The sequence below is a fragment of the Pseudonocardia sp. HH130629-09 genome (assembly GCF_001294645.1).
In the GTDB taxonomy this organism is placed as follows: domain Bacteria; phylum Actinomycetota; class Actinomycetes; order Mycobacteriales; family Pseudonocardiaceae; genus Pseudonocardia.
The window spans coordinates 1,483,545-2,401,082 of sequence record NZ_CP011868.1 but is presented as its reverse complement, the minus strand read 5'-3'; the positions used below and the strand labels follow the sequence as shown (position 1 = coordinate 2,401,082).

Below are 917,538 nucleotides of genomic sequence, written 5' to 3'. Positions count from 1 at the left end.
CGCCGAGGTGCTGCACGGCGTCGACCTGCACGTCCACGGCGGAGGGCTGCTGGCCCTGGTCGGGTCGTCCGGGGCCGGGAAGTCGACGCTGGCCTCGCTGGCCCCCCGGCTCTACGATGTCGACTCCGGCTCGGTGGAGCTGTCCGGGGTGGACGTGCGGGACCTGTCGTTCGCCACACTGCGTGGTGCCGTCGGCATGGTCACCCAGGACGGGCACCTGTTCCACGACACCATCGCCGGGAACCTGCGCTACGCCGCACCCGCCGCCACCGACGACGAGATGGTCGACGCGTTGCGCCGCGCCCGGCTCGGCGACCTGCTCGACACGCTGCCCGACGGCCTCGACACGGTGGTGGGGGAGCGCGGCTACCGGCTCTCCGGCGGCGAGCGCCAGCGCCTGACCATCGCCCGGCTGCTGCTGGCCCGCCCGCGGGTGGTGATCCTCGACGAGGCCACCGCCCACCTCGACTCCGAGTCCGAGGCCGCGGTGCAGGAGGCACTGGCCGAGGCGCTGGTCGGGCGGACCGCGATCGTCATCGCGCACCGGCTGTCCACCGTGCGGGCGGCCGACCGGATCGCGGTGCTGGAGGGCGGTCGGGTCGTCGAGTCCGGCACCCACGACGAGCTGCTGGCCGCCGACGGCCGCTACGCCACCCTTCACCGCACCCAGTTCCTCCCGGCCGCGACCGCGAGCTGAACGGCCCGCGGACGGGACTCAGGTCCGGCCGGCCAGCGGGTCCGCCACCTCGGCGTCGGGCTCGGCGACCGCGGCGACCGCGGCGAACAGCAGCGCGACGCCGACCGCGCCGGGGTCCGGTGCGCCCTTCGCACGCTCCCCGACGTAGGACGCGCGGCCGTGCCGGGCCGCGAGCTCCGCGGTCCGTTCGGCGCCGTCGAGGGCCGCGGCCGCCGCCGCGGCGAACCCCGCACGGTCCAGCGCGGTCACGGCGGGGGCGAGCGCGTCGACCATCGTCCGGTCGCCCACCTCGGCCTCGCCGACCCGCTGGATCGCGGTCAGCCCGGCCCGGGCGCCCGCGGCGAACGCGGCCGCGTCGGCCGAGCCGTAGGACAGCGCGCGGGCGATCTCGGAGAACAGCAGGCCCAGCAGCGGGCCGCTGGTGCCGCCGACCTCGTCGAGGAAGACCTCGCCGAGCGCGCCGAAACCGCGCTGCGGGCCGCGCTCCGCGAGCGTGACGGCCAGCCGGACCCCGGCACGCAGGTTGTCCCCGTAGTCGCCGTCGCCGGAGTGCTGGTCGAGGTCGGTGAGCGCGCCGTGACCGTCCTCGACGGCCCGGGCGAACCGGGCCAGCACGGCGTCCTGGTCGATCCGCTGGCCGGTCATGAGGTCTCCGTCCGGGGGAAGGCGGCCGTCCGCGCGGGGGCGGACCACAGGTCCGTCCACTCCGGGCGCATCCGGGTCAGGGTGAGGGAGAACCCGGCCATGTCCAGGGCGGGCACGAAGGTGCCGACAAGCAGGCCCGCCCGCTCCAGCCCCCGTGCCTCCAGCGCGATGGCGGCCAGCTCGGCGAGCACGTACAGCTCCAGCAGCGCCGTGCCCCCCATGCCGTTGACGACCAGGACGACCTGGTCGGGGCCCGCGGGCAGGCCGGCGACGATCTCGTCGAGCATCCGGTCGACGAGCTCCTCGGTGGGCGGCCGGTCGACCGAACGCCGTGCCCGCTCGCCGTGGATGCCGACGCCGTAGTCGAGCTGCCCGTCGAGGGCGAACGCGGGCTCCCCGGTGCGGGCCGAGCTCTGCGCGCGGGAGGCGACGGCGAGGCTGCGCGAGGCGGCGGCGACGTCCGCGCCCAGCGTCGCGAGCTCGGTGAGCCCGGCGCCGGTGTCCGCGGCGGCCCCGAGGATCTTCTCGACGACGACGGTCGCCCCGGTCCCGCGCCGCCCGGTGGCGGTGTCGAGCCCGTCGGTGGCCAGGTCGTCGTCGACGAGGACCCGGGCGACGTCGACGCCCTCCATCCGCAGCCGCTCCGCGGCGATGCCGAAGTTGATCCGGTCGCCGGTGTAGTTCTTGACGACGTGCAGGACCCCGTCCGGGCCGGCGGCGGCCCGGGAGGCGTGCAGCACGGCCTTGTTGTGCGGGGAGGTGAACACCGGGCCGGGGGCGACGGCGTCGAGCATCCCGCGGCCGAGGAACCCGGCGTGCAGCGGCTCGTGGCCGGCCCCCCCACCGGAGACCAGCCCGACCCGCCTGCCGGGAGCCCGATCGCGGGCGACCAGGTGGATCGGGTCCTCGTGCAGGACGACGAGGTCGGCGTGGGCCCGGGCGAACCCGCGGACGGCGGCCGGCACGGGGTCGTCGCCCGCGGGGTGGAAGGGGAACGGCATGGCGCCGATCATGCTGGCCGCGGGCGGTCAGCGCATCAACGGCGCGCGGACGGCGTTCTCCACGAGGTCGAGCACCGGGCCGAGGTCGTCGGCGGGCAGGCCCATCGCCAGGTGCGACACGAGCCCCTCCAGCACCAGCTCCAGGTACTGGGCGAGCACCGGGACCGGCACGTCGTCGCGCAGGGCGCCGGCCGCGGCCTGGCGTTCCAGCCGCGCCCGGGTGGCGGCGGTCAGCGCGCCGGAGTGCTGCTGCCAGCGGGCCCGGAACTCCGGCTCGGTGCGCAGCCGTCGCGAGACCTCCAGGCGGGTGCCCAGCCAGCTGCGGTCCGATCCGTCGCGCAGCAGGTCGCGCATGACCTGCACCAGGCCCTGCTCGGCGACGACGTCGGCCATCCGGGTGGCGTCCTGCTCGGCCAGGGCGAGGAACAGCGCCTCCTTGTCCCGGAAGTAGTGGAAGATCGCGCCACGGGACAGCCCGGTGTACTCCTCGAGCCGCCGTACGGTGGCGCCCTCGTAGCCGTGGTCGGCGAAGCAGGTCCGGGCACCGGAGAGGATCTGCTGCCGGCGCGCGGCGAGCTGGTCGGTGCTGACACGGGGCATGCCCCCAGTATTCCGTACGCTTGTCCTGCATGGGGGGACGGTCGTGCCGCCGGTCACCCGCGGTCCCGCGGAACACGATTTCATCGCGTGCGGGTGTCACACGTCGGGGGTAGCGTCGACCTGGTGACCCTGGACCACCAGAGCACCGACGGTGTGCTCCGCAGCGTGGGGGAGGCCGAGGCCTACGTGGCGTCGGTCTGCTTCAAACACGGCCCCCCGACCCTGGCCGGTGTCGAGATCGAATGGATGCTCCACCGACCCGGTCATCCGGCCGACCCGGTCGACCTCGGTGCCGTGCGTGCCGCGCTCGGCCCGCACTGCCCGGCCTCCCTGGCCCCCGCCTCGCACGCGGCCCCGCTCCCCGCGGGCGGCACCGTGACCGTCGAGCCGGGCGGCCAGATCGAGATCTCCAGCGCTCCCGCCGGCTCGCTCAAGGCCCTCCTCGGCGCCCTCACCGCCGACTCCGCCCACCTCCACGGACTGCTCGCCGAGTACGGCCTGCGCCCGCACGACCGCGCCGCCGACCCGGTCCGACCCGCCCGGCGGCTGCTGGACCTGCCGCGCTACGCGGCCATGGAGTGCGTGTTCGACGGCGTCGGCCCGCACGGCCGCAGCGGCATGTGCTCCACGGCCGCGGTGCAGGTCAGCCTGGACGCCGGCCCGGCCGCCGGGATCGCCGACCGCTGGGCGGTCCTGCACGAGTTCGGCCCGGTGCTGCTCGCGGCGTTCGCGAACTCGCCCGTGCAGCACGGCCGCCGCACCGGCTGGAAGTCCTCCCGGCAGGCGTGCTGGCTGAGCCTGGACCCCTCGCGGACCGCGCCGCCGTCCATCGCGGCGTCCGGTACCGACCCGGCCGCGGCGTGGGCTCGCCGGGTGGTCACCACCCCGCTGCTGTGCGTGCGCGGCACCGGGACCTGGTCGGTGCCGCCCGGGGTCACCTTCGCCGACTGGGTGTCCGGGCGCGTCCGTGGCGGGGTCCTCGACCGGCCGCCGACGCTGGCCGACCTCGACTACCACGTGTCGACCCTGTTCCCGCCGGTCCGTCCGCAGGGCTACCTCGAGGTGCGCTACGTCGACGGCCAGGCCGGCGAGGACTGGGCGCTGCCCTCCGCGGTCCTGCTCGCGCTGACCACCGACACCGTCGTCGACCGGGTGCGGGAGCTGTGCGAGCCGGTCCGCGACGAGTGGGTCGCCGCCGCCCGCGACGGACTGGACCACCCCGGGCTCGCCGCCGCGGCGGCCGCGCTGTTCCCGCTGGCCTGCGACGTGCTGGCCGCCGGCACGCACCCGCTGACCACCGCCCCCGCACCGCTGCTGGACCGGCTGCGGGAGGTCACCGAGCAGCGCGTGCTGCGCGGGCGCTGCCCCGCCGACGAGGCCGACCCGGCCGAGCACGGCGCGGGACCGGTCGCCGACCCGTTCCCGCCGGGGCTGTACCTGCCCCAGGCCGGTCGAGGCCCCGCCAGACCCGGTGACACCGCCACCCCGACCACCCGAGCCGTCGAGGAGGACGTGGCATGACCGCCGACCCCACCGTTCCCACCGGACCCCTGACCGGGCCCGCGGCGCCCGGGGAGCGCCCGGAGACCATGCGCACCCGGGTCGCGGCGCTGCTGGAGCGCTCGCGGGGCCGCAGCACCGCGCTGACCGATCTCGACGACGGCGAGCTGCAGGCCCAGCACTCGCCGCTGATGTCACCGCTGGTCTGGGACCTCGCGCACATCGGGTCGATGGAGGAGCTGTGGCTCGTCCGTGACGTGGGCGGTCGCGAGCCGCTGCGCCCGGAGATCGACGGCCTCTACGACGCGTTCCAGCACTCCCGCTCGTCGCGGGTCACGCTGCCGCTGCTCACCCCGGCCGAGGCCCGCGGCTACGTCGCCGAGGTCCGGGACAAGGCACTCGACGCGCTGCACCGCAGCCCGCTGCGCGGTCGTCCGCTGGAAGCCGAGGGCTTCGCGTTCGGGATGATCGTGCAGCACGAGCAGCAGCACGACGAGACCATGCTCGCCACCCACCAGCTGCGCTCCGGGGCGCCGGTGCTCGACGCCGCCTCGCCGCCCCGCCCGGCCGGGGTGGTGGACCCGGCGGCGGAGGTCCTCGTCCCGGCGGGCCCGTTCGAGATGGGCACCTCGGCCGAGCCGTGGTCGCTGGACAACGAGCGGCCCGCGCACGTCGTCGACCTGCCCGCGTTCCGGATCGACGTGCACCCGGTCACCAACGGCGCGTTCGCGGCGTTCGTCGACGCGGGCGGCTACGACGACCCGCGGCTGTGGACCGACGCCGGCTGGGCGCACCGCACGGAGGAAGGGCTGGCCGCGCCGCGGTTCTGGTCCCGCGACGCCGACGGCACCTGGTGGCGGCGACGGTTCGGGATCGTCGAGCGGGTGCCCGACGACGAGCCCGTCGTGCACGTGTCCTTCCACGAGGCGCAGGCCTACGCCCGCTGGGTCGGAAAGCGGCTGCCCACCGAGGCGGAGTGGGAGAAGGCCGCCCGCTTCGACCCGGCGACCGGCCGCTCGCGGCGCTTCCCCTGGGGCGACGACGAGCCCCGCGCCGAGCACGCCAACCTGGGGCAGCGGCACCTGCAGCCGGCCCCGGTCGGCGCCTACCCGGCCGGTGCGTCCGCGCTCGGGGTGCAGCAGATGGTCGGCGACGTCTGGGAGTGGTGCGACTCCGGCTGGCACCCCTACCCGGGGTTCACCGTGTTCCCGTACCCCGAGTACTCGGAGGTCTTCTTCGGCGGGGACTACGCCGTCCTGCGTGGCGGGTCGTTCGGCACCGATCCGGCGGCGATCCGGGCGACGTTCCGCAACTGGGACCACCCGATCCGCCGACAGATCTTCGCCGGGTTCCGGCTGGTCCGCGACGCCGGTGTGTAGGCACCTCGCGTACCTGGGGGAACCGGCCACACTGGCGTCGCTTGTCCTGGAACCGGAGCACGGGCTGCTCGCGCAGTCCTACGCCCCGGCCGACATGCGCGGTGGCGGCACGATCAACGCCGACGGCCACGGCACCGGCTGGTACCCGCCCGGGAGCACGACGCCGGTGCGGGTCCGCTCGGCGTCGCCGCTGTGGTCCGACACGTCCTACGCCGCGCTGGCCGGCGCGACGACGTCGGGTGCCGTGCTCGCCGCCGTCCGCTCGGCGACGGTCGGGATGCCGGTCACCGCGACGGCCGCCGCCCCCTTCACCGACGGGCGGTGGCTGTTCAGCCACAACGGCGTCGTCCGCGGCTGGCCGGAGTCCCTCGCGGAAGCCGCGGCGGCACTGCCCGTCACCTACCTGATGACCCTCGACGCCCCCACCGACGCGGCACTGCTGTGGGCGGTGGTCCGGCGGGGTCTCGCCGACGGCGCCGACCCGGCCGACCTGCTGGCCAGGGTCTGTGCCGACACCGAGCGGACCGCGCCCGGCTCGCGGCTGAACCTGCTGCTGACCGACGGCACGACGATCTGGGCGACGGCCTGGCGGCACGCACTCGCCGTCCGGATCGGACCGGGCTGCGTGACCGTCGCCTCCGAACCGACCCATGCGTTCCCCGACTGGACCCGGGTGCCCGACCGGCACCTGGTGGTGGCCCGACCGGACCACCACGAGAGTCATGACCTAGGTGTGATGTCCAGGCAGGTTGGTCAGGCGACTGATCGGCGGTAGGCCGTTGGTTGCGCTGTGGGGCCGGTGGTGATTGTAGAAGTGCAGCCAGCCGGGGAGCGCGTCTCGCCGAGCCGTTTCGCAGGGGTGGAAGCGGGCGTATGCCCACCCGTCGGCGAGGGTGCGGTGGAAACGTTCGATCTTGCCGTTGGTCTGAGGCCGGTAGGGCCGGGTTCGCTTGTGGGTGATGCCCAGTTCGCTGCAGGTGTCACGCCAGGCGTGTGAGCGGTAGCAGCTGCCGTTGTCGGACAGGACCCGTTCGACGGTCACGCCGCGGGCGTTCAACCAGTCCACGGCCCGGCGTAGCACACCGGTGGCGGTGTCGGCTTTCTCGTCGCTGTGGATCTCGGCGTAGGCGACGCGGGAGTGGTCGTCGATGACGGTGTGGACGAACGCTCTGCCGGTGCGCGGCTTGTAGTCGGTTCCCCTGGGCAGTCCGGGAGTGGACCGCTTGTTCAGGGCGCCTTGTCGGCGTCCGACGAAGCGGTGTCCGCCTCCGTCGGGGATGTTGCCGAACTTGGTGACGTCGACGTGGATCAACGAGCCGGGGTGTGGGTGTTCGTAGCGGCGTAGGGGCTCGCCGGTGACCCGGTCGATGTGGGAGAGCCGGTTGATCCGGCAGCGGCGCAGGACCGCGTGCACGGTCGAGGCGGCGAGAGCGAGTCGGCCGCCGATCTGTACTGGTCCGAGTCGGTGGTGCCACCGCAGTCGCACGATCTGCTTCACCAGCCTCGGCGGGGTCTTGGCCGGCATCGACCGTGGTCGGGAGCTGCGGTCGACCATCCCGGGCGGGCCCTCGGCGCGGTAGCGGTCAGCCCACTTTCGGGCGGTGCGAGGGGCGACCATGAACATTCTGGCCGCGGTGGAGCAGGTCCAGTCCTGGTCGACGATCAGACGGGCCAGCCGTAGCCGGGCACGCGGAGTCAGCGCAGCGTTAGCCCTGGTGATTCACGGAGCTGCGGATTGACCGCGTGATCGGCTGGCGGCGGATCCGGTCCGGTTCGTTCGATGGGTGGGCATGGCGAAGGGGCCGGCCTGCGCGTTCTGCCGGGAGCTCCCGCCGCTCGTCGTGTCGGGCTTCGGAGATCAACCAGCAGGAACAGGCAACGCGCACAGCCGCGCGAACGCGCGGGCGAGATCGACCGCCCAGGGCCAGGACCGTTGGATACGGACCCAGACTCGGCGTTGCCCGCGGGTGATCCGCGCGGCGGTGTGCAACAACCGGTAGCGCAACGCCTTCGGCTCGACCTTCGCCAGGTCGCCGTCGAGAAGCAGGCGCTGGGTCCAGGTGATCAGGTCGACCGCGAGCATGACCACGGTCAACCACGCCGCGTTGACGGCGAAGGACCGGGACGGGAAGTGGTTGAGGCCGGTGTCCTTGCCGCAGCGGATCCGGTCCTCGACCCGGGCGTGGGCGCGGTGGCGGGCGTCGAGGAAGGCGAGCTGCCCGACGCGGGTGTCGGTGGCGAACGCGGTGTAGCGCCAGCCGTCACGCTCCTCGAACGCATCGAGCTGCGCGCCGGGATGCGGCCGTTCGCGACGGACGACAACGCGGGTCCCGGCCGGGTAGTCGACCAACGCGGAGGCGGGGAGCAAGCCGGTGATCTCGGCCAGCCCGGCGCCGTCACGGTGCCCGCCGTCAGCGTCGACCGCCTCGGCCCACACCGTCTTCGGGACCAGGCTGATCACGGTGCGTTCGCGGTCGGTGACGGCCCAGCCGACGGAGAACTCACAGCTCACCGCTGTGTCTTGTTGCGCTCGGATGTGGGCGAGGAAGGCTTTCGTGGCGCCCGCGGTGTCGGTGCGGACCAGGATCGGGTGCCCGTGACGGAACGCGTCAGGGATCTGGGCGAGCGCGTCGTCGAGCACGTTGATGTGATCCGCGGCGGTGTTCGCACCGGCGTTCCCGCGGCGCAAGCGGGCGGCGAGGAACTCGCCGGTGTTGTCGCAGAACGCCAGCATCGGGTGATACCCGAACGTCTTCTTGAACGTGGGCGTGGCCTGTTCCTTCTCGCTGTGGGCGATGACGATCGTGGCGTCGAGATCGATCACCAGCACGTCCCGGCCGTGCCGGCGCAGGTCGCGGCCGGCGACCCGAGCCGCGGGAAACGCGCGACCATCGACGTCGGCGTGCTGGGCCCAGACCACCTCCCGGGCCCGCGCCCGCCCCGCCGCGATCGAGGACAACCGGCGCTCGTCGAGCTTGTCGAGCAGTCGCCAGCAGGTCGAGTCCGATGCCACCGACCCGAACACCGCGCCCTGATCGGCCAGGACCGCGATCTCGCAGATCCTCGTGGCCCCGTCGGCGACCGCGACGGCCAGATCGACCAGCACCCGCCCCGGATCATGACGCGCCCGAGCTCGTCGCAGCGGTGCGAGCGCGGTCGAGAGTTCACTGGTCAACGTGGTCCGGTCGGCGACATCGGCCAGCAGACGCGACCCGACGGGCGACACCACCCCAGCGCCGTCGGCGGTCACGATGACCGGTGGGCGCGTGCTTGTAGTCTGCACTCGGAAAGTGCCTCCTCGACCATGGCGGACAGGGCTTCGACACCCGCTGTCTTACCTGGTCACGAGGCACTTTCTTCAGTTGGGGTCGGAGATCACCGGCACAGCCCGTGAAGAGTCCGGGTTAGCGTGGGTCACAAGGGCCTCTGTCAACGGCGGGTTGGGAGTGACCCCGTAGCGACGGATTGGAACTGACCCCCGGCGTGGTGTGGTGATGGTCAGTCGTTGCTGGCGCGGTTGTGTTTGGCCAGGAGCTCGCGTCGGGCGCGGGTGCGGTAGGAGTCCCCGGACAGGGTCAGGACTTCGGCGTGGTGGACGAGGCGGTCGATCATGGCTGCGGCGACGACGTCGTCGGAGAAGGTCTCGCCCCAGCGGCCGAAGGGCAGATTGCTGGTGACCATGACGCTGCCTTGTTCATAGCGGGAAGCGATGAGCTGGAAGAACAGGTTCGCTGCGTCCTGGTCGAACGGGATGTAGCCGACCTCGTCGATGATGATCAGTTTGTAGCGGCGGATCTTCTTCAGCTCGGCCTCGAGCCGGCCGCTCTGGTGCGCGGCGGCGAGTCTGGTGATCCAGTTGCTGGCGGTGTCGAACAGGACCGAGTAGCCGGCGTGGGCGGCTTTGACGCCGAGCCCGATCGCGAGGTGGGTCTTCCCGATCCCGGGCGGGCCGAGCAGGATCACGTTCTCGCACTTGGCGACGAACGTGCTCGTGGCCAGGTGGGCCAGGATGTCGCGGCGCAGCGAGGGCAGATGGTCGAGGTTGAAGTCCTCCAAGGTCTTGACCTGGGGGAAGTGCGCGGTGCGGATCCGCATGACCGTGCCCTTGGACTCGCGGTCGGCGACCTGGCGCTGCAGCAGCGCGCCCAGATACTCCTCGTGCGACCAGTTCTCCTCACGGGCCTGGGCGGCAAGCTGTTCCCAGCTGGCCGCGATGGTCGGGGTCTTCAGGACCCGGGTCAGGTAGGCGATCATCGCCGGCAGTCCGTCGGGGACCGCGGCCAGCACCGGACCGGCCGGCCCCGAGCTCCCAGCGGGGTCGGTGGTGATCTTCGGTGGTGTGGTTGTCATGAGCTGCTCGCTTCCTCGGCAGTGGAGACGAAGTCGACACCGAACAGGGCGTCGTAGTCGGGCAGTGCGCGCAGGGTCACCGGGTGGCCGTCGAGGTGACGGCGTGCTGCGGCCTGTCGGGTGTTGCGGTCGTGGGCCAGGGCGCGGCGCATCGCCGCGGCGGTGTGCTGGTGCGCCGGGTCGGTGATCACCGCGTGGCGGGCCCAGCTGCGGTCGTGACGGGCGACGACCTGGCCGGCGCAGTAGACGACGACCTCGCGCGGTGAGGCGGCGACATCGACGAACCGGCCGATCATCTGCGGATCCACGGAGTAGTCGTTGGCATCGACGCGGACGTAGTAGTCCCGTGCCAGCCGGATCCGCTGGGCCAGCCCGATCGGCGGGTCCAGCGGCGGCAGCGGAGTCATCGCCGCGTAGTCGTGGGCGAGCACGTCCACCGGGCGGCCGCCGATCGCTCGGACGGTGCGGGTGTTGGCCCGGGCCAGCCAGTCGTCGATCTGGTGGTTGAAGTCGGCTGGGGAGGCGAAGCGACGTCCGGGCAGGAACGAGGTCTCGAAGTAGCCGTTGTTGCGTTCGACCAGCCCCTTGAACTCCGGATCCCGCGGTGGGGCAAGCCGGATCCGGGTGGCCAGAGTGCCGGCGAACGCAGCGGCCGGTGCCGAGACCCGCCCGGTCCCGCCGATCGCAGACTCCCGGTCCCAGACCAGCGTGCGGGTCACCCGCCCGACGTCGCTGATCAGCTGCCACATCCCGGACAGGATGTCCCCGGCCTGGCGCGAGGGGATCATCGTCGCGGACAAGAACCGCGAGTAGCCCAGCGTCATCACCAGCACCGGTAGGACCCGTTCCTGGCCTGGGCCGACGGGGATCGTGGTCTCGGGGAACCACAGGTCGCACTGGGTGATCTCGCCCGGTGCGTAGGCGACCCGGTCGACCGGGTCGATCCCGACATACTCGGGGCGGATCTGGCGGATCCGGTCCTTGAGCACGGTCAGCGAGTGCTCCCACCCGATCCGCTCTGCGATCACCGTGGCCGGCATGCGTGGGAACTGCGCCAGCAATGCCCGCACCTGCGGCTCGACCGCATCCGCCAGCGATCCCCGCGGGCCCCGTTCCCGCTTCGGCGGGCCCGGCGCCCGCAACGCGGAGCGCACCGTGTTGCGGGCCAACCCCAGCCGGCGGGCGATCTCCTTGATCGGGACACCCTCGGCCCGATGCAGACGACGGATCTCGGCCCAGTCCTCCACCGACAACACCCCCTCAGCGTCGTGCAGAGGGGGTCAATCCCAAGCCGACGCTAGGGGGTCAGTCTGAGCCCGTCGTCGACAGCCGGCGGTCGAGGCCGACCGTACGACCTGCGGTTGCGCCGAAACGCCCCAGCGCGGGAGCTCTCGCATCTGATGCAACTCCCGTCGGTTCTGAGCCGATAATGCACGTTATGACAGTTCAAGTGCTGCGAGGAAGGTCCCGTGGATCCGCCCCGCCTCGCGTCGCCCGATCTGCTAGGACTGCATGGCGGCGATGTCACCGGCACGATGGGCACGGTCCCAGGCCCCGGCCATCGCCCCGACGTCGATCGGTGTCGGAAGCGGATGCGTCGCGCAGTGGTCGAACTTCCCCGCCCCGACCGTGGATCGTCAATTTGAATGACAGTTAGAGTAGGCGGATGCCGAGACCATCGCGAACAGATGCGTCGATGACGCACCGGCTGCACGAGAACACCGAGGCGCCGACTCCGCTGGTGGGACTCTTACGTGAGGGGTTTCGCTGGTTCAACGAACAGCTCGACCAGCGTGCCCACGCCGAGGGGGACGCGCGCATCAGCGCCAGTGCAGCCGTGGTGCTGTCCCATCTGCCGCCGGCCGGTGGCCGGCCCAAGGACGTCGCGCGGTCGATGGGGGTCAGCCGCCAGCACGTCCACGCGGTCCCGCGCGAGCTCGTCGCCGCGGGCGTGCTGGAACTCGGTAGCCGACCCGGACTCGGGGCGGGACCGTCTGATCAGGGTCACCGCAGCGGGCGAGGGCCTGCGCCGGCGAAACGTCGCCCGCATGCAGGCCCTCGAGCCCGAGCTGGCCGCTGACCTCACCGCCGACGAGCTCTCCGAGCTCCGCCGCCTGCTCATCCGTCTCACCGGGCGCGGGCGATGCTGACGACGTCGATGCCCCGAGATCACCGGCTGTCCACAGATCCACGGCCAGGGGGATGGCCAGCGAGGCACCCTTCGAACGCACGATCAGACGAAGGACTGACGCGATGACCAATCGCAGGGATGGCATGACTCCGGTACCCCGCTCCCCGGCCCCGATACCCCCGCCGCCCATCCGGCGTCCTAGGTTGGACACGTGAAGGTCCTGCTGCTGGAAAACATCCACCCCGGCGCGGCCGAGGCGTTCCGACGCGACGGCTTCGAGGTCGAGACCCGACCCGGGTCGCTCAGCGGCGACGAACTGCGCGAGGCGCTCGACGGTGTGCAGCTGCTCGGCATCCGCTCCAACACCACGATCACCGCCGAGATGCTCGACGCAGCGAAGGATCTGCTCGCCGTCGGCTGCTTCTGCATCGGCACCAACCAGGTCGACCTCGCCGCGGCCGCCGAGCGCGGCATCGCGGTGTTCAACGCGCCGTACTCCAACACGCGCAGCGTCGTCGAGCTGGTCATCGGCGAGATCGTCGTCCTGGCGCGGCGGCTGACCGAGAAGACCCAGCGGATGCACGAGGGCGTCTGGGACAAGTCGGCCAAGGGCGCCCACGAGATCCGCGGCCGCACCCTGGGCATCGTCGGGTACGGCAACATCGGCACCCAGCTGTCCAACATGGCCGAGGCCATCGGGCTGCAGGTCGTGTTCTACGACACCGCCGACCGGCTCGCCCACGGCAACGCCCGGCGGATGCCGAGCCTGGACGCCCTGCTGGCCGAGTCCGACGTCGTCTCCATCCACGTCGACGGCCGCCCCGGCAACGCCGGCCTGTTCGGCGCCGAGCAGTTCGCCCGGATGAAGCCCCGCTCGATGTTCATCAACGCCTCGCGCGGCATGGTCATCGACGAGCTGGCGCTGCGGGAGAACATCCTGTCCGGGCACATCGCGGGTGCCGCCGTCGACGTGTTCCCGGTCGAGCCCAAGGCCCAGGGTGACCAGTTCGACTCGCCGCTGCGCGGCCTGGACAACGTGATCCTGACCCCGCACATCGGCGGATCCACCCAGGAGGCGCAGGAGGGCATCGGGGCGTTCGTCTCGCGCAAGCTGCTCGACTTCGTGCAGCTGGGCGCCACTCCCCTGTCGGTCAACCTGCCCAATGTCAGCGCCCCGAACCCGCCCGGGGTGTTCCGGACCGCTTACCTGCACACGAGCACCCCGGGCGTGCTCGCCGACATCAACAGGCTGCTGGCCGACGCCGGCGTCAACGTCGTCGGGCAGGCGCTGTCCACCGGCGGTGACCTCGGCTACGTGCTGACCGACACCGACCAGGTCCTGCCCGAGGACGTGCTGTCGGCGCTCCGCCGGGCCGCGCAGACCGTCTGGCTGCGCTCCTTCCGGCTCTGAGACTCACGCACAGGCGTTCGCGCCGTACTCCTCGACGTCGGAGGGGTGCATCGGACCGTGCACCCCGTGGAAGACGACGAACTCGGCGCCGGTCGGGCGGTGGAACAACCCGCCCGTCCGGCGCCGGTACACCAGCGGAGCGCAGCGGTACCCGAACACGGCCCGTGCCCAGCCCTCGGCCTCGCCGCGCGCCAGCGGCTCCGACCCGGTGACGGCGAGCTCCCAGATCCCCACACCGGCCGCCGGGGAGCTCGTGTCCGGCGCGGTCGAGGCCACCAGCGTCAGCTCGCCGGCCCCCCGCATCGCCGGGACGACGGTCCGCACGCGGTGCCGGTCGAGCACCGGCTGCGGGTAGGGGTAGGCCAGCAGTCCCGTGCGCAGCGCGGTGACCGGTCCCCCGTGTTGTTCGTGGATCAGCTGTGCCAGATCCACCGAACGCTTGCGGCGCAGGTCGGCGTTGACCAGACGCGCTTCGACCGTCATTCCCGTGGCCCTCATTCCCGTCCCCGCGCCCCGGGACGGACCTCCGGCGCTGAGGCGGCGCGGTGGGGCCCGACGCCCGGGTGGGAGGACCCTCGAACGGTCCGGCGTCGGCACCGTGTTCTACGGCTCGTAGAGCATTCTAGATCACATCTCGCAGCCGGGCGAGAGCGGGATCACATGACGGCCCGATCACACCTCGCGCCGGTAGTGCGCGCTCAACGGATCGACCGGGTAGTCGGCGAACGGCGGGCAGCGGACGAAGCCGGAACGCTCGTGGAGCCGCCGGGCCGGGGCCCAGTACTCCCCCGAGCCCGTCTCCAGGTACACCGCCCGGTGTCCGCGTTCACGCGCGGCGTCGAGCAGCCGGGTCAGCACCGCGGCGCCCACACCGCGACCGCGGGCGTGCTCGGCCGTCCGCATGGACTTGATCTCCGCGGCCGGGTGCTCGGGCACCGCCCCGGCTGCCAACGTGCTCAGCGTGCCGCAGCCGAGCAGGGTGCCGTCGTCGTCGCGGGCGACGCACAGGGTCACACCCGGCCCGCGGAGCGCGTCGAGGTCCAGGGCGTGCATGCTCTCCGACGGCCCTGGGCGTGCATGTCGGCGACGTGCGCGGCGAGGAACCCCTGGACCTCCGCCCCGGACAGGTCGTCGGTGTCGATCTCCATGTGACCGTCCCCGTCCTTCCCCGGCCGGCTCTGCTCAAGAATTGCTCAAATACCGCGCCGACCCAATCGGCACGCTCCTATCGTCGGTGCATCGCACTTTCACCGGCGGCGGGTGGCCGCGTACCGACCGGCGAGGAGAACATCGTGAGCGCAGTCGTCGCAGTAGTGCTGGTCATTGTCCTGATCGCCCTCGCCGTCCTGATCGGGACGCTCCGCGACGTGCGCCCGACCAGGCCGAGCGTGGTCCGGTCACGCGAGGTCCGGCGTTCCGCCCGACCGGGCGCCCACGGTTCCTGAAGCCTCGTCGTTATGCTTCCGGCGACCCCGGGTGAATCCGGGACGGCGAACCGGGAGGAACTGCAGTGGCGAAGGTCGAGACGATCCGGCTGGTCGACGACATCACCGGCGGCGACGCCGCCGAGACCGTCGGTTTCGGGCTCGACGGTCGCCGGTTCGAGATCGACCTGACCGCGGACAACGCCGCGGCGCTGCGGGAGGCGCTCGCGCCGTTCCTGGGGGTCGCTCGCGCCGCCGGGTCCCCGCGCACCGGACGCAATGCGGGAGTGCCCGCGCAGTCTGCCCGACGCAGCGGTGCGAGCGGCTCGGACACCGCGACCCGCGAGCACAACCGCGCGGTGCGCGCCTGGGCCCGGGAGAACGGCTGGACGCTGTCCGAGCGGGGCCGCATCCCGTCCGAGGTCGTCGAGGCCCACCGGCGGGCCCAGGACGGCGGCGCGGCGAGCACCGCCACGCCGGCGCCCGCTGCCGAGGCCGTCCCGGAGGCGACCCCCGAGGCCGAGACCCGGGCCGAGGCGCCCGCGAAGCGCAGGAAGCCCTCCGCGGCACCCGCGGTCGAGTTCAGCGGCTGATCCCGCTCGCCCGGGCCCCCGGCGGGCCGGGGGCCCGTCACCGGCTCGGCGACGGGATGCCCGGCGGCGGCGCCGGCAGCGGACCGGAGCTGTAGAGCCCGGAGCGGTCGACGTCGCGACGTTCCAGGGTCGGCGCGACCGCGTTCGGCCGGTACGGCTGGATCGCCTGCACCTTCCCCCAGTCCCGGCCGGGGTCACCCTCCAGGTAGGTGGGCAGCTCCGTCTGCTTGCCGATCACGGTGATCCAGCCCAGCGGGCCGCCGGCCTGCGGGGACGACCAGCCCTCGCCGTCGCCGCGCATCTGGCTGCCGTCGGCCTGCAACCGGTAGGCCGGGACCTCGGCGATCCCGCCGGAGGTCCGGAACGGGCGCAGGCAGGGGCTGGCCAGCGACACCGGGTACTCCAGGAACATCGGCTGGTTGCCCACGACCTGCGGCAGCGGTGCCAGCTGTGGTGCGCGCAGCGGTGCGACCGCCAGCCACCCGTCCGCCCCGAGCGAGTTGTCCTGCACGACCATCCGGACCTCGGTCGCCGCGCGGGCGGTCTCGGGCAGGTCGAACCGCAGCTCGCGCCACGGCATCTCCTCCACCCGCCCGTCGTCGAGGGTGGTCTGCTCGACCACGCGGACCCGCCCGTCGGACAGCCGCGTCGCGTACTGGACGGTCAGCCGGTTCCCGTTGCCCAGGCGCCCGGCCGCGGTCACGACCAACGGCGTGCTGCCGGCGCGCTGTTCGGCGGTGAGCAGCATCCAGGGGGTGCGCAGGGTGCCGGTGTTGCGGTCGCCGTGGGGCAGGTAGCTGCCGAACGCGGGCGCCGCGTCGCTGCCCAGGCCGCCGGACAGCACGTACTCGAACCCGGACGCCCCGGTCCCGCCGCCGGTCGGCGGGATGCCGTTGCGGACGAGGCCGCTGCCCCCGCTGTTCGGGTCGAGCAGCTGGGCGTCGGGGCTGTTCGCCGGGACGACACCCGGCGGCAGCGGCGCCGGGGTCGCGGTCGGCTCCCCCGGCGGGGGCGGCGGGGCGACGGTCGGCAGCAGCCCGGAGCGGGCCGGTGCGGCCATCCCGGTCGGTTCCGGGGCGGGCGGCAGCACACCGTCGACGGGCCGGCGCTCGGCGAACACCTGGCTGGCGAGCCCGCAGGACCCGCCGAACGGGTGCGACAGCGCGTCGGCGCCCATCGTCCAGGTGCCGGAGCGGACCTGGATCGCCGAGACCATCGACCACACGTTGAACGTGACGAGCAGCCCGCACAGCACCGCCAGCGGCGCGGAGGTGAGCCGCAGCCGCCGGGTCGCCCGCAGCGCCGAGGACGCGTCGCGGCGCCAGTCCCGGGCCCGGACCCAGCGGCCCACCAGCGGGATCCGGCCCAGCGTCCGTTCGACGCCGGCGAGCTGGTCGGGGTGGCGCTGCTCGCGGATGCCGCGCAGGTGCTCGACCCCGGCGCCCGCCGCCAGCAGCAACGCGACGAGCAGCAGGATCGTGGAGAGCTCGTAGCCGGCGACCGTGACCTGCTCACCGGCCCACGGCACGCCCCAGTTGTTGGTGTACCACCACAGGTTCGGCCCGGCCGCGGACAGCGCCGCCACCAGGAACACCGCGGACAGGAACGCGAGCCGGTTGCGGAGCGAGCGCAGGACGTCCGAGCCGGTGGCGATCGCGGCCAGCGCCACCATGCCGGAACCCAGGCCGACGAGATCGCCGAAGTGGTGGGTCCACTTCGTCGGGGTCAACGCGAAGATCAGCAGCGCGATCACGGTGCTGCCGATGAGGCGCTGGGCGGGCCCGAGGGCGGCGCCCGGGATGCGGTTGCGCCGGATCAGCACGACCACGCAGGCCAGCAGACAGAGGATGACCAGCAGTATCGGGAACCGGCGGGCGATGGAGCCGTCCGCGAGCCCCTCGAACAACGGCGCGTAGCGCTGGGCAATCTCGGTGTACCAGGGCCAGTCCGGCCCGATGTCGGACCGCAGTCGGGTGGAGTCGATCACCGCTGCCCAGCTCTGGTCGGCCCAGGCGATCATCAGGATGGCGGTGCCCGAGGCCAGCAGCGGCGCCAGCACCGGTACCGCGCCGACGGTCCGGATCCGGGCCGCGAGCAGGTGCCACAGCGGGCGCACACCGGCGATGAACGGCGCGGTCGCGATCAGGCCTGCCGGGTTCGCCCCGACCGCCATGGAGGCCGCGAACAGGCCGAGCGCGATCGGGAGCAGCCGCTGCAGGGCCAGCGCCCGCTCCACGCAGACCAGCGCCAGCAGCGAGCACACGACGACGACCGGTTCGGGACGCAGCCCGGAGTTGTAGGCCATCCAGAACGCCAGGAACACCATCCCCGCGGCCCAGGTGGCGGCACGGGAGCGGCGGGCCTGACGGCCCAGGCGCGGCAGCAGGCCGCGGGAGACCAGCCACCAGGCCATGATCCCCATCAGCACCGAGGGCAGCCGCAGCCAGAGCAGCGAGTCCGAGACCCGCACCCACAGCGCGTAGAGGTCGTAGAACCAGCCGAACGGCGCCTCCGCGGCGTCGTACCAGCGGTAGTAGTTGCCGACGTAGCCCGAGGTCGGGACGTCGCGCACGATGCCGAGGGTGAACCCGTCGTCGGAGGTCTGGCCCCCGATCGCGGCCCATCCGACCAGCACGACGGTGACGATCAGGTCGATCGGTCGCGGCCGGGCGCGGGACCACCAGCGACGCAGCCGCGGCGGCCACCGGCCGGCGAGACCGCCGATGGCGTCGCGGCCCGCCCGGTGCGGGCTGCGCCCCAGGTGCCGGTCGACCCCGGCCAGCGCGAGCAGCGAGCCCAGCAACGCCACCGCGGCGACCGCGGTGGCGGCGGTCTTCCACACCGAGGGGCTGGTGTCGAAGCGGGTGTCCGGGGTGATCCGGACCGCGGTGCCCGCGGTCGGGTCGAGCTCGGTGTCCAAGTCGGAGTAGATCCCCACGACCTGCGGCCGCAGGTCCCCCTCGAAGGTCTGCGCCCCGGCACCCAGGTCGATCGTCGTCGACGTGCCCTCGGAGGTGATCCGGACCTCCGACGGGCCGGCCCGCAGCGGCGCCGTGGCGAGCTGCTGGCCGCGGTCGACCAGCGCGAGCTGGCCGTCGGCGACGGTCAGGACCATCCCGGAGCGGGCGCCCTCCGGCGACTCCGGCGGGACGGTGGACAGCACCGTGGCGGCGCCGTCGGTGCGGTCGTCGAGGCTGCGGATCGTGTCGGCGGGGACGACCACCGACATCGTCTCCGGGCGCAGCGCGACCAGCGGCGAGTTGACGTCGGCGGTGCCGGTGGCGGCCGACGGCCAGACGATCGTGGTCGTGTGCTGCACCACGGGCAGGAAGGGCACCGCGACGGCGAGCACGAACGCCAGGAGGCCGAGCCGACCCGCCCAGCGCAGGCGTCGACGGTCGCGGAGCGTGTCGACCGGAGCCGGCGCGGCGACCGTCGCTTCGGAGGTGAGCACCGAACGACGGTAGCGGCCTCGCTCCGCGTGATCCGGGGAGCCCCCAGGGGTGATCAGCCCACCGGGACGTGGTGCCGGTCGCGGAACCGACGGCCTTGCAGCCACCACTCCAGCACCCGGGTGATCCAGGGCAGCATCACGTACACCATGACCGGGGTCAGGACGATCGTCGTCACCGCCAGCCGCGGCACGACGGGCCAGTCGGCGATTAGCGCGCCGAGGGTCACCGTGGCGAGCAGGTTCATCGGGAAGAAGACGAGCCAGATCGTCGTCGCCTGCTTCCAGCGCGGCGGGGTGATCTGGGGCGGGCCCGCGGTCTCGACCGCGGCGGGCTGGTCGAACCAGCCCTCGATGCCGGTGCGGCGCTCGGCCCTGGTCATCTCGGCCAGGCCCTGGGCGGAGCCGAGCCACCAGCGACGCTCCGGGCTGGCCTCCCAGCGCCCGAGCGACTCCGGGGAGTCGAAGCGGGCCAGCATGTGCCACTCGTCGGAGCCGTCGCGGCTGCGGACCCAGCCGCCGCCGAGGAAGCCGGGGAACCCTTCGGCCATGAGCAGGCCGGCGCGGATCCAGGCCGTCATCTCCGCGGCGTGACCGGGGTCGGCGCGACGGGTGAACGAGACCGTGACGGGGTCGCCGCCGGCCGGTGCGGGAGCGGACGCGGCGGCGGGGGTGGTGCCGTCGGCCCGGTCGTGGGTGTCGGTGGACATGCCGGCCATGGTGACCGCTCCCCCGGCGGACGCCCAGTCCGGCCGCACGACATCACTCCGGGACACTCTCCGGGCAGCCCGATCCCCGCAGCCGCTCCCCCGTCGTTCCGTTCCGTGTCGTTCCGTGTCGAGAGGTCCCACCGTGCCCACACCCGTCCTGCGCCGGGCCACGGCCCGTGACGTCCCCGCCGTCGTCGCGCTGCTGGCCGACGACCCGCTCGGCGCCACCCGGGAGACCCCGGACGACCTGCCTCCCTACCTCGCCGCGTTCGCCGAGGTCGACGGCGACCCCCGGCACCTGCTCCTGGTCGCCGACGACGAGGGCACGGTGGTCGGGACCCTGCAGCTCACGCTGCTCCCGGGGCTGGCCCGCCGGGGTGCGCTGCGGGCCCGGATCGAGGCCGTCCGGGTGGCCGCGTCCCGGCGCGGCGACGGTCTCGGGGCGACCATGGTCCGGTACGCCGTCGACGAGGCCCGCCGTCGTGGCGCGGTGCTCGTCCAGCTCACCTCCGACCGGTCCCGGACCGACGCCCACCGGTTCTACGAGCGGCTCGGGTTCACCCGGACCCACGACGGGTTCAGCCTCTCCCTGATCTGATCGCTGCTCCCCCGGCGAGCGGCCGGCTCGGTGGTCGAGGCGGGTTATGTGTCGTCGTTTCGCTGACCACGAGAACGTGTCAATGATTCATTGCTCCAGAGGAGGAGCGCTGGCCCGGTGGAGCGAGCCGGGGCCGACAGCCGGGACCCGGTCCTGTCACTGGAGGACAACCGACGTCTGGATGGGCCGGCTCCCCTCGCACCCGGCGGACGTTGTGGCGTACCGGTCTGTCCCACGGCGCATCCCGCCGGCAGCGAGGGATGAGAGAGCGCCGCGGGGGCTGCGGCAACGACAGTGCTCCTATGACCCGGCGGCGGCCCCGGGGCCCGTACAGCGCCGTTCAGGGCGTCCTGAACGGCTCCTGGACCGTCCGGCACCACACGGAGGTACTCGACGAGCCACCGGGCGCGCCGAGCGCACCGCTACGGGCCTCCGGTGCCGGCGGGCAGGCCCCCGCTCCCCCGCAGCCCGGCTCGGGTCCACCCGGCCCCATCACGGGCTCGGTCTCTCCTGGCCTGAGTACCGCCTCCCTGTCCTGGGCGTCGTCCTGGCAGGTCTGTGGTCGTTGTTCGGATGACGATCAGAACGTGTCAACGCTCCATTGACATGAAGAGGCCGAGACTGCTCGGGCACCGTCCGGACACACCACAGGAAGGACCCCGGGGGCCGGCGGGACCCGAGATCCCGCCGCCGAGCGGGCGGTGGATCGGCTCCGGCGGTGGTCGAGGATCGCGCCGGCTCCTCCGCGGCGGAGGTGCTACGACGATCCGCCGCCGTCCTCGGGCGGCCCGGGGGACGTCCGAGGCGGTGCTGCCATCGCCGCACGCAGCTCGGCGGTGGCCTCGGCCATGAGCTCGGCGAGTGTGGCGTCCTCCTCGGCCAGCCAGCGGGAGACGGCTCGCCGGTGGATCGCCAGGACCACATCGACGAGGAAGCGCGCCGTGCCGGGGTCGACACCCCGGCGTTCGAGAGCCGGGGCCAGTGCCTCGGCGATGTCGGCGAGCTTGATCAGATCGCGCTCGGCCAGCGCCGGGTTGGCCGCGATCACCCTCCCGCGGCGCCGGAGGTACCCGCGCGGGCGGAGGAGCCCCTCGGCGCTCCCCAGCGCGGACAGGAGCACGTCGATCGGCGCCAGACCGGGGTCGGCCGCCTCCATCTGCTCGACGAGGTGCGCCTCGATCTCCCCGCCGGCGAAGAGGACCTCCCGCTTGTCGGGGAAGTAGCGGTAGAACGAGCGCTCCTTGAGGCCTGCGGCGTCCGCGATCTGCGCGACCGAGGTGCGGTCGAACCCGTGGGTCTCGAACAGGTCCAGGGCCGCGCGTTCGAGCCGGCCCTGTGCGTCGGATTCCCAGCGCGGCATACCCGTCAGGATACGACGACAGGCACTGTCGTCGCCTGCTATCGTTGGTGACAACAGGTGCTGTTATCACTGAGGGGCCGTCATGAGAGCTCTGCAGTTCCACAGGTTCGGCTCCCCGGACGTGATCGTGCTCGCCGAGGTCGCCCGGCCCGAGCCGGGCCCCGGCCGGATCCGGATCTCCGTGCAGGCCTGCGGGCTGACACCGGCCGACTGGCATCTCGCGGACGGCCTGCTCGCCGACGTCCTCCCGGTTCTGCCCCGTGGCCTCGGCCTGGAGGTGGCGGGGACCGTCGACGCGCTCGGCCCGGGAGTCCACGACGTCCGCATCGGAGACCGTGTGTTCGGCCCGGCCTGCTTCGACGGTCCGACGGCCGGCGCCGCCGAGTACACGCTCATGCCGGCCTGGGCACCCGTTCCCGAGGGGGTCACCGCCGAGCAGGCCGCCGCGCTGCCGGTGGCTGCCGAGACCGCGTGGCGTGCGCTCGACGACCTCGGTGTCCGGCCGGGCGAGCTGCTGCTCGTCCACGGCGCGGGCACCACCGTGGGCGAGACGGCCGTGCGCCTCGCACGGCACCGGGGTCTGCGAGTGGTCGCCACGGCCGGGCCGACCCGGACTGCCGCCCTGGAACAGGTCGGCGCCCGGGTCACGCCCTACGGGGAGGGAATGGTCGCGCGCGTCCGCCAGCTGGCCCGGGGGCCGGTGGACCGCGCGCTGGACGCCACGCCGACCGGGGGGCGGATAGACCGCGCCGACCGCCCCAGCCCGGCAGGCGGCTCGCTGCCGGCCCTGATCGAGCTGACCGGAGTCGCTGACCGTGTCCTCACCGTGTCGGACTTCGCCGCCGCATCCGAGCTGGGCGTCCGGACCAGCACCGCGATGCGCTACGACCTGATGGACGGGATCGCCCGGCTCGCGGGCGAGGGCGTCCTGGCCGTTCCGGTCGCCGGCACCTACACCTTCGACCGCGTCCAGGACGCGGCCTCGCTCAGCCTGTCCCGCCGTACCGGCGGCAAGCTCGTGCTCGTCCCGTGACCGTCCCGTCCACGCGGTAGGGCCGCGACCCACCCCGGCGGGCTCGGGACCTCCGCCCGTGTCCTTCCGCGGGGCGCACTCCCCCGCCCGACGCCGTGCACGGAGTCGTACGGGGCACCTCAGGGCGATACAGAACGTCCCCGGCGGCGCCCGCCGGGGACCCGGGTCTGGTGACCCCGGGTGTGGCCTCGCCGTGACGGCGCCGGTCCTGCCCGCTCCTTCCCCTGTCGTCCGGCCCGGACCGTGTCCCGGTAACCCGCCGACCGTGCGGCCGGGCGTGGCCGCGGTTCCCTCCACTGTCACGCCGGCCGGCCCCGATCCGATGGGGCGGCCGTGTCGCCGTGGCCGTCGGTTCCCCGGCGACACGCCGGGGTCGCCCAACGGTTGACCTCAGGGTTCCGTCAATGAAACATTGACCCCGTGAGGTACGAGGAAGCGCAGCGCTGGCTGGAACGGGCCGATCCGTCGATCGCGAAGAAGCGGGAGTCCATCACCCAGCAGATGGACGGGATGAAGGAGCGCGCCGCCGACGGCGTCCTCACCCACGACGGGGCCGCCGCCTGGTACGCCCTGGTGCAGGAGATGCGCCGGCTGGCCGACTACTACGAGCGCGACCTGATCCGCACCCTGCGGGCCGGGGGCATGACGTGGAAGGAGGTCGCCGACGCCGTGCAGGCCCAGCTGTCGAGCCGCCAGGCGGCCCAGGCGAAGTGGAAGCGCCTGGTGGATCCGACCCGGCGGACCACCAACGGCAACATGCGCCGCGGCGGACGACCGCGCCAGGACCAGGTGCCCCGGCAGGACACGGCCACAGAGCCGAACGGGCGTGCCGAACCGGATCGGACGGAGTAGCCGCTCCTCCCCCGGACGGCCCTGTCGGGTGACGGTCAGCAACCTCCCCTCGGCGTGGTCGTTGATCCGGTGACGACGGCACCCGAGGAGGCGGCTCGTGACTCGACAGGGCATCGATCGACGCAGGTGGGCGGCGGTCGTCTCGATCGCGGTGGCGGTCTGCACGGTCGGCCTCGCGCTGGTGCCCCCGGCCCAGGCGACGCCACAGCCTGCACCGGTCGCCTCGCTGACCGACCTGCTCGACCCGCCCCCGCCCGGGTCGAACGACTGGAGCTGCCGGCCGTCGGCAGCGCACCCGAACCCGGTCGTGCTCGCGCACGGCCTACTGGCCAACCAGGCCAACAACTGGAGCTACATGGCCCCCCGGTTGGCGGAGCGCGGCTACTGCGTGTTCTCGCTGACCTATGGCCGCAATCCCCTCGCACCGCCGCCGCTGACCCAGGTCGGAGGCCTGGCGCCGATGGAGGACAGCGCCGCCGAGCTCGCCGTGTTCGTCGACCGGGTCCGCAGCGCCACCGGAGCGGCGAAGGTCGACATCGTCGGGCACTCCGAGGGCTCGCTGATGCCGAACTACTACGTCCGGTTCCTCGGCGGTGCCGACAAGGTCGAGCGCTACGTCGGCATGACCCCGCTGTGGGACGGCACGACCGTCGCAGGCCTGGACTTCCTCAACCGCACCGGTCAGCAGCTGGGCCTCGGCCCGGCCGTCGACCTCGTCCTGGACCCGCTGTGTGTGTCCTGCCGGCAGTTCCTGCGCGGCTCGGACTTCCTGGAGCGGATGAACTCCGACGGCGGGCCGCGCGCCGACGGCGTCGACTACACCATGATCCTCACCCGCTACGACGAGCTGGTCGTCCCTTACACCTCGGGCCTGATGGACGGGGCGCACAACATCGTCCTGCAGGACGGGTGCCCGACCGACCTCGCCGAGCACGTCGCCGTCGCGTTCGACCCGGTCGCTCTCCAGCACGTGTTCAACGCACTGGATCCGGAGCACCCGCGCCCGGTGCAGTGCCTTCCGGTGGGCCCGGACGCCCCTGCCGCACGCTGACCTGCCAGGCTGTCGCCGTGGTGGCGGTGACGACGGAGGCCGAGCTCGTCGCGGCGGCTCGTGCCGGTGGCGAGGTGGACGCGCCGCGCCTGGACGAGGCCGACCTGCGCGAGACCGACCTCGCCGGGCTGGTCCTGCGGGGCGGCTCGCTCGCGGGCGCCGACCTCCGCGGTGTGCGGCTGGACCGGGCACGGATCTCCGGCACCTCCTTGGCGGGCGCCGACCTGCGCGAGGCCGACCTGACCGACGCCGTGCTGAGCGGGGTGGACCTGTCCGGGGCCCGGCTGGCCGGGGCGACCCTCGGCGACACCCGGTTCACCGGCTGCCGGATGATCGGCACGGTCCTGCGCGGTCTGCGGGGGCTGACGACCTCGTTCGTGCTGGACGACTGCTCGCTGCAGCTGGCGGACGTGCGCGATGTCGCGATGCGCGGGCTGCGGGTCGCCGACTGCGACCTCTCCGAGGCCGACCTGTCGGGCGCCGACCTGCGCGACGTCCGGTTCGAGCGGTGCCGGCTGCGCGGCACGGTGCTGCGTTCGACCCGCCTCGACGGTGCCGACCTACGGGGCTGCGACCTCGGCGAGGTCACCCCGGACACCCCCCGTGAGCTGCGCGGGGCGATCGTCTCCCCCACCCAGGCGAGCGCGATCTGCGCGGCGCTGGGGCTGACGGTGCTCGAGCCGTAGATCCGGGTCAGCCGACGGAACGATCGACGCCGCCGCGGCGCATCGCGTCGTCGATCTGCCCGGCGATCCACGGGTCGTCGTCGCACTCCGGCCCGGCGGCGGTGAGCGGGCCCAGCCGGACGTCGTCCGCCGCACGGCAGAGCGGTGAGCTGCCGACGCCGTCGGCGGTGTAGTCGTCGAGGAGCACGGGACGCGACGAGTCCGCGAGCCGGTCCTGGCGGGCCGCCTCGTCACGGTGGTAAGCGGCGAGCTCTGTCTCGTCCCGGGTTTGATGGAGACCATCAAGCCTGGAGGATGATCGACCGATGGCCGCCCCGAGGAAGTACCCCGACGAGCTGCGGGAGCGAGCGATCCGGCTCGTGTTGGACGCCAAGGCCGACCCGGCGTCCGCGGGCGGGAACATCTTCAAGCGCATCGGCGAGCAGCTGGGGATCAACCCGGAGACGCTGCGGGGCTGGGTCAAGCAGGTCGAGATCGACAACGGCACCAGGCCGGGCACGACCACCGACGACGCGACCCGGCTCGCAGAGCTCGAACGTGAGGTTCGGGAGTTGCGCCGGGCGAACGCCATTCTCAAGTCGGCTTTCTTCGCGGCGGAGCTCGACCGCCCCAGCAGGTAGTCCTCGACTATATCGAGGAGAACAAGACACAGTTCGGGGTCGAGCCGATCTGCGCGGTGTTGAAGGACGCCGGTGTTCCGATCGCCCCGTCCACTTTCCATGCGTCGAAGAAGCGACCGCCCTCGGCGCGGGCACTCACCGACGCCGAGACTTTGAAAGAGATCGAACGGGTGCATCGCGACAACTTCAGCGTCTACGGCAGCCGGAAGGTGTGGGCGGCGTTATGTCGGGAAGGCGGAGTAGGCGGCCGCCGGGTCGCTCGCTGCACCGTGGAACGACTGATGCGCCGCAACGGGCTCCGTGGAGTGTCCCGGCTGCGTGTGCCGCGCACCACGGTCCGAGCCAAGGGCGCGGACAGGCGCCCGGACCTGGTCGAACGGGACTTCACCGCACCCGCCCAGGACCGCCTGTGGGTCGCTGACATCACCTACATCCGCACGTTCTCTGGATGGGTGTACGCGGCTTTCGTGATGGACGTGTTCTCCCGACGGATCGTGGGCTGGCAGCTCTCTCGTAACCTGTACACCGATCTCGCGCTGGACGCGCTCAACATGGGGATCTGGACCCGGCAACGGGCGGGCGCGGACCTCTCCGAGTTGATACACCATTCGGATCGCGGAGTCCAATATGTCGCCGTGCGGTACGGCGAGCGACTCGCCGAAGTCGACGCTGTGGCTTCAGTCGGGTCGGTCGGCGATTCCTACGATAATGCGATGGCGGAGGCGTTCAACTCGCTGTTCAAGGCTGAACTCGTCCGCAACCGGGGCCCGTGGCGAGGCACCGACGACCTCGAGCTGGCCGTCGCCGAGTACATCGACTGGTACAACCACCGCCGCCTACACGGCGAGCTCGGCCTGATCCCGCCCGTTGAGCACGAGGCCCTGCACGCCGTCACAGAACCCGCCCGGCAACCCGCCGGAGCGTGAGAACCGAGCCTCTATCGAACCCGGGACTTGACACTCGGCGTCCCCGGCGGCGCGGGCCGCCTCGGCCCGGGCCCGTGCCTGGTCACGGAGCTCGGCGGCCACGGTGCTGACCCGGGCCGAGGTCTGTGCATCGGCTGCGCGGGTGGCGGCGTCGCGGGCACCGCCGACGGCGTCCAGCACGATCTCACCGCGTCCGGGGACCGCGACCGGCTCGGCCGCATCGGCGGCTCCGCCGCTCGCGCCGTTCGTGACGGCGGCGGTGGCGGCTGTGGGAGTGGGGGTGACGTTCCGGGCCGGGACCGTGCCGTCGGCGCCGGCGAGGGCGGCGGCCAGGCCGGCGCCGCCGACCAGTGGGACCGTGCCGAACAGGGCCAGGCGGCCGGGCGTGGTGCGTGGACGTCGATGCCGTCCGCTCATCGTGATCGCCTCCTGCCTTGTCGGTAGCCGGAGCAGGAGGGGCTCAAACCTCCCTCGCCCCGTCGGGTGCCAGCGGTGCCGGGTGTCGGCGGAGCACGGTCACGAACCGGACGACACGGCTCACGACGCCTCGGTACGCGGGGCTCCCCCGGTCGGTGCCGGGGCCGAGGTACCGGTCGGTGCGGGGCCGCGTTCCCGAGCTCGTCGGGCCCGGTGCTGCTCGGCGGGGCCGGGGCGGGCGGGGTCGTGGGGGCCTCGGTCGGCGGCACGGCAGCGCGGCGGCGTGCGTCGGCCTGCTCCCGGGCGCGCTGCTCCTCCGCGCGCCGCTCGGCGGCCCGGCGCTCCTGCGCGGCGACCTCGGCAGCGTGGCGCTCCTGCGCGGCGATCTCCGCGGCCCGGCGCTCGTCGGCGAGCCGCCGCTCCTCCGCGATGCGGGCCGTCGCCGCCCGTACCGCCCCGTCGGCGACGGCGGCCGCGCGCGTCTCGCGGGCCGCGACCGGCACCGTGGGCGTCCCGGTGGGCGTCCCGGTGGGCGTCCCGGTGGGCGCCGCGGTGGGCACCGTGGTGGACGTGACCCCGGTGCCGGAGCCGTACCAGCGCGACGGCACGGGGAGCGACGAGGCATCGTCGGCGGTCGGCCCGGCGGCGAAGGTCGGCACCGGGACGTGGTCGTCGACCCGCTGGTCCGCGGGGGCCACCCCGCCGAGCACCCCGGTACCGAGGAGTCCGGCGACGGTGACCGCGGCGACCAGCACCGCCGGGACGACCCCCGCCAGGGTGACGCGGAGCCGACGGCGGCCCCGCGCCGGCCGGTCCCGGTCCTCGACCGGTCGTGGCGCCTGGCGCGAGTGGGTGGGTGTCGTCGCGCCCCGGGAGCGGGCCGCGACGTGCGGCCACGCCGCGGGCCCGACCGCGGCCGGGCGCGGGCTCGTCAGGTCGGCCGAGCCGGGGTACCGGTGCCGGCCGGTCACGGGGTGGAGCCGCTCGCCGTGCGCATGGGGTGATGGTGATCGGCGGACGGAGGAACGGCCATGCACCGAACGGGTGCGTCGCGGGCCTGTGGCGGCCCGGTGGGGTGGTCTTCGCGCCACCCGGACGGACCGGTCGGACTCAGCCGCCGAGCAGCGACAGCGCGGGGCCGGGCACCCGGACGTCGACGGGCGGGGTCTCGGCGATCCGCAGGCGCAGCCGGAGCAGTGCCCCGTCCGCGGCGCCGGTGCCCGGGTCGGCCGGCGTGACCGCGCCCGGGGAGGCGCCGGAGGAACCGCCGCCTGCCGGGTCGTCGCCGTTCAGGTCGTCGCCGCCCGGATCGTCGCCGCGCGGGGTGGGCGTGACGGTCCGCGGCTGCGGGGGTGTCGGCACGGTCGGGGCGGAGAACCCGGTGTCGCGGTCCCGTCCGGAGAGGTCGCCGGGTGCTGTGTCGTCGACCGGAGCGGTGTCGTCGACCGGAGCCGGGTCGTCCGGTCTGGTGTCGCCGCGACGTGTGGTGTCGTCGGACGGGGAGGTGACGTCGGAGGGCGTCGTGCCGGCCGGAGGGACGTCCCGGCCGGGGTTCGGCGTGGTCCCCGCGCCGGGCTCGACGGCGAGCGGACCGGGCGCGGTGCGGTCACCGGCCGCGCCACCGGTCGCGCCACCGGTCGCGCCGCCTGGGGCCGCCGGGCCGGGACCGGCTGTGCCACCGGTCGTGGAGCGCGGCTCGACGGCGCGCTGTGCCCCGCCGGACCGGGTCGGACCGGCCCCACCGGCGGACGTGGTCGACGATCCGGGCCCCCCGGACCGTCCCTGCTCCCGGGACCACCCCGGCTGCGGGGTCGCCCCGGGCACGGCGGCGGAGGGTGCGGCGGCCGCGGCGTCGGCGGCCGCCCGTGCCGGTGCCTGCGCGAGCGGAGCCGGGTCGGCCATCCGTGCCGGTGCGCCCCCATCGGCCATCGCGGGACCGGCGGCGAGCGGCGCGGCCGGGCCGGGATCGGTCTGCTCCGCCTGCCCCGCGACCGGCTGCTCGGTCGGCGTCACGGTGACGACGACCGCCGCGGCGAGAGCGACCGCACCGACCGCGGAGACCGTCACGGCCAGGACCCGCCTGACCAGCCCGGCGCCCGCCGTCCTCCGGTGCCTGCCGCTCATCGCTCGGTCCTCTCCCACGTCCGGTACCGCCCCGCGTCACCGACGCGTCGAGTCTCGGACCAGACGGAGCCGCAGGGCCAGCCCGAACGGGTGAACAGTCGACGTGTCACCGCTCCAGTGCGCTGTGCATCCGCCCGAGCCGGTCCTTCCGCTCGGCCCGCAGCGACAGCGCCGTCTCCAGATCGACCGCGACGAACCGGGTGCGGGTGCGCGGCGCCGACTGGGCGACGACGTCGAGGTCCCCGGAGATCACCGTCGCCACCATCATGTAGCCGCCGCCGGACACCGCGTCGCGGTGCAGCACGATCGGCTCGACGCCGCCCGGGACCTGGATGGAGCCGATCGGGTAGGGCGAGTCGACGATGTTCGACGGGTCCTGTCCCGCACCGAACGGCGCCTCCCGGTCGACGGTCTCCAGCTCGCCGCCGGTGTAGCGGAACCCGATCCGGTCCGCGACCGGGGTCAGCGTCCACGTGGTGTCGAGGAAGGTGGCGCGGCCGCGGTCGGTCAGCCGGTGGTCGTAGAGCCCCATCACGACCCGGACCTCGACGTCCTTCGCGAGCGACGGCCGCAGGTCCTCGGGCACCACGAGCCCCGCGCGGCCGGTACCGGTCCCGACGGGCAGGACGTCGCCCTCGGCCAGCGGCCGGCCGTCGAGCCCACCCAGGGCGCCGAGGGCGTAGGTGGCGCGGCTGGCCAACTTCTCGGGCACGTCGATCCCGCCGGACACCGCCAGGTAGGCGCGTGCGCCGGCCTTGAGGTAGTCGAAGGCCAGCACGTCCCCCTCGGCGACGTCGAAGGACTCCCACACCGGACGGGCCTCGCCGTTGACCTTCGGGGCGATCGTCGCGCCGGCCACCGCGACCGTCGCCGGCCCGGTGAACGCCAGCTCCGGGCCCATGTAGACGATCTCCAGGGCGGCGGCGCCGTCCGGGTTCCCGACGAGGGCGTTGGCGCAGGTCAGCGAGTACTGGTCGAGCGCGCCCGACGGCGGGATGCCCAGGTGGTAGTAGCCGGAGCGGCCACCGTCCTGCACGGTGGTCGACAGACCGGGCTTGCGGACCTCGATGCGTGTCACGCGAGCACCTCCAGCAGGCGGGTGTTGTAGCCGTCGGGGTCGTCGAGGAAGGGCTGCAGGTCGAACGCGACCGGGCGGGCGGTGATCCGGTACTCCCCCGCCTGGGCCTGCGCCTCCAGCTCGTCGTACTCGTCGCGGTCGATCCCGCGGAACTTGACCATGTCCCCGGGCCGCATGAAGACCATGTGCTCGGCGAAGTCCGGCTTGGTCTGGGTCGGGTCGTAGATCGGGGCCGGAGTGATCCCGAACATCTGATACCCACCGGCACCCCGCACCGAGTAGATGCAGGAGAAACAGCCGCCGTAACCGACCGTCTGCTTCGGGGTGTCGGTCCGCGGACGCAGGTACTTCGGCACGATGATCTGCCGCTCCCGGGGCACCATCTGGTACGTGAACGGCAACCCCGCCACGAACCCGACCATCGAGGTGAACCACGGCGAGCCCGAGTGCGCGGCGATGAACTCCTCCACACCCGAGTAGCCGTTGATCCGGGCCGCGTACTCGATGTCGGTGGCCTCCGGGTCCTGGTGCCGGTCCCGGAACCGCAGCAGCGTCTCGGTCGTCCACGGATCCTGGTAGAGCACCGGGATCTCCACGACCCGGCAGTCCAGGGTCACCCCGAGCGCGTCGCCGACCCGGGCCTCCAGCCCCCTCAGCTGCCCCAGCAGCACGTGCGGATCGAGCACGTCGGGGTCGTAGCGCACCTGGTAGGAGGCGTTGGCCGGACAGATCTCCAGGATCCCGTCCGGTCGCTCCTCGCGGAGCAGGTTCGTGATCGCGACGGCCTTGAAGTTGGCCTGCAGGCTCATGTCCTCGGCCAGCTCGACGAACACGAACTCGTCACCGCCCCAGCTGTAGCGGGCGCTCATGAGGTCCCCTTCCCTTCGGCCAGCCACTGCTCGAGGGTCCCGGTGTGGAAGTCGGCGTCGGCCACCCACGGCTCACCCGCCAGGGTGCGGAGCAGCCCGGCGGTGGTCGGGATCCCGGCGACGGAGAACTCGTCGAGCGCGCGCCGGGACCGGGCCAGCGCCTCGGTCCGGTCGGCACCCCACACCACGACCTTCGCGAGCAGCGAGTCGTAGTAGGGCGGGACGGTCCCGTCGGGCTCCAGCCAGGTGTCGCAGCGCACCCACGGCCCGGACGGCAGCGTGACCCGCCCGACACCGCCGGGCTGGGGCAGGAAGTCCCGCTCCGGGTCCTCCGCGCAGACCCGGAACTCGATCGCGTGCCCGCGCCGTTCGACGGCGTCCTGGGTGAACCGCAGCGGCTCCCCCGCGGCGATGCGCAGCTGCTCGGCGACCAGGTCGATGCCGGTGACGAGCTCGGTGGTGGGGTGCTCGACCTGGATGCGGGTGTTCATCTCGATGAAGAAGAACTCGCCCGTGCGGTCGTCGACGAGGAACTCCACGGTGCCGGCCGAGGTGTAGCCGACATCGCGGCACAGGGCGACCGCCGCGGCCGTCATGGCGCCCCGGGTCGCCTCGGTGATGCCCGGCGACCCGGCCTCCTCGACGACCTTCTGCCTGCGGCGCTGCAGCGAGCACTCCCGCTCGAACAGGTGGACGGCGTCCCGGCCGTCGCCGAGGACCTGCACCTCGACGTGCCGGGCACGCTCGACGAACCGCTCCAGGTACATGGTGCCGTCGCCGAACGCCTTCTCCGCCTCGGTCGAGGCCTGCCCGAACGCGGTGCGCAGCTCCTCGGCGTCGGCGACGATCCGGATGCCCCGGCCCCCGCCGCCGGCGGCGGCCTTGAGCATCACCGGGTAGCCGACCGCCTCGGCGGCGGCGACCGCGGCGTCGGCGTCGTCGACCCCGACCCGGCCGGCTACGTGGCCCGGCTCGTCGCGCACGGGCTCGCCGGGCTCGGGTTCGGCTGCGGGTTGGGGCACGACGACCTGCTCCCCGCGCTGCGCGAGGCCAGCGAGCGGGCCGGGCTGGCACTGCTGGAGGTCCCCGAGCGCACCCCGTTCCTGGCGCTGACCAAGGCCGTCGCCGAGGCGCGCGCCGCCGACCGCTACGCCGAGGTGGTCCGCACCGACGAGGCGCAGCGGGCGCTCACCTCGGCCGCCCTGGGCGAGGACGACCCGGACACCGGCACCGCCCGGGTGCTGGACCGGCTCACCGAACGCCTCGACGCCTGGGCGCTGATCTCCGAGGCCGACGGCCGGGTCCGCCGGTCCGCGCCCGCCGGTGCGGACCGGCGGGCGGCGCTGCTGCGGTCGGAGATCGACCGGGTGCGCGAGCACCCCGGGCCGTCCAGCGTGACCGTCGCCGCCGGGGACGGGCAGGTCGTGCTCCAGCCGGTACGGCTGATCGGGCCCGCGGTGCTCGTCGTCGGGCGGGACCGGCGTTTCACCCCGGTCGACCGGCAGCTCATCGGGTCGGCGGTGTCGGTGCTGACCCTGGCCCACGCGCGGAGCGCCGCGGCGGGGCGGGCCGAGCGCCGAGTGCGGACCGCGGTGCTCCGCGCGCTGGCCACGCTGCCCGGCTGCGGGGCCGAGGACGTGCTCGCCGAGACCTGGGGTCCGCTGCCCGCGGGGGACCTGGTCGCCGTCGCGCTGGGCGGGCGGGCCACCGGTGCGCCGCCGGACGTGCTGCTCGACGCCCTGGAACGCGATCCCGGGGTGGCCTTCCACGCCGAGCTCGACGGACAGGTGGCGGCGGTCGTCGGCGCGGGGTCGGTGCCCGCGGTGCTCGACGTCGCCGGGCGGGTGCGCGGGGTCCGGGCCGGGGTGTCCACCCCGGCACCGGTCGGTGACCTGGGCCGTGCGCTGCGCGAGGCGGGCCGGGCGCTCGACGCCGCCGAACGCCGCGACCGGACGGTGCTGCGCTTCGCCGACCTGGCCGGCAGCGGGCTCGCCGCGCTGGTGCGACCCGAGGACGCGGGCGCCTTCGCGGACGCGGTGCTGGCCCCGCTGGTCCGGCACGACTCCGAGCGGCGCGGCGACCTGGTCGCGTCACTGCGGGAGTGGCTGGCCCAGCACGGGCAGTGGGACCCGGCCGCGTCCCGGCTCGGGGTGCACCGCCACACCCTGCGGGCCCGCATCACCCGGGCCGCGGCTCTGCTGGGGCGCGATCTCGACTCCCCCGGTGTCCGCGCCGAGCTGTGGTTCGCCCTGCACGTCGCCGACACCGCCTGAGTCGCCGAGCTGCCGGGTCACGCCCCGGGGGCCGAGCTCCTGCCGACCGGGCCGCGGCCTACCGGGCCTCGACCGACCCCACCGTGGTCTGCGGCGGCGCCGGGTCGGCGGAGCACACCGGGCCGGGACGCGGCACGGACCTCCCACCGCTGCCGCCGGGCGGGGTGACCCGCAGCCCGCGTGCCTGCTCCGGGACGCAGTCGGCCTCCGGGTACGAGGCGGTCGCCCGCACCCGCAGCGGCGCCGTCGCGGCGGCGCCGCGAGCCAGCCGTACCCGCGCCCGGGGCCCGTCGATCGCGGCCCGTGGCCCGACCCGGGTCCCTTCGTTGCCCGCCACGAACGCCACCCCCGGGTAGCCGTCGAGCACGCACGCGCCGTCGCCGATGTTGCGGAACACCAGGTAGGAGACCTCGGCCGGGCCGTCGGTGCGGGGCGCGGTGGCGGACACGTCGAGGGTGTCACCGGTGCACGGCCCGGCCGGGCCTTCGTCGGCCGGGTCGGCCGGGGTGCTCGCCGGGACCGGGGTGGCCGGGTCGGGAGTTGCCGGGGCCGGGGTGGCCGGAGCCGCAGCGGCGGGTGACGAGGTGGCCGGGCGCGAGCCGGGGCCGGCGGCGCCGCAGCCCACGAGCAGGAGCAGCAGGGCGGCACCCGCCCCGGCCACGCGCGGACCCACGACCATCCCCTGTTCCGACGCAGGTCGCTGCGCCGATCGGCGCCATTGTGGCGTGGTCGTGCCCCTCACGGGGCGGCGGGTAGGGTCCTGTGCATCCACAACGAGATGCTCCGCCGGTGACCCCATGACCCTGTGGCAGCTGGTCACGCTCCTCGGTGCCGGCGTCGCGGCCGGCCTCATCGGCTCGGTCGCCGGGCTCGCCTCGCTGTTCTCCTACCCCGCGCTGCTCGCCGTCGGGCTGCCTCCGACGACGGCGAACGTCACCAACACCGTCTGCATGCTGTTCCAGGGGGCCGGAGCGGTCGCCGGGTCCCGCCCGGAGCTGCGGGGCGCCGGGCCACGGCTGCGTCGCTGGCTCGGCCCGGCGGTGCTCGGCGGCGCGGCCGGGGCCGGGCTGCTGCTGCTCACCCCCGCCGGCGGCTTCGAGCGGATCGTGCCGTTCCTCGTCGCGGCCGCGGCCCTGCTCCTCCTGCGCCCGCCCGCGGCCGGCGAGCCCCGTCCGCCCGGGCCGGGCGTCGCGCTGGCGGTGTTCGGGGTCGCCGTCTACGCCGGGTACTTCGGCGCGGCGGCCGGGGTGATGATGCTGGCGCTCACTCTGTCGCTGCCGGGCGCGACCCTGCTGCGGGCGAACGCGCTGAAGAACGTGCTGACCTGGGCCGCGAACACGGTCGCCGCCGTCGGTTTCGCGGTGTTCGGCGACGTCGCGTGGGCGGCGGTGCCCCCGCTGGCGCTGGGCCTGCTCGTCGGCGGGCGGCTCGGCCCGGTCGTCGCCCGCAGGCTGCCGGCCCGGTTCGTGCGGATCGCGATCGCGGTCGCTGGACTCGGCCTGGCGGTGCGGCTGTTCGTCCAGGCCTGGCTCTGAGCGGCCCGGCGCGGCCCGAGCGGACGGCGGTCAGCCGCGGCGGTACTCCAGCATCGCGGTGACCGGGCCGTCGGTGCGGTGCCCGTGGCGACGCAGCCAGCCGTCGAGCTTGGCCTGCACCGTCGGCAGGTCCGGGCGCCGGTGCGGCTCGGTGCGCATCGCCTGCTTGAGCAGCGCCAGGTGCGCCGTGCGGCTCGGCAGGTGGGTGAGCTTGGCCCCGGCGGCGGCCGCCCGCAGCCCGGCGACGGCGTCGGCGGACTCCCCGCGCGGCGGGTGCCCGCTCAGCGCGAACGACACCGCCGCGGCGAGCTGCCAGGCGTCGGAGGCGGGCGAGGCGGGCTTGCCGGCCGCGGCCTCCGGCGCCAGGTAGTCCGGGGTGCCCAGGACGTAGCCGGTCTGGGTCAGCGTGGAGTCACCCTGCTTGCGCGCGATCCCGAAGTCGATCAGGTGCGGGTGTCCCTGCGGGTCGACGACGATGTTGCCCGGCTTGATGTCGCGGTGCAGCACCCCGGCGCGGTGCGCGGTGTGCAGCGCCCCGGCGATGCCGGTCCAGATGCGGGCCGCGGAGATGTCGTCGACCGGGCCCTGCTCGCCGACGAGCTGGCCCAGGGACATGCCGTCGACGTACTGCATGACGATGACCAGGCCGTCCATGCCCTGCAGGCCCGGGTCGGAGGAGGCGTGCAGCAGGTCGTGGATCTGCACGCAGCAGGGGTGGCGCAGCGCCCCGAGCGCGGCGGCCTCGCGGCGGATGCGCTCCTCGGTCTCGGGGTCCGCGGCGTGCGCGGACTTGACCGCGACGGTGTGGCCGAGCTTCGCGTCGTGGGCCAGCCAGACCCCGCCGAAGCCACCGGCACCGAGGCGGCGCAGCAGCCGGAACCGGGGGGCACGGGGCGGCCCGCCCGGCACCGGCGCGACGAGTGTCGGCCGACGCGGCGGACCCGCCGGGGGCCGTCCCGCGCCGGAGACGGGGCCACGGGCCGCTCCCGACACCGGGCCGCGCAGCGGTCCCGCCGCCGGGTGGGCGGCCGGGCCGGTGAACGGCGGCGGTCCGGCGGGCGGGCGCTCGGCCGGGCCGGGCGCGTAGGCCACGGGGGGCGGTGCGCCGTAGCCGGCCGGCGGACGGGGGGCGGCGGCGAACCCGACGTAGGGGGCGGACTGCTCGACCGACGACGGCCCGCGGGCGCCGCCGGTCCCGGGGCCGCCCGGGTTCTCGCGGGCGGAGAAGCGCTGGGCGAGGCGCTCGGCGACGCTGGGCGTCGCGGCGGCGCCGGACTGCGGGGCGAGCCCGTCGCCGCCGGCACGGCCGGCCCGGGACGACCCGGTTCCGATACGGCCCGCCGCGGACGGCTCGGCACGTCGGGCCGGCACGTCGCGCCCGGCGCGGATCCGCTCGATCCTCGCGCGCGACGGCACCGGGAACAGCGGGACGACCAGCACCCCGACCAGGCTGGCGGCGAGGACGCCGACCCACAGGTGCTCGGCGGTGCCCGCCGGGACCCCGCCGGTCAGCACGATCAGCGAGAACAGCGGGAGCCAGAAGAACTTGGCGGGCCAGCGGGGCCCGCGACGCAGTGCGGTGCGCGCCTGGACCGCGACCAGCACCGTCGCGAGCAGCGGCACGACACCGAGCAGGGCGACGGAGGTGACCGAGGTGACGACGTCACCGCCGATGGACCCGGCCACGGTGCCCCGGCCCAGGTAGCTGCTCTGCGTCCCGACGACGCTGCAGGTCTCGACCCGGATCGACGACGTCGCCGACTGGCTCAGGCCGGGCACGGCCGGCACCCCCGCGGTCGCGCGGCTGAACACCCCGCCCGCTCCGACGAACACGGCCAGCGGGAGCAGACCCGCCGCGAGCACCCCGATCCCGGCCAGCAGCACGGACTCGGCCGAGCCGTAGCCCGAGGAGGAGCCGGAGCCGATCCCGCGGCGCAGCAGCGCGACTAGCGCCGCGCCCGCAGTGGGCAGCAGCCCGGTGAGCACGCCGAGCGCGGTGACCGACCAGGCCCAGTCCCCCGGACACACGTCCGGCACGCCGAGCCCGCGGATGCCGTCCAGCACTCCGGCGACGAGCGCCACCAGCGCGTCCACGCCCGTCCTCACCCCCGAACTCGCTCCGGGTGCAGCCACCCGGACTGCCCACTATCGCATCACCCGCGCGGGGCCCGGCGGAGCAGCGGGTGCCCGGGTGCGTCCGGGGCGGGTGGAGCGGGGTCAGCGCACGAAGAGGTCGAGGTCGGTGTTGAACCGGTCGAGCAGCTCGGCGAGGGAGTCGCGGTCGTGGGTCGGCCAGTGCGCGATGACCTCGCGCAGCGGGGCCAGGCGGGCCTCGCGGACCTGCTCGCGGGCAGCCAGCCCGGCCGGGGTGAGGGTGACGCTGACCGAGCGGGGGTCGCGCTCGTGCGGGGAGACATCGACCAGGCCGGCCCGCGACAGCCGGGACACCTGACGGCTGGCGGTGGGCTTGGAGACCCCCAGCTTGCCGGTGAGCGCGGTCAGCGAGAGGGGGCCCTCGTCGTCGAGGAGCATGAGCACCGGATAGGTGTAACGGTCCACGGCGTCGTTCGTGCCGTACCCGTGGGACCACACCGACTCCATGGTGCGTCGGACCAGCAGCGTGATCTGCTTCTCCAGCGAGTGCAGCGGGTCCTGAGTCGCCGTGGCGACGCCGCCGGTCGCCACGGTGGCGTCGTCGTCAATCGGGCCAATCGGACGTTCGGTCATGTTTCGCATGCTACACAGGTTGCGGGCCGCAACATTGACGATCGCAATCACGTAAGCCGATCGAAAGGTTCGTGCGCCTTCACGCAACGGTGCTGCTCCGAACGGGTGTGATCGGCGACGCGCGTCGCCGAGACTGCGGGATGAACCACCCAGCACCGGACAGGGCCCGCACCTCGCACTTCCTCCTTGTTGCGTACCGCAATCATTAGCGTTGCGATCGATCCGCCGGACGACGTGGTCCGGGCACGAGATCGAGGAGGCGCTCTACCGTGTGCGGAATCTGCGGCTGGATCGACGACCGGCACGACCTGGGGGCGGACGAGCACGCCCGCACCCTCGCGGCGATGAACGACGCGATGTCCTGCCGCGGACCGGACCAGCAAGGTGTGTGGGCCCAGGGTCCCGCGGCGCTGTGCCACCGCAGGCTCGCGGTCATCGACGTCGAGGGCGGCCGCCAGCCGATGACCCTCGACGAGGGCGGGGCCCCCGCCCTGCACATGGTCCACTCCGGCGAGACCTACAACTTCCGCGAGCTGCGCGAGCAGCTCGCCGCCGCCGGGCACCGGTTCCGGACCTCCCAGCGACACCGAGGTGGTGCTGCGGGCGCACCGCGAGTGGGGCGCGAAGGACCCGCGTGAGGTCGCCCGGCGGCTCAACGGCATGTTCGCCTACGCCCTGTGGGACTCCGGCACGAGCGAGCTGGTGCTGTTCGGCTCCGAGCCCAAGGCGATCCTGGCCCACCCCGAGGCCGAGCGGGTGGTCGACGCCGAGGGGCTGCGCCGGGCACTGGCGTTCGTCTCCGACATGTCCAACGCGGTGTTCCGCGGCATGCGCGAGGTCCCGCCCGGCTGCGTCGTCCGGGTCTCCCGCGACGGCGGGATCCGCGAGGAGCGCTACTGGCAGCTCACCGACACCGGGCACACCGACGACGTCGACACGACCGTGCACCACGTCCGCGAGCTGCTGGAGGACACCGCGCAGCGCCGGCTCTACGCCGACGTGCCGCTCTGCACCCTGCTGTCGGGGCGGGCTGGACTCCTCGGCGCTCGCCGCGCCGGCCGCGAAGCACGTCGACGGCACCGTCCGGTCGTTCGCGGTCGACTCCGTGGGCTACGCCGACAACTTCGTCGCCGACGACGCCCGCGGCACCCCGGACACCCCCTACGTGCACGAGGTCACCGAGTACGTCGGCACCGGGCAGCGCGACATCGTGCTGCGCACCGAGGACATGATGGACCCGGCGGTGCGCCGGGCCACGGTGCACGCCCGCGACCTGCCGGCCGGCATCGGCGACATGGACTCCTCTCTCTACCTGCTCTTCTCCGCGATCCGGAAGGAGTCGACGGTCGCGCTGTCCGGGGAGTCCGCCGACGAGGTCTTCGGCGGGTACCGCGACTTCCACGACCCGGAGACCGTCGCCGCGGACACCTTCCTGTGGCTCGCCGGGCGGATGATGAACCACGACCCCGCCGACCCCGGCCTGTTCGACGGCGCACTGTGGGCCAAGCTCGACGTGCCCGACTACGTCGAGGACCAGTACCGGACGGCACTGTCCGAGGTGCCCGAGCTGACCGGCCCGGCCGCCGACGACCCGCACGAGCGGCGGATGCGCGAGATCGGCTACCTGTACCTGACCGCTGGCTGCCGGTGCTGCTCGACCGCAAGGACCGGATGAGCATGGCGGTCGGGCTCGAGGTGCGGGTGCCGTTCTGCGACCACCGCCTGGTCGAGTACGTCTTCGGCACCCCGTGGGCGCACAAGACCTTCGACGGCCGCGAGAAGTCGCTGCTGCGCCACGCCACCTCCGACCTGCTGCCCGAGTCGGTGGTCCAGCGGGTCAAGAGCCCCTACCCCTCCACCCAGGACGACTCCTACGAGAAGTCGCTGCGCGACCAGGTCGCCGGGGTCCTCGGCCAGGGCGACGACGCGCCCGTCGCGCCGTTGGTGGAGCGCGCGGCCGTCCGGCGACGGCTCGACGCCGGCGGCGGGCACGAGGCCAACTCGATGGGCCGCCGGATGCAGCTGGAGCGGATCATCGACCTCAACACCTGGATCGGCGACTACGACGTGCAGCTCTCGCTGTAGTCGTGCACCTCTCGCTGTCACCGTCGCTCCCGGCCCCGTGGCAGGTTCGCCCCGTGGGTGGTTGTGTGGGTACCGACCCGCACGACCACCCACGAGGTGAGGCCACATGGGACTGACCCGCACCGACGGCCCGCTGTCGTCCTCCGCGCCGACGACGGTGAACTACGCGATCGAGGGCCCGCCGCACAAGCTGCTGATGCACCCGTTCCCGAGGCGGGTGCGGGCGGAGTTCGCCGGGCGCACCGTGCTCGACACCCGTGGCGGCTTCCTGCTGCACGAGTCGAACCTGCTGCCCGTGCTCTACGTCCCCGAGGCCGATCTCGACCAGGACGTGCTGGTCGCGACCGACCACACCACGCACTGCCCGTTCAAGGGAGACGCGTCCTACCGCTCGCTGGTCGTCGGCGACCGCACCGCGGAGAACGCGGTCTGGCACTACCCGGAGCCCGTCGCGGCCGCGCCCTGGCTGCGCGGGCTCGCCGCGCTGTACTGGAGCGCCGCCGACGCCTGGTACGACGAGGACGAGGAGGTCTTCGCCCACCTCACCGACCCCTACACCCGGGTCGACGTGCGCCCGACCCACCGCGAGGTCGTGGTCACCCACGTCGCGACCGACGGCGTCGGGACGGTCCTCGCCCGCTCGGAGCGCCCGTGGGTGCTGTCGGAGACCGGACTGCCGAACCGCTGGTACCTGCCCGCCGCCGACGTCGCCGTACCGACCACGCCGAGCGGGCTGCGGACCCGCTGCCCCTACAAGGGCGAGGCGCACTACGAGCACGCCGACCTGCCCGGCGGGACCCGGCTGGCCGAGGTGTTCTGGCACTACCCCGACCCACTGCCGGAGTCGGCGCGGGTCGCGGGGCTGCGTGCCGTCGCGGGCGGCAGCCGGGACGACGGCTCCCGGGTCGTGGTCACCGTCGACGGCGCCGAGGCCTGAGGGCCCCGCGGCGCTCAGTCCTCGTCGGCGACGATCAGGGCCTCGATCGCGGGCAGCGCGGCCTCCAGCGCGGCGCGCTGGGCGGCGTCGAGCCGGTCGAGCCGGCGGGCGACCAGCGCGGTGCGCTGGCTGCGGACCTCGCGCAGCCGGTCCAGCCCGTCGGCGGAGATCGAGATGAGCACGCCGCGGGCGTCGCCCGGGTCGGCGGCGCGTTCGACCATGCCCTGGTCGTCGAGCGCGGACAGCACCCGGGACATCGTCGGTGCGGTCACGCCTTCCCGGCGGGCCAGCTCCGACAGGCGCAGCGGGCCGTGCTGCTCGACGGTGACCAGGGTCGACAGCTGCAGCGGCGGCAGCGACTCGGAGCCGTCGATGCGGATCCGGCGGTTCAGCCGGCCCACGGCCAGCCGCAGCCGCGAGGCCACCTCGTCGTCGCTCGTCTCGAAGCGGTTCGACACCACGGTGCCGCCGGAGCCGCCGGACTCGCTGCCCGATCCCTCACTCATCGCCCCATTCTGCCAAAGAAGTGATGAGCAATGGCATCGGCCCTCGACGGCGACGGGGTCGTGGCAGTGTCGCGGGGATGGAGACCCCCGACCCCGTCGCGCTCGCCGGCTCGCTGATCGCCCTCGACACCCGGGGCGGCGGTGAGCGCGCGGCCGCCGACGCCCTCGCCGGCCTGCTCGACGTCGGCGGATTCACCGTGCGAACCGAGCCCGACCCGGCCGACCCGGCGCGGGCGAACCTGGTGGCCCGCCGCGGCGACGGCCGCCCACCCGTCACCCTCACTGGGCACCTCGACACCGTCCCCGCCGACCCGGCCGGCTGGTCGTTCGACCCGCATGCCGGTGACGTCGTCGACGGGCGGCTGCGCGGGCGCGGCAGCACCGACATGAAGGCCGGGGTGGCCGCGCTCGTCGTCGCGGCACTGCGCAGCACCCCGGCGACCCCACTGCAGCTGGTGTTCACCTTCGGCGAGGAGACCGGCGGCGACGGCGCCCGGCTGCTCACCGGCCTGGAGCCGTCGCCGCTGCTGGTGGTGGCCGAGCCGACCGCGAACCGGGTGCTGCACGGCCACAAGGGCGTGCTGTGGCTGCGGCTGGTGCAGCACGGGGTGAGCGCCCACGGATCGCGCCCGGAGCTGGGCGACAACGCACTCGTCGCGCTCGGGCGGGTCGCGGCGGCGCTGCACGACCACACCTGGCCCGTCAGCGCGACGCACGGCGCCGCCACCGCCAACCCCGGGACGCTGCACGCCGGACTGCAGCCCAACCTGGTGCCCGACCGCGCCGAGCTGGAGGTCGACCTGCGTCTGGTGCCCGGTCTCGACGCCGCCGCGGCCCGCGACGAGGTGGCCGCGGTCGCCCACGCCGCGCTCGCCGGGACGCCCCACCGCGGGCTCCCCCACGTCGAGGTGCGCCTGGACCTGCCCGCCGGCGGCACCGATCCGGCCGACCCGCGGGCCAGGGCGGTCGCCACCGCGCTCGGCCACGACGGACCGGCGGCGTTCGCGTCCTACTTCACCGACGCGTCGGTGCTGGTCCCTGCGCTCGGGGACCCGGCGGTGCTGGTGTACGGGCCCGGCGACCCCGAGCTGGCCCACGTCACCGACGAGACCTGCTCCGCAGCCCGGGTCGGCGAGGCGGCCGAGGCCCTGACCACGGCGCTGGTCAGAGCTTGCGCAGCCGCACCCGCGTGACGTCGTGGTTCGGGCCCTTGGTCAGCACGGCGCTGGCCCGTGAGCGGGTGGGCAGCACGTTCTGTTCCAGGTTGGGCTGGTTGATCGTCGCCCAGATGTGCTCGGCCCGGGCGACGGCCGCGTCGTGGTCGAGCTCGGCGTAGCGGCGGAAGAACGACTGCGGGTCCCGGAACGCGGTCTGGCGCAACCGCAGGAACCGCTCCACGTACCAGCGGCGCACATCGGCGGTGGCGGCGTCGACGTAGACGGAGAAGTCGATGAAGTCCGACACCGTCAGCGCGCCCGCGACCGCGGGCTGGAGCACGTTGAGCCCCTCGACGATGAGGATGTCGGGGCTGCGGACCACGAGCTGCTCGTCGGGGACGATGTCGTAGACCAGGTGCGAGTAGACCGGGGCGGTGACCTCGGGGCGGCCGCCCTTGATCTCGGAGACGAACCGCAGCAGCTTGCGGCGGTCGTAGGACTCCGGGAAGCCCTTGCGCTCCATCAGCCCGCGGGCCTGCAGCTCGGCGTTGGGGTAGAGGAACCCGTCGGTGGTGACCAGCTGCACGTCGGGGTGCTCCGGGGAGCGGGCGAGCAGCAGGCGCAGCAGCCGCGCGGTGGTCGACTTCCCGACCGCGACCGAACCCGCGATCCCGATCACGAACGGGGTCCGGGCCCCGCCCGAGCCGAGGAAGCGCCGGTAGGCCCGGTAGAGCCGACCGCCCTCCTCGACGTGCAGGTTCAGCAGCCGCGACAGCGGCAGGTAGACCTCACGGACCTCGTCGAGGTCGACGAAGTCGCCGTAGCTGCGCAGTTGGTCGAGTTCCTGGGCCGACAGCGGCACCGTGGTCGACGACGCGAGCTGCGACCAGGAGCGGCGGTCGAGATCGACGAACGGTGAGGCGCTCCCCCGGGCCAGGCCCGAGCTGCGCCGGCCGCCGTACTGCGGGTGCGTCGCGGCCGCGGGGGACGCGCGCTCCGACGGGGGCGTCGGCTGCGGTGCGCTCACCGGTGCGCTGCGGTCGGGGCCCCGCTCACCGGCACCCGACCGCCGTCCGGGGGGCCCGGTGGCGCGGGGGACGGTGCGGAGGGCGACGTCGCCGTGGTCATGGCTGACCAACCTAGACCCCGGTCACGGCCGGGATCACCGTCGGGACGCCGTGACATCACTCGCAGCTGCCGACTCGCAGCTCCCGTCGCGCGGTCCCGGCGCGGCCGCCGTATCGTCGTGCACCGTTTCTCCCCGATGGAGGCCATCAACTCCGTGTCCGTCCTGCTCTCCGTCCTCGGGCTGCTCGCGGTCGCCGCGCTCACCCTGGGAACCGCCGTGTCCGTCGCCTCGGAGTTCTCCCTCACCGCGCTCGAACGCAGCCGCATCGACGCCGCCGTCGCCCGCCGGGACGACCGCCGCACCCGCGCGGTGCAGCGGGCGCACGCCGGGCTGTCGTTCCAGCTGTCCGGCTGCCAGCTCGGGATCACCGCCACCACCCTGGCCACCGGCTACATCGCCGAACCCGCCGTCGCCGAGCTGATCCGGCCGGTCCTGGAGGCCGTCGGTCTGCCCGCCGGGATCGCCTCGGGCACCGCGACCGTGCTGTCGCTCGTCCTGGCGACGGTGCTGTCGATGGTCTTCGGCGAGCTGGTCCCGAAGAACCTCGCGATCGCCCACCCGATGGAGGTGGCGCGCTCGGTGGTGTGGCTGCAGGCCGGGTTCGCCTCGGCGTTCCGCTGGCTCATCACCGGCCTGAACAGCGCGGCCAACGCCATCGTGCGCCGGCTCGGCATCGAACCGGCCGAGGAGCTGCGCTCGGCCCGCTCACCCGGTGAGCTGAGCTCGCTGGTGCGGGCCAGTGCCGAGAGCGGCAGCATCGACCCGGGCACCGCGGTGCTGCTGGAGCGCTCGCTGCGCTTCACCGACCGCGTCGCCGAGGACCTGATGACCCCGCGGGTGCGGGTGGAGACCATCGACGCCACCGACACCGTCACCGACCTGGTCGCGCTGGCCCGCCGCTCCGGGTTCTCCCGGTTCCCGGTCGTCGACGGCGACCCGGACGTCCCGCTGGGCCTGGTGCACGTCAAGCAGGCCTTCTCGGTGCCGCCGGCCCGCCGCGCCGACACCGCCGTGCGGGACCTGGCCCGGCCGGTCGAGACCGTGCCGTCGTCGCTGGACGGCGACGAGCTGATGACCCGGCTGCGGGCGGCGGGGCTGCAGACCGCCGTCGTCGTCGACGAGTACGGCGGCACCGCCGGTCTGGTGACCATGGAGGACCTGGTGGAGGAGATCCTCGGCGACGTCCGCGACGAGCACGACCGCGGCGAGCAGAACCGGGTGCGCCGCCTCGGCGACGGGGTCTTGGCGCTGTCCGGCCTGATGCGCGACGACGAGGTGGACGAGGTGACCGGGTTCCGGATGCCGCCCGGGGGCTACGAGACCCTCGCCGGGCTGGTCGTGGCCCGGCTGGGCCGGATCCCCGATGTCGGCGACACCGTCGAGGTCGACGGGTGGACGCTGGAGGTCCTGCGCCGCGACCGCAACCGGGTCGCCGAGATCCGTGTGCAGCGCAGCACGGACCACAGCGCCGACCACAGCTCCGACCACGGCGCCGGGCACGGGACGGTGCCGGCGTGAACGACCTGCTCGCACTGCTCGCCGCCGTCGCCCTGCTCGGGGTGAACGCCTTCTTCGTCGCCGCGGAGTTCGCGCTGATCTCCGGCCGCAAGGACCGCCTGGAGGCCATGGCCGACGCCGGCTCCGCCGGGGCGCAGCGGGTCCTCGACGCCTCGCACGACCTGTCCCGGATGCTCGCGGCCTCCCAGCTGGGCATCACCATCGCGTCGCTGCTGCTCGGCCGACTCGGCGAGCCGGCCGTGGCGCACCTCATCGACGGTCCGCTCGAGGCGGTCGGGGTGCCGGAGTCGTTCGCCTACCCGGTCGCGTTCGCGGTGTCGCTGATGATCGTCGTCGTCGCGCACATGATGCTCGGCGAGATGGTGCCGAAGAACATCTCGATCGCGGGCCCGGAGCGCGCGGCGATCCTGCTGGTCCCCCGTTCCTGGTGTGGACCCGGGTCACCCGCCCGTTCATCGACCTGTTCAACGCGATGGCCAACGCCACCCTGCGCCTGGTCGGGGTGACCCCGCGCGACGAGCTGGAGACCGCGTTCACCACCGGGGAGCTCGCCGAGATGCTGGGCGACTCGCGCCGTGAGGGCCTGCTCGACGACTCGGAGAGCTCGCGGATCGAGCGGACCCTGTCCTCGGCGGAGGCGACCGTCTCCGACGTCGTCGTCGCGCTGGAGGACCTGGTGTGCCTCGACGCCGGCCCCGGCGGGACGACGACGGTCTCCGCGCTCACCGAGGCCGTCGAGCGGACCGGGTACTCACGGTTCCCGATCCGCGGCGCACAGGGCAGGCTGACCGGGTACCTGCACGTCAAGGACGTGCTGGATCTCGCCGACGCCGAGTCCGCGACGATCCCGCCGCAGCGGGTCCGCAGCCTGCCGTCGGTCCCGGCCTCGGCCCGCCTCGACGAGGCGCTCGCCACGCTGCGGGCCGCCCGGGCACACCTGGCCCGCGCCGTAGACGAGCACGACACCACCGTCGGCGTGGTCACCATGGAGGACCTCACCGAGGCGTTCGTGGGCAGCGTCCGCGACGCCACCCACGCCCCCGGCACCCCGGCCTGACCCACGCGCGTCGTACGGTCGGACACCGTGCCGCCGCCGTCCGTGCCGCCCCCGTCCGTGCCGACCTCACCCGGGCCGACCCCGCGCGTCTCGGCCCCGGGCGCCACCGTCCCCGTCCTCGACGGCGCGACCTGGCGGGCACGGGCGGCGGCCCACCGTGAGCGGGTCGCGGCCTGGACCGGGCCGCACCGCGAGCGGCGACGGCGCGGCGAGCCGCACCCGGTGTGGGACTTCCTGTTCACCTACTACTCCCACCGCCCCGCCCAGCTGGAGCGCTGGGACCCGGGCCCCGGCGTCGCGCTCGCCGACGCCGCGGAACTCGCCCACCGCCCCGGCCACGTCACCCGGCCCGACGGCACGGTCCTGTTCGACCCCGCGGCGGCCCCGCAGCGGCTCCGGACGACCGCGGCGTTCGTGCACCGGCTGCTGGTCGCGACCCGGTCCCGGCCGCCCCGGCTGGGCTGCTTCGGCCTGCACGAGTGGGCGATGGTCTACCGCACCGACGACGCCCGGCACCGGGACACGGTGCCGCTGCGTCTCGGGCGGGCGGGCACCGACGCCGTCGTCGAGTCGGCGCGGATCAGCTGCACCCACTACGACGCCTACCGGTTCTTCACCGACGCCGCGGCCCCGCGCAACGAGCTCGTGCCCACCCGCGAGCGGCAGGTCGAGATGGAGCAGCCGGGCTGCCTGCACGCGACGATGGACCTCTACAAGTGGGCCTACAAGCTCGCCCCGGCGGTACCGTCGGAGCTGGTCGCCGACTGCTTCGCCCTCGCCGCGGACGTCCGTGAGCTGGACATGCGCGCCTCCCCCTACGACCTGTCCGGCCACGGGTTCGACCCGGTGCGGATCGAGACACCCGCCGGACGCGCCGAGTACGCCCGCGCCCAGGCCGGGTTCAGCGAGCGCGCCGCGCCGCTGCGCGACGCGCTGGCCGACCTCGCGGGCCGGCTCGCCGGGACACCCGACCACCCGGCCGGCCACCCCGCCGAGGGCCCCCTCGGCGGCCCGCACACAGACGACGGGGCCGCCGGGACTGTTCCCGGCGGCCCCGCGACCGCGTAGCGGCTCAGCCCGCGACGAGCTCGTCCAGCACGCCGTTGCGCACCGAGGCGACGAGGTCGGCGAACTGGTCGACGCTCATCTGCACGCGCTGGCCGAAGTCGTCGGTGATGACGATCCGCTTCTCCGGGACGGCGGCGTCGTCGACGAACAGCTCGGGGCATCCGCAGTTGCAGCTGCCGCAGAAGGTGGCGATGTGTCGCACTCGGGTGCTCCTCGTCGTCGGTCCGGGTGTGGCGGGCGGTGTGCCCGCGCCGTCGGGAGAGGTCGCCCGCGGACTCCCGGCGGTTCCGGATGTCACCCGATGGGGTCAACCGGTCACCGTTGGGAGCCGCGCGGCGCTCACACCGGCAGGTCGGCCGGGTCGGTGCCCTCGAGGAAGAAGTCGATGTCGTTGTGCTCGGAGTCGCCGTAGGGGGTGAGGTCGGTGACGCCGTGCGCGGCGAGCACCTCGTCGTCGATGAAGGTGTGCCCGGTGGGGCGCGCCGGATCGGTCAGGATCGCCAGGGCCGCGTCGGCCATGATCTCGGGGGTACGGGCGCGCCCGGCGACCTGGTCACCGCCCAGCAGGTTCGTCACGGCCGCCGTCGCGATGGTGGTGCGCGGCCACAGGCAGTTGGCCCGGATGCCGTCACCGGCGAACTCGTGCGCCCAGCCCAGGGTCAGCAGCGACATGCCGTACTTGGAGAGCATGTAGGGCGGGAACGCGCCGAGCCACTTCGGGTCGAGGTTGATCGGCGGGGACAGGGTGAGGACCTGCGCGTCGTAGGAAGCCTTGAGGTGGTCCAGCGCGGTCCGGGTCAGCAGGTAGGTGCCGCGCGAGTTGATCGACTGCATGAGGTCGTAGCGCTTGGGCGTCACATCGGCGGTGCCGCTGATGTTCAGCGCGCTGGCGTTGTTGACGACGATGTCGACGCCGCCGAAGGTCTCGGCGGCGGTGGCGACGGCGCGTTCCACGTCCGCCTCGACCCGCACGTCCCCGACGACGGCGACGGCCTTGCCCCCGGCCTGCTCGATCTCGGCGACCGCGGTGTGCACGGTGCCGGGCAGACGCGGGTCGGGCTGGTCGGTCTTGGCCAGGATGACGGCGTTCGCGCCGCGGCGGGCGGCGGCGAGCAGGATCGCGAGGCCGATGCCGCGGCTGCCGCCGGACATGACGATGGTGCGGCCGTTCAGGTCCCGCTGGGCGGTCTCGGTCATGGGGTCCTCCGGTGACGGTGCGTCGGTGCACGTGCTCGGAGGCACTCTAACAGTCAGACCTGACCGTTTCCGTGGAGGTGCGTCACACGTGCGCGTCGCAACCGGTTCAGCGCGGCCGCGACCTCGTGCCGTCGCGGCACCGCGACGTCCACCGGCGCGCCCCGGGTGATCGCATCGGTCCCGCCGTGACACACGGCCTCCTCCAGCCGCTCCAATGCCTCGGCGAGGGTGACCCCACGCAGGTCGAGGGCGGCCAGGGCGTACCCGACCCCCGTGGTCTGGCCGGGGTCGGCGAGCTGGGCCACCGCGGACAGGTCGATGTCCTCGGCACCGAAGGTGAGCCGCCCGCGGCCGCGGGCGGTGATCCTGCGCCGCCCACGTACCGAGGCGTCCACGGTGCGGGGGTCGAACTCGCGGCGGGCGAACGCCGGGAACGCGGCGTCGGTCGCCTCGTCGGACCGTCCGGCGATCTCCCGGGCCCGGCCGGTGACCTCGGAGGCGACGTAGTCCTGCAGCAGGATCACGGTGTCGGCGCGGGCGAGGTACTCCCCCGAGCCGCCCATGACGAGCACGGTGGACACCCCGTGCCCGCGGTGCAGCGGCCGGACCCGCTCGGCGAACGGGACCAGCGGCTCGGCCGGGATCAGCGCGCGCATCCGGTCGTCGCGGATCATGGCGTTGGTGGCTGCGGTGTCCTCGTCGATCAGCAGCACGCCGGCGCCGGCCTCCAGCGCCTCCACCGTGGCGGCGGCCTGCGAGATCGAGCCGGACGCCGACTCCGTGGAGAAGTCGTCGGTGGGGTTCCCGGACGGCAGGCCGGTGACGAAGGCCGACACGTCGACGCGCTGCACCGACCGCTCGTCCTCGGCGCGCACCGACACCGCGTCGGCGCGGGCGACGACGAGCTCGCGTCCGTCGCCGGGGACGTGGTCGTACACGCCGTTCTCCAGCGCACGCAGCAGCGTGGACTTGCCGTGGTAGCCACCGCCGACGATCAGCGTGACGCCGTCGGGGACGCCCATGCCGGTCACCGTGCCGCGGTGCGGGACCTCCAGGCTCACGCGCAGCTCCGGCGGGGAGACGAACGGCACCCCGCCCACCAGCGGCCGGTCGTCGACGCCGGATGCCCGCGGCAGCACCGCGCCGTCGGCGACGAACCCGACCAGGCCGCGACCGGCCAGCGCGTCGCGCAGGGCACCGGCGTCGACGACGGTCTCCACGAACTCCTCGGCGGCGGCGGTGTCGGCGGTCTCCCAGCGCAGCGCCCCCAGCACCGCGCGCGGCAGCGCGACCGTGACCTCCGCGACCGCCGCCCGGCCGTCGATCCGCCGACCCCGGCCGGGCAGCGGCACCGACGGCTCGGCGACGACCGTCCCGTCGGGCCGGATGCGGACCGCACTGCGGTCGAGCACCTCCTGGCCACCCGCGTCGATCCGCACGGTGCTGCGCTCCAGGGCGCGGCGCAGGGCGCGGGCCAGGAACCCGGCGAGGGCACGCGCCCGCACGGGTCCGTCGTACAGGCCGGGCGGCAGCCCGGCGGTCCGGGCGGGCACGGTCACCCGCAGCCGCGACGGCGGCGCGAACGGGTCGGCCTGCACCGTCCGGATCTCGAGGTCGTAGCCGTGCTCCCCCGTCCAGACTCCGGTGAGGTCCTGGTAGGAGCGGTAGGACGCTCCGTCGAGGTCGTGGAGCCGGTGGCCGAGAGCCGCGACGTCGCCGCGTCTGCGGGGCGTGGCCGAGCGCTCGTGCGGGGTCATGCGGGGTCGTCTCCTCCACGTCGTGGCGGCCGCCCGTGGCCCCGCGGGGCCCGGTCCGCGGCGGACCGGGCCCAGACGCGGATCAGCGAGCGGTGAACGCCTGGATCACCAGCTGGTCCCCGGGCGGGCTGGCGGCGCAGCCGGTGCCCTCCATCGGGACGAACAGCGAGTCGGTCTCGCCGGGCGGGTAGACGCGCAGTCCGCGAACCGCCGTCGGGCGGCAGGCGGCCTCGTCGAAGTTGCGCACGTTCACCACCCGCAGTGTCGCACCGGCGCTCCCGCCCGGGGCGAGCCGGACCGGGTCGCCGTGCCCACCCTGCATCGCGGCGGCCGGGCCGATCTGGTGGCCGTCGTCGCCGCCGACGTAGGACACGCCGGGGAAGCCGCGCAGGTAGCAGGTGCGGCCGCTCTGGTTGCGCAGCGTCAGCGTCACGTACGACGAGCCCGCGGCCCCGCCGCCCGGGTCGGCCGCGACCGAGCCGGCCAGCTCGGAGGTGTGGCAGCGCTCGTCGCCGCCCGCCTCGGTCCCCCCGGTGCCGGTGTGCGCGCCGCCGGCACCGGCACCGGCCCCGGGGTTCCCGGCGTCGGACACCGGGGTGCTCGTCGTCGGTGCGGCGGTGCTCGGCGGCGTGGAGGTGCCGCCGGAGCCGGCGGCGGTCGGCCAGTCGCCGCCGCCCCCGCAGCCGGCCAGCACCGCTCCGCAGGCGGCGATGGTCACGGCCCAGCGGGCGGTGCGGTGCAGGACGTACCCGTCCATGTCAGTCCCCCGATCGTCATGGTGCGTACGTCTCCTCGGACGTATCGGCACGCAACCGGTTGCCCCGATCCTTGGTGATGCGAACGAGAGTTCACCCGTCTGTCGCCGTTCGTCGCCCGATCGGCACCGTCCTGGCCTGTGTTGTCGCGTATGTCCGTTGTTCATCTGGCCCGTGGGGCCGCGATCGGCGTGGGCGAGACCATCCCGGGGGTCAGCGGCGGGACCATGGCCCTGATCGTCGGGATCTACGAGCGCCTGATCGCCCAGGGTGCGCACCTCGTCGGCGCGGCCCGGGCGTTGCTGCCGGGCGCGGCGGGCGGTGACGTGACGCCCCGCGAGGAGCTGCGACGGCTGGACCGGGGCCTGCTGGTGCCCGTGGGGCTGGGCACGGTGCTGGCGGCCTCGCAGGTCCTCCCGGGGCTGATCGAGGACCACCCCGTCGGCGCTCGGGCGGTGTTCCTGGGGATGGTCGCCGCGTCGGTGGTGCTCCCCATGCGGATCACCGGGCGGCTGCGCGGGCTGCCGGAGTGGGCGCTGGTCGTCGTCGCATTCGCGGCGACGTTCGCCGTCGGTGGGCTCCCCCTGTCGTCGGCGACGGCCGCCCGCCGATGCTCCTGGTCGGGCTGGCCGCGGCGGTCGCGGTGTGCGCGCTGGTGCTGCCGGGGTTCTCCGGCTCGTTCCCTGCTGTCGGTGTTCGGGCTCTACGAGCCGACCCTACGTGCGGTGCGCGACCTGGACCTGGCCTACATCGCGGTGTTCGGGCTCGGCGCCGTGGTCGGGCTCGTGAGCAGGCCGCGGCGGGTGCCGCGCTCGTCCTGACGATCATGGCCGTCGAGCGGCGGGTCGACGGGTCAGCGGGCCCCGGCCTCAGCGGGGCAGCCACTCCGGACGCCCGGAGCCGCGCGGGACGAGGACCGTGCGGTACTCCCCCGGCGTCGCGCTCATCGTGACCTGGTCGGTCACCCCCTGGTAGTGCCCGAGCGGGGTCTGCGCGGTGAACGTCTCCGGGGCGGGGTAGGCGTGCCGCTCCCCGGTGCCCGCGACCTCGCGGGCGTAGCCGAGGTCGAGCACCCCGAGCTCCAGCATCCAGAGCGCGGCCCGGGCCAGCGACACCTCCACCGCCCAGGACCCACCCCCCACCGCGCGGCGGCGCAGGGCCGCGGCGATCCCGGCGGCGGTCAGCCAGGACACGATGTAGTCGTTGACGACCAGGATCGGCGAGAGCCGGGGCGTCACCGTCGGGTCGGTGGCCGAGCCGCCCTCCAGGGTCATCATCCCGACCAGGGTGCCCGCGGACTGGTCGAACCCGACGCGGTGCGCCCACGGCCCGATCGGCCCGTGCAGGGTGTTCGTCGCGTGCACGATGCCCGGTCGCACCGCGGCGGCCTCCTCGGCGGACAGCCCGAGCCGGGCCAGGTAGCCGGGGCGGCGGTTGGCGTAGAACACGTCGGCGTCGGCGAGCAGCCCGCGCAGCAGCGCGGCGCCGTCGGCGGTGTGCGGGTCCACCGTGGCGGACCGGACGCCGACGTTCGCGGTGACGTAGGTGCTGTCGTGCTCGAACTCCGTGGGGCGCCAGATGTTCAGCACGTCCGCGCCGTGCAGGGCCAGCGCCCGCCCGGTCCCGGCGCCCGCGATGACGTGGCCCATCCCGAGCGCGCGCAGCCCGTCCAGCGGGAGGTCGGCGCGGCGGCGCTGCGGGAACGGCTCGGGCGGCGCGTCGCCGATGCGGCGCAGGGTGATCGGCGCAGTGCCGGCCAGCGCCGCGTGCTGCTCGGTCGCGAGCCATTCGCCGGGGGTACGGGCCATCGGCATGACGATGCCGACATCGCTCGCGGCCTCCTCCAGCTCGGCGGCGTCCCACCGGGCGACCGCGTCGGCGACGCCGCTCTCCGGGGCCCCGAGGAAGGTCTCGGCCCGGGCCCGCAGTGCGGGGTAGGGGTTGAGCGGCATCACCCAGCGGTCGTCGCGGGTGCGGTGGAACGAGAAACCCAGCGCCTGCGAGGTGATCGCCGGGCTGGCGGCCGGGTACCCGTTCACCAGCTCCCAGCGGCGGTCGTAGAACGGGCAGAGCCGGTGCGGGGCGCGCCGCACGTCGACGGTGACGTCCTGGCCGTCGCCGCCGCGGTCGCGATGCACCGCGGCCATCCCGACCGACTTCGCGGCGAGCGCGACGGCCGCACCACCCCCGAGGCGCAGCGCGCTGGGCACGACCGGGTCGGCACCGACGAACGCGACCCGCCCCCGTTACCTTCTTGATCAAGCCCGGTGAGGGCTTGCAGGCCACCGGCCACGGCATGACTCGTTGCCCCTGTCGTTGATGATCTGGGGGGTGTTGTCACCGTGGTCGGAGGGCGCCAACGACCGCTGATAGAGACCTGACCCGCTTGCGTGGTCTGCTCGTAACGTGGCTGCCGGCGCGGGTGTCCAGGCTGGTCTGCCACGACGACGGAAGGGCGCCGGTTGTCCGAGGAGATCGAAGCGGTGCCGTTCGCAGTGTTCTGCGGGCTGGACGTGGGCAAGCCCGAACACCACGCCTGCGCGCTCGACACTGCGGGCAAGCGGGTGCACGACAAGGCCCTGCCCAACGACGAGACCGCGCTGCGCACCGTATTCACCGCGCTCGCGGAGCACGGTCGGGTGCTGGTGGTAGTCGATCAACCGGCCTCGATCGGCGCGCTGGCCGTCGCGGTCGCCCGCAGCCTGGGTATCGACATGGCCTACCTGCCTGGGCTGGCGATGCGCCGGATCGCCGACCTGCACCCCGGACAGGGCAAGACCGACGCCCGCGATGCTCACGTCATCGCCGAGGCCGCACGCAGCATGCCGCACACGCTGCGCCGGGTCGGCAGCGACGACGAGACCCTCGCCGAGCTGTCGGTGCTGGCCGGCTACGACGACGACCTCGCCGGGCAATCCACGCGGCTGACCAACCGGCTGCGTGACGCCCTGCTGCACATTCATCCGGCTCTGGAACGGCTGCTCGGACCCCGTCTGGATCGCGGCGGGGTCCAGGACCTGCTCGCCGCCGCACCCACCCCCGCGGCTCTGCGCCAGCTCGGCGAGAGCGGCATCGCCGAGCTCATGCGACCGCGCTCGCCGCGCCTGGCGCGGACCCTGCCCACCCAGATCCTGGCCGCCCTCGACGCCCAGACACTCGTGGTCGCCGGCACGGCCGCCTTCGCCCGCGTCATCAGCGGAGTCGCCGCGCAGCTACGTGACGTCCACGTCGAACGAGGCAATCTGGCGGCTGAGCTCGAGGCCCGCCTGGAGGCCCACCCTCTTGGGCCGGTCCTGACCTCGATGCCCGGACTCGGAGTCAGGACCGCCATCAAGATTCTCACCATCGTCGGCGACGGATCCGCGTTCCCCACCGCCGGGCACCTGGCCGCCTACGCAGGGCTCGCACCCGTCACGCGTCGATCCGGGACCTCGATCAAGGGCGAGACCCGCTCCCAACGCGGCAACCATGCCCTCAAGTCCGCGCTGTTCCTCTCGGCGTTCGCCAGTCTCGCCGACCCGACCAGCCGCGCCTACTACGACCGCAAACGAGCCCAGGGCAAGCGCCACAACGCCGCCCTGATCTGCCTGGCCCGCCGCCGCACGGACGTCCTGTTCGCGATGCTCCGCGACCACACGCCCTACACCCCACCGACGGTTACCGAACCCGATCCGGCCCTCGCCGCGGCTTGACAACCACATAGAGACACCCCCCGGCGTCGGCGCCGCTCATCCCGACGCAGCCCAGCAGCCCGTCGAGCGCGGCGCCGGAGTCGAAGGCGTCGTCGGTGGCGGGGGCCGCGAGGATGCGCTCGGCCGTGGCGTCACCGGCAGTGGCCTCACCGGTGGTGGCAGCGGCGGGGGTGGTCATGCGGTGGGTCCTCCCACGTGCTTGGCCCGCAGGTACTCGCCCACGGACTTGCCGATCTGGTCCACGCGCAGGTTGGCCGAGCCGCCCGAGCCGAGCAGCCCGACGAGCACCAGGTGCACCGCGCGCAGGTGCGGGAACTCGTGGCGGACGATGCGACCCCCGGCCTCGGGGAGCAGCGCGGCCGCCCGCTCGGTGGTCAGCGTGGCACGCAGCCAGTCCCAGTGCGCGGGGTCGCGGCACCAGACGCCCACGTTGGCGTTGCCGCCCTTGTCCCCGGCCCGCGCCCAGGTGTACTCGCCCAGCTCGACGGGCGGGCCGGTCGGCGCGGGCAGGTCCGGCTCCGGGTGCACCGGCTGTGCGGTCTCGTCGGGGGTCGCGGTCCGCGAGGCGCGCGGGACCTCGACCCGGCTGCCGTCGTCGAGGACGGCATGGTGCTCGAGCAGCGCGGACTCCAGCAGCGCGGGCCAGTACTCGATCCGCGGCCACGGCTGCGACGCCCGCGGCGCGTGTCCGTCGTGGTGGAACCCGGGGAAGCCCTGCAGGTACAGCGACCCGACCGCCGACGCGAACCGGAGCAGCGGCTCCTTCTCGCGGGCGGTTGCGATCACCCGGATCGGGACGGTCGCCGCCCACTGGGTCGGCGGGTCGACCGCCGCGACGCCGAGCGGGGTGACCTCCAGGGTGTCGACATGGCCCTCCAGCGCCGCGCGCAGCTGGTTGCGCAGCAGTTCCACCTTGCCCTCGACGTCGGGAGCGGTGCAGAACAGCATCGTGGAGATCTCGTAGCCGATGGGGGCGAACACCGCGACCTTCGCCGTGGGCGGCGGCGGGGACCCGGTGACCGGACCGATCGCGACCCGGTCCGGTCCCTCCTGGCTCACCCGCACGGTGTCCAGGTGCACGGTGACGTCGGGGTTCAGGTAGCGCGGGCCCTGGATCTCGTAGAGCAGCTGCGCGGTGACGGTGTCGACGGTGACCGTGCCGCCGTCGCGGGCGTGCTTGGTGATCACCGAGGAGCCGTCGGCGGCGACCTCGGCGATCGGGAACCCGGGGCGCAGCATGCCGGGCACCGAGCGGAAGCCGGAGAAGTTGCCGCCGGTGGCGTGCGCGCCGCACTCGATGACGTGCCCGGCGGTCACCGCCCCGGCCAGCGCGTCGACGTCGTCGGGGCCCCAGCCGTGCCACCAGGCCGCCGGCCCCGCGGTCAGCGAGGCGTCGGTGACCCGCCCGGTCACGACGACGTCGGCGCCGGCGGCCAGCGCGGCGGCGATCCCGAACCCGCCGAGGTAGGCGTTCGCGGTGATCGGGGCGAACCCCCAGTCCTTGAGCGGGGCCCCGGTGTCGAGGTGCTCGAGCCCGTGGCCGTCGGCGTGGAAGTCGGCGAGCCGGTCGAACACCCCGTCCCCGGCGACGTGGGCGACCCGCAGCGACAGCCCGGCCGCCGCGATCCGGTCACGCAGCTCCTGCGCCATCCCGGCCGGGTCGAACCCGCCGGCGTTGGTGACGACCCGGATCCCGCGGCGGGCGATCTCGGGCAGGTGCGGGGTGAGCTGGTCGAGGGCGTAGGCGACGTAGCCGGGCCCGCCGCGCCCGGCCGCGGCGGCGAGCGCGGCGAGGGTGATCTCGGCGAGGTAGTCGCCCATGAGGACGTCGACCGGGTCCCCGGCCATCGCCTCGTCGACTCCCGTGTACCGGTCGCCGAGGTAGCCGGACACGTTCGCGATACGCACGGGACGGGAGGCCATGCCGGTCACGGTAGGCCGCCGGTCAGGACCACGACCAGGACCGATGACCGCACCTGGGCGTGACCTCTAGGGTCATGCCCCGTGGAGCTGTTCCATCTGCGCTACTTCCTCGCCGTCGCCGACGAGCTGAACCTGACGCGGGCGGCGGCCCGGCTGCACCTGGCCGCGTCGCCGTTGTCGCGACGGGTCCGCGACCTGGAGCGGGAGCTCGGCGCGCCGCTGTTCACCCGGTCCGCGCGCGGGATGGCGCTGACCGCGGCCGGGCGGGCGCTGCTGCCGCGGGCCCGGGACATCGTCGCCCGGGTCGAGGCGCTGCCCGGCGCGCTCGCCGCCGCCGACGGGCACCCGGTCGTCGTGGTGGGGATGGCGCCGGACGTGACGGCAGCGGTCCGCGACGGCTTCCTGGAGCGTCTGCGGGCCGCGCGCCCGGAGCTGGCGGTGCGGATCCGCCCCGGCACCTCCGCGGAGCTGGCCCGCGCGGTCGCCCGGCGCGAGCTGGACCTGGCGTTCGTGCACGGCGCCGTCGACGACCCCGGGCTGAGCGCACGACGGGTGGAGACCCGGCCGGCCGCCGTCGCCGTCGGGCACGGGCGGGGTTTCGACGACCGGACCGAGGTCGCCCTGGAGGAGCTGGCGGACCTGCCGTACGTGTCCATCCGCTACGACGCCGCCCCGTCGGTCTACCGGGCCACCGGGGAGCTGCTGGCCCGCCACGGGGTGCACCGACGGATCGAGCTCGACACCCACAACCCCGGCGACCTGACCCACGTCGTCGCCTCCGGGGAGGCGTTCACGCTGGTCGGACTGGAGTCGGGGGCGACGCACAAGGCGTTCGTCGGGGAGCCCGTGCACGTGCTGCCGGTGATCGGGGCGCAGGTGCGGCTGGGCACCGACGCGGTGTGGCGCACCGACCGGGCCGCCGACCCCGGCGACGTCGTCGGGTTGCTCGCGGCCGCGGCCGGGACGCCGGCGGGGCCCGTGGCGTGACGCCACGGGCCCCGCTGCGGTGCGGTCGGTCAGACGTGGGCCGGGGCCCGGTCGCGGGTCCCGAACCCGGCCTCGATCTCGTCGAGGGTCTGGTGCGCGGTCTCCCGGGCCGACCAGGCCGACGCCGCCGCGACCAGGCAGATGACGCCGCCGAAGACGGCGACCGGCAGCCAGCCGGTGACGCTGTTCTCGGCCAGCGCGGCGGCGATGGTCGGGGCGAAACCGCCGAACGCGAAGCCGATCTGGGTGCCGACGGCCATGCCGGTCAGGCGGACCTTGGCCGGGAACATCTCCCCGTAGAACGAGGGCCAGACACCGTTGGCCGCGCTGTAGATCACCCCGGAGAGCAGGATGCCCGCGCCGAACACGAGCAGGTACTCGCCGGTGGACACCGCCCACAGGTGGACGGCGAGCAGGACCGCGCTGCCCAGCGCGCCCGCGACGAACACCGGGCGGCGTCCGACCCGGTCGGACAGCGTGGCGAACAGCGGGATCGCGGCCAGGGCCACGACGTTCGCGCTGACGACGACCCACAGCATCGTCGAGCGCTCCAGGCCCACGGTGTTCACCGCGAAGGACAGCGCGAAGACCGTCATCAGGGTGCTGACCGAGGCGACGGTCGCGGCGAGGCTGACGCGCAGCAGGTTCGGCCAGTGGTCACGGAACAGCGCGGCGATCGGGAGCTGCTCCGCGGCCCGCGGGGACCTCTCGACGTCGGCCACCTCCGTCGCGAAGACCGGGGTCTCGTGCAGGGTGCGCCGGATCAGCACGCCGGCGACCATCACCAGCACGCTCGCCCAGAACGGCACCCGCCAGCCCCAGGACAGCAGCGCCTCCTCCGGGAGCAGCGCGATCGGCAGGAACACCGCGGTCGCGATGATCTGCCCGCCCTGGGTGCCGGACAGCGTGAAGCTGGTGAAGAACGCGCGCCGGTGCTGGGGCGAGTGCTCCAGGGTCATCGAGTTGGCGCCGGCCTGCTCACCGCCTGCGGACAGGCCCTGCAGCAGCCGGCAGGTCACCAGCAGCACCGGCGCGAGCACGCCGACCTGGCCGTAGGTCGGCAGGAAGCCGATCGCCAACGTCGCGACGCCCATCATCATCAGCGTCGAGACCAGGACCTTCTTGCGGCCGAACCGGTCGCCGATGTGTCCGAACAGCACCGCGCCGAGCGGGCGGGCGACGTAGCCGAAACCGAAGGTCGCCAGCGACAGCAGCGTGCCGGCCACCGGGCTCGAGTCGGGGAAGAACACCTTGTTGAACACCAGCGCCGCAGCGGTGCCGTAGATGAAGAAGTCGTAGTACTCCAGGGCGCTGCCGACCCACGCGGCCAGGGCGGCCCGTCTCGGCTGCGCCTCCGGCGCGCTCGGCTCGGCGGCGGACGGTTGCTGGCTCACGGTGGCTCCCGGCGTGTGCGACGTTGCAGGCACTTGATGACGCGGTCGACGGCCCGGGCGGCGAGCCGCTCGTCTATGTACCGTCCGGTTAGGTACTGAATAGTGAGTTGCGGCGCGGGGCGTGTCAAGAGCCGGATGGACGCCGGCGCGGTCACCCCGCCAGTGGGTCTCCATCGAGCCTGCGGTCGGTCCTGCCGGGCACCTGCCGCAGGCCCCTGCCCGTCGGCTCCCGCGTCAGTCCTGCCCCACACGGGCGGTCAGGTACTCCACGACCAGGTCACCGACCATACGGCGGTAGTGCCCACGCCACTGCGGGTCCAGCAGGTCGCGACCGAAGATGGCCGAGACGGTGTGCCGGTTGGCCACCCGGAACACGCAGAACGAGCTGATCAGCACATGGACGTCGAAGGCGTCGACGTCGTCGCGGAACAGCCCGGCCTCCCGGCCGCGGGCGAGGATGGAATCGAGCACGCCGAGCGCGGGCCCGGCGAGCCCCGCGCGCAACGGGGAGGAGCGCAGGTGCTCGGCGTGGTGGATGTTCTCGATCGCGACCAGCCGGATGAAGTCCGGGTGCGCCTCGTGGTGGTCGAAGGTGAGCTCAGCGACCGCCCGCACCGCCCGTGCCGGGTTGAGGTCCGACACCGACAGCTGCTGCTCCAGCGCCCGGATCCCGGTGTACGCGCGTTCGAGAACGGCCAGGTAGAGACCCTGTTTCGAACCGAAGTAGTAGTAGAGCATCCGCTTGGTGGTCCGGGTGCGCGCGGCGATCTCGTCGACCCGCGCCCCGGCGAGACCCCGGTCGGCGAACTCCGCGGTCGCCTCGTCCAGGATCTCGGTGCGGGTGCGCTCGGCGTCGCGCTGCCGGACGCCGTCCTCCGGTACCGCCGCCACTGCGACCCCCCTCCACCGGCCCGCGCCACCGGGATCCCGGTGGCGCCCCGGACTCTACGGATCGTCGGCCGTTCCCCCTGGCCGACGGACCCACCGTCCCGTATAACTAACCTTACGGTACATACATCCGAGGAGGGATCCGTGCGGAGCAGCAACGAGACCCGGCGCGAGACCGACGCCACCGCAACCGGCACACGGGTGCGGACGGGGTTGATCGGCGCCGGCATCGGTCCGTCGCTGTCCCCCGCCCTGCACGAGCGCGAGGGCGCCGCGCACGGCCTGGACCTGACCTACACGCGTTTCGACCTCGACGTCCTCGGGCTGGGCCCCGACGCCGTCGGCGACCTGCTCCCCCCGGCCCGCGCGCAGGGCTACGCCGGGCTCAACGTCACCCACCCCTGCAAGCAGCGGGTGATCGGCCACCTCGACGTCCTCGCCCCGGACGCCGCCGCGATCGGCGCGGTGAACACCGTCGTCATCGGTGCGGATGGGGCGCTGACCGGGCACAACACCGACTGGACCGGCTTCCGCGACGGCTGGCGGGCCGGGCTGCCCGGCGCCACGACCGGGCGGGTCGTACTGCTCGGCGCCGGAGGTGCCGGTGCCGCGGCCGCCTACGCCATGGCCCGCGAGGGCGTCGGCGTCCTGCAGATCGTCGACGTCGACGGTGCCCGCGCCGCCGCACTCGCCGCGTCGGTGACCCCGCACCTGTCCCCCGGCGCGCACGCCACCGGGCACCCGCTGCCCGCACTGTCCGCGCTGCTCCCGGGGGCCGACGGCCTCGTGCACGCCACCCCGACGGGGATGGCCGAGCACCCCGGTCTCCCCCTCGACCCCGCGCTGCTCGCCACCCGTCCGTGGGTCGCCGAGATCGTCTACCGGCCGCTGGACACCGCACTGCTCGCCGCCGCCCGCGCCGCGGGCTGCCGCACCGTCGACGGCGGCGCGATGGTCGTGCACCAAGCGGCGGAGGCGTTCCGGCTGTTCACCGGCGCCACACCGGATCCGGCGCGGATGCTCGCCCACCTGGCCGAGCTCGTCACCGCCGAGCAGGCGGCGGCCCGTGTCGCCTGAGCCCCGCCCCCCGCACGGGCCCGCGCGTCTGTCGCTGGCCACGGTCTGCCTGTCCGGCACGCTGGAGGACAAGCTCGCCGCCGCCGCGACCGCCGGGTTCGACGGGGTCGAGATCTTCGCTCCGGACCTGCTCGCCGACCCCGAGTCCCCGGCCGGGATCGGCGCCCGCTGCCGCGACCTGGGCCTGTCGGTGGACCTGTACCAGCCGCTGCGCGACATCGACTCGAGCGATCCCGCCCGGTTCGCCGCGAACCTGCGCCGCGCGGACGCGACCTTCGAGGTCATGGCCGGCCTCGGCGCCGACACCGTGCTGGTGTGCTCCTCGGTGTCCCCCGACGCCGTCGACCCCGCCACCGACGCCGACCTGCTCGCCGCCCAGCTGTACACCCTCGCCGACCGGGCCCACGAGCGCGGGCTGCGCATCGCCTACGAGGCGCTCGCCTGGGGCCGGCACGTCGACACCTGGGACGCCTCCTGGGACGCCGTGCGCGCCGCCGACCACCCCGCGCTCGGCCTGTGCCTGGACTCCTTCCACATCCTCGCCCGCGGCTCGGACCCCGCTCCGATCGCCGACGTCCCCGGTGACAAGCTGTTCTTCCTCCAGCTCGCCGACGCCCGTGAGCTGTCGATGGACGTGTTGTCCTGGAGCCGTCACCACCGGCTGTTCCCCGGCCAGGGCGGGTTCGACCTGCCCGCGTTCCTCGCCCCCGTGCTGACCGCCGGGTACAGCGGATCGCTGTCGCTGGAGGTGTTCAACGACGTCTTCCGCCAGTCCGACCCGGTCCGCACCGCCGTCGACGCCCGCCGCTCGCTGATCACGCTCGCCGAGGCCACCGCACGCGCCGGCGCCGGGACCGATCCCGTGGGCACCGCGGCGCCGGCCCTGCGCGGGACGGCGTTCGTCGAGCTCACCGCGGGCCCGGAGCTGGGGCGGGTGCTGCGCGCCCTGGGGTTCAGCCGCACCGGGGTGCACCGCACCAAGCAGGTCGAACGCTTCGAACAGGGCGACGCCCGGCTGCTGGTGAACGCGGCGGGCGACGGCACGGGCGCGGTCGCCGCGATCGCCGTCGAGTCCGCGGACCCGGCTGCCGCCGCCCGCCGCGCGGCCCGGCTGTGCGCCGCCCCCGTCCCCCGGGTCACCGGGCCCGGCGAGGCCGAGCTCGCGGGGATCACCGCCCCCGACGGCACCGCGGTGTTCCTGTGCCGCACCGACGGGGACGCCGGGCGGGCCTGGCCGCACGACTTCGTCGCCGTCGACGAGCCCCGCTCCCCCGGCACCGGGATCACCGGCGTCGACCACATCGGGCTCACCCAGCCCTACGACGCGTTCGACGAGGCGGTCCTGTTCCACCGCGCCGTGCTCGGCCTCGACACCGTCGGCGACGGCGAGTACGCGGCCCCGTTCGGGCTGGTCCGCAGCCGCGCGCTGGCCGACCCGGACCGCAGCGTCCGGCTCGCCCTGACCGTGTCGGTGCTGCGCCGCGGCGGGTGGAGCCCGGCCGTCGCCGACCCGCAGTACGTGGCCCTGGCCTGCGACGACGTGCTCGCCACCGCGGCCGTCGCGCGGGCGGCCGGGGTACCGCTGCTCCCGGTCCCGGCGAACTACCACGACGACCTCGCCGCCCGCCTCGACCTGCCCGCGGCGACCGTCGCGGCCTACCGGGAGCTCGGCGTCCTGCACGACCGCGACGACGCCGGCGACTACCTGCAGGTGTGCACCGAGCTGCTCGGGGGCCGCCTCTTCCTGGCCCTGGTGCAGCGCACCGGCGGCCACGACGGGCACGGCTGGGCCGACGCCCCGGTGCGGATGGCGGCCCATCGCCGCTCCCGGCTCGCCCGGGCCTGAGCGGCGCCGCTACCGTCCCGGCGTCGGTCGCGGACGGAGTCGCAGGTGCGTCGCTGGGGTTGGTTGGGCGCTGCTGGTGTTCGTCCTGGCCGTGGCCCTGCACACCACCTGGGACAGCATCGGCGGGTTCGTCGCCTACGGGGTGCTCGCGGTGCTGAGCCTCGGCCTGCTCACCGGGTTCGCCCACCGGCTCCCGCACCGTGCCCCGGGCACGGTCGGGGGCGGGGTCGGGTTCCGTGCCTGATCAGGTGCTCTGCTCGGCCGTGGGCTGCGCGGCCAGGCGCGCCGAGTAGATCGAGTAGCCGTCGAGCCACCGGGCCACCGCGGTGGCCACCAGCGTCGCGACGACCAGCGGGACGGCGATCGCAAACCCGGTGGCGGTCAGCTCCAGCACCAGCACCAGCCCGGCCAGCGGCGCCTGCATCCCGGCCCCGATCATCGCGGCCGCCCCGACCAGGGCGTACGTGCCGACCGGGGTGCCCGGCCACAGCGCCGACCAGGCCCCGCCGAGCGCGGCACCGAGCAACGCACCGGTGCACAGGGTCGGGGTGAACAGCCCACCGGACGCACCGCTGCCCAGGCACATCGCCGTCACCAGCGGCTTCAGCACGGCCAGCAACGCGAACAGCAGCAGCGCCCCGCCACCCAGGAAGGCCTGCTCGGCCAGGTCCGCGCCGTTGCCGTAGAGCTGCGGGAACGCCAGCCCGGCCACGCCGAGCAGCCCGAACGCGACGACCGGGGCGGCGATCCGCCACCACGTCCGCCGGGGCCCGCGGTGCGACACGAACCCGATCAGCCGGACCCAGCCGGTCGCGAGGACCCCGATCAGCACGCCCGCGGGCACCGCCCACACCAGCAGCGACGGCGTCGTCACCGGGTCCGGCAGGCCGGGATAGACCGGCCCGACGGGCAGGTAGAGCCAGGCGACGACGGTGGCGGTCGCGGTGCAGGCCAGTGCGGGCAGCACCACCGGCAGACGCACGGTGCCGACGAGCACCTCGGCGGTGAACAGCGCCCCGGCCAGCGGCACGTCGTAGACGCACGCCAGCCCGGCGCCCGCACCGCAGGCGACGAGCAGACGTCGCTGCTCGACCGACAGGCCGCCCCAGCCGGCCAGGACCGCGCCCCACACCCCGCCCATCAGCTTGGGCGCGGCCTCCCGGCCGAGCGAGGCGCCCAGCCCGACGACGACCTCCGACAGCACCGCGGTGCCCGAGCTGCGGCACACCCCGAGCCGGGCGTCACCGGTCCAGATCGCGTCGTCGACGTCGGTGCGGCCGGGGACGAACCGGCGCAGCAGATACCCACCGACACCGGCGACGAGCCCGGCCAGCAGCAGCAGCCAGATCCGCCCCCAGGCGTCGGCCCGCTCGACCGCCGCGCCGAGCCCTTCTGCCGCCCCGGATCCCCACGCCCACTCCGACACCGCGTGCAGCAGCGCCATCAGCGCGATCCCGGACAGCCCGGCGGCGATCCCGGTCACGACGAGCAGCACCCAGAACCGGGCGGTCAGCGGCGACGCGCCGTCGCCGGTGACGTTGGGCTGGTCGGTCGCGGCCCGCTTCGACCGGACCCGCGTCCGCAGGACGGGGGCGGGGACCCGGAGGCGCTCACTCGGTCGGTGTGACACCCCTCCATGATCCCCGACCTGTCCGGACACCCTCCCGACGGGTGGGCAGAGATCAGGCGAAGGCCTCCGGCGGCGGGCAGGAGCAGACCAGGTTGCGGTCGCCGTGGGCGCCGTCGATCCGGCGCACCGGCGGCCACACCTTCCGGTCGTGCACCCCCGGGGTGACCCCGGTCGGGTACGCGGCCAGCTCCCGCGGGTACGGGTGGTCCCACTTGTCGTCGGCCAGGCAGGCCGCGGTGTGCGGGGCGTTGCGCAGCGGGTTGTCCTCGGCGGGCCACTCCCCCGCGGCGACCCGGTCGATCTCGCCGCGGATCGACACCATCGCGGCGACGAACCGCTCGATCTCGGCCAGGTCCTCGGACTCGGTCGGCTCGACCATCAGCGTCCCGGCCACCGGGAAGGACATTGTCGGGGCGTGGATGCCGTGGTCGATCAGCCGCTTGGCGACGTCGTCGACGGTCACCCCGGTCTCCCTGGTCAGCGTCCGCAGGTCGAGGATGCACTCGTGGGCGACCGCGCCGTCGGCGCCCGAGTAGAGCACCGGGAAGTGCTCCCGCAGCCGGGTGGCGACGTAGTTGGCGGCGGCCACCGCGGTGAGCGTGGCGCGGCGCATCCCGTCGGTGCCCATCATCCGCAGGTAGGCCCAGGAGATCGGCAGGACGCCGGGCGAGCCGTACCGGGCGGCCGAGACCGCGCCGACCCCGCCGTCGGACACGGGCGTGCGACCGGGCAGGAACGGCACCAGGTGCTCGGCCACCGCGACCGGGCCGACGCCGGGCCCGCCGCCGCCGTGCGGGATGCAGAAGGTCTTGTGCAGGTTGAGGTGGCTGACGTCGCCGCCGAAGGCACCCGGGCGGGCCACCCCGACCAGGGCGTTCAGGTTGGCGCCGTCGACGTAGACCTGGCCGCCCGCGTCGTGCACCGCGGCGCAGACGTCGCGGACCCCGGCCTCGTAGACGCCGTGCGTCGACGGGTAGGTGATCATCAGCGCGGCGAGCCGGTCACCGTGCTCGGCGATCTTCGCGTGCAGGTCGTCGAGGTCGACGTCGCCGCCCGGCGCGGTCCCGACGACGACCACCCGCATCCCGGCCATGACCGCCGAGGCGGCGTTCGTGCCGTGCGCCGAGGCGGGGATCAGGCAGACGTCGCGGTCGGCCGCCCCGCGGCTGCGGTGGTAGGCGGCGATGGCGAGCAGCCCGGCGAGTTCGCCCTGGCTGCCCGCGTTGGGCTGCAGCGACACCGCGGCGTAGCCGGTGAGGTCGGCCAGCCAGGTCTCCAGCTGCTCGATCATCTCCCGGGTGCCGACCGTGTCGGACTCGGGCGCGAGCGGGTGCAGGTCGGCGAACTGGGGCCAGGTCACGGCCTCCATCTCGGCGGCGGCGTTGAGCTTCATGGTGCACGAGCCCAGCGGGATCATCGTGCGGTCCAGCGCGAGGTCGGCGTCGGCGAGGCGACGCAGCCAGCGCATCAGCGCGGTCTCGGACCGGTGGTCGTGGAACGTCGGGTGCGTGAGGTACTCACCGGTGCGACGCAGGCCGGCGGGCAGCGCGTCGGCGGTCTCCCGGTCGAGGGCGTCGGCGTCCGCCCCGGCGACGCCGAACGCCGCCCACACCGCGTGCAGGTGCGCCACGGTGGTGATCTCCGAGGTGGCGACGCCGACCTCGTCGTCCGAGGCCCGGCGCAGCGCGATCCCGGCCTCGTGCGCGGCGGCGACCACGGCGTCGGCGCGGCCGGGGACCCGGGCGCGCACCGAGTCGAAGAACGCGTCGTGGACGATCTCCACCCCGCCCGAGCGCAGGCCGGCGGCGAGGACCGCGGCCATCCGGTGGGTGCGGGTGGCGATGTCGCGCAGCCCGTCCGGGCCGTGGTAGACGCCGTAGCAGGCGGCCATGACCGCGAGCAGGACCTGTGCCGTGCAGATGTTCGAGGTGGCCTTCTCCCGGCGGATGTGCTGCTCACGGGTCTGCAGCGCCAGGCGCAGGGCGTAGTGGCCGTCGGCGTCGCGGGAGACGCCGACGAGTCGGCCGGGCAGCTGCCGGGCGTGGCGCTGCCCCACCGACAGGTAGCCTGCGTGCGGGCCGCCGAAGCCGAGCGGTACCCCGAAGCGCTGGGTGGAGCCGATCGCGGCGTCCGCGCCGAGCTCCCCGGGCGGGGTGAGCAGGGTCAGGGCCAGCAGGTCCGCCGCGACGGCGACGAGCGCCCCGCGGCCGTGCGAGGCCTCGATGAGTCCCGACGGGTCGGCGACCCGCCCCGAGGCGCCAGGGTAGGACAGCAGGACGCCGAAGAACTCGCCCTCGGGCAGCACGCCGTCGGCGAGGTCGGCGACGACCAGCTCGATGCCGAGCGGCTCCGCGCGGGTGCGCAGCACGTCCACGGTCTGCGGCAGCGTGTCGGCGTCGACGACGAACCGCGGGCTGGTCGAGCGGTTGGCCCGGCGCAGCAGCGTCATCGCCTCGGCGGCCGCGGTGGCCTCGTCGAGCAGCGACGCGCCGGCGACCGGCAGCCCGGTCAGGTCGGACACCATGGTCTGGAAGGCCAGCAGCGCCTCGAGCCTGCCCTGGCTGATCTCGGGCTGGTACGGCGTGTACGCGGTGTACCAGGCCGGGTTCTCCAGCACGTTCCGGCGGATCACCGACGGGGTGCGGGTCCCGTGGTAGCCGTAGCCGATCATCGGGACGGTCACGGTGTTGCGTCCGGCCATGGCGCGGAGCTCGGCCAGCATCTCGGCCTCGCCGACCGGCGCGGGCAGCGAGGCCCCGACCGGCTCGGCGTCGCGGATGGTGTCGGGCAGCGCGCGGGCGGCGAGCGCGTCGAGCGAGTCGACGCCCAGCACCTCCAGCATCCGGGCCAGGTCACCGGGGCGGGGCCCGATGTGGCGCTCGGCGAACGGGAGCCCCCGCTCCAGCTCGGCGAGGGTGGGACGGTGCTCGGACGTCGGGCTCACGGCGCCTCCGGAGGTCGTCGGGCGGATTCGGGGCAGGGCAACTCGCCCTCCCCCTCTGTCCGTACCCGGAGACCGGGCGCCTGAGAGATTCACCGGAGGCTTCCGGCTTTCCCCGTCGGCGGACGGCTCCCCGCGTGCGTGGGTGACCCGTCGCTTTCCAGAGGCGTCTCGACCGCGCGGTCCGTGTGCCTGAGAGATTCCGGGAAGGGGTTGCTCCTTCGGCGCCCGGGCTCGTTCCCCGGGGCTCTCCCGCGCGGCGTCGACGACTACCGGGTCAGCCTACCTGCGTAGTTCTGCGGCGTCGCCGCCAGCGCCGTCTCGTCACACTCGTGTCATGTCGAACACCAGCGCTCCGAACACCACCCCGGCCACCACCGCCGCGTTCCACATGCAGGCGATGCTGTCCTTCGGCGTGTCCCTCGCCGCCGTCGTCGTCGGGACCGTCTACCTGCCCGTCGACGGGTGGGTGAAGGCGTTCCTCGCGATCGCCGTGCTGTACGCGATCACCTCGGCGTTCACCCTGGCGAAGTGTGTCCGGGACCGGCAGGAGTCCCTGACCGTGGTCAACCGGGTCGACCAGGCGCGGATGGAGAAGCTGCTCGCCGAGCACGACCCGTTCCGCTCGGTGGCGTGAGCGGATCCGCCTCAGGAGATGGCCTCAGGAGATGGCGCGGCGCGCGCGGCGGCGTGCCAGCTCGTCCTCGGGGGCCTCGTCGACGGTGCCGCCGTCGGCCCGCTCGGCCGGGAAGTCCTTGATCACGCCGGAGATCTCGCGCATCGCGCCGGAGACGGCGATGCCGAACACGCCCTGCCCGCCCTGCAGCAGGTCGACCACCTCCTCCGGAGAGGTGCACTCGTAGACGGTGGTGCCGTCGGAGAACAGGGTGATGCCGGCGAGGTCACGGATCCCGCGCCGACGCAGGTGCTCGACGGCGATCCGGATGTTCTGCAGCGAGACACCGGCGTCGAGCAGCCGCTTCACGATCTTGAGGACGAGGACGTCCTTGAAGGAGTACAGCCGCTGGCTGCCCGACCCGGCGGCGCCGCGGATGGACGGCACGACGAGCCCGGTGCGGGCCCAGTAGTCCAGCTGTCGGTAGGTGATGCCGACGACCTGACACGCGGTCGGGCCGCGGAAGCCGACCAGGCGGTCGGTCACCCCGTCGAGCCCCGCACCGACGAGCGGGTCCGGGAACAGCTCTCCCTGACCCGGCCCCTCGGGTGGTGGCGTCTGCACCGCGCGGTCTCCCTCGTTCGGGACCGTGGACCGTCCCCTACCATGTGACTCTGGGTAGTGGGTGAGTTCCACGGATGTCATCAGTCGAGATGACCGTAGGCCCAGCGGCCGGGGTGGTCAACGCGGCTCGCCGACCTGGGCGTACCGGACACCCGGCCGGGTCGCCGGGCACACAGGGTGTACGGCCGCCGAACGGTCAGTGACGTCGGTGAACGGTCGGACCGCGGTCCGTGCGTTCCCACTGCCGGGTGACGGCGGTGGTGACCCGCACGGATCAGCCCGGCTGGGCCCCGCGGAAGTCCTCCGGCGACACGGAGTCGAGGAACTCGCGGAACTTCTCGACCTCGTCCTCCTGTTCGTCGGGGATGACCAGTCCCGCCTCGGCGAGGACGCTCTCGTCGGCATGCACCGGGACACCGATCCGGAGCGCCAGCGCGATCGAGTCGCTCGGCCGTGCGGACACCGTGACACCACCGTCGAAGATCAGCTCCGCGTAGAAGGTGCCCTCCTGCAGGTCGGTCACCCGCACCTGCTCGAGCCGCCGCCCGAGTGCTCCGATCACGTCCTTGAGCAGATCGTGGGTCAACGGCCGCGCGGGCTTGACCCCCTGCTGCTCCAGGGCGATCGCCGTCGCCTCCACCGATCCGATCCAGATCGGGAGGTATCGGTCGCCGTTCGTCTCCCGCAGCAGCAGGATCGGCTGGTTCGCCGGAAGTTCGACCCGGACGCCCACGACGCGCATCTCGCTCATCAGCCCGCCTCCCCGGCCCTGTCGGGCCTGTCGGACCACCCGGGTGGACACGCCACCCCGGCCGCCCTGATCGCCTTGCTCGCCCTGACCCGCGCGGTGGACCCGACGGCTCCGTGTCGTCACCGTGGTGTCGTCACCGTCGTCGTTGCCACCGCACTGCCACCGACACCTGATGACGCTACACGGCGGTCCGCCCGGACGCGCGCCTCCGGACGGGGAGTGACGGGGTCCGTTCGACGATCGTCACACGCCCGTCGCGCACGGCGTGTCGGCTCGACACCCGCCGGTCCCCGTCCACGCCGAAGGCCCGCCGCACCAGGGGGTACCGGAGCACCCCCGGCCGCGACGGGCCGGTCACGCGCAGGGTTCCGTGAACGGCGCCCGCGGCACCGCCGTCAGAGACGGCGGCAGAGACGGCGGCAGAGACGGCGCGGACGGCGCCACCGCACGGACCAGGGTCAGCCCTGGGCGCCGGGCTCGCGGGGTCCGGTCAGGAACACCAGGCGGAACTTGCCGATCTGCACCTCGTCGCCGTTGGCGAGCACGGCCGTGTCGACCGGCTCGCGGTTGACGTAGGTGCCGTTGAGGCTGCCGACGTCGACCACGACGAACTCACCGGCGTCGCGGCGGAACTCCGCGTGCCGCCGGGAGACGGTGACGTCGTCGAGGAAGATGTCGCTGTCGGGGTGCCGGCCGGCGCTGGTGGTCGGCACGTCCAGCAGGAAGCGCGAGCCGGCGTTGGGACCGCGCCGGACGACGAGCAGCGCCGACCCGGCGGGAAGCCCGTCGACACCCGAGACGGCGGGCCCGCCGGCCGGCTGCTCGACGTCGGCGAGGAAGTCCGCCCGGAAGACCGACGTGGTCTCCGGTGCGCGCTCCGGTGGCACGTCGCGCGGGTCGTTCGTGGTCACCTCGGGGACTCCTCCTCGCGGATGCGGTACCCGGACGGCGTCCGGGCGGTCAGGTCTGTTCGGGGCCGGGTGTCCCGGCCCCTTCCGGACGACACGTCCAGGGGATGTGAACCTACCGGTCGGAGCGGCCGGGGCGATACGGAGGTCCGCGTGCCGCGCCGCGTGGTGCGGCGGGCGGCCGGCTCAGTCGCCGTCGGCCAGCTGGCGGTAGGCGTCGGCGTCGAGCAGGCCGTCGGGCGAGGCCCCGTCGGCCAGGCGGATCTCGACGATCCACCCGTCGCCGTAGGGGGCGGAGTTCACCAGCTCCGGGGCGGCGTCCAGCCCGTCGTTCACGGCGACGACCTCGCCGCCGACCGGGGCGTAGATGTCCGACACCGACTTGGTCGACTCGACCTCGCCCATGGCGTCGCCCGCGGCGAGGGTGTCACCGACGGTCGGCAGCTGCACGAACACGACGTCCCCGAGCTGCGACTGGGCGTGGTCGGTGATCCCGACCCGGACCACCCCGTCCCCGCTGCGGCGCACCCACTCGTGGGCCTCGGTGTAGGACAGGTCCGACGGAATCTCCGAGCTCACGCCCGGGAGCCTATCCCCCGGCGCGGTCGTGATCGAACCGGGTCGCCGGGGCCGGGACGCCCGGCGCCGGGCGGCGCAGCGCCAGCCGGAGCTGGGCCAGGTAGAGCAGCCCCGACCACAGGTAGAGGGCCACGCCCCAGATGGCGAAGGCGTTCGCGACGACACCGACCACGGCCTCGGCGGGCGTGGGGCCGTCGCCGAGCAGGAGCAGCGGGAACGCGTAGAGCAGCACGAAGGTGGCGGCCTTGCCCAGGTAGACGACCTCGAAGGGGCCGTAGCCGCGGTGGCGCAGCACGAACACGCAGCCGGCGAGGACGACGTCGCGGGCGACCAGGGCGACCACCGCCCACCACGGGACGATGTCGCGCGCGGCCAGCCCGACCAGCGCGGCCAGGATGTAGAGGCGGTCCACGGCCGGGTCGAGCATGGCGCCGAACCGGCTGAACTGGTCCAGGACACGGGCGAGCTTGCCGTCGAGCCAGTCGGTGAACCCGCCGATCGCCAGCACCGCGACGGCCCAGCCGTCGGCCTCCGGGCCGAGCATCAGCCACAGGAACAGCGGCACCCCGGCCAGGCGCAGCATGCTGAGCGCGTTCGGGACGGTCCAGAGCCGGTCGTCGTCGGTGGGCGGGCCCACGGTGTCGTGCACCGAGTCCCGGACCGTGTCGCGCACCGTGTCGCGGGCCTCGCGGACCGAGTCGGCGGCCTCGCGGGCGCTGCGGCGCACCGCGGCCGCCCGTCCGGTGTCGCTCTCCCCGCCCACACCGGGCACCCTAGTCGTCGGGTCGGGGTGTGCGGGGCGCCCCGTCGGGGTGAGGATGGGGACATGACCGACACGAACGTCTCCCTCCGTGACATCCAGGCCCCGCTCAAGCAGCAGTACCGCGACGACCCGGAGTCGGCGGTCATCACCCTGAAGGCCGACGGCGAGCTCGGCTCCGGTGTGGCGTGCAAGGTCTCCACCGGCCAGGCGATGGCCGAGGCGGGCCTGCACCCGGCCACCGGCGGCGACGGCACCCAGCTGTGCTCGGGCGACATGCTGCTGGAGGCCCTGGTGGCCTGTGCCGGGGTGACCCTGCGCGCGGTGGCGACCGCGCTGGAGCTCGAGGTGCACGGCGCCGTGCGGGCCGAGGGCGACCTCGACTTCCGCGGCACGCTCGGCGTCGCGAAGGACGCCCCGGTCGGGTTCCGGGACATCCGGCTGTCGTTCGACGTCGACATCCGCGACGGCGACGCGCCCGCGGCGCAGGACAAGGTCGCGACCCTGGTGAAGCTGACCGAGCGGTACTGCGTCGTCCTGCAGACCATCCAGGGCAGCGCGACCACCTCGGTCGCGGTCAACCCGGCCGCCTGACCCCGCCACCCCACCACCACCGCGCCACCACGGACGGTGAACTCCCGGACGCCGGGAGCCACCGCCGTCCGGCGGACACCGGGCAGCGCCGAACGGCCGTACGTCCTGGTCGGACCGGGTCTGCGAACCGCCGTCGCCCGCCGGTGACGTTCCGCTCGTCGCGCGTCACCGTCGGTTCGGCGCCTCGCACGCTCCGAGGTCTCGGGCCTCCGCCGAGGGCCTCCGTACGGTTGATCCGTCCAGGAGTTCGTGACGGGGTGTGCCCGGCGCCGCGAGGAGCGGCGGCGGGGCGGGCGCGGCAGGTGAGACGTGATCAAGCTGGCGGACGCGCTGACGGCCGGGGATCACGTGTGCGCGGTCCCGGACAGCACCGAGCACCTCGGGGAGCTCGCCGCCGCCTACGTCGGGCACGGTCTCGACCGGGGCGAGCGCATCCTCTACTTCGACGACGACCGAGCCGCCGACGTCCTGCTCCGCCGCCTCTCCGAGGACGGCGTCGAGGTCGACGACCCGCTGCGCCGCGGCCAGCTGGAGATCCTGCCGCCCGAGCGGACCCGGCAGACCTTCCGCACCCCGCTCGCCGACGTGTACGCCGGGATGGCCGACGAGATCGTCCGCTCCCGTGAGCTCGGCTGGAACGGCACCCGGATGACCGGGCAGATGCACTCCGTGCTCGACGCGGGCGCCGCCGGCACCCTGCCCGAGTACGACGGCCTGCTGGCCCGGCTGGTCCGCGAGAGCGCGGGCGGGCTGACCGCGCTGTGCACCTACGACGACCACTTCCCCGCCGAGCAGGTCGACATCATGCGTGCCCTGCACCGCGACCACGTCCCGTGCTCCACCGCCTACGACGACGGCCTGCTCCGGATCGTCCGGCTCGGCACCGGTCACGCACGGCTGGCCGGCGAGGTCGACCACAGCAACCGCTCGAAGATCACCTCGCTGCTGCACTCGGCGCTGGACTCCGCACTGCGCTCCGCCGACGCCTCCCCCGACATCGGCCTGGACATGGCCTCGGTGCGGTTCATCGACGTCGCCACCGCGGTCGCGCTCGTGCACGCCGCCGAGGGCTTCCCGGCCACCCACCGCCTGGTGCTGCACCGGGTCCGGCCGCGGGTGCTGCGGGTGCTCGAACGCTGCGGTGCCGCGTTCTCCCCCCAGCTCGTGTTCGACGACCGTCCGCCGGCCCCCGAGGTCGTGCATCCAGGAGGACGGGTCCGGTGAAGGTCAACGCCGCTCCCCGCCCGCCCGGCTTCCGGCACGCCCTGGTGCACGCCGACGACCCGGTGGAGCTGCTCGCCGCCGTCGTCCCGGCGGCCCGGGCCGCGGCGCGGGACACCGGTGCCCGGGTCGCGCTCGACCTGCCGGCACCGCTGGAGCAGGCGCTGCACGACGAGCTCGGCGACGAGGTCGAGCTCGGCAGGCTGACCTCGCTGACCAGCTCGGCCCGGGAGTCCGGACAGACCGTCGCCGCCTGGCGGGCCCGGGAGCTGCGTGCGCTGACCTCGTCGGGCCGCCCGGTGCTGGTGGTGGGCGCGCACGACCCGGACCTCGACGGGGTCGACGGCGGGTTCTGGGTCGAGCTGGAGGCCGCGCTCAACATCTCCCTGGCGGGGCTGCCGGTGCTGCAGGTGTGCGCCTACCCACGGCTGCCGCTGCACGGCGCGGTCGGCGAGTCCGCCGAGGTCAACCACCCGCTGCGGCTGCACGCGTCCGGGCTCGCCGCGAACCTGCGGTACCGCCCGCCCGCCGAGGCGGTCGCGGCCCTGCCGATCGCGCCGCCGCACCTGCTCGGGCCGCCGGACGTCACGCTGTCCTACAACACCTTCGAGCTGTCCCGGGTGCGCGACGCCGTGACCGAGGCCGCCCGGGCCTGCCGGTTCGACACCACCCGCGGCGACGACATGGTGCAGGCGGTCAACGAGATCGCCACCAACGCCGTCGAGCACGGGTCCCCGCAGGCGGAGCTGTCGGTCTGGGCACGCGACGGCGAGCTGGTCTGCGAGGTCCAGGACAGCGGGGTGATCGCACTGCCGCTGATCGGGCTCGCGCCGCCGCACCCGTCGCAGGCGCGGGGGCGCGGGACCTGGATCGCCCGCCAGCTCTGCGACAGCCTGCACGTGTGGCGGGCACCCGACGGCACCCACGTCCGGCTGCTCTCCCGGGCCTGAGGCGGATCTCACGATCCGCCCCCACCCGGGTCTCACACCGTGGGCACTGCTGGGCTATCCTCGCAAGCGACGACACCACACGGAGACGCCGCCCGCCGTCCGTGTCGGTGCGGCTCCGTCGTGCCCGCTCCGCGATCCGAGGCCTCCCGCCCGGCGCGCCCCGGCTCTGTGCGGAGCCGACCGCGGGCCGAACGCCACGACCGATCCGGGGAAACGGCCATGTCCGACGACGATCACTGTCGATCCAGTGAGCAGATCACTCCCACCTCCGCCCCGCACGTGCGAGTGCTGGGCTCGTTCGGGCTGCGCGCGGACGACCGCGCCGTCCCGCTGCCGGTCGACTCCCGTCGCCTGGTCGCCTACCTCGCCGTGCACCGGCGTCCGCAGCCGACGGCGGCGCTCGCGGCGACGCTGTGGCCCGGGGTCGGCCCGGTCCCCGCGGCCCGGCTGCTGGACGAGGCCGTCGCCGGCGTCGACGTACCGGGGCTGCTCGACGCGGACCACCTCGGGCGGCTGCAGCTCGCCGACGACGTGGTCGTCGACCTCACCGAGGCCATGCTGCTGATCCGCGGGCTGTCCGCGCCCAGCATGCTGCGCACGGTGCGCGAGATCGGCGCCCCGGAGACCACGCTGCTGGAGTCCGACATCCTCCCGTCGTGGACCGCGCCGTGGATCGCCGTGGAGCGCGAGCGGTTCCGCCAGCTGCGCCTGTCCGCGTGCGAGGGGCTGGCCGGCACGCTCACCGCCGCCGACCGGCACGACGACGCCGTCGCCGTCGCGCGCCGGGCCGTCGCCACCGCCCCGAGCCGCGAGCGGTCGCGTCGCGCGCTGGTCGAGGCGCTGCTCGCCGGCGGGCACGTCGCCGACGCCCTCGCCGAGTACGAGGAGTTCCAGCGGCTGCTGCGCAACAGCGTCGGCGCCACCCCGGACTCCGAGCTGGACCGCCTGCTCGCCCCGCTCGACCCGGGCTGGCCGCTCGGCCCGGGTCTGCACCGCCCGACGCAGCGCCTCACCGTGGGCATGCCCGGCATCTCCCGCGGCCCGCAGCGGTCGCGCCGGGTCGTCGCGGGGAGCCCGGCCAGCGCGCGCTGAGCGACCGCACCGCGACACACGCCAGGACACACGTCAGGACAGACATGGAGGGGCGCGACCGGTCGGTCGCGCCCCTCCGTCGTGTCCGGGTCCGTCCTGGTCGAGATGCGTCGTGGACGAGGTGTGCCCGGACGAGGTGTGCCCGGACGAGGTGTGCCCGGACGAGGTGTGCCCGGACGAGGTCGCCGGCAGAACGGGCTCAGTGGAACTGCGGGCGACGCTTCTCGCCGAACGCGGCGAGCCCCTCGGCCCCCTCCGGGCCCGCGGCACAGGTCGCGATGGAGTCCGCCTCCGCCGCCAGCTGTTCGGCGAGCCCCCGGTCCCAGCCGTCGGCCAGGAGCCCGCGGATGCGGCCCAGCGCTGCCGTCGGGCCCTGGGCGAGCCGGTGCGCGACTGCGGCGGCCTCGTCGGCGACACGGTCGTCGTCGACGACCGAGGCGAGCAGTCCCAGCTCGACCAGCGTCTCCGCCTCCAGGACCTCGTCGGTGAGCAGGACCCGCCGCGCCCGCGCGGCGCCGATCAACCGCGGCAGCGTCCAGGTCATCCCGCCGTCCGGGGAGAACCCGATGCCCGGGTAGGCCGGGCGCATCCGGGTCGAGGTCCCGCCGACGGCGAGGTCGCACGCCAGCGCGATGCTCATGCCCGCACCGGCCGCCCAGCCGGCGACCGCGGCGACCGTCGGCACTGGGCTCGCCGCCAGCGGGCGCAGCATCGAGTGGAAGGTGTCGGCGAGGGAGTGCACGTAGGCGTAGCGGTCCTCCGCACCGGCGAAGGCACGCACGTCACCCCCGGTGCAGAAGTTCTCGCCGTCGCCGTGCACCAGGACCGCACCGGTCTCGGCCGGGTCGAGCGCCAGCAGCGCCTCGGCGACCTCGGCCACCGCGGGGCCGTCGAGGGTGCCGTGGCGGCCGGTGGAGATGCGGCAGCGCAGCACGCGCCCCTCGCGGGTGAGGGCCGGTGCGCTCGTCGCGGCGCTCACGCGAGCGCCCGCAGCTTCGGCGCGACGTCGGTCGTGAACTGCTCCAGGAACCGGCGCTGGTCGTGCCCCGGGCCGTGGACGACGAGGTGGTTCAGGCCCGCGTCGAGGTAGGGCTTGATCTGCGCGACGGCCTCGTCCGGGTCGGAGGCGACGATCCAGCGCTTCACGACCTGCTCGATCGGCAGCTCGTCGGCGAGGCGCTCCATCTCCCGGGAGGAGTCGACGGCGTTCTTCTGCTCCGGGGTGAGCGACAGCGGCGCCCAGAACCGGGTGTTCTCCCGGGCGGCGTCGGGGTCGCGGTCGTAGCTGATCTTGATCTCGATCATGCGGTCGATGCCCGAGGCGTCACGGTCGGCCTTCTCCGCGCCCTCCTCGACAGCCGGGATCAGCTTGTCGGTGTAGAGTTCCATGCCCTTGCCCGAGGTGCAGATGAACCCGTCGCCGAAGCGGCCGGCGAACCGCGCCACCATCGGACCGCCCGCGGCGACGTAGATCGGCACCGGCTGCTCGGGCCGGTCGTAGATCATCGCGTCGACGAAGGTGTAGTACTCGCCCTCGGTGCTGACCGACTCCTCGGTCCACAGCGCGCGCATCATCTTCACGGCCTCGCGCAGCCGGGCGAAGCGCTCCTTGAACTCCGGCCACTCCCGCCCGGAGACGGCGATCTCGTTGAGCGCCTCACCGGTGCCGACGCCGAGCGCGACCCGGTTGCCGGTGAGCAGCGCCATCGTCGCGAACTCCTGGGCGAGCACCGCGGGGTTGTAGCGGAACGTGGGGGTGAGCACCGAGGTGCCGATCTGCACCCGCTTCGTGCGCTCCCCCACCGCCGCCATCCAGGGCAGCGCGGCCGGGGCGTGGCCGCCCTCGTGCCGCCAGGGCAGGAAGTGGTCCGACGCCCAGACGCTGTCGAGCCCCAGCTCCTCGGCGAGCACCGCGTACTCGACGAGGTCGCGGGGGCCGAACTGCTCGGCCGACGCCTTGTACCCGATCTTCAGATCCACGGGTCCGTCCTTCTCACGTGATCGCGCGGCGTCCGGTCTGCGGGGCGCCGTTGGTCCTGCAGGTCTTGCTACACCCCGGGAGCGTCCGGCGCAGCACCGCGGCGCCCACGACACACGGGCGGTGACCGGGACCACGCGTCGGACGCGGTGCCCGGTGCCGCGACGTGAGTGCCGGGCGGGGCGCGGCGGGCGGGGCTCGTACGATCGACGACGTGTTCGACGCCTCCGCCCCGGACGAGATCCCGCTCCCGCCCGAGCTCGAGGAGGACTACGGGTACGAGCCCCCACCCGAGGATGCCTGGGCCGCCGCACCCGCACCGGCCCGTGAGCTGCCCGTCCCCGAGCGGGTGCACAGCAGCGACCCGCACGAGATCCTGCGCCGGGTCTTCGGCTACGACGCGTTCCGCGGCGAGCAGCAGGCGATCGTGGAGCAGGTCGTCGGCGGCGGCGACGCGCTGGTGCTCATGCCGACCGGTGGCGGCAAGTCGCTGTGCTACCAGGTCCCGGCGCTGGCCCGGCCCGGGACCGGTGTGGTCGTCTCCCCGCTGATCGCGCTGATGCAGGACCAGGTCGACGCGCTGCGCGCGCTGGGGGTGCGGGCCGGGTTCCTGAACTCCACCCAGGACGCCGACGAGCGCCGCCTCACCGAGCAGGAGTTCCTCGCCGGGGAGCTGGACCTGCTCTACCTCGCCCCCGAGCGGCTGCGGGTCGAGTCCACCGTCCGGCTGCTGGAGCGCGGCCGCATCGCGCTGTTCGCGATCGACGAGGCGCACTGCGTCGCGCAGTGGGGGCACGACTTCCGGCCGGACTACCTGCTGCTCTCCGAGCTGCCGAAGCGCTGGCCGGACGTGCCGCGGATCGCGCTGACCGCGACCGCGACCGACGCGACCCGCACCGAGATCGCCCAGCGCCTGGAGCTGACCGATGCGCGCCGCTTCGTGGCGAGCTTCGACCGGCCCAACATCCAGTACCGGATCGTCGCGAAGAACGAGCCGCGCCGCCAGCTGCTGGAGCTGCTGCGCACCGAGCACGCCGGGGACGCGGGCATCGTCTACTGCCTCTCGCGGCGCAAGGTCGAGGAGACCGCGGAGTTCCTCACCGCGCAGGGCATCCGGGCGCTGCCCTACCACGCGGGGCTCGACGCGTCGGTGCGCCGGGAGAACCAGTCCCGGTTCCTGCTCGAGGACGGCCTGGTCATGTGCGCGACGATCGCGTTCGGGATGGGCATCGACAAGCCCGACGTGCGGTTCGTCGCGCACCTGGACCTGCCCAAGTCCGTGGAGGGCTACTACCAGGAGACCGGCCGCGCCGGGCGCGACGGCGAGCCGTCCACGGCGTGGCTGGCCTACGGGCTCGCCGACGTCGTCCAGCAGCGGAAGATGATCGACGACGGCGAGGGCGACGCCGCGCACAAGCGGCGCCTCGCCCAGCACCTCGACGCGATGCTCGCGCTGTGCGAGACGACCGAGTGCCGCCGGGCCCAGCTGCTGCGCTACTTCGGGCAGAAGCCGGCGTCGGAGCGGTGCGGGAACTGCGACACCTGCCTGACACCGGTGTCCTCGTGGGACGGCACGGTAGCGGCGCAGAAGGTGCTGTCGACGGTGTGGCGGCTGAAGAAGGAGCGCAACCAGGAGTTCGGTGCCGGGCAGGTCGTCGACATCCTGCTGGGCAAGCACACCCCGAAGGTCGACCAGCACAGCCACGACGAGCTGTCGGTGTTCGGGATCGGGACCGAGCTGAGCGACGTCGCCTGGCGCAACGTGCTGCGCCAGCTGGTCGCGCGGGGGCTGCTGACCGTCGGCGGGAACTACTCCACCCTGCGGTTCACCGACGAGTCCCCGGCCGCGATGCGCGGTGAGCAGAAGGTCATGCTGCGCACCGAGCCGGAGCGCACCGCACGGGCGTCGCGGTCGCGGGGCGGGTCGAAGCCGGCCGTGGAGATGCCGGACGAGGTCGCGCCGGTGTTCGAGCGGCTGCGGGCCTGGCGGGCGGCAACGGCGAAGGAGCAGGGCGTCCCGGCCTACGTGATCTTCCACGACGCGACGCTGCGCGAGATCGCGACACGGTCCCCCGCCGACCGGGCCGCGCTCGGCACGATCTCCGGGATCGGCGAGGGCAAGCTCGCCCGCTACGGCGACCAGGTGATCGACGTGCTGCACGGGGCCGGCTCGTGACGCGCCCGCTGATCGGCATCAGCTGCTACAGCGAGCGGGCCGACTACTGGATCATGCGCGACGACGACGTCGTGCTGGTCCCCCGCACCTACGTCGACATGGTGCTGGCCGCGGGCGGGGTCCCGGTGCTGCTCGCCCCGGTGAACGGCGCAGAGGAGGCCGTGGACGCCCTCGACGGGCTGCTCCTCACCGGCGGCCAGGACGTCGACCCGGCCCGTTACGGGCAGGTGGCCGGCGCGCACACCGACACACCGCGCGCCGGGCGCGACGCCGCCGACGTGGCGGCGCTGCACCGGGCGCTCGGCCGCGGGATCCCGGTGCTGGGGGTGTGCCGCGGGCTACAGCTGCTCAACGTGGCGCTCGGCGGGACGCTGCACCAGCACCTGCCCGACGTGGTCGGTGCACAGGTCGCCGGAGCGCACTCGGCCGGGCCGGGGCTGTACGCCCCGGTGCCGGTGCTGACCGAACCGGGGACCCGGACCGCGGAGATCCTGGGTCCGGGCCCGGTGACGGTGCGCTGTCACCACCACCAGGGGGTGGACCGGGTCGCCCCCGGGCTTCAGGTGTCCGCCCGCGCCGGGGACGTCGTCGAGGCGCTGGAGTGGAGCGACCCGACCGGCCCCGGCGGCACGGACGCGCCCTGGGTGGTCGGTGTCCAGTCCCATCCCGAGCGCGACGCCGAGGACCTGCGCCTGGCCCGCGCCCTGGTCGCCGCCGCCACCCGGGCCCGCAGCCGCACCTTCCGCCCGGTCCGCCTCGCCGGCTGACCCCGATCCACACCCCCTGTCCGGTGTCCACCCCCGCCACGACGGGTGTGCCTACCGGACAGGGGGTGTGGACGCGGGCAGCGGGTGTCCGCGATCGGGGCCAGGCTGTGGGGTCATGACGGAGATGGGGACGACGACGGGTGTCGACTGGAACTCCGAGCTGCTCGCTCAGCTGACGTTCCACTGGGAGACCGCACTGCGCCCGCGGCTGGCCGGGCTCACCGACGACGAGTACCACTGGGAGCCGGTACCCGGCTGCTGGGGCGTGCGCCGCCGCGGGGAGTCGGTGACCCCGCCGGGGGCCGGACCGGGCGACTGGGTGATCGACTTCGCCTTCCCGGCGCCGGAGCCGCCCCCGGTCACGACGATCGCCTGGCGGATCGCGCACGTGGTCGTGGGGGTGTTCGCGTTGCGGTCGCACTCCCACTTCGGCGGCCCGGCAGTCGACTTCGACTCCTACGACTACCCCGGCACCGCGGCCGCGGCCCTGGACGCCCTGGACACCGAGTACGCCCGGTGGACCGCCGGGGTCGCCGCGCTCGGCTCCGACGGCCTGGCCCGGCCGTGCGGACCGGCCGAGGGGCCCTACGCCGACGCGCCGCTCGCGACGCTGGTGCTGCACATCCACCGCGAGGTCCTGCACCACGGGGCCGAGATCGCGCTGCTGCGGGACCTCTACCGCGCCCACGCCTGAGCAGCCCGCCGAGCGGAGCGCCTACTCTGTTGCACAACGACATCCGGCGGGGCGACGGACGACGGGGGCCCGCAGCGGGACAGGACACGGACACGGGGCGGACGACGGCAGGGCCGGCCACACGGTCGGGTCCTCGACGCGCGGGAACGGTGCTGCTCGCCGTGCTGCTCGGTCTGCTGGCCGTCCTCGTGCTGGTCTGGACGTCCTCGCACAGGCGCTCGCGCTGGCCCCGGTCGGCTGGTGGGGGCCGCTGCTGCAGGACGTGACGTCGCAGGGGCTGGTGCTCGTGCTCGGGTCACTGCGCGACGGCCTCGGCGTGTGGAACGTCGTCCTCGCCCTGGTCGGGGTAGCGGCCGCCGCCGGGGTACGGGCGCTGTCGCGGCGCCGCCGGGCCGGCTCGGTGCTGATCGGCCTCACCGTGGCCGCCACGCTGGTGGCCGCAGGCACCTACACGGCGCTCGTGGTGAGCGTCGCCCGCGACGGCGGCGGGCTGCACCCGTTCCTGCCGGTCTCGCCCGTCCCGGTCGCCGCACCCGGGCCGGACCGCACCGTCGAGTTCGGTGCTCCGGGCGGGACCCCGCTGCTCGCGGACCTCTACCTGCCCCCGGCCCGGCGACGGTCCCGCGCCGGTGCTGGTGCGGGTGCACGGCGGCGGCTTCGTGCAGGGTTCGCGCGGCCCGTCGCCGTACAACCGGTTCCTCGCCGACAACGGGTACGCCGTCGTCGACGTCGACCACCGGCTCGCGACCGAGGAGCTGCACAACTGGGACACCCAGGTCGGCGACGTCGGCTGCGCGCTCACCTGGGTCGGCACCGCCGGCCCAGGGCTCGGGCTGGACACCTCGCGGGTCGCGATCTTCGGCGAGTCGGCGGGCGGCAACCTCGCGGTCAACGCCGCCTACCTCGACCGCGCCGGGGCCCTGGCCCCGACCTGCGGTGACCGCGCCGCGCTGCCCCGGGTGCGGGCGGTGGCCGGGACGTACCCGGCGGTCGACCTGACCGCCACCGAGCCGTTCTCCGCGATCGGGCGCCAGGTCGGGACGGCCTACATCGGCGGGTCGCCGGAGCAGTTCCCGCAGCGCTACGCGTTCACCGACTCGATCACCCATGCCCGGCCCGACTCGCCGCCGACGCTGGTCGTGCAGGGCTCGGCGGAGCACCTCGTCCCGGCGGCGCCGCGCTTCACCGCCGCGATCGCCGATCTCGGCATCCCCACCCGCTACCTGCAGCTCCCCGGCCTCGAGCACGGCGCCGGGGACGGGCTCGGCACCGTCACCCCGGGCACCGAGCTGCAGCGCGCGGCGCTGCTGTCCTGGTTCGACCGCTGGGTGCGCTAGGTGTACCCGGCCAGGAGGTTGGTGACGGTGGCCGACGGCGTGGCTGCTTGAACGGGGAAGGCCCTTCGGGCGAGGTGGGAGGTGTCTGAAGCCGTCCATCTCGCCACGAAGGGCCTTCCACCGTGCACGCTAACGCTCGCCTGACCCTGCATGGGCGTCGACTGCTCGTCGCGCGAGTCCGCGACCATGGCCGCCCGCAGTCCCACGTCGCCCGCGAGCTCGGGGTCTCCCGCCAGTGCGTGTCCCGGTGGGTCACCCGCTACGACCGGGAAGGAGATCCCGGTCTGCGCGACCGGTCCTCCCGCCCACACCACAGCCCGACCCGTCACAGCGCCGACACCGAACAGGCGGTCCTGGCCGCGCGGCGTGAGCAGCGCTGCGGTCCGGCCGCGATCGCGGCCACCACCGGAGTCGCGGCGCGCTCGGTATCGCGGATCCTGGCCCGCCACGGCGTGGCTCGGCTGGCGGCCTGTGATCCCATCACCGGCGCCCCGATCCGCGCCACCCGCGCCTCAGCCCACCGCTACGAACACGCCGCACCCGGTGAGCTGGTCCATGTTGATGTGAAGAAACTCGGCCGGATCCCCGACGGCGGGGGCTGGCGGATCCACGGCCGCGGCCCCCGTCCGGGCGCGACCCGCCGCATCGGGTTCGACTACGTCCACGCCATGGTCGACGACCACTCCCGCTTCGCCTACGCCGAGGTCCTGCCCGATGAGAAGGGCGCCACCTGCGCCGGTTTCGTTCAGCGCGCCGCGGCCGCGTTCGCCGCAGCCGGCATCGGCCGCATCGAGCGTGTGATCACCGACAACGCCCGCAACTACCGCGGCTGCCGGGTATTCGCCGAGGCCGTGACCGGTCTCGGAGCACGCCAGAAGTTCATCCGGCCGCACTGCCCGTGGATCAACGGCAAGGTGGAGAGGTTCAACCGGACCCTGGCCATCGAATGGGCCTACCGGCGTCCCTACGCCACCAACGACGACCGCACACTGGCACTCAGCGCCTGGCTCGAGTACTACAACCAGCGACGCCCTCACACCGCTTGCGGGGCCTGTCTCGTGATCGGTGTTTCGGCGTCGTTGCTCAGTAGGTCTCGGCTCCCGGCCAGCGGTCACCGAACGTGATGGCGAACGCGTTGATCACGGGCTTCCAACGCATCGTCCACCTCGTGCGGCCCGTCCCGGTCGGGTCCAGGCTGCGAGTCACAAGATACAAGCATTTCATCGCAGCCTGCTCAGTGGGGAAATGACCACGCGCCCGCACCGCGCGCCGGTAGCGGGCGTTAAGCGATTCGATCGCATTCGTAGAGCAGATCACCCTTCGAATCTCGACGTCGTAGTCCAAGAACGGCACGAACTCTTCCCACGCGTTGCGCCATAGCCGGATCATCGCCGCGTACTTACGGCCCCATTTCTCGTCGAGCTCATCCATTGTCGGCATGCGGTTCCCCCATGATCGGCGGCGGTTGCCAGTGGACCCAGGTGATCACATAGCCGCGGGTCGCTATAGGTTTCCTGCGTTAGATGCAGGATTCCACGGTGAGGCGGTGGCTGGGTGGACGGCGTGCCGGGGTTCGTGCCGCGGGTGCTGCACGATGAGGAAGTCGGGCTGTTCCGGGCCGAGGACCGTGTGTTCGAGGCGATGGTCGACGGGTAGTTTCGCTCCGCACCTTCTGCGTTTTACTACTCCCCAGGAGGATCCCTACCGGTGGCGCGTAAGCCGCGCCGCCACGTACGCAGCGTCTCGTGTCACGCCATGGACCGTCGCAGACAAGAAGGTGCGCTGATTCTCCAGGCCCATGAATGCTAGGCCAGGGTTTCGTGCTCCCCCGTGGTGGGGTGATCGGGCAGGTGCCAGGCTGACCGCCGTGCACCACCCGTACCTCGACGGTCCGCACCCACGCGCCTACGCCCACCGCGGTTGGCACGTCGGGGAGCTCGCGGGTTGCGAGAACACCCTCGCCGCGTTCACCGCCGCGGCCGACCACGGTCTGCGCTACGTCGAGATGGACGTGCACGCCAGTGCCGACGGCGTGCCGTTCGTGCACCACGACCCGACGCTGGACCGCACCACCGACGGCACCGGCCGGATCGACGCGCGCCCCGCCGCGGAGCTCGACACCGTGCGGGTCACCGGGGCACAGCGCACCGAGCCGCTGCCGCGGCTGGCCGGGGTGCTCGCCGCGCTGCCCGGGGTACGGGTGACGATCGAGCTGAAGTCGGCCGAGGTCGTCGCGCCGACCCTGGCGGTGCTCGACGCCGCCGACGCCTGGGACCGGGTGTGCCTGGGCTCGTTCTCCGCCCGGTGGCTGAACGTCGCCCGGACGCTGGCCGGGGCGCGGCTGTGCACGTCGATGGGGCAGGCCGAAGTGGTCGCGCTGCGGGCCCGCGCGTGGGGTGTCCCCGGCCGGCTGCTGCCGTCGCCGGCGGGGGCGTTCGCGCAGGTGCCGCCGGCGTTCGGGCCGATCCCGGTGGCCTCGGACCGCCGGTTCGTCGAGGCGGCGCACCGGGCGGGGCACGAGGTGCACGTGTGGACGGTGGACGAGCCCGATGAGATGCGACGGCTGCTGGCCCTCGGGGTGGACGGGCTGCTGTCCGACCGGCCGGACCGGCTGCTCGACGTCGTCGGGAGCTGACCGGGTGGGCGTCTGCGTAGATGATCGGAGGCCGGGTCCCGCGGGCGTCGATACGCTCGCGCCGTGACCGCCTCGACCGTCCCGACCGCAGAGCCGGCCCCGCCCCGCCGATCCCGGGTGTGGGCCTGGGGGCTGTGGGACTGGGGTTCGTCGGGGTTCCAGCACATCGCGCTGACCTTCGTGTTCTCGGTGTACCTGACCGACGCGGTCGGGGCGGACCTGCCCGGCCCGGTCAGCGCGAACAGCTGGCTGGCCTGGTCGACGGCCGCGGCCGGGGTGCTGATCGCGCTGATGGCGCCGGTGATCGGGCAGAGCGCTGACCGGACGGGCCGGCGGGTGCGCGCGACCGGGCTGTGGACGGCACTGGTCGTGCTCTGCATGGCCGGGATGTTCGCCGTCCGCGACGACTGGTCCTACCTGTGGCTGGGTCTGCTGCTGCTGGCCCTGGCATCGATCTTCGTCGAGCTGGCGTACGTGTCCTACTACGCGCTGATGGCGCAGGTGTCGACGCCGGCGACGGTCGGGCGGGTGTCGGGATTCGGCTGGTCACTGGGCTACATCGGCGGGATCGTGCTGCTGCTCGCGGCGTACGTGTTCCTGCTGTCCGGCGACGGCGGGCTGCTCGGCGTCCCCACCACCGACGGCCTCGACGTGCGGATCGCGGTGCTGGTGGCGGCGGTGTGGTTCGCGGTGTTCGCCGCGCCGATGCTCCTCCTGCTGCCCGAGACACCGCCGGCGACGCCGGACGCGCCGAAGCTGGGCGTCGTCGGCTCGTACCGCAGGCTCGTGGCCGACCTACGCGAGCTGTACCGGACGAGCCCGCACACCGTGTACTTCCTCGGGGCGAGCGCGCTGTACCGGGACGGCCTCAACGCGGTGTTCGCCTTCGGCGGGGTCCTCGCCGTCACCGTGTACGGCCTGGAGCCGGGACAGGTGCTGATCTTCGGAGTGGCGATCAACGTGGTCGCGGCGCTGGGCTGCGTGGTGGGCGGCCGGCTGGACGACCGGCTGGGGCCCAAGGCCGTCGTCGTGGGGTCGCTGGCCGGCAGCGTCGCGGTGGGCGTGGTCCTGCTGTTCGTGTCCGGTCCGACCATGTTCTGGATCTTCGGGCTGGTGCTGGGGCTGTTCGTGGGGCCGGCGCAGGCGTCGTCGCGGTCGTACCTGCTGCGGGTCAGCCCGGCGCAGCAGGAGGGCCAGCTGTTCGGCCTGTACGCGACGACCGGGCGCGCGGTGTCGTTCCTGGCGCCGGCGCTGATCGGGGTGTTCACCTACGCGTTCGGCTCGGACCGGGCCGGGACGGTCGGGATCGTGCTGGTCCTGGCGGCGGGACTGGTCGCGCTGCTGCCGGTGCGCTCCCCCGACCGTGCACCGGTCCGGTCCGCCGTGTGAACACTCGTCGACGTCGACGTGAGCACCATCACACATGGCTGACACGTCACATCAGAGTGTGTAGATGGCGGCGATAGGGAACACTGGTCAATCGGGCGCAGAGCGGGTTACCGCGAGGTAACTCGAGCGGTCCGTTCTGCCCTGCCGCCGGAATATTCTAGCTCTACGCACGTTACACCCGGTGGCGGAGACGTAACCGTCGAGGTGCTCCCTCGACATCGCGCTACAGGAGGGTGACGCATGGCCGACCGCGTTCTGCGTGGCAGCCGGCTCGGGGCTGTCAGCTACGAGACGGACCGCAACCACGACCTGGCGCCGCGGCAGATGGTCCGTTATGTGTCCGAGTCCGGCTACGAGTTCCAGGTGCCGTTCGCGAACGACGCCGAGGCTCCCGCGACGTGGGAGTCCCCGCAGGGCGGCGTCGGTCGTCGGGTGGACGGGACCGAGCCGGAGCAGAAGAAGCAGAAGCCGCCGCGTACGCACTGGGACATGCTGCTCGAGCGCCGGTCGATCGCCGAGCTCGAGGAGCTGCTCGACGAGCGCCTGGAGCTGCTGCGCGAGCGGCGCGCCGAGATCGCCTGATCCCGGCCGCGCCACAGGCACACCGGACCATCGCCCCGGTGACCATGGAGCCCGGACCCCTCAGGGGGTCCGGGCTCCATGGCGTCCGGGCATGATGACCGGCGATGAACGACACGCAGACCGGGACCGACCGCACCGCACGCCCCAGCCGGGCGGTCCGGGACCTCGCCGACGACCACGTACGGCGCCTCACCGAGCTCGACCCGATCCTCGCCGGTGAGCTCGGCGGTACCGCGCGGCAGGACGAGCTGCCCGACCTCTCCCCCGACGGCACCGCCGCGCTCGTCGCCGTCTGCCGGGAGACCCTGGACCGGCTGGACGCCACCACGGGCGCACGGGAGCCGACCGACCCGGACGAGCGTCGCTGCGCGCGGCTGCTGGGCGAACGTCTCGGCGCCCAGCTCGACCACCTGACCTCCGGGGAGCCGCTGCGCGCGGTGCAGGAGCTCTTCGGCCCGCTGGCGACCCTGCGGACCGCGTTCACCCTCATGCCCGTCGACGGCGACGAGGACTGGGCCACCGTCGCCGCGCGGATGACGCGGGTCCCCGAGGCGCTCGCCGGGTACCGCGCGTCGCTGGCGGAGGGATGCCGACGCGGGCTGTTCGCCGCGCCGCGCCAGGTCGTGCGGGTCACCGAGCAGATCGACGCCTGGAACCGCGACGCGGGCGGCCGCGGCTGGTTCGCCGCGTTCGCCGCGGACGCCTCCGTCGGTGACGCCGTGCGCGCCGAACTGGACCGGGGTGCCCAGCAGGCGACGACCGCGCTCGGCGAGCTGCGGGACTGGCTGGCCGCGGAGTACCTGACCGCCGCGGCGGGGACCCCGGACGGCGTGGGCCCCGACCGGTACCGGATCGCGAACCGGTTCTGGAACGGCGCCGACATCGACACCACCGAGGCCTACGAGTGGGGCTGGTCGGAGTTCCACCGGATCCGTGCGGAGATGGCCGTCGAGGCCGCGCGGATCGTGCCCGGCGGCAGCGTGCGCGAGGCGATGGAGCTCCTGGAGACCGACGGGGGCACGACCGGGGTCGTCGTCGGTGGGGAGGCCGCCCGGGCGCACCTGCAGAAGATCATGGACGAGACGATCGCGGAGCTCGACGGCGTCCACTTCGACCTGTCCGGCCGGCTGCGGGAGGTCGAGTCCCGGCTGGCGCCCGCGGGGAGTGCGACGGCGCCGTACTACACACCGCCGGCGCTGGACTTCTCCCGTCCGGGCCGCACCTGGCTGCCCCGGAGCGAGGACGACCGTTACCCGCTGTGGAACCTGATCAGCACCTGGTACCACGAGGGCGTCCCGGGGCACCACCTGCAGCTGGCGTCGTGGGCGGTGCGCAGCCGGGAGCTGTCGACGTTCCAGACGTCGCTGGTGGGCGCGGTGAGCGCGGACGTGGAGGGCTGGGCGCTCTACGCCGAGCTGCTGATGGACGAGCTGGGCCACCACGCCGACCCGGGCTCGCGGCTGGGCTACCTCAACGCGCAGATGCTGCGCGCGGTGCGCGTGGTGATCGACCTGGGGATGCACCTGTCGCTGCCGATCCCCGACGACTCCCCGGTCGGGCCCGGCCTGCGATGGACCCCGGAGCTGGGGCGGGAGTTCTTCGGGCGGCACGTCGGCGGCGGGGACGCGATGGCCGACTCGGAGCTGCTGCGTTACCTCGGCGGGCCGGCCCAGGCGATCGGCTACAAGCTCGGTGAGCGGGCCTGGCTGACCGGGCGGGAGCGGGCGCGGGCCGCGCACGCCGCGCGCGGCGAGGAGTTCGACCTGTCCGCGTGGCACGCCGCCGCGCTCGCGCAGGGCACCCTGGGTCTCGACGACCTGGTGCCGGAGCTGGCGGCCCTGCCGGCAGCGCGCGCCTGACGGCGCACCGGGGCGCGCCGCGTGCGGCTCAGCCGTGTGTGGCGCCCTCGGTGACCGGGCCCGCGGGGTGCTGGGGGACGTCGCGGCCGAGCCGGTGCGACAGGCCCCAGCAGGTGACCCGCCACAGCGCCTCGGCGACGATGCCGCCGCTCATCTTGGAGGCGCCGCGCTCGCGCTCGGTGAAGGTGATCGGGACCTCGCGGACCCGGAACCCGGCCTGCAGCGCCCGCCAGGCCATGTCGACCTGGAAGCAGTAGCCCTGCGAGGCGACCGAGTCCAGCTGCAGCTGCTCGAGCACCGTGCGCCGGTAGACCCGGTAGCCGCCGGTGATGTCGCGCAGCGGGACACCGAGCGCGAGGCGGGAGTAGAGGTTGCCGCCGCGGGAGAGGACCTCGCGGTGCCAGGGCCAGTTCACGACGCGCCCGCCGGGCACGTAGCGGGAGCCGAGGACGACGTCGGCGTCGGCCAGGGCCGCGAGCAGCGCGGGGAGGTCCTCGGGGGCGTGCGAGCCGTCGGCGTCCATCTCGACGACGACCTGGTGCTCGCCGGTCAGCGCGTGCCGGAAGCCGTCGAGGTAGGCGGCGCCGAGGCCGTCCTTGCCGGAGCGGTGCAGGACGCTGATCCGCTCGTCGGCGGCGGCGAGGGAGTCGGCGAGCTCGCCGGTGCCGTCGGGGCTGGCGTCGTCGACGACGAGGACGTCGGCGTCGGGCAGCGTGGCGTGCAGCCGCGCGACGGCGGGACCGAGGTTCTCCCGCTCGTCGTAGGTGGGAACCACGACCAGGACCGGGCCCGGCGGTTCGACCATGCTCGTCCTCTCCCCCGCCCGATCGGTGTCGACCGGACGACCCTACCCGTACGGACCGCACCTGTTCGGTCACCGCTCGTCGTGCTGTGGCCGAGCGCGGTCGTGCGGACAGCGTAGTGGAGCGGTGCGATCGCCCGACGCGGTGGCTTCTGCCACGGAACCGGACAGGGGATCGCACCCGGCCCCGGGCCCGGTCGGTGCCGGGGCAGGGACGGGGACGGGGACGGCGGTCAGCGCGTCCCGGAGAGCAAGTGGGCGTTGCCCAGCGCCTCCAGGACACCGCCGCCGACCCGGCCGCCGGTGTTCTCCCCGGCGAGGAACCACTCGTAGCCGTAGGTGGCGGCGAAGCTCTCCTCGTCGACCGATTCGGGGGCGATCTGGCTGGCGTGGGCGAGCATCGCGGCGCGCTTGGCGGCGAGCTCGGCACGCCCGCCCCCGACGGCGACGGTGATCTCGGCGGTGACCCGGCCGTAGCCGACGCCCGCGGCGTGCGCGGCGCCGTGGACGAGGTGCCGGTCGCGCGCGGCCAGCGCCAGGTGCTCGCGGTCGACGGTCATCCGGTAGCCGTGGGCGCCGGTGAGCGAGCAGGCGATGGCGCCCGCGGCGTGTGCGGCGCGGTGGTCGGGGTGGCCGTAGATGCCGGCGTCGTCGTCGTGCAGGACGGTGCCGGCGCCCTCGGCGTCGACGATCTCGGCGACGGCGCGGCCGAGCGCGACCGGGTCGGCACCGGCGAGGGCCTGCGGGTGGCGCAGACCCTCGCCACCGGGCAGGCCGGAGTCGCGGTGCCCGAGCAGCACCAGCCGGTGCACGCCGAGCAGCGCTGCGGCGTCGGCGAGCTCGCGGCGGCGGCGGTCGGGGACGGTCTCGCCGGGCTCCAGCGGGAGCCGGGAGCCACCGAGGTCACCGCCGGTGGCCATGACGAGCACGACGCGGGCGCCGGCGTCGGCGAGCCGGCGCAGGGTCAGGCCGGTGAAGATCGACTCGTCGTCGGGGTGGGCGTGGAGGGCCAGGACGGTCTGGCCGGAGAGGGTGTGCACCTGGTGATCGCTTCGCGTGCGGGGCCGGGATGGCCGGTACGGACGTCGGTCCGGAGCGGGTCGGTACCCGGGCGGCGGGAGCGGTCCACGGACGGTGAGCCGGGACGGCGGTGTCAGCCGCGCGGGGACGGACCCCGACGACAGCGACACGCGGCGACACGCACGGGGCGCGCGGCGGCGGTGGCGGTCGTCGGGTCGATCACGCGGGAGATGATGGCAGGGCCGCCGTCGCGGGTCCACACCGGGTCCCGCGACGGCGCTCACAGCGCTCGGTCAGAGCTCGGTCAGCCCTCGATCGGCGCTGGTCAGACCGTGCTCTTCGGCATGATCAGCCAGAGCGCGAGGTAGATGACGAACTGCGGGCCGGGCAGCAGGCAGGACAACACGAACAGGAACCGCACGGTGTTGCGGCCCAGCCCGAAGCGGTCGCCCAGCCCGGCGCACACCCCGGCGATCACCTTCCCGTTGCGAGGACGGACGAGGCGCTGGGACACGGGCATGTTCACGGGTGCTCCTTGGTGGTGCGGATCGGACCTCCCCCACCTTGGCACCACCGGGCCCCGGCGCGCTCGGGGAACACCCCGACGGTGACCCCGAACGCACCCGGAGACCCCGCAGGACGGCGCTACAGAACGACGAGGTCGCGGGCGGTGGTGTTGAGCCGCTCCACGCCGTCGGCGGTGACGACGACGATGTCCTCGATCCGGGCGCCCCACCTGCCGGGCTGGTAGATGCCGGGCTCGACGGAGAAGGTCATGCCCTCGGCGAGGACGAGGTCGTTGCCGTCGACGATGTAGGGCTCCTCGTGCACGTCGAGCCCGATGCCGTGCCCGGTGCGGTGGATGAAGTGCTCACCGTGCCCGGCGGCGGCGATGTGTTCGCGGGCGGCCCGGTCGATGTCGGCCGCGGTGGCGCCGGGCCGGACGGCGGCGACGGCGCGCTCCTGGGCCTCCTGCAGCACCGCGTAGGTCTCCTTGACCTCCGCGCCGGGCTCGCCGCCGACGGCGTAGGTGCGGGTGCAGTCGGAGTTGTAGCCGCCGGGGAGCGGACCACCGATGTCGATGACGACGACGTCGCCGGCCTCGATCACGCGGTCGGAGACGTCGTGGTGTGGGCTGGCGCCGTTGGGGCCGGAGCCGACGATGACGAACGCGGCCTCGGTGTGGCCCTCGGCGACGATCGCGGCGGAGATGTCCGCGCCGACCTCGGCCTCGGTGCGGCCGGGGCGCAGGAACTCGCCCATCCGACGGTGCACCCGGTCGATGGCGGCGCCTGCCTCGCGCAGGCGGTCGATCTCGGCCGGGTCCTTGCGCATGCGCAGCTCGCGCAGCACGGTGCCGCCGAGGTACTGCGGGACGTCGGGGAACGCGTGACGCAGGCCGAGGACGTGGCGGGCGGGCATGTCGTCGTCGACCGACATCCGGGTGGGGCCGCCGGCGAGGTCGCTGACCAGCAGGTACGGGTCCTCCCCGTCGGTCCAGGTGACCAGGTCGATGCCGAGGGCCTCCAGCGGCACACCCGCGAACCCCGGCGCCTCCAGCGACGGGACGACGAGCGCGGGCGGCGCCCGGTGCCCGGCGGCCGGGACGATCAGACAGGTGAGGCGCTCGTGCGAGGACCCGTCGAACCCGGTCAGGTAGCGCAGGTCGGTTCCCGGGGTCAGGAACAGCACGTCGGAGCCCTGCTCGGCGGCGTGCCCACCGGCACGGCGCAGCCGGTCGGCGAACAGCTCGGTGGGGACGGCATTGGTCATGACCGTGAGCGTAGGCGGGCACGGGGAGTACACGACCGCCACCCGGAGCACCGCGGCGTGGGCCGGGCGGCGGCCGGAGCGCGGCCGGACGCGCTGCGTGACCGGACGCCTGCAGAGCCGGTCGGCGGGTCAGTCGGTGTCGAGCGCGGTGGGGTGCGCGGTGACGGTCCCGGCGAGCTCGACGAGCTTGACGTTCAAGTCCTGGGACGTGCGGCGGAGCACGTCGAAGGCCTCGTCGGTGGTGAGTCCGCGGCGCGCCATCAGGATGCCCTTGGCCTGGCCGATCACGTCGCGCGAGACGATGGCCTGGCGCAGCTGGGTCTCCTGGAGCGCGGAGCTGGACACGGCGACGCAGGTGGCCAGGGCCAGCGACGCGTGCGTGGCGAGCAGCATGAGGCGGTCGCGGTCCTCCGGGGTGAACGCGTGCCGCTCGGTGGCGTAGACGTTGAGCGCGCCGGGCAGCCGCGGCGGCTCGGCGTTGGGGATGAGCGAGACCGCCAGCACCGAGTGGTAGCCGTGCCCGACGGCGGCACGGGCGAAGTCGGTCCAGCGGGTCTCGGCGGTGAGGTCGTCGGAGAAGGCCAGCGCGGGGCCGTCCGCACGCGCGGCCTCGACACAGGGTCCGAGGCCACTGGCGTACTGGGCCTCGTCGATCGAGGAGGCGGCGGGGTCGGTCTCGACGGGGGTGTGGAAGCGGCCGTCCTCGTCGCGGAGGGTGACGCTGACCATGTCCGCGCCGGGCACGACCCGGCGGACCGCCGCGACGATCCGGGCGAGGACGTCGGCGACCGAGCCGGAGGCGAGCAGGGCGGTGGTGAGGGCGGTGAACTCGCGGGCGAGCGGACCGGTCTCGGCGAGGGCGACCTCGGCGGGCCCGCCGCGCTGCTCGGCGGCCACGAAGAGGGCGCGCTCGGCGCTCCAGTCCTCGTCTCCCGCGGCGGCCGCCGCAGGTCCGCTGCTCGTAGTGGTTCCGCTGTTCTCCACGAGCACATTCTGCACGGTCCGGACGGGTCCGCCGCCCACCCGGGTACGGCGACGGTGCCAGACTCTCGGCATGAGTGAGCGCCCGCTGATGCTGCTGGACTCCGCGAGCATGTACTTCCGCGCCTATTTCGGCGTCCCGGAGAGCGTCACCGCACCGGACGGGACGCCGGTGAACGCGGTCCGCGGGTTCACCGACATGATCGCGCGGCTGGTCACCGAGCACCGCCCGGCGCGGCTGGTGGCCTGCCTGGACCTGGACTGGCGGCCGGCGTTCCGGGTGGCGGCGCTGCCGTCGTACAAGGCGCACCGGGTGGAGGCGGGCCGGGCCGGGGACGAGGTCCCGGCCGGGGTGCCCGAGGAGGTGCCGGACACGCTCGCCCCGCAGGTGCCGCTGATCATGGAGGTTCTGGCGGCGGCCGGGATCGCGACCGGCGGGGCCGCGGGCTGCGAGGCCGACGACGTGATCGGGACCCTGGCCCACCGCGAGGCCGTCGACCCGGTGCTGGGGGTGTCCGGGGACCGGGACCTCATGCAGATCGTGCGCGACGCCCCGCCGGTGCGGTTGCTCTACATCGGCCGCGGGCTGAACAAGGCCGAGAACCTGGGCCCGGACGACGTCGCGGCGAAGTTCGGGGTGCCCCGGGAGCGGGCGGGTGCCGCCTACGCGGAGATGGCGATGCTGCGCGGGGACCCCTCCGATGGGCTCCCCGGCGTGCCCGGGGTCGGCGCGAAGACCGCGGCGACGCTCGTGGGCCGGTTCGGCTCGTGGGCGGAGCTGCTGGCCGCCGTCGGCGACGGCGACCCCCGGATCGGCGCCGGGCCGCGGGCGAAGCTGGCGGCGGCGCGGGACTACCTCGACGTCGTCGAGCCGGTGGTGCGGGTGCGGACCGACGCCGAGGTGGACCTCAGCCGCGACGACGCGCTCCCGGTGGCGTTCGCCGACCCGGACCGGCTCGACGAGCTGGCGGTGCGGTGGGGTCTGGAGTCCTCGGTGGGGCGGCTGCGCAAGGCCCTCGACGCGGCGGCAGCGTCGTGACCCGCCACGACCAGGACGACGACCACTGCCTGCCGGTCCCGCCGTCGTCGGCGTACGACGAGGCGGTGGCCCGGGAGACCGCGGTGCGCGCGGCGGCGGCCGAGCCGATCACCTCCCCGTACGACGGCGCCCCGGCCGCGGTGCGCGAGGCGGTGGCGTCCGCGGTCGACGGGCCGCGGGACGAGCTGCTGGCGCTGTCGCACGACCTGCACGCCCACCCCGAGACCGCGTTCTCCGAGCACCGCTCCGTCGCCGCGGTGGCCGCGCTGCTGGCCGGGCACGGGATCGACGCGGCCGTCGGCGTGCACGGACTGGACACGGCGCTGCGGGCGACCCTCGGCTCCGGGGAGGGCCCGACGGTCGCGGTGCTCGCCGAGTACGACGCGCTGCCCGGCATCGGGCACGCCTGCGGGCACAACGTGATCTGCGCGGCCGCGGTGGGGGCGTTCCTGGCGCTCGCGCGGGTGCTCGCGGCGCACCCGGTGGGCGGCACCGTGGTGCTGCTCGGGACGCCGGCCGAGGAGGGCGGCGGCGGGAAGGAGACGATGGCCCGCGACGGCGCCTTCGACGGCGTCGACGCCGCGGTGATGCTGCACCCGTTCGCCCACGACATCGCCGACCACCCGTTCCTGGGGCGCCGGCAGCTCGAGGCGACCTACCACGGGGTGGCCGCGCACGCCTCGGCCCAGCCGCACCGCGGCTGCAACGCCCTGGACGCCGTCGTGATGGGGTACCAGGGGATCGCGATGCTGCGCCAGCACATCCCCGACGGGGACCGGGTGCACGGCGTCGTCGTCGACGGCGGGCAGGCACCCAACGTCGTCCCGGAGCGGGCCGCGGCGCGCTACTACCTGCGCTCGCAGCACCCGGAGACGCTGCGGGACCTGACCGCCCGGGTGGAGGCGATCGTGGTCGCGGCGGCGGCGATGACCGGCTGCGGTCACACCCTGGACTGGGACCCGCGCCCGCCGTACCTGCCGATCCGGCACAACCGGACCCTCGCCGCGCGCTGGGCGGTGGCCCAGGCCGGGCGGGGGCGCACGGTGTACCCGCGCGGGGTAGTGCCGGAGTCCGAGACCGGGTCGACCGACCTGGGCAACGTCTCGCTGCGGGTGCCCTCGATCCACCCGATGATCGCGATCGCCGAGCCGGGCACCGCGCTGCACACCACCGGGTTCGCCGAGGCCGCGGCGGGCGCGGCCGGGGACCGCGCGGTCCTCGACGGAGCCGCCGGGCTGGCGACGGTGGTGGCCGACCTGCTGCACGACGCGGCGCTGCGTGAGGCGGTCGCGGCGGAGTTCGCCGAGGCGGGCGGCCCGGTGGACGTGCCCACGTTCTTCGAGTGAGGCCGTTCTCCTCGGGTGGGGCTCAGTCGCCGGTACTGCCGAGACGGCGGTCGCGGGGCGCCGCGCGGGTGTGGATCTTCTCGCCCTGCGGCCCGAACAGGCTGAGCAGCTCGACGGCGCGGTCGCGGTCGCGGTCGGCCGAGCCGAAGCAGTGCGGGACGTGGGTGTCGAACTCGGCGGCCTCCCCCGGGCCGAGCACGACGTCGTGCCCGCCGAGGACCAGGCGCAGCCTGCCGTCGAGGACGTAGAGCCACTCGTAGCCCTCGTGCACCCGCGGGTCGGGCTCGTCGCCGCGGAACGGGATGACCATCTTGAACGCCTGCAGCCCACCGGGCCGCTCGGTCAGCGGCACGACGGTCATCCCGTTGGCCCGGCGCGGCCGCAGCCGAACCCTCGGGTCGCCGACCGGTGGGGCCGCGACGAGCTCGTCGAGCGGCACCTGGTGGGCGGCCGCGATCGGCAGCAGCAGCTCCAGGGTCGGGCGGCGCCCGCCGGACTCGAGCCGGGACAGCGTGCTCACCGAGATGCCGGTGGCCTCCGACAGGTCGGCCAGGGTCATGCCGTGCGCGGTGCGCAGCCCGGCCAGCCGGGGGCCGACGCCTGCCAGGGTGTCCGCGATCGCCTCGTCCACCCCGGCAGCTTGCCACTTCAGCAACGAGCTTTGCCAGTTCCGCGTCGCGGCGCGCACGCTGGTGCCATGACTCCCTCCCCCACGGACCCGTTCGGTGCCGCCTCCGAGCGCCGGGTCGCCGCGCTGGTCGGCGGCGACCCGCACGGGCTCACCACCGGCACCGCTGCACCCCGCACACCCACTCCATCTTCTGCACCCACCCGAGGAGCCACCGTGACCGAGGACCATTGTGCGGTTCCCCCGAGATCGTGGAGGGTTCTTATGCCGCGTCTCGGGTGAGGGCGGCGTTCTCGTAGTTGATCGGTGAGAGCCCGGCGGCGGCACTGTGTCGCCGCCGGTGGTTGTAGAAGCCGTAACACCAGTCGATGACCGCCGCCCGCGCCCTACTGATGGTGTCGAAGTCGTTGCGGGACAGCACTTCCCACTCCAGGCTGGAGAAGAACGCCTCCGCCGCGGCATTGTCGAAACACGACCCGACCCGGCCCATCGACTGACGGATGTCGAGCCGCCGACACAGAGCGGTGAACGCGCCCGCGGTGTAGGTCGACCCGCGGTCGGTGTGGAAGATCACCCCGGCGATTCGGTCCGCCCCGCCGCGGGCCGCCACCGCCATCCGGATCGCCGCACACGCCAGCTCGGCGTTCGGGTGCAGCCCCGTGGCCGCGCCGAGCAGCCGCCGCGAGTACAGGTCGATCACCGTGGCCAGATACAACTTCCCGGCCGCGGTGGGGATCTCGGTCATGTCCCCGACCCATCTGCGGTTCGGCTCGGCCGCAGTGAAACCCCGACGAAGCAGGTCCGGGAACTTCGGCGCCGTGCGGTCCTGGCGGGTCAGCCCGTTGTGCCGCTTGATCCGGCGGGCGACCAGGCCCTGGCGGCGCATCGAGTCCGCCACGGTCTTCTCCGACACCCGCCATCCGGCCTCACACAGGTCGGCGTGCAGACGGGGTGAGCCGTGTAGCCGCTGGGCGTCGTCGAACGCCACGGCCACGGCGGCGTCCAACGCGCAGCGGCGCTTCTCGGTCGCGGTGGCACCACCGTCGGAACGCGCGGCGCGGTCGAGCCACTTGTACAGCCAGGAGATCGACACCCCCAACAGGGCGCAGGCCAGCGTGTGCGGCACCCGGTGGAAGGTCCTCTGGTCGGCGATGAAACGGGCCACGCTCACTTCGTCGCCTCCTTGACCCACAGGACCACGGATCGCTTGAGGACATCACGCTCCATCCGCAGCTCGGCGTTCTCCGCGCGCAGCCGCTTGAGCTCCTCGACGCCGCCGCGAGACAGGCCCTCGGTGTCCTCGCGGGCCTCTCGTGCACGGGCCACCCAGTTGCCCAGCGTGCCCTCGTTGACCCCCAGGTCACGGGCGACCTGGGCGATCGGCTTGCCCGTCTCCTCCACGACCCGGACCGCTCCGTCACGGAACTCCCGGTCGTAGCGCTTCCGTACCTCTGGCATCGCTACCCCTTATAGCTGATGCCTCCCCGATCATGGGGGAACCGCATTGGTCCGCGGCGTTCTGGGACGCCCACTACGCCACCCGCCCGCAGCTGTGGAGCGGCGACGCCAACGCCGTCCTCGTCGCCGAGGCCGCGGACCTGCCGCCCGGGCGGGCCCTCGACGTCGGCTGCGGGGAGGGCGGCGACGCGGTCTGGCTCGCCGCGCGAGGGTGGCGGGTGGACGCCGTCGACGTCTCCCCCGTCGCGCTGGAGCGGGCCCGGGCCGCCGTGGCGCGGGCCGGGGTCACCGACGCGGTCACCCTCACCGCGACCGACCTGCGCTCCGACCCGCCCGCCGCGGGCGTCTACGACCTGGTCACCGCCCAGTTCCTGCACCTGCCCCCGGACGTGCGCCGCCCGCTGTACGCCGCGCTCGCCGACGCCGTCGCGCTCGGCGGGACGCTACTGCTGGTGCTGCACCACCCGCGCGACCTGACCGCGGGGATCCCGCGCCCGCCCGAGCCGGAGATGTTCCCCGACGAGCAGGAGCTCGCCGGGGCGCTCGACCCGGCCCGGTGGGAGGTGCTGGTCGCCGAAGCCCGTCCGCGGCCGGTGACACTGCCCGACGGGAGCACGGTGGCCGGGCACGACGCGGTCGTGCGCGCCCGCCGCCGGGCCTGAGCGCCCCGTCCGTCCCGCCCGGCCGGCGGGCCGGCGGTCCGGCGGGCCAGCGGGGGGCAGGAGTCGCCGGATCCGGGTCGCCCGCCGCGCTCAGAAGAACGTGCCGCACCACGGGGCCGGGCCGGGCACCGCGAACAGCGCGTCCGCGCGGACCGCCGCTCCGGGGGTGCGCTCGCTCCAGCGACCCGCCGCCACCAGCGACGACGGCGACCGGTCACCGAGGAACGCCGCCGACAGCGCGTCGACGGTGCACTCCAGGTCCGGGTCGGCGTCCGCAGCGGGCTCGGCGGCGCCGCCGGCGAGGCGCCAGGTGCCGCTGTCGCCGAGGAACGCGTCGTGCACCCGCAGCACGACCGGGTCGCCCGGCCCCCAGGTGCGAGCCCTCAGCGCCCCGCCCGGGTCGAGCAGGCGCAGCCACAGGTCGTCGCCGCGCCCGGTGACCCGGTGGGCCCGGAAGTCGGTCAGCATCAGGTCGAGGTCCTCGTCGAGCGGGCGTACCCAGCCGATCACCGCACCGGCCAGGTCGAGACCGGTCAGGAACCGCCACAGCCCGGCCGTCGCGGCGGGCCCGGCGGACCAGAGCTGCTGCAGCCGGACCTCGTCCGTGGCGCCGGTGGCCAGGTCGCCCTCGGATACGCCCCACACCACGAACCCGTCGTCGACGCCGTCGGTGCCGGTGTGCACCGCCACGCCCTTGTACTCCCCGGCGGACGGGCCCGCGGGGCGCAGCGCTCGCCGCCACCAGCGCGCGGAGCGGGTCATCCCGCCCGGGCGGTGCGCGGCGAGGCGTTCCTGCAGGTCGGGAAGCAGCGCGGTCGCCTCGTCGGGGTCGAGCATCCGCACCGTGCCCCCGGCCGGGGCCTCCGGGCGCCACGTGGCGCCCGTCGTGACGCGGACGTGGTCGCCGCGGGAGGCGATGCCGTAGCCGTAGCGGCCGTAGATGGTGGCCTCCGAAGCGCGGAGCACGGCGGCGACATCGCCGCGGTCGCGGGCCGCCCTCAGCTGGGCGCGCATGAGGGCCGTCAGCCGCCCGGCGCGGGTCCGGTCGGGTCGCACCCCCACGCCGCTCACCGCGGCCGCGGGGACCCGGGTCCCGCCGGGCAGGGTCAGCCGGGTCGGGAAGGAGTACGCGGAGCCGACGATCGCGCCGGAGGGGTCGGTGACGCCGAGCCAGTGCTCTTCGGCGGCCTGGCCGTGGGCCTCCCACGCGTCGTCGGTGATCGGGCCGTGGTGCAGGGTGCCCAGGAACAGGTCGAACGCACGCCGCCGGTCGGCGGGGTCGGCCAGGGTGCGGACCGTGTGCGGGGCGGCCGTCGGCGGGGCGGGGTACGGGGCATCGGGGCTCACATCCGACGAGCCTCGCGCCCGCGCGCCCCGCGCGCCAGCCGATTACCCGGCCGTCACCGCAGCCCGGTCAGACCCGCCCGACCTGGTAGTCGCCCTGGTCGCTGGTCACGACCACGGGGACCTCGACCTGCTCGCCGTCGACGACGGCCTGGCAGGTGAACCGTGTGCCGGGCGACACCTCGACGTCCTCCGGGCAGGCGATCGCACCGACCTGCAGGCCGTAGTCCCGGGTGAGGACCTGGGTGACCCCGGCCTGCAGCGCGGTGCGGTCGAGCCGGTCGCTGCCGAGCACGCCCGCCCAGAACAGCGCCCCGACGACGAGCGCGGCCACCACCACGGCGCCGATCCCGGCCAGGATCCACAACCGGGTCCTCGACGGGGAACGCACCGCGTCCCGCGACACCCAGGGCTCGTCCTCGCCGGGGCCGGGGTTCTGCCACCCGCCCGCACCGGCCCCGCCGTCGGCGGGGACCGCCGCGGTGGACTGCGCGTCGGCCCAGGGCGACCCCGGCGAGGACGCCGGCACGGCGTCGGTGGGGGCTCCGGCCCCGGCGGCCCGACGACGGGCGCGGCGCCCGGTCGGGACGGCCCACCCGCCGTCGGTGCCGGTATCGGTGCCGGTGCCCGCCTCGTCGCCCCACAGCGGCTCGGCGCGGGTCCGGTCCCCGGTGTCGCCGCCGGGGGCCGATCCGTCGTGGGCGGCCCAGCCGCCGGTGTCGCCGCTGTGGCGCCCGCCGGCGGGCGGGACGGCGTCCCAGCCGCCGGTGCCCTGCACGGGCGCGCCGCCGGTGTCGTGGGTGGCGTCCCGGCGGGCGGTGGCCGGGTCCCAGCCCGCGTCGGTGCTGCCGAGGGTGGCCCAGCCGTCACGGTCGTCGCGCTCGGGGGACCAGGCTCCGGTGGTCTCGGGGTCCGCGCCCCACCCGCCGGGCGGTGGCGTGCCCCAGGCGGGGATCTCCCCGGTCCGCTCCGCGGCATCCTCGGGATGCCGGTCCGGTCCCTGCGGGTTGTTCATCGCCTACTCGTCCGCCCGTCTCTCTCGTCGTTCCTGCTGTCTGTGGCCGTGTTCGTGGCCGTGTTCGTGGCCGTGTTCGTGGCCGTGTTCGTGGCCGTGTTCGTGGCCGTCTGTTCGTGCCGTGTGCTGGTGCCGTGTGCCGGTGACCGCTACTGCATACCGGCCGCGACCACACCGCGCCGGACGGCACCGGAAGCCCGGTGGGCCGCCTTCCCGACCGGGCTCGACCGCCCGGCGACCCCGGCGATCTGGTCGAGCAGGTCGAGGACCTGCCGGGTCCAGCGTACGAAGTCGCCCGCGGACAGCTCGTGCCCGTTCCGCTCGGCGGCCTCCAGGACCTGCGCCAGGGACTCCCCGCGGGCCCACCGGTGCATCGGCCAGGCGAAGGCCAGGTCGGGTGCCCGGGTGCGTTCGGCCTTGTGCCGGCGCTGGTCGGCGTCGAGCTCCTCCCACAGCCGCACGGTGCGCTCCAGCGCCTCGGACACCGGGCCGGGGGGCAGCCGCGGCATCGGGGCGTCGTCGCGGCGGGACTCGTAGACCAGCGCCGAGACGACCGCCGCCAGCTCCTCGGGTTCCAGGCCGTCCCAGGCGCCGTGCCGCAGGCACTCGGCGGCCAGCAGGTCCGACTCGCCCCACAGCCGGGCCAGGATCCGGCCGTGCGGGGTGATCTCCTCCTCACCGGGCTCGGTCTCCCCGGCCGGGACGAGGTAGCCGCGCTCGGCGAGCAGCGCCCGGATCCGGTCGAACGCCCGGGCCAGCGAGTGCGTCGTGGCCCGCACCTTCTGCCGCAGCGACTCGGTCTCCCGCTCGAGGCGGGCGTGCCGCTCGGCCCAGCGGGCGTGCGCCTCCCGGTCGTCGCAGCCGTGGCAGGGGTGCGCCCGCAGGGCCCGCCGCAGCGTGGACAGCTCCGGGTCGTCCTGCACCCCGGGCCGGCGACGACGCCCGACGGCGCGACCCTCCCCCAGCCGGGAGGCGCGCAACGAGGCGGCGAGGTCCCGGCGGACCTGCGGGGAGCGGTGCTCCACCCGCTTGGGCAGCTTGATCCGGCCCAGCACCTCCACCGCGTCCGGGAAGTCCGCGGCCGACAGCCGCCCCGCCCACCGGTCCTCGGTGCACACCAGCGGCCGGACCTCGGGGTCACGGCCCGCAGCCGACACCGCCCCGATCCCCGGGTCGAGCACCACGACGATCCCGGCGCGCCTGCCCGAGGGCACCGCGATCACGTCGCCGGGGCGCAGCTCGCGTAGCGACTCCGTGGCCTCGTCCCGGGCGGCGACGGTGTTCTGGCGACGCAGCGACTTCTCCCGGTCGGAGATGCGCCGCCGCAGGTCGGCGTACTCGGCGAAGTCGCCGAGGTGGCAGGTCATCGCCTCCCGGTAGCCCTCCAGGGCCTCGTTGTTGCGGTCGATCCGCCGGGCCAGCCCGACCACCGACCGGTCGGCCTGGAACTGCCCGAAGGAGCGTTCCAGCAGCTCGCGGGCGGCGTCGGTGCCGAGGCGCCCGACCAGGTTGACCGCCATGTTGTACACGGGCCGGAACGAGCTGCGCAGCGGATAGGTGCGGGTGGAGGCCAGCCCACCGACCTGCTCCGGGTCCATGCCGGGGGTCCAGAGCACGACGGCGTGGCCCTCGACGTCGATCCCGCGCCGCCCGGCGCGCCCGGTGAGCTGGGTGTACTCGCCGGGGGTGAGGTCGACGTGGGCCTCGCCGTTGTACTTGACCAGCCGCTCCAGCACGACGGTGCGGGCGGGCATGTTGATGCCCAGCGCCAGGGTCTCGGTGGCGAACACACAGCGCACCAGGCCGGCGACGAACAGCTCCTCGACGGTCTCCTTGAACGCCGGCAGAAGCCCGGCGTGGTGGGCGGCGACGCCGCGTTCCAGCGCCTCGCGCCACTCCCAGTACCCGAGCACACCCAGGTCCGCCTGCGGCAGGTCGCCGGTGTGCTTCTCGACGATCCGGCGGATCTCGTCGACCTCCTCGGGCACGGTCAGGCGCACCCCGGCCCGCACGCACTGCCCGACGGCGGCGTCGCAGCCGGCCCGGGAGAAGACGAACGTGATCGCGGGCAGGAGCCCCTCGCGGTCGAGCCGGTCGATCACCTGCACCCGCGACGGCGGCCGGAACCCCCCGCGCGGCCCCCGCCCGACGACGGCAGTGGAGTCGGTCTTCCCGCCCCGGGTGCGTCCGCGCTGCGGGCCGCCCCGCCCGCGCGGACCGCGATCGCCCGCCCGGTCCGCGGCGCGGGAGGTCGTGAAGTCCCGCCGCGCCATCTCGCGGGTGTAGCGGACCAGCTCCGGGTCGACGACGACCTCCCCGGGCCCGCCGGGGGTGCGCCGCTCGCCGAACATGTCGAACAGCCGGTTGCCGACCATCATGTGCTGCCACAGCGGCACCGGGCGGTGCTCGTCGACCACGACGCGGGTGTCGCCACGGACCTCGACCAGCCAGTCGCCGAACTCCTCGGCGTTGCTGACCGTGGCCGAGAGACCCACCACCGCGACGTGCTCGGGCAGCTGGAGGATGACCTCCTCCCAGACCGCGCCGCGGAACCGGTCGGCCAGGTAGTGGATCTCGTCCATCACCACGTAGCCGAGGTGGTCCAGCCGCCGGTTCGCCGCCTTGTCCGAGTCGGCGTAGATCATGTTGCGGAGCACCTCGGTGGTCATCACGACCACCTGGGCGTCGCCGTTCACCGCGGTGTCGCCGGTGAGCAGGCCGACCGCGTCCGCGCCGTAGCGGGCGACCAGGTCGGCGTACTTCTGGTTCGACAGCGCCTTGATCGGCGTGGTGTAGAAGCACTTGCGGCCCTCGGACAGGGCCAGGTGCACGGCGAACTCGCCCGCGACGGTCTTCCCGGCGCCGGTGGGCGCACACAGCAGCACCCCGTGGCCGTCCTCCAGCGCCTCGCACGCCTCGCGCTGGAACGGGTCCAGGTCGAAGGGCATCAGACCGGTGAACTCGGCCAGCCGCGGGTAGGCGGCGCGGGCCTTCGCCGCCGCGTACGCGGCGGCCGGGTCGGCGGAACCATTCACCGCCCCAGGCTGTCACACGGCACCGACACCCTGCTCCGTCACAGGGTGAGCCGGGCCACGTGTGACCGCCGGCCTACTCCGGCCGGGCGAACTCCGCCTCGACGATGTCGGGGTTGATCTCGGTGCCGTGGTGCTCGCCACGGCAGATGGCGGCCATCAGGCCGTCCTTCTCGATGTCGAACACGTGCAGGGGCAGGCCGTGGTCGCGGGCCAGGATGAACGCGGTCTGGTCCATCACGGCCAGCCGGCGCGACAGCACCTCGTCGTAGGGCAGGCGCTCGTAGCGGCGGGCGTCGGGGTTGGTGCGCGGGTCGGTGTCGTAGACGCCGTCGGTGCCGTGCTTGGCCACCAGCAGGGCGTCCGCGCCGATCTCCAGGGCGCGCTGCACGCTCGGGTAGTCGGTGGTGATGAACGGCTGCCCGTTGCCGCCGGAGAAGATCAGGATCGCGTCCTTCTCCAGGTGCCGCTTGGCGCGCAGCCGCAGGAACGGCTCGGCGACGGCGTTGATCGGGATCGCGGTCATGACGCGGACGTTCTCCTCGCCGCCGGCGGACAGCTTGCCGCGCAGCAGGAGGCCGTTGATCACGGTGCCGAGCATGCCGATGTTGTCGGCCTCGACGCGGTCGATCCCCCAGGTCTCGGACCGGTTGCCGCGGAACACGTTCCCGCCGCCGACGACGACCGCGACCTGCACCCCGAGCGCGCCCATCTGCCGGATCTGGTCGGCGAGGTGGGCGAGGGCCTGCGCGGAGAACCCGAAGCCGTCGGCACCGGCCATCGCCTGTCCGCTGAGCTTGATGACCACCCGATTGTACTTCATCTGTCCCGACCCGCTCCTCAGTGCCGCCCGACCCGATCCGGGGAGCCAGCCTACGGAGCCGTGCCGGACCGGGCCGCGGGGGGATCTGCGGCGCCGCCCGGTCAGGTGATGTCGTCGTAGCGGGGCGGCTCGGGTGCGGTCCCGTTCGCCCCGGCACCGGGGCGGGCGTTCGCCGCGCCCGTGGCGCCACCGGTCGGGGGAACGACGTGCGTCGAGGTGGCGGACACCGGGGCGGGCGGCTCGATCCGGGAGGGCTCGACCGGTCCGGACGGCCCCTCGATCGGCGACGGCGTGGTGTCCAGCGGCGACGGCTCGTCCGGGTCCAGGGAGTCCCAGCCCTCGGCGGCCCGCCGGCGGGCCCGGCGGCGGTCGGTGATCCGGCAGACCTGGATGGCCGCCTCGAACAGCAGGGTCAGCGCGAACGCCAGCGCCAGCATCGAGATGGGGTCCTGGCCGGGCGTGGCGATCGCGGCGAAGCAGAACAGCCCGAAGATCAGCCCGCGCCGGGAGCGGCGCAACAGGTCGTAGGACACGACCCCGGCCGCGTTGAGCGCGACGACCAGCAGCGGGATCAGGAAGCTGACCCCGAAGATGACGATCAGGTTGACGACCAGGGAGAAGTACGACGTGCCGGTCAGCGCCGTCGTCTGGATCTCGCTACCGATGGTGAGCAGGAAGCCGAGCGCCTGCGGGATGATCAGGTAGGCCAGCACCGCGCCGGCGACGAACAGCACCGCGGCGACCGAGACGAAGCTCAGCGCGTAGCGGCGCTCCGTCTTCAGCAGGCCCGGGGTGATGAACCCCCACAGCTGGTAGAGCCAGATCGGGCAGGCCAGGATCACCCCGGCCGTCGCCCCGACCTTCAGGCGCAGCATGAACTGGTCGAACGGGGTGGTCCCGAGCAGGGTGCAGACGTTCGGGTCCGCCGTCAGCGACGCGCGCGCCGAGGGGGGCAGGGAGCAGTAGGGCTCCTTGAGCAGCTCCCCCAGGCTGGGGAAGCCGAGGAACGAGACCTCGAACCAGATGTAGCCGAACACCGTCGTCACCACGATCGCGGCGAGCGAGATGCCGAGCCGGTTGCGCAGCTCGTAGAGGTGCTCGATCAGGGTCATGGTCCCGTCGGGGTTGAGCCTGCGCTTCCGACGGAACGGTGCCTTCACGGGAGGAGGTGCCTCAGGCGGCCGGGCCGGCGGGCCGGTCGGTGGCCTGCGCGGGTGCCTGCGGCTGCTGCGGGGCCTGCGGCTGCGGGGCCGGGGCGGTCTGCTGCGGCGCCGGGGCGGCTGCAGGCAGCTCCTGGGCGGGCTTGGGCTCCTCGCCCTGGCGGGTGCGGGCGTCGTCGTCCTTGAGGCCCTTCATCTCGCCCTTGAACACGCGGGCGGACTGGCCGACCGAACGCGCCATCTCGGGCAGCTTCTTCGCGCCGAACAGCAGGAGCAGAACGGCGATGATGATCAGCCACTCGTAGCCACCGGGCATGGGTCCACCTCGCGTCGATCGGGCCGGGTCAGGACTGAGTGTAGACACGGGCGAATCGGTCGCCCGGCCCCCCGTCGTCGGACGTGGCCACGGTCACCCGGTGTTCATCCCGTCGTCGTCATCCTGTCGCATTCATGCGTCGGTGACGGGCGGGGTGACCCCGGGTGACGCGTCGGCGGTCCGGAGGGCCTCGCGGGCCCGGTCGCGCACCGCCGTGGCCAGCTCGGGCGGTTCGAGGATGCGGGCCGCGCCGCCGAGGCCGAGCACGAGACGGACCAGCCAGTCGTCGTCGGCGAAGCGGAGCAGCACCCGCAGCCGGTCGTCGCCGCCCGCCGGTGCGGGCACCGGGTCCGGCGCGCCGGGCGGCGGGTCACCCTCGACCAGCTCGCCGGCGGCGGTGCGCACCTCGTCGACCGGGTAGTACTCGGCGACCCAGTGGGCGTCCGGTTCGAGCTCCAGGACCGCGTACCGGTGCTCGGCGCGCGGGCTGAACAGCCCGTGCGAGACGTCGACGGGCCGGGCCTCGGGGTGTGCGCGGGCCGGTTCGTCGAGCTCCTCGGCCTGCTCGACCCGGTCCAGGCGGAACATCCGCACGTCCTCGGCCCGGCGGCACCACGCCTCCAGGTAGCCGCGCCCGCCGCTGACGACCATCCGCATCGGGTCGACGTCGCGGCGGGACACCGCGTCGCGGCCCGCGGTGAAGTAGACGATGCGCAGCGCGCGCCCGCGGTCCAGGGCCCGGCGCACGACGGCGGTGGTGTCGCGCTCACCGATCCCGGACTCGACGGTGACCAGGCCGCCCGGGCCGGCCGCCTCCCCCACCGCGGCCTCGACCTTGGCGATGGCCCGCCCGACGGCGTCGGAGTCGACCACCCCGGCGGTCTGGTGCAGCATGCGCAGCGCCACGAGCAACGCGGTCGCCTCGGTCGTGGTCAGGCGCAGCGGCCGGGTCAGCCCGGCGTCGAAGACGACGTCGACGGTGTCCCCGGCGAAGGACAGGTCGACCAGGTCACCCGGCCCGTAGCCGGGCAGGCCGCACATCCACAGCAGCTCCAGGTCCTTGCGCAGCTGCCGCTCGTCGACGCCGAAGTCCGCGGCGGCCTCGGCGACCGGCACCCCGGGGTGCGCGCGCAGGTAGGGCACCAGCGACAACAGCCGGGGTAGGCGCTGGGCGACGCCCTGACGGCTCACGTGCGGGCCCCCCGGGCTCCGGCGCCGAGCGCGGCCTCCCACAGCTCGCGGACCGCGTGGGCCAGCTCCGGCGGGTCCAGGACGGCGACGTCCGGGCCGTGCCCGGCCAGCCAGCGCGCGACGGTGCCCCGGTCACGCAGGTCCAGCTCGATCTCCACGCCCGGACGGCCCGCGTGGTCGCGCGGCCCGCGCTCGCGGCCGGTGCGGCGCAGCCCGGCCGCGCGTCCCGCCGCGACCCAGACCCGCGCGGTCCCCGACACCGGCTGCGGGCCCGCCGAGGCGCGCACCAGCGCGCGCAGGTCGACGCCGTCGGGCGCGGTGACCGCGCCCTCCGGCCCGACCGCGCGGACCGGGCCCTCGACGCGGGAGAGCCGGAAGCAGCGCACGTCGTCGCGGTCCCGGTCGTGGCCCACCAGATACCAGCGGCCCCGGAACGACACCACACCCCAGGGCTCGACGGTGCGCCGCACCAGCTCCCCGGCGGGGCCCCCGCGGCGGTGGTCGAAGGTGACGACGCGGCCGGTGCGCACCGCGCCCAACAGCGGCGCGAGCGCCGGCTCGCCCGCAGCGGCACCGGGGCGGATCGCCGCGGCCGGGGTCTCGGCGACCTCGACCCCGGCGGCGCGCAGCTTCACCAGCGCGCCGTGCGCGGCCCCCGCCAGCTCCGGGGAGTCCCAGAGGTTCCCGGCCAGCGCGACGACGGTCGCCTCGTCCGGGTCGAGGTGGATCTCGCCGAGCTCGTAGTCGGCCCGGGCGATCCGGTAGCCCTCGACCGTGTCGAACACCGAGTTGTGGCCGGTCTCCAGGGGCACGCCCAGCTCGCGCAGCTCGGCCTTGTCCCGCTCGAACATCCGGAAGAACGCCTCGTCGCCGGCGCCGTCGGCGTAGCCGGGGACGATGGACCGGATCCGCTCCGCGGACAGGTACTGGCGCGTCGACATCAGGCAGAGCACCAGGTTGACCAGTCGCTCGGCGCGGGCGGAGGACACGACGGGCATCGTAGCCAGGCCGGACGGGGCGGATCGGGCGCCCCGGGCCGCGGGCACCCGGGACCGCGCCGGGTACCGGTCACCGCTGACCGGTGTCTCATCCTGCGACAGGGTCGTTGACGACGGCCCGCGCACGGCAAAGGCTCGACCCCGGGTGCGGCGCCGCGGCCGTACCGGCACGTGGAGGTGGCGCATGTCCGGCGAGCAGGAGACCTACAACCCGTGGACCGTGGTGAACCTGGTGTTCCACCACCTGGCCGACCAGGGCCTGCGCCCGGTGCTCGGGGAGACCGGGGACCCGGCCGCGGCCGCGACCGGCCTGCTGCGGTCCATGGGGATCGCCCCGGCACCGGAGAAGGCGGGCCCGGCCGACCCGGAGGTCCAGGACGAGCTGGCCGAGCTGCGGCGCCGGATCATGCCCGGGATCGAGTGACCGCGCACCGGTGATCTAGTTTGCGCTCCGCACGGACGGACCGGTCCGCGAGGAGGGGCGCCGATGGAGCAGCAGACCGAGCGCGCGATCGTGCAGCGGCAGCTCGAGGAGCTGCACGCGGCGATCGGGGGCCCCGGTGGGGTGCCCGACGGGCGGGTCGTCGCCTACTACCCGCCGGCGATGGCCGAGCGGTCGCACCTGTTCGGGCTGGCCGCCACCGACATCGAGGGCACCCAGTGGGAGGTCGGCGACGCCGGCGTCCGATTCCCGCTGCACTCCATCTCGAAGGTGTTCACCTACGGCCTGGCACTGGAGGACAACGGCCGCGAGGAGGTCCTGCTGCGGGTCGGGGTCGAGCCGTCCGGGGACCCGTTCAACTCGATCACCTTCGACGAGGTCAACCACCGCCCGTTCAACCCGATGATCAACGCGGGGGCGCTGGTCGCGGTGAACCTGGTGCACGGTGCGACGCGGGAGGAGAAGGTCGAGCGGCTGCTGACCCGGCTGCGGATCTACGCGGGCAACCCCGACCTGGCCGTCGACGAGGACGTCCTCGCCGAGCAGCTGGTCTCCAACGACCGCAACGTCGCGCTGTCCTACCTGATGCGCAGCCTGGGGATGCTGCACGGAAACATCGAGGACAACCTCTACGTCTACCTGGCGGCCTGCTCGGTCACGGTCACCGCGAGCGAGCTGTCGACGATGGCGGCGACCCTGGCCCGGGGCGGGGCGAACCCGTTCACCGGGGTGCCCGCGCTGCCCCGCACCTACACCCGGGACGTGCTGAGCGTGATGAGCATGTGCGGCATGTACGACGCCGCCGGACAGTGGGCCTACGAGGTCGGCATCCCGGCCAAGTCCAGCGTCTCCGGGGCGATCCTGGCGGCGATCCCGGACGCGATCGGGGTCGGCGTCTACTCCCCCGGGCTGGACCGGCACGGCAACTCGGTCCGCGGGGTGGCGGTGTGCCGGGAGCTGTCCGACCGGTTCGGGCTGCACGTGTTCGCCGACCCGTCGGAGTCGCGGCTGGGCAGGATCGTGCGCCCGGGCCGGCGCGAGGAGACCACCGAGATGTACCCCTCCGGCGACGGCTGGCTGCCCGACGGGATCGGCGAGGCGCCCTGACCGGGGCGCGGGCCGTCGCCCCGGCGGACGGAAACCGGGTGCCGTGGGTCCGGGCCGCGGTCATGCTGCGGGGGTGTCCGGCTACCGCCGTCCGGTCGTCGTGACCGGGCCGTTCCGCGACGCCGACGGCGCGGTGATCCCCTACGGCCACCGGTGTGACTCCGACGGCCCGCCCGAGGACAGCTACTCGGTGGTGACCCACCCGGAGCGGTTCCGGCCGCTGCACGCCGTCGCCGACGCGCTGGTCGCGGACCTGGTGGCACGGTTCGACGCCGAGGTGTCCGAGGTGTCCGAGGTGTCCGAGGTGTCCGAGGACCCTGCGACCACCGTGGACGCCGCGGAGCTTCCGCCCGACACCGTCCTGCGGACGACGTCGCTGCGTCCGCGCAATCCGGCGGCCGCCACGCTGACCGTCACGTGGACGACGCTTCCCGGGCTCGTCGTCTCCGCCGGGTCCGGGTGGCGGTCGTCGCTGCCCGTGTGCGGCTGCGACGCCTGCGACGACGACGCCGAGCGGCTCGCCGACGAACTGGATCGGACCGTGGGGGCGATCACGGCAGGGCCTTCCGCGAGTGGCGGGTCGCAGTGCCGACCGCATGTGGCACGGCCACGCCCTCGGCCCGTACGCGGGCGGGTCGTCCTCCGCCGGGTCGTGGGCCGCGACGGAGGACGAGGAGGACCTCGGCTCGACAGGCCCGAACGACCGTCGGTGGGCCCCTGGCCCACCCGGCGCGACGGCTGAGCCCGCGGCCCGGCCCGTCGCCGTCGGTACGGTGCGCCCGGACACCCCCGACGAAAGGGACACCGATGGTCGCCCAGGCCGAACGTGAACTCGTCCAGCAGCAGTTCGAGGAGCTCCGCAGCACCTGCACCGCGGGGAGCGGCATCCTGCTGCCCGGCGAGGAGGTCGTCAGCTACTACCCGCCGGAGATGGAGGCCCGGGCCGAGGAGTTCGGCCTGGCCGGGACGAACGTCGACGGCACGCAGTGGCAGGTCGGGGACTGCGAGGTCCGCTTCCCGCTGCACTCGATCTCGAAGGTCTTCACCTACGGGCTCGCGCTGGAGGACAACGGCCTGGCCGAGACGCTGCGCCGGATCGGCGTGGAGCCCTCCGGGGACCCGTTCAACTCCATCACCTTCGACCAGGTGCACCACCGCCCGTTCAACCCGATGATCAACGCCGGGGCGCTGGTCGCGGCGAACATGGTGCAGGGGGCGACGAAGGAGGAGCGGGCCGGGCGGCTGCTGGAGCGCAACCGGGTCTACACCGGCAACCCGTCGCTGGAGATCGACCAGGACGTCCTCGACGAGCAGCTGGTCTCCAACGACCGCAACCTCGGGCTCAGCTATCTCATGCGGAGCCTGGGGATGCTGCACGGCGACATCGACGACACCCTCTACGTCTACCTCGCCGCCTGCTCGATCACGGTCACCGCGCCGGAGCTGTCGGTGATGGGCGCGACACTCGCGCACGGCGGGGTCAACCCGCTGACCGGTGAGCGGGCGCTGTCCCGCGAGCACCTGCGCACGGTGATCAGCGTGATGAGCATGTGCGGCATGTACGACGCCGCGGGCGAGTGGGCGCACGACGTCGGCATCCCGGCCAAGAGCGGGGTGTCCGGCGGGATCATGGGTGTACTGCCGCGCTGGTTCGGGCTCGGCGTGTACTCCCCCGGCCTGGACCGGCACGGCAACTCGGTGCGCGGGGTCGCGGTCTGCCGGGAGCTGTCGTCGCGGTTCGGGCTGCACGTGTTCGCCGACCCGCAGGAGTCGCGCTTCGGTCGGATCGCCCAGCCGGACTGATCCGTGGCCCCGGGGTGGGTGCACTCCCACCCCGGGGGCGGCGGTCAGACCCGAATCCGCGAGTAGGTCATGAGCTGATCTTGGTCGGCCAAAGTTGATGTTGCTTGGGTCGGGAGTTGGGTGGTGGGCAAGCGGGCGGCCCGAGTGTCGCCTCGGGTGGCGGGTTCCTGTGCTGGTCGGGGCCGGTGCGGCCGGGTCAGGACGGAGCGGGCAGGGCGCGGACGCGGGCGAGGACCTCGGCGAGTAGGTGCTCGCCGGGTGGTAGGCGCAGGGTGAGGCCGCGGGCGTGGCGCACGAGGCGGGCGGGGATGGTGATCAGCCGCCGGCGCAGGGTGGCGATCATGGCCTGGCCGCCGCGGACGCCGTGCCCGACCAGGCGCCCGTCGCGGGTGCGGGCGGTGAGGTGGTGCAGCCACCCGCTGGTGGTGGCGGCCAGGAGTGCGCCCCACATCCAGGCTCGGTTCACCGCGAGGTGTCCGGAGGGGAGGTGGCGCAGCGCGGCGCCGTGCTTGGTGTCGCGGAACAGGTTCTCCACCTTCGTGCGGTGGCGGTACCAGTACTCGGCCTGCGCGGCTGCGGCAGGTGTGGAGACGTCGAGGTTGGTCACGATGAACGAGTAGGCGAACACCCCGTCGACCTTGGCCACCGTAGCGAGGTCGTCGAGCGGGAGCGCCCGCTGGGCGGGGTGCAGGGTGCGTCGGCGCCGCGCTCGCGGGTCACCGGAGACCTGGCCGTGGTCCAGGTCGAGCCGGACCCGACGGATCAGCAGCTGGGTCGCTGCGGGCCACCAGTTCGGGCAATAGTCGGCCACCGCGACCTGCGCGCCGGTCATGTCGATCGCGTCGGTCCACCCGTCGGCCGCGACGCCGTCGAGGATGCGCCACAGCGGCGCGATGCGTCGGGCGCCGATGGCGAACTCCACGCCGACGAACAGGGCTGCGCGGGCGAGCTGCCCGGCGAAGTAGCCCGCGTCCGCACGCACGCGGACTCGCCCCGCCCGCGCCTGCGCGGGGAGCGCGGCCAGCGCCCGGTAGAACAGCTCGGCGCTGGTGGCGCGGGGGTCATCCCGGCCCGAACCGAGGTCAGCGGCCAGCACCACCGCGGTGTCGGCCCAGGTCGCGACGTGCGGGCGGGCGACCCGCTGGCCTTGGTGGTTGAACGCCACGCCCTGCTTGAGCCGGCCGTAAACCTCGACATCGGTGGTGTCCAGATCGATCGTCACGTCCGCCGTCAGCTGCTCGGCCCGGTCCGGGTCGACCTGGGCGAGCAGGTCCAGCGCGGTGGTGTGCACGTCACCGAGCCCGGTCTCCACCGCCGCCCACTGCCCCTCGATGAACTTGCGCGCGAGCCCGGCGGCGGTCGTGGACGCCAACCCCGGCACCGGCGTGAGTGCCTGCCCGGCGGTGTCGGCGCGGTGCCGGTCCAGCCCGACCAGGAAGTCCTCCCCGCACAGCTGCGCCGCCGACATGCCGACCAGCATCTGCCCGGCGCTGCACCCGCGGTCGCGGTCCTTGATGGGCCCGACCGCGGCGTCGAGCTTGTCGATGATCCCGAGCCGGTCGATCAGTTCGGTCACCGCGGCCAGCCCGGAGAACCTGGTCAGCGCCGCGTCCGGCGCGCCGAGACGCACCCGCGCACACCGCGGGCGTCGCTTGCGTACTGTTCGCACCTGATAGGTGTCCTCTCAACCCGCAATGTCGTGTCGTCGCAAACACGATCATCGCAGGTCAGCGGGCACCTATCGCCATCTCCCCAGTCCGGACACCAGCGCTACTCGCGGATTCGGGTCAGAGCGAGGCGATCAGGCGGTCCACCCGCTCGTCGACGGCGCGGAACGGGTCCTTGCACAGCACGGTGCGCTGGGCCTGGTCGTTCAGCTTCAGGTGCACCCAGTCGACGGTGAAGTCCCGCCCGGCAGCCTGGGCCGCGGCGATGAAGTCACCGCGCAGCTTCGCCCGGGTCGACTGCGGCGGGGTGTCCTTGGCGGCCTCGATCTCGCCGTCGTCGGTGACCCGGTCGACCAGCGCCTTGCGCTGCAGCATGTCGAACAGGCCGCGGCCCCGGCGGACGTCGTGGTAGGCCAGGTCGAGCTGGGCGACCCGGGCGCTGGACAGGTCCAGGTCGTGCTTGGCCCGGTAGCGCTCCACCAGCCGGTGCTTGATCGCCCAGTCGATCTCGCGGTCGATCTTCGACAGGTCCTGGGACTCGACGGCGCCCAGCGTGCGCCCCCACAGCTCGACGACGCGCGCCATCGCCGGGTCCGGGTGCCCGGTCGCCTCCAGGTACTCGACGGCGCGGGCGTGGTACTCGCGCTGGATGTCCAGCGCCGAGGCCTCCCGGCCACCAGCCATCCGCACCGGGCGGCGCCCGGTGAGGTCGTGGCTGATCTCGCGGATCGCGCGGATCGGGTTGTCCAGGGTGAAGTCCCGGAACTGGACGCCGGCCTCGATCATCTCCAGCACCAGGGTGGCCGACCCGACCTTGAGCAGGGTCGTCACCTCGGACATGTTCGAGTCCCCGACGATCACGTGCAGCCGCCGGTAGCGCTCGGCGTCGGCGTGCGGCTCGTCGCGGGTATTGATGATCGGCCGGGACCGGGTCGTCGCGGAGGAGACGCCCTCCCAGATGTGCTCGGCGCGCTGGGACAGGCAGTAGACCGCGCCGCGCGGGGTCTGCAGGACCTTCCCGGCACCGCAGATGAGCTGGCGGGTGACCAGGAACGGCAGGAGCACGTCGGCGATCCGGGAGAACTCGCCCTGCCGCGCGACGAGGTAGTTCTCGTGGCAGCCGTAGGAGTTGCCCGCGGAGTCGGTGTTGTTCTTGAACAGGTAGATGTCGCCGCCGATGCCCTCGTCGACCAGCCGGCGTTCGGCGTCGACCAGGAGGTCCTCCAGGATCCGCTCACCGGCCTTGTCGTGGGACACGAGCTGGGTCAGCGAGTCGCACTCCGCCGTGGCGTACTCGGGGTGCGACCCGACGTCGAGGTAGAGACGGGCACCGTTGCGGAGGAAGACGTTGGAGGACCGGCCCCACGACACCACCCGACGGAAGAGGTAGCGCGCCACCTCGTCCGGGGACAGCCGGCGCTGCCCGTGGAAGGTGCACGTGACACCGAACTCCGTCTCGACCCCGAAGATCCGACGCTGCATGCCGTTCAGGGTAGGCGCCCGACCCCCTCTACTGTCACGACTGTGAGTGGATGGTTCGAACGCGTCGCCCGCAGGTCCCGTCGACTGGACCGCGGGGCGGACTCGGTGTCCCGGGCCGACCGGGCGGTCACCGAGTTCATCTCGAGCCGCCCACCGAGCCGGGTGGACACCTCCCTGCGGCGGCTGACCCGCACCGCCGACCACAGCGTGCTGTGGTTCGCGATCGCCGCGGTGCTGTCGGTGCGCCGGGGAGCCTGGCGCAAGGCGGCGATGCGCGGGATCGCGTCCATCGCGCTGACCAGCTTCACCGCGAACGCGCTGCTCAAGCCGTTGCTGCCGCGCCGGCGCCCGGCCGCGGCCGAACTGCCGGCCTACCGGACGGTGGCCGACCCGCCGTCGTCGTCGTCGTTCCCGTCGGGGCACGCCGCCTCGGCCGCGGCGTTCGCGACGGCGGTGGTGATGGAGAACCGCCGGGCCGCACCGGTCGTGGTGCCGCTGGCGGCGCTGGTGGGCTGGTCACGGGTGCACGTGGGGGTGCACTGGACGTCCGACGTGCTCGTCGGCGCGGCGATCGGCACCGGCGTGGCGAAGCTGACGAACCGCTGGTGGCCGGTGCGCCCCAGCGACGAGGCCCGCGCCCGTCCGATCGACACCGTGCCGGCGCTGCCGCAGGGCGAGGGCCTGGTCATCGTGTCGAACCCGTTCTCCGGGCCGCCCGACACCGACGTGTCCGAGGAGGTGCGGGAGCGGCTGCCCGCGGCGCACCACCTGGTGGTCGGCGACGGGGTGAAGGTCGAGGACATGCTGGAGGACGCGCTGGCCGAGCGCGGGCGGTGGGTGCGCGCCGTGGGGGTCGCGGGCGGGGACGGCACCGTCGCCACCGCCGCCGCGGTCGCGGACCGGCACGGGCTGCCGCTGGTCGTCGTGCCGGGCGGGACGCTGAACCACTTCGCGCGCGACGTCGGCGTCTACGACACGCAGGAGGCCGTCGACGCCACCCAGGCCGGGGAGGCCGTCGCGGTCGACCTGGCGCTGGTCGAGGCCCACCCGGGCCGACTCGACGACCCCGAGGACATCTCGGTCACCCGCACCCGCTACTTCATCAACACCGCCTCGATCGGCTCCTACCCGGAGCTGGTGCGGCTGCGGGAGCGGTGGCAGCCGCGCTACGGCAAGTGGCCGGCGTTCGCCGCGGCGCTGATCACCGTGCTGCAGCGCTCGGAGAAGATCAGCGTGAAGATCGAGGGCCGCTGGTACAAGGTGTGGTTCCTGTTCGTCGGGAACGGCCCGTACTACCCGCGCGGCGCGGTCCCGGCGTGGCGGCCGACGCTGGACTCGGGCCTGCTCGACGTGCGCTGGCTCCGCGCCGACGTGCGGTTCTCCCGGCTGCGGGTGGTGATCGCGCTGATCCTGGGCGCCCTGGGGCACAGCCGGGTCTACCACCAGCGGGAGGTGCCCAGCCTCGACGTCGAGCTGCTGGAGCCGAGCATGCTGGCCACCGACGGCGAGGTCGTCGAGGAGGCCGGGCGCTACACCTTCCGGCTCGCCGAGAAGCCGATCCCGGTCTATCGCCGCGACGAGGACCGCTGGACCGGGCGGGACCGGCCCTTCCAGGGATGAGCACCCTGCCGACGAGCTCCCTGCTGCTGCGGTCGGTCCGGCCGCTGCGGCCCGGCTGCGACGGCCTGGGCGACCCCGTCGACGTGCTCCTGGACGGGGGCCGGGTGCGTGCCGTGCGCGCCGGGCTCGACCCGGACGGGGCCGAGGTCGTCGACTGCGACGGCCGGGCGCTGCTGCCGGGGCTGTGGGACCACCACGTGCACATGGCGCAGTGGGCGCTGGCCCGCCGCCGGCTGGACGTCTCCGGGACCCGCTCGGCCGCCGAGGCCGCCGCGCTGGTGGCGCACCGGGTGGCCGACGCGCCACCGGCCGCCGGTGAGGTGCTGGTCGGCTTCGGCTTCCGCGACGCGCTGTGGCCGGACGAGGCGCACCGGTCGCTGCTCGACCCGGTCACCGGGGACGTCCCGGTCGTGCTGGTGTCCGGCGACCTGCACCAGGGTTGGCTGAACGGTGCCGCGCTGGCCCGCTTCGGTCACGACGGGCACCCGACGGGACGGATCCGAGAGTCCGAGTTCTTCGCCGTGACCCCGGCCCTGTCGGACGTGCCGGCCGAGGCCCTCGACGGGTTCGTCGCCGACGCCGTCGCCGCGGCGGCGGCGCGCGGGGTGGTCGGGGTCGTCGACTTCGAGGCGCCGTGGTCACTGCCGGCCTGGCGGCGCCGGATCGCCGGCGGCACGACGGGGCTACGGATCGAGGCGTCGGTGTGGCCCGAACGCCTCGACGACGCCCTGGCCACCGGGCTCCGCACCGGCGACGTCGTCGACGGCACGGCGGGCCTGCTCACCGCGGGACCGCTCAAGGTGATCACCGACGGCTCGCTCAACACCCGCACCGCCTACTGCTACGACCCCTACCCCGCGCCGCCGGAGAACCCCTTGGAACACCCGTGCGGGCTGCTCCTCGTCCCGCCGGGGCAGCTGCGCCCGCTGCTGGCCCGGGCGCACGCCGGCGGTCTGCTCGCCGCCCTGCACGCCATCGGCGACCATGCCAACACCCTGGTCCTCGACGCGTTCGCCGCCACCGGGGCCCGGGGACGGGTCGAGCACGCCCAGCTGCTCACCGGTGACGACGTGCCCCGCTTCGCCGAGCTCGGCCTTGTCGCGAGCGTGCAGCCCGAGCACGCCCTCGACGACCGCGACGTCGCCGACCGGCTCTGGGCGGGCCGGACCGGCCGGGCGTTCGCGTTCGCGGCACTGCACCGCGCCGGGGCCCGCCTCGCGCTCGGCTCCGACGCCCCGGTGGCGCCGCTGGACCCGTGGATCGCGCTCGCCGCGGCCGTGCACCGCACCGCAGGCGACCGGGACCGCTGGCACCCCGAGCAGGAGATCGACCGGGCGACCGCGCTCGGTGCGTCGTTCGGGATGGTCGACGGCTCGGCCGCCGCGATCGACGTGGGCGCGCCCGCCGACCTCGTGCTGACCGACGCCGACCCGACCTCCTGCGACCCGGCGACGCTGCGGGCGATGCCGGTCGCGGCGACGCTCCTCGGCGGACGGTTCACCCACCGCGCCGGTGTCTGACCGGAGGCGTGCGAGCGGGTCGGTCTCCTCGACGGGCCCCTGGACCTGCCGTGGCCGGCCGTACCGGGCGCGCCGGCCCGTCGCCGCGGTTCAGGCCCTCGCGATCGCCGACTCCTGATCGGCTCGGCGGGGGCGCGGTGAGATTGTCAGTGCGCGCCTCGTGCTCGGTCCACGGGTGCGGTCCAGGTGCCGAGCAGGGTGAGTGCGTCGGCGGAGGGTGATCCCGGCTCGGCCGTGTACACCGTCATGGTCAAGGTGGGGTCCGCGGCGTGGTCCATGGAGTCGAACGCGAGCTCGAGGTCGCCGACGACGGGGTGGTGGAAGCGCTTGTGGCCGGAGGTGTGGTGCTGGACGTGGTGCGCGGCCCACCGGGTGCGGAACTCGTCGCTGCGCGTGACGAGTTCGCCGATGAGGTCGGAGAGGTCGCGGTCGAGGGGGTCGTGCCCGGCGCTGGAGCGCAGCAGGGCCACGGTCATCTCTGCGACGGTGTCCCACTCGGGGTAGAAGTCGAGCGCGCGGGGGTCGAGGAAGGTGTACCGGGCGAGGTTGACCGCGGAGCCGGTGTGGTCGTCCAGGTCGGCGTACAGCGCGGCGCACAGGCTGTTGGTGGCGACGAGGTCCAGTCGGGAGTTGGTGACGAACGCGGGTGAGGTGATCATGCTGTCCAGTACCCGCTGCATGCTGGGTGAGATCTGTCGGGACGGGAGTCGCCGCTGCCGGGCCACGGTGGTGGCGGTGGCTGCCCGAAGGAGATCACTCAGGTGCGCGCGTTCGGCGTCGTCGAGGGCGAGTGCTCGGCACAGGCCCTGCAGCACCGAGTCCGAGACGCCGGTGGCGGTCCCGCGCTCGAGCCTGGTGTAGTAGTCGACGCTGACCCCGGCCAGGGTTGCAGCCTCCTCGCGGCGCAGGCCGGGGACGCGGCGATGGCCCGCCGGTGTGGGCAGGCCCACCGCCTCGGGGGTGAGGCGTGCTCGTCGGCTGATCAAGAACTGACGGATCTGCTGACGTTGGTCCACGATCTCCAGGTTACGGCGAGCGTTGCCGGGGAGGCAGGTTCTGCCAGACCCCCCTTCACCCGATCTGGCAGCACGACGCGACCAGGGATGAACTCGTTCCGTACGAGAGCACGAGTCAGTCGGGACGAAGGGATTCACATGAGTTCGCACGATGGCGGCAAGGTCTGGTTCGTCACCGGATCGTCGCGGGGCTTCGGTCGGGTCTGGGCCGAGGCGGCGCTGCGCCGCGGTGATCGGGTCGTGGTCACCGCCCGCGACGTCTCCTCGGTCGAGGACCTGGTGGCGCAGTACCCGGACCAGGCGGTGGCGATGACTCTGGACGTCACCGACCGTGCAGCGGTGTTCGCGGCGGTGGCGCAGGGCGTCGAGCGGTTCGGTCGGCTGGACGTCGTCGTGGCGAACGCCGGCCACGGGCTGTTCGGCGCGCTGGAGGAGACCACGGAGGCTTCCGCCCGTCGGCAGATCGAGGTCAACCTGTTCGGGGTGGTCTGGCTCCTGCAGGCCGTCGCCCCGATCCTGCGCGAGCAGCGGCACGGCCACGTACTGATCACGTCGAGCTTCGGCGGGCTGATCAGTTTCCCCACCGCCGCCCTCTACGGTGCGTCGAAGTACGCGGTCGAGGGGCTCGGGGAGTCCTTCGCCCAGGAGACCAGCGACTTCGGTGTGAAGGTGACGCTGGTGGAGCCCGCCGCGTACGTCACGGGCTTCGGCTCCGCCGGTGAGCAGACCGAGCCCCACCCCGCCTACGACGCGGCCCGGGCCCGGACCGGCAAGGTGTTCGCCGAGATGCCGGTCGCCGATCCGGCACACACCGACCGCGCCGTCCTCGACCTGGTCGACATGGCGGAGCCCCCGCTCCGCCTGCTGCTGGGCGCCCACGTGCTCCCCCTCGTGGTCGGCACCTACGAGGACCGGATCGGCTCGTGGCGGTCGCTGGAGTCGGTCGCGGTCGCCGCCCAGTGAGGGACTTCGGGAGTTCGTGACCGCGCGCCGCGCGCCCGAGGTGGGAGCCGCCGGAGGGTCCGGTCGGTCGGGCACCGGACCTCGGCCGGCGGCCGACAACGCCCACCGGGGCGTCGGAGCGACGGTCAAGACCCGTCCGCCGCCGGACGGGGTCGACCTGCACCTCCGGCGGCGCCCCCGACCGTGCGGCCCGGGGCGCCGCCGCTGCGGATGCCGTCGCACGGGCCGGCTGCGATCATCGTCGGTGCACCGCGCAACGTCCTCCGGAAGGGGTTCCGCCATCCTCCGCCTGCCTCGGGCCGCCGCCGTCGCCGGCCTGGCCGTGACGTTCGCCGTGGTGATGCTCGGGGCGACGATGCCGACCCCGATGTACGCGCTCTACCAGCGCGAGCTCGGGTTCTCCCCGACCGTCCAGACCGTGATCTTCGCGCTCTACGCGGTCGGTGTGCTCGCCGCGCTGCTGGTCACCGGCCGGTGGTCGGACCAGCTGGGGCGGCGACCGGTGCTGCTGGCCGGGGTGGCGCTGTCGCTGGCGTCGAGCCTGGTGTTCCTGGTCGCGGGTCCGGTGTGGGTGCTGCTGGTGGGGCGGCTGCTGTCCGGGTTCTCCGCCGGGATCTTCGCGGGGGCGGCGACCGCCGCGGTCATCGAGGCCGCACCGGAGTCCTGGCGGGAACGCGGGGCCGCGGTCGCGACCGTCGCCAACATCGGCGGGCTCGGGCTGGGCGCGGCGCTCGCCGGGGTGGCCGTGGAGTACCTGCCCGCGCCGCTGCACCTGTCCTTCGCGGTGCACGCGGTCGCCGTCGCGCTGTGCGGGCTGCTCGTGCTCGGCGCACCGGAGACGGTGACCGACCGGCCCGCGCACCCGACGCTGCGGCCTCAGGTCCCCGAGGTGCCACCCGCGGTGCGCGCGGTGTTCGTGCCGGCGGCGACGGCCGGGTTCGCCGGGTTCGCGGTGCTGGGCCTGTTCACCGCTCTGTCCCCGCGGATCGTGGCGGAGCTGGTCGGGATCTCGAACCACGCCGTCGCCGGGGCGATGTCGCTGCTGCTGCTGGGCGCCTCGGTGCTGGCGCAGCTCGCGGTCCGCACCGCGCCCACCGAGCGGATCCTCGCCCTGGGCTGTGTGCTGCTGGCGGCCGGTCTCGCGCTCGTCGCACTGGCGGTGGGGCAGGGCTCGATGGCCGAGCTGGTGGCGGGCGCGGTGGTCGCCGGGGCCGGTCAGGGCATGACGTTCTCCACTGGCCTGGCCTCGGTGACCGCGCGGGTGGAGGCCCACCAGCGGGCGGGGACGACGTCGTCGTACTTCGTGGTGGTCTACGTGGCGATCTCGCTGCCGGTCGTCGGGCTGGGCGCGGCGAGCCAGGCGTGGGGGCTGCGGACCGCGGGGATCGTGTTCTGCGTCGCGGCCGCGGTGCTCGCGCTGCTGGCTCTGGCGGCGCTGCTGGTCATCCAGCGGCGCGACGCGCGCGCTTCCGTGTGAGCCGTCACCGGTATCCCGTCGTGTCGGCGGGCAGTCCCGCGTCCTGGACCTCGGTGACGTAGCGCCAGGCGTCGGGCCGGGACCCGTCGACGTCGTCGACCCCGTAGGCCCGCCCGAGCTCGCCCGAGGAGGTGGAGCGGCCGTTCCAGCGGTGCCGGTCGGGGTCGGCGGCCAGCGCGGCGATCCCGCGGCCGACGAACCGCGGGCTCTCCGAGATCGCGAAGTGCGGCTCGGCCGCGCACGCGTCGCGCCAGGTGTCGGCGGTGACCCCGAACTGCTCCAGCATGATCTCCGAGCGCAGCCAGCCCGGGGTGACCGCGACCGCGGTCCCGCCGTGCCCGCGCAGCTCGTGCGCCCAGGACCGGGCCAGCCGGATGGGCGCGATCTTGGCCAGGTCGTAGAACACGTTGAGCCGGTAGTTCTCGGCGTTGTAGGCGTCGGTGCCGTCGGTGACCTCGACGACGAGGCCGCCGGGCGTGCGGGCGAGCAGCCCCAGGGCGTGGTGGGCGGTGACGAGGTGGGTCTCGACCGCCAGGCGCAGCGTGCGCAGCCCGTTGTCCAGGTCGTGCTCCCAGACCGGGACGTCCCACTCGACCATCATCTCGCCGCCCCAGATGTCGTTGACCAGCACGTCGAGCCTGCCGTGGTCGCGCTCGACCCGCGCCACCAGCGCCGCGACCGCTCCGGGGTCGAGGTGGTCGGTGGGCACGGCGATGCCGGTGCCGCCCGCGGCGGTGACGAGATCGGCGGTGTCCTCGATCGTCTCCGGCCGGTCGTACTCCGAGCGGGCCGCGCGGGTGCTGCGGCCGGTGCAGTACACGACCGCGCCGGCCGCGCCCAGCTCGACCGCGATCCCCCGTCCGGCGCCGCGCGTCGCGCCCGCCACCAGCGCCACCCTGTCCCTCAGGTCCGTCATACCGGGCAGCGTGGCAGGGACCGGATTGTTTGTAAACGAGCATTCGGTTATGTTCGTCGGAGCCGAGCCGAGCCGAGGGGACCGACCCGCAGCATGTTCGAGACGACCACCGAGATCACCGACCTCCAGCGGCTGCTGGACGCCTCCGTCTCCGGAGCCGGGGACCATCTGCGCAGCATCGTCGTCCCCGGGGAGCGGACGCTCACCGCCGAGCAGCTCGTCCGGGTCGCCACCGGCATCTGCACCCTGGCGCTGGCCACCACCACGCGGCGCGGCGAGCCCCGCGTCAGCGGCGTGGACGGGCACCTCCTGCACGGCGCGTGGGTCGTCGGCACCGACCCGCGCGCGGTCAAGGCCCGCCACCTCGCAGCCCGCCCCGCGGTCAGCGCCGCCCACCTGCGCGGCGACGACCTCGGGATCTTCACCCACGGGACGGCGCACCCGCTGAACCCGGCCGGTGCGCCGCAGCACCCGCGGTGGCCCGAGACCCTCGGCTACCTGAAGGACTGCTACGGCCCGGACGGGTTCGTCTGGGACGAGGTGGTCTTCTACCGGATCGAGCCCACCTGGATGGTCCCCTACGGCCCCGACCCGGCCGGCCTCGCCGGGTCCGCGGCGTCCGTGGCGCAGCCCGCCTGAGAGGGTGAGCCGTGCCCCGTCGCAAGCAGATCCCCGACGCGGACGTCCTCGACGCCGCCCTCGACGTGCTGCACGCCCGCGGCCCGCAGGCGCTCACCTTCGCCGCGCTGGCCGAGGCGAGCGGGCTGGCCCCCGCGACGCTCGTGCAGCGCTTCGGCGGCAAGCCCGACCTGCTGCGCCGCACCCTGCTGCACGCGTGGGACCGGCTCGACCGCCGGACCGCCGGGGACGGGGCCCGGGCGGAGCGCACGCCGGAGGGCGCCGTCGCATTCCTGGTCGGGCTCTCCGGGCAGTACGGCGGGATCGACAGCTACGCCGACGCGCTGCTGGTCCTGCGCGAGGACCTCCTCGACCCCGACGTACGACGGCGGGGCGCCGCCTGGCAGCAGGCACTCACCGACGTCCTCGACGCGTGCCTGGCCGGCACGCCGGGTGCCCCGGACGGCGCCGGAGCGCTCCTGGCGACCCACTGGCAGGGCACCGTGCTGTGGTGGAGCTTCGACCCCCGGGGGCCGGTCGCCGAGCACGTGGATCGGGAGCTGACCCGGTTCGTGGCCGCGGTGCTCACGCCTTCTCCAGCCGATCCTGCACGTGCCGGGGCCCACACCGGCTCGTAGTGCACCGGTGAGCGGGTGGTCCCGCACGTCGGGAGACGGGCAGCCCGCCGTCGGCGAGCTCGGCGGTGGTGGTGCGGCGCATCGTCCTTCCTCGGCAGCGGCACCAGGCCGGGCCGAGACGTGCGTCATACCACGACGAGCTCGTCGCCGGTCACCAGCGGGAACCACGGCGGCAGCGACCCGGTCCGGCCCGCGACGGCCACCGGGCGCCCCAGCTCCCCCGCAGTGCGGGCGCGGACGGTGCGGACCCGGCCGCCGCCGTGCAGCCGTACTGCGGGCAGCGGGCGGGCGCGGGCCGCGGCGAGCTCGCCGGGGGTGTTGACGTTGGTCAGCGACGCCAGGTCCGGGTCGAGGCGGGCCAGCACCGGGTCGCTGCGCAGGGTCTGCTCGCCGATCCGGCGGACCGAGACCCGCTCGAACAGCGACGGCGGGCGCCCCTGCCCGGCCGCGGTCAGCCCGTCGATCACCGGGGCGAGCGTGGTGGCGTAGGCGGCGGCGAGCGGCTGGTGGTGCCCGAACGCCTCGGGCAGCGCGACGTCGTGGTCCCCGCGCAGGTCCAGCACCCGGGCGACGAACGCGGGATGCAGCAGCGGCAGGTCGACCGACGCGACGAACGCCACCTGCGCCCGGCCCGAGACGGCGGCGAGCCCGGCCCCGATCGCGGGCAGCGGGCCGAGGCCCGGCACCGGGTCGTCGACGACCTCGGTGCCCGGCGGGAGCTCCGGCAGGTCCTGCCCGGCGGCGCGGACCACGACCAGCGGCCCGTCCACCGCCCGGCCCAGGACGGCGACGGTGCGGGTCAGCAGCGCCGCCCCGTGCCAGTCCAGCGACGCCTTCGCCGTCCCCATCCGCGACGAGGCACCGCCCGCCGGCACGATCCCCGCCCCCGGCCGCCGCCCCCCGTACCCGCGCACGGTGCCGATCGTGCTCCTACTGTGGGAGGTCGACAGCAGGAGGGGGCGGAATGGGACGGCTCACCGTGCGGCGCCCGGTGCTGCACTTGAACGCGGACGGCAGCACCCGCTCGCGGCCGGACACCCTCGTCGCCGAGGAACCGCTGGAGCTGCGCGTCGGGGGGAAGGCGCTGACGGTCACGATGCGCACCCCCGGCCACGACGTGGAGCTCGCGCACGGCTTCCTGCTGACCGAAGGTGTGATCGGCTCCGGGCTGGACCTGGCCGGGGCCCGCTACTGCAACTCCGTCGACGAGCAGGGCCGCAACACCTACAACGTGCTCGACGTCGACCTGGCCGAGGGCGTCGCCCCGCCGGACGTGTCGGTGGAGCGCAACTTCTACACGACCTCGTCGTGTGGGGTGTGCGGGAAGGCGTCGCTGGACGCGGTGAAGCTCAAGACCCGCCACTCCCCGGCCGCGGACCCGCTGCGGATCGGCCGGGAGCTGCTGCTGGAGCTGCCCGACCGGCTGCGCGAGCACCAGAAGGTCTTCGGCTCCACCGGTGGGCTGCACGCCGCCGCCCTGTTCGACGCCGGCGGCGGCCTGCTCGCCGCCCGCGAGGACGTGGGCCGGCACAACGCGGTGGACAAGGTGCTGGGCCGGATGGTGATGGACGGCCGGGTGCCCGCCGCGGGCACCGTGCTGATGGTGTCCGGGCGGGCGTCGTTCGAGCTCGTGCAGAAGGCCGTGATGGCCGGGGTGCCGATGCTCGCGGCCGTGTCGGCGCCGTCGTCGCTGGCGGTGGAGCTGGCCGAGGAGTCGGGGATGACCCTGGTCGGGTTCCTGCGCGGCGACACCGGCAACGTCTACACCGGGGCCGAGCGCATCGACCTGTGAGTGGCGCGCCCGACGGGTGGTCAGACGCGCGGGGTGAGCGTGGCCCAGGCCCGCTCGTGCCGGTCCACCATCCGGCGCAGCCGCCCCGCGGTCCCGGTCGGGCCGACCAGTGCGGCGACGGTGGCGACGACCAGCGCGCAGCCCGCGGCCTGCCAGCCGGTGAGGGTCTCCCCGAGCACCAGCATGCCGAGCACCACCGACAACACCGGGTGCACCAGCAGCAGCGCGCCCGCGGTGCCCGGCGCCAGCCCGGCCGAGCCGCGCCCGATCAGCACCCAGGACACGACCTGCCCGGTCAGGGCCAGCACGATCAGCCAGGCCCATGTCGTCGCGGGCAGTGCGACCGCGATCCCGCCCCCGGCGACGCCGACGAGCCCGCAGGTCAGCCCGGCCCCGACGGTCGCCAGCGCGACCGGGGTCACCAGGTGGCGCGGACGGCGCCGCGACACCGAGCGGTTCAGGTGCAGGAAGCCGGCGTAGGCGATCCCGGCGAGGGTGCCGAGCACCGCGCCACGCACCGGTTCCGGCCCCCCGACACCGGCGCCGAGCACCCCGCCGGCCAGGGCGATGCCGCCCAGCAGCAGCGGCGCGGCGTACACCAGCCTGCGCGGGATCCGCTCGCCCGCGACGACCCAGGCGATCAGCGGCAGCGCCAGCACCTGGATGTTGAGCACGACGTTCGCGATCCCGGCGCCCGCGTCGAGCACCGCGTGGGTCCAGAGCAGGAAGTCCGCACCCAGGAACACCCCGGACAGCAGCGAGGTGCCGACCGTCGCGAGCGGGAGCCCACCCACCCGCCGGTACTCGGCCAGTGCCCACGGACCCAGAACGACCAGGGCGAGCACGCACCGCCAGAACGACGCCGTCGCCGGGTCGGTACCCGCCATCGCGACGAGGATGCCGGTCCAGGCCAGGACGGAGGCGCCGGCGAGCAGGAGCAGGGCGGAGTGCGGGTCGGGGGCGGTGCGTGCGTTCACGTGATCCACGATCCCTCTCCGCACCGCGAAGATCCAGTGATTATTCCTACCCGATACCGCTAAGCTTTGCTGTGTGATCTCCTGGGACAGGCTGCGCGTGTTCGACGCCGTCGCCGAGCACGGCTCGGTCGGCGCCGCCGCGGCCGCACTGCACATCACCGGGCCGGCGGTGACCCAGCAGCTGCGCAAGCTCGAACGCGAGACCGGCACCCGGCTCGTCGAACCGGACGGGCGCGGCATCCGGCTCACCGCCGCCGGGCACGTGCTGGCCGGGCACGCGGCCGCCGCGGCGGCGACCGTCGCCGGTGCCGAACGCGACCTCGCCGCCCTGCACGACGACGCCGCCGGACCGCTGCGGATCGGCTCGGTCGCGAGCGCGCTGCGCACGCTGCTGCCCGAGGTCATCGACGGGCTGGCCGCCGCACACCCCCGGCTGGTCCCCACCGTCGACGACGGCGAGGTCGTCGACCTGCTGCCCGCCCTGCAGTCCCGCGACCTGGACGCGGTGCTCATGGAGAGCTGGACGCAGGCCCCGACCCGGCTGCCCGCCGGGATCCGGGTGACCGCACTGGCCACCGAGCCCGCGATGCTCGCCGTCCCGGCCGACGACCCGCTCACCGGGCCCGACCCGGTGCCGCTGCGCACCCTGGCCGAACGGGTGTGGACCTCCGGCCCGGTCGGCACCGAGCCCTACGCGGCGCTGCTGCAGCTGCTGCGCGGTGTCGGGTTCGAGCCGGACATCCGCTACCGGGTCGGCGACTTCGCCACCCAGCTGGCGCTGGTCCGCGCGCGGCTCGCGATCGCGCTGGTCCCGGGCATGGCGGTGGCGGGGTCGGCCGTCCCCGGCGGCACCGGCCCGGTCCCGGTCACCGCCGACGACGGCGTCCGGCTGCTCCCCTGCCGGCCCGCGGCGGGCCGCTCCCTGGTGCTGGCCACCCGCGGGTCCGACGCCGACCTGCCCGCGCTGCGCGCCCTGGTCGACGGCCTGCGCGCCGCCGCAGCCCGCATCATCCCCGCCTGACCGCCCCGGCCCGCAGCCACACCCCCTGTCCGCCAGCCACACCCGTCGCACTGGGTGTGGCTGCCCGGGAGCGGGTGTGGATCCGCTCAGGCGAGCATGTCGCGGACCATCGGGATCACGCGGGTGCCGTACAGCTCGACTGCACGGAGGCGGGCCGAGATCGGCTGCGGGCCGACGGTGTAGATCAGGTCGAAGCGCTGGGCGCCCAGCGAGCGCACCGAGTCGGCGATGCGGCGGGCCACCGTCTCCGGGGACCCGACGTGCAGCGCCCCGTTGGCGACCTCGGCCTCGAACCGGGCGCGGTCCAGCGGGGGCCAGCCGCGCTGGGCGCCGATCCGGTCCATCTGCGCCTTGTACGGGGCGAAGAAGATCTCCTTCGCCTCGGCGTCGGTGTCGGCGACGAAGCCCGGTGAGTGCATGCCCACCGGCTTCGCCGCGTGCCCGAACTGCTCGACGGCGCGGTGGTAGAGGTCGACGTAGGGCGCGAACCGTCCGGCGGGGCCGCCGATGATGGCCAGCATCAGGCCGAGGTCGTGGCGGGCGGTGCGCACCACCGACTCCGGCGAGCCGCCGACGCCGACCCACACGGGCAGCCGGCGGCCGGTGGTCGGGAAGACCTCGATGCCGTCGATCGCGGCGCGGGTCCCACCCGGCCAGATCACCGGCTTCTCGTCGAGGAGCTGCACGAACAGCTCGAGCTTCTCCTCGAACAGCCGCTCGTAGTCGTTCATGGAGTAGCCGAACAGCGGGAAGGACTCGGTGAACGATCCGCGGCCGACGATCACCTCGGCGCGGCCGTCGGACAGCGCGTCGAGCGTGGCGAAGCGCTGGTACACCCGCACCGGGTCGTCCGAGCTGAGGACGGTGACGCCGGAGGACAGCCGGATCCGGGACGTCCGGGTCGCGATGCCGGCGAGCACCGTCTCCGGGGTGGAGATCGCGTACTCGGGGCGGTGGTGCTCCCCCAGCGCGACGACGTCGACGCCCACCCCGTCGGCCAGCACCACCTCGTCGACGACCTGGCGGATGGCCTGCGGGTGCGACAGCAGCGTGCCGTCGTCGCCCACCGGGACGTCGCCGAAGGTGTCCATGCCGAAGACGATCTCGCTCATCCGGTCCCCCAGTTGGTTGATGGCTCAATCATGCCACGGGCGACCGGCAGCCGGTGAGCGTTCCGGCGTGACCCTCGTCGGCGACACCGCGCACCTCACGTTGCCGTTCACCGGTGAGGGCGCGATCCACGATCACGGCCCGCCCTGAACTGTGGGCGGCTCCCACAGCTGGACATGACCTGCACGACCTGCTTGCCGGAGATCTGGGGCAGAGCCGGGCTCACGCAGGGATGCGGATCTCGATGGGCGTCACCGGGGGGTGCTCGAAGCTGGCGGGCACCTCGTCGTCCTCGAAGTACGGCTCCGGGGCCTCACGGAGGTTGGCCAGCGCCTCGTCGACCGTCTCGCCCTGGCTGGCGACCTCGATCTCCAGGCAGCGGGCGACGTACCACTCGCCGTCCTTCACCACTGCGGCGGTCACGGTGCGAGCGGTGTCCATGCGACGAGCGTAGTGCGGGCGGGGCCGATCGGTCTCGGTGTCCGGCTCGTACGCGGACTCACCTCGAGGTCCAGGCCGCGCAGGCAGCACTGTCGTGCCGGGTCGACGTCGAGCTGCGCACAGCCGGGGGGGTGAGGCGCCCGGCACGGTCCATGGCGCTGACTGTGTTCGACGTGGCGCCGGTCGACCCGGACGGGACTAGCGCTCCCGCGCCCCCAGACGACGCAGCAGGTTCGCTCCGAACCGGTCCCCGGTCACGTCCATCGTCGCCTTCATCGTGCGGGTCACCACCGGCGCGGCGAGCCGCGACAGCGGCATGTCGACGTCGACGGTCAGCGAGATCTCCAGATGTGTCGCGGGCGTGCCGTCCGGTTCCGGCTCGGCGTCGCTCAACGCGTAGTAGCCCTCCGCGCCCGCCCACTCGGTGGCCCCGGCGGGCGGTGCATGGGTGAACTCGATCCGCTTGCCCTCGACGAAGGTCATCCGCTCGGTGAAGACCGGCTTGATGCCCACCCCGAGCACCGCGATCCGCACCATGTGCCAGCGCCACAGCTCGTAGCCGTCGACGGCCGCGTCCCGCGCGGAGTCGGCCTCGATCCGGTTGAGCAGCGGCGTCAACGTCGGCAGCACAGCGGGGTCGGTCAGGACGCGCCAGACGTCGTCACGCGAGGCCGTGACGACGGCCTCGGACGCGGTGGTCGCGGAGAAGCGGGTCAGGACGCCCCGTCCCCACCCAGCGCCCCACCGGCGGCCGGGCTGTCGTCCCCGCCCGCCACGTCGGGCTCCGGTTCCTCGGTGCCGCGGTTCGCGGCCGGCAGCAGGTCCGCCAGCGCCGCCCCCTCGAGACGACGGAAGGTCCGCCGCGGGCGGGTCCGGTCGAGCACCGCGACCTCGAGCGCCTCGGCGCCCAGGACCCGCGGCTGCGCGTTCGCGCCGTTGCCGGCCGACGCCGGGTCCGCCCCGGGCACCTGCAGCCCGCCGAGCGCGACCTCGATCGCCGCGCCCAGCTCCAGGCCGTGCGCGTAGGTCTCGGAGAGCTTCTGCGAGATCGGCTCGGTCTGCCCGCCCATGACGACGAACCGCGGCTCGTCGGTGATCGAGCCGTCGTAGGTGATCCGGTACAGCTGGTCCCCGGAGGCCTCGACGCCCACCTCGGCGACGCACAGCTCCACCTCGAACGGCTTCTGCTGCTCGACGAACGCGGTGCCCAGCGCCTGGGCGTAGGCGTTGGCCAGCATCCGGCCGGTCACGTCGCGCCGGTCGTAGGTGAACCCGCGGAAGTCGGCCATCCGGATCCCGCCGGTGCGCAGGTTCTCGAACTCGTTGTACCGGCCGACCGCGGCGAAGCCGATCTTGTCGTAGATCTCGGAGACCTTGTGCAGGGCCGTCGACCGGTTCTCCGCGACGAACAGCACGCCACCGGCGTAGGTCAGCACGACCACGCTGCGGCCGCGCGAGATGCCCTTACGGGCCAGCTCGGAACGGTCGCGCAGCAGCTGGTCGACGGAGGAGTAGAACGGCATCGTCATGGGGAGGCGCTCCAGGCTCGTGCTTCGTGCGGGGAGGGGGTCAGCGGGACGGGCCGCCCGGGCGCTCCCGGCGCCCGGCGATCACCTGGTCGACGACGGCGGCGATCTCGGCCTCGTCGCGGCGCACGGAGCCCTCGGCGGTGATGCCGACGACCACCGGGTAGATGCGCCGCACCGTGTCCGGCCCGCCGGTGGCGGTGTCGTCGTCCGCGGCGTCGTAGAGTGCCTCGATCGCGGTGCGCACCGCGCCGTCGAGGTCCGCGGTCGGGTCGTGCAGCTTCTTCAGCGAGGACTTGGCGAACACCGAGCCCGATCCCACGGCGTGGAAGCCGAGGTTCTCGTCGTACCGCCCGCCGGTGGGGTCGAAGGTGACGATCCGGCCGGCCTGGGCCGGGTCGGCGGCGTCGGTGTCGTAGCCCGCGAACAGCGGGACGACGACGAAGCCCTGCATCGCCGCGCCCAGGTTCTGGCGGACCATCCCGGCGAGCTTGTTGGCCTTGCCGTCCAGCGAGAGCGGGACGCCCTCGAGCTTCTCGTAGTGCTCGAGGTCCACCGAGAACAGCCGGACCATCTCCAGCGCGATCCCCGCGGAGCCGGCGATGCCGACCGCGGAGTGGGTGTCGGTGACGAACACCTTCTCGATGTCGCGCTGGGCGATCACGTTGCCCGCGGTCGCGCGCCGGTCACCGGCGATCACGACGCCGCCGGAGAACAGCAGCGCGACGATCGTGGTGCCGTGCGGGACGCCCAGGGCGTCGGCGGAGGTGCCGGGACCGGCTGTCCGGTCCAGGCCCGCGCCGGGGAGCAGGTGCGGGGCCGCGCCGCCGACGAAGTCGGAGAACGACTGCGACCCGGTCAGGAAGGTGCCGAGCTGACCCGTGTGGTGCCCGGGCACCAGCCCGGAGGTGACCGACGGCCGGAACTCCATCTCTCGGACGTGCCTTTCGTTCGAACTGCGTGCGCCGGGGGTCCCGCCCCCCACCTCGGCGGGGGTCGGCGGCCCTTCCGGCACGGCCGGGCCCGCAGGTGCGGACCCGGCCGGGACGGTACTGCTGGTGCCGGGGTGCGGCACGGTGAATGGCCCCGTGGAGCTCACTCACCGCCCTTCTGCACGTAGGACCGCACGAAGTCCTCCGCGTTCTCCTCCAGCACGTCGTCGATCTCGTCGAGGATGGTGTCGACGTCCTCACCGAGCTTCTCGCGGCGCTCCTGGCCGGATCCGGACGCGTTCTCGCCGGACTCGTCGTCTCCGTCGCCGCCACCCTGGCGCTTGGTCTGCTCCTGGGACATGACGCTCCTCCTTGCAGATCTCCTCGCAGAGAATTGCCTGCCTGCTCACCCTACCTACCGGGGGCGACAAAATCGCCTGTTGCGCAGCGGCGTGTGATCCGCTTCCCGGCGGGACGGCTCAGGAGGCGGTGAGCTTGTCGACCAGCTCCTCGGCCGTCGACACCGCCTCGAACAGCTCCCCCACGTGCTTGCGGGTTCCGCGCAGCGGCTCCAGCGTCGGGATCCGCACCAGGGACTCGCGCCCCAGGTCGAAGATCACCGAGTCCCACGACGCGGCGGCGACCTCGACCGGGAACCGGCCCATGCAGGTGCCGCGGAAGTAGGCCCGGGTGTCCTCGGGCGGCTCGGTCATCGCCGCGGCGACCTGCTCCTCGGTGACCAGCCGGCGCATCGACCCTCGGGTGACCAGCCGGTTGTAGAGGCCCTTCGCCAGCCGGACGTCGGAGTACTGCAGGTCGACCATCCCGAGCCGGCCCGACGCCCAGGTCAGGCCGTCGCGCTCGCGGTAGGCCTCGAGCAGCTTGAGCTTGGCCGTCCAGTCGAGCCGGTCGGCGGTCAGCATCGGGTCGCGCTCCAGGTCGACCAGCACCGACTCCCACTCCTCGACGACCTCGCGGGTGTCGGGGTCCCACTCCTCGCGGCGCGGGGAGACCGTCTGTTCCAGGTGCTCGACCGCGCGGGCCAGGTACTCCTGCTGGACCTGCAGTGCGGTGAGGTGACGGCCGTCGGCCAGCGGGACGGTCCGCTGCAGCGTCGGGTCGTGGCTGATCCGCGAGACCGACTTCACCGGCTCGGCCAGGCGCAGGTCCTCGAACGAGCGCCCCTTCTCGATCATGTCGAGGACCAGGGCGGCGGTGCCGACCTTGAGCAGCGTCGCGACCTCGGACAGGTTCGCGTCGCCGATGATGACGTGCAGGCGGCGGTACTTGTCGGCGTCGGCGTGCGGCTCGTCGCGGGTGTTGATGATGCCGCGCTTGAGCGTGGTCTCCAGGCCGACCTCGACCTCGACGTAGTCCGAGCGCTGGGCGATCTGGTAGCCGGCCTCGTCGCCCTGCTCGCCCAGGCCGACCCGGCCGGCGCCGCAGACGACCTGGCGGGTCACGAAGAACGGGGTCAGCCCGGTGACGATCGACGGGAACGTCGTCGAGCGGGCCATCAGGTAGTTCTCGTGGGAGCCGTAGCTGGCGCCCTTGCCGTCGACGTTGTTCTTGTACAGCTGCATCCGCGGCGCGCCCGGCACGGTGGCCGCACGGTTCGCCGCCTCCAGCATGATCCGCTCGCCGGCCTTGTCCCAGGTCACGACATCGCGCGGGGACAGCACCTCGGGCGTGGAGTACTCCGGGTGGGCGTGGTCGACGTAGAACCGCGCACCGTTGGTGAGGATGACGTTCGCCGCACCGAGGTCGTCGAGGTCGGTGTCGAGCTGCGGCGCCAGCGACGGCGCCGACAGGTCGAACCCGCGGGCGTCGCGCAGCGGCGACTCGACCTCGTAGTCCCAGCGCGCCCGACGGTTGCGGGGCACGTCCGCCGCGGCGGCGTAGGCGAGCACCACCTGCGTCGAGGTGACGACGGGGTTCGCGGTGGGGTCACCCGGCACGGCGATGCCGTACTCCACCTCGGTGCCCATGATCCGGCGGGCCGTCACGACCGGCCCCCTGCGCGAGAGTGCATTGCACGAGACTAACCGTCGGCGCCCCGGTCCGGGGTGCACCGCGGCCCGGCGGGATCATCGTGGCGTGACCGATCCCGCACGTGAGCGCCTGACCGTCTTCGACGCCGAGGGCACGCCCACCGGCGTCGCCGAGCGCGGCGAGGTCTACGCGCGCTCGCTGTGGCACGCGACGACCGCGGTCCTGCTCCGCTCCGCCGACGGCACGCGGGCCTACGTGCACCGGCGCACCGACACCAAGCTGGTCATGGCCGGGATGTGGGACTGCCTGGCCGGCGGGGTCCTCGACGAGGGCGAGACGCCCGACGCCGGCGCCGCCCGCGAGCTGGGCGAGGAGCTCGGCGTCACCGGTGTGCCGCTGGAGAAGCTCGCCGTGGTCCCCTTCGACGCCGCCGCGCTGGGCGTCGACACCGGGCCCGGCACCGGCCCGGACGGGCTGCGGGCCCACGTGCACGTCTACCGCGCCTTCTCCGACGGCCCGGTGACCCACCAGCCCTCGGAGGTGGCCGAGGGCGGCTGGTGGACCCTCGCCGAGCTGGTGGCCCGGGTCGGCACCCCGGACCGGCCCTGGGTCCCCGACGGCCTCTACGTCACCCGCCTCCTCCTGGCAGATCTCGTCCGTTAAAGTCCTCGGGCCAGCGCGTTTACCAGTGGGTAACATATGTCACCCACACCGGTACCTGAATCGGTCCATGCCGAGCGGGTCGCGCGACGCCACTCCGGGAAGGGCCCAGCGTGAGGCCTCCCCGACGGACCACCACACCCACCACGCGACAGTTCCAGGAGCCACCATGGTCAGCATCTCGGTCTCGGCCCGATCCCTCGCCGCCGCCAGGCTGATCGATCCCGATGTCAACACCGCCGCCGTGCAGGCCGCGGTGGAGGCGGCACTCGCCGCCGAGCGGCACGAGCAGCGCGTCGCCGCGAGCTCGACCACGCGTCGCGAGCACACCGCCCGGCGCGAGCCGGACGCCCGCAGGTCCTGACCCCCGGTACGCCGACGGGCCCGCACCCCGGGGTGGGGATGCGGGCCCGTCGCGGCCGTCGTCAGAAGTTGATCATGTGGCCGGCCAGGCCGTGGATCGCCTCCTGCAGGCACTCCGACAGGGTCGGGTGCGCATGCACGTTGCGCGCCATCTCGTGGACGGTCAGGTCCCACTTCTGGGCCAGGGTCAGCTCGGGCAGCAGCTCGGTCGCCTCGGCGCCGATGATGTGCCCGCCGAGCAGCTCGCCGTAGGTGTCGTCGGCGATCAGCTTCACGAAGCCTGCCGGCTCGGCCAGGCCGTGCGCCTTGCCGTTCGCGGTGAACGGGAAGGTTGCGGTGTTGACCTTCCAGCCCTTCTCGTCGGCCAGCTGCCGGGCCTCGGCCTCGGTGTAGCCGAACGACGCGACCTGCGGGTTGCAGAAGGTCGCGCGCGGCATCATCTTGTAGTTCAGCTCCTGGGTCTCGGCGCCCGCCAGGGTCTCGGCGGCGACGATGCCCTGCGCCTCGGCGACGTGGGCCAGCATGAGCTTCGCGGTGACGTCACCGATCGCGTAGACGTGCTCCACGCTGGTGCGCATGTAGTCGTCGATCTCGATCGCGCCGCGCTCGGTGAGGTTCACGCCGAGCTTGTCCAGGCCGTAGCCGTCGACCCGGGGCGCGAAGCCGATGGCCTGCACGACCTTGTCCGCGCGCAGCTCCTCGCTGCCCTTGGCGGAGGAGACCGAGACGGTGACGCCCTTGCCGTCGTCGTTGATGGACTCGACCTTGGTGGAGGTCCGCACCGTGACGCCGAGCTTCTTGTACGCCTTGGCCAGCTCCTTGGACACGTCCGCGTCCTCGAGCGGGAGCAGCCGGTCCAGGTACTCCACGATGGTGACGTCGACGCCGTAGTTGGTCAGCACGAACGCGAACTCGACGCCGATCGCACCGGCGCCGGCGATGATCACGCTCTCCGGCAGCTCACGGGTGAGGATCTGCTCCTCGTAGGTGACGACCCGCTCGGACAGCTCGGTGCCCGGCAGCAGCTTGACCGTGGAGCCCGCCGCGATGATCACGTCGTCGTAGGTGACGGTCTCGTTGCCGCCCTTCGACAGCTCGACCTCGATCTCCCCCGGCTTGGTGAACCGGCCGAACCCGTCGAACTCGGTGATCTTGTTCTTCTTCATCAGGAAGTGCACGCCCTTGACGCGCCCGTCCGCGACCGAACGGCTGCGGTCGAAGGCGGCGCCGAAGTCGAGCGACACCTCACCGGACAGGCCGAAGGTCTTCTGCTCCCTGGTGACGATGTGGGCGATCTCGGCGTTGCGCAGCAGCGCCTTGGACGGGATGCAGCCCACGTTGAGACAGACACCGCCCCAGTACTTCTCCTCGATCACCGCCACACTGCGGCCGAGCTGGGCGGCACGGATGGCCGCCACGTATCCACCGGGTCCGGCTCCGAGTACGACGACGTCGAAATGAGGCATGTGCCCAGCCTAGGACGCCTGAGCCGGGCTCGGGCCGTCCGGTCCCGAGTCCCGGGTCACCGGCCACTCCCCGCCACCGGACAGGTGGGCGACGACGGCCTCGCAGGCCTCGCGCAACCCGGCCTGCTGAGCAGGGGTCAGGCCGTCGAACACCGCCTCGCGGACGCTCTCGACGTGGTCCGGTGCGGCGCCGGCCAGGACCTCGAAGCCGCGGTCGGTCAGGTTGGCCAGCTGGCCACGCCGGTCGGTGGGGCACGACCGCCGTTCGATCCAGCCCGCCTCCTCCATCCGGGCCACCGCGTGCGACACCCGGCTGCGCGAGGACAGCGCGGAGTCCGCGAGGACGCTCATCCGCAGGGTCCGCTCCGGCGCCTCGGACAGCCGGACCAAGATCTCGTAGTAGGCCTGGGGCATCCCGGCCCCGGACTGCAGCCGTCGCTCGACCTTCTCCGAGACCAGCCGCTGCGCGGCCAGGAAGGCGCGCCAGGTGCGCTGCTCCTCGTCGTCGAGCCAGCGTGTGTGACCCACAGCACCCTCCGAAACATCTTGACGTGCGATCCGTTAGTTCTAGCATCGCTCTCAACAAGTGAGAGTTCAACTAGTTCTCCGGGAGAGATCATGACCACCGCCACCGCCATCCCCGGCTACGTCGTCGGCACCTGGGACATCGACGCTGCGCACTCCGACGTCTCCTTCTCCGTCCGTCACATGATGGTCAGCAAGGTCCGGGGCCGCTTCACCGGCGTGACCGGGGAGCTCGTCACCGCTGAGCGCTTCCAGGACTCCAGCGTGACCGCGACCGTGGACGCCACCTCGATCACGACCGGCCAGGAGCAGCGCGACGGCCACATCCGCTCCGCCGACTTCTTCGACGTGGAGAAGTACCCGGAGTGGACCTTCCGCTCCACCGGCCTCGTCGCGAAGGGCGGCGACGACTACGTCCTCGCCGGCGACCTGACGATCAAGGGCGTCACCCGCCCCGTCGAGTTCGCCCTCGAGGTCAACGGCTTCGGCCCGGACGCCTACGGCGGCACCCGCGCCGGCTTCACCGCGACCACCACCATCAAGCGCTCGGAGTTCGGCGTCGACATCGAGACGCCGATGGACGGCGGCGGCGTCGTGGTCGGCGACAAGGTCAGCGTCGAGCTGGAGATCGAGGCGGTCCTGCGCGCCTCCTGAGCTCCACTCACGCGGCCACGGCCCCGGACCGGCGACGCCGGCACCGGGGCCGTGCCGCGTCCGTAGGCTGCCGCCGTGCGCAGCTACGCCGAGACGCCCCCGACCGGACCGCTGCGCGCCGTCGTCGAGGTGGCCTGGCAGGCGCGCTCGGGTGCCGATCCGCACACCCAGCGGGTGCTGCCCGACGGCTGCATGGACCTCCTCCTGTCCGGTGGTGACCTCGTCGTCGCCGGACCGGACACCACCGCGCACCTCGCCGCCTCGCCCGCGGGCGGGGTGACCACCGGCCTGCGGTTCCGTCCCGGCGCCCTCCCGGCGCTGCTGGGCGTCCCGGCGGACGTGCTGCGCGACCGCCGCGTCCCCCTCCCCGAGGTGCTCGACCCCGGACGGCGCCGGCTGCTCCGACCCGCCGTCCCCGGGACCGGCGACCCCGGCGACACGGGCAGCGGCGGTCTCGTGTGGCTCGCCCGGCTGGCACTCGCCCTGCGCATGGCCGCCGTGGACCACCGGACGCCCGCTCCGCTGCCCCACGCCGCGCTGCGCGCCCTGGCCGGGGGTGTGCCCGCCGCCGAGCTGGCCGACCGGCTCGGCGTCACCGCCCGCACGCTGCACCGGCGCTGCGTCGCCACCCTCGGCTACGGACCGGCCGTCGCGCGGCGGGTGCTGCGTTTCCGGGCCGCAGCGGCCCTGCTGTACGACGGCGTCGCCCCGGCCGAGGTCGCCGCCCGCACCGGCTACGCCGACCAGCCCCACCTGTCCCGCGAGGTCCGCGCCCTGGCCGGGGTGTCGCCGGGCTCGCTGCGGGCCGTCCCCGCCGCCGCTGACGTCCGCTAGCTCCCGTCGCCGGTGCCGGATGCCCCGTCCGGTGGCGCCCACCGGGCGTGCGCCGGCAGCGACGGACGCCGTGCGGAGCCGGTGAGCAGCCCGGCGAAGGCGGCGGCGGCCGGGACCGGCTGCCGTCCCCGCGGCAGGACCAGCGCGATCCGCCGTCGCACGACCGGGTCGGTCAGCGGGACCGCGGCCAGGCCGGCGAAACCGGTGAGCGGCACGACCAGCCCGGGGACCGCCGTCGCACCGAGGCCGGCGGCGACGAGACCCGCCACCGCGGCGATGTTGCGGGCCGCGAGGCCACGGCCGGGCCGGCATCCCGACTCGTCCAGGGCGCGGTCCACGTGCTGGCGGATGCTCGTGGAGGAGTCGAAGTCGACGAACTCGACGCCGTCGAGCTCGGCCCAGCGCAGCGTGCTGCGCCCGGCGAGCGGATGGGTGGGAGGCACCAGGGCGCAGAACCGGTCGGCGGCCACCGGGGTGACCACGAGGTCGTCGGGGACACGGCCGTGCACCACGGTGACGGCGAGGTCGGCACGCCCCGAGCGCACCCGTGCGGTCACCTCGTCGGCCAGGGCGTCGGAGATCTCCGGGCGCACACCCGGCCGCTCCCGCCGGAACGCCCACACCACCCCGGGGAGCAGGATCGCGGCCAGCGAGGGCAGCGTCGCGATCCGCACGGTGCCCGCCCGCCCGTCCAGGACGTGTTCGACATGGCGCAGCTCGGTCGCGACACCGTCCAGCGCCCGGCGGGCAGCCGCCACGACGGTCTCCCCGACCGGCGTCGGTTCCAGCCGCCGGGTGGTCCGCTCGAACAGCCGCGCCCCGAGGAGCCGCTCCACGTCGGCGACCGTGCGGCTCAACGACGGCTGCGCGGTCCGCAGCACGGCCGAGGCCGCGGTGAACCCACCCGCCTCGTGTACCGCGACGACGGCCCTGAGCTGCTGCAACGTCAGATCCATGTGCCCACCGCATCAGTCCATCCGGATTCGGTCTTTGACGATCATAGGTGCGAGCGCACACCGTTCCCCCGGGCCGACGCCGGTCCGCCCCGCCGACGAGGAGGTCGACGATGCTCGCCGCGATCGGATTCCTGACCATCGCCGTGTTCCTGGCGGCCGTGCTGTCCGGGCGGGTGTCGGTGCTCCTGGCGCTGACCGTCGTGCCCGCGGTCGCCGCCGTCGTCGCCGGGCTGGGCGGCGGGCTGGGCGAGTACGTCGCGACCGGCCTGGAGACCGTCGCGCCGGTCGCCATCATGATCACCTTCGCGATCCTGTACTTCAGCCTGATGCTCGACACCGGCCTGTTCGACCCGGCGATCCGCCGGGTGGTCCGGTGGGCGGGTGGGGACCCGCTGAAGATCTGCGTCGGTACGGCCGCGCTGACCGTGCTCGTCGCCCTCGACGGCGACGGTGCCTCCACCTTCCTGATCATGGTGAGCGCCATGCTGCCGCTCTACGACCGGCTCGGCATGCGGCGGATCGTCCTGGCGGCGCTGGTGTGCCTCGGCGCCGGGGTGATGAACATGATCCCCTGGGGTGGCCCGACGGCACGGGCGATGGCCGCCCTCGACCTCACCGCCTCCGACGTGTTCGTGCCGCTGCTGCCCGCCATGGCCGCCGGCATCGTCTGGGTGCTGTTCGCGGCCTGGGTCGTCGGCCGCCGCGAGCGTGCCCGGCTCGGCGTCGTCGAGCTGCCCGAGCCCACCGACGCGCCCGGGGCCGCCGGAACGCCCGCCGTGCGGTCGCGGGCCGACCGGGTCAGGTTCGTGGTCAACGTCGTGCTGACCCTGGCCCTCGTGGTGGTCCTGCTCCTGCAGCTGGCCGACCTGCCGGTGGTGTTCCTCTGCGCCTTCGTCGTCGCGCTACTGGTCAACCGGCCCACCTGGGACGGCCAGCGCGCGCTGTTCGAGAAGCACGGCCACAACGTCGTGCTGGTGACCGCGATGATCTTCGCGGCGGGTGTGTTCACCGGTGTCCTCGGCGGCACCGGGATGATCACCGCGATGGCGCAGTCGCTGGTCGGGCTCGTCCCCGACGGCGCGGGCGGAGCGCTGCCGGTGGCGGTGGCGCTGACCTCGATGCCGCTCAGCCTGGTGTTCACCCCGGACGCCTACTACTTCGGTGTCCTGCCGGTGCTGGCGGAGACCTCGGTGGCACTGGGCGGCGACCCCGCGGAGGTCGCCCGGGCCGCGATCCTGGGCCAGATGACCACCGGGTTCCCGCTCAGCCCGCTCACCGCCTCCACCTTCATCCTGCTGGGGCTCACCGCCGTCGAGCTGGGCCGCCACCAGCGGTTCGTGTTCGGGTGGGCGTTGGGCACCACCGCCGTCATGACCGTCGTCGCGCTGCTCACCGGCGCCCTGAGCCTCTGAGGAGACCCGATGCCCCGGACGACCACCCGGATCGGCAGCGGTGCCGGCTTCGCCGGCGACCGGATCGAGCCTGCCGTCGACCTGGTCCGCCGCGGCGGGCTGGACGACCTCGTCCTGGAGTGCCTGGCCGAGCGCACCATCGCGCTCGGCCACCTCCGGCGTCTCGCCGACCCGGCCACCGGGTACGACCCACGGCTCGCACAGCGGCTGAGGGCGCTGTTGCCGGACCTGCTGGCGGGTGGGGTCCGGCTGCTCACCAACATGGGCGCGGCGAACCCTCCCGCGGCCGGTCGCATCGTCCGCGAGCACCTCGACGGTCTCGGGTCGGTGGCCCCGGTGGCCGTCGTGACCGGCGACGACGTGCTCGACGTGGTCGACCCGGCGGCACCCGCGGCCGAGGACGGTGTGCCGCTGGGCGAGCACGGGGAGCTGGTGTCGGCCAACGCCTATCTCGGCGCCGACGCGATCGCGCCCGCGCTGGACACCGGGGCCGCGGTGGTCGTCACCGGGCGGGTGGCGGACCCGTCGCTGTTCCTCGCGCCGCTGGCGCACCGGCTCGGCTGGGACCTCGACCGCCCGGACCGGGCCGCCGCGGGCACCCTGGTGGGCCACCTGCTGGAGTGCGCCGGTCAGCTGACCGGCGGGTACGCCGCCGACCCCGGGCACCTCGACGTTCCCCGGCTGGCCGAGCTCGGGTTCCCGTTCGCCGACGTCGCCGCGGACGGGAGTGCCCGCTACGGCAAGCTCGACGGCACCGGCGGCCGCCTCGACCGGCACACGGTGCGCGAGCAGCTGCTCTACGAGGTGACCGACCCCACCGGGTACCGCACCCCCGACGTCGTCCTGGACCTGCGTGGTGTCTCCGTGGACCACGACGGCACGGACCGGGTCCGCGTCTCCGGCGCCACCGGCCGCGCCCGCCCGGACGAGCTGAAGGTCAGCGTCGGCTTCCGGGCCGGGCACCGCGTCGAGGCCGGGATCTCCTACGTGGGCCCGAACGCCGCCTCCCGGGCCCGGCTGGCCGCCGACGTCGTCGCCGAGCGGGTCCGCGGGCTCGCCGTCGCCCCCCGGATCGAGGTCCGTGGCGGCGACACCGACGCCCGGCTGCGGGTCGCGGCGCTGCACCGCGACCCGGGCCTGCTCGACGTCCTCGCCCACGAGGTCGAGGCGCTCTACACCAACGGCCCCGCGGGCGGGGGCGGCGTGCGCACCCGGCTCGACGAGGTCGTCGGCGTGCTGTCCACCCTCGTCCCCCGTGCGGCCGTCGTCCCACGGGTCACCGTCCTGGAGGCCGGCCGTGCTGCTGCATGAGATCGCGCATTGTCGCGCGGGCGACAAGGGAACGGTGGCGACGCTGACGGTGGTCCCGCACGATGACGCGACCTACCCGCTGCTCGTCGCCGTGCTCACCCCGCAGCTGGTCCGGACGGGCCTGAACCGCTGGGTCGGCGGCGAGGTCACCCGCTACGAGCTGCCCCGGGTGAGCTGTCTGCAGTTCGTCTGCACCGGGATCCACGGCGGCGGGGTCACCGTGTCGACCCAGCTCGACACGCACGGCAAGTCGCTCTCGTCGCGGCTGCTCGCACTGGAGCTCCCCTGCCGCCCGGCTCATAGTGACCTGCTCGCCCGGGTCGGTCAGGCCCAGGCGAACAGGTCCAGCGACGACCCGTCGGGGTCGGCGACGGTCGCGTAGCGCTGGCCCCACGGGGCGTCGAACGGGTCCAGCACCGAGGTGTGCCCGGCCGCCGTGACCCGGCCCCAGGCCTCATCTACGGCAGCGGTGCTGGGCAACCGGAACGCCAGCGCGACACGGCCGTTGCCGACCGGCGCGGCCCCCGGGTGGAAGCCCTCCACCGCCGACTGCAGGTCCAGGGCCAGCCGCAGGCCGCCGCGCAGGGTGGTCTCCACGTGCGTCCCGGTGTCGGAGCCCTCGGGGAACTCCAGCCCCAGCAGGCGGTAGAAGGCCAGCGAACGGGTCATGTCGGTGACCACGATGCCGATCATGTCGAGCTCGGCGCCGATCGAGGTGTCCATGCCCACGACGCTAGGCCGCGGGCGGCCCGGCGTCGTGAACGGATCGGACAGGGATCAGCGCTTGCCGCGGAAGCGCCGCAGCATGTCCTGCGCCTTCTGCCGGTTGCGCGGATCACTCGCCATCCGCTTGGCCTGGTCGGTGTAACGACGTCCCTGCGGGCTCTTCAGGAATGCGGTGATCCGCCCGATGATGCCGGCCATGTGTGGTCCTCCGTGGTGCGGGCCGCGACACGGACGTGCACGGCTCCCTGCACAGGATGCCCGTTTCGTCCTGCCCTCACTCCTCCGGGGTCACCGCCGCCGGACGCACGACGGGCCCCGCCGCGGGATGCGGCGGGGCCCGTGCGAGCAGAGCGTGCCTACAGGTACTGGCCGGTGTTCGACGCGGTGTCGATCGCGCGGCCGGTTGCGTCGTTCTTGCCGGTGACCAGGGTGCGGATGTAGACGATCCGCTCCCCCTTCTTGCCCGAGATCCGCGCCCAGTCGTCGGGGTTGGTCGTGTTCGGGAGGTCCTCGTTCTCGGCGAACTCGTCGACGATCGCGTCCAGCAGGTGCTGGACCCGCAGGCCAGGCTGGCCGGACTCGAGCACCGCCTTGATCGCGGACTTCTTCCCACGGTCGACGATGTTCTGGATCATCGCGCCGGAGTTGAAGTCCTTGAAGTAGAGCGTCTCCTTGTCACCGTTGGCGTAGGTGACCTCCAAGAACCGGTTCTCCTCGGACTCGTCGTACATCCGCTCGACGATCCGCTGGATCATCGCGGAGGTGCAGGCGCTCCGGTCCCCGCCGAACTCGGCCAGGTCGTCCTCGTGGATGGGCAGGGTGTCGGTGATGTACTTCGAGAAGATGTCGATCGCGCCCTCGGCGTCCGGACGCTCGATCTTGATCTTCACGTCGAGCCGACCCGGGCGCAGGATGGCCGGGTCGATCATGTCCTCACGGTTCGAGGCGCCGATGACGATGACGTTCTCCAGGCCCTCGACGCCGTCGATCTCGGCGAGGAGCTGGGGGACGATCGTCGTCTCCACGTCGGAGGACACACCCGACCCACGGGTCCGGAAGATCGAGTCCATCTCGTCGAAGAACACGATCACCGGGGTGCCGGCGCTCGCCTTCTCCCGCGCGCGCTGGAAGATCAGCCGGATGTGCCGCTCGGTCTCGCCGACGAACTTGTTGAGCAGCTCGGGGCCCTTGATGTTGAGGAAGAACGCGCGGCCCTCGTCCGGGTCGTCGCCCCGCTGCTTGGCGATCTTCTTCGCCAGCGAGTTCGCGACGGCCTTCGCGATGAGCGTCTTCCCGCAGCCGGGCGGCCCGTAGAGCAGCACGCCCTTGGGCGGACGCAGCTCGTACTGGGTGAAGAGCTCGGTGTGCAGGAACGGCAGCTCGACCGCGTCCTGGATCTGCTCGATCTGCCGGGTCAGGCCACCGATGTCGGAGTAGGCGATGTCCGGGACCTCCTCCAGCACGAGGTCCTCGACCTCGGCCTTGGCGACCCGTTCGTAGGCGTAGCCCGCCCGTGAGTCGACCATGACCGAGTCACCGGACTTGAGCGGGCTGGTGCCCTCCTCCTGCCCAAGCTCGAACAGCGGCGCCGCCAGCCAGACGACGCGCTCCTCGTCGGAGTGGCCGACGACCAGACCGCGACCGGCCGACCCGTCCTCCCCCGGACGGGAGATGATCTCCCGCAGCGAGTAGAGGTCACCGACCTGCTCGAAGCCCATGGCCTCGACCACGGTGAGCGCTTCGTTGAGGCGGACGGACTGGCCGCTGCGCAGCGTCTCGCCCTCGACCGCCGGGGACACGGGAACCCGCATCCGGCGGCCAGAGGTGAAGACGTCGACCGTGTCGTCGTCGTACCGGCCGAGGAAGACCCCGTAGCCGGACGGCGGCTGCGCGAGCCGGTCGACCTCCTCGCGGAGCGCGACCAGCTGGCCGCGGGCCTCCTTGAGGGTCTCGGTCAGCTTCTCGTTCCGAGCGTTGAGCGCGGACAGCCGGCTCGTGGTCTCGGCGAGACGCTGTTCCAGCACTCGGGCGTGCCGGGGCGTCTCGGTCAGCCGTTGACGCAGTGTGGAGACCTCGTGCTCGAGGTGACGGATGTGCTCGGCGGCCTCAGCGGGGCTGAGGTCGCGGTCAGACTGGAAACCCTGGTTGCCGGGACCGTCGTCGTAGGGGTGGTTCACGGCAGCCTCCCTCCGTGTTCCGTCTCACCACGGTACCCGTGACGGGTGACCGCGACGGTGCGTCGAACCGGTGATCCGGGCCTCAGCCGGTCGGCACCATGTGGTCACTCTGCGGCTTCGCGGGCGTCACCGCCACGTCCACACGGAGGGTAGTTCGTAACGTTCTCGTTCCGCGTTCGGGCGCCTCGCGGTCACCATCCGCCCGAAACCGGACACAGCGCCCAGGTCAGCGGCCGGTCGGCCGCCGCTGCTGCCGGGGCGGTGTGACGCCGTCGGCGAGCCGCCGGGTGGTCAGCAGGAAGGCCGTGTGGGCGATCATCCGGTGCTCCGGACGGACGGCGAGACCGACCACGTGCCAGGGGCGGACCATCGCCTCCCACGACTCCGGCTCGGTCCAGCACTGCATCTCGCGCAGCGCCTCGGTGAGCACCGACAGCTGGGTGGTGGTCGCCACGTAGCCGACGAGGATCCCGCCCGGGACCAGGCAGTCGCGGACGGTGTCGAGCACGTCCCACGGGGAGAGCATGTCCAGCACGACCCGGTCGACCTCGCCGCGGTGGTCCCGGACGTCGCCGACGGTCAGCTCCCAGTGCGGGGGCCGCTGCCCGAAGAAGGTCTCGACGTTGGTGACCGCGTGCGGGGCGTGGTCCTCGCGGACCTCGTAGGAGATCACCTTCCCGGTCGGCCCGACGGCCTGCAGCAGCGAGCAGGTCAGCGCGCCGGACCCGGCGCCGGCCTCCAGCACCCGGGCGCCGGGGAACACGTCGCCCCACATCAGGATCTGCGCGGAGTCCTTCGGGTAGATCACCTGGGCGCCACGCGGCATCGACAGGACGTAGTCGGCCAGGCGGGGCCGCAGGGTCAGGTACGGCGTGTTGGCCGCCGAGTGCACGAGCCCGCCCTCGGGCGAGCCGATGATGTCGTCGTGGTCGATCTGGCCGCGGTGGGTGTGGTACGACCCGCCCGCCTGCAGGACGACGGTGTAGTGGCGCCCCTTGGGGTCGGTGAGCTGCACCCGGTCGCCCTCGCGGAACGGCCCGCCGCGGCGCGGGGGGACCCAGGTGGCCGGCTCGCCGGCGGGCTCGTTGGTGGCCGGCCCGGCGGCGGGCTCGGCGTCGACGGGCCGGGGGGCGACGAGCTCCGCGTCGACGGGTTCCTCGGTGTGGGACTCGGCCTGGGGGGAGTCGAGGGGCGCGGACTCGGTCGGCGCGTCGGGCGTCGGGGCGTCGTGCACGGACGACGACGCTATCCGCGCTCACCCCCGGCCCCGACGCCGGGGCACAGTGCAGCACGGGAGCGCACCGGGCCGCCCGGAACCGTCGGGGGTCGCGGCTAGCCTGCCGCCATGACCGCAGCCCCCTCCGACGAGTCTGGCCCGTTCCAGGCCGAGGCGGGCCCCGAGGTCGTCACCCCGGCCGTCGGCCCGATCGTCGGGGCACCACCGCGCCCGCCCGCGCTGTCGCCGTCGCGGGCAGCGGACTTCCGCCGCTGCCCGCTGCTCTACCGGTTCCGCGCGGTCGACCGGCTGCCGGAGCCGCCGTCGCGGGCGCAGGTCCGCGGCACCCTGGTGCACTCCGTGCTGGAGCAGCTGTTCGCCCGGGAGCCGGCCGACCGGACCCCACGCGCGGCCCGGGAGCTGCTCGGCCCCTGCTGGGACGACCTCGCCGCGGCCGATCCCGCCGTGGCCGCGCTGTTCACCGGCCCGGAGGACCCCCAGCTCGCGCTCTGGCTGGACTCGGCCTCCGCACTGCTGGACCGCTACTTCGTGCTGGAGGACCCGGCCGGCGTCACCGCGACGGCGGTGGAGGCCCGCATCGAGGCGACCCTCGACGGGGCGGACGGCGCGGCCCCGGTACCGCTGCGCGGCATCCTGGACCGGCTCGACGACGGTCCCGACGGCCTGCGGGTCGTCGACTACAAGACCGGCGCGACGCCCGGGGAGGGCTACGAGTCCGGCGTGCTGTTCCAGCTCAAGTTCTACGCGCTGGCGGTCCTGCTGACCCACGGCCGTGTCCCCGACGAGCTGCGCCTGCTCTACCTGGCCGACGGCACCGCCCTGACCTACCGGCCCGACGCCGAGGAGCTCACCCGGTTCGGGCGCCTGCTCGACGCGGTGTGGACCGCCATCCGGCTCGCCGCCCCCACCGGGGACTTCCGGCCCCGCCCCGGCCCGGCCTGCCGCACCTGCGACCACCAGGCCCGCTGCCCCGCCTGGGGCGGCACTCCCCCGCCGTACCCCGGCTGGCCGGGCGGCGGGGCATGATCGACGGGTGAGCGCACCGCCCCCGATCCCGCCCGGCCCGTTCTACCTGCCCCGCGGCGAGCACACCGCCGACGGCGTCACCCACGCCGCGTTCGAGGCGACCCCGTCGACCACCGGCCCCTGGTTCGCCGACGCCCAGCACATGGGACCGCCCTCGGCGCTGCTGGTCCGTGCGCTCGAGCAGCTGCCCGCGTCCCGGCCCGGCGGCGCCGGGGACGACTGGCGGATCGCCCGCGTCACCGTCGAGGTGCTCGGGGCGGTGCCCGCCGGGCCGGTCACGGTGACCGCGGGCGTCGAGCGGCCCGGGCGGACGATCGAGCTGCTGTCGGCGACGATGCGCGCCGGCGACCGCGACGTGCTCCGGGCGCGGGCCTGGCGGCTCGCCGCCTCCGACACCGCCGCCGTCGCGGTCGGGCAGACAGCGCCGCTGCCCGGCCGGGACACCGCCGTCGTGCGGACCGAGCGGCCGGACGGCTGGCTGCCCGGGTTCCTCGACGCGGTCGAGTGGGCCTGGCTCGACGGCGGCCGCCTCGGCACCGACGGCCCGGGTCGGGGCTGGATCCGGATGCGGGTCCCACTCGTCGAGGGCGAGGAGCCGAGCCCGGCACAGCGGCTGATGGTCGCCGCGGACTGCGCGAACGGGCTCGCCGCACCGCTGGACGCGGCCCGCTGGCTGTTCGTCAACACCGAGCTGACGGTGCACCTGCACCGGGCCCCGGCCGGTGAGTGGATCGGCGTGGACGCCGCGACCGTCGTCGGGCCGGACGGGCTGGGCACCTGCTCGGCCACCCTGTTCGACGACGACGGGCACACCGGTCGGAGCGCCCAGGCGCTGACCGTCCGGGCCCGTTAGCGGCCCGCGGGAGATCCCGGCAGCACGACGGCGGCCCGCCCACCGGAGTCACCGGGGGCGGGCCGCCGCGGGGGGAACGGACGTCGGACGGGGACGTGCTCAGTGGCCGTGGCCGTTGACCGTCATCGCGCGGCAGGACCGGATCTCCGAGGTGAGGATCGCGGTGGCGCCGATGTCGGCGAGCTTGTCCATCACGCGGTTGGTGTCCTTGGTGCGCACCATCGTGCGGACCGCGACCCAGCCCTTCTTCGACAGCGGCGAGACCGTCGGCGCCTGCAGGCCCGGCGCGACCTTCTCCACGGCCTCGAGCAGCCCCTCCGGGCAGTCGAAGTCCATCATCAGGTACTCACGGGCCACGACGACGCCCTGCAGCCGGTCGGCGAAGACCTTCTTCAGACGGGTGGTCTCGGCGTCCTCGGCGCGGTCGTGCCGCTTCTCCCGCTCGATGAGCGTGGCCTGCGAGGTGGCGATGGCCTCGCCGATGATCTGCAGACCGTGCTGGCGCAGCGTGCGGCCGGAGGACACGACGTCGGCGATCGCGTCGGCCAGACCGAGCTGGATGGAGATCTCCACCGCGCCGTCGAGCTTCACGATCTCGGCGCCGATCCGCTTGCCCGACAGGTAGGAGCGGACCAGGCGGGGGTAGGACGTCGCGATCTTGCGGCCGTCGAGGTCCTCGATCTTCCAGTCGGCGTCGGCCGGGGCGGCGAAGTGGAACCGCGACCTGCCGAAGCCGAGCGGGATGATCTCCTGGGTCTGGCTGCCCGACTCCTCCATGAGGTCGAAGCCGGTGACGCCCAGGTGCAGGTCACCCTTGCCGACGTAGGTCGCGATGTCCTTGGGCCGCAGGTAGAAGAACTCGATCTCGTTCTCCTCGTCGACCACGCTGAGGTCGCGCGAGTCGGTCCGCTGGCGGTACCCGGCCTCGCGCATCATCGTCGCGGCGGGCTCGGCCAGGGTGCCCTTGTTCGGCAGTGCCACGCGGAGCATTTCCGCTCTCCTGACGGTCGTCATCGGTGGTGGTGGTGTCGGTGGGCCGGGTCGGCCTACAGATGCTTGTACACGTCCTCGAGGGTGAGCCCCCGCTGAAGCATGATCACCTGCAGCCGGTACAGCAGCTGCGAGATCTCCTCCGCCAGCTCGTCGTCACCCTGGTACTCGGCGGCGATCCAGACCTCACCGGCCTCCTCGAGCACCTTCTTGCCCTGGGCGTGCACCCCGGCGTCGAGCGCGGCGACGGTCCCCGAGCCGGCCGGCCGGTCCCGGGCCTTGGCCGCCAGCTCGGCGAACAAGTCGTCGAAAGTCTTCACGGGTACCAGTGTGAACGGTGACCTACGCCGCATGCCGGGCGCATCCGGGGTGGTAAGCCGTGTGGGCAACGGACCGCGCCGGGTGGTTCACCCGGAGTGAGCAACCCCCGGGTGCGGTGCCGTTCATCGCCGCGAACGGCCCGCTCACGCCGGTGCCTGCGCCGTTCAGCGGGTCCGGACCTCCGCGAGGACCGCCCCGAGCTCGGCCGGGCCGATCCCGGCGAGGGTCTCGCGCAGCACCCTGCGCGGTCCGGCGGGCACGTCGAGCTCGCAGGGCACCACCAGCACCGCGCAGCCGGCCCGCTCCGCCGAGAGCGCACCCGTCGGTGAGTCCTCCACCGCGACGCAGTCGCCGGGGTCGACCCCGATCAGCTCGGCACCGCGCCGGTAGGGCTCGGGCTGCGGCTTGGGCTCACGCACCTCGTCGCCGGGCACGACGGCGACGAAGTGCTCCCGGCCCAGCGTCTCCAGCGCCCGCTCCACCAGCACCCGGATGGTGTTGGTGACGAGCACGGCCGGGATGCCGGCCTCGCGCAGCGCGGTGAGCAGCTCCCGGGCGCCCGGCCGCCACGGCACACCGTGGGTGAACAGCTCACCGGCGCGGTCGTAGAGCCACTCGCCGGTCTCGCGGTACTCGTCGGCGGGCACGGTGTCCGGGTCGCGTCCGGCCTCCCGGAAGCAGATCCGCAGCGACGAGTCCAGCGAACCGCCGACGGACTCCAGCCGGGCCCCGAGGCTCAGCTCGGGCGCGCCGAGGTGCTTCATGAGGTCGTTGAGAGCGACCTCCCACACCTTCTCCGAGTCGATCAGGGTGCCGTCCATGTCCAGCAGCACGCCCGCGGGCCGGATCGTCGTCGGCTCAGGCATCGGGGGTGTAGCCCAGGTTCGGGCGCAGCCACTTCTCGACGACGGCGACGTCCACGCCGAGCCGGCCGGCGTAGTCGGCGACCTGGTCGGGCCCGATCCGGCCGACGGTGAAGTACCGCGACTCCGGGTGGGCGAACATCATGCCGCTGACCGCGGCCGCCGGGGTCATGGCGAAGGACTCGGTGAGCCCCACCCCGGTCTCCTCCGCGCCCAGCAGGTCGAACAGCGGCCGCTTGAGCGTGTGGTCCGGGCAGGCCGGGTAGCCGAACGCGGGCCGGATGCCCCGGAACCGCTCGGCGTGCAGGTCCTCGACGGCCTGGTTCGCGTCGGGCTCGAACCACTCGCGACGGGCCTGCCGGTGGGCGTACTCGGCGAAGGCCTCGGCCAGCCGGTCGGCCAGCGCCTTCACCATGATGGCCTTGTAGTCGTCGAGCGCGGCCTCGAACTCGGCCGCCATGTCCTCGGCACCGTGGATGGACACCGCGAACGCGCCGAGGTGGTCCCCCTCGGGTGCCACGTAGTCCACGAGGCTCCGGTTGGCCCGCCCCTGCGGCTTGACGGTCTGCTGGCGCAGCATCGGCAGCCGCACGTCGCCGCCCTCGGGCGAGATCACGATGTCCTCGCCCTCGGCGCGGGCCGGCCAGAAGCCGTAGACGCCGCGGGCGGTGAACCGGTCCTCGGCGATGATCTGGTCGAGCATCGCGTTGGCGTCGTCGTAGAGCTCCTTCGCGACCGGCGAGTTCAGGATCTGCGGGAACTTGCCCTTCAGCTCCCAGGCCAGGAACAGGAACTGCCAGTCGATCAGCTCGCGGAGCTCGGCGATCGTCGGCTCGCAGGGCCGGACCCCGGTGAACTCCGGGACGGGCAGCTCGCCGAAGTCGACGACCTCGCGGTTGGCGACGGCGTCGGCGAAGGGCAGCAGCGGCGCGGCCTGCCGCCCCTCGTGCTGCTCGCGCAGCCGCTGCTGGTCGGCGTCGTTGCGCGCGGACAGGACCTCGGCGCGGTCGTCGTCGAGCAGGTCGGACACGACCCCGACCACCCGGGAGGCGTCCAGGACGTGCAGCACGTCGCCCTGGTACTGCGGGGCGATCTTCACCGCGGTGTGCTGGCGGGAGGTGGTGGCACCGCCGATGAGCAGCGGCAGCTTCAGGCCGCGCCGCTCCATCTCGGTGGCCACGTTCACCATCTCGTCGAGCGAGGGGGTGATCAGGCCGGACAGCCCGACGACGTCCGCCCCCTCGGCGACAGCGGTGTCGAGGATGGTCTGGGCGGGCACCATGACGCCGAGGTCGATGACCTCGTAGCTGTTGCAGCCCAGGACGACGCCGATGATGTTCTTGCCGATGTCGTGCACGTCGCCCTTGACCGTGGCCATGACGACCTTGCCGTTGCCGCGGGTGTCGATCTCGCCGCGGGCCTTGGCCTCCTCCTTCTCCTTCTCCATGAAGGGCTCGAGGTAGGCGACGGCGCGCTTCATCACGCGGGCGGACTTCACGACCTGGGGCAGGAACATCTTGCCGTCGCCGAACAGGTCGCCGACGACCTTCATGCCGTCCATCAGCGGGCCCTCGATGACGTCGAGCGGCCGGGCGGCCTCCGCCCGCGCCTCCTCGGTGTCGGCCTCGACGAAGTCGACGATGCCGTGCACGAGGGCGTGCTCCAGGCGGGCGCGGACGTCGTTCTCCCGCCAGGTCAGGTCGACCTTGCGCTGGGTGCCCTCGCCCTTGAACCGGTCGGCGTTCTCCACGAGCCGGTCGGTGGCGTCGGGCCGGCGGTTGAACAGGACGTCCTCGACCATCTCGAGCAGGTCGGCGGGGATGTCCTGGTAGACCGCGAGCTGGCCGGCGTTGACGATGCCCATGTCCAGGCCGGCCTTGATGGCGTGGAACAGGAAGGCCGAGTCCATGGCCTCGCGGACCACGTTGTTGCCGCGGAAGGCGAAGGACAGGTTCGAGACACCACCGGAGATGTGGGCGCCGGGGCAGCGTTCCTTGATCCGGGGGCAGGCCTCGATGAAGGCCTTCGCGTAGTCGTTGTGCTCCTCCATGCCCGTGGCGACGGCGAGGATGTTCGGGTCGAAGATGATGTCGTGCGGGTCGAGCCCGGCCTTCTCGACGAGCAGGTCGTAGGCGCGTCCGCAGATCTCGACCTTGCGGTCGGCGGTGTCGGCCTGGCCGCTCTCGTCGAAGGCCATGACGACGACGCCCGCGCCGTAGGCCTTGACCTTGCGGGCCTGCTCCAGGAAGGGCTCCTCGCCCTCCTTGAGGCTGATCGAGTTGACGACGCCCTTGCCCTGCACGCACTGCAGGCCGGCCTCGATCACCGACCACCGCGAGCTGTCGATCATGATCGGCAGCCGGGCGACCTCGGGCTCGGTGGCCAGCAGGTTGAGGAAGGTGCGCATCTCGTCGGCCGACTCGAGCAGGTCGGCGTCCATGTTGACGTCGAGGATGTTCGCGCCGCCGCGGACCATGTCCAGCGCGACGTCCAGCGCGCCGTTGTAGTCCTTCGACTCGATGAGCCTGCGGAACCGCTTGGAACCGGTGACGTTGGTGCGCTCACCGATCATCACGAAGCCGGTGTCGGGGCCGATCTCGAAGCGCTCCAGACCGGAGAAGCGGGTGCGCTGCGGCGGCTCGGCCGGTACCCGCGGCGGCAGCCCCTTGACCCGGTCGGCGATGTGCCGGATGTGCTCCGGGCCGGTGCCGCAGCAGCCGCCGACGATGTTGACCAGCCCGGACTCGGCGAACTCCCTGAGGTAGTCCGCGGTCTGCTCGGGGGTCTCGTCGTAGCCGCCGAAGGCGTTCGGCAGGCCGGCGTTGGGGTAGGTGGCGACGAACGCGTCGCTGATCTCGGCGAGCGCGACGGTGTGCGGGCGCATCTCGTCGGCGCCCAGCGCGCAGTTCAGCCCGACGACGAGCGGCGCGGCGTGACGCACCGAGGTCCAGAACGCGTCGACGGTCTGCCCGGACAGCGTGCGCCCGGAGCGGTCGACGATGGTCACCGAGATCCACACCGGCAGGTGCGGGGCGACGTCGTGCGCGGCCTGCAGCGCGGCCTTCGAGTTCAGCGTGTCGAAGATCGTCTCGATCAGCAGGATGTCGACGCCGCCGGAGTCGAGCGCCGCGATCTGCTGGGCGTAGGAGTCGTAGACCTGCTCGTAGGACACCGCGCGGTAGGCGGGGTCCTCGACCTTCGGCGACAGCGACAGCGTCACGTTCAGCGGTCCGATCGAGCCGGCCACCCACTTCGGCTCGCCGGTGGCCTTCTCGGCCTCGTCGGCGGCCTCGCGGGCCAGCCGCGCCGCGGCCACGTTCATCTGGTCGACCTTCGACTCCAGGCCGTAGTCCGCCTGGCCGATCGTGGTCGCGGTGAAGGTGTTGGTCGTCGTCAGGTCGGCGCCCGCGTCGAAGTAGTTGCGGTGCGCCCGGAGGATCAGGTCCGGACGGGTGAGGTTGAGCAGGTCCGGGTCGCCGTTGGTGTCCTTGGGGTGGCCCTTCAGCCAGTCCGCGGAGTAGTCCTCCGGGGTCAGGCCGAGGCCCTGGATGACGGTGCCCCAGGCACCGTCGATCACAGCGATCCGACGGCCGAGGAGCTCCGCCAGCTGCTCGGTACGCTGCGCAGCCCGCCGGACCCGTTCGGGGTCGACCGGGCGGAGGGTGCTGTCGTGCGCCGAGGTGCCCACCGAGTGATCCGCTCCCGTCGTAGATGACACGATCCCCCACGGTACCTGCTGGAGGGGTAGCGACCAGGCCCCGCGCCCGCGGGGTCGTAGGCTGGGGAGATGACCGACCGAGAGCCGAGCATCACGGGTGGCGACAGCACTCCGCACCTGGTCGATCCGGTCCTCATCGCCGCGTTCGAGGGATGGAACGACGCCGGTGAGGCCGCGAGCACCGCGCTGGAGCACCTCGAGCTCAGCTGGGACGCGAAGCCTCTGACCTCGATCGATCCAGAGGAGTACTACGACTTCCAGGTCACGCGTCCGCACGTCAAGCTCGCCGACGGTGTCACCCGACGGATCGAGTGGCAGACCACCCGGCTGTCCTGGGCGACGCTGCCGGGCACCGACCGCCATGTCGTCCTGGTCAACGGGATCGAGCCGAACCTGCGCTGGAAGACGTTCTGCGCCGAGCTCGTGGGTCACGCGGAGCGTCTCGGCGTGACGAAGGTCATCACCTTGGGGGCCCTGCTCACCGAGGTCCCGCACACCCGGCCGACTCCGGTGAACGGCACGTCCTGGGACGCGGAGTCGCAGAAGGCGATGGGCACCGAGCCGTCGAACTACGAGGGCCCGACCGGGATCGTCGCGGTCTTCCAGCAGGCCTGCGTGCAGGCCGGCATCCCGGCCGTCTCCTACTGGGCCGAGGTGCCGCACTACGTCTCGCAGGCCCAGGTGCCCAAGGCCGCGGTCGCGCTGCTGCACCGGATCGAGGAGTCCCTCGACGTCGAGGTGCCGCTCGGGGTGCTGCCGGAGAAGGCCGAGGAGTGGGAGCGGACCGTCTCGGAGATGGCCGACGCCGACGACGAGGTCCGCGAGTACGTCCGCCAGCTGGAGGAGCAGGCCTCGGAGTCCGACGACGAGGAGGCCCGCACCGAGCTGCGCGAGACCTCCGGGGACTCGATCGCGGCGGACTTCGAGCGCTACCTGCGCCGCCGCGGCCCCAACTCCTGACCCGACCGGTGGTCACCGCCCTGCGCCGGGGGGCGCTGTTCGCCGGGGCGTTCCTCGGCCCGTTCGGCGGCGGGATGACCGCGGCGATGCTGCCCGAGTTGGGCACCGAGTTCGGCGTCCCGACGGCGACCGCGTCGGTCTCGATCACCGCGTACCTGCTGCCGTTCGCCGGGGTCATGCTCGTCTCGGGCACCCTCGGCGACCGTTGGGGGCGGGGACGCACCGTCGTCGCCGGGTACGCGCTCTACGTCGTCGCCTCGTTGGTCTGCGTGCTGGCGGTGTCCTGGCCCCTGTTCCTGGCGGGGCGGGCACTGCAGGGCGTCGCGAACGCCTTCACCACTCCCCTGCTGCTGGCGGCGCTGGCCGCCGCGGTGGAGCCGGACCGCCTCGGCCGGGTGCTGGGCTGGTTCGGGTCGCTGCAGGCGGCCGGGCAGACCTCGGCGCCGCTGGTCGGCGGGCTGGCCGCGGAGGTGGACTGGTGGTGGGCGTTCTGGGGCGCCGCGGGCGTGGCCCTGGCGCTGGCGGTGATCGGCATCCCCGGCGGCGGGTCGCCGTCCGACGGCGACCCCCGGCCTCGGCTGCGGGCGGCCTGGACCGGCCCGGTGCTGCGGCTCGGGCTGGTCGCCGGGATCGGCTGGGGCTGCCTGGCCGGGCTGAACTTCCTGCTCGCGCTGCGGCTGGAGGAGGTCTTCGGGCTCGGCTCGGGGCCACGCGGGCTGGTGCTGACCGCACTGGGGGTCGCCGGGATCCTGACCGCGCGGGTGATCGGCGGGGCGGTGGACCGGTTCGGGGCGCGGCGCTGCGTGCTGGCCGGGTCGGTCATCGGCGGCGTGCTCGTCGCGGCGATCGGGCTGGTCCCGTGGCTCGGGGTGGTCGTCGCGCTGTGGGCGGTCGGCGGGGTGTGCAGCCAGCTCGTCCTGGTCGGGGTGAACGCGCTGGTCCTCGGTCCGGCCGGGGGCGGCGGGGGCGGGGCGGTGTCGGTGGTGCAGGCGGTCCGCTTCGCCGGGACGGCGGCGTCGCCGGTCGCGCTGACGCCGGTGTACCACGCGGACCCGCTGGTGGCCTTCCTCGCGCCGGCCGCGCTGCTCGCGGCGGGCGCGCCGGCCGTCCTCGCGGTCGACCGGGCACACCGCGTCTGAGGCCCGCCCGACGGCGTGCGCCCGCAGGTCGCCGAGCGCGACCCGTTCCAGGGAGCGGGCGTGGGTGGCCTCCGGCACCACCGGCGGCGCCGCACCTCCGCCCAGCACGGTGCGGGCCACGGCCCACCGGTGGTCCACAGGTGGTCTACAGCTGCACCCCGAGCAGCGCGTCCAGCGCGGTGCGCACCTGCTGCGGGGCCGCGGTGTCGGTGCCGCGGCGGGTCAGCGCCTCCTCGGCCCAGGCGTCGACGGCGGCGAGCGCGCCGGGGGTGTCGAGGTCGTCTGCGAGGTGGGTCCGCACCTTGGCGACCAGCTCGGTCGCGTCCGGTCCGGCGTCGAGGCCCACGGCCTCGCGCCAGCGGGCCACCCGCCGGTCGCCTGTCGCGTGCACCTCGTCGGTCCAGGCCCGGTCGGTGCGGTAGTGCCCGTCGAGCAGGGCGACCCGGATGACGTTCGGGTCGACGCGGGCGTTGCGCAGCTTGGAGACGAAGACCAGGTTGCCCTTGGACTTCGACATCTTCTCGCCGTCGAGACCGATCATGCCGGTGTGCACGTAGTGCCGGGCGAACGGGTGCTCACCGGTGAGCGACTCGGCGTGCAGGGCACCGCACTCGTGGTGCGGGAAGATCAGGTCCGAGCCGCCGCCGTTGAGGTCGATCTGCGGGCCGAGCCGGTTCAGCGAGATCGCGGCGCACTCCACGTGCCAGCCCGGACGACCGCGCCCGAGACCCGAGTCCCAGGCCGGCTCACCGGGGCGCGCGGTGCGCCACAGCAGCGGGTCGAGCCGGTTGCGCTTGCCCGGCCGGTCCGGGTCACCGCCGCGCTCGGCGGAGAAGGTCAGCATGGTGTCGAGGTCGTAGTTCGACTCGTAGCCGAAGTGCCCGGTCGCGGACACGTCGTGGTAGACGTCGGGGTACTCCGGGTCGTCGATCCGGTAGGCCGCGCCGGAGGCGACGAGCTTCTCGACCAGCTCGGCGATCTCGGGGATCGCCTCGACCGCGCCGACGAACTCCCGCGGCGGCAGCACCCGCAGGGCCTTCATGTCCTCGCGGAACAGGGCGGTCTCGCGCAGGCCCAGCACGATCCAGTCGTCCTGGTCGCGCTCGGCGCGCTCCAGCAGCGGCTCGTCGATGTCGGTGACGTTCTGGACGTAGTGCACGTCGTGTCCGAGGTCGCGCCAGTAGCGGTTGACCAGGTCGAACGTCAGGTAGGTGGCGGCGTGGCCGAGGTGGGTCGCGTCGTACGGGGTGATCCCGCAGACGTACATCGTCGCGACCGGGCCGGGCGCCGTGGGCCGGACCCGGCCGGTGGCGGTGTCGTGCAGGCGCAGCGGCGGGCCGCTGCCCTCCAGTGCCGGGACGTCGGTCGGGGCCCAGGTCTCCATGCGGTCAAACCTACCTAGCTCTCGGAAGCGGTCACGCATGCGAACGCGCGGTGCCCGTCGCAGATTCCGGCGCGGCCCTGGCGCCGGTCACCACCACCGGTGGTCGAGCTTGGACTCGATGTCGCGGACGTGGCGGCGGGCACAGGCCGGGCAGAGCCGCTCGTCCCGGCCGCGGTCGTCGCGGTCGGTCACCCAGCCCGCGACGGCGGCGACCCCGGCGTCGTCGGGGCCGGGGGCGCCGCAGAGGCGGCAGGCGGACGGCGTCACGCCCGCGATGGTGCTCCGGCGACCTGCTCGGTGTCGAGGGCCGCGCGACGCCGGCCGACCCGCTCGGCGATCAGCGCGCAGGCCATCAGCTGGATCTGGTGGAACAGCATGAGTGGCAGGACCACCAGTGCCCCGGCGGGGCCACCGAACAGCACACCGGCGATCGGCAGTCCGCTGGCCAGCGACTTCTTCGACCCGCAGAACACGATCGCGATGCGGTCGGCGTCGTCGAACCCGAGCGCGCGGGACCCGTACGCGGTCGCGGCGAGCACCAGGGCGAGCAGCACCAGGCAGATCCCGAGCAGCACGAGCAGCGAGACCGGGGTGAGCCGTTCCCAGATCCCCGCCACGACGCCCTCGCTGAACGCGGCGTAGACGACCAGCAGGATCGATCCGCGGTCGACCAGCGCCAGCCGCGTCCGGTGCCGGGCGACGAACCGGCCGATCAGCGGCCGTGCGGCCTGCCCGGCGAGGAAGGGCACCAGCAGGCGCAACGCGATGTCGCCGAAGCTCGACGCGTCGAAACCGCCGCTGGTCGCCAGCAGCAGCGCGGCCAGCACCGGGGTGAGGACCACGCCGAGCACGTTCGACACCGACGCCGCGACGATCGCGGCGGGCACGTTGCCGCGGGCGACGCCGGTGAAGGCGATGGAGGACTGCACGGTCGAGGGCAGGCAGCACAGGAACACGACGCCGGCGGCGAGCGGCGCGGGCAGCAGCCACTCCGGCAGCAGCAGCACCGACAGCCCGAGCAGCGGGAACAGGACGAACGTGGCCGCCAGGACGGTGCCGTGCAGCCGCCAGTACCGCAGCCCGCCCAGTGCCTCGGCGGCCGAGAGACGGGCGCCGTAGAGGAAGAACAGCAGCGCGATCGCCGCGGTCACAGCGACGTCGACCACCCCGACCGCCGCGCCGCGCGCGGGGACCAGCGACGCGACACCGACGGTCACGAGGAGCAGCACGAGGAAGGGGTCGGGACGGACACGCATGGTTCCATCCTGCAAGCCGGGTTCCGATCGGGAAACCGGCTGATCACCATGACTGTGTCCGCGAACTACGATGACCGGGTGCTCGACCCCGTGCAGCTACGGTCCTTCGCCGCCGTCGCGCGCGCCCGCAGCTTCACCCGGGCCGCCGCGCGCCTCGGCGTCGGCCAGTCCACCGTGAGCCAGCACGTGCGACGCCTGGAGGCGACGGTCGGGCGCCCGCTGCTCGAACGCGACACCCACTCGGTGTCGCTCACCGTCGACGGCGAGGCGATGCTGGAGTTCGCCGCCACCATCCTCGACGCGGGTGACCGGGCGGTGGCGCACTTCCGGGCCTCGCGGGTGCACGGCCGGGTGCGATTCGGGGTGTCGGAGGACCTGGTCCTGACCCGGCTGCCCGCGGTGCTGGCGGACTTCCGCCGTCGCCATCCCGAGGTCGACCTGGAGCTGACCGTGGGCCTCGCCGGCGATCTCGAACGCCGCCTCGCCGCCGGGGAGCTGGACCTCATGTTCGCCAAGCGCCTGCCCGGCCCCGACGACGGCAGGCTGGTCGTGCGCCGCGACCGGTTCGTCTGGGTGGGGGCGCCCGGGCTGCCGCTCGGCCCCGGCGACCCTGTGCCGGTCGTCGCCTATCCCCCGCCGAGCCTCTCGCGCACCGCCGCCGTCGGGGCCCTGGAGGCCGCGGGGCGGCCGTGGCGGATGGCCTGCACCAGCGGCAGCCTGTCCGGGCTGCGGGCCGCCGCGCTCGCCGGGCTGGGGGTGCTCGCGCACGCCGCGACGCTGGTCCCCGACGGCCTGGAGGTCGTCGCCGAGAACGCCGGGCTGCCCGACCTGGGTCCGGTCGACGTGGTGCTGGCGCACGGACGACGCCGCAGCGGCCCGGCCGAGGCGCTGGTCCGCAGCATCCGCTCGGCCGACCTCCGTCCGGAGTCCTGGACTCCCCCGATCGGCGGCTAGGGTCCCGGACCGTGCGCCGCCTGCCGATCGTCCTGCTGCTCCTGCTGCTGGTCACCGGGTGCGCCGCGCCCGCCGCGCCGCGGTCCCCGACGCTGGAGCGGGTCGCGTCGTCGCAGGTGCTTCGGGTCTGCTCGACCGGTGACTACCGGCCGCTGACCGCGCTGGCCGCGGACGGCACCTGGTCCGGGATCGACGTCGACATGGCCCGCGACCTCGCCGCCGAGATCGGCGCCCGGGCCGAGCCGGTGCGCACGACCTGGGCGACCCTGCTCGACGACGTCGTCGCCGGGCGCTGCGACATCGCCGTCGGCGGCATCTCGGTCACCCCCGACCGCGCGGCGCGGGCGGTGTTCACCGAGCCCTACCTGCGCGACGGCAAGACGCCCATCGTGCGCTGCCCCGACGTCGCCCGCTACGGCACGGTCGCCGACATCGACCGGCCCGGCGTGCGGGTCGTGGTGAACCCGGGCGGGACCAACGAGCGCTTCGTCCGGGAGACCTTCACCCGTGCGACGATCGTCGACCACCCGGACAACTCCACGATCTTCGACGAGATCGTGGCCGGCCGCGCCGACCTGATGGTCACCGACGCGATCGAGACCCGCTGGCAGGCCGCCCGGCACCCCGGAGTGCTCTGCGCGGTGCACCCCGACGCCCCGTTCACCGACTCGGAGAAGGCCTACCTGATGCCGCCCGGCGATCCGGTGTTCGCCGCCCGCGTGGACGACTGGCTGCGCACCGCCCGCACCGACGGTACCTGGGACCGCCTCGCCCGCCCCTGGCTCGGCTGACCCCACACCCGCTGTCGGTGAACGGGTGTGGCTGTCGGACCCCTGTGCGACGGTGCGGGCATGCGCATCGTCGTGACGACACCGACCGGCACTGTCGGCTCCCGGGTGCTGCGCCTGCTCGTGCAGGCCGGGGTCCGGCCGGTGGCCCTGCTCCGCGACCCGGCACGACTGCCACCCGACCTGGCCGGTCTGGTCGAGCCGGTGGTCGCGGACCAGACCGACGCCGACGCCGTCGTCGGCACCACCCTGGGCGCGGACCGGCTGTACTGGGTGAACCCGCCGGGCCCACCCGGCACCGACCCGCTCGCCCACCACGCGGCTTGCGCGGCCGCCGTCGCGGAGGCGGTGCGCCGCAACGGGATCGGCGCGACGGTGGTCCAGAGCAGCGGCGGGGCGGAACTGCGTCGCGGGGTGGGGGACATCGACGGCCTCGCCGCGACCGAGCAGGCCCTCGACGCGACCGGTGCGCCGGTGCTGCACCTGCGGTGCGGCTACTTCATGTCGAACCTGCTGCACGCGGCCGACGAGCTCGCCGGCGGGACCCTGTCGACGCCGTGGCCGCCGGACCATCCGCTGCCGTGGGTGGCGCCCGGTGACATCGCCGCCGTCGCCGCGGCGCGGCTGCTCGGGCCGGCGTGGTCGGGGCGGCTGGTCCAGGCGGTGCACGGGCCGGCGGACCTGGCGTTCCACGACGCCGCGGCGGTGCTCACCGAGGTCCTCGGTCACCCGGTCCGTGCGGTGCCTCTCGGGAGCCGGGCGTTCCGGGAGATCCTGGCCGGGGCCGGGATGACCCCGGCCGAGGTCGACGCGGTCGCCGGGATGGCGGAGGGGCTCGCCGCCCCCGGGTACGTGCCCGAGCAGCGCCGCGACGCGGTCTCGACGACCCCGACGACCCTGCGGAGCTGGGCCGCCGAACACCTGCGCGCCCCGGAACCCGCCTGACCACAGCGGGCCGCCGCTGCTGCGGCTCAGCCGGTGCGGCGGCGCAGGTAGTCCGAGACCACCTCGGCGCCGAGACCGTCGAGGTCGGGCTGCACCACCCGTCCGCCGGCCCGGCGGGCGAGCCGGTTCACGAACGACAGCAGCCCCGGGTCGTCGCCGAGCACGAAGAAGGTGAACGCCGCGTCCATTCCGATCAGCTTGTCCAGCCCGTCCACGGTCGCCCGCAGTGTGTACGGGCTGGGCGGGTAGTCGAAGAACGCCTCGCCGTCGCGCTCCAGGTGCGCCGTCGGCTCGCCGTCGGTCACCACCAGGACCACCGGCGTCGCGTCGGGCTGGCGGGCCAGCCGTTCGCGGGCCAGGAGCAGGGCGTGGTGCAGGTTGGTGCCCTGCATGTACACGCCCTCCAGCCCGATCAGCTCGCCCAGCTCGACGGTCTGCGCGTGCCGGCCGAACGTGATCAGCGAGAGGTCGTCGCCGCGGAAGCGGGTGGAGATGAGCTGGTGCAGGGCCAGCGCGGTGCGCTTCATCGGCACCCACCGGCCCTCGGCGACCATCGACCACGACGTGTCGACCAGCAGCGTGACCGCAGCCCGGGTGCGCTGCTCGGTCTCGACGATCTCGACGTCGGACACGTCGAGTGCCCGGTCGTCGCCACCGGCGCGGCGCAGCTGGGCGTTGAGCAGGGTCCGGGGCACCGACCAGGCCTGGGTGTCGCCGAAGGCCCACGGCCGGGTCGCCCCGGTCGCGTCTCCCGCCGCTCCGGCACGCCGGGTGTCGCGCTGCCCCGACCGCCCGGAGATCCGGTCGGCGACGTCGCGCAGCACCGACTGCCCGAGCGTGCGCAGCGCCTTCGGGGAGAGCAGCAGCGAGCCGTCGGGTGCGCGCCGGAACAGGTCCTGGCGCTGCAGCTCGCGTTCCAGCTCGGCCAGGGTGCGGGCGTCGGCGGCGGCCTCCGGGCCGAGCATCTCGGTGAGCGCGTCGAGGTCGATGTCCTCCATCCGCGCACCGGGGTAGCTCTGCGCCAGCTGTTCGGCCAGCGCGTCGAGCTGCCCCAGCTCCTCCAGGGCGCGGGTCGCCTCGCCCATGCCCATCGGGTTCTCGCCGCGGAAGTTCCCCCTCCCCGACCAGTCCTCGCCCGGGCGCAGGCCCTGCAGCTGCGCGTCGAGCCGGGCCAGCGACTGCGCCAGCCGCGGGTCGCCGAACGCCTGCTGGGCCAGCTCGGCCAGCTCGGCGCGCTGCTCGGCCGACATCGAGTTCATCATCCGCTGGGCCGCGGCGGCCCGGGCGGCGAGCGCGTCGACCAGCTCCTCGGTGTTCTGCGGGTTCTCCGGGAAGTGCTCGCCGTGCTTGCCCATGAACTCGGCGAACCGCTCGGTGGTGTCCTCGCCGCGGGCGTGCCGGTCGAGCAGATCGTTGAGGTCGTCGAGCATGGCGTTGATCCGCTGGACGTCGGAGGGGGTGGCGTTCTGCATCGCCTGCTTCATGCCCTGGAAGCGCTGGTCGAGCATCTCCCGGCCGAGCAGGTCCCGGATCTCCTCATAGGCCTCGCGGGCGTCGGAGGAGCGCCAGTCGTACTCACCCAGCTCGCGCACCGCGCCGCCGGTGTCGGTGGGCAGCGCGTCGAGCTGCATCTCGCGGAACCGCGCGTCGTCGGAGTCCTCGCTGCCCAGCGACTCGCGCTCGGCGTCCAGCGCCCGCGCCAGGAGCTCGCGGACCTCCTGCAGCGTCCCGTCGATCCGGTTGTCGCGCTGCAGGTCGCGGCGCCGCTCCCACACCCGGCGGGTGAGGTCGTCGAGGCCGCGTCGCCCGTCGAGACCGCGGCGGAGCAGCTCCTGCAGCGCCTGGCGCGGCGAGGAGCCCTCCATGACGTCGCGGCCGATCTGGTCCATCGCCGCGCGGATGTCGTACGGCGGCGCCAGCGGGTCGGGCCCGCCGGCGTAGGGGCCGTAGGCGTAACGGCGGCGGCGACGCCTGGGATCAGCCATACGACACCGTGTCGCCGTCGTCGCTCTCGTCCTTGGCCAGCTTGCGGGTCAGGAACAGGTACTCCAGCGTCAGCTCCGCCGCCGAGGCCATCGGCCCCGGGTCCTCGGTGCCGGAGGCGCCCAGCTTCGCCGCGATCTCGGTGAGCGCGTCGACCGGCGGCAGCGCGGCGACGACGTCCTTCGCCGGGATCCGCTCGCCGGTCCGGACCGGGCTGGTCGAGACCGCGTCGGCGAGCTCGTCGAGATCGACGCCGCGCAGCGCGAACCGGGCGGTGTCGGCGGTGGCGCGGCGCAGCAGGTGCTCCAGCACCTCGTCCTCGCGACTCTCCTCCCCCGACGCGAACTCGATCTTGCCGCGGAGCACCGCGGGGACGGATTCCAGGTCGACCGGGCGGGCGTAGGGGGTCTCCTCCCCGGTCAGCGCGGCACGGCGCAGCGCCGCCGCGGCGACCGTCTCGGCGGCGGCCACGGTGAACCGGGCCGACACCCCCGAGCCCTGGTCGACCGAGGAGGAGTCGCGCAGGTGCCGGGTGAACCGGGCGACGACCTCGAGCAGGTGTCGCGGCACCTCGGCGACGAGGTCGGCCTCCTGCGCGACGAGCTCGACCTCGGGTGCCAGCTCCAGCGGGTAGTGGGTGCGGATCTCGGCGCCGAACCGGTCCTTGAGCGGGGTGATGATCCGCCCGCGGTTGGTGTAGTCCTCGGGGTTCGCACTCGCGACGAGCAGCACGTCCAGCGGCAGCCGCAGCGTGTAGCCGCGGACCTGGATGTCGCGCTCCTCCATCACGTTGAGCAGCGCGACCTGGATCCGTTCGGCCAGGTCGGGCAGCTCGTTGATGGCGACGATCCCGCGGTGCGACCGCGGGACGAGCCCGAAGTGGATCGTCTCGGGGTCGCCCAGCGAGCGGCCCTCGGCGACCTTGACCGGGTCGACGTCGCCGATCAGGTCGGCGACCGAGGTGTCGGGCGTGGCGAGCTTCTCGGTGTAGCGGTGGTCGCGGTGCACCCACGCGACGGGCAGGTCGTCGCCGAGCTCGGCGGCGCGCCGGATCGAGGAGGGCACGATCGGCTCGTAGGGGTGCTCGCCGATCTCGGAGCCCTCGATGACCGGGGTCCACTCGTCGAGCAGCCCGGCCAGCGAGCGCAGCAGCCGGGTCTTACCCTGGCCACGCTCACCGAGCAGCACCAGGTCGTGGCCGGCGATCAGGGCCCGCTCCAGCTGCGGGACGACGGTGTCGTCGAAGCCGACGATGCCGGGCCAGGGGTCGCGGCCCTCGCGCAGGGCCGCCAGGAGGTTGTCGCGGATCTCGTGCTTCACGGGGCGCTGTACGTGGCCGGACGCACGCAGTGCGGCGACGGTACGGGGAAGGTCAGGTGTGACGGGCACGCTCTCGACGCTACGCCCGCTCCCGGGGTGCAGCGCGTCGTCGCGGAACGATGTTCCGCGGGACCGGACTGGAATCTGTCTGACTGTACAGATAGTTTATCGGGTATGGCCGATGCCCGCCCCGACGGACGACGACGACGCGGCGCCGACACCCGTCGCGCGCTGGTGCGGGCCGCCGTCGACGTCGTCGTCGCCCACGGCTTCGACCGGCTCACGCTGCGCCAGGTCGCGGACCGTGCGGGCGCCTCCGCCGCGGCGGCGACCTATCACTTCGGCACCGTCGACGCGCTGCTGGAGGCGGTCGTCGTCGAGCTGGAGCGCGACGCCGTCGCACGGCTGGGCGAGCTCACCCGCCGGGCCCGCTCCGGCGAGCTGACCCTGCTCGACGCCTGCACCGCCTACCTGGCCGACCTGCTCGGCCCCCGCCGCCCGGTGTTCCTGACCATGCTGGAGCTGCGCGTCCGCGTCGCCCGGGGACACGGCGGCGCCACCGGCCCGCACGGCACGGAACCCGATCCGGAGCCCGACCCGGAAACCGACGCGGCCCTGATCGACCTCATCCAGGACCACGTCGGGAACCGGGAACGGGCCCGCGAGCTGTTCGCCGGGGTCTTCGGGCTGTCCGCGCTCGCCGTGTTCGCCCCCGCACCGCCGACGGAGCACGAGCTGCGGGCCCGGATGGCACGGCTGCTCGCCGGAGCCGGGCTCCCCACCGACGACGACCGCGACGAGACCCGCCGCCAGACCCGACGGCCTCGGCCCGGGACCCAGGAGGACCGGTTCCCGTGACCGCCACCCGATCCCCGGGCGCGCCCGACCGCGACGCCGTCGCCGCCCGCTTCGGCCCCGCACGCGCCGACCTCGCACTGCGCGCCAGGACCACCGGCGACCCGCTCGCCGACGCCGTCGTCGCCGAGATCCGCGCCGCGGGCCGCGACGGCGGCCGGGCGCTCACCGCCCAGCTGCAGCGCGGCATCCGCGAGGGACTCGCCTCGCTGACCGACCCCTCCCCCGCCGTCGCGGCCCTGCTCGGCTCCGCCGAGTCGGTGCCCGCGGGCACCGACCCCGCGATCCTCGACACCGGGGTCCGGCCGATGTTCACCGCGCCGCCCGCGGTGCACACCCTGTCGCTGTCGGCGGGGGCACTGCTGCGTACCTACGGCTCGCCGTCGATCGCGGTGCTGCTCGGCACCACCGGACGGCTGGTGGAGTCCGCCGAGCGCCGCCTCACCGAGACCGGCGCCTGGCTGCTCGCCGCCACGCTGCCCGGCGGCATGCGGCCCGGCAGCCCCGGTTACGTCAGCACCCTGCAGGTCCGCGTGCTGCACGCCCGCATGCGCGTGCTCGCCCGCGACCGCGGCCTCGACGAGGCCGTGCACGGCACCCCGGTCAACCAGCTCGACCTGGTCCGCACCTGGCTGGACTTCACGCTCGTCTCGATGCGGGCCGAGGCGACGATCGGGTTCGGGCTCACCCCCGCCGAGATCACCGAGGTCTACGCCTGCTGGCAGCTGCTGGCCCACCAGCTCGGCATCGACCCCGAGCTGGTCCGCGACGTCACCTCGCACGCCGCGGCCGAGGAGCTCGACGCCCTGGTCAGCGCCGTCACCGGACCGCCCGCCCCCGAGTCACGCGCCCTGGCCGGGGCGCTGATCGGGGCCGTCGCCGTGCTGCTCGTCGAGCCGCTGCGCCTGCCCGTGCCCCACGGCCGACGCCTGTTGCAGGCACTGGCCCGGCGCTTCCACGGCGCCGCGGTGACCACCGGGCTGGGTCTGCGGCGCAGCCCCGGGTGGGAGCTGGCCGTCGCGGCCCTGGGACGGATGGTCGCGCTGCAGCGCCGGTGGGTCCGGCGCAGCCCGGCGTCGCTGGAGGCCGTGCGGGTCCGCAACATCGCCGCGACCCGGGCGCTGCTCGCCGACGACGGCCCCACCCTGTTCGAGGCCTACGGCGCCTGAGGTCGGTCCGGGGCGTCCCACCAGCGCGACGACAGCCCGGCGGCCTCGACGGCCCCGGTCAGCGCGGCGCGCCGCCGGTCCGGCCCGACCAGGACGATGCCTCCGCCGTGGCCCAGTGCGGCGGCGACCCGGTCCGCGGGCTGCAGGTGCAGACCCGGCCCCAGGTCCGGCGACCCGAGCTGCGGGTAGGTGTCGGCGACGGCGAGCAGCGGCCCGGCCGGGCCGTCCCGGCGCCCCCACAGCGCGACGACGTGCGCGACCGACCAGTCCGGCCCCGGGCGGGCCCCGGCGTCGAGGTCGGCGAGGGCGGTCGCGGCGGCGCCCAGCTCACCGGTCGCGAGCGACGCGAGCACCCCGACCGGGCCGTCGCCGGTGACCGCACCGAGCAGCCCCACGAGCCGGTCGCCGGTCCAGTCCCCGGCCGCCGGGACCGCAGCGAGCGACTCGCCGGAGAACTCCTCGACCGCGCGTCCGAGGCCGGCCACCGGGGTGCCGGAGCGCTCGTCGTCCGCGGCGACCGGCAGTCCCTGCAGGTAGTCGGCGTCCGCGGGCGCCCCGGGCGGCCGCGACGCCACGTCGTCGCCGGGCCGCACCCGGGTGCCCGCCGCGTGGGCGAACGCCGCCACCGTCGGTGCGGGCAGCGGCGAGAGCGCGGCGACGAGCAGCCGGGCGACGAACGGCCCGGCCAGCTGGTCGGGCTGGGGCAGCGACGCCGCGTGCACCCGCACCAGCGCCTCCGCCCCGGGGAACGCCCGGACCGGGCCGCTCACGGGGCCACCAGCAGCCACACCGGCACCGCCACCAGCACGACCGCGACCAGCCGGACCAGCCCGTGCACGACACGCGGCAGCGGGGCCGGCGGCGCGGTGATCCGATCGATCCGGGCCTCCAGCGCATCGGTGAACGAGGACAGCGCCGCCGCCGGCGCGGACCCGCCGACGGCCTTGAGCGCGGTCGCCAGCTCGGTCGGGTCGCAGAGCTTGCGGGCGACGTCGTCGGCCCGCATCTCGATCAGCCGGGCCACCGCGAGCTGGGCGTGCACCATGCCGCGCACGAACGGCGCCGTCGCACCCCACGCGACGAAGGGCAGCACGACCAGGTCGTGGCGTTCGCGCAGGTGCGCCCGCTCGTGCGCGAGCACCGCGACGACCCCGGCGGTGTCGAGAGCGTCCAGCACCCCCGCCGACACCACCAGCCGGGAGCTGCGCCCGGGCAGGCAGTAGGCGACCGGTACGGGATGGTCGAGCACGCGGGTACCGGAGGCGTAGGGCCAGGGCGACGCGAGCACGTCGAGCAGGTCGCGGTGGCGGCGGCGGGCCCGCAGCGTCCGCACGGTGGTGATCACCAGCACCGACAGCAGCCGCAGCAGCACCCCGACCGCGATGAGCAGCGCCCCGACGTGCAACGGGTCCATCTGCTCCGGCCACTCCCCGGCCGACAGCGACGACGCCAGCGCGGCGGCCGCCGAGGGCAGGCTCTCCCCCATCGGGGAGAGCCCGTAGGCCAGCCCGGCACCGAACAGCGAGATGCCGCCGCCGAGCCCGACGGCCTGCCACAGCAGCAGCGCGCCGACCGGGTCGCGGCCGGGCCAGCGCGCCCGGGCCAGGGCACGGCTGACCGGCTCGGCGAGCAGTACGCCGAGCAGTCCGAGTCCGAGCGCGGTCAGCTCCATCGCGTCACATCGTCGCGGAGGGCGCGCCGCGGCGCCGCATCACCCCCGCGACCGGACAGGATCCTCGACCGTCCGGCCCTCAGCCGAGCAGGTCACGCAGGCGCGACCGCTCCTCCTCCGACATCGAACCGAGGAACCGCGCGAGGGCGGCACCGCGGTCGGACGCGTCGTCGAGCGCGTCGGTCATCAGCTCGGCCACGTGGTCCTCCCGGCTGGCCACCGGGCGGTAGTGGTGGGCGCGGCCGTCGCGGATGCGCCGGACCAGCTGCTTGCGCTCGAGCCGACCGAGGACGGTGAGCACGGTCGTCGTGGCCAGGTCGCGGTCGGCGAGCTGATCCTGCACCTCACGGGCCGTCATGTCCCGGTCCGACTCCCAGAGGACGTTCATGACCGCCCGCTCCAACTCGCCCAGACTCGTCACGTAGGTCATCCTACGCGAACCTTTCTACTGCGCGTAGAACCCCCGCGGGAGATGGCTCACACCCGGGTGTGTCGTCAGTGGATCTGCACCTGGTCGCCGACCTGCAGGTTCTCGAACCACTGGCGCGCATCGGACTCGCCGAGCTTGACGCACCCGGCCGACGGGGTCGAGAGGTCGCCCTGGTGGAAGGCGATCCCGCCCTGGGCGAAGAACACCGACCACGGCATCTGGGTCAGCCGCTCCCGGCTGGTCCACTGCTCGGCCTTCCACTGCACGGCGAAGGTGCCGGTCGGCGTGGGGGCCTCCGGGTCGCCCGGGCGCATCGCGACCGGCCCGGCGACGACCTGGCCCGCCTCGATCAGCCAGGTGGAGCGGCTCGCGAGGTCCACACAGGCGCGCGCCGAGGAGGTGCACGGCGTCCCGGCGACGAGCGAGCCCGTCGCGAACTGCCGGTCCGTAGGGTCGGGCTGCTCCGACGGCTCGGCGAGGGCGGGGCCCACCACGAGCCCGGCGAGGGCACCGCTCAGTGCGACACCCGCCACGAGGAGCCCGACGATCCGGCTCCGTCCCCGTGCCCGCATCCGTCCGCTCCTCCGTCGGGTCTGGCGGGCTCGGCCCGCCCGGACCGACCGGCTGCACAGCGCGACCGGTCGTGCTCGAACCGTAGTTGATCACGATCTTGGACTGAACGAGTGCATCGCATACCCCCGATCGGCGGTACGCGAGGCGCGCCGGACGGTCGGTGGCGCCGGTCAGCGGCCCCGGAACACCGGGACGCGCTTCTCGGTGCGGGCGGCGCGGCCCTCGGCGATGTCCTCGGCGGCCCAGCAGCCGCGGAAGTCCGCGGCGAGCCCGTCGACGACGGCCGGGTCGGTGTGCCCGCCACGGCCGAACGCGTTCACCGCACGCTTGTTGTAGGCCAGGGTGAGCGGGGCCATGGTCGCGATGTCACGGGCGAGGGCGAGTGCTGCGTCGCGGTCGCCGAGGGTGTCGGCGAGGCCGCGGGCGTGCGCGGTGGCGGCGTCGACCGTGGCGCAGGCCAGTAGCAGGCTGCGGGCCGTCCCGCCGCCGGCGATCTGCACCAGCCGCTCGATCGTCCACGGGTCCACGGCCAGCCCGAGCCGCGCGGTCGGGAGCCCGAACACCGCCTCCGGGGCGGCGACCCGCAGGTCGCAGGCCAGGGCCAGCTGCAGCCCGCCGCCGATCGCGGGCCCGGTCACCGCGGCGACGGTCGGCATCGGAAGGTCGGCGACCGCGTGCAGGCCGGTGTAGAGCGCGTCGAGGAACTCGTCGGTGTAGACCTCGCCGAAGTCGGCGCCGGAGCAGAACGCCGACCCGTTCCCGGCGACGACGACCGCCCGCGCGCCGGCCGCGCGGACCTCGGCGGCAGCGTCGACCAGCTGCCGACAGGTCGCGATGTCCAGGGCGTTGCGGCGCTCGGGGCGGTTCAGCTCGATCAGACCGACGTCGTCGTGGGTGCTCACGGAGATCACGGGCCGGACCCTAACCCGCGGTCGACGCGCCGGACCCGTCCGCGTGACCGGCGCCGCGCCCGGCGGGCGCGGGCTCGCTCCAGCTCTGTCCGCACAGCTCCCGGGCCAGCCCGACCACGAGCTGGTCGATCCGGCGCAGCATCCGCGCCGCGGCCAGCCGCCGCGTCCGCTCGGTCCCGGGGCCGACCACGGCCCGCGACGCAGCGTCGGCCTCGGCGGCGTCGAGCAGCTCCTCCGCGGAGCCGACGCCGTAGTCGGCGGGGCTCGCGCCGGGCGGGTGCTCGCGCCGGTCGGCGGGGCCCCAGCCGTCGTCGAGGATGCGGCGCAGGCCGTCGAGGTCCGCGCGGACCCGCTCGGCCGCGGGCTCCAGCGTCGCGGCCCAGCCGGGCGCCGACGCGGTCGCGGCCTGGGCGGCGAGCTGGCGGGTGTAGTGGTCGATGGCGCCGACGACGCGGACGGTGTGGTGCACCCCACGGCGCAGCGGCCTGCGGGCGACGGGGTGTTCCAGCGGCACCGCGCGGGTCCGCACGGTGGCCACCGCGGCGTCGACGGCGCGGGCCCGCTCCAGCGGGTCACCGGCTCCGGGGCGGCCCAGTGCCGCGTCGACCGAGGTGCGCAGGGAGACGTCGACCGCGGTGAGGGCGTCGTCGAGGGCCTCGGCGAAGGCCGTGCGCGAGCGGGTGGGCAGGATCAGGTAGGCGGCGAGCATGCCCAGCGCGCCCCCGACGACGGTCTCCTCCACCCGCAGGACCAGGGTCTGCACGCTGAACTGGCCGATCACGCCGTAGAGCAGGGCCAGCACCGCGGTGATCCAGAACGCCATCATCGCCTGCGAGATCCGCACCAGGTACAGGGCGAGGAACACGCAGACGAACAGCAGCGCGAGGCTGGCGACGACGTTGCCGCCCACCAGCAGCGCCAGCAGCATCCCGGCCACGACGCCGCCCGCGGTGCCCACCGCGCGGGCCCAGCCGCGGCTCAGGACGTCGCCGCGGCTGGCGGTGCCGGCGAACACCACGAACGCGGCGATCACCGCCCAGTACCAGCGGGCCGGTGAGATGAGCTCGCCGACCACGATCGCGAGACTGGTGGCGACGCCGACCTGCACCGCCTGGCGGGTGTGCAGCGCGAGCCCCTCGAACCGGTCCCGGCCCGCCGGGGTGTCACCACCGGTCTCACCGGAGGAAACGGTCTCATCGGAGGGAGCAGGGGCACCGGAGGGAACGGTGTCGCCGGGCGGGGCGGGGTCGCCGCCCGCGGTCGCCCGGTCGGTGTCGTGGTGCTCGGCGATCCGCAGCCGGGCCTGCTCGACGGTGGTCTGCATCGCGTCGGCGAGCCGGACGACGGCGAACCCGATGCGCTGCTCACGAGCGGCGGGCCCGACCCCGGACGGCCGGTCCACGATCTCGGCGACGGCGGACCGGGCGCCGTCGTAGAGGCGGGCGGCGATCGCGCCGGGTGTCCCGACGGCGGTGGCCGCGGCGAGGGCCCGCACTCCCTCGGCCAGCGCGGCGCGGTCGTCGTCGGGGATCGGGTCGTGGTGCTCGACCGACCGGCGGACCGACATCGCGACCCGTTCGGCGGCCAGCTCGGAGTCGATGATCCACTGCCGCAGGCCGGCGGCGGGTCCCGCGGTGGCGGCGGTCTCGGTCGGGGTGTCGGTCCCGGTGGCGGTGTCAGTGTCGGGGTCGGGGTCGGGATCGGTGTCGTCGAGCCGGTCGGTCACCAGCAGCGCGGTCTCGTTGAGCCGGGCCTGGGCGCGCACCAGCGGGTCGAGGTCGGGCTCGCCCTCGGTGGTCTCCACCGCCTCGACGGCGGTGAGCAGCAGCGCGTGCAGCCGCGCCTCGAACGCCCGGAACAGCGCGTCCAGCACGGCCTCGGAGCGGCGGGTGAACACCAGGCAGCGCAGCAGGAAGGTGCTGCCGATGCCGATCACCACGCCGGCCAGCAGGTACGGAAGCTCGGCGGGGCCGGCGTGCAGGAACTGCACGAAGAAGAACGGCATGAACGCCGCCATGCCCAGCGCGACCCCGCGCGGCCCGTACCGCCGGACCGCGACGGCGACGACCATGACCAGGACGAACACGACGTCGGCCGCGACCCGGTTCGTCGACAGCAGCGCGGACACCGTCGCCGACGCCGCGGCGGGCAGCACCATCAGGGCGGTGGTGACCCGCCGCCGTCGCAGGTCGTTCTCGTTCACCGCCAGGTTGCTGATCATCGCCAGCACCACGGAGAACAGCACGATCGTGACCGGCTGCCCGGTCAGCGCGCGCAGCACGCTAGCCAGCACCGCGGCGAGCAGCATCGCCGCCGTCGCGACCGAGGCCAGGTGCAGCCGCGTGTGGCCGGGGTCGACCGCGGCCGCCCACGTCCGCAGCTCGCCCCACCGGGCCGGCACCGGCATGCGCCGTCCGCGCTCGACCGTCCCCGTCACGGTGCGAGTCTGACACGCACCGCGGCGGCCGGTCCGGGGGTCAGCCCGCGGTGGGGGCCTGCGGCGGCAGCGGCTCGGTCGGCACCGGGTTCGTCGCCCCCGGGACCGGCTGCGAGGCCGGCCGGGCGACCGGGATGCCGAGCACGTCGCCCGCGGCGGCGGCCATCGCGCGCATGCCCTGGGCGTTCGGGTGCACCGGGGCGGCCGGCGAGGTCGGGACCAGGCCCTCGACCCACTTCACGCCGGGCAGCGTGCAGGCGTCGTGGCCGATGGTCGGGGTGTAGGTGTCGACGTAGTCCACCCCGGCGTCGCGCGCGGCGCCGGCCAGCATCGCGTTGAGCTTCTTCTCGGTCTCGCGCAGGTAGGCGGTGTCGCCCGCGCTGAACGGCATGACCGGGTAGCAGCCGGGACCGGTGTCCGGGAGGATCGACGGGTACCCGACGACGGCGACCCGCGCGGCGGGCGACCGCTCGCGGATCTGCTCGAGCACGTCGGAGACCTTCGACTCGGTGCCGTCGATCCGCTCGGCGAGCTGGTCGGTGCCGCCCGCGGTGAAGAAGTCCTTGCAGGCCGCGCCGAACAGGTTCGCCGAGGAGCGGCGCACGCACTCGCTGATGATCCCGGAGAACCCGATGTCGTTGCCGCCGATGGTCAGGGTGACCAGCGACTCGGACCCGTCGAGGGCGTCGAGCTGCGGCGGGTTCGGGCCGGCCTTCACCTCCTGAGGGGCCGTCATGTCCTCGGTCGTCGCACCGCTGCAGGACACGTCGGTGAACCGGCCGATGCCGGCGGAGCGGGCGAGCACCGAGGGGTAGTTCTGGCTCGAGCGCTGGCAGCCCGACGGCGTGCCCTGCTGCACCGGGACCAGCGGGCCCGCGGCGTAGGAGTCGCCGAGGGCGACGAAGCGCCCGACCGGGGCGGAGTCGAGGTTGCGCGCGGACAGCGTGGTCTCGGCGAACGTGGTCGGCGCCTCCGCCTGCGCGGGCGCGAGGGTGCTCATCCCGGCCGAGCTCAGCAGGGTCATGCTCGCCACGGCGAGCCACCGGGACGGACGGGGACGGCGCACGGGTTCTCGGACCTCCGGTCGGACGTCGCCGGCGTGGGCACGCCGGTCCTGACCGACCAACGATCATCGTCGCGGACCGGTTACGCCCCGTTCGGCGCACGTGACGGGCCGGGACCGCCCGGCCCGTCACGCACCGTGGACGGGGCTCGCTCAGTCGGTGAGCCTGCGCAGCGACAACGGCGCGACCAGGCGGTGCCGCAGCGCGGTCGCGTCCCACAGCTCGGGCCGCGACGGCATCGACGCGAGCCGCTCGGCGGCCACCGCGCCGGGGTCGGCCATCGGCTCGCGGACGCCGGCGAGGAAGGCCCACTCGTGCTCCTCGCACCCGATGTAGACCCCGCGACCGCCGGTCTCGCCGAACACCGCGGCGAAGCGCTGCTGCCAAGCCGAGCGCAGCGTCGCGTCCCGCCACACGGCCGGGCTGCCCGCCTGGAACACCAGGACCCCGCCGGGGGTGAGCCGCTGTGCGCAGGCCCGGACGAACTCCTCCTCGTAGAGCCGGTTGATCTGGGCGTCGGGCTCGTCGGGGCGCTCGTCGGGCAGGTCGACGATCACCAGGTCCCAGTCCTCACGCGCGTCCAGGACGAACTGCCGCCCGTCGCCATAGGTCAGGTGCACCGGGCCCTCGCCGCGCTCGGCCGCGGCCAGGGACTCGGGGGTGTAGCCGTAGGGCAGGTGCTCGGCGCAGATCCGGACGGCCTCGGCGTCGATGTCGACGTGGTCGACCCGGCTCGCGCCGGCCGCGACCGCCATCTCCGACGCGACGCCCTCCGAGGAACCGATGATCAGCACCCGGTCCAGCTCGCGGGCGAGCAGGGCACCCGGCCACACCAGTGCCTCGTGGTAGGTGAGCTGGGTGTGCTCGGTGGACTGGCGCTCGTCGTCGCAGAAGAGGGTGACGCCGTGGGCGGTGTCGGCGACGACGACGTGCTGGAAGCCGGTGTCCGCGACGTGGTGGACCCGGCCGAGGTCCCAGCGCCGGGTCAGGCCGGGCGAGAGGGGTTCGGTGACCGTGCGCGGGGCGCCGCCGCGGTCGACGACCTGCAGCGCGGTGTCGGTCGCGCCGACGCGGTCGGCGAGGCGGCGCACGGCGTCGACCGGGTCGGCGCTCTCACCGCAGGTGAACACGTCGACGTGCATGCCGCCGTGCTCGGGCCAGGTGTGGATCGAGGCGTGCGACTCGGCCAGGACCGCGACGACGGTCGCTCCCTGCGGTTCGAACCGTTCGACGACCACCTGGCGGACCTGGGCACCGGCCTCGGTCAGCGCGGCGGTCAGGTCGCTGCGCAGGCGGGCGCAGTCGTCGAGCATCTCGGGGGCGATGCCGCCGAGCTCGGCCAGGACGTGCCTGCCGACCGGCGACGAGGTGCTGGGCAGTGCGGGCGCGCCCGTCCCCAGCCCGGTGCCCGGATGCAGTTCTCCGGCAGCGGTGGCGGGCACGGACATGGTGGGCGAGGTGGAAGATGACACGTCCGGACACGTTAACCGCGATGTGGGAACGCCGCCCCCTCCTCCTCGACGACCACGTCCAGCGGTCCGAAGCCGTTGAACCCGACCGAGGCGTAGCTGGAGGTGTAGGCGCCGGTCCCGAGCAGGTCGACGACGTCGCCCGCGGCCAGGTCCAGCGGCAGCGCGACCGGGGTCCGGCGGTAGACGACGTCGTCGCCGTCGCAGGTGGGGCCCGCGACCACGACCGGTCCGCACGGGCCGGAGCGGCCGGGCACGCGCAGCGGGTAGGCGATCGCCTCGCCCTCGGTCTCGGCCAGGCCCTGGTAGCGGCCGACGTCGAGGTACACCCAGCGACGGTGGTCGACCCCCGGGCGGCGGGACACCCGCAGCACCCGGGCGCGCAGCACTCCGGCCGGGGCGACCAGCGCGCGGCCCGGTTCGAGCAGCAGCGTCGCGTCGTCCACGTGCCCGGCAGCGACGGCGGCGGCCACCGCGCTGCGCACGGCCGCGGCGTAGTCCTGTGCGGGGGCGACGGCGGTGCGGTAGGCCACCGGCCAGCCGCCGCCCAGGTCCAGCTCGGGTCGGCGCAGCCCGGCCCGCCCGGCGACCCGCAGCGCGAGCGCGACGGCCCCGGCGTAGGTGGCGGGGCGGGTCTGCTGGGAGCCCGCGTGGAAGGTGACCCCGGCCGCGACCAGGCCGCGGTCCGCGACCCGGCCCAGCAGTGCGACGGCGGCGTCGGGCGGCGCGCCGAACTTGCCGTGGAACGGCGTCGCCGAGCCGGTGTCGTCGACCGAGAGGCGGACCTGCACCCGGGCGCCGGGGACCTCGGCGGCGAGGGCGTCGACGTCCTCGGCGCTGTCGGTGACGAACCGGGTGACGCCGACGCGGGCGGCCCGGGCGGCGGCACCGGGGCCGCGCACCGGGTTGCCGTGTTGCAGGGTCACCGGGTCCGCCCCGGCGGCCAGGCACAGGTCGACCTCGGCCTGGGAGGCCACGTCGAAGCCGGCCCCGGCCGCGACGAGGGTGCGCAGCACCGCGGGTTCCGGGCAGGCCTTGACGGCGTAGAGGATGCGGGCGTCGCCGAACGCGGCGGCCAGCGCGCGGTACCGCTCCCCGACGACGACGGGGTCCAGCGCCAGGTACGGCGTCGGACGGTCGGTGGCGAGCAGCCGCTCCAGGCCGGGGCTCAGGGTGTCGGGCACACCGCGATCGTCTCCCGGGCCGGGCCGCGCCCCACCGCCGGGGCACGACCTGCGGGGCCACGACCCGCCGGGGCCGGACCGGCCCGACCGGACCGCTCCGGGCGCCGGGCCCCTGATCTAGGTTCGACCCATGACCGCACCGAAGCCGCAGCGCCGCGCCCGGAGGATCGCCATGACCCCGGAGGAGGTCACCGCGTTCCTCGACGCCGAGCGCACCTGCCGGGTCGCCACCAACGGCGTGAACGGCCCGCACGCCACCCCGCTCTGGTACGTGTGGGACGGCGAGGCGCTCTGGCTGACCTCGCTGTCGCGCTCGCAGCGCTGGACCGACCTGCAGCGCGACCCGCGGATCGCCGTCGTCGTCGACGCCGGGCACGACTACTCCGAGCTGCGCGGGGTCGAGCTGCGCGGCTCGGTCGAGGTCGTCGGCGAGGTCCCGCGCACCGGGGAGCCGCACCCCGAGCTGGAGCGGGTCGAGCAGGCGATGGCCGACCGCTACTCCGGCGGGCAGGTCGCGATCGACGGCCGGCACGCCTGGCTGCGGCTGCGCCCGGAGAAGATCACCAGCTGGGACTTCCGGAAGATGTGATCGTCACGGGTGAGGGGATCGGTGCCGGATGTGGCTCCGATCCCCTCACCCGTGACGATCACCGGGTTCCGGCCGGCTCAGGGCCGCCCGGTCACCAGCGGCCAGAGGCCGTCGGCGCCCGCGGCCAGTGCGGCCGCACCGACCCGGTCGTTCCAGTACGCCTCGGTGCCGTCCTCCTCCCGCCAGGCCCACAGCCGGGTCGTGACCAGCCGCAACGCGTGCTCACGGGTGAACCCGATCGCGCCGTGCACCTGGTGGGAGATCCGGGCGACGGCCGTGGCCGCCTCCGAGCAGCGGGCCTTCGCCGCGGCGACGGCGAACGCGGTCTCCGCGGCGGCGAACCCCGCGCGCTGCGCGGTCGAGGTCGCCGCGGCGGAGGCGGCCGAGGCGGCGGCGACCTCCGACCCGGCCTCGGCGAGCATCTGCTGCACCGCCTGGAAGCGGCCGATGGGGCGACCGAACTGGGTGCGCTCCCCGGCGTAGGCGACCGAGGCGGCCAGCGCGCCGCGGGCCGCGCCGGCGAGCAGCAGCGATCGTGCCAGCGCCGCCCGCAGGGTCAGCTCCGCGGCCGCGCCGGCCGGGGCGGTGCCGGTGGCCGTCGGGGTGACCGCGTCGAGGGTCAGACCGTCGCGGGGCTCCTCGGCGAGGTTGACGCCCTCGGTGACCCGCGCCGCGGCCGCGTCGAGCACGAGCACCCGGTCGCCGTCGAGCACGACGACCGCGGCGAGCGAGCGCCCCCACGGCACCCGGGTCAGCTCCGCCGACACGGAGCCGCCGCCAGGGACGCCGCCGGTGCCGCCGTCGGTGCCGGCGTGAGTGCCGCCGCCGGTGAGCGCGCCCCGGGCGGCACCGGCCGGGCGGTCCCCGCTGGTCGCGTCGGTGACGACCGCGGCCAGCGGCCCGTCCGGCGCGGCGAGCCCGGCAGCGCGGGCCAGCCACCCGGCGAGCAGGTCGGTCTCGGCCAGCGGCAGCCGGGCCGCCGCCGCTCCGGCGACCTCCAGCAGCACGGCGGCGTCGTCGAGGGTGCCGCCGGTCTCCGGGTCGGTCAGCGAGGTCAGCCCGGCCCCAGCGCACGCCTTCCAGGCGGCCGTGTCCAGACCGGTGCCCTCGCGGTCGTCGGACCCGGCGGCCAGGATCGACGCGGCCAGGTCGGCGAGGTCGCTGTTGCGGGCCATCAGCGCAGTCCCATCCCCCGCGCGACGATGCCGCGCAGGACCTCGTTGGTACCGCCGCGCAGGGTGAACCCGGGCGCGTGCAGCACGGCGTCGGCGAGCAGCCGGGCGAACCCGGACTCCGCGCCGGGGTCCGGTGGGATGTCGACCAGCAGCCGGGCGGCGTCGACGATCTCATTCTCGAAGCGGGTGCCGAGGTCCTTGACCAGGGCCGCGGCCAGCTCGGGCGCCTCACCCGACTCCAGTGCCCCGGCGACGGCCAGCGACATGGCCCGCAGCGTCCACAGCCGCGACACCAGCGACCCGACCCGGCGCCGGGTGCCGGTGTCGACACCGCCCGACGCCGCGGTCAGCTCTCCGACCAGCGACGACAGCAGCGGGTAGGTCGACAGGAACCGCTCCGGTCCGGACCGCTCGAACGCCAGCTCGCCGGTGACCTGGGCCCAGCCGTTGCCGATCTCGCCGAAGACCCGCGAGTCCGGGATGAACACGTCGTCGAAGCGGACCTCGTTGAAGTGGTGCGCCCCGGTGAGCAGCGGGATCGGGCGGATCTCCACCCCGGGCGAGTCCAGCTCGACCAGGAACTGGGACAGGCCCGCGTGCCGGTGGGCGTCGTCGCGCGGCTCGGTGCGCACCAGCGCGAAGAACGCGTGCGCGTGGTGGGCGCCGGAGGTCCAGACCTTGGTGCCCGACAGCCGCCACCCGCCGTCGACGCGGGTCGCCCGGGTCCGCACCGACGCCAGGTCGGAGCCGGAGTCCGGTTCGGACATGCCGATGCCGAAGTACACCTCGCCGCGGGCGATGCCGGGCAGGAACGCGCGACGCTGCTCCTCGGTGCCGTGGCGCAGCAGCGACGGCCCGATCTGGCGGTCGGCGATCCAGTGCGCGGCCACCGGGGCGCCCGCGGCGAGCAGCTCCTCGGTGACGACGTAGCGCTCCAGCGCGGTGCGGCCGTGCCCGCCGTACTCGGTGGGGATGGTCATACCGAGCCAGCCGCGCTCCCCCAGCCGCCGCGAGAACGACTCGTCCCAGCCGGAGAGCCACACGTCCGCACGCGGGGTCCAGCGATCGGCGTCGCGCTCCTCATCGAGGAAGGACCGGACCTCGGCCCGCAGGTCCGCCAGCCCGGCGGGGAGCTCGACCGGGTCGGGCACGAGCTCGGGCAGCGTCGCTGCCGCTGTCGATGTCACTGCCACGGGCCTCATCATGACCCAGCCCCGCCGACGCCGCCGGTGTCTATGGGCCGACTCACCGGGGTACGTTCCGGGCATGACCACCAATGCTGACGAGCGCAGGGTGCTGGATGCCGTCCCCACCGGCCTGTTCATCGGCGGCCAGTGGCGGCAGGCGGAGAACGGTGCGACCGCGAAGGTCGAGGATCCGTCCACCGGAGAGGTCCTGACCGAGGTCGCCGACGCCTCCCCCGCCGACGGCATGGACGCCCTCGCCGCCGCGCACGCCGCGCAGCCCACGATCGCCGCGATGGCACCACGGGAGCGCAGCGAGATCCTGCGCCGCGCCTACGACCTGCTCCACGAGCGGATCGACGACCTGGCCCTGCTCATGACCCTGGAGATGGGCAAGCCCTTCGCCGAGGCCAAGGGTGAGGTCACCTACGCCTCGGAGTTCCTCCGCTGGTTCTCCGAGGAGGCCGTGCGCATCGACGGCGGCTACCAGGTCGCCCCGAACGGCCAGACCCGCTTCCTCACCGTCCGCCAGCCCGTCGGGGTCTGCGTGTTCGTCACCCCGTGGAACTTCCCGCTGGCCATGGGCACCCGCAAGATCGCCCCGGCGGTCGCCGCCGGCTGCGCCTCGGTGATCAAGCCCGCACCGCAGACACCGCTGACGATGCTCGCGTTCGCGCAGGTGCTGGCCGACGCGGGCCTGCCCGACGGCGCCCTGAACGTCATCAACGCCACCGACGCCGGCGCGGTCATCGAGCCGATCCTGCGCGACGGCCGCGCCCGGAAGATGTCGTTCACCGGGTCCACCCCGGTCGGGAAGCTGCTGCTGGCCCAGGCCGCGGACAAGGTCATGCGCTCGTCGCTGGAGCTGGGTGGCAACGCCTCGTTCATCGTGCTCGACGACGCCGACGTCGACGCCGCCGTCGAGGGCGCCATGATCGCCAAGATGCGGAACATGGGCGAGGCCTGCACCGCGGCGAACCGGTTCTACGTCCAGCGCGGCGTCGCCGAGGCGTTCACCGCCAAGCTCGCCGAACGGATGGGTGCGCTCAAAGTCGGTCGCGGCACCGAGGAGGGCGTGAACGTCGGCCCGCTGATCGACGCCAAGAGCCGGGACAAGGTCACCGACCTGGTCGCCGACGCCGTCGCCGCGGGCGCCTCGGTCGCGCTCGGCGGGAAGGCCCAGGACGGGCCGGGCTACTTCTACCCGCCGACCGTGCTCACCGACGTGCCGGTCGACTCCCGACTCAACCACGAGGAGATCTTCGGCCCGGTCGCGCCGATCACCGTCGTCGACACCGCCGACGAGGCGTTGGCCGCGGCCAACGCGACCGAGTTCGGCCTGGTCAACTACGTGTACACGCGTGACCTGAACCGGGCGCTGCACATCGCCGAGAACCTCGAGAGCGGCATGATCGGGCTCAACACCGGGCTGGTGTCGAACCCGGCAGCCCCGTTCGGCGGGGTGAAGGAGTCCGGGCTGGGTCGCGAGGGCGGCGCCATCGGCATCGACGAGTTCCTCGAGACCAAGTACGTGGCCATCGGCTACAGCGGCTGACCACGCGCACGGACGAGGGCCCCGGCGCCGTACGGCGCCGGGGCCCTCGTGGTTCGCGGACCGGTCAGTTGGCCGGGGCCGCGGGGGCAGCGGGTGCCGGGGCCTGCGGCTGGATCGGGACCGCCGCATCCTGCCCGGGCACCGGTTCGGCGGGCTGGGTCACGTCGGCCTGACCGCCCGAGACGAGCTCGACCAGCTCGACACCGCCGTTGAGGGTCAGCATCACGATCAACAGTGCCACTGAGGCGACGGCGGCCGCGGTGAGTCCGCGTTGCGCGGACCCGCTGGTGACCAGCCGGCCACGGCTGGTCTCCACCACCCAGGCGCGGGCGGCGAAGACCGCCAGCATCAGGCCGAAGGCGAGCCAGGTCAGGAGGAATCCGTTCACGGGTTCGGCACCTCCCCGCCGGCCGCCGGGGCCGGGCCCGTCGCCGGTGCCGGGACACCCGGCGCCGGGGGCGGGTCGTTGCGCACCAGGATCGCGTCGAAGCCGCTCTCGTAGGTCGCGCGGTACTGGCCCGACGCGATCAGCTGGTTGCGGATCTCGAGCGTCCAGCCCGGCTGGCGGTCGTTCAGGACGACGCCCTGCTTCTCGATCGCCGGATAGAACAGCAGCGTCTGCGGCTGGACCTGGTCGATGCAGCGGAACGGGTCCGCGGCGAGGACCGCGCAGCCCTGACCGCCCGAGGCCATGTTGTTGTGCTCGCCGACGCCCTCCAGGGCGTACGGCCCGACCGTCGACAACGGCTGCACCGTCGCGCCGGGCGGCGCCTCGTCGTAGGCCTTGCGGGTCATCTGGACGTCCTCGGTCGTGACGTCGGTGTAGGCCTCGTTGCCGCCGCGGATGAAGATCAGCAGACCGAAGACCACCACCATGCCCACCGCGAGCAGCCGTTCGCGTTTGCGGTCGACCCGGGCGAAGGCCCGCAGCGCGTCGACGGCCAGGATCGACAGGATCGGCAGGCCGTAGAGCAGCACGCGCAGGAGCAGCTCGCCGCCGTAGCTCTGCACGACCGCCATGCCCATCGGGATGATCGCCAGCAGGATCGGCACGAGGTCGCGACGGCGGCGCCAGTAGACCCAGGCACCGGCGAAGCCGATGACGTAGGTCAGGCCGGTCATGACGACCCGGAGCCCCTTGCCCACCAGCTGGCCCGTGTCGCCCTGGAACCGGTCGGCGACGCCGGCCTGCAGCGCGCTGCCCTCGTCGCCACTGCCGATGATCATGCTGATCTGGTTCATCCAGAAGTCGCGGGCGCCGATCAGCACGAACACCGCCACCGCGGCGATCGCGACGATCACCAGCCCGCGGCCGCGGAACCGGCCCACGATCGCCAGTACGGCCAGCTGGCCGATGATGGCGAACGGGGTCAGCTGGTGGGCCGGGGCCACCGCGATCACGCACAGCGCCGCGCAGAAGTAGATCAGCAGCAGCTGCCGGGCGGGCAGCGTCGGTGTGTTCGGCGGGGTCAACGCCGACACCAGCCAGCGCCGCCACCGTGGCAGCGGTGGTGCCCCACGGTGCGCCCGTGGCCAGCCCGCGGCACCTGCGTTGTCGACGCGACGGGTGGCCAGGGGGCCGAGCGCGAAGGTCAGCACCGTCAGCAGCAGCACGATCGCGGTCGCCTGCGGCGAGAAGTAGTCCTGTTCGATCCAGTTCAGGCCGATGAACAGCCAGGCCGCCACCCACGGTGCGCGGGTGCCCCCGAGCATCGAGCGGGCGAGCGCGTAGACACCGATCGCCCACACCGCGGTGACGGCGGGCGGGTACCAGCGCAGGACCGTGTCGAGCTGGTCGGCGCCCGCGGCGTCGCGGATCCACGCCCACTGGGCGAAGAACGCCGGCCAGAAGAACCGGGCGTCCACACCGGTGGGCGGGACACCGTTGTTGCTGGCCACGGCGTCGACGAAGCCGGAGATCAGCCACGCAGTGGTGAACCGGGCCTGGGGCTGCACGACCGAGGGCAGACCGGTGGAGCACAGCAGCAGCACACCCGTCGCGGCACCCAGCATCGGGATCCGCGGCCGGCGCGACCACAGCTCGACCAGGCAGGCCCCGATCGCGAGCAGCAGGGCCACCCACGCGAACGGGCTCAGCGCCGGGGCCAGGCCCCAGCCGCCCAGGTCGGACAGGTCGGTCGTCGCCGCGGCGACGGGCAGCAGCAGCACCGCGAGCACGGCCAGGACCGGGGCGCCCCAGACCCACAGCGGGGACAGCGGCTCGGCGGTCTCCGGGGCGGGCGGCGGAGGCGGCGGCGGACCGTCACCGGGCGGGCGCGGGACCGGGCCGCGGACGGCCATGGTCGGCGAGTCCGGACCCGGCGGCGTGACGAACTGGGTCCGCTCGCTCGCGCTCTCCTCCGCGACGCGGGTCCGCGCGACGGCGGGCTCCTCGCCGCGGTGGCCGCGGGTTGACGGGCCGGGGCCGCCCGTCCGGCGGGTCTCCGACGTCACGACTTCACCTCCGGTGTGCTCCGGCGGTTCCACACGCCGGGACGAATCTGAGTGCCAGCGCGCAGAGGACCTGCGCGCCGACGTAGCCGAGGACGACCGGCAGCATGGTCATGCTGACCGACGCGGTCCCGGGCTCGGGCAGCGGGACCAGACCGGCGAAGGCCACGACCAGGCCGGTGTTGAGCAACTGGATCTTCGCGTAGCCCATCCCGTCGCCGTCGGCCTGGCGGCGGGCGAGCTCGAACACGACGATCAGCCGGAAGAACAGCCCGCCCATGAGCACGGCCAGCGCCGGGGCGCCGGGCGCGTAGCCCTCCCCGAGCAGCGACAGCACCGGGTAGCCCAGTGCCGCGCCGAGTCCGAGCGCCGGGACGAACAGCAGGAGCATCCGGCGCCGTGCGACGCGGGCGAACTCCTCGGCGCGGTGCGGCTCCCGGGCGGTCTGCACGGTCAGCGAGTTGGTGAAGAACGTCGCGGCCAGGTCGATGACGGTCACCGCCTGCCAGCAGATGAAGAAGACCGCGCCGATCTCGTTGCCCATCCGGAAGTTCGCGAACAACGGGACCTGGTTGTAGAGCAGCGCGTTGCCGCACTGCGCCAACGCGGTCGGCGCGAGGAACGCGATCATCTCCGGGCGCGACGGGAGCGTGCCCGGCCCGCCGGCGCGGGCGAAGCGCCGCACCATGAACCAGAGCAGCACGGTGCCCGCCGCGATCCACAGCACGACCGGGATCGCCCAGGACAGCACCAGCGCCTCGGACGCGAGCGTGCTGCCCAGCGCCAGCAGCAGCACGATCCGGGTCACGGCGAAGGTGCCGTTGCGCCACACCGCCACCCACGGCCGCCCGATGGCGACCATGACGAAGTCGTGGACGACGAACACGCACCAGCCGGCGCAGGTCAGGACCAGGACGACCAGTCCCCAGCCGAACGATCCGCCGCCGGCGGCCTCCGCGACCCGGGGCACGAGCGTGCCGTAGATCAGGCCGATCAGCCCGGACAGCGGCATGATCAGCAGGAGCGAGCCGAAGGTCAGCCGGACCGACTTGCGGCCGGCCCCGGGGAGCCAGCGCAGCAGCGCGAGCCCCAGGTTGAGCTGGGCGACGCCGCCGATCAGCTGGAAGGCCGACACGAACTCCGAGGCCCGGCCCACCTCGGACTGCGGCATGATCCGGGTCGCGATCAGCACGCCGAGCAGCCCGGCGACCGAGCCGAAGCCCGAGCACAGGGTCAGGGCGATGCCGTCACCGATGCCGCCGTTGCGGTCCGGGACCTGCTCGCCGTCGCCGTCGCCGCCTCCGCCGCCCGCTCCGGGTGATGGGGTGGGCGGCGGGGTCGGCGGGTTCTCACCGGGCCCGCGCAGCCCGACCAGCGGGGGCAGGAACTCGGTGTGCTGCTCGGCGTTGCGGCGCGAGTGCGCCCTGGCGTGCGCCGTGGACAGACGCTGGGTCGGGGCTTCCGGGTCGACGCCCCTCGCGTGCGGTCCGGGGACGGGGCCGGGACCGGGCGTCCCCGCGGCGGGGCGGGGATGCGCCGGCCCGACCGGCCTCACCGGAAGGTCCCGCTCACTGGGCCACCACGGCGTGGCGCAGCAGGAACGGGACCGACAGGAGCGTGACGGCGAACAGGGCGACGCTCGGGTACCAGAGCCCCAGGCTGACCATGAGCTGGCCGCCGATCAGGGTGACGGCGGTGCCGACCCCGAGGGTCAGCAGCCAGACGTGCGCGGCGGGCGCGCGGCGCAGGAATCCCGCGGCGGCCCAGCCTGGGCCGAGCAGCAGGAAGCCGATGGTGACCAGCAGCCGGAACTCGCCCAACGCGCCCCCGGTGACCCCGGCGACGTTCAGTCCGCAGGCGACGATGCCGGCGAGGACGAGCAGGATCGCGACGTACCGCCGCGCGGTCCTCGCGCGGGTCAGCTCTGCTGCGGACTGCACGCTCACCGCGGCTCACTCCTCTTCACTGGTGGTTCTCCCGGCACGACGTCCCCCGTGGGACGGGTGCCGGTGGGGCGTGGACCGGGTCGATCCGGTCCCGGGGCGTTCAGGACGCCTCTTCCCCCCATGCGTACCGCACACCGGTCCGCTCGGGACGGGCGGACCCGTCCCGCTCGGCGCCGACGGGGCGCTGCTCGCGGGCGACCGGCGACGGGGCCGGCTGCGGCGGGCCGGGCTGGGCGGTGCCGGGCTGCGGCTGCGGGGCCGGTCGCGACGGCTGCTGCCGGCGCTGCGGGGCCGGGGCGTCGGCGCGCGGCCGCGGGGCCGGGCGTCGCTGGTGGGCCGGCGGGACCGTCCGGTCCGGCGTCGTGGGCGGCACCGGCCCCGTGGGCGGGGTAGTGGGCGCCGCCGGGTGTCCGGCGGGCGGGGCGACCGCCGCGGGGCCGGGGACGGCGGGCCGGTCCTCGCGACCGGCGCGACGCCGCTCGGCGGCGAGGGTCCGCAGGACGCGGGTGCCGTCGGCGAAGGTGCGCAGGTTCGTCTCGCCGAACATCCGCTCCTTCTCCACCGAGGGGACCTCGGTGATCGTCAGACCGGCGGCGGCGACGCGGCAGTTCAGGACCGTCTCGATCTCGAACCCGTCGCCCCAGTACATCCCGCCGTCCGGGTGTGGGGGCATGTCGACCGCGGGCAGGTCCAGCAGCGGCAGGATGTCGGCCCAGAAGGCGTTGTAGCCATAGCAGAGATCGCTGTAGCGGGTGCCGAACAGCGTGTTCGCGATCAGGTTCAGCCCGGCGTTGCCACCCTTGCGGAGCAGCGTGATGTCGTCGCTGCCGCCGCCCTTGGTGAACCGGCTGCCCTTTGCGAAGTCGGCGCCGTCGACGAGCGCGGCCACGAAGCGCGGGATCTCCTGCGGGTCGGCGGAGCCGTCCGCGTCGAACATGACGATCGCGTCCCCGGTGGCCGCGGCGAACCCGCAGGCCATCGCATTGCCCTTGCCCTTGCGGGTCTGGCGGACGATCCGGACGCCGGGCAGCACACGGCGTGCGGTCTCGACGGTGCCGTCCCGGGAGTCGCCGTCGACGACGATGACCTCGTGCACGGCGGGACGCACGGCCGCGACGGCCGGCAGCACCACCTCGAGGTTCCGTGCTTCGTTGCGGGTCGGCACGATCACCGACACCCTCGGTTGGCTAGGACGACGTCGTCCGTGGTCAGGGCGCTTGTTCACCGGTCTCTCCCCCGAATCGATCGGTCCTGGCGCGCGGTTGGCGAGCAGTGCGTGTCCGGTCGTGACGACGATGCCGATCCGACCGGATCCTTTACCCCACAACGGGGGGGTCATCAGAGATATCTCCGGTGCCGTCGGTCGCGTTACGTGAGCCGCACCGCATCGGGTGTCGCCCGGACGGCGCAAGACCCCCGAACTCCGTCGCCGCGGCGTGGACCGACCACGCGAACACGACGACGGATACTACGGATGCCCTCCGGACCACCGCGGCGCGGGACCGCCTCGCGGGGCCCCGGCCGACGAGCGGTGACCGTCGGGCGGCGAGCGGCGGGATACCCGGCCCATGATCACGGTACGTATCCGTTCCGTCCCGATGGTCCCGTTCGGACGTCGCACGTCCGCGCCGCCGTCCGGCACGTCGACCGGGGCGGGTAGCGTGGGTCGCCGCCTGCTCGTCCGATCCGTTCCACCCCTGCGAGGTACCCGATGAGGCCCGGCGGCTTTGTGCCCAGCGTGTCCGTCTGCATCCCGGTCCACAACGGCGAGGCCTATCTCGCCGAGACCATCCGCAGCGTGCTGGAGCAGACCTGGCGGGACTTCGAGCTCGTCGTGCTGGAGAACGGCAGCACCGACGCGAGCTGGGAGATCGCCACCTCCCTCCGCGACCCGCGGATCCGGGTCGAGCGCAACCGGCAGGTCCTGCCGCAGGGCGACAACTGGAACCGCGCCGTCGAGCTGTGCCGTGCGCCACTGGTGAAGCTGGTGTGCGCCGACGACCTGCTGCACCCGCGCTGCCTGGAGCTGCAGGTGCCGCCGATGCGCGACGACCCCTCGCTGTCGGTGGTGGCCTCTCGCCGGCACATGATCGACGAGCAGAGCCGGGTCATCGTCCCGCGCCGCGGCCTCGGCGGCGGCCTGGTCGGGCTGCACTCGGGCAGCGAGGTCGCGCGGCGGGTCATCCGCAACGGGGCGAACCCGATCGGCGAGCCGGGCAACGTGCTGTTCCGTCACGAGCAGTTCGTCACCGCGGGCGGGTGGCGCCCGGAGCGGCGCTTCATCATGGATCTCGACCTCTGGATGCGGCTGCTCCAGTACGGCGACTTCCTCGGCGTCCCCGAGACCCTGGCCGCGTTCCGGATCGCCCGCGGCTCGGTCTCCTCGGAGTTCGAGCAGCAGATCTCCGAGGAGCAGCAGCTGCTGTTCGACGAGCTGGGCGACTCCGGGGTGTTCGACGTCCGCCCGATCGACGTGCGGATCGGCCGGCTCGCCCTGCCGCTGGGCCGGGCCCGGCGCAAGGCACTGTTCAAGGTGTCGCGGATCGCCGCCCGCAAGGACGACAAGCTCATCGCCGAGCGCGACGAGGCCGCGGCCGCCGAGGCCCGCTGACCGCGCTGAGCGCAGGCCGCGACCGCGGCCGCCGGACGGACGGCATCCCGGACTCCCCGATCGGCGGGGCCGACACCGGACATCGGGGACATGCAGTCGCGTATCTGCTGCCAGGTCTTTGCGGCAGCACTGCCGTCGCGTTGAATTCCCTCACCCGGCCCGGTGGCGGCCGGACCGACCGGTGAGGGGGCGCGATGCAGACGCATGCGGTCGCCATGCACATGAGCGACGGGTTGGTGAACGGCCCGACGGCGCTGCTGTTCGCCGTCGTCGCGGTCATCGCGCTGACGGTTGCCGTCCTGCGCGCCCGCGCGGACCTCGACGACCGCACCGCGCCGATGGCCGGGCTGGTCACGGCCTTCGTCTTCGCCGTCCAGATGATCAACTTCCCGATCCTGCCCGGCGCGAGCGGGCACCTGCTGGGCGGGGCGCTCGTCGCGATCCTGGTGGGCCCCTGGGTGGGCATCATCGCGATCTCGATCGTGCTCGTCGTGCAGGCGCTGCTGTTCGCCGACGGCGGCATCACCGCCCTCGGGCTCAACATCACGAACATGGCCGTGATCGGGGTGGTCGTCGGCTGGCTGGTGGCGCGGGCGCTGCGCCGGTTCGCGGTGCGGTCACGGACCGGGCTGGTCGTCGTCGCGTTCGTCGCCGCCCTGCTGAACACGGTCGTCGCCGCGATGGGCTTCGTCCTGGAGTACGCGATCGGCGGCGCGGGCGGCGCCACCCTCGGCACCGTCTTCGCGCTGATGGGCGGGCTGCACCTGCTGATCGGCATCGGCGAGGGCGTGATCACCGCGGCCACCGTGGGCGCGGTGGCCGCCGTCCGGCCGGACCTGGTGTACCTGCTGCGCGGCACCGCGGCCCCGCTCGCCCGTCGCTCGACCTCCGAGGAGGGTGTGCGATGACCGGCACCGCCCACCGCCGTCCGCTGCTGTTCTTCGCCGGGTTCCTCATCGTGTCCCTCGTCGTGGCCGGGCTGGTCTCCTCCCTCGCCTCCCCCGACCCCGACGGCCTCGACACCGTCGCCCGGCAGGGCTGCACCGCCGTCGCGACCCCGGAGGGCGAGGAGCGGCTGGAGGGGACCTGCATCGCGACCCACGAGAGCGACCACGCCATGGCGTCGAGTCCGCTCGCCGGGTACTCGGTCCTGGGCGGCGAGGGCACCACCGGCGTCGCCGGGGTGGCCGGGGTGCTGGTGACGGTCGTCGTCGCGGGCGGGGTGTTCCTGCTGCTGCGCCGACGGGACGGCTGATGGGCGCCGGGCACTCCCACCCGCTCCACCTCCACCGCGACTCCCCCGTCCACCGGCTCCCACCCGAGGTCAAGATCGTCTCGGCGCTGCTGGTCACGGTGTGCGTGGTCGCGACCCCGCGAGAGGCGTTCGCGGTGTTCGGCGGGTTCGCCGTCCTGCTCGCCGGGGTCTGGGCGCTGGCGGGCATCCGGCCGGGCTGGATCCTGCGCCGCTCGTTCATCGAGCTGCCCTTCGTAGTCCTCGCGGTGCTGCTGCCGTTCACCGGCCCGGCGCCGACGCTGGACTGGCTCCGCCTCACGCTGTCCCAGGCGGGGCTGCTCGGGGCGTGGAACATCCTGGTCAAGGGCACCCTGGGCGTGCTGACCTCGCTGACCCTCGCCGCGACGACGCCGATGCGCGACCTGCTCGTCGGCCTGCAGCGCCTCCGCGCCCCGGCGATCGTCACCACGATCGCCACCCTGATGCTGCGCTACGCCGACGTGATCGCCGGCGAGGCCCGGCGGATGCGGTTGTCCCGGATCTCCCGCGGTCACGACCCGCGGTTCCTGTGGCAGGCCGGGGCGACCGCCCGCGGGATCGGCTCGCTGTTCGTGCGGTCCTACGAGCGCGGCGAGCGGGTGCACCTGGCGATGCTGTCGCGCGGCTGGACCGGCACCATGCCGCCGTCGGGCGACGCCCCGACCACCCCGCGGCAGTGGCTGGCCGGGCTGACCGTGGCCGGGGTCGCGGTGCTGCTGGCCGGGTCCGGCTGGGTGGCCGCATGAGCCCGCCGTCGCTGCGGCTGACCGACCTGGCCTTCGCCTACCCCGACGGCCACCAGGCGCTGTTCGGTGTCGACCTGACGATCGCCCCCGGCGAGCGGGTCGCGCTGCTCGGCCCGAACGGCGCCGGGAAGACCACCCTGGTGCTGCACCTCAACGGGATCCTCGGCGGCAGCGGGGACGGCCGGGAGGACCGCTGGGCGGGCTCGGTCGAGGTCGGCGGGCTCCGGGTGGAGAAGCGGAACCTGCGCGAGATCCGGCGCCGGGTCGGGATCGTCTTCCAGGACCCCGACGACCAGCTGTTCATGCCCACCGTCGCCGAGGACGTGGCGTTCGGCCCGGCGAACTTCGGGCTGCGCGGGCCGGCGCTGCGCGAGCGGGTCGACGAGGCACTGGCCGCGGTGGGGATGGCCGACGCCGGCGACCGTTCCCCGCTGCACCTGTCCGGCGGGCAGCGCCGCCGGGTGGCGCTGGCCACGGTGCTGGCGTGCGACCCGGAGATCCTGGTGCTCGACGAGCCGTCGTCGAACCTCGACCCGGTGGCCCGCCGCGAGCTGGCCGAGGTGCTGCTGGGGTTGGACCGGACCATGCTCATGGTCACCCACGACCTGCCGTACGCGCTGCAGCTGAGCCCGCGCAGCGTCGTGCTCGACGGGGGGACCGTCGTCGCCGACGGGCCGACCCGGGACCTGCTGGCCGACACCGAGCTCCTCGCCCGGCACCGTCTGGAGCTGCCCTACGTGTGATGTCCAGGCAGGTTGGTCAGGCGACCGATCGGCGGTAGGCCGTTGGTTGCGCTGTGGGGCCGGTGGTGATTGTAGAAGTGCAGCCAGCCGGGGAGCGCGTCTCGCCGAGCCGTTTCGCAGGGGTGGAAGCGGGCGTATGCCCACCCGTCGGCGAGGGTGCGGTGGAAACGTTCGATCTTGCCGTTGGTCTGAGGCCGGTAGGGCCGGGTTCGCTTGTGGGTGATGCCCAGTTCGCTGCAGGTGTCACGCCAGGCGTGTGAGCGGTAGCAGCTGCCGTTGTCGGACAGGACCCGTTCGACGGTCACGCCGCGGGCGTTCAACCAGTCCACGGCCCGGCGTAGCACACCGGTGGCGGTGTCGGCTTTCTCGTCGCTGTGGATCTCGGCGTAGGCGACGCGGGAGTGGTCGTCGATGACGGTGTGGACGAACGCTCTGCCGGTGCGCGGCTTGTAGTCGGTTCCCCTGGGCAGTCCGGGAGTGGACCGCTTGTTCAGGGCGCCTTGTCGGCGTCCGACGAAGCGGTGTCCGCCTCCGTCGGGGATGTTGCCGAACTTGGTGACGTCGACGTGGATCAACGAGCCGGGGTGTGGGTGTTCGTAGCGGCGTAGGGGCTCGCCGGTGACCCGGTCGATGTGGGAGAGCCGGTTGATCCGGCAGCGGCGCAGGACCGCGTGCACGGTCGAGGCGGCGAGAGCGAGTCGGCCGCCGATCTGTACTGGTCCGAGTCGGTGGTGCCACCGCAGTCGCACGATCTGCTTCACCAGCCTCGGCGGGGTCTTGGCCGGCATCGACCGTGGTCGGGAGCTGCGGTCGACCATCCCGGGCGGGCCCTCGGCGCGGTAGCGGTCAGCCCACTTTCGGGCGGTGCGAGGGGCGACCATGAACATTCTGGCCGCGGTGGAGCAGGTCCAGTCCTGGTCGACGATCAGACGGGCCAGCCGTAGCCGGGCACGCGGAGTCAGCGCAGCGTTAGCGTGGGTCACAAGGGCCTCCGGTTGGTGAAGCGGTTCCTAGACAGCTCCACTTCACAACCGGGGGTCCTCGCCTGTCTCAGCGACAGGCCGTCATCAGCTCAACCTGGAACAACGTCCATGGACATCACAGCTAGGGCCGGCCGATCCGCTTGAGCACCGGCGGCAGCTCCCCGCTGTGCAGCACCCCGAGCCGCTGGGTGGCTCGGGTGATCGCGACGTAGAGGTCGTTGAGCCCGCGCGGCGATTCGTCGAGCATCTCCTGCGGCTCCACCACGACGACGGCGTCGAACTCCAGCCCCTTCGACGCCGCGACCGGCAGCACCACGACCGGCGCGTCCAGCTCGGACTCCCCCTCGGCGGGCTCCGGGGTGGTGAGCCCGGCCGCGTCGAGGACGGCGCGGACCCGGTCCAGGCGGCCCTGCGGCGTGAGGACGGCGGTGCGCCCGTCCCCGACCGCGTCGCGCTCGGCGCGCACCCGCTCGACCAGGATCCGGTCCCCGTCGGCCCCGGCGGGCAGCGCCACCGCCCACGGGGGGACCCCGGTCGAGCGCACCGACGAGGGCGGCTGCAGCGAGGCGTCGATCTCGGCGAGCACGTCGTCGGCGACGTCGGCGATCTCCGAGGGCGTCCGGTAGTTCACCGTCAGCTGCTCCAGCCGCCACCGCCGCGCCACGAACGGTGACAGCACCTCGTCCCAGGAGCCCGCACCGCCGCGGTCACCGGTCTGGGCGATGTCCCCGACCAGGGTCATCGACCGGGCGGGCGCGCAGCGCATGACCATCCGCCAGGCCATCGCCGAGAGCTCCTGCGCCTCGTCGACGATGATGTGACCGTAGGTCCACTCACGGTCCGCGGCCGCCCGCTCGGCGGTGGAGTCGTAGCGGGAGACCTGCATGCGCTCGGCGAGCCGGTCGGCGTCGATGATGTCGGTGGCGCGCAGCAGCTCGGGGTCGAGGTCCTCCTCCAGGTCGAGCACGTCGAGCACGCCCTGGGCGTACTCGACCTCCTCGCGCAGCGCGGCGGCCTCAGCGGCGGCCTGGGCGGCGCCGTCGTCGCCGAGCAGCTCGGCCGCCTCGTCGAGCAGGGCGACGTCGGCCGGGGTCCAGCGCAGGTCCGGGGGCACGTCGGCACCGGGCGCCGGGCGCTCCAGCAGCGCCCGCTCGGGCGCCGGGATCCGGCGGGCCACCGAGTTGAGCCGGCGGCGGTCGGCGAACAGGTCGGTCAGCAGCTGCTCGGGCGACAGCGTCGGCCAGAGCTCCTCCAGCTGCGCCGCCACCTCGGTGGACTCGGCGAGCTCGTCGCGGATGTCGCCGACGTCGCGCCGGTCCAACAGACCGGACTCGCCGCCGCCGACACGGCGGGCGACCTGCTGTGCGAGCAGCCGGAGCAGCTCCTTGCGGAAGATGCGGCGGGCCTCGTTGTGCGGCTTGCGGGAACGCCGGGCCCGGGTACGGGCCTGGGCGACGGTGTCGCGGTCGAACACCACCCGCTGCTGTTCCACGACGAGCTCGACCGGGCTGCGCGGCAGCTGCTCCCGGTCGCGGACGGCGGCGGCGATCACCGGTGCCATCTCGGCGCGGCCCTTCAGCTCTGCCGTCGCCGGGGACTCGGTCCGGCGCGCGTCCAGGCCGGGGAACAGCTGCGCGACGGTGCCGAGCACGACGCTGGTCTCTCCCAGCGAGGGCAGGACCTGCCCGATGTAGCGCAGGAACGTCGGGTTCGGCCCGACGACGAGCACGCCGCGCCGGGCGAGCCGGTCGCGGTGGGTGTAGAGCAGGTACGCCGCGCGGTGCAGCGCGACCGCCGTCTTGCCGGTGCCGGGCCCGCCCTGCACGACCAGCACGCCGGACGGCTTCGACCGGATGATCCGGTCCTGCTCGCCCTGGATGGTCGCGACGATGTCGCCCATCCGCCCGGTACGGGCCTGCGACACCGCGGCGAGCAGCGCGGCCTCGCTGGTGAGCCCCGACCCGGAGCGGGCCCGCTCCTCCTCGGACATCTCGGCCAGGTTGAGCGGCTCGTCGTCGATCGCCACGACCTGCCGGAGCCGGGTCCGCAGGTGCCTGCGCCGCCGCATCCCCTCGGGGTTCGCGGCGGTGGCGGTGTAGAACGGCCGGGCGGCGGGCGCCCGCCAGTCCATCAGCAGCGGCTCGTACTCGTTGTCCTCGTCGAGCAGGCCGATGCGGCCGACGTAGCGGATCTCGCCGTCGTCGGCGTCGAGCCGGCCGAAGGCCAGCCCGTGCTCGGCGGCGCGCAGACCGGCGAGCCGGTCGGTGAGCATCTCCGCGGCGGCGTCGCGCTGGGTGATGGCCTGCGGGGTGCCGACGGTCTCCTCGCGGAGCGTGTCGGCCAGCCGGCGCGCGGTGTCGCGGCGGCGGTCCTCGAGCTGCTCGTAGAGCATGGCCACGTAGGACTGTTCGTGTGCCAGCTCCGGGTCGACCGGCGCGGCGGGGTCGGCCGCGGCAGCCGGGGAACCGGCAGCGGAAGTGGGTTCGGGCACGGCGCGGGGATCCTCCACCGGGGGGACGTACACGACACGTCCGCGCGGTGGCAGGGCGAGCCCTGTCGCCGACGGAGCGACTGACCAGGCTACCAGCGGTGCACGACCGACCGGTACGTGACGGGCCGGGTCGTCCGGCCGCTTTCCTGCTGCCGCGCCGGCCGGCGACCCGCCGTCCGGCGGAGCGGCCGGACGGCGGAGCGCCGGGTGCGGTCAGCCGCGGACCCGCGGGGCCCGCCCGTAGGGCTGCTCCACCGGCTCCACCCACTCCGGGGTGGGGGTCGGCGCGGTGGCCGGGCCCTCGCCGTCGAGCGCGATCGGGTCCCCGTGGTGCCGCAGCCGCATCGGGGCGCCGTCGGTCAGGCGGTACTCGGTCTCCTCGGGGGTGATCGAGACCCGGATCCGGCGCCCCTGCCACTTCAGGCCGAACGAGATCCGCGACAGCGACGTCGGGAGCACCGGCGCGAACGACAGCCCGTCGGCCTCGCAGCGCATCCCGCCGAAGCCCAGCATGACCGCCGACCAGGTGCCGGCCATCGACGCGATGTGCATGCCGTGGTCGGTGTTGCCCGCGAGGTCCTGCAGGTCGACCAGCGCGGCCTCGGCGAGGTACTGGTGGGCCAGCTCCAGGTGCCCGGTGCGGGCGGCCATCACCGACTGGGTGCACGCCGACAGCGACGAGTCCCGCACCGTGATCGCCTCGTAGTAGGCGAAGTTGCGGCGCTTCTGCTCCTCGGTGAACGCCTCCGGGAAGATCTGCATCGCCAGCACGAGGTCGGCCTGCTTGATGACCTGCTTGCGGTAGAGGTCGAAGTAGGGGTAGTTCAGCAGCAGCGGGTACCGGTCGGCCGGGGTCTCCTCGAAGTTCCACCGCTGGTGCTCGGTGAAGCCCTCGGACTGCGGGTGCACGCCGAGCCGGGAGTCGAACGGGATGAACATGGCGCTCGCGGCGTCGCGCCAGGACGCGATCTCCTCCGAGTCCACCCCGAGCCGCGACGCCGACCGCGGGTGCTTCGCGGCGACCTCGGCGGCGTAGCGCAGGTTCTGCTGGGCCATCAGGTTGGTGTAGACGTTGTTGTCCGCGATCGAGGAGTACTCGTCGGGGCCGGTGACGCCGTCGATGCGGAAGTTGCCCGCCGAGTCGTGGCTGCCCAGCGAGCGCCACAGCCGCGCCGTCGCGACCAGCAGCTCCAGCCCGACCTCCAGCTCGAACTTGGTGTCGCCGGTGGCGTGCACGTGCCGCTTCACCGCGTCGGCGATGTCGGCGTTGATGTGGAACGCCGCGGTGCCCGCGGGCCAGTAGCCGGAGCACTCGTGGCCGCGGATGGTGCGCCACGGGAACGCCGCGCCCTTGAGACCGAGGGTCTCGGCGCGCTCGAAGGCCAGCGGCAGGATCGACTTGCGCCAGCGCAGCGCGTCCGCCGCGGCCTCCGGGGCGACGAAGGACAGCACCTGCAGGCAGAACGTCTCGGTGTCCCAGAAGGTGTGGCCGTCGTAGCCGTCGGCGGTCAGCCCCTTGGCCGGGATGCAGCGGCGCTCGGCGCGGGCGCCCGCCTGCAGGATGTGGAAGGTCGCGAGCCGCACGGCCTGCTGCAGCTCGGCGTCGCCGTCGATCTCGACGTCGGCGGTGGCCCAGAAGTCGTCGAGGTAGTCGCGCTGCTCGGCGACCAGGCCGTCCCAGCCGGTGTAGCGGGCGGCGGCGATGGCGGCGCGCACCTGGTCGTAGACCGCCGGCAGGCTGCGCCGTGAGGACCAGCCGTAGGCGAGGTACTTCACCACGCGCAGCGACTGGCCGGGCTGCACCCTGGCGATGACGGTGGTGCGGGCGAGGTCCTCGTTGGCGTCGGTGGACACCTGGACGCCGTCCGGGCCGAAGACCTCGTGCTCCATCGCCGCGCCGCAGCGCAGCACCGACTTGCGGGTGCGGTGCACCAGGGTGGCCCCGGCGTCGCCGGCGCGGGACTGCTCGGGCTCCAGCACGTTGTCCAGCGCGGTGTCCAGGCGCGGGTCGTCGGCGTCGCGGCCGGGCAACTGCTCGTTCGCGACGAGCTCGGACTGCAGCACCAGCAGCGCGCCCTCGACACCCGCCCCGCCGCTGCCGGCGCCGACGTCCCCGCTGCCGTTGCTCACCAGCTCGACCTCGTAGGAGATCGCGGCGACCGCACGCTGGGTCAGCGACACCATGCGGGTGGAGCGGACCCGGACCCGGCGCCCGGCCGGGGACTCCCACTCGACCTCGCGGTTCAGCGTCCCGGCCTGCATGTCCAGCACCCGCTCGTGCCGGTGCAGGGTGCCGTAGCGCAGGTCGAACGGCTCGTCGTCGACCAGCAGCCGGATCAGCTTGCCGTTGGTCGTGTTGATGATCGTCTGCCCGGACTCGGGATAGCCGTAGCCACCCTCGGCGTACGGCAGCGGACGCACCTCGTAGAAGGAGTTCAGGTAGGTGCCGGGCAGGACGTGCGGCTCACCCTCGTCGAGGTTGCCGCGCAGCCCGATGTGGCCGTTGGACAGTGCGAAGACCGACTCGGTCTGGCCCATCGCGTCCAGGTCGAGGCGCGGTTCGCGGACCACCCACGGCTCGACGGTGAAGGTGGGCAGGTGGTCGGGCTTCACGAACGCTCCAGCAGGTCGGCGAGATCGGTGACGACGACGTCCGCGCCGTGCTCACGCAGCGCGGCCGCCTGGTCGAGACGGTCGACGCCGACGACGGCGCCGAAGTCCCCCGCGTGGCCGGCCTGCACGCCGGCCAGCGCGTCCTCGAACACGACCGCGGCGGACCGGTCGACCCCGAGGTCGGCCGCGGCGGCGAGGAAGGTGTCGGGGGCGGGCTTGCCGGGCAGGCCGCGCTCGCGGGCGGTGACCCCGTCGACGCGGTGGTCGATGAAGGTCTCCAGCCCGGTGACCCGCAGGATCTGCTCGGCGTTGGCGCTGGAGGACACCACCGCGGTGGTGAGGCCGGCGTCCTTCACCGCCTCCAGGTAGCGACGCGACCCCGGGTAGACGTCGACGCCGTCGGTGCGGATGCGCTCCTGCACGAGGTCGTTCTTGCGGGTCGACAGGCCCCACAGGGTCTCGGCGTCCGGCGGGTCGTCCGGCGTCCCCTCGGGCAGCTCGATCCCGCGCGAGGCGAGGAAGCTGCGGGTCCCCTCGAGACGGGGCTTCCCGTCCACGTACGGACCGTAGTCGGTGGTGACGTCGAACGGGGTGTACCCGTCACCGTCACGGGCACGGAGGTACTCGTCGAACATCTGTTTCCACGCCGCAGCGTGGACGCTCGCGGTGTCGGTGAGTACGCCGTCCAGGTCGAACAGGCACGCGCGTGTGCCCTCGGGCAGCCCCAGCATGGCGCGCACGCTATCCGGATCGATGAAGCTCCGTCGCCCCGGGCGGTGCACGCCACTCCCCCGCCGACGGGTGTCACACCACGGGCACGCCCAGCGGCAGGACCAACAGGACGAACGGGGCGCCGGCGGAGGTGTCCGTCGGCGCCGCCGGATGGACCTCCACCCGGGCCGCCGGGCCGTCGGAGGCGTCCGGGTCCAGCCGCACGTGGACCGCGCCGCCCGCGCTGTGCGGCTCGATCTCCTCCTGCACCCCGCGGCGGACCGCGGCGAGCAGCGACAGCGGCGGCACCGCGGACGACGGGTCGACCCCGGCCCCGGACGGGTCGTCGAGCTCGGCGGACAGGCGGGCCCCGAACCGGGTCCGTTCGATCTGCAGGTAGGCCCGGACGGCGGCGAGCTCCTCGTCGAGCCGGATCGACGCCTCCCCGGCCCGGTCCGCGGCCCGCGACAGGTCGGCGAAGCCGAGCAGCAGCTCCCGGGCCCGCGGCGGGTCGGTGCGCACCAGCGACGCGATGGTGTTGAGGGTGTTGTACACGAAGTGCTGCTCCAGCCGGCGCGACAGCGGCCCGTGCCAGGGGCCGTCCGCGGCGGCCGTCGGCGCCGCCGGGGCCCCGGGTAGGGGCGGGACCGCGTCGCGCACCCGGATGCGGACGGTCTCGTCGGGGGCCGGGGCGCGGTGGGCGCCCGGCCGCGGCGGACGGGCCTCGTCGGGGGGCGCGTCGCGGGCGGCCGGCTCGGCGGCGGGGGCGGCAGCGGGGTCCCGGGTGGTCCGCGCGGCCGGGTCGTGATCCGGCCCGGCTCGGCCGGGGGCCGGGCCCGGGGTGCGGGTGACGGGGCGCGCGTCGTCGTCGGTGGCCGCGGGCCGGGTACCCGCGCCGGCGGCCCGTGGCAGCACCACCGTCCCCGGACCCGGACCCTGGCCGGTCCGGGCCGGGGACGCCCCCGGCCGGCGCAGCGCGACGGTCGGCCGGGACGCCGACGCCGCCCGCCGGGCCGCCTCGATGGCGGCACCCAGGTCGTCGTCGTGCTCGGCGGGCGGCACCAGCCCGCGCCAGGACGGCAGGGCGAGCCGCCCGGCGGCCGTCCGACCCCGGTGCTCGACCGCCGCGACCAGGCCGGGGGCCAGCCAGCGGGCGTCACCGATGCCCTCGGGCACCCCGAGCGGCGGGGTCCCGGTGGCGGGGACGCCCACGACGGTCCGGGCGTCGACGTCGGCGGCGCCGATCCCGACGCGGCCCACGTAGCGGAGCCCGTCGGGTTCGGGCAGCGCCAGCAGCACCGCGCCGATCCGCTCCCGGCCCCCGCCGGGGCCCCCGGCCGGCACCCAGCCGGCGACGAGCACCTGCCGATGCCGGCGCAGCGGCACCCGCAGCCAGTTCCGGGTGCGCCGCCCGGGCTGGTAGGGCAGGTCGAGCCGCTTGAGGTGCAGTCCGTCGAGGCCGTAGCGCTCCGCGGTCCGCACCACAAGGTCGGCCTCGTCGAGCCCGAACGAGGGCGGGACCAGGATCTTCGGCCCGGCCAGGCCGAGTGCCTCCAGCTCCGCGCGGCGCCGCCGGTAGGGCAGCTCCAGGGTGCGGCGGCCGTCGCAGAACAGCAGGTCGGTGACGACGTAGCCGATGGGCACCTCGGTCCGCAGGGCCGCGTCCGGGGACACCGTCGCGGTGCGGCGCAGCAGCGGCCCGCGCGACGGGCGGCCCGCCTCGTCGAGGGCGACGACGGTGCCGTCGAGCACGAGGCCCCCTGGCGGGGCCTGGTCGCCGAGCACGGCCAGCTCGGGGAAGGACCCGGTCACGCTACGCGCGGTGGACGACAGCAGCCGGACGCGGCCGGGCCGGGCGTAGGCCACGCAGCGGTGGCCCTCCCAGGCGAACTCGACCGCCCAGCGGTCCGGGTCGACCGCGTCGGTCAGCTCCCCGGCGGCGGGCAGCATCGGCGGGACGAGGTCGGGCATGGGCGCGCCAGGTCCCGCGCCGGCGCCCGACTGCCCGGCGCCGTGCGTCGCACCGCCCCCCACCACGGCATCCACGCTATCCCCCGCACGGGCGAGTGCGGCCGCCACCTCGGCGCTGCGGCGCCCGGTGTCGGGGGTGTCTGCGACGATCGGTCCCATCATGACGCTCACCGACCGGCTGCCGCGCTCCTCCGACCCCGCGAACCCCCCGGACCCCGCCGCGCTGGTGGACACCTTCGCCGAGTGGGCGTTCGACGAGCGCGGCCTGTCGCTGTACCCGGCGCAGGAGGAGGCGCTGCTGGAGCTGGTCACCGGCGCCAACGTGATCCTCTCGACGCCGACGGGCTCGGGGAAGTCGCTGGTCGCGATCGGTGCGCACGCCGCCGCCCTGGCCCGCGGGGAGCGCAGCTTCTACACCGCACCGATCAAGGCGCTGGTCAGCGAGAAGTTCTTCGCGCTGTGCGAGGTCTTCGGCGCGGACAAGGTCGGCATGCTCACCGGCGACGCCGCGGTGAACGAGAAGGCGCCCATCATCTGCTGCACCGCGGAGATCCTGGCCAACCTCGCGCTCCGCGAGGGCCCCGGGACCGACGTCGGCACGGTGATCATGGACGAGTTCCACTTCTACGCCGACCCGTCACGTGGCTGGGCCTGGCAGGTACCGATCGTCGAGCTGCCGCAGGCGCAGTTCCTGCTGATGAGCGCCACGCTGGGCGAGACGTCGTTCTTCGCCGAGGACCTGACCCGGCGCACCGGCCGGGAGACCGCCGAGATCACCTCGGTGGAGCGGCCGGTGCCGCTGCACTTCCGCTACGTCGTCGAGCCGCTGCACGAGACGATCACCGAGCTGCTCTCGACCCGTGAGGCGCCGGTCTACGTCGTGCACTTCACCCAGCAGGCCGCCGTCGAGCGGGCCCAGGCCCTGATGAGCGTGAACGTCACCTCGAAGGAGGACAAGGCCGCGATCGCCGAGACGATCGGGGCGTTCCGGTTCACCTCCGGCTTCGGCCGCACCCTGTCCCGGCTGGTGCGCCACGGGATCGGCGTGCACCACGCCGGGATGCTCCCCCGCTACCGGCGGCTGGTGGAGACCCTGGCCCAGGCCGGGCTGCTCAAGGTCATCTGCGGCACCGACACCCTCGGCGTCGGCATCAACGTGCCCATCCGCACGGTGCTGTTCACCGCGCTGTCCAAGTACGACGGGCGCCGGGTGCGCCCGCTCAAGGCCCGCGAGTTCCACCAGATCGCCGGCCGGGCAGGGCGCGCCGGGTACGACACCGTCGGCACCGTCGTCGCGCAGGCCCCTGAGCACGACATCGAGAACGCCAAGGCACTTGCCAAAGCGGGCGACGACCCGAAGAAGCGCCGCAAAGTTCAGCGCAAGCAGCCCCCCGAGGGGTTCGTGGGCTGGTCGCAGACCTCGTTCGAGAAGCTGCAGCAGGCTCGCCCCGAGCCGCTGACCAGCCACTTCGAGGTCACCCACGCGATGCTGCTCAACGTCGTCTCGCGCGGCGGGGACACCTACGCGGCGATGGAGCACCTGCTCACCGACAACCACGAGCCCCGCAAGCGGCAGCTCAAGCACATGCTGCGGGCGATCGCGATCTACCGGGCGCTGCGCACCTCCGGCGTCGTCGAGCAGTACACCGTGGAGGGCGCGGCCCGGCCGCGCGCCCGGGTGGTCGACGAGCTGCAGCTGGACTTCGCGCTCAACCAGCCGCTGTCGCCGTTCGCGCTGGCGGTGTTCGAGCTGCTCGACCGGGAGTCGCCGACCTACGCCCTCGACGTGCTCTCGGTGATCGAGTCGACCCTCGACGACCCCCGCCAGATCCTCGCCGCCCAGCAGAACAAGGCCCGCGGCGAGGCGATCGCCGCGATGAAGGCCGACGGCATCGAGTACGAGGAGCGGATGGCCCGGCTGGAGGAGGTGACCCACCCCAAGCCGCTGGAGGAGATGCTGCACGCCGCGCTGGAGACCTACCGCCGCGGCGCGCCGTGGGTCGCCGACGCCGTCCTGTCACCGAAGTCGGTGGTCCGGGACATGAGCGAGCGCGCGATGACGTTCACCGAGTACGTCTCGCACTACCAGCTCGCCCGTTCCGAGGGCCTGGTGCTGCGCTACCTGGCCGACGCCTACCGGGCGCTGCGCCAGACCGTGCCCGAGCACGCCCGCACCGAGGAGCTCACCGACCTCGTGGAGTGGCTGGGCGAGCTGGTCCGCCAGACCAACTCCTCGCTGCTCGACGAGTGGGAGAAGCTCGCCGCCGGTGCAGGGGCCGACGGGGAGGTGCTTCCGCCGGGGGCCGAGGTCGCCGTCGCCACACCGACCGGGGTCACCGGCAACACCCGCGCGTTCCGGGTCATGGTGCGCAACGCGCTGTTCCGCCGGGTGGAGCTCGCGACGATGGGCCGTTACGCCGAGCTGGGCGACCTCGACGCCGACGCCGGCTGGACCGCCGACCGCTGGCGGGACGCGCTGGCCCCCTACTTCGCGATCCACGACCGGATCGGCTTCGGGCCCGACGCACGCGGGCCCGAACTGTTCGACCTCACCGAGGAGGCCGACCGCTGGCTGGTGCGCCAGGTGCTCGACGACCCGGCCGGCGACCGGGACTGGGCGATCGTCGCCGAGGTGGACCTCGCCGCCTCCGACGAGGCGGGCGAGGCGGTCGTGTGGGTGACGGACGTGACCGACGGGTCCTCGGTCTGACCCGACCGGTCGGTTGTCCGGCACCGACGTAACCCGGTCGGCCCCACCGGGCGGGTCGGATCGGTTACGGTGTTCACCGATCATCCCGATCATGAGGGAAGTCCCTACCACCGGAGCGAACGGGGGCGGTGGATGCAGCAGGCCGACGTCGCCGCTGCACGCGCCGACCACGGACGGGCGCTCGTCCGCGCAGCCCTCCCCGACCCCGCCGACCTCGCCGCCCCGTGGACCGAGGAGCTGGCCCGCCGTTCGGTGCTGCCGGTCGCGGAGCTGCGCCCGGTCGTCGACCGGGTGACCGGGCAGCTGCGGGCCGCCGCACTGGCCGAGCGCTACGACCCGGACCTCCCGGCCACCGCCGGCGGGGACCTGGTGCGGGCCCGGATCCACCAGCCGGGCTGCCTGGAGGTCGGGATGGAGCTGCTCGGGGCACACCTCGAACCGGCCGCCGACACCGCCGCCCGGGTCCGTCGGATCGCGGCGGTGCTCGCGTCGTTCGCCCGCGGGTTCACCGAGGCCACCCGCCGCCTGGTCCTCGCCGAGCACGAGCAGGTCACCCGCGCCGCGCTGGAGGCCCGCCGCGTCGCCGAGGAGGCCCGCCGCCGCTCGGACCTGCGGCTGCGGACCGTCGTCGACTCCGCGGCCGTCGGGATCGTGATCTTCGACCCGGACGGCAGGCTCGTCGAGGTCAACGAGACCGCCGCGGTCATGCTCGGCTACACCCCCGCGCAGCTGCTGACGATGCGGGTCACCGACTTCGTGCCCCCGGAGTCCGCGCCGGAGGTGTGGGCGGAGCGGCCGCGGCTGCTCGACGGCTCGCTGGACCGGCTCCGGGTGGTCCGCTCGGTCCGGCGGGCCGACGACAGCGACGTGTGGATCGACGCCGTCGTCACCCTGCTCGGACCGGTCGGCGGTGACGAGCGGCTGTTCGTCGCGGTGGTGACCGACGTGACCGACCAGCTCCGGATGCGGGAGAGCCTGGCCCACCAGGCGTCGCACGACCCACTGACTGGGCTGCCGAACCGGTCGATGTTCTTCGAGCGGCTGCGCGCCGCGATCGACGCGGGCTCCTCCGGCGCCCGCCCCGGGGTCTGCTACCTGGACCTCGACGGGTTCAAGGTCGTCAACGACACCCTGGGCCACCAGGCCGGGGACCGGCTGCTGCAGGTGCTGGCCGACCGGCTGCGGGACACGCTGGAGCCCGCGGGTCACCTCGTCGCGCGGATGGGCGGGGACGAGTTCGTCGTGCTGGTGCCGTGCACCGCCGACCGGGCCGAGCTGGAGGAGGTCGCGGCCCGCGCTCTGGGGACCGTGCGCAGGCCGGTCCGCGTCGACGGCCGCGACATCGTGATCTCGGCGAGCGTCGGGGTGGTGCGCCACGACGGCAAGATGGACGCCGACGAGCTGATCGCCGCCGCCGACACCACCCTGTACTCGGCCAAGCGCGCCGGCCGCGGGCGCTACGCGCTCTACGACCGCGACCGGCACCGCGACGACGTCGCCCGCCTCGAGCTGTCCTCGCAGATGCCCGAGGCGCTGCGCCGCGACGACTTCGTGGTCGTCTACCAGCCGCTGGTCCGCCTCGCCGACGAGCAGACGATCGGGGTGGAGGCGCTGGTGCGCTGGCAGCGGCCCGACGGGCAGCTGCTGGGCCCGGACCGGTTCATCCCGCTCGCCGAGGAGACCGGGCTGGTCGTGCCGCTGGGCCGACGTGTTCTCGACGAGGCCTGCAGGCAGGGCCGGATCTGGTCCGACGCGTACCCGGGCAGGCCGCTGACCATCAGCGTGAACGTCGCCGCCCGGCAGGTGACCGAGTCCGACCTGGTCGCCGACGTCGCGGCCACCCTGGAGCGCCACGACTAGCCACCCGAGCTGCTGCAGGTCGAGCTGACCGAGTCCGACCTGATGGGGTCGCCCGGCCGGCCGCTGGCGACGCTGCGCGAGCTCGACCGGCTCGGGGTGAAGATCGCCATCGACGACTTCGGGACCGGCTACTCGAACCTCGCCTACCTGCGGCACCTGCCGGTGCACCGGCTCAAGCTGGCCGGGCACTTCCTCGCCGGGACCGCCGAGCGCGACGACGTCATCCTGCGCACGCTGATCTCGCTGGCCTCGGCGCTGGACCTGGAGGTCACCGCCGAGGCGGTGGAGACCCGGGAGCAGGCGGCGCGGCTGCGCGAGTACGGCTGCGCCAACGCCCAGGGCTGGTACTACGCACCGGCGGTCGCCGCCGAACGGGTCCCGGACCTGATCCGGGACCCGTTCCTGCGCGAGCTCTGAACGGTCCGTCAGGCGGCGTTGCGCTCGTCGCGCCAGGCGATCCAGTCCTTCAGCCGGGCCAGGTCGTAGCCGCCCTGGCCGTCCTCGCCGACGGTGAACAGCCGCGCGCCGGCGTCGTACAGGGCGGCTGCGGAGTCCTCCGGGGAGCCCTCGACGCCCACCGAGCGCTCGATCTCGGCCGGGTCGCGGCCGATGTCACGGCAGTGTCCGTCGAGCACGGCCGACTTGCGGACGAGGGTGTCGACGTCGCCGAAACCGTGCCAGATGCCGGCGTGCTCGGCGGTGTAGCGCAGTGTCTTCTTCTCGCCGCCGCCTCCGATGAGGATCGGGATGTCGCGGGTGGGAGCCGGGTTGAGCTTCGACCACCGGTCGCGGATCCGGGGCAGGGCGGCGGCCAGGTCGTTCAGCCGACCGCCCGCCGTGCCGAACTCGTAGCCGTACTCGTCGTAGTCGCGCTGGAACCAGCCGGACCCGATGCCCAGGATGAGCCGGCCGCCGGAGATGTGGTCGACGGTGCGGGCCATGTCGGCGAGCAGCTCGGGGTTGCGGTAGCTGTTGCAGGTCACCAGGGCCCCGATCTCCACCCGGGAGGTCGCCTCGGCCCAGGCGCCGAGCATGGTCCAGCACTCGAAGTGCTTGCCGTCGGGCTCGCCGTAGAGCGGGAAGAAGTGGTCCCAGTTGAAGACGATGTCGACGCCGGCCTCCTCCGCGGCGGCGACGGTGCGGCGGATGTCGGCGTAGTCGGCGTGCTGGGGCTGCAGCTGCAGCCCGATGCGGACGGGACGCGGATCGGTCATGTCCCCATCCTGGCCCCGGCGAGCGGTCCTCGCACGACGCCCGCGGGTCGGGGGCCTACAGCCTGCGCAACCCCGCCAGGACCCGGTCCATCAGCGCGACGCTCGGCCCGTCCTCCGCCGAGGACACGCCGTGCACCACCAGTCGCCCCTCGGAGGCGAGGTCGTCGATGAGCACGCGGGCCACACCCAGCGGCACCGCGGCCAGCGCCGCGACCTCCGACACCGACCGGGGCCGGGCGCAGAGCCGCAGCACCGTGGCGCGCTCGACCGACTCGGCCCGCGGGGCGGGGCCGGGGGCGGGCCGCACCGAGACCAGCGTCTCCAGCCGCAGCTCGGCGCGGACCCGGGTACGGCCACCGGTCATGACGTAGGGCCGGACCGGGGCGAACGCCGGGACCTGCGGCGACGCGCCGGCCGCACCGCCGCCCGTGCCGCTGTCTGAGCCGCCGTCCGTGCCGGCGGCAGCACCCGACGGGTGGCCCGGACCCGCGGTGGCGGGGCCGTCCGGCCGGCCGGCGACCACCGGCAGCGGGGCGGTGTCGGCGAGGCCCGCACCGACAGCGTCGGGGGTCTCCGGGGCGGTGCCGCCGGGTGTGCCGGCCGCGTTGCCGAGTGCGCCGTCACCGGGTGTCGCCGTCGCACCGTCGTCGGCCGCGGCCCGGGCAGCGGCACGCCGGGCCGCGCGCTCCCGGCGACTCAGCCGGGTCCGCTTCGCCGAGTGCCCGCCGAACCTGGCCCCGGTCACCCCGACCAGGCTCTCCGGCTCGGGCTCCTCCCCGACGACGGTCGGCCCCGACTCCGACTCCGACTCCGGCGCCGGCTCCGGTGGTCTGCCGTGCGGGTACTCCGGGTCGGGGGCGTGCCGGGACGGGGGCGTCCCGAACCGGGCCCCGGTGCGTCCGATCTCCGACCGTGCCATCCACCCTCCGCGCGTCGCGACCCCGACGGCCCGGGGCGCCGCGGTCGTCCGTTTCGCCCCACGCTGCGCTCGTCGTCACGATGCGCGACCGGGAGCCACAGGGTGGCGCGGGACGGCTACCGCACCGTATCGCCCGTGTCACGTCCGTGTGACGCGACCCTGTCCGCGCAGGTCACGGGCGCCGCGGTTCACCCGATCCGGCTAGCGGCGGCGACGCGTTCCGACCACCGCCGGTGCGCCTACCCGGTACACCCGGCATCCACCGAGGGGTGCGCAGGCAGTATTGTTCTAGTACATTGCGAACAAGTTCGGTTCGTTCGAGGACGGAGGACGTCATGACCACATCCACCACACCCGCCGGCCGTACGAGCCGGCGCAGGCTGCTGGCCGCCGCCCCCGCGGTGGCACTGACCCTGGCCGGGCTCGCCGCCCTGGTGGCGACCCGGCCGGACGGCCGGTTCGCCGTCCCGGTGGTCGTCATCGGGCTGCTCGCGCTGGGGCTGCCGCTGCTGCGGCTGCGCTCCGGGCGGCCCGATGTCGAGCGTCGCGCCGTCGGCACGTCCTGGGCGTTCGCCGTCATCGTGTGGTGGGTGCCGGCCTCCCGGCTGGCCCCGCAGGTCCCCGGCTGGGCCTGGACCGTCGCCCTGCTCGCCGGGGCCGTGGTCGCCTACGGGATCGGGCACGTGCTCGCCGGTCCGGACGCCCCGCACCCGTCGGCGACAGGGGGCGCCCCGGCCGGCGCGGTGCGCACCCCGCTCGCGCCCGGTGAGCGCTACCTGTGGGCGCGCTCCGTGCTCTCCCGTCCGACCCTGCTCCTCGCGGGCGTGCTGGTCCTGGCCGGGGTGGCGATGCTGCTCGCGGGCGGGGCGGCCCCGCTCGTCGTCGTGCTGATCGCCGCGGCCGTCGTCACGACCGCACTGACCGCCGTCGCCCGGGTCCGGGTCGACGACGGCGGGGTGCACGTCCGCCAGGCCCTGCTCGGCCGCCCGCTGGCCGAGGCACCGCTGGCCGAGGTCCGCGGCGCGCGGTCGGAGCAGCTCGACCCGGAGCACTTCCGCTGGAACGACTACGGCGTCCTCCGCCGGACGCCGTCGGTGCTCGGCTACCGCGCCCGGCGGGCCGGGGAGGCGCTGGTGCTCGACCTCACCGACGACCGCAGGTTCGTCGTCACCGTGCCCGACGCCGCCACCGCGGCCGGGCTGGTCAACGCCGAGCTGGACCGGCGCGCCGGGCAGGGCGCGGCCGGCGCTGCACCGTCGTGCTGATCAGGGTCGACCCGTCGTCGCCGGTGCCGCTCGGGGACCAGGTCGCGGCCTCGGTCCGCCGGGCGGTCGCCGACGGGCGGGCCGCCGCCGGGGACCGGCTGCCGCCCGCCCGTGAGGTCGCGGGCGCGCTCGGGATCAACCTGCACACCGTGCTGCGCGGCTACCAGCAGCTGCGCGACGAGGGCCTGGTCGACCTGCGGCGCGGCCGCGGGGCCGTGCTCACCGAGCGGGCCACCGGTGGGCGCGCCGAGCTGGAGCGCAAGGCCACCGAGCTGGCCGAGCTCGCCCGGCGCCTCGGGCTCGACGAGTCCGACGCCCTCGGCGCGGTGCGGGCAGCCTTCCGCTGACGCCCCCCCGGCGTCGCCGTCAGCCGAGCGGGCTGCGCGGGAGCAGCCGGTCGGAGATGATCTTGCGTTGGATCTCGCTCGTGCCCTCGAAGATCGTGGTCAGCCGGGCGTCACGCCAGTGCCGTTCCACCTGGTGCTCGGTGGTGTAGCCGTTGCCGCCGTGCAGCTGGACGCCGTCCGCGGTGACCTCGGCGGCCATCTCGGTGGCCAGCAGCTTGACCATCGCCGCCTCCCGCTCGCAGGGCTCGCCGAGGTCGAGCCGGTGCGCCACGTTCTGGTAGAAGGCGCGGGCCTGCTCGACCCGGGCGGCCATCGTCGCGAGGGTGAACCGGACGGCCTGGAAGTCGCCGATCGGGTGCTCGAACTGGTGGCGGCGCTGCAGGTAGCGCACGCAGTCCTCGACGGCGGCCCTGGCCAGCCCGACCGCGCGCGCCGCGGTGTGCACCCGGGCGATGTTGAGCCAGGCCTGGGCGTCGGCGAAGCCCTCGCCGCCGGCGCCGAGCTGGTCGCCGACCGGCACCCGCACACCGTCGAACTCCAGATCCCAGGTGACGAAGCCGTGGTAACCGATCTTGTCGATGGGCCGGCCGGTGATCCCGGCGGGGAAGGTGTCGCGCTCCTTCTCCACGACGACGGTCGCGAGCCCCGCGGAGCGTTTCTCCCCCGGCGCCGGGTCGTCGGTGCGCACCAGCACCTGGATGAAGTCGGCGGCCTTGGCGTTGCCGGTCCAGCGCTTGTGCCCGGTGATCACGAACTCGTCGCCGTCGCGGACCGCGCGGGTCCCCACCGCGGCCAGGTCGGACCCGGCGTCGGGCTCGGACAGCGCGATCGCGCCGATCCACTGCCCGCGGGCCGACCGGCGCAGCAGCACCGCGCGGCGCCGCGGGTCGGCGACGGCGGTCCCGGCGCCCTGCGCGCGGGCGATGATCGACCCGACGCTCATCCAGGCCCTGGCCAGCTCCTCGGCCACCATGCAGTACTCGAACGCACCGAGGCCGAGACCGCCGTGCTCGCGGTCGACGGTGATGCCGAAGTAGCCCAGCTCGCCCATCTCGTCGAGCAGGTCGCGGGGGATCTCGCCCTTGCGCGGGTCCAGCTCGTCGGCGACGGGCAGCACCCGGCTCGCGGCGAACTCGCGGGCCTGCTTCTGCAGCGCCTCGCGCTCGGGGGTGTGGTACGGCGCGGGGAGCACCGGGACCGGCGGCTCGAGAAGATCGTCAACGGCCATTCGCGCAGTATCACCCGCGCCGTCGTCCGGCGCCGGACGGCACTACACCCTTCGGACCTGCACCCATCGTCAGATGCGCACCCGGCCACGAGCTGGGAGGGTCGGGACCGGCGACGTGGCCGGCCCCGATGGGGCGCAGGGGATCCCTCGGTCCACGGAGCCACCGTGCGGCCGTGATCGCGGCCCGCACCCCCGCGCAACGAGGAGCACGTCATGCCCGACAACCGCGTCGTCGTGTACAAGGGGCCCGGCCAGGTCGCCGTCGAGGCGATCGACTACCCGAAGCTGGAGCTGCCGTCCGACGTCGTCGACGGCCTCGGCATCGCGCGCAAGGCCCCGCACGCGGCGATCCTCAAGATCGTCACCACCAACATCTGCGGCTCCGACCAGCACATGGTCCGCGGCCGCACGACCGCACCGGTCGGGCAGTCCCTCGGCCACGAGATCACCGGCGAGATCGTCGAGGTCGGCGAGGACGTGCTGTTCGCGAAGGTCGGCGACATCTGCTCGGTGCCGTTCAACATCGCCTGCGGGCGGTGCCGGATGTGCAACGAGGGCAGAACCGGTGTCTGCCTGAACGTCAACCCGGCCCGTCCCGGCGCCGCCTACGGCTACGTCGACATGGGCGGCTGGATCGGCGGCCAGGCGGAGTACGTGATGGTGCCCTTCGCCGACTTCAACCTGCTGCGCTTCCCCGACCGCGACCAGGCGCTGGAGAAGATCCTGGACCTGACGATGCTCTCGGACATCTTCCCGACCGGCTACCACGGCGCGGTGACCGCGGGGGTGACCACCGGGTCGACGGTCTACGTGGCCGGCGCCGGGCCGGTCGGGCTGGCCGCGGCGCACGCCGCACAGCTGCTGGGGGCGGCCGCGGTCGTTGTCGGGGACATGATCCCCGAGCGGCTCGCCCAGGCCCGCAGCTTCGGCTGCGAGACCGTCGACCTGTCCGCCGACGGCACCCTGGCCGAGCAGCTCGAGCAGCTGCTCGGCGAGCCCGAGGTCGACGCCGCCGTCGACGCCGTCGGCTTCGAGGCCCGCGGACACGGCCGCGACGCCGGGGAGGCGCCCGCGACCGTGCTGAACTCGGTGATGGAGGTGACCCGGGTCGGCGGCGCGCTCGGCATCCCGGGGCTCTACGTCACCGGCGACCCCGGTGCCACCGACGACAATGCCAAGGAGGGCACGCTGGGTGTGCGGATCGGGGTGGGCTGGGCGAAGTCGCACAGCCTCACCACCGGTCAGTGCCCGGTGAAGAAGTACAACCGGCAGCTGATGCAGGCCATCCTGTCCGACCGGGCGCAGATCGCGAAGGCGGTCAACGCGACCACGATCTCGCTCGGCGACGCCCCGCGCGGCTACCAGGAGTTCGACGGCGGTGTGGCCCGCAAGTTCGTGATCGATCCACACGGCAGTGTCGCGGCGTGAGATCGGCCGGGTCCGGTGCCGCCGAGGCGGTGCCGGGCCCGGCTCAGCCGTCCTGCCCGGCCCCGGCGGCGCGCCGGTAGAGCTCCGCGGCGGCGCGGGAGAAGCCGTCGGGCAGCCCGACGGCGGCGAACGCGTCGGCCGCCTCGTCCATCTCCCCCGCCCAGCGCCAGGCCCTGCCCGCCATGCGCTCGCGGGCGTGGGCCAGCGCGGCAGCGTGGTCGACCCCGGCCCGGTCCAGCTCGGAGTGCAGGACGTCGGTGACGCCGAACGCCGCCGCGGCCTCCTCCAGCGCCACCCACAGCATCGGTGCAGCCTTGCTCTGCAGCGCGAAGCAGGCCTTGAGCCCGCTCGCGGTGCCCAGGTCGGTCCCGGCGGTCCCGAGCACCCGGGCCTCGAACGGGCCGGGCTCGAACAGGGTGGCGGCGGCGTCGGCCCCCGGCCCGGACAGCCACAGCGTCGTGGTGCCCGCCGTCCACGCCGGCGGTCCGATGACGGCGCCGTCGCAGACCGTCGCACGGTCGCCCAGGAGCGTCGCGACACCGCGGACGGCGTCCGGGGACACGGCGTTGGCCTCGACGTAGAGCGGCCGGTCGGTGCGCCCGGTCAGCCCGGCGCCCACCAGTCCGGCCACCTCGCGCGCGGCGTGCGGCGGGCAGATCGCCACGATCACGTCGGCCCGGGCGGCGAGGTCGGCGACCGTCGGCACCGCCTGCAGGTCGGCCAGCTCGGCGCGCTTGGCGGTGGCGTGCGAGCGGCCGGCGTCGGCCCAGATCACCGCGCCGGCCCTGGCATTGAGGGCCGACCCGAGTGCGGCGCCCATCGCGCCGGGGTGCAGGACCCCGACCACCGGCCGGGCGGGCAGGGACGGCTGCGCGGACGGCGACGACATGGGGTGATGATCGCACCCCGCCGTCGGCGGCCGGCCGGGCTCACCCCGTCCCGAGTGCGGCGGCCAGGTCGTCGAGCACCACCCTCGCGGCCTGCGGGCCCGCGTTGAGGAACCAGGTGTCGTCGTCGACGGCGGTGGTGCGCCGGTCCCGCACGGCACCGAGCGAGGCCCCGATCCCCTCGGTCAGCAGGGCAGGCGGCGGGGCGTCCGGTGCGGCGCCCTGGACGCCGTAGAAGATCCATCCGGCGTCGGCGCGGCCGAGCTCCTCGGCCGACAGGTCCTCCGAGGTCGCGGCGAAGCGCTGGCTCGGCGACCGGGCGATCCCGGCGTCGGCGAGCAGCGAGCCGGGGAACGAACCGACGCCGAAGACCCGGACCCGGGTGGGCTGGATGCGCAGCAGCTACACCTCGACCGGCCCGGCCTGCTCGCCGACGGCACGGGCCCGCCCGGCGAGTTCGTCCACGAGGACCTGCGCGGCGCCGGCCCGGCCCAGCGCGTGCCCGATCAGCAGCAGGTCGGTCTTCCAGTTCACGCCGTTGCCCCGGGTCATCACGGTCGGCGCGATCGCGGACAGCCGGGAGGCGACCTCCTGCGCCCCGGCCACGTCGGCCAGGATCAGGTCCGGGCGCGCCGCGGCGACCGCCTCGATCGCCGGGTCGGTGCGCAGGCCCAGGTCGGCCATCGCCGCCAGCGCGGCCCGGTGCTGCGGGAACGCCGTGGTGAGGTACTCCGGGACCATGGTGGCCGCCTCGGCCCGGGTGGACCCGACGGGCACGACGCCGAGGGACGGCAGCCCGTCGAGCTGCCCGGTGGAGACGACCACGACCCGCCGGGGCCCGGCCGGGATCGTCGTGGTGCCCGTCTCGTGGATGACGGTGCGCGGGAAGACGCCGTCGGGCTCGGACGAGCCCTGCCCGGCGGGCAGCGCGGTGGGGGCCGCACCGTCCGTGCCCGCCGGCGCGGGTGTCCGGGTCGCCCCGGCGCCGCAGCCGGCGAGCAGGAACAGGCACACCCCGGCGGCCACCGCACGGGGCAGGACGGGGCACCCGGCACGGCGTACGGCTCGGCACACGGCTCGGTCGGGGAAGGTGAGGCTCACCTGACCATCCCAGCCGACGGGGGTCCGGCACACAACGAGACGACGATCTCGACTGGCGCGTCGGACGGGTCGGGCGGCACGGTCGTCGCATGACGACTGATCCCCTGTTCACCGACGACGCGGTCGGTAGCTGGCTGCAGCTGCCCTCCCCCGCCGTCGCCGAGATCGCCGGCTCCGTCGGGTTCGACCTGGTCTGCGTCGACACCCAGCACGGCCTGATCGGCGACGACACCGTCCTCGGCATGCTGCAGGCCCTGTCCGCGACCGGGACGCCGGCGCTGGTACGGGTCCCCGGTCACGGCGCGGAGGGCATCGGGCGGGCCCTGGACCGGGGCGCCGACGGCGTGATCGTCCCGCTCGTCGACACCGGCGAGCAGGCCGCGGCGGCGGTCGCGGCGTGCCGCTACCCGCCGGACGGGGTGCGCAGCTTCGGCCCGGTCCGCCCGTCGTGGCAGGGCCGCGAGGTGTTCGCCCCGCCCCGCACGGTGGTGATGGTGGAGACGGTCGCGGCGGTGGCGAACCTGGCCGACATCGTGGCCGTCGAGGGGGTGGCGGCGGTGTTCGTCGGGCCGTCGGACCTGGCGCTGGCGCACGGGCTCCCGGTCGCCGCCCAGGGCGACGGCGGCCCGGGGTCCGACCGGCACGCCGAGCTGGTCTCCGGGATCACCGCGGTCTGCGCGGGCGCGGGGGTCCCGGTGGGGATCTACTGCGACTCCCCCGCGCACGTACGGCGCTTCCGGGCGCTGGGGTGCACGTTCACGATGCTCGCCGCGGAGCAGGCGATCCTGCGGGCGGCGCTGGCGGAGAAGCTGGCCTACGCCCGGTCCTGAGCGGTCAGCCCGCGGACCCGTCCCGCACCACGGGACGGTCGTCCGGGGTGGTGCGGGCGGGCTCCCTGGCGTCGACCATCGCGAGCCCGGTGAGGCGTCCGGCCACCCCGCTGTGGCCGGTGCTGCGCCAGAGCCCGACCAGGCCGACGAGCCCCCACACCAGCCCGAGCAGGCCGAGCCCCCCGGACGGACCGGACAGCAGCAGGAACCCGCCGGTGCCGAGCAGTGCCCGGGCGAGGCGGCGTCCGCGGCCGGGGACCCTGCCGTCGGGCAGCGCAGGGCGCAGCCGCACCGCACGCTGGCCGACCGTCCCGCCCCGGCCGAACAGCGGCACGACCAGGAACGCCAGCAACGGCACCCAGAAGCCGACGACGGCGTTGGCGGTGTCGTACCAGTCCGGGAACGGCGCCCGCAGCCCGGCGACGACGGTGACCCCACCGAGCAGCAGCGCCCCGAACAGCGCCCCGGTCGCCCACACCGCCGTCAGGTCGCACACGGCGCCGAGCAGGCGGCGCCCGCCGGTGACCGGCGCCGGGAGGTCCGGGGCGCCCGTCCCGTCCCACTTGCGGGGCCGCAGCAGCATCGCGGCGAGCCCGCCGAGCAGGGCGCCCGCGGTGTTGGCGATGAGGTCGTCGACGTCGGCGAGCCGGTAGGCGCACGGGAACAGGAACCAGTTGCCGGTGTACTGGGTGGCCTCGACGAGCAGCGAGACCGCGAACCCGGCGGCGACGGTGACCGGCAGTGAGCGGCCGAACACCCCGCGCAGCAGTCAGCCCAGCGGCGCGAACAGCACCACGTTGAGCACGACCTGCTGGACGGCGGCGTTCGCGAGCCAGGCCCGCGCGCCGGTCGCGTCCTGGCGGGCGGCGATCCGGGCGATGTCGCCGACGAAGGCGAACGGCCGGGTCTGCAGCGAGTCCGCCGCGGTGCGCCCGGCGCAGAACGCCGCGTCGACCTGGGGCAGCGGGGGCAGGGTGTAGCCGAGGATCGCCAGGCCGTACACCGGGACGGCGACGAGCACGGCCAGCTCCCCGGGCCCGAACCGGCCGCGGCGACGGTAGGTCACCGCGACGACGGGGACGAGCACGGCCAGCACAAGCGCCGACCCGAGCCCGATCGCCAGCATCCCGGGGATGATCCGCTCGTTCACGGTCGCCGACGCTAGTGACCCGCCTCGGTGCGGGCAGGGACCGAAACGGGTGGTTCAGCCCAGGACGTCGAGGATCTGCTGGGCGGCGAGGGTGGGGGTGAGCCCGCCCTCGCGGACCTCGGCGGTGAGCTTCGGGAGCCGCTCGGCCGTCGCCGGGTCGTGCAGCACCCGGTCCATCAGCCGGTCGCGCACCATCTGCCACATCCACTCGACCTGCTGGTCGGCGCGCCGGGTCGCGAGCTCACCGGCGGACTCGAGGGCCTCGCGGTGCGCGGTGACCTTCTCCCACACCGCGTCCAGACCCTTGCCGGTCTGCGCCGAGCAGGACAGCACCGGGGTGCGCCAGTGCGCCGAGGTGGGGGTCATCATGTGCAGCGCGCCGGCGAGCTCGCGGGCCGCGGCGCGGGCGTCGCGCTCGTGCGGGCCGTCCGCCTTGTTCACCGCGACGACGTCGGCGAGCTCCAGGATGCCCTTCTTGATCCCCTGCAGCGCGTCGCCGGTGCGGGCGATGGTGAGGAACAGGAAGGTGTCGACCATCCCGGCGACGGCGGTCTCGGACTGGCCGACCCCGACGGTCTCGACGAGCACGACGTCGAACCCGGCGGCCTCCATGACCACCATCGTCTCCCGGGTGCGGCGGGCGACCCCGCCGAGCGTGCCCGCCGAGGGCGAGGGCCGCACGAACGCGTCCGGGTCGACGGCCAGGCGCGGCATCCGGGTCTTGTCCCCCAGGATGGAGCCGCGGGTCCGGGTGGACGACGGGTCGACGGCGAGCACCGCCACCCGGTGGCCCTGCGCGGTGAGCGTGGACCCCATCGCCTCGATGAACGTCGACTTCCCGACGCCGGGCACCCCGGAGACGCCGACCCGCACCGCGTGCCCGGCCTTCGGGGTGAGCTCCAGGAGCAGCTCCTGGGCGGCCCGCTGGTGGTCGGGCCTGCTGGACTCGACCAGGGTGATCGCCCGGGCGAGCAGGGTGCGGTCGCCGGCCAGGACCCCGCGGGCGAGCTCCGCGGGGTCGGGGACGCGAGGGACCATCGGCGGGACTCTCCTTGCGGGTCGGCACCGCGCCCGGTGCGCGGGTGGGCGCACCGGGCGCGACGACGGCGGCACAGTGACGGCGGCACGAGCACGGCGACACTCTGACGGCGGCGCCGTGACGGCTGCATCGTGACAGCGGCATCGTGCCAGCGGCACCGTGCCGGCGGGCTCAGTCGGCGTAGACGCTGCCGGTCGGTGCGGACGTGCCCGGGTCGTCGTGGCCGAGCGCGGCGGACAGCTTGCCGAGCAGGTCGACGGCGGCCTCGGCGATGACCGTGCCGGGCGGGAACACCGCGGCGGCGCCCATCTCCAGCAGCTCCGGCACGTCCGCGGGCGGGATGACCCCGCCGACGACGACCATGATGTCGTCGCGCCCCAGCTCGGCGAGCTCGCGGCGCAGCTCCGGGACCAGCGTGAGGTGTCCTGCGGCCAGCGAGCTGGCGCCGATCACGTGCACGTCGGACTCGGCGGCCTGCTTCGCGACCTCGGCCGGGGTCTGGAACAGCGGCCCGACGTCGACGTCGAAGCCGATGTCGGCGAACGCGGTGGAGATGACCTTCTGGCCGCGGTCGTGGCCGTCCTGGCCCATCTTCGCGACCAGGATGCGGGGCTGGCGGCCCTCGTGGCGGGCGAACTCGGAGACGAGCTCGCGGGCGCGGTCGATCGCCGGGTTCTGCCCGGCCTCGGCGGAGTACACACCGGAGATGATGCGGATCTGACCGGCGTGGCGCCCGAAGACCTTCTCGAGTGCGTCGGAGATCTCCCCGACCGTGGCCTGGTCGCGGGCCGCGTTCACGGCCAGCTGGAGCAGGTTCTCGTCGTCGGAGCGCGACGAGCCCTCGGCGATCTTCTCCGCGGCTCCGGTCAGCGCCCGCAGCGCCTCGTCGACGGCGCGGTCGTCGCGCTCGGCGCGCAGCCGCTGCAGCTTCTCGAGCTGCTCGCGTCGCACGTTCTTGTTGTCGACCTTTAGCACGTCGATCTGCTCGTCGGCCTCGACGACGTACTTGTTGACGCCGATCACCGGCTGGCGGCCGGAGTCGATGCGGGCCTGGGTGCGGGCCGCGGCCTCCTCGACACGCATCTTTGGGATGCCGGCGTCGATGGCCTGGGCCATGCCGCCGGCCTTCTCGACCTCGTCGATGTGCGCCCACGCCCGCTTGGCGAGGTCGTAGGTGAGCTTCTCGACGTAGTACGAGCCGCCCCACGGGTCGACGACGTTCGTGGTGCCCGACTCCTGCTGCAGCAGCAGCTGGGTGTTGCGGGCGATCCGCGCGGAGAAGTCCGTCGGCAGCGCGAGGGCCTCGTCGAGGGCGTTGGTGTGCAGCGACTGGGTGTGGCCCTGGGTCGCGGCCATCGCCTCGACACAGGTGCGGACGACGTTGTTGTAGACGTCCTGCGCGGTCAGCGACCAGCCGGAGGTCTGGGAGTGCGTCCGCAGCGACAGCGACTTGGCGTTCTGCGGCTCGAACCGGTTCACGAGCTTCGACCAGAGCAGGCGCGCGGCCCGCATCTTGGCGACCTCCATGAAGAAATTCATGCCGATCGCCCAGAAGAAGCTCAGCCGCGGGGCGAACCTGTCGATGTCCAGCCCGGCGTCGACACCGGCCCGCAGGTACTCCACGCCGTCGGCGAGGGTGTAGGCGAGCTCCAGGTCGTTGGTCGCACCCGCCTCCTGGATGTGGTATCCGGAGATGGAGATCGAGTTGAACTTCGGCATCTTCCGGCTGGTGAAGCCGAAGATGTCGGAGATGATCTGCATCGACGGCTGCGGCGGGTAGATGTAGGTGTTGCGGACCATGAACTCCTTCAGAATGTCGTTCTGAATGGTTCCGGTCAGCTTCTCCGGGTTCACGCCCTGTTCCTCGGCGGCGACGATGTAGAGCGCCAGCACCGGCAGGACGGCGCCGTTCATCGTCATCGACACCGACATCTTGTCCAGCGGGATGCCGTCGAAGAGCTGGCGCATGTCGAGGATCGAGTCGATCGCGACACCGGCCATGCCGACGTCGCCCGCGACGCGGGGGTGGTCGGAGTCGTAGCCTCGGTGGGTGGCGAGGTCGAACGCGATCGACAGGCCCTTCTGCCCGGCGGCGAGGTTGCGCCGGTAGAACGCGTTGGACTCCGCGGCGGTGGAGAACCCGGCGTACTGGCGCACCGTCCACGGCTGGTTGGTGTACATCGTCGGGTACGGCCCGCGCAGGTACGGGGTGATGCCCGGGTAGGTGTGCAGGAAGTCGACGCCGGCGAGGTCGTCGGCGGTGTAGAGCGGCTTGACGCCGATCCCCTCCGGGGCCTCCCAGACCTCGGCGGAGCCGTTCCAGGTGGTCGCGGCGGCGGTGTCGCCCGTGTCGCCGCCCAGGAGCGGCACGGTGGTGAAGTCGGGAATGCTCACTTCGAGCCCTCCAGGTGGGTGTACACGTCGTCCAGGACGGCGAGGGCGTCGCAGCCGGCGAACAGGTGGCCGCCGACGCCGGGCACCGGCTCCTTCGGGTTCCCCGCGAGCAGGATGTGGGTGGCCCCGGCCTCACGCAGCGCGGCGGCGGTCTCGGCGGCCCGCTCGTCGTAGAGCGTGTCCGAGGAGCAGAGCACCGCGACCGGCGAGCCGCTCTTCCCGAACGCCTCGACGACGTCGGCGGCGGTCTCGGTCGGGCCGGCGTCGACGGTGTCGACACCGCCCGCGGCCAGCAGGTTGCGGGTGAACCCGGCGCGGGCGGTGTAGACCGCCAGCGGACCGAGGGTCGCCAGGAAGGCGGTGGGCCGCGAGCCCGTCTCGGCCAGCAGCGCGTCGGAGCGGTCCCGGTGGGCCTCGTAGGCCTCGGCGGGGCGGTAGAGCGGCAGCCCCCCGCGCTCGACGGCCGGCGGCAGCGGGGTGCGCCGCACCGGCTTCTCGTTCAGGTCGGGGAACTCCGAGACGCCGGTGAGCGGGGCCCTCCGCCTCGCGACGTCGGCCTCGCGGCGGGCACGGACCTCGCCCACCTTCTCCGCGACCAGGCCGGAGTCGAGCGCGGCGACCGCGCCACCCGCGGCCTCGATCTCGACGAAGAACTCCCAGGCCACCCGCGCGAGGTCGTCGGTGAGGTGCTCGACGTACCAGGACCCGCCCGCCGGGTCGATGACCCGCGCCAGGTGCGACTCCTCCACCAGCAGGTTCTGGGTGTTGCGGGCGATGCGGCGGGAGAACGGCTCGGCGACGCCGAGGGCGGCGTCGAACGGCGGCACGGTGACCGCGTCGGCCCCGCCGACGCCCGCGGCGAACCCGGCGACGGTGCCGCGCAGCATGTTCACCCACGGGTCGCGCCGGGTGAACAGTGTGTCGGGGACGGTGGCGTGCTGGGTCTGCGGCACGTCGGTGACCCCGGAGGCCTCCAGCACCCGGGCCCACAGCCGCCGGCCGGCGCGCAGGGTCGCGATCGTCGCGAACTGCTCGGGGGTGGCGGCGTAGCGGAACTCGATCAGCCGGGCCGCGTCGGCCACCCCGATCCCCGCGGCGTCCAGGGCGCGCAGGTAGGCGACCCCCGCGGCCAGGGACCACCCCAGCTCCTGGGCGTCGGAGCCGCCGGCCTCGCGGACCACGGTCGCGTCGACGGTGATCGCGGTGACCTTGTCGAAGGTGCCGTGCACGCGGCGGGCGACCTCGACGACGCTGTCGACGTCCGGGCCGGAGCCCGCGCGGGCGCGCAGCCCTATCGGGTCGACGCCCAGCGAGCCGAGCAGCTCGGCGTCCTCGACGCCGTTGCGGGCGGCCAGGTCCAGGTAGGCGTGCGCGGCGGCGACCTGCTCGGTCCCGGCGTCGAGGGCGACCCCGGCCAGGTCCAGGTGCACGCCGTCGAGGGCGCGCGGCAGGTCGGCGACGGCGACGCCGCCCTCGCCCACCCGCAGCCACACCGAGGTGACGCCGCACTCCAGGTCGGCCAGCACGGCCTCCCGGACGGCGGCCGGGTCGGTGCCCGCGTGGCGCTGGCGGATGTCCCAGCCGTCGGGGACGTGCCCGTCGGTGCGGGCGCCGCGGGTGAACGGCCACGACCCCGGCACGCCGGTGGGCGGCAGGTCGGTGGTGTCCTCCTCGGCGTAGAGCGGCGCGACCCGGATCCCGTCGGGTGAGGTGCGGGTCAGGGTCTCGACCCCGGCCCCGAGCTCGGCGTCCTCGCCGATCCGGCCCGACTTGCGCACCACCGCGTCCACGGCGGCGAGCCACTGGTCGCGGGTGACCGGGTCGAAGGCGCCCGCGAGGACCAGCTCCTCCGGCTCCACCGGAGCATCCACGGAAGAGCCCTCCGGACCGGCTGCGCGGCCGACCGCGCTGCGGTCACTGTCCGTCATCCGCTCTGTTCTCCTCACCGGCCCGCGGGGCGGCCTCGTTGCCCGCCGGATGGCGCCGTCGTCGATGCCACCGAAGTGCAGCGGAGTCTAGTGAGCCGGTGACCGCCAGGGGCATGCGCTGTGGCGAGGCGCGCACGGCCTGTGATGCACCCGACTGGCGCAACGGGGCCGTCCGGGGGCGTCGCGGCGTACACCCGGCCGTTCCCCGCCGGTAGCTCCTGGCGGCCGGGTGCCGGTGTGACGGGCCGGGGCGGGAACAACCGGGGGCGGGGGTGCATTGTGGTCGGCATGCCCCGCGTGACCCGAGGATTCGTCGGGCGCAGACCGCGTGACCGACGGCTGCCGCCCGGCCAGTACGACGCCGGCGACCAATGGCCGGTGCTGACCGCCGAACGCGCCCCGGTGCTGGACACCGCCCGCTGGACCTTCCGCATCGACGGTCTCGTGCAGCGCCCGGTCGAGTGGACCTGGGACGAGATCCGCGGCCTGCCCCGCGAGCGGTGGGACGGCGACATCCACTGCGTCACGACCTGGTCGAAGTTCGGGATGCGCTGGAGCGGGGTCGCGGTCGACACGCTGCTGGAGGCGGCGGGACCGCTGCCGGAGGCGCAGTTCGCCGTCGTGCACTCGCACTCGGGCTACACCACGAACATGCCGCTGTCGGACCTGACGGGCGGCCGGGCGTGGCTGGCGTTCGAGGCGCAGGGTGCGCCGCTGACCCGCGAGCACGGCGGCCCGGCGCGGCTGCTGGTGCCGCACCTCTACTTCTGGAAGAGCGCGAAGTGGGTCGCCGGGCTGCGCCTGCTCGCCGAGGACGAGCCGGGCTTCTGGGAGCGCAACGGCTACCACGACCGCGGCGACCCGTGGTCCGAGCAGCGGTTCCAGGGGGACTGACGGTGGACACGACCCCACGCCGCACCCTGCGCTGGCAGGCCGCGGCCGTGCTGTCGGTGCACGACGAGGCCCCGGGGGTGAAGACCTTCCGGCTGGGTCTGGAGGAACCGGCCACCCACCTGCCCGGCCAGTACTACGTGCTGCGCCTGACCGCCGAGGACGGCTACACCGCACAGCGCTCGTACTCCGTCGCCTCCGCGCCCGACGGGCGGCCGGAGATCGCGCTGACCGTCGAGCGTCTCGACGACGGCGAAGTGTCGGGGTTCCTGCACGACGTCGCCGTCGTCGGGGACGTGCTGGAGGTCCGTGGCCCGGTCGGTGGCTGGTTCGCCTGGGACGGCGACTCCCCCGCGCTGCTGGTCGGCGGCGGGTCCGGGCAGGTCCCGCTGGCCGCGATGCTGCGCCACGCCCGCGCCGTCGGCCGTCCCGACCTGGTGCGGATGCTGGTCTCGGTCCGCACCCCCGACGATCTGTTCTACGGCGAGGAGCTCACCGGTCCGCCGGTCACCGCGGTGTTCACCCGGACCGCCCCGCCCGGCGCGACCCGCCCGGCGGGCCGGCTCACCCTCGCCGACGTCGCCCCGCTGGTCCGCGGCGGGGAGACCGCGTTCGTGTGCGGCTCGCCGGCCTTCTCCGCCGCCGCGGCCGACCTGCTCGCCGCCGCCGGCGTCCCCGACCACGCGATCCGGATCGAGCAGTTCGGCCCGACCGGGGCCTGACCGAGCAGCCGGGCACCGGGGTGCGGCACGATGACCCGGCCCCGAGCCGCCGCGTGCTGCCGCGAGCGGCCCGGACCGACTCGATCCGCCCGTGCACGCAGGAGCCGACGATGACCGTCACCCCCGCCGAGACGTCGTTCCCGAGCGGCGGCCTGCGCTGCGCGGCCTGGCTCCTCACGGCGTCCGGCGACGCGCTCACGAACGACCGCGGGCGGCCCTGCGTCGTCATGGCGCACGGGTTCGGCGCCACCCGCGACTCCGGGCTGCTGCCCTTCGCGCAGCGTTTCGCCGCCGCGGGCTGCGCGGTGCTGGTGTTCGACTACCGCGGGTTCGGCGCCTCCGACGGCACCGGCGACCCGCAGCTCGACCAGGACGTCCACCACGGCCGCCACCGCGCCGACTACCACGCCGCGATCGCGTACGCCCGCACGCTGCCCGGCGTCGACCCGGAGCGGATCGTGCTGTGGGGCAGCTCGTACTCCGGCGGGCACGTGGTCCCGGTCGCCGCCCGCGACGGCCAGGTCGCCGCGGTGATCTCCCAGGGCGCCGCGATGGACGGGGCCGCCGCGCTGCTGGAGATCCTGCGCCACGCCGGGCCCTGGCAGCTGGCCCGCCTCACCGGACACGGCCTGCGCGACGCCGCCGCCGGGCTGCTCGGGCGCCCGCCGCACCGGATCGCGGTGTTCGGGCCGCCCGGGTCGACCGCGGCGATCACCTCGCACGACGCCGAGAGCGGCTACTCCTCGATCGCCGGACCCGGGTTCCGCAACACCATGCGGGCCCGGGGCGCGCTGCGGATCCCGCTCAACCGCCCGGTGACGGCGGCGCGGCGGCTGCGGGCGCCGATCCTCGTCGTCGTCGCGGCGCGGGACTCGATCGCGCCGCCGGCGTCGGTGCGTGCGGTCGCCGGGCGGGCCGGGGCGGGATCGGAGGTGCTGGAGCTGCCGTGCGGGCACTTCGACATCTACCTCGGCGAGATGTTCGAGCGGTCCGTGGCCGCGCAGGTGGACTTCCTGCGGCGCACGCTCGCCGTCGCCTGACCGGACCGGACGGAGTGCCCGGCCCCGGGGGGCGAGCGCACCCGCGGCGGCCCGCGTGTCCAGCGCCACCGGGCCCGGATCCCCGCTGATCTTCTACTTCCGGTAGAACTACTACTGGACGTAGAACTTCGCTCGGGAGGTCCCGATGGACGCGCTCGACCTGGCTCGCTGGCAGTTCGGGATCACCACGATCTACCACTTCCTGTTCGTGCCGCTGACCATCGGACTGTCGGTGATCGTCGCGTCGCTGCAGACCGCCTGGTTCCGCACGGGCCGGGAGGAGTACCTGCGGGCGACGAAGTTCTTCGGGAAGCTGTTCCTGATCAACTTCGCGATGGGCGTGGTCACCGGGATCGTGCAGGAGTTCCAGTTCGGGATGAACTGGAGCGCCTACTCCACCTTCGTCGGCGACGTGTTCGGCGCGCCGCTGGCGATGGAGGCGCTCATCGCGTTCTTCCTCGAGTCCACCTTCATCGGGCTGTGGATCTTCGGGTGGAACCGGCTGCGCCGGGGCGTGCACCTGGCCTGCATCTGGGCCGCCGCGATCGGATCGAACCTCTCGGCGTACTTCATCCTCGCGGCGAACGCCTGGATGCGGAACCCGGTCGGCTACGAGGTCGACCGCGCCACCGGCCGGGCCCGGCTCACCGACATCGGCGCCGTGCTGACCAACCCGCAGGCCTGGTCGACCTACGCCCACGTCGTCGCCGCGGCGTTCCTGATCGCGGGCCTGTTCGTCGCCGCGGTCAGCGCCTGGAAGCTGATGCGCGAGCGCTGGCGCCGTCCCGTTGACGCGACGCCGCACCCGAGCGAGCACACGCTGTTCCGGAAGACCCTGCGCACCGGGTTCCTCGTCACCCTCGTCGCCGGGGTGCTGGTCATCGCCTCCGGTGACCACCAGGCCAAGCTGGCCGCCACCTACGAGCCGATGAAGCTCGCCTCGGCCGAGGCGCTGTGGCAGACCGAGGAGTCGGCCGGGTTCTCGCTGTTCGCCGTCGGCGACGTCCAGGGCAGCCGCAACCACATCAACGTGCAGGTCCCCGGCGTCCTGAGCTTCCTGTCCACCGGGAGCCCGTGGGGCCCGGTGCAGGGCATCGAGAACGTGCAGGCACAGTACGAGGCGCTCTACGGCCCCGGGGACTACCGGCCCAACATCGCCGTCCTCTACTGGGCGTTCCGACTGATGATGGGCCTCGGCCTGGCCGGGGTCGCGGTCGCGACGGCCGGGCTCTGGCTCACCCGCGGCGGACGGCTGCCCGGCTTCACCCGCGACGGCGCACCGGCTCCGGCCGGGCGGCTCCAGCGGTGGGCCTACCGGGGCGTGATCGCCGCCCTGCCCGCCGCGCTCGCCGGGAACATCGCCGGCTGGGTGCTGACCGAGATGGGCCGCCAGCCCTGGACGGTGCACGGCGAGCTGCTCACTGCGCAGAGCGTCTCCCCCGGGGTGAGCCTGGGCCAGGTCGCGTTCTCCCTGGCCACGTTCACCGCGCTCTACGGGGTGCTCGCCGTCGTCGAGGTGCGGCTGCTGTTCCGCTACGTGCAGGCCGGTCCCGGCGCCGCACTCCCCTACACCGACGATCCCGACGGCCCCGACGGCCGTCCCGACGACGGCGCCGCCGTCGGCACCGACGACGAGCGCCGCCCCGCGGCGTTCAGCTACTGACCTGCGGAGGGACGACGATGGACCTGCCCACGATCTGGTTCCTGGCCGTGGCCGTGCTGTGGACCGGCTACCTGGTGCTCGAGGGGTTCGACTTCGGCGTCGGGATGCTGGTCCGCGTCCTGGGCCGCGACGAGGAGGCCGACCGCGAGGCGGCGCTCGGCGCGATCGGCCCGGTGTGGGACGGCAACGAGGTGTGGCTGATCGCCGCCGTCGGCGCGATGTTCGCCGCGTTCCCCGCCTGGTACGCGGCGACGCTGTCGGGCCTCTACCTGCCGGTGCTGCTCGTCCTGCTGGGCCTGATCGTGCGCGGGGTCGGGCTGGAGTACCGGCACAAGCGCTCCGACGCGTCCTGGAAGGCCCGCTGGGACCTCATGATCGGTCTCGGGTCGCTGGTCCCGGCCTTCGTGTGGGGCATGGTGCTCGCCAACCTGGTCCGCGGCCTGCCGACCGAGCTCAGCGCCCCGGGCAGCGGGCAGAACACCGTGGTCACGGCCTCGCTCGCGGACCTGCTGAACGGCTACGCCCTGCTCGGCGGCGTCGTCACCACTACGCTGTTCCTCCTGCACGGCGCGGTGTTCCTGGCGCTCAAGACCGACGGGCCGGTGCGGTACCGGGCACGCCGGTTCGCCCTGCGGGCGGTGGTCCCGGTCCTGCTGGTCACCGTCGCCTTCCTGGCCGCGACGCTCGCGCTGCGTGAGCCGTCCTGGACCGGCACGGTCGCCTGGGTCAGCGGGCTCGCCCTCGCCGCGGGCGGGGTGGCGCTGCTGCTCGGACGCGAGGGGTGGGCGTTCACCGCCACCGCGCTGTCGATCAGCGGGCTGTCGGTCGTGCTGTTCGGGCAGCTGTACCCGTCGCTGCTGCCCTCGACCACCGACCCTGCCCACACCCTGACCGTCGCGAACGCCGCGTCCGCGCCCTACACGCTCACGGTCATGAGCTGGGTCGCGGCCGTGTTCCTGCCGCTGGTCCTCGCCTACCAGTCCTGGAGCTACTGGGTGTTCCGCAAGCGCCTCGGCGGGGCGCGGGTCGCACCGGATGCGACCTCCGGCGGGCCTCGTGGCACCGCGGTACCGGCACCACGATGACGACCGTGTCGCACCCGTCCACCCCGTCGGCTCCGCCGGTCCCGCCGGTCCCGCCGGGCACCGCCGGGGCCCCGCCCGCGGGTGGCCCGCCCGTCGACCCGCGGCTGCTGCGCACCGCGAGCGCGGTCCGGGTGCACCTGGCCGTCGCCGCGGGCTGCGGGGTCGCCGCGACCGGGCTGATCCTGGCCCAGGCCTGGCTCGTGTCGCGGGTGGTGGCCGGGGCGACGCCGTCGTTCGCCACCGACGGCACGCCCATCGGTCCGGGCGCCGGGCTCGACACCCTGGCCTGGCTGGTCGGGGGCGTCGCCGTCGTCGCGGTGGCGCGGGCGCTGCTGTCCTACGGCGCGGAGTCCGCGGCTCTGCGCAGCGCCGCCCGCGCCAAGTCCCAGCTGCGGATGCAGCTCGTGCGCCGGCTCGCGCTCGCCGCGCCGGACCCGCGGCGGTCCTCCGGCGAGATCGTCACCCTCGCCACCCGCGGGCTCGACGCCCTCGACGACTACTTCGCCCGCTACCTGCCCCAGCTGGTGCTCGCCGTCCTGGTCCCGGTCGCGGTACTGATCGTCGTCGCCGACGCCGACTGGATCTCCGCGGTCGTCATCGGGGTGACGCTGCCGCTGATCCCGCTGTTCATGGCCCTGGTCGGGATGCACACCCGGGCCAGGACCGACCGCCAGTGGCGGCTGCTGTCGCGCCTCGGCGGGCACTTCCTCGACGTCGTGCAGGGGCTGCCGACCCTCGCGCTGTTCCGCCGTGCGCAGGTCGTCGCGGGCAAGGTCCGGGAGACCACCGACGCCCACCGGCACGCCATGACCGGCACCCTGCGGGTCGCGTTCCTGTCCGCGTTCGTGCTGGAGGTCCTCGCGACGCTCGCCGTCGCCCTGGTCGCCGTCGAGGTCGGGCTGCGGCTGCTCTACGGGAACCTCGACTACGCCACCGCGCTGTTCGTGCTGGTCCTGGCCCCGGAGGCGTACCTGCCGCTGCGCGAGGTCGGTGCCCGGTTCCACGCCAGCATGGAGGGGGTCGCCGCCGCCCGGCAGGTGTTCGCCGAGCTCGACCGCCCCGTCGGCGGCGCCACCGGCGGGACCACTCCGGTGCCGCCGCCCGCCGACCCGGCCGGGCGCGGCCTGACCGTCGACGGGCTGCGGGTGCGCTACCCCGGCGCGGACACCGACGCCGTCGCCGGGCTGTCGCTGACCCTCGCCCCCGGTGAGACGGTGCTGCTGCGCGGCCCGTCCGGGGCCGGGAAGTCCACCCTGCTCGGCGTGCTGCTCGGCACGGTCGCCCCGACCGGCGGCACCGTGACCGTGCACGGCCGGGACGGGACCGACGCCGAGCTCGCGGAGCTGGACCTCGACGCCTGGCGGCGCGGGGTGGCCTGGGTCCCGCAGCAGCCGCACCTGTTCGCCGACACCGTCGCCGCCAACGTCCGGCTCGGCGCCGGGCGGGACCACGTCACCGACGACGCCGTACGCGCGGCCGCACGCCGGGCCGGGCTCGACACCGTCGTCGCCCGGCTGCCCCGGGGCTGGGACACCGTGCTCGGAGAGGGCGGCACGCAGCTGTCCTCCGGCGAGCGCCAGCGGGTCGCGCTGGCCAGGGCGTTCCTACGCGACGCCCCGCTGGTCCTGCTCGACGAGCCGACCGCGCACCTGGATCCCGACTCCGCCGCCGCGGTCCGCACCGCGGCCACCGAGCTGCTGCGCGGGCGCACCGCGGTCGTCGTCGCCCACGACGCGGGCTGGGCCGAGCACACCGACCGCACCGTCACGATCGCTCCGGTCACGATCACCCCGACCACGGCCGGTCCCGCCACGATCACCCCGGCCGGGAGACCCCGATGAGCCCCTGGTCGCTCGCCCGCAGCGTGCTGGCGCCCCGGCTGCGCGGCGTCGTCGGTGGCGCGCTGCTCGGCGCGCTCGCCACTGCCTGCGGTGCCGGGCTGCTGTCGCTGGCTGCCTGGCTGCTCGCCACCGCCGCCCAGCACCCGTCGGTGACGGCGCTGTCGGTCGCCGTCGTGCTCACCCGCGCCCTCGGCGTCGGACGCGGGGTGGCCCGCTACGCCGAGCGGCTGGTCGGGCACGACGCAGCCCTGCGCGCGCTGTCGGACATGCGCGGCCGCGTCTACGCCCGGCTCGCCGCCACCGAGCCGGTCCACCGGTTCCGGTCCGGCGAACTCGTCGCCCGGCTGGTCGGCGACACCGACTCCGTGCAGGACCTGGTCGTGCGCGGGATGCTGCCGGTCGTCGCGGCCGCGGTCGCCGGGTCCGGTGCGGTGCTGCTCGCCACCGCGCTCTACCTCCCTGGCGGCGCGCTGCTCGCGGGCGGACTGCTGCTCGCCGGGGTCGCGGTGCCCGCCCTCGCCGCGGCGCTGTCGCGGCGGCCCGCCGAGCGCGCCGGCGTCGCGCGGGACCGGCTGGCGACCGCCCTGGTCGACCTGCTCGACGGCGGCCCCGAGCTGCTGGCCCACGGAGCGACCGGCCACGCCGTCGACGCGGTCGCCCGGGCCGACGCCGAGCTGACCCGCACCGCCCGCCGCGACGCCGCGCTGCTCGGCCTCGGCGCGGGCTCCGGCGCCCTGGTCGCCGGGCTCACCCTGGCCGGGATGCTGCTGCTGGGCGTCGCCGCCGTCGACGCCGGTGCCCTCGGCGCGGTCCCGCTGGCCGTGCTGGTGCTGACCGCGCTCGCCGCGTTCGAGATCGTCGCGCCGCTGCCTGCCGCCGCGGCCCGGCTCGCCGCGGTCCGCGCCGGGCTGGCCCGGCTGGTGCCGGTGCTCGACGCCGCCCCCGCCGTCGCACACCGCGAACCGGGCTCCACACCGCTGCCCCGCCGCGGTGACCTGGCGATCCGCGGTCTCACCGCGGCCTGGCCGGGACCGGGACCGGACGGCCGCGGCCGCACCGTCCTGCACGAGGTGGACCTCGACATCGGGCGCGGGGAGGTCGTGGCGCTGGTCGGCCCCAGCGGGTCGGGCAAGTCGACGCTGGCCGCGGTGCTGTTCCGGTTCCTCGACCCGCGCGCGGGCACCGTCCGGCTCGACGGGCACGACCTGACGGTGCGGCCACCCGAGGAGGTCCGCGCGGTGGTCTCCGGGGTGCCGGCCGACCCGCACGTGTTCGACTCGACGGTCCGGGAGAACGTGCGCCTGGCCGCCCCCGACGCCGACGACGCCGTCCTGCACGACGTCCTGCGCCGGGTCGGGCTCACCGGGCTGGCGCTCGACGACGAGGTCGGCGCACACGGCGCCCGGCTGTCCGGTGGGATGCGCCGGCGGCTCGCGCTGGCCCGCGCGCTGCTCGTCGACCCGGCGGTGCTGGTGCTCGACGAGCCCACCGCCCACCTCGACCCGGACACCCGCGACGCCGTCCTCGACGACCTGCTCGCCGCCGCGGCGGGGCGTGCGGTGCTGCTCATCACCCACGACCCGGCGGTGCTGCCGCGCGCCGACCGCGTGTACACGCTGCGCGACAAGAAGGTCCACCTGCGTGACGGGGCTGCGTGCAGCCCTCGCGAACCGCGGCCCTACCCTGCTCCGAACGTCCGATAGCGGGCTCGCGCCGGCTCCGAGCGTGCCCGGGGTTCTCTCAGTCGGGTCACAGGAGGCCCCTGACACGCTGGGAGCACCTCGCCGGGACACCGTCCCGTGCAGGAGTGCAGGAGTCAGTACGAGCCCGCGCGCGCCACGGCATCCGCCCGGCGCCGCGTCCGGTCAGAACGTGAGGTCACCACCCCGTGCGAGCGTCACGCCGTCCCTCCCCGACGACGTCAGGACCGAGGTCCGCGTCGCGGACCCCCCGGTTCCGGTCCGGCCTCCGCCGGGCCCCGACCCTGGCCCTGGTGCTCTCGGGGGTCCTGGCCCTCGCCGCCTGCACCTCGGGGGTCGGCGGTGACGACACCGCCGGCGGCACCGCGCCGTCGTCGGCCCTGGAGGCCTCCGCGAAGGCCGTCGACCTGGGCAGCTGGCGGTGGGACAAGCAGCCGGGACCGATGGAGATCGGGGTGACCCACACCCAGGACAGCCTCGACGACACCGAGCCGGCGCAGGCCCGCCAGCGCGGGGTGGACATCCTGTCCAGCCTCGGCGAGGAGTACCAGAACCACCACCTCATGGGCTTCGGCACGCTGAACCCCGAGCCCCGGCCCGGTGAGTACGACTGGGGCTCGCTGGACCGCCGGATGCAGCTGACCGAGGAGACCGGCGGCAAGGCGATGCTGACGCTGTGCTGCTCCCCGGACTGGATGAAGGGCGCCCCGCGCGACAGCGGCGCCACCCGCTGGGACCGGCTGGAGAAGGCGCCGCTGCCCGAGCACTTCGCCGACTTCGCCAACCTCGCCCGCGAGGCCGTCCAGCGCTACCCGCAGGTCGACCGCGTCCTGGTCTGGAACGAGCTCAAGGGCTTCTACAACCAGGCCGAGAACCGCTGGGACTACGAGGGCTACACCGCGATGTACAACGAGGTGTACCGCGCGGTGAAGGAGGTCCGGCCCGACGTCCAGGTCGGCGGCCCGTACGTCATCATGAGCAGCGTCCCGGTCGACTCCGGAGACGCCTCGGACATCCGCGGCCCCTGGGGTGCGCTCGACCAGCGGCCGCTCGACGTCCTCGACTACTGGCTGGCCAACAACGTCGGCGCGGACTTCATCGTCGTCGACGGCTCCACCACCAACCGTGGCCAGCAGGACGCGATCTCCCCGGTCGACGTCGGCGCGGAGAAGTTCTCCGTGATCGACCGCTGGATCCAGGAACGCACCCAGCTGCCGATCTGGTGGGCGGAGTTCTACGCGAACGTCCCCGCCGACGCCCAGGCCGGCTACGCCTCCCCCGCCAGCGCCGTCTCGACGATCGCGGCCCTGCAGGCGATGGCCCGGTCCGGCACCCAGGGCTCGCTGCTGTGGGGCCCGGAGGGCGCCGAATCGCTCGAGTACTCCTCGCTGTGGACCCCCGCGACCGAGGAGAACGGCGGCCAGGCGACCCCGCTGACCGATGCGTGGCGCTGGCTCGTGCCGAAGCTGCGTGAGGGCACCGTGGAGCTGGGCCGGGCGACCGACGGCTCCTCGCTGGGCGGCTTCCGCGCCGCCGACGGCTCGGTGCTGCTGGTCAACTTCTCCGCCGACCCGGTGCCGGTCTCCGGCCAGGAGGACATCCCCGGCTGGGCGATCGCGCCCATGACCAGCACCTCCTGACCACTCCGGAGCGCACGACGGGCCGGCACCGCCTCCGCGGTGCCGGCCCGTCGTGCGGCGCGGGTCAGGCCTTCGGGCCGCCGGCCACGTAGATGACCTGGCCGCTCACGAACGACGACCGCTCGTCGACGAAGAACGACACGGTCTGGGCGATGTCCTCGGGCGCGCCGGGGCGCTGCACCGGGATCTCCTTGGCCCGGGCGGCCTTGAAGTCCTCCCAGTCCACGCCGATCCGCTCGGCGGTCGCCTTGGTCATCTCCGAGGCGATGAAGCCGGGGGCGATGCAGTTCGCGGTGACGCCGAACTTGCCGAGCTCGATCGCCAGGGTCTTGGTGAAGCCCTGCATGCCGGCCTTCGCCGCGGAGTAGTTCGCCTGGCCGCGGTTGCCCAGCGCCGAGGTCGAGGACAGGTTCACGACCCGCCCCCAGGCGGCGTCGACCATGTGCTTCTGCACCGCGCGGGTCATCAGGAACGCACCGCGCAGGTGCACACCCATGACCGCGTCCCAGTCGTCCACGGTCATCTTGAACAGCAGGTTGTCCTTGGTGATGCCGGCGTTGTTGATCAGCACGGTGGGTGCGCCGAGGCGCTCGGTGACCGCGTCGACGGCGGCGGCGACGGCCTGCTCGTCGGCGACGTTCGCACCGAACGCGGCCGCGGTCCCGCCCGCGGACTCGATGGCCTCGACGGTCGCCTTCGCGGCCGACTCCTCCAGGTCCAGCACCGCGACCTTGTGTCCGTCGGCGGCGAGCCGGATCGCGGTGGCGGCCCCGATGCCGCGCGCCCCACCGGTGACGATCGCGGTCCTCTGCTGCTGGGTCATGTCTCTCCTCGCTGATCGACGGTGATCTCCGGGTGTCATCCCGCAGCCGATCGTGTCACCACCCGCCGCCGGGCCGCGGAACGGCCCGTGCGACATCGCTCACCCCCGGACGGGGGTGGCGGGTGCACTAGCGTCGAGGTGTCCGTTCCCGACCAGGAAGGTGTTCATGGCCGTCGAGCGTTCCGAACCGACCTACCGGCTTGCTCTGCCGGAGCCCACGACCTCGTTCGAGCAGGACGCGGAGTACTGCGTCATCGACCTCGGACACGGGTGGACCGAGTACCGCTTCCACGACTACGACGAGCTGTTCAAGATCCCCGGCCTCTACGAGAAGCTCTTCTACGACATCCTGCAGTGCCAGTCCCCGGCCGTGGTCGCGGGCGCCCTGGCCGAGCAGCTCGACGCCGTCGGTGTCGACCCGTCCGGGCTGCGCGTCCTCGACGTCGGCGCCGGCAACGGCATCGTCGCCGAGGAGCTGCGCGCCCGCGGCGTCGGGAAGGTCGTGGGGATCGACATCCTCCCCGAGGCCCGCGACGCCGCCGAACGCGACCGCCCCGGGGTCTACGACGACTACCACGTCGTCGACCTCATCGCCCTCGACGACGAGACCACCGAGACCATCTCCGCGGGCGGTTTCGACGCCCTGACCTGCGTCGCCGCGCTCGGCTTCGGTGACATCCCGCCCGCGGCGTTCCGCGCCGCCTTCGAGATGGTCGCCGACGACGGATTCGTCGCGATCACCCTGCGCGACGACTTCCTGAACGACGGCGACACCTCCGGGTTCGCCGGGCTCATCTCCTCGATGCTCGCCTCCGGCGAGCTGGAGGAGCTGGGCGCGACCGTCTACCGGCACCGGCTCGCGACCAGCCGCGACCCGCTGCTCTACCGGGCCGTGGTGGCCCGCAAGCGCCGCCCGCGCGGCTGACCCGGCGCGTTCGCACCGGTGCCCGGAACCGACGGCCGGTGCGAACGCGCGGCCCGCGACGAACCGGGCATTCCAGGTTAGGCGAGCCTGGACTATGGTCCGGGGGTGCTCCGTCGGACGATCGTCGTGCTCGCTCTCGCGGGACTGCTCAGCGCCTGCGCCTCCGACCCCGGCCCGGCCGCCGCGCCGTCCGGGTCCGGCGGGACGTTCCCGGTCCGCATCGACCACGTCTACGGCAGCACGGAGATCCCGGCCCGGCCGGAGCGGGTCGTCACCCTGGGGTGACCGACATCGACCCGGTCCTCGCGTTGGGAGTGACCCCGCTGGCCACCACGTCCTACCCGGTGTTCCAGGACACCAATGGGGTGGGCCCGTGGGGCCGCGACCTGGTGCGCGGCAACCCGCCCCAGCTGCTGTCCGAGCCCGACACCTCCCCGAGCCTGGAGCGGCTCGCCGCGCTCGCCCCGGACGTGATCATCGCCGTCACCTCGGGCATCGACGAGGCCACCTACGACCGGCTGTCCGCGATCGCCCCGGTGGTCGCCCGTCCGGCCGGCACCATCGCCTACGGCGTGCCCCGCAGCGACCAGGCCCGCACCGTCGCCGCCGCACTCGGCGAGCGGGAGCGCGGCGAGGAGCTCGTCCGGACCGCCGACGCGGCGTTCGCCGACGCCGTCGCCGCGCACCCGGAGTTCCGCGGCGCGACCGCCCCCGCGGTGCTGCCCTTCGACGGCAGGTACGGCGCCTTCACCCCGGCCGACGCGCGCGGACAGTTCATGTCCGGTCTCGGTTTCGTCCTCCCCGAGCGGGTCGCCGCGCTCGACGACGGCAGCAGCTTCTACGTCGAGCTCGCGTCCGAGCAGGCCGGGCTGCTCGACGGCGACGCGCTGGTCGTGCTGGCCGACGAGGGACCGGCCCGCCGCCAGGTCGACACCGACCCGGTCCTCGCCCAGGTCCCGGTCGTCGCCCGTGGCGACATGATCATCCCGGATGCCGACGTGCGGGCGGGCATGACCTACAACAGCGTGCTGTCCGCCCCGTTCACCCTCGAGCGGCTCGTCCCCCAGCTCGCCGACCGGCTGCGCGACTGATCCGGGTTAGGGTCCGGGCGTGAGCGTGATGGAGCGGTTCCGAATGGACGGCCGAGTCGCCGTCGTCACCGGTGCGTCGTCCGGCCTCGGCGTGGCCTTCGCGACGGGCCTCGCCGAGGCGGGCGCCGACCTCGTCCTCGGCGCCCGCCGGACCGAGCGGCTCTCCGACACCGTGGCCATGGTGGAGGCGACCGGGCGGCGCGCGGTCGCCGTCGCCACCGACGTCACCAGGCCCGAGGACTGCCGGGCACTCGCCCGGGCGGCGGTGGACGAGTTCGGTCGGCTCGACGTGCTGGTCAACAACGCCGGGATCGGCACCGCCGTCCCGGCCCTGAAGGAGACCCCCGACCAGTTCACCTCGGTCATCGACGTGAACCTCAACGGCTCCTACTGGATGGCGCAGGCCTGCGCGCCGCACATGGGCGCCGGGTCCAGCATCGTCAACATCTCCTCGGTGCTGGGCCTGACCACGGCGTTGCTGCCGCAGGCGGCGTACTCGGCGTCGAAGGCCGCGATCGTCGGCCTGACCCGCGACCTGGCCCAGCAGTGGGCCACCCGCAGGGGCATCCGGGTCAACGCGATCGCACCCGGGTTCTTCGCCTCCGAGATGACCGACCAGTACCAGGACGGCTACCTGGAGAGGATGGCCGAGCGGATCCCCATGGGACGCGTCGGCGACCCGGAGGAGCTGACGGCGGCCGTGCTGTTCCTCGCCTCCGGTGCGGGCGGCTACGTCACCGGCCAGACCTGGGCCGTCGACGGCGGCATGACGATCACCTGACCCGACCGGCCAGGATCGGGGCGGAGGTCCCGGGGGGCCGCGCGGCACCCACGGGACCTGCGCACTCAGCTGCGGGGAACGTCGTCGGACTCCGGGGTCAGGCCGGAGGCGGGCACCAGGCTCCAGCGCTCCAGCGCCGCCCGCACCTGCTCGGCGGCGTCGACGTTGAGCGGGCCCGAGGTCCACAGGGCGTAGGGCAGGTTCAGGAACCGGTTCTCCCGGACCGCGGGCAGGTCGCGGGTGTCGGGGCGGCTCTTGAGCACCGCGACCTTCTCGGCGAAGGTCTGCGGCGGGTAGTCGACGAACAGGAACGCGGCGGGCTGCGCCGTCGCGACCCGCTCCCACGAGACCTGGGTCCAGGTGTCGTCGACGTCGGACAGCGCGTTGCGCGCCCCGGCCGCTTCCATGATCGCCTGCGGGGCGCCGAAGCGGCCGCTGGAGTACGGCGACTCGGTGCCGTTGTCGAACAGGAACACCGTCGGCGGGGTCGCGGCCTTCGGTGCCCTCCCCAGCGTGGCGAGCCGGTCGTCGAGGTCGGCGACGACGCGGTCGGCGTCGGAGGTGTGCCCGGTGATCGTGCCGAGGTTGTGCAGGTCCTCGCGCAGCGCCGTCCAGGGGTCGACGATGCCGCGGGCGCGTTGCCCGTCGGCCTGACGGCAGGACTCGGTCAGCATGTACGGGGCGATGCCCTGCTCGCGCAGCCGGTCCGGGGTGAGGTTCTTCTCCTCGCTGTAGCCGTAGTTCCAGCCGGCGACCATCACGTCGGGGTCGCGGGCCAGGACCGTCTCCAGGGTCGGGTACTGCGGTGCCGCCTGGGCCAGGCCGTCGACGGCGGCGCCGAAGTGGCGGCGCAGCGTCTCGGCGTCGCGCTGCATGCTCGACACCGCGGCGACCCGGTCCTGGGCGCCGAGCGCCAGGACCATCGAGATCATGTTGCCGTCGTTGACGAACATGCGCTGCGCCGGGGACGGGAACGACGCCGGGGCCCCGCAGTTCGTCACGGTGACCGTGCCGGCCGGGGCATCGGCGGCGGGCGGAGCCGGGGCCGAGCAGGCGGCGAGGGCGACCACCCCCGCGGCGAGGACGGCGGACAGCCGCAGTGGACGGGCGGGTAGGAGCGTCACGGAGTCTCCCCGGGTAGGTCGAGCAGGAGGCGGGACCGCCCGGTCACCGGGTGCGTGACGCGGGCGGCGGCGACCCCGAAGACCCGTGAGACGGTGTCGGGGTCGAGGTCGGGCACGGCCGGGAGGGCCCGGCCGTCGTGCAGCACGACGAGGCGGTCGCACCAGCGGTCCGCGAGGTCGAGGTCGTGCAGGCTCACCACGACGGTCCGGCCGAGTGAGCGCACCAGCTCCAGCAGGCCCAGTGCGTGCCGGACGTCGAGGTGGTTGGTGGGCTCGTCGAGCAGCAGGACCCCGGCGTCCTGGGCGAGGCCGCGGGCGAGCAGCACCCGGCGCCGTTCGCCGCCGGAGAGCCGGTCGACCGGGCGGTCGGCCAGGCCGTCGAGGTGGACCGCGGCCAGCGCGGCGGTGACCGCGGCCCGCTCGGCCGCATCGCCACCCGACCACGGCGGCCGGTGCGGGACCAACCCGAGCGCGACGATCTCCCCGACGCACAGGTCCGCGGGGAGGTCCTCCTCCTGGCCGACGAAGGCGATCCGCCGGGCCCGCTGCCGGGCCCGCAGCGCGGTCAGCGGGGTGCCGTCGAGCCGCACGCGGCCCGCGGCGGGTCGGCGGATCCCGGCGAGGGCGCGCAGCAGGGTGGACTTGCCGCTGCCGTTGGGACCGACGACGCCGAGCACCTCGCCGGGCTCGACCGCGAGGTCGACCCCGGCCAGCACGGTGCGCCCGCCGAGCACGCACGTGAGGGTCTCGGCACGCAGGCTCATGCCGTGCTCCCGGCGGTCCGGTAGCGGCGGCGCCCCATCAGGACCAGGAACACCGGGGCGCCGATCAGCCCGGTGACCACGCTCAGCGGCATCTCGGTGGGCCGCACCGCGATCCGGGCCGCGACGTCGACGACGACCAGGAACAGCGCCCCGGCCAGCGCGGACACCGGGACCAGCACCCGGTGCCGGGAGCCGACGAGCAGCCGGGCCAGGTGCGGCACGACCAGCCCGACGAAGCCCACCGCGCCCGACACCGCGACCAGCACCCCGACCGCGGTCGCGCAGACCGCGAACAGCGCCGCCCGGGCGGCGGTGACCGGCACGCCGAGCGCCGCCGCGGTGTCGGGTCCGGCGTTCAGTGCGTCGAGCCAGCCGCTGGAGGCCAGGAACAGGACGAGCACCAGCCCGACGGTCACCGCGGGCACCGCGACCCGGTCCCACTGCGCCCCGGACAGGCTCCCCAGCAGCCAGAACAGCACGGACTGGGCGGCGGCCGGGTCGCCGGCGCGGAACACGAGGAAGCTCGCCGTCGCCGAGAACGCCGAGCCGAGCACGGTGCCGGTGAGGATCAGCCGGATCGGGGTGATCCCGCCCTGTGCGACGGCGATCGCCCCGACCAGTACCCCGGCCACGAGGGCGCCGAGCAACGCCCCGGTGAACAGCGCCCAGGTGCCGAGCGCACCCAGCACCCCGGTGGTGATGACGGCCGTGGCGCCGACGCTCGCGCCGGAGGAGACCCCGAGCAGGTAGGGGTCGGCGAGCGGGTTGCGCACCAGGGTCTGCACCCCGGTGCCGGCGAGCGCGAGGCCCGCACCGACGATCGCGGCGAGCAGCGAGCGCGGCATCCGCAGGTCCCACACGATCGTCGAGACCGGGCCGGGCCGGTCCTGCAGCACCGCGTCGACGACCCTCGCGACCGGGAGGACCTCGGCGCCGAAGGCGAGCGAGCCCAGGAGCGCGACCGCCAGCAGCGCCGCCAGGGCCACCGTCACCGTCGCGGCGCCCACCGACCGTCGTTCCCACACCTGCACAGTTCATCATGTGGCGGCAGCTCGGTGGCTGCGGGGAAGATCACCGGGCAGGACGCAGGTGCACCCGTAACGCGGCGAGCCGCGGTCCGCCGGACCCGCCAGGGTGCACCTCGACGAGGTGGGTGGCCGGAACGGCGGGCCGGGCGTCGGGGAAGTCGTCGCGCAGCACCTCCAGCATCGTGCGCAGCTCCAGCCGGGCCAGGTGCGCACCGGCGCAGAAGTGCGGGCCGTGCCCGAACGTCAGCGGATGTCCCTGGGTCGGGCGGGCGTCGATCCCCCGGATGTCGACGAGCACCGGAGCCCCGGCGGGCAGCGCCTGTCCCGCGAGGTCGACGGCGGTGCGGGCGAAGCGCCACAGCGAGAAGGGTGCGGGCGGGTGGACCCGCAGCACCTCGGTGACCAGCGCGTCGAGCTCGTCGGCGGTGCGGCCGGCGAGCCCGGAGTCCAGGGCGTGGGCGACGACGTAGCCGAGCGCGGCGTCGGTGGTGAGCTGACCGCCGAACACCAGGCCGAACACGAGGTAGCCGACCTGGGCGTCGTCGAGGTCGGGCAGGGCCGCACGCAGGCCGGCCGCGACACCGTCGCCGGTCCCGTCGGTGACCGCGGCCGTGCCGATCGCCTGCAGCCTTCCGAACGCGGCGCCGGCCACGGCCGGGGCGGGGCTCCACATCGCGCGGCAGGCGTCGACGGCGTCGTCGAGGAGCCCCGGCGGGGCACCGACGACCTCGAGCACGACGGCCAGCGGGTACCGGATGGTGACGTCCTCGGTGAGGTCGACCTCGCCGGGGCCGAGGCCGTCGAGCAGGCCAGCGGCGAGGGACCGGATCCGTCCGGCGTACGGAGCGAGCGCGCGGGCCGACAGCAGCGGGACGTGCGCGCGGCGCAGCCGGGCGTGCCCGGCACCGTCGGCGGTGGTGAGCGACAGCCGCTCGGCAGCCGGGGGTTCGAGGTCGGTGACGCCGGGCGGGGCGAGCGCGGGGTCCTTGGCGAACCGCGGGTCGGTGAGGACCCGGCGGGCGAGCACCTCCTCGGTGACCACCCACACAGCGGGCCCGCCGGGGAGCGTCGTGGGCACGACCGGACCTCCGGCCGGCGCGGGGTCCGGATCGGACAGCGAGCGGGTACGGGCGGTGAACGGGCACGTCATGGCTCCATCGTGCCCGTGGACGCGGACACCTCCGGTCCTCAGTCGAGCAGCACCGTGCGCAGGTCGAGGCGACGCAGCACCCGGTCGACGGCGTGCGGGTCGACACCGGGCTCGCGCCGCGCGGCCAGCACCTCGGTCCGGGCGGCCGCCAGCGCCGACGCCTGCGCCTCGGCGAACGCCCGGCGGGCCTTCTTCACCGCCGCGATCCGGGACCGTTCCTCCTCCGACGGCGTCTCCCCCGACAGCACCCGCTCCAGCCGTTCGACGCGCTCCCGCATGGCGGTGCCGACCTCCTCGGGCAGGCCGCGGACCGTGCGTTCGAACTCCAGGGTGGCGACGGCGGCCCGGCGCGCCCGCAGCACGATCTCGCGTTCGGCCCGCTCCTCGGCGTCGGCCTCGTCGTCGATGTCGAGGGCGCGGACCAGCATGCCCAGGGTGAAGCCGGGCACGAGCAGTGTCACGAACAGCACCGACACCGCGATGAGGACGAGCTCGTCGCGGGCGGGGAACGGCGCCCCGGACGCGGTCTGCAGCGGCAGCGACAGCGCGAGGGCGAGCGTCGCGAGCCCCCGCATGCCGCACCAGGACAGGAGCACGGCCTCGCGTCCGGTGAGCGGCGCGGCGCCGGCCGCGGCGGCCCCGTCGGCGTCGCGGGCCAGCACCCGCCAGGCGACGACCATCCAGAGCACCCGCACCGCGACGACGACCACGCACACCACCGCCGCGTGCGCGAGCATCCTGGGCAGCTCGTCGCCCGCGGCGAGCACGACCTGGCGCAGGTCGAGCCCGATCAGGCCGAACGCGAGCCCGGTCACCAGCAGCTCGACGACGTTCCACAGCGAGGACTGGGTGAGCCGCTCGGCCGCCTCGTCGGCGTCCGCCCCGGCCCGCAGCTGCAACGCCAGCACGACGACCGCGATGACCCCGGACGCGCCGAGCTCCTCGGCCGCCAGGTAGGTGGCGAAGGGCAGGACCAGGGTGAGCGCGCTGCGTCCGGTGGCGTCGGTGACCCGGCCGAGCACCCGTCGGGCCAGCCAGGCGACCCCGAGACCGATGAGCACCGCCCCGGCCGCGCCGAGGACGAACCGCAGCCCCAGCCCCAGGGGGCTCAGCTCGCCGCCGGAGACGGTGGCGAGCACCGCGGCCTGGAACACGACCAGGGCGGTCGCGTCGTTGAACAGCCCCTCGCTCTGCAGCACGGCCACCACCCGACGCGGGATCGGGACCTGCCCGGCGACCGCCTCGACCGCCACCGGGTCCGGTGGGGCCACCATCGCGCCCAGCGCGATCGCCGCGGTCACCGCGATCCCCGGGACCAGCAGCCACACCGTGCCCGCCACGACCGTCGCGGTGACCAGCACCAGCGCGACGGCGAGCAGCGCGATCGACCGCCACCGGGCCCGGAACACCGCCCACGACGTGCGCTGCGCGGTGGCGAACAGCAGTGGCGGCAGGAACAGCGGCAGGATCAACCCGGGTTCGATGACGAACGCGTCGGGCAGGCCGGGCAGCAGCGCGACGACCACGCCGAGCACCACCATCAGCGCGGGCCAGGGCAGCCGCAGCCGGTCACCCACCCCGACCAGGACGACCGCGGCCACCATCATCCCGACGAGCACGAGCAGCATCTCCACGGACCGACACCCTGCCCTCCTCGCCGCCGGACGGCAGCCGACGCGCCGTGCCAGGATCACGGCGAGACACCCGCCACCGACCCGAGGAGGTCCCTCCCGTGCCCCGCAACCCCTACGACGAGCTGCCCCCGGTCCCGTCGTTCACCCTGACCAGCACCGACCTGACCGACGGCACCGCGCTCGCCACCCCCCAGCTGTCCGGGATCTTCGGCGCGGGCGGCGAGGACGTCTCGCCGCAGCTGTCCTGGTCCGGCGCACCGGAGGGGACCCGGTCCTACGCCGTGACCTGCTACGACCCGGACGCCCCGACCGGCGCCGGGTTCTGGCACTGGGCGGTGTTCAACCTGCCGGCCTCGGTGACGTCGCTGCCGTCCGGCTCCGGTGACGACACCGGCTCCGGCCTCCCCGAGGGCGCGGTCCAGCTGCGCAACGACGCGAGCCTGGCCCGCTACCTGGGCGCCGCCCCGCCGCCCGGGCACGGCCCGCACCGGTACTTCTTCGTGGTGCACGCCGTGGACGTGCCCACGCTGGACGTGCCCGCCACCGCGACGCCCACGTTCCTCGCCTTCACCCTGTTCAGCCACACCGTCGGCCGTGCCGTCCTGGTCGGGACGCACGCGAACCTGAGCTGAGGCCCGCCGGCGTGGACGCGGACGCGGAGCTGGACCTGCTCTACCGGGTCCCGCCGGAGGACTTCGTCGCCGCGCGTGCCGCCGCCGTCGCCCGGGCCCGCACCGAGCCCGACGCCGACGCCGCCCGGGCGATCGCCGCCGCCCGGCGGCCGACCCGGGCCGCGTGGCTGGCCAACCTGCTGGTCGACGACGCCCGCGACGAGGTCGAGGGGCTCCTGACCCTGGCCCCGGTACTCGCCCACGCCCAGCGCACGCTCGACGGCGCGGCCCTGCGGGAGGTGTCCGCGCAGCGCACCCGGCTGGTCGGTGCGCTGGCCCGGCGGGCCGCGGCACTCGGCCGCGCCGCGGGGGCCCGGGTGGACCCCGGCCTGGAACGCGACGTGCGGTGGGTCCTGGAGTCGGCGCTGGCCGACCCGGAGCTGGCCGACCGCCTGCGGTCGGGACGGCTGGAGCGCTACGAGCGACACAGCGGCTTCGGCCCGCTCGCCGAGCCGGACTCCGGGCCACCGGCGCCCCGGACCTCGCCGCCGCGGACCCCGCCACCGCCCACCTCGTCACCGCCCACCTCGACGGACCGCGACACCGAGCCCGCACCAGGCACCGGGGCTCCCCCGGACACCGGCGCATCCCGACCGGACGGCGACGGGGAGCTGTCCCGGCGCCGGCGCGAGGCCCGGCGCCGGGAGGCCGAGCGCCGGGCCGCCGAGGAGCAGGAGCGGCGCGCGGCGCAACGGCACGCGCGGGCGGTCGCCGAGGCCGAGGAGGCCGTCGAGACCGCCCGGCTCGCCGCCCACGACGCCGACCGGGAACGCGACGACACCCGCGACCGCGCCGCGCAGGCCGCGGGGCGCCGCGACGACGCGCACCGCCGCGGGGCGGAGCTGACCGCCGAGCTGGCCCGCGCCCGGTCCGCGGCCGAGGACGCCGACCGCGCCCGGGACGAGGCCGAGCGCGCCGCCCGGGACGCGGCGGCCCGGGCCGACCGGGCCGGGGAGGACCTGGCCCGCGCCGAGGAGATCCTGGACGGGCTGCGGTCGGACTGAGGAGGCCCCGTCCCTCCCCGGCCGCCACCGGACACGGCGGCGAGCGGTGCCGCCACCCGTCCGCGGACCCGTGGCATCCTGGCCCGGATCCGACAACGAGGAGCTCCCGTGTCCGACGATCCCCGCCGTCACATCCGCGCCCCCCAGCAGATCAAGGACCTCAACGACGACCTGCTCGCCCGGCGCGACCGCGGCGATCTGCCGTTCGAGCTGCCCGTCCTGACCGTCCCCGGCCGGCGCAGCGGCCGGCCGCGGCACACCCCGCTGACGGTGTACGCGACCGGTGGGGAGCGGTTCGTCGTCGGCGGGTTCCCGGGCGCGGACTGGATCGTCAACGTCCGGGCCGCGGGCGGGCACGCCTCACTGAGCACCGGGCACGACGCCGAGCCGGAGCCCGTCGTGCTGGTCGAGGTGCCGCCGGAGCAGGCGCGCACCGTCCTCGAGGCGTGGCCGGAGGTCACCCCGGACGGCGTCGCGGTCATGATGGAGAACGGGATCGTCACCGAGCCGACGCCCGAGGCGCTCGGTGCCCTGACCGGCATCTGCCCGGTGTTCCGCATCGACCCGGCCTGAGCGTCGTATGGACGGTCATACGGACATCGGCATCGTCCTCCGGCCCGAGCTGCCCCCCGAGGAGCTGCCGGGTGCCGCCCGTGACGTCGAGGCCGCCGGGCTGGACCAGCTGTGGCTGTGGGAGGACTGCTTCCTGCACGGCGGGACCGCCACCGCCGCCGTCGCGCTGGCGCGCACCGAGGCCCTGGCCGTCGGCGTCGGGCTGTTCCCGGTGCCGCTGCGGAACCCGGCGGTCGTCGCCATGGAGATCGCCTCGCTCGCCGGGCTGTTCCCCGGCCGGTACCTGCCGGTCCTCGGGCACGGCGTGCTCGACTGGATGGGCCAGGTCGGCAACCGGGTCACCTCACCGCTGACCCTGCTCGCCGAGCACACGACCGCGGTGCGGGACCTGCTCTCCGGGCGCGAGGTCACCCGCTCCGGGCGCTACGTCTGTCTGGACCGGGTCCGGCTGGACCACCCGCCGGCGACCGTGCCCCCGGTCCTGGTCGGCGGGCGCGGGCCGCGCACCCTGCGGCTGGCCGGGGACCTCGCCGACGGGGTCCTGCTCGACTCGGGTCTGACCCCCGAGGAGGTCCGGTCCTCGCTCGGGTCGTGTGGGCAGGGCGGCGCCGCGGACGGCTTCCGGCGCATCGGCTACGTCGCGCTGCCGGAGGATCCCGCACTCCCGGGGCGGCGGCGGGCGGTCGAGTCGATCGTCGCGACCCACGCCGCGGCCGGGCTGGACACCGTCGTCCTGGTCCCGCCGGCCGGCGCCCCGGACCCGCGGCCCTGGCTGGACGCCGCGGCCGCGGCCCGCAAGAGCCTCACGCCGGAGCGGTGAAGCCCGCCCGCAGCTCGCGCTTGCGGATCTTGCCGGTCGCGGTCCTGGGCAACGGCTCGTCGGTCCACCGCACGTGCGCGGGCGCGGCGAACTCCCCCACCCGCGCGGCGACGGCGGCGCGGACGGCGTCGTCGTCGCGGGCCGCTCCGGGGCGGGCCCGGACCAGCGCGGCGACCTCCTCCCCCAGGCGCGGGTGCGGCACCCCGAGCACCGCCACCTCCAGCACCCCGTCGACGGTGTGGATCGCCGCCTCCACCTGCACGGAGTACACGTTCTCCCCGCCGCGCAGCACGACGTCCTTGGACCGGTCCACGACGTACACCCAGCCGTCGGTCACGTGCCCCAGGTCGCCGGTGCGGAACCAGCCGTCGACGAACGCCTCGGCATCGGCGTCGGGCCGGTTCCAGTAGCCGCGGACCACGTTCGGGCCGCGGAACCACAGCTCGCCGACCTCGCCGTCGCCCAGCGCCTCCCCGGCCGGGCCCACGACCCGCAGTTCGGCCCCCGGCGCGGGCCTGCCGACCGAGTCGGGGCGGGCCCGGTACTCGGGCCCGGTATTCGCGCAGATCGCCGAGGTCGTCTCCGTCAGGCCGTAGCCGTTCGCCGCGCCGGCACCGAGGTCGCGTCCGATCCGGGCGACGAGCTCCGGCGGCACGGGCGCCCCGCCCATGCCGACCGTCCGCAGCGAGGCCAGATCGGCGGGGTCGGCGCCGTCGAGCAGCTCCGCCGTCGTCGACGGGACACCGTTGGAGCGGGTCAGCTGCTCGGCCCGGACGACCGCCCGCGCCGCGGCCGGGTCCCAGCGGTGCAGGGTCGCGAGCTTCGCCCCGCCGAGCACGGCGCCGACGAGGCCGTTGATCCCGGCGATGTGGAACATCGGATACATGAGCAGCGTCCCCTGCTGCCCCGGCGGCAGTTCCGTCCCGGCGTCGAGCGCGGTCGCCCGGGCGGTCAGCGCGACATTGAGCAGGTTCGTCACCTGGTTGCGGTGGGTGCCGACCGCGCCCTTCGGACGGCCGGTGGTGCCGGAGGTGTAGAGGATCGTCGCGTCGTCGTCGGGGCCGGGCGCGCTGTGGCCGCCCAGGTCACCGGGACCGTCGGTGCGCAGCCCGAGGTCCTCCCACTCGACCACCGGGCCGGGCGCGGGCGCGCGGCCACCGCGGACCCGCACGACGGGCACCCCGAGGCCGCGAGCGCTGCCATCGGTGCCGCCGCCGCACAGGGCGGCGCACCGCTCCGGGTCGGCCACGACCACCCGGGCACCGGAGTCGGCCACCGCCCAGGCCAGCTCGGGCGCGCTCCACCAGGCGTTCAGCGGCACGACGACCAGTCCCGCGACCTGCGCGGCGAAGAAGACCACCGGCCACTCCGGCAGGTTGCGCATCGCGATCGCGACCCGGTCACCGGGGCGCAGCCCGAACCGCCCGGTGAGCACGCCGGCCAGGTCGGCGACCAGGCTCCGGTGCTCGCCGTAGGTGCACCGCTCGCCCTGGTACACGGTGAAGGTGCGCTCCGGCCAGGCCGCCGTCGCCGCCCACAGCTCGGCCAGGGTGTGCGGGCCACGCCGGTAGACCCGCATCGCGACGCCCCGCACCTCGGCGTCGATCAGCTCGAACTCCCCGCCGGGTGCGGTCAGCGTCGCGATCACCGGGCCGAGTCCCGTCGTCGCCGCTCCGGTGTCGTTCCTCGGGGTGTCTCCCATCGGCGCACCTCCTCGTGCCCGTCCGTCCTACCCCGGCGGCCGCTCCGACGGAAGCGGTGATCGTTCGCTCACGACAACGATCGTGTCCGGACTCACCGCGCCCCAGTACGTCCGTACCATTTAGGCTCGGGTCGTGATCCCACGGTGAGCTCCCGCCCGTCGCTGTCCGGATGGTGGCGCTGGCCGTTGCTCGCCGCCCTCACCGCGCTGGTGACCGCCGGGCTCGCCACGGTCGACGTGCCCTCCCCCGCCCTGTTCGCCGGGCTGCTGGTCGCGACCGTGCTCGCGCTGTCCGGGCTCGGCCCCACCCGGGTCGCCCGCCCGGCGACCTCGGCCGCCCAGGCGGTCATCGGCGTCGTCATCGGCCTGCTCGCCCGACCGGACACCCTGGCGGCGGTGGCCGCGGAATGGCTGCCGGTACTGCTGATCAGCCTCGCGACGCTGCTGCTCAGCATGGGGTCCGGGCTACTGATGGGGTTGCAGCGCGGGGTCACCCCGCTCACCGGGATGCTCGCGCAGACCGCGGGCGGTGCGTCCGGGCTGGTCGCGATCAGCCGCGAGCTCGGCGGCGACGAGCGCACCGTCGCCGTCATCCAGTACCTGCGGGTCGGTCTGGTCACCGCGACGATGCCGGTGGTCGCCGCGTTCGTCTACGGCGCCTCCCCCGGTGCCCCGGCCGCCGCGGGCACGGGCACCGACGCGCCGTGGTGGGTCGGGCTCGCGGTGACCGCATTGTGCGTGGGCGTCGGCGTCCCGCTGGGGAAGGTCGCGCGGGTCCCCGCCGGGGCGCTGCTCGGGCCGATGGTGGTGGCGCTGGTGATCAGCCTGGCCGGGTTCTCCTTCGACGCGTCGGTACCGCTCCCGATCGTCGACATCGCCTACGCCGTCATCGGCTGGCAGGCCGGGCTGCGCTTCACCCGGGCTGCGCTCGGCACCGTCGCGCGGGTGCTGCCGCTGGCGACCGTCCTGATCCTGGGCGTCGTCGCGCTGTGCGCCCTGCTGGGGCTGCTGCTGTCCTCCCTCACCGGTATGACGCCGCTGGAGGGATACCTCGCGACCACCCCGGGCGGGATCTACGCGGTGCTGGCGACGGCGATCTCGTCCGGGGTGGACGTCACCTCGGTGGTCGCGGTGCAGGTGCTTCGGGTGATCCTGATGCTGCTCGTCGCACCGTGGACCGCGCGGATGGTCGGGCGGCGCCTGGGCCCCGGCACCGGGGAGTGAGGCCCGCTCAGCGGACCCGCGCGACCCGTCCCGGCGGCGGCGCCGGGACCGCGCCGGGGTGCAGCAGGGCCGCGACCGCCTCCACCCCGTCGACCAGGCGCGGACCGGCCCGCACGACGTAGGACGCCGAATCGATCGCGTGCACCGGGACCCGGGCGGGAAGCCACGGCAGCGCCGTGCGGGCCTGGGCGAGCGCGTCGTCGAGCCCGAAACCGCAGGGCGCGACCAGCACGGCGTCGCACGGGGGCAGGTCGGCCCGGTCGACCGCGGTGCTGCGCCCACCCGGGGCGGCGGCCACCGGGACACCGCCCGCCGCGGTGACCAGGTCGGGCACCCAGTGCCCCGGCAGGAACGGCGGGTCGGTCCACTCCAGCACCAGCACCCGCGGTGCCGGGCGGCCCCGCACCATGGCGGCCACCGCGTCCAGGCGCGCCGACAGGCCCGCGACCAGCTCGGCGGCCCGGTCCGGCACCTCGGCCGCGGTGCCGACCGCGGTCACCACGTCGAGCACGTCGGCCAGCCGGTGCGGGTCCAGCGACAGCACCCGGGCCCGGGTACCCAGCTCGGCCTGCACCTGCGCGACGGTCGAGCCGGGCAGCGCGCACACCGCGCACAGGTCCTGGGTGAGGATCAGCTCCGGGTCGGCGGCGGCGAGGCGGGCGCGGTCCACCTCGTAGAGCGGCAGCCCGGCCGCGGCCCGCTCGCGGACGACGGCGTCGATCTCTCCCGGCGACGCCGCGGGCGGCAGCGCGGTGTCCACGACCACCGGCACCCGGTCCCGCACCCCCGCCGGGTCGTCGCACTCGAAGGTGACGCCGACCAGGTCGGCGGCCAGGCCGAGCCGCCCGGCGATCTCGGTGCCGGCCGGGAGCAGCGACGCGATCCGCACACCGCGCAACGGTAGGCGGTGGCGTGCGCCGCGACGAGAGGGAAGGATCGCCGCATGACCGTGCACGAGCGCGCCGGGACCCCGGCCCGCCCCGAGGACCTCGTCGACGTCGACGCGCTGCTGGCCGCGTACGCCACGACCCACCCCGACCCGTCGGTCGACGTGCAGCGGGTCGCGTTCGGCACGTCCGGGCACCGCGGGTCGGCGTTCACCGCGACCTTCAACGACGATCACATCGCCGCCACCAGCCAGGCGATCGTCGAGTACCGGGCCGCCCAGAACACCGACGGCCCGCTGTTCCTCGGCCGCGACAGCCACGCGCTGTCCGAGCCGGCCTGGCGCACCGCGGCCGAGGTGTTCGTGGCCAATGACGTCGACGTCGTCGTCGACTCCCGGGACGGGCTGACCCCGACCCCCGCGATCTCGCACGCGATCCTGGTGACCAACGCCGGGCGCGACGGCCGGCACCTGGCCGACGGCGTCGTCGTCACGCCCTCGCACAACCCGCCCGCCGACGGCGGCTTCAAGTACAACCCGCCCGACGGCGGCCCCGCGGGCACCGAGGCGACGACCTGGATCGCCGACCGCGCCAACCAGCTGCTGGAGAACGGCCTGAAGGAGGTGCGCCGCGCCGCCCGGTTCGACGCCGCGGCCGCGCACCGCTACGACTACCTCGGCACCTACGTCGACCAGCTCGACCAGGTCCTCGACATGGCCGCGATCCGCGACGCCGGGGTCACCATCGGCGCCGACCCGCTCGGCGGCGCCTCGGTCGACTACTGGGGCGCGATCGCGCAGCGCTGGGGCCTGGACCTCACCGTGGTCAACCCAGCCGTCGACCCGACGTTCGGGTTCATGACCCTGGACTGGGACGGGAAGATCCGGATGGACTGCAGCTCGCCGTACGCGATGGCGTCGCTGCGGGCCCGAATGGAGTCCGATCCGGCTCCCTTCACCATCGCCACCGGCAACGACGCCGACGCCGACCGGCACGGCATCGTCACCGCCGACGGCGGCCTGATGAACCCCAACCACTACCTCGCCGTGGCCATCGGCTACCTGTTCGCCCACCGCCCCGGCTGGCCCGCCGCCGCCGGGATCGGCAAGACCGCGGTCAGCTCGTCGATGATCGACCGGGTCGCCGGTGACCTCGGCCGGACGCTGGTCGAGGTGCCCGTCGGGTTCAAGTGGTTCGTGCCCGGCCTGCGCTCGGGCGAGATCGGCTTCGGCGGCGAGGAGAGCGCGGGCGCGTCGTTCCTGCGCCGGGACGGCTCGCCGTGGAGCACCGACAAGGACGGCTTGCTGGCCGCCCTGCTCGCCTCGGAGATCACCGCGGTCACCGGCTCGACCCCCAGCGAGCACTACGCCCGGCTGACCGAGCGGTTCGGCGCCCCCGCCTACGCCCGCACCGACGTCGCCTGCTCGCGGGAGGACAAGGCGGCGCTGTCGAAGCTGGACGCCGACGCCGTCACCGCCACCGAACTCGCCGGGGACGCGATCACAGCGAAGCTCACCCGCGCCCCAGGCAACGACGCCGCGATCGGCGGGCTGAAGGTCCTCACCGACACCGGGTGGTTCGCCGCCCGCCCCTCGGGCACCGAGGACGTCTACAAGGTCTACGCCGAGAGCTTCCGCGGGCCGGAGCACCTGGCACGCATCCAGGACGAGGCGCGCGGCGTGGTCTCGGCGGCCCTGGCAGGATCGGGCGCGTGAGCAGCAAGCACGCACTCGGGTTCGGCATCGACATCGGCGGCTCCGGCATCAAGGGCGCCCCGGTGGACCTGCACAGGGGCCGGCTGGCCGCGGAGCGGGTGCGGATCCCGACGCCGCAGCCGTCGACACCGGAGGCGGTCGCGGAGACCGTCACGCAGATCCTCGACGAGTTCGACTGGCGTCACTCCTTCGGCTGCACGTTCCCGGCGGTCGTCACGCACGGGGTGACCCGCACCGCGGCCAACGTGGACCGCGCCTGGATCGACTGCGACGCGGCCGCGGTGCTGCGCCGGGTCACCGGCCGGGACGCGGTGCTGGTCAACGACGCCGACGCCGCGGGCGTCGCCGAGGCCGAGTTCGGCGCGGCCGCCGACCACCACCACGGGCTGGTGCTCGTCGTGACCCTCGGGACCGGCATCGGGTCTGCGCTGGTCAACCACGGGAAGCTGGTGCCCAACACCGAACTCGGGCACCTGGAGCTCGACGGGTTCGACGCCGAGTCGCGCGCCGCCGACTCCGCCCGCGAGCGCGAGGAACTGGACTGGGAGCAGTGGGGCGGGCGGCTGCAGCGCTACTTCACCCACGTCGAGAACCTGCTGTGGCCGGACCTGATCGTCGTCGGCGGCGGGGTCAGCAAGAAGTTCGAGAAGTGGTCGCCCTACGTGCGGACCCGCACGAAGCTCGTCCCGGCCGGACTGCTCAACGAGGCCGGGATCATCGGGGCAGCGCTGCTGGCGCACGGCTGACCCTCGTCCGGTGCCGGATTTCGTCGTGCAGTAGTTTGCGGTGCTCACGATCCTGCGAGCACACTGCAGTGACTGCACGACTGCACTCCCCGCTCGGGTCGAGGGTGCGAGCCGCGCGCCGGGACCAGCGGGAGAGGCGGGACGGGCATGATCGGCGACATGCTGACCGGCCAGGAGGAACGCTGCCACGGGCTGCGGGAGCGCAAGAAGGTGCGGACCCGCCAGGCGCTGCGCGCCGCGGCACTGGAACGCGCCCGTACCCAGGGACCGGACGCGTTCACCGTGGAGGAGATCTGCGCCGACGTCGACGTCGCGCCGCGCACGTTCTTCAACCACTTCCCGTCGAAGGACGCGGTGCTGTTCGACTGGGACGCCGCCTCCCTCGCCGAGCTCGCCACCGAGGTCCGCGCCCGGCCCGAGTCGTCCCCGCTCGGGGCCGCGACGGCGGTGCTCGCCGAGGTCGCCGAGGCGCTGACGACCAGCCCGACCTGGCACGGCCAGATGGAGCTGCTGCGCACCCACCCCGAGCTGCGCCCACGGATCGCCCACGTCGGACGGACCGTGGAGCAGACCGTCGCCGTCGGACTCGCCGAGCGCGAGGGCACCGACACCCCCACGACGGCCCACCGGCTCGCCGCGGCCGCTGCGATGGCGATCATGCAGGTCGCCGTCGGCGGCTGGCTGGCCGCCCCGGAGGGCCCGGCGGCCCGCCAGGTCTACGGCGACGTGCTGGCGGCCGCCCGGGAGTCCTTCTCGGCGCTGCCGGACTGAACGCCCCGGACTCAGGCCGCCGGCGGTCCGTAGGTCAGCCGGACCACGCCGTTCTCGTAGGCCTCCGACTCGCAGAGCCGCAACGGCACCCGGGCGCCCTCGGCGAACAGCCGCAGCCCGGCCCCGAGCGACACCGGGTAGACGAACAGGTCGAGCGTGTCGACCAGGCCGTCGGCGAGCAGCGCACGGACCAGGGTGACGCTGCCGGAGACGTAGATGCCGCCGTCGGTCGCGTCCTTGAGCTGCTGGATCCGCACCGGGTCGTACGGGCCGAGCACCCGGGAGTTCTCCCACTCCAGCGGGTCGGCCAGGGTCGAGGTGACGACGTGCTTGGGCGCGCCGTTGAAGAACGCCCCGCCGGACTCGACGTCGTGGCCGCGGGCCGACCAGGCCGGGTGGAACATCTCGTAGGTGGTGCGGCCGAGCAGGATCGCCGCGTCGGTCAGCCGGCCGATCGCCTCCCCCATCGCGTCGGGGAAGCCGTACTCGGCCGTCCACGACGGGTCGGACACGACCCCGTCGAGGCTGATGAACTCGTGCACGTCGATGGTGCCCACTGTGGTCTCCCGGGGTCCGGTACGGAGGTGACGGGGGTAGGACCGTGGCCCGACCCGGATCTCATCGGATCGGCTCAGGCGAGGTCCGCGACGGTGGACGCGGCGCCGCGCGACCACAGCGACTCCAGCGCAGTCCGGAACGCGCCCGCGAACCGCTCGTCGGAGCCGAGGTCGCCGAACACCCCGCGGTGGGACAGGAACGACCCCGGGGTGTCCCGTTCGGCGCGGGCCAGCGCGGTCATCTCCCCGGCGAGCCGGTCCTGCTGGGGGATCTCGCGGCCCTGCTCGTCGGTGCCCTCGGCGTAGCGGCACCACCCGGCGACGACGGCCGCCGCCCGCGCGACCTGCCCGCCCGCGGCCAGCTGCTCGCGCACCACCGGCAACAGGAAGATCGAGATCCGGTCGGAGCTGCCGTAGTTGATCCGCATCAGCGTGTCGGCGACACCCGGGTTCGCGAAGCGTTCCATCAGGGTGTCCTTGTAGGCGTCGAGGTCGATGCCGGGCACCGGGCGTAGCGTCGGGGTGGCCTCGTCGTCCATGTAGGACCGCAGGAACGCCGCGAACGTCGGGTCCTGGGCGACCTCGTGCACGTAGCGGTGTCCGGCGAGGTAGCCGAGGTAGCCGAGCGCCTGGTGGGTGGCGTTGAGCAGGCGCAGCTTCATGAACTCGTAGGGGACGACGTCGTCGACGAGCTGGACCCCGACCCGCTCGAACTCCGGGCGGCCCGCGGCGAAGTGGTCCTCGAGCACCCACTGGGTGAACGGCTCGCAGACGACCGGCCAGCCGTCGCGCAGCCCGAAGCGCTCGGCGAGGGCCTCGCGGTCGGTGTCGGCGGTGGCCGGAGTGATCCGGTCGACCATCGAGTTCGGGAAGGTGACCGACTCCGCGACCCAGGCGCCCAGCCCGGCGTCGCGGAGCTGGGCGACACCGGTGAACACCCGGCGGGCGACGTCGCCGTTGCCCTGCATGTTGTCGCAGCTCATGACCGTGAGCGGGCCGGTGCCGCGCTCCCGGCGACGCGCCAGCGCCTCGACGACCAGCCCGAACCCCCCGGTCGGGGCGGAGCCGGCAGCCATCGAGTCCAGGTCGGCGCGGATGCCGGGGAAGTCCGGGTCGAACTCGCCGGTCTTCTGGTCGATCGCGTAGCCGCCCTCGGTGATCGTCAGCGAGACGATCCGGGTGTCGGGGTGGGCGATCCGCTCGATGACGGCCTCGGGGTCGTCGGGGGCGTAGAGGTAGTCGACCAGCGACCCGACCACCCGGGGCGTCAGCGTCCCGTCGGCCCCCTTCAGCACGAGCGTGTACAGCCCGTCCTGGGCGGCCAGCACGTCACGCATCCGGTCGTCGGCGGCGAGCACGCCGACCCCGCAGATCCCCCACTCCGGCGCCCCGCCGGAGGCGAGCAACGCGTCGACGTACATCGCGAGGTGCGCGCGGTGGAACCCACCGACGCCGATGTGGACGATCCCGCGCCCCACGGCTGCCCGGTCGTAGCCGGGGACCTCCACGCCCTCGATCCCTTCGGCCCAGATCCCGGTCTCGTCCAGCGAACGCATGGTCCCCCTTGCCACGTCCCCCGCGCCCCACGGCGCCGTCGGGTGAGACGCCGACCCTACCGCTCGCACCGTCGCACGCAAGCGCTTCCGCGAGAAGCCCCGCGAACTGGTCCTGCAACCGGTAGATCCCACGAAACAACGTCGTACGCTGCGACGATCAGAGATCAGTACTTGCGCGTATCGCAAGTCAGGCCTACGGTCGCCCGGTGACCGACCCCCGTGCCACCCGGACCGCCGAGGACGCGGTGGCCGGACGGGTGCGCGCCATGCTGGAGCGCGACGGCTGGACCCAGCGTCGGTTCGCGGCCGCGATCGGGCTGGAGGAGACCAAGCTGTCGAAGTCCCTCGCCGGGCGTCGCCGCTTCGCCGCCGACGAGCTCGTCCGCATCGCCGAGGTCACCGGTGAGACCGTGGCCCGGCTGCTGCACGGCCACGACGGCGCCCGGGCCAGGACCGCGGTTCCCACCGGGGCCGCCGCCGCGGCGGCCGAGCCCGACACCGGACGCGAGCCCGGCGGGGCCCACGGCACCCGTGGCCGGATCCTCGACGCGGCCTGGGAGCTGATCGCCGACCACGGCTACCACCGGGTCCGCACCGCCGACGTCGCGCGGGCGGCGGGGACCAGCCCGGCGGCGATCCACTACCACTTCCCCACCCGCTCGGAGCTGCTCGACTCCGCGCTGCGGCACAACGTGCGCCTCGCCTTCGACCGCCAGGTCGCCGAGCTCGACACGGTCGCCCACCCGCACGAGCGGCTGCTGCGGCTGATCGACCTGCAGCTCCCCGACGGCGCCCTGCTGCGCCGCGAGTGGTCGATCTGGATCCAGGTGTGGGCGGAGTCGGCGATCGACCCGGCCCGGCGCGCGCTGTACTGGGACGCCTACGACCGCTGGTACCGCAGCATCGCCATGACGATCGCCGAGGGAGCCGCGGCCGGGGTGTTCGTGTCCGGCCGTACCGAGGCCCTGGCCGACCAGCTCACCGCGCTGATCGACGGGCTCGGCATCCAGGTGCTGGCGATGACCCCGCGGGCCGGGACCGACCGGATGCGCGCCCTGCTGCACGACTTCATCGACCGGGCCGTGCTCGCGGCACCGGCAGGCACGGAACGAACGGAGATCGGATGAACCGTGACGTCATCATCACCTGCGCGGTGACCGGGGCCGGCGACACGGTGGGCCGCAGCCCGCACGTGCCCGTCACCCCGGCCGCGATCGCCGCGGACGCGATCGCCGCGGCCCGGGCCGGGGCCGCCGTGGTGCACATCCACGTGCGCGACCCGGAGACCGGGAGCCCGTCGCGGGCGGTGGAGCTCTACCGCGAGACCGTGACCCGCATTCGGGACTCCGGCGTCGACGTCGTGCTGAACCTGACCGCCGGCATGGGCGGCGACCTGGTGATCGACGCCGACGACCCGCTCAAGCCGATCGACGGCACGGACCTCGTCAACGCCCTGGAGCGGCTCCCGCACGTCGAGGAGCTGCTGCCCGACATCTGCACGCTGGACTGCGGCTCGCTGAACTTCGGGGAGGGCAACCAGCTCTACGTCTCCACCCCGGACATGCTGCGCACCGGGGCCAGGCGGGTGCAGGAGCTCGGGGTGAAGCCCGAGCTGGAGATCTTCGACACCGGACAGCTGTGGTTCGCCACCGTCCTGGTCGAGGAGGGTCTGATCGACGCCCCGGCGCTGTTCCAGCTGTGCATGGGCATCCCCTACGGCGCCCCGGCCGACCCGGGTGTGCTGGCGGCGGAGGTGAACCTGCTGCCCGAGGGCGCCAACTTCGCGTCGTTCGCGATCGGGCGCGACCAGCTGCCGTGGGTGGCCCGGTCGGTGCTGGCCGGCGGGCACGCCCGCGTCGGGCTGGAGGACAACCTCTACCTCTCCCGCGGGGTGAAGGCGACCAACGAGCAGCTGACCGAGCGCGCGGTGGAGATCGTGCAGAACCTCGGCGCGAGCGTCGCGACGCCGGACCGCGCCCGCGCGATCCTCGGTCTGAAGGAGCGCGCCGGTGTCTGAGCCCGTGTCCGAGTCCCTGTCCGAGCCGGTCACCGAGCCCGTGCCCGACCTCCGGCCCGTCTCCGCGATCCGGACCGTCGCCTGCATCGGCGCCGGGGTGATCGGCGCGGGCTGGGCGGCGTACTTCCTGGCCCGAGGGCTGCGGGTCCGGGCCTGGGACCCCGCCCCGGACGCCGAGGAGACACTGCGCCGCGTGGTCGACGCCGCCTGGCCGGCGCTCACCGAGCTGGGACTGGCCGAGGGCGCCGACCGGGACGCGCTGACGATGTTCCCGACCGCGGCCGAGGCCGTCGCGGGCGCGGACTTCGTGCAGGAGAGCGCCCCGGAGGACCTGACGCTCAAGCGCTCCCTGCTGGCCGAGCTGGCCGACGCCGCGGTGGCGGCCGGTCCGGACGTGGTGGTGGCGTCGTCGACCTCGGGGTTCCCGATGACCGACATGGCGACCACCGCGGCGCACCCGGACCGGGTCGTCGTCGGGCACCCCTTCAACCCGCCCTACCTGATCCCGCTGGTCGAGGTCGTCGGCGGGGAGCGGACCGCGGCCTGGACGGCGTCGCGGGCCGCGGACTTCTACCGGCACATCGGCAAGTCGGTGATCGAGATGGAACGGGAGCTGCCCGGCTTCATCGCGAACCGCCTGCAGGAGGCGATCTGGCGCGAGGCGCTGCACATGGTCGCCGCGGGCGAGGCCACCCCCGAGGAGATCGACCGCTCGATCACCGACGGCCCGGGGCTGCGCTGGCCGGTGCACGGGCCCTGCCTGACCTTCCACCTGGCCGGGGGCCGGGGCGGGATGGCGCACATGCTGGACCACTTCGGACCGTCGCTGAAGGCGCCGTGGACGCGCCTGGAGGCCCCGGAGCTGACCCGGGAGCTGCGCGACGACATGGTCGCCGGCGCCGAGGTCTCCGCGGGTGGGCGGCCGATGGCCGAGCTGGTGGCGGAGCGCGACCGGGCGGTGATCGCGGTCCGCCGGGCCGTGGCCGTGGCCCGGCAGACCACGGTGCAGACCACCGGGGAGACCGCCCGGTGAGCGCGCTGCCGGCGCACCGCGACGTCGTCCGCCCCGAGTGGATCGACTACAACGGCCACCTGTCCGAGCCCTACTACGTGCTGGTGTTCGGCGACGCGACGACGGCGCTGATGGAGCACACCGGGATGGACGCCGGCTACCGGGACACGACCGGCTGCTCGCTCTACACCGTCGAGGCGCACGTGCGGTACCTGCGCGAGATCGGCGCGGACGCGGAGCTGGAGGTCACCACCCGGGTGCTCGGCCGCGACGCGAAGCGGCTGCGGCTCTGGCACGAGCTGCGCACCGCGGGCCGGCTCTGTGCCACCGAGGAGCTGATGTGTCTGCACGTCGGCCCGGGCGGCACCGCGCCGTTCCCGGACGGCGTCGCCGCCGACCTCGACGCGCTGGTCACCGGCTACCCCGTACCCGAGCACGCCGGACGTGCCGTGCAGGAGGTGACCCGGCCCCCGACCTGACCCGCGACCGCGGCCCCGCACCTGCGGGGCCCTCCCCGAGGAGACAGCTCGATGACCAGCCCGACCCTGACGTCGCTGTCCCGGCGACGCCTGCTGGGCGGCGCGGCGGGACTCGCCGCGGCGGCCGTGCTCGCCGGCTGCGGCGGCCCCGCCGCAGCCCGCGACGCCGGTCCCCCGCGCCGCGGCGGCGTCCTGCGGGTGGGGGTGACCGGCGGCGGATCGTCGGACACCCTGGACCCGCACAGCCCCGCCACGAACCCCGACATCGCCCGCACGCTCAGCCTCTACGAGCCGCTGCTGCACTGGGACGACGCCTACACCCTGCAGCCCGCGGTCGCCGAGTCGGTGACGGCGGAGCCCGGGGCACGGGCCTGGACCGCGGTGATCCGCGCCGGCATCACCTTCCACGACGGCCGCCCGGTCACCCCGGACGACGTCGTCGCCACCTTCGCGCGGATCACCGACCCGGCCGACCCGAAGTCCGGGGCGTCGCAGTTCGGGATCCTCGACGACGTCGTCGTCGCCTCCGACCGGTCGGTGCGGTTCGTGCTGTCCGAGCCGTCCCCGATCTTCGACCAGTACCTGGCCGAGTACTCGTGCGGGATCGTCCCGGCCGACTTCTCGCTGGACAGGCCGGTCGGCACCGGGGCGTTCCGGTTCGCCTCGTTCACCCCCGGCCAGCAGAGCACGTTCGTCCGCCACGACGGCTACTGGCGCCCGGCCCAGCCGTATGTCGACCGCCTCGAGCTGATCAACTTCTCCGAGGACGACGCCCGGATCAACGCGCTGCTCTCCGGGCAGGTCGACGCGATCGACCAGGTCCCGCTGTCGCTGACCGAGGTGGTCGGCTCCTACGACTCGGTGCGGCTGCTGACCTCGGAGACCGGGTCGTGGCTGCCGTTCACCATGCGCGTCGACGTCGCCCCGTTCGACGACGTCCGGGTCCGCCAGGCACTGCGTCTGGTCACCGGCCGCGGCGAACTGGTCAACCAGGTGCTGTCCGGGCAGGGCACCGCCGGCGTCGACCTCTACGCCCGCTTCGACCCGGACTACCTCGACCCGTCCCGCGAGCAGGACCTCGCCCGGGCCCGCGACCTGCTCGCCGCGGCCGGGAAGCCGAACCTCGCGGTGGAGCTGGTGACCTCCCCGATCCAGGCCGGCACCGTCGAGTCCGCGCAGGTGTTCGCCACGCAGGCCCGCGGCGCCGGGATCGACGTCGGGCTGCGCCGGGTCGACACCTCCACCTTCTTCTCCGACCAGTACCTGCAGTGGGAGTTCGCGCAGAGCTTCTGGAACACCCGCAACTACCTGCCGCAGGCCTCCCAGTCCTCGATGCCCGACGCACCGTTCAACGAGACGCACTGGACCGACGCGCAGTACCAGGGCCTGGTCCGCCGGGCCCGGTCCGAGCTCGACGCCGGGCGGCGCGCCCAGCTGGTGCGCGCGGCGCAGCGGATCGAGTTCGACCGCGGCGGCTACCTGATCTGGGGCTTCCCGAACCGGGTGGACGCCCACCAGGCCTACGTCGGCGGCCTCGTCCCGAACCGCACCGGGCTGTCCCTGTCCGGCTACGAGTTCCGGAAGGCGTGGGTGGACGCATGAGCCCGCTCGTCCGCATGATCCTGCGGCGCCTCGCGCTGTCGGTGCTGATCCTGCTCGTCGTGTCGGTGCTGATCTTCGCCGCGACGCTGCTGCTGCCCGGCGACCCCGCCCGGGCCATCCTCGGCCAGCAGGCCACCCCGGAACGGGTGGCGGCGCTGACCGCGCAGCTGGGCCTCGACCGGCCCGCGCCCGAGCGCTATCTCACCTGGCTGGGCGGTGTCCTGACCGGTGACCTCGGCGTCTCCGCCGCCACCGGCGGCCCCGTGTCGGAGCTGCTCGGCGACCGGATCGGGGCCTCGGCGCTGCTGCTGGTGCTGACCGCGCTCGTCTCCACCCCGGTCGCGCTCGCGCTGGGCGCGCGGGCCGCGGTCCGGCGCGGCACCCGGACCGACTCCGCGGTGTCCGGGACCTCGCTGGTGTTGGCCGCGCTGCCGGAGTTCGTCATCGGCGTGCTGCTGGTCGTGCTGTTCGCGACGTCGGTGCTGCGGATCCTGCCGTCGGTGACGATCGCCCGGCCGGGCGAGCCGGTGTGGGCGCGACCCGAGCAGCTGGTGCTGCCGGTCGTGACGCTGGCGCTGGTGGTGATCCCCTACGTGGTGCGGATGACCCGCGCGACGCTGTCGGAGACCCTCGACGCCGGCTACGTCGAGATGGCCCGGCTCAAGGGGCTGCCCGAGCGCACCGTGCTGTTCCGGCACGCCGTGCCGCACACGATCGGCCCGGTCGCCCAGGTGATCGCCCTGCAGCTGGCCTGGCTGGCCGGGGGCGTGGTCGTCGTCGAGTTCCTGTTCCGCTACCCCGGGATCGGGCAGGCGCTGATCGACGCCGTCGCCAACCGGGACGTGCAGGTCGTGCAGGCGATCACGCTCGTCATCGCGGCGTTCTACGTCGTGGTGAACCTCGCCGCGGACGTCGCCGGGATCCTGGCCGACCCGCGGATCCGGCACTCCTCGACCGGAGGTCCCGCATGACCGCCCCGCCCACCCCGCCCACCCCGTCCGCGCCGTCCGTGCCCGCCGGCCTGCTGCGCCGCACCTTCCGCCGCCGGCAGGCGCGGATCGGAGCCGTCCTCACCGTCCTGGTCGTCGCGGTCGCGCTCCTCGGCCCGCTCATCGGGCCGCTGCTGACCGGCTACGGCGTCGACGACTTCGCCGGGCGGCCGTTCCGCGCCGAGGGCATCGCCGGCACCGACGACCTGGGCCGCGACGTGTTCACCCGGTTCCTCGCCGGCGGCGGTCCGGTGCTGCTCTACGCGCTGGCCGCGACCGCGATCGGCGTCGTCGGCGGGACGGCGCTGGGCATGCTCGCCGGCTACTCCGGCACCACCGGCAGCCGGCTGGACACGCTGATCATGCGGGGCGGCGACGTGCTGCTGTCGTTCCCGCAGCTGGTGCTGGCACTGCTCGCGGTCGCCGTGCTCGGCTCGTCGGGCTGGCTGCTGGTGCTCGTCATCGGCATCACCCACGTCCCGCGGGTCGCGCGCGTCGCCCGGCAGGCGACGCTGTCGGTCGCCGGGCAGGACTACGTGCAGGCCGCCCGGATGTACGGGATGCCCCGGCGGCGGATCCTCGCCACCGAGGTCCTGCCCAACATCACCGGCCCGCTGATGGTCGAGCTCGGCCTACGGCTGACCTACTCGATCGGCTACGTGGCGTCGCTGTCGTTCCTGGGACTGGGGGTGCAGCCGCCGGCGTCGGACTGGGGGCTGCAGATCAACGAGAACCGGATCGCGCTGATCGTCACGCCGTGGGGGGTGCTGCTGCCGGTGCTCGCGATCGCGGTCCTCACCGTCGGCACGAACATGATCACCGATGCGCTGGCGAAGGAGTCCGCGGACACGACGGGGGGCGGGGCATGAGCCAGACACCGACGATCGAGTGCACGGGGCTGCGGGTCTCGACGACCCACGGCCGCGAGGTGCTGCACGGCGTGGACTGGGCCGTCGCACCGGGCGAGATCCTGGCCCTGGTCGGCGAGTCCGGGTCCGGCAAGACCACCGCGGCGCTGGCCGCGCTCGGCCACTTCCGCGCCGGGCTGACCCACACCGGCGGGACGATGCGCTTCGCCGGGCACACCGAGTCCCACGACGACCTGCTCACGCTGCCCGCGGCGACGCTGCGCGGGATCCGGGGTCGGCTGGTCTCCTACGTGCCGCAGGACCCGGCGCTGTCGCTGAACCCGGTGCTGCGCATCGGGCCGCAGGTCGCGGAGGTCCTCACCGCACACGGCTGGGAGGGTGACGTGGCCGCCCGGGTGCGGGAGGTGCTGACCGACGTCGGGCTGCCCGGCGACGACGCCTTCGCCGACCGCTACCCGCACCAGCTCTCCGGCGGGCAGCAGCAGCGGGTCGGGATCGCGGCGGCGTTCGTGCACCGGCCCGACGTGGTGGTGCTCGACGAGCCGACGACCGGGCTGGACGTCACCACCCAGGACCTGGTGCTCGACACCGTGCGCGAGCTGGTGACCCGTTCCGGGACCGCCGCGCTCTACATCACCCACGACCTCGCCGTCGTCGCCGGGCTGGCCGACCGGGTCGCGGTCATGCAGGCCGGCGAGGTCGTCGAGACCGGAACCGTGCGCGCGGTGCTCACCGCGCCGGAGCACCCCTACACCCGGGCGCTGATCGCGGCGGTGCCGGACCTGCACCGGGAGACCGGGCGGGAGCCGGCACCGGCCGGGGAACCGGTGCTGCGGGTGCGCGGCGCCGGGAAGCGCTACGACGACCGCCCCGTGCTCGACGGCGTCGACCTGCACCTGGCCGCCGGGGAGTGCCTGATGCTGCTGGGCGAGTCCGGGTCGGGGAAGACCACCTTGGCCCGTGGCCTGTCCGGGCTGCTGACCCTCGACGCGGGCGAGCTGAGCCTGCACGGCGAGGCGCTCGCCACCCCACGCAGCTACGCCCAGCTGCGCAGCGTGCAGTACGTGTTCCAGAGCCCGTTCGCGTCGCTGAACCCGCGGCGCACCGTCGCGAGCTCACTGGAGGTGCCGCTGCGGCACCTCACCGACCTCGACGCCGACGCACGCAGGGCCCGGGTGCTGGACATGCTGCGCCAGGTGCGGCTCGACGAGTCCTTCGCCCACCGCTACCCGGGCGGGCTGTCCGGCGGTGAGCGTCAGCGCGCGGCGATCGCACGTGCCCTGGTCACCGCCCCGGACGTGCTGGTGTGCGACGAGGTCACCTCGGCGCTGGACGTGTCGGTGCAGGCCTCGATCGTCGAGCTGCTGGCGACGGTCCGCCGCGAGCTGGGCACCGCGATGCTGTTCGTGACGCACAACATCGCCCTCGCCCGGGAGGTCGCGGACCGGATCGCGGTGCTGCAGCAGGGCCGGATCGTCGAGCAGGGCACGGTGGACGAGGTCCTCACCGACCCGCAGCACGACTACACCCGCACCCTGCTGCAGCACACACCCTCGATGACGGCCGTGCGGTGACGGCAGTTCGGGCGTGCCCGCTCAGGCGAAGTCGAGGACCTGCTCGGCCTCGAGCCGCGGCAGCCGCGGGTGCCAGGCGTCCGGGCCGGGGTGGCCCAGGTTGACCACCAGCAGCGCGCGGTGCCGGCCGCCGGGGAAGAACTCCTCGGTGACGGCGACGGCGTCGAAGCCGGCCATCGGGCCGGTCGCGAGGCCGTGGGCACGGGCCGCGAGCAGGAGGTAGCCGATCTGCAGCGACGCGTTGAACCGGGCCATCGGCTCGCGGCCCTCGCGACCCTGGGACTCCAGTCCCTCGCGGAAGCCGGGCTTGACCGGGAACGTGGTGTCCGAGTGCTCGTGGAAGTCCAGGTCGGCGGCCAGGATCGCGACGACCGGGGCGGCCTGGGACTTGGCCTGGTTGCCCTCGGCGAGCAGCGGCACCAGACGGGCCTTGCCCTCGTCGCTGCGGACGAACGTCACGCGCAGCGGCTGGGTGTTGGCCGCGGTCGGCGGCCACTGCGCCAGGTCCCACACCGCGCGGAGCGTCTCGTCGGTGACGGGCTCGTCGGTGAAGGTGGTGGCGGTGCGGGCCTCGGTGAACAGCGCGGCGCGGCCGGCTTCGTCGAGACGGGGCAGGAGCACCGGGGAAGCGGTCTCAGCAGTCACGGAACGTAGAGCGTTCAACGACTTCGCCCGCATTCCCCGTTGCGCCGTGACACGAGTCACGTGCTGCGGTCACCCGGTGGCGTGGACGCCCCAGCGCAGCACCTGCGTCTCGCCCGGGACCAGCTCGATCAGGTCGGTGCCCGAGTTCAGCGCGTCCGGCGGGCAGGTCATCGGCTCGACCGCGATCGCCCGCGACGGCGTGACGACCCCGTCCGGGCCCTGGCGCGGGAAGTCCGACGGGGTGAAGACCTGCACCCAGCCGAACGCCGCGTCGGCCCACAGCTCGGTGCCGCCGCCGTCGCGGGCCCCGACGCGGTGCCGGACCCGACCGTCGGCGCCGCCGTCCGGGCCGTCGCCGGGCGTGCAGCCGCCGAACGCGCCGTCCAGGACGAGGCCGGCGAGCTTCGTGCGGGACATCGGGGCGGGCAGCGGCGCCGGCGGGCCGTCGGGCAGCTGCTCGCGCAGCGGCAGCTCGGTCCGCGCGGACAGGGTGAGCTCCAGCTCGTCGGTCGGGACGTCACCGACCCGCAGGTACGGGTGGAACCCCAGGCCGAACGGGACGGGCGCGTCCCCGAGGTTCTCCACCTCGGTGGTCACGGTGAGCCCGTCGCGGCCGACGGCGTAGGTCACCGTGAGCCGTACCGGCTGCGGCCAGCCGGGCTGCACCGGCGCGACGGCGGTCAGGGTGATCCGGTCCCCCGCCCGCTCCACCGGTGTCCACGGCACGTGCCGCAGCAGGCCGTGGATGGCGTTGCCGGCGTCGGGCTCGGTCAGCGCGAGCCGGTGGCGGGTCCCGCGATGGGTCCAGACACCGCCGCGGACCCGGTTCGGCCAGGGCGCGAGCACCGCCCCGGAGCCCTTCGGCGGGCGTGCCATGGGCGGGTGCGGCTCGATCCGGACCCGGCCGCCCTGGGAGAACCCGGCCAGCGCCGCCCCGACCTCGTCGACCTCGGCCCGGGAGTCGCCGCTCACGATCACGAACCGTTCACCGCACGCGTCCACGTCGGTGAGTCTCCGTGATCGCTCCGTTCAGCCGGCCAGCGGGGTGGCGCGGGCAGTGTCGGGGTCGCCGACGACCTCGACCGGGGCGGGCGGCCCCAGCTCGGCGACGGTGAACGCGACGCCCGCGTCGCGGGCGAGCCCCACGACGTGCTCGTGGTGGGTGAACAGCAGCACCTGCGCGGTTGCGGCCAGCTCCCCCAGCACGGCGACGGCGGCGGCGCCGCGCTCGTCGTCGAAGGTCATGAGGACGTCGTCGAACACGACCGGCACCGTCGGCAGCCCGGCGGCGACCCGGTCGGCCTGCAGCTGCTCGATCCCGGCCAGACGCAGCGCGAGGTGCACCTGGTCGGCGGTGCCCTCCGAGAGCCGGGTCGGGGCGAGCTCCTCGCCGTCGGCGCGCACCGCGACCAGGCTGCGTCCTGCGCCGCCCGCCTCGGCCGGGGGCCGCAGCGCGACGAACCGGCCGCCGGTGAGGTGTTCGAGCACCACCCCGGCGCGGACCAGCAGCGGGGAGGCGTGGCTGCGCTCGTAGGCCTCCAGCTCGCGGCGCAGGATCTCGCGCTGCAGGTGCAGCACCAGGTAGCGCTCCGCGGCGTCGGCGACACCGGCCAGCTCGGACTGGGCCCGGGCGTGCAGCTCGGCGGCCCCCTCGGCCTCCTCCAGCTCGCGGCGCCGGGCCCGCAGCCCGCCCAGCTGCTCGCGCACCTCGTCCTGCTCGGCGCCGAGGTCCCGCTCGTGGGTCTCGGCCCGGTCGAGCGCCTCGGTCAGCGCGCCGGGCTCGGTGTCCGGGGCGGCAGCGACCAGCTCGGCGGCATCGAGGTCGGGGGCGGCGGCAGCCAGCAGCCGCTCCTGCTCGGCGATGCGGACGTCGAGCCCGGCGACGTGCGCGCCGCGCTGCGCCGCGGCCTCCAGCCCGCCCGGCTCCGGGGCCTCGGTCAGCGCCAGCTCGACGGCGAGCCGGTCCAGCACCGCGGTGGCCGCGGCCGCGCTGCGGGCGGCCCGGGTGACGTCGTCCTCGGCGGCAGCGATGCCGTCGTCGAGGTGGCCGGCCGACACCGCGGCCTTGGTGACCTCGCGGACGCGGTCGGCGAGCTCGCCGAGCCGGTCCGCGGCCGCAGTGCCGGTCGGTGCGGGCTCCAGGTGCCGCTCCACCAGCGCGGCGACGGCCCGGACGTGGGCGGCGACGGCGCGCTCCAGACGGCGGGCCTCCTCGTCGTCCTGGCGGGCGAGCGCCCCCGCGGTGCGGGCGTCGGCGACGGTGTCGCGGCGGGTGTCCCAGCCCGCGGGCTCCAGATCGGTGGGCAGCCCGGCGCCGCGCAGCGCGAACCGCCAGCGCTGGGTGGCCAGCTCCCGTTCGTGGCGGGCGGCGTCGGCAGCTCCCCCGGCGCGTTCGGCCTCGCTGCGCAGCCGGGCCAGCAGCACCCGCCGGTCCCGGGCGTGCTCGGCCTCGGTGGCGAGGTCGGCGGCCGCGACGAGCAGCACGTCCAGCGGGGCGCCGTCACGCGGGCGCCCGGCCGCGGTGAGCGCGGAGCCCAGCGCCCGTTCCTGTACCTCGGCCTGGTCGCGCAGCCGGGCCAGGCGCTCGTCGGCGCGCGCGGCGTCGTCCTCTGCACGGGCGGCCTCGGCCAGCGTGGCGACGACGGCGTCGGCGTCGTCCGGTTCCGGGACGGCGACGCCGTGCGCCCGCCACAGCGTCGCCCAGGCCGCGCCGGCGGAGGCGGTGCGCTCCCCGGCCGCGGCGGAGGTGGCCGCGGTGCGGGCGGCCTCGGCGTCGGCGGTGTCGAGCTCGGCGTCGCGGTGGGCCAGCTCCGCGACCCGGTCCGCGGAGGCGATCATGTCGTCGGCCACCCGGTCGGCCCCGGCGAGCGCGGCGGACAGCCTGCCCGCGGCCGCGGCGCCGCCGCCCGGCCCCGCGGCGAGCAGCTGCTCCAGCGCGGTGTCGCGGGCGGCGCGGGCCGCGGCGAGCGCGTCCGCGCCGACCGGGCGGCCGTCGGCGGCCACCCCGTCGCGGGCGGCCCGGGCGCGGTGCGCGCGGTCCGCGGCGTCCGCTGCGGCCCGCTCGGCTCCGCGCTGGTCCTGCTCGGCGATGCGCAGTGCGGCCCGCAGCTCCCGGACCTCGCGGCGCGGCGGGGCCAGCACTCCGCGACCGTCGACCCCGCGACCGTCGACGGCGGGGCCGTCGGGGGTGCCGCGGTACCCGGCCGCGGCGAGCGCCTCGGCGCGCCGGGTGCGGGCGCCGTCGCGGTCGGCGACGGCGGTGCGGCACAGCGCTGCGGCGGAGCCCTCGGCCTCGATCGCCCGGCGGACCTCGGCGACCCGGCCGACCCGGTCGGCGTCGAGACCGCCCGGGACGTCGGCCACCTCGCGGACCTCGGCGAGCGCGTCGGTGTGCAGCCGCTCCGCGCGGGTCTGCTCGGCGAGCGCCTCGGTGAGGCGGCGGGCGTGCTCGTCGAGGTCGCGGGCCCGGTCGGCCGGCAGGTGGACGGCGGCGAGCCGGTCGGCGGGGCTGCGCCCGTCCTCGGCGACCAACCCGGCCAGCGCGGTCTCGGCGCGCCGGTGGGCCTCGGCGGCGTCGGCGCGCAGCCGGGCCGCCCGCTCGGCGTCGGCGCGGCGGGCCTGGGCAGCGGACTCCAGCTCGCGGACCCGGGTGGCGTCGGCGAGCAGGTCCTCGTCGAGGTCGAGCTCGGCGCGGCGGGCCCGCAGCGCGTCGGCGGTGGCACGGTGCTCGTCGCGGGCGGTCTCGGCGTCGGCCAGCGCGGCGGTGGCGTGGGTGTACTCCTCCAGCGAGGCCGCGTCGAGGGCGGCGCCGGTCGCGCAGAGGGCGGCGCGTTCGGCGCGCAGCGCGGCCAGCTCCCGGGCCGGGTCGTGGCCGCGGACGGCCTGCCGGGCCCGGTCCGCGGCTCCCGCCGCTCCGCGACGGGTACGGGTCAGCTCCGCGGCGCGGCGTTCCAGCCGGGCGATCTCCTCGGCCAGCGCGGTGACCTCGCCGGCCCGCGACACCCGCTCCCCCACGGCCTTCTCGGTCTCGGTGAACCGGGCGAACGCCGCGCGCACCTCGACCGACCGGTTGCCCCGGTGGTCCTTGAACAGGGCGTCGGCCTCGGTGTCCAGCGCGGCGATCAGGGCGCGGGCGTCGCGGCCACTGCGGGCGGTGAAGACCAGCTCGGCGAGGTCCCCCTCCCCCGCGCACAGTGCCCGGCCACCCTCGCGCAGCTCCTCGTGGCCGAGCCCGAAGCCCTCCCGCCAGCGACGCCGGGCGTCGGCACCGGACTCACCCCAGGGCGCGTCGGCGACGGCTCCGGTGTCGTCGTGCAGGCCGCGGGTGGTGCGGCGCAGCACGGTCTCGGCCCCCGCACCGCCCGCACCGGTGACCCGGGCCGAGACGGCCAGCCGCGACGGGCCGACGGCGTAGGCGTGGCGCACCGGGCGGGGCATCCCCCACAGCAGGTCGGAGAGGGCGTCGAGCAGGGTGGTCTTGCCGGCCTCGTTGGGCCCGGACACGATCGTCAGACCGTCGCCGAGGGTCAGCTCGCGGCCCTCGTAGGCGCCGTAGCGCTCCAGGACCAGGGTGCGCAGCCGCGCGGTCGTGCTCACGACCCGGCCATCCGGGCCAGCAGCTGCTGCTCGGCCTGGCGGGCCAGCGCGGCGAGGCGCTCGTCGTCGCGCAGGTCCAGCAGGCCCGCCTCGCGCAGCCGGCGGCCGACCTCGCGTTCCAGCGGGGCGGCGAGCTCGCGGATGCGGTCCGGCTCGGCGGCCAGGCCGGCCGCGGCGGCGGACACCGCGGCGGTCAGCTCCGGGTCGACGGCGAGCGCCCCGGCGGGCGGGCGGGTGCGGTTGCGGACCTTCTCCAGCACCGCGCCGCACCGCTCGGCGATCAGCTCGATCTCGGTGCGGACCCCCTCGGCGGAGGTCAGGTCCTGGGCGGCGGGCCCGGCGCCGTGCAGCGTGACCTGGGCGACGACGGTGCGCGGCGCGGCGGCGGCGCAGCGGTCACGCAGCGCGGCGGCGACGGCGTCGTAGACGTCGTCGGCGCCGTCGAGCCCGGCGATGTCGACCTCGACCAGCTCCCAGCGGGCGACGTCGAGGACCAGGGGGGTGACCGTCGCGGCCGCACCCGGTGCGGCGTCGACGAGCAGCGCGCCCTTGGCCCCGCGCTCCTGGGGATGGCGGCCTTGCAGGTTCCCGGAGAACCAGGCGCCCGCGCAGACCTGCTGCTGCTCGTGGACGTGGCCGAGGGCGAAGTACTCGTAGCCGCAGCCGGACAGGTCCTCCGGGCGGCACGGGGCGTAGGTGTCGTGCCGGTCGTCGCCCTGTACCGAGGTGTGCAGCAGGCCCACGTTGACCAGGCCGGGGATCCGGTCCGGGTAGGCGGGGACCAGGTTCTCCAGCACCGCGCGGCGGGCGAAGCCCTGGCCGTGCACGGCCAGGCCACGGTCGTCGTCGATGACGGTCTCGGGGTGCTCGACCGAGAGGCGGTGGGTGTTCGGCGGGAGCCGCAGCGACCGGGTGATCTCCGACTCGGCGTCGTGGTTGCCGCTGATGAGGAACACCGGGACGCCCTCGTCGTGCAGCCGGGAGAGCTGACGGACGAAGAACGCGCCGGTCGCGTAGTCCTTCCAGTCGCCGTCGTAGACGTCGCCGGCCAGCACCAGCGCCTCGGCCCGGGAGTCGACGACGGCGTCGACCAGGTTCTCGCAGGCCCGCCGGGTCGCTGCGCGCAACGTCGTCGCGAGCTCGCCGTCGCCGAGCCTCGACAGCCCGCGCAGCGGGCTGTCGAGGTGCAGGTCGGCGGCGTGCACCAGGCGCAAGGGGACTCCAACCGGTCGTGGCTCGGGCGACGGCCGAGTCTAGGGCGGGTCCCCGCCGGGAGACGCGAGCGACACCGCCGAACCGGTTGCGGACGACGAACCCGCAGCTCAGGTGGGGCGCGCCACAGAGCGGCGCGGGTCACGTTCCGGTGTCCGGATCATGGCCGGCGGGTGGATCCTGACGTCCCGATCCCGCGAGCCACGAGGTCGAGCCCCGATGATCCTGCTCTGCGAGCGCTGCTACTCCCCCGTCGACGCCGCGACCGAGCGCGTCTACCGGTTGTCCCACATCGAGTCGGCCGACGCGGCCGGCGAGGTGACCTGGCGCGAGGCCGTCGTGCACGTCGCGTCCTGCGTCCCCGCGGGCACCGTCGTCCCGACCGAGCGGCGCGCGGCGTGATCCGCGACGCGCTGTGCGAGCGCTGCCTCAACCCGATCGACCCCACGGCCGAGCCACTGCGGGTGCGCTCCCACGGCGGTGCGGCGCCGGACGGCGGGCCCGCGCGCAGCTTCGTGCACGCCCTGCCGTGCGCCCGCCCGGACACCGGGGACTGGGACCACGGGCGGCGCGGCCTGTCCCCGGCCGCGGCGGTGCACGCAGCGGCACGCGCCGACCACCGCTGACCGGGCGCTCAGTCGTCGCGGCGGGCGCCGTCGTCCTCCTGGAAGACGTCCGGCACGCCGTCGTGGTCGTCGTCGCGGGTCTCGATCTCCTCGATCCGCCGGTAGTGGGCGTTGCGGGCGCGCAGCACCACGGCCGCGAGCAACGCCGCGAGCAGCGACCCGCCGAGCACACCGATCTTGACGTGGTCGTCCTGCGGGGTCCCGGCGCCGAAGGACAGCTCCCCGACGAGCAGGGACACGGTGAACCCGATCCCGGCGAGCTGGGCGAGCCCGAGCAGGTCCCACCAGGACAGGTCGTCGGACAGCTCGGCCCGGGTGCACCGCTGCACCAGCCAGGTCGCGCCGAGCACGCCCGCGGTCTTGCCCAGCACCAGGCCCGCGACGATGCCGACGGCGACGGTGTCGGCCAGGGCGGCACCGATCCCCCCGCCGTCGCCGCCGACGACGGTCACCCCGGCGGCGAAGAACGCGAACACCGGCACCGCGAAGCCGGCCGACAGCGGACGCCAGCGGTGCTCGAAGTGCTCCGACAGCGACACCCCCTGCACCCGACGCCGCCCGAGGACCGGCACGGCGAAGCCGAGCAGCACACCGGCGACCGTGGCGTGCACCCCGGAGGAGTGCACGAGCACCCAGGTGAGCGCGGCGAGCGGCAGCAGCACCCACCAGGAACGGATCCCGCGCTGCACCGCGAGGGTGAACAGGGCGAGCGGCACGAGGGAGCCGAGCAGCGCGGGGACCGACAGCTGGTCGGTGTAGAAGACCGCGATGATCGTGATGGCCAGCAGGTCGTCGACGACGGCGAGGATGAGCAGGAAGGTCCGCAGCGCGGTCGGCAGGTGGGCGCCGATCACGGCGAGCACCGCGAGGGCGAAGGCGATGTCGGTGGCCGTCGGGATGGCCCAGCCGACCAGGGCACCGGGGTTCGCGAGGTTGATCGCGACGTAGACCAGGGCGGGCACCGCCATCCCGCCGACGGCCGCGGCGACCGGCAGCAGCGCCGTGCGCGGGTTCCGCAGGTCCCCGGCCAGGAACTCGCGCTTGAGCTCCAGCCCGACGACGAAGAAGAAGACCGCCAGCAGCCCGTCCGCCGCCCAGGTGGCCAGCGAGAGGTCGAGGTGCAGCGCGGCCGGGCCGATCCGGAACCCGGCGAGCGCGGTGTAGGCCTCGCGCCACGGCGAGTTGGCCAGCAGCAGCGCGACCGCGGCCGCGGTCACGAGCAGGACGCCGCCGATGGTCTCGGTGCGCAGCACGTCGGCGACCCGGCGGGCTCGGCGCCACGGTCCGCGGGGGAACAGGCGACGGGGGGTGGAGTTCACGGGGCTGGTGTTCACGGGGCTCCGGGGAGGTCGGGCGGGCAGGAGACATCGCTCGCCGACCAGACTTCCCGGCACACCGGAGGGTGATGATAACGGTCGCCGGTGCCGGTGTCTGCCCGATCGAGGCCCACACCACCCCGGGCCCCGGCACCCGGGGGCGACCCCCTCGTGCGTCCCCGGGCGTCAGGATCGCGTCAGGGTCGGGCCCGTCCGTGCCGCCGCAGCCGCACCATGACGCGGTGAGCGACATCGTCGGAGCGACCCTGGTCCTGGTCTACGTGGCGTTGGCCGTGCTGGCCGCCCGGGCCGTGCTGTGCTCCCCGCGCCGTCGGGGCAGCGCCGCGGCGGCCGCGGCCAGCCCGCGGATCCGGTCGACGTCGCCGGCGGCGACGGCGTCGGCCGGAGTGAGCCAGGAGCCGCCGACGCAGGACACGTTGGGCAGCGCGAGGTAGTCCGGCGCCGAGTCGACGGTGACCCCGCCGGTCGGGCAGAACCGCAGGTCCGGCAGCGGCCCGGCGACGGCTTTCAGGAACGGGCGCCCGCCCGCCGCCTCGGCCGGGAAGAACTTGCACGCGGTGTGTCCGCGCTCGGCGACGGCCATCATCTCCGAGATGGTCGCGGTGCCGGGGAGGAAGTCCAGTCCGGAGTCCTCCATCGCGTCGAGCAGCCGCGGCGTCGCGCCGGGGCTGACCAGGAAGCGGGCGCCCGCCTCGACCGAGGCGCGCACGTCGTCGGGGGTGCGGACGGTCCCGGTGCCGACGACGGCATCGGGCACCTCGGCCGCGATCCGGCGGACGCCCTCGAGCGCGGCCGGGGTCCGCAGGGTCACCTCGATGACCGGCAGCCCGCCGTCGGCCAGGGCGCGGGCGAGCGGGACGGCCGTCGCGGCGTCGTGCAGCACGACGACGGGGACGACGGGGGCCAGCTCCAGCAGCTTCTCGCTCATGGAGTCCTCTCGGTAGGGCAGGGCGGCTCAGTAGGGCAGGGCGACGGTCGCGCCGGCGTCGGCGGGTCCGACGGCCGCCCGGAACGCGCCGAACAGCTCGCGACCGGTGCCGGTCGTCGGACCGGAGGGGCGGGTGGGCCGGGCGGGCTCGCGGGCGTCGAACTCGTCGGCGTCGACCAGCAGGGACAGCGTGCCGTTCAGGGTGTCCAGACGTACCAGGTCGCCGTCGCGGACGCTGCGCAGCGGTCCGCCCTGTGCGGCCTCCGGGGTGACGTGCAGTGCGGCCGGGACCTTGCCCGAGGCACCGGACATGCGGCCGTCGGTGACGATCGCGACCTGGTGGCCGCGGTCCTGCAGCAGCCCCAGCGCGGGGGTCAGCTTGTGCAGCTCGGGCATGCCGTTGGCACGCGGGCCCTGGTAGCGCACGACGGCGACCAGGTCGCGCCCGTCGAGCTCGCCCGCGGCGAACGCCGCCAGTAGGTCGTCCTGGTCGTCGAAGACCACGGCCGGTGCCTCGACGACGCGGTGGTCGGGCTCTACGGCGGAGGTCTTGACCACCGACCGGCCGAGGTCGCCGTGCAGCACGCGTAGCCCGCCGTCCGGGGAGAAGGGGTCGGCGACCGAGCGGAGCACCGACTTGTCCAGGCTCTCCGTGGGTCCCTCGCGCCAGACGAGGACGCCGGTGTCGCTGCTGATGCCGCTGCCGCTTCCGGTGTCGCTTCCGGTGTCGAGGAAGGGCTCGCGGGTGTACCGGCGCAGGCCGGGGCCGTCGACGGTGCGGACGTCGTCGTGGGCGAGGCCGTGGTCGAGCAGCTCGCGGACCAGCAGCGCCGTGCCGCCCGCGGCGTGGAAGTGGTTCACGTCCGCGGAGCCGTTGGGGTAGATCCGGGCCAGCAGCGGCACCACCGCGGACAGGTCCGAGAAGTCGTCCCAGGTGATCTGCACGCCCGCGGCGGCGGCCATCGCGACCAGGTGCATCGTGTGGTTGGTGGAGCCGCCGGTGGCCAGCAGCGCGACAATCCCGTTGATCACGGCCTTCTCGTCGACGACGGCGCCCATCGCCCGGTCCGGGTCCCCCGCGGCGTCGAGTGCGCGGCGGGCGACCCCGTCGGTCAGGGCGTCGCGCAGCGCGGTGCCGGGGTTGACGAACGACGACCCCGGCAGGTGCAGGCCCATGACCTCCATCAGCAGCTGGTTGGAGTTCGCGGTGCCGAAGAAGGTGCAGGTCCCGGGGCCGTGGTAGCTGGCCGACTCGGCCCGGAGCAGCTCGGCGCGGTCGGCCTCGCCCGCGGCGAACGCCTGCCGGACGCGGGCCTTGTCCTTGTTCGGCAGGCCGGAGGTCATCGGGCCGGCCGGGGCGAGCAGCACCGGCAGGTGACCGAAGGACAGCGCCCCCATCACCAGCCCGGGGACGATCTTGTCGCAGACCCCGAGCAAGACGGCGGCGTCGAACATGTCGTGGCTCAGCGCGATCGCGGTGGACATCGCGATGACGTCGCGGGAGAACAGCGACAGCTCCATGCCGGCGCGGCCCTGGGTGATCCCGTCGCACATGGCGGGGACCCCGCCGGCGACCTGGGCGACCCCGCCCGCGGCACGGGCCGCGGCCTTGATCCGCGCCGGGTAGGTCTCGAACGGCTGGTGGGCCGAGAGCATGTCGTTGTAGGCGGTGACGATGCCGATGTTCCGGGCGGGCGACGCGGTGAGCGTCAGCTTGTCCGGGCCGCACGCGGCGACGGCGTGGGCGAGGTTGGCGCATCCGAGGTCGGCGCGGCCGGGACCGGCGGCGGGCCCCGCGGCGGCGGCCGCACGGATGCGCTCGAGGTAGGCGGATCGGGTGGTGGCCGAGCGGGCGACGACCCGCCGGGTGACGGCGTCGACGACGGGATGCAGCGGCACGGAAGCGGTCACGGTACGTCGATCTCCAGAGGGTGGGGGGCCTGGCGAACCGTTCGATAAGCACTCTATCGACTGTCTTATGTACTCACAAGACGTTAGAGCGACGGCATCAGCGTTTCACCAGGTGGAAGCCCTGTGGTTCACTGGACGAATGCGAGGACGCACCCCGACCAGCGCGCCCGCCACGGCGGGCGAGATCTTCCGGCTGGTCCGGGACGGCGTGGCCGGGACCCGGACCGAGATCGGTCGCGAGACCGGCCTGTCCCGGACCGCGGTCGCCGCACGCGTCGACCGGCTGCTCGCCGACGGCCTGGTCACCGAGGTGGTCGGCGCCGCCGCGACCGGCGGGCGCCCCGCCGCGCGCCTGGAGTTCAACGCCGCGGGCGGCACCGTGCTGGCGCTGTCGGTCGGGGTCAGCCGGTCCAAGGCCGCCGTGTGCGACCTGTCCGGCACCGTGCTCGCCGAGGAGGTCGTGGACATCCCCGCCTCAGCCGGTCCGGAGCACCTGCTCTCCGAGGCGGTCATCCGGCTGGAGAAGCTGCTGCTCACCGCCGGTGTGGACGACGCGACGATCCGCGGCATCGGGTTGTCGATCCCGGGCACCGTGGACGGCGAGCGGGGCTGGTCGGTGGGTGTCCCCGCGCTGCCCGGCTGGGAGCGGATCGCGCTGCCGCCGCTGCTCACCGTGCGCTTCCCGGCTCCGGTGCTGGTCGACAACGACGTGAACGTCATGGCCCTGGCCGAGCACGACGCGCATCCCGACGTCGACGACCTGTTGATGGTCAAGATCGGGTCCGGGGTCGGCGCCGGGCTCGTCTGCGGCGGGGTGCTGCAGCGTGGCGCCTGGGGCGCGGCGGGCGAGATCGGGCACACCCCGGTCCACGACGGGCCGGGCATCGGCTGCGGCTGCGGGAACATCGACTGCCTGGAGGTGCTGGCCTCGGGCCGCGCCCTGGTGCGCGACCTCGCCGAGTGCGGGCAGCCGGTCACCGCGATCGCCGACGTCGTCGCGCTGGTCAAGCAGGGCGACCCGGACGCGGTGCGGCTGGTGCGCATCGCCGGGCGTCGGCTCGGCGAGGTCCTCGCCGCAGCGGTGAACCTCGTCAACCCCGCGCTGGTCGCGATCGGCGGGGACCTGGTCGGGGCGTTCGATCCGCTCGTCGCGGGCGTGCGGGAGGCGATCTACCGGCGCTCGATGGCCGCGGCCACCCAGAACCTGCGCATCGAGCCGGGCCTGCTCAGCGGGCGCTCCGGCGTGATGGGCTGCGCGATCCTGGTGCTCGACGAGGTGCTCTCCCCCGGCTCCGTCGACGCCGCACTGTCGGCCTGAGCCGCTCAGCGGTGCGGCACGCGCAGCAGGTCGAACCGCATCGCGCGGGCCAGCGTGAACCCCATCGCCTCGTAGAGCCGGATCGCGCCGTGGTTGTCGGCGGCCGTGTGCAGCACGGGGCGCTCGCCGCGGGCGACGATCCCCGCGGCGACGGCGTCGACCAGGCGGCGGGCCAGACCTCGGCCCCGGTACTGCGGGTCGGTGCAGACCGCGCTGATCTCGGTCGCCCCGGCGGCACCCTCGCCGCCGAGGCGCATCCGCTCCCCCGCCATCGCGACCAGCCGGCCGTCGTCGCGGACGCCGAGGTAGCGGCCCAGCTCGGCGGTGCGCTCCAGCCACGGCCCCGGCCGGGTGCGCGCGGTGAGATCCGCCATCGCCGGCCGGTCCGCCGGGCCCAGCTCGACGACGTCGTCGGCGGCCGCGCCCGGCACCGCGGAGCCGTTCATCTGCACCCCGGGGATCGCACGCAGCAGCTCCCAGCCCGCCGGGATCCGGGGTGGCCCGTCGGCGGCGCGCACGACGACCACCTCACCGCCCGACCCGCACAGCGCCGCGAGGTCGGCCCAGTCACCGGTGCTGCCGTGGCCGTCCCGGTCGAGCGGGAGCGCCCCGAACGGCGACACCTCCGGGTCGAAGCGCACCGCGCCACCGCGGGTCGCGCCGAAGGCGCCGAGCCGCCCGCGCAGGGTGGAGGTCACCGGGTCGTTCAGGACGGACTCGAGGCGATCGGACACGTCGGGCACGGAGGTCATCGTGCCCCGGCGCACCGGCCCCGCGGCGCGGGGGTCGGCTACCGTGCCCGCGCCCCGGACCTGCCACCGAGTCCGCCACCGAGTCCGCCAGCGATCACGCACCAGTACGACCGGAGCTGCCATGTCCATCGTCTCCGACGCCTTCACCACCCGTCACGGGGCGGCCCCGACCGGGGTCTGGTTCGCCCCGGGGCGGGTCAACCTGATCGGCGAGCACACCGACTACAACGACGGGTTCGTGCTGCCCTTCGCGCTGCCGCACCGGGCCGTCGTCGCCGCCGCGCCCGCGACCGGTGGCCGCAGCCGGGTCCGGTCCGTGCAGGAGCCCGGCGGGGCGGTGGAGTTCTCCGCGGCGTCGGTGGTGCCGGGCCAGGTCCCGGGGTGGGCGGCCTACGTGGCCGGGACATGCTGGGCGTTCCGCCAGGCCGGGTACCCGGTGGGCGAGGTCGAGCTGGAGCTGGACTCCGACGTGCCGGTCGGGGCGGGGCTGTCGTCGTCGGCAGCGGTGGAGTGCGCGGTCGGCGTCGCGCTCGCCGGGCTGGCCGGGATCGACGTCGACCCCACGACGCTGGCCCGGATCGCGCGGCGCGCGGAGAACGAGTTCGTGGGCGCCCCCACCGGCGGGATGGACCAGATGGCCTCGATGCACGGCCGCGCCGGTCGGCTGGTGTTCCTCGACACCCGCGACGACACCGTCGAGCTCGTCCCCTTCGACCTGCCGGCGCACGGCCTGGAGCTGCTGGTCGTCGACACCCGTGCGCCGCACGCACACGCCTCGGGCGAGTACGGCGCCCGGCGCGCCGACTGCGAGGCCGCGGCCGCGGCGCTCGGCGTCGCGGCCCTGCGCGACGCGGGCCCGGACGACCTGCCCCGCATCGCCGACGAGCGGATCCGCCGCCGGGCCCGGCACATCGTGACCGAGAACGACCGGGTCGTCGAGACCGTTCGCCTGCTCACCGGCGGCGCGGACCCGCGGGCGATCGGGCCACTGCTCGACGCCTCGCACGCCTCCATGCGCGACGACTTCGAGATCACCGTCCCGCACGTCGACGTGGCGGCCGAGGCGGCCCGTGCTGGCGGCGCGACAGGCGCCCGGATGACCGGCGGAGGTTTCGGCGGCTGCGTGATCGCGCTGGTCGAGGCCGACGCCGCGGTCGCGGTCGCGGCGTCGGTGCGCGAGGCCTACGCACAGCGCGGCTGGACCGAGCCGGTCGTGTTCACCGGAACGCCGTCGGACGGGGCGGGCAGGCTGGCCTGACCGCACACCCCTTCCGCCTTTCGCGGGCGGAACGGAATCGGTACAGTACGGAAGTGCCCGTCATGCGGGCCCTGGCACCGCTCGACCCGCACCCGTTCGCTTACCGAGGAGACGGCTCGTGCCGCACCCCCTTCCCGTCATGGCCCCCGCCGACGTCGTCGTGTTCGGCGGCACCGGCGATCTCGCGATGCGCAAGCTGCTGCCCGCGCTCTACCTCCGCGACCGCGACGGCCAGCTCGCCGACGACACCCGCATCGTCGCCGTGTCCCGCTCCGGGCTCGACGCCCCCGGCTACCGCGACAAGGTCGACTCCGAGCTGCGGCGCACCGCGCCGCGCTGGGCAGGCCCCGACGCCTGCGCCGACGACGCACAGCACCGCCGCTTCCTGGACCGGCTGCACCACGTGACCCTCGACGTCGCCGACGACGACTGGTCGCTGCTGTCGGACCTGATCGGGGCGCCCTCGCCGGGCCGCACCCGGGTGCTCTACCTCGCCTCCGCCCCGCAGCTGTTCGGCCGGATCTGCGTCGGCGGCGCGGCCGCCGGCATCGTCGACGAGCACACCCGCGTCGTGCTGGAGAAGCCGCTGGGCACCGACCTGGCGTCGGCGCAGGCGATCAACGACGAGGTCGGCTCGGTGTTCTCCGAGGAGCAGATCTACCGGATCGACCACTACCTCGGTAAGGAGACGGTGCAGAACCTGCTGGTCCTGCGCTTCGGCAACTCCCTGTTCGAGCCGCTGTGGAACGCCTCGCAGATCGACCACGTGCAGATCACCGTCGCCGAGTCGATCGGCGTCGGGAACCGCGCGGACTACTACGACGGTTCCGGCGCGCTGCGCGACATGGTGCAGAACCACCTGCTGCAGCTGCTGTGCCTGGTCGCGATGGAGCCGCCCGCCAAGATCGACGGCGAGGGCGTGCGCGACGAGAAGCTGAAGGTCCTGCAGTCGCTGCGGCCGCTCGACGGTCCGGACGTCGTGCGCGACACCGTGCGCGGGCAGTACGTCGAGGGGCTCGTCGACGGCACCGCGGTGCCCGGCTACGCCACCGAGCTGGCCGAGTCCCGCGCCGGGACCCCGCGGGAGCGGGAGCGCTCCTCCACCGAGACCTTCGTGGCGCTGCGCGCCGAGGTCGCCAACTGGCGCTGGGCCGGGGTGCCGTTCTACCTGCGCACCGGCAAGCGGCTCGCGACCCACGCGTCGGAGATCGTCGTGCAGTTCAAGCCGGTCCCGCACTCGATCTTCCCGGCGTTCGGCGAGGAGATCCCGGCCAACCGGCTCGTCCTGCGGCTGCAGCCCGACGAGGGCGTGCGCCTGCACATGACGGCCAAGCAGCCCGGCCCCGGCGGGATCCGCCCGATCCCGGCGCCGCTGGACCTGAGCTTCGCCCGCACCTTCGGCGACCGGCTGCCCGACGCCTACGAGCGGCTGCTCATGGACGTGCTGCGCGGCAACCCGACCCTGTTCATGCGCCGCGACGAGATCGAGGCCGCGTGGCGGTGGGCCGAGCCGATCCTGAGAACCTGGGAGGCGACCGACCAGCGGCCGCGCCCCTACAGCGCGGGCAGCCACGGCCCGGCCTCGGCCACCGCGCTGATCGAGCGCGACGGCCGGGCCTGGCACGAGGACTACTGAGCCGGGCTCAGCCGCCGATCCGCTGCACGGCGAACGTCGTGGCGGCGGTCCGGTCGCTCGCGTAGCGGTAGTGCCCCGCGCCGGTCGCCCCGCGCTGGCAGAAGTTGTCGGTGGCGATGCCACCGTCCCGCGGCGAACGGACGACGAGCGGTCGCCGCGTCGTCAGCTCCGGCAGCGGTCCGCGCTGTAGAGGTGCGAGTCCGGGAAGTGCCGGGCCGCGAGCGCCTCGCCGACGATGATCACGGCGGTGCGCTGGATGCCGGCCTCGTCGACGGCCTTGGGCATCTGCTCCAGCGTCCCCCGCAGCACGATCTCGTGTGCGCGCGACGCGTGCGCCACCACCGCGGCCGGGCAGTCACCGCCGTAGGACGGGGCGAGCGCGTCGACGACCTCGGCGATGCGGTGCACGGCCAGGTGCAGTACCACGGTGCCGCCGGCGTTGCCCAGCTTGTCGAGACCTTCGTTCTCCGGCATCGGGGTCGCGCGCGCCGCGATCCGGGTGAGGGTGACCGTCTGGGCGACCGTGGGGACGGTGAGCTCGCGGCCCAGTGCGGCGGCCGCCGCAGCGTAGGCGGGGACGCCGGGGCACACGTCGTAGGGCACGCCGGCCGCCTCCAGCCGGCGCATCTGCTCGGCCATCGCGGAGAACACCGACGGGTCACCGGAGGCGAGCCGGGCGACGTCGAGCCCGTGCCGGTGCGCGCGCACCATCTCGTCCAGGATCTCGTCGAGCGTCATCAGCGCCGTGTCGACGGTGCGGGCCCCGGGCGGGCAGATCTCCAGCATCTCCGGCGGCACCAGGCTGCCCGCGTAGAGACAGACCGGGGAGGCCGCGATCAGGTCGCGGGCCCGCAGGGTCAGCAGGTCGACGGCACCGGGTCCGGAACCGATGAAGTGCACCGTCACGGTTCGGTCCTCACGAGGGGTCCCTCCAGCTCCACAGGGTCACGGGCATGGCGGGGCGCCATCCGTGGAAGCCGCCGACGGGGACGGCGCGGGCGACCTGCACCCGCACGAGGTCCCCGCCGTGCGCGGCGTGGGCGGCGGCCAGGGCCGCCTCGGTCTGCACCGTGACCGCGTTGGCGACCAGGCGACCGCCCGGGCCCAGCGCGGCCAGGCAGGCGTCGAGGACGCCCTCGCGGGTCAGCCCGCCGCCGACGAACACGACGTCGGGTCGTTCCAGCCCGGCCAGCACGTCCGGCGCGGGGCCGGTCACCACCCGCAGGCCGGGGACACCGAGGGCCGCGGCGTTGGCGGCGACCCGGTCGGCGCGCTCGGGACGGCTCTCGACGGCGATCGCGCGGCACCGCGGGTGCGCCCGCATCCACTCGACGCCGATCGAGCCGGACCCGGCGCCGACGTCCCACAGCAGCTCCCCCACGCGCGGCGCGAGGTGGGCGAGGGTGACGGCGCGGACCTCGCGCTTGGTGAGCTGTCCGTCGTGGTCGTAGGCGTCGTCGGGGAGACCGGGCGTCTCCCCCGGCGGGACCAGCCCGGCGTCGGGCTCGCACTCGACCGCGACGACGTTCAACGCGTCCGCCTCGCCCCGCCAGGCCGCGGCGGTGGCGGACACCCGGCGCTCGTCGGGTGCGCCGAGCCGCTCCAGGACCGTCATCCGCGACCCACCCCACCCGGCGCCGGCGAGCAGCCCGGCGATCTCGGTGGGCGACCCGGCTCCGGCCGAGAGCACGACCAGGCGGGCACCCGGGGCCAGCGCCCGGCGCAGCGCGTCGAGCGGGCGGCCGACGACGCTGAGCACCGCGACGTGCTCCGATCCCCAGCCCAGGCGGGCGCACGCCAGCGCCACCGACGACGGGTGGGTCAGCACCCGCAGCCGGTCCGGTCCGGCGACGCGGGCGAGTGTGGCGCCGATCCCGAAGAACATCGGGTCGCCGGAGGCGAGCACCGCGACGCGGCGGCCGGACAGCTCGTCGAGGATCCCGGGCAGCGCCGGGACCAGCGGCGACGGCCACGCCCGCCGCTCCCCGGCGACGTCGATGGGCAGCAGGTCGAGCTGGCGGGGCCCGCCGAGCAGCACCTCGGCGTCGCGCAGGGCGTCGCGGTGGGACTCCGGCAGCCCGGCCCACCCGTCGGCACCGACCCCGACGACGGTGAGCGGATCACCCACCGGTCTTGTCCGTGACCCCGGCGGCGTCGAAGGTGGCGACGTCGGCCATCGCCCGCGCCGCGCCCTGCAGCACCGGCAGCGCGAGCAGCGCGCCGGTGCCCTCGCCGAGGCGCATGTCGAGCTCCAGCAGCGGCGCCAGGCCGAGGTGGTCCAGGGCGAGCGCACCGCCCGGCTCGGCGGACCGGTGCCCGGCCAGGCAGTAGCCGGCGACCTCCGGGGCGAACGCGGCGGCGACGAGCGCGGCGGAGCCGGCGATGATGCCGTCGAGCACCACGGGGGTACGCAACGCGGCGGCGCCCAGGACGAACCCGGCCAGCCCCGCGTGCTCCAGCCCGCCGACGGCGGCCAGCACGCCGAGCGGGTCGGCCGGATCGGGCCGGTGCCGCTCCAGGGCACGACGCACGACGTCGGTCTTGCGGGCCAGGGTCTCGTCGTCGACGCCGGTGCCGCGCCCGGTCGCGACGGCCGGGTCGGCCCCGGTGAAGGCACACACCAGCGCGGCCGCGGCGGTGGTGTTGGCGATGCCCATGTCCCCGGTGAGCAGGCAGCGGTTCCCGGCGGCGACCAGGTCGCGGGCGACCTCGATGCCGTGCTCCAGTGCCGCGCGGGCCTGTTCGCGGGTCATCGCGGGCCCGGCGGTCATGTCGGCGGTGCCGAACGCGACCTTGCGCGGGAGCAGCCCCGGGACGGCATCCAGCTCGGCGGCCACCCCGACGTCGACGACGAGCACCTCCGCCCCGAGCTGACGGGCGAACGCGTTCACCACCGCACCGCCCGCGGTGAAGTTCGCGACCATCTGCGCGGTGACCTCCTGCGGCCACGGGGTGACGCCCTGGGCGTGCACGCCGTGGTCGCCGGCGAAGATCGCGACCGCGGCCGGGGACGGCACCGGCGGCACCTCGGCGCCGGCGATCCCGGCCAGCGCGACGGCGACGTCCTCCACCCGGCCGAGCGCGCCACGCGGCTTGGTCATGCGGTCGAGCCGGTCGCGAGCGGCGGCCCGCGCGGCCTCGTCGACCGGTGCGACGGCCTCCACGGTGGACTCCAGCAGCGCGGTGGGTGCCGCGCCGGGCAGCCCGCGGGCACCCCAGGTGTCCTGGTGCACCGCCCAGTCCAGCGGGCGGCGCCGGGCCCAGCCGTGCTGCTCCAGCTCGGGCCGGTCGGGGAAGGCGTCCACGTGGCCGACGCACAGGTAGGCGACGACCTCGACATGTGCGGGCAGCCCGAGCAGCGCGCCGAGCTCGGTGAGCCCCTCGTCACCGAAGAACGACACCCAGCCGACGCCGAGGCCCTCGGCCCGGGCGGCCAGCCACAGGTTCTGCACCGCGAGCGCGGCGGAGTAGGGGCCCATCTCGGGCCGTTCGTGCCGGCCGAGGGTGTGGCGACCGCCGCGGGTGGCGTCGGCGGTCACGACGACGTTCAGCGGGGTCGCCCGGATCGCCTCCACCCGGATCGCGCGCAGCGCCTCGGCGCGGGCGGCGGGCAGCGACGCGGCGTAGCGGTCGCGCTGGGCGGAGACCAGGGCGTGCACGCGCTCGCGGACCGCCGCGTCGCGGACCAGCACGAAGTCCCAGGGCTGGGAGAACCCGACGCTCGGAGCGGCGTGCGCGGCCGCCAGGACGCGGGTGAGGACGTCGTCGTCGACCGGGTCGGGCCGGAAGCCGGTACGGACGTCACGGCGGGAGTGCAGGACGTCGTAGAAGTCCGTCACGTCGGCATTCCTCCTGCGGTACACGGCACGGCGACGGATGAGACGACCACACGTCCGTCGAGGTGGTCAACTGTCCCGTCGGGTCGGTCGGGCACCTCACATGCGGCGTAGGGCATGCTCGACGACCGTGCTCTGCCCCTGCGGTACCGGCCGCCCCGAGGACACCTGCTGCGCCCCCGTGCTCGCCGGGCGCCCCGCCGCCACGGCGGAGGCCCTGATGCGCAGCCGCTACACCGCCTTCGTGCGGGGCGACCGCGCGTACCTGCTGGCATCGTGGCACCCGTCGACGCGACCGCGGCGGCTGCGGCTGGAGCCGGGGTCGGTGTGGGCGGGGCTGGAGATCGTCGCGCGTTCGGGCGGGACGATGTTCGAGACCGAGGGGACCGTCGAGTTCCGGGCCCACCGGACGGACGGGGTGCTGGCCGAGCGCAGCCGGTTCGTCCGGGAGGACGGGCGGTGGTTCTACGTCGACGGGGACGTCGGTTAGGCGCCGCCTCATCAGGGCCGCCTCATCAGAACTGGGGACTCCGTGCAACGCGCCGGACGCGACCGTCGACATGCCGTCCGAACGGACCAGTCGGGAACGGCCGGACGGCGGAGATCGGGAGACCATGAACGTGCAGCAGTGGGAGTCCATGTCGGAGCAGGAGCGCCACGAGTGGGCCCGCTTCCGGGAGTGGCAGCACGCCCAGTCCCGGGGCGCACAGCCCCGGGTCGCCCAGTCCCGGGGCGCACAGACCGCGATCCCGCAGCCACGGGCTCCTTGGGCCGCTGCCGTGACGCCGGGCCATGTCCAGCTCGGGTCCCGGACCTCCCGCCGTGTCCTGGCGGCCGCCGCGGTCGCGGTCGTCCTGGCCCTCGCGACCGGGCTGCTGCTCGCCCTGGCGGGCGTCTCGACCCGGAGCATCACCGGAGTCATGACGGTCATGAACGGCACGAGCTCGCTCTACTCGAGCTCGTCCTACGGTTCCTGCCGCCTGTCGAGCGGCTACGACGATATCGTCGCCGGGACGGCGGTGACCGTCCGGGACTCCGCCGGCAGGATCGCCGGCGTCGGTGCTCTCGGCAGCGGGACGGGCAGCAGCTACGGCTGCACCTTCTCCTTCGTCGTCGACGACATACCGGCTTCGGACTTCTACACCGTGGAGGTCGGCCATCGCGGTGAGGTGACGTTCACCGACGCCGCCGTCCGGAACGGGGACATCCAGCTCTCCCTGGGATGATCCCTGGCCATCGAACACCTCGGGCCCGACCCACCGTGGGCGCCCGACCCACCGTGAGCGGCCGGGCGTCGTCGCGGCTAGCGTGCCGGGACGTGGACCACTCCCCGTTCGGCGACGACCCCACCGGCGGACCGCTGGACGGCGTGCTGGTGGCCGACTTCTCCCGCGTGCTCGCCGGGCCCTACGCCACGATGATGCTGGCCGACCTCGGCGCGACGGTGATCAAGATCGAGGGCCCCGGCGGCGACGACACACGCACCTGGAAGCCCCCGGTGGTCAGCGACCCCGAGCAGGGCGAGATCTCCACCTACTACCTGTCCACCAACCGGAACAAGCGGTCGGTCGTCCTCGACCTGACCGACCCGGGCGACCTCGCGGCGGCACGGGAGCTGGCGCGGCGGGCCGACGTCGTCGTCGAGAACTTCCGGCCGGGCGGTGCGGCACGGTTCGGGCTGGACCACGACAGCGTCGCCCGCGACAACCCCGGGGTCGTGTACTGCTCGATCACCGGGTTCGGGGCCCGCGGCGGCGCCCACCTGGCCGGCTACGACCTGCTGGTCCAGGCGGTGTCCGGGCTGATGAGTCTGACCGGCGACGCCGACGGTCCCCCGTTCCGCGCGGGGGTCGCGGTCTTCGACGTCCTGACCGGGCTGCACGCGGCACTCGCGGTCAGCGCGGCGCTGCGGCACCGCGAGCGGACCGGGCAGGGCCAGCTGCTCGAGACCAACCTGCTGTCGGTCGCGATGTCCACCCTGGTCAACCAGAGCGAGGCCTACGTCGCCGCCGGCGCGGTCGGCCGCCGGATGGGCAACGCCCACCCCAGCGTCTTCCCGTACCAGCCGATGCCCACCGCGGACGGCGACCTCATCGTCATCGCCGGCAACGACGGCCAGTTCCGCAAGCTCGCGACCGTCCTCGGCGACCCGGCCATGGCGCAGGACCCGCGCTTCGCGACCATGTCCGACCGGATCGGCCACCGCGAAGAGATCGAGCAGCGGCTGCGCGCCCGCCTCGCCACCCGCACCGCCCAGGAGTGGTACGACGCGATCACCGCCGCCGGCGTGCCCTGCGGCCCGATCAACACCGTCGACGGCGGTGTCGCCCTCGCCGAGGAGCTCGGGCTCGACCCGGTCGTCCGGGCCGACGACGCCGCCGCGATCCCGACCGTCCGCAACCCGGTCGGCTGGTCGGCCACCCCGCCGTCCTACCGCCGCTCTCCCCCGCCGCTCGGGGCCGACTCCGCCGAGGTCCGGGCCTGGCTCGACCGCGACGGATGACGCCGGCATCGGATAGCGTCAGTATCCACAGCCCGCCGCACGAGGGAGTGGACCGATGGCGCCCCACACCCGCACGACCAACCAGCCGACCGAGGACCAGGTCGTCGTGTTGCTGATCGGATGCGCTTCGACCGGGCCTGGAAGGTCCGGGCCTGGCTCCCGGTCGTGACCGCGATGGCCGGGATGCTGCGCGAGCTGGAACGCGAGCCCGCCCACGGGCTGCTCGGGACCCGCTCGGGGATCGGCCCCGGCGGTCCGCTGCTCGTCCAGTACTGGCGCGACCAAGAGTCCCTCTACGCCTATGCGAGCGACACCACGGCGACGCACCGGCCGGCCTGGGCCGCGTTCAACCGGCGGGCCCGCCGCTATCCCGGGGCCGTCGGCATCTGGCACGAGACCTTCGTCGCCGGGGAGTTCGAGACCGTCTACGGGGACATGCCGGCATCGGTGCCGGCGAAGGCGCTGGGGGTCCAGGAGGTCGACGCCGCGACCGACGACGGACGCCGCAGGCTGGACGCCTCCCGGCACGCCACCTGACCCTCCTGTTGCGACCCGCAACACCCCGCCGGAGGATCAGCGGATGAGTTCGGGGGCAGGGACGGCGAAGCGGCCGTCGCAGTGGGCGATCTGGTTCTTCGGGGCACTCGGCGGGATCCTGTGGGGGTACGACACGGGCGTCATCTCCGGGGCGATCCTGTTCATCCCCGACGACATCCCGCTGTCCTCACTGGAGCAGGGCACCGTGGTGTCCGGGCTGCTCGTCGGCGCGATGCTCGGAGCGGGCGTCTCCGGCAAGCTCGCCGACACCCTCGGCCGACGGCCGCTGATCCTGCTCGGCGGCATCGTGTTCGTCGTCGGCACGCTCGGCGCGGCCCTCGGGGTGAACGTCGCGATGCTCGTCGGGTTCCGCTTCGTGATGGGCGTCGGTGTCGGGATCGTCTCGGTGGTCGTGCCGATGTACCTGTCCGAGCTGGCCCCGGCCCGGATCCGCGGGCGGCTCACCTCGCTCATGCAGCTGCTGGTGACCGTCGGGATCTTCCTCGCCTACGTCGTCGACTACGCCTTCGCCGACGCCCGGGACTGGCGCTGGATGATCGGGCTCGGCGTGATCCCCGCGGTCGTCCTCGCGATCGGCATCTACACCCAGCCGGAGAGCCCCCGCTGGTTGGTCGCACACGGACCCGGCGGTGACGAGGACGGTGTCACCACGGCCCGGGCCGTCCTGGAGCGGCTGCGCGGCACCCCGGAGGCGGCCGAGGCCGAGCTGTCGGAGATCCGGGAGAGCGTGCGCGTCGAGCGCGAGCACACCGAGAAGGTCGCGATCGGCACGCTGTTCTCGCCGCGGCTGCGGCGGCTGACCCTGATCGGGATGCTCCTGGTGTTCTTCCAGAACTTCGTCGGCATCAACACGATCATCTACTACGCGCCGACCCTGCTCACCGACGTCGGCTACGGGGCGACCGACGCGATCGGCGCCAACGTCGCCATCGGCGCGGTGAACATGCTGATGACGCTGCCCGGGATGTGGCTGATCGACCGCGCCGGGCGACGCCCGCTGCTGCGGTGGGGCGCGGTCGGCATGTGCCTGGCGATGATCGTCCTGGCGGTCACGAACCTGGTCGGTCTGGAGCGGGGACCGCTGCTGCTCGGCCTGACGCTGGCCGGGATCGTCGTCTACATCGCCTCGTTCTCGATCTCCTGGGGCCCGGTGCAGTGGGTGCCCTGCGCGAAGCTCGACGTCCCGCGGTCGCGGGTCACGGCGTTCGGGTTGCCGTGCACGCAGAGGCCGTCGTCGCCGAACTCGGGACGGTCCGGGTCGGGGCGCGGGTCCCACCACGCCCCGGTCGGCAGCTGCAGCACGCCGGGCCGGATGTCGTCGGTGACCCGCGCCGCGGCCAGGCAGGCACCGCGGTCGTTGTGGATGCGGACGACGTCGCCGTCGCCGATCCCGAGCCGGGCGGCGTCGTCGGGGTGGATGCGCACGACCTCGCGCCCGGAGCGTTTCGCCCCGGCCGAGTGGGCGCCGAAGTCGAGCTGGGAGTGCAGCCGGGTCGCCGGCTGGTTGGAGACCAGCCAGAACGGGTGCCGGTCGTCGGGGACCTCGGTCGGCTCGATCCACGCCGGGTGGCCGGGGTGGTCGGGCAGCCCGAGCGCGACGATCGGACCGGACCCGAGCTGGACGCGGCCGGACGCCGTCGGCAACGGGTGCCGGGCGGGGTCGGCGCGGAAGCGGCCGAGCACCCCGCCGTCGTCGGGACGCTGGGGCAGCTCCAGCTCGCCGCGCTCCCAGAACTCCTCGAACGACGGCGCGTCGAGTCCCCGGTCGGCCAGGCCCTTTCGGGTGCGGTCGTACATGTGGACCAGCCACTCGTGCGACGTCCGGCCCTCGGTGAAGGCCTCGCCGTGCCCGAGCCGCGCGGCCAGGTCGGCGAGCACGTCGTAGTCGTCGCGGGCCTCGCCGTGCCGGGGTACGAGCTGCTTCATCGCGACGACGAGCGGGTCGGAGCTGGTGGCGCCGATGTCGTCGCGTTCGAGGGTCGTCGTCGACGGCAGCACGACGTCGGCGTGCCGCGCCGTCGCCGTCCACATCGGGTCGTGCACGACGAACGTGTCGAGCTCGGCGACCGCGCGCCGCAGCCGACGCAGGTCCTGGTGGTGGTGGAACGGGTTGCCCCCGGCCCACCACGCCATCCGCACGTGCGGGTAGGTGTGGTCGACGCCCTGGTAGGAGTAGGTCTCCCCCGGGTGCAGCAGCATGTCCGCGACCCGCGCGACCGGGATGAACGAGGTCACCGGGTTCGGCGCCCGGGAGAACGTGGGCACCGGCACCGCGTTGCGCGGGCGCCCGTAGTGCCCGAGCGACCCGAGGCCGTAGTTGAAGCCGCCGCCGGACAGGCCGATCTGGCCGAGAACCGCGGCGAGAGCCGTCCCGCCCCACACCGGCTGCTCGCCGTGCTCGGCGCGCTGCAGCGACTGCGCGACGGTGACCAGGGTGCGGCCGTGCGCCATCCGCCAGGCCAGCTCCCGGATCGTCGCGGCCGGGATGCCGGTGATGTCCTCGGCCCACCCGGCGTCGCGCGCCGGGGCGGCGAACAGGTACTCGCGCAGCCGGTCCCAGCCGTCGCAGTGCGAGGCGAGGAAGTCGGTGTCGGCCCGCCCCGCCTCGACGATCGTGTGCATGAGCGCCAGCATCAGGGCGACGTCGGTGCCCGGCCGGATCGGCAGCCAGGTGGCGTCGAGGGCCTCGGGCAGGTCGGGGCGCAGCGGGCTGACCAGCACGAACACCGCGCCCCGTTCACGCGCGGCACGCATCGCCCCGCGCTCGACGTGCCGGCTGACCCCGCCCGCGGCGATCGCGGAGTTCTTCAGCGCCATCCCACCGAACGCGACGACGGTGTCGGTGTGCGCCGCGACCTGGTCCCAGGTCACCGCGTAGCGGGTCACCGCGTCGAAGGTGCCCAGCACGTGCGGCAGGACCACCTCGGCGGCACCGCCGGAGTAGGTGTTGACCGAGCGGGTGTAGCCCCCGGTCAGCGCCAGGAACCGGTGCAGCTGGCTCTGCGCGTGGTGGAACCGCCCGGCCGACGCCCAGCCGTAGGAGCCGCCGTAGACGGCCTCGTCGCCGTGAGTGGAACGGACCCGGTGGGTCTCCTCGGCGAGCCGGTCGAGCACGGCGTCCCAGGACACCGTGTGATAGCCGTCGCGCCCGCGGCCGGGGTCACGACCGGGGCCCCGGTCCCACCAGCCGCGGCGCACCGCCGGTGCGGCGACCCGGGCGGCGTGCCCGACGGCCGCGGGGACGTTGTCCAGCACCGGCGACGGGTCCGGGTCGCCGGGGTGCGGGCGGACCCGCAGCCTGCTGCCGTCCCAGCGGGCGTGGAACACGCCCCAGTGCGCGCTGTGGGTCCTCACGTTCTCGGTCACCACGGCCCACCGTAACCCGCACGAACCCGCATGCGGAGGCCTGCATACGGGAACGCCTGCCGCATGACGACGACCGCGGAACTGCTGACCGACCACGTAGGCCGGATCGACGAGCTCGTGCGTGAGGTGGTCGACGGCCTGTCCGAGGCCGACCTCGCCCGCCGCCCGGAGGGTGCGGACGGCCCCGGCAACCCGATCGGCTGGCTGGTGTGGCACCTGCTGCGGGTGCAGGACGACCACGTCGCCGATGCCTTCGACGCCGAGCAGGTCTGGACCGGCGAGGGCTGGGCCGAGCGGTTCGGCCTCGACCTCGACCCCGCCGACACCGGGTTCGGGCACACCTCGGCGCAGGTCGACGCCGTGCGGACGACCGCCGATCTGCTGACCGGCTACGGCGCGGCGGTGCACGAACGCACCGTCGGGCACCTCGCGGGCCTCGCCGACGAGGACCTGTCGCGCGTCCTGCCGCCCACCTGGGGGGAGAACGTGCCCCTCGGCGAACGCCTGGTCAGTGTGGTCGGCGACGACCTCCAGCACGCCGGTCAGGCAGCCTATCTGCGCGGGCTGCTGGGAGTGTGACCCCGCCCGCCACCTAGGCTGGCTCCGATGGCCACCGCACCTGCACGCGTCCCCGACCTGACCGCTCTCGCCCTGCTCCGTGACATCGCCTGCTCCGGGAGCATGGCCACCGCGGCCGAGGGGCTCGGGTTGACGGTGCAGGCCGCGTCGGCGCGGATCCGGGCCGCCGAACAGCAGGCCGGCGGTCCGGTGCTCGAACGCGGCCGGCGGGGGCGCCGGTCGAGCAGCCTCACCACCCGCGGCGTCCTGCTCGTGGAGTGGGCGGGCCCGCTGCTGGCCGCCGCGGCCGACCTGGACGTCGCGGTCGCGGCCCTGCGCGACGAGCCGGCCGGGGAGGACACGGTCGTCCTGGCGGCGAACCCGGTGGTCGCGGAGTGTCTGCTGCAGGGTTGGCTGGTCGAGCTGCGCGACGGCCCGGGCGGGCGGGTCGTGCTGCGCGACACCGCGGACCCCGCCGCGGCGGTCCGGTCCGGTGACGCGGCCGTCGGTGTGGTGTCCACGCCCGGCCCCCTGGAGGACCTGCACGCGGCGACGGTGGCGTCGGACCCGCTGGTGCTCGTCGTCGCCCCCGGGCACCCGTGGTCCGCGGTCGACGGTGTCGACGCCACGGAGCTGGCGGGTACCCCGCTGCTCACCCGGCCGCCCGGTGCCGGGGCCCGGCCCGCGCTGGAGGCCGCGCTCGACGCCGCCGGTGCCGGTGAGCTCGCTGCGCCGCGTCGCGGGTACGCCGCGGACGCCGCCCTGCGTGCCGCCGTCCGCGCCGGTGCGGGCCCCGCGGTGCTGGGGCGTGCGGTGGTCGCCGCCGACGTCGCAGCCGGGTCCCTGGTCGTCGTCGACGTCCGCGGCCTCGACCTGACCCGGGAGTTCCGTGCCGTCTGGCGGGAGGGCACCTCCCCCCGCGGTACCGCCCGTGACCTGCTGCGCATCGCCACCGGCGGCCGCATCCGCTGACCCGGCCGCCGTCTCCCGGCGCGGCTCAGCCGGCCACGGCGGTGAGCAGCGCGTGCCCGGCCAGCGCCGCCGCGACACCGACGACGGCGCTGGCCGCCGCGTAGCCCACGGCGAGCGCGGTGCGACCCCGTTCGAGCAGCGACAGCGTCTCCCAGCCGAAGGTGCTGTAGGTGGTGAACGCCCCGCAGAACCCGGTGCCGAGCAGCGCGGCGAACCCCGGCCCGGCCGACGGGGTCAGCGCCACCACCGCACCCAGCACGAACGACCCCACCACGTTGATCACCCAGGTGCCCCACGGGAACGCCGACGGCGTCCGCGCCTTCACCGCGTTGTCGACCAGGTAGCGCAGCGGCGCCCCGACGGCCGCACCGAGGGCGACGAGCAGCGCCGTCATCGGGCTCCGCCCCCGGCGAGCGCGCGGGTCAGGCTCGCGCCGAGCGCGGTCGCGGCGACGGCGAGCACCGGGGTGCCGACCATCAGCGCGAGCGACCCCGGTGATCCGAACGCCGGCGCGGCGACGTCGACGGCGTAGGTGGAGAACGTCGTGTACCCGCCGAGCACCCCGACCCCGAGTGCCGGGCGGACCAGCGGGTGGGCGGAGAACCGCTCGGTGGCCAGCACCATCAGCATCCCCATCAGCAGGCAGCCGGTGACGTTGATGATCAGCGTCGTCCACGGTGCCGGCGGGCCGACGAGCCCGAGCAGCCAGCGCACCTCGGCGCCCACCACCCCGCCGGCGGCGACGGCCGTGAGCACCGCCGGCCGGCCGGGCGCGCTCACGAGGCGGCCTCCGCCCGGGCGGCGCGGCGCGCCGTGGGGAGGCCGATCGCGGCCGCGACCAGGCAGGCCACCGCCCCCAGTGCGAGCCCGCCGCGACCACCCCACTGCTCGCTGACCCAGCCGGCGATCGGGCCGCCGATCGGGGTGGAGCCGAGGAAGGCCACCGACCACAGCGCCATCACCCGCCCCCGCATGTGCGGGGCCGAGGCCAGCTGCAGCGTCGAGTTGCCGCCCGCCATGAACGCGACGCTGGCCATCCCGACCAGCCCCATCGCGACCAGCGCGACCCACAGCGACGGCGCGATCGCGGCGAGCCCCAGGACCAGGCCGAACAGCAGCGCGGTGCGCACCAGCATCGGCACCCCGGTGCGCCCGTTCCCGGCGACGACGAGCCCGCCGACGACCGCGCCGACACCCATCGCACCGGTCAGCCAGCCGTAGGTGCTCGCGTCGCCGCCGAAGGTCTGCGAGGCCACCACCGGCAGCACCACCGGGAACTCGTAGGCCAGGCAGCCGATCAACGCCATCATCACCAGCGGGACCCACAGCTCGGGGTTGTCCCGCACGTGCGCGAGTCCCTCGCGCAGCTGCCCGGGCGCCCGCGGCGCCGGCGCGGTGGGCACGAGCGCGGAGGTGTCCAGGCGCAGCAGCGAGGTCACGACGGCGACGAAGCTGACCGCGTTGACCGCGAAGCAGATCCCGGTCCCGCCCGCGACGATGACCAGCCCGGCGACCGCGGGACCGACCGCGCGCGCGGCGTTGACCAGGACCGAGTTGAGGGTGACGGCGTTGCGGAGGTCGTCGGGGCCGACGAGCTCGTGCACGAAGGTCTGCCGGGCCGGGTTCTCGACGGCCTTGTTCAGCCCGAGCACCGCGGCCAGCACGTAGACGTGCCAGAGCGCGACGGTGCCGGTGAGGGTGAGCACGGCGAGCGCGGCGGCCTGCAGGCCCATCATCGTCTGCAGGCCGATCATCAGCCGTCGCCGGTCGAGCCGGTCCACCCACACCCCGGCGTAGGGCCCGAGGAGCAGCGTGGGCACGGTCTGGACGGCGACGACGGTGCCGAGCACCGCCGCGGACCCGCTCAGCTCGTAGACCAGCCAGGACTGGGCGATCGACTGCATCCAGGTGCCGACCGACGGCGACGAAGCTGACCGCGTTGACCGCGAAGCAGATCCCGGTCCCGCCCGCGACGATGACCAGCCCGGCGACCGCGGGACCGACCGCGCGCGCGGCGTTGACCAGGACCGAGTTGAGGGTGACGGCGTTGCGGAGGTCGTCGGGGCCGACGAGCTCGTGCACGAAGGTCTGCCGGGCCGGGTTCTCGACGGCCTTGTTCAGCCCGAGCACCGCGGCCAGCACGTAGACGTGCCAGAGCGCGACGGTGCCGGTGAGGGTGAGCACGGCGAGCGCGGCGGCCTGCAGGCCCATCATCGTCTGCAGGCCGATCATCAGCCGTCGCCGGTCGAGCCGGTCCACCCACACCCCGGCGTAGGGCCCGAGGAGCAGCGTGGGCACGGTCTGGACGGCGACGACGGTGCCGAGCACCGCCGCGGACCCGCTCAGCTCGTAGACCAGCCAGGACTGGGCGATCGACTGCATCCAGGTGCCGACCAGGGAGATCGACTGACCGCCGACCCAGAGCCGGTAGTTGTGGCCGGACAGCGACGCGAAGGTCCGGGCGAGCGCCCGCCGGGGTGCCTGGTCCGGGTCGGCGGTCACCGTGCGTCCCGCAGGGCCGCGGCGAGCGCGTCGAGCGCGGGCAGCGCGGCCCGCAGCCGTGCGGTGTGGTCGGGGGTCAGGGCGTCGACGTGTGCGCCGAGCAGACGTGTGCGTTCCTCGCGGCGTCGGCGGTGCTCGGCCGCGCCCGCCTCGGTGACCGCGACGCGCACGGCGCGGCCGTCGTCGGGGTCGGTGTCGCGGACGAGCAGTCCGGCGGCCTCCAGCCTGCCGGCCAGACGCGACAGCATCGTGGGGTTGACGCCCTCGACGGTGGCGAGCTCCCCCATCCCGATCGGGCCGCGGACGGCGACGGTGTCGAGCACCGACAGGGCGCTGCGGGTGAGGTCGGAGCCGCGGGTGGCCCGGTCCAAGCCCCGCGCCACCCGGGCCAGGTCCGTGCGCAGCCGCGCCAGCTCGTCGGGGTCGAGGCCGCTCATGCACACTCCATATGATTGCCTGTCGGCAAGCATATACCCGTGCAACGATCCGCGCCGCGGCACGGACGGGAGGTGCGGCCCCGGTCAGGCCGAGGCGGCCCCGGCCTCCGACGCCCGGAGGCGGGAGGCGAGCCGCTGCAGGTCGTCCCGGAGGCGGAACAGCTCGTCCGTCGACATGCCGGTGGCCTTGATGACCTCGTCCTGTGCGGCGGCGGCCTGGTCCCGCAGCGCCTTGCCCTTCTCGGTGAGCGACACCTGCACGGTGCGCTCGTCGTCCGGGCGACGGGCGCGGGTGACCAGCCCGCGGCCCTCCAGCCGGGTCAGCATCGGCGACAACGTGCCGCTGTCGAGGAACATGCGCTCCCCGAGTTCCCGCTGGGGCACCGTCTCCTCGGCCCACAGCACGAGCAGGACCGCGTACTGGCTGTAGGTCAGCCCGATGGCCTCGAGGATCGGGCGGTAGCACCCGGTCATCGCGCGGGACGCCGAGTGGAGCGCGAAACAGAGCTGCTCGTCGAGCGCCAGCGGCGCCACGGTTCCGGGCTCGGTCATTCCCACAGGGTATGCGTTCGGCGTCGGGAGTACATCCGAGCCCGCGGGATCCGGCGTGCCGCGACGGCCCGCCGGGGTGGCCGCGACGAGGAACGGGTCCGGGGTTCGACCACCCCTGAAGTGGTCGCACCCCGGACCCGGGGCCCACGGACCGGAAGGCTCCCCAGCGCCCGGTCCGTGCAGGAGTTCGTGTCGTGCGTTCGTGGCCCCGGGATTCCCCGGCCGTGCGCGACTCAATCGCAAACGGGTTCGGTTCACCCGCACCGCCCAGTGCCGGCGCGCACCGTTGCCCGATCGTCGGCACCGCGCTACGACAACGGGGTGACGGCGGACCGCTACGACGGTGGTACGGCGACCACCGGTGCCGGGAACGTCTGCACGGTCCGGGCGAGGATGCCCAGGGTCGCCCTGAGCGACGCCGCGGAGATCACCGGGAACAGGTCGGAGTCGCGGTACTGCGGGTGGATGTCGGACCAGTCGCACCACGAGACGACCCGGGTGCCGCCGCCATCGGCCTCGCCGACCCGCTCCAGCCGGTAGCCGTACACGTGGCCGACCGGCGGGCGCATGACGCCGACGATGGTCCAGGAGATCTCGCGGTCCGGCACGTAGCTCGCGATGTGCACGGTGACGTCGTAGCGCCCCATCGGACGGTCGCCGAGCGACTCGCGGTCCATGTGCACGACGAAGGTGTCACCGGCCGCCGAGACCGGTTCGCCCTCGGCCGACATCAACATGCCGGAGCTGTCGATGGCCACGTGCCCACGCGGGTCACGGAGCACGGCGAAGATCACGGCCGGGCTCGCGTAGACGATGCGGGAGGTCTCGATCCGCTGGTCGATCATGGAACCGATCATGCCCCGTCCCGGCCGGTCCGGCCCGGTACGGAGCACGACGGTCGCGGGCTCAGGCGGCGGGACCGACCGGGAGGCGCAGGACGGCGCCGACACCGTCGGTGAGCGGGACCTCGTCGCCCGGGTGGACCAGCACGACGGCAGCATCGGTCGCGGCGGCCGCCCGGACGAGCACGTTCGCAGCCGGGCCGGACAGCACCGGGGTGTCACCGACGAGCTCGTCGGCCTTCTCCCCCACTGCCGCCGGGTCGGTCCCGGCGACCAGCTCGGTCCCGGGCACCGCGGACGGGTCGACCAGCAGCGTCTCGACGGCGTGCGCCCGGGTGGCCCCGACGACGTCGCCGAGCCCGGTGACGGCGAGCCCGTCGTCGCGGCCGGAGGCGGTCGCGAAGCTGGAGACGGCCTCGCCGCGGCGGGCCTCGCGGACCTCGTCGGCCGCGGCGCGAACGGTGTCGTCGACCTGCTCGGGCGCCGTGCCGCGGGTGTTCTCGACCTCAGCCATGATCGCGGCCGAGGCCGGCGGGAGCTCGTCGCGCAGGCGGGCCCGGGACTCCGCGTCCCCGGCGACGACGAGCAGGTCCGCGTTGCCGCCGCGGACGATCGTGTCGACCCGCTCGGCGACGGCCCGGGCGTTGCGCTTCCAGGTCTCCTCGACCCGGGCGTCCGCGGAGCCCTCGCCGGGGCCTGCGACGTTCGCCTTGTGGACCGGGCCGCCGGAGTCGGTCGACACCTCCTCGACGGTGTCGTCGACGCCGCGGATCCGCCCGCCGGTCCGGTCGAGCGCGACGACGACGGTCGCCACGTCCTCCCCCACCGCGCCGAGCACGCCCAGCAGGTCCGGGACCGCACCCCAGGTCGCGGTCCCGCGCTCGGGCGGGACCTCGGTGTGCCGGTCGAGCAGCACCCGCGTCGCGTCGGCGACAAGTACCCGCCCGGCCGTGCCGTCGGGGGCGTCGGCTGCGGTCACGGCCTCGTCGAGGACGGCGAGCGCCGAGGAGTCGGCGCCGGAGTCGGCAAGGCGCTCACGCAGGCACGCCGGTCGGCAAACGTCGCACGGGCTCAGGTCGACCACGCGTCCGCGGCGTCGGCGAGAGCGTCGGCGACCCCGCGGGGCAGCGGTCCCGACCCGCGGTCGGCAGCCGAGAGCGCCCCCGTGACGCGGCCGTCGTGGCGGAGTGCGACCGCGACGGCGACCGCCCCGGGCAGCAGGGCTCCGCTGGCGCCGCGTTCGAACCCGTCGGTGCGGATCCGCGCGCAGGTGTCGAGCAGCGCGGCGGCGGCGCCGGGGTCGCCGTCGTGCGCGGCCAGCGCCACGCGCTTGCGCTCGGCCGGGGCGAGGTGGGCGAGCAGGACCCGGCCGGCAGCGGTGTCGGGCAGCGGTGCACGGACCCGGGCGGACAGCGCCACGTCGAAGCTCTCGTCGGCGCCGGCCCAGTCGAGGTAGACGGCGTCGTCGCCGATCCGGGCGGCGAGCAGCACGGGCAGGCCGGTGTGCCGGGCCAGCTGGTCGAGTGCCTCGTGCGGGATCGCCGGGACGGGTGGTTCTCCCGCTCTCGCCGCGAGCATCCACGGCGCGGGCCCCAGGGTGTAGCGACGGTCGCGTTCGTCGAGGTAGCCGGTGGCGACGAGACCGTCGACGAGCTTCTGCACCGAGGACACCGGGGCACCGACGCGCCGGGCCAGCGCGGAGAGGGTGCTGCCGTCGGGGCGGCGCGCGACGGCTTCGAGCAGACCGGCCACCCGGTCCACCGTCCGGTGGTGCTTACGCATATGAGTAAGGGTAGCTCGCAGGAGCGAGGGAGGTTAGCCATGCTCATGGAGAACGTGATCGCGGACCGACCGGAGGGAGCACGACATGGGTGGCGCACTGGACGGGCTGCGGGTGATCGACCTGGCCTCGGTGGTCATGGGCCCCTACGCCTGCCAGATCCTGGGTGACCTGGGCGCGGAGGTGATCAAGATCGAGCCGCCGGCCGGGGACATGACCCGCCGGACGCTGCCCCAGCGCCACCCCGGCATGGGTGCGCTCGCGCTGAACGTGAACCGCAACAAGCGCTCGGTCGCCCTCGACCTCAAGACCGACGCCGGGCGGGCCGTGCTCGACGACCTGCTCGACACCGCCGACGTCCTCATCACGAACATGCGGCCCGGTGCGCTGGAGCGGCTCGGGCTCGGTCCCGGGCGGGTCGCCGGACGGTTCCCGCGTCTGGTGCAGGTGCGGGCGCAGGGCTTCCGCAGCGACTCCGAACTGGCCGACCGGGCCGCCTACGACGAGATCGTGCAGGCGTCCTCGGGGATGGTGGACCTGATGCGGCGCGCGACCGGCACCCCGTCGTACGCGCCGACGATCCTCGCCGACAAGGTGTGCGCGCTGACCATCGCCTACTCCACGCTGGCCGCGGTGATCCACCAGCGGGCCACCGGTGAGGGGCAGCTGGTCGAGGTCCCGATGACCGACACGCTGCTCGCGTTCAACCTGGTGGAGCACCTGTCCGGACACACCTTCGTGCCCGCGGAGGGCCCGACCGGGTTCAACCGGTCGATGGTGGCCGGGCACGAGGCCGTAGCGACGAAGGACGGCTGGGCGTGCATCCTGCCCTACACCCCGCGCAACATCGCGGACTTCTTCGCCGCGGCCGGCCGCGAGGACCTGGCCGCCGACGAGCGGTTCGCCACCTCGCCGGCGATGGCGGCGCACCAGCCCGAGCTGTACGCACGGATCGGCGAGCTCGCCCCGCAGCGCACCACCGACGAGTGGGCGGCGCTGTGCGCCGAGCACTCGATCCCGTTCGCGTCGGTGCTCGCCGTCGACGACGCCGAGACCGACCCGTACGTCACCTCCGGCGGCCTGCTGACCGAGGCCGAGCACCCCACCGAGGGCCGCTACCGCTCGATCGGCTTCCCGGTCCGGCTCTCGGCCACCCCGGCCGGGATGCGCACCCCCGCCCCCGCACTCGGTGCCGACGGCGCCGCGGTGCTGCGCGAGCTGGGGCGCACCGAGGACGAGATCGACGCGCTCGTCGCCGAGGGGGTGCTGGTCCGATGAGGGCCGCCGACGTCCTCGCCGCCGGGACCACCCCGCTCACCGCGCCGGCGTTCCCGCCCGGGGCGCACCGGTTCACCGACCGCGAGTACCTAAGCGTCGTCTACCGCACCGACCCCGACGCGTTCCGCCACGCCCTGCCCGAGCCGCTGGTGGTCGGTGATCCGCTGGTCCGGTTCGAGGTCATGCACATGGGCGACGTCGACGGGTTCGGCCCCTACACCGAGTCCGGTCAGGCGCTGGCCTGTTCCTTCGACGGTGAGCAGGGCGAGTACCTGCACGGGATGTGGCTGGACAACTCGCCGGCGACCTTCGCCGGGCGCGAGCAGAGCGCCTACCCCAAGGCGTTCGGCACCCCGCGGCTGACCGTGGAGGACGGCGCGCTGCTCGGGACCCTGCACAAGGGGTCGCTGCCGGTCGCCGTCGCCACGATGGCCTACCAGCATGCCCCGCTCGACCCGGCCGAGGCCGCCACGCAGATCGGCGTCCCCACGTTCATGGTCAAGCTCGTCCCCGGCCGCTCCGGCCCGGTCGACGCCCGCCTGGTCCGCACCCGGATCACCGACCTGACCGTGAAGCGCGCCTTCAGCGGCCCGGCGCGGCTGCAGCTGTTCCACCACGTCCTCGCGCCGCTGGCGGACCTGCCGGTGCGCGAGGTCGTCTCCGCATCGCACGTGCTCACCGACCTCACCCTGGCGCCGGCCGAGACCGTGCACGACTACCTGGAGCGCTGACATGAGGATCACCGAGATCGGCGCCGGCACGATCGGCGTCTCCTGGACGGTGCTGCTGGCCGCGGCCGGGCACGACGTCGTCGTCACCGACCCGCGGCCGGACCTGGCCGACGTCGTCGAGACCGGGGTGGCGCGCTTCGGCTCGCCGGACCTGCTCGACCGGGTCGTGTGCGAACCCGACCTCGCCACCGCCGTCGCGGGCGCCGACGTCGTCCAGGAGCAGGGCCCGGAGGACCTGGCGGTCAAGCGGGGGATCTGGGCGACGGTGGCCGCGCACGCCCCTGCCCGGGCGCTGCTGCTCAGCTCCACCTCCGGGATCCTGCCCAGCGACATCGCCGCCGAACTGCCCGACGACGCCGCCGCGCGGCTGCTGGTGGCGCACCCGTTCAACCCGCCGCACGTGCTGCCGCTCGTCGAGCTCGTCGCCGGGCAGCGGACCGGGCGGGACGCCGTCGGGCGCGCCGCGGCGTTCCTGCGCGGCGCCGGCAAGGAACCGGTCGAGATCCACAAGGAGGTGTACGGCTTCGTCGGGAACCGGCTCCAGTCCGCGCTGTTCCGCGAGGCCGTGTCCCTGGTCCGCGACGGCGTGGTCTCCCCCGCCGAGCTCGACCGCGTCGTCACCGGGGCGCTCGGCCCGCGCTGGGCGACCGGCGGGCCGTTCCTGTCCTTCCACCTCGGCGGCGGCGACGGCGGCCTGCGCCACCTGCTCGAGCACCTCGGGCCGGGCATGGCGCGCCGCTGGGCCGAGCTGGGGACCCCCGCGCTCGACGCCGACACCGTCGAGGCGATCAGCAGCGCCACCGAGGACACCTACGGCCCCAGCCGCGAGGGGCTGACCACCGCACGCGACCGCGCCGAGACCGCCGTGCTCGCCGCCCGCGACGACATTCTGGAGCAGTCATGACCAGCCCCCTGCCCGCCGACCTCTACGGCTACCTGGACCTGCTGGGCGAGCAGGAGAAGAAGATCGTCGCCCGGGTCCGCGAGTTCGCCGAGACCCGGATCGCCCCGATCGCCGACGACTACTGGGACCGAGCCGAGTTCCCGTACGAGCTCATCCCCGGCTTCGCCGAGCTCGACGTCGTCGGCCTGGCCCGGGAGTGGCCGGACCGGCCCGCGTACTCGCGGCTGCTCACGTCGTTCGTGTCGATGGAGCTGTCCCGCGTCGACCCCTCGATGACGACCTTCTTCGGCGTGCACGCCGGGCTCGCGCTCACCTCGATCGACCTGTGCGGCTCGGAGGAGCAGAAGCAGCGCTGGCTCCCCGCCATGCGGCGGATGGAGCTGATCGGGGCGTTCGCGCTGTCCGAGCCGCACGGCGGTTCCGACGTCGCGGGTGGGCTGGAGACCACCGCGCGGCGAGAGGGGGACGGAGCCGACGCGGTGTGGGTGATCGACGGTGCGAAGCGCTGGATCGGCAACGGCACCTTCGCCGACCTGATGGTCGTGTGGGCGCGCGACGTGACCGACGACTCCACCGGCGGCCCGGTGAAGGGCTTCGTCGTCGAGAAGGACATGCCCGGTTTCACCGCGACGAAGATGGAGGGCAAGCTCGCACTGCGGTCGGTGCAGAACGCCGACCTCACCTTCGACGGTGTGCGGGTGCCCGAGGCGAACCGACTGCCGGGCGCGGAGTCCTTCCGCGACACCAACCGGGTGCTGCGGGTGACCCGCGGCGGGGTCGCCTGGAACGCGGTCGGCGCGATGGCCGGGGTGTACGAGCTGGCCCGCGACTATGCCGTCGAGCGCGTCCAGTTCGGGCAGCCGATCGCGTCGTTCCAGCTGGTACAGGACCATCTCGTGTCGATCCTGGGCGACGTCGTGGCCTCGCTCGGAATGGCGGTCAAGGTCGCTCAGATGCAGGACGACGGCACCTTCCGCGACGAGCAGGCGGCCCTGGCCAAGCGGCAGGCGACGATCATGCTGCGCGACGCCGTCGCGCGGGCCCGGGAGGTGTTCGGCGGCAACGGCATCCTGCTGGAGAACAAGGTCGGCCGCTTCTTCAACGACGCCGAGGCCCTCTACTCCTACGAGGGCACCAAGGAGATCAACACCCTGGTCGTGGGGCGTGCGGTCACCGGGATCGGGGCGTTCGTGGGGCGGAAGCCGGCGAAGCACTGAGCCGGCTCCTCGGCACGGCCCGTGGAGCACCGACCAGCGCCACGGCGTCGCGCAGGGCCCGCAGCCCGGCGACGACGGGGTCGGGAACGGGCAGCGCCGCGAGGTGGGCGTCGACGCACTCCCGATAGAGCCACGCCAGGTGGTCGGTCAGCAGGGACCAGGCGGCGACCCGGTCGCCGAGCGCCCCGCCGCGCCACCGCAGGGCCGCGGTCGCCAGAGCGCCGTGCTCGCCGTCGTAGGACGCGACGGCGGCGTCGTTGCGGCCGATCTCCCCGGTCATGAGGGTGTGCAGGAACCGGACGGGGAACAGCACCGTCTTGGTGACCGCCCGCGGCCCGCGGGCCAGCAGTGCCGCCGGGTCGGCGATCCCGGCGAGCCAGGCGTCGTCGACCCGCTCGACGAGGAACTCCGCCGAGCCGCGGACCAGCTCGTCGTGGGTGGGTCGCACGGCGCCGTCACGCACGTCGGTGCCGTGGCGCAGCACACCGGAGTCGAGCAGGTCGAGCCGGTCGACGGCGGGCAGCCGGGCCGGCCGGTCACCGGGGCCGTGGCGGACGGTGTGCGGGTCGGCCCAGAACACCGAGAGCCGCTCGGCCAGCCCGTCGGTGCCCGCGGCGGCGTCCCGGGCCGCCGCGACGACGTCGTGCACCCGCGACGCCGTGCTGCCGCCGGTCTCCGACAGCACCAGGGCCAGGTCGACGTCGCTGACGGCGGGGGCGAACCCGCCGTGCGCGAGGCTGCCGAGGGTGTAGGCCGCCACCAGGTCGTCACCGAACTCCCGGCGGGCCGCGTCGGTCGCCGCGCCCAGCACCGCCTCGCCCCGAGCGTCGTCCGTCACCGGTCCAGCCTGCCACGCGGGACCGTCCGGCGACCGCCGGGCGAACCGGGGCGCCCTCCCGGCCCCCCGGCGTTGCGCACGTCCGGCTCCCGGGGAGGATCACCGACGTGCTCTACATCGGACCGGTGGAGATCCCCGGGTCGGACGACCACGAGGGTTTCGTCAGCGCGGACACCGCCGACGGTCGCGCGACGGGTATCTGGGCCGACGCGCGTCGCGCACCGGCCGTCGCCTACCGCGCGGCCTGCGAGTGCGGCTGGCGCGACGACGTGGCGTACGTCCCGGGCCCGTGCGGCCACTCCGCGGCGCTGCACGCGTTCGTGGACCACCACTTCGTGCCGGTCACCGGTGTCCGGGCGCTCGACCCGGCGCGGCACTTCCTCCCGGCGTGGTCGGCCGTCGTGGGCGTGCGGGCACTCGCGCCTGCGATGGCGTGAACGCCCGGTTCGTACACCTGCGGCCGGTTCGGCAGACTGGAAGAATGACCGTCCCACACCGCCACGCCGCACCCGACGCCGTCCGCTCCACGCCCGTCCTGGCCCTGCGGGTGCTCGCGACCGCCTCGGTCGTGGTCCTGGCCTGGCAGTTCGTGACAGCCGCCGGCCTGTTCACCGGCGGCGACGTCGGTCCGCACGGCGCCGGGGCGATCGTACTGCACGTCGTCGCCGGGCTCGCCGCGGCGGCCGCGGTGTGGCTGCGGGTCGTCACGGCCGGATCGTGGTGGCCGTCCGCGCTCGCCGTCGCGGTCTTCGCGTTCACCTTCGTCCAGGCGTGGTTCGGGAGCATCCCGGGCCTGGTCGTGCACGTGCCCGGGGCGATGGCCCTCGTCGCCGGATCGGTCTGGCTGGCCGCGTGGTCGTTCCTCCGCGCCGGTTGACCGACCCGGTTCGGTGACGGGGGTCACCCGAACCATGCGGACGCGTCCGTCCGAACACGACCGGGGTGGTCCGTCCGGTTCGGCGCGCGCGATGACGGCACCCCCCATACCCTCGACAGGACCCGGCCCGGCGCCCTCGGCTCCCGACCGGGTCCGGACGCCGACGTCCGGCCGCCCACCACCCCCAGGCGACCCGACGGGAGGCCGCGTGACGTCCGTGAAGAGCACGTCGGTGACGACCACGTCCGTGCAGACCACCTCTGTGAAGACCACGTCCGTGCAGACCACACAGCCCCGGCGCCCCGAGCTCCTCCCCACCCATCCGGGCTGGGCGGAGGAGATCCGCGACCGGGTCCGTGAGCAGGTCGCGGAGACGGTGCGCCGTCGCTGCGCCGAGCACGTCCACTCGATGCGCGGGGCGGACGTCGTGACCGGGGTGCTGAGCGACTTCCTCGGTCGCGGCAAGTACCTGCGCTCGATGTTCGGCTACCTGGGCTGGCGGGCCGCCGCCCCGGACTCCCCCGCCGCGCTGGCCGCGGTGTCCGGGCTGGAGCTGCTGCACGCGTTCGCGCTGCTGCAGGACGACGTCATGGACCGCTCGCAGCTGCGTCGCGGCCGGCCGACGGTGCACGTCCAGCTCGCCTCCTGGCATCGTGGCCAGGGCATGTCCGGCTCCGCGGACCGGTTCGGCGAGTCCGGCGCGGTCCTGCTGGGCGACCTGTGCCTGGTCTGGGCCGAGCAGGCGATGCGCGAGAGCGGGCTGCCGCGCGCCGCGCTGGACCGCGGCTGGCCACGCTACGACGAGATGCGCTCCGAGCTGGCCGTCGGCCAGTTCGCCGACCTGCTCAACGAGGCACGCCGCGTCCCCACCCTCGACGAGGTGATGGACGTGCTGCGTCGCAAGTCCGGCAACTACACCGTGCGCCGCCCGCTGGAGCTCGGTGCCGCGATGGCAGGCGCCGGGCCGGAGCTGCTCACCGCCCTCGGCGACTACGGGACGATGGTCGGCGAGGCCTTCCAGATGCGCGACGACGTGCTGGGCGTGTTCGGCACCGACGCCACCGGCAAGACCGCTGGCGACGACCTGGCCGAGCGCAAGGCCACCAGCCTGGTCGTGCTGGCCCGCGAGGTCGCCGGGCCGGCCACCCGGGACACACTCGACGCGCTTCTGCACGGCTCCGACGAGACCGACGGTCCGGTCGACGTCGCCGCGGCGCGGGTCGCGATCGAGTCCACCGGCGCCCGCCGCCGCATCGAGGAGCTCATCGCCACCCGGGTCCAGGGCGCGCTGCGGCTGGTGGACGGCGCGGTCGACGGCGGGCTGCTCGGCGACGACGTCGCCGCGGTGCTGCGGGCGATGGCCGTACGCTGCGCCGACCGGGTCTCCTGACCGGGCCCGCCCCGGGAACGGCTGCGGTGCACCAGGATGCGACCCGACGCGCCGGGCGCCATGGGCGGTCCTAGGCTCGCGGACATGGCCGACCGTTCCCCGCCCCACCCCGCCCGCCCCGGAACCGTCGGCCGTGCGGGTCTGCCGCGCGAGCAGGTGCCGTCGCACTTCGACGACGGCGCGGCCGACTACGACCGGCTGGTCGGGATGAACCCCGGCTACCACGACCACCTGCGCGCCTCCGCGGCCCGGATGCGGCTGCCCCGGGACGGCGCCGGGCTGCGGCTGCTCGACGCGGGCTGCGGCACCGGGGCCTCCACCGCGGCGCTGCTCGGGGTCGCCCCGCGCGCCGAGATCGTCGCCGTCGACGCCTCGGCCGGGATGCTGGCGCGCGCCCGCACCAAGCCGTGGCCGGCGTCGGTGCGGTTCGTGCACTCCACCGCCGAGGCCCTCGCCGAGAACGGGGTCGAGGGCCCGTTCGACGGGATCCTCGCCGCCTACCTGCTGCGCAACCTGGACGACCCGGACGCCCAGCTGCGTCGCTTCCACGACCTGGTGCGCCCCGGTGGGGTGCTCGCGTTGCACGAGTACTCGGTGGCCGACTCGCCCCGCGCCCGGCTGTCCTGGCACGCGGTCTGCTGGGGGATCATCGTGCCGCTCGGCCGGATGACCACCGGTGAGACCGCGCTGTACCGGCACCTGTGGCGCAGCGTGAACACCTTCGACGGCATCGGCCGCCTGCGCGACCGGGTGCGCGGCGCCGGGTTCGACGCCGTGCACTCCGAGACCATGACCGGCTGGCAGAACGGCGTCGTGCACACCGTGATCGGGACGCGGTCGTGACCGCCCGCCCGACCGACCCGCGCCGGGTCCGCCACGAGCCCGCCGGCGGCCTCGGCGACGCCGGGCAACTGGGGCGGCGACCGCGGGTCGTCGTCGTCGGCGGCGGGATCGCCGGGCTGGCCGCGGCGACCGGGCTCGCCGAGCGCGGCGTCGTCGTCGAGCTGCTGGAGCGCGAGCCCTACCTGGGCGGGCGGGTCGGCGGCTGGTCGGAGCCGCTGCCCGACGGCACCCCGGTGTCGATGAGCCGCGGCTTCCACGCGTTCTTCCGCCAGTACTACAACCTGCGCGCGCTGCTGCGCCGGGGCGACCCCGGGCTGGAGCGGCTGGTGCCCCTGGAGGACTACCCGCTCGTCGACGCCGACGGGCACCGGGACACCTTCCGCGGGCTGCCGCGGACCCCGCCGTGGAACGCGGTGCTGTTCGCCCTGCGCAGCCCCACCTTCCGCCCGTCGGACCTGCTGCGCCTCGACGCCCGCGCCGCCGCGCCGCTGGCTGCGGTCAGCGTGCCCGGCATCTACGAGGCGATCGATCACGTCGACGCGCAGAGCTTCGTCGAGTCGATCAACTTCCCGCCCGCGGCCCGGCACCTGGCGTTCGAGGTGTTCTCCCGCAGCTTCTTCGCACCGCCCTCTACCACGTCGGCCGCCGAGCTCGCGACGATGTTCCACATCTACTTCCTCGGCTCCTCCGAGGGCCTGATGTTCGACGTGCCCGACGCGGGCTTCGACACCGCGCTGTGGGAGCCGCTGCGCCACTACCTGACCACCCGCGGCGTCACGTTCCGGACCGGGGTCACGGTCTCCTCGGTCGAACGATCCCCGGCAGAACGCTCCCCGGCCGACGGTGTCGGCAGTGGACGGTTCCACGTGAATCATCACGACGGCGGCGGCACCGGCGGCAGCAGCGAGGCGGACGCGGTCGTGCTGGCCCCGGACGTTCGCGGGTTGCGCGACATCGTCGCCGCCTCCCCCGGCCTGGGCGACCCCGTCTCGGCCGTCGACGGGCCGGACGCACTCGCCCGCTGGCGCGCCGACGTCGCCGCGCTGGGCAGCGCCCCGCCGTTCCTCGTGCAACGGCTGTGGCTCGACCGGCCCGTCGACGCCGCCCGCCCGCCGTTCCTCGGCACCGGCGGGCTCGACCCGCTCGACAACATCTCCGTGCTGGACCGCTACGAGCGCGACGCCGCGGGCTGGGCGGCCCACCACGGCGGGTCCGTCGTGGAGCTCCACGCCTACTCCGCGGCGCCGCCGCCGGGCACGGGCGACGACGCCTGGACCGCCGAGCTGCGCCGTCGCACGGTCGCCCGGCTGCACGAGCTCTACCCGGAGACCGCGGGTGCCGGGGTGGTCGGCGAGCTGGTGCAGTGGCGGGCGGACTGCCCGATGTTCGGCGTCGGCGACTTCGCGCGGCGGCCCACGGTCGCCACCCCCGTCGACGGCCTGGTGCTGGCCGGCGACGGCATCCGGATCGACCTGCCCGTCGCGCTCATGGAGCGGGCGGCGAGCACCGGCTGGCAGGCGGCGAACCGGCTGCTCGCCGGCTGGGGTCTGGCCGGCCACCCCCTCGAGACCGTCCCCACCAGCGGCCGCCTCGGTCCGCTGCGGCGCGCCGCCGAGTACGCGATGCGCACCTGACCCCCGAAGGACACCACGCCATGACCCTGCTCTCCCGACTCACCGAGAACTGGCCGTCCCACTGGCCGCTGCAGCCGCTGCCGTCGCAGCGGTGGGCGGCGCAGAAGCCGACCTACGCCGGCGCGGACCCGAAGCTGATCTCGGCCGCGCTGGAGCGGGCGCAGGCACGCCCGTCGGGGAACTGGTTCGTCGTCGCCGCGAGCCGCGAGATCCGCCGCGACCGGCCGCACGGCGTCCGGGTCGGCGGGACCGAGCTCGTCGCGTGGCGGGAGGAGGACGGCACGGTCCGGGTGGGTCCCGGCGCCTGCCCGCACCTCGGTGCACCGATGGCGCTGGCCGCCGTCGACTGCGGCGAGCTGGTCTGCCGCTGGCACGGGCTGCGCCTGGGCGCACGGTCCGGCCCGGGCTGGGCGGTGCTGCCCGTCCACGACGACGGGATCCTGGTCTGGGTGCGGCTCGACGACCTCGGCGGCGAGGAGCCGACCGACGCCCCCGTCGTCCCGGCCCGACCGGCCGGCGCGGTGCTCGACGCCGTCACCACGCTGACCGGGGTGTGCGAGCCGGAGGACATCGTCGCCAACCGGCTCGACCCGTGGCACGGCGCCTGGTTTCACCCGTACTCGTTCCAGCGGCTGACGGTGGACTCCGCCCCCGCCGTCACCGACGTCGCACCCGACGACGACCGGTTCCTCGTGAGCGTCACCTTCAAGGTCGGGCCGGCGCTGGGTGTGCCGGTGCGGGCGGAGTTCGTGTGCCCGGAGCCGCGCACGGTGGTCATGCGGATCGTGGAGGGCGAGGGTGTCGGGTCGGTCGTCGAGACCCACGCGACGCCGCTCGGCCCCGGGCCCGACGGGCGGCCGCGCACCGCGGTGATCGAGGCCGTCGTCGCCGGGTCGGACCGGCCCGGTTTCGCGGTGGCGACCCGGCTCGCCCCGGCGATCCGACCGGCGATGGCCGCGGCCGCCACGAAGCTGTGGCGCGACGACCTCGACTACGCCGAGCGTCGCTACGCGCTGCGGGCGCGCTAGTACTCCAGCCGCACTTCGTTAGCTGGGCTGTCTTCGTCGTCGGTAGTGGCTTTCGCGGGCTCGGTGTTGGTGACGGCGACGCCAGGTCGACCAGGCCCAGCCCACGGTGCGGGCGGGGATGTGGATCAGAGATGCCAGGAGACGTCGGATCTCGGCGAGGGTGAGCGGGATGAGCCCGCTGCCAGGTCTTTTGGGGCGATCGCCGCGGTGACCGAGAGGTAGGCGTGGGCGAGCATGGCCAGGGTGATGTGGCGGTACCAGGCGTCGTAACGCCGCACCTGGTACTGGTCGAGCCCGACCTCGTTCTTCGCGGTCTGGAAGCACTCCTCGATCGCCCACCGGGCGCCGGCGACCCGGATGAGGTCGTCGTCACTGGTGCCGGGCGGGCCTGCGCACAGGTAGTATGCGGTTCCCCCGAGATCGTGGAGGGTTCTTATGCCGCGTCTCGGGTGAGGGCGGCGTTCTCGTAGTTGATCGGTGAGAGCCCGGCGGCGGCACTGTGTCGCCGCCGGTGGTTGTAGAAGCCGTAACACCAGTCGATGACCGCCGCCCGCGCCCTACTGATGGTGTCGAAGTCGTTGCGGGACAGCACTTCCCACTCCAGGCTGGAGAAGAACGCCTCCGCCGCGGCATTGTCGAAACACGACCCGACCCGGCCCATCGACTGACGGATGTCGAGCCGCCGACACAGAGCGGTGAACGCGCCCGCGGTGTAGGTCGACCCGCGGTCGGTGTGGAAGATCACCCCGGCGATTCGGTCCGCCCCGCCGCGGGCCGCCACCGCCATCCGGATCGCCGCACACGCCAGCTCGGCGTTCGGGTGCAGCCCCGTGGCCGCGCCGAGCAGCCGCCGCGAGTACAGGTCGATCACCGTGGCCAGATACAACTTCCCGGCCGCGGTGGGGATCTCGGTCATGTCCCCGACCCATCTGCGGTTCGGCTCGGCCGCAGTGAAACCCCGACGAAGCAGGTCCGGGAACTTCGGCGCCGTGCGGTCCTGGCGGGTCAGCCCGTTGTGCCGCTTGATCCGGCGGGCGACCAGGCCCTGGCGGCGCATCGAGTCCGCCACGGTCTTCTCCGACACCCGCCATCCGGCCTCACACAGGTCGGCGTGCAGACGGGGTGAGCCGTGTAGCCGCTGGGCGTCGTCGAACGCCACGGCCACGGCGGCGTCCAACGCGCAGCGGCGCTTCTCGGTCGCGGTGGCACCACCGTCGGAACGCGCGGCGCGGTCGAGCCACTTGTACAGCCAGGAGATCGACACCCCCAACAGGGCGCAGGCCAGCGTGTGCGGCACCCGGTGGAAGGTCCTCTGGTCGGCGATGAAACGGGCCACGCTCACTTCGTCGCCTCCTTGACCCACAGGACCACGGATCGCTTGAGGACATCACGCTCCATCCGCAGCTCGGCGTTCTCCGCGCGCAGCCGCTTGAGCTCCTCGACGCCGCCGCGAGACAGGCCCTCGGTGTCCTCGCGGGCCTCTCGTGCACGGGCCACCCAGTTGCCCAGCGTGCCCTCGTTGACCCCCAGGTCACGGGCGACCTGGGCGATCGGCTTGCCCGTCTCCTCCACGACCCGGACCGCTCCGTCACGGAACTCCCGGTCGTAGCGCTTCCGTACCTCTGGCATCGCTACCCCTTATAGCTGATGCCTCCCCGATCATGGGGGAACCGCAGTAGGCCAACTCCGGCTCGTCACCGGCGGCGATCTGGGTGTCGGTGAGGATCTGACGGCGCACCAGCAGCCAGCGCCCCCACCCGGCGGGCGCCTCCGGTGGCGGAGACAGGCTGGCCACGGCCCAGTCGTAGAGCCGCTCACCCTTCGCCCCGTCCCCCGCCGAGCGGCGCTTCCACGCCTGCTCCGGCGCGCGAGCGACCAGGTCGTCGGCGCGTCGTGACCCGGCCAGCCCGGCGATGTCAGCCTCGAGCGAGAGCGGGATCGACTGACTGCGGGGCACGGCGACGACGTAGCCGATCCGGCGCTTCTCGCACCAGGAGCGGAACTTGTAGTCCTGACCGTAGGCCTCGTCCGCAGCCACCCACGACGCCGGGACACCAGCGTCGAGGGCCCGGCCGAGCATCTGCTTGGCCAGCACGGTCTTGGTGGCGAACTCGACCTCGTCGGGCACCGCCGCAGCCCGGCAACGTTCCCGATCACCGGTCCACGACCTGGGCAGGTAAAGCTCACGATCGATCAACGTGCGGCCCCTGCCGCTGGCATAGGCGCAGAACACCCCGAGCTGGCAGTTCTCCACCCGGCCCGCAGTGCCGGAGTACTGGCGCTGCACCCCGGCCGACTTGGCCCCCTTCTTCAGGAACCCGGTCTCGTCGACGATCAGCACCCCGCCGGGCTCGCCGAGGTGTTCTGTGACGTAGTCCCGCAGGTCATCGCGCATCCCGTCGGCGTCCCAAGCCGCCGAGTTGAGCAGCCGCTGCATCCCGTCCGGCGTCGTGTCACCGGCGACCTCGGCCAGCGTCCACCCGTTCTTCCCGGCCAACGGCGCCAACAATCCACGCACATACGCCCGCGCCCGACGCCGCGGCTCCGTCCGGAAGAACCGCCCCGCCACCAGCCCGAACAACCCGTCCAGGCCGCCGGCCCACGCCTCTAGGTCCTCCTCCACCTGCACAAGATCAAAGCCTAGCGCAGACCCACATCACGAAGTGCGGCTGGAGTACTAGGGTGTGTCTCCCAAATAGGCGGACCGGGGTGCGCGATGCTTGATCGGTGCCGCGCACCGCTGTCCTGACTGATGCCCAGTGGGCCCGTCTGGCGCCGCTGTTGCCCTCCTCCGAGGGTCGTCGCGGGCGCCCGTTCCGCGATGACCGCCGGGTGCTCGAGGGGATCATCTACCGGTATCGGTGCGGGCTTCCCTGGCGCGACGTCCCAGCCGAGTTCGGGCCGTGGCAGACGTTGTGGAAGCGGCACCGCCGCTACAGCGGCGACGGCACCTGGGACCACATCCTGGCTGCTCTTCTGGTCGAGGCCGACGCCGCCGAGGTGCTCGGGTGGGCGGTCAGCGTGGACTCCACGATCATCCGTGCCCACCAGCACGCCGCGACCCTCAAGCGCGACACAGGGGGCCGGATCGAACTACACGAATCTGCTCGCCGAGCCAGCAGATCACGCGCTGGGACGGTCCCGCGGAGGGCTGTCGACGAAGATCCACCAGCTCGTTGACGGGCACGGCCGCCCGCTGGTGGTCCTCCTCGGCCCCGGCCAGGGCGGCGACTCGCCAATGTTTCCGCACCTGATGGCGCACCTGAGCATCGCCCGACCGGGCCCGGGACGACCCCGGACCCGGCCCGAACGCGTGCGCGCGGACAAGGCCTACTCCTCACGCGCGATCCGCCGGCACCTGCGCGAGCGCCGGATCATCGCTGTCATTCCGGAGCCCTCTGACCAGCAGGGACACCGCAAACGACGCGGCTCACGCGGCGGCCGACCGCCCGCATTCGATCCGGTCGACTACCGAAACCGCAACGTCGTCGAGCGCGGGTTCTGCCACGTCAAGCAGTGGCGCGGGCTGGCCACCCGTTACGACAAGCTCGCCCTGACCTTCCGCGGCGGCGCCGTCCTGAAGGCAATCGTCACCTGGCTCCGCGCATTGGGACTGTTTCAAGATCGGTGTTTTCGGCCCGACACGCCGGGCTGAGGTCCGGCGAGATGGGCACGGACAGTGATGACATCGGACCTTGTGGATCCAAGCGAGGGTGACCCGAAGCCTGCTCGGCAGGCGTCGGCGGAGCGGGCCGCTGCGGCGGCGATGGTGGCCGAGGCGAAGGCGCGCGGGCTGGCGTTGACCGGCCCGGACGGCCTGTTGAAGCTCTTTACCAAGAATGTTCTGGAAACGGCGCTGAACGAGGAGATGACCGAGCACCTCGGGCACGACAAGAACCGGGCCGACCCCGGCCGGGAATCCACCAACGTGCGGAACGGGTCCCGCTCGAAGACGGTTCTCTCGGATGCCGCGGGTGACGTGGAGATCGACGTTCCGAGAGACAGGGCCAGCACTTTCGAGCCGCAGATCGTGAAGAAGCGTCAGCGGCGCCTCACAGATGTCGACGAGGTCGTACTGTCGCTGTATGCGAAAGGGATGACGACCGGGGAGGTTTCCGCACATTTCGCTGACATCTATGGGGCGTCAGTATCGAAGGAGACGGTCTCGCGGATCACCGACAAGGTCGTCGCCGAGATGAATGACTGGGTTGGTCGGCCGTTGGATTCGGTGTACGCCGCGGTGTTCATCGACGCTGTCCACGTCAAGGTCCGGGACGGGCAGGTCGCCAACCGGCCGGTCTACGCAGCCATCGGCGTCACCGTGGACGGCTGCAAGGACGTGCTGGGGCTGTGGATGGGCGTCGGCAGTGAGGGCGCGAAGTTCTGGATGAGCGTGCTGGTCGACCTGAAGAACCGCGGCGTGCGTGACGTGCTGTTCCTGGTCTGCGACGGCCTCAAAGGACTCCCGGAGGTCGTGGCCAACGTGTGGCCGCAAACCATTGAGCCTTTTTCAACCTGACCAGCGAGCTTCTGCGTCAGGAGATCGCGAAGGTTGCAGCGCAACTGCTCTGACCACAGCTGCACAGGTCACCGGCTCGCTAGCTCGGCGTCTGCACCCACACAACCAGGCCCCTGAGCTGCCGGAACGGCAGGTTGAAAAAGGCTCATTGTCCAAACCTGCGTCGTGCACCTGATCCGAAACACTTTCCGGCTGGTGGGTCGACAGGACTGGGACGCGGTGAAGCGCGACATCAAACCAATCTATGCCGCGCCCAACCCGAATGCAGCACTTATCGCTATGGATGAGCTCGACGAGAAATGGGGCCGTAAGTACGCGGCGATGATCCGGCTATGGCGCAACGCGTGGGAAGAGTTCGTGCCGTTCTTGGACTACGACGTCGAGATTCGAAGGGTGATCTGCTCTACGAATGCGATCGAATCGCTTAACGCCCGCTACCGGCGCGCGGTGCGGGCGCGTGGTCATTTCCCCACTGAGCAGGCTACGATGAAATGCTTGTATCTTGTGACTCGCAGCCTGGACCCGACCGGGACGGGCCGCACGAGGTGGACGATGCGTTGGAAGCCCGTGATCAACGCGTTCGCCATCACGTTCGGTGACCGCTGGCCGGGAGCCGAGACCTACTGAGCAACGACGCCGAAACACCGATCACGAGACAGGCCCCAACCTGCCTGGACATCACACCTAGGCCCGGTCGAACCGCCACCGCCCGTCGAACCCGGGGTCACGGCGCTCCACGAACGCGGCGATCCCCTCGGGGGCGTCGGTGACGAAGTTGATCGCCTGCGAGGTGGCCTCGGCGTCGAGTGCCTCGGCGAACGACGACCGGGTCGCGGCGTGCAGCATCGCCTTGTCCCTGGCCAGCGCGACCGGCGGTCCGTCCGCGAGCCGGCCGGCGATGTCGGCGACGAACGCGGGCAGCTCGTCGCCGTCGACGACCCAGGTGACCAGGCCGAGCGCGTGCGCCTCCTCGGCGCCGATCGTCTCGGCGAGCAGCGCGAGCCGCTTGGCCTGCTGCATCCCCACCAGCCGGGGCAGCAGCCAGGTCCCGCCGAAGTCCACCGACAGGCCGCGGCGGGCGAAGATCTGGGAGAACCGCGCCGCGGGAGTGGCGACGACGAGGTCACAGCCCAGTGCGAGGTTCCACCCGGCACCGACGGCGACACCGTCGACGACCGCGACGGACGGCACCGGCAGCTCGTGCAGCGCCAGCGCGACGTCGTTGATCCGCCGCATCAGCCGTGTCGGGTGCTCGGCGTCCACCCCGCGGGCAGCCGGGTCGAGGTCGGCGCCGCCGCAGAAGGCACCACCGGCGCCGGTGACGACGACCGCGCGGACCGCATCGTCGACGGTGGCCCGGTGCAGCGCCTCGCCGAGGGCGTCCCACAGCGCCCGGTCGATCGCGTTGCGCCGGTGCGGGCGGTTCAGCGTGAGGGTGAGCACCGGGCCGTCGAGCCGGGTGAGCAGCACCGCGTCGGACACGCGTACCCCCTTCGTCGGCCCATCGTCGGGCGACCGTGGTGAGCACCCTGCCACCCCGGTCGGTGATGGTCACCCGTGGGCGGCCGGCACCGGGGGCGCCGGCAGCCCGCCCGGGCCGGCCCGGCGCAGGGCGCGGGGCGACTCGCCGAACCAGCGCCGCGCCGCCCGCGACAGCGCGGACTGCTCGGCCAGCCCCACCATGGCCGCGACCTGGGTGAACGGCAGGTCGGTCCGCAGGATGAGCCGCTCGGCGGTGTCCCGACGCGCCTCGTCGACGACGGTCTCGAAGGTCGTGCCCTCGGCCGCGAGGTGGCGTTGCAGGGTCCGCGGGTGCACCCGCAGCAGCCGGGCCACCGAGCCGATGCGCACCGGCCCGGTGCCCAGCGACCGGTCGACCGCGGCCCGCACCCGGTCGGTGACGGTGCGGCCGGGGCGCGCGAAATGGGTCTCCAGGTACTCGATCGCGATGGCCCGTACGGTCTCGTCCCCACCGGCCACCGGCCGTCGCAGCAGGTCGCCGGGCACCCGCAGGACCGCGGCCGGCCGGTCGAAGCGGACCTCGGCCCCGAAGAACTCGCGGAACCGCTCCGGGGCAGGCGGTGCCTCGTGCGGCAGGTGCACCGAGCGCAGGCCGTAGGGCCCGCCGGCCAGCAGGCTCACGATCCGGTGCAGCACCCCCGTGCCGAGGTCGGCGACCTGCGGCGGGAGCGGCTCGGTGCTGCCGTACGCCACGCCGGTCACCCCCCGCACGCCCTCCGGGTCGGGCACCGCGCCGACGGTCAGCACCGGGCTGTGCACGTAGAGGTAGCGCGAGGCGCAGTCCAGGGCGGCCCCCAGCGTCGGGGACGCCTCGACGGCGACGGCCAGCGGGCCGAGGATCTCCGGGCCCTGCCGCTGCGCGAGGCGCAGCCCGAGGTCGCCGCAGCCCAGCTCGGCGGCGGCGGTCTCCAGCACCCTGGCGACCGAGCGGGTCGGGACCAGTGCGTCCGGGTCGTTGCCCTCGACGGCGTCGATCGGGATCCGGAACCGGGCGAAGAGCTCGGCGCCGTCGCCGCCCAGCTCCCCGACCAGCGCGACGAACCCGCGCAACGCCCTCGCCCGGGTGAGTGATCCGGTTCCCATGTCGTCCGAGGGTAAGTTGTTGTCGCGCCAGGTCAAGTTACTCCGGGTAGGTTTGGGGCAGACTGGACCCCGGTCGACAGAGGTAGTCAGCGCGGACGCGCCCGATGAGGAGGACCACATGACCCAGGCCGGTACGACACCCTCTCCGGACGGCACCGCCGTCGAGCACCGCGACGTGATCATCGTGGGGGCCGGGCTCTCCGGTATCGGTGCGGCGGCCCGGCTGCACCAGGAACTGCCCGGCAAGGACTACGTGATCCTGGAGGGCCGCGAGAACATCGGGGGCACCTGGGACCTGTTCCGCTACCCGGGCATCCGCTCGGACTCGGACATGTTCACCCTGGCCTACCCGTTCCGGCCGTGGCGCGAGCCGAAGTCGATCGCCGACGGCGCCGACATCCGCCGCTACATCACCGAGACCGCCCGCGAGTACGGCGTGACCGAGCGGATCCGGTTCGGCACGAAGGTCGTCGACGCCTCCTGGGACTCCACCACCGCGCGGTGGACCGTCGAGACCACCACTGCCGACGGCCCGAAGCGCTACACCTGCTCGTTCCTGTTCATGTGCTCGGGCTACTACGACTACGACCGGGGCTTCCAGCCCGAGTTCCCGGGCCGGGAGGACTTCGCCGGCACCTGGGTGCACCCGCAGTTCTGGCCGGAGGACCTGGACTACACCGGCAAGAAGGTCGTCGTCATCGGCTCCGGCGCCACCGCCGTCACCCTGATCCCGTCGCTGGCCGCCCGGGCCGGGCACGTCACCATGCTGCAGCGCTCGCCGTCGTACCTGACGGTTCTGCCCAGCAAGGACCCGGTCGCCGACCAGCTCCGCCGCTTCCTGCCCGCGAAGCTCGCGCACGCCATCCTGCGCCTGCAGTACGTGACGCTGACCCAGGCGTTCTACCAGCTCGCCCGGCGCCGCCCGGAGCGGGTGAAGAAGGTCCTGCGCGGGCTCGCCCTGAAGTTCCTCAAGGACGAGGCCTACGTCGACCAGCACTTCACCCCGAGTTACGACCCGTGGGACCAGCGCCTGTGCGTCATCCCGGAGGGCGACTTCTACAAGTCGATCAACCGTGGGGACGCCTCGGTCGTCACCGACCACATCGACCGGATCACCGCCAACGGCATCCGGCTGCGCTCCGGCGAGGAGCTGGAGGCCGACGTGATCGTCTCGGCGACCGGGCTGTCGCTGAGCCCGCTGGGCGGCATCACGATCCACGTCGACGGCGAGCAGGTGGACATCGGCAAGACCGTCACCTACCGCGGCCTGATGCTCTCGGGCATTCCGAACCTGGCGTTCTGCATCGGCTACATCAACGCGTCCTGGACGTTGCGCGCCGACCTCGTCGCCCGCTACGTGCCGAAGCTGCTGGCGCTGATGGACCGCGAGCGGATCGCGATCGCCACCCCGGCCCCGACCGTCTCGCCGGACCGCCCGCTGCTCGACATCGAGTCGAACTACGTGAAGCGCTCCGAGCACCTGTTCCCCCGCCAGGGCCGCAAGGACCCGTGGCGACTGCACCAGAACTTCTTCCTCGACGCCGTCGGGCTCGGTCGGGCCGACCTCAAGCGGGACATGATCCTCACCCCCGCCTCGGCGCTGGGCGCCCGCGACGCCCGCGTCCCCACCCCGACCGCGGCCGGCATCGCCGCCGACACCACGACCGGCAGCGGAACCGGCAGCGGAACCGGCACCGCCGTCCCGGCGGCCGCACAGCAGGAGGTGGCCTCCTGATGGCCCGCTCACCGTTCCGTTTCGCCGAGGGCACCGCCGTCGTCACCGGCGCCGCCGGCGGCATGGGCGAGCACGTCGCGAAGCTCCTGGGCGAACGCGGCAGCGACCTCGTGCTCGTCGACCGCGACGGCGACCGGCTCGACACCGTCGCCGCCGCGATCCGCGCGAAGCACCCCGGCCTGTCGGTGACCACCGAGACCGTCGACCTGGCCGACCGCGAGGCCGTCGACGCGCTGGCGGCCCGGATCCTGGCCGGTCACCCGGAGATCAGGCTGCTGGTCAACAACGCCGGCGTCGCGCTCGGCGGGGACTTCGCCCGGCTGACCCCCGACGAGTTCGACTGGGTCATGGACGTCAACTTCCGCGCCCCGGTGCGGCTGACCCACGCCCTGCTGCCCGCGCTGACCGCGCGCCCCGGCGCGCACGTGGTCAACGTGTCCAGCCTGTTCGGGCTGATCGCCCCGCCGGGGCAGTCGGCGTACTCGTCGTCGAAGTTCGCGATCCGCGGCTTCTCCGAGGCGCTGCGCGCCGAGCTCGCCCAGGTCGGCGCGAGCGTCACCACGGTGCACCCGGGCGGCATCCGGACCGGGATCGCCGCGAGCGCCCGGGTCGGGGTGAACATCCCGGCCGAGGAGGCCGAGCGCGGGAAGAAGGACTTCGAGAAGCTGCTGACCTTCCCCGCCGAGAAGGCCGCCGAGCTGATCGTCGACGCCATCGAGAAGCGCCGCCCGCGGCTGCTCATCGGGATCAGCGCCAAGGTCCCGGACCTGCTGGCCAGGCTCGCCCCGGCGAACAGCATCCGGATCTTCGCGAAGATCGTCGGCGCCTCGGGGAACGCGAAGTCCGCGCGATCGGCGGGGGCGCGATGACCGTCCCGCAGCCCCGCTTCGTCGACGTCGGGGGCACCCGGATCCGGGTCCGCGAGTCCGGTGACCCGGCGGGTGAGCCGGTCCTGCTGCTGCACGGGATCGGCCGGAGCCTCGAGGACTGGGACCCGCAGCACGAGTTCCTGTCCCGGTACCGGGTGGTCGCGGTCGACCTGGCCGGGTTCGGTCACTCCGACCGGGTCCCCGGCCCGGCGACGCTGGAGAAGCTCGCCGACACCGCGCTCGCCACCCTCGACGCGCTCGGCGAGACCCGGCCGGCGCACGTCATGGGCAACTCGCTCGGCGGCGCCGTCGCGCTGCTGATCTCCACCCGGCACCCGGAGCGCGTCGTCTCGCTGGTGCTGGCCGACCCGGCCGGGTTCGGCGCAGAGGTGACGCCCGCGCTGCGGGTCATCGGGGTGCCGCTGCTCGGCCGGTTCCTGCTGGGCCACCTCGACGCCGCGGCCGCCCGACGCTCGGAGCGTTCCCTGTTCGTCGACGGCTCCCTGGTCACCGACGAGCGTGTCGCCCGCGCCGTGGAGATCGCGCGGCGGCCGGAGTTCGCGCAGACCTTCGCCGAGGTCGCGGCCGAGCTGGGCACCGTCCGCGGCGTCCGCCCGGGCTGGCGGCGGGCGCTGCTCGACGCGTTCGCCCGCGCGCCGAAGCCGACGCTGGTCGTGTGGGGCGAGCGGGACCTGATCCTGCCCGCGGCCCAGCTGCGGGCGGCGAGCCGGCTCCCGCAGGTCACGACGCACGTGTTCGGCCGAGTGGGGCACATGCCCCAGATCGAGGTGCCCGCCGCGTTCGCGACGCTGGCCCTGGACCACCTCGCCGGGGCGGGACAGCAGGCCGGCATCCCCGGCGACACCCGCGCCGGCACCCGGTAGCCCGAGCCCGGGCCGGTCGGGCCCGGGCCCGGGCCCGTCCGCCGGCCCGCGCGCCCCCGCCGCGCGACGGACCGCTTCCGGCCGTAGCGTCGGGTTCATGCGGATCGCCCCCTGGCTGGCCGCCCTGGTCACGCTGCCCCTGCTCGCCGCCTGCGACACCGGCCCCAACCCGGTGACCAACGCGGTGTCCGGCGCCGAGGCCCCGGTCGCCGCGGCGGGTGCGGGCCTGGTGCCGGTCCCGGTGTCGGTGCCGCCCGGGGCCGCGACCGCCCCGTTCGACGAGCCCCGCGACGCACTCGTCCCGGCCGGCTGGACGATGTCGGTGTTCGCCCGCGTCCCGAACGCCCGGCTGGCCGTGTGGAGCCCCGACGGTGAGCTGCTCGTCTCGGTGCCCGACGACGGCCGGGTGCTGGCGCTGTCGCGCACCGGTGCGCAACGGCCGCTGCTGACCGGGCTCACCCAGCCGCACGGGCTGGCGTTCTCCCCGGACGGCACGACCCTCTACGTCGCCGAGTCGAACCAGGTGTCCGCCTTCACCTGGGCGCGCGGCGTGGCGACCGGGCGGCGGGTCGTCGTGCCCGGCCTGCCCGATGCCAACTCCCCCGACCTGCGCGGCGCCTACGGCCACGAGCTGAAGTCGGTCACCGTCGGCCCGGACGGCGCGGTCTACGTCTCGGTCGGCTCGACCGGCAACATCTCGGTCGCCGACCGGGACGCCACTCCGCCGCGCGCGTCGATCCTGCGGATGCCGCCCACCGGCGGGCCCGCCGCGCCGTTCGCGACCGGCGTCCGCAACGGCACCGGGCTCGCCACCGCCCCCGACGGCGCGGTCTGGACCGCGGTCAACGGCCGCGACAACGTGCCCTACCCCTACGACCGGCCCTACGGCGACGACACCGGCTCGTCGTTCGGGGAGGTCGTCGACGGCTACGTGACCGACCACCCGGCCGAGCCGCTGGCCCGGCTCACCCCGGGCCGCGAGCTGGGCTGGCCGTTCTGCAACCCGGATCCGGACACCGACCCGGGCCTCGCGGGGTCCGCGCAGGACTTCACCGACGTCGCACTGGTGGCCGACGCCGAGCTCAACCCCGGCGGGCGCGCGATGGACTGCGCGGCACTGACCCCGATGGAGCAGTCGTTCCCGGCGCACTCGGCGCCGCTGGGGCTGTCGTTCACCGAGGGCGCGCTGCCCGCGCCGTACGCGGCCGGAGCGCTGGCCGGGGTGCACGGCTCCTGGAACGCGGACCCGCCGCGGGCACCGGAGGTGTCGTTCTTCCCGTGGCAGGACGGGCGCCTCGGCGCGCAGCAGACCCTGGTCGGCGGGTTCCAGGACCCGTCGGGAGCGCGCTGGGGGCGGCCGGTCGCCGCCGTCGCCGGGCCGGACGGAGCGGTCTACGTGACCGACGACGACGCCGGTGCGGTCTACCGGGTGGCCCCGCCCAAACGGTGAGTGCCCGCCGTGACAGGGGCCGCAGTCGGCCCCTGTCGTCTCCGGCACCGCGATAGGTTCTGCCGGGCACCCGAGGCGGATGCCCGGGAGGGTGCGGGCGATGCGGATCGTGGACTGGGCCGGCGACGACGAGGGCGGCCCGGCGGTGGTCCTGCTGGACCAGCGCGCGCTGCCCGCCGCGACCGAGCACCTGTACCTGCGCACCGTCGACGAGCTGATCGAGGCGATCCGGTCGCTGGCCGTGCGCGGTGCCCCGAGCCTGGGCATCACCGGCGCCTTCGGGGTCGCGCTGGCCGCGCACCTGCACGGCACCGCGACGCCGGTCGCCGTCGCCGCGGTGCGGGCCGCGGCCGAGCGGATCGCGGTCGCCCGGCCCACCGCCGTCCCATTGGGGCTGGGGGTCGCGAGCGCCCTGGAGGCCCTCGACGGCGGACCGGCAGCGGTGCTGGCACAGGCACGGGCGGTGGCCGCGGAGGCCGCCCGGGTCAACGCCGCGGCGACCGACCGGGCCGCGGACCTGGCGCAGGAGCTGTGCCCGGACCGCCCGCTGCGGGCGCTGACCGTGTGCAACACCGGCCCGCTGGCCACCGGCGACGGCGGCACCGCGCTGGGGGCGATCCTGCGGCTGCACGAGCGCGGCGCGCTGGCCGACGTGCTGGCGTGCGAGACGCGCCCGCTGCTGCAGGGTGCGCGGCTGACCGTGTGGGAGCTGGCGGCGGCCGGGGCGCCGCACCGGCTGTGCGTCGACTCGGCGGGCCCCGCGGCGATCGCCTCGGGGCTGGTCGACGCGGTGTTCGTCGGGGCCGACAGGATCGCGGCCAACGGCGACGTCACGAACAAGATCGGGACCTACATGCTGGCCTGCGCCGCGGCCCGGTCCGGGGTCCCGTTCGTGGTGGTCGCGCCGGAGGAGACGATCGACCCGCACACCCCGACCGGCGCGGACATCGTCGTCGAGCAGCGGGGGGCCGACGAGGTCCGCGAGCACGGCGGCACCCTGCTCACCCTGCCCGGGACCCCGGTCTACAACCCGGCGTTCGACGTGACGCCGTTCGACCTGGTGACCGCGATCGTCACCGAGGAGCAGGCGTGGGGGCCGGGGTCGTCGCCCGCACCCTCGCCCGCTGGGCGGCGAACCGCCGGCGCACCGCGCTGATCTCGGCGTCGGGCAGCAGCCGCGGCTCGCCGACGGCGCGGGCGCGCAGCCAGACGTCGCAGAGCCACTCCAGCTGGCGGGCGCCGTCGTAGGCGGCACCGAGGGTGTCGCCGAGCACGAGCGTGCCGTGGTTGCCGAGGACGACGGCGGTGGACTCCCCCAGCGCGGCGAGCGCGTTCTCGACCAGCTCGCGGCTGCCGAACGGCGCGTACTCCGACACCCGCACGACCTCGCCGAACATCGCGAGCTGGTAGTGCACGGCCGGGACGTGGTCGGACAGCGTCGACAGGGCGACCGCCGCCGGGGAGTGGGTGTGGACGACGGCGCCCGTCCCCGGCCGGGCCTGCGCGGCCACGTGCAACCCCAGCTCGCTGGTCGGCTCCCGGGTACCCGCGACGACCGTGCCCGCCCCGTCGACGAGCACGACGTCCACCGCGGTCATCGTCTCGTAGTCCACACCGGACGGGGTGACCGCGATCAGGTCGCCGGTGCGCAGCGACAGGTTCCCCGAGGTGCCGACGACCAGGCCGTCGCGGACCATCCGGCGGGACCACGTGCACAGCAGCTCACGGGCGGGGGTGTGGTCGTGGGGCACCTCGCCACGATCCCACGCCCACCCCGACCGGGGGTCACACCTCCGGGTCGATCCGCCCCGTCGGGGCGCGCCGGGTGGCCGCGGTGCCGCAGGATCGTCGCATCGCGGACGCCGGCCGGGCCGGGACGCCACGCGGAGGGCGGTAGGACCCCGACCGCGCCGGGTTCCCGGCGCAGGAAGCGAGCACATCGTGAGGACCGCCCTGCGTGCCGCCACCACCGCGGCAGGCGCCGTCGCCGCCGCACTCGCACTGGCCGCCGTGACCGCCGGGACAGCGTCGGCGCAGCCCGCCCCGCCCACCGAGCCGCCGCTGACCCCGGCCGACCAGGCCGCGCAGCTGGCCTGTCTGCAGAAGTACCTGGACTTCGGGGCGCTGCCGGCGCAGTCGCTGGCGGACCCGGTGGCGTTCTCGGCGCTGGTCGCCAAGGCAGCCCAGGAGTGCGACGCCGTCCGCGCACCGGCCGCGCCCACCGCCCCGTTGGCGGGGGCCTGACCGCGGGTCAGAGCAGGTCGCTGCGGCTGAGCACCCCGACCAGCACGTCGTCGGCGTCGACGACCGGGACGACCCGGAACCCGCGCCGGGACAGCAGGTCCTCGGCGTCGGTGAGCGGGCCGTCCGGCTGCACCGTCTCGACGTCGCGGGTCATCACCTCCGACACGGTGCGGGCCCGCAGCCGCCGGCCTCCGTCGAGGGAGCCGTGCATGAGGTCGGCCTCGGAGACGATGCCCAGCAGGTGGTCCCGGTCGTCGACGACCGGGACGGCGGTGAACCGGTAGGACAGCAGGACCTCGGCGGTCTCGTCGAGGGCCAGCTCCGGCGGGATCGCGACGAGCCCGCCGTCGGTCATCACGTCCGAGACCCGCAGCGACGACATCGGCCGGCCGCCGACCCGGCCGGCCCCGCGCGGGGCCATCGCCTCGGGCAGCGGCGCGACCGGGAGGACACCGCCGATCCGGCGGGCTGTGCGCCGCAGCCGTCCCCCGGAGTGCCGGTGCCGCAGCAGGTCGCTGCGTGTGATCACGCCGACCAGGATGCCCTTGTCGACGACCGGGACGAGCCGAAGCTCGCCGTAGACGCGCATCCGGTGCGCGACGATCGAGACGTTCGTCGTCGGGAGCACCGACACGACCTGCTCGGTCATCGCGTCGCCGACGACGGCGTGCGGGTCGTCGCGGTGCCGCAGCACGTCCACCAGCGAGATCACCCCGACCAGGGAGAACCGGCGGTCGACGACGGGCAGGGCGGAGAACCGGGACTCGGCCATCCGCTCCTGCGCCCGCGCCAGCGGTGCGTCCGCCCAGATCGTGACGACGCGTTCGGTCATGACATCACGAGCACGCACCACCATGGACGCACCGTAACCACGGCGGCATCGCGTCCGCCATCGTTCACCGTTCGAGGTGGCCGAACCGGTGCCGGGTGCGGCTGACCGCCTGCTCGCGCAGCACGGTGAGCATCTCCCGGCGGCCGTCGAGCACCACCGGGGTGTCCACGACGGAGGCGCCCACCTCGGCGGCGGCCGCCCGCAGACCCTCGGGCACGGTGCCCAGGGCCCGGATCCGCTCGCCCGCGACGGGGACGAGACCGTCGCCGCCGTGCACCCCGCCGGGGACCTCGCCCGGCGGGATCCCCGGCCCGTGCAGCCGTACCGGCACCCCCGCCGTGGCCGCGGCGAGCAGCACCCTCAGGACGTCGGCGGCGGCGGTGCCGGTGCCGCACCACAGCGTCGCCGACGGGACGGGCCGGTAGCGGAACACGTTGGACTCCGCGGCCAGCCCGGTCGGGTCGTGCTCGACCCCGAACTCGGCGTCCCACGCGCGGGCGTCGGAGGCGGCGGCGCGGGCGAGACGGTCGCGGGCGGCCGGGTCCAGGTCGGCCGCGGCGGCCAGCACGCGGTCGGCGGCCGGGCCGGAGGTCGGGCCCGGTGCAGGGAGGTCGCCGTCGTGCCAGGTGCCGAACTGGGCGACGTAGTTCGGTCCGCCGGGCTTGGCGCCCGGGCCCAGCACCGAGCCCTTCCAGCCGCCGAAGGACTGGCGCTGCACGATCGCGCCGGTGATATGCCGGTTGACGTAGGCGTTGCCGACCTCGACGCGGTCGAGCCAGTGCGCGATCTCGTCGTCGTCCAGGGAGTGGATGCCGCCGGTGAGACCGAAGCCGGTGTCGTTCTGCCAGGCGATCGCCTCGTCGAGGTCGCGGGCGGCCATCAGGCCGAGCACCGGGCCGAAGCACTCGGTGCGGTGGAACCAGCTGCCCGGAGACACCCAGGCCCGCACGCCCGGCGTCCACACCGTCTCCGAGACCCGGCGTGGGCGCACCAGCCACCGCTCCCCCGGCTCCAGCGTGGTGAACGCGCGGTGCAGCTTCGCCGAGGGCGCCTCGATCAGCGGGCCCATGGTCGTCGCGAGGTCGGTGCCGGGGCCGACGCGCAGGGTGCTGACGGCGTCGACGAGCTGACGGCGCAGCCGCCTCCCGACAGCCGAGCCGGTCGCGGCCGGACCGACCAGGATGGCCAGCGACGCCGCGGAGCACTTCTGCCCGGCGTGGCCGAACGCCGAGCGCGCGAGGTCGGCGACGGCGAGGTCCGGGTCGGCGGCGGGGGTGATGACCAGCGCGTTCTTGCCGCTGGTCTCCGCGAGGAGGTTCAGGTCGGGCCGCCAGGAGCGGAACAGCGCGGCGGTCTCCGAGGAGCCGGTCAGCACGACCCGGTCGATCGCGGGGTGGGTGACGAGGCGGCGTCCGGCGTCGACCTCGTCGGTGGGCAGCAGCTGCAGCGCGTCGCGCGGGATCCCGCCGCGGTGCAGCGCGGCCACGCCCGCCTCGGCGCACGCGCGGACCTGTGGGGCGGGCTTGAGCAGTACCGGGGCGCCGGCGGCGAGCGCGGCCAGGCAGCCGCCGAGCGGGATCGCGACCGGGAAGTTCCATGGCGGGGTCACCGCCACGACCCGGTCCGGCGTGAACGCGGCGCCGTCGAGCTCGGCGGCGCGCTCGGCGTAGTAGGCGGCGAAGTCGACGGCCTCGGAGATCTCGGGATCGGCCTCGGCGACGGTCTTGCCCGCCTCGTGCAGCATCACCGACAGCAGCGTCCCGCGGGCGGCGGCCAGCGCGTGGGCGGCGCGGCGCAGCGTCGCGGCCCGCTCCGCGGCGGGGACCTCGCGCCAGCCGCAGGTGCGGGCGCGCTCGACCGCGGCGTCGACCGCGGCCGGGTCGGTGACGACCGGGACCTCCGAGCGCGCGACGACGGTCGTCGCAGCGCGGCGGGCCCACTCGCGGTTCGCGGGCAGCGACGGGTCGGTGTCGGGCTCGGCGCGGAACCCGGGCGGCACGGGGTCCCCCGGCAGCGGGCCGTCGACGCCGACCGGCGCGGACACGGTGCGGTTCTGGGTGCGGCGCGGGGTGGCGGCGACGGCGTCGCGGTCGCGCACCGAGGCGAGGAACCGCTCCTGGTAGCTCGCCGGGCCGCCGGAGTCTGGGGCGAACAGCGTGTACAGGTACCCCTCCGGCGACGCGTTCTCCTCCAGCCGCCGGACCAGGTAGGACACCGCGGTGTCGAAGTCACCGCGGTGCACGACGGGGGTGTAGAGCACCAGCTGCGCGCCCGGTCCGGACTCCGGCAGGTCACCCGCGACGGCGTCGGCGAACGCGGGGGCCATGCCCTGCAGCATCTCCAGGTCCAGTTGGGGCCGAGCACCGCGGGCGTCGGCCAGTTCCAGGGCGAGCGCGACGTGGTGGAGGTGGTGCGACGCGATGCCCAGGCGCATCCCGGCGGCGTGCGGGCCGCCGATGCCGCGGTCGAGGAGCCGGACGTAGTTGGCGTCGACCTCGGCCTTGGTGGCGTAGGGGGCCTGCGGCCAGTCGTGCAGCGCGGCGTCGACCCGTTCCATGGCCAGGTTCGCGCCCTTCACCAGACGCACCTTGATCGGCGCTCCGCCCGCGGGGGCGCGGCGGGTGGCGAACTCCCCGAGTTCGTCGAGCGCGGCGACAGAGTCGGGCAGGTAGGCCTGCAGGACGATCCCGGCGGGCAGGTCGTGGAACTCCGGGCGTGCCAGCAGCGTCGTGAACAGCGCGATGGTCAGATGGAGGTCCTTGTACTCCTCCATGTCGAGGTTCACGAACACGCCGTGCTCGCGGGCGGCCCGGTAGAGCGGCAGCAGCCGGTCCACGAGCAGGTCCCGGCTGCCCTCGAGGTCCCACGGCACGAGCTGAGCGACGACCGAGGACGCCTTCACCGAGACGTGGTCGACGCCCGGCCGGCGCACCAGCGCGATCGTACGGGCGAGGCGACGGTCGGCCTCGTCGCGGCCGAGGACCGCCTCGCCGAGCAGGTTCAGGTTCAGCCGGTGCCCGTCGCGGCGGGCCGCGGCGAGCCGCCGGTCCAGGCCCCGCCCGCCGGCGTCGACGATCAGGTGCCCGACCAGGCTGCGCAGCCGCGACCGCGCCGCGGGCACGACGACGTGCGGCAGCGCCGTCGCCAGCCGGCCGCCGGCCCGCAGCAGCAGCCGGTCGGTACCGGCGACGAACGCCGGCAGTGCGGCGCCCGCCCCGGCGAGCCGGGCCAGCTCGCGGGCCGCGACCCGGTCGTCGGCGGGACGGGCGACGCGGTCGACGAAGCGCAGGGTGAAGTCGACCCCGGCGGGGTCGTGCATCAACGCGGCCAGCCGCTGCGTCGGGTCGGTACCGCGGCCGGAGCCGGTCGACGGGGAGGTGCCGGTGCGCGCGGCCCAGCGGCGCACACGGTCGGCGGCGCGCGCGGTCAGCGCGTCGTCGAGGGCGGGGACGGGGTGGGTGGGGTGCACGCTCACCGGCCCAGTCTGGACCCACTGTCAGGACCGTGTCACGTCGACGGTGCTGACCGGCGCTGACCGGTGCCGGCCGGTGCCGGCCCCTTCGGTGACGACCGCGGTCAGGACTCGGTGAGGTCGGTGTCGGGCAACGGCCCGAGCAGGGCGAACGCGTCCAGGTAGGGCTCGACGTCACCGCGCTCGGTCCAGGCCCGCAGCTGCGCCGCCGACCGGCGGGTCATCAGGGCCCGGGCCGGCTCGAAGTCCGGGGCCCGCACGACGACCGCGGCCCCCGCCTCGTCGCCGGCGGACACCCAGCGGCGGCCGTCGCCGATCAGCGCGATCGGTGCCCGGTCGCCGAGCGCGGCGGCGAACCGGCCCAGGAACCGGTCCATGACCGCGTAGAGGCCGGGGGTGTGCTGCCCGCCGGGCTCGCGCAGCGCACCGCGCAGGTCCTGCTCGTGGATGATCACGTCGCCGAGTGGGCGGGTGGTGTTCGCCGCCATCCAGTCGCGCAGCGGGCCGGTCAGCGACTCCCACTCCGCGACGAGTGCAGCCACGTCGTGGTCGCGCCGCTCCCGCACCTGCCGGCTCGTCCACTCCTCGTTGTGGTCTTCGGGCTCGTCGCCGCGCACCACGTCGGCACCCAGACCGACCATGTGCGAGAACAGGTCGCGCACCGTCCAGTCCGGGCAGGCCGGGACGGTCAGCTCCGTGCGCTCGGGTGGCAGGTCCCGCACCAGGTCGACGACCCGGCGCTGCGCCCGGGCCCACTCCTCGGTCTCGTCGATGCCGCTCACGGGCACCGATCCCATCACGACCGGGGTCCCCGCGCCGCTCCCCTGGGTGTTTTGCCTGGACCGGACACGGGCACCTGGGGATCATCGAACCGGACACGACGGCGAGGACGGTCACGGCGACTCCGCCGGACGACACCGCCGGCATCGGGGACCACCCGGTGCGTCGGTGAGGAGAGGACGAGCGTGAGCAGCCCACCCCCGTACCCGGGTCAGCCCGGGGACCCGCAGGAGCCGAACAACCTGGACCAGCCGACCCGGCAGAACCAGCCCTACGACGGGCAGCCCCACGGCGAGCACCCCGGCGCACAGCCCTACGGCGGGCAGCAGCAGGGTCAGCAGCAGTACGGCCAGCAGCCGTACGGGCAACAGCCCTACGGCCAGCAGCAGTACGGTGACCAGCAGTACGGCCAGCAGCCCTACGGCGCACAGGGCTACGACCAGGCCGCCTACCCGGACCGCCCGGCCGCCGGGCCCCCGGGGTGGCCGCAGGGCGGAACGCCGGCGACCCCACCGCGCAACGGCGTCGGGATCGCCGCGCTGGTGCTCGGCATCCTGGCCGTGCTGCTCGGGTTCTTCCTGATCGGCGCCCTGTTCGGTGTCGTCGCCGTCGCGCTGGGCATCCTCGGGATCAGCCGGGCGTCCAAGGGCGCCGCCACCAACCGCGGTGTCGCGATCGCCGGGCTCGTCCTCGGCGTCGTCGGCATCGTCATCGCGATCGCCGTCGTCGCGTTCGGCGTGAGCGTGTTCAACCAGGTCGGCGGCAGCGAGTACGTCAGCTGTGTGCAGCAGGCCGGCAACGACCAGTCCGCGATCGCGCAGTGCCAGCAGGACTTCGAGGGCCGCCTCGAGGGGCAGTTGGACCAGGACGGCAACTGGGCCCGTTCCCGCGGGCCCCCGGCCGGACACCGGTCAGGTGGGGCCCGCGGTTCGCGGTGTGGAACGCGCCGCCGCGTGGAACGCACCCCCCGCACCGAACGCCAGCCGGGCGAACCGCTCCCCCATCCGCACGTGCGCCTGGGGGCACGGGTGCAGCCGGTCGGGCAGCGGCAGCTCGACCGCGTCGTCCTCGCCGTAGAGGTCCCGGCCGTCGAGGAGTGCCAGTGCCGGGTCCTCCGGGGTGCGGTCGGCCACGATCCGGGCCAGTTCCTCGCGGATCACCGACAGCGTCAGCTGCCCCGCCGCGACCCCGGCCGGGTCGCCGGTCGCGCGGAACAGCAGCCGCCCGTCGACGACCTCCGGCGCCCCCGGGCCCGGGGTGTGCTCGTGGATCGGGCACAGCACCGGCGACGCCACCAGCAGCGGGCTGTCCGGGTGTCCGTCGCGGATCGTGTCGAGGAACCCGTGCACGGCAGGGGCGAACGCACGCCGGCGCATGAGGTCGGCGTTGACGATGTTGATCCCGATCTTGACGCTGATCATCGCGGCCGGGGTGTCGCGCAGCGCGCGGGCGACGAACGGGTCCAGCATCGCGCTGCCCGAGAACCCCAGGTTGACCAGCTCGACGCCGGCGGTGCGGGCGGCGAGCGCCGGCCAGGTGGTGCTGGGGCCCGCGGCGTTGCTGCCCTGGCTGATCGAGCTCCCGTGGTGCAGCCACACCGGGCGCCCACCGGGCGGGACGACGGCGACCGGCGCGTCGGTGCGCAGCGCGACGACCTCGGTGATCTCGTTGTGCGGCAGCCAGATCTCGACGAGCGTGTCGTGGCCGGGCAGGGTGAACCGCACCGGGCCGGGCGCGCCGTCGGTGACCGTGACCTGTCCGGTCGCCGGGTCGGTCATGAGGAGCTTCCCGCCGGAGGTCGTGGCAAGTGCCCGGGCACGGCCCGGTCGGCCACCTCGGCGGGCCGGTGCCGGATGGAGACCGCGTCGGTGATCTGGGAACGCCACTGCCCGGTCACGGTGTTGTGCACGTTGCGCCGGATCGGCCGGCCCGACCGCAGGTGCTTCTGCAAGTTCTTGGCCAGCACGCCGCGGGCCTGCACGAACAGCGACTTGTAGATCGTTTCGTGTGACACCCGCATCCCCGACCCTGGCTCGTGGTGTTTGCGCAGGTACCCGGCGATCTGCTCCGGAGACCAGTCCACTCCGAGCTTGCCCGAGACGAACCGTCGCAGTCGCTCGTCACAGGCCAACAGGCAGAGCTTCGGGCGTTGGGCGCGGCGCCATGCCCGGTCGTCGGCGTCCACGGCGCGGTACTGGCGTGGGCCCTTGTTCCGCCCGATCTCCCGGCTGATCGTCGATGGGGAACGACCGAGACGGGCAGCGATCGAGCGCATCGACTCCGCCCGGGCCAGACCCGCGAGATCTCCTCACGTTCAACGAGGGTGAGTGAACCCTCCCGACGCCGCGCGGGGCCGGCACGTACCCGCCGGCGCCCTTGAGCACGGTGAACACCGAACCGGGCGAACGCGCGATCGCCCGCCCGACCTCGGAGATCGACTCCCCGCGCCCTCACCGGACCCACAGCTCCCGCCTGTCCCCGTCCGACATCCCCGGACGACCCAGCTTCGCCAACGTCAACGCCTCCACCATGATCATCTATCACGGCGTTGCGCTGACCGGTTGAGTCCAAGGAGGCGGTCTTGAGGATCTCGTTCGCCCGCCGCAGCCGGGTCAACTCGTCACGGTCCTCGGTCGTGACCCCGGACGTCAGACCGTCATCGATATCGGCCTGCTTGCACCAGCCCCGCAGCGTGTCGGGAAGGATCCCCAGCTGCGGTCCGATCCGCTTACACGCGGCGTTGGCCGACAGGCCGGGCTCCTGCTGGCGTGCTTCCCGGACCATGCGCTTGGCCCGCTCACGCATCTCGTCGCTGAGCTTCCTCGGTGCCGGCACGAAGACCACCTTCCCGTGGCTTCAGTGCCTCCACCAGACCCGGGGCGCTTCAAACCGGGCCGACAAGCTCATCGCCGCAGTTCAGACTCTCATGATCGTCAACGCATGATCAGGTTGGCAATGGCTCAGTGCCTCTCCCGGGTTCAAAGACCGAGTTCATCAGGTCGGGCGGGACAGATGCTGCCGATGCCCTGTTTCAGCGGCTCGTGTGATCGCCTCGAGTACCCGGTGGCGATCGAGCGCGACCGCGAAATCCGGCGTATCGGCGGTTCCGTCGCGGAGGTCGGCGGCGAACTGGGCGTAGAGGCGGGCGACCCCCGCTGCGGGTGCGGCGAGTCGCAGGTCAGGAGCCGGGGGGACCTGTAGCACGTGGACAGGCTCGCTGCCGCGGCGCAACGTGATTGTGAGATCAGTAAAATGGATGTAACCCGACGCGGATTCCACACGCACATTGCCCTCGGTGTCAACGGCGGGTTGGGAGTGACCCCGTAGCGACGGATTGGAACTGACCCCCGGCGTGGTGTGGTGATGGTCAGTCGTTGCTGGCGCGGTTGTGTTTGGCCAGGAGCTCGCGTCGGGCGCGGGTGCGGTAGGAGTCCCCGGACAGGGTCAGGACTTCGGCGTGGTGGACGAGGCGGTCGATCATGGCTGCGGCGACGACGTCGTCGGAGAAGGTCTCGCCCCAGCGGCCGAAGGGCAGATTGCTGGTGACCATGACGCTGCCTTGTTCATAGCGGGAAGCGATGAGCTGGAAGAACAGGTTCGCTGCGTCCTGGTCGAACGGGATGTAGCCGACCTCGTCGATGATGATCAGTTTGTAGCGGCGGATCTTCTTCAGCTCGGCCTCGAGCCGGCCGCTCTGGTGCGCGGCGGCGAGTCTGGTGATCCAGTTGCTGGCGGTGTCGAACAGGACCGAGTAGCCGGCGTGGGCGGCTTTGACGCCGAGCCCGATCGCGAGGTGGGTCTTCCCGATCCCGGGCGGGCCGAGCAGGATCACGTTCTCGCACTTGGCGACGAACGTGCTCGTGGCCAGGTGGGCCAGGATGTCGCGGCGCAGCGAGGGCAGATGGTCGAGGTTGAAGTCCTCCAAGGTCTTGACCTGGGGGAAGTGCGCGGTGCGGATCCGCATGACCGTGCCCTTGGACTCGCGGTCGGCGACCTGGCGCTGCAGCAGCGCGCCCAGATACTCCTCGTGCGACCAGTTCTCCTCACGGGCCTGGGCGGCAAGCTGTTCCCAGCTGGCCGCGATGGTCGGGGTCTTCAGGACCCGGGTCAGGTAGGCGATCATCGCCGGCAGTCCGTCGGGGACCGCGGCCAGCACCGGACCGGCCGGCCCCGAGCTCCCAGCGGGGTCGGTGGTGATCTTCGGTGGTGTGGTTGTCATGAGCTGCTCGCTTCCTCGGCAGTGGAGACGAAGTCGACACCGAACAGGGCGTCGTAGTCGGGCAGTGCGCGCAGGGTCACCGGGTGGCCGTCGAGGTGACGGCGTGCTGCGGCCTGTCGGGTGTTGCGGTCGTGGGCCAGGGCGCGGCGCATCGCCGCGGCGGTGTGCTGGTGCGCCGGGTCGGTGATCACCGCGTGGCGGGCCCAGCTGCGGTCGTGACGGGCGACGACCTGGCCGGCGCAGTAGACGACGACCTCGCGCGGTGAGGCGGCGACATCGACGAACCGGCCGATCATCTGCGGATCCACGGAGTAGTCGTTGGCATCGACGCGGACGTAGTAGTCCCGTGCCAGCCGGATCCGCTGGGCCAGCCCGATCGGCGGGTCCAGCGGCGGCAGCGGAGTCATCGCCGCGTAGTCGTGGGCGAGCACGTCCACCGGGCGGCCGCCGATCGCTCGGACGGTGCGGGTGTTGGCCCGGGCCAGCCAGTCGTCGATCTGGTGGTTGAAGTCGGCTGGGGAGGCGAAGCGACGTCCGGGCAGGAACGAGGTCTCGAAGTAGCCGTTGTTGCGTTCGACCAGCCCCTTGAACTCCGGATCCCGCGGTGGGGCAAGCCGGATCCGGGTGGCCAGAGTGCCGGCGAACGCAGCGGCCGGTGCCGAGACCCGCCCGGTCCCGCCGATCGCAGACTCCCGGTCCCAGACCAGCGTGCGGGTCACCCGCCCGACGTCGCTGATCAGCTGCCACATCCCGGACAGGATGTCCCCGGCCTGGCGCGAGGGGATCATCGTCGCGGACAAGAACCGCGAGTAGCCCAGCGTCATCACCAGCACCGGTAGGACCCGTTCCTAGCCTGGGCCGACGGGGATCGTGGTCTCGGGGAACCACAGGTCGCACTGGGTGATCTCGCCCGGTGCGTAGGCGACCCGGTCGACCGGGTCGATCCCGACATACTCGGGGCGGATCTGGCGGATCCGGTCCTTGAGCACGGTCAGCGAGTGCTCCCACCCGATCCGCTCTGCGATCACCGTGGCCGGCATGCGTGGGAACTGCGCCAGCAATGCCCGCACCTGCGGCTCGACCGCATCCGCCAGCGATCCCCGCGGGCCCCGTTCCCGCTTCGGCGGGCCCGGCGCCCGCAACGCGGAGCGCACCGTGTTGCGGGCCACCCCCAGCCGGCGGGCGATCTCCTTGATCGGGACACCCTCGGCCCGATGCAGACGACGGATCTCGGCCCAGTCCTCCACCGACAACACCCCCTCAGCGTCGTGCAGAGGGGGTCAATCCCAAGCCGACGCTAGGGGGTCAGTCTGAGCCCGTCGTCGACACTCGGTGCCCTGGATCTCCCAGACCATCGCCGGGCCGGCAGATTGTCCGGCACTGTAGTGCAGCGAAGTGACGATTCCGCCTTCGAGAACGCCGGCGACGACGATCTCGTCCGGCGCGTCCTTCGGTAGCGACGCGCCATCGGAGAGTCGGACGCCGTCGCCGCGCTGATTGGCGACGACGCCAGACAGGCTCTCGAACGTGTCGAGCACGCACGCCAGCGGTTCGAGCCCGTGGCCGAGCATGATGCTCAGAAGTGTGGCGCCATGCTCTGCGCGAGCCATGTACTCGACCGGAGGGTCATATCGGCCGGCCCACATGTCGTCGGCTAAATGCGCTCGGATGCTTGTGCTGAGCGGCTCGCCGATCACGCCTTGCGCGATGAGGTCGCGAAGAAGGAGGATCTGCGGGTGCAGGCCGCCCTGCAATCCAACAACCGTCCGCAGTCGCCTCTCACGGGCAAACTCTTCCAGCGCTTCGGCCTCCGACAGGTTTCTTGCGAGCGGCCATTCGCAGAACACCATCTTGCCCGCGGCCAGCACGTCGGAAACGATCTGCTTGTGCTCCGGCACCTTGACCGCAACCACCACCAGGTCGACCTCCGGTCGCACGACCAGGGCCTCATGTGTATCGAAGGCGAGATCGGCGCCCAGTCGATGCGCGGTCGCGTTCGCGCTCTCCATGCGAGTCGTACTGACGGCGCGGACCTGGAACGCGTCAAGCGCCTGCAGGGCCGGGACGTGAGCAATTCCGCCCCAACTCCGATCGGCGCTGGCTCCGATGAGGCCGACACCGATGCGTGTATGTGCTGAGTTCGTCATCAGAATTCTCCGCCTTGTGCAGCCGTCATCGCTCGCTCGTCATGGTGGGCCCAAGTGCCTACGCATTGGTTCTACAGGTGAGCCCAGTGGGCCTCGAGTTCGCGCGCGACATCGGCCGGGCGCTCTAGCATCGGCCAGTGCGAGCTGCGCAGCTTGAAGACGGCACGTGCGTGTGTGGCATTGAGCCTTTTTCAACCTGCCGTTCCGGCAGCTCAGGGGCCTGGTTGTGTGGGTGCAGACGCCGAGCTGGCGAGCCGGTGACCTGTGCAGCTGTGGTCAGAGCAGTTGCGCTGCAACCTTCGCGATCTCCTGACGCAGAAGCTCGCTGGTCAGGTTGAAAAAGGCTCATTACCGAGCTCGTCGGCGAAGCGGTGCGGGAGGAACGGGTCGTCCAGGCCCCAGATCACCAGCGCTGGTGCGGTCAAGTTGCTCAGACCCGGCTTCCACTCCGCCCCGACCTCGATCGCCGAACGGTAAAGGGCGAGAATGAGCCTTTGCCAACCTGGTGTTGGGGCTGGTCAGAGCCTGTGCGGCGTGGCGTGCCCCCGAATGGGTGAAGCTCCTGGTAGACGGGCGATTGCTGAGATCGAAACCGTCCAACCAGGAGCTTCAAGGTGCTGTCCTACCCGTCCGGGATGACCGTGTCCAGCCGTGCCCTGCACGTACTCTCTGACGCGCTACGGGCGCACCGCAACCAGCGGGCGACCCGCTGGCGGAAGCTGACGTGCGGCCGCCAGGCCCTGCTCGTGGTCGCCCACCTGCGCAAGGGCGAGACCTACACCGACCTCGCCTGCGGTTTCCGGGTCGGGACCTCGACGGTCTACCGCTACCTGCGAGAGGCGATCGAGCTGCTCGCGGCAATGAGCCTTTTTCAACCTGACCAGCGAGCTTCTGCGTCAGGAGATCGCGAAGGTTGCAGCGCAACTGCTCTGACCCGAATCCGCGAGTAGCGCTGGTGTCCGGACTGGGGAGATGGCGATAGGTGCCCGCTGACCTGCGATGATCGTGTTTGCGACGACACGACATTGCGGGTTGAGAGGACACCTATCAGGTGCGAACAGTACGCAAGCGACGCCCGCGGTGTGCGCGGGTGCGTCTCGGCGCGCCGGACGCGGCGCTGACCAGGTTCTCCGGGCTGGCCGCGGTGACCGAACTGATCGACCGGCTCGGGATCATCGACAAGCTCGACGCCGCGGTCGGGCCCATCAAGGACCGCGACCGCGGGTGCAGCGCCGGGCAGATGCTGGTCGGCATGTCGGCGGCGCAGCTGTGCGGGGAGGACTTCCTGGTCGGGCTGGACCGGCACCGCGCCGACACCGCCGGGCAGGCACTCACGCCGGTGCCGGGGTTGGCGTCCACGACCGCCGCCGGGCTCGCGCGCAAGTTCATCGAGGGGCAGTGAGCCCTTTTCAACCTGCCGTTCCGGCAGCTCAGGGGCCTGGTTGTGTGGGTGCAGACGCCGAGCTGGCGAGCCGGTGACCTGTGCAGCTGTGGTCAGAGCAGTTGCGCTGCAACCTTCGCGATCTCCTGACGCAGAAGCTCGCTGGTCAGGTTGAAAAAGGCTCAGTGGGCGGCGGTGGAGACCGGGCTCGGTGACGTGCACACCACCGCGCTGGACCTGCTCGCCCAGGTCGACCCGGACCGGGCCGAGCAGCTGACGGCGGACGTGACGATCGATCTGGACACCACCGATGTCGAGGTTTACGGCCGGCTCAAGCAGGGCGTGGCGTTCAACCACCAAGGCCAGCGGGTCGCCCGCCCGCACGTCGCGACCTGGGCCGACACCGCGGTGGTGCTGGCCGCTGACCTCGGTTCGGGCCGGGATGACCCCCGCGCCACCAGCGCCGAGCTGTTCTACCGGGCGCTGGCCGCGCTCCCCGCGCAGGCGCGGGCGGGGCGAGTCCGCGTGCGTGCGGACGCGGGCTACTTCGCCGGGCAGCTCGCCCGCGCAGCCCTGTTCGTCGGCGTGGAGTTCGCCATCGGCGCCCGACGCATCGCGCCGCTGTGGCGCATCCTCGACGGCGTCGCGGCCGACGGGTGGACCGACGCGATCGACATGACCGGCGCGCAGGTCGCGGTGGCCGACTATTGCCCGAACTGGTGGCCCGCAGCGACCCAGCTGCTGATCCGTCGGGTCCGGCTCGACCTGGACCACGGCCAGGTCTCCGGTGACCCGCGAGCGCGGCGCCGACGCACCCTGCACCCCGCCCAGCGGGCGCTCCCGCTCGACGACCTCGCTACGGTGGCCAAGGTCGACGGGGTGTTCGCCTACTCGTTCATCGTGACCAACCTCGACGTCTCCACACCTGCCGCAGCCGCGCAGGCCGAGTACTGGTACCGCCACCGCACGAAGGTGGAGAACCTGTTCCGCGACACCAAGCACGGCGCCGCGCTGCGCCACCTCCCCTCCGGACACCTCGCGGTGAACCGAGCCTGGATGTGGGGCGCACTCCTGGCCGCCACCACCAGCGGGTGGCTGCACCACCTCACCGCCCGCACCCGCGACGGGCGCCTGGTCGGGCACGGCGTCCGCGGCGGCCAGGCCATGATCGCCACCCTGCGCCGGCGGCTGATCACCATCCCCGCCCGCCTCGTGCGCCACGCCCGCGGCCTCACCCTGCGCCTACCACCCGGCGAGCACCTACTCGCCGAGGTCCTCGCCCGCGTCCGCGCCCTGCCCGCTCCGTCCTGACCCGGCCGCACCGGCCCCGACCAGCACAGGAACCCGCCACCCGAGGCGACACTCGGGCCGCCCGCTTGCCCACCACCCAACTCCCGACCCAAGCAACATCAACTTTGGCCGACCAAGATCAGCTCATGACCTACTCGCGGATTCGGGTCTGACCACAGCTGCACAGGTCACCGGCTCGCCAGCTCGGCGTCTGCACCCACACAACCAGGCCCCTGAGCTGCCGGAACGGCAGGTTGAAAAAGGCTCAATGGCCCCGACCCTGGAGCAGGCCATCGACGTCGCCATCGGGAAAGCGTTCGTGATCCTCGACGGCACCTTGCTGCGCATCGACCGCGTCGGGATGGCCTCGGGCTATGACCGCGGGTTCTACTCCGGCAAGCACAAGTGCCACGGACTCAACGTCCAGGTCATCGCCGATCCGGCCGGCCGGCTGGTGTGGATCTCCCCGCCGCTTCCCGGAGCCCGCCACGACATGGGCGCCGCCCGCGAGCACGGCATCATCGACGCCCTGACCGAGCACCGGATCCGGGCGGCTGCCGACACCGCATATCAGGGCGCCGGCCCGACGGTCGCGGTCCCGCACCGGCGGCGACGCAAGGACCCCGACACCGGCCGGTTCCGTCCGCTGTCGCACAACCAGCGCGAGGTCAACGCCGCTCACTCACGCCGCCGCGGACCCGGTGAGCGGGTCAACGCCGAGCTGAAGAACTGGAAGATCCTGCGCAAGATCCGCTCCAGCCCGAACCGGGCCGGACAGCTCATCGCCGCAGTTCAGACCCTCATGATCGTCAACACCTGACCAGGTTGGCAAAGGCTCACTGCCCATCGGCCGGCCGTCGACGAGCAGGTCGTAGGCGCCGTCGGGCCGCAGCGGGGCTCCGACGAGCCCGATCCGGGTGCGCAGGGTCTCCAGCTCGACCGTCCGCGCGGCGGTGCGGAACACGACACGGACCCCGGACGGCTGGCTCTGCGCCCCGGCCAGCTGCGGGTCACCGTTGCGGGCGCGGGCGGGGGCGGGGAGCCGCTGCGGGAGCAGGCCCCGCTCGCCGTCGACGGCGTCGAGGACGCCGTGCAGCAGCTCGGGCCCGATCGGGATGGTGATCACTCCGGCAGCCTGGCACGCACGCGGCCGCCGTTCATCCCGGAGTCGGACGGCGCCCGTGGAGGAGGGGTCCTGCCGGTGACCGCCCCGGGCGCGTGACCCAGGATGACCGGGTGACTGCGACCGAGGACGAGCGCACGGCGGCCGACGACCGCGCGCACACGGGGGTGGAGCGCGTGCTGGTGATCGCCGCGCACCCCGACGACATCGACTTCTCCTGCAGCGGCACCGTCGCGGTGTGGACCGCGGCCGGCGTCGCGGTGACCTACTGCCTGGTGACCGACGGCGACGCGGGCGGGTTCGACCCGGCCGTGCCGCGCAGCGACATCGCGGGCATCCGCCGGGCCGAGCAGACCGCCGCGGCCGCCGTGGTGGGCGTCTCCGACCTGGAGTTCCTCGGCCACCCCGACGGGCGGCTGACCGTCACCCTGGAGCTACGCCGCGACCTGGCGCGGGTGATCCGGCAGGTCCGCCCGGACCGGGTCCTCGTGCCGCAGCCGGTGCGCGACCTGCGCAGCATGTACGGCAGCCACCCCGACCACACCGCGACCGGCGAGGCCGCCCTGTGCGCGGTCTACCCCGACGCCCGCAACCCCTACGCCTTCCCCGAGCTGGCCGAGGCCGGGTACGAGGCGCACACGGTCGGCTAGGTGTGGATCATGGGCCCGGCCCCGGCCGACGACCCGGAGGGGGCGCGGCACGTCGACGTCACCGACACCATCGACGTGAAGATCGCGGCGCTGCGCGCGCACGAGAGCCAGACCGCCCACATGACCGACCTGGAGGACATGATCGGGCAGTGGTCCGGGTCGCTGGCGAAGCGGGCCGGGTTCCCGCCCGGTCGGCTCGTGGAGTCCTTCCACGCACTCGACACGCGCTGAGGCAACCGGGGCCCGGGCCCGGGGCCGGGGCCGGGGCCGGTCGGTCAGATGGCGGCCGCCGTGTCGGCGCCGGGCGTGGACCGGTGCGCTCGCTCCGCCGCACCCGCCGCGAGGTCCAGCGCCTCGGCGGGGCGCAGGACGTGCCGCTCGCGGATGCTCATCTCCAGCTGCGGGGCGAACCCCGCACCGCAGCGTTCGAGCAGCCGGGCCACACCCGGGCGGAGGTTCACCAGCCGCAGCCGCACACTGGCCGGGAGCTCGTCGGCGGCGTGCACGAGGCTGACCGCACCGGCGACGTCGACGAACCGCAGCGCGGACAGATCCGCGGTCAGCGTGCCCTCCCCGACGTCGCCGCGCACGACCTGGTCGATCAGTCCGGCCAGCACGCGGCGGACCTGGGGGCGGTTGGCGTGGTCGACCTCGCCGGCCAGCCGGATCCGGGCCGGCCCGGTCTCGGTGACGCGCAGCAGGCTGTCGTCGTGGAGCGGGGTGGCGGTCAGCTCGGCGGGGTGCCGGGCGCGCATCGTCGCGATGAGCTCGTCGGGGTAGCGCAGGTGGTCGTAGACGCACAGCACGCGCAGCGGCTGGTCGCGGACGGCGTCGTCGAGCCTGCGGTCGTACCCGTCGAGCACCTGCCCGCCGGACCGGCGCAGGCCGTGGTCCAGCTGGCCGCTGACGCGCAGCCCCGCCCAGCCGTCGTCCAGGGCGGAGGTGAGGTTGTGCGCCACCAGCCCGGTCAGCGCGTCGAGCGGGCCGCGCAGGGCGGCGCGGGTGACCTCGCCCGATACGAGCCGGAACTGCCCGGACCGCAGCGGGCCGGTGACGTCGACGCCGTCGTCGGTCAGGCGGGAGAGGACCAGACCGGCGGTGTCGTCGTCGAGGTAGACGACCCGCTCCCCCGCCGCGAGCCCCTCGGCCAGGAACGCGGCGACGTCCTCGGCGAGCTGCTCGTCGCTGACCGGCACGGTCAGCACGTGTCGGTGCGGGACCCGTACCGGTGCGGTCACACATCACCCCCGTCATGGCGTCCCTCGGTACCCCGGCGGGCGTGACGCTGCGTGCACGATAGGTGATCACCGATCCCGTGGCGACCCGACGCTGTTGTTCAGGCGCGCCGAGGCGTAGAGTTAGCCGGACCGAACTCCAGGGTTCGGGGCGTACTGTGCGAGTCGGTGGCACGGGCGCCGACCAGGAGGTGGACGCCATGTTCCGAGCCGCTCCGCAGTCGCGGACGACCGAGGTGCGCGCGGTCGTGCTCGCCGGGGTGCTGATGGTCCTGCTGGCCGTCGCCACGATCGTCTCGGTGTCGCTGGCCCCCACCTCCGTCACCCTGGTCCTGGCCGCCGCCGCGCTGGCCGTCCGGCCGCTGGTCGTCGCCCACCTGCGGCGCAGTGCCCACGACGAGCGGGTCGCCGCGCGCCGCTGAGGCGACCTACGGTGGGGGTCGCGACCCGAGGAGCCCCATGACGACCGTCGGTGAAGCCGGCTGGCAGGTGCTGACCGCCCACGGCATCGACACCGTGTTCGGCAACCCCGGCTCCAACGAGCTGCCCTTCCTGGCGGCGATGCCCGACGGGGTGCGCTACGTGCTGGGTCTGCACGAGGGCGCGGTGCTGGGCATGGCCGATGGCTACGCCCTGGCCTCCGGCGGCCCGGCCCTGGTCAACCTGCACGCGGCGTCCGGGTCGGGCAACGCGATGGGCGCGCTCACCAACGCCGTCTACTCCCACTCCCCGCTCGTGCTCACCGCGGGCCAGCAGGTGCGGTCCACCGTCGGCCAGGAGGTCATGCTGACCAACGTGGACGCCGCCGCCCTGCCGCGTCCGCTGGTCAAGTACTCCGCCGAGCCCGCGTCGGCCCAGGACGTCCCGCGGGCGCTGTCCCAGGCGGTGCACACCGCGCTGCTGGCCCCACGGGGCCCGGTCTACCTCTCGATCCCCTACGACGACTGGTCCCGCGAGGCGGGCCCGGACGCCGCGCACCTGCCGTCGCGACGCACGACCACCGCCGCCGAGCTGGGTGAACGGGCGGTCGCCGAGCTGGCCGGGGCACTGGCCGGGGCGGCGAACCCGGTCCTGGTGGTGGGCCCGCAGGTCGACGCGGACCGGGCGAACGACCACGCCGTCGCCCTGGCCGAGCGGCTCGCCTGCCCGGTGTGGATCGCGCCGTCGGCGTCGCGGTGTCCGTTCCCGACCCGGCACCCGGCGTTCCGCGGGATCCTCCCGGCGTCGGTGCGCGAGGTGTCCGACCGGCTGGCCGGGCACGACGTCGTGCTCGTCGCGGGTGCGCCGGTGTTCCGCTACCACCAGTGGGTCCCCGGTGACCTGCTGCCGGCGGGCTCCCGGCTGCTGCACCTGACCGCGGATCCGGCCGAGGCCGCGCGGGCCCCGATGGGCGAGGCCTGGGTCGGCCCGGTCGGTCCGGCGCTGGCCGCGCTCGCCGGGCGGGTGCCCGCCTCGGGGCGGGCGCCGCTGCCGCCCCGGCCCGCACCGCCCGCCCCGCAGGCCGCCGCGGATCACGTCCCGCCCCAGCAGCTGTTCGCGCTGGTCCGGGACGCGGCACCGGCCGGGACCGTGCACGTGTGCGAGTCCACCTCGACGATCGACGACTTCGTCACCCAGGCCGACCTGACAGAGCCGGGCAGCTACCTGTTCCCCGCGTCCGGCGGTCTCGGGTTCGGGCTGCCCGCCGCGGTCGGCGCGCAGCTGGCCCACGGCGACGCGCGCCGCGTGGTCGCACTCGTCGGCGACGGGTCCGCCAACTACGGCATCACCGCGCTCTGGACGGCGGCGCAATTCCGGGTGCCGGTGGTGGTCGTGATCCTGAAGAACGGGACCTACGGTGCGCTGCGCGGCTTCGCCGAGCTGCTGGGCACCGGCGAGACACCGGGCCTGGACGTCCCCGGGATCGACTTCGTGCGGATCTCCGAGGGCTACGGCGTGCCGGCGGTGTCGGTGCGGGACGCCGCCTCCGCCGCGACGGCGCTGAAGGAGGCGTTCGCCGACGACGGCCCCCGGCTCATCGAGGTCGTGACGGCGCCGGGCGTGGCGTAGGGCCGGCGCCGTCCCTCACACCGCGGCGAGCGCGGCGTAGCGGCCCGCGTCGGCGAGCAGCTCCTCGTGGCTGCCGGACTCGACGATCCGGCCGTGGTCGACGACGGCGATCCGGTCGGCGTCGCGCACGGTCGTGAGCCGGTGCGCGATGGTGATCGTCGTGCGGCCGTGGGCCAGCGCGTCGAACGCGGCCTGCACCGCCCTCTCGGTCCGGGTGTCCAGCGCACTGGTGGCCTCGTCGAGGACCAGCACCTTCGGGTCGCGCAGCAGCGTGCGGGCGATCGCGATCCGCTGCTTCTCCCCACCGGAGAACCGGTGCCCGCGCGAGCCGACGACGGTGTCGTAGCCCTCGGGCAGCGAGACGATCAGGTCGTGGACCTGCGCGGCGCGCGCGGCGGCCTCGATCTCGGCGTCGGTGGCGTCCGGACGGGCGTGGCGCAGGTTCTCCCGCACGGTGGCGTGCAACAAGTAGGTGTCCTGCCCGACGACGCCGACGATCCGGGTCAGGTCGGCCGCGGCCATGTCGCGCAGGTCGATCCAGTCGATGGTCACCCGGCCCGCGGTCGGGTCGTGCAGCCGCGCGACCAGCCCCGCCAGGGTGGTCTTGCCCGAGCCGGTCTCGCCGACCAGCGCCAGGGTTGTCCCGGCGGGGACGTCGAGGTCGATCCCGGCGACGGCGGCGGCGTCGCTGCCCGGGTAGGCGAACGTGACGTCGTCGAACCGCACGTGCCCGCGGACGCGGTCGTGGTCCACCGCGACCGGGTGCTGGGGCTCCACGACGTCGACGGTCAGGTCGAGGTACTCGAAGATGCGGGCGAACAGCGCGAGCGAGGCGACGATTTGCACCCCGACGCTCAGCAGCCCCATGACCGGCCGGAACAGCCCGCCCTGCAGCGCGGTGAACGCGACCAGGGTGCCGATGCTCATCGTCCCGGCCGCGAACGGCAGGCCGGCGGCGAGGTAGATGACCGCCGGGACGGCGGCGAACACGACCTGGGTGACGGCCATCGTCCAGCGTCCGGCGAGCTGGGAGCGCAGCTCCAGCCCGATCAGCCGCGACGACGAGGTGGTGAACCGGCGGGTCAGCTCCGGTCCGCTGCCGAGGGTCTTGGACAGGGCGACGCCGTCGACGGACAGGCTCTCCTCGACGGTGACGTTCAGGTCGGCCAGCTCCCGCTGCTGGGCGGCGGTGATCGCGCGGCGGGTGCGGGCGACCCGGCGGGTCAGCAGGATCGCCGGGGGCAGCACGACCAGCGAGACCAGGGTGAGCTGCCAGGACAGCGCGAGCATGGCGACCAGGGTCGCGACGGTGGTGGTCAGGTTCGACGCGACCGAGGTCGCGGTGTTCGTGACCACCGACTGCATGCCGCCGATGTCGCCTGAGATGCGCGACTGCACCTCACCGGTGCGGGTACGGGTGAAGAAGGCCAGGCTCTGGCGCTGCAGGTGGGCGAAGACGCCGGTGCGCAGCCCGTGCATGACCTCCTGTCCGATGCGGGTGGAGATCCAGGTCTGGGCGACGCCGAGCGCGGCGGTGACCGCGGCGACCGCGACCATCCCGCCGGCGAGCCAGGCGAGCAGGGTGACGTCGCGCTGCGGCAGCGCCACGTCGATGACCTCGCGCAGCAGGAACGGCGAGGCCATCCCGACGATCGACGAGGCGACGATCGTCGCGACGACGACCGAGAGCGGGCCCCGGTGCGGGGCGAACAGGGCGCCGATGCGCCGCAGCGAGACCGCGCGGGCCTGTTCCTTCTCCTCCGGGGAGGCGGTGCGGGTGTCGGGCCGGCCGGGCCGGTTCGGGGGTCGGGGGTCCAAGGGGAGCTCCTCACAATGCTGTGGTTACCTCACTATGAGGCAACAACAGTGTCGCTTGCTAGTCTGTTCCCGTGCCGGAACCCGACTTTCCGAGTGACCTCGTCGATGCGTTCTGGGCGGTGGCGCGGCGGCTGCGGCACACCTCCGCCGAGCGGCTGGCGGACTGGGGGCTGTCGCCATCCCAGGCGAGGGCGCTGATGGTGCTGGCCCGGCACGGAGAGATGCGTCCCGGCGAGCTGGCCGGGCACCTGCGCATCGCGCCCCGCTCGGCGACCGAGGTCGTCGACGCCCTGGCCGGGCTCGGGATGGTGGAGCGCGCGGCGGACCCCGCCGACCGCCGGGCCGTGCTGCTGCGGCTGACCGTCGACGGCGCGGCGACCGCCGGCGCGATCCGGGCGGGCCGCGCCGACGAGGCGCAGCAGTTCTTCGGCAGGCTCGGCGACCACGACCGGGCCGAGCTCGCCCGGATCCTGGGCACCCTGCGCGACGAGGTGCACCGCGACGCCCACCGCGGACCGGGCTGCGCCCCACCCCCCGCCCCCTGACCCGGCCCGGTCACACCGCGCGTCGGACCGGCCCGGCGCGGGGTGCTCCCCCGGCATGGACATCGCCGAGAACGGCCGGACCCTCACCGTCACCGTCGGCCACGCCGAACTGGTGGTCCGCCGACGCTACGAGGCGCTCAGCATCGCCAAAGACGTCCTGATCGGGATCTGCTTCCTCGTCGGCAGCATCCTGTTCCTCTCCGACGCGACGACCTACGCCGGGACGTGGCTGTTCGTCGCCGGGTCGGTCGAGATGCTCGTCCGCCCGGTGATCCGGCTGGCCCGGCACCTGCACCTCCGCCGGATCTCGGGCAACCCGCCCGAGGCCGGTCACGACTTCTGACCGGTCACCGCTCAGAGCCCGGGGAGGTCGGCGACGCCGTCGACGACGTCGGTCGGCCCGGCCGCGAGGAGCTCGGCGCGGGTCTGCGCGCCGGACAGCACCGCGACCACCCGCCCGGCGGCGGCGTTGCGGCCGGCCTGCACGTCGAGCACCGTGTCGCCCGCGGTGAGGACCGCACCGGGGTCCTCGACCCCGGTCAGCGCCATCGCCCGGTGGACCATCGCCGGGTCGGGCCGGCCCGCGCCGACCTCCTCGGCGCAGACCACGGCGTCGAGCGCGTCCGTGAACGCCGCCGGCAGCGCGGCCAGCAGGGGGTCGGTCACCTGCCGGTCGAAGCCCGTGGTGAGCACGACGGCGGTCCCGGCGGCGCGTAGCGCCGCGCACGCCCTGGTCACGCCGGGCAGCGGGCGCGGCGGTGCGGCGGCGTAGGCGTCGGCGAGCGCGGCGACGAAGGCGTCGTGCAGCTCCTCGACGTGGGCCGGGTCGCCGCATCCGGTGAGCGCGGCCAGCGCCTCGCGCTTGTCGGCGCCCATCCAGCGGCGGATCGCGGCGTCGTCGCCCGCGTGCCCGGCCTCCCGGACGACCTCGGCGAGGACCCGGTAGACCGCTCCCCCCTCGTCGACGGTGGTCCCGGCGATGTCCAGTGCGGCGAGTCGGATCACGTGTCACTCCCGAGACGGCGGCGGACCAGCGCGGACAGCTGGTCGACCGCGACGATCAGCACCAGCACGACGAGGATGTGGGTGAGCATCTCGTCGAACCGGAACAGCTGGATGGACTGGTTGATGAGGAACCCGATGCCGCCGGCGCCGACCAGGCCGAGCACCAGCGACGAGCGGACGTTGACGTCGAAGCGGTAGAGCAGCAGCCCCACCAGCTGCGGGGTGACCGACGGCAGCAGCGCGTGCACGGCGACCTGCAGCCGTCCGGCGCCCGCGGAGCGCAGCGCGGTGGGCGGGCCGGGGTCGGCGTCCTCGACGGTCTCGGCCCAGAGCTTGCCCATCACGCCGATGTTGTGCAGGACCAGCGCGAGCACCCCGGGGAACGGGCCGAGCCCGACCGCGGTGACGAAGACCAGTGCGAACACGACGTCGGGCACGGCACGCAGGAACGACAGCAGGCCGCGGGCGGCCTGGTAGGTGACCGGCCCGGGGGCGGTGCCGCGCGCGGCGGCCAGGGCGAGCGCCAGCGCGAACGGGATCGACAGGGTGGTGCCGAGCAGCCCGATCCACAGCGTGACCAGGGCCCCCTGCAGGCTCGGCCCCAGGACCGCCCAGGACAGGTCGGGCGGGACCGCCTCGGTGAGGAACTCGGCCATGCCGTCGACGCCGCCGAGCAGCGTCGCGAACGACATCTCGGTGGTGCGCCAGGCGATGACGTGCACGACGAGCAGCACGACGACGACCGTCGCGACCAGGGCGAGGGTGCGCGGGTCGCGGCGCCGCGGCGGGACGGGGACGCGGCGGACCTCCGGTGCGGTGGTGGTCACGGTGCGGCCTCCAGGGCGGCCGCCGGCTCACGGTGGTCGGCGGCGTCGGGGTAGAGCGCTCGGACGTCGCCGCCGGGTGGTCCGTCGAGGACGACGTGCCCGGACCGCAGCCCGACGACGCGGTCGGCGTGCCGGGCGGCGAGGTCGGGCTGGTGCAGGACGGCGAGCACGGCGAGGCGCTCGGTGTGGGCGAGCTCGGCGAGCAGGCCGAGCACCTGCTCGGCGGCGGCCGGGTCGAGGGCGGACACCGGCTCGTCGGCGAGCAGGACCCGGGCGCGCTGGCACAGTGCGCGGGCGACGGCGACCCGCTGCTGCTGCCCGCCGGACAGCGACCCGGCGCGGTCGTGGGCGCGGTCGGCGAAGCCGACGCGGTCCAGGCAGCCCATCGCCTCCTCCCGCAGCACCCGCGGGAACAGGGCCGGGACCAGCGAGGACCGCAGCGGCAGCCGTCCCAGTGCGCCGGCGCAGACGTTGTCGAGCACGGTGCGCCGGGTGACGAGGTGGATCCGCTGGAAGACCAGGGCGACGTCGAGCCGTCCGCGCGGCCGGCCGTCGACGAGCACCCGGCCGAGGTGCGGGGTCAGCCCGGCGGCGGCGCGCAGCAGCGTCGACTTGCCCGAGCCGTTGGCGCCGAGGACGGCGAGCAGCTCCCCGGCGTGGACGTCGACGTCGACGCCGTGGAGGACCTCGCGGTCGCCGTAGCGCACCCGGGCGCCGCGGACCGCCAGCAGCGCGCTCACTGGACGTCCTTCTCGGTCAGGCCGAGCGTGCGGGCCAGCTCGAACAGCGGAGCGTAGGTGTCGCGGGTGACCGGGACGAGCTTCCCCGGCGGGGTGACGTCGAGCAGCGCGCCGATCTCCCCCACCGCCTGCGCATCGAGGTTCAGCAGCGCGTCGGTGACGGCGGCCTTGAACGCCGGGTCGAGGTTGCCGCGCACGGTCACCGGGTCGTTGGGGATCGGTGCGGAGGTCCAGACCCGCCGGAACGCCGCCGGGTCGAACGTCCCCGACGCGGTGGCCGAGGCGAGCTGCTGGGAGTTGATCTCGGCGGCGTCGACGGTGCCGTTGGTCAGCGCGAGCAGCGCCTCGGGGTGGCCGCCGGCGTAGTCGACCCGGACGTCGGCGGGGGCGAGCCCGGCGTCGAGGAGCGCCTTGCGCGGGAGGGCGTCACCGGAGGTGGAGCCGACCGAGCCCAGGGCGAGGGTGCGGCCGCGCAGCTGGGCCACCGTGGTGACGTCGGAACCGCGCGGCACCCAGATCCCGGCGGTGTAGGCGGACAGCTCACCGGTCGCGGTGCCGAACGAGGCGACCGGCTCGGCCCCGGCGCGCTCGGAGGCGAAGACGTAGCCGAGCGGGCCGAAGATCCCGATCTCCAGGCGGTCGTTGCGCATGGCGAGGACCTCGGCCGCGTAGTCGTCGGTGACCTGCACCTGGACCGGGCAGTTCAGCCGGCGTTCGAGGGCGTCGCCGAGGATCTCCGCGGCGGGCACGAGCTTCGCCGGGTCCTCGAAGGGTTCGATGCCCATCCGGATCTGCCCACCGGGGCAGGTGGGCGACTCGGCGGCGGTCGGGCCGGACGGGCCGGCGCAGGCGGTGAGGGCGAGGCTCGCGGCCAGTGCGGCGACGACGAGCAGGCGGGGGCGGCGCATGGGGTCTCCCGTTCAGAGGACGCGGTCGAGCACGGCCGGTGCGAGGCCGAACGCGGTGGTCATGCCGATGCCGGAGGTGACCGCGACGGCGGTCGTCGCCGGTGCGATCGGGCGGATCAGGAACTCGCCGGGGGCGTCGGCGTAGACGCCCCGCCAGCGGCGGACGACGTCGACACCGGTCCCGAGCAGCGCCCGGGTCTCGGCGAGCAGCAGGTCGTCGAGGGTCTCGTCGGTCCAGGGCTCAGGTGTGCGGTCGTAGTGGTGGGTGTCGCCGACGACGAGGTCGCCGCCGGGCAGCTGGGTAAGCATGTGGTTGACGCCCGCGTCGAGCAGCTCCGGCCGCTCGGTGCGCCAGCGCTCGCGTAGCGCGGCCGCGCCCGCGGTGCCCGACAGGGCCGGGTAGCGCAGCATCGAGCTGCCGGTGAGCACGGCCGGGCCGATCATGAGCAGGGTGTGCGGGCGGACCTGCAGCATCTGCAGGACACAGCGCCGCAGGCCCGCGTCGTCGGCGAGGCCGGGGACGAGGCGGTCCAGGTCGTGACCGACGCAGAGGAGGACCCGGTGGGCCCGGAACTCCCCGCGCCCGGTGCGGACGACCACCGGGCCGTCGCCGCTGTCGTATCCGATCCCGCCCGCCGCGATCCCGCCCGCGCCGGACCCGGTCCCGCCGGACCCGGTCCCGCCGGACCCGGAACCGGCCGCGTCGATGCCGTGGACCGGGCAGCCGAAGTGGATCTCGGCACCGGGCCGGGCCGCGAGCCACGCCGCGATCGCCCCGACTGCCCGGCGCTGCTCGACCCGGATATCACGCGGCAGGAACGCCCCGCCGTGCAGTCCCTCGCGGGCGACCGGGACCCGGTCGACGACCCGCGCCGGGTCGAGCAGCTCGACGTCGTCGCCCCGGGTGGCCGCGAGCTCCTCGAGCGCGGCGCGCTCCTCCGCCGACCGGGCCACGACCACGGTGCCGCACTCGGCGACGCCGAACCCTGCCTCGGCGCCCAGCCGCAGCCAGGTACCGCGGCCACGGGTGGCGGACTCCAGCGCGTCGCCGGTCTGGGCGGTGAGGCAGCCGTGGCCGAAGTTGCGCACCGAGGCCCCGACGGCGTGCTCGTCACGCTCGAGCACGGTCACGTCCAGGCCGCGCTCGACGGCCTCGACGGCGTGGGCGAGGCCGACGACGCCGGCCCCGACGATCAGGAGGTCACTCGTCCGGGTCACGGCGGCGACGGTGCCAGCCGGATGTCCCGGACCGCAATGACTTGTCGATACAAGTTGAGAACCGTTCACCTGCCCGCCCACTGGACGTCGTGCTCAGCGGCCTGTCGCTTGTAGAGTCACCGTCCGTGGGGACCCCGTTGCACCGCACACTGGCCGACGAGCTGCGCACCCGTATCCGCAGCGGCGCGATCGGGGTCGGCGAGGCGCTGCCGTCCGAGGCCGAGCTGTGCCGGGAGTTCTCGGCGTCGCGCGGCCCCGTCCGCCAGGCCCTGGCCGCCCTGCGCGACGAGGGCCTGATCGGCGGCGGGCAGGGCCGGCGCCCGGTGGTGCTCGACGCGGTACCCGCCCAGCCGTTCGAGTCGTTCCTGTCCTTCACCCGGCGCGCGGAGCTGACCGGCCACGTCCCGGGCCAGCGCCTGCACGAGATCGCGCTGCGGCACCCGTCGCCCGCGGTCGCGGCGGCGCTGGGCCTGGAGCCCGAGGACTACGCGGTCCAGCTGATCCGGCTGCGCCTGCTCGACGACCGTCCCGCGATGCTGGAGCGGATGACCTACGTGGAGAAGGTCGGGCGCGCCCTGCTCGACGCCGACCTCAACGCCGGGTCGATCTACGCCCTGCTCACCGGCCAGGGCGTCGACCTGCACGCAGCCCGGCACACCTTCGACGCCGTCGCCGCCGACGAGCTCGACGCGTCCCTGCTCGACGTCGAGGTCGGACACCCCCTACTCCGCGAACGGCGGCTGACCTGGGACTCCGCCGGGGACGCCCTCGAGTGGTCGGAGGACCGCTACCGCCCGGACGTCGCGACCGTGACGGTGACGAACACCCGCAGCGGGCGGGGTGGGTTCGCGCGGGAGTGAGCGGGCGGGGAGGGGAGTCGCACCGCCGCCACAGCCGCCGCCACCTTCGCCGCCGTTACCCCTGCCGCCGTCGCTGCCGCTACCACCCAGAGATGCCCCTGTTCCGAACTCGCTTACCGGGTAAGCGAATCGACACGCATCCCCCTCCGAAGGCGGGAGGACAGCCGCCCGGCCGAATCGGTTCATGCGATGAGCTGTTCCGCAGGCCCCTGGAGTCGGGTCCGCCGCGACATCAGCGGCCGGCATCCGTACGAGCGGAGAAGCCCGCGCACACCCCGCCGCACGGACCGTCTCCGCAGACATGGTGCTCCGGACCTCTTCGCGCGGGCGGCGACGACAGCGCCCCGGCCCCACCGGGCCCGCCCGGCCCGACGATCGGGCGCGACGTCAGGGACGCACGGCCTGGCGCGGCGCCGCACCCGGCGCCCCGGCGGCGGCGAAGGCGTCGTCGAGCGCGTCGAGGGACCACGGTCCGCCGGTCAGCTCCGCGAACGGGAACTGCGCGTGCTCGGCGACGAGGAACGCGACCGCGGCGGTGAGGTGGCGGGGGGCGTAGTTGTGCACGCCGACGACCGTGTGCAGCCCACGGACCAGGTGTTCCGGATCGAGCCCCACCGCGGGGCCGGGTGAGACCGACCCGGCGAGGACGGCGGTGCCGCCGACGTCGAGCGCGTCGAGGCAGGTGCGCACGGCGGCGGGTGCACCGGACAGCTCCAGCGCGACGTCGAACGCCCGCTCCGGCGGGGTCCCGACCGTGTCCGCGGCGCCGAAGCGGCGGGCCCGGTCGCGGCGGTCGGGGTGCGGGTCGGCGACCACGACCACGGCGCCCGCGCGGGACGCCATCGCCGCCGCGGTCACACCGAGCATGCCCGCGCCCGTCACCAGCACCCGCGCTCCCGGGCCCGGCCAGCCGGCGGCGTCGAGGACCGCGGCGACCGTGGCCGTCGCGCACGAGGCGGGTGCAGCGACCTCGTCGGGCACAGCTGAGGGGACGACGACTGTCGCGGTGCCCGGGGCGAGCAGGCAGTGGGTGGCGAACCCGCCGGTCAGCGGGCGGGCCTCGTCCAGCGGGGCGTGGCCGTACTTGTGCAGGTCGGTGCACTTCTGCGGGATCCCGCGACGGCAGCGGCGGCACTCCCCGCAGGACGCGGCGACCGAGAAGACGATCCGGTCGCCGGTCCGGACCGGCGCCCCGTCGACGTGGTGCAGGCCCGGCGCCGTCGCGACGACCCGCCCGACCTGCTCGTGCCCGAGCACGCCCGGCACCGGCGACGAGCGGTGCCCGCGGGTCGTGTGCAGGTCCGAACCGCATACCGTCGCCAGATCGACCTCCACCAGGGCCTCCCCCGGCCCCGGCTCGCCGAGCGCGGTCGTGACCAGGCGGAACGGGGCGCCGACGCCGTCCCAGCGGGCGTAGCGGGCGGTCGTCACGGGAGCTGTCATGCCCGCCACGGTCGCACCACCTCGCCGGGCCGTCCACCTCCCTGTATGGACAAGTTGGTGAACGCACGGCGGCGCGGTTCACCGGCACCGGGCGGGGGTACGCCGCGTCGGCACCGCACGAACGACCCGGAGGCACCCCGATGTCCGACAGCACGCTCAGCAAGGACCCGACCGCAGACCCGGCCGAGCACGACGCCTACTTCCCGTCGCCGTACTCGCTCGACGCCTACACCGCGCCGCGGACCGACTTCGACGGTCTCGCCACCGAGCGGCACGCCTGGTCCGGCGGCCGGTGGAAGGTGCTCGTCCTGGCCACCGACGAGCGCTACCTGCGGATGGGCAACGGCACGTTCTTCTCCACCGGCAACCACCCGGTGGAGACGCTGCTCCCCCTGCACCACATCCTGGAGGCCGGGTTCGGCGTCGAGATCGCGACGCTCACCGGCAACCCGGCGAAGTTCGAATGGTGGGCCTACCCCGGGGAGGACGAGGCGGTCGGCAGCGCCCGCGACAAGCTGATCGCGCAGTGGCGGGCCCCGAAGTCCCTGGCCGAGGTCGTCGACCGCGAACTGGGCGACGACTCGGACTACCTCGCGGTGTTCGTCCCCGGCGGGCACGGCGCGCTGTCCGGGCTGCCGTTCTCCACCGACGTCCGTGACACGCTGGAGTGGGCGATGCGCACCGACCGCCTCGTGGTGTCGCTGTGCCACGGGCCGGCCGCGTTCCTCGCGACCCGGATCGGCCGCGGCCGCTCGGTGTTCGAGGGCTACGAGATGTGCGTGTTCCCCGACGCGCTCGACGCCGGGGCCAACATCGACATCGGCTACCTGCCGGGCGAGATGCCGTGGCTGCTCGGCGCGGCGCTGCAGAACGAGGGGATCCGCGTCGTCAACGACGACATGACCGGCCGCTGCACCACCGACCGCAACGTCATCACCGGCGACAGCCCGCTCGCCGCGAACGAGCTGGGCAAGCTCACCGCGACCGCGCTGCTGGAGTACGCCCGACGCCGCGGCTGACCACGCACCTCAGGGCGCCGTACCACCGGCTGCCAGCCGCCACACCCGGTCGCGGCTGAACGGCTGGTGGTACGGCCGCACCCCCAGCGCCCGGCGGATCGCGTTCGCGACCGCGGGCGCCACCGGGTTGTAGGGCGCCTCGCTCATCGACTTCGCGCCGTACGTGCCCAGCGCGTCGTGGGTGCGGGCGTAGCGCACCTCGGTGACCGGGACGTCGGCCATCTGCGGCACCCGGTACGTGCGGAACACCGGGTTGAGGATCTCCCCGGACTCCCCGACGTACACCTCCTCGTAGAGCGCGCTGCCCAGCCCCATCGCGGCGCCGCCCTCCACCTGCCCGCGCAGCTGCTCGGGGTTCAGGACGGTGCCGGCGTCGACGGCCTGCACCGAGCGCAGCACCCGGACCTCGCCGGTGGCGGTGTCCACCGCGACCCGCACGCCGTGGCAGTTCGCGGTGATCGCCCGCGCGGTGCCGGGTTCCTCCCCCGTCGCGGACAGTCCCCCCGGCGACGACGCGGCGGCCAGCACCTCGTCGAGGGACCACTCGCCGTCGGGGGTCGTGACGCCGTCGGCGTGCAGCTCTCCGACGCCGGTCACCGCCAGGATGCGGGCCCGCAGCGCGGTGGCCGCGGCGTGCAGGGCCTTGCCCGCCACGGTGGTGCCCGCCGAGGCGAACGCCCCGGTGTCGTAGCCGCAGGCGTCGGTGTCGCCGTGGTGGGCGTCGACCCGGTCCGCGGTCGTCCCCAACACGGTCGCGACGACCTGGCGGTGGGTCGTCGTGGTGCCGTTGCCGAACTCGACGGTGCCGGCACCGAGCCGATAGCGCCCGCCGGGCAGCAGGGTCACCGTGGTGGTGGCGGCGTGGCCGAACGGGGCCATCGTCGTCATCATGCCCAGGGCGGTGCCCTCGCCGACGCGCCACGTCGGGCCGTCCGGCACGGGGCCGCCGCTGCCGTCGGCCAGTGCGTCCTGCACGAGGTCGAGGCACTGGTCCATGCCGTAGCTGGTCCAGTGCAGGTCGTGCTCGGGGTCGCCGTGGTGGGCGACGTGCAGCGGGTCCCCGGCGCGGACCATGTTGCGCCGCCGCAGGTCGAACGGGTCGAGGCCGGCGACGATCGCCAGCTCGTCCATCGCGGACTCGACGGCGAACATCACCTGGCCCAGGCCGTAACCGCGGAACGCGCCGCTGGGGACGTTGTTCGTGTAGACGACCTCGGCGTCGAGGTGCTTCACGGGGCAGTTGTAGACGCTGACCGACTCGGCGACGGCGTGGAACAGCACCCCGCGTGAGTGGTTGCCGTAGGCGCCGGTGTCGGACAGGACGTCGAGCTTCATCGCGGTGAGCCGGCCGTCGTCGTCGGCGCCGAGGGTGACCGCGACCCGCATCGGGTGGCGCAACGCGGTGCGGGTGAACTCCTCGGTCCGGGTGAACTCATGGACGACGGTGCGCCCGGTCCGCAGCACCGCGAGCCCGACGAGGTCCTCGGCGAACATCTCCTGCTTGCCGCCGAACCCGCCGCCGACCCGCGCGGTGTGCACCCGGACCCGGTCGGGGTCCAGGTCGAGCACGCGGGCGAGCTCGGCGCGGGTGAGGAACGGGACCTGGGTCCCCGCGCGGACGACGAGCCGCCCGTCGTCGTCGAGGGAGCCGATCGCCCCGTGGCACTCGAGCTGGGCGTGGGAGACGCGGCTGGTGCGCCAGGTGCCGGTGACGGTGTGCGCGGCCCCGGCGAGCGCGGCGTCGACGTCACCGCCGTGTCCGCCGTGCAGGGCGAGCACGACGTTGCGGGACGCCTCGTCGACGCGGTCGGCCGGGGTCCGGTCCGGGTGCACCAGCGGCGCACCGGGCAGGCGGGCCGCCTCCGGGTCCAGCACGGCGGGCAGCACCTCGTAGTCGACGGCGATCAGGGCGCAGGCGGCCTCGGCCTGTGCCGGGCTCTGCGCGACGACGGCCGCGACCCGCTGCCCGACGTGCCGGACGACGTCGTCGAGCATCCGGGTGTCGTCGGGGTCGTCGGTGCGGTGCTCGTGCCGGGCGGTGGAGTACCGCAGGTCCGGCACGTCGTGGTGGGTCAGCACCAGCGCGACGCCCGGCGCGGCCCGTGCGGCGGTGGCGTCGATCGACCGGATCCGGGCATGGGCGTGCGGGGAGCCGAGGACCCGCAGGTGCAGGGCACCGGTGAGGTCGACGTCGAAGGTGAACGGCTCGGTGCCGGTGACGATGCGCTCGGCCGCCGGGGGCCGGGCCGAGCAGCCGACCGTGCCCTCCGCGGCGCGCGGACCGTCGGCGGCGCACCCACGACGGACGCCGGTCTCGATCGCCTCCCGGATGCTGCGGTAGCCGGTGCAGCGGCACAGGTTGCCCTTCATCCGCCGCGGCAGGTCGTCGAGGTCCTCGGCGGTCAGGGCGGACGCGGTGACGATCTGCCCGGCCGTGCAGAACCCGCACTGGTAGCCGAACTTCTCCACGAACGCCTGCTGCACCGGGTGCAGCTCCCCGTCCGGCCCGGCCAGCCCGGCTACGGTGGTGACCCGCGCGCCGTCGAGACGCTGGGCGGGGATCAGGCAGGAGTGCACGGGCCGGTCGTCGAGCAGGACGGTGCACGCGCCGCAGTCCCCGGCGTCGCAGCCCTTGCGCACCTCCACGTGCCCGTGCTCGCGCAGGAACGTGCGGGTGCACTGCCCCGGGGCGGGCTCGGCCTCCAGCTCGGTGTCGTTGATGTGCAGCTTCACGACAGCTCCTCCCGGATCTGCTCCAGCAGCACCGCGCTGACCCCGTGGCGCCAGTCCGCGGAACCGAGCGGGTCGGTGTACCAGCCGTCGACGGCGTCGACGTCGGCGCGCAGCCGGTCGGCGTCGGGCACACCGGCCGGGTAGCGCAGGACGGTGGGGGCCTCGGTCGCGGCGGTGATCACGAACGTGGCCGCGCCGCCGTCGCGCGCGGTGTCGACCCGCCCGGTGAGCACGGCGCCGGAGCGGCCGAGCTCGGCGAGTGCGATCTTGCGGAAGGCGGTGCGGGCGCGCAGTGCGGCACCGGGCAGCTCGACCGCGCGCAGGACCTCGCGGGGGCGCAGCGCGGTGGTGCCGTTCCCGGTGACGAGCGTCGCGACCGGGACCCGGTGCTCGTCGCCGTCGGGGGTCCAGACGACGGCGACGCCGTCGAGCGTCGCGGCGAGCGCGACCATCCCGGCGGCGGCGTAGGCACGGCACACGTTCCCGCCGACGGTCGCGGTGTGCCAGATCTTCCACGACGCCAGCAGGGCGTGCGCGCACTGGGCGAACAGCGGGACCCCGGTGCGCTCCCCGTACCCGGCGAGGTCGGCGATCGGGCAGGTCGCCGCCACCGACAGGCCGCCGTCGGGCAGCGGTTCCAGGGGCTCCCAGCCCATCGTGGTCAGGTCGACCAGGCCGGTGACGCCGGGCTGCGGCTCGGAGAACAGCCAGGTCCCGCCGGCGAGGATCCGCTCCCCCGGAGCCAGCGCCAGGTCGGCGCGCTCGCGGGCGCGCCGGAACCCGGTGACGGTGTGCAGATCCATCCGCTCACCCGGCCCGCGAGACGAGGTCGCGGTGCACCGCGGCACACTCGGCGGCGACGGCGTCGGTGTCGACGGTGAGGACCGTGTCCTTCTCCACGACCGGGCGGCCGTGCACCAGCAACAGCTCCAGCGGCGGCGGGGTGCCCAGGACCAGGGCGGCCACCGGGTCGGCGACGTCGCGGTGCCGGAACCCGTCGAGGCGCCACAGCGCGAGGTCGGCGAGCTTCCCGGTCTCGATCGACCCGATCTCGTCCTCGCGACCGAGCAGCCGGGCGCCGCCGAGCGTGCCGAGCTCCAGGGCCTCGCGCACCGACAGGGCGCGGGGGCCGCCCGCGGCGCGGGCGAAGAGGACGGCGTGCTTGACGTCCTCCAGCAGGTGGGTGCCCTCGTTGGAGGCGGCGCCGTCGACGCCGATCCCGACCCGGGCGCCGGCGTCGACGAGGTCACGGACCCGCGCGATGCCGGCACCGAGACGGCCGTTGGAGGTGGGGCAGTGCGCGACGCCGGTGCCGGTGGCGCCGATGGTCTTCACCGCCTCGTCGTCGAGGTGCACGGTGTGGGCGAACCACACGTCGGGCCCGGTCCAGCCCAGGTCGGCGACGTACTCGGTGGGGGTGGCGCCGAAGCGCTCCCGGCAGTACGCCTCCTCGTCGTCGGTCTCGGCGAGGTGGGTGTGCAGCCGCACACCGAGCTCGCGGGCCAGCGCAGCGGACTCCCGCATCAGCTCCGGTGTCACCGAGAACGGCGAGCAGGGCGCCAGCGCGATCCGCAGCATCGACCCCGGTGACGGGTCGTGCCAGCGGGCGACGGCGTCGGCGGAGGCGGCGAGGATCTCGTCGCGGTCGGAGACCACGTGGTCCGGCGGCAGCCCGCCCGCGCTGCGCCCCAGGTCCATCGACCCGCGGGTCGGGTGGAACCGCAGCCCCACCTGCTGGGCGGCCCGGATCTCGGCGCCGAGCACGTCACCGCCCTCCCGGGGGAAGACGTAGTGGTGGTCGGTGGTGGTCGTGCATCCCGACAACGCGAGCGCCGACAGCGCCCCGGTGGCGCCGGTGTGCACGGCGTGCTCGTCGATGCCGGCCCACACCGGATAGAGCGTGGTCAGCCACTCGAACAGCGTGTGGTCGACGGCGAGTCCGCGGGTCACCCACTGGTAGAGGTGGTGGTGGGTGTTGACCAGCCCCGGGGTGAGCAGGCAGCCGCGGGCGTCGACCCTGCGGTCGTAGGACCCCGCCGGGGCGGGGCCGGGCCCGACGGCGGCGATCCGTTCCCCCTCGACGACGACGTGCCCGCCGGGGATCTCCTCCCCGGTGACGGTGACGACGTGGGCACCCTCGATGGCGACCCGGCTGGCGGTCCGCCCGGCGTTCGGCTGCTGCATGGACCCCAGTGCACCGTGTGACGGTCACCAGGAGAAGGCACCACTGTGACGAATCGGGGTCCCGCCGGGTGCACCGAGTTGTAGGTTCCTCCCATGCTGCTCTCGGAGCTCGTCGCGCGACCGGAGCTGCGGCTGCGGGTCCTGCACGGCTCGGCGGCCGATCTGGACCGGTCCGTGCGCTGGGTGTACCCGACCGACCTGCCCGACCCGTCGCGTTACCTGGGCGGCGGTGAGCTGGTGGTGTCCGGGCTGGTGTGGCGGCGGACAACGGCGGACTCGGAGCGGTTCGTCGCGGCCGTCGCCCGGCCCGGGGCGGCGGCGCTGGTGGCCGGCGAGGCCGTGTTCGGCGACATCCCGGGCGACGTCGTCGACGCCTGCCGCCGCCACGACCTCGTCCTGATCGCGGTCCCGGTGGACGTGTCGTTCGGCGCGGTGACCGAGGTGGTGATCGGGGCGCTGTCCGCGGCCCGCGGGGACCGGCTCGCCCACACCCTGGGCCGGCACCGGCGGCTGCTCGCCGCGTTCGCCGGCGGCGCGGAGCTGGCCGAGCTGGCCGGGGCGGTCTCGGCGGGCACCGGGCTGGTCTGCCGGGTGCTCACCGCCGCGGGCGGCCTCCTGGCCGGGCCGGCCCTGCCCGACGCCGAGCGCGACGCCGTCGTCGCCGGGTTCCTCACCGCGGGCCGGCTGCCGGTGACCGTCCCGGCCGGTCGGGAGGGTGCCGCGCACCTGGTGGTCCCCGCGGCACCGGGAACGGCACGGACCACCGGCTGGCTGGTCGCCGCGCAGCTGCCGCCGGGCACTGCGCAGGCGGGCACCGAGGCCGTCGACGCCGTCGGGGAGCTGGCCGCCATCGCCGCGCTGGACCGGTCCCGGCGCCGCGAGGGCGCGGCGGTGGCCCGCCCGATCGCCGACGACGCGCTGGCCCGGATCGCCGCCGACACCGGCGACCGGCCGGAGACCCGGGTACGGCTGCGCCAGGCCGGGGTGGAGCCGGACGGGACCCTCGCCGTGGTCGTGCTGCGCGCCTCGGGCGTCGCGGACCCGGCCGACACCGCGCACACCGTGCTGCTCGACGCGCTGGTCAGCACCGGCCCGGCCGCGGTCGGGGTGCTGGGTGGCGACGCGGTCGCCGTCGTCGCGGTGCCCGGGCGTGCGGACACCCCGGACCCGGTCGAGGTGGTGCTGGGCGCGGTGCACCGGCTCGGCCCGGGCCTGGCGGGCGGACGGCTGTCGGCCGGGGTGTCGCGGCCGTCGACGGCGGAGGCGCTGTCGGGTGCGCTCGCCGAGGCCGGGCACGCCGCGGGACTGGCGGCGTCCCGGGTCGGCCCGGGCGTAGCGCATGCTGAGGTGGGTCAGACCGCGGCGAGCACGGCCGGCACCACCACGACGGCGGCGACCGCCGCCCCGTCGACAGGGGCCCCGCCGAACGCGGCGAGCTGCTCGGCGGGCATCCGCAGTCACGCCGACAGCGGCGCCCCGAACCGCCGGGCCTGCAGGAACGAGGCGACCTGGTCGGGCGGGAAGGCGTAGTTGGCGAGTGCGGCGTTCTGTTCGAAGGTCAGGCCGGGCCGGTTGAACGAGCGCAGCACGTGAAGCAGCGCGACGAACACCGGGATCTGCAGGAACACCACTCCGATCCCGGCGACCGGCGACGAGCCGTGCGTGCGGTGCAGCGCGGCGGTCGCCTCGGCCAGTGCCCGGGCGTCGCCGCGGTGGCGTTCGCGGAGCCGGGCGACCTGCGGGGCCAGTGCGCGACCGATCCGGGCGGCGCGCATCCGGGTCCAGGCCGAGCGCACCAGCAGCGCCCGGACGGTGAGCACGAGGAACACCACCGACAGCGCCCAGGACGGGCCGGTGGCCGGTCCGAACAGGGCGCCGAACAGCTCGTGCCACAGGCACATGACGAAGGAGACGGGTAGTACAGGAAGTCGAGCACGTGTCACTCCGGGGACGTCCGAGGGGCAGGACGGGTCCCGGAACAGGGACGACGACGGGCCGGTGCGCACACCGCACCGGCGCGCGGGGCGGCGCGTCAGGCGGCCGCGACGATGCCGGGAACCTGCTCCGGGTGGAGCGGTCCCGAAGCGCGCGGCCGGGGACGGCCCGCCGCGTCGGGGTCGGTCTGGCGGACGATCCCGGCCCGGTGCCGGACCCGGCGGGCCTCGCGGACCGGGGTGGTCGCGGCAGTGGCGACGAGGTGGATCGCGCCGAGCTCGCGGTGCCCGGCCCACACGAGGACGGCGAGCGCGACCACGGCGCCGACGAGCCCGGTCTCGACCTCGGCGGGCAGCAGGACCGGCGCGAGCGGGAGCAGCGACGCGACCAGCAGGGCCGCCCCGTCCCGCGCACGCCGTCCGATCCCGAGGTCCACGCCGGCCGCCGGGCCCTGCGCCCGTCACCGGGTCAGCCGGACACCAGGTCGTCGAACCGGCGCCCCGCGACCTTGGCGATCTCCACCAGGGCCGTCGCGTGCTCCTGCGCGGGCGGGTGCTCCAGCCTCCTCCGCGCGGTGGCGAGCAACGTGCGGGTGTCCCCCGCGTCGCGCAGACAGACGATCAGCGGAAACCCGAAGCGCTCCCGGTAGGCCGCCGCCACGGCGCAGAGCTCGGCGCGGTCGTCGTTGCCGAGCAGGGCGAGCCCGGCCCGGTCACGCAGTGCCGCCGCGGCGGTGCCACCGACGGGGCCACCGACCGGGCCGACGCCGTCGGAGCGGCGGGGGGCGGGGGCGCCGGAGCCGCCCGCGCCGGCGAGCCCCCCGAGGTCGGGGTAATGGCCCAACAGCGCCCGCTGCTCCTCGATCGGCGCGGCGAACAGCTCGTCCTGCACCGCCGCGCGCAGCGCGGTGGCGTCGGCGAAGGGGCCGCGGCCGTGCACCCGGGCCGGCACCGCGGTCGGGCCCTCGAACAGCCGCCCGAGCACCGCGGAGAACTCGCCGGCGTCGGCGGAGGCGAGCCGGTCGAAGGTCACCGTGTCCCCACCGGGCGTCGCGGGTGCGATGTCGCGGCGGCGCCCGGTGTGGAAGAAGAGCAGGTTGAGCCCGATCGCGACGACGCTGCCCGCGGTGATCCCGGAGCCGAGCACGATGCCCGCCCACTCCGGCAGGGCCTGCGCCACGTCCGGCTGCACGGTCACGAACAGCGCGACCCCGAGCCCGGACCCGACCACGACGACGTTGCGGTGGTCGCGGAAGTCGACCCGCGACAGCGTCTGGATCCCGACGACGGCGACGGTCGCGAACATCGCCAGCGCCGCACCGCCCAGCACCGGGTGCGGCACGGCCGCGACCAGCGCCCCGGCCTTCGGCACCAGCCCGATGAGGATCATGAAACCGCCCGCGGCGGCCACCACCCAGCGGCTGGAGACCCGGGTGAGCCGGACGAGGCCGACGTTCTCGGCGAAGCAGGTGTAGGGGAAGGAGTTGAGGACACCGCCCAGGGTGGTGGCGGCGCCGTCGGCGCGCAGGGCGCGGGCGACGTCGTCCGACCCGACCTTCTTGTCCACGATCTCGCCGGTGGCGATCACGTCACCGGTCGTCTCGACCGCGGTGATCATCATGACGACGATCATCGACAGGATCGCGGCGATCGAGAACTGCGGCCAGCCGAAGTGGAACGGCGTGGTGACCCCGACCCAGTCCGACTCCCCCACCGCGGACAGGTCGACCAGACCGAACGGCACTGCGGCGAGCGTGCCGAGCACGAGCCCGGCCAGCACGGCGACCGTCGCGAGGAACCCACGGAACAGCCGCTGGATCAGCACGATCACCGCCAGCGTCCCGAGGGCGAGCCCGAGGTAGAGCGGGTTGCCGGGGTCGGGGGCGTTCGAGCCGCCGACGGCGTCGGTCGCGGCGACCGGCAGCAGCGCCAGCCCGATCACGGTGATCACCGTGCCGGTGACGACCGGTGGGAAGAAGCGCAGCAGCCGCGCGAAGTAGGGCGCGGCGAAGAAGGTGACCAGCCCGGCGACGATCACCGCGCCGTAGATGGTGGTCAGTCCCTGCGTCCCGCCTCCCGCGGCGAGCCCGATCGCGATCATCGGGGAGACCGCGGTGAACGTAACGCCCTGCAGCAGCGGCAGCCGCACCCCGATCCGGCCGATCCCGACCGACTGCAGGATCGAGGCGATGCCGCAGGTGAACAGGTCGGCGTTGATCAGGTGGATGAGCTGGCGCTCGTCGAGGCCGATGGCGTTGGCGAGCAGGATCGGCACGACGACGGCACCGGCGTAGAACGCCAGCACGTGCTGCATGCCGTAGACGGCGAGCCGTCCGGCGGGCGGCACCCGGTCGACCGGGTGGACGGGACGGGCGGGATCGGCGGTGGCGCTGGTGGATCGGCGCAGGCGCATCGGTGACCTCGATGAGAGCCGGAGGGGGATGACGGGGCAGGGCGCGCAGAGGGGCCGGATTGCGACCTGCATCACCATGCGCCCGGGCCGGGACCACCCGGCACCGCCGTCCTCGACGAACCCTGGCCCGCTCGGCCCGGGGCTTTCGTAGGTTCCGACAGTCGACCCGGGCGCCACGGCCACGCGAGTCCGCCGTTCGGAACCTCCCGGCAATGCCGTTGCAACCCGGGATCAGACAGAATGCCGGCATGCACCTCAGCCCGCAGGAGCGCGACAAGCTCCTCGTCCACGTCGCCGCCGACGTCGCCCGCAGGCGGCGCGAGCGGGGCCTGCGGATGAACTACCCGGAGTCGGTCGCGCTGATCACCGAGCACGTCCTGGAGGGCGCCCGCGACGGGAGCACCGTCAGCGAGCTGATGAGCAGCGGGCGAGAGGTCCTGACCCGAGACGACGTCCTCGACGGCGTCCCGGAGATGCTGGACTCGGTGCAGGTGGAGGCCACCTTCCCGGACGGCACCAAGCTCGTCACCGTCCACGGGCCGATCGCGTGACCCCCGGCGAGATCCTGTTCGGCGACGAGCCGGTGGAGCTCAACCCCGGCCGCACCCGGGTCGTGCTCACCGTCGTCAACGCGGCGGACCGGCCGGTGCAGGTCGGGTCGCACTACCACTTCGCCGCCGCGAACCCCGGCCTCGAGTTCGACCGCGACGCCGCTTGGGGGCACCGGCTCGACGTGCCCGCGGGGACGTCGGTGCGGTTCGAGCCCGGGGTCGAGCGCGAGGTGTCGCTGGTGCCGATCGTGGGGGCGCGCCGCGTCCCCGGCCTGCGCCCCGAGAGCGCGGGCGCCCTCGACGAGCGGAGCCACGGGTGAGCATCGACCGCGCGCGTTACGCCGACCTGTACGGCCCCACCGTCGGGGACCGGATCCGACTCGCCGACACGAACCTGCTGATCGAGGTGACAGAGGACCGCTCGCGCGGCCCGGCGGCGGGCGACGAGGTGGTCTTCGGCGGCGGCAAGGTGATCCGGGAGTCGATGGGCCAGGCCGCCGTCACCGCCGCGCACTGCCCGGACCTGGTGATCACCGGTGCCGTCGTGCTCGACCACTGGGGCGTGATCAAGGCCGACATCGGGGTCAAGGACGGCCGCATCGTCGGGATCGGCAAGGCCGGCAACCCCGACACGATGAACGGCGTCGACCCCGCCCTGGTGATCGGGCCGGGCACCGAGGTGCTCGCGGGCAACGGACGCATCCTCACCTCGGGGGCGATCGACGCGCACGTGCACTTCATCTGCCCGCAGCTGGTCGAGACCGCGCTCGCCTCGGGCGTCACCACCCTGTTCGGCGGTGGCACCGGCCCGGTCGACGGGTCGAAGGCCACGACGGTCACGCCGGGACCGTGGAACATCTCGCGCATGTTGCAGGCCATGGACCACCAGCCGGTGAACCTGCTGCTGACGGGGAAGGGCAACACCGTGTCGGCCGAGGCGCTGCACGAGCAGCTGCGTGCCGGGGCGGGCGGGTTCAAGCTGCACGAGGACTGGGGCACCACGCCGTCGGCGATCGACGCCTGCCTCCGGGTGTGCGAGGAGACCGGTGTGCAGGCCGCGCTCCACAGCGACACGCTCAACGAGGCCGGGTTCCTGCAGTCCACCCTGGCCGCGATCGGCGGACGCTCGATCAACGCCTTCCACACCGAGGGCGCGGGCGGCGGGCACGCCCCGGACATCATCGAGATCGTCGGCACGTCGCACGTGCTGCCGTCGTCGACGAGCCCGACCCGCCCGCACACCGTCAACACCCTCGACGAGCACCTCGACATGCTCATGGTGTGCCACCACCTGAACCCGTCGGTGCCCGAGGACCTGGCCTTCGCCGAGTCCCGGATCCGCCCGACGACGATCGCCGCCGAGGACGTGCTGCAGGACCTGGGTGCGATCTCGATGATGAGCTCGGACTCCCAGGCGATGGGCCGCATCGGCGAGGTGGTCATCCGGACCTGGCAGACCGCCCACGTCATGAAGGCCGCCCGCGGACCGCTTCCCGGTGACTCCGACCGCGCCGACAACCTGCGGGCCCGGCGCTACGTCGCGAAGTACACGATCAACCCGGCGCTGGCCCACGGCGCGGCCGAGCACATCGGCTCGGTGGAGGTCTGCGGTTCCCCCGAGATCGTGGAGGGTTCTTATGCCGCGTCTCGGGTGAGGGCGGCGTTCTCGTAGTTGATCGGTGAGAGCCCGGCGGCGGCACTGTGTCGCCGCCGGTGGTTGTAGAAGCCGTAACACCAGTCGATGACCGCCGCCCGCGCCCTACTGATGGTGTCGAAGTCGTTGCGGGACAGCACTTCCCACTCCAGGCTGGAGAAGAACGCCTCCGCCGCGGCATTGTCGAAACACGACCCGACCCGGCCCATCGACTGACGGATGTCGAGCCGCCGACACAGAGCGGTGAACGCGCCCGCGGTGTAGGTCGACCCGCGGTCGGTGTGGAAGATCACCCCGGCGATTCGGTCCGCCCCGCCGCGGGCCGCCACCGCCATCCGGATCGCCGCACACGCCAGCTCGGCGTTCGGGTGCAGCCCCGTGGCCGCGCCGAGCAGCCGCCGCGAGTACAGGTCGATCACCGTGGCCAGATACAACTTCCCGGCCGCGGTGGGGATCTCGGTCATGTCCCCGACCCATCTGCGGTTCGGCTCGGCCGCAGTGAAACCCCGACGAAGCAGGTCCGGGAACTTCGGCGCCGTGCGGTCCTGGCGGGTCAGCCCGTTGTGCCGCTTGATCCGGCGGGCGACCAGGCCCTGGCGGCGCATCGAGTCCGCCACGGTCTTCTCCGACACCCGCCATCCGGCCTCACACAGGTCGGCGTGCAGACGGGGTGAGCCGTGTAGCCGCTGGGCGTCGTCGAACGCCACGGCCACGGCGGCGTCCAACGCGCAGCGGCGCTTCTCGGTCGCGGTGGCACCACCGTCGGAACGCGCGGCGCGGTCGAGCCACTTGTACAGCCAGGAGATCGACACCCCCAACAGGGCGCAGGCCAGCGTGTGCGGCACCCGGTGGAAGGTCCTCTGGTCGGCGATGAAACGGGCCACGCTCACTTCGTCGCCTCCTTGACCCACAGGACCACGGATCGCTTGAGGACATCACGCTCCATCCGCAGCTCGGCGTTCTCCGCGCGCAGCCGCTTGAGCTCCTCGACGCCGCCGCGAGACAGGCCCTCGGTGTCCTCGCGGGCCTCTCGTGCACGGGCCACCCAGTTGCCCAGCGTGCCCTCGTTGACCCCCAGGTCACGGGCGACCTGGGCGATCGGCTTGCCCGTCTCCTCCACGACCCGGACCGCTCCGTCACGGAACTCCCGGTCGTAGCGCTTCCGTACCTCTGGCATCGCTACCCCTTATAGCTGATGCCTCCCCGATCATGGGGGACGCCGACTCGGTGTGCGGCGCGGCCTGGGGCGAGCGTTCCGAGGCTCGCACGAACACCCGCAACGGCTACCGCCACCGCGACTTCGACACCCGCGCCGGCACGATCGACGTGGCGATCCCCAAGCTGCGCAACGGCTCCTACTTCCCCGACTGGTTGCTGGAGCGTCGTCGCCGGGCGGAGCGGGCCCTGACCACGGTGGTCGCGACCTGCTACCTGCTCGGGGTCTCGACGCGGCGGATGGAGAAACTCGTCGACTCCCTGGGCATCTTGGACTCAACCGGTCAGCGCAACAGTGCTCCGAATCTATCAGCCGGGGTGTCGAAATCAAGCGTTTTGCGCGGTCGGGTGTTGAGGCGTTCCGCGACGCGGTCGAGTTGGGCCTGGGTGATGTGGTCGAGCCGGGTGCCCTTCGGGAAGTACTGGCGTAGTAGCCGGTTGGTGTTCTCGTTCGTGCCACGCTGCCAGGGGCTGGCCGGGTCGGCGAAGTAGACGTCCAACCCGGTCCGGGCGGTGACGATGGTGTGGCGGGCCAGTTCCATCCCGCGGTCCCAGGTCAGCGACTTGCGGACGTGTTCGGGCAGTCGGGCCATCTGCCGGGACAGTTGGTGGGCGACGGTGTGCATGTCGCGCCCTCCGAGCGCGACCAGCACGGTGAACCGGGTCGCGCGCTCGACCACGGTCGCGATCTGGGTGGTGCCACGCCCGAGCAGCAGATCACCTTCCCAGTGCCCGGGCACCGCCCGATCAGTCACCTCGGCGGGCCGGTCGTGGATGGAGACCGCGCCGGGGATCTGCGAGCGCCACTGCCCACCGGTGGTGTTGTGCACGTTACGCCGGATCGGACGGCCCGACCGCAGGTGTTTCTGCAGGTCTTTGGCCAGCACACCGCGGGTCTGCACGAACAGCGACTTGTAGATCGTCTCGTGTGACACCCGCATCCCCGATCCCGGAGCGTAGTGCTTGGCCAGGTGCCCGGCGATCTGCTCGGGCGACCAGTCCTCACCCAGTCTGGCAGCGACGAACCCACACAGCAGCGGACGACGGGCGAGCAGACACGTCTTGGGGCGCTGGGCCCGGCGCCAGGCGCGGTCCTCGGCGTCCACAGCACGGTAGGCACGCCGACCCTTGTTGCGGGCGACCTCCCGGCTCACCGTCGAGGCCGGACGACCGAGCCCAGCCGCGATGGCCCGGATCGAACGATACTGGGCCAGACCACGAGAGATCTCCTCCCGCTCGGCCGCGGTCAGCGTCCCCGGTCGGCGACGACGTGATGGCGGCACGTAGCCACCGGTGGACTTGAGCACCGTGAACACCGACCCCGGCGGGCGTCCGATCGCCCGAGCGATGTCACTGATCGACTCCCCACGCCCCCACCGGACCCACAGATCCGCGCGGTCGGCATCGGACATCCCAGGTCGTCCCAGTCGCGCCATCCCACACCCCTATCATGATCAACTACCCGGGTGTTGCGCTGACCGGTTGAGTCCAAGCGTCCCGGCTTTACTGCCGGTGGTTTGGTGGCCAGTGATCATCTGGCCGATGGTTCTGTGTCAGCGTAGTGGGCTGCCTCGAACTCGGTGGGGCTGATCATGCCCAGACTTGAGTGCAGTCGGCGGTTGTTGTACCACTCGACCCAGCTGGCGGTGGCGTACTCGACGTCGGCGATCGTGCGGTAGGGGCCGTCGTGGAAGACTCGGGTGCGGATGCATTCGGCCTTGTAGAGGCCGTTGATGGTCTCCATCAGGGCGTTGTCGTAGGCGTCGCCGACGCTGCCGACCGAGGGCTGTATGCCCTCGAGGTGCAGGTGCTCGGTGAACCGCAGACTCGTATATTGCGACCCGGCATCGGAATGGCAGATCAGCTGGTCCCGGGCCACGGCTTTGCCCTCGTGGGCACGTCGCCACAGCGCCATCCGTAACGGCACGTCCACCAGCTCGACGTCACGAGTGAGCGCGGCGTGCCAGCCCACGATCTTCTGCGAGAAGCAGTCCACGATGAACGCCACGTAGGTGAACGACTGATACGTGCGCACGTAGGTGAAGTCGGTGACCCACTTGCTGTCGGGTGCTGAGGCGGTGAAGTTGCGGTCGAGCAGATCAGCGGCCCGCTGGGCGGTCGAGTCCGGGATGGTCGTGCGCGGCCGTTTCCCGCGGACCACTCCGGCCAGCCCCACCGAGCGCATCGCCCGGTCGACCGCTCCGAACCCAGCCTCGGGCAGCACCGTTCGACGGATCAGGGCCAGCATCTTGCGACGCCCATAAAGTCCCTCTGGGGCCAGCACCGGTTCGCCGGCGCGGTTGGTGGTGAACGCCGCCGCACGGACGGCGTCTTCGACCAGGGCGTCGGTGACGGTCCGGGCCGCGACCCGGCCGGCGGCGCCGTTCCTGGTGCCGGTCCGAGCGCACCAGGCCCGCAAGGTTCGTGCCGCGATCGTGAGCCCCAGGGTGTTGAGGGCAGCAAGGATCGACTCGACGGCATGACCAGCAGCCCGCATCTGATCGACGAACGCGACGATCAGCGGTTTCGGGGGTCGAGCTCCCCCACGAAGAAAATCGTCGCCGACTTGAGGACCTCGTTGACCTCGCGCAGGCGCTTGTTCTCCGCCCGCAACCGCCGCAGCTCCTCGCGGTCATCGCTGGTCACGCCCGCTACGACGCCGGTGTCGACGTCGTGCTGGGACACCCAGCGACGCACGGACTCACGCGACACCCCGAGTGACTCAGCGACCTGGACATGCACGGCACGCTCGGTCGAGTACGCCGAACGATGCTCGGTCACCAGACGCACAGCCTGGCTCCGAACCGCTGGGTCGATCTTCTTGGGCACGACACCCATCCTCTCAGCCTGCTCACAACGGAGCGGCAGAGAAGCCGGGACGGTTCAATCTGTCTCGACCACGACGTTGTGGTGGGCCACTGCGGTTCCCCCAGGGACCGTGCGGGTCGGACTCGCCGCCGACGACTGCCCAGCAGTCCTGCAGTCCATCGCCCGTCCCGCGGCGACGAGCGATGGGGGGCTCCTCGACGACCACGTGCCGTGGCCCTTGATCGTGCCCGCCGCCACGCAGGTCATGACGAACCGGGAGCCGTGAACGATGGCCGCCATGACTACGGCCTCACGGCCTGACACTGGCCAGCGAGGCGATCCTGAGCTGGACGCACCGCTACTGGTGGACCACGTCGTGCCTGGCGCGCCTGCGCGGCACCCGCGACCCGGCAGCAGCCGATCGCCTGCTGCTGACCGTCGTGCTCAGCGAGCTGCGCGGTCAGCCCCGCGGCCACTACGTCCTCTCCGACGTCGCGGGGCAGACACCCCGAACCTGGCCAGGTAGATCGAGACAGTTCCAGCGCCAAAGTCCCGCCCAACTTGGCCGATCTGCAACACCAGGGCGGTGCAGCTGGCCATGATCGATGAGATCCGACAGCGAAGGAGCCACCGGGGACCGGACGGGCGCGAGGACCGGCGTCACTCCCGCCGCTAGCCTGACGACCTCGACCGCCCTGGAGGTGCACCGTGACCGGACCGGTCCCCCGCCCCGCCGACATTGACGCCGTCCGTGACTCCTACGACCGCGTCGCCGACAACTACGTCGACATGGTCGTCACCACCGGCCTCGGCGACGTCCGTACCCACCCCTGGCTCCGGGCCGCCATGGACACCTTCGCCGACGCCGTCGCGGGTCGCGGGCCGGTCCTCGACGTCGGCTGCGGGCCGGGGCAGGTCACCGCCCACCTGGTGGAGCGCGGCGTCGACGCGTCGGGGGTGGACCTCTCCCCCGCCATGGTCGCCCACGCCCGCCGCCTGTACCCGCACTGCACCTTCACGGTCGGCTCGGCCACCGAGCTCGCGGTGCCTGACGGCTCGCTCGCCGGGATCCTCGGCTGGTGGTCGCTGTTCCACCTGCCCCGCGACGTCCTGCCGCACGTCCTGGCCTCCTTCACCCGCGCACTCGCCCCCGGTGGGCGGCTGATCCTGGCGACCCACGTCGGCGACGGCGAGCTCGAACGCACCGAGTGCTACGGCGGCGTGCCCGTCCGCTGGACCAGCCACCTGTGGCGGCCCGCGCAGCTGCGTGACCTCCTCGATCGGGCGGGACTGCACCCCGAGGCCGAGCTCCTCCTGCACCCCGACGAGCGGACCGGCCCAGGTGTGGTGATGGTGGCGCGGGCACCGGGACCGGCAGGATGACCCGGTGACCGACCCCGCACCCACCGGCGTGCCCGGCGCCGAGCTGCTCGCCCCGCAGGTGGACCTTCCGCTGACCGAGCAGGAGGCCGCCTACGTCGCGGCCGCCCGGTCGGCCAACACCCGCCGCGGCTACGCCTCGGACTGGCGGGAGTTCAGTGCCTGGTGCATCCGGCACGGGCACGCGGCGCTGCCCGCCGCGCCCGAGGCACTGTCGGGGTACATCACCGAGCTCGCCGGGGCCGGGGCGAAGGTCGGGACCATCAGCCGCCGGCTGTCCTCGATCCGGTTCGTGCACGTCATGCGCGACCTCCCCGACCCCACCGACGCCCGCCGCGTCACCGCCGTCTGGGAGGGCATCCGCCGCACCCACGGCGCCCCACCGGTCCGGGCCCGGCCACTGATGCCCCCCGACCTCGACGACGTCGTCGACGCCTGCCCCACCACCCGCAGCTACGCCACCCGGACGGACGAGGACGACCTCGCCGGCCTGCGCGACCGGGCCCTGCTGCTGGTCGGGTTCTTCTCCGCGCTGCGCCGCTCCGAGCTCGCCGCGCTCACCGTCGCCGACGTCGCCGACCACCCCCGCGGACGAGTCCTGTCGATCCCCCGGTCCAAGACCAACCCGTACGGCACCGAGCCCGAGCTCGTCGTCCTCCCGCACACCCACCGGACCGCGCGCTGCCCGGTGACCGCGCTGCGGGCCTGGCTCGACGCCGCCGGGATCACCGAGGGCCCGGTGCTGCGCAAGGTCACCCGCGGCAACCGGGTCACCGACCGGCAGCTGCACCCGGAGTCGGTCAACGAGATCGTCCAGCGCGCGGTGGCACGTGCCGACATCGGCCCCGGCCCCTGGTCCGCACACTCGCTGCGCGCGGGCCATGTCACCTACGCCCACCAGCGCGGCGCCTCCGACCGGGCCATCGCCCACCAGACCCGGCACCGCTCCCTGGCCACCGTGGGCACCTACATCCGCATCGACAACGCGTGGGAGGACAACTCCGCCGCCCTGCTGGCAGGGTTGTAGCGGTGCCCCTCCACCCGGCGATCGAGCCCTACGACGCCGGCACCCTCACCACCGACGACGGCCAGGACCTGTACTGGGAGACCTGCGGCAAAGGTCGTGACGACGACCGAGCGGGAGATCCGCTGGGTCACCGAGGACATGCGCCGGATCTTCCCCGCCGCCTGGGACCGGTTCGCCGACGCCGTGCCCGCCCACCTGCGCGGCGCCCGCCTCGTCGACGCCTACGCGACTCTGCTCGCCGACCCCGACCCGGCCGTCCGCGAGCACGCCGCCCGTGAGTGGTGCCGCTGGGAGGACACCCACGTCTCCCTCGCACCGGGCCACCGGCCGAGCCGACGCTACGAGGACCCGGCGTTCCGGCTCGTCTTCGCCCGGCTGGTCACGCACTACTGGCGGCACGCCGCGTTCCTCCCCGACGGCGCCCTGCTCCGCGGCGCGACCCGGCTCGCCGGCATCCCCGGGACCCTGATCCACGGCCGGTACGACGTCAGCGGGCCTCCGGACATCGCCTGGGACCTGCACCGGCGCTGGCCGGGCAGCGAGCTGCAGATCATCGACGACGCCGGGCACGGCGGCGCCGGCGCGTTCACCGACGCCGTCGTCGACGCGCTGGACCGGGCCGTCCGCCGCCGCTGACCCTCCTCCACCACGCCCTTCTCGCCTGCGGCTCTCCGTTCCGGGTGAGCTCGCGGGTCCGGACCGGCCCCGGTCCGGCCGGGCTGCCGGCGGCCGTCTCGTGGCGTTGTGGCGGTCCGGGTGTCGTCGTTTCGACGACGACATGTCGGCGTCAACGTTTCATTGACCATTGAGACCGATGAGCGGCGAAGGGCTGGGCGCTGGAGGGCGCGGCCCAGAGATCCTCGGCCTCCGGAGCTGCGGACGCCGGCACATGCGGGTCACGACGGCCCCGGCCCGACAGTCTCCGTCCGCGCCGCTGCATCCGTGCTGCTGCGTCCGTGCTGCCCACCGTGGCCTGCCGGGCGGGGCGGCCCGACACGGCCGGCCGAGCAGGGTGTCCGTCGCGTGCCCTGCCCGTGACCACTGCCGCCTCCCCTGCTCCGCGACCAGCAGCGGGTGTCGCTGTTCGGTTGACCGCGCGCCATCGTCAATGATTGCTTGACACTGATGGTTGTGACGGTGCGGCCAGATCGCGTTGACCCCTCGCTCGGGGCGGCTCTACATTCCGTGGACGATCCCCGGTGCCGACTCCCGTGCACCTCGTGCCGCCGGAGCGCACCCTGTCCACGATCCCGCTGTCGTGCCTGGACCTGAACCCGCTCCGGCGCGGCGGAACCGCCACCGACGTTGTCTCCGACGCGGTCGTACTCGCACGCCACGCCGAGTCGCTCGGCATGCTGCGCTACTGGGTCGGCGAACACCACCTTAAGCCGGCGCTCGGGTCGACCAGCCCGATGGTGCTGCTCTCGCATCTCGCGGCCCGGACCGAACGCATCCGGCTGGGCGTCGCCGCGCCCCTCGTCGCCTACCACCCGCCACTGCGCCTGGCCGAGGACGCGACGCTGCTGTCGGCCCTGTCCGGTGGCCGCACCGACCTCGGGCTCGGCCGGTCGGTCGCCGCCCGTACGCCGCGCACCGTCGGGCTCGACCACGACCGTCCGCACGTCGAGGCCCGGCTCCTGGAGCGTGGGCTGGGCACCTTCTCCGGACGCTGTGACCAGCTGCTGCGCCTGCTCACCGGCAAGGAGCCGGGGCTGCGGGGCGCGCCCGTCGAGCTGCTCGACGCGGTGGCCCCGCAGGTCTGGGTGCACGCGGCCGGCGCGGGCGAGAGTGCCAACTACGCCGCCCGCAACGGGCTGCCGATGGGCGTCGCCTACTTCGCCCGGCCGACCACGGTCCTGGAAGCGGTCGACCTGTACCGCGAGCGGTTCGTACCGGGGCCCTACGGGGACCGACCGCACATCGCGATCGCCGTGTCGGCGCTGGCCACGGACTCCGAGGAGGAGGCGGTGTCCCTCGGCGCGGGCTACGACGTCTGGCTGCGCGGGCTCACCCTCGACGCCGGCACCCACCACTACCCCACCGCCGAGGAGCGGGCCGGCCTCCCGCCGCTGGACCCGGCCGAGCTGGTCGTCCTGGAGGACCGGCTGCGGACCCGCGTCGTGGGACGGGCCGACGCGGTCGCGCGACGGCTCGCCGCGATCGTCGAGGCCGCGGAGGCCGACGAGCTCGTCGTCGAGACCGTCGCCCCCACCCTCGCCGACCGGCTGCGCTCCTACGCGCTGCTCGCCCGGGAGTGGTCCCGGATCTGAACACCGATCCTTGACCTGAACCCCGCTTCATCCCCGACGCTCCCTCGGTCACCACCGGCGAGGGAGAACCCATGGACACCACACCACCCGTGGCCCGCTTCGAGCAGGCGTACCGCGACGGCGACCCGCCCTGGGTCATCGACGAGCCGCAGCCGGTCGTCGCGGCGTTGGCCCGCGACGGTGCCGTCACCGGAACCGTCCTGGACCCGGGGTGCGGCACCGGGGAGCACACCATCCTGCTGACCCGGCTCGGACACGACGTCCTCGGCGCCGACGCCGCCCCGACCGCGGTGCGCCGCGCCCGGGAGCGGGCCGCGGCCGCGGGGGTGGACGCCCGGTTCGTCGTCGCCGACGCACTCACCCCGGACGGCCTCGGCCCGTTCGACACGGTCGTGGACAGTGCCCTGTTCCACCTGTTCGACCCCGCTGACCAGGCCCGCTACGCCCGCGCGCTGGCCGGGATCGTGCGCCCCGGCGGCGTCGTGCACGTGCTCGCCCTGGCCCGGACCGGCGCCGCCGCCGAGTTCGGCCCGGTGATCGACGCGGCCGACGTCCGGACCGCGTTCACCGGTCCGGACTGGTCGGTGGAGTCGGTCGCGCCGGCGTCGTACCGCGGGGTCGTGACCGCCGCCCTGGCGCAGGCCTACGGTGAGCCGGCCGGGACCAGGGTCGAGGTCCCCGCCCACCTCGCCCGGGTACGGCGCCGCTGATCAGCCCGACCGGGCGGGCCGCCGCTGCGGCACACAGCAGTCGACCGCGCAGGGTGCCCCGTTACGGGTGCACCCCGCCGACGGGCCGCTGCCCAGCCGCCGGGCGGGCGCGTCGTCGGTGTGCTCCCGCACGAGCTCGACCACCATGTCGGCGAAGCGCGGGTCGGGCCCGGCGGTGGCGGCGCGGGCGAACCCCATGCCGTGCTCGGCGGCACGCTCGGCGGCCTCGTTGTCGAGGTCCCACACGACCTCGACGTGGTCGGACACGAACCCGACCGGCGCGACGACGACCGCGGGCACACCCTTGGCGTGCAGGTCGTCGATGTGGTCGACGATGTCGGGCTCCAGCCACGGCACCTGCGGCGGACCGGAGCGGGACTGCCAGACGACGTCGAACTCGTCGACGCCCAGCTCGGCGGCGACCAGCGCGGCGGCCTCGGCGACCTGGCGGGAGTAGCGGTGCCCGCCGTCGTCCGGGGTCCCCGCGGCCGCGTCGGCCGAGGTGGGGATGGAGTGCGCCGTGAATACCAGCCGCGCCGCCTCGCGCCGGTCCTCGGGCAGCTGCACCCACGCCGTCCGCACGGCGTCGGCGTTGGCGCGCACGAAGTCCGGGTGGTCGTAGAAGTGGCGCAGCTTGACCAGCTCGGGCGCCGCCTCGCCGACGGCGTCGCGGGCCCGAGCGATGTCCTCGTGGTACTGGCGGCAGGCGGAGTAGCCGCCGTAGGCGCTGGTCGCGAACACCAATGCCCGCTCGACGCCGGCCTCGGCCATCTCGCGGACGGTGTCCTCGGCGAAGGGCCGCCAGTTGCGGTTGCCGAAGTACACCGGCAGCTCGGTGCGCGCGGCGATCGACGCGATCAGCTCGCGCTTGCGGGCGTTGATCGGCGAGACCCCGCCGAAGTGCTGGTAGTGCTCCTCGACGGCGTCGAGGCGTTCCGGCGGGACCCCGCGGCCCCGGGTCACGTTCTCCAGGAACGGGCGGACCTCGTCGGGAGCCTCGGGGCCGCCGAAGCTGAGCACCAGGATGGCATCGGGGTCGGGGCAGGACTGTTCGGGCACGGACCCGATTATCGACGCCTTCCCGCGGGCGCGCTCCCCGGCCTCACACGCCGACGGCGTGCACCCCGCCGTCGGCCATGATCATCGATCCGGTGGTGGTCGGCATCCAGTCCGACAGTGCGGCGCACACGGTCTTGGCGACCGGCACCGGGTCGTTCATGTCCCAGCCGAGCGGGGCACGCTCGTCCCACACGTCCTCGAACGCGGCGAAGCCCGGGATCGACTTGGCGGCCATCGTCTTCACCGGGCCGGCGGCGACCAGGTTGACCCGGATGCCGTCGCGGCCCAGGTCGCGGGCCAGGTAGCGGGTGACCGACTCCAGGGCGGACTTCGCGACGCCCATCCAGTCGTAGGCGGGCCAGGCCTGACGGTTGTCGAAGTCCATGCCGACGATCGAGCTGCCCGGACCGAGCAGCGGCTTGCACGCCATCGCCAGCGACTTCAGCGAGAACGCCGACACCTGGATCGTGGTGGCGACGTCCTCCCACTGCGCGTTCAGGAACGCACCCTCCCCCAGAGCACCCGCAGGGGCGAACCCGATCGAGTGCAGCACGCCGTCGAGGCGGGGCTCCTCGCCCAGGTGCGGGGTGATCCGCTCGACGAGCAAGTCCAGCTGCTCCTGGTTCGACACGTCCAGCTCGACGACCGGTGCGGGCTTCGGCAGCCGCATCGCGATCCGCTCGACCAGCCGCATCCGGCCGAAGCCGGTGAGCACGACCTCGGCGCCCTGCTCCTGGGCGATCTTGGCGGAGTGGAAGGCCAGCGAGGCATCGGTGATCACACCGGTGATCAGCAGCCGCTTGCCGTCGAGCAGTCCCATGACGTCCTTTCGAGAGTTCTGCGGGGCACGGGCCCGGGGGCCCGGTGTCGGTGTCGCACGCGAGCGCCGATCAGTGCCCCATGCCCAGGCCGCCGTCGACCGGGACGACCGCCCCGGTGACGTAGCCGGCGCCGGGCGAGGCGAGGAAGGCGACGACCGAGGCGATCTCGTCGGCGTCGGCGTAGCGGGAGAGCGGGATGGTCCCGAGGATCTCCTCGCGCCGCTTCTCGGGCAGCGCGCGGGTCATGTCGGTGTCGACGAACCCGGGGGCGACGACGTTCGCGGTGACGCCGCGGCTGCCGAGCTCGCGGGCGACCGAGCGGGCGAGGCCGACGAGCCCGGACTTCGAGGCGGCGTAGTTGACCTGCCCGGCCGACCCGGAGAGGCCCACGACCGACGACACGAAGATCATCCGGCCTTTCCTGGCCTTCAGCATCCCGCGCGAGGCCCGCTTCGCGACCCGGTACGCGGCGGTGAGGTTGGCGTCGACGACCCGGGTGAAGGACTCCTCGGACATCCGCATGAGCAGACCGTCGTCGGTGATGCCGGCGTTGGACACCAGCACCTCGACCGGTCCGTGGGCGGCCTCGACCTCGGTGAACGCGGCGTCGACGGACTCGGCGTCGGTGACGTCGCAGTGCACCGGCAAGAGCCCGTCGGGGATGTCGTCCTTCCCCGAGCGGTAGGTCACCGCCACCTGGTCGCCCTCGGCCGCGAACGCCTGCGCGATCGCCAGGCCGATGCCGCGGTTTCCTCCGGTCACGAGCACGCTGCGTCCCACGGGGGTGAACCTAACGCACTACCGGTCGGTACCCGCGAGCGGAGATCACCCTCACGGCAGCCGCCTGCCGAGCAGGATGCCCGCACCGAGCCCGCCGATCAGCAGGACGAACCCGCCGATCATCCACGGTCTGCTCGCGTCGACCTCGCGCTCCTCGTAGCCGAGCTCCTCGGACAGGTCGGAGTAGACCGCGCGCAGCTCGGACTCGGTCGCGGCGGTGAAGAACCGGCCACCGGCGAGCTGCGCGATGCGCTCCATCGAGGCGTCGTCGACGGGGACGGGGGTGCGCCCGCCGTCGAGCTCGATCGAGCCGTAGCTGGTGCCGAAGGAGATCGTGGACACCGGGATGCCGCTGTTGCGCGCCTCTGCGGCCGCGGTGAACGAGCCGCGCGGCTCGTTCTCCCCGTCCGGACCCGGCACGGTCTGGGTGCCGTCGGAGAGCAGCACGATCCGCGCCGGGGGCGGCACCCCCGCCGCGTCCGGGCCGCCCTGCAGCGACCGGGAGAAGGTGTCGATGGACTGCATCGCCGTGAAGATCGCCTCACCGGTCGCGGTGGACTCGGCGAGCTGCAGGTTGTCGACGCCGTTCTTGACCGCGCTGCGGTCGGTCGTCGGCGAGACGAGCACCGCCGCCGTCCCGGCGAACGACACCAGCCCGAGGTTGACGCCCGGGGTCAGCTGGTCGGCGAACTGCTTGGCCGCGGCCTGCGCCGCGGCGAGCCGGGTCGGCGCGACGTCGGTGGCCTTCATCGACAGCGACACGTCGATCACCAGCATCACCGTGGCCCGGTTCCGCGGCACCTTCGCCATCGCCTGTGGCCCGGCGAGCGCCACGGTGAGCACCGCCAGCGCCGCGATCAACGCGATCGCGGGAAGGTGCCGCCACCGGCCCGGCCGCTTCGGGGCGACCGACTCCAGCAGCTCCAGGTTGGTGAACCGCACGACGTCGCGACGGCGCCGGCGCAGCAGCCACACGTAGGCGACCGCCAGCGCGGCGACGACGAGCAGCCCGAGCAGCCACCAGGGGGCGGTGAACGTCACGCGGGCCTCCGCGGGGCCGCGGTCCCGTCGTGCGGGGACGCGGTGCCGTTGCGCGAGAACGCGGCGCCGCTGCGCGGGGCCGCGGTGTGCTTGCGGGCGACGGCGAACCGCACGATGTCGGCCACCCAGTCGGTGTCGGTGCGCAGGGTCAGGTGCCCGGCCCCGCAGCGGCGCAGCGCCGCGGCCACCCGGTCCCGGTGCTCGGCGGCGGCGGCGGCGAACTCGCGGCGCAGCAGCGGTGTGGTGTCGACCTCGCGCTGACGCCCGGTCTCGGGGTCGGCCAGCACGACGGTCCCGACGTCGGGCAGCTCCAGCTCCCGCGGGTCGACGACCTCGATCGCGAGGAGCTCGTGGCGCGCCGAGAGCGCCCGCAGCGACCGCTCCCAGGTGGGCTCGCCCAGGAAGTCCGAGACCACCACGACCAGCCCGCGCCGGCGCGGCGGGCGGCGCAGCTCGTCGAGTGCGCGGGACAGGTCACCGCGGGTGCCCTCGGGCGCCGACGGCATCGTCGCGACCCGGCGGACCAGGCCACGGGCGTGCGCCATGCCACCGCGGGCGGGCAGCCGCAGCGTCGACTCCCCGTTCGCGACGACGGCGCCGAGCCGGTTGCCGCCGCCGGTCGTCAGCTGGGCGACCGCGGTCAGCCCGGCCAGCGCCAGGTGCCGCTTGTCGGTGCGGGCGGTGCCGTAGTCGATGCTGCGCGACAGGTCCACCACCGCCCAGGTCTCCAGCTCGCGGTCGGCGACGGTCTCGCGCACGTGCGGCGCGGTCGTGCGGGCGGTGACCGACCAGTCCATCCGGCGGACGTCGTCACCGGGCTGGTAGGGCCGCGCGTCGCCGGGCTCGCTGCCCGGGCCGGGCAGCAGCCCGATGTGGTTGCCCTGGAGCAGCCCGTCCAGCCGGCGCCGGACGGTGAGCTCCAGGGTCCGCAGGGTGGCCTCGAGCCGGACGAGGTCGGAGGACCCCGCCGTCACGCCGGACCCTGGCCGGCACCCGGTGCGGGCGGCCACGCCGACGGCGCACCCTCGGGCGCTCCCCCGGGCCGGGCGCTGACCTGTGGCAACGGCACGGTCTGCAGGACCCGGGTGACGATGTGGTCGACCGGCACCTGATCGGCGATCGCGTCGTAGGACAGCACGAGGCGGTGCCGCAGCACGTCCGGGGCGACCTCCAGCACGTCCTGCGGCAGGACGTAGTCGCGGCCACGCACCAGGGCCAGCGCGCGGGCGGCGGACACGATGCCCAGCGACGCACGCGGCGAGGCCCCGTAGGCGATCCAGGACGCGACGTCGGACAGGCCGTGCTCGGACGGCAGCCGGGTCGCGACGACCAGCCGCACGACGTAGTCGACCAGGGAGTGGTGCACGAACACGTCCGCCGCGGTGCGCTGCAGCCGGACCAGCTCCTCGGGGGTGAGGACCTGGGAGGCCACCGGTGGGGTGGACCCCATCCGGTAGATGATCTCCCGTTCCTCCTCGAGCCCCGGGTACTCGATGATCAGCTTGAACAGGAAGCGGTCGCGTTGGGCCTCGGGCAGCGGGTAGACGCCCTCGTTCTCGATCGGGTTCTGGGTGGCGAGCACGAGGAACGGGTCGGGCATCGGGTGGTCGCGACCCGCGAGGGACAGCTTGCGCTCGGCCATCACCTCGAGCATCGCCGACTGCACCTTCGCCGGGGCGCGGTTGATCTCGTCGGCCAGCACGAAGTTCGCGACGACCGGACCGAGCTCGACGTCGAACTCCTCCCGGCCCTGCCGGTAGATCCGGGTGCCGAGGATGTCGGCGGGCACCAGGTCGGGGGTGAACTGCAGCCGGGAGAAGCTCCCCCCGACGACCCGGGCGAAGGTCTCCACCGCGAGGGTCTTCGCGACGCCGGGGACGCCCTCCAGCAGCAGGTGTCCCTTCGCGAGCAGACCCACCAGCATCCGCTCGACGAGCCGGTCCTGGCCGACGATCACCCGCTTCACCTCGAGTACCGCACGCTCGAGCCGCTCGGCGTCGCGGGCGGGAGTGATCGGGTCCGGGCCGGTCGAGGCAGTCGTGCTCACGGTGCCATCCCACCGTGTCGGCCGTGTGGATCCGGTGAGGCGTGCCGCTCCCCGCCGGCGAGCGGGCCGACCGCCGGGTCCTGCGCGGTGAACCGCAGCGTCATCGCCAGGTAGTCGCGCAGCGGCACGGTCCGCGGTGCCGCCCGGTGCCGGGTCCAGACCGCGTTCGCCCGGGCCGGGGTCAGGTCGTGGGCGTGCGCGACGACGGCCCGCGCCTCGGCCGGACCGATCTCGCGACCGGCCAGCGCGGCGAGGGCCGCGGCCAGCTCGGCGGCGCGGTCGTCGTCCACGGCCCCAGCAGAGCAGACACCCCCGACAGTTCCGGGCCGCTCACTCCACCAGCAGGAACACGATGGCCGCGACCCCGATCACGACGATCGCGCTCCGCAGCACCGCGGGCGACAGCCTGCGCCCGACCTTCGCGCCGAGCAGCCCGCCGACGATCGAGCTGACCGCGATGATCCCGACGACCCTCCAGTCGACCGGTGCGACGACGGCGTATATGGCCCCCGCGACGATGTTCACGACCGAGGCCAGGGTGTTCTTGAAGGCGTTGAGCCGCTGCAGCGGGTCCGCGAGGAGCAGCCCCATCACCCCGACCAGCATGATCCCCTGCGCGGCGGTGAAGTAGCCGCCGTAGACCCCCACCAGGAACACCAGCAGGTAGAGCACCGGCGAGCCGGACCGGTCGGGACGCGGCCGGTCCCGCAGCCGGCGGGCCAGCAGCGGTTGCACGGCGACCAGCAGCACCGAGGTGCCGACCAGGACCGGCACGATCGTCTCGAACGCGTCCGGCGGCAGCGACAGCAGCAGCGCCGCACCGACGACGGCCCCCAGGAACGACGCGACGGCGTACTTCGCGAGCCGGCGGCCGTGCCCGGCCCACTCCCTGCGATAGCCGACGGCGCCGGTCACCGACCCCGTGATCAGGCCGATGGCGTTCGACGTCGTCGCCGTCACCGGCGGGAAGCCGAGCGCCACCAGCACCGGGAAGGTCACCAGCGTCCCGGACCCGACGACGGTGTTGATCAACCCCGCCCAGAGTCCGGCCAGCGCGATGACCCCGACCTCCCACCACTGCATCGGGCCACCCTACGAACCGCCCGGCGGACGACCCGCCGCCCGTGTCTGCGTAGGGCTTACGCACAGTGCGTAGGTTGCTCTACGACGTGCGTGGCATGATCCACGCCGTGACCGTCGACGACCCCCGCTGGGCCGCTCCCCCGGCCCCGGCGCGACGGACACTGGACCGCGGGTCCGTCGTCGCCACGGCGCTGCGCCTCGCCGACACCGACGGCCTGGCCGCGGTGTCGATGCCGCGGCTGGCCCGGGAGCTGGGGTCGGCGCCGATGTCGCTGTACCGGCACGTGCCCGGCAAGGACGCGCTGGTCGACCTCGTCCTGGACGCCGCGCTGGGCGAGCCGCCGGACCTGGCGGGCTACGGGCTGCGGCTGGGGTGCGAGATCTGGGCGTCCGCCCTGCGCGAGGTGCTCGACGAGCACCCGTGGGCCGTCGGGCTGCTCGCCGGTCCCCGCGCCACCGGCCCGGCCGAGTGCGCGTGGTCGGAGGCGCTGCTCGCGCACGTCGTCGGGGCGGGGCATGCGCTGCACGCGGCCGTTGAGGTGCTGCACCTGCTGCACGGCTACGTGCGAGGGGCGGCGGCCCTGGCCGGGGACCGCCTGCCCACCCTCGACGACGTCCGTCGCTCCGGCCGGTCCGAGCAGCTGCCGGTGCTGTCCCGGCTGCTCGGCGGCGCGGTGGTGCGGGGACCCGGTGGCGGCGAGCCGCTGTTCGAGTCCGGGCTGCGTCGCACCCTCGACGTCGTCGAGGCCGGGCTCCGGCCCTGATCAGCCGGCCGTACCGAGCTCGAGGCGCGGCCAGTCGGCCAGGTCGCGCAGCAGCTGCCGGTCGTGGGTGGCGACGACGACGGCCGCCGAGGTGTCCCGCACCATCGCGGTGAGCTCGTCCACCAGCCGCGCCGACAGATGGTTGGTCGGCTCGTCGAGCAGCAGCGTCGTCGGGCGCGCCGCGAGGGTCACGGCCAGGTCGAGCCGTCGGCGCTGCCCCTCCGACAGCCGTCCGACCGGGGTCCGCAACGCCGCCGCGTCGAGCAGGCCGTGAGCGCCGCCGCCCGCCTGCTCCAGCACGGCGCGCGCGGGCCACCGCGGGTCGAGCACCGCGGTCTCCTGCCCCAGCCGGACGACCCGGGCGCCGCGCGAGGTGCGCACCGCCCCGGCGTCCGGGTCGAGTGCTCCCGCCAGCACGGCGAGCAGTGTCGACTTCCCGGCACCGTTCGGCCCAGTCACGAGCAGCCGGTCGCCCCCGTCGAGGACCAGGTCGACCGGGCCGGCGAGGCGGTCCCGCACGCCGATCCCGTACGCGCGCAGCTGTGGCGCCCCCGGTCGCACGTCGAGGTCGGGCCGGCGCAGCCACGACGGCGGCACCGGCACGTCGACCCGGTGCGCGTCGAGCTCGGCGCGGCGGCGGTGCAGTGCCTGCACCACGCCGGGGGCCCGCGACTGGCGTGCGTGCTTGCCGGTCCCCTTGTCCGGGCGCCAGCCGGTCGAGAGCCGGTCCCGGGCGGTGGCGACGGCGTCGGCGAGGCGGCGGTGCTCGGCCCGCTGCTCGCCGTACGCGGCCTCCCATGCGCTACGGGCCCGGTCGCGGGCGGTCACCCAGCCGTCGTAGCCGCCCGCGGTGAGCCGGGGCGCGCCGTCACGGGTCGGGTCGAGGTCGCAGAACTCCTCGGCGACCTCGCGCAGCAGGGCTCGGTCGTGGCTGACCACGGCGAGTCCGCCCGGGTACGCACGCAGGGTGCGGGTCAGGAAGTCCAGACCGCCCGCGTCGAGGTGGTTGGTGGGCTCGTCGAGGAGAAGGACGTCGTGGCGGACGCCGAGCAGGCACCCCAGCCGCACCCGGTGGCGCTGCCCCACCGACAGCGTCTCCAGCGGCCGGTCGCGGTCGGTGCAGGCGCCGAGTGCCTCCAGCGCGACGTCGATGCGGCGTTCGGCGTCCCAGGCGTCGAGCCGGGTCGCGGTGTCCAGGGCGGCGGCGAACCGGTCGTCGGCGCCGGGCGCACCGTCGGTGAGCGCCACGGTCGCCGCGTCGAGCTCGCGCAGCACCGTCCGCGGGGCGGCGAGCGACTCCGCGGTGAGCGTGCCGACGGTCTCGCCGTCGCGGGCGGGCACCTCCTGGCGGACCAGGGCGACGGTCCCGGCGCGGTGCACGGTGCCGGAGTCCGGGACGAGCACGCCGGCAAGGACGTGCAGGAGCGTGGACTTGCCCCGACCGTTCTCCCCGACCACGGCGAGGCGTGACCGGGCGGAGACGGTGAGGGTCACGCCGGCGAGGACGCGGTGCGATCCGCGGGTGACGACGACGTCCTCGGCGCGCACGTGGGCGGACGCGCCGGCGTCGAGGGCGGGCAGGAGGGACGAGGGTTCGGGGGTGGTGTGCACGAGAGGCTCCGCGGCATCCGAGATCGGAGCCGGGCAGCACAGAATGCGCCGCCCGGCGGGGACCGGGACGGCGGACGCGGTGGTTGCTTCGCGGGACGAAGAGGTGGGCGCCGCCGTCAGCGGGCGGTGCGGACCTTCTGCGACCAGATGCCTCGTGCCATGGTTCGAGCCTACCCGTCGGCAGGTGGGCGCGTCGTCCGGTTTCGGGCGCGCTGCACCCGCACGAGCTCAGGAGGACCGATGCCCGCCCGTGCCATGCCGTTCCTGACCTTCCAGCCGCCGCGCGGCCCGAGCGCGAGCGAGGCGAGGGAGTTCTGGACGTCCCTGTTCGACGACGGCGAGATCGTCTCGGTCGCCCACCGGTCCGACGCCCCGACCGCGGTGGTCCTCGCCGAGTTCGTCGTCGCCGGGCGGCGGCTGCGGTGCAGCGACGGCCCGCCGGTGCACCAGTGGGACTCACCCCCGCCGTCTCGCTGTGGGTGGACTGCGGGTCCGGCGACGAGCAGAAGCGGCTGCTGGGCGCCCTCGCCGCCGGCGGGGGTGAGTTCATGCCGCTCGACGACTACGGCTTCGGCCCCTTCGCCTGGGTCGAGGACCGCTTCGGCGTGTCCTGGCGGCTCGCCTCCCCGGCGGCCTGAGCAGCGCTCAGATCCCCCCGCGGACGCGCCCGCAGCAGGACGACGACCACGACGACCTCGCTGCGATCCCGGAGCCGCTCCACGACACCACCCTGCCCGATCGACGCGATGCCCAGAAGGGCTCGACGGGATCAGAAGGGCGCGAGCACGGCATCGTGGTCGGCTGCGGCGGGCAACGGATCGGTGAAGGCCCGGTAGTCGAACGGCTGTGTCGTCGCCCGGCGACCGCACGGTGCCACCCAGGTCGGACTGCCGTCGCGGCCGGCGAGCACCTGCCAGCCCGGGGCGTCCTTCAACGCGTGATCGGCCGGGCACAGCCCGAACAGGTTCTCCGCGCTGGTCGCCCCGCCCCGGCGCCCCAGGGGCGATGATGGTCGAGGTCGCGGACCCGGCGGCTGCAGGCGGGGCCACGACAGGTGCAGTCCCGTGCCCGGACGTGGTCGGCCATCGCAGCCGGCGGGCGGTAGCGGGTGCGGCCGACGTCGAGCAGCGTGCCCGACAGCGGGTCGGTCACCAGCCGCTGCCACACACCGCCTGCGGCGAGGGCCCGGGCGAGGTCGGCGGGGACCGGACCGTGCCCGACCAGCTCGGCCGGGGCCGCGCCACCCATCAGTGTGCTGGGCGGGACCACGACCTGGATCAGCGGACGACGACCCACCGCCTCTCCCGGGTCCGGCTTCGCCGCGAGCACCTGCGCGACCGCGGTGAGCAGGGTGCCGTCCTCGGCGGCCGTACCGGCCGCACCGAGCGCGTCCCGGACCGTGCCCACGTCGGTGAGCGTCAGCGTGCCCTGCAGCAGCTGGTGGGCGAGGTCGACGCGCTTCCGGTCCAGGGTCCGGTCGTCGCACGGGTCGTCGAGGGAACGCGCGAGCCGGTCGACGCACTGCCACGACGCCTCGACCTGCGTGGCGGTGCCGCCCAGCCACAGCGAACCCATTCCGTCGTCCCCCGGGGAGACCGACATCCGCCGCTCCGAACGGGCCCGTTCGTGACGCTCGCGGGCGCCGTCCGGGTCGATCCGGGCGATGTGGCGGCGCAGCCGGTCCCGGAGCAGCCGCCGGTGCGCCTGCGGGGCGCCCGGGAGGACGGCGGCCTGCACCCGGCGGGCACGCTCGTCGTCGAGCACGAGGGTCGACGACGAGATCGCCTCGGCGGCAGCCTGGTCGATCCGCCCCGACTCCCACTCCGCCAGCCCGGTCGGCATCCCGGCGTACATGCCCAGGAATAGGAAGAGGAACTGCACCGTGCCGAACCCGAGCCCGTAACCGGCGAGCCAGCGCAGCGGCACCCGCGGCCGCGGTACGAGCAGCGCCGTCGGAACCGCGAGCACGAGCATCCGCAGCCCGGCGAGGAACAGCGGCCGGAAGTGCTCCAGCCCGACGTGGATGGCGATGAAGTTGGCGTCCCACAACACGGCGACGACGAGCAGACGGTCCCGAACGGTCACGGGTCCACGCTGCCGCCCTCTGACCGTGCAGACCAGCGGTGAGAAGTGAAGCGATGTCGTAGCGTTCCTTCATGGACGTGCGTCGGCTCCGGATCCTGCGCGAGCTCGCCGACCGCGGCTCGGTCACCGCCGTCGCCGCGGCACTGAACTTCACCCCGTCCGCGGTGTCCCAGCAGCTCAAGACCTTGTCGCGGGAGGCGGGGCTGGAGCCGACCGCGCCGGACGGGCGTGGTCTGCGGCTCACCGCGGCCGGGCTGGCCGTCGTCGACGGGGCGCAGGAGGTGCTCGACGCGCTGGGCCGGCTGGAGGAGACCGCCGCGGGACTGCGCGAGCAGCCGCTGGGGACGGTGCGGGTGGTGTTCTTCCCGTCCGCGGCCCGGCTGCTCCTGCCCGGGCTGCTGCACCGGGCGTCCGCCCATCCCGGGCTCGCGCCGTCCTGCCGGGACCTCGACCTGCGCCCGGAGGAGGTGCCGGCCGCGGCGGCCGACGCCGACGTCGTCGTCACCCACCACGACGAACGGCTCGACCCGTTCAGCACCGGCCGGCTCACCGTGCACCCGCTCCTGCGCGAGCCCCTCGACGTCGCACTCCCCCCGGACCACCCGCTGGCCCACCGTGCCGAGGTGCACCTGCCCGAGCTCGTCGCCGCCGACTGGATCTCGGTCGCCGTCGGCTGGCCGGTCGACGACGTGCTGAGTTCGCTGTCCCTGGTGACCGGCACCGTGCCGCGGGTGGTGCAGCGGATCAACGACTTCTCGGTCACCGAGGAGCTCGTCGCGCACGGCCACGGCGCCCGGCTCGCGCTGCGCCCGCTCGCCGGGGTGCGGGCCGCCCGCCTCGTGCGCGCCGTGACCCGCGGTGCGGTGACCCGGCCCGCGGTACGGCTGGCGCTCGACGAGCTCGCCGCGGAGGCCGCGGCCGTCAGAGCAGCCGGGTGACCTTGTTCAGTCCGGCGTAGCGGACCGGGGTGACCCGCACGGTCGCACCCGAGTACGGGGCCTCCAGCATCTTGCCGTCGCCGAGGTAGATGGCGATGTGGTGGGTGCGACCGCCCTCGGCCCAGGACAGCATGTCCCCGCGCCGCATGTCCGAGATCGGCACCAGGCGCCCGGCGTTGGCCTGGTTCCCGCTGTAGCGGGGCAGGTAGATGCCGACCCCGGCGAAGGCGAACTGCATCAGCCCGGAGCAGTCGAAGCCGACCTTGCGGAAGTCGCCGTGGGCGTCGGCGACGCCGCCGTCCCGGATGCCGCGGGTCGGTCCGCGCGTGTTGCCGCCGCCCCAGGCGTAGATCGTGCCGAGCTGGGCCATCGCCCGGTCGATCACGGTCTCGATCGCCGCCGTCCCGGTGCGCCGCGGCGCGGGACCCTCGGACGGCGCGGACTCCTGCGCGACCCGCGACGCCGCCTCCTCCCGGGCCCGCCGGTCGGCCTCGGCCTGGAGCCGGGCCTGCTCGGCCCGCCACGCCTCGTAGCGCTGGCGCTGGGCGCGCAGCCCGGCGTCGGCGTTCTCGGCGGCGTCGAGCCGGGACTGGACGTCGGCGCGTTCGGCGTGCACCGCGTCGAGCCGGGTCTGCTGGGCGTCGGCGGCCGCGACGGCCTCGTCGACGGCGACGTCGGCCGCCGCGGACGCCTGCTCGGCGTCGGCGCGGCGCCGGTCGGCCTCCTCCTGCGCCGCGCGGGCGAGGGAGTCGGCGTTGGCCTGGGCGATGCGGGCCTGCTGGAGCTGCTCCAGGACGGCGGACTGGTCCTCGCTCAGCGCGTCGGTGAGCCGGGCCCGGTCCATCAGGTCCTGCGGGTCGGTCGCCCGGGAGAGCAGGCCGAGCGGGCCCAGGTCGAGGCCGTGGGTGTAGACGTCGCCGACGAAGGCGTCGATCCGGGTCCGGGCGTCGTCGACGGCGCGGCCCGCGGCCTCGGTCGCGGCGCGGGCGTCGGCGGCCCGGGCCGCGGCGGTCTCGGCCTCGCGACCGGCGGCGTCGGCGGTGTCCCGGGCGGCGAGCGCCTCCTCGTTGCGCCCCGCGACCTCGATCTGCAGCCGCTCGGCCTGCGCGTCGAGCTCGGCGAGGCGGGCGGTGAGCCTGCCGACCTCGGCCGCCCGGTCCTGCACCGACTGGCGGCTGCGCTCCAGCTCGTCGTCGCCGGGGTTGGGCGGCGGCGGGGGCGGAGGCTGCGCCGGGAGCACCGCGGCAGCAGGCACGGCAGCGGTGGGTACGACGGTCGCGGCCGCGCCCACCCCGGGCGAGGCCAGCGCGACCGCCACGAGCACGGCCACCACGACGAGGGTCGCCGACGGCTGGCGCGTCACGGGGAGGTCCTTCCGGGGAGCGGGGCGGGATCGACTGGGAACTCGGCTGGGAACTCGAGTGGGAACACTGCCACTCGTGTCACCCGAATCCCGTGCGACACACCGGACCCGTCCATCACACGAGCGACCTCACGCCCCCGACGGCTCCGCGCCTCCGGCCACACCCGGCTCGCCAGGCTTATAGGACAGGCGTACTGTTTACCTCACGAGGGTCCGCGCTGCTGCCGACACGGCGGTGCGCGAGACTCCGACACGACGCAGGTGAGCACCTCCTCCCCCGCGAGGCGGGGCGGGGCGGGCTCACCGCACCGGACATAGCGACCGCCCACCACCACGGGAGGACCACCAAGTGGCCAGCACCGACAGCTTCGGCGCCCGAGGACAGCTCGACGTCGGGGGCACCGGTTACGAGATCTTCCGGCTCTCCGCGGTGGAGGGCTCGAAGCGCCTGCCGTTCAGCCTGAAGGTCCTGCTCGAGAACCTGCTCCGCACCGAGGACGGTGCGAACGTCACGGCAGACCACATCAACGCCCTGGCGAACTGGGACCCGCAGGCCGACCCGGACACCGAGATCCAGTTCACCCCCGCCCGGGTGATCATGCAGGACTTCACCGGCGTGCCCTGCGTCGTCGACCTGGCGACCATGCGCGAGGCCGTGACCGAGATGGGCGGCGACCCGTCCAAGGTGAACCCGCTCGCACCGGCCGAGCTGGTCATCGACCACTCGGTGATGATCGACTTCTTCGGCACCGCCGACGCGTTCGAGCGCAACATCGAGTTCGAGTACGGCCGCAACAAGGAGCGCTACCAGTTCCTGCGCTGGGGCCAGGGCGCCTTCGACGAGTTCAAGGTCGTCCCGCCCGGCACCGGCATCGTGCACCAGGTCAACATCGAGAACCTGGCGCGCGTGGTCATGCCGCGCAACGGACAGGCCTACCCCGACACCCTGGTCGGCACCGACTCCCACACCACGATGGTCAACGGCCTGGGTGTGCTGGGCTGGGGCGTCGGCGGCATCGAGGCCGAGGCCGCGATGCTCGGCCAGCCGGTCTCGATGCTCATCCCCCAGGTGCTCGGCTTCAAGCTGACCGGCGAGATCCCGACCGGCGTGACCGCCACCGACGTGGTGCTGACGATCACCGAGATGCTGCGCCGCCAGGGCGTCGTCGGCAAGTTCGTCGAGTTCTACGGCGCCGGCGTCGGCGCGGTGCCGCTGGCCAACCGCGCCACCATCGGCAACATGAGCCCGGAGTTCGGCTCGACCGCGGCGATCTTCCCGATCGACGAGGAGACCGTCCGCTACCTGAAGCTGACCGGCCGGTCCGCCGAGCAGATCGCGCTGGTCGAGGCCTACGCCAAGGAGCAGGGCCTCTGGCACGACCCGGACCACGAGCCGGTCTACTCCCAGACCCTGGAGCTCGACCTGTCGACGGTCGTCCCGTCGATCGCCGGCCCGAAGCGCCCACAGGACCGCATCGAGCTGACCGACGCCAAGCCGGCGTTCCGCAAGACCGTGCACGACTACACCGACGACGGCGTGGCCCCGAGCCCGCTCGCCGGCGTCGACGAGTCGTCGAACGAGTCGTTCCCGGCCAGCGACGCCCCCGCGCTCTCCTTCGCCGACGACGATGCCGCGCCGATCATCATGTCGGCGGCCGACGGCTGCGAGGGCCGCCCGTCCAAGCCGGTCACGGTGAAGTCCGAGACGCGTGGCGAGTTCGTGCTCGACCACGGCGCCGTCGTGATCGCCTCGATCACCTCGTGCACCAACACCTCGAACCCGAGCGTCATGCTCGGTGCCGCGCTGCTGGCGCGCAACGCCGTCGAGAAGGGCCTGACCACCAAGCCGTGGGTCAAGACCTCGATGGCCCCGGGCAGCCAGGTCGTGACCGACTACTACGAGAAGGCCGGTCTCTGGCCCTACCTCGACAAGCTGGGCTACAACCTGGTCGGCTACGGCTGCACCACCTGCATCGGCAACTCCGGCCCGCTGCCGGAGGAGATCTCGGCCGCGGTCAACGACAACGACCTCACCGTCGTCTCGGTGCTCTCGGGCAACCGGAACTTCGAGGGCCGGATCAACCCCGACGTCAAGATGAACTACCTGGCGTCCCCGCCGCTGGTCATCGCCTACGCGCTGGCCGGGACGATGGACTTCGACTTCGAGACCCAGCCCCTGGGGCAGGACTCCGAGGGCAACGACGTCTTCCTCCGCGACATCTGGCCCTCGACCGAGGACATCAACGACGTCGTGGACTCCTCGATCACCTCGGAGATGTTCACCAGGAGCTACTCCGACGTGTTCCGCGGCGACGACCGCTGGCGCGCGCTGCCCACTCCCGAGGGCCGGGTCTTCGAGTGGGACCAGAAGTCCACCTACGTCCGCAAGCCCCCGTACTTCGAGGGCATGAAGGGCGAGCCGGACCCGGTCACCGACATCTCCGGCGCCCGCGTGCTCGCGCTGCTCGGCGACTCGGTCACCACCGACCACATCTCGCCGGCCGGTGCGATCAAGCCGGGCACCCCGGCCGCGCAGTACCTGGACGAGAACGGCGTGGAGAAGAAGGACTACAACTCCTTCGGCTCGCGGCGCGGCAACCACGAGGTGATGATCCGCGGCACGTTCGCGAACATCCGGCTGCGCAACCAGCTCCTCGACGACGTCTCGGGCGGCTACACCCGCGACTTCACCCAGGACGGCGGACCGCAGGCGTTCATCTACGACGCCGCGCAGAACTACGCCGCGGCCGGCACCCCGCTGGTCATCCTCGGCGGCAAGGAGTACGGCTCCGGCTCGTCGCGTGACTGGGCGGCCAAGGGCACCGCGCTGCTGGGCGTGCGCGCCGTCATCGTCGAGTCCTTCGAGCGGATCCACCGCTCGAACCTGATCGGCATGGGCGTGATCCCGCTGCAGTTCCCCGAGGGCGAGTCGGCGAAGAGCCTCGGGCTCGACGGCACCGAGACCTTCGACATCGCGGGCATCACCGAGCTGAACGACGGGAAGACCCCGAAGTCGGTGCACGTGACCGCGACCAACGAGTCCGGCGAGACCGTCGAGTTCGACGCGAAGGTCCGCATCGACACCCCCGGTGAGGCGGACTACTACCGCAACGGCGGCATCCTGCAGTACGTCCTGCGGGGCATGCTGAAGAGCTGACGCGCGCAGTACCCACCACCACACGGAGCCCGTCCCCTCGCCGAGGGGGCGGGCTCCGTCGGTGCTGCGGGGCCGTTCGGGGCCCGTCCCTACGGACGGGCCCCCAGGTCGCGGGAGATGCGCCGGGCGGCGTCCGCGGCGGCGCGGCCGTGGTCGTCGAAGACGTCCTCGGCCATCCGCACCGTCGGACCGGACACCGACAGCGCCCCGACCGGTCGCCCGTCGGGACCGAGGAGGGGGGCGCCGACCGCGGCGATTCCGTCGGAGAGGCCCTCGGGGTTGACCGACCATCCGCGCTCGCGGACCTCCGCGATCCGGGTCCGCAGCCGGTCGGGGTCGACGACGGTGTGCCGGGTGGACGCCTCCAGCGGACCGGCGATGTAGGCCTCGACCTCCGCCGGACTGCACGCGGCGAGGTAGGCCTGCCCGGTGGCCGAGGCGTGCAGCGGGATGCGGTGACCCAGCGGCAGGAACGCGCGCAGCCGGTGCGCGGTGTCCAGCCGTTCGAGCAGGACCAGCTCGCGACCGTCCGGGGCCGCCAGGTGCACGGTCTCCCCCGTCGTGAGCTGCAGCTCGTGCAGGACCGGGAGCGCCACCGCGCGCAGGCCACCGGCGTCGCGGGCCTGGTTGCCGACCGCGAACGCGCGGTAGGTGAGCCGCCAGCGGGCGGTGTCGTCGCTGACGCACCAGCCGACCTCGGCGAGGGTGTGCAGGATCCGCTGCACGGTGGACTTCGGCAGCGCGACGGTGCGGGCGAGGTCGGACAGCCCGACGGGCTGACGCTCCCCCACCGCCTCCAGGACGCGGACCGCGGAGACGACGCTGGTGGTCGGAGCCATGAGCGGTGTTGACCTCCCCCGTTCGGGCGACCTAGTGTCCGCCCCAGACGGTCCACTCTACGAACCACTGTGCCATCTGATGGACCGATACGACAAGCGCGTACCAACGGGGGTAGGCATGGCGGTGCAGACGGTGCAGGTCGTCACGCTGGTGGTGTTCGCGGCGGTCTTCGTGATCGCCGAGGTCCGCCGGTCCCACATCGGGGTCGTCATGTTCGCGGCCGCCGCAGGCATGGGCGTGCTCGTCGCGGGCCTGCCGCTCGACGACGTCGTCGCGGGCTTCCCCGTCGACATCCTCGTCCTGCTGGTCGGGGTGACGTTCTTCTTCGGGATCGCGAAGGCCAACGGCACCATCGGCCGGCTCGTCGACCGGGCCCTGATCGGGGTCGGTGACCGGACCGGGGCGCTGCCGCTGACGTTCTTCGTGCTCACCGGCGTGGTGTCGGCGATGGGCTCGCCACTGGGCGGTCTGGTCATGGCACCGATCGGGATGAGCGTGGCCCACCGGCGCGGGATCGACCCGATGCTGATGGCGCTGGCCATCGGGACCGGGCTGTCGGCGGGCGGGTTCGCACCGACGTCGCTGTTCGGGATCGTCACCTGGGGCACGGCGTCGGCGGCGGGCATCGCGCTCGACCCGCTGACCCTGTTCGCGGTCGCGATCGTCGCGAACCTGGTGCTGCTGGCCGCGTCCTACCTGATGTTCTCCGCCCGCAGCCGGGTCCCGGTCGCCGCCGGCGGCGGCCGGCCCCAGGAGCCCGGAGAAACCGAGCCGCCGGCGCGCGAGCCGTTCACCGCGACGCACCGGATCACCGTCGTCGCGATGCTCGGCCTGGTCGCGGCGATCGTCGTGCTGGCGCTGCTCGACGCCGAGCCCGACGTCGGAGTGCTCGCCTTCGTCTTCGGCGCGGTGCTGACCCTGATCGACCCGGACAGCGGCCGCGGTGCCCTGAAGGAGATCGACTGGTCCACCGTGCTGCTGGTCGGCGGCATCATCACCTACGTGGGCGTGCTCCAGGAGATCGGCTCGGTCGACCTGCTGGGCGACCTCGCCGCGAGCCTCACCGTCCCGCTGCTCGCCGCGCTGGTGATCTGCGCGGTGTGCGGGCTGGTGTCGGCGTTCGCCTCGACCACGGGCATCCTCGCCGCGCTGGTGCCGCTGGCGATCCCGCTCGTGCAGCAGGGCGGGCTCCCCGGCTGGGCGCTGATCTGCGCGCTCGGGGTCTGCTCGTCCATCGTGGACGTGTCGCCCTTCTCGACGGTGGGTGCGACGCTGGTCGCCACCACCGTCGACGAGCAGGAACGCCCCCGCATGACCGCGCTGCTGACCCGCTGGGGCCTGTCCATGGTCGTGATCGGCCCGCTGGCCTTGGTCGGCGCCCTCGTACTGCCGGCCATGGCCGCGTGAGAAGGAGATCCTCGTGTTCCTCACCTCCCTGACCGAGCCGCGGGACCTGGCGCGGGCCGTCACCGTCGGCGACGACGTGCTCTCCCGCTCCGAGCTCGTCGACCGGGCCGGACGCGTCGCCGCCGGGATCCCCGACGACGGCCCGGTCGCGGTGCACGCCACCGCCTCGATCGACACCGTCGTCGCGATCACCGGCGCGATCATGGCCGGGGTGCCGGTCGTGCCGGTCCCCCCGGACTCGGGGCCGGCCGAGCGTGGGCACATCCTGACCGACTCCGGCGCCACCGCCTGGGCGGGACCGCGACCCGACGGCGTCGACCTGCCGGTCGTCGTCCCCGGCGCACGACCGCTCACCCCGCGCCCGGTCGACCGGGCCGCCACCGCGATGCTGCTCTACACCTCCGGCACCACCGGCCGCCCCAAGGGCGCGCAGCTGTCCGGGGCCGCGATCGCCGCCGGGCTGGACGCCCTGTTCGAGGTGTGGGACTGGACCCCCGAGGACACCGTCGCCCACGGTCTGCCCCTGTTCCACGTGCACGGCCTCATCCTGGGGGTGCTCGGTTCACTGCGCCTCGGGTCGCGGGTGGTGCACACGGTGAAGCCGCAGCCCGCCCGCTACGCCGCGGTCGACGCCTCGATGTACTTCGGCGTCCCCACGGTCTGGAACCGGATCGTCGACGAGCCCGAGGCCGCCCGCGCCCTGGGCCGGGCCCGGCTCCTCGTCTCCGGCAGCGCCCCGCTGCCCGCCTCGCTGTTCGACCGGCTCGCCGGCCTGACCGGGCAGGCGCCGGTGGAGCGCTACGGCATGACCGAGACCATGATCACCCTGTCCGCGCACGCCTCCGGGGAGCGTCGCGCCGGATGGGTCGGCCTCCCCGTCCCGGGTGCCCAGACCCGGCTGCTGCCCGCCTCCGACGACGCCCCCGCCACCGTCCCCGACGACGGCGAGACCGTCGGCCGGCTCGAGGTCCGCGGCCCCATGCTGTTCGACGGCTACCTGAACCGGCCCGACGCGAACGACGAGTGCTGGGCGGGCGAGGGCTGGTTCCGCACCGGGGACCTCGCCGTCCGCGACCCGGGCGGGTTCCACCGCATCGTCGGCCGCGAGTCCACCGACCTGATCAAGTCGGGCGGCTACCGGATCGGCTCCGGCGAGATCGAGGCCGTGCTGCTCGACCACCCGGGCGTCGCCGAGGTGGCCGTGGTCGGCGCCCCCGACCCCGACCTCGGCCAGAAGATCGTCGCCTACGTCGTCGGCGACTCGCGTGACGGGCAGGCGCTGATCGACCACGTCGCCGGGCAGCTGTCCTGGCACAAGCGTCCCCGCGAGGTCGTGTTCGTCGACGCCCTGCCGCGCAACGCGATGGGCAAGGTCCAGAAGAAGCTGCTCGGCGCCTGACCCCGGATCCCCGGATCGGGCGCGTCCGCGGGCGCTCCCGGCCGGCCGGGCCTAGGTTGCTGACCATGCCCGGCGCGCACTCCCCCTCGGAGGACCGCGGGGACGACCGCGGGATCTCGGTCAACCCCGTCTACGCGGCCGAGCCGGTGGACATCCCCCGGTTCCGGATGCCCGACTCGGGCCTGCACCCCGAGATCGCCTACCAGGTCGTGCACGACGAGCTGATGCTCGACGGCAACGCCCGGCTGAACCTGGCCACGTTCGTCACGACGTGGGCGGAGCCCCAGGCCGAGCGGCTGATGGCCGAGTCCTTCGACAAGAACATGATCGACAAGGACGAGTACCCGCGGACCGCGGACCTGGAGCAGCGGTGCGTGCGGATGCTCGCGGACCTGTGGCACGCCCCCGACCCGGGGCGGGCCGTCGGCTGCTCGACGACGGGCTCGTCGGAGGCGTGCATGCTCGGCGGGCTGGCGCTCAAGCGGCGCTGGCAGCACCGGCGCAGGGCCGCCGGCCTCCCGACGGACCGGCCGAACATCGTGATGGGCGTGAACGTCCAGATCTGCTGGGACAAGTTCGCGAACTACTGGGACGTGGAGCCGCGGCTGGTCCCGATGGAGGGCGACCGACTGCACCTGGGCGCCGACGAGGCCGTCGCGCTGTGCGACGACAGCACCATCGGCGTCGTCGCGATCCTGGGGTCCACCTTCGACGGCAGCTACGAGCCCGTCGCCGAGATCTGCGCCGCGCTCGACGACCTGCAGTCCCGCACCGGGCTGGACGTCCCGGTGCACGTCGACGGCGCGTCGGGGGCGATGATCGCGCCGTTCTGCGACCCGGCCCTGGAGTGGGACTTCCGGCTGCCCCGGGTGGCGTCGATCAACACCTCCGGCCACAAGTACGGCCTGGTGCATCCGGGCGTCGGATGGGCGGTGTGGCGCGACACCGACGCGCTGCCCGAGGACCTGGTGTTCCGGGTGAACTACCTGGGCGGGGACATGCCGACCTTCGCGCTGAACTTCTCCCGCCCCGGCGGGCAGGTCATCGCCCAGTACTACAACTTCCTGCGGCTCGGCCGCGAGGGCTACGCGCGGGTGCAGGACACCTGCCGGGAGATCGCCACCGGGCTGGCCGCGCGGATGGCCGACACGGGCGCGTTCCGGCTGCTCACCGACGGCTCGCAGCTGCCCGTGTTCGCGTTCACCGTCGCCGACGGCGAACCGTTCTCGGTGTTCGACGTGTCGGCGGGTCTGCGCGAGACGGGATGGCTGGTCCCGGCGTACACGTTCCCGCAGAACCGGGAGGACCTGGCGGCGCTGCGGATCGTGGTGCGCAACGGGTTCAGCCACGACCTGGCCGCGCTGCTGCTCGACGACCTGGCGCGGCTGCTGGAGCGGCTGCGCCGGCAGGCCGGTCCCGTCCGCGGGAGCGAGGCCGCGGGCTTCGCCCACGGGACGTGAGCCGGTCCCGGCGGGACACCCGCACCGCGTACCTGCTGCTGGCGCCCAGCCTGCTGGGTGTGGTGCTTTTCCTGCTGGTCCCGGTGCTGATCGTGGTGGGGCTGGCGCTGTTCCGGTGGGACCTGGTCGGGCCGCGGACGTTCGTCGGGCTGGACAACGTCGTCGCCGTCGCCACCGACGGCCGGTTCACCCGGTCCCTGCTGGTGACGGCGTTCTTCGTGCTCATCGTCATCCCGGTGCAGACCGCCCTCGGTCTGGCGGCGGCGCTGCTGCTGGACCGCGGGCTGCCGGGGACGACGGTGTTCCGGGCGATCTTCGTGCTGCCGTGGATCTGCGCGCCGCTGGCGCTGGGCGTGGTGTGGCGGTGGATCCTGTCCCCCACCGACGGTGCGCTCAACGCGCTGCTGGGGATCCGCGTCGAGTGGCTGGCCGACCCTGCGCTGGCGCTGCCGTCGGTCGCGGCGGTGACCGCCTGGACCCAGGTCGGCTACGTCGCCCTGTTCTTCCTGGCCGGGCTGCGCGCCATCCCGGACACGATCGTCGAGGCGGCCCGGCTCGACGGGGCCTCGGCGTGGCAGCTGCTGTGGCGGATCCGGCTGCCGCTGCTGCGTCCGACGCTGTTCTTCGTGCTGGTCACCGGCGTGATCTCCAGCTTCCAGGTGTTCGACTCGGTGTACGCGCTCACGCCGAACGGCGGACCGCAGGGTGTCACCGACGTCGTCGCGGGACGGATCTACTACGAGGCGTTCGAGAACCGCGCGGTCGGGCAGGCCGCGGTGATGGCGGTGGTGTTGTTCGTGATCCTGGTGGTGGTGACCGTGGCCCAGCAGCGGTGGTTCAGCCGTCGCACGACCTACGAGCTGGACACGTGAGGCGCGGCAGGGGCGTCGACGCGGCCGTGCTGGTCGCGCTGCTGGTGGGCGCGGTGGTGACGCTGGCGCCGTTCGTGCTGAGCGTGATGACCGCGCTGAAGACGACCCGGCAGTTCGCGGCAACGCCGGTGCTGTCGCCGCCGGCCCCGCCGACGGTGGAGAACATCGTGAACCTGTTCGGCCGCGACTACGACTTCGTGACCCCGATCGCGGTGACCGCGCAGGTGGTGGTCGTCGTCCTGGTGGGGCAGCTGCTGTTCTCGGTGCTCGCGGCGTACGCGTTCGCCCGCCTGGAGTTCCCGGGCCGCGACGCGCTGTTCTGGGTGTACCTGGGGACGCTGATGGTGCCGCAGGCGGTGACGGTGATCCCGCTGTACCTGATGATGACCGAGGTGGGGCTGCGGAACACCTTCTGGGCGCTGGTGCTGCCCTACGTCCTCGGGTCGCCGTTCGCGATCTTCCTGCTGCGCGAGCACTTCCGGACCATCCCGCAGGACCTGATCGACGCCGCCCGGCTCGACGGCGCCGGGACGGTCGGGATCCTGCGGCACGTCGTCGTGCCGGTGAGCCGGCCGATCCTCACGACGCTGGCGGTGATCACCGTGGTGACGCACTGGAACAACTTCCTGTGGCCGCTGGTCATCACCTCCGGCCGGACCTGGCAGGTGATGACGGTGGCGACCGCCGGGCTGCAGACCCAGTACAACGGGAACTGGCCGATCGTGATGGCGGCGACCACGGTCGCGATCGTCCCGCTGATCGCGCTGTTCCTGGTGTTCCAGCGCAGCGTCGTCCGCTCGATCACGATCACGGGGTTCCGGTGAGGCGCCGCCTGGGCGCCGCGCTGGTGCTGGTCGCGGCGCTGGTGCTGACGGCCTGCTCCCCCGCGGCGCGGTTCGACGACGATGCCGACGGCGTCACCACGGTGACGCTGCGGTTGTGGGACACCCAGGTCGCGGCGGCCTACCGGCGCTCGTTCGACACGTTCTCCGCGGCCAACCCCGACATCCGGGTCGAGCTGGTGCAGGTCCCGTTCAAGGACTACTTCACCTCGCTGCCCCTCGACGTGGCATCTGGTACCGCGACCGACATCTACTGGGTCAACTCGTCCAACTTCGGGGCGCTCGCCGACGCCGGGAGGCTGATCGACGTCGGGTCGGCGCTGGCCGACCAACGCGCCGGCTGGGTGCCGGCCGCCGCGGACCAGTACACCCGCGGCGGCACCCTGTGGGGTGTCCCGGTGGTGGCCGACGGCCGGATCGCGCTGTTCTACAACAAGGATCTGGTCCGCGCGGCCGGGGTCGACCCGACGACGCTGCGGTGGGATCCGGCCGACCCGGCACGCGACACCCTGCTCCCGGCCGCGCGGAGGCTGACCGCCGACGCCGCCGGACGGACCGCGGACCAGCCCGGGTTCGACCCGCGCACGGTGCGCCGGTACGGCTTCAACGCGGCCCGGGACCTGCAGGCGATCTACGTGAACTTCCTCGCCTCCGCGGGCGGCCGGTTGCAGGCCCCCGACGAGACCTTCGACCTCGCCACGCCCGCGGGTGAGCAGGCATTCGGCTACCTGGTGAACATGATCAACACCGAGCAGGTGGCGCCGTCCGCGGCCGACACGAACCAGAACCCGGACTTCAGCCGCGACCAGTTCCTGCGGGGCCGGATCGCACTGTTCCAGAGCGGCACCTACAACCTCGCCAACATCGCCGAGGGCGCGACCTTCGACTGGGGGATCGCGCCGATGGTCGAGGGCCCGCGCGACCGGGTCAGCGTGGTGTCGAGCATCGTGGCCGCCGGCAACGCCGACAGCCCGCGGCGGCCGGAGATCCTGCGGGTGCTGCGCTGGCTGGGATCGCCGCAGGGTGCCGCCCCGGTCGGCGACAGCGGCGCAGGGCTGCCCGCGGTGACCGCGGCACAGCGGGGCTGGTTCGACTACTGGGCGCGCCGCGGCGTCGACACCCGGGAGTTCGTCGCGGACGGCCCGACGACCCCGGCACCGTCGGGCCCGAAGGTGGGCGCGGCGACGACGGCGATGGAGCCCACGCGCGACGACCTGTTCGCCGGGCGGCTGCCCGTCGCCGCGGGGCTGCGGCAGGCGCAGGACATCGGCATCGCCGCGCTGCGCTGATAGTGTGTCCGGTGCGCCCCCGATGGGCCCAGCCGGAAGGAGTTCTCGCCAGTCCCGCACGGGCCCGCGGGCGCAGCTCCTTCCGTAGGTCGTTCGCGTGGTCCCCACTGTCGTCAGGAGACCCGCATGACCTGCACGTTCAACCACATGATCGTCGCCGCCCGGGACCGGGTGGCCTCCGCGGCGTTCTACCGGCACGTCCTGGAGGCGGCGCAGGTACCATCCTGGGGGCCGTTCACCAACATCGCCCTCGACGGCGGCGTCCTCGTCCAGTTCGCCGACCTGCCCACCGACGTCTACCCGCAGATCCAGCCCCAGCACTACGCGTTCCTCGTCGACGACGCGCTGTTCGACCGCGCGTACGCCCGGCTCGTCGAGGCGGGCGCCGAGCACTGGGCCGACCCGCAGCGCACCCGCCCCGGCGAGATCAACCACGGGCACGGCGGGCGCGGGGTGTACTTCCTCGACCCGGCCGGTCACTTCCTCGAGATGATCACCCAACCGTATGTGTGATGTCGCCGCGGCGCGGCGCTGGCTCGGCGCCGTCCGGCCCGATCCCGGCCGTGCCCCGGACTGGATGGTGCCGTTGCTGCGCGGGCTGGAGCACGCCGGGCCGCGGGACATCAGCACGAACGACCTGCCCGCCGACCACGTCGGACCACGGCAGTCGGCCGTGCTGGTGCTGCTCGGGCAGGGCCCCGACGGCCCGGAGGTCGTGCTCCAGCGGCGGGCCCGACGGCTGCGCCACCACTCCGGCGAGATCTCCTTCCCCGGGGCCGCGCGGACCCGGGCGACACCGATCCCGCGGCCACCGCGCTGCGGGAGGCGACCGAGGAGACCGGGCTGGACCCGTTCGGTGTGGACGTCGTCGCGACGCTGCCGCGCCTGATCCTGCTGACCGGGTTCCACGTGACCGCGGTACTCGGGCACTGGCGGACGCCGACCCGGCTGCACGCGGTCGACCCGGCCGAGACCGAGGCGGTGCTGCAGGTGCCGCTGGTGGTGCTCGCCGACCCGGCGCACCGGTTCCGGCTCCGGGCCGGTGGCGGGGCCCGGTTTCCGGGTGGGCGAGGACGTGGTGTGGGGGTTCACCGCCGAGGTGCTCGACGCGGTGCTGCGCCTGGGCGGGTGGGAGCGGCCGTGGCCGCCCGGCCCGGAGCTGGAGTGGGAGTCGTTGTGAGCACCAGCAGCGGCGCGGCCAGCAGGGCCAGTGCCGCGGCCGTCCATATCGGACCGATCGGCCCGGCCACCGCGAATGCCGCGCCACCCAGCAGCGGGCCGAGGGTCGCTCCGGCGTTCAGCGACGCGGTGGCGACGGCGCCGCCGAGGGTCGGTGCCTCGCGGGCGGCCGTCAGCGCCCGGGCGATGAGCGTCGACCCGACCGCGAAACCCAGCGCGCCCAGCAGCCCGACCAGGGCGAGCACCGCCACCGGGTGCGTGGCAACGAGCGCGAGCGCGGTCCAGGCCACCGGCAGCGCGCCGCCCGCGCCGAGCAGCAGCGGGCGGGCGCGGGTGTCGGCGAACCTGCCCGCGATGCCCACCCCTGCGGCGGCGCCGGACCCGAACAGCAGCAGCCCGACGGGCACCGCCGGTGGGCCGCCCGCCTCGGCCAGCAGCGGCGCCAGGTAGGTGTACGCGGCGAACGTCGAGCCGTTCACCAGGGCACCGAGCGCCGGCGACGACCCCGGCCAGCGCGACGGCGGCCACCGCCGCGACCACCCAGAACGTCGCACGCCAGCCGAACGCCTGCCCCACCAGCGTCCCGGCCGGGACACCGGCGACGAGGGCGACGGTCGTGCCGGACAGCAGGGTCGCGGTCGCCCGGGCCGTACGCTCCGGTGGCACCGCCGCGACCGCGACCGACAGGGCGACGGCGAGGAACCCGGCGGTGCACAGCGCGGCGAGCACCCGGGTGACCAGCAGGATCCCCAGGCCGGGGGTCAGCGCCCCGGCGACGTGGCGGCGACGAAGGCGGCCAGGAACCCGCACAGCGCGAGCCGCGGCGGCAGCCGGCGTGCGGCCAGCGCTGTGAGCGGGGCGCCGAGGACCATCCCCACGGCGAACGCCGAGGTCAGGGACCCGGCGGCGAGCGGGGTGACGCCGAGGTCGGCGGCGATGTCCGGGACGAGCCCGGCGAGCATGAACTCCGAGGTGGCCAGCGCGGTGACGGCGCAGGCGAGGACGACGAGCAGCACGGTGCAACTCCGTGGGTGACGGGCCGGGAGCGGACATCGGTCCGGCCGCGTCACCGGGTGCGGGCAAGGGAGGTCGCCGCCACCGGTGGGACCGGTGGCTACCGCGTGTTCGACTCCGGACTGCTCACGGCCGTCACCGTAGCCGTCGCGCTCTCCCGGCGCCCGCCGTGTCCCCTTCCGCGGCGGTTCACCAGCTGATGCGGTCGAACAGCTCCCGCAGCCGGGCCGCCCGCGCCGGACGTCCGTGACCCATCCACGCGATCCGGCCCAGCAGGTGCTCGCGGAACGCCGGGTGCCCGGCCCGGTTCTGCGCGTCGGGGCCGGTGCGGGCGGCGTTGTGCAGGATCGCGCGCAGCTCGTCGTGGTCGCGCCGCGAGACGGCCGGGGCATCGCCGTTGACGATCAGGCCCACGACGCGCTGCCGGTGGTGCGCGGGCATGATCCGGGTCTTGTCCGGGCGGATGCGGAAGCCTACCTCCGCGGCGATCGCCGCCACCCGCCGCGTCAGGCCGTGCACCGGCAGCCCGGCGTCGCCGGAGAACACCAGGTCGTCGGCGTAGCGGCCGTAGGCGGCGCCGACCGCGGTCGCCAGTCCGCTCAGCCGCCGGTCCAGTCCGTAGGTGAGCAGGTTCGCCACCGTCGGCGACGACGGCGCGCCCTGGGGCAGGTGCGGTGCGGCGAGGCGGTCGAGCATCCGTCGTCGCGCGGCGGGATCGCCGCGGTACGGGCAGGTGCGCAGCACCTCGGGCGGGGTGGCGGTCACGAGCAGGCCGGCGATGGTGGCGGCGACGGCGGGCGGGTAGCCCGCGACCCGCAGCAGTCCGGCGAGCCGGCCGCCGGTCACGTGGGAGTAGAAGCCCTCCAGGTCCAGGCGCAGCACCATCGGCCGGGCCCGGTGCTCCGCGGCGAGGGTGTGCGGGCTCCGCCCCCGGACGTGGCCGTGCGCGGCCGGGTGCACCGGGATCCGGTCGAGCACCCTCCGCCGGATCCGGCGCTGCAGCTCAGCGAGCCGCGGGGCGGGTGCCTCGATCAGCCGGGGTGTCCCGGAGCGCGACGGTGTCCAGTGCCGCCGGTAGTGGGTCAGCGGGCCGTCGGGGGCGTGCCGCAGCCAGCCGCCGGGGTCGGCGAACCAGGCGAGCTCGCCGTCGTCGAGGTGCAGGGCGGTGGCCAGGGCGGACAGATCCGCCCAGCGGGGCACCGGCAGGCGCCACACCGGGTCGGGCTGCTCGACCCGGCGGTGCCGGCGCGGCCCCGCCAGGAGGGCGGTGACCTCGGCCTCGACACCGGCCGAGGAACCGCGCGGGGCTCGGCGCCGGCGGGCGACGAGCGCGCCCACGACGCCCGCCAGCTCCTCGGGTCCCGACCAGCCGCCGAGCCCGGCGAGCCGCTCGGTCAGCGGGTCCGTGCTCCACGGCCGGCGCAGGCGGCCGCGGCGATCGCCGCCGGGTGCGGTGCCATCAGCGGCCCCGCACCGTCGAGCGGTCCCGCACCGCAGGATCGGACGGCACGGCGAGGCCCGGCACCACAGCGGGGCCGGGCACCACAGCGGGGCCGGGCACCACAGCGGGGCCGGGCACCACAGCGGGGCCGGGCACCACAGCGGGGCCGGGCACCACAGCGGGGCCGGGCACCACAGCGGGGCCGGACGGCACGGCGGGGCCGCAACGCTGGGTGATGCGGCGGCGGGGGTCGACCGGTGTTCGCCGTCCGCCGCGCGCCGCAGGCAGCACTGTCGTGCCGTCCGCGCGCGGGACGCCGTGCTGCATCGTGTCGGTGCACCCCGGGGTTGCCCCGGAGTCGCGGGCCCCGGCCGCAACCGGGGCGGCCGCCTGCTCGTCCGTCCGCCGCCGCATCGGCCACGACGCTACCGGGTGCGGCACGCCGCGGCAGCCGCGCCGGCACACGGCGCCCCGGCCCGGGGAGAACGACCACGGCCACGGTGGAGGCGGGCGGTACCTGTCCTACGCTCGGCTCCCCAGAGAGGAGAGCATGATGACCGCATCCGCTCACCGCGAGGTCGACGTGCCGTTCGACGTCCTCGACGGCTTCACCCACCACATGGTCGACGTCGACGGTGTGACGCTGCACGCCGTCGACGGTGGCGTCCCGGAGGCACCCGCGGTGGTGCTCCTCGCCGGCGTGCCGCAGACCTGGTGGGCCTGGCACCGGGTCATGCCCGCCCTCGCCGCGACCCACCGGGTCGTGGCCCTGGACCTTCCCGGGCAGGGGCACTCCGACCGGCCCGCCGACGGCTACGACACCCTCAGCGTGGCGCGCCTCGTGCGGCGGGCCGTCGAACTCCTCGGGGTCGGCGAGCACTGGCTCGTCGCCCACGACGTCGGGGCATGGGTCGCCACCACCTATGCCCTCGACACCCCGACCGCGTCCGGCGGGCCCGAGCTGCTCGGCCTGGCACTGCTCGACGCCGGGATCCCCGGCGTCAGCCTGCCCACCAGCGTGGCCCTCGACCCCGCGAGCGCCTACAAGCTCGCGCACTTCGCCTTCCACCTCGTGCCCGATCTCCCCGAGACGCTCATCAGCGGGCACGAGCGGGAGTACGTGGCCTGGTTCCTGACCCACAAGGCCGCGTCGCCCGACGTGTTCTCCGATGCCGAGATCGACCGGTACGCACGCCTGTTCGCCGCGGCGGACGGGGTGCAGGCGATCCTCGCCTACTACCGGTCCGTGCCGGAGTCGGCGAGTCGCAACCGCGAGCTCGCGGCCGCACGGAAGATCGATGTGCCGGTGTCGGCGATCTCCAGCGACCAGGGTTCGATCCCCGACATGGCGGCGGCCGTGCGTCCCCTCGTCGGTGACGCGGCCGACGTCCTCGACGTCCGGGTGGCCGGTGCCGGCCACTTCGTCCCGGAGGAGGCTCCCGACCAGGTCGTCCGGGCGATCCAGCAGCTCGTCGCCCGACGCCGTCCCTGACCCGGTCCGCAGCGGGCGGCGGCCCCGCTGCCGGGTTCCGGGTTCCGGGGGCGGAGACCCCGGTCCTCGGTCGGTCCTCGCCCTCGGATCCCGCCCCGCAGGCGGCCGGCGCAAGTGCCTGATCCGCCTTGACACCGGCGCACCACCCGGGTTGTGTCGGGTCTGCCGGCCCGCCCGGGGCGGGCCGGCAGAGATCGGCTCGGCGAGGCGACGGCACCGTCCGGCCGCGGGTGCGGGTGGTAGCGCCCAGCGCGAGGGACGACCGCATGTTCGTCGCCGTCCGGCGTCGCCACGTGGACTTCGTGCGGACCTCGGGGGCGTGCTGTCGGGGCTGACCACAACCCGTCTCCCGACCGCACGACCGAAGGATCCTCATGCCCGCCACATCCCGCGGGGCCCTGGTGCCCACCACCGGTACCGACCGGCCGACGCGGCCCGCCCCCACGCTGCCGGGTGCCGTGCCCCCGGCGTACGGCGCCGGTGCCTCCTCCCGCATCCGGCCCCACGGGATCCGGAGGTCGCGGTGAGCGCTCGTCCACCCCGCATGCTCCGCACGGTGACCGGAGCGGGCGGCGTCGCTGAGACCTACGACCTCGCCCTGGACCCCGAGCGGTCCACCCTGGACACCGCGGTACGGGTCGCCGAGCTCGCCGAGTCCGCCCGGATCGACGCCCTGTTCACCGCGGACCTGCTCCGCTTCGGCGCCCAGGGTGCGATCGGGTCCCAGGAGCCGCTCGTGTTCGTGTCCGCGCTGAGCCAGGTGACCTCGCGCATCGGGCTCATCGCGACGGTCTCCACGACGTTCCACCACCCGTACAACCTGGCCCGACTGTTCGGCACGCTCGACCACGTGTCGAACGGGCGGGCGGCCTGGAACCTGGTCACGTCCTCGCTCGGCGAGGAGAACTTCGGACCCGGTGGGCTGCCCGACCCCGAGGACCGGTACGCCCGCGCCGCCGAGACCCTCGAGGTCGTCAACGCGCTGTGGGACAGCTGGGACGCCGACGCGCTCACCCGGGGGTCGGACGGGCGGGCGGTGCTGCACCCCGATCGGGTGCACCCGATCGACCACGCCGGCCGGTTCTTCGACGTGGCGGGCCCGCTCAACATCCCCCCGCTGCCGCAGGGGCGCCCGGTACAGATGCAGGCCGGGCAGTCCGAGGCGGGCCGGGCGCTCGGCGCGCGCTACGCCGAGGTGGTCTTCACCTCGCTGCCCACCCTGGACATCGCCCTGGACTTCACCCGCGCGATCCGCGCCGAGGCCAGCAGGCTCGGGCGGCCCGGCGGGCTCCCCCTGATCTTCAGCTCCTTCCACGCCACCTACGGCGCCACCGAGGAGGAGGCCCTGCGGACGGTGCGCGAGCGGCGGGAGGCGATCGACTTCGACCGCGGCCGCGCGCAGGTGGCCGACATGCTCGGGGGGATCGAGCCCACCGCACTGGCCGAGCTGCCGCTCGACGCGCCGATCCCGGAGTCCCTGCTGCCCGACATCCGGTCGGTGCACCGGCGCCGCGGGCGGGTCGACATCTTCGCCCGCTACGTCCGGGAGGGGTACACCCTGCGCGAGCTGGTGATCGCGGCACAGGACACCGGGCACTGGGCTGCGGCGGGCACCCCCGAACAGCTCGCCGACGCCGTCGAGGAGCGGTTCCGGGCCGGCGTCCTCGACGTCATCTCGCTGCAGGGTCTGGCCGACCCCCGGCAGCACGAGTTCGTCGTGGACGGCCTGCTCCACGAGCTGCGCCACCGCGGGATCGTCGCCGACGACTACACCGGCACGACCCTGCGCGAGAACCTCGGTCTGCCCCTTCCCGGCCCACGGGCACGCCGGCGGATCGCTCCGACGGGATGAGACCGGACGTGTGCCGGGGTACCCCCGGGCGGTCCTGCGACGGCGGGGCACGCACAACCCCCGGGAGCCCCTCGGGCACGGTCACACCCGACGCGCGGCGACGGCCCGTATCGTCGCCCGCCGTGAGTGCCGTGTCGTCCGGCCAGCCGTCCGAGCAGTCGTCCGGCCAGCCGTCGGGACAGCCGCCCGACCGGCCGTCCCGGGCCACCCCGGCCGTCGCCGGCGCCGCCGCCGTGCTGCTGGTCGCCCAGCAGGTGCCGGGTCTGGTCCTCCGGCACGGGACGGCGGTCCCGGTGCTGCCGGTCGGGCTGTGGCGAGCCTGGCTCCCACTGATCCTCGCGGGTCTGGCGCTGCTCTCGGTCTCGACGCTGTGGGAGCGCCGCCTTCCGGGGGCAGCGGCCACCACGGGCCGCGTCGCCGGGCTGCTGCTCGCGCTGGGTCCGGCGACGCTGCTCGCCTACCGCGGACGTCTGGTGGACCCGCTGGCCGTCTACACCCTGGGGATCGACCCGTCGGAGCGGGCGTGGCCGGTGGTCGACCTCGTCCTGGGCACCCTGCTGGCGCTGACGCTGGTCGTCTGCCTGCTCAGGACCGGTGCAGCGGGTCGATCCACGGCACGTGCTCGGGCTGCTCGACCCCGGTGATGTCGAGGTTCACCACGACCGGCTCCTGACCGGAGCGGGTCAGCAAGCACTCCAGCGGCTCGTCGTCGAGGGCGTTGATCTCCTGGTGCGGCACCCACGGAGGCACGAAGATGAACCCGCCCGGCCCGGCCTCGGCGGTGAACTCCAGGTTCTCGCCCCACTTCATGCGGGCCCGGCCGCGCACGACGTAGATGACGCTCTCCAGCTCCCCGTGGTGGTGCGCCCCGGTGCGGGCGCCGGGGTGGATGGTCACCGTGCCCGCCCACAACCGCTGCGCGCCGACCCGGTCCCCGGTGACGGCGGCGGCGCGGTGCATGCCGGGGGTCTGCGGGGTGTTGTCGTCGAGCATGTCGCCGGGGATGACCCGGACGCCGTCGTGGCGCCAGTCGGTGCTCATGGGCCGACCCTAGCGGCGGCCGGCCCGGAACCGGAACGACCGCGCATCCGGGCAGTCCCCGCCGGATCTCCAGGACCTCACCGGTCACGTCGACGTCGCGGGTGGCCCAGGGCAGCAGCGTCGTCCCGTGCATCCGGTCGGACCAGAGGGTCGGAACGGCAGATCCGGCGGTGCAGCACGTTCATCGCCAGGTCCGCGACGCCGGGCGCAGGCTGCGGTGGCCGGGAGTCGTGGGGCTGCCGAGCGAGGTCCTGCGGGTCAGCGTCGCCGACACCGGCTGGGTCCTCGGCCCCCGGACGGGCGCTGTGGCTGCCGGCCGGGGTCACACACATCACGGCCGCCACCGGGACGGCGGCGATGCGCGGGATCCACCTGTGACCGGCCGCCGCCCGATCGACCGGCCCGCGTCGTGCGTGCTCGCGATCGAGCCGCTGGTCGCGGCCCTGCTGCCACACCTGGGGTGTGTCTCCCGACCCGGCTGCCCAGTTCTGCGCGATGATCATCGACGCCCTGTCGTCCAGGCCTGACCGATGCGCCGTGGGACGGGTCCGAGCCTCGATGATCCTGCTCATCGGGAGCGGACCGGGCGATGAGAGGATCGCGCGATGACCGTGGCGTTGGTGGACGTGCTGAAGGCGCTGGGGAATCCCACACGCCTGCAGATCATGGAGTGGCTGCGCACACCCGAGGCGTCGTTCAGCGAGTACGAGCCGATGGCGGACCGGGCGATGGCTGGGGTCTGCGTCACGCATCTCGCATCGAAGACCGGCTTGTCCCAGTCGACGATCTCCACGTACATGACCACGTTGGAACGGGTGGGCCTCGTCCGGTCGACACGGGTCGGCAAGTGGACCCACTACAGACGGGCCGACGCGGGTGTCGAGGAGCTACTGGCCCGTCTCAAGGATCACATCTGATCGATACTTCGACGATTGTCGATATGATGTCTCCATGTCCACGTCCCCCACGGCGTCCTCCGTCCGTCGCGCCCTGATCGTCCACGCCCATCCCGAGCCGGATTCCTTCTCGACCGCGCAGGCTGCCGCGGCCGCAGAACATCTGCGTTCTCGTGGTGTCGCCGTCGACACCATCGACCTCTACGCGGGTGGGACCCGACGCTGTCGCGGACCCAGTTCGCGAGCGGCTCCGGCTACTTCAAGCCGCAGGTCGAGCAGATGCGTCAGGTCAGCGGCGGAGCGGTGTCCGAACCGGTCGGAAGCCATCTGGAGCTGCTCCAGCAGGCAGACCTGCTGGTCCTGTCCTTCCCGCTGTGGTGGTTCTCGATGCCCGCGATCCTGAAGGGCTGGGTCGACCGGGTGTTCGTCATGGGCGCGCTGTTCGGTGGCGAGCACGGAATCCTCGGCAACGGGGCCATGCGCGGAAAGAAGGCCATGGTGCTACTGACGACGGGAGGTGACGAGTCCGCGTTCCGCCCCGGCGCAGCGGACGGGTTCGGTGACCTCGACGCGTTCCTGTTCCACGTCCACCGGGGGATGTTCGAGTTCGTCGGCTACGACGTCGTGCCACCCTTCGTCACCTACGGTCCGGCTCGGCTGGACGCGGAGGCTCGTGTCGATGCTCTCGCGCAGGTGCCCGCCCACCTCGACTCCGTCCTCGATCCGATCTCGGCGGAACAACCCGTGTGAACCGGCCCCGGGTTCAGCGGGAGCGGCAGACGCGCCGCGCGGAGGTCGCGGTGTGGGGGCCGGGCCGTGGGCGCGAGTGAACCCACCCTGTCCCGGCTGTTCCGCGCCGAGACGTGGTGGGCCCTGGCCGGTGGCGGACGCTGCTGCGGATGCGGGTCGCACCGGAGCAGCTGGCCGCGGGCGGCCCGGTCGGCGTGGTCGCCCGGCACGTCGGCTACGCGACGCCCTCGGCGTTCGTCGCGGTGTTCCGCCGGGAGACCGGGACCACGCCGTCGGCGGTGCTGCGCCCGGCCGGCGCAGCACCGCCGGAGTTCAGGCGGCGGTGAACAGGGTCAGCGCGAACCGCGCGTCGGGGTCGACCCAGCGGCCCGTCGTCGCGAACCCGGCCGCGGCGGCGAACGCGTCGACCGTCGGCGGGGTGAACTTCGCCGAGATCTCGGTGGCGAGCTCCTCCCCCGCGGCGAACGCGACGTCGAGGTGGAGGTCGGCGATCCGGACCCGCATGTCGCGGGTGGCGCGCAACCGCATCTCGATCCACGAGTTCTCCGCGTCCCACACCGCGACGTGATCGAACGCGTCGACGTCGAAGGTCGCGCCGAGCTCGCGGTTGAGCACGCGCAGCACGTTGCGGTTGAACTCCGCGGTGACCCCGGCGGCGTCGTCGTAGGCGGGGACCATCACGGCCGGGTCGGTGGCCAGGCCGGTGCCGAGCAGCAGCTGCTCACCGGGCCGCAGGACCGAGCGGACGTGTCGCAGGAAGTCGTGGCGCGGGCCGGGCATGAGGTTGCCGATGGTGCCGCCGAGGAAGGCGATCATCCGCTTCCCGCCAGGCTCGGCACCGGGCAGCCGGTCCAGGTCACGGGTGAAGTCGCCGACCACGCCGTGCAGCTCCAGCTCCGGGTAGTCCCGGTGGAGCTCGTCGATGGCGCCGCGCAGGGCGGACTCGCTGACGTCCTGCGGGACGTAGCGGCGCAGCGTCCCGGCACGGGCGAACGCGTCGAGCAGCAGCCGGGTCTTGGTCGAGGACCCCGACCCCAGCTCGACGACGGTGTCGGCGCCCGAGGAGCGGGCGATGTCGTCCACGGAGTCGGCGAGCAGGGCCCGCTCGGTGCGGAAGGGGTAGTACTCGGGCAGCTCGGTGATCCGCTCGAACAGCTCGGATCCCCGGGCGTCGTAGAACCACTTCGGCGGCAGTTCCTTCGGCGACGCGGCGAGCCCGCGCGTCACGTCGGACCGCAGCGCGGTGTCGGCATCGGATTCGGTGAGGTGGACGTCCAGCTGAATGGCGCCGGGAGTGCTCACGGAGCTCCTAGGTGTGATGTCCATGGACGTTGTTCCAGGTTGAGCTGATGACGGCCTGTCGCTGAGACAGGCGAGGACCCCCGGTTGTGAAGTGGAGCTGTCTAGGTGTGATGTCCAGGCAGGTTGGTCAGGCGACTGATCGGCGGTAGGCCGTTGGTTGCGCTGTGGGGCCGGTGGTGATTGTAGAAGTGCAGCCAGCCGGGGAGCGCGTCTCGCCGAGCCGTTTCGCAGGGGTGGAAGCGGGCGTATGCCCACCCGTCGGCGAGGGTGCGGTGGAAACGTTCGATCTTGCCGTTGGTCTGAGGCCGGTAGGGCCGGGTTCGCTTGTGGGTGATGCCCAGTTCGCTGCAGGTGTCACGCCAGGCGTGTGAGCGGTAGCAGCTGCCGTTGTCGGACAGGACCCGTTCGACGGTCACGCCGCGGGCGTTCAACCAGTCCACGGCCCGGCGTAGCACACCGGTGGCGGTGTCGGCTTTCTCGTCGCTGTGGATCTCGGCGTAGGCGACGCGGGAGTGGTCGTCGATGACGGTGTGGACGAACGCTCTGCCGGTGCGCGGCTTGTAGTCGGTTCCCCTGGGCAGTCCGGGAGTGGACCGCTTGTTCAGGGCGCCTTGTCGGCGTCCGACGAAGCGGTGTCCGCCTCCGTCGGGGATGTTGCCGAACTTGGTGACGTCGACGTGGATCAACGAGCCGGGGTGTGGGTGTTCGTAGCGGCGTAGGGGCTCGCCGGTGACCCGGTCGATGTGGGAGAGCCGGTTGATCCGGCAGCGGCGCAGGACCGCGTGCACGGTCGAGGCGGCGAGAGCGAGTCGGCCGCCGATCTGTACTGGTCCGAGTCGGTGGTGCCACCGCAGTCGCACGATCTGCTTCACCAGCCTCGGCGGGGTCTTGGCCGGCATCGACCGTGGTCGGGAGCTGCGGTCGACCATCCCGGGCGGGCCCTCGGCGCGGTAGCGGTCAGCCCACTTTCGGGCGGTGCGAGGGGCGACCATGAACATTCTGGCCGCGGTTGTCAACGGCGGGTTGGGAGTGACCCCGTAGCGACGGATTGGAACTGACCCCCGGCGTGGTGTGGTGATGGTCAGTCGTTGCTGGCGCGGTTGTGTTTGGCCAGGAGCTCGCGTCGGGCGCGGGTGCGGTAGGAGTCCCCGGACAGGGTCAGGACTTCGGCGTGGTGGACGAGGCGGTCGATCATGGCTGCGGCGACGACGTCGTCGGAGAAGGTCTCGCCCCAGCGGCCGAAGGGCAGATTGCTGGTGACCATGACGCTGCCTTGTTCATAGCGGGAAGCGATGAGCTGGAAGAACAGGTTCGCTGCGTCCTGGTCGAACGGGATGTAGCCGACCTCGTCGATGATGATCAGTTTGTAGCGGCGGATCTTCTTCAGCTCGGCCTCGAGCCGGCCGCTCTGGTGCGCGGCGGCGAGTCTGGTGATCCAGTTGCTGGCGGTGTCGAACAGGACCGAGTAGCCGGCGTGGGCGGCTTTGACGCCGAGCCCGATCGCGAGGTGGGTCTTCCCGATCCCGGGCGGGCCGAGCAGGATCACGTTCTCGCACTTGGCGACGAACGTGCTCGTGGCCAGGTGGGCCAGGATGTCGCGGCGCAGCGAGGGCAGATGGTCGAGGTTGAAGTCCTCCAAGGTCTTGACCTGGGGGAAGTGCGCGGTGCGGATCCGCATGACCGTGCCCTTGGACTCGCGGTCGGCGACCTGGCGCTGCAGCAGCGCGCCCAGATACTCCTCGTGCGACCAGTTCTCCTCACGGGCCTGGGCGGCAAGCTGTTCCCAGCTGGCCGCGATGGTCGGGGTCTTCAGGACCCGGGTCAGGTAGGCGATCATCGCCGGCAGTCCGTCGGGGACCGCGGCCAGCACCGGACCGGCCGGCCCCGAGCTCCCAGCGGGGTCGGTGGTGATCTTCGGTGGTGTGGTTGTCATGAGCTGCTCGCTTCCTCGGCAGTGGAGACGAAGTCGACACCGAACAGGGCGTCGTAGTCGGGCAGTGCGCGCAGGGTCACCGGGTGGCCGTCGAGGTGACGGCGTGCTGCGGCCTGTCGGGTGTTGCGGTCGTGGGCCAGGGCGCGGCGCATCGCCGCGGCGGTGTGCTGGTGCGCCGGGTCGGTGATCACCGCGTGGCGGGCCCAGCTGCGGTCGTGACGGGCGACGACCTGGCCGGCGCAGTAGACGACGACCTCGCGCGGTGAGGCGGCGACATCGACGAACCGGCCGATCATCTGCGGATCCACGGAGTAGTCGTTGGCATCGACGCGGACGTAGTAGTCCCGTGCCAGCCGGATCCGCTGGGCCAGCCCGATCGGCGGGTCCAGCGGCGGCAGCGGAGTCATCGCCGCGTAGTCGTGGGCGAGCACGTCCACCGGGCGGCCGCCGATCGCTCGGACGGTGCGGGTGTTGGCCCGGGCCAGCCAGTCGTCGATCTGGTGGTTGAAGTCGGCTGGGGAGGCGAAGCGACGTCCGGGCAGGAACGAGGTCTCGAAGTAGCCGTTGTTGCGTTCGACCAGCCCCTTGAACTCCGGATCCCGCGGTGGGGCAAGCCGGATCCGGGTGGCCAGAGTGCCGGCGAACGCAGCGGCCGGTGCCGAGACCCGCCCGGTCCCGCCGATCGCAGACTCCCGGTCCCAGACCAGCGTGCGGGTCACCCGCCCGACGTCGCTGATCAGCTGCCACATCCCGGACAGGATGTCCCCGGCCTGGCGCGAGGGGATCATCGTCGCGGACAAGAACCGCGAGTAGCCCAGCGTCATCACCAGCACCGGTAGGACCCGTTCCTAGCCTGGGCCGACGGGGATCGTGGTCTCGGGGAACCACAGGTCGCACTGGGTGATCTCGCCCGGTGCGTAGGCGACCCGGTCGACCGGGTCGATCCCGACATACTCGGGGCGGATCTGGCGGATCCGGTCCTTGAGCACGGTCAGCGAGTGCTCCCACCCGATCCGCTCTGCGATCACCGTGGCCGGCATGCGTGGGAACTGCGCCAGCAATGCCCGCACCTGCGGCTCGACCGCATCCGCCAGCGATCCCCGCGGGCCCCGTTCCCGCTTCGGCGGGCCCGGCGCCCGCAACGCGGAGCGCACCGTGTTGCGGGCCACCCCCAGCCGGCGGGCGATCTCCTTGATCGGGACACCCTCGGCCCGATGCAGACGACGGATCTCGGCCCAGTCCTCCACCGACAACACCCCCTCAGCGTCGTGCAGAGGGGGTCAATCCCAAGCCGACGCTAGGGGGTCAGTCTGAGCCCGTCGTCGACATACGTGCCGACCTGGTCGGGGATGGTGTTCACCGCGTTCGTCTCCGACGTGTTCTCCCGACGCATCGTCGGATGGCGTTGCGCTTCCTCGATGCCAACCGAGCTCCCGCTCGACGCTCTGGAAATGGCGTTGTGGACCCGTGACAGCGCAGGTCAGACGACCGACGGGCGCCTGGACGGGTTGATCCATCACAGCGATGCAGGCAGCCAGTACTGCGCTATCCGATACGGCAACCGCCTCGCCGAGGCCGGCGCGATCGCCTCGATCGGCTCGGTCGGTGACAGCTACGACAACGCCCTGGCCGAGTCGGTGATCGGGCTCTACAAGACCGAGTGCATCCGCCGTGACGGACCGATCCGTGCGGTCGAGGATCTCGAGCTGGCCACCGCGAGCTGGGTGCATTGGTTCAACACCCAGCGGCTGCACTCCATGATCGGCAACATGCCGCCGATCGAGTACGAACAGAACTACTACGCTCACCAACCAGCCCGAGACACTCCGATCTCGGGAGAACTCAGCCTCCACTGAACCCGGGGCGCTTCAGGCTGCACTTCTACAATCACCACCGGCCCCACAGCGCAACCAACGGCCTACCGCCGATCAGTCGCCTGACCAACCTGCCTGGACATCACAACTAGCCCTGGGGGCCTGTCTCGTGATCGGTGTTTCGGCGTCGTTGCTCAGTAGGTCTCGGCTCCCGGCCAGCGGTCACCGAACGTGATGGCGAACGCGTTGATCACGGGCTTCCAACGCATCGTCCACCTCGTGCGGCCCGTCCCGGTCGGGTCCAGGCTGCGAGTCACAAGATACAAGCATTTCATCGCAGCCTGCTCAGTGGGGAAATGACCACGCGCCCGCACCGCGCGCCGGTAGCGGGCGTTAAGCGATTCGATCGCATTCGTAGAGCAGATCACCCTTCGAATCTCGACGTCGTAGTCCAAGAACGGCACGAACTCTTCCCACGCGTTGCGCCATAGCCGGATCATCGCCGCGTACTTACGGCCCCATTTCTCGTCGAGCTCATCCATAGCGATAAGTGCTGCATTCGGGTTGGGCGCGGCATAGATTGGTTTGATGTCGCGCTTCACCGCGTCCCAGTCCTGTCGACCCACCAGCCGGAAAGTGTTTCGGATCAGGTGCACGACGCAGGTTTGGACAATGGTTTGCGGCCACACGTTGGCCACGACCTCCGGGAGTCCTTTGAGGCCGTCGCAGACCAGGAACAGCACGTCACGCACGCCGCGGTTCTTCAGGTCGACCAGCACGCTCATCCAGAACTTCGCGCCCTCACTGCCGACGCCCATCCACAGCCCCAGCACGTCCTTGCAGCCGTCCACGGTGACGCCGATGGCTGCGTAGACCGGCCGGTTGGCGACCTGCCCGTCCCGGACCTTGACGTGGACAGCGTCGATGAACACCGCGGCGTACACCGAATCCAACGGCCGACCAACCCAGTCATTCATCTCGGCGACGACCTTGTCGGTGATCCGCGAGACCGTCTCCTTCGATACTGACGCCCCATAGATGTCAGCGAAATGTGCGGAAACCTCCCCGGTCGTCATCCCTTTCGCATACAGCGACAGTACGACCTCGTCGACATCTGTGAGGCGCCGCTGACGCTTCTTCACGATCTGCGGCTCGAAAGTGCTGGCCCTGTCTCTCGGAACGTCGATCTCCACGTCACCCGCGGCATCCGAGAGAACCGTCTTCGAGCGGGACCCGTTCCGCACGTTGGTGGATTCCCGGCCGGGGTCGGCCCGGTTCTTGTCGTGCCCGAGGTGCTCGGTCATCTCCTCGTTCAGCGCCGTTTCCAGAACATTCTTGGTAAAGAGCTTCAACAGGCCGTCCGGGCCGGTCAACGCCAGCCCGCGCGCCTTCGCCTCGGCCACCATCGCCGCCGCAGCGGCCCGCTCCGCCGACGCCTGCCGAGCAGGCTTCGGGTCACCCTCGCTTGGATCCACAAGGTCCGATGTCATCACTGTCCGTGCCCATCTCGCCGGACCTCAGCCCGGCGTGTCGGGCCGAAAACACCGATCTTGAAACAGTCCTAGCCCTGGTGATTCACGGAGCTGCGGATTGACCGCGTGATCGGCTGGCGGCGGATCCGGTCCGGTTCGTTCGATGGGTGGGCATGGCGAAGGGGCCGGCCTGCGCGTTCTGCCGGGAGCTCCCGCCGCTCGTCGTGTCGGGCTTCGGAGATCAACCAGCAGGAACAGGCAACGCGCACAGCCGCGCGAACGCGCGGGCGAGATCGACCGCCCAGGGCCAGGACCGTTGGATACGGACCCAGACTCGGCGTTGCCCGCGGGTGATCCGCGCGGCGGTGTGCAACAACCGGTAGCGCAACGCCTTCGGCTCGACCTTCGCCAGGTCGCCGTCGAGAAGCAGGCGCTGGGTCCAGGTGATCAGGTCGACCGCGAGCATGACCACGGTCAACCACGCCGCGTTGACGGCGAAGGACCGGGACGGGAAGTGGTTGAGGCCGGTGTCCTTGCCGCAGCGGATCCGGTCCTCGACCCGGGCGTGGGCGCGGTGGCGGGCGTCGAGGAAGGCGAGCTGCCCGACGCGGGTGTCGGTGGCGAACGCGGTGTAGCGCCAGCCGTCACGCTCCTCGAACGCATCGAGCTGCGCGCCGGGATGCGGCCGTTCGCGACGGACGACAACGCGGGTCCCGGCCGGGTAGTCGACCAACGCGGAGGCGGGGAGCAAGCCGGTGATCTCGGCCAGCCCGGCGCCGTCACGGTGCCCGCCGTCAGCGTCGACCGCCTCGGCCCACACCGTCTTCGGGACCAGGCTGATCACGGTGCGTTCGCGGTCGGTGACGGCCCAGCCGACGGAGAACTCACAGCTCACCGCTGTGTCTTGTTGCGCTCGGATGTGGGCGAGGAAGGCTTTCGTGGCGCCCGCGGTGTCGGTGCGGACCAGGATCGGGTGCCCGTGACGGAACGCGTCAGGGATCTGGGCGAGCGCGTCGTCGAGCACGTTGATGTGATCCGCGGCGGTGTTCGCACCGGCGTTCCCGCGGCGCAAGCGGGCGGCGAGGAACTCGCCGGTGTTGTCGCAGAACGCCAGCATCGGGTGATACCCGAACGTCTTCTTGAACGTGGGCGTGGCCTGTTCCTTCTCGCTGTGGGCGATGACGATCGTGGCGTCGAGATCGATCACCAGCACGTCCCGGCCGTGCCGGCGCAGGTCGCGGCCGGCGACCCGAGCCGCGGGAAACGCGCGACCATCGACGTCGGCGTGCTGGGCCCAGACCACCTCCCGGGCCCGCGCCCGCCCCGCCGCGATCGAGGACAACCGGCGCTCGTCGAGCTTGTCGAGCAGTCGCCAGCAGGTCGAGTCCGATGCCACCGACCCGAACACCGCGCCCTGATCGGCCAGGACCGCGATCTCGCAGATCCTCGTGGCCCCGTCGGCGACCGCGACGGCCAGATCGACCAGCACCCGCCCCGGATCATGACGCGCCCGAGCTCGTCGCAGCGGTGCGAGCGCGGTCGAGAGTTCACTGGTCAACGTGGTCCGGTCGGCGACATCGGCCAGCAGACGCGACCCGACGGGCGACACCACCCCAGCGCCGTCGGCGGTCACGATGACCGGTGGGCGCGTGCTTGTAGTCTGCACTCGGAAAGTGCCTCCTCGACCATGGCGGACAGGGCTTCGACACCCGCTGTCTTACCTGGTCACGAGGCACTTTCTTCAGTTGGGGTCGGAGATCACCGGCACAGCCCGTGAAGAGTCCGGGCTAGTGTTCGCGTCGGAGACCGGCACCGAGCTGGACGCTGCCAACGTCCGACGAGGATTCCGCCGGATTCTCGGTGCACCAGAGTTGAAGGAGGTCGGGCTGAACGCCGCCGAGTGGACGCCGCGGGAGCTGCGCCACAGCTTCGTCTCGCTGCTCTCCGACAGCGGCATGACGGTCGACCAGATCGCCAGCCTGGTCGGACATGCGGGCGGTAGCGGAGTCACCGAGCGCATCTACCGTAAGCAGATCCGGCCCGTCATCGACACCGGAGCCACCGCCATGAACGAGATCTTCCCGGACTCGACTACATAGGTACTCAGTTAGCTACTCGGGTCGCCATAGAACGACGAAACCCCTGGTCACATCCGGCTCGTCGAGCCTGTGACCAGGGGTTTTGACTGTGGGCGATACTGGGATCGAACCAGTGACCTCTTCGGTGTGAACGAAGCGCTCTCCCCCTGAGCTAATCGCCCTCAGCGGTGAAACCAACTCTACACAGCCCGTCCCCCCGCCGTTCACGGGGGTCGCCCGTGGATCACCGCGGGCCCGTGACCAGCTCCGATCCGGGTACGGGCACCGGCGGGGGCGGCGGCTGGATCAACGGCAGCAGCGGCGAGTGCAGCCATTCCCAGTGGATCCCCACCCAGCCTCCGACCGTCGCGAAGATCCCGAACAGCCAAGCGCAGACCGCGACCGTGCCGAGGATCAAGGTCATCACCAGCAGCTGCACGACACGGTTCTGGCGGCCCATCCAGGCGACCCAGCCGTCGTAGCGGACGCGGACCCAGTGCAGGAGCCGCTGGGCCCAGCTGAACTCGGCGGCGAGCACGCCCAGGCCGAGGAAGATGATCGCCCAGCCGGGACCCGGCGCAGGCAGCGCGATGATCCCGATGATGACGATCGCGGTGCCGAGGACCCCCATGGTGATGCGGTAGGTCAGGTCCAGCACCGGTCTGCGGGCCACCCCCGCCCGGAACGCGCGGTAGCGGACCTTCGCCCGCCGGTACTTCCTGCGGACGGGGGTGTACCGGCGCCCGGAGGTCGTGCTCCCGGCCGCCGTCACACCGACGCCGTCCTTCTCCGTCGTACTCAGGTCTCCACCTGCCCGGTCGCGACTACCTTGGTCGGCGCGGGAGGGGCCTCCCTTCCGCGCTCGAGCGAGACGGCGTATGTCCCGTAGCTCCCGCTGTCGGGCGATTCTACGGATACCGGTCCCGACTGCCCCGCTCGCACGTCGAACGTGCCGATCGCCCGCGGAGTTCCGTCCTCGTTCAGCCCCCACAGAACATAGGTCTGGTCGGCGGGCTCGTTCGGATCGAGCCCCATCGGCATGACCTCCCGCTGTCCGTCCTTCATCACGACGGCCGCGACCATCGGTCCCCCCGGCCCGGGGGACAGGAAGGCGTGCGGGGTCCCGGGCTGCGCGATGGCGGAGAGCACGTCGCGCATCTCCTGGGCCTGCGCGAGGCTGGCGTCGCGCTCGGCCTGCATCGACCGCATCTGCCCGACGACGACTCCCCCGCTGACGATCACCGCGAGTGCGACGGCCGCGGCGACCAGTACCCGACCGGGGCGGCGCAGCCACCCGTTCCGGGCGCTGCCGCGTCCGGGCCCCGCCGGCGGGCGTGTCGCGGCGACGGTGAGCCGCTCGGATCGCGACGGGCGCGCCCCGCCCTCGGGCGAAGCTCCGGAGGACGCGACGTCGTCGCGCAGCGCGTGACGCGGGAGCGCCCGGTCACCGGCCCGTCCGACCTGTGGAGTGTTCCGGGCCTGCTCCAGGATCGCGTCGCGCAGCGATGCGGGCGGTTCCACCTGCTGCACCGCGCCGCCGAGGACGGTGGTCGTCTCGGCCACGTCGGCGGCGAGACGACGGCACTCGTCGCAGCCCTCGAGGTGCTGCAGCACCTCGATCTCCTCGTCGGGCTCGAGGGCGTGGAGCGCCCAGCCGACCGTCTGCTCGTTCATCGGACAGGGCCTCCCCTCGTTGTCGTTCACGACAGCCCTCCCGCCAGGTCCGCCCCGGCGTCCCCGACCACGGGGCCCAGCAGGTTCCGGAGCTTGGCCACCCCGGTGAACATGCGGGACTTCACGGTGCCCAGCGGCACCCCTGTCATCGCGGCCACCTCGCGTTGCGTGTAGCCGCCGTAGTACGCCAGTGCCAGGACCTTCCGCTGGTCGGCGGGCAGCTGATCGAGCGCGTCACGCACGTGGCCCGCGACCAGCGCGCCGATGGCTCCCTCGTCGGCGCCCGGCCCGGGCGGGGCGTTCCACTCCGAGCCGTCCTCCGACGCCGGGACGGTGCGACGCCGGATGGCACTCTCCCGGCGGACGGCGTCGACGGACTTGTGGTGCACCAGGGTCAACAGCCAGGTTCCGAACCGGCCCTTGGCCGGGTCGAAGCGCGACGGGTCGCGCCAGAAGGCCAGGAAGACCTCCTGGACGACGTCCTCGGCGAGACCCTCGTCGGCGCAGATGCGCCGCGCGAGGGAGTAGGCCTGGCGCCCGAACCGGTCGTACAGCTCGCCCAGTGCGGTCGAGTCCCCGGACACGATCCGTTGCACGAGACGCGCGTCCCCGGCGTCGTCACGACGTGACGGATCACGGCGCGCGGCAGGCCCGGCGGCCCGCCCGTGCTCGGGGCGGTCCGGCGGATCGGCGATGCCTGCCACCAGCGTTGTCCTCACGATTGCTGTGTTCGGTGTCCGCACCCGTTCCGGTTCGGACTCCGACGAGAGTAGTCGTTCTAAGCTGCGCGGCTCACACGCCAGGACGGCGCCGAGCCCCGTTCAGCCCCGTCGTCGCACGCGATGAGTTACACCGTTGTGACTCGATCGGGGGTCATCCCACGGTGACCCACGTTCATGCGCATCGAACCCGTCACCCCGAGGCCTTCTCTCTCGTTCCCACACTGACGCCCCACGCAACGCCCCCACGAAAGAGGATCACCGATGCGCGACGAGTCCAAGACGATCCGGGCGACGGCCATGTTCGAGCTCATCGCTCCGGACGCGCCCGTCGTGCCCGTGAAGGTCGAACTGTCCTACACGAGCCGCGACCCCTACGCCGTCCAGGCCTCGTTCAAGACCGGCCACGACACCACGGTCGACTGGGTCTTCGCCCGCGACCTGCTCGGCGACGGCCTGGTCGACTCCGCCGGCACCGGCGACGTCCGAGTGCAGCCGATGAGCGACGACCCGACCCGGATCGAGCTCGAGCTCACCTCCCCCTCGGGTCACGCCCTGTTCACCACCTCCGCGGCGACCCTGTCGGAGTTCCTGCAGGCGACCTACGACGCCGTGCCCGCCGCCGCCGAGTACTCGTGGCTCGACTTCGACGCCGCTCTCGCGGACCTGCTGGACACCACCGCCCGGGACTGAACCGAGGCACCCACCACCGGGCGGAGCACGTCTCCGCACGTGAGAGGACATCCGGTGGTGGCGAGAGGGGGCGGTCGGACCCCCCTCGGGGCGGGTGCTAATGTTCTCTCACCGCGCCGCGGACGGGTCTCACGGCCCGGGACGCGGTGCACGGTGCGGACGTAGCGCAGCTGGTAGCGCATCACCTTGCCAAGGTGAGGGTCGCGGGTTCGAATCCCGTCGTCCGCTCGGAGAATTCTCTTCCCACGCGCGATTAGCTCAGCGGGAGAGCACTACCTTGACACGGTAGGGGTCACTGGTTCAATCCCAGTATTGCGCACCATTTCCCGGATCCCCGGGGCCGCACGTCGGCCTCGGGGATCTTGCTTTTCCCGGACGTGACCGGATGGCCGACACGGCCCGCGGGAGGCCGGCAGCGCGCTCCCCCGGACGCCTCCGACCGTCGTGACACCGCCGACCTGGGCAGACGATCATCGGGTACCCCCTCGACAGCGGCCACGGACCGTGCGCTACTGTTCTCCCAACGCACCGGGAACTCGCGGAAACGCTTCGGGAACGGTGCGACATGCGGACGTAGCGCAGCTGGTAGCGCATCACCTTGCCAAGGTGAGGGTCGCGGGTTCGAATCCCGTCGTCCGCTCTGCCGGGCCGCGACAGCAGGCCGGTTTCCGGCGGCGTGGCCGAGTGGCTTAGGCAAGGGCCTGCAAAGCCCTGTACGCGGGTTCGATTCCCGCCGCCGCCTCGCGCGATTAGCTCAGCGGGAGAGCACTACCTTGACACGGTAGGGGTCACTGGTTCAATCCCAGTATCGCGCACCATGTCCCAGATCCCCGGGGCCGGATCTCCGGCCCCGGGGATTCTCCGTTTCCGGGCTCCGCGCCGAGATCACCGCACCTGTTCCACCGGCCGCACGAGCACCTCGTTGACCGCCACGTGCCGCGGGCGGGTCACGATGTAGACGACGGCGTCGGCGATGTCGGCCGGCTGCAGCACCCCGCTCTCGCCCGTCGAGGTCACGTCCGGCGCGTACTGCGCACCCGAGGTCGTCATCTCCGAGGCGACGAGGCCGGGCTCCACGAGGCCGACGCGCACGTGGCGTTCGGCGTACTCCTGGCGCAGCGCCTCGCAGAACGCGCCGACCCCGTGCTTGGTGGCCGCGTAGACGTTGCTGTGCGGGGAGGGGACCCGCCGTCCGGCCGCCGAGCTGATCGTCACCACGTCGGCGACGCCGCGCGGGCCACCGGCTGCCGTCGCCAGGTGCGGCAGGGCCGCGTGCGTCGCCGACAGCACACCCATGAGGTTGACGTCGATCATCCTGCGCCAGTCCGCGACGTCGGCCTCGGCCGCCGGGCCCCAGGCCCCGACGCCGGCGTTGTTGACCAGCACGTCCAGCCCGCCGTGCTGCTCGACCACGGCCGCCACGGCGGCGTGCAACGCGTCGTCGTCGGCGACGTCCACCGGGTGCACCGACGACCCCGGCAGCGAGTCCGCCAGCTCCTCGAGCCGCTCCCGGCGCCGGGCCAGCAGCGCCACCGTCGCACCCTCGGCCGACAGCGCCCGTGCGGTCGCCTCACCGATGCCGCTCGACGCTCCCGTCACGATCACCGTCGTCCCGTCCAACCGTCCGCTCATGACGGCGGTGTACCCGCACCCCGGGCGCAGTAATGATCATCGTCGGGGTGCGGCGCGGAGACCGGGATCCGGTGGGCTATCGTCGTCGGGCACGCACCGGGGACGGTGCGCATGCGGACGTAGCGCAGCTGGTAGCGCATCACCTTGCCAAGGTGAGGGTCGCGGGTTCGAATCCCGTCGTCCGCTCCACCTCACCCGGGACGCCACCCGTTCCGGTGCCGCGCGAACCCACCTTCGGAGTCGATCACCTGTCCGGTGATCCAGGCCGCCTCGTCGGTGCACAACCAGGCGATCAGCCGGGCCGGGTCGTCCGGCTCACCGAACCGGCCGAACGGGAACATCGGGGCCATCTCGCGGAACGCGTCCGCGCCGAGGTAGCCGGTGTCGACCGGCCCCGGGTTCACCGTGTTGACCCGCAGCCGCCGGTCCGCGAGCTGGTCGGCCAGGGTCGGGGTGATCCCCGCGACGGCCGCCTTCGCCGCGGCGTAGGCCACCTCACCGGGCATCGGCCCGCGTGCCTGCCCCGAGGTGAGCAGGACGGCCACGCCACCGGGACGGGTGTCGTCGTGCGCATTCGCCCACGCCTGGACCAGCAGGATCGAGGCACGCGCGTCGACCGCCCAGTGCCGGTCCAGCTCCACGGACAGCTCCCCCAGCGGGCCGTCGGACCCCGAGAGCGCCTGGTTGGCGACGAGCAGGTCCACCGGCCCGGCGAGCTCACGGGCGGTGTCGAGCAGCCGCTGCGGCGCGGACGGGTCGGCGAGATCGGCGTGCACCCCGGCGACGGGCGCCGTCGCGTGCGTCCGCACCTCGGCCAGCGCGTCGTCGACGTCGTCGGCGCCCCACGGCTGCGCCGCGTCGTGCAGGGCGAAGTGGTGCACGACCACGGCCGCGCCGTACGCGGCGAGCCGGCAGGCGGTCGCGTGCCCGATCCCGCCGCGACGGCCACCGCCGGTCACGAGCGCGGTCCGGCCGCGCAACGGCATCGGGTCCCGGCGCAGGGTGCTCACACCCCGACCCTGCCCGACCACGCCCAGCCACGCGAGGGAGGAAGTGGGCGGACCGGGCTCAGTGGCGGCCCGGACCCGCTGCGCCGTGGCTGAGGTGTGCGTGCTCGCTCTGCAGGCTGAACAGCGCGAGCGTCTCGGCGGGCCGGTCGTCGGCGCTGCCGATCCAGTGCGATGCGCCGGTGTCGAACTCGACGACCTCGCCGGGGTCGAGGAGGTGCTCGGTGTCGTCGAGGACCAGCCGCACCCGGCCGTCGAGGACGTAGAACCACTCGTAGCCCTCGTGGGTCTGCAGGGCGGTCGTCGCGGACTCCGCCGCCGGAGGGTAGATCACCTTGAAGGCCTGGACCCCACCACCGCGCCGGGTCAGCGGGACGAACACCAGCCCGCGGTGGCGCACCGGGCGCAGGTACATGCGGGGGTCGCCGGTCGGTGGTGCCTGCACCAGGTCGTCGAGCGGGACCCCGTGGGCCCGGGCCAGGGGCAGCAGCTGCTCCAGCGTCGGCCGCAGCTTCCCGGTCTCCAGCCGGGACAGCGTGCTTGCGGTCAGGGAGGTCTCGGCGGCGAGCTGGTCGAGGGGGGCGCCGCGGCGACGGCGCAGGTCCCGCAGCCGCGGGACCACCCCGGCGAGCACGTCGCGTCCGGTGTCGTCCACACCGCGTCGTCCACACCGCCAGATTGCCGATCGGCAAGGTTCTTGCAAGACGGAGCGGCGGGCCCGGCCTCTCGGAGAGGCAGGCATTAGCCCCGGGCCGTCTCCGGGGTGATCGCGCAACGCAGCCGTGCGGGCAGTGCCTGCGGGTCGGGCGCGCCGTCCTGGAGCCAGCGGGTCACCGCGCGGACGTCGTCGGTGCTGCGGACCGAGCCGACCGCGACCACCGGCGACTCGGGACGGGTGCGGGTCGCGTCGCAGGCCTGCACCAGCAGCATCAGCCCGGGCCGGCGGACCGCACAGACGCCCGGCCCGAGCCGGCACCCGGTGGTCACGAGCACCCCGTGGGCGCTGTCCTGCACCACCGCGCGCAGGCCCTCCACCAGCACTTCGTCGATGCCGGGCAGGGCTGCGACGGTGCCGTGCGCGTCCTCGTCGAATCCCGACGGCGCGTGGGCACAGGCCCCGCACCGGACCACCGTGAACCCGTCCACCGGCACCCCTTCTTGGAAACAGTAACCATTGTCAATTACTATGACGGTAACACCCGCGACGCAGGAGGAACACCGTGAAGCCCGGCATCCACCCCCCGTACGGCCCGGTCGTCTACCGCGACACGTCCACCGGCGACGAGTTCCTGACCCGGTCGACCGAGACCTCGCGCGAGACCGTCGAGTGGTCGGACGGGAACACCTATCCCCTGATCAAGGTGGACACGACCTCGGCGTCGCACCCGTTCTGGACGGGCAACGCGCGGGTGCTCGACGCCGCGGGCCAGGTCGAGAAGTTCCGCCGCCGCTTCGGGGAGCGCACGCGCGGCTGACCCCGCGTAGCGTCGCCGGCATGCGCCGCCGTCGCGAACGGGTCCAGGTCGTCACCGACCTGAGCGAGCCGCTGGCGGTCGAGCACGGTCGTCGCATCCGGATCCGGCTCGTCGCGATGTCGGTGTGGATCGCGGGCTGGCTCGTCGCCGGCGCCCTGTGGCGCGACGGGTGGCTGGCCACCGCGATCCTGCTGGCCAGCGGCCCGGGAGTGTGGGTGCTGTGGTGGCTGCTCGTGCCGTCCCGGGAGCGCGGACGGCGCGAACCGGTCGGCCGCCGGCCCCCGCGGGCACTGCCCGCGCCGCGGGACCCGCGGGAGTGATCGGGTGGGCGGCCGCGGAGTTCCGCGACCACCCACCCCGGCATCCGGCGTCGTGGGCCGGAGGGTCACCCCGTCCTGCTGATCTCCACCATGTCCTCGCGCGGCACGACCTTCGTCCGCTCGCGGCCGCGCGCCTCGCCGAGGCTGCGCTCGTGCTTGTCGAGCGCGAGCCAGCCGCTCCAGGTCGTGTAGGCCACGCCCCGGCGCTCCAGCAGCGCCTCGACCTCCGCCGGATCGCGGCGGGGCGCCCGGGGCAGCTGCGGGGCGTCGGCCAGCAGGCTCGCGACGGTCTCCGACGCGCAGCCCTTGGTGTGCCCGATCAGCCCGACCGGGCCGCGCTTGATCCAGCCGACGGCGTAGACGCCGGGCAGCTCCTGGCCGTCGATGTCGTGCACCCGCCCCTTGCGGTGCGGCAGCACGCCGTGCTCGTGGTCGAACGGCAGATCGACCAGGTGCGAGCCGGTGTAGCCGATCGCCCGGTAGACCGCACCGACCGGGAAGTCGGTGAACTGGCCGGTGTCGCGGACGTCGCCGTGGCCGGTGTACTCGGTGCGCTCGATCCGGATGCCCTCGACGCGGTCGGTGCCGAGGATCCGCTCGGGGCGCGAGAGGAAGTGCAGGTGCACCCGGCGCGGATCGCCGCGCCGGTCGCGCAGCGCCCACCCCTGCAGGGTCCGCACCACCATCTCGACGTGCTTGGCCGAGCGGACCTCGGCGGCGGCGACGTCGTCGAACTCGACGTCGGCCGGGTCGACGATCACCTCGACGCCCGGGACGTGGTCGAGCTCGCGCAGCTCCATCGGGCTGAACCGGGCGTGGGCGATCCCGCGACGGGCGAACACGTGCACGTCGGTGGCCGGGTTGCGCGAGAGCCCGGCGTGGACCGAGTCCGGGATCTCGGTGCTCGCCAGGTCCTCGGCGGTGCTCGCCAGGATCCGGGCGACGTCCAGGGCCACGTTCCCGGCACCGATCACCGCGACCGACGACGCGTCGAGCGTCCAGTCCCGGGGCACGTCGGGGTGGCCGTCGTACCATTGCACGAAGCTGGCGGCACCGTGGCTGCCCGGCAGGTCGATCCCGGGCACGTCGAGGTCCCGGTCCCGCTCGCAGCCGGTGGCCGCGACGACCGCGTCGTAGTGCTCGCGCAGGTCGGACAGGGTGATGTCGGTCCCGACGTGGACGTTGCCGAACAGCCGCACACCGGGGCGGTCCAGCACGCGGTGCAGGGCGTGCACGATCTGCTTGATCCGCGGGTGGTCCGGGGCGACGCCGTAGCGGACCAGCCCGAACGGTGCGGGCAGCTTCTCGAACAGGTCCACGGTGACGTCGGCGTCGGACTTCAGCAGGGTGTCGGCGGTGTAGACGGCGGCCGGACCGGCACCGATCACGGCGACGCGCAGCGCAGTCATCGTTCTCCTCGGGTGTCGACGGACCTCGAGGCTATAGCAAGGCAAGCCTTGCCTAACTATGATGCAGGCAACACCGTGCGCGGCAACCGGTCCGGGAAGTGCCCGCCGATCCGTTCGGAATGGCGTCGCCACTCCCGCGGGTAGCCCAGCGACACCTCGACGAACGGCACGCCGTCGACGGTGACCGTGCGCGGGATGTGCAGGTGACCGTGCACGACCGCCCGGGCCCGGTAGCGGCGGTGCCAGTCCGCCGTCGCCGTCGTCCCGCACCAGAGCGCGAACTCCGGGTACCACAGGACCTCGCAGGGCTCGCGGACCAGCGGCCAGTGGTTCACCAGGACGGTCGCCAGGTCCGGGTCGAGCGCGTCGAGGCGGGCGGCGGTCGCGGCCACCCGGGCCGCGGACCACTCCGCCCGCGTCGCGTACGGGTCCGGGTGGAGCAGGTACTCGTCGGTGCAGACGACACCCGCGGCGTGGGCCGCGGCCAGCCCCTCCTCCGGGGTCGAGGTGCCGGCGGGCAGGAACGAGTAGTCGTAGGGCACGAACAGCGACGCCACGACGACCGGCCCGCCCGGCCCGTCCCACACCGGCCACGCGTCCTCCGGGGTCAGCACCCCGATCTCCCGGCAGCGGCGGACCAGCTCGTCGTAGCGGGCGACACCGGAGAGCCGCTCGACCGAGTCGGCCCGGACGTTCTTGGCGCGGGTCCAGAGCTCGTGGTTGCCCGGTGTCCACAGCACCCGGGCGAAGCGGTCGCGCAGCGCGGCGAGCGTCGCGACGACGCTCTCGATCCGTTCGTCGACGTCACCGGCGACGATCAGCCAGTCGCCCGGGTGCGCCGGGCACAGCCCCGCGGCGATCTCGCCGTTCTCCGCGTACCGCACATGCAGGTCACTGACCGCGAGCAGGCGCGGCTCCCCGACGGCGGTCACCCGTCATTGGTACCCGGTGCCCCCGGGGCAACCCCCCGCCGGGGCGGCGAAACGCGCCTACCCGCGGTAACTTACCCCTGGTAGCTTCGGATTCGAGCTCGACGACGAGGCGGGGAGGCCGGCATGGCGGCATCGCGAGGCGCACGACGGTGGATCCGGTGGGTGCTGCGGCACGGGGCGATGCGCCAGGAGGTGACCCGCCAGGCGGGCAAGGGCGACCTGGGCGCCCACATGATCATCAGCCCGGAGGTGGTCCGGGACCCGTACCCGGCCTACGAGCAGATCCGTGGTCAGGGCCGGATGGTGCGCTCGGCCCTGACCTGGACCACGGTCGACCACGAGATCACCACCGAGGTGCTGCGCAGCCCCGACTTCTGCGTGGGCATGCGCATGCCGGAGAACGCCCCGGGCCTGCTGCGCGCGCTGCTCGCGGCGGGCGGGACCTGGCCGCTCGGGCCGGCCGAACCGCCGTCGCTGCTGTCGATCGACCCGCCCGACCACAACCGGATCCGCAAGCTCGTCACCCGCTCGTTCAGCGCCAAGGCGATCTCCTCGCTGCGCGGGCGCACCGAGGAGATCGCCGCGCAGCTGCTCGCCGAGCTGGAGGCCGGCACCGACCGGCGGACCGACGTCATCTCCGGCTACGCCTCGCTGCTGCCCGCGACGGTCATCACCGAGATGCTCGGCGCCCCGGTCGAGATGCGGGAGAGGTTCCTCGAGTGGGGCGAGGGCGGCGCCTACTCCCTCGACATGGGGCTGGACTACGCGACGTTCCGCCGCTCCGAGCGCGACATCGACGCGCTCACCGAGTGGATGTCCGGGCACTTCGAGCGGCTGCGCCGCGAGCCCAACGACTCGATCCTGTCCTCCCTGGTCGCCACCTACGACGAGGAGGAGGGCCGGCTCACCCACGACGAGCTGCTGTCGCTGGCGATGCTGCTGCTCGCCGCCGGGTTCGAGACCACGGTCAACCTCATCGGCAACGGTACCCGGCTGCTGCTGACCCACCCCGACCAGCTCGCCCGGCTGCAGGCCGACCCGGCGCTGTGGCCGAACGCCGTCGACGAGGTACTGCGGTTCGACTCCCCGGTGCAGCGCACCGGCCGGGTCGCCGCGCGCGACACCGAGCTGTGCGGCTTCCCCGTGCGCCGGGGCTCGCTGGTGCTCACCCACCTCGGCGGGGCGAACCGTGACCCGGACGTGTTCCCCGACCCGGCCCGCTTCGACGTCGGTCGCGAGGGCGCCGACCGTCACGTCGCCTTCAGCCAGGGCATCCACTACTGCCTGGGCGCGGCGCTGGCGAAGATGGAGGGCGAGGTCGGGCTGCGGGCGCTGTTCGACCGCTATCCCGACCTGCGTGCCGACGGGCCCGCCGAGCTGCGCGGCACCCGGGTGCTTCGGGGGTACCGGACGCTACCGGTGCGGCTCGGCGACGCCCGGGTCCACGTCGATGCCTGAGTTCAGGCCCGGTCGGTGGCGCTGGCGACCGTCGTCGTCACCAGGCTGATGATCGACATGCCGATGACGAGGTGGATCACCGCGGTGGCGATCCGGACCGTCCACGGCTGCTCGGTCAGGACCAGCGGCGACACCGCGGCCAGCGCGGTGAGCAGCCCGGCGATCCAGCCGAAGTAGGACATCGGGCTCGGCACCGCGACCAGCAGGAGGTGCGCGAGCCCGGTGGCCGCCAGCGCGGCGACCGCCGCCCAGATCGCGAGACTCTGCGCCGCCGCCCAGCCGTCGAGCGGCTCGGTGACGGTCGGCGCCAGGTACGGGATCTGTAGCAGGACCTGCAGGATCAGCAGACCGACCAGGGCGATCAGCGCGGCGATCACCGCCGTCGCGACGCCGCCGGCCCAGAGCCGGCCGGCGTTCACCCCGCTGCGGCGGCGCGGCCGGGCGGTCTCACGGCTCATCTCTCGGGTGCGGTCGTCGGCCTCGGACATCGTCGTCTCCCCCGGTCCGGGTGATCACCTGTGGTCGGCAGGAGACTACGCCCCGCGACGCCGTTCCGCCGCTACCGGCGCAGCGCGGCGAGTGCGGCCTCCGCGTCGGCGACCACACCCTCGCGACGCCGCTCGAGGTCGGCGCCGGTCTCGGCACCGGACCCCATGTTGCCCTGGGCGTAACGGGTCCAGACCCCGGTGCCGATGCAGGCGCAGCGCCAGTGCGCGAACGCCACCCAGTACGGCAGCTGGTCCAGCGGGAGTCCTGAGAGCTCGGCGTAGCGGGCGGCGACGAGGTCGCGGTCGGGCCAGCCGGGCGCGGCGGTCGGGCCGCTGGTGATCGCGGGCAGCGTGTCGCCCGGCCGTTCCCAGGACGCCAGCAGCCAGCCGAGGTCGGCCAGCGGCTCCCCCGGCGTCGCGAGCTCCCAGTCGAAGACGCCGGTGATCCGGCCGCCACGGAACGCCAGGTTCCCGGGCCGGTAGTCGCCGTGTACGACCCGCGGCCCGCCGGGCAGCTCCGGGGGCATCGCCGCGACGAGCGCGGCGTGCGCGGCGTCGAGCGCCGCCAGGTCGGTGAACGCGCCCGAGTGGGCCTGGCGGTGCCAGCGCCGCAGCTGCCGCTCCAGGTAGCGGCCGGGACGCTGCAGGTCACCGAGCCCGACCTCCGCGGTATCGACGGCGTGCAGCGCGGCCAGCACCTCGGCGGTGTCGAGACCGCAGGCCCACCGCTCCGGTTCCGGGACCGCCTCGCCCGCGGCGGGGTCGCCCGGCACCACTCCGTCCACCCAGCCCGTGAGGTAGAAGCCCGCACCGAGCACCGCTGTGTCCCGGCACAGGGCGACCGGCTCCGCCACGGGCACCGCGGTGCCGGCCAGCGCGCTGAGGAACCGCCACTCGCGGCCCATGTCGTGTGCGGTGGCGAGCACGCCCCCGGTCGGCGGGCGGCGCAGGGCGTAGGGGGTGCCACGGGCGTCGGTGACCCGGAAGGTGAGGTTGGAGTGCCCGCCGGAGATCCGCTGCACGGCCACCGGGCCGTCCCCGAGCTCCACCTGCGGCACCTCGGCGGCCAGCCATCGTGTCAGCGCGACCGGGTCCACCCCGTCGTGTGCGTCGGTCATCCCCCGATGCAACACGACCGGCCGGCGCGCCGGCCACCCCCGTTTCGCGGACCGGGAATGCGGGCACCCCTCCCCTGATCATGACCGGTCGCCCGCGGCGCACCCCGGCGCCGTCGACGCCGACCGGTGGGAGAGGAATCCGTGAGCGACCAGATCACCGTGACCCGCACCGTCCCCGCCAGCCCGGCGCAGCTGTTCGCCCTGCTGTCGACGCCCACCCGGCACCAGGAGATCGACAGTGCCGACATGCTGCGCGGCGTCGAGGGCGCGACCGAGATCGGCGGGGTCGGCGACGAGTTCGTGATGAACATGCACAACGGCGACCTCGGTGACTACCAGATGAGGAACACCGTCACCTCCTTCGACCCCGACCGCGTGATCGGCTGGGCGCCGTCGATGCACCCGATCGACGCGAAGAAGGACACGATCGGCGACGTCCGCGCCGAGGGCCACACCTACACCTGGCACCTCGAGCCCGAGGGCGACGGTACGAAGGTCACCCAGGTCTACGACTGGAGCGGCGTGCAGGACCAGGGCTTCCGTGGCTTCTTCCCGATGCTGACCGAGGACCAGCTCGCGGACTCGATCGAGAAGGCGGGACGCGCCGCGTCCTCCTGAGACCGTCCGCACCCGACGGTGCCGGGCCGGTCAGCGGGCGGCGCCGCCGTGCCGGGGGATCTCAGGACACCGGCAGCACGAGCCGGTGCAGCAGCCGGTCGGCCTCGGCCGACGGGTCCGCGGTCAGCCCGGTGTGGACCGGCCCCGGGCGCACGATGGTGCTACGCGCGGTGGTGAGCCGGCGGAAGCGCCGGCCGATGTCCTCCCCCGACCCCGGCCCGCGCGCCGCCAGTGCGCCGGTGGCGTGCCGGTCCGACCGGGGTGGCTCGGGCACCGCGGCCACCGCGGCGACGGTCGCCAGGAGGTCGGCGACGGCGTCGGCGTCGGCGTGCCGGTCCAGTGCGGCGAGCCGGGAGCGGTCGAGGTGCACCCGGACCGCGAGGACGTCGCGTGCGCGGCAGTGCAGCAGCACCCCGGCGTTCATCGACTCGCCGCGCTCGACCCGCGGCACGACCCGGAGCAGTGCGTACTCGTAGGCGACGAGGCCGCTCACCGGCTCTCCCCGCCCCCGACGCCGCCGATCCGCAGCCACGGCGGGCGGCGCGGGGCGCGGTCCACCGGGCGCGGTCTGCCCGCCGCGACCGTCGCAGCGACGCCCGGCAGCCAGGTCCCGCGCGCGGCGACCCGGGCCAGCAGCGCGGCGGCGTAGGCCGCGCGGACCTCGTCGGGGCCGCCGACACCGTCGACGTCGGCGATCCACTCGTCGGGGACCAGGGCCAGCACGTCGTGCAGCAGGTCCGGGGTGACGAGCGGGGCGAGCGCCGCGTCGGCGGCGTCCAGGTCGGGGTGCGCGCCGAGCAGCACGTGGTCACCGGCGTCGAACGGGCGGTGGGCGAAGCGCGGGACCGCCGACCAGTCGTGGGCGAAGGTGAGCGTCGCGCCGTGGTCGATGAGGTACGGGCTGCGGTGCCACAGCAGCATGTTGGAGTTGCGCCAGGACCGGTCGACGTTGCCGACGAGCGCGTCGAACCAGAGCACCCGCCCGGCGAACCCGGACCCGACGTCGAACGCGATCGGGTCCAGGTCGAGCGCTCCGGGCAGGAAGTCGACGGCCAGGTTGAGCCCGCCGGAGTGGCGCAGCAGCTCCTGGACCTCCTCGTCGGGCTCGGTGCGCCCGAGCGACCCGTCGACGACGATCGTCGCGATCCGCGGTACGGGCAGCCCCAGCGCGCGGGCGAGCTCGCCGGAGACGATCTCGTTGACCAGCACCGGGCGGCCCTGTCCGGCTCCGGTGAACTTGACCGCGTAGGTGCCGAGATCGTCGGCCTCCATCAGCCCGGGCAGCGAGCCGCCCTCGCGCAGCGGGGTGACGTACCGGATCGCGGTCAGCCGGGGCAGCGCCCGCCCCTCGATCGTCCGCTCGTGGCCCACCCGCGGAGGTTATCTTCGGACGCGAACGGCCCGCACCCCGTGGCGTCGGGGTGCGGGCCGAGGTCGCGCCGGTCGGGCGGGGCCCGGAGAGGGTCACCGGCCCGCCCGGCTTCGGGGCGCGCGGGCGGGCCGGGGGTCCGGGTCAGACAGCGACGGTCTGGCGCGGGATGGCCTGGGTCTGCTCCATCCGGCGCGCCGCCTGGCGGGACAGGAGCTCGTCGACGCTGAACCGGCCGGCGCCGGCGGTCATGAGGATCAGCGTGGCGCAGATGATCGTGCCGACCAGCGCCCAGCCGTTGTCGGCCATGAACAGGCCGTTCCTGCCGTGGACGAACCAGATCGCACCGGCCATCACGAAGGTCATCAGGGCGCCGGGGACGACCATGCGCAGGCCGAGCGCGACCGACAGGGAGAAGACCAGCTCGACGACGATCGTGAAGGAGGCCGCGGCGATGGCCAGCGGGATACCGAACTTGGCGAAGACGGTCGCGGTGTCGAACAGACCGGCGTCGATCTTCTTCCACGAGTGCATGACCATGATGTAGGCCAGCAGCAGGCGGGCGACGAGGAGCACGACGTCGCGGGGGGTTCCGGTCAGGGAGCGGTACACGGTTCCTCCAGGTGCGAGATGATCACCGTGGGTGAGCTCGTCACCACGGAATGCACAAGACACTAGGTGCACGAACCCAGGGCGCCACCCGATCGAGCGACTCTGCGCGACGAGACGACCGCGGGACGCGACGAGATGCTCGCCACGACCCGTCACCCGGCCGGGAGTCACTGTGGCCGGTGGATTGCGTGGCACGACCGGTCGAACGGTCGGACGACGCGGCATCGTCGCAGGTCACGAGCACTCAGCGTGTCGCCGGTGGCGGACGCGTCACCCGGACGTCGCAGTGATCGTCGCCTCACCCGTCAGGGGGTCACCGACGGTCGGTGCGGTCTGCAGCCCGTCGCAGACGACGGGCCGCTCGTCCCGCGCCCCGTCGTCTGCGACGGGCGGTACGCCCGGCCGGCGCAGTGGCGGCCGCCGCGGCCGGGTCGCCGCGCTCGGCACCGCCCGCTGCGCCATGATGGCCCGCGTGTCCGACACGAACAGCCACGACATCACGGCGACGCGCGAGTGGACGGTGCTGACCGAGCACGCGGCGGAGGTCGAGCCGCGCCACCTGCGGGCGCTGTTCGACGACGACCCCGAGCGCGCCAACGCCCTCACCGCCACCGGCGCCGACCTGGTGCTCGACTACTCCAAGCACCGCATCACCCGCGAGACCGTCGGGCTGCTGGCCGGGCTCGCGCGGGCGGCAGGACTGCCGGAGCGCACCGAGGCCATGTTCACCGGCGAGCACGTCAACACCTCCGAGGACCGGGCGGTGCTGCACACCGCGCTGCGGCTGCCGCGGGACGCCTCGCTCACCGTCGACGGCCGGGACGTCGTCGCCGACGTGCACGCTGTGCTGGACCGGATGGGCGAGTTCACCGACGCCGTTCGCTCCGGGGCGTGGACCGGGTTCACCGGGCAGCGGATCCGCACCGTGGTCAACATCGGCATCGGTGGCTCGGACCTGGGCCCGGTCATGGCCTACGAGGCCCTCCGCGACTACGCGCAACGGGACCTCGAGTGCCGGTTCGTGTCCAACATCGACCCCACCGACCTGTACGAGAAGACCCTCGACCTCGACCCCGCGACGACGCTGTTCGTCGTCTCGTCGAAGACGTTCAGCACCCAGGAGACGCTGACCAACGCCCGCAACGCACGGTCCTGGCTGCTGGCCGGGCTCGGGACGGACGCCGCAGGCGCCGTCGCCCAGCACTTCGCCGCCGTCTCCACGAACGCGGAGAAGGTGTCGGAGTTCGGCATCTCCACCGACAACATGTTCGGGTTCTGGGACTGGGTCGGCGGACGCTACTCGCTGGACTCGGCGATCGGGCTGTCGCTGATGTGCGCGATCGGCAAGGAGCACTTCGCGGAGTTCCTGTCCGGCATGCACGCCATGGACACCCACTTCCGCAGCACCCCGCTCGAGCAGAATCTTCCGGTCATCGCCGGGATGCTCGGGATCTGGTACTCGAACTTCTTCGGCGCCGAGACCCGCGCTGTGCTGCCCTACTCCCAGTACCTGCACCGGCTGCCCGCCTACCTGCAGCAGCTGACGATGGAGTCCAACGGCAAGTCCGTGCGCGGCGACGGGACCCCGGTCACCACGACCACCGGGGAGATCTTCTGGGGCGAGCCGGGGACCAACGGCCAGCACGCCTTCTACCAGCTGCTGCACCAGGGCACCCGGCTCGTGCCCGCCGACTTCATCGGCTTCGCGCAGCCGCACCACGACGCCGCGGGCGAGGACGGCGCCGACTCCCAGGACCTGTTCATGGCGAACCTGTTCGCCCAGTCGGCGGCGCTCGCCTTCGGCAGGACCGCGGCGGAGATCGCGGCCGAGGGCACTCCGGCCGACGTCGTGCCGCACAAGGTCATGCCGGGCAACCGGCCGTCGTCGACGATCCTCGCCGAGAAGCTGACCCCGTCGGTGCTGGGACAGCTCATCGCCTTCTACGAGCACGTCACGTTCGTCGAGGGCACGATCTGGGGCGTCGACTCCTTCGACCAGTGGGGCGTCGAGCTCGGCAAGGCCATGGCCCGGCAGTTCGGCCCGGCGCTCCACGCCGCGGACCCGCCGGACGCCGCGGAGGCCGGGCTGGACGCCTCCACCGCCGCGCTCATCGGCCGCTACCGCGCCTGGCGCGGGCGATGAGCACCCCTCGTCCGGCGGGGCACACACCCGCCGGTGAGAATCCCGGCATGGATGATCGAGCCCGCCCCCCGCTCCCGGCCCGCCTGACGGGCCCGGTGGCGGCACTGCTGCTGGTGCTCGCCGGGGTGCTCGTCGCGATCGCCTACACCGGAGTGCTCCAGGCCGGGGACACCGAGACCGCAGTCGGGCTCGCCGCGGACCGGATCCCCGGTGTCACCGTGGCCGCGGTGGTGGTCACCGAGATCGGCAACACCGCCGGCAGCACGGCGGTCGGGCTGATCGGCGGGGCGGTCCTGGCCTACCGGGGCCGCCCGGCCGCCGGACTGTGCCTGGCCGCCGTGCCGATCGTCGCCAGCGGGGTGTTCACCGCGGTCAAGCGGGTCCTCGACCGGGCCCGGCCGCCGGCGGACCTGCAGGTGGTGTCGGCGGCGAACGAGTCGCTGCCGTCCGGGCACGCGACGATGGTCGCCGCCGCCTGGACCACGCTGGTGCTCGTGTTGTGGCCGCTCCTGCGTGCCCGTGGGCGGGTGCTGCTCACCGCGTTCGCGGTGCTGTGGGCCGGCGCCGTCGGGTCCACCCGCGTCTACCTGGGTGTGCACTGGCTCTCCGACGTACTCGCCGGCTGGGCGCTCGGGGCCGCGCTGGCGTTCACCGGGGTGACGGTGCTGTCGCTGGTCCTGAGCCGGCGGGCGGTCCGCGCCGCCGCCTGACCCACCGGGATCTCCCACCGCCGGCGGATGACGGGGATCACTTCAGTCGAGAGCCACCGCGATCGAGCGAGAGGCGTAACCGCGCGACACCTACCCGACATCGGTCAGCGAGTCCGCGATGTCGGAGTGGAACTGCCAGTTCCCCTCAGACCAGTGCACACCCTGGATCGAGCGGCTGATCTTCCAGCCTTCGTCGGTCCGGACCAGGTCCATGTCGTAGGTTCCGACCAGGGTCTGGAACGGGCTCCCGTTGGCCTGCCGGTAGAAGTGGTGCGCGTGCATCAGCACGTGACACGACGCCGTGTCCCCCAGGACGGTCATGGTCTGCGGGATGAGCATGTGTTCGTCCCCGTCGAGCTGGCTGTGGAACTCCTCGGCCAGCTCACACCAACGATCGGCCGAGACTCGCATCCGGCCCATCCCGATCGTCGGCGAGTGATCGACCTCGATCTCGTCGACGAAGCAGGTCCGGAGACGGGCGAAATCACGCATGTCGGTGCACTCGCCATACCGCTGCACCACGTCCGCGATCTGCACTCGATCCAGGAGATAGGTGATCTTCTCCTCCAGGCTCGCCTGCGAGAGGTGCGCCGGCTGTGGTGTCGCCGGCGCGGAGTCGGTTCGCTCGGAGTTCGTCATGGTGACCCCATCAGATCAGTGATCGTGCGGTGAAATGCCTCCGCCGAGGCCGGCGGCCCGCGACTGACCTGCCTCCACCGTCGGGCACGAACCGGTTCTCCTCCAGGCCGGCCGGGCCCGGGGCACGGGGCAACCCGGTGTTCGAACAACCGGGGTACCCCCACTCCTACCCACCGGCCGCGCGGGTTCGGCAGGATGGCGGCATGAGGACACCACGGCCCGGGGAGTCGAAGTCGGAGCTGGGGGAGTTCCTCCAGGCGCGCCGTGCCGCCGTGACGCCGATGTCGGCCGGGTTGCCCGAGACCGGACGCCGCCGGGTGGCTGGACTCCGCCGTGAGGAGGTCGCCCTGCTCGTGGGTCTGTCCACCGACTACTACGTGCGGCTCGAACAAGGCCGGGGTGGACGACCGTCCGAGTCGGTGCTCGACGCGCTCTCCCGGGTGCTGATGCTCGACGACACCCAACGGGCGCACCTGCACCACCTCGCTCACCCCCCGCGCCGTCACCCTCGGACTGCGCGCGTCGCACCGGAGCGAGTGACGGCGGCGACGCGCTTCTTCCTGGAGACCCTGACCGTGCCCGCGCTCGTCATCACCCGCACCACGCAGGTCATCGGCTGGAACGCGCTGGCCTGCGAGGTGATCGTCGACTTCGCCGCACGGCCCGAGACCGAGCGCAACACGGCCTGGCTGCTGTTCTGCGACGACGAGGTCGCCGCCCGGCAGCGCGACTGGGACAACGCGGCCCGCAACACCGTCGGGACCTTGCGGATGACCGCGGGCCAACGACCCGACCACCCCGATCTGGCAGAACTCGTCGGAACGCTGGGCGTGCGCAGCGAGACGTTCCGTCGGTTGTGGGCCGAGCATCACGTCCACGAGAAGGCCGGCGGAGTACAGCTGCTGCGCCATCCTGAAGTCGGCGATCTCGATCTCACCTACCTCACCTGGACGACACCCGCGGCGCCCGACCAGATGCTCGTCACCTACACACCCGAGCCGGGATCGCCCTCGGCGCGAGCGATCGACCTGCTCGGCTCGATGACCGCCACGCATCGCGAGACCGCGGGTGACCCGACGTCGGCGACCGAAGCATGACGCGGAGCCCTGTGCCAACCTGATCACGTGCCGGTGATCATGAGGGCTCCGGAGCAACCCGGTCAGGGGCAGGGCAGGGTCCTCGCGGAGGTGCTCACCGGCGACGTCCTGGCGCGCTCGGAGGCGGCGCGCACGCAGGCGGGACGCACAGCCGGGCCGCGCGCGTCGATCACGCTCGTCCTCGACCTGCCGTACCCGGCGGTCGTCGCGGTGTACGTGGTCACCGGCGTGGGCTCCGCCTACCTGCTCGGCCTGCAGCCAGGGCGTCGGGCCGCTGGTGTTCGGCGTGGTCGCGGAGTTCCTGGCGGTCGGTGTCGCGATCGCCCTGACCGGCGTGAGCAGCGTGATCGCGACGCTGCTGCTGCGCGACGCGGCCCGCCCACGTGCATCCGGCTGACGCCGTCCCGATCGCCGCAGTTCCGACGCTCATGTTCACCACACCCTGGTCAGGTTGGCGAATGCTCAGTGGCCGGTCTCCACCTCGGCGCGGACCCGCTCGGCGCGTTCGCCGGCGGCGGCCATGGACAGGGCGTGCTCGTGCCAGGCGGCGACGTCGCCCCGCAGCCACGCCTCCCGCAGCCCCTCCGCCGACGCGGACCAGCGGCGGACGAGGACGACTCCCTCGGCGGCCGTGCGGGAGCGGCGCAGGACCGGCTGTGACCCGATCACCCGGCTCATCGCCAGTACCGAGCGCATCGACGGTGCTACCCGGCCGGCGACCTCGATCGGTACCGGCAGCCCCGCGACGGCCTGCGCGGTCCGGGCGGACCGGGCCGCGACGAAGACCGCCAGCGCCACCAGGAGCACCAGCAGGAGTGCTGCGACCAGCAGACCGGCACCGGCCGGGCCCGGCAGCAGCAGGACGAGCACGATCAGCACCACCGTCGTCGACCACGACCACCGGAGTGCCCGGAGCAGCCGAGCCCTGGAGCGCGCCCGTTGCTGCGCCGCCCGGTCGGGCGGGCCCTGGTCGGCGCGCACGAGTCCGCGGTCGACGTACAGCAGGGCGGTGTCCGACTCGTCCGGCATCGGGTGATTGTGCACCACCCCGACGCCGGGCCGGTCAGGCGAGGATCGGCAGGTGTTGCGGCGCACTGTACCGGGCGGCCGACATGACCTCGTCCACCGGGAGCGGCCGGTTCCGGGTCACCGCCGCCGCGGCAGTGCCGTGCAGCGGGACGAACGGGTAGCGCGTCTCGCACCGGCGCAGGTGGCCCTGCACCTGGTCGTGGTAGCGGGCCAGGTCGGCGGCGTGCCGGGCCGGGAACAGCAGCAGGAAGTCGGCCGCGCCGATCCGGATCGCGCGGTCGGCACGCTGTGGCAGGACCTGGCGCAGGCTCTGCCCGATGGCCTCCAGCGCGGCGTACTCGGCTCGCATCCCCAGCGACCGGCGCATGGTCTCGATCTCCGGCACCCGGATCCCGAGCAGCCCCATCGGCAGCGTCCCGCTGGTCCCACCGGCGGTCCACCGGTGCAGGAACGCCGGGGTGCGGGCGCCGGTCGCGCGGTCGCGGTCGTCCTCGCGCGCGTCGTCGAGCTGCCGGTCGTTGCGTGCCTCGCCGCGCAGCGCGCGCTCCATCCGGTCGGTGACGAAGCGCATCGACGCCTCCAGCCGGGAGTCGCCGCCGTCGTGCGGGCTGGCGACGACCGCACGGAGGACCTCGTCGATCCGGTCCAGGGTGGACGCCGCGGTGCGCCCGGCCATGGCCCGCCGCAGCCGCAGGACCTCGTGGTAGGCGTCCTCCCGGCGGAAGGACCACGACCCCTCGAACCGACGGCCCGCCTCCAGCGTCGGCGAGTCCTCGAAGACCGTCTCGGTGTCCAGCGCGACCAGGCAGGCGCCGGACCGGGGGCTGAGCACGGTGACGCTCCACTCGCGGGCGAGCGGATCGGGCTCGTCGAGCAGCACGTGGTCGATCCCCGGCGGGAGCGCGGGCGGCAGCTCCTCGACCAGCCCCACCACCGTCACCGTACTCTGCCCGGCGATCCGCCGGTACATCTCGACCTCACGCTCGAAGTAGCTCAGGCGCTGGAACATCGCGATGACGAGCGTCGGCTGGTCGTCCGCGCCGGCCAGCGCGAAGCGCTCGATCGCATGCGAGAGCGCCACCAACAGCCGCTTGCTCACGGACACCCGTTCCGGCATATCGCCTCCCTCCTTCGGGATCGCTGCGAGGCAGTATCGCGGACTCGCCGTAGTCGATCGAACACAGGGGGTCGATGTGTCGGAGATGGGCGGGTCACGGGCACGTCACGGGATCTGCGCACGATCACCCCTGTTCCCCGGTCCAGGTTGCGGTACGGCAGGTCGAGATCGGTCCGGGTGAGGTCGCGGACCGGGGTCCGCGGATCGGTCCGGGCCCGCCACGGCGTCTCGTCGGCGAGCAGGCTCCCGACGCCGGCGAGCACCGACCGGTCCGGCAGCCGGGCCTTCAGCGCCGAGCGCCGGGCCGTCGGATCCCTCGGCGGTCCTCCGGCCGGGCCCCGGAACACCCGCGCGGGGACGGGACGTTGGACGTCTGCGTGGACGAGAGGATGCGGGTGCGCGCGCCCGAGCTGCGCGGACGGCGATGGCTCAACACCGGCGGCCGGGATCTCACGCTGGCGGAGCTGCGCGGCCGGATCGTGGTGCTGGACTTCTGGACCTTCTGCTGCGTGAACTGCCTGCACGCGCTCGACGAGCTGCGGGAGGTCGAGCGGGAGTTCGGCGGCCCGGACGGCGTGCTGACCGTCATCGGCGTGCACTCCCCCAAGTTCCTGCACGAGGCGGACCCGGCAGCCGTCGAGGCCGCCGTCGAACGCTACGGCGTCGAGCACCCCGTCCTCGACGATCCCGAGCTGACCACCTGGGACGCCTACGGTGCCCGGGCCTGGCCGACGCTCGCGGTGATCGACCCGGACGGCGTCGTCGTCGCCCGGATGGCGGGTGAGGGGCACGGGCCCGGCCTGGCCGCGCTGGTCCGGGAGCTGATCGCCGCGGGCGGTGACCGGTTGCGCCGCGGCAGCGGGCCCTACGTCGCCCCGCCCGCGCCGGACACCGCGCTCCGGTTCCCCGGCAAGGTCGCCGCCCTGCCCGGCGGGACGTTCCTGGTGTCGGACACCGCACACCACCAGCTCGTCGAGCTGGGTCCCGACCTCGTCACCGAGATCCGCCGGATCGGCAGCGGCGAGCGCGGCGCGACCAACGGGCCGGCACCGGCCGCCCGGTTCGCCGAGCCCCAGGGCGTGCTGGTGCTCGACGACCGGACGGTGCTGGTCGCCGACACCGCGAACCACACGGTCCGCCGGGTCTCCTGGCCGGACGGCGCCGTGCGCACCCTCGCCAGCACCGGGTCCCAGCTGCGCGAACACGTCGAGCCGGGGTCGGTCGGCCACGCGCTGTCCTCGCCGTGGGACCTCGCGACGTGGGAGGGGCGGGTCGTCGTCGCCATGGCCGGGTCGCACCAGCTCTGGACCGTGGACCCGGACACCGGCGAGGCCAGGGTCCTGGCCGGGACGACGACCGAGGGCCTGCGCGACGGGGCGTTCGGCGAGGCGTTCCTCGCCCAGCCCTCGGGAGTGGCGACCGGCCCGGACGGCACGCTCTGGGTCGCCGACTCCGAGGTGTCGGGCCTGCGCCGGGTGCGGACCGACCCCGGGGCCGGGGCGCAGGTCGCCACGGCCACCGGGCAGGGGCTGTTCGAGTTCGGGCACCGGGACGGCCCGGCCGCGCAGGCGCTGCTCCAGCACCCGCTGGGCGTGGCCGTCCTGCCCGACGGCTCGGTCGCCGTCGCCGACACCTACAACGGGGCGATCCGGCGCTACGACCCGTCGTCGGACACGGTGTCCACACTGGCCGACGGGCTGGCCGAGCCGTCGGACCTGCTCCTGGACCGCACCGGCGGTGCCGCCGGTGACACCCTGATCGTCGTCGAGTCCGCGGCGCACCGGCTGGTGCGCATCCCGGTCCCGGCCGGGACGCTGGTCGCGGGGGCCGCCCACGCGGTCCGCCGCACCCCGCTGGAGCTGGGGGCCGAACCGGAGCTGCGGATCGGGTTCGTGCCGCCCACCGGCCAGCACCTCGACGACCGGTTCGGCGATCCGACGTCGCTCACCGTCACCGCGGACCCGCCCGAGCTGCTGCTCGCCGGATCGGGGACGGCGACCGGGCTGCAGCGGGTGCTGCGCCTCGACCCGGCGGTCGGCTCCGGCGTGCTGCAGATCGCCGTGGCCGCGGCGGCCTGCGACGACGCCGGGGACACCTTCGCGGCGTGTCACCGGTACCAGCAGGACTGGGGGATCCCGGTGCTGGTCGAGGCGGACGGACCGCAGGCGCTGGAGCTGGACCTGCGCTCGGTCTGACACCCGTTGCCCGGCAGGCGTCCGGCGGGTATACTCGTCCGCATGGCCCGACGCCGCCGGTGGCCGCTCGCCGTGCTCGCCGTCGTCGTGCTGGTGGGCGGGATCGCCGTCTGGAGCTACCGGCCCCGTCCGGTCCCGCCGCCGGTGCCCGGGAACGGCCCGGTCCGCGCCGCCGACGCGCCGTGGGTGGTGGCGCTCGCCGACCGGCCCGACGGCGGCGGCCCGCCGGTCAAGCAGTGTGCCGGGACGCTCGTGGCCCCGCGCGCCGTGGTCACCGCCGGCCACTGCGTGGCCCGGCGCGAGCCGTCGGCGATGGTCGTGCTCGTGGGCCGGGCCGATCTGCGCACCGGGGCCGGGACCGAGGTCGGGGTGGCGGACCTGTGGACCCCGCCGGACGGCGTCCCGGCCGGCGGCGACGGCGTCCTCACCGGCCTCGTCCGGCCCCGCACCTCACCCCCGGACATCGGCCTGGTGCTGCTGGACTCGCCGGCCGGGGCCACCCCGCTGCCGATGGCCGGGACCGGACCGCCGGCCAGCAGCCCGGCACGCTACCTCGGCTGGCGGGTGTCCCCGCAGGACGAACCGGTGCTCTGGCAGTCCCCGGAGGTCGTGCTCGACGACGCCGTCTGCACCGCAGCCGCCCGCGACGCCCGCAGCGTCGTCCCGCCGGTGGCCCACGGGTGGAGCTACGACCCGGCGGACTACCTCTGTACCGCGGGCACGGCCGCGCCGGGGCCGGGGACGCCGATGGCCCCGCACCGCCCCACCGACAGCGGGGCCCCGGTCGTCGTCGGCGGGCGGCTCGCCGGGGTCAACGCCTGGGGCCCGGACCCGGACCCCGCCGTCCCCAACTTCCACGCCCGGGTCGCGACCTACGCGGCCGGGCTGACCCGGCTGCTCGACGCGGCCGGGCGGACCGGCCGGTTCCCCTGACGCCGCCCCGGCTCAGCTCTCCAGCCAGGCGAGCACCGCCATGACCCGGCGGTGGTCGTCCGACGACGGGGGCAGCCCGAGCTTGGTGAAGATCGACGAGATGTGCTTCTCGACCGCGCCCTGGGTGATCACCATCAGCCGCCCGATCGCGGTGTTGGTGCGGCCCTGCGCCATCAGCTCCAGCACCTCCCGCTCGCGCGGGGACAGCACCGCCAGCGGGTCCCGGCGACGGCGGTTGGTCAGCAGGGCCGACACCACCTCCGGGTCCAGGACCGTGCCGCCCGCCGCCACCCGGGTCAGCGCGTCGGACAGGTCCGCCAGTTTGGACACCCGGTCCTTGAGCAGGTAGCCGACCCCGCCACCGGCCTCCAGCAGGTCGGTCGCGTAGGACTCCTCGACGTACTGCGACAGCACCAGGATCCCGACGCCGGGGTGCGACCGCCGGATCTCCAGCGCGGCCCGCAGCCCCTCGTCGGTGAACGACGGCGGCATCCGCACGTCGACGACGGCGACCTCCGGTTCGTGCTCGGCCACCGTCGCGACCAGCGCCTCACCGTCACCGACGGCCGACACGACGGTCGCCCCGGCCTCCTCCAGCAACCGGACGAGGCCCTCGCGCAGCAGCATCGAGTCCTCCGCGAGCACCACGCGCATCGTCATGGAGCCATCCTCGGTCACGCCTCGCCCAGCCCGGCGACCGGTACCTCCGCGGTCAGCTCGGTGGGACCGCCGGCCGGGCTGCGGACGTCCAGCCGGCCCTCGACGATCTCCAGCCGGTCCGCGAGCCCGGCCAGACCGTGCCCCTTCCCCAGGTGGGCCCCGCCGCGGCCGTCGTCGGTCACCACGATCCGCAGCAGGGTGTCGTCGACGGTCACGGTGACCGTCGCCGTCGACGCCTCCGCGTGCTTGGCGATGTTGGTCAGTGCCTCGGACACCACGAAGTACGCGGTGTTCTCCACCAGCGCGGGCAGCCGGGAGCCGGGATCGAGCCCGACGTCCAGGTCGACCGGGACCGGGCTGCGCCCGGCCGCGGCCGCCAGCGCGGGACCGAGTCCCCGGTCGGCGAGGATCGGCGGGGCGATCCCGCGGGACAGCGCCCGCAGCTCCGACAGCGCCTCGCGGCTCTGCTCCAGCGCCTCGTGCAGCAGCGGACGGGCCTTCTCCGGGGCGTCGTCGAGCCGGCGGACGGCCGCCTCGAGGTCCATGCCCAGCCGCACCAGCCGCTGCTGCGGGCCGTCGTGGATGTCGCGCTCCAGCCGGCGCAGCGTCTGCGCCTCCGCGGCGACGGCCGCGCGGCGACCCGACGCCAGCGCCTGCGCCCTGGCCCGCAGCGCCGCGGTCTGGTTCGTGAGCAGGCCACGGGCGAGCAGCGCCCGGACGTCGGTCAGCCAGCGGACCACCGTCGGCAGCGTCACCAGCAGGAGCACGCCGAGACCGGTGTTGAGCGCGATGTCGCCGGCCGTGGAGTGGATGCCGGTGACCGACTCGAAGAGCGTCCAGACGTCCTCGCCGCGCGGCAGCGACCACTGCCAGAAGACGTAGAACAGGCCGCCGAGCCCGGTGACCGACCAGGCGAGTGCGACGGCGGCGGTGACCGCCCGCAGCGGCAGCGCCGCCACGGCGTGTGCGACGTCGCGCCAGCTCTGCGGGTCGGCCAGCGCGCGGAACAACCGGCCCATCAACCGCCGGCCGCGGTTCGGGCGGTAGTGGTGCGGCGGCAGCGGGCGCCCGGTCGCGGCCTCGGTCGCCCGGCGCTCGAACTCGGCGAACCCGCGCGCGGCGGCCAGCGTGCCGACGGTGATCGGGAGCCCGATCCAGACCACGAACGTCCCAGAGCCCAGGACCAGCCCGACGAGGACGACGACACCGCACACGATGGCCAGCGGGAGCCCGGTGAGCAGGTACGCCATCTGCGCGCCGAGCCGGGTGCGTCCCGGCCACGTCGACGGCCAGCCCGGCGCGTGCGGCAGGTGCAGGCCGCCGTCGCGCAGCAGGTACTCGCGCAGCGCGCCGTTGCCCCAGCCCTCCAGCGCACCGACCAGGTGCGGGTCCAGGTGGCTGCCGCCCGGCTCGTCGGGGTCCGGCCGCGGCCGGACGGCCTGCTCCTCCGCCATCACGGTCCACCTCCTCGCCTGCCGGTCGTCCCCTGCGCAGGATAGGCGGTGACGAAGGCCGCGCCGGGGTCGCGTGGGGCGGGGGCGACATGGTGAGCTACCACCCGGTAACAGACGCGACGACGCGAGAAGGTGTGCCCGTGGACCCCGCCGACCTCACCGACGTCCTGGACTCCGTCCGTGACTTCATCCGCACCGAGGTGGTGCCGCAGGAGGAGCGGATCGACGCCGAGGACGCCGTCCCCGAGCGCATCGTCGCCCAGTGCAAGGAGATGGGCCTCTACGGCTTCACCATCCCCGAGCAGTACGGCGGCCTCGGCCTGACCGCGTCGCAGGAGGTCCGGCTCGCGTTCGAGCTCGGCTGGACGACCCCTGCGCTGCGTTCGCTGTTCGGCACCAACAACGGCATCGCCGGGCACGTGCTGCTGGAGGGCGGCACCGAGGAGCAGAAGAAGCAGTGGCTGCCCCGGCTGGCGTCCGGTGAGGTCACCGCCTCGTTCGGGCTGACCGAGGCCGACGCGGGCTCCGACCCGTCGTCGCTCACCACCAGGGCCGTCCGCGACGGCGACGGCTGGGTCCTCAACGGCTCCAAGCGCTACATCACCAACTCCCCCGTCGCCGACGTGATCATGGTGTTCGCGCGGACCGACCCGGACGCCCCCGGCAACCGCGGCATCTCGACCTTCCTCGTCCCGAAGGGCACCCCCGGCCTCTCGGTCGGGCCGAAGGACCACAAGATGGGCCAGTTCGGCGCGTGGACCGCCGACGTGTACCTCGACGACGTCCGCGTCCCGTTCGAGAACGTCGTCGGTGGCGAGGACGGCATCGACAAGGGCTTCCTCGTCGCCGCCAAGTGCCTGGCCCACGGCCGGCTGCACATCGCCGCCGTCTGCGTCGGGATGGCCGACCGCCTGGTCCACGAGACCGTCGAGTTCGCCAGGACCCGGGAGCAGGGCGGCAAGCCGATCGCGCGGTTCCAGCTGGTCCAGGGCCTGGTCGCGGACTCGGTCACCGACGCGCGTGCCGGCCGCGGCCTGGTCCTCGACGCCGCTCGCAGCTTCGACGACGGCACCGACATGGTCTCCGGGCCCGCCGCCGCCAAGTACTTCTGCTCGGAGATGGTGGGCCGGGTCGCCGACCGCGCCGTCCAGGTGCACGGCGGGGCGGGTTACATGCGCGGGGTCGCGGTCGAGCGGTTCTACCGCGACGCCCGGCTCTTCCGGATCTACGAGGGCACCAGCCAGATCCAGCAGGTGATCATCGCCCGCGACGCGCTGGGCCGCGCCGCCCGCGGCTGACCGTTCGCCGGCGGTCCGGCCCGTCCGGGCCGCCGGTCACCCGCCGGCGAGCACCCGGCGCAGCGCCGCGGAGACCACCCGGATCTCCGCCGCCAGGTCACCCGGCACCGGGGCGGAGACCCAGCGGGTGAACGCGGTGCGGAACACCGCGACGCCCGCCTCGGCCGCCACGGTCGCACCCGGCTCGCCCACGCCCCGGTCACGCAGTCCCTCGGCGAGCACCCGCGCGACCGCCTCCATCTTCACCAGTTCCCGCTCCCGCAGCGAGACGTTCGCCATCAGCACCCCCTGCCGGCGCCGCGCGAACTCCCACCCTGGGGCGAGCGCGCCGGCCGCGTGTTCCAGCGCGGCGCTCAGCGCACGCTCGGGTGGCACGTCCGGGCCCACGGCGGCCAGCCCCGCGGCGAACAGGGCCACGAACGACTCCCCCGAGTCCCCGCCGAACAGCACCTCCCGCTTGTCGGCGTAGTGCCGGAAGAACGTCCGCTTGGTGACCCCGGCCCGGGACGCGATGTCCTCCACCGTCGTGCCGTCGAAGCCGTGCTCCTCGAACAGGTCCAGGGCCGCTCCACGCAGCCGTCCGGCGGCGTCCGGCTCCCATCTGCCCATGCGCGCAGCCTACGTGATGACACCTCGTGTCATCCCGGTGTACGGTGATGTCATCAGGTGACATCACCTGGTCGTCATCACTCACGGAGGCACCACATGCGCATCCTCGTCACCGGGGCGACCGGCTGGATCGGCTCCGCCCTCGTCCCCGAGCTCCTCGGGGCGGGCCACCGCGTCGTCGGGCTGTCCCGGTCCGACGCCGGCGCGGCCGCTCTCGACTCGGCGGGAGCCGAGGTCGTCCGGGGCGACCTGGACGACCTCGAGCTGCTGTCCGCCACGGCCGCGCAGGTCGACGGCGTCGTCCACCTCGCCTTCAAGCACGACCTGGCCTTCGGTGGCGACTTCCCCGCCGCGGTCGCCGCGGACCGGGCGGCCGCCGCCGCACTCGCCGCACCGCTGAAGGGCACGGGCCGTCCGCTCGTCATCGCCTCGGGGCTGGCCGGACACCATTCCGGCACGCCCGTCACCGAGGACGACCCGCCCGCCGCCGACAGCCCGGCGGCGGACCGCATGGTCACCGAGCGGGACGTCCTGGCCCTCGCCTCGGCGGACGTGCGCTCGGCGAGCGTGCGGCTCGCCCCCACGGTGCACGGCGCGGGCGACACCGGCTTCGTGTCCGTGCTCGTCGAGACCGCACGCCGGACCGGGATCAGCGGCCAGGTCGGCGACGGGAGCAACCACTGGCCCGCCGTGCACGTCACCGACGCGGCACGGCTGTTCCGACTGGCCTGCGAGTCCGCCCCGGCCGGGACGGTGCTGCACGCCGCGGGCGAGCAGGGCGTGCCGATGCGCGAGATCGCCGGCGCGATCGGCCGCGGGCTCGACGTGCCGGTACGGGAGGTGCAGCCGGAACACTTCGGCCACCTGAGCGCCTTCGCCGCGCTCGACGTCGTCGCCCTCAGCGACCGGACCCGGGCGCTGCTCGGCTGGCAGCCGGAGGGGCCCACGCTCGTCGAGGACATCGAGCGGCACTACACCAGGGCCACCACGGCACAGCCGACGAGCTGAGGCACCGGCAACGACGAACGGCCCCGCCCGGGATTCCCGGGCGGGGCCGTTCGTGCGGTGCGGTGGATCAGTGGGCAGCGGGGCCCCGGTGGTACTCGAACACCAGCCCGCCGACGGCGATCAGCACCAGCGTCATGCCGACGACGATCATCCAGGCGTACCAGAACGCCACACCCAGCGCGGCGAACGCCGCCGCGGCGGCCAGACCCAGCGGCCAGTAGCTGCCGGCGGAGAAGAAGCCGACCTCGCCGGCACCGTCGGACACCTCGGCCTCGGGGTCGTCCTCCGGACGCTCCTCCAGACGGCGCGAGACGAACCGGAAGTACGTGCCGACGATCAGCGACAGACCCGCGGTCAGCCACAGCGCGGTCACGCCGACGACCTCTCCGGCGATGAACATGTACGCCAGCGCGGCCAGGATGAAGAAGCCGGTGACGATCTCGAAGATCCTGGACTCGATCTTCATGTGTGCCCGTCCTCCCTCAGCCGTCGACCTGCGCGGCCAGCTGGCCGCGGTCGGTCGAGAACGGCTGCGTGCTGATCGCCTCCGGCGCGCACCACTCGCCGCAGTTCAGCGCCTGCAGCGCCTCACCGGTCGTGTACGCCTGCCCCGTCTGCGGGTTGTTCTCCTTGCGGAGCTGGATGTACCGGTCGAACAGGGCGGGCTCCAGGGCACGCACCTCGAAGTTCATCTGCGAGTGGTAGGTGCCGCAGAGCTCCGCACAGCGACCGACGAACGCACCCTCGCGGTCGATCCGGTCGATGATGTAGGTGTTGTCCTGCTCGTTCCGCTCCGGGAACGGGAAGACGTCGCGCTTGAAGAGGAACTCCGGCACGTAGAACGAGTGGATCACGTCGGGCGAGCGCTGCGCGAACTGGATCGACCGGTCGGTCGGGAGGACCATGATCGGGATCGTGTCGCTGGTGCCCAGCGTGCTCACCGGCCGGCCGGCCGGGCCCGCCTCGTCCGGGTAGGAGAACTCCCAGTTCCACTGGAACCCGACGATGTCGACCCGCAGGTCGGCCGGACCGCCCGCGGTCGGGTTCTCCTTGTCGATGTAGTTCTGCACGTTCACCGTGAAGCCGAACAGCACGGCCACGATGACGGTCGGGATCGCGGTGAAGACGAGTTCGACCGGCAGGTTGTACTGCGTCTGACGCGGGAGCGAACCGTCGTCGTCCTTGCGCTTCCGGTGCAGGATCATCGACCAGAACATCACTCCCCAGGTGATGACGCCGACGACGAGCGCCGCGATCGCGGACCAGGTCCACAGGTCGCGCATCGACTCGGCCTCGGGGGTCACCCCCTCGGGCCACCCGAACCGGATGACCTCCTGGACCGAGCAACCGGCCAGAGCCGGCGCAGCCAGCAGGCCGACCACGGCCACCTTCGCCGCCCGGGCGATCCGGGCGCGGCCTTCGGTTCGGGCCACTGCACGCCGCCTTCCTGTCGTCTCCTGCGTACGCCGCACTGCCAGCACGTTCTTCCCTGCTCCGCCGTCACGACACCGCGGCCGAAGGGGATCTTGTGCCACCCGTATGGAGCACCGTCTTCGACCTCGCGTAGAGCCTAGACGAACCCCGGTCGGGCCGCGCCCCCCGGGGGTTCCCGGCCGGCGCGTGAACGTCGTCACCGCCACGGGGGAAACCGGCAGTCTCTCAGCGGGAAGACCGTTTCGCACCGGGGCGCGCGAGACCCGTCCGGCTGACTCGGCATACTGACCTGTGTGTGCGGACTGCTGGGATTGCTGACCGCCGGGGCGGACGCCGCGACCCGGGTCGACCCGATCGCCGACGGGCTGCGCTGTGCGCGGCACCGGGGACCCGACGAGAGCGAGACGTGGAACGACCACGACCTCGTCCTGGGGTTCAACCGGCTGTCGATCATCGACGTCGACCATTCCCACCAACCCCTGCACTGGGGGCCGGTGCCGGGAGAGGACACCCGCTACACGATCGTCTTCAACGGCGAGATCTACAACTACCTCGAGCTCCGTGAGGAGCTGATCGAGACCTACGACGCGGCCTTCGCCACCGACGGCGACGGCGAGGTCATCGTCGCGGCGTTCCACTACTGGGGCCCCGACGCGGTGCAGCGCCTGCGCGGCATGTTCGCCTTCGCCATCTGGGACGTCGTGGAGCGCGAGCTGTTCCTGGCCCGCGACCCGTTCGGCATCAAGCCGCTGTTCCTGGCCACCACTCCGGTCGGCACCGCGTTCGCCAGCGAGAAGAAGTCGCTGCTGTCCCTGGCCGGTGAGCTCGAGATCGGGCTCGACCTGGAGCCGGCCGCGCTGCAGCACTACCTGACCCTTCAGTACGTGCCCGAGCCGATGTCGCTGCACCGGATGATCTCGCGCGTCGAGTCCGGCACGCACGTCACCGTGCGCCCCGGCGAGGAGCCGCTGCACCAGCGCTACTTCGCGCCGAAGTTCATCTCGCTGCCCAGCCACGCCCCGGCCAGCGCCGAGGCGGAGGCGATCGTGCACGGCGAGATCGCCGACGTGCTGCGCGACTCGGTCGCCAAGCACATGCGGGCCGACGTGACCGTCGGTGCGTTCCTGTCCGGCGGTATCGACTCCACCGCGATCGCGGCGCTGGCCAAGGAGCACAACCCGAACCTGATCACCTTCACCACCGGGTTCGAGCGCGAGGGCTACTCCGAGGTCGACGTGGCCGCCGAGTCCGCCGCGGCGATCGGCGTGCGGCACGTCGTCCGCACCGTCAAGCCGGACGAGATGATGGAGGCCCTGCCGCTCATCATCTGGTACCTCGACGACCCGGTCGCCGACCCGGCGCTGGTCCCGCTGTGGTTCATCGCCCGAGAGGCCCGCCAGCACGTCAAGGTCGTCCTGTCCGGCGAGGGCGCCGACGAGCTGTTCGGCGGCTACTCGATCTACCGCGAGCCGCTGTCGCTGTCGCCGTTCGAGAAGGTCCCCGGCACGCTCAAGCCGCTCATGCGCCGGGCGTCGCGCAAGATGCCCGAGGGCATGCGGGGCAAGGACCTGCTGCGCCGCGGCTCGCTGTCGATGGAGCAGCGGTACTACGGCAACGCCCGCATCTTCCGTGACGACCAGCTGCACGAGGTCCTGCGCGGCTACGATCCGCGGGTGTCGCACCAGGACGTGACGGCGCCGCACTACTTCGCCAGCCACGACTGGGACCCGGTGGCCCGGATGCAGCACGTGGATCTGTTCACCTGGCTGCGTGGCGACATCCTGGTCAAGGCCGACAAGATGACGATGGCGCACTCGCTGGAGCTGCGGGTGCCGTTCCTCGACCCCGAGGTCTTCGACATCGCCTCGTCGCTGCCGCAGTCGCAGAAGATCACCCACGGCTCGAACGGCACCACGAAGTACGCGCTGCGGCGGGCCTGCGAGGGCATCATCCCGCCGCACGTGCTGAACCGGCCGAAGCTGGGCTTCCCGGTGCCGATCCGGCACTGGCTGCGCGACGAGATGTACGCCTGGGCGCGCGACATCCTGCAGAACTCCGGTGCCGGGCACCTGATCGACCTGCAGGCCGTGCACCGCATGCTCGACGCGCACCGCGAGGGCCCGGTCGACCACTCCCGCCGGATCTGGGCGGTGCTGGTCTTCCTGCTGTGGCACGGGATCTTCGTCGAGAAGCGGATCGTTCCCGAGGTCCCGACCCCGACCTACCCGGTCAAGATCTGAGCGGTCCCCGCACGACGACGGGCCGGCACCCCTGGGGGTGCCGGCCCGTTCGGCTACTACGGCGGGGTCAGCCGGGCAGGACGGCCCGGATCTCGTCGGCGGCGGCGTCACCGAACGCGTCGCGCAGCCGGATGAGGGCGGCGTCACGGTCCCAGGTCCACTCCTGCGGGCCGTCGGACTCCAGGACGTAGGTCGCGATGAGCGCGCCCAGCTGGGCCGAGCGCTCCAGCGACAGCCCGGCGCCGAGCGCGGTGAGGAACCCGGCGCGCCAGGCGTCACCGACACCGGTCGGGTCGACCAGCTCGGTCGGCGGGACGACGTCGATCCGGGTCTCGGTGCCGTCGGCCTCGACGATCAGCGCACCCCGCTCGCCGAAGGTGGTGATCCGGGTGCCGACCTTGGCGCCGATCTCCTCGGCGGTCCAGCCGGTCTTCTTGAGCAGCAGCTCGAACTCGTAGTCGTTGGTGACCAGGTAGGTGGCGCCCTCGATGAGGCGCTTCACCTCGGGACCCTCCATACGGGCCAGCTGCTGGGACGGGTCGGCGAGGAAGGGGTAGCCCTTCTCGCGGCACTCGTCGGTGTGGCGCAGCATCGCGTCGGGGTCGCTGGCGCCGATGAGCACCAGGTCGAACCCGCCGACGCGCTCGGCGATCGGGGCGAGTTCGATCTCCTTCGACTTGGCCATCGCGCCGGTGTAGAAGGACGCGATCTGCCTCATGTCGTCGTCGGTGGTGCAGACGAAGCGGGCGGTGTGGACGTCGTCGTGGGTGTGCACCCCGGAGGTGTCGACACCCAGGTCGTCGAGGACCTTCCGGTACTCGGCGAAGTCGGCGCCGACGGCGCCGATCAGCACCGGGTTCTGGCCGAGCACACCGAGCGCGAAGGCGATGTTGCCGGCCACGCCGCCCCGGCGGATCGTCAGGTCGTCGACCAGGAAGCTGACCGAGATCCGGTCGAGCTGCTCGGCCAGGATCTGCTCGGAGAACTTCCCGGGGAAGTGCATGAGATTGTCGGAGGCGATCGACCCCGTCACGGCAATAGGCACACGGGGGAGCCTACGTCACCCGAGCCGAAGGGCCCCGCCGGAGATCACCGGCGGGGCCCTTCGGAGGCGATGTCGTGCGACGTCAGTTGAAGCTGTCGCCACAGGCGCAGGAGCCGCCCGCGTTCGGGTTGTCGATCGTGAAGCCCTGCTTCTCGATGGTGTCGACGAAGTCGATCGTGGCACCCTGCAGGTACGGGGCGCTCATTCGGTCGACGCCGACCTTGAGACCTTGGAAGTCACGGAAGAGGTCACCGTCGAGCGACCGGTCGTCGAAGAAGAGCTGGTAGCGCAGGCCGGCGCAGCCACCGGGCTGCACGGCGATGCGCAGGTGCATGTCGTCACGGCCCTCCTGCTCGAGCAGGGTGCGCGCCTTGACGGCAGCGGAGTCGGTCAGCTCCACGCCGTGCGTCTGCTCCGTGGTCGCGCCCGCGTTCACGGTGTTGTCAACGGTCATGACTCTCCCAACAACGTGCGTGGTCCGCCCTGTTCCCACCGGGCGTCGGAATCCATAGTACGACGTCCCGCAGGTCCGCATCCGCGCGGAGACCGTGCGATTCGTCGCCGGGAGGGTGACGGGGATCACCGGCTCCAGCGCGGGGCGACACGTTCGGCCAGGTCGGCGAGGGTCCCGGCCGGGTCGGCCAGCGAGGCCCCCAGCCCGAACTCCTCGGCCACCCCGAACGCGGCGTCGACCCCCGCCGCGGCGGCCTCCCGGCGCCCGACGCTCACCTGACCGGCCAGCACCACGCACGGCGTGCCGCGGTCGGCCGCGCCCCGGGCGACTGCGGTGACGAGCTTGCCGCGCAGCGACTGCCAGTCGAAGCTGCCCTCCCCGGTCACCGCGACGTCGGCGGCGTCCAGCTCGGCGTCGAGCCCGACCAGGTCGCGGACCAGCCCGGCACCGGACTCGACCCGCGCGCCGAGGGCGAGCAGCGCGGCACCGAGACCGCCCGCGGCCCCTGCCGAGGGCAGGTCGCGCACCTCTCGCCCGGCCAGGCCGGCGAGCACCCCGGCGAACACGGTCAGCGCGCGGTCCAGCTCGGTGACCGCGGCGTCGTCGGCGCCCTTCTGCGGGCCGAACACCGCGGCGGCGCCGTGCGGTCCGAGCAGCGGGTTGTCGACGTCGCTCGCCGCGACCAGGGTCATCCCACCCAGGTCGGGTGTCCCGTTGAGGCGGGCACAGCAGTCCAGGGACGCGCCGCCGGGTGGGAGCGGGAGACCGTCCTCGTCGACGGGGACGGCGCCGAGGGCGGCCAGCAGGCCGGCGCCGCCGTCGGTGGTGGCGGACCCGCCCAGCCCCACGACGGCGGTGGTGACCCCGGCGTCCCGGGCGGCGGCGAGCAGCTCCCCCACCCCGGAGGTCGTCGCGGTGCGGGCGACCCCGGGGATCCGGTCCTCGCGCGGGACGTGGTGCAGGCCGCACGCCGAGGCGCACTCCAGGTAGGCCGTGTCCCCGACGCGCAGCCAGGAACCGGTCACCGGGTCGCCGAGCGGACCGGTGACCTCCTGCTCGTGCAGGGTCCCACCGAGCGCGGTGTGCAGCACCTCCGCGAAGCCGGTGCCGCCGTCGGCGAGGGGGACGATCGCGACGTCGGCGCCGGGTACCCCGCGACGCCAGCCCGCGGCGATCGCCTCGGCCGCCTCCCGTGCGCTCAGCGTTCCGCCGAACGAGTCGGGAGCCACCACGATGCGCATGCGGGGCAGGCTAGCGGCGGCCCGTATTGTGAGCTCCTGTGAGGTTCCTGCGCCGCTCCGAGAGTTCCGACCAGGCCGGTCAGACGGCCGTCGAGTCCCCGGCGGACACGGACGCTGCGGAGACGGAGGACGAGGGCGCGACCCGCTCGCGTCCCCGCACCACCCCCGGCAAGGGCCGGGCGACGCCGAAGCGCCGTGACGCCGAAGGCAGGCGGCGCGGCCCCGCGCCGCCCCCGCCGCGCACCCAGCGGGAGGCCGCGAAGCTGGCCCGCGCCACCCGGCCGTCGAAGGACGAGCGCCGGGCGAAGGCGCTGGAGCGCCGCAAGCGGATGGACGCCGGTGACGACCGCGTGCTGCTCCCCCGTGACCGCGGCAAGGTGCGGGCCTACGTGCGTGACATCGTCGACTCGCGCCCGCACGTCATCGGGCTGTTCCTGCCGCTGGCCGCGCTCGTGCTGGTCGCGGCGCTGATCCAGAACCCGATGATCCAGCAGTACGTCACGCTGTTCACGTTCCTGATGCTGATCGTGATGGTTGTCGAGGGCACCCTGCTGGGCATGCAGGTCCTGAAGAAGGCCCGCGCGAAGTTCCCCGACGAGGAGATCAAGGGCCTCGGCACCGGGTGGTACGCGTTCTCCCGTGCCACCCAGCCGCGACGGATGCGGGTGCCCAAGCCGCGCGTCAAGCGCGGCGACACGGTCTGACACCCCCGGCGGGCCGCACCTGCTCAGAGCACGAGCGGCCCGCCGGGCAGGTCCAGGACGGCCTGCAGCGACGGCGTCTCCCCCGCGACGACCTCGGCCTCCCCGCCCGCGCCGAGCGCGTCGAGCAGCGCTGTCACCCGCTCCAGTTCGGGATGGGTCAGGCGCAGCGTCCGCAGGCTCGCCGGGACCGGGAGGTCGGCGGCCGGGTGCCGGGTGGTGCCCCAGTCGATGAGGAACGGCAGCACCCCGCCCGCGTCGTCGGGCGGGAACGCGAGCCGCCACGCCAGGAGCGTGCCGTCCGGGCGTCTGCGGGACATCTCCCGGGCCGGTCCCGGGTCGTGCCCGGCGGCGCGGGCCGCGGCGAGCGCGGCGTCGAGGTCCTCGACGCGCACCGCCCAGGTCACCAGGGCGGGCGCGGTCAGGGTGTCGATCCGGAACGGGCGCGGTGCGCCCGGCTCGTCCTGGGCGGGGTCGGGGCCGACGACCTCCAGGTAGCGGCCCGGCCCGATCCCGGCCAGCCGGTTGCGGGTGCCGACACCGACGTGCGGCCCGCCCTCGATCGTGTGGAGATGACGTCCGGCCAGGTCAGCGGCGGTGTCGTCGACGTCGGGGGTGGCCAGGACCAGATGATCGAGCACCTTCGCGACGCTACCGGGGACCGGTAGGACACGATGTGCGGCGTGACTCCTCCCGTCGAACTGCGGACACTCGTCCTCGGGGGCACGCGCTCCGGCAAGTCGCGGCACGCCGAGGTACTGCTCGAGGGGCTGCCCGGCGACGCGGCGGTCCGCTACCTGGCGACCGGTCGGCGGATCCCCGGCGACACCGACTGGGACGCCCGCATCGCCGCGCACGCCGCCCGGCGCCCCGCGCACTGGACCACCGAGGAGGTCGTCGGCACCGAGCTGGCCACCGCGCTCGCCCGGCCCGGCCCGGTGCTGGTCGACGACCTGGCGACCTGGCTGACCGGTGTCCTGGACGACGCCGGCGCCTGGGCCGCCCCGGTCGTGCCCGCCGGCGTCGACGCCGCCGTCGACGGGCTGGTCGCCGCGGTCGCCGCCGCGCCCGGGCCGCTGGTGCTGGTCTCCGCCGAGACCGGGCTGGGCGTCGTGCCGGACACCCGCGCCGGGCGGCTGTTCCGCGACCGCCTCGGCGAGCTGAACGCCGCCCTCGCGCGGGTGTGCGACGACGTCGTGCTGGTGGTGGCGGGGCGGGCGCTCGCGCTGCCCCCGGGTGGCACCGCCGGGACTCCGGCCGTCGCTCCGGCCCCGGTCACCGAGGTCCCGGCAGAAGAGGTCCCGGAGCCCGAGGTCCCCGTTGCCGGGGCCGCCGGGGCGGAGGTCGCGGATCCCGCCGGCGACGTCGCCGGCACCCCGGCCGGGGTGCCGGGTGCGGTCGTCCCCGCGACCGGAGCCGCCGCGGGCGCCGTCGCCGGGGCCGCGCCGACGCCCGACTCGGTGTCGGAGTCCGACGTCGAGATCGTCCCGGTCGCCGTCGGACGGCCGGACTCCCGCAGCCGCCGCGAGGCCGTCGCGCTGGTGGACGGGCTCGCGATGCCCACCGGTGGGCTCGGCAGGCTGGGTGAGCTGGGTGTGTGGCTGGCCTCCTGCCAGGGCACCTGCCCGCCGCAGGCCCCGGTGCGCGCCCGGGTGGTGCTGCTCGCCGCCGACCACGGCATCGCCGCGAACGGTGTCTCGGCCTACCCGCCCGAGGTGTCCGCGGTGCGGGCGACCGCCGCCGCGGCCGGACGGCTGCCGGTGACCGTCGCCGCGCGGGCCGCCGGGGCGACCGTGCGGGTCGTCGACGTCGGGCTGGTGTCCGGGGCCGAGGGTGCCGAACCGGGCTGGCTCGTCGCCCACGGCACCGGCCGGATCGACCGCGAGGACGCCCTCGACGGTGAGCGCGCCACCACCGCCTGGCTGACCGGGCGCCGGCTGGCCGACGCCGAGATCGACGCCGGGGCGGACCTGCTGATCCCGGCGACGCTCGCCGTCGGCGTGACGACCCCGGCCGCGACGCTGGTCGCGGCCGTGACCGGGGCCGAGCCGGTCGCCGTCGTGGGGCGGGCGTCGGGGATCGACGACCGCGCCTGGATGCGCAAGGCCGTCGCGATCCGCGACGCGCTGCGCCGGGCGCGTCCGCACCTGCGCGATCCGCTGGCGCTGCTGCGCACCGTGGGCGGCACGGACCTGATCGTGCTCGCCGGTTTCCTCGCCCGGGCCGCGGAGCGGAAGGTGCCCGCGGTGCTCGACGGTCTGGCGGTCGGCGCGGCAGCGCTGCTGGCCGACGAGCTGGCCCCCGGGGCGAAGGACTGGTGGGTCGCGGCGCAGCCGTCGACCGAACCGGCCGCGACGCTCGTCCTGGAGCACCTGTCGCTGGTGCCGCTGCTGGACCTGGCGGTGCGCACCGAGGACGGCACCGCCGCGGTGACGGCGCTGCCGCTGGTGGTGACCGCGGCGCGGCTGCTCGCCGAGACCGGGACGGCGCGCGACACCGGCGTCGTGCCGGGCGACGTGATCGCGGCGGCCGGCGCCGGGCGGTGAGCGGACCCCGGCCGGGTCCCCTCGCCGGACTCGCGCTGGCGGTGAGCTGGCTGACCGTCGTGCCGGCCCGGGTACGCACCGCCGACGACGGCGCGCTGCCCGACGGCGTCGCCGCGGCCGCTCTGCGCTGGGCGCCGCTGGTCGGTGCCGGGCTCGGCGTCGCGGGCGGGGCGCTGCTCACCGGTCTGGTCACGGCCGGGGTGTCCCCGCTGGTCGCAGGCCTGCTCACGGTCGGGGCGGGTGCCCTGGCGACGCGCGGGATGCACGTCGACGGCATCGCCGACACCGCTGACGGTCTGGGCAGCTACGGCCCGCCGGAGCGGGCGCTGCGGATCATGGCCGACGGCGGGGCGGGACCGTTCGCCGTCGTCACGCTGCTGGTGGTGCTGGGCGCCCGCGCCGCGGCACTCGCCCAGCTGGTGGCCGCGCCACCGGTCGTCGTGCTGGTGGTCTGTGCGCTGGCCGCGGCGACCGGGCGCGCCGGGTTCTGCTGGGTCGCGCGCCGCGGCACGCCCGCCGCGCGCCCGGGTGGTCTCGGTGCGACGGTCGCCGGGTCACAGCCGGTGTGGGTCGCGCCGCTGTGGTGGGCCGGGCTGGCCTCGGCCGCCACCGTGACGCTGGCCGCGACGGGACCGGCGGGCACCGTCGTGACGACGGCGGCCGTGCTGGGGGCGGTCCTGCTCGCGGCGCTGCTGGTGGTGGTGCTGGCCCACCACACCCGGCGCCGGTTCGGCGGGATGAGCGGCGACGTGCTGGGCGCGGCCTGCGAGGTGGGCGGCACCGCCGTCCTCGTCGTGCTGGCGGCCGCGGTCCCGGGCTGACGGGCCGCCGAGCGGGTCACCGCGGTTCCCCGAACCAGCGGCCGAGGGCGACGTCGAGGGTCGAGGGGTCGCCGGCCCAGCAGACGTGGCCGTCGGGCCGGACCAGCAGGGCGTCGGTGTCGGCGCCCCGGCCGGCGCGCCGGATCCGGCCGCTCCAGCGGCGCTCCTGCTCGCCGTAGTGGTCCCGGGGATCGACGAGCACACCACGACCGGCGCGCAGGAGCTCGTGGAGCCGGGCCGGACCGAGGTCGACGTCGGGGGCGGGACGACCGACCAGCGGGTGCTCTCCCACGCCGGGCATCGGATAGCGGACGGCCCGGCCGGAGAGCGTCTCGGTCAGCCTCCGACGCACCTCCGGCAGCGCTGCCAGCTCGACGACGAGGTCCCGGGCCGCCGTGACGCCGGGGATCCGGTGCCGGCCCAGTCCATCAGCAGGCTCTGGGCCGCGACGTTGCGCAGGACCGCGGCGCCGACCGGGTGGCGCTCCTCGTGGTAGGTGTCGAGCAATCCGGGCCCGGCCCAGCCGTGCACGGCGGCGCCGAGCTTCCACCCGAGGTTCATCGCGTCCTGGATGCCGGTGTTCATGCTCCGGGCGCCGAGGGGCAGGTGGACGTGGGCGGCGTCGCCGGCCAGGAACACCCGTCCGTGCCGGTAGCGGGCCGCCTGGCGGGCGGCGTCGGTGATCCGGTAGGCGTAGCCGGTCTCCAGCAGCTCCACGGCCGACCCGTACACCGCCCGCAGGCCGTCGCGGGGCCGCGCCCGCGGCCCGCCCAGGGCCAGGCGGTGCAGCGGGCGCCCCGAGCGGACGGTCGCCCGGCGCTACACCCGGCTGCGCTCGACCGGAACGATCCGGGTCGTGGGCCGCCCGGCCGCCGGCGCGACCGGCGCTCTGGAGTGGTTCCTGCGCGTGCGCTGTGCGCTGTGCGCCGTCCGCCGCCGTCGCCGTCGCCGTCGCGGAGGCACTCGCGCGGCGACCGGACACCTCGTGGGTGATGCTCACCTCGGGCGGTACCGAGATCGTGTGCGCAGTGCGCGCCGAACACGACACCGACAGCGAGACGTTGCTGCTCGACCGGCTCCCCCGCACATCACGGGTGGAGGCCGTGAGCGCGCACTCGGTGCTGCACACCTTCTACGGCGGCGCGGAGAGTCCGGTGGCCAAGCTCGGGCCGCTCGACGCAGCTGCCGCCGCCCGCCTGCGACCCGCACCGCCGAACGGACCGGGCAGGCCCATCCGCCTCGACGACGGCGACCGCGAACTCGTCGCCGCACTGGCCGACGACGGACGCAGCACCTACGAGCAGCTGGCCGCACGCACCGGCTGATCCGCCTCGACCACGGGCCCGACGAACCTGTGCGCCACGGTGCTCTGCGCCGACCAGCAGGGGGTCTACCGATATCTGACCGAGCAGGTCGCGACGCTGCCGTCCGTCGCCCACGTCGAGACGGCGCCGGTGATCCGGATCGTCAAGGAGGTCGGCGGCGGAACCGTGCCACGGGCACGGCCCCACCACTGGACCGCTCCGCCCGACTGCGCGTCTCAGACCGACGCGGAGGCCGGCACCAGCGTGTGCATCCAGCCGTGCGGGTCCGGGGCCGCACCGCGCTGGATCGCGGTCAGCGCGTCACGCAGCTGCAGGGTGACCGGGCCGGGCTCACCGTTGCCGATGGTCACCTCGCCGCCGCTGTGCTTGACCGTCCCGATCGGAGTGATCACCGCGGCGGTGCCACAGCCGAACGCCTCGGTCAGCACGCCGCTCGCGGCACCACCGAGCCACTCCTGGCCGGAGATGCGGCGCTCGACCACGGACATCCCGAGGTCCTCCGCCACGGTGATCAGCGAGTCCCGGGTGATGCCGGCGAGCACCGAGCCGCGCAGGTCCGGCGTCGCGATCTCGACCGAGCCGTCGTCGCCGCGGAAGACGAAGAACAGGTTGTTCGAGCCCATTTCGTCGATCCACTGGCGCTCCTCGGCGTCGAGGTAGGCGACCTGGGCGCAGCCGTGCTGGGCGCCGACCGACTGCGGCAGCAGCGACGCCGCGTAGTTCCCGCCGCACTTGGCGGTGCCGGTGCCGCCGAGGGCCGCGCGGGTGTACTCGGTCTCCAGCCACACGTCCATCGGCTGGACCCCACCGGCGAAGTACGGCCCGGCGGGCGAGGCGATGACCGCGTAGAGGTACTCCGACGACGGCCGCACCCCCAGCCCGATCTCGGTCGCGATCATGAAGGGCCGCAGGTAGAGCGAGTCCTCCCCGCCCGCCTCGGGCACCCACTCGGAGTCCACGGCGAGCAGCTCGGACAGTGAGGCGAGGAACAGCTCCTCGGGGAGCTCTGCCATCGCGAGCCGGCGCGCGGAGCCGGCGAACCGGGCGGCGTTGGCGTCGGGGCGGAACGAGGCGATCGAGCCGTCGGGCTGGCGGTAGGCCTTGAGCCCCTCGAAGATCTCCTGCCCGTAGTGCAGGACCATCGACGACGGGTCCAGCGTCAGCGGGCCGTAGGGCACGACCGCCGGGTCGTGCCAGCCGGTCCCGGCGGTCCACCGGATCGTCACCATGTGGTCGGTCATGTACCGGCCGAAACCAGGGGCGGCCAGTACGTCGGCGCGCCGCTGGGGGGACGCCGGGGCGGGGTTGCGGGTCACGGAGAACTTCGGCGCGCTCATGACACGAACGGTATCCCCGGCGTCCATCCGGCAGACAGTCGGATTCCCGACCATCGGAACGGGTCACCGCACGTGGGAGGGCACCAGGGGCGGCTTCACGACCTCCACCGGCAGCGCACGGCCCCGGACGTCGATCACGAGCGTGTCCCCGACGGCCACCTGCGGTGCGGTGTCGACCAGGGCCAGCGCGATGCCGGTGCGCAACGTCGGCGAGAACGTCCCGGAGGTGACGACGCCGACCGGGTCGCCGCCCTCGCCGTCCAGGACGGCCATGCCCGCCCGCGGGACACCGCGCCCGGTCGCCCGCAGCGCACGCAGCCGCCGCGCCGGGCCCGCCGCGCGCTCGGCCAGCAGCGCGTCGCGGCCCCAGAACGCGGGCTTGTCCCAGCCGACCGCCCAGCCGCTCCCGGCCTGCACCGGGCTGATCTCGGTGGACAGCTCGTGGCCGTGCAGCGGGTAGCCCATCTCGGTGCGCAGGGTGTCCCGCGCGGCGAGCCCGCAGGGCCCGCCGCCGACCGCGCGGACGGCGTCGAGCAGGGCGTCCCACATCGCGGGGGCGGCCCCGGCGGCGAGGACGACCTCGTAGCCGAGCTCGCCGGTGTAGCCGGTTCGGCAGATCCGCACGCCGCCGTCGCCCAGGCCGCCCTCGATGTCGGTGAAGGCCATGTAGTCCAGCCCGGCGACGGCGTCCCCCGCGGCACCGAGGGCCGCGACCAGCGCCTCGCGGGACCGGGGGCCCTGCACCGCGAGCACCGCGAGCTCGCGGTGCCGGTCGGTGATCACGACCCCGGGCGGGGCGTCGGCGGCGAGCGCGGAGACGATCCGGGTGGAGTTCGCGGCGTTCGGGACGAGCAGCAGGTCGTCGTCGGCCGCCAGGTACACGATCATGTCGTCCTCGACGCCGCCGCGGGCGTCGCAGGCCAGGGTGTACTGGGCCCGGCCCGGGCCGATGCGGCCGAGGTCGTTGGTCAGGCAGGCGTTCAGGTGCGCGGCCGCCCCCGGGCCGGTGACCGGGACGGTCCCGAGGTGGCTGACGTCGAACAGCCCCGCCGTCTCCCGGACCGAGGTGTGCTCGGCGACGGTGCCGCCCGGGTAGGAGATCGGCATCGACCATCCCCCGAACTCGCCGAGGGTGGCGGCGAGGGCGACGTGCCGGTCGTGCAGTGGGCTGGGCAGGAGCTCGTCGGTCACGCGCCCGACCCTATCGGCCTCAGGCCGCCTGCTCCTCGGGATCGGTGCGGCGCACGGGTTCCTCGGCCGCGGCACGGGCACGGGAGCGCGCGGTGACCGCGCAGAGCAGCCAGCCGGCGGCGAGCGCCCCGACCGTCGCGAGCAGCGGCCACAGCGGCATCGCCGCGGCGACGACCAGGCACCCCACCCCACCGGCGACGGCGACGACCGCCGCCCGCACCGGGCGCCCCGGCAGCCGGAGCACCGCGGCGTGCACCACCGCGTGGTGGACCAGGGCCGCGACCACGGTGACCACGATCGCGGTCGTCGCGGACAGCAGCAGGGTCATCGCCAGGGTCAGCGCCCCCAGCGTCAGGTCGGCCACCCACGGCGTGCCACGCGACCCGCCCCGCCCCAGGAACGCGGGCAGCTCCCCCTCGCGGGACAGCCGGGCGGCCCCGGCCGCGGCACGCGAGAGCGCACCGAGCAGCGCGGCGACCGTGGCGGCGGCGGCCCCGATCCGCACCAGCACCCCGACCTGGGCGCTGCTGCTGGTGTCCATCAGTGCGGCCAGCGGAGCCGACGCCGACGCCAGCCCGGACGCGCCGAGCCCGCGCAGCAGCGCCGCCGACAGCAGGAGCAGCAGCAGCGTCGTGATCATGACCGCGAGCGCGGGGGCCCGGCGGATCGCCCGCACCGGGTCACGCAGGCCGCCACCGAGCTCGGCGACGCGCGACAGGCCGGTGAAGGCGAGGAAGACGAACCCGGCGGCCGCGAGCACCCCGAGCGGGCCCGGTTCGATCGCGGCCTGCAGCGTGGCGACGGCCGGGTCGTCGGGCGTCCCGGCGCCGTCGCCGGCGATGCCCGCCCCGGTCGCCGCGGCGGGCATCGCCGAGGACAGCACCGCCTGCGGCCCCTCCGAGCTCAGGCCCACCGCGATCGCGACGGTCAGGGCGAGCAGCGTGCCCACCACCAGACCGCGCGCGGCGCCGTGCGAGATCCGCACCCCGAAGGCGTTCACCGCGACGACGGCGAGCACCGCCACCACCGCGATCGTCACCGGCTGGGTCGGCAGCACGTAGGCACCGAACACCAGTGCCGCCGCCGACCCGGCGGCGACCCGCGAGGTCACCCGCGCGACCGCCCCGAGCCGCAGCGCCGGGGCGGGCAGGTCACCGCGGGCCAGCTCCGGACCGGCCGGGCGGGCGAGCGACAGGTGCGCGGTCGAGGCGACCACGCCGAGCGCGAGCAGCGCGGCGAGCAGCACCCCGAGCGGGAACCAGGTTCCCGCCGACGCCGCAGCGGACCCGAGCGCGGCGTACAGCCCGGTACCGAACGTCGCCGCGAGGGCGACGACGACCGCGGTCACGGTCGGCATCCGGTACGGGGGGCGAGGCACCCGTTCACCCTCCCATCCACCCCTGTGCCGCGCGGCGCCGCGGGGGTGTCATTACCATTTCGGTCCGGTCTCGTCGTCCACCCCGCCACCCGGCTCCCCACCCGCCCGGCGCACAGGACACGCGCACCGGCCACGCAGGGTGAGATCGGGCGAGGCGGAACCACTCGTCCGATACCCACCGTTCCCGTCCGACCCGAGGAGTGCCACCCGTGCCGATCGACGTCCCGACCCTCCCCCAGACCGCCGCGCACAGCGGTGCCGAGACGGAGGCGGTAGTCGACGCCGTCGTGGTCGGTCTGTACGCCCCCGCGGCCGACGCCGCCGACGGCACCGGCCCGGCCCTGGCCGCGGGCGCCGACGGCGTCGACACCGCGTTCTCCGGGGAGCTGCTGGAGCTGCTCACCACCGTCGGCGCGACCGGCAAGGCCGAACAGGTCGTCTCGCTGCCGACCCGCGGAGCGCTGTCCGCGCCACGGCTGGTCGCGGTCGGTCTGGGCCGCCCGGCCGAGGGACCGAAGGCGTCCGAGGCGGTCCGGCGCGGCGCCGGTGCCGCCGCCCGCGCGCTGGCCGGGACCGGCTCGGCGCTGAGCACGCTGTCGGCGGTCGACGCCGAGGCCGCGGTCGTCGGCGCCGTCCTGGGCGGCTACCGCTTCGACCGGCACCGGACCTCGACCGACGCCGCGGCCGCCCCGGTCGGCAGCTGGTCGTTCACCGGCACCGACGACCGGTCCGTGCAGCGGGCGACGCTGGTCGCCGAGGCCGTCGTCACCGCGCGGGACCTGGTCAACACCGCGCCGAACGTGCTGGTCCCGGAGACCTTCGCGGCGCACGCGGTCGCCCTCGGCGAGCGTGCCGGCCTGGTCACCGAGGTCCTCGACGACGCGCAGCTGCGGGAGAACGGCTACGGCGGCATCACCGGCGTCGGGAAGGGGTCGGCGAACCCACCGCGGCTGGTCCGCCTGACCTGGAACGGCGGCGCCGCCCCGTCGAAGCGGGTCGCGCTCGTCGGCAAGGGCATCACCTTCGACACCGGCGGCATCTCGCTCAAGCCCAACGCCGGCATGGCCGACATGACCTCGGACATGGGCGGGGCGGCCGCGGTCGTCGCGACCGTCGTGCTGGCCGCGAAGCTGGAGCTGCCGGTCACCGTGACCGCGACCGTGCCGATGGCGGAGAACATGCCGTCGTCGACGGCGTACAAGCCCGGCGACGTGCTGACCATGTTCGGCGGCACCACCGTCGAGGTGCTCAACACCGACGCCGAGGGACGGCTGATCCTCGCCGACGCGATCGTCCGCGCCGCCCAGGACGACCCCGACTACCTGGTGGAGACCTCGACGCTGACCGGCGCGCAGCTCGTCGCGCTCGGCATGCGCACCGCCGGGGTGATGGGCTCCGACGAGCTGCGCGACCGGGTCGCCGCGCACGGCACCGCCACCGGCGAGGACGCCTGGGCGATGCCGCTGCCGGAGTACCTGCGCAGCGAGCTCGACTCGCGGGTGGCCGACATCAGCAACGTCAGCGGGCAGCGGTTCGCCGGGATGCTCCTGGCCGGGGTGTTCCTCAAGGAGTTCGTGCCCGCCGGGCTCCCGTGGGCGCACATCGACATCGCCGGGCCGTCGTTCAACACCGGCGGGCCACGCGGCTACACGACCAAGGGCGGCACCGGTGTCCCGGTGCGCACCCTGCTGGCGTTCCTGGAGGACGTGGCCGCGAACGGCTGACCTGCCTCAGCGTTCCTGCAACGCGTCCAGCGCGACGGCGAACGCGGCGGCCAGGCGGAAGTCGACGCGCGGGTCCGGGACGGCGACGTCGTAGGAGTCGCGCAGCGACCACCGCCGGTCGCTGCTCATCAGCAGGGTGCCGTCGGCGTCGTCGGTGACGTCGAAGTGGTACGGCAGCGGCAGGTTCTCCGCGACCCGGCGCAGCAGCGCGACGCCCAGGCTCCGTTCGCGCCCGGTCGCGGCGATCCCGGGCGCGGTCAGCGTCCAGGTCGAGCGCAGCAGGCTCGCCCCGAACCGCTTGCCGAAGGTGCCGATCACCTGGCCGTGCTCGTCGAACACGTCGTGCTCGGCGCGGACGTCGAGGCGTTGGCGGGCGCGGAAGGAGAACACCGCGCGGGAGCGGCTGTCGTCGGACCAGAAGGTGACCTGCTCCCTGAAGGCGAACCGCTTCTGCTGGGCGAACGCCATGAGCGCCCCGGCGCTGCCGTCGGGGTTCGCGGCGTGCACGTCGTAGCGGTTCACGCCGAGGGTGATCCGCTGGCGGACGAGGAACCGGGGCAGGTGCATCGCGGCGGTCACGGGTCCGGAGTCTGGCCCTGCCGGGCACCGGCCGCGACACCGGGCCGGGGGTTACCGACGGGTAGGGCATACTGCCGCGCATGAGCCGGCAGCGTCGTCGACACGAGGTCCCCGCGCACTCGCCCCTCTCCGCGGTGGTCACCGGCGCGGCCCGCGGCATCGGCGAGCAGATCGCCCGGGAGCTCGTCGGGCGCGGCTACCGGGTGCTGGTCACCGACCTCGACGAGGCAGCGGCACGGGCCACCGCGGCCCGGATCGGGGCGGCCGCCGGCACCGCCTGCGACGTCACCGACCCCGCAGCGTCCGCGGCGGCGGTGGCCCGGGCCCGCGAGCTCGCGCCGCTGGGCGCCTGGGTGAGCAACGCCGGCGTCGGGTTCGACGGCACCGTCACCGACATCGCCGAGGACCGGGCCCGCGCGCTGGTCGAGGTCAACCTGCTGGGCCCGATCTGGGGTGCCCGGGCCGCGGTGACCGCGTTCCGCGAGCAGGCCGACGCGGGGACCACCCGGGGCGGCGAGATCGGGGTGACCGTGTCGCTGTCCGGCCTCGGGCCGGTACCGGGACTGTCGGTGTATGCGGCGTCGAAGGCGGGCGCGCTGTCGGTGGTGTCCGCGCTGGCCTCGGAGGTGCGCCGGGAGGGCATCGGGGTGCACGCGGTGTGCCCGGACGGAGTGAACACCGAGCTGCTGCGGTCGATGACGCCCGGCGGCCAGGGCCAGGCGCTCGTGCGGTCCGGGGTGCTGGTCACCCCCGAGCAGGTCGCGACGGCGCTGGTCGGGATGTTCGGGACCGGCCGGGTCTACCGGACGCTGCCCGCCTGGCGGGGTGCGCTGCTGCGGCTCACCGCGCTGGCGCCCGGGCCCGCGCTGCGCCTGGAGCCCGCGATGCGCGCGCTCGGCGAGCGCCGCGCCCGCTCACTGCGTCCCTGACCCGGGGCCGGGTCAGGCGTCGCGGTCCTTGGCCCGCAGCTCGCGCAGGATCCGCTCCTCGCGCTCGCGCTCGCGCTTGCGCAGGGCGCGGTCGCGGGCGTCGTGCTCGCGCATCCGGTTCGGGTAGCCGACGAGCTGCACGTCGTAGATCGGCATCTGCAGCGACCGGGCCAGCTTCTTCGCCGCGTTCGGGCTCGCGACCCGCCTGCGGGTCCACTCGCCGTCGTGCGCGACGAAGACCACGGTCGTCTCCGTCACCGTGGTGCGGGGCTCGACGAAGGCCTCGACCCCGATCCGGGCGGCCGACCACACACGCAGGTGCGCCTCCCCCTCCGCGTACGCGCCACGCCTCCCCCCGGAGCCGGATCCCCGGCCGGACCTGGCACCCGACGGTCCCCGTGACCGGAACAGGTCGAGCAGACCCATGCGCGTCATCCTCTCCTCGATCCGGTCCCACCCCTACGAACCGGACACGGTAGCTCCAGGTGCCCAACGAACGGGATCAGCGTTTTGCTCCCGACACCCCAGTGGCGCAGCCGCGACCGGATGACAAGATGGTCGCCGCGTAGCGGGGTCCCGTCCGGCGGAGCCGGTCCACCGGCGGTGACCCCCGGAGGGAGCTGATCGGTGTCCGACCCGGGCGCTCGTTCCGCCGACCTGGTGATCCTGGGTGGCGGCTCCGGTGGCTACGCCTGCGCGCTGCGGGCCGCGGAGCTGGGCCTGTCGGTGGTCCTGGTCGAGAAGGACAAGCTCGGCGGCACCTGTCTGCACCGCGGCTGCATCCCGACCAAGGCGCTGCTGCACGCGGCCGAGGTGGCCGACCACGCCCGGGACGGCGCGCAGGTCGGCGTCCGGTCCACCTTCGACGGCGTCGACATGGCCGGGGTGAACGCCTACAAGGACGGCGTGGTCTCCCGGCTGTACACGGGCCTGCAGGGCCTGGTCACCTCCCGCGGGATCACCGTGGTGCCCGGCGCGGGCACCCTGGAGGGCCCCGGCACCGTCCGGGTGGGCGACGAGCGGATCACCGGCCGCCACGTCGTGCTCGCCACCGGCTCCTACGCCCGGTCGCTGCCCGCCCTGGAGCTCGACGACCGCATCGTCACCTCCGACGCCGCGATCTCCCTCGACGAGGCCCCGCGCCGGGTCGTGGTGCTCGGCGGCGGCGTGATCGGCGTCGAGTTCGCCAGCGTCTGGCGCTCGTTCGGGGCCGAGGTCACGGTCGTCGAGGCGCTGCCGCGGCTCGTGCCCAACGAGGACGAGTTCTGCTCGACCCAGCTCGCGCGGGCGTTCCGGCGTCGCCGGATCACCACCCGCACCGGGGTGCGGCTCGCGACGGCGACCCGCAGCGGCGACACCGTCACCGTGTCGCTGGAGTCCGGCGAGGAGATCGAGGCCGACCTGCTGCTGGTCGCGGTCGGCCGCGGCCCCAACACCACCGGTCACGGCTTCGCCGAGGCCGGCGTCGCTATGGACGGCGGGTTCGTGACCGTCGACGAGCGGCTGCGCACCAACCTCGACGGCGTGTACGCCGTCGGGGACGTCACCCCCGGCCTGCAGCTCGCCCACCGCGGCTTCGCCCACGGGATCTTCGTCGCCGAGGACGTCGCGGGGCTGGCGCCCCGCCCGGTCACCGACGACGGCATCCCGCGCGTCACCTACTGCGACCCCGAGGTCGCCTCGGTCGGGCTGACCGAGCAGGCCGCGCGGGACCGCCACGGCGAGGTGCACACCCTGACCTACGACCTGGCGGGCAACGGGAAGTCGCAGATCCTGAAGACCTCCGGGGCGGTCAAGCTCGTCGCCGAGGGGCCCGCCGGACAGGGCGGACGCATCCTCGGCGTACACATGGTGGGCTCCCGGATCGGGGAGCTCGTCGGGGAAGCGCAACTGGTCTACAACTGGGAGGCTCTGCCCACCGACGTCGCCGCCCTGATCCACGCCCATCCCACGCAGAGCGAGGCCCTCGGAGAGGCCCACCTCGCACTGGCCGGGAGACCGCTGCACACCCACGGCTGATCCCGGCCCCCACGACCCGAACACCCACGCGGAACAAGAGGAGCTCCACCCGACATGGCCGTCACCGTTGAGATGCCCGCCCTGGGCGAGAGTGTCACCGAGGGCACCGTCACCCGCTGGCTCAAGGCCGAGGGCGACACCGTCGAGGTCGACGAGCCGTTGCTCGAGGTCTCGACCGACAAGGTCGACACGGAGATCCCGTCGCCCGCCGCGGGCGTGCTGAAGCGCATCATCGCGGGCGAGGACGACACCGTCGAGGTCGGCGGCGAGCTCGCCGTGATCGGCGACGCCGACGAGGCCGACGCCGCCGGTTCCGACTCGTCCTCCGAGAAGGCTTCCTCCGAGGAGCCCGCGGAGACCGAGCCCGAGCCGGAGCCCGAGCCGGCCGAGGAGGAGGCCCCGACGCCGTCCTCCGGTGGCTCGTCGTCCGGTGGGGGTTCCGGCACCCCGGTGACGATGCCCGAGCTCGGTGAGTCGGTCACCGAGGGCACCGTGACCCGCTGGCTCAAGCAGGTCGGCGACGCCGTCGAGGTCGACGAGCCGCTGCTCGAGGTCTCCACCGACAAGGTCGACACCGAGATCCCCTCGCCGGTCGCGGGCACCGTGCTCGAGCACACCGTCGCCGAGGACGAGACCGTCGAGGTCGGCGCGCAGCTCGCGCTGGTCGGCGACGGCTCCGCCGCCCCGGCGCAGGACGAGGCGCCCGAGCAGGAGAAGGCGCCCGAGAAGAAGGAGGAGCCGACGAAGGAGGCTCCGAAGGCCGCTGCGCCGAAGGCCGAGCACCCCAAGGCCGAGGAGAAGCAGGAGAAGGCCCCGGCCGGCTCCGAGGACTCCCCCACCGGGAGCATCGAACCCTCCTCGAACGGCTCGGGTTCGGGCGAGAAGCCCTACGTGACCCCGCTGGTGCGCAAGCTGGCCCAGGAGCACGGCGTCGACCTCGACTCGGTCACCGGCTCCGGCGTCGGCGGACGCATCCGCAAGCAGGACGTCCTCGCCGCCGCCGAGCAGGCGAAGGCCCCCGCGAAGGAGACGCCGGCCGCCGCGTCCGCCCCGGCGGGGCAGTCCGCCTCCGGAGGCGCGCCGACGACGCCCCAGGCCGTCCCGACCCGCGCGGACGACGCGCCGGAGCCGGGCACCACGGTCAAGCTCCCGCGCCTGCGTCAGGTCATCGCGCAGCGGATGAACGAGTCGCTCGCCACCTCGGCGCAGCTGACCACCGTCCAGGAGGTCGACCTCACCCGCATCGTCAAGCTGCGGAACCGGGTCAAGGAGGACTTCAAGCGCCGCGAGGGCGCCAACCTCACCTTCCTGGCCTTCATCGCCAAGGCGACCATCGAGGCACTCAAGGCGTACCCGTCGCTGAACGCCTCCATCTCCGAGGACAACAAGCAGGTCACCTACCACGGCTCGGTCCACATGGGCATCGCCGTGGACACCCCGCGCGGCCTGCTCGTCCCGGTGATCAAGGACGCCGACGACCTGTCGCTGGCCGGGATCGCCAAGAAGATCGCCGACGTCGCGGCCCGCACCCGGGCCTCGAAGATCGGCCCGGACGAGCTGTCAGGCGGCACCTTCACGATCACGAACATCGGGTCCGCCGGCGCGCTGTTCGACACGCCGATCATCAACCAGCCCCAGGTCGCCATCCTGGGCACCGGCGCGATCTCGAAGGAGCCGAAGGTCGTCACCGGCCCCGAGGGCGACGACGTCATCGCCGTCCGCTCGGTGTGCTTCCTGCCGATGACCTACGACCACCGCCTGGTCGACGGCGCCGACGCCGGCCGCTTCCTGTCCGCGGTCAAGGCCCGTCTGGAGGAGGGCGCCTTCGAGGCCGAGCTCGGCCTGTAGGCACCCCGTACGACACACGGCGGCCCGTCCCGGTTCCCCCGGGGCGGGCCGCCGTCGTCACCGTTCCGGGTGACCGGTGACGACGGTCGCGGTATGTCCGGCTCGCGCGTCCGCCCGGGACCGGGAAGGATCTCCGCCGTGCGAGTCGTCGTGGCCGGTTCGTCCGGACTCATCGGAACAGCCCTGGTCGCCCACCTGAGGGGCGCGGGGCACGAGGTGCTGCGCCTGGTGCGGCGCACCCCCGCCGCCCCCGACGAGCGCGGCTGGGACCCACCGGCCGGCACCCTCCAGGACGGCACCCTCGACGGTGTCGACGCGGTCGTGAACCTCAATGGCGCCGGCATCGCCGACCGGCCGTGGACCGGCGCCCGCAAGCAGCTGATCCGCGACTCGCGCAACGTCCCCACCGAGGTCCTCGCCGAGGCCGTGGCCCGGCACCGGGTCCCGGTGCTGGTCAGCGGCTCGGCCGTCGGCTACTACGGCGACACCGGCCAGGTCGTCGTCGACGAGTCCGCCCCGTCGGGCTCGGGGTTCCTCGCCGACGTCTGCCGCGACTGGGAGGCCGCCACCGCCCCCGCCGGGGACGCCGGCGCCCGGGTGGTGCTCGTCCGCACCGGTCTGGTCCTGTCCCCGTCCGGTGGCCTGCTCGCGATGCTGCGCCCGCTGTTCAAGGGCTTCCTCGGCGGGCGGATCGGCAAGGGCACCCAGTACATGCCCTGGGTCTCGCTCGACGACCAGGTCGCCGCGATCCGGTTCGCCGTCGAGACCGAGTCGCTGTCCGGCCCGGCGAACGTGACCGGCCCGGTACCGGTCACCAACGCCGAGTTCACCAAGGAGATGGCCGCCGCCGTCGGGCGTCCCGCGCCGTTCCCGGTCCCCGGCCCGGTCATCTCCACCGTGCTCGGCGAGATGGGCCGCGAGATGCTGCTCGGCGGTCAGCGGGCGGTGCCGGCGGCGCTGCTCGACGCCGGGTTCCAGTTCCGCCACCACACCATCGGCGACGCGCTCTCTGCCGCGGTCGGGTCATGACCCCGTCCGGGGTCGACGTCCTGGTGGTCGGGGCGGGCCTCGCCGGCCTGCGCGCGGCCACCGTCCTGCACCGGAGCGGGCTGACCGTGCGCGTGCTGGAGGCCGCCGACCGGGTCGGCGGCCGGATGGCGACCGACGTCGTCGACGGGTTCCGCTGCGACCGCGGGTTCCAGGTGCTGAACAGCTCCTACCCCGCGCTGCACGCCGCACTCGCCCCGCACGGGCTCGACACCCTGGGCGCGCGGGCGTTCGAGTCCGGGGCCGCCGTCCGGGCCGGCGACGGCGAGCTGCACCGCTTCGTCAACCCGCTGCGCCGGCCCGCGTCCGCCCCGGCCACCGCGCTGGACGACCTGTTCGGCCCGATCGACAAGGCCAAGCTCGTCGCGTGGACGGCGAAGGTGCTGGCCTCGCCGCCGTCGCGGACCGCGACGCTGGTCGGCTCCTCCGCCGCCCAGGACCTCGACGCCGCGGGCCTCGGCGGTGCGGTCACCGACCGGTTCCTGCGCCCCTTCCTGTCCGGGGTGCTCGCCGAGACGGCGCTGGAGACCTCGACCGCGTTCGTGCGGCTGGTGTGGCGCAGCTTCGCCCTGGGCACGATCGTCGTCCCCGACGACGGCATGGAGGCACTCCCCCGGCGCCTCGCCGCGGCCCTGCCCGAGGGCACGGTGACGCTCGGGACCCGGGTGCACGCCGTCCGCGGCGGGCCCGCGCCCGAGCTGGACACCGACGGCGGCACCCTGTCGGCGCGCGCGGTCGTCGTCGCGGCGGACCCGCGGACGGCCGCCGCGCTGCTGCCCGGGGTCGCCGAGCCGTGGATGAACGCGCTGACCACGTTCTTCCACGTCCCGCCACAGGCCCCGACGGCCGCTGCGCTGCTGCACCTGGACGGCACCGGCGGGCCGGTCGTCAACACGATGGTGCTGACCGCGGCCGCGCCGGGCTACTCCGCCGACGGGCGCCCGCTGGTGGCGTCGTCGATCGTCGGGACCCCGGGATCCACCGGGCTCGACGAGCCCGCGGTGCGGCGCGAGCTGGCCCGGATCTGGGGGGTCGGCACCGACGACTGGCTGCACCTGCACACCGCCCAGGTCGACGAGGCGCTGCCGCTGTTCGAGGCGGGTCGCCCGGTCCGCCGCGACGTCGACCTCGGGGAGAACATGTTCGTCGCGGGCGACCACCGCGACACCCCGTCCACCCAGGGGGCGCTGGTGAGCGGTCGCCGGGCCGCGCAGGCCGTCCTCGCCCGGCTGGGTGCGGCGTAGGCTCGCCGCCATGGCCGCTCCGCACCTGTCCTGCCGCGCCCGCACCGACGACGTCCGGGTCGACCGGCTCGGGCGGGTGGAGTACCGGGCGGCGTGGGACACCCAGAAGGCGCACGCCGAGGCCCGCAAGAACGGCGGGCCGGACGTGCTGATGCTGCTGGAGCACCCGCCCGTCTACACCGCGGGCCGGCGCACTCGGCCGGAGGACCGGCCCACCGACGGCACGCCGGTCGTCGACGTCGACCGGGGCGGGCGCATCACCTGGCACGGGCCGGGGCAGCTCGTCGGCTACCCGATCGTCGCCCTCGGCGAGCCGATGGACGTCGTGGACTACGTCCGCCGTCTGGAGGAGGCCCTCATCCAGGTCTGCCACGACCTCGGCGTCACCGACGCCGGCCGCGTCGAGGGGCGTTCCGGCGTGTGGCTGCCCGCGCAGGGCTTCACCCCCGAGCGCAAGGTCGCCGCGATCGGCGTCCGGATCGCCGGCGGGGTCACCCAGCACGGCTTCGCGATCAACTGCGACGCCGACCTGGGCGACTTCGGCAGGATTGTGCCGTGCGGGATCGCCGACGCCGGTGTGACCACGCTGAGCGCGGAGCTGGACCGTGCAGTGACCGTCGACGAGGTCGCCGGCCCGGCGGCCGCCGCCGTGCTGGACGCGCTCGACGGGCGGCTGCCGGTGACCGAGCACCCGGTCGTCCGCCAGGTCGACCTGATGTCCGGCCTGGGCTGACCCCGGCCCCGGTGCCTCAGGTCAGCTGCGGCATCACCGTCGCGGCGAAGTCCTCGATGTGGGCGAGGTCGGCCAGGTCGAGGATCTGCAGGTAGAACCGGGTCGTCCCGGTGACCTCCGACCACCGGCCGAGCTGGTCGACGACCTGGCCGGGTGTGCCGGCCAGGCAGTTCTCCCGGACCTCGGCGGCGTCGCGGCCGACCGAGGCGGCGCGACGCTCGACCTCGGCGTCGTCCTTGCCCAGGCACAGCATCTGCGCCGTCGACCAGGTCAGCGTGCCCGGGTCACGCCCGGCCGCGGTGCAGGCCTCGCGGACCCGCCCGAACTGCTCGGCGACGGCCTCGGGCTGCTGGAACGGCACGTTGAACTCGGTGGCGAACCGGGCGGCCAGCGCCGGGGTCTTCTTCTTCCCCATCCCGCCGACGATCACCGGCGGCGCGTCCTGCACCGGGCGCGGCAGCGCCGGGGAGTCGGTGATCGTGTAGTGCTGCCCCTGGTGGGTGAAGCGCCCGCCGAGCGGGGTCGCCCACAGCCCGGTGAGGATCTCCAGCTGCTCGGTGAGGATCTCGAAGCGCTCGGCCAGCGGCGGGAACGGGATGCCCAGTGCCCGGTGCTCGGCCTCGAACCAGCCCGAGCCGAGCCCGACCTCGATGCGGCCGCCGGACATCTCGTCGGCCTGCGCGACGGCGACGGCGAGCGGGCCGGGCAGCCGGAACGTCGCGCTGGTCACCAGGGTGCCGAGCCGGATGCGCTCGGTCTCACGGCCGAGCGCGGCCAGGGTCACCCAGGCGTCGGTCGGGCCGGGCAGGCCGCTGCCGTCGCCCATCGCGAGGAAGTGGTCGGAGCGGAAGAACGCGTCGTACCCGGCGTCCTGCGTGGTGCGGGCGACCCGCAGGAGGTCGGTGTATCGGGCGCCCTGCTGGGGCTCGGTGAAGATCCGGAAGTCCACGGACGCCGACGCTAGCTGCCCGGCCCGGCGTCCGCCCGGCCGCCGTCGTATCGCTGTCGGGGTCTGCCGCTACGGTGCCGCCGTGCAGTCCTTCCCCGACCTGAGCGGCCGTACCGTCGTCGTCACCGGCACGACCTCCGGCCTCGGCCGCGCGCTGGCGGCGCGCTTCGTCCGCGCCGGGGCGCGGGTGCTGATGACCGCCCGCGACGACGCGCGGGGCCGGGCCGCGGCCCGCGAGGTGGGCGGCGAGCTCGTGCTGCTCGACCTGGCCGACCTCGCCTCGGTGCGGGCCGCGGCGGCCCGGATCCGCGAGCGCACCGGGGACCGGCTGGACGTGCTCGTGAACAACGCGGGCGTCGCGGTGGGGCCGCGCAGCGAGACCGCGGACGGGTTCGAGCTCCAGATCGGCACCAACCATCTGGGCCCGGCCGCGCTGACCTGGCTGCTGATGCCCGCGCTGTGCGGCGCCGGGGACCCGGAGCGCCCGTCGCGGGTGGTGTCGACCTCCAGCATCGGGCACCGCAGCGCCCGTCTCGACCTCGACGACCTGGACTGGCGGCGGCGCCGGTACTCCCCGGTGTTCGCCTACGGCGCCTCGAAACTGGCGAACCTGCTGTTCGCCGCCGAGCTGGACCGGCGGCTGCGGCTGTCCGGGCAGCCGGTGCTGTCGGTGGCGGCCCACCCGGGGATGACGGCGTCGCAGCTGCTGGCGAACTCCTACCGGCGTGCGGGCGGCGGCGGCCTGCGGGCCCGGGTGCTGCTCGCCGCCGAACGGCTGGTCGTGCAGCCGGTGGAGGACGGCATCGCCGCGCAGTGGGCCGCCGCGACCGGGCCGGTGCACGGTGGGGACTACCTGGGCCCGTCCGGTCCCCTGGAGGCGCACGGACCGGCCGGTCCGGCCCGCCGGTCCGCTGCCGCGCAGGACCCGGTGCTCGCCGCCCGGTTGTGGCCGGTCACGGCTGCTGCGACCGGCATCACACCCGACCCCGGGCGTAGGCTGGGCGCGTGACCATCGCACCCGAAGGCCGCAAGCTCCTCCGCCTCGAGGTCCGCAACAGCGAGACCCCGATCGAGCGCAAGCCGTCCTGGATCCGCACCCGCGCCAAGACCGGTCCGCAGTACACCGAGCTGAAGGGTCTCGTCCGCTCGGGCGGCCTGCACACGGTGTGCGAGGAGGCCGGTTGCCCCAACATCTACGAGTGCTGGGAGGACCGGGAGGCGACGTTCCTCATCGGCGGGGAGCAGTGCACCCGTCGCTGCGACTTCTGCCAGATCGACACCGGCAAGCCGGCCGACCTGGACACCGACGAGCCGCGCCGGGTGGCGGAGTCGGTGCAGCAGATGGGGCTGCGCTACTCCACCGTCACCGGTGTCGCCCGCGACGACCTGGACGACGGCGGCTCGTGGCTCTACGCCGAGACCGTCCGCAAGATCCACGAGCTGAACCCGGGGACCGGCGTCGAGCTGCTGGCCCCCGACTTCAACTCGATCGACGACCAGCTCGTCCCGATCTTCGAGTCCCGCCCCGAGGTGTTCGCGCACAACCTCGAGACCGTCCCGCGGATCTTCAAGCGGATCCGTCCGGCGTTCCGGTACGACCGGTCGCTGGAGGTCATCGGCAAGGCGCGCGCGTTCGGTCTGGTCACCAAGTCGAACCTGATCCTGGGCATGGGCGAGACCCCCGAGGAGGTCACCTCGGCGCTGCAGGACCTGCACGACGCGGGCTGCGAGATCATCACGATCACCCAGTACCTGCGCCCGACCAAGCGCCACCACCCGGTGGAGCGCTGGGTCAAGCCCGAGGAGTTCGTGGAGCACTCGAAGGCCGCCGAGGAGATCGGCTTCGCCGGTGTCATGGCCGGTCCGCTGGTCCGCTCGTCCTACCGGGCCGGCAGGCTCTACGCGCAGACCGTGGCCCACCGCGGCGAGGAGCTCTCCCCCGCTCTGGCGCACCTGGCCGACTCCGGCCCGGCCGCGCAGGAGGCAAGCTCCCTGCTGGCACGCAGCTGACACCTGCTCGCACCGTCGATCACCGGTCGGACGTAGGCTGGTCACATGCCCGGCAAGCCCCGTAAGCCCTCGCCCGACGAGAAGAAGGCGCTCAAGGCCCAGAAGAAGGCCGCGTCGAAGCAACGCCGCCAGCAGATCTGGCAGGCGTTCCAGATGCAGCGCAAGGAGGACTCCAAGCTCCTCCCGATCATGATCGGCGTGTTCGTCGGGTCGATCGTTGTCGTCACGCTCATCGGGTGGCTGCTGGGCATGGTCTGGTTCTTCGTGCCCTTCGGCATCCTGATCGGCGCGCTGGCGGCGTTCAGCATCTTCGGCCGCCGCGTCCAGCGCTCGATCTACGTGAAGGCCGACGGGCAACCGGGCGCGGCGGGCTGGGCGCTGGACAACATGCGCGGGCAGTGGCGGATCACCCAGGGCGTCGCGGGCACCACCCACCTCGACGCGGTGCACCGGGTCATCGGGCGGCCCGGGATCATCTTCGTCGCCGAAGGGGCCCCGCACCGGGTGAAGACCCTGCTCGCGCAGGAGAAGAAGCGCACCGCGCGGGTCGCCGGCACCACCCCGATCTACGACGTGATCGTGGGCAACGAGGAGGGTCAGGTCCCGCTCAAGGGGCTGCAGCGCCACCTCATGAAGCTGCCCCGCAACATCTCCGCCGCCGAGATGGACTCCCTGGAGGGCAAGCTCAACGCCCTCGGCAGCCGCGCCGCGGCGATGCCCAAGGGGCCGATGCCCCAGGGCGCGAAGATGCGCAGCATCCAGCGCACCGTCCGCCGCCGCTGACCCTCCCGCTGCTGACCCGGCCGCCGGTCGCATCGCCGGCCGGGCCGCTCCGGGCCCGGCCGCGCGGCCCGGCGGGCTCAGCCCCGCAGCACCCGCACGACGACCGTCCGGCTGGCGCGGTCGTGCCAGCCGCGACCGTCGGCGTCGCGCAGGAACGGCGGCAGCACCACCGCGATCATCGCGGTGCGCAGCAGCGCTCGCGGCACGCCGACGTGGGTCGCCATGTCGGTGCGCGCGACGCGCATGCCCAGTGCGAGGTGCCCCGGCGCGGTCCCGAGCACCGACACGGTCAGCGCGGTGATCACGAACCAGGTCCCGAGGACCCACCAGCCGAACTCCGAGGAGCCGAGCGCGTCGACCCCGGCGACCAGCAGCACCAGCAGGTAGGCCAGGAACCAGTCGAGGACGACGCCGGCGATCCGGCGGCCGAACCCGGCGACCGAGTAGTGGCCGGTCGCGGGCAGCCCGAAGCGCTCTCCGGGGTGTCCGGCAGGGGCGGAACCTCCTGCGGATGAACCGGGGAGCCAGGACTCGATCCAACGGGCCATGCTCTCTAGCGTAGGCGGCGTAACCGCAGCACCGAGCGGGACCGGACCGGACACCGATGACGAACGTGATCGATCTCGCGGTCGGGTCAGTTAACGTCGGTGAAACAGATGAGTGACGGGTGAGCAACACGTCGCTCCTACCGTCACCCACGATCTCCACCAGCGAACGAAGGAGCCCGAGAGAGTGTTCAGCAACGCCGAAGAGGTACTCAAGTACATCTCGGACGAGAAGGTCGAGTACGTCGACATCAGGTTCTGCGACCTGCCCGGCGTCATGCAGCACCTCACCGTCCCCGCCAAGACGGCCGGCGACCTCCTGGAGAACGGCGCCGCCTTCGACGGCTCCTCCGTCCGCGGTTTCCAGGCGATCAACGAGTCCGACATGGCGCTGTTCCCGGACACCACCACCGCGCGCGTCGACCCGTTCCGCAAGCACAAGACGCTGAACATCAACTTCTTCGTCCACGACCCGATCACCGGTGAGCCGTACTCCCGGGACCCGCGGAACGTGGCCCGCAAGGCGCAGGAGTACCTGGCCGCGTCCGGCATCGCCGACACCGCCTACATGGCGCCCGAGGCGGAGTTCTACGTCTTCGACTCGATCCGGTTCGGCACCGACCCGCACCAGGCCTACCACCACATCGACTCCGCGGAGGGCTGGTGGAACACCGGCCGCGAGGAGGTCGGGGGCAACCTGGGCTACAAGGTCAACTACAAGGGCGGCTACTTCCCCGTCCCGCCGGTCGATCACTACGCCGACCTGCGCGCCGACATCGTGACCGCCATGCAGGCGTCGGGATTCGAGGTGGAGCGCGAGCACCACGAGGTCGGCACCGCCGGCCAGGCGGAGATCAACTACAAGTTCGACACGCTGCTCAGCGCCGCCGACGACGTCATGCTCTTCAAGTACCTGGTGAAGAACGTGGCCTGGCAGAACGGCAAGACCGCGACCTTCATGCCGAAGCCGCTGTTCGGCGACAACGGCTCGGGCATGCACGTCCACCAGTCGCTCTGGAAGGACGGCCAGCCGCTCTTCCACGACGAGTCCGGGTACGGCGGCCTGTCCGACACCGCCCGCTACTACATCGGTGGCCTGCTGCACCACGCACCGTCGCTGCTGGCGTTCACCAACCCGACGGTGAACTCCTACCACCGCCTGGTCCCGGGCTTCGAGGCTCCGGTCAACCTGGTCTACTCCGCGCGCAACCGCTCGGCCTGCATCCGGATCCCGCTCTCCGGTGACAGCCCGAAGGCCAAGCGCATCGAGTTCCGTTGCCCCGACTCGTCCGGCAACCCGTACCTCGCCTTCTCGGCGATGCTCATGGCCGGGCTCGACGGCATCAAGAACAAGATCGAGCCGCCGGCCCCGGTCGACAAGGACCTCTACGAGCTGCCGCCCGAGGAGGCCAAGGACATCGCGCAGGTCCCGTCCTCGCTGGGTGCGGTCATCGACAAGCTCGAGGCCGACCACGACTACCTGCTCGAGGGCGGCGTGTTCACCCCGGACCTGATCGAGACCTGGATCTCCTACAAGCGGGAGAACGAGATCGACCCGCTGCGGCTGCGCCCGCACCCGTACGAGTTCGCCCTGTACTACGACGTGTGATCCACACCTGACCCACGTCACACCGAGGCCCGGCCCCCGCGAGGGAGCCGGGCCTCGGCGCATCCTGCCCGGTGTGCGACCGGTGGGCGGGCCGCCTCGTCGGAGGTGTTCGAGACGTCAGAGACGTTCGACGCGGTCGGCCTGCGGGCCCCGGTCGCTCTGGCGCACCGCGTACCGGACCCGGTCGCCCTTCTGCAGCGCCTCGGCGTCCCGGATCACGGACACGTGGACGAACAGGTCGTCCCCGCCGGCGTCCGGGGAGATGAACCCGAAGCCGCGGTCCTCGTCGTAGCGCACGACGACGCCCTCGCCGCCCCGTGCCGGGACGTCCCGCGACGCCGGTCCGGCGGCGGGAGCGGGCCGGCGCGGCGTCGAGGGCTCGCCGCTGCGGACCAGGTGCACGTCACGGGCCTGGGGGCCCTTCTCCGCCTGGGCCACCTCGAAGGCGATGCGGTCGCCCTCCGCGAGCCACGTCAGTCCCTCGGCCAGTGCCCTGGCGTGGACGAAGACGTCCTCGTCGCCGGAGTCGGGGGTGACGAAGCCGAAGCCCTTGCCCTCGTCGTACCAGGTCACCGTTCCGTCGGCTCCGTCGTCGCCGTCCGCCTCGCCGTTCGCGGCGGGCAGGCCCGCCCCCTCCCCCAGCGGGATCACGTGCCCGGCCTGCGGGCCGCGCTCGCCCTCGACGATCAGGAAGGCCACGCGCTGGCCCTCGGCGACCACACCGCCGGTCACGATGGTGGAGCTGTGCACGAAGATGTCGGCGCCGCCGCCGTCCGGCGTCGCGAAGCCGTAGCCCTTGGCCGGCTCGTACCAGCTGACGGTGCCGAGCAGGCCCACGGCGCTGCCGGCTGCCGCGTCGGCGGTGACCCGGACGCGCAGCGCCTGCGGGCCGCGGTCGTTCTCGCCGAGCTCGAACTCCACGGCCTGGCCCTCGCGGAGCACGGGTGCGCCGCCGCCCCCGACGATCTCCGAGGCGTGCACGAACACGTCCGGTGAACCGTCCTCGGGGGCGAGGAAGCCGAAACCCCGTTCGGCGTCGAACCAGCGGACGGTCCCGTGCGGCATGAAGAACTCCAGATCGGAAGGTCGGATACCGCCCCAGTCTCCCCGACGGCCCTCGCGGTGCGACGGGCCGGGCCCACGACGGCCGGGGCGAGCCGGCCGCCGACACCCGGCACCGAGAGGCCGCGGGAGATATCGGGCAGCACGCTCATCAACGCGAGCGCGACCGCACAGAGCAAGCGGGGGACCACCGAGGACCGGTCGACGAATGCCCCTCAGCTGTTCCTCTCCGACCCTCGACTGAACAGCAGGACGTCGAACGAACCGGTCCGCGGCTCAGGTCGACCCAGAGGATCCGGCAATGGATGCGCGGCCCGTTCAAGTGCCGACATCAGCGTGGCAAGTTCCTGCGAGGACTCCTCGGCCAGCAGATTCTCGACGTAGTCGATCACCACCAACAATCCGGAGGCCGGGCGCCCCACTCGATCCCCGAGGACGGCCCCAGGTGACCATCGTCGATTTCCAGCAGCTCCCTGAGGCACTCGTCGAGCGCGTCGTAGTTCTGGCCCTAGTAGCCCGGCAGCTCGAGAGCGTCCCCCAGACTGCGGAGCGCATCCTTGTACGTGCGACACCGTTGCCCCTGGACCAGGACCCGGTCAATGAGCCTTTTTCAACCTGCCGTTCCGGCAGCTCAGGGGCCTGGTTGTGTGGGTGCAGACGCCGAGCTAGCGAGCCGGTGACCTGTGCAGCTGTGGTCAGAGCAGTTGCGCTGCAACCTTCGCGATCTCCTGACGCAGAAGCTCGCTGGTCAGGTTGAAAAAGGCTCAATTCCCTCCGTCGCGCCACCCGCGCCACAGCAGAGTCGATCACCCGGTTGTACGTCGACCGGCGCAACCAGTCGCCGTCCGCCGCATCCTTCGTCGAGAGCTCCATTCCTGCGACACGCGAGATCTCAGAGTGAACATCGAGCCAGAACTCCGACGTGGTCGACAACGCTTCTCCCCCGACACAGCAAGCACAGAGAACTGGAGGACGTTCTCACCATGACAGCACGGCACGTCCTCCTCGATGGACCGGACCGCTACCCGCCTCGCTCGCAGGATCGGGCCCGCACATACGTCGGAGCCCGCCCGAAGAGTTCCGGGCGGGCTCCGACGAGGGTGTTACGCGCGTGTCAGGCGCGGACCTTGCGGCCCACGATCACGCGGTAGATCGCCAGCAGGATCAGCGCACCCACGATGGCGAGCAGCCAGGTGGAGATGTTGAAGAACCCGCCGAGACCGACGCCGAACACGGCGCTGCCGATCCAGCCGCCGAGCAGCGCTCCGACGACACCCAGGATCAGGGTGACGATGATTCCGCCCGGGTCCTTGCCCGGCATGATGGCCTTGGCGATGGCGCCCGCAACCAGCCCCAGCACGATCCACGCGATGATGCCCATGTCTGTCTCCCTCGCTTACGGTCCGTTCGTGACGAACCGAATCTGACCGGTCGGCATCGAGTGACCCGTGGGGGTCGTGGCGAAACGTCCCGGTGGTCACCGTTCGGATGCGATCAGGCGACGACAGGACGTCGGCCCGCTCCGAACGGCACCGTGGAGACGCCCGGTGCCGCCGGTGTACACCCGTCGCCACCACGCAGTTCCCGATGTCGTGTAGGACGTCGACGACGCTAACGACCGCCGGTCACGGGAACATCGCGGAACACCCCTGACCCACCATCAGGTGCCGGAGTTCCCACGGTCGGGGTCCTCCCCGATGCGCACGCGTCACGCGACCGGCACGACCGAGCCGGCGACACCCGCTCGTGGTCAGGGCCGCTCGGAGCATCCCAAACGCGGAATCGGTGCAGCGATCCTCTCACCGACCGCGTCCGCGGACTCGTTGACAGGAGCGGAACTCGGATGCTTAACTCAGACCTACCGTGTTCCAGATCACACGGAGTGCGGGTCACACCGGCCCACCCGCTCCGTTCGATGACATCGACCGGGTGTCAAGGAACGGCACCGGCCACGCACGCACCGCAGCCTCGCTCCGCGCCCTCCGGGGCGACCACGCACGTGCACGATTCTTCCTCGGCGGCAGGATCGTGTCCCCTCCGTGCCCCCGGGCTGACCTCGTCGCCCGGGGGCGCGGCACGTTCCGGGATGGTGGGACTACTCGGCGCCGGTGACCGCGACCAGACCGGCGGCCTCGATCCCCGCGACAGCCGCCGCCTCGTCGTTCAGCGAGGCGTCACCGGTCACGCCGACGGCACCCAGCAGCGTGCCGTCGGCGTCCTTGACGAAGACCCCACCCGGCACGGAGAGGATCTTGCCGCCGGCGAGGTTCGCCACCGAGGTGAAGAACTCCGGGGAGTCCGCGGCGCGCGCGGCGATCGCGCGGTTGGTCATGCCGAGGGCGAGCACCCCGCTGGCCTTGCCGACGGCGAGGTCGGGACGCAGGAATCCCGAGCCGTCCTGGCGGGCCAGCACGACGATCGCGCCGCCCGGGTCGAGCACGGCGACCGTGAGCGGGTTGAAGCCCTGCTCGGTGCCGTGGGCCAGGGCAGCGGCGGTGATGGTCTGGGCCTGCTCGAGGGAGATGGTCATGCCGGGAACCCTGCCATCACCCCCGCGGGCACGCCCACTCCGGCCCCACGCACCGGTCGGGGCGGCGGTCAGCGCCGGGTGAGGCCGACCAGCGGGATCCTGCGGTCGGTCCGGCGCTCGTAGTCGGCGAAGCCGCCGTTGTTCTCCTTGATCCACGTCCAGACGCGGTCGCGGTCGGCGTCGTCGAGCTCGGCCGCGTGCACCTGGACGGCCTCGACCCCGCCGTGACCGTCGGCGATCTCTGCGGTCACGTCGGGGTGGGCGAGCAGGTTGTGGAACCACGCGGGGTGCTTCGGTGCGCCCGCCGCGGAGGCGACGACGACCCAGCGGTCGCCGTCGGCGAACCAGCGCAGCGGCGCGATGCGCTCGGTACCGCTCTTCGCGCCGATGTGGTGGAGCAGGATCATCGGGAGCCCGGTGAACGGCTCGCCGACCCGGCCGTCGTTCTCGCGGAACTCGCGGATCACCCTGGTGTTGAAGTCCTCTGCCATGGCCCCATGCTGTCAGGCCGGCGCCCCGCCGGGGGCGAACACGACCCAGCACGCGGCGAGCGTGGCGGCGACCGCGAGGAGGACGAACAGTGCCGCCCATGTTCCGCCGCCGAGCGGGGTGAGCTCGGCGAGGCGGTCGGCGTCGGAGTGCCGCAGCCTGCCCCCGCGACGACCCCGGCGCAGCTCCAGGCAGGCCTTCACCCCGCCGAACAGCAGGAACCAGGTCAGTGCGGCGGCGAACCCGGTACGCAGGTCGGCCGGGGCGCGGAGCGCGACGAGCACGAGCACCGCCCCGGTGGCGACGACGGCCAGCCCGCCGTAGAGGTTGCGGATCTGCAGCAGCGTCGCCGCGAGCAGCACCACGGCGATCCACAGCATCGCCTGCGCGGCGTCGGCAGCGACCAGCACCGCGCCGCCGAGGCCGAGCAGCGGCGGGAAGACGTACCCGGCGAAGAACATCGCGACCACGCCCGGCCCACGCCCCGCGCCGGTGGAGTGCGTGACCCCGGAGGAGTCGGCGTGCAGCCGGATCCCGGCCAGGCCGCGCCCGACCAGCACCGCGACGAGCGCGTGCCCGCCCTCGTGGGCGATCGTGACCGCGGTCCGCGTCAGCCGCCAGGTCGGCCGCCACGCGACGACCACCAGCGCCAGCAGCGCGGCCAGCAGCGACGCCGGCCGGGCCGCGACGAGCTCGTACCCGCGGGTGATCACGTCCAGGTCTGCCACGGCCCCAGTGAACCAGCGGGGTCCGGTCAGACCGCGCCGAGGATCTCCTCGACCGCCGCCAGCGCCGAGTCGGTGTCGTCGGCCAGGTACATGAGGTCGACGAAGGCGTGGTCGACGTCGGTGTCGGTGCCGACCCGGCGCACCAGCGCGGCCGCGTCGGCGGCGGTCTCCCCCGGCTTCGGGTTCACCCGCAGCACCGCGCCGACCGCGTCGGCGGGGCGGCCCGCCGCGGCCGCCGCGGCGCGCAGGTCCGCCCAGGGCGCGGAGACCGCGGCGTCGAGGTCGGTGACGTCGGAGGTGACGACCGGCAGGAACCCGTCGGCCCGTTCGGCGATCCGCCGCCGCGCCCGGGGGCTGAACCCGGCGAGGTAGACCGGCACGTGCTGCGGCCTGGCGTGCACGTGCGACGGTGCGACGCTCGCGAAGCGGCCGGTGAACTCCACCGGGTCGTCGTGCCACCAGGCGTCGAACAGGTCGAGGGTCTCGTCGAGCCGGGCGCCGCGCTCGCGCATCGGGACACCCACGGCGTCGTACTCCTCGGGTGACCAGCCGGTGCCAAGACCCAGCAGCAGCCGGCCGCCGGACAGGTTGTCGATCGTCGCCGCCTGCCGGGCCAGCAGCGCCGCCGGGTACCAGGGTGCGTTGAGCGTGCTGGTACCGAGCTGGACCCGCGCGGTGACCGCGGCCGCAGCGGTCAGCAGCGCCAGCGGGTCGTGCGCGGCGGTGAACTGCTCGGGCACGCTGCCCGGGCCGCCGGGCCCGCCGCCGTAACCGACCGTCGGGTCGACGGCCACCAGCAGCCGGTCGCCGGCCCACAGGCTCGCCGCGCCGCGCTCCTCGGCGCCCGCGGCGAACCGCATGGTCCCGTCCACGTGGGCAGCGGCCGCACCGAACTGCGGGATCCCGAAACCGATTCGCACTTGACCTCCAGTCGCTGGAACCCCCGAGGCTGTACCCCGTGACCGCACCACGTACCGATGACCATCTTGTCACGCTGACGATCGGGCAGCTCGCCCGGCGCAGCGAGGTTCCCGTGCGCACGCTCCGCTTCTGGTCCGACGAGGGACTCGTCCCCGCCGACCGCAACGGCGCGGGCCACCGGGTCTACGGACCGGCCGCGGTCGCACGGCTCGACCTCGTGCGCACCCTGCGCGAGCTCGGGCTGGGCCTGGACGACGTGCGCGCCGTGCTGTCCCGCCGACGGGGGGTCGGCGAGATCGCGGCGGCACACGTCCGGGCCCTGGACGACCGGATCCGGGAGCTGCGGGCGCAACGCGCGGTGTGCACGTTGCTGGCCCGCACCGGAGACGGCGACACCCCACCCGACGAACGGAGCGTGACGCTGATGAACGACCTCGCCCGGCTGTCCGCGGCCCAGCGGCAGCACCTGATCGACGACTTCGTGAACGAGGCCTTCGCCGGCATCGACGCCGACGCGCCCGGCGCGGGCATCGCCACCGCGATGCGGTCGATGCCGGCCGAGCTGCCCGACGACCCGACCCCCGAGCAGGTCGGGGCCTGGGTGGAGCTGGCCGAGCTGGTCGGCGACCCGGGCTTCCGGGCCCGCTGCCGGGAGATGGCCGTCGCCGGCGCCACCGTCTCCGAGCACCGCGAGCGGCAGGCCGACCCGGCCGCGGTGGCCGAACACGCCGGCGGCGCGCTCGCCGCGGAGGTCGACCCGGCCTCACCCGCGGCGGCCGCGGCACTGGAGCGGATCCCCGGCGTCGCCGGGCTCTCGGTGGCCGACCGGGCCGCCTGGGCGGACACGGTCGACCTGTTCGCCGACCGCCGCGTCGAGCGCTACTGGACGCTGCTCGGTGTCCTCAACGGGTGGCCGGCCCGGGAGCCGACGATCCCCGCGTTCGAGTGGTTCGCCGCCGCCCTGCGCGCCGCACCGGTCGGTCAGTCCTCGGACCAGCCGTAGAACACCCGCTCGACGACCGCGCGGGCGCGCCGGGTGACGCGCTTGTAGTCGTCGAGGAACTCCCCCGGGTCGCCGCCGGCGGGGTACCCGAGCGCGACGGCGACGGCGGCCAGCTCCCGCCCCGAACGCGGGAGCTGGTCGCCGGGCTTGCCCTTCACCAGCATGATCGCGTTGCGGGCCGCGGTGGCGGTGCGCCAGCCCTCCTCCAGCTCGGCGGCGTCCTCGGCGCCGATCAGACCGGCCTCCGCCGCCTCGTGCAGCCCCTCCAGCGTCGAGGGGGTGCGCAGCTCGGGGACGTCGCCCGCGTACTGGAGCTGCAGCAGCTGCACCGTCCACTCGACGTCGGCGAGCCCGCCCAGGCCCAGCTTCGTGTGGGTGGAGCGGTCCGCGCCACGGGGCAGCCGCTCGGCGTCGACCCTGGCCTTGATCCGCCGGATCTCCGACACCGACGCCGCCGACAGCCCGTCCGCCGGGTAACGGATCGGGTCGACCAGCGCGGTGAACTCGCGGCCCAGCGTCCGGTCCCCCGCGATCGGCCGGGCCCGCAGCAGCGCCTGGGCCTCCCACACCTCGCCCCAGCGGGCGTAGTACTCGCGGTAGGAGGCCAGGGTGCGCACCATCGGCCCGGAACGGCCCTCCGGACGCAGGTCCGCGTCGACCGGCAGCGCGGGGTCCGGGCTCGGCGAGCCCAGCAGCCGTCGCACCCGTTCGACGACGCGGGTCGCCCACCGCACCGCGGTGTGGTCGTCGACCCCCTCGGCCGGCGCGCAGACGAACATGACGTCGGCGTCGCTGCCGTAGCTCGACTCCCCACCGCCGAGACGGCCCATCCCGATCACCGCCAGGGCGGCCGGGCGCTCGGTCTCGGCGCGGAGCACCGCGTCCAGGGTCGCGGCCAGCACCGCCTCGTTCACCGAGTTCAGCGCCGTGCAGACGGCGTCGACCGGCAGCAGGCCGAGCAGGTCGGCGCAGGCGACCCGCAGCATCTCGTGCCGGCGGTAGGACCGCGCCGACGCCACCGCGATCTCCGGTGTGCTCTGCCGGGCCACGGTGGTGCGCAGCGCCATCGACACCTCGGCCGGGTCCCGGGTCAGCTCCGGGCTCTGCACCCCGGAGGAGGTGGCGAGCATCCGCAGCACCTCCGGAGCGCGGGCCAGCAGGTCCGGGACCAGCGCCGAGGTGCCGAGCAGGGTCATCAGGCGCTGCGCGACCGCGCCCTCGTCGCGCAGCAGCCGCAGGTACCAGGGGGTGTCGGCGAGTGCCTCGGACACCCGCCGGTAGGCGAGCAGGCCGCGGTCGGGGTCGGGGCTGGTCGAGAGCGAGTCCAGCAGCACCGGCAGCAGGGCGCGCTGGATCGACGCGGCCCGCGACACCCCGCCGGTGAGCGCCCGCAGGTGCCCCAGCGCCCCCTCCGGCGACGCCCAGCCCAGCGCCTTCATCCGTGCCTTCGCCGCCTCAGGGGTCAGCACGGCGTCGGCGCCGTCGGCGGCCAGCCGGGACACCGCCGACAGCAGCGGCCGGTAGAACAGCTTCTCGTGCAGCCGGGTCACCCGGCGGGCGTTGCGCTGCCACTCGTCGACCAGCACCCCGACGACGTCGCGGCGCCCGTCCGGGCGGATCCGTGCGGCCCTGGCGAGCCAGCGCAGGCCGTCGGTGTCGTCGATGGCCGGGAGCAGGTGGGTGCGACGCAGCTTCTGCAGCTGCAGCCGGTGCTCCAGCAGGCGCAGGAACCGGTAGGACGCGGCGAGGTTGGCGCCGTCGTCGCGGCCGACGTAGCCGCGCTCGGACAGGGCGGCCAGCGCGACCAGGGTGTTGCCCGAGTGCAGGGTGTCGTCGGTCCGGCCGTGCACCAGCTGCAGCAGCTGGACGGCGAACTCGACGTCGCGCAGCCCGCCGCGGCCGAGCTTCAGCTCGCGTTCGCGCTGATCGGAGGGGATGTTCTCGATGACCCGGGCACGCATGGCCTGTACCTCGCCGACGAAGTCGTCGCGGGTGCACGCCTGCCACACCATCGGGTCGAGGGCCTCGACGTAGGAGCGGCCCAGCTCGGGGTCCCCGGCGATCGGACGGGCCTTGAGCAGCGCCTGGAACTCCCAGGTCTTGGCCCACCGCCGGTAGTAGGACACGTGCCCGTCCAGGGTCCGCACCAGCGCACCCTGACGGCCCTCGGGGCGCAGGTTCGCGTCGACCTCGAAGCAGGCCTCCCCCGCGATGCGCATGACCCGCGACGCGAGCTTCGTCGCGGCCGGGGTGAGGTCCCCGCCGGGCTCGGCGACGAACACGACGTCGACGTCGGAGACGTAGTTGAGCTCCCTGCCGCCGCACTTGCCCATGCCGATGATCGCGAGCCGCAGCTCGTCCGACGGGTCCTGCTCGGCCGCGGCCACCGCCAGAGACGCCGCCAGCGCAGCCTCGGCGAGGTCGGCGAGCTGGGCCGCGACGTCGTCGACCTCCATCACCGGCAGCTCCGGGGCCCCGACGGCGGCCAGGTCGGCCGAGGCGAGGCCGAGCAGCTCGTCGCGGTAGGCCGTACGCAGCGCGGCGACGGCCTCGGCCCCGGTCAGCGACGCCCGCGCTCCCCCGACCGTCCCCGGCGTCGGCGCATCCGGGTCGGCGCCGACCGCGCGCAGCAGGTTCGCGGTGCGCCGGGCCAGGTCCGGCGGCGGGTCCCCGCGCTCGGCGGTGTCGGCCAGCAGCGGCCAGCGGTCCGGGTGGCGTACGAGGTGGTCGCCCAGCGCCGTCGACGATCCCAGGGTCGCGAACAGCCGCCCGCGCAGCCCCCGGTCGGTGCGCAGCGCCCGGTCGATCGCGGGCCACGGCGCGGTCTGCGCCAGCCGCTCGACCGCGCGCAGCGCGAGGGACTGGTCGGGGCTGCGGGCCAGCGCCCACATGATCTCCTCGCAGCCGGGCACCGGTCCGTCGGTCGCCCACCAGCCCAGACCACGCAGGGTCGTGGCCGCGTCCTCACCGGTGAGGCCGAGCCGGGCGAGCGAGGTCCCCGTGCGACGGTCCATGACCGGTGATCCTGCCCCATCGCGGGCGGCCCTTCCCTCAGGGGCGCTCAGCGGTCAGGCTCGGGGAATGCACGTCCTGATCGTCGGTGGGGGTATCGGAGGACTGACCACGGCCCTCGCGCTGGAGCGGGCCGGGATCGGGTCCACGGTCCTCGAGCAGGGCTCCGGTGCGGGCGAGCTCGGTGTCGGGTTCAACCTGCTGCCGCACGCCGTGCGGGTCCTCGACGGGCTCGGCCTGTCCGCGGAGCCGGCCGAGGTCGGGTCGCGACCACCGACCTCACCTACGCCCACCGGCTCGGCCGGCCGATCCTGCGCAGGCCCTGCGGGGTGGCGGCCGGGTTCGCGTTCCCGCAGGTCGCCGGGCACCGCGGCCGGGTGCACCGGATGCTCGCCGACGCCGTGCGCGCACGGCTGGGGCCCGACGCGATCCGTACCCGGCACCGGGTCGACGGCGTCGAGCGGTCCGCGGACGGCGTCCGGGGCCGGTTCACCGACGACGCGCTGCCCACCGTGACCGGCGACGTGCTGGTCGGCGCGGACGGCATCCACTCCGCGGTGCGCGCGGGCCAGTTCCCCGACGAGGGACCGCCGCACTGGAACGGGGTGTCGATGTGGCGCGGCGCGACCGACTGGCCGGCGTTCCGCGGCGGCCGCTCGATGGTCGTCGCAGGCGGGAACGCGGCGAAGCTGGTGGTCTACCCGGTCGGCGCCGGCAGCGCCCCGGGGACGGTCCTCACGAACTGGGCGGTGTGCATCGCGACCGGGGCCGACGGCGACCCCGCCCCCCAGCGTCAGGACTGGTCACGGCCCGCCGACCGCGACGAGACCCTCGCCCACGCCCGCCGCTTCCACCTCGACGCCGTCGACCACCTCGCGCTGGTCGCACGGCCGGGTCACGCTGCTCGGCGACGCCGCGCACCCGATGGTCCCGATGGGCTCCGACGGCGCCGGGCAGGCGATCCTCGACGCCGAGTCCCTCGCCCGGCACCTGGCCGCGGGCGTCGACCCGGTGGCGGCGCTGGCCGCCTACGAGGCCGAGCGGCTGCCGATGACCGCCGACGTCGTGCTCCGCAACCGGGCGGGTGGCCCGGAGCGGGTCATCGACGAGGTCGAGCGCCGCGCGCCCGACGGCTTCGACGACCTCGACGCGGTGATCACGACCGGGGAGCTGGAGGAGACCTTCGCCGGCTGCCACCGGGCGTCGGGCAACACCCGCTGACTAGTTGTAGCCGGCCATCACGTTGGTGACAGGCGGCTGATTGGGGAGCGGCCCGCGCAAGCGGTGTGAGGGCGTCGCTGATTGTAGTACTCGAGCCAGGCGCTGAGTGCCAGTGTGCGGTCGTCGTTGGTGGCGTAGGGACGCCGGTAGGCCCATTCGATGGCCAGGGTCCGGTTGAACCTCTCCACCTTGCCGTTGATCCACGGGCAGTGCGGCCGGATGAACTTCTGGCGTGCTCCGAGACCGGTCACGGCCTCGGCGAATACCCGGCAGCCGCGGTAGTTGCGGGCGTTGTCGGTGATCACACGCTCGATGCGGCCGATGCCGGCTGCGGCGAACGCGGCCGCGGCGCGCTGAACGAAACCGGCGCAGGTGGCGCCCTTCTCATCGGGCAGGACCTCGGCGTAGGCGAAGCGGGAGTGGTCGTCGACCATGGCGTGGACGTAGTCGAACCCGATGCGGCGGGTCGCGCCCGGACGGGGGCCGCGGCCGTGGATCCGCCAGCCCCCGCCGTCGGGGATCCGGCCGAGTTTCTTCACATCAACATGGACCAGCTCACCGGGTGCGGCGTGTTCGTAGCGGTGGGCTGAGGCGCGGGTGGCGCGGATCGGGGCGCCGGTGATGGGATCACAGGCCGCCAGCCGAGCCACGCCGTGGCGGGCCAGGATCCGCGATACCGAGCGCGCCGCGACTCCGGTGGTGGCCGCGATCGCGGCCGGACCGCAGCGCTGCTCACGCCGCGCGGCCAGGACCGCCTGTTCGGTGTCGGCGCTGTGACGGGTCGGGCTGTGGTGTGGGCGGGAGGACCGGTCGCGCAGACCGGGATCTCCTTCCCGGTCGTAGCGGGTGACCCACCGGGACACGCACTGGCGGGAGACCCCGAGCTCGCGGGCGACGTGGGACTGCGGGCGGCCATGGTCGCGGACTCGCGCGACGAGCAGTCGACGCCCAGGTCAAGTCCGCTGGCGTGGTGTGTGACGACGACCGCGTGATCTTCTTGTTCGGTCAGGCGCTGAGCGCCGGGATGGTGGTGGTCGAGGTCGCCTCCTCAGCGCTGGTGGCGGTGTCGGGGATCGTGGTGACGCGGGAGCGGGCGAGGACGTCGAGGCCGAGGTAGCGGCGTCCTTCGGCCCATTCGTCGTGTTGCTCGGCCAGGACCGCGCCGACGAGGCGGATCAGGGAGTCGCGGTCGGGGAAGATCCCGACGACGTCGGTGCGGCGCCGGATCTCACGGTTCAGGCGCTCGGAGGGGTTGTTCGACCAGATCTGGCGCCACAGTTCTTTCGGGAAGCCGGTGAAGGCCAGGACGTCGGCTCGGGCGGCGTCGAGGTGCTCGGCGACCTTCGGGAGCTTGTCGGCCAAGGCGTCGAGGACCCGGTCGAACTGGGCGTGCACCGATGCGGCGTCGGGCTGGTCATAGACCGAGTGCAGCAACGCCCGCACCCACGGCCAGGACTGCTTCGGGGTCGCAGCCATCAGGTTCGCCGCGTAGTGCGTCCTGCACCTCTGCCAGGCGGCGCCGGGCAGGGTCGCCCCGATCGCGGACACCAAGCCGGCGTGGGCGTCGCTGGTGACCAGCGCGACGCCGGTCAGACCGCGGGCGGTGAGGTCGCGGAAGAACCCCAGCCAGCCGGCGCCGTCCTCGGCGGAGCTGACCTGCAGGCCGAGGATCTCCCGGTGTCCGTCGCCGTTGACCCCGGTGGCGAGCAGGGCGTGGACTGCCACGACCCGGCCGCCCTCGCGGACTTTGAGCACGAGCGCGTCGGCGGCGACGAAGGTGTAGGGGCCCTGGTCGAGCGGACGCGTCCGGAACTGCTCGACTTGGCCGTCGAGGTCCCGGGCCATCTCTGAGACCTGCGACTTCGACAACCTCGTGATGCCCAGGGAGTCGACGAGTTTCTCCATCCGCCGCGTCGAGACCCCGAGCAGGTAGCAGGTCGCGACCACCGTGGTCAGGGCCCGCTCCGCCCGGCGACGACGCTCCAGCAACCAGTCGGGGAAGTAGGAGCCGTTGCGCAGCTTGGGGATCGCCACGTCGATCGTGCCAGCGCGGGTGTCGAAGTCGCGGTGGCGGTAGCCGTTGCGGGTGTTCGTGCGAGCCTCGGAACGCTCGCCCCAGGCCGCGCCGCACACCGAGTCGGCGTCGGCGGACATCAGGGTGTTGATGAACGTGGTCAACATGTGGCACAGCAGATCCGGGCTCGCCTGGGACAGCTGCTCGTGCAGGAACTCGGTGGGGTCGATACTGGAGGGTGCGGTCATCGCGTGATCCATCTTCTGTGGGCTGTGAGAGGCGTTCAGAAGATCACGCGGTGGCCGCCCTACAGCTCGACCAGCTCGTCACCGGGCCGGTCGCACACCACCTTGGTGGACGCCACTGACGCCCATGCAGGGTCAGGCGAGCGTTAGCGTGCACGGTGGAAGGCCCTTCGTGGCGAGATGGACGGCTTCAGACACCTCCCACCTCGCCCGAAGGGCCTTCCCCGTTCAAGCAGCCACGCCGTCGGCCACCGTCACCAACCTCCTGGCCGGGTACAACTAGGTGTGATGTGGGACTGTTTCAAGATCGGTGTTTTCGGCCCGACACGCCGGGCTGAGGTCCGGCGAGATGGGCACGGACAGTGATGACATCGGACCTTGTGGATCCAAGCGAGGGTGACCCGAAGCCTGCTCGGCAGGCGTCGGCGGAGCGGGCCGCTGCGGCGGCGATGGTGGCCGAGGCGAAGGCGCGCGGGCTGGCGTTGACCGGCCCGGACGGCCTGTTGAAGCTCTTTACCAAGAATGTTCTGGAAACGGCGCTGAACGAGGAGATGACCGAGCACCTCGGGCACGACAAGAACCGGGCCGACCCCGGCCGGGAATCCACCAACGTGCGGAACGGGTCCCGCTCGAAGACGGTTCTCTCGGATGCCGCGGGTGACGTGGAGATCGACGTTCCGAGAGACAGGGCCAGCACTTTCGAGCCGCAGATCGTGAAGAAGCGTCAGCGGCGCCTCACAGATGTCGACGAGGTCGTACTGTCGCTGTATGCGAAAGGGATGACGACCGGGGAGGTTTCCGCACATTTCGCTGACATCTATGGGGCGTCAGTATCGAAGGAGACGGTCTCGCGGATCACCGACAAGGTCGTCGCCGAGATGAATGACTGGGTTGGTCGGCCGTTGGATTCGGTGTACGCCGCGGTGTTCATCGACGCTGTCCACGTCAAGGTCCGGGACGGGCAGGTCGCCAACCGGCCGGTCTACGCAGCCATCGGCGTCACCGTGGACGGCTGCAAGGACGTGCTGGGGCTGTGGATGGGCGTCGGCAGTGAGGGCGCGAAGTTCTGGATGAGCGTGCTGGTCGACCTGAAGAACCGCGGCGTGCGTGACGTGCTGTTCCTGGTCTGCGACGGCCTCAAAGGACTCCCGGAGGTCGTGGCCAACGTGTGGCCGCAAACCATTGTCCAAACCTGCGTCGTGCACCTGATCCGAAACACTTTCCGGCTGGTGGGTCGACAGGACTGGGACGCGGTGAAGCGCGACATCAAACCAATCTATGCCGCGCCCAACCCGAATGCAGCACTTATCGCTATGGATGAGCTCGACGAGAAATGGGGCCGTAAGTACGCGGCGATGATCCGGCTATGGCGCAACGCGTGGGAAGAGTTCGTGCCGTTCTTGGACTACGACGTCGAGATTCGAAGGGTGATCTGCTCTACGAATGCGATCGAATCGCTTAACGCCCGCTACCGGCGCGCGGTGCGGGCGCGTGGTCATTTCCCCACTGAGCAGGCTACGATGAAATGCTTGTATCTTGTGACTCGCAGCCTGGACCCGACCGGGACGGGCCGCACGAGGTGGACGATGCGTTGGAAGCCCGTGATCAACGCGTTCGCCATCACGTTCGGTGACCGCTGGCCGGGAGCCGAGACCTACTGAGCAACGACGCCGAAACACCGATCACGAGACAGGCCCTGTGATGTCCAGGGAGGTTGGTCAGCCTGTTGATCGGTGGCTGGCCGCCGATGGCGGAGTGAGCGCGGTGGTGATTGTAGAAGTGCATCCAGTCGGGTAGGGCGTCGTTGCGTTGGCGGGTCGACTCATAGAGTCGGGCGTAGGCCCAGCCGTCGGCCAGGGTCCGATGGAATCTTTCGATCTTGCCGTTGGTCTGCGGTCGGTAGGGGCGGGTTCGCTTGTGGGTGATGGCGAGCTCGGCGCAGGCGTCGCGCCAGGCGTGGGACTTGTAGGCCGAACCGTTGTCGGACAGGACTCGCTCGACGGTGACGCCGCGCTCGGCGAACCAGGCGACCGCGCGCCCGAGTACGCCGATTGCGGTGGCCGCCTTCTCATCGGCGCAGATCTCGGCGTAGGCGGTGCGGGAGTGGTCGTCGATCACGGTGTGGACGTAGGCGGTCCCGATGGCCGGGCGGTAGTACTTGCCTCGTTGACCGGTGCGCCGAGCGGTGGCCGCCTGATTGCGGAGGCCTTGCTGTCTGCCCAGGTAGCGCCAGCCCCCGCCGTCGGGGATGTTGGCGAATTTGGTGACGTCGACGTGGATCAGCGAGCCGGGGTGGGGGTGCTCGTAGCGGCGTAGCGGTTCGCCGGTGACCCGGTCGATGCGGGAGAGCCGGTTGATCCGGCAGCGCACCAGGACTGCGTGCACGGTCGAGGCGGCCATGCCCAGGCGCCCGGCGATCTGGATCGGGCCCAGCCGGTGCCGCCAGCGCAGACGCACGATCCGCCGGACCGCACGAGCACTGGTCCTGCTCGGTGAGAGCTGCGGCCGTGAGCTGCGGTCGACCATCCCGGCCGGCCCCTCGGTCCGGTAGCGGTCGGACCATTTCGACACTGTCCGTGGCGAGACCATGAACATCTTCGCCGCTGCGGTGTGGGTCCAGCCGTGCTCGACGACGAGTTGAGCGAGCCGCAGCCGGGCGCGCGGGGTCAGGGCGGCGTTAGCGTGGGACACGGAGGCCTCCGGTCAGTGAAGCGGTTCCTAGACAGCTCCACTTCACAACCGGAGGCCTTCGTCTGTCAGACAGACTCACCGATCCCGGGCGGTACAACCTCCCTGGACATCACAACTAGTCGGCGCCCGGGACGCTGCCCGGGGGCAGGAAGTCGACGTCGTGCAGGGCCGACTGCCGGACGACCTCGGCCGGGTCGGTCAGGTGGTCCAGCCGGTCGAACAGGTGGGCCAGCCGGCCGGGCTCACCCAGAACAGGGCGCGCGCGTCGCCCCGCTCCTTGTTGTAGTAGGCGTGCGGCAGACCCTTGGGCATGAGGACGGTGTCGCCCGACCCGGCCTTCTCCCACTGCCCGTCCAGGCAGAGCGTGAACACGCCGTCCAGGACGTGGATGTGCTCGTCCTGGGTGGTGTGCACGTGCGGCGGCACCCCGGTGCCCGGCGGGTCGAGGGTCTCGAAGGCGAAGCTGGTCTCGCTGACCGCCTTCGCCCAGTAGGTGTGGCCCAGCACGTTCCACACCCGTTTGTACTGGCCCTCGCCGGCCCGCGTGATGCCCTACGGCAACGGGCCCAGGATGATCTCTTCTTCGTCGAAGCCGCTCACAGGACCGGAAGGTACGTGGCGAGCTCGTGCGGTGTCACGTTCCGGCGGTAGGCGTCCCACTCGGACCGCTTGTTGCGCAGGAAGAAGTCGAACACGTGCTCGCCGAGGTACTCGGCGACGAGCTCGCTCTTCTCCATGACGTCGAGCGCCTCGGTGAGGTTCTGCGGGAGCAGCTCGTAGCCCAGCGCCCGGCGCTCGGTGTCGGTCAGGGCCCACACGTCGTCCTCGGTGGGCGGGGGCAGCTCGTAGCCCTTCTGGATGCCGGTGAGGCCGGCGCCCAGGATGACCGCGTAGGCGAGGTAGGGGTTGCACGCGGAGTCCAGGGTACGGACCTCCACCCGGCGCGACGACGACTTGCCCGGCGAGTACATCGGGACCCGGACCAGCGCGGAGCGGTTCGCGTGGCCCCAGGAGACCGCGGTCGGGGCCTCGCCGCCGGTGATGAGGCGCTTGTAGGAGTTGACCCACTGGTTGGTGACGGCGGTGATCTCCCGGGCGTGCTTGAGCACCCCGGCGACGAACGCCTTGCCGGTCGCGGACAGCTCGTAGGGGTCGTCCGGGTCGTGGAAGGCGTTGTGGTCGCCCTCGAAGAGCGAGAAGTGCGTGTGCATCGCCGAGCCGGGGTGCTCGGAGAACGGCTTGGGCATGAACGAGGCCCGCACGTCCTGGGTGAGCGCGACCTCCTTCACGACGTAGCGGAAAGTCATGAGGTTGTCGGCCATGGTCAGCGCGTCGGCGTAGCGCAGGTCGATCTCCTGCTGGCCGGGGCCGCCCTCGTGGTGGGAGAACTCCACCGAGATGCCCATCGACTCCAGCGTCTCGATGGTGTTGCGCCGGAAGTGCGGGGCGACGTCGTGGCTGGCCTGGTCGAAGTAGCCGCCGGAGTCCGCCGGGACGGGCCGGCTGCCGTCGCCGGGCAGGTCGCGGAGCAGGTAGAACTCGATCTCCGGGTGCACGTAGCAGGTGAACCCGGCCTCACCGGCCTTGTTCAGCGCGCGGGTCAGCACGTGCCGCGGGTCGGCCCAGGACGGCGACCCGTCGGGCATGGCGATGTCGCAGAACATCCGCGCCGAGTAGTGCTCGCCCGAGGCGGTCTCCCAGGGCAGGACCTGGAACGTCGACGGGTCGGGCTTGGCGACCATGTCGGACTCGTAGACGCGCGCGAAACCCTCGATGGCCGAGCCGTCGAAGCCGATGCCCTCGGCGAAGGCGCCCTCCAGCTCGGCCGGGGCCACCGCCACCGACTTGAGGTAGCCGAGCACGTCCGTGAACCAGAGACGGACGAAACGGATGTCGCGTTCCTCGAGTGTGCGGAGCACGAACTCCTGCTGGCGGTCCATGCGGCGGAGCCTAGGAAGCCCGTGTTACACGGATGTTTCGGGGGTGTGCGGCCGACCCGGTCGTGGTCGCCCGCACACCCCCGGCCACGGCCCTCAGCTGGGCGCGAGCGTGCACTCCGCGCCCTGCGGCGGGAGCGTGAGGTTCACCAGATAGTCGATCGCGAGCTTGTCGGTGCACGCGTCACCCTGCAGCGATGCGGTGTGCTGGTTGCCGTTGACCTTGATCAGGCTGCCGTTCAGCTGCTGCGCCAGGTCGACCCCGGCCTGGTACGGCGTGGCCGGGTCACCGGTGACCGACACCACGACGACCGGCGGGAGCCCGTCGACCTTCGGCGTGTGCGGCTCGCTGGTGGGCGGGACCGGCCAGAACGCACACGCGTCGCGGGCGCCGACCGGGCCGCGGCCGGTGGAGCGGAACGGGGCGGCCTCGTCGGCCCGCTTCGCCAGCTCCAGTGCCTCCGACGGCTCCGTGATCGCCGGCTGGTTGACACAGCTGATCGCCTGGAAGGCCTGCAGCATGTTGGAGTAGCGGCCCTGCTCGTCGCGCTCGTAGTAGAGGTCGGCCAGGCGCATCAGCAGGTCGCCGTTGCCGTTCGCGACCTGCGAGATCCCCTGCTGCAGCGCCGGCCACAGCTGGGACACGTACAGCGCCTGGCTGACCCCGGTCTGGGCGTCGGAGAAGCTCAGGATGCGCCCGTCGCCCACCCGCGCGGGCCGGTCGATCAACGGGCGCATGATCGCCTGGAACGCCTGGGTCGCCTTCGCGGGGTCGGTGCCCAGCGGGCAGCCGGGGCGGCTGGTGCAGTCCTTGGCGAAGTTGTCGAACGCGAGCTGGAACCCGGCGTTCTGCTTCACCGTGGAGTCGATGGTCGACTGCGTGGGGTCGATCGCGCCGTCGAGCAGCAGCGCGCGGACGTTCTGCGGGAACGCCTCGGCGTAGGCGGTGCCGAGCTCGGTGCCGTAGGAGAATCCGGCGTAGGTCATCTTCTGGTCGCCGACGGCGGCCCGCATGACGTCCATGTCCTTCGCGACGTCGCGGGTGCCCACGTTGGCCAGCACGTCGGCGCCGGTGCGCTGGGTGCAGCGCTCGGCGAACTGACGGCTGTCGGCCTCGGCGGCGGCGATCCCGGCGGGCGAGGGGTCGGCGAAGACCTTCGTGCGCTCCTCGTCGTTCTCGGCGTCGGTGAGGCACTGGATCCGCGGCTGGCTGGCGCCGGTGCCGCGCGGGTCGAACCCGACCAGGTCGAACCGGTCGCCCAGGCCGTTGGTGGCCCAGGTGGAGGCCTGGCGCGCGACGAAGGAGGTGCCCGAGGCGCCGGGGCCGCCCGGGTCGGCGAACAGCGAGCCGATCTTCGCTCCGGTCGCCTTCTTGCGCAGCAGCGCGATCTGCATCGTCTTCCCGTCGCCGGGCTGCGCGTAGTCCTGCGGCACGGTCACCCGGGTGCAGTCGAACTGCGGGTCGGCGTAGGTCTGCGCGTCGGCCGCGGTGGGGGCGTAGTCCGCGCAGGGGCCCCACTGCAGCTGCTGGTCGTAGAACTGCGCGAGCTCCGGCGGGTTCTGCGCGGCCTGCGACCGGTCACCGGTGCCCGCGTCGGCGCAGGCGCCGACCAGCACGAGGGTCGCCGCGCCGAGCACGGCGAGCGCGGCCGGGCGCATCCGCCGGCCGGCCGGGGCCGGTGCCTCTGGTCGGTGGGCACGTGGTCGCAACAGCCGACGGAGCATGACCGTGAGCATGCCACCGACCTCCGACGGTGACCGGTCGCGGGTCGCGGCGCGGGTGAGGGTGCCCACACCACGGGGCGGTCCGGGCCGTGCGCTGCCACCCTGGCGTCCGCCATCGACGGCGAACCCGGGGACCCACGACCAGCGTGGGCCTCGAGGCACGGAAGGAGCTCACCGGTGAGCACACAGGAGAGCGGAGAGGTGGCGGCCCCGTACCGGGCGCCCGCGACCCCGCCGAAACGGACCCGCGTCCACCACCTGCTGCAGTGGAAGCAGGAGGGTCGGCGCTGGCCGATGCTGACCGCCTACGACGTCTACTCCGCCGAGATCTTCGACGACGCCGGCATCCCGGTGCTGCTCGTCGGCGACTCCGCGGGCAACAACGTGTTCGGCCACGACAACACCATCCCGGTCACGGTCGACGACCTGATCCCGCTGACCCGGGCCGTGGTGCGCGGCGCCCGCAGCGCGCTCGTCGTCGCCGACCTGCCGTTCGGGAGCTACCAGATCTCCCCCTCGCAGGCGCAGGAGACGGCGTTCCGGTTCATGAAGGAGGGCGGGGCGCACGCGGTCAAGCTCGAGGGCGGTGCGCGGTTCGCGCCGCAGGTCGAGGCGCTCACCGCCTCCGGTGTGCCGGTGATGGGCCACCTCGGGTTCACCCCGCAGAGCGAGCACGCGCTGGGCGGGTTCCGCATCCAGGGCCGCGGCGACGCCGCCGACCGGCTCGTCGAGGACGCGCTGGCCGTGCAGGAGGCGGGCGCGTTCGCCGTCGTGCTGGAGATGGTGCCCGCCGACGTCGCCAAGCGGGTGACCGGGGAGCTGCGGATCCCGACCGTGGGGATCGGCGCGGGGCCCGACTGCGACGCCCAGGTGCTCGTCTGGTCGGACATGGCCGGGATGAACCGCGGGAAGGTGCCGCGCTTCGTCAAGAAGTACGCGGAGCTGGGCTCGGCGCTGCACGACGCCGCGGCCGCGTTCGCCGCCGACGTGGCGCACGGCGAGTACCCCGCCGAGGAGCACAGCTACCGCTGAGCCGTGCCGGGGCCCCGGCGCGCGTCGCCGGGGCCCCGCCGGTCCGCCGGCCCGCTCCGGTCCGCGTCGACCCGCTCCGGCCCGCGGCTCCGCCGGTCCGCGCCGGCCCGCGGCTCCGCCGGTCCGCGCCGGCCCGCGGCTCCGCCGGTCCGCGCCGGCCCGCGGCTCCGCCGGTCCGCGCCGGCCCGCGGGTCAGACGGTCCGCCCCGCCCACGGTCGGCCGGTCCGCGGGTCAGCCGGTCCCGCGTGGCACCGGGTGCCCGAGCCCCGGGATGCCGCCGCCCGCGCGGTGGCGGGCCAGCATCCGGTCCGCGGGGGTCTCCCGGCGCGCCAGCCGCCGGGCCAGCGACGCCAGCCGCGCGAGGTGGGCGTCGTCGCCGGCCAGCGCCGCGGTCGCGGCGTCGAGGACGGCGTGGGACCCCACCCGGACCGCCGCGTCCGACCAGCCCCGCAGCGCCGAGCGGCGGTGCGCCGCCGCGTCCGGGGTGCGGCGACGGCCGGGCAGCGTGTCGTCGCGCAGCAGGCCGGTCAGCAGGCTCAGCAGCGCCGCCGGCAGCTCGGTGCCCACACCCTCGGCGGGCTCCTCCCCCACGACCACCGGCACGGCGTCGAACGCCTTGAACTCGATCCGCCCCACCTCGCCGGGGATGCCCGCGTGCCGCACCAGGCTGGGGTCGGTCGCCAGCAGCGGGGTGCCGGGCGGCAGGTAGGCCAGCGCGGCGGGGCGCGGGCCGGTGCGGCGTGCGGTGCGCGCCGACAGCCCGCCCCACGGGCGGCCGTCGCGGAACGGTGAGGAGAACGACCACGGCACCAGGTACGGGCTGTAGAAGGTCAGCTTCGCCGCCGCGTCGGCCAGCACACGGGGATCGGTCCCCGACTCCGGGAACGACAGGTTCAGGTCCGGGCCCCAGGTGACCATGTGCAGGTGGGAGGTCCGCTCCTCCGGCGAGGCCGCCATCAGGGCCCGCTCGTGGGCGTTGGGCGGCGGGTCCAGCCGGTAGGCCGACAGCTCCGGGTGGTGGCCGAACGCGACCGGTCGCAGCCCGTGCCGGGCGGCCACCCCGGCCAGGGTGACGGCGTCGGCGGCCAGCGCGTCCACGGCGGCCTCGACCGAGTCGTGCACGCAGGTCCGGATCTCGATGCCCTTGGGATCGAACCGGAGCAGCTCGCCGTCGGGGTCGAGACGCTCGTAGCCCTCGGCGTACCAGCGCTTGCAGCGGATGCCGGCGTCGCCGATCCGCAGGTCCGACTGGTCGTCGGGCAGCTCCGGCAGCTCGTCGACGACGGCCGCGACCTCCGCGTGGGTCAGCGACCGGTGGTCGGCGACCGTCCCGTCGTCCTGCAGCAGCGCGAGCTCGTGCTCGAGCCCGTAGCGCGCCTCGCCCCGCATCGCTGACCCCCGGTCCCCGTTCCGGCACACGACGTTACCGACGCCGGACCGGGCGCCGGCTGTGATCCGTCCCGTCTGCTCCTCACCCGTTCCGCCCTGGACAACCCCGCGACGAACGGTCAGCCTGGTGATGGAGGCCACGTCCACCAGGTGGCCGGGACCCGGAGCACACGGGAGGCGTCATGAGGCTGGGCCGCAAGATCTCCGAGGGATTCGCCGTGGACCACGAGGCCGACCGGGTGGCCGACGCCCAGGAGCGCCCGCGTCCGGGGCGCACCGTCGAGCCCGAGTTCACCGAGTGGACGCCGGCGCTCGAGCAGCCGGCGCACTCGGGGTCCCGCGAGGACTGACCGGGTGCGCGGGCTGTTCCGCCGAACCCCGCTGGAGTACCCGACCGGCCCGCTGGAGGGCCACAAGCTGGCCTTCCCCATGCTGTCCGCGGACGGCACGACGGCGGGCTTCAGCGGTGTGACACTCGGGCGGGCGCACGTCTACCGCACCGTCGACGACGCGGTGTGCGCGCACGGTTGCCGGCACGCCTGCCCGTCGCGGTGGTGCGACTGCGGGTTCTACTGCTTCCACACCGCCGACGACGCCCGCGAGCTGGCGTGTGCGCCCGAGCACCAGGGCGCGGTCCTGCTCGAGGTGGCCGCCTCCGGCCGGTTCCGCCGCTACGAGCTGGGCCTGCGTTACGCCCGGCAGCGGGTGCGCACGATCCGGATGCGGCCGTGCCGCTGCGGGGCGCGGGTCGCGGTGCTGGCCGACACCGGCTCCGGGCAGCACGGCTGGCGCCGGCTGGAACCGGTGTGCCTGCGCTGCGCCGGGGCGCGTCCGGTGCTGTCGGCGCAGCGCTTCGCCGAGCTGGCCGAGCTCACCCTGCTGCCCGACGACGTCGCGGCGGGCCCGCTGACGACACCCGACACGGCGGGGTTCGGCGAGCGCCCCGACCCGCACGGGGACGAGGCGGCCGACGGGGTGATCGGCGACCCGGTCGCCGCCGCGGGTGCGGTCGCCGTGCTCACCGCGGAGATGGCGCTGTTGCAGGCCCGGCTCGACGAGATGGCCCGCCAGCTCGGCCGGGCCAGCGCGCGCCTGGACGAGCTCGAGGGCCGCGACCGGCCCGCGGCGGAGCCGGGGTCAGAGCCAGACCGGTAGCGGCGGCGGGATCTTCCCGTCGGCGTCGCGCAGCCCCTTGTCGAACGGGCGGCCCAGCAGCCAGGCCATGATGTCGTGCGCCTTGCCGCGGACCGTGCCGAGATCACGCGGTTCGGCCCCGTCCGGCCCGGCGGGCCCCGGACCGAACTCCAGCGTCGCGCCGGTGCGGACCTCCTCCAGCCGCACGTGCGGGCAGCCGGACTTGCGCTCCAGCCGCGCGACCACGTCGGCGACCAGCACCTCCCGCATGGGGATCGGCAGGTCCTTGAACGAGGCGCCGACGTCGAGGTCGACGGCGTGGATCCACACCTCGCGAGCCCGGTTCCAGGGCACCGCCGTCACCGGCATGTCGACGCCCTGCGGGTTGCGCACGGTCGCCGACCACGCCTTCTCCGGCATCGCGCGGACCGCGTCGGCGAGCCGGTCGGAGGAGACGATGACGTCGGCGCGGATCTCGTCGGAGCTGCGCCCGGCCCCGGCCTCGATGTCGGCGTCGCGGGACGCGAGGTCGGGGTAGGCCGGGGTCTCGACACCGGTCCGCGCCCAGGTCAGCAGGTTGACCATGGCGTCCGCGTTGCGGGCGAGGTGGGTGAGCACGTGCGCGCGGGTCCAGCCCGGCAGCGCCGACGGGGCGCGGAACGCCTCGCCCGCCATCCGGTTCATCAGCCCGCGCAGGTGGGCCTGACCGTCGCCGGCCCAGGCCAGTGCGTCACTCACCGGCGGCGGCACGACGGCGCGGCCGTCCCCGGGTAGGTGTTCGGACGTCACCGCACGGCCCGGCACACGTTGCGGCACTCGCCGATCCCCTCCACCGCGGTGACGATCTCGGCGCCGTCGGTGAGGTAGCGCGGAGGCGTGCGTGCGTCGCCGACACCGCCCGGGGTGCCGGTGGCGATGACGTCACCGGGGTTGAGGGTGAGGATCTCCGACAGGTAGACCACCAGGTCCACCGCGCCGAACACGAGCTGGTCGGTCGTGGAGTCCTGCATGGTCTCCCCGGCCAGCTCCGAGGAGATCCGCAGCGCGCCGCCGGCAGCCGGGTCGGCGGGCAGCTCGTCGGGCGTGACCAGCACCGGCCCGAGCGGCGTCGAGTGCTCCCAGGTCTTGCCCTGCAGGAACTGCTTGGTGCGCCGCTGGTAGTCGCGCATCGACACGTCGTTGAGCACCGTGTACCCGGCGATGGCGGCGGCCGCAGCCTCGCGGTCGGCGCGGCGGACCGAACGCCCGATGACGACGGCCAGCTCGGCCTCGTAGTCCACGCGGTCGGACTGCTCGGGCAGCTCGATCTCGTCGTACGCGCCGATCAGGGCGGGCGCGTACTTGCCGAAGACCGTGGGGTACTCGGGCAGCTCGTTGCCCATCTCGAGCACGTGGTCGCGGTAGTTCAGCCCGATGCAGATGATCTTCTCGGGCGACGGTACCAGCGGCGCGTAGTCCAGGCCCGCGGTCTCGTGCACCGGGCCGGCGGCGCCCGCGGCGTGCTCGGCCCAGTCGGGACGCTCCAGCAGCGCCCGCACGTCCGTCTCCCCCGTCTCGACGGCGGTGTCGCCGTCGACGCGCACCGCCCGGTGCCCGGTCGCGGTCCGGATCGTCGCGAGCCTCATCGTGCGGGTGCCTCCCGGTATCGGTTGCCGTCCGGCGAGAGTCTGCGCCACCGGGGAGCCGCGGAACAGTCGGGGGGTGGGTTAGCGCGCGTCCCGGCCGGTGGACACGCCGAACTCACCCGCACGGGCGATTCCGCGACGGAGCGCGACGCCCGTTCCGCCGGCCCGGCGACGGGGACGGCCCCGTCCGGGAACCGCCCTGCCGGCACGGCGCCACCCGCCGGCGTGGCGCTCCGCAACCACACCCGCAGTCCGGTGCCCACACCCGTTGCAGCAGGTGTGGATGCCGGACAGCAGGTGTGGATCCGCCACGGCGTCACCGGCCCGGGCCGGTGCCGGGTCAGATCGCGGCATCGTCCTCGGCGCCACCGCCGCGCACCGGCAGGTCGTCGAAGACCGCGGGCGGCTCCCGCCATGCCTGCTCCGGCTCCCCGGCGCGGGCCGCGCTGACCGCCCGCCACACCCGCTCGGGGGTGCAGGGCAGGTCGATGTGCCGCACACCCAGGTCCGACAGCGCGTCGACCACGGCGTTCTGCACCGCGGGCGTCGACCCGATCGTCGCGGACTCGCCGATGCCCTTGGCGCCGAGCGAGTTGAGCGGGGTCGGGGTCTCGGTCGTCGAGGTCTCGAAGGAGAACAGGTCGGCCGCGGTCGGGATCGTGTAGGCGGCGAGGCTGGAGGTCAGCGGCTGGCCCTCGCCGTCGAACAGGACCTCCTCGTGCAGCGCCTGCGCGACGCCCTGGGCGAGTCCGCCGTGCTGCTGGCCCTCGACGAGCAGCGGGTTCAGGATCCGCCCGCAGTCGTCGACGGCGACGTGCCGGAGCGGCGTGACCCGCCCGGTCTCGGTGTCGACCTCGACGACCGACAGGTGCGCCCCGAACGGGAAGGTCGCGCCGTCCTGCGCGGAGTCAAGGCCGACGTGCAGCTCCTCCCCCGTGGCCTCGGCCTGCCGGTGCACGTCGCTCCAGCTCACGGTCGGCCCGCCGGGCACCCCGGCGACCCCGAAGGTGCCGTCGTCGGTGATCTCGACGTCCTCCGCGGCGGCCTCCAGCAGGTGCGCGGCGAGCTTGCGGGCCCGCTCGTGGAGCTCGTGCGCGGCCTCGGACACCGCGGTCCCACCGAGCTGCAGCGACCGCGAACCGCCGGTCCCGGCGCCGCGCGGGACGAGCGCGGTGTCGGACTGGACGTAGCGGATCCGGTCCATCGGGATGCCGAGCCGGTCCGACACCAGCATCGCGAACGAGGTCGCGTGTCCCTGACCGTGCGCCGAGGTGCCCGCCGACACCGTCGCCGAGCCGTCGGCGTGCACGGTCACCGAGCCGTACTCGCCGCCCCCGCCACCGGCGGTGACCTCGACGTAGACCGCGATGCCGATGCCCAGGCGCACCGGGACGCCCGCCTCGCGGCGGCGGGCCTGCTCGGCGCGCAGCTCGTCGTAGCCGGCGATGCGCAGGGCCTCGCGCAGCGGCAGGTCGTAGTCGCCGACGTCGTACCGGGCGCCGGTCGGGGTGGTGTAGGGGAAGACGTCGGGCGCGAGCAGGTTGCGCCGGCGCAGCTCGACCGGGTCGATGCCCAGCTCGACGGCGGCGAGGTCGACCAGGCGCTCCAGGTGCGCGGCGGCCTCGGGGCGCCCCGCGCCGCGGAAGGCACCCATCGGGGTGGTGTTGGTCAGCGCGGACACGGCGTCGTAGCGCAGGTTCGTGACGTCGTAGACGCCGGTCGCCATGAGGTAGGTCGTGTGCAGCGGGAGCGCGCCGCCGAACCCGGCGTAGGCCCCCGAGTCGCCGACGACCCGCACGCGCAAGCCGGTCATCCGGCCGTCGCGGGTGAGGCCGAGCTCGTAGTAGCCGACCTGTCCGCGGCCGTGCGGCATCGAGACGAGGTTCTCCGAGCGGGTCTCGATCCAGGCCAGCGGCCGCCCGAGCGCCCGGGCGGCGGCGACGGTCGCGGTGTGCTCGGCGAGCACACCGGCCTTCGCGCCGAACCCGCCGCCGACGTGCGGGGCGATCACCCGGACCTGCTCGGGTTCCAGCCCGGTCAGCCCGGCGAGCTGGGTGCGGAAGCCGTGCGGCATCTGGGTGGAGACGTGCACGGTCAGCGGGAAGTCGGCGGTCGTCGGGTCGGCGACGATCGCGTTGCCCTCCATCGGGACGGCCGCGACGCGCTGGTTCACCATCCGCGCGCGGACGACGACCTCGGCGCCCTGCAGCGGGTCGCCGGTCCCCCGCTCACCCGCGGCGAGGTTGCTGCCCTGCTCGGGGAACTGCAGCGGGGCGTCGTCGGCGAGCGCGGCCTCGATGTCGGTGACCGCGGGCAGCGGGTCGTAGTCGACCTCGACGAGCTCGGTGGCGTCGACGGCGGCGGCGCGGCTCTCGGCGACGACCAGTGCCACCGCCTCGCCGACGAACCGGACCCGGTCGGTCGCCAGCGGCGGGCGCGGCAGCGCGGGGTTGAGGACCATCAGGCCGTGGTGGGCGGGCAGGTCGAGGTCGACCGCGGTGTACACGGCGAGGACGCCGGGCGCGGCCGCGGCGGCGGTGGTGTCGATGCCGGTGAGCAGCGCGTGCGCCACCGGCGAGCGGACGAACGCGACGTGGGCGAGGCCCGCCGGTGCGTCGGCACCGAGGACCAGGTTCCCGACGAAGGTGCTCGCACCGGTGATCAGGTCGGCGTCCTCGACGCGGCGGACGGAGGTTCCCAGGATCGAGCCAGGCATGTGGTCCACACTACAGCACTAAACGGAGGGTCATCCGTTTAATGCGTCTCACACGTCGCCTGCGTCTCCACCTGCGGTGCCCGCCCGGCGACGGCCGGTAGCGTCGCCGCCATGCCCGAGTTCCACCACACCGACGTGCTCCCGCTCGGCCCGGACGACAGCGAGTACCGCGAGCTCGACCTGCCCGCGGGAACCGTGACCGAGGCCGCGGGCCGCACCTTCCTCGAGGTCCCGCCGGAGACGATCACCGGTCTCGTCCGCGCGGCCGTCTCCGACATCCAGCACCTGCTGCGACCCTCGCACCTGAAGCAGCTGCGCGCCATCATCGACGACCCCGAGGCCTCCGGAAACGACCGGTTCGTCGCCACCGACCTGCTGCGCAACGCCTGCGTGTCCGCGGGCGGGGTGCTGCCGATGTGCCAGGACACCGGCACCGCGATCGTCGTCGGCAAGAAGACCGAGACCGTGCTGACCGGCGGCGACGACGAGGCCGCGGTGTCGCGCGGGGTCTTCGAGGCCTACCAGGAGCTGAACCTGCGCTACAGCCAGATGGCGCCGATCAGCTTCTGGGACGAGAAGAACACCGGCACCAACCTGCCCGCGCAGGTCGAGCTGTACGCCAAGCCGGGCCGGGACCCCTACTACGAGTTCCTGGTCATGGCCAAGGGTGGCGGCTCGGCCAACAAGACCTTCCTCTACCAGGAGACGAAGGCGCTGCTGAATCCCAAGCGGCTCGCCGCGTTCCTGGACGAGAAGCTGCGCAGCCTCGGCACCGCGGCCTGCCCGCCCTACCACCTGGCGATCGTCGTCGGCGGCATGTCGGCGGAGTTCAACCTCAAGGTCGCCAAGCTCGCCTCGGCCCGCTACCTGGACACCCTGCCGACCGAGGGCTCGCCGCTCGGGCACGCCATCCGCGACACCGACCTGGAGCAGCAGGTACTGGAGCTGACCCGCAACTTCGGGATCGGCGCGCAGTTCGGCGGCAAGTACTTCTGCCACGACGTGCGCGTCATCCGGCTGCCCCGGCACGGTGCCTCGCTGCCGGTCGGCGTCGCGGTGTCCTGCTCGGCGGACCGCCAGGCCAAGGCCAAGATCACCCCGTCCGGGGTGTACCTGGAGCAGCTGGAGCGCGACCCGGCGCGGTACCTGCCCGAGACCACCGACGGCGACCTGTCCGACGAGGTCGTGCGCATCGACCTGAACCGGCCGATGGACGAGATCCGCGCCCAGCTCTCGCAGCTGCCGGTGCGGACCCGGCTGTCGCTGACCGGGCCGCTGGTCGTCGCCCGCGACATCGCACACGCCAAGATCGCCGAGCGGCTCGACGCGGGCGAGCCGATGCCGCAGTACCTGCGCGACCACGCCGTCTACTACGCCGGGCCGGCCAAGACCCCCGAGGGCTACGCGTCCGGCTCGTTCGGGCCGACGACGGCCGGGCGGATGGACTCCTACGTGAAGCAGTTCCAGGAGGCCGGTGGGTCCCTGGTGATGCTGGCGAAGGGGAACCGGTCGAAGCAGGTCGTGGACTCCTGCGCCGCGAACGGCGGCTTCTACCTGGGCTCCATCGGCGGCCCGGCCGCCCGCCTGGCGCAGGACTGCATCCGCAAGGTCGACGTGCTCGAGTACCCGGAGCTCGGCATGGAGGCGGTCTGGAAGATCGAGGTCGAGGACTTCCCGGCATTCGTCGTGATGGACGACAAGGGCAACGACTTCTTCGCCGACACCAGCGCGCCGACCCTGCAGGTCACCTTCCGCACCTGAGCCCGACGCTGCCCGGTGCGCCCCCGCCGGGCGCTCCGGCACCGCGCCGTGGCGCCGCGCCGTCGCACCCCGGGACGTCGTGTCGCCCCCCCCCCCCCGCGCGGGGTGCCACGCGCGGTCACGGGGTGCGACGGTGTCCTCTGGCGCGGCACGGCGCGGCGTCCCGGGCGCGGCGTTCTCCGTGGCGCGGGGCCCCGGGCGCGGCGTCCCCGGGGCCGCGGCTCGCGGTCCGGGCGCAGGGGCGCGGGCCGGTCAGCGCAGGCGGCGGGGGCCCGCGTCGCGGCGGTCGGGCACCGGGCCGATCGTCACCCGGGCGCCGGCGACGAACGCGCCCTGCGGCGAGGCCAGTACCGGGTCGAGTGCGAGCGAGCGGACCTGCGGCAGGTCCTCGACGAGCCGCCCGATCCGCAGCACGACGTCCTCCAGCGCGGCGAGGTCGACCGGGTCGGTGCCGCGGTAGCCGGTGAGCAGCGGCGCCGCCCTCGGGGCCCGCACCAGCCGGGCCGCGTCCTCGGTCGAGACCGGCAGGACGCGGTAGGCACGGTCGTCGAGCAGCTCGGTCGCCATCCCGGACAGCCCGAACGCGACCAGCGACCCGAACGACGGGTCGTCGACGACCTCCACCGTGCACGAGGTGCCCTTCGGCGCCATCCGCTGCACGTAGACCTCGTCGGAGCCGGTGACCCGTGACAGCTCCGCGTGCGCGGCGCGCAGCGCCTCCTCCGAGACCAGGTCCAGGCGCACCCCGACGAAGTCGCCGCGGTGACGCCACTGGTCCGCGGTCGACTTGATGACGACCGGGTAGCCGAGCTCCCCGGCGGCGGCGACGGCGTCGTCGGCGCCCTTCGCCCGACGGAAGGTGATCACCTCCAGGCCGTAGCAGGCGAGCAGGTCGACCGCCTCGTCGTCGGTGAGGGGCGTGACGTCCGGGCCGAACGACGCCACGAGCTCGCGCGCCCGGTCGGCGTCGATGCCATCGGGCACGACGAACTCCCCGACGGCGGTGTCGCGCCACTGCGCGTAGCGGCTGACCCGGCCCAGCGCCGACGTCGCCCGTTCGGGACTGGCGAAGCTCGGCACCGACCCGCGGCCGGGGGTGCCGTCGGTTCCGGGGACCGACAGCTCGGCCGGGATGCCCTCCGCGGCCAGGAACACCGCGACGACCGGGACCCCGGCGCCGGCCGCCGCGTCACGCAGGGCGCGCGCGTGGTCCCGGCCCGCCACCGCGACCGGCGGGACGAACACCGCGATGAGTGCGTCCGGGCGGACGTCGCCGTCCAGGGTCGCGCGGACCGCGCCGGCGAAGGCCTCCGGTGAGGCCTGGGTCCCGACGTCGACCGGGTCCCCCGCCAGCTCCAGGCCCTCGTCGAGCAGCCCGTCGAGGACCAGCAGGTTGACCGCGGTGGAGTTGCCGACGACGGCGACCCGGCGCCCCTTCGGCAGCGGCTGGTGGGCGATGAGCAGCGCGGTGTCGAACATCTGCGGCAGGGTCTGCACGCGGATGACGCCGGCCTGCTCGAACAGCGCCTGCACGCTGGACTCGTCGATCGGCGCCGCGACCGAGGCCAGCGACGGCAACGTCCCGGTGTGCCGCCCGGACTTCACCGCGATGACCGGCTTGGTGCGGGCGAGCCTGCGGGCGACGCGCGCGAACTTGCGCGGGTTGCCGAAGGTCTCCAGGTACAGCAGCACCTGTTCGGTGTTCGGGTCGGTCTGCCAGTACTGCATCAGGTCGTTGCCCGACACGTCGGCGCGGTTGCCCGCCGACACGAACGACGACAGCCCCAGCCCGCGGGTGCGGGCGTTGGCGAGGATGGCGCTGCCGAGCGCGCCGGACTGGCAGAAGAACCCGGTGCGCCCGTGACCGGGCATCCGCGGCGCGAGGGTGGCGTTGAGCCGCACCGCCGGGTCGGGGTTGGCGACGCCGAGCGCGTTCGGCCCGACCACCCGCATCCCGTGCGCCCGCGCCTCGGCCACCAGACGACGCTCGGCGACGGTGCCGCCGGCGTCACCGGCGTCGGCGAAGCCGGAGCTGATGACGACCAGCACCTTCACGCCCTTGGCCAGGCAGGAGTCCATGACCTCGTCGATGTTCGCGGCCGGGACGGCGACGACCGCGAGATCCACCTCGTCCGGGATGTCGATCACCGACGGGTAGGCACGCACGCCCCGCACCGAGCGGGCGTCGGGGTTGACCGGGTACACCGGGCCGGTGAACCCGGCGCGCAGCAGGTTCAGCAGGACGGCGTGCCCGATCTTGGTCTCGTCCGCGGACGCGCCGATCACCGCGACCGAGGTCGGGTGCAGCAGGTTCGCGACGCTGCGGGCCTCGGCAGCCTGCTCGCGCGCGTAGCGGACCGCGATCGACTTCTCGGTCGGGTCGATGTCGAACTCGAGGTGCAGCACGCCCTCGGCGAAGGCCCGCGTGACGCCGTAGCCGGCCTCGCGGAACACCCGCACCATGGCGTGGTTCTCCACCAGCACCTCGGCCTCGAACCGGGACAGCCCGTTCTCCCGGGCGGCGGCGGCGAGGTGTTCCAGCAGGATCGAGCCGAGCCCGCGGGACTGGTGGTCGTCACGGACGACGAACGCGACCTCCGCGGAGGTGACCGGCTTGTCGGTGCCGGCCCCGTCCTGCGCGGCTGCTCCCCCGCCGGGGGTCAGCCCCTCGTAGCGGCCGACGGCGATGATCTCGTCACCGAGCAGCGCCAGGAACGCGACCCGAGTCCGGTGGTCGACGACGGTGAACCGCTCGAGGTCCCGCGCCGAGATCCGCGGGTACGGCCCGAAGTAACGCAGGTAGCGGGTGCGGTCGGACAGCTTGGAGTGGAAGTCGAGCAGCGCGTCGGCGTCGCTGGGCAGGATGGGGCGCAGGTGCACGATCCCGCCGTCGGAGGCGACGACGTCGGCCTCCCAGTGCCGCGGGTAGGGATGCTCGGGGGTGGTGGCCGGGGTCTCGTCGGTCGTCTCGGTCATGGTCGGTCTCAGTCCCGCGGGTCGTCGGGGTCGAGGCCGTGCAGCGGGAACACCGCACGACGGGTCTCCAGGATCGCGGAGTCGACGCGCTCGCCGAACGAGCCGCCCCACCGCTCGAACGCCGGGTCGGCGCCGTCGGACATCGACACCGGCAGCGGCGACCGGGTCCGGGTCGCGGCGAGCGCCGTCCAGTCCGCGGGGATCGAGGTGTCCGGGTCCAGGTCGCGGTCCAGCGCCACCGCCATCAGGTGTGTCCACGAGCGCGGGACCACCCGGTAGAGCGCGTACCCGCCGCCGCCGAGGACCAGCCACTTGCCGCCCGCGGTGGTCTCGGCCATCTCGCGCAGCGCGTGGTAGATCGTCCGGTGGCCGTCGACCGACAGCTCCAGGTTCGCCAACGGGTCCTCGGCATGGGTGTCCGCGCCGCACTCGGTGACCAGCACCTGCGGGCAGAAGGACTCCAGCAGCGACGGGACGACACCGTGGAAGGCCCGCAGCCAGCCCGCGTCGCCGGTGCCGGGGGGCAGCGAGACGTTGACGGCGTACCCCTCGCCGGCACCGCGGCCGGTCTCCCCCGCCCAGCCGGTGCCCGGCCACAGGGTGAGCGGGTGCTGGTGCATCGAGATCGTCAGCACCCGGGGGTCGTCGTAGAAGCAGTCCTGCACGCCGTCGCCGTGGTGGACATCGACGTCGACGTAGGCGATCCGCTCGTAGCCCTGCTCCAGCAGCCAGGCGATCGCGACCGAGCAGTCGTTGTAGACGCAGAAGCCCGCGGCGCGGTCGCGCATCGCGTGGTGCAGCCCGCCCGCCATGTTCACCGCGCGGTCCGCGCGGCCCTCGGCGATCTCCCGGGCTGCGGCGACCGAGCCGCCCGCGATCAGCGCGGACGCCTCGTGCATGCCGAAGAAGATCGGGTTGTCGGCGGTGCCCAGCCCGTGGCCGACACCGAACGGCGACTCGGGGGCGGACTTGACCGCCGTCTGGAAGCCGGGGGTGTGGACCCGGGTCAGGTCCACCTCGCCCGCGGACTCCGGGACGACCAGGTCGACGCCGTCGAGCACGCCCAGCCCGCGGGAGAGCTCCATCATCAGCTCCAGCCGCACCGGGTTGAGGGGGTGGTCCTCGGACAGCTGGTAGGTCAGGAACTCCGGAGTCCACACCACCGACGTGCGAGCGCTCATGGGCCGGAACCGTATGCCAGGCCGGCGGGCGCGGTCACTCCCGCGCGGCCCACGGCCGGTCCCCGATCTCCGCCGGGCGGTCCGGGTCGGCGCTCCACTCCGACCACGACCCGGGGTACAGCGCGGCCGGGGCGTCCGGCGTGGTGAGGCCGGACTCCTCCAGCGCCAGCACCAGGGCGCAGGCGTTGACACCGGACCCGCAGTAGGCGCCGGTCGCGACGCCCGGTGCGACGCCGGCGGCGCGGAAGCGCTCGGCCAGCGCGTCGGCGCGGTGCCAGCGCCCGTCCGGGCCGGTGTTCGCCGCGGCCGGGGTGTTGCGGGCACCCGGGACGTGCCCGGCACGCGGGTCGACCGGCTCGGTCTCGCCACGGAAGCGGACGGCGGCGCGGGCGTCGAGGAGTACCCCGTCGCGGGCCAGCGCGGCGGCCCCGTCGGCGTCGACGACGGGCATCCCGCCCGGCCGGACCACCAGGTCGCCGGGTGGCAGGGGCTCCGGCTCCGGTGCCCCGGCACTCGGGGCGCTCCCGGCAACGGGCAGGCGTGCGGCCTGCCAGCCGGCGAACCCGCCGTCGAGCACCCGGACCCGGCCGGGCGCGACGCCGGCCCAGCGCAGCAGCCACCAGGCGCGGGCGGCGACCGAGCCGTCGAGGTCGTCGTAGGCGACAACGAGCTGGTCGCCGGTGTCGTCACGGACCCCGGCCCGGCGCAGGACCTCCTGCAGCGCACCGGTGTCGGGCAGCGGGTGGCGCCCGCCGGGCCCCGGGCGCGCGGGGCCGGCGGACAGCTCGGTGTCGAGGTCGACGAACACCGCTCCGGGGATCCGGTGCGCCTCGTGGTCCGCGCGGCCGGGCGGGCCGACCAGACGCCACCGGACGTCCAGCACCACCGGTCGTGCGGTGTCGGCGGCCGGGGCGGGCCCCAGCAGGCCGGCGAGTTCCGAAGGGGGGATCATGGATCCGGACACGCGCCCCATCCTGCCCCGGACGGGCTCGCCATGCGCGGGAGCCGCCCTGGGTAGACTGGACGTCGAACGAAGGGGCCCCATGTGAACGACCTCATCGACACCACGGAGATGTACCTCCGCACCATCTACGAACTCGAGGAGGAAGGCGTCGTCCCGCTGCGCGCGCGGATCGCCGAACGCCTCGGACAGAGCGGGCCGACCGTCAGCCAGACGGTGGCCCGTATGGAACGCGACGGACTCGTCGTCGTGGCCGGGGACCGCCACCTCGAGCTGACCGACGAGGGTCGCGGCCGCGCCGTCGCCGTCATGCGCAAGCACCGGCTCGCCGAGCGGCTGCTGATCGACGTGATCGGGCTCGAGTGGGAGCTCGTCCACGCCGAGGCGTGCCGCTGGGAGCACGTGATGAGCGAGGACGTCGAGCGCAAGCTGCTGCACCTGCTCGACAAGCCGACCGTCTCGCCCTACGGCAACCCGATCCCGGGTCTGGAGGAGCTGGAGCGCGGTGACGACACCTCGGCGCCGTCGTCGGTGCCGCCCACCCTCGAGGTCGGCCTGCAGCGGCTCGACGAGCTGGCCCGCCGCGGCGGCGGTCGCGTGGAGATCCGGCGGATCGCCGAGCACGTGCAGCTGGACTCCGACCTCATGGGCGAGCTGAAGCTCGCGGGGATCGTGCCCGGCAACGCGGTCGAGGTGGGCCCGATCTCCCGCTTCGGCGACCCGGTGCCGGTGAGCTCGGACGACGAGAAGTCGACCGTCGCTCCGCCGGTCGCGCACGCCGTGCTCGTCCGCGCGATCTGAGGAGGATCCGGACACGTGAAGCTGCTCGTCACCGGCGGCGCGGGTTACGTGGGCAGCGTGTGCGCCGCACACCTGCTCGACGCCGGCCACGAGGTCGTCGTGCTCGACGACCTGTCCACCGGCCACCGCGACGCCGTGCCCGCGGGGGCGGAGTTCGTCGAGGGTGAGCTCGGCGCCCGCGCCGGGGAGGTCCTGGGCCGCGGCGGGTTCGACGGCGTGCTGCACTACGCCGCCCGCTCGCTGGTCGGGGAGTCCGTCGAGCAACCCGAGAAGTACTGGGACGGCAACGTCGTGGCCTCGTTCCGGCTGCTGGAGGCCGTCCGGGAGCACGCGGTGCCGCGGCTGGTGTTCTCCTCCACCGCGGCCACCTACGGCGAGCCGGAGCAGGTCCCGATCCCGGAGACCGCGCCGACCCGGCCGACCAACCCCTACGGGGCGAGCAAGCTCGCGATCGACCACATGATCACCTCCTATGCGCGGGCGCACGGCCTGGCCGCGACGAGCCTGCGGTACTTCAACGTGGCCGGGGCGCACCTGTCCGGTGACACCCCGCTCGGGGAGCGGCACGCGGTCGAGACCCATCTGATCCCGCTGGTCCTGCAGGTCGCCGCGGGCACCCGGGAGTCGATCTCGGTCTACGGCGACGACTGGCCCACCCCCGACGGCTCCTGTGTGCGCGACTACATCCACGTCGACGACCTCGCCGAGGCCCACCTGCTCGCCCTGACCCATGCCGTCGCGGGCCGGCACGACATCTACAACCTCGGCAGCGGTCAGGGGTTCTCCGTGCTCGAGGTCGTGCAGGCCTGCCGCACGGTGACCGGGCACCCGATCCCGGCCGTCGTCGCGCCGCGCCGGGCCGGGGACCCGGCGGTGCTGGTGGCATCGAGCGAGCAGGCCGCGCAGCAGCTGGGCTGGAAGCCGTCGCGCACCGCGATCGCCGAGATCGTCGCCGACGCCTGGGAGTTCGCCCGGTCCCGGTGACCCGGACCGCCGTCGGTGTCCCGGCCGGGCTGTTGACCGGCGGAGGTGCCGGTCGGTCGGGGTGCCGGTCGGCGAGCAACGGCCCGCCGCCTCGACCGACGGGCTCACCGGGCGGCCGGGTCGTCGGTCGCGTCCGGGTCGAGCATCGCGGTGAGCAGCCGCCGCAGTCCGCGCGGGCCCGCCCACCGCGCGGCGGGTGAGCGCGGGTCACGCGTGCCGTGCAGGCTGCTCGCCACCACCCCGGCGAGCACGTGGTCGGGCCGCTCGGCCAGCGCACGCTGCACCGCCCCGGTCGCGAGCGCACCGTCACCGCGCAGCAGGGCGCACACCGCGAGCAGCGCCAGCGGGTGGGCCCGCTGCGGTGACGGCAGGGCCGCGGCCAGTACCGCCCACAGCTGTTCGGCGTCCGCCGCGCGGCCGCCCAGGCAGCGGCGCAGTGCCTCGTCACGCACGTCACCGACGTCGAGGGCGCCGCACAGCGCCAACGCCAGCCGGTCGTCGACGACGAGCCGGCTCGCGGCGGCCTCGTCCAGGCAGGCGTCGAGCAGCGCGGTGCCGACCGCGGCGGAGACCCTGGCGGGCGCGGCGCCGGTGTCGCGCAGTCGGGCCCGGCGGCGGCGGGCGCCGGCGTCGCCGTCGAGCGGGGCGAGCACCGCAGCGCGGTCGGGCAGGACGGCCCGGCCGTCGCGGACCGCGGCCGTGACCCCCAGGGCGGTCGACGCCGGGTCGGGCAGGATGCCGCCGCAGGCGCAGGGCTGGTCGAAACAGCCCCAGCGGTCCCCCGCCCCGGTGCCCGTCGCCCAGAGCACCGCGACGGGCTCGATCCCGGCGTCGAGCAGCGCCCGCCGCGCGGCGGACCCCATGTCCCGGCGGCTCCGGCGCGGGCTCGGCCCGCCCGGGCCCGGGTCGCGCACGACCAGTGCCAGTGCCCGGGCCGGCCGTTCGCCGGTGAGCACCCCGACCGCCTCCTGGCACACCCGGCGTGCCGAGGCCGACGAGCGCGGGAGGTCGACCCGCACGGTGAGCCCGACCCCGTCCCCGTGACGCGAGCCGGTGAGCGAGACGAGGACCAGCGAGTCCCGGGGGTGGAACCCGAGCAGCACCGGGATCGCGGCGATCAGCTCGGCGGGGCTCTCCAGCCGCGGCGGCGGGCCGAACGGCTCCGGTGGACCGGGGTCGGGCGGGTCCGCCGTCCCGGGCGGCGGCGGGGCGGGTTCGGGCTGGGTGCAGGCGGTCATGGCACCACGGTCGGCCCGGGCCGGGGCGTGCGGAACACCGTCACCCGCCCGGCTGTGGACAGCCGGGCGTCACACCCCTTCCTGAGGGGGTGTCGTGGATGGTTCGGGGCGGCGCGGCGGTCGGCAGGTCGACCTGCACGAACGTTCTGCACCCGCACTGTGTGCACCACGGGCCGGGGGAGGTAGGAAGGTCCCATGCGCGTGTATATGGGCGTCGACATCGGCACGTCGGGTTCGAAGGGCGTCCTCGTCGACGCCGGCGGCCGGGTGCTGGCCCGGACCGACCGGGCACACGACACCGCGCAGCCGGTGCCCGGCCACGTCGAGCACGACGCCGAGGCCGTCTGGTGGGGCGACTTCGTCGCGATCGTGCGGGAGCTGCTGCCCGCCCTCGACGACGGCGCCGGGCTCGCCGGGCTGGGGGTGTCGGGGATCGGGCCGACCCTGCTCCCCGCCGACGGCGACGGCCGCCCGCTGCGCCCGGCCATCCTCTACGGCGTCGACACCCGCGCCGGCGCCGAGATCGACGAGCTGAACGCGGAGCTGGGCGTCGACGCGATCCTGGCCCGGGCAGGGACACCGCTCTCGTCGCAGGCGGTGGGGCCGAAGTGGCGGTGGCTGGCCCGGCACGAACCGGAGGTGTTCGCGCGCACCGAGATGTTCCTGATGTGCTCGTCGTACCTGGTGCACCGGCTCACCGGCGAGTACGTGCTCGACCACCACTCGGCCAGCCAGTGCGACCCGATGTACGACCTGACCGCCGCGGACTGGGCGCCCGACTGGGCCGAGCGCACCGCCCCGGGCATCACGCTGCCCCGGCTGCTGTGGCCGACCGAGGTCGCCGGGCGGGTGACCGCGGCGGCGGCCGCCGCGACCGGTCTGCCGGAGGGGCTGCCGGTCACCGCCGGCACCGTCGACGCGTGGGCCGAGGCCACCAGCGCCGGCGTCACCGGCGCCGGGGAGGTGATGGTCATGTACGGGACGACGATGTTCCTCATCGAGGTCATCGACCGTCCGCACCCGCACCCGGCGATGTGGACGACCCGCGGCGTCGAACCGGGTTCGTTCACCCTGGCCGCCGGGATGGCGACCTCCGGGGCGATCACGAACTGGCTGCGCGATCTCACCGGGGAGGGGTTCACCGAGCTCGTCGCCGAGGCCGCCGAGGTGCCGCCGGGCAGCGGCGGGCTGCTGCTGCTCCCCTACTTCGCCGGGGAACGGACCCCGCTGTTCGACCCGGATGCCCGCGGCGTCCTCGCCGGGCTGACCACCGGGCACACCCGCGGCGAGGTCTACCGGGCCGCGCTGGAGGGCATCGCGCACGGCGTGCGGCACAACCTGGAGGTCATGCGGTCCGCGGGCGGCGGCACGAAGCGCCTGGTCGCCGTGGGCGGCGGGGTACAGGGCGGGCTGTGGACCCGGATCGTCACCGACGTGACCGGGGTCCCGCAGGACGTGCCGGAGCAGACCGTCGGCGCCGCGCTCGGCGACGCGTGGCTGGCCGCCGTCGCGACCGGGGCCGAGCCGCGGCTGCGCGACTGGAACCCGGTCGTCCGCACGATCGAGCCGGACCCGGCGGCCCGCGAGGTGTACGACCGCTTCCACCCGCACTACCGCTCGCTCTACACCGCCACCCGGGAGACCGCGCACTTCCTCGCCGACGAGCGGAGACGCTCCTACCGGCCGTGACACGCTGTTCACACCCGCACGGTTGCCGCGCGGCACCCCGACCACCACGCTGTGCGGGTGAGTGCCGACGGGTCACCCGCCCACGACTACGACCTGCTGGTGATCGGCTCCGGTCCCGGCGGGCAGAAGGCCGCGATCGCCGCGGCGAAGCTGGGGAAGCGGGTGGCGATCGCCGACCGCGGCCACATGATGGGTGGCGTCTGCGTCAACACCGGCACCATCCCGTCGAAGACGCTGCGCGAGGCGGTGCTGTACCTGTACGGGTTCAGCCAGCGCGAGATGTACGGCGCCAGCTACCGGGTCAAGTCCGAGATCACCATCGACGACCTGCTGGCCCGCACCCGGCACGTGATCGGCCGGGAGACCGAGATCGTCCGCAACCAGCTGCTGCGCAACCACGTCGACATCCTGACCGGGACGGCGCGCTTCACCGACCCGCACACCGTCGTCGTCGAGGGGTCGGGGCGGGGTGACCACAACCAGGTCACCGCCTCGCACTTCGTGGTCGCGACCGGGACCCGCCCGGCCCGGCCGGACACCGTCGCGTTCGACGGCGAGCGGGTCGTCGACTCCGACCAGGTGCTGCAGCTCGGCCGGGTGCCGGGCTCGATGGTCGTCGTCGGGGCGGGGGTCATCGGCATCGAGTACGCCTCGATGTTCGCCGCGCTCGGCACCCGGGTGACCGTGGTGGAGAAGCGGGACTCGATGCTCGGCTTCTGCGACCCGGAGGTCGTGGAGTCGCTGAAGTTCCACCTGCGGGACTCGGCGGTCACCTTCCGGTTCGGCGAGGAGGTGTCCTCGGTCGAGGTGAACGGCCGCGGCACGGTGACCAGCCTGGCCAGCGGCAAGAAGATCCCGGCCGACATGGTCATGTACTCGGCGGGCCGGCAGGGCATGACCGAGGAGCTGGGCCTGGACGCGGCTGGCATCCAGGCCGACGACCGGGTCGCATCGAGGTCGACAAGCAGTACCGGACCTCGGTCGAGCACATCGCGGCGGTCGGCGACGTGATCGGGCTCCCGGCGCTGGCGTCGACGAGCATGGACCAGGGCCGCCTGGCGGCCTACCACCTGTTCGACGAGCCGGTCCGCGAGCTGCACGAGCTGCAGCCGATCGGCATCTACACGATGCCGGAGATCTCGTTCTGCGGGCGGACCGAGGCGGAGCTGACCGCGGCGGCGATCCCGTACGAGACCGGGCTGTCCCGCTACCGCGAGCTCGCCCGCGGCGCGATCGTCGGCGACTCCTACGGCATGCTCAAGCTGCTGGTGTCGCCCGAGGACCGCCGGCTGCTCGGGGTGCACGTGTTCGGCACCAACGCCACCGACCTCGTGCACATCGGGCAGGCCATCATGGGCTGCGGCGGGACGGTGGACTACCTCGTCGACACCGTCCTGAACTACCCGACGCTGTCGGAGGCCTACAAGGTCGCCGCGCTGGACGCGACGAACAAGATCCGGGCGCTGGAGGCGGTCCAGAGCTCCTGACTCAGGTGTAGCGGAACCCGTTCGCGTCGAGCCACGGCTTCGGGTTGATCTTGGTTCCGCTCGGGTCCACGACCTCGATGTGCAGGTGCGGGCCGGTGGACTGGCCGCGGTTGCCGACCTCGGCGATCTGCTGGCCCGCCGCCACCTTCTGGCCGACCGAGACCAGCGAGCGGTTGATGTGGCCGTAGACGGTGACCGTGCCGTCGGAGTGCCGGACCCGGACCCACATGCCGAACCCGCTGGCCGGGCCGGAGCTGATGACGGTGCCGGCGAGCGGCACGTGGATCGGGGTACCGATCGGCGCGGCGATGTCGAGCCCCATGTGCTGGGTGCCCCAGCGGGATCCGAAGCCCGAGGTGACCCGGCCGGTCACGATCGACACCGCACCGCCCGCGGACGCGGACTGCAGCGCGCCGGTGGCGCCCGCGGCGCGGGCGGCCTCCACCGCCCGGGCGCGCTCCTCGGCGGCCTTGCGGACCTGGTCGACCGAGGCGGTGGCGGCCTGGACCGCGGAGGCGGCCCTGGCACGGCCGGTGTCCGCGGCGGCGACGGTGCGCGCGGCCGCGGAGGGGGCGGCGGCCGGGGCGGCGAGCGAGGCGATGGTGGCCGGGTCCGCGATCGGGGAGGTCGCGGTGTCCGCGGCGGACCGGGGCGCGGGCACGGTGGCGGGAAGGGCGGCGTTCTGGTTCGACACGGACGACGATCCCGCCGTGTCGAACCAGGACGTCACGGCCGCGGACAGGTCGCCGGAGCCGACGGTCGCATGGGCGGTGGCCGCGATGCCGCCCACCGCGACGACGGCGGCGGCGATCCGGGTGGACGCCGACCAGCGCGAACCGTCCTCGGTCCGGATGTCACGGGCGCGCCGGACGTACGGACCTGCGGGGAACGAGCCGACCGGGGCCCCGATCCCGGCCACCGCGAGCTGCGGGGCCGGGATCGCGAGGCTCGTCCGACGGCTCCGGGGGGAGCGATGCCGTGCCACGACGATTCCTTCCGGATCGCGGAACGGCGGACAACCCGTGGGGAGCGGGCGGCCCCCTGGGGAGAAGCCGCGTCCGGTTCGTGACCGTTCCGTGATCTGATTCCGACGCTAGCCGGACGCACCGGACGGACAAACCCGAACGGGTGATCACGAGACCGACGGGACGTTGCGGGCGGTGGGCGGACGAGGCCTGCCACTCGCCCCGGCCACCTGCCGTTCACCGTGCCGCCGATCCGCTCGGTCCACCTCGGACAGGGCCCTGAGCTGGGCTTTCCGCCTGTAGCGCGCCGGGGTCGAGTGGTCGTGGCCGGGCAGATCGCCTTCGGCGCACTCACCCACAGTGATGACGCGTGCGCGGCAGCTCCGCGGCATGTCGTCCGCGGACGCGGCCCGGCCGGGACCCGTTCGGCGCACCTCGTCGTCGACGGCGCGTGCACCCCCTCACCCGGTGCCCGGATTGCCGCAGCGGTGCCGCCAGGGTTGTCTGAACGGGTGCGCCGCCTCCTGGTCCCCCTGCTGACGTGCGCGTTGCTGGTCGTCCTGGCGCCGGCGGCACTCGCCGACCCGGCACCGGCCGTCGCGGCCGCGGCCGCCGTCCGGTACGTCGCGCTCGGCGATTCCTACGCCGCGGGCGTCGGGGCCCGGCCGGACCCGGCCACCGGCGACTGCCGCCGCAGCGCCGCGTCCTACCCGGCACTGTGGGCGGCCCGCCACGACCCGGCGTCGTTCGTCAGCGTCGCGTGCAGCGGCGCCACCAGTGGCGAGGTGATCGCCCGGCAGGTGCGCACCGTCTCCGCCGACACCACCCTGGTGACGATCACCGTCGGCGGCAACGACACCGGGTTCGGGCCGGTCCTGGCCGTCTGCAGCACCGCCCGCGACGACGAGACCTGCCTGCGCGCCATCCGAGGCGGGGAGCGCGCCGCCCGCTGGATCGCTCCCGGCGGGCTGATCTCGACGATCGTCGGGGTCCGGCTGCAGGCCCCCGGGGCGAAGATCCTGGTCCTGGGCTACCCGCGACTGTTCGAGCCGGGCCCCGACTGCGACGTCCCCGGCGTCCCGAACGCCGTCCGCCGGGAGGCGCTGAACCGGGCCGCCGACACCCTCGACGCCGCCCTCGCCGACGCAGCCGGACGCTTCCGGGGCCAGTTCGTCGACGTCCGCGCCGCGTTCGCCGGACACGGGGTCTGCTCCGCCGACCCGTGGATCACTCCCCCGCCGGCGTCGGCCCCGGCCGTTTACCACCCGACCCCCCAGGGTTACCGCGACGGTTACCTGCCCGCGTTCGAGGCAGCCGTCACCCGACCCTGACCACCAGGTCCTCGCCGGGTCGTCCACCGGAGGACACCCGCGCGACACCGGCCAGACCGGCCGCGCCACGATGGTTCCCAGGTACCGCCCCCGATCCTGAGGACTCACCTCGTGCGACGCCTGCTCGGTACCCTTCTTGTCCCCGCTGCCCTCCTCGCGACGGCCACGGTCGCCCTCGCCGACACCGACCGTCCCCGGACCGGCCCGGAGGTCGTCGCGCACCGCGGCGCCTCCGCCGACGCCCCGGAGAACACCCTCGCCGCCGCCGACGAGGCGCTGGCCCAGCGGGCCGACGCCGTCGAGGTTGACGTCCAGCGCACCGCCGACGGCCACCTCGTGCTCGTGCACGACGCCACGCTCGCCCGCACCACCGACGTCGAACGGGTCTTCCCCACCCGCGCCCTGGCGCCCGTCGGCACGTTCACCCTCGCCGAGCTGCGCCGCCTCGACGCCGGGTCGTGGTTCTCCCCCGCCTTCGCCGGGGAGCGCGTCCCGACCCTCGCCGAGTTCGCCGACCGGCTCCGCGGCCGCGCGGACCTGCTGGTCGAGCTGAAGGACCCGGCGCGGTACCCGGGCGTGGAGAAGGAGGTCGCCTACGAGGTCGACGGCCTCCGCTCGGGTGTCGTCGTGCAGTCCTTCGACCACGACGCGATGCGCCGCTTCGCCGAGGCCGCCCCGGAGATCCCGGCCGGATGGCTGTTCGGCGGGCGCCCGACCACGGCACAGCTCGACGACGCCGCCGCCCACGGGGTCACCCAGATCAACCCGTCGTTCCGGGTCGTCGACGCCGCCCTGGTCGCCGAGGTCCGGGCGCGCGGGATGCAGACCGGCGTCTACACGGTCAACGACACCAACGACATGCGGCGGGTCGCGGCCACCGGGGTGGACAGGATCATCACCGACCGGCCCCGGGTGCTGCGGAAGGTGCTCTCCGGCTGACCCGGTCCGGATCGTCGGAGACACGTGGCGGAGCCTCGCTCACTGTCGGGGCAACGCGCGACGGTGACGGCATGGTGCACCTGGACCCCACCGTTGAGGATCATGCCTACTTCCTCGGCCTCTTCCAGACCGATGGTCACCTCAGCGCCGCCGACCGGAACCGTGGAGCGGCGACGATGCAGCGGAGACCGTCGCGCGGTGGCGCCGTCCCGAGGGAATGCGGGCACGGAGCTCACCTCGTCGGTGGACCGAAGCGGAGGACCAGGTCGTCCTGAGTCTCCCGCCGACGGACGCCGCTGCCCAGCTGGGCAGAACCCTCTCGTCGGTGTCGATGCGCCGGTGGCGGCTGACCAGGGCGGGACAACGGGAGGAGCCCCACCCACCGCCGACATCCACCTCACACCTAGACTTCACTCACGGATCGGGCACCGTTCCGGCCGGTGAGCGGAGGATCGGGGATGACGGTGTCGACGACGGGCTCAGACTGACCCCCTAGCGTCGGCTTGGGATTGACCCCCTCTGCACGACGCTGAGGGGGTGTTGTCGGTGGAGGACTGGGCCGAGATCCGTCGTCTGCATCGGGCCGAGGGTGTCCCGATCAAGGAGATCGCCCGCCGGCTGGGGGTGGCCCGCAACACGGTGCGCTCCGCGTTGCGGGCGCCGGGCCCGCCGAAGCGGGAACGGGGCCCGCGGGGATCGCTGGCGGATGCGGTCGAGCCGCAGGTGCGGGCATTGCTGGCGCAGTTCCCACGCATGCCGGCCACGGTGATCGCAGAGCGGATCGGGTGGGAGCACTCGCTGACCGTGCTCAAGGACCGGATCCGCCAGATCCGCCCCGAGTATGTCGGGATCGACCCGGTCGACCGGGTCGCCTACGCACCGGGCGAGATCACCCAGTGCGACCTGTGGTTCCCCGAGACCACGATCCCCGTCGGCCCAGGCCAGGAACGGGTCCTACCGGTGCTGGTGATGACGCTGGGCTACTCGCGGTTCTTGTCCGCGACGATGATCCCCTCGCGCCAGGCCGGGGACATCCTGTCCGGGATGTGGCAGCTGATCAGCGACGTCGGGCGGGTGACCCGCACGCTGGTCTGGGACCGGGAGTCTGCGATCGGCGGGACCGGGCGGGTCTCGGCACCGGCCGCTGCGTTCGCCGGCACTCTGGCCACCCGGATCCGGCTTGCCCCACCGCGGGATCCGGAGTTCAAGGGGCTGGTCGAACGCAACAACGGCTACTTCGAGACCTCGTTCCTGCCCGGACGTCGCTTCGCCTCCCCAGCCGACTTCAACCACCAGATCGACGACTGGCTGGCCCGGGCCAACACCCGCACCGTCCGAGCGATCGGCGGCCGCCCGGTGGACGTGCTCGCCCACGACTACGCGGCGATGACTCCGCTGCCGCCGCTGGACCCGCCGATCGGGCTGGCCCAGCGGATCCGGCTGGCACGGGACTACTACGTCCGCGTCGATGCCAACGACTACTCCGTGGATCCGCAGATGATCGGCCGGTTCGTCGATGTCGCCGCCTCACCGCGCGAGGTCGTCGTCTACTGCGCCGGCCAGGTCGTCGCCCGTCACGACCGCAGCTGGGCCCGCCACGCGGTGATCACCGACCCGGCGCACCAGCACACCGCCGCGGCGATGCGCCGCGCCCTGGCCCACGACCGCAACACCCGACAGGCCGCAGCACGCCGTCACCTCGACGGCCACCCGGTGACCCTGCGCGCACTGCCCGACTACGACGCCCTGTTCGGTGTCGACTTCGTCTCCACTGCCGAGGAAGCGAGCAGCTCATGACAACCACACCACCGAAGATCACCACCGACCCCGCTGGGAGCTCGGGGCCGGCCGGTCCGGTGCTGGCCGCGGTCCCCGACGGACTGCCGGCGATGATCGCCTACCTGACCCGGGTCCTGAAGACCCCGACCATCGCGGCCAGCTGGGAACAGCTTGCCGCCCAGGCCCGTGAGGAGAACTGGTCGCACGAGGAGTATCTGGGCGCGCTGCTGCAGCGCCAGGTCGCCGACCGCGAGTCCAAGGGCACGGTCATGCGGATCCGCACCGCGCACTTCCCCCAGGTCAAGACCTTGGAGGACTTCAACCTCGACCATCTGCCCTCGCTGCGCCGCGACATCCTGGCCCACCTGGCCACGAGCACGTTCGTCGCCAAGTGCGAGAACGTGATCCTGCTCGGCCCGCCCGGGATCGGGAAGACCCACCTCGCGATCGGGCTCGGCGTCAAAGCCGCCCACGCCGGCTACTCGGTCCTGTTCGACACCGCCAGCAACTGGATCACCAGACTCGCCGCCGCGCACCAGAGCGGCCGGCTCGAGGCCGAGCTGAAGAAGATCCGCCGCTACAAACTGATCATCATCGACGAGGTCGGCTACATCCCGTTCGACCAGGACGCAGCGAACCTGTTCTTCCAGCTCATCGCTTCCCGCTATGAACAAGGCAGCGTCATGGTCACCAGCAATCTGCCCTTCGGCCGCTGGGGCGAGACCTTCTCCGACGACGTCGTCGCCGCAGCCATGATCGACCGCCTCGTCCACCACGCCGAAGTCCTGACCCTGTCCGGGGACTCCTACCGCACCCGCGCCCGACGCGAGCTCCTGGCCAAACACAACCGCGCCAGCAACGACTGACCATCACCACACCACGCCGGGGGTCAGTTCCAATCCGTCGCTACGGGGTCACTCCCAACCCGCCGTTGACAACAAGGGCCTCCGGTTGGTGAAGCGGTTCCTAGACAGCTCCACTTCACAACCGGGGGTCCTCGCCTGTCTCAGCGACAGGCCGTCATCAGCTCAACCTGGAACAACGTCCATGGACATCACATCTAGGAGAAATCGGACAACGGGTGACGTACGTCGCTGGATCGCGCAAACGACAATGACTACGGTTACCGACCATGGTGCTTCTGGGGTTGGCGTCGGTCACCTTCCGTGAGAGATCCGTACCGGACGTCGTGCGCCTGGCGGTCGACGCCGGGTCCGAGGTCGTGGAGTGGGCCGGGGACCGGCACGTCCGTCCCGGTGACCGGGCCGCGGCGTCCGCGGCCCGCGGTGCGTGCGCGGGCGCCGGGCTGCGGATCGGGACCTACGGCAGCTACCACAAGGCCGGGGCGTCGGACCCCGAGGCGTTCGCCGCCGTCGTCGCGACGGCGACCGAGCTCGGCGCCCCGCGGGTGCGGGTCTGGGCCGGGACCGCGGCCTCGGCCGACGTGTCGCCCGTCGAGCGCGCCGCGACGGTGGACGCGCTGCGGCGCTGTGCCGACGCCGTCGCCGAGCAGGGGATGGGGCTGCTCGTGGAGCACCACGTCGAGTCCCTCACCGACGGGCTCGACACCGCGCTGGCGCTGCGTGCCGAGGTCGACCACCCCGCCCTGGTGACCCACTGGCAGCCGCGCGAGCTGCCCGACACCGACGCCTGCCTGGCCGAGGTCCGCGCGCTGCGCCCGCGGACCGTGCACGCGTTCTCCTGGGGGGCCGACGGCTACACCGAGCGGCTGCCGCTCGCCGACCGAGCCGACCTGTGGGCCCCGGTGCTCACCGAGCTCTCCGCGCAGTCCCGCGAGGACGGCACCGACACCGAGGTGCTGCTGGAGTTCGTCCCCGGCGACACCGCCGCCTCCCTGCTCCGCGACGCCGCCGCGCTGCGCGACCTGCGGGCCGGACGCGACCTGGCCGGTGCGCGATGAGCCGCCGCCCGGACCCCCGTCCCGTGCCCGCCGGTGCGGGCGACCAGCCCGCCGCGGCCCGATCCGCCGCCTCGCGCCGATCCGCCCGGTCCACCGCGGCCCGGGTCTCCCGCGTCGCCGCGGTGCTGCCGGTCGCGGTGGTCGCGCTGCTGCTCGCCGGCTGCGGCGGGTCGGCCGCGCCCGCCCCGCAGACGCCCGCCGACCGGCCCGCCGTCAGCCGCGACGTCGCTCCGCTGGAGCCCGCGCTGTCGGTGACCGACCCCCGCGGCACCACCGTCACGGTGCCGGCCCCGCCGAAGCGCATCGTCTGTCTGACCGGCCTGTGCGACGACATGGTCGTCGAGCTGGGCCTCACCCCGGCCGGGACCTCCACCCCGGCCCTGCTGGAGAACCCCGTGCTGCTCGGTGACCGCGCCGCGCAGGTCCCGACGGTGAAGGGCAGCTTCGGCAGCGAGGACGTCGAGTCCATCGCCGCGCTGCGTCCCGACCTCGTGATCGGGCTCGGCGGTGTGCACGAGCCGCTGCGCGCGGCGATCGAGCGGTTCGCCCCGCTCTGGCTGGTGCAGCCCACCACCTGGGAGGAGTCGGTCGGCTACCTGAGGAACCTGGGGTCGCTGACCGGCCGCACCGCCGAGGCCACCGCCGGGGAGCAGCGCTTCCGCACCAGCCTGGCCGACGGCGTCGAGCAGGCCCGCGCCACCGGCCAGGCCGACCGGAAGGTGCTGCTGATGTACGGCAGCGCCGACACGATCGGCGTCGACACCACCGACACCGTCAACGGGAACCTGCTCGCGACGCTCTACGACTACCCGTTCGTCCCGCGTGGCGCCGACGTCGAGACCGCCAGCACCTACAGCGTCGAGGAGATCCTCGCCCAGGCCCCGGACGTCGTGTTCGCGTTCTCGCTGCTGTTCTCCTCCGCCGACCGCACCCTCACCGACCAGCTCGCCGACAACCCGGTCTGGCAGCAGGTCCCGGCCGTGCAGGCACGCCAGGTGCACGAGATGGACCCGCGGCTGTGGGGCAGCGGGCGTGGCACCCGCAGCCTCGGTGCGATGGTCGAGCAGTCGCTGGCCGTGGTCCCCGGGCGGTGAGACGGCTCCTGGTCCTGCTCGCCGCCGCGCTCGGGGCGGTTCTGCTCACCGCGCTGGTCCTCGGGACCGGCACCCCGACCGTCGCACCGCACCGGCTCCCGGCCGTGCTGGGGGCGGCGGGCGGGGTCGAGCACGTCGTGGTCACCGAGCTGCGGGTGCCGAGGCTCGTGCTCGGCGTGCTCACCGGCGCGGCGCTCGGGCTGGCCGGGCTGCTCCTGCAGGACGGCCTGCGCAACCCGCTCGCCGTCCCCGAGCTGCTCGGGGTCTCCTCCGGGGCGGCCGCGGCGGTGGCGATCACGATCGTCACCGGGCTCGCGGTGCCCTACGCGCCGCTGCTGCCCGCGGTCGTCGGGGCCGTCGTCGGGGGCGGGCTCACCCTGCTCGCGATCCGCGGCGCCGTCGGCCCGGCCGCGGTGCTGCTCATCGGCGCCGGGGTCGGCGCGGCGCTGCAGGCGTTGCTGCTCGCCGCGGTCGCGATGACCGGGTCCACCGAGCAGGGCGTGCTCGTGCGCTACCTGCTCGGCTCGCTCACCGGCACCACCTGGGCCACCGTGACCCCGGTGCTGCCCGCGCTGGCGGTCGCGTTCGTCGCGGCCGTCGCGGTGCTGCCGCTGCTGGGGCCGCTGCGGCTCGGCGACGACGCCGCCGCGGCACTCGGGCTGCGCACCGGTGCGGCCCGGGCCGCGGTGCTGGGGGTGGCCTGCCTGCTCGTCGCCGCCGTCGTCGGCCCGGCCGGGCCGGTCGCCTGGGTCGGCTTCCTCGCCCCGCAGCTGGTGCGGGCACTGCACCCGGTGGCCCGGCCGCTGCCGCGGGCGGTGGGCTGCGCCGCGGCGGGCGCGGCGGTGGTCGTCGCCGCGGACCTGCTGGCCCGTACCGTGCTGTACCCGGTCGAGCTGCCGGTGGGCGGGTTCACCGCCGGGGTCGCGGTCGTCGCGGGCGGACTGCTGCTGGCGTGGCGACGTCCGCGGGCCGTCCGCACGGCCCGTACCGGCGCGGTGGTGGCCCGGTGAACCGGCCGGCCGGGCGGGCGACGGTCGGCCGGGTCGCGACGGTCGCGTCCCGGTTCGCCCTCCTCGGGACGGCCGCCGCGGCCGCGGCCCTGGCCGGGCTGCTGGTCGGCACCGCGGTCGGGCCCGGCACCGCCCTCGCGGCGCTCGCCGGGACCGCGGACCCGCTGGCCACCGACCTCGTCGTGGGTCTGCGGATGCCGCGGGTGCTGGTCGGGCTCGCGGCCGGTGCCTGCCTCGGCGTGGCCGGCACGGTCCTGCAGGCGGTCCTGCGCAACCCGCTCGCCTCACCGGAGGTGACCGGGGTGGGGTCCGGTGCGGTGCTCGGTGCGGTGCTGGGGACGGTGCTCGGCGGCCCGGTCGGCACCCCGCTGGGTGTGCTCGTCGTGGCGCTGCTCGGCGGGACCCTCGGCGGCGGTGTGCTGTGGCTGCTCGCCGGCCGGGCGGCCGGGCCGGGCACCGCGGACCCGCTGCGGCTCGCCGTCGTCGGGGTGCTCGTGTCGGCGGTGCTCGGCGGGACGACGTTGCTGCTGCTCACCGCCCGCCCGCAGCTGGCGGGGTCGATGGTGCGGTGGCTGGTCGGCTCGCTCAACGGCCGCGGTTGGGAGCACTGGGACGCGCTGTGGCCGGTCGCGCTCACCGCGGTGGTCCTCGCGGTGCTGCTCGGCCCGGTGCTCGCCGTGCTCGGCGTCGACGACGACCACGCCCGCGGCGTCGGCCTCGCGGTGTCCGGGTGGCGCTCGGCCGCGGTGCTGCTGGCCGTGCTCGCCACCGGCGGCGCGGTCGCGGCGGTCGGGGCGCTCGCGTTCGTCGGGCTGCTCGCCCCGCACCTGGCCCGCGCAGTGCTCGGGTCGCGGGGCGCGGGCGATCCGCGGCTGCTGGTGCCCGCGGCGGCGCTGGCCGGGGCCGGGACGGTCGCCGCGGCCGACGTCGTCGCCCAGCTGCTGACCGCGCTCGCCCCGGCCGGTGACCGGCCGATCGGGGTCCCCGCGGGAGCGGTGACGGCGGTCGCCGGCGCCGTGGTGCTCATCGGGATCGTCCGCCGACGGTCCCGCACGACGGTGGGAGGTGCGCTGTGACGGTGCTCAGGGCCGAGGGGGTGACGGTGTGCTTCGACGGGCGCACCGTGCTCGACGGCGTCGACCTGGCGGTGGACCGCGGACAGTGGCTGTCGCTGGTGGGACGCAATGGCTGCGGCAAGACGACGCTGCTGCGGGTGCTCGCCGGGCTGCACCGGCCCGATGCGGGCTCCGTGCACCTGGTCGACCGGCCGCTGGCCGGGACCCCGCGCCGGGAGGTGGCGAAGCGGGTCGCGGTGCTCCCGCAGGCACTGCCGCCGCTGGGCGGGGTCACCGTGCGGGCACTCGTCGCCCAGGGCCGCTACGCGGTCCGCGGGCCGCTGGGCATGCTCGGCGGCGGTGCCGACGCGGCGGTCTCCGAGGCGCTGGCGGCCACCGGCACCCGGGCGTGGGCCGACACCCCGGTCGAGCTGTTGTCGGGCGGGGAGCGTCAGCGGGTGCGGATCGCGCTCGCCCTGGCCCAGGACGCCCCGGTGCTGCTGCTCGACGAGCCCACCACCTACCTCGACGTGCGTCACCAGCTGGAGGTGCTCGACCTCGTCCGGGAGCTGCAGGTGCAGCGCGGGCTGACCGTCGTCGCGGTGCTGCACGACCTGGCCCAGGCCGCGCGGTGCGCGGACCGGATCGTCGCGCTGCGCGACGGGCGGGTGCACGCCGACGGGCCGCCCGGCGACGTCGTCGACGAGCGGCTGCTGGCCGAGGTGTTCGAGGTGCGCGGGGTCGTCTCGACCCACGAGGGTCGCCTGACCTGCAGCTACCTGGACTCCACCCCGGCCCGGCCCGTCAGCGCCTGACGGCCCACCCACCTCGCCGGGCGTGGCGCGCCACCCCCGGGCGGGTCGCCGGTGCAGCGACGTGCACGTTTTCGCCCCTGCGAGGGCGGAAAAGTGCATCTCGCCGGTCGGGCGCGCGTCGGGATCGGTGCTGCAGGCCACGGGGCGGGGTGTCCCGGACGGGGTCGTCCGGTCAGCCGCGGGCGGCTCGGCGCAGCGGCGGGGTGAGCCAGGCCAGCGCGACCCCGGCGGCCAGCACCGCGGCCCCGGCCCCCAGCCCACCGCGCGGGCCGGCCTGCGTCGTCGCCACCACTCCGGCCAGCGCCGCGCCGGCGGGGGTGCCGAGGCCCCAGGACAGCATCCGCGCGGTCGTCGAGACCCGGGCGCGGGCGTGCTCGGGGGTGACCTGCAGCCGGTAGGTGACGGCGTTGAGCACGACCGTCGAGTAGGCCGCCCCGAACGCGGTGGCGGCGAGCAGCGCGGGGACCCAGTGCGTCGCCGAGACCACGGCGACCGCGCAGGCCAGTGACACCGGCAGCCCGGCCAGCGCCAGCCGGGCCCCGCCCCAGCGCTCCGACAGTCGTGGGACCAGCCGGGCCGCGGCCAGCCCGCCGACGCCCCAGCAGGCGAACAGCAGGCCGAGCCGGGCGTCGCCGTCGGCGCGGATGCCGAGCACCCGGTCCGCCCACGGGACGGTCATCGCGAGCCAGGCGCCGCCCGCGACGGCCTGGGTGGTGCCGACGAGGGTCAGCGTGCGCACGACCGGGTTGCCCCACAACAGGCCCAGGCCCTCGCGGACGTCGGCGAGGATCCGGGTCGGTGCGCGGGTGCCGGGCCCGGGGGACAGGCTCCCGGCGATCGAGCGGATCAGCAGCGCGGAGGCGACCGCGGTGAGCGCGGTGACCGACAGCAGCCCGGCCGGGGCCAGTGTCGCGACCGCGAGCCCGGCCAGCGGCGGCACGAGCAGCTCGACGACGGTCGTCGCGCCGTAGAGCGTGGAGAACGCCGCGGTGATCCGGTCCGGGCCGACCAGCGTGGGCAGGGCGCCGAAGTTCGCGGCGTCGAAGAAGACGAAGCCGGTCTGCACCGCGACCGCCGTGCCGAGCACCTGCCACGGGGTGAGCACCCCCGCCCACCACGCGAGCGGGATCCCCGCCAGCACCAGCCCGCACGCCAGGTCGACGCCGACCATCAGCCGCCTGCGGTCGACCCGGTCGGCCAGCGCACCCGCGAACAGCCCGAACAGCAGGTAGGGCAGCGCCTCCGCGGTCGCGATCGCCGCGGTCCAGGCGGGTGAGCCGGTCAGCCGGTAGACGAGCACGGGGAGCGCGACCGCCGCGACCAGCGACCCGGCGACCGCGACGACGCGGGCGGTGAGGTAGCGGCGGAGATCGGTGCGTTCCTGCGCGGGGGCGGTCGGGGCCGTCTCGCTCACGAGGTCCTTCCGTCAGGGTTGCGCGAACCATAGTGTGAAACGAGAGTCATCTCCAATAGTAACGACGAGAGATGTGCCACTGTTGAGAACCGATGTCGATTGTGGTCAGGATGTGACGGTCCGGAACCGGACGATGTCACCCACTGGAGGAGAAAACGATGAAGGACATCTTCACCGAGCTCGAGGCCGAGCGCGCCCTGCCGCACAACTCCGCGAGCCACTCCAACGCCCTCGTCGAGAACCCGTTCTCGACCGAGCAGGCTGCCGAGCAGGAGTGACACACGCCGCGGGCCCGGCACCGGTGACGGTGCCGGGCCCGCGGTCTGCCGTGACCGACCGACGGACCAGGGAGTGCCAGTGGAACGACTGCGACCGGGCGTGAGCGTCTTCGAGGTCCCCGGACGGGGCTCGGCGCTGCGGGAGGCGTCCGGCCGGCTGCGCGGGGTCGACCTGCCGCGCGACACGGTCGAGGCACTGACCCGCTGGTTCGACGGCGTCGACCCGGTGCCGCCGCCGGGGCTCGACCCCGAGCGGGGCGCGTTCGCCGCGGCCGGCTACCTGGACGAGACCCCGCCGCCGCGGACTGCCACCGTGACCGTCGCCGGGCGGGGGGCGCTGGCCGACGCGGTCGCCGCCGCGCTCGCCGGGCCGGGGATGCAGGTCCGGCGCCGGGACCTGGACTCCCTCGCCGCCGCGCTCGCCGGCGAGGCCGGGACCGGCGCCGCCACCGGCACGGGCACCGGCACCCCGACCGACACCGCGACCGGGACCGGCACCGATGCGGTGTGCGCCGTCGCGGACGGACCCGCACCGGTCGCCTGGACCGAGCTGGACATCCTGCCCGCGCGCGGGACCGCCTGGTTCCGGCTCGCCGTCGAAGGACGGCACGGCATCCTCGAACCCCCCGCCGTGCACCCCGGCGACGCCGGGCACGCCGACGTCCGCGCCCGCCGCCTCGCCGCGGCCGGATCCGGGCACCCGCACCTGCTCGCCTACTGGGACGCCGCCCCCGCCGCCCCGACCGGCCCCGGTGACCACGCCCTGCTGGCCGCGCTGCTCGCCGCCGACGTCCACGCGTGGATCGCGGGCCACGACACCCCCGCGACCGGCGACCTCGTGCCGGCAGCCCTGCCGGCACGACGCCGTCTGCGGGTGGTCGACCTCGACACCGCCGCGATCGCCGACCACGCACTGCTGCCGGTGCCCGACAGCGCGTCGTGACCGAGACCGGCCTGACCGACACCGGCCTGACCCAGCCTCACCTGACCGAGCTCGACCTGCCCGGCGCGGACGGGGTCCGGCTCGCCGCGACCCTCGTCCGCCCCGCCGCCGCGACCTGGCCCGCCGTGCTCGTCCGCACCCCCTACGGCCGCGAACGCCTGCTGCCCGAGGCCCGCGGCTGGGCCGCGCACGGGTTCGGCTGCCTCGTCGTCGACGTCCGGGGCCGCGGCGGCTCGACGGGGGAGTTCCGGCCCTACACCCACGAGACCGACGACGGCGTCGCCGTCCTCGCCGCGCTGCGCGCGATCCCCGGCTGCGACGGGCGGATCGTGCTGGCCGGTGCGAGCTACGGGGCGCACTGCGCGGTCGCAGGCGCCCTCGCCGACCCCGACGTGTGCGGGGTGCTCGCCGCGGTCCCCGCGCTCGGGCCCGGGGAGACCGCCCGCGAACCCGGCGGCGCCGCCCGGCTGGCCTGCCGGATCGGCTGGTGGTCCGAACACGGTGATCCCGGACACGGTGCGGGCGCTCCGCGCGTCGCCCCGTCGGCGACCGCGACGCTGCCGGTCACCGCGGCGCTGGCGCCGGCCCCCACCGGCTGGCCCGAGCTGTGGGACGTGCCCGAGGAGACGCCCTGGCTGTGGGACGGGATCGCGCGGGCCGCGATGCCGCTGCTCGCCGTCGGGGGTACCGCGGACCCGTTCGCCGCCCGCACCCGGGAGCTCGCCCGACGCTGGGGCGGACCGTCCCGGCTCGTCCTCGGGCCGTGGGGGCACGAGCTCGACGCCTCCGCGCCCGGCGCCGTCCTGGCCGGCCGGCGGATCGGCGCGGTCTACGCCGCCTGGGCCCGCGCCGCGGTCGGCAGACCGCCGCGGGGGCGCGGCGCACTCGTCGCGGTGGGGGAGAGCGGGCGGTGGGTGCGCGCCGGTGACGGGCCGACTCTCGCGGTCGACGCCGTCCAGCCCGGTGGGTTCCCGGTCGCGTTCGTCGCCGACCCGGGTCGGCCGGTGCGGTCCCGGCCGCCGGGCGCGCCGCTCCCCGCCGCCCCGGATCCCGGGCCGGACGCCCATCCCGGCGACCGGGTCCTCGCCCACACCCCACCGCTGCCGGCAGGGGCACTCGCCGGGCCGCTGGTCGTGACCGTCACCGGTGACACCGACGCCCCCGACGCCGACTGGGTCGTGCGGATCGGGCTGCGCGGCCACGACCTGGTCACCGCCGTGCACCGGCACCGCGGCCCGGCGACGCGGGAGGTCGTCGTCACCACCCCGCCGGTCGGTGCCGCGCTCGACGAGGGCGACCGGCTGCGCGTCGAGATCGCCGGGCACCACTGGCCCGCGCACGCCCGCAACCCGCACACCGGGCAGGACCCGGCGCACGCGACGGAACTGCGCGCCGACCACCGCACCGTGCACGCACTGCGGCTGGACCTGCCGCACGTCCGACCCGGCCGCGACGAGGTCGCCGCGGCCGCCATCCCCGAGGAGGTCACCCTGTGACGGCACCGACCGTTCCCGTACTGCCGGTGGAGGCGCTGGTCGACCCGCTGAGCGGGATCGTCCGCCGGCTGGTCGACGTCGCCCCCGTCCCGGGGCTGCCCGCGGCCTACACCGCCGTCACCGCGGAGGTGTCCGACGCGCGTCGGCTCGGCGCCTGGCCCGCGGACCGGGTCAGCCTCGGCACCACCTTCGGCGACCGCGACGGTGCCCGCACCGCCGCGCTCGGCGAGGCGGTCGAGCGCTACTGCGGCAACCGCGTCCCGCGCGACCTGCCGCTCACCACGGCCGCGGAGCTGCGCGCCGCGGGAGACCGGTGCTGGGGGCCCGAGGAACTTCCGCTGCTCGCGCCCTGGCAGGACGGACGCCCCTACCGGCGCCTCACCGACGACCTGCCGATCCGCTGGATCGCCGGCGTCGAGGCCGACGGGCAACCGACCTGGCTGCCCGCCTCCTGGGCGCTGCTCAACCACCACAGCGGCGCCCGCCGCGACGAGCCCCGCTTCCACCACCTCAACTACGCCGGCATCGCCACCGGCGACGGCGCCACCGACGCCCACCGCCGCGGCCTGCTCGAGCTCGTCGAACGCGACGCGCTGGAACGCTGGTGGCACCTCGGCCTGCCCTCCCACGGCATCGACCGGGCCTCGGTCCCCGGGCTCGACGCCGCGCTGGCCGGAGCCGCGTTCGACGTCCACCTCGTCGAGCTGCCCACCGAGTACCCGGCCGCCGTGGTCGGGGCCGTCGTCGTCGACCCGGAGACCGGGATCGTCGCCGGGGGCGGCGCCGCCCGCTTCGACGCCGCCGAGGCCGCCACCAAGGCGGTGCTGGAGGCCGTGCACACCTGGGTCTTCACCCGCGGCCTGCTCGACCTCGACGGCTGGGTGTACGCCTCGATCGACGCCGGGGTCCTCGCCCGCGGCCTCTACCTCGACCACCGCGCCGACCGCCACTACCGCGACGACGCGGGCGAGCGCTACGCCGCCGTCCGCGACCTCGGCGCCCAGGTACAGGTGTGGCTCGACCCCCGCGTCCAGGAGGAGCACCTGCCCCGGTTCACCGCGCCCGCGACCCACGGCCCGCTGCGCACCGGCCCCGCCGGGGACCTCGCGTCGCTGACCTCGGCGCTGCTCGCCGGCGGCCACCGCATCGCCCGTGTCGACCTCACCACACCCGACGTCGCCGAGACCCCGTGGCGGGTGGTCCGCACCTGCGCCACCGGGCTCGTCCCGAACGCGCCCGCCGCGTTCCGGTACTGGGGGCTGCCCCGCTGGCGCGACACCGCCCGCGCCCACGGCCTCGACCTCGACCCGGCCACCGGGCCCGACGGGCTGGTGCACTGCCCGCCGCCGTTCCTGTGACGGCGCCGACCCAGGACACCGCCGCGGCGTTCCGGCTCGCCTGGTCCGGTGCCGACCCGGGCCCCACCGACCACACCACCCGCCCCGCCGAGGCGGCCACCGCGACCCGGCCGGTGCCCCTGGCCCGCGACGGTGACGGCACCGGTGCACTGCTCGCGCTGTCGCTCGCCGCCGACCCCGACCGGGTCGTCGGCGGGGTGCGGCTGCGCCGGGTGCCCTCGGCGGGCGGCCGCTACCCGGTCGACGCGCGGGTCGGCGGACGTGTCCACGACCCGCTCGCGCACGCCCTCGACGGCGGACCCGCGACCCCGGACCGGACCGGACCGGACCGTGCCGAACCGGGCGGCCACACCGACGTCGTCCTCCACCTCGTCCCCGAGCGGACCGTGTGGCGCTACGGCCCCCGCTCGCTGCCGGTGCTGCTGCTCGACCTCGGCCACGCGGCCGCCGCCGTCCTCGCCGCCGCGGCGACCCTGCGCCGGCCGCGCACGGCCCACCTCGTCCCCGACGGCGCCCGCTCCCGCATCGTGCTCACGACCGGCCCCGGCCCCGACGACGCCGTCGGGCTGGGCACCAGCGCGGACCCGCACCCGGCGGCGGTGCTCCGCGCGCGCCGGTCGGCGCCGTTCGAGAACCTGCGCCCCCCGGTCGCCGACCCCGGACTCGACCGGGTCGCCCGGACCCGGCTCGGCGCGGGACAGTATGCCGCCGTGCTCGGCGCGGGCCACCCCCTGCTGGCCGCGCTGACCCGGCGGGCCTGCGGCCTGCCGGACCTCACCGGCGTCGGCGGGCTGCTCGTCGTCACCGGGGACGTCGACCCCGGCCCGGACACCGTCGCCCAGCACGTCCGGGCCGGGCTCGCCGTCCACGACGCCTGGCTGGCCGCGACCGCGGCCGGGCTCGCGGCCCGCCCGGTCGGCTGCTGGGTCGAGGCGGTGCTGCGCGGTCCCGGCGGCCGGGGCCGGGTGCAGCACGCCCTCGCGCTCGGCGGCTGAACCGCCGGGGGCGGACCGGTCAGGTCGCGGGCGGCAGCGGGGGAGCGGGCGGCTCGTGCGGCGGCTCGTCGTCGCCGGACTTCCCGCCGGGCTTGTCGTCGCCCCCGCCGGCGAGGAACCGCTCGAACTCCGCTGCCAGCTCGTCGCCACTGGGCAGCTCGCCGCCCTCCAGACCGTCCCGCAGGTCACCGGACTCCCGAGCCGCGACGACCTGGTCGTACTGCTCCTCCAGCGCCGACACGACCTGCCCGACCTCCTCCGACCCCGCCATCTGCTCGGCGATCTCGGACTCCGCCTGCTCGGCGGCACGGGTCAGCGTCTCGGTCGGCAGGTAGAGCCCCGCCGACAGCCCCGCGTGGTCCAGCAGCACCCGCGCGGCCTGCGGGTACGCCGAGCGTGACAGGTAGTGCGGCACGTGCACGGCGTAGCCCACCACGTCCTGCCCGGCCTGCCCGAGGCGGTACTCCAGCAACGCGGCCGCGCTGCCCGGGACGTCGGCGGTCGCGAACCACGGGGTGTGGCCCTCCACCAGCTCCGGGCGGGTGCCGTGCGCGGTCACCCCGATCGGACGGGTGTGCGGCACGGCCATCGGGATGCCCTGCAACGTGATCACCAGCCGGACCCCGAGCTGCTCGACCAGCAGCCCGACCGCGGCGACGAACCGCTCCCACTGCATGTCCGGCTCCGGACCGGCGAGCAGCAGGTACTGCGTGTCCCCGGTGTCGGTCAGCGCGACGACGTCGAGCTCCGGCGGGTCGTAGTCGGCCCAGCGGTCGGTCTCGAACCGCAGCGGCGGGCGTCGCGACCGGTAGTCCACGAGCTGGTCGACGTCGAACCGGGCCACCCGGACCGCCTCGCGCTCGTCGGTCAGCGCGCCGACCGCGAGCGCACCGGCGTTGCCGGCGTCGACGAACCCGTCCAGCACGACGATCAGGACCGGCTCGTCGAGAGCCGGCGCGGCCGGGTCGACCTGGTACAGCTGAGCGGGATCGAGCACCGGCGTCCTCCGAGTCGTGGCGTGCACCGCGACCCTATCCGGAGCCCCCTACCGGCTGCCCGGTCACCATGTGACCACCGACCCCGTGTGACACGACCCCGCCAGGACACCCCGGACCGCCGGGATGGACCAGAATGGCCGTCCGTCATGCACTCGTCACGTCGCGCTTACCTCGTCTGGTCCGTCGGTCTGTTCGCCTACGTCGTGGCGGTGCTGCACCGCAGCTCGTTCGGTGTCTCCGGGCTGGAGGCGGCCGACCGGTTCGACGCGTCCCCGACCGTGCTCGCCGGCTTCCTCGTCCTGCAGCTGCTCGTCTACGCCGCCCTCCAGGTGCCGGTCGGGCTGCTCCTCGACCGCTTCGGCGCCCGCACCATGGTGCTCGCCGGCGCCGTCACCATGACCGCGGCGCAGGTGCTCGTCGCCGTCGCCACCTCGCTGCCGCTGGCCGTCGCCGCTCGGGTGCTCGTCGGCGTCGGCGACGCCCTGACCTTCATCTCGGTGCTGTCGGTGCTGTCCACCTGGTTCCCGCCGCGCCGGGTACCGCTGATGACACAGGTCACCGCCCTGCTCGGCCAGTTCGGCCAGGTGCTCTCCGCGATCCCGCTCGCCACCGTCCTGCACGCCTACGGCTGGACGACGGCGTTCCTGTCCGCCGCCGGGATCGGTGTCGTCGCCGCGGTCGCGGTGCTCGCCGTGTTCCGCGACCGCCCGCCCGGCAGCCCCGCCCCGGCGCCCGCGAGCAGCCCCCGCGAGGTCCTCGACGGCCTCACGGGCGCCTGGGCCCACCCGGGCACCCGGCTCGGGCTCTGGTCGCACGCCGGCACCCAGTTCTCCGGCCTGGTGTTCGCGCTGCTCTGGGGCGTGCCCTACCTCGTCGCCGGGCAGGGGATGAGCCCTGCCGGTGCGTCGGTGATGCTGACCCTGCTCGTCCTCGTCGGTGCCGTCGTCGGGCCGGTGTTCGGCGAGTTCACCGCCCGCCACCCGCTGCGCCGGTCCTGGCTCGTGCTGTCGGTCATCGGCGCGACCGCGCTGGTGTGGACGGTCGTGCTGCTCGTCCCGCCGCCCGCGCCGCTGTGGCTCCTCGTGCTGCTCGTGGTGGTGCTCGCCGCGAACGGCCCCTGCTCCGCGGTCGGCTTCGACTACGCCCGGACGTCCAACCCCGCGCACCGGCGCGGCACCGCCGTCGGGATCGTCAACGTCGGCGGGTTCACCGCCTCGCTCACCACCACGCTGCTGGTCGGGCTCGTGCTCAGCATGTCCGGCGGCTACACCCCCGAGGCGTTCCGGCTGGCCTGGCTCGTGCAGTTCCCGATCTGGGCGCTGACCGCCGTCGCGGTCGTCCTCGCGCGACGCAAGGCCCGCCGGGTCATGGCCGCCGAGGGCACTGTCGTCCCGCCACTCCGGGAGGCGCTGCGCCGCAACCGGCGCCGGAGACGGGTCCGGTAGACGACGACGGGGGCGGGACCCGATCGGCCCCGCCCCGTCCCCGCCTGGCGGTCTGCTCACTCGGCCAGAAGCCGGTACAGCGCCTTGCGCGCTTCGGTCAGCGCCTCGGTCGCGGACGCCACCTGCGCCTCGGAGCCGGCCTCGGCGACCTGCCGCGCGGCGGCGGCGAGCCGGCCGAGCTCGGTGACCAGACCGCTCGCCGGGTCGGACTCGGCGTCCTCGGCGTCCTCGGCGAACGGCGCCCACACCGCGTCGAGCTCCGCGCGGTGCTCCTCGACGTGCCGAGTGCCCTCCTCGGTCAGGTGCACGACCCTGCGGCCCTCGGTCTGCTCGGAACGCACCAGACCCTCGTCCTCCAGCTGGGACAGCATCGGGTAGACCGAGCCGGGGCTCGGCTTCCACTGCCCGCCGGAGCGGCCGGTGATCTCCTGGATGATCTCGTAACCGTGTCGCGGGCCGTCGGCGACGACCGCGAGTACCGCGGTGCGCACGTCGCCGCGGGCACGCTTGCCGCGGCGGCCGCGATGCCCACTCGGGCCGAACCCGGGGCCGAAGGCGCCGGGCCCGAACCCGCCCGGGCCGAAGGGGCCGCCGGGGCCGAACGGCCCACCGGGGCCGAACGGCCCACCGGGGCCGAACCCGCGGCCGGGGCCGAAGCCCCGCCCGTCAGGGCCACGTCCTCGGCCGCGGGTGCGGCCCCGGCGGTGGCCGGGTCCGCCTTCGTGGCGGGTGTCGTCACGGTCGTCGCCGTGGAAGTCGGGGGTGTCGTGCATGGCTGCCTCCTCCGGGCTGCAGGGGAACCCGGCGCCGCGGTGGCCCCGGGGGTGTCGGTGGGTGCGGGGCCCGAACGGGCTCCGGAACATGTCGCGCGTGGTCATGACGCGTCGTCCTCTCGTCGTGAGCCTCCCTCTTCGATCGGCTCGTGTGCCATAACGATATATCGCGACTGCTCGCCGATGCAACATGGATTGCCCGCGAATCTCCTGAGGGTGCGCGCGGCGGACCGTGGCGGGTTCACTGTCCCGGCGGGCCGGCGGGCGGCCCGCCGGACGTGAGGAGGAGTCGTGGGCCGTCACGACGCAGGGGCCGGTCCGGCCGGCGAGGCACCGGAGGACGGCGAGGCGCCGGAGGACGGCGAGGCGCCGGAGGACGGCGAGGCGCCGGAGGACACTGCCGAGGAGATCGACCTCAGCGAGGTCTCCGCCGAGCAGCTGCGGGACCGGCTCTCCGCGCGGTCCGACGGCCGCGACGACCAGGTCGTCGCGGCCGCGCGCGAGCTGCGGGCCAGTCTGGACCGGCTCGGTGACGGGCTGGCGGCGCGGCGGGCGGCGCTCGTCGGACGGGCGGGGGAGATCGCCAGGGCTGCCGTCCCCTATGTCGGCGGCGCCGTCGCGACCGGGGTGGGGACGGTGCTGGTGGTGCGCCGGGTCCGCCGTCCGCGCCGCAGTCGGTAGGTCGCAGTCGGGTAGTGCGGCGCGGTCCGACCCGGGCCGCTGCGGGGTGGCGGCGGCCGAGCTCGGCGCACACCCGCAACGGGGCGAAGCCCGGCAGGCTCAGCGCTGGCCGGCGGTCCGGTGCGCCGAGGTCGGGGGCGTCGTCGGGCCTGTCGCGTCGGCCAGCGCGCTCAGCAGCTCCGCCGCACCCGCCCGTCGCTCGGGCGGCACCCGGTCCAGCAGGTCGGCGACCGCGGCGCGACGGTGGGCGTCGATCTCGCCGATCAGCTCCCGTCCGGCCGGGGTGAGCTCGACGAGCAGGTGTCGCCGATCCTCCGGGTCGGGCCGACGGTCGACCAGACCGGCCCGGCCGAGACGGACGAGGACGCGGGTGGCGTTCGACGGGTGGACGTCGAGCTCGCGCCCGACCGCGGCGACGTTGGTCTGCCCCGCCTCGGCGATCAGCATGAGGACCCGCAGCTGGGGCACGGTCACGGCATCCCCGGCCGCCGCCACTGCGCGCACGCTGATGCCGGTGAACGCGCGCGCGAGCGCCAGGCCCGCCTCCACCGCCGCGCCGTCCAGGTGATCCCGATCTCGGTCGTCCGTGTCGATCATCCCCGTCCACCTCCCTCACCAGCGATCTTTACTCCGCGCTGACCGTTGCGTCGATCAATCTTTGTCATTGCACAACTACTGCGCAAGCGCAACAATAGGGGCCGTCGAAGGGAGAGTTCCATGAAGGTGTCGGACATCCTGCGGATCAAGGGCGACACGGTGCAGACCGTGTTGTCGTGGAACACCATCGCCGAGGCCGCGACCCGCCTCGCCGGACCGCCGGCGATCGGCGCGCTCGTCGTCTCCGACGACGGCCGTCGGGAACGCGTCGACGGCATCGTCTCCGAACGCGACATCGTGCGCCGGCTCGCCACCGACGGCGCCGGCCTGCTCGACCTCACCGTCGGCGACATCATGAGCCGGCACGTCGTGACCTGCTCGCCGGAGGACTCGCTCGCCGACGCCATGGGGCTGATGAACCGCTGGCGGCACCGCCACCTGCCCGTCGTCGACGGCGGACGGCTCGTCGGGATGATCAGCATCGGTGACGTCGTCAAGCAGCGGCTGGCCGAGATGAGCACCGAGGCCGGGGTGCTGCGCGACATCTACCTGGCCTCGCACTGACCCGCACTGACCCGCACTGACCCGCACTGACCCGCACTGACCCGCACTGACCCGCGCTGACCCGCACTGACCCGCGCTGACCCGCGCTGACCCGCGCTGACCCGCACTGGCCCTGGACCGCACGACCGCCCCGGTCGTCCCCGGTGTGACGTGACCGTTTCGCCGGGAACGACCGGGGCGAGCCGTGCGTTGAACCGGACATGACTGCAGCGAGTGCCACCGCAGGTCGCCGCGCCGGCCGCACGGCCGCGTTCGCGACGCTCTTCCGTGCCCTCACCCGTCGTGGCCGCCCCGGCGAGCCCGGACCCGTCGAACGGTTCCGGGCGCTGCCCGCCATGGTCGGCGACGCCTGGCGCGGCACCTATCCGCACCTGGGCAGGGGCCGGGTCGCCCTGTTCCTGGCCGCGCTGGCCTACCTGGTGTCGCCGGTCGACCTGGTGCCCGAGGCGTTCCTGACCGTGTTCGGCCTCGGCGACGACGCGATCGTCGCGATGTGGCTGGGTGGGGCGCTGCTGGTCGAGGCCGACTGCTACCTCGGGTGGCGGCGGACCGCACCGGCGGTCGTCGACGGTCAGGTACAGGTCGACCGGACGTAGTCCCGGATCCGCTGTGCGGCGGCCTGGTACTCCGGGTCCGTCCGTTCCTGGGCGATCCCCGGGGCGCGGGCGACGGCGAGGGTGTCCCCGCCGTTGGCCTCCAGCAGCGCCAGCTGACGCTCGACGAGCTGGTCCACCCGCTCGAAGTCCGCGCGGATCTCCTGCGGTGCGAGCGAGGAGTGACCCCGTAGCGACGGATTGGAACTGACCCCCGGCGTGGTGTGGTGATGGTCAGTCGTTGCTGGCGCGGTTGTGTTTGGCCAGGAGCTCGCGTCGGGCGCGGGTGCGGTAGGAGTCCCCGGACAGGGTCAGGACTTCGGCGTGGTGGACGAGGCGGTCGATCATGGCTGCGGCGACGACGTCGTCGGAGAAGGTCTCGCCCCAGCGGCCGAAGGGCAGATTGCTGGTGACCATGACGCTGCCTTGTTCATAGCGGGAAGCGATGAGCTGGAAGAACAGGTTCGCTGCGTCCTGGTCGAACGGGATGTAGCCGACCTCGTCGATGATGATCAGTTTGTAGCGGCGGATCTTCTTCAGCTCGGCCTCGAGCCGGCCGCTCTGGTGCGCGGCGGCGAGTCTGGTGATCCAGTTGCTGGCGGTGTCGAACAGGACCGAGTAGCCGGCGTGGGCGGCTTTGACGCCGAGCCCGATCGCGAGGTGGGTCTTCCCGATCCCGGGCGGGCCGAGCAGGATCACGTTCTCGCACTTGGCGACGAACGTGCTCGTGGCCAGGTGGGCCAGGATGTCGCGGCGCAGCGAGGGCAGATGGTCGAGGTTGAAGTCCTCCAAGGTCTTGACCTGGGGGAAGTGCGCGGTGCGGATCCGCATGACCGTGCCCTTGGACTCGCGGTCGGCGACCTGGCGCTGCAGCAGCGCGCCCAGATACTCCTCGTGCGACCAGTTCTCCTCACGGGCCTGGGCGGCAAGCTGTTCCCAGCTGGCCGCGATGGTCGGGGTCTTCAGGACCCGGGTCAGGTAGGCGATCATCGCCGGCAGTCCGTCGGGGACCGCGGCCAGCACCGGACCGGCCGGCCCCGAGCTCCCAGCGGGGTCGGTGGTGATCTTCGGTGGTGTGGTTGTCATGAGCTGCTCGCTTCCTCGGCAGTGGAGACGAAGTCGACACCGAACAGGGCGTCGTAGTCGGGCAGTGCGCGCAGGGTCACCGGGTGGCCGTCGAGGTGACGGCGTGCTGCGGCCTGTCGGGTGTTGCGGTCGTGGGCCAGGGCGCGGCGCATCGCCGCGGCGGTGTGCTGGTGCGCCGGGTCGGTGATCACCGCGTGGCGGGCCCAGCTGCGGTCGTGACGGGCGACGACCTGGCCGGCGCAGTAGACGACGACCTCGCGCGGTGAGGCGGCGACATCGACGAACCGGCCGATCATCTGCGGATCCACGGAGTAGTCGTTGGCATCGACGCGGACGTAGTAGTCCCGTGCCAGCCGGATCCGCTGGGCCAGCCCGATCGGCGGGTCCAGCGGCGGCAGCGGAGTCATCGCCGCGTAGTCGTGGGCGAGCACGTCCACCGGGCGGCCGCCGATCGCTCGGACGGTGCGGGTGTTGGCCCGGGCCAGCCAGTCGTCGATCTGGTGGTTGAAGTCGGCTGGGGAGGCGAAGCGACGTCCGGGCAGGAACGAGGTCTCGAAGTAGCCGTTGTTGCGTTCGACCAGCCCCTTGAACTCCGGATCCCGCGGTGGGGCAAGCCGGATCCGGGTGGCCAGAGTGCCGGCGAACGCAGCGGCCGGTGCCGAGACCCGCCCGGTCCCGCCGATCGCAGACTCCCGGTCCCAGACCAGCGTGCGGGTCACCCGCCCGACGTCGCTGATCAGCTGCCACATCCCGGACAGGATGTCCCCGGCCTGGCGCGAGGGGATCATCGTCGCGGACAAGAACCGCGAGTAGCCCAGCGTCATCACCAGCACCGGTAGGACCCGTTCCTGGCCTGGGCCGACGGGGATCGTGGTCTCGGGGAACCACAGGTCGCACTGGGTGATCTCGCCCGGTGCGTAGGCGACCCGGTCGACCGGGTCGATCCCGACATACTCGGGGCGGATCTGGCGGATCCGGTCCTTGAGCACGGTCAGCGAGTGCTCCCACCCGATCCGCTCTGCGATCACCGTGGCCGGCATGCGTGGGAACTGCGCCAGCAATGCCCGCACCTGCGGCTCGACCGCATCCGCCAGCGATCCCCGCGGGCCCCGTTCCCGCTTCGGCGGGCCCGGCGCCCGCAACGCGGAGCGCACCGTGTTGCGGGCCACCCCCAGCCGGCGGGCGATCTCCTTGATCGGGACACCCTCGGCCCGATGCAGACGACGGATCTCGGCCCAGTCCTCCACCGACAACACCCCCTCAGCGTCGTGCAGAGGGGGTCAATCCCAAGCCGACGCTAGGGGGTCAGTCTGAGCCCGTCGTCGACACTTGTGACCCACGCTAACGCTGCGCTGACTCCGCGTGCCCGGCTACGGCTGGCCCGTCTGATCGTCGACCAGGACTGGACCTGCTCCACCGCGGCCAGAATGTTCATGGTCGCCCCTCGCACCGCCCGAAAGTGGGCTGACCGCTACCGCGCCGAGGGCCCGCCCGGGATGGTCGACCGCAGCTCCCGACCACGGTCGATGCCGGCCAAGACCCCGCCGAGGCTGGTGAAGCAGATCGTGCGACTGCGGTGGCACCACCGACTCGGACCAGTACAGATCGGCGGCCGACTCGCTCTCGCCGCCTCGACCGTGCACGCGGTCCTGCGCCGCTGCCGGATCAACCGGCTCTCCCACATCGACCGGGTCACCGGCGAGCCCCTACGCCGCTACGAACACCCACACCCCGGCTCGTTGATCCACGTCGACGTCACCAAGTTCGGCAACATCCCCGACGGAGGCGGACACCGCTTCGTCGGACGCCGACAAGGCGCCCTGAACAAGCGGTCCACTCCCGGACTGCCCAGGGGAACCGACTACAAGCCGCGCACCGGCAGAGCGTTCGTCCACACCGTCATCGACGACCACTCCCGCGTCGCCTACGCCGAGATCCACAGCGACGAGAAAGCCGACACCGCCACCGGTGTGCTACGCCGGGCCGTGGACTGGTTGAACGCCCGCGGCGTGACCGTCGAACGGGTCCTGTCCGACAACGGCAGCTGCTACCGCTCACACGCCTGGCGTGACACCTGCAGCGAACTGGGCATCACCCACAAGCGAACCCGGCCCTACCGGCCTCAGACCAACGGCAAGATCGAACGTTTCCACCGCACCCTCGCCGACGGGTGGGCATACGCCCGCTTCCACCCCTGCGAAACGGCTCGGCGAGACGCGCTCCCCGGCTGGCTGCACTTCTACAATCACCACCGGCCCCACAGCGCAACCAACGGCCTACCGCCGATCAGTCGCCTGACCAACCTGCCTGGACATCACACCTAGAGCAGGTCCAGCCCGGCCACCACGACCGTGTCCGCGTCGAGCCCGTGGTGGGCGTAGACCGAGGCCAGATCGCCGGACTGCCCGAAGCGGTGCACGCCCAGGTGCGTCGCCGGGACCCGGTTGACCCCGGCGAGGAACGCGAGGGTGTGCGGGTGCCCGTCGAGCAGGGTGACCAGCGGCGCGGCCCGGCGCGCCGGGAACGCCGACTCCAGGATCCACGGCTCGACCTGCGGTCGGGCGGGGCGCCCGGAGCGGGCCTGCAGCGCGTCGAACAGCAGACCCGGGCTGGTCACCACGACGACGTCGACGTCGTGGCCGAGCCCGGCGAGCCGGTCGGCGGCGGCGAGCGCCTCGGTCGTCGGCGCCCCGGCCACCGCGATGGTCAGCGCGGGTGTGCCCGCGGCGCGGCGCAGCGGGTAGGCCCCGGCGACCACCTGGCGGCGGCGCCGCTCGCGCGCGGCCGGGTCGGCCGGGACCGCCGCGAGGCTCTGGTCCACCGGCCGCGTCGACAGGCGCAGGTAGGAGCTGGTGCCGTCCGGGCGACCGAGCCGGGCCAGCGACGCCAGCAGCGTCCACTCGGTGTCGATCGCGAACGCCGGCTCGTAGGTCACGCAGCCGGGCTGCTCCAGCCCGACCGACGGCGTCGTCACCGACTGGTGGGCGCCGCCCTCGGGGGCCAGCGACACCCCGGACGGGGTGCCGACCAGGATCGACTGCCCGCCGGCGTAGATCCCGAACGACCACGGCTCCAGCGCGCGCTCGACGAACGGGTCGTAGAGCACCCCGATCGGCAGCACCGGACGGCCCCAGCGCGACCATGTGGCGCCCAGCTCCCCCAGCGCCCCGACCAGGTTCCCCTCGGCGATCCCCAGCTCCAGGTGCTGACCGGTGGGCCGCTCGCGCCAGTGCAGGATCGTCTCGGGGTCGTCGTCGAACCAGTCCTTGCGCTCCGCGGTGGACCAGACGCCGACCTTGTTCACCCAGCCGCCCAGGTTCGTCGACGACGACACGTCCGGGCACAGCGTCACGACCCGCTTCGCCGCGTCGGGGGCCTCGCGGGTGAGGTCGAGCAGGGCCCGGCCGAGCGCGGCCTGGGTGGTGGCGCGCCCGGTCGGGGTGCGCCCGATGTCGGTCGGCAGCGGCGGGACCGGCTGCTCGTCGACCGGGTCGCGACGCAGCCGCGCCGCCGCGCGCGCCACGGCCTCGCCCGCCGGGGACGCCGGGGCGAAGCGCTGCCAGGGGTCCTCGGGGTCGACGCCGACCGCGTCGGCCAGCTCGCGGATCTGGTCGGCGCCCAGGATCGAGCCGTGGTTCTGCGGGTGGCCCGCGGTCGCGAGGCCGTGCCCCTTCACGGTGTAGGCGAGGATCACCGTGGGCCGGGTGTCGTCGATCGCGGCGAACGCGTCGCGCAGCGCGGCGGTGTCGTGCCCGCCGAGGTTGCGCACCGCGGCGAGCAGGGTGTCGTCGTCGAGGTCGGCGACGAGCGAGGCGAGGTCCGCGTGTCCGTCGGGGAGCCGGGTGCGGACCTCGTCGGCGTCGCAGCGCAGCAGGCGCTGGTACTCCGCGTTCTGCATGGTGTCGATCCGGGCGCGCAGCGCGTCGCCGCCGCGCCGGTCGAACAGCTCGTGCAGCAGCCTGCCGTACTTGACGGTGAGGACCTGCCAGCCGGCCGCGGAGAACATGCCCTCGATCCGCGGCGCGCCGATTGCGGGGACGACCCGGTCCAGGGACTGGCGGTTGAGGTCGACGATCCACACCACCTCGCCGAGCTCGCCGACCATCGGGTCGAGGATGGCCTCCCAGACCGCGCCCTCGTCGAGCTCGGCGTCGCCGACCAGGGAGTACTGCCTGCCCTGCCCGGCACCCCCGAAGTGGGTGTCGACGTAACGGCGGGCCAGCGCACCCCAGATCGGGGCGGTCGCGCCGATCCCCACCGACCCGGTCGAGTAGTCGACCGGGTCGGGGTCCTTGGACCGCGACGGGTAGGACTGCAGCCCGCCGAACGCGCGCAGCGTGCTCAGGTGGCGCTCGTCGAGCTCGCCGAGCAGGTAGTTGATCGCGTGCAGCACCGGGGACGCGTGCGGCTTGACCGAGACCCGGTCCCCTGCCCGCAGGTGCTCGAACCACAGCGAGGTCATGATCGTCGTCATCGACGCCGACGACGCCTGGTGCCCGCCCACCTTCAGCCCGCTCGGGTCACCGCGCCGGTTGGCCGCGTCGACGATCGCGGTCGCCAGCCACAACACCCGCTTCTCGATCTCGACGAGCGTGTCCGTCGCCACCGTCCGCGTGCCCATCGCACACCACTCCAGCCTCGTCGCTCCATGCAGCCTGCTCCGTGAGCCCACCATCAGATCGGACGAGTGCACAACCGGAACGGTGGATACTGAGCAGAACGCACGGACAGGGCGGGGCTGGATCGGTGCGGGCACGGCATACTGCGCACCCACGGACACGACGGAGGCACCACGTGACGGGAACGACCGGCGACGGCCGCGCCACGCTCGACGGCCACGACGCCCGGCTGCTGCTGGCCCTGGCGCAGGACCCGCGCGCGACGGTGCTCGCCCTCGCCGAGCGGGTCGGCCTGTCCCGCAACACGGTGCAGGCCCGGCTGGCGAAGCTGGACCGGCTGGGTGCGCTGGACACGTTCGAGCGGCGCGTCGACCCGGCGGCACTGGGCTACCCGCTGACCGCCTTCGTGACGGTGCGGGTGGTGCAGCGCGAGCTCGCCGCCGTCGCCGACGCACTGGACCGGGTACCGGAGGTGCTGGAGGTGCACGGCATCTCCGGCCCCGAGGACCTGATGGTGCACCTGGTCGCCCGCGACGCCGACGACCTCTACCGGATCGCCGGGCACCTGCTCGCGATCGACGGGGTGGAACGGACCTCGACGTCGCTGGTCATGCGCTCGCTGGTCGGGTTCCGCACCGCGCCGCTGCTGCGCCGCCTCGCCGACGGCGGCGCAGCCGCACCCGTCGTTCACCCCGCACCGCTAGCGTCACGGCGATGAGCGCCCCCGCCTCCCCCGGCTTCGACCAGGACTTCCTCGGCGTCGCGACGCCGATGCCGACGCTCCCCGGGATCGACACGGTCCTGCTCCCCTACACCCACTTCTCGACGCTGCACCGGCCCGACCGGCGGCTGGCCGCGGCCACCGCCGTCGCGATCGACGGGGCGACCCTGCGGCAGCTGGAGCGCTCCGACGACTGGCGCCTCGACGACCGGCTGCCCGCCGAGCAGCAGGCCGGCCCCGAGCTCTACGCCGACAACGACCTCGACCGCGGCCACCTGGTGCGCCGCCAGGACCCGGTGTGGGGCGAGCCGGCCGAGGCCGCGACCGCCGAGTCCGACACGTTCCACTACACCAACGCCGCCCCGCAGGCCGCCGCCTTCAACCAGGACAAGCAGACCTGGGGCGGCCTGGAGGACTACCTGCTCGACAACGCGGGCGACAACGACCGCCGGCTGGTGGTGCTCACCGGCCCGGTGCTCGCCGACGACGACCCGGAGTACCGCGGTGTGCTGATCCCGCGGCTGTTCTGGAAGATCGGCGCCTTCGTCACCGGCGGTGCCCTGGGCACCACCGCCTACCTGCTCGACCAGACGCCCGAGCTCGGCGACCTCGCCGAGCCGCCGGCCGGGGGCCCGCCGCCGCTGGGCCCCTACCGCACCTTCCAGGTGCCGGTGGCCCGGATCGGCGAACTCACCGGGCTCGACCTGGGCCTGCTGACCGCCGCGGACCGGATGCCGGTACCCGAGCCGGTGCCCGCCGCGCTGTCGGAGCGGGCGGTCCGGCTGCGGTCGTTCGCCGACATCCGGGGGATCTAGGCTCGCCCGCGTGACCGAGCTGCTCCCCAGCACCCAGCGCACCCTGCTCGCCCGCGTCGCCCGCGCCCAGCGCGACGGCCGCGTCCCCTCGCTCGTCGCCGGGGTGGTCCGCGACGGCGCCCTGGTCTGGCACGCCGGCCGCGGCGCGCTGCCGGACGGGGCCGCCGCGGACGACGTCCAGTACCGGATCGGATCCATCTCCAAGACCGTCTGCGCGGTCACCGTCCTGCGGCTGCGCGACGAGGGCCTGCTCGACCTCGACGACCCGCTGGACCGGCACGTGCCCGGGACCCCGCTCGGCGACCGCACCGTGGGTCAGCTGCTGTCCCACCTCGCCGGCGCCGGCTCGGAGAGCCCCGGCCAGTGGTGGGAGCGCACCCCCGGCGGCACCCTGGACGAGCTGGGTCTCGGCGACGCCGACCGGGTGCTGCCCGCGGCGCGCCGCTTCCACTACTCCAACCTCGGGTTCGGGCTGCTCGGCGAGGTCGTCGCCCGCCTGCGCGGCCGCGCCTGGACCGACGTCGCCCGCGACGAGGTCCTGCTCCCGCTCGGCATGACCCGCACCTCGACCCGGCCGCAGCAGCCCGCCGCCGCGGGCCGGGCGGTGCACCCGTGGGCCGACCTCGTCCTGGCCGAGCCCGAGCACGACGCCGGGGTGATGGCCGCCGCCGGGCAGCTGTGGTGCACCGCGGCGGACCTGGCCCGGCTCGGCGCGCTGCTGCTCGGCGACACCGGCGGGGTGCTCTCGCCGGCGACGGTCGAGGAGATGACGCTGCCCGCCGGCGTCGACCCGTCGTCGCCGATCTGGGCGGGCTACGGACTGGGCGTGCAGGTCCAGCGGCACGAACGGCCCGGAGGCGGCACGACGACGCTGGTCGGGCACGGCGGCTCCATGCCCGGCTTCCTCGCCGGGCTCTGGGTGGACCGCGAGGAGGGCACCGGCGCGCTGGCGATGGGCAACACCACCTCCGGGATGGACGGCGGGCTGCCCGCCGGGCTGCTGAACGACCTGCGCGTCGCAGAGCCCCGCGTCGTCGAGCCGTGGACCCCGCAGCCCTGCCCGGTCGCTCGGGAGCTGCTCGGCCCGTGGTTCTGGGGGCCGTCGCCGTACGTGCTGCGCTCGGTCGGCGGCGGTATGCTGCACCTGGGCGGGCTCGGCAGGCCCGGGCGCGCGTCGCGGTTCCGGCCGGGCCCGGACGGCACCTGGGTCGGCCTGGACGGCTACTTCGCCGGGGAGACCCTGCGGATCGCCCGCGACCACCTGTGGCTGGCGACGTTCGTCTTCACCCGCACCCCCTACGACCCGGCCGCGCCGGTCCCGGGCGGCGTCTCGGACGAGGGCTGGACCACGGCCTGACGTCACCGACGTCACCGGCCGACATCACGGTTCGGCTCGCACTGCGACACGGGGAGGGCCGAGTACCTACACTTTCGGCACACAAAACGACTTGTGCACCATTCCTGCACGAACGAGAGCGGAGGGGGGATGCGCCCGGCACGCGGGCGTGACCACGTATGACACAGGCCCAATCACCACCGGACGACCGTCCGGGCACGACCGGGGACGGCCGTCCCCGCACCGACTGGATCGTGTTCGGCGTCGGAGCCGCGCTCGCGCTGCTGTTCGTGCTGTGGGGGCTGCTCAGCGCCGACACCCTCGGTGCCACAGCCGAGGCGATGCTCGGCGGGCTGATGCGCGGCGGTGGCTGGGGCTTCATCCTCGCCGCGACCGCCTTCGTCGCCTTCGCACTGTTCCTGGCCTTCAGCCGGTTCGGACGCATCAAGCTCGGCGCCGACGACGAGGAACCCGAGTTCCGCACGGTCTCCTGGATCGCGATGATGTTCTCCGCCGGCATGGGCATCGGACTGATGTTCTTCGGCGTGAACGAGCCGCTGACCTTCTTCCGGTCACCGCCCCCCGGCTCCGCCGAGCCCGGCACCGTCGACGCGCTGCAGACCTCGATGGCGACCTCGCTGTTCCACTGGACGCTGCACCCGTGGGCGATCTACGCCGTCGTCGGCCTCGCCATCGCCTACTCCACCTTCCGCCGGGGCCGCCGGCAGCTCATCAGCCAGGCCTTCGTCCCGCTGATCGGCCGCAAGGCCGCCGAGGGCTCCATCGGCCGGGCCATCGACATCCTCGCGATCTTCGCGACGCTGTTCGGCTCCGCCGCCTCGCTCGGCCTGGGCGCCTTCCAGATCGGCGGCGGCATGCAGACCGTCGGCTGGGTCGACGGCCCGGTGAGCCCCTGGCTGCTCGCCGCGATCATCATCGTCCTGACCGCCGCGTTCATCCTCTCCGCCGTCTCCGGCGTCGAGAAGGGCATCCAGTGGCTGTCCAACACCAACATGGTGCTGGCGGCGGTGCTCGCGTTCTTCGTGTTCGTCGTCGGCCCGACGGTGATCATCCTCGACCTGGTACCGACCTCGATCGGCGCCTACTTCTCCCAGTTCTTCGAGATGGTCGGGCGCACCGAGGCCGTCGGCGGCGAGCCGATGCTCGAATGGCTCTCCGGCTGGACGATCTTCTACTGGGCGTGGTGGATCTCCTGGACGCCGTTCGTCGGCATGTTCCTGGCCCGGATCTCGCGCGGGCGCACCATCCGCGAGTTCGTCGGCGGCGTCATCCTCGCACCCAGCCTGGTCTCGCTGGTCTGGTTCTGCATCTTCGGCGGCACCGCCATCACCCAGGCCCAGCAGGGCGCACAGTTCTCCGACGACTCCAACGTCCAGCTGTTCCAGATGCTGGCCGCCTACCCGTGGGCGACCGTCACTGGCCTGCTCGTCATGGTCCTGGTCGCGATCTTCTTCGTCTCCGGCGCCGACGCCGCGTCGATCGTGATGGGCACCCTGTCCCAGCGCGGCACCATCGAGCCCAGCAAGTGGGTCGTGGTCTTCTGGGGTTCGGTCATGGGCGCGGTCGCCGTGCTGATGCTGGTCACCGGCGGGGAGAACGCCCTGGACGGCATCCAGAACCTGACCATCCTGGTCGCGGCACCATTCGTCGTGATCATGGTGCTGCTGTGCTTCGCGCTGTTCAAGGACCTGCGTCGCGACAAGGTCGTGCTGCGGGACGAGAAGGGCGCACAGGTGCTGGAGCAGGCGGTCGACTGGGCCACCGTCAACCACGGCGAGCACTTCTACGTCAAGGTCGGCGCGTTCGACCCGGACGACGAGAACGCCCCCGGCAGTGGCAACGGCAACGGTGCCGTCGCGACCGGGACCGACGGACCGGACGGATCGACCGGCGACGGGTCGACGCGGGCGACCGCCGAACGGCGCGACAGCCCGGTCGGCGGCGACTGAGCGCCTCTCGTCGCACACGATGGCGGCCGGACCCCCTCCCCGGGGTGTCCGGCCGTCGTCGTCCGTGGCAGAGTCGAGGGCTCACGGTCGCGGGGGGCGGCCGGACGATCGGACGATCCGTGACCGACCGCCCACCGATGGTGAACGGTCGGGAAGTGACCCGGGCCGACCGCGCTCGTTGGACCTCCTGCGACCACCCGGTGCACGGCCCCCGCGCGCACCGACGATCATCGGAAAGTGCTGCGCCGCCGCCGGAGCGGATGGGAGGGACCTGACACAGTGGGCCGGATGCGTCTCGTCTTCACCCCGGGAGACGACCAGGGGTACGCCGAGGCCCGCAGCCGCCTGCTGGAGCAGTTCTCCCTCTGGGCCCGCCGCCGTCGCGTCGAGGTCGACACCACGCTCGTCGCCGCCGTGCTGGACTACAAGTACGCGCGCGACCGCAGGCTGGGCCGCTGGACCCGCTCGCACATCGCCGACGCGCTGGGCATGTGGTTCCCGCGCAAGGTGACCGTGCTCGAGCCCGACGACGTCGCCCCCGCCTTCCACGCGCTCATCGACTTCCTCGACGAGCACGACTGGTTCGACCCGCAGTCGCACCCGGCGGACGCACTGCACCGTCAGGTCCTCGACTCCACCCCCGCACTGCACGACGGTCTCGCCGACGAGCGCAACTACGACCTGGGCAAGTTCTGGGGCGTGCAGCTGCACCGCCACGGCGTCGACCCGGCCGACCCGGCCGCCGTGCAGCGGTTCCTCGACCGCGCCGGCGCCGGGGAGACCGATGTCGACCGGCACGCGCTCGCCGAGATCATGCGGCGGGAGGCGCAGCGGCCCACCCGCACCGAGTGGAACCCCGAGCTGCCGCCGGTGCCGATGCCCGGCGCAGCGGCGCTCGTCGAGGCCGCGGAGCACTCCGAGGCACTCGAGCTGCTCCGCAAGCTGACCCTGTGGGTACGGGCCGGGCGCCGGCTCACCTCCGACGGCCGCCTCGACCGCACCGACGCGCTCGACCTCGCCGCGCACCTGCAGCTCGACCACATCTACCGCGAGACCGCCCGCACCAGCGACGACCTGCCCGAGGTGTCGCTGCTGCTGCGCTGGGCCCGCTCGGCGCGTCTGGTCCGTGTGGTGCGCGGGCGGCTGCTCCCGGTCAAGAGCGCGGGCCCGCTGCTGAACCGGCCGATCGAGCTGTGGCGCAGGGTGTTCGAGTCGGTCGGCCGCCTCGGCGACAGCCTGGGCGGGACCGACGTGTTCGGCGCGCCGTCGCTGTTCGGGATGTCGATGTCGCAGGCGTTCCCGATGCTGTGGGTCGGCCTGTACGCCACCGGCGGCGGGCCGGTCCCGCTCGAGCACTTCCACCGCCAGGTCCGCGACGCCGTCAACGACGAGGCGGGCTGCGTGGTCGACGACCTCGCCGGCGACGTCGAGCAGCGGCTGTGGCGCCGCGACGTCACCGCCCTGCTGGACGCCTGCGAGCTGCTCGGCGCGATCGAGCTGACCGAGACCCTCGACGCCGACGAGCTCGACGAGCTGTCCCGGGTCGCGCACCGCGACGACCCGGACCCCACGGTGGTCGCGCTCACCCCGATGGGGCTGTGGGCGGTGCACGAGTACCTGACCGAGCAGGGCATGCACCTGCCCGCGCCGGGCGAGCTGGCCGACGAGGACGTCGAGTACGTGTGCGTGCGGATGAGCGGGGTGCGGACCGACGTCGCCGAGGCCGAGTTGGCGGCGTGGGCGCTGGCCCGCCACCCCGGCGACGCCGTACGCGAGCTGGACCGCTTCCTGCGCCGCTGCGAGGTGCCGGCGCACCGGGCCCTGGTGCTGCACGCGCTGTCCGTGACCGGCCCGGCCGGGCGGGCTGTGGCCGCCCGGCACCGGCTGCACGTCGCCGAGTCCGTGGCGGTGCCGGCGCCGCACCGGCACGCCGGCCCCACCCCGGCGCCGCGCACCGCGGCCGCCGAGACCACGGCGCCGTCGCCGCGCGCCGCGGTCCGGCACAACCTGGAGCCGGCCGGCTGACCCGACTCAGGTCAGCAGCACGACCTTGCCGGTGACGGTGCGGTCGTCGATCCGGGACAGGGCGGTCGCGGCGTCGTCGAGGCCGAAGCGCTCGCTGATCAGCGGGGTGAGCGCGCCGGAGCGCAGGTGCGGGAGCAGGGCGTCCCACTCGGCGCGGATGAAGTCCGGGCGGCCCAGCGCGTAGGCCCCCCAGCCGACGCCGCGGACGTCGACGTTGTTCAGCAGCAGCCGGTTCACCTTCACCGTCGGGATGTCACCCGCGGTGAACCCGACGACCATGAGGCGGCCGAGCGGGCCGAGGCAGCGGACCGAGTCGGTGAAGCGGTCGCCACCGACCGGGTCGACGACCATGTCGACGCCCGCGCCGCCGGTCAGCTCCTTGACCGCATCCTTGAACCCGTCGACGCCGACGGTGTGGGCCGCGCCCGCGCGCCGCGCGACCTCGGCCTTGGCCTCGGTGGACGTGACACCGATGACGGTGGCCCCCATCGCGGCGGCCAGCTGGACGACCGCGGTCCCGACGCCGCCCGCGGCGCCCTGGACGAGCACCGTCTCCCCCGCCCGCAGGCCACCGCGGGTGTCGAGGGTGAAGTGCGCGGTCAGGTAGTTCATCGGCAGGCAGGCGCCCGCGGCGAACTCCACCTCGTCGGGCAGCGGGAAGACGTGCTGCTCGGGAGCGGAGACGGTCTCGGCGAACACCCCGGACATGGTGAACGCGACGACCCGGTCCCCGGCGGTGAACCGGCTGTCCGGGCCCACCTCGCGCACCGTGCCGGCGCACTCGGAGCCCAGGGTGAACGGCGGCTCCGGCTTGTACTGGTACATCCCCTTGGTCAGCAGGACGTCCGGGAAGTTCACCCCGGCCGCGGCGACGTCGATCAGGACCTCGCCGTCACCGCGGACCGGCGGCTCGACCTCGGCGACGCGGACCGCGGACGGCCCGTCAAGCTCGCTGACCTGCACTGCACGCACGTGTGCTCTCCCTCGTGGTCCGACGGCGGTGTCCGCCGGTCATCGAACCACGGGACCGGGTGATCCACACGGGCCGCGGGTACGGCTACACGGGCTGGGCGTCGCCGTAGCGCGGGGTGCGCGCCTCGGTGAGCGCGTCGCAGAGCTCGGAGAGCCGGTTGTCGATGCGGTCCTGCACCCGCTCGAGCGCGTCGAGCTCCAGCATGAGGTCCAGGGCGTCGCCGGTGGTGCCCCGGCCAGGGCGCGCTCCAGCTCGGCGCGACGCTCGGCGGCGCGCCGACGGCAGGCGTCGGCGGTGGCCTTGTGGGCGCGCAGCCGGGCGCGGGCGGGGTCGGCGAGGTCGCGGCCGCCGTTGACGGTGGCGACACGTTCCTCCAGCAGGTGCGGGTTCACGGGGCCCTCCGATGCGTGGTGGTGGGACGTCGGCTCGGCGGTGACGTGACCGCCGCCACACCCCACGCTAGACGATCAGCGTGTGCTGCGCATCACATCGGTGTGACATCCGCCGCGAACCGGCCGCGGACGCACGATGACCCCCGGCGCCGTCGGCGCCGGGGGTCGTCGTGGATCGGGTCGGGTCCGGCTCAGTCGCCGCGGCGCGGCTGCGGGATGAGCTGCGCCGGGTCGCGACGGCGCTGGGCGACGGCGTCGGTGGTCAGGTGGTAGTGCCCGCGGCGGGACCGCCGGCACAAGTAGGCCCGCTGCGGGCGCCCACCGAGGACCTCCAGCTCACGGGCGGCGCACTCGGCCGCGTCGCGGTCCGGGTAGATGACCTTGCCGTCGCTGCCGGTCGCGGAGGCGCCGAACCGCTCGCGGTCCTCGATCTCGCGCCGCCCGGGCAGGCAGACCTCCGGCCGGCCGGACCGCATGAGCCGCGCGTAGCGGGCCAGCACGCGGCCCCGCTCGCCGTCGACCACGCCTCGTCCGGACGGCAGGTTCTCCACCGACCGCCGTGCCGCGGGGATCATCCCCGGGTGCACCGCCGGAACCCTGTCGAGCTGCCCGTCCATGTCGCCTCCACGTCGCCGTCACTTGTGGATCGCTCGACTCATCCTGCCTCGTTACCGCCTGCGGCGGACTCGCTCGATCGTGTCATCTGTCACGCAGATATCGCCAGACTCGCTCACGCTACGTGACATCGCCTGCTGATCGGCGCGTCGGGGACGCCGCTCGTCGCCGCGTCGGTCGTGCCGTCACACCTGTGGGTACGGCCGTGTGCACCAGCCTGTACGCCCGTGCGGACCGTCCTATCCTGATCCCCCGGGACCGCGCGTGCCCCGGGTCGGGGGACGAAGATGGCGATCCAGCCCGAGACGGGTGTCGGGAACGGGGCGTCCGGCGGCCCGCGGTGGGACGAGGTGTTCACCCCGTCCGACCTGGCCGAGGGCGTGTTCGACGTGCGCTGGGACCTGCGTCCGCGGCTGCGTCGCTGGCTGTCCGAGCACGATCTGGCCACCGCGTCGGGCCGGGAGACGCACCGCCCCGCGATCGACGCGTGGGCCCTGCTCGACGGCGGCGTGATCGCGGTGTCCGCGGTGAGCCTGCCCGGCGTCCCGCCCGGCGCGGTCCCGCTGCCCGGACAGGAGTCCGCCGCCGGCACCACTCCCCCGCGGAACTCGGCGCTGCTGTCCCCGGGCATGCGGCTGATCGGGCACCGCACGCTGCGGCTGGTCGTGGCCCGCCTCGGGCTGCCCGGCGGGGACGAGCCGTTGCCCGGGGAGCACCGCGACGTGCCCGGCCTGGTCGAGGACCTGTTCGACGCCCGTCGCCGCGACGCCGAGAGCATCGAGCAGGCCGAGCTGCTCGCGACCTGCACCGACCGGACGTCGCTGCACTGGGTGGTCGCCGCGCTGCGGCCGTGAGACCGTCGGCCGCCCCGCCGTCGAACGGGCGGGTCAGCGGCGCCCCGAGCCACTGCGCAGGACCCCGGTCTGGCGCAGCAGCCCCATCAGGTCGTAGCTGGCGTGCAGCCGGTCGGCGCGGCCGTCCCGGAAGTCGAAGACCTCCAGGCCAACGAGGTCGAACGGGAGGCCGGTCCCGGGGATCCCGGGCGGCCGGGGCGAGGGGGTCGTCATGGCTCCTCCAGCAACTGAAGGTCGTTAGTTTTTAAGCGAGCATAGAATGCTGGGGCAGCACTCCGGCAGCGCCGGCCTCCGGGGTGCTCCGACGTCGTCGTGGCGGTGGGAGAGGAGAATGGCGACCGTGCCCGCCGCGCCGGACCGTCCGTCCAAGGGGGACCGGACCCGACGCCGATTGCTCGACGCGGCCGCGTCCCTGCTGGCCCGCGACGGGCGGGTCGGGGTCAGCCTCAGCGGGATCGCCGAGGCCGCGGGACTGCGGACAGGGAGCGTCTACTTCCACTTCGGCTCGAAGGACGAGCTGATCGCGACGGTGCTCGAGGAGGGCCTGCGCGAGTCGCTGCGCCACCTCGACGACGCCCTGGCCCCGCTCGTGGCCGCCGATGCCGGGGCCCGCCTGTGGCCCGCTGTCCGGGCGCACCTCGACGCCTTGGTGGAGCTGAGCGACTACGCCGCGGTCGTGCTCACCATGCCCGAGCCGGGCCGGGACGCGTCGCTCGCGACCTACCGCGTGCTCCTGCAACGCTACCGGAGCCGGTGGACCGAGCTGGTCGACGACGCGCAACGCGCGGGGGCGATCGCCGCCGGGCCCGATCCCCGGCTCGTCCGCGATCTGCTGTTCGGGGCGATGAACGCGGTCGCCGACCCCCACGGGCGGCCCGGCCGGACCGTGGCACCCTCCTGTCGTGACGACCTGGACCAGCGACGAGTGCGCCGCCCACTGGGGCGTGCAGGTGGGCACCTGGAACTCCTATGTCTCCCGCGGCCAGGCACCGCCCCCGCTGCCCGACCACGGCCCGGACGGCCGCAAGGTCTGGGACGCCGACGCGGTGCGCGCGTTCTCCCGGCCCGGGGTGGGCCGACGCCGGGGGTCCGCCGAGTCCGCGGCCGTGCTCGAACAGCTGCGGGCCGCCGCGGACGCCCCGCGCGAGCGTCGCCGTGAGCTGCTGCGGGCCGGGCGCGAGGCCGGCTGCGAGGTCAGCGCGATGGCGGCGGCGCTCGGTGTGTCCCGGCACACCGCCTACGCCTGGTTGAAGGACTGACCTCCGGCGGCGAGACTGCGCTGGCGTGCGCACCGCAACGGAGGGGGACGGCGTGCTGGTCTCGACGGCCGTACGGACGGCGACGAAGCGGCTCATCCCGCTGCTCGCCCTGGCCTATCTACTGAACTACATCGACCGGGTCAACGTCGGGTTCGCGTCCCTGACGATGAACGCCGACCTGGGCCTGTCCGCGGCCGCCTACGGTCTGGGCGCCGGGCTGTTCTTCGTCGGGTACTTCTTCTTCGAGGTCCCGTCCAACGTGATCCTGCACCGGGTCGGGGCGCGGATCTGGATCGCCCGGATCATGGTGACCTGGGGCGTCGTCGCGTCGTCGACGGCGTTCATCCAAGGCGAGATCGGCTTCTACGTCGTGCGGGTGCTGCTCGGCATCGCCGAGGCCGGGTTCTTCCCGGGCATCATCCTGTACCTGACCTACTGGTTCCCGAGGGTCGAGCGGGCGCGGATCGTCGCCCTGTTCTTCCTGGCCGTGCCGCTGTCCTCGGTGGTCGGCGGGCCGCTGTCGACGTGGCTGATCTCGGTCGGCGACGGCGCCCTGGGCTTCGACGCCGGCTGGCGCTTCATGTTCTTCGTCGAGGGCATCCCGGCGGTGCTGCTGGGCATCGCGGTGTTGTGGCTGCTGCCGGACCGCCCGACCCGGGCCCGGTGGCTGCCCACCGACCAGGCGGTCGCGCTGGAGGAGCGGATCGCCGCCGAGGACGCGGCGGCGGCCGGGCAGGACCGCGGGGTCGCTGCCGCCCTGCGCGACGGCCGGGTGGTGGCCCTGTCGGTCGTCTACTTCGGGATCGTGTTCGGGCTCTACGTCCTGGCGTTCTTCCTCCCCAGATCGTCGCCGGGTTCGAGCAGCAGTTCGGCGCCGACTACTCGCTGGTCGAGGTCGGCCTGATCACCGCGGTGCCGTACGCGATCGCGTCGGTGACGATGGTGCTGTGGGCCCGGCGCTCCGACCGCAGCGGGGAGCGGCCGCTGCACGTGGCCGTCCCCGCGGTCGTGGGGGCGGTGGCGATCGCGGGCGCCCTGTACATGGACTCGCCGTTGCTGGTCATGGCCTGTGTGACCGTCTGCGCGATCGGGGTCTTCGCCGCGATCCCGCCGTTCTGGTCGCTGCCGAACGCCTTCCTCACCGGCGCCGGGATCGGGTTGATCAACTCCTTCGGCAACCTGTCCGGGTTCGTCGGGCCGTTCGTCGCGGGATGGCTCAAGGACCTGACCGGTGACTCGCGGGCCGGGATGTGGGTGGTCGCGGTGATGATGCTGATGTCGGCGGCGATCGCGATCGGCTTCCGCCGGACCGCGCAGCGCGCCGCGGCGGCGGAGGCATCGGCGGCGGACGGCCGGCCGGTCGATCCTCGACGGTGACACCCGGTCGCGGCGACACCGCGGAGCGCGCACCGGTCGGGCCGCGAGGTCCGGCCCGGCGCACGCGATCGGGGGATCGATCCCCGAGGAGGTCAGTACCCGATCGCGCTCGCGTAGTGGACCGCGCCGAAGGCGACGGCGGACGCGGCCACGGCGAGGGTGGCCAGCGCGAACGGCCAGGCCGGACGACGTTCGACGACCCGCAGCACGGTCATGGCGAGACCGGCCACGCCGGCGGCCGCGGCCACCACCAGCGAGCCGCCGACCGACACGAGCACCGCCGACGAGCTGCAGGTGCGCGGCGGGCAGTACTCGAAGAAGGCGACCAGGAAGACGGCCCCGAAGATCCCGAGCGCGACCAGCATCCCGGTCACGACGAGCGCGGCCCCGGACAGCGCCGCGTCCCACCGGACGATCGGCCGGCGCCGCGTCTCCCGACGCACCGGACCGGTCGACGGCATGGCGCCAACGGTACCGCTACCGGCCGGTACAGGACAGATCGGACATCGGTCGTCACCGTTCGGTGAGCGGCCGCGCGGAGGATCCCGACTGGCAGGCGGGGCACCAGAACAGGTTCCGCGTGCGGACCTCGGCGTGCGCGATCGGGGCGCCGCAGACCAGGCAGGGCTGCCCGGTGCGGCGGTAGGCGTAGACGACGCTGGCGCAGACCGCGCCGCGGTCGGGCGGCTCCAGCAGGGCCGAGTCGTGCTCGGGACGCAGCGTCTCGATCCGGCCGCGCCGCTCGCCGTCGTGGAGCATCGCGGTCAGGTCGTCCCAGAGCAGCGCGAAGGACCGGTCGTCGAGGTCACGGGCCGGGGTCATCGGGTCCAGACCGGTACGGAACAGCGTCTCGGCGCGGAAGACGTTGCCGATGCCCGCGATCACCGACTGGTCCATGAGCACCGCTGCCAGCGGGGCCCTGGAGCGGGCGAACCGCTCCCGGACACGGGCCGGGTCCGCGTCGTCGCGCAGCGGGTCCTCGCCGAGCCGGGCCCGAAGCTGCGCCACCCCGGCGTCGTCGAGCAGCTCGCAGGCGGCCGGACCGCGCAGGTCGGCGTAGTGGGTCTCGCCGACGATCCGCATCCGGACCTGACCGCGCAGCGGCTCCCGGGGCAGCTCCCGGTTCGGGAACCGGCCCCACAGCCCGAGGTGGACGTGCACGGTGGTGTCCGGACCGTAGTGCTGGAACAGGTGCTTGCCGTGGGCCTGCACGTCGACCAGCACGCGCCCGTCGACGATCTCGGCTCCGGTGCTGAACCGGCGCTGCGGACTGGACACCGCCACCGGCCGGCCCGCGTAGCGGCGGCGCTGGAGCCGCGCCAGCCGGTGCACGGTGTGTCCCTCGGGCATGCGGCGGGATCCCCCGCGGGGGTGGGTCCTACTCCCCCGAGGAGACACCCACCGCGTGCCGGGCCGGGGTGCGGCCGCGTCCGGCGACGAGCGCGTCGACCGAGAACCGGCCCGGTCCGGCCGCGGCCAGCGCGAGCCCGCCCGCGGCGATCACGCCGACCAGCTCCCAGCCGCCCGAGTCGACGAACGGGTTCAGACCGACGTGCGCGAACAGGTAGGCCCCCGCCATCGCGACGACGACGGCGAGCCCGGCGACGGTCGTCGCGGCACCGGCGAGCAGCAGCAGGCCGCCACCGAGCTCGACCGCGATCACGAACAGCGCGGACACGGTCGGCAGCGGGATGCCCATGCCGGCGAAGCCCGACGCGACACCGCCGACTCCGTTCGAGAGCTTCTGCAGACCGTGGGCGACGAGGACGACGCCGACGAGCAGCCGGACCAGTAGGAGTGCGATGTCGGAGAACGGCGTGGGAAGCGGGCGCATGGATCCCTCTCGATCGTTGAACTTTCACGCTTTCGCTGTCCGAGGCTACCGGATCGCCCGAAAGGCGTAGTCGTGTCCGCGGTCACTTCCCGCGGGGGGCTGTCGCCCTCCGGGTTGCGCCGCGGCACGACTGGCGATCAGGTGGGCCCGTGCCCGACTTCTCGACGTTGTCCCACCTGGAGTGCTCCCGCACCGGCGAGATCCTCGACGCCGACACCGTGCAGGGCACCTCGGGCTCCGGCGCCCCGCTGCTCGCCCGCTACGACCTGGACCGCGCCCGCACCCTGGTGACCCCGGCCGACATCGCCGCCCGCCCGCCGGATCTGTGGCACTACCACGAGGTGCTGCCCGTGCGGGACCCCGCGCACGTGGTGACGATGGGCGAGGGCATGACCCCGCTGCTGCCGCTCCCCCGGGCCGGTGCCCGCCTCGGGCTGCCGGGCCTGCGGATGAAGGACGAGGGCCTGGTCCCGACTGGGGCGTTCAAGGCCCGCGGTGCCGCCGTCGGCGTCTCCCGTGCCGCCGAGCTCGGCGTCCGCGCGGTCGCGATGCCCACCAACGGCAACGCCGGTGCCGCCTGGGCCTGCTACGCCGCGCGGGCCGGGCTCGGCGCGCTGATCGCGATGCCGGTCGACGCGCCGGAGATCACCCGGCGCGAGGTCGTCGTCTCCGGCGGGGAGCTGTACCTGGTCGACGGCCTGATCGGCGACGCAGGGAGGCACGTCGCCGACGCCGTCGCCCGCCGCAACTCCGACGGGGCCGGGTACCAGGACACTTCGACGCTGCGCGAGCCGTACCGCATCGAGGGCAAGAAGACGATGGGCTACGAGATCGTCGAACAGCTCGGCTGGCGCTGTCCGGACGTGATCCTCTACCCGACCGGCGGCGGCGTCGGGATCATCGCGATCCACAAGGCCCTGGCGGAGATGCGGGAGCTGGGCTGGATCTCCGGTCCACTGCCGCGGCTGGTCGCGGTGCAGGCCACCGGGTGCGCCCCGATCGTCGACGCGTTCGAGGCCGGGCTGCGCGAGTCGACCGCCCCGGCCGACCCGCACACGGTCGCGTTCGGCATCACCGTGCCCAAGGCGCTGGGCGACTTCCTCGTCCTCGACGCCGTGTACGACACCGGCGGGACCGCCGTCGCCGTCTCCGACGACGAGCTGCTCGCCGCCGAGCACGCCCTCGCCCGCGACGAGGGCACCTGGATCTGCCCGGAGGGCGCGGCCTGCGTCGCCGCGGCGGGCCGGCTGCGGGAGTCGGGCTGGCTCGACGGGTCGGAGACGGTCGTCGTGCTGAACACCGGCAGCGGGCTGATCTACCCCGACACCGTGCCCGCCGACGCGCCGGTGCTGGCGACCGACGGGCGCATCCCGTGACCGCGGCGTACCGGCCCGGACCGGTGATCCGGGGCATCGAGCGGGTCGGGAACCGGGTGCCGCACCCGTTCTTCCTGTTCTGGATCCTCCTGCTGCTGCTCGGGGTCGGCTCGGCGGTGCTGGCCGCGAACGGGGCGACCGCGCAGCTGCCGGGCGCCCCGCAGGCACAACCGGTCCGCGACATCCTGTCCGTGGCGGGGCCTGCGGCAGCTGCTCACCACCATGGTGGACAACTTCATCGGCTTCCCGCCGCTGGGCGTGGTGCTCACGATGCTGCTGGGCGTCGGGATCTGCGAGCGCACCGGGCTGCTGCGGTCGCTGGTGAACATCGCTCTGACCCGGGTGCCGCGGCGCTTCATGCCGTATGCGGTGGCGTACCTGTGCGTGCAGGGCCACTTCATGGGCGACGCGGCGATGGTGGTCCTCCCGCCGCTGGCGGCGCTCGCGTTCGCCTCGGTGGGGCGGCATCCGGTCGCCGGGGCGCTCGGCGCGTTCGCGGCGACGGCCGTCGGCTACGGCTCCGGGCTGATCGTCGGTGCGCTGGACGCGAACCTGGCCGCGCTGACCGAGTCGGTGCTGCCGCCGGGGACGCCGCCGGACATCGGCGTCGGGGTGCTCATGAACTACTGGTTCCAGGCGGTGTCGGCGCTCGTGCTGCCCGCGGTGCTCGGCTGGATCCTGGTGCACCGCGTCGAGCCGGGGCTGCCCCCGGTCGGCCCGGAGCTGGACGCGGCGGGTGAGCCGGACACGACGGTCACCGCGCGGGAGCGGCGCGCGCTGCGGGTGGCGGGCGTCGCCCTCGCGGTGTGGCTGGTCTGTGCGCTGGCGGCCTGGCTCGTGCCCGGCGGCCCGCTGCAGGGCGACGACGGGTCCCTGATCGACTCCCCGTTCCTCGACGGGATCGTCCCTCTGCTGTTCCTGACCTTCCTCGTCACCGGCCTGGCCTACGGCATCGCCGCGGGCGTGGTGACCCGCCCGTCGGACGTGCCGGAGATGATGGCCGAGTCGCTGAAGGGGATGCTCGGGTTCGTCGTCATCGCCTTCTCCGCGGGCCAGTTCATCGCGATGTTCACCTGGAGCGGGGTCGGGACGTGGCTGGCGGTGGAGGGGTCGGCCGGGCTGCGCGCGATCGGCCTGACCGGGCTCGGCGCGTTGCTGCTCGCGCTGGTGCTGTGCTCGGTGCTGGCGATGGTGGTGTTCTCCGGGGCGTCGCTGTGGACGGTGCTGGCGCCGGTACTGGTGCCGGTGTTCGTCGGGCTGGGCCTGCACCCGGCGGTCATCCAGGCGACCTACCGGATCGGTGACGCGATCACCAACCCGATCTCACCGCTGAACCCCTACCTGTACGTGCTGCAGCTGACCTGCCGTCGCTACGACCGCTCGTTCACCCTGGGCTCGGTGTTCTCGCGGATGGCGATGTTCGTCGTGCCGGTGTTCGTGGTGTGGGTGGTCATCCTCTGCGTGTTCGTCCTGCTGGGGCTGCCGCTCGGCCCGGGGACGACGATCCGGCTGGCCGGGTGAGCACCGGTAGCCTGCGGGCGTGTCACTCCTGCGCCCCGGATCCGAGCCCTCCCCCGCACCGCTGTCGCGGTACTGGCGGACCTACGTGGCCGAGTGCACCGAGCAGGTGCAGCGCTTCCACCGGATCACCACGGTGATCTCGGCGATGCAGGTGCGGACGTGGCTCACCGAGATCGGCAAGCGGCTGGACTCGGAGCTGGAGGCGGTGCAGCGCCTGGCCGCCGTCGGCGACTCGATCGAGCCCGCCCGGTTCCGGCTCACCGAACCGCCCGCCAAGCGGATCGCCGCCCGACTGAACAAGGCCAAGGCGTCGCTGAAGCAGTCGGTCGACCAGGCCGCGGAGATCGCCGAGCAGGCGGTGCTGGACCCGACCCACGACGACGTCCGGGTGCACCTGAAGGTCCTCAACGAGCAGGTCGGGCGGCTGGCGATCGCCGCCCCGATGGAGGACGAGCCGACCGACCGGCCGCGCCGCCGCCGGTGGGGCGGCGCGGCCTCCTGACCGTCAGAAGGGTCGGTCTCCCGCGATCGCGACGCGCTCCGCGACCCGGGTGTGCGGGTGGTAGTCGCCGACGGCGTAGTGCTGGGTCGCCCGGTTGTCCCAGAACGCGAGCGTCCCCTCGGACCAGCGGTAGCGGACCTGGAACTCGGGCACGTGTGCCTGGGCGAACAGGTGCCGCAGCAGCGCGTCGGACTCCTCGCGCGGGAGCCCGACGATCTCCGTCGTGAACGAGGCGTTCACGAACAGCGTGCGGCGCCCGGTCTCCGGATGGGTCCGGACGACGGGGTGGGTCACCGGCGGGAACAGGTCGCGGCCACGGGCCAGCCGCTCCGGGTCCAGGAACCGGGCGAAGCCGGGCACCATGTCGTGCACCGCGACGGCGTCGTCGATGCGCGCCCGCACCTCGTCGGTGAGGTTGTCGTAGGCGACGGCCATGTCGGCCCACATCGTGTCCCCGCCGAACGGTGGCGTCTGCACCATCCGCAGCATGGCGCCCATGGCCGGTGCGGGACGGAACGTGGTGTCGGCGTGCCAGATGTTCTCGTAGGTGCGCCTGCCGGTGCCGAAGCGGACGACGTCGGCGGCGTCGCCGGTGTCGAGCATCGGGTTGGTCTCCAGGTCGCCCCAGAGCAGCGCGAGCTCGCGCTGCCGGTCGCTGGTGAGGTGCTGGCCGGGGAAGAACAGGACCTTCCACTCCAGCAGTGCCCGGTGCAGCGCGGCCCGCAGGTCCTCGTCGACGCGGTCACGCAGGTCGATGCCGGTGATCTCGGCGCCCAGGGTGCGCCCGAGCGGGGTGACGGTGAAGGCCTCGAAGTCCGCACCACATCGGTCCGCCCCGTCGCCCGGGAGGCGGGCCAGCAGGCGCTCACCCTCCAGGAGGTCGACGGCGGGCGTGGAACGGGGCCGGGTGACCGGCGCATCGAGGTGGATCGTCACGTCCGCGATGGTGCGTCCGCCGTCCGGTGGTGGACAACCGGGCGTCCACTGCGCGGTGACCTGTCCGGTCAACTTCGGCGCGCACCGCCCCGGAGTCGGTGGAGTCGACGAGCCGGCACCGGCTCGTCGCACTCGTACCCGGTGCCGCCACCGCTCGGTGCCGCCGCTCGGTGCCGCCGATCCGCCCCGTCCGTCCCAAGGATGTGACGGTTGTGAACTCGCTTACCGGGTAAGCGGATTCGCAGCACCCACGTCCGCGACGGACCGGGCGGCGCGGGCGTGCCGGCGTCGGTTGCTCGAAACCGTCGCGCCCGGCAGGCAGGATGGACCCATGACGACCACCGAGTCCCCGACCGAGAAGCGCTCCGGTCTCGACCTCAGCTGGGTCGACCCGGACGTCCGTCCCCAGGACGACCTGTTCGCCCACGTGAACGGCCGGTGGCTGGCGACCCACGAGATCCCCGACGACCGCTCGCAGGACGGTGCGTTCCGCGTCCTGCGCGACCGGGCCGAGGACCAGGTCCACGAGATCGTGGAGGAGTGCGCGGCGTCGTCGGAGCCCGGCAACGAGGCCCGCAAGATCGGCGACCTGTACCGCTCGTTCATGGACGTCGACCGGGTCGAGGAGCTCGGCACCGCGCCGCTGCGCCCGCTGCTCGACGAGATCTACGACGCCACCGACCGGGCCGCGCTCGCGACCGTGCTCGGCCGGCGTCAGCGCGAGGGCCGGGCGGCGCTGTTCGGCGAGTTCATCGCGACCGACCTCAAGGACTCCTCCCGTTACCTGGTGAACCTCAACCAGGCCGGGTTGGGCCTGCCCGACGAGTCGTACTACGGCGACGAGGGCGACCCCGAGATCCGGGCCGAGTACGTCGAGCACCTGCGGCGCCTCGCCGAGCTGGTCGGGCTGGCCGAGCCGGAGCGCGTCGCCGAGCAGGTCATGGACCTGGAGACCGCGCTGGCCGACGCGTCCTGGGACCGGGTCCTCAACCGCGACGCCGAGAAGACCTACACCCTGATGACCCGCGAGGAGCTGCGCGCCGCTGCCCCCGGCTTCGACTGGGCCGAGTGGGAGTCCGCGCTGGGGGTGCCCGCGCACGCCTACGACGAGGTGATCGTCCGCCAGCCGAGCTTCGTCACCGCCGCCGGTGAGCTGTGGGCCGGGCGCCCGCTCGAGCAGTGGCAGGCGTGGCTCGCGCTGACCGTCGCCGGGTCGTGCGCGGAGTTCCTCTCCGCGGACCTGGTCGAGGCCGAATTCGACTTCTTCGGCCGCACCCTGTCCGGCACCCCGGAGCTGCGCGAGCGCTGGAAGCGCGGGGTGTCGCTGGTGGAGGGCGCGCTGGGCGAGGCCGTCGCGAAGATCTACGTCGAGCGACACTTCCCGCCGCGGGCAAAGGAGCGCATCACCGAGCTGGTCGACAACATCGTCGAGGCCTACCGCCGGTCGATCTCCACCCTGGACTGGATGAGCCCAGCCACCCGGGAGCGGGCGCTGGACAAGCTCGGCAGGTTCACACCGAAGGTCGGCTACCCGGACTCCTGGAAGGACTACTCCGACCTGCAGATCGACCCGGCCGACCTGCTCGGCAACGCGGGTCGCGCGGCCCAGTGGCGCCATGACTTCGAGTACGCCAAGCTCGGCGGCCCGGTCGACCACGGCGAGTGGCTGATGACCCCGCAGACGGTCAACGCCTACTACCACCCGCGGCTCAACGAGATCGTGTTCCCCGCAGCGATCCTGCAGCCGCCGTTCTTCGACGCCGACGCCGACGACGCCGCGAACTACGGCGGCATCGGCGCGGTCATCGGCCACGAGATCGGACACGGCTTCGACGACCAGGGCTCCCGCTACGACGGCGACGGCAACCTCACCGACTGGTGGGAGTCCGCCGACCGGACCGAGTTCGAGTCCCGCGCGCAGATGCTGATCGACCAGTACGACGGCCTGTCCCCCGCCGGGCTGCCCGACCACAAGGTCAACGGCTCGCTGACGGTCGGCGAGAACATCGGCGACCTGGGCGGGCTGACAATCGCGCTGAAGGCGTACGCGATCGCGCACGAGGGCTTCGAGCCGCCGGTGATCGACGGTCTGACGGGTGAGCAGCGGGTGCTGTTCGGGTGGGCGCAGGTGTGGCGGGCGGTGACCCGCGACGCGGAGGCGATCCGGCGGCTCACCACCGACCCGCACTCGCCGCCGGACCTGCGGTGCAACGCGGTCGTCACGAACCTCGACACCTTCCACGAGGCGTTCGGGGTGACCGAGTCCGACGGGCTCTACACCGACCCGGACCGGCGCGTCCGGATCTGGTGACACGGTCCCCCGCGCCGGGTTGACCGGCCGGCGCGGGGTATCCGTCCCCATGACGCAGACGTTCGCCAAGGGCACGTGGGTGGCCTGGAACTGGGGCAACGGCACCCCGACCGGCAAGGTGGTGGACCACTCCACCGACCGGATCGAGAAGACGATCAACGGGTCGACGCAGTCCCGGAACGGGACCGAGGACAACCCGGCCTACGTGCTGGAGCAGGAGGACGGCCAGACCGTGCTCAAGCTCCACTCGGAGCTGAGGAAGGCGTGACCCGCCGGCGACGGCGCCGCACCACCAGGTAGACCACGACGAGCAGGACCAGGAAGGGCACACCCGCCTGCGCCGCCGTCGCGAACTGGGTGGTGAACGGCGTCGTCGCGAGCACCGCGGCGACGAACAGCATTGCCGCGACCGTCGTGTAGGGCGCGCCCCAGAGGCGGACCGGGGACGCCTCACCGGCGCCCGACCGGCGGAACGCGAGGTGCGCGGCGAAGATCAGCAGCCAGGTCACCAGCGCCCCGAACAGGGCCAGCCCGACGAGCAACGGGAACGCGGTGGCCTCGGCGAACACCGAGACCAGGGACGCGAGGGCCAGCCCGACCGCGGACAGCGCGAGCGCCCGCTGCGGGGCGCCGTGCCGGTTGACCCGGGCCAGCGAGCGGGGCGCGTAGCCGTCGCGGGCCAGCGAGTAGGTCATCCGCGCGGTCACGTAGAGGTTGGTGTTCATCGCCGACAGCGCCGCGGTCAGCACGACGAGGTTCATCACCGTGGCCGCGGCGGGCACCCCGGCCTGGGCGAAGAGCCGCACGAACGGCGACTCGCCGACGTCGTCGCCGGTGGTCACGGTGTTCCAGGGCACCAGGGTCACCACCACCAGCATGGCGCCGACGTAGAAGATCGCGAGCCGCAGGACGGTGCGCCAGGCGGCCCGTGGGATGTCGCGCACCGGGTCCGACGACTCGGCCGCGGTGACGGCGACGGCCTCGGTGCCGAGGAACGAGAAGGTCACCACGGTCAGCGCGAGCCAGATCGCGCCGATCCCGTTCGGGGCGAACCCGCCGTGCGCGGTGAGCGCCCCGAGTCCGACCGGTTCCTGCCCGGGCAGCCCGAACACGATCGCGACGAGACCGACGGCGATGAACGCCACGATCGTCACGACCTTGATCATCGCGAACCAGTACTCGGTCTCGCCGAAGAAGCGGACCGCGCCCGCGTTGACCGCCAGCATCACCACGGAGAACCCGACGACCGGGATCCACAGCGGCAGGTCGGGGTACCAGAACGTCAGGTAGAGCCCGGCGGCGACGACCTCGCTGCCGATGTTCACGACCTGCGCGGCCCAGTACATCCACCGCTGCACGAACCCGGCGCCGGGCCCGAGGTAGCGCTGGGTGATGGGCCCGAACCCGCCGGCCTCGGGGTGGCGTACCACCATCTCGGCCAGCGCGTAGGCCAGGACCAGCGCGACGACCGCGGCGACGACGTAGGCGACGATCACCGCGGGACCGGCGAGGGAGATCGCGAGCCCGGAGCCGAGGAACAGCCCGGTGCCGATCGCGCCGCCCACGGCGATCATGCCGATCTGGCGCCCGTCGAGTTCGCGGCGCAGGCCGTCCATGGTGCTCCCCGTGCTGTACCGCTCCCCCGGCCCGGGGCGACGGGCGGGGCGCGCCGGCACGGCGCCGGCCCGGCTGGGCCCGGTGCGGTGCGTGGCGCAACGGGCGGTGATCCTCGCACGGACCCCGACGGGCTCAGTCCCGGGGGCCGTCCGGCGGGGCCTCGGCCAGCGCCCGCCGGAACCAGGTCACGTCGCGCCACGCGCCGAGCTTCCAGCCGACCCCGCGGAACGTGCCGACCTCGGTGAAGCCCAGCGCGCGGTGCAGGGCGGCGCTCGCCTCGTTCGGCTCGGTCATCCCGGCGACGGCGACGACCATGCCGCGCGCGGCGAGCTCGGTGAACAGCGCCTCGTACAGCGCCCGGCCCACACCCCGGCCGCGGGCCTCGGGGGCCAGGTAGACAGAGACCTCGCAGGTCCGCCCGTAGGCTGCGCGGGACTTCCAGGGCCCGCCGTAGGCGTAGCCGAGCACCGCACCGCCGGGACCGACCGCGACCAGCCAGGCGTGACGCTCCTGGGCGGCCGCGATCCGCTCGGCCATCTCGACCGGACCGGGCGGCTCGACCTCGAAGCTGATCGCGGTGTCGCGGACGTAGGGGGCGTAGACACCGGCGCAGGCGTCGGCGTCCTCGGCGGTCGCCGGACGGACGAGGGGTGGGGTCGACACGGGACACAGGGAATCACGGTGCATCGGTGGCCGTCGCGGGTGAGGATCGCCGGTGTGCTCCTGTCGATCGTTCTCGGACTCCTCTTCGGCCTCGCCGGCACGTCGACGTCGGGGGTGACGGTCGCGCTCCCGCACCTGGCCGCCGACCTCGGGGTCGGGACCGCGACCGCGACCTGGATGGTCAGCGGGTACGCCGTCGCGCTGGCCGTGGCGACGCCGGTGCACGGACGGCTCGCCGACGCCGTCGGGATCCGGGCCCCGCTGTGCATCGGAGCGGGCCTGCTCGGGCTGGGGGCGCTCGCCGCCGCGGCGGCGCCGAACTTCGGGCTGCTGATGACCGCCCGGATCGTGCAGGGGATCGGAGCCGCGGCGATCCCGGTGCTGGCCTCGGCGCTGCTCTCGGCCCGGATCCCACCGGAGCGACGCGGCGGCGCGCTGGGACGGCTGGCCGGGACCTCCGCCGCGTTGTCCGCCCTCGGGCCACTGATCGGCGGGGCGCTGACGACCGTGGGCGGATGGCGGGCCGCGGTCGCACTGCCCGCACTGGCGCTGCTCGCCCTCCCCTACCTCTGGCGGCACTCGGTGGTCCGTGGCGACGGCACCCGGGTGGACCTGGCGGGCGCGGTGATCGTCGCGACTGCGGTGACCGGCCTGGTGCTGCTGGTGCAGTCGCCCGGCGCCGGTGCGGTCGCGGCCGTCACCGGTGGGGTGCTGCTCGCCGTCGGCGTGCCCATGACGGCGCTGTGGGTGCGGGCCCGGCCCGACGGGTTCCTGCCACGCGGGGTGGTCGGGAACGCGACGGTGGTGCGCAGCTCGCTGTGCGCGTCGGTGGTGCCGGCCAGCTGGTTCGCGCTGCTGCTGGGCATCCCGCTGGAACTCGCCGAGCGCGGCTGGAGCCCGCTGTCCACCGGGCTGGTGCTGGTGCCCTCGGCGGTGGTGGCGCTGGCGTGCCCGGCGGCGTCGGCGTTCCTGCAGACCCGGATCGGATCACACCGGACACTCACTCTGGCGTGCGCGACGACCGTCGTCGGGCTGGTGCTCGGCGTGGCCGGGGTGGCGACCCACCTGCCCTGGGTGCTGGCGCTCGCCCCGATGCTGGTGACGCTGGCGTTCGGCACCGGCCAGCCCGCGATGATCGCCTCGGTCGGTGCCGCGGTGCCGCAGGACCGGCGCAGCGGCGCGATCGGGGTCGCGACGCTGTGCTTCCTCACCGGCGCCGGGATCGGGGCGGCGGTGATCGGCGGGTTCGCCGCCGTCCTCGGGCTGAGCGCGGCACTCGCGCTGCTGCTGGTGCTGCCCGTCGCCGGGACCGCGGTGCAGCTGGTCGCGGGGCGCCGGCCCGGGACGGCGTGATCGTTCACCCGCGCGCCACCCCGACGACGCCGGGTGGTCGCCGGGGTGTCCGCTCCGGCCGCGATCGTCCCCGTTCGGGTGATCACCGTGTCGGACCGGCCGGGCCCGAACGAGGAGTGCCCGTGTCCCGAACCGCCGTCCGCACCGTGCTCGTCGCGACCGTCGCCGCGCTCGTCGTGGGTGCGACGACCGGCGCCGCCGCAGCGCAGGCAGCAGTGCCGTCCGCGGCGCAGACCGCCGTGCCGTCCGCAGCGCCACCGACCGCCCCGTCCGCAGCGCAGGCCCGCGAGGGCGACCTGCTGGAGGTGCGGCTGCGCGACCTGCTGCCCACCCGGCCGAACATCGGCCACGACCAGATCCACTACAAGCTGGGCCGCTACGCGGGCACGAAGGACACCGACCGCGGCACGCCGAACAAGCGGTTCGACGACTGGTGCGAGGCCGACGGGCGGGGCGAGGCCGCCGAGGCCGGACCGGGCGCCACGCTGCGCGACCCGTCGTCGTTCCGGTGCACGATCGCGACCGGTGCGGAGACACCGGAGTCGCTCGCGGCGATGAAGACCGTCGTCGTCGGGCCCGGGAACGCGCTGTACCTGACCGACGGCCACCACACGACGACGTCACTGCTGGAGACCGCCGACGGCGGACCCGACGTGCGGGTCCGGATGCGGGTGCAGGCGAACCTGTCCCGGCTGACGCCGGCCGCGTTCCGGGCACAGATGCAGGCCCGGTCCTGGGTGTGGTCGCGCACCGCAGACGGCACCACCATCACCCCGCAGCAGCTCCCCGAGCGGATCGGGCTGGCGCTGCTGCCCGACGACCCCTACCGCGGGCTCGTCTACTTCACCCGCGACATCGGCTACGCCCCGACCGCCGACGCCCCGGAGTACCTGGAGTTCTTCTGGGCCTCCTGGCTGCGCACCCGGATCGACCTGGGCCGCTACGACCTGCACGACCCGGCCTCGCACCTGCGCGCGGTGAAGGACGCGTCGCAGCTGATGTCCTCGACGCCGGGCGACACCGAGATCGCGCCCGGCCGGACCGCGGACCAGCTCGGCCGGATGGCCCGCTGGAACGGCGGCAAGGCCGCCGACAAGGGCGAGTTCGGCGACCTGTCCCGCCCGATCACCGACCCGAAGCCCGGCAAGGTCGCCTACGCCGTCGACTCCCGCAACCGGGTCCCGGCCACGCCGGCGTGCACCCGCACCGTGACCGGGGCGTACACCGGTCCGCTGACCGTCGGCTCGGGGGTGCTCTGCCTGGATCGGGCGCGGGTCCGCGGGCCGGTCACGGTGACCGGCGGCGCGAGCCTGGTGCTGCGCGGGTCCGACGTGACCGGCCCGGTGACCGCGACCCGGGCCCGCGTCGTCGAGGTGTGCGGGGCCCGGGTGACCGGGCCGGTCGTCGTGCGGGGCAGCACCGAGCGGACGCGGGTCGGCGGCTGGGCCTGCACCCCGAACGAGGTGCGCGGCCCGACCGTCATCGGCTGAGCGTCACCGACGCCCAGCTCGGCGATCGGCGGCGCGACCCACCAGCGCGCTCAGCGACCCGCCCCGATCGAGCGCCGGACCTCCTCGGCGTAGAGCCGGCGCAGCTCCACGATCCGCGTGGCCCCGACCAGCCGCGGGTCGGTGCCGGGGCCCTCCCGGGTGACGACGTCGTCGAGCCACACCCGGAAGCAGCCGTGCAGCCCGCGGACCAGCCCGTCGAGCAGGCACGACGCCGGCTCGAGCGGGTCCAGCACGGTCGAGAGCGCCCGGTGGCCCTGCTCGGGGTGCGGGGCCTGCTCCGGGCACACGACGAACCACCCCTGCCGGGCCAGGACGGCCTCCTGGAACAGGTCGAGGACCACCTCCTCCTCGGCGGCCCCGGCGAGGGTGCACAGCACGTGCCGGACCACCGCGAGGTCCTCGTGTCCGATGGCCTCGGCGAGCGCGACGACGTCGGGCACCGCATGCCCGACCCGCTCCGCGACGAGCGCGGCGGAGGCCCGCAGCCAGCGCAGGGTCGCGACGGCGGCCGCGTTCGGCTCGACCGACGTCACGAGCGCGGGCGGCCCGAGCGGGTCGTCGTGCAACAGCGAGTGGGCGAGGAGGAGCTGCTCGGCCGGGGCGTCGCACCGCGGGTGGACGACGGCCTGGGCGGAGCGGCCGGTGAGGACGCCGTCGTCGGCGTCGAGGACGGCGTCGGTCTCGGCGCGGACGTCGGCGACGACGGCGTCGCGGAAGGCCCGCCCCGGTGCCCGCGCCACGATCCGGCCGAGCAGGTGCGCGGTCTCGACACAGCCGTCCTCCATGACGCGCAGCAGGTCTCCGACCGGCTGGTTCGGGTGGCGGACCGCCGCGGCCAGCTCCGCCGGGTCGATCTCGTGCGCGGCCTGGTCGGCGTAGGCGGCCCACAGGTGCCTCGACAGGGCGCTCAGCGCGGTCGCGGTGCGGCGGGCCAGGGAGTGGTCGAGGGTCCGCGGGACGCGGGCGGCCCGGTGGGCGACGGCGCCGTCGCCGGTAGGCCAGCAGGCGACGATCGTCGAGGCGACCGGGTCGTGGGCGTAGGTGGTCATGCGGCTTGGACGACGCCGGGTGCACCGCGGTTCCGCCGGGTCCGCGATCGGGCACCGGTGGCCGCGCCCGTGGTGGGTGGGTATCCGTGGCCGAGGGATCCTGTGCCCCTCGACGCCCGCAACCTCTTCCAGCGGAAGATCGACCACATCCTGGCCGGCCACTGGGCCCACTGTGCCGAGCTCCGGGCAGCACACACGGCCCTGCGCGCGACGGCTCTGGAGTACGGCGTCACCGACACCGATCTTGCAGGTGAGTTCGGGGACGACTCGTGATGCGCACCCGGCTGGTCATCGGGCTGGCCGTCACCGTGCTCCTCACCGGCTGCGAGGCGCTGCCCGCCACGATGAGCAGGACCGGCCGGTGTCGTTCCCGCCTCGGCCGTTCGAACTGGACGTCACGACGGTGGATCCGTGCGACGGCCTCTCTCCATCGGATCGCGATCGCCTCGGCGTCCGGACGACGAAACCTGGCACGAGCCAGGACGCCACGTCGAACGACTGCACATGGAGCACCCGCGACGGTCTCGGCACACACTCCAGACCTTCCACGTCGGTGCAGCTCAGGCGTTCGAGCCCGGCAGCTCCGAGATCGTCGGGGTCGCGCGGTTCGGCGCCGTCCAGCGATCGCTGGCGGCCCCGGGGACGGGTCTACGGCTCTGGCAGCTCGTGCTCGACGTCGCCGACACCGCGTCGCTCCGTGCTCAGGCCCAGGTCACACCGCTGGCCGAGACGGACGGGGCGTACACCAGCAGGTCGATCTGTGACCGTCTCCGTGGCGAGGCCTCGCGGATGATTGCGAATCTGCGTACAGCCCACGCCGGCTGACCTCAGCGGTTCCCGACCACCCGCTCCGGCGCCACGAGCACCGCCGCCCGCCGCTGCTCGGCCATCACCCGGTCGTACTCGGCCCAGTCGTCGTGGGTGCCGCCGCAGGCGACGAACACGTCCCGGAGAAGCTGCGGGACGTCGACGCCGTCGCGCGGGTCGTCCGGCCCGATGATCTCCGAGTCGCCCTCGACGGCCACCCAGCGCCACCTGGCCCGCCAGTGCAGCGACGTCGCGGGTCGCGCGCGCAACGCCGTCAGCTTGACCGGGCCGTAGGTGACGTAGGCGGCCACCGGGGTGCCGGTCACGGGGTGGTCGAGCACGCCCGCGTTGACCAGCGAGGTGTGCGGGCGTCCGTCGGCACGGACGACCGCGACGGTGCACAGCCCGGAGTCCTCGGCGACGATCCGCCGTACCGCGTCCAGATCCATGCGACCAGTGTGGCCGCTCAGCGCCAGCCGAGCTTCTCGGTGCACGCGGGCCAGGCCGTCCAGCCCTGCTCGTCCTGCACCTTCTTCGCGATCTCGATCTGCTGGGCCTTGGTCGCCTGCTCGGCGCTCGGCGCGTACTTCCGGCCGCCGAACTCCTTCCAGGTCGACGGCGTGAACTGCAGTCCGCCCTTGAACCCGTTGCCGGTGTCGGCGTCCCAGTTCCCGGTGCTCTCGCAGTGCGCGAGCTTCTCCCAGGCGGCGGTCCGCTCGACCGACGGCGCGGCCGACGACGTCGACTCGGCCGCCGCCGCGGTCCCGACGACGCCCAGCGGAGCCGCCGCCACCGCGGCGAACGCGCTGATCCGGGCGACCTTCCAGCCGGTCTCGGTGGGCTTGCGGTGTCGTCCAGCCATCGTCGTTCCTCTACCTCGGGGAGCAGGTGCCGCCCGGGCCGGAGTGCGGGGAGGGCCCGGAGCGGCCGACACCGTAACCACGCCGAGACCACTCGTCACAACCCGTGACACCCGTCGACACGGGGTAGGCGACGAGTGGTCGCCTGGCCGCGTTCACCGACGGACGGAGTAACGCATACCCGTCGGTCCGTCCGCCGATCAGCCGCAGCGGGTCGGCGCGGGGACCGGTCCGCCCGTCGCGGGAACGGGGACGCGACGGCCCAGCACCGCCGCGACGACGGCGAGCGCCGCGACGACGCCGCCGTACACCAGCGCCGTGGGCCGCAGCTCCCCCAGTGTCGCGGCGACGCCCGCGACCATCGCCGGCACCGAGAACGCCAGGTAGGCCAGCGTGTAGAGGGCCGCGAAGAGCTCGCCGCGCTCGTGCGGGGCAGCGAGCGCGGACATCGTCCCGAACGTGGCGTAGGCGGCCGAGCCGAAACCCAGCCCGGCGACGACCGCGCCGACGGCGGCGAGCGCGAGCACTCCGGTGAGCACCCCGGCCAGCGTGACGACGGTGCCGGCGGCGAGCAGCCAGGCCGCCGGGACGAGCAGCGTCACCGGGACGCGCCCGCGCAGCGCGAAGGCCGTCACCGCGCCGGTCCCGACGAGCGCGACGACGGTGAGCCCGCCGACCAGGTGGTCGCGCACGCCGAACACCTGCGCGACCACCGAGCCCCCGAGCGAGAGGTAGAGCCCGGCGAGCGCCCAGCTCGCCAGCAGGATCGGCACGATCACGGCGAACCCGGACCGCACCCGCGGCGGCACCCCGACCCGCGGACGCAGCGACGCGAGCGCCCCGGGCCGACGGTCGATGGTCTCCGGGATCAGGGCGACCAGCACGGCGGCCAGGACCAGGCCGGCGAGCAGCAGCGCCCAGACCAGGCGGGTCGGCGCGGGCGCGTACTCGACGAGCAGGCCGCAGCCCAGCGCCCCGACGGCGAGACCGGAGAGCGGCGCGGTGCCGTTGACCACGCCGGCGCGCTCGGGTCGGTCACCGCGGGCGGCGAGATCGACCAGCGTCGCGGGCAGCGTCGCCGTCGCCGCGCCGGTCGCGACGCCCTGGACGACGCGCGCGACCAGGAGCCAGCCGACACCGTCGGCCAGCAGGAACAGCACCAGGGACACGGCTTCCAGCGCGATCGCACCGAGCAGCACCGGCTTGCGCCCGATGTGGTCCGACAGCGACCCGGCGACGAGCAGGGCGGCGATCAGCGCGAGGACGTAGACCGCGAACACCGTGGTCAGCGTGAACTCGCTGAAGGCGAAGCTCTCCTGGTACACGACGTAGAGCGGGGACGGCGCGGACGACGCGGCGAGGAACCAGACGAACGTCGCGGCGACGACGGCGAACGCCACCGGCGGGGACAGGCGGGGCACGGTGCTCCTCGGGTCGGACGGCCTTCTGAGCATCCGCAACGACCGGCCCGGGGCCGGCATTCCCCGACCTCCGCGGCGCCCCCGCCCCACCCCGCCCTGCACGACGGCGCCGCGGGCTCGGCGCGCGGGGAGGGGCGGGTCAGGCCAGAGCGGTGCGCAGGGCGGCGCCCGCCTCGTCGAGCAGGGCACGGCTGTCGTCGACCGCGGCGCCGAACTGCAGGAACCCGTGGATCATGCCCGGCGACTCGCGCAGCTCCGCCTTCACCCCCGCGGCGTTCAGCGCCGCGGCGTAGGCAGTGCCCTGGTCACGGAGCGGGTCGAACTCCGCGGTGACGACCAGCGCGGGCGGCAGCCCGGACAGGTCGGTGGCACGGGCCGGAGACATCCGCGGGTCGCGCAGGTCCTTCTCGTCGGTGAGGTAGTGGCCCATGAACCACTCCATCATGGCCCGGGTCAGCAGCGGGCCCTGCGCGTTCTCGGTCATCGACGGGCTCTCGTCGGCGCCGTCGACGGCGGGTAGACCAGCAGCTGGAACCGCAGGGCGGGGCCGTGGTCGCGGGCGTGCTGGGCGACGACAGGTTCCCGCCCGCGGAGTCGCCGCCGACGGCGATGCGGGACGGGTCGCCGTCGAACTCCCCGGCGTGGGCGTGCACCCAGTCCAGGGCGGCGACGGCGTCGTCGACGGCCGCGGGGAACCGGTGCTCGGGCGCGAGCCGGTAGTCGACCGAGACGACGACGGCGCCGGAGCGGTTGGCCAGCGACCGGCACACCGGGTCGTGGCTGTCGAGGTCGCCGATCACCCAGCCGCCGCCGTGGTAGAAGACCAGGATCGGGAACGGGCCGGTGCCCTCGGGCGTGTAGATGCGGACCGGTACGTCGCCGGCGCGGTCGTCGCGGACCGCCGCGACCGGCTCGGGCGGGCCGGACACCGCGGCCATCCCCCGGATCATGGCCCGGTTCTGCTCGACGGTCATGGTCTCCGGCGGGTCACCGCCCTGCTCGGCCAAGAGCGTCAGGAGGGCTTCCACCTGCGGGTGCAGCGGCACGGTCGGTACTCCTTCTACGTCGTCCCACGAGTGGCGGGGTCCTACGGGCGGCGGGTCCTACGGGGCGGCCGGCCCCACCGGACCATCCTGCACCCGCCGGGCGCCGACGGCGTGGACGACGACGGCCGCCCCGGCGAGCAGCACCGCCACCGCGGGCACGGCGGGCCGCAGGTGCTCCAGCAGGAGTCCGCCCGCGACGGCCCCGAGCACCAGCGCGCCGAGCTGGCGCAGCGCCGACCACCGCCGCCCGTCGCCGGTGACCAGGTCGGCGACCGCACCGGTCAGGGTGCCGGTCATGTAGGTCGTGGACTCCCCGAGCAGCCGGGCGACGCTGCTCTGTCCACCCATCGCGACCGCGGCCCCGGCCAGCAGCGGCAGCGTCGTGGTGGGCGCGAGCAGCCACGCGACGGCGAGTGCGACCAGCACGACCAGCTCGGCCAGCAGCGGCGCGGACACCGCGTCCCGCCGCCACCGCCGGTGCAGCGACCACAGACCGACCCCGGCGACGAAGCCCGCCACCGCGACCGCCGGTGGGAGCAGCTCGACCGGGTCGGCGACGGCGACGGCATGCCCCGCCGTCACGAGGTTGCCGGTGACGACGCCGGCGAAGGCGCCACCCAGGGCGACCACCGCCCAGACGTCCACCACCCCGGCGCAGGCGGCCAGCAACGCGAGGACGATCACACGGTTCACCGGATGACCCTCCCGCGGCGGCCACCGGAGGTGGCACGCTGGGCGGGTGCAGCTGCGTGCCACCTCCGTTCCGGCCGGGCTGCTCCGCGTGCGCTACGAGGTCACCGCCGACGGTCGGGCCGTGACCGGGTGGAGCGCACGGGCCTGGCAGGCCCACCGGGACCTCGTCATCGACGGGCATCCCTACGCGCTGCGCTCGGAGGGGATCGCCCGGTTCGCGCTGGAGGGCGACGTCCGCGCCCGCATCCAGCGCTCGGTCGACCATCCGGACGGGCCGCTGTCGCGCCCGCGGTGGTCGGTCGAGGTCGGCGACCTGGCCTACCGGCTCAGCGGCTCGGGGGTCGGGCACCGGTTCGCGCTGCTCACCACGGCCGACGCGGTCAACGAGGCGGGCCGGGTGTGGCGGGCCGGCGCGCTGCGGCCGCGGTACGGCGCGGACCTGCCCGATGCGCTGCCGCTGCCGGTCGGGGTGTTCGTGCTGTGGGCGGCGATGGCGATCTGGCGGGCGACGGTCACCGCGGCCGCGACGGCAGTGCAGTGACCCACCGCAGATCTCACGCTGCGGGCCTCACGCCTGCGGACGCACGACGGCCCCGGACGCCGTGGTGGGGACGTCCGGGGCCGGTGTGGTGGGTGCTGCTCAGACCTCGCCGCGGTAGCCGGCGGCCTGGGCCTGCCACATCCAGCGGGCCTCCTCCAGCGCACGACCCAGCTCGATGAGCAGGTCCTCGGTGAGCGGGTCGGCCTTGCCGGCCTGCTCGATCCGCGGACGCAGCCGGTCGACGACGGCGTCGACGGTCGCCGAGATGGTCAGCACGGTGTCCTGGTCGGACACGTAGCCCGCCGGGTACTCGGGCAGCCCGGTGTCGCGGCCGACCGTCCTCGCGCGACCGTCGGGGGCGACGCCGATGGCGGCGGCACGCTCGGCGACCGAGTCGCCGTGCTCGCGCGCCAGGTCGACGAGCTCGTCGAGGTGCAGGTGGATGTCACGGAACTGCTTGCCGACGAGGTTCCAGTGTGCCTGCTTGGCGACCAGGGACAGGTCGACGAGGTCGACGAGGGTCTCCTGCAGCACGCGGCCGGTGATGTCGGTGGCGCCGCCGTCGAGCGGGCTGGTGATCGGGGTGGCCATGGTGCTCACCGCTCCTTCCGATGTCGGTTCGGGACGTACCGGGAGTGCCCCGACCGTAGGGCGCCCACACCCGTTCGTGATCCGTCCGACAACCGGTGAGGCGTGCCTGGCCTGGGGAGAGTCGAGCCTACGAGCCCCGCGTGGGTCGTCCGAGCAGCGGCGCGCCGCCGCCGTGTGCTCACCCCGCGGCGCGGGCCAGCTCCACTGCCCGTGCCAGGGTGCCGAGTCGCTCGTCGAGCGTCTCGCCCGCGGGGTAGAGCCGGACGGTGTCGACGCCGGCGGCGGCCCAGTCCCGCAGCCGCGCGCCGACCCGCTCGTGGGTGCCGATCAGCGTCGTCCCCAGCACCATCTCGTCGGTGACCAGGGCCGCGGCGCCGGCCCGGTCCCCGCGCTGCCAGGCGGCGCGGACGGCGTCGGCGCGCTCGCCCCAGCCCTGGCGCCGGTAGGCGTCGTAGTAGAAGTTCCGCTCGGCGGTGCCCATCCCGCCGAGGCTGAACGCGATGCCGGGGCGGCGGTCGTCGACCATCGCCGCCTGCTCGGCCTCGTCGGCGGCGAAGGCGACCTCGGCGCCCTGGCAGACCTCGATCGCGGACCGGGCCCGTCCGGCCGCGCGCAGACCGGTGTCGAGGTGGGCGAGGTAGGCCTCGGCGCCCTCCGGGACGAAGCTCGTGCCCAGCCAGCCGTCGGCGACCCGCCCGGTGAGCTCCAGCATCCGCGGGGACAACGCCGCGACGAACACCGGCAGGTCCGGCACGGGTGTCGTCGACAGCCGCATCGGGCGGCCCTCGCCGCCGGGCAGGGGGATCGCGACGGTCTCGCCGTCGTAGTCGATGCGCTCCCCCGCGCAGGCGGCCCGGACCACCTCGATCGTCTCGCGCAGCCGGGTGAACGGGCGCGCGAACGGCACCCCGTGCAGGCCCTCGATCACCTGTGGGCCGGACGCGCCGAGGCCGAGCAGGAACCGGCCCTGCGACATGTCGTGCAGGGTCAGGGCCGCCTGGGCGACCGCCACCGCCGAGCGGGTGCCGACCTGGATCACCCCGGAGCCGAGCCGGATCCGCTCGGTGCGGGCGGCGAGGTAGCCCAACGCCGACGGCGCGTCCGACCCCCACGCCTCGGCGACCCAGCAGTCGTCGAGACCGAGCCGTTCGGCCTCGACGACGAACTCGACGGTCTCGCGCCAGTCGCCGCCGGAGGCCTCGACGGTCGTGGCGGTCCTCATCGGGCGTCCCGGACGAGCCCGACCGGGCCGTGCGCGGGCACGTCCCCGGCCGCGAGCAACGCCGACGCCATCGGCGCCAGCAGCGCGGCGAGCTCGGCGGTCCGGTCCGCGCCGAGGGCGGCCCACGGGCGGGCGGCGGCCCGGTCGGTGAGCCGTTCGATCTCGTCGTGCTCCTGCGCGCCCGCGGCGGTGAGCGTACCGGTGGCGTCGACCCAGCCGCGGGCACGCAGGTCCTGCGCACCGGCCGCCCAGGTCTCGTGGTCGAACCCGCGGGCGGTGCGCAGCCACTCGCCGTCGGTCTCCCCGGCGGCGATCTTGAGGTGGTGCGCGGCGACCGGGCCGACGCCACGCGCGACCAGGACGGCGACGTGGCCGTCCCCGCGGTGCTCGCGCAGCGTCGTCGTCGCCTGCCAGAGGGTCTCGAGGTCGCCGTCGGGGCGGGGCAGCGCGGCGTTCGCGGCGGCGAGGACGCGGCCGTCGACGTCGACCTCCCCGGCGGCCGCCCAGGCCAGCTCCGCGGCCCGGCGCAGCGCGGCCGGGTCGGCGGCCGGGCCGGCACCGTCGAGCCCGGATCGGCGCAGTGCGGCGGTGGCACCGGCGAGGCGGGCCGCGAGCGCCGCGGCGGGGGTGCCGAGCGACCAGACCGCGGGCAGTGCGCGGGCGACCATCGACGGGTGGAAGCCGTGGAACGCGACCGTCACGGGTGCTGCGCCCACCGGCCCCAGTGCCGCGGCGCGCATCGCGAAGTAGCCACGCCAGAACCCGCGGAACCCGGCGGCCCCGGCGGCGGCCTGAGCCTCGGGGGCGAAGTAGACGACGTCGTGGACCGGCTCGAGCTCGGCCCAGAGCGCCCGGCTGGACGGCACCGCGCCGTCGGAGGTGGTCACCGGCGCAACGCTAGTACGGGGTGGCCGCGCGCGATCCCGGCGCGCGGCCACCCCGGTGGCTCTCCTGCTCGGCGGTCAGGAGAGGTGGTGCCGCTCCTGCAGCCCGTAGACGCGGGTGTCGATGCCCGCCTCCCGCGCCTTGAGCTGCAGCGCCAGGTACAGCGAGTAGAACCGGCTCTGGTGCAGGTTCCCGCCGTGGAACCACAGGTTCTGCTGCTGGGTGGGCTTCCACATGTTGCGCTGCTCGCCCTCCCAGGGCCCCGGGTCCTTGGTCGTGTCCGAGCCCAGGCCCCACACCTTGCCGACCTTGTCCGCGACGGCCTGGCCGACGATGTCGGCGGCCAGGCCGTTCATCGACCGGTAGCCGGTCGCGAAGACGACGAGGTCGGCGACGAGCTCGGTGCCGTCGGCGAGCTTCACGCCCTTCTCGGTGAACTCGTGCATCTGGCCGCGGACCAGCTTCACCTCGCCGTCGGCGACGAGCTCGGCGGCGCCGACATCGATGTAGTAGCCCGAGCCGCGGCGCAGGTACTTCATGAACAGGCCGGAGTCGTCGTCGCCGAAGTCCAGCTCGAACCCGGCGTCGGCCAGCCGCCGGTAGTAGTCCGCGTCGACCTCGCGGGCCTTGTCGTAGGCGGGCTTCTGGAAGGTGTGCATGATCCGGTAGGGGATCGACGCGAAGATCATGTCCCCGGTGTGGGTGTCGACGCCCGCCTTGACCGCGCGCTCGGAGTAGAGATCACCCAGCCCGTACTCCATCAGCGTGTCGGACTTGATGATGTGGGTCGACGAGCGCTGCACCATGGTGACGTCGGCGCCGACCTCCCACAGCGACCCGCAGATGTCGAAGGCGGAGTTGTTCGAGCCGATGACCACGACCTTCTTGCCCCGGTAGGCGTCCGGGCCGGGGTGCTGCGACGAGTGCTGCACCTCGCCCCGGAACTGCTCCCGGCCCGCGAAGTCGGGGATGTTCGGCTTGCCGGAGACCCCCAGCGCGATCACGAGCTGGCGCGGCCGCAGGGTGATCTGCTCGCCCGCCCTGTCGACGACGACGCACCAGCGCCCGGACGCCTCGTCGAACTCGGCGCTGTTCGCGGTGGTGGAGCCCCAGTAGTTCAGCTCCATGATCCGCGTGTAGAACTCCAGCCAGTCGCCGATCTTGTCCTTCGGCGCGAACACCGGCCAGTTGTCCGGGAACTTCAGGTACGGCAGGTGGTCGTACCAGACCGGGTCGTGCAGGGCGAGGCTCTTGTAGCGCTTGCGCCAGGAGTCGCCGGGCCGCTCGTTGCGCTCGACGATGATCGTGTCGACACCGAGCTGGCGCAGCCGGGCGCCCAGCGCGATGCCGCCCTGCCCGCCGCCGATGATCACGACCTCGGGGTCGCGGGTGTGGCCCAGCTCGGCCAGCTCGGCGTCGCGGCGTTCCTTCCAGGTGACCCGGGCGGGGTTGGCGCCGTGTTCGGTGCCGAGCGGCCGGTTCTCCCCGCGGGGCTCCTCGTGGCCTTTCAGCTCGTCGAGGGTGGTGAGCAGGGTCCACGCCTTCCCGTCGACGATGCGGACGTGCCCGGAGCCGCGCCCGACGGCGGTCTCGAACGTGAACCACCCCTCGGTGACACCGCCGGCCCCGGTCGGCTCGGCGGAGAGCGCCCAGTGCGACGGGTCGGTCGGGTCGAGGGTGTGGGTCAGCAGGTCACGGATGCCGTCGTGATGCTCGACGGTCTTCAGGTTCCAGGTGAACGCGACCAGGTCGCGCCAGTAGCTCTCGTCGGCGAACAGCCCGACGGCCCGGTCGATGTCGCGGGCGGACAGGGCGTCGGCGAAGGCGGTGAGCCAGCCCTCCGCGGTCGTGCGTGCCGCCGTCTTCTCCTGCGTGGTCCTCACTAGCACCTCCAGCGAGCCGTTCGCCACGACCGTGGCGGCGCTCGCCGTCCTGCCGCGGTCGTCGGGGCAACGACCGGAGTGAACACCACCCGCGTGCCCCACGACACCGGTTGCGGGGAGGTTGCAACCGCCGCGGCACGGGGGCTCGCCGCCCCCGGCTCGGCACACGCTCCCCGTGTGCCGGGCCGCCCGTCGCCTCAGACCTGGTCGGGCCGCGACGGGGTCCGCTCACCCGCCTCCACCGGCACGTCCAAGGTGTTCCCGGCCGGCGGCAGCGGGCAGGTGGCGTACGCGGTGAACGCGCAGGGCAGGTTCACCACCCGGTTCAGGTCGAGGCGCAGGGTCCCGTCCGGGGCGGGGTCGTCGGTGCGCAGGATGCGCCCGCCGCCGTAGGTGGTGTCCCCGGAGGTGGCGTCGCGGAAGTGCAGGGACAGGCCCACGTCCTTGCCCGCCAGCGCCACCAGTCGCTGCGGGCGGCCCGCCCAGGTGAAGGCGACCTCGCCGACCGCGGTCGGGAAGTGCTGCAGGCCGGCGACGACGGCGTCCACGGCGACGGTGCGCGGCGCGTCGTAGGGGGTGAACACCGCGTCGACGACCGCGGCCGGGTCGTAACCCCAGGCCGGGACACCGGTGAAGGCGGTCCGGGTGACCGCCCTCGGGTCGCGCACACGCAGCGCGTAGGAGTCGGTGCGCCGCGCGATCTCGACGACCCGCTCCCCCACGGTGACCATCGCACCGGGTGCGCCGTCCACCGGGTGCAGGTGCGCCGTGCCGTCGAGCGGCGCGTCGGTGCCGGGCAGGACGACGCCGTCGGCCGCCTCGGCGGTGACCGCGACCGCGTCCGGGCCGGCGACCCGCCAGGTGCCGGGCAGCCCCGGCAGCCCGCCCTCGCCGTCGTCGAGCCAGTGCAGGGCGGTCAGCGACAGCCAGCCGTGCGGCTCGGCCAGGATCCGCTCGCGGTCGGCGCGCCAGGTGTCGTGCGTGGCGCGCTCGGTGCTCTCGGTCGTCGCGGAGGTCCAGGTGCTCGTCATGTGGGGGCAACACCGGCTCGGGCCGTGGCTGTTCCCCGCTCGGGAGCCGGCTCAGTGCACCCGGCGGCGCACCGACTCCGGGTCGGGACGCGTCAGCACGACCACACCGGCCAGCGCGACCAGTACCCCGGCCAGCGCGGCGCCCTCCCAGCCCGGCCGGATCCGGTCGCCGAGCAGCGCGAGCCCGACGACGCCCGGCACCACGACCTCGGTCACCGACAGCACGGCCGTCGCCGGGCCGACGGCGCCGTCCTGCAGGGCACGGGCGAAGGCGAGCACCCCGAGCACACCCATCGCGACGACGCCGTACACCAGCGGGTCGAGCAGCAGGCTGCCCGCGGTCTCCCAGCGCAGCGGCCCGGGGTGGATGGCCCGCACGGCCAGCGCGGTACCGCCGAACCCGAGCCCGGCCAGCAGCGCCAGCAGCATCGGCCGCCTGGCCCGCCACACGAACGGTGCGGCGGCGAGGATCAGCACGAACGACACGAGCAGGACCGGGGTGGCCACGGGGGGCAGCGCGTCCGGGCGGTCCGGCTCGGCGCTCGCGGCCACCACGACCAGGCCCGCGAGCACCGCGAGGACGGCCCACCGGTCGCGCCGGATCAGGTTCCACGGGTTCCAGCCGTGGTCGGCCAGCGTGGTCAGGGCGATCGCGCCGGCGAGGATCGACTGGACCGCGAAGACCGGCAGGTAGCGCAGCGCGACCACGGTGAGGACCCAGGCCAGGATGTCGGCGAACAGCCCGGCGAGGAACCACGGCTGCAGCCACACCGGCCGCCCGTACTTCGCCAGCCGGCTCCCGCGGGCCTCCCAGAGGGCGGCGACGGTGTTGCCGGCCATGGCGGCCGCGGCCGCCAGCAGGGCGAGGAATGTGGTCATGTCCCGGCCATCCTGCCTGCCGAGCCGGTGGCCCGCGCCGGACACGCCGATCCGCGGCCGTGGGTGTGGCCGGCCCGCCGGGCGTGCACACTCGGGCCATGCGCATGCGGTTCGGCCCGGACTCCGACGACGAGTTCCACGCGGCCGCCCAGGAACTGCTCGACGGGTTCGCGGCGTGGCTCACCGAGAACGAGGTGGACGCCGAGCCGATGTCGGCGGAGCTGCTGCTGCAGTACAAATGGCTGGCGGCGGACGGTGACCTCGCGGACTGGCCCCTGGAGCACGTCGAGACCTTCCTCGACGGCTGGTGCCCGCACGTCGTGCTGGAGCACCGGCTGCCGGTGCGTCTGGTGCCCGCGAGCGTCGCGGCGTTCATCGAGTACCTCGACGAACGGGGGCTGCTCGCGCCGGGCGGTCCGCGGCCGTCGCAGGTGCGGCGGCTGTGCGGGGAGTACGTGCAGGAGTACGGGGAGCTGGAGGCCGGCGCCGGGTCCCCGCTGCTGACCGAGCTGGGCGACGACCCGGACCCGGTGCGGATCCCCTCGCCCGCCGACCGGGCGGCGTCCGCGGCGCAGGCCCGGATCCTGCACGACGCCCGCGCGCTGGCCGCCTGGTGCGGCGACCGCGGCAGGCCGCTGACCGCGACCGGCAACCTGCGGCTGGCCGACGCGCGGGAGCTGGTGGACCTGCTCGACACAGGTGACGAGCCGGACCGCTACGGCCGCCTCGACCGCTCCACCCGGCTGCGGACGCTCACCTGGGTGCTGGAGACCAGCGTGCGCGCGGGCGCGGTGCGCCGGGAGAAGGGCAGGCTGGTGGCCGTGCCACGGTTCGCCGGGCTCGACGACACCACCGCCCACGAGGACCTCGTGCTGGCCGCCCGCGACGTGGGCGCGCTCTCGACCGGCTGGCCGCGTACCGTCATCGACGACGGGACGGACCCCGACCGCCCGGCCGGCTCGTCGGCCCACCCGTCGCTGCCCGCACCGCTCGAGGACGTGGTCCTCGGGTTCGACGACGGGGCCCCGGTGCCGGGGGCCGGGATCGACGACGAGACGATCGAGGCGCTGCTCGGCGCCGGGGACGGCCCGCCCTCGGAGGACGCGACCCCGGCCCTGCTGTTCCTGCTGCGCCACGTCGAGGACGGCGTCGACCACGACGACCTGTGCCACGCCCTGGACGTGCTGCTCGACTGGACCGAGGAGCAGCCCGGCGACACCGGCGTCGCCGAGGGCCGGGCGCAGCTGCTGCTGGAGCAGCTGGAGCGGCTCGGCGTCGTCGCCTGGACCGGCTCGCGGACCGAGCCGGACGACCTGGTCGGCCAGGTGCGGGTCGGCGGGATCGTGCAGCTGACCCCCGGTGGAGTCGCCTGCGCGCTGCTGCTGCTCGCCGCCGAGGACCTGCACTACCCGACCCGCCCGGACCCTGCGGTCGCCTCGGCCGCGGAGATCGTCGAGCTGGCCGGGGAGGTCGCGCCGGACGAGTGGCGCCGTGACATCGACGCCTGGCACGCCGCGCAGCCCGACCCGGCCCGCGCGGTCGCGGACTTCGTGGCCGCCGCGCTCGCCCCGGGACAGTCGCTGCTGGTCGCGCTCACCGCGACCGGGGTGGCCGCGGACCGGTTCGGCGCCGACACCGTCGACACCCTGCTGCGCGAGCACCTCGACGGCCCGCACCGCGGGATGGTGGCCCGCCGCCTCGTCGCGCGCGGGGAGCTGGACCCCGACGCCGTCGAGCCGGAGCTCCTGCTGGTCGCCTCGGTCGACGTGCTGGCCGTCGCGCTGGACACCGTCGACGCCGAGGACTGGCCGGACGCGTTCGCCGCCGAGTTCCCGCCCGAGTCCCTCGACGTGTTCGACATGCTGTGGCAGCTCGACCATCCCCGGGTCGGCGACGTGCTCGCCGCGCTGGGCGAGCACCACCCGGACACCGCGGTGGCGAAGGCCGCCCGGCGGGCCCGCGAGCGCTGGCGCAGCCGGACCGGGGGCGCCTGAGACACCACACCGAGCGCTCGCCGTCGCACCGGCGGCATGCGAACATGTGTTCGTGCGCGGCCTGGCCACCATTCTGCATGCCGACCTGGACTCGTTCTACGCGTCGGTCGAGCAGCGCGACGACCCGCGGCTGCGCGGGCGACCGGTGATCGTGGGCGGCGGTGTCGTGCTGGCGGCCAGCTACCAGGCGAAGGCCTACGGCGTGCGGACCGCGATGAACGGGCGCCAGGCGCGGGCGTTGTGCCCGCAGGCGATCGTCGTGCCGCCGCGGATGGCGGCCTACTCCGAGGCGAGCCGCGCGGTGTTCGCGCTGTTCCGCGACACGACCCCGGAGGTCGAGGGGCTGTCCATCGATGAGGCGTTCCTGGAGGTCGGCGGGCTGGCGAGGATCGCGGGGACACCCCGGGAGATCGCGACGCGGCTGCGCGAGCGGGTAGCCGGGGAGGCGGGTCTGCCGATCAGCGTCGGCGTGGCCCGCACGAAGTTCCTCGCGAAGGTGGCCAGCGGGGCGTCGAAGCCCGACGGGTTGCTGGTCGTCGACCCCGACCGGGAACGGGAGTTCCTGCACCCGCTGCCGGTGCGCAGCCTGTGGGGCGTCGGCGCGGTGACCGCGGCCCGGCTGCACGAGGTCGGGGTCCGGACCGTCGCCGACGTCGCGTCGCTGGGCGAGGCGGCGCTGGTCTCCTACCTGGGACCCGGCGCCGGCCGCCACCTGCACGCCCTGGCGCACCTGCAGGACCCCCGGCCGGTGGACACCCACCGGTCCCGCCGGTCGATCGGGTCGCAGCGGGCCCTGGGCCGGCGCCCGCGCACCGACGCCGAGCTGGACGGCATCCTGGCCTCGACCGTCGACCGGCTGGCCCGGCGGCTGCGCGCCCCTCGCGGCTCCGACCGCGGCGAGCAGGACGGCACCCCGGACCCGTTCGACGCCGCCGGGCCGGGCGGCGATCCGGACGATCCGGCGGGCACCGGCGCGATCGGCACCCCCGCCGGCGGCCGGGTCTGCCGCACCGTCGTGCTGAGGGTGCGGTTCGGCGACTACGCCCGCATCACGCGCTCGCACACCCTGCCGGTCGCGACCGCCCACACCCCGACGATCCTGTCCGCGGCACGACGACTGCTCGTCGACGCGCTGCCCGAGATCCACCGGCACGGGATCACCCTGCTCGGCCTGTCGCTGACCAACCTCGACCGCGACGACGCCCTGCAGCTGGAGCTGCCGCTCGACGCGCACGCCGGACCCGCCCTGGACTCCGCACTCGACGCCGTCCGGAGCCGGTTCGGCTCGGCCTCGGTCGGCCGCGCCAGCCGCCTCGGCCACGACGAGGGCCTGCAGGTGCCCCTGTTGCCCGAGCACGAATGACCGTCAACCCAATGTTGACGGATCACCTGCGTCAACTTACAGTTGACGCATGGGAACTCCGACGCCTCCGGGCACCACCGTCCGTCTCGACGACCTCATCCGAGCCATCACCGCCATCCACCAGGACCCCCTGGAGCAGCTGTCCGACGCAGTACTCGCCGGCGACCACCTCGGCGAGGTGGCCGACCACCTGATCGGCCACTTCGTGGACCAGGCGCGCCGTTCCGGCGCCTCGTGGACCGAGATCGGCCGCAGCATGGGGGTGTCCAAGCAGGCCGCGCAGAAGCGGTTCGTGCCACGCGCCGACCCCGGGACCGACATGGCGGGCGGCTTCGAGCGCTTCACCCCGCGGGCGCGGGCCGTCGTCGTCGCCGCCCAGGAGTCGGCCCGTGCGGCCGGCAACGACCGGATCACGCCGGAGCACCTGCTCCTCGGCATGCTCTCCGAGACCCGTGGGCTCGCGGTGCTGCTGCTGACCGGGCTCGGCACCGACACCGCGGCGCTGGGCGAGGCCGCCACCGCAGCGCTGCCCGCCCCCGCGGACACCCTCCCCGCCCTCATCCCGTTCGACCCGGACGCGAAGAAGACCCTGGAGCTGACGTTCCGCCACGCGCTGCGGCTGGGACACAACTACATCGGCACCGAGCATGTCCTGCTCGCGCTGCTGGAGACCGAGGACGGCGACGGCGTCCTGTCCGCGGCCGGTGTCGAGGCCGCCCGCGTCGAGGAGGCCCTGGCCCAGGCACTCGCCGCGATGGCGGACCCCGAGACACCGTGACTCCTCGGCGATCAGCACGTTTCCGCCCCGCGGAGGGCCGAATCGTGCTGATCGATCCCGCGGGAGCCGGTCGCGGCCCGGCGGGAGGCGGGTACCGGTGGTCGGGCCACCGGTGCGTGACGCCCGGTGGGTCGGGTGCGGGCGGCGGGGTGCGCGGTGACGTGGGACGCGGCGCCCCCGGGCCAGCGGCGGTTCGTCCGCCGCTACGCCCCGCGGACCTGACCGGTCAGGATGCCAGCTCGATGCTCCCCCGCACCGACTCCGGTGCCCCGTCGGAGCCCGCGGCGACGACGATGCGGTCCCCGTCCGGGGTCCCGCCGACCCAGACGTCCGCGCCGGCGAAGGCCGGTGCGGTGAGGCGGTACTCGAAGCCGCGGACGAACGCCGTCGGGCGGTGGCGGCGCGCGATCTCCAGGCCGAGCAGCGCGAACAGCGGGCCGTGCACGACGAGCCCGGGATAGCCCTCCACCTCGGTGACGTAGGGCAGGTCGTAGTGGATGCGGTGGGTGTTGTAGGTCAGCGCCGACATGCGGAACAGCAGCTCCGGGCCGGTCGGCACGGTGAATCCCCACTCGTGTTCCGGAGGCGGCGCCGGGGCCGGGGCGGTGATCCCGCGCCCGGTGCCCGCGGGCTGCGAGCGGTAGACGATGTCCTGCTCCTCGACGCAGAGGAGCGCGTCACCGCGGTGGAACTCCGCGCGGGTGGTCACGAAGGCCATCTGCCCGCTGCCGCCCTGCTTCACGCGGACCGGGCCGAGCTCCTGGCGGCGGGTCACCGGTTCACCGACCCGCCACGGGGCGTGCCACGTCAGGCGGCCGCCCGCGACCATGCGTCGCCGGTCCGGGATCGGCGGCAGGAAGCGACCCTCGCCGGGGTGCCCGTCGTCCCCGAGCGCAGACGTCGGCGGGGTGTCGAGGAAGGCGAACCAGTGCCACAGCGGCGGGAGCGGGTCGCCCTCGGCGGCGACCGGGTCGAGGTCCAGCAGGCCGGAGAACGCGGCGACCGACCACGCGGACACCGCGTCGGTGCCGACGAGCGGCTCCGGCGCCCAGCCCTCGACGGCCGCGGCCAGGTCCACGGCCCCGTCCGGCGACCCGGCGGCCGGCCCGGTCACGAGGCCACCTCGTAGCGGGTGTGCTGCAGGATCGTCCACGCGACCAGGGCCGGGTTGTCGACCATCGGCACGTGCCCGACCCCCGGCAGCACGACGAACTCCGCGCCGGGCACGGCGTCCATCATGGGGCGCCCGTAACGGCTGTAGGGGATCGTGCGGTCCGAGCCCGACCACGCGATCCTGACCGGGCAGGGCAGCTCCTCGAACGGTGCCATCGCGTTGTCCATCCGCGCGGCGGACAGCAGCGGGTCGAGCACCGTGCAGCCGGTGAAGTCCGCGAACAACTCGGCGACCTCCTCGGGGGTGAAACGGTCGGTGCGCTCGGACAGCGCGCGCAGCATCGGCCGGCGGATCAGGCCGCACGAGGCGAGCGCCCGGACCGGCGCCCACCCCGCGAGCATCGCGCCGATCCGGAAGCTCGCGAGCAGCCGGTACAGGTCGGCGGGCATCTCCCACGTCCCGGCCGGGGACAGCGCCACGACCGACCGGGCGCGCCCGCGGCGGGCCAGCTCCAGCGCGACCCAGCCGCCGAGGGAGTTCCCGACGACGTGCGGGCGCTCGGGCACGCCCAGCTCGTCGAGCTGGTCGATCAGCGCGTCGGACCAGCAGGTCGATGCTGAACTCGCCCTCGGGCATCGGGGGGCCGTCCAGATGGCCGGGCATGGTGACCGCCCAGACCTCGTGGTGCTCCTCGAGCATCGCCAGCACCGGCTTCCAGGCCCGCCACGACGACGTCACCCCGTGCAGCAGCAGCAACGGCTCGCCGGACCCGCCGACGTGGACGGCGCTCATGCCACCACCACCGGCTCGGCCGATCCCGGGTGCAGGGCGAGGACCTCGGAGAACCCCTCGGCCAGGCAGCGCGCGAAGGTGTCGCGGTCGGTGATGGCCGCGGCGTCGATGTTCGCCCCGACGCAGCAGAGTTCGCCGTGCGTGACGACGGTGATCATCGCCGCGCAGCCGGGCAGCGGCGCGAACGGGTAGACGCGCTCGATCCGAGCCCCGCACAGGAACGCCTCCGCCCGCAGGCCCGGCACGTTCGAGGCCTGCAGGTCGTTGCCCTGGGTCGACCCGCCCGCCACCAGCGTCAGCAGCGGTCCGGGCAGCCGGGCCAGCAGCGGGGCGACGACGTCCGGGCTCTCCAGCGCGGGCTCCTCGCGGGCCGCACGCATCTGCTCACCGACCGCCCGCAGCCGGGCGGCCGGGTCGGCGATGCCCATCGGGCCGCGCAGCCGGGCCGGCGCCCACCGGTTGCCGCCGTCGGCGTCCCCGGGGCGGCGCACCGACACCGGCACCGAGGTGCGCAGGACGGCGTCGCCGGGGACCGGGTGGCCCATCTCCTCGTGGTAGCGGCGGAAGGCGCCGAGCAGCGAGGCCACGTAGGCGTCGTTGAACGAGCCGCCGACCGTCTTCGCGGCCGCCCGCAGGTCGGGGAAGGAGACGTCGAGCGCGACGAACCGCCACGACGTCCCGCGCGGGCGCAGCAGCTCCGACCCGGTGCCCGGCGGCGGCGACAGCACCCGCAGCGCGGACTCCAGGTAGCGCGCGCTGTCGCGGGCCGCGGAGAGCGGGTGGGTCAGCGCGCCGACGACGTCGCGCGCCGCGCGCACCGTCGCCGGGACGATGCCGGCCTCACGGCGCACCAGCCGGTCGACCTCGGCCAGCGGGTCGGGCGCCTCGGTGGCGGGTGCGGGGGGCTGCGGCTTCTCCTCGTCGTGCTCCCGCTTGCGGCTGTGCAGCTGCGACAGCAGCTGGACCACACCCATCCCGTCGGTGAGCACGTGGTGCAGCTTCAGCAGGAACGCGGCGCGACCGCCCGGGAGACCTTCGACGAGGGTGGCTTCCCACAGCGGCCGCTCCCGGTCGAACGGCGTCATCATGAACTGCTCGGCGATCGAGGACAGCTCCGGCCAGAAGTCGGGTCCCGCGCCGGGGATGCGCACCCGGCGCAGGTGGTAGTGCAGGTCGAACTCGACGTCGTGGATCCAGTAGGGCGTGCCCAGCCCGCCGAGCGGTTCGCGGATCCGCTCGCGGAAGCGCGGCACCATCCGCGTCGCCCAGTCGACGGCGGCCAGGAGCCGGTCCCAGTCCGGCCGGGTGTCGAGCAGCTCGACCGCGAGGACCGGCGAGCGGAACCGGGCGTCGTCGGCCTCCGCACGCCACATCATCGTCTCGAAGGACGAGATCTCGCGGACCGAACCCCACGCCAGCGGAGTGTCACTCATGCCGGGTCCTCCTGGCTGCGTCCGTCCTGCGCGATCCGCCGCTCGGGCCAGGCCGCGAGCGTGTCGAGGAACTGGTCGCGGACCTGGTCGGCGTACTTCCCGACGTCCTCCGGCACCCACGACGAGGTGTCCACCGGCGGGAGCACCGCGACCTGAACGGTGCCACCGCGCATCGTCTGCGCACCCCGCCACATGATCTCGCCGGCGTTGCGGATGACCACCGGGACGATCGGGACACCGGCCTGGATCGCGATGTGGAACGCGCCCTTCTTGAACGGGCCGAGCCGCGGCGTCGCCGAGCGCGTCCCCTCCGGCGCGATGGCCAGCGAGACCCCCTCGTCGCGGAGCTTCTCCACGGCGGGGCGCAGCGCCTCCCGGGCGGCGGTGGAGTTGCCGCGGTCGACGAACGCGACGTCGGCGGCCCAGAACAGCTGGCCCCACACCGGGATCTGTGCGGCCTCCTTCTTCGCGACGCCGGTGAAGTTCTCGCGGAGGAGCTTCATCATCAGCGGCACGTCGAACTTGGACTGGTGGTTGAACACGAACACGCACGGGCGCGCCGAGTGCAGGTGCTCCGCGCCGCTGACCTCGACGTCGATCCCGGCCAGCCCGAACGCGACGTCGGAGCCCACCCCGGCGGCCATGTCGACGAAGCGCCGCCGCGAGCCGTGCAGCAGACCCGCGCCGGCCGCGGTCGCGAGACCACCCAGCAGGCCGCCGTAGAACACCGCGGTCCGGGCGAGGTCGGCGACGCTCGGGAAGAGCCCGCCCCGCGGCGCGCAGTCGAGCACCGGCCAGCCCCGCTCCACCGCGAGCCTGCGCAGCGAGTCGGTCGGCGAGACGGCCACCGCGTGCCCGACGGCGGAGAGGAACTCCGCGTCCTCGGTGCCGTTGGCGTAGCCGAAGCAGTCCGCGAGGTCGACGCCGTGCGCCGCGGCGTCGGCCCGCACCGCGTCGGCCTTGCCGGTCCCCCACAGCGAGGTCCCGGCGACGCGGCCGGTCAGCACGCCGTCGCGCACCTCCAGCTCGGTGCACAGTGCGCGGTCCGCGCCCAGCTCCTCGGCCATCGGCTGCACCTGGAACCGGGTCGCCGAGGACGCCATCACGACCTGGTGGCCCTGCTCCCGGTGCGCGGCGACGAGCTCCCACACCTCCGGGTGCAGCGCGGCCGCGATCTCGTCGCGGAACAGGGTCCGGCCCAGCGCGAGCAGCTCGTCCTCGCTACGGCCCTTCCAGGTCGCGAGGGTGATCGCGAGGAACTCCTTGAAGTCGTCGTCGGTGCGGATGCCACGCATGCCCGAGAGCACCGTGCGCACCATCTCGACCGGGCCGACGTCGAACTCACGCAGCCGTCGGCGGTAGAAAGCGCCCGCCGAGTAACCGTCGATGACGGTGCCGTCGTAGTCGAAGTAGGCGATCGTGCCCGGTCCGGGCTCGGCCTCCCGGATGGCCCGGATCCTGGCCCGGGTGTCCCCGTCCCGCGCACCGTCAGCTGGCGACACCCGAGTCCCCTTCCGCACGCTGTTGTGCCCCGGCCGGCGGCACGACGGCGCCGGCGGCGGAGGCCGCGACCGTCGTCGTCTCGCCGGAACCGAGGACCACCTCGAGGCGGGCGCGCTGCAGCTCGCCCAGCCGTCCCAGATCGTGGATCACCGCGGTGACCTCCGTCAGCCAGGCTGCGCGCCGGTCGGCCAACGGCGCACCGGCCGCGCCGGACTCCGGCTCGGCGAGCAGGTCGCGGTTGGCGGCCTGACGCACGGCGGTGGCGTACAGCTCACGCGACACCGAGTCCGCGCGGTCGACCCGCTGCTGGAGCAGCATCTGGCGGCCGACCCCCAGGCCGTCCTCCAGGAACTCCTTCTCGTCGGTCATCGGCTCCTCGCCGAGCGCGACGAGCCGGTCCGCGACGACGAGCTGGGCGTCGAAGAACGAGCGCAGCACACCCGGTGCGACCAGCAGCGGCGCCTGCCGCAGCGCGCCGCGGACGTCGGCCGGATCCGCCGCGCGGGTCCGCCACTGCGGGTCGACGAGGTCGAGCTCGCCGATGATCTCGGCGCGGAACTCGCGGCGGGTGGAGAAGAAGAACTCGAACTTCAGCAGGTCCCGGAGCCGGGCCAGCTCGCGCCAGGCGACCTCGACGATGTCCTCGTCCGGGTCGGCGTCGCCCACCCGCAGCAGCGCGATCTCCAGCATGGCCCGGTTGAGCAGGTGGTGCAGCGCGCCGTTGCGGTAGAACGCGGCCACGTGGTGGCGGCCGGTGCTGATGGCGAAGACCGGTTCGGTGCCGCCGTCGTAGATCGTGACGACACCGGCCTCGGCCAGCCGGTCGAGGGTCATCCGCAGGCCGTGCCGGGTCCGCAGCTCGGCGATCGGCACCGGGATGCCGCGGGCCTCCAGGTAGTCCGCCAACGGCGCGACGACCTCCCGGACCTGCTGCAGGGTCAGTGCCCGGTCCTGTGCCCAGAGCAGCGCGAAGGTCGCGAGCGAGGTCGCGGTGGCCGGGGTGACCCGGTTGATGCCGGCGCAGACCCGGAACGCGACCTTCTCCAGCTGGGCCCGGCCCGGCCCGGCGTCGGCCAGCGCCTGGCGCAGCGCGAACGGATCGGCGAAGCGCACCCGGGCGGTGCCGATGTGGCGGCGCTGGTCCCGGAAGTAGCCGAGCAGCCAGCCCAGGCCCTCGGCCTTCTTCGCCGCCCCACGCTGCTCGGCGGCCATCGCTCCGACCTCGTGCAGCTGGTCGTAGACGATCGACACCGGCACCAGGATCGCGTCGAGCTCGGGGCGCTCCTCCAGCGCGGACACCAGGTACCGCAGCAGCCCGATGCGGGGCTTGCGCAGCTTGCCGGTGCGGCTGCGGCCGCCCTCGATGTACCACTCCAGGTTGAAGCGCTTCGCGAGCAGATGCCCCAGGTACTCCTGGATCGCGGCCTTGTAGATCGTGTCCCCGCCGAAGGTGCGCCGGATGAACACGATCCCGGCCCGGCGGCCCAGCGCCCCCATCGGCCAGAACGACAGGTTGTTGCCGCCGAGCACGTGGTTGCGCGGGAAGTCGCGGTCGTGCAGCACCTCGGCGAACAGCAGCGGGTCGGCGTAGGACCGGTGGCTGGGCAGGAAGACCAGTGCGTGCTCCTTGTTGAGCTCCCGCAACCGCTCCAGCCCGGACTCGTCGACCTGCACGTCCCAGGCCTTGGAGTGCATCGGGCCCATCATCGCCCGGAACACGTCGATCGCGGGCGGGCTCTGCACCGCGGCCATCTCGTGCAGGCAGGACTCCAGGCGCTGCTCGACCTCGGCGGCCGGGGTGCCGGTCTGCCGGGCGAGCCGGTCGACCAGCGCCGCGAACCGCGACGAGGAGGTGATCTGCTCGACCATCCGGCGCGGCACCTTGTAGCGGTCGCCGAGGATCCGCCGCTCCGCGCGGTCGCAGGCCAGCACGGCCTGGCGGGCGACGAAGCGGGTGAAGCCGTTGCTGCCGGGCCGCCCGCTCTCCTGGGCGACGAACCGCGACACCAGGTCGGCGACGGTCGCGGCCTCCCCCACGACGACCCGCGCCGCGTCCGGGCGGTGCCGGGCCATCGAGGGGTGCAGCGGCGACCAGGCCATCCGCATGACGGCCGAGGTCGCGAGCCCGGTGAGCTTGCCGACCGCGCCGCTGTCCTCCGGCTCGGGGGTCACCCAGGCCACGCGGGCGGGGACGATCACGGTGTCGTCGCCGTGCAGGGCCTCCCCCAGGACGGAGGGCACCTCGCCGTTCGGCCCGATCCCGACGACCCTCGCGCCCGGGTGGTGCTCCTCGGCCCAGCGCCGCAGGATGCCGCGCTCGGTGTGCGACCGGGCCTGGGTCACGACGACCTCGCGTCCGCCGGTGAGGTCGTCGGTCGTCATGGAGCCCCCCGTCGCATGCCCCGCCGCGGTGCGGCGCCTGCGCGTTCAACCTAGTTACCCGCCGGTTGGTCAACAACCCGACGCGGCGGGTCCCTACGAACTCATACGACCTCCGCCGCCTCGGTGAGCACGTGCCGCAGGATCTGCTCCATCTCGTCGAACTCGGCCTGTCCGGCGATCAGCGGCGGCGCCAGCTGGATCACGACGTCCCCGCGGTCGTCGGGCCGGCAGTACAGGCCCGCCTCGAACAGCGCCCCGGGGAGGAAGCCGCGCACCAGCCGCTCCCGCTCCTGCGGACCGAAGGTCTCCCGGGTCTCCCGGTCACGCACGAGCTCGATCGCCCAGAAGTAGCCGTCGCCGCGGACGTCACCGACGATCGGCAGGTCGCGGAGCCGGCCGAGGGTCGCGCCGAACGCGTCGGCGTGGGACGCGACGTTGCCGTAGAGGTCCTCGCGCTCCATGAGGTCGAGGTTCGCGAGCGCGACGGCGGCGGAGACCGGGTGCCCGCCCCAGGTGTAGCCGTGCGGGAACGTCACGCCGGGGGCGAGGAACGGCTCGATCACCTTCTCAGAGGCGATCATCGCGCCCAGCGGCCCGTAGCCCGAGGTCATGCCCTTCGCGCAGGTGATGATGTCCGGGGTGAACCCGAACTTCGCGCTGGCGAACGGTACGCCGTGGCGGCCGAAGCCGGTGATCACCTCGTCGGCGACGAGGAGCACGTCGTGCCGGTCGCAGATCTCGCGGACCCGGGCGAAGTACGACGGCGGCGCGGTCAGGCAGCCGCCGGAGTTCTGCACCGGCTCCAGCACGACAGCGGCGACGGTGTCGGCGCCCTCGAACGCGATGGCCTCCTCGATCCGGTCGGCGGCCCAGCGGCCCAGCGCCTCGGCGTCGCCGTCGAACTCGGGGTGGCGGTAGAGGTTGGTGTTGGGCACGCGGAACCCGCCGGGGGCCAGCGGCTCGAAGTCCTTCTTCATCGCGGGCAGCCCGGTCACGGCCATCGCCCCGTGCGTGGTGCCGTGGTAGGCCGTCGCCCGGGAGATCACCTTGTGCTTGAGCGGGCGGCCGCGGAGCTTGAAGTACTGCTTGGCCACCTTCCAGGCGCTCTCGACGGCCTCGCCGCCGCCGGAGGTGAAGAAGACCCGGTTCAGGTCGCCGGGGGCGAGATGGGCCAGCCGCTCGGCGAGCTCGGCCGCGGGCGGGGTCGTGTAGCCCCAGACCGGGAAGAACGCCAGCTCCGACGCCTGCCGGGCGGCGACCTCGGCCAGCTCGCGCCGCCCGTGCCCGGCCTGGACGACGAACAGGCCGGCGAGGCCGTCGAGGATCCGGCGCCCGCGGTCGTCCCACAGGTGCACGCCCTCGCCGCGGGCGATGACCGGGATCGGGTTCGCGCCGCCGCGGCCGTGCATCCGGGCGAAGTGCATCCAGAGGTGCCGGCCCGCCGCGTCGGCGTGCGGCGAGAGGGCGGGCGCGTCCGGGGTCGCACCGGCCTCGGTCCGGGTCGGGTTCTCGACGGCGGTCACGTGGGGCTCCCTCGGTAGCGGCGTGGACACCTCCGATCGTCGGCGCCGCGACGGCTCCGATCAGGGATACGATCCGTATCGTCCCGAGCCTTCCGGCGAACGGAGTGGATCCACGGTGCACCCGACCATCGTCGATGTGCTGGCCCGTCCGGAGGTCCGGGCGGGGGCACCGGCCGTCCGGGCCGGGCGGGCGGCGCTGGGTACCCCCGTGCGCTGGGTGCACGTCAGCGAGGTCGCCGACCCGGCCGGGACGCTGCCCCAGGGGGTGCTGGTGCTGTCGGTGGGGATGCCGGTGGCCGACCCCACCACCGTCCCCGCCCGCTACGTCGACGCGCTGCGGGCCGCCGGGGCGGTCGGGCTGGTCGTCGAGATCGGGCAGCAGCTACCGTCGCTGCCCGCCGGGCTGGTGCAGGCCGCCCGCGCGGCCGGGTTCCCGCTGGTGGAGCTGCGCCGCACGGTGCGCTTCGCCGAGATCGTCGCGGGCGTGCTGGGGGAGATCGTCGACCGTGGCGACGACCTCCCCGGGGCGCCGGGCGCCGAGGCCGCGTTCCGGTCGCTCGCCCTGCACCGGGTGGGGCCGCAGCGCGTGGTCGACGAGCTGGCACGCCGGATCGACGCGCCCGTGGTGTGCGAGGACCTCGCGCACCGGGTCCTGCTCACGGCGGGCGGTCCGGACCTGCGGGACTGGGTGGCGCGCTCGCGCCTCGCCGGGCCCGCCGGGCCCGAGGGCTGGGCGACCGCGCCGGTCGGGCGGCCGGGCGCGCGGTGGGGGCGGCTGACGGTGCCGTCGCGGCCGACGCCGGGCACCGCCGACCGGGTCCGCGCGGTGCTCGACGCCGCCGCGGACGCGGTGTCGCTGCTCGACCCGGATCCGGTGGTCCTGCTGCGTGCCGCCCGCGACGCGCTGGTCGCCGACCTGGCCGCCGCGGTCCCGTCCGACGCCGGGCGGCTGGCGGTGCGCGCCCGTGCCGCCGGGCTGGACACCGCCGTCGGATTGTCGGTGGTGGCACTGCGCGCGACCGGCGACCACCCCCCGGACCAGGGCCTCGATGCGGCACTCGCCGTCGTCGCGCCGGCGGCGACGGTGGCCTCCCCCGCACCCGGCGAGCTCGTCGTCCTCGTCCCCGGCGACGGCGGCCCGCTGCTCGCCGCGCTGCCCGCCACGGTGCCCGCGGCGACGGCCGGGCCCGGCTCCGTCGCCGACCTGCCGGACCTGCTGCGCCGGGCCCGCGAGGACGCGGCCGCCCACGCCGCGACCGGCGGCCGCGGCCCCGTCCGGGTGCCCGCGCTGCGCGGGCTGGTGCACCGCCTCGGCGACGACCCCCATCTGCTCGGCTTCGCCGCGGACGTCCTCGGCCCGGTGGGCGCACTGCCCGCGGCCGCGCGGACCGACGCCCGGGACACCCTGTGGGCCCTGGTCGACACCGGCGGGGTCGTCGCCGACGTCGCCCGCAGGCTCGGGGTGGGCCGCCCGGCGGCCTACGCCCGGCTGCGCCGCCTGTCCGCCCTGCTGGACCTCGACCTCACCGACCCCGAGGTGCGGACGACGCTGCACCTTGCGCTGCTCGTCGACGCCCGCGCCGCGCGCTGAGCCCGCCGCTCAGGGCCGATCGGCCCACAGCAGCGTCGTCGCGCCGAGGATGTCGGCGACCGTGCCGCCCAGCGGTCGTCCGTAGCCCGCGGCGACGTCGCGGGCCGTACGGGCCGTGACCGTCCAGCCGTGGCGGCGCAGCCAGGCGTCGCAGGGCTCGGTCCGGGGCTCGGCGAAGAACAGCTCGCGGACGTCGGTGCCGGGCAGCATCTCCTGGGCGGCCACCCGGAACGACGGGTCGTCCGCGATCCGCTCCACCTGGTCGCCGAAGTGCTCGACGGCGATCCGGCTGCCCGGCACCGACAGCGCGTGCACCCGTTCGAACAGGAGCTGCTCGGCGTCGACGGGCAGGTAGGGCAGCAGCCCCTCGGCCAGCCAGGCGGTCGGCCGGGCCGGGTCGAAACCGGCCGCGGCGAGCGCGGCGGGCCAGTCGTGGCGCAGGTCGACCGGCACGGTGACCCGGCGCGCGGTCGGCGTCATCCCCGCCTCGGCGACGACCCCGTCCTTGAAGTCCAGCACCTTCGGCTGGTCGACCTCGAACACCGTGGTCCCGGCGGGCCACGGCAGCCGCAGGGCCCGCGCGTCGAGGCCCGCGGCGAGCAACACGACCTGGGTCGTCCCGGCGCCGGTGAGTGCCTCGTCGAAGAAGCGGGAGCGCACGCCCTGGTAGCCGGCCTGCACGACCCACGGGTCGGCGGGGTCGTCCGGGTGCTGTGGCACGGCCGACAGCGTCCCGGCCGCATCGACGAACCGCTGGGCGTACGGATCTTCGACCAGGCGGTCGGGGCGGCGGGTCTCCAGTGCCCGCCCCGCGGCGACGGCCAGGGCGGTGACGCCCACGCTGCTGGTGATGTCCCACTGATCGTCGACTGTGCGCATGCCGATCACGATAGGAGCTGATACTTAGCGTCGCTCATCAGTCACGCGGATGACCACTCGCACGGCGCAGGCGGTACCGGACACCGAGCCCCGTACCGACGGTGCGTGCGCGATCCGCGACGCCGCGTGGGCCCGGGAGCACGGCCGCCGCGTCATCCCACGGCGCCCACCGGCGTGCGGGCCTCGGGGTCGTCGTCCTCGGCGGGCTCGACGACCGGCTCGCCGACCAGCTCGCCGTAGACGGCGGTCAGGGCCTGGGCGATCCGCACCCGGTCGAACCGTGACACCGCACGGTCCCGGCCCGCGATCCCGAACCCGACGCGCAGGGCGTCGTCGCCGAGCACGCCGCGCAGCGCGACCGCCAGCTCGGCCGGCCGGGCCGGGCGGACCAGCATCCCGGTCACCCCGTCGACGACGACGTCGCGCAGCCCGCCCACCCCGGTCGCCACGACCGGTCGCGCGCACGCCATCGCCTGAAGGACCGCCCCGACCCCGACGTCGTGCTCCGGCGCGGCGACCACGACGTCGGCCGAGCGCAGCAGCCGCGGGAGCAGGGCCCCCTCGACCGGCCCGAGGAACCGGACACGTCCGGCGACACCGGCCTCGCGGGCGATGCCGAACAGGCGCGCGCGGTCGGGGTCCTGGCCCGCCGCGCCGCCGGCGACCAGCAGCTCGGCGGTGCGGATCCGGGCCAGCGCCCGGATCACCGTGTCCACCCCGGCGCCGTCGGCCAGCGAGCCGACCGCGAGGAGCCGCGGCCGCTCGCCCCGGCGCAGCGCCGGGCCGTCGGGGGTGAAGGCGTCGGTGTCGACGGCGGTCGGCACGGTCCGCAACGCCGCCCGCGGCACCCCGCGGCGCAGCAGGGCGGTGTGTTGCTCCTCGCTGGAGGCCAGCACCCGGGCCACCCCCGGCGACGACCAGGCACGGGCCGCGGGAACCACGGCTGGGCCCGGGGCGTCGGGCGGGTAGACCTGCACCACCGGCACCCCGGTCGCGGCGGCGGCGACCCCGGCGCGCAGACCGATCGCGTGCACCACCTGGGGCGGGTCGTCGGACCAGGCCGCGGCCAGTGCGGTGTCCTGCCCGGCGTCCCACGGCTGTACGCGCAGTGCGTCGCTGCCGGCCCGCGCGACCAGGTCCGGGTCGTCGGGGACGTCGGTGAACACCCGGACGGTGTGACCGGCGGCGGCCAGCGAGGCGGCGGTGATTCCCGCGCCGCACGTTCTCGGGACCTCGGGGGTAAGGATGACGGCAATGCGCAAGCGGAGCCTCCACGTCGTGCTCGCAGCTGCGGGCACGCGCAGTTGGCTCTACGCGTCGGATCTGTGACCGTACCCGCTCCGGGCGACCCACGGGTGGGTGACCGCGGGCGTGTGCGGCGGGGGCACATCGGGTAACCGGTTCAGGTCGGGTGGGACGGCCCGGCAGGACGGGGAGGGGGCGGGCCGTGACCGCGCAGTCCTGGATCCTGAGGGTGGAGCCCGACGCGGCCGCGTGCCGTGCGGCCCGGCACGAGCTGACGCGGTTCCTGACGCCGCTGGTGGACGACTCAACCCTCGACGACGCGGCACTCGTGCTGCACGAGCTGGTCGCGAACGGCATCGACCACGCGCACACCCCGATGCTGGTGACCGCCCGGGTGCGTGACGGCGCGGTGCGACTGCGCGTCCGCGACGGCTCGGTCGTCCGCGGACGCGAGCAGCCCCACGACCCCACCGCCACCCGCGGGCGCGGGCTGCAGATCGTCGGCCGGCTCGCACAGCGCTGGGGAGTGCGCCCGCACCGCGGCGGCAAGACGACCTGGGCCGACGTCGGGCCGACGGACGCCCGACCGGCCCCGGACCTGTACCTCGTGCGCCCCACCTGACCACCGGCCCGGCCCTCGGACCGGCACGGGCGGTGCGGCGCGGGGTCAGGCCGGGGTGGAGTGCCGGGCTCCCTCGTGGCGCGGCGCCAGCCCGAGCCGCTCGACCAGCTCGGTCGTCGCCGTGGACCGGTTGAGGCAGTAGAAGTGGATCCCGGGGACACCCTCGGCGAGCAGCCGCTCGCACAGCTCGCCGGTGACCTCCATCCCTGCGGCGCGGATCGCCGCCGCGTCGCCGGAGTAGGGCGCGAGCCGCTCCACCAGTGCTCCCGGCAGCGGCGAGCCCGACAGCTCCGGGCCCTTGCGGAAGGTCTTCTCCGAGGTCAGCGGCATGATGCCGGGGATGATCGGCTGGTCGAACCCGGCGGCGGCGACCCGGTCACGCAGCCGCAGGAATCCCTCGGGCTCCAGGAACAGCTGGGTGACGGCGAACTCCGCCCCCGCCCGGAACTTCCCGACGAGCCGCTCGGTGTCGGCGTCGAGGTCGACCGAGCGCGGATGGCCGTAGGGGAACGCGGCGACGCCCACGCAGAACGGGCCGGACCGCTTGATCAGCGCGACCAGCTGGTCGGCGTACTCGAGTCCCTCGGGGTGGGCGACCCACTCGCCGAGCGGGTCGCCGGGCGGGTCCCCGCGCAGCGCCATGATGTTGCGGACACCCGCGGCGGCCAGCGACCCGATCACGTGGCGCAGCTCGTCGGTGGAGTGCGAGACGGCGGTCAGGTGCGCCATCGAGCAGAGCGTGGTGTCGGTGGCGATCCGTTCGACCGTGCGGACGGTCCGGTCGCGGCTGGAGCCGCCCGCGCCGTAGGTCACCGAGACGTAGGCGGGGTCCAGCACCTCGAGGCGGCGGATGGCGCGCCACAGCTCCGCCTCGCCCTGGTCGTCCTTCGGCGGGAAGAACTCCACCGCGAAGAAGGGGCGGTCGACGCTGATCCGTTCGGTCACCGTGGATGCGGAACTCGTCGTCACGGCGACGACCTTACGGGGCGCACGACCCGCCGGTCGTCCGCCGAAGGGCCCGCACCGCCCCCGAACGGCCATGACGTGCACCACCACCGCATCGACGGGCCGGGTCCCCGGCACACCGATAGCCTGGTCGACGTGGCAGACCCCGTCTCCTCCGTGTCCGCACCGTCCGGTCCGTCCGGGTCCCCCGGCCCGTCCACGACCGGTCCGGCCCCCCTGGACGACGCGCTGCCCCAGCACGTGGAACGGGTGCTGGCCGGGTACCTGGACCGCCGACGCGCCGAGGTGGCGGGCATCGACACGGTCGTCGTCCAGGCCGCCGACGCGCTGGCCGGGTTCGTCCTGGGCGGCGGGAAGCGGCTGCGGCCCACCTTCGCCTGGTGGGGCTGGCGCGGCGCGGGTGGCGACCCGGCCGACCCGCACGCCCACGGCGTGCTGAGCGCGATCGCGTCGCTGGAGCTGATCCAGGCGTGCGCACTGGTCCACGACGACCTGATGGACGCCTCCTCCACCCGGCGCGGCCGGCCGACGGTGCACGTCGAGTTCGCCAGGATGCACGCGGCGAACGGCTGGTCGGGCACGCCGGCCCGGTTCGGCGCCGCCGTCGCGATCCTCGTCGGGGACCTGGCCCAGGTGTGGGCCGACGACATGTTCCACGCCGCCCCGCTGCCCGAGGGCGCCCACACCCGCGCCGCCGAGCCGTGGCGGGCGATGCGCACCGAGGTGCTGTCCGGCCAGTACCTCGACGTGCTGGCGCAGGCCTCCGGGGACACCGCGGAGTCGACCGCGCTGACCATCGACCGCTTCAAGACCGCCGCCTACACCGTGGAGCGGCCGCTGCACCTGGGCGCGGCGATCGCCGGGGCCGACCCGCGGGTCGTCGCGGCCTACCGGCGCTACGGCGCCGACATCGGCGTCGCGTTCCAGCTGCGCGACGACCTGCTCGGCGTGTTCGGCGACCCCCGGGTCACCGGCAAGCCCGCCGGGGACGACCTGCGCGAGGGCAAGCGGACCCTGCTGGTCGCCGCGGCCCTGCAGCGGGCCGAGCAGCGCGGGGACCGGGCCGCCGCCGACGTCGTCCTCGCCGCGCTCGGCGACCCCGACCTGGACGCCGCGAGCCTGGACCGGGCCCGCTCCGCGCTGTCCGAGCTGGGCGCGGTGCAGTCGGTGGAGCAGCGGATCGCCGCCCTCACCGGCGCCGCGCTCGACGCGCTCGACTCCGCACCGGTCGCCGAACCGGGCCGGTCGCACCTGTTCGAGCTGGCCGAGCGCGCCACCCGACGGGCCTGGTGAGCGGGATGCGGCGGATCGAGGGGCCCTCCGACCACGTGATCGTCGTGGGGGCGGGGCTGGCCGGGCTGTCGACCGCGCTGCACCTGCTGGGCGCGGGCCGCCGGGTCACGATCGTCGAGCGGGAGAGCGTCCCCGGCGGCCGCGCCGGGCGGCTCGACGTGACCGACGCCCACGGGACCTACGCCCTGGACACCGGCCCGACCGTGCTGACCATGCCGGACCTGCTGGACTCCGCCTTCGCCGCCGTCGGCGAGTCCACCGCGGACCGGCTCGACCTCGTCCGGCTCGACCCGGCCTACCGGGCCGAGTTCGCCGACGGCTCGGCCATCGCGGTGCACACGGACGCCGCCGCGATGGAGCACGAGATCCGCGAGACCTGCGGCCCGGACTCCGCGGCCGGGTACCGGCGGCTGCGTCGCTGGCTCACCGACCTCTATCGCGCCGAGATGGACCACTTCATCGGCGCGAACATGGACTCGCCGCTGTCGCTGCTCGGGCCCGACCTGGCCCGGCTCGCCGCGCTCGGCGGGTTCGGACGGCTCGGTCGGCGGATCGACCGCTTCCTGCCCGACGAGCGGCTGCGCCGGGTGTTCTCCTTCCAGGCGCTCTACGCCGGGGTCTCCCCGCGCGATGCGCTCGGCGCCTACGGCGTGATCGCCTACATGGACACGATCGCGGGCGTGTACTTCCCCCGCGGCGGCATGCGGATGATGGGGACCGCGCTGGCCGGCGCGGCCGCCGACGCGGGCGCCGAGATCCACTACGGCCGCACCGTGACCGGCCTGGACCGCTCCGGCGACCGGGTCACCGCGGTCCGGCACACCGGCCCCGACGGCACCGACGAGTCGCGCACCCCGTGCGACGCGGTCGTGCTCACCCCCGAGCTGCCCGCGGCCTACGCGCTGCTCGGCGGGGCGCCGCGACGCCCGGTCGGGCTGCGCTGGTCGCCCAGCGCCGTCGTCGTGCACGCCGGGATGCCCGCCCCCGCCCCCGGCACCGCGCAGCACCACCACACGATCTCCTTCGGCGGCTCCTGGGACGGCACCTTCCGCGAGATCATCGACGAGGGCCGGCTGATGTCCGACCCGTCGCTGCTGGTCACCCGGCCCGGGCTGACCGACCCGTCGCTACAGCCCGACGGGCGCGAGGTCATGAGCGTGCTCGCGCCCTGCCCGAACACCGCGGTGGCGCCCGGCATCGACTGGGACCGGGTCGGCCCGGCCTACGCCGAGGAGCTGTTCGGGGTGCTCGCCGACCGCGGCCTGGTGGACCCCTCGGCGGAGCCGAGCTGGACCCGGATGTGGACCCCGCAGGACTGGGCGGCCGCCGGGATGGCGGCGGGCACGCCGTTCTCGGCGTCGCACACGCTGGCCCAGACCGGCCCGTTCCGGCCGCGCAACCTGGTCCGTGGGACGGCGAACGCGGTGCTCGCCGGGTGCGGCACGACCCCCGGCGTCGGGATCCCGCCGGTGCTGATCTCCGGGCGGCTGGCGGCGGAGCGGATCACCGGTCCGCGCCCGGCCGAGCGCGCCGGGCACGGGGTCGGGGCACGCACGGGTCACTGAGGGTCGGCACTGAGGATGGGCACTGACGACGGCCGCTGCGGGCGGGCGCCGAGTAGGAGCGTCGAGGGGCGTGGAATCATGTCCCCGACGACGCCCGACCAGCACACACGGACACGATGACGGCTCAGCCCTCGCCCCCGCTCCCCCGCCCGGCGGCTCCCGAACCGGTGACGCCGGACCCCGGCGCGGGCCGGGTCATGCCCCCGCCCGCCACTCCGCGGCCCGCCGGGCCCGGTCTGGTCGAGCGGCTGGGCTCGCCGCCGCGGGGCATCCTGCTGCTGGGGCTGGCCGGGACCGTGCTGATGTTCCTGGGTTCGTTCGGCGGCGGCGGGATCCCGATGCGGGACCCGGTGATCGGCAACTCGGCCCTGTCGTTCTGGCGCTACGGCCACGGCGCGATGCTCGCGACGATCGTGATCTACGTCGGCCTGGTGCTGATGGTGTGGGCGTGGGTGCGGCTGGGCCGCGCCTTGCTCGCCCGCGGCGCCGGCGGCCGCGCGGTGCTGACGACGGCGGCGGTGTGGATGCTGCCGATGCTGGTCACGGCGCCGCTGTTCACCCGCGACCCCTACAGCTACCTCGCCCAGGGCGCGCTGCCGCTGGCCGGGTACGACCCGTACGTCGTCGGGCCGGACACCATGGGCGGGACCTTCACCGACAACGTCCACTTCTTCTGGCAGGACACCCCCGCCCCGTACGGGCCGCTGTTCATCCTGCTCGCCCAGGGCGTGGTCCTGCTCGTCGGCCAGAACGTGCTGCTCGGCGTCGTGCTGATGCGGCTGAGCCTGGTCACCGGGCTGCTGCTGCTCGTCGCGGTGCTGCCCGCGCTGACCCGGCGCCTGGGCGGGCGCCCCGCGGTCGCGCTGTGGCTGACCGTGGCGAACCCCGTGATGGTCGTGCACATGGTCGGCGGGGTGCACAACGACCTGCTGGTCGTCGGCCTGCTGCCGCTGGCGGCGCTGCTGGCGCTGCGGGAGCGGTTCGTGTGGGCGATCGTCGTCGCGTCGCTGGCGATGGCGGTCAAGGCCTCGGCCGGGATCGTGCTGCCGTTCCTGGTGCTCGTGTGGGCGGCGAAGCTCTCCGGCGGGTTCTGGTCGCGGCTGGTCCGGGCCGGGGTGCCGTCGGTGGCGGTGTTCGGCGTCGTGTTCGGCGGGGTCACCTGGCTCACCGGTCTCGGGCTGGGCTGGCTGCCCGCGCTCAGCGCCCCCTCGATGATCGTGAACTGGTTGTCCGTGCCGACCGCCGTCGGGCAGGCGACCGCCAGCGTGGCCGGGATGTTCGCCGAGGAGGTGAACTCCCAGGCGTTCGTCGACACGTTCCGGTTCATCGGCGCGCTGGTGATGGCCGCACTCATCGCACTGCTCTGGTGGCGCGGCCGCAACGACCCGCGGGTCGCGGTGCGCAACGCGGCGATCGCCCTCGCGCTGGCCGCGGTCCTCTCCCCCACCACACTGCCGTGGTACCTGAGCTGGGGGTTCTGCCTGCTCGCGATGACCCCGTGGAGCGCCCGCGGGCTGCAGTGGGTCGTGTTCGGCTCGATCTGGCTGATGATCGTGTACTTCCCCGACGGCGAGACCGCCCTCTACGTGCCGCACTACCTGCTGGCCTGCGCCCTGGCCGGTGTCCTGGCCGCGGTGTCGCTGCTCCGGCCGGACCCGCTCGGCCTGCGCCGGAGCACCCCGTCGCCGACCCCGGCCGTGGCACAGCCCGCGACAGAGCCCGCGACACGGCCCGCGACCCAGCCGCCCACCGACGATGCGGCCGTCCGCGGCTGAGCGGGCCGGGCGCGTCGAGCTCGACGCCGCCGGCCTGACCGACCCGCAGCTGCGCGCGGCCTATGCCGCCTGCCGGGCGCTGCATGCCGAGCACGGGCGCACCTACTTCCTCGCGACCCGGCTGCTGCCCCCGGAGCGACGGGTCGACATCCACGCCCTCTACGGCTTCGCGCGCTTCGCCGACGAGATCGTCGACGACCCCGACGGCGCGGGCGGCGGGGACCCGCACACCCGGCTCGACGCGCTCGACGCCGAGCTGGCGGCCGCGCTGGCGGGCGCGCCGCTGCCCGGCAGCAGGCCCGAGGTCATCGCCGTCGCCGAGACCGCGCGCCGCCACGACCTCGACGCGTCACTGTTCCGGGACTTCATGGTCTCGATGCGGATGGACCTGTCCGTCACCGACTACGCCACCGACGACGAGCTGGCCGTCTACGTGCACGGCTCGGCCGCGGTGATCGGGCTGCAGACGCTGCCGGTGCTCGGGACCGTCGTGCCGCGGGCCGAGGCCGAGCCGCACGCCGCGCTGCTGGGCGTGGCGTTCCAGATCACGAACTTCCTGCGCGACGTCGGCGAGGACCTCGACCGCGGCCGGGTGTACCTGCCCGCCGACGAGCTCGCCGTGTTCGGGGTCGACCGGGAGCTGCTGGCCTGGAGCCGGCGCACCGGGCGCCCGGACCCGCGGATCCGCCGCGCCCTGGCCCACCTGGTCGCCCGGACCCGGGCCACCTACCGCCGGGCCGACCCGGGGATCCCGATGCTGGAGCCGGTGTCGCGGGCCTGCATCGGCGCCGCCCGGGTGCTGTACGCGGAGATCCTCGACGAGATCGCCGACGCCGGCTACGACGTCCTGACCCGCCGGGTCGCGGTGTCGAACCGGCGCCGGGCCGCCGTCGCGCTGCCCCGGCTCGGCCGGGCGTTGGCCGCCCGCGGGAGCCGGCTGGCGCGCGACCGCGTCCACCGCGCCCGCGCCTGACGGGCCGCGCCCCGAAGGGCCCCGGTCAGAAGGCCATGGCCTGGGCGCGGCGCTTGATCTCCTTGTGCCGGCCCGCGCGCAGCGCGGTGATCGGGGCGCCGTCCAGCGACTCCTCCTCGCTGAACAGCCAGGTCAGGATCGCGTGGTCGTCGTAGCCGCCGTCCCGCAGGACGACGATCGTGCCCGGCAGCCCGCGGACGACGCCGTCCCGGTCGAGCAGCGCCGCGGGGACGACGACATCGTGCCCCTCCTTGAAGGACAGGAGCTGCCCGTCGCGGACGAGCTGGTGCACCCGGGAGACGGGGATCGACAGGCGGTCGGCCACCTCGGCGACGCTCAGCGTCTCCTCGGTGACAGCGGCGGGGAGGGACTCGTTCACAGCCGGACACTGTCCCACACCGCCCCGGGCGGCGCCGACGCCCACCGCACCGACCGGCACGGCGGCCCCGGCGCCGACCACCTGCACGAGCGCCGGGATCCCCACCGGTAACCTGACCCGCGATGAGCTCACCGTCCGGTCCAGCCGCCCCCGGCACCCCGGGTGGGGCCGGGCGGCTCGCCGCCGACGGCCCCGGCGAGGTGCTGCTCGACGGTCGCTACCGGGTCGGCCCGGTGCTGGCCCGCGGCGGCATGTCGACGGTGCACCACGGCACCGACACCCGTCTCGAACGCGCCGTCGCGATCAAGGTGATGGACCCGAGGATGGCCGGGGACCACGCCTTCCGCACCCGGTTCGACCGGGAGGCCCGCCTGGCGGCCCGGATCGACCACCCGTGCGTCGTCGCCGTCTACGACCGGGGCACCGTCCCGGCGGGCCCGCTGGGCGAGGCCAGCCTGTTCGTCGTCATGGAGCTGGTCGACGGCGGCACCCTGCGCGACGTGCTGCGCGCCCGCGGCGCACTCGGGCTCCCCGCCGCGGTGCGGGTGCTGGAGCCGGTCCTCGCCGGGCTGGCCCGCGCGCACCGGCTCGGCATGGTGCACCGCGACGTGAAGCCGGAGAACGTGCTGATCTCCTCCGGCGGCGAGGTGAAGGTGGCCGACTTCGGCCTGCTCACCGCGGCTGCCGAGGCCGGGGTCAGCCACGCGGGGATGATCCTAGGGACGATGGCCTACCTCTCCCCCGAGCAGGTCGTGTCCGGCCGCGCCGACGGCCGCAGCGACGTCTACGCCGCCGGCGTCGTGCTCTACGAGATGCTGACCGGGCAGCCGCCCTACACCGCCGACAACCCGCTGTCGGTGGCCTACCGGCACGTGAACGAGGACGTGCCGCCGCCGTCGGCGCTGGTCCCGGGCCTGCCACCGGCCGTGGACGCGCTCGTCGCCCGGGCCACCTCGCGGGACCCGGAGCAGCGCCCGGTCGACGCGGAGCACTTCCGCCGCGAGCTGCTGGACATGGCCGACCGGCTGGGCCTGCCCCGGACCGCGACGCCGCGACCGCCCGGCCCACCGCCCCCCGACGACGGCGCCACCCTCCCCGCCGGACCGCTGCGCCACCGACCGCTCGACGCCGCCGCGCCCGGCCCAGGCGGCACCCGGGTGCAGACCAGGGCCCGCGGCGCGCACGGCACCGCCGTCACCCCCGCCGGTCAGCCGGAGCCGATGACCCGCGAGGAGCTGGCCGGGCGGCGCCGCCGTGGCCGCCGGGTGTTCGCGCTGTGGATGGTGCTGCTCCTGCTGCTGGCCGCACTGGCCGGGACGGGCGCCTGGTGGCTCGGGTCCGGCCGCTGGACCACGATGCCCGCGGTCACCGGCCTGGACCGGGAGCAGGCGACCGCGCTGGTCGCCGAGTCCGACCTGACCCCGACCGTCACCGAACGCGCCGACGACGAGATGGCCCCCGACCGGGTGGCCCAGGTCGACCCGGCGCCGGAGACCCGCGTGCTGCGCGGCACCACGGTCACCCTGGTCGTCTCCACCGGCCGGCCCGCCGTCCCCGACGTGCCGGCCGGCAGCGCGGTCGCCACCGCCGAGGACGCGGTGCGCCGCGCCGGGCTGACCCCGGTGCAGTCCACGACCGCGGCGGAGTACAGCACCGAGGTCCCGGCCGGGGCGGTCATCCGGACCGACCCACCCGCCGGGACCCGGCTTGCGAGCGGCGCGGCGGTCACCCTGGTCACCAGTCGCGGCGCCGAACCCGCCCCGCCCCCGACGACCACGCCGCCCACCGCGGAGCCGGGCCCCACCTCGGTGCCGTTCGTGATCGGCATGCGCGCCGACGAGGCCGCAGACCTGCTGCGCCAGGCGGGCTTCGACGTCGACGTCGAGCGCGGCTTCCCGTTCGGTCACCGCGACGGGCGCGTCATCGGGCAGGACCCGGGAGCGGGCAGCGACGCCGAACCGGGCGACACCATCACGCTCACCGTCCTCTGAGCCCGGCCCTCGGAACCGGGCGCTCCGAGCCGGGTGCTCCGGGCCGGGCGACACACCGCGTGGACACCGGCCGGCGGCCGGAACCCGGCGGGGCGGGAACCGGTGTCCCGGCCGGATGGCGGTCCGGCCGGGACACCGGCGTTCGTGGGGCCTACAGCCCGAAGCGGATGCGCTCGTCGTCGCCGACGGGCGGCAGCTGCGCCCCGGCGACGGTCACCGCGAGGGCACCGGCGCGCACGGCGTAGCGGGCCGCGTCGACCAGGTCGTCCCCGGCGGCGAGCCGCACGGCGACGGCCGCGAGGAACGCGTCGCCCGAGCCGGTGGTGTCCACCGGCTCGACCCGCATTGCATCCACTGTGGACACCGTATCGCGGTCGGCGTCGTGGACCTCGCACCCCGCGGCCCCGCGTGTCACCACCGAACGGGGCACCGGGTGCTCCCCCAGCAGCGCGGCCTCGTGCTCGTTGCGGTTCCCCCGAGATCGTGGAGGGTTCTTATGCCGCGTCTCGGGTGAGGGCGGCGTTCTCGTAGTTGATCGGTGAGAGCCCGGCGGCGGCACTGTGTCGCCGCCGGTGGTTGTAGAAGCCGTAACACCAGTCGATGACCGCCGCCCGCGCCCTACTGATGGTGTCGAAGTCGTTGCGGGACAGCACTTCCCACTCCAGGCTGGAGAAGAACGCCTCCGCCGCGGCATTGTCGAAACACGACCCGACCCGGCCCATCGACTGACGGATGTCGAGCCGCCGACACAGAGCGGTGAACGCGCCCGCGGTGTAGGTCGACCCGCGGTCGGTGTGGAAGATCACCCCGGCGATTCGGTCCGCCCCGCCGCGGGCCGCCACCGCCATCCGGATCGCCGCACACGCCAGCTCGGCGTTCGGGTGCAGCCCCGTGGCCGCGCCGAGCAGCCGCCGCGAGTACAGGTCGATCACCGTGGCCAGATACAACTTCCCGGCCGCGGTGGGGATCTCGGTCATGTCCCCGACCCATCTGCGGTTCGGCTCGGCCGCAGTGAAACCCCGACGAAGCAGGTCCGGGAACTTCGGCGCCGTGCGGTCCTGGCGGGTCAGCCCGTTGTGCCGCTTGATCCGGCGGGCGACCAGGCCCTGGCGGCGCATCGAGTCCGCCACGGTCTTCTCCGACACCCACCATCCGGCCTCACACAGGTCGGCGTGCAGACGGGGTGAGCCGTGTAGCCGCTGGGCGTCGTCGAACGCCACGGCCACGGCGGCGTCCCACGCACAGCGGCGCTTCTCGGTCGCGGTGGCACCACCGTCGGAACGCGCGGCGCGGTCGAGCCACTTGTACAGCCAGGAGATCGACACCCCCAACAGGGCGCAGGCCAGCGTGTGCGGCACCCGGTGGAAGGTCCTCTGGTCGGCGATGAAACGGGCCACGCTCACTTCGTCGCCTCCTTGACCCACAGGACCACGGATCGCTTGAGGACATCACGCTCCATCCGCAGCTCGGCGTTCTCCGCGCGCAGCCGCTTGAGCTCCTCGACGCCGCCGCGAGACAGGCCCTCGGTGTCCTCGCGGGCCTCTCGTGCACGGGCCACCCAGTTGCCCAGCGTGCCCTCGTTGACCCCCAGGTCACGGGCGACCTGGGCGATCGGCTTGCCCGTCTCCTCCACGACCCGGACCGCTCCGTCACGGAACTCCCGGTCGTAGCGCTTCCGTACCTCTGGCATCGCTACCCCTTATAGCTGATGCCTCCCCGATCATGGGGGAACCGCACGTTGACGACGAGCACGTCGGTGGCGTCGAGCAGCTCCGGGGGCACCGGGGCGTAGGGCGAGAGGTTGAGCAGCACGGTGGTCCCCGCGGCGCGGGCGGCCCGGGCGGCGGCCAGCACCGTCGGGGTGGGGATCTCCAGGCACAGCGTCAGCACCGCGACGTCGTCGAAGGCGGGCAGGTCCCCCGCCCCCAGGGTGGCGTTGGCCCCTGGCGAGACGACGATCGTGTTGTCGCCCGCGGCATCGACGGTGATGACCGCGGTGCCGGTGGCCGTGCCGGCCCGCACCGCGACCCGGTCGACGTCGGCGCCCGCGGCGGCGACGGCGTCGCGCACGGTGCGGCCGTGGTCGTCGTCGCCGATCGCGCCGACCATGCCCACGCCGACCCCGGCGCCGGCGCCGAGCCGGGCGGCGGCGACGGCCTGGTTGGCCCCCTTGCCGCCAGGGCCCACCGTCAGGTCCTCCCCGGCCACGGTCTCCCCCGGTCCGGGGAAGCGCTCGGTGCGCACCACCAGGTCCGCGTTGAGCGAGCCGACGACCAGGACCCGGCTCATCGGGCGTCCACCGCGTCGTGTGCGGCGCCGGTCTCGGCCGCGGCCGGACGCGGGATGAGCAGCGACAGCGCGAACGCGCCCGCGGTGCACGCGGCCCCGACGCCCATGCCCGCGGCGTAGCCGCCGACCCCGGTCTGCTCGGCACCGCCGACGGCGACCTGCACCGCGGGCAGCACCACGAAGCTGATCCCGGCGCCCAGGTTGAACGCGCCGGCGTTGAGCCCGGGGAGCATGCCGGGCCGGTCGGCGGGCGAGAGCAGCACGCCCAGGCCGTTGAGCATGATGTTGGCGATGCCGGCGTAGGTGACGCCGAGCAGCAGCGTCGCGACGACCAGCACCGGGAACGAGTGCACCCCCACCACCGCCAGCAGCACGGTGGCGACGACGCTGCCGGCCAGCCCGACCCGCAGCACCGTGCGGTAGCCGAGCACCGGGGCCAGCCGACCGGCGAACGGCCCGACCAGCCAGCCGATCAGGGCGTAGGGGGCGAGCAGCGCCAGCGCGGTGAGGTCCGCGCCGAGCCCGAACCCGGCCGTGGGGTTCTGGGCGATCGAGGCGACCAGGCCGTTGACCACGGCGAACACGCCGGTCATGGTCAGCAGCGTGGTGCCGAGTGTGGCCCAGGTCGCGCGCCGGCGCAGGTCCTCGGGTGCGACGAGCGGCTGCGCGGTGCGGCCCTGCAGCCGCCAGAACACCACCGCGGCGACGACGGCGAGCAGCGCGTACCCGGCGACCAGGCCCCAGCTCGCGTCGGACAGCGCAGCGGCCTCGTCGAAGGCCAGCAGCAGCGCGCCGACCGCGACGACCAACGGCACGACCCCGCGCCAGTCCATCCGGGCGCCCTCCGAGGGGCGGGACTCCACACCCCACACGGCGACGAGCACCAGCGCGACGACGGTGACCGCGGCGATGACCCAGAAGATCGAGCGGAAGCCGTGGTGGGTGGCCAGCCAGCCGCCGAGCAGTGCGTCGAGACCGGCGACGCCGCCGTTGACGGCGGTGATCAGCCCGAGCACGACCCCGTAGCGGCGCGGGTCGGCGACCTCGCTGCGCAGCATGAGCAGGCAGATCGGGACGACCGGCCCGGTGATGCCCTGCAGGATCCGACCGGCGAACAGCATCGGCACGCTGACGGCGAGGGCGGCGACGACGCTGCCGAACAGCATGACCGCGAGCATCACCAGCAGCACCCTGCGGCGCCCCGCGATGTCGGACAGCCGCGGGAGGAACAGCGAGAACATCGCCGCGAGGGTGAAGAACATCGTCTGGGACAGGCCGACGGTGGCGTCGTCGGTGCCCAGCTCGCGGGCCATGGTGACCAGCGCGGGGCTGAGCATGGAGGCGTTGAGCTGGAACGCCACGCAGGCGGCCAGCACCGCCACGACGAGGGTGACGACCGGGCGGCGGTCGGGGGTGGTCATGCGATCTGCTCCGTCGCAGCGAGGAGGGCGGGGCCCGGGTCGCCGATGGTGCGCAGCGCGTCCACGACCAGCCCCCAGAAGCGGGCGTGGTCGAGCTCCAGCGCGGCGTGGGTGCGGCACCCCTGCGGGGCCGGACCGCGCCGGTCGGCGACCGTCATCCCGGTGGTGTGCCGGCCCGCGGTCTCGACGACGATCGGCATCGGGAACGCCCGGACGATCGTTGGGTCGATGACGTGGGCGACCGCGCACGGGTCGTGCACCGGCGGGGCGTCGAAGCCCTGCACGTCGCGGTAGGTGGCGGCGAAGAAGTCGAGCAGCTCGTCGACGAAGCGCGCCGGGCCGGTCCCGACGGCGCGGATCGCGCGGCGCACCTCGGGACCGGCCAGCGCCTGGTGGGTCAGGTCGAGCCCGACCATGACCACCTCCCAGCCCGCCTCGAACACGATCGCGGCGGCCTCGGGGTCGATGGCGATGTTGAACTCGGCCACCGGGGTCCGGTTGCCGACGGCGACGCCGCCGCCCATCAGCACCACCCGCTTGACCCGTCCGACGATCTCGGGGGCGCGCCGGGCGGCGAGCGCGATGTTGGTCAGACCGCCGGTGGGGACGAGGGTGACCGTGCCCGGATCGTGGGCGAGCACGGTCTCCACGATGAGGTCCACGGCGTGGGTGTCCACCGTGGTGAACGCCGGGGCGGGCAGCTCCGGGCCGTCCAGCCCGGACTCGCCGTGGATGTCGGCGGCGACGGCGATCTCCCGCAGCAGCGGGCGGTCGGCGCCGGCCGCGAACGGCACGCCGGTGATCCCGGCCAGGGTCGCGACCGACAGTGCGTTGCGCGTCACCTTGTCCAGCGTCTGGTTCCCGACGACCGTGGTGACGGCGAGCAGCTCGATCCGCGGGTCGCCGTGGGCGAGCAGCAGCGCGATCGCGTCGTCGTGGCCCGGATCGCAGTCCAGGACGATCTTCTCGGTCATCTCCGGTGTCCTACCTCGTCGTCGCGGCCGTCCGGGGCTCCGGACGTGTCGACTGTGACTGGTCAAGCGCATGACGTCAAGCGCTTGATGTGTGGCGCGTCCGGGTACGCTCGCCCAATGGCAGGACCGGTGGGCCGGCGGGTGACGGCGGCGATGGTGGCCCGGCGGGCGGGGACGAGCGTGTCCACCGTGTCGCTGGTGGTGAACGGCAAGTCGCGTGGGCGGGTGTCGGAGGTGATCACCGACCGGGTCCGGGCCGCGGTCGACGAGCTGGGCTACGTGGTCGATCACGCGGCGAGTTCGCTCGCCCGCGGTACCACCGACCTCGTCGTGCTGCTCGCCCCGGATCTCCCCAACCCCTACTTCGGGCGGGTCACCACCGGGATCCGGGCGGCGCTGGGCAGCAGGCACCCGCTGATGCTGTCGGTGATCGAGGGCGGCGAACAGCCCGGCGCCGACGACGTCCGCCGGGTCGCGGCGTTCCGGCCGGCCGGGCTGCTGGTCCACGCGCCGTCGCCGACGTTCCTCGACGACCTCGAGCCCGGCGGCCCGCCGATGGTCCTGATGGACGCCCCCGGTTTCGAGAGCCGCGCGGCCACGGTGACCTTCGACCTGGAGCCGGGCGTGCGCGCGCTGGTCGCGCACCTCGCCGCGGCCGGGCACACGACGATCGCCTACCTGGAGGGGTCGACGCCCTCGGCCACCTTCACCGTGCGCCGCGAGCTGCTGTCGCGGGTCGCCGCCGCGCACGGCCTGCGGGTCCTCGACGACGGCACCCGGGCCGGGCTGACCCTCGACTCGGCCGCCGACGTCAGCGCCGAGGCACTGCCGCGCTGGCGGGCGGCCGGGGCGACCGCGGTCGTCGCGGCGGCGGACACGATGGCCTACGGCGTCCTCGCCGCCGCGCACCGGCTCGGGCTGGACGTGCCGGGGGACATCGCCGTCGCCGGGTTCGACGACCTGCCGTACTCGCAGGTGACCGCGCCGGCGCTGACGAGCGTGGCGCTGCCCGCCGAGGAGCTCGGCCGGGCCGCCGCGCAGCGCCTGGCCGGGGTGCTCGCCGGCGCCGACGGCTACGGCGTCGCCCCCCGCCTGCCGTCGCGCCTGGCGGCCCGGGCCAGCACCGGCGCCTGATCCCGGGCGCCCCGCGCGTCGGGGTACGGGCGGCCCGCTTCCCGTCGATCAGTACCTGAGCGTGGTCCGGACCGGCCGGAGCAGCGCTGAGGTACCGATCGACGAAGGCAGGTCAGCCGCGCAGCATCTCCGCGACGAGGAACGCCAGCTCCAGGCTCTGCTGGGTGTTCAGCCGCGGGTCGCAGGCGGTCTCGTACCGGCCGGCGAGGTCGGTGTCGGAGATCCGCTGCGCACCGCCGAGGCACTCGGTGACGTCCTCGCCGGTGACCTCGACGTGGATGCCGCCGGGGTGGGTGCCGAGCGAGCGGTGCACCTCGAAGAAGCCCTGCACCTCGTCGACGATCCGGTCGAAGTGGCGGGTCTTGTAGCCGGTCGAGGCCTCGTGGGTGTTGCCGTGCATCGGGTCGCACTGCCAGATGACCTTGTGCCCGGAGGCGGTGACCTTCTCGACGATCGCCGGGAGCACGTCGCGGACCTTGTCGTTGCCCATCCGGGAGATGAGCGACAGCCGGCCGGGGCGGTTGTGCGGGTCGAGCCGCTCGACGTACTCGACGGCCTGGTCGGGCGTCGTCGTCGGGCCGATCTTCATCCCGATCGGGTTGGCCAGCAGCTCCGCGAACGCGACGTGCGCGCCGTCGAGCTGGCGGGTCCGCTCCCCGATCCAGAGGAAGTGCGTCGACAGGTCGTAGAGCTTCGGGGCCTCCCCGCCGGTGGGGTCGCGCTCGAGGTCCAGGCGCAGCATGGCGCGCTCGTAGTCCAGCAGCAGTGCCTCGTGGCTGGCGTAGAACTCGACCTGGTGCAGGTTGTGGTCGCGCACCCCGCAGGCGTCCATGAAGCGGACCGCGCGGTCGATCTCGGCGGCGACGGCCTCGTAGCGCACGCCCGCGGCGGAGGTGCGGACGAAGTCCTTGTTCCAGTCGTGCACCTTGGACAGGTCGGCTAGGCCGGTCGCGGTCAGGCCGCGGACCAGGTTCATCGCCGCGGAGGCGTTCGCGTAGGCACGCACCATGCGCGACGGGTCCGGGATCCGGCCCTGCGGGTCCGGGGCGAGACCGTTGACGATGTCCCCGCGGTAGGACGGCAGCCCGGCCGCGTCGATCGGGGAGCTGCGCGGCTTGGCGTACTGCCCGGCGATCCGGCCGACCTTGACCACCGGCATCGAGGCGCCGTAGGTCAGCACGACGGCCATCTGCAGCAGCGTGCGGATCGTCGCCCGGATGTGCGGCTCGGTGTTGTCGACGAAGGTCTCGGCGCAGTCGCCGCCCTGCAGCAGGAACGCCTCGCCGTTCGCGACGTCGGCGAGCCGGGACTGCAGCCGGTCGACCTCCGGGGGCAGCACCACCGGCGGGACGGACTCGAGGACCTTCCGCACGTCGCCCACCTGCGACGGGTCGGGCCACTCGGGCTGCTGGGCGGCAGGGCGGGAGAGCGCGTCGTCCAGCGCGGAGCGCAGGTCCGCGGGCAGCGGCGGCAGCTCCGGGAGGACGTCGATCGGCGCGTCGACGGACCAGTTCACGTGGTCCAGCCTAGGCCGCGGCCGATCCCTACCGGGGCGCGGCCCCCGTCGCGAGGGTCTCGGCGATCACTTCCCAGCGCCGCAGGTTGTGCCGGGCGTCGGCGAGCGCGTCGTGCGCCTGGGCGGGCGGCGGGGGCAGTGCCGGGCGGCCCGCGTCCTCCCACCGCTGGCGCAGCTCGCGGGTGAAGCGCGGGATCGGGCGCGGCAGCGCGGGCATCGCGCCCCACAGCTGGCACAGCGCGACGTGATCGTAGGCGGCGATCCAGGCCCACAGCTCGACGTCACCGGGGGCGCCGGTGCAGAAGTCGAGGATCTCCTCGCGCATCCGGGCCCGTGACATCCAGGCCCGGTCGCTGGGCGAGGGCAGCTTGGGCAGGACGTTGGCCCGCACCCACTTGCCGGCCCGGTCCGGGTCGAACTCGGTGGACACGGCGTAGAACTCGCGGCCGTCCTCGCCGACGATCCCGATCGACACCAGGTCGATCGTCGTGCCGTCCTCGATGAACTCGGTGTCGTAGAAGAAGCGCATGGTGCCGTCCTGTCTACCGGAGCCGGTCAGGAGGCGCGGGAGTCGGGCACGTTCGCGTCCGGCCGCGGCAGGCTCTGGCGCGACGGGGCCGGCGGCGGCGCACCGGCCGCGGCCTTCTCCTTGACCGACGTCGCGTACAGGTCGACGTAGGTCTGCCCGGACAGCTCCATCAGCGCGTACATGATCTCGTCGGTCATGGAGCGCTCGATGAACCGGTCCCCCGCCATGCCCTCGTAGCGGGAGAAGTCCAGCGGCTCACCGATCACGATCCGCACCTTGCGCGGGCGCCACATCTTCGAGCCGATGGGGTTGACCCGGTCGGTGCCCACCATCGCGACCGGAATGACCGGCACCCCGGCCTCCAGGGCCATCCGGGCGACGCCGGTCTTGCCCTTGTAGAGGCGCCCGTCGGGCGACCGGGTGCCCTCCGGGTAGATGCCGAGCAGCTTGCCCTCGTTCAGCAGCCGCACCGCGGTGTCCATCGCGGCGCGTGCCGCGGACCCCCCGGAGCGGTCCACCGGGACCTGTCCGACGCCGGTGAAGAACTGTTTCTTGAACCAGCCGCGGATCCCGGGCTCGGTGAAGTACTCGCGCTTGGCGAGGAAGGTCACCCGCCGCGGCAGCATCAGCGGCAGGAAGAACGAGTCGGCCACCGCGAGGTGGTTGCTGGCGAGGATCGCGCCGGAGCCGGCGGGCACGCTCTCGGCACCGCGCACCTCCGGCCGGCAGCACAGCCTCATCAACGGGCCGAGCAGCACGAACTTGGACCACCAGTACAGCACCCTGCGCTGCCTCCCTACCGACTTCGGCGACAGCCTACGGAGCGTCGACACCTCCTCACAACGGGGCTGTGGTCACCGTGGCCGGGCACGCCCCGCGGTGGCCCGCGCGGGCCCGTGGGCAGTGTCGGGCGGGACACCGGCCGTGACAGGATGGGAGCCGCCGCGAGCGGGGAGGGACGGACCGGGATGAGCTCCGCAGACCCCGCGCGTGACCGCGAGGACCGGCCCGACGACGACTTCGACGCGATCGTCTCCGCCTGGCGCGACGAGGGCTCGGTGCCGGACTGGCCCTCCGAGCCCGTCGAGCGGGCCGACCGGGCGGACCGCACAGAGACCGGCGACGCCACGGGCGCCGCGGCGGACCGCCCCGTGCACCGTCCGGGCCCCGCGGTCCCGCCCCCGGGAGGCGGGGCCGACGCCGACCCGGAGGACCACTACCACCCGCCGGAGCCGCCGCCGCTGCCGCGGCCGGGCCCCCCGGCCGTCGTGGGTGGCGGGCTGATCGCGGTGGGGCTGCTGCTGTGCGTCGCGCCGGGGCTGGTCGGCGTCGGCGGGACCTGGCCACTGCCGCTGGGGCTGGTGCTCATCGCGGCCGGGCTGGGCTGGTTGCTGCTGCGGCTGTGGAGCCCGGACACCGACGAGGGCCCCGACCCCTGGGACGACGGCTCGCGGCTGTAGCGCTCAGCGCCGGGCGTCGGCCCGCAGGCTCTCCCGGGCCAGCGTCGCCGCGCCCACGACGGCGGCGGCCGCGCCGAGCTGCGCGGTCCGGATCCGGGCCAGCGGCCGGTTGCCCGCGCCGGTGAGGATGCGGGAGTAGTGCTCGCGGGCGGCGTCGAGGAACAGCGGCGCCGACGCCGACACCCCGCCGGCGATCACCACGAGGTCCGGGTCGAAGACGTCCGCGACGAGCGAGAGCCCCTCCCCCAGCCAGCGCCCCATGTCGTCGAGGGCGGCGCGGGCGACCGGGTCGCCCTCGCGGGCGGCGGCGGCGACCCGCTTGCCGGTGACCCGCCCCGGGTCGACGGCGGCCTCCCGGGCCAGGCCGGACGGGCCGGGCACGTCGCCGCCCGAGAGCATCTCCAGCGCGGTGGCGCCGAGCGCGGTCCCGCTGCAGTAGCGCTCCCAGCAGCCGCGCTTGCCGCACGGGCAGGCCCGCCCCTCCGGGACGACCCGCAGGTGCCCGAGCTCGGGGGCAACGCCGTGCGCGCCGCGGTACAGCTCGCCGTCGAGCAGCAGGGCACCGCCGATCCCGGTGCCCAGCGCGACGACCAGCGCCACCGACGCGCCCGCCGCGGCGCCGTAGCGGCGTTCGGCGAGCGCGGCGGAGTTCGCGTCGTGCTCCACGACGACCGGGATCCCGCCGAGCCGGGCGCCGATCCGCTCGGCGACCGGGGCGTCGCGCCAGGACAGGTGCGGGGCGTAGCGGACCAGCCCGCGGGGGGCCTCGACGAACCCGGCGAGCGCGAGCCCGACGGCGGCGACGGTGTGCCGGCGCCGCAGCTCCTCGACCGCGCCGGCGATGGCGGCCTCCAGCGTGTCGTCGGTGCGCGGGGTCGGCGCGGAGGCGGTGTCGAGGATCCCGCCCTCGGCGTCGACGACGCCCGCACGCACGCTGGTGCCCCCGACGTCCACCCCGATGGTGCGGACGTCGGACATCCGGGGGCTCACGTCCGGTGCACCACGATCCGCTGGACGGAGCGACCGCTGCCCTGCGGCCGTCGGGACTCCCGGCGCGCGGGCGGGGCGGCCTCCTCCAACAGTGCGACGAGCACGGCGAGCAGCCCGGTGGCGTGGTCGGCGAGCCGGGTGACCAGCTCCGAGCGCTCCCCCCGGACGACGGCGATCAGCGCGCACACCGGACAGGCGGTGCAGGAGCCCGCGGCGCCGGGGCCGGGTTCGACGCCCGTGGCCTGCAGCGAGTCCGACATGGCCTCGGCGGCGGTGCGCAGCCGGTCGAGCAGCGCCACCGCGGTGACCCGCAGGTCCTCCGGGATGGCGCCGTGGGTGCCGCAGTGGGTGCCGCCCTGGGTGTCGCGGCCGCTCACGAGGTCATCCAGGTGCCCGGGTCGGGGACGAAGGAGATCACGAGGCGGGCGTCGGAGCCGTGGCCCTCCAGCCGGGCGCCGGTGGCCTCGCAGCGGCGCAGTACCGACGGCAGCGAGACCACGCGCCGGGAGAACCCGATGCCGACGACCATGTCGTCGCCGACCCGGGCGAGGTCCAGCGGCGCGTCCTGTGCGCCGGGCAGCGCCACGTCGAGCTCGAACTCGGTGTCGGCGGAGACCCCGTGACCGGCGGTGCGCCGGAGCTCCATCAGCGGCCGCGACGGGGCGTCGTCGGTAGTGCCCGCGGGGTCGTCCTCGCCGTAGACGGAGTGGGCCAGCTCGCGCAGAGCGGCGACGCCGGTCGGCTCGGCGGCGGTGTAGCGGACCGCCGTCACCGGCACGTCCGCGCCGAGCTCGCCCAGCTCGGCGAGCACGGACTGCTGCTCGGCGGCCCGCTCGCGCAGCCAGCGGGCGGCGGGCCCGCGCAGCGACGGCGGCGGACCCGGCATCACCCGGTTCGCCAGCAGCCCGTCGACCCGCAGCTCGTGCAGCGCGAGCGCGGTCAGGGTCCGGCGGGTCTCGGCCGCGACGACCCGCTCCGGGGTCAGCACCAGCCGGATCGAGGTGCGGGAGCGGTCCGCGAGCAGGCCGCGCAGCCCACGCAGCTGTTCGGCCAGCACACCGAGCGCGTCGACGGTGCGCTCCCAGCCCGCGCCGTCGGCCTTCGCGCCGGCGAGTCCGGCGACCAGACCGCGCACGGCGCGCCGGTGCGCGGGGAACAGCCGCTCCAGGTAACCCGACAGCGCCTCGGGCAGGGTGAGCAGCCGCAGCGTCTCCGCGGTCGGCCCGCAGTCGACGACGACGACGTCGAAGCGGCCGGAGTCGGCGAAGCGCTGCACCTCGACGAGCGCGAGCAGGTCCTCGACGCCGGGCAGCACGGTCAGCTCGTCGGCGACGAGCTCGTCCACCCCGGCCCCGGCGAGCATCGTGCGCAGGTGCCCCTGCAGGTCCCCCCAGGCGCCCTCGAGCAGGTGGCGGGCCTCGATGTGGGCGCCCCACAGGTTGTCGGTGACCTCGGTGGGATCGGCGCCCAGCTCGGCGTCCAGCGCGTCGCCGAGGGAGTGCGCCGGGTCGGTGGACACGACCAGCGCCGACCGCCCGGTCCCGGCGACGTGCGCGGCCGTCGCGGCGGCCAGGGTCGTCTTGCCGACCCCGCCCTTGCCGGTGAAGAGCACCACACGCACAGCGCGGAGCCTAACGATCGTGTCCGGGTCGCCGCCGACCGGCTCAGCCCTTCTCGACGCGGCGCTTGAGCCCCTTCAGGGCCGCGTCGATGATCACTTTCTCCGCCTTGCGACGGAGCATCCCGATCATCGGGAAGTTGACCTCGACGCTGAGCTCGTAGGTGACGGTGGTGCCGCCGGCGTCGCCGACCAGCCGGTACGCGCCGTCCTGGGCTCGCTGGATGCCGCCCTTGACCAGCGTCCACGACACCGAGCGGTCGTCGGCGGCCCAGTCGTAGTCGAGGGTGTAGGTGTCCTTGATGGCCCCGGCGTCCATCGCGAAGCGGACCTGGCGGGCGCGGCCGTCGGCACCGGCGTCGAGGATCTCGACGCTGGTGATCTGGTCGGTCCACTCGGGGTAGGACGCGAAGTCCGCGATCACCGCCGTGACCCGCTCCGGCGGGGCGTCGATGTGGATCGAGGACGAGGTCGCGTCGGCCATGGCGGGAGGCTATCCGGTGGTCAGAACCGGAGCACGTAGGGCGTGCCGTGCGCACGGAAGTGTCCGGCGTTGACGCACTCGGTTCGGCCGACCCGGGTACGGCGGCGCAGCGGCTGGTGCACGTGGCCGAACAGCGCGTTCGAGGGCTGCTCGGCCCGGATCCGCGCGGCCAGCGGGAGACTGGCGATCTCGGCGCGGCGGGTGACGACGTCGTAGGTCAGGCCCGGGAGCGCCGGCGGGACGTGGGTGCACAGCACGTCGGCCGGGCCAAGCGCGTCCAGGCGGGCGGTCCATTCCTCGTGGGCCACGAAGTGCGGCTGCCAGGGGCCGGTGCGGCGCGGGTCGACCCCGGGCGGCAGCGGCACCCCGCCGAGGAAGCCGAACCGGCGGCCACCGATCTCGGCCACCCGTCCGTCGGCGCGGGTGACGCCCTCGGTCTCGGGCCAGGCGTCGGGGACGTCGACGTTGCCGGGGATCGCCCACACCGGCACCCCGAGGCCGCCCAGCACCCCGAAGACCTCGGCGTACTGGGCGGCGACGGCCTCGGCGACGGCGGCCGCCGGGTCGGTGAACCGGGCCCAGGAACGCTCCAGCAGGCCCAGCATCTGCGTGCGCGGCGCCCCGATCCGGCGCATCCGGCCGAACTCGGCGGCCACCTCCGACCCGAGCAGCCGGGAGATGATCCCGTTGGCCGGGTCGCGGTAGTCGATGAACTCCAGCAGGTCACCGAGCACGAGCACGCCGTCGGCACCCTCGGCGGCGCGGGCGAGCGGCGTGGTGGCGCCGTGGACGTCGGTGACGACGTGCAGCCGCACGCTCAGGCCGTCCGGGCCGGCCGGAACGCCGACGGCGCGACGCCCGCCGGGCGCCCGCCGTCCAGGCGTCGCTTGAGCGCGAAGGCGTGCGCCTTGAACGCGCGATGCCGCCGGTCGGACTCCGCGCGCAGCCACCGGCGGCGCCGCAGCCGCCCGCGGGGCGGCGGGCCGTGCGGGTCCGCGCGCAGGAAGAAGTGCAGGACGGTGCCGTCGCCCTCGGGCTCGCACCAGACCTCCATGGTCCCCACCAGCGCGCCGGTCACGGTCCAGCGCAGCCCGGCCGGTCCGCGGTCGTGTGCGACCTCGGGACGCAGGTCGGGCCAGTACGACGGCCACCGGGCCGGGTCGGCGAACTCCGCCGCGACCCGCTCGCGGGGCACGGCCAGGAAGGTCTCGTCGATCACGTCGATCGCGGGCACCCGGTCAGCGTGCCACCCCGTGCGACGGCCCCGGTCACGGGTACCGTCGCGGGCCTGGCCGGACCGGCGGATCAGCTCGTCGATCCGCTATGTCCGGTTCGATGTACGCGGCCCCTACTCTCCGGTAGGTTCTGCCGGAAGGTGTCGCCGCAGCCGTCGCGGCGACCGTGTTCTCAGCCTGTCGAGGCCGCCAGGAGGTCGATCCCCGTGCGTGAGTACAGCGTTCCCGCCGCGGTGTCAGTGGGAGACGAGGAATCGCTCTCGGACGCCGTGTTCGACAATGCCGCACAGCACCCGTCGGACGTGCTCTACCGCCGCAAGGCCACGGACGGGACCTGGTCGGAGGTGACTGCGGCCGAGTTCGCCGAGCAGGTCACCCGGATCGCGGCCGGGCTGATCGCCGCGGGCGTGCAGGCCGGGGACCGCGTCGCGCTGCTGTCGCGGACCCGGTACGAGTGGACCCTGTTCGACTACGCGATCCTCGCCGCGGGCGGGGTCACCGTCCCGATCTACGAGACCTCCTCACCGGACCAGATCTCCTGGATCGTGTCGAACTCCGGCGCGGTCGGGATCGTCGTCGAGACCGCCGACCACGCCGCCGCGCTGGAGAAGGTCCGCGGGGACCTGCCGTCGCTGCGCACCGTGTGGCAGATCGAGCCCGCCGGGTCGGCGCCGGACGCCCCCTCGGCGGTGGAGCAGCTGCGCGGCCTGGGCTCGGACACCCCGGACGTCGTGGTCCACGAGCGCCGGAGCGCGGTGCGCGCCGACGACCTGTGCACCCTGATCTATACCTCGGGCACGACCGGCCGGCCCAAGGGCTGCGAGCTCACCCACCGGAACATGCTCTCCGAGATCCGGACGATCGCCGCGACGATCCCGAACCTGTTCGAGCCGGGCGACTCGGTGCTGCTGTTCCTGCCGCTCGCGCACGTGTTCGGCAAGGCCATCCAGTGCGGCTGCCTGGCCACCCGCACCGTCGTCGGGCACACCCCCGACGTCAAGAACCTGCTGCCCGATCTGGCGGAGTTCCGGCCGACCTTCCTGCTCGCCGTGCCGCGGGTGTTCGAGAAGGTCTACAACGGGGCCCGGCTCAAGGCGCACAACGACGGCAAGGGGAAGATCTTCGACGCCGCCGCCGCCACCGCGATCGCCTACTCCGAGGCGCTCGACGCGGGCGGCCCGGGGCTGCTGCTCAAGGCCCGGCACGCGCTGTTCGACAAGCTCGTCTACGGCAAGCTGCGCGCCGCCGTCGGCGGGAACGTCAAGGCTGCGGTGTCGGGATCGGCGCCGCTGGGTGCGCGGCTCGGCCACTTCTTCCGCGGCATCGGCCTGCCGGTCCTGGAGGGCTACGGCCTGACCGAGACCACCGCGGGCATCACCCTGAACACCCTCGACGCCCAGCGGGTCGGCTCGGTCGGACGCCCGGTGCCCGGCTGCGCGGTCGGGATCGCCTCCGACGGCGAGATCATGCTGCGCGGCGACATCGTCTTCCGCGGCTACTGGGACAACGAGGAGGCCTCGGCCGAGGCCCTGGAGTCCGACGGCTGGTTCCACTCCGGTGACATCGGCGAGCTCGACGACGGCGGCTTCCTCACGATCACCGGCCGCAAGAAGGAGATCATCGTCACCGCGGGCGGCAAGAACGTCGCCCCGGCCGTGCTCGAGGACCGCCTGCGGGCGCACCCGTTGGTCGGGCAGTGCATCGTGATCGGCGACCAGAAGCCGTTCATCTCCGCGCTGGTCACGATCGACCCGGACGCCCTGCCGGGCTGGCGCGAACGCAACGGCAAGCCCGCCGGCGACGGGAGCTCGGCCGCCGACCTCGTCGACGACCCGGAGCTGCGCGGCGAGATCGCGGCCGCGGTCGAGGACGCCAACCAGGCCGTCTCGCGGGCCGAGCAGATCCGCAAGTTCACGATCCTGCCGCACGACTTCAGCGAGGCGGGCGGCGAGCTGACGCCGACGATGAAGGTCAAGCGCAAGGTCGTCGTGGAGTCCTACTCCGACGAGATCGAGGCGCTCTACGCGGGGACCACCTCCGACTAGGGCTGACCCTCCACCGGCGCCCCTCCTCCCGGCGACGGCGGGTCGCGCCGCTCAGCGCGGCCCGTCGTCGCCGGTCAGGAAGCCGTGCAGCCGCGCCGCCGACGACGGTCCGCCCCAAAGCCGACGGACGCGGGCCCGCCCGGCGCGACCCATCGCCGTCGCGCGGGCGGGATCGGCGAGCAGGTCCGCGACCCGGTCGGCGACGTCCCGTCCCGCCACGACATGGCCGGTCACGCCGTCCTCGACGGTCTCCGGTGCTCCGCCGGAGTCGCCCGCGACGACGGGCAGTCCCGACGCCGCGGCCTCCAGCAGCGCGATCCCCAGCCCCTCGACGTCGAGCCCGCCCAGGTGGGTGCGGCACGGCAGGGCGAACACGTCCCCGGCGGCCTGGTGCGCGGCGAGCTCGGCGGCCGGCACCCCGCCGGTGGACACCACGGCGTCGGCGACCCCGGCCCGGGCCGCCAGTGCGCGCAGCCGGTCCCGGTAGGGCCCGCCGCCGACGAGCAGCAGCCGGGCGCCCGGCACCCGCGCCCGGATCCTCGGCAACGCCGCGACCAGCACGTCCTGACCCTTGCGCGGCACCAGCCGGGACACGCACGACACCACCGGCGCGTCCCCGAGCCGGTAGCGGGCCCGGACCGCGGCGCGGGCGGCCGGGTCGGGCGCGAAGCGCACGGTGTCCACCGGCGGCGGCAGGACCTCGACGGCCGCGTCCGGGCCGAGCGCACCGGCGAGCCGGCCGCGGGTCCAGCGCGAGACCGTGGTGACGACGTCGGCGTCCCGGCCGATCCGGTGCAGCGCCCGGCGCGCGCCGGGCAGCATCGACCAGCCGACCTCGTGGCCGTGCGTGGTGGCGACGACCCGCTCCACCCCCGCGTGGCGGCGCAGGTACGGGCCGAGCAGCCCCAGCGGCGCGGCCGCGCCGAACCAGACGGTCCGGGCGTCGTGCTCGCGGGCCAGCTCCGCGGCGCGCCGGGCGACCTCGGGGACCGGCAGCATCAGCGACGACCGGTGCCGGTGCACGGGGAACGGCAGCCCGGCGTCGTGGGCGGCGTCGCCGCGCCAGACAGGGGCGTGGACGGCGAGGGTGTCCGGCGGGAGCGCGCGGGCGAGGTCGGACAGGTAGGACTGGATGCCGCCGGGGCGGGGCGGGAAGTCGTTGGTCACCAGCAGCGTGCGCGCCACGGTCGGCGACGCTAGTCCCCGACGGGGTGGCGGCCCCCGGTGGTCGCCGGCGGACCGGGCAGAGGGATCGGAGCGGCGGGGTCGGGACGGCGGCTCCGCACGCGCACGGCGCGTCGGGGATGCGGGCCGCCGTCCGACACTCCGGGGAGCGGACGAGTTCCGCGTCCTCACCGCTGCGTGACCGGAACGGTCGCCCGCCGGCGTGGCACTGCTCCGCAGGAGTGGTGCCGGTCGCTCGACGGGACAGCAGGTGAGGATGTCGTGCTGTTCAGGTGAACGAGCGCGGCCGCCCACGGTGACGGTCCGGCCCGGCATTTCTCCGGCGCGGCCATTCTGTCGGACCCCTCCCCTAGCGTCCGCGGTACTCGACCACCTCGGGTCCGACGAAGGAGGAGCCATGATCGTCGACTGCGATCGCTGCGAGGTCCGCGGTGCCGCGTGCGGTGACTGCGTCATCGGGGTGCTGCTGGAGGTCCCGGAGGACGACCGACCGATCCCCTATCTCCCCGTCGACCTGCCGGCCGGCTCGGTGGACACGAGCGTGGCCACGGCCGGGGCCCCGGTGGAGTTCGCCGAGCCGGAGCGCCGGGCGTTGCAGGTGCTGGCCGAGGGCGGCCTCATCCCGCACCTGCGCCTGGTCGAGCCGGGCACACCGGCACGCACCACGCTGCCGATGCCGGTGGTCCCGCCGGCCGGGCGCCGGACCCGGCACCGTGACGTGGGGTGACCGGTCAGCCGCCGAGGCGGCGCAGCAGCACCGCGGACGCCACGGTGTGCGCGCCCCGGCGGCGCACCGAGCGCACGAGCTCCTGGTCCGAGGTCGCCACCAGCAGCGGCCTGCCCGCCGGTTCGGCGGCGACGAGATCGCGGACGACGTCGTCGGCGATCACTCCGGCGTCGCTGAACAGCACCCGCACCCCGCGGCTGCCGCGCACCGGCGCGGCGATCACCGCGGCGCCGTCGAACACCACGGTGATCTCGGCCCCGGTGCGGGCGCCCAGGGCGCTGAGCTGGGCCACCAGCCGGGAGCGCTGGTCGGCCAGCGGCAGGTCCGGGTAGCCGGTCTTGCTGACGTTGTAGCCGTCGACGATGAGGTGCACCGACGGCACGCTCAGCAGCGCGTCCAGCGCGGCCAGCCCGTCGACGGGTGCCGCGGCGCGTGCGCCCGCCGCGCGGTCGCCCGTGCCCGCGACCAGGTCCGCCGGCCGCGGTCCGCCCGCGCCGACGTCGAGCTCGCGGCGCAGGCCCGAGATCGCGCCGCTGACGGTGTCGAGCAGCAGCTCCAGGCGCACCTCGTCGCCGCGACGGGCCTCGCGGGCGGCCTGGCGGGCGGCGGCGACCTGACCGGCTGCGGCCTCGGCCCTGCGGCGTTCCCGGTCGGCACGCTCGCGCTCGGCGGCGGTCTCGGCGCGGGCCCGGGCGAGCTCCTCGTCGACGCCGCCGCGCAGCCGCGCGACCTCCGCCTCCAGCTCGCTGCGGGCGTCGAGCGCGGCACGCAGCCGGGCACCCTGGTCGCTGACCCGGCGGCGCATCTGCTGGTACTCGGTCTCCCGCTCGCCGACGAGCATGCGGGCCCGCTCCCGTTCCTCGACCAGCTCCGCACGGGCCCGTTCGAGCTCGGCGGTGAGCTTGTCGACCTTGGCCAGTGCCTCGTCGCGCTCGGCGCGCAGGTTCGCCAAGTCCGCGGTCTGTCCCACCTCGGCGACCCGCCGGTCCGCGAGCGGGTCGGCGGTGAGCAGCGCGACCGCGGCCGCATCGAGCTTGTCGACGGGCGCGGGCAGCGGCCCGGCCCCCTCCGCGGCTCCGGCGTCGCCGGCGGGCGCGCCGGTCCCGTCCGGGGACGGGTCGTCGGTGGGCCGTGGCGTGGAGGTCTCGGGGAGCTCCAGCTCACCGGGCCGGTTCTCGGCCCACCAGGCCACCACCGCGGCCCGGAACGCCGCGTCCTGCTGGAGCCGGGCCACCAGCACCTGCCCGCCGAGGCGGGCCCGCTTGGCGGGGGTGAACCGGGCGAAGCGGCGCAGCGGGGTGGGGACCTCCCCGGGCGGCAGCCCGCCCAGCGCGGTGCCCGCGATCTCCGCGAGCCGGGCCCGCAGCGGGGCGGGCAGCTCCGGCCAGTCGCCCGCGGCCGGTCCGCCGGGGCCCTCCCCGTCACGGGTACCGTCCTCGGCGCACGACGGCGGCCCGGAGCGCGTGGGCTCCGGTCGCTCCGTGTCGTCGTGCGCCATCTCTCCAGGTTATCCCCGCCCGCCCCGGACCGCCGTCGGCGCGGCCGTCCCCGTACGGGGCGTGCCCGATCGGTGGCGGCGCCGCGCCCGCCCGGGCCCCGGCCGGGCGTTCGAACATACTGTCGGACCCGACGGCTACGGTGCGGACGTGACCTCCTGCTCCCCGCAGCTCACCTTCGACGAGCTGGGCACGCCGCTACGCGACGTCACCTTCTGCGTGGTGGACCTCGAGACGACCGGCGGCAGCCACCGGACCGACGCGATCACCGAGGTCGGCGCCGTCGCCGTCCGCGGCGGCAGCCGGATCTCCGAGTTCGGCACCCTGGTCGACCCGGGCGTGCGGATCCCGGCCGACATCACTCGCCTGACCGGCATCACCACGGCGATGCTGCACGGCGCACCGCCGCTGGGCGCGGTCCTGCCGTCGGTGCTGGACATGCTCCGGGGCTCGGTCCTGGTGGCGCACAACGCCCCGTTCGACGCCGGATTCCTCAAGGCCGCCTGCGAGCGCCTCGACCGTCCCTGGCCCGGCCCCCCGGTCCTGTGCACCGCGCGGCTCGCCCGTGCCGTGCTGCCGCACGCCGAGTGCCCCAGCGTGAAGCTGGGCGTCCTGGCCCGGCACTTCGGGTGTGCCACCACCCCGGACCACCGGGCGCTGACCGACGCCAGGGCGACCGTCGAGGTGCTGCACCACCTGCTGGAGCGGATCGGGAACCTGGGCGTGCAGAGCCTGGAGGAGCTGCTGCAGCTCGTGCGGGACCGGGCCCCGCACCGGCCCACCACCACCCAGCGCCGCCGCAGGCATCTGGCGAACGACGTGCCCTCCGCGCCCGGGGTGTACCTGTTCCGCGGCGGCGACGGCCAGGTGCTCTACGTCGGCACCAGCGGTGACCTGCACCGACGGGTGCGGTCGTACTTCACCGCCGGGGAGAAGCGCCGCCGGGTCCGGGACATGCTCGCCCGCGCCGAGAAGGTCGACACGGTGGTCTGCGCGCACTCCCTGGAGGCCTCGGTGCGCGAGCTGGCCCTCATCGCCGCGCACCGCCCGCCGTACAACCGGCGCTCGCGCAACCCCGGCCGGGCCTACTGGGTGGTGCCGACGGCGGAGGCGTTCCCGCGGCTGTCGGTCGTCGCCACCCCGCGGGCGGGCGCCCTGGGCCCGTTCGGGTCGCAGCGGGCCGCGACCGACGTGCTCGACGCCGCGCTGGACGCGCTGCCGCTGCGCCGGTGCACGATCCGCATCCCGGCCCGGAACCCGTCGGCGACACCGTGCGCTCTGCACGAGCTGGGCCGCTGCGCCGCGCCGTGCGCCGGTCTACAGCCGGCCGAGGACTACGCGCCCGCCGTGCACGCCTGGGGCCACCTCGTCACGGGCAGGGACGACGGCCCGCTGCGGGTGCTGGCCGCCGAGGTCGACGACCGGTCCGCCGGCGGGCGCTACGAGGCCGCCGCACGGGCCCGGGACCGGCTGGCCACGCTGGCCGCCGGGGTCGACCGGGGCACCACCCTGGCCGCGCTCGCCGGGATCGACGAGCTGGTCGGCGCCCGGCCCGACGGCCGGGGCGGCTGGGAGCTCGCCGTGCTGGGGCACGGACGGCTCGCCGCGGCGGGCACCGCGCCGCGCGGGGTGCGGCCGATGCCGGTCGTCGAGGCGTTGCGGGCCGGCGCGCAGACGGTCCTGCCGGGCGACGGGCCGCTGCGCGGGGCCCCGTCGGAGGAGGTCCGGATCCTGCACCGCTGGCTCACCAGCGGCGGGACCCGGCTGGTGCACTGCGACCCGCCGTGGGCGGAGCCGGCGCGGGGCGGGGGCGCCTGGCGCACCTGGGCCGAGCGGGCCCGGGAGGCCTCGCACCGCACCGGTGACCGCTCCCCCGACGAACCGGCCGGGGTCTGAGGTCGCACGGAGACTGCACGGAGGCCGTACCGAGGCCGCAGGGAGGCCGCAGGGAGGCCGCACGCACGACGGCGGCCCCGCCGGAGACGGTGTCTCCGGCGGGGCCGCCGTGGAGTGCTTCCGGGCCGAGGCCCGGGCCGTGCTCAGTCGCGTGGCTGCTGCGGACGACCACCGTCGTCTGGGCGGCCCGCGAGCTCACCGTGCCCGGACTCGAGCTCCGCCCGCGCCTCGTGACGCCGGCGCGACTCCTCGAGCTCGCGCTCGTGGGCCTCGTGGCGGGCCGCGGCCAGCGCACGGGACTCCTCGACCGGGTCGGGCGTGAGCAGCGAACCGGAGACCGGCTCACCCGCCGAGCCCAGCTGGTTCATCCGCTTGGGCACCGAGGCGCCCTGGTACTCCAGCGGGATGGCGTGGCCGTGCGCGTCGACGCCACCCAGTGGCTGGTGCACCTCGATGAACTCACCGTGCGGGAGCCGCTTGATGATGCCCGTCTCGATGCCGTGCTCCAACACCGCGCGGTCCGACCGCTGCAGACCGATGCACCAGCGGTAGGCCACCCAGTACACGATCGGCGGCACGACGAGCAGACCGATGCGGCCGGCCCACGTCGTCGCGTTCAGCGAGATGTGGAAGAAGTACGAGATCCAGTCGTTGAACCCGCACATCACGAGCCACAGGTAGAACGAGATCGCCATCGCACCGAGCGCGGTCCGGACCGGCACGTCGCGCGGGCGCTGCAGCAGGTTGTGGATCGCGTCGTCGCCGGTGAAGCGCCGCTCGATCGACGGGTAGGCACCCGCGAGCACGAACAGCACCGGCAGGAAGCCCGCGGTGGGGATGAACGCCGCCGGGATCGTGTACGTCCCGAACAGGTAGAACTCCCACGGCGGGAAGATCCGGCCCATGCCCTCGGACCACAGCATGTAGAAGTCCGGCTGCGACCCGGCGGAGATGTGCGAGGCGTCGTACGGGCCGAGGTGCCAGATGGGGTTCATCTGGAACAGCCCCGAGATCAGCGCCAGCACACCGGCGACGACGAAGAAGAACGCGCCGCCCTTCGCCGCGAACTGCGGCATGATCCGCACGCCGACGACGTTGTTCTCGGTCCGGCCGGGGCCGGGGAACTGGGTGTGCTTCTGGTACCACACCAGCCCGAGGTGCACGGCGATCAGCGCGAGGATGATCCCGGGCAGGATCAGCACGTGGATGATGTAGAGCCGCGGGATGATCTCGGTCCCGGGGAACTCGCCGCCGAACAGCGCCCAGTGCACCCAGGTGCCCATGATCGGCACGGTCAGCGTGATGCCCGAGGCGATGCGCAGACCCACACCGGAGAGCAGGTCGTCCGGCAGGGAGTAGCCGGTGAAGCCGGCGAAGGTGCCCAGCAGGATCAGCACGATCCCGATGGTCCAGTTGGCCTCGCGCGGCTTGCGGAACGCTCCGGTGAAGAACACCCGGAACATGTGGATGATCATCGCCGCGACGAACAGCAGCGCCGCCCAGTGGTGCAGCTGGCGCATGAACAGCCCGCCGCGGACCTCGAGCGAGATCTCCAGGGCGGACTCGTAGGCACGCGACATGTGCACGCCGCGCAGCGGGTCGTACGGCCCGTTGTAGACGACCTCCTGCATGGAGGGGTCGAAGAACAGCGCCAGGTAGGTGCCCGACAGCAGCACGATGATGAAGCTGTACAGGGCGATCTCGCCCAGCATGAACGACCAGTGGGTCGGGAAGACCTTGTTGAACTGCTTCCGCAGACCCGCGGCCGCGTGGTACCGCTGGTCCGCCTGGTCGAGTGCTTCGCCGCCCTTGGCCGCGAGGCCCCCTGAGGAGGTGGTGGGTGTCGTGATCGAACTCATGTCGTCTTCGGCCTCTCCCAGAACGCGGGTCCGACGGGCTCCACGAAGTCGCTGCGGGCGACGAAGAAGCCCTCCTCGTTCACCGTGATCGGCAGCTGGGGCAACGGCCGGGCGGCCGGCCCGAAGACGGGCTCGGCATCCTGGGTGGCCAGGAACTGCGACTGGTGGCACGGGCAGAGAATGCGGTTGTCCTGCGCCTGGAACAGCGAGGTCGGGCATCCGAGGTGGGTGCAGACCTTCGACCAGGCGTAGAAGTCACCGTAGTTGAAGTTCTCCTGACCGGGGCGCTTCGTGACCTCGGTCCCGGGGCGGAGACGGATGAGCATGACCGACGCGTCCGAGGCGCGCTGCGCGTGCAGCAGCTCCTCCTCGTTGCCCCGCTCGCTCTCGCGGTACGGGAAGACCGTCATCATCGCGCCCGGCTCCATGTCCTCGGGTCGCACACGGGCGATCTCGGAGAGGATGCCGGTGTCGGTGCGCAGGTAGACCGTCTCGCCGTTCTCCGGACGCCAGCCGGTGTGCCACAGCGGGGCGTTCTCACCCTCGGCCCACGGGTTCCGGATGATGCCGCCGAGCGCGACGACACCGGTGCCGATACCGGCGACGGCCGCCGCCAGCCCGGCGCTGCGGATGATCAGCTTACGACGGCCGATCGTCGTGCCCTTGCCCGCGTCGGCGACCTGGGCCAGGAAGGTGGCGCGGTCGACGTCGGTGGACGGGCCGTCGTGACGCTGCTGGACCGCGGTCTCCGCGGGGAACAGCTTCTTGACCATCTGGATGACCGCGATGCCGATCGCGAGCACCGCGAACCCGAAGGTGAACCCGATCACCGGCGTGTACAGGGTGTACAGCTCGTGGCCGGGCTCGCCGACGTTGACGTACTCCCACGGCCACCAGATGAAGGCGACCACGAAGGCGAGCATCGAGATCGCCGAGATGAGGAACCACAGCGCGACCGAACGCTCGGCGCGCTTCTCCGCACGGGTCCCCGGGATCGGGAACGCGGGCGTGTTGTGCACGACCTCGACCTCGTCGAGCTCACCCGCCAGGCGGGCGAGCTGCTCGGGCGACATCGCGTCGAGCTCGTCCTTGGTCGGACGGCGGTCCGACCCGGTGCTGACTTCGCTGCTCAACTCTTCGCCCCCAGCCAGATCGCGAACCCGACGAGACCGGACATCACGACGGCGAAGATGAAGACACCCTCGGCCGTCGGGCCGAGACCCAGCAGCGCGTAGCCGCCCGGGTCGTTGGCGTGGTTCACCGACTTGATGTACGCGATGATGTCCTGCTTCTCCTGAGGCGTGAGCTGCTGGTCGGAGAAGCGCGGCATGTTCTGCGGGCCGGTCTGCATCGCGGTGTAGATCTGCTCCTCGTTGGCCGGCTCGAGCGCGGGAGCGTACTTGCCGGACGACAGCGCGCCGCCGACACCGGTGAAGTTGTGGCAGGACGCGCAGTTCAGGCGGTACAGCACGCCGCCGCGACCGGGGTCGTCGCCGCGCAGCGCCTCGCCGCGGGCGGCCGGCGTGACCGGGCCACCGCCGTTGGCCTGGATGAACGCGCCCAGCGCCTCGAGGTTCGCCCGGCCCTCCTGCGTCTCCGGGTCGAAGATCGGCAGCGGGTGCTTGCGGGCGGCCTGGGCCTCCTGGCGCGCCATCGGCATACGCCCCGAGGACACCTGGAAGTACACCGCGGCGTCTCCGACGCCGATCAGGCTCGGGCCGCGGTCCTCGACGCCCTGCAGGTTCGCGCCGTGGCACGTGATGCAGGTGTTGTTGTAGAGCTGCTCGCCCTTGGCGATCAGCGCGGTGTCCTGCTGGGCCTGGGCGACCTGCGGCTGCGGCGCGAAGGCGGCGTAGAGGAAACCGACGGACAGCAGGCCCAGCCCGATGGCGAGGGCGCCGGCGATGCGGCGCTTCACCTTGCCGTGCGGACGGGTGCGGCCCCCGGCCTTCTCGTCCGGCCGTTCGACCGGTGGTGGGTTCTGGTTCTCGGTCATCGCTGGGGGTCTTCCAACCTCGACGTCGTGGCGGGTGCTGTCAGGGGACGGGCGGCGCGATCGGTCAGCGGATGAAGTAGATCGTGGCGAACAGCCCGATCCACACCACGTCGACGAAGTGCCAGTAGTAGGACACCACGATCGCCGCGGTGGCCTGGGCGGGCGTGAACTTGCTGAGCTTCGTGCGGATGATCAGGTACACGAACGCGACGAGGCCGCCGACCACGTGCAGACCGTGGAAGCCGGTCGCCAGGTAGAAGACCGACCCGTAGGAGCTGGACGAGATCGTCGTCGCGTGCTCCTCCACCAGGACGAGGTACTCGTAGGCCTGGCCGAGGACGAAGATCGTGCCCATCACCAGCGTCACGACGTACCAGCGGCGCAGGCCGAAGACGTCGCCGCGTTCGGCGGCGAACACGCCGAACTGGCAGGTGAACGAGGACGCGACCAGGATGATCGTGATCGTGAGCGCGTACGGGACGTTGAGCTCGGTGGGCGGTGGCGGCCAGGGACCGTCGTTCTGCGCCCGCGCGGTGAAGTACATCGCGAACAGCCCGGCGAAGAACATCAGCTCGCTGGAGAGCCAGACGATGGTGCCGATGCTGACCAGGTTGGGGCGGTTCAGCGAATGGATCCGCGCGCTGATGTTGGGTGCCGCTGTCGTCACGTCGGGCATTATGACCCGAGCCGAACTTCTACGGCTTGTCGGGATACCCCTCACCGCATCACGATCGGCGAACGGACCCGATGATCGGGAACTCATCGCCTGGTCGGGCCGACGGAGCGGCCGCCACGCGGCCCCGGCCCGGATCGCCGACACGACAACGTTCGGGGGTGTCGGGAGGTTCCCCTAGTATCGCCGGCGTGAGCGGACGAGCGGCAGAGATCGGCAGCGCGGCCGGGTCGGGGACTGGGACCAGCACGGTGCTGGTCTACAGCCACCGTCCCGAGGTCCGCGAGAGCATCATCGAGGCGGTCGGGCGGCGACCCGCGCCGGACGTGGGCCGGGTGCGCTGGGTGGAGGCGGCTGGAATCGCCGAGGTCCTCGCGGCCTGCGACGCGGGTGAGGCCGACCTGCTGGTCCTCGACGGCGAGGCCCAGCCGACCGGCGGGATGGGCGTGGCCAAGCAGCTGCGTCACGAGATCGTCGACTGCCCGCCGATCGTGCTGACCGTCCGCCGCCGGGACGACCGCTGGCTCGCCACCTGGTCGGAGGCGGACGCCGTGCTGGTGCACCCGCTCGACCCGATCGAGGCGGCCGAGGTGGTCGCCCAGGTCCTGCGCGACCACCGACCCGGCACCCTGACCCAGCAGCAGTAGCGAGACAGAGGACACCTCACGTCGTGAGCGCACCCACCTGGCCCTCCGTGATCGGCCGCCTGATGCGTGGCGAGGACGTCACCGCCGACGAGGCGACCTGGGCGATGGGTCAGGTCTTCGCCGGGGAGGCGACCCCGGCGCAGCTCGCCGGGTTCCTCGTCGCACTGCGCGCGAAGGGCGAGACGCCCGCGGAGATCTCGGGCATGGCCGACGCGATGCTCGCCCACGCGGTGCGGGTGCACGTGCCTGGCCGTTCGGTCGACGTCGTCGGCACCGGCGGGGACCAGGCGCACACGGTGAACATCTCCACGATGGCGGCGATCGTCGTCGCGGCGGCGGGTGCGCCGGTCGTCAAGCACGGCGGGCGCGCGGCGTCGTCGCAGTGCGGGACGGCCGACGTGCTCGAGGAGCTGGGTGTCGCGATCGAGCTGACCCCGGCCGCGGTCGAGCGGTGTGCCGCGGAGCTGGGGATCGCGTTCTGCTTCGCCCAGTCCTTCCACCCCGCCATGCGCTACGCCGGCGGGGTCCGTCGCGAGCTCGGGGTGCCGACCGCGATGAACCTGCTCGGGCCGCTGTCCAACCCGGCCCAGCCCGAGACCGGTCTGATCGGCTGCGCCGACCCGCGGCACGCCGCGACGATGGCCGAGGTCTTCGCCCGGCGCGGCAAGTCGGTGCTGGTGGTGCGCGGCGACGACGGGCTCGACGAGCTGACCACCACCGGGCGCAGCACCGTCTGGATCAGCGACGGCGGCACCGTCCGCGAGGAGCGGCTCGACCCGGCCGACCTCGGGGTCGGCGTGGTCACCGCCGAGGACCTGCGCGGCGGCACCCGGCAGGTCAACGCCGCCGTGGTCCGCGACCTGGTGGCCGGCAAGAGCGGCCCGGTGCGCGACGCGGTGCTGCTCAACGCCGCGGGCGCGCTCGCCGCGCACCGCGGGATCGGCACCGACCTCACGGCCGCGATCGGGGACGCGCTCGACGCCGTCGCCGCGGCCGTGGACTCCGGCGCCGCGTCCGACCTGCTCACCCGCTGGGCGGCGCTGTCCACCGAGCTGGCCGCCTGAGGGAACCGGCACCACCGTCCACGGGACCGCGGCCCGGGCGGTCCGGCCGGTTCGTTCGTGCAGCGTCGTCCGCCGTCCCGGCCCGCGACGGTACCGCGGGCCGGGACGGTGCTCAGTCGAGGCCGATGGCGAAGGCCGCGTCGGTGTCGGCCTTGGAGTAGGACCGGAACGCGATGTGCGTGTCGGTCCCGACGACGCCGTCGATCCGGCTGAGCCGGCTGGCGATCACGTCGGCGAGCTGCTCGTGCTCGCGCACCTTGACGATCGCGATCAGGTCCACGTCGCCGGCACAGGAGTAGACCTCCGACACGCCGTCGAGGTCCGCGATGGCCTGCGCGGTCTCGGGGATCCGGTCGGCGGCGGTGTGCACCAGGACGATCGCGGTGATCACGGTGGGGCTCCCCCTCGGGTCAGGGCGTGGCGGACACCGGTCAGGCTACGTGGGGGCATCCCCTGTGGCGCAGGCCGCATCCGGTTGCTACTGTCACCGTCATGCGCACCGTCGAGCACACCCTTGCTCCGGCCGCAGCGCTGCCCGCACTCATTCCCGCGGTAGTAGCACTGCGCGTCGGCTGATCCAGGCCGCCGACGCGCCCGCGCCGCAATCCCGGCGCTTTCCTCCCGCACACCGCGGTGAGGATCTTCGAGACCTGGCTCGCGTTCCCGCTTCTCTCTCGCGCAACGCACGGAGCCGCACGATCATGAGCATCACCGCCGACCGCCCCACCACCACCTTCTCCTTCCCCACCGGTACCGGTGGCGCCGCGGACATCGCGTCCCGGATGCCCCGCCGGCACACCGTCGTCACCGGCGACGGGATGGCCGGGGTCATGCAGATCGCCTCGGCGCTGCAGAGCTGTGGCCGCACGCTGCGCGAGTTCTGCGTCGACGTCCGTGAGGGCGTCGCCTACAGCTCGGTCACCTGCACCCTGTCGATGACGCCCGACGAGGCCGACGACTTCACCCGCGGCATGGGCGCCATGCCCTGCGTCCTGGCCGTCGACCCGTACTGAGCCGGACTGAGCCGGACTGACCAGCACCGAGGCTACGGGCCCGCGGCCGCTACGGCCGTGAGCTGCGGCTGCGGGCCGCGTCGAGCATCTCGGCCCGGTCCGCGATCTTGACCCGTTCGGTGCCGCCGCGCCACTCCCCGAGGGCGATCTCGGCGGCGTCGAGACGCAGCCAGTCCTCCCACAGCACGGGGTCGACGCCGTAGGAGCGCATCCGCTCGACGACGGCGTCGCCACCCGGCCGCGGCGGCGTCGCCAGGTCCGGCAGGTCGGCCAGCACCGACTCCGCGGTCTGTGCGCCGTCGCCCTTGTTGGTGCCGATCACCCCGGTCGGGCCCCGCTTGATCCACCCGGCCACGTAGCTGCCGCGCACGGGCTCCCCGCCGAGCAGCACCCGTCCGGCCTCGTTCGGGACGGTGCCGGTCGCCGGGTCGAACGGCAGCCCCTCGATGGGCTCGCCCGCATAGCCGATGGCCCGCACGACCAGGCCCGCCTCCACGGTCTCGACCTCACCCGTGCCGTGCACCCGGCCGTCGGCGTCGACGGCGTTGCGTTCGACCACGACGGCGCCGACCCGGCCGGTGCCGTCGTCGACGAGCCGGACCGGCGACCGCAGGAACCGCAGGTGGATGCACCGGCGCGCACCGGTCGCGGACCGGGCGGCCCATTCGGTGAGCATCTCGATGTTCTGGCGCATCCGCCGTTCCTCCGGCTCGGCGACGCCCGCGGCGAGCAGGCCGTCGTCGTGCACCACGACGTCGACGTCGTCGAGACCCCCGAGACCGCGCAGCTCGGCAGGGGTGAACTTCACGTGCGGCGGGTCACGCCGGACCAACACGTGCACGTCGGTGACCGCGCTCGCCCGCAGTGCGTCGAGCACCGCGTCGTGCGCGTCGGTGGCGGCGAGGTCCTCGGCGGGGCGGGCAAGGACCCGCGCCACGTCGACGGCGACGTTCCCGGCGCCGACCACGACCGCGCCGAGGCGGTCGAGCAGCGGGCCGGGGCCCACCGCGTCGGGGTGCCCGCAGTACCAGGACACGAACGCCCCGGACCCGACCGAGCCCGCGAGATCCTCCCCCGGGACGCCGAGGTCGCGGTCGACCGCGCTGCCGGTGGCGTGCACGACGGCGTGGTAGTGCTCCCGCAGCGCCTCCCCCGGGATGCCGCCGGGACCGACGTGCACGTTGCCGAGGAACCGGACGCGGTCGCTGTCGTCGAAGGTCCGCACCAGCGCCCGGATGACCGACTTCATCTTCACGTGGTCGGGAGCGACGCCGTAGCGGACCAGACCGTAGGGCGCGGGCAGCCGGTCGATCACGTCCACGTGCACCGCCGGGTCCCCCGCCAGCAGCGCCTCCGCGGTGTACAGGCCGGACGGTCCGGATCCGATGACGGCGATCCGGGCGGGTCGTGGGCTGAGGACCTGCGGGGTCGACACGTGCGCACCTCCGAGCCGGGGACGGTGACGACGCTAACAGCGATGACCCGTCCGGGCGATCACCGACGCAGCGCGGTGCCGACGGCGCGCACCGCGGTCCGCCCGTCGGGCAGCAGCAGCTCCGTACTCAGGGTGCGGAAGCGCCGGCCGTCGCGGATCGCGACGGTGCGGGTCCGAAGCCGGTCGGTGACCTGCACCGGCCGCAGGAACTCCACCGTCGTCGACAGCGGCCGGGCGTCGCCGGCACCGGGGCGCGCGGACTGGGCCGCGGCGGCGAGCCCGGACAGGACCGCGCCGTGGGTGGTGCCGTTGAGGTTGGTCGTCGAGGGGCCGGGGGTGAACACGACATCGCCGTCGGCGTCGCGCTCGAGGTTCTCCGGCCGCAGCCGGGTGGCGTCGAACGGCGGCAGGGCGGCCCGCACGTCGGTGCCGGGCGCGGTGGCGTAGGGATCGGTGGTGTCGGGAGCGGTGGGGCCCGGGGCGGGAGCGGTCGCGAGCCCGCCGGGGCCCGCGGGGACACCGGTCAGCGCGAAGGTCGCGACGACGTGCGCCACGGCGACCCCGGTGTCGTCGTGCATCTCGGCCCGGCCGACACCGACGGCGTCGTCGAGGTGCAGCAGGGTCAGCTCGGCGCGCAGCCACCGCGCGTCCGGCGCGGGGATCCCGGCCAGGTCCAGGCGCAGGTCGACGGTGGGGGCGCCGGCAGCGAGGCGCGCGGTGGAGAACACGAGGTAGCCCAGGCCCGCGTCCGCGAGGAGCGCCGGGACCACCGGGAGGACCCGGCCGTCGGCGGTGCGGACGCCGTCGTGCAGAGGGGCGCGCACCACCGTGCGCTCCCGCGTCGACGACGGGTCGGGGACCATCCCGAGGCCGGACTCGACCGGCGCGCGCCGCAGCCGCTCCCGGGAGCCCGGTCCGGGCCTGGTCTGCTGCGGTTGCGTCGTACCGGTCATGATCCCATCGTGCGTCACCCCGGGGGTGCTCCCGGCTCCGGGTCCCGGTACCCGGCGGTGAGCAGCGCCGCCGCGTCGTTGACGGCGCGCCGGTCGCGGTGAGGACGCGCACCCGGCGATCGCGCCGGTCAGCCCGCCGTACGGGCGTACCGGCTCACCGGGCGGGCGAGCCCGAACCGGTCCCGCAACGTGCCGTCGTAGTGGGCGGGCGCCCAGGCGTCACCGAGCGCGGGGAGCAGGCCGTCGACGATCTCGTCCACCCCGGACGGCAGCGCGAGCGGGACCAGGACGAACCCGTCGGCGGCACGCTCCTCGGCGGCGTCGCGCAGGAGGGCGGCGAGCTCGGCCGGGTCGCCGACGTGGCGCAGCGTGGCCGGACCGGTGTCGGCGCCTGCCGGAGCGAGGGCGTCGAGCTCACGCAGCCGGGCGGGGGCGTCGTCGCCCAGCAGGGTCTCGACGTCGAGCAGCACGGTGACCTGCTCGGGGTCGCGCCCGGCGCCGGCGACGGCGACCCGGACCTGGTCGCGGGCCTCGGCGGCACCGGCGACCGTGTCGGCCGCGACCCGGACGACATCGGCGTAGCGGCCGACGGTCGCCAGCGCGGCGGGCTCGTCGCCGCGCAGCACGGTCAGCGGCTGCCCCTGCGGCGGGCGCGGTGTGATCGACGGCCCGGCCACCGAGAAGAACTCGCCGGTGAAGTCGATGTGGTGGAGCCGGTCGCGGTCGACGAAGCGCCCGGTGGCGGCGTCGCGGATCTCGGCGTCGTCCTCCCAGGAGTCCCACAGCCGCGCGGCGACCTCGATCACCTCGCCGGCCTCCTGCCAGAGCGAGGCCGCGTCGCGGGCGGCGCGTGCACGGCCGAACAGGTCGGCCTCGGCCTGGGTGCGCGACACCTCGGGCTGCCACCCGGCCCGGCCGGTGGACACGAAGTCGAGGGTGGCCACGGCCTTGGACAGGTGGAACGGCTCGGTGTGCGTGACGGTCACCGTCGGCACCACCCCGATGCCGGGGACGGCGGGCGCGACCCGGGCGGCGACGGCGACGGCGTCGAGGGTGCCGGGCAGCGCGGCCGGGTCGGCGCCGGGCGGCTGCAGCGAGTCGGGCAGAGCGACGAGGTCGAGGCCGCCGCGCGCCGCGGTGCGCACCAGGTCCAGGTGGTACGGGGCGGTGAACAACCGGGCCGGGTCGGCGCCGCCGAGCCGCCACGCGGCGGGGTGGCGCCCCGCCGCTCCGAGTTCGACCGCCAGATGCAGACGTCCGCTCACCGTGCCTCCGTCGCTCGTGTTCAGCTCCTGACCGAGCCAACCCGTCGCGGACGCGGTCTGTTCCCGGCTACCCGGCAGCGCGCAGGTCCGCCTCGATCGCGGCGGCGCAGGCGCGCAGCTCGGGCAGGATGTCCGCGCGCAGGCCGTCGGCGTCGTTGCGGGAGGCGTGGGTGGAGACGTTCGCGGCCGCGACGACCCGCCCCGCGCGGTCGTGCACCGGCACCGCGACCGAGCGCAGCCCGGCCTCCAGCTCCTGGTCGACGACGCAGTACCCGTCCACACGGACCCGGTCCAGCTCGGTGCGCAGCTGCTCCCGGGTCGAGACGGTGTGCGCGGTCAGCGCCGCGGGCTCCAGCGCGGCGAGGTGGGTGTCGAGGTCGGCGGGTGGGAGGGCGGCGAGCAGGACCCGGCCCATCGACGTCGCCCAGGCGGGGAAGCGGGTCCCGATCGTGATCGTGACGGTCATGATCCGCGAGGTGGGGACGCGGGCGACGTAGACGACGTCGTAGCCGGTGTGCGGGTCGCCGTCGAGCACCGACACCGACGCGGACTCGCGCACCGTCGCGACCAGCCGTTCCAGGTGCGGGGCGGCGATCTCGGGCAGCCCCATCGCGGACAGGTAGGACCAGCCGAGCTCCAGCACCCGCGGGGTCAGCGCGAACAGCCTGCCGTCGGTACGGACGTAGCCCTCCTCGGCGAGGGTGAGCAGGAACCGGCGCGCCGCGGCGCGGGTGAGCCCGGTGGCACGGGCGACGTCGGCGAGGGTCTGCTGCGGGCGCTGCGCGTCGAAGGACCGGATGACGGCCAGACCGCGGGCCAGCGAGCGGACCTGCTCGGTGCGCGGGGCGCTCACCCGGGCCGCCCGGCGAGGACGGTGTCGACCAGGTCGACGGCGTGCCCGGTGCCCGAGCCCTGGGCGCCCGCGGCGAGGGCGAGGTTGCGGCCCATCGCCCCGGGGTGCACCTGCAGCCCCTCCAGGCTCACCCGCAGCCGGGCCGCGGCACCCGCGGTGACCCGCAGCAGCGCGACGAGCGTCTCCCACTCCGCGTGCCAGGCCCCGGCGGCGCGCTGGAACTCCTGCTCGGCGCCCGCGAGCAGCGTCGCGACCAGGCCGGGTGCGCGCTTCGCGGCGCCACGGGCGGTGACGGCGGCGGCCGGGTTGCGCTTGTGCGGCATCGACGACGAGTCCCCCGGCGCGGACTCCGACACCTCGCCGAGCTCGGTGGCGGACAGCAGCACCACGTCGCCCGCGGGCTTCGCACAGGCCCCGGCAGCCACGCCGAGTGCCCCGGCGAGCTCGCCGATGCGGCTGCGTTCGGTGTGCCACGGCACGCCCTGCGGGGCGAGCCCGAGCCGCGCGGCCAGTGCGTCGGCGACGGCCGGGCCGTGCGGGTGGACGGCCGCGAGGGTGCCCGCGGCGCCGCCGTAGGAGACCGGCAGGGCGTCGAGCATCCGGTCGAGACCGGTGCGCGCCCGGTCCAGCCCGGTGCACCAGGTCGCGGCGACCAGGCCGAAGGTGGTGGGCAACGCCTGCTGGCCGAGGGTGCGGGCCGCGCACGAGGTGTCGCGGTGGGCGGCGGCGAGCGCGGCCGCGGCGTCGGCGCAGGCCGCGAGGTCGGTGACGATGCGGTGCCCGGCCCGACGGGTGAGCAGCATCAGCGCAGTGTCCATGACGTCCTGGCTGGTCGCGCCCGGGTGCACCGCCCGCTCGGCGCCGGGCTGGATCCGCGCCGCGGCCGCCTTGAGCCGTTTGACCAGCGGGATGACCGGGTTGCCGCCCTCGACCGACTCGGCGGCCAGCGTGTGCGGGTCGAGGCCCGCGACGGCGGCGACGGCGCGTTCCACCGCGTCGGCGTCGTGCTCGGCGACCGCGCCCTGCTCGGCGGCGACGGCCGACAGCGCCAGCTCGACCTCCAGCAGGGCGGCGATCCACGCGCCGTCGTCGAGCAGGCCGTCGACCCGGTCGGTACCGGACAGGGGCCCGAGCAACGTGTTCGCCATGCGTACGAGCGTACGGCCTGCGACCGCCGGGAGGAGGACGTCCGCGCGCCCGGCAGGCAGAATGGCCCGACGTGTTGACCCACATCCTGCTCGACCTCGACGGCACCCTCGTCGACTCCGCCCCCGGCATCCTCGGCTCGATGCGCCGCGCCATCGACGAAGTGGGCCTGGACGTCCCCGAGTCCGCGCTCGGCACCCACCTGCTCGGCCCGCCGCTGTACCGCAGCCTGCCCCCGATCCTCGGCGAGGAGGGCGCCGCCGCGGTGCTGCCGGTGTACCGACGGGTCTACGGTGACGAGGACGGCTGCCTGGACTGCACTCCGTACCCCGGCGTCGAGGAGCTGCTGCGCGCACTGTCCGCGGCCGGCGTGACGATGGCCCTGGCCACCAGCAAGGCCGAGCCGCCGGCCCGCCGGATCATCGCCCACCACGGCTGGACCGACCTGTTCACCGAGATCGTCGGCGACACCCGCACCGCGGACCGGCCGACCAAGGGCGCCGTGGTCGCCGAGGCGCTGCGCCGGCTCGGGCACCCGTCCGGCGCCGACGAGCCGTTGATGGTCGGTGACCGGCTGCACGACGTCGAGGGCGCCGCCGAGCACGGCCTGCGCTGCGTCGGCGCGGGCTGGGGCTACGCCGAGCCCGGTGAGCTGATCGCGGCGGGCGCGGACACCGTCTACGACTCCGCGGACGAGCTCCGGGTCGCCCTGCTGGGCCGAACAGGTGGTCCGACAGGGCGGGACGGCGCATCCGCGGCGGGCCTTCGCCGGCAGCCCCTCAGCTGAGACCCGGCCGGGCGGCCCCCTCCGTCCGACCCGTGCCGGGGACACGGACGGGCCGATATACACCGGACATGACGGTCGTCGCGCTGTACCGGTACCCGGTCAAGTCCATGCTCGGCGAGTCCCTGACCCGGGCCACCGTCACCGGGCGGGGGCTGCTGGGCGACCGCGCCTACGCGGTGCTCGACACCGAGAGCGGGAGCATCGCCAGCGCCAAGGTGCCCAGGCGCTGGCTCGGGCTGCTCGACTTCGCGGCCCGGTTCGTCGCCGAGCCGGTGCCCGGGGAACCGCTGCCGCCGGTCGAGATCACCTTCCCGGACGGCTCGGTCCTGCGCAGCGACGACGAGGGCCTGGACACCGCGCTGTCGGCCGCGCTCGGGCGGGACGTGTCGCTGGTCTCGGTCCCGCCGGAGGGCAGCCACTTCGAGGAGCTGTGGCCCGACATCGAGGGCCTCACCCCGCAGCAGCTCGCCCCGCGCGCGCTCATCGAGGCCACGACGACCCGGCACGAGGACTCCGGCGAGGCCATCAGCCGGTTCGACATCTCCGCGTTCGGGGCGCCGGGCACGTTCTTCGACCTGTCGTCGCTGCACCTGCTCACCGAGTCCACCCTCGACCGGCTCCGCGAGCTCGCGCCGGAGGCGACCTTCGACCCGCTGCGCTACCGGCCGAACATCGTGCTCCGCGCCGACTCCTCTTCCGACGGTGGCCACGGCTTCGTCGAGAACGACTGGCCGGGTAGCACCTCGACGATCGGCGAGGAGGTCCGGCTCTCTTTCTCCTTCGCCACCATGCGGTGCGTCATGACGACGCTCCCCCAGGGCGACCTGCCCGACGACCCGGACACCCTGCGCACGATCGCGAAGCACAACCGCATCGAGATCCCGCAGATCGGCGGGGTCTGGGCGTGCGCCGGCGTGTACGCCGAGGTCGCCGCGGGCGGGGAGATCGCCGTCGGCGACCCGCACACCGCCCCCGCCCCGGCCTGACCCACGCCGCGCCCGCCCGACCGACGGTGCGCCGCGACGGCGACGGTCGCCGAGATGCAGCTCAGCGGGGTACGGGGCACCCTCGGGCCCCGCTGAGCTGCATCTCGGCGCGTGGACACCACTCCGGTGGTGTTCGCAGAGCGAACGCTTGTGCGTCTGTCGTACGCCGCGTACCGTCGTCGGCGACGGAGGTGCGTGATGGACAAGGTGGTGGCATCCGCCGCGGAGGCGGTCGCCGACATCGGCGACGGGGCGTCGCTCGCGGTCGGCGGGTTCGGCATGTCCGGGGTTCCGACGGTGCTGATCGCGGCGCTGCTGGAGCAGGGCGCGACGGACCTGGAGACGATCTCGAACAACCTGGGCGTCGACGGCTTCGGCCTGGGCACCCTGCTCGCCGCCGGGCGCATCCGGCGCACGATCGGCTCCTACGTCGGCAACAACAAGGAGTTCGCCCGCCAGTACCTCGCCGGCGAGCTGGAGCTGGAGCTGACCCCCCAGGGCACCCTCGCCGAGCGGCTGCGGGCCGGCGGCGCGGGCATCCCGGCGTTCTACACCCCGGCCGGGGTGGGGACGCTGGTCGCCGAGGGCGGGCTGCCCTGGCGCTACGCGGCCGACGGCTCGGTCGCCGTCGAGTCCCCGGCCAAGGAGACCCGCGAGTTCGACGACGTGACCTACGTCCTCGAGCGTGCCCTCACCCCGGACTTCGCGCTGGTCCACGCCTGGAAGGGCGACCGGCACGGCAACCTGGTGTTCCGGCGCGCGGCGCGCAACTTCAACCCGGACTGCGCCGCGGCCGGGCGGACGACGATCGCCCAGGTCGAGCACCTGGTCGAGCCCGGGGAGATCGACCCCGACGAGGTCCACACCCCCGGCATCCACGTGCACCGCGTGCTGCACGTCCCCGACGTCGAGAAGCCGGTCGAGTTCAGGACGGTGCGTTGACCATGGCCCTCAACCGTGACGAGATGGCCGCCCGGGTCGCGGCGGAGCTGCCCGACGGCGCGTACGTCAACCTCGGCATCGGCATGCCGACCCTGGTCCCCGGGCACATCCCCGAGGGCCGGACGGTCGTGCTGCACTCGGAGAACGGGATCCTCGGCGTCGGCCCCGTCCCCACCGACGACGAGGTCGACCCCGACCTCATCAACGCCGGCAAGGAGACCGTCACCGTCGCCGCCGGTGCCGCCTTCTTCGGCTCCGCCGAGAGCTTCGGCCAGATCCGGGCCGGGAAGCTCGACGTGGCCGTCCTGGGCGGGATGGAGGTCGCCGCGAACGGTGACCTCGCGAACTGGGCGATCCCCGGCAAGATGATCAAGGGGATGGGCGGCGCGATGGACCTCGTCCACGGCGCGCGCTCGGTGATCGTGATGATGGACCACGTCTCCAAGGACGGGTCCCCCAAGATCGTGGAGCGGTGCTCGCTGCCGATCACCGGCCTCGGCTGCGTCACGAAGATCGTCACCGACCTGGCCGTGATCGACGTGACGCCGGACGGGCTCGCACTGGTCGAGACCGCGCCCGGCGTCACCGCCGACGAGGTACGGGAGAAGACCGGCGCTCCGCTGCGCTGACCCCGCCCCGTTGCACCGACGGCTGCCCCGCCGGGCGCGCCCCCTCGGTCGCGTCCGGCGGCGGCGCGTCCCTCAGGCGGGCGCGCCCGGCGTGACCGGCAGCCGGGACAGGCCCCGGACCAGCGTCGACTCGCGGTAGACGAGCTCCGAGGGATCGACAGCCAGTGCCAGGTCCGGTCGCTGCGCGATGAGCTTGCCGATCGCCACCCGCCCCTCGGTGCGGGCCAGCTGCGCGCCCAGACAGAAGTGGATGCCGTGCCCGAAGAACACCCCGGACGAGGAGTCCCGGGTGATGTCGAGGCGATCCGGGTCCGCCAGCCACTCCGGGTCCCGGTTGGCCGCGGCGAGCCCCAGCATCACGGTCGACCCGGCGGGGATGGTCACCCCGGAGTACTCGACGTCCTCGCCGGCGAAGCGCATCGGGGCGTTGGAGACCGGGGACTCGAAGCGCAGGAACTCCTCCACCGCCGAGTTGATCAGCGACGGGTCGGCCTTCAGCCGGGCGTGCTGCTCGGGGTGGGTCAGCAGGGCGAGCACGCCGTTGCCGATCAGGTTGACCGTGGTCTCGTGCCCGGCGATGAGCAGCAGGGTCGCCATCGCGACGAGTTCCTCGGACGACAGCCGGTCGCCGTCGGCGTCGCTGACGGCGAGCAGGCCGGACAGCAGGGCGTCGTCGGGCTCGGTGCGCCTGCGCTCGATCAGCTCGGAGAGGTAGCCGTTCAGGCTGCCCATCGCGGCGAACTTCTCCTCCTGCGGGGAGTCGTCGACCAGCACCGACGACCAGGCGGAGAACCTGTCGCGGTCCTCGGCGGGCACACCCAGCAGCTCGCAGATGACCAGCACCGGGACGAGGAACGCGTACTGGCGCATCAGGTCGACGGGGCCCTCGGCGGGCAACGCGTCGAGCAGCTCCTGGGTGATCTCCTCGACCCTGGGCTGCAGGTCGTTCATCCGCCGCACGGTGAACGAGCGGCCGACGAGCTTGCGCAGCCGGGTGTGGTCCGGCGGGTCCATCAGGATCATCATCGGGATCGGCGCGGCCGGCTGGCCCTCGCGCTGGCCGGCGGGCAGCGTGTACCGCCAGTCCTTGCTCAGCCGCGGGTCGACGAACGCGGCGCGGACGTCGGCGTACCGGCTGATCAGCCACACCTTCCCGTCCGGCAGTGCGAGCTCCCGCACCGGCTCCTCGGTGCGCAGGGCCGCGTAGGCGGGGTGCGGGTCGGTCCAGAAGTCGCCCGAGAACAGGTCGTGCGTCTCGGTGCCGGTGGTGGTCAGCGCCATGGGTCCATCGTGCCAGCCAGTGGTAAGCGAGCGCTTACGTCAATCGTGTGACGGAGCACGCAGCCGGGTCGAGATCGATGTCGGCCGGCGACGGCCGGCCGAGGACGACCGACGCGGCCAGCGCGGCCAGCGCCGGCGCGGACTCGATGCCCGACCCGCCCTGCCCCGCGACGAAGAAGAAGCCGGGATGCTCCGGGCGCGCACCCAGCACGGGGGCACGGTCGGGGGCGAAGGTCCGCAGCCCCGCCCATGCGGTCCGGACCGACCGCAGCCCCAGCGTGGTAGCCGGACCCACCCGGTCCAGGGCGAGGGCGACGTCGAGCTCGTCGGGACGGGCGTCGCCCGGCTCGGCCGGGGTCTCGTCGGCCGGGGAGACGAGCACCGTGTCCGCCTCGGCCTTGAGGTACCAGCGCTCGGCGGCGTCGACGACCATCGGCAGGACGGCGCCGTCGACGGTGAGCACCGACGGGTCGGCGACCGGGCAGGCCGCGATCGTGCGCCGGTAGGGGGTCAGCCCGGCACCGGGCACGCCGGCGAGTGCCGCCACCGCGTCGGCCCAGGCGCCGGCCGCGTCGACGACCGTCTCCGCCCGCACCCGGTGCCCGGCGGCCGTCGTGGCGGTCCAGCCGGAGCCGTCCCGCTCCAGCGCGGCCACCCGGGCCCCGCGCAGCACGGTGCCGCCGCGGGCGCGCAGCCCGCGCCGGTAGCCGTCGTGCAGGGCGGCGGTGTCCACGTCGCAGGCACCGGCGGTCCACGCGGCCGCACGCGGAGCACGGCGCAGCACCGGCACGCGTCGCCAGGCCTGCGCGGGGTCCAGGGCGACCGGGGCGCCGGGCTCGCCGTGCTGCTCGCGCACCGTCGTGGCGAGGTGGTCGGCGGCCAGGTCGTCGTCGGCGACGTGCAGGACCGGGCGCGGGCTCAGCAGCGGTGGTGTGCCGAGCAGCGCGGGCAGTGCGGCGAACCGCGGGCCCGAGGCGTCGATCAGCGCGCGGAACGGACCGGAGCCGTGCCCGGGGATGTAGGTCGCCGCGGAGCGGGCGGTGGAGTGGACCGGCAGGTCGTCCTCCGCCTCGGTCAGCACGACCCGGGCGTGCGCAGCCAGCTCCCACGCGACCGACACCCCCGCGATGCCGCCGCCGATCACCAGCACGTCCGCCGTCACCGTGCCCGCCGTACCCATCCCCGCCGCACCCATGCCCGCGACGATAGGGCGGCGGCGCCGGGGAAAACCGGTGGCACCGGTCGGGGTCGTCGTCGTAGCGTCGCCGCCATGCTGATCCGGTTCCTCTGAGCGACCCGCGCGGTCGATCCCCGCGCCCTCCGTCGCCGGCCCGTGACGTCCTCACCGGGCCCCGGAACCGTCGCCGCCCTCGCGCGGCCCCTCCGGCGTCCCCGCGCGTCACCAGCCCCTCTCACCCGGTCCGAGTCCGACCCGATGTTCCGAGGAGGTCGTATGCCCACGACCCGCCACACCACCGCCCACAGCGCAGCCCACAGCACGGCCCACAGCACGGCCCACAGCACGGCCCACAGCGCAGCCCGACCGACCGACGGGCCCGCGGATCCCGGTCCCCTGACCGGCACGACCCGGCCCGACACGGCCGGCGGGGCGACACCCGGCGGAGCCACCGCCGCCGCACCCGCCAACCGCGCCGAGCGCCGTGCGGCCAAGCGCGGCAGGTCCGGCTCGCCGGGCGGCCCGGCGGCACCGCGCACGGCGGGGCCGGCCCCGCAGGCCCGCCCGGCCCACGTCCGCACGGACTTCGCCGCCCGCCGCAGCGGCTGACCGCACGGGGAGCGCGGACCGGGCACCGGAGACGCCGACGGGCGACCGTCGGCGTGCCCGGTCCGTGATCACTCCCGGCGGCGCGCCCCGACCGGGGTGCGACGTGGGAGGCTGGACGCCGTGACCGTCACCGTCTGGTGGGCCGCCCCGGCCGATCCCGGCGCCCGCGCCGACCTCGTCGCGCTGCTGGACGCCCACGAACGCGAACGGCTCGTCGCGCTGCGACGGCCCGAGGACCGCGCCCGCTACCTCGCCGCGCACGCGCTGGCCCGGCTGGTGCTCGCCGAGCGGCTCGACGCCGACCCCGCCGAGCTGGTCCTCGACCGGACCTGCCGCTGCGGGGAGCCGCACGGCAAGCCCCGCCTGGCCGGGCGCGGCGACGACCCCGGCTTCTCCCTCACCCACTCCGGCGCGCTGGTCGGTGTCGCGGTCGGGACCGGGCCGGTCGGCGTCGACGTCGAGGCGCACCGCCCCCTGTCCGGCCTCGACGGCCTGGTCCGGCACGCCCTGTCCCCCGCCGAGCTCGCCGCGGGGACGCCCGACGGGACCGGCTTCCTGGTCACCTGGACCCGGAAGGAGGCGCTGCTCAAGGCCACCGGCGAGGGCCTGTCGAGCCCGATGGACGCGATCACCCTGTCCCCGCCGCACAGCCCGGCCCGGGTGCTGGACTGGACCGGCACCGCCGGGAGCTGGTGGGTCACCGACGTCCCCACCGGCCTCGACGACCACCCGGGCGCCGTCGCCGGGGCGGGACCGGTGGCCCCGGCCGTCACCGTCGCCGACGGCGACGCGATCCTGTCGGTGCGCCGGGGCACGATGCACGGGTGATGATGGAGTGACCGCGGCGGCCGACCGCTGGGTGCTGCACCTCGACATGGACGCGTTCTTCGCCTCCGTCGAGCAGCTCACCCGGCCCACCCTGGCCGACCGTCCGGTCCTCGTCGGCGGCGCGGGACCGCGCGGCGTCGTCGCGGGGGCGAGCTACCAGGCCCGGGTGTTCGGGGCCCGCTCGGCGATGCCGATGGGCCAGGCGCGGCGGCGCTGCCCGCACGCGACGGTCCTGCCGCCCCGGTTCTCCCTGTACAAAGCGCTGTCCGAGGAGGTCATGGCCGTCCTCGGCGAGTTCTCCCCCGTGCTGGAGCCGGTGTCGGTGGACGAGGCGTTCGTGGAGCCGCCCGACCTCGTGGGCGCCTCTCCCGACCAGGTGCGGGAGTGGGGCACCCGGCTGCGCGGCGCGGTGCACGACCGCACCGGGCTGCCCGCCTCGGTGGGCGCCGGGTCGGGCAAGCAGATCGCGAAGATCGCCTCCGAGCTGGCCAAGCCGGACGGGCTGCGGGTGATCGCCCACACCGAGCAGGCGGCCGTGCTCGACCCGCTGCCGGTGCGGTCGCTGTGGGGCATCGGTCCGGTCTCCGGCGAGGCGCTGCGGAAGATCGGGATCGAGACGATCGGGCAGCTCGCCGCGATGGACGCCCGCGAGGTCGCCGGGGTGCTGGGCAGCGCGATCGGGTCCGAGCTGCACCGTCTCGCCCGCGGCATCGACGACCGTCCGGTCGCCCCGCGCGGTGCCGCAAAGCAGATCAGCGCGGAGACGACCTTCGACGCCGACCTGACCGCGATGAGCGCGGTGCACACCGCGGTGGAGTCGATCTGCGTCGCCGTGCACCGACGGCTGGTCACCGACGGTCGGACCGCCCGCACCGTCACCGTGAAGGCACGGACCGGGGACTTCACCACCCACACCCGGTCGGAGACGACCCCGTTCGGCACCCGGGACCTGGCGACCCTGGTCGCGGTGGCGCGACGGCTGGCCGAGGGCGCGGTCGGCGAGGGCGGGGTGCGGCTGCTGGGCGTGTCGGTCTCCGGCTTCGGCGACGAGCCGCCGCTGGCCCTGTTCGACGCGGTGCCCTCGGAGAACGGTTGGACGACGGCCTCGGCCCTGGACCCCCCGCCCGCGGCCGACGCCCCGGCCGGCGCGGCGGGGGTGGCCGTGCTCGACGCACCACCGGACACCGACGCGACGACGAGGACGGGCGCGACCGCGGGGGCCGACAGTCCTGCGGGGGCCGGCGGTACCGCGGGGGCCGACGCGACCACGGGGGCCGGCGACGTGCCCGGCCAGGGCCGCCCCGACCGCGAACCCGACCCGGACCGGCCCTGGCGCGCCGGCGACGACGTCGCCCACCCCGAGCACGGCCACGGCTGGGTCCAGGGCGCCGGGCACGGGCGGGTCACCGTGCGCTTCGAGACCGCCTACACCGGGCCCGGCCGCACCCGCACGCTCGACGCCGCCGAGCCCGACCTCACCCGGGCCGACCCGCTGGGCAGCTGGCGGGCCTGAGCGCGCCGCCCCGCCGGCGGGCTCAGCCGATCAGCGGGCTGCGGTGCGGCGGCGCGACGCGGCTGCCCTCGGCGACCCGGGCCCGCAGCGCCGGGACGGTGCGTACCAGCCCGTCGAGGACCGCACCGAGCGCGGCATCGGCCGCGGGCTCGCCCCCGACCAGCAGCACCGCGCGGCCGGCGGGACCGGCGGCGGCCCAGGCCCCGATCCGGGCGACGGCGTCACACGGGGTGACCGGCTCGACCCGCCACGCCTCGGCGTAGAACAGGGCCGTCGACTCGGCCTGGGGGAAGGCGAAGACGGTTTCGGCGTCGGCCAGCAGGTCCGCGACGTGGGCACCCGAGCGGGGTGCGCCGTCGCCTGACGGATCGGTACCGAGCACCACCAGGTCGTGGCTCATCGCATGTCCTCCTCGAGGGTCCGCGCCCTCACCAGTGGGAATCCGCGACGACGGGCAGTGTCCTGGCTCCCGGATCCCCACGCCCTCCCCGGCCTTCCCACCCTCGCGGGCGGTGGCACCGGTGTGGGGAGGGCACTCCCCGGTGACAGTGGCGGGACCGCGCCGGATTCGCACCGGCTTCCTGTTCCGTCGTCGTCGGGGAGCCCATCACGCGACCGGGTCAGTGGTCAACCGTCCCCCGCCCCGCCCCCCCCCGCAGATGGTCGAGCAGGTCGTGTTCGGCGAGCGTCCCGAGCAGCGGCCCGTCCGGCTCCCGCACGGGCAGCGCGGCTCCCCGGTGCGCGGCGAGCACCCCGAGGACGTCGTGCACCGGGGCGACCGGGTCCAGCGCGGGCAGCTCCGGGCCGGACGGGGTGCCGTCGGCGGGACGCATCACGTGGGCGACGACGACCCGGCGAAGCGCCTCGTCGGTCGGGGTGTCGGCGGCGAGGTCGATCCCGCGTCGCAGCAGCTTGAGCGTGTAGGTGTTGTCCCGCGACACCAGGTTCGACAGGCCGGTGGCCAGGACGACGGCGGCCATCAGCGGCAGGATGAGGGCGTAGTCGCCGGTCAGCTCGAACACGATGAGCACCGCGGTGATCGGGGCGTGCGCTGCCCCCGCGAACACCGCCGCCATGCCGACCAGACCGAACGCGCCGGGGTGCAGGTCCAGCGCCGGGAACAGGGCCGCGGCGGCGTAGCCGAAGGCGGTCCCGGCGGTGCCACCGACGAACAGCGACGGCGCGAACACACCGCCGGACCCACCGACGCCGATGGTGAGGCTGGACGCGAGGATCCTCCCGACGACAAGCAGGAGCAGGAACCCGACGACGTACCGGCCACCGATCGCGGCCTCCAGTACGGGGTAGCCGACGCCGTACATCTGGGGCAGTGCCAGCAGCAGCGCGCCGAGCAGCAGCCCGCCGACGGCCGGGCGCAGCCACTCCGGGCCGCGCCAGACGGCGTCACAGGCGTCCTCGACGACGTAGAGGATCCGGGCGAAGGCCCAGCCCAGCAGCCCGGCGAGCAGCCCGAGCAGCGCGTAGAGCGGCAGCTGGGCGGGGCTGCCCAGGTCGAAGTGCGGCAGGGTCAGGATCGCGCGGCCGCCGGCGATCACCTCGGCGACGACGTTCGCGACCACCGAGCTGATCACCAGCACGCCGAACGCCACTGCGCCGAACGACCGCAGGATCAGCTCCAGGCCGAACACCACCCCGGAGATCGGGGCGTGCCGATGCAGATACCCGACGCGAGCGCCTTCACCGCGGCGACGGTGGCCGGGATCCGCCCGCCCCTGCGCGCGACGGCGAACATCACCTCGGGCACCCCGTGCCCGCGCGCCTCCGGGGCGAACCGCTGGACCAGTGGGCCGTACACCAGGCCGCCGAGCACCGGGGCGATCAGCAGGAACCACACGCCCAGCCCGGGCAGGTGCGGCGAGGCGACCCGGCCGGCGTCGGAGAAGTCCTCCCGCCCGGTGACCAGCCAGGTCACGCCGAGGATCAGCTCGTGGAACAGCACCGACCCGATGCCGGCGCCGATCCCGATGACGGTCGCCCGACCGACGAGCCCCGGCCGGGTGCCGACGAGCGCGCTGTGCAGCGCGCGGACCGCGGTCACCGCGCACCGCCCTCGGCGGGCACCGGCGCGACGGCCCAGTCGGTCTCGCCGACCTCGCCCGCGGCGTCGGCGAAGCGGCGCAGTGCGTCGCGGACCGCGGTGCGCTCGGCGGCGGGCAGCATCGCGAGCAGCCGGTGCATCTCGGCGCGGCGCAGCCGGGTGACCTCGTCGACGAGCGTCCGCCCGGCGGGGCTGAGTGCGAGGGCGACCTCGCGACGGTCGTCGCCGGTGCGGGTGCGCACGACGAGGCCGCGGCTCACCAGCCGGTCGCACATCCGGGTCGCCGTCGACGCCGACACGGTCAGCGCCGTGGCCAGGTCGGCCGGGCGCCGGGTGCCGTGCTGGGCCAGCACGACCAGCGCGCGGTACTGCGGCAGGGTCACCTCGCCCGCCGTCGGGCCGGCCTGCTCCCCCACGGCGGCCAGGGACCCGGCCACCACGGAGAGCATCGCCCGGCTCGCGGTCATCACCGCGTCGACGACATCGTCGATCTGATCGGCAGCACCGATCTCGTCGGTCACGTCGCCAATGATTGCACACTGCAAGGTTGCAGTGTGCAATCAGGTCGGCGCGGGTCAGCGGGCGACGGGCGCCTGCAGACCGGCGACCGGCCCGATCACGACGATCGCGGGCGGGCTGATCTCCTGCTCGGCGGCGACGCGCTCGGCGGTCTCCAGCGTCGCGCGGACCGACCGCTCGATCCGCGTGGTGCCGTCCTGCACGATCAGCACCGGGGTGTCGGCCGGGCGGCCGTTGGTGATGAGCGCCTCAGCGAACTTCCCGAGCCGCTCCACGGCCATCATCAGCACGATCGTGCCGGTCATCCGGCCCAGCGCGGTCCAGTCGGTCAGGCTGCGCGGGTCACCCGGTGCGACGTGCCCGGAGACGACGACGATCTCGTGTGCCACCCCGCGGTGGCTCACCGGCGTCCCGGCGACGGCCGGTGCGGCGAAGGCGCTGGTGATGCCCGGGACGACGGTCACCGGGACCCCTGCCGCGGCGCACGCCTGGACCTCCTCGAACCCGCGGCCGTAGACGAACGGGTCGCCGCCCTTGAGGCGCACCACGAACTTCCCGGCGCGGGCGTGCGAGACGAGCAGCTCGTTGATCCGCTCCTGGGCCATGGCGCGGCCGTAGGGGATCTTCGAGGCGTCGATGACCTCGACCTCGGGGGACAGCTCGTCGAGGATGTCGCGCGGGCCGAGCCGGTCGGCGACGACGACCTCGGCGCGCGACAGCAGCCGCCGGCCGCGCACGGTGATCAGCTCCGGGTCGCCGGGGCCGCCACCGACCAGCGCGACACCGGCCTGTGGGGGCTCGGCCGACTCGTCGACGACGCCGGCGGCCAGTGCCTCGACCAGCGCGGTGCGCACGGCCGCGGACCGCCGGTGCGCGCCCCGGGCCAGCACGCCGACGGTGAGCCCGTCGTAGCCGCCGGTGGCGGGGGTGACTGCGGTGCCCCGGTCGCCGTCGTCGGCGCGGACGCAGAACACCCGGTCCCGCTCGGCCTCGGCGACGACGGCGGCGTTGGTCTCCGGCTCGTCGGTGGCGGCGATCGCGTACCAGGCCCCGGCGAGGTCGCCGTCGGTCCAGCGGCGGGCCGTCCAGGTGATCTCCCCGGCCGAGGCCATGCCCTCGACTGCCGGGGTGACCTCGGGCGAGACGACCTCGACGACGGCTCCCGCCGCGATCAGGCGGGCGACACGTCGCTGGGCGACCTGTCCCCCGCCGACGACGACGGCCCGGCGGCCGGCCAGGTCCAGCCCGACCAGGTACTGCTCGTGGTGCGCGTTCAACGACGTTCCTCTCCCGGACTCCGACGCCCGGTGGTGGCAGCGGGTCCCTGCGCCGGGCCCCCGCTCGACGGCGACGTCGGACGATAGCCGGGACCGCATGTGTCGCAGGAGCCCCCGGAGGGCAATCCCACATCCGCCGCCCGGGCGGCCACGGCGACCGTGACGCCCTGACCAGCGGTCTTGCCCACGATCAGCTGGGCTCCGTCGCCCGCGGCGAGGAGCGCGGCGGCCTCTGCGACCGATGGGGCCCCGACGGCCGCGGCGACCCGGGCATCCGGCCTCGCCACCCCGACCACGGCCAGTGCGGCCGCGGCGAATCCGTGCGGTTCCCGCGGTGCGACGGCCGCCAGCAGACCGGGTTCGGCGACCCGCCGGTCCAGGGTGGCGACGACGGCGTCGCCGAGCTCCAGCCCGTGCTCGGCGGCGACCCGGTCCAGCAGCGCACGCACCGCGGCCTCGGGGGTTCCGGGGCGCAGCCCCACCCCGACCGTGATCACCGGTCGTGGAGCGGAGAGCTCGGCACGCGGACGGTCGGCTCCACGACCGATGATCATGCGAACGCGGCCGGGGCGGCCCCGGCCCGGGTGTGGCGTGCCGCCGCGACGAACCGGGCGACGGCGCCGGGCACGCCGGCCGGGTGGGTGTGCAGGAACGAGGCGTGCACCCGGTCCTCGACGTAGCCCTCCGGCTCCCCGCCCCGCCACGCCCAGGCCGGGGCCGCACCGGCCCGCGGGGTGACCGCGCACCGGTGGAACTCGTGTGCCCCGGCCCGCTCGCCCGCCGCGAACAGCGGCGACGCCGACACCGCGACCGCGTCGCGGTAGCCGAGGGTGAGCCGTGGGGTCATCCCCGCCGACGCGTCGAGGACCCCGCACATCGGCGTCCCGTCTAGGTCGCGGCACAGGTAGAGCAGCCCGCCGCACTCGGCGTGCACCGGCGCCCCGGACGCGGCCAGCGCCGCGACCTGCGCCCGCAGCGGTGCGTTGTCGCCGAGCGCGCCGACGTGCTCCTCGGGGAAGCCGCCGGGCAGCACGAGCGCGGCGGTGCCCGCCGGGAGCGCGGGGTCGCGCAGCGGGTCGAAGGTCGCCACGTCGGCGCCGGCCGCGGTGAGGAGCTCGGCGTGCTCGGCGTAGCCGAACCCGAACGCGGGCCCCCCGGCGAGCGCGACGAGCGGCCGCTGCCCCGCCGTGCCGCTCGTGCCGACCTCGGCGGCCGGGTCCCAGACCGGGCCGGCGGGCAGCGGGCGGGCGAGTGCGAGGACGGCGTCGAGATCCACGTGTGTGGCGACGAGCTCGGCCATCGCGTCCACCGCGGCGGTCGCGGCGGTGCCGTGCTCGGCGGCGGTGACCAGGCCCAGGTGCCGCGAGGGCACCGCCAGCTCGGCCCGTCGCGGGACGGCGCCGAGCACCGGCAGCCCGACCTCCTCGGCCGCGGCCCGGCAGACGTCGGCGTGGCGCTGCGACCCGACCCGGTTGAGGATCACCCCCGCCACCTGCACGGACTCGTCGAAGCTGCGGAACCCGTGCAGCAACGCGGCCAGCGACCGGGACTGCCCCCGGACGTCGACGACCAGCACCACCGGTGCCCCCAGCGCGGCGGCGACCTGCGCGGTGGACCCGGCGCCGTCGGCGATGCGGCCGTCGAACAGCCCCATCACCCCCTCGACGACGGCGACGTCGGCGTCCCGGCTCCCGTGCCGGGCCAGCGGGGCGAGCCGGTCGGCGCCCTGCAGGACGACGTCGAGGTTGCGGCCCGGACGGCCCGCGGCGAGCGTGTGGTAGCCGGGGTCGATGTAGTCCGGCCCGATCTTGAACGGCGCGACCCGGGTGCCGCGCCGCGACAGCGCGGCCATCAGCCCGGTCGCCACCGTCGTCTTCCCGCTGCCCGACGACGGCGCCGCGACGACCAGCGCGCGGGCCGTGGTCACGGTGGTCACCACTCGATCCCCCGCTGGCCCTTCTGCCCGGCGTCCATCGGGTGCTTGATCTTCGTGGTCTCCATGACCAGGTCGGCGGCCTCGATCAGGGCGGGCGGGGCGTCCCTTCCAGTGATGATCACGTGCTGCCGGCCGGTCCGGGCGGTCAGCACCCCGACGACCTCGTCGACGTCGATCCAGCCCCACTTCAGCGGGTAGGTGAACTCGTCGAGGACGTAGACCTGGTGCTCCTCGCGCTCGATGCGGCGGCGGATCTCGGCCCAGCCCTCGACGGCGTCGGCGGCGTGGTCGGTCTCGGTGCCCGCCTTGCGCGACCAGGACCAGCCCGACCCCATCTTGTGCCACTCCACGGGCCCGCCCTGCCCGGTCTGCTCGTGGACGGCCCCCAGCGCGCGGAACGCCTCCTCCTCCCCGACCTTCCACTTCGCGGACTTGACAAACTGGAACACCCCGATCGACCAGCCCTGGTTCCAGCCGCGCAGCGCCATCCCGAACGCGGCGGTCGACTTCCCCTTCATCACCCCGGTGTGCACCACCAGCAGCGGCCGGTTGCGGCGCTGTCGGGTGGTGAGCCCGTCGGCGGGCGTGACGGACACCTGTCCCTGCGGCACGGCGGTCCCTCCTTCTCGGGCGTGGTGTGTCAGGCGGCGCGCGCGGACCGGGTCGCCCGGACCAGGTCGCCCACGCTGTCGGCGGTCAGCTCGTCAAGGGTCACCAGCTCGCCGCCCGCGGCGGCGGCGAGCGGCGCGGCGAGCCCCAGGCGCACGTGCCCGGCCTCGCAGTCGACGACGACGGTGTGCACCCCGTCCGCGGCCAGCAGCGCGGCGGCGCGGCGGGAGTCCGCGACGGGGTCCCCGCCGTCGCGGGCGGCGACGGTGGCCCGCCCGTCGGTGAGCAGGACGACCAGCGGGCGACGGCGCGGGTCCCGGCGCCGCTCGGCGTCGAGCACGGCGCGGGCCTTGAGCAGTCCGCCGGCCAGCGGGGTCCGCCCGCCGGTGCGCAGCCGGGACAGGCGCTGCTGGGCGGTCGGCACCGACGACGTCGGGGGCAGCGCCAGCTCCGCCGCCCGGGCCCGGAAGGTGACCAGCCCGACCTTGTCCCGGCGCTGGTAGGCGTCGCGGAGCAGGCCCAGCACGGCGCCGGACACCGCGGTCATCCGCCTGCGCGCGGCCATCGAGCCGGACGCGTCGACCACGAACAGCACCAGGTTGCCCTCGCGGCCCTCCCGCTCGGCGCGGCGCAGGTCGTCGCGGCGGACCAGCAGGCCCGGCCCGCGGCGCCCGCGACCGGCCTGGTGCGGGGCCGCGGCGAGCACGGTCGCGGGCAGGTGCAGGTCCGCGGCGCGGGTGGTCCCCGCCCCGGACGGGCGGACGACGCGCCCGGTGTCGGTGCGGGCCCGGGAGCGGCGCCCCGGGGCGCCCGCGCCCAGCCCGGGCACGGTGAACTTCCTGACCGTGGCCCGGTGCAGCCGGGCAGCGTCCCCGACGACGACGGCGCGGCCCTCCCCGCCGTCGCCCCCGGCCGGTGCCTGCGCGGCCCCGGATTCCCGGTCCCCCGGGTCCGTCGCCGCGGTCCCCTCGGTCGTCTCCGTCGCCTCGGTCGGGTCGGTCGCGCCGTCGGCGCCGTCAGCGCTGTCCGTGCCGGGTGCCTCGGCGCGCCCGCCGGACCCGGTCGCGGGGCCGTGCGGGTCGTCCGCCTCGGGGGTCGTCCCCCCGGTCCCGTCGGGCTCCTCGCCCGCCCCGGAGCCGTCCGGCCCGTCCTGCGGCTCGGCCGGGTCGCCGGGGCCCGGACCGGGGTCCGGATCGTGGTCGGGGTCGTCGTCGGGGCCCGGGCCGTCCTCGGGACCCAGGTGCTCCTCGGCGTCGGCGAGGGCGCGGTCCAGCTCGGCCGGGTCCAGGCCGGGCTCGTCGAACGGGTCGCGGCGACGGCGGTGCGGCAGCGCGAGCCGGGCGGCGACACGCACGTCGTCGGCGGTCATCGCGTCGCGGCCCTCCCAGGCGGCGTGCGCGGCCGCGGCGCGGGTGATGACCAGGTCGGCGCGCATGCCGTCGACGTCGAACCGGGCGCACACGAACGCGATCCGCCGCAGCTCGCGGTCGCTCACCGCGACGGCGGAGACACGGGCCTGCGCGGCGCGGAGCCGGGCCGCGGTCGCGGTCTCGTCCGGGGCGAACCGGGCGACGAACCCGACCGGGTCGTCCTCGAACGCCATCCGCCGCCGGGTCACCTCGACGCGGGTGTCGACGTCGCGGCTGGCCCGGACCTCCACGGTCAGCCCGAACCGGTCGAGCAGCTGCGGGCGCAGCTCGCCCTCCTCCGGGTTCATCGTCCCGACCAGCAGGAACCGGGCCGCGTGCGAGACGGAGACGCCGTCGCGCTCGACGTGCGCGCGGCCCATCGCGGCGGCGTCGAGCAGCAGGTCGACGAGGTGGTCGTGCAGCAGGTTGACCTCGTCGACGTAGAGCACCCCGCGGTGGGCGTCGGCGAGCAGACCGGGCTGGTAAGCGCGGCGCCCCTCGGACAGCGCCTTCTCCAGGTCGAGCGAGCCGACCAGGCGGTCCTCGGTCGCACCGACGGGCAGCTCGACCAGCCGGGCCGGGCGGCGGCCGCCCGGTGCGCCAGCCGGGTGCGGGCCGTCCGGGCAGGACGGGTCCGGCGCGGCGGGGTCGCAGCCGAACCGGCAGGCCTCGACGACCTCGTGCGAGGGCAGCAGCGCCGCCAGCGCGCGCACCGCCGTGGACTTCGCGGTGCCCTTCTCCCCGCGCACCAGGACACCGCCGACGCCCGGGTGCACGGCGTTGAGCAGCAGCGCCAGCCGCAGGTCGTCGTGACCGACGACGGCGGAGAACGGGAAACGGGGAGGTCCGGCGGCGGGGGCGGTGCTCGTGCTCACGCCGGTGAGGCTGCCAGACCGGAGGTCAGCACAGGGAGGTCCGACGGCGCACCGTGTCCGATCACATGTTCAAGTGACGACGTGTCCAGGTGGTGTTCGACCAGGTCGGCCAGCAGATCCACCTGCCGGGTGCGCTCGGCCGCGAACGACGTGTCCTGTGCCACCCGGAACCCGGTTCGCCCTGCCTCGTCGGCGAGGCGGGTGAGCAGCAGCCGCCGGAAGCCGTCGTTCTCGGCGAGGCCGTGCCAGTGCGTGCCCAGGACGTTGCCGCGGTCGCTGCCCTCCACTCCGATCAGGCCGGGGTCGCCGGAGCGCACGACGCGGCCGTGGTGGATCTCGTAGCCGGTGACGGTCTCGCCCCACGCCGTCGCGGTGGGGGTGCCGAGGTGCTTGACCGGGTCGAAGGCGATCTCCAGGTCCAGCAACCCCAGCCCGGCGACGGAGGTGCCGGGGGCAGCCTCGGCCCCCTCCGGGTCGGCGACGGTGTGCCCGAGCATCTGGTAGCCCCCGCAGATCCCCAGTACCGGACGCCCGGACGCGGCGTGCGCGCGCACCGCGTCGGCCATCCCGGAGGACCGCAGCCAGGCCAGGTCCGAGACGGTCGTCTTCGTCCCGGGCAGGACGACGACGTCGCTGTCGGCGAGCCGCGACGGCTCGGTCACGTACCGCACGGCGACGCCCGGTTCGCAGGCCAGCGCCTCGGCGTCGGTGGCGTTGGAGATCCGCGGGAACCGGACGACCCCGACCCGCAGCCACTGGGTGCCGAGTGGCGGGGCCGGACGCCCGAGCACCCCGTCGGCGACGGCGGAGAGCGAGTCCTCGGCGTCGAGCCAGAGCCCCTCGGCGAAGGGCAGCACGCCCAGCGTCGGCCGCCCGGTGAGCTCGCGCAGCCGGTCGAGGCCGGGTTCGAGCAGACGGGGGTCCCCGCGGAACTTGTTGATCACGAAGCCGGCGATCAGCGCCTGGTCGGCCGACTCGAGCACGGCGAGGGTGCCGAACAGGTGCGCGAGCACCCCGCCGCGGTCGATGTCGCCGACGACGAGCACCGGCAGGTCGTTGCGCCGGGCGAAGCCCATGTTGGCGAGGTCGGTGGCCCGCAGGTTGATCTCCGCGGGCGAGCCCGCCCCCTCGCAGACCACGACGTCGTGGCGGGCGCGCAGCCGGGCCAGGGAGTCGGCGACGACGTCGGACAGCGCCGCGGTGCGGTGCCGGTAGGACAGCGCCGACACCTGGCCGTCGGCGCGGCCGCGCACCACGACCTGCGAGGTCCGGTCCCCGCCGGGCTTGAGCAGCACCGGGTTCAGGTCGACCGAGGGGGCGATGCCGCAGGCGAAGGCCTGCATCGCCTGCGCCCGCCCGATCTCCCCGCCGTCCGGGGTGACGACCGAGTTGTTGCTCATGTTCTGTGCCTTGAACGGCGCCACCGAGACCCCGCGCCGGTGCAGCCACCGGCAGATGCCGGCGACGACGGCGCTCTTGCCCGCATCCGACGTCGTCCCCGCGACGAGGACCGCTCCCTGAACCACCACGGCGCGAAGTATCGCCCCGGCGGGACCGTCGGCGGGCGCGGCTACCCTGGGCGGCGTGCGTTTCCTGCTGCGTCCCGGGTGGATCGCGTTCGTCGTCGCGGTGCTGGCCTTCGCCGTCGCCTGCTACACGCTGCTCGCGCCGTGGCAGTTCGACCGGGAGTCCGAGCGCTCCGCGCAGAGCCGGGCCATCGCCACCGCCGACGCGACCCCCGCCGTCGGGTTCGACACGCTCGTGCCGCCGGGTACCGGGATCGGCGCCGAGGACCAGTGGCGCCGGGGCACCCTGACCGGCTCCTTCGACCGCGCCGCGGAGACCCTCGTCCGCCTGCGGGTCGTCGACGGCGCGCCCGCGTTCGAGGTGCTGACGCCGCTGCGGCTCACCGACGGTCGGACCGTCGTGGTGAACCGGGGGTCGGTCCCGGCCGCGGACCGGGGCGCCGTGCCCGAGTACGCCGCGGCGCCCGCCGGGCCGGTGACCGTCGAGGGCAGGCTGCGCCTGGACGAGACCGACCCGCAGGGCCGCCCCCCGCTGGTCGAGAACGGCACCCGCCAGGTCTACGTGTCCGACTCCCGGTCGGTCGCCGCCGCCACCGGCCTGACGCCGGTCGAGGGCGTCGTCGTACTGGAGGCCGGTCAGCCGGGTGTGCTGGACCCGATCCCGATCGCGCCGGTCGGGGGCGGAGCGCCGTTCAGCAACTTCTCCTACGCCCTGCAGTGGCTGACCTTCGGCGCCGTCGCCCTGATCGCGCTGGGCCTGTTCATCCGACTGGAACTGTTGCAGCGCAACGGGAAGCGCGAGACGGCCGGCAGCCTGCGGGACCAGCTCTCCGGCCGCGACGGCTTCGGCGACGAGCCCGCCCCCGACGGCCGTGCCAACGATGGTGCCGACGACAGCCCCCGTGACACCGCCCGCGACGCCGCCGGCTCCGGTCCGGGCGCCGGCTGACTCCGCCCCAGCCAGGTGCGCCGGGCGGGCAGGTCCGCACCCGGCCGGTCCCGCTCGATCGCCCGGTCGGCGGACCCACCCGTCCGACCCGTCTCCCGCGCCGCCCGCGCACCTGACCAGCGCCACCTCGCGGGCCTCACTCTCCGAATTCGCTTACCGGGTAAGTGAATTCGCCCCCGAACACACCGACCGCCCGCGATCCCTCCGTCCGGACCCGCTCACCCGCTCGGCGACCGCCCCCGATGCACCCTCACCGACCGGGTGGGCACGTCCCGCCGTGCGAGGACCGCCGCCGTCGCGACGGCGAACAGCCCGGCCGTCCCGGCCACCAGCCGGGACAGCCGTGCGACGCGGTGCAGGTCGGCGCCCCGGGGCGGGTGCCCGTCGCCGAGCGACGGGCGGTCCTCGGTGCCGTGGGCGTAGACCGTCGGCCCGCCCAGACGCAGCCCGAGCGCACCGGCGGCGCTCGCCTCGACCGGACCGGCGTTCGGGCTGGGGTGCCCGGCGGCGTCGCGGCGCCAGGTCCGCAGCGCGGTCGCCGGCGAGCCCCCCACCAGCGGCGCGACGGCCACGGTGACCACCGCGGTGACCCGGGCCGGCGCCAGGTTGACCAGGTCGTCGAGGCGGGCCGAGGCCCACCCGAAGCGGGCGTGCCGGGCGGAGCGGTAGCCGACCATCGCGTCGAGGGTGTTCACCGCGCGGTAGCCGAGCAGCCCCGGGATCCCGGCGACCGCACCCCACACCAGCGGCCCGACGACGGCGTCGGAGGTGTTCTCGGCCAGCGACTCGGCTCCGGCACGGGCCATGCCGTCGGCGTCGAGCAGGTCCGGGTCACGCGCGCACAGGTGCGGGATCCGGGCGCGTGCGGCGTCCAGGTCGCCGGCGTCGAGCGACGCGGCCAGCGCGGCGCCCTCCCCCACCAGCGAGGTCCCGCCGAGCACCGCCCACGTGGCGACGGCGGTCAGCCCGGCCCGCAGGACCGTCTCCCGCCGACCCCCGGCCCGGCGGGCGACCGCCTCGGCCAGCGCCCCGGCCGCGACCGTGCCACCGACCAGCAGCGCGGTGTAGGCGGCACCGGGCGCGACGGCGTCGCGGTACAGCCGGCGCTCCAGCCGGGCGGCGACGGCACCGAACCCGGCAACCGGGTGCCCCCGCCGCGGGTCGCCGAGCAGTGCGTCGGCGACGATCCCGGTGGCGAGCCCCGTCGCGCGGCCCCGTGTTCCCATGCCGGGGAAACTAGGCCACCGGGCGTCCGTCCGGCGCAGGCCCGGTCGGGAACTCCTGCACGCCGAGCACGCGCAGCAGCTCGAGCCGCTCGCGGGTGTCGTCGTCGGCCGGGGTGAGCACGACCAGCTGCTGGCCGAGGTCGGGCGTCACGAGGGTCTCGCAGTCCATCACCAGCGCGCCGACCCGCGGGTGCCGCAGCGTCTTGCGGTCGACGCGGCGGACGGCGACCTCGTGCTCGGCCCACAGCTCGCGGAACTCGGCGCTGGCCGCGGCCAGCCGTGCGAGGAGCCGGTCGACCACCGGGTCCCCCGCACGCCGCCCGGCCACCGCCCGCAGCTCCGCGACGAGCTGGCGGGAGTGGCGCACCTGCTCCTGCGGCGGGTGACCGTCGCGCTGGTCGGACCGGGTGAACCAGCGGTGGGCGAGGTAGCGGTCGTCGCCGGTGAACCCGGTCTGTTCCCCGGCGAGCACCCGTGACATCGCGTTCTGGGCCAGGACCTCCCCCAGGTCGGAGATCACCATCGCCGGGGTGGCCGGCAGCAGGTCGAGCAGGCGCAGCAGCCCGGCGCGGGCGAGCCGGGCCACCCCCTCCCCGGGAGCGGGCCGGTGCCCGGCCAGTCGGAAGAGGTGGTCGCGCTCGTCGTCGGTCAGGCACAGGGCCCGGGCCAGCGCGGCGAGCAGCTGCGTCGACGGCCGGCTGCTGCGCCCCTGTTCGAGGCGCACGACGTAGTCGACCGACATCCCCGCCAGCATCGCCACCTCCTCCCGGCGCAGGCCGGTGGCCCGCCGGCGCGGCCCCGCCGCGATGCCGACCTCGGCCGGGCGGACCGAGTCCCGCCGGCGACGCAGGAAGTCCGCGAGCTGTTCACGTTGCACCCTGCGATGGTCCCCGTGGGCAGGCCGCCCGGCCAGGGAGCGCCGCTCCCACGATCGACGCTCCGCTCCCGCTACGGGCCGACGCGGCGCACGCTGGCTCCCATGCAGACACGCACCCTCGGCACCACCGGCCCCACCGTCTCCGCTCTCGGCCTGGGCGCCATGAGCATGTCCGGTTCCTACGGACACGCCGACCGCGCGGAAGCCGTCGCGACCGTTCACGCCGCGCTCGACGCCGGCGTCACGCTGATCGACACCGGCGACTTCTACGGCATGGGCCACAACGAGCTGCTGCTCGCCGAGGCGCTGCGCGGGCGCGACCGCGACGGCTACGTCCTGTCGGTGAAGTTCGGCGGGCTGGGTGGCCCGGGCCTGCCACCGCTGACCCAGGACTGCCGCCCGGTCGCGGTGAAGAACTTCCTCGCGTACTCCCTGACCCGCCTCGGCGTCGACCACGTCGACGTCTACCGTCCGGCCCGGCTCGACTCGCAGGTCCCGATCGAGGACACCGTCGGCGCGATCAGCGAGATGATCGACGCCGGGTACGTCCGCCACCTCGGGCTGTCCGAGGTCGACGCCGCCACCGTCCGCCGGGCGCACGCCGTGCACCCGGTCGCCGACCTGCAGATCGAGTACTCGCTGATCTCCCGCGCCGTCGAGGCCGAGGTACTGCCGACGCTGCGCGAGCTGGGCATCGGCCTCACCGCCTACGGCGTGCTGGCCCGCGGGCTCCTCTCCGGCCACTACGAGCCCGGCAGGCCCGGGGACGCCCGCACCCGCAGCCCGCGCTTCAGCGGGGAGAACCTGACGCACAACCTGGGCCTGGTCGAGACGCTGCGCGCGCTGGCGGCCGAGCGCGGGGTCACCGTGGCCCAGCTCGTGATCGCCTGGGTCGCCGCGCAGGGCGACGACGTGGTCCCGCTCGTCGGTGCCCGCACCCGGGAGCGGCTCGCCGAGGCGTTGCCCGCCGCCGACCTCGCCCTGTGCCCGGCGGAACTCGCCGCGATCACCGACGCGCTGCCCGCGGGCTCCGCGCGCGGGGACCGCTACCCGTCGGCGTTCATGGGTGCCCTCGGCGTGGGGAACTGACCCCTCGCGGCAGGCGGTCCGGCGCCGGGCCGGAGAGGATCAGGGGCATGCGCACGGACATCGTCCCCGAGGAGCTGGGCAGCGGCCCGTTCTACAAGCTCCTGACCAGCGTCGTCGTCCCCCGGCCGATCGCCTGGGTCTCCACCCGCTCGGCCGACGGCGTCGACAACCTCGCCCCGCACTCGTTCTTCACGGTGTCCTGCGTGGACCCGCCCATGATCCAGTTCACGTCGGTCGGGAAGAAGGACTCGCTGCGCAACGTCTCGGAGACCCGCGAGTTCGTCGTCTGCCTGGCGAACGAACCGATGTTCGAGAAGATCAACGCGACCGGCACCGACTTCCCCGCCGAGATCAGCGAGTTCTCCTCGGTCGGGCTGACCGCCGAGGCGTCGTCGGTCGTGGCGCCGCCGCGGGTCGCCGAGTCACCGGTCGCGCTGGAGTGCGTGCTGCACGCCAGCATCGAGCTGGGCAACTCGACCGTCGTCATCGGCCGGGTCGTGCACGCCGCGATCGAGGAGAGCGTGTTCGTCACCGACGAACGCGGCAACTCCCTGCCCGACATCCACCGGCTCGCCCCGCTGGCCCGCCTGGGCCGCAACGAGTGGTCGCGCGTCGGCGAGGTCCTGGAGATCACCCGCATCCCCTACCAGCAGTGGCCGGGTCACTTCGGCGACGCGTGACCCGGCCCCCGCCGGGACTACAGGGTGTACTCGGTGGGCGGCGTCGCGGCCGGGTCGGCGTGGATCTCGCCCTCCCGGCCGCGCAGCTCGACCCGGCGGATCTTGCCGGAGATCGTCTTCGGCAGCTCGAAGAACTCGAGCCTGCGGATCCGCTTGTAGGGCGCGAGGTTGTCGTAGGCGAACCGCAGGATCGCCTTCGCCGTCTCCTCGGTCGGCTCGTGCCCGTTCGCGAGCACCACGTATGCCTTCGGCACGGCGAGGCGGACCGGGTCCGGGGACGGCACGACCGCCGCTTCGGCGACGGCCGGGTGCTCGATCAGCACGCTCTCCAGCTCGAACGGGCTGATCCGGTAGTCGCTGGCCTTGAACACGTCGTCGGCGCGGCCGACGTAGGTGATGTAGCCCGACTCGTCACGGGAGCCGACGTCGCCGGTGTGGTAGTACCCGCCGGCCATGGCCTCGGCGTTGCGCTCCGGGTCGTCGGCGTAGCCGACCATCAGCCCGGTCGGACGGTGGGCGAGGTCCAGGCAGATCTCGCCCTCGTCGGCCGCCTTGCCGGTGGCGGGGTCGACCAGCGCGACGACGAACCCGGGGATCGGCCTGCCCATCGAGCCCGGCTTGACCGGCTGCCCGGGCGGGTTGCCGATCTGGACCGAGGACTCGGTCTGCCCGAACCCGTCGCGGATGCGTAGGCCCCACGCCTTCTCGACCTGCTCGATGACCTCGGGGTTGAGCGGCTCCCCCGCCCCGACGACCTTGGACGGCGGCGTCGTCAGCCCGGACAGGTCGGCCTGGATCAGCATCCGCCACACCGTCGGCGGCGCGCAGAAGCTCGTCACACCGCAGGAGTCCAGGACCGACAGGACGGACTCGGCGTCGAACCGGGCGTAGTTCATGACGAGCACCGTGGCCTCGGCGATCCACGGCGCGAACACGTTGGACCAGGCGTGCTTGGCCCAGCCGGGCGAGGAGATGTTCAGGTGCACGTCGCCGGGCTCGAGCCCGATCCAGTACATCGTCGACAGATGCCCCACCGGGTAGGACGTGTGGGTGTGCTCCACCAGCTTCGGCTTGGCCGTGGTGCCGGAGGTGAAGTACAGCAGCAGCGTGTCGGAGGCCTTCGTGACACCGTCCGGGGTGAACTCGGCGGCGGCCGAGTAGGCCTCGCCGGAGTAGTCGCGCCAGCCCGCGACGGCACCGCGCACGGCGATGCGGGTGTAGTCGCCGTCGACGTCGTCGAACTTGCCGGCGTCGTCCGCCCCGACGACGACGTGCGCCGCCCGCCCGCGGTCCACCCGGTCCTGCAGGTCGGCCGGGGTGAGCAGGGTGGTCGCGGGGATGACGACGGCGCCCAGCTTCATCGCCGCCAGCAGCGTCTCCCACAGCTCCAGCTGGTTGCCGAGCATCAGGACGACCCGGTCGCCGCGGACGACGCCTTGCTCACGCAACCAGTTCGCGACCCTGTTGGACCGCTCGGACAGCTCCGCCCACGTCCAGTGCGCCTGCGAGCCGTCCTGTTCGACGATCCACAGGGCCTTCCGGGCACCCCGCTCGGGGTCGGCGGCGACGACGTCGAAGTGGTCGAGCGCGAAGTTGAACTCGTCGAGCTCCGGCCAGCGGAAGTCGCGGTAGGCCGTGTCGTAGTCCTCGCGGTGGGTCAGCAGGAAGTCGCGGGCGGCGAGGAACGTCTCCGTCGCCGGGCTGGCGGTCGCCATGGGGTGCACCTCGGTGGGCTCGTGCGGGGGGCCCGTGCCCCGGGCCCGTCGTGCGGGGCCGCCCGTGCGGCCGCACCGCGACCCTAGTCACTCCGCCGCAGGCTCGGCAGATCGCGACGGCCCCGCCACATGGGCCCGCCGAACAGGGCCGCCGCAGGAACTCGGGCCGTAGGACCTCGGTCACGCGATGGTGGCGGCGAGGTCGACCCGCCCGGACTGGCCGGTGATCGTAAGGTGCCCGCGTGACCGTGCCGAACCTGCCGAAGGTGACGACCCCCGACGTGTCGGTGTCCCGCCTGCGGGTGGGCAGGTACGGACCGCGGACGCTGCTCCGCGTCGTACTCGTGGGGCTCGCGCTGATGCTCCTCGTGCTGCTGCTGGCCGGCTGCGGCAACGGCGAGCTGCCCGCGGCGTGGCGCACCCCGTCGCCGGCCCCGACGACGACGTCGCCGACCGCCACCCCGACCCCCACGCCCACCACGCCGAGCCGCACCGCCGAGCCGTCGCGCACGACGGCCGCTCCCGCCCCGGCCCCCGCGCCCGGGCGCGGCGGTGCCGACGGCGGCGGATCGGGCCGCACCGGCGCCCCGGGGGCGGCCGCGGCGGCGTCGCCGATGTGGCCCGCGGGCGACGCGGCGACCGCGCGGCGGATGCAGCAGCAGTCCGACGCCGGCGGCGACCCGTGGCTGCTCGATCCGGAGGAGGTGACTCTCTCCTTCGTCGGCAGCGAGCTCGGCTATCGGAACCCGACCGTCACCCGCCTCGGCAACGGTGTCTACGCCGCCACCGACGGGCGCACGCCGCAGCGCGCGACGATCCGGCTCACCCAGCCGGTCCGCTCCGGTACCGGCGGGATCTGGGTGGTCGACCACGTCGACCGCGGCTGACCGGACCGTACGGGGCCGACCGGGGCCGACTGCCGGGGCCGCTCACGGCCCGGCCCGCGCCGGCACCCGACGTCACCGGAGCCTCGTGCCGGACGGTGCGCCTCGCCGGAAGCCGACCTCGCGTTACGCCCTGTGCGCGCCGTGGGTACCGTGAGGTGAATGACAGTTGGCACGAACGGGTGAAACCGGGCGTCGAGTGCAGCGCCAGGGCCCGGTTCGACGATGTTCCGTATGAGGCCGTCGCGGTACCGCGACGGTCGGGGGGTCCAGGAGAGGCGGAGCACGATGGCCAGCGAGTCGGTCCAGCAGGACGTCTTCACCGTGTTGCACGGGCAGGCGTCGCCGATCGTGAGCCGATGGGCGTACCGCGCCGCGGACCCGTTCGCGATCTCCTTCTCGGTGCGCCGGTCCTCCGACCGCTGGATCGAGTGGCTCGTCGCGCGTGATCTCGTGATCGAGGGCCTGACCACCCCCACCGGCATCGGTGACATCCGGATGGCGCCGCGCCGCATCGACGGCTACGACGTCGTCGAGCTGGAGATCCGCTCCGACGGCGGCTCCGCCGTGCTGGAGGTCGACCGCGATCTGCTGGCCCAGTTCGTCGACTCGACGCTGGAGATCGTCGACCTCGGCGAGGAGCACGACCACCTCGACATCGACGGTGCCATCGCCCGGCTGACCGGCAGCGCGGCGGGCCCCACCACCCCCTGAGCACCGGCTCCCACCGACGACGAGGGCCCCGGACCGCACGACGCGGTGCCGGGGCCCTCGTGTCTGCCGGGTGTCCCGGCGCTCAGCCGTTCTGCTCGGCCCACTCGGGGTCGGTCGAGGCGTCCCACTCGGCGTCGGCCGCCGCCTCGTCGGCGTGGTCGGCGTCGCGGGCGAGCTGGTCGCTGACCTCCGGGTCCCCGACCGGGGACTCGTCGACCACCGGCACGACGCCCTCGTCGACGTCGTGCACGGCGGCCTCCTCGGCGCTGGCCGCGCCGCCGTCGATGCCCACGTCGGTCCCGGCGCCGTCGACGGCCGGGTCGCCCGCGGCGGAGTCGGTGGCGGCGGTCAGCCGCCCGGAGCGGCTCGGGTCGCCCTCGGGCAGCTCGTCGGGCAGCTCCCGGGCCAGGCGCGCGTCGTGCGACTCGCCCGCCTCCTGGCCCGCCGCGGTCACCGCGTTGTCCTCGACGCCGTAGGGGCGGTCCGGCGGGACGTAGCCGGAGTCCAGCGGGTCGGTGTCCGACGGACCGGTCAGCGCCTCGTCGGTGTCCAGCTGCATCGCCGACGCCATGTCCGGCGCCTCCGGCTGGAACTCGTTCTCGTCGCCTGAAGCGGATGCCATCGCCTGCGGGTCTCCTCGCTGTGGCCGTGTCGGGTGGTGTTCGGTCTCGGATGTTCGGTATCGACCGTGCGTACCCGGCGTCGCCTCCCGCCATGCGCCGGCGCCCGGACGCTACGGTCGCCGACACCGGACCCGCCGTGGCCGGTTCCCGCGCCGCACCCGTCGTACGAAGGAGCACTCCCCCGTGACCGCCGCCCCGTCCGCCCGTTCCGGTGACAGCACCCGCAGGGCCCTGCTCGCCGCGGCCGCGGACCTGTTCACCGAGCACGGCTACGACCGCACCTCGGTCCGCGCGATCGCCGACCGGGCCGGGGTGAACCAGGCGCTGCTCTTCCGTTACTTCGGCAGCAAGGACGCCCTGTTCGCCCGGGTCGCCGCCGAGCGCGCCCTCGCCGGGCTGCACGACGGCCCGCCCGAGGAGCTCCTGCCCCGCCTGCTGCGGTCGATCCTCGACGGCGGCGACGGGCCCGAGCGCGACCTGTTCGGGCCCGTCGTGCGCTCGGCCGGGACGTCGGAGGCGGCCGCGGCCGTGCGGGTGGAGCTGGCCGGGGCGTTCACCGAGGCGTTCGCGGCGCAGGCCACCGGCGCCGCCGACCGGGCCGACGCCGAGCTGCGCGCGGAGCTGGTCCTGACCTGGCTGCTCGGGCTGAGCCTGGTCCAGCCGCTGCTGCCCGAGGGCGCGGTCGGGCGGGCCGACCCGGACACGGTGCTGGCCCACGTCACGCGCGCCGCGCGCACCCTGCTGGAGGCACCCGGGGTCAGCCGGTGAGCCGGTCCACCTCGGCGCGGAACCGCTCGCGCTGGGCGGGAGTCTCCCGGGTCCGCGACAGGTAGTGCTCGGGCCGCGGGGCGCGGTCGTGCCAGAACCGGCCGGTCCCGACCGCCGAGGACGGCGCGGCCGCGAGCCACACCGCGGTGTCCGCACCCTGGGCCGGGGTGCGCAGCACGGGGCCGACGACCCGGTCGAACAGCGGCAGCGACCCGGTGACGCCCGGGGTGCGGGCCCAGCCGGGGTGCAGTGCGTGCACGGTGACCTGACGGGGGGCCAGCTCGTCGGCGAGCAGCCCGGTCAGGACGACCTGCATCCGCTTGGTGCGGGCGTAGGCCGCGGTGCCGCCGTAGTCGCCGGTGCGGAACTGCAGGTCGTCGTCGCGCAGGGGCTGGGCGTACATGCCGCCCGAGGACATGATGATCACCCGGGAGTCACTGCCGGACCGCTCGGCGCCGGCCGCGAGGGTGTCGGTGAGCAGCCGGGTCAGCAGCAGCGGTCCGAGGACGTGCACGGCCAGGGTCAGCTCGTTGCCCTCGGAGGTCTCGCTGCGCTCGGGCGGGAGCAGCCCGGCGTTGTGCACCAGGACGTCCAGCGCATCGACCTCGGTGGCGAACCGGGTCGCGAACGCGCGCACGTCGGCGAGCTCGCCGAGGTCGCAGACCTGCACCGGGAGCCGGTCGCGGGGCAGGCCGGGGACCGCGGCCAGGATCCGGTCCTGCGCGGCGACGCCCTTGTCCCGGGAGCGGACGAGCAGGTGCACCGTCGCACCGAGCCGGACGAGCCCGGTCGCGATCGCCTCCCCCAGCCCGCCGCCCGCGCCGGTGACGAGCGCGGTGCGCCCGGTCAGGGCGCCGCGCGGCGGGTCGGCGCGGTCACCGCTCCACCCCGGGCGCCGCAGCAGGTACCCGATCCGTGAGTAGCCGGGGACCAGAGTGCGGTCGAGGACGGTATCCAGAGCGCTGCCGAGCACGGACCGATCCGACCACAGCGCCGCGCCGCCCGCGCGTCGATCAGCCCTGCAGACCCGGACCGGAGACGTAGGGGGTGCCGGGGACGTTCGCCGTCGGGAGCTTCGGGACGGCGTCGGTGACCGGGTCCGCGGTGGAGATCCGCTCCATCGCGCCGCAGCTGGACAGCGAGTACGACAGCGGGTTCACCGGCGGGGCGGTGGCCTTGTCGAAGCCGTGCTCGACCTTGCGGATCGACATGGTGCCGCCGGTGAGCTTGTACATGTTCCCCGACGGGTTGGGCGCCTCCAGGGTGCCGTTGCCGTTCTCGTCGACCTCCCACTCGCCGACGGTCTGGCCGCCGGGCAGCGGGTTGGTGCCGTCGAGGATGCAGGGGTTGTTGTTGGTGGCGCTGGAGGTCGCGCCGTAGAAGAACGACACGTAGCGGGCGTCCGGGTCCATGCCGGTCGCGGTGCCGGAGACGGTGTCCTCATCCACGGTGGCGGTCCCGGCCACGCCGTCGGTGTTCTTCGACGCCAGGTCGACCTGCGTGGGCCCGGTGCTCGGGCCGCCGACGACCCCGGCCACGTCCGGCAGGCCGCCGAGACCCGAGTAGTCGGGCAGGCCCGCCGTGCGCGCGACGCCGGACAGGTCCGGCAGCGGGCCGTCCCTGCCGGTCAGCGGGGTGGTGTCGGGCAGGCCCGCGATCTCGTTGAAGCCCTCCAGCGGTCCGCCCGCGGTGAGGCCGGGGACGTCCGGGAGCTCGTCGGTGCTGCCGTCGGTGACGCCGGGGACCGACGGCAGCTCCGGCACGACGTCGCCGAGGCCGGTGAGGGTGTCGGTCGGGCCGGCCAGCGGGCTGTTGCCGGTGTCGGTGCCGACGACGGTGCCCGCGGTGCCCACCGCGGTGTCGACCAGCGAGCCGGCCTGCCCGGCGCCGGGCACCGAGGCGCTGGCGTCGGACAGGGTCTGCGCCGGGTCGGGCAGCGACGTCAGGGGCTTCGTGGGGGTGTTCAGGTCGACGCCCTTGCCGAGGCCGCCCGTGAGGTCGCCGAGACCGGGGACCGCGTCGAGCGGACCGGTCGACGGGGCGGCGGAGTCCTTCGTGCCGGACGAGCCGGCGGAGGTCCGTTCCGACTCCTCGGAGTCCTGGTCCGACGTCCCGGAACCCTTCTCCGACTTCCCGGAGGCCTCACCCGACTTCCCCGAGCCCGTGTCCGACTTCCGGGAGCCCTTGTCCGACGTGTCGCGGCCCGGGCCGTCGTCGGCCGAGGAACCCGGGGAGCCCGAGGAGCCCGATCCCGAGCCGCCCGACCCCAGCACCGAGCCGACGACGTCCGCGCCGGTCACCAGGTCGCCCAGGCCCCCGGAGGAGGACCCCGACGAGCCCGGGGAGTCCGAGCACGACCCGCCGACCGGGGTGGTGCCGTCGGGACAGTCCGCCGCGGCGCCCGACGAGTCGTCGTCGGAGCCCGTCCCGGCGAACGCCGTCCCGGCCGTCCCCCCGGAGGTCAGCAGCAGCGCCGCGAGCGCGGCGGGGGCGGCGACCCGGCGCGCGGTGCCCGCGGAGGGAGCGGCATGCCTGCGCCGCCCGCGGAGGGACCGGCCGGCGGCCACCGCCGCGGCGACGCCGGTCGAACGGTGGCCGGTCCGGGTGTGCTTGCCCATCTCGAGCGGTCCTTTCCGCCTCGCCGCGGGCGAGGGTGCTGGGGAGCGGTGGAGGACGGCGCGGGCACCGGCGTGGCCGGGGTGCGGGGGCACCCCTGGGGAGCGGCCGGATCGTGCCGGGTCACCCGGCTCGTCCGGTTCGGGACGTTACGAAACGGTCACCCGTCGAGGTTGCTTTCCTGAGAGGGCATCGGCGACCCGGGCGATCACGGGTCGACCCCGGACGCCGAGTGACGGGTCGGCTGGACCGAACGGCTCAACGATCTACGACGAACACGCTCCGTGTTCTCAGGATCGCGGGAGGTCCCCTCCGTTCAACGAGCGGGCCACGTCGGAGTGACGGGTCGTCGCAGATCCGCCACCGCTCGTACGTCCCGGCGCGTGGCCGCCATCCGGACGGGGAACTAGCCGAGGCGCTCGCGGACGGCGTCGAGGTTGCGTTCCATCCCGGTCCGCCACTCCCGCAGCCGGCCCTCGACGATCCGCTCCTCCTTGTCCGGCCACCGCTCGATCGCCGCGGTGAGCCCGGACGGCCCGGGGCCCATCCGGGCCCACTGGCGCAGCACGGTGCCGTCGCCGTCGGGGGTGAGCTCGAAGCGCCAGACGGCGGTCTCGCCGCACTCGGCACCGGCCTCGACGGTCCACTCGAACACCCGCCCGGGTTCCCAGGCGGTCACCGTGGACACGGTGCTCCACGCGCCGCGGGCCTCGTGGTGGTGCTCGCCGCGCAGCCGGGCGCCGGGCCCGGGGCGGTCGCCGTCGACCCACTCCGCGCGCTGCATCTCGGTGGACACCTCCACCAGGAACTGCGGGTCTGTGACCAGCGCCCACACCGCCCGTGGCGGTGCGGCGACCCGGGCGGCGGCCTCGGTGGTGGGTCCGTCGGCGTAGCGCATGCGACCTCCTCGTCGTCGGCCCGCGGCGGGTCAGCGCTCGTCGGCACCCCGGCGCAGCAGGTAGGTGTCCATGATCCACCCCTTGCGCTCCCGGGCCTCGGCGCGGACCTTCAGGATCTCGTCGGCGACCTCGTCGAGCGGCCCGGCGACGAGCAGCTCGTCCGGCGTCCCCAGGTAGGCACCCCAGTAGATGTGCAGCTCACGACGCCGCTCGGCCGGCAGCGTGGCGAAGGCGGTACGGCCGTCGAGTATCACGACGACGTCGTCGACGTCGTCGGGCATCCCCTCGGCGATCCGGCGCCCGGTGGTGATCAGGACGGGGCGGCCGACCCGGTTGAGGATCAGCCGGTGGGCGGCGGCGAGCGCGGCGACGCTGGAGATCCCGGCGACCGACTCGACCGCCCACTGCTCCCCCGCGCCGTCCAGGACCCGGTCGAGCAGGCGCAGCGTCCCGTCGTAGAGGGAGGGGTCGCCCCACACCAGGAACGCGCCGGTCTCGCCGTCGGCCAACTCGGCGTCGAGCATCTCGCGGTAGAGGCGGGCCCGCCGGTCCTGCCAGTCGACGACGACCTCGCGGTAGCGCTCGTCGTCGCGCTCGACCTCGGTGCCGCGGTCCCGGCCCACCTCGGGCGCGGTGACCAGCCGGTACCCGCCGTCCGGGCGGTGCCGGCGCAGGATCTCGGTGCGCAGCGCCAGCAGGTCGTCCTGCGACCCCCCGCCGTCGAGCCCCTTGTCGATGACGAAGACGACGTCGGCCCGTTGCAGGGCGCGGACCGCCTGGAGGGTGAGGTGGTCGGGGTCACCCGCCCCGATCCCGATCACGAGAACCGTGCGCACCGGCATGACCGTAATGGACCCCGGACACGCCCGGGCACTCCCCCGATCGGCAGGCACCTCCGGTCCGGTGTCGCCCGATGCGCGCAGCGCGCGACCCCGTCTCGCCCCGTCGTCACTCGGTAGTGTCGGAGTGGCCGGCGAGCCGGGCCGCGTCACCGGCCGACCGCCGACGACCGACCCCCACGCGCCACCCCGGGAGGCCACGTCACGGTGCCCACCAGCGAGAGCACCAGCAGGATCCTGACGATCGGGCACCTCGTCGAGTCGCTCGACGACGGTGGCGTCGCGGCCGCGCTCGGTGACCTCGCCGTCGCCGCCCCGGACGCGGGGTTCCGGGTGGTGGTCGTCGCGCTCGCCCCGTCCGGGCACTCCGAGGTCGCCGAACTCCTGTCCGGTGCCGGGGCGCCGCCGGCCGAGCTGAACGTCGCACCGTGGGACCCGCGCGCCGTGCTGAAGGTGCTCGCCGCGTTCCGGAAGCACGGCGTCGACCTGGTGCACACCCACGGAGCCCGACCCGACGTCGTCGGCTCGGCCGCCGCGGCCCGCCTGCGGGTGCCGGCGGTGTCCACGCTGCACCACATCCACGAGCACCCCGCCGACCGCGGCGACCAGCTCCGGCGGACCGCGAAGACGTTGGCGCGCAAGCGGTTCATGACCCGCACGATCGCGACGTCGGCCCTGCAGCGCGACTGGTACCGCCGCGCCGCCGGGTCCACCGAGGGCCTGTCGGTGATCCCGGACGGCGCCGCCGACCCGGGCGAGGGCACGGCCGAGGAGCGGGAGCGCCTGCGGCGCGGGCTCGGCGTGGACGACCACGAGGTCGTCGCCGTCTCGGTCGCGCCGATGCGCCGCGGCCAGGGGCAGGACATGCTGCTCGACGCCGTCGCCGGGATCGGTCCGGACGAGCCGCTCACCGTGGTGTTGGGCGGCGACGGGCCGCTGCGGCCGTGGCTGGAGTCGCGCGTCGCCGCCGACGAGTCCCTGTCCGGCCGGGTGGCGTTCCGCCGCAGCACCGACCCGGTCGCGCTGCTCCGCGCCGCCGACGTGCAGCTGCACACGACCCGGCACGACACGATGCCCCGGATGCTGCTGCTCGGCCACGGCACCGGGACCCCGGCGGTCGCGACGCGGGTCGGCGGGATCCCGGAGATCGTGACCCGCGAGACCGGCCTGCTGGCCCCGGTCGACGCCACCCGGATCGCCGACGAGCTGGTGCGGCTCACCCGCGACGCCGACCTGCGCGCCCGGCTCGGGGCCGGGGCCCGGCGGCGGTTCCTCGACCGGTTCGCGGCGGCGCCGTGGGCGGCCCGGCTCGGCGACGTCTACCGCAGCGCGGCCGGGGTGGCGGGCGCGCCCGCCCCCGCCGAGCTGGACACGCCGGAGCCGGTGGGCCGGGGCTGATCCGGCCCGGCTGCGGCGGTCCCCGCCGGCCCGGCTCAGTGCGGGACGGGCGCGGGCCGGTCGGCGACCGGGTTCTCCAGGGTCCCGACGCCGTCGATCTCGACGGTGACCCGGTCTCCCGCGGTCATCGGCCCGACCCCGCCGGGGCTCCCGGTGAGCACGACGTCGCCGGGCTGCAGCGTGATCCAACGGGTCACGTGGGCGAGGATCCGCGCGACGTCGAAGATCATCGCCCCGGTATCGGACTCCTGGACGGTGCGGCCGTTCAGCGTGGTCCGCAGCCCCCACGGCCCCGCGCCCGGCTCGGTCTCGATCCACGGCCCGAGCGGGCAGAAGGTGTCCGCGCTCTTCGCCCGCGCCCACTGCCCGTCGGCGCGGTAGTCATGCGCGGTGACGTCGTTGGCGCAGGTCAGGCCGAGCACGTGCGACCAGGCGGTGCGTTCGTCCAGGTCGCGGGCCCGGCGACCGATCACCACCGCGAGCTCGCCCTCGTACTCCAGGCGTTCCACCCCGGCCGGGCGCAGCACCGGCTCCCCCGGCCCGACGACGGCGTTGGGCGCCTTGAGGAACAGCGCGGGCCGCTCCGGGCGGGGGCGCTCCTTCTCGGCGAGCTGGCAGGGGTAGTTGCTCCCGACGCACACGATGGTGCGGGGGTCGCAGGGGGCGAGCAGGACGACCTCGGCGAGCCGCCCGGCGACCGCTCCCGGCCCGGACGGGCCCAGCTCGCGGACGACGTCGCCCTCGCCGGTGGTCTCGACCCGCCCCGTGCGGGGGCCGTGGCCGGAGTCGTAGCGGACCAGTCGCATCCGCTCACCCCGTCCCGGCCGGGCCGAGTGCCTCGCGCACCAGCTCCAGCGGGTGCCAGGCGGTGCGCCCGGCGCCGTGGAAGATCTGCTGGCGGCAGGAGACGCCGGTCGCGGCGACCAGGGTGCCGGCGGGCTCGGCGTCGATCGCCGGGAGCAGCCGGTCCCGCCCGACCTCCATCGAGGTCGCGTAGTGCTCGACCTCGAAGCCGAACGAGCCCGCCATCCCGCAGCAGCCGGAGTCGATCTCGGAGACCTCCAGCCCGGGGATGCGGCGCAGCAGCGCGAGCGTCGCCGCGGTCCCGACCTCGGCCTTCTGGTGGCAGTGGCCGTGGTAGACCACGCGCCGCCCGCTCAGCGCCGACCGCTCCGGCAGGACCAGACGGCCGTCGTCGAGGGCCTCGACGAGCAGCTCCTCGACCTGGCGGACCCGCTCGCCCACCGACCGGGCCTCGGCGCTGTCCGGGAGCAGGGCGAGGGTCTCGTCGCGCAGGGTGAACACGCACGACGGCTCGCAGCCGACGATCGGCGCGTCGGCCGGGGTGTCCCGGGCGAGCGAGGTGACCAGGCCGGTCGCCTTGCGGCGGGCGTCGTCGAGCAGTCCGTTGGACAGGCTGGACCGGCCGCAGCAGCCGCCGCCGGCCAGCTCGACCCGCCACCCGGCGCGCTCCAGCAGGCCGATCGCGGCCCGCCCGATGTGCGGCTCGGTGAAGGTGGTGAACGAGTCGGCCAGCCACACGACGGTCCCGGCCGGTGCCCCGGCCCGCGCGGGGTCGCGGCGCCGGTACCACCGCACCAGGTTGTCCCAGTCGAAGCGCGGCAGCGGGCGGCGCGCGGTGATCCCGACGGTCCGTTCGGCGAGCCGGCGCAGCACCCCGACCCGGCCGGGCAGGTTGGACAGCGGCGCGGTCGCCGACCCGAGCCGGTTCAGCGTGCGGATGGCGCCGAACAGCCGCGAGCGCAGCGGCGTGCCGTGCACCGCGTGCTGCTGGTGGAGCGCCTCGGCCTTGAGCGAGGCCATGTCCACGCCCATCGGGCACTCGCTCTTGCAGGCCTTGCACATGAGGCACAGATCGAGGATCTCGTGCAGCCGCCCGTCGGCGAGCCCGGCGGCCGGGTCCGGTTCGGACAGCGCCTTGACCAGCGCGTTCGCCCGGCCGCGGGTGGAGTGCTCCTCCTCGAGGGTGACCTGGTAGGACGGGCACATCACCCCGGCCGTGGTCTTGCGGCACAGGCCGATGTTCATGCAGCGGTCGGCGGCGTCGCGCATCCCGGTGGCGCCGGGGCCGCCGATCACCTCGAACGACAGCGCCGTGGTCAGCCGCGGGGCGGGCGGCAGCGCGTCGCGGTCGCGCAGGTTCTCGGTCATCGACGGGGCGTCGACGATCTTGCCGGGGTTCATGACGTTCCCCGGGTCGAACAGGGCCTTGACCCGGCGCATCGCCTCGTACAGCTCGTCGCCGAAGATCTCGCGGTTGAACTCCGAGCGCGCCAGGCCGTCGCCGTGCTCGGAGGAGTTCACGCCGCCGTACTCGGCGACCAGGTCCTTGATCCGCTCCGCGACCCGGCGCATCGTGGCGACCTGGGCCGGGTCGGTGAGGTCGACGAACGGGCGGATGTGCAGGCAGCCGACCGAGCAGTGGCCGTAGAACCCCGCCTCGAGGCGGTTCTCGTCGAGGATCTCCTTGAACCGCGCGGTGTACTCGGCCAGGTGCTCGGGGCCACCGCGGTGTCCTCGACGAAGGCCAGCGGGCGCCGGGTGCCCTCCCCCGCCGCCATGAGCAGCCCGAGGCTGGACTTGCGGACCTTGAGCAGCGCGGCCTGCTCGGCGGGGGTGACCAGCTCCAGGGTGTGGTAGCCGTGGCCGTGGCGCTCCCAGAGCGCGGCCAGCGCGCGCAGCTTCGCCACCAGCCCGGCCTCGTCGTCGCCGGAGAACGAGACGAACAGCAGCGCGGCCGGGTCGCCGACGAGGTGGTTGCCCAGGTCGGCGTACTCGATCTTGCGGCGGGACAGGTCGAGGATGGTCTTGACCATCATCTCGACCTGGTGCGGATCGCAGCTCAGCGCGTCGGCGGTGGCGGAGATGGCGCCGTGCACGGTGTTGAAGTGGCCGACGGCGTAGACCGTCCGCGCGGGCTTGGGCACCAGGTCGACGACGGCGCGGGTCGCCAGAACTAGCGTGCCCTCGGCACCGACGACGAGCTTCGCCAGGTCGAACGTCCCGGACTCCGCGAAGCCCGCGAGCCGGTCCAGCCGGTAGCCGCAGGCCCGGCGCCAGAAGAGCGGCATGCCCGCGGCGATCGCGTCCTCGTTCTCGGTGACCAGCGCGGGGAGCTCGCGGTAGAGGGCGCCCTCCAGGGTGTCCGCGGCGGCACGACGGCGGCGCTCGTCGGCGTCGACGGGTTCCAGCCGGGCGGTGGAGCCGTCGGACAGCACGACGTCGAGCGCGCGGACGTGGTCGATCGTCATGCCGAAGGTCAGCGACCCGCTGCCCGCGGAGTTGTTGCCGATCATCCCGCCGATCGTGGCCCGGTTGCTCGTGGAGGTGTCCGGGCCGAACATCAGCCCGTGCGCGGCCGCGGCCCGGTTGAGTTGGTCCTGCACCACCCCCGCCTCGACGACGGCGGTGCGCGCCACCGGGTCGAGCTCGACGATCCGGTTGAGGTGCCGGGACAGGTCGAGCACGAGCCCCGGTCCGACGGTCTGGCCGGCCAGGCTGGTGCCGGCACCGCGCGGGACGACCGGCACGCCGAACTCGGCCGCGGTGCGCACGGCCGCGGCGACGTCGTCGTGGGTCCGGGGGAAGACCACTCCGAGCGGGGTGATCGCGTACATGCTCGCGTCGCGGGAGAACAGGTGGCGGCTGTAGTCGTCGAAGGCGACCTCGCCGGTCACCCGGGACCGGAGCGTCTCCTCCAGACCCGGGACGGCGGTGGTGGCGGTGGCGGGACGGGTCAGCTCGGCGGTCATGGGGTGGCGTCCTCTCGCGACGGTGCGGGGGCGGTCGGGGCGGGTCAGTCGGTCTGCAGCCGCTCCAGCGCCGCGTCGAGGCCGGAGCCCGCGACCGGCACCCCGGCGAGACCGAGACCCATCTGGACACCGGCGAGGGTCCCGGCCAGCGTGAGGTCGTTGAACGCACCGAGGTGGCCGATCCGGAAGATCCGCCCGGCGAGGCGGCCGAGACCGGCGCCCAGCGACATGTCGAAGCGGTCGAGGATCACCGCGCGGACCTTGTCGGCGTCGACGTCGTCGGGGACGAGCACGGCGGTGAGCGCACTGGAGTACTCGCGCTCGTCGAGGGCCAGCACCTCCAGGCCCCACGCCCGCACCGCCGCCCGGGTGGCCTCGGCGTGGCGGGCGTGGCGGGCGAAGACGTTCTCCAGGCCCTCGTCGTGGAGCAGGCGCAGCGCCTCCTTCAGCCCGTACATGAGGTTGGTGTTCGGGGTGTAGGGGAAGAAGCCGCGCTCGTTGGCCGCGAGCATCGGGCCCCAGTCCCAGAAGGTGCGCGGCATCGTCGCGGTGCGGGAACGCTCCAGGGCCTTGGCGCTGATCGCGTTGAAGCTCATCCCCGGCGGCAGCATCAGCCCCTTCTGCGAGCCGGCGACGGTCACGTCGACGCCCCACTCGTCGTGCCGGTAGTCGATGGAGCCGAGCGAGGAGATGGTGTCGACCAGCAGCAGGGCCGGGTGGTCGGCGGCGTCTATCGCGGCGCGGATCTCGGCGATCCGGCTGGTGACACCGGTCGAGGTCTCGTTGTGCACCACGCAGACGGCGGCGATCCGGCGGCCGGTGTCGGCGGCGAGCCGTTCGGCGACGACGGTGGGGTCCGCCCCGTGCCGCCAGTCGCCGGGCACGAGGTCCACCCGGAGCCCGAGCCGGCCCGCCATCTCCTGCCACAGCGTGGCGAAGTGCCCGGTCTCGAAGCACAGCACCGTCTCCCCCGGGTTCAGGGTGTTGACCAGGGCCGCCTCCCACGCGCCGGTGCCGGTGGCCGGGTACATCACGACCGGGCCGGTGGTGCCGAAGACCGGGCGGACGTCGCGCAGCAGCTCCGTCCCCAGCGCCTGGAAGTCCGGGCCGCGGTGGTCGATCGTCGCGGCCGACATGGCGCGCAGCACCGAGTCCGGCACGTTCGTCGGGCCGGGGATCTGCAGGAAGTGCCGACCGGCTGCGTACGTCATGAGGTCCTCCACGCTCGGTGACCGATGGTTCCGGATGGCGGAATCCGGGTCTCGCGCTGATGACGGTATACCGTCTACAGTCTGCCGTCGAGAGGGTGCTGCAGGGCCTTCCCACACCCCGGCGGGCGGCATCGACGCCGCTTGACGGGCGTGTGTGATCCTGCTGATACTCGGGATATCGAATTCGTTTTCCGCAGTGCGGAAAATGCGGCCCGGCGACGTCGCGCGGACCGCGTCATCAGTTCCTGTCTGCGTCAGTGCCGACCCCAGAGGAAACCGATGTCCATCGAACTCATCACCATCGTGGCACTCGCCCTGGTGTTCCTGATAGCGACGATCCTGCCGGTCCACATGGGCGCGCTGGCCTTCGTCGCCGCGTTCGTCGTCGGCACGGCGTTCGTCGGGGAGGACACCGACGACATCGTCGGCGGGTTCCCCGGCGACCTGTTCGTGATCCTCGTCGGCGTGACCCTGCTGTTCGCCATCGCCAAGGGCAACGGGACCGTGGATCGCCTGGTCCAGCTGGCGGTACGGGCCGTCGGTGGCCGGATCGCGCTGATCCCGTGGGTCATGTTCGGCGTCACCGCGGTCCTGACCGCGGTCGGCGCCGTCGTCCCCGCCGCGGTCGCCATCATCGCGCCGATCGGCATGGGATTCGCCCAGCGCTACAAGATCAACCCGATGCTGATGGGCCTTCTCATCATCAACGGGGCGAGCGCGGGCGGCTTCTCGCCGATCAGCATCTTCGGCAGCATCGTGAACGGTGTCGTCGCCCGCAACAACCTGCCGAGCAATCCGGGACTGCTGTTCGTCTCGTCGTTCGTGTTCAATCTCGCGCTCAGCATCGTCGTGTTCCTGATGTTCGGCGGACGGGAACTGCTCCGCCGTTCCCGGGATGCCGCGGGATCCTCCGGCGCCGGCGACGACCGGGTCGCCGTGGCCGCCGAGCCGGGCACCTCGCTCGCCCTGGGCGGCGGCGCCGTTCCGCACGGCCGATCACGGACGGTGACCGGTTGGACCGGGTCCGGTGGGTCCGGGGCCGCCGAGCCGCACGGCCCGGACGACGACGAGCCGCACCGCCCGCTCGAACGCGACCACGTGTTCACGATCCTGGGCCTGGTCGCCCTGGCCGTCGGCGCACTCGCGTTCGGCCTCGACGTCGGCTTCACCGCGCTCACCGTGGCCGCGGTCCTCTCGGTCATCTCGCCGTCCTCGGCCAAGGCGGCCGTCGGGCAGGTCGCGTGGCCGACGGTGCTGCTGATCTGCGGGATCGTGACCTTCGTGTCGCTGATGGAACGGGTCGGCACGATCGACTGGCTCGGCAACCTCGTGACGACGATCGGGTCCCCGCTGCTGGCCGCGATCATCATCTGCCTGATCGGCGCGATCGTGTCCGCGTTCGCCTCGACCACCGGCATCCTCGGCGCCCTGATCCCGCTGGCCGTGCCGTTCCTGCTCGCCGGCGAGGTGGGCGCGGTCGGCCTGATCATCGCGCTGTCGCTGTCGTCGTCGGTGGTGGACTCCTCGCCGTTCTCCACCAGCGGGGCGCTGGTCGTCGCGAACGCGCCGGCCGACCAGACCGACCGGGTGTTCCGCGGGCTCATGATCTGGGGCTTCAGCATGTGCGCGGTGGCGCCGCTGCTGAGCTGGCTGATCTTCGTCGTCCCCGGCTGGGGCTGATCCGGTGCCGGGAACGGGAGCAGGCCCGGGCGGCGGCGTCCAGTCCGTCGTCCGGGCCTTCCGGATCCTCGACGTCCTGGCCGAGGCGGACGGGGAGCTGTCGATCAGCGAGCTCGCCGTGGCCGTCGACCTGCCGCAGCCCACGATCCACCGGATCGTCGCGACCCTGCGCGAGCTCGGCCACGCCCACCAGGTGGCCAACCGCCGCTACACCCTGGGGCCCCGGCTGATCGGGCTCGGGGACCGGGCGTCGCGGGTGCTGGGGTGCGCGCCGGGGACGACCTGCGCGCGGTGGCGGAGCGGTTCGGCGAGACCGCCAACATGGCCGTGCTCGACGGGGAGCGCGCCGTCTACACCGCGCAGGTGCCCGGGCCGCACTCGATGCGGACGTTCACCGAGGTCGGGCGACGGGTGCCGCTGCACAGCACCGGCGTCGGGAAGGCGCTGCTCGCCCAGCTGCCCGCGCCCGCGGCACGGCGGCTGCTGGGCTCCACCGGGCTGCCCGCGGCGACCGACCACACCGTCGTCGACCCCGACCGGCTGCTCGACGAGCTCGACCGCATCCGCCGGGCCGGGTTCGCCGTGGACGCCGAGGAGCAGGAGGTCGGTGTGTTCTGCGTGGCCGTCCCGCTCGCCGGGGTGTCCAGCCCGGCGGCGCTGTCGGTGTCCGGCCCGATCCACCGCTTCGGACACGACCGAGTCCCCGAGGCGGCCGCGCTGCTGCGGGCCGCCGCCGAGGGCATCGGTGGGACGCTCGCGTGAGCGCCGCCCGGAGCTCAGGCCCCGCGGCGGCGGGCGAGCCACTCCTCGGACTCCGGCGTGCCGCCGTCGAGCCGGTCGACGAGGTCGAGCAGGAACGACGTGTGGCCGTGCTCGGTCAGGGCCCGCTGTGCGACCTCCGGGTCCCCCGCCTCGACCACCGCGAGCAGCTCACGGTGCCGCTCGACGTTCTCCAGCAGGGACTCGCGACGGGCGGTGCGGTTCATCGCCATGCACAGCTGCATCTGGAACGACAACGCCCGGTAGGCCTCGGTCAGCCGCGAGTGCCCGGCCAGAGCGACCAGCGACAGGTGGAACTCGAACTTGTGGTGCAGGAACCGGCTCTCGTCGCCGGCCCGGCCGACCTCCTCGAACGCCGCCAGGGCCGCCCGGCAGCGCTCCAGCCGCTCGGGCACGCGCACCGGCACACCGAGGCGGACGGCGAGCGCCTCCAGGTCCTCGCGCAGGGTCACGATCTCGTAGACGTCGTGCCGGGTCAGCGTGCGCACGGTCGCGCCGCGCCGCGGGTGCGCGACGACCAGGCCCTCGTGGGTCAGCGTCTGCAGCGCCTCGCGCAGCGGCGGGCGGGAGACCCCGAGCCGCTCGGTCAGGCGCGCCTCGACCAGCCGCTCCCCCAGCGCGAGCTCCCCGGAGAAGATCATCGCGCGCAGGGCGTCGGTCGCCAGCTCCGCCATGGACGGCGGCGCGACGATCCGGCCACCGGTACCCGTCTGCACCGCGGTCACCGCACCCACCTCTCCCGTGATTCCGTATACCGTATATCAAGGCCGACGCCGACGACCCCGGAGGGCTGCCGATGCAGACCGACCCACCGCTGACCGGAGTGCTCGTGCTGGAGGTGGGGGCCTTCATGGCCGCGCCGTTCGCGACGATGCAGCTCGCCGACCTCGGAGCCCGGGTGGTCAAGGTCGAGCCGCCGGGCACCGGCGACCCGACCCGGTCCGCGGGGCCGTTCCTCGACGGCGAGAGCTCCCCGTTCCTGCGGCTCAACCGCAACAAGGAGTCCGTCGTCCTCGACCTCAAGGACGAGCGGGGCCGCGCCGCGTTCCTGGCCCTGGTCGACCGCGCCGACGTGGTGGTGGAGAACCTGCGGCCGGGCGCGATGGACCGGCTCGGGCTCGGCTACGAAGCCCTGGCGCAGCGCCGCCCGGAGCTGGTGTACGCCTCGGCGTCGGGCTGGGGCGTCGACGGTGCGGCCGCGACGCGGCCGGGGCTCGACATCATGGCGCAGGCCGCGAGCGGACTGATGAGCGTGACCGGGGAGCCCGACGGCGACCCGGTCAAGGTGGGCGTGCCGGTCTGCGACCTGGTGACCGCGCTCTACGTGGCGCTCGCGGTGACCGCGGCGCTGCGCGAGCGGGACCGCTCCGGGACCGGCCAGCACATCGACGTCTCGCTGCTGGAGTCGGGCGTCTCGCTCGCGGTGTGGGAGGCGGGCATGTACCTCGGCGACGGGGAGGTGCCCGCGCGGCAGGGCTCGGCCCACCAGCGCTACGCCCCCTACCAGGCCGTCCGCACCCGCGACGGGCACGTGACGGTCGGTGCGAACACCACCCGGCTCTGGACGTCGCTGTGCGCGGCGCTCGGGCTGGAACGCCTCGAGCACGACCCCCGCTTCGCCGACCCCGGCTCGCGGCTGGCGAACCGGGTGGCGCTGATCGACTGCATCGAGACGGTCACGACCACCCGGTCGTCGTCCGACGTGCTCGCCGCGCTCGACGCGGCCGGGGTCCCCTGCGCGTCCATCGCCGGCTACGACGAGGTCTTCACCGACCCGCTGCTCACCGGCCGGGACTTCTTCTGGGACGCCCCACACCCGACCCTGCCCGCGGTCCGCCAGCTGGGGTCGCCGATGCGCTTCTCCCGCACCCCCGCGCGGCGGGGCACCGCCGGGCCCCCGCTCGGCGCGGCGACCGACGATGTCCTCGCCGAGCTGTCCGACCCCGCCCGCGGGGGCCACGCGTGAGCCCGGAGGTGACCGCGGAGCTCGCGGCCGGGGTGCTCACCGTGACCTTCCGCCGTCCCGAGCGGCGCAACGCGCTGACCTGGGACATGTACGAGGGGCTGGTGGCGGCGTGCGAGCGGGCCGACGCCGACCCGGAGGTCCGGGCGCTCGTCGTGCGCGGCGAGGGCGGCCGGGCCTTCGCCGCGGGCACCGACATCGGCCAGTTCCGCGCGTTCACCTCGGGCGCCGACGGGGTGGCCTACGAGCGCCGGGTCACCGCAGTGCTCGACCGGGTCCGCGCCGTCGGCGTGCCCACCGTGGCCGCGGTGGCCGGGTACTGCGTCGGCGGCGGGCTGGGCATCGCCTGCGCGGCCGACCTGCGCATCGCGACGCCCGGGTCCCGGTTCGGCGTGCCGATCGCCCGCACGCTGGGCAACTGCCTGTCCGCGCGGACCCTGGACCTGATGGTCGAGGCCCTGGGCCGACCGCTGACCGCGGACCTGCTGCTCACCGCGCGGATGCTGGAGACCGAGGAGGCCGCGCGGGTGCCGGGGTTCCTGCACGCCGTCGTCGACGACCTCGGCGCGGGGCTGGACGCGCTCACCGGGCGGCTCACCACCGGCGCGCCGCTGACGATCTGGGCGACCAAGCGGCTGCTGGACGACCGGTCCGCCGACGACACCGCGGTGGTCGACCGCGTCTACGGCTCGACCGACTTCCGCACGACGGTCGCCGGTTTCGGGCAGGGCGGCACCCCGAGCTGGACCGGGACCTGATCCCGGGCTCCGGTCCGCCACCGGGGCGGACCGGAGCCCCGGGGTGGGCGCCGGACCGCCGGTCCCGGGTGGCGGGACCGCCGGGCCCGGACCGCGGTCAGCGGCGCCGCAGCGGCCGGGCCGGGCCGGTCAGCGGCGGGGTCGTCCCGCCCGCGGCCTGGACCTGGCGGCGGGCCTGCAGATAGAGCGCCGGACCCGACACCAGCCCGCGCAGCTTGCGGGCGCCCGCACCCCCCGGCAGCGCGACGACGTCCTGCGGCGCCGGGTGCTCCTCGACCGCGACCGACCCGAACCGCTCCGGCGACGGCCCGGGCCCGCCGACGATCGCGGGTGTCTGCTGCTCGTGGCGGGCCCGCGCGACGGCCCTCGGCGCCGAGGACTCGCGGCGCACGATGTCGCGCAGCCGCCCCAGCGCGGCCGGGAACCGCCGCACCGCCAGCCGGCGCGCCCGCGGGTCCAGCGCCACCTTGCCCAGGAAGGCGCCCAGGCCGAGCGCGTAGCCGCCCATCTGGTCGCGCAGCTCCCCCGACGACGGCCGGTGGTGGTGCCACACCCACGCCGACGGCAGGTAGGCCAGGGTGCCGCCGTCGAGCACGATCCGGACCAGCAGCTCGATGTCCTCGCCGCCCCGGGTGGGCATGCCCGGGCCGAGCGCCTCGTCGAACCCGCCGAGCGCGCGGACCGGCTCGGCACGCACCGCCAGGTTGGCGCCGATCCCGAACAGGCCCGGGGAGAACGGGAACACCGGGGAGTCCGCGGGTGGGTCGTCGAGCCGGAACCGGCGCGGCAGGAAACCCTTGTTCCAGGCCAGCGCGACGTCGGCGGCCCGCTCCTCGGGGGTCTCCAGCCGCGCGGCGAGCACCGGACCGCTCAGCGCGACGAGCTCGGGGTCCTCGGCGAAGGACCCGGCGATCCGTGACGCCCACCTCGGGTCTGGCTCGGTGTCGTCGTCGGTGAACGCGACGACCGCGGTGCGGGCCTCGGCGAGGCCGCGGTTGCGCCCGACCGAGACACCGCGGCGCGGCTCACGGACGTAGCGGACCCGCGGGTCCCCGCAGTCGCGGACGACCTCGCGGGTGCGCTCGTCGGGCGGGTCGTTGTCGACGACGAGCACGGTCACGTCCGGGTGGTCGCCGGCCAGCACCGCGGCCAGGCAGCGACGCACGCTCTCCGGCCGGCCCCGCGTCGCGACGACGACGGTCAGCGGCTCGGCCGACACCGCGGGCTCGGCCGGTGGTTCGCGCCCGGCGACGGTCGCGGCGGCCCGCGCCAGGTCCGCGGCGCGCGCCCGGCCCCCGTGCAGCGGGACGACGGCCTGACCGACGGGGACACCGCCGTCGGTGACCAGCAGCCGGGCCGAGCCGAACCGCGGCGGGACGACGAGGTCACCGGCCCCGTGGCCGCTGCCGTGCACGCCGCGGTGGTGGGCGAGCTCACCCACCCAGACGGGGTCGCCTGCTCGGTCCGGCACTGCTGCGACCTCCCGCGATCGTGGGTCGGTGTCGGTGGTCGGTGTCGGCGGGTCCGTGTGGGGGGCCGGGTCGGAGGGCCCGGCTCCGGAGCCCGTCCGCTCCCGGACGCCCCCCGCGTGCCTCCCGGATGCCTACGTCGCGGACCGCCGCCCGGTTCACCGTGTGCGGCCGGCGTCACGCCGAGCCGCACCGGTTCCCGCTCCGGGCACCGGCCCGGGCATCGACCCGGCCGGCGCACGCCCCGCCGGTCGCGACGGGCACCCACCCCGATCGTCGCAGAGCACACGACACCCGCGCTCACCAGGCACGGGACCCGCATCGTGCGCTGCTCCGTCCGCCACGGTCCGGACGACTTCCCGGCCCAGTCACGCCGACGAGGTGCCACCGGCGGCACCGCCGGGTTCGGGACATGGTGGTCCGTCCGGGGCTCTCCCGGTCACCGTGCGCACTGCGACACCCGCGTACGCACACCGTTCGGCGCGGCCGAACGACCGTACGACCCGAACAACACACCGTCTGCACCGTTGGTCGCAGCCCCGGTGCGCGGATCGCGCCGGACCGGCCGTTCGCCGCACACCCGGCGAGCCCGGTCGGTGTCCGTGTCACGGAGCGGTTACGGTCGCTCTCGGCTGGTCGACGAGACGTCGGCTGGTGCGCCTGGTCGGTCCCACGCTCCCCGCTGACCGACACTCCCCCTGGCGCCCACCCAGCACGCAGCGGGCGGAGCCGTGTCCGGTCACGAGGACCGGGGCGGATCCGAGGTGGCGAGGACCCCCGAATGACCACTGCACTCACCCCGGACCTCCATACACCCGAGAGCGACGTCCCCCGGCGTCGCCGGGACCGTGACGCCGGCGCGGGCATCTCCGCCGCCGAGCTGCTCGCGCGCTACTCCGAGGCCGGTTTCGACGCCCCCGCACCCGGCAGCCGCCGCGCCCGCCGTTCCGAGGCCCCCGGCCCGGACCTGGAGCGCATCGACACCCCCGCGACCGGCGTCCCCGCCGCGTCCGGCGGCGACACCGTCATCACCCGCGACGCGCCGGACACCCCCGCCGGCGTCACCTCGCGGACCGCGATCGGCCTGCTCCGCGGCACGTCGGACACCGGGCCGCTCGGGCGTCACCCGCGCGCCGTCGTCGCGACCATGTCGGCGACGCTGGTCGGCGCCACCGCGGTCATGGGCGTCGTGTCGACGCTCAGCTCCCCGGAGTCCCCGGAGCAGTCCCCCGAGACCTCCGCGGACATGGACCTCACCGGCGCGGCCAACGAGGCCACGATGAAGCTGTCGGTCCCGGCTGCGGGCTCCGAGCACGGCGGCACCGGCACCAGCGACGCCGCGTCCACCCTGACCAGCGGATTCGAGCACGTCACCGCGTCGGTCCCGCAGGCCTTCGAGAAGGCCGACGCGGCCCGCATCGCCGCCGTCGCCCAGAAGGAGGCCGCGGCGAAGGCGGCCGAGGCCCGGGCGAAGGCCGCCGCGGCGTCGGCCCGGCACGGCGGGGACGACGACGGCGACGGTGGCGGCGTGATCGGCGACATCGTCGGCGGCCTGACCGGCGGCTCCGCCGAGGGCTCCCAGGCGCTCGCGCAGGCCAAGCAGCAGCTCGGCAAGCCCTACAAGTGGGGCGCCACCGGCCCGAGCGCGTTCGACTGCTCCGGCCTGATGGTGTGGGCGTTCGAGCAGATCGGCATCGACCTGCCGCGCACCTCCAGCGCGCAGTCGCAGATGGACGGCACCCCGGTCTCCAAGAGCCAGCTCAAGCCCGGCGACCTGGTGTTCTTCTACTCCCCCGTGAGCCACGTCGGCATCTACGCCGGCAACGGCAAGGTGCTCCACGCCTCCACCAGCGGCGAGCCGGTCAAGTACTCCGACGTCGACGCGATGCCGTTCCACAACGCCGTCCGGGTCTGACCCCCGCCGCACCCTGCCTTCGAGGCCGCACCCCTGGGGAGGGGTGCGGCCTCGACGCACGTCCGGACCCCGCCCGCCCGCGGCCCAGGGCCCGACCAGCGACCCACAGCCTCACAGCCCGCGCAGACCCGCAGCCCGCGCGGTGATCCGCCCGGCGCGCGGCGATCCGCGGGGCGCGCGCGAACAACGGATCACCGCGCGAGCTGCGGATCATGGCGGACCGCGGGCAGCACCGGCGGGCGGCTCCCGTGGGAGGCGGCGGTTACAGCGAGCGGAGTCGTTCGGCGACGGCCTCGGGCAGCACGTCGGAGATGAACGCGCCAGCGCCGGACTCGGACCCGGCCAGGTACTTGATCTTCCCGGGGGCCCGGCGGATCGAGTGCAGCCGAAGGTGCAGCCGGGCGTCGGAGCGGCCGTCGGACTCCAGCACCGGTGCCTGGTTCCAGCCCGCGACGTAGGGCAGCTCGTCGTCGTAGAGGGCGTCGAGGCGGCGCAGCACGTCCAGGTAGAGGGTCGCGAACTCGGCGCGCTGGGCCTCGTCGAGGGCGGGCAGGTCCGGGGTGGGCCGGTGCGGGTACAGGTGCACCTCGACCGGCCAGCGCGCCGCCTGCGGCACGAACGCCGTCCAGTGCTCCCCGGCCACGACGACGCGCTCCCCCGCCCGCTCGGCGGCCAGCTGCGTGTCGAACAGGTTCTCCCCCGTGGCCTCGCGGTGCGCGGCAACGTGGGCCAGCATCCGCTGCGGGAACGGCGGGACGTAGGGGTAGGCGTAGATCTGTCCGTGCGGGTGGGACAGCGTCACCCCGATCTCGGCGCCCCGGTTCTCGAACGGGAAGACGTAGCGGACCCCCGGCCGGGCACCCAGCTCGGCGGTCCGGTCGGCCCACGCCTCCAGGACCAGGCGCGCCCGGTCGGGGGTGAGCCGGGAGAACGGGGTGTCGTGGTCGTCGGTGAAGCAGACGACCTCGCACCGCCCCGACGCCGCCTGCGGCACCGGGCCCGGTTCGGGCAGCGGGGCGCCGGGTGCGGATCCGAAGGCCGGGAAGCGGTTCTCGAACGCGACGACGCCGTACTCCGGGCTCGGCACCTCGGTGTGGCGACCATCGCGGCTGGGGCACAGCGGGCACTGGTCGGCCGGCGGCTTGTAGGTGCGGTCCTGCCGGTGCGCGGCGATCGTCACCCACTCCCCGGCCAGCGCGTCGTAGCGCAGCTGCGAGGCGGGCACCACCCGCGGGAGGTCGCGGGCGTCGACCAGGTCGGCCGGGTCCCGGGGTGCGTGGTCGGGGCCGTCGAACCAGAGGATCTCCCGGCCGTCGGCCATCCGGGTGGCCAGCTTCTGCACCTTCTGCACGTACGTCACCTTCCGGGCCGGGCAATGATCACGTGGTCGACCTCGCCCTCGAGGACCGCACGGTCGGCGTCGGCCAGACCGCTGTCGGTCACGAGCACGTCGGCCTCGGACAGCTCGGCGATCGTCGAGATCCCGACGGTGCCCCACTTGGTGTGGTCGGCGACGACCACCAGCCTGCTGCCGGACTCGATCAGGGCGCGGTTGGTGTCGCGCTCGGTGAGGTTCGGGGTGGAGAAGCCCGCCGCGGCGCTCATCCCGTGCACCCCGAGGAACACCGTCTCCAGGTTCAGCGAGCGCAGCGCGGCGATCGCGACCGGGCCGACCAGCGCCTCCGACGGCGTCCGCACACCTCCGGTCAGGATCACCGTGGTCCCGCGGGAGTCGGCGCCGCCGGTGTGCAGCGCGTCCGCGACGGCGACGGAGTTGGTCACCACCGTCAGCCGCGGCACCGCGGCGAGCAGCCGGGCGAGCCGCCAGGTCGTCGTGCCCGCGGACAGCCCGATCGCGGCGCCGGGGGTCACCAGCTCGGCGGCCGCGGCGGCGATGGCGTCCTTCTCCTCCAGCTCGCACACCGACTTGGCGGCGAACCCGGGCTCGGACGTGGTGTGCTCGCCGACGGCCGTCGCGCCGCCGTGCACCTTGTCCACCAGGCGGCGCCGGGCCAGCACGTCGAGATCGCGGCGCACGGTCATCTCCGACACACCGAGGTGGTCGGCGAGCTCGGACACCCGCACCGCGCCGCGGGTGCGGACCTGCTCCACGATCACCTCGCGCCGCTGCTCGGCGAGCAGGCTCATCGTGTCCGGGCCGGACACCGTCGGGGCTTCACCCGCACAGAATGCAACACAACCGAACGTGCGGCAAGTGTTGACCGAGCGTATCGATCGGCTACCCGAGGGGCATCCAGGTCACCGAGCGGTCTCGAGTTCGAGCGAAAGTGTTCACTTCTGATCGAATCCGGTCTAGCTTGTGCGTTGGTCCGCGCAACGCGCCGTCGTGCACCACCGGCCGGCGGACCGGCAGCACACGCACTCGACGGCGAGGAGCTATCCGAGATGGAGCATCACGAGACGGCCCGGCGGGCCCCGGGGACGGCCCGGGAGGGCACGGCATGACCGCCCAGGAGGTCCTGCGCCTCAACCCCAACCTGGTCGACTACCTGCTGGTGGCCTTCTACTTCGTGCTGGTGCTCGGCATCGGCTTCGCGGCACGCCGCTCGGTCTCCTCCAGCCTCGATTTCCTGCTGTCCGGCCGGTCGATGCCGGCCTGGATCACCGGCCTGGCGTTCATCTCGGCGAACCTCGGCGCGATCGAGCTCATCGGCATGGTCGCCAACGGGGCCCAGTTCGGCATCCCGACGGTGCACTACTACTGGCTGGGCGCGATCCCGGCGATGGTGTTCCTGGGCATCGTGATGATGCCGTTCTACTACGGCTCCCAGGCCCGCAGCGTCCCGGAGTTCCTGCTCAAGCGGTTCAACAAGACCACCCAGCGGGTGCAGGCGGTGATCTTCGCGGTCGCCTCGATCCTGATCGCCGGGGTCAACCTGTTCTCCCTGGGCCTGGTCCTGGAGGCGCTGCTCGGCTGGTCGCTGTACCTGGCGATCCCGGTCGCCGCCGTCGTCGTCCTGGGCTACATCTCCCTCGGCGGGCTGTCCGCCGCGATCTACACCGAGGTCCTGCAGTTCTTCGTGATCCTCGCGCTGCTGATCCCGCTGACCGTCGCCGGGCTCAACCGGGTCGGCGGCTGGGACGGCCTGACCCGCGCGGTCACCGAGGGCCCGAGCGGCGGTGCGGACCTCAACGCCTGGCCCGGCACCCCGCTCACCGAGATCGCCAACCCGTTCCTGTCCGTGCTGGGCATCGTGTTCGGCCTCGGGTTCGTCCTGTCCTTCGGCTACTGGACGACGAACTTCGCCGAGGTCCAGCGCGCCCTGTCGGCCAAGTCGATGTCCGCCGCCCGGCGCACCCCGATCATCGGTGCGTTCCCGAAGGCGCTGGTCGTGCTGGTCATCGTGACCCCGGGCATGATCGCCGGGATCCTGGTCCCGCAGATCGCCGCGGTGAAGTCCGGCGGCGGCGACGCCGTCGAGGGCATCACCTACAACAACGCGCTGTCGCTGCTAATGAAGGAGGTCCTGCCCAACGGGATCCTCGGCGTCGCGATCGCCGGCCTGCTGGCCGCGTTCATGGCGGGCATGGCGGCGAACATCAGCTCGTTCAACACGGTGTTCACCTACGACATCTGGCAGGACTGGGTGCGCCCGGGCCGCGCCGACCGCTACTACCTCGGCGTCGGCCGGCTGGTCACGATCGTCGGCTGCGTGCTCGCGATCGGCACCGCGTTCATCGCCTCGGGCTCGGCGAACCTGATGGACTACATCCAGTCGCTGTTCAGCTTCTTCAACGCACCGCTGTTCGCGATCTTCATCCTGGGTCTGTTCTGGAAGCGGATGACCGGGCCGTCGGCCTGGATCGGCCTGCTCTCCGGTACCGCCGCGGCGGTGCTCGTCGACATCCTGGTGCGCACCGAGGTCTGGACGATGTCCAGCCAGGCGGGCAGCTTCGTCGGCGCCATCGCGGCGTTCGTCGTCGGTGTCGGCGTGGCCGCGGGGGTCTCGCTGGTGACCACCCCGAAGCCGGACGCCGAGCTGGTCGGTCTGACCTGGAGCCTCACGCCCAAGGAGGCCCGCACCCATTCCACCGACGGCGACGACGCGGGCTGGTACCGCAGCCCGGGTGTGCTCGGTGCGCTGGTGCTCGCGATGACCGTCGTCCTCTACATCGCGTTCGGCTGAGCGGAGACCTGCGATGAACTCGAAGAGTGCAGACCACACCCCCGGCGACCGCGCCGGGACCGACGCCCCGGTCTCGACGACCGCGGCCAACCTGTTCGACCTGCGGTCGGTGATCGCCCTGCTGTTCGGGGTCTACGGCATCGTGCTGCTGATCATGGGCATCGTGTCGGGGAACGACCCGGAGAACCTCGCCAAGACCGGCGGTACGAACCTCAACCTGGACACCGGCATCGGGATGCTGGTGATCGGGGTGCTGTTCGTGCTGTGGGTGTACCTGCGGCCGCTGAAGCTGGCCCCGCCGGCAGCCGACGAGCAGGACTGACCCGGACCACGCCGGCCGGGAGTGCCCTCAGCGCTCGCGGCCGGCGCGGTTCGGGTAGACCGGGTTGAACGCCGCGAGGGTGTAGTCGTCGATCCGGCGCACCACGCGGGTCAGGCCGGAACGCAGGACGCGGAGTGTGTCGATCATGGATGGGATTCCCTTCGGTGTCGGCGGCAGAGCCGCCAGCTGTGGACGAGGGAGCCCGCCGGGTGAGGCGGGCGGCCTCGTCACCGGACCGTTCCAGGATGCACTGAATCGATCCCGACGCACCGCCGATCGCGAGCGCGGTCACGATGTGAGGCCGATCGCGGCGTGCGGGTGATCGCCCGCGACGGCGCGCACGAGATCGAGATCGCGCGGTCGCGCTTCCGCTGCACCGTCGCCCGCGTCGCCGATGTCGCAGCGGCCCAGGCCGTGATCGCCCGCGTCCGCCGGGCCGGGCCGGACGCCACCCACCACTGCACCGCGCTGCGCATCGGCGACCCCGCCACCGGGGACCTCACCGCCCGCAGCAGCGACGACGGCGAGCCGTCGGGCACCGCGGGCGTGCCGATGCTGGAGGTGCTCACCCGCCGCGGGCTGACCGACGTCGTCGCCGTCGTCTCGCGCTGGTTCGGCGGGACGAAGCTCGGCGCGGGCGGGCTGGTCCGCGCCTACTCCGGTGCCCTGACCGCCACCCTGGACGCGGTGGGCGAGCTGCGCCGGGTCCGGCACCGCGAGCTGCTGTTCGCCGTCGGCCACGACCGCGCCGGGCGCCTGGAGCACGACCTGCACCACTCCCCGTACCGGCTGTGCGACGTCACGCACGGCGCGGACGTCACGCTGACCGTGGCCGTCGCCGAGACCGACACCGGTGCCTTCGCCGACTGGCTCGCCGAGCACACCGGCGGCGACGTCGAGGCGCTCGACGCCGGCCCGCGCGACCTCTACCTACCCTGAGCGCGTGCACATCCGCGCCGCCACCGCCGACGACCTCCCCGCCGTCCTCGACGTGCTCCGCCCGATCTTCGCCGACGGCCGGACCTACACCGTCCCGCCCGACGCCGACGACGCCTGGATCACCCGCATGTGGATGCTCCCGCCGCCGGCACGGGTCGTCGTGGCGGTCCGGGACGGGAGGGTCGTCGGCACCGCCAAGACCGGACCCAACCAGCCGGGGCCGGGCTCGCACGTCGCGACCGCGAGCTTCGCGGTCGACGCCGGCGAGGCCGGGCGCGGCACCGGGCGTGCGCTCGGTGAGCACGTGCTGGCCCTCGCCCGCGCGGACGGGTACGCCGCGATGCAGTTCAACGCCGTCGTCGCGACCAACACCCGCGCGGTCGCGCTGTGGCACTCGCTCGGCTTCGCCACGGTTGGCACGGTGCCCGACGCGTTCGCCCTGCCCGACGGTACGACCACCGGCCTGCACGTGATGCACCGCTACCTGTGACCCGCACGGTCTGCATCGTTGCACCTCTGTACCTGCAGAGTTAGCCGTGCCTACACTGTGTCTTCGCCAGACCTCATCACTTCACGGGGGCGCACATGACGAGCACGGACACGGCCGCACCGGTCAGCGTGGAGCAGCTGCGCCGACGCGGGTGGCGCGGCAGGCTCGCCGTCCTCGGGCCCGCGTTCGTCGCCGCCGTCGCCTACGTCGACCCGGGCAACTTCGCGACGAACTTCTCCGCCGGCGCCGGCTACGGCTACCTGCTGGTCTGGGTGATCGTCGTCGCCAACCTGATGGCGATGCTCGTCCAGTCGCTCTCGGCCAAGCTCGGGCTCGCGACCGGCAAGAACCTCCCCGAGCTGTGCCGCGAGCACCTCACCCCGTGGCGGAACCGGTTCATGTGGGCCCAGGCCGAGCTCGTCGCGATCGCGACCGACCTGGCCGAGGTGATCGGCGGCGCCGTCGCACTGCACCTGCTGTTCGGGATCCCACTGTTCACCGGCGGGGTGATCACCGGCGTGATCGCGTTCGTGCTGCTGGGGCTGCAGTCGCGCGGGCACCGGCCGTTCGAGCGGGCGATCGTCTTCCTGCTCGCGATCATCCTGGTCGGGCTGGTCTCCACCCTGCTCCGCACCGACGTGGACGGTCCCGCGCTCGCGGCGGGCCTGGTCCCGGGCTTCGACGGCGTCGGGTCGCTGGTGCTGGCCACCGGCATCCTCGGCGCGACCGTGATGCCGCACGTGATCTACCTGCACTCGGCGCTGACCCAGGGCCGCCTGGTCGCCCGTGGCCCGGAGGACACCCGGTTCCTGCTGCGGGTCGGGCGCACCGACATCGCGCTCGGGATGGGCGTGGCCGGGCTGGTCAACCTGTCGATGCTGGTCGTCGCGGCCGCCCTGTTCGCCGGCACCGACGTGCCCGGCACCAGCACCCTCGAGGGCATCTTCGCCGGGCTGGGCAACGAGCTCGACGCCGTCGCCGCGTACGGGTTCGCGATCGCGCTGCTCGCCTCGGGCTTCGCGTCCTCGGGCGTCGGGACCTACGCCGGGCAGGTCATCATGGCCGGGTTCCTGCGCCGCCGGATCCCGCTGCTGCTGCGCAGGCTGCTGACCCTCGCCCCCGCTCTGGTCGTGCTGGGCGTCGGGATCGACCCGACGCAGGCGCTGGTGCTCTCCCAGGTCGTGCTGTCGTTCGGGATCCCGTTCGCGCTGGTCCCGCTGGTGTGGCTGACCGCGCGCCGCGAGGTGATGGGCGACCTGGTCAACCACCGCGTCACCACGGCCGCGGCGGTCGTCGTCGCCGCGGTCGTGGTGGGGCTGAACGCCTTCCTGATCTGGGAGGCGTTCGTCGCCTGACCGCCCGCCGTCTCGGCCGGGCGGCCGTCGTCAGCCCCCGACGTGGCGCTCGATGAAGTCGATCATCGCATCGTGCGCCGGCGACGCCGTGCGTTCCAGACTCACGTCGTGCCCGCCACCGGGCAGGACGACCGCCTCCGACACCGCACGGGGGCCGAGGTAGCGCCCCTCCTGGGACGCCAGTGCCTCGGCCGAGGAACAGTCCGAGGCACCGACGGAGCAGAAGATGCTGTCCTGGTCGCCGTTGACGGTCAGCACCGGCACGTTGATCGACCTCGACTCCGGCCTGGCCAGGTACGTCGCGGCGGTGGCGAGCTCGATGTCGTTGCCGGCTCCCTTCAGCTCCTCGTCCAGCTCGATCACCGCGGGGTCGGCGTTCTCCACCCGGTAGAAGACCGAGCGGGTGCCGGGCCGGGTGGTCATGTAGGTCGGGTCGCCCGCCCGAGCTCGCCCGCCCGGGCGGCCCGGACGACCTGGTGCACCGCGTCGGCGTGGTTGTCGTAGGTCAGCGTGGCGCCGAGCGGGTGGAACGAGTCACCGGTGCCGATCCGGTCGATGTTCAGGGTGGCGATGCCCGCGGCGGTGGAGCGGTCGACGTAGGAGTACGTCTCCGGCTGGTACGGCAGGTCCCGGTAGTACCGCCCGTAGGTGTATCCGTGCACCAGGACCTGCAGCACCGAGGCACCGGCCCGGGGCACACAGGGCGCCGGCGATGTCCCCCGCTCCACCCACGACCCGGACCGGTACCCGGACCTCGCGGCAGTCCGTGGCCGGGGCCGCGAGGGCGGGGACGACGCCCACTGTGGTGGCGATCATCGCGGTCGCCACCGCCAGAACGGCAGCTCGCAGCGGGCGCGCGGAGGGGGAGGGACATCGTGTCTCCGTTCGACGGTGAACGCTCAGGGACACCTTCTTAACGAAAATTCGAAACGATCGGTGCGGCACCCGACGGAGTGGCGTGGCCCCCTAGCGACCGCGCCAGACCGGGTCGCGCTTCTCGGCGAACGCGGTGGCGCCCTCGCGGGCGTCCTCCGAGGTCAGCACGGGGCGGACGATCGCGTCGTGGCGCTCCCAGCGGTCGGCGCCCCAGTCCGGGCTCTCCCGCACGATCCGCTTCGACGCGGCGACCCCGAGCGGCCCGTTCACCGCGATCCGCGCGGCCAGCGCCAGCGCGGCCTCGAGCGCGGTGCCGTCGTCGACAACCTTGTTGACCAGGCCGGCGGCCTCGGCCCGCGCGGCGTCGATCGGGTCCCCGGTCAGCAGCATCTCCAGCGCCAGTGCCCGGGGCACCCGGTTCGCCAGCTCCAGCGCCCCGCCCGCGGCGGCGACCAGGGACCGCTTGACCTCCGGCACCCCGAAACGGGCGCCACGCCCGGCGACGACGAGGTCGCAGGCCAGCATGATCTCGAACCCGCCGGCCAGGGCCCAGCCCTCGACGGCGGCGATCATCGGGGCGACCGGCGGGGTCTGGGTGATCCCGCACAGGCCGCGCCCGGGCACCGACGGCCGCTCGCCGCGCAGGAACGCCTTGAGGTCCATCCCGGCCGAGAAGACCCCGCCCGCCCCGGTCAGCACGCCGACCCGCAGGTCGGGGTGGGCGTCGAGCTCGTCGACGGCTGCGGCGACGGTCCGCGCGACGCTCTCGTTGAGGGCGTTCTTGGCGTGCGGGCGGTTGATCGTGATCAGCAGGACGCCGTCCCGCCGCTCGACCAACACGTCCTCGTCGGACGCGGCCGTCCCGGAAGAAGTCAGTTCTGACTGCTCTGTCATGGGCCCACCCTAGATCGCGGGCGCCACCACCGGGACCGAGTGCTCCCAGTCCGCGAGCAGGGTCCGCAGCGCGGTCACCAGCGCCAGCGGCTGGTCGATCATCACGTGGTGCCCGGCACCGGGGATCTCGACGACCAGCGCGGCCCGGCCCATCCGGTCGACGGCCATCTCCCCCATGTCGGCCGGGACCAGGCCGTGCTCGGCGCGGAACAGCGCGATCCGGCAGCCCGGCCGTCCCAGGTCGCCGGGGGTCAGCGCGATCCCGCCGAAGATGCGCGGGTCGAACTTCCAGCTCCAGCCGCCGTCGACGGCGCGCATGCTGCGTTCGGCGATGTGCCGGTGCACGTAGGGCAGGTCACCGGACTGGCCGGGGATGGTGCGGAACCGCGCGACCAGCGCGTCGCGGTCGGGGTGCACCTTCACCGGACCGAACGCCCGCTGTTCCCGTGCCGCCAGCTCCTCCGGCGACCGGTCCCGGATCGGGGAGTCGACGGCGACGGACCCGGCCAGCTCCTCACCGTAGCGCAGTGCCGCGGTGAGCGTGACGTACCCGCCCATGCTGTGCCCGATCAGCGTCGGACGCGGGCCGAGGCCCGCGGCGTCGATCACGGCACGCAGCTCGGCGGCCCAGCGGTCCAGGTCGTAGGACGGTGCGCGCCCGGAGTCACCGTGCCCGGACAGGTCGACCGCCACCACCCGGCGGGTGCCCTCGGTCAGCAGCGGGGCGATGTGGTCCCACCAGTGCAGGTGTGCCGCGCCGCCGTGCACGAGCAGCACGCCGGGCCCGCCCGGGGTGCCCCAGCTGCGGAAACGGATCTCGACGCCGTCGCTCTCGGTGCGCCCGGGCTCGCCCGGCTCGGCGAGTGCGTCGGTGAACCACGTGGGCGGAGCGGTGGACACGCTGGGACCTCGGATCGTGGTGCGGGGACGGCCGTGGAGAACCTACCTCCCCGCGGCCCCGACGACGCCCGGCAGCGCGGCGGTGACCAGGGGTGGCGTCTTGTTGACACGTTTTCTACGATGACGGTGTGTCTCACAACGAGGTGGAGCCCGCCGGCCGCGTCCGGACGGTGCGCAGCCGGGACGACCTGGACCTGGTCATGGAGGAACGGGGCGACCCGTCGCACCCGACGGTCGTCGCGGTGCACGGCTATCCCGACGACCGGCACGTGTGGGACCGCGTGGCCGCGGACCTCGCCGCGGACCACCACGTCGTCACCTACGACGTGCGCGGCCACGGTGGCTCCGCCGCCCCCGGAGCCCCGGCCGGCTACGACCTGGAGCTGCTCGCCGCGGACCTGCGCACGGTCGCCGACGCCGTCTCCCCCGACTCTCCGGTGCACCTGCTCGCGCACGACTGGGGCGCGATCCAGACCTGGCACGCCGTGACGCGCGAGGACGGCGCCCCCTCGGCGATGGACGGCCGGGTCGCGTCGTTCACCTCGGTCTCCGGCCCGTGCCTGGACCACGTGGGGCTGTTCCTGCGCCGCCGCGGCCCGCGCGACCTGCGGCCGGTGCTCACCCAGGCGCTGCACTCCTGGTACACCCTGGCGTTCCGGATGCCGGTGCTGCCCGAGCTGATGGTCCGCAGCGGGCTGCTCGGCGCGATGGTGGCGAGGACCGAGCGGATCCCGCGGCCCTCGGTGCGCGACGCGGTCAACGGTCTGGAGCTCTACCGGCGGAACCTGCCCCGGCGGCTCGGACGCCCCCGGCCGCGCCGCACCGACGTCCCGGTGCAGATCCTGGCCCCGCTCGGCGACGCCTACGTCACCCCCGCGATGGCGACGAGCGCCGCCGCGTACGCCCCCGACCTGCGGGTCCGGTACCTGCCCGGCGGGCACTGGATCGTCCGCAAGCGGGCGGGTGTCGTCGCGCGCTGCGTCCGCGAGCTCGTCGCCGAGCGCTCCGGCGGCACCACCGCGCCCGCGCTGGAGCGGGCGGCGGCCCGGGGCGCCGCCCTGGTCCGCAGCGGGGGGCGGCCGGGCCGGGCGTCGCGCTGGGAGGGCTCGCTCGCCGTCGTCACCGGGGCGGGCAGCGGGATCGGTCGCGAGATCGCCCGCCGGCTCGCCGACCTGGGGGGACGGGTCGTCGTCGCCGACGTCTCGGAGGCCGGCGCCGCGGAGACAGTCGACCTGGTGACCCGACGGCACGGGCCCGGGCGTGCGGTGGCCGCGGTCGTCGACGTCGCCGACGAGGCCGCCGTCGCCGCGCTCGCCGAGCGGGTCGCCGCCGAGCACGGGGTGCCCGACCTCGTCGTGAACAACGCCGGGATCGCGGTCGCCGGGTCGTTCGCCGACACGACGACGCAGGAGTGGCAGCGGATCGTCGACGTGAACCTGTGGGGCGTCGTGCACGGCTGCCGGCACTTCGGCGCGCTGCTCGCCGCGCACGGCGAGGGCGGCACGATCGTCAACACCGCGTCGGCGGCGGCCTACCTGCCGTCGCGCTCGCTGCCGGCCTACGCCACGACCAAGGCGGCGGTGCTCATGCTGTCGCAGTGCCTGCGCGCCGAGCTGGCGGGCGCCGGGGTCGGGGTCACCGCGCTGTGCCCCGGGTTCGTCGACACCCCGATCACCGGTGCCACCCGCTTCGCCGGCACCGACGACGCCGCACAGGCCATCCGCCGTCGCGACGTCGCGGCGGCCTACGCCCGACGCGGGTACACCCCGCAGCGCGTCGCCGCCCGGCTGGTCCGCGCCGTCGAGCAGGACCTGCCGATCGCCCCGGTCACCGCCGAGGCGCACGTCGGGCTGCTCGCCTCCCGGCTGTCCCCCGCACTCGTCCGCGCACTCGCCCGGGTCGACGGGACCCGCTGAGCCTCCCAGGAGCATCGCCATGACCGACCCGACCGAGGACCGGATCGCGCTGCAGGCCCGCGACGTCCGGTTCGACTTCACCACGCTGCGGACCGACTGGATCCCCGGCGAGCCGTTCGCCTCGCACCTGATCGACGTGCTGCACCTGCTGCTGCCCGAGGGGGAGCGCTGGTTCGTGGAGGTCTTCTCCCGCGCGCTGCCGATGGTCCGTGACGAGGCGCTGGCCGAGGACGTGCGCGGGTTCATCGGCCAGGAGGCCGTGCACGCGACCTCGCACCAGGGGGCGCTGGACCACCTCGTCGAGGCGGGCGTGGACGTGACCCGTTTCGTCGAGCAGGTCGAGTGGATCTTCACGGAGCTGCTCGGCGACCGCGGCCTCACCGGCGACGCGGCCCGGGAGTGGCTGGTGGAGCGGGTCGGGCTGATCGCGGCGATCGAGCACTTCACCGCCGTCCTCGGCTCGTGGATCCTCGACGCCGACGCTCTCGACGCGGCCGGGGCCGACCCGCACATGCTGGACATGCTGCGCTGGCACGGCGCCGAGGAGGTCGAGCACCGCAGCGTCGCGCACGACCTCTACACCCACCTCGACGGGCGGTGGCTGCGCCGGATCCGGGCGATGGCGGTGGCCGGGCCGGCGCTGGCGAAGCTGTGGGCCGACGGCACCCGGCACCTGTGCGCCCGCGACCCGCACCTGCGCGGGACACCGCAGCGCCGGGCCCGGCTGCGCGACTACCTGCGGGACTCCCGGCGTGGGCTGGTGCCCGGCCCGTGGCTGTTCGCCCGCGCCGTGCTGACCTACCTGAGCCCGCGGTTCCACCCCGCCGCACACGGCGACACCGACGCCGCGGTGGCCTACCTCGCGGTCTCCCCCGCCGCCCGCGCCGCCGAGGCGGGGCACGCCGACCCGGCCGGGGGGTCCGCGGCATGAGGCCCGCACTGCTGTCCGTCGCGGGCTCGGCCGCGCCGCCGCCGCACCCGAACCGCGGGGCGACCGCGTTGTCGGTGCTCACCGCGATGACCCAGACCCTGGCGACGGCCGGTGGCCGGCACCGGCGCCCGGTCACCCCGGTGGACCGCACCGTGGTCGTCGAGGTGCACGCCGTGCGCCGCCCCTGCCCCGACGTCGCCGAGCTCGATCTCGTCCCGGCGGGCACCGGGCCGCTGCCGGGCTGGCGGCCCGGCGCGCACGTCGACGTCGAGCTGCCCTCGGGGTTGCTGCGGCAGTACTCGCTGTGCAGCGACCCGGGCGACCGGTCGGTGTACCGGATCGCGGTGCGGCGGGTGCCCGGGGGCTCCGGCTCGCACGAGGTGCACGCCCTGCGCCCCGGGGTGCGGCTGCGGCTGCACGGCCCGCGCAACGCGTTCCCCCTGGCCGCGGCGCCGTCGTACCTGTTCGTCGCCGGTGGCATCGGGATCACCCCGATCGCGCCGATGGTCCGGGCGGCGCACGCCGCGGGGGTGGGGTGGCGGCTGGTGCACACCGGCCGGGACCGGGCGTCGATGCCGCTGTCCGACACCCTCGCCACGCTCGCCCCGGACCGTGTGGTCCGCCGCCCCGACGACGTCGCGGGTGTCCCGACGGCGGCCGAGCTGCTGGCCGGGACCGACCCGGACGCCGCCGTCTACTGCTGCGGCCCGCCGCCGATGATCGAGGCGCTGCGCCGGGCGCTGCCCGCCGGGCAGCGGTTCCACTCCGAGCGGTTCTCCCCGCCCCCGATCCGCGGCGGCCGCCCGTTCACCGTCCGGATCGTCGGCGGCCCGGACGTCGCGGTCCCGGCCGACCGGACCGCGCTGGACGCCGTCCGCGCGCTGCGCCCGGACGTGCCCTACGCCTGCAGGCAGGGGTTCTGCGGGACCTGCCACGTCCGGCTGGTGGAGGGCACGACCGTGGGCGACCCGGCCAGTCCGGGCCGGACCGCGCTGTGCGTCGGGCGGGCCACGGACGGGACGATCGTCGTCGACCTCGGGCGCTGAGGCATGGGGTCCGTACCCTCGTCGGTGATGACCTCACCCGCACGTCCACCCCGGCGCATGACGCCCGAGGCCCGCCGCGCGCAGCTGGTGTCCGCCGCGCTCGACCTCTACGGCGCCCGCTCACCGGAGGAGGTGGCCGTCGAGGACGTCACCCGGGCCGCGGACGTGTCCCGGGCGCTGTTCTACCGGTACTTCTCCGGGATGGAGGAGCTGCACGTCGCGGCGCTGGGCAGTGTCGCCGAGGAGCTCATCGGCCGGGTCGCGCTGCCCGCCGACGGTTCGCTGGACTCCCAGCTCGCCGACGCGCTGGACGGGTTCCTCGACGTCGTCGGCCGGCACTCGCGGGCCTACGTCGCGCTGCTGCGCAGCGGCTCGGTCGTCTCCACCGGGGAGACCGACGCGATGGTCGACGGCGTGCGCGACCACATCGTGGACCTGCTGTGCGTGCGCGGCGGCGTGCCCGACCCGACGCCGCTGCAGCTGATGACGCTGCGCGGCTGGGTCGCGCTGGTCGAGGGCTCGGTACTGGTGTGGCTGGAGGCGAGCCGGGTGCCGGCCCGTTCCGAGCTGCGGGACTGGCTGGTCGAGCAGCTGTTCGCGATGCTCGGGGTGACCGTGGCCCGCGACCCGGACGCTCAGTTCTCCACGACGCCGAGCGCGTTGGGCACGAGCCGGTAGGCGTCCTCGGACGGGCTGTTCACGACCTGGCCGCGGAACACCATCGTCGAGGAGCCGCCCCCGTCGAGGTTGACGCCGTCGACGGCGCCCGCCCGGCGCAGCTGCTCGGCGGTCTCGGCCAGGGTGATGCCGACCGAGGTCGACTCGCGGCCGTCGGCGGTGAGCAGGATCAGCCGTCCCTGCGCGGTGAGTCCCGCGGCGCTGCGCGGGTCGCGGGAGCGGGCGTCCAGCCCGGCGACGGGTGCACCGTCGCGCAGGATCGGCGACGCCCCGACCGCGGTCCGCGGCGGTGTCCCCGACGCGGCGGTGAGCGCGTACCGGACGGTGACCCGGTCGCCGACGGCGAGCCGTCGCAGCGCGGCGGCGCCCTGGTCGCGGCCGGCGAGGACCTGGTCCCCGGCCGGGATCGCTCCCCCGCCGGGTGGGCGGACCGCGGTGACCGCGCCGTCGCGGACGACCACCTCGACCCGGTCCGGTGCGCACGGTGCGTTCCGGTCGGTGTCGCTGCCGCACAGCGTGGCGGCCCGGTCGCCCGCCCAGTCGGAGGTGAACAGCCCGATCCCGCCGACCGGCACGGCGTAGGCGTTGAGGGTGTCGATCCGGAGGCGGCCCTGCGGGCCGGTCGCGGAGGCGTCGAGGGTGAGCCGGTCCAGGCGCGGGGTGCCGTCGTCGTCGACGGCGAGCACGTCGCCCTGCTCGGCGCCGGGGACGCCCGGGGCGAGCCGCCGCCCCGGTGGGACGGCGGAGGTCAGCGCGCGGCCGTCGCGGACCGAGGGCCCGGCGGGGGCGTTGCTGCGCCCCAGGTCGAAGAAGTCGCCGTTGATCGCGGCGGCCGCCCCGCCGCGCTGCGCGTGCGCGGGCACCGAGGACCGCTCGCCGACCGTCGCACCGGTGAACAGGGTGGCGCGCAGCTCGGCCCGGTTCAGGTCGGCGACGACGACGTCGACGGTCACCGGCCCGGCCGGGGTGTCGACCCGCTCCTCGCGGTGGGTGATGGCGGGGGCCTGCGGGGCCGGGGCGACGGGCGCATCGGCCCCGGTGGACCCGGTGGACCCGGACGTCGCCGTGGACCCGAGCGCCACGGTGGACACGGTCTCGCCAGTGGACGCGGTCTCCGCAGTGGGCCCGGGCGCCGCGGGGACGACGACCGCGACGGGCGGCGCGACCCGGGCGGGACCCGCGGACGCCTGCTGGGTGACCGGTACCAGCAGCCCGGCCACGACCGCCGTCGCCACCGCCGCGCCCCGGCTGCCCGTCCATCCCGCCATGCCCGCACTCCCCCGATCGCCACCCGGCCGGGGCCGAGGTGACCACGCAGGTGCGGCGACGGCGCGGGGCGTCACGCGACGGTGGCGCAGGGCCACCCGGTCGGGGTCCGGTGGCCCCCGACGGGGTGACCCGGGCGCCGGGCCGTGCGCTCGGGGGCTCCGCCGATGATCGCAGGGAGTGGAGTGCCGGAAGCAGTGCACCCGTCCGACCGCTCCCGTCCCGGCGATCACGGGAGCCGGCACGGGGCCGGGGGCCGGCGCGGGGTCAGCGGGTCCGGTGCGCCGCCCCGGGGTGGTCCTTCGCGAGCCGGGCGCCGTCGCCGGTGCCGTACCGCTCGCGCAGGGTGGGGCCGCCCGCGTCGGCGGGGGCGGGCATCCGGCCGCGGCGTCGCAGCTCGGGCACGACGTGGGTCACGACGTCGGCCATCGTCCCCGGGGTGACGGCGTAGGCCAGGTTGAAGCCGTCGAGGTCGGCCTCGTCGGCCCAGCGCTCCAGCTCGTCGGCGACCGTCGCCCCGGACCCGACGACGACCGGCCCGCGCCCGCCGACGGTGATGAACTCCGCGAGCTCGCCGACCGTCCAGTCGCGGTCCGGCCCGGTGAACGACGCCAGCGCCGAGCGGGTCGCGTCGGTCTGCACGTACTCGAGCTTCTGCTCCGGCGACGCCCCGGCCAGGTCGACGCCCGACCAGCCGCCGAACAGCGCCAGCGCCGCCGAGGGGTCGGTCAGCTCCAGGTACTCGGCCAGGGTCGCGTGGGCGGCGTCGTCGGTCTCCCCGGCGATCGCGGTGAGCATCGCGAACACCTTCACCGAGCGGGGGTCGCGCCCGGCGCGAGCGGCCTCGGCGCGCACCGCGTCGACCGAGCGGCGGACCACCGCGGGCGACGGGCCGGACACGAACACGGCCTCGGCGTGGGTGCCGGCGAACCGGGCGCCGCGCGGCGACGCGCCCGCCTGGAAGATCACCGGGGTGCGCTGCGGGGACGGCTCGGACAGGAACGGGCCGGGCACGTCGAACCAGCGGCCGTGGTGGGCGATGTCGTGCACCCGGTCCGGCTCGGTGTACACGCCGCGGTCGCGGTCGCGGACCACGGCGTCCTCGTCCCAGGAGCCCTCCCACAGCTTGTAGCAGACCTCCAGGAACTCCTCGGCGAGCTCGTAGCGCTCGTCGTGCGGGATCTGTCCGGACCGGCCGAGGTTGCGCGCCGCGGAGTCCAGGTAGGACGTGACGACGTTCCACGCGACCCGCCCGCGGGTGAGGTGGTCGAGGGTGGTGAACCGCCGGGCCAGCGCGTAGGGGTGCTCGTAGGCGACCGAGACGGTCACCCCGAACCCGAGCCGTGAGGTCACCCCGGCCATCGCGGGGACCAGCAGCAGCGGGTCGGCGAGCGGGACCTGCGCGGCGGCGCGGACGGCCGCGTCGCGGGAGCCGCCGTAGACGTCGTAGACGCCGAGGACGTCGGCGAGGAACAGCGCGTCGAAGCCGCCGTCCTCCAGCATCCGGGCGAGCGAGGTCCAGTGGTCGAGGTCGGTGTAGCGGTGCCCCTCGTCGGACGGGTGACGCCACAGCCCCGCGGACTGGTGGCCCACGCAGGCCATGTCGAAGGCGTTGAGCAGGATGCGGCCGGTCATGCCACCACCTTCTCGCGGGCGGTGCGGAGCCCGCCGCGGTGGGTCTCGGGCAGCAGGACGGTGGAGACGACGCAGATCGCGAACAGCACCCCGAGGTAGGCCCAGATCAGCCACGGGGTCCCGCCGCCGGCGTAGAGCAGCGCGGTGGCGATCAGTGGCGTCGCCCCGGCGAGGACGGAACCGACCTGGTAGCCCAGCGAGGCCCCGCTGTAGCGCAGCCGGGTGTCGAACAGCTCGCCGTACCAGGCGGCCTGCGGGCCGTACATGGCGTCGTGGAACAGGTTGACCAGCACGACCATCGCGACGACGACCAGCACGGTGGACCCGGTGTCGAGCAGCAGGAAGAACGCCCCGAGGAACAGCGGCGCCCCGATCGCGCCGAACAGGTAGACCGGCTTGCGGCCGACCCGGTCGGACAGGACCGCCCACAGCGGCGTGGAGAACAGCCCGATCGCCGACGCGATGATCACCGCGGTCAGGCCGGCGCTCTCGGCCGCGCCGGAGTCGCCCCGGGCGAGGTAGGTGAGGGCGAAGGTGGTCGCGAGGATGTAGAGCGCGTTCTGCGCGATCCGGCTGCCGACGGTCAGCAGCACGGTGCGCCAGTCGGTGCGCAGCACCTCCAGCACCGGACGGCGGGCCAGCATCCCGGCGTCGCGGGCGGCGGTGAACACCGCGGGGTCGGCGAGGGTGAGCCGGATGGCCAGCCCCACCACGACGAGCACCGCGCTGAGCAGGAACGGGATCCGCCAGGCGCCGGCGAGGAACGCCTCCCTGCCCGCGATCGCGAGCACCGCGGTGTAGACGCCCGAGGCCAGCAGCATCCCGGCCGAGGAGCCGATCTGCGGGAAGCTGCCGAACAGGCCGCGTCGCCGCTCGGTCTCGGCGTGCTCGACGGCCATCAGCACCGCACCGGCCCACTCCGCGCCGACGGCGAGCCCTTGGGCCAGCCGCAGCACCACCAGCAGCACGGGGGCCAGCAGTCCGACGGTCGGGTAGGTCGGCAGCAGCCCGATCAGCGTCGTCGCGACGCCCATCAGCACCAGCGACCCGACCAGGACGGCGCGGCGGCCGATCCGGTCACCCAGGTGCCCGGCGACGACCGCGCCGATCGGCCGTGCCCCGAACCCGGCGGCGTAGGTCGCGAAGGAGGCCAGCACCCCGGTGGCCGGGTCGGCGTCGGTGAAGAACAGCGGGGCGAACACCAGCGCCGCGGCGGTGGCGTAGAGGTAGAAGTCGTACCACTCGATGGTGGTCCCGACGAGGCTGGCGACGGCGGCGCGGCGCGGGGTGGCGCCGGGCGTCGCAGACGGGGAACTGGACACGGGTGACCTGCCGGTGTGAGGCGGAGCGGGGGCGTCGGGGGCGGGTCAGCGACAGGCGTGCGACGACAGGCGGCCGTGGTCCAGCCACCGCCGCCGGGTCAGCTCCGAGTGCTCCACGTCGCCCACCCGAGCAGACCGCCCCCGCCCGGCGCAACGGAGCGGGACCGGGGTCACCTCCGCCCGGCCACCCGGGCGTGCAGCCGGACCCAGTGTCCCGCGTCGAGGTCACGCGGCAGCGTCCGCGGCCCGAGCCCGCACTCGCGCGCCCAGTCCCGTGCCAGCGCGCGGCCGAACCGCCGCCCGACGACGTCGACCGCCCCGCGGCCACGGCCGGTGAACACCGCGTCGACGATCCGGTGGTGGTCCCGGGGCCGGGCGTCGAGCAGCGGCACCTCCCGGCGGGCGATCTCCAGCACCCCGCCGTCGACGGCCGGGACCGGCCGGAACGCCCTGGCCGGGACCCGGTCGTGCAGGGTGAAGGTGAACCACGGCCACCAGCGGGCGGTGAGGGCGCTGGTGCCGCCGACCGCGGCCCGCTTGCGGGCGACCTCCCACTGCACCAGCACCAGCGCGTGCGCCCAGCGCGGGGCGGCCAGCAGGCGTCGCAGCAGTGGGGTGGTCAGGGCGAACGGGACGTTGGACACCACGTCGACGGGCCGGTCCAGGCGGACGTCGAGCAGGTCGCCGTGGACGACGGTGAGGGCGTCGCCGAAGCGTCGTCGCAGGCGGGCCACCCGGTACGGGTCGAGCTCGACCGCGGTCAGGGGCCTGCCGGGCAGGCGCAGCAGCGCGGCGGTCAGCGCGCCGTCACCGGGGCCCAGCTCCAGCAGCGGCCGGGGCGGGTACCCGGCGACGACGGCGGCCATCGCGGCCGGGACGGCGTCGTCGACGAGGAAGTTCTGGCCGTGCTCGTGACGGCCGAGCGGACGTGGCAGAGGGGATCGCACTGGAGGCTCCCGGGTGGGGAGCCGGGGGCGCGGCGGGGCGCCGCCCGGCAGGGGTACGAGGACCGGCTGCTCGGACGGCGGCGCCAGGAGATCGGCAGGGATCAGGTGTGGCGCCGCCGTCGGGCGACGCGCAGGCGTATCGAGGCCACGGGGGCACGGTAGGGGCGCCGGGGGCGCCGGCGCACCCGGATTTCAGTCCGTCAGGTCGGCGGGCGGGGCGGGCCAGTGCGGCAGGACGTGGCCGGGGTAGTCCTCGGAGACGGTGTCGGGGAAGGCGGGCGGGCGCCTCTCCAGGAACGACGTGACGCCCTCGGCGACGTCGCGGCCCTGCCCGAGGTGCGCGATCGCGGCCGAGTCGGCGCGGTGGGCGTCCCACGGGCTGGGCGCGCCGAGCATCCCCCACAGCAGCTGCCGGGTCAGCGCGACCGACACCGCCGAGGTGTTGTCGGCGATCTCGCGCGCGATCGCGTACGCCGCGCCGAGTAGCTCGTCGTCGGGCAGGACACGGGAGACCAGCCGGCCGTCGAGGGCCTCGGCGGCGTCGAACACCCGGCCCGTCGCGGCCCACTCCATCGCCCGGGAGACCCCGACGATCCGGGGCAGGAACCAGCTCGACGCGGCCTCCGGGACGAGCCCACGGCGGGCGAACACGAACCCGAACCGGGCCGAGGAGCCGGCGAGGCGGATGTCGGCGGGCAGCGTCATCGTCGCCCCGATGCCGACCGCGGGCCCGTTGACGGCGGCGATCACCGGGGTGCGCAACGCCGCCATCCGCATCGTCACGGTGCCGCCGCCGTCGCGGACGACGCCGCCGATGGTGCCGACGCCCGCGCGGTCCGCGGCGCGCTGTGGGTCGGTCGGGTCGAACGAGGAGCCGCCGCGGCCCAGGTCGGCGCCGGCGCAGAAGCCGCGGCCGCGGCCGGTGAGCACGATCGCGCGGACGGTGTCGTCGGCGTCGGCGCGGTCGTAGGCGGCGATCAGCTCGCGGGCCATCGTCGCGGTGAACGCGTTGAGCCGGTCCGGACGGTCGAGGGTGATCGTGGCGACCCGGTCGTCGACGTCGTAGGAGATCTCGGTGAAGGCGGGAGCGTCGGTGCTCATGACCGGCGAGTCTGCCCCGCCGCGTCACCCGGTGGTCGGAAACCGCCGGGTGTGCACCGTCACGCCGCCGTCCGGCCGGCCGCCGGCGATGGCGGCCGCCCGGATGCAGGCGTGCGTCCACATGTTGAACTGCACCTCCTTGGCCACGCGCAGCGTGTTGTAGAGCACGTGCGAGAGCCGGTCCCCGGGCCGTGCCCAGGACTCGATGTCGAAGCGCAGCATCTCCGGGTGGTCCGGGTCGCGACGGGTGCGGAAGTCGATCCGACCGGCCTCCAGGTGCCCGTCCAGGGTGACGAAGGAGAACCCGGTGGGCCCGGCGGCGGCCACCCGCACCGGACCGTCCCACGGGCCGGGCATGCGGATCAGGAACTCGTCGCCGACGTCCATCCCGCCGGGCTCGCCGCGGGTGCGGCCGAACGCCGCGAACTCCGGTGACCAGCGGTCGGGGTCCGCGCCGAGGCGCGTCATGAGCTCCTCGGGGCTCAGCCGGGACCCACGGATGCGCACGCCGTAGCGCCGGTGCAGCAGGGGGCCGTACCCGTCCGACGGGCGCTGGACGTCGTCGGCGTCGGCGCCCTGCGGCGAGGCGGGAGGCAGGTCCCCCAGGTCCCCCACGACGTCGCTGCGGTGGATCGGTGTGGTGCGCCAGAAGTAGCGCCACGACACCAGCAGCAGACCCACCGGCCAGCGGAGCACCGCCGACACCCGGCGGGACCGCCGGGCACCCGTCACCGGGGTGGTCCGTCCGCTCGTCGAGGCCGTCGTGGGGGTCCGCATCGATCACGGGTACCCCCTGTGCGGGATTACATCCGCCGGCGGCGGGGAACGGACCGCCATGACGGTCGGACATGTCCTGCACCGGGCCGGGTTGCACGGTGCCCAGCTCCAGTGGTTCTCCCTCGGCTCGGTGGGCTTCGCCATCGCGCTGTGGCTGCGCGCGAAGACCGTGGACCAGGACGAGCGCGGCAACGCCGAACGCCGCGCGATTTTCGTCGGCCTGTGGCCGTCGATGTTCTGGCTGATCGGCGACGCGATGCGGCGCGAGGAGAAGGGCGCTCGGTCCTGAAGCGTCCCGACCCCGAGGACCGTCGCGCCGACCTGGACGGGCTCGCCGCACGCGGCGTGAACGTCGACGACGCCGAGACCCCCACCGACTCCCACGACCCGCGCTGGCACGTCGACCACGGCCGGGCGCTGGTCGGCACCGAGCCGCCCGGTGACCCGGTGCCCGACGGCCCCTGGGAACGCGCGTGCGCGGTGCTGCGCGACTACCAGTTCACCGCCCCGAACCGGCTGCGTGGCGTGTTCCGCCCGGCCGACCCGCTGCTGGGCCGCGACATGCTGCTGGAGGGCCGGTTCGGGCCGATGCGCTTCCACCTCGGCGTCCGTGTCACCGGGCTGGTCGACGAGACCGTCGACGGCCGGCGCGTCTGGGGCTGGACCTACGAGACCCTGCACGGGCACCTGGAGGAGGGCCGGCTCACCTACGAGGTGGTCAAGGACCTCACGACCGGCGACGTCGAGTTCGTCATCCGCGCGTTCTCCCGGCCCGCGCACATCCCGAACCCGCTGTTCCGGCTCGGCTTCGGGCTGTTCGGCCGGGCGGTGCAGCTGGAGTTCTACCATCGGGCCGGGCAGCGGGTGCGTGAGCTCGTCGCCGACGCGGCGGCGGGCAGGTTGCTGCCACAGCCGCTGCCGGGTGCCGACGGTGTGACCGTCGCCCCGCAGAACGCCGGACGGCACTGGACAGACCCGATCGCCGTGCTCGTCCGGCATCCGGGTGTCTGACCCGGATGCCCGACCCGGAAGGAACCTGCAGATGGACGACCCGATCCGGCGGCCGAACCCGTTCCGCTGGGTGGCCTACGCCTTCGGCGCCCGGCTGCCGGCCCGCAACCGGCGCTGGGTGCTCCACGACGTCACCACCCGCACCTGGGTGCTGCGCCACCTCGTCCGCACCACGATCCAGCTGATCCCGCTGCTGGCCATGCTGTACCTGGTCGTGCCCGGCCCGCCGTGGGTGCGGCTGGGCACCATCGCCTCGGGCGCGGTGATCGGCTACTTCTACTCGGCGGTCTACACGGTCGAGGCGTGCGAGACCCGGGTGATGAAGGCCGGCTACCCGGTGGGGGCGGCCGCGGCGACCCGGGAGGCGCGCCGCGCCGAGCAGCACGTCGACGCCCGGCTGCGGCACGACCGGGAGTTCGGGGCGGGCCGCGAGCGGGACGACCGCCGGGGCTGAGCGGTCGCCCGGGCTGAGCGGTCGCCGGGGCTGAGCGGCCGCCGCGGTGCGCCCCGGCCGCGCTCACGCCGCGCCGCCGAGCCGGGCCCGTCCGGGTCGACGCCCACGTCGGGGCTCGGGTGTGTGCCACGATGACCGGCGTGGAGCCCGACCTCGACCCGGTGTTCGCCGCGCACGATGTCGCGGTGGCCTACCTGTTCGGGTCGCGTGCCGACGGTACCGCCCGCCCGGACAGCGACCACGACGTCGCGGTGCTGTTCGCCGGCGCCCCCTCCCCCGTGGCCACCGAGCTGCTCGCCGGCGACCTCGCCGCCCTGCTCGGGACCGGGGTCGACGTCGTCGACCTCGCGCGGGCCGGCCTCGAGCTGCGGGGACGGGTCGCCGAGTCGGGCCGGCTCCTCTACAGCGCCGACGAGGTCGCGCGGGTCCGTTTCGAGGTGGACGCCCGGATGCGCTGGATCGAGTTCCGCCCCGTCCTGGAGGAGACGACCCGGTCGTTCCTCGCCCGTGTCGCGCGGGAGGGGTTGCGCTGATGGTCGACACCGACCGCGTCCGTCGGTTGCTGGTGATGCTGGAGCGCTACCGCGACCTGCTCGCCGAGGACGCACCCGACCCGTTCCGACGTCGTCACCTGGTGCAGACGGCCGCGCAGATCTGCATCGACCTGGCCAACCACGTCATCGCCGCCGACGGCCACCGGACACCCCGGGACTACGGCGACGCCTTCCGGGTCCTTGCCGAGGTCGGAGTGCTCGACGACGGTCTCGCGGGCCGCATGATCGCCCTCGCCGGCGCGCGCAACCTCATCGTCCACCTCTACGCCGAGGTCGACGACGAGCTGCTCGCCCGCAGCATCCGGGACGGGGGTCTCGACGACCTGGGGGCGTTCGCTGCCCGCATCGCCGCCCTCGCCGCCTGACCCGTACCCGCACGCCTACCCGGCGGGGCGGCCGCGGCCCCGGGAGGTGCGCCGCAGCTGACCGGTCGCGGTCACGCCGCGCCGTCGAGGACCGCGCGGTGCTCCTCGATGAGGTGCAGGTCCCGGGCGTCGAGGGGCTCGTCCAGCTGGGCGGTCCGGCTGACCCCGACCAGCGGCCATGCCGGTCCGACGGCGAGCTCGCCCGCGAGCCCGGTCCGGCCGTGTCCCCCGGTCATGATCCAGGCGAGCACGACCTGGTTGCGGGTGGCGCCGGTGTCCGCGGCGACGGCGTCGAACAGCATGTGCCCGGAGTCGGGCAGCGCCGCGCCCGGGCGCGGGAGCACGTAGGAGTGCCGGTACTGGACGGCGTCGAACGCGGCGACGCCCTGCGCCGCGGCGGCCGCACGGGCCCGCTCGACCCGCCACGGCGCGTGGTTGGACGCGCCCAGCCGCGTCGCCAGCCCGCCGGTGACCAGGGCACCGAGCGCGGCGTCCGTCTCGTCGAGGTCGGTGCCGCGGTCCTCGACGTGCGCCCAGAACAGGTCGACCGACCCGACGCCGAGCCGGTCCAGGCTGCCCCGTGCGGCGGTGCGGACCGCGGCGGCTCCGAGCCCGCCCCGCACCCCGGTCCTGGTGGAGATCCGGACCTGCTCGCGGACGCCGGGCCGCGCCGCGAGCCACGCCCCGAGCACCCGCTCACTCGCCCCGGGCTCCCCGCCGGGTCGTTCCAGAACGCGTAGACGTCGGCGGTGTCGAGCCAGACGCCGCCGCGCTCGACGAAGCGGTCGAGCAGCGCGAACGAGGTGGCCTCGTCGACCCGGGTGCCGAAGTTCATGGTGCCGAGCACCGGCTGCGGTGTGGTCGCGGGAGTCATGCCCCGAGGATCCGGCCCGGCGTGCCCCGCGGTTCACCCAGCTACCCACCCCGACACGTGCCGGTGCCCCGGGCCGGCGCGCGGCACCCACCGTCGGGGTGTCGCACGGCGGCCCGGGGCGCCGGGGTGGGATCAGGGGATGACGACCGGACCGGTGGTCGGCGCCGGGTCGTCGGCCCAACGGTGCCCGGTTTCGCGCGGGGTGACGCCGTCCTCGGTCCACGCGGCCAGCAGCTGCGCGACCTTGGCGTGCATCACGGTGCGCAGCCGGTCGAAGGAGTTCTGCGGGTCGTCGTCGACCTCGCCGAGCAGCAGCCACCAGGCCCAGGCGACCGCACCGGCGTTCGCGACGAAGTCCGGCAGCACCGGCACCCCGCGCGCGGCGAGCATGGCCTCGGCCTCCGGGGTCGTCGCGGCGTTCGCGGCCTCGACGATCACGCGGGCACGGACGTCGTAGGAGTTGTCCGGGGTGATCGCGTAGGAGATCGCGGCCGGCACCAGGATGTCGACCTCGGCCGACAGGATCGCGGTGCGCGGGAGCTGCTCGACGCCGGCGGGCAGCCGGGAGCGGTCGATCTCGCCGTAGCCGTCGCGCAGGTCCAGCAGCGCGGGCACGTCGAGCCCGTCCGCGCAGTGCAGGGTGCCCGCGGCGTCGGCCAGCGTGGTGACCTTCATCCCCGCCTCGTGCAGGTAGTAGGCGGCCGCACCACCCATCGTGCCGACGCCCTGGATCGCGACCGTGGTGTCGGCCGGGATCTGGCCCCAGGACACCGCGGAGGCCAGACAGGCGTGTGCGACGCCGTAGCCGCCGATCACGTCGCCCAGCTCGAACCCGCCGTCGACCTCGGCCTTCAGCCCGGTGCGGACCCGCTCCAGGGTGGCGGCCGGGTCGGCGGCGCGGCTGATCGCGGCGTGGTAGCTCTGGCCGAGGCCGAGCTTCTCGAAGACCTCGTCGATCAGGTGCTGCGGGACGCCGAGATCCTCCGCGGTCACCCAGTGCGCGTCGATCCAGGGGCGCATGGCCTCGCAGAAGCGCTGCAGCACCTCGACGGCGCGCAGGTCCTTCGGGTCGAAGTCGATGCCGCCCTTGGCCCCGCCGATCGGCAGGTCGAAGGTGGCGGTCTTGTTGGCCATGCCGCGTGCGAGGTCCTCGACCTCGGACAACGTACAGCCGGCCTGCATCCGGGTGCCGCCGGTGGCGAGCCCCGCCCGCAGGGTGTGCACGACCAGGTAGCCGACGGCGCCGGTCACGGCGTCGTTCCACTGCAGGCGCATGTAGGGCTCGGGACGGCGGACGACCGGGGCGACGGTGGGCGCCGGGACGCCGGGGACGTGGGGGGCGGCCGTGGCCGCCGTCTGCGGGGTGCCCCCGGCCGGGTTCTGCATCGTCGTCATGGCGACCCACCTCCTGCTCGTACTGCACCGGTCGTCGCCACCAGGGGCCGTTCCGGTCTCGTCGACATCGCGGACCTCGTCGTCCCCCCGGCGGCAGTCGTTCCCGACCGGTGGCCCCAGGTTGCGGGTGCACCGGGCCCCGCGTCCATTTACGGATCATTCACGCCGCTGTTCACCGTTCCTGCACAGCGCAATAGGCTCGGTCGCATGGAGCTGTCCCTGTCTCGGCTTCGGATGCTGCGTGAGCTGCACCGGCGGGGAACCATCACGGCGGCGGCGACGGCGCTGCACTACACGGCGTCGGCGGTGTCCCAGCAGCTCGCGCAGCTCGAGCGCGACGTCGGGACGCGGCTGTTCGAGCGGAGAGGGCGCCGGGTCCAGCTCACCGACCTCGGTGTCCTGCTGGCCGAGCACGCCGAGGAGATCCTCGCCTCGGTCGAGCGCGCCACCCAGGCGCTGGAGGAGGCGGGCGAGACCGTTGCGGCGAAGCTCACCGCCGGGGTGTGGGCCTCGGTCGCCTCGGGTCTGCTGCCCGACGCGCTGACCGCGCTGGCCCGCACCCACCCCGGTGTCGAGGTCCGCACCCGCGAGCTCGCCCCGGAGGAGACCGCGGCCGCGGTGCGCGACGGCGAGCTCGACCTGTCGTTCGTCATCGACTACTCGAACTACCCGATGACGTGGGACAAGGGCCTGGAGCGGGCGGTCATCGCCGTCGAGCGGGTCTACGCGGCGGTGCCCGCCGGGGCGGTGCCCGCCGCGAGCGTGATGCTGGCGGAGCTGGCCGAGCACCCGTGGATCGTCTCACCCGCCCGGTCGCACTTCGGGCAGGCGGCGCGCCTGGCCTGCCAGAGCGCGGGCTTCGAACCGCGGATCGACCACGAGGTCGAGGAGCAGGCCACCGCGATGGCGATGGTCGCGGCCGGGCTCGGTGTCACCCTGGTGACGGATCTGGGCCTGGCGCTGCGCCCGCCGGGGGTCGACATCGTCGCGCTCGGCGACGCCCTGACCCGCACGGTGTCGCTGGCCTACCGCACCACCACCGCGCGGCGGGCCGCGGTGCCGCTGGTGATCGAGGCCGTCCGGACCGCGGCGGCGCAGAAGGGGCTCGGCGCCGACGCCCCGATCCCGGTGCAGCCGGAGTCGCTCGGCCTGTCCTGACCCCGTTCCGCGGCGGCATCCGCTGGCCGGTCGAACCGTTTCCGCCGGGGTTCCGAAGAACGGTTGTGCTGACCGAGAACCGGACCGCGGGAAACGGGCCCCTGGTCCTTCCGTCGCGTTCCGTGGCGATCCTGGTGGAACTGCTGGCGATCGCCGCGGCGGTGGCATCGGGGCACCTCGTGGCGGCCCTGGTGGCGCCGGCGTCGTCACCGTTCGTGGCGGTCGGCGACGCGGTCGTGCGGCTCTCGCCGCAGCCGGTGGTGGAGTTCGCCAAGTCCGCCTTCGGGACGGCCGACAAGCCGGTCCTGCTCACCGGCATCGGCGTGCTGCTGGTGCTGCTCGGCGCAGTGGCCGGGCTCGCGGCGCGCCGGCGGGCGGTGGTGGGGACCGCCGCGGTCGCCGTGCTGGGGCTGCTCGCGGTGGCCGCGGTGCTGACCGGGCCGGTGCCGACCGCGACCGACCTGGCCGGGCCGGTCGTCGCGCTGGTGGTGGGTGTGGCGGTGCAGCGGGGGCTGGACGGGCTCGCCCGCCGTCCCGGCACCACCCGCACCGGGGGCGGCGGCGCCGGGGACGGCGCAAGGGACGGTGACGGTGTCCCCCGGCGCACCGTGCTCGCCGGGGCGTCGGCGGCGGTCGCCGCCGGGACGCTCGTCGTGGGCGGGACCGGCCTGGCGCTGTCCTCCGCCGGCAGCGGGATCGCGGCCTCACGGGCCGCGCTGACCGGCAGGCTGGCCGCGGCGACGCTCGCCGAGACCGCGCGGCCGGTGCCGGCCTCGGCCGCGTTCCCGCAGCTCGGGACCGTTCCGTTCGTGACCCCGAACGCCGACTTCTACCGCATCGACGTCGCCCTGACGATTCCCGCGGTCCGGGCCGAGGACTGGTCGCTGCGGGTGCACGGCCGGGTAGGGCGCGAGCTCGTTCTCACCGTCGACGACCTGCTGCGACGTCCGCTGGTCCAGCGGACGATCACGATGACCTGCGTCTCCAACACCGTCGGCGGGAACCTGGTGTCCACCGCGGACTTCGTCGGCGTCGAGCTGGCCCCGCTCCTGCTGGAGGCCGGCGTCGACCCGGCCGCGGACCAGATCGTCTCCACCAGCCGCGACGGCTGGACCGCGGGCACCCCTACCGCGACCGTGCTGGAGCCCGGCCGCGGCGCGCTGCTCGCACTCGGCATGAACGGCGAGGCGCTGCCGGTCGAGCACGGGTTCCCGGTGCGCATGGTCGTCCCGGGGCTCTACGGCTACGTCTCGGCCACAAAGTGGCTCGCCGACATCGAGCTGACGACCTTCGCCGAGCGCAGCGTCTACTGGCGCGACCGCGGCTGGGCCGAGCGCGCCCCGATCAAGACCCAGTGCCGCATCGACGCCCCGGTCGGGTTCTCCCGGCTGCCGGCGGGACGCGTGCAGGTCGCCGGGGTCGCGTGGGCGCAGCCGGTCGGGATCACCGCCGTCGAGGTCCGCGCCGACGACGGCCCGTGGGTCCGCGCCGAGCTGGCCACCGAGGTCAACCCGAACACCTGGCGGATGTGGGGGGCCGAGCTCGACCTCTCCCCCGGCAGCCACACGCTCACCGCCCGCGCCACCGACCGCCGCGGGCTCGTCCAGACCGACGTCCGTGTCGACCCGATCCCGGACGGTGCGACGGGGTGGCCCAGCACCATCGTCACCGGGGACTGTTTCAAGATCGGTGTTTTCGGCCCGACACGCCGGGCTGAGGTCCGGCGAGATGGGCACGGACAGTGATGACATCGGACCTTGTGGATCCAAGCGAGGGTGACCCGAAGCCTGCTCGGCAGGCGTCGGCGGAGCGGGCCGCTGCGGCGGCGATGGTGGCCGAGGCGAAGGCGCGCGGGCTGGCGTTGACCGGCCCGGACGGCCTGTTGAAGCTCTTTACCAAGAATGTTCTGGAAACGGCGCTGAACGAGGAGATGACCGAGCACCTCGGGCACGACAAGAACCGGGCCGACCCCGGCCGGGAATCCACCAACGTGCGGAACGGGTCCCGCTCGAAGACGGTTCTCTCGGATGCCGCGGGTGACGTGGAGATCGACGTTCCGAGAGACAGGGCCAGCACTTTCGAGCCGCAGATCGTGAAGAAGCGTCAGCGGCGCCTCACAGATGTCGACGAGGTCGTACTGTCGCTGTATGCGAAAGGGATGACGACCGGGGAGGTTTCCGCACATTTCGCTGACATCTATGGGGCGTCAGTATCGAAGGAGACGGTCTCGCGGATCACCGACAAGGTCGTCGCCGAGATGAATGACTGGGTTGGTCGGCCGTTGGATTCGGTGTACGCCGCGGTGTTCATCGACGCTGTCCACGTCAAGGTCCGGGACGGGCAGGTCGCCAACCGGCCGGTCTACGCAGCCATCGGCGTCACCGTGGACGGCTGCAAGGACGTGCTGGGGCTGTGGATGGGCGTCGGCAGTGAGGGCGCGAAGTTCTGGATGAGCGTGCTGGTCGACCTGAAGAACCGCGGCGTGCGTGACGTGCTGTTCCTGGTCTGCGACGGCCTCAAAGGACTCCCGGAGGTCGTGGCCAACGTGTGGCCGCAAACCATTGTCCAAACCTGCGTCGTGCACCTGATCCGAAACACTTTCCGGCTGGTGGGTCGACAGGACTGGGACGCGGTGAAGCGCGACATCAAACCAATCTATGCCGCGCCCAACCCGAATGCAGCACTTATCGCTATGGATGAGCTCGACGAGAAATGGGGCCGTAAGTACGCGGCGATGATCCGGCTATGGCGCAACGCGTGGGAAGAGTTCGTGCCGTTCTTGGACTACGACGTCGAGATTCGAAGGGTGATCTGCTCTACGAATGCGATCGAATCGCTTAACGCCCGCTACCGGCGCGCGGTGCGGGCGCGTGGTCATTTCCCCACTGAGCAGGCTGCGATGAAATGCTTGTATCTTGTGACTCGCAGCCTGGACCCGACCGGGACGGGCCGCACGAGGTGGACGATGCGTTGGAAGCCCGTGATCAACGCGTTCGCCATCACGTTCGGTGACCGCTGGCCGGGAGCCGAGACCTACTGAGCAACGACGCCGAAACACCGATCACGAGACAGGCCCGGTCGGCGAAGTAGACGTCCAACCCGGTCCGGGCGGTGACGATGGTGTGGCGGGCCAGTTCCATCCCGCGGTCCCAGGTCAGCGACTTGCGGACGTGTTCGGGCAGTCGGGCCATCTGCCGGGACAGTTGGTGGGCGACGGTGTGCATGTCGCGCCCTCCGAGCGCGACCAGCACGGTGAACCGGGTCGCGCGCTCGACCACGGTCGCGATCTGGGTGGTGCCACGCCCGAGCAGCAGATCACCTTCCCAGTGCCCGGGCACCGCCCGATCAGTCACCTCGGCGGGCCGGTCGTGGATGGAGACCGCGCCGGGGATCTGCGAGCGCCACTGCCCACCGGTGGTGTTGTGCACGTTACGCCGGATCGGACGGCCCGACCGCAGGTGTTTCTGCAGGTCTTTGGCCAGCACACCGCGGGTCTGCACGAACAGCGACTTGTAGATCGTCTCGTGTGACACCCGCATCCCCGATCCCGGAGCGTAGTGCTTGGCCAGGTGCCCGGCGATCTGCTCGGGCGACCAGTCCTCACCCAGTCTGGCAGCGACGAACCCACACAGCAGCGGACGACGGGCGAGCAGACACGTCTTGGGGCGCTGGGCCCGGCGCCAGGCGCGGTCCTCGGCGTCCACAGCACGGTAGGCACGCCGACCCTTGTTGCGGGCGACCTCCCGGCTCACCGTCGAGGCCGGACGACCGAGCCCAGCCGCGATGGCCCGGATCGAACGATACTGGGCCAGACCACGAGAGATCTCCTCCCGCTCGGCCGCGGTCAGCGTCCCCGGTCGGCGACGACGTGATGGCGGCACGTAGCCACCGGTGGACTTGAGCACCGTGAACACCGACCCCGGCGGGCGTCCGATCGCCCGAGCGATGTCACTGATCGACTCCCCACGCCCCCACCGGACCCACAGATCCGCGCGGTCGGCATCGGACATCCCAGGTCGTCCCAGTCGCGCCATCCCACACCCCTATCATGATCAACTACCCGGGTGTTGCGCTGACCGGTTGAGTCCAAGCTCGCCACCTACGGCGTGCTCCCGGTCTACTCCGGCCCGAGCATCTGGGCGGCCAAGCCCGGCCTCGCGAACTGGGGTTCGGCGCTGTTCGCCTTCCCGCCGCTGCCCGAGACCCTCGGCTGGCAGAACGGTTCCTGACCGGCCACCCCCGGACAGGCGCGGAGCCCCGGACCCCTACGGATCCGGGGCTCCGCCCGTCTCGAAGGCTCCGAGGCCGGTGCGCCCGGCCCCGGGTCGCCTCGCCTCAGGCCAGGTCGCGCAGCGCGGCCGGCAGGTCGTCGATCTCCGCGTAGGGCCCCACCACCGCCGCCGTCAGCGGCTGGGCCAGCAGGTCCGCGGCCAGCGCCGCGACCTCGCCCGGGGTGACGGCCTCGATCCGGGCCAGACTGTCGGCCAGCGACCGCTGCCGCCCGTGGTCCAGCTCGGCACGGCCGAGCCGGTTCATCCGCGACGCGGTGTCCTCGCAGCCCAGCACCAGTCCCCCACGCAGGGCGCCCCGGGCACGGACGACTTCGGCCTCGGTCAGGCCGTGCGCCGCGACCTCGGCGAGCACGTCCCGCACGACCGCGACGACCTCGCCGAGGCGCTCCGGCGCGCATCCGGCGTACACCGACAGCGCGCCGGCGTCGGCGTAGCGCACGGTCGAGGAGTAGACCTGGTAGGCCAGCCCGCGCTGCTCCCGGACCTGCTGGAACAGTCGCGAGGACAGCCCCCCGCCGAGGGCGGAGTTGAGGACGGCGAGCACAGGGAGGCCGCGGCCGGCGCGGCCCGCGGTGGGCACGCCGAGCATCACGTGGGCCTGCTCGGACTCGTCGTCGAGCAGCCCGAGGGCACCGGTGCGGACCGGGCGGACACCGGTGGCGCTGCGCGGGGGCACCGGACGGGCCCCCTCGTGGTGCCGCGCGGCCGCGCCGAGGGCGGCGGCCACGAGCTCGGCGACGTGGGAGTGGTCGAGGTTCCCGGCCGCGGCGACGACCATCCGCGGCGCCGTGTACTCCCCGCGCCAGAAGCTGTGCAGGGTGTCGCGGCTCATCGCCCGGACCGACTCCTCGGAGCCGATCACCGGGCGCCCCAGCGGGTGGTCCCCGAACAGGGTCTCGTCGAACAGGTCGCCGAGCAGGTCCTCCGGGTCGTCGTCGCGCATCGAGATCTCCTCGAGCACGACGCCGCGTTCCAGCTCGACGTCGGTGTGGGCCAGCTCGGCGTCGGTGACGACGTCGGCCAGCACGTCCACCGCGAGCGCCACGTCGGTGTCGAGGACGTGGGCGTAGTAGCAGGTGTGCTCCTTGGCGGTGAACGCGTTCAGCTCACCGCCGACGGCGTCCATCTCCTCGGCGATGCCCGCCGCGGTGCGCCGCCGGGTGCCCTTGAACAGCAGGTGTTCCAGGAAGTGCGCGGCGCCGGCCTGCTCGGGGGTCTCGTCGACCGAGCCGATCCCGATCCAGATGCCGAGCGCCACCGAGCGAACCCCGGGCACGGCCTCGGTGACCAGCCGCACCCCGCCGGGCAGATCGCTGCGGCGCACGGTGTCACCGGTGTCGCCGTCGGGGAGCGGGGACACACGGGCGGCGGCCCGGGAGGAGTCCCGGGCCGCCGTCGCGTGGTCGTTCTCAGATGCCAACGGTTCAGCTCGGGTTGGCGGCGGCCTCGGCCGGAGCCTCGGCGTCGACGACGCCCTCGGCGGGCACCTCCGTGACCGCGGACTCGTCGACCACCGGGATCAGCGAGATCTTGCCGCGGTTGTCGATGTCGGTGACCTCGACGCGCAGCTTGTCGCCGACCTTGACGACGTCCTCGACCTTGCTGATCCGCTTCCCGTTGCCGAGCTTCGAGATGTGGACCAGGCCGTCCTTGCCGGGGACCAGCGAGACGAAGGCACCGAACGCGGCGGCCTTGACCACCGTGCCCAGGAAGCGCTCGCCGACCTTCGGCAGCTGCGGGTTGGCGATCGCGTTGATCATGCCGATCGCCTCCTCCGCGGAGGGGCCGTCGTTCGCACCGACGTAGATCGTGCCGTCGTCCTCGATCGAGATGTCGGCGCCGGTCTTCTCGGTAATCGAGTTGATCATCTTGCCCTTCGGGCCGATGACCTCGCCGATCTTGTCGACCGGGACCTTCACCGCGGTGACCCGCGGCGCGTACTTGCTCATCTCGTCCGGGCCGTCGATGGCCTCGCCGATCACCTCGAGGATGGTCAGGCGGGCGTCCTTGGCCTGGTTCAGCGCGGCGGCGAGCACCTCGGACGGGATGCCGTCCAGCTTGGTGTCCAGCTGCAGCGCCGTGACGAACTCCTTGGTGCCGGCGACCTTGAAGTCCATGTCGCCGAAGGCGTCCTCGGCGCCGAGGATGTCGGTCAGCGCGACGTAGCGCGTCTGGCCGTCGACCTCGTCGGACACCAGGCCCATCGCGATGCCCGCGACCGGCGCCTTCAGCGGCACACCGGCGTTGAGCAGCGACATCGTGGACGCGCAGACCGAGCCCATCGAGGTCGAGCCGTTCGAGCCCAGGGCCTCGGAGACCTGCCGGATCGCGTAGGGGAACTCCTCGCGGGTCGGCAGGACCGGGATCAGGGCCCGCTCGGCGAGCGCGCCGTGGCCGATCTCGCGGCGCTTCGGCGAGCCGACGCGGCCGGTCTCACCGGTCGAGTACGGCGGGAAGTTGTAGTGGTGCAGGTAGCGCTTGCGCGTCTCCGGCCCCAGCTGGTCGATCTGCTGCTCCATGCGGAGCATGTTCAGCGTGGTGACGCCCATGATCTGGGTCTCGCCACGCTCGAACAGCGCCGAGCCGTGCGCCCGCGGGACGACCTCGACCTCGGCCGACAGCGGCCGGATGTCGGTCAGGCCACGGCCGTCGATCCGGACCTGGTCGGTCAGGATCCGGCGGCGGACCAGCTTCTTGTTCAGCGCGCGGAACGCGTTGCCCAGCTCCGACTCGCGGCCGACGAAGCGCTCGCCGAGCTTGTCCAGCACCGACGCCTTGATCTCGTCGGTCCGGGTCTCGCGCTCCTGCTTGCCGGCGATGGTCAGCGCTTGGGCCAGCTCCTGCTCGACGGCCTCGGAGACCGCCTCGAAGGCGTCCGGCTGGTAGGCCGGGAACACCGGGTAGTCGGCGGTCGGCTTGGCCGCGACGTCGGCCAGCTGCTGCTGGGCGACGCACAGGCTGCGGATGAACGGCTTGGCCGCCTCCAGCCCGTCCGCGACGACGCCCTCGGTCGGGGCGGTGGCCCCACCGGCGACGAGGTCGATGGTGTTCTCGGTGGCCTCGGCCTCGACCATCATGATCGCGACGTCGTCACCGACGATGCGGCCCCCGACGACCATGTCGAACGCGGCGCGGTCGAGCTGGTCGTGGGTCGGGAACGCGACCCACTGGGTGTCGGTGCCCGCCTCGTTCGCGATGAGCGCGACTCGGACGCCGCCGACCGGGCCGGAGAACGGCAGGCCAGCGAGCTGGGTGGACGCCGACGCGGCGTTGATCGCCACGACGTCGTAGGGGTCCTTCGGGTCGAGCGACATGACCGTCACGACGACCTGGATCTCGTTGCGCAGACCGTCCACGAAGGACGGGCGCAGCGGACGGTCGATGAGGCGGCAGGTCAGGATCGCGTCGGTGCCCGGGCGGCCCTCGCGGCGGAAGAACGAGCCGGGGATCCGGCCCGCGGCGTACATCCGCTCCTCGACGTCCACCGTGAGCGGGAAGAAGTCGAACTGATCCTTCGGCCGCTTCGAGGCGGTCGTGGCGGACAGCAGCATGGTCTCGTCGTCGAGGTACGCGACGACGGACCCGGCAGCCTGGCGCGCGAGCCGGCCGGTCTCGAACCGGACGGTGCGGGTGCCGTAGGTGCCGTTGTCGATGACGGCGGTGCTCTCGTACACGCCGTCCTCGGAGATGACGTCAGTCATACGGGGGTGTTCTCCTCGTCGTTGGGAGTGGTCTTCGTCTACCCCCACCACCGTGGCGCCGGCTCGATCCCCTGCTGGGCCGGTCTTCGATCGAAGCCCCCGGCCGCGCGTCGCGCTCCGGGGGCCACTACCGAGGACCGGCGGATGTCCGGTCGCCCGAGTGGCGGGCTCTGTTCAGTTGTGTCGCTCGGTGTTACGGAACGACCCGGCACCGGGATCCGGTGCCGGGTCGCCCCGGGCGGGTCAGCGGCGCAGACCCAGCTTCTCGATCAGCGCGCGGTAGCGAGCGACGTCGACCTCGCGCAGGTACTTGAGCAGCCGGCGACGACGACCGACCAGCAGCAGCAGGCCGCGCCGGCTGTGGTGGTCGTGCTTGTGCTGCTTCAGGTGCTCGGTCAGGCCGACGATGCGCTGCGTCAGCAGCGCGACCTGGGCCTCGGGGGACCCGGTGTCGGTGGCGTGGGTGCCGTACTGATCGAGCGTGCTCTTCTTCTCGGCGGTGGTCAGTGCCACTGCTCAACTCCTTCATCCTTGAGACGGTCCGTGGGGCCGTGACGTCCGACGAAACCCGGGTGAACCGGCGGGACGGCAGGAAGTCGGTCGCGGCCGCCACGGACTGCAGCCGGACCCGAGGTGAAACGGTACCAGCGACGGGTGCGCCGACCCGCGTCACCCCGGTGCGTGGTCCTGTGTCCCGGCGTTGTGTGCTCCGGTGTCCCGGCGCGGCGGGACCCGGTGGACCACGGCGGACACCGATGCGGGTCACCCCACGACGTCCGCACCCGGGGTCTGCACCCGGGGTCTGCAGCCGGGCTCAGCGCCGTCCGGCGGCGGCCCGGCGCAGCACCTCGGCGATCTCCGGGAACGCCGCGGCCAGCTCGGCCGCCGCCGCGACGAGCCGGGCCGGCGCGCTCACCCCGCGCAGCGCGTCCTCCGCGGTCGGCTCGGCCGCGGCCCGTCGCGGCTGCGGCACCGCCGGCCCGGTCGTGGGTGCCTGCCCGGCGCAGCGGCAGGCACCGGTCGGTGCACCCGGCGTCGGCTCCTGCCGGACCCTGGCCAGCAGCACCTCGCGTTCGGCCTCGGGCACCGGGCCGTGCGCGAGCCGCCGGTCCAGCGCGGTCATCCGGCCCAGCACCGCAGGGTCCCCGATCTTGACCCGGCGCCCGCCCGCCAGCTGGGACAGCATCGCCGGGCTCAGCCCGATCGCGGCGGCGAGGCGGGCCTGGGTGATGCCGAGGCCGGTCGTGAGCTGGCGGATGCGTTCGTCGAGGGGCTCGCCGTAGATCGCGCTCTGGCGGTCGCGGTTGCGCGCGATCTCCTGCGCCACCGGGTCCACGGTCCGGGGGTCGTCCATGCCTGCCAGCCTCGGTGACCACGCGGCGCGGCGCGGTCGTTCGGCCCCGGCAGGGGGTTTTCACCTAATCCGGCACCCCGTCGGGTCCGGTGGCGTCGCCGGCCGCGGTGAGGATCTCGCGGCAGGTCTCCACGTCGCGGCCCATCTGTGCGACGAGCGCCTCGACGCCGTCGTAGTGCTCCTGGCCGCGCAGCCGCTCGACGAACTCGACGCCGACCTCGTGGCCGTAGAAGTCCTCGTCGGCGTCGAGTACGTAGACCTCGACGGTGCGCACCCGCCCGGAGAACGTCGGGTTGGTCCCCACCGAGATCGCGCCCATCAGACGACGGTCGCCGATGCGGAACCAGCCCGCGTAGACACCGTCGGCGGGGATCGCGGTGTGCGGCGGGCTGGCGACGTTCGCCGTCGGGTAGCCCAGGTCACGGCCACGTTTGTGGCCGTGCACGATCACGCCGTCCACCCGGTGCCAGCGGCCCAGCGCGTGCGCGGCGTCGCGGACGGCCCCGGCGTCGATGCAGGACCGGATGTAGGTGGAGGAGAAGGTCACGTCGTGGTCGGAGACCAGGTCGAGCGCCTCGCAGGCGAACCCGAAGCGCCGGCCCAGCTCGGCGAGGGTCTCGACGTCACCCTCGGCCCGGTGGCCGAACGTGAAGTTGCTGCCCACCACGACGACGGCCGCGTGCAGCCGGTCCACGAGCACCTCGTGCGCGAACCCGGCGGGCGCCATCCGCGACAGCGCCTCGGTGAACGGGATGACGCAGAAGACGTCGGCGCCCGCCTCGGCCACGAGCTCGGCCCGCCGGTCGAGTGTGGACAGCCGCGCCGGGTGGGTGCCGGGCCGGATCAGCTCGGCCGGGTGCGGGTCGAACGTCACGACGACGGCGGGCAGGCCGCGCTCGCGCGCCCGTTCCACCGCGCGGGAGATCAGCTGCCGGTGTCCACGGTGCACCCCGTCGAACACGCCGACGGTCACGACGCACCGGCCCCAGCCGGGCGGAACCGCCTCCAGACCACGCCACCGCTGCACGGGCGCGAGCCTAGGCGAACCGGGCCGGGTCCCGCGCAGCGGGCGACCGCGCCCGGCCCGCAGGGTCAGCCGGCCGGGGCGAGCACGACGACCGGGCGGGCGGCGGCACCGCGGTCGGCCATCAGGGCCAGCGCGGCGCCGTCCGGGGCGAACACCCCGTAGGTCCCTGCGATCCCGGCCGCCGGCAGTGACTTGCCGAACCGCACGTCGGTGGCGGCGGAGGCGTCGAGGTCGACCCGCGGGAACGCCGTCGCGACGGCCGCGGCGAGATCCAGCGACAGCCCGGGTTCCTCGGCGAGCTGCTCGACGGTGCGCGCGTGCTCCAGGGTGAAGGGTCCGACCCGGGTGCGCCGCAGCGCGGTCAGGTGCCCGGCGGAGCCCAGCGCGGTGCCGAGGTCGCGGGCGAGCGCGCGGACGTAGGTGCCCGAGGAGCAGTCGACGGCGACGTCGAGGTCGCACCACGGGCCGTCGCGGCGCACCACGAGCAGCTCGAAGGCCGACACGGTGACCGGGCGGGCCGGGATCTCGACGGTCTCGCCGTCGCGGACCCGCTGGTAGGCGCGCTTTCCGTCGATCTTCACCGCGGACACCGCGCTGGGGACCTGCATGATCTCCCCGGTCAGCGCGGCCATGGCGGCGCTGACGGCGTCGTCGTCGGCCCCGACCGGGACGGGCTCGCCGACGGGCGTGCCCTCGGCGTCGTCGGTGTCGGTGCCCTGCCCGAGCCGCACGGTCGCGATGTAGGCCTTGGTGTCGAGCGACAGGTGCCCGAGCAGCTTGGTGGCCCGCTCGATGCCGACGACCAGCACCCCGGTCGCCATCGGGTCCAGCGTCCCGGCGTGGCCGACCTTGCGGGTGCCCATGATCCGGCGGAGCTTCCCGACGACGTCGTGGCTGGTCGGGCCTCGGTCCTTGTCGACGATCACGAGACCGGGCGGCGGGGGCGGGTTGCGTGCGGGCACGCCGGGACGCTAACGCGCCAGCCGGTACCCGACTCCACGGACCGTCACCACGACGTCGCGGGCCCCCAGCTTCGAGCGCAGCGACGCCACGTGCGCCTCCAGCGTGCGTGCCGCGGACGCGTCGGCGGTCCCCCACACCTGCTCCAGCAGCTCGGTGCGCGGCAGCACCGCCCCCTCCCGGCGGGCGAGCGCGGCGAGCAGGTCGAACTCCTTGCGGGTCAGCGCGACCTCGGTGCCGGCCGCGGTCACCGCCCGCCGGTCGAGGTCGACGACGACGTCGCCGACGCTCACCGTCGCGGCCACCGCGGCGCCGGTGGCACGACGCAGGACGGCCTCGGTCCTGGCCACCAGCTCGTCGGTGGAGACCGGCTTGACCAGGTAGTCGTCGGCGCCCGAGCGCAGTCCCTGCACCCGCGCCGCGACGTCGCCGCGGCCGGTGATGGCGAGGATCGGCACCCGGGACCGCTCCCGGATCTCCCGGCAGACGCCGATGCCGTCGCGGTCGGGCAGGCCCATGTCGAGCAGGACGACGTCGGGCTCCCGCTCGGCGACGGCGGCGATGGCCGCGGACCCGCTGGTCACGAGGTCGGTCGGGTAGCCCTGACGGACGAGGCTGCGTCGCAGGGCGTCGCCGAGGACCGCGTCGTCCTCGACCAGCAGCACCCGCACGGACCCACCCTAGTCACGATTCCTCAAAGCTTCCTCAAGCTCGGTGCCCCCGCGGTTGCCCCACGACACACCCCGGCTCCATCGTGTCCGCACCGAACACGTCGAGGAGGACGGACATGGCCGAGGTCGCCAACGCAGACGGCTCGTCCGGGACGGGGTCCACCACCCCCACCCGGACCAAGAAGAAGGTCTACACCCAGCTCTGGTTCTGGGTCATCGTCGGCATCGTCTCCGGCATCCTGGTGGGCTTCTTCGCCCCCGGGTTCGCCAGGGAGACCAAGTGGCTGGCCGACACGTTCGTCCAGATGATCAAGGTCATCATCGGCCCCGTCATCTTCTGCACGGTGGTCGTCGGCATCGCCTCGCTGGGCAACCTGGCCCGCGCCGGTGGCCTCGCCGCCCGGGCACTGGGCTACTTCCTGATCATGACCGTCATCGCACTGGCGATGGGCCTGATCGCGGGCAACCTGTTCCAGCCGGGCGCCGGGTTCACCGGCCAGCCCAGCGCGTCCGACCTCGCGAGGGCCACCGACCAGGCCGCCACCGGCAGCCAGGAGTCGGGCGTCATCCCGTTCATCCAGGACTCGCTGCTCCCGCACAGCTTCTTCGGCCCGTTCGTCGAGAACTCGGTCCTGCAGGTCCTGGTGCTGGCGATCCTGTCGGCCTGCGCCATCTCGTCGCTGAACCCGGCCCTGCGCAGCCGCCTGGTCGGCGGCATCGAGGGCATCGCCCAGGTCATCTTCGGCATCATCAAGATCATCATGTGGGCCGCGCCGGTCGCCGCGTTCGGTGGCATGGCCTACACCGTCGGCCAGATGGGCACCGGCTCGCTGATCAACCTGCTCAAGCTGATGGGCGTGTTCTGGGGCACCTGCGCGGTGTTCGTCCTCGTCGTGCTCGGTGCCGTGTCCTGGGCCGCCGGGTTCAACGTCCTCAAGGTCATCCGGCTGATCAAGGACGAGCTGCTGATCATCGTGGGCACGTCGTCGTCGGAGTCGGTGCTGCCGCGCTTCCTCACCAAGCTGCAGTCCGCCGGTGCGTCCAAACAGACCGTCGGCATGGTCATCCCGACCGGCTACTCGTTCAACCTCGACGGCACCTGCATCTACCTGACCCTGGGTGCGCTGTTCATCATCCAGGCCGGTGGCGAGGTACTGCCGATCGGCGCACAGATCGCGCTGGCCGTGCTCATGGTGCTCACCTCGAAGGGCGCCGCCGGTGTCACCGGCGCCGGCCTGGTCACCCTGGCCGCGTCGCTGCAGGCCTTCGGCGGGGAGTTCTTCACCCCCGAGGCCATCGTCGTCGGTCTCGCGCTGATCGTCGGCATCGACCGCATGATGTCCGAGGGTCGTGCGCTCACCAACGCGATCGGCAACGTCGTTGCCACCCTGGTCATCGCCCGCTGGAACGGCGAGCTCGACCGCGAGCGGCTCGCCGCGGTGCTGGACGACCCGACGCTCGTCGAGGCCGACATGGAGGCCGCGCACGGTGGCGGTGCCGCCGACGAGCAGATCGAGCAGGCCGCCGAGGGCGCCGAGAAGCCCGAGTCCGGCTCCCGTGAGAAGGTCGGCGCGGGCTCCTGACCACGGCGCGGGTCCTCCTCCCATGACCGTCGCAACCCCGCGGAGCCAGAAGGCCCGCGGGGGTGTGGACGTCCCGGCCGGTGCACGGGTCCCCCTGCCACTCCCGCGGTGGCAGGCTGGGCCCGTGCGCCGGCCGTTCCGTTCTTCCCCACCGCTGCGGCGGTCGCGGCTGGTGCGGCGGCTGTTCCTGCTCCAGGTCGTCACCGTGCTGCTCACCGTCGGCGGGCTCGCCGCGCTGGGTGTCGTCGGTGCGACCCGCCTGGAGCACGACGCCGCCGGGCGGCTCACCACCGCCACCGCGCTGTCACTGGCCTCCGATCCCGAGGTCGTGTCCGCGGTCCGAGAGGGCGGCGGGCTCGCCACCCTCGCCGGGCGGCTGCAGCCGGTGGCCGAACGCGTCCGCCTGGCCACGAACAGCAGCTTCGTCGTGGTGATGTCCCCGCAGGGCATCCGCTACAGCCACTACAACCCCGACGAGATCGGGCGGCCGTACCAGGGCAACATCGTCCCGGCACTGGCCGGGCGCACCTCCACCGAGGTCTACACCGGCACCCTGGGCCCCTCGGTCCGCACCGTCACCCCGGTGCTCGTCGACGGCCGGGTCGCCGCGGTCGTGTCCGTCGGCGTGCTGCAGACCCGGATCAGCGACCTCGCGCTGCGCTGGCTGCCGGGCATCCTCGCCGCGGCCGTGGTTGCGGTGCTCGTGGGCTCGGGACTGGCGGTGGTGCTGGCCCGGCGGCTGCGTCGCCAGACCCTGGGCCTGGAGCCCGAGGACATCACCGCCGCCTACACCCACCACGAGGCGGTGCTGCACGCCGTCGGCGAGGGACTGCTGGTCGTCGACGGCGACGGGCGGCTCGTCGTCGTCAACGCCGAGGCCCGGCGACTGCTCGGCCTGCCCGACCACGACTCCCCCGGCGACCCCGCCGTGCCGGGCCGGCCGCTCACCGGGCTCGGCATGGACCCGGCCGTCGCGGCCGTGCTCACCAGCGGGCTGCGCTCGGACCTGCGCGACCGGGCCGCGCTGGCCGGGGAGCGGGTGCTGCTGGTCAACAGCAGGCACGCCGGGCCGGCCGCGGGCCCGGGGACGCGGGTGTTCACCCTGCGCGACCGCACCGAGCTGGCCGGGGTGCTGCGCGAGCGCGACGAGGCCCGCGACACCGTCGCCGCGCTGTCCGGGCAGGCGCACGAGTTCGGCAACCGGCTGCAGACCGTGCTGACCCTGATCGAGCTCGGCGACACCGCCGACGCCGCGGCGGCCGGCACCGCCGCGCTGGACCGCACCCGCGGGCCCGGGGCGCGGGTCGTGGCCGAGGTGTACGACCCGATCCTGGCCGCGCTGCTCGCCGACAAGGCGTGGCAGGCCTCCGAGCACGACGTCTCCTTCTCCGTGACCGACGCCTGCGACCCCGACGTGCTGCCGGAGCTGCGGTTGCCCTTCGCCGCGGACGACCTGGTCTCGCTGGTCGGCAACCTCGTCGACAACGCGGTCGAGGTCGTCACCGGGCGCGCCGGGGAACGGTCGGTCGCGGTCGTCCTGCGCACCGGGCCCGACGGCCGCGAGCTGCTCCTGGAGGTCGCCGACAGCGGCCCCGGGGTGCCGCCCGACACCGCCCGCGAGCTGTTCACCTTCGGGTTCAGCACCCGCGCGACGCCCGGCGGCCGCCCCCGCGGGATCGGGCTGGCGCTGGTCGACCGGATCGCCCGCCGCCTCGGCGGGTCGGTGACCGTCGGCACCCGCGACGACGGCACCGGCGCCGTGTTCACCGTGCGGCTGCCGCTCCCGGCCGCGCCCCCCGGGGACGCCGGACCGCCGGAGGACCCCGGCCCCCCGGTACATCGGCCGGACGCCGCGGTACACCGGCCGGACGCCCGGGTGGACCTGCCGGACGCTCCGGGCCACCGGTCGGAGACCTCGGCCACCGGCCGGGGCTGACCACCTGCCGCCACCGGGTCCCGGCCCGCGGGGAACGCGACCACATCGCGGCACATCCGTCCGGTGACCCGTCCCGGAGGCGCCGAGTGGCACGTCAGGTACCTCCGGGCACCGCCACCGGGTGCCTGGTGTGCCACTCGGCCGCCCGGACTCCATCGACGGTCGCTCCACGCACCGCGGCGAACGGGCCCCGTCGCGGCGCCGGAGGGGTGCGGACCCGTTCGTCCTGCCCGGCCGGGCCGAGGCCCCGGCAACCGGGCGGACATCTCCTGCGGGCCGACCAGGCCGACCGGGCCGGCCACCGAGCCACCGGGGCCCGCAGCTCGGGGAGGGCCACATCGAGGGGCGCAGCAGGTCGGACGGTCAGGCCCGGATCTCCCCCGGGACCGCCCAGCGCCCCGACCGTGCCCGCAGCCCCACCGCGACCAGGCGGACCACCATGAACGCTGCGAGCCCGGTCCAGATCCCGGCCAGCCCCCACCCGAACAGCAGGGACAGCCAGATCATCGGCAGGAACCCGCCCAGTGCGGCGAGCAGCGTGGTGGTGCGCAGGAAGGCCGCGTCACCGGCGCCGAGCAGCACACCGTCCAGGGCGAACACCACCCCGGCGATCGGCTGCAGCGCGGTGAAGAACCACCACGCGGCGGGGATCGCCGCGAGGACGGCCGCGTCGCGGGTGAACACCGGCGGCAGGACGGGGTAGAGCGCGGCGAACAGCACGCCGAACCCGCAGCCGAGCACGAGGCCGTAGCGGGTCACCCGGGCGGCGAGCGCCCGCGCCGGACCCGTGTCCGCACGGTCGCCGCCGGCGCGGTCATCGGCAGCACGGTCGCCGTCCACGGGGTCCTCAGCAGCACGGTCGCCGGCAGCACCCTGCTCGCCGGCAGCACCACCGAGGGCGGCCCCGACCAGGGACTGCGCCGCGATCGCGACCGCGTCGAGCACGAGGGACTGGAACACCCACAGCTGCAGCACGATCTGGTGCGCGGCGACGGACTCGGACCCGAACCGGGCGGCCACCGCCGTCGCGGACAGGAAGCAGGCCTGGAACCCCAGCGACCGCACGATCAGGTCGCGGCCCATCGTCGCCTGGGAGCGGAGGACCGCGGTGTCCGGGGCGAAGCGGACCGGGTCACCGGCGGGGGCGCGCCGTCGTTCGACGACCAGCGCCCGCAGGAACAGCGACGCCGCGACGGCCTGCCCCGCGACGTTCGCGATCGCCGAGCCCTCGAGCCCCCAGCCCGCCCAGTCCCCCGCCCCGTGCACCAGGAGCGGGCAGAGCAGCGCGGACAGCAGGTTGCCGCCGACCACGATCCACATCGGACGACGCGTGTCCTGCACCCCGCGCATCCAGCCGTTGCCGGCCAGCGTCACCAGGACCAGCGGGGCACCGAGCAGGGCGATGCGCAGCCACGAGACCGCGCCCTCGGCGATCGCCGGGTCCCCGGCGAGCAGCCCCGCCAACGGTGCGGCGGCGAGCTGCCCGAGCGCGACGACGAGCAGCCCGACGCCCAGCGCCAGCCAGGTCGCCTGCACGCCCTCGGTCACCGCGGCCGAGCGGCGCCCGGCGCCGTAGAACCGGGCCGCGCGCGCCGTCGTCCCGTAGGACAGGAACGTCAGCTGGGTCGTGACCTGCGCGAACAGCACCGCCGCGACGGCGAGCGAGGCCAGCGGCAGCCCGCCCAGCCGTCCGACGACGGCCGTGTCGACCAGCAGGAACAGCGGCTCGGCCGCCAGCACCGGGAGGGCGGGCAGGGCGAGCCGGAGGATGTCACGGGGCCCGCCCGCGAGAGGGGCGGGCCGGGTCACCGACGAGGGCGGCGGCAGAGGAAGCAGAACGCGGGCGGCAGGTTGCGCCACACCGTCCGGGTCATCACGACCTCGTCGAACGTGTCGTGCAGGGTCGCCTTGAACCGCCGCGCCGAGGGCATCGGCAGGGTGTGGGAGTAGGCGAACGTCGCGAACGCGCCGGTCTCCCCCACCGCCCCGACGACCTGGTCGAGGATCTCCTGCTGCATCACGCGGTCGAACAGCGACCAGGGCAGCCCGGAGATCACCGCGTCGACCGAGGTGATGTCCCGCTCGGCGAGCAGCGCCCCCAGCTTGCGGGCATCGCCGTTCACGACCTCGACGCCCGGGTGGCGCTCCTGCAGGTAGCGGGCCATCCCCGGGTCGAGCTCGACGGCGAGATGCCGCCCCTCCGGGGGCAGCCGCCTGCCGACCTGCGTGGTGACGGCGCCGGTGCCCGGCCCCAGCTCGACGACGACCGGCGCGCCGTGCCCCGGCGCGATGCGGGCCAGCTTCGCCGACAACCGCGGCGAACTCGGCCACACCGCACCCACCCGGGCCGGGTTGCGCAGCCAGGCACGGAGGAACTCCGGCCACCCGCTGGACGCGTTGCCGTGACTGTCGCCCCCGCGGGCCGCAGCGGGCTCGGATCGCACCGCACACCTCCTGGTCTCGCGGGACACGCTACGTGCCCCGACGCCGTGACGCCGGACCGCCCCGAGGTGTACCCGGTCGTGATGTCGGGGCCGTGTACCCGGGATGAACCCGGTCAACCGGGCGTTCTCAGCGGGCCAGCTCCACACGCAGCAGCGCCAGGATGCCGTCGCGGGTGCCGGCCCGCTCGAACCCGGCGGCACCGGCGTGCCCACCGCCACCGAGCGCCGTCGCCACCCGGGACAGGTCCGGGGAGCCACTGCCGCGCAGCGACACCGACCACTCACCCGGCGCCGTCTCGGTCAGCAACGCCGCCACCCCGCCCCCGGCCGCGGCCTGCAGCGACCCGACCAGCGTCACCGTGCGGTCCCGGAACCGGGCCGCGGTCGCCACGTCGACGGCGGCCCACACGAGGTCCGCCCCGGCGGCGACGCCCGGTTCGCGATGGGCCCCGGCCAGCACCGTGGCCTGCGCCGCGAGCCACGCGAACGGCACCGGTCCCCCGATGTCCCGCAGCAACGGGGCGGGCTCGACGCCGGCGTCGACGAGCTCGGCGCCCAGCCGGAGCGCGTCCGAGCCGCCGCGCCGGAAACCGCCGGTGTCGGTGTAGAGCCCCGCGAACAGCGACCGGGCGAGGACCGCGTCCAACGGGGCGCCCAGCTCGGCGAGCACCTCCCGGACGAGCGTCACCGTCGCCGGGGCCCCCGGGTCGACGAGGTACCGGTCCGTGAACGCCGCGAACGACGCGTGGTGGTCCACCGCCAGCGAGGACCCGGCCGTGTCCAGCACCGGCTCCAGGTCCCCGAGCCGACGGGCCGCGGAGATGTCGCAGCAGACCAGCAGGTCCGGCGAGCGCGGCGCGTCCACCGAGGCGACGACGAGCCCGTGGGGGTCGAGGCTGTCGACCAGCGCGGCCGGCACCTGGTCCGGCCCACCGAACGACACGGTGACCGAGGTGCCCGCGCGATGCAGCGCCGTGGCCAGGGCCAGGGCGCTGCCCGCGGCGTCCGCGTCGGGCCGGACGTGCCCGACCACGAGCACGTCACGAGCCCGGCGCAGGACCGCCGCGGCCCCGGCCGGATCGACCGGACCGGGGCCCGGGACGGTCTCGTGCACGACGCCGGTCACTCGTCGTCGGTCTCCCGCGGGGCCTTGTACGGATCCGGGTCCCCCGCCGGGGACGCCGTGGCCGCCAGCCGGGCCACCTCCTCGTCGGAGGCGCGGGTGCGCGCCAGCAGCTCCTCCATCCGGCGGGCCGTGTCCGGCACCGCGTCCAGCACGAACGCGAGGCTCGGCGTGTGCCGCACCCCGGTCTGCTGCCCCACCCGGCTGCGGAGCACTCCGCTCGCGCTCTGCAGCGCCGCGGCAGCGCCCGCGGTGTCCGGCTCCTCCTCCAGCGAGGCACCCATGACCGTGTAGAACACGGTCGCCTCGCGCAGGTCCCCGGTGACACGGGTGTCGGTGATCGTCACCATCGCCAGCCGCGGGTCCTTCACCTCGTGCTCGAGGGCCTCCGCGACGATCTGCGAGATCCGCTTCGCGAGCTTGCGGGCGCGGGCCTGGTCGACCATGTCCTGCTCCTTCCACCGGGACGTGCGAGCCCGAGTCTAGGTGTGATGTCCAGGCAGGTTGGTCAGGCGACTGATCGGCGGTAGGCCGTTGGTTGCGCTGTGGGACCGGTGGTGATTGTAGAAGTGCAGCCAGCCGGGGAGCGCGTCTCGCCGAGCCGTTTCGCAGGGGTGGAAGCGGGCGTATGCCCACCCGTCGGCGAGGGTGCGGTGGAAACGTTCGATCTTGCCGTTGGTCTGAGGCCGGTAGGGCCGGGTTCGCTTGTGGGTGATGCCCAGTTCGCTGCAGGTGTCACGCCAGGCGTGTGAGCGGTAGCAGCTGCCGTTGTCGGACAGGACCCGTTCGACGGTCACGCCGCGGGCGTTCAACCAGTCCACGGCCCGGCGTAGCACACCGGTGGCGGTGTCGGCTTTCTCGTCGCTGTGGATCTCGGCGTAGGCGACGCGGGAGTGGTCGTCGATGACGGTGTGGACGAACGCTCTGCCGGTGCGCGGCTTGTAGTCGGTTCCCCTGGGCAGTCCGGGAGTGGACCGCTTGTTCAGGGCGCCTTGTCGGCGTCCGACGAAGCGGTGTCCGCCTCCGTCGGGGATGTTGCCGAACTTGGTGACGTCGACGTGGATCAACGAGCCGGGGTGTGGGTGTTCGTAGCGGCGTAGGGGCTCGCCGGTGACCCGGTCGATGTGGGAGAGCCGGTTGATCCGGCAGCGGCGCAGGACCGCGTGCACGGTCGAGGCGGCGAGAGCGAGTCGGCCGCCGATCTGTACTGGTCCGAGTCGGTGGTGCCACCGCAGTCGCACGATCTGCTTCACCAGCCTCGGCGGGGTCTTGGCCGGCATCGACCGTGGTCGGGAGCTGCGGTCGACCATCCCGGGCGGGCCCTCGGCGCGGTAGCGGTCAGCCCACTTTCGGGCGGTGCGAGGGGCGACCATGAACATTCTGGCCGCGGTGGAGCAGGTCCAGTCCTGGTCGACGATCAGACGGGCCAGCCGTAGCCGGGCACGCGGAGTCAGCGCAGCGTTAGCGTGGGTCACAAGGGCCTCCGGTTGGTGAAGCGGTTCCTAGACAGCTCCACTTCACAACCGGGGGTCCTCGCCTGTCTCAGCGACAGGCCGTCATCAGCTCAACCTGGAACAACGTCCATGGACATCACATCTAGGCACGGGTCGCGGGGTTGCGCCGCGCCCGAGCGGGGCGGCGGTCAGTCGTCGTCCGGGCCGAACAGCCGTGTCCGCGCGGACAGCAGCTCCAGCTCGGGGCGGGCGGCGACGAGTCGCTCGCACCGCTCCAGCAGGGCTCGCACGTGGACCGTGTCGGCGGCCACGCAGCTCACCCCGATCAGCGCGCGCCGGTGCAGGTCCAGGTGGCCGGCCTCGGCGGCCGCCACCTCGAACCGGCGCAGCTCGGCGAGCAGCGGACGGACCATCGACCGCTTCTGCTTGAGCGACCGGACGTCGCCGAGCAGGACGTCACACTCCAGGGAGCCGACGTACACACACACCTCCACTGACGCCGACGGGGCGGCCGGTGACCGGCCGCCCCGTCGGAGCGCGTTCGTCAACCGCTAGTCGCGCGGCTTCTCCCGCATCTCGAACGTCTCGATGACGTCGTCGACCTTGATGTCGCTGTAGGTACCGAGCGTCAGACCGCACTCGAAGCCCTCGCGGACCTCGACCACGTCGTCCTTGAACCGGCGCAGCGACGAGATCGGGAGGTTCTCGTGGATCACCTTCGAGTCGCGCAGCAGGCGCGCCCGGGCGTTCCGGCGGATCTCCCCACTCATCACCAGGCAACCGGCGATCGTGCCGAACTTCGAGGACTTGAAGACGTCGCGGACCTCGGCGCGGCCCAGCTCGACCTCCTCGTACTCCGGCTTGAGCATGCCCTTGAGGGCCGCCTCGATCTCGTCGATCGCCTGGTAGATCACCGAGTAGTAGCGGATCTCGACGCCCTCGCGGTTGGCCAGCTCGGTGGCCTTGCCCTCGGCACGGACGTTGAAGCCCATGACGATGACGTTGTCCGCGATGGCGAGGTTGATGTCGCCCTCGGTGATACCACCGACGCCGCGGTGGATGACCCGCAGCTCGACCTCCTCACCCACGTCCAGCTTCATCAGGGCTTCCTCGAGCGCCTCGACGGTGCCCGAGTTGTCACCCTTGATGATCAGGTTGAGGGTGTTGGTCTCCTTCAGCGCGGCGTCCAGGTCCTCCAGGCTGACGCGCTTGCGACGGCTCGCCAGCTCGGCGTTGCGCTCGCGGGCGCGGCGCCGGTCGGCGATCTGGCGGGCCACCCGGTCCTCGTCCACGACGAGGAACGTGTCGCCCGCACCCGGCACCGACGTCAGACCGATGACCTGCACCGGGCGCGACGGGAGCGCCTCGGTGACGTCCTGGCCGTGCTCGTCGACCATGCGCCGGACGCGCCCGGAGGCGTCGCCGGCCACGACCGAGTCGCCGACCCGGAGCGTTCCGCGCTGGACCAGCACCGTGGCCACCGGGCCGCGACCGCGGTCCAGGTGACCCTCGATGGTGACGCCCTGCGCCTCCATCTCGGGGTTGGCCCGCAGGTCGAGCGCCGCGTCGGCGGTCAGCAGGATCGCCTCGAGCAGGGCCTCGATGTTGGTGCCCTGCTTCGCGGAGATGTCGACGAACATGGTGTCGCCGCCGTACTCCTCGGCCACCAGGTTGTACTCGGTGAGCTGCTGACGGATCTTCTGCGGGTTCGCACCCTCGACGTCGATCTTGTTGACCGCGACGACGATCGGCAGACCGGCCGCCTGGGCGTGGTTGATCGACTCGACGGTCTGCGGCATCACGCCGTCGTCCGCCGCCACCACGATGACCGCGATGTCGGTGGACTTCGCACCACGGGCACGCATGGCGGTGAACGCCTCGTGACCCGGGGTGTCGATGAACGTGATGAGCCGCTCCTCGCCCTCGAGCTCGGCCGTGACCTGGTAGGCGCCGATGTGCTGGGTGATGCCACCGGCCTCGCCCTCTCGGACGTTCGCCTTGCGGACCGTGTCCAGCAGCCGCGTCTTACCGTGGTCGACGTGACCCATGACGGTCACGACCGGCGGACGGGCCTCGAGCGCGTCCTCGTCGCCCGGGTCACCGAACTCGATGTCGAACGACTCCAGCAGCGCACGGTCCTCCTCCTCGGGGGAGACGACCTGCACGCGGTAGTTCATCTCCTGGCCGAGCAGCTCCAGGACCTCGTCCGAGACCGACGCGGTGGCCGTGACCATCTCACCGAGGTGGAACAACACCTGCACCAGCGAGGCCGGGTTGGCGTTGATCTTCTCGGCGAAGTCGGTCAGCGACGCGCCACGCGGCAGCCGGATCGTCTCGCCGTTGCCCTTGGGCAGGCGGACGCCGCCCACCGAGGGCGCGGCCATGGCGTCGTACTCCTGGCGCTTCTGCCGCTTCGACTTGCGACCCTTGCGGGCCGGACCGCCGGGACGGCCGAACGCACCCGCGGCACCGCCGCGACCACGCGCACCGCCACCACCGGGACGACCGCGGAATCCACCACCGGCCGGGGGCGGACCACCGGGACCGCCGCCACCGGGACGGAAACCGCCGCCACCGCCACCGGGACGACCGCCACCGGGGCCACCACGACCGGCACCGGGACCACCACGACCGCCGCCGGGACCACCACGGCCACCGGCACCGGCTCCGGGGCGACCGGCAGCCGGACGCGCGGGCATCATGCCCGGGTTCGGCCGCGGAGGCATGTTGCCCGGGTTCGGGCGGGGACCGCCCGCACCCGGAGCGCCGCCCGGACGGGGCGGACGCGGCGGGGCCTCACCGGAACGCGCGGCGGGAGCCTCGGGACGGCCGCCCTGCTGGCCACCGCCCTGCTGGGGCTGCGGCGCACCGGAACGCGGGCCCGGCTTGGGCGAACCCTGGCCGACCCCGAACGGGTTGTTGCCGACGCGCGGCTGGCGCGGGCCCGGACGGGCACCACGCTCACCGGGCTGGCCCGAGGGACGCGGGGCGCCACCGCCCTGGCCGCCCTGTCCCTGACCGGGACGGGGCGTCGAGGCGGGCTTCGGCGCGGCCGGGCCGGGCTTCGGCGCCGCCGGACCGGGCTTCGGCGCGGCGGAACCGGGCTTCGGCGCGGCCGGGGCCTCGGCAGCCGCAGCGGGAGTCTGGGCGGCCGGGGCAGCCGGAGCCGCCGGGGCCTGCGGGCCGGGCTTGGGCGCGGCCGGTCCCGGCTTCGGGGCGTCGGTGCGCGCCGCGGGCTGCGACGGCGACGGGGCACCCGGGGTGGGTGTCGCGGGGGCCGGCGGACCCGGACGCGGGCCGGGCTTGGGGGCCGCACCCGGGGTCGGGCGCGACGGCGACGGGGCGCCGGAGCCACCGGCACGCGGACGACCGCCACCGGGCGCGCCGGAACCGCGGCGCTGACCGCCGGCGGGGCCACCACCGGAGGCCATCGCGTCGCGCAGCTTGCGCACGACCGGGGCCTCCACGGTGGAGGAGGGGGACTTCACGTACTCCCCCAGGTCCTGCAGCTTGCTGAGGACCTGCTTACTGCTGATTCCGAGCTCTTTCGCGAGCTCGTGCACGCGGGCCTTGCCTGCCACTGCTCTCCTCATCCTGACCGGAGGCCGGGCGGCAGCATCCCGCTCGACCTCGAACCTAGTGTCGAAGCACGTTCATGGTGCGATCTTCACTGCTGGCTCATGACTGGTCGACCTTGCTTTCTTCCGATGACGGGTCCGAGAGGTTCCCGAGCCCCAGCGGGTCGTGCGACTCCTGCAGCCACCGCCTGACGGCGGTGACGTCCGGTGCCGAACGGACGCGTAACGCCCGGGCGAACGCCGAGCGTCGCTCGGCCTTGTCCAGGCACCCCGTAGAGAGGTGCAACCAGGCACCCCGTCCGGGGAGACGGCGGCGCGGATCCGGAATGCAACGTCCGTTCTCCACGACCACCCGCAACAGTACGTCGGCCCGTTCCCGGGTCCGGCACCCCACACAAGTCCGGATCGGAACCGACCGGGTGTGCGTGGGCGACGGTCCGCGACCGCGGGCCGATGACGAGTGTAGCGTAGGGCGGTCGTCGGGCATTCCCTCGCCCGACCCCTGCTGTTGATCTCCGTCGGTCAGGACGGCTCCCCGGCGGGATCGGCCGGCCCACCGTCGGGGGTGACCGGGTCGCGCGGGTCGGCGTCACTGCGGATGTCGATCTTCCAGCCGGTGAGCCGGGCGGCCAGACGGGCGTTCTGCCCCTCCTTGCCGATCGCCAGCGACAGCTGGAAGTCCGGCACGACGACGCGGGCGATCCGGGCGCGCTCATCGAGCACCGTCACCGACACCACCTTCGACGGCGAGAGCGCGTTGCCGACGAACTCGGCCGGGTCCTCGGACCAGTCGATGATGTCGATCTTCTCACCGGCCAGCTCGCCCATCACGCCGCGCACCCGGGCGCCCATCGGGCCGATGCAGGCGCCCTTGGCGTTGAGCCCGGAGCGGGTCGAGCGCACCGCGATCTTGGAGCGGAACCCCGCCTCACGGGCCACCGAGACGATCTCGACGGCACCGTCGACGATCTCGGGCACCTCGAGGGCGAACAGCTTGCGCACCAGGTTCGGGTGGGTCCGCGACAGCGTGATCGAGGTGCCCCGCGGGCCGCGGTTCACGCCGATGACGAAGCAGCGGATCCGGTCGCCGTGCTTGTAGACCTCGCCCGGCACCTGCTCGGCGGCGGGCAGCACGGCCTCGGTGCCGCCGGAGAGCTCGACCACGACGACGCCGCGGGCGTTGGCGCGCGCGTCGCGCTGCACGATGCCGGCGACGACCTCGCCCTCCTTGGTGGAGAACTCGCCGTAGGTGCGCTCGTGCTCGGCGTCGCGCAGCCGCTGCAGGATGACCTGGCGGGCGGTCGTCGCCGCGATCCGGCCGAAGCCGTCCGGGGTGTCGTCGAACTCCGGGCCGGGGGTGCCGTCCTCGGACGCGTCGGCGGCGTCGCGGACCATGACCCGCACCACACCGCTCTTGCGGTCGACGTCGACGCGGGCGTCCGGGTGGTGACCGTCGGTGTGCTTGTAGGCGGTGAGAAGCGCCGTCTCGATGGCCGAGAGGACCGTCTCGAACGGGATCTCCTTGTCCCGCTCGATCGCGCGCAGCGCGGGGATGTCGACGTTCACCGGTTCTCCTCGTCGCGGGCAGTGCCCTCAGGGCCGTCAGGGCCGTCAGGGCCGTCAGGGCCGTCAGGGCCGTCAGGGCCGTCAGGGCCGTCAGGGCCGTCAGGGCCGTCAGGGCCGTCAGGGCCGTCAGGGCCGTCGTGGTTCGTGGGGGCCCCGTCGGCCCCGTCGGTGCTGCCGGACAGCCCGTCCGGGTCGAGCAGTGCGGTCTCCGCGGGCGGGGCGGGCTTGAACTCGACCTGCACCTGGGCGTGGCGGATCTCCGCGAGCGGGATGTCGCGCCGCTCCGGGGTCTTCCTGCCGGGGACCGCGACGGCGACCGTCTCGCCGTCGAGCCGGCCGACCCGGGCGTCGACGACGGAGCCGTCGGTCAGCGTGAGCCGTGCCAGGCGCAGGTAGGCCCGCCGCCAGTGCCGGGGCTCGCTGAGCGGCCGGTCGATCCCGGGCGAGGTCACCTCGAGCGTGTACGAACCCTCGATGAGGTGCTCGTGCGGGTCCAGCTCGGCGGCCGCGGAACGGCTGAGCCGGGCGATGACGTCGAGGTCGATGCCGGTCTCGGGCGAGGACTCGGGCAGGTCGACGACGAGCTTGACCGAGTGCCGTCGCCCGGCGGAGCGGACCTCCACGGCGTCGATCTCCAGCCCGGCCCCGTGGACCACCGGCTCGAGCACGCCGCGCAGCTGGTCTGCCAGCTGTGCGGGGTCCGGACTGCGCATCGGGTGACTCTCCTCGTGTGGGGGGCCTGCCGGGGTGACGACCGGTCGGCAGGGCTCCGGTTGGGGACGATCGTGGTGTCGCGACCGCCGGTGGGCGGGCACGTCGGACGCTTGCGGACGGCATCCGACAGCGGCGCCGCACACCGCGACGCGTCCGGGCGGGACCGAGCGGTGCCGGTGACGGTGGGGACGGCCGACGAGCCTAGCGCGTCCGCCCGGCGGGCCGACGGTCGGTGGCCTGCCGGCGGGCGGTCGTCCGCGGCCCGTGCCGGCACGGTCGGTGCCGCGCGGCCCGGCGCGTGCTGGCAGCATGACCCGACGTGAACGACCGCCAGCCATCCGTGTCACCCAGGGTGTCCCCCCGGATGTCACCGACCGGGCCGCCGTCGTCGCTGGTCCCGTCGTCGGTGACCGGCCCCCGCCGTGTCCGCCCGACCCGACGCCTGGTGCTGGTGGCCGCGGCCGCGGTGGCCGCGACGGTGCCGCTGGCGGGCTGCTCCCGCGCGACCACGCGCACCCAGGACGCCTCGGACGCCCTGCTCGCGCTCGCCGACGCCGCCCGCTCCGACGCCGCGCTGATCGTCGCCGCGGTGACCGGCGATCCGTCGCTCGCGGGCCGGCTGGAGCCGCTGCGCGCGGCCCGGATGGAGCACGCCGCCGCGCTGGACCAGGCGGGCGGGCGCACCCCGGGCCAGATCGCCTCCCCCGCGACACCACCGTCGGGTGACCTCGCCGCGGTGCGCGACGCCGTCGCCGGGTCGGCCCGCAGCGCGGGCGAGGTCGTCCCCCGCGCCTCGGCGCTGCAGGTGGGGCTGGTCGCCGAGGTCGCCGCCTGCTGCGCCACCTACGCGGCGATCCTCACCGGGGCCCCGGCATGAGCGCGGGTCCGCTGCCGCGGCAGTCCTCCGACGACGAGCCCCAGGTCCCCCAGGTCACCGTCGACGCGCTGCAGCGGGCGCTCGCCTGCGAGCACGCGGCCCTGTGGGCGTACAAGATGGCGCTCGCGTTCATCCCGCCGGAGTGGGCGACCCGGGCCCGCGGCGACATCGAGGCCCACACCACCCTGCGCGGCCAGATCACCCAGACCCTGTCCGACATCGGGCAGCGGCCGGTCTCGGCGCAGCCGGCGTACGCGGCCCCGCAGCCCGTCGTCGACGGCGTGTCGGCCGGGGCGCTGCTGGTGTCGGCCGAGACCGACGCGATCGCCGCCTGGCGGTCGGTGACCGAGCGGTCGTCGTCGGTCCCGCTGCGCGAGGCCGGGTTGAAGGCGATGGTCGAGTGCACCGGCCGGCTCGCGTACTGGCGCGGGGTCACCGAGCGGTCCCCCGTCGTGCCGGTGTTCCCCGGCCGAAGCTGAGGGGCGCGGCGCTCGGCGACGCTCAACGGAGCGCGGCGACGGCCGCCTCGACGTCGTCGAGGGTGGTCGACAGGTGGAACGCCAGCCGGGCGGCCCCGTCGCGTACGGCGGCGGTGATCCCGGCCGCGGCCAGCCGGTCGGCCGCCCCTCGGCGCGCACCGACACGATGGCCGACCCAGCGGGTGGCATCCCGAGGCGCTCGCGCAGGCCGTCGGCGAGGCCGACACAGTGCGCGCGCAGGGCGTCGGGGTCGAGCGAGGCCAGCCACGGCAGCGTCACCGCGGCGCCGGCGTGGGCGAACCAGACCGGGGCCTCCTCGCCCCCGGCCGGACCGGGCCGCGCGGGCGGGGCCGGGGTGTAGAGCCCACCGCCCCAGCGGTCCCGGGTGCCGTACCAGCCCGCGGAGTGCGGGGTGGGCTCCGGCCAGCGCGCCCCGGCGGGCGGTCCGTCGACCCAGGACGGCCGCCGGGCCAGCCAGGCGGTGCCGCGCGGCGCGAGCAGCCACTTGTACCCCGACCCGACGACGGCGTCGGCGTCGTGCAGGCGCAGCGGGAGCCATCCGGCGGCCTGGGTGACGTCGAACAGCAGCCGCACGCCGCTGCGGGCGCGGGCGGCGAACAGCGCGTCGACGTCGGCGATCGTGCCGTCGGAGGACTGCACCACCGACACCGCGACGAGGTCGTGGTCGGCGGCGTGTGCCGCCAGCTCGGCGAGCGGCACCTCGGTCACCCGGACCCCGCGGTGGGCCTGCACCGCGAACGGCCGGGTCACCGAGGAGAACTCGCCGCGGGCGACGAGCACCCGGGTGCCCTCGGGCACCGACGCGGCGAGCGGACCGATGAGACCGGACGTCGTGGCGCCCTGCGCGACATCGGCGGCCGGCACCCCGATGATCGCGGCGAACCCGGCACGGGCCGTCTCGACGGCGTCGTCGAACTCCTTCGGCGAGTTCCCGCCGACGGCCCAGCGCGCCACGACGTCGGCGACCACCGCCGACGCCCGTCGCGGCGGGATGCCGACGCTCGCGGTGTTCAGGTAGCCGGGCCGGTGTGGCAGTTCGCATCCGGCGAAGGTGACCGAGTCGTCCACGCTGCCCGACCGTACCGACGGTCCTACTGTCTCGGGGTGTGTACAGCGAGCTGATCGAGATCCGGACCGGTTCCGAGGAGACGGTCGTGGACCTGACGCACCGGATCGAACGCTTCCTGTCCGACCGCGGTGCCGACGACGGCCTGCTCAACGTCTTCGTGCCGCACGCGACGGCCGGGATCGCGGTCATCGAGACCGGGGCGGGCAGCGACTCCGACCTGCTCGCGCAGCTGCGCGAGCTGCTGCCCGCCGACGACCGCTGGCGGCACCGCCACGGCAGCGCCGGGCACGGGCGCGACCACGTGCTGCCCGCGTTCGTGCCGCCCTCGACGACGGTCCCGGTGATCGACGGCCGGCCCGCGCTGGGGACCTGGCAGTCGATCTGCCTGGTCGACACCAACGTGGACAACCCGACGCGGTCGGTGCGGCTGACGTTGCTGCCGGGCTGAGGCCCCGCGACACCTGCTCCGGACCGCCGGGCGACCGCGGCCCGCCGCCCGTCGGAACGCCGCGCCGGGGTCGGACGACAGCGCCGTACGCTGCGCCGGTGACCTCCGGCCGGACGACGACCGACCGCCCGCCCTGCCCCGGTTCCGGGCGACGGCTGCGTCCCGCGTTGGCCGCCGCCGTCGCCGTGCTGGTCGTGGCAGGCGCGGCGGCCGGGCTCGGGGGTGGCATCCGCCCGGCCACCCCGGCCACCTCCGCGCCCGCCCCGCCCCCGGCCGTGGAGCCCGCCGCGTTCGCGGTCACGCCCCCGCCGGGATGGACCGCTCCGGCCCCCGGGGCGCCCGTGCTGGAGGTGTTCGGGGTGCCGTTCGCCCGGCTCGCCGAGGCGCCGCCGTTCGCCGCGGGCGACTGCCCCGTCGGCGCCGCACCGCGCGGGGTCGCCGCCGCGGCGCTCGTCGCCGTCCCGGCCGGGACGACCGTCGAGCAGGCCGCGCAGGCGTTCGCCCGCGGCGCCGGGGAGTCCGCCTACGCCGGCTCGGCCCCGCAGGTGGCGGTCCGGCCGCCCGGGCCGCGCCCGGGCGACGACGAGCCGGGGACCTGGGTGGAGGCCACCGTGCGCACCGACGGCACCGCGTCGGCGACGGGCGGCTGCCGCGCCACCGACGGCGCGGTCGGGGTGCTCGCGGTGCCGCGGACCCAGGCCCGCGACGGCTCGGTCGGTGTCGCGATGCTGGTGGTCGCGGCGGACGTGGGCGGCGGCCCCGGCGACGCGGTGCCCCGCTCCGCGCTCACCGATCTGGCCGCCTCGGCGGTCCGTCCCGGCTGACCCCGGAGCGTACGGAGCGGGCCCCTCCGGCGAGGGACCCGCTCCGTACGGTGGCGGTGCGGCTCAGGCCCCGCGGACGATCCCGGCGACGAGCTCCGCGGCGCCGGCGCGGTCGATCTCGCTCCGCTCGCCGGTGGCCCGGTCCTTGAGCTCCAGCTTCCCCTCCGCGAGCCCCCGCCCGACGACGACGATCGTCGGGACCCCGATCAGCTCGGCGTCGGCGAACTTCACGCCGGGGCTCGCCTTGCGGTCGTCGAGGAGGACCGCAAGGCCCTGGGCCTCCAGCTCGGCGGCGACGGCCTCGCCGCCCTCCAGCAGCTCCGCGGACTTGCCCGCGACGACGACGTGCACGTCGAACGGCGCGACCGAGCGCGGCCACACCAGGCCGGAGTCGTCGTGGGACTGCTCGGCGATCGCGGCGACCAGCCGGGAGACGCCGATGCCGTAGGAGCCCATCGTGATCCGGACCGGCTTGGAGTCCGGGCCGAGCGCGTCGAGGGAGAAGGCGTCGGCGTACTTGCGGCCGAGCTGGAAGATGTGCCCGATCTCGATGCCGCGGGCGGCCTCCAGCACCCCGGTGCCGTCCGGGGACGGGTCCCCGGCCCGGACCTCGGCGGCCTCGAGCGTGCCGTCCGGGGCGAAGTCGCGGCCCGCGACGAGGTCGACGACGTGGTGGTCGGCCTTGTCCGCGCCGCTCACCCAGGCGGTGCCGGTCACGACGCGCGGGTCCACGAGGTAGCGGACCCCGTTCGCGGCCAGCGCGCCAGGGCCGATGTAGCCCTTGACGAGGAAGGCGTTGCGGGCGAAGTCGGCCTCGTCGAGCAGCTCGACCTGGGCGGGCTCCAGCGACGCCTCGAGGCGCTTCATGTCGACCTCGCGGTCCCCGGGGACGCCGATCCCCAGCAGCTCCCACTCGGTCGCGCCCGGCTGCCGCGTCTTGACCAGCACGTTCTTGAGCGTGTCGGCCGCGGTGAAGGTGCGCTCGGTGGTGGCGTTGAGGAAGTCCACCAGCGACGCGATGGTCGGGGTGTCCGGGGTGTGGTGCACCTGCGCGGCGGGCAGCCCCTCGAGCGGGATCGCCGGGGGCGCGGGCGTGGTGACGGCCTCGACGTTGGCCGCGTAGCCGCCGGGGCCCCGGACGAAGGTGTCCTCGCCGGTCTCGGACTCGGCCAGGAACTCCTCCGACGCCGAGCCGCCCATCGCGCCCGAGGTCGCGGACACGATGACGTAGCGCAGCCCGAGCCGGTCGAAGATCTTGACGTAGGCGTCGCGGTGCTTGCGGTAGGACTCGGACAGGCCCTCGTCGGTGAGGTCGAACGAGTAGGAGTCCTTCATGAGGAACTCGCGGCCGCGCAGGATCCCCGCGCGGGGCCGCTCCTCGTCGCGGTACTTGTTCTGGACCTGGTAGAGGATGACCGGGAAGTCCTTGTAGGACGAGTACTCGCCCTTGACCGTGAGGGTGAACAGCTCCTCGTGGGTCGGGCCGAGCAGGTAGTCACCGCCCTTGCGGTCCTGCAGGCGGAACAGGTTGGGGCCGTACTCGGTCCACCGGTTCGTCGCCTCGTAGGGCTCGCGCGGCAGCAGCGCCGGGAACTGGATCTCCTGGGCGCCCATGGCGTTCATCTCCTCGCGCACCACGTTCTCGATGCGGCGGAGCACCGTGAGGCCGAGTGGGAGCCAGGAGTACACGCCCGGGGCCACGCGACGGACGTAGCCGGCGCGGACCAGCAGCTTGTGGCTGGGCACCTCCGCGTCGGCCGGGTCCTCACGCAGGGTGCGCAGGAACAGCGACGACATCCGGGTCAACACCTGCAGAAGGGTAGCGAGGGACCCCGGAGCTCCTCATCCCGGTTCCGGAGCGGGCAGACTCGGGGCATGGGAGACGAACAGCACGAGTTGCTCGCGGGGGCACGCCAGGGCGTCCTCGCGACGATCAAGCGCAGTGGCATGCCCCAGCTGTCGCCGGTGACGCCGTACTACGACCGGGCGGCGGGCACGGTGCAGGTGTCGATGACCGAGGGGCGCGCGAAGACCGCGAACCTGCGGCGGGACCCGCGGGCGGCGCTGTCGGTCGAGAGCGCCGACGGCCGCTCGTGGGCGACGGCCGAGGGCCCGGTCGAGCTCGTCGGCCCCGACGACTCGCCCGACGGGCCGGCCGTGCAGGCACTGGTCGACTGGTACCGGGCCGCCGCCGGGGAGCACCCGGACTGGGACGAGTACCGCGAGGTCATGGTCCGGGACCGGCGGGTGCTGATGACGATGCGGGTGCAGCGCGTCTACGGCGAGAACCTGGGCTGAACGCACCGGGGCGGGCGGAGCCGTCGGCCACGCCCGCCCCGTCCTGCGCTGGCTCAGTGCACGAGCGGGGGCTCCCCGGCCGCGACCGGCACCCCCTCCCCCGCGACGGCCGCGGCGGGCTCGCGCTCCGGGTCCCAGCGCAGCACCGTCGAGGCGACGAACCCGATGGCCGGGGCGATCGCGGTCGCCAGGATCGCGCCCTGCGGCCCGACCGCGGGACGCGAGCCAGCGCGGCGACTCGGGCAGCAGGAACCACTGCGCGACACCCAGCAGGGCCGCGATCACGCCGGCGCTGGCGAGCGACCAGCGCCATGCCAGGAGCCCTCCAGGCAGAACCCGCGCACCGCCCCGGAATGCCGGTGCACCCCGAGCCGGCCGCCGCCCTTGACCCACAGCACGTTGGAGAACTTGTTGTTGCGCACGTCGAAGGCGAGGTGCCGGATCGCGGCGTTGTCGCCCCACGGGACCCACGGCGAGGCCTCCTCCGACGGCGGCACGTGGATGTCGGGGACCTCGAACTCCCGGGTGATCGCCAGCCGCGACGCCGGGTAGGGGCCTGCCGGGCGGTGTCGGGTGTGGTGGTCGGGTCGAACAGCCGGGTCATGCTGCATCGGGGCCCTGGCGTACGGGACCGGCAGAACGTAGGCAGCAGGTGGCCCGGCTCACATGTGCGTGCGCGCAGGAGCGGTTGCGGATTCGCGCAGGGCGTCCCGCCAGTCCCGCGGTGAGCTGCCGTGGCGGGCCTTGAACGAGCGGGAGAACTGCGACGGGTCGCCGAGCCGGTCGCGCAGCACCGCGGTGGCGCCGGCGCGCAGCACCGCGCGGGCGTCGCGCGGGTCCTCCCCCGCCGAGCCGAGCGCGGCGGCGAGCAGCGCGATCGTCGACGCCCGCACCCCGATCCGGTCGTGCGCCCGGCCGAGCTCGGCCAGCCGCTGCACGTACGGCGCGGCGAGCGACCCGACCGGGCTCTCGGCGCCGATGCGGACCGCGGTCGACCAGGTCGGTGGCACGGCGAAGCCCGCGGTGCGGAACCGCTCCCCGGGCACCTTGAGCACCGTGAGGTCGAACGGCTCGCGGGACTCGATGAGGCAGGCCCGCGACGCGTCGTAGGAGGCGAGGTCGCCCGGCTGCAGCAGCGCGGTGCGCCCGTCCTGCTCGACGTGCAGCGCCCCGGAGCGGGGCGGCATCACGAAGATCGTCGCGGCGTCGCGGTCCGGTGCCCGGACGACGGCGTGCGGGTCCGCCCGCAGCGTGCTGACCTCCAGGTCGTCGACCCGGTGGACCTCCAGCCCGGCGGCGAACGAGCCGGTGGTGTGCGGCCGGAACTCCAGCGGGACGTAGACGTCGCTGATCACCGACTGCCAGTGCCGGGCCTGCCGGTGCGGCTCGAGCGAGGTCGTGTCGATCCTCATCGCCCGTTACGGCCGACACCGCCGTCGGCCCAGAGGAGAACCATGATCGCCGCCGTCACCACCGACGCGCGACGGCTCGTCGTGACCGAGGTCCCGGACCCGGTCCCCGGCCCGGGCGAGGTGCTGGTGCGCCCGCTCGTCGTGGGGGTCGGTGGCTCGGCCCTGCACCTGTTCGACGGCGATGCCGGTGCCCGGTCCGGCGCCGAGCGCGGGCTGCCCCGGATCCAGGGCCACCAGCTCGCCGCCGGGACCCGGGTCGCGGTGTGGCCGCCGCTGTCCTGCGGGGCCTGCCGGCTGTGCTCCGCGGGCACGGTCAACGCCTGCCCGGCCCTGCGGGTGATCGGGGTGCACCTCGACGGCGGGTTGGCCGGGGCGCTCGCGGTCCCGGCGGCCAACGTCGTCGCGGTCGGCGATGTCGAGCCCGGGGTCGCCGCGCTCGTCGAGCCGGTGTCGGTGGCGGTGCACGCCGTGGCCCGCGGGCGGGTCCGGCCCGGCGACCGGGCCGGTCGTGTTCGGCGGCGGCGCGGTCGGGCAGGGGGTGTGCCTGGTGCTGGCCGACGCGGGGGTCGAGACGCTCCTGGCCGACCCGTCCCCCACCCGGGTGCGGGCGGGCGCCCTGTGGGGTGCCGCCGGGACCACCACCACCGACCCGGACGCGCTGGTCGCCGAGGTCGGCGCGTTCGCCGGCCCGGACGGCCCCGACGTCGTGCTCGACGCCACCGGCGTCCCGGCCGTCCTCGACACCGCGCTGCACCTGGTACGGGCCGGTGGCACGGTCGTCGCGGTCGGGCCGACCTCCGCCGCCGGTCCGGTGCACACCGGGCTGCTCGCCGCGAAGGAGGTCGCGGTGCTCGGGTCGAGCTGCTGCACCGGTGCCGAGTTCGCGACCGCCGCCGCGCTGGTCGGCCGCCGGGCGGGGGCGGTCGCCGCGCTCCCGGTCCGCCGCGTCGCCCTGGCCGACGCCGTGTCCGCCCTGTCCGGCCACGGCACCGACGACGTGGTGGAGACCCTCGTCGACGTGACCGTCTGAGTCCCCGCCCCGAGAGGAACCCCATGTCCGACAACCGTGTCGCCGCTTCCCTGTTCGACGTCACCGGTCGCGGCTACGCCGTCACCGGTGGCGCCTCCGGCATCGGCCTGGCCGTGGCCGAGGTGCTCGCCGACTCCGGCGCGCACGTCGCGCTGCTCGACCTGCACCCGGGCCGGGTCGAGGCCGAGACCGCCCGGCTGCGCGAGCGCGGGGGGAAGGTCACCGGACACGTCGTCGACGTGACCGACGGCGACGCCGTCGCGGCGGCGGTCCGCGCGGCCGAGGCCGACGCCGGCCGTCTCGACGGGGTGTTCGCCAACGCCGGCATCTCGGTCGGCGCGAGCTTCACCGGGCCGGGCTGGCGGGTCGAGGAGTTCCCGATCGATGCCTGGGACACCGTGCGAGCGGTGAACCTCGACGGTGTGCTGGACACCCTGCGCGCCGCGGCCGCCGTCCTGCTCCCGCGGGGGCGGGGCCGGATCGTGCTCACCGCCTCGACGGCGGGCCTGCGCACCGACCCGATGGTCGCCTACTCCTACACCTCCGCCGAGGCGGCGGTGGTCGGCCTCGGCCGGCAGGCCGCCCTCGACCTCGCGGGGTCCGGCGTCACCGTCAACGTGATCGCCCCCGGCCCGTTCCGCACCAACATCGGTGCGGGCTTCGACCCGGGCGAGGCGGTGTGGCGGGAGACGGTGCCGCTGGGTCGGATCGGGCACACCGACGAGCTGAAGGGGCTCGCGCTGCTGCTGGCCTCCGACGCGTCGAGCTACATGACGGGCGGGGTGTACCCGATCGACGGGGGTGCGCTGGCGCTCTCGCACACCCCGGCCTGAGCGGGCCTCAGACCGCCTCGTCCAGCAGCTCCCCGAGCATCCGGGCGACCGTCGGGGTCTCCACCAGGAACCCGTCGTGCCCGTACGGGGAGTCGATCACCTTCAGCGGGTCGGCGCGCGGGATCCCGTCGGCCAGCTCCTGCTGCTCGGCGAGCGGGTACAGCCGGTCGGAGGTGACACCGGCGACGTAGGTACGGGCGCTCACCCGCGACAGCGCCGACGCCACCCCGCCCCGGTCGCGTCCCACGTCGTGGTGGTTCATCGCCTGGGTCAGCCGCACGTAGGACGCGGCGTCGAACCGGTGCACCAGCTTGTCCGCGTGGTGGTCCAGGTAGGACTCCACGGCGTAGCGGCCGCCGTCGAGCGGGTCCTCACCCGGCTGCGGGTCGCGGCCGAAGCGGGTCGCCAGCTCGACGCCCGAGCGGTACGACAGGTGCGCGATCCGCCGGGCGACGCCCAGTCCACGCCACGGCCCCTCGGGCGTGTCGTGGTAGTCGCCGCCGTGCCAGTGCGGGTCGGAGGTGATGGCCTGGATCTGCGGGCTCGCCCAGCCGATCTGGTCCGCCGACGACGCCGCGGGCCCGGCGAGTAGGAACAGCCGCCGTACCCGGTCGGGCTCGGTCGCCGCCCATTCCAGGGAGCGCATGGACCCCATCGAGCCGCCGATCACGCAGGCGAACGCGTCGATGCCGAGCGCATCGGCCATGTGCTGCTCGGCGGCGACGGTGTCCCGCACGGTGACCGTCGGGAACCGGCTGCCCCAGGTCCGGCCGTCCGGCGCCCGCGACGCCGGGCCGGTGCTGCCCTGGCAGCCGCCGACCGCGTTGGGCGCGACGACGAACCAGCGCGCCGGGTCCAGCGGGCCGCCCGGCTCGATCAGCCCGGGCCACCAGCCCGGCGTCGGGTGCCCGGCGCCGGCCGGGCCCTCCAGGTGCGCGTCGCCGGTGAGGGCGTGCAGCACCAGGACGGCGTTGGAGCCGTCCGGCGCGAGTTCGCCCCAGGTCTCGTAGGCCAGTCGCACGCCGGGGAGCTCCCCGCCGGCCGCCAGCTTCAGCGGCGCGGGCAGGTCGAGGAACCGGCGGCGGCCGGGGTCGTCCCCCTCCCGCCAGGCACCGCTGGCGGGAGGGGGCTCGATGTCGTTCACGGACACCAGGTAATCAGATCCGCGCTCATGCGCCCTTCGCGGCGCGGAACCCGGCGTCGAGGTCAGCCTTGAGGTCCTCGATGCCCTCCAGACCGACCGAGAGCCGGACCAGGCCCGGGGTGACCCCGGACGCGATCTGCTCCTCGGCCGACAGCTGGCTGTGCGTGGTCGACGCCGGGTGGATGACCAGGCTGCGCACGTCGCCGATGTTGGCGAGGTGGCTGTGCAGCTCGAGGGCGTTGACGAACTTCTTGCCCGCCTCGACCCCGCCCTGCAGCTCGAACGCCACGATAGCGCCGCCGCCCTTGGGCAGGTACTTCTTCTGCAGCTCGTGCCACGGGCTCGACGGGAGGCCCGCGTAGTGGACCTTCTCCACCTCGTCGCGACCCTCCAGCCACTCGGCCAGCGCCTGCGCGTTCTGGTTGTGCCGGTCGATGCGCAGCGAGAGCGTCTCGATGCCCTGCAGGATCAGGAACGCGTTCTGCGGGGAGATCGCCGGGCCGAGGTCGCGCAGCAGCTGCACGCGGGCCTTGATGATGTAGGCGATCGGGCCGACGGCGTCGGTGAACACCGCGCCGTGGTAGCTCGGGTCGGGGCTGGTCAGGCCCGGGAACCGGTCCTTGTTGGCGACCCAGTCGAACTTCCCGGAGTCGACGATGATGCCGCCGACCGAGGTGCCGTGGCCGCCGAGGAACTTGGTCAGGGACTCGACGACGATGTCGGCGCCGTGCTCGATCGGCCGCACCAGGTACGGGGTCGGGACGGTGTTGTCGACGATCAGCGGGACCCCGGCGGAGTGCGCGACGCCGGCGACGGCCGCGATGTCGAGGATGTTGCCGCGCGGGTTGCCCAGCGTCTCGCCGTAGAGGGCCTTGGTGTTCGGCCGGATCGCGGCCTTCCACTCCTCCAGGTCGTCCGGGTCGTCGACGAAGGTGACCTCGATGCCCAGCTTCGGGAAGGTGTAGTGGAACTGGTTGTAGGTGCCGCCGTAGAGCGAGGCGCTAGAGACGATGTGGTCCCCGGCCTCGGCGATGTTCTGGATCGCCAGTGCCTGCGCGGCCTGCCCGGACGCGACGGCCAGGGCCGCGACCCCGCCCTCCAGCGCGGCGACGCGCTGCTCCAGCACGTCCTGCGTGGGGTTCATGATCCGCGTGTAGATGTTGCCGAACTCGGCGAGCCCGAACAGGTTCGCGGCGTGGTCGGTGTCGCGGAAGACGTAGGACGTCGTCTGGTAGATCGGCGTCGCCCGGGCGTTGGTGGTCGGGTCGGGTGCGGCGCCGGCGTGCACCTGCTTGGTCTCGAACGACCAGTTGGCGGTGATGTCGGGGTCGGTCACGGTGGGACTCCTCTTCGGGTCGACCGCCGGTGTGAGCGTGCCGAGGCGGGCCGTGCCCGGGTCGGTCGATCGCGGCGGCTACAGGGGGTAGCTACAGGACTGTGGCGGGGCGGACGCGTACGTGGGCCCTCGGACGAGCGCGGGTCAGCGACAGGGGCGACAGGACGCGCTCGTGATCCGCATGCAGTCGACGTGGATGCGCGCCACCAGGCAGGTCACACACCCGAACGTAGTGCGGTCCCCCGGCGGGCACAACGGCCGTCCGCGGTGATCACTACTCTGTGGCGCCGTGCTCGTCCTGCTGCCGCCCTCGGAGACCAAGCGTGACGGCGGCGACGGCCCGCCGCTCGACCTCACCGCGCTCTCCCACGACGCCGACCTCGGCCCCGTCCGCACGGAGCTCTGCGACGAGCTCGTCGCACTGGCCGGCGACCGTCCGGCCGCGCGTGCCGCGCTCGGGGTCTCGCAGCGCCAGGACGCCGAGATCGACCGCAACGCCGCGCTGCGCACGAACCCGACCCTGCCGGCGCTGGACCGCTACACCGGGGTCCTCTACGACGCCCTCGACGCCGGGTCCTTCACCCGCGCCACTCGGGACCGCGCCCGGTCCCGGCTCGCGGTGTGCTCGGCGCTGTTCGGGCTCCTCTCCGCCGACGACCCGGTCCCGCCCTACCGGCTCTCGGCGGGCTCGAAGCTGCCCGGTTCGGGCACGCTCGCGGCGCGCTGGCGCCCGGTGCTCGACCCGCTGCTGGCCCGCATCGCCGAGGGCGAGCTCGTCGTCGACCTGCGCTCGGGCGGCTACGCCGCGCTCGGCACGGTCCCCGGCGCGGTCACGGTGAACGTGCTGGCCCAGCGCCCGGACGGGTCGCGCTCGGTGGTCAGCCACCACAACAAGTCGCACAAGGGCGGCCTGGCGCGGCTGCTGGCGACCTCGCGGGCCGAGCCGGCCGACGCCGGTGCGGTGGCCCGGATCGCGCGGCGGGCGGGGCACCTCGTGGAACGCGACGGCAACCACCTCGATCTCGTCATCCCGGCCTGTGCCCGGCCCCCGGAGCCGGGCACACGCCCGCTGTGACGGCCCGGTCGTGCCGGTGCGGTCGTGCCGGTGCGGTCGTGCCGGTGCGGTCGTGCCGGTGCGGTCGTGCCGGTGCGGCCGTGCCGGTGCGGCCGTGCCGGTGCGGCCGGGCGACCGGGCCCGGCGCGGGGCCCGGCCGGCACGCGTGGCGCCCGCCGTCGGCCGGCGGCGCGGAGAACCCCGGAAAACCCGTTGCGGGCCGGGGCGGCGTCCGGCAGGGTCACGACCGGCCGGAGGGACCGGTGGCGCGGCAGGACGGCGCGGTGCGAGCGGGGAGGTGCGTACCGATGGCCGTCCGTCGTGTCCGGGTGCGCAACGCGCGCCCCACCGCACCGTCCCCGTCGCGCGGCACGACCGGTCCCTGAGGACCGGCTCCGCGCGGCACCCTCGCCGCCTCCGGAGCCGCACGTGTACTCCTCCGACCGTCCCGATCCCGTCCGCCGTCGCCGCCGCTTCGACGACCACGATGACGACGACGAGCCCCGCCCCCGTCCCGGCCGCGCCGACACCGCCGCGCTCGACCTCGACGGCCGTGCCGGGCACGACCCCGACACCGCCGAGATCCCCGGCGGTGCCGACCGCTGGTCCACCTGGACCGGGCTGCCCGCCGTGTCCCGCGGTCCGCACCCCCGCCCCGGCTGGCTGGTGACCGATGCCGGCGCCGTCGACCACGAGCGCGGGGTGCTCAAGACCGGCAAGGAGGCCGACGTGCACCTCGTCGAACGCGGCCTCCCCGGCCACGACGGGGTGCTGCTCGCCGCCAAGCGCTACCGCGACCCCGCACACCGCATGTTCCACCGCGACGCCGGCTATCTGGAGGGGCGCCGCGTCCGGCGCTCCCGGGAGACCCGCGCGATGGCGCGGCGCACCGCGCTGGGCCGCGACCTCATCGCCGGGCAGTGGGCGACGGCGGAGTTCGCCGCGCTCGCCCGGCTGCACGGCGCGGGTGCGCCGGTGCCCTACCCGGTCTCGGTCGACGGGACCGAGGTGCTGCTGGAGTTCCTCGGCACCGCCGACGGGCGCGCCGCGCCCCGGCTGGCCGCGCTGCGCCCGGACCCCGACGAACTCGCCGCGCTGTGGCGCGACCTCGTCGACGCCCTCGGGGTGTTCGCCGACCTCGGGTGGGCGCACGGCGACCTGTCGGCCTACAACGTGCTCGTCCACCGCGGCAGGGCGGTGCTGATCGACCTGCCGCAGGTGGTCGACGTCGTCGGGAACCCGCAGGGACCGGAGTTCCTCGACCGTGACGTGCGACGCATCGGCGAGTGGTTCGTCGCGCACGGGCTGGACCCGGCAGCCCCCGCCGACCTGCTCTCGGACCTGCGGGAACGCTCCCGGATCGGCTGACGGTCGACCCCGATCGCCGGGGTGCGGCCCGGACACCACGGGCGGCATCCCGGCGGGCGGAGGAGGTCCCGCCGTCGTCCGGCCCGGGCGCGGGGCGTAGTGTTGATCGACGAGCGCCCGGCATTCTGTCACCGGGCCGAGCCCTTCCATCACGGAGCGCGCACCGCGACGACGCACCTGCCGCGCCCGGGCCCGTCGGCCGAGCACACCTCCCCAGAGGTCTCCGCAGGACGTGCCACGTTCTCGAGGAGACCTGTCTTGACCAGGCCGCAGTTCCGCCCGCCGTCGTCCGACGCCGGCACCGCCACCGACCGTCCCGCCCGTCGGCGGGCCACCCGCCCGTCCGGGCCGTCCGCAGACGGCGGCGCCCACCGCGGGTCGACCCGACGCGACGACCGCCGCACCGAGTTCCGCAGCGAGACCCGCGGCGAGTTCCGTGGCGAGGACCGCCGCGACCGTCCCGCCCGGGACGACGACCGCCGCGACGCCGCGCATCCGGCCCGGGGTGTCCGTACCGGCGGGCCCGCCCGCGGTGAGCTCTCCGGCGCCCCCCGCGGCGAGCGCACCGCCCGGGGCGAGCGCTCCGGCGACGGCGGCACCGGCAACCGCGCCGAGCGCCGCGAGCACCTGCAGGACGGCAGCCGCGTCGACCGCGGGCCCGCCCGGTCCTCCCAGCGCAACGGCGACCGTCCGGCCCCCCGCCGCGGACGCCGCGGCGGTGGTGGCGGTGGCGGTGGCAATGGCCGCGCCGCGTCCCGTCCCGCCGCGGCCCGCGCCGCCGTCGCCGCGCCGAAGGCCGAGCCGGAGCCGCAGTGGGTCGAGCCCGAGGACGGCATGCCGTCGTTCGCCGCGCTGGGCCTGCCCGAGCATCTGACCACGGCACTGGCCGAGCAGGGCTTCACCGCCCCGTTCCCGGTGCAGGCGGCCACGCTGCCCGACACCCTCGCCGGGCGTGACCTGCTCGGACGCGGCCAGACCGGGTCCGGCAAGACCCTCGCCTTCGGGCTCGCGCTGCTGGCCCGCCTGGCCGGGGAGCGCTCCCGCCCCACCGCCCCGCGCGGTCTGGTGCTGGTCCCGACCCGCGAGCTCGCCACCCAGGTGGTCGAGGTACTGAAGCCCCTGGCGAAGGCGGTCGACCTGCGGGTGACCGACATCGTCGGCGGGATGTCGATGAACAAGCAGGTCGCCGAGCTCCGGCGCGGGATCGACCTGCTGGTCGCCACCCCGGGTCGGCTCTCCGACCACCTCCAGCAGCGCACCTGTGACCTGTCCGAGGTCACGATCACCGCGCTGGACGAGGCCGACCGCATGGCCGACATGGGCTTCCTGCCCCAGGTCCGCGCGATCCTCGACCGCACCCCCGCCGACGGGCAGCGTCTGCTGTTCTCCGCGACCCTCGACGGCGACGTCGACACCCTGGTCCGGCGCCACCTCACCGACCCGGTGACCCGCTCGGTCGCCCCGCCGACCGGCAGCGTCGCGACGATGGAGCACCACGTGCTCGTCGTCGACCGCGACGACCGGCCCCGCGTCGTCGCCGAGATCGCCGCCCGGGAGGGCCGGACGATCCTGTTCGTGCGCACCAAGCACGGCGCCGACCGGATGGTGCGGGTGCTGCGTCGCGAGGGCGTCGCCGCCGGGCCGCTGCACGGTGGCCGCTCGCAGAGCCAGCGCAACCGCGCGCTCGACGACTTCCGCTCCGGCGCGGTGCCGGTGCTCGTAGCGACCGACGTCGCGGCCCGCGGCATCCACATCGACGACGTCGGGCTCGTCGTGCACGTCGACCCGCCGGCCGACCCCAAGGCCTACCTGCACCGTGCCGGGCGTACCGCCCGGGCCGGGGAGGACGGCGTCGTGGTGACGCTGGCGATGCCCGAGCAGCGTGCCGAGGTGGACCTGCTCACCCGCCAGGCCGGGGTCTCTGCGGAGGTCTCGACGGTCCGTCCGGGGCACCCGGACCTGGTCCGTGTGACCGGTGCGCAAGAGCCGTCCGGCGAGCCGATCATCGTCGCCAAGCCGCCGAAGCCCACCCCGCGCCGTCGCCCGGCCGCGGGCGGGGCCGCGCGCTCCGACCGGCCGCGCCGCCGGCGCTGACCTCCCCCGGGTCGCGGCCGCCTCACCCGGCCGCGACCCGCGCGGGTCAGCCCCGCCGCGCCTGCCGGCGCAGCTGCAGGATCCGGCCCGTCCCGGGCACGGCGACCAGCAGGATCCCGGCGATCGCGGCGAACAGCAGTGCCACCCCGATCGGCAGGGTCCCGGTCATCCACAGGAAGGTGATCGCGACCGGCTCGGTGTTCTGCAGGATGAACACCAGCAGGAAGATCAGCACGACCGCCGAGAGGATCAGTGCGGCCCACAGCCCGCCGGCGCGGGTGTGCGGGATCGCGCGCTTCTCGGTGGTGGCCTCGGAGTCCGGTCCGCCCTCCACCGGCACCGCCGCGGTCGGCTGCTCCGCCGTGGGGTCGGGCGTGCGCAGCGCCGGATGGGTCGCTGGGTCCGCCGTCGGGTCCGCCGGTCCGACCCGCCCCCAGGTCGGGGAGTCGCCGCCCCGTCGGTCGTCGCTCATCCGTTCCGCCTTCCTCTCCCAGCGTGTCCGCTCGTGCACCCTCGGTCGGAGCACGCGCGGGAGTATCGCGCACTCGGCGCCCCGGCGACGGCGACGCGCGGAGCACGCCCCTCGTCCGGTCGAGCGCCGCACGGTCCCCGCCGGACCTGCGCACACGGGCCGCGGGCCGGGCCCCGCTCAGGAGCGACGGCGCTCCATCGGGACGTGCGGGATGCCGTCCTCGACGAACCGCTCCCCCACCGGCACGAAACCGTGCCGGGCGTAGAACGCCTTCTGGACCTCCTGGGCGTCGAGCACGCAGGGGCGGTCGCCGACCTCGGCGAGCGCCGAGTCCATCAGCCGGTGCCCCAGCCCGCGCCCGCGCGCGTCGGTCCGGGTGCACACCCGGCCGATCCGCATGACCCCGTCGGGCTCGGCCAGCAGCCGCAGGGTCGCGACCACCGTCGCGCCCTCGGCCAGCCAGTGGTGCCGGGTCCGCGGTTCGAGATCACGCCCGTCGAGCTCCTGGTAGGGGCACTCCTGCTCGACGACGAAGATCGCGGTGCGCAGCGCGAGGAGCGCGTACAGGGTGGCCGGGTCGAGGTCGGCGGCCCAGGCGCGGTGCAGGGTGGGGGCCGCCGCCGCGGCCGGTGTGGGGACGGTCATCTCCAGAGGGGTACCAGAACGCCGCCGACCCGCGGAAGCGGTTAGCCTCGCGACGTGGCCCACCATGATCTGGTCGTCATCGGCACCGGTTCCGGAAACACCTTCCTCGACGAACGCTTCGCCGGGCTCGACGTCGCGCTCGTCGAGCACGGGGTGTTCGGCGGGACCTGCCTGAACGTCGGCTGCATCCCGACGAAGATGTACGTCTACGCCGCGGACGTCGCCGAGACCATCCGGCAGGCGCACACCTACGGCGTCGACGGGACCGTCGACAAGGTCCGCTGGACCGACATCCGGGACCGGGTGTTCGGCCGGATCGACCCGATCTCCGAGGGCGGCCGCTCCTACCGTGTGGACCGCAGCCCCAACGTCACCGTGTACTTCGGGCACGCCCGGTTCACCGGCGAGCGCGAGCTGGGTGTCGAGCGCACCGACGGCTCGGGTACCGACACCGTCACCGCCGACCGGATCGTCATCGCGGCCGGCTCGCGGCCGGGCATCCCGCCGCGGGTCGCGGCGGCCGGGGTGCCGTTCGAGACCTCCGACACCGTGATGCGTGTCGAGGACGTCCCGCGCCGGCTCGCGATCATGGGCGGCGGCTACATCGCCGCCGAGTTCGCGCACGTGTTCTCCGCGCTCGGCGCCGAGGTCACCCTGATCGCGCGCGGGCCCAAGCTGCTGCGCCACCTCGACGACACACTGTCCGACCGGTTCACCGAGATCGCCGCCGCCCGCTGGGACTGCCGGCTGGGCCGCCAGGTGACCGCGCTGTCCGGCGACGGCCGCGGCGGCCCCGGTGAGGTGCAGATCACCCTCGCCGACGGCTCCACCGTCGTCGCCGACACCCTGCTCGTCGCGACAGGCCGGGTGCCCAACGGCGACCGGATGGACCTCGACCGGGGTGGGGTCACCGCGCACGCCGACGGCCGCGTCGCGGTCGACGAGTACCAGCGCAGCGTCTCCGCCGCGGGCGTGTGGGCGCTGGGCGACGTCAGCTCGCCGCACCAGCTCAAGCACGTCGCCAACCACGAGGCGAAGATCGTCGGGCACAACCTGGCGCACCCGGGCGACCTGCGAGCGACCAACCACGACCTCGTCCCGTCCGCGGTGTTCACCGAACCGCAGATCGCCTCGGTCGGGATGACCGAGACCGAGGCCCGCGACGCCGGGCTGGACATCGCCGTCAAGGTGCAGAACGTCGGCGACGTCGCCTTCGGCTGGGCGATGGAGGACCGCACCGGGATCTGCAAGATCGTCGCGGAGAAGGGCACCGGGCGGCTGCTGGGCGCCCACCTGCTCGGGCCGCAGGCCTCCACGCTGGTCCAGCAGCTCGTCCAGGCGATGGTGTTCGGCCAGACCGTCTCCGAGATCGCCACCGGACAGTACTGGATCCACCCGGCACTGCCCGAGGTCATCGAGAACGCCCTGCTGGGGCTGGAGATCTGACGGGTCAGGACGCCGCCCGCTGCGCCGGCTCGCCCGGTGATTCCGGACGCGGCCGAGCCTCCGGGTCGTAGGGCGTCGCCGGGCGGGTCTCCCCGCGCAGCTCCTCGAGCAGCCCGGTCACCGCGTCCATGATCTTCGCGGTGGCCGCGTCGAGGGTGGTCTTCGTCAGGGGCTTCCCGGCGAACTCCGAGAGGTCCACCGGTGGGCCGAGCGCGACCGTGACGCGCTTGCGCGGGAACGGCTTCGGCCGCCCGTCGGCTGGCAGGAAGCCCTGGGTGCCCCAGTTCGCCATCGGGATCACCGGGACGCCGGAGCGCAACGCGATCCGGGCGACGCCGTTCTTCGGCTTCATCGGCCAGTGCCCGGGGTCACGGGTGTAGGTGCCCTCCGGGTAGATCGCGACGATCTCCCCGCGCTCCAGTGCGTCGATCGAGCCGGTGAACGACTCCGACGCCCGCTTCGACGACCGGTACACCGGAATGTGCCCGCCGTGGCCGAGCACCCACTTGACCACCGGCACCGACCACAGCTCGCCCTTGGCCAGGAACCGCGGGATCCGGCCGTGCGCGGTGCCGAAGGCGATGTCGAAGATCGGGTCGGAGAACGAGACGTGGTTGCCGACCAGCAGGGCGCCGCCGGTGCGCGGCAGGTGCTCCGCACCGCGCCAGCCCAGCCGGGTCCCGAAGACGACGAACGGCCAGATCACCGCGATCGCGAGGCCGAACCAGAAGCCCGACCCGCGACGCCGGCGTCGCACCGTCGCCACGACCTTCTGCCACACCGTCAGCTCCGGTGGCACGCCCATCGTCGTCGTCCTCTCCCCGCCCGTCCGCGGCGCCCGGCTCCCGGGCGCACGCACATCTTCGCGCCTCCCGCAGCCGGATGCGTCCGTGGTCCTACCCACCCACGCCGTGACCATTGGAGGTGATGTGCACCTCACTCGTTCGAGCAGTCCCGCGCGCCGAGATGTCTCGACGAGCAAGGTACCGGGGCCCGATCTAGGGTCGACGGGTACGTACCGGTCGCGGGCCGTGTCCGGGCCGACCCGATGTGAGGACGGTCCCACCGACCGGCCACCACCCGGGCCTCCGGACGACCATGCGCCGAGACCGTCCCGGTGCCCCGTGCACCCCGTCCCCTGCGAGGCGCCCCGTGCCCGATCCGAGTCCGTGGCTGGAGAACGCCGGCGACCGCCACCCCGACCCCGCCGGTGTGGTGCTCGTCGCGCACGGTGGGAAGTCGCACTCCACCGCCCCCGCCCGGCGCGGGCTGGCGCTGCTGCGCATGCTGCCGTTCGCGCACTCCCTGGAGCGCGGCGGGCGCGGCCACCGGACCGAGCTGGGCTCGGGCGTCGCGGTGCACCTGCTGCGCTACCGGGTGCGGGGCTGGAACGGCCCGGCCATGGACACCTACCGCGACGCCGAGTGGGCCGTCCACGAGCTCGCCCGCCGCTACCCGGGTCGTCCGATCGTGCTCGTCGGGCACTCGATGGGTGGCCGTGCGGTGCTGCGGGCGGCGGGCGCGCCCGGTGTCGTCGCGGTGTGCGGGCTCGCCCCCTGGCTGGAGGGATCCGACCCGGTCGAGCAGCTCGCCGGGCGCGCGGTGCTGATCGCGCACGGCGACCGGGACCGGATGACCGACCCCGCCGCGTCCTACGCCTACGCCCTGCACGCCCGGTCGGTGACCGACCGGGTCGCCCGCTTCGACGTCCTCGGCGACGGCCACCCCATGCTCCGCCGCGCCGGGGACTGGACCTCCCTGGTGCGACGTTTCGCACTCGGCGAACTCGGGGCCGAACCCCGGGACCCGGTCATCGCGAACGCCATGGCGGAACCCGCCCCGGCCGGGCTGCGGGTCGCGCTCGAAGGAGTCCAGAGGTGAGTGCAGTGCAGGCGCGTCCGACCGTCGCCGTGGTGGGCAGCGGGGTGTCCGGTCTGACGGCCGCCCACCTGCTGTCCCGCAGCCACGACGTGACGCTGTACGAGGCCGACGACCGCCCCGGCGGGCACGCCCACACCCACGAGCTGGCGTCGTCGGACGGGGGGACGACCCACGTCGACTCGGGTTTCATCGTCCACAACGACCGCACCTACCCGAACCTGCTGCGGCTGTTCGGCGAGCTGGGCGTGGCCACCCAGGACTCCGACATGTCCATGTCGGTGCGCTGCGACGGCTGCGGGCTGGAGTACGCCGGTGCCCGCAAGCTGGGTGGCCTGTTCCCCCAGGCGTCGAACCTGGCCCGGCCGGCCTACCTGCGGATGCTCGGCGAGGTCGTCCGGTTCCACCGCCACGCACGCCGGGTCCTCGCATACGAGGAGCGGGCGGCGGCGCCGGACCTCACCACACTCGGGGCGTTCCTCGCGATCGGCGGCTACTCCCGCTACTTCGTCCAGCACTTCATGATCCCGGTGGTGTCCTGCGTGTGGTCGGCGGGCGCGGCGCTGTCGCTGGACTACCCGGCGCGCTACCTGTTCACCTTCCTCGACCACCACGGCATGCTCGGGATCGGCGGCTCGCCGCAGTGGCGGACGGTGACCGGCGGGTCCCGCTCCTACGTCGAGCGCGTCGTCAAGCAGCTCCCGGCCGTGCGCACCGCCACACCGGTCCGCTCGGTCCTGCGCTCGTCCGCGGGCGTCGAGGTCCGCGACGACTCCGACACCGTCGCCGCGTTCGACCACGTCGTGCTCGCCACCCACCCCGACCAGGCGCTGGCGGTCCTGGGCGACGACGCCACCGCCGACGAGCGGGCCGTGCTGGGGGCGTTCACCTACTCCCGCAACGAGACCTGGCTGCACCACGACACCTCGCTGCTGCCGCGCCGCGGCGGCGCCCGGGCGTCGTGGAACTACCTCAAGCCCGCCTGCGCCGACTCCGCCCAGGCTCCGGTGCTGGTCAGCTACGACATGAACCGGCTGATGCGCCTCACCGACCCCGACGACTGGGTGGTCACGCTGAACGGCGCCGGGCGGATCGCGCCGGACGCCGTCGTCGCGCGGATGACCTACGAGCACCCGGTGTACACGCCGGGCTCGGTGGCCGCGCAGCGCCGCCTGCCGGAGCTGAACACCCCGGTCACCGCCTTCGCCGGCGCCTACCACGGCTGGGGCTTCCACGAGGACGGCTGCGCCTCGGGGGTGCGCGCCGCCCGCGCGCTCGGAGTGAGCTGGTGAGCACCCCGGCGCTGTACGACGCCGAGGTGCGGCACGCCCGCCGGCGCGACCTGGAGTCGTCGTTCTCGCACCCGATCTACTACTGGCTCGTCGACCTCGACGCGCTGCCGCGGCTGCCGTTCTGGCTGCGCCCGTTCGCCCGCTTCGAGTCCCGCGACCACCTCGGCGACCCCGGGCGCGGGATCCGAGAGAACGTCGACACCTACCTGGCCGCGCACGGCATCGACCTGGCCGGGGGCCAGGTCCTGATGCTCGCCCACGCCCGGGTGCTCGGCTACGTGTTCAACCCGATCTCGGTGTTCTGGTGCCACCGCGCGGACGGCACGCTCGCCTGCGTGATCGCGGAGGTGCACAACACCTACGGCGAACGGCACTGCTACCTGCTGCGCCCCGACCCGTCGGGGAGGGCGAGCGTGGACAAGGAGTTCTACGTCTCGCCGTTCCTCACGGTCGACGGCCACTACGCGATGCGCCTGCCCGAACCCGGCGACCGGCTCGGCATCGCGATCACGCTGCACCAGGACGGCGCGCCCGCGTTCGTCGCCACCCTGGCCGGGACCCGCAGGCCCGCGACCACCCGGCAGGTGGCGCGCACGGTGCTGCGGCGCCCGCTGGTCACCCAGCGGACCGCGGCGCTGATCCGGCGGCACGGCATCGCGCTGTGGACCCGGCTCCCGGTCGTGCCGAAACCGGCCCGTCCACCACAGAACCGCGCGGGCCTGCCCCACGAACACCCCGTACAGGATCTGCCTCAGGAAGGGCTCTCGCGATGACGATGCAGCACGACGGGATCGCCGTGCCGGTGGCCGGCGGGGCGCGCGGCGTCCGGCCCCGCACCCACGCCGTCCCCCGCCCCAACGAGGGAGTGTGGCCCGGGCTGGCGACGCCGCCCGTGGCCCCGGTCAAGGCCAGGATCGCGGAGTCGCTGTTCCGCAACGCCGTCCGGTCGCTGCCGGTCAGAGTGGTCTTCCCCGGTGGGGAGCGCATGGGGTCGGGCGGCCGGGACTCGCCGGTGATGCGGATCGAGCGGCCGTCGGCGTTCTACCACCGGCTCGGCGCCGACTCGAAGATCGGGTTCGGCGAGTCCTACATGGTGGGCGACTGGACGACCACCGACCTGCCCGGTCTGCTGACCCCGTTCGCGTCCCGGCTGTCGACGCTGATCCCGCCGGCGCTCCAGCGGCTGGGCCGCCGGTTCGCCGAGGCCCGCCGGCCCACCGCCGAGGTCAACTCGGTGGAGGGGTCGCGGGAGAACATCCACCGCCACTACGACCTGTCCAACGAGCTGTTCTCGCTGTTCCTCGACGACACCATGTCCTACTCCGCGGGCTGGTTCGCCGACGGCTCCGACGACCTCGTCCTGGCCCAGGAACGCAAGATCGACGGCATCCTGGACATGGCGGGCGTCGGGGCGGGGATGCACGTGCTGGAGATCGGAACGGGCTGGGGCGGGCTCGCGACGCGGGCCGCGCAGCGCGGCGCCCGGGTCACCACCCTGACGATCTCGCAGGAGCAGAAGACCCTCGCCGAGGCGCGGCTCGCCGAGGCGGGCGTGGCCGACCGGGTGCAGGTGCTGCTGCGCGACTACCGCGAGGCCCAGGGCTCCTACGACGCCGTCGTGTCGGTCGAGATGATCGAGGCCGTCGGCGTCGAGTACTGGCCGACGTACTTCGCCGCGCTGGACCGGCTGCTCAAGCCGGGCGGGCGAGTCGGCCTGCAGTCGATCACCATGCCGCACGACCGGATGATGGTCGCCCGCGACGACTACACCTGGATCCACAAGTACGTCTTCCCGGGCGGGATCATCCCGTCGGTCGAGGCGATCGAGCAGAACCTCGCCGACCACACCGGCGGCCTGCACGTCGCCGAGCGGCGCAGCCTCGGCTTCGACTACGCCCGCACCCTGGGCCACTGGCGCACGCGCTTCCTCGAGCGGTGGGACGAGGTCGAGGCGCTCGGCTTCGACGAGACGTTTCGCCGGATGTGGGAGTTCTACCTCGGCTACTGCGAGGCGGGCTTCCGCGTCGGCTACCTCGACGTCTTCCAGTTCTCGCTGCAGCGCCGCCCGTCCTTCTGAACTGAGCTGAATCGAGGCCCCATGACCACCACCCCTGCGGAGCGCCTCGCCTCGCTCCTGGAGGACGTCCTGCGCGCCCCGCTCCCGGTGCGGCTGCGTGCCTGGGACGGCAGCGAGTCCGGGCGGACCGGCACCCCCGACGACACGACCCCGCCGACGGTGATCGTCCACCGGCGCCGGGCCCTGCGCCGGCTGCTGTGGGCGCCGGGCGAACTCGGCCTGGCCAGGGCGTTCGTCTCCGGAGACCTGTCCTTCGACGGCGACATCGCCGACGGGCTGTCCCGGTTCTGGGCGCTCGCCCGGCCGGGCACCGGTGCCGTGCGGCTCGGCCTGCGTCAGAAGCTGGGTGCGCTGGGCACCGCGGCCCGGCTCGGCGCCGTCGGCCCGCCACCGCGGCCGCCGTCGTCGGAGGCCCGTCTGGGCGGGCGGCGGCACAGCCGCCGCCGCGACCGCGACGCGATCAGCCACCACTACGACCTGTCGAACGAGTTCTACGCCTTCCTGCTCGACCCGCAGATGGCGTACTCGTGCGGCTACTGGACCCGCGACGAGGGGCCCGACTACACACTCGTCGACGCCCAGCGCGACAAGCTGGACCTGATCTGCCGCAAGCTCGGCCTGGCGCCGGGGATGCGGCTGCTCGACGTCGGCTGCGGCTGGGCGTCGCTGCTCGTGCACGCCGCGGAGCACTACGGCGTGCACGCCACCGGGGTGACCCTGTCGGCGCAGCAGCGCGACTACGGCGTCGAGCGCGTCCGCCGGGCGGGGCTGTCCGAGCGGGTCGAGATCAGGCTGCAGGACTACCGCGAGATCTCCGACCAGCCTTTCGACGCGGTCGCCTCGATCGAGATGGGCGAGCACGTCGGCCAGGAGAACTACGGCGTCTACGCCGCGCAGCTGCACCGCATGCTGCGCCCGCACGGGCGCCTGCTGCTGCAGCAGATGTCGCGCGGCTCGGTCGGGGCGAACACCGCTCCCGGCGGCGGCGCGTTCATGGAGGCCTACGTCGCGCCGGACATGTACATGCGGCCGCTCGGGGAGACCCTCGGGTTCCTGGAGCAGGCCGGGCACGAGGTGGTGGACGTGCACTCGCTGCGCGAGCACTACGTGTGGACGGTCCGGCCGTGGCTGGAGACGCTGCAGGCGCACCGCGAGATCGCGGTCCGGATGATCGGTGCGGAGCAGTGGCGGATCTGGCTGCTGTACCTGGCCGGCGCGGCGCTGGCGTTCGAGGAGAACCGGATGGGTGTGCACCAGATCCTGACCGTGCGCCCCGGCGCCGACGGCACCTCCGGTCTGCCGCGCAGCCGCACCGGGATCCTGGGGCTCGACCCGGCCGTCGGGAACGCCCCGGCGGGCGCTCCGTCGCCGGCCGCGACACCATGACCACGTGAACCCCTACCCGTGGGCGGCGTGGGCCGTCAACCTCGGCGTCACCGCCGTCGCCGTGGCCGTGCTCATGGCCCTCGCGTACGCGATCGGGGTACGGCGCGGCAGGCACGACGGCGTCGACGTCGTCTGGGGACTCGGGTTCGTGTGGGTCGCGCTGGTCAGCGCGGTGACCGCGACGGCCCTCGACCCGACCGGCGACGGCTGGCGGCGCGCCCTGGTCGTCGTGCTCGTCGCGGTGTGGGGCGGGCGGCTGGCGCGGCACATCGCGCGGCGCAACCACGGAAAGCCGGAGGACCGGCGGTACGTGGAGCTGCGCGAGCGCGGTGCGATCGGCCGTCGCGTCTACCTCACCCAGGGGGCGGTGATGTGGGTCGTGTCGCTGCCCGTGCAGCTCGCCCAGTACGGCAGCGCGGCGACGGGATGGCTGGTCGCCGTCACCGTGCTCGGCGTGCTCGTCTGGGCGGTCGGGTTCGCCTTCGAGTCCGTCGGCGATGCCCAGCTGGCCCGGTTCACCGCCGATCCCGCGAACCGCGGCGAGGTGATGGACCGCGGCCTGTGACGGTACACCCGCCACCCCAACTACTTCGGCGACGCCTGCGTCTGGTGGGGGCTGGGCATCCTCGCGCTGCACCACCCGGCAGGTCTGATCGGCCTGGTCGGGGTCGCCGTGATCACCGCGAACCTGGTGAAGGGCACCGGCGCGGCGCTGCTGGAACGCGACATCGCCGACCGGCGCCCCGGCTACGCCGACTACGTCCGCCGCACCAGCGGGTTCCTCCCGCTGCCCCCACGTTCCTGACCCACCCCGCACCCCCGACCCGAGGAGACACCATGGCCATCGGCGACACCGCCACCGACTTCGAGCTGCCCGACGAGGCCGGCGCACCGCGCAGGCTGACCGACCTGCTGGCAGCCGGACCCGTCGTCCTGTTCTTCTACCCGGCCGCGATGACCGGTGGCTGCACCGCCGAGGCCTGCCACTTCCGCGACCTGGCGGCCGAGTTCGCCGAGGTCGGCGCGCAGCCGGTCGGGATCTCTTCGGACCGGCCGGACAAGCAGAACATGTTCGCCGCCGCGAACGGCTTCGGGTTCCCGCTCCTGTCCGACGCCGACCACACCGTCGCGAAGTCCTTCGGCGCCTACCGGGCCTGGCTCCCGGGGAACTTCCACACCCGCCGCAAGACGTTCGTGATCGGGCCGGACCGCCGGATCCTCGCCGAGATCGGCTCCGAGACCGACATGAACAAGCACGCCGACGAGGCGCTGGCCCTGCTGCGCGAGCGCACCGCGGCCTGACCCGGGCGCCCCGGCCGCGCAGGCCGGGGCGACGGGCTCAGGGCAGGGTCAGGATCTCCGCGCCGTCGTCGGTCACGACGATGGTGTGCTCGAACTGCGCGACCCACGACTTCTCCTTGGTGACGACGGTCCAGTCGTCGTCCCAGGTGTCGTAGTCGATCCCGCCGAGGGTGATCATCGGCTCGATGGTGAAGGTCATCCCGGGCTCGAGGACGGTGTGCACGTCGGGCTGGTCGTAGTGCAGCACGACCAGCCCGGAGTGGAACTCGTGGGCGATGCCGTGGCCGGTGAAGTCGCGGACGACGCCGTAGCCGAAGCGCTTGGCGTAGGACTCGATGACCCGGCCGACGACGTTCAGCTCGCGCCCGGGACGGACGGCCTTGATGGCGCGCATCGTGGCCTCGCGGGTGCGCTCGACGAGCAGCCGTGCCTCCTCCGACACGTCACCGGCGAGGAAGGTCGCGTTGGTGTCGCCGTGCACCCCGCCGACGAACGCCGTGACGTCGACGTTGATCACGTCGCCGTCGTTGATCACGGTCGTGTCCGGGATGCCGTGGCAGATGACCTCGTTGAGGCTGGTGCAGCAGGACTTGGGGAAGCCGCGGTAGCCCAGCGTCGAGGGGTACGCGTCGCGGTCGACGAGGAACTCGTGGACCACGCGGTCGATCTCGTCGGTGGTGAGGCCCGGGCGGACGGTCTCCCCGGCGAGCTGCAGCGCCTGGGCCGCGATCTTCCCGGCGTGCCGCATCAGCTCGATCGTCTCGGGCGTCTGGACGTCGCCGCGACGGCTGCGCGCCGGGGCCGGCTTGCCGACGTACTCCGGACGCGGGATGTGCGCCGGCACCTCGCGACTCGGGGTCGGTGTACCGGGGACGAGCAGCGTGCGGGTCGACATGACCCCATCGTACGTCCGGCTCGGTCAGCGGGTCGGGGTGCGCGGGGCCCCCAGCCGCGCGACGGCCGCGGAGATCCCCCGCCAGCCCAGCAGCAGCACCGCGAGCGAGATCGTCGCGACGACGGCGAACGACAGCGGCAGCCGCCCCAGGAACCCCAGGCGGAGCAGGAGTCCGACGACCACGGCCCCGGCGAGCACGACCGCCCCGGCACGCAGCGACGCCGGCGCCGACCGCACCCACGGCGTCGCCCAGGCCGCCGCGGCACCCAGCGCGAACGGCAGCGCGGTGCCGAGCAGGCCGAGCACGCTGTCGGCCTCGGCGTGGCTCATCCTCCCGACGGCGGCGAACACCACGACGGCGACGAGGTCGGCCACGAACGCCAGGGCGGGGATCCGGCTGGGATGCACGACGACCAGGGTAGGACGCCCCACGCGTCGCCGGCCCGCCACCGCCCGGCCGGTCCCTCCCGGGTCGCTCAGCGCGGGACGCCCGACAGGAACCGCGCCGTCATCTGCACCGCGGGCCCGGAGGACCCGCCGTCGACGATGAGGGTGGCGAAGGCCAGGTCACCGCGGTAGCCGGTGAACCAGCCGTGCGACCGGTTGCTGCCGGCGGGGCCCGCGTACTCGGCGGTGCCGGTCTTGCCGAACACCTCGCCCTGCCCGGCGGCCCGCGCCGTCCCGGAGGTGACGACGGCGCGCATCATCGGCCGCAGCTGGTCGAGCACCGCGCGGTCGGGGGTGCCCGGCGCGACGGCGGCCTCGGTCGTCGTGCCGCGGATCAGCGACGGGGTGACGGGCGCACCGTGCGCGACCGTCGCCGACACCATCGCCATGCCGAACGGGGAGGCGAGCACGTCGCCCTGGCCGAAGCCGTCGCTGGCCCGCTGCAGGTCGTCGGTGGCGGGCGAGACGGTGCCGGTGATCGTCGTCATCCCGGGGATCTTTCAGTCCGCGCCGAAGCCGAGCGCCTTCCCCGCGGTCGGCAGCCCGTCGGTGGGCAGCCCGAGCGCGAGCCGGGAGAACGTGGTGTTGCAGGACTGGGCGAACGCCTCGGTCAGCGGCACGGTGCCGAGGACGAAGGAGTTCTCGTTGGGGATGGTGCGCCCGTCGATCACGGTGGTGCCGGGGCACTCGACCGGGGACTGCGGGGTGAGGTTCTCCGCGGGCATCGCCCCGTACGCGGTGACGATCTTGAACGTGGAGCCGGGCGGGTAGCGGCCGGTCAGGGCCAGTGCGCCGTCGCGGTCGGCGGCGGCGTTCTGCGCGACGGCGAGCACCGCCCCGGTGGACGGCCGGATCGCGACGATCATCGCCTGCCGGGAGTCGGCATCGACGGCGTCCTGCGCCGCGTTCTGCACGGTGCGGTCCAGCTCCAGGGTGACCGGCCTCCCGGGCCCGGCCGGCTGCCCGGCGACCGAGCGGACGGTCTCGCCGCGCGGGCCGACGACGTCGACCGACCAGCCGGGGGTGCCGCCCGCGGCCTTCTCGATGTCCGCGCGGGCGCCCTGCATCAGCTGGCCCGCGAAGCCCTGGTCGGGCGGCAGCAGCCTGGTCGAGGACACGAACCGGACGCCGGGCAGGTCGTAGATGCGGTCCCGGACCCGCTGGTAGTCGGGCTCCCGCAGCACGACGACGGTGTAGGCCTGCCCGTCCGGCACGGCGTTCGCGCCCGCCCTGATGCTCGACGCGGTGATGGCGGGGTCGATCGACCCCAGCGCGGAGCCGAGACCACTCGCGGCCTGCTCGACCTGCGCCTTGTCCAGGGTGACGGTGACGACCGGGGTGGGTGTGAGCAGGGTGGCCCCACCGGCGTCGAGCACGGGCGCGGGCGCCGCGGTGACGGTGCGGGTCACCGGCCGCTGGCCGTCGGTGAGCCCCGGCGCCAACGCGGCGGGCGACCAGTCGACCGCCCATCCGGTGTCGTTGCCGGGGGTGTCGTCGGCGGCGACGAGCGGCAGGTCGAGGGTGTAGTTCCAGGCCCGGCCCTGCCCCAGGTCCCAGGCGACCTCGACGGTCGACGTGGCGCGGTCGGCGTCGGTGCGGGTCCCGGTGATCCGCGCGGTCATCCCGGTCGGCGCGAGGTCGTCGCGGGCCTTCTGCAGGTAGGCGCCGGCCGTCTCCGCGTCAGTGGTGTAGACGGCGGCACCCGGCGCGTCCCCGGCTGCCCACGCGGTCACGTACCGCTCGGCGGTCGTCCCGGCGCCACCCCAGGGGCGCAGCAGCGCCACCACGACTCCCACCGCGACGAGCACGACGATCGCGGCGGCCAGGACCAGGGGGCGCTTCCGCAGGGTGGCGATCACGATCACCGAGTATGCCGCCCCCGGTGTGAGGCCCGGGTGTCCGGGCGCCGGACCGTTCGCGGAAGGCGAGCTCGGCGAGCACCCCACCCGGTGGGAGCCCCGCTCCCGGAGAGAGGTGTCCTCGTCGTGCACGCATCGGCGCCATCAGGGGCCTGGTACGGATCCGTCGTTCACAGCACCCCGGCGAACGCCAAAGCCACGACCTGGGCGATCGCGTTGTGCACCACGTGCGTGACCACCCCGGGCCACACCGAGCCGCTGCGCCGTCGCAGCTCCCCCGCGACCAGACCGACGACGAGCGCGGTCACGAACACCGCGTTCAATCCGTGCGCCAGCGCGAACACCAGGGCGCTGCCCACCACGCCGACGACCGCCCCGTAGCGCAGCAGCCCGACGACGATCTCCCCCCACCCGGGACGCGACGGACTCCCCGCTGTGACGGTTGCTGCGGAGCGGGAACGGGACACGACGGGGCCTCCCCGGTGCGGTGGCGCCGGGGCGGATGCCCGCGGCACGCACCGAGTCAACACCGTGCCGCTACGGCCCGGTCAAGTCGGTGTACCCGACCGGGTCTAGAACAGGACGGTCGCGAACCGCGCAACCTGCACGAACCCGACCCGCTGGTACGCGGCCCTGGCCGGGGCGTTGAAGGCGTTGACGTACAGGCTGGCGCGCCGGCCCATACCGGCGAGCGCGACCGCGACCGCCGACGTCCCGGCCGTGCCGAGCCCGTGCCCCCGCCAGGCCGGGTTCACCCAGACCCCCTGGATCTGGCCGACGGTGCGCGACAGGGCTCCGATCTCGGCCTTGAACACGACCTCGCCGTCGTGGAACCGGGCGAACGCCCGCCCGGAGGTGATCAGCTCGGCGACCCGGGCCCGGTAGCCCGCCCCGCCGTCGCCCTCGCGGGGGTCGACGCCGACCTCCTCGGTGAACATCGCGATGGCGGCCGGCAGGTACCGGTCCAGCTCGGAGATGCGGACCGGACGCACCTGGCTGTCGGGCGCGACCATCGGCGGCCGTTCGAGCGTCATCAGGGGCTGGTCGGGCCGGATCTCGCGGGCCGGACCCCAGCCCGGTGCGAGCTCCTCCCACAGCGGCAGGACGAGCTCGGCCCGCCCCACCAGCGACGAGCACGACCGCCCGGCCCGGCGCGCGCGGTCGGCGAAGGCACGCAGCGCCGCCCGGTCACCGCGCAGCGGCACCAGGTTCGCCCCGGAGAAGCACAGACCGTCCGCCGGGGCCCCGTGGGACCACAGCTCACCGCCCAGCCGCCACGGGTCGAGGCCGACCGCCTCGATGCGGGAGGCGACCATGCACGCGGCGACGGGGTCGGCGTCGAGCACGTCGTGCACCCCGGAGCGGTGACGATCGTCGAGAAGCCGTGCCCCGGCCACCCTCAGCACGGGTTCATGATGCCACGTCGAGGCCCGTCCGATACCGGTACTCACTCAGCCGACGGTCACCTGGGGTTCACCCGTCACGCCCTCCGCGCTCTCGCCCATCTCCTCGGCGAGCCGCATGGCCTCCTCGATCAGCGTCTCCACGATCTTGTGCTCGGGGACGGTCTTGATGACCTCGCCCTTGACGAAGATCTGCCCCTTGCCGTTGCCGGAGGCGACGCCGAGGTCGGCCTCGCGGGCCTCACCCGGACCGTTGACGACGCAGCCCATGACGGCCACGCGCAGCGGGACCTCCATGCCGGTCAGTCCGGCGGTGACCTCGTCGGCGAGGGTGTAGACGTCGACCTGGGCCCGCCCGCAGGACGGGCAGGACACGATCTCCAGCTTGCGCGGGCGCAGGTTCAGCGACTCCAGGATCTGCTGGCCGACCTTGATCTCCTCGACCGGCGGCGCGGACAGCGACACCCGGATGGTGTCGCCGATGCCCTGGCGCAGCAGCGCCCCGAACGCGACGGCCGACTTGATCGTGCCCTGGAACGCGGGCCCCGCCTCGGTGACGCCCAGGTGCAGCGGGTAGTCGCACTGCTGGGCGAGCAGCTCGTAGGCCCGCACCATCACGACCGGGTCGTTGTGCTTGACCGAGATCTTGATGTCGTGGAAGTCGTGCTCGGCGAACAGGCCCGCCTCCCACAAGGCCGACTCCGCGAGCGCCTCGGGCGTCGCCTTGCCGTACTTCTCCAGCAGCCGCTTGTCGAGCGAGCCCGCGTTGACCCCGATCCGGATCGGCGTGCCGTGGTCCTTCGCGGCCTGCGCGATCTCCTTGACCTGGTCGTCGAACTTGCGGATGTTGCCCGGGTTCACCCGCACCGCGGCGCAGCCGGCCTCGATCGCGGCGAACACGTACTTGGGCTGGAAGTGGATGTCGGCGATCACCGGGATCTGCGACTTCTGCGCGATCGCGGGCAGTGCCTCGGCGTCGTCGGCCGACGGGCAGGCGACGCGCACGATGTCGCATCCGGCCGCGGTCAGCTCGGCGATCTGCTGGAGGGTCGCGTTGACGTCGGAGGTCAGGGTGGTCGTCATGGACTGGACGGAGATCGGGTGGTCGGATCCGACACCGACCGGGCCGACCTGGAGCTGCCGGGTCCTCCGGCGCGGGGCCAGGGTCGGCGCGGGCGCGGACGGCATACCCAGGGAGACGCTCACGACCTCCACTATCCCACCGCGTGGCACGGTCCGCCGTACCCGGTGAGGAGGGGCACTCACGTGCGGCCGTGCTTCTCCTGCGCATCCTGCAGCGTCGAGCTGTGCGGCAGCCAGGTCGCCAGCTCGACCGGCCAGCCGTCGTCGGCCAGCATCCGGACGACGGCGGGGTCGTCGTCGAGGATCATCGCGATCTCCCGCTCGCGGGCGAGCAGCCGCAGGACCTCGCGCTTGACGTAGCGGGCGGGGCGGTGGTCGTCGTCGGGGCGCATGAACAGCGGCCCTGTCGGCAGGCCGACGCGCTCCAGCCAGGTCTCGGTCAACCTGCGGTTCCGCTCGGGGCGGCCGGTCAGGTAGACGACGTCGTACTCGGCCTGGGCCGCGCGCAGCCGCTCGGCGCCCTCGTCGAGCAGCGGGTCGGCGTGCGCGGCGGCGAAGAACGTCTCCCACCGGTGCACGTCGAGGTAGTGCAGCCGGTGCGAGACGTCGGCGAGGACGCCGTCGATGTCGAAGACCGCCAGCGGACGGGCGCCCTCGGGTGCTGCGCTCACCCGAACAGCCGCACCGGGTTGACGATGTCGGCGATCGCGACCATGACCGAGAACCCCAGGAAGACGATCACGAACACGTAGGCGACCGGGAGCAGCTTCGCCGCGTCGACCGGCCCGGGGTCGGGGCGTCCGAGCAGCTTCGCGGTGTTCCGCTTGATCGCCTCCCAGATCGCCGGGACAATCTGGCCGCCGTCCAGCGGCGGGACGGGGAGCAGGTTCAGCAGGAACAGCGACAGGTTCACCGCGGCGAGCATCATCAGGAACCGGCTGACGTCGGCCTGCCACGGGACGTCCTGCTGGGCGAGGATCTCACCGCCGATCCGCGAGACGCCGACGACACCCATCGGGCTGTCCTGGCTCCGCTCCTCGCCGAGGAACGCGGCTCCGAACAGGGCCGGGACGCGGGCGGGGATCTGGGTGATCGCCTCCGCCGTGCGGACGACGCCGTTGCCGATCTGCGCGGCCACGTCGCCCGGGCCGAGCTGCATGTACCGCGTGTCGAGGGCGACACCGAGATAGCCCGCCGTCACCGTGGCGTACGGGTCGGCCGAGTCCCGGGCCGGGAGGACGTTCGGGATGACGTCGACGGTCAGCGGGATCTGCCGGCCTGCCCGCTCGACGACGATCTGCGTGGGTCCCGACGACGCGCGGATCGCGTCCTGCAGGGCGGTCCCGTCGTCCGGGCCGAACTCCTGTCCGCGGACGGACAGGATGCGGTCGTCGGGCTGGACCCCGGCCGCGAGCGCCGGCGCGAGCGGCGCTCCGGCCGGGCACTCCTTCGGGACGCCGTTCTGGACCGCGACGGCCGGGAGCACGCACTTCTCGAGCGACTCGATCTGGGTGGTGGCCGCAGGCACGCCGATCCCCATCAGGACCAGCGAGAACAGCACCACCGCCAGGATCAGGTTCATGAAGGGCCCGGCGAACATGACGATGATCCGCTTCCACGGCGACCGGGTCCAGAACTGCCGGTCCGCGTCCTGCGGCAGCACGTCGGCCTGACTCTGGCGCCGCGCGTCGTCCATCAGCCCCTGGAACGGGCCGGTCCGTCGGTTGCGGCCCAGCGTGCCGCCCTTCGCGGGCGGCAGCATCCCGATCATGCGGACGTAGCCGCCCAGCGGGATGGCCTTGATGCCGTACTCGGTCTCGCCGCGGCGCACGGACCAGACGGTGCGGCCGAACCCGACCATGAACTCCGGGACCTTGATCCCGAACCAGCGGGCCGTCGCGAAGTGCCCGAGCTCGTGCCAGGCGATCGACAGCAGCAGCCCGAAGAAGAAGATCGCGATCCCGACGACCGTCCACACGATGGTCACGACCGCGTCTTCTCCCGCTCGTGGGCCTTCTCGCGCGCGTGGGCCCGGGCCCAGATCTCGGCAGCCAGCACGTCGTCCACGGTAGCCGGGTCACCCGTCCAGGCGTCGGCCGCCTCCAGCACCTCGCCGAGCAGGTCGGTGATCCCGGTGTAGCCGATCGTCCCGGCGACGAACGCCTCGACGAGCTCCTCGTTGGCGGCGTTGAGCACCGCGGGCAGGCAGCCGCCCGCGGTGCCGGCGGCGCGGGCGAGGCGCACTCCGGGGAACGCGTCGTCGTCGAGGGGCTCGAAGGTCCAGCTCTGCGCGGTGTCCCAGCGGCACGGCGCCGAGGCGCCGGCGATGCGCTCCGGCCAGCCCAGCGCCAGCGCGATCGGAAGCCGCATGTCCGGCGGCGACGCCTGGGCGATCGTCGAGCCGTCGGTGAAGGTGACCATCGAGTGCACGATCGACTGCGGGTGCACGGTGACGTCGATGCGGTCGTAGGGCACACCGAACAGCAGGTGCGCCTCGATCACCTCGAGACCCTTGTTCACCAGCGTCGCCGAGTTGATCGTGATGACCGGGCCCATGTCCCAGGTCGGGTGCTTCAGGGCCTGCTCGACCGTGACGCCCGCCAGCTCCGCGCGGGTCCGCCCGCGGAACGGGCCGCCCGACGCGGTGAGGACGAGCCGGTCGACCTCGGACTCCCGTCCGCCGCGCAGGCACTGCGCGAGTGCGGAGTGCTCGGAGTCGACCGGCACGATCTGCCCCGGTGCGGCCGCCGCCGACACCAGCGGACCGCCTGCGACCAGTGACTCCTTGTTCGCCAGCGCGAGCCGGGCGCCGGTGGCGAGCGCGGCCAGGGTCGGGCCGAGGCCGCGGGAGCCGGTGATGCCGTTCAGGACGATGTCGGCGCGGCACGCCGTGACCAGCTCGGTCGCGGCGTCCGGGCCGTCGAGCACCTCGACGCCCGGCAGTTCCGCCCGCAGCCGCACCGCCGCCGCGGCGGACGCGACCGCGACCCGCCCGACGCGGTGCGCACGGACCTGGGCCACCAGCAGGTCCACGTCCGATCCGCCCGCGGCCAGCCCGGACACCGTGAACCCGCCGGCACGGGTGATCACGTCCAGGGCCTGGGTACCGATCGACCCGGTGCTGCCCAACACGACGAGTGACTTCATCACGGCACATCATCCTCGCCCCGCGAGCTGTGCGACGATGACCCCGCACGGAGCCGGACCAGGAGGACACACGGTGGCCAGCAAGGCAGTCGCGCACAGCGCAACGACGAGCAAGACCCGCGAGATCACCGTCGCGTCCGGGATCGACCCGGCGGACGAGCCCTCGGTCGACTGGGGCTGGCACCAGAACTTCCACCGGGGCGTGCCGATCGCGGCCGCCGTGGTCGGCGTCGTGCTGCTGCTGTTCACGATCGGCCACCCGGTGAGCTGGACCGAGTTCCTGTTCTCCGCCGTGCCCGCCGCCGTCTGCTTCATCGGCGCGATCGCGTACCCGCTCCACCAGCGCCGCCGTCGTCTCTGAGGCGCGGCACCGGGCCGACGCCGGATGGCGCGCGACGCGGGTGAGCCGGTCGAGCTGACGATCGGCGACCGGGTCGTGCGGCTGTCCAGCCCCGACCGCGTCTACTTCCCGGAGCGGGGCGAGACCAAGCGGGACCTGGCCGCGTACTACACGGCCGTCGGCGACGGCGTGGTCCGCGCGCTGCGCGACCGGCCGTGCATGCTGCACCGCTTCCCCACCGGCGTCACCGGGGAGAAGGTGCACCAGAAGCGGCTGCCGCGCGGCGCCCCCGGCTGGGTCCGCACCGTCCGCGTGACCTTCCCGCGGTACAACCGCACCGCCGACGAGCTGTGCGTGACCCACCCGGCCGACGTCGTCTGGGCGGTGCAGATGTCCACCGTCGAGTTCCACCCATGGAACTCCCGCGCCGCCGACGTCGAGTCCCCCGACGAGTGGCGCATCGACCTGGACCCGATGCCGCAGGCGTCCTGGGCCGACGTCCGCCGCGTCGCCGGCGTCGTCCGCGAGGTCCTCGACGAACTGGGCGCGACCGGCTTCCCGAAGACCTCCGGCGGCTCCGGGCTGCACGTCTACGTACGCATCCCGCCCGAACACGGGTTCGCCGACGTCCGCCGCGCCGCGCACGCCTTCGCCCGCGAGGTGGAGCGTCGCTGCGACCGCGTCGACCTGTCGTGGTGGCGCAAGGACCGCGACCCGTCGACGGTGTTCGTCGACTACAACCAGAACGCCCGCGACCACACGATCGCCTGCCCCTACTCCGTGCGCGGCACCCCCGACGCGCGGGTGTCGACCCCGGTGACCTGGGACGAGATCGACGACTGCGAGCCCCGGGACTTCACGATCGCCACCGTCCCGGCGCGCTACGCCGAGCTGGGCGACCTGCACGCCGGTATCGACGAGGCCGTGTTCGGCATCGAGCCGCTGCTGGAGTGGGCCGCCCGCGACGATCGCGACGGCGCCGCGACACCCGATCTGCCCGATCTCGACGCGGACGCCCGCTAGGCTCGGCGCCCATGGACGACGGGCCCCGCAAGGACAGGCTGACCCGGCTCGGGTACGGGATCGGCGGTGGCCTCGCCGTCGGGTCCGCCGTGTGGGTGCTGTCGGGCACGTGGTGGTGGCTGCTGGTCTTCCTCGTCGTCGGGCTGGCGCTCGGGCTGTTCCTGCGCGCGACGACCCCGGAGTCCTAGCAGAACACCTGGCCCGGCCCGGACTCCTGGGCCCGGGCGCGCAGCCTCGCGAACTCGGCGACCATCGCCGCGCGCGACCAGTGCGCGTTGAGCCCCGAGGGGTTCGGCAGCACCCAGATCCCGGTCGCGCCCAGCCGCTCCGCCTCCTCCCCCACCACCGCGCCGCGTCGCCCGAAAGCGGTCCGGTAGGCCCCGATCCCGACGACGGCCAGCCACGCCGGTTCCCGCGCCGCGACCAGCGCCCGCAGCCGTTCCCCACCGGCGACGAGCTCGTCGTGTGTCAGCTCGTCGGCGCGGGCGGTGGCCCGGGACGCCATGTTCGTGATGCCGAGACCGAGCCCCGCGAGCTCGCCCTGCTCCGCGGCCGCCAGCAGCCGCGGGGTGAACCCGGAGGAGTGCAGGACCGGCCAGAAGCGGTTGCCGGGGCGGGCGAAGTGGTGCCCGGTCGCCGCCGACACCAGGCCCGGGTTGATGCCGCAGAACAGCACTCCCAGCGGCGGGTCGTCCGGGCCGGGCAGGACGTCGTCGATCGTGGAGTCCCGGGCGCGGTCGAGGGCGTCGCGGTCGGGCAGGCGGGGCACGAGGGTCATCCGACCACGACCGCACCGGGGCCCGCCGCCCGGGACCGATGGATTCCGGGCGCGCGAACGGTCTGTCCACGGACGGGCGAGCCGGGATGCCCCGCCCGCGCCCCGAGAGGAGACTCCCCGCCGTGGACCTGCCCGTGATGCCCCCGGTGAAGCCGATGCTGGCCAAGCCCGCCCCGTCCATCCCCGACGGCAGGCTCTACGAACCCAAGTGGGACGGCTTCCGCTCGATCGTCTTCCGCGACGGCGACGAGGTCGAGATCGGCTCCCGCAACGAGCGGCCGATGACCCGCTACTTCCCCGAGGTCGTCGAGGCGGTGCGGGAGCACTTCCCGCCGCGCGCGGTGGTCGACGGGGAGATCGTCGTCGCCTCGGGGAACGCACTGGACTTCGAGGCGCTCCAGCAGCGGATCCACCCCGCGGTCAGCCGGGTGACGCTGCTCTCGACCGAGACGCCGGCGTCGTTCGTCGCCTTCGACCTGCTGGCCCTCGGCGACGACGACCTCACCGCACGCCCGTTCGCCGAGCGCCGAGCGCTGCTGGAGGGGGCCTTCGCCGGCGTCGCCCCGCCGGTGCACCTCACCCCGATCACCGACGACACCGACACCGCGCGCCGCTGGTTCGAGAAGTTCGAGGGCGCCGGGCTGGACGGCCTCATCGCCAAGGACCCGGCCGGGACCTACCAGCCCGACAAGCGCGTCATGGCCAAGATCAAGCACGAGCGGACCGCGGACTGCGTCGTCGCCGGGTACCGGGTGCACAAGTCCGGGCCGGACGCCGTCGGGTCGCTGCTGCTGGGCCTGCACGACGCCCGCGGTGTGCTGGTGTCGGTCGGCGTCGTCGGGGCGTTCCCGATGGCGCGCCGCCGCGAGCTCATGACCGAGCTGCAGCCGCTGGTCACCGACTTCGACGACCACCCGTGGGCCTGGGCGAAGCAGCTGGAGGGCGAGCGCACCCCGCGCAAGTCCGAGACGAGCCGGTGGAACGCCGGCAAGGACCTGTCCTTCGTCCCGCTGCGCCCGGAGCGGGTGGTCGAGGTCCGCTACGACTACATGGAGGGCCAGCGGTTCCGCCACACCACCCAGTTCGTGCGGTGGCGCCCGGACCGCGACCCCGCCTCGTGCACCTACGAGCAGCTGGAGCGCCCGGTGACCTTCGACCTCGCGGAGGTCCTCGCCGGGCACGGGTGATCGGCGATCACGGCCGGCAGCCGCAGGACTCCCGGTGCACGAAGGTCGTCGGCAGCCGCAGCGAACGCCGCTCGGCGTCGGGTTCGGCCATGCGGCGCAGCAGCAGCCGGACCGCCTCGCGCCCGATGTCGGCGAACGGCTGCGCGACGACGGTGAGGCGCGGGCTGAACGCGTCCGCCCACGGGAAGTCGTCGAAGGCGGCCAGCGCCAGGTCCCCGGGGATGGTGAGCCCCAGGTCGTGGGCGGCCTGGACGGCGCCGATGGTCATCGCGTTGTTGCCGGTGACCAGCGCGGCGGGCCGGTCGGGCGAGGCCAGCAGCTCGCGCACGACGGCACGGGCGGGCTCGCTGTCCGAGCGCCCCTCCACCACCGGCCCTGGCGGGAGACCGGCCAGGCGCATCCCGAGCCGGTAGCCCTCCAGCCGCTCGACGGTCGTCGACAGCCCGGGGAGACCCATCACGAAGCCGATCCGGCCGTGCCCCGCCTCGGCGAGGTGGGTCACCAGCCCTGCGACGGGCTTCACGTTCTCCGAGCCGACCTCGTCCAGGACGCCGTCGAGCATCCGGTCGACCAGCACCGTCGGCACGCCCTGTGCGGCGAGCGCCTCCAGGGTCGCGGTGGAGTCGCCCGAGGGGGCGAACAGCACGCCGTCGACGCGGCTGCGGAGCTGCGTGACGGCCGTCGCCTCGTAGCCCGGGTCGTCGTGCGGGTCGGCGAGCAGCAGGGTGTGCCCGGCCGCGGCGGACTCGTCCTCGACCGCGTGCAGCAGCTCGCCCAGGTACGGGTTGGAGATCGCCGACAGGGCGAGCCCGAGCGTGCGGGTGCGGGAGGTGGCGAGCGAGCGGGCCGCGGCGTTGGGCGTGTACTGCACCTGCGCCATCGCGGCGAGCACCTGCTCGCGGGTGGATTCCCGGACCGGCCGGGTGCCGTTCAGGACGTGGGACACCGTCGCGGTGGAGACCCCGGCGAGCCGGGCGACCTCGGCCATGGTCGCGATCACACACCTCCGGGGCGGGTCACGGGTTGGCGACAGGATACAGGCAACCGGTTGCGCAAGCGGTTGCTCCACACATACCGTGCACCGGTCATACCGGAGGGACGTGTCCCGGAGCACACCGTTGCACACCCGTCGGTGCCCTCGACGAGGAGAGTGCCCGTGCGTCCGAGAACCAGGTCGCGTCCCACCGTCCTCACCGCGCTGCTGGCGGTCCTCGGTCTCGCCCTCACAGGCTGCGCCGGCGCCGGCACCTTCGGGCTGCCGGAAGGTACCCGGATCGTGACGATCGCGATCGTGTCCAACCCGCAGATGGAGGATGCGATCGAGCTCAGCCCGCGGTTCGAGGCGGAGAACCCCGGCATCACCTTGCGCTTCGTCAGCCTCTCGGAGAACGAGGCCCGGGCGAAGATCACCGCGTCGGTCGCGACCGGCGGCGACGAGTTCGACGCGGTGATGATCTCGAACTACGAGACCCCGCAATGGGCCCGCAACGGCTGGCTGGTCGACCTCGACCCGCTGATGGACGCCACCCCGGGCTACGACCGGGACGACTTCACCCCGACCATCCGCGGCGCGCTGTCCGGCCCGGACGGGCACATGTACTCGGTGCCGTTCTACGGCGAGTCGGCGTTCCTGATGTACCGCAAGGACCTGTTCGAGCAGGCCGGCCTGACCATGCCGGCGGAGCCGACCTGGGACCAGGTCGCGCAGTTCGCCGACCGTCTCACCGACCGGGAGCAGGGCCGCGGCGGGATCTGCCTGCGCGGCAAGCCCGGCTGGGGCGAGGTCATGGCCCCGGTCGACGCGATGATCAACTCCTACGGCGGCCGCTGGTTCGACGAGCAGTGGAACGCCCGACTCACCTCGCCCGAGGTGCGCGAGGCGGTCAACTTCTACGTCGATCTCCTCCGCCGCGACGGCCAGGCCGGTGCCGCGGGCTCCGGCTTCTCCGAGTGCGGCAACCAGTTCAGCCAGGGCAACACCGCGATGTGGTTCGACGCCACCGTCGCCGCCGGCCTGCTGGAGAACCCGGACGAGTCCAACGTCGTCGGGAAGGTCGGCTACGCCCCGGCGCCCACCGGCGTCGACGGCCTGTCCTCGGGCTGGCTGTACTCGTGGGCGCTGGCCATCCCCCGCACCACCGCGGACAAGGGACCGGAGCAGGTCGAGGCGACCTGGAAGTTCCTGTCCTGGATGACCTCCAAGCCCTACCAGCAGATGGTCGGCGAGGAGCTCGGCTGGACCTCCGTCCCGCCCGGCGCCCGCCAGTCGACCTACCGGATCCCCGAGTACGTCGCGGCGTCGAAGGCCTACGCGCCGCAGACCATCGCCGCGATCAACGCCGCCGACCAGGACCGGCCGACCCGCGACCCCGTGCCGTACACCGGGCTGCAGTTCGTCGGGATCCCTGAGTTCCAGGACCTGGGGACCCGGGTCAGCCAGCAGATCTCCGCGGCGATCGCCGGCCAGCAGACCGCCGACGAGGCCCTCGACGAGGCCCAGAGCTACGCCGAGACCGTCGGCGAGTCCTACCAGCAGAGCGGGGGCGACCGGTGACGACCACGGAGGCACCACCGCAGGCGGCACCGGAACGGCAGACCTCGCCGGCCGCACAGCGCCGCGACGGCTGGATACGCCGGGCACCGCTGCTGCCCGCGCTGATCTTCACGATCATCATCACGAAGCTGCCGTTCCTCGTGACGATCTGGTACTCGCTGCAGTCCTGGAACCTGGTGCGCCCCGGCAGCCAGCGCTTCGTCGGGCTGGAGAACTACGCGACGGTGTTCACCGACTCGCAGTTCCGCGGGGTCGCGCTGAACTCGATCCTGCTGACCTTGGGGTCGGTGGCCATCGCGATGGTCCTCGGGCTGCTGATCGCGCTGCTGCTCAACCGCGCGTTCCTCGGTCGCGGCATCGTCCGGACGCTGATCATCACGCCGTTCCTGATCACCCCGGTCGCCGGCGCCCTGCTGTGGAAGTCGGTCCTGTTCGACCCCACCTACGGCCTGGTGAACTTCCTGCTCTCGCCGTTCGGCGCCGGGCAGACCGACTGGGTGTCCACCTTCCCGCGGGCCGCGGTGATCATCGCACTGGTGTGGCAGTGGACGCCCTTCATGATGCTGCTGATCCTGGCCGGGCTCGGCTCGCAGCCGCCGGAGGTCCTCGAGGCCGCGCGGATGGACGGTGCGACCGGGTTCGCCGTGTTCCGCGAGGTGACCCTGCCGCACCTGCAGCGCTTCATCGAGCTCGGTGTCGTACTCGGTGCGATCTACCTGGTCAACACCTTCGACACGATCTACATGATGACCCAGGGCGGGCCGGGTACGGCGTCGGCGAACCTGCCGTTCTACATCTACCAGCGGGCGTTCCTGGGCTTCGACATCGGCGAGTCCGCCGCGATGGGCGTGGTCACCGTGGTCGCGACGATCGTCGTCGCCACCCTGGCGCTGCGCCTGATCTTCCGCAGCTTCTCCGCCGCCGAGGAGGCGTGATGACCGCAGTCGCCGAACGGGCCGCCACACCCGCCACGACGCCCCGCAGGGCCTCGCGCGGAGCCGGGCCGCTGCTGAGCATGCTCGCCTGGATCGTCGGGCTCGGGTTCTTCTTCCCCGTGCTGTGGATGGTGATGACCGCCTTCAAGACCGAGGCGCAGGCCGTCACCATCCCGCCGACGGTGATCTTCACGCCCACGTTCGACAACTTCGCCGAGGTCTTCGGCGGCGGCGTCGGGCCCTACCTGCTCAACTCGCTGTTCGCGACGGTCGCCTCGACGGTCCTGGTGCTCCTGCTCGGCACCCCGGCCGCGTTCGCGCTGTCGTTGCGACCGGTGAAGAAGACCCAGGACGTGCTGTTCTTCTTCATCTCGACCAAGATGCTGCCGGTCGTCGCAGCGATCGTGCCGATCTACGTCGTCGTGAACTACCTGGGCGCGCTGGACAACGTCTGGACCCTCGTCGTGCTCTACACGGCGATGAACCTGCCGATCGCGGTCTGGATGATGCGGTCGTTCTTCCTGGAGGTCCCCAGGGAGCTCCTGGAGGCCGCGAGCATGGACGGCGCGTCGCTGTGGCGCTCGCTGCGCGAGGTCGTGCTGCCGATCATCTCGCCCGGCATGGCCGCCACGGCGCTGATCTGCATGATCTTCGCCTGGAACGAGTTCTTCTTCGCGGTGAACCTCACCGCGTCCCGGGCCGCGACCGTGCCCGTGTACCTCGTCGGGTTCATCACCTCCGAGGGCCTCTACTTCGCCAGCCTGTGCGCCGCGGCCACCGTGGCAGCGCTGCCCGTCGTCATCGCCGGCTGGATCGCGCAGAACAAGCTCGTCCAGGGCCTGTCCTTCGGGGCCGTCAAATGATCGTGTTCGTGAACAGGATGGGAGCCCGCCGTGGCTGACGTGGTGTTCGACCAGGCATCTCGGATCTACACCCCCGGGGCGAAGCCCGCCGTCGACCGGCTGGACCTGACCGTCGAGGACGGCGAGTTCGTCGTGCTCGTCGGGCCGTCCGGATCGGGCAAGTCGACGGCGCTGCGGATGCTCGCGGGCCTCGAGGAGATCGACGGCGGCTCGATCCGGATCGACGGCGAGAACATGGTCGGGGTCCCCTCGCGCGACCGCGACATCGCCATGGTGTTCCAGAACTACGCGCTCTACCCGAACAAGACCGTCGGGGAGAACATGGCGTTCCCGCTCAAGATGGCCGGGATCGACAAGGCCGAGCGTGCGGTCAAGGTCAAGGAGGCCGCCGAGATCCTCGGCCTGACCGACTACCTCGACCGCAAGCCGCGCGCGCTGTCCGGCGGCCAGCGCCAGCGCGTCGCGATGGGCCGGGCGATCGTGCGCGAGCCGCGGGTCTTCCTGATGGACGAGCCGCTGTCGAACCTCGATGCGAAGATGCGGGTGCAGACCCGCACCGAGATCGCCGCGCTGCAGCGACGGCTGGGCGTCACCGCCGTCTACGTCACCCACGACCAGGTCGAGGCCATGACGATGGGCGACCGCGTCGCGTTGCTGGCCGACGGCAAGCTGCAGCAGTTCGCCACCCCGGCCGACCTGTACGACCGGCCGCAGAACGCGTTCGTCGCCGGGTTCATCGGCTCGCCGGCGATGAACCTGTTCACCGCGCGGGTGACCGAGCGCGGGGTGACCCTGGCCGGGCGGGAGATCGCCCTGCCCCAGGACGTCCGGTCGACGATCGGGGCGCAGCGGCTCACGGAGGTGACCCTCGGCATCCGTCCCGAGCAGTGGACGGTCTCCCCCGACGGCGGCGAGGGCATCCCGGCCCGGGTCGACGTCGTCGAGGAGCTGGGATCGGACGCCTACCTCTACGGCACCCTCGCCGAGATCGCCGGAGACCTGTCGGCGACGGCCTCGCTGACCGGTTCGCGCGACGACGCCGTCGTCGTGCGGACCGCGGGACGCACCGGCGCGCGGCGCGGGGACCGGGTGGCACTGACACCCTCGACCGAGGGGCTGCACCTGTTCCACCCGGAGACCAGCGACCGGCTCTGAGCGGCTCTGCCCGGCGGCGCGAGGGGGCGCCGGGCGGGCCGGCCCGGATGCGACGCGGCAAGCGGCACGAGGGGCCGCCGGGCGGGTCAGCCCGGGTGGGAGGCGGCGAGCTGGCCGCAGGCCGCGTCGATCTCCTGGCCGCGGGTGTCGCGGACGGTGCAGGCGACGCCGGCCGCCCGGACCCGGCGCACGAACTCCTCCTCGACGGGCTTGGGCGAGGCGTCCCACTCGCTGCCGGGCGTCGGGTTCAGCGGGATCAGGTTGACGTGCACCCTCGAGGTCCCGATGTGCTGCCGCAGGACCTTCCCCAGCATGTCGGCGCGCCACGGCTGGTCGTTCACGTCACGGATCAGCGCGTACTCGATGGAGACGCGGCGGCCGGTCGTGGTGGCGTAGCGGCGGCCCGCGTCGAGGACCTCGGCGACCTTCCAGCGGTTGTTGACCGGGACGAGGGTGTCGCGCAGCTCGTCGTCCGGGCAGTGCAGCGAGATCGCCAGGGTGACCGGGATGCCCTCCTCGCGGAGCCGGTCGATCGCCGGGACCAGCCCGACGGTGGACACGGTGACCCCGCGGGCGGAGATGCCCAGCCCGTCCGGGGTGGGCTCGGTGATCCGGCGGACGGCGGCGACGACCCGCTTGTAGTTGGCGAGCGGCTCGCCCATCCCCATGAACACGACGTTCGACAACCGGGTCGGCTCGTCCAGCACGCCGTCGCGCGCCTGGGCCGCGGCGCGGCGGACCTGGTCGACGATCTCGGCGGTCGACAGGTTGCGCTGCAGACCGCCCTGGCCGGTCGCGCAGAACGGACACGCCATCCCGCAGCCCGCCTGGCTGGAGATGCAGACCGTCGCCCGGTCCGGGTAGCGCATCAGGACGCTCTCGGCGAGCACGCCGTCGTGGCCGCGCCACAGCGTCTTGCGAGTGGCGCCGCCGTCGCACGCCTTCTCGGTCAACGGCGTGACCAGCGGCGGGAGCAGCGGGCGCAGCTTCTCCCGGACATCACCGCCGAGGTCGCTCATGGCGTCGAGGTCGTCGGTGAGACGACCGAACCAGTGGCGGGCCAACTGGTCGAGGCGGAACCGCGGTACGCCGAGCTCCTGCGCGACGGCGGCACGGTCGGCCGGGTCGAGGTCGGCGAGGTGGCGGGGCGGAGTACCGTGGCGGGGTGCGTCGAAGACGAGCGGGAGGCTGGACATGGCACCCACCAGTGTGCCAGCCCGGTCGCGGGTCAGCGGATCCCGGGGATCCGCACGTTGAAGCGCCGGGACAGGTCCTCCAGGATCCCGAGCCTGCGCGCGGCTGCGACCCACAGCACGATCCCGGCGCAGAGACCGGTCACCGGCACCGCGGACCCGGTCCCCTGCCCCTGGTAGGTCAGGGCCAGGAAGGCGCCGAACGCGGCGATGAGCAGGACCAGGCCGCCGGTCGCGACGAGGCTGCGCTCCTCCAGCACGGTGGACGCCTGGATCAGCAGCACTCCGACGAGCGCGGCGGACAGGGGGGTGGACAGCTCGCCGTAGCCGACCAGGGACAGCAGCAACGGCAGCAGCACGACCCCCGCGACGCCGATCACGATCAGCCGCTGCATCCGGCGCTTGCGCTCGGGGTGCAGGGTCACCGCCATCGCGGCGTTGCGCCGGCGCACGATCCACAGGTACGCGGTCAGGAAGATCCCGAGCGCGACGAGGACGGTGGCGAACCCGTTCCCGAGGCCACCCGCGCCGACCGCCCAGGCGAGCAGTCCCAGGACGATCTCCAGACTCGGCACGGGAACGCCCAGCGACGGCTGGCGCATCGTGTACGGCATGCACCCACGGTAGCGAGAGCGGCCCGGGACACGGCGCGGGTGTGGCGGAACGGCACACCCGTCCTCCCCCGAACCGGACATCATGGGAGGCTCGTCACGTGCCCGGGTCCCCGAACCCCCGGGCCGCCACCACCACACCGCCGGGCCCCGCCCGGCCTCCCCCCAGGAGAGCCATGACCCTCCCCACGACGTCCTCCACCGACCCCGAGCCCGCCCCGCGCACCGGAGGTCCCGCCCTCGGTCGCCGCGCGATGATCGCCGGCGCCGGCGTGGCCGCGATCGGCGCGGTCGCCGCCTGCGGTGGCGGCAGCGGTGCCACCACCGACAACGGTGGCCAGGCCCAGAGCGGGGACGCCCCGCAGGGCTCCCCCGGCACCGTCCTCGGCCCGGCGTCCGCGGTGCCGGTCGGCGGCGGCGCGATCTTCGCCGACGCCCAGGTCGTCGTCACCCAGCCGCAGCAGGGGACCTTCACCGGGCTGTCCGCGATCTGCCCGCACCAGGGCTGCGCCGTCAGCCAGATCACCGACGGGCAGATCGTCTGCCCGTGCCACAACAGCCGTTTCTCCCTCGACGGCGCCGTCCTCGACGGACCGGCCCAGCGGCCGCTCGACCCGCGGCAGGTCACCGTCGCGGACGGGTCGATCACCCTGTCCTGAGCCCGCTCCCGGCGCCGCGGCTCAGGACGGCAGCACGAGGCCGTCCGCGCGGCGCCAGGTGTGGAGCCGGTAGCCCACGCGCACGGTGCGGTCGGCGACGTCGTCGATCGCCCGGCGCGCGGTGCGCGGGGAGAACTCGATGCGCAGGACCTCCTCCAGGTCCGCGCGGGAGTCGAACCGCCAGGTCGAGGTGACCCGGCGCAGCGCGAAACCGTGGGCGGCGAAGAACCGGTCGACCGCGGGCGCGTCGTAGCGCGGCAGGTCCGCGCGCAGCCACGTCCCGTAGGGCCGCGCCGTGAAGTCCAGGTCGACGACGGCGAGCACCCCGCCCGGGCGGAGCACCCGCTCGGCCTCGGCGAGCCCCGGCTCGCAGCCCGGCCCGAAGAAGTACGCGGTGCGGGCGTGGACCAGGTCGGCACTCGCGTCCGGCAGCGGGAGCCGCTCGGCGCCCGCGGTGTGCAGGGTGATGCGGGGGTCGTCGGCGACGCGCCGACGTGCCCGCTCGACCAGCGGAGGGTGCGGCTCGACACCGGTGACGGTGGCGGCCCGTTCGGCGAAGCGCGGCAGGTGGAAGCCGTCGCCGCACCCGACGTCGACGACGTCGGCGCCCGCCCAGCCCCCGGTCTCGGCCCACAGCGCCGCCCAGAGCTCGCCGTCGGCGTCCTGGGCGCGGTTCTCGGTCTCATAGACCTCGGGCCAGTTCCAGATGTTCGGGCTGGGGATGGCCGGGCCGGGCTTCGGCTGTCCGCCGAACCCCTGGTAGGTGCGCCTCACGCGATCGGGACGACGATCCCGAGGATCGCCCAGGCGACGAACGCGGCCGGCAGCAGCGAGTCCAGACGGTCCATCAGACCGCCGTGCCCGGGCAGCAGGTTGCCCATGTCCTTGACCCCGATGTCGCGCTTCACCAGCGACTCGACGAGGTCACCCAGGGTGGCCGTCGCGACGAGCAGCGCGCCGACCAGCGGCCCCCAGTACCAGGGCGCGTCGAGCAGCAGCCCCATGCAGAGCGAGCCCACTGCCATGCCGGCGATCAGCGAGCCCGCGAAGCCCTCCCAGGACTTCTTCGGGCTGATCGTGGGGGCCATCGGGTGCTGGCCCGCGACGACGCCCGCGGCGTACCCGCCGACGTCGGAGGCGACCACGCAGAGCAGGAAGGTCAGGACCCGGCCCACGCCGTCCGGGGCTACGGTCAGCTGGACGGCGAAGGCCACGAGCAGCGGCACGTAGACGGCGACGAACAGCGAGGCGCTGATGTCGCGCACGAAGTGCGCCGCCCCGCTCCGCATCCGCCACAGCAGGCAGCCCAGCACCGTGGCGGTGACGGCGATCGCGGCGCCGTGCAGGCCGAACGGCCAGGACAACCAGACGACGGCCTGGCCGCCGACCAGCAGCACCGGCAGCGACACGCGGATGTCGGCGCCCCGGCGCAGCGCGCCCGCGAGCTCCCAGGTCCCGACCGCGGTGACGCAGGCGAGCACGAGGACGAAGCCCTGACGATGGATCAGGAGGCTCAGCAGGATGACGACGCCGAGCCCGATGCCGACCGCGATCGCCGCGACGAGGTTGCGACCCAGCCGGGACCGCTTGTACCCCTTCTGTCCCCGGACGGGCTTCGGCACGTCCGGGGTCGCCGACACGCCGGCGGGCCCGTCACCGGGGAGGTCGGAGGTCACGGGGACGGCGGCGTCGGAGGAGGAGGGCACCGGGCTCAGACCTCGAGGAGCTCGGATTCCTTGTTCTTGACCAGCTCGTCGATCTGCGCGACGTAGCGGTCCGTGACGCCCTGCAGTTCCTTCTCGGCGCGGGCGACCTCGTCCTCGCCGGCCTCGCCGTCACGCTGGATGCGGTGCAGCTCGTCCATCGCCTTGCGGCGCAGGCCACGGAGCACGACACGCGCGTCCTCGCCCTTGCCACGGGCGACCTTGACCATGTCCCGGCGCCGCTCCTCGGAGAGCTGCGGGATGATCACTCGGATGATCTGCCCGTCGTTCGACGGGTTGACGCCGAGGTCCGAGTCGGCGATCGCCTTCTCGAGCTGCTTGAGCTGGCTGGCGTCGTAGGGCTTGATGACCGCCATCCGCGCCTCGGGGATCGACACCGAGGCGAGCTGGTTCAGCGGGGTCCACGCGCCGTAGTAGTCCACGACGATCCTGGAGAACATGTTCGGAGTGGCCCGGCCGGTACGCACCGACGCCAGGTCGTCACGGGCGACCGTGACGGCCTTCTCCATCTTCTCCTCGACGTCGAAGAGGGTTTCCTCGATCACGCTTGCATCCCCCGGCCTGGTCGTACTCGCTGGCTGTCACGATCCTCTCACCCTCCGCCCGGGCGGTGCGCGGAGCACCACCCGGGTGGGGGCGGGGAGGATCAGTTCTGGCCGACCTCGAAACGGACGAAGTCGTTGATGGTCAGACCCGCCTCGTCGGCGACGGCCTTGACCGACTTCTTCGGGTCGACCACGGAGGCCTGCTCCAGGAGCACGACGTCCTTGTAGTAGCCGTTGACCCGGCCCTCGACGATGCGGGGGAGGACCTGCTCGGGCTTGCCCTCCTCGCGGGCGGTCGCCTCCGCGATCTTCTTCTCGTTCTCGACGATCTCGGCGGGGACCTGCTCACGGGTCAGGTACTCCGGCCGGGCCGCCGCGACCTGCATCGCGAGACCGCGGGCGGCCTCGGCGTCGTCGCCCTCGTAGGCGAGCAGGACGCCGATCTGCGGGGGCAGGTCGGTGGCGCGCTTGTGCAGGTAGACGGCGGCCTGGCCGTCGACCCGGGCGTAGCGCTTCAGCTCGAACTTCTCGCCGATGCGGGCGGACAGGGCCTGCACGGCCTCGCCCACGGTGCCGTCGTCGAGCTTGGTCTCGAGCAGCGCGTCGAGGTCGGCCGGCTTCTCGGCGACCGCGGCGGCCAGGATCTTCTCGGCCAGCGCGATGAAGTCGTCGGACTTGGCGACGAAGTCGGTCTCGCAGTCCAGCTCGACCAGGGTGCCGCCGTCGGCGACGACCAGGCCGTTGGCGGTGGCGCGCTCGGCGCGCTTGCCCACGTCCTTCGCGCCCTTGATGCGGAGGAGCTCGACGGCCTTGTCGAAGTCGCCCTCGGACTCCTCGAGCGCCTTCTTGCAGTCCATCATCCCGGAGCCGGTGAGCTCACGGAGCCGCTTGACGTCGGCGGCGGTGTAGTTCGCCATCGGGTGTCTCTCGTCCTCTGGGTCGTGACGGGAATGGGTCACCGGGTCGCACCGGGCGGGCCCACGGAAGCGGGCCCGCCCGGTGCGCGTACTCAGTTCTGGGTGCCGTTGCTGGTCGACGCCGGGGCGGTCGCAGCGGCCGCACCGTCGCCACCGGCGGCGGAGAGGCTGGCACCGTCGGAGCCGACCTCGTTGCCCGCCAGGACGTCCTGCTCCCACTCGGCGAGCGGCTGCTCGGCGGCGGCCTCGCCACCCTCGCCACGGCGCTGGCCACGGGAGACCAGACCGTCGGCGGCGGCCTTGGCGATGACCTTGGTCAGCAGCGCGGCCGAGCGGATCGCGTCGTCGTTGCCCGGGATCGGGAAGTCGACCTCGTCCGGGTCGCAGTTCGTGTCCAGGATGGAGACGACCGGGATCTTGAGCTTCCGGGCCTCGCCGACGGCGATGTGCTCCTTCTTGGTGTCCACGATCCAGACGGCGGACGGGACCTTGGACATGTCGCGAATACCGCCGAGGGTCTTCTCGAGCTTGTCCTTCTCGCGGGTCAGCGTGAGGATCTCGCGCTTCGAGCGGCCCTCGAAGCCACCGTTCTGCTCCATCGCCTCGAGCTCCTTGAGGCGCTGCAGGCGACGGTGGACGGTCTGGAAGTTCGTGAGCATGCCACCCAGCCAGCGCTGGTTGACGTACGGCATGTTGACCCGGGCCGCCTCCTCGGCGATGACCTCCTGGGCCTGCTTCTTGGTACCGACGAACATGATCGTCCCGCCGTGCGCGACGGTCTCGCGCACGAACTCGTAGGCGCGGTCGATGTACGACAGAGTCTGCTGGAGGTCGATGATGTAGATGCCGTTGCGCTCGGTGAGGATGTAGCGCTTCATCTTCGGGTTCCAGCGACGGGTCTGGTGCCCGAAGTGCACGCCGCTGTCGAGCAGCTGCTTCATGGTGACGACGGCCATCGGCTGCGTTCACCTCTCGGTCGGGCGCGGCGGGTGCCGCGCAGGCGGTTCGTGGGCCCACCGGTCGGTGGACCACCCTGGCGCCCGCGGCGGAGCCGGACCCGCTCCCCCTGGCCACACGTGAGCGTGACATCGGGATCGCAGGACCGCCCGGCCTCCGCTCCCGACGCCGTACCCTGGGGGAACGGCGCGACGGGCGAGCGGGCGCGCGAAGTCACCACGACGGACGTGGTGCGGGATCCAGTGTACGCCGGGGCCTCCGGGCCGATCGCGGCGGAGCCCGGTTCCGACGGTGGCTGTCCACAACCGGCCGGTACGTCCACAGGACGGCGGTCCACCCCGGCGACGAGCAGTCGCCGCCGCAGGCTGGACGGGTGCCTCTGCCCGTCCCGTCCGCTCCCCCGCTCGACGACCTGCCCCGGAGCCCGCGCCCCGTGTCCCGCCCGCCGGGCTGGCGGGCCGGGCTGCGGGCGGGGACGGTGCTGCTCGCCGTGGTGGTGATCGGTGTCGCGCTCGTGCCGCCGGGGGCGGCGGTCGCCGCGCCTGCGTCCGCGGCGCCCGCGTCCGTCGAACCCGCGCCCGTCGAACCCGCTCCGGGCGGACCCCCGGACGGGGTCGGCCCCGCGCCCGCATCGCCGCGGCCACCCGGGGCGGGGATACCGGCACCGGGGGCGGACTACGCGTGGCCCCTGCTCCCGCCCCCGGCGGTCACGGCGGTGTTCCGCAAGCCCGCGTTCCGCTACGGCCGCGGGCACCGCGGCGCCGACCTCGCCGGTTCCCCCGGACAGGCGGTGCTCGTCGCGCGGGAGGGAGTCGTGGTGTTCGCCGGCCGGATCGCAGGGCGCGGCGTCGTCTCGGTCGACCACCCCGACGGGTTGCGGAGCACCTACGAGCCGGTGACCGCCGGCGTCGTGGCGGGGGCGCGGCTCGCCGGGGGCGACCCGGTGGGGACGCTGGAACCCGGGCACACCGGGTGCCCGGTCGCGGCCTGCCTGCACTGGGGGGTGCGACGGGAGCGGCTCGACCACCTCGACCCGCTGGTGCTGCTGCGCCCTCCCCGGGTGCGGCTGCTGCCCTGGGACGGGGCACCCGAGCCCACGGAGGACGCTCCGGCGGAGCTCAGCCCGCCAGCGCCGGCTCCAACGAGGCCCGCAGGCGGGTGATCGTCCGGGCGTGGAGCTGACAGACCCGGGACTCGGTGACCCCGAGGATCCCGCCGATCTCGGCGAGTGTCCGGTTCTCGACGTAGTAGAGGTGCACGACCAGCCGGTCCCGCACCCCCAGCAGGCCGATCGCGGCACGCAGCTCCGCCCCGGTCTCCCGCCGGACCGCCGCGGTCACCGGGTCCACCGAGTCGTCGGCCGCGAGCGTGGACAGCGGCGAGCCCGCGGGACCGCCCGCACCGAGGTCCTCGGCGCTGACCAGGTACATCGGCCGCCGGGCCTGACGGAGCTCGCGCACCGCGACACCCAGCTCCGCGGCGAGCTCCCCGTCGGTCGCGGGGCGCCCGGCCCGGAGCTGCACCGCCTCGCGGGCCCGCTCGACCTCGCGGCTGCGCGCCCGCACGGTGCGGGGTACCCAGTCCTGGGCGCGCAGCTCGTCGAGCATGGCCCCCCGGACGCGCTGGGCCGCATAGGCCTCGAAGCGGATCCTGCGTGCGGGGTCGAACCGGTCGACGGCCTCCATCAGGCCGAACGTCCCGGACTGGAGCAGGTCGGCCAGCTCTATCGACGACGGCAGCCGCACCGCCAGCTTCGTGCCCACGCCGCGCACCAGCGGGGCGTGGTGCTCGACCAGGCGTCGCCGAGCGGCGGGGGCGCGGGTGGCGAGGAACTCGCGCCACAGCGGCACGACCGCCGGCTCGACGGTCTCGTTCAGGTGACCTCGGACGCCGTCGGGCGTGTCGCGGGGCGACCGGCCCGTCGACGGGACCAGCGCGATGCACCCCGGTGCCACGTCCGCCGGCGGTTGCCCGGAGGTGGCGTCGAGAGGACCGCGACGCGGGGACCCGGGTGGGTCGGGGACCGCTCCGAGGACGGCCGCGCGGGGTGTGTCGGCCCCCGCAGCCACCCGGTCGAGGGCCGTGGCCAGGGCGGCGGGGAACGCGTCGGGCCGGCGCGGTGTCGTCGGGGACACCTCACGCCCGAGGGTGCGCCTGGTCATGAACCACCTTCAACCGGTCGACGGTCACGTGCGTGTAGAGCTGCGTGGTCGACAGCGTAGCGTGACCGAGTAACTCCTGTACGTAACGAAGGTCGGCTCCGCCCTCGAGCAGATGGGTCGCCGCGGCGTGTCGCAGACCGTGCGGCCCGACGTCGGGGACGCCCGATACCGCCCGGATCGCGCGGTGCACGACGGTCCGGGCTACGCGCGGGTCCAGCCGCCCTCCCCGCACGCCCAGCAGCAGTGCCGGCGGCGACGACGGGGTCGCCAGCGCCGGTCGGCCGTGGTCGAGCCAGCGGCGCAGGGCGCGCGCGGCGGGGACCCCGAACACCACGGTCCGTTCCCGGTCGCCCTTGCCCCGGACCCGCAACGTACGGGCGGACTCGTCGACCGCACCGACGTCGAGTCCGCACAGCTCGGCGACCCGGATCCCGGTCGCGTAGAGGAGTTCGAGGACCAGCAGGTCGCGCAGGGCCTCCGGGGCGTCCTCCGCCGCACCCGAGGTCACCGCGTCCAGCACCGCCGCGGTCTCGGCCGCGGCGGGTACCTCCGGCAGGACGGTGCCCGCGCGCGGTGACCCGAGCCGGGCCGCCGGGTCGTGGTCGAGCCGCCCGGTGCGCACCGCCCAGGCGCAGAACGTGCGGGCCGCGGCGGTGCGCCGCGCGACGGTGGCCCGCCCGGCGCCGGCGGCGTGCGTCGCGCCGAGCCGCCGACGCAGGTGGTCCAGGTCGAGCGCGCCGAGGCCGGGGAGACCACGGAGCAGGTCGGTGAGGTCCGAGCGGTAGCCGCGGACGGTGTGCGGCGAGCGGTTCCGCTCGAGGCGCAGGTGCCCGGTGAACTCATCGATCGCGGTGGCGACGTCCGGCGCGAGCCCGTCACCGGCGGCGGTCGGGTCCCCTGCGGCACAAGCGCCCGCCCGGTCCGCGGCCGGGCCGTCGGCGTCGGGCCGGGCCCGGTCGTCCGGACACGCGGCCGCGTCGGGGCCCGGCTCGGCCGCGGGACCGGAGGACTCTGTGCGCGCCATGCCCGGACGGTCCGCCGCCGAGGGCCGCCGGTCAAGGACCCGCCCGGCGTGCCGGGCGCTGCCACAGGCCCTGGTGGTACTCGGCGAGCCCACGGTCCTCCAGCTCGGTCAGCGCCGCGCGCAGCTCGTCGGGGCCGACGCCCGCGGCCTCGCCGATCCGTCCCGGCGGCCACGCGGCCCGGGCGGGCAGCGCGTCGTGGACCGCGAGCACCCGCGGGTCGAGCCCGTCGGTCGGGCGGGACTCTCCCTGCGGGGGCAGGGCGAGATCCACGCCCAGCCGGCCGACGACCTCCAGGACGTCCTCGGGCCGCCCGACGAGGCCCGCCTGGTGCGAGCGGACCAGCTCGTGGCAGCCGACCGACATCCCCGACGTGACCGGGCCCGGCACCGCCATCAGCGGGCGCCCGAGCGCGGTCGCGTCGGCAGCGGTCCGTTTCGTCCCGCTGCGCGCCCCGGCCTCGACGACGAGGGTCCCGACACCGAGTGCGGCCAGCAGCCGGTTGCGGACCAGGAACCGCAGCCGCCCGGGGATCGTGCCGGGCGGGTACTCGGTGAGCACCAGTCCGGTCGCGGCGATCCGTTCCAGGAGACCGGTGTGCGCGGCCGGGTAGACCCGGTCCGGGCCACAGGCCAGGACCGCGACCGTCGCACCGTCGACGGCGAGGGCCCCCCGGTGCGCGGCCGCGTCGATGCCGAACGCGGCGCCGGACAGGACCGCGACGCCGCGCCGGGCCAGCGTCGCGGAGAAGTCCGCGGCCACGCCCAACCCGTACGGGGTCGCGGCACGCGAGCCGACGACGGTGACCGACCGGTCGGCGAGCGTCGCGATCTCCCCCGGCCCACGGGCCCACAACGCGATCGGGGGCGCGAGGTCGGCCCGCGGGGCCTCGGCGAACGACCGGAACGGCCACGACGGCCATCCCGGGTCCTCCGGCACGAGCAGGCGCGCTCCGGCGTGGGCGGCCGCTTCCAGGTCGGCCTCGGACCGGTCGGTGCCCCGCCGGGCCGCGGCGGCGCGCAGCAGCTCCTCGGGGACCGCGCCGCGACGCAGCCGGTCGGCCGCCTCGACCGGCCCGTACCGGTCGACCAGCGCGACGAGGTGCCGGTTCGGGGGTTCGACGCAGCGCATCAGGTAGGCGCGGGCGCGCAGGACCTCCTCGGGCACCCTGCCGACGCCCTGGCCGATGTCGGCGCCCCGGGCGATGTCGGTGCCCGTGCGGGCGGCCGGGCCCGGGGCGCTCACGCGGCACCCCGCTCGCGGAAGTACAGCGCCGCGTCGACCAGACCGCGGTCGGGCCGGTCGGCCCCGGCGAGGTCGCTGAGCGTCCACGCGACCCGTAGCGCGCGGTCCGCGCCGCGGGCGCTGAGGTCACCGGCGCGCAACCGGGCCTCCAGCGGTGCGATCACGCGGGCTGGCAACGGGAAACGGGTCCGCAGAGCGGGGCCCGGCACCTCGGCGTTGCACCGCCACCCGTGCTCCGACCACCGTGCGACGGCGGCGGCACGCGCGTCGAGCACCCGGCGGCGGACGGTCGCGGTGTCCTCGCCCCGCTGCTCCGTCACCCGCAGCGCGGTAACCGGCTCCATCGCCACCCGCAGGTCGACCCGGTCGAGCAGCGGACCGGACAGCCGGGACAGGTAGCGGCGACGGACGTCGGGGCGGCAGGTGCAGTCACGGTCGATCGGCGGGGCGCACGGGCACGGGTTCGCCGCGAGGACGAGCTGGAAACGGGCCGGATAGCGCACGGTGCCGTCGGCGCGGGACAGCCGGACCTCGCCCTCCTCCAGCGGGGTGCGCAGCCCGTCGAGGACCGAGGCGGGCCAGTGCGGGCACTCGTCGAGGAACAGCACCCCGCGGTGGGCGAGCGAGACCGCACCGGGCCGGGCGACGCCGCTTCCCCCGCCGAGCAGCGCCGCGGTCGACGCCGAGTGGTGCGGCGCGACGAACGGCGCGCACGTGCTGAGCGCCCCGGTGTCGCCGAGCCGCCCGGCCACCGAGCGGATCGCGGCGAGCTGCAGCGCCTCGGAGCGGTCGAGCTCGGGCAGCAACCCCACCACCCGCTGGGCGAGCATCGTCTTGCCGGTGCCGGGCGGGCCGACCATCAGCAGGTGGTGCCCGCCCGCGGCGGCGATCTCCAGGGCGCGCCGGGCATCGTGCTGGCCGAGCACGTCGGCCAGCTCGGGGGCCACGGCGGCCGGGGCCTCCTCCGGTCCGCCGTCGTGCCGGTGCAGCAGCCGGTTGCCCGCCGCCCAGTCCAGGACGTCGCCGAGGCTGTCGGCGCCGAACGCCTCGATGCCGTCGACCAGCGCGGCCTCGGCGAGCGTGGCGCGGGGCACGACGGCGCGGACCATCCCGGCGTCCCGCGCGGCGAGCAGGCAGGGCAGCACGCCGCGCACCGGGCGCAGCCTGCCGTCGAGAGCGAGCTCGCCGAGCAGCACGGTGCCGCGCAGCCGGTCGGGCGGCACCACGTCCGCGGCGACCAGGACGCCGAGCGCCAGTGCGAGATCGAAGCGGCTGCCGGTCTTGCGCAGCGTCGCCGGGGAGAGGGCGAGCACGATCCGCTCGTTGGGCCAGGTGCGGCCGGAGTGCACGATCGCGGACCGCACCCGGTCCTTGGACTCGTTGAGCGCGGCGTCGGGCAGGCCGACGAGGTGCACGCCGGGCATCCCACCGCCGATGACCGCCTCGATCTCGACGGGGACGCCGTCGACGCCGTGCAGCGCGACCGACCAGATGCGTGCCGGGGGCCGCATCAGAACGCCGCCGGGTAGTGGGTGAGGGTGACCGGCAGGCCGGGTCGGATCAGGACCGCCACGACGTCGAACCTGATCTCGACCCAGCTGACCCGGTGGGCGGCCATGAACGCCTTGGCCAGCATCCGGATCCGGCGTGTCTTGCGGGGGGTCACCGCCTCGGCGGGCTCGCCGTAGCGGAGACCGGAACGGGTCTTGACCTCGCAGAACACCAGCCGTCGCTCCGGGTCGACCGCGACGATGTCGATCTCGCCGTGCGTGCACCGCCAGTTGCGGCTGAGCACGACCATCCCGTGTGCCCGCTCGAGGTACTCGGCGGCGGTGTCCTCACCGCGGCGCCCGAGCTCGTCCTTCGCTGCCATGGGTCCACGATCGGGCCGGGTGGGCCCGTCGCGGGGGTGGATCGGCCGGCTGTGGACGGATCCGACGGTTGTGGATGGGCACCGTCGGCCGCGCGGCCGGGACGGCGGAACCGTCGGTGGGGTCTGCTACCCGGCTCAGCCCGGGAACTGGTCGTCGTCGGGCAGCCGCAGGTCCGGGGTGTCGAGCTCCTCGATGTTGACGTCCTTGAACGTCACGACCCGCACGTTCTTGACGAACCGCGCCGGGCGGTACATGTCCCACACCCACGCGTCGGACATGCGCACCTCGAAGTAGACCTCGCCGTCGGCGTTGCGCGGGGCGACGTCGACGGAGTTGGCCAGGTAGAACCGGCGCTCCGTCTCCACGACGTAGGAGAACTGGGCGACGATGTCGCGGTACTCCTTGTAGAGCGTGAGCTCCATCTCGGTCTCGTACTTCTCGAGATCCTCGGCGCTCACCGGCCCGCTCCTCCTGTGACGATCTCCAACGGCTCCCACGCCCCGACCGTGTCCCCCGGGTCTCCGGGGTCGGGTTCCTGCTCGGGGAGCGCCCCATTGTGGACCAGCCCCGCCGGGGCCTCGCGCCCGGCCACCGCCGCGACGTTCGCGAAGGAGAACCGGTGCTCCGGACAGGGCCCGTGTGCGCGCAGCGCGGCCTCGTGGTCCGGGGTGTTGTAGCCCTTGTGCACGGCGAAGCCGTAGCGGTCGTGCTCGGCGTCGAGCGCGGTCATGATGCGGTCCCGGGTCACCTTGGCCAGCACCGACGCCGCCGCGATGCAGGCCGCCACCCGGTCCCCCTTCGGCACCGCGAGGGCCGGGCTCCCGAAGCCGCGGACCGGGAAGCCGTCGGTCAAGACGTAGCCGGGCGTGACCGCGGTCAGCGCGGCCACCGCGCGGCGCATGCCCTCGATGTTGGCGACGTGCACCCCGCGACGATCGACCTCCGACGCCGGGATCACGACGACGGCGTGGTCCAGCGCACGGGCCCGGATGCGGTCGTACCAGTGGTCACGGGCGGCCGGGGGCAGCAGCTTCGAGTCGGTCAGCCCGGCGAGGGCCTTCGCGTCCGCGGGCCGCAGCACCGCCGCGGCGACGACCAGCGGTCCGGCGCTGGCACCGCGACCGGCCTCGTCGACGCCGGCGACCGGGCCGAGCCCGTGGCGTTGCAGGACGGTCTGCAGGGTCCAGGTGCCGCCGTCGCGGACGACGGCACGCGGCGGACGCAGCCCGTCGGGCAGCACCCGTACGGGGCGGCGGCGGGCACGCGGCCGTCCGGCGGTACTGGCGCGGGTGGGCGGAACCGGCACGGTGCTCCCGGTCAGGTTCTCCGGCGCCACCCGTGCGGGGGGGCGCGTCGCGGGCAGGAACCGCTCGGCCTCGGCGCGGGCGAGCAGGGCCCGTCGGCGGCCGGACGCGAGCGGCAGTGTCCCCATGATGCCCAGTGCCAGCGGCAGACCGTCGGGCAGCCCCGGCAGCCCGGCCGCGTCGGCCGTGGTCTGCGGGTCGACCGCACTGACCCAGCCGAACCGGTCGAAGGGCAGCACGATCAGCCGGACCTTGCCGATGATGTTGGACTCGGGGATGGGGCCGTGCCCCGCCGCCCGGGAGTCCGCGGAGTTGTTCCGCGAGTCGCCCATCATCCAGTACTGGCCCTCGGGGACGGTGATCGGGCCGAACGGGATCTGCCGGGCCGGCCCCGCCTCGGGCAGGTAGTAGATGTAGGGCTCCGTCAGCGGCTGCCCGTCGACGACGACCTGGTTGAGCGCGTCGCAGCAGGAGACGGTCTGGCCCCCCACGGCGATGACCCGCTTGACGAAGTCCTTCTCGTCCGGCGGGGCGATCCCGACCAGCGAGCCGAGCGTCTGCATGCCCTTGACCAGCGGGTTCTCGCTGCCCTCGCCGCTGTAGGTCTCGCTGGCCCAGCCGTCGGTGCCGCGGAAGACCACGATGTCGCCCGGGCTGATGTCGGTGAAGTTGTAGGTGACCTTGTCGACGAGCACCCGGTCGTTGTTGCAGCCGGTGCAGCCGTGCAGCGTCGTCTCCATCGAGCCCGACGGGATGACGTAGACCTTCGCGAGGAAGGTCTGGATGAGGACCGTCAGCAGGATGGCGACCCCGGCCAGGAGCAGGATCTCCTTCCAGAACGCCGTCTTGGGCTTCTCCTCGCCCGCGGCGGCCGCGGCGGAACCCCGCACGGTGAGCGCGGCGATCCGGCCGCCGATGCCGACGGGGCGGTTGCGGCGTGCGGCGCGTCCACCCGTGGCGCGCTCCGGCTCGTCCGTCCCGTCCTCCGGCTCGGCGGGAATCCCGTCGGGGTTCTCGTCGGGGTCCTCGGACGGTTCCGGCGACGCGGCCGCCGGACGGCGGCGGGGGGGCCGCGGCGGCGCATCGGAACCGGGGTGCGGGACGGCGGCGGTCTCGGGGTCGGCGCCGGGGTCGACGTCGTCGCCGGCCGGGGCCGCGGCGGCGCGGGTACGCCGCGGGTCGGCGTCGGTCGGCACCCGGCGGCGCGTGGTCGCGTCGGCGTCGACCGGCGGCGGGACGGCGCCGTCGGCGAGCGGCCCGGCGGGCCGGCGACCGGCGCGCGGAGCGGACCGCTCGGGACCGCCGAACGCACCGGTGCCGTCCGGCTGACCGGGGGCCGCTCCGTCGGGGCGCTGGTACGGGTGGGCACCGTTGGTGTACTCGCCGGACGGGCCGCGCAGCGGCGGGCGGCCGGCCCCACGACCACGCGGGTCGGGGCGGCCGTACCCGTCGGGCGCGTGGCCCTCGGGGGAACGGCCGTCCGGCCGGCCGTTGCGACGAGGTGCCTCGGGGCCCCGGACGGGCGGGACGGCGTTCGCGTCGAACCCGGCAGCACGGCTCGGGTCGAACCCCGCGGCGCGGTTCGGGTCGAACCCGGCGGCGCTGTTCGGGTCGTACCCGGCGGCGCGGTTCGGGTCGAACCCGGCGGCGCGGTTCGGGTCGTACCCGGCGGCGCGACGACCGGGCCCGCCGTCGGGGAGGGGCTGGTCGGGAGCCGGCCGGATGCCGTGGCGGCCGGCGCCCTCGGGGCGTCCGGCCGGCGGTGCCGGGTACCGGGGGTCCGGGTCGTGCTCCGGGCGACCGCCGGGCGGTGGCCACGACCTGCCGTTCGGTGCGGCGCCGGCCTCGGGGCCGTCGGGCCGGTTCAGCCGGGCCGCGTAGCGGGCCCGCAGCGTGTCCGGACCCTCGGTGGCCGGGGCGGGCCGGTCCCCGGGGGCCGGGGCGACCGCGTCGACGCCGTGCCGACCGGAGCGCCCGGCGGCGAGCTCGTCGAACCCGTTGCGGTAGCGACGTCCACGGGGGCCTGCGCCGTCGGCGCCGTCCTCCGGGCCCGTGTGCCGGGTACGGACCCCGCGCGGTGCGCCCTCGGGCTCACCGTCCGCGGAGCCGTCCCGGACGGGCACCCCGTGCTGCAACGCGGTGCCGAGCAGCCACTGCTGCTCGGCACCGCCCGGTTCACCACCGGTCTGCGGCGGGTCCTCGGGGGCCCGCCGCCGACCGGGGTGCTCGGGGACATCGCTGCCGCGATACCGCCGGGGGCGGGCCCGGCGGTCGTCGGGGAGCTCGGGGAAGGCCACGCTTCGAGATTACGTCACCGGTCCGTCACGACTGGGTGACGGTCAGGACGCGGTGGTCTCCCGGCGCTCCTTGATCTTCGCGGCCTTGCCGCGGAGGTCGCGGAGGTAGTACAGCTTCGCCCGGCGGACGTCACCGCGGGTGGCGACCTCGATCTTCTCGATGTTCGGCGTGTGCACCGGGAAGGTGCGCTCGACGCCGACGCCGAACGAGATCTTGCGCACGGTGAAGGTCTCGCGGGCACCCGAGCCGTGGCGACGGATGACGACGCCCTGGAAGATCTGGGTACGGGTGCGGTTGCCCTCGATGACCTTCACGTGCACCTTGAGGGTGTCCCCGGGGCGGAAGTTCGGGATGTCGGAGCGCAGGGTCTCCGCGTCCAGTGCGTCCAGGGTGTTCATGTCGACGGTCCGTCCTCGTGTGTCGTTCGTGCGGGTCGTGCGGTGCCGGTCCCGGGTCGATCCGGGATCGCGCCCGGGCCACGGGGCGGTCGTGCCGTACTGGCGACGACGCTCCTCACGTGGCGGGCTCGGTACGGCCGGCACCACCGGCGGGACCGGGGGGCACACGTGACCGTCACCGGGCGCCACACGCGGCGCTGGCAACCCGTCCATAGTGCCAGACGGGCAGATCGCCCCGGACACCCGGTGGTCCGGGGCCTCCGGGAACGGCTCCGCGGGGCCGGTCGCACCGGACGCACCGGGCACCGCCGGTCGCCGGTGGGGGCCCGCCGGGCGACGGCCGGAGGGTCCCCCGCACGGCCCTGGGCCGGCCCCGCGGTGCCGGGCCGAGGACGCGACCGGCGGGAACGCTCAGCCGGTGGGGCCGTCGGCGTCGTCGTCGGGGCGCCCGGCGGCGAGCACCGCGCGGTCGGCGGCGTCCAGGGCGTCCGGTCCGAGCGCGTCGAGCAGGTCGGGGCGCCGGTCCCGGGTCCGTTCCAGGGCCCGGTCGCGACGCCAGCGGGCGATCGCGGCGTGGTTCCCGCCGCGGAGCACCTCCGGCACGGCCAGCCCCCGCCACACCTCGGGACGGGTGTAGGACGGGCCTTCGAGCAACCCGTCGGAGAAGGAGTCCTCGGCGGCCGAGCGCGGGTTGCCCAGCACGCCGGGCAGCAGCCGGGCGACGGCCTCGACCATCACCAACACCGCGACCTCCCCGCCGACGAGCACGTAGTCCCCGATCGAGACCTCGTCGACGGTGATGCCGCGGGCCCGGGCGTCGAGCAGCACGCGCTCGTCGATGCCCTCGTAGCGGCCGCAGGCGAACACCAGCCGCTCCTCGGCGGTCCAGGCGTGCGCGGTGGCCTGGGTGAACGGCCGCCCGGCCGGGGTGGGGACGACCAGCCGGGCGGGCGGGTCCGGGGTGGCCAGCACGTCGTCGAGGGCCTCGCCCCACACCTGGGGGCGCATGACCATGCCCGGCCCGCCGCCGTACGGGGAGTCGTCGACGGCCTGGTGCACGTCGTGGGTCCAGTCCCGCAGGTCGTGCACGGCGACGTCCAGCAGCCCGCGGTCGATCGCCCGCCCCAGCAGTGCCTCGCGCAACGGTTGCAGGTAGGACGGGAAGATGGTCACGACGTCGATCCGCACGGCGCGGATCGTCGCAGGCGCCCGTCCCCCCGCCCCGAAGGAGGTCGCGCATGTCGGAATCCTGGACCGAGCCGCTCTGGTCGACGGCGGCGCAGTGGAGCCTGCTGCCGCCGGTGCTGCTCGCCCTGCTGCTGACGACGGCGATCGGTCTGGAACGCGAGGCCGGGGCGAAGAGCGCCGGACTGCGCACGCACGTGCTGGTCGGCGTCGGCGCGGCGGTGTTCATGGTCATCTCCAAGTACGGCTTCGCCGACCTGCTCACGACCGAGCACGTCGCGCTGGACCCGTCCCGGATCGCGGCGCAGATCGTGTCCGGGATCGGGTTCATCGGCGCCGGACTGATCTTCGTCCGGCAGGACGTGGTGCGCGGGCTCACCACCGCGGCCACAATCTGGCTGGCCGCCGCGGTCGGGACGGCGTGCGGCGCGGGCCTGGCCCCGCTGGCCGTCCTCGCGACAGCGGCGCACTTCCTGGTCACCCGCGGTCTGCAGCCGGTGGCGCGGGTGGTGCGGCGGCACCGTCGTCGCCCGCCGGTGCTGCGGATCCGCTACGACGACGGCCACGGCGTGCTCCGCCGGGTCCTGGAGCGCTGCACCGCGGCCGGCTTCTCGGTCGCCGGGGTGTCCGTGCACCGCGGCTCGCTCACCGACGACGGCGGTCGGGTCGCCGCACTCACCCTGCGGCTCGACGGCCGGGGCGACCTGAACGGCCTGGCCGCGGCGCTGTCGGAGACCGACGGGGTGCGCTCGGCCCAGACCCGGGTGGACCCGACGGAGGACCCGGACGACCCGGACCGCGCCGACGACTGAGCGCCGACGACTCGAGCGCGGAAGCCCGGGCGCGGGACTCGGCCAGGTGGCTCAGCCGGCCCGGCGGGGCCGCCGCCGTTCCACGGTTTCCCGGGTGTCGTACAGCGTCATCCCGCACCGGTCGAGCACCTGCGAGGCCGCAGTGTCCGGGTGCAGCAGCCCGAGCAGGACATGCTCGGTCCCGATGAACCGGTCGCCCAGCCGGATCGCCTCGCGCAGCGCCAGCTCGAGCGCCTTCTTCGACGACTTCTCAAACGGGATGTGCCCGGCACGCCACCGCTCGCGCCGCGGTCGGTCGAGCGCGCCAGGGCCGAAGCCCGCCTCCACCGCGTTCCGGACGGCGTCGAGGTCGATGCCCAGGGCGGCGAGGGCGTCGGCGTCGCGAGCGGGCGCGCCGTCCACCCGGTCGAGCTCCTCGGTGACGGTGCGGGCGTCGACCCCGGCCGCGGAGAGGATCTCCTCCCCCGGCGTACCGGGACACCGCAGGACCCCGAGCAGCAGGTGCTCCGGCCCGATCCGCCCCGCGTACCTCGTCCGCGCGATCTCCTGGGCCAGGACGACGACCCTGCGGGCCTCGTCGGTGAACCGTTCGAACATGTGCGTCTCCCCTCTACAGGCCGAGCCGGCGGTACTTCTTGTGCACCGCCTGCCGGCTGATCCGCAGCGCGTCGGCGATCTGCTGCCAGGACCACCCCTGGTCGCGGGCGTTGGTGACCTGCAGCTCCTCCAGGGACTCCTGCAGCTCGCGCAGGGCCACCACCGCCCGCAGCCCCACGGCCGGGTCCGTGCTGGACGCCGCCGCGGCCACTGCCGTCGCATCGCTCATGGTGTCAATGTAGGTTGACACCGGCCCGGTTGTCAACCTGAGTTGACACCGGCGCCGTGAGAACGGCCCGGCACCACGGGAGGGTGCCGGGCCGTGATCAGTCCTGGGGGTCGAGCAGCCCGTCGGGCGGGTCGAGGACCACGCGTCCCCCCGCCAGGTCGACGGTGGGCACGATCACCTCGACGAACGGGACGAGCGCCTCGTGTCCGGCGGGCCGGGTGACGACCAGCAGGGACCCGCCGGGCCCGTGCACGACGTCGGAGACGGTGCCCGCCGTGGTCCCGTCCGCCAGCTCGGCCCGCAGGCCGGTCAGCTGGTGGACGTGGAACTCCTCCGGGTCCTCCGGCTCGGCGAGCGCGGAGGTCGGCAGCCTGAGCTGGACCCCGCGCAGGGCCTCGGCGGCGTCGCGGTCGGCGACGCCCTCGAAGAGCACGAGCCAGCGACCCGAGTGGGCACGCGCACCGGTGACGGTGAGCGGCCCGGGACCCGCGCCCCGGGTCCGGTGGCCCTGCAGGACGGCACCGGGCGCGAAGCGCGTCCGCGGGTCGTCGGTGCGGGGCTCGACGACGACCTCACCCCGCAGACCGTGCACACGCACGACGACGCCGACCAGGACCTGGCCGGCGTCGTCGGGTGCGGAACTCGTCACCGGTCGGTGTCGACGACGTCGACGCGCACGCCGCGACCGCCCACACCACCGATAACGTTGCGCAGGGCGGTGGCGGTGCGGCCACCCCGGCCGATCACCTTCCCGAGGTCGTCGGGGTGCACCCGGACCTCGAGGATCCGACCGCGACGCCCGGTGACCAGGTCCACCCGGACGTCGTCGGGGTGGTCGACGATGCCGCGCACGAGGTGCTCGAGCGCGTCCGCCATGAGAGTCACGACTGGGTCGACTCGGTGGCCGGCGCGGCCGCGTCCTTGGTCGCGTCGGCGACGTCGTCGCTCTTCGTCGCGGCCTCGGCCGGGGCGGCGTCAGCGGTCTTGCCGGCGCGGTCGCCACCCTTCTTCTTCGGGGTGGTGGCCGCGGTGGTCGGCTCCTCGTTCGCCGCAGCCAGCGCCTCGTTGAAGCGGGCCAGCTTGTCGACCTTCTCGGCCTGCGGCTTCAGGGTGCCCTCGGTGCCCGGCAGGCCCTTGAACTTCTGCCAGTCGCCGGTGATCTCGAGCAGGTTCTGCACCGACTCGGTCGGCTGCGCGCCGACGCCCAGCCAGTACTGCGCACGGTCCGAGTCGATCTCGATCAGGCTCGGCTCGTTCTTCGGGTGGTACTTGCCGATCGTCTCGATGGCCCGGCCGTTGCGGCGCGTACGGGAGTCCGCGACGACGACGCGGTAGTACGGCTGACGGATCTTGCCCAGACGCATCAGCTTGATCTTGACGGCCACGCTGTGGTGCTCCTCGCGAATGTCGATTCGTGCTGCGATGAGTCAGCCTGCCTCGCGTGGGGTTACGGGCTCGCTCACTCGTAGGTGTCGGCCGTGGCAGGTAGAGGGCCGGCCACGGACCCGATCGGCCATTCTGCCAGACGTCGTTCAGACCGCGGGAAAGGCCCCGACCAGCATGAGGGCCAGGGCCAGCCCTGGCAGGAAGTTGTTGACCGCGTGCGCCACGATCCCGGCGGTGACGCGGCCGGTCAGCAGCCGTGCGATCCCCAACGGCAGCGCGACGACAAACAGCAGCGGAGCACGGAGGAACTCCAGGTGGGCCAGGGCGAACACCGCCGTGGTCAGCACGAACACGACCCAGCGGTTGCCGATCCAGTGGGCGACGGCGTTCCACAGCAGGCCTCGGTAGACGATCTCCTCGCAGACCGGCGCGATCACGACGACGCCGACCATCACGGCCAGCGCGACCGGCCACGTCGTGCGGATGCCCTCGAAGGCGACGCCGACCGAGGTCGTGAGGTCCGGGCCGACCAGGTAGAGGTAGGCCAGCGCGGCGGGGATCGTCACGAACAGCCCGGCGACGCCGATCAGCAGCCCGATGCCGACGTCCTCCCAGCGGAACTGCAGGCCCAGGTCGGAGACGGGGCCGCTGCCGAACACCCGGGTCCAGACGACGCAGGTGAGCGCGGCCAGGATCGTCGGGACGACGATCGCGAGCAGGACCTCCTGTGCCGAGTCGACCTCCCCCAGGCCCACGGCCAGTAGGAACGACGAGCCGAGGAACACGATCTCGACCACGAGGAACGCGAGCAGCCCGCGGAACGGACGCGGCGGGGGCGGGGACGGCTCGATCCCGAACAGCCCGCGCCGCGGAGGCGGACCGTACGGCGTACCCGGGCCGTGCTGCTCGGGTCCACCCGGCCCCCAGGGCGCCGGGACACCCGGTCCGTACGGCGTCGACCCACCCGGGCCGTACGGGCCGGGCCCGCCTGCGCCGTTCGGCCCGGGCCCGCCCGGCCACCCTGTGGGCGGCGGTCCGGCGGGCGACGACGATCCGGCGGGCGACGATCCGGCGGGCGACGGTGCCGCGGCCCCGGACGGGCTGGAGCCGTCCGGGTCGTCGGCGGAGGCTCCGCGTGATCCCCGCGGCGAACCGGGCGAACTGCTCATGCCCCCGTTGATACCCGACGTCCGCGGATCAGGACCACCGACGGGGCCCGCAGCACGCCGAGATCCCCCCGCGGGTCGCGGCTGTACACGACCAGGTCGGCCGGCGCACCGGGCGTCGGGCCGGCCGGGCGGCCCAGCCAGGAACGCGCCGCCCAGCTCGCCGCCCCGATCGGGTCCGGGTGCCCGGCCCGGGCGAGCTCGGCGATCTCGTCGGCGATCCGGCCGTGCCGGATGCCGCCGCCGGCGTCGGTGCCCGCGTAGACCGGGACCCCGGCCTCGATCGCGCGTCCGACGGTCTCCCAGGCATGGGCGTGCAGGTCACGCATGTGGCCGGCGTAGCGGGGATACTTCGTCGCCTTCTCGGCGATGCCGGGGAAGGTCTCGACGTTGATCAGCGTGGGCACCAGGGCGGTGCCGCGGGCGGCCATCTCGTCGATGAGCTCGTCGGAGAGCCCGGTGCCGTGCTCGATGCAGTCGATCCCGGCCCGGATCAGCCCGGGCAGCGCCTCGGTGCCGAAGACGTGCGCGGTGACGCGGGCGCCGGCCCCGTGGGCCGCGGTGATCGCCTCGGCCAGTACCTCGTCCGGCCAGAGCGGGGCGAGGTCGGCGTCGTCGGGGCCCGCCGAACGGTCGATCCAGTCCCCCACGAGCTTCACCCAGCCGTCGCCGCGGGCCGCCTGGGTCCGGACCTCGTCGACCAGCAGGCGCGGGTCGTCGAGCTCGGCGGCGAGGCCGGGGATGTAGCGCTTGGGGCGGGCGACGTGCCGCCCGGCGCGGATGATCTCGGGCAGGTCGTCGCGGGCCCGCAGCGGCGAGGTGTCGACCGGGGACCCGCAGTCGCGCAGCAGCAGGGTGCCCGCGTCGCGGTCGGTGCGCGCCTGGGCCGCGCACTCCTCCAGGTCGGTGACCGGGCCGTTCGGGCCGAGCCCGACGTGGCAGTGCGCGTCGACCAGACCGGGGACGATCCAGCCGTCGGTGACCAGGTCCTGGGCGCCGGGCAGCGGCTCCGGGCTGATCCGCCCGGTGCCGTCGACGTACAGGTCGGCGCCCCCGGCACCGTCAGGACCCAGCAGCGTCCCGCGGAGCCGCCACCCCACGGCCGGAAGATCGGTCATGGGTGGCGACCCTAGCTACTTCTTCTTGCCGAAGTTCAGCTTCGACGGGTCGAACCCGGGCGGCAGCTGGTCGAGGTTGCCCAACCCGGGCGGGAGCTGCTGGAGGCTCGGCGGCAGGTTCGACAGGTCCGGCGCGCCGGCGGCGGCGCGGTTCGCGGGGTTGCCGCTGCGCCGGCCCTTCTTCGCCTGGCGGGCCTTGCGCGGGTTCTTCGGGACCTTCTTGGTCGCGCTGCGCCCGCCACCGCCGAAGCCGAACTGGCCGGCCATCTGCTTCATCATCTTGCGGGCCTCGAAGAAGCGGTTGACCAGGTCGTTCACGTCGGAGACGGAGACACCGGACCCGTTCGCGATGCGCTGCCGGCGCGACGCGTTGATGATCTTGGGGTCCGCCCGCTCGGCGGGGGTCATGCCGCGGATGATGGCCTGCAGGCGGTCGATCTGACGGTCGTCGACCTGCTCCAGCGCGGCCTTCGCCTGCCCGGAGTTCATCCCCGGGAGCATGTTCAGGATGTTGCCGATCGGCCCCATCTTGCGCAGCTGCAGCATCTGCTGGAGGAAGTCCTCCAGGGACAGCTCGCCGGAGCTGATCTTCGCGGCGGCGGCCGCGGACTGCTCGGCGTCGAAGACCTGCTCGGCCTGCTCGATGAGGGTGAGCAGGTCACCCATCCCGAGGATGCGCGAGGACATCCGGTCGGGGTGGAAGACGTCGAAGTCCTCGAGCTTCTCGCCGTTGGAGGCGAAGAGGATCGGCTGGCCGGTGACCTCGCGGACGCTCAGCGCGGCACCACCGCGGGCGTCGCCGTCGAGCTTGGTCAGCACGACACCGGTGAAGCCGACGCCGTCGCGGAACGCCTCGGCCGTGGCCACGGCGTCCTGACCGATCATCGCGTCGACGACGAACAGGACCTCGTCGGGCTGCACCGCGTCCCGGATGTCGGACGCCTGGCGCATCAGCTCCTCGTCGACACCGAGGCGGCCCGCCGTGTCGACGACGACCACGTCGTACTGCTTGTCGCGGGCGTGCGCGATGCCGTCGCGGGCGACGCCGACCGGGTCGCCGGGGCCCTCGGGGAGCTCACCGGACCCGGTGGCACCGGGGTGCGGTGCGTAGGTCGGGACGCCGGCGCGCTCACCGACGATCTGCAGCTGGTTCACCGCGTTGGGGCGCTGCAGGTCGCACGCCACGAGCAGCGGGGTGTGGCCCTGGCCCCGGAGCCAGCGGGCGAGCTTGCCGGCCAGGGTCGTCTTTCCGGCGCCCTGCAGACCGGCCAGCATGATGACCGTCGGCGGTTCCTTCGTCAGGTTCAGCCGCCGCGTCTCGCCGCCGAGGATCGCGACGAGCTCCTCGTTGACGATCTTGACGACCTGCTGGGCCGGGTTCAGGGCCTGGGAGACCTCCGTCCCCTTGGCCCGCTCCTTGATCCGCGCGATGAAACCGCGGACCACCGGCAGGGCGACGTCCGCCTCCAGCAGCGCGATCCGGATCTCGCGCGCGGTGGCGTCGATGTCGGCGTCGGAGAGCCGGCCCTTGCCGCGCAGGTCGCGCAGCGTGGATCCGAGCCGCTCGGAGAGGGAGTCGAACACCCTTACCAGCCTACTTGGCCAGTGCCAGTCCCCCACGGGCACCGGAGCGATCGGTGCGGCGGACCGAGGACCAGCCGGTCTCGGTGCCCGCCCGCAGGGCGTCGACGGTGTCGCGGGCGCGCCGCGCGTGCGTCGCGAACGGGCGCGAGCGGACCACCCGTCCTCGGGCGTGCTGGCCGTCGAGTGCCTGGTCGGGGGTGGTGTCGAGCCACAGCAGGTGCGGTGCGCGGCGGCCGAGCCTGGCCAGTGCACGCACCGCGGCCCGTACCCGCGACGAGGTCGCGGGCAGGTGGACGACGACGGTGCCCGCGGGCCCGAGCACCGCCGTGACCACCGACGCGCGGTGGGTCAGGTGGGTCAGCCACCGGTACGCCGGATACGGCGTCGCGGCCGGGAGCAGCCGCGCCAGCGTGGCCCGGGTGGCCCCCGAGTCGAGGACCCGGGTGTCCGCCGGTGCGTCGAGCCCGGCGAGCAGGGTGGACTTGCCCGCTCCCGGCAGGCCCGCGACCAGCAGCAGCGACCGCCCCGGCAGCACGACGACCAGCGGCGCCGCCGGATCGTCGTCGGACGGGGTCCCGACGCGCGGCGCCGCGCCGGGGCCGCCGGGCGGACCGGGGTCGGCGGGGCGGTGCTCGGTGTCGCGGGTCGGCGGGACGGCGCCGGTCGGCACGGCACGGGCGGTGGTCATGTGTGGTGGAACGGTCCGGTCGCCCGAATCGTTCCGTTCACACCGCGCCGCACCGTGCTGCGTCACGTGCCCGTGTGGGCCTCGCCCTGCCCGGCGGCGACCGTGAGGACCGCGGACTCGATGGCGGCGCGGGCCGCCCCGTCCGGGGACCCGCCGATGCCGAAGGAGTCGACGACCGAGGCGCCGAGCGTCTCGACCCGGGCCCAGACGAGGTCCACCTCGGCCCGTTCGAGCGCGGCGGTGACGTGGTGGAGCAGCCCGATACGGTCGGTGCCGCGCAGCTCCAGCACGACCGCCCCGGTGGCCTCGTCGTCGAACCACAGCACCCGGGGCGGGGCGGTCCGTTCCACCTCCGGCGTCGACGGCGCGTAGTCGCGCTCCTTGCGCGCCAGCGCCTGCGCCAGGTCCAGGGTTCCGGCACGCACCCGCGTCAGGTCCGAGCGGACCAGCGCCGGGTCGGGCAGACCGCCGAACCGCGGAGTCACCGCGAACGTCTCGACCGTCACCCCGTCGGACACGGTCACGTCGGCGGTGTGCACCTGCAGCGAATGCAGGGCGAGCACCCCGGCGACGGCCGAGAGCACCCCCGCCCGTCGGGCAGCGCGACGGTGACCGAGGAGACGTCGCCGTCGCCGGTGAAGCGGACCTGCGGTCCCCCCTCCGCGACGGCCTCGACCATCTCGTGGTGGGCCGGATCCGGCGGACCGGGCTCGACGAACGGACGGCCGTCGAGCGCGGACAGGCAGCGCCCGGCCAGCCCGTGGATCAGGGTCCGCCGCCACGGGGTCCAGACGCCGGGCCCGGTGCCCAGCGAGTCGGCCTCGGCCAGGGCGTCGAGCAGCTCGACGAGCAACGCCACGTCGGCGTCGCCCCGGCCGCCGGGGGCGACCGCCTCGCGCAGCGTGTCCAGCACCCGCGACACCGTCGCCGGGTCCTCCGGGTCGCGACGGGTCGCGGTGTGCGGCAGCAGCAGGTGGTGGCGCACCATCGCCGCCAGCAGCACGAGGTCACCCTCGCGCAGTCCGAGCCGCTCACCGATCTGACCGACCAGCGACTCCCCCACCACCGAGTGGTCGCCGCCGCGACCCTTGCCGATGTCGTGCAGGAGCGCCCCGACCAGCAACAGGTCCGGGCGCGCCACCCGGGTGGTGAGCCGAGCGGCCTCGGCGCAGACCTCGACGAGATGACGGTCGACCGTCCAGACGTGCGTGCGGTCCCGCGGCGGCAGGTCACGGACCGCGCCCCACTCGGGGAACAGCCGTCCCCACAGCCCGGTGCGGTCCAGCGACTCGATCACCGCGACGGCCGCCTTGCCGGTCCCGAGCAGGGCGAGCAGCTCGGCCAGCGCGGTCCGCGGCCACGGTGCGCGCAGCTCCGGGGCGGTGTCGGCGAGCCGTGACAGGGTGCCCGCCGAGATCGGCAGCCCGGTGCGCGCGGCGGTGGCGGCGACCCGCAGGACCAGGGCCGGGTCCTTCGTCGCCGACGCGTCGCGGGCGAGCCCGACCTCCCCCGCGTGCTCGACGACGCCGGAGTCCAGCGGCCGGCGCACCGGCGCGCGGCGGAGCGCGGCGAGTCCCCGGCGGGGCAGCGCGTTGCGGGCCTGGCGCAGCCCGACCTCGGTCGCGAAGGCGACCGCGCGGGCCGCCCCCGACAGGGCGCGGGCCAGGTCGAAGCGGTCACCGACGTCGAGGGTCGCGGCGATCTCGTCGGCCTCCTGGGCCCGCAGGACGTCGCGCGCCCGCCCCGACAGCCGGTGCAGCTCGGTGCGCACGTCCAGCAGCAGCGACCGGGCGGCGACGACGTCGGCCCCCGGCCGGTCGACGAGCTGGGCGGTGGCCAGGGCGTCGAGCAGCTGCACGTCCCGCAGGCCACCGTGGCCGTTCTTCAGGTCCGGCTCGACGCGGTGGGCGACGTCGCCGTTGCGCTGCCAGCGGTCGGTGGTGGTGTCGACGATCTCGTCGAAGCGGCTGCGCATCCCGGCCCGCCAGGCCGTGCGGACGGCGTCGCGGACCTTGCCGGTGAGCGCCGCGTCCCCGGCGACGTGCCGCAGTTCCAGCAGCCCGAAGGCCGCCCGCAGGTCGGTCGCCGCGACCTGGACGGCCTGGCCGGGCGTGCGCACCGAGTGGTCGAGGCCGATCCCGGCGTCCCAGAGCGGGTACCAGAGCTTCTCGGCGAGCGTGTCGACGTCGGTCCGGCCGTCGTGCAGGAGCACGAGGTCGAGATCGGACCACGGGCAGAGCTCGCGCCGGCCGAGCGCGCCGACGGCCGCCAGCGCCGTCCCGCTTCCCTCACCGCCGACCCCGAGTGCGGCGCACCGGGAGGAGAGCCAGAAGTCGTGCAGGTCGACCAGCGCGGCCCGTAGCGCTTCCGGGCCGTGGTGGTGCCGGCCGTTGGATTCCAGGAGGACCGCTTTCGCCTTGACCAGGTCCGCCGCTTCGCCCGACCCCAGGACCGTCATCGCCCTGCGCCACCCGCTTCCTGTTCGTTCGAGTAGTCGACCGCATACATGTCGTGATGTCCGTTTCGAGCCTGGACGGCGGACGGCCCGCCGCACTCCGGAAAGGGAGCGCGACGGGCCGTCGCAGGGTTCCGTCGATCAGATGGCGTCGGCGCCGCGTTCTCCGGTACGGACGCGGACCACGGTCTCGACCGGGGTCACCCAGACCTTGCCGTCACCGATCTTGCCGGTGCGGGCGGCCTCGACGACCGCGTCGACGACCTTGTCCTGCAGCGTGTCGTCGACCACGACCTCGACGCGGACCTTCGGCACGAAGTCGACCGAGTACTCCGCGCCCCGGTAGACCTCGGTGTGGCCCTTCTGCCGGCCGTAGCCCTGGACCTCGCTGATGGTCAGACCGAGCACGCCGATCTGCTCCAGGGCGCCCTTGACGTCCTCGAGGACGAACGGCTTGACGATGGCGGTCACGAGCTTCACGGATCAGACCTCCTGCTTCGCGGCGGGGGTGGCCTTCGCCTCGGTGGCGGGCTTCGGCGAGGAACCGATACCGCTGCCGCCGCGCAGGCCGGAGAACTCGTAGCCGGTCTCGGCGTGCTCGCCCTCGTCGATGCCGCTCTGCTCGACCTCGTCGTCGATCCGGAGGCCGATGGTGAACTTGACGATGAAGACGATGATCGTGGTGACGATCGCGGTGTAGGCGATGACGGCGAGCGCCGCGACCGCCTGCAGGCCCAGCTGGGTGAATCCGCCGCCGTAGAACAGGCCGTTGACGGCGTCGGGGGCGACGTCGGTGGCGAAGAAGCCGATGGCCAGGGTGCCCCAGAGACCACCGAAGAAGTGCACACCGACGACGTCGAAGGAGTCGTCGTAGCCCAGCTTGTACTTCAGGCCGACGGCCCAGGCGCAGAGGGCACCGGCGATGGCGCCGATGGCCAGCGCGCCGAGCGGGGAGACCGAGGCACAGGCCGGGGTGATGGCGACCAGACCGGCCACGATGCCCGACGCGGCACCCAGCGAGGTGGCCTTGCCGTAGCGGATCTTCTCGACCAGCAGCCAGCCGAGGATGGCGGCGGCGGTGGCGGCGAGGGAGTTGACGAACGCGTAGCCCGCGGCCCAGCCGGCCGAGGTGGCCGAACCGGCGTTGAAGCCGAACCAGCCGAACCAGAGGACGCCGGCACCGAGCATGACCATGGTCAGGTTGTGCGGGCGCATGGCCTCACGCGGCCAGCCGCGGCGCTTGCCCAGGACGATGCAGAGCACGAGGGCGGCGATACCGGCGTTGATGTGGACCGCGGTGCCACCGGCGAAGTCCTTCGCGCCGAGGATGACCGGGATCCAGCCCTGCTCCAGGTCGAAGACCCAGTGGGCGACGGGGAAGTAGACCAGCGTGGCCCAGAGACCGGAGAACAGCACCCAGGCGCCGAACTTCATGCGGTCGGCCGCGGCACCGGCGATCAGGGCGACGGTGAGGATGGCGAACATGCCCTGGAAGCTGACGAAGGCCAGCGCCGGGTAGGTCTCGGTGGCCTCGTCGTCGGGCAGCAGCGCGGTGAGCCCGAAGTACTCGGCCGGGTTGCCCAGCAGACCGCCGCCGACGAGCTCGGTGCCGAAGACCGTCGAGTAGCCGTAGAGGATCCACAGCACGCCGACGACGCCGAGGGCGCTGAAGCACATCATGAACATGTTGAGCACGCTCTTGGACCGGGCCTGGCCGCCGTAGAACAGCGCCACCCCCGGAGTCATGAGCATGACGAGTGCTGCGCTCGTCAGGAGCCAGGCGGTATCACCGCTGTTGAGGCCTTCCACGGGTTAGTCCCTCCCACGTCTGTCGTTAGTCCGACTGGGGAGGAAGGATGATGATCGCGTGTTTCGCATTCGACGCCTGTCCGTTTCGCACCGGTTAACAGGGCGTCGAGCAAGATGACGGTTGCGTTACTCAACCGGATCCGGAGGACCGAAGGTCATCCGAATGGTCCGGTTCGTGACGTGGCGCACGGCGCGGGTCGCCCGCAGGGACGACCCGCGCCACGACCTCAGTCGAGCAGTGCCTCGACGAACGCGGCGGGCTCGAACGGGGCCAGGTCGTCGGGGCCCTCACCGAGCCCGACGAGCTTGACCGGCACGCCCAGCTCGCGCTGGACGCGGAACACGATGCCGCCCTTGGCCGTGCCGTCGAGCTTGGTGAGCACCACCCCGGTGACGTCGACGACCTCGCCGAACACCCGGGCCTGGGCCAGCCCGTTCTGGCCGGTGGTGGCGTCGAGGACGAGCAGGACCTCGTCGACCCGGGCCTGCTTCTCGACGACGCGCTTGACCTTGCCGAGCTCGTCCATCAGCCCGGTCTTGGTGTGCAGCCGGCCCGCGGTGTCGAGCAGAACGGCGTCGACGCCGTCGTCGGTGCCGCGCGAGACGGCGTCGAAGGCGACCGAGGCCGGGTCGGCGCCCTCGGGTCCGCGGACGACGCCCGCTCCGGAGCGCTCGCCCCAGGTGACGAGCTGCTCGGCGGCAGCGGCCCGGAAGGTGTCGGCCGCGCCCAGGGTCACCCGGTGCCCCCCGGCGACCAGCACCCGGGCGAGCTTGCCGGTGGTGGTGGTCTTGCCGGTGCCGTTGACCCCGACGATCAGCAGCACCGCGGGGCGCCCGTCGTGCGGCAGGGCGTGCACGGAGCGGTCCTGGCCGGTGCCGAGGGCCTCGACGAGCACGTCACGCAGGGCGGCGCGGGCCTGCTCGGCGGTGCGGACACCACGGGTGGCGATCTGCCCGCGCAGCGCCTCGACGATCTCGGCGGTCGTCTCGGGCCCCAGGTCGGCCTGCAGGAGGGTGGCCTCGACGTCCTCCCACGACTCCTCGTCGAGGTCGCCCGCGCCGAGCAGGCCCAGAAGGCTCTGGCCGAGCCCGGAGCGCGACCGGGACAGCCTGCCGCGCAGCCGGCCGATCCGGCCCTCGGCCGGGGCGATCTCCTCAGTGGGGGTGCCGGGGGCCTGCGTGTCCGCCGTCCCCGGGCGCGCGACCGGCTCGGTCGGTGCAGACGGCGCGGGGGGTGCTGCCGGCGGGGGCGCGGCCTCCGGGCGGGCGACCGGCCGGGTGGGCGCGCTCGCCGCGGGTGCGTCGGCCCCGTCGGTCCCGGCGGGGCCCTCGGGGCGGCGGAGCTGCCGGGTGGCCGGGTCCTTGCTGGCCTGGGCCGTGTCGATGACGCGGGCGTCCGGGGTGCCGGTGACGGTCCCGGTCTGCTCGGTCGGCACGGGCGGGCTGCTGAGCGGCGCGGTCGACGGGACCGGCGGGGCGGTGCTGACCGGGACGCCGCGCGGCGGGGTGCGGGCCTCGGTGGCGCCGTCGACGACGGGGGTGCCACCGGGCGGGGTGCGGACCTCGTCGGCGGTCGGCGCGTCGGCGGCCTCGGCGGGGGCCTCCGGGGCGGACGGGGTGGTGGTCGGTGTGGCGGCCGTCGGCGCGTCGGCGGCGGCGTCGGCGGGCGACGCCGGGGCGGACGGGGTGGCGGCGGTCGGTGCGTCGTCGCCGGGGGCGCGCGGCCGCTCGGGTGCGGTGGCCGTCCCGGAGGAGAAGGCGAACCCGCTCCCGGCCTGGTAGCCGCCGCCGGTGCGCGGTGGCTCGTCGGTACCGGTCCCGAGCTCGCGCTGCTGCTCGTCGGACCGCAGGCTGATGCGCCGTCGGCGGGCGATCACCAGCCCTGCGACGACGGCGATCAGCAACACCGCCACGACGATCGCGACGACGATCCAGAGGGTCTGCGTGGTCACGACGCCACCCTGCCACGCCCGGTCGACGCGCCGCGCAGGACGGGCCGGTCAGCCGGTCAGGAGGCGGGTCGCAGGCGCTGGGAGATGACCTGGGTGATGCCGTCGCCGCGCATCGAGACGCCGTAGAGGGCGTCGGCGACCTCCATCGTCGGCTTCTGGTGGGTGATGACGATGAGCTGGCTGGTCGTGCGCAGCTCCTCCATCAGCGAGATGAGCCGGCGCAGGTTGACGTCGTCGAGGGCCGCCTCGATCTCGTCGAGCACGTAGAACGGCGAGGGACGGGCCCGGAAGATCGCGACGAGCAGCGCCATCGCGGTGAGCGAGCGCTCCCCACCAGACAGCAGCGACAGCCGCTTGACCTTCTTGCCGGGCGGGCGGGCCTCGACCTCGATGCCGGTGGTGAGCATGTCGTCGGGGTCGGTGAGCACGAGCCGGCCGTCGCCACCGGGGAACAGCGTCGCGAACACGGTCTCGAACTCGGCGGCGACGTCGTGGTAGGCGGTGGTGAAGACCTCGAGGATCTTGTCGTCGACCTCGCGGACGACGGTGAGCAGGTCACGCCGGGTGTTCTTGAGGTCCTCGAGCTGGGTGGACAGGAACTTGTAGCGCTCATCCAGCGCCGCGAACTCCTCCAGCGCGAGCGGGTTGACCTTGCCGAGCAGCGACAGGTCCTTCTCCGCTCGCTTGAGGCGGCGTTCCTGGGTGGGCCGGTCGAACGGGACCGGCGGCGGCGCGGACACCTGCTCGCCGCGCTCGCGGGCGGCCTCGTACTCGGCGGTCTCGTCGGCCGACGGCGGTACCGGGACCTCGGGCCCGTACTCGGCGACGAGGTCGTCGACGCCGATGCCGTGGTCGCCGAGGATCTTCTCGGTCAGCTGCTCCAGCCGCATCCGGGTCTGCTGGCGCACCATCTCGTCGCGGTGGACGGTGTCGGTGAGCTTCTCCAGCAGCGCGGTCAGCTTCGTGGTGGTGTCGCGGGCCTCGGCGTGTGCGCGCTCCCGTTCGGCGCGGGCGGACTGGATCTCGTCGCGCTCCGCGGCCGCGGCGGCCAGCGAGCGTTCGATCCGCTCGGCAGCGACGTGCCCGGCGTCGACGACGAGCCGGGCGACCTCCGAGGCCCGCTCCCGTTCGGCGGCCGCGGCGGCGGCCCGGGACCGGGCGACGCGCTCGCCGTGCGCCTGGCGGCGCAGGGTCTCCGCGCGCCCGGCGATGGCGCGGGCCCGCTCCTCGGCCGTGCGCAGCGCGAGGCGGCACTCGACCTCCTCGGAGCGGACCTCCTCCACGCGCTCGGCGGCCTCGTCGCGCAGCTCGGTGTCGGGCTCGTCGTCGACCGGGGCGTCGGAGGCCAGGGACAGCTGGTGCTCGGCGGCCTCCAGCTCGATCAGCGAGTCCGACCGCCGCCGCTCCACGGTGTCGCGGCGCTCGCGCAGCCGCTGGGCCTCGGCGCGGGCCGAGGTGACGACCTGTTCGAGCCGCCCGAGCTGGGCGGCGGCGGCCGCGCGGCGGCGGTCGGCGTCGGCGACCGCGGCACGGGCCGCGGTCAGGTCGGTGCCGCGGGCGGCCTCCTCGGCGCGGGCACCGTCGAGGGTGGGGCGCAGCGACTCCAGCTCGGCGTCGACGGCGTCGCGTGCGGCCAGCGCGTCGTCGACGGCGGCCTGCAGCTGCAGCGCGCCCTCCCCGGCGCCGGTGCCGCCGCGCGCGGCGTGTGCGGTGAGCAGGTCCCCTTCGGTCGTGACCGCGGTCAGCCCCGGCCGGGCCCCCACGGCGGTGGCCGCGGCGTCCAGACCGTCGACGACGACCACCCCGGCCAGCAGCTCCCCCAGCGCCGGGGCGAGCGCGGGCGGTGCGGTGACCAGCGCGGCCGCCCAGCGCCCGGCGGGCGGGTCGCCATCGGGGACCGGGACCGGCACCCGCCCGGCGGAGCGGTCGGCCCCGGCGGACCCGGCGCCGACGAGCAGCGCGGCCCGGCCGGCGTCGCCACGGCGCAGGGACCGCAGCGCGTCGGCCGCGGACGCCACGGAGGCGACGGCGACGCCCTCGGCGAGCTCGCCCAGCGCCGCGGCGACCGCGGCCCGACAGGACGGCTCGACCTCGACGAGCTCGGCGACGGCGCCGAGCACGCCGTCGGCGCCGGAGTCCAGCAGGGCGCCGGTGCCGTCACGGCGGACCAGGCCGACCTGCAGGGCGTCGACCCGGGCCCGCCAGTGCGCGCGGCGCTGCTCGGCGTCGCGTTCGGCGGCGACCAGCTCGGCGACCCGCTCGGCGGCGCTGCGGTGCGCGGCCTCGGCCTGCTCGACCCGCGTGGCCAGCGCGTCGGTGTCGGCCGCGTCCCCGGAGACGCCGAGGGACTCCCGCGCGGTCTCCAGCTCGGTCTCGGCCTCGGCGGTGCGGGCGCCCGCCTCGGCGAGCGCCTCGGACAGCCGCTCGATCTCCTCGGCGGTCGCGGCGACGCCGGAGCGCAGCGCGTCGGCCTTCCCGGCGAGGGTGGCGATCCCGGCACGACGGTCGGCGATGGCGCGCACGGCCGCCAGGTGCTCGCGTTCGGCGGCGGCGAGGGTCCGCTCGCGCTCGGCCTTCTCGGTGACGACCTCGTCGAGCCGGCGCCGGGCCTCGGCGACGGCGGCGACCAGCTCCTCCTCCTGCTCGGCGATCGCGTCGGCCTCGGCCTCGGTCTCGTCCGGGTCCCGGCCGGGGGTGCGCCCGGCCTCGGCCGAGGAGGTGAGGTGGCGGACGCGTTCCTCGGCGAGGCGGACGGTGCCGCGCAGCCGCTCGGCCAGCGCGGAGAGCTGGTACCAGGTGTCCTGCGCGAGCTGCAGCCGCGGCGCGTCCGCGGCGAGCGCGGTCTCCAGCTCCTCCTGGCGCTCGCGGGCGACGTCGAGCTGCTCCTCGACCTCGGCGCGGCGACGCCGGGCCTGCTCCTGGGACGCCTCCTCGCGCTGGGTCTCCTCGGACAGGGTCACGTAGTCGTCGGCGGCCAGGCGGAGCCGCGCGTCGCGCAGCTCGGTCTGCACGGCCTGGGCGCGGCGGGCGATCTCGGCCTGCCGGCCCAGCGGTTTGAGCTGGCGGCGCAGCTCGGCGGTGAGGTCGGTGAGCCGGGTGAGGTTGGCCTGCATCGCGTCGAGCTTGCGGAGCGCCTTCTCCTTGCGCTTGCGGTGCTTGAGGACCCCGGCCGCCTCCTCGATGTAGGAGCGGCGGTCCTCCGGCTTGGACTGCAGCACCCCGTCGAGCTGGCCCTGCCCGACGATGACGTGCATCTCCCTGCCGATGCCGGAGTCGCTGAGCAGCTCCTGCACGTCGAGCAGCCGGGCGCGGGAGCCGTTGATCTCGTACTCGCCGGCGCCGTCGCGGAACATCCGCCGGGTCACCGAGACCTCGGAGTAGTCGATCGGCAGGGCGCCGTCGGAGTTGTCGACGGTGAGGGTGACCTCGGCACGGCCCAGCGCCGCGCGGCCGTACGTGCCGGCGAAGATCACGTCCTCCATCTTGCCGCCGCGCAGCGCCTTGGCGCCCTGCTCGCCGAGCACCCAGCTGATCGCGTCGACGACGTTGGACTTGCCCGAGCCGTTCGGCCCGACGACGCAGGTGATCCCCGGTTCCAGGCGCAGCGTGGTGGCCGAGGCGAAGGACTTGAAGCCCTTCATCGTCAGCGTCTTCAGGTGCACGGGCGGGGTCTCCAGGTGCGCGGGGGCCCACAGGGTAGCGGGGGACCTCAGGCGAGCGGTGCCGAGGCGTTGACCAGCCAGCGGACCCCGAACCGGTCGGTGAGCTGGCCGAACTCGTCGCCCCACATCTGCTTCTCCATCGGGACGTCGACGATGCCGCCCTCGGCGAGCCCGGCGAAGAAGCCGCGCAGCTTCTCCGGTTCGTCGCCGGCGAGGCTGACCGAGATGCCCGAGGGTGCCCCGGTCGGGCGCTGCGGGTCACCGTCGGACGCCATCAGGGCGAACCCGTCGGGGGTGCCGAGGTAGGAGTGCATCACGCCGTCCGGCAGCGGGACGGGGCCCTCGGCCCCCATGTCACCGAAGGTCATGACCTGCAGCTCGCCGCACAGCACGGACCGGTAGAACTCCATCGCCTCGCGCGCACGGCCGTCGAGGTGCAGGTACGGGGTCATCTGGACGGGCATCGGGACCTCCGGGGTTCGGTGTCGGCAGCTTCGGTGTGGACACAGGTGTAGACCCCGGCACCGACAGAACTGAGCGGTCAGGCCTCGACGAACCCGGAGAATGCGCCGGACGGCTCAGCCCACTGCTCCGACACCGACGTCACCCGCCCCGGGGTGCCCCCGCCGCGCAGCAGCTCCAGCAGGCGCTCGCAGGAGGCGCGGTCACCCTCCGCGGTCACTGCGACCCGGCCGTCGGACAGGTTGCGGGCCTGGCCGACGAGGCCGAACTCGAGTCCCCGCGACCGCGTCCACCAGCGGAAACCGACGCCCTGTACCTCCCCCTGGACCCATGCGATCAGCCGAACGGTCGAATCTGTGTTGCCACTCACAGTGCTGATACGTTACCGGCCGTGACCCGACGACGCACACCGCGCGCCGCGAGCGCCGTGCTCGGCGGGGTGGGGGCCGGCGCCGTGCTGGCCATGGCCGCCCCGCTCGCCGCACCGGTGCTCACCGCGGCGGGCTGGACCGACGCCGAACGGGCCGGTGGACGGACGTCCGACACCGTGCCCCTCCGGTCGGTCGGTGCCGCGTACGCGACGACGGCCCCGACCGGGACCGGTGCACGCCCCACGGTCGACGGCGCCCCCGTCGACGGCGCCGCACTCGTCCTCGGCGTGCTCGCCGCGGCCCCGGCCGCCCCGGGCTCCTCCGTCCGCACCGCACTCGACGCGCTCGCCGCGCACGAGGCCGCGACCACCACGGCCGCCGCGAGGACGACCGGCCCCGCCACCGGGCAGGTCCCCGCGGCCCGCTCGGCGGCCCCGTCGGCGACGGGTGTCGTGGCGGGGCTGTCCGGTGAGCTCGCCCGGGTCGTCGCGCTGACCAACGCCGAGCGGGCCGCCGCGGGATGCGGTGCGCTGCGGGCCGACCCGCGGATCAGCGCGGCCGCCCAGGGCCACAGCGAGGACATGGCGGCCCAGGGCTACTTCGCCCACGACAGCCGCGACGGGCGCGACTTCGCCGACCGCATCACCGCGGCGGGCTACGCCTCCCCCGGCGCGGAGAACATCGCGATGGGACAGCCGGACGCGGCGACCGTGGTCGCGGACTGGATGGAGTCCCCCGGGCACCGGAAGAACATCCTCGACTGCTCGCTGACCACGATCGGCGTCGGGCTGGCCGACGGTTACTGGACCCAGGACTTCGGCCGCTGAGGGACACGCCGCCTCAGCCGTCGAACCGGTACCCCATCCCCGCCTCGGTGATCAGGTACTTCGGCCGCGACGGCACCGGCTCCAGCTTGCGCCGCAGCTGAGCTAGGTAGACCCGCAGGTAGTGGGTCTCGGTGCCGTACTGCGGCCCCCAGACCTCGCGCAGCAGCCGCTTCTGCTCGACGAGCTTCCCGCGGTGGCGCACCAGCAGCTCCAGGATCCCCCATTCGGTCGGGGTCAGGTGCACCTCGGCGCCGTCGGCGCGCACGACCGTCTTGGCCGCCAGGTCGACGGTGAAGTCCGCGGTGGTCACCACGGCCTCGCCGTCGACGGACGACACCGCGGCGCGGCGCACGGCGGCCCGCAGCCGGGCCAGCAGCTCGGCCATCCCGAACGGCTTGGTGACGTAGTCGTCGGCGCCGGCGTCGAGCGCCCGCACCTTGTCGGTGGAGTCGGTGCGCGCGGACAGCACGATCACCGGCACCGTGCTCCAGCCGCGCAGCCCCTCGACGACCTCGGTGCCGTCGAGGTCGGGCAGCCCCAGGTCGAGCACGACGACGTCCGGGTGCCCGTCCGCGGCCACCCGCAGCGCCGCCGAGCCGTCCGCGGCGACGAGCACCGTGTAGCCGTGCGCGGTGAGGTTGATCCGCAGGGCCCGCAGGATCTGCGGGTCGTCGTCGACGACCAGCACCCGCACCCCGTTCCCGCCCCCGCTCATCGGGCCGCCCCCACCGGTGCGGCGGGCAGCGAGATGACCACGGTGAGACCGCCGCCCGGGGTGTCCTCCGCGGTCAGCTCGCCGCCCATCACCACGGTCAGCCCCTGCGCCACCGACAGGCCCAGGCCGAGCCCGGACGTCGCGTCGCGGTCACCGAGGCGCTGGAAGGCGGCGAACAGCGCGCCGCGTTCGCGCGGGGCCACACCGCGGCCCCGGTCGACGATGCGCAGCTTGACCCGGTCGGAGTAGGCGCTGGCGCGCAGGACCACCTCCGTCCCGCCGTGCCGCAGCGCGTTGTCGACGACGTTGGCGACCACCCGGTCGAGCAGGCCCGCGTCGGCGAGCACATCGGGCAGGTCCTCGTCGATCTCGACCCGGACCCGGTCGGCGCCCTCCAGGCCGAGCAGCGCGGTGGCGGCCACCTCGTCGTAGCCGACCGGGGCGAGCAGCGGGGTCACCGCGCCCGCGGCGAGCCGGGAGGAGTCGAGCAGGTTGTCCACCAGGCCGGTGAGCCGGTCCGCGGACTCCTCGACGGTCGCCAGCAGCTCGGCGCGGTCGTCGGGCCCGAGCGGGAGGTGCTCGTCGCGCAGGCTGCTCGCGGCGGCCTTGATCGAGGTCAGCGGGCTGCGCAGGTCGTGTCCGACGGCGGAGAGCAGCGCTCCCCGGGTCTCGTTCGCGGCCGCGCGGCGCTCGGCGTCGGCGGCGCCCGCCTCGGCACGCTGCCCGCGCAGCGCCAGCAGCGCCTGCCCGCCGACGACCTCCAGCAGCCTGCGGTCGGCGGCGGGCAGGGCCCGGCCGGTCCCGACCAGGTGCAGACCCTCGTCGACGACGACGTCCACGTCGGCCTTCTCCGGCCGGTCGCACGCCCCGGCGTCGCCGGTGCACGCCACCCGGCGCCACACCCGGTCCTCGCCCTGCTCGAGCAGGGCCACCGACTGCAGCGCCCAGGTCTCGCGGACCCGGTCCAGCAGCCGCGGCAGCGGATCGGACCGGGTCAGCACGGTCCGCGCGAACGACGCCAGCAGCGCCGCCTCGGCCCGGGCCCGCACCGCCTGCTCCGCGCGCCGGGCCGCCCGGTCGACGACGAGCGCCACCAGCACCCCCACCAGCAGCATCGTGGACACGGTGATGACGTTGCCGGGGTTGGCGATCGCGAGCGAGTACAGCGGCGGGGACAGGAAGAAGTTCAGCAGCAGCCCACCGAGCAGCGCGGCGAGCAGCGCCGGACCGAGCCCGCCCGCCAGCGCGGCGAGCACGGTCGCGAGGAAGTAGAGGACGACGTCGGTGGACAGGTCCACCCAGTCGGTCAGCGCGATCCCGATCACGGTCGCCGCCGCCGGGGCGAGCACGGCGGTCGCCCAGCCGAGCGCCTGGCGCCCCGCCGGCAGCCCGTTGCGCAGCCTCGGCAGCCGCAGGGCCCGCCCGGCGGCCGAGTGGGTGACCATGTGCACGTCGATCGGTCCGGACTCCTGCACCACCCGCGCCCCGATGCCGGGGTCGAACACCCGGTCCAGCCGGGAGCGCCGGGAGGTGCCGAGCACCAGCTGGGTGGCGTTGGCCCCGCGGGCGAAGTCGAGCAGGGCGTCGTCGACGGACTCCCCGACGACGGTGTGGAAGCTCGCGCCGACCCCCTCGGCCATCCGCCGGACCCGGTCCGCGGCCCCGACACCGGTGGCGGCGAGGCCGTCGCCGCGCAGCACGTGCACCGCCATCAGGTCGGCGCCGCCGGAGCGTTTCGCGATCCGCGCTGCGCGGCGCAGCACGGTCTCGGACTCCCGGCCGCCGGTCAGCGCGACCACCACCCGCTCGCGGGTCTCCCACACGTCGGACACCTGCTGCGCGGTGCGGTAGCGGCGCAGCACCACGTCCACCTCGTCGGCGATCCACAGCAGCGCGAGCTCCCGCAGCGCGACGAGGTTGGGGACCCGGAAGTAGTGCGCCAGGGCGGCGTCGACGCGTTCGGGCGGGTAGACGTTGCCGTGCGCGAGCCTGCGGCGCAGCGCCTCCGGGGTGATGTCGACGATCTCGATCTGCTCGGCGCGGCGGACCACCTCGTCGGGGACGGTCTCCTGTTGGCGGGCCCCGGTGATGGTCTCGACGACGTCGCCGAGGGACTCCAGGTGCTGCACGTTGACCGTGGAGATGACGTCGATGCCGGCATCGAGCAGCTCCTCGACGTCCTGCCAGCGCTTGGCGTTGCGCGAGCCGGGCGCGTTGGTGTGGGCGAGCTCGTCGACCAGAGCGACCTGGGGGCGGCGGGCCAGCACCGCGTCGACGTCCATCTCGTGCAGCTCGGTGCCGCCGTGCAGGACGGTGCGCCGCGGCACCACCTCCAGTCCCTCGAGCAGCCCGGCGGTGCGCTCGCGGCCGTGGGTCTCGACGACCCCGACGACCACGTCGGCACCGCGGCCGACCCGCCGGTGGGCCTCGCCGAGCATGGCGAAGGTCTTCCCGACCCCGGGTGCGGCACCGAGATGGATGCGCAGTTCTCCCCTCACCCGGCCATTGTGGTCCCGCCCCACTACCGCGCGTCCCGCACGGACAGGTTGAGTTCGGTGACGTTCACCCTGGGCTCGCCGAGGAAGCCGAGGGTGCGGCCGCTGGTCGCGTCGGCGACCAGCTGTTCCACCCGGTCGAGCGACAGCCCGGTGACTCGGGCGACCCGCGGCGCCTGGAGCGCGGCGTAGGCCGGGCTGATGTCGGGGTCGAGCCCGGAGGCGGACGCGGTCACCGCGTCGGTGGGGACGGCGGCGGGTGCGACACCCTCCTGGGCGGCGATCACCGCGCGGCGCTGCTGCACCGTCTCCAGCAGCCCGGAGTCGAAGCCGCCCTTGTTGGACGCCCCGGAGGTCGTGGTGTCGGCCGGGCCGAGCCCCAGGTCGGCCTCCGCGGTCGCCGAGGGCCGGGTGTGGAAGTACGGGTCGGCGGCCGGGTCGGCGGCGACCGGGTCGATCCCGATGAGCGACGAGCCGGTCCCGCCCGGCAGCACCGAGCCCTCCGCCACGGTGGACAGCCCGGGGATCCGCGCGACCCCCCAGATCGCGAGCGGGTACAAGATGCCGCACAGCACGGTCATGACGAGGAGCACGCGCAGACCGGTCGCGGTCTGGCGGCGCAGGGTGGTGAGCATCAGATCCCCGGGACGAAGCGGACGAGCAGGTCGATGAGGAAGATCCCGACGAACGGGGTGACGACCCCGCCGAGGCCGTAGATCAGCAGGTTCCGCCGCAGCAGCGACGCCGCCGACGACGGCCGGTACCGCACCCCGCGCAGCGCCAGCGGGATCAGCGCGACGATGACCAGCGCGTTGAAGATCACTGCGGACAGGATCGCGGACTCCGGCGTCGCCAGGCCCATCACGTTGAGCAGTCCGAGCGACGGGTACAGCGCGACGAACATCGCCGGCAGGATCGCGAAGTACTTCGCGAGGTCGTTGGCGACGGAGAACGTCGTCAGCGCGCCGCGGGTGATCAGCAGCTGTTTGCCGATCTCGACGATCTCGATGAGCTTGGTCGGGTCGGAGTCCAGGTCCACCATGTTCCCCGCCTCCTTGGCGGCGGAGGTTCCGGTGTTCATGGCGACGCCGACGTCGGCCTGGGCGAGCGCGGGCGCGTCGTTGGTGCCGTCACCGGTCATCGCGACGAGCCGGCCCCCCTCCTGCTCGCGCCGGATGTAGGCGAGCTTGTCCTCCGGGGTGGCCTCGGCGATGTGGTCGTCGACGCCGGCCCGCGCGGCGATCGCGGCCGCGGTGCGCGGGTTGTCGCCGGTGACCATGACGGTGCGGATGCCCATCGCGCGCAGCTCGGCGAACCGCTCGGCCATGCCGGGTTTCACGACGTCGGACAGCTCGATGACGCCGAGCACGCGCCCGTCGGTGCCGGCCGGCCAGGAGGCCCTGGCGACGACCAGCGGGGTGCCGCCGCCGTCGGAGATGGTCTCCACCAGCCGGTCCACCTCGGCGCGGTCGCCCGCGTGGGCCCAGTCGAGGACCGCGGCCGCGGCGCCCTTGCGGACGACGCCGCCGGGCAGGTCGATGCCCGACATCCGGGTCTGGGCGGTGAAGGGCACGAACTCGGCGACGGCCTCGGTCGCGTCGGCCTCGGGGGGCAGGCCGTGCTCGGCGGCGCAGAGCTCGACGATGCTGCGTCCCTCGGGGGTCTGGTCGGCGAGGCTGGACAGCCGCGCCGACCGCGCCAGCTCGTCGAGGTCGGTGCCGCCGACCGGGTGCAGCGCGGTGGCACGCCGGTTGCCGAAGGTGATCGTGCCGGTCTTGTCGAGCAGCAGGGTGTCGACGTCGCCCGCGGCCTCGACGGCGCGCCCGGAGGTGGCGAGCACGTTGCGCTGCACCAGCCGGTCCATCCCGGCGATGCCGATCGCCGACAGCAACGCGCCGATGGTGGTCGGGATGAGGCAGACCAGCAGCGCGGTGAGCACCAGCAGCGGCACCTGGGTGCCGGCGTAGGCGCTCATCGGCGCGATCGCGACGACGGCGAGCAGGAAGATGATCGTCAGCGCCGACAACAGGATGGTCAGCGCGATCTCGTTCGGGGTCTTCTGCCGGGCGGCGCCCTCGACCAGGGCGATCATCCGGTCGACGAAGGACTCCCCCGGCTTCGTCGTGATCCGCACGACGATCCGGTCCGACAGCACGGTGGTGCCGCCGGTGACAGCGCAGCGGTCGCCGCCCGCCTCCCGGATGACCGGTGCGGACTCGCCGGTGATGGCGGACTCGTCGACCGAGGCGATGCCGTGCACGACGTCGCCGTCGCCGGGGATCGTCTCCCCCGCCTCGACGACGACCAGGTCGCCGAGCGTCAGCGTGGCGCCGGGGACCTGCTCCTCGGCCGCGGCCGGGTCGGCCGGGTCGGTGCCCAGCAGGCGGCGGGCGACGGTGTCGCGCTGGGTGGCGCGCAGCGACGCGGCCTGGGCCTTGCCTCGTCCCTCGGCGACGGCCTCGGCGAGGTTGGCGAACAGCACGGTGAACCACAGCCACACCGCGACGAGCACCGCGAACACGCTCGGGTCGGCGACGGCGAGCACCGGGACCAGCACGGACCCGACCCAGACGACGAACATGACCGGGTTGCGGGCCTGCACGCGCGGGTCGAGCTTGCGCAGTGCCTCGGGCAGGGCGGCCAGCAGCTGGCGCGGCGCGAACGCCCCGGCGGCGACGGGCGCCGCGCTCTGCGGCGCCGCCTGCGGCTCGGTCGTCACGGACACGGATTCCTCCGACTCGGCACGGTGGTGGGTGGCGGTCACGACAGGGCCTCGGCGATCGGGCCGAGCGCGAGCGCCGGGAAGAAGGTCAGCGCCGACACCAGCAGCACGGTGCCGCCGACCAGACCCGCGAACAGCGGCCCGTCGGTCGGGAGGGTCCCGGCACCGGCCGGGACGCGGCGCTGGCGGGCCAGCGAGCCGGCGAGCGCCAGCACCGCCAGCATCGGCACGAACCGTCCGAAGAGCATGGCCAGCCCCAGACCGGCCTGGAAGAAGTCGCTGGTCGCGGTGAGACCGCCGAACGCGGAGCCGTTGTTGTTGGCCGCCGAGGCCCAGGCGTAGAGGACCTCGGAGAAGCCGTGCGCCCCCGAGTTGCCCAGCGCGTCGGCGGTGCCCGGCAGCGCGATGGCCGACCCGGCGCCGATGAGGACGAACGTCGGCATGACCAGGATCGACACCGCGGCGTAGGTGATCTCGCGCCGGCCGAGCTTCTTGCCCAGGTACTCCGGGGTGCGCCCGACCATCAGTCCGGCCAGGAACACCGCGATGACCGCGAGGACCAGCAGGCCGTAGAGCCCGGAGCCGACTCCGCCGGGCGCGACCTCACCGAGCAGCATGTTCAGCAGCGCGACGCCACCGCCCGCGCCGGTGAGGCTGTCGTGGGTGGAGTTGACCGCGCCGGTGGACGTGCCCGTGGTGGACACGACGAACAGTGCGGAGCCGGGGATGCCGAACCGCACCTCCTTGCCCTCCATCGCCCCGCCCGCGGCGAGCGCGGCCGGGCCGTTGGGGTGCAGCTCGGCCAGCCAGGTCGCGGCGAGGAACAGCGCCCACAGCCCGCCCATGACCGACAGCAGCACGACGCCCTGGCGGACCCGTCCGACCAGCACGCCGAACGTGCGGGTCAGCGCGACCGGGATCACGAGCATCAGGAAGATCTCGAGCAGGTTCGACAGCGGGCTCGGGTTCTCGAAGGGGTGCGCGGAGTTGGCGTTGAGGATGCCGCCGCCGTTGGTGCCGAGCTCCTTGACCGCCTCCTGCGAGGCGGCCGGGGCGAGCGCCAGGGTGTGGGTGCTGCCGTCGACCGTCGTCACGTCGACGCCCGATCGCAGCGACTGCACCACCCCGGTGGCGACGAGCACGACCGCGGCGACGGCGGCGAGCGGCAGCAGGATCCGGACGACGCCACGGGTCAGGTCGACCCAGAAGTTACCGATCCGGCCCCCCTCGTCGTCGCCGGTCGCGCCGTGGGCCACGAAGCCACGGACCAGCGCGATCGCGACCGCCATGCCGACGGCGGCGGACACGACGTTCTGCACGGTCAGCCCGGCCATCTGCACGGTGTGGCCGAGCACCTGCTCGGGCACGTAGGACTGCCAGTTCGTGTTGGTCACGAACGACACCGCGGTGTTGAACGCCATCGCCGGGGACACCGAGGTGCCGCCGTCGGTGCCGCGGCCGAAGCCGAGCGGGAGGAAGGCCTGCAGCCGCTGCACCAGGTAGAGCAGCACGATCGAGACGAACGAGAAGCCCAGCACGCCCGCGGCGTAGGTCGTCCAGCGCTGCGTGGACGTGGCGTCGATGCGGCAGATCCGGTAGACGAGCCGCTCGATCCGCCAGTGCCGGGTGTCGGTGTAGACCCGCGCCATCCAGTCGCCCAGCGGCTTCCAGGTCACGGCGAGCAGCGCCACCAGCGCCGCCGCCTGCGCGAGCCCGGCCATCAGAACCGCTCCGGGCGGAGCAGCGCGACGACCAGGTACACCAGCAGGCCCAGGGCGAGCAGGCCCCCGGCCACGTTCTCGACGACGGTCGCGATCACAGCTTCTCCATCCCGCGCAGGGTGAGCGCGAGGACGGCGAAGGACGCCACCAGCAACGCGATGTAGGCCAGGTCGGCCACGGGACTCTCCTCGGTCGTGCTCACCCGCCGGGGATCTCCGGCGGGCCGCCGGGGATCGTGCGCCGAACGAGGACCCGCGGGGCCGGTCGATGACGGCGGATTGACGCCCACCGGCTCCCGCGTTGACGCGTTCTTGACGCCCGGTGGTGGCCATCACGTCCCCCGGACGGGCGGTCGGTCTCAGGAACCCGTCAACACACGCGTGTGACGACGCCAACACCGCGTCAGGAGCCCGGCCGGCGGCCCACCGGGGGGCGCACGCTCCCGCGCATGCTGCAGCGCCGCCCCGCCCGTCCGGTCCCACCGCCGCCCCTGACCGGGGGCGCCGGCTTCGTCGCGGGGATCGCCGCCGGTGTCGCCGCGGGCCTGACCGCCGGCGCCGCGGCCCTCACCGGTGCGGGGCCCGGCGGCTCCGCCGCGGCCGCGGTCGTGGTCGCCGGGGTGGGAACCGTGCTGCTGGCCGCCGCGACGACGGCGGTGGGCGCACTCGCCGTCGCCGTGGTCTGCTGGGGTTCAGCGACGGCTTCGGCCTCCACCACCTGGCCGAGCTGCACCTCGGGGGCCCGGACCTGTGGCTGCTGGCGGTGCTGCTCGGAGCCGCGCTGCTCACCCGTGCCGCGGCGGTCGCACCGTCGGCGGTGGCGCGTCGGCGGCCCGCTCGTCGTCGCACGGTTGCGGACCGCAGCGCTGGTTACCCTTTCCGGTGACGGCGGGGGCGCTCCCCGGCCGGGACCGGAGGAGGCCCACGCATGTCCGTGATCGACAACGCGGTCTACGTCGACGGCAAGCGCGCCGCGGCGCCGGAGTCCATCGACAGCGCGGTCGAGGTGTTGCAGGGCTGCCGCGCCGACCACGGCGAGGGCTCCACGGCGTTCTGCTGGATCGGGATGCTCCGCCCGGACGTCGAGGAGCTCCACCAGGTAGCGCGGGAGTTCGACCTCCACTCGCTCGCGATCGAGGACACCGTCAACGCCCATCAGCGCCCGAAGCTGGAGCGCTACGGCAGCGCCGAGTTCGTGGTGCTGCGCCCCGCCCGCTACGTCGACGCCGACGAGGTCGTGGAGATCGGCGAGGTCCACCTGTTCCTCGGACCCGACTTCGTGATCACCGTGCGGCACGCCGTCGAGCCGCAGCTCAGCGAGGTCCGCGACCGGTTGGAGAGCGACCCCGAGCTGCTCGCGCACGGCCCGATGGCGGTGCTCTACGCGGTGCTCGACCGGGTCGTCGACGACTACTTCCCCGTCCTCGACGGCCTGCAGGACGACATCGACGGGATCGAGGAGGAGGTGTTCCGCGGCGACCCGAACGTGTCGCGGCGCATCTACCAGCTGACCCGGCAGGTCATCGCGTTCCAGCGGGCCGTCGAGCCGCTGCAGGAGATCTTCGTCGAGCTGCGGGCCCGGTTCGCCAAGTCCGGCGACGCCCCGGACCTGGAGCTGCGCCGCGCGATGCGCGACGTGATCGACCACGCGACCCGGGTCCGGGAGCGCGTCGAGGGCTTCCGGGACCTGCTCGGCAACATCCTCACCGTCAACTCGACGCTCGTCGCGCAGCGCCAGAACGAGGAGATGACCCGGCTCACCGAGGCGGGCTACGCGCAGAACGAGCAGATGAAGCGGGTGTCGTCGTGGGCGGCGATCCTGTTCGCGCCGACCCTGATCGCCGGCATCTACGGCATGAACTTCGACGAGATGCCGGAGCTGCACTGGGCCCTGGGCTACCCGATGGCCATCGGGCTGATGCTGCTGCTCGGCCTCGTGCTGTACGTGGCGTTCAAGCACAACGACTGGCTGTGAGGGCCAGGCGCCCACCCCCCGTGGGCACCCGGCCCCGGCGTCAGCCCGTCGTGGTCGGCGCGGCCGGCCCCGGCGCGGTCGACTGCGCGGGCGACGGGGCACGAGCCGCGCTCGTCGGACGGGGCGCCGTGGTCTGCGGGATCGTCACGATCAGCGGTTGCGGCGGCCGGGTCACGCAGCGCCCGGTCGTCGGGTCGGTCGTGCGCACGCCCCGCGGGTACGGCCCGGGCGCCGGCGGGGTGGACGTGGCGGCGTACCCCTCGTCGACGCAGGAGTGGTCGTCGACCGCGAGCGGGCGGCCGTTCTCGTCGAACAGGTACACATCGCTCAGCGGGCTCCCTTTCGCGTCGAAGGGCCGCACGTCGGCGACGGTGGTGCCGTCGAGGCTCAGCCCCGGCGGGGTCGAGTAGGACACCACGTCCCCGGTGCGGTCCTGCCCCTGCGCCAGCACCGCGGCCACCAGCAGTCCCACCGCGAACGCGTTGAGCGGTACGACGGCCCACAGCAGCCGCCGGTCGGCCGCACTGCGCCGGCCCAGCAGCACCGACAGCGGCACCGCCGGCACGGCGAGGACCAGCGCCGTCACCAGCCCGGCGGACCCGCCGCCGCCGAACACCCACCCGATGACCCCGGCCGCGACCAGCGCGCGCAGCACCCACCAGCCGGGTTGCAGGGACAGTACGACCCCCCCGGCCGCGCCGTCGGTGCGGGCCCGGGCGAGCCGTTCGCGCAGCGCCACGACCGACGGCAGCGACGCCGCCGCGGACTGCCCCGGCCCGTCGGACCAGGCGGCCAGGGCACCGGCCGCGGCCAGCGGCACCGCGAGGAACAGCGGCGCCACCGTCGACGGCCCGACCTGCCCCACCGCGAGCCCCGCGGCCCCCGCCGCGGCGGTCGCGACGACGAGCGCGGCCAGGGCGAACCCGGCCTGCCCGGTGCGCGGGCGCTGCACGGGCTCCTGCTGTGCGGGCGGGTACCCGGCCGCCGCGCGCAGCTCGGCCGCGTAGTCCTGCGGGCTGCCGAGCCGGGCGTGCACCGCGTCGCGGCCGTAGCCGGCGCCCAGCTCCTCGGCGAGCTCCGCGAGGTGCCCGCGCGCGTCGTCGACGATCTCGGCGACCTCGGTGTGAGGCAGGCCGGTCAGGGCGACCCGCAGGCCCACCAGGTAGTCGTCGGTGACCGGGTCGCCGATGCGTGCCGTGACATCGGTGTCAGTGCCGTTGCCGCCGTTGCCGCCGTTGCCGCCGTTGCTGCCGCCGCCGCGGCCGCCCCCGCTCTGCTCGGTGCTCACGTGCCCACCAGGCCTTCCATCGTGGTGGCGAACGCGCGCCACCGGTCGGTCGTCTCCCGCAGCCGGACCCGGCCCGGTTCGTTGATCGCGTAGTACTTGCGGTGCGGCCCCTCCTCGCTGGGGACCACGTACGAGGTCAGCAGGCCCGCGCCGTAGAGCCGGCGCAGCGTGCCGTAGACCGAGGCGTCGCCCACCTCGGCGAGGCCGGCACCGCGCAGGGCCCGGACGACCTCGTAGCCGTATCCGTCCGCGCGGTCCAGGACCGCGAGCACCGCGAGGTCGAGCACTCCCTTGAGCAGCTGGCTGGTGTCCATCGCACCTCCTTACGCGTCGCAGACTACTACGCGATGCGCAGTAGTCCGCGCACCGCTGCACCGGGCGCGTGTCGAGCCGGGTGTCGGAGCCGGGTGTCAACGGGCCGCCAGTCCTGCGCCGGACGGCGTCAGGGCGGCGTAGCGACGGCGGACACGCGCGGCTCCACGGGGCGACAACGGAGGGGCACGGCGCCCGCACCGGGCGCCCGCCACCAAGGAGTCATCCCGGTGACCCTCGCCGACCTGCTCCCCTCCCTCCGCCCGACCCTCGCCGCCCGTCTCGAGCCGGGCCTGTGGCCGGTCACGACCCGCACGACCTCCGACGGCGCCCTGCAGATCGGCGGGGTCGACCTCACCGAGCTCGCCGCCCGCTTCGGCACCCCGGTGCAGGTGCTCGACACCGCCGACGTCCGCGCCCGCTGCCGCGCCTACCGGGCCGCGCTGCCCGACGCCGAGATCGTCTACGCCGGCAAGGCGTTCCTCTGCCGCGGAATGGCCCGCCTGGTCGCCGACGAGGGCTGCTCGGTCGACGCGTGCTCCGGCGGCGAGGTCGCGGTGGCCGCGGCCGCGGGGCTGCCCGGGGACCGCATCGTGCTGCACGGCACCGTCAAGACCGACGAGGACCTGAAGGCGGCGTTCGCCGCGGGCGTCGGGCGGATCGTGCTGGACTCGGCGGCGGAGGTCGACCGGATCGCCGCGCTCGCGCCGCGCCGGCAGAAGGTGCTGCTGCGGATCAGCCCGGACGTCGACGCCGGCACCCACCCGGGGCTCACCACCGGCACCGCGTCGTCGTGGTTCGGGATGCCGCCCGCCGAGGCGCTGGAGGTCGCCGGACGGGTACTGGCCGCCCCGAGCTGGAGCTGGCCGGGCTGCACTGCCATCTCGGCTCGCAGGTGCCGTCGGTGTCGCGCTACGAGCGGGCCGCGGTCCGGATGGTGGGCGTGATTGCGGCACTGCGTGCGCGGTACGGGGTCACCGTCGCGGAGCTGGACCTGGGCGGCGGGCACGCGGTCGGCTACGCCGAGGGCGAGCCCTGCCTGGACCCGGCGATCTTCGGCCGGGCCGTGCGGGGCACCCTGGCCCGGGCCTGCGCGGCGCACGGCATCGACGAGCCGCGGCTGCTCGTCGAGCCGGGGCGCGCGATCGTCGCCCGGGCCGGGGTGACGCTCTACCGGGTCGGCGCGGTGCAGCGCTGCGGCGACGGCCGCACCACCGTGCTGGTCGACGGCGGCATGAGCGACGACCCCCGCCCCGCCCTCTACGGCGCCCGCTACCCGGTCCGGCTCGTCGGGCGCGCCACCCGGGCACCGCTGGAGTCGGTCCGCGTGGCGGGGCGGCACTGCGAGTCCTCCGACGTGATCGCCGACGGCGTCCGGCTGCCCGCCGACGTCGCCACCGGGGACCTGCTGGCGGTGCCGGTGTCCGGCGCGTACCACGCCTCGATGGCCTCGACCTACAACCAGGTCCCGCGCCCGCCGGTGGTCGCCGTCGCCGCGGGGGCGTCGCTGCCGCTGCTGCGCCGCGACACCCCGGAGGACCTGCTGCGCCGCGACTGCTCCTGAGGCCCCACGCCGGTCGGCGCCCGGTCAGCGGCGGGGCCGCGGGGCCGGCTGGCACCGCGGGCAGGTGAACGACGAGCGGTTCATGAACGCGTCCCGGCGGATCGGGGTGCCGCAGCGACGGCACGCCCGGTCCGCCTGGCCGTAGACGTTCAGGGATCGGTCGAAGTAGCCCGAGGCGCCGTTGACGTTGACGTACAGCGCGTCGAAGGAGGTGCCGCCCTGGACGAGCGCCTCGTGCATGACGGTCGTCGCGGCGTCGAGGACGGTGTGGCCCTGGGCCCGGGTCAGCTTCTCGGTGGGCCGGCTGCCGTGCAGCCGGGCCCGCCAGAGCGCCTCGTCGGCGTAGATGTTGCCGATCCCGGAGACGACGGTCTGGTCGAGCAGTGCCCGCTTGACCTCGGTGCGACGGCGACGCATCGCCGCGACGGCGTCGTCGGCCGAGAACGCCGGGTCCATCGGGTCGCGGGCGATGTGGGCGACCGGCTCGGGCACCAGGCCGCCGCCCGCGCCCGCGGCGAGGGGGTGCACCGACAGCCCGCCGAAGGTGCGCTGGTCGACGAAGCGGAGCTCGGGGCCGTCGTCGTCGAACCGGACGCGGACCCGCAGGTGCTTCTCGTCGGGCGCGTCCGGGGATTCGACGAGCATCTGCCCGGACATGCCCAGGTGCGCGAGCAGCGCGTCGTCACCGGGGCCGGCGGTGTCCAGCTCCAGCCAGAGGTACTTGCCGCGCCGGGCGACCGCGGACAGCGTGCGCCCGGCCAGCCGGGCGGTGAAGTCGTCCGCCCCGGTGGGGTGCCGGCGCACCGCGCGCGGATGCAGTACCTCGACGCGCGCGATCCGCCGGTCCAGCACGTGGTCGGCGAGGCCGCGGCGGACGACCTCGACCTCGGGCAGCTCCGGCATCGCGGCTACCGCCCGGAGCCGGCACTCTCGTCGGACAGCGCGTGCCAGGCGATCTCGGCCGCCTTCTGCTCGGCCTCCTTCTTGGTGCGTCCCGCGCCGCTGCCGAGGTCACGACCCCCGACCACGGCCGTCGCGGTGAACACCTTCAGGTGGTCCGGGCCCTCCTCGTCGATCCGGTACTCGGGCACACCGTGCCCGCCGGCGGCGGTGAGCTCCTGCAGGCTGGTCTTCCAGTCCAGGCCCGCGCCGAGCAACGGGGCACTGTGCAGCAGGTCCGCGAACAGCCGGTGGATCAGCTCGCGGGACGGCTCGAGGCCGTGCGCGAGGTACACCGCGCCGAGCAGCGCCTCGGTGGCGTCGGCCAGGATGCTGGCCTTCGACCGGCCACCGGTCAGCTCCTCACCGCGCCCCAGGTACAGGTACGCGCCGAGGCCGTGCGGCACACCGTCCGGTGTGGGCAACGCCACGGCGACGGTGGCGAGCGCGTGCATGTTGACCACGCTCGCGCGCAGCTTCGCCAGCTGCCCCTCGGGCAGGTCCGGGTGGTCCCGGTACAGCCGCTCGGTGATCACGATCGACAGCACCGAGTCGCCCAGGAACTCCAGGCGCTCGTTGGTCGGCAGTCCACCGTGCTCGTAGGCGTAGGACCGGTGGGTCAGCGCCAGCGTGAGCAGCGTCTCGTCCAGGTCCACACCGAGTGCGGACAGCAGAGGTGACCGGTCCGTCACCGGACCGGTCACACTCTTGTCGCCCACTGCTGCGATCAGGCCGGGCTGGTGACCTGACGACCGTCGTACTGCCCACAGGTCGGGCAGGCGATGTGCTGCAGCTTCGGCTCACGGCAGGCGCGGTTCGAGCAGGCGACCAGGGTCGGCGCAGTGGCCTTCCACTGCGACCGGCGCGCACGCGTGTTCGACCGCGACATCCGGCGCTTGGGAACGGCCATGATGACACTCCTCGGTACTTCGAACGATCAGGTCTGCCCACCGGGGAGCGGGCTCACGAGGAGCCGCCGCTCAGTCGGTGGAGGGCAGGCGCTCACGGAGCGCCGCCCAACGAGGATCCAGTGTCTCATGCCCGTGATCCGATGGGAGATCGGCCCACCTCTCCCCGCACTCGACGCACAGACCAGGGCAGTCCTCGCGGCACAGCGGTGCCATCGGCAGCTCGGTCACGATCGCGTCGCGCACGGCCTGGGTGAGGTCGATGCGCTCGTCGACCAGGCGCGGGATCTCGTCGGCGTCGGTGGTCTCCTCGGTGACCGAGTCCGGGTAGGCGAACAGCTCGCCGATCCGGACCTGCACGTCCTCCCCGATCGGCTCCAGGCAGCGCGAGCACTCCCCCGCCAGCCGGGCGTCGGCGGTGCCGGAGACGTAGACGCCCTCGGTCACCGACTCCAGGGACACGTCGAGCTCGACGTCGGACCCGCCGGGGACGGTGATCACCCCGGTCAGGCCGATCTCGGCGTCGCCGGACGGCGCGGGGACCGTGCGGGCCACGGTGCGCTGGTTGCCGGGGCGGCGGGCCAGCTCGCGGGTGGAGAGGACCCAGGGGTTGTCGTCGGGACGGTTCTGGCTGCGCGCGGTGTTCATCTCGCCGACCAGCGTACGCGGCCCGGTCAGTCGCGTCGTCGCACGTCGAACGCGTCGGCGACCAGGGCGCCCAGCTCCAGGAACGCGTCCGCGGTCGCCGGCCGGAGCCGGGCCGGGTCGATCCGCCCGCCGGTGGCCAGGTGCGGGTCGTGCGGCACCTCGACGACGCCGCGCACCCGCTGGGCGAAGTGCTCGCGGATCCGGGCGGCGTCGACCTCGGCGCTGCGCCGGTCGCAGGACAGCACGACCACCGCGTTGCGGACGAGGTCGCCGTGGCCGTGCGCGACCAGCCAGTCCAGCGTCTTGCTGGCCCGGCCCGCCCCGTCGACGGTGGGGGCCCCCACGACGACCACGGAGTCGGCGCGCGCGAGGGTGCCCTGCATCGTGGAGTGCACCATCCCGGTGCCCGAGTCGGTGATGATGATGTTGAAGAAGCGGCCCAGCAGGTCGACGACGCGCTCGTACTCGTCGCGGGAGAACGCCTCACCGGAGGCGGGGTCCTGCTCCGAGGCCAGGACCTGCAGGCGCCCGGCGAGGCTCGTGTAACGGGACACGTCGGTCCAGGTGCCGACCCCCTCCAGGTCGTTCAGCAGCTCGCGGACGGTGATCCGGGAGTCGCCGGTCAGCCGGTCGGCGAGCGTGCCGGCGTCGGGGTTCGCGTCGAGGACGACGGCCCGGTCCCCTCGGTGCTCGGCCAGCGCCTGCCCGAGGCAGGCCGCGACCGTGGTCTTGCCGACGCCGCCCTTCACCGACATGACCGCCACCCGGTGCGCACCGGCCAGTGGTGCGCGGACCCGCGCCAGCATCCCGGTGCGGAGCTCCTCGGCGTCGCTCGGGCCGGGGTTCACCCGGCCACCGGTGATGTCGTAGAGGGCGCGACGCCAACCGGTGCGCGGCCGGTCGGGCCGGGGCCGCAGCATGGAGTCCTCACGCAGGTCCGCCGCGACCGCCCCGGCGTTCCCACGCCGAGCCTCGGAGCGGGGCAGCTCGGGACGCGGGGCCTCGGGGGGCGGGGCCGGGTTCGTCACGGGGGGTCCTTCCAGCCGGTGCCCATAGCGTTCCCACCAGGTCGTCGGGTCGGGTTCGGGCCGGCGTGCCATGCGCGGGAGAGTAGTACGGCGGGTGACCTGGCTTCCTGCTTCCGGCGTATCCGATCACAGTGAGCCTTTTTCAACCTGCCGTTCCGGCAGCTCAGGGGCCTGGTTGTGTGGGTGCAGACGCCGAGCTAGCGAGCCGGTGACCTGTGCAGCTGTGGTCAGAGCAGTTGCGCTGCAACCTTCGCGATCTCCTGACGCAGAAGCTCGCTGGTCAGGTTGAAAAAGGCTCAGTGACTGCCCGCGGTGAAGCACCTGCGCCGCAGCCGTTGCCGCGATCACCCGGCCGCGCGGGCCGCCTGCCGGGTGGCGCCGGGGGTCTCGCCGAGCACGGCCCGGTAGCGACGGGTGAAGTGGGCCTGGTCGGCGTAGCCGAGTTCGGCGGCCAGCCCGGCCAGCGCGGCGGCCAGCCCGGCCAGCGCGGCGTCCGGGTCGGTCCGGAGCACCGCGGCGGCGTGCTGCAGGCGACGGCACTCGATCAGCCACAGCGGGGTCAGCCCGATGTGGCCGCGGACCAGCCGTTCCAGCGTCCGCGGCGCGACGCCGACGAGCTCGGCGAGCTGGTCGGCGCGTACGACGTCGGTGCGGGACTCGGCCAGCGTGCAGGCCCGGTTGACCAGGCGTCCGGCGTCGGTGACCCGGTCGGCCAGCGGGGCGAGCCAGTCCCGCACCGTCGCGGCCGGGTCGCCGCACGCCACGACCGTGGCCAGCTCCGCCACCGGCGCGCCGTGGACCTCCTCGTCGGCGCCACGCAGTGCGGCCGGCGCGGTGGCCGTGAGCAGCGGGGTCGCGCCGGGCCGGAGCAGCACGCCGACGACCCAGGACCGCCCGGTCAGCTCCCGGACGTCGACGCCGGTGCGCGGCCCGTGCAGTGTCGCGGTGACCGGGTCGGTGACGAGGTTGAACGCCGGGTACTGCAGCACCCGCTGGCGCACCGTGCGCCCGGGCGGCACGTCCCAGCGGGCGGTCCACACCCAGCGCACGAGGTCGTCGAGCCCGATCCGAACCCGGTCGAGCGCGACCTCCGGGGCGCCCGGGTTCAGGTGCCCGCGCGACTCGACGGTCATCGGCCACTCCTGTCGGCAATGTTCAATCCGCCCCGTCGCGGGGCGGGCACGCTCGACCCATGGAGCTCACGAGCAGCGTCACCGGCACCCACACCACCGACGGCCGCCCGCACTGGGTCACCTCGCTCACCCCGCACCTGGTGGCGTCGCCCGCCCGCACAGCGATCGAACTCTACTGTGCCGCCTTCGGGGCCCGGGTGCTCTCGGTCACCGAGATGGGCGACATGATCGGGCACGCCGAGCTGGAGCTGGCGGCCGGCCGGTTCACCGTCTCCGACGCGATGCCCGACTACGGCCTCGTCTCCGCCCCGGCGGGCGACCACCCGGTGTCGCTGTCGCTCGCGGTGTACGTGCCCGACACCGACGCGACCGTCGCCACGCTGACCGAGGCCGGGTCGACCGTGCGGGAGCCGGTCTCGACGTTCGTGTCCGGGGACCGGTTCGGCTCGGTCGTCGACCCGTACGGGGTGCGGTGGGCGGTGATGACCCGGGTGGAGGACCTGTCGCCGGAGGAGAGCGCGCGGCGGGTCGCCGAGTGGGCGGCGGAGCAGGGCTGACGGTGCGGCGGGCGGGTCCCTGATCGGCGCGCCGGCGTCCCGGCCGCAGCCGACGGCACACGGCAGGGCCGGCCGGGACCTCGGCCCTGCCGTGGTCCGGGATGCCGGCGCATCGTGCTCCCGCTGATGCCTGGGACGCAGGACCTTCACCGTTCTCGGAGCTCACGAGTTCGCAATGGTGAACGAGAACTAACTCGACGACGGACGCGGGGTGTGCGAGTTCGACAACCACATCCGCGAACAACCCGGATGGCACGTCGCCCGCGGTCCGGACGGGGTCACGACCACGACACCCACCGGGCGCGCCTACCGCGGAGCGGACTGACCCGACCCGGTGCCGGCGGCCGTCAGTCGATCAGGTCCATCCCGGTGCCGGTGCGCCCCTGCTCCGGGGGCAGCCCGGCGCCGTAGTTCGGACCGTACTGACCGCGCCAGATCTGGCTGCGCCCGCGCCCGACGACGCCCAGCGCGTTGTTCAGGGTGGTCTCCAGCTCGCCGAGGGTGGTGTCGACGTAGTCGTCGCACTCGCGGCGCAGCCGGTCGGCCTCGGCGTGCGCGCCGTCGACGATCCGGCCGGCCTCGGCGTGCGCGGCGCGGACGACCTCGGTCTGGGACACCAGCCGGGTCTGCTCGTTCTGCCCGTCGGCGATGAGCCGGTCGTGCGCGGCCCGCCCGGCGTGGCTCATCCGTTCGGCCTCGTCACGGGCCCGGTCGGTGAGCTCGGCGTACTGACGGCGGCCCTCGGCGACCGCGCGCTCCGCCTCGTGGCGGGCCTCGGCCAGTGTGCGCCCGGCCTCCTCCTGCGCCTCGGCGACGAGCCGCTCGGCCTCGGTGCGCGCGTTCTGCAGCGTCTCCTCGGCCTCGGAGTTCGCCGCTGTCCGGGTCTCCTCCGCCTCGCGCTCGGCCTCGGACACGATGTCGTCGCGCCGGTCGAGCACGTCCTGGGCGTCGTCCATCTCGCCCGGGATCGCCTCGCGGACGTCGTCGAGCAGCTCCAGCACGTCGCCGCGCGGGACCACGCAGTTCGACGTCATCGGGACGCTGCGCGCCTCTTCGACGATCGTCACCAGCGCGTCCAGCGACTCGAAGACCCGGTACACGCGAGCGATCCTCTCACCGTCGCGGGCGCGGACCCGTTATTCGGCGCCGCTCCCGCGTGTCAAGTTCCGACCGGGTGAGCCTGGCAGGGGTCCGGGCTCAGCCGGACAGGCGCTCCAGCAGCCGGGTGTGCACGCTCGGCGGGAGGAACGCGGTGACGTCGCCGCCGCCGCGGGCGACCTCCTTGACCAGCGAGCTCGACACGTAGACCTGCCCGGGCGCGCCGGGCAGGAACAGCGTCTCGACTCCGGTCAGGTGCCGGTTCATGTGCGCCATCGGCAGCTCGTAGTCGTAGTCCGTCGCGCCGCGCAGGCCCTTGACCATCGCCCGGGCGCCGCGCTCACGGCAGTAGTCGACGACGAGGCCCTGGAACGACTCGACCCGCACGCCCGGGAGGTCCGCGGTGATCTCGGTGAGCATCGCGACACGCTCGTCGACGGAGAACAGCCCCTCCTTGCGGGGGTTCACGAGGATCGCGACGAACACCTCGTCGAACAGCCCCGCGGTGCGGGCGATGACGTCGAGATGCCCCACCGTCGGCGGGTCGTAGGAACCGGGGCAGACGGCGCGGCGGACCTCGGGCATGGAGCGGAACCTATCAGCCGGTGATCACCGGTCAGGCCCAGCTCCGGTCGAGCGACATGTGCAGCTCGTAGCGGTCACCGCGGTAGTGGGACACGGTGTACTCGACCGGCCGGTCGCCGGAGCTGGCGGTCCGGTCGAACACCAGGACCGGGTGCCCGGCGGGGATCCCGAGCAGGACCGCCGAGGCCTCGTCGGCCTGCCGGGCGGCGACGGTCTGCTCGGCGCGGTCGATGGGGAGCCGGTAGTGGTCCTGCAGGATCTTGTAGACCGAGCCGCTGAGGTCGTGCGCGTCGAGGTCGGGGACCCGCTCGGCGTCGTACCAGGCGTCGTCGATCGACATCGGCACCCCGTCGGCGACGCGCAACCGCCGCAGGTGCCAGCACCGGCCGTCGGGGCCCTGGCCGAGCGCACGGACGGCCTCCGGCGGCCCGGTGGTGCAGGCGACATCGAGGACGACCGTGGTCGGGGTCAGTCCGAGCCGGCGCATGTCGTCGTGGAAGGACGCGAGGTGCAGCCGGGAGCGCGCGGTGCGGGCGGCGACGTAGGTGCCCTTGCCGCGGACCCGGGTCAGCAGCCCGTCGCGCTCCAACTCGCCGACGGCGGCCCGCACCGTCACCCGGCTCACGCCGTGGTCCAGACACAGCCTGCGCTCGCTGGGGAAGGGGTCGCCCGGTGAGAAGTCCCGCGCGATCGTCTCCGCGAGCAGGGTGCGGAGCTGCTCGTGCTTGGGCACGACCCCGTCGCCGATCCGGACCTCGCCGTTCATGGTGCCGTCCACCGTAGCCACTACCGCCCCCGTCCCGGTGCGCCGACCTGCCCGGCCGCGACGGGCCCGGCCCGCTCCCCGGCGGCCGCCCGGTCGAGCACGAGCGTGCAGTGCGGGTGGGTGCGCAGCACGGTCGCGGGCACGTCGGTCGTGACCGGTCCGGACACCGTCGCCGCCACGGCCGCGCGCTTGCCCTCCCCGGTCGCGACGAGCACGATCCGCCGCGCGCCGGTGATGGTGGCCAGCCCCTGGGTGAGCACCCGGTGCGGCACGTCGGCCGGACGGTCGAAGAACCGTGCGTTGTCGGCGCGGGTCCGCTCGGTCAGCGTCGTGACCCGGGTGCGCGAGTCGAACGCCGAGCCGGGCTCGTTGAACCCGATGTGGCCGTTCCCGCCGATGCCCAGGATCTGCAGGTCCACCGGGCCGTGCGCGGCGAGCAGACGCTCGTAGTCGGCGGCGGCCGCCTCCGGGTCGGCGCGGGTGCCGTCGGGGGCGTGCACCGCGGCCGGGTCGATGTCGAGGTGGTCGGTCAGCTCACGGCGGATGACCTCGCGGTAGGACTGCGGATGCCCCGCGGGCAGGCCCAGGTACTCGTCGAGCAGGAACGCCCGCGCCCCGGCGAAGGACAGCCCCTCCTCGCGGTGCCGCCGGATCAGCTCGGCGTAGGCGGGCAGCGGGGAGCTTCCGGTGGCGAGCCCGAGGGTCGCCGGCCGGCCGGTGTCACGGGCCAGGACCTCGGCGACGGCGTCGGCGACCGCCCGCCCGCAGGCCCGTGGGTCGTCGAGGACCACGACCTCCATCACGCACCCCCACCGGTGACGGGCTCCCCGGCGCGCAGCACGTGGCGCGGCCGCAGGTCCGCGTCGGTGACGAGCACGTCGGCGCGGTGACCCGGGACCAGCGACCCGACCTCGCCGTCGAGCCCGAGGAGCCGGGCCGGCGTGCGGGTCGCGGCGAGCACCGCGTCCGGCAGCCGGACCCCCGCGTCGCGCACCGTGGCCCGGACGACGTCGACCAGGCACGCGGTGCCGCCGGCGATGGGCCCGTCCGGGATCCGGGCGACGCCGTCGTCCACCCGGACCTGCATCGTGCCCAGGCGGTACTGGCCGTCGGGCATCCCGGCCGCGGCCATCGCGTCGGTGACCAGCGCGACCCGGTCCGGCCCGACGAGGTCGAACACCGCGGCGACGGTCTCGGAGGCCAGGTGCACCCCGTCCGCGACGAGCTCCACGACGAGCTCGCCCCGCGCGGCCGCCGCCAGGCACGCAGCGGCCGGCCCGGGCGCCCGGTGGTGCACCGGGGGCATCGCGTTGAACAGGTGGGTGGCGCTCATCGGCGCCCCGCCGGCCCGTTCGATCCCGGTCGTGGTGGTGCGGGCGTCGGCGTCGGTGTGGCCGATGCTCGGCAGCACGCCGTGCGTGGCGAGCACCGCGAGCAGGTCCGCCGCGTGCGCGGTCTCCGGCGCGTAGGTCACCGACGCGACGGCGCCGTCGGCCTTGGTCAGCAGCTCGTCGAGCAGCACGGGGTCGCCCGGGAGGATCGCGCGCGGGTCGTGCGCGCCGCACCGCGCGGTCGCCAGGAACGGGCCCTCCAGGTGGATCCCGGCGAGGTCCCCGGCGACGACGAGCGGACGCAGCGTCGCGATCCGTTCGGCCAGCACGGTCGGCGGGGCCGAGACGAGCGAGGCGACCGTCGTCGTCGTGCCGTGCGCCCGGTGGTGGGCGACGGCCGCCGCGGCCCCGGCCGCCGTCGCGTCCGGGAAGCCGTGTCCGGCACCGCCGTGGTCGTGCACGTCGACCAGCCCGGGCAGCAGCAGCGACGACGACGCGGGCGGGAGCGGACCGTCGTACGCCGCGGCCGGGACGACCGCGACGATCCGGTCCCCCGCGACCGCGACGACCGAGTCCGGGAGCAGCCGGCCGTCGGTGACGACGGTGCCGCGCAGCACGCGGTCCGCCGTCACGCGTCGTGGTCCGTCTCGAGCAGCGCCACGAGGCCGTCCAGCGCGGCGGGCGCGTCGTCGCCGTCGGCCCGCAGGACGACCTCGTCGCCGAAGACGACGCCGAGGGTCATGAGCCCGAGGACGCTGCGGGCGTCGACCGGGTCCTTCCCCTGCGTCGCGACGGTGACGTCCAGTCCGGTGGCGCCTGCCGCGCGGGCGAACAGCGCGGCCGGGCGGGCGTGCAGCCCCACCCGGGACGCGACGACGGCGGTGCGGGTGTGCACGGTGTTCTCCTGCTCCTCGTGGGTGGTCACCGGTCGGTCCGTCCGGCGGTGTCGGTGTCGCCGGCGGCCCCGGCGGCCCCGGCGGCCCCGGTGGTCCCGGCGCTCCCGGTCGTCCCGGCACTCTCGGTGGTCGCGGCGGTGACGGTGGCCGGTGTGGTCTCGGTGCCGGTGGTCTCGTCGTCCTCCCGGCCGGGGGTGCGCAGGTTCCAGCGGCGGATCACGAAGCGGAACAGCACGTAGTAGACGACGGCGTAGGCCAGCCCGATCGGGATCAGCCACAGCGGCCGGGTGGACTGGCCGAAGTTGAGGACGTAGTCGATCGCGCCGGCGGAGAAGGCGAACCCGCTGTGGATGTCGAGCGCGTTGACCAGCGCGAGCGAGGTGCCGGTGAGCACCGCGTGGATCAGGTACAGCGGCCACGCGACGTAGACGAAGGCGTACTCGAGCGGCTCGGTGATGCCGGTGACGAAGGAGGTCAGCGCGACCGACACCATGATCCCACCGACCAGCTTGCGCCGCTCCGGGCGGGCCTCGTGCCAGATCGCGAGTGCCGCGGCGGGCAGCGCGAACATCATGATCGGGAAGAAGCCGGTCATGAACGTCCCGGCGGTCGGGTCACCGGCGAAGAAGCGGTTGAGGTCACCGCGGGTGCCGTCGAAGTCCCCGAGGAGGAACCAGACGACGTTGTTCACGATGTGGTGCAGCCCGATCGGCAGGAGCAGCCGGTTCACCACGCCGAAGATTCCGCCGCCGACGACCGCGTTCTCCCCGACCACGGTGCCCAGCCCGGTCAGCCCGGCGTTGAAGACCGGGTAGACCAGGCTCATCACCGACGCGATCACCATCATCGAGACCGCGGTGAGGATCGGGACCAGCCGACGGCCGTTGAAGAAGCCGAGGAAGGTCGGCAGCGTCGTGCGGTGGAAGCGCTGCCACAGCAGCGCCGCGACGAGCCCCGCGACGATGCCGCCCAGCACCCCGAAGTCGATCGTGGCCTGCTCGCCCTTCGAGTCGAGCACCCCGGGCAGCAGCACCGGGGACAGCGCGGTGAACACCCCGTCCATGACGAGGTAGCCGACGAGGGCCGCGAGCGCGGTGGAACCGTCGGAGCGGCGCGCCCAGCCGATCGCGATGCCGACCGCGAAGATCATCGGGAGGTGGTCGAACAGCGCGCCGCCGGCCGCGGCGAGCACCGCCGCGGGCTGCTTCAGCGCCTCGACCCCGCCGAGCAGGTCGTCCTGCCCGAGACGCAGCAGCAGACCGGCCGCGGGCAGGACGGCGATCGGGAGCATCAGGCTCCGGCCGAGACGCTGCAGGCCGGCCAGCCCGGCCCGTCGTCGTACCGGTTCCGCTGTGGAGGTGCTCATGGGCTCGCACTCCTCGTGAGGTGTCGGCGACCGGGGCCGGTGCGCGGGCGTTGTGGAGCCGCCGCGTCAGCCGGTACGGTCTGGTTATTACCAGTGAGGGTGCGGGGCGAGCGCGGCACTGTCAAGACACTGGTCATGACCAGTAGTGACCGGAGAGCGGAGGAACCCCATGAGCAGGGCCGACGACATCGTGGCGGGGCTGGGCGGGCCCGGGAACATCACCGACATCGAGGCGTGCATCACCCGGCTGCGGACCGAGGTCGGCGACCCCGGCCTGGTCGACGACGCCGCGCTGAAGGCCGCCGGGGCGCACGGTGTGGTCCGGTCAGGGACCGTCGTGCAGGTCGTGATCGGGCCGGAGGCGGAGAACCTCTGCGACGACGTCCGGGACCTGCTGTGACAACGGAGTCGACAACGGAGCCGACACCCGTGTTCGCGCCCGTCGGCGGGACCGTGGTCGGGCCAGCGGGAGTGCCGGACCCGGTGTTCCGCGACGAGCTGCTCGGCGGTGGGACGGCGGTCGAGCCGTCCGCGGACGCCACCGAGGCGGTCGTGCTGGCCCCGGTCGGCGGGACGGTCGCGGCGCTGCACCCGCACGCCTTCGTCGTCGCCCCCGCCGACGGGCCCGGAGTGCTGGTGCACGTCGGGATCGAGACGGTCTCGCTCGGCGGGGCCGGGTTCACCGTGCACGTCGCGAAGGGCGACCCGGTCGAGCCGGGCACCCCGGTGCTGACCGTCGACCTCGCCGCCGTGCGGGCTGCCGGACTGGCCGCGACCTGTCCGGTCGTCGTGCTGGACTCACCCGCCGGGTCGGTGAGCGCCCCCACCGGGCACACCGTGCGCGCCGGGGACGAGCTGTTCCGCCTGTGAGCGGCGCCGACGCAGTGGCCACCGTCCCCGACGGGGCCCCGGTCGTCTTCGACCTCGACGGCACCCTCGTGCGCAGCGAGCACGTGCACCGCCGGATCTGGGCCCGGTTCTTCGCCGAGTGGGGCGCCGACGTCGACGACGACACCTACCGGCACCGGTTCATGGGCCGCCGCGCGGTCGACGTGCTGCGCGAGGTCGACGGGCCGTGGCGCGGCGAGGACCCCGACGAGCTCGCCGCGCAGCTGGCCGGGCACGGCTCCGCCCTCGCCGAGGACGTCGACGTCGTCCCCGGCGCACCCGCGCTGCTCCGCTCGCTGGCCGAGCGCGGGCACCGGCTCGCGGTGGTGACGAGCGCCCGCCGCGGCTGGGCGGACCGGGTGCTGGGTGACGTGCTCGGCGCGGCCCCGCTGGTCGAGCTGGTCGTCACCGCCGAGGACGTGGTGCGTGGCAAGCCGGACCCGGAGGGCTACCTCGCCGCGTGCCGCCGTCTCGACGCCGACCCGGGCGGCTGCGTCGCGTTCGAGGACTCCGTCGCCGGGGTGTCCTCGCTGGTCGCGGCCGGGATGGGCACCATCGTCGGGGTCCGGACGACGGCCGGGGAGGCGGAGCTGACCGCGGCCGGGGCGCACCGCACGGTGCCCGACCTGACACCCGACCGGCTACTGGGCCCGGCGGCCTGATCCGGGCTCAGCCCACGAGCGAGCCGTGGTGCAGGACGGTGTCGCCGTAGCGGCGTGACCGGCCCGCGGTGAACCCCTCCGGCCAGGCGAACTCCCCCGACGCCTTCGCCCGCTCGACGACGACGGCCGCTCCGGGTGCGAGCCACCCGTGGGCGGCGGCGCTCAGCCAGCCCGCGACCTCGTCGTCGGGCACCGCGTAGGGCGGGTCGACCAGCACGACGTCGAACGCCCGCGGCGCGGGCCCGGCCAGCACGGTCCCGGCCCGCCCCGCGACGACCGACCCGCCGAGCCCGACCGCGGCCAGGTTGCGCCGCAGCACCCCCGCGGCCCGCTTGTCCGACTCGACGAACAGCGCCTCGGCGGCGCCCCGCGACAGCGCCTCCAGCCCCAGCGCGCCGGAGCCGGCGCACACGTCGAGGACGGCGGCGCCGTGCAGGCCCGGGTCGTGGTCGAGCGCGGAGAACAGCGCCTCCCGGACCCGGTCCGACGTCGGCCGGGTCCCCGACGGCGGCACGGCGAGCCGTCGTCCGCCCGCCGTGCCCGTGATCAGCCTGGTCATCGCTCCATCGTGCCGTGCGGCTCAGTCCAGCTCGACCAGCAGGTCCCCGCCCTCGACCTGGGTGACCTTCCCGATCGCGAGCCGCGTGACGGTGCCGGCCCGGTGCGCGGTGATCGACGCCTCCATCTTCATGGCCTCGATGGTGGCGACGGTCTGGCCGTCGTCGACGGTGTCACCCTCCTCGACCTGCAACGTCACGACACCGGCGAACGGGGCGGCGACGTGCGCGTCGTTGCCCTTCTCCGCCTTCTCCGCGGCCTTCACCTCGGTGGCGACCGACTCGTCGCGCACCGACACCGGGCGCAGCTGGCCGTTCAGGGTGGTCAGCAGGGTGCGGTAGCCGCGCTCGTCGGGCTCGGAGACGGCCTCCAGCTCGATGATCAGCGTGACGCCGGGCTCGAGGTCGACGGTGTGCTCGAGGTCCTCCTCCAGGCCGTAGAAGAAGTCCTTCGACGACAGCACCGCGGTGTTGCCGTACTGCTCGCGGTGGGTGTCGAAGTCCTTGGTCGGGCCGGGGAACAGCAGCCGGTTCAGCGTGCGGCGCCGGTCGTGGGCGAGGCCCTCGCGGTCGTCGCCGGACAGTTCCGCCTTCTCCGCCTCGGGGCTGCGGCCCTCCAGCGCGCGGGTCCGGAACGGCTCCGGCCAGCCCGCGGGCGGCGAACCCAGCTCACCGCGCAGGAACCCGATCACCGATTCCGGGATGTCGAAGCTCGCCGGGTCCTTCTCGAAGTCCGCGGGCTCCACCCCGGCCCCGACCAGGTGCAGGGCCAGGTCGCCGACGACCTTCGACGACGGCGTCACCTTCACCAGCCTGCCCAGCATCCGGTCCGCGGCGGCGTAGCAGTCCTCGATCAGCTCGAACCGGTCGCCCAGCCCGAGCGCGATCGCCTGCTGGCGCAGGTTCGACAGCTGCCCGCCGGGGATCTCGTGGTGGTAGACCCGCCCGGTCGGCGACGCGAGCCCGGACTCGAACGGCGCGTAGACCTTGCGCACCGCCTCCCAGTACGGCTCCATGTCCCCGACCGCGGCCAGGCTCAGCCCGGTCGCACGGTCGGTGTGGTCGGTGGCCGCGACCAGCGCCGACAGCGACGGCTGGCTCGTAGTGCCGGCCATCGAGGCGACCGCGCCGTCGACGGCGTCGACCCCGGCGTCGATCGCCGCGACCAGCGTCGCGAGCTGACCGCCCGCGGTGTCGTGGGTGTGCAGGTGCACCGGGAGGTCGAAGCGTTCCCGCAGCGCCGTGACCAGCGTCCGCGCCGCAGGCGGGCGCAGCAGCCCGGCCATGTCCTTGATCGCCAGCACGTGCGCACCGGCCTCGACGATCTCCTCGGCCAGGCGCAGGTAGTAGTCGAGGGTGTAGAGCTTCTCCCCCGGGTCCGACAGGTCCGCGGTGTAGCAGAGCGCGACCTCGGCCAGCGCCGTGCCGGTGCTGCGGACGGCGTCGATGGCCGGACGCATCTGGGACACGTCGTTGAGGGCGTCGAAGATCCGGAAGACGTCCATGCCGGTGTCCGCCGCCTCCTGCACGAAGGCGTCGGTCACCTCCGTCGGGTACGGCGTGTAGCCGACGGTGTTGCGCCCGCGCAGCAGCATCTGGGTGCAGATGTTCGGCGCCGCCGCCTTGATCGCGGCGAGCCGGTCCCACGGGTCCTCGGCGAGGAAGCGCAGGGCGACGTCGTAGGTCGCACCGCCCCAGCACTCCAGCGACAGCAGCTCGGGCATGGTGCGCGCCACGTAGGGCGCGACCGCGAGCAGGTCCCGGGTCCGGATCCGGGTCGCCAGCAGCGACTGATGGGCGTCGCGGAACGTCGTGTCGGTGACGGCGACGGCGGTCTGCTCCCGCAGCCGTCGCGCGAAGCCCTCGGGACCGAGTTCGCGCAGCAGCTGCGCGGAGCCGTCCGGCGCCGGCGTCTCCAGGTCGACACCGGCGGGCAGCTTGTCCACCGGCTCCACGACCAGTGGCCGGTCACCGTTGGGCTTGTTGACCGTGACCTCGCCCAGGTACTGCAGGATGCGCGAGCCGCGGTCGGCCGACGGGCGGGCCTTGAGCAGGTGCGGGCGCTCCTCGATGAAGCTGGTGGTGACCCGACCCTGCTTGAAGTCCTCGTCCTCCAGCACGGCGGCCAGGAACGGCAGGTTCGTCGCCACACCACGGATCCGGAACTCGGCCAGCGCGCGCCGGGCGCGCCGGGCGGCGTTGGCGAAGTCGTGGCCGTGGCAGGTCAGCTTGACCAGCATCGAGTCGAAGTGCGCCGAGACCTCGGCGCCGACGTGCACGGTGCCGCCGTCCAGGCGCACGCCCGGGCCGCCCGGGGAGCGGTAGACCGACAGCGTGCCGACGTCGGGCCGGAACTCGTTGGCCGGGTCCTCGGTGGTGATGCGGGTCTGCATCGCCGCACCGGTGAGGGTGATGTCGTCCTGGGTCAGCCGCAGCTCCGGCAGCGTGAGCCCGGAGGCGATCCTCAGCTGGGCGATGACCAGGTCGCGGTCGGTGACCTGCTCGGTGACCGTGTGCTCGACCTGGATCCGCGGGTTCATCTCGATGAAGTGGTGCTTGCCGCGCTCGTCGAGCAGGAACTCCACGGTGCCGGCGTTCACGTAGCCGATCGTCTTCGCGAAGTTCACCGCGTCAGCGCAGATCCGGTCCCGCAGCTCCGGGTCCAGGTTCGGGGCCGGGGCGATCTCGACGACCTTCTGGTGGCGGCGCTGCACCGAGCAGTCGCGCTCGTAGAGATGCACGACGTTGCCCTCGGCGTCGGCGAGGATCTGGACCTCGATGTGGCGGGGGTTGACCACCGCCTGCTCCAGGAACACGGTGCCGTCACCGAAGGCCGACTCCGCCTCCCGGCTCGCGGCCTCGATCGCGTCGCGCAGGTCGCCGGGCTCGGTGACCCGGCGCATCCCGCGCCCGCCGCCGCCGGCGACGGCCTTGACGAAGATCGGGAAGTCGATGTTCTCGGCGGCGGCGAGCAGCTCCTCGACGTCGTCGGAGGGGTCGGAGGACTCCAGCACCGGCACGCCGGCCTCGCGGGCGGCCGCCACGGCGCGGAACTTGTTGCCCGTCAGGTGCAGGACCTCGGTGGGCGGGCCGACGAAGGTGATGCCCTCCTCGGCGCAGGCACGGGCGAGGTCGGGGTTCTCCGACATGAAGCCGTATCCGGGGTAGACCGCGTCCGCGCCGGCCTTCTTCGCGGCGCGGATGACCTCCTCCACCGACAGGTACGCGCGGACCGGGTGACCCGGCTCACCGATCTGGTAGGACTCGTCGGCCTTTGCGCGGTGCAGCGAGTTGCGGTCCTCGTACGGGAACACCGCCACCGTCGAGACACCCAGCTCGAACGCGGCCCGGAACGCCCGGATGGCGATCTCGCCCCGGTTGGCCACCAGCACCTTGCGGAACATCGGTCTCCTCATCACGGTCGGCGGCGAACCCCGTCGCGACGGGGGTTCCCCGCGACGGACGCGTGATCCTGACACGATCGGAGCGGTCCCGACCACCGCTCGGGACGGGGTGCCCACCCAGCGGGACGACGCCAGGCTCCGGGCGGCACGTGGCGCGATCCGCCCACCTGGGGCACCGTGGACGGTGGTCCGGGGCGGAGGGGCGGTGGTGCCGGTGCTGACAGTGGTGGTCCAGCTGCTGTCGCTGGCGTTGCTGGTGATGGCCGTGGTCGGCGCCTACCGGCGGCTGCGCGCCGACCACGGTCCGGCGGACGGTCCGGCGGCGGAACCGGTCCCGCGGCCCGCGCTGTCGCCCGACGCCGTCGCCGCCGAGCAGGCGTGGCGACGTGCACGGGCCGAGTTCCAGCGGCTGCGCGGCGAGTTCGCCGCGCACGAGGCCGACCCGCTGGCCGTGCTGCGCCGCCCCGCGCTGTCGGACACCACTGTCGCCGCCACCGCCCGGTTCGTCGACGCGTTCGCCGAGGCCCAGGCGCTGGACATCGACGGCTACCCGGGCGAGCCGCACGCCGCGACCCACGTGCGCGCCGTCGACGCCGCCCGCCGCGCCTGGACCGCCGCGGTGGACGCCGCCGACCGGATCCGGCTCGCCGGGCTGGACCCCGAGGAGCGACGCACCGTCGAGCGCGTGGTGAAGCTGCTGACCACCGCGCGGGACTCCGACTCCGAACCCGAACGGCTCGCCGCCTACGGCCGCGCCCGCGCCGAGCTGGACCGCCTCGAGCGGTCCGGGCGGCTGTACCTTCCCCGCCCGGCCCGCGCCCGGCTCGACGCCGCGGCCCGCGGTGAGCTCCCCGGGCCGTGACCGGTCAGGACTTGTCCAGGTAGGCGGCCCGCTCCTCGTCGCCGAGGGTCTCGGCCACCAGGTCCCGCAGCCGCGGGTGGCCGGCCAGGCCCGGGTCCTCGGCGACCAGGTGCCGCGCGTAGACCTGGGCCTTCTCGATGACCTCGCCGTGGCGCAGCAGCGACAGCAGCTTGAGCCCCGAGCGGGACCCGGACTGGCTCGATCCGAGCACGTCGCCCTCGCGGCGCAGCTCCAGGTCCAGCCGGGCCAGCTCGAAGCCGTCGGTGGTCCCGGCGATCGCGTCGAGCCGCTCGCGGGCGGCGGTCGCGGCGGGCATGTCGGTGACCAGCAGGCACAGCCCGGGCGCGCTGCCCCGGCCGACCCGGCCGCGCAGCTGGTGCAGCTGGGACAGGCCGAACCGGTCCGCGTCGAGCAGCACGATCCCGGTCGCGTTCGGCACGTCGACGCCGACCTCGATCACCGTGGTCGCGACCAGCACGTCCAGCTCGGCGCGTTCGAAGGCCCGCATCACGGTGTCCTTCTCCTCCGGCGGGAGCTTGCCGTGCAGGATCCCGACCCGCAGCCCGGCCAGCTTCTCCTCGATCAGCGGGGCGATGTCGAGCACCGCGAGCGGGGCGCGCCGCTCCTCGCCGCCGTCGTCGTCCGGCGGGGGCTCCTCGGCGTCCTCCTTGTCGGCGCCCTCCTTCTCGGCGCCCTCCTTCTCGGCACCGCCGACCCGGGGGCACACGACGTAGCACTGGTGGCCCGCCTCGACCTCCTCGCGGATCCGCTGCCACACCCGCTCGATCCACGACGGGTGCTCCGCGAGCGGCACGACGGTCGTCGCGACCGGGGAACGACCCTTCGGCAGCCCCTTCAGCTCGGACACGGCCAGGTCGCCGTAGACGGTCATGGCCACGGTGCGCGGAATCGGCGTGGCCGTCATGACCAGCATGTGCGGGGCCTTCTCACCGCGGGCGCGGAGCGCGTCACGCTGCTCGACGCCGAAGCGGTGCTGCTCGTCGACCACGACCAGCCCCAGCTCGGCGAACCCGACGGTGTCCTGGATCAGCGCGTGGGTCCCGACGACGATCCCCGCCGCCCCGGACTGCGCGTCGAGCAGCGCCTGCCGCTTGGCCTTCGCCCCCATCGACCCGGTCAGCAGCGTCACCGCGGTCGCGTTCTCCGCCGCACCGAGCTCACCGCTGCTCCCGAGCGGGCCGAGCATCGCCCGCAGCGAGCGGGCGTGCTGGGCGGCGAGCACCTCGGTGGGGGCCAGCATCGCGGCCTGGGTGCCCGCGTCGACGGCCTGCAGAATCGCCCGCAGCGCGACGATCGTCTTGCCCGCGCCGACGTCGCCCTGCACCAGGCGGTTCATCGGGTGCTCCCGGGCGAGGTCCGCGGCGACCTGCTCACCCACCTCCTGCTGGCCCTCGGTCAGCGGGAACGGCAGGTTCGCGTCGAACGCGGCGAGCAGGCCGTCGTCACGGCGCGGGCACACCGGGGCCGGCCGCGCGACGGCGGCCTCCCGGCGCAACGCGAGCGCCAGCTGGACACCGAGCGCCTCGTCCCACACCAGGCGGTGCCGGGCGGCGAACAGGTCGGCCTCGGTCTCGGGGACGTGGATGCGCCGCAGCGCCCGCCCCAGATCGGACAGCTTCTCCCGCTCGCGCAGCGACTCGGGCAGCGGGTCGGTCGGGTCGTCGATCTGGTCCAGCACCTGGCGGACCGACCGCGCGATCGCCTGCGAGGTCACCTTGGCGTTCGCCGGGTAGACCGACAGGAACGGGCGCAGCGAGTCGCTCTCCTCGATCTCCTCGAACTGCGGGTGGGTCAGCTGCAGCCGGTTGTTGAACACCCCGACCTTGCCGGAGAACACCCCGACGACGCCCTGCTTGATGAAGCCCTGCAGCTTCCAGCCGTTGAAGAAGGTGGCGTCGAGCTCGCCGCCCTTCTCGTCCCGGATGACGGCCTTGAGCATCTTCCCGCGCCGGTTGCGCATGTCCCGCAGCTCGGCTCGCGCCACCTGCGCGACGACCGTGACGTGCTCCCCCGCGACGAGACCGGCGATCTCGGTGAGTCGGCCGCGGTCGACGTAGCGGCGCGGGTAGTGCCGCAGCAGGTCGCCGACGGTCTCCAGCCCGAGCGGGGCCAGCGCGTCGGCGGCCTTGCGCCCGAGCGGCCCGTCGAGCCGGCTGTCGAGGTCGAACCCGTCGTCCATCTACTCCACTCCCAGCACCAGCGGGTAGTCGCCCTGCTCCCCCCGGTGCACCACGACGTCGATCTCCGGGTGGGTGCGGCGCAGGTCATCGGCGAGCCGCTCCCCGAGCTCGTCGGGAGCGGCCGAGCCGAGCAGCACGGTCACCAGCTCCCCACCCGGAGTGAGCATGCGGTGAGCCAACCACAGGGCACCGACAGCGAGATCCGGGGCGATCAGCACGACCTCGCCGTCGGAGATCCCGAGGATCTCCCCCGGACGGCAGGGACCGGCCCAGGTGAGCGCCTCGGCCTCGGCGACGGCCAGCCCACCGGTCCGGGTGGCGGCCGCGGCCTCGGCCATCGCGACGACGTCGTCCGGGGCGCGGCGGGCCGGGTCGTGCACCGCGAGCGCGGCCAGGCCCTGCAGCACCGAGCTCGCCGGGACCACCACGACGTCGATGCCCTCGAAGCGCACCCGCTCCGCCGCGGTCTCGGTGACCGTGCGCCGGTGCGTCGCGCACGGCAGCACCACGACGTGCTCCGCACCGGTCGCCCGGATCGCGGCCAGGACCTCGTCGACGGTCGGGTCCGGGTCGGCGACCAGCACGTTCCCACCCGCGGCCCGGGCCAGCGCCCCGGCCCCGCTGCTCTCGATCATCAGCAGGACGGCGCGGTCCCGGCTCGGCGACACCGGCGGCAGCGCCTCGATCCGGATCCCGGACGGGCGCCCCGCCGCGAGCCCCGCCTCGACCGCGGGCCCGGCCTCGGTGGTGTGGACGTGCACCATCACCCCGCCGCCGCCGTCCCCGGCGAGGCCGACCGAGTCCCCGAGCCCGGCGAGCCGGGCGCGCAGCGTCTCCACCGCGGCCGGGTCGGGGGCGGGCAGCCAGTAGGTGACCTCGTAGACCGGCTGGGGCACCCACGGCACGAGCTCGCCGTCGGCGGTGACCGTCGAGGCCGGACCATGCCCCGCCACCTGCGACGACGGCGGCGGCGCCGGATCACCGCCGGCCGCGGCGACCAGCGCGTCGAGGACGACGACCAGGCCGAGCCCGCCCGCGTCGACGACCCCGGCCCGCACGAGCTCCGGCGGGCGCCCGGTGGACCGGGCCAGCGCGGCCCGCGCCGCGTCCGCCGCGACGCGCGCGGCCTCGGCGAGGGCGACGGTCGTCCCGTGTCCCGCGTCGGCGGGGTCCACGGGGTCGGCAGGGTCGGCGACCCGGGTGAGCGTCGCGCCGGGGGCCGGGGGCCCGGACGCCGTACCGGCGGCGACGCGCGCCGCGACGGCCGCGACGGCCGCGGCGGCGGCGTCGAGCACGGTGAGTGCGGTCCCCGGACGCGGCGCGGACACCGCGACGGCCGCCAGCGCCGCCGCCCGCCGCAGCGCCCCGGCGAGCAGCTCACCGGCGGGGGTGTTCGGGCGTCGTGCCGCCGCGGCCTCCAGCTCCTCGGCCAGGCCCCGGAACAGCTGGGACAGGATCAGGCCGGAGTTCCCGCGGGCTCCGCGCACGGCGGCCGCGGCCAGGGCCGCGGCGGCCTGCACCGGCCGGACGTCCTCGGCCGCGTCCCCGTCGAGCGGGGCCGAGGCGGCCGCGCGGGCGGTCAGCAGCAGGTTCGACCCGGTGTCGTGGTCGGCGACCGGGAAGACGTTGATGCGGTCGATCTCGGCCCGCCCGGCGGTGAGCCGCTCGGCGGCGGCGTCGATCCAACGGCGCAGCAGCGCGGGGTCGAACGGCGAGGCCACGGGCACCACACTAGGTGCGCGGCGGCCCCCGGTGCCGCGGGACGGCCCCGCGCGCTGGTCGCGACACGGGGGTGGCTAGACTTGAAGGCCGAGCCTCGGCACGTCCGTGCCGAGAATCTGTTCGTGAATCTGTTCGTCAACCCGAGGAGTGTCCGACGTGGCTGCCGTCTGCGACGTCTGTGGCAAGGGTCCGGGCTTCGGCATGTCCGTCTCGCACTCGCACCGCCGCACCCACCGCCGCTGGAACCCCAACATCCAGACGGTGCGCGCCGCGATCAACGGTGGCAACCGCCGTCGGATCAACGCCTGCACCTCCTGCCTGAAGGCGGGCAAGGTGACCCGCGTCTGAGTGCGCGAGACCCGAACCACGATCGAGGCCCGGTCCCCTGGGGACCGGGCCTTCGTCGTTCCCCGGGCGGCTCACTCGACCATGGACCGCCACCAGCTGCGGCGGGGACCGCGCACCGTGACCGACCCCATGCCGACCTTGCCGTGGACCACGACGTGCGGCCCGGCGGCCCCGGGCGTCGAGGGCACCTTGGTCTTCACCTCGCCCCAGGACGCCTTCGTGCCGTCGACGTCGGCGGTGCCGCCCTCGGGCAGGACCAACACGACCTCGCCCATCCCGAGCGCGACCTCGACGTCGATCCGCGGCGGCAGCGACCGCACCTCGGACAGGTCGAGGTGGATGGTCCCCATCGACGACTGCAGGTACAGCGCCGCCGGGACCTGCCAGTCCCCGGTGCGCTTGATCGTCCCGGCGGCGGTCGTCAGCCGCACCCGCTCCGACGGCGCGGGGGGACGGGCCGGGACCGGCGCCAGCGCGGTGACCGACGGCGGCAGCCCACCCGGCAGGTCCGCCAGCGGCGGCCGCAGGTCCCGGGCGACGCGGGCGGCGTAGACCGCGTCGAGCCGTTCCTCCAGCTCGGCCAGCGTGATGCGGCCCTCACCGAGGGCGTCGTGCAGCCGGCGGGCCGCCACCTCACGGTCGGCGTCCGATATGCGCATGTCCCCCGGGTCGTCCACCCGGTCCAGCCTAGGGCAGCTTCCAGTCGACGGGTCCCCCGCCGATCTCCTCGAGCAGGTCGTTGGCCCGGCTGAACGGCCGCGACCCGAAGAAGCCGCGGTCGGCCGACATGGGCGACGGGTGAGCCGACTCGATCGTCGGCACGTCCTCCAGCAGCGGCGCGAGGTTGCGGGCGTCGCGGCCCCAGAGGATCGCCACCATCGGCGCGGCGTCGCGGGCCACCAGGGCGCGGATCGCCTGCTCGGTGACCTCCTCCCAGCCCTTGTTGCGGTGCGAGGCCGGCTCTCCCGGTGCGACGGTCAGGCACCGGTTGAGCAGCAGCACGCCCTGCTCGGTCCACGGGGTCAGGTCGCCCGAGCTCGGCGCCGGGTGCCCGAGGTCCTCGGTGTACTCGCGGAAGATGTTCTGCAGCGAGCGCGGCAGCGGCCGGGTCCCGGGGGCGACGGAGAACGACAGCCCGACCGCGTGACCCGGGGTCGGGTACGGGTCCTGGCCGACGAGCAGCACCCGGACGTCGTCGAAGGGCTGCTGGAACGCGCGCAGCACGTTCGCCCCGGCAGGCAGGTAGCGACGGCCCGCGGCGATCTCGGTACGCAGGAACTCGCCCATCGCGGTGATCGTCTCGGCGACCGGCTCCAGGGCCCTGGCCCACCCGGCCTCGACGACCTCGTGCAGCGGCTTGGCCATCAGTCCTCCAACCGGCGCAGCTGGGAGGCGAACCGGCGGCCCCGGTCGACGTAGGACTCCACGGCGTACCGCCAGCGGTCGGCGGGCACCTCGTAGCCGTCGCGGACACGGGCGGGCACGCCCAGCGCCATCCGGTACGCGGGCACGTCGGCCTTCGGGGAGACGACCGCGCCCGCGGCCACGACCGCACCCTCGCCGATCGTCGCACCGTTCAGCACCACCGAGCCCGACGAGACGAGCGCCCGGTTGCCGATGGTGGCCGCCTCGATGTGCACGTTGTGTCCGACGGTCACCTCGTCCCCGATGATCGTCGGCTGCTGCAGGGTGGTGTGGATGATCGACCCGTCCTGGATGCTGCTGCGGGCGCCGACCGCGATCCGGCCGTCGTCGCCGCGCAGCACCGCGGTCGGCCAGACGGTGGACTCCGGGCCCAGCGTCACGTTGCCGATCACGACGGCGTCCGGATGGACGTAGGCGGTCGGGTGGATGTCCGGTTCGGCGTCACCGAGCGCGTACAGAGGCACACCGGGAGGGTACGAAGCCCCCGCGGACCGCCACGCCGGGGGCCCACCCACCCCCGGGAGATCGTGCGCGGCGCAACCTGGCGGAGTGACCGGAAACCTCGGTGTGGAAACCCCGTCGAACGGGTAGATGCTCCCGAGTCATGATCAGGGTGCCTGGCACCCACGGCCCCCTGGACGGAGGCGCTGCCCGGTGATCCCCCTGGTCACCCTGGGTGGGGCGGTCGCGCTGGCGCTGCTCGCCCCGGTGCTCGCCCGGCTGCTCGGCCGCAACGCCGGCTACCCGCTGGCCGCGGGTCTCGCCGCGCTGGCCGTGTACGCGAACACCGCCGCCGGAGAGGTCGTCCGCGGGGAGGTCCTCACCGCGGGCGTGTCCTGGATGCCGTCGCTGGGCGTCTCCTTCGGCCTGCGGATGGACGGCCTGTCGCTGCTGTTCGTGACGATCGTGCTGGGCGTGGGCGCGCTGGTGATGGCCTACTGCCCGCGCTACCTGGAGGCGTACTACCCGATCGGCACGGTCTACGGCCTGCTCACCGGGTTCGCCGCCGCCATGATCGGCCTGGTCACCGCGAACGACCTCGTGCTGCTCTACGTGTTCTGGGAGCTCACGACCGTCCTGTCGTTCCTGCTGATCAACACCGCCGGTCCGGCGGCGGCGCTGCCAGCGGGCCGCGCGCTCGTGGTGACGGCGATGGGCGGGTTCGCCCTGCTCGGCGCGGTGGTGATGATCGGCGTCGCGGCCGGGAGTACCAGCCTCGACGTGGTCCTCGCCGACCCGGGCGCGGTGCTCACCAGCCCCCTGGCCCTCCCCGCCGGGGCGCTGCTGATCCTGGCCGCGGCGACGAAGTCCGCGCAGCTGCCGTTCACCTTCTGGCTGCCCGGCGCGATGGTCGCGATGACCCCGATCAGTGCCTACCTGCACGCCGCGACGATGGTGAAGGCGGGCATCTACCTGCTGATGCGGTTCACCCCGATCTACGTGCCGTCGGTGGCCTGGTCGGCGGTGCTCGTCCCGCTCGGGCTGGCGACGGCCGTCGTCGGCGCGGTGCTGGCGCTGCGCGAGCACGACCTGAAGGCGATGCTCGCCCACTCCACCGTCAGCCAGCTCGGCCTGCTCACCGCCGCGATCGGCGTCGGTACGTCCTACGCGCTGTCCGCGGCGGTGCTGCACACCTTCGCCCACGCCCTGTTCAAGGCGACCCTGTTCATGCTGGTCGGGATCATCGACAAGGAGGCGGGCGGCCGGGACGTCCGCCAGCTCGGCGGCCTGTGGAAGGTCATGCCGGTCACCGCGGCACTGACCGGGGTCGCCGCGCTGTCGATGGCCGGGGTGCCGCCGCTGCTCGGGTTCGTGTCCAAGGAGAACCTCTACGAGGGCTTCCTGGAGGCCGACTTCGCCCCCGGTGCCGGGCCGGTCGCCGCGGCCGTCGCGGTCGTGGCCTCGGCGCTGACCTTCGCCTACTCCGCCCGGATCGTGCACGGCGCGTTCGGCGGCAGGCTCACCCAGCCCGGCCTCTACGAGCCGTCGTGGGCGTTCCTCGCACCGGCCGCCGTCGCCGCGCTGCTCGGGCTGGTCCTCGGGCCCGCGGTGCGGGTGCTCAACCCGCTGACCGACCGCGCCGCGCGCGACCTCGACCCGGGCTCGCAGCCGGTCACGTTCGTGCTCTGGCCCGGGTTCGGCACCGCCCTGGTGCTGTCGGTGCTCACCGTCGCCACCGGTCTCGCGCTGTTCCACTGGCGCGGCCGCGTCGACCGGGCGCTGGAGCGGCTCCCGGTGCTCGCCGTCGTCGCCTGGGTGGCGCTGCCCGCGCCGGCAGCGTTCCCCGGGCCGGTGACCCGTCCGCTGGACTGGGTGGTCGTCGTGCTCGTGGCGGCCACCGTCGCCGGGGCCGTGACGACCCGTTCGGTCACCGCGGCACGCACTGGCGCTGACCGGCTTCGGCGGGCTGGCGACGGCGCTGTGGCTGCTGCTCGCGGGCGCCCCGGACGTCGCGATGACGCTGCTGCTGGTCGAGGTGCTGACCACCGTCGTCGCGGTGCTGGTGCTGCGCGGGCGCGGGCTCCGGCTGCGCCGCCCGGCGCGGTGGCGGCGGGTCCCGGCCGCGGTGGCCGCACTGGCCGCGGGCCTGTCGCTGGGGGCGGCGACCTACGTCCTGACCGGGCGCCGCGCGCCGTCGCCGGTCGGCGGGTACCTGCTCGACACCGCGGAGGCCGCGACCGGCGGGACCAACGTGGTCAACACGATCCTCGTCGACTTCCGCGGCATGGACACCTTCGGTGAGGCCGTCGTCGTCGGGGCCGCGGCGCTCGGCCTGCTCGTGCTGATCCGCCGCGGCGAGGCCGGGGCCGAGGGGAGCCCGCAGCAGCGCGTCGCCACCGACGGCCCGGCCGACACGATCGTCATGCGGGTCGCGAGCCGCGCGCTGGCCCCGCTGATGCTCCTGATGTCGCTGTTCCTGCTCTGGCGCGGCCACGACGAGCCCGGCGGCGGGTTCATCTCCTCGCTGGTCGGCGGCGTCGCGATCGTGTTCCTGCGGCTCGCCCACCGCGGCGACGCGTGGGCGCTGCGGCTGCGGCCCGAGCCGCTGGTCGGGTCCGGGCTGCTGCTGAGCCTGCTCACCGGGATCGCGGTGTACCCGCTGGGGCTGCCGTTCCTCACCCCGGTGTACCTGCCCGGCGGGGTGCTGTTGTCGTCGTTCGTGTTCGACCTGGGGATCTACCTGATGGTGGTGGGGCTGATCGTGGCCGCGACCGACCGGATCGGCGGGCGCGCCCGCACCGGCTCCGTGCTGAGGAGCTCCGAGTGACCGCCGCGGTCGTCGTCGCCGTGCTCGTCGCGGGCGGGGTGTACCTGGTGCTGCAGCGCGAGCTGCTGCGCACGGTGCTCGGGTTCGTGCTGCTCGGCCACGGGGTGAACGTCCTGATCATCTCCGCGGGCGGGATGGCGACCCGCGAGCCTGCGCTGCTGGGCCAGCAGGACCGGGCGCAGATGGCCGACCCGCTGCCGCAGGCGTTCGTGCTCACCGCGATCGTGATCGCCTTCGCGATCACGGTGTACCTGCTGGCCCTGCTGAAGGCCGGTGGCACCGCCGACACCGAGGAGGATGAGCCCCGGTGACCGGTCTCGAGGCGCTCGTCGTCGTACCGATCCTGGTCCCGCTCGCCGCGGCGGGCCTGCTGATCCTGCTCACCGCGCGCCCGCCGGGCGGGGGCGGACCGTTCCTGCTGCCGATGACGGCGCGGCGGGTGGTCGCGTTCACCGCGCTCGTGGTGTCGACGGCGGTGTCGGCGGTCCTCCTGGCCGCCACCACGGACGGCGCGGTGATCGTGCAACGGCTCGGGAACTGGCCCGCGGGCATCGCGATCCCGCTGGCCGCCGACGCGTTCGGCACGATCATGCTGACCGTCACCGGGGTGTTGGGGATCGCCTGCCTGGCCTTCGCCGCGGTCACCGGCTCCGACACCGACCGGGCGTTCCTGCCGCAGTCGCTGCTGCTGCTCGCCGGGGTGCACGGCGCCTACCTCACCGCGGACCTGTTCAGCCTGTTCGTGTTCGTCGAGGTCATGCTCGTACCCAGCTACGTGCTCATCGCGACCGGACGTGGCCCGGAGCGGATCGCGGCGTCGCGGCTGTACCTGACGGTGAACCTCCTGGCCTCGACGGTGTTCCTCGCCGGGCTCGGCCTGGTCTACGGCGTCGCCGGGACCGTGCAGCTCGGTGACCTCGCCGGGCGCGCCGTGACCGACCCGGCACTGGCCGCGGCGACCGCGGTGATCCTGCTGGCGCTCTCGGTGAAGGCCGCGCTGGTGCCGCTGCACAACTGGCTGCCGCGGGCCTACACCGCCGCGCCGGCCGCGGTCACCGTGCTGTTCTCCGGGCTGCTGACCAAGGTCGGCGTGTACGCGCTGTTCCGAATCTACGCGGTCGTCTACGACGGCGACCCGCGCTTCCTGCCGGTCGTCCTGGTGGCAGCGCTGCTGACGATGGTCGTCGGGGTGCTCGGCGCGGTCGGCGCCGGCGGAATGCGCCGGATCCTGACCTTCCACATGGTCAGCCAGATCGGCTACATCGTGCTCGGCCTGGCGATCTCCACCCCGGCCGGGTTGGCCGCCGCGATCTACTTCCTGGTGCAGTACGTGCTGGTCAAGGCGGCGCTGCTGATGGTCGCCGGTGCCGTCGAGCAGTACGCCGGCACCGACACGCTGTCCCGGCTCGGTGGGCTCGCCTCCCGCAACCCGGCGACCGCCGTCGCGTTCGCGGTGTCGGCGCTGAGCCTGGCCGGGATCCCGCCGCTGTCCGGATTCGTCGCGAAGTTCGCCCTGGTGCTCGGCGCGGTCGAGGCCGGCACGGTCACCGCGGCGATCGTCGCCGTCGCGGTCAGCGTGGTCACCCTGCTGTCGATGCTCAAGATCTGGAACGGCGAGTTCTGGGGCGGCGAGACCCCCGCACCGGCCCCCGGGGGTGGCGCGGGCACCGTGGTCGCCGTGGCGGTCCCGGTCCGCGCGGTGGTCCCGGCGCTGGCGCTGGGGGCGCTGTCGCTGCTGCTCGGGCTGTGGGCGGAGCCGCTGCTGGCGCTCTCGACGGTCGCCGGGCAGGGTCTCGCCGACACCACCGCCTACGTCGGGGCGGTGGGGGCGCCGTGACCACCCGCCGACGTGCACCCGGGCGCGGCGGGCGCCTGCGCGCCGCGGTGGGGTTCCTGCTGTGGTTCACCGGCGAGTTCCTCCGCGCCAACGCCGTCGTGCTCCGCGAGGTCCTCACTCCCGGGCACGGCATCGACCCGGCGGTGGTCCGGGTCCGGCTGCGGTCGCGGAGCATGGTCGAGATCGCGTCGATCATGAGCCTGCTCAGCCTCACCCCCGGCACCCTCGCCCTGAACCTGACCACCGGCGCGCGCAGCCCGGAGCTGCTCGTGCACGGCATGCACGCGTCCGACCCGGAGCAGCTGCGGGCGAGCGTGCACGAGATGGAGGACCGGTTGCTGGCGTTCCTGCGCCGCCCCACCCCGGGTGTGGTCGACCGCGATCCGGAGGAGACCCCGTGAGCACCCTGTTGCTGGACGCCGGGATCGTCCTGCTGGCCCTGGGCCTGCTCGTCGCGGTCTGGCGGGTCCTGGCCGGGCCCACCGACACCGACCGCGGGCTGGCCGTCGACTACGGCTTCGTGGTCGTCGTCGGGCTGATCGCGCTGCTGGCGCTGCGCCTGGGCTCGGTCGCGATGCTGGACCTCGTCGTCGTCGCGACGCTGGTCGGGTTCCTGACCACGGTCGCCGTGGCCCGGCTGATCTGGGCGGAGAAGGGGGCTCGCAGATGAGCAGCGTCGACGCTGGCCTGGGGACCGTGCTCACCGGCGGGCCCGTGCAGAACGCGATCGGCGGCGTCGTACTGGGTGCCGGGGTCCTGCTCGTCGCGGCGGGCGCGGTCGGCATGGTGCGCCTGCCCGACGTCTACAACCGCACGAACGCCGTCACCAAGGCCGCCGGGCTCGGGATCGTCGCGATCCTCGTCGGGGTCGCGATCCTGGTGCCCGAGCCGGGGGTGCTGCTCACCCTCGGCGTGGCCGGGGCGCTGCAGCTGTTCACGATCCCGATCGCCAGCTTCGCGATCGGGCACGCCGCCTACCGGTCCGGGGCCCCGTCGACCCCGTCGACGCTGCGCGAGGACGACCCCGGCTCCGGCGACGACGGCTGAACCGTCCGCACCTCCCGGGCGCGCGCGTCGCCGTCGATGTCCTCCCCCAGGTCGTCGACGACGAGTGCGTCCCGGTCGATCGCACCGCTGCGGTAGGCCGAGCGCCCGACCACCTGCGAGATGACCGGCGCCGTCATCACCTGGAACAGCACGACCAGGATCAGCGTCGAGGAGTTCTCGAACTCCAGGTTGACCGCGACGCCCAGCAGGATCAGCAGCAGCCCGAGGGTCTGCGGCTTGGTGGTGGCCTGCAGCCGGGCGGGCAGGTCCGGCAGCCGGACCAGCCCGAGCGCACCGAGCAGGCAGGACAGCCCGCCGGCGAGCATCAGTGCGGCGGAGACCACGTCGAGCACGTCGTGCAGGCCCATCAGCGGTGCCGCTCCCATCGTTCGACCAGGCGGGCCGCCGTCGCCGAGCCGACCAGCGCGATCAGCGCGACCGCGGCCAGCAGGGGGATGTTCGACCCGTCGGAGTAGATCGCCGCGTACACCGCGGCCGCGGCCACGATCAGCACGACGAACACGTCCAGCGCCGCGATGCGGTCCAGCGTCGTGGGGCCCTTCAGGAGCCGCCACATCGTCAGCACCCCCGCGGCGGTCAGCATGATCAGTACCAGCGTGTGGACGACGGTCACCGGTCGTTCCTCCCCGTGTCCCCAGCGGCGACCGCGGCGACGGCGGCGGCACACCGGTCCCGGTCCTCCTGGCTGCCGACGGCGTCGATCACCCGCATCTGCAGCCGCATCATGTCCCGGCGGAGCCGTTCGATGGCGCCGGGCCGGTGCAGGCCGAGTGCGTAGACGTACCAGCGACGCCGGGCCCGGTCGATCTGCAGCGTGAAGCTGCCCGGGGACAGCGCGCAGGCCGCGACGATCGTCGTCGCGGTGCGGTCCGAGCCGGTGCACAGCGGCAGCCCGACGATCCCGGACCGGGCACGCGGCCCGTGCCGCAGCGTCACCATGCTGACCCGGATCCCGGAGACGACCAGGTCCGAGGCCAGGAACGCCAGCAGCCGCAGCAGCTTCCACGGCCGGAACGGGAGCCGCTCGGGCAGCAGCGGCAGCGGGAAGATCGCCGTCACCGCGAGGCCGACGAGCAGACCGCCGACGATCGCGGCCGCCGACACGCTCCCCCACAGCAGCACCCACACCAGCGCCAGCGCGAGCACCTGCGGGATCCGCCGGCGCACGCTCCCGCCGCGGGCGGACCCGCCCATCGGCTCCGCGACGGTGTCCGGCACCGGCGGGGGCACCCGGGCGGGGGTGCGCTCGGGCTCGGCCGGCTCGCCCACCTCGGCGGCGCTCATCTCGCGGTCGCGGACGGCCTCCGGCGGGACCGCGGCGTCGTCGAGCTCGCGGCTCGGGGTCTGCTCGCTCACGGGGTCACCTCCGGGGTGTCGCCGGCCGCGGTCCGCACGGTCGTGTCCCCGGCGAGGTCACCGGACCGTCCGCCGGCGCTGATGGTCCCGTCACCGCCGGCGTCGGCGCCCGGCCCGAGGACGGCGGCGGTGTAGCCGGACCGGTCGTGCAGGTCCACCCCGGCCCTGGCCGTCACCCCGGACAGCGGGCCGGCGAACACCGCGATCGCGACGCTGACCACGACCAGCGTGGACGCGCCGACGTACATGCCGCGGGCGCTGCGTGCGGTCCCGACGACCAGCTCGTCGTTCGGGTCGTCGTCGGCCAGGGGCTCCTTCGGGGCGCCCCAGAACACCCGCACCCAGACACGGGCGACGGCGTAGAGGGTCAGCAGGCTCGCCAGCACGATGACGGCGGCGACCAGCTCCCCGGCGAAGCCCGCGCCCGCACCGGCCTGCAGCAACGCGAGCTTCGCGACGAAACCCGAGGTCGGGGGCAGCCCGGCCAGGGTGATCGCCGGGATCGCGAACAGCACGGCCAGGTGGGGTGCCTGCTGGGCGAGCCCACCCATCTGGGAGATCGACACGGTCCCGGTCCGCCGGGTGATGAGCCCGCTGACCAGGAACAGCGTCGCCTGCACGGTGATGTGGTGGACGACGTAGAGCCCGGTCCCGGCGATGCCGTCGGGGGTGTGCAGAGCCAGCCCGAACACCATGAACCCGATGTGGCTGACCAGCAGGAACGACAGCAGCCGGTTGAGGTCGTCCTGCGCGACGGCGCCGAGCGCGCCCACCACCATCGTCACCGCGGCCATCACCAGCAGCAGCGTCGACGGGCCGTCCTGTGGGAAGACCAGCGTCTGGGTGCGCAGCAGCGCGTAGATGCCGACCTTGGTGAGCAGGCCCGCGAACAGCGCGGTGACCGGGGCGGGGGCGTTCGGGTAGCTGTCGGGCAGCCAGAAGTGCAGCGGCACGATCGCGGCCTTGATGCCGAACACCACGATCAGCACCAGCGCGAGCACCGCGCGCAGCCCCTCGGGCAGGGCCCCCATCCGCCCGGCCAGGTCGGCCAGGTTGACGGTGCCGGTCGCGGCGTAGACGAGCCCGACCGCGGTCAGGAACAGCAGCGACGAGGTCAGCGACACGATCACGTAGGTCATGCCGGACCGGATCCGCGACGCCGAGGTCCGCCGGGTGATGAGCACGTAGCTCGACGCCAGCATGATCTCGAACGCGACGAACAGGGTGAACAGGTCACCGGTCAGGTAGGCCAGCGACACCCCCGTCGACAGGAGCAGGAAGATCGGGTGGAAGGTGGTGCTCGCCGTCTCCCGGCCGTAGTCGGAGATCCGCTGGTCGATCGCGTAGACCAGCACGGCGAGCGTCACCAGCGTGGAGATCAGCAGCAGCAGCGCCGACATGCGGTCCGCGACCAGCACGATGCCCATCGGGGCGGACCAGCCGCCGAGCTCGGCGACCACCGGGCCCTGCGCGTCGGCCGCCACCAGCAGCACCCCGCCGACGACGCACACCAGTGTCAGGGTCACCACGCCGATGACTCGCTGGGCCGAGGCGCGCCGGCTGACGACGACGCTGGCGGCGGCGCCCAGCATGGGCAGCAGCACCGGCAGCGTGACCAGTGCCTGCAGCGGGGTCACCGGCGGCCCTCCTCGAGCTCGTGGGAGTCGGCGGTGTCCTCGGGTGCCGCCTCGGTCTCGTCCGCGGTGCCCTCCTCCATCGCGCCCTTGGGCTTGTGCCGGGCGGCGATGCGGCGGTCCTCCACGTCGTCCTGCACCTCGTCGTGGCCGACGAGCACCCAGGAGCGGTAGCCCAGCGCCAGCAGCAACGTGGTCAGGGCGAAGGTGATGACGATGGCCGTCAGGGCCAGCGCCTGCGGGAGCGGGTCGGCGATCTGCTCGGGCAGCACGGCGTCGAGGATCGGGGCCCGCCCTGGCGGCCCGCCGGAGACCTGCAGCAGCAGGTTCGCGCCGTGCCCGAGCACCACGATGCCGATCAGGATGCGCATCAGCGAGCGCTGCATCAGCAGGTAGAACCCGACCGAGTACAGCACCGCGAGCACGATCGCCATGCTCAGGTTGATGGTGGTGTTCACCCCGCCCCACTCCCGCGCGGGGGGTCCTCGCCGGCCTCGCGGGCGTCGCGGGCGATGCCGGACCCCAGCGAGCGGAGCAGGTCGAGCACCACACCGATGATCAGCAGGTAGACACCGACGTCCAGCAGCAGGCTGGTCACGATGTCGAGGTAGCCGAACGGGCCGAAGGTGACCGTCCACTTGACCGAGGCGAGCACCGGGTCGCCCCAGGCCACCGGGGCCAGCGCGGTGAGCACAGCGATGATCAGTCCGGTGCCAACCAGCACGGGCGGGCGGATCCGGAACCGGGAGCCCAGGTTGTCATCGCCGCCGGCGATGTGGCGCAGCACGAACGCGAGCCCGGCGACCAGGCCGCCGGAGAACCCGCCGCCGGGACCGTAGTGGCCCTCCAGCAGCAGGAACACCGAGAACACCAGCACCACGGGGAACAGCAGCCGGGCCGCGGACTCCAGCACCAGGGTCCGTTCGCGGACGTCCGGGCAGGTGCCGGTGAGCATCCATCGGCCGCTGGGCTGGTCCATCCGGGCCCAGCTCTCGGCGTCCCCGGCCGCGGACGTGGGCTTCTCCTGCGAGGTCGTCATCCGAGCACCTCCTTCTCGTGCTTGGGCGATCCCGAGCCGCTGCGCACGACCTTGCCGTTCTGCCTCTTGTCGTACCGGGTCGCGAGCACCAGGCTCGCGGTGCCGGACGCGCAGATCAGCAGCACGGTGATCTCACCGACCGTGTCGAGTGCGCGGAAGTCGACCAGGATCGCGCTGATCAGGTTGGTCGCGCCGGCCTCCGGTGCGCCCGCGATGAACGGCTCCGTGGTGGCGGGCGGCAGGGTGCGGGCCCCGGAGAGCATCACGGCCATCCCGGCGACGAGCAGGCCGCCGACCGCGGCGACCGCGGCCTTGGGGCCCCGGACGCGGCGCTCGGTGTCCGGCTCGTCGAAGTGGGCGGGCAGGCGTCGCAGCACGAAGACGAACGCGACCAGGGTGAGCGTCTCGACCAGGAACTGGGCGAGTGCCAGGTCGGGGGCGCCGTCGATGACGAACAGACCGCCGATGCCGTAGCCGACGGCACCGACCAGCAGCACCGCGGTGAACCGGCGGTGCGCCAGGCAGAGCGCGATCGCCGCGATGATCACCATCAGTCCGACCGGGACCTGCATGATCGAGTGGTACGGGGCCTGGTCGGTCGGCCACGTCCCGGTGACGGCGATGACCGGGCCGGGCAGCGCGATCAGGGTCGCGAGGATGCAGCCGAGGTAGACCGGCAGCGACCCGATCTGGAGCCGGCCGGTGACCGCGATCGCCGAGCGCTCCAGCCCCGTCACGACGGCCTCGTACCCCCGCTGCGCCGACACGTGCGGCACCGAGAGGTGCCCGGTCAGGGGCTGCCCGTAGCGGTGCAGGAGGAGTCCGCCGACCAGCGCGACCCCGGTGAACAGCAGCGGCAGCCCCGGGGTGTGCCACAGGGCCAGCTCGTAGCGGGCAGCGTAGGCGTCGCCGACCGGGGGCAGCGACGCGGCGTAGGAGGCGGCGAGCTGCTGGACCAGCGGCGCGGCGAACCCGGCCGCGATCCCGGTCAGCGCGCACAGCCACGCCGGGCCGGACAGGCCGAGCGGGACCGGGTCGCCACCGGTGGGGTGCAGCCCCTTGGTGGAGAACGCCCCCCACAGGAACCGTGCGGTGTAGGCGACGGTCAGCAGCGAGCCGAGGACCAGGCCGATCGCGGTGACCCAGCCGCGGACGCCGCCCTCGAGCACGAACGCCTCGAACGCGGCCTCCTTGCCGACGAAGCCGAGCATCGGCGGCAGCCCGGCCATCGACAGCCCGGCGAGCGCGGCGATCACGGCGAGCCCGCGACGGCGGCGCCCGAGCCCGCACAGCTCGCGCAGGTCGCGGGTGCCGCAGGCCTTGTCGATCGCGCCGACCACCATGAACAGCGGCGCCTTGAACAGGCCGTGGGCCAGCAGCATCGCGATGCCCGCGAGGCCGGCGACCCGCGATCCGGCCCCGAACAGCACCATCAGGAACCCGAGCTGGGAGACGGTGCCGAAGGCCAGCAGCCGCTTGAGGTCGGTCTGGCGCATCGCGCGCCAGCCGCCCAGCACCATCGTCGCGAGGCCGAGCACCATGACCGGCGCCCACCACACGGGGTGCACCGAGAACGCGGGCCCGAGCCGCGCGACGAGCACGACCCCGGCCTTCACCATCGACGCCGCGTGCAGGTACGCCGAGATCGGCGTCGGGGCGGCCATCGCGTACGGCAGCCACGGGTGGAACGGCAGCTGCGCGGACTTGGTCAGCGCGCCGAGCAGGATCAGCACCAGCGAGACCGAGAGCGCGACCGGGCTGTCGGGGGCGAGCGTGCCGGAGGTCGCGGCCGCGGTGATCTCCGGGATCGAGTAGGTGCCGGCCAGCTGGCCCAGCAGCACGATCCCGAGCAGCATCGCCAGCCCGCCGAAGACGGTGACGACGAGCGCCTGCACCGCGGCACGGCGGTTCTCCCGGTACTGGCCGCCCTGCCCGACGAGCAGGAACGACGTCAGCGACGTCAGCTCCCAGAACACGTAGAGGGTCAGCAGGTCGTCGGCCAGGACGAGGCCGAGCATCATCCCGGCGAAGGCGACCAGCAGCGCCGCGGAGCGGGCCGCGTCGGTGGAGCGCGGCCCGAAGTACCAGGCCGCGTAGATCATGATCAGCGCTCCGACGCCGGAGACGAGCACGATCATCGCGATCGCGAGCGCGTCCATCCGCAGGCTCAGCGTCAGCCCCAGCTCGGGGGCCCACTCGATGCGGTCGGTCACCCCGCCGGAGAGCGCGGTCGAGGCCTGCGCCATCGTCCACACGAGAGTGGCGGCGAGCAGCGCGGCGCCTGCGCCGAACGCCAGCCGCCGGTGGTACCGGGCGAGTGCGGGCAGGCACAGCGCCAGGACGAGATGAGCGGCCACGACGGCGAGCACCGACACCTCCTGGAGTCACGGGTCGTTCGGACCAGCGGTTCCGCTCACGTCACGGCCGGACACGGGGAGCGCCGGAAGAGGCCGCCGCACGCTCACCGGAGGGGACGCGGCGACGACGCCGAGGTCATCCTATCGGCGCAACCGGACGTTTCGCCCGTGACCGTACCGAGGCTCACCCCGGCAGCGGTTTGGCGAAGCACCGGGAGCGGGGGTCGTTCCGGTACACACCGAACCTGCTGGTCCGACGGTATCCGCTGCTCTCGTACAGCGCGATCGCAGCGGACTGGGGGTCACCCGTCTCGAGGATCATCCGACGACGCCCGGCGGCGGCCGCCGCGCGCTCCAGCGCGACGAGCACCGTCCGGGCGTGTCCCCGACCGCGGGCGGCGGGCTCGACGTACATCCGCTTCAGCTCGGCGTCGCCGTCGCGGCGCGCGGGGTCGGCCGGGTCGGCGTCCACGGCGCGCCACGCCCCGGTGGCGACGGGGACGCCGTCCTCGTAGCCGACGAGGAACAACCCGGACGAGGCGCGGAAGTCGGCCGGGACGACGGGCGTGACGTCACCGTCGCCGTAGACCTCGCCGTAGAACGCCTGCAGCCGCCGCATCAGCGGCGTGACGTCCGGATGGTCGATCCCGGACACCCTCAGTTCGAGCTCCCCCACACCCTCATGATCGGTCCCAGGTGACCGGCAGCGCGCGCAGGCCCCCGGTGAGCACGTCCGTGCGCAGCTCCAGCTCGGAGCGCGGCACGGCCAGGCGCAGCGACGGGAACCGGGCGGGCAGCGCCCGGAACACCTCGGTCAGCTCGACCCGGGCCAGGCTCGCGCCCACGCAGAAGTACGGCCCGTGCCCGAACGCGAGGTGCGTCGACTTCCGGGTGACATCGATGTCCTCGGCCCCGTCGAAGTGGCGCGGATCCCGGTTCGCGGCACCGAACGCGAGCAGGATCGCGTCGCCCGTACGGATGTGCACCCCGGCGATGTCGATGTCGGCGTGGGCGTAGCGCGGGATGCCGCCGTTGCCCCCGCCGGGCACGGCCAGCCGCAGGACCTCCTCGACCGCGCCCGCGGCCCGCTCCGGGTCCGCGGCGAGCGCCGCCCACTCCCCCGGCCGGTCCAGCAGCAGGACGGTGCCGGTGTCGATCCGCCCGACCGTCGTCTCGTGCCCGGCGAACAGCCTGCGCCGCGGCCTCGGCGCGGGGCCGGTCGTGGAGCAGCCCGAGCTCGGCGGACCAGCGACGGAACTCCTCGCGGTCGTCGAAGGGGACGCCGAGCAGCTCGCAGATGACCAGCACCGGCAGGGGGAAGGAGAACAGCTCGTGCAGGTCGCCGCCGGGCCCGGCGGCCTCGACGACGTCGAGCCAGCTGTGCACCAGCTCGGCGACGTGGTCGGACAGCCTGCGCATCCGCCGCGCCGAGAACGCGGGCGCGAGCAGCTTGCGCATGGCGGTGTGGTTGCTCCGCTCGGTCTCCGGTGAGTCGCCGCTGGGCCCACCGAAGATCATCGAGTCGGAGATGCGCGCGGCCCGCTCCGGCGCGGGATGGCTGCGGCCGAGCCGGTCGTCGGCGAACAGGGCACGGGCCTCGTCGTAGCCGGTGACCAGCCACGCGACATCGCCGGCCGGGGTCCGGACCGGGGTGATCGGGGACCGGTCCCGCAGGTGGTCGAACTGCGGCGGGAGGTCGAGGACGTCGTGGCGCGGGAACGGCAGGCGCGGCAGGTCCGTGGCGTCGGAATCCGTGGTGGTGGTCACCGGCCCGACGCTACGAGCGCGGGTCGGCACCCGCCTCCGCCCGGAGGTGGACATCAGGTGGATCCGCGGGGACCGGTTCCGCCACCCGGTGCGCTCCGGCCCACACCAGGACCAGGCAGAGCGCCTGCACCCCGGCGACGACGAGCAGCAGCACCGGGTACCCCGCGACCCCGGTCAGGGCCGAGAGCAGCATCGGCAGCAGGAACCCGAGGTAGGTCAGCGAGTAGAACACCGCGGTGAGCCCGGCCAGGTGCTCCGGCGCGGCGATCCGCTGGACCTCCTGCAGCCCGGACAGCAGCACGAACCCGTAGCCGGCACCGAGCAGCGCGGCCGCGACGAACGCCACCGGGATGCTGCGCCCCGCGGCGCCGAACGCGGCCACCACCGTCCCGGTGACGACGAGCGCGAGCCCGATCCGGGTGGCGGCCAGCGGCGAGCGGGCGTCGACGGCGCGGGCGGCGGACTGGGCGAGGAACCCGCAGCCCAGTGTGACGGCGGTGAGCAGGGTCGCGTCGAGCAGCCCGTAGCCGCCGAGGACGTCGCCGAGCGCGGTCGGCTGCACCGCGAACGACAGCGCGGCGGCGCCGAACACCCAGGGCGCGGCGGGCAGCACCAGCCACCGGAAGCGCGGGTGGGCGGCGGCGGGCACCCGCAGGTCGCGCAGCCAGGACCGGGAGCGGCCCGGCTCGACCGTCTCCGGGGCGGCCACGAGCCACCAGGTGACGGGGACCATGAGCACGATGTGGACCAGGTAGGGCAGTTCCATCGGCAGCGGTGCGAACTGCGCGAGCAGCCCGCCGACCAGCGGGCCGAGGCCGAATCCCGCGGTGAGCGCGAGTGCGGCCCGCCGAGCGCCCTCACCCTCGCCGGACAGCTCCTTGACCCAGGTCGTCGCCACCGCCATCGCGACGCCGATGCACAGGCCGAACAGCAGCCGTCCGATGTAGAGGAGGGGCTCGGAGAACGCCCCCAGCGCGATGACGGCGCTGGCCGGGATCGAGGCGGCCGTAGCGGGCAGCAGCACCCGGCGCCGCCCCCAGCGGTCCGACGCCGGTCCGCCGACGAGCAGACCCGGGGCGAGACCGAGCACGTAGACGCCGAAGAACGCGGCGACCACGGTCGCCGAGTAGTGGCCCTGCTCGCGGTACATGACCATCAGCGGGCTGAACTGGTTGGCGCCGTAGCCGACGCCGAACAGCACCAGCGCGGGCCGCATCCATGGCTTCACGATCCTCGTCCTCCCTGATCACGACGACGCCCCCGGGAACCCGTCCCGGGGGGCGTCGTCGTCGACGGTGGTGTCTCAGGCCGCGGCCTTGGCCCGCTGACGCCAGCGGGTGAGCGTCCGCTCGGTGTAGCCGTTCGGCTCGGTCGCCCCGCTGAACACCAGCTCCAGCGCGGCCTGGAACGACTCGCTGGACTCCAGGTCCTTGGCCATCGCGGGGTAGCCGTCCTCGCCGGCGTTCTGCTCGTCGACGACGGCGGCCATCCGGGCGAAGGTGTCGCGCACGACCGCCTCGTCGACGACGCCGTGCTGGAGCCAGTTCGCGACCAGCTGGGCGGAGATCCGCAGGGTGGCGCGGTCCTCCATCAGCCCGACGCCCTCCAGGTCCGGCACGGTGGAGCAGCCGATGCCCATGCCCACCCAGCGCACCACGTAGCCGAGGATCGACTGGGCGTTGGTCTCCAGCTCGTGGGTCACGTCCTCCGCCGACAGCGACGACGCGTCGGTGACCGGCACCTCGATCAGCGCGCGACGGTCGGCGGTGGGGCGGGAGGCGATCTCGTCCTGGACCCGGTGCACGTCGACGCGCAGGTAGTGCAGCGCGTGCAGGGTCGCGGCGGTGGGCGAGGGCACCCAGGCGCAGTTCGCGCCGGCCTTCGGGTGGCCGATCTTCTGCTCGATCATCTCGGCCATCGCGGCGGGCTTGGCCCACATGCCCTTGCCGACCTGCGCGGTGTGCGCGAACCCGGCGGCGAGTGCGACGTCGACGTTGCGGTCCTCGTAGGTCGTGAGCCAGGTGGTCGACTTCATGTCGCCCTTGCGCAGGACCGGGCCCGCGGCGAAGCAGGTGTGGATCTCGTCGCCGGTCCGGTCGAGGAAGCCGGTGTTGACGAAGATGACCCGGTTCGCGGCCTCGGCGATGCAGGCGGAGAGGTTGACCGAGGTCCGCTTCTCCTCGTCCATGATGCCGATCTTGAGGGTGTTCGGCTGCAGTCCGAGGGCCTCCTCGACGGCGCCGAACAGCTCGACGGTGAGCGCGACCTCCTCGGGCCCGTGCTGCTTGGGCTTGACGATGTAGACGCTGCCCGCGCGGGAGTTGGTGTGCGGGCCCTTGCCCTGCAGGTCGTAGAGCCCGGCGACGGCCGAGACCAGTGCGTCGAGGACGCCCTCGGCGATCTCGCCGCCGTCGGCGGTGCGCACGGCATTCGTGGTCATGTGGTGGCCGCAGTTGCGGACCAGCATGAGCGACCGTCCGGGCAGGGTGAGGGCGGAGCCGTCGGCCGCGGTGTACTCGCGGTCCGGGTTGACCCGGCGGGTGACGGTCTTCCCGCCCTTGCGGAACTCGGCGGTCAGGTCACCGCGCAGCAGGCCGAGCCAGGTGCGGTAGGCCAGGGCCTTGTCCTCGCCGTCGACCGTCGCGACCGAGTCCTCGAGGTCGACGATCGTGGTGACCGCGGACTCGAGCACGACGTCGGCGACGTCGGCGTGGTGCTGGGTGCCGACCTGGGTGGTCGGGTCGATCGTGATCTCCAGGTGCAGCCCGTTGCGGGTCAGCAGGACGGCGCCGCGGCCGTCGCCGTCGACCGGGCGGAACCCGGCGAACTGCGCGGGGTCGGCGAGCCCGACCGTGCCGTTCGCGGCGGTGTCGACGACGAGCCCGTCGGTCGACGACCGGTAGGCGGTGGCGTCGGTGTGGCTGCCCTTCGCGAGCGGGAACAGCTCGTCGAGCAGCTCGTCGGCGGCGGTGATGACCTGCGCGCCGCGGCGCTCGTCGTAGCCAGGGGCGAGCTCGTGGTCCTGCGGCAGCGCGTCTGTGCCGTAGGAGGCGTCGAACAGCGAGCCCCAGCGCGCGTTGGCGGCGTTGAGCGCGTAGCGGGGCACGGTGGAGGGCACGACCAGCTGCGGGCCGGGGATCTCGGCGATCTCCGGGTCGACCCGGTCGACGTCGATCGTCGGGGACCGTTCCGGGAGCAGGTAGCCGAGGTCGGTGAGGAACTTCTCGTAGTCCTCGACCGAGCCGGTGCCGTGCTCGCGGTGCCACTCGTCGATGCGTGCCTGGATCTCGTCGCGACGGGCCAGTGCGTCGGCGATCTTGGGAGCGAAGCGCTCCTGGAGCCGCGCGAGGGTAGCCCAGAAGTCGTCCGCCGTGAGGTCGACGTCGGACAGGAGCTCGCCCTCGACGAAGGACCTCAGGTGCTCGTGGACCTGCAGGCCGGCGGTGTCGGCCATCTGTGACCACCCTCTCCGTGTGGATGTCGGAACTGGTCGCATTTCTACCAGTGGATTATCTTTTCCGCATCACGGAAGTGACGCGGACCCTGTCCGTTACGTCGAACAGGCGTGGCGTCACCGTGTCGACGTACCCTCCCGTGAGCCCCGCCACGCGCAGCAAGGGAGTCCAGCGATGCCTCTGGCCCGCTCGATCCACGACGAGTTCGTCGCCCTCCTGGGCGCCGCGGACGTGCTCGACGACCCCGTCCGGACCCGGACCTACGAGTGCGACGGCCTGACCGGCAGCCGGGTCGTCCCCGAGCTGGTCCTGCTGCCCCGCACCGCCGACGACGTCGCCGGGTGCGTGCGGATCTGCGCCCGGCACCGGATCCCGTTCGTCGCCCGCGGCGCAGGTACCGGCCTGTCCGGCGGCGCGCTGCCGGTGGCCGAGGGCGTCGTCATCGGGCTGAACCGGCTCAACCGGGTGCTCGAGGTCGACCCGGAGAACCGGCGCGCGGTGCTGGAGCCCGGCGTCACCAACCTGGAGATCACCGCGGCCGCGTCGCCCCACGGGCTCTACTACGCCCCGGACCCGTCGAGCCAGCAGGTGTGCACGATCGGCGGCAACGTCGCGGAGAACTCCGGCGGCGCGCACTGCCTGAAGTACGGCTTCACCACCAACCACGTGCTGTCGATGGAGGTCGTGCTCCCCGACGGCGAGGTCGTGACCCTGGGGTCGGACTCTATGGAGCAGTCCGGGCCCGACCTGCGCGGGGTATTCCTGGGGTCGGAGGGCACACTCGGGATCGTCACGAAGGTGACCGTGCGGCTGCTGCGCACCCCCGAGGTCATGCGCACGCTGCTGGCGGACTTCCCGTCCGTGTCGGCGGGGGGCCAGGTGGTCTCCGACATCGTGGCGGCCGGGATCGTCCCCGCCGCGGTCGAGATGATGGACGCGCTGGCGATCGAGGCCGCCGAGGGCGCCACCGGCGCCGGCTACTCGCTCGACACCCCGGCCGCGCTCGTCGTCGAGCTCGACGGCACCGTCGAGGAGTGCGAGGAGCAGTTCGCGCTGGTCAAGGAGATCTGCGACCGGCACGGTTGCACCCGGCTGCACATCGCGGGATCGCCGGAGGAGCGGGCGAACATCTGGCGCGGCCGCAAGGCGGCGTTCGCCGCGGTCGGCCGGATCTCGCCGGACTACATCGTCCAGGACGGCGTGGTCCCCCGGACCCGGCTCGCCGAGATCCTCGAAAGGATCGACGAGATGGGCTCCGAGGCCGGGCTGCGCGTCGCGAACGTCTTCCACGCCGGCGACGGCAACCTGCACCCGCTGGTCCTGTTCTGCGCCGCGGAGGGCCAGACCGACGAGGCCGAGCACCTGTCGGCGCGGATCGCGGAGCTGTGCGTCGAGATGGGCGGGTCGCTGTCGGGCGAGCACGGCATCGGCACCGACAAGGCCTGTTCGATGCCGCGGATGTTCGGCGAGGACGACCTGGCCGTCATGCGCCGCATCCGCGACGGCTTCGACCCCGACCACATCTGCAACCCGGGCAAGCTCCTGCCGACCCCGCGGCTGTGCGGCGAGAAGCCGGGGCGCTACCGCCCGCACCCGCTGGAGGAGGCGGGCCTGATCGAACGGCTGTGACCCGCCCGGCCGACCCGCACGCGACCCGGAAGGGCCCGACGACATGACACGCGCCGCTCCCACCACGCTGCGCCCCACCTCGGCCAGGGAGGTCCGGGATGCCGTCCTGGACACCCCCGGCCGCCTCGCGATCACCGGCGCCGGCACCGCCGCCGGCTGGGCAGGACGCGCGGACGACGACGTCGCCGCGACGCTCGACCTCTCCGGGCTGTCCGGGGTGATCCACCACAACCCCGGCGACATGACCGTCTCGGTGCACGCCGGGACCCCGGTGCTCGCGCTGCAGGAGCAGCTGGCCGAGCACGGCCAGCGCCTCGCGTTCGACGCCGCCCGGGTCGCCCGCGGCGCCACCGTCGGCGGGCTGCTCGCCACCGCCGACGCCGGCCCGTCCGCCCTGGTCTGGGGCGGTCTGCGGGACCTGGTCATCGGCACCACCTCGGTACTCGCGGACGGCACGATGGTCCGCTCCGGCGGGCACGTCATCAAGAACGTCGCCGGCTACGACATGGCCAAGCTCCTGCACGGCTCCCACGGCACCTTCGGCCCGGTGGTCGAGGTCGTCCTGCGGCTGCACCCGGTCCCGAAGGCGGTCGCCTGCGTGGCCGTCGACGGCCCGGTGGCCGAGGCCGCGTCGCGGGTGCTGGAGCTGATGGCCAGCCCGCTGGAGCCGATCGCCGTCGAGTGGGTCTCCGGCGACCCGGGTCGTCTGCTGGTCCGGCTGGAGGGCGGGGCCGGGACCCTGCCGGCGCGGGTGGAGCGGCTGCGCGAGCTCCTCGGGGCCGACGCAAGGGAGGTGGGTCCGGACGCGTGGGACGCCCACGCATCGCTGACCGACGGCCCGCACACCGGCGGCGACGCCGACGGACCCGCCCGCGACGGCGCCGTCGTCCGGATCGGGTGCGCCCCGACCCGGCTGGCGCCGCTGGTGGAGCAGCTTCCCGCCATCGCCGTCACGGCCGGGCTCGCGACCGGCGTCGCGACCGTCACCGTGCCGGGGGCCGCCGTGACCCAGGTGCACGACGCCGTCGCCGCGGTCGGCGGCACGAGCATGCTGCGCGACCGCCCCGAGGCGCTGGACGCCCCGGCGTGGGGCCCCGCGCCGTCCGCGCTCGCGCTGCTGAAGGCGATCAAGAACCAGCTCGACCCCGAGGCCCGGTTCGCCGCCGGTCGCTTCGCCCCCTGGATGTGAGGCACGCATGACGAGCACCCACGAGCCCGCAGGCACCCCCGCCGGAGCGGCCGAGACCAAGATCCCGCAGCAGGGGCCGAGCGCGTTCGACCCGGTCCACCCGCCGCAGCGCGAGCTGCTCGACGACTGCGTGCACTGCGGTTTCTGCCTGCCGACCTGCCCCACCTACGTGCTGTGGGGCGAGGAGATGGACTCCCCGCGCGGCCGGATCCTGCTGATGGACCTGGCCGAGAAGGGCGACATCACCCTCGACGGCCCGTTCACCGAGCACATCGACAACTGTCTGGGCTGCATGGCGTGCGTGACCGCCTGCCCGTCCGGGGTGCAGTACGACAAGCTCCTGGAGTCGGTGCGCCCGCAGATCGAGCGCAACGTGCCCCGCAGCGCGTCGGACAGGCTGTTCCGCGACGCGATCTTCTCCCTCTTCCCCTACAAGCGACGGCTGCGCGCCGCCGCCCTCCCCGGCGCGCTCTACCAGCAGCTGCGCAAGGTCCCCGCGATCCGTAGGCTCGCCGAGAAGCTGCCCGGCCGGCTCGCGGCGATGGAGTCGCTGCTGCCGCCGGTCTCGGTGCGCGAGGCGTTCGCGCGGCTCCCGGTGCACACCCCGGCCGTCGGCACCCGCCGGGCCCGGGTCGCGCTGCTCACCGGGTGTGTGCAGGACGTGTTCTTCCACCGGGTCAACGAGGCCACCGTGCGGGTGCTCTCCGCCGAGGGCTGCGACGTGCTCGTCCCCCGCGACCAGCAGTGCTGCGGCGCGCTGGAGGTGCACGCCGGGCGCGAGGAGTCCGCCCTGGACCGGGCCCGGCGCACCATCGCCCGGTTCGAGACCCTCGACGTCGACGCGGTCGTCACCAACGTCGCGGGCTGCGGCTCGTCGATGAAGGACTACGGCCATCTGCTCGCCGACGACCCGGGGTGGAGGGATCGCGCCGCCGCCTTCTCGGCGCGCTGCCGCGACGTGCACGAGGTGCTCGCCGACCTGTACTCCCGCGACGACGACGGCGGCCCCCGTGCCCCGCGCACGCCGGTCCCCGGCCGGGTCGCATACCACGACGCCTGCCACCTCGGGCACGCCCAGGGTGTGCGCAGCCAGCCCCGCGAGGTGCTGCGGACCATCCCGGAGCTGGAACTGGTCGACATCGCCGAGGCGTCGCTGTGCTGCGGCTCGGCCGGCATCTACAACATGGTCAAGCCGGACGCGGCCGCCGACCTGGGCGTGCGGAAGGCGGAGAAGATCCGGGAGGCGAGGCCCGACGTCGTGGTGACCGCCAACCCGGGCTGCCTGCTGCAGATCGGGAAGTACCTGCCGAGCGAGGACGTCGCCGACGTCCCGCTGCTGCACCCGGTGCAGCTGCTCGACGCGAGCATCCGCGGGGCGGCCGTCCCCCGGCGCTGATGCGGCGCCGGACCCGGTGCCCCGTCAGGCCGACGCCAGATCGCTGAGGTCGGCGTCGCGGAACGCGTCGACGACCGCGGCGAGGCAGCCCGGGGTCGTCGACGACGGCGCGACCACCGACCCGGTGACCGTCACCGGCGGGTCGATCGGGATCTCGCGCACCCGCGACGCCCCGGACGCCGCGGCCCGCCCGGCGGGCAGCAGCGTCCACCCGGCGGGATCGGCCCCCATCTCCGCGACGACGGCCTCACCCACCCCGACCGGCCGGCCCATCCGGGCCCCGGACGGGGCGACCATCCGGGCGAGGGCGTCGCGCCAGGGCGGGTCGGTGTCCCGGCACGGCGGCCGGAACGGCCCGGCCGCGGCCAGCGCCGACAGCCGCACCGAGGACCGGCGCACCAGCGGGTGCCGGTCGGACACGACCGCGTGCAGCTGCTCGCTCCACGCCGGGCGCACCACCAGGCCGGGTCCCGAGGGCTCCCCCCGGGCCACCGCGAGGTCCAGGAGGCCGTCGGTCACCGCCGAGAGCCGCTCGGGCACCGGCAGGTCGAACAGCTGGACCTCGAGATCCGGGGAGCACTCCTGCAGCCGGCGCAGCGCCAGCTCCAGACGACCGGTGAGCCCGGGCGCAGTGCCGACGCGGATCCGGGTCGCCGGCGCGTCCACGACCGCACGCACCCGCTCCGCCGCCGCCAGTGCCTCCCGCGCCGCGGCCAGCACCCGGTGCCCGGCGGGGGTGAGCCGGACGTGGCGCGAGGACCGGTCCAGCAGCCGGGTCCCGAGCTCGCGTTCGAGCCGGGCCACCTGTTGGCTCACCGCGGGCTGCACGATGTGCAGCCGCTCGGCGGCCCGGCCGAAGTGCAGCTCCTCGGCCACCGTCACGAAGTACCGCAACCCGCGCAGTTCCATCCCACACCCTCCCCGACCTCTGTCGATCACGAACGCCGATCGCTGTGCGGGTTGTTCCGGCCTGGTTCCCCGGGCCCGGCGCGGCTGCACTGGTGACCATGCGGATCGGAACCCTGAACCTCACCCCCGACGGCCCCGCCGCCGTCCGGGAGACCGTGCTCGACGCGGGCCGCCGGGGCCTCGACGCGGTCTGGGCCAACCAGATGCCCGGCAGCTGGGACCCGTTGACCCTGCTCGCCGCGGCGGAGCCGGGTACCGGGCCCGCCGAGCTCGGCACCGCGGTCACCCTGACCGGTCCCCGGCATCCCGTCGCGCTCGCCGCCCAGGCACTGACCACGCAGGCGGCCCTCGACGGCCGGCTGACGCTCGGGGTGGGCCCGGGCCACGCCCCTTACCTCACCGGTGAACTCGGGCTGCCGTTCGACGCGCCCGCCGCCCGGACGCGGGAGTACCTGGAGGTGCTGATCCCGCTGCTGCACGGGGAGCGGGTGACCCACCGGGGCCGGTTCCTCGACGTCGACACACAGCTCACGTTGCCGCGGCCGGTGCCGGCGCCGCGGGTGCTGCTGTCGGCCCTCGGCCCCCGGATGCTGGAGATCGCCGGGGAGCTGACCGACGGCACCGTCGCGACCTGGGTCCGCCCGGACTTCGTGCGCGACCACCTGCGGCCCGCGCTCCCGGACACCGCTCGGATCGTGGTCTCCGTGGTGGTGGGCGTGACCACCGACCCCGACCGGATGCTGGAGTCGGTCGCGCAGGACTTCGCCGCCGTCGGGAGGCTGCCCAGCTATCGGGCGCTGCTGGACCGCAGCGGGCTCCGCGGGCCGGAGGACACGGTGGTGGCCGGATCGGAGGAGCAGCTGGCGCGGGAGTTCGCCCGGTTCGCCGAGGCGGGTGCGACCGACCTCGTGGTGCTCGACCTGAACCCCGAGGGCCGGTCGGCGCTCGACGTGGCGGCCACCCTGTCGTCCTCGCGGGTCACCGCCTGACACCGCCCGTTCAGGAGGGGACCCGCCGGGTGCGGCCCTCCGGGCGCCGGTGCGACCGGCGCCATGCCGTGGCGCCGGCCGTCCGGGTACGTCCGGGCGCCCCGCCGGCGGGGACCCGGGACCCGGTGTCGCCGCCGGCCGGGCGGGAGCCACCGGCAGGGCGGGAGCCGTCGTCCGGTCGCCGGTGCAGCGCCCGCAGCTCCGCACGCAGCGCGACGATGTCCCACTTGCGGGCGGTGTGCTCCCGCTCCAGCCGTTCCAGCCGCCGGTGGGCCACCACGAGCAGCACGCCGGCGGCGATCCATCCCGCCAGGGCGGCCCACGCCACCACCGCCACCAGCCCCGACACGCCCGCTCCGTCCACTCGTCCCGCCTGCTCGGCATTCACCGTAGCGAGCACCCGGGTGCCCGACGGCCCGCCCGGTGAGCCACCGCACACGTCTCCGGCACACGTCACGTCTGTACCCTGGGTGGGCAGGCACCGCCGCCCCGCGCTCCCCTTCCCGGGCCCCGCGGTGGCCCGTCACGGATGCGGCACGCGCGGAGGGACCCCGGCCCCGGCGGGTACGGGACCCGGCGATGTACCCCGCCCGAGACCGTGAGGAGGCCGGAGATGCAGCAGTTGGTCGGTAACGATCGAGCCACCGCGAGCGATGGAACGGCCGTGGAGGAGACGACCGTGCACCCCGAGAAGACCCCGTCGCCCGATGCGCGCCACTTCCCGCAGACCCTGGTCGCGATGGACCCGCCGACCCTCCCGGCGGCCCACCTGACCCCGCCGCCCACGGAGTTCCGGCAGTTCCCGGCCCCACAGCGGTCGGTCCCCGGTCACCCCAGCCTGCGCAACCGGCTGCGCCGGGCGCTGCTGTTCTGGCGCCGCGGCGCCTGAGCCCCGAGCTTCCGGCGGCCCGGTCCCTCACCGAGGGACCGGGCCGCCGTCGTGTGCGCGTGCCGCGGTCGGTCGCCGCGGTCAGTAGCGGGTGAAGTGGGCCCAGCCGGCGTCGCCGTCGTAGGGGCGGCCGTCGACGGTGACCCCGGGGCCCTCGGCATCCGCTGCCTCGACGGCCCCGACCTCGGTCCAGCCCTCGGGCAACGGCGCGTCGCCGGGGAAGGTCGCCGCGAGCGCGTGGTCCTCACCGCCGGTCAGGACCCAGCGCAGCGGGTCCAGGCCCAACGCGGACGCGATCTCGGCCAGCCGCGCAGGCACCGTGAACGCCCGCGACCGCAGCCGCAGCGTCACCCCCGAGGCCCGCGCGACGTGCGCCAGGTCGGCCAGCAGGCCGTCCGAGACGTCGATCATGGACGTGGCGCCGGCGTCGGCGGCCTGCGGACCCGCGGAGTAGGGCGGTTCCGGGACCCGGTGCGCGTCGACCAGCACCGCCGGGGACCGGAACCCACGCCCGAGCACGGCCAGCCCGGCCGCGGACCAGCCCAGGCGGCCGCACACCGCCACCCGGTCCCCCGGCCGCGCGCCGGAGCGCAGCACCGGCGAGCGACCCTGCAGGTCCCCCAGTGCCGTCACGGAGACCACGATCACCGGCGCCGAGGTCAGGTCGCCCCCGACGAGCCCGGCCCCGGTCGAGCGGGCCTCGGCCCACAACCCGTCGGCCAGCTGCTCGAGCTGCGCCGCGGGCGTCGACGAGGGGCACGCCAGTCCCACCAGCAGCGACGTGGGCACCGCCCCCATCGCGGCGATGTCGGCGAGGTTCGCGGCCGCGGCCTTGCGTCCGACCTGCTCGGGGCTCGACCAGTCGAGCCGGAAGTGCACACCCTCGACGAGCACGTCGGTGCAGGCGACGACCCGCCCGTCGGCCGCGGTGACGACGGCCGAGTCGTCACCGGGACCGAGCTCCGTCGTAGCCGGTTGGACACGGTCCGTGGTGACCCGGTCGATCAGGGCGAACTCACCGACCTCCCGGAGTGAGACACCGGTCTCGGAACCGCCCTCGGGCGTGATCGCGGATGGGGACACGGGGGCGGCCTCCGGTAGGTTCTGCGTCCGACATTCCTGCCGTCAACCATCCGGCAGGTCGGCAGTTACCGGAAAGGGGCACGCCGTGGTGCAGGCATACATCCTCGTCCAGACCGAGGTCGGCAAGGCCGCCTCGGTCGCCTCCGAGATCGGGGGTCTGCCGGGCGTCGTCTCGGCCGAGGACGTCACCGGCCCGTACGACGTGATCGTGCGCGCCGAGGCGGACGACGTCGACGAGCTCGGCCGGCTGGTCGTGGCCCGGGTGCAGAACGTCAACGGGATCACCCGGACGCTCACCTGCCCCGTGGTCAAGCTGAGCTGAGACGGGGACAGACGTGGCAGGGGCACGCGTGTCACCACCGGTCGTGGTGGCACTCGCGCTGCCCCTGCTGCTCGCCGTCGTCGTGGCGGGGCTCGCGGTCTGGGCCCGCCTGACGACGGGGCCGGACACCGGTCCCCTGGAAGTGCCGGCACGGGCCGCACCGCAGGCGTCGTCGCCGTCGTGCGAGGCGGTGCTGCGGGCGCTGCCCACCGGGCTCCCCGGTGACACCGGTGACCTCGCGCCGCGCGAGATCGACCCGCCGGTCCCCGGCGCGCGGGCCTGGGTCGCCGAGCCCGAGCCGGTGGTGCTGCGCTGCGGCACCGAGCGGCCCGCCGAGCTGGGGCCGACCTCGCCGCTGATCGTGGTCAACGGGGTGAGCTGGCTGCCGCTGGGCACGCCGCCGGGTGCGCTCGCCACGACCTACGCCGTCGTCGACCGCGGGGTGTACCTGGAGCTGTCCGCACCCACCGAGACCGGCCCGGGACCGCTGCAGGCGGTGTCCGACGCGGTCGTCGACACGCTCCCGCCGCAGCCGGTGCGGGTCCGCTAGCTACCGCAGCCCCGTCCCGCGGGCCAGCGCGGTGTCGATCATGGTGCTGAGCAGCTCGGAGTAGTCGAGGCCGGTGACCGCCCACATCTTCGGGAACGCCGAGCTCGGGGTGAACCCGGGCATCGTGTTGACCTCGTTGACGGTGATGTCGCCGTCGTCGGTGACGAAGAAGTCGACCCGGGCCAGCCCCTGCACGTCGAGCGCGCGGAACGCGGTGATCGCCTTCCAGCGCAGCGACTCGGTGATCTCGTCGTCGAGCTTGGCGGGGATCTGCAGGTCGGAGGTGTCGAGGTACTTCGACTCGAAGTCGTAGAACTCGCCGGTGTAGTGCAGCTCGGCGGGCAGGCTGGCGCGGACGCTGCCGTCGGGGAACTCCAGCACCGCGCACTCGATCTCACGGCCGGGCACGGCCGCCTCGACGAGCACCTTCGGGTCGTGCCGGCGGGCCTCGGCGACGGCGGCGTCGAGCGCGGCCGGGTCGGTGACCCGGGTGACGCCCATCGAGGACCCGGCGCGGGCCGGCTTCACGAAAAGCGGCAGCCCGAGTCGGTCGCGGTCGGCGAACCCGATGTCGGTGCCGGGGCGGAGCACGACACCGTCGGCGACGTGAAGGCCCTCGGCGCACAGCAGCTTCTTCGCGAACTCCTTGTCCATGCCGACCGCGGAGGCCAGCACGCCGGAGCCGACGTAGGGCAGGCCGGCCATCTCCAGCAGCCCCTGGATGGTGCCGTCCTCGCCGAACGCGCCGTGCAGGATCGGGAAGACGACGTCGACCGAGGTCAGCGCCTCGCGCGCGTCGAGGCGGACCAGGCCGCGACCCGGCTCGCCGGGCAGCACCAGGGACTCGGCCGCGCCGTCGACCTCGGGGAGCTCCCGACCGGAGATCGCCAGCCGGGCGGGGTCGGACGGGCCGGCCACCCATGCGCCGTCCGGGGTGATCCCGACCGGGACGGCCTCGAACCGCTCCGGGTCGAGGTGGGTCAGCACGCTGCCCGCGGACACGCACGAGATCGCGTGCTCGGAACTGCGGCCGCCGAAGACGACGGCGACCTTCACCCGGTCGGCACTCATGGGGCCCGAGGGTAGGCGGCGGCTGCGCGGGGGCTCACAGCCGGGCGGCGGCGCACCCCACCAGCGCCGCCAGCGCGGCGGTCAGCTCGGCCCGTGTCCCGGCCGCGTACCCGACGACCAGCCCGGACGTGCGGGGCGTGCCCTGGTGGTAGTCGGCCAGTCCACGTACGGCGACGCCGCGCCCGGCGGCCGCCGCGATCGCGGCCCGCTCGCCCTCGGGCGGACGCAGCACCAGGTGCGCCCCGGCCGGGTCCCCGTGGACCGCCCAGCCCGCCGCGCGGGCCGTGGCCAGCACCTGGGCCCGGCGCTCGCGGAGCTCGCGGCGCAGCCGTCGCAGGTGCCGGGACAGGTCGCCGCGCGCGGCGAGCGCGGTGAGGACGAGCTGCCCCGCCGGCGACGGCCGGGTGCCGGTCCGGGCGCGCAGGTCCCGCCAGGCGTCGACGACGGCGGGTGGCGCGACCACCCAGCCGACCCCGAGCGTCGGGCTGAGGATCTTGCTCGCCGTGCCCAGGTGCACGACGTGGCCGGGTGCGAGCGCGGCCAGCAGGGGCAGCGGGGCGACGTCGTAGCGCAGCTCTCCGTCGTAGTCGTCCTCGATGACCAGGAGCTCCTCGGCGCGGGCCCGCTCGACCAGGGCGACCCGGCGGGCGGCGGAGAGCCGCACCGCGGTCGGGAACTGGTGTGCGGGGGTGGTGTAGACCGCCGCGCATCCGGCCGGGACCGCGTCGACGACCAGGCCGTCGTCGTCCACCGGCACGCCGACGACCCGCAGCCCGGCAGCGCGCAGCGCGCTGACCGCCCGCGGATACCCCGGCTCCTCCACGGCGACGGTCGCCCCCGGGGGCAGCAGCCGGGCCAGCTCCGCGACGGCGGCGGAGGTCCCGGCGGTGGCCAGCACGGTGTCCGCGGGCGGGGTGAGCCCACGGTGACGCAGCAGGTGCCCGGCAACGGCCTCGTGGAACGGGGCCAGCCCGTCGGCGCGGGGGCGGTCGTCCGGGGGTGGGTCGGCGGCGGCCCGCCAGGCACGGCGCCACATCGCGGGATCCAGCGCCGCGACGCACGGCCGCCCCGGGTCCAGCACCGACGGCTCGGCCCGCGGCCGGGGCCCGGTGGTCGCTGCCGGGCCCGTGGGGGCGGGCCCGGGGACCGCGGTCACGAACGTCCCCGCGCCGACCCGACCGGTGACCCAGCCCTCGGCGAGCAGCTGGTCGTAAGCCGCTGCGGTGACCGTCCGGGACACCCGCAGCGTCGTCGCGAGCCCGCGGGTCGACGGGAGCCGGTCACCGGGCCGCAGTGCACCGCCGGCCGCCGCGGCGCGCAGGGCGTCGGCGAGCTGGACCGCCAGCGGGGTCGCCCCGGCGCGGTCGAGGACGATCGGGAGATCCGGCACAGTGGCCTTTCGTACAAGGACAGAAGTGGCCGTTCCAGGATGCCACTGTCGCCGGTCATGCTCGGGGTGTGACGCTCTCCCCCACCACCCGCAGCACACTGGGCCGCAAACGCGACCGGGCCGCCGTCGACCGGGCCGACCTGCACGCGGTCCTCGACGACGGCCTCGTCGCCCACCTCGGCTTCGTCCGCGACGGCGCACCCGTCGTCCTCCCGACCGCCTACGGCCGCGACGGCGACACGCTCTACCTGCACGGCTCGTCCGGGGCCCGCTACCTGGCCGGGGACACGCTGCCCTGCTGCGTGACCGTGACCCACCTCGACGGCATCGTGCACGCCCGCGCGCTGATGCACTTCTCGATGAACTACCGCAGCGCCGTCGTCCACGGCGACGCCCGCCGCGTCACCGGTGACGACGAGCGTCTGCACGCACTGCGGGTGATCGTCGAGCACCTCACCCCGGGCGCCTGGGACCACGCCCGCCGCCCGGACCGCCGGGAGCTGGCCGCCACCGCGGTGTTCGCCCTCGACCTGGCCGAGGCGAGCGTGAAGAGCCGCTCCGGGCCGCCGTCGGACGACGACGCCGACGTCGCCGCCGGTCTCGCCTGGGCCGGCGTGGTGCCGCTGCGGACCGTCGCAGGCCCTCCGGAAACCGCCCCTGACCTGCAGGGACAGCGACCGGTCCCGGACCACGTGCGCGACCGCCGTCACACCGGAGGGTGACGTAGCCTCGGGGGCTCCGACGCAGCCCTCACCGCCCCCGAGGAGGACTCGTGACCCCCGTCGTGCTGCCCGACGTTCCTCTGCAGGACGTGTCGCTGATGCCCGACTGCGTCCAGGACGCCGGTTCGTGGTGCGCCACGCTCTACCGCTGGACCAGCAACGACTTCCTGGCCCAGCACGCGGACACCCTGGTCAGCAAGACCGTCGCGATCACCGTGATCGTCGTGGTCGCGGTGCTGTTCCGCTGGCTGGCGCACCGGGCGATCGGGCGGATGGTCGACGGCGCCACCAACGGCCGGTTCACCGCGCTGGTCGGCCGGGCCCGCCGGTTGCGGCCGGGCGGCCGTGGGGCCGCCGCACCGGCGGACCCCGGCACCCAGCGACGGGCGCAGCGGGCACGCACGATCGGCTCGGTGCTGCGGTCGATCGTCTCGGCGGTGGTGCTGCTCGTCGCGGTGATGATGGTCATGAACGAGCTCGGCTACCCGCTGGGCCCGCTGCTGGCCGGCGCCGGGGTGATCGGGCTCGCCATCGGTTTCGGTGCGCAGAACCTCGTGCGCGACTTCCTGTCCGGCATGTTCATGCTGCTGGAGGACCAGTACGGCGTCGGCGACGTCGTGGACGTCGGGGAGGCCGTCGGCACCGTCGAGGCGGTCGGCCTGCGGATCACCACGATCCGCGACATCAAGGGCACCGTCTGGTACGTCCGCAACGGCGAGATCCTGCGCGTGGGCAACATGAGCCAGGGCTACGCGGTCGCGGTGGTCGACCTGCCGATCGCGCACCACGCCGACGTCGAGGAGGCCACCGAGCTGGCCGGGAGGACCGCCACCGAGCGCGCCGCCCAGGACGACATCGCCGGGGACGTACTGGAGGCCCCCGAGGTGCTCGGCGTCGACAAGATCGGCCCGGAGGGCGTCACGCTGCGGATCACCGTGCGGGTCAGCCCGGGCCGGCAGTGGGCGGTGCAGCGCGCGCTCAACGGCGCGATCACCGATGCCTTCGACGACGACGGCATCCCCCGGCCGATGGTGTTCCCCGGCGCGGCCCTCGACGGCCCGACCCAGAAGCAGAACTGACGGATCCTGGGAGACTGGTCGGCGTGAGTGCACCGCAGAACTTCTACGCCGAGGTGGGTGGCGCGCCGGTCTTCCACCGGATCGTCCACCGGTTCTACGAGGAGGTCGCCCGGGACGAGGTGTTGAGGCCGCTGTACCCGGAGGAGGACCTCGGCCCGGCCGAGGAGCGCCTGCGGCTGTTCCTGGAGCAGTACTGGGGCGGCCCGCGCACCTACTCCGACCAGCGCGGCCACCCCCGGCTCCGGATGCGGCACGTGCCGTTCAGGATCGGCCCGATCGAGCGCGACGCCTGGCTGCGCTGCATGCGGATCGCCGTCGACGAGGAGAACCTCTCCCCGGAGCACCGCGACCAGCTGTGGAACTACCTGCAGTACGCCGCGGCGAGCATGCAGAACTCCGAGTTCTGACCTCGGTAGGGGCACTACCACACAGCGTGATCATCTGCCCGCTCGTCCAACGGCCATTCGAGTGATGTTCGGACGCTTTCCGGGCTGATCCACCGCCGAACGTGACCGAACGCGTCCGGGCTCGTTGGACGGGTCGCCGCCGCGGCACGTCGGGCGGCTCGTAGTCACCCGTCTTGGGGGTTCATCGTGAGCGTCTCTCCCGCACCGTCCGGTCCGCATCGGCACGAGCCGGTCAACGGGTCGTCCAACGGGTCGTCCAACGGGTCGTCGCGGCACGCGCACCCCGGCGGTGACGCCGGGGCCCACCCCGACCGCCACGACGGCGAGGACGGCTCGTGGTTCACCGTCGTGCTGCGCGGCTACGACCGTGGCGAGGTCGACAGCCGGCTGGCCGAGCTCGACCACCGCATCCACGACGAGATCCGCCGCGCGGACGCCGCCGAGCAGTCGCTGTCCGCGGCCCGCGCGCAGATCCGGCGGCTGCAGGAGCAGCTGGAGAACGACTCCGCCGCGCGGGCCGGCGAGGACCGCCGCGCCGAGGAGGCCGGGTTCGGCCAGCGCGTCGAGCGCGTCCTGCAGGCCGCCGAGCAGGAGGCCGCCGAGCTGCGCGGGCGCGCGGCCGACGAGGCCGCGGAGATCGTGGAACGCGCCCGCCGCGAGGCCGAGGACCGTCGTTCCCGCACCGAGGAGGCACTGCTCGGCCGCGCCGCCACCCTGGACCGCGAGTTCACCTCCCGCAGCAGCACCCTCGACGACCGCGAGCGCGACGCCGACCGCCGCGAGCGCGATCTCGCCGAACGGGAGCGCACCGTGTCCGACCGGCTGTCCGACGTCCACACCGAGGCCGAGCGCATCCTTGCCGACGCCCGTTCCGACGCCGAGCAGACGCTCTCCGCGGCGCGCGCCGAGGCCGCCGCCTTGCTGCGGGACGCCGAGCAGGGCGCCGGGGAGCGGCGGTCGGCGGTCGTGCGCGAGGTCGAGCGGCTCGCCGCGCTGCGCGACGACGTCCGCGACGAGCTGACCCGGGTGCAGCGCACCCTCGCCGAGGAGCTGGACCGTGAGCCGGTCTCGGCCGCCCTCGACGACGCCCTGTTCGGCCCGGCACCGCTCTCCCCACCGGCCCTGCTGTCGTCGCTCTCGTCGTCGTTCCCGGGGCCGTCGTCGGTCTCGTCGTCCTCGGACGGGGACACGATCGCGTCGGTGTCGGAGCTGGGCTCCCGGTCACCGATCGACCCCGCCGACTCCCTCTCCGGGTCGGTCACCGACCACGGCACGGACCACGGCACGGACCACGGCACGGACCACGGCACGGACCACGGCACGGACCACGGCGCGGACCACGGCACCGACGACGACACCGACGACGAGGACGCGCCCGTCACCGGTTCCCTGCTCCTCGGCCCCGGTCGCCGCCCGGCCGAGGAGGACGCGGACAGCACCACCGTCGGTCGCATCCCGCCGATCTCGCTCACCTCGATCGGGGTCCTCCCGTTCGGTGATCTCGGAACGGGCCGTGACCAGCCCCGGACCAGGACAGACGCCGCAGGTGGGACGACCCGGACGGGGCGGGGGGCGACCCGGGGTCCGGGCCCGGGACGACGCTCGCGATAATCGAATCGTTATGTGCACCCGACCGCCGCAGAACGCATGACGTCGGCGCCCGGTCACCCGGGCCCCGACGACCGCTCCCCCCGGCGTGCCGACGGCCCGCCGGGCCCCGATCCGAACCCCGACGGGCTCGGCGAGGCGATCCGGACCGGCCGCGTGCCGGTGGTCCCCGGCTCCCTGGTCGATCTGGTCATGCGGTCGGGCTCGGGGGAGGAACCGGAGCAGGAGGCCACGTCCGAGGACGACGGCGCCCGGCGCGAGCCGACCCCGACGGGCTTCACCGAACTGGTGTCCCGCGACGGCGGTCCCGTGCCCTCGGCACGTCCGACCCCGGGACCGCGGCCCGCCGCCCCCGAACCGCCGTCGGATGCGGGTGACTACGCCGATCTCGGCGACCTCGGCGACGACCCGTTGGGCGTCGGGCCGCTGCCCGACGAACCCGGCGACGACGGTCTCGACCCCCTGCACACCCCGGCGGACCGCTTCGCCCCGCCGCCGTCGTTCGCGCCGGACTCACCGGACGGGCCGACGACCGCGACGGACGGCGCTCCGACGCCGTCCCGGCCCGGTCCGGTGGACACTGCTCAGCCTGATCCCCAGCCCGGTCCGTCGGACTCCTCCCGGGCGGAGGACGCCCCGTCGGGTCCCGCGCCGGAGGCGGGGAGCCCCGTCACCGGGACGGGTGGGGACCGGCCGGACCCCGTCGCCACCCCGGCGGAGGGCGGCCGTCGCACCGACGCCGGTCCCGGGCCGGACGGTGTGCCGGTCACCGAGCCCGCACCGACCGTCGTCCCCCCGATCGCGCCCACCCCGCGACCGCTCGGCGACGACACCCGCCCCGCCGCGGGCCCCACCCCGAACCAGGACCCGACGCCGTCGCCCTCGGCCGGGGACAGCACGGGCTCCGGCGCCACCGGGTCCGACGACGAGGGCCGGGACACCGGGGAACAGCACACCGCGAAGCGGTGGCCGCCGCGCCCGGCGCGCGGCAGCGCCGACGGCCCGGAGACCGACATCCTGCCCCCCGGCGCGCTGATCGGGCACTACCCGAACACGGACTCCACCGACGGCCGGGCCGAGCAGCCGCCCGCGCGGCCCTCGACCCCACCGTCCGGGAGCCGTCCGACCATGCCCGGCCACCGGCCCCCCGCCCCCGCGGGCCCGGAGCGGCGTCAGGCGCCCCGTCCGGCGATGGGTGGTGTCCCGTCCGGTCCGGCGATGGCCGGTCTGTCGGGCAACGACCTGTTCGCCACCGTCGGCGGCGACCCGGGCAGCGGCTTCGGCCAGCTCCCGAGCCGCGCCGACGACCCGCAGGACTCCCGCACCGACGGCGCGGTCGCTACCCCCGACGCGGAGCGCCCCTCCCCCGACGACCTCGACCGCGCCGACTCCCTCCGGGACGACTCGGTCCGGGACGACTCGGTCCGGGACGAATCCGTCCGAGACGCCTCCGTTCCCCGGGGCGACGTCCCGGGCCCGGCAGCCGGCGCGTTCTCCGGACGGGCCCGGACCGGGGCGTTCCCCGGCCTCGGGACGGGTCCGGACGAGCGGCCCGGCGGGCCGGGCACCAGCGGGTACCCGGACGGTCGACCCGGCGGGCCGGGAACGAACGGGCACCCCGACGGTCGGCCCGACGGGCACGGCACGAACGGGTACACCGACGGTCGGCCCGGCGGGCCGGGCACCGGCGCGTACCCGGCCGGCCGGCCGGAGCGACAGGGCGCCGGCAGGTCCCTGGCCGATCGCGCCGGGGGGCAGGGCACGGGCACGTACCCCGTCGGCCGACCGGGTGGGCAGGGCCCGGGGCCGTATCCGACCGACCGGCCCGGCGGCCCGGGGACCGGTGGCCGCCCTGGCGGACCCGGTACCGCCGTCCACCCGCCGCACGGGCCCGGCGCCCCCGGCACCGGCACGTTCCCCGCGGGCGGTGGCCCACGCCCCGCCCGGCGCGACCCCGGTGCCCGTTCCTGGGCGCCCGCCCCGGACCGCCCCGGCCCAGCAGGACCGGACGGTCGGACCGCAGCGCGACCGGACCCCGCGGCCGACACCGAGACCACCGTGGTCCTGCGGGCCGTCGGCACCGACGAGCCGCCGACGCTGCGGGGCCTCACCCCGACCACCGGGCACCCGGAGGCTCCGGCCCCGGCGGACGGCACGGCCGGTCCGTCGGACCCGGACCAGCCGGACGCGGCGACGACCAGTCGCAACGCCGCCGCCGCGGCCTCGGTCGGGGCCGTCTCGGTGGCCGCCGCCCGCGCCGCGTCCGGCCGGGACGGCACGGTCGACGACACCGGTCAGAGCACCGCGGTCCAGCCCGCGGCCGCGGAGGCCGCAGCGACCGGGGACAAGCCGGTCACCCCGCGCCACGAGGCGATCATGTCGGCGAAGCCGCGCAACGGCCGTCGCAGCCCGTCCGCGGCCGGGCTCGCGATCGCACTGGCGATCGTGCTCCTCGGCGCGCTGACCCTGTGGGCGATGCTGTCGCCCAGCACGTCCACACCAGGTGCGAACGCGACCCGGCCGGCCGTCTCGGCCGGCCCGGGGACGGGACCGCGGCCGGAGGTGGCCGCGGCCGGGACCAGCCTGGCGCAGCCTACGGTGCGGGCGACCGTGCAGGTCCCCGGCGCCCCGGTCGCCGTCGCGGCCGCCCCGGACGGCGCGACGGCGCTCGTCGCGGTCCGCGACGCGAGCCGGCTCGCGGTCGTCGACACCGCGACCGACGCCGTCACCGGTGAGATCGGGCTCCCGGCAGCGCCCCAGGGGCTGGTGACGTCCCCGGACGGCACCCGTGCCTACGTCAGCACCGGTGGGCCGGGCGGCGGGCAGATCGCCGTCGTCGACGTGCCGGGGCGGACCGTCGTCGGCACGGCGGCCGTCGGCGGGGATCCCGGTGCGGCCTCGGTCTCCCCCGACGGCCGGTTCCTCTACGTGCCGTCGCGCACGGACGGCACCGTGCAGGAGCTCGACCCGAACGCGGGCACCATGACCCGCACGGTGCCGGTGTCGCGCGACCCGTACGCCGGTGCCACGAACGCCGCGGGCGACCGCGTCTACCTCGCCACCCGCGGCGCCGACCAGCTCACCGTGCTCGACCCGGACAGTCTCACCGTCCTCGGCAGCTTCCCGGTGCGCGGCGGTGCGGAGTCCCTGGCCGTCAGCCCCGCATCCGTCCCGCGGACCATGGTCGCGGTCGGCGGGCCGGAGTCCGGGACCGTGATGGTCCTGGACCCCGCCGACGGGCGCGAGATCGCGACCGTGCAGGTCGACGGCGGCGCCACCGGCATGGCTTTCGCCCCCGACGGCCGGCACCTCTACGTCGCGACCCGGCAGGGTCTCGTCACCGTCGACACCGGGACCTGGCAGGTCACCGGCACCACCGACGTCGCCCCGAACCCGACCGGGGTCGCCGTCGCGCCCGACGGCCGGACCGGCTGGGTCACCGGTGACGGCGCGGTCAGCGTCCTGAACCTGACCTGAGCCGGACCCCGCGGCGGGAACGGCTCAGGGCGCCACCGACAGCGGCAGCGACACCACGCGTCGCTTCACCACCGCCCCGTACCGGGCATCGAGCCGGATCCACGACCCGGAGGCGGAGACCCGTACCCGGGGGCCGTCGGTCTCCTGCGGTGCCGACCCGAGGAACCCCATCCCGGACATCGCGAACAGCACCCGCATCGGCACCGTGACCGGGCGGCCCTGATCCGGTGGGGACACCGTCAGTACCGTCTGGTCCAGCAGCGACGCCGGCGGGCCCATCGGGCCCGCGTGCTCCCGGGCCAGCGCCAGCCCCCGGTCGGCGAGCTCGTCGAGTTCCGCGGCGGGGACGTCGTCGACCCGGGACCAGCCGTCGTCGGGCGGGAGTTCGTCGAGCCACGGCGCGGGCGGGCCGGGGTCGACCGCGGCGGAGCGGTCGACTGCCAGCGCCGTCAGCAGCGCCGACGCCTGCGCGGTGACCGGCACCGCCGGGTCGAGCTCGCCCGCCACCGAGCGGGTCACGAGCACGTCGAACGGCGTGCGGGCCCACGCGGTGACCCGGCCGACACCCGCGGTGAGCCGGACGGCGGCGGTCTGGTCGAGCCGGGCGACGCGGGCGGTGAACGCGCCGAGATCGTCGCGCTCGGTCGCGTCCGCCAGCCGCAGGGTCACGACACGTCTCCCAGGTGACGCTTCAGGAAGTCCCGCTCGTCGGCGGTGAGCCGGCGGACCCGGTTCGCCCCGAGGTCGTAGAGCGCCATCCGGGTCCACGCGGTGACCGCGACCGGGTCGTCCCCGCCGGGCCCGTCGTGCAGGGCGTAGTCGAGGACGAACGACGCCGCCCGCAGCTCCCGCACGGTGATCGCGCAGCGCAGCGGCTCCGGCCGCCACGGCAGCTGCCGCTTGTAGTCCACGTGCAGCCCGGCGACGAGCAGCCCCGAGGAGAACCCGGCGAGCCCCTCCCGCCCGGCGGCGGTGAACGCCAGCGCGACGCGGGCCTCCTCGATGAGCGTGACGATCCGGGCGTGATTGACGTGCCGGTAGGCGTCCTGGTCGGTCCAGCGCAGCGGGACCTCGGCGACGAATGCGGTCACGAGCGCCCCCTACCGGGCCAGCCCGCGCAGCTGACGCGAGATCACCGACAGCGTCGCGAGGTCCAGCGACGCCGACGCCCCGATCTCCTCCAGCGCGCTGCGCGCCCGCGACAGCTTCGAGGCGTTGGCCTGCTCCCACGCGGCGATGGCCTCGTCGACGTCGGTGCCGGGCGGGGTCTCGCGCAGCGCGTCGAGGGTGATCGAGCGCAGGGAGCCGTAGAGGTCGTCGCGCAGCGCGAGCCGGGCCAGCGCGTGCCAGCGGTCGCCGCGGTCGAGCCGGGACACCGCGGTCAGCGCCTGGTCGACCCCGAGGTGCTCGGACAGCGCGTAGTAGAGCCGGGCGACCTCGGCGCCGGGCCGCGGCTCGGCCTCCCGGTCGGACAGCTCGACGAGCTCGACGACGTCGAGCAGCCCGTAGGCGTAGAGCGACAGCGCCGCCGGGTCCACCATCTCCGCGGGGACACCGCAGTCACGCAGCTCCGCGGCGCGGGCCTGCACGGCGTCGAGCTCGCGACCCTGCAGCAGCTCGGGCAGCTGGGCCCGCAGCTCGGCGATCGGCCCGGCGAACCGGTTGATCTCGGCGCCGACGGCCAGCGGCTGCGGTCGGTTGGTCAGGAACCAGCGCGACACCCGGTCCAGCAGCCGTCGCGACTGCAGGACGACACCGTCCGCGACCGCGACCGGGACGTCGGCCCGGCGGACCGCGTCCCACAGCGCGGGCAGCTCGAACACCCGGGTGGCGACGGTCCAGGCGCGCACGACGTCGTCCGGCCCGGCGGAGATCTCCTCGCCGAGGCGGAACGCGTAGCTGGTCCCGGCCCCGTCGACCATCTCGTTGACCAGCGAGGTGCCGATGATCTCCCGGCGCAGCGGGTGGTTGCGGACGGCGTGGCCGAAGCGTTCCCGCAGCGGGTGCGGGAAGTAGGCGGGCAGCGTGGGCGCGAACGCGGGCAGGTCGGGCAGGTCGGTCTGCAGCAGCCGGTGGGTCAGGTCCAGCTTGGTGTGGGCCAGCAGCGTCGACAGCTCGGGACCGGTGAGGCCGAGGCCGGCGGCGGCGAGCCGGGCGAACCCCGCCTCGTCGGGCAGCACCTCGAGGGTGCGGTCGAGCCCGGTGCGCTCGGCGAGGTCGGTGACCATGCGGGCGTGCACGGCGACCATGCCGGGCGCGTGTGCCCTGGCGACCCCGAGCACCTCGTTCTGCGCGACGTTGTCGGCGAGCACGAGGTCGGCCACCTCGTCGGTCATCGACGCGAGCAGCTCGTTGCGGGCGTCGCGGTCCAGGGTGCCGTCGGCGACCGGGCGGTCCAGCAGGATCTTGATGTTGACCTCGTGGTCGGAGCAGTCGACGCCCGCGGAGTTGTCGATGGCGTCGGTGTTGATCCGCCCGCCGAGACCGTCCGGACCGCCGTGGCGGGCGAACTCGATCCGCCCGCGCTGGGTGAGCCCGAGGTTGCCACCCTCGCCGACGACCCGCACCCGCAGGTCCCGGCCGTCCACCCGGATGGCGTCGTTGGCCTTGTCCCCCACCTCGGCGTCGGTCTCGCCGGACGCCTTGACGTAGGTGCCGATCCCGCCGTTCCACAGCAGGTCGGCGGGGGCGAGCAGGATCGCGTGGATCAGCTCGGGCGGGGACATCGCGGTGACCGTGTCGGCCAGCCCGAGCGCGGCGCGCATCGCCGGCCCGACCGGCACCGACTTCGCGGTCCGCGGCCACACCCCGCCGCCGGCGCTGATCAGGGAGGTGTCGTAGTCGGCCCAGGAGCTGCGGGGCAGCTCGAAGAGCCTGCGGCGCTCGGCGTAGGAGGTCGCGGCGTCCGGCGTCGGGTCGACGAAGACGTGCCGGTGGTCGAACGCGGCGACGAGCCGGATGTGGGGGGACAGCAGCATCCCGTTGCCGAACACGTCGCCGGACATGTCACCGATGCCGACGACGGTGAACTCCTCGCGCTGGGTGTCGACGCCCAGCTCGCGGAAGTGCCGTTTGACCGACTCCCACGCGCCGCGGGCGGTGATGCCCATGGCCTTGTGGTCGTAGCCGACCGAGCCGCCGGAGGCGAACGCGTCGCCCAGCCAGAAGCCGTAGGACTCGGCGACGGAGTTGGCCAGGTCGGAGAACGTGGCGGTGCCCTTGTCCGCGGCGACGACGAGGTAGGAGTCGTCGCTGTCGTGGCGGACGACGTCGGTGGGCGGCAGCGTCTCGGTGGAGCCGTCGGCACGGGTCAGCAGGTTGTCGGTGACGTCGAGCAGCCCGGAGATGAAGGTCCGGTAGCAGTCCCGGACGTGCTCGGGTGCCGGTGCGGGCCGGCGCACGACGAACCCGCCCTTCGCCCCGACCGGGACGATGACGGCGTTCTTCACCGCCTGGGCCTTGACCAGGCCCAGCACCTCGGTGCGGTAGTCCTGCTGGCGGTCGGAGAAGCGCAGGCCGCCACGGGCGACCGGGCCGAACCGCAGGTGCACGCCCTCCACCGCGGGCGAGTACACGAAGATCTCGAACCGCGGACGGGGCAGCGGCATGTCCGGCACGGCGGCCGGGTCCAGCTTGAAGGAGAAGAACGGGCGGCCCCGGAACCAGTTGGTGCGCAGCGTCGCCTCGATGACGGCCAGCAGGCCCCGCAGGATGCGGTCGGCGTCGAGACCGGACACCTCGTCGATCAGGGTGGTGACGTTCTCCAGGGCCCGCTGGTGGGCGGCCTGGCGCTCGTCGGGGTCGGCCGTGGCCGGGTCGAACCGGGCCCGGAACAGGGTGATCAGCCCCTGGGCGACCTGCGGGTGCGCGACCAGGACCCCGGCCGTGTACTGGAGGGTGAACAGCCCGCCGAGCTGGCGGGTGTAGCGGCTGTAGGCCCGCAGGACGGCGGCCTCGCGCCAGTGCAGACCGGCCCGCAGGACGAGCGCGGAGAACCGGTCGGACTCGGCGTCGCCCCGCCAGGCGGCGGCGAACGCCTCCTCGAAGCGCCGGCCGGCGTCCTCGACGGTGACCGTCGGTACCGCGGGCGCACCGGCGGGCTGCGGGGGCCGGAGCCCGAAGTCGTAGAGCCAGCAGCGACGGCCGTCGGGGCGGCGGAACTCGTAGGGCCGTTCGTCGACGACCTCGACGTCGAGCTGCTGCAGCAGCGGCAGTACTCCGGTGAGGGTGACCGGGTCGTCGCCGACGTAGAGCGCGAACCGGATGTCGCCCTCGACGCTGCGGTAGAGACGCAGGTCGAACGCGTCCTCGCCCTTCTCCCCCAGCGTCATCAGCCGGCGCAGGTCCTCGACGGCCCGCAGCGGGGTCACCGTGGCCTTGTAGGACTCGGGGACCCCGGCGAGCATCGGGCGGGCGGCGGGCCCGGCGTCGCCGAGCGCGGCGACGAGCAGGTCGTCCCAGGTCCGGGTCGCCTCGGCGACGTGGTCCTGCAGCTCGGCCAGGTCCACCGTGGGTGGTTCGGCGCCGGGGTCGGTGGTGATCGTCAGGTGCAGCAGCGCCAGCTCGGCGTCGCCGACCTGGGCGGTGTAGCTGACGTCGGTGCCGCCGAGCCGGGTGCGCAGGATGTCGGTGATCTTGAGCCGGGTCGCGGTCGTGTAGCGGTCGCGCGGCAGGTATACCAGGCAGGACAGGAAGCGTCGGTACGGGTCGGGGTGCACGAACAGGCGCACCGCGCGGCGGGCGCCCGCCTCCAGCACACCGACCGCGGTGTCGTGCAGGCGTTCCTGCGACGAGGTGAACAGCTCCGCGCGGGGCAGCTGGGAGAAAACCTCGAGCATCTGCTGCCCGGAGTAGGAGTCGGCCGGGAAGCCCGCGCGCCGGATCGCGCCGCGGATGCGCCGGGCGACGACGGGGATGTCCAGCACGGACTCGTGCCGGGCCGGCACGGTCAGCATCCCGAGGAAGCGGTGCTCGCCGGTGACGGTCCCGTCGGCGTCCCGGGTGCGGACGCCCACGTAGTACGGGTGCACCGCGCGCAGGACCCGGCTGCGCTCGCTGGCGCGGGTGAACAGCAGCAGGCCCGCGGGATCGGCGGCGCCGGTCTCCTCGGGGAGGAAGACGTTCGCGCCGGCGTCGCCGGGGCGCAGCACACCCAGGCCGGTGTCGGTGTCGGGCCGCAGCCGCCCTTCCGGGCCGCCCTCGCCGTCGGTGCGCCGCGAGTAGTGGCGGTAGCCGACGAACACGAAGTGGTCGTCGACGAGCCATCGCAGCAGGTCGGCGACCTCGGCCGGGTGCACGTCGTCCTCGTCGGCCTCGACGGCCGTGGCGGCACCGGCTCCGGAGAGGTCGTCGGCGAGTGCGCGGGCGCGCAGGGTCATCGCGGCGGTGTCGTCGACGACCTGCCGGACCGCGGCGAGGGTGCGCTCCAGCTCGGCGTGCAGTGCGTCCGGGTCGAGATCCCCGGAGGACACGACGTCGACGTGCATCCACGACTCGACCGAGGCCCCCTCGGTGGGCTCGGTCGGGTCGGCGTCGGTGTCGACGCCGGTCAGCGTGCCGTCGGCGGCGCGGTGCACGACCAGGATCGGGTGCACGACGCGCCGCGCGGTGCCGCCGGCCCGGCCGATCCCGGCGAGCACCGACTCGACGATGTAGGGCATGTCGTCGGTGACGATGTCGACCGTCACGGCGTCGCCCCCGCCGGCGGTCACCCGGACGGCGGCCCGGCCGGGTTCGCGGTGCGCGCCGAGCCCGAGGTGGGTGTCGACGACGGTCGCCGGGCCGGGCAGCTCCGTGCCGCCGGCCGTGTCGGTCTCGGGCGTGTGCCGGGCGTAGAGACGGACGAGGTCCGCGGCGGCACCGCTCCCGGGGCGGGGATCACCGCCCGGCCCGTCGGTGCTCGTGGTGTTCCCGGTCTGCCCCGTCGTACCGCTGCTCACGATCCACTCCGGCCCCGTGCGTGTGCTGACGGCAGTCACCCTATCCCGCGGTACCGACGCCATCGGCGGACCGCCGACGGCCGCGCCCGCGACGACCGGGTGAGCGGTTGCCCGCGTCCGGTCAGATCTCGCGGTAGGCCGCGAGGGCCCCGGCGAGGAGATCGGCGAGGCCCATGTCCTCGGGGATCGCGGCGGGCTCGGAGGGGGCCGGTGTCGCCGGGGCGCCCGGCGTCTCGTCCGTCGGTGACGACGTCGTCCCCGGGCGTCCTGTCTTTTCCGGACGCTCGCCCGTCCCCGAGCGCTCCGTCGTCCCCGGGCGCTCGATCGTCCCCGGCTGCGTCGCACCCGTGTGGTCGGATGTCGCGGATCGCCCGTCGTCCGAGGTCGCGGGGGTACCCGCCTCGCCGTGCTGCGGATCGGCCGCCGGACCGTTCGCGGTGGTGGATCCGCTCGCGGTGCCCGGGCCGTTCACGGGTGTCGGTCCGCTCGTGGGGGACGGTGCGCTCGTGGCGGCGCCGTCGTCGGTCGCCGGAGCGACGACGGCCGGCGCGCCCCGCACGACGGTCGGTCCGGTCGCGGTACGCAGTGTCCAGGTCCCCGCGCCGCTCCCGTCGGGCTTCCCGGACGCACCGTGCGCAGCGCTGTCGCGCCGGTGGCCACCGCCCCGGACGGAGGTGGTCCCGTTCCCGTCGAACAGTCCTGCGGTCCCGTCGTGTCCGTCGTCGGTCGGCGCAGTGGCATCCCGCCCACGACGACGCGGCAGCGCGGACTCCCCCGCCCCGTCGTCGACCCCGGACCACCGCACCGGCAGTCCGGAACGTTCCCGGGCCGGGTCGTCGTGCCGGAAGGCGGCGCCGTCCGTCCCGGGGAGGTCGAGGTGGGCACGAACGGCCTCGGCGAGGCGCCGGTCCGGTTCCGGGGGCAGCGCGAACCGGGTGTCCAGCGGGTCCGGTGCCGACGTGCGGTCCACCGGGGCGGACCCGACCCACACCTGCGACGTCGTGGTGCTCTCCAGGTCGGCGGAGTCCGTGCCCGCCGCGCCGCGGACGGACGGGTCCCGGACGGCGTCGTCCCCGACGGAGGGTTGCGGCTCGGCGGCGCTCCCGGAGGCACCATCCCGGCCACCGGGGCCGTGACCGGCCAGGTCCCGGACGGTCCGGTCGGGGGTCGTCGGGCCCTCGACGGGTCCGTCGGAGCGCCGCCGCCCGCCGCTCCCGGGCCGGACGGTGAGACCGACGGCGCTCAACGACGTCGCCGCGTCACCACCGGCCCGTCGACGCCCACCCTGGCCGGCGCCTCCGCCGGTCAGGTCCAGCGGTGTGGCCAGTGCCGGCCCGGCGACCGGCTCCGGGGCCGACGACCCGCCGCCGTCCGACCGGTCCGCCTCGGCGTTCTGCGCCGTGCCGGAGTGGCCGTCGACCCGGTCCCGGAACGAGGGGGTCTCGGGGAGGGGCGCCGGTGTGTCCGGCCCGGTCAGCTCGGTGACGATCTCCTCGCCCTCGACACCGTGCGGGCCGACGGCCTGCATCCGCAGGGACGTCCCCGCCGGTAGCCCGCCCCGGCGCACGCGGGCGCCGAGGTGCGTGGCGAGCGACCGTGCCCAGAGCAGGACGGTGACGTGGTCGACGTCGGGCAGGGTGACCCGCACCGTGTCGTCGTCGCGACGTGTGGTCCCCGACGGGGGAACCAGCCGGCGGGTCCGGACGACCACGTCGTGCAGGGCACCCACGGCCGCCGTGCCGGTGATCGTCTCGAGATCGCCGTCGACCAGGTCGAGGACGATCCACCGCTCCGCCGGACCCGGTGGCCCGGTCGGGGTCGCAGGGGCGGTCGGGGTCGCAGCTCGGCCGGTCTCCGGAGCACGGGTCCCGGCGCGCCCGCTCGCCCGATCGGTGGGTGTGCCGGCGTCGGCGGGGTTCGCCTCGGTCGGTGCACGACCGGGGACGACGGTCGGCTCCGGAGCGGGAGAGCCGTTCCGGGGGGCGCCGGCGCGGCCTGGCCCGACTGCCGGATCGGCGCCGTGGTCCTCGCCGGATCGGTCGGCCCCGTTGCGTCGTGTTCCGTTCCGTCGTCCGGACTCGGCCGGGGCGTGGGACCCGTTGCGGGCCTCGGCGGGAGGCGGCTCGGGGGAGCGCCATTCGGCCAGAAGGGCGTCGGCAAGCGGTGAGCCACCTGCCGCGTCGGGGGTCCACGACGGACCGGTCCACGAGGGATCCCGAGGTGCCGCCGACGCCGGCTCCTCCGTGAGGAGACCGGAGATGCCCAGCGGGTCGGCGGGATCGATGCCCGTGGGTCGTTCGCGGCCGCTGCTCGTGGTGCCGTCGACCTCACGATCGACTTCCCCGGCCGGCCCCGCAGGGCCCGCCAGGTCGGGTCCGGTCGGCTCCGTGGTGCTCGTCGTGTCGGGACCGGCTGGCCCCGGGCGCCCGGTGGTGTTCGGCGTGCCGGACGTCTCCGTGGGGTCCGTGGTGTCGGTGAGGTCCGTGGTGTCGGTGAGGCCCGCGGTGTTCGGCGCAGCAGCCGTCTTCGCGGGGCCCGTCGTGTCTGGGCTCGTCGTGTCTGGGCTCGTCGTGTCTGGGCTCGTCGTGTCCGGGCTCGTCGTGTCCGGGGCACCGGTCGCCGACGACGTACCTGGTGCGACGCCGGCGTCGCCGGTACGGCGACCGTTCCGGTTCGCGCCGGCGGGCCGGTCCACGGTGCGGTCGTCGCGCAACGGATCGGCAGGTCCGGGACCGTTCGCCGTGCCGGGGCCAAGGAGCAGGCTCGCCGAGGGCGCCCAGCGGAGCGGGAAGTGTCCGGGCAGGTCGTTCGCCGGACGGCCGTTCGCATCCCCGGGTCCCGCGGCGTCGTCGTTCCCGGGCCGGGTCGGCCGGTCTTCCCTGGCCCCGCCCGAACGGTCGTCCCTGCTCCGCGTACCGGTGGAGCGGTCCTCCCCGGGCCGGTCGCCGGCAGGACGGCCGTGGTCGGACTCAGTGGGTCCGGTTCCGGCGGGCCGGTCGGTCCCGACCCTCGCACCGACCGGTTGGTCCCCGACCGGCGTCCCGGTGGACCGGTCGTCCCCGGCCCGCTCGTCCCTTCCGGACGGCGACACAGCCCTGCCGGAGCCGGTCCCGGCGAGACCGCGCTCCGACGCACCGCGACCGGCGTCCTCCCGGGCCCCGGCACCGGGACCACCGCTCGGGGCACCGGCGACGGCGCCTCCGGTGGCAGCCGGACGCTCCGCGGATGCGGCCGGCACTCCGCCCGTGCGCGGGAACGGGGTGGGCCGCTCGGCGGTGGTGGTGAGGACGTCCGCGAGCGGCAGCAACGCCGCCATCGCGGCGCGGAAGCGCGTGCCGCGGTCGCGATCGATCTGGTCGGCCTCCATCGCGGCCCGCATCGCCTCGAGGGCATCGCGGTACCGGCCCGAGCCCTCGTGCAGCTCGGACTGGGCGGTACGGCAGGCCGCGACCAGCGCGGGGACGCCCGCCTGTTCAGCGCCGTCAGCGGCCTCCACCAGGGCGCGGGCGGCGTGGTCCGCACGGCCCGCCTGCACCCGGGCGAGCGTGAGCCGCAGCAGGACGCCCTGACGGCCGGCGGCCGCGGCGTCGCGCTGTGCGGCGGCCGCGGCGACCGCATCGGCCGGGACGTGCCCGGAGTCGAGCAGCGCAGTGATCCATTGGCTGAGCAGCGCCGCGGCGAGGTGGGTCGACAGGGGGCGGGCCGCGGGCCGTTCCGGCGTCCAGCCGAGCTGGGCCAGGCCGCGCAGCGCGCGGTCGACGGCGGCGTCGTGCTCGCGCCGCGCCCGGTGGACCGATCCGACGACGAGGTCCGCGTACGCCGCGGGCTCACCACCGAAGCCGGACCCGCAGGAGTCGACGTCGCTGCGCAGCCGCTCGAGTTCGGCGGCAGAGGCCCCGGCCAGTGCGCAGCGCACCTCGACCGCGAGCCGGTCGAGGCGCAGCAGCCCCGGGTCCTCGCCCGGTGCGTCGTCCGGCAGTCCGACGACGAGTGCCCGGGCCGCCTCGAGCTCACCGTCGGCCTGGGCGACCCCCGCCAGCTCCACCCGCAGACGAGCGCCCTCGGGGCGGGTGAGCACCTCGGTACCGGGCGCGCGGAGGGGGACCGGGACCGTGGTGTCACCCGCGGTGACGTGACCGGTCACCCCGGCGACGACGGCGGCGGCGACGTCACGGGCGTCCCCACCGGCGGCGTGGCCGTCGAGCAGCCAGCCCGCAGCCTGCAGCCAGCGCAGATCGTCACCGTCTGCGACGGCTCGCCCGCACGCCTGCTCGGCCAGCTCCGCGGTGAGCAGCGGCCGCTGCCAGCGCAGGGCCGCCGCTGTGCGCAGCTCGGCCGTCGTCGCGCCGGCGGCCCGACCTCCCAGGTCGAACGTCACATCGCCTCCCGTGAGTGACACCACCGTCCGGACCTCCCGGCGAGCCGGTCACCCGTCTCCGGGGACCGGACCGACCGGATGGCGAGGTCCGGACCGGACGGTGATCAGTCGCGGGTGAGCTTACGGTGGGTGACCCGGTGCGGTCGCGCCGCCTCCGCGCCGAGCCGCTCCACCTTGTTCTTCTCGTAGGCCTCGAAGTTGCCCTCGAACCAGAACCACGCGGCCGGGGTCTCGTCGGTGCCCTCCCACGCCAAGATGTGCGTGCAGGTCCGGTCGAGGAACCAGCGGTCGTGGGAGATGACCACGGCGCAGCCGGGGAACTGCTCGAGCGCGTTCTCCAGCGAACCGAGGGTCTCGACGTCCAGGTCGTTCGTCGGCTCGTCGAGCAGGATCAGGTTGCCGCCCTGCTTGAGCGTCAGCGCCAGGTTGAGCCGGTTGCGCTCACCGCCGGACAGGACCCCGGCCGGCTTCTGCTGGTCCGGGCCCTTGAACCCGAACGCAGCGACGTAGGCGCGCGACGGCATCTCGGTGTTGCCGACCTGGATGTAGTCGAGTCCGTCGGAGACGACCTCGAAGACGGTCTTCTTCGGGTCGATCCCGCCGCGGTTCTGGTCGACGTAGGACAGCTTGACCGTGTCACCGATCTTGACATCGCCGGAGTCCGGGTGCTCCAGCCCGACGATCGTCTTGAACAGCGTCGTCTTGCCGACACCGTTCGGACCGATCACACCGACGATGCCGTTGCGCGGCAGCGTGAAGGAGAGGTCCTTGATCAGCTGGCGGCCGTCGAAGCCCTTGTCGAGGTGGGAGGCCTCGACGACCTGGCTGCCCAGACGCGGGCCCGGCGGGATCTGGATCTCCTCGAAGTCGAGCTTCTTGTGCCGCTCGGCCTCGGTCGCCATCTCCTCGTAGCGGTCGAGCCGCGAGCGGCTCTTCGCCTGACGCGCCTTCGGGTTGGAGCGGACCCAGGCCAGCTCCTCCTTCAGCCGCTTCTGGAGCTTGGCGTCCTTCTTGCCCTGGACGGCGAGACGCTCGGCCTTCTTCTCCAGGTAGGTGGAGTAGTTGCCCTCGTAGGGGAAGGTGCGTCCCCGGTCGAGCTCGAGGATCCAGCCCGCGACGTTGTCCAGGAAGTACCGGTCGTGGGTGACCGCGAGGACGGCGCCCGGGTAGCTCGCGAGGAACTGCTCGAGCCACAGGACGCTCTCGGCGTCGAGGTGGTTGGTGGGCTCGTCGAGCAGGAGAAGGTCGGGCTGGGACAGCAGCAGCTTGCACAGCGCGACGCGCCGGCGCTCACCACCGGAGAGGTGGGTGACCTGGGCATCCCCGGGTGGGCAACGCAGCGCGTCCATCGCCTGCTCGAGCTGGGAGTCGATCTCCCACGCGTCGGCGTGGTCGAGCTCCTCCTGGAGCTGGCCCATCTCCTCCATCAGCTCGTCGGTGTAGTTGGTCGCCATCTCCTCGGCGATCGCGTTGTACCGGTCGAGCTTGACCTTCACGTCGCCGAGGCCCTCCTCGACGTTCCCGAGGACGGTCTTCTCCTCGTTGAGCGGGGGCTCCTGCTGGAGGATGCCGACCGTCGCGCCGGGATTGAGGAAGGCGTCGCCGTTGTTCGCGTTCTCCAGCCCTGCCATGATCTTGAGGACGGTCGACTTCCCGGCGCCGTTGGGGCCCACGACACCGATCTTCGCCCCCGGCAGGAAGCTGATCGACGCGTTCTCCAGGATGACCTTGTCGCCGTGCGCTTTACGCACGTTCCGCATCGTGTAAATCAGATCCGCCACGATGCGATGGTAGATCGCGCCGGGTCAGCCGCTCGAGGCCGGTGCGGTCGTCAGCCGCGCGAGCTCGTCGACCTCCGCACTCTCTGCCTCATCCGGCTCGTCGTCGTACCCGTCGCGGTCCGACGCCTCGGTCGGCGGGACTCCCCACCGGGAGACGGCATCGTCGGTGTCCCGGACCGACGGAACCGACGGACCTGCCTGCACCGACGGACGCGGTGCAACGGCCGCCGGGGAGAAGCGGATGTCGAGCCCGACGCTCGACGGCTCGATCCGGATGCTCTGCCGCACGTCGCCCTCCCGGCCCGTCCACTCCTCGACGTACATCCGGCCGATGACGATGACACGGTGGCCCTTCTCGAAGGTCCGTACCGCGTGCTCTGCCAGGGGCCGCCAGCACGTCACCGTGTAGTAGGTGTGATGTCCATGGACGTTGTTCCAGGTTGAGCTGATGACGGCCTGTCGCTGAGACAGGCGAGGACCCCCGGTTGTGAAGTGGAGCTGTCTAGGAACCGCTTCACCAACCGGAGGCCCTTGTGACCCACGCTAACGCTGCGCTGACTCCGCGTGCCCGGCTACGGCTGGCCCGTCTGATCGTCGACCAGGACTGGACCTGCTCCACCGCGGCCAGAATGTTCATGGTCGCCCCTCGCACCGCCCGAAAGTGGGCTGACCGCTACCGCGCCGAGGGCCCGCCCGGGATGGTCGACCGCAGCTTCTCCCGACCACGGTCGATGCCGGCCAAGACCCCGCCGAGGCTGGTGAAGCAGATCGTGCGACTGCGGTGGCACCACCGACTCGGACCAGTACAGATCGGCGGCCGACTCGCTCTCGCCGCCTCGACCGTGCACGCGGTCCTGCGCCGCTGCCGGATCAACCGGCTCTCCCACATCGACCGGGTCACCGGCGAGCCCCTACGCCGCTACGAACACCCACACCCCGGCTCGTTGATCCACGTCGACGTCACCAAGTTCGGCAACATCCCCGACGGAGGCGGACACCGCTTCGTCGGACGCCGACAAGGCGCCCTGAACAAGCGGTCCACTCCCGGACTGCCCAGGGGAACCGACTACAAGCCGCGCACCGGCAGAGCGTTCGTCCACACCGTCATCGACGACCACTCCCGCGTCGCCTACGCCGAGATCCACAGCGACGAGAAAGCCGACACCGCCACCGGTGTGCTACGCCGGGCCGTGGACTGGTTGAACGCCCGCGGCGTGACCGTCGAACGGGTCCTGTCCGACAACGGCAGCTGCTACCGCTCACACGCCTGGCGTGACACCTGCAGCGAACTGGGCATCACCCACAAGCGAACCCGGCCCTACCGGCCTCAGACCAACGGCAAGATCGAACGTTTCCACCGCACCCTCGCCGACGGGTGGGCATACGCCCGCTTCCACCCCTGCGAAACGGCTCGGCGAGACGCGCTCCCCGGCTGGCTGCACTTCTACAATCACCACCGGCCCCACAGCGCAACCAACGGCCTACCGCCGATCAGTCGCCTGACCAACCTGCCTGGACATCACATCTAGCGCTCCTCCGGGGGAGCACGGGGACTGTTTCAAGATCGGTGTTTTCGGCCCGACACGCCGGGCTGAGGTCCGGCGAGATGGGCACGGACAGTGATGACATCGGACCTTGTGGATCCAAGCGAGGGTGACCCGAAGCCTGCTCGGCAGGCGTCGGCGGAGCGGGCCGCTGCGGCGGCGATGGTGGCCGAGGCGAAGGCGCGCGGGCTGGCGTTGACCGGCCCGGACGGCCTGTTGAAGCTCTTTACCAAGAATGTTCTGGAAACGGCGCTGAACGAGGAGATGACCGAGCACCTCGGGCACGACAAGAACCGGGCCGACCCCGGCCGGGAATCCACCAACGTGCGGAACGGGTCCCGCTCGAAGACGGTTCTCTCGGATGCCGCGGGTGACGTGGAGATCGACGTTCCGAGAGACAGGGCCAGCACTTTCGAGCCGCAGATCGTGAAGAAGCGTCAGCGGCGCCTCACAGATGTCGACGAGGTCGTACTGTCGCTGTATGCGAAAGGGATGACGACCGGGGAGGTTTCCGCACATTTCGCTGACATCTATGGGGCGTCAGTATCGAAGGAGACGGTCTCGCGGATCACCGACAAGGTCGTCGCCGAGATGAATGACTGGGTTGGTCGGCCGTTGGATTCGGTGTACGCCGCGGTGTTCATCGACGCTGTCCACGTCAAGGTCCGGGACGGGCAGGTCGCCAACCGGCCGGTCTACGCAGCCATCGGCGTCACCGTGGACGGCTGCAAGGACGTGCTGGGGCTGTGGATGGGCGTCGGCAGTGAGGGCGCGAAGTTCTGGATGAGCGTGCTGGTCGACCTGAAGAACCGCGGCGTGCGTGACGTGCTGTTCCTGGTCTGCGACGGCCTCAAAGGACTCCCGGAGGTCGTGGCCAACGTGTGGCCGCAAACCATTGTCCAAACCTGCGTCGTGCACCTGATCCGAAACACTTTCCGGCTGGTGGGTCGACAGGACTGGGACGCGGTGAAGCGCGACATCAAACCAATCTATGCCGCGCCCAACCCGAATGCAGCACTTATCGCTATGGATGAGCTCGACGAGAAATGGGGCCGTAAGTACGCGGCGATGATCCGGCTATGGCGCAACGCGTGGGAAGAGTTCGTGCCGTTCTTGGACTACGACGTCGAGATTCGAAGGGTGATCTGCTCTACGAATGCGATCGAATCGCTTAACGCCCGCTACCTGTCGACGACGGGCTCAGACTGACCCCCTAGCCCGGATCTTTCGTCGGGCAGTCCTGGCTTGATCGACACCGGTGCTGGCCGGTGTGGCGGGGCCTGATTGTGCCCGTTGGGTGTGACAGTTCGGCCGAGGTCGCTCGGGGCGCCGGGTCCACGGGTCCGGTCGGTTTCCTGGGTCGTCGCGACGGAGGGTTCGTGCTCAGCCGGGAACAGCGAGCGTGCGCAGCCGGGCGAGGCCGTCGCAGAGCAGTTCGGCCCAGGGTGCGTGCGCAGGCAGGTGCAGCACGGTTCGGCGGGCGTGACGGGCTCGCTGGGCGGGCATCGAGAACAGCCGCAGCCGGAGTCGTTTCGGCTCCCAACGGCGTGCCGGGTGCCCGGTGTAGGCGAGCATCTGCGCCCAGGCGGTGACCTCGCAGGCGAGCGCGACCACGGCCTGCCAGATCCGGTTCTGGTCGAGCTCGTGCAGTGGCAGGTTCGTGAGCCCGGTGTCCTTCGCCGCGCGGATGCGGTCCTCGGCGCGGGCGCGGCGGCGGTGTCGCAGCTCGAGGTCGGCGAGTTGGCGGCCGGGGCCGCCGGGGCGGGTGTTGGTGGCGAACGCGGTGTAGCGCAACCCGTCCCGGTCGATGAACCGCAGCTGCGCGCCCGGGTGTGGGCGTTCGCGGCGCACGATCACCCGCATCCCGTCCGGCCAGGTCCCCAGGTTCATCAAGCCGGTGGCCTCGATGACCCACGCGCCCGGGCGGGGCTCACGGTCGGCGTCGAGCGCGGTCTGCCAGTCCGCAGCCGGGAGAGCGGCGAGCTGGTCGACCAGTTCCTGGGTGAGGCTGAACCCGACCGAGTAGGACAGGCGCTGCCCGGTCAGCCAGTCGAGGAGCTCGTGGGAGGCGCCGGCACCGTCGATGCGGATCAGTACCTTCCGCCCGGGACGGTTGCCGGGTTTGTGGTCGGGGAGCTGGCGCAGGGCGGCGCGGATGACGGTGACGTGATCGGCGGCGGTGTTCGACCCCGCATTGCCCGGCCGCAGCAGCGCCGCGAGAGGCTCTCCGGTTCCGGCCGCGCCGTGGTCGCAGAACGCCCACAACGGATGGTGGCCGAAGCCCTTCTTGAACGTCGGTGCGGCGCCCTGCTTGTCGGAGTGGGCGGTGACCAGGGTGGCGTCCACGTCGATGACCAGCGGTTTCGCTGCGTTCGTCTGGTGGTCGGGGGCTGCGGGCCCGGCCAGTGCCCACGCCTTCGCCCGTGCTGCGGCGCGGGCGGTGTCGATCGCGGCCAACGCCGCGGCACCGTCGGCGGCGAGGCGGTCGACCGTGCGTGAGACCGTCGGGTCCGACGCCACCAGACCGAACAGGGTGGGCTCGGCACGCAGCAGGGCGATGTCGGACAGGCAGTCCCCGCCCGCGGCGAGGGTGAGCGCGAGGTCGAGCAGAACCTTCGCCGGGTCGTGCACCGCCAGCCGCGGCCGCCACGGCTCCAGCCCAACCGACAGGGCTCGGTCCAGGCCGACCTTGGCGATGGTCTCGGTCAGCAGCCGCGTCCCGGCGTGAGACACCACCGTCGTCGCAGCCGTGTCGATGTCCGGGCACGGGTAGAACCCGATAGCCTTCTTCACCTGGAGGGTGCTCCTGCCTGCGCGACGATAAGGACTTCAGCAATCCCCATCTTCGCTGGTCAGTGGCACCCTCCAGCCCACTGACACGCCCTACTCGGCGAACCGCGATGAAAGCCCCAGGCTAGCGTCGGCTTGGGATTGACCCCCTCTGCACGACGCTGAGGGGGTGTTGTCGGTGGAGGACTGGGCCGAGATCCGTCGTCTGCATCGGGCCGAGGGTGTCCCGATCAAGGAGATCGCCCGCCGGCTGGGGGTGGCCCGCAACACGGTGCGCTCCGCGTTGCGGGCGCCGGGCCCGCCGAAGCGGGAACGGGGCCCGCGGGGATCGCTGGCGGATGCGGTCGAGCCGCAGGTGCGGGCATTGCTGGCGCAGTTCCCACGCATGCCGGCCACGGTGATCGCAGAGCGGATCGGGTGGGAGCACTCGCTGACCGTGCTCAAGGACCGGATCCGCCAGATCCGCCCCGAGTATGTCGGGATCGACCCGGTCGACCGGGTCGCCTACGCACCGGGCGAGATCACCCAGTGCGACCTGTGGTTCCCCGAGACCACGATCCCCGTCGGCCCAGGCCAGGAACGGGTCCTACCGGTGCTGGTGATGACGCTGGGCTACTCGCGGTTCTTGTCCGCGACGATGATCCCCTCGCGCCAGGCCGGGGACATCCTGTCCGGGATGTGGCAGCTGATCAGCGACGTCGGGCGGGTGACCCGCACGCTGGTCTGGGACCGGGAGTCTGCGATCGGCGGGACCGGGCGGGTCTCGGCACCGGCCGCTGCGTTCGCCGGCACTCTGGCCACCCGGATCCGGCTTGCCCCACCGCGGGATCCGGAGTTCAAGGGGCTGGTCGAACGCAACAACGGCTACTTCGAGACCTCGTTCCTGCCCGGACGTCGCTTCGCCTCCCCAGCCGACTTCAACCACCAGATCGACGACTGGCTGGCCCGGGCCAACACCCGCACCGTCCGAGCGATCGGCGGCCGCCCGGTGGACGTGCTCGCCCACGACTACGCGGCGATGACTCCGCTGCCGCCGCTGGACCCGCCGATCGGGCTGGCCCAGCGGATCCGGCTGGCACGGGACTACTACGTCCGCGTCGATGCCAACGACTACTCCGTGGATCCGCAGATGATCGGCCGGTTCGTCGATGTCGCCGCCTCACCGCGCGAGGTCGTCGTCTACTGCGCCGGCCAGGTCGTCGCCCGTCACGACCGCAGCTGGGCCCGCCACGCGGTGATCACCGACCCGGCGCACCAGCACACCGCCGCGGCGATGCGCCGCGCCCTGGCCCACGACCGCAACACCCGACAGGCCGCAGCACGCCGTCACCTCGACGGCCACCCGGTGACCCTGCGCGCACTGCCCGACTACGACGCCCTGTTCGGTGTCGACTTCGTCTCCACTGCCGAGGAAGCGAGCAGCTCATGACAACCACACCACCGAAGATCACCACCGACCCCGCTGGGAGCTCGGGGCCGGCCGGTCCGGTGCTGGCCGCGGTCCCCGACGGACTGCCGGCGATGATCGCCTACCTGACCCGGGTCCTGAAGACCCCGACCATCGCGGCCAGCTGGGAACAGCTTGCCGCCCAGGCCCGTGAGGAGAACTGGTCGCACGAGGAGTATCTGGGCGCGCTGCTGCAGCGCCAGGTCGCCGACCGCGAGTCCAAGGGCACGGTCATGCGGATCCGCACCGCGCACTTCCCCCAGGTCAAGACCTTGGAGGACTTCAACCTCGACCATCTGCCCTCGCTGCGCCGCGACATCCTGGCCCACCTGGCCACGAGCACGTTCGTCGCCAAGTGCGAGAACGTGATCCTGCTCGGCCCGCC

At 74.3% G+C, this 917,538-nt stretch carries 849 protein-coding genes, 7 tRNA genes, 38 pseudogenes, 2 riboswitches and 1 other annotated feature (2 of these 897 running past the window's edge); of the genes and pseudogenes, 395 read left to right on the top strand and 499 right to left on the bottom strand.

Features of this window, described 5'->3' with window-relative positions; all coding sequences use genetic code 11:
• Positions 1-697 carry the 3' portion of an ABC transporter ATP-binding protein gene (locus XF36_RS11065; RefSeq protein WP_060711929.1) on the top strand. 1,193 nt of this gene lie to the left of the window's left edge, so only the last 697 of its 1,890 coding nucleotides appear in the window; the start codon falls outside the window, past its left edge; its stop codon occupies positions 695-697.
• Positions 698-715: 18 nt separating this feature from the next.
• Here XF36_RS11065 and XF36_RS11060 read toward each other — a convergent pair whose 3' ends face one another.
• From XF36_RS11060 to XF36_RS11050, 3 genes are read right to left on the bottom strand one after another with little or no spacing between them, the layout of a single operon-like run.
• Positions 716-1,342 carry a DAK2 domain-containing protein gene (locus XF36_RS11060; protein WP_060714598.1) on the bottom strand — a complete coding sequence of 209 codons (627 nt, stop codon included), beginning with the start codon at positions 1,340-1,342 and terminating at the stop codon, positions 716-718.
• Positions 1,339-2,343, bottom strand: a complete 1,005-nt coding sequence (locus XF36_RS11055) for a dihydroxyacetone kinase subunit DhaK (RefSeq protein ID WP_060714597.1) — start codon at positions 2,341-2,343, stop codon at positions 1,339-1,341. Before XF36_RS11055 ends, XF36_RS11060 begins: the two co-directional genes overlap by 4 nt.
• A 27-nt stretch (positions 2,344-2,370) precedes the next feature.
• Complete coding sequence (locus XF36_RS11050; RefSeq protein WP_020625434.1) at positions 2,371-2,943, bottom strand: TetR/AcrR family transcriptional regulator; 573 nt, start codon at positions 2,941-2,943, stop codon at positions 2,371-2,373.
• A 123-nt stretch (positions 2,944-3,066) separates the two neighbouring features.
• Here XF36_RS11050 and egtA point away from each other — a divergent pair, with 123 nt between their 5' ends.
• From egtA to egtC, 3 genes are all read left to right on the top strand, one after another.
• Entirely contained in the window at positions 3,067-4,464 is a 1,398-nt protein-coding gene (gene egtA / locus XF36_RS11045) for an ergothioneine biosynthesis glutamate--cysteine ligase EgtA (protein WP_238589219.1), read from the top strand.
• Positions 4,465-4,532: 68 nt separating this feature from the next.
• Positions 4,533-5,822 carry an ergothioneine biosynthesis protein EgtB gene (gene egtB / locus XF36_RS11040; RefSeq protein WP_414706239.1) on the top strand — a complete coding sequence of 430 codons (1,290 nt, stop codon included), beginning with the start codon at positions 4,533-4,535 and terminating at the stop codon, positions 5,820-5,822.
• A complete protein-coding gene (egtC, locus tag XF36_RS11035) occupies positions 5,815-6,597 on the top strand; it encodes an ergothioneine biosynthesis protein EgtC (protein WP_060711926.1) in 783 nt (260 codons plus the stop codon). The genes egtB and egtC overlap by 8 nt, the downstream gene beginning before the upstream one ends.
• Here egtC and XF36_RS11030 read toward each other — a convergent pair.
• From XF36_RS11030 to istA (XF36_RS11015), 4 genes are all read right to left on the bottom strand, one after another.
• Positions 6,550-7,542 (bottom strand): IS481 family transposase, encoded by a 993-nt coding sequence (locus XF36_RS11030; protein WP_082375333.1) that lies wholly within the window; start codon positions 7,540-7,542, stop codon positions 6,550-6,552. The two genes, egtC and XF36_RS11030, sit on opposite strands and share 48 nt — an antisense overlap.
• A 138-nt stretch (positions 7,543-7,680) precedes the next feature.
• Positions 7,681-9,105 carry an IS1380 family transposase gene (locus XF36_RS11025; protein ID WP_060711648.1) on the bottom strand — a complete coding sequence of 475 codons (1,425 nt, stop codon included), beginning with the start codon at positions 9,103-9,105 and terminating at the stop codon, positions 7,681-7,683.
• Between the two features lie 215 nt (positions 9,106-9,320).
• Complete coding sequence (gene istB, locus XF36_RS11020; protein WP_060713594.1) at positions 9,321-10,172, bottom strand: IS21-like element helper ATPase IstB; 852 nt, start codon at positions 10,170-10,172, stop codon at positions 9,321-9,323.
• A complete protein-coding gene (gene istA, locus XF36_RS11015) occupies positions 10,169-11,428 on the bottom strand; it encodes an IS21 family transposase (protein WP_145981328.1) in 1,260 nt (419 codons plus the stop codon). Before istA (XF36_RS11015) ends, istB (XF36_RS11020) begins: the two co-directional genes overlap by 4 nt.
• 1,086 nt (positions 11,429-12,514) lie before the next feature.
• On the opposite strand from istA (XF36_RS11015), the gene serA reads away from it, so the two are divergent.
• On the top strand, positions 12,515-13,714 hold the full coding sequence (gene serA, locus XF36_RS11005) for a phosphoglycerate dehydrogenase (RefSeq protein WP_060711923.1): 1,200 nt from the start codon (positions 12,515-12,517) through the stop codon (positions 13,712-13,714).
• Between the two features lie 3 nt (positions 13,715-13,717).
• On the opposite strand, the gene XF36_RS11000 is transcribed toward serA, so the two are convergent.
• The 3 genes from XF36_RS11000 to XF36_RS33975 all read right to left on the bottom strand — a co-directional run bounded on the left by XF36_RS11000 (position 13,718) and on the right by XF36_RS33975 (position 14,862).
• The gene (locus tag XF36_RS11000) at positions 13,718-14,197 is read right to left on the bottom strand and encodes a hypothetical protein (RefSeq protein WP_060711922.1); all 480 of its coding nucleotides are present in this window, start codon (positions 14,195-14,197) and stop codon (positions 13,718-13,720) included.
• Positions 14,198-14,386: 189 nt separating this feature from the next.
• The gene (locus tag XF36_RS10995) at positions 14,387-14,767 is read right to left on the bottom strand and encodes a GNAT family N-acetyltransferase (RefSeq protein WP_238589218.1); all 381 of its coding nucleotides are present in this window, start codon (positions 14,765-14,767) and stop codon (positions 14,387-14,389) included.
• On the bottom strand, positions 14,725-14,862 hold the full coding sequence (locus tag XF36_RS33975; protein ID WP_238589217.1) for a hypothetical protein: 138 nt from the start codon (positions 14,860-14,862) through the stop codon (positions 14,725-14,727). The genes XF36_RS10995 and XF36_RS33975 overlap by 43 nt, the downstream gene beginning before the upstream one ends.
• 144 nt (positions 14,863-15,006) lie before the next feature.
• On the opposite strand from XF36_RS33975, the gene XF36_RS32315 reads away from it, so the two are divergent.
• Both XF36_RS32315 and XF36_RS10990 read left to right on the top strand, forming a co-directional pair.
• Positions 15,007-15,159 (top strand): hypothetical protein, encoded by a 153-nt coding sequence (locus XF36_RS32315; RefSeq protein WP_168169493.1) that lies wholly within the window; start codon positions 15,007-15,009, stop codon positions 15,157-15,159.
• Between the two features lie 65 nt (positions 15,160-15,224).
• On the top strand, positions 15,225-15,731 hold the full coding sequence (locus XF36_RS10990) for a histone-like nucleoid-structuring protein Lsr2 (RefSeq protein WP_064485409.1): 507 nt from the start codon (positions 15,225-15,227) through the stop codon (positions 15,729-15,731).
• A gap of 37 nt (positions 15,732-15,768) precedes the next feature.
• Here the strand turns inward: XF36_RS10990 and XF36_RS10985 are convergent, their stop codons facing one another.
• A complete protein-coding gene (locus XF36_RS10985; protein WP_060711921.1) occupies positions 15,769-19,185 on the bottom strand; it encodes an arabinosyltransferase domain-containing protein in 3,417 nt (1,138 codons plus the stop codon).
• Positions 19,186-19,238: 53 nt separating this feature from the next.
• Positions 19,239-19,892, bottom strand: a complete 654-nt coding sequence (locus XF36_RS10980; protein ID WP_082375812.1) for an antibiotic biosynthesis monooxygenase — start codon at positions 19,890-19,892, stop codon at positions 19,239-19,241.
• A 142-nt stretch (positions 19,893-20,034) separates the two neighbouring features.
• Between XF36_RS10980 and XF36_RS10975 the strand changes: the two genes are divergently transcribed.
• The gene (locus XF36_RS10975; RefSeq protein WP_060711920.1) at positions 20,035-20,490 is read left to right on the top strand and encodes a GNAT family N-acetyltransferase; all 456 of its coding nucleotides are present in this window, start codon (positions 20,035-20,037) and stop codon (positions 20,488-20,490) included.
• Positions 20,491-21,247: 757 nt separating this feature from the next.
• On the opposite strand, the gene XF36_RS10970 is transcribed toward XF36_RS10975, so the two are convergent.
• Complete coding sequence (locus XF36_RS10970; RefSeq protein ID WP_060711919.1) at positions 21,248-21,850, bottom strand: TetR family transcriptional regulator; 603 nt, start codon at positions 21,848-21,850, stop codon at positions 21,248-21,250.
• 82 nt (positions 21,851-21,932) lie between these two features.
• On the opposite strand from XF36_RS10970, the gene XF36_RS10965 reads away from it, so the two are divergent.
• From XF36_RS10965 to XF36_RS10950, 4 genes are all read left to right on the top strand, one after another.
• On the top strand, positions 21,933-22,883 hold the full coding sequence (locus XF36_RS10965) for an NADP-dependent oxidoreductase (RefSeq protein WP_060711918.1): 951 nt from the start codon (positions 21,933-21,935) through the stop codon (positions 22,881-22,883).
• Positions 22,884-23,303: 420 nt separating this feature from the next.
• Positions 23,304-23,735, top strand: coding sequence for a hypothetical protein (locus tag XF36_RS10960; RefSeq protein ID WP_238589216.1), 432 nt, complete (start codon positions 23,304-23,306; stop codon positions 23,733-23,735).
• A 97-nt stretch (positions 23,736-23,832) separates the two neighbouring features.
• Positions 23,833-24,786, top strand: a complete 954-nt coding sequence (locus XF36_RS10955) for an esterase/lipase family protein (RefSeq protein WP_238589215.1) — start codon at positions 23,833-23,835, stop codon at positions 24,784-24,786.
• Positions 24,787-24,806: 20 nt separating this feature from the next.
• Positions 24,807-25,472, top strand: a complete 666-nt coding sequence (locus tag XF36_RS10950; RefSeq protein ID WP_168169492.1) for a pentapeptide repeat-containing protein — start codon at positions 24,807-24,809, stop codon at positions 25,470-25,472.
• Between the two features lie 7 nt (positions 25,473-25,479).
• On the opposite strand, the gene XF36_RS10945 is transcribed toward XF36_RS10950, so the two are convergent.
• Positions 25,480-25,659, bottom strand: a complete 180-nt coding sequence (locus XF36_RS10945) for a hypothetical protein (protein ID WP_060711916.1) — start codon at positions 25,657-25,659, stop codon at positions 25,480-25,482.
• Positions 25,660-25,777: 118 nt separating this feature from the next.
• Between XF36_RS10945 and XF36_RS10935 the strand changes: the two are divergent.
• Positions 25,778-27,018 (top strand): annotated as a pseudogene (locus XF36_RS10935) (IS3 family transposase).
• Positions 26,053-26,181 (top strand) — a sequence feature (AL1L pseudoknot). It overlaps the preceding pseudogene by 129 nt.
• Here XF36_RS10935 and XF36_RS10930 read toward each other — a convergent pair.
• From XF36_RS10930 to XF36_RS10905, 6 genes are all read right to left on the bottom strand, one after another.
• The gene (locus XF36_RS10930; protein WP_060711915.1) at positions 26,929-27,435 is read right to left on the bottom strand and encodes a hypothetical protein; all 507 of its coding nucleotides are present in this window, start codon (positions 27,433-27,435) and stop codon (positions 26,929-26,931) included. The pseudogene XF36_RS10935 and the gene XF36_RS10930 overlap by 90 nt on opposite strands.
• Complete coding sequence (locus XF36_RS10925; RefSeq protein WP_060711914.1) at positions 27,432-28,406, bottom strand: hypothetical protein; 975 nt, start codon at positions 28,404-28,406, stop codon at positions 27,432-27,434. The genes XF36_RS10930 and XF36_RS10925 overlap by 4 nt, the downstream gene beginning before the upstream one ends.
• A 139-nt stretch (positions 28,407-28,545) precedes the next feature.
• Positions 28,546-29,559 carry a hypothetical protein gene (locus XF36_RS10920; protein WP_060711913.1) on the bottom strand — a complete coding sequence of 338 codons (1,014 nt, stop codon included), beginning with the start codon at positions 29,557-29,559 and terminating at the stop codon, positions 28,546-28,548.
• 106 nt (positions 29,560-29,665) lie between these two features.
• A complete protein-coding gene (locus XF36_RS10915) occupies positions 29,666-30,637 on the bottom strand; it encodes a biotin-dependent carboxyltransferase family protein (RefSeq protein ID WP_060711912.1) in 972 nt (323 codons plus the stop codon).
• A complete protein-coding gene (locus XF36_RS10910; RefSeq protein WP_060711911.1) occupies positions 30,634-31,506 on the bottom strand; it encodes a 5-oxoprolinase subunit B family protein in 873 nt (290 codons plus the stop codon). Before XF36_RS10910 ends, XF36_RS10915 begins: the two co-directional genes overlap by 4 nt.
• The gene (locus XF36_RS10905; protein ID WP_238589214.1) at positions 31,503-32,489 is read right to left on the bottom strand and encodes an ATP-grasp domain-containing protein; all 987 of its coding nucleotides are present in this window, start codon (positions 32,487-32,489) and stop codon (positions 31,503-31,505) included. Before XF36_RS10905 ends, XF36_RS10910 begins: the two co-directional genes overlap by 4 nt.
• On the opposite strand from XF36_RS10905, the gene XF36_RS10900 reads away from it, so the two are divergent.
• A complete protein-coding gene (locus XF36_RS10900; RefSeq protein ID WP_238589213.1) occupies positions 32,469-33,779 on the top strand; it encodes a helix-turn-helix domain-containing protein in 1,311 nt (436 codons plus the stop codon). The two genes, XF36_RS10905 and XF36_RS10900, sit on opposite strands and share 21 nt — an antisense overlap.
• Positions 33,780-33,837: 58 nt before the next feature.
• On the opposite strand, the gene XF36_RS10895 is transcribed toward XF36_RS10900, so the two are convergent.
• Positions 33,838-34,452, bottom strand: coding sequence for a DUF4232 domain-containing protein (locus tag XF36_RS10895; protein WP_168169491.1), 615 nt, complete (start codon positions 34,450-34,452; stop codon positions 33,838-33,840).
• A gap of 124 nt (positions 34,453-34,576) precedes the next feature.
• On the opposite strand from XF36_RS10895, the gene XF36_RS10890 reads away from it, so the two are divergent.
• On the top strand, positions 34,577-35,314 hold the full coding sequence (locus XF36_RS10890; RefSeq protein WP_060711909.1) for a sulfite exporter TauE/SafE family protein: 738 nt from the start codon (positions 34,577-34,579) through the stop codon (positions 35,312-35,314).
• Between the two features lie 30 nt (positions 35,315-35,344).
• On the opposite strand, the gene XF36_RS10885 is transcribed toward XF36_RS10890, so the two are convergent.
• Positions 35,345-37,408: a serine/threonine-protein kinase gene (locus tag XF36_RS10885; RefSeq protein WP_060711908.1), complete on the bottom strand. Its 2,064-nt coding sequence runs from the start codon at positions 37,406-37,408 to the stop codon at positions 35,345-35,347.
• A 123-nt stretch (positions 37,409-37,531) separates the two neighbouring features.
• Positions 37,532-38,041 carry a MarR family winged helix-turn-helix transcriptional regulator gene (locus XF36_RS10880; RefSeq protein ID WP_075333431.1) on the bottom strand — a complete coding sequence of 170 codons (510 nt, stop codon included), beginning with the start codon at positions 38,039-38,041 and terminating at the stop codon, positions 37,532-37,534.
• 269 nt (positions 38,042-38,310) lie between these two features.
• On the opposite strand from XF36_RS10880, the pseudogene XF36_RS35550 reads away from it, so the two are divergent.
• Positions 38,311-40,126 (top strand): annotated as a pseudogene (locus tag XF36_RS35550) (asparagine synthetase B family protein).
• Positions 40,127-40,232: 106 nt separating this feature from the next.
• Positions 40,233-41,063 carry a DUF427 domain-containing protein gene (locus XF36_RS10870; RefSeq protein WP_060711906.1) on the top strand — a complete coding sequence of 277 codons (831 nt, stop codon included), beginning with the start codon at positions 40,233-40,235 and terminating at the stop codon, positions 41,061-41,063.
• A 14-nt stretch (positions 41,064-41,077) separates the two neighbouring features.
• Here XF36_RS10870 and XF36_RS10865 read toward each other — a convergent pair whose 3' ends face one another.
• Entirely contained in the window at positions 41,078-41,569 is a 492-nt protein-coding gene (locus tag XF36_RS10865; protein ID WP_082375327.1) for a MarR family winged helix-turn-helix transcriptional regulator, read from the bottom strand.
• A 77-nt stretch (positions 41,570-41,646) separates the two neighbouring features.
• Here XF36_RS10865 and XF36_RS10860 point away from each other — a divergent pair, with 77 nt between their 5' ends.
• Positions 41,647-42,762: a M20/M25/M40 family metallo-hydrolase gene (locus XF36_RS10860; RefSeq protein WP_060711905.1), complete on the top strand. Its 1,116-nt coding sequence runs from the start codon at positions 41,647-41,649 to the stop codon at positions 42,760-42,762.
• On the opposite strand, the gene coaA is transcribed toward XF36_RS10860, so the two are convergent.
• Positions 42,734-43,663 (bottom strand): type I pantothenate kinase, encoded by a 930-nt coding sequence (coaA, locus tag XF36_RS10855; RefSeq protein ID WP_060714592.1) that lies wholly within the window; start codon positions 43,661-43,663, stop codon positions 42,734-42,736. The two genes, XF36_RS10860 and coaA, sit on opposite strands and share 29 nt — an antisense overlap.
• 327 nt (positions 43,664-43,990) lie before the next feature.
• Between coaA and XF36_RS10850 the strand changes: the two genes are divergently transcribed.
• The 3 genes and pseudogenes from XF36_RS10850 (at position 43,991) to XF36_RS10840 (ending at position 47,498) form a co-directional block, all read left to right on the top strand.
• Entirely contained in the window at positions 43,991-45,373 is a 1,383-nt protein-coding gene (locus XF36_RS10850; RefSeq protein WP_060711904.1) for a hemolysin family protein, read from the top strand.
• Positions 45,370-46,430, top strand: a pseudogene (locus tag XF36_RS10845) (hemolysin family protein). Before XF36_RS10850 ends, XF36_RS10845 begins: the two are co-directional and overlap by 4 nt.
• A 57-nt stretch (positions 46,431-46,487) precedes the next feature.
• Positions 46,488-47,498, top strand: a complete 1,011-nt coding sequence (locus XF36_RS10840; protein WP_414706238.1) for a 3-methyladenine DNA glycosylase — start codon at positions 46,488-46,490, stop codon at positions 47,496-47,498.
• Between the two features lie 4 nt (positions 47,499-47,502).
• Here XF36_RS10840 and XF36_RS10835 read toward each other — a convergent pair whose 3' ends face one another.
• The 4 genes from XF36_RS10835 to XF36_RS10820 form a co-directional block, all read right to left on the bottom strand.
• A complete protein-coding gene (locus tag XF36_RS10835; RefSeq protein ID WP_060711903.1) occupies positions 47,503-47,700 on the bottom strand; it encodes a hypothetical protein in 198 nt (65 codons plus the stop codon).
• A 137-nt stretch (positions 47,701-47,837) separates the two neighbouring features.
• Positions 47,838-48,695 carry an SDR family oxidoreductase gene (locus tag XF36_RS10830; RefSeq protein WP_060711902.1) on the bottom strand — a complete coding sequence of 286 codons (858 nt, stop codon included), beginning with the start codon at positions 48,693-48,695 and terminating at the stop codon, positions 47,838-47,840.
• A gap of 53 nt (positions 48,696-48,748) precedes the next feature.
• The gene (locus tag XF36_RS10825) at positions 48,749-50,452 is read right to left on the bottom strand and encodes an ABC-ATPase domain-containing protein (protein ID WP_060711901.1); all 1,704 of its coding nucleotides are present in this window, start codon (positions 50,450-50,452) and stop codon (positions 48,749-48,751) included.
• An 82-nt stretch (positions 50,453-50,534) separates the two neighbouring features.
• Positions 50,535-51,209, bottom strand: coding sequence for a DUF4232 domain-containing protein (locus XF36_RS10820; protein ID WP_060711900.1), 675 nt, complete (start codon positions 51,207-51,209; stop codon positions 50,535-50,537).
• 150 nt (positions 51,210-51,359) lie between these two features.
• Between XF36_RS10820 and XF36_RS10815 the strand changes: the two genes are divergently transcribed.
• Positions 51,360-52,028, top strand: a complete 669-nt coding sequence (locus XF36_RS10815; protein WP_082375326.1) for a DUF368 domain-containing protein — start codon at positions 51,360-51,362, stop codon at positions 52,026-52,028.
• A gap of 48 nt (positions 52,029-52,076) precedes the next feature.
• Here the strand turns inward: XF36_RS10815 and XF36_RS10810 are convergent, their stop codons facing one another.
• Positions 52,077-53,417, bottom strand: a complete 1,341-nt coding sequence (locus XF36_RS10810) for a CoA transferase (RefSeq protein ID WP_145981327.1) — start codon at positions 53,415-53,417, stop codon at positions 52,077-52,079.
• A 252-nt stretch (positions 53,418-53,669) separates the two neighbouring features.
• Here XF36_RS10810 and XF36_RS10805 point away from each other — a divergent pair, with 252 nt between their 5' ends.
• A complete protein-coding gene (locus tag XF36_RS10805; protein WP_060711898.1) occupies positions 53,670-54,899 on the top strand; it encodes an IS110 family transposase in 1,230 nt (409 codons plus the stop codon).
• Here XF36_RS10805 and XF36_RS10800 read toward each other — a convergent pair.
• A complete protein-coding gene (locus XF36_RS10800; protein WP_060711897.1) occupies positions 54,865-55,077 on the bottom strand; it encodes a hypothetical protein in 213 nt (70 codons plus the stop codon). The genes XF36_RS10805 and XF36_RS10800 overlap by 35 nt on opposite strands.
• On the bottom strand, positions 55,074-56,822 hold the full coding sequence (locus XF36_RS10795) for an acyclic terpene utilization AtuA family protein (RefSeq protein ID WP_060714591.1): 1,749 nt from the start codon (positions 56,820-56,822) through the stop codon (positions 55,074-55,076). Before XF36_RS10795 ends, XF36_RS10800 begins: the two co-directional genes overlap by 4 nt.
• Before the next feature lie 81 nt (positions 56,823-56,903).
• Between XF36_RS10795 and XF36_RS10790 the strand changes: the two genes are divergently transcribed.
• Positions 56,904-57,809, top strand: a complete 906-nt coding sequence (locus tag XF36_RS10790) for a LysR family transcriptional regulator (RefSeq protein ID WP_060711896.1) — start codon at positions 56,904-56,906, stop codon at positions 57,807-57,809.
• A 29-nt stretch (positions 57,810-57,838) separates the two neighbouring features.
• Here the strand turns inward: XF36_RS10790 and XF36_RS10785 are convergent, their stop codons facing one another.
• Entirely contained in the window at positions 57,839-59,203 is a 1,365-nt protein-coding gene (locus XF36_RS10785) for an MFS transporter (protein WP_060711895.1), read from the bottom strand.
• Between the two features lie 234 nt (positions 59,204-59,437).
• Positions 59,438-60,094 carry a TetR/AcrR family transcriptional regulator gene (locus XF36_RS10780; protein ID WP_060711894.1) on the bottom strand — a complete coding sequence of 219 codons (657 nt, stop codon included), beginning with the start codon at positions 60,092-60,094 and terminating at the stop codon, positions 59,438-59,440.
• 141 nt (positions 60,095-60,235) lie between these two features.
• Here XF36_RS10780 and XF36_RS10775 point away from each other — a divergent pair, with 141 nt between their 5' ends.
• The 3 genes from XF36_RS10775 (at position 60,236) to XF36_RS32310 (ending at position 63,258) form a co-directional block, all read left to right on the top strand.
• The gene (locus tag XF36_RS10775; protein WP_082375325.1) at positions 60,236-61,168 is read left to right on the top strand and encodes a shikimate dehydrogenase; all 933 of its coding nucleotides are present in this window, start codon (positions 60,236-60,238) and stop codon (positions 61,166-61,168) included.
• Entirely contained in the window at positions 61,158-63,014 is a 1,857-nt protein-coding gene (locus XF36_RS10770; RefSeq protein ID WP_060711893.1) for a sugar phosphate isomerase/epimerase and 4-hydroxyphenylpyruvate domain-containing protein, read from the top strand. Before XF36_RS10775 ends, XF36_RS10770 begins: the two co-directional genes overlap by 11 nt.
• A 76-nt stretch (positions 63,015-63,090) precedes the next feature.
• The gene (locus tag XF36_RS32310) at positions 63,091-63,258 is read left to right on the top strand and encodes a hypothetical protein (protein WP_168169490.1); all 168 of its coding nucleotides are present in this window, start codon (positions 63,091-63,093) and stop codon (positions 63,256-63,258) included.
• On the opposite strand, the gene XF36_RS10765 is transcribed toward XF36_RS32310, so the two are convergent.
• Together XF36_RS10765 and gcvP are read right to left on the bottom strand one after the other, a co-directional pair.
• Positions 63,259-64,644 carry a chloride channel protein gene (locus XF36_RS10765; protein ID WP_060711892.1) on the bottom strand — a complete coding sequence of 462 codons (1,386 nt, stop codon included), beginning with the start codon at positions 64,642-64,644 and terminating at the stop codon, positions 63,259-63,261.
• Positions 64,645-64,696: 52 nt separating this feature from the next.
• Positions 64,697-67,588 carry an aminomethyl-transferring glycine dehydrogenase gene (gcvP, locus tag XF36_RS10760; RefSeq protein WP_060711891.1) on the bottom strand — a complete coding sequence of 964 codons (2,892 nt, stop codon included), beginning with the start codon at positions 67,586-67,588 and terminating at the stop codon, positions 64,697-64,699.
• A 167-nt stretch (positions 67,589-67,755) separates the two neighbouring features.
• A riboswitch (glycine riboswitch) is annotated at positions 67,756-67,850 on the bottom strand.
• A 72-nt stretch (positions 67,851-67,922) separates the two neighbouring features.
• Between gcvP and XF36_RS10755 the strand changes: the two genes are divergently transcribed.
• Positions 67,923-68,222, top strand: a complete 300-nt coding sequence (locus tag XF36_RS10755) for a YiaA/YiaB family inner membrane protein (RefSeq protein WP_060711890.1) — start codon at positions 67,923-67,925, stop codon at positions 68,220-68,222.
• Positions 68,223-68,246: 24 nt separating this feature from the next.
• On the opposite strand, the gene XF36_RS10750 is transcribed toward XF36_RS10755, so the two are convergent.
• From XF36_RS10750 to XF36_RS10725, 5 genes are all read right to left on the bottom strand, one after another.
• Positions 68,247-68,825, bottom strand: coding sequence for a MerR family transcriptional regulator (locus XF36_RS10750; protein ID WP_060711889.1), 579 nt, complete (start codon positions 68,823-68,825; stop codon positions 68,247-68,249).
• A gap of 274 nt (positions 68,826-69,099) precedes the next feature.
• On the bottom strand, positions 69,100-69,576 hold the full coding sequence (locus XF36_RS10745) for a bifunctional nuclease family protein (RefSeq protein ID WP_020623535.1): 477 nt from the start codon (positions 69,574-69,576) through the stop codon (positions 69,100-69,102).
• A gap of 458 nt (positions 69,577-70,034) precedes the next feature.
• Positions 70,035-70,487, bottom strand: coding sequence for a glycogen accumulation regulator GarA (gene garA / locus XF36_RS10735; protein ID WP_060711887.1), 453 nt, complete (start codon positions 70,485-70,487; stop codon positions 70,035-70,037).
• Positions 70,488-70,670: 183 nt separating this feature from the next.
• The gene (gene gcvH, locus XF36_RS10730; protein ID WP_020623538.1) at positions 70,671-71,063 is read right to left on the bottom strand and encodes a glycine cleavage system protein GcvH; all 393 of its coding nucleotides are present in this window, start codon (positions 71,061-71,063) and stop codon (positions 70,671-70,673) included.
• Positions 71,064-71,073: 10 nt separating this feature from the next.
• The gene (locus XF36_RS10725; RefSeq protein WP_082375324.1) at positions 71,074-71,826 is read right to left on the bottom strand and encodes a CDP-alcohol phosphatidyltransferase family protein; all 753 of its coding nucleotides are present in this window, start codon (positions 71,824-71,826) and stop codon (positions 71,074-71,076) included.
• Between the two features lie 63 nt (positions 71,827-71,889).
• On the opposite strand from XF36_RS10725, the gene XF36_RS10720 reads away from it, so the two are divergent.
• The 4 genes from XF36_RS10720 (at position 71,890) to XF36_RS10705 (ending at position 75,680) form a co-directional block, all read left to right on the top strand.
• Positions 71,890-72,417: an OsmC family protein gene (locus XF36_RS10720; RefSeq protein WP_020623540.1), complete on the top strand. Its 528-nt coding sequence runs from the start codon at positions 71,890-71,892 to the stop codon at positions 72,415-72,417.
• A gap of 309 nt (positions 72,418-72,726) precedes the next feature.
• Complete coding sequence (locus XF36_RS10715; RefSeq protein WP_060711886.1) at positions 72,727-73,641, top strand: MEDS domain-containing protein; 915 nt, start codon at positions 72,727-72,729, stop codon at positions 73,639-73,641.
• Positions 73,638-74,588: an ATP-binding protein gene (locus tag XF36_RS10710; protein WP_060711885.1), complete on the top strand. Its 951-nt coding sequence runs from the start codon at positions 73,638-73,640 to the stop codon at positions 74,586-74,588. The genes XF36_RS10715 and XF36_RS10710 overlap by 4 nt, the downstream gene beginning before the upstream one ends.
• Before the next feature lie 219 nt (positions 74,589-74,807).
• A complete protein-coding gene (locus XF36_RS10705) occupies positions 74,808-75,680 on the top strand; it encodes an AfsR/SARP family transcriptional regulator (RefSeq protein ID WP_060711884.1) in 873 nt (290 codons plus the stop codon).
• Between the two features lie 199 nt (positions 75,681-75,879).
• Here the strand turns inward: XF36_RS10705 and XF36_RS10700 are convergent, their stop codons facing one another.
• Positions 75,880-76,659: an enoyl-CoA hydratase/isomerase family protein gene (locus XF36_RS10700; RefSeq protein ID WP_060711883.1), complete on the bottom strand. Its 780-nt coding sequence runs from the start codon at positions 76,657-76,659 to the stop codon at positions 75,880-75,882.
• Positions 76,656-77,660, bottom strand: coding sequence for a glucose-6-phosphate dehydrogenase (coenzyme-F420) (gene fgd, locus XF36_RS10695; RefSeq protein WP_060711882.1), 1,005 nt, complete (start codon positions 77,658-77,660; stop codon positions 76,656-76,658). The genes XF36_RS10700 and fgd overlap by 4 nt, the downstream gene beginning before the upstream one ends.
• A gap of 347 nt (positions 77,661-78,007) precedes the next feature.
• Here fgd and recQ point away from each other — a divergent pair, with 347 nt between their 5' ends.
• From recQ to XF36_RS10665, 5 genes are all read left to right on the top strand, one after another.
• On the top strand, positions 78,008-79,834 hold the full coding sequence (gene recQ, locus XF36_RS10690; RefSeq protein ID WP_145981611.1) for a DNA helicase RecQ: 1,827 nt from the start codon (positions 78,008-78,010) through the stop codon (positions 79,832-79,834).
• Positions 79,831-80,601 (top strand): gamma-glutamyl-gamma-aminobutyrate hydrolase family protein, encoded by a 771-nt coding sequence (locus XF36_RS10685; protein ID WP_064485408.1) that lies wholly within the window; start codon positions 79,831-79,833, stop codon positions 80,599-80,601. The genes recQ and XF36_RS10685 overlap by 4 nt, the downstream gene beginning before the upstream one ends.
• A gap of 115 nt (positions 80,602-80,716) precedes the next feature.
• Complete coding sequence (locus tag XF36_RS10680) at positions 80,717-81,295, top strand: DinB family protein (protein WP_238589211.1); 579 nt, start codon at positions 80,717-80,719, stop codon at positions 81,293-81,295.
• Between the two features lie 629 nt (positions 81,296-81,924).
• On the top strand, positions 81,925-82,632 hold the full coding sequence (locus XF36_RS10670; RefSeq protein ID WP_060711879.1) for an alpha/beta hydrolase: 708 nt from the start codon (positions 81,925-81,927) through the stop codon (positions 82,630-82,632).
• Positions 82,633-82,754: 122 nt separating this feature from the next.
• Positions 82,755-83,756: an IS481 family transposase gene (locus XF36_RS10665; RefSeq protein WP_060711878.1), complete on the top strand. Its 1,002-nt coding sequence runs from the start codon at positions 82,755-82,757 to the stop codon at positions 83,754-83,756.
• On the opposite strand, the pseudogene XF36_RS10660 reads toward XF36_RS10665, so the two are convergent.
• Positions 83,716-84,063, bottom strand: a pseudogene (locus XF36_RS10660) (transposase); the annotation flags it as partial. The gene XF36_RS10665 and the pseudogene XF36_RS10660 overlap by 41 nt on opposite strands.
• Positions 84,064-84,499: 436 nt before the next feature.
• Between XF36_RS10660 and XF36_RS10655 the strand changes: the two are divergent.
• The 4 genes from XF36_RS10655 to XF36_RS10640 all read left to right on the top strand — a co-directional run bounded on the left by XF36_RS10655 (position 84,500) and on the right by XF36_RS10640 (position 89,097).
• Positions 84,500-85,267: a glycerophosphodiester phosphodiesterase family protein gene (locus tag XF36_RS10655; protein WP_060711876.1), complete on the top strand. Its 768-nt coding sequence runs from the start codon at positions 84,500-84,502 to the stop codon at positions 85,265-85,267.
• 63 nt (positions 85,268-85,330) lie between these two features.
• Entirely contained in the window at positions 85,331-86,656 is a 1,326-nt protein-coding gene (locus XF36_RS10650; RefSeq protein ID WP_060711875.1) for an MFS transporter, read from the top strand.
• Positions 86,657-86,896: 240 nt separating this feature from the next.
• Positions 86,897-87,238: an RNA polymerase-binding protein RbpA gene (locus XF36_RS10645; protein ID WP_020627709.1), complete on the top strand. Its 342-nt coding sequence runs from the start codon at positions 86,897-86,899 to the stop codon at positions 87,236-87,238.
• Positions 87,239-87,342: 104 nt separating this feature from the next.
• Positions 87,343-89,097 (top strand): DUF885 domain-containing protein, encoded by a 1,755-nt coding sequence (locus XF36_RS10640; protein ID WP_060711874.1) that lies wholly within the window; start codon positions 87,343-87,345, stop codon positions 89,095-89,097.
• Positions 89,098-89,125: 28 nt separating this feature from the next.
• Here the strand turns inward: XF36_RS10640 and XF36_RS10635 are convergent, their stop codons facing one another.
• From XF36_RS10635 to XF36_RS10615, 5 genes are all read right to left on the bottom strand, one after another.
• A complete protein-coding gene (locus tag XF36_RS10635; RefSeq protein ID WP_020627707.1) occupies positions 89,126-89,902 on the bottom strand; it encodes a polyprenol monophosphomannose synthase in 777 nt (258 codons plus the stop codon).
• A gap of 230 nt (positions 89,903-90,132) precedes the next feature.
• On the bottom strand, positions 90,133-90,939 hold the full coding sequence (locus tag XF36_RS10630; RefSeq protein ID WP_060711873.1) for a PIG-L deacetylase family protein: 807 nt from the start codon (positions 90,937-90,939) through the stop codon (positions 90,133-90,135).
• A 305-nt stretch (positions 90,940-91,244) separates the two neighbouring features.
• Positions 91,245-91,439: a PspC domain-containing protein gene (locus XF36_RS10625; RefSeq protein ID WP_060714586.1), complete on the bottom strand. Its 195-nt coding sequence runs from the start codon at positions 91,437-91,439 to the stop codon at positions 91,245-91,247.
• 125 nt (positions 91,440-91,564) lie between these two features.
• Positions 91,565-92,692: a M24 family metallopeptidase gene (locus XF36_RS10620; protein WP_060711872.1), complete on the bottom strand. Its 1,128-nt coding sequence runs from the start codon at positions 92,690-92,692 to the stop codon at positions 91,565-91,567.
• Between the two features lie 129 nt (positions 92,693-92,821).
• On the bottom strand, positions 92,822-93,676 hold the full coding sequence (locus XF36_RS10615; RefSeq protein WP_060714585.1) for a GAF and ANTAR domain-containing protein: 855 nt from the start codon (positions 93,674-93,676) through the stop codon (positions 92,822-92,824).
• 70 nt (positions 93,677-93,746) lie between these two features.
• Here XF36_RS10615 and XF36_RS10610 point away from each other — a divergent pair, with 70 nt between their 5' ends.
• Positions 93,747-94,712, top strand: coding sequence for a 5'-3' exonuclease (locus tag XF36_RS10610; RefSeq protein ID WP_060711871.1), 966 nt, complete (start codon positions 93,747-93,749; stop codon positions 94,710-94,712).
• On the top strand, positions 94,709-96,058 hold the full coding sequence (locus XF36_RS10605; RefSeq protein ID WP_202968505.1) for an amidohydrolase: 1,350 nt from the start codon (positions 94,709-94,711) through the stop codon (positions 96,056-96,058). The genes XF36_RS10610 and XF36_RS10605 overlap by 4 nt, the downstream gene beginning before the upstream one ends.
• 22 nt (positions 96,059-96,080) lie before the next feature.
• On the opposite strand, the gene XF36_RS10600 is transcribed toward XF36_RS10605, so the two are convergent.
• The 3 genes from XF36_RS10600 to XF36_RS10590 all read right to left on the bottom strand — a co-directional run bounded on the left by XF36_RS10600 (position 96,081) and on the right by XF36_RS10590 (position 98,144).
• On the bottom strand, positions 96,081-96,689 hold the full coding sequence (locus tag XF36_RS10600; RefSeq protein ID WP_060711870.1) for a helix-turn-helix domain-containing protein: 609 nt from the start codon (positions 96,687-96,689) through the stop codon (positions 96,081-96,083).
• A 259-nt stretch (positions 96,690-96,948) separates the two neighbouring features.
• Positions 96,949-97,857, bottom strand: a complete 909-nt coding sequence (locus XF36_RS10595) for an IS3 family transposase (RefSeq protein WP_060710839.1) — start codon at positions 97,855-97,857, stop codon at positions 96,949-96,951.
• A complete protein-coding gene (locus XF36_RS10590; protein ID WP_060710840.1) occupies positions 97,854-98,144 on the bottom strand; it encodes a transposase in 291 nt (96 codons plus the stop codon). Before XF36_RS10590 ends, XF36_RS10595 begins: the two co-directional genes overlap by 4 nt.
• Before the next feature lie 32 nt (positions 98,145-98,176).
• Here XF36_RS10590 and XF36_RS10585 point away from each other — a divergent pair, with 32 nt between their 5' ends.
• Complete coding sequence (locus XF36_RS10585; protein WP_060711869.1) at positions 98,177-98,806, top strand: SAM-dependent methyltransferase; 630 nt, start codon at positions 98,177-98,179, stop codon at positions 98,804-98,806.
• A 90-nt stretch (positions 98,807-98,896) separates the two neighbouring features.
• Here the strand turns inward: XF36_RS10585 and XF36_RS10580 are convergent, their stop codons facing one another.
• From XF36_RS10580 to XF36_RS10545, 8 genes are all read right to left on the bottom strand, one after another.
• Complete coding sequence (locus tag XF36_RS10580; protein ID WP_060711868.1) at positions 98,897-100,153, bottom strand: GNAT family N-acetyltransferase; 1,257 nt, start codon at positions 100,151-100,153, stop codon at positions 98,897-98,899.
• A 67-nt stretch (positions 100,154-100,220) separates the two neighbouring features.
• Entirely contained in the window at positions 100,221-101,165 is a 945-nt protein-coding gene (locus XF36_RS10575) for a DUF4333 domain-containing protein (RefSeq protein WP_060711867.1), read from the bottom strand.
• 149 nt (positions 101,166-101,314) lie between these two features.
• A complete protein-coding gene (locus XF36_RS10570; protein WP_060711866.1) occupies positions 101,315-104,200 on the bottom strand; it encodes a DEAD/DEAH box helicase in 2,886 nt (961 codons plus the stop codon).
• Positions 104,201-104,273: 73 nt separating this feature from the next.
• A complete protein-coding gene (gene pyrH / locus XF36_RS10565) occupies positions 104,274-105,020 on the bottom strand; it encodes a UMP kinase (RefSeq protein ID WP_060711865.1) in 747 nt (248 codons plus the stop codon).
• 101 nt (positions 105,021-105,121) lie between these two features.
• Positions 105,122-106,132, bottom strand: a complete 1,011-nt coding sequence (tatC, locus tag XF36_RS10560) for a twin-arginine translocase subunit TatC (RefSeq protein ID WP_145981610.1) — start codon at positions 106,130-106,132, stop codon at positions 105,122-105,124.
• 61 nt (positions 106,133-106,193) lie between these two features.
• Positions 106,194-106,496 carry a Sec-independent protein translocase subunit TatA gene (tatA, locus tag XF36_RS10555; protein ID WP_060711864.1) on the bottom strand — a complete coding sequence of 101 codons (303 nt, stop codon included), beginning with the start codon at positions 106,494-106,496 and terminating at the stop codon, positions 106,194-106,196.
• A 132-nt stretch (positions 106,497-106,628) separates the two neighbouring features.
• Complete coding sequence (locus XF36_RS10550; protein ID WP_060714582.1) at positions 106,629-107,687, bottom strand: helix-turn-helix transcriptional regulator; 1,059 nt, start codon at positions 107,685-107,687, stop codon at positions 106,629-106,631.
• Entirely contained in the window at positions 107,684-108,676 is a 993-nt protein-coding gene (locus tag XF36_RS10545; protein WP_060714583.1) for a helix-turn-helix transcriptional regulator, read from the bottom strand. Before XF36_RS10545 ends, XF36_RS10550 begins: the two co-directional genes overlap by 4 nt.
• A 193-nt stretch (positions 108,677-108,869) precedes the next feature.
• Between XF36_RS10545 and XF36_RS10540 the strand changes: the two genes are divergently transcribed.
• The 4 genes from XF36_RS10540 (at position 108,870) to glsA (XF36_RS10525) (ending at position 112,037) form a co-directional block, all read left to right on the top strand.
• Positions 108,870-109,109 carry a hypothetical protein gene (locus XF36_RS10540; RefSeq protein ID WP_060711863.1) on the top strand — a complete coding sequence of 80 codons (240 nt, stop codon included), beginning with the start codon at positions 108,870-108,872 and terminating at the stop codon, positions 109,107-109,109.
• A gap of 63 nt (positions 109,110-109,172) precedes the next feature.
• Positions 109,173-110,234, top strand: a complete 1,062-nt coding sequence (glsA, locus tag XF36_RS10535; protein ID WP_060711862.1) for a glutaminase A — start codon at positions 109,173-109,175, stop codon at positions 110,232-110,234.
• A 73-nt stretch (positions 110,235-110,307) separates the two neighbouring features.
• On the top strand, positions 110,308-110,976 hold the full coding sequence (locus tag XF36_RS10530) for a DUF6226 family protein (RefSeq protein WP_060711861.1): 669 nt from the start codon (positions 110,308-110,310) through the stop codon (positions 110,974-110,976).
• Between the two features lie 65 nt (positions 110,977-111,041).
• Positions 111,042-112,037 carry a glutaminase A gene (gene glsA, locus XF36_RS10525; RefSeq protein ID WP_060711860.1) on the top strand — a complete coding sequence of 332 codons (996 nt, stop codon included), beginning with the start codon at positions 111,042-111,044 and terminating at the stop codon, positions 112,035-112,037.
• Positions 112,038-112,233: 196 nt separating this feature from the next.
• Here glsA (XF36_RS10525) and XF36_RS10520 read toward each other — a convergent pair whose 3' ends face one another.
• Both XF36_RS10520 and pafA read right to left on the bottom strand, forming a co-directional pair.
• Positions 112,234-113,667 (bottom strand): IS1380 family transposase, encoded by a 1,434-nt coding sequence (locus XF36_RS10520; protein WP_060710862.1) that lies wholly within the window; start codon positions 113,665-113,667, stop codon positions 112,234-112,236.
• Positions 113,668-113,824: 157 nt separating this feature from the next.
• Positions 113,825-115,186: a Pup--protein ligase gene (pafA, locus tag XF36_RS10515; RefSeq protein WP_060711859.1), complete on the bottom strand. Its 1,362-nt coding sequence runs from the start codon at positions 115,184-115,186 to the stop codon at positions 113,825-113,827.
• Between the two features lie 42 nt (positions 115,187-115,228).
• Between pafA and XF36_RS10510 the strand changes: the two genes are divergently transcribed.
• Together XF36_RS10510 and XF36_RS10505 are read left to right on the top strand one after the other, a co-directional pair.
• Positions 115,229-116,806, top strand: coding sequence for a phosphatase PAP2 family protein (locus tag XF36_RS10510; protein ID WP_238589210.1), 1,578 nt, complete (start codon positions 115,229-115,231; stop codon positions 116,804-116,806).
• Positions 116,803-118,326 (top strand): amidohydrolase, encoded by a 1,524-nt coding sequence (locus XF36_RS10505; RefSeq protein ID WP_060711858.1) that lies wholly within the window; start codon positions 116,803-116,805, stop codon positions 118,324-118,326. Before XF36_RS10510 ends, XF36_RS10505 begins: the two co-directional genes overlap by 4 nt.
• A 146-nt stretch (positions 118,327-118,472) precedes the next feature.
• Here the strand turns inward: XF36_RS10505 and XF36_RS10500 are convergent, their stop codons facing one another.
• Positions 118,473-119,342 (bottom strand): helix-turn-helix transcriptional regulator, encoded by an 870-nt coding sequence (locus tag XF36_RS10500; protein ID WP_060711857.1) that lies wholly within the window; start codon positions 119,340-119,342, stop codon positions 118,473-118,475.
• A gap of 138 nt (positions 119,343-119,480) precedes the next feature.
• Here XF36_RS10500 and XF36_RS10495 point away from each other — a divergent pair, with 138 nt between their 5' ends.
• A complete protein-coding gene (locus XF36_RS10495; protein WP_060711856.1) occupies positions 119,481-120,305 on the top strand; it encodes an SDR family NAD(P)-dependent oxidoreductase in 825 nt (274 codons plus the stop codon).
• Between the two features lie 322 nt (positions 120,306-120,627).
• A complete protein-coding gene (locus XF36_RS10490; RefSeq protein ID WP_238589209.1) occupies positions 120,628-121,782 on the top strand; it encodes an MFS transporter in 1,155 nt (384 codons plus the stop codon).
• 4 nt (positions 121,783-121,786) lie between these two features.
• Here the strand turns inward: XF36_RS10490 and XF36_RS10485 are convergent, their stop codons facing one another.
• Complete coding sequence (locus XF36_RS10485; RefSeq protein WP_060711855.1) at positions 121,787-122,698, bottom strand: SDR family oxidoreductase; 912 nt, start codon at positions 122,696-122,698, stop codon at positions 121,787-121,789.
• 93 nt (positions 122,699-122,791) lie between these two features.
• Between XF36_RS10485 and XF36_RS10480 the strand changes: the two genes are divergently transcribed.
• Both XF36_RS10480 and XF36_RS10475 read left to right on the top strand, forming a co-directional pair.
• Positions 122,792-123,337, top strand: coding sequence for a hypothetical protein (locus tag XF36_RS10480; RefSeq protein ID WP_060711854.1), 546 nt, complete (start codon positions 122,792-122,794; stop codon positions 123,335-123,337).
• 11 nt (positions 123,338-123,348) lie between these two features.
• Complete coding sequence (locus tag XF36_RS10475) at positions 123,349-123,954, top strand: TetR/AcrR family transcriptional regulator (RefSeq protein WP_060711853.1); 606 nt, start codon at positions 123,349-123,351, stop codon at positions 123,952-123,954.
• Positions 123,955-124,079: 125 nt separating this feature from the next.
• Here the strand turns inward: XF36_RS10475 and mobA are convergent, their stop codons facing one another.
• Positions 124,080-124,868, bottom strand: coding sequence for a molybdenum cofactor guanylyltransferase (gene mobA / locus XF36_RS10470; RefSeq protein WP_064485407.1), 789 nt, complete (start codon positions 124,866-124,868; stop codon positions 124,080-124,082).
• 50 nt (positions 124,869-124,918) lie between these two features.
• Here mobA and fdhD point away from each other — a divergent pair, with 50 nt between their 5' ends.
• Entirely contained in the window at positions 124,919-125,746 is an 828-nt protein-coding gene (gene fdhD, locus XF36_RS10465) for a formate dehydrogenase accessory sulfurtransferase FdhD (RefSeq protein ID WP_060711852.1), read from the top strand.
• Positions 125,747-125,766: 20 nt separating this feature from the next.
• Here fdhD and XF36_RS10460 read toward each other — a convergent pair whose 3' ends face one another.
• Positions 125,767-126,723 (bottom strand): DMT family transporter, encoded by a 957-nt coding sequence (locus XF36_RS10460; protein WP_060711851.1) that lies wholly within the window; start codon positions 126,721-126,723, stop codon positions 125,767-125,769.
• 73 nt (positions 126,724-126,796) lie between these two features.
• Here XF36_RS10460 and XF36_RS10455 point away from each other — a divergent pair, with 73 nt between their 5' ends.
• Positions 126,797-127,744, top strand: a complete 948-nt coding sequence (locus XF36_RS10455) for a LysR family transcriptional regulator (protein ID WP_060711850.1) — start codon at positions 126,797-126,799, stop codon at positions 127,742-127,744.
• Positions 127,745-127,830: 86 nt separating this feature from the next.
• Here the strand turns inward: XF36_RS10455 and XF36_RS10450 are convergent, their stop codons facing one another.
• The 7 genes from XF36_RS10450 to dop form a co-directional block, all read right to left on the bottom strand.
• Positions 127,831-128,856 (bottom strand): LLM class flavin-dependent oxidoreductase, encoded by a 1,026-nt coding sequence (locus tag XF36_RS10450; RefSeq protein WP_060711849.1) that lies wholly within the window; start codon positions 128,854-128,856, stop codon positions 127,831-127,833.
• 220 nt (positions 128,857-129,076) lie between these two features.
• Positions 129,077-129,295, bottom strand: coding sequence for a type II toxin-antitoxin system HicB family antitoxin (locus XF36_RS10445; RefSeq protein WP_060711848.1), 219 nt, complete (start codon positions 129,293-129,295; stop codon positions 129,077-129,079).
• A 198-nt stretch (positions 129,296-129,493) separates the two neighbouring features.
• Positions 129,494-129,925, bottom strand: coding sequence for a hypothetical protein (locus tag XF36_RS10440; protein ID WP_060711847.1), 432 nt, complete (start codon positions 129,923-129,925; stop codon positions 129,494-129,496).
• A gap of 83 nt (positions 129,926-130,008) precedes the next feature.
• Positions 130,009-130,824 (bottom strand): proteasome subunit alpha, encoded by an 816-nt coding sequence (gene prcA, locus XF36_RS10435; RefSeq protein ID WP_060711846.1) that lies wholly within the window; start codon positions 130,822-130,824, stop codon positions 130,009-130,011.
• A 40-nt stretch (positions 130,825-130,864) separates the two neighbouring features.
• Positions 130,865-131,752 (bottom strand): proteasome subunit beta, encoded by an 888-nt coding sequence (prcB, locus tag XF36_RS10430; RefSeq protein ID WP_082375317.1) that lies wholly within the window; start codon positions 131,750-131,752, stop codon positions 130,865-130,867.
• A 164-nt stretch (positions 131,753-131,916) separates the two neighbouring features.
• Positions 131,917-132,114 (bottom strand): ubiquitin-like protein Pup, encoded by a 198-nt coding sequence (locus XF36_RS10425; protein WP_020626587.1) that lies wholly within the window; start codon positions 132,112-132,114, stop codon positions 131,917-131,919.
• A gap of 118 nt (positions 132,115-132,232) precedes the next feature.
• The gene (gene dop / locus XF36_RS10420) at positions 132,233-133,741 is read right to left on the bottom strand and encodes a depupylase/deamidase Dop (RefSeq protein ID WP_060714578.1); all 1,509 of its coding nucleotides are present in this window, start codon (positions 133,739-133,741) and stop codon (positions 132,233-132,235) included.
• Positions 133,742-133,850: 109 nt separating this feature from the next.
• Between dop and XF36_RS10415 the strand changes: the two genes are divergently transcribed.
• Both XF36_RS10415 and XF36_RS10410 read left to right on the top strand, forming a co-directional pair.
• Positions 133,851-134,408, top strand: coding sequence for an NUDIX hydrolase (locus tag XF36_RS10415; protein WP_060711845.1), 558 nt, complete (start codon positions 133,851-133,853; stop codon positions 134,406-134,408).
• 166 nt (positions 134,409-134,574) lie between these two features.
• Positions 134,575-134,769, top strand: coding sequence for a hypothetical protein (locus tag XF36_RS10410; protein WP_020626584.1), 195 nt, complete (start codon positions 134,575-134,577; stop codon positions 134,767-134,769).
• Between the two features lie 61 nt (positions 134,770-134,830).
• Here the strand turns inward: XF36_RS10410 and lpdA (XF36_RS10405) are convergent, their stop codons facing one another.
• Positions 134,831-136,234, bottom strand: coding sequence for a dihydrolipoyl dehydrogenase (gene lpdA, locus XF36_RS10405; RefSeq protein WP_060711844.1), 1,404 nt, complete (start codon positions 136,232-136,234; stop codon positions 134,831-134,833).
• Positions 136,235-136,243: 9 nt separating this feature from the next.
• A complete protein-coding gene (locus tag XF36_RS10400) occupies positions 136,244-136,762 on the bottom strand; it encodes a MarR family winged helix-turn-helix transcriptional regulator (RefSeq protein WP_060711843.1) in 519 nt (172 codons plus the stop codon).
• A gap of 90 nt (positions 136,763-136,852) precedes the next feature.
• Here XF36_RS10400 and XF36_RS10395 point away from each other — a divergent pair, with 90 nt between their 5' ends.
• Entirely contained in the window at positions 136,853-137,413 is a 561-nt protein-coding gene (locus tag XF36_RS10395) for a YceI family protein (RefSeq protein ID WP_060711842.1), read from the top strand.
• A gap of 75 nt (positions 137,414-137,488) precedes the next feature.
• A complete protein-coding gene (locus tag XF36_RS10390; protein WP_202968504.1) occupies positions 137,489-138,247 on the top strand; it encodes an AraC family transcriptional regulator in 759 nt (252 codons plus the stop codon).
• Here XF36_RS10390 and XF36_RS10385 read toward each other — a convergent pair.
• Positions 138,244-139,203, bottom strand: a complete 960-nt coding sequence (locus XF36_RS10385; protein ID WP_060711841.1) for a LysR family transcriptional regulator — start codon at positions 139,201-139,203, stop codon at positions 138,244-138,246. The genes XF36_RS10390 and XF36_RS10385 overlap by 4 nt on opposite strands.
• A 110-nt stretch (positions 139,204-139,313) precedes the next feature.
• Between XF36_RS10385 and XF36_RS10380 the strand changes: the two genes are divergently transcribed.
• From XF36_RS10380 to XF36_RS10370, 3 genes are read left to right on the top strand one after another with little or no spacing between them, the layout of a single operon-like run.
• The gene (locus XF36_RS10380; protein ID WP_060711840.1) at positions 139,314-140,615 is read left to right on the top strand and encodes a CitMHS family transporter; all 1,302 of its coding nucleotides are present in this window, start codon (positions 139,314-139,316) and stop codon (positions 140,613-140,615) included.
• Positions 140,616-140,624: 9 nt separating this feature from the next.
• Positions 140,625-141,926 (top strand): acyclic terpene utilization AtuA family protein, encoded by a 1,302-nt coding sequence (locus XF36_RS10375; RefSeq protein ID WP_060711839.1) that lies wholly within the window; start codon positions 140,625-140,627, stop codon positions 141,924-141,926.
• Positions 141,913-142,308: an AtuA-related protein gene (locus tag XF36_RS10370; protein WP_060711838.1), complete on the top strand. Its 396-nt coding sequence runs from the start codon at positions 141,913-141,915 to the stop codon at positions 142,306-142,308. Before XF36_RS10375 ends, XF36_RS10370 begins: the two co-directional genes overlap by 14 nt.
• On the opposite strand, the gene XF36_RS10365 is transcribed toward XF36_RS10370, so the two are convergent.
• From XF36_RS10365 to XF36_RS10355, 4 genes are all read right to left on the bottom strand, one after another.
• Complete coding sequence (locus XF36_RS10365) at positions 142,251-142,649, bottom strand: VOC family protein (RefSeq protein WP_060711837.1); 399 nt, start codon at positions 142,647-142,649, stop codon at positions 142,251-142,253. The two genes, XF36_RS10370 and XF36_RS10365, sit on opposite strands and share 58 nt — an antisense overlap.
• A gap of 54 nt (positions 142,650-142,703) precedes the next feature.
• Complete coding sequence (locus tag XF36_RS32305; RefSeq protein ID WP_020624749.1) at positions 142,704-142,850, bottom strand: hypothetical protein; 147 nt, start codon at positions 142,848-142,850, stop codon at positions 142,704-142,706.
• A 158-nt stretch (positions 142,851-143,008) separates the two neighbouring features.
• Positions 143,009-144,829, bottom strand: coding sequence for a proteasome ATPase (gene arc / locus XF36_RS10360; protein ID WP_060711836.1), 1,821 nt, complete (start codon positions 144,827-144,829; stop codon positions 143,009-143,011).
• A 226-nt stretch (positions 144,830-145,055) separates the two neighbouring features.
• On the bottom strand, positions 145,056-145,844 hold the full coding sequence (locus tag XF36_RS10355) for a tRNA (adenine-N1)-methyltransferase (RefSeq protein WP_060714576.1): 789 nt from the start codon (positions 145,842-145,844) through the stop codon (positions 145,056-145,058).
• Positions 145,845-146,174: 330 nt separating this feature from the next.
• Between XF36_RS10355 and XF36_RS10350 the strand changes: the two genes are divergently transcribed.
• Positions 146,175-147,092, top strand: a complete 918-nt coding sequence (locus XF36_RS10350; RefSeq protein WP_082375314.1) for a RecB family exonuclease — start codon at positions 146,175-146,177, stop codon at positions 147,090-147,092.
• 7 nt (positions 147,093-147,099) lie between these two features.
• Positions 147,100-147,945, top strand: a complete 846-nt coding sequence (locus XF36_RS10345) for a thioesterase family protein (protein WP_082375313.1) — start codon at positions 147,100-147,102, stop codon at positions 147,943-147,945.
• Between the two features lie 99 nt (positions 147,946-148,044).
• On the opposite strand, the gene hisG is transcribed toward XF36_RS10345, so the two are convergent.
• From hisG to metH, 4 genes are all read right to left on the bottom strand, one after another.
• Complete coding sequence (hisG, locus tag XF36_RS10340) at positions 148,045-148,935, bottom strand: ATP phosphoribosyltransferase (RefSeq protein WP_020625547.1); 891 nt, start codon at positions 148,933-148,935, stop codon at positions 148,045-148,047.
• Positions 148,936-148,991: 56 nt separating this feature from the next.
• A complete protein-coding gene (locus tag XF36_RS10335; RefSeq protein WP_020625548.1) occupies positions 148,992-149,255 on the bottom strand; it encodes a phosphoribosyl-ATP diphosphatase in 264 nt (87 codons plus the stop codon).
• 165 nt (positions 149,256-149,420) lie between these two features.
• Entirely contained in the window at positions 149,421-150,122 is a 702-nt protein-coding gene (locus XF36_RS10330; RefSeq protein ID WP_060711835.1) for an HAD family hydrolase, read from the bottom strand.
• Positions 150,115-153,726 (bottom strand): methionine synthase, encoded by a 3,612-nt coding sequence (gene metH / locus XF36_RS10325; RefSeq protein WP_060714573.1) that lies wholly within the window; start codon positions 153,724-153,726, stop codon positions 150,115-150,117. Before metH ends, XF36_RS10330 begins: the two co-directional genes overlap by 8 nt.
• Positions 153,727-153,906: 180 nt before the next feature.
• Here metH and XF36_RS10320 point away from each other — a divergent pair, with 180 nt between their 5' ends.
• Positions 153,907-154,797, top strand: a complete 891-nt coding sequence (locus tag XF36_RS10320; protein WP_020625551.1) for a PAC2 family protein — start codon at positions 153,907-153,909, stop codon at positions 154,795-154,797.
• An 8-nt stretch (positions 154,798-154,805) separates the two neighbouring features.
• Positions 154,806-155,936, top strand: coding sequence for an MFS transporter (locus XF36_RS10315; protein WP_238589208.1), 1,131 nt, complete (start codon positions 154,806-154,808; stop codon positions 155,934-155,936).
• A 145-nt stretch (positions 155,937-156,081) separates the two neighbouring features.
• Here the strand turns inward: XF36_RS10315 and mshC are convergent, their stop codons facing one another.
• The 3 genes from mshC to XF36_RS10300 all read right to left on the bottom strand — a co-directional run bounded on the left by mshC (position 156,082) and on the right by XF36_RS10300 (position 158,576).
• Positions 156,082-157,320: a cysteine--1-D-myo-inosityl 2-amino-2-deoxy-alpha-D-glucopyranoside ligase gene (mshC, locus tag XF36_RS10310; protein WP_060711834.1), complete on the bottom strand. Its 1,239-nt coding sequence runs from the start codon at positions 157,318-157,320 to the stop codon at positions 156,082-156,084.
• Positions 157,321-157,407: 87 nt separating this feature from the next.
• Complete coding sequence (locus XF36_RS10305; protein ID WP_060711833.1) at positions 157,408-157,587, bottom strand: hypothetical protein; 180 nt, start codon at positions 157,585-157,587, stop codon at positions 157,408-157,410.
• The gene (locus XF36_RS10300; protein WP_060711832.1) at positions 157,584-158,576 is read right to left on the bottom strand and encodes a bile acid:sodium symporter family protein; all 993 of its coding nucleotides are present in this window, start codon (positions 158,574-158,576) and stop codon (positions 157,584-157,586) included. The genes XF36_RS10305 and XF36_RS10300 overlap by 4 nt, the downstream gene beginning before the upstream one ends.
• Positions 158,577-158,654: 78 nt before the next feature.
• Here XF36_RS10300 and XF36_RS10295 point away from each other — a divergent pair, with 78 nt between their 5' ends.
• Genes XF36_RS10295 through XF36_RS34980 form a run of 3 tightly spaced genes read left to right on the top strand, consistent with a single transcriptional unit; the run spans position 158,655 to position 161,263 of the window.
• Positions 158,655-159,530, top strand: a complete 876-nt coding sequence (locus tag XF36_RS10295) for a LysR family transcriptional regulator (protein WP_060714571.1) — start codon at positions 158,655-158,657, stop codon at positions 159,528-159,530.
• Positions 159,531-159,541: 11 nt separating this feature from the next.
• Positions 159,542-160,321, top strand: coding sequence for a transporter substrate-binding domain-containing protein (locus XF36_RS10290; protein WP_060711831.1), 780 nt, complete (start codon positions 159,542-159,544; stop codon positions 160,319-160,321).
• 60 nt (positions 160,322-160,381) lie between these two features.
• A complete protein-coding gene (locus XF36_RS34980; protein WP_060714570.1) occupies positions 160,382-161,263 on the top strand; it encodes an NAD(P)H-binding protein in 882 nt (293 codons plus the stop codon).
• A gap of 26 nt (positions 161,264-161,289) precedes the next feature.
• Here XF36_RS34980 and XF36_RS10280 read toward each other — a convergent pair whose 3' ends face one another.
• Both XF36_RS10280 and XF36_RS10275 read right to left on the bottom strand, forming a co-directional pair.
• Entirely contained in the window at positions 161,290-163,248 is a 1,959-nt protein-coding gene (locus tag XF36_RS10280; protein WP_060711830.1) for a vWA domain-containing protein, read from the bottom strand.
• A complete protein-coding gene (locus XF36_RS10275) occupies positions 163,241-164,635 on the bottom strand; it encodes a sigma 54-interacting transcriptional regulator (protein WP_060711829.1) in 1,395 nt (464 codons plus the stop codon). Before XF36_RS10275 ends, XF36_RS10280 begins: the two co-directional genes overlap by 8 nt.
• 105 nt (positions 164,636-164,740) lie before the next feature.
• Here XF36_RS10275 and XF36_RS10270 point away from each other — a divergent pair, with 105 nt between their 5' ends.
• Together XF36_RS10270 and XF36_RS10265 are read left to right on the top strand one after the other, a co-directional pair.
• Positions 164,741-165,424: a TetR family transcriptional regulator gene (locus tag XF36_RS10270; protein ID WP_082375311.1), complete on the top strand. Its 684-nt coding sequence runs from the start codon at positions 164,741-164,743 to the stop codon at positions 165,422-165,424.
• Positions 165,421-166,590, top strand: coding sequence for an oxygenase MpaB family protein (locus tag XF36_RS10265; RefSeq protein WP_060711827.1), 1,170 nt, complete (start codon positions 165,421-165,423; stop codon positions 166,588-166,590). Before XF36_RS10270 ends, XF36_RS10265 begins: the two co-directional genes overlap by 4 nt.
• On the opposite strand, the gene XF36_RS10260 is transcribed toward XF36_RS10265, so the two are convergent.
• The 9 genes from XF36_RS10260 to XF36_RS10220 all read right to left on the bottom strand — a co-directional run bounded on the left by XF36_RS10260 (position 166,578) and on the right by XF36_RS10220 (position 176,330).
• Positions 166,578-167,360: a DUF6885 family protein gene (locus XF36_RS10260; RefSeq protein ID WP_060711826.1), complete on the bottom strand. Its 783-nt coding sequence runs from the start codon at positions 167,358-167,360 to the stop codon at positions 166,578-166,580. The two genes, XF36_RS10265 and XF36_RS10260, sit on opposite strands and share 13 nt — an antisense overlap.
• A complete protein-coding gene (locus XF36_RS10255) occupies positions 167,357-168,262 on the bottom strand; it encodes a M56 family metallopeptidase (protein ID WP_060711825.1) in 906 nt (301 codons plus the stop codon). The genes XF36_RS10260 and XF36_RS10255 overlap by 4 nt, the downstream gene beginning before the upstream one ends.
• Positions 168,263-168,341: 79 nt before the next feature.
• Positions 168,342-168,683, bottom strand: coding sequence for a BlaI/MecI/CopY family transcriptional regulator (locus XF36_RS10250; RefSeq protein ID WP_139318712.1), 342 nt, complete (start codon positions 168,681-168,683; stop codon positions 168,342-168,344).
• Positions 168,684-168,757: 74 nt separating this feature from the next.
• Positions 168,758-169,264: a L,D-transpeptidase gene (locus tag XF36_RS10245; protein WP_060711823.1), complete on the bottom strand. Its 507-nt coding sequence runs from the start codon at positions 169,262-169,264 to the stop codon at positions 168,758-168,760.
• 171 nt (positions 169,265-169,435) lie between these two features.
• Positions 169,436-170,176 (bottom strand): enoyl-CoA hydratase, encoded by a 741-nt coding sequence (locus XF36_RS10240; RefSeq protein WP_020622660.1) that lies wholly within the window; start codon positions 170,174-170,176, stop codon positions 169,436-169,438.
• A 10-nt stretch (positions 170,177-170,186) separates the two neighbouring features.
• Positions 170,187-172,613 carry an FUSC family protein gene (locus XF36_RS10235; RefSeq protein ID WP_145981325.1) on the bottom strand — a complete coding sequence of 809 codons (2,427 nt, stop codon included), beginning with the start codon at positions 172,611-172,613 and terminating at the stop codon, positions 170,187-170,189.
• Between the two features lie 40 nt (positions 172,614-172,653).
• Positions 172,654-173,637 carry an SGNH/GDSL hydrolase family protein gene (locus XF36_RS10230; RefSeq protein ID WP_082375801.1) on the bottom strand — a complete coding sequence of 328 codons (984 nt, stop codon included), beginning with the start codon at positions 173,635-173,637 and terminating at the stop codon, positions 172,654-172,656.
• A 192-nt stretch (positions 173,638-173,829) separates the two neighbouring features.
• The gene (speD, locus tag XF36_RS10225) at positions 173,830-175,119 is read right to left on the bottom strand and encodes an adenosylmethionine decarboxylase (protein WP_238589205.1); all 1,290 of its coding nucleotides are present in this window, start codon (positions 175,117-175,119) and stop codon (positions 173,830-173,832) included.
• A 41-nt stretch (positions 175,120-175,160) separates the two neighbouring features.
• Positions 175,161-176,330: a type III PLP-dependent enzyme gene (locus tag XF36_RS10220; RefSeq protein WP_238589204.1), complete on the bottom strand. Its 1,170-nt coding sequence runs from the start codon at positions 176,328-176,330 to the stop codon at positions 175,161-175,163.
• A gap of 130 nt (positions 176,331-176,460) precedes the next feature.
• Here XF36_RS10220 and XF36_RS10215 point away from each other — a divergent pair, with 130 nt between their 5' ends.
• Positions 176,461-176,919 carry a pyridoxamine 5'-phosphate oxidase family protein gene (locus XF36_RS10215; protein ID WP_060711821.1) on the top strand — a complete coding sequence of 153 codons (459 nt, stop codon included), beginning with the start codon at positions 176,461-176,463 and terminating at the stop codon, positions 176,917-176,919.
• Positions 176,920-176,996: 77 nt separating this feature from the next.
• Here XF36_RS10215 and XF36_RS10210 read toward each other — a convergent pair whose 3' ends face one another.
• Together XF36_RS10210 and XF36_RS10205 are read right to left on the bottom strand one after the other, a co-directional pair.
• A complete protein-coding gene (locus XF36_RS10210; protein WP_060711820.1) occupies positions 176,997-178,094 on the bottom strand; it encodes an acyl-CoA dehydrogenase family protein in 1,098 nt (365 codons plus the stop codon).
• Complete coding sequence (locus XF36_RS10205) at positions 178,094-179,281, bottom strand: acyl-CoA dehydrogenase family protein (protein WP_349675550.1); 1,188 nt, start codon at positions 179,279-179,281, stop codon at positions 178,094-178,096. The genes XF36_RS10210 and XF36_RS10205 overlap by 1 nt, the downstream gene beginning before the upstream one ends.
• 79 nt (positions 179,282-179,360) lie before the next feature.
• Here XF36_RS10205 and XF36_RS10200 point away from each other — a divergent pair, with 79 nt between their 5' ends.
• Positions 179,361-180,833, top strand: coding sequence for an NAD-dependent succinate-semialdehyde dehydrogenase (locus XF36_RS10200; protein WP_060711819.1), 1,473 nt, complete (start codon positions 179,361-179,363; stop codon positions 180,831-180,833).
• Positions 180,834-180,897: 64 nt separating this feature from the next.
• Here XF36_RS10200 and XF36_RS31480 read toward each other — a convergent pair whose 3' ends face one another.
• From XF36_RS31480 to XF36_RS10175, 5 genes are all read right to left on the bottom strand, one after another.
• Entirely contained in the window at positions 180,898-181,221 is a 324-nt protein-coding gene (locus tag XF36_RS31480; RefSeq protein ID WP_060711818.1) for a hypothetical protein, read from the bottom strand.
• Positions 181,218-183,287 carry a hypothetical protein gene (locus XF36_RS10190; RefSeq protein ID WP_145981324.1) on the bottom strand — a complete coding sequence of 690 codons (2,070 nt, stop codon included), beginning with the start codon at positions 183,285-183,287 and terminating at the stop codon, positions 181,218-181,220. Before XF36_RS10190 ends, XF36_RS31480 begins: the two co-directional genes overlap by 4 nt.
• A gap of 4 nt (positions 183,288-183,291) precedes the next feature.
• Positions 183,292-184,839 (bottom strand): lipopolysaccharide biosynthesis protein, encoded by a 1,548-nt coding sequence (locus XF36_RS10185; protein ID WP_060711816.1) that lies wholly within the window; start codon positions 184,837-184,839, stop codon positions 183,292-183,294.
• 13 nt (positions 184,840-184,852) lie between these two features.
• Positions 184,853-185,230, bottom strand: a complete 378-nt coding sequence (locus XF36_RS10180; protein WP_060711815.1) for a hypothetical protein — start codon at positions 185,228-185,230, stop codon at positions 184,853-184,855.
• A gap of 100 nt (positions 185,231-185,330) precedes the next feature.
• Positions 185,331-186,401: a glycosyltransferase family 2 protein gene (locus tag XF36_RS10175; RefSeq protein WP_238589203.1), complete on the bottom strand. Its 1,071-nt coding sequence runs from the start codon at positions 186,399-186,401 to the stop codon at positions 185,331-185,333.
• 558 nt (positions 186,402-186,959) lie between these two features.
• On the opposite strand from XF36_RS10175, the gene XF36_RS10170 reads away from it, so the two are divergent.
• From XF36_RS10170 to XF36_RS10150, 5 genes are all read left to right on the top strand, one after another.
• Positions 186,960-187,841, top strand: coding sequence for a glycosyltransferase family 2 protein (locus XF36_RS10170; protein ID WP_064485406.1), 882 nt, complete (start codon positions 186,960-186,962; stop codon positions 187,839-187,841).
• Between the two features lie 194 nt (positions 187,842-188,035).
• Entirely contained in the window at positions 188,036-188,749 is a 714-nt protein-coding gene (locus tag XF36_RS10165) for an energy-coupling factor ABC transporter permease (RefSeq protein ID WP_060711813.1), read from the top strand.
• The gene (locus XF36_RS10160) at positions 188,746-189,096 is read left to right on the top strand and encodes a PDGLE domain-containing protein (protein ID WP_060711812.1); all 351 of its coding nucleotides are present in this window, start codon (positions 188,746-188,748) and stop codon (positions 189,094-189,096) included. The genes XF36_RS10165 and XF36_RS10160 overlap by 4 nt, the downstream gene beginning before the upstream one ends.
• Positions 189,096-189,860, top strand: a complete 765-nt coding sequence (gene cbiQ, locus XF36_RS10155) for a cobalt ECF transporter T component CbiQ (RefSeq protein WP_060711811.1) — start codon at positions 189,096-189,098, stop codon at positions 189,858-189,860. The genes XF36_RS10160 and cbiQ overlap by 1 nt, the downstream gene beginning before the upstream one ends.
• The gene (locus XF36_RS10150) at positions 189,857-190,603 is read left to right on the top strand and encodes an energy-coupling factor ABC transporter ATP-binding protein (RefSeq protein ID WP_060711810.1); all 747 of its coding nucleotides are present in this window, start codon (positions 189,857-189,859) and stop codon (positions 190,601-190,603) included. The genes cbiQ and XF36_RS10150 overlap by 4 nt, the downstream gene beginning before the upstream one ends.
• Here XF36_RS10150 and XF36_RS10145 read toward each other — a convergent pair.
• From XF36_RS10145 to XF36_RS10125, 5 genes are all read right to left on the bottom strand, one after another.
• Positions 190,594-191,586, bottom strand: coding sequence for an IS481 family transposase (locus tag XF36_RS10145; RefSeq protein ID WP_082375307.1), 993 nt, complete (start codon positions 191,584-191,586; stop codon positions 190,594-190,596). The two genes, XF36_RS10150 and XF36_RS10145, sit on opposite strands and share 10 nt — an antisense overlap.
• A gap of 121 nt (positions 191,587-191,707) precedes the next feature.
• The gene (locus XF36_RS10140) at positions 191,708-193,978 is read right to left on the bottom strand and encodes a HelD family protein (protein WP_082375800.1); all 2,271 of its coding nucleotides are present in this window, start codon (positions 193,976-193,978) and stop codon (positions 191,708-191,710) included.
• A gap of 312 nt (positions 193,979-194,290) precedes the next feature.
• Positions 194,291-196,690 carry a glycoside hydrolase family 65 protein gene (locus tag XF36_RS10135; RefSeq protein WP_060711808.1) on the bottom strand — a complete coding sequence of 800 codons (2,400 nt, stop codon included), beginning with the start codon at positions 196,688-196,690 and terminating at the stop codon, positions 194,291-194,293.
• Entirely contained in the window at positions 196,687-197,421 is a 735-nt protein-coding gene (locus tag XF36_RS10130) for a beta-phosphoglucomutase family hydrolase (protein ID WP_060711807.1), read from the bottom strand. Before XF36_RS10130 ends, XF36_RS10135 begins: the two co-directional genes overlap by 4 nt.
• Positions 197,422-197,494: 73 nt before the next feature.
• Entirely contained in the window at positions 197,495-199,372 is a 1,878-nt protein-coding gene (locus XF36_RS10125) for a histidine kinase (protein ID WP_168169489.1), read from the bottom strand.
• 160 nt (positions 199,373-199,532) lie between these two features.
• Between XF36_RS10125 and XF36_RS10120 the strand changes: the two genes are divergently transcribed.
• Both XF36_RS10120 and XF36_RS10115 read left to right on the top strand, forming a co-directional pair.
• Positions 199,533-202,082 (top strand): DEAD/DEAH box helicase, encoded by a 2,550-nt coding sequence (locus tag XF36_RS10120; RefSeq protein WP_060711805.1) that lies wholly within the window; start codon positions 199,533-199,535, stop codon positions 202,080-202,082.
• 132 nt (positions 202,083-202,214) lie between these two features.
• Positions 202,215-204,359, top strand: a pseudogene (locus XF36_RS10115) (putative bifunctional diguanylate cyclase/phosphodiesterase).
• An 8-nt stretch (positions 204,360-204,367) separates the two neighbouring features.
• Here the strand turns inward: XF36_RS10115 and XF36_RS10105 are convergent.
• Both XF36_RS10105 and XF36_RS10100 read right to left on the bottom strand, forming a co-directional pair.
• Positions 204,368-205,156, bottom strand: a complete 789-nt coding sequence (locus XF36_RS10105; RefSeq protein WP_020622114.1) for an LLM class F420-dependent oxidoreductase — start codon at positions 205,154-205,156, stop codon at positions 204,368-204,370.
• 55 nt (positions 205,157-205,211) lie between these two features.
• Positions 205,212-206,075 (bottom strand): DUF742 domain-containing protein, encoded by an 864-nt coding sequence (locus tag XF36_RS10100; RefSeq protein ID WP_060711802.1) that lies wholly within the window; start codon positions 206,073-206,075, stop codon positions 205,212-205,214.
• Positions 206,076-206,410: 335 nt separating this feature from the next.
• Between XF36_RS10100 and XF36_RS10095 the strand changes: the two genes are divergently transcribed.
• Positions 206,411-207,340, top strand: coding sequence for a hypothetical protein (locus tag XF36_RS10095; RefSeq protein ID WP_060711801.1), 930 nt, complete (start codon positions 206,411-206,413; stop codon positions 207,338-207,340).
• Positions 207,334-207,687 carry a GntR family transcriptional regulator gene (locus tag XF36_RS10090; RefSeq protein ID WP_060711800.1) on the top strand — a complete coding sequence of 118 codons (354 nt, stop codon included), beginning with the start codon at positions 207,334-207,336 and terminating at the stop codon, positions 207,685-207,687. The genes XF36_RS10095 and XF36_RS10090 overlap by 7 nt, the downstream gene beginning before the upstream one ends.
• Before the next feature lie 19 nt (positions 207,688-207,706).
• Here XF36_RS10090 and XF36_RS10085 read toward each other — a convergent pair whose 3' ends face one another.
• Positions 207,707-208,915: an acyl-CoA dehydrogenase family protein gene (locus tag XF36_RS10085; protein WP_060711799.1), complete on the bottom strand. Its 1,209-nt coding sequence runs from the start codon at positions 208,913-208,915 to the stop codon at positions 207,707-207,709.
• A gap of 213 nt (positions 208,916-209,128) precedes the next feature.
• Here XF36_RS10085 and fdhA point away from each other — a divergent pair, with 213 nt between their 5' ends.
• Positions 209,129-210,343 (top strand): formaldehyde dehydrogenase, glutathione-independent, encoded by a 1,215-nt coding sequence (fdhA, locus tag XF36_RS10080; RefSeq protein WP_060711798.1) that lies wholly within the window; start codon positions 209,129-209,131, stop codon positions 210,341-210,343.
• Between the two features lie 43 nt (positions 210,344-210,386).
• On the opposite strand, the gene XF36_RS10075 is transcribed toward fdhA, so the two are convergent.
• A complete protein-coding gene (locus XF36_RS10075; protein WP_060711797.1) occupies positions 210,387-211,232 on the bottom strand; it encodes an NAD(P)-dependent oxidoreductase in 846 nt (281 codons plus the stop codon).
• A 400-nt stretch (positions 211,233-211,632) separates the two neighbouring features.
• Entirely contained in the window at positions 211,633-212,331 is a 699-nt protein-coding gene (locus XF36_RS10070; protein ID WP_145981323.1) for an ABC transporter substrate-binding protein, read from the bottom strand.
• A gap of 89 nt (positions 212,332-212,420) precedes the next feature.
• On the opposite strand from XF36_RS10070, the gene XF36_RS10065 reads away from it, so the two are divergent.
• Positions 212,421-213,161 carry an HpcH/HpaI aldolase family protein gene (locus XF36_RS10065; protein WP_060711795.1) on the top strand — a complete coding sequence of 247 codons (741 nt, stop codon included), beginning with the start codon at positions 212,421-212,423 and terminating at the stop codon, positions 213,159-213,161.
• A gap of 4 nt (positions 213,162-213,165) precedes the next feature.
• On the opposite strand, the gene XF36_RS10060 is transcribed toward XF36_RS10065, so the two are convergent.
• The 5 genes from XF36_RS10060 to XF36_RS10040 form a co-directional block, all read right to left on the bottom strand.
• Positions 213,166-213,918 carry a VanZ family protein gene (locus XF36_RS10060; protein WP_060711794.1) on the bottom strand — a complete coding sequence of 251 codons (753 nt, stop codon included), beginning with the start codon at positions 213,916-213,918 and terminating at the stop codon, positions 213,166-213,168.
• A 12-nt stretch (positions 213,919-213,930) separates the two neighbouring features.
• Entirely contained in the window at positions 213,931-214,311 is a 381-nt protein-coding gene (locus XF36_RS30290; RefSeq protein WP_060711793.1) for a hypothetical protein, read from the bottom strand.
• Between the two features lie 54 nt (positions 214,312-214,365).
• Positions 214,366-215,349, bottom strand: a complete 984-nt coding sequence (gene meaB / locus XF36_RS10050; protein WP_060711792.1) for a methylmalonyl Co-A mutase-associated GTPase MeaB — start codon at positions 215,347-215,349, stop codon at positions 214,366-214,368.
• A gap of 172 nt (positions 215,350-215,521) precedes the next feature.
• Positions 215,522-217,744: a methylmalonyl-CoA mutase gene (gene scpA / locus XF36_RS10045; protein ID WP_082375305.1), complete on the bottom strand. Its 2,223-nt coding sequence runs from the start codon at positions 217,742-217,744 to the stop codon at positions 215,522-215,524.
• Positions 217,741-219,672 carry a methylmalonyl-CoA mutase family protein gene (locus XF36_RS10040; RefSeq protein ID WP_082375304.1) on the bottom strand — a complete coding sequence of 644 codons (1,932 nt, stop codon included), beginning with the start codon at positions 219,670-219,672 and terminating at the stop codon, positions 217,741-217,743. Before XF36_RS10040 ends, scpA begins: the two co-directional genes overlap by 4 nt.
• 288 nt (positions 219,673-219,960) lie before the next feature.
• Here XF36_RS10040 and XF36_RS10035 point away from each other — a divergent pair, with 288 nt between their 5' ends.
• The 8 genes from XF36_RS10035 to XF36_RS10000 all read left to right on the top strand — a co-directional run bounded on the left by XF36_RS10035 (position 219,961) and on the right by XF36_RS10000 (position 230,254).
• Positions 219,961-220,566 (top strand): sulfite oxidase-like oxidoreductase, encoded by a 606-nt coding sequence (locus XF36_RS10035; RefSeq protein WP_060711790.1) that lies wholly within the window; start codon positions 219,961-219,963, stop codon positions 220,564-220,566.
• A 2-nt stretch (positions 220,567-220,568) separates the two neighbouring features.
• Positions 220,569-221,285 carry an FAD-binding oxidoreductase gene (locus tag XF36_RS10030; protein WP_238589201.1) on the top strand — a complete coding sequence of 239 codons (717 nt, stop codon included), beginning with the start codon at positions 220,569-220,571 and terminating at the stop codon, positions 221,283-221,285.
• Positions 221,286-221,395: 110 nt separating this feature from the next.
• A complete protein-coding gene (locus XF36_RS10025; protein ID WP_060714563.1) occupies positions 221,396-222,325 on the top strand; it encodes an alpha/beta hydrolase in 930 nt (309 codons plus the stop codon).
• Between the two features lie 145 nt (positions 222,326-222,470).
• Entirely contained in the window at positions 222,471-223,988 is a 1,518-nt protein-coding gene (locus XF36_RS10020; protein ID WP_060711788.1) for a cytochrome ubiquinol oxidase subunit I, read from the top strand.
• A 17-nt stretch (positions 223,989-224,005) separates the two neighbouring features.
• Positions 224,006-225,073 carry a cytochrome d ubiquinol oxidase subunit II gene (cydB, locus tag XF36_RS10015; RefSeq protein WP_060711787.1) on the top strand — a complete coding sequence of 356 codons (1,068 nt, stop codon included), beginning with the start codon at positions 224,006-224,008 and terminating at the stop codon, positions 225,071-225,073.
• Complete coding sequence (cydD, locus tag XF36_RS10010; RefSeq protein WP_082375303.1) at positions 225,070-226,914, top strand: thiol reductant ABC exporter subunit CydD; 1,845 nt, start codon at positions 225,070-225,072, stop codon at positions 226,912-226,914. The genes cydB and cydD overlap by 4 nt, the downstream gene beginning before the upstream one ends.
• Positions 226,911-228,617 carry a thiol reductant ABC exporter subunit CydC gene (gene cydC, locus XF36_RS10005; protein WP_060711786.1) on the top strand — a complete coding sequence of 569 codons (1,707 nt, stop codon included), beginning with the start codon at positions 226,911-226,913 and terminating at the stop codon, positions 228,615-228,617. The genes cydD and cydC overlap by 4 nt, the downstream gene beginning before the upstream one ends.
• 290 nt (positions 228,618-228,907) lie before the next feature.
• Entirely contained in the window at positions 228,908-230,254 is a 1,347-nt protein-coding gene (locus XF36_RS10000) for a GH39 family glycosyl hydrolase (RefSeq protein WP_060711785.1), read from the top strand.
• 64 nt (positions 230,255-230,318) lie between these two features.
• On the opposite strand, the gene fabG (XF36_RS09995) is transcribed toward XF36_RS10000, so the two are convergent.
• Positions 230,319-231,077, bottom strand: coding sequence for a 3-oxoacyl-ACP reductase FabG (gene fabG / locus XF36_RS09995; protein ID WP_020623147.1), 759 nt, complete (start codon positions 231,075-231,077; stop codon positions 230,319-230,321).
• Between the two features lie 166 nt (positions 231,078-231,243).
• Here fabG (XF36_RS09995) and XF36_RS09990 point away from each other — a divergent pair, with 166 nt between their 5' ends.
• From XF36_RS09990 to XF36_RS09975, 4 genes are all read left to right on the top strand, one after another.
• Positions 231,244-232,002 (top strand): class I SAM-dependent DNA methyltransferase, encoded by a 759-nt coding sequence (locus tag XF36_RS09990; RefSeq protein WP_060714561.1) that lies wholly within the window; start codon positions 231,244-231,246, stop codon positions 232,000-232,002.
• Positions 232,003-232,107: 105 nt separating this feature from the next.
• Positions 232,108-232,287 (top strand): hypothetical protein, encoded by a 180-nt coding sequence (locus XF36_RS32300; protein WP_060711784.1) that lies wholly within the window; start codon positions 232,108-232,110, stop codon positions 232,285-232,287.
• Complete coding sequence (locus tag XF36_RS09980; protein ID WP_060711783.1) at positions 232,284-233,093, top strand: ABC transporter substrate-binding protein; 810 nt, start codon at positions 232,284-232,286, stop codon at positions 233,091-233,093. The genes XF36_RS32300 and XF36_RS09980 overlap by 4 nt, the downstream gene beginning before the upstream one ends.
• Positions 233,094-233,112: 19 nt before the next feature.
• Positions 233,113-233,874 carry an SDR family NAD(P)-dependent oxidoreductase gene (locus XF36_RS09975; RefSeq protein ID WP_060711782.1) on the top strand — a complete coding sequence of 254 codons (762 nt, stop codon included), beginning with the start codon at positions 233,113-233,115 and terminating at the stop codon, positions 233,872-233,874.
• Between the two features lie 65 nt (positions 233,875-233,939).
• Here XF36_RS09975 and XF36_RS09970 read toward each other — a convergent pair whose 3' ends face one another.
• The 5 genes from XF36_RS09970 to XF36_RS09950 all read right to left on the bottom strand — a co-directional run bounded on the left by XF36_RS09970 (position 233,940) and on the right by XF36_RS09950 (position 239,568).
• Complete coding sequence (locus XF36_RS09970) at positions 233,940-234,998, bottom strand: ABC transporter substrate-binding protein (protein ID WP_145981322.1); 1,059 nt, start codon at positions 234,996-234,998, stop codon at positions 233,940-233,942.
• Entirely contained in the window at positions 234,995-235,762 is a 768-nt protein-coding gene (locus XF36_RS09965) for an ABC transporter ATP-binding protein (protein ID WP_060711781.1), read from the bottom strand. Before XF36_RS09965 ends, XF36_RS09970 begins: the two co-directional genes overlap by 4 nt.
• On the bottom strand, positions 235,759-236,769 hold the full coding sequence (locus XF36_RS09960) for a FecCD family ABC transporter permease (protein WP_060711780.1): 1,011 nt from the start codon (positions 236,767-236,769) through the stop codon (positions 235,759-235,761). Before XF36_RS09960 ends, XF36_RS09965 begins: the two co-directional genes overlap by 4 nt.
• Before the next feature lie 64 nt (positions 236,770-236,833).
• Positions 236,834-237,940, bottom strand: coding sequence for a cytochrome P450 (locus XF36_RS09955; RefSeq protein WP_060711779.1), 1,107 nt, complete (start codon positions 237,938-237,940; stop codon positions 236,834-236,836).
• 38 nt (positions 237,941-237,978) lie between these two features.
• Complete coding sequence (locus tag XF36_RS09950; protein ID WP_238589313.1) at positions 237,979-239,568, bottom strand: Na+/H+ antiporter; 1,590 nt, start codon at positions 239,566-239,568, stop codon at positions 237,979-237,981.
• 104 nt (positions 239,569-239,672) lie between these two features.
• Between XF36_RS09950 and XF36_RS09945 the strand changes: the two genes are divergently transcribed.
• The 4 genes from XF36_RS09945 (at position 239,673) to XF36_RS09930 (ending at position 242,642) form a co-directional block, all read left to right on the top strand.
• On the top strand, positions 239,673-240,206 hold the full coding sequence (locus tag XF36_RS09945) for a YbhB/YbcL family Raf kinase inhibitor-like protein (RefSeq protein WP_060711777.1): 534 nt from the start codon (positions 239,673-239,675) through the stop codon (positions 240,204-240,206).
• Between the two features lie 11 nt (positions 240,207-240,217).
• Positions 240,218-241,249: a hypothetical protein gene (locus tag XF36_RS31475; RefSeq protein ID WP_060711776.1), complete on the top strand. Its 1,032-nt coding sequence runs from the start codon at positions 240,218-240,220 to the stop codon at positions 241,247-241,249.
• Positions 241,250-241,357: 108 nt separating this feature from the next.
• Positions 241,358-241,822 (top strand): nitroreductase/quinone reductase family protein, encoded by a 465-nt coding sequence (locus XF36_RS09935; RefSeq protein WP_082375301.1) that lies wholly within the window; start codon positions 241,358-241,360, stop codon positions 241,820-241,822.
• A gap of 7 nt (positions 241,823-241,829) precedes the next feature.
• Positions 241,830-242,642 carry an LLM class flavin-dependent oxidoreductase gene (locus tag XF36_RS09930; RefSeq protein ID WP_060711775.1) on the top strand — a complete coding sequence of 271 codons (813 nt, stop codon included), beginning with the start codon at positions 241,830-241,832 and terminating at the stop codon, positions 242,640-242,642.
• Here XF36_RS09930 and XF36_RS09925 read toward each other — a convergent pair.
• The gene (locus XF36_RS09925; RefSeq protein ID WP_064485405.1) at positions 242,626-244,344 is read right to left on the bottom strand and encodes a class I adenylate-forming enzyme family protein; all 1,719 of its coding nucleotides are present in this window, start codon (positions 244,342-244,344) and stop codon (positions 242,626-242,628) included. The two genes, XF36_RS09930 and XF36_RS09925, sit on opposite strands and share 17 nt — an antisense overlap.
• 144 nt (positions 244,345-244,488) lie before the next feature.
• On the opposite strand from XF36_RS09925, the gene XF36_RS09920 reads away from it, so the two are divergent.
• Positions 244,489-245,568, top strand: a complete 1,080-nt coding sequence (locus XF36_RS09920; RefSeq protein WP_060711773.1) for an AbrB family transcriptional regulator — start codon at positions 244,489-244,491, stop codon at positions 245,566-245,568.
• A 7-nt stretch (positions 245,569-245,575) separates the two neighbouring features.
• On the opposite strand, the gene XF36_RS09915 is transcribed toward XF36_RS09920, so the two are convergent.
• Positions 245,576-246,457: a cobalamin-binding protein gene (locus XF36_RS09915; protein ID WP_060714558.1), complete on the bottom strand. Its 882-nt coding sequence runs from the start codon at positions 246,455-246,457 to the stop codon at positions 245,576-245,578.
• A 54-nt stretch (positions 246,458-246,511) separates the two neighbouring features.
• Here XF36_RS09915 and pgm point away from each other — a divergent pair, with 54 nt between their 5' ends.
• The 3 genes from pgm (at position 246,512) to XF36_RS09900 (ending at position 249,687) form a co-directional block, all read left to right on the top strand.
• Entirely contained in the window at positions 246,512-248,170 is a 1,659-nt protein-coding gene (gene pgm / locus XF36_RS09910; protein ID WP_060711772.1) for a phosphoglucomutase (alpha-D-glucose-1,6-bisphosphate-dependent), read from the top strand.
• Positions 248,167-248,916, top strand: coding sequence for a polyphosphate--glucose phosphotransferase (ppgK, locus tag XF36_RS09905; protein ID WP_060711771.1), 750 nt, complete (start codon positions 248,167-248,169; stop codon positions 248,914-248,916). Before pgm ends, ppgK begins: the two co-directional genes overlap by 4 nt.
• Positions 248,917-249,075: 159 nt before the next feature.
• A complete protein-coding gene (locus tag XF36_RS09900; RefSeq protein WP_145981321.1) occupies positions 249,076-249,687 on the top strand; it encodes a TetR/AcrR family transcriptional regulator in 612 nt (203 codons plus the stop codon).
• Positions 249,688-249,698: 11 nt separating this feature from the next.
• Here XF36_RS09900 and XF36_RS09895 read toward each other — a convergent pair whose 3' ends face one another.
• Both XF36_RS09895 and XF36_RS09890 read right to left on the bottom strand, forming a co-directional pair.
• Positions 249,699-250,244 (bottom strand): dihydrofolate reductase family protein, encoded by a 546-nt coding sequence (locus XF36_RS09895; protein WP_060711769.1) that lies wholly within the window; start codon positions 250,242-250,244, stop codon positions 249,699-249,701.
• A 74-nt stretch (positions 250,245-250,318) separates the two neighbouring features.
• Positions 250,319-251,800 carry a mannitol dehydrogenase family protein gene (locus tag XF36_RS09890; RefSeq protein WP_060711768.1) on the bottom strand — a complete coding sequence of 494 codons (1,482 nt, stop codon included), beginning with the start codon at positions 251,798-251,800 and terminating at the stop codon, positions 250,319-250,321.
• 266 nt (positions 251,801-252,066) lie between these two features.
• Here XF36_RS09890 and XF36_RS09885 point away from each other — a divergent pair, with 266 nt between their 5' ends.
• Genes XF36_RS09885 through XF36_RS09850 form a run of 8 tightly spaced genes read left to right on the top strand, consistent with a single transcriptional unit; the run spans position 252,067 to position 260,342 of the window.
• Positions 252,067-252,927 (top strand): TetR family transcriptional regulator C-terminal domain-containing protein, encoded by an 861-nt coding sequence (locus XF36_RS09885; protein WP_060714557.1) that lies wholly within the window; start codon positions 252,067-252,069, stop codon positions 252,925-252,927.
• Positions 252,924-253,817: a 3-keto-5-aminohexanoate cleavage protein gene (locus tag XF36_RS09880; RefSeq protein WP_060711767.1), complete on the top strand. Its 894-nt coding sequence runs from the start codon at positions 252,924-252,926 to the stop codon at positions 253,815-253,817. The genes XF36_RS09885 and XF36_RS09880 overlap by 4 nt, the downstream gene beginning before the upstream one ends.
• Before the next feature lie 40 nt (positions 253,818-253,857).
• Positions 253,858-254,850, top strand: a complete 993-nt coding sequence (locus XF36_RS09875; protein WP_060714556.1) for a 3-hydroxyacyl-CoA dehydrogenase NAD-binding domain-containing protein — start codon at positions 253,858-253,860, stop codon at positions 254,848-254,850.
• Complete coding sequence (locus XF36_RS09870) at positions 254,847-255,308, top strand: thioesterase family protein (RefSeq protein WP_060711766.1); 462 nt, start codon at positions 254,847-254,849, stop codon at positions 255,306-255,308. The genes XF36_RS09875 and XF36_RS09870 overlap by 4 nt, the downstream gene beginning before the upstream one ends.
• A gap of 51 nt (positions 255,309-255,359) precedes the next feature.
• Positions 255,360-256,910, top strand: coding sequence for an ABC transporter substrate-binding protein (locus XF36_RS09865; RefSeq protein WP_060711765.1), 1,551 nt, complete (start codon positions 255,360-255,362; stop codon positions 256,908-256,910).
• Positions 256,907-257,881: an ABC transporter permease gene (locus XF36_RS09860; protein WP_060711764.1), complete on the top strand. Its 975-nt coding sequence runs from the start codon at positions 256,907-256,909 to the stop codon at positions 257,879-257,881. The genes XF36_RS09865 and XF36_RS09860 overlap by 4 nt, the downstream gene beginning before the upstream one ends.
• A complete protein-coding gene (locus XF36_RS09855; RefSeq protein WP_060711763.1) occupies positions 257,878-258,768 on the top strand; it encodes an ABC transporter permease in 891 nt (296 codons plus the stop codon). The genes XF36_RS09860 and XF36_RS09855 overlap by 4 nt, the downstream gene beginning before the upstream one ends.
• Positions 258,765-260,342: an ATP-binding cassette domain-containing protein gene (locus tag XF36_RS09850; RefSeq protein WP_060711762.1), complete on the top strand. Its 1,578-nt coding sequence runs from the start codon at positions 258,765-258,767 to the stop codon at positions 260,340-260,342. Before XF36_RS09855 ends, XF36_RS09850 begins: the two co-directional genes overlap by 4 nt.
• 21 nt (positions 260,343-260,363) lie before the next feature.
• Here XF36_RS09850 and XF36_RS09845 read toward each other — a convergent pair whose 3' ends face one another.
• From XF36_RS09845 to XF36_RS09830, 4 genes are all read right to left on the bottom strand, one after another.
• Entirely contained in the window at positions 260,364-260,963 is a 600-nt protein-coding gene (locus XF36_RS09845) for a malonic semialdehyde reductase (RefSeq protein ID WP_060711761.1), read from the bottom strand.
• A gap of 93 nt (positions 260,964-261,056) precedes the next feature.
• Positions 261,057-261,959 carry an aldose 1-epimerase family protein gene (locus XF36_RS09840; RefSeq protein WP_238589200.1) on the bottom strand — a complete coding sequence of 301 codons (903 nt, stop codon included), beginning with the start codon at positions 261,957-261,959 and terminating at the stop codon, positions 261,057-261,059.
• 57 nt (positions 261,960-262,016) lie between these two features.
• Complete coding sequence (locus XF36_RS09835; RefSeq protein ID WP_060711759.1) at positions 262,017-265,583, bottom strand: AAA family ATPase; 3,567 nt, start codon at positions 265,581-265,583, stop codon at positions 262,017-262,019.
• Positions 265,580-266,788: a metallophosphoesterase family protein gene (locus XF36_RS09830; protein ID WP_238589312.1), complete on the bottom strand. Its 1,209-nt coding sequence runs from the start codon at positions 266,786-266,788 to the stop codon at positions 265,580-265,582. The genes XF36_RS09835 and XF36_RS09830 overlap by 4 nt, the downstream gene beginning before the upstream one ends.
• 226 nt (positions 266,789-267,014) lie before the next feature.
• Between XF36_RS09830 and XF36_RS09825 the strand changes: the two genes are divergently transcribed.
• Together XF36_RS09825 and XF36_RS09820 are read left to right on the top strand one after the other, a co-directional pair.
• Positions 267,015-267,197 carry a hypothetical protein gene (locus tag XF36_RS09825; RefSeq protein ID WP_060711757.1) on the top strand — a complete coding sequence of 61 codons (183 nt, stop codon included), beginning with the start codon at positions 267,015-267,017 and terminating at the stop codon, positions 267,195-267,197.
• Entirely contained in the window at positions 267,194-267,421 is a 228-nt protein-coding gene (locus XF36_RS09820) for a hypothetical protein (RefSeq protein ID WP_060711756.1), read from the top strand. The genes XF36_RS09825 and XF36_RS09820 overlap by 4 nt, the downstream gene beginning before the upstream one ends.
• An 8-nt stretch (positions 267,422-267,429) precedes the next feature.
• On the opposite strand, the gene nhaA is transcribed toward XF36_RS09820, so the two are convergent.
• The 3 genes from nhaA to edd all read right to left on the bottom strand — a co-directional run bounded on the left by nhaA (position 267,430) and on the right by edd (position 271,597).
• On the bottom strand, positions 267,430-268,755 hold the full coding sequence (gene nhaA / locus XF36_RS09815) for a Na+/H+ antiporter NhaA (RefSeq protein ID WP_060711755.1): 1,326 nt from the start codon (positions 268,753-268,755) through the stop codon (positions 267,430-267,432).
• A 259-nt stretch (positions 268,756-269,014) separates the two neighbouring features.
• Positions 269,015-269,686, bottom strand: coding sequence for a bifunctional 4-hydroxy-2-oxoglutarate aldolase/2-dehydro-3-deoxy-phosphogluconate aldolase (gene eda / locus XF36_RS09810; RefSeq protein WP_060711754.1), 672 nt, complete (start codon positions 269,684-269,686; stop codon positions 269,015-269,017).
• 27 nt (positions 269,687-269,713) lie between these two features.
• Entirely contained in the window at positions 269,714-271,597 is a 1,884-nt protein-coding gene (gene edd / locus XF36_RS09805; RefSeq protein WP_060711753.1) for a phosphogluconate dehydratase, read from the bottom strand.
• Between the two features lie 139 nt (positions 271,598-271,736).
• Here edd and XF36_RS09800 point away from each other — a divergent pair, with 139 nt between their 5' ends.
• Positions 271,737-272,915 carry an ROK family transcriptional regulator gene (locus XF36_RS09800; RefSeq protein WP_060711752.1) on the top strand — a complete coding sequence of 393 codons (1,179 nt, stop codon included), beginning with the start codon at positions 271,737-271,739 and terminating at the stop codon, positions 272,913-272,915.
• A gap of 5 nt (positions 272,916-272,920) precedes the next feature.
• Here XF36_RS09800 and XF36_RS09795 read toward each other — a convergent pair whose 3' ends face one another.
• Positions 272,921-273,658 carry a GNAT family N-acetyltransferase gene (locus XF36_RS09795; RefSeq protein WP_349675548.1) on the bottom strand — a complete coding sequence of 246 codons (738 nt, stop codon included), beginning with the start codon at positions 273,656-273,658 and terminating at the stop codon, positions 272,921-272,923.
• Positions 273,659-273,788: 130 nt separating this feature from the next.
• Between XF36_RS09795 and galK the strand changes: the two genes are divergently transcribed.
• Positions 273,789-274,925 carry a galactokinase gene (gene galK, locus XF36_RS09790; protein ID WP_060711751.1) on the top strand — a complete coding sequence of 379 codons (1,137 nt, stop codon included), beginning with the start codon at positions 273,789-273,791 and terminating at the stop codon, positions 274,923-274,925.
• A 118-nt stretch (positions 274,926-275,043) separates the two neighbouring features.
• Positions 275,044-276,561, top strand: coding sequence for a glucose-6-phosphate dehydrogenase (zwf, locus tag XF36_RS09785; RefSeq protein ID WP_202968503.1), 1,518 nt, complete (start codon positions 275,044-275,046; stop codon positions 276,559-276,561).
• Between the two features lie 162 nt (positions 276,562-276,723).
• Here zwf and cobM read toward each other — a convergent pair whose 3' ends face one another.
• Genes cobM through cobT form a run of 3 tightly spaced genes read right to left on the bottom strand, consistent with a single transcriptional unit; the run spans position 276,724 to position 280,400 of the window.
• A complete protein-coding gene (gene cobM / locus XF36_RS09780; protein WP_060711749.1) occupies positions 276,724-277,467 on the bottom strand; it encodes a precorrin-4 C(11)-methyltransferase in 744 nt (247 codons plus the stop codon).
• Between the two features lie 10 nt (positions 277,468-277,477).
• The gene (locus tag XF36_RS09775; protein ID WP_060711748.1) at positions 277,478-278,689 is read right to left on the bottom strand and encodes a bifunctional cobalt-precorrin-7 (C(5))-methyltransferase/cobalt-precorrin-6B (C(15))-methyltransferase; all 1,212 of its coding nucleotides are present in this window, start codon (positions 278,687-278,689) and stop codon (positions 277,478-277,480) included.
• Entirely contained in the window at positions 278,682-280,400 is a 1,719-nt protein-coding gene (cobT, locus tag XF36_RS35170) for a nicotinate-nucleotide--dimethylbenzimidazole phosphoribosyltransferase (RefSeq protein WP_202968502.1), read from the bottom strand. Before cobT ends, XF36_RS09775 begins: the two co-directional genes overlap by 8 nt.
• 100 nt (positions 280,401-280,500) lie before the next feature.
• On the opposite strand from cobT, the gene XF36_RS31470 reads away from it, so the two are divergent.
• The 5 genes and pseudogenes from XF36_RS31470 to XF36_RS30285 all read left to right on the top strand — a co-directional run.
• The gene (locus XF36_RS31470; RefSeq protein WP_060711746.1) at positions 280,501-280,887 is read left to right on the top strand and encodes a YchJ family protein; all 387 of its coding nucleotides are present in this window, start codon (positions 280,501-280,503) and stop codon (positions 280,885-280,887) included.
• A gap of 124 nt (positions 280,888-281,011) precedes the next feature.
• Entirely contained in the window at positions 281,012-281,623 is a 612-nt protein-coding gene (locus XF36_RS09760) for a hypothetical protein (RefSeq protein ID WP_060711745.1), read from the top strand.
• Positions 281,624-281,715: 92 nt separating this feature from the next.
• Positions 281,716-282,900 (top strand): CaiB/BaiF CoA transferase family protein, encoded by a 1,185-nt coding sequence (locus tag XF36_RS09755; protein WP_060711744.1) that lies wholly within the window; start codon positions 281,716-281,718, stop codon positions 282,898-282,900.
• 120 nt (positions 282,901-283,020) lie between these two features.
• On the top strand, positions 283,021-283,437 hold the full coding sequence (locus tag XF36_RS09750) for a DUF4188 domain-containing protein (RefSeq protein ID WP_060711743.1): 417 nt from the start codon (positions 283,021-283,023) through the stop codon (positions 283,435-283,437).
• 43 nt (positions 283,438-283,480) lie between these two features.
• Positions 283,481-284,605, top strand: a pseudogene (locus XF36_RS30285) (sugar porter family MFS transporter); the annotation flags it as partial.
• Here the strand turns inward: XF36_RS30285 and XF36_RS09735 are convergent.
• A complete protein-coding gene (locus tag XF36_RS09735; protein WP_238589198.1) occupies positions 284,575-286,824 on the bottom strand; it encodes a molybdopterin-dependent oxidoreductase in 2,250 nt (749 codons plus the stop codon). The pseudogene XF36_RS30285 and the gene XF36_RS09735 sit on opposite strands and share 31 nt — an antisense overlap.
• 63 nt (positions 286,825-286,887) lie before the next feature.
• On the opposite strand from XF36_RS09735, the gene XF36_RS09730 reads away from it, so the two are divergent.
• Both XF36_RS09730 and XF36_RS09725 read left to right on the top strand, forming a co-directional pair.
• Complete coding sequence (locus tag XF36_RS09730; RefSeq protein WP_060711739.1) at positions 286,888-287,403, top strand: mycothiol transferase; 516 nt, start codon at positions 286,888-286,890, stop codon at positions 287,401-287,403.
• Positions 287,404-287,430: 27 nt separating this feature from the next.
• Positions 287,431-288,354 carry a LysR family transcriptional regulator gene (locus XF36_RS09725; RefSeq protein WP_060711738.1) on the top strand — a complete coding sequence of 308 codons (924 nt, stop codon included), beginning with the start codon at positions 287,431-287,433 and terminating at the stop codon, positions 288,352-288,354.
• A 25-nt stretch (positions 288,355-288,379) separates the two neighbouring features.
• Here XF36_RS09725 and crcB read toward each other — a convergent pair whose 3' ends face one another.
• The 9 genes and pseudogenes from crcB to XF36_RS09680 all read right to left on the bottom strand — a co-directional run bounded on the left by crcB (position 288,380) and on the right by XF36_RS09680 (position 294,469).
• On the bottom strand, positions 288,380-288,748 hold the full coding sequence (gene crcB / locus XF36_RS09720; RefSeq protein WP_060711737.1) for a fluoride efflux transporter CrcB: 369 nt from the start codon (positions 288,746-288,748) through the stop codon (positions 288,380-288,382).
• Positions 288,745-289,134, bottom strand: coding sequence for a fluoride efflux transporter FluC (locus XF36_RS09715; RefSeq protein WP_060711736.1), 390 nt, complete (start codon positions 289,132-289,134; stop codon positions 288,745-288,747). The genes crcB and XF36_RS09715 overlap by 4 nt, the downstream gene beginning before the upstream one ends.
• Positions 289,131-290,258: an MFS transporter gene (locus tag XF36_RS09710; protein ID WP_082375297.1), complete on the bottom strand. Its 1,128-nt coding sequence runs from the start codon at positions 290,256-290,258 to the stop codon at positions 289,131-289,133. Before XF36_RS09710 ends, XF36_RS09715 begins: the two co-directional genes overlap by 4 nt.
• A 61-nt stretch (positions 290,259-290,319) precedes the next feature.
• A pseudogene (locus tag XF36_RS35545) lies at positions 290,320-290,856 on the bottom strand (MFS transporter); the annotation flags it as partial.
• On the bottom strand, positions 290,853-291,293 hold the full coding sequence (locus XF36_RS09700) for a MarR family winged helix-turn-helix transcriptional regulator (protein ID WP_060711734.1): 441 nt from the start codon (positions 291,291-291,293) through the stop codon (positions 290,853-290,855). The pseudogene XF36_RS35545 and the gene XF36_RS09700, both read right to left, overlap by 4 nt.
• 84 nt (positions 291,294-291,377) lie before the next feature.
• The gene (locus XF36_RS09695) at positions 291,378-291,845 is read right to left on the bottom strand and encodes a MarR family winged helix-turn-helix transcriptional regulator (protein WP_060711733.1); all 468 of its coding nucleotides are present in this window, start codon (positions 291,843-291,845) and stop codon (positions 291,378-291,380) included.
• 335 nt (positions 291,846-292,180) lie between these two features.
• Entirely contained in the window at positions 292,181-292,690 is a 510-nt protein-coding gene (locus tag XF36_RS09690; RefSeq protein ID WP_060714554.1) for an SRPBCC family protein, read from the bottom strand.
• 61 nt (positions 292,691-292,751) lie between these two features.
• Complete coding sequence (locus XF36_RS09685) at positions 292,752-293,771, bottom strand: hypothetical protein (RefSeq protein ID WP_060711732.1); 1,020 nt, start codon at positions 293,769-293,771, stop codon at positions 292,752-292,754.
• The gene (locus XF36_RS09680; protein WP_082375296.1) at positions 293,759-294,469 is read right to left on the bottom strand and encodes an IclR family transcriptional regulator; all 711 of its coding nucleotides are present in this window, start codon (positions 294,467-294,469) and stop codon (positions 293,759-293,761) included. The genes XF36_RS09685 and XF36_RS09680 overlap by 13 nt, the downstream gene beginning before the upstream one ends.
• Before the next feature lie 85 nt (positions 294,470-294,554).
• Between XF36_RS09680 and XF36_RS09675 the strand changes: the two genes are divergently transcribed.
• The 4 genes from XF36_RS09675 to XF36_RS09660 are packed head-to-tail and all read left to right on the top strand — an operon-like array spanning position 294,555 to position 298,597.
• On the top strand, positions 294,555-295,745 hold the full coding sequence (locus XF36_RS09675) for a CaiB/BaiF CoA transferase family protein (protein WP_060711730.1): 1,191 nt from the start codon (positions 294,555-294,557) through the stop codon (positions 295,743-295,745).
• Entirely contained in the window at positions 295,742-296,476 is a 735-nt protein-coding gene (locus XF36_RS09670; protein ID WP_060711729.1) for an acetoacetate decarboxylase, read from the top strand. Before XF36_RS09675 ends, XF36_RS09670 begins: the two co-directional genes overlap by 4 nt.
• Before the next feature lies 1 nt (position 296,477).
• Positions 296,478-297,380 carry a 3-hydroxyacyl-CoA dehydrogenase NAD-binding domain-containing protein gene (locus tag XF36_RS09665; RefSeq protein WP_060711728.1) on the top strand — a complete coding sequence of 301 codons (903 nt, stop codon included), beginning with the start codon at positions 296,478-296,480 and terminating at the stop codon, positions 297,378-297,380.
• On the top strand, positions 297,377-298,597 hold the full coding sequence (locus tag XF36_RS09660) for an acyl-CoA dehydrogenase family protein (RefSeq protein WP_060711727.1): 1,221 nt from the start codon (positions 297,377-297,379) through the stop codon (positions 298,595-298,597). The genes XF36_RS09665 and XF36_RS09660 overlap by 4 nt, the downstream gene beginning before the upstream one ends.
• On the opposite strand, the gene XF36_RS09655 is transcribed toward XF36_RS09660, so the two are convergent.
• The gene (locus XF36_RS09655; protein ID WP_060711726.1) at positions 298,551-299,435 is read right to left on the bottom strand and encodes a hypothetical protein; all 885 of its coding nucleotides are present in this window, start codon (positions 299,433-299,435) and stop codon (positions 298,551-298,553) included. The genes XF36_RS09660 and XF36_RS09655 overlap by 47 nt on opposite strands.
• Before the next feature lie 107 nt (positions 299,436-299,542).
• Between XF36_RS09655 and XF36_RS09650 the strand changes: the two genes are divergently transcribed.
• The 6 genes from XF36_RS09650 to XF36_RS09625 all read left to right on the top strand — a co-directional run bounded on the left by XF36_RS09650 (position 299,543) and on the right by XF36_RS09625 (position 305,207).
• On the top strand, positions 299,543-299,872 hold the full coding sequence (locus tag XF36_RS09650) for a hypothetical protein (RefSeq protein WP_060711725.1): 330 nt from the start codon (positions 299,543-299,545) through the stop codon (positions 299,870-299,872).
• Positions 299,873-299,916: 44 nt separating this feature from the next.
• Positions 299,917-300,312 (top strand): hypothetical protein, encoded by a 396-nt coding sequence (locus XF36_RS09645; RefSeq protein WP_060711724.1) that lies wholly within the window; start codon positions 299,917-299,919, stop codon positions 300,310-300,312.
• Between the two features lie 262 nt (positions 300,313-300,574).
• Complete coding sequence (locus tag XF36_RS09640) at positions 300,575-301,702, top strand: polyprenyl synthetase family protein (protein ID WP_238589197.1); 1,128 nt, start codon at positions 300,575-300,577, stop codon at positions 301,700-301,702.
• An 84-nt stretch (positions 301,703-301,786) separates the two neighbouring features.
• Positions 301,787-302,545 (top strand): class I SAM-dependent methyltransferase, encoded by a 759-nt coding sequence (locus XF36_RS09635; RefSeq protein ID WP_060711723.1) that lies wholly within the window; start codon positions 301,787-301,789, stop codon positions 302,543-302,545.
• Complete coding sequence (locus XF36_RS09630; RefSeq protein ID WP_060711722.1) at positions 302,542-304,179, top strand: FAD-dependent oxidoreductase; 1,638 nt, start codon at positions 302,542-302,544, stop codon at positions 304,177-304,179. Before XF36_RS09635 ends, XF36_RS09630 begins: the two co-directional genes overlap by 4 nt.
• Before the next feature lie 20 nt (positions 304,180-304,199).
• Positions 304,200-305,207, top strand: a complete 1,008-nt coding sequence (locus XF36_RS09625) for a DUF5914 domain-containing protein (protein WP_060711721.1) — start codon at positions 304,200-304,202, stop codon at positions 305,205-305,207.
• Between the two features lie 125 nt (positions 305,208-305,332).
• Here the strand turns inward: XF36_RS09625 and XF36_RS33940 are convergent.
• The 4 genes and pseudogenes from XF36_RS33940 to XF36_RS09610 all read right to left on the bottom strand — a co-directional run.
• A pseudogene (locus tag XF36_RS33940) lies at positions 305,333-305,641 on the bottom strand (IS701 family transposase); the annotation flags it as partial.
• Positions 305,641-306,549 carry an IS3 family transposase gene (locus XF36_RS09620; protein ID WP_060710839.1) on the bottom strand — a complete coding sequence of 303 codons (909 nt, stop codon included), beginning with the start codon at positions 306,547-306,549 and terminating at the stop codon, positions 305,641-305,643. The pseudogene XF36_RS33940 and the gene XF36_RS09620, both read right to left, overlap by 1 nt.
• A complete protein-coding gene (locus XF36_RS09615; RefSeq protein WP_060710840.1) occupies positions 306,546-306,836 on the bottom strand; it encodes a transposase in 291 nt (96 codons plus the stop codon). The genes XF36_RS09620 and XF36_RS09615 overlap by 4 nt, the downstream gene beginning before the upstream one ends.
• A gap of 73 nt (positions 306,837-306,909) precedes the next feature.
• A pseudogene (locus tag XF36_RS09610) lies at positions 306,910-307,836 on the bottom strand (IS701 family transposase); the annotation flags it as partial.
• Between the two features lie 98 nt (positions 307,837-307,934).
• Here XF36_RS09610 and XF36_RS35540 point away from each other — a divergent pair.
• From XF36_RS35540 to XF36_RS09590, 4 genes and pseudogenes are all read left to right on the top strand, one after another.
• Positions 307,935-308,387, top strand: coding sequence for an IS5 family transposase (locus XF36_RS35540; RefSeq protein WP_060711720.1), 453 nt, complete (start codon positions 307,935-307,937; stop codon positions 308,385-308,387).
• The gene (locus XF36_RS35535; RefSeq protein ID WP_414706237.1) at positions 308,311-308,862 is read left to right on the top strand and encodes an IS5 family transposase; all 552 of its coding nucleotides are present in this window, start codon (positions 308,311-308,313) and stop codon (positions 308,860-308,862) included. The genes XF36_RS35540 and XF36_RS35535 overlap by 77 nt, the downstream gene beginning before the upstream one ends.
• A gap of 27 nt (positions 308,863-308,889) precedes the next feature.
• Positions 308,890-309,700 (top strand): annotated as a pseudogene (locus XF36_RS09595) (IS256 family transposase); the annotation flags it as partial.
• A gap of 176 nt (positions 309,701-309,876) precedes the next feature.
• Positions 309,877-310,353: pseudogene (locus XF36_RS09590) on the top strand (transposase); the annotation flags it as partial.
• Between the two features lie 57 nt (positions 310,354-310,410).
• Here XF36_RS09590 and XF36_RS09585 read toward each other — a convergent pair.
• Positions 310,411-311,208 carry an enoyl-CoA hydratase/isomerase family protein gene (locus tag XF36_RS09585; protein WP_060711719.1) on the bottom strand — a complete coding sequence of 266 codons (798 nt, stop codon included), beginning with the start codon at positions 311,206-311,208 and terminating at the stop codon, positions 310,411-310,413.
• Between the two features lie 69 nt (positions 311,209-311,277).
• On the bottom strand, positions 311,278-312,330 hold the full coding sequence (locus XF36_RS09580; RefSeq protein ID WP_060711718.1) for an AraC family transcriptional regulator ligand-binding domain-containing protein: 1,053 nt from the start codon (positions 312,328-312,330) through the stop codon (positions 311,278-311,280).
• A gap of 118 nt (positions 312,331-312,448) precedes the next feature.
• Here XF36_RS09580 and XF36_RS09575 point away from each other — a divergent pair, with 118 nt between their 5' ends.
• The 5 genes from XF36_RS09575 to mtnA all read left to right on the top strand — a co-directional run bounded on the left by XF36_RS09575 (position 312,449) and on the right by mtnA (position 318,424).
• Positions 312,449-314,065: a flavin-containing monooxygenase gene (locus XF36_RS09575; protein WP_082375293.1), complete on the top strand. Its 1,617-nt coding sequence runs from the start codon at positions 312,449-312,451 to the stop codon at positions 314,063-314,065.
• Complete coding sequence (locus tag XF36_RS09570; protein WP_060711717.1) at positions 314,065-314,934, top strand: SDR family NAD(P)-dependent oxidoreductase; 870 nt, start codon at positions 314,065-314,067, stop codon at positions 314,932-314,934. Before XF36_RS09575 ends, XF36_RS09570 begins: the two co-directional genes overlap by 1 nt.
• Positions 314,931-315,818, top strand: a complete 888-nt coding sequence (locus tag XF36_RS09565) for an alpha/beta fold hydrolase (protein ID WP_060711716.1) — start codon at positions 314,931-314,933, stop codon at positions 315,816-315,818. Before XF36_RS09570 ends, XF36_RS09565 begins: the two co-directional genes overlap by 4 nt.
• A 97-nt stretch (positions 315,819-315,915) precedes the next feature.
• Positions 315,916-317,268, top strand: a complete 1,353-nt coding sequence (locus tag XF36_RS09560; protein WP_060711715.1) for a PQQ-dependent sugar dehydrogenase — start codon at positions 315,916-315,918, stop codon at positions 317,266-317,268.
• Between the two features lie 100 nt (positions 317,269-317,368).
• Entirely contained in the window at positions 317,369-318,424 is a 1,056-nt protein-coding gene (gene mtnA, locus XF36_RS09555; RefSeq protein ID WP_082375795.1) for an S-methyl-5-thioribose-1-phosphate isomerase, read from the top strand.
• Here mtnA and XF36_RS09550 read toward each other — a convergent pair.
• Positions 318,342-318,965, bottom strand: a complete 624-nt coding sequence (locus XF36_RS09550) for a class II aldolase/adducin family protein (protein ID WP_060714551.1) — start codon at positions 318,963-318,965, stop codon at positions 318,342-318,344. The genes mtnA and XF36_RS09550 overlap by 83 nt on opposite strands.
• A 244-nt stretch (positions 318,966-319,209) precedes the next feature.
• On the opposite strand from XF36_RS09550, the gene XF36_RS09545 reads away from it, so the two are divergent.
• The gene (locus tag XF36_RS09545) at positions 319,210-319,512 is read left to right on the top strand and encodes a hypothetical protein (RefSeq protein ID WP_060711714.1); all 303 of its coding nucleotides are present in this window, start codon (positions 319,210-319,212) and stop codon (positions 319,510-319,512) included.
• Between the two features lie 7 nt (positions 319,513-319,519).
• On the opposite strand, the gene XF36_RS09540 is transcribed toward XF36_RS09545, so the two are convergent.
• From XF36_RS09540 to XF36_RS09515, 6 genes and pseudogenes are all read right to left on the bottom strand, one after another.
• Positions 319,520-320,368, bottom strand: coding sequence for a CBS domain-containing protein (locus XF36_RS09540; protein WP_082375291.1), 849 nt, complete (start codon positions 320,366-320,368; stop codon positions 319,520-319,522).
• A gap of 40 nt (positions 320,369-320,408) precedes the next feature.
• Positions 320,409-323,819, bottom strand: coding sequence for a proline dehydrogenase family protein (locus XF36_RS09535; RefSeq protein ID WP_060711712.1), 3,411 nt, complete (start codon positions 323,817-323,819; stop codon positions 320,409-320,411).
• Between the two features lie 101 nt (positions 323,820-323,920).
• The gene (locus tag XF36_RS09530; RefSeq protein ID WP_238589196.1) at positions 323,921-324,613 is read right to left on the bottom strand and encodes a maleylpyruvate isomerase family mycothiol-dependent enzyme; all 693 of its coding nucleotides are present in this window, start codon (positions 324,611-324,613) and stop codon (positions 323,921-323,923) included.
• Positions 324,614-324,709: 96 nt separating this feature from the next.
• Positions 324,710-325,504 carry a hypothetical protein gene (locus XF36_RS09525; protein WP_060711711.1) on the bottom strand — a complete coding sequence of 265 codons (795 nt, stop codon included), beginning with the start codon at positions 325,502-325,504 and terminating at the stop codon, positions 324,710-324,712.
• Between the two features lie 3 nt (positions 325,505-325,507).
• Positions 325,508-326,419: pseudogene (locus XF36_RS09520) on the bottom strand (SGNH/GDSL hydrolase family protein); the annotation flags it as partial.
• Positions 326,371-326,871, bottom strand: coding sequence for an IS30 family transposase (locus XF36_RS09515; protein WP_060711710.1), 501 nt, complete (start codon positions 326,869-326,871; stop codon positions 326,371-326,373). The pseudogene XF36_RS09520 and the gene XF36_RS09515, both read right to left, overlap by 49 nt.
• Positions 326,872-326,972: 101 nt before the next feature.
• Between XF36_RS09515 and XF36_RS09510 the strand changes: the two genes are divergently transcribed.
• Positions 326,973-327,161, top strand: coding sequence for a hypothetical protein (locus XF36_RS09510; RefSeq protein WP_145981320.1), 189 nt, complete (start codon positions 326,973-326,975; stop codon positions 327,159-327,161).
• 802 nt (positions 327,162-327,963) lie between these two features.
• On the opposite strand, the gene istB (XF36_RS09500) is transcribed toward XF36_RS09510, so the two are convergent.
• From istB (XF36_RS09500) to XF36_RS09490, 3 genes and pseudogenes are all read right to left on the bottom strand, one after another.
• On the bottom strand, positions 327,964-328,815 hold the full coding sequence (gene istB / locus XF36_RS09500; protein ID WP_060713594.1) for an IS21-like element helper ATPase IstB: 852 nt from the start codon (positions 328,813-328,815) through the stop codon (positions 327,964-327,966).
• Positions 328,812-330,071, bottom strand: a pseudogene (gene istA / locus XF36_RS09495) (IS21 family transposase). Before istA (XF36_RS09495) ends, istB (XF36_RS09500) begins: the two are co-directional and overlap by 4 nt.
• Positions 330,072-330,095: 24 nt before the next feature.
• Positions 330,096-330,962: a Gfo/Idh/MocA family protein gene (locus tag XF36_RS09490; RefSeq protein WP_202968500.1), complete on the bottom strand. Its 867-nt coding sequence runs from the start codon at positions 330,960-330,962 to the stop codon at positions 330,096-330,098.
• A gap of 614 nt (positions 330,963-331,576) precedes the next feature.
• Between XF36_RS09490 and XF36_RS09485 the strand changes: the two are divergent.
• From XF36_RS09485 to XF36_RS33930, 6 genes and pseudogenes are all read left to right on the top strand, one after another.
• Positions 331,577-331,828, top strand: a pseudogene (locus XF36_RS09485) (helix-turn-helix domain-containing protein); the annotation flags it as partial.
• Between the two features lie 224 nt (positions 331,829-332,052).
• Positions 332,053-332,364: a hypothetical protein gene (locus tag XF36_RS09480; protein ID WP_060711706.1), complete on the top strand. Its 312-nt coding sequence runs from the start codon at positions 332,053-332,055 to the stop codon at positions 332,362-332,364.
• Between the two features lie 150 nt (positions 332,365-332,514).
• Positions 332,515-333,654: a transposase gene (locus XF36_RS09475; protein ID WP_168169486.1), complete on the top strand. Its 1,140-nt coding sequence runs from the start codon at positions 332,515-332,517 to the stop codon at positions 333,652-333,654.
• A gap of 247 nt (positions 333,655-333,901) precedes the next feature.
• On the top strand, positions 333,902-334,453 hold the full coding sequence (locus XF36_RS09470) for an IS5/IS1182 family transposase (RefSeq protein WP_060711704.1): 552 nt from the start codon (positions 333,902-333,904) through the stop codon (positions 334,451-334,453).
• Between the two features lie 416 nt (positions 334,454-334,869).
• Positions 334,870-335,406 (top strand): PIG-L deacetylase family protein, encoded by a 537-nt coding sequence (locus XF36_RS33935; RefSeq protein WP_238589195.1) that lies wholly within the window; start codon positions 334,870-334,872, stop codon positions 335,404-335,406.
• Positions 335,407-335,415: 9 nt separating this feature from the next.
• Positions 335,416-335,637 carry a hypothetical protein gene (locus XF36_RS33930; protein ID WP_238589194.1) on the top strand — a complete coding sequence of 74 codons (222 nt, stop codon included), beginning with the start codon at positions 335,416-335,418 and terminating at the stop codon, positions 335,635-335,637.
• 44 nt (positions 335,638-335,681) lie between these two features.
• Here the strand turns inward: XF36_RS33930 and XF36_RS09460 are convergent, their stop codons facing one another.
• The gene (locus tag XF36_RS09460; RefSeq protein WP_082375288.1) at positions 335,682-336,644 is read right to left on the bottom strand and encodes an MEDS domain-containing protein; all 963 of its coding nucleotides are present in this window, start codon (positions 336,642-336,644) and stop codon (positions 335,682-335,684) included.
• A 197-nt stretch (positions 336,645-336,841) separates the two neighbouring features.
• Here XF36_RS09460 and XF36_RS09455 point away from each other — a divergent pair, with 197 nt between their 5' ends.
• Positions 336,842-337,063 carry a hypothetical protein gene (locus XF36_RS09455; RefSeq protein WP_139318721.1) on the top strand — a complete coding sequence of 74 codons (222 nt, stop codon included), beginning with the start codon at positions 336,842-336,844 and terminating at the stop codon, positions 337,061-337,063.
• Between the two features lie 37 nt (positions 337,064-337,100).
• Entirely contained in the window at positions 337,101-338,690 is a 1,590-nt protein-coding gene (gene mdlC / locus XF36_RS09450; RefSeq protein ID WP_060711702.1) for a benzoylformate decarboxylase, read from the top strand.
• A 15-nt stretch (positions 338,691-338,705) separates the two neighbouring features.
• Here the strand turns inward: mdlC and XF36_RS09445 are convergent, their stop codons facing one another.
• Entirely contained in the window at positions 338,706-340,508 is a 1,803-nt protein-coding gene (locus tag XF36_RS09445; RefSeq protein ID WP_060711701.1) for an ABC transporter ATP-binding protein, read from the bottom strand.
• 71 nt (positions 340,509-340,579) lie between these two features.
• Here XF36_RS09445 and XF36_RS09440 point away from each other — a divergent pair, with 71 nt between their 5' ends.
• Entirely contained in the window at positions 340,580-341,053 is a 474-nt protein-coding gene (locus tag XF36_RS09440; RefSeq protein ID WP_060711700.1) for a MarR family winged helix-turn-helix transcriptional regulator, read from the top strand.
• A 55-nt stretch (positions 341,054-341,108) separates the two neighbouring features.
• Positions 341,109-341,396, top strand: a complete 288-nt coding sequence (locus XF36_RS09435) for a YrhK family protein (RefSeq protein ID WP_060711699.1) — start codon at positions 341,109-341,111, stop codon at positions 341,394-341,396.
• An 11-nt stretch (positions 341,397-341,407) separates the two neighbouring features.
• Here the strand turns inward: XF36_RS09435 and XF36_RS09430 are convergent, their stop codons facing one another.
• From XF36_RS09430 to XF36_RS09410, 5 genes are read right to left on the bottom strand one after another with little or no spacing between them, the layout of a single operon-like run.
• Positions 341,408-342,058 carry a phosphonatase-like hydrolase gene (locus XF36_RS09430; RefSeq protein ID WP_060711698.1) on the bottom strand — a complete coding sequence of 217 codons (651 nt, stop codon included), beginning with the start codon at positions 342,056-342,058 and terminating at the stop codon, positions 341,408-341,410.
• Positions 342,055-342,885 carry a phosphonate ABC transporter, permease protein PhnE gene (phnE, locus tag XF36_RS09425; protein ID WP_060711697.1) on the bottom strand — a complete coding sequence of 277 codons (831 nt, stop codon included), beginning with the start codon at positions 342,883-342,885 and terminating at the stop codon, positions 342,055-342,057. The genes XF36_RS09430 and phnE overlap by 4 nt, the downstream gene beginning before the upstream one ends.
• Complete coding sequence (locus XF36_RS09420; protein ID WP_202968499.1) at positions 342,882-343,625, bottom strand: phosphonate ABC transporter ATP-binding protein; 744 nt, start codon at positions 343,623-343,625, stop codon at positions 342,882-342,884. The genes phnE and XF36_RS09420 overlap by 4 nt, the downstream gene beginning before the upstream one ends.
• Complete coding sequence (locus XF36_RS09415) at positions 343,622-344,533, bottom strand: phosphate/phosphite/phosphonate ABC transporter substrate-binding protein (protein ID WP_060711696.1); 912 nt, start codon at positions 344,531-344,533, stop codon at positions 343,622-343,624. The genes XF36_RS09420 and XF36_RS09415 overlap by 4 nt, the downstream gene beginning before the upstream one ends.
• Positions 344,534-344,545: 12 nt before the next feature.
• Positions 344,546-345,751, bottom strand: coding sequence for a TIGR03364 family FAD-dependent oxidoreductase (locus tag XF36_RS09410; RefSeq protein ID WP_060711695.1), 1,206 nt, complete (start codon positions 345,749-345,751; stop codon positions 344,546-344,548).
• A gap of 125 nt (positions 345,752-345,876) precedes the next feature.
• Between XF36_RS09410 and XF36_RS09405 the strand changes: the two genes are divergently transcribed.
• Positions 345,877-346,611, top strand: coding sequence for a GntR family transcriptional regulator (locus tag XF36_RS09405; RefSeq protein WP_202968498.1), 735 nt, complete (start codon positions 345,877-345,879; stop codon positions 346,609-346,611).
• Between the two features lie 387 nt (positions 346,612-346,998).
• On the opposite strand, the gene XF36_RS09400 is transcribed toward XF36_RS09405, so the two are convergent.
• Positions 346,999-348,054: a zinc-binding dehydrogenase gene (locus XF36_RS09400; protein ID WP_060711694.1), complete on the bottom strand. Its 1,056-nt coding sequence runs from the start codon at positions 348,052-348,054 to the stop codon at positions 346,999-347,001.
• A 140-nt stretch (positions 348,055-348,194) separates the two neighbouring features.
• Here XF36_RS09400 and hchA point away from each other — a divergent pair, with 140 nt between their 5' ends.
• Positions 348,195-349,073 carry a glyoxalase III HchA gene (hchA, locus tag XF36_RS09395; protein ID WP_060711693.1) on the top strand — a complete coding sequence of 293 codons (879 nt, stop codon included), beginning with the start codon at positions 348,195-348,197 and terminating at the stop codon, positions 349,071-349,073.
• Positions 349,074-349,082: 9 nt separating this feature from the next.
• Here hchA and XF36_RS09390 read toward each other — a convergent pair whose 3' ends face one another.
• From XF36_RS09390 to XF36_RS09380, 3 genes are read right to left on the bottom strand one after another with little or no spacing between them, the layout of a single operon-like run.
• Positions 349,083-351,806, bottom strand: a complete 2,724-nt coding sequence (locus XF36_RS09390) for a molybdopterin-dependent oxidoreductase (RefSeq protein ID WP_060711692.1) — start codon at positions 351,804-351,806, stop codon at positions 349,083-349,085.
• Positions 351,803-352,609, bottom strand: a complete 807-nt coding sequence (locus XF36_RS09385) for an FAD binding domain-containing protein (RefSeq protein ID WP_060714547.1) — start codon at positions 352,607-352,609, stop codon at positions 351,803-351,805. The genes XF36_RS09390 and XF36_RS09385 overlap by 4 nt, the downstream gene beginning before the upstream one ends.
• Before the next feature lie 4 nt (positions 352,610-352,613).
• Entirely contained in the window at positions 352,614-353,990 is a 1,377-nt protein-coding gene (locus tag XF36_RS09380; protein WP_060711691.1) for an 8-oxoguanine deaminase, read from the bottom strand.
• Positions 353,991-354,083: 93 nt separating this feature from the next.
• On the opposite strand from XF36_RS09380, the gene XF36_RS09375 reads away from it, so the two are divergent.
• Positions 354,084-355,520 carry a PucR family transcriptional regulator ligand-binding domain-containing protein gene (locus tag XF36_RS09375; RefSeq protein WP_060711690.1) on the top strand — a complete coding sequence of 479 codons (1,437 nt, stop codon included), beginning with the start codon at positions 354,084-354,086 and terminating at the stop codon, positions 355,518-355,520.
• Here the strand turns inward: XF36_RS09375 and XF36_RS09370 are convergent.
• From XF36_RS09370 to XF36_RS09360, 3 genes are all read right to left on the bottom strand, one after another.
• Positions 355,448-355,891: a YidC/Oxa1 family membrane protein insertase gene (locus XF36_RS09370; protein ID WP_060711689.1), complete on the bottom strand. Its 444-nt coding sequence runs from the start codon at positions 355,889-355,891 to the stop codon at positions 355,448-355,450. The genes XF36_RS09375 and XF36_RS09370 overlap by 73 nt on opposite strands.
• 131 nt (positions 355,892-356,022) lie before the next feature.
• A complete protein-coding gene (locus XF36_RS09365; protein WP_060711688.1) occupies positions 356,023-356,361 on the bottom strand; it encodes a DUF6412 domain-containing protein in 339 nt (112 codons plus the stop codon).
• Between the two features lie 32 nt (positions 356,362-356,393).
• Positions 356,394-358,337 carry a solute carrier family 23 protein gene (locus XF36_RS09360; protein WP_060711687.1) on the bottom strand — a complete coding sequence of 648 codons (1,944 nt, stop codon included), beginning with the start codon at positions 358,335-358,337 and terminating at the stop codon, positions 356,394-356,396.
• A gap of 248 nt (positions 358,338-358,585) precedes the next feature.
• Between XF36_RS09360 and XF36_RS09355 the strand changes: the two genes are divergently transcribed.
• From XF36_RS09355 to ureC, 3 genes and pseudogenes are all read left to right on the top strand, one after another.
• Positions 358,586-358,888 (top strand): urease subunit gamma, encoded by a 303-nt coding sequence (locus XF36_RS09355; protein WP_060711686.1) that lies wholly within the window; start codon positions 358,586-358,588, stop codon positions 358,886-358,888.
• Positions 358,885-359,208 (top strand): urease subunit beta, encoded by a 324-nt coding sequence (locus XF36_RS09350; protein ID WP_060711685.1) that lies wholly within the window; start codon positions 358,885-358,887, stop codon positions 359,206-359,208. The genes XF36_RS09355 and XF36_RS09350 overlap by 4 nt, the downstream gene beginning before the upstream one ends.
• Positions 359,205-360,494, top strand: a pseudogene (ureC, locus tag XF36_RS09345) (urease subunit alpha); the annotation flags it as partial. The gene XF36_RS09350 and the pseudogene ureC, both read left to right, overlap by 4 nt.
• 29 nt (positions 360,495-360,523) lie before the next feature.
• On the opposite strand, the gene XF36_RS09340 reads toward ureC, so the two are convergent.
• Together XF36_RS09340 and XF36_RS09335 are read right to left on the bottom strand one after the other, a co-directional pair.
• On the bottom strand, positions 360,524-361,432 hold the full coding sequence (locus XF36_RS09340; RefSeq protein WP_060710839.1) for an IS3 family transposase: 909 nt from the start codon (positions 361,430-361,432) through the stop codon (positions 360,524-360,526).
• On the bottom strand, positions 361,429-361,719 hold the full coding sequence (locus tag XF36_RS09335; protein WP_060710840.1) for a transposase: 291 nt from the start codon (positions 361,717-361,719) through the stop codon (positions 361,429-361,431). The genes XF36_RS09340 and XF36_RS09335 overlap by 4 nt, the downstream gene beginning before the upstream one ends.
• Positions 361,720-361,748: 29 nt before the next feature.
• Here XF36_RS09335 and XF36_RS30260 point away from each other — a divergent pair.
• Positions 361,749-362,027: pseudogene (locus tag XF36_RS30260) on the top strand (transposase); the annotation flags it as partial.
• 14 nt (positions 362,028-362,041) lie between these two features.
• Here the strand turns inward: XF36_RS30260 and XF36_RS09330 are convergent.
• Both XF36_RS09330 and XF36_RS09325 read right to left on the bottom strand, forming a co-directional pair.
• Complete coding sequence (locus XF36_RS09330) at positions 362,042-363,193, bottom strand: IS30 family transposase (protein WP_060710806.1); 1,152 nt, start codon at positions 363,191-363,193, stop codon at positions 362,042-362,044.
• A gap of 95 nt (positions 363,194-363,288) precedes the next feature.
• Positions 363,289-364,586, bottom strand: a protein-coding gene (locus XF36_RS09325) for an IS3 family transposase (RefSeq protein WP_145981319.1) whose coding sequence is annotated in 2 segments (ribosomal slippage) — positions 363,289-364,313 and positions 364,313-364,586 — 1,299 coding nt in all. Because the reading frame shifts where the segments join, the coding sequence is not laid out codon by codon here.
• Positions 364,587-365,273: 687 nt separating this feature from the next.
• Here XF36_RS09325 and XF36_RS09315 point away from each other — a divergent pair.
• From XF36_RS09315 to XF36_RS09295, 5 genes are all read left to right on the top strand, one after another.
• Positions 365,274-365,948, top strand: a complete 675-nt coding sequence (locus XF36_RS09315; protein ID WP_060711682.1) for a class I SAM-dependent DNA methyltransferase — start codon at positions 365,274-365,276, stop codon at positions 365,946-365,948.
• Between the two features lie 4 nt (positions 365,949-365,952).
• Entirely contained in the window at positions 365,953-366,972 is a 1,020-nt protein-coding gene (locus XF36_RS09310; protein ID WP_060711681.1) for a site-specific integrase, read from the top strand.
• Positions 366,973-367,068: 96 nt separating this feature from the next.
• On the top strand, positions 367,069-367,608 hold the full coding sequence (locus XF36_RS09305) for a hypothetical protein (protein WP_060711680.1): 540 nt from the start codon (positions 367,069-367,071) through the stop codon (positions 367,606-367,608).
• 563 nt (positions 367,609-368,171) lie between these two features.
• The gene (locus XF36_RS09300; RefSeq protein WP_082375287.1) at positions 368,172-369,242 is read left to right on the top strand and encodes an MsnO8 family LLM class oxidoreductase; all 1,071 of its coding nucleotides are present in this window, start codon (positions 368,172-368,174) and stop codon (positions 369,240-369,242) included.
• A gap of 71 nt (positions 369,243-369,313) precedes the next feature.
• On the top strand, positions 369,314-369,952 hold the full coding sequence (locus tag XF36_RS09295; RefSeq protein ID WP_060711678.1) for a class I SAM-dependent methyltransferase: 639 nt from the start codon (positions 369,314-369,316) through the stop codon (positions 369,950-369,952).
• Here the strand turns inward: XF36_RS09295 and XF36_RS09290 are convergent, their stop codons facing one another.
• The 8 genes from XF36_RS09290 to XF36_RS09255 all read right to left on the bottom strand — a co-directional run bounded on the left by XF36_RS09290 (position 369,953) and on the right by XF36_RS09255 (position 376,783).
• Entirely contained in the window at positions 369,953-371,011 is a 1,059-nt protein-coding gene (locus tag XF36_RS09290; RefSeq protein WP_060711677.1) for a ferrochelatase, read from the bottom strand. It lies immediately after the preceding gene.
• 43 nt (positions 371,012-371,054) lie between these two features.
• Positions 371,055-371,831 (bottom strand): enoyl-ACP reductase FabI, encoded by a 777-nt coding sequence (gene fabI, locus XF36_RS09285; RefSeq protein ID WP_060711676.1) that lies wholly within the window; start codon positions 371,829-371,831, stop codon positions 371,055-371,057.
• Positions 371,832-371,901: 70 nt separating this feature from the next.
• Positions 371,902-372,612: a 3-oxoacyl-ACP reductase FabG gene (gene fabG / locus XF36_RS09280; RefSeq protein ID WP_060711675.1), complete on the bottom strand. Its 711-nt coding sequence runs from the start codon at positions 372,610-372,612 to the stop codon at positions 371,902-371,904.
• 51 nt (positions 372,613-372,663) lie between these two features.
• On the bottom strand, positions 372,664-373,653 hold the full coding sequence (locus XF36_RS09275) for a VWA domain-containing protein (protein ID WP_060711674.1): 990 nt from the start codon (positions 373,651-373,653) through the stop codon (positions 372,664-372,666).
• Positions 373,650-374,627 carry a DUF58 domain-containing protein gene (locus XF36_RS09270; protein WP_238589193.1) on the bottom strand — a complete coding sequence of 326 codons (978 nt, stop codon included), beginning with the start codon at positions 374,625-374,627 and terminating at the stop codon, positions 373,650-373,652. Before XF36_RS09270 ends, XF36_RS09275 begins: the two co-directional genes overlap by 4 nt.
• Positions 374,624-375,700: an AAA family ATPase gene (locus XF36_RS09265; protein ID WP_060711673.1), complete on the bottom strand. Its 1,077-nt coding sequence runs from the start codon at positions 375,698-375,700 to the stop codon at positions 374,624-374,626. Before XF36_RS09265 ends, XF36_RS09270 begins: the two co-directional genes overlap by 4 nt.
• Complete coding sequence (locus XF36_RS09260; protein WP_060711672.1) at positions 375,697-375,990, bottom strand: hypothetical protein; 294 nt, start codon at positions 375,988-375,990, stop codon at positions 375,697-375,699. The genes XF36_RS09265 and XF36_RS09260 overlap by 4 nt, the downstream gene beginning before the upstream one ends.
• Before the next feature lie 40 nt (positions 375,991-376,030).
• Positions 376,031-376,783 carry a sulfite exporter TauE/SafE family protein gene (locus XF36_RS09255; protein WP_060711671.1) on the bottom strand — a complete coding sequence of 251 codons (753 nt, stop codon included), beginning with the start codon at positions 376,781-376,783 and terminating at the stop codon, positions 376,031-376,033.
• A 74-nt stretch (positions 376,784-376,857) separates the two neighbouring features.
• On the opposite strand from XF36_RS09255, the gene XF36_RS09250 reads away from it, so the two are divergent.
• Positions 376,858-377,547: a TetR/AcrR family transcriptional regulator gene (locus XF36_RS09250; RefSeq protein ID WP_145981318.1), complete on the top strand. Its 690-nt coding sequence runs from the start codon at positions 376,858-376,860 to the stop codon at positions 377,545-377,547.
• On the opposite strand, the gene XF36_RS09245 is transcribed toward XF36_RS09250, so the two are convergent.
• Entirely contained in the window at positions 377,548-379,158 is a 1,611-nt protein-coding gene (locus XF36_RS09245; RefSeq protein WP_060711669.1) for an ABC-F family ATP-binding cassette domain-containing protein, read from the bottom strand.
• 449 nt (positions 379,159-379,607) lie between these two features.
• On the opposite strand from XF36_RS09245, the gene XF36_RS33925 reads away from it, so the two are divergent.
• Complete coding sequence (locus tag XF36_RS33925) at positions 379,608-379,796, top strand: VOC family protein (protein WP_238589192.1); 189 nt, start codon at positions 379,608-379,610, stop codon at positions 379,794-379,796.
• Between the two features lie 131 nt (positions 379,797-379,927).
• On the opposite strand, the gene XF36_RS32295 is transcribed toward XF36_RS33925, so the two are convergent.
• Positions 379,928-380,092 carry a hypothetical protein gene (locus tag XF36_RS32295; protein WP_168169485.1) on the bottom strand — a complete coding sequence of 55 codons (165 nt, stop codon included), beginning with the start codon at positions 380,090-380,092 and terminating at the stop codon, positions 379,928-379,930.
• Entirely contained in the window at positions 380,089-381,243 is a 1,155-nt protein-coding gene (locus XF36_RS09235) for a DUF222 domain-containing protein (RefSeq protein ID WP_060711668.1), read from the bottom strand. The genes XF36_RS32295 and XF36_RS09235 overlap by 4 nt, the downstream gene beginning before the upstream one ends.
• A gap of 71 nt (positions 381,244-381,314) precedes the next feature.
• Between XF36_RS09235 and XF36_RS09230 the strand changes: the two genes are divergently transcribed.
• A complete protein-coding gene (locus XF36_RS09230) occupies positions 381,315-382,181 on the top strand; it encodes a LysR family transcriptional regulator (protein ID WP_060711667.1) in 867 nt (288 codons plus the stop codon).
• Here the strand turns inward: XF36_RS09230 and XF36_RS34975 are convergent.
• Positions 382,165-383,544, bottom strand: a complete 1,380-nt coding sequence (locus XF36_RS34975; protein WP_060711666.1) for an NlpC/P60 family protein — start codon at positions 383,542-383,544, stop codon at positions 382,165-382,167. The two genes, XF36_RS09230 and XF36_RS34975, sit on opposite strands and share 17 nt — an antisense overlap.
• A 349-nt stretch (positions 383,545-383,893) precedes the next feature.
• Between XF36_RS34975 and XF36_RS09220 the strand changes: the two genes are divergently transcribed.
• Positions 383,894-386,701 carry an aconitate hydratase gene (locus tag XF36_RS09220; protein ID WP_060711665.1) on the top strand — a complete coding sequence of 936 codons (2,808 nt, stop codon included), beginning with the start codon at positions 383,894-383,896 and terminating at the stop codon, positions 386,699-386,701.
• A gap of 89 nt (positions 386,702-386,790) precedes the next feature.
• Here XF36_RS09220 and XF36_RS09215 read toward each other — a convergent pair whose 3' ends face one another.
• Positions 386,791-387,540, bottom strand: a complete 750-nt coding sequence (locus XF36_RS09215) for an IclR family transcriptional regulator (RefSeq protein WP_060711664.1) — start codon at positions 387,538-387,540, stop codon at positions 386,791-386,793.
• A 118-nt stretch (positions 387,541-387,658) separates the two neighbouring features.
• Here XF36_RS09215 and XF36_RS09210 point away from each other — a divergent pair, with 118 nt between their 5' ends.
• The 9 genes from XF36_RS09210 to XF36_RS35530 all read left to right on the top strand — a co-directional run bounded on the left by XF36_RS09210 (position 387,659) and on the right by XF36_RS35530 (position 396,439).
• Complete coding sequence (locus XF36_RS09210; protein WP_060711663.1) at positions 387,659-388,948, top strand: SLC13 family permease; 1,290 nt, start codon at positions 387,659-387,661, stop codon at positions 388,946-388,948.
• Between the two features lie 13 nt (positions 388,949-388,961).
• Positions 388,962-390,347 carry an acyl-CoA synthetase gene (locus XF36_RS09205; RefSeq protein ID WP_202968497.1) on the top strand — a complete coding sequence of 462 codons (1,386 nt, stop codon included), beginning with the start codon at positions 388,962-388,964 and terminating at the stop codon, positions 390,345-390,347.
• 65 nt (positions 390,348-390,412) lie between these two features.
• Positions 390,413-391,807: a glutamate decarboxylase gene (locus tag XF36_RS09200; protein WP_060711661.1), complete on the top strand. Its 1,395-nt coding sequence runs from the start codon at positions 390,413-390,415 to the stop codon at positions 391,805-391,807.
• Entirely contained in the window at positions 391,804-392,679 is an 876-nt protein-coding gene (locus XF36_RS09195; RefSeq protein ID WP_060711660.1) for a carbohydrate ABC transporter permease, read from the top strand. Before XF36_RS09200 ends, XF36_RS09195 begins: the two co-directional genes overlap by 4 nt.
• Entirely contained in the window at positions 392,676-393,503 is an 828-nt protein-coding gene (locus XF36_RS09190; RefSeq protein WP_060711659.1) for a carbohydrate ABC transporter permease, read from the top strand. Before XF36_RS09195 ends, XF36_RS09190 begins: the two co-directional genes overlap by 4 nt.
• Complete coding sequence (locus tag XF36_RS09185) at positions 393,500-394,810, top strand: ABC transporter substrate-binding protein (RefSeq protein WP_060711658.1); 1,311 nt, start codon at positions 393,500-393,502, stop codon at positions 394,808-394,810. Before XF36_RS09190 ends, XF36_RS09185 begins: the two co-directional genes overlap by 4 nt.
• A 126-nt stretch (positions 394,811-394,936) precedes the next feature.
• Positions 394,937-395,323, top strand: coding sequence for a VOC family protein (locus XF36_RS09180; RefSeq protein WP_060711657.1), 387 nt, complete (start codon positions 394,937-394,939; stop codon positions 395,321-395,323).
• A complete protein-coding gene (locus XF36_RS33205) occupies positions 395,316-395,699 on the top strand; it encodes a hypothetical protein (RefSeq protein WP_060711656.1) in 384 nt (127 codons plus the stop codon). Before XF36_RS09180 ends, XF36_RS33205 begins: the two co-directional genes overlap by 8 nt.
• On the top strand, positions 395,627-396,439 hold the full coding sequence (locus XF36_RS35530) for a hypothetical protein (protein WP_414706236.1): 813 nt from the start codon (positions 395,627-395,629) through the stop codon (positions 396,437-396,439). The genes XF36_RS33205 and XF36_RS35530 overlap by 73 nt, the downstream gene beginning before the upstream one ends.
• 117 nt (positions 396,440-396,556) lie before the next feature.
• Here the strand turns inward: XF36_RS35530 and XF36_RS33910 are convergent.
• The 4 genes and pseudogenes from XF36_RS33910 to XF36_RS31440 all read right to left on the bottom strand — a co-directional run.
• Positions 396,557-396,718, bottom strand: a pseudogene (locus XF36_RS33910) (Cmx/CmrA family chloramphenicol efflux MFS transporter); the annotation flags it as partial.
• A 32-nt stretch (positions 396,719-396,750) separates the two neighbouring features.
• Positions 396,751-397,005 (bottom strand): hypothetical protein, encoded by a 255-nt coding sequence (locus XF36_RS33905; protein ID WP_064485402.1) that lies wholly within the window; start codon positions 397,003-397,005, stop codon positions 396,751-396,753.
• A 187-nt stretch (positions 397,006-397,192) separates the two neighbouring features.
• Positions 397,193-398,341: a reverse transcriptase family protein gene (locus XF36_RS09165; protein WP_082375285.1), complete on the bottom strand. Its 1,149-nt coding sequence runs from the start codon at positions 398,339-398,341 to the stop codon at positions 397,193-397,195.
• Between the two features lie 121 nt (positions 398,342-398,462).
• The gene (locus XF36_RS31440) at positions 398,463-398,858 is read right to left on the bottom strand and encodes a hypothetical protein (RefSeq protein ID WP_145981317.1); all 396 of its coding nucleotides are present in this window, start codon (positions 398,856-398,858) and stop codon (positions 398,463-398,465) included.
• Between the two features lie 139 nt (positions 398,859-398,997).
• Here XF36_RS31440 and XF36_RS09160 point away from each other — a divergent pair, with 139 nt between their 5' ends.
• From XF36_RS09160 to XF36_RS09150, 3 genes are all read left to right on the top strand, one after another.
• The gene (locus tag XF36_RS09160) at positions 398,998-399,936 is read left to right on the top strand and encodes an alpha/beta fold hydrolase (protein ID WP_060714545.1); all 939 of its coding nucleotides are present in this window, start codon (positions 398,998-399,000) and stop codon (positions 399,934-399,936) included.
• Positions 399,937-400,459: 523 nt separating this feature from the next.
• A complete protein-coding gene (locus tag XF36_RS09155) occupies positions 400,460-401,788 on the top strand; it encodes an NtaA/DmoA family FMN-dependent monooxygenase (RefSeq protein WP_238589191.1) in 1,329 nt (442 codons plus the stop codon).
• A 122-nt stretch (positions 401,789-401,910) separates the two neighbouring features.
• Positions 401,911-402,432 (top strand): hypothetical protein, encoded by a 522-nt coding sequence (locus XF36_RS09150; RefSeq protein WP_145981316.1) that lies wholly within the window; start codon positions 401,911-401,913, stop codon positions 402,430-402,432.
• Here XF36_RS09150 and XF36_RS09145 read toward each other — a convergent pair.
• Positions 402,374-402,829, bottom strand: coding sequence for a cupin domain-containing protein (locus XF36_RS09145; RefSeq protein ID WP_060711653.1), 456 nt, complete (start codon positions 402,827-402,829; stop codon positions 402,374-402,376). The genes XF36_RS09150 and XF36_RS09145 overlap by 59 nt on opposite strands.
• A gap of 605 nt (positions 402,830-403,434) precedes the next feature.
• On the opposite strand from XF36_RS09145, the gene XF36_RS09135 reads away from it, so the two are divergent.
• The 3 genes from XF36_RS09135 (at position 403,435) to XF36_RS09125 (ending at position 404,801) form a co-directional block, all read left to right on the top strand.
• Positions 403,435-403,746 carry an ArsR/SmtB family transcription factor gene (locus tag XF36_RS09135; protein ID WP_060711651.1) on the top strand — a complete coding sequence of 104 codons (312 nt, stop codon included), beginning with the start codon at positions 403,435-403,437 and terminating at the stop codon, positions 403,744-403,746.
• 201 nt (positions 403,747-403,947) lie between these two features.
• Positions 403,948-404,475 carry an NAD(P)H-dependent oxidoreductase gene (locus XF36_RS33195; RefSeq protein ID WP_238589306.1) on the top strand — a complete coding sequence of 176 codons (528 nt, stop codon included), beginning with the start codon at positions 403,948-403,950 and terminating at the stop codon, positions 404,473-404,475.
• Between the two features lie 149 nt (positions 404,476-404,624).
• On the top strand, positions 404,625-404,801 hold the full coding sequence (locus XF36_RS09125; RefSeq protein ID WP_082375791.1) for a helix-turn-helix domain-containing protein: 177 nt from the start codon (positions 404,625-404,627) through the stop codon (positions 404,799-404,801).
• On the opposite strand, the gene egtD is transcribed toward XF36_RS09125, so the two are convergent.
• From egtD to istA (XF36_RS09105), 4 genes and pseudogenes are all read right to left on the bottom strand, one after another.
• Positions 404,788-405,801: an L-histidine N(alpha)-methyltransferase gene (egtD, locus tag XF36_RS09120; RefSeq protein ID WP_060711649.1), complete on the bottom strand. Its 1,014-nt coding sequence runs from the start codon at positions 405,799-405,801 to the stop codon at positions 404,788-404,790. The two genes, XF36_RS09125 and egtD, sit on opposite strands and share 14 nt — an antisense overlap.
• Before the next feature lie 77 nt (positions 405,802-405,878).
• Positions 405,879-406,856 (bottom strand): IS481 family transposase, encoded by a 978-nt coding sequence (locus tag XF36_RS09115; protein ID WP_414706235.1) that lies wholly within the window; start codon positions 406,854-406,856, stop codon positions 405,879-405,881.
• A gap of 2 nt (positions 406,857-406,858) precedes the next feature.
• Positions 406,859-407,710, bottom strand: coding sequence for an IS21-like element helper ATPase IstB (gene istB, locus XF36_RS09110; protein ID WP_060713594.1), 852 nt, complete (start codon positions 407,708-407,710; stop codon positions 406,859-406,861).
• Positions 407,707-408,966: pseudogene (gene istA, locus XF36_RS09105) on the bottom strand (IS21 family transposase). Before istA (XF36_RS09105) ends, istB (XF36_RS09110) begins: the two are co-directional and overlap by 4 nt.
• A gap of 69 nt (positions 408,967-409,035) precedes the next feature.
• On the opposite strand from istA (XF36_RS09105), the pseudogene XF36_RS09100 reads away from it, so the two are divergent.
• Positions 409,036-409,566 (top strand): annotated as a pseudogene (locus XF36_RS09100) (integrase core domain-containing protein); the annotation flags it as partial.
• Positions 409,567-409,718: 152 nt separating this feature from the next.
• Here XF36_RS09100 and XF36_RS09095 read toward each other — a convergent pair.
• A complete protein-coding gene (locus XF36_RS09095; RefSeq protein WP_238589343.1) occupies positions 409,719-410,930 on the bottom strand; it encodes an IS256 family transposase in 1,212 nt (403 codons plus the stop codon).
• Between the two features lie 307 nt (positions 410,931-411,237).
• On the bottom strand, positions 411,238-412,662 hold the full coding sequence (locus tag XF36_RS09090) for an IS1380 family transposase (RefSeq protein ID WP_060711648.1): 1,425 nt from the start codon (positions 412,660-412,662) through the stop codon (positions 411,238-411,240).
• 79 nt (positions 412,663-412,741) lie between these two features.
• Between XF36_RS09090 and XF36_RS09085 the strand changes: the two genes are divergently transcribed.
• Entirely contained in the window at positions 412,742-413,095 is a 354-nt protein-coding gene (locus XF36_RS09085; RefSeq protein WP_238589190.1) for a tyrosine-type recombinase/integrase, read from the top strand.
• An 89-nt stretch (positions 413,096-413,184) separates the two neighbouring features.
• Here the strand turns inward: XF36_RS09085 and XF36_RS09080 are convergent.
• The 4 genes from XF36_RS09080 to XF36_RS09065 form a co-directional block, all read right to left on the bottom strand.
• A tRNA-Val gene (locus XF36_RS09080) sits at positions 413,185-413,256 on the bottom strand.
• Between the two features lie 62 nt (positions 413,257-413,318).
• Positions 413,319-413,846 carry a TIGR02611 family protein gene (locus tag XF36_RS09075; RefSeq protein WP_060711646.1) on the bottom strand — a complete coding sequence of 176 codons (528 nt, stop codon included), beginning with the start codon at positions 413,844-413,846 and terminating at the stop codon, positions 413,319-413,321.
• A 26-nt stretch (positions 413,847-413,872) separates the two neighbouring features.
• Entirely contained in the window at positions 413,873-414,748 is an 876-nt protein-coding gene (locus tag XF36_RS09070) for an anti-sigma factor (RefSeq protein ID WP_060711645.1), read from the bottom strand.
• Between the two features lie 26 nt (positions 414,749-414,774).
• Positions 414,775-415,452 (bottom strand): RNA polymerase sigma factor, encoded by a 678-nt coding sequence (locus XF36_RS09065; protein WP_060711644.1) that lies wholly within the window; start codon positions 415,450-415,452, stop codon positions 414,775-414,777.
• 279 nt (positions 415,453-415,731) lie between these two features.
• Here XF36_RS09065 and XF36_RS09060 point away from each other — a divergent pair, with 279 nt between their 5' ends.
• The 6 genes from XF36_RS09060 to XF36_RS09035 all read left to right on the top strand — a co-directional run bounded on the left by XF36_RS09060 (position 415,732) and on the right by XF36_RS09035 (position 416,978).
• Positions 415,732-416,160, top strand: coding sequence for an SsgA family sporulation/cell division regulator (locus XF36_RS09060; RefSeq protein ID WP_020624097.1), 429 nt, complete (start codon positions 415,732-415,734; stop codon positions 416,158-416,160).
• 155 nt (positions 416,161-416,315) lie between these two features.
• A tRNA-Gly gene (locus XF36_RS09055) sits at positions 416,316-416,388 on the top strand.
• A 19-nt stretch (positions 416,389-416,407) separates the two neighbouring features.
• Positions 416,408-416,482: transfer RNA gene (locus XF36_RS09050), tRNA-Val, on the top strand.
• 245 nt (positions 416,483-416,727) lie between these two features.
• Positions 416,728-416,800: transfer RNA gene (locus tag XF36_RS09045), tRNA-Gly, on the top strand.
• 30 nt (positions 416,801-416,830) lie between these two features.
• Positions 416,831-416,902 (top strand) — tRNA-Cys (locus XF36_RS09040).
• Position 416,903: 1 nt separating this feature from the next.
• Positions 416,904-416,978: transfer RNA gene (locus XF36_RS09035), tRNA-Val, on the top strand.
• A 67-nt stretch (positions 416,979-417,045) separates the two neighbouring features.
• Here the strand turns inward: XF36_RS09035 and XF36_RS09030 are convergent.
• Positions 417,046-417,792 carry an SDR family oxidoreductase gene (locus XF36_RS09030; RefSeq protein WP_060711643.1) on the bottom strand — a complete coding sequence of 249 codons (747 nt, stop codon included), beginning with the start codon at positions 417,790-417,792 and terminating at the stop codon, positions 417,046-417,048.
• Between the two features lie 113 nt (positions 417,793-417,905).
• Between XF36_RS09030 and XF36_RS09025 the strand changes: the two genes are divergently transcribed.
• Positions 417,906-417,981: transfer RNA gene (locus XF36_RS09025), tRNA-Gly, on the top strand.
• A gap of 2 nt (positions 417,982-417,983) precedes the next feature.
• On the opposite strand, the gene XF36_RS09020 is transcribed toward XF36_RS09025, so the two are convergent.
• The 3 genes from XF36_RS09020 to XF36_RS09010 all read right to left on the bottom strand — a co-directional run bounded on the left by XF36_RS09020 (position 417,984) and on the right by XF36_RS09010 (position 419,945).
• The gene (locus XF36_RS09020; protein ID WP_082375282.1) at positions 417,984-418,802 is read right to left on the bottom strand and encodes an SDR family oxidoreductase; all 819 of its coding nucleotides are present in this window, start codon (positions 418,800-418,802) and stop codon (positions 417,984-417,986) included.
• Positions 418,803-418,860: 58 nt separating this feature from the next.
• Entirely contained in the window at positions 418,861-419,454 is a 594-nt protein-coding gene (locus XF36_RS09015; RefSeq protein ID WP_060711642.1) for a helix-turn-helix domain-containing protein, read from the bottom strand.
• 86 nt (positions 419,455-419,540) lie between these two features.
• Complete coding sequence (locus XF36_RS09010) at positions 419,541-419,945, bottom strand: hypothetical protein (RefSeq protein ID WP_145981312.1); 405 nt, start codon at positions 419,943-419,945, stop codon at positions 419,541-419,543.
• Between the two features lie 74 nt (positions 419,946-420,019).
• On the opposite strand from XF36_RS09010, the gene XF36_RS09005 reads away from it, so the two are divergent.
• Positions 420,020-420,274 (top strand): type B 50S ribosomal protein L31, encoded by a 255-nt coding sequence (locus tag XF36_RS09005; RefSeq protein ID WP_020624102.1) that lies wholly within the window; start codon positions 420,020-420,022, stop codon positions 420,272-420,274.
• 20 nt (positions 420,275-420,294) lie between these two features.
• Positions 420,295-420,594 carry a hypothetical protein gene (locus XF36_RS09000; RefSeq protein ID WP_060711640.1) on the top strand — a complete coding sequence of 100 codons (300 nt, stop codon included), beginning with the start codon at positions 420,295-420,297 and terminating at the stop codon, positions 420,592-420,594.
• Between the two features lie 65 nt (positions 420,595-420,659).
• Here the strand turns inward: XF36_RS09000 and XF36_RS08995 are convergent, their stop codons facing one another.
• The gene (locus XF36_RS08995) at positions 420,660-422,003 is read right to left on the bottom strand and encodes an FAD-dependent oxidoreductase (protein ID WP_193394006.1); all 1,344 of its coding nucleotides are present in this window, start codon (positions 422,001-422,003) and stop codon (positions 420,660-420,662) included.
• Positions 422,004-422,059: 56 nt separating this feature from the next.
• The gene (locus XF36_RS08990; protein ID WP_060711639.1) at positions 422,060-422,935 is read right to left on the bottom strand and encodes a metallophosphoesterase family protein; all 876 of its coding nucleotides are present in this window, start codon (positions 422,933-422,935) and stop codon (positions 422,060-422,062) included.
• 123 nt (positions 422,936-423,058) lie between these two features.
• On the opposite strand from XF36_RS08990, the gene XF36_RS08985 reads away from it, so the two are divergent.
• On the top strand, positions 423,059-424,393 hold the full coding sequence (locus XF36_RS08985) for a cytochrome P450 (RefSeq protein WP_060711638.1): 1,335 nt from the start codon (positions 423,059-423,061) through the stop codon (positions 424,391-424,393).
• A 2-nt stretch (positions 424,394-424,395) separates the two neighbouring features.
• On the opposite strand, the gene XF36_RS08980 is transcribed toward XF36_RS08985, so the two are convergent.
• Together XF36_RS08980 and XF36_RS08975 are read right to left on the bottom strand one after the other, a co-directional pair.
• A complete protein-coding gene (locus XF36_RS08980) occupies positions 424,396-424,881 on the bottom strand; it encodes a DUF6069 family protein (RefSeq protein WP_060711637.1) in 486 nt (161 codons plus the stop codon).
• A 71-nt stretch (positions 424,882-424,952) separates the two neighbouring features.
• Entirely contained in the window at positions 424,953-425,999 is a 1,047-nt protein-coding gene (locus XF36_RS08975; RefSeq protein WP_060711636.1) for a phosphotransferase family protein, read from the bottom strand.
• Between the two features lie 141 nt (positions 426,000-426,140).
• Here XF36_RS08975 and XF36_RS08970 point away from each other — a divergent pair, with 141 nt between their 5' ends.
• Positions 426,141-426,617, top strand: coding sequence for an SRPBCC family protein (locus tag XF36_RS08970; protein WP_060711635.1), 477 nt, complete (start codon positions 426,141-426,143; stop codon positions 426,615-426,617).
• A 61-nt stretch (positions 426,618-426,678) separates the two neighbouring features.
• On the opposite strand, the gene XF36_RS08965 is transcribed toward XF36_RS08970, so the two are convergent.
• The 3 genes from XF36_RS08965 to XF36_RS08955 form a co-directional block, all read right to left on the bottom strand.
• Positions 426,679-427,110, bottom strand: a complete 432-nt coding sequence (locus tag XF36_RS08965; protein ID WP_060711634.1) for a DUF3037 domain-containing protein — start codon at positions 427,108-427,110, stop codon at positions 426,679-426,681.
• Complete coding sequence (locus XF36_RS08960) at positions 427,107-427,988, bottom strand: HipA family kinase (protein ID WP_064485401.1); 882 nt, start codon at positions 427,986-427,988, stop codon at positions 427,107-427,109. Before XF36_RS08960 ends, XF36_RS08965 begins: the two co-directional genes overlap by 4 nt.
• 142 nt (positions 427,989-428,130) lie before the next feature.
• Positions 428,131-428,598: a DoxX family protein gene (locus XF36_RS08955; protein ID WP_060711633.1), complete on the bottom strand. Its 468-nt coding sequence runs from the start codon at positions 428,596-428,598 to the stop codon at positions 428,131-428,133.
• A 472-nt stretch (positions 428,599-429,070) separates the two neighbouring features.
• On the opposite strand from XF36_RS08955, the gene pgi reads away from it, so the two are divergent.
• On the top strand, positions 429,071-430,741 hold the full coding sequence (gene pgi, locus XF36_RS08945; RefSeq protein WP_238589189.1) for a glucose-6-phosphate isomerase: 1,671 nt from the start codon (positions 429,071-429,073) through the stop codon (positions 430,739-430,741).
• A 47-nt stretch (positions 430,742-430,788) separates the two neighbouring features.
• The gene (locus XF36_RS08940; protein WP_168169483.1) at positions 430,789-431,451 is read left to right on the top strand and encodes a phosphatase PAP2 family protein; all 663 of its coding nucleotides are present in this window, start codon (positions 430,789-430,791) and stop codon (positions 431,449-431,451) included.
• A gap of 90 nt (positions 431,452-431,541) precedes the next feature.
• Here XF36_RS08940 and XF36_RS08935 read toward each other — a convergent pair whose 3' ends face one another.
• Entirely contained in the window at positions 431,542-432,090 is a 549-nt protein-coding gene (locus XF36_RS08935) for a nuclear transport factor 2 family protein (RefSeq protein WP_060711629.1), read from the bottom strand.
• 203 nt (positions 432,091-432,293) lie between these two features.
• On the opposite strand from XF36_RS08935, the gene XF36_RS08930 reads away from it, so the two are divergent.
• Positions 432,294-433,187, top strand: a complete 894-nt coding sequence (locus XF36_RS08930) for a helix-turn-helix transcriptional regulator (RefSeq protein ID WP_064485400.1) — start codon at positions 432,294-432,296, stop codon at positions 433,185-433,187.
• A 462-nt stretch (positions 433,188-433,649) separates the two neighbouring features.
• Here the strand turns inward: XF36_RS08930 and XF36_RS08925 are convergent, their stop codons facing one another.
• On the bottom strand, positions 433,650-434,216 hold the full coding sequence (locus tag XF36_RS08925) for a hypothetical protein (RefSeq protein ID WP_145981311.1): 567 nt from the start codon (positions 434,214-434,216) through the stop codon (positions 433,650-433,652).
• Positions 434,217-434,250: 34 nt separating this feature from the next.
• The gene (locus tag XF36_RS08920) at positions 434,251-435,321 is read right to left on the bottom strand and encodes a DICT sensory domain-containing protein (protein ID WP_168169482.1); all 1,071 of its coding nucleotides are present in this window, start codon (positions 435,319-435,321) and stop codon (positions 434,251-434,253) included.
• Between the two features lie 401 nt (positions 435,322-435,722).
• Between XF36_RS08920 and XF36_RS08915 the strand changes: the two genes are divergently transcribed.
• The gene (locus XF36_RS08915; protein ID WP_060714540.1) at positions 435,723-437,528 is read left to right on the top strand and encodes an NHL domain-containing thioredoxin family protein; all 1,806 of its coding nucleotides are present in this window, start codon (positions 435,723-435,725) and stop codon (positions 437,526-437,528) included.
• Positions 437,529-437,570: 42 nt separating this feature from the next.
• A complete protein-coding gene (locus XF36_RS08910) occupies positions 437,571-438,461 on the top strand; it encodes a S1 family peptidase (RefSeq protein ID WP_060711626.1) in 891 nt (296 codons plus the stop codon).
• Positions 438,462-438,473: 12 nt separating this feature from the next.
• Here XF36_RS08910 and XF36_RS08905 read toward each other — a convergent pair whose 3' ends face one another.
• Positions 438,474-439,115, bottom strand: coding sequence for a response regulator transcription factor (locus XF36_RS08905; RefSeq protein WP_060714539.1), 642 nt, complete (start codon positions 439,113-439,115; stop codon positions 438,474-438,476).
• 20 nt (positions 439,116-439,135) lie between these two features.
• Positions 439,136-440,575: a sensor histidine kinase gene (locus XF36_RS08900; RefSeq protein WP_060711625.1), complete on the bottom strand. Its 1,440-nt coding sequence runs from the start codon at positions 440,573-440,575 to the stop codon at positions 439,136-439,138.
• A 140-nt stretch (positions 440,576-440,715) separates the two neighbouring features.
• Here XF36_RS08900 and XF36_RS08895 point away from each other — a divergent pair, with 140 nt between their 5' ends.
• Positions 440,716-441,873, top strand: a complete 1,158-nt coding sequence (locus XF36_RS08895) for an acyl-CoA dehydrogenase family protein (protein ID WP_060711624.1) — start codon at positions 440,716-440,718, stop codon at positions 441,871-441,873.
• Between the two features lie 36 nt (positions 441,874-441,909).
• Here the strand turns inward: XF36_RS08895 and XF36_RS08890 are convergent, their stop codons facing one another.
• The gene (locus tag XF36_RS08890) at positions 441,910-442,482 is read right to left on the bottom strand and encodes a TetR family transcriptional regulator (protein ID WP_060711623.1); all 573 of its coding nucleotides are present in this window, start codon (positions 442,480-442,482) and stop codon (positions 441,910-441,912) included.
• Positions 442,483-442,578: 96 nt separating this feature from the next.
• Here XF36_RS08890 and XF36_RS08885 point away from each other — a divergent pair, with 96 nt between their 5' ends.
• On the top strand, positions 442,579-443,490 hold the full coding sequence (locus tag XF36_RS08885; RefSeq protein WP_060711622.1) for an SDR family oxidoreductase: 912 nt from the start codon (positions 442,579-442,581) through the stop codon (positions 443,488-443,490).
• Positions 443,491-443,557: 67 nt separating this feature from the next.
• Here the strand turns inward: XF36_RS08885 and XF36_RS08880 are convergent, their stop codons facing one another.
• Entirely contained in the window at positions 443,558-443,956 is a 399-nt protein-coding gene (locus XF36_RS08880; RefSeq protein WP_060711621.1) for a cytochrome c oxidase subunit 4, read from the bottom strand.
• Positions 443,957-443,972: 16 nt separating this feature from the next.
• Positions 443,973-444,923: a cytochrome c oxidase subunit II gene (locus tag XF36_RS08875; RefSeq protein WP_060711620.1), complete on the bottom strand. Its 951-nt coding sequence runs from the start codon at positions 444,921-444,923 to the stop codon at positions 443,973-443,975.
• 294 nt (positions 444,924-445,217) lie between these two features.
• Here XF36_RS08875 and asnB point away from each other — a divergent pair, with 294 nt between their 5' ends.
• Positions 445,218-447,164: an asparagine synthase (glutamine-hydrolyzing) gene (gene asnB / locus XF36_RS08870; protein ID WP_043282739.1), complete on the top strand. Its 1,947-nt coding sequence runs from the start codon at positions 445,218-445,220 to the stop codon at positions 447,162-447,164.
• Between the two features lie 67 nt (positions 447,165-447,231).
• On the opposite strand, the gene XF36_RS08865 is transcribed toward asnB, so the two are convergent.
• The 3 genes from XF36_RS08865 to XF36_RS08855 all read right to left on the bottom strand — a co-directional run bounded on the left by XF36_RS08865 (position 447,232) and on the right by XF36_RS08855 (position 449,904).
• Entirely contained in the window at positions 447,232-448,167 is a 936-nt protein-coding gene (locus XF36_RS08865) for a carbohydrate kinase family protein (RefSeq protein ID WP_145981599.1), read from the bottom strand.
• A gap of 124 nt (positions 448,168-448,291) precedes the next feature.
• Entirely contained in the window at positions 448,292-448,663 is a 372-nt protein-coding gene (locus tag XF36_RS08860) for a HesB/IscA family protein (protein WP_060711618.1), read from the bottom strand.
• 125 nt (positions 448,664-448,788) lie between these two features.
• The gene (locus XF36_RS08855) at positions 448,789-449,904 is read right to left on the bottom strand and encodes a glycerate kinase (RefSeq protein ID WP_060711617.1); all 1,116 of its coding nucleotides are present in this window, start codon (positions 449,902-449,904) and stop codon (positions 448,789-448,791) included.
• Positions 449,905-449,942: 38 nt separating this feature from the next.
• Here XF36_RS08855 and XF36_RS08850 point away from each other — a divergent pair, with 38 nt between their 5' ends.
• On the top strand, positions 449,943-450,608 hold the full coding sequence (locus XF36_RS08850) for a DUF3043 domain-containing protein (RefSeq protein ID WP_020628307.1): 666 nt from the start codon (positions 449,943-449,945) through the stop codon (positions 450,606-450,608).
• Between the two features lie 23 nt (positions 450,609-450,631).
• Here the strand turns inward: XF36_RS08850 and XF36_RS08845 are convergent, their stop codons facing one another.
• Positions 450,632-451,246 carry a VOC family protein gene (locus tag XF36_RS08845; protein WP_060711616.1) on the bottom strand — a complete coding sequence of 205 codons (615 nt, stop codon included), beginning with the start codon at positions 451,244-451,246 and terminating at the stop codon, positions 450,632-450,634.
• 42 nt (positions 451,247-451,288) lie between these two features.
• Here XF36_RS08845 and XF36_RS33185 point away from each other — a divergent pair, with 42 nt between their 5' ends.
• Positions 451,289-453,151 (top strand): bifunctional adenosylcobinamide kinase/adenosylcobinamide-phosphate guanylyltransferase, encoded by a 1,863-nt coding sequence (locus XF36_RS33185; protein ID WP_060711615.1) that lies wholly within the window; start codon positions 451,289-451,291, stop codon positions 453,149-453,151.
• Positions 453,148-453,972, top strand: a complete 825-nt coding sequence (locus tag XF36_RS08835; RefSeq protein ID WP_060711614.1) for an adenosylcobinamide-GDP ribazoletransferase — start codon at positions 453,148-453,150, stop codon at positions 453,970-453,972. The genes XF36_RS33185 and XF36_RS08835 overlap by 4 nt, the downstream gene beginning before the upstream one ends.
• Positions 453,973-453,988: 16 nt before the next feature.
• On the opposite strand, the gene XF36_RS35165 is transcribed toward XF36_RS08835, so the two are convergent.
• Together XF36_RS35165 and XF36_RS35160 are read right to left on the bottom strand one after the other, a co-directional pair.
• Positions 453,989-454,264, bottom strand: a complete 276-nt coding sequence (locus tag XF36_RS35165) for a hypothetical protein (RefSeq protein ID WP_145981310.1) — start codon at positions 454,262-454,264, stop codon at positions 453,989-453,991.
• 44 nt (positions 454,265-454,308) lie between these two features.
• Positions 454,309-454,689 (bottom strand): FAD-dependent monooxygenase, encoded by a 381-nt coding sequence (locus tag XF36_RS35160; RefSeq protein ID WP_349675547.1) that lies wholly within the window; start codon positions 454,687-454,689, stop codon positions 454,309-454,311.
• 197 nt (positions 454,690-454,886) lie between these two features.
• Here XF36_RS35160 and XF36_RS32930 point away from each other — a divergent pair, with 197 nt between their 5' ends.
• Positions 454,887-455,297, top strand: a complete 411-nt coding sequence (locus XF36_RS32930; protein ID WP_060711611.1) for an Lrp/AsnC family transcriptional regulator — start codon at positions 454,887-454,889, stop codon at positions 455,295-455,297.
• Between the two features lie 215 nt (positions 455,298-455,512).
• Here the strand turns inward: XF36_RS32930 and XF36_RS08815 are convergent, their stop codons facing one another.
• From XF36_RS08815 to XF36_RS08805, 3 genes are all read right to left on the bottom strand, one after another.
• Positions 455,513-456,634: a branched-chain amino acid aminotransferase gene (locus XF36_RS08815; RefSeq protein WP_060711610.1), complete on the bottom strand. Its 1,122-nt coding sequence runs from the start codon at positions 456,632-456,634 to the stop codon at positions 455,513-455,515.
• A 63-nt stretch (positions 456,635-456,697) separates the two neighbouring features.
• The gene (gene gcvT / locus XF36_RS08810) at positions 456,698-457,825 is read right to left on the bottom strand and encodes a glycine cleavage system aminomethyltransferase GcvT (RefSeq protein WP_060711609.1); all 1,128 of its coding nucleotides are present in this window, start codon (positions 457,823-457,825) and stop codon (positions 456,698-456,700) included.
• A gap of 19 nt (positions 457,826-457,844) precedes the next feature.
• Complete coding sequence (locus XF36_RS08805) at positions 457,845-459,203, bottom strand: amino acid permease (RefSeq protein ID WP_145981308.1); 1,359 nt, start codon at positions 459,201-459,203, stop codon at positions 457,845-457,847.
• Between the two features lie 215 nt (positions 459,204-459,418).
• Between XF36_RS08805 and XF36_RS08800 the strand changes: the two genes are divergently transcribed.
• The gene (locus XF36_RS08800; protein WP_060714538.1) at positions 459,419-460,927 is read left to right on the top strand and encodes a leucyl aminopeptidase; all 1,509 of its coding nucleotides are present in this window, start codon (positions 459,419-459,421) and stop codon (positions 460,925-460,927) included.
• A gap of 6 nt (positions 460,928-460,933) precedes the next feature.
• Here XF36_RS08800 and XF36_RS08795 read toward each other — a convergent pair whose 3' ends face one another.
• Complete coding sequence (locus XF36_RS08795) at positions 460,934-461,506, bottom strand: hypothetical protein (RefSeq protein WP_202968494.1); 573 nt, start codon at positions 461,504-461,506, stop codon at positions 460,934-460,936.
• 80 nt (positions 461,507-461,586) lie between these two features.
• Here XF36_RS08795 and XF36_RS08790 point away from each other — a divergent pair, with 80 nt between their 5' ends.
• Positions 461,587-462,435: an SDR family NAD(P)-dependent oxidoreductase gene (locus XF36_RS08790; RefSeq protein ID WP_060711607.1), complete on the top strand. Its 849-nt coding sequence runs from the start codon at positions 461,587-461,589 to the stop codon at positions 462,433-462,435.
• 12 nt (positions 462,436-462,447) lie between these two features.
• On the opposite strand, the gene XF36_RS08785 is transcribed toward XF36_RS08790, so the two are convergent.
• On the bottom strand, positions 462,448-462,861 hold the full coding sequence (locus XF36_RS08785; RefSeq protein WP_060711606.1) for a hypothetical protein: 414 nt from the start codon (positions 462,859-462,861) through the stop codon (positions 462,448-462,450).
• Positions 462,862-463,062: 201 nt separating this feature from the next.
• On the opposite strand from XF36_RS08785, the gene lpdA (XF36_RS08780) reads away from it, so the two are divergent.
• The 5 genes from lpdA (XF36_RS08780) (at position 463,063) to lipB (ending at position 469,326) form a co-directional block, all read left to right on the top strand.
• Positions 463,063-464,454 carry a dihydrolipoyl dehydrogenase gene (gene lpdA, locus XF36_RS08780; RefSeq protein ID WP_060711605.1) on the top strand — a complete coding sequence of 464 codons (1,392 nt, stop codon included), beginning with the start codon at positions 463,063-463,065 and terminating at the stop codon, positions 464,452-464,454.
• A gap of 54 nt (positions 464,455-464,508) precedes the next feature.
• Positions 464,509-466,302: a 2-oxoglutarate dehydrogenase, E2 component, dihydrolipoamide succinyltransferase gene (gene sucB, locus XF36_RS08775; RefSeq protein WP_060711604.1), complete on the top strand. Its 1,794-nt coding sequence runs from the start codon at positions 464,509-464,511 to the stop codon at positions 466,300-466,302.
• A gap of 138 nt (positions 466,303-466,440) precedes the next feature.
• Positions 466,441-467,331: a TIGR01777 family oxidoreductase gene (locus tag XF36_RS08770; RefSeq protein ID WP_060711603.1), complete on the top strand. Its 891-nt coding sequence runs from the start codon at positions 466,441-466,443 to the stop codon at positions 467,329-467,331.
• A complete protein-coding gene (locus XF36_RS08765; RefSeq protein ID WP_060711602.1) occupies positions 467,328-468,593 on the top strand; it encodes an NAD(P)/FAD-dependent oxidoreductase in 1,266 nt (421 codons plus the stop codon). The genes XF36_RS08770 and XF36_RS08765 overlap by 4 nt, the downstream gene beginning before the upstream one ends.
• 10 nt (positions 468,594-468,603) lie before the next feature.
• A complete protein-coding gene (gene lipB / locus XF36_RS08760; RefSeq protein WP_060711601.1) occupies positions 468,604-469,326 on the top strand; it encodes a lipoyl(octanoyl) transferase LipB in 723 nt (240 codons plus the stop codon).
• A gap of 16 nt (positions 469,327-469,342) precedes the next feature.
• On the opposite strand, the gene XF36_RS08755 is transcribed toward lipB, so the two are convergent.
• Complete coding sequence (locus XF36_RS08755; RefSeq protein WP_060711600.1) at positions 469,343-470,275, bottom strand: LLM class F420-dependent oxidoreductase; 933 nt, start codon at positions 470,273-470,275, stop codon at positions 469,343-469,345.
• A gap of 82 nt (positions 470,276-470,357) precedes the next feature.
• Between XF36_RS08755 and XF36_RS08750 the strand changes: the two genes are divergently transcribed.
• The 3 genes from XF36_RS08750 to XF36_RS08740 are packed head-to-tail and all read left to right on the top strand — an operon-like array spanning position 470,358 to position 473,068.
• Positions 470,358-471,284: an SDR family NAD(P)-dependent oxidoreductase gene (locus XF36_RS08750; RefSeq protein WP_082375276.1), complete on the top strand. Its 927-nt coding sequence runs from the start codon at positions 470,358-470,360 to the stop codon at positions 471,282-471,284.
• Positions 471,281-472,285 (top strand): lipoyl synthase, encoded by a 1,005-nt coding sequence (gene lipA, locus XF36_RS08745; protein ID WP_060711599.1) that lies wholly within the window; start codon positions 471,281-471,283, stop codon positions 472,283-472,285. The genes XF36_RS08750 and lipA overlap by 4 nt, the downstream gene beginning before the upstream one ends.
• 45 nt (positions 472,286-472,330) lie before the next feature.
• The gene (locus XF36_RS08740) at positions 472,331-473,068 is read left to right on the top strand and encodes a DUF4191 domain-containing protein (protein WP_060711598.1); all 738 of its coding nucleotides are present in this window, start codon (positions 472,331-472,333) and stop codon (positions 473,066-473,068) included.
• Positions 473,069-473,145: 77 nt separating this feature from the next.
• Here XF36_RS08740 and XF36_RS08735 read toward each other — a convergent pair whose 3' ends face one another.
• Positions 473,146-473,616: an RDD family protein gene (locus XF36_RS08735; RefSeq protein WP_060711597.1), complete on the bottom strand. Its 471-nt coding sequence runs from the start codon at positions 473,614-473,616 to the stop codon at positions 473,146-473,148.
• Positions 473,617-473,800: 184 nt separating this feature from the next.
• On the opposite strand from XF36_RS08735, the gene glnA reads away from it, so the two are divergent.
• A complete protein-coding gene (gene glnA / locus XF36_RS08730; RefSeq protein WP_060711596.1) occupies positions 473,801-475,222 on the top strand; it encodes a type I glutamate--ammonia ligase in 1,422 nt (473 codons plus the stop codon).
• Between the two features lie 117 nt (positions 475,223-475,339).
• Here glnA and XF36_RS34965 read toward each other — a convergent pair whose 3' ends face one another.
• The 7 genes from XF36_RS34965 to XF36_RS08695 form a co-directional block, all read right to left on the bottom strand.
• Positions 475,340-476,287, bottom strand: a complete 948-nt coding sequence (locus XF36_RS34965; protein ID WP_060711595.1) for a cold-shock protein — start codon at positions 476,285-476,287, stop codon at positions 475,340-475,342.
• A gap of 212 nt (positions 476,288-476,499) precedes the next feature.
• A complete protein-coding gene (locus XF36_RS08720) occupies positions 476,500-476,679 on the bottom strand; it encodes a hypothetical protein (RefSeq protein WP_145981307.1) in 180 nt (59 codons plus the stop codon).
• 719 nt (positions 476,680-477,398) lie between these two features.
• Positions 477,399-477,665, bottom strand: coding sequence for a GlsB/YeaQ/YmgE family stress response membrane protein (locus tag XF36_RS08715; protein ID WP_060711593.1), 267 nt, complete (start codon positions 477,663-477,665; stop codon positions 477,399-477,401).
• A gap of 714 nt (positions 477,666-478,379) precedes the next feature.
• Positions 478,380-478,814, bottom strand: a complete 435-nt coding sequence (locus tag XF36_RS08710) for a GlcG/HbpS family heme-binding protein (RefSeq protein WP_060711592.1) — start codon at positions 478,812-478,814, stop codon at positions 478,380-478,382.
• A gap of 68 nt (positions 478,815-478,882) precedes the next feature.
• On the bottom strand, positions 478,883-479,305 hold the full coding sequence (locus XF36_RS08705; protein ID WP_060711591.1) for a nitroreductase/quinone reductase family protein: 423 nt from the start codon (positions 479,303-479,305) through the stop codon (positions 478,883-478,885).
• A 12-nt stretch (positions 479,306-479,317) separates the two neighbouring features.
• Positions 479,318-480,031, bottom strand: a complete 714-nt coding sequence (locus tag XF36_RS08700; protein ID WP_238589188.1) for a M50 family metallopeptidase — start codon at positions 480,029-480,031, stop codon at positions 479,318-479,320.
• 26 nt (positions 480,032-480,057) lie between these two features.
• Positions 480,058-480,891, bottom strand: coding sequence for a TIGR03619 family F420-dependent LLM class oxidoreductase (locus tag XF36_RS08695; protein ID WP_238589187.1), 834 nt, complete (start codon positions 480,889-480,891; stop codon positions 480,058-480,060).
• Positions 480,892-480,989: 98 nt separating this feature from the next.
• Here XF36_RS08695 and XF36_RS08690 point away from each other — a divergent pair, with 98 nt between their 5' ends.
• On the top strand, positions 480,990-481,955 hold the full coding sequence (locus XF36_RS08690) for a MerR family transcriptional regulator (RefSeq protein WP_060711589.1): 966 nt from the start codon (positions 480,990-480,992) through the stop codon (positions 481,953-481,955).
• Here XF36_RS08690 and XF36_RS08685 read toward each other — a convergent pair.
• On the bottom strand, positions 481,934-484,969 hold the full coding sequence (locus tag XF36_RS08685) for a bifunctional [glutamine synthetase] adenylyltransferase/[glutamine synthetase]-adenylyl-L-tyrosine phosphorylase (protein ID WP_060711588.1): 3,036 nt from the start codon (positions 484,967-484,969) through the stop codon (positions 481,934-481,936). The two genes, XF36_RS08690 and XF36_RS08685, sit on opposite strands and share 22 nt — an antisense overlap.
• On the opposite strand from XF36_RS08685, the gene XF36_RS33880 reads away from it, so the two are divergent.
• Both XF36_RS33880 and XF36_RS35525 read left to right on the top strand, forming a co-directional pair.
• A complete protein-coding gene (locus XF36_RS33880) occupies positions 484,968-485,483 on the top strand; it encodes an FAD-dependent monooxygenase (RefSeq protein ID WP_349675546.1) in 516 nt (171 codons plus the stop codon). The two genes, XF36_RS08685 and XF36_RS33880, sit on opposite strands and share 2 nt — an antisense overlap.
• Positions 485,369-486,188, top strand: a pseudogene (locus XF36_RS35525) (FAD-dependent monooxygenase). The gene XF36_RS33880 and the pseudogene XF36_RS35525 overlap by 115 nt, the downstream one beginning before the upstream one ends.
• A 17-nt stretch (positions 486,189-486,205) precedes the next feature.
• On the opposite strand, the gene XF36_RS08675 reads toward XF36_RS35525, so the two are convergent.
• Together XF36_RS08675 and XF36_RS08670 are read right to left on the bottom strand one after the other, a co-directional pair.
• On the bottom strand, positions 486,206-487,129 hold the full coding sequence (locus XF36_RS08675) for an IS481 family transposase (protein ID WP_060711587.1): 924 nt from the start codon (positions 487,127-487,129) through the stop codon (positions 486,206-486,208).
• Positions 487,130-487,193: 64 nt separating this feature from the next.
• On the bottom strand, positions 487,194-488,450 hold the full coding sequence (locus XF36_RS08670) for an IS256 family transposase (protein WP_060711586.1): 1,257 nt from the start codon (positions 488,448-488,450) through the stop codon (positions 487,194-487,196).
• Positions 488,451-488,896: 446 nt separating this feature from the next.
• Here XF36_RS08670 and XF36_RS08665 point away from each other — a divergent pair, with 446 nt between their 5' ends.
• Positions 488,897-490,108, top strand: coding sequence for an IS256 family transposase (locus tag XF36_RS08665; RefSeq protein ID WP_422662585.1), 1,212 nt, complete (start codon positions 488,897-488,899; stop codon positions 490,106-490,108).
• Here the strand turns inward: XF36_RS08665 and XF36_RS08660 are convergent.
• The 4 genes from XF36_RS08660 to XF36_RS08645 form a co-directional block, all read right to left on the bottom strand.
• Positions 490,068-491,138, bottom strand: a complete 1,071-nt coding sequence (locus tag XF36_RS08660) for an IS481 family transposase (RefSeq protein WP_238589185.1) — start codon at positions 491,136-491,138, stop codon at positions 490,068-490,070. The two genes, XF36_RS08665 and XF36_RS08660, sit on opposite strands and share 41 nt — an antisense overlap.
• Positions 491,139-491,336: 198 nt before the next feature.
• On the bottom strand, positions 491,337-491,645 hold the full coding sequence (locus XF36_RS33870; RefSeq protein WP_238589184.1) for a cupin domain-containing protein: 309 nt from the start codon (positions 491,643-491,645) through the stop codon (positions 491,337-491,339).
• Between the two features lie 89 nt (positions 491,646-491,734).
• Positions 491,735-493,078 carry a glutamine synthetase family protein gene (locus XF36_RS08650; protein WP_060711585.1) on the bottom strand — a complete coding sequence of 448 codons (1,344 nt, stop codon included), beginning with the start codon at positions 493,076-493,078 and terminating at the stop codon, positions 491,735-491,737.
• A 93-nt stretch (positions 493,079-493,171) separates the two neighbouring features.
• Positions 493,172-494,800 carry an alpha/beta hydrolase gene (locus XF36_RS08645; RefSeq protein ID WP_238589183.1) on the bottom strand — a complete coding sequence of 543 codons (1,629 nt, stop codon included), beginning with the start codon at positions 494,798-494,800 and terminating at the stop codon, positions 493,172-493,174.
• 177 nt (positions 494,801-494,977) lie between these two features.
• Between XF36_RS08645 and panB the strand changes: the two genes are divergently transcribed.
• Entirely contained in the window at positions 494,978-495,832 is an 855-nt protein-coding gene (gene panB, locus XF36_RS08640) for a 3-methyl-2-oxobutanoate hydroxymethyltransferase (RefSeq protein ID WP_060711584.1), read from the top strand.
• 232 nt (positions 495,833-496,064) lie between these two features.
• Here the strand turns inward: panB and XF36_RS08635 are convergent, their stop codons facing one another.
• Positions 496,065-497,222 carry a glutamate-cysteine ligase family protein gene (locus tag XF36_RS08635; RefSeq protein WP_060711583.1) on the bottom strand — a complete coding sequence of 386 codons (1,158 nt, stop codon included), beginning with the start codon at positions 497,220-497,222 and terminating at the stop codon, positions 496,065-496,067.
• 182 nt (positions 497,223-497,404) lie between these two features.
• On the opposite strand from XF36_RS08635, the gene XF36_RS32285 reads away from it, so the two are divergent.
• Complete coding sequence (locus tag XF36_RS32285) at positions 497,405-497,572, top strand: hypothetical protein (RefSeq protein ID WP_020624352.1); 168 nt, start codon at positions 497,405-497,407, stop codon at positions 497,570-497,572.
• A gap of 4 nt (positions 497,573-497,576) precedes the next feature.
• On the top strand, positions 497,577-498,377 hold the full coding sequence (locus XF36_RS08630) for a hypothetical protein (protein WP_060711582.1): 801 nt from the start codon (positions 497,577-497,579) through the stop codon (positions 498,375-498,377).
• Here XF36_RS08630 and XF36_RS08625 read toward each other — a convergent pair.
• From XF36_RS08625 to XF36_RS08615, 3 genes are all read right to left on the bottom strand, one after another.
• Positions 498,360-499,094, bottom strand: coding sequence for a maleylpyruvate isomerase family mycothiol-dependent enzyme (locus XF36_RS08625; RefSeq protein WP_238589182.1), 735 nt, complete (start codon positions 499,092-499,094; stop codon positions 498,360-498,362). The two genes, XF36_RS08630 and XF36_RS08625, sit on opposite strands and share 18 nt — an antisense overlap.
• Before the next feature lie 47 nt (positions 499,095-499,141).
• Positions 499,142-499,981 (bottom strand): fumarylacetoacetate hydrolase family protein, encoded by an 840-nt coding sequence (locus tag XF36_RS08620; RefSeq protein ID WP_060711581.1) that lies wholly within the window; start codon positions 499,979-499,981, stop codon positions 499,142-499,144.
• A 340-nt stretch (positions 499,982-500,321) separates the two neighbouring features.
• Positions 500,322-502,697 (bottom strand): xanthine dehydrogenase family protein molybdopterin-binding subunit, encoded by a 2,376-nt coding sequence (locus tag XF36_RS08615; RefSeq protein WP_060711580.1) that lies wholly within the window; start codon positions 502,695-502,697, stop codon positions 500,322-500,324.
• Between the two features lie 111 nt (positions 502,698-502,808).
• Between XF36_RS08615 and XF36_RS08610 the strand changes: the two genes are divergently transcribed.
• On the top strand, positions 502,809-504,458 hold the full coding sequence (locus XF36_RS08610) for a fumarate hydratase (RefSeq protein ID WP_060711579.1): 1,650 nt from the start codon (positions 502,809-502,811) through the stop codon (positions 504,456-504,458).
• 252 nt (positions 504,459-504,710) lie between these two features.
• On the opposite strand, the gene XF36_RS08605 is transcribed toward XF36_RS08610, so the two are convergent.
• The 3 genes from XF36_RS08605 to XF36_RS08595 are packed head-to-tail and all read right to left on the bottom strand — an operon-like array spanning position 504,711 to position 509,567.
• A complete protein-coding gene (locus XF36_RS08605; RefSeq protein WP_060711578.1) occupies positions 504,711-507,434 on the bottom strand; it encodes a bifunctional GNAT family N-acetyltransferase/acetate--CoA ligase family protein in 2,724 nt (907 codons plus the stop codon).
• Positions 507,435-507,442: 8 nt separating this feature from the next.
• Positions 507,443-508,615: an acetoin utilization protein AcuC gene (locus XF36_RS08600; RefSeq protein WP_060711577.1), complete on the bottom strand. Its 1,173-nt coding sequence runs from the start codon at positions 508,613-508,615 to the stop codon at positions 507,443-507,445.
• Positions 508,616-508,649: 34 nt separating this feature from the next.
• Positions 508,650-509,567 (bottom strand): sulfurtransferase, encoded by a 918-nt coding sequence (locus XF36_RS08595; protein WP_082375275.1) that lies wholly within the window; start codon positions 509,565-509,567, stop codon positions 508,650-508,652.
• 93 nt (positions 509,568-509,660) lie between these two features.
• On the opposite strand from XF36_RS08595, the gene XF36_RS08590 reads away from it, so the two are divergent.
• Together XF36_RS08590 and galE are read left to right on the top strand one after the other, a co-directional pair.
• The gene (locus XF36_RS08590) at positions 509,661-510,377 is read left to right on the top strand and encodes a metal-dependent transcriptional regulator (RefSeq protein WP_060711576.1); all 717 of its coding nucleotides are present in this window, start codon (positions 509,661-509,663) and stop codon (positions 510,375-510,377) included.
• 15 nt (positions 510,378-510,392) lie between these two features.
• Positions 510,393-511,361, top strand: coding sequence for a UDP-glucose 4-epimerase GalE (gene galE / locus XF36_RS08585; protein ID WP_020623755.1), 969 nt, complete (start codon positions 510,393-510,395; stop codon positions 511,359-511,361).
• A 104-nt stretch (positions 511,362-511,465) separates the two neighbouring features.
• Here galE and XF36_RS08580 read toward each other — a convergent pair whose 3' ends face one another.
• The gene (locus tag XF36_RS08580) at positions 511,466-512,599 is read right to left on the bottom strand and encodes a DUF4192 domain-containing protein (RefSeq protein WP_060711575.1); all 1,134 of its coding nucleotides are present in this window, start codon (positions 512,597-512,599) and stop codon (positions 511,466-511,468) included.
• 195 nt (positions 512,600-512,794) lie between these two features.
• On the opposite strand from XF36_RS08580, the gene XF36_RS08575 reads away from it, so the two are divergent.
• Positions 512,795-514,288 carry an FGGY-family carbohydrate kinase gene (locus XF36_RS08575; protein ID WP_060711574.1) on the top strand — a complete coding sequence of 498 codons (1,494 nt, stop codon included), beginning with the start codon at positions 512,795-512,797 and terminating at the stop codon, positions 514,286-514,288.
• Between the two features lie 57 nt (positions 514,289-514,345).
• Positions 514,346-515,775, top strand: a pseudogene (sthA, locus tag XF36_RS08570) (Si-specific NAD(P)(+) transhydrogenase).
• Between the two features lies 1 nt (position 515,776).
• On the opposite strand, the gene XF36_RS33865 reads toward sthA, so the two are convergent.
• Positions 515,777-516,760, bottom strand: coding sequence for a M23 family metallopeptidase (locus XF36_RS33865; RefSeq protein WP_238589181.1), 984 nt, complete (start codon positions 516,758-516,760; stop codon positions 515,777-515,779).
• A 492-nt stretch (positions 516,761-517,252) separates the two neighbouring features.
• On the opposite strand from XF36_RS33865, the gene XF36_RS08560 reads away from it, so the two are divergent.
• From XF36_RS08560 to XF36_RS08520, 9 genes are all read left to right on the top strand, one after another.
• Positions 517,253-518,071: an SGNH/GDSL hydrolase family protein gene (locus XF36_RS08560; protein WP_060711573.1), complete on the top strand. Its 819-nt coding sequence runs from the start codon at positions 517,253-517,255 to the stop codon at positions 518,069-518,071.
• A 111-nt stretch (positions 518,072-518,182) separates the two neighbouring features.
• Positions 518,183-519,010 carry a glycerophosphodiester phosphodiesterase gene (locus XF36_RS08555; RefSeq protein ID WP_060711572.1) on the top strand — a complete coding sequence of 276 codons (828 nt, stop codon included), beginning with the start codon at positions 518,183-518,185 and terminating at the stop codon, positions 519,008-519,010.
• Positions 519,011-519,547: 537 nt separating this feature from the next.
• On the top strand, positions 519,548-520,807 hold the full coding sequence (gene istA / locus XF36_RS08550) for an IS21 family transposase (RefSeq protein WP_145981219.1): 1,260 nt from the start codon (positions 519,548-519,550) through the stop codon (positions 520,805-520,807).
• Positions 520,804-521,655 carry an IS21-like element helper ATPase IstB gene (gene istB / locus XF36_RS08545; protein ID WP_060713594.1) on the top strand — a complete coding sequence of 284 codons (852 nt, stop codon included), beginning with the start codon at positions 520,804-520,806 and terminating at the stop codon, positions 521,653-521,655. The genes istA (XF36_RS08550) and istB (XF36_RS08545) overlap by 4 nt, the downstream gene beginning before the upstream one ends.
• A 266-nt stretch (positions 521,656-521,921) precedes the next feature.
• The gene (locus tag XF36_RS08540; protein ID WP_060711571.1) at positions 521,922-522,710 is read left to right on the top strand and encodes a sugar phosphate isomerase/epimerase family protein; all 789 of its coding nucleotides are present in this window, start codon (positions 521,922-521,924) and stop codon (positions 522,708-522,710) included.
• Positions 522,707-523,804, top strand: coding sequence for an ABC transporter substrate-binding protein (locus tag XF36_RS08535; protein ID WP_082375273.1), 1,098 nt, complete (start codon positions 522,707-522,709; stop codon positions 523,802-523,804). The genes XF36_RS08540 and XF36_RS08535 overlap by 4 nt, the downstream gene beginning before the upstream one ends.
• Positions 523,801-524,814, top strand: coding sequence for an iron chelate uptake ABC transporter family permease subunit (locus XF36_RS32280; RefSeq protein ID WP_238589180.1), 1,014 nt, complete (start codon positions 523,801-523,803; stop codon positions 524,812-524,814). Before XF36_RS08535 ends, XF36_RS32280 begins: the two co-directional genes overlap by 4 nt.
• Complete coding sequence (locus XF36_RS30230) at positions 524,811-525,890, top strand: FecCD family ABC transporter permease (protein WP_168169481.1); 1,080 nt, start codon at positions 524,811-524,813, stop codon at positions 525,888-525,890. Before XF36_RS32280 ends, XF36_RS30230 begins: the two co-directional genes overlap by 4 nt.
• 2 nt (positions 525,891-525,892) lie before the next feature.
• Positions 525,893-526,684, top strand: coding sequence for an ABC transporter ATP-binding protein (locus XF36_RS08520; protein WP_238589179.1), 792 nt, complete (start codon positions 525,893-525,895; stop codon positions 526,682-526,684).
• 172 nt (positions 526,685-526,856) lie between these two features.
• On the opposite strand, the gene XF36_RS08515 is transcribed toward XF36_RS08520, so the two are convergent.
• Positions 526,857-528,098 carry an MFS transporter gene (locus tag XF36_RS08515; protein ID WP_060711569.1) on the bottom strand — a complete coding sequence of 414 codons (1,242 nt, stop codon included), beginning with the start codon at positions 528,096-528,098 and terminating at the stop codon, positions 526,857-526,859.
• A gap of 158 nt (positions 528,099-528,256) precedes the next feature.
• Between XF36_RS08515 and amiA the strand changes: the two genes are divergently transcribed.
• The 5 genes from amiA (at position 528,257) to XF36_RS08495 (ending at position 533,168) form a co-directional block, all read left to right on the top strand.
• Positions 528,257-528,376: a streptamidine family RiPP gene (gene amiA, locus XF36_RS34795; RefSeq protein ID WP_255357096.1), complete on the top strand. Its 120-nt coding sequence runs from the start codon at positions 528,257-528,259 to the stop codon at positions 528,374-528,376.
• 100 nt (positions 528,377-528,476) lie between these two features.
• Positions 528,477-529,319 (top strand): hypothetical protein, encoded by an 843-nt coding sequence (locus XF36_RS32275; RefSeq protein WP_060711568.1) that lies wholly within the window; start codon positions 528,477-528,479, stop codon positions 529,317-529,319.
• The gene (locus XF36_RS08505; RefSeq protein WP_060711567.1) at positions 529,316-530,815 is read left to right on the top strand and encodes a CocE/NonD family hydrolase; all 1,500 of its coding nucleotides are present in this window, start codon (positions 529,316-529,318) and stop codon (positions 530,813-530,815) included. The genes XF36_RS32275 and XF36_RS08505 overlap by 4 nt, the downstream gene beginning before the upstream one ends.
• Entirely contained in the window at positions 530,812-532,173 is a 1,362-nt protein-coding gene (locus XF36_RS08500) for a YcaO-like family protein (RefSeq protein WP_082375271.1), read from the top strand. The genes XF36_RS08505 and XF36_RS08500 overlap by 4 nt, the downstream gene beginning before the upstream one ends.
• The gene (locus XF36_RS08495; protein WP_060711566.1) at positions 532,170-533,168 is read left to right on the top strand and encodes a hypothetical protein; all 999 of its coding nucleotides are present in this window, start codon (positions 532,170-532,172) and stop codon (positions 533,166-533,168) included. Before XF36_RS08500 ends, XF36_RS08495 begins: the two co-directional genes overlap by 4 nt.
• 19 nt (positions 533,169-533,187) lie before the next feature.
• Here the strand turns inward: XF36_RS08495 and XF36_RS08490 are convergent, their stop codons facing one another.
• Positions 533,188-534,165 carry a proteasome assembly chaperone family protein gene (locus tag XF36_RS08490; protein ID WP_020624380.1) on the bottom strand — a complete coding sequence of 326 codons (978 nt, stop codon included), beginning with the start codon at positions 534,163-534,165 and terminating at the stop codon, positions 533,188-533,190.
• A gap of 147 nt (positions 534,166-534,312) precedes the next feature.
• On the opposite strand from XF36_RS08490, the gene XF36_RS08485 reads away from it, so the two are divergent.
• Positions 534,313-535,611 (top strand): MFS transporter, encoded by a 1,299-nt coding sequence (locus XF36_RS08485; protein ID WP_060711565.1) that lies wholly within the window; start codon positions 534,313-534,315, stop codon positions 535,609-535,611.
• A 56-nt stretch (positions 535,612-535,667) separates the two neighbouring features.
• Here the strand turns inward: XF36_RS08485 and XF36_RS32270 are convergent, their stop codons facing one another.
• Positions 535,668-536,384 (bottom strand): PadR family transcriptional regulator, encoded by a 717-nt coding sequence (locus tag XF36_RS32270; protein WP_168169480.1) that lies wholly within the window; start codon positions 536,382-536,384, stop codon positions 535,668-535,670.
• A gap of 291 nt (positions 536,385-536,675) precedes the next feature.
• Here XF36_RS32270 and XF36_RS08475 point away from each other — a divergent pair, with 291 nt between their 5' ends.
• Entirely contained in the window at positions 536,676-537,065 is a 390-nt protein-coding gene (locus XF36_RS08475; protein ID WP_060711563.1) for a hypothetical protein, read from the top strand.
• A 99-nt stretch (positions 537,066-537,164) separates the two neighbouring features.
• On the opposite strand, the gene XF36_RS08470 is transcribed toward XF36_RS08475, so the two are convergent.
• Positions 537,165-537,662, bottom strand: coding sequence for a MarR family winged helix-turn-helix transcriptional regulator (locus XF36_RS08470; protein WP_060711562.1), 498 nt, complete (start codon positions 537,660-537,662; stop codon positions 537,165-537,167).
• A gap of 120 nt (positions 537,663-537,782) precedes the next feature.
• On the opposite strand from XF36_RS08470, the gene XF36_RS08465 reads away from it, so the two are divergent.
• Together XF36_RS08465 and XF36_RS08460 are read left to right on the top strand one after the other, a co-directional pair.
• Positions 537,783-538,226, top strand: a complete 444-nt coding sequence (locus XF36_RS08465) for a CBS domain-containing protein (protein ID WP_020624641.1) — start codon at positions 537,783-537,785, stop codon at positions 538,224-538,226.
• Positions 538,227-538,426: 200 nt separating this feature from the next.
• The gene (locus XF36_RS08460) at positions 538,427-538,822 is read left to right on the top strand and encodes a DUF1232 domain-containing protein (protein ID WP_060711561.1); all 396 of its coding nucleotides are present in this window, start codon (positions 538,427-538,429) and stop codon (positions 538,820-538,822) included.
• On the opposite strand, the gene XF36_RS32265 is transcribed toward XF36_RS08460, so the two are convergent.
• The 3 genes from XF36_RS32265 to istA (XF36_RS08450) form a co-directional block, all read right to left on the bottom strand.
• On the bottom strand, positions 538,798-538,959 hold the full coding sequence (locus XF36_RS32265; protein ID WP_168169479.1) for a hypothetical protein: 162 nt from the start codon (positions 538,957-538,959) through the stop codon (positions 538,798-538,800). The genes XF36_RS08460 and XF36_RS32265 overlap by 25 nt on opposite strands.
• Before the next feature lie 94 nt (positions 538,960-539,053).
• Positions 539,054-539,905: an IS21-like element helper ATPase IstB gene (istB, locus tag XF36_RS08455; protein WP_060713594.1), complete on the bottom strand. Its 852-nt coding sequence runs from the start codon at positions 539,903-539,905 to the stop codon at positions 539,054-539,056.
• Positions 539,902-541,161, bottom strand: coding sequence for an IS21 family transposase (gene istA, locus XF36_RS08450; protein ID WP_145981219.1), 1,260 nt, complete (start codon positions 541,159-541,161; stop codon positions 539,902-539,904). The genes istB (XF36_RS08455) and istA (XF36_RS08450) overlap by 4 nt, the downstream gene beginning before the upstream one ends.
• A gap of 75 nt (positions 541,162-541,236) precedes the next feature.
• Here istA (XF36_RS08450) and XF36_RS08445 point away from each other — a divergent pair, with 75 nt between their 5' ends.
• Entirely contained in the window at positions 541,237-542,229 is a 993-nt protein-coding gene (locus XF36_RS08445; protein WP_082375268.1) for an IS481 family transposase, read from the top strand.
• Here XF36_RS08445 and XF36_RS08440 read toward each other — a convergent pair.
• Positions 542,226-544,526 (bottom strand): transketolase-like TK C-terminal-containing protein, encoded by a 2,301-nt coding sequence (locus XF36_RS08440; protein WP_060711559.1) that lies wholly within the window; start codon positions 544,524-544,526, stop codon positions 542,226-542,228. The two genes, XF36_RS08445 and XF36_RS08440, sit on opposite strands and share 4 nt — an antisense overlap.
• A 173-nt stretch (positions 544,527-544,699) precedes the next feature.
• Here XF36_RS08440 and XF36_RS08435 point away from each other — a divergent pair, with 173 nt between their 5' ends.
• From XF36_RS08435 to XF36_RS08415, 5 genes are all read left to right on the top strand, one after another.
• Complete coding sequence (locus XF36_RS08435; RefSeq protein ID WP_060711558.1) at positions 544,700-545,242, top strand: Lrp/AsnC family transcriptional regulator; 543 nt, start codon at positions 544,700-544,702, stop codon at positions 545,240-545,242.
• Positions 545,239-546,060 (top strand): DNA/RNA non-specific endonuclease, encoded by an 822-nt coding sequence (locus XF36_RS08430; RefSeq protein ID WP_060711557.1) that lies wholly within the window; start codon positions 545,239-545,241, stop codon positions 546,058-546,060. Before XF36_RS08435 ends, XF36_RS08430 begins: the two co-directional genes overlap by 4 nt.
• A gap of 10 nt (positions 546,061-546,070) precedes the next feature.
• Positions 546,071-547,417, top strand: coding sequence for a serine hydrolase domain-containing protein (locus XF36_RS08425; RefSeq protein WP_060711556.1), 1,347 nt, complete (start codon positions 546,071-546,073; stop codon positions 547,415-547,417).
• 158 nt (positions 547,418-547,575) lie between these two features.
• Positions 547,576-549,366 (top strand): BCCT family transporter, encoded by a 1,791-nt coding sequence (locus tag XF36_RS08420; protein ID WP_082375267.1) that lies wholly within the window; start codon positions 547,576-547,578, stop codon positions 549,364-549,366.
• A gap of 288 nt (positions 549,367-549,654) precedes the next feature.
• Entirely contained in the window at positions 549,655-551,391 is a 1,737-nt protein-coding gene (locus XF36_RS08415) for a hypothetical protein (RefSeq protein WP_145981306.1), read from the top strand.
• A gap of 6 nt (positions 551,392-551,397) precedes the next feature.
• Here the strand turns inward: XF36_RS08415 and XF36_RS08410 are convergent, their stop codons facing one another.
• Positions 551,398-552,363 carry an NADPH:quinone oxidoreductase family protein gene (locus tag XF36_RS08410; RefSeq protein WP_060711553.1) on the bottom strand — a complete coding sequence of 322 codons (966 nt, stop codon included), beginning with the start codon at positions 552,361-552,363 and terminating at the stop codon, positions 551,398-551,400.
• A gap of 584 nt (positions 552,364-552,947) precedes the next feature.
• Entirely contained in the window at positions 552,948-553,373 is a 426-nt protein-coding gene (locus tag XF36_RS08405) for a hypothetical protein (protein ID WP_060711552.1), read from the bottom strand.
• Between the two features lie 285 nt (positions 553,374-553,658).
• Between XF36_RS08405 and XF36_RS08400 the strand changes: the two genes are divergently transcribed.
• A complete protein-coding gene (locus tag XF36_RS08400) occupies positions 553,659-554,225 on the top strand; it encodes a hypothetical protein (protein ID WP_060711551.1) in 567 nt (188 codons plus the stop codon).
• A gap of 33 nt (positions 554,226-554,258) precedes the next feature.
• Here XF36_RS08400 and XF36_RS08395 read toward each other — a convergent pair whose 3' ends face one another.
• Positions 554,259-554,438: a hypothetical protein gene (locus XF36_RS08395; protein ID WP_060711550.1), complete on the bottom strand. Its 180-nt coding sequence runs from the start codon at positions 554,436-554,438 to the stop codon at positions 554,259-554,261.
• Positions 554,439-554,484: 46 nt separating this feature from the next.
• Here XF36_RS08395 and XF36_RS35520 point away from each other — a divergent pair.
• From XF36_RS35520 to XF36_RS35515, 3 genes and pseudogenes are all read left to right on the top strand, one after another.
• Positions 554,485-555,024: pseudogene (locus XF36_RS35520) on the top strand (TetR/AcrR family transcriptional regulator); the annotation flags it as partial.
• Between the two features lie 103 nt (positions 555,025-555,127).
• The gene (locus tag XF36_RS33860) at positions 555,128-555,484 is read left to right on the top strand and encodes a hypothetical protein (protein ID WP_060711549.1); all 357 of its coding nucleotides are present in this window, start codon (positions 555,128-555,130) and stop codon (positions 555,482-555,484) included.
• A gap of 52 nt (positions 555,485-555,536) precedes the next feature.
• Positions 555,537-556,861, top strand: a pseudogene (locus XF36_RS35515) (MFS transporter).
• A gap of 92 nt (positions 556,862-556,953) precedes the next feature.
• On the opposite strand, the gene XF36_RS08380 reads toward XF36_RS35515, so the two are convergent.
• From XF36_RS08380 to XF36_RS08370, 3 genes are read right to left on the bottom strand one after another with little or no spacing between them, the layout of a single operon-like run.
• Positions 556,954-557,322, bottom strand: a complete 369-nt coding sequence (locus tag XF36_RS08380) for a hypothetical protein (RefSeq protein WP_060711548.1) — start codon at positions 557,320-557,322, stop codon at positions 556,954-556,956.
• Between the two features lie 52 nt (positions 557,323-557,374).
• Entirely contained in the window at positions 557,375-558,211 is an 837-nt protein-coding gene (locus tag XF36_RS08375) for an Fpg/Nei family DNA glycosylase (protein ID WP_060711547.1), read from the bottom strand.
• Between the two features lie 28 nt (positions 558,212-558,239).
• Positions 558,240-558,695, bottom strand: a complete 456-nt coding sequence (locus XF36_RS08370; RefSeq protein WP_060711546.1) for a DoxX family protein — start codon at positions 558,693-558,695, stop codon at positions 558,240-558,242.
• Between the two features lie 149 nt (positions 558,696-558,844).
• On the opposite strand from XF36_RS08370, the gene XF36_RS08365 reads away from it, so the two are divergent.
• The 4 genes and pseudogenes from XF36_RS08365 (at position 558,845) to XF36_RS08355 (ending at position 562,094) form a co-directional block, all read left to right on the top strand.
• Positions 558,845-560,071 (top strand): threonine synthase, encoded by a 1,227-nt coding sequence (locus XF36_RS08365; protein WP_060711545.1) that lies wholly within the window; start codon positions 558,845-558,847, stop codon positions 560,069-560,071.
• A pseudogene (locus XF36_RS35510) lies at positions 560,068-560,211 on the top strand (AbgT family transporter); the annotation flags it as partial. The gene XF36_RS08365 and the pseudogene XF36_RS35510, both read left to right, overlap by 4 nt.
• An 82-nt stretch (positions 560,212-560,293) precedes the next feature.
• The gene (locus XF36_RS08360) at positions 560,294-561,592 is read left to right on the top strand and encodes an AbgT family transporter (protein ID WP_060711544.1); all 1,299 of its coding nucleotides are present in this window, start codon (positions 560,294-560,296) and stop codon (positions 561,590-561,592) included.
• A gap of 19 nt (positions 561,593-561,611) precedes the next feature.
• Positions 561,612-562,094 carry a hypothetical protein gene (locus tag XF36_RS08355; RefSeq protein ID WP_145981305.1) on the top strand — a complete coding sequence of 161 codons (483 nt, stop codon included), beginning with the start codon at positions 561,612-561,614 and terminating at the stop codon, positions 562,092-562,094.
• 3 nt (positions 562,095-562,097) lie between these two features.
• Here XF36_RS08355 and XF36_RS08350 read toward each other — a convergent pair whose 3' ends face one another.
• Positions 562,098-563,030 (bottom strand): TauD/TfdA dioxygenase family protein, encoded by a 933-nt coding sequence (locus XF36_RS08350; RefSeq protein ID WP_060711542.1) that lies wholly within the window; start codon positions 563,028-563,030, stop codon positions 562,098-562,100.
• Between the two features lie 331 nt (positions 563,031-563,361).
• On the opposite strand from XF36_RS08350, the gene XF36_RS08345 reads away from it, so the two are divergent.
• Together XF36_RS08345 and XF36_RS08340 are read left to right on the top strand one after the other, a co-directional pair.
• Positions 563,362-565,341 (top strand): M13 family metallopeptidase, encoded by a 1,980-nt coding sequence (locus tag XF36_RS08345; protein WP_060711541.1) that lies wholly within the window; start codon positions 563,362-563,364, stop codon positions 565,339-565,341.
• Between the two features lie 49 nt (positions 565,342-565,390).
• A complete protein-coding gene (locus XF36_RS08340; RefSeq protein WP_020622397.1) occupies positions 565,391-565,609 on the top strand; it encodes a DUF2945 domain-containing protein in 219 nt (72 codons plus the stop codon).
• On the opposite strand, the gene XF36_RS08335 is transcribed toward XF36_RS08340, so the two are convergent.
• Together XF36_RS08335 and XF36_RS08330 are read right to left on the bottom strand one after the other, a co-directional pair.
• Entirely contained in the window at positions 565,578-566,957 is a 1,380-nt protein-coding gene (locus XF36_RS08335; protein WP_060711540.1) for an amino acid permease, read from the bottom strand. The genes XF36_RS08340 and XF36_RS08335 overlap by 32 nt on opposite strands.
• Positions 566,958-567,090: 133 nt before the next feature.
• Positions 567,091-567,621, bottom strand: a complete 531-nt coding sequence (locus XF36_RS08330; protein ID WP_238589178.1) for a GNAT family N-acetyltransferase — start codon at positions 567,619-567,621, stop codon at positions 567,091-567,093.
• A gap of 54 nt (positions 567,622-567,675) precedes the next feature.
• Between XF36_RS08330 and XF36_RS08325 the strand changes: the two genes are divergently transcribed.
• Positions 567,676-568,974 carry an MFS transporter gene (locus XF36_RS08325; RefSeq protein WP_168169477.1) on the top strand — a complete coding sequence of 433 codons (1,299 nt, stop codon included), beginning with the start codon at positions 567,676-567,678 and terminating at the stop codon, positions 568,972-568,974.
• A 122-nt stretch (positions 568,975-569,096) separates the two neighbouring features.
• Entirely contained in the window at positions 569,097-570,464 is a 1,368-nt protein-coding gene (locus XF36_RS08320; protein ID WP_082375785.1) for a ParB/Srx family N-terminal domain-containing protein, read from the top strand.
• Positions 570,465-570,514: 50 nt separating this feature from the next.
• On the opposite strand, the gene XF36_RS08315 is transcribed toward XF36_RS08320, so the two are convergent.
• Positions 570,515-571,534, bottom strand: a complete 1,020-nt coding sequence (locus XF36_RS08315) for a hypothetical protein (RefSeq protein WP_060711537.1) — start codon at positions 571,532-571,534, stop codon at positions 570,515-570,517.
• A 102-nt stretch (positions 571,535-571,636) separates the two neighbouring features.
• On the opposite strand from XF36_RS08315, the gene XF36_RS32260 reads away from it, so the two are divergent.
• The gene (locus tag XF36_RS32260) at positions 571,637-571,807 is read left to right on the top strand and encodes a hypothetical protein (protein WP_168169476.1); all 171 of its coding nucleotides are present in this window, start codon (positions 571,637-571,639) and stop codon (positions 571,805-571,807) included.
• Between the two features lie 554 nt (positions 571,808-572,361).
• Here the strand turns inward: XF36_RS32260 and XF36_RS08305 are convergent.
• The 5 genes and pseudogenes from XF36_RS08305 to XF36_RS08285 all read right to left on the bottom strand — a co-directional run bounded on the left by XF36_RS08305 (position 572,362) and on the right by XF36_RS08285 (position 576,361).
• Entirely contained in the window at positions 572,362-572,790 is a 429-nt protein-coding gene (locus XF36_RS08305) for a pyridoxamine 5'-phosphate oxidase family protein (protein WP_060711535.1), read from the bottom strand.
• Between the two features lie 17 nt (positions 572,791-572,807).
• Entirely contained in the window at positions 572,808-573,203 is a 396-nt protein-coding gene (locus tag XF36_RS34955) for a transglycosylase family protein (protein ID WP_060711534.1), read from the bottom strand.
• A 198-nt stretch (positions 573,204-573,401) separates the two neighbouring features.
• The gene (locus tag XF36_RS08295) at positions 573,402-574,622 is read right to left on the bottom strand and encodes an MFS transporter (RefSeq protein WP_238589177.1); all 1,221 of its coding nucleotides are present in this window, start codon (positions 574,620-574,622) and stop codon (positions 573,402-573,404) included.
• 139 nt (positions 574,623-574,761) lie between these two features.
• Positions 574,762-575,668, bottom strand: a pseudogene (locus XF36_RS35505) (alpha/beta hydrolase).
• Between the two features lie 57 nt (positions 575,669-575,725).
• Entirely contained in the window at positions 575,726-576,361 is a 636-nt protein-coding gene (locus XF36_RS08285) for a YoaK family protein (protein ID WP_060711532.1), read from the bottom strand.
• A gap of 46 nt (positions 576,362-576,407) precedes the next feature.
• On the opposite strand from XF36_RS08285, the gene XF36_RS08280 reads away from it, so the two are divergent.
• Positions 576,408-576,902, top strand: coding sequence for a hypothetical protein (locus tag XF36_RS08280; RefSeq protein ID WP_060711531.1), 495 nt, complete (start codon positions 576,408-576,410; stop codon positions 576,900-576,902).
• Between the two features lie 99 nt (positions 576,903-577,001).
• Here the strand turns inward: XF36_RS08280 and XF36_RS08275 are convergent, their stop codons facing one another.
• From XF36_RS08275 to XF36_RS08250, 6 genes are all read right to left on the bottom strand, one after another.
• Positions 577,002-577,493, bottom strand: a complete 492-nt coding sequence (locus tag XF36_RS08275) for a Dps family protein (RefSeq protein ID WP_060714524.1) — start codon at positions 577,491-577,493, stop codon at positions 577,002-577,004.
• A 178-nt stretch (positions 577,494-577,671) separates the two neighbouring features.
• Complete coding sequence (locus tag XF36_RS08270; protein WP_060711530.1) at positions 577,672-578,715, bottom strand: LLM class flavin-dependent oxidoreductase; 1,044 nt, start codon at positions 578,713-578,715, stop codon at positions 577,672-577,674.
• Positions 578,712-579,602, bottom strand: a complete 891-nt coding sequence (locus tag XF36_RS08265) for an SCO6745 family protein (protein WP_060711529.1) — start codon at positions 579,600-579,602, stop codon at positions 578,712-578,714. The genes XF36_RS08270 and XF36_RS08265 overlap by 4 nt, the downstream gene beginning before the upstream one ends.
• 75 nt (positions 579,603-579,677) lie before the next feature.
• Positions 579,678-581,483 (bottom strand): NAD(P)/FAD-dependent oxidoreductase, encoded by a 1,806-nt coding sequence (locus XF36_RS08260; protein WP_082375784.1) that lies wholly within the window; start codon positions 581,481-581,483, stop codon positions 579,678-579,680.
• Positions 581,484-581,680: 197 nt separating this feature from the next.
• Entirely contained in the window at positions 581,681-582,514 is an 834-nt protein-coding gene (locus XF36_RS08255) for a DUF1684 domain-containing protein (RefSeq protein ID WP_060711528.1), read from the bottom strand.
• 51 nt (positions 582,515-582,565) lie between these two features.
• Complete coding sequence (locus tag XF36_RS08250) at positions 582,566-583,393, bottom strand: hypothetical protein (protein WP_060711527.1); 828 nt, start codon at positions 583,391-583,393, stop codon at positions 582,566-582,568.
• A 98-nt stretch (positions 583,394-583,491) separates the two neighbouring features.
• Between XF36_RS08250 and XF36_RS08245 the strand changes: the two genes are divergently transcribed.
• The 3 genes from XF36_RS08245 to XF36_RS08235 are packed head-to-tail and all read left to right on the top strand — an operon-like array spanning position 583,492 to position 587,528.
• Positions 583,492-585,387: a hypothetical protein gene (locus XF36_RS08245; RefSeq protein WP_145981303.1), complete on the top strand. Its 1,896-nt coding sequence runs from the start codon at positions 583,492-583,494 to the stop codon at positions 585,385-585,387.
• Positions 585,388-585,433: 46 nt separating this feature from the next.
• On the top strand, positions 585,434-586,750 hold the full coding sequence (gene dinB / locus XF36_RS08240; RefSeq protein WP_064485396.1) for a DNA polymerase IV: 1,317 nt from the start codon (positions 585,434-585,436) through the stop codon (positions 586,748-586,750).
• Between the two features lie 49 nt (positions 586,751-586,799).
• The gene (locus XF36_RS08235) at positions 586,800-587,528 is read left to right on the top strand and encodes a Clp protease N-terminal domain-containing protein (protein ID WP_060711525.1); all 729 of its coding nucleotides are present in this window, start codon (positions 586,800-586,802) and stop codon (positions 587,526-587,528) included.
• A 226-nt stretch (positions 587,529-587,754) separates the two neighbouring features.
• On the opposite strand, the gene XF36_RS08230 is transcribed toward XF36_RS08235, so the two are convergent.
• From XF36_RS08230 to XF36_RS08205, 6 genes are all read right to left on the bottom strand, one after another.
• On the bottom strand, positions 587,755-588,642 hold the full coding sequence (locus XF36_RS08230) for an FAS1-like dehydratase domain-containing protein (protein ID WP_060711524.1): 888 nt from the start codon (positions 588,640-588,642) through the stop codon (positions 587,755-587,757).
• Entirely contained in the window at positions 588,639-589,295 is a 657-nt protein-coding gene (locus XF36_RS08225) for an alpha/beta fold hydrolase (protein ID WP_202968552.1), read from the bottom strand. The genes XF36_RS08230 and XF36_RS08225 overlap by 4 nt, the downstream gene beginning before the upstream one ends.
• A 135-nt stretch (positions 589,296-589,430) precedes the next feature.
• A complete protein-coding gene (locus XF36_RS08220; protein ID WP_060711523.1) occupies positions 589,431-590,867 on the bottom strand; it encodes a wax ester/triacylglycerol synthase domain-containing protein in 1,437 nt (478 codons plus the stop codon).
• The gene (locus XF36_RS08215; protein WP_020628118.1) at positions 590,864-592,369 is read right to left on the bottom strand and encodes an HAD-IB family hydrolase; all 1,506 of its coding nucleotides are present in this window, start codon (positions 592,367-592,369) and stop codon (positions 590,864-590,866) included. The genes XF36_RS08220 and XF36_RS08215 overlap by 4 nt, the downstream gene beginning before the upstream one ends.
• A complete protein-coding gene (locus XF36_RS08210) occupies positions 592,356-594,752 on the bottom strand; it encodes a glycerol-3-phosphate 1-O-acyltransferase (RefSeq protein WP_060711522.1) in 2,397 nt (798 codons plus the stop codon). Before XF36_RS08210 ends, XF36_RS08215 begins: the two co-directional genes overlap by 14 nt.
• Before the next feature lie 101 nt (positions 594,753-594,853).
• Positions 594,854-596,176 (bottom strand): aspartate aminotransferase family protein, encoded by a 1,323-nt coding sequence (locus XF36_RS08205; RefSeq protein WP_060714521.1) that lies wholly within the window; start codon positions 596,174-596,176, stop codon positions 594,854-594,856.
• 214 nt (positions 596,177-596,390) lie between these two features.
• Here XF36_RS08205 and XF36_RS08200 point away from each other — a divergent pair, with 214 nt between their 5' ends.
• Positions 596,391-597,866 (top strand): PucR family transcriptional regulator, encoded by a 1,476-nt coding sequence (locus tag XF36_RS08200; protein WP_060711521.1) that lies wholly within the window; start codon positions 596,391-596,393, stop codon positions 597,864-597,866.
• 9 nt (positions 597,867-597,875) lie between these two features.
• Here the strand turns inward: XF36_RS08200 and XF36_RS08195 are convergent, their stop codons facing one another.
• A complete protein-coding gene (locus XF36_RS08195) occupies positions 597,876-598,745 on the bottom strand; it encodes an SAM-dependent methyltransferase (RefSeq protein ID WP_060714520.1) in 870 nt (289 codons plus the stop codon).
• A 152-nt stretch (positions 598,746-598,897) separates the two neighbouring features.
• Positions 598,898-600,007: a glycosyltransferase family 4 protein gene (locus XF36_RS08190; RefSeq protein ID WP_145981302.1), complete on the bottom strand. Its 1,110-nt coding sequence runs from the start codon at positions 600,005-600,007 to the stop codon at positions 598,898-598,900.
• 185 nt (positions 600,008-600,192) lie between these two features.
• Between XF36_RS08190 and XF36_RS08185 the strand changes: the two genes are divergently transcribed.
• Positions 600,193-600,612, top strand: a complete 420-nt coding sequence (locus XF36_RS08185; RefSeq protein ID WP_060711519.1) for an ATP-binding protein — start codon at positions 600,193-600,195, stop codon at positions 600,610-600,612.
• A 45-nt stretch (positions 600,613-600,657) separates the two neighbouring features.
• Here the strand turns inward: XF36_RS08185 and XF36_RS08180 are convergent, their stop codons facing one another.
• The gene (locus XF36_RS08180; RefSeq protein ID WP_060711518.1) at positions 600,658-601,581 is read right to left on the bottom strand and encodes a methylenetetrahydrofolate reductase; all 924 of its coding nucleotides are present in this window, start codon (positions 601,579-601,581) and stop codon (positions 600,658-600,660) included.
• Between the two features lie 213 nt (positions 601,582-601,794).
• Between XF36_RS08180 and XF36_RS08175 the strand changes: the two genes are divergently transcribed.
• From XF36_RS08175 to XF36_RS08160, 4 genes are all read left to right on the top strand, one after another.
• Entirely contained in the window at positions 601,795-602,871 is a 1,077-nt protein-coding gene (locus tag XF36_RS08175) for a polyprenyl synthetase family protein (protein ID WP_060714518.1), read from the top strand.
• A 5-nt stretch (positions 602,872-602,876) separates the two neighbouring features.
• On the top strand, positions 602,877-604,436 hold the full coding sequence (crtI, locus tag XF36_RS08170) for a phytoene desaturase family protein (protein ID WP_060714519.1): 1,560 nt from the start codon (positions 602,877-602,879) through the stop codon (positions 604,434-604,436).
• 167 nt (positions 604,437-604,603) lie between these two features.
• Entirely contained in the window at positions 604,604-606,211 is a 1,608-nt protein-coding gene (mptB, locus tag XF36_RS08165) for a polyprenol phosphomannose-dependent alpha 1,6 mannosyltransferase MptB (RefSeq protein ID WP_238589176.1), read from the top strand.
• Positions 606,192-607,184, top strand: coding sequence for a phytoene/squalene synthase family protein (locus XF36_RS08160; RefSeq protein WP_060711517.1), 993 nt, complete (start codon positions 606,192-606,194; stop codon positions 607,182-607,184). The genes mptB and XF36_RS08160 overlap by 20 nt, the downstream gene beginning before the upstream one ends.
• Positions 607,185-607,209: 25 nt before the next feature.
• Here XF36_RS08160 and XF36_RS08155 read toward each other — a convergent pair whose 3' ends face one another.
• Entirely contained in the window at positions 607,210-607,563 is a 354-nt protein-coding gene (locus XF36_RS08155) for an Rv2175c family DNA-binding protein (RefSeq protein WP_043278585.1), read from the bottom strand.
• A 122-nt stretch (positions 607,564-607,685) separates the two neighbouring features.
• Here XF36_RS08155 and pknB point away from each other — a divergent pair, with 122 nt between their 5' ends.
• On the top strand, positions 607,686-609,554 hold the full coding sequence (gene pknB, locus XF36_RS08150; protein ID WP_060711516.1) for a Stk1 family PASTA domain-containing Ser/Thr kinase: 1,869 nt from the start codon (positions 607,686-607,688) through the stop codon (positions 609,552-609,554).
• 151 nt (positions 609,555-609,705) lie between these two features.
• Here pknB and XF36_RS33850 read toward each other — a convergent pair whose 3' ends face one another.
• The 6 genes from XF36_RS33850 to XF36_RS08120 form a co-directional block, all read right to left on the bottom strand.
• Positions 609,706-609,969 carry a PfkB family carbohydrate kinase gene (locus XF36_RS33850; RefSeq protein WP_238589300.1) on the bottom strand — a complete coding sequence of 88 codons (264 nt, stop codon included), beginning with the start codon at positions 609,967-609,969 and terminating at the stop codon, positions 609,706-609,708.
• A gap of 79 nt (positions 609,970-610,048) precedes the next feature.
• Entirely contained in the window at positions 610,049-610,957 is a 909-nt protein-coding gene (locus XF36_RS08140) for an IS3 family transposase (RefSeq protein WP_060711515.1), read from the bottom strand.
• Positions 610,954-611,244, bottom strand: coding sequence for a transposase (locus XF36_RS08135; protein WP_060710840.1), 291 nt, complete (start codon positions 611,242-611,244; stop codon positions 610,954-610,956). The genes XF36_RS08140 and XF36_RS08135 overlap by 4 nt, the downstream gene beginning before the upstream one ends.
• 2 nt (positions 611,245-611,246) lie before the next feature.
• The gene (locus tag XF36_RS08130; RefSeq protein ID WP_082375258.1) at positions 611,247-611,843 is read right to left on the bottom strand and encodes a PfkB family carbohydrate kinase; all 597 of its coding nucleotides are present in this window, start codon (positions 611,841-611,843) and stop codon (positions 611,247-611,249) included.
• Complete coding sequence (locus XF36_RS08125) at positions 611,840-613,264, bottom strand: MFS transporter (RefSeq protein WP_060711514.1); 1,425 nt, start codon at positions 613,262-613,264, stop codon at positions 611,840-611,842. Before XF36_RS08125 ends, XF36_RS08130 begins: the two co-directional genes overlap by 4 nt.
• The gene (locus tag XF36_RS08120) at positions 613,261-614,238 is read right to left on the bottom strand and encodes a nucleoside hydrolase (RefSeq protein ID WP_060711513.1); all 978 of its coding nucleotides are present in this window, start codon (positions 614,236-614,238) and stop codon (positions 613,261-613,263) included. Before XF36_RS08120 ends, XF36_RS08125 begins: the two co-directional genes overlap by 4 nt.
• 117 nt (positions 614,239-614,355) lie before the next feature.
• Here XF36_RS08120 and XF36_RS08115 point away from each other — a divergent pair, with 117 nt between their 5' ends.
• Positions 614,356-615,372 (top strand): LacI family DNA-binding transcriptional regulator, encoded by a 1,017-nt coding sequence (locus tag XF36_RS08115; protein WP_064485394.1) that lies wholly within the window; start codon positions 614,356-614,358, stop codon positions 615,370-615,372.
• A 112-nt stretch (positions 615,373-615,484) separates the two neighbouring features.
• On the opposite strand, the gene XF36_RS08110 is transcribed toward XF36_RS08115, so the two are convergent.
• Genes XF36_RS08110 through XF36_RS08100 form a run of 3 tightly spaced genes read right to left on the bottom strand, consistent with a single transcriptional unit; the run spans position 615,485 to position 618,199 of the window.
• Positions 615,485-616,888 (bottom strand): class II 3-deoxy-7-phosphoheptulonate synthase, encoded by a 1,404-nt coding sequence (locus XF36_RS08110; protein ID WP_020626439.1) that lies wholly within the window; start codon positions 616,886-616,888, stop codon positions 615,485-615,487.
• 28 nt (positions 616,889-616,916) lie between these two features.
• The gene (locus XF36_RS08105) at positions 616,917-617,417 is read right to left on the bottom strand and encodes a polyadenylate-specific 3'-exoribonuclease AS (protein ID WP_060711511.1); all 501 of its coding nucleotides are present in this window, start codon (positions 617,415-617,417) and stop codon (positions 616,917-616,919) included.
• A 26-nt stretch (positions 617,418-617,443) separates the two neighbouring features.
• Positions 617,444-618,199 (bottom strand): lysophospholipid acyltransferase family protein, encoded by a 756-nt coding sequence (locus XF36_RS08100; protein ID WP_060711510.1) that lies wholly within the window; start codon positions 618,197-618,199, stop codon positions 617,444-617,446.
• A gap of 186 nt (positions 618,200-618,385) precedes the next feature.
• On the opposite strand from XF36_RS08100, the gene XF36_RS08095 reads away from it, so the two are divergent.
• A complete protein-coding gene (locus XF36_RS08095) occupies positions 618,386-618,877 on the top strand; it encodes a hypothetical protein (protein ID WP_060711509.1) in 492 nt (163 codons plus the stop codon).
• Positions 618,878-618,880: 3 nt separating this feature from the next.
• On the opposite strand, the gene XF36_RS08090 is transcribed toward XF36_RS08095, so the two are convergent.
• From XF36_RS08090 to XF36_RS08065, 6 genes are read right to left on the bottom strand one after another with little or no spacing between them, the layout of a single operon-like run.
• Complete coding sequence (locus XF36_RS08090; protein ID WP_060711508.1) at positions 618,881-619,855, bottom strand: ROK family protein; 975 nt, start codon at positions 619,853-619,855, stop codon at positions 618,881-618,883.
• A gap of 8 nt (positions 619,856-619,863) precedes the next feature.
• Positions 619,864-620,244, bottom strand: coding sequence for a hypothetical protein (locus XF36_RS08085; RefSeq protein ID WP_060711507.1), 381 nt, complete (start codon positions 620,242-620,244; stop codon positions 619,864-619,866).
• A complete protein-coding gene (locus XF36_RS08080) occupies positions 620,241-621,488 on the bottom strand; it encodes an ArsA family ATPase (RefSeq protein WP_060711506.1) in 1,248 nt (415 codons plus the stop codon). The genes XF36_RS08085 and XF36_RS08080 overlap by 4 nt, the downstream gene beginning before the upstream one ends.
• 43 nt (positions 621,489-621,531) lie before the next feature.
• A complete protein-coding gene (locus XF36_RS08075; protein WP_060711505.1) occupies positions 621,532-621,969 on the bottom strand; it encodes an SRPBCC family protein in 438 nt (145 codons plus the stop codon).
• A gap of 20 nt (positions 621,970-621,989) precedes the next feature.
• Positions 621,990-622,784: a metallophosphoesterase family protein gene (locus XF36_RS08070; RefSeq protein ID WP_060711504.1), complete on the bottom strand. Its 795-nt coding sequence runs from the start codon at positions 622,782-622,784 to the stop codon at positions 621,990-621,992.
• A gap of 2 nt (positions 622,785-622,786) precedes the next feature.
• Positions 622,787-623,203, bottom strand: a complete 417-nt coding sequence (locus tag XF36_RS08065; protein WP_060711503.1) for a hypothetical protein — start codon at positions 623,201-623,203, stop codon at positions 622,787-622,789.
• A gap of 207 nt (positions 623,204-623,410) precedes the next feature.
• Between XF36_RS08065 and XF36_RS08060 the strand changes: the two genes are divergently transcribed.
• Positions 623,411-625,249: an AMP-dependent synthetase/ligase gene (locus tag XF36_RS08060; protein WP_060711502.1), complete on the top strand. Its 1,839-nt coding sequence runs from the start codon at positions 623,411-623,413 to the stop codon at positions 625,247-625,249.
• A gap of 51 nt (positions 625,250-625,300) precedes the next feature.
• Here XF36_RS08060 and XF36_RS08055 read toward each other — a convergent pair whose 3' ends face one another.
• Complete coding sequence (locus XF36_RS08055; protein ID WP_060711501.1) at positions 625,301-626,434, bottom strand: glycosyltransferase family 4 protein; 1,134 nt, start codon at positions 626,432-626,434, stop codon at positions 625,301-625,303.
• Between the two features lie 397 nt (positions 626,435-626,831).
• Here XF36_RS08055 and XF36_RS08050 point away from each other — a divergent pair, with 397 nt between their 5' ends.
• Positions 626,832-627,161, top strand: coding sequence for a hypothetical protein (locus tag XF36_RS08050; RefSeq protein WP_064485393.1), 330 nt, complete (start codon positions 626,832-626,834; stop codon positions 627,159-627,161).
• A gap of 4 nt (positions 627,162-627,165) precedes the next feature.
• Here the strand turns inward: XF36_RS08050 and XF36_RS08045 are convergent, their stop codons facing one another.
• The gene (locus tag XF36_RS08045) at positions 627,166-628,659 is read right to left on the bottom strand and encodes an NYN domain-containing protein (RefSeq protein ID WP_060711500.1); all 1,494 of its coding nucleotides are present in this window, start codon (positions 628,657-628,659) and stop codon (positions 627,166-627,168) included.
• A gap of 148 nt (positions 628,660-628,807) precedes the next feature.
• Here XF36_RS08045 and XF36_RS08040 point away from each other — a divergent pair, with 148 nt between their 5' ends.
• Positions 628,808-630,553 (top strand): DEDD exonuclease domain-containing protein, encoded by a 1,746-nt coding sequence (locus XF36_RS08040; protein WP_060711499.1) that lies wholly within the window; start codon positions 628,808-628,810, stop codon positions 630,551-630,553.
• A gap of 143 nt (positions 630,554-630,696) precedes the next feature.
• Here the strand turns inward: XF36_RS08040 and XF36_RS08035 are convergent, their stop codons facing one another.
• The 4 genes from XF36_RS08035 to XF36_RS08020 form a co-directional block, all read right to left on the bottom strand.
• Positions 630,697-632,412: a cytochrome b gene (locus XF36_RS08035; RefSeq protein ID WP_060711498.1), complete on the bottom strand. Its 1,716-nt coding sequence runs from the start codon at positions 632,410-632,412 to the stop codon at positions 630,697-630,699.
• Positions 632,409-633,545, bottom strand: coding sequence for a ubiquinol-cytochrome c reductase iron-sulfur subunit (locus XF36_RS08030; protein WP_082375256.1), 1,137 nt, complete (start codon positions 633,543-633,545; stop codon positions 632,409-632,411). Before XF36_RS08030 ends, XF36_RS08035 begins: the two co-directional genes overlap by 4 nt.
• Positions 633,542-634,408 carry a c-type cytochrome gene (locus XF36_RS08025; protein WP_060711497.1) on the bottom strand — a complete coding sequence of 289 codons (867 nt, stop codon included), beginning with the start codon at positions 634,406-634,408 and terminating at the stop codon, positions 633,542-633,544. Before XF36_RS08025 ends, XF36_RS08030 begins: the two co-directional genes overlap by 4 nt.
• Before the next feature lie 64 nt (positions 634,409-634,472).
• Positions 634,473-635,084, bottom strand: a complete 612-nt coding sequence (locus XF36_RS08020) for a cytochrome c oxidase subunit 3 (protein WP_060711496.1) — start codon at positions 635,082-635,084, stop codon at positions 634,473-634,475.
• Positions 635,085-635,332: 248 nt separating this feature from the next.
• Here XF36_RS08020 and XF36_RS08015 point away from each other — a divergent pair, with 248 nt between their 5' ends.
• Positions 635,333-635,728 (top strand): response regulator, encoded by a 396-nt coding sequence (locus XF36_RS08015; protein ID WP_020625131.1) that lies wholly within the window; start codon positions 635,333-635,335, stop codon positions 635,726-635,728.
• A gap of 23 nt (positions 635,729-635,751) precedes the next feature.
• Positions 635,752-636,792: an anthranilate phosphoribosyltransferase gene (gene trpD / locus XF36_RS08010; protein ID WP_145981301.1), complete on the top strand. Its 1,041-nt coding sequence runs from the start codon at positions 635,752-635,754 to the stop codon at positions 636,790-636,792.
• 112 nt (positions 636,793-636,904) lie between these two features.
• On the opposite strand, the gene XF36_RS08005 is transcribed toward trpD, so the two are convergent.
• Entirely contained in the window at positions 636,905-637,183 is a 279-nt protein-coding gene (locus tag XF36_RS08005; RefSeq protein ID WP_060711495.1) for an Lrp/AsnC family transcriptional regulator, read from the bottom strand.
• 310 nt (positions 637,184-637,493) lie between these two features.
• Between XF36_RS08005 and XF36_RS08000 the strand changes: the two genes are divergently transcribed.
• Positions 637,494-637,805, top strand: a complete 312-nt coding sequence (locus XF36_RS08000; RefSeq protein ID WP_060711494.1) for a hypothetical protein — start codon at positions 637,494-637,496, stop codon at positions 637,803-637,805.
• A 49-nt stretch (positions 637,806-637,854) separates the two neighbouring features.
• Here the strand turns inward: XF36_RS08000 and XF36_RS07995 are convergent, their stop codons facing one another.
• The 5 genes from XF36_RS07995 to XF36_RS07975 all read right to left on the bottom strand — a co-directional run bounded on the left by XF36_RS07995 (position 637,855) and on the right by XF36_RS07975 (position 643,459).
• The gene (locus XF36_RS07995) at positions 637,855-639,240 is read right to left on the bottom strand and encodes an FAD-dependent oxidoreductase (protein ID WP_060711493.1); all 1,386 of its coding nucleotides are present in this window, start codon (positions 639,238-639,240) and stop codon (positions 637,855-637,857) included.
• A 59-nt stretch (positions 639,241-639,299) separates the two neighbouring features.
• Positions 639,300-640,193 (bottom strand): PaaI family thioesterase, encoded by an 894-nt coding sequence (locus XF36_RS07990; protein WP_060711492.1) that lies wholly within the window; start codon positions 640,191-640,193, stop codon positions 639,300-639,302.
• A gap of 128 nt (positions 640,194-640,321) precedes the next feature.
• Entirely contained in the window at positions 640,322-641,458 is a 1,137-nt protein-coding gene (locus XF36_RS07985; RefSeq protein ID WP_064485392.1) for an LLM class flavin-dependent oxidoreductase, read from the bottom strand.
• A 67-nt stretch (positions 641,459-641,525) separates the two neighbouring features.
• On the bottom strand, positions 641,526-642,311 hold the full coding sequence (locus tag XF36_RS07980) for an IclR family transcriptional regulator domain-containing protein (RefSeq protein WP_060711491.1): 786 nt from the start codon (positions 642,309-642,311) through the stop codon (positions 641,526-641,528).
• On the bottom strand, positions 642,308-643,459 hold the full coding sequence (locus XF36_RS07975) for a lyase family protein (RefSeq protein WP_060711490.1): 1,152 nt from the start codon (positions 643,457-643,459) through the stop codon (positions 642,308-642,310). The genes XF36_RS07980 and XF36_RS07975 overlap by 4 nt, the downstream gene beginning before the upstream one ends.
• A gap of 71 nt (positions 643,460-643,530) precedes the next feature.
• Between XF36_RS07975 and XF36_RS07970 the strand changes: the two genes are divergently transcribed.
• The 4 genes from XF36_RS07970 (at position 643,531) to XF36_RS07955 (ending at position 646,801) form a co-directional block, all read left to right on the top strand.
• Positions 643,531-644,244 (top strand): HAD hydrolase-like protein, encoded by a 714-nt coding sequence (locus tag XF36_RS07970; RefSeq protein WP_238589175.1) that lies wholly within the window; start codon positions 643,531-643,533, stop codon positions 644,242-644,244.
• Between the two features lie 68 nt (positions 644,245-644,312).
• Complete coding sequence (locus XF36_RS07965; RefSeq protein WP_060711489.1) at positions 644,313-645,230, top strand: MOSC domain-containing protein; 918 nt, start codon at positions 644,313-644,315, stop codon at positions 645,228-645,230.
• 198 nt (positions 645,231-645,428) lie between these two features.
• The gene (locus XF36_RS07960; protein ID WP_060711488.1) at positions 645,429-646,172 is read left to right on the top strand and encodes a CoA transferase subunit A; all 744 of its coding nucleotides are present in this window, start codon (positions 645,429-645,431) and stop codon (positions 646,170-646,172) included.
• 2 nt (positions 646,173-646,174) lie between these two features.
• The gene (locus tag XF36_RS07955) at positions 646,175-646,801 is read left to right on the top strand and encodes a 3-oxoacid CoA-transferase subunit B (protein WP_060711487.1); all 627 of its coding nucleotides are present in this window, start codon (positions 646,175-646,177) and stop codon (positions 646,799-646,801) included.
• Positions 646,802-646,873: 72 nt separating this feature from the next.
• Here XF36_RS07955 and XF36_RS07950 read toward each other — a convergent pair whose 3' ends face one another.
• Together XF36_RS07950 and XF36_RS07945 are read right to left on the bottom strand one after the other, a co-directional pair.
• Entirely contained in the window at positions 646,874-648,082 is a 1,209-nt protein-coding gene (locus XF36_RS07950; protein ID WP_060711486.1) for a cytochrome P450 family protein, read from the bottom strand.
• Positions 648,083-648,116: 34 nt separating this feature from the next.
• The gene (locus XF36_RS07945; protein WP_060711485.1) at positions 648,117-649,277 is read right to left on the bottom strand and encodes an NAD(P)/FAD-dependent oxidoreductase; all 1,161 of its coding nucleotides are present in this window, start codon (positions 649,275-649,277) and stop codon (positions 648,117-648,119) included.
• 258 nt (positions 649,278-649,535) lie between these two features.
• Between XF36_RS07945 and XF36_RS07940 the strand changes: the two genes are divergently transcribed.
• The 3 genes from XF36_RS07940 (at position 649,536) to XF36_RS07930 (ending at position 652,209) form a co-directional block, all read left to right on the top strand.
• Positions 649,536-649,868: a hypothetical protein gene (locus XF36_RS07940; RefSeq protein WP_060711484.1), complete on the top strand. Its 333-nt coding sequence runs from the start codon at positions 649,536-649,538 to the stop codon at positions 649,866-649,868.
• Positions 649,869-649,988: 120 nt separating this feature from the next.
• The gene (locus XF36_RS07935; protein WP_226352169.1) at positions 649,989-650,696 is read left to right on the top strand and encodes a 4'-phosphopantetheinyl transferase family protein; all 708 of its coding nucleotides are present in this window, start codon (positions 649,989-649,991) and stop codon (positions 650,694-650,696) included.
• A 46-nt stretch (positions 650,697-650,742) separates the two neighbouring features.
• On the top strand, positions 650,743-652,209 hold the full coding sequence (locus XF36_RS07930) for a DNA polymerase IV (protein ID WP_060714514.1): 1,467 nt from the start codon (positions 650,743-650,745) through the stop codon (positions 652,207-652,209).
• A gap of 22 nt (positions 652,210-652,231) precedes the next feature.
• Here the strand turns inward: XF36_RS07930 and XF36_RS07925 are convergent, their stop codons facing one another.
• The 10 genes from XF36_RS07925 to XF36_RS07880 form a co-directional block, all read right to left on the bottom strand.
• Positions 652,232-652,609 carry a hypothetical protein gene (locus XF36_RS07925; RefSeq protein WP_060711482.1) on the bottom strand — a complete coding sequence of 126 codons (378 nt, stop codon included), beginning with the start codon at positions 652,607-652,609 and terminating at the stop codon, positions 652,232-652,234.
• A 35-nt stretch (positions 652,610-652,644) separates the two neighbouring features.
• A riboswitch (cobalamin riboswitch) is annotated at positions 652,645-652,832 on the bottom strand.
• Positions 652,830-653,861 (bottom strand): chloride channel protein, encoded by a 1,032-nt coding sequence (locus XF36_RS07920; RefSeq protein ID WP_060711481.1) that lies wholly within the window; start codon positions 653,859-653,861, stop codon positions 652,830-652,832. It overlaps the preceding riboswitch by 3 nt.
• Positions 653,840-654,268: a chloride channel protein gene (locus XF36_RS35140; RefSeq protein WP_060711480.1), complete on the bottom strand. Its 429-nt coding sequence runs from the start codon at positions 654,266-654,268 to the stop codon at positions 653,840-653,842. The genes XF36_RS07920 and XF36_RS35140 overlap by 22 nt, the downstream gene beginning before the upstream one ends.
• Complete coding sequence (locus XF36_RS07910) at positions 654,265-654,789, bottom strand: MarR family winged helix-turn-helix transcriptional regulator (protein WP_238589174.1); 525 nt, start codon at positions 654,787-654,789, stop codon at positions 654,265-654,267. The genes XF36_RS35140 and XF36_RS07910 overlap by 4 nt, the downstream gene beginning before the upstream one ends.
• A gap of 54 nt (positions 654,790-654,843) precedes the next feature.
• Positions 654,844-656,064, bottom strand: coding sequence for a uroporphyrinogen-III C-methyltransferase (gene cobA / locus XF36_RS07905; RefSeq protein ID WP_060711479.1), 1,221 nt, complete (start codon positions 656,062-656,064; stop codon positions 654,844-654,846).
• A complete protein-coding gene (locus XF36_RS07900) occupies positions 656,061-656,561 on the bottom strand; it encodes a cobalamin biosynthesis protein (RefSeq protein WP_064485390.1) in 501 nt (166 codons plus the stop codon). Before XF36_RS07900 ends, cobA begins: the two co-directional genes overlap by 4 nt.
• 53 nt (positions 656,562-656,614) lie before the next feature.
• A complete protein-coding gene (locus XF36_RS07895) occupies positions 656,615-658,003 on the bottom strand; it encodes a cobyrinate a,c-diamide synthase (RefSeq protein WP_060711478.1) in 1,389 nt (462 codons plus the stop codon).
• Positions 657,997-658,611, bottom strand: coding sequence for a cob(I)yrinic acid a,c-diamide adenosyltransferase (gene cobO, locus XF36_RS07890; RefSeq protein ID WP_060711477.1), 615 nt, complete (start codon positions 658,609-658,611; stop codon positions 657,997-657,999). The genes XF36_RS07895 and cobO overlap by 7 nt, the downstream gene beginning before the upstream one ends.
• A 29-nt stretch (positions 658,612-658,640) precedes the next feature.
• The gene (locus XF36_RS07885; protein ID WP_060711476.1) at positions 658,641-660,893 is read right to left on the bottom strand and encodes a VWA domain-containing protein; all 2,253 of its coding nucleotides are present in this window, start codon (positions 660,891-660,893) and stop codon (positions 658,641-658,643) included.
• A complete protein-coding gene (locus XF36_RS07880; RefSeq protein WP_060714512.1) occupies positions 660,890-662,419 on the bottom strand; it encodes a cobyric acid synthase in 1,530 nt (509 codons plus the stop codon). Before XF36_RS07880 ends, XF36_RS07885 begins: the two co-directional genes overlap by 4 nt.
• A 58-nt stretch (positions 662,420-662,477) precedes the next feature.
• Here XF36_RS07880 and XF36_RS07875 point away from each other — a divergent pair, with 58 nt between their 5' ends.
• Positions 662,478-663,368, top strand: coding sequence for an SURF1 family protein (locus XF36_RS07875; protein ID WP_060711475.1), 891 nt, complete (start codon positions 662,478-662,480; stop codon positions 663,366-663,368).
• A gap of 218 nt (positions 663,369-663,586) precedes the next feature.
• On the opposite strand, the gene XF36_RS07870 is transcribed toward XF36_RS07875, so the two are convergent.
• Entirely contained in the window at positions 663,587-664,594 is a 1,008-nt protein-coding gene (locus tag XF36_RS07870; protein WP_060711474.1) for a cobalamin biosynthesis protein, read from the bottom strand.
• 10 nt (positions 664,595-664,604) lie between these two features.
• Complete coding sequence (locus XF36_RS07865; protein WP_060711473.1) at positions 664,605-665,471, bottom strand: helix-turn-helix transcriptional regulator; 867 nt, start codon at positions 665,469-665,471, stop codon at positions 664,605-664,607.
• A gap of 102 nt (positions 665,472-665,573) precedes the next feature.
• Between XF36_RS07865 and XF36_RS07860 the strand changes: the two genes are divergently transcribed.
• Together XF36_RS07860 and XF36_RS07855 are read left to right on the top strand one after the other, a co-directional pair.
• On the top strand, positions 665,574-666,560 hold the full coding sequence (locus XF36_RS07860; RefSeq protein ID WP_060711472.1) for an aldo/keto reductase: 987 nt from the start codon (positions 665,574-665,576) through the stop codon (positions 666,558-666,560).
• A 47-nt stretch (positions 666,561-666,607) separates the two neighbouring features.
• On the top strand, positions 666,608-667,240 hold the full coding sequence (locus XF36_RS07855) for a flavin reductase family protein (RefSeq protein WP_020624955.1): 633 nt from the start codon (positions 666,608-666,610) through the stop codon (positions 667,238-667,240).
• Positions 667,241-667,257: 17 nt separating this feature from the next.
• Here the strand turns inward: XF36_RS07855 and XF36_RS07850 are convergent, their stop codons facing one another.
• Positions 667,258-668,955, bottom strand: coding sequence for an AMP-binding protein (locus XF36_RS07850; RefSeq protein WP_060711471.1), 1,698 nt, complete (start codon positions 668,953-668,955; stop codon positions 667,258-667,260).
• Positions 668,956-669,197: 242 nt separating this feature from the next.
• Here XF36_RS07850 and XF36_RS07845 point away from each other — a divergent pair, with 242 nt between their 5' ends.
• Positions 669,198-669,842, top strand: a complete 645-nt coding sequence (locus XF36_RS07845; RefSeq protein WP_060711470.1) for a hypothetical protein — start codon at positions 669,198-669,200, stop codon at positions 669,840-669,842.
• A 285-nt stretch (positions 669,843-670,127) separates the two neighbouring features.
• Positions 670,128-670,553 (top strand): SsgA family sporulation/cell division regulator, encoded by a 426-nt coding sequence (locus XF36_RS07840; protein ID WP_020625337.1) that lies wholly within the window; start codon positions 670,128-670,130, stop codon positions 670,551-670,553.
• Positions 670,554-670,635: 82 nt separating this feature from the next.
• Here XF36_RS07840 and XF36_RS07835 read toward each other — a convergent pair whose 3' ends face one another.
• Positions 670,636-671,175: a DUF5709 domain-containing protein gene (locus XF36_RS07835; RefSeq protein ID WP_060711469.1), complete on the bottom strand. Its 540-nt coding sequence runs from the start codon at positions 671,173-671,175 to the stop codon at positions 670,636-670,638.
• 184 nt (positions 671,176-671,359) lie between these two features.
• Between XF36_RS07835 and XF36_RS07830 the strand changes: the two genes are divergently transcribed.
• Positions 671,360-671,944 carry a TetR/AcrR family transcriptional regulator gene (locus tag XF36_RS07830; protein ID WP_060711468.1) on the top strand — a complete coding sequence of 195 codons (585 nt, stop codon included), beginning with the start codon at positions 671,360-671,362 and terminating at the stop codon, positions 671,942-671,944.
• Here XF36_RS07830 and XF36_RS07825 read toward each other — a convergent pair.
• The 4 genes from XF36_RS07825 to cobF form a co-directional block, all read right to left on the bottom strand.
• On the bottom strand, positions 671,934-672,917 hold the full coding sequence (locus tag XF36_RS07825) for an SDR family NAD(P)-dependent oxidoreductase (RefSeq protein WP_202968491.1): 984 nt from the start codon (positions 672,915-672,917) through the stop codon (positions 671,934-671,936). The genes XF36_RS07830 and XF36_RS07825 overlap by 11 nt on opposite strands.
• 40 nt (positions 672,918-672,957) lie before the next feature.
• Entirely contained in the window at positions 672,958-674,562 is a 1,605-nt protein-coding gene (locus XF36_RS07820; RefSeq protein ID WP_060711466.1) for a hypothetical protein, read from the bottom strand.
• A gap of 404 nt (positions 674,563-674,966) precedes the next feature.
• Entirely contained in the window at positions 674,967-675,458 is a 492-nt protein-coding gene (locus XF36_RS07815) for an SRPBCC family protein (RefSeq protein WP_060711465.1), read from the bottom strand.
• 30 nt (positions 675,459-675,488) lie between these two features.
• Entirely contained in the window at positions 675,489-676,295 is an 807-nt protein-coding gene (cobF, locus tag XF36_RS07810; protein ID WP_202968490.1) for a precorrin-6A synthase (deacetylating), read from the bottom strand.
• Positions 676,296-676,505: 210 nt separating this feature from the next.
• On the opposite strand from cobF, the gene XF36_RS07805 reads away from it, so the two are divergent.
• On the top strand, positions 676,506-677,696 hold the full coding sequence (locus XF36_RS07805; protein WP_238589173.1) for a glycosyltransferase family 4 protein: 1,191 nt from the start codon (positions 676,506-676,508) through the stop codon (positions 677,694-677,696).
• 35 nt (positions 677,697-677,731) lie between these two features.
• Here XF36_RS07805 and XF36_RS07800 read toward each other — a convergent pair whose 3' ends face one another.
• The 4 genes and pseudogenes from XF36_RS07800 to XF36_RS07790 all read right to left on the bottom strand — a co-directional run bounded on the left by XF36_RS07800 (position 677,732) and on the right by XF36_RS07790 (position 682,680).
• Complete coding sequence (locus XF36_RS07800; protein WP_060711463.1) at positions 677,732-678,502, bottom strand: fumarylacetoacetate hydrolase family protein; 771 nt, start codon at positions 678,500-678,502, stop codon at positions 677,732-677,734.
• Positions 678,503-678,506: 4 nt separating this feature from the next.
• Complete coding sequence (locus XF36_RS33840) at positions 678,507-679,706, bottom strand: (Fe-S)-binding protein (RefSeq protein WP_238589299.1); 1,200 nt, start codon at positions 679,704-679,706, stop codon at positions 678,507-678,509.
• 237 nt (positions 679,707-679,943) lie between these two features.
• Positions 679,944-681,334, bottom strand: a pseudogene (locus XF36_RS33835) (FAD-binding oxidoreductase); the annotation flags it as partial.
• A 179-nt stretch (positions 681,335-681,513) separates the two neighbouring features.
• Positions 681,514-682,680 carry a pyridoxal-phosphate-dependent aminotransferase family protein gene (locus XF36_RS07790; protein WP_060711462.1) on the bottom strand — a complete coding sequence of 389 codons (1,167 nt, stop codon included), beginning with the start codon at positions 682,678-682,680 and terminating at the stop codon, positions 681,514-681,516.
• Between the two features lie 279 nt (positions 682,681-682,959).
• On the opposite strand from XF36_RS07790, the gene XF36_RS07785 reads away from it, so the two are divergent.
• The 3 genes and pseudogenes from XF36_RS07785 (at position 682,960) to XF36_RS07780 (ending at position 685,122) form a co-directional block, all read left to right on the top strand.
• A complete protein-coding gene (locus tag XF36_RS07785) occupies positions 682,960-684,360 on the top strand; it encodes an SLC13 family permease (protein WP_060711461.1) in 1,401 nt (466 codons plus the stop codon).
• A gap of 4 nt (positions 684,361-684,364) precedes the next feature.
• A pseudogene (locus tag XF36_RS33830) lies at positions 684,365-684,499 on the top strand (helix-turn-helix domain-containing protein); the annotation flags it as partial.
• A 125-nt stretch (positions 684,500-684,624) separates the two neighbouring features.
• A complete protein-coding gene (locus XF36_RS07780) occupies positions 684,625-685,122 on the top strand; it encodes an IclR family transcriptional regulator (protein ID WP_238589172.1) in 498 nt (165 codons plus the stop codon).
• 14 nt (positions 685,123-685,136) lie between these two features.
• Here the strand turns inward: XF36_RS07780 and XF36_RS07775 are convergent, their stop codons facing one another.
• Complete coding sequence (locus tag XF36_RS07775) at positions 685,137-685,865, bottom strand: GntR family transcriptional regulator (protein WP_374203909.1); 729 nt, start codon at positions 685,863-685,865, stop codon at positions 685,137-685,139.
• 71 nt (positions 685,866-685,936) lie between these two features.
• On the opposite strand from XF36_RS07775, the gene XF36_RS31405 reads away from it, so the two are divergent.
• Positions 685,937-687,106 (top strand): CaiB/BaiF CoA transferase family protein, encoded by a 1,170-nt coding sequence (locus XF36_RS31405; protein ID WP_060711459.1) that lies wholly within the window; start codon positions 685,937-685,939, stop codon positions 687,104-687,106.
• Positions 687,103-687,861, top strand: coding sequence for an enoyl-CoA hydratase (locus XF36_RS31400; protein WP_060711458.1), 759 nt, complete (start codon positions 687,103-687,105; stop codon positions 687,859-687,861). Before XF36_RS31405 ends, XF36_RS31400 begins: the two co-directional genes overlap by 4 nt.
• 97 nt (positions 687,862-687,958) lie before the next feature.
• On the opposite strand, the gene XF36_RS07760 is transcribed toward XF36_RS31400, so the two are convergent.
• Complete coding sequence (locus tag XF36_RS07760) at positions 687,959-689,332, bottom strand: glycosyltransferase family 2 protein (protein ID WP_060711457.1); 1,374 nt, start codon at positions 689,330-689,332, stop codon at positions 687,959-687,961.
• Positions 689,333-690,111: 779 nt separating this feature from the next.
• On the opposite strand from XF36_RS07760, the gene XF36_RS31395 reads away from it, so the two are divergent.
• On the top strand, positions 690,112-691,245 hold the full coding sequence (locus XF36_RS31395; protein ID WP_060711456.1) for a C40 family peptidase: 1,134 nt from the start codon (positions 690,112-690,114) through the stop codon (positions 691,243-691,245).
• Positions 691,246-691,507: 262 nt separating this feature from the next.
• Here the strand turns inward: XF36_RS31395 and galT are convergent, their stop codons facing one another.
• Complete coding sequence (gene galT / locus XF36_RS07750) at positions 691,508-692,587, bottom strand: galactose-1-phosphate uridylyltransferase (RefSeq protein ID WP_060714510.1); 1,080 nt, start codon at positions 692,585-692,587, stop codon at positions 691,508-691,510.
• A gap of 14 nt (positions 692,588-692,601) precedes the next feature.
• Entirely contained in the window at positions 692,602-693,393 is a 792-nt protein-coding gene (locus tag XF36_RS07745) for a DeoR/GlpR family DNA-binding transcription regulator (protein WP_060714509.1), read from the bottom strand.
• 314 nt (positions 693,394-693,707) lie between these two features.
• On the opposite strand from XF36_RS07745, the gene XF36_RS07740 reads away from it, so the two are divergent.
• From XF36_RS07740 to XF36_RS07720, 5 genes are all read left to right on the top strand, one after another.
• Positions 693,708-695,393, top strand: a complete 1,686-nt coding sequence (locus tag XF36_RS07740) for a sodium:solute symporter family protein (protein WP_060711455.1) — start codon at positions 693,708-693,710, stop codon at positions 695,391-695,393.
• Between the two features lie 13 nt (positions 695,394-695,406).
• On the top strand, positions 695,407-695,715 hold the full coding sequence (locus XF36_RS07735; RefSeq protein WP_060711454.1) for a hypothetical protein: 309 nt from the start codon (positions 695,407-695,409) through the stop codon (positions 695,713-695,715).
• A gap of 312 nt (positions 695,716-696,027) precedes the next feature.
• A complete protein-coding gene (locus tag XF36_RS07730) occupies positions 696,028-696,654 on the top strand; it encodes an IMPACT family protein (RefSeq protein WP_060711453.1) in 627 nt (208 codons plus the stop codon).
• Between the two features lie 4 nt (positions 696,655-696,658).
• Entirely contained in the window at positions 696,659-697,144 is a 486-nt protein-coding gene (locus XF36_RS07725; protein ID WP_060711452.1) for a GNAT family N-acetyltransferase, read from the top strand.
• 95 nt (positions 697,145-697,239) lie between these two features.
• Positions 697,240-698,499, top strand: coding sequence for an Nramp family divalent metal transporter (locus XF36_RS07720; protein ID WP_060711451.1), 1,260 nt, complete (start codon positions 697,240-697,242; stop codon positions 698,497-698,499).
• A 30-nt stretch (positions 698,500-698,529) separates the two neighbouring features.
• Here the strand turns inward: XF36_RS07720 and XF36_RS07715 are convergent, their stop codons facing one another.
• The 4 genes from XF36_RS07715 to XF36_RS07700 all read right to left on the bottom strand — a co-directional run bounded on the left by XF36_RS07715 (position 698,530) and on the right by XF36_RS07700 (position 701,169).
• Positions 698,530-698,922: an alpha/beta hydrolase gene (locus XF36_RS07715; protein WP_060711450.1), complete on the bottom strand. Its 393-nt coding sequence runs from the start codon at positions 698,920-698,922 to the stop codon at positions 698,530-698,532.
• Positions 698,919-699,176, bottom strand: coding sequence for a hypothetical protein (locus XF36_RS07710; protein ID WP_145981297.1), 258 nt, complete (start codon positions 699,174-699,176; stop codon positions 698,919-698,921). The genes XF36_RS07715 and XF36_RS07710 overlap by 4 nt, the downstream gene beginning before the upstream one ends.
• Before the next feature lie 289 nt (positions 699,177-699,465).
• Positions 699,466-700,269 (bottom strand): crotonase/enoyl-CoA hydratase family protein, encoded by an 804-nt coding sequence (locus XF36_RS07705; protein WP_060711448.1) that lies wholly within the window; start codon positions 700,267-700,269, stop codon positions 699,466-699,468.
• 9 nt (positions 700,270-700,278) lie between these two features.
• Entirely contained in the window at positions 700,279-701,169 is an 891-nt protein-coding gene (locus XF36_RS07700; RefSeq protein ID WP_060711447.1) for an alpha/beta fold hydrolase, read from the bottom strand.
• Between the two features lie 128 nt (positions 701,170-701,297).
• Here XF36_RS07700 and XF36_RS07695 point away from each other — a divergent pair, with 128 nt between their 5' ends.
• Genes XF36_RS07695 through XF36_RS07680 form a run of 4 tightly spaced genes read left to right on the top strand, consistent with a single transcriptional unit; the run spans position 701,298 to position 705,740 of the window.
• Positions 701,298-703,085 (top strand): SDR family oxidoreductase, encoded by a 1,788-nt coding sequence (locus XF36_RS07695; RefSeq protein WP_349675543.1) that lies wholly within the window; start codon positions 701,298-701,300, stop codon positions 703,083-703,085.
• Between the two features lie 19 nt (positions 703,086-703,104).
• Positions 703,105-704,016 (top strand): metal-dependent hydrolase, encoded by a 912-nt coding sequence (locus XF36_RS07690; RefSeq protein WP_060711446.1) that lies wholly within the window; start codon positions 703,105-703,107, stop codon positions 704,014-704,016.
• The gene (locus tag XF36_RS07685; protein ID WP_060711445.1) at positions 704,013-705,062 is read left to right on the top strand and encodes a PDR/VanB family oxidoreductase; all 1,050 of its coding nucleotides are present in this window, start codon (positions 704,013-704,015) and stop codon (positions 705,060-705,062) included. The genes XF36_RS07690 and XF36_RS07685 overlap by 4 nt, the downstream gene beginning before the upstream one ends.
• A 27-nt stretch (positions 705,063-705,089) precedes the next feature.
• On the top strand, positions 705,090-705,740 hold the full coding sequence (locus tag XF36_RS07680; protein ID WP_238589171.1) for a TetR/AcrR family transcriptional regulator: 651 nt from the start codon (positions 705,090-705,092) through the stop codon (positions 705,738-705,740).
• Here the strand turns inward: XF36_RS07680 and XF36_RS07675 are convergent.
• The 6 genes from XF36_RS07675 to XF36_RS07650 form a co-directional block, all read right to left on the bottom strand.
• Entirely contained in the window at positions 705,698-707,008 is a 1,311-nt protein-coding gene (locus XF36_RS07675; RefSeq protein ID WP_145981296.1) for a phosphodiester glycosidase family protein, read from the bottom strand. The two genes, XF36_RS07680 and XF36_RS07675, sit on opposite strands and share 43 nt — an antisense overlap.
• 265 nt (positions 707,009-707,273) lie before the next feature.
• Positions 707,274-708,641 (bottom strand): LLM class flavin-dependent oxidoreductase, encoded by a 1,368-nt coding sequence (locus XF36_RS07670; RefSeq protein WP_060711442.1) that lies wholly within the window; start codon positions 708,639-708,641, stop codon positions 707,274-707,276.
• Positions 708,638-709,963, bottom strand: coding sequence for an MFS transporter (locus tag XF36_RS07665; RefSeq protein WP_060711441.1), 1,326 nt, complete (start codon positions 709,961-709,963; stop codon positions 708,638-708,640). Before XF36_RS07665 ends, XF36_RS07670 begins: the two co-directional genes overlap by 4 nt.
• 170 nt (positions 709,964-710,133) lie before the next feature.
• Positions 710,134-710,898: a ribosomal RNA small subunit methyltransferase A gene (locus XF36_RS07660; RefSeq protein ID WP_060714507.1), complete on the bottom strand. Its 765-nt coding sequence runs from the start codon at positions 710,896-710,898 to the stop codon at positions 710,134-710,136.
• 204 nt (positions 710,899-711,102) lie between these two features.
• Positions 711,103-712,011, bottom strand: a complete 909-nt coding sequence (locus XF36_RS07655; RefSeq protein ID WP_060711440.1) for an enoyl-CoA hydratase-related protein — start codon at positions 712,009-712,011, stop codon at positions 711,103-711,105.
• 24 nt (positions 712,012-712,035) lie between these two features.
• A complete protein-coding gene (locus XF36_RS07650; RefSeq protein ID WP_060711439.1) occupies positions 712,036-712,788 on the bottom strand; it encodes a DUF1990 family protein in 753 nt (250 codons plus the stop codon).
• A 58-nt stretch (positions 712,789-712,846) separates the two neighbouring features.
• Between XF36_RS07650 and XF36_RS07645 the strand changes: the two genes are divergently transcribed.
• The 5 genes from XF36_RS07645 (at position 712,847) to hepT (ending at position 715,172) form a co-directional block, all read left to right on the top strand.
• Complete coding sequence (locus XF36_RS07645) at positions 712,847-713,077, top strand: hypothetical protein (RefSeq protein ID WP_060714506.1); 231 nt, start codon at positions 712,847-712,849, stop codon at positions 713,075-713,077.
• Positions 713,078-713,133: 56 nt separating this feature from the next.
• Positions 713,134-713,799 (top strand): DUF1990 family protein, encoded by a 666-nt coding sequence (locus XF36_RS07640; RefSeq protein ID WP_238589169.1) that lies wholly within the window; start codon positions 713,134-713,136, stop codon positions 713,797-713,799.
• 31 nt (positions 713,800-713,830) lie between these two features.
• Positions 713,831-714,253: a DUF5313 family protein gene (locus XF36_RS07635; RefSeq protein ID WP_060711438.1), complete on the top strand. Its 423-nt coding sequence runs from the start codon at positions 713,831-713,833 to the stop codon at positions 714,251-714,253.
• A gap of 140 nt (positions 714,254-714,393) precedes the next feature.
• Positions 714,394-714,786, top strand: coding sequence for a type VII toxin-antitoxin system MntA family adenylyltransferase antitoxin (gene mntA / locus XF36_RS07630; RefSeq protein WP_168169475.1), 393 nt, complete (start codon positions 714,394-714,396; stop codon positions 714,784-714,786).
• On the top strand, positions 714,786-715,172 hold the full coding sequence (hepT, locus tag XF36_RS07625; RefSeq protein ID WP_060711436.1) for a type VII toxin-antitoxin system HepT family RNase toxin: 387 nt from the start codon (positions 714,786-714,788) through the stop codon (positions 715,170-715,172). Before mntA ends, hepT begins: the two co-directional genes overlap by 1 nt.
• Before the next feature lie 71 nt (positions 715,173-715,243).
• On the opposite strand, the gene XF36_RS07620 is transcribed toward hepT, so the two are convergent.
• The 3 genes and pseudogenes from XF36_RS07620 to XF36_RS07615 form a co-directional block, all read right to left on the bottom strand.
• The gene (locus tag XF36_RS07620) at positions 715,244-715,864 is read right to left on the bottom strand and encodes an aldo/keto reductase (RefSeq protein WP_060711435.1); all 621 of its coding nucleotides are present in this window, start codon (positions 715,862-715,864) and stop codon (positions 715,244-715,246) included.
• A gap of 95 nt (positions 715,865-715,959) precedes the next feature.
• A pseudogene (locus XF36_RS35135) lies at positions 715,960-716,007 on the bottom strand (hypothetical protein); the annotation flags it as partial.
• 171 nt (positions 716,008-716,178) lie between these two features.
• Positions 716,179-717,321: a Glu/Leu/Phe/Val family dehydrogenase gene (locus XF36_RS07615; protein WP_060714504.1), complete on the bottom strand. Its 1,143-nt coding sequence runs from the start codon at positions 717,319-717,321 to the stop codon at positions 716,179-716,181.
• Between the two features lie 327 nt (positions 717,322-717,648).
• Here XF36_RS07615 and XF36_RS07610 point away from each other — a divergent pair, with 327 nt between their 5' ends.
• The 3 genes from XF36_RS07610 to XF36_RS07600 all read left to right on the top strand — a co-directional run bounded on the left by XF36_RS07610 (position 717,649) and on the right by XF36_RS07600 (position 721,639).
• Positions 717,649-718,599, top strand: a complete 951-nt coding sequence (locus tag XF36_RS07610; protein WP_060711434.1) for a LysR family transcriptional regulator — start codon at positions 717,649-717,651, stop codon at positions 718,597-718,599.
• A 122-nt stretch (positions 718,600-718,721) separates the two neighbouring features.
• The gene (locus XF36_RS07605) at positions 718,722-720,344 is read left to right on the top strand and encodes a molybdopterin-dependent oxidoreductase (protein WP_238589168.1); all 1,623 of its coding nucleotides are present in this window, start codon (positions 718,722-718,724) and stop codon (positions 720,342-720,344) included.
• 83 nt (positions 720,345-720,427) lie between these two features.
• Positions 720,428-721,639 carry an IS256 family transposase gene (locus XF36_RS07600; protein WP_238589343.1) on the top strand — a complete coding sequence of 404 codons (1,212 nt, stop codon included), beginning with the start codon at positions 720,428-720,430 and terminating at the stop codon, positions 721,637-721,639.
• Between the two features lie 31 nt (positions 721,640-721,670).
• Here the strand turns inward: XF36_RS07600 and XF36_RS07595 are convergent.
• Positions 721,671-722,633: pseudogene (locus tag XF36_RS07595) on the bottom strand (IS30 family transposase); the annotation flags it as partial.
• Positions 722,634-722,705: 72 nt separating this feature from the next.
• Here XF36_RS07595 and XF36_RS34785 point away from each other — a divergent pair.
• Complete coding sequence (locus XF36_RS34785) at positions 722,706-722,828, top strand: hypothetical protein (protein ID WP_255357094.1); 123 nt, start codon at positions 722,706-722,708, stop codon at positions 722,826-722,828.
• 106 nt (positions 722,829-722,934) lie between these two features.
• On the opposite strand, the gene XF36_RS07590 is transcribed toward XF36_RS34785, so the two are convergent.
• From XF36_RS07590 to XF36_RS07560, 7 genes are all read right to left on the bottom strand, one after another.
• Positions 722,935-724,251: a M16 family metallopeptidase gene (locus tag XF36_RS07590; protein ID WP_060711432.1), complete on the bottom strand. Its 1,317-nt coding sequence runs from the start codon at positions 724,249-724,251 to the stop codon at positions 722,935-722,937.
• Between the two features lie 64 nt (positions 724,252-724,315).
• Entirely contained in the window at positions 724,316-726,592 is a 2,277-nt protein-coding gene (locus XF36_RS07585) for a polyribonucleotide nucleotidyltransferase (RefSeq protein WP_060711431.1), read from the bottom strand.
• 243 nt (positions 726,593-726,835) lie between these two features.
• The gene (gene rpsO, locus XF36_RS07580; protein WP_060711430.1) at positions 726,836-727,105 is read right to left on the bottom strand and encodes a 30S ribosomal protein S15; all 270 of its coding nucleotides are present in this window, start codon (positions 727,103-727,105) and stop codon (positions 726,836-726,838) included.
• Positions 727,106-727,406: 301 nt separating this feature from the next.
• Positions 727,407-727,946 carry a helix-turn-helix domain-containing protein gene (locus XF36_RS07575; protein WP_060711429.1) on the bottom strand — a complete coding sequence of 180 codons (540 nt, stop codon included), beginning with the start codon at positions 727,944-727,946 and terminating at the stop codon, positions 727,407-727,409.
• Between the two features lie 64 nt (positions 727,947-728,010).
• Complete coding sequence (locus tag XF36_RS07570; protein WP_060711428.1) at positions 728,011-728,973, bottom strand: bifunctional riboflavin kinase/FAD synthetase; 963 nt, start codon at positions 728,971-728,973, stop codon at positions 728,011-728,013.
• Between the two features lie 65 nt (positions 728,974-729,038).
• Entirely contained in the window at positions 729,039-729,935 is an 897-nt protein-coding gene (gene truB / locus XF36_RS07565) for a tRNA pseudouridine(55) synthase TruB (RefSeq protein WP_060711427.1), read from the bottom strand.
• A gap of 9 nt (positions 729,936-729,944) precedes the next feature.
• Positions 729,945-730,604 (bottom strand): response regulator transcription factor, encoded by a 660-nt coding sequence (locus XF36_RS07560; RefSeq protein WP_060711426.1) that lies wholly within the window; start codon positions 730,602-730,604, stop codon positions 729,945-729,947.
• Positions 730,605-730,720: 116 nt separating this feature from the next.
• Between XF36_RS07560 and XF36_RS07555 the strand changes: the two genes are divergently transcribed.
• Complete coding sequence (locus tag XF36_RS07555; RefSeq protein ID WP_060711425.1) at positions 730,721-732,187, top strand: cation:dicarboxylate symporter family transporter; 1,467 nt, start codon at positions 730,721-730,723, stop codon at positions 732,185-732,187.
• A 124-nt stretch (positions 732,188-732,311) separates the two neighbouring features.
• Entirely contained in the window at positions 732,312-734,123 is a 1,812-nt protein-coding gene (locus XF36_RS07550; protein WP_168169474.1) for a sensor histidine kinase, read from the top strand.
• Positions 734,124-734,486: 363 nt separating this feature from the next.
• Here XF36_RS07550 and XF36_RS07545 read toward each other — a convergent pair whose 3' ends face one another.
• From XF36_RS07545 to rimP, 10 genes are all read right to left on the bottom strand, one after another.
• Positions 734,487-735,932, bottom strand: a complete 1,446-nt coding sequence (locus XF36_RS07545; protein WP_060711423.1) for an MATE family efflux transporter — start codon at positions 735,930-735,932, stop codon at positions 734,487-734,489.
• Positions 735,929-736,567 (bottom strand): class I SAM-dependent methyltransferase, encoded by a 639-nt coding sequence (locus XF36_RS07540; protein WP_414706215.1) that lies wholly within the window; start codon positions 736,565-736,567, stop codon positions 735,929-735,931. The genes XF36_RS07545 and XF36_RS07540 overlap by 4 nt, the downstream gene beginning before the upstream one ends.
• A 127-nt stretch (positions 736,568-736,694) precedes the next feature.
• Positions 736,695-737,681 carry a DHH family phosphoesterase gene (locus tag XF36_RS07535; protein WP_064485569.1) on the bottom strand — a complete coding sequence of 329 codons (987 nt, stop codon included), beginning with the start codon at positions 737,679-737,681 and terminating at the stop codon, positions 736,695-736,697.
• Between the two features lie 8 nt (positions 737,682-737,689).
• Entirely contained in the window at positions 737,690-738,136 is a 447-nt protein-coding gene (gene rbfA, locus XF36_RS07530) for a 30S ribosome-binding factor RbfA (protein ID WP_020623264.1), read from the bottom strand.
• A 36-nt stretch (positions 738,137-738,172) separates the two neighbouring features.
• Entirely contained in the window at positions 738,173-739,165 is a 993-nt protein-coding gene (locus XF36_RS07525; RefSeq protein ID WP_082375251.1) for an IS481 family transposase, read from the bottom strand.
• A gap of 167 nt (positions 739,166-739,332) precedes the next feature.
• Positions 739,333-739,626 (bottom strand): DUF503 domain-containing protein, encoded by a 294-nt coding sequence (locus XF36_RS07520; RefSeq protein ID WP_060711420.1) that lies wholly within the window; start codon positions 739,624-739,626, stop codon positions 739,333-739,335.
• Between the two features lie 69 nt (positions 739,627-739,695).
• Positions 739,696-742,725, bottom strand: coding sequence for a translation initiation factor IF-2 (gene infB, locus XF36_RS07515; protein WP_060711419.1), 3,030 nt, complete (start codon positions 742,723-742,725; stop codon positions 739,696-739,698).
• A gap of 97 nt (positions 742,726-742,822) precedes the next feature.
• On the bottom strand, positions 742,823-743,209 hold the full coding sequence (locus XF36_RS30200; RefSeq protein ID WP_082375250.1) for a YlxR family protein: 387 nt from the start codon (positions 743,207-743,209) through the stop codon (positions 742,823-742,825).
• Positions 743,210-743,244: 35 nt separating this feature from the next.
• Complete coding sequence (gene nusA, locus XF36_RS07510) at positions 743,245-744,288, bottom strand: transcription termination factor NusA (RefSeq protein WP_060711418.1); 1,044 nt, start codon at positions 744,286-744,288, stop codon at positions 743,245-743,247.
• A complete protein-coding gene (rimP, locus tag XF36_RS07505; RefSeq protein ID WP_082375249.1) occupies positions 744,285-745,001 on the bottom strand; it encodes a ribosome maturation factor RimP in 717 nt (238 codons plus the stop codon). The genes nusA and rimP overlap by 4 nt, the downstream gene beginning before the upstream one ends.
• Positions 745,002-745,366: 365 nt before the next feature.
• Between rimP and XF36_RS07495 the strand changes: the two genes are divergently transcribed.
• Positions 745,367-745,879 (top strand): hypothetical protein, encoded by a 513-nt coding sequence (locus XF36_RS07495; RefSeq protein WP_145981295.1) that lies wholly within the window; start codon positions 745,367-745,369, stop codon positions 745,877-745,879.
• Complete coding sequence (locus XF36_RS07490) at positions 745,876-746,358, top strand: ferritin-like domain-containing protein (protein ID WP_060711415.1); 483 nt, start codon at positions 745,876-745,878, stop codon at positions 746,356-746,358. Before XF36_RS07495 ends, XF36_RS07490 begins: the two co-directional genes overlap by 4 nt.
• A 525-nt stretch (positions 746,359-746,883) precedes the next feature.
• Here XF36_RS07490 and XF36_RS35130 read toward each other — a convergent pair.
• Positions 746,884-747,243, bottom strand: a pseudogene (locus tag XF36_RS35130) (aminotransferase); the annotation flags it as partial.
• A gap of 242 nt (positions 747,244-747,485) precedes the next feature.
• Between XF36_RS35130 and XF36_RS07480 the strand changes: the two are divergent.
• The gene (locus XF36_RS07480) at positions 747,486-747,896 is read left to right on the top strand and encodes a secondary thiamine-phosphate synthase enzyme YjbQ (protein WP_060711414.1); all 411 of its coding nucleotides are present in this window, start codon (positions 747,486-747,488) and stop codon (positions 747,894-747,896) included.
• Positions 747,897-747,994: 98 nt separating this feature from the next.
• The gene (locus tag XF36_RS07475) at positions 747,995-748,720 is read left to right on the top strand and encodes a hypothetical protein (protein WP_060711413.1); all 726 of its coding nucleotides are present in this window, start codon (positions 747,995-747,997) and stop codon (positions 748,718-748,720) included.
• 63 nt (positions 748,721-748,783) lie between these two features.
• On the opposite strand, the gene XF36_RS07470 is transcribed toward XF36_RS07475, so the two are convergent.
• Positions 748,784-750,529, bottom strand: a complete 1,746-nt coding sequence (locus tag XF36_RS07470; RefSeq protein WP_193394004.1) for a proline--tRNA ligase — start codon at positions 750,527-750,529, stop codon at positions 748,784-748,786.
• Positions 750,530-750,595: 66 nt separating this feature from the next.
• Between XF36_RS07470 and XF36_RS07465 the strand changes: the two genes are divergently transcribed.
• A complete protein-coding gene (locus XF36_RS07465) occupies positions 750,596-751,018 on the top strand; it encodes a PPOX class F420-dependent oxidoreductase (RefSeq protein ID WP_060711411.1) in 423 nt (140 codons plus the stop codon).
• Between the two features lie 53 nt (positions 751,019-751,071).
• Here the strand turns inward: XF36_RS07465 and XF36_RS32255 are convergent, their stop codons facing one another.
• Genes XF36_RS32255 through XF36_RS07450 form a run of 3 tightly spaced genes read right to left on the bottom strand, consistent with a single transcriptional unit; the run spans position 751,072 to position 752,430 of the window.
• Entirely contained in the window at positions 751,072-751,284 is a 213-nt protein-coding gene (locus XF36_RS32255) for a hypothetical protein (RefSeq protein WP_060711410.1), read from the bottom strand.
• A 15-nt stretch (positions 751,285-751,299) separates the two neighbouring features.
• A complete protein-coding gene (locus XF36_RS07455) occupies positions 751,300-751,629 on the bottom strand; it encodes a hypothetical protein (protein WP_060711409.1) in 330 nt (109 codons plus the stop codon).
• A gap of 51 nt (positions 751,630-751,680) precedes the next feature.
• Positions 751,681-752,430 (bottom strand): cupin domain-containing protein, encoded by a 750-nt coding sequence (locus XF36_RS07450; RefSeq protein WP_060711408.1) that lies wholly within the window; start codon positions 752,428-752,430, stop codon positions 751,681-751,683.
• Between the two features lie 42 nt (positions 752,431-752,472).
• On the opposite strand from XF36_RS07450, the pseudogene XF36_RS35500 reads away from it, so the two are divergent.
• The 3 genes and pseudogenes from XF36_RS35500 to XF36_RS33820 form a co-directional block, all read left to right on the top strand.
• Positions 752,473-752,778 (top strand): annotated as a pseudogene (locus tag XF36_RS35500) (hypothetical protein); the annotation flags it as partial.
• Between the two features lie 160 nt (positions 752,779-752,938).
• The gene (locus XF36_RS33825) at positions 752,939-753,460 is read left to right on the top strand and encodes a zinc-binding dehydrogenase (RefSeq protein ID WP_060711406.1); all 522 of its coding nucleotides are present in this window, start codon (positions 752,939-752,941) and stop codon (positions 753,458-753,460) included.
• Between the two features lie 23 nt (positions 753,461-753,483).
• Positions 753,484-754,293 (top strand): SDR family NAD(P)-dependent oxidoreductase, encoded by an 810-nt coding sequence (locus tag XF36_RS33820; protein ID WP_060711405.1) that lies wholly within the window; start codon positions 753,484-753,486, stop codon positions 754,291-754,293.
• A gap of 7 nt (positions 754,294-754,300) precedes the next feature.
• On the opposite strand, the gene metX is transcribed toward XF36_RS33820, so the two are convergent.
• Both metX and XF36_RS07425 read right to left on the bottom strand, forming a co-directional pair.
• On the bottom strand, positions 754,301-755,437 hold the full coding sequence (gene metX / locus XF36_RS07430; protein WP_082375778.1) for a homoserine O-acetyltransferase MetX: 1,137 nt from the start codon (positions 755,435-755,437) through the stop codon (positions 754,301-754,303).
• A 25-nt stretch (positions 755,438-755,462) separates the two neighbouring features.
• Positions 755,463-756,773, bottom strand: coding sequence for a bifunctional o-acetylhomoserine/o-acetylserine sulfhydrylase (locus XF36_RS07425; protein WP_082375247.1), 1,311 nt, complete (start codon positions 756,771-756,773; stop codon positions 755,463-755,465).
• Positions 756,774-757,062: 289 nt separating this feature from the next.
• On the opposite strand from XF36_RS07425, the gene yaaA reads away from it, so the two are divergent.
• The 3 genes from yaaA (at position 757,063) to XF36_RS07410 (ending at position 761,289) form a co-directional block, all read left to right on the top strand.
• Positions 757,063-757,848 (top strand): peroxide stress protein YaaA, encoded by a 786-nt coding sequence (yaaA, locus tag XF36_RS07420; RefSeq protein ID WP_060711403.1) that lies wholly within the window; start codon positions 757,063-757,065, stop codon positions 757,846-757,848.
• A 408-nt stretch (positions 757,849-758,256) separates the two neighbouring features.
• Positions 758,257-759,195: a serine protein kinase RIO gene (locus XF36_RS07415; protein ID WP_060711402.1), complete on the top strand. Its 939-nt coding sequence runs from the start codon at positions 758,257-758,259 to the stop codon at positions 759,193-759,195.
• 258 nt (positions 759,196-759,453) lie between these two features.
• Positions 759,454-761,289: a DEAD/DEAH box helicase gene (locus XF36_RS07410; RefSeq protein WP_060711401.1), complete on the top strand. Its 1,836-nt coding sequence runs from the start codon at positions 759,454-759,456 to the stop codon at positions 761,287-761,289.
• 46 nt (positions 761,290-761,335) lie between these two features.
• Here the strand turns inward: XF36_RS07410 and XF36_RS33815 are convergent, their stop codons facing one another.
• Positions 761,336-761,761 carry a LapA family protein gene (locus XF36_RS33815; protein ID WP_082375246.1) on the bottom strand — a complete coding sequence of 142 codons (426 nt, stop codon included), beginning with the start codon at positions 761,759-761,761 and terminating at the stop codon, positions 761,336-761,338.
• Between the two features lie 177 nt (positions 761,762-761,938).
• Positions 761,939-762,406, bottom strand: a complete 468-nt coding sequence (locus tag XF36_RS07400) for a GNAT family N-acetyltransferase (RefSeq protein ID WP_060711400.1) — start codon at positions 762,404-762,406, stop codon at positions 761,939-761,941.
• A gap of 54 nt (positions 762,407-762,460) precedes the next feature.
• Here XF36_RS07400 and XF36_RS07395 point away from each other — a divergent pair, with 54 nt between their 5' ends.
• On the top strand, positions 762,461-763,852 hold the full coding sequence (locus XF36_RS07395; protein WP_060711399.1) for a mycothione reductase: 1,392 nt from the start codon (positions 762,461-762,463) through the stop codon (positions 763,850-763,852).
• 4 nt (positions 763,853-763,856) lie between these two features.
• Here the strand turns inward: XF36_RS07395 and XF36_RS07390 are convergent, their stop codons facing one another.
• Entirely contained in the window at positions 763,857-764,657 is an 801-nt protein-coding gene (locus XF36_RS07390; protein WP_060711398.1) for a lysophospholipid acyltransferase family protein, read from the bottom strand.
• Between the two features lie 347 nt (positions 764,658-765,004).
• On the opposite strand from XF36_RS07390, the gene XF36_RS07385 reads away from it, so the two are divergent.
• The 7 genes and pseudogenes from XF36_RS07385 (at position 765,005) to XF36_RS07355 (ending at position 771,787) form a co-directional block, all read left to right on the top strand.
• Positions 765,005-765,733, top strand: a complete 729-nt coding sequence (locus XF36_RS07385; protein WP_060711397.1) for an alpha/beta hydrolase — start codon at positions 765,005-765,007, stop codon at positions 765,731-765,733.
• A gap of 5 nt (positions 765,734-765,738) precedes the next feature.
• Positions 765,739-767,022 carry an NAD(P)/FAD-dependent oxidoreductase gene (locus XF36_RS07380; RefSeq protein ID WP_060711396.1) on the top strand — a complete coding sequence of 428 codons (1,284 nt, stop codon included), beginning with the start codon at positions 765,739-765,741 and terminating at the stop codon, positions 767,020-767,022.
• Positions 767,019-767,795 carry a DUF1365 domain-containing protein gene (locus XF36_RS07375; RefSeq protein ID WP_060711395.1) on the top strand — a complete coding sequence of 259 codons (777 nt, stop codon included), beginning with the start codon at positions 767,019-767,021 and terminating at the stop codon, positions 767,793-767,795. Before XF36_RS07380 ends, XF36_RS07375 begins: the two co-directional genes overlap by 4 nt.
• Positions 767,792-769,099, top strand: a complete 1,308-nt coding sequence (locus XF36_RS07370) for an SAM-dependent methyltransferase (RefSeq protein WP_082375245.1) — start codon at positions 767,792-767,794, stop codon at positions 769,097-769,099. Before XF36_RS07375 ends, XF36_RS07370 begins: the two co-directional genes overlap by 4 nt.
• 21 nt (positions 769,100-769,120) lie before the next feature.
• Positions 769,121-770,485, top strand: coding sequence for an SAM-dependent methyltransferase (locus XF36_RS07365; RefSeq protein WP_060711394.1), 1,365 nt, complete (start codon positions 769,121-769,123; stop codon positions 770,483-770,485).
• Between the two features lie 73 nt (positions 770,486-770,558).
• A pseudogene (locus XF36_RS07360) lies at positions 770,559-771,290 on the top strand (DUF1295 domain-containing protein).
• A 32-nt stretch (positions 771,291-771,322) separates the two neighbouring features.
• Entirely contained in the window at positions 771,323-771,787 is a 465-nt protein-coding gene (locus XF36_RS07355) for a peroxiredoxin (RefSeq protein WP_060711393.1), read from the top strand.
• A gap of 37 nt (positions 771,788-771,824) precedes the next feature.
• Here the strand turns inward: XF36_RS07355 and map are convergent, their stop codons facing one another.
• The 9 genes and pseudogenes from map to dxr all read right to left on the bottom strand — a co-directional run bounded on the left by map (position 771,825) and on the right by dxr (position 780,621).
• Positions 771,825-772,682 (bottom strand): type I methionyl aminopeptidase, encoded by an 858-nt coding sequence (gene map / locus XF36_RS07350; protein WP_060711392.1) that lies wholly within the window; start codon positions 772,680-772,682, stop codon positions 771,825-771,827.
• 24 nt (positions 772,683-772,706) lie between these two features.
• Positions 772,707-773,090, bottom strand: a complete 384-nt coding sequence (locus XF36_RS07345; RefSeq protein WP_238589167.1) for a DUF3054 domain-containing protein — start codon at positions 773,088-773,090, stop codon at positions 772,707-772,709.
• A gap of 68 nt (positions 773,091-773,158) precedes the next feature.
• A pseudogene (locus XF36_RS07335) lies at positions 773,159-774,862 on the bottom strand (penicillin-binding transpeptidase domain-containing protein).
• A 296-nt stretch (positions 774,863-775,158) separates the two neighbouring features.
• A complete protein-coding gene (locus XF36_RS07330; protein ID WP_060711389.1) occupies positions 775,159-775,455 on the bottom strand; it encodes a CPBP family intramembrane glutamic endopeptidase in 297 nt (98 codons plus the stop codon).
• 105 nt (positions 775,456-775,560) lie between these two features.
• Positions 775,561-776,394, bottom strand: a complete 834-nt coding sequence (locus XF36_RS07325; RefSeq protein ID WP_060711388.1) for a GNAT family N-acetyltransferase — start codon at positions 776,392-776,394, stop codon at positions 775,561-775,563.
• A 45-nt stretch (positions 776,395-776,439) separates the two neighbouring features.
• Positions 776,440-777,597, bottom strand: coding sequence for a flavodoxin-dependent (E)-4-hydroxy-3-methylbut-2-enyl-diphosphate synthase (ispG, locus tag XF36_RS07320; protein ID WP_193394003.1), 1,158 nt, complete (start codon positions 777,595-777,597; stop codon positions 776,440-776,442).
• A gap of 56 nt (positions 777,598-777,653) precedes the next feature.
• Positions 777,654-778,145, bottom strand: a complete 492-nt coding sequence (locus tag XF36_RS07315) for an LNS2 domain-containing protein (RefSeq protein ID WP_020622029.1) — start codon at positions 778,143-778,145, stop codon at positions 777,654-777,656.
• Entirely contained in the window at positions 778,142-779,461 is a 1,320-nt protein-coding gene (locus tag XF36_RS07310) for a M50 family metallopeptidase (RefSeq protein ID WP_060711386.1), read from the bottom strand. Before XF36_RS07310 ends, XF36_RS07315 begins: the two co-directional genes overlap by 4 nt.
• Positions 779,458-780,621 (bottom strand): 1-deoxy-D-xylulose-5-phosphate reductoisomerase, encoded by a 1,164-nt coding sequence (gene dxr, locus XF36_RS07305; RefSeq protein WP_060711385.1) that lies wholly within the window; start codon positions 780,619-780,621, stop codon positions 779,458-779,460. The genes XF36_RS07310 and dxr overlap by 4 nt, the downstream gene beginning before the upstream one ends.
• A 73-nt stretch (positions 780,622-780,694) precedes the next feature.
• Between dxr and XF36_RS07300 the strand changes: the two genes are divergently transcribed.
• Genes XF36_RS07300 through XF36_RS32250 form a run of 3 tightly spaced genes read left to right on the top strand, consistent with a single transcriptional unit; the run spans position 780,695 to position 782,172 of the window.
• Positions 780,695-780,982, top strand: coding sequence for a DUF2631 domain-containing protein (locus XF36_RS07300; RefSeq protein WP_060711384.1), 288 nt, complete (start codon positions 780,695-780,697; stop codon positions 780,980-780,982).
• Positions 780,983-781,006: 24 nt separating this feature from the next.
• On the top strand, positions 781,007-781,984 hold the full coding sequence (gene ligD / locus XF36_RS07295; RefSeq protein WP_060711383.1) for a non-homologous end-joining DNA ligase: 978 nt from the start codon (positions 781,007-781,009) through the stop codon (positions 781,982-781,984).
• Between the two features lie 11 nt (positions 781,985-781,995).
• On the top strand, positions 781,996-782,172 hold the full coding sequence (locus XF36_RS32250) for a hypothetical protein (protein ID WP_020622034.1): 177 nt from the start codon (positions 781,996-781,998) through the stop codon (positions 782,170-782,172).
• Here XF36_RS32250 and mug read toward each other — a convergent pair.
• Positions 782,169-782,762, bottom strand: a complete 594-nt coding sequence (gene mug, locus XF36_RS07290) for a G/U mismatch-specific DNA glycosylase (RefSeq protein WP_082375241.1) — start codon at positions 782,760-782,762, stop codon at positions 782,169-782,171. The genes XF36_RS32250 and mug overlap by 4 nt on opposite strands.
• A gap of 122 nt (positions 782,763-782,884) precedes the next feature.
• On the opposite strand from mug, the gene XF36_RS07285 reads away from it, so the two are divergent.
• Entirely contained in the window at positions 782,885-783,949 is a 1,065-nt protein-coding gene (locus tag XF36_RS07285) for an ATP-dependent DNA ligase (RefSeq protein ID WP_060711382.1), read from the top strand.
• Between the two features lie 7 nt (positions 783,950-783,956).
• Here the strand turns inward: XF36_RS07285 and XF36_RS07280 are convergent, their stop codons facing one another.
• Positions 783,957-784,937 carry a LacI family DNA-binding transcriptional regulator gene (locus XF36_RS07280; RefSeq protein ID WP_202968489.1) on the bottom strand — a complete coding sequence of 327 codons (981 nt, stop codon included), beginning with the start codon at positions 784,935-784,937 and terminating at the stop codon, positions 783,957-783,959.
• Between the two features lie 168 nt (positions 784,938-785,105).
• Here XF36_RS07280 and XF36_RS07275 point away from each other — a divergent pair, with 168 nt between their 5' ends.
• Genes XF36_RS07275 through XF36_RS07260 form a run of 4 tightly spaced genes read left to right on the top strand, consistent with a single transcriptional unit; the run spans position 785,106 to position 789,456 of the window.
• A complete protein-coding gene (locus XF36_RS07275; protein ID WP_060714496.1) occupies positions 785,106-786,503 on the top strand; it encodes an ABC transporter substrate-binding protein in 1,398 nt (465 codons plus the stop codon).
• The gene (locus tag XF36_RS07270) at positions 786,500-787,438 is read left to right on the top strand and encodes a carbohydrate ABC transporter permease (protein WP_060711381.1); all 939 of its coding nucleotides are present in this window, start codon (positions 786,500-786,502) and stop codon (positions 787,436-787,438) included. The genes XF36_RS07275 and XF36_RS07270 overlap by 4 nt, the downstream gene beginning before the upstream one ends.
• Positions 787,438-788,301 carry a carbohydrate ABC transporter permease gene (locus XF36_RS07265; protein ID WP_060711380.1) on the top strand — a complete coding sequence of 288 codons (864 nt, stop codon included), beginning with the start codon at positions 787,438-787,440 and terminating at the stop codon, positions 788,299-788,301. Before XF36_RS07270 ends, XF36_RS07265 begins: the two co-directional genes overlap by 1 nt.
• 30 nt (positions 788,302-788,331) lie before the next feature.
• The gene (locus tag XF36_RS07260; protein WP_060711379.1) at positions 788,332-789,456 is read left to right on the top strand and encodes an ABC transporter ATP-binding protein; all 1,125 of its coding nucleotides are present in this window, start codon (positions 788,332-788,334) and stop codon (positions 789,454-789,456) included.
• 86 nt (positions 789,457-789,542) lie between these two features.
• On the opposite strand, the gene rlmN is transcribed toward XF36_RS07260, so the two are convergent.
• Together rlmN and XF36_RS07250 are read right to left on the bottom strand one after the other, a co-directional pair.
• Positions 789,543-790,652: a 23S rRNA (adenine(2503)-C(2))-methyltransferase RlmN gene (gene rlmN, locus XF36_RS07255; RefSeq protein ID WP_060711378.1), complete on the bottom strand. Its 1,110-nt coding sequence runs from the start codon at positions 790,650-790,652 to the stop codon at positions 789,543-789,545.
• A gap of 32 nt (positions 790,653-790,684) precedes the next feature.
• Complete coding sequence (locus XF36_RS07250) at positions 790,685-791,263, bottom strand: hypothetical protein (RefSeq protein WP_145981293.1); 579 nt, start codon at positions 791,261-791,263, stop codon at positions 790,685-790,687.
• Between the two features lie 173 nt (positions 791,264-791,436).
• Here XF36_RS07250 and XF36_RS07245 point away from each other — a divergent pair, with 173 nt between their 5' ends.
• Complete coding sequence (locus XF36_RS07245) at positions 791,437-791,919, top strand: Rieske (2Fe-2S) protein (protein ID WP_060711376.1); 483 nt, start codon at positions 791,437-791,439, stop codon at positions 791,917-791,919.
• A 21-nt stretch (positions 791,920-791,940) separates the two neighbouring features.
• Here the strand turns inward: XF36_RS07245 and XF36_RS07240 are convergent, their stop codons facing one another.
• The 5 genes from XF36_RS07240 to rpsB all read right to left on the bottom strand — a co-directional run bounded on the left by XF36_RS07240 (position 791,941) and on the right by rpsB (position 796,061).
• Complete coding sequence (locus tag XF36_RS07240; RefSeq protein ID WP_082375239.1) at positions 791,941-792,693, bottom strand: class I SAM-dependent methyltransferase; 753 nt, start codon at positions 792,691-792,693, stop codon at positions 791,941-791,943.
• Positions 792,690-793,625, bottom strand: coding sequence for a phosphatidate cytidylyltransferase (locus XF36_RS07235; RefSeq protein ID WP_082375238.1), 936 nt, complete (start codon positions 793,623-793,625; stop codon positions 792,690-792,692). The genes XF36_RS07240 and XF36_RS07235 overlap by 4 nt, the downstream gene beginning before the upstream one ends.
• Before the next feature lie 5 nt (positions 793,626-793,630).
• A complete protein-coding gene (frr, locus tag XF36_RS07230) occupies positions 793,631-794,188 on the bottom strand; it encodes a ribosome recycling factor (RefSeq protein WP_020622047.1) in 558 nt (185 codons plus the stop codon).
• A 101-nt stretch (positions 794,189-794,289) separates the two neighbouring features.
• Positions 794,290-795,105, bottom strand: coding sequence for a translation elongation factor Ts (tsf, locus tag XF36_RS07225; RefSeq protein ID WP_060711375.1), 816 nt, complete (start codon positions 795,103-795,105; stop codon positions 794,290-794,292).
• A 92-nt stretch (positions 795,106-795,197) separates the two neighbouring features.
• The gene (gene rpsB, locus XF36_RS07220; protein WP_060711374.1) at positions 795,198-796,061 is read right to left on the bottom strand and encodes a 30S ribosomal protein S2; all 864 of its coding nucleotides are present in this window, start codon (positions 796,059-796,061) and stop codon (positions 795,198-795,200) included.
• 374 nt (positions 796,062-796,435) lie between these two features.
• Between rpsB and XF36_RS34950 the strand changes: the two genes are divergently transcribed.
• The gene (locus XF36_RS34950) at positions 796,436-797,224 is read left to right on the top strand and encodes a M23 family metallopeptidase (RefSeq protein WP_304437851.1); all 789 of its coding nucleotides are present in this window, start codon (positions 796,436-796,438) and stop codon (positions 797,222-797,224) included.
• On the opposite strand, the gene XF36_RS07210 is transcribed toward XF36_RS34950, so the two are convergent.
• From XF36_RS07210 to trmD, 10 genes and pseudogenes are all read right to left on the bottom strand, one after another.
• Positions 797,181-798,224: a FliA/WhiG family RNA polymerase sigma factor gene (locus XF36_RS07210; protein WP_082375237.1), complete on the bottom strand. Its 1,044-nt coding sequence runs from the start codon at positions 798,222-798,224 to the stop codon at positions 797,181-797,183. The two genes, XF36_RS34950 and XF36_RS07210, sit on opposite strands and share 44 nt — an antisense overlap.
• Positions 798,199-799,248 (bottom strand): tyrosine-type recombinase/integrase, encoded by a 1,050-nt coding sequence (locus XF36_RS07205; protein WP_082375236.1) that lies wholly within the window; start codon positions 799,246-799,248, stop codon positions 798,199-798,201. The genes XF36_RS07210 and XF36_RS07205 overlap by 26 nt, the downstream gene beginning before the upstream one ends.
• 31 nt (positions 799,249-799,279) lie before the next feature.
• Positions 799,280-800,491, bottom strand: coding sequence for a DNA-processing protein DprA (locus XF36_RS07200; RefSeq protein WP_238589166.1), 1,212 nt, complete (start codon positions 800,489-800,491; stop codon positions 799,280-799,282).
• A complete protein-coding gene (locus XF36_RS07195; RefSeq protein ID WP_060711373.1) occupies positions 800,488-802,002 on the bottom strand; it encodes a YifB family Mg chelatase-like AAA ATPase in 1,515 nt (504 codons plus the stop codon). The genes XF36_RS07200 and XF36_RS07195 overlap by 4 nt, the downstream gene beginning before the upstream one ends.
• Positions 802,002-802,364 carry a YraN family protein gene (locus XF36_RS07190; protein WP_060711372.1) on the bottom strand — a complete coding sequence of 121 codons (363 nt, stop codon included), beginning with the start codon at positions 802,362-802,364 and terminating at the stop codon, positions 802,002-802,004. Before XF36_RS07190 ends, XF36_RS07195 begins: the two co-directional genes overlap by 1 nt.
• A gap of 135 nt (positions 802,365-802,499) precedes the next feature.
• Entirely contained in the window at positions 802,500-802,823 is a 324-nt protein-coding gene (locus tag XF36_RS07185) for a DUF2469 domain-containing protein (RefSeq protein ID WP_020627284.1), read from the bottom strand.
• Entirely contained in the window at positions 802,820-803,605 is a 786-nt protein-coding gene (locus tag XF36_RS07180) for a ribonuclease HII (protein ID WP_238589295.1), read from the bottom strand. The genes XF36_RS07185 and XF36_RS07180 overlap by 4 nt, the downstream gene beginning before the upstream one ends.
• A 348-nt stretch (positions 803,606-803,953) precedes the next feature.
• A pseudogene (gene lepB / locus XF36_RS33800) lies at positions 803,954-804,559 on the bottom strand (signal peptidase I); the annotation flags it as partial.
• 1,449 nt (positions 804,560-806,008) lie between these two features.
• Complete coding sequence (gene rplS / locus XF36_RS07170; protein ID WP_060714490.1) at positions 806,009-806,365, bottom strand: 50S ribosomal protein L19; 357 nt, start codon at positions 806,363-806,365, stop codon at positions 806,009-806,011.
• Positions 806,366-806,776: 411 nt separating this feature from the next.
• Positions 806,777-807,553: a tRNA (guanosine(37)-N1)-methyltransferase TrmD gene (gene trmD, locus XF36_RS07165; RefSeq protein ID WP_060711371.1), complete on the bottom strand. Its 777-nt coding sequence runs from the start codon at positions 807,551-807,553 to the stop codon at positions 806,777-806,779.
• A 50-nt stretch (positions 807,554-807,603) separates the two neighbouring features.
• Between trmD and XF36_RS07160 the strand changes: the two genes are divergently transcribed.
• On the top strand, positions 807,604-808,362 hold the full coding sequence (locus tag XF36_RS07160; protein ID WP_060711370.1) for an MgtC/SapB family protein: 759 nt from the start codon (positions 807,604-807,606) through the stop codon (positions 808,360-808,362).
• A 51-nt stretch (positions 808,363-808,413) separates the two neighbouring features.
• Here XF36_RS07160 and XF36_RS07155 read toward each other — a convergent pair whose 3' ends face one another.
• From XF36_RS07155 to XF36_RS07080, 16 genes and pseudogenes are all read right to left on the bottom strand, one after another.
• The gene (locus XF36_RS07155; protein ID WP_060711369.1) at positions 808,414-808,959 is read right to left on the bottom strand and encodes a Clp protease N-terminal domain-containing protein; all 546 of its coding nucleotides are present in this window, start codon (positions 808,957-808,959) and stop codon (positions 808,414-808,416) included.
• Between the two features lie 13 nt (positions 808,960-808,972).
• Positions 808,973-809,188 (bottom strand): helix-turn-helix domain-containing protein, encoded by a 216-nt coding sequence (locus XF36_RS07150; RefSeq protein ID WP_020625233.1) that lies wholly within the window; start codon positions 809,186-809,188, stop codon positions 808,973-808,975.
• A 97-nt stretch (positions 809,189-809,285) separates the two neighbouring features.
• Positions 809,286-809,837: a ribosome maturation factor RimM gene (gene rimM, locus XF36_RS07145; RefSeq protein WP_060711368.1), complete on the bottom strand. Its 552-nt coding sequence runs from the start codon at positions 809,835-809,837 to the stop codon at positions 809,286-809,288.
• Positions 809,834-810,064, bottom strand: a complete 231-nt coding sequence (locus tag XF36_RS07140; protein ID WP_149663515.1) for an RNA-binding protein — start codon at positions 810,062-810,064, stop codon at positions 809,834-809,836. Before XF36_RS07140 ends, rimM begins: the two co-directional genes overlap by 4 nt.
• A 5-nt stretch (positions 810,065-810,069) precedes the next feature.
• Positions 810,070-810,573: a 30S ribosomal protein S16 gene (gene rpsP / locus XF36_RS07135; RefSeq protein ID WP_020625230.1), complete on the bottom strand. Its 504-nt coding sequence runs from the start codon at positions 810,571-810,573 to the stop codon at positions 810,070-810,072.
• 147 nt (positions 810,574-810,720) lie between these two features.
• Positions 810,721-811,743: a CPBP family intramembrane glutamic endopeptidase gene (locus tag XF36_RS07130; RefSeq protein WP_202968488.1), complete on the bottom strand. Its 1,023-nt coding sequence runs from the start codon at positions 811,741-811,743 to the stop codon at positions 810,721-810,723.
• A complete protein-coding gene (locus tag XF36_RS07125) occupies positions 811,740-812,858 on the bottom strand; it encodes an amidohydrolase family protein (protein WP_193394002.1) in 1,119 nt (372 codons plus the stop codon). The genes XF36_RS07130 and XF36_RS07125 overlap by 4 nt, the downstream gene beginning before the upstream one ends.
• A gap of 15 nt (positions 812,859-812,873) precedes the next feature.
• Positions 812,874-814,442 (bottom strand): signal recognition particle protein, encoded by a 1,569-nt coding sequence (gene ffh / locus XF36_RS07120; protein WP_060711366.1) that lies wholly within the window; start codon positions 814,440-814,442, stop codon positions 812,874-812,876.
• Positions 814,443-814,452: 10 nt separating this feature from the next.
• On the bottom strand, positions 814,453-815,130 hold the full coding sequence (locus XF36_RS07115) for an AAA family ATPase (RefSeq protein ID WP_060711365.1): 678 nt from the start codon (positions 815,128-815,130) through the stop codon (positions 814,453-814,455).
• Positions 815,131-815,192: 62 nt separating this feature from the next.
• Positions 815,193-817,588, bottom strand: a pseudogene (locus XF36_RS07110) ([protein-PII] uridylyltransferase).
• 138 nt (positions 817,589-817,726) lie between these two features.
• A complete protein-coding gene (locus XF36_RS07105) occupies positions 817,727-818,065 on the bottom strand; it encodes a P-II family nitrogen regulator (protein ID WP_020624117.1) in 339 nt (112 codons plus the stop codon).
• A gap of 3 nt (positions 818,066-818,068) precedes the next feature.
• Complete coding sequence (locus tag XF36_RS07100) at positions 818,069-819,337, bottom strand: ammonium transporter (protein ID WP_060711364.1); 1,269 nt, start codon at positions 819,335-819,337, stop codon at positions 818,069-818,071.
• Between the two features lie 284 nt (positions 819,338-819,621).
• Positions 819,622-821,346 carry a signal recognition particle-docking protein FtsY gene (ftsY, locus tag XF36_RS07095; protein ID WP_060711363.1) on the bottom strand — a complete coding sequence of 575 codons (1,725 nt, stop codon included), beginning with the start codon at positions 821,344-821,346 and terminating at the stop codon, positions 819,622-819,624.
• A 56-nt stretch (positions 821,347-821,402) separates the two neighbouring features.
• Positions 821,403-825,008, bottom strand: coding sequence for a chromosome segregation protein SMC (gene smc, locus XF36_RS07090; protein ID WP_060711362.1), 3,606 nt, complete (start codon positions 825,006-825,008; stop codon positions 821,403-821,405).
• A gap of 47 nt (positions 825,009-825,055) precedes the next feature.
• Entirely contained in the window at positions 825,056-825,472 is a 417-nt protein-coding gene (locus XF36_RS07085) for a VOC family protein (RefSeq protein ID WP_060711361.1), read from the bottom strand.
• A gap of 77 nt (positions 825,473-825,549) precedes the next feature.
• Positions 825,550-825,840, bottom strand: coding sequence for an acylphosphatase (locus XF36_RS07080; RefSeq protein WP_060711360.1), 291 nt, complete (start codon positions 825,838-825,840; stop codon positions 825,550-825,552).
• A gap of 21 nt (positions 825,841-825,861) precedes the next feature.
• On the opposite strand from XF36_RS07080, the gene XF36_RS33165 reads away from it, so the two are divergent.
• On the top strand, positions 825,862-826,668 hold the full coding sequence (locus XF36_RS33165; RefSeq protein ID WP_238589165.1) for a CAP domain-containing protein: 807 nt from the start codon (positions 825,862-825,864) through the stop codon (positions 826,666-826,668).
• Positions 826,669-826,681: 13 nt separating this feature from the next.
• On the opposite strand, the gene XF36_RS07070 is transcribed toward XF36_RS33165, so the two are convergent.
• The 6 genes from XF36_RS07070 to kdpF are packed head-to-tail and all read right to left on the bottom strand — an operon-like array spanning position 826,682 to position 834,419.
• A complete protein-coding gene (locus XF36_RS07070) occupies positions 826,682-827,383 on the bottom strand; it encodes a response regulator (RefSeq protein WP_043275999.1) in 702 nt (233 codons plus the stop codon).
• Positions 827,380-829,881, bottom strand: coding sequence for a sensor histidine kinase (locus XF36_RS07065; RefSeq protein WP_060711358.1), 2,502 nt, complete (start codon positions 829,879-829,881; stop codon positions 827,380-827,382). Before XF36_RS07065 ends, XF36_RS07070 begins: the two co-directional genes overlap by 4 nt.
• A gap of 23 nt (positions 829,882-829,904) precedes the next feature.
• Positions 829,905-830,513, bottom strand: a complete 609-nt coding sequence (locus XF36_RS07060; RefSeq protein ID WP_060711357.1) for a potassium-transporting ATPase subunit C — start codon at positions 830,511-830,513, stop codon at positions 829,905-829,907.
• Complete coding sequence (gene kdpB / locus XF36_RS07055; RefSeq protein WP_193394001.1) at positions 830,513-832,603, bottom strand: potassium-transporting ATPase subunit KdpB; 2,091 nt, start codon at positions 832,601-832,603, stop codon at positions 830,513-830,515. The genes XF36_RS07060 and kdpB overlap by 1 nt, the downstream gene beginning before the upstream one ends.
• A 35-nt stretch (positions 832,604-832,638) precedes the next feature.
• Positions 832,639-834,321, bottom strand: a complete 1,683-nt coding sequence (kdpA, locus tag XF36_RS07050) for a potassium-transporting ATPase subunit KdpA (protein WP_060711356.1) — start codon at positions 834,319-834,321, stop codon at positions 832,639-832,641.
• Positions 834,321-834,419, bottom strand: coding sequence for a K(+)-transporting ATPase subunit F (gene kdpF / locus XF36_RS31375; protein WP_060711355.1), 99 nt, complete (start codon positions 834,417-834,419; stop codon positions 834,321-834,323). The genes kdpA and kdpF overlap by 1 nt, the downstream gene beginning before the upstream one ends.
• Before the next feature lie 350 nt (positions 834,420-834,769).
• Here kdpF and XF36_RS07040 point away from each other — a divergent pair, with 350 nt between their 5' ends.
• Positions 834,770-835,258, top strand: coding sequence for a hypothetical protein (locus XF36_RS07040; protein WP_060711354.1), 489 nt, complete (start codon positions 834,770-834,772; stop codon positions 835,256-835,258).
• Positions 835,249-836,295, top strand: coding sequence for a magnesium and cobalt transport protein CorA (locus tag XF36_RS07035; protein WP_060711353.1), 1,047 nt, complete (start codon positions 835,249-835,251; stop codon positions 836,293-836,295). Before XF36_RS07040 ends, XF36_RS07035 begins: the two co-directional genes overlap by 10 nt.
• Positions 836,296-836,335: 40 nt before the next feature.
• Here the strand turns inward: XF36_RS07035 and XF36_RS32245 are convergent, their stop codons facing one another.
• On the bottom strand, positions 836,336-837,583 hold the full coding sequence (locus tag XF36_RS32245; protein ID WP_060711352.1) for an HAAS signaling domain-containing protein: 1,248 nt from the start codon (positions 837,581-837,583) through the stop codon (positions 836,336-836,338).
• Entirely contained in the window at positions 837,580-837,897 is a 318-nt protein-coding gene (locus tag XF36_RS07025; RefSeq protein WP_020624001.1) for a PadR family transcriptional regulator, read from the bottom strand. Before XF36_RS07025 ends, XF36_RS32245 begins: the two co-directional genes overlap by 4 nt.
• A gap of 228 nt (positions 837,898-838,125) precedes the next feature.
• Here XF36_RS07025 and lysA point away from each other — a divergent pair.
• Positions 838,126-839,459 (top strand): annotated as a pseudogene (lysA, locus tag XF36_RS07020) (diaminopimelate decarboxylase).
• A gap of 24 nt (positions 839,460-839,483) precedes the next feature.
• On the opposite strand, the gene mutM reads toward lysA, so the two are convergent.
• From mutM to XF36_RS06990, 6 genes are all read right to left on the bottom strand, one after another.
• Positions 839,484-840,362 carry a bifunctional DNA-formamidopyrimidine glycosylase/DNA-(apurinic or apyrimidinic site) lyase gene (gene mutM, locus XF36_RS07015; RefSeq protein WP_060711351.1) on the bottom strand — a complete coding sequence of 293 codons (879 nt, stop codon included), beginning with the start codon at positions 840,360-840,362 and terminating at the stop codon, positions 839,484-839,486.
• Positions 840,363-840,367: 5 nt separating this feature from the next.
• Positions 840,368-841,117: a ribonuclease III gene (gene rnc / locus XF36_RS07010; protein ID WP_020626226.1), complete on the bottom strand. Its 750-nt coding sequence runs from the start codon at positions 841,115-841,117 to the stop codon at positions 840,368-840,370.
• Positions 841,118-841,125: 8 nt separating this feature from the next.
• Complete coding sequence (rpmF, locus tag XF36_RS07005; protein WP_020626225.1) at positions 841,126-841,308, bottom strand: 50S ribosomal protein L32; 183 nt, start codon at positions 841,306-841,308, stop codon at positions 841,126-841,128.
• A 70-nt stretch (positions 841,309-841,378) separates the two neighbouring features.
• The gene (locus XF36_RS07000) at positions 841,379-841,954 is read right to left on the bottom strand and encodes a YceD family protein (RefSeq protein WP_020626224.1); all 576 of its coding nucleotides are present in this window, start codon (positions 841,952-841,954) and stop codon (positions 841,379-841,381) included.
• 26 nt (positions 841,955-841,980) lie between these two features.
• The gene (locus XF36_RS06995; RefSeq protein WP_060711350.1) at positions 841,981-842,982 is read right to left on the bottom strand and encodes a MinD/ParA family ATP-binding protein; all 1,002 of its coding nucleotides are present in this window, start codon (positions 842,980-842,982) and stop codon (positions 841,981-841,983) included.
• A gap of 344 nt (positions 842,983-843,326) precedes the next feature.
• Positions 843,327-844,115: an AraC family transcriptional regulator gene (locus XF36_RS06990; protein ID WP_060711349.1), complete on the bottom strand. Its 789-nt coding sequence runs from the start codon at positions 844,113-844,115 to the stop codon at positions 843,327-843,329.
• Between the two features lie 59 nt (positions 844,116-844,174).
• On the opposite strand from XF36_RS06990, the gene XF36_RS06985 reads away from it, so the two are divergent.
• Complete coding sequence (locus XF36_RS06985) at positions 844,175-844,672, top strand: VOC family protein (protein ID WP_060711348.1); 498 nt, start codon at positions 844,175-844,177, stop codon at positions 844,670-844,672.
• A 347-nt stretch (positions 844,673-845,019) separates the two neighbouring features.
• Here the strand turns inward: XF36_RS06985 and XF36_RS06980 are convergent, their stop codons facing one another.
• The 7 genes from XF36_RS06980 to XF36_RS06950 all read right to left on the bottom strand — a co-directional run bounded on the left by XF36_RS06980 (position 845,020) and on the right by XF36_RS06950 (position 850,714).
• Positions 845,020-845,772: a DivIVA domain-containing protein gene (locus tag XF36_RS06980; RefSeq protein ID WP_060711347.1), complete on the bottom strand. Its 753-nt coding sequence runs from the start codon at positions 845,770-845,772 to the stop codon at positions 845,020-845,022.
• 97 nt (positions 845,773-845,869) lie between these two features.
• On the bottom strand, positions 845,870-846,355 hold the full coding sequence (gene coaD / locus XF36_RS06975) for a pantetheine-phosphate adenylyltransferase (protein WP_060711346.1): 486 nt from the start codon (positions 846,353-846,355) through the stop codon (positions 845,870-845,872).
• Positions 846,356-846,386: 31 nt separating this feature from the next.
• Positions 846,387-847,121: a GntR family transcriptional regulator gene (locus XF36_RS06970; RefSeq protein ID WP_060714487.1), complete on the bottom strand. Its 735-nt coding sequence runs from the start codon at positions 847,119-847,121 to the stop codon at positions 846,387-846,389.
• 20 nt (positions 847,122-847,141) lie between these two features.
• Entirely contained in the window at positions 847,142-847,921 is a 780-nt protein-coding gene (locus tag XF36_RS06965) for a glucosamine-6-phosphate deaminase (protein WP_060711345.1), read from the bottom strand.
• A complete protein-coding gene (locus XF36_RS06960) occupies positions 847,921-849,084 on the bottom strand; it encodes an N-acetylglucosamine-6-phosphate deacetylase (protein ID WP_060711344.1) in 1,164 nt (387 codons plus the stop codon). Before XF36_RS06960 ends, XF36_RS06965 begins: the two co-directional genes overlap by 1 nt.
• Complete coding sequence (locus XF36_RS06955) at positions 849,081-849,347, bottom strand: HPr family phosphocarrier protein (RefSeq protein WP_060714486.1); 267 nt, start codon at positions 849,345-849,347, stop codon at positions 849,081-849,083. Before XF36_RS06955 ends, XF36_RS06960 begins: the two co-directional genes overlap by 4 nt.
• A gap of 26 nt (positions 849,348-849,373) precedes the next feature.
• Positions 849,374-850,714, bottom strand: coding sequence for a PTS transporter subunit EIIC (locus tag XF36_RS06950; RefSeq protein WP_082375232.1), 1,341 nt, complete (start codon positions 850,712-850,714; stop codon positions 849,374-849,376).
• Between the two features lie 169 nt (positions 850,715-850,883).
• Between XF36_RS06950 and XF36_RS06945 the strand changes: the two genes are divergently transcribed.
• From XF36_RS06945 to XF36_RS06935, 3 genes are read left to right on the top strand one after another with little or no spacing between them, the layout of a single operon-like run.
• Positions 850,884-851,114, top strand: a complete 231-nt coding sequence (locus XF36_RS06945) for a glucose PTS transporter subunit EIIB (protein ID WP_020626212.1) — start codon at positions 850,884-850,886, stop codon at positions 851,112-851,114.
• Between the two features lie 29 nt (positions 851,115-851,143).
• Entirely contained in the window at positions 851,144-851,584 is a 441-nt protein-coding gene (locus XF36_RS06940) for a PTS sugar transporter subunit IIA (RefSeq protein WP_060711343.1), read from the top strand.
• On the top strand, positions 851,581-852,264 hold the full coding sequence (locus XF36_RS06935) for an HAD family hydrolase (RefSeq protein WP_168169472.1): 684 nt from the start codon (positions 851,581-851,583) through the stop codon (positions 852,262-852,264). The genes XF36_RS06940 and XF36_RS06935 overlap by 4 nt, the downstream gene beginning before the upstream one ends.
• Positions 852,265-852,271: 7 nt before the next feature.
• Here the strand turns inward: XF36_RS06935 and rsmD are convergent, their stop codons facing one another.
• Both rsmD and XF36_RS06925 read right to left on the bottom strand, forming a co-directional pair.
• Positions 852,272-852,823: a 16S rRNA (guanine(966)-N(2))-methyltransferase RsmD gene (rsmD, locus tag XF36_RS06930; protein ID WP_060711342.1), complete on the bottom strand. Its 552-nt coding sequence runs from the start codon at positions 852,821-852,823 to the stop codon at positions 852,272-852,274.
• Between the two features lie 21 nt (positions 852,824-852,844).
• Positions 852,845-856,225, bottom strand: coding sequence for a pyruvate carboxylase (locus XF36_RS06925; RefSeq protein ID WP_060711341.1), 3,381 nt, complete (start codon positions 856,223-856,225; stop codon positions 852,845-852,847).
• A 214-nt stretch (positions 856,226-856,439) separates the two neighbouring features.
• Here XF36_RS06925 and XF36_RS06920 point away from each other — a divergent pair, with 214 nt between their 5' ends.
• Positions 856,440-857,087 carry a hypothetical protein gene (locus XF36_RS06920; protein WP_145981292.1) on the top strand — a complete coding sequence of 216 codons (648 nt, stop codon included), beginning with the start codon at positions 856,440-856,442 and terminating at the stop codon, positions 857,085-857,087.
• Between the two features lie 4 nt (positions 857,088-857,091).
• On the opposite strand, the gene recG is transcribed toward XF36_RS06920, so the two are convergent.
• Together recG and XF36_RS06910 are read right to left on the bottom strand one after the other, a co-directional pair.
• Positions 857,092-859,287 carry an ATP-dependent DNA helicase RecG gene (gene recG / locus XF36_RS06915; protein ID WP_060711339.1) on the bottom strand — a complete coding sequence of 732 codons (2,196 nt, stop codon included), beginning with the start codon at positions 859,285-859,287 and terminating at the stop codon, positions 857,092-857,094.
• Positions 859,288-861,009, bottom strand: a complete 1,722-nt coding sequence (locus tag XF36_RS06910) for a DAK2 domain-containing protein (RefSeq protein WP_060714484.1) — start codon at positions 861,007-861,009, stop codon at positions 859,288-859,290.
• Positions 861,010-861,166: 157 nt separating this feature from the next.
• Here XF36_RS06910 and rpmB point away from each other — a divergent pair, with 157 nt between their 5' ends.
• Positions 861,167-861,358, top strand: a complete 192-nt coding sequence (rpmB, locus tag XF36_RS06905) for a 50S ribosomal protein L28 (protein ID WP_020627372.1) — start codon at positions 861,167-861,169, stop codon at positions 861,356-861,358.
• 71 nt (positions 861,359-861,429) lie between these two features.
• Here rpmB and XF36_RS06900 read toward each other — a convergent pair whose 3' ends face one another.
• The 3 genes from XF36_RS06900 to XF36_RS06890 are packed head-to-tail and all read right to left on the bottom strand — an operon-like array spanning position 861,430 to position 863,247.
• Positions 861,430-862,035, bottom strand: coding sequence for a DUF1707 SHOCT-like domain-containing protein (locus XF36_RS06900; protein WP_238589163.1), 606 nt, complete (start codon positions 862,033-862,035; stop codon positions 861,430-861,432).
• Between the two features lie 10 nt (positions 862,036-862,045).
• Complete coding sequence (locus tag XF36_RS06895) at positions 862,046-862,726, bottom strand: uracil-DNA glycosylase (RefSeq protein WP_082375229.1); 681 nt, start codon at positions 862,724-862,726, stop codon at positions 862,046-862,048.
• Complete coding sequence (locus XF36_RS06890) at positions 862,723-863,247, bottom strand: gamma carbonic anhydrase family protein (RefSeq protein ID WP_060711338.1); 525 nt, start codon at positions 863,245-863,247, stop codon at positions 862,723-862,725. The genes XF36_RS06895 and XF36_RS06890 overlap by 4 nt, the downstream gene beginning before the upstream one ends.
• 127 nt (positions 863,248-863,374) lie before the next feature.
• Between XF36_RS06890 and XF36_RS35120 the strand changes: the two are divergent.
• From XF36_RS35120 to mnhG (XF36_RS06860), 7 genes and pseudogenes are all read left to right on the top strand, one after another.
• A pseudogene (locus tag XF36_RS35120) lies at positions 863,375-864,574 on the top strand (NADH-quinone oxidoreductase subunit L); the annotation flags it as partial.
• A 592-nt stretch (positions 864,575-865,166) separates the two neighbouring features.
• Positions 865,167-866,051 carry a hydrogen gas-evolving membrane-bound hydrogenase subunit E gene (mbhE, locus tag XF36_RS33160; RefSeq protein WP_414706234.1) on the top strand — a complete coding sequence of 295 codons (885 nt, stop codon included), beginning with the start codon at positions 865,167-865,169 and terminating at the stop codon, positions 866,049-866,051.
• Positions 866,048-866,362: a sodium:proton antiporter gene (locus XF36_RS06880; RefSeq protein WP_020622050.1), complete on the top strand. Its 315-nt coding sequence runs from the start codon at positions 866,048-866,050 to the stop codon at positions 866,360-866,362. Before mbhE (XF36_RS33160) ends, XF36_RS06880 begins: the two co-directional genes overlap by 4 nt.
• Positions 866,359-867,888 (top strand): monovalent cation/H+ antiporter subunit D family protein, encoded by a 1,530-nt coding sequence (locus tag XF36_RS06875; protein ID WP_060711337.1) that lies wholly within the window; start codon positions 866,359-866,361, stop codon positions 867,886-867,888. The genes XF36_RS06880 and XF36_RS06875 overlap by 4 nt, the downstream gene beginning before the upstream one ends.
• Positions 867,885-868,289 (top strand): Na+/H+ antiporter subunit E, encoded by a 405-nt coding sequence (locus tag XF36_RS06870; protein WP_051050016.1) that lies wholly within the window; start codon positions 867,885-867,887, stop codon positions 868,287-868,289. Before XF36_RS06875 ends, XF36_RS06870 begins: the two co-directional genes overlap by 4 nt.
• Positions 868,286-868,558, top strand: a complete 273-nt coding sequence (locus XF36_RS06865) for a monovalent cation/H+ antiporter complex subunit F (protein ID WP_238589162.1) — start codon at positions 868,286-868,288, stop codon at positions 868,556-868,558. The genes XF36_RS06870 and XF36_RS06865 overlap by 4 nt, the downstream gene beginning before the upstream one ends.
• Entirely contained in the window at positions 868,555-868,935 is a 381-nt protein-coding gene (gene mnhG / locus XF36_RS06860; RefSeq protein WP_060711336.1) for a monovalent cation/H(+) antiporter subunit G, read from the top strand. Before XF36_RS06865 ends, mnhG (XF36_RS06860) begins: the two co-directional genes overlap by 4 nt.
• Here mnhG (XF36_RS06860) and mnhG (XF36_RS06855) read toward each other — a convergent pair.
• The 9 genes from mnhG (XF36_RS06855) to XF36_RS35115 all read right to left on the bottom strand — a co-directional run bounded on the left by mnhG (XF36_RS06855) (position 868,863) and on the right by XF36_RS35115 (position 876,391).
• Positions 868,863-869,321: a monovalent cation/H(+) antiporter subunit G gene (gene mnhG, locus XF36_RS06855; RefSeq protein ID WP_349675539.1), complete on the bottom strand. Its 459-nt coding sequence runs from the start codon at positions 869,319-869,321 to the stop codon at positions 868,863-868,865. The genes mnhG (XF36_RS06860) and mnhG (XF36_RS06855) overlap by 73 nt on opposite strands.
• Positions 869,303-869,569: a monovalent cation/H+ antiporter complex subunit F gene (locus XF36_RS06850; RefSeq protein ID WP_020622056.1), complete on the bottom strand. Its 267-nt coding sequence runs from the start codon at positions 869,567-869,569 to the stop codon at positions 869,303-869,305. The genes mnhG (XF36_RS06855) and XF36_RS06850 overlap by 19 nt, the downstream gene beginning before the upstream one ends.
• Entirely contained in the window at positions 869,566-870,312 is a 747-nt protein-coding gene (locus XF36_RS06845; RefSeq protein ID WP_060711335.1) for a Na+/H+ antiporter subunit E, read from the bottom strand. The genes XF36_RS06850 and XF36_RS06845 overlap by 4 nt, the downstream gene beginning before the upstream one ends.
• Positions 870,309-871,940, bottom strand: a complete 1,632-nt coding sequence (locus XF36_RS06840; RefSeq protein ID WP_238589292.1) for a Na+/H+ antiporter subunit D — start codon at positions 871,938-871,940, stop codon at positions 870,309-870,311. The genes XF36_RS06845 and XF36_RS06840 overlap by 4 nt, the downstream gene beginning before the upstream one ends.
• Before the next feature lie 5 nt (positions 871,941-871,945).
• Complete coding sequence (locus tag XF36_RS06835; RefSeq protein ID WP_060714480.1) at positions 871,946-872,380, bottom strand: Na(+)/H(+) antiporter subunit C; 435 nt, start codon at positions 872,378-872,380, stop codon at positions 871,946-871,948.
• Positions 872,381-872,400: 20 nt separating this feature from the next.
• Positions 872,401-872,985 (bottom strand): MnhB domain-containing protein, encoded by a 585-nt coding sequence (locus tag XF36_RS06830; RefSeq protein WP_060711334.1) that lies wholly within the window; start codon positions 872,983-872,985, stop codon positions 872,401-872,403.
• Positions 872,982-875,354 carry a hydrogen gas-evolving membrane-bound hydrogenase subunit E gene (mbhE, locus tag XF36_RS06825; protein ID WP_238589161.1) on the bottom strand — a complete coding sequence of 791 codons (2,373 nt, stop codon included), beginning with the start codon at positions 875,352-875,354 and terminating at the stop codon, positions 872,982-872,984. Before mbhE (XF36_RS06825) ends, XF36_RS06830 begins: the two co-directional genes overlap by 4 nt.
• A 172-nt stretch (positions 875,355-875,526) precedes the next feature.
• Complete coding sequence (locus XF36_RS06820) at positions 875,527-875,961, bottom strand: GNAT family N-acetyltransferase (protein WP_082375770.1); 435 nt, start codon at positions 875,959-875,961, stop codon at positions 875,527-875,529.
• Positions 875,962-876,022: 61 nt separating this feature from the next.
• On the bottom strand, positions 876,023-876,391 hold the full coding sequence (locus tag XF36_RS35115; RefSeq protein ID WP_349675538.1) for a cytochrome P450: 369 nt from the start codon (positions 876,389-876,391) through the stop codon (positions 876,023-876,025).
• Between the two features lie 100 nt (positions 876,392-876,491).
• On the opposite strand from XF36_RS35115, the gene XF36_RS35110 reads away from it, so the two are divergent.
• Positions 876,492-876,833, top strand: coding sequence for a hypothetical protein (locus XF36_RS35110; protein ID WP_349675537.1), 342 nt, complete (start codon positions 876,492-876,494; stop codon positions 876,831-876,833).
• 286 nt (positions 876,834-877,119) lie between these two features.
• Here XF36_RS35110 and XF36_RS06810 read toward each other — a convergent pair whose 3' ends face one another.
• Both XF36_RS06810 and XF36_RS06805 read right to left on the bottom strand, forming a co-directional pair.
• Positions 877,120-878,337, bottom strand: a complete 1,218-nt coding sequence (locus XF36_RS06810) for an MFS transporter (protein WP_202968485.1) — start codon at positions 878,335-878,337, stop codon at positions 877,120-877,122.
• Positions 878,338-878,412: 75 nt separating this feature from the next.
• The gene (locus tag XF36_RS06805) at positions 878,413-880,563 is read right to left on the bottom strand and encodes a malate synthase G (RefSeq protein ID WP_060711331.1); all 2,151 of its coding nucleotides are present in this window, start codon (positions 880,561-880,563) and stop codon (positions 878,413-878,415) included.
• Positions 880,564-880,738: 175 nt separating this feature from the next.
• Between XF36_RS06805 and XF36_RS06800 the strand changes: the two genes are divergently transcribed.
• Genes XF36_RS06800 through XF36_RS06790 form a run of 3 tightly spaced genes read left to right on the top strand, consistent with a single transcriptional unit; the run spans position 880,739 to position 884,778 of the window.
• A complete protein-coding gene (locus XF36_RS06800; protein WP_060711330.1) occupies positions 880,739-882,193 on the top strand; it encodes an FAD-binding oxidoreductase in 1,455 nt (484 codons plus the stop codon).
• A 43-nt stretch (positions 882,194-882,236) separates the two neighbouring features.
• On the top strand, positions 882,237-883,382 hold the full coding sequence (locus XF36_RS06795; protein ID WP_060711329.1) for an FAD-binding oxidoreductase: 1,146 nt from the start codon (positions 882,237-882,239) through the stop codon (positions 883,380-883,382).
• 7 nt (positions 883,383-883,389) lie between these two features.
• Positions 883,390-884,778, top strand: coding sequence for a (Fe-S)-binding protein (locus XF36_RS06790; protein ID WP_060711328.1), 1,389 nt, complete (start codon positions 883,390-883,392; stop codon positions 884,776-884,778).
• 24 nt (positions 884,779-884,802) lie between these two features.
• On the opposite strand, the gene XF36_RS06785 is transcribed toward XF36_RS06790, so the two are convergent.
• Positions 884,803-885,687 (bottom strand): LysR family transcriptional regulator, encoded by an 885-nt coding sequence (locus XF36_RS06785; protein ID WP_060711327.1) that lies wholly within the window; start codon positions 885,685-885,687, stop codon positions 884,803-884,805.
• Positions 885,688-885,785: 98 nt separating this feature from the next.
• Between XF36_RS06785 and XF36_RS06780 the strand changes: the two genes are divergently transcribed.
• Complete coding sequence (locus tag XF36_RS06780; RefSeq protein WP_060714478.1) at positions 885,786-886,676, top strand: TIGR03564 family F420-dependent LLM class oxidoreductase; 891 nt, start codon at positions 885,786-885,788, stop codon at positions 886,674-886,676.
• A gap of 10 nt (positions 886,677-886,686) precedes the next feature.
• Here XF36_RS06780 and XF36_RS06775 read toward each other — a convergent pair whose 3' ends face one another.
• Positions 886,687-887,025: a hypothetical protein gene (locus tag XF36_RS06775; protein WP_060711326.1), complete on the bottom strand. Its 339-nt coding sequence runs from the start codon at positions 887,023-887,025 to the stop codon at positions 886,687-886,689.
• Between the two features lie 315 nt (positions 887,026-887,340).
• Between XF36_RS06775 and XF36_RS06770 the strand changes: the two genes are divergently transcribed.
• On the top strand, positions 887,341-887,565 hold the full coding sequence (locus XF36_RS06770; RefSeq protein ID WP_060711325.1) for a hypothetical protein: 225 nt from the start codon (positions 887,341-887,343) through the stop codon (positions 887,563-887,565).
• Positions 887,566-887,646: 81 nt separating this feature from the next.
• Here the strand turns inward: XF36_RS06770 and XF36_RS06765 are convergent, their stop codons facing one another.
• Positions 887,647-888,648 (bottom strand): thiamine-phosphate kinase, encoded by a 1,002-nt coding sequence (locus tag XF36_RS06765; RefSeq protein ID WP_082375226.1) that lies wholly within the window; start codon positions 888,646-888,648, stop codon positions 887,647-887,649.
• Between the two features lie 85 nt (positions 888,649-888,733).
• Here XF36_RS06765 and XF36_RS06760 point away from each other — a divergent pair, with 85 nt between their 5' ends.
• Positions 888,734-888,970 (top strand): Lrp/AsnC family transcriptional regulator, encoded by a 237-nt coding sequence (locus XF36_RS06760; protein ID WP_020627802.1) that lies wholly within the window; start codon positions 888,734-888,736, stop codon positions 888,968-888,970.
• Positions 888,971-888,983: 13 nt separating this feature from the next.
• Complete coding sequence (locus XF36_RS06755) at positions 888,984-889,520, top strand: DUF3515 domain-containing protein (protein ID WP_145981291.1); 537 nt, start codon at positions 888,984-888,986, stop codon at positions 889,518-889,520.
• On the opposite strand, the gene XF36_RS06750 is transcribed toward XF36_RS06755, so the two are convergent.
• On the bottom strand, positions 889,521-890,591 hold the full coding sequence (locus XF36_RS06750) for a D-alanine--D-alanine ligase family protein (RefSeq protein ID WP_060711323.1): 1,071 nt from the start codon (positions 890,589-890,591) through the stop codon (positions 889,521-889,523).
• A gap of 34 nt (positions 890,592-890,625) precedes the next feature.
• Complete coding sequence (locus tag XF36_RS06745; protein ID WP_060711322.1) at positions 890,626-891,981, bottom strand: PLP-dependent aminotransferase family protein; 1,356 nt, start codon at positions 891,979-891,981, stop codon at positions 890,626-890,628.
• Between the two features lie 68 nt (positions 891,982-892,049).
• On the opposite strand from XF36_RS06745, the gene XF36_RS06740 reads away from it, so the two are divergent.
• The 5 genes from XF36_RS06740 (at position 892,050) to XF36_RS06720 (ending at position 899,274) form a co-directional block, all read left to right on the top strand.
• A complete protein-coding gene (locus XF36_RS06740) occupies positions 892,050-892,703 on the top strand; it encodes a pyridoxamine 5'-phosphate oxidase family protein (RefSeq protein ID WP_060711321.1) in 654 nt (217 codons plus the stop codon).
• Positions 892,704-892,801: 98 nt separating this feature from the next.
• Positions 892,802-893,782, top strand: a complete 981-nt coding sequence (locus XF36_RS06735; protein WP_060714476.1) for a mechanosensitive ion channel family protein — start codon at positions 892,802-892,804, stop codon at positions 893,780-893,782.
• Positions 893,783-893,805: 23 nt separating this feature from the next.
• Entirely contained in the window at positions 893,806-894,189 is a 384-nt protein-coding gene (locus XF36_RS06730; protein ID WP_020622424.1) for a globin, read from the top strand.
• Between the two features lie 186 nt (positions 894,190-894,375).
• Positions 894,376-895,800, top strand: a complete 1,425-nt coding sequence (locus XF36_RS06725; RefSeq protein WP_060711320.1) for a hypothetical protein — start codon at positions 894,376-894,378, stop codon at positions 895,798-895,800.
• Positions 895,801-895,836: 36 nt separating this feature from the next.
• Positions 895,837-899,274: a hypothetical protein gene (locus tag XF36_RS06720; protein WP_145981290.1), complete on the top strand. Its 3,438-nt coding sequence runs from the start codon at positions 895,837-895,839 to the stop codon at positions 899,272-899,274.
• Between the two features lie 24 nt (positions 899,275-899,298).
• On the opposite strand, the gene XF36_RS06715 is transcribed toward XF36_RS06720, so the two are convergent.
• From XF36_RS06715 to XF36_RS06690, 6 genes are all read right to left on the bottom strand, one after another.
• On the bottom strand, positions 899,299-899,943 hold the full coding sequence (locus XF36_RS06715) for a hypothetical protein (protein ID WP_060711318.1): 645 nt from the start codon (positions 899,941-899,943) through the stop codon (positions 899,299-899,301).
• The gene (locus tag XF36_RS06710; RefSeq protein WP_060711317.1) at positions 899,940-900,365 is read right to left on the bottom strand and encodes an acyl-CoA thioesterase; all 426 of its coding nucleotides are present in this window, start codon (positions 900,363-900,365) and stop codon (positions 899,940-899,942) included. The genes XF36_RS06715 and XF36_RS06710 overlap by 4 nt, the downstream gene beginning before the upstream one ends.
• 9 nt (positions 900,366-900,374) lie before the next feature.
• Positions 900,375-905,276, bottom strand: coding sequence for an NAD-glutamate dehydrogenase (locus tag XF36_RS06705; RefSeq protein WP_082375225.1), 4,902 nt, complete (start codon positions 905,274-905,276; stop codon positions 900,375-900,377).
• A 58-nt stretch (positions 905,277-905,334) separates the two neighbouring features.
• Positions 905,335-909,591: a hypothetical protein gene (locus XF36_RS06700; RefSeq protein WP_060711316.1), complete on the bottom strand. Its 4,257-nt coding sequence runs from the start codon at positions 909,589-909,591 to the stop codon at positions 905,335-905,337.
• 104 nt (positions 909,592-909,695) lie between these two features.
• Complete coding sequence (gene ettA / locus XF36_RS06695; RefSeq protein WP_060711315.1) at positions 909,696-911,372, bottom strand: energy-dependent translational throttle protein EttA; 1,677 nt, start codon at positions 911,370-911,372, stop codon at positions 909,696-909,698.
• A 24-nt stretch (positions 911,373-911,396) separates the two neighbouring features.
• A complete protein-coding gene (locus XF36_RS06690; RefSeq protein WP_060711314.1) occupies positions 911,397-911,774 on the bottom strand; it encodes a single-stranded DNA-binding protein in 378 nt (125 codons plus the stop codon).
• A 131-nt stretch (positions 911,775-911,905) separates the two neighbouring features.
• Between XF36_RS06690 and XF36_RS06685 the strand changes: the two genes are divergently transcribed.
• Together XF36_RS06685 and XF36_RS06680 are read left to right on the top strand one after the other, a co-directional pair.
• The gene (locus XF36_RS06685; RefSeq protein WP_082375223.1) at positions 911,906-912,901 is read left to right on the top strand and encodes an IS481 family transposase; all 996 of its coding nucleotides are present in this window, start codon (positions 911,906-911,908) and stop codon (positions 912,899-912,901) included.
• A 93-nt stretch (positions 912,902-912,994) separates the two neighbouring features.
• Positions 912,995-914,101 (top strand): annotated as a pseudogene (locus XF36_RS06680) (IS256 family transposase); the annotation flags it as partial.
• A 198-nt stretch (positions 914,102-914,299) separates the two neighbouring features.
• Here XF36_RS06680 and XF36_RS06675 read toward each other — a convergent pair.
• On the bottom strand, positions 914,300-915,709 hold the full coding sequence (locus XF36_RS06675) for an IS1380 family transposase (RefSeq protein ID WP_060711311.1): 1,410 nt from the start codon (positions 915,707-915,709) through the stop codon (positions 914,300-914,302).
• A gap of 166 nt (positions 915,710-915,875) precedes the next feature.
• Here XF36_RS06675 and istA (XF36_RS06670) point away from each other — a divergent pair, with 166 nt between their 5' ends.
• Positions 915,876-917,135: an IS21 family transposase gene (istA, locus tag XF36_RS06670; RefSeq protein WP_145981219.1), complete on the top strand. Its 1,260-nt coding sequence runs from the start codon at positions 915,876-915,878 to the stop codon at positions 917,133-917,135.
• Positions 917,132-917,538 carry the 5' portion of an IS21-like element helper ATPase IstB gene (gene istB, locus XF36_RS06665; RefSeq protein WP_060713594.1) on the top strand. The gene runs 445 nt beyond the window's last position, so the window shows 407 of its 852 coding nt (coding positions 1-407); it begins with the start codon at positions 917,132-917,134; its stop codon lies off the right edge, out of view. Before istA (XF36_RS06670) ends, istB (XF36_RS06665) begins: the two co-directional genes overlap by 4 nt.

Excerpts from the sequence above, each read along its gene's own strand:
- istB (WP_060713594.1), bottom strand. The coding sequence starts at position 407,710 with ATGACAACCACACCACCGAAGATCACCACCGACCCCGCTGGGAGCTCG.
- XF36_RS08255 (WP_060711528.1), bottom strand. The coding sequence starts at position 582,514 with ATGACGAGCACCTGGACCTCCGCGACGACCGAGAGCACCGAGCGCGCC.
- recG (WP_060711339.1), bottom strand. The coding sequence starts at position 859,287 with ATGGACGACGGGTTCGACCTCGACAGCCGGCTCGACGGGCCGCTCGGG.
- XF36_RS09925 (WP_064485405.1), bottom strand. The coding sequence starts at position 244,344 with ATGGGAGACACCCCGAGGAACGACACCGGAGCGGCGACGACGGGACTC.
- XF36_RS10880 (WP_075333431.1), bottom strand. The coding sequence starts at position 38,041 with ATGACCGAACGTCCGATTGGCCCGATTGACGACGACGCCACCGTGGCG.
- XF36_RS09675 (WP_060711730.1), top strand. The coding sequence starts at position 294,555 with ATGGGTGGCGCACTGGACGGGCTGCGGGTGATCGACCTGGCCTCGGTG.
- XF36_RS08235 (WP_060711525.1), top strand. The coding sequence starts at position 586,800 with ATGGGAACTCCGACGCCTCCGGGCACCACCGTCCGTCTCGACGACCTC.
- XF36_RS07130 (WP_202968488.1), bottom strand. The coding sequence starts at position 811,743 with ATGAGCAGTTCGCCCGGTTCGCCGCGGGGATCACGCGGAGCCTCCGCC.
- XF36_RS08275 (WP_060714524.1), bottom strand. The coding sequence starts at position 577,493 with ATGGCCACCCCGATCACCAGCCCGCTCGACGGCGGCGCCACCGACATC.
- XF36_RS07035 (WP_060711353.1), top strand. The coding sequence starts at position 835,249 with ATGTCCGTGATCGACAACGCGGTCTACGTCGACGGCAAGCGCGCCGCG.
- XF36_RS08125 (WP_060711514.1), bottom strand. The coding sequence starts at position 613,264 with ATGACCACCCCCGACCGCCGCCCGGTCGTCACCCTCGTCGTGGCGGTG.
- XF36_RS10610 (WP_060711871.1), top strand. The coding sequence starts at position 93,747 with ATGAGTGAGCGCCCGCTGATGCTGCTGGACTCCGCGAGCATGTACTTC.
- XF36_RS09135 (WP_060711651.1), top strand. The coding sequence starts at position 403,435 with ATGACCGTGGCGTTGGTGGACGTGCTGAAGGCGCTGGGGAATCCCACA.
- XF36_RS10705 (WP_060711884.1), top strand. The coding sequence starts at position 74,808 with ATGTCCGACGACGATCACTGTCGATCCAGTGAGCAGATCACTCCCACC.
- istB (WP_060713594.1), bottom strand. The coding sequence starts at position 328,815 with ATGACAACCACACCACCGAAGATCACCACCGACCCCGCTGGGAGCTCG.
- XF36_RS33205 (WP_060711656.1), top strand. The coding sequence starts at position 395,316 with ATGTGTGATGTCGCCGCGGCGCGGCGCTGGCTCGGCGCCGTCCGGCCC.
- XF36_RS07990 (WP_060711492.1), bottom strand. The coding sequence starts at position 640,193 with ATGACCGGTACGACGCAACCGCAGCAGACCAGGCCCGGACCGGGCTCC.
- XF36_RS09030 (WP_060711643.1), bottom strand. The coding sequence starts at position 417,792 with ATGAGCGGACGGTTGGACGGGACGACGGTGATCGTGACGGGAGCGTCG.
- XF36_RS09900 (WP_145981321.1), top strand. The coding sequence starts at position 249,076 with ATGCTGACCGGCCAGGAGGAACGCTGCCACGGGCTGCGGGAGCGCAAG.
- XF36_RS07400 (WP_060711400.1), bottom strand. The coding sequence starts at position 762,406 with ATGACCGTCCCCACACCGGCCGCGGCGGCGGCCCCCACCCTGCACCGC.
- XF36_RS07615 (WP_060714504.1), bottom strand. The coding sequence starts at position 717,321 with ATGCGCCTGCAGTGGAACGACGCCGTGACCGGCGCCGTCGGCTACCTG.
- egtD (WP_060711649.1), bottom strand. The coding sequence starts at position 405,801 with ATGGACATCACACCTAGGAGCTCCGTGAGCACTCCCGGCGCCATTCAG.
- XF36_RS07060 (WP_060711357.1), bottom strand. The coding sequence starts at position 830,513 with ATGCTCACCACCCTGCGCCGCCAGACCGCGACCGGTCTGCGCGTGCTC.
- XF36_RS07000 (WP_020626224.1), bottom strand. The coding sequence starts at position 841,954 with ATGAACACCGCGCGCAGCCAGAACCGTCCCGACGACAACCCCTGGGTC.
- XF36_RS08020 (WP_060711496.1), bottom strand. The coding sequence starts at position 635,084 with ATGCCCGACGTGACGACAGCGGCACCCAACATCAGCGCGCGGATCCAT.
- XF36_RS07735 (WP_060711454.1), top strand. The coding sequence starts at position 695,407 with ATGAACTCGAAGAGTGCAGACCACACCCCCGGCGACCGCGCCGGGACC.
- XF36_RS08160 (WP_060711517.1), top strand. The coding sequence starts at position 606,192 with ATGCGGCCGTCCGCGGCTGAGCGGGCCGGGCGCGTCGAGCTCGACGCC.
- XF36_RS09955 (WP_060711779.1), bottom strand. The coding sequence starts at position 237,940 with ATGACGTGCCCGTTCACCGCCCGTACCCGCTCGCTGTCCGATCCGGAC.
- XF36_RS10830 (WP_060711902.1), bottom strand. The coding sequence starts at position 48,695 with ATGACCGAGACCGCCCAGCGGGACCTGAACGGCCGCACCATCGTCATG.
- XF36_RS10540 (WP_060711863.1), top strand. The coding sequence starts at position 108,870 with ATGTCCGGCGAGCAGGAGACCTACAACCCGTGGACCGTGGTGAACCTG.
- XF36_RS10720 (WP_020623540.1), top strand. The coding sequence starts at position 71,890 with ATGACCGACACGAACGTCTCCCTCCGTGACATCCAGGCCCCGCTCAAG.
- XF36_RS10085 (WP_060711799.1), bottom strand. The coding sequence starts at position 208,915 with ATGGCCGTTGACGATCTTCTCGAGCCGCCGGTCCCGGTGCTCCCCGCG.
- XF36_RS09540 (WP_082375291.1), bottom strand. The coding sequence starts at position 320,368 with ATGGTGGTGCGTGCTCGTGATGTCATGACCGAACGCGTCGTCACGATC.
- XF36_RS09125 (WP_082375791.1), top strand. The coding sequence starts at position 404,625 with ATGCGGGTCGCACCGGAGCAGCTGGCCGCGGGCGGCCCGGTCGGCGTG.
- XF36_RS09990 (WP_060714561.1), top strand. The coding sequence starts at position 231,244 with ATGGCCGTCGAGCGTTCCGAACCGACCTACCGGCTTGCTCTGCCGGAG.
- XF36_RS08420 (WP_082375267.1), top strand. The coding sequence starts at position 547,576 with ATGACACAGGCCCAATCACCACCGGACGACCGTCCGGGCACGACCGGG.
- XF36_RS10680 (WP_238589211.1), top strand. The coding sequence starts at position 80,717 with ATGACGGAGATGGGGACGACGACGGGTGTCGACTGGAACTCCGAGCTG.
- XF36_RS08930 (WP_064485400.1), top strand. The coding sequence starts at position 432,294 with ATGAGGACACCACGGCCCGGGGAGTCGAAGTCGGAGCTGGGGGAGTTC.
- XF36_RS10575 (WP_060711867.1), bottom strand. The coding sequence starts at position 101,165 with ATGAACAACCCGCAGGGACCGGACCGGCATCCCGAGGATGCCGCGGAG.
- XF36_RS06985 (WP_060711348.1), top strand. The coding sequence starts at position 844,175 with ATGGAGCTCACGAGCAGCGTCACCGGCACCCACACCACCGACGGCCGC.
- XF36_RS10825 (WP_060711901.1), bottom strand. The coding sequence starts at position 50,452 with ATGACCCCGCACGAGCGCTCGGCCACGCCCCGCAGACGCGGCGACGTC.
- mdlC (WP_060711702.1), top strand. The coding sequence starts at position 337,101 with ATGACGACCGTCGGTGAAGCCGGCTGGCAGGTGCTGACCGCCCACGGC.
- XF36_RS08995 (WP_193394006.1), bottom strand. The coding sequence starts at position 422,003 with ATGACTGCGCTGCGCGTCGCCGTGATCGGTGCCGGTCCGGCCGCCGTC.
- XF36_RS09550 (WP_060714551.1), bottom strand. The coding sequence starts at position 318,965 with ATGGTCCGCGACGGCCTGGTCGTCGGCACCTCGGGGAACCTGTCGCTG.
- XF36_RS09455 (WP_139318721.1), top strand. The coding sequence starts at position 336,842 with ATGTTCCGAGCCGCTCCGCAGTCGCGGACGACCGAGGTGCGCGCGGTC.
- XF36_RS09435 (WP_060711699.1), top strand. The coding sequence starts at position 341,109 with ATGGACATCGCCGAGAACGGCCGGACCCTCACCGTCACCGTCGGCCAC.
- XF36_RS08925 (WP_145981311.1), bottom strand. The coding sequence starts at position 434,216 with ATGCCGGACGAGTCGGACACCGCCCTGCTGTACGTCGACCGCGGACTC.
- XF36_RS10745 (WP_020623535.1), bottom strand. The coding sequence starts at position 69,576 with ATGAGCGAGATGCGCGTCGTGGGCGTCCGGGTCGAACTTCCGGCGAAC.
- XF36_RS07790 (WP_060711462.1), bottom strand. The coding sequence starts at position 682,680 with ATGACGTACGCAGCCGGTCGGCACTTCCTGCAGATCCCCGGCCCGACG.
- XF36_RS08605 (WP_060711578.1), bottom strand. The coding sequence starts at position 507,434 with ATGACCGAGACGACCGACGAGACCCCGGCCACCACCCCCGAGCATCCC.
- XF36_RS08460 (WP_060711561.1), top strand. The coding sequence starts at position 538,427 with ATGACTGCAGCGAGTGCCACCGCAGGTCGCCGCGCCGGCCGCACGGCC.
- XF36_RS32285 (WP_020624352.1), top strand. The coding sequence starts at position 497,405 with ATGAGGCTGGGCCGCAAGATCTCCGAGGGATTCGCCGTGGACCACGAG.
- lipB (WP_060711601.1), top strand. The coding sequence starts at position 468,604 with ATGGCCGCTCCGCACCTGTCCTGCCGCGCCCGCACCGACGACGTCCGG.
- XF36_RS10230 (WP_082375801.1), bottom strand. The coding sequence starts at position 173,637 with ATGACCCTGCTGAGCTCGGCCGGGATGAGCACCCTCGCGCCCGCGCAG.
- XF36_RS09710 (WP_082375297.1), bottom strand. The coding sequence starts at position 290,258 with ATGCAGTCGATCGCCCAGTCCTGGCTGGTCTACGAGCTGAGCGGGTCC.
- XF36_RS10590 (WP_060710840.1), bottom strand. The coding sequence starts at position 98,144 with ATGCCAGAGGTACGGAAGCGCTACGACCGGGAGTTCCGTGACGGAGCG.
- XF36_RS07025 (WP_020624001.1), bottom strand. The coding sequence starts at position 837,897 with ATGGACACCAGCCAGCTGCTCAAGGGAGTGCTCGACCTCGCGGTGCTC.
- rpmF (WP_020626225.1), bottom strand. The coding sequence starts at position 841,308 with ATGGCCGTTCCCAAGCGCCGGATGTCGCGGTCGAACACGCGTGCGCGC.
- XF36_RS10270 (WP_082375311.1), top strand. The coding sequence starts at position 164,741 with ATGGCCGATGCCCGCCCCGACGGACGACGACGACGCGGCGCCGACACC.
- XF36_RS08345 (WP_060711541.1), top strand. The coding sequence starts at position 563,362 with ATGACGACCACCGAGTCCCCGACCGAGAAGCGCTCCGGTCTCGACCTC.
- XF36_RS10480 (WP_060711854.1), top strand. The coding sequence starts at position 122,792 with ATGTTCGAGACGACCACCGAGATCACCGACCTCCAGCGGCTGCTGGAC.
- XF36_RS09530 (WP_238589196.1), bottom strand. The coding sequence starts at position 324,613 with ATGGGATCGGTGCCCGTGAGCGGCATCGACGAGACCGAGGAGTGGGCC.
- XF36_RS07680 (WP_238589171.1), top strand. The coding sequence starts at position 705,090 with ATGACCTCACCCGCACGTCCACCCCGGCGCATGACGCCCGAGGCCCGC.
- XF36_RS07925 (WP_060711482.1), bottom strand. The coding sequence starts at position 652,609 with ATGAGCCACGACCTGGTGGTGCTCGGTACCGATCCGTCAGGCGACGGC.
- XF36_RS07610 (WP_060711434.1), top strand. The coding sequence starts at position 717,649 with ATGGAGCTGTCCCTGTCTCGGCTTCGGATGCTGCGTGAGCTGCACCGG.
- XF36_RS06790 (WP_060711328.1), top strand. The coding sequence starts at position 883,390 with ATGACGAGCACCCACGAGCCCGCAGGCACCCCCGCCGGAGCGGCCGAG.
- XF36_RS11060 (WP_060714598.1), bottom strand. The coding sequence starts at position 1,342 with ATGACCGGCCAGCGGATCGACCAGGACGCCGTGCTGGCCCGGTTCGCC.
- XF36_RS08915 (WP_060714540.1), top strand. The coding sequence starts at position 435,723 with ATGCGGGTGCGCGCGCCCGAGCTGCGCGGACGGCGATGGCTCAACACC.
- cydD (WP_082375303.1), top strand. The coding sequence starts at position 225,070 with ATGACGACCGTGTCGCACCCGTCCACCCCGTCGGCTCCGCCGGTCCCG.
- XF36_RS10140 (WP_082375800.1), bottom strand. The coding sequence starts at position 193,978 with ATGCTCTACGAGCAGCTCGAGGACCGCCGCCGCGACACCGCGCGCCGG.
- XF36_RS09930 (WP_060711775.1), top strand. The coding sequence starts at position 241,830 with ATGGACGGTCATACGGACATCGGCATCGTCCTCCGGCCCGAGCTGCCC.
- glsA (WP_060711862.1), top strand. The coding sequence starts at position 109,173 with ATGGAGCAGCAGACCGAGCGCGCGATCGTGCAGCGGCAGCTCGAGGAG.
- XF36_RS10930 (WP_060711915.1), bottom strand. The coding sequence starts at position 27,435 with ATGAGCGGACGGCATCGACGTCCACGCACCACGCCCGGCCGCCTGGCC.
- XF36_RS07600 (WP_238589343.1), top strand. The coding sequence starts at position 720,428 with ATGGTGGCCGAGGCGAAGGCGCGCGGGCTGGCGTTGACCGGCCCGGAC.
- XF36_RS10495 (WP_060711856.1), top strand. The coding sequence starts at position 119,481 with ATGAGTTCGCACGATGGCGGCAAGGTCTGGTTCGTCACCGGATCGTCG.
- XF36_RS09490 (WP_202968500.1), bottom strand. The coding sequence starts at position 330,962 with ATGACGAACTCAGCACATACACGCATCGGTGTCGGCCTCATCGGAGCC.
- XF36_RS08540 (WP_060711571.1), top strand. The coding sequence starts at position 521,922 with ATGGTGCTTCTGGGGTTGGCGTCGGTCACCTTCCGTGAGAGATCCGTA.
- XF36_RS32270 (WP_168169480.1), bottom strand. The coding sequence starts at position 536,384 with ATGCACGACACCCCCGACTTCCACGGCGACGACCGTGACGACACCCGC.
- XF36_RS07160 (WP_060711370.1), top strand. The coding sequence starts at position 807,604 with ATGTCGGAATCCTGGACCGAGCCGCTCTGGTCGACGGCGGCGCAGTGG.
- XF36_RS10970 (WP_060711919.1), bottom strand. The coding sequence starts at position 21,850 with ATGCCGCGCTGGGAATCCGACGCACAGGGCCGGCTCGAACGCGCGGCC.
- XF36_RS09215 (WP_060711664.1), bottom strand. The coding sequence starts at position 387,540 with ATGGCTCCGACCACCAGCGTCGTCTCCGCGGTCCGCGTCCTGGAGGCG.
- tsf (WP_060711375.1), bottom strand. The coding sequence starts at position 795,105 with ATGGCGAACTACACCGCCGCCGACGTCAAGCGGCTCCGTGAGCTCACC.
- XF36_RS08600 (WP_060711577.1), bottom strand. The coding sequence starts at position 508,615 with ATGAGCGCTCGCACGTCGGTGGTGTGGACTCCGGAGTTCCTGACCTAC.
- XF36_RS08440 (WP_060711559.1), bottom strand. The coding sequence starts at position 544,526 with ATGGGCACGCGGACGGTGGCGACGGACACGCTCGTCGAGATCGAGAAG.
- XF36_RS06805 (WP_060711331.1), bottom strand. The coding sequence starts at position 880,563 with ATGGCCGACACCGCCGGCCTGCAGGTCCACGAGCACCTGAGGTCCTTC.
- XF36_RS09180 (WP_060711657.1), top strand. The coding sequence starts at position 394,937 with ATGACCTGCACGTTCAACCACATGATCGTCGCCGCCCGGGACCGGGTG.
- XF36_RS07675 (WP_145981296.1), bottom strand. The coding sequence starts at position 707,008 with ATGGCGGGATGGACGGGCAGCCGGGGCGCGGCGGTGGCGACGGCGGTC.
- glsA (WP_060711860.1), top strand. The coding sequence starts at position 111,042 with ATGGTCGCCCAGGCCGAACGTGAACTCGTCCAGCAGCAGTTCGAGGAG.
- XF36_RS10350 (WP_082375314.1), top strand. The coding sequence starts at position 146,175 with ATGACCGCAGCCCCCTCCGACGAGTCTGGCCCGTTCCAGGCCGAGGCG.
- XF36_RS07930 (WP_060714514.1), top strand. The coding sequence starts at position 650,743 with ATGGACGCGTTCTTCGCCTCCGTCGAGCAGCTCACCCGGCCCACCCTG.
- XF36_RS06720 (WP_145981290.1), top strand. The coding sequence starts at position 895,837 with ATGACGTCGGCGCCCGGTCACCCGGGCCCCGACGACCGCTCCCCCCGG.
- XF36_RS08370 (WP_060711546.1), bottom strand. The coding sequence starts at position 558,695 with ATGCGCCCGCTTCCCACGCCGTTCTCCGACATCGCACTCCTACTGGTC.
- XF36_RS08045 (WP_060711500.1), bottom strand. The coding sequence starts at position 628,659 with ATGGCGCACGACGACACGGAGCGACCGGAGCCCACGCGCTCCGGGCCG.
- XF36_RS08885 (WP_060711622.1), top strand. The coding sequence starts at position 442,579 with ATGCGCATCCTCGTCACCGGGGCGACCGGCTGGATCGGCTCCGCCCTC.
- XF36_RS06945 (WP_020626212.1), top strand. The coding sequence starts at position 850,884 with ATGAGCAGGGCCGACGACATCGTGGCGGGGCTGGGCGGGCCCGGGAAC.
- XF36_RS09660 (WP_060711727.1), top strand. The coding sequence starts at position 297,377 with ATGACCAGCCCCCTGCCCGCCGACCTCTACGGCTACCTGGACCTGCTG.
- XF36_RS09800 (WP_060711752.1), top strand. The coding sequence starts at position 271,737 with ATGCGAGGACGCACCCCGACCAGCGCGCCCGCCACGGCGGGCGAGATC.
- XF36_RS09230 (WP_060711667.1), top strand. The coding sequence starts at position 381,315 with ATGGACGTGCGTCGGCTCCGGATCCTGCGCGAGCTCGCCGACCGCGGC.
- XF36_RS09670 (WP_060711729.1), top strand. The coding sequence starts at position 295,742 with ATGAGGGCCGCCGACGTCCTCGCCGCCGGGACCACCCCGCTCACCGCG.
- XF36_RS09335 (WP_060710840.1), bottom strand. The coding sequence starts at position 361,719 with ATGCCAGAGGTACGGAAGCGCTACGACCGGGAGTTCCGTGACGGAGCG.
- mshC (WP_060711834.1), bottom strand. The coding sequence starts at position 157,320 with ATGGAGACCTGGGCCCCGACCGACGTCCCGGCACTGGAGGGCAGCGGC.
- XF36_RS07945 (WP_060711485.1), bottom strand. The coding sequence starts at position 649,277 with ATGGGTGCGGCGGGGATGGGTACGGCGGGCACGGTGACGGCGGACGTG.
- XF36_RS07115 (WP_060711365.1), bottom strand. The coding sequence starts at position 815,130 with ATGACCACCGCCCGTGCCGTGCCGACCGGCGCCGTCCCGCCGACCCGC.
- XF36_RS07800 (WP_060711463.1), bottom strand. The coding sequence starts at position 678,502 with ATGCGACTGGTCCGCTACGACTCCGGCCACGGCCCCCGCACGGGGCGG.
- XF36_RS10105 (WP_020622114.1), bottom strand. The coding sequence starts at position 205,156 with ATGACCGATCCGCGTCCCGTCCGCATCGGGCTGCAGCTGCAGCCCCAG.
- hisG (WP_020625547.1), bottom strand. The coding sequence starts at position 148,935 with ATGCTCCGCGTGGCACTGCCGAACAAGGGCACCCTGGCCGAGCCCGCC.
- XF36_RS07265 (WP_060711380.1), top strand. The coding sequence starts at position 787,438 with ATGACCGCAGTCGCCGAACGGGCCGCCACACCCGCCACGACGCCCCGC.
- XF36_RS10320 (WP_020625551.1), top strand. The coding sequence starts at position 153,907 with ATGACCGACCGAGAGCCGAGCATCACGGGTGGCGACAGCACTCCGCAC.
- XF36_RS10380 (WP_060711840.1), top strand. The coding sequence starts at position 139,314 with ATGCTCGCCGCGATCGGATTCCTGACCATCGCCGTGTTCCTGGCGGCC.
- rimP (WP_082375249.1), bottom strand. The coding sequence starts at position 745,001 with ATGCGCAGTCCGGACCCCGCACAGCTGGCAGACCAGCTGCGCGGCGTG.
- XF36_RS08620 (WP_060711581.1), bottom strand. The coding sequence starts at position 499,981 with ATGAGGCTCGCGACGATCCGGACCGCGACCGGGCACCGGGCGGTGCGC.
- XF36_RS10365 (WP_060711837.1), bottom strand. The coding sequence starts at position 142,649 with ATGGACACCTCGATCGGCGCCGAGCTCGACATGATCGGCATCGTGGTC.
- XF36_RS10255 (WP_060711825.1), bottom strand. The coding sequence starts at position 168,262 with ATGGAGCTGACCGCGCTCGGACTCGGACTGCTCGGCGTACTGCTCGCC.
- XF36_RS10040 (WP_082375304.1), bottom strand. The coding sequence starts at position 219,672 with ATGACGGACAGTGACCGCAGCGCGGTCGGCCGCGCAGCCGGTCCGGAG.
- XF36_RS07190 (WP_060711372.1), bottom strand. The coding sequence starts at position 802,364 with ATGGCAGCGAAGGACGAGCTCGGGCGCCGCGGTGAGGACACCGCCGCC.
- egtB (WP_414706239.1), top strand. The coding sequence starts at position 4,533 with ATGCGCACCCGGGTCGCGGCGCTGCTGGAGCGCTCGCGGGGCCGCAGC.
- prcA (WP_060711846.1), bottom strand. The coding sequence starts at position 130,824 with ATGACGATGCCGTTCTACTCCTCCGTCGACCAGCTGCTGCGCGACCGT.
- XF36_RS07975 (WP_060711490.1), bottom strand. The coding sequence starts at position 643,459 with ATGGCGAACACGTTGCTCGGGCCCCTGTCCGGTACCGACCGGGTCGAC.
- XF36_RS08735 (WP_060711597.1), bottom strand. The coding sequence starts at position 473,616 with ATGGCCCGTTGGATCGAGTCCTGGCTCCCCGGTTCATCCGCAGGAGGT.
- XF36_RS08250 (WP_060711527.1), bottom strand. The coding sequence starts at position 583,393 with ATGACCACATTCCTCGCCCTGCTGGCGGCCGCGGCCGCCATGGCCGGC.
- XF36_RS09635 (WP_060711723.1), top strand. The coding sequence starts at position 301,787 with ATGGCCGACCGTTCCCCGCCCCACCCCGCCCGCCCCGGAACCGTCGGC.
- XF36_RS11050 (WP_020625434.1), bottom strand. The coding sequence starts at position 2,943 with ATGCCCCGTGTCAGCACCGACCAGCTCGCCGCGCGCCGGCAGCAGATC.
- XF36_RS34980 (WP_060714570.1), top strand. The coding sequence starts at position 160,382 with ATGCGCATCGTCGTGACGACACCGACCGGCACTGTCGGCTCCCGGGTG.
- XF36_RS08785 (WP_060711606.1), bottom strand. The coding sequence starts at position 462,861 with ATGGGTCTGCTCGACCTGTTCCGGTCACGGGGACCGTCGGGTGCCAGG.
- XF36_RS07655 (WP_060711440.1), bottom strand. The coding sequence starts at position 712,011 with ATGAGCACCGACGCTCCCGCCTTCACCGAGATCTCCTACGACGTCGAC.
- XF36_RS31395 (WP_060711456.1), top strand. The coding sequence starts at position 690,112 with ATGACCACTGCACTCACCCCGGACCTCCATACACCCGAGAGCGACGTC.
- XF36_RS09855 (WP_060711763.1), top strand. The coding sequence starts at position 257,878 with ATGACCGCCCCGCCCACCCCGCCCACCCCGTCCGCGCCGTCCGTGCCC.
- mnhG (WP_060711336.1), top strand. The coding sequence starts at position 868,555 with ATGAGCAGCGTCGACGCTGGCCTGGGGACCGTGCTCACCGGCGGGCCC.
- XF36_RS10095 (WP_060711801.1), top strand. The coding sequence starts at position 206,411 with ATGACCACATCCACCACACCCGCCGGCCGTACGAGCCGGCGCAGGCTG.
- XF36_RS08595 (WP_082375275.1), bottom strand. The coding sequence starts at position 509,567 with ATGATCCCCCCTTCGGAACTCGCCGGCCTGCTGGGGCCCGCCCCGGCC.
- XF36_RS09330 (WP_060710806.1), bottom strand. The coding sequence starts at position 363,193 with ATGGCGCGACTGGGACGACCTGGGATGTCCGATGCCGACCGCGCGGAT.
- XF36_RS08705 (WP_060711591.1), bottom strand. The coding sequence starts at position 479,305 with ATGGCAGAGGACTTCAACACCAGGGTGATCCGCGAGTTCCGCGAGAAC.
- XF36_RS10635 (WP_020627707.1), bottom strand. The coding sequence starts at position 89,902 with ATGGTCGAACCGCCGGGCCCGGTCCTGGTCGTGGTTCCCACCTACGAC.
- rpsB (WP_060711374.1), bottom strand. The coding sequence starts at position 796,061 with ATGGCCGTCGTCACCATGAAGCAGCTGCTCGACAGCGGCGTGCACTTC.
- XF36_RS09255 (WP_060711671.1), bottom strand. The coding sequence starts at position 376,783 with ATGCAGTGGTGGGAGGTCGGGGTCATCGCGCTGGCCGGACTCTGGGCG.
- XF36_RS30200 (WP_082375250.1), bottom strand. The coding sequence starts at position 743,209 with ATGCCCGACGACCGCCCTACGCTACACTCGTCATCGGCCCGCGGTCGC.
- XF36_RS06735 (WP_060714476.1), top strand. The coding sequence starts at position 892,802 with ATGCCCGACTGCGTCCAGGACGCCGGTTCGTGGTGCGCCACGCTCTAC.
- XF36_RS08715 (WP_060711593.1), bottom strand. The coding sequence starts at position 477,665 with ATGGGCATCATCGCGTGGATCGTGCTGGGGCTGGTTGCGGGCGCCATC.
- XF36_RS09665 (WP_060711728.1), top strand. The coding sequence starts at position 296,478 with ATGAGGATCACCGAGATCGGCGCCGGCACGATCGGCGTCTCCTGGACG.
- XF36_RS06750 (WP_060711323.1), bottom strand. The coding sequence starts at position 890,591 with ATGAGTGCCGACCGGGTGAAGGTCGCCGTCGTCTTCGGCGGCCGCAGT.
- XF36_RS08645 (WP_238589183.1), bottom strand. The coding sequence starts at position 494,800 with ATGCTCCGTCGGCTGTTGCGACCACGTGCCCACCGACCAGAGGCACCG.
- crcB (WP_060711737.1), bottom strand. The coding sequence starts at position 288,748 with ATGACGGCGCTGCTCGTCGCCCTCGGTGCGGCCGTCGGGGCGCCGCTG.
- XF36_RS10025 (WP_060714563.1), top strand. The coding sequence starts at position 221,396 with ATGACCGTCACCCCCGCCGAGACGTCGTTCCCGAGCGGCGGCCTGCGC.
- XF36_RS07740 (WP_060711455.1), top strand. The coding sequence starts at position 693,708 with ATGACCGCCCAGGAGGTCCTGCGCCTCAACCCCAACCTGGTCGACTAC.
- XF36_RS34965 (WP_060711595.1), bottom strand. The coding sequence starts at position 476,287 with ATGCCGCACGGGACCGTCCGCTGGTTCGACGCCGAACGGGGTTTCGGC.
- XF36_RS08095 (WP_060711509.1), top strand. The coding sequence starts at position 618,386 with ATGAGCTCCGCAGACCCCGCGCGTGACCGCGAGGACCGGCCCGACGAC.
- XF36_RS07355 (WP_060711393.1), top strand. The coding sequence starts at position 771,323 with ATGGCCATCGGCGACACCGCCACCGACTTCGAGCTGCCCGACGAGGCC.
- XF36_RS06785 (WP_060711327.1), bottom strand. The coding sequence starts at position 885,687 with ATGGAACTGCGCGGGTTGCGGTACTTCGTGACGGTGGCCGAGGAGCTG.
- XF36_RS09060 (WP_020624097.1), top strand. The coding sequence starts at position 415,732 with ATGCGCGACGAGTCCAAGACGATCCGGGCGACGGCCATGTTCGAGCTC.
- XF36_RS08815 (WP_060711610.1), bottom strand. The coding sequence starts at position 456,634 with ATGAGCGCGCCGAAGTTCTCCGTGACCCGCAACCCCGCCCCGGCGTCC.
- XF36_RS07835 (WP_060711469.1), bottom strand. The coding sequence starts at position 671,175 with ATGGCATCCGCTTCAGGCGACGAGAACGAGTTCCAGCCGGAGGCGCCG.
- cydB (WP_060711787.1), top strand. The coding sequence starts at position 224,006 with ATGGACCTGCCCACGATCTGGTTCCTGGCCGTGGCCGTGCTGTGGACC.
- XF36_RS09825 (WP_060711757.1), top strand. The coding sequence starts at position 267,015 with ATGATCCTGCTCTGCGAGCGCTGCTACTCCCCCGTCGACGCCGCGACC.
- mutM (WP_060711351.1), bottom strand. The coding sequence starts at position 840,362 with ATGCCGGAGCTGCCCGAGGTCGAGGTCGTCCGCCGCGGCCTCGCCGAC.
- XF36_RS08025 (WP_060711497.1), bottom strand. The coding sequence starts at position 634,408 with ATGACCGAGAACCAGAACCCACCACCGGTCGAACGGCCGGACGAGAAG.
- XF36_RS09145 (WP_060711653.1), bottom strand. The coding sequence starts at position 402,829 with ATGAGCACCGACTGGCGCCACGACGGCGTCCGGGTCATCCCCGGCGAC.
- XF36_RS08395 (WP_060711550.1), bottom strand. The coding sequence starts at position 554,438 with ATGACGACCCCCTCGCCCCGGCCGCCCGGGATCCCCGGGACCGGCCTC.
- XF36_RS10020 (WP_060711788.1), top strand. The coding sequence starts at position 222,471 with ATGGACGCGCTCGACCTGGCTCGCTGGCAGTTCGGGATCACCACGATC.
- XF36_RS10450 (WP_060711849.1), bottom strand. The coding sequence starts at position 128,856 with ATGAGCGAGATCGTCTTCGGCATGGACACCTTCGGCGACGTCCCGGTG.
- pyrH (WP_060711865.1), bottom strand. The coding sequence starts at position 105,020 with ATGAAGTACAATCGGGTGGTCATCAAGCTCAGCGGACAGGCGATGGCC.
- XF36_RS10445 (WP_060711848.1), bottom strand. The coding sequence starts at position 129,295 with ATGGACACCGCTCGCACCGTGACCGCCGCAGTGGTGAAGGACGGCGAG.
- XF36_RS07820 (WP_060711466.1), bottom strand. The coding sequence starts at position 674,562 with ATGGGCAAGCACACCCGGACCGGCCACCGTTCGACCGGCGTCGCCGCG.
- XF36_RS10910 (WP_060711911.1), bottom strand. The coding sequence starts at position 31,506 with ATGAGCGCCCGCTACAGCTGGGGCGGTGACGAGTTCGTGTTCGTCGAG.
- XF36_RS07245 (WP_060711376.1), top strand. The coding sequence starts at position 791,437 with ATGACCCTCCCCACGACGTCCTCCACCGACCCCGAGCCCGCCCCGCGC.
- pgm (WP_060711772.1), top strand. The coding sequence starts at position 246,512 with ATGACCGTGCACGAGCGCGCCGGGACCCCGGCCCGCCCCGAGGACCTC.
- XF36_RS10385 (WP_060711841.1), bottom strand. The coding sequence starts at position 139,203 with ATGGATCTGACGTTGCAGCAGCTCAGGGCCGTCGTCGCGGTACACGAG.
- XF36_RS10410 (WP_020626584.1), top strand. The coding sequence starts at position 134,575 with ATGGTCAGCATCTCGGTCTCGGCCCGATCCCTCGCCGCCGCCAGGCTG.
- XF36_RS09680 (WP_082375296.1), bottom strand. The coding sequence starts at position 294,469 with ATGCGTAAGCACCACCGGACGGTGGACCGGGTGGCCGGTCTGCTCGAA.
- XF36_RS09890 (WP_060711768.1), bottom strand. The coding sequence starts at position 251,800 with ATGCGTTCGCTGGACGAGACCGGGATCTGGGCCGAAGGGATCGAGGGC.
- XF36_RS09470 (WP_060711704.1), top strand. The coding sequence starts at position 333,902 with ATGGCCCCGACCCTGGAGCAGGCCATCGACGTCGCCATCGGGAAAGCG.
- XF36_RS10120 (WP_060711805.1), top strand. The coding sequence starts at position 199,533 with ATGACGCTCACCGACCGGCTGCCGCGCTCCTCCGACCCCGCGAACCCC.
- XF36_RS08050 (WP_064485393.1), top strand. The coding sequence starts at position 626,832 with ATGATCGTCGACTGCGATCGCTGCGAGGTCCGCGGTGCCGCGTGCGGT.
- XF36_RS07635 (WP_060711438.1), top strand. The coding sequence starts at position 713,831 with ATGGACGACCCGATCCGGCGGCCGAACCCGTTCCGCTGGGTGGCCTAC.
- XF36_RS07585 (WP_060711431.1), bottom strand. The coding sequence starts at position 726,592 with ATGACTGACGTCATCTCCGAGGACGGCGTGTACGAGAGCACCGCCGTC.
- XF36_RS08405 (WP_060711552.1), bottom strand. The coding sequence starts at position 553,373 with ATGGACGGGCAGCTCGACAGGGTTCCGGCGGTGCACCCGGGGATGATC.
- XF36_RS07720 (WP_060711451.1), top strand. The coding sequence starts at position 697,240 with ATGACGAGCACGGACACGGCCGCACCGGTCAGCGTGGAGCAGCTGCGC.
- rlmN (WP_060711378.1), bottom strand. The coding sequence starts at position 790,652 with ATGTCCAGCCTCCCGCTCGTCTTCGACGCACCCCGCCACGGTACTCCG.
- dxr (WP_060711385.1), bottom strand. The coding sequence starts at position 780,621 with ATGAAGTCACTCGTCGTGTTGGGCAGCACCGGGTCGATCGGTACCCAG.
- sucB (WP_060711604.1), top strand. The coding sequence starts at position 464,509 with ATGGCCGTCACCGTTGAGATGCCCGCCCTGGGCGAGAGTGTCACCGAG.
- XF36_RS09615 (WP_060710840.1), bottom strand. The coding sequence starts at position 306,836 with ATGCCAGAGGTACGGAAGCGCTACGACCGGGAGTTCCGTGACGGAGCG.
- XF36_RS09570 (WP_060711717.1), top strand. The coding sequence starts at position 314,065 with ATGGCCCGCTCACCGTTCCGTTTCGCCGAGGGCACCGCCGTCGTCACC.
- XF36_RS07690 (WP_060711446.1), top strand. The coding sequence starts at position 703,105 with ATGACCGACCCGACCGAGGACCGGATCGCGCTGCAGGCCCGCGACGTC.
- XF36_RS09865 (WP_060711765.1), top strand. The coding sequence starts at position 255,360 with ATGACCAGCCCGACCCTGACGTCGCTGTCCCGGCGACGCCTGCTGGGC.
- mug (WP_082375241.1), bottom strand. The coding sequence starts at position 782,762 with ATGACCCTCGTGCCCCGCCTGCCCGACCGCGACGCCCTCGACCGCGCC.
- XF36_RS10800 (WP_060711897.1), bottom strand. The coding sequence starts at position 55,077 with ATGACCACCCCCGCCGCTGCCACCACCGGTGAGGCCACTGCCGGTGAC.
- XF36_RS07390 (WP_060711398.1), bottom strand. The coding sequence starts at position 764,657 with ATGGGCGTGCCACCGGAGCTGACGGTGTGGCAGAAGGTCGTGGCGACG.
- XF36_RS07465 (WP_060711411.1), top strand. The coding sequence starts at position 750,596 with ATGGGAGACGAACAGCACGAGTTGCTCGCGGGGGCACGCCAGGGCGTC.
- XF36_RS07450 (WP_060711408.1), bottom strand. The coding sequence starts at position 752,430 with ATGAGGATCGACACGACCTCGCTCGAGCCGCACCGGCAGGCCCGGCAC.
- XF36_RS08580 (WP_060711575.1), bottom strand. The coding sequence starts at position 512,599 with ATGACCGCCTGCACCCAGCCCGAACCCGCCCCGCCGCCGCCCGGGACG.
- XF36_RS10620 (WP_060711872.1), bottom strand. The coding sequence starts at position 92,692 with ATGACCAATGCCGTCCCCACCGAGCTGTTCGCCGACCGGCTGCGCCGT.
- XF36_RS09850 (WP_060711762.1), top strand. The coding sequence starts at position 258,765 with ATGAGCCAGACACCGACGATCGAGTGCACGGGGCTGCGGGTCTCGACG.
- XF36_RS09095 (WP_238589343.1), bottom strand. The coding sequence starts at position 410,930 with ATGGTGGCCGAGGCGAAGGCGCGCGGGCTGGCGTTGACCGGCCCGGAC.
- XF36_RS07085 (WP_060711361.1), bottom strand. The coding sequence starts at position 825,472 with ATGCCCGTCCAGATGACCCCGTACCTGCACCTCGACGGCCGTGCGCGC.
- XF36_RS10625 (WP_060714586.1), bottom strand. The coding sequence starts at position 91,439 with ATGCCCGTGTCCCAGCGCCTCGTCCGTCCTCGCAACGGGAAGGTGATC.
- XF36_RS33815 (WP_082375246.1), bottom strand. The coding sequence starts at position 761,761 with ATGAGCGACGACCGACGGGGCGGCGACTCCCCGACCTGGGGGCGGGTC.
- lpdA (WP_060711844.1), bottom strand. The coding sequence starts at position 136,234 with ATGCCTCATTTCGACGTCGTCGTACTCGGAGCCGGACCCGGTGGATAC.
- XF36_RS10505 (WP_060711858.1), top strand. The coding sequence starts at position 116,803 with ATGAGCACCCTGCCGACGAGCTCCCTGCTGCTGCGGTCGGTCCGGCCG.
- XF36_RS11055 (WP_060714597.1), bottom strand. The coding sequence starts at position 2,343 with ATGCCGTTCCCCTTCCACCCCGCGGGCGACGACCCCGTGCCGGCCGCC.
- XF36_RS10865 (WP_082375327.1), bottom strand. The coding sequence starts at position 41,569 with ATGAGTGAGGGATCGGGCAGCGAGTCCGGCGGCTCCGGCGGCACCGTG.
- XF36_RS10920 (WP_060711913.1), bottom strand. The coding sequence starts at position 29,559 with ATGAGCGGCAGGCACCGGAGGACGGCGGGCGCCGGGCTGGTCAGGCGG.
- XF36_RS10820 (WP_060711900.1), bottom strand. The coding sequence starts at position 51,209 with ATGGACGGGTACGTCCTGCACCGCACCGCCCGCTGGGCCGTGACCATC.
- cbiQ (WP_060711811.1), top strand. The coding sequence starts at position 189,096 with ATGGGCGCCGGGCACTCCCACCCGCTCCACCTCCACCGCGACTCCCCC.
- XF36_RS31470 (WP_060711746.1), top strand. The coding sequence starts at position 280,501 with ATGCGGCGTAGGGCATGCTCGACGACCGTGCTCTGCCCCTGCGGTACC.
- XF36_RS10395 (WP_060711842.1), top strand. The coding sequence starts at position 136,853 with ATGACCACCGCCACCGCCATCCCCGGCTACGTCGTCGGCACCTGGGAC.
- XF36_RS09645 (WP_060711724.1), top strand. The coding sequence starts at position 299,917 with ATGACCGTCCCACACCGCCACGCCGCACCCGACGCCGTCCGCTCCACG.
- XF36_RS10065 (WP_060711795.1), top strand. The coding sequence starts at position 212,421 with ATGACGACTGATCCCCTGTTCACCGACGACGCGGTCGGTAGCTGGCTG.
- XF36_RS06965 (WP_060711345.1), bottom strand. The coding sequence starts at position 847,921 with ATGGAGGTCGTGGTCCTCGACGACCCACGGGCCTGCGGGCGGGCGGTC.
- XF36_RS10375 (WP_060711839.1), top strand. The coding sequence starts at position 140,625 with ATGCCCCGGACGACCACCCGGATCGGCAGCGGTGCCGGCTTCGCCGGC.
- XF36_RS08890 (WP_060711623.1), bottom strand. The coding sequence starts at position 442,482 with ATGGGCAGATGGGAGCCGGACGCCGCCGGACGGCTGCGTGGAGCGGCC.
- XF36_RS07705 (WP_060711448.1), bottom strand. The coding sequence starts at position 700,269 with ATGACAGAGCAGTCAGAACTGACTTCTTCCGGGACGGCCGCGTCCGAC.
- XF36_RS07670 (WP_060711442.1), bottom strand. The coding sequence starts at position 708,641 with ATGACCGGCCGCATCCTGCTCAACGCCTTCGACATGGCCTGCGTGGGC.
- XF36_RS06705 (WP_082375225.1), bottom strand. The coding sequence starts at position 905,276 with ATGGCGTCGGTACCGCGGGATAGGGTGACTGCCGTCAGCACACGCACG.
- XF36_RS08710 (WP_060711592.1), bottom strand. The coding sequence starts at position 478,814 with ATGACCATCTCCCTCGAGCAGGCCCAGACCATCACCGCCGCTGCCCTG.
- XF36_RS08380 (WP_060711548.1), bottom strand. The coding sequence starts at position 557,322 with ATGCCGTCGACCGGTCCGGTGCGTCGGGAGACGCGGCGCCGGCCGATC.
- fdhA (WP_060711798.1), top strand. The coding sequence starts at position 209,129 with ATGCCCGACAACCGCGTCGTCGTGTACAAGGGGCCCGGCCAGGTCGCC.
- XF36_RS08940 (WP_168169483.1), top strand. The coding sequence starts at position 430,789 with ATGGATGATCGAGCCCGCCCCCCGCTCCCGGCCCGCCTGACGGGCCCG.
- amiA (WP_255357096.1), top strand. The coding sequence starts at position 528,257 with ATGAAGGACATCTTCACCGAGCTCGAGGCCGAGCGCGCCCTGCCGCAC.
- XF36_RS09375 (WP_060711690.1), top strand. The coding sequence starts at position 354,084 with ATGCTGCTCTCGGAGCTCGTCGCGCGACCGGAGCTGCGGCTGCGGGTC.
- XF36_RS09725 (WP_060711738.1), top strand. The coding sequence starts at position 287,431 with ATGGCCACCGCACCTGCACGCGTCCCCGACCTGACCGCTCTCGCCCTG.
- XF36_RS08090 (WP_060711508.1), bottom strand. The coding sequence starts at position 619,855 with ATGTCCGACGTCCGCACCATCGGGGTGGACGTCGGGGGCACCAGCGTG.
- tatC (WP_145981610.1), bottom strand. The coding sequence starts at position 106,132 with ATGACCCTGATCGAGCACCTCTACGAGCTGCGCAACCGGCTCGGCATC.
- prcB (WP_082375317.1), bottom strand. The coding sequence starts at position 131,752 with ATGGAGTTCCGGCCGTCGGTCACCTCCGGGCTGGTGCCCGGGCACCAC.
- XF36_RS08430 (WP_060711557.1), top strand. The coding sequence starts at position 545,239 with ATGAGCGCCCCCGCCTCCCCCGGCTTCGACCAGGACTTCCTCGGCGTC.
- XF36_RS06925 (WP_060711341.1), bottom strand. The coding sequence starts at position 856,225 with ATGTTCCGCAAGGTGCTGGTGGCCAACCGGGGCGAGATCGCCATCCGG.
- XF36_RS10425 (WP_020626587.1), bottom strand. The coding sequence starts at position 132,114 with ATGTCCCAGGAGCAGACCAAGCGCCAGGGTGGCGGCGACGGAGACGAC.
- XF36_RS10995 (WP_238589218.1), bottom strand. The coding sequence starts at position 14,767 with ATGCACGCCCTGGACCTCGACGCGCTCCGCGGGCCGGGTGTGACCCTG.
- tatA (WP_060711864.1), bottom strand. The coding sequence starts at position 106,496 with ATGCCCGGTGGCTACGAGTGGCTGATCATCATCGCCGTTCTGCTCCTG.
- XF36_RS07040 (WP_060711354.1), top strand. The coding sequence starts at position 834,770 with ATGCTGCAGCGCCGCCCCGCCCGTCCGGTCCCACCGCCGCCCCTGACC.
- XF36_RS09385 (WP_060714547.1), bottom strand. The coding sequence starts at position 352,609 with ATGGATCTGCACACCGTCACCGGGTTCCGGCGCGCCCGCGAGCGCGCC.
- XF36_RS10210 (WP_060711820.1), bottom strand. The coding sequence starts at position 178,094 with ATGGCCCGCAACAGCGACCTCGCCGACCTGGCCGCGTCGATCCTGGCC.
- XF36_RS33880 (WP_349675546.1), top strand. The coding sequence starts at position 484,968 with ATGACCGGTGATCCTGCCCCATCGCGGGCGGCCCTTCCCTCAGGGGCG.
- cydC (WP_060711786.1), top strand. The coding sequence starts at position 226,911 with ATGAGCCCCTGGTCGCTCGCCCGCAGCGTGCTGGCGCCCCGGCTGCGC.
- XF36_RS08375 (WP_060711547.1), bottom strand. The coding sequence starts at position 558,211 with ATGCCCGAGGGACACACCGTGCACCGGCTGGCGCGGCTCCAGCGCCGC.
- XF36_RS06835 (WP_060714480.1), bottom strand. The coding sequence starts at position 872,380 with ATGGCGATCGTGCTCGCGGTGCTGTACTCGGTCGGGTTCTACCTGCTG.
- XF36_RS10330 (WP_060711835.1), bottom strand. The coding sequence starts at position 150,122 with ATGCCTGAGCCGACGACGATCCGGCCCGCGGGCGTGCTGCTGGACATG.
- ligD (WP_060711383.1), top strand. The coding sequence starts at position 781,007 with ATGGCGCGCGACGCGGGTGAGCCGGTCGAGCTGACGATCGGCGACCGG.
- XF36_RS09360 (WP_060711687.1), bottom strand. The coding sequence starts at position 358,337 with ATGCGCCTGCGCCGATCCACCAGCGCCACCGCCGATCCCGCCCGTCCC.
- XF36_RS32305 (WP_020624749.1), bottom strand. The coding sequence starts at position 142,850 with ATGGCCGGCATCATCGGGCGGATCACCGCATTCCTGAAGAGCCCGCAG.
- XF36_RS08905 (WP_060714539.1), bottom strand. The coding sequence starts at position 439,115 with ATGCGCGTGGTGCTCGCGGAGGACTCGATGCTGCTGCGCGAGGGCCTC.
- mtnA (WP_082375795.1), top strand. The coding sequence starts at position 317,369 with ATGCGGATCGTGGACTGGGCCGGCGACGACGAGGGCGGCCCGGCGGTG.
- XF36_RS10165 (WP_060711813.1), top strand. The coding sequence starts at position 188,036 with ATGCAGACGCATGCGGTCGCCATGCACATGAGCGACGGGTTGGTGAAC.
- XF36_RS07860 (WP_060711472.1), top strand. The coding sequence starts at position 665,574 with ATGCAGACACGCACCCTCGGCACCACCGGCCCCACCGTCTCCGCTCTC.
- XF36_RS08485 (WP_060711565.1), top strand. The coding sequence starts at position 534,313 with ATGCACTCGTCACGTCGCGCTTACCTCGTCTGGTCCGTCGGTCTGTTC.
- XF36_RS08635 (WP_060711583.1), bottom strand. The coding sequence starts at position 497,222 with ATGCGGGGCGAGGCGCGCTACGGGCTCGAGCACGAGCTCGCGCTGCTG.
- istB (WP_060713594.1), bottom strand. The coding sequence starts at position 10,172 with ATGACAACCACACCACCGAAGATCACCACCGACCCCGCTGGGAGCTCG.
- rsmD (WP_060711342.1), bottom strand. The coding sequence starts at position 852,823 with ATGACCAGGCTGATCACGGGCACGGCGGGCGGACGACGGCTCGCCGTG.
- crtI (WP_060714519.1), top strand. The coding sequence starts at position 602,877 with ATGCGGCGGATCGAGGGGCCCTCCGACCACGTGATCGTCGTGGGGGCG.
- XF36_RS10485 (WP_060711855.1), bottom strand. The coding sequence starts at position 122,698 with ATGACGGACCTGAGGGACAGGGTGGCGCTGGTGGCGGGCGCGACGCGC.
- XF36_RS07205 (WP_082375236.1), bottom strand. The coding sequence starts at position 799,248 with ATGGCGCGCACAGAGTCCTCCGGTCCCGCGGCCGAGCCGGGCCCCGAC.
- XF36_RS07455 (WP_060711409.1), bottom strand. The coding sequence starts at position 751,629 with ATGCAGCATGACCCGGCTGTTCGACCCGACCACCACACCCGACACCGC.
- XF36_RS08130 (WP_082375258.1), bottom strand. The coding sequence starts at position 611,843 with ATGAGCCGGGTCCTGGTCGTCGGCTCGCTCAACGCGGACCTGGTGGTG.
- XF36_RS09380 (WP_060711691.1), bottom strand. The coding sequence starts at position 353,990 with ATGCAGCAGCCGAACGCCGGGCGGACCGCCAGCCGGGTCGCCATCGAG.
- XF36_RS08315 (WP_060711537.1), bottom strand. The coding sequence starts at position 571,534 with ATGACCACCTACGCCCACGACCCGGTCGCCTCGACGATCGTCGCCTGC.
- XF36_RS08860 (WP_060711618.1), bottom strand. The coding sequence starts at position 448,663 with ATGACCGTTGACAACACCGTGAACGCGGGCGCGACCACGGAGCAGACG.
- XF36_RS08035 (WP_060711498.1), bottom strand. The coding sequence starts at position 632,412 with ATGAGTTCGATCACGACACCCACCACCTCCTCAGGGGGCCTCGCGGCC.
- fdhD (WP_060711852.1), top strand. The coding sequence starts at position 124,919 with ATGGGACGGCTCACCGTGCGGCGCCCGGTGCTGCACTTGAACGCGGAC.
- XF36_RS08360 (WP_060711544.1), top strand. The coding sequence starts at position 560,294 with ATGGTGGACAACTTCATCGGCTTCCCGCCGCTGGGCGTGGTGCTCACG.
- XF36_RS09950 (WP_238589313.1), bottom strand. The coding sequence starts at position 239,568 with ATGCTGCTCGTGCTCGTCGGGATGATGGTGGCCGCGGTCGTCCTGGTC.
- XF36_RS09625 (WP_060711721.1), top strand. The coding sequence starts at position 304,200 with ATGACCCTGCTCTCCCGACTCACCGAGAACTGGCCGTCCCACTGGCCG.
- XF36_RS08335 (WP_060711540.1), bottom strand. The coding sequence starts at position 566,957 with ATGGACGGCCTGCGCCGCGAACTCGACGGGCGCCAGATCGGCATGATC.
- XF36_RS31405 (WP_060711459.1), top strand. The coding sequence starts at position 685,937 with ATGCAGACCGACCCACCGCTGACCGGAGTGCTCGTGCTGGAGGTGGGG.
- XF36_RS10870 (WP_060711906.1), top strand. The coding sequence starts at position 40,233 with ATGGGACTGACCCGCACCGACGGCCCGCTGTCGTCCTCCGCGCCGACG.
- XF36_RS07370 (WP_082375245.1), top strand. The coding sequence starts at position 767,792 with ATGACGATGCAGCACGACGGGATCGCCGTGCCGGTGGCCGGCGGGGCG.
- XF36_RS33820 (WP_060711405.1), top strand. The coding sequence starts at position 753,484 with ATGTCCGACAACCGTGTCGCCGCTTCCCTGTTCGACGTCACCGGTCGC.
- XF36_RS08415 (WP_145981306.1), top strand. The coding sequence starts at position 549,655 with ATGCGTCTCGTCTTCACCCCGGGAGACGACCAGGGGTACGCCGAGGCC.
- XF36_RS08980 (WP_060711637.1), bottom strand. The coding sequence starts at position 424,881 with ATGTCCGAGGCCGACGACCGCACCCGAGAGATGAGCCGTGAGACCGCC.
- XF36_RS10280 (WP_060711830.1), bottom strand. The coding sequence starts at position 163,248 with ATGGCTGATCCCAGGCGTCGCCGCCGCCGTTACGCCTACGGCCCCTAC.
- XF36_RS06795 (WP_060711329.1), top strand. The coding sequence starts at position 882,237 with ATGACACGCGCCGCTCCCACCACGCTGCGCCCCACCTCGGCCAGGGAG.
- XF36_RS07125 (WP_193394002.1), bottom strand. The coding sequence starts at position 812,858 with ATGACCGATCTTCCGGCCGTGGGGTGGCGGCTCCGCGGGACGCTGCTG.
- fabI (WP_060711676.1), bottom strand. The coding sequence starts at position 371,831 with ATGGGACTGCTCGACGGCAAGCGGCTGCTGATCACCGGTGTGATCACC.
- XF36_RS08340 (WP_020622397.1), top strand. The coding sequence starts at position 565,391 with ATGACGCAGACGTTCGCCAAGGGCACGTGGGTGGCCTGGAACTGGGGC.
- XF36_RS08765 (WP_060711602.1), top strand. The coding sequence starts at position 467,328 with ATGACCCCGTCCGGGGTCGACGTCCTGGTGGTCGGGGCGGGCCTCGCC.
- XF36_RS08880 (WP_060711621.1), bottom strand. The coding sequence starts at position 443,956 with ATGAAGATCGAGTCCAGGATCTTCGAGATCGTCACCGGCTTCTTCATC.
- rplS (WP_060714490.1), bottom strand. The coding sequence starts at position 806,365 with ATGAACACCCTGGACGCACTGGACGCGGAGACCCTGCGCTCCGACATC.
- XF36_RS10795 (WP_060714591.1), bottom strand. The coding sequence starts at position 56,822 with ATGGCCTCCCGTCCCGTGCGTATCGCGAACGTGTCCGGCTACCTCGGC.
- XF36_RS09000 (WP_060711640.1), top strand. The coding sequence starts at position 420,295 with ATGCGCCGCCGTCGCGAACGGGTCCAGGTCGTCACCGACCTGAGCGAG.
- XF36_RS08470 (WP_060711562.1), bottom strand. The coding sequence starts at position 537,662 with ATGATCGACACGGACGACCGAGATCGGGATCACCTGGACGGCGCGGCG.
- XF36_RS08985 (WP_060711638.1), top strand. The coding sequence starts at position 423,059 with ATGGCGGCATCGCGAGGCGCACGACGGTGGATCCGGTGGGTGCTGCGG.
- XF36_RS06800 (WP_060711330.1), top strand. The coding sequence starts at position 880,739 with ATGCCTCTGGCCCGCTCGATCCACGACGAGTTCGTCGCCCTCCTGGGC.
- XF36_RS09355 (WP_060711686.1), top strand. The coding sequence starts at position 358,586 with ATGCACCTCAGCCCGCAGGAGCGCGACAAGCTCCTCGTCCACGTCGCC.
- XF36_RS07940 (WP_060711484.1), top strand. The coding sequence starts at position 649,536 with ATGCCCACGACCCGCCACACCACCGCCCACAGCGCAGCCCACAGCACG.
- XF36_RS09700 (WP_060711734.1), bottom strand. The coding sequence starts at position 291,293 with ATGAGCGGCCTCGACCCCGACGAGCTGGCGCGGCTGCGCACGGACCTG.
- XF36_RS07850 (WP_060711471.1), bottom strand. The coding sequence starts at position 668,955 with ATGGCGACCGCCAGCCCGGCGACGGAGACGTTCCTCGCCGCCCGCGAC.
- XF36_RS09880 (WP_060711767.1), top strand. The coding sequence starts at position 252,924 with ATGAACCGTGACGTCATCATCACCTGCGCGGTGACCGGGGCCGGCGAC.
- XF36_RS09690 (WP_060714554.1), bottom strand. The coding sequence starts at position 292,690 with ATGATCGACCAGCGGATCGAGACCTCCCGCATCGTCTACGCGAGCCCG.
- XF36_RS08400 (WP_060711551.1), top strand. The coding sequence starts at position 553,659 with ATGGCGATCCAGCCCGAGACGGGTGTCGGGAACGGGGCGTCCGGCGGC.
- XF36_RS08650 (WP_060711585.1), bottom strand. The coding sequence starts at position 493,078 with ATGGACCGCCAGCAGGAGTTCGTGCTCCGCACACTCGAGGAACGCGAC.
- XF36_RS08245 (WP_145981303.1), top strand. The coding sequence starts at position 583,492 with ATGCGCATGCGGTTCGGCCCGGACTCCGACGACGAGTTCCACGCGGCC.
- XF36_RS06830 (WP_060711334.1), bottom strand. The coding sequence starts at position 872,985 with ATGACGACCTCGCAGGAGAAGCCCACGTCCGCGGCCGGGGACGCCGAG.
- XF36_RS07250 (WP_145981293.1), bottom strand. The coding sequence starts at position 791,263 with ATGCCGTACACGATGCGCCAGCCGTCGCTGGGCGTTCCCGTGCCGAGT.
- XF36_RS07815 (WP_060711465.1), bottom strand. The coding sequence starts at position 675,458 with ATGCGCTACGCCGACGGACCCACCACCGAGGCCGCCGCCCGGGTCGCC.
- XF36_RS08075 (WP_060711505.1), bottom strand. The coding sequence starts at position 621,969 with ATGGCCGACGCGACCTCGTCCTCGATCCACATCGACGCCCCGCCGGAG.
- XF36_RS09160 (WP_060714545.1), top strand. The coding sequence starts at position 398,998 with ATGACCGCATCCGCTCACCGCGAGGTCGACGTGCCGTTCGACGTCCTC.
- XF36_RS10035 (WP_060711790.1), top strand. The coding sequence starts at position 219,961 with ATGCCCCGCGTGACCCGAGGATTCGTCGGGCGCAGACCGCGTGACCGA.
- XF36_RS07840 (WP_020625337.1), top strand. The coding sequence starts at position 670,128 with ATGGCCAGCGAGTCGGTCCAGCAGGACGTCTTCACCGTGTTGCACGGG.
- XF36_RS09575 (WP_082375293.1), top strand. The coding sequence starts at position 312,449 with ATGACCCAGGCCGGTACGACACCCTCTCCGGACGGCACCGCCGTCGAG.
- pafA (WP_060711859.1), bottom strand. The coding sequence starts at position 115,186 with ATGCAGCGTCGGATCTTCGGGGTCGAGACGGAGTTCGGTGTCACGTGC.
- XF36_RS10075 (WP_060711797.1), bottom strand. The coding sequence starts at position 211,232 with ATGTCGTCGCCGTCCGCGCAGCCGTCCCTGCCCGCCCGGCCGGTGGTC.
- XF36_RS09860 (WP_060711764.1), top strand. The coding sequence starts at position 256,907 with ATGAGCCCGCTCGTCCGCATGATCCTGCGGCGCCTCGCGCTGTCGGTG.
- XF36_RS10100 (WP_060711802.1), bottom strand. The coding sequence starts at position 206,075 with ATGGCACGGTCGGAGATCGGACGCACCGGGGCCCGGTTCGGGACGCCC.
- XF36_RS08135 (WP_060710840.1), bottom strand. The coding sequence starts at position 611,244 with ATGCCAGAGGTACGGAAGCGCTACGACCGGGAGTTCCGTGACGGAGCG.
- XF36_RS08220 (WP_060711523.1), bottom strand. The coding sequence starts at position 590,867 with ATGAGTGACACTCCGCTGGCGTGGGGTTCGGTCCGCGAGATCTCGTCC.
- XF36_RS09515 (WP_060711710.1), bottom strand. The coding sequence starts at position 326,871 with ATGCGCTCGATCGCTGCCCGTCTCGGTCGTTCCCCATCGACGATCAGC.
- meaB (WP_060711792.1), bottom strand. The coding sequence starts at position 215,349 with ATGGTCCCTCGCGTCCCCGACCCCGCGGAGCTCGCCCGCGGGGTCCTG.
- XF36_RS09760 (WP_060711745.1), top strand. The coding sequence starts at position 281,012 with ATGAACGTGCAGCAGTGGGAGTCCATGTCGGAGCAGGAGCGCCACGAG.
- XF36_RS07650 (WP_060711439.1), bottom strand. The coding sequence starts at position 712,788 with ATGCGGACCCCCACGACGGCCTCGACGAGCGGACGGACCACCCCGGTG.
- XF36_RS31440 (WP_145981317.1), bottom strand. The coding sequence starts at position 398,858 with ATGCGGCGGCGGACGGACGAGCAGGCGGCCGCCCCGGTTGCGGCCGGG.
- XF36_RS08610 (WP_060711579.1), top strand. The coding sequence starts at position 502,809 with ATGCCCGAGTTCCACCACACCGACGTGCTCCCGCTCGGCCCGGACGAC.
- XF36_RS10585 (WP_060711869.1), top strand. The coding sequence starts at position 98,177 with ATGGGGGAACCGCATTGGTCCGCGGCGTTCTGGGACGCCCACTACGCC.
- XF36_RS08865 (WP_145981599.1), bottom strand. The coding sequence starts at position 448,167 with ATGCACTTCCCCGGGAAGTTCTCCGAGCAGATCCTGGCCGAGCAGCTC.
- XF36_RS33930 (WP_238589194.1), top strand. The coding sequence starts at position 335,416 with ATGGGCCCGGCCCCGGCCGACGACCCGGAGGGGGCGCGGCACGTCGAC.
- XF36_RS07965 (WP_060711489.1), top strand. The coding sequence starts at position 644,313 with ATGACGGTCGTCGCGCTGTACCGGTACCCGGTCAAGTCCATGCTCGGC.
- XF36_RS07575 (WP_060711429.1), bottom strand. The coding sequence starts at position 727,946 with ATGGACGACCCCCGGACCGTGGACCCGGTGGCGCAGGAGATCGCGCGC.
- XF36_RS06990 (WP_060711349.1), bottom strand. The coding sequence starts at position 844,115 with ATGACCGTCGAGTCGCGCGGGCACCTGAACCCGGGCGCCCCGGAGGTC.
- XF36_RS09415 (WP_060711696.1), bottom strand. The coding sequence starts at position 344,533 with ATGCGCCGCCCCCGCCTGCTCGTCGTCGCCGCACTGGCCGCGAGCCTC.
- XF36_RS08575 (WP_060711574.1), top strand. The coding sequence starts at position 512,795 with ATGCGCGTGTATATGGGCGTCGACATCGGCACGTCGGGTTCGAAGGGC.
- XF36_RS07870 (WP_060711474.1), bottom strand. The coding sequence starts at position 664,594 with ATGGGAACACGGGGCCGCGCGACGGGGCTCGCCACCGGGATCGTCGCC.
- XF36_RS09885 (WP_060714557.1), top strand. The coding sequence starts at position 252,067 with ATGCTGGAGCGCGACGGCTGGACCCAGCGTCGGTTCGCGGCCGCGATC.
- XF36_RS07715 (WP_060711450.1), bottom strand. The coding sequence starts at position 698,922 with ATGACCACCCGGCCCGGCACCCGCTCGGTCTTCTACCGGGTGGAGAAC.
- XF36_RS07100 (WP_060711364.1), bottom strand. The coding sequence starts at position 819,337 with ATGCTCATGACTCCGGGGGTGGCGCTGTTCTACGGCGGCCAGGCCCGG.
- XF36_RS10640 (WP_060711874.1), top strand. The coding sequence starts at position 87,343 with ATGAACGACACGCAGACCGGGACCGACCGCACCGCACGCCCCAGCCGG.
- XF36_RS08205 (WP_060714521.1), bottom strand. The coding sequence starts at position 596,176 with ATGCACTTCGCCCGGATGCACGGCCGCGGCGGCGCGAACCCGATCCCG.
- map (WP_060711392.1), bottom strand. The coding sequence starts at position 772,682 with ATGTCGACCCGCACGCTGCTCGTCCCCGGTACACCGACCCCGAGTCGC.
- XF36_RS07785 (WP_060711461.1), top strand. The coding sequence starts at position 682,960 with ATGTCCATCGAACTCATCACCATCGTGGCACTCGCCCTGGTGTTCCTG.
- XF36_RS08270 (WP_060711530.1), bottom strand. The coding sequence starts at position 578,715 with ATGAGGACCGCCACGACCGTCGAGGCCTCCGGCGGCGACTGGCGCGAG.
- XF36_RS08935 (WP_060711629.1), bottom strand. The coding sequence starts at position 432,090 with ATGACGAACTCCGAGCGAACCGACTCCGCGCCGGCGACACCACAGCCG.
- XF36_RS07210 (WP_082375237.1), bottom strand. The coding sequence starts at position 798,224 with ATGACCAGGCGCACCCTCGGGCGTGAGGTGTCCCCGACGACACCGCGC.
- XF36_RS10215 (WP_060711821.1), top strand. The coding sequence starts at position 176,461 with ATGACCGCACCGAAGCCGCAGCGCCGCGCCCGGAGGATCGCCATGACC.
- XF36_RS07150 (WP_020625233.1), bottom strand. The coding sequence starts at position 809,188 with ATGAGCGATGCGACGGCAGTGGCCGCGGCGGCGTCCAGCACGGACCCG.
- XF36_RS10150 (WP_060711810.1), top strand. The coding sequence starts at position 189,857 with ATGAGCCCGCCGTCGCTGCGGCTGACCGACCTGGCCTTCGCCTACCCC.
- XF36_RS08105 (WP_060711511.1), bottom strand. The coding sequence starts at position 617,417 with ATGCGCTTCTTCTACGACACCGAGTTCATCGAGGACGGCACGACGATC.
- eda (WP_060711754.1), bottom strand. The coding sequence starts at position 269,686 with ATGAGCGAGAAGCTGCTGGAGCTGGCCCCCGTCGTCCCCGTCGTCGTG.
- XF36_RS07955 (WP_060711487.1), top strand. The coding sequence starts at position 646,175 with ATGGCCCTCAACCGTGACGAGATGGCCGCCCGGGTCGCGGCGGAGCTG.
- XF36_RS09210 (WP_060711663.1), top strand. The coding sequence starts at position 387,659 with ATGGCGGTGCAGACGGTGCAGGTCGTCACGCTGGTGGTGTTCGCGGCG.
- XF36_RS32250 (WP_020622034.1), top strand. The coding sequence starts at position 781,996 with ATGGACGACGGGCCCCGCAAGGACAGGCTGACCCGGCTCGGGTACGGG.
- XF36_RS08115 (WP_064485394.1), top strand. The coding sequence starts at position 614,356 with ATGGCAGGACCGGTGGGCCGGCGGGTGACGGCGGCGATGGTGGCCCGG.
- XF36_RS08615 (WP_060711580.1), bottom strand. The coding sequence starts at position 502,697 with ATGCCTGGCTCGATCCTGGGAACCTCCGTCCGCCGCGTCGAGGACGCC.
- XF36_RS06780 (WP_060714478.1), top strand. The coding sequence starts at position 885,786 with ATGCGGATCGGAACCCTGAACCTCACCCCCGACGGCCCCGCCGCCGTC.
- hchA (WP_060711693.1), top strand. The coding sequence starts at position 348,195 with ATGTCCGACAGCACGCTCAGCAAGGACCCGACCGCAGACCCGGCCGAG.
- XF36_RS08740 (WP_060711598.1), top strand. The coding sequence starts at position 472,331 with ATGCCCGGCAAGCCCCGTAAGCCCTCGCCCGACGAGAAGAAGGCGCTC.
- XF36_RS09400 (WP_060711694.1), bottom strand. The coding sequence starts at position 348,054 with ATGACAGCTCCCGTGACGACCGCCCGCTACGCCCGCTGGGACGGCGTC.
- XF36_RS07495 (WP_145981295.1), top strand. The coding sequence starts at position 745,367 with ATGTCACCGACCGGGCCGCCGTCGTCGCTGGTCCCGTCGTCGGTGACC.
- XF36_RS09565 (WP_060711716.1), top strand. The coding sequence starts at position 314,931 with ATGACCGTCCCGCAGCCCCGCTTCGTCGACGTCGGGGGCACCCGGATC.
- XF36_RS09295 (WP_060711678.1), top strand. The coding sequence starts at position 369,314 with ATGGACACCACACCACCCGTGGCCCGCTTCGAGCAGGCGTACCGCGAC.
- XF36_RS08305 (WP_060711535.1), bottom strand. The coding sequence starts at position 572,790 with ATGGATCTGGACGCGGTACGGCGGATCGTCGCCGAGGACTCCGGGCTG.
- XF36_RS09560 (WP_060711715.1), top strand. The coding sequence starts at position 315,916 with ATGCGGATCGCCCCCTGGCTGGCCGCCCTGGTCACGCTGCCCCTGCTC.
- XF36_RS09730 (WP_060711739.1), top strand. The coding sequence starts at position 286,888 with ATGACGACGACCGCGGAACTGCTGACCGACCACGTAGGCCGGATCGAC.
- XF36_RS07645 (WP_060714506.1), top strand. The coding sequence starts at position 712,847 with ATGACGGTCGGACATGTCCTGCACCGGGCCGGGTTGCACGGTGCCCAG.
- XF36_RS08910 (WP_060711626.1), top strand. The coding sequence starts at position 437,571 with ATGGCCCGACGCCGCCGGTGGCCGCTCGCCGTGCTCGCCGTCGTCGTG.
- XF36_RS08665 (WP_422662585.1), top strand. The coding sequence starts at position 488,897 with ATGGTGGCCGAGGCGAAGGCGCGCGGGCTGGCGTTGACCGGCCCGGAC.
- XF36_RS10815 (WP_082375326.1), top strand. The coding sequence starts at position 51,360 with ATGTCCGTTGTTCATCTGGCCCGTGGGGCCGCGATCGGCGTGGGCGAG.
- XF36_RS07685 (WP_060711445.1), top strand. The coding sequence starts at position 704,013 with ATGAGGCCCGCACTGCTGTCCGTCGCGGGCTCGGCCGCGCCGCCGCCG.
- pknB (WP_060711516.1), top strand. The coding sequence starts at position 607,686 with ATGAGCTCACCGTCCGGTCCAGCCGCCCCCGGCACCCCGGGTGGGGCC.
- XF36_RS07070 (WP_043275999.1), bottom strand. The coding sequence starts at position 827,383 with ATGAGCGGGGGCGGGAACGGGGTGCGGGTGCTGGTCGTCGACGACGAC.
- istB (WP_060713594.1), bottom strand. The coding sequence starts at position 539,905 with ATGACAACCACACCACCGAAGATCACCACCGACCCCGCTGGGAGCTCG.
- XF36_RS07950 (WP_060711486.1), bottom strand. The coding sequence starts at position 648,082 with ATGGCGCTGACCACCACCGGCACCGAGACGCACGACCTGTTCTCGGGC.
- XF36_RS08695 (WP_238589187.1), bottom strand. The coding sequence starts at position 480,891 with ATGCGGTTCGCCGCGGGCGCCGAGGAGCGCGGCGCGGCGAGCCTGTGG.
- XF36_RS08900 (WP_060711625.1), bottom strand. The coding sequence starts at position 440,575 with ATGGCGGAGGAGCAGGCCGTCCGGCCGCGGCCGGACCCCGACGAGCCG.
- XF36_RS10245 (WP_060711823.1), bottom strand. The coding sequence starts at position 169,264 with ATGCGGGCACGGGGACGGAGCCGGATCGTCGGGCTCCTCGTGGCGGGT.
- mnhG (WP_349675539.1), bottom strand. The coding sequence starts at position 869,321 with ATGGGAGCGGCACCGCTGATGGGCCTGCACGACGTGCTCGACGTGGTC.
- XF36_RS08210 (WP_060711522.1), bottom strand. The coding sequence starts at position 594,752 with ATGACGACCGACGACCTCACCGGCGGACGCGAGGTCGTCGTGACCCAG.
- XF36_RS08790 (WP_060711607.1), top strand. The coding sequence starts at position 461,587 with ATGAGCCGGCAGCGTCGTCGACACGAGGTCCCCGCGCACTCGCCCCTC.
- XF36_RS07555 (WP_060711425.1), top strand. The coding sequence starts at position 730,721 with ATGGCCGAGGTCGCCAACGCAGACGGCTCGTCCGGGACGGGGTCCACC.
- XF36_RS07490 (WP_060711415.1), top strand. The coding sequence starts at position 745,876 with ATGAGCGCGGGTCCGCTGCCGCGGCAGTCCTCCGACGACGAGCCCCAG.
- XF36_RS06950 (WP_082375232.1), bottom strand. The coding sequence starts at position 850,714 with ATGAGCACCTCCACAGCGGAACCGGTACGACGACGGGCCGGGCTGGCC.
- XF36_RS08120 (WP_060711513.1), bottom strand. The coding sequence starts at position 614,238 with ATGACCGAGAAGATCGTCCTGGACTGCGATCCGGGCCACGACGACGCG.
- XF36_RS10850 (WP_060711904.1), top strand. The coding sequence starts at position 43,991 with ATGGAGGCCATCAACTCCGTGTCCGTCCTGCTCTCCGTCCTCGGGCTG.
- kdpA (WP_060711356.1), bottom strand. The coding sequence starts at position 834,321 with ATGGCCGGGCTCGCGCAGGCGGCGGCGCTGGTGGCGCTGCTCGCCGTG.
- XF36_RS07140 (WP_149663515.1), bottom strand. The coding sequence starts at position 810,064 with ATGGCGGACGCGCTCGAGCACCTCGTGCGCGGCATCGTCGACCACCCC.
- XF36_RS06970 (WP_060714487.1), bottom strand. The coding sequence starts at position 847,121 with ATGAACGGCGAGGTCCGGATCGGCGACGGGGTCGTGCCCAAGCACGAG.
- XF36_RS07960 (WP_060711488.1), top strand. The coding sequence starts at position 645,429 with ATGGACAAGGTGGTGGCATCCGCCGCGGAGGCGGTCGCCGACATCGGC.
- XF36_RS10980 (WP_082375812.1), bottom strand. The coding sequence starts at position 19,892 with ATGTCCACCGACACCCACGACCGGGCCGACGGCACCACCCCCGCCGCC.
- XF36_RS09695 (WP_060711733.1), bottom strand. The coding sequence starts at position 291,845 with ATGACCGAGCCCGGAACCGTGGCGCCGCTGGCGCTCGACGAGCAGCTC.
- XF36_RS33975 (WP_238589217.1), bottom strand. The coding sequence starts at position 14,862 with ATGGAGATCGACACCGACGACCTGTCCGGGGCGGAGGTCCAGGGGTTC.
- XF36_RS08670 (WP_060711586.1), bottom strand. The coding sequence starts at position 488,450 with ATGACCGCACCCTCCAGTATCGACCCCACCGAGTTCCTGCACGAGCAG.
- XF36_RS09750 (WP_060711743.1), top strand. The coding sequence starts at position 283,021 with ATGCGCTTCGACCGGGCCTGGAAGGTCCGGGCCTGGCTCCCGGTCGTG.
- XF36_RS10200 (WP_060711819.1), top strand. The coding sequence starts at position 179,361 with ATGACCACCAATGCTGACGAGCGCAGGGTGCTGGATGCCGTCCCCACC.
- XF36_RS10755 (WP_060711890.1), top strand. The coding sequence starts at position 67,923 with ATGTCGAACACCAGCGCTCCGAACACCACCCCGGCCACCACCGCCGCG.
- XF36_RS07195 (WP_060711373.1), bottom strand. The coding sequence starts at position 802,002 with ATGCGGCCCCCGGCACGCATCTGGTCGGTCGCGCTGCACGGCGTCGAC.
- fabG (WP_020623147.1), bottom strand. The coding sequence starts at position 231,077 with ATGACCCAGCAGCAGAGGACCGCGATCGTCACCGGTGGGGCGCGCGGC.
- XF36_RS09200 (WP_060711661.1), top strand. The coding sequence starts at position 390,413 with ATGCCCGGCGCGCACTCCCCCTCGGAGGACCGCGGGGACGACCGCGGG.
- XF36_RS07155 (WP_060711369.1), bottom strand. The coding sequence starts at position 808,959 with ATGTTCGAACGGTTCACCGACGAGGCCCGCAGGGTCGTCGTCCTGGCC.
- coaD (WP_060711346.1), bottom strand. The coding sequence starts at position 846,355 with ATGCCCGAGGTCCGCCGCGCCGTCTGCCCCGGTTCCTACGACCCGCCG.
- XF36_RS08855 (WP_060711617.1), bottom strand. The coding sequence starts at position 449,904 with ATGCGCATCGTGGTGGCTCCCGACTCGTTCGGCGGAACGCTGAGCGCA.
- XF36_RS11000 (WP_060711922.1), bottom strand. The coding sequence starts at position 14,197 with ATGACGGTCGAAGCGCGTCTGGTCAACGCCGACCTGCGCCGCAAGCGT.
- XF36_RS10860 (WP_060711905.1), top strand. The coding sequence starts at position 41,647 with ATGGAGACCCCCGACCCCGTCGCGCTCGCCGGCTCGCTGATCGCCCTC.
- XF36_RS08195 (WP_060714520.1), bottom strand. The coding sequence starts at position 598,745 with ATGCGCACAGTCGACGATCAGTGGGACATCACCAGCAGCGTGGGCGTC.
- dop (WP_060714578.1), bottom strand. The coding sequence starts at position 133,741 with ATGGGCACCGAGGTGGAGTACGGCATCGCCGTGCCGGGTGACCCCACC.
- XF36_RS06820 (WP_082375770.1), bottom strand. The coding sequence starts at position 875,961 with ATGCGGCGGCTGCAGGCGTTCTACGGCGAGGTCTACGGCGACGGTGAC.
- XF36_RS07745 (WP_060714509.1), bottom strand. The coding sequence starts at position 693,393 with ATGAGCCTGCTCGCCGAGCAGCGGCGCGAGGTGATCGTGGAGCAGGTC.
- XF36_RS07855 (WP_020624955.1), top strand. The coding sequence starts at position 666,608 with ATGCGCACGGACATCGTCCCCGAGGAGCTGGGCAGCGGCCCGTTCTAC.
- hepT (WP_060711436.1), top strand. The coding sequence starts at position 714,786 with ATGGTCGACACCGACCGCGTCCGTCGGTTGCTGGTGATGCTGGAGCGC.
- XF36_RS09370 (WP_060711689.1), bottom strand. The coding sequence starts at position 355,891 with ATGTGCCTGTGGCACGAGCTGTTCGGCGCCCTGTTCGGACCGGCCACC.
- XF36_RS07365 (WP_060711394.1), top strand. The coding sequence starts at position 769,121 with ATGACCACCACCCCTGCGGAGCGCCTCGCCTCGCTCCTGGAGGACGTC.
- XF36_RS10890 (WP_060711909.1), top strand. The coding sequence starts at position 34,577 with ATGACCCTGTGGCAGCTGGTCACGCTCCTCGGTGCCGGCGTCGCGGCC.
- XF36_RS10130 (WP_060711807.1), bottom strand. The coding sequence starts at position 197,421 with ATGCTGGGGCTGCCCGAGGGCACACGCGCGTGCCTGTTCGACCTGGAC.
- XF36_RS33840 (WP_238589299.1), bottom strand. The coding sequence starts at position 679,706 with ATGTGCCCGTCCTACCAGGTCACCCTCGAGGAGGAGCACTCCACCCGC.
- XF36_RS08975 (WP_060711636.1), bottom strand. The coding sequence starts at position 425,999 with ATGACCGACGCACACGACGGGGTGGACCCGGTCGCGCTGACACGATGG.
- XF36_RS07280 (WP_202968489.1), bottom strand. The coding sequence starts at position 784,937 with ATGGCCGAGGTCGCCCGGCTCGCCGGGGTCTCCACCGCGACGGTGTCC.
- XF36_RS10160 (WP_060711812.1), top strand. The coding sequence starts at position 188,746 with ATGACCGGCACCGCCCACCGCCGTCCGCTGCTGTTCTTCGCCGGGTTC.
- XF36_RS10125 (WP_168169489.1), bottom strand. The coding sequence starts at position 199,372 with ATGCCCGACCTCGTCCCGCCGATGCTGCCCGCCGCCGGGGAGCTGACC.
- XF36_RS10300 (WP_060711832.1), bottom strand. The coding sequence starts at position 158,576 with ATGCGTGTCCGTCCCGACCCCTTCCTCGTGCTGCTCCTCGTGACCGTC.
- galK (WP_060711751.1), top strand. The coding sequence starts at position 273,789 with ATGTCCATCGTCTCCGACGCCTTCACCACCCGTCACGGGGCGGCCCCG.
- rbfA (WP_020623264.1), bottom strand. The coding sequence starts at position 738,136 with ATGGTCGACCAGGCCCGCGCCCGCAAGCTCGCGAAGCGGATCTCGCAG.
- XF36_RS08000 (WP_060711494.1), top strand. The coding sequence starts at position 637,494 with ATGAGCATCACCGCCGACCGCCCCACCACCACCTTCTCCTTCCCCACC.
- XF36_RS08535 (WP_082375273.1), top strand. The coding sequence starts at position 522,707 with ATGAGCCGCCGCCCGGACCCCCGTCCCGTGCCCGCCGGTGCGGGCGAC.
- XF36_RS08465 (WP_020624641.1), top strand. The coding sequence starts at position 537,783 with ATGAAGGTGTCGGACATCCTGCGGATCAAGGGCGACACGGTGCAGACC.
- XF36_RS34955 (WP_060711534.1), bottom strand. The coding sequence starts at position 573,203 with ATGGCTGGACGACACCGCAAGCCCACCGAGACCGGCTGGAAGGTCGCC.
- XF36_RS09070 (WP_060711645.1), bottom strand. The coding sequence starts at position 414,748 with ATGAACGAGCAGACGGTCGGCTGGGCGCTCCACGCCCTCGAGCCCGAC.
- XF36_RS10645 (WP_020627709.1), top strand. The coding sequence starts at position 86,897 with ATGGCCGACCGCGTTCTGCGTGGCAGCCGGCTCGGGGCTGTCAGCTAC.
- XF36_RS09580 (WP_060711718.1), bottom strand. The coding sequence starts at position 312,330 with ATGGGAACCGGATCACTCACCCGGGCGAGGGCGTTGCGCGGGTTCGTC.
- XF36_RS08685 (WP_060711588.1), bottom strand. The coding sequence starts at position 484,969 with ATGGACCGTCGCACGGGGACCTCGCTCGCCCGGCTCGGCCTCACCGGT.
- XF36_RS10965 (WP_060711918.1), top strand. The coding sequence starts at position 21,933 with ATGAGAGCTCTGCAGTTCCACAGGTTCGGCTCCCCGGACGTGATCGTG.
- XF36_RS09965 (WP_060711781.1), bottom strand. The coding sequence starts at position 235,762 with ATGAGCCTGCGTGCCGAGACCCTCACGTGCGTGCTCGGCGGGCGCACC.
- istB (WP_060713594.1), top strand. The coding sequence starts at position 520,804 with ATGACAACCACACCACCGAAGATCACCACCGACCCCGCTGGGAGCTCG.